We start from the raw sequence: 911,590 nt of genomic DNA, 5'->3' as shown, positions 1-911,590 counted from the left end.
TTGCGCATGTGCTCCAGGCCGGACAGCAGGCGCTGGGTCACGGCCGGCTGCACCAGCGAACCGCCGTCGGCCACGGTGCGGATGGCACCGACCAGCTGCGCCAGGGTCACGTCCTTGAGCAGGTAGCCCTTGGCTCCGGCCTTGAGCCCGGCCAGCACCAGCTGGTCGTCATCGAAGGTGGTGAGGATGATGGTCGGTGGCAGCTGCTCCTGGCGCGACAGCACCTGCAGCGCCTCCAGCCCGGACATCACCGGCATGCGCATGTCCATCAGCACCACGTCGGGGCGCACCTGCGGTATCAGTTCGACCGCCTGCCGGCCATCGCCGGCCTCGGCCACCACCTCGATACCGTCGTCGAGCGCCAGCAGGGAGCGGATTCCCTGCCGCACCAGGGTTTGGTCGTCGACCAGGCAGACGCGAATCATCAACGCACTCCTTCAGGAACCTTGGTAAGGGCGGCCACCAGCACCGTTGCCGGCACCGTCGCCCGCAGCCGGAAGCCTTCGCCGGGACGGGTCTCGACCTGCAGCTGGCCACCACATTGTTGCAGGCGCTCGCGCATGCCGCGCAAGCCATTGCCCACATTGACCATTTCCGCGCCGACGCCGTCGTCGCGGGCCTCCACCACCACCCGGTCGGGGGCTTCACGGTACACCTTGATCCACAGGTGGCGGGCACCGGCGTGGCGCACTGCATTGGTGATGATCTCCTGGGTGCAGCGCAGCAGCACGTGGGCCCGCTGCGGGTCCTCCACATTCAGGGGATCCTCGATCTCCAGCTGGATGTCCAGCGAGGGCACGTTCTCGGTCAGCGGGCGCAGCGCCGCAGCCAGGTCGATGGCACCGGTCTCGCGCAGCTGGCTGACCACCTCGCGCACGTTGCCCAGCAGCAGCTTGGCCAATGCGTGGGAACGCTTCACATGCTCCAGCGCCTTGCCGTCGGCCAGGTGGCCGGCCACTTCCAGGTTCAGGGTCAGCGCAGTCAGCTGGTGGCCCAGCAGGTCATGCAGCTCGCGCGAGATGCGGGTGCGCTCATTGACCCGGGCGCTTTCGGCCAGCAGGGCGCGGGTGGCACGCAGTTCCGAATTGAGCCGGCGCTGTTCGTCGCGGGCCTCGGCCTGGCGGCGGGCCACCAGCGCGATCACGAACACGAAGCTGGAGAAGCCCATGTAGCCCACCGCCTGCAGCACGGCGATGAACGGTGGGAAGCCCAGCGGCTGGATATAGACCGGCAACACTGCCAGGTTGCTGGCCACCAGCCAGACCACGCCGATGCGCGGCCCCAGCAGCCATGGCAGCAGGCCGGCCACCACCATCAACAGGATGCTGCCCAGCGCGGTACCGGAAAAATAGCTTACGCCGATCGCGCAGGCGGTCAGCAGGATCAGCGCCGCGTGGTCGAAGAAGCCCGGACGGCCCTCGCCCAGCGAGCGGGTCAGCGCCCAGTACACGATGCCGAAAGCCAGGTAGGCCGAGGCCCAGGGAATGATGCGGAAGCCGGCTTCGCCGTCCAGCGTCTCCAGCGTCAGCGAGACAGGATCGATCAGGTAGATCGCGAGCCAAAGGCCGACGGTGCCCCAGGTGAACAACCCGGAGTAGCGCAGCATCGCATTGTGGTTCAGTCGGGCCAGCATCCCTCATCGTAGCCCGTGCACGGCCGCTCCCAAGCGCCGAAAGTCATGCTCGGGCATATCCCCTGTTCATGCCGCAGCCCACCCCGGGCATGCAATAATCGTGCGCAGGGTCCCTTGATGGACCAACCGCGTTACCCCACGGAGTCACAATGTCGATTGTCATCCGCGACGTGCGCGAGCACGAGCTCGATTCCGTCCTGGCTTTGAACAACAACGCTGGCCTGGCCATCCTTCCCCTGGATGCGGCCCGCTTGCGCCTGTTCTACGAAACCGCTGAGTATTTCCGCGTCGCCGAGCGCGACGGCAACCTGGCCGGCTTCCTGATCGGCTTCGGCAGCGACAGCCAGCACGACAGCAGCAACTTCGCCTGGTTCAAGCAGCAGCTGGACACCCCGTTCTTCTATATCGACCGCATCGTGGTCGCCAGCCGCCGTCGTGGCGGTGGCGTCGGCCGTGCGTTCTATGCCGACGCGCAGAGCTTTGCCGAGCTGCGCTACCCGCAGATGACCTGCGAAGTCTTCCTCGACCATGGCGCCGATGCCGCCCTGCTCTTCCACGGCAGCTTCGGCTTCCGCGAGCTGGGCCAGAACACCATGCCGCAGGTCGACGTGCGCGCCAGCATGCTGGCCAAGGAACTGTGCAGCTACCCGTGGGTCCAGGAGACCTACGGCGGCAAGCTGCCGGATGTGGCATGGACACGTGCCCGGCATCTGCCGGCGCAGGCACAGCGGCCGACGGGGACCTGAGCGTGGCGGTGAATTTCGATTACGAACAGGCCGGTGAACTGAAGATCGGCCAGGTGGGCATCGCCAACCTGCGCATCCGTACCCTTGATGTCGAACGCCTCGTGCAGGAAATGCGCGAACGCGTCACCCGTGCGCCGAAACTGTTCGGCCGCGCCGCGGTGATCCTCGACTTCGGCGGCCTGAGCCAGGTGCCGGACGTGGCTACCGCGCAGGCGCTGGTCGATGGCCTGCGCAGTGCCGGCGTGCTGCCGGTGGCGCTGGCCTATGGCACCAGCGCGGTCGACCTGCTCTCGCAGCAGCTCGGGCTGCCACTGCTGGCCAAGTTCCGCGCTCAGTACGAGCGTGCCGAGGCCGAGCCGGCCCCGCCGCCGCCGCCCGCGCCGGAACCGCGTCGCGCAGCCCGTGCCGAACCGAAGCCGGCGCCGGCCACGCCGGTGGCCAAGGTTGCCGACGCCGCCGCACCGCAGCCGGGCCGCATGCAGCTGGGCAACGTGCGTTCGGGCCAGCAGCTGTACGCGGAAAACTGCGACCTGACCGTGATGGCCACCGTCGGCGCCGGCGCCGAGGTCATCGCCGATGGCAGCATCCACATCTACGGCACCCTGCGCGGCCGTGCGCTGGCAGGGGCACAGGGCAACACCGCGGCACGCATCTTCTGCCGTGATTTCCATGCGGAACTGGTCGCCATTGCAGGCCACTACAAGGTACTGGACGATGTCCCGGACTCCCTGCGCGGCAAGGCCGTGCAGGTGTGGCTGGAACAGGACCAGATCAAGATCGCTGCGCTGGACTGACGCAGCACCCAAACAGAATCATCAGGAGAAGTCCTTTGGCTGAAATCATCGTAGTCACCTCCGGCAAGGGCGGCGTCGGCAAGACCACTTCCAGCGCGAGCCTGGCCTGCGGCCTGGCACGGCGCGGCAAGAAGGTGGCGGTGATCGACTTCGACGTCGGCCTGCGCAACCTCGACCTGATCATGGGCTGCGAACGCCGCGTGGTGTACGACTTCGTCAACGTCGTGCACGGCGAAGCGACCCTCAAGCAGGCCCTGATCAAGGACAAGCGCTTCGAGAACCTGTACGTGCTGGCCGCCTCGCAGACCCGCGACAAGGACGCACTGACCCAGGAAGGCGTGGGCAAGGTCCTGAAGGACCTGGCCGCCGACGGCTTCGATTACATCATCTGCGACTCCCCGGCCGGCATCGAGAAGGGCGCCTTCCTGGCGATGTACTTCGCCGACCGTGCCGTGGTGGTGGTGAACCCGGAAGTGTCGTCGGTGCGCGACTCGGACCGCATCATCGGCCTGCTCGACTCGAAGACCCACAAGGCCGAGTCCGGCCAGGACGTGCCGGCCTTCCTGCTGCTGACCCGCTACACCCCGCTGCGCGTGGAAAGCGGCGAGATGCTCAGCATCGCCGACGTCGAGGAAGTGCTCGGCCTGAAGGCGATCGGCGTGATCCCCGAGTCGGGTGACGTGCTCAACGCCTCCAACAAGGGCGAGCCGGTCATCCTGGATGTCGAGTCCGCAGCCGGCCAGGCCTACGACGACGCCGTCGCGCGCATCCTCGGCGAAGAACGCCCGATGCGCTTCACCAACGTCGAGAAGAAGGGCTTCTTCAGCAAGCTGTTCGGAGGGTAAGCATGGGCCTGTTTGATTTCCTCAAAGCGAAGAAGACCACCGCCGAAACCGCCAAGAACCGCCTGCAGATCATCATCGCGCAGGAGCGCAGCAACCGCGGCGGCCCCGATTACCTGCCGCTGCTGCAGCGCGAGCTGCTGGAAGTGATCAAGAAGTACGTGAACATCGACGTCGATGCAGTGAAGGTCGACCTGGTGAAGGATGGCCAGCACGATGTGCTGGACATCTCCGTGGCGCTGCCTGAAGGCCCGGACAAACCCTGATGCTCTGCCCCGCCCGTGCCTGCACGGGCGGGGCTGCCTGACCCGCATGACCGATACGACAACCGCCGTGGACATCACCTGCGTGGGCGACATCGCCTTCGCTGATGCGCAGTGCCTGCTCGCCGCGCATGGCCTGCAGCTGCACCACGTCGCGGCCGGTGAACCGATTCCCGGCAGCTACTGGGGCGAACCCGAGGCCGGCATCATCGCCAGCAACGTGTACGTGCGCGATGACACGCCCGTGCACTCGATGCTGCACGAAGCCTGCCATCTGATCGTGCTGCCGCCGGAGCGGCGTGCGCAGGTGCATACCGACGCCACCGACTCGGTGGCCGAGGAAGATGCCACCTGCTACCTGCAGATCGTGCTGGCCGGGCAGCTGCCTGGCGTTGGCAGTGCGCGGTTGATGGCCGACATGGATGCCTGGGGGTATACGTATCGGCTGGGGTCTACGAAAGCGTGGTTTGAAGAGGACGCCGAAGACGCGAAAGCGTGGCTGGTCGAACGCGGGTTGCCGGTGGCGTAAAGCCGCGGGCGCGGTTGGCCACGGGCGCGTGGCGACGCGCCGGACCTTGCGGCGCCCCTCTTTTCACTCGGCGCGGTTCGAGCAGGACGCCGAAGACGCGAAGGCGTGGTTGATCGAACGCGGATTGCCGGTGGCGTAACGCATCGGTAGTGCCGGCCGTTGGCCGGCAACCAGGCGATGCTTTCCAGGTTCAGGAGGTTGCCGGCCAGCGGCCGGCACTACCCCATCAGCCCTGCCCTGCCAGCGCGCGCAGGGTAATGCCGACGATGTAGGCCAGGTAGGTGCCGGTGGCGTAGCCCATCGTGCCCAGCAACACGCCCACCGGCGCCAGGGCCGGATGGAACGCTGCAGCCACCACCGGCGCCGAAGCCGGGCCACCGATGTTCGACTGCGAACCGATCGCGAAGTAGAAGAACGGCACTTTCAGCAGCTTGCCCAGGCACCACAGCAGCGCGATGTGCACGGCAATCCAGATCAGGCCGAGCAGGAACAGCCACGGGCGGTCCAGCAGCGCCTGCAGATCCATCTGCATGCCGATGCAGGCAATCAGGAAGTACAGCAGCAGCGAACCCAGCCGCGAGGCGCCCGCACCTTCCAGCGTGCGTGCACGGGTGAAGCTCAGGCTCAGGCCCAGCGTGGTCGACAGCACCACCACCCACACGAACGGCACATCCAGGCTGAACTGCGGGGCCCAGCTGACATTGGCCTTGAACCATGCTGCCAGCGGCGCACCGATCGCGTGTGACAGACCCACGCCGCCGAAGGCCACTGCCACGATCAGCATCAGGTCGGTGAGGCTGGGAACGCGCTCATGCTCGGCCTGGAAGCGCGCAATGCGCTCCTTCAGCTCATCGATGGCCGACGTGTCGGCACCGCTGCGCGCGTCGATCTTCGCTGCGCGCCCGGCCAGGAAGATCAGCGCGGCCATCCACACGTAACCGACACCGACATCGACCACGGCGAACTGGCCGAACGTGGTGGCGTTGACGTCGAAGACTTCGCGCATCGCCAGCATGTTGGCCCCGCCACCGATCCAGCTGCCGGCCAATGCGGCCATGCCGGCCCAGGTGTCACCGGCCACCGTTTCCGGGTGCAGCGCGCGCATCACCAGGAAAGCCACCACCGCACCGAGCATGATGCTGGCGGACGCACCCAGGTACATCAGCACCAGCTTCGGGCCGAGCCGCAGGATGCCTTTGATGTCCACCGCCAGGGTCAGCAGGATCAACGCTGCCGGCAGCAGGATGTCGCGTGCGATCGGGTTGTAGAGCCTGGTGTTCTGGCCGTCGATCAGGCCGACGGTGTTGTAGATGCCGGGAATCAGGTAGCACAGCAGCAGTGCCGGCACGAAGGTGTAGAAGCGTTTCCACAGGCCCTGTTCGCGCGAGGCGGTCCAGAACACGGCGCCCAGGGTGGCGGCGATCAAACCGAAGACGACGATGTCGTTCTGGATCAGGGCAGTCGAGGGCATGCAGGCGCTCTGGGTAGAGCCGGCCGCTGGCCGGCTGCTGTTGGCGGCAGATCAGGAAGGTGTTCCGACCAACGGTCGGCACCCACCGGTACAGCAGATGGCGAAACAAAAGCGCCGCCCCGAAGGGCGGCGCTGCAGTCATCAGTTGCCGATGTGCTGCTTCAGCCAGGCATTGACGGTGTCATGCCACAGGATGCTGTTGTTCGGCTTCAGCACCCAGTGGTTCTCATCCGGGAAGTACAGGAACTTCGATTCGATGCCCTGGCGCTGGGCGGCGGTGAACGCGGCCAGGCCCTGCTCGACCGGAATACGGAAGTCCTGCTGGCCGTGGATGACCAGGATCGGCTTCTTCCAGTCCGCCACGTGGTTGACCGGGTTGAACTTCTCGTAGTTCGCCGCCTTCTGGTACGGCGTACCGCCCTGCTCCCACTCGGTGAACCACAGTTCTTCGGTGGCGTAGCCCATCATGCGCTGGTCGAACACGCCGTCATGGTTGACCAGGCACTTGAACGGGCCGTTCCAGTTGCCGGCGATCCAGTTGACCATGAAGCCGCCGTAGCTGGCGCCCAGCGCACAGGCCTTGTCACCGTTGAGGAAGGAATACTTCTTCAGCGCCGCTTCCCATCCCTTCTGCAGGTCTTCCAGCGGGCGGTCGCCCCAGTGCTGGCTGATCGCATCGGTGAAGGCCTGGCCATAGCCGGTGGAGCCGTGGAAGTCGATCATCACCACGGCGTAGCCCTGGCCCGCATAGGTCTGCGGATTCCAGCGGTAGCTCCAGCCATTGCCGAAGCTGCCCTGCGGGCCGCCGTGGATCAGGAACGCGACCGGGTACGACTTGCCTTCCTGGTAGTTGTGCGGCTTGACCACATAGCCGTGCACGGTGTCGTTGTTCCAGCCCTTGAACTCGAACTGTTCGTAGTCACCGAAGCTGACGTCCTTGAGCACGTCGCCAGCGGCCGGGGTCAGCGCGCGCAGCTCGCCGATGGCTTCGCCGGCGGCCGGCAGCAGGCCGACCAGCACCTGGTCGTTGCTCTTCAGGCTGTTGCGGGTGATCGCCACGCTGGTGCCGGCCACGTCCACCGAGGTCACGCTGCCGTCGCCGATCAGCTTGGTGGCCTTGCCGCTGGCCACGTCGATCTGGAACAGCGGGTGCTCGCCGAGGTCATCGGCGGTGGTGTAGATGCTGGCGCCGTCGGCGGAAAGGGTGATGCCGCCAGCCGAGCGATCCCATTGCGGCGCGATCTCACGGCTCTTGCCGCTGGCCAGGTCCATCGCCATCAGGCCGAAACGGTCGGCCTCGAAGCCCGGGCGCTTCATCGCACGGTAGAACAGGGTCTTGCCGTCGGCACTGAACACCGGGCCGGCATCCCAGGCCGGATTGGAGGCGGTCAGATTGACCGGCGCCTGCTTGCCCGCAGCGTCGAAGCGGTACAGGTCGAAGTTGGTCGACCACGGCTCCTGCTTGCCGGCCACGCGGATGCTGGCCACCACGCTGGCGCCATCCGGCGACCACGCGAAATCGTCATTGCCACCGAACGGCTTGGACGGTGCATCGCCGTCGATGGTCGCGCTCAGCGCCGAGGCGCCCTTGACCGCCCCGGCCTTGCCTGCCGGCAGCGGTGCCACGAACAGGGTGTTGCGGCGGCCGTCGTTCCAGGCATCCCAGTGGCGCACGAACAGCGAATCCCACACCTGGCCGCTGGCCTTGGCGTCCTTCTTTTCCTTCAGCTTCTTCTCGGTGCAGGCCAGATCCGAGGCACAGGCCTGGAACACGCCGGCACTGAACAGCACGCGGTCGTCCTGCGGCGATACGTGGTAGCTGTCCACGTCCACCGGGAAGTCGGTCAGCTGGCGCGGGGTGCCGCCGTTGATCGGCTGCGCGTACAGCTGCTGGCTGCCGTTCTTGGCACTGAGGAAATACACGGTCTGGCCATCGGCCGACAGCGACGCGGAATTGACGCTCCAGCCAGCCGGGGTGATCTGCTTCGGCGGAGCGGCGTCACGCGTGCGCAGGTTGCGCGCGAACAGCGCGGTGGAGGCCTTCAGGTTGGCGTCCACGCTGCGCTTGGCGAACACCACAGTGCCACCGTCCGTGGTCAGTACCGGCGCGGAGACGCGGTCCATGGCCACCATGTCGCGGACTTCCAGGCCACGGGCAGCGGCAACGCTGGGCAGGGCAGCCAGCAGGCTCAGTGGCAGCAGGGCATGACGCAGTTTCATCGGGGTCTCCGCAGGACGGCAAAAAACCGATGGTAGGCCCGTGCGGCCGGGGCTGCCAAGGCCATCGGTCATGGCTGCCCGCGGGGTTGGCCCCGCCGCCAGAAAAAGCAAACCGCGCCGTAGCGCGGTTTGCGGTAGTGCCGGCCGCTGGCCGGCAACCAGGGGTATCACGGGATTCCGGGATTGCCGGCCAGCGGCCGGCACTACCCCTCCCTTACGCCTTGGTGTACTTGCCGGTGCGGTAGATCAGCCAGCCCACCAGGAACAGCACGGCCAGGCCGATCCACTGCGCGCCCGGCAGGTGGAACGGCACGGCCAGCACGTCGGCGCGGCTGCTGACCACGATCGGAATCGCGATGGCGATGCCCATCAGTGCCTCACCGGTGATCAGGCCCGCAGCGAACAACACACCCGGCTTGTGCACGCGGTCGCGGCCTTCTTCGTCATCGGCTCGCACCTTGTGGAAGCGCTCGACCAGGTGGGCGATCAGGCCGCCGAGGAAGATCGGCACCATCAGCTCCAGCGGCAGGTAGATGCCGATGGCGGCGGCCAGCACCGGCACGCGGAAGCGTGCGTTGCGCGACTTCAGCCAGCTGTCGAAGGCAATGATGGCGGCACCGACCACGGCACCGATGCCGATGAAGGTCCACGGCAGTTCGCCACCGAACAGGCCCTTGGCCACCGAGGCCATCAGGTTGGCCTGCGGCGCAGCCAGCGCGTTCGGGTGCAGTTCGGACTTCACGCCGATGCCGTAGGCGGTTGCCAGCAGGTTCAGCACCGGGGCCATGATCAGCGCGCACGAGAAGGCACCGATGCCCAGCATCAGCTGCTGCTTCCACGGGGTGGCACCTACGATATAGCCGGCCTTGAGGTCCTGCAGGTTGTCACCGCCGACCGCTGCGGCGCAGCACACCACCGCGCCGATCATGATCGCCGCCACCGCGCCCAGCGGCGCACCGCCGGCACCGACCGGCTTGAGGCCATCGGCGCCCAGCAGCACCACCAGCACGGCCGAGGCGAACAGGATGGTGGAGATGGTGATGCCCGACACCGGGTTGTTGGACGAACCGATCAAGCCGGCCAGGTAGGCCGAGACCGACACGAACAGGAAGCCGGCAACGATCATGATGATGGTCATCGGGATCGACACGTGCCACTGGCCGACGATGGCCTGGTACAGGGCCAGCAGCGGCAGCACGAAGACCACCAGGGCCACCAGCATCCACTTCATCGGCAGGTCGCGCTCGGTGTGCGCCAGCACCGGGCCACCGCTCTTGCGGGCGGCGGCAAAGCCGCTCTTGACGCCATTGAGCAGCGACTTGCGCAGCGAGATCAGGGTCCAGATGCCACCGATCAGCATCGCGCCGACACCCAGGTAACGCATCTTCGCGCCCCAGATGGCGAACGCCGCTTCGGTGGAGGATGCCGTGGCGACCGACGCGGCCAGTGCCGGATCGGTGTTCATGAAGAACGCCTGGTAGATCGGAATGGCGATGTGCCAGGTCAGGATCGAGCCAGACACGACCACGATGCCGACGTTGAGGCCGACGATGTAGCCCACGCCCAGCAGTGCCGGCGACAGGTTGGTACCGATGAAGGCGGTGACCTTGGAGCTGCCGACGTAGGCCGAGGTGGCCCAGGCATCGGGAATCAGGCGCATGCCGCTTTCCGCGGCCAGCTTGACGAAGGCACCGATGACTGCCGACAGGCCGAGGATCTTCAGGCCCGGGCCCGGGTTCTCACCGGCCTTGAGCACTTCGGCCGCGGCCTTGCCTTCCGGGAACGGAAGCGGGTCTTCAACGATCATCGAACGGCGCAGCGGCACCGAGAACAGCACGCCCAGCAGGCCACCGAGGCCGGCGATGCCCAGCACCCACCAGTACTTGAAGTCCGGCCAGTAGCCCATGATCACCAGCGCCGGGATGGTGAAGATCACACCGGCGGCGATCGACGAACCGGCCGAGGCGCCGGTCTGCACGATGTTGTTTTCAAGGATGGAGCCACCGCCCAGCAGGCGCAGCACGCCCATGGAAATCACCGCGGCGGGAATGGCGGTGGCGATGGTCAGGCCTGCGAACAGACCGAGGTAGGCGTTTGCGGCCGACAGCACCACCGCCAGCACGATGGCCAGGGCCACTGCGCGGAAGGTGAGCTGCTTGGGCGCAGCGTCGTGGTTCATGGAAGCCCCTGCTGGCAAAAAATCCCTGCCACGCTAGCGTTCAGGGCAGATCAAGTCCAGCGTGCCAAAGGATGGGGGCGTGTGCTGCAGCGCAATGGGCCAGTACGTGGACGGGCAATCGACCGACCCGGCAAAGTCCGGCTGGGCGCAGAGCAAATGATATGTTATATCTTAATGCTACCTTGCTGTTACTGCATCGCATGCCCCCTTCCCCCTCCCCTCGCCTGGCCTCCATCGACCAGCTGCGCGGCACCGTGATGCTGTTGATGTTGCTGGACCACGTGCGCGAGACCTTCTTCCTGCAGCATCAGGTAAGCGACCCGATGGACGCATCGACGGTCTCCCCTGCGCTGTTCGCCTGCCGTCTGCTGGCGCATCTGTGTGCGCCCGTGTTCGTCCTGTTGACCGGGCTGTCGGCCTGGCTGTACGGCCAGCGCCAGGCTGACCCGCGCCGGGCCACCGCCGCGTTCCTGCTCAAGCGCGGGCTGTTCCTGGTCGTGCTGGAACTGACCCTGGTGAATTTCGCCTGGACCTTCCAGCTGCCGCCGGAAACGCTGTACCTGCAGGTGATCTGGGCCATCGGGCTGAGCATGATCGCGCTGGCCGGCCTTCTGTGGCTGCCGCGCCCGGCCCTGCTGGTGCTGGCAGTCGCGGTGGTGGCCGGGCACAACCTGTTGGACGGCGTGCGAGTGGAAGGCCACGGCCTGCTGGCGATGCTGTGGAAAGTGCTGCACCAGCGCGACTGGATCGAGACCGGCGCGCTGCGCCTGCGCACTTCCTACCCGGTGCTGCCGTGGATCGGGGTAATCGCGCTGGGCTACCTGATGGGGCCGTGGTTCGCCCGCGACCGCGACCCCGCGCAACGCCAGCGCTGGCTGCTGTGCGCAGGCGTCGGCGCGCTGGCCCTGTTCGCCCTGCTGCGGTTCGCCAACCAGTACGGGGATGCACCGTGGCAGTACCAGACCAGCACGCTGCGCACCTGGATGAGCGTGTTCAACATCACCAAGTACCCGCCGTCGCTGCAGTTCCTGCTGTTGACGCTGGGCGTGGGCCTGTTGCTGTTGCGACTGTACGAATGGCCGCCACTGGCGCGTGCGCTGCGCCCGCTGGCCGATGTCGGCGCCGCGCCGATGTTCTTCTACCTGCTGCACCTGTATGTGCTGAAGGGGCTGTACCTGGCCGCGCTGGCGATCTGGGGGCCGACACACGGTGATCTGTACGCACTGGATTCTGTGGCCGGCCTGCTGCTGGTGGCCTGTGCGCTGGCGGTGGTGCTGTACCCGCCGACGCGGGCGTTCGCGCGGTTCAAGGCGCGACGGCGCGATCTGGCGTGGTTGCGGTACCTGTGATCGCCCAGGCCAGTCCGGCAATCCACGCATGGCGTGGATCTACTGAAAGCGGATCGGGCCACAGGCCTATAATTCCGCGATGAATTCCACCGCTATCGCTTCCGACGATTTCCTGGGCCATCCCAAGGGCGTCTACGTCTGCTTCTTCACCGAAATGTGGGAGCGCTTCTCCTTCTATGGCATGAAGGCGCTGCTGCTGCTGTACCTGACCAAGTACCACCTGTTCGGCGACAAGGCCGGCCTGGACCTGCTCGGTGCCTATGGCGGCCTGGTGTACTGCATCCCGGTGTTCGGCGGCATGCTGGCCGACCGCTGGCTGGGCATGCGCCGGGCGGTGCTGTTCGGCGGCATCCTGCTGGTGCTCGGCCACCTCGGCATGGCCTTCGAGGGCCACGCCGCCTATCGGGTCAACGGCGAAGTGGTGCGCGACACCTCGGCACTGGCGGTGACCTACCTGTCGCTGGCGCTGATCATCATGGGCGTCGGCTTCCTCAAGCCGAACATCTCCACCATCGTCGGCAAGCTGTACGCCAAGGACGACCCGCGCCGCGATTCGGGCTTCTCGCTGTTCTACGCCGGCATCAACCTCGGCGCGCTGTTCTCTTCGCTGGTGTGCGGCTTCCTCGGCGAGGCCTATGGCTGGAAGTACGGTTTCGGTGCGGCCGGCATCGGCATGCTGGCCGGCCTGGCGATGTTCCTGTGGGGCCAGAAGTACCTGCAGGGCCACGCCGAGCCGCCACAGCCGGCCGCGCTGAAGCAGAAGGTGCTGGGCCTGCCGCGCGAATGGCTCATCTATCTGTGCGCGATGCTCGGTGTATTGCCGGTGGCGTGGCTGATGTGGGCGGCCGGCAACGGCGCGTTCGCGCTGGGCGGTGAAATCAGCCTGGCACTGATGCTGATGCTGGTGGTGCTGGGCGGCGTGCTGGTCTGGTTCGCCTGGTTCACCGGCAGCAAGTGCACGCCGGTGCAGCGCCAGCAGATGGTCGCGCTGATGGTGTTGATCTTCATGGCACTGGTGTTCTTCACCATGTACGAGCAGTCGTATGGCTCCTGGGTGACCTTCACCGACCGCCTGCTGACCAAGGACATCGTGCCCTCGCTGGTGATCACCGGCGGTACGCCGCTGCCGTGGTCGATCATCTCGCTGCTGCTGGCGCCGCTGGGCTTCGTGGTCAGCGCGCGGCTGTCCGAGCGCCGTCCGGGCTCATCTGCGCCGCGAACGTTCTTCGCCGCCATCGTCGTGCTGATGCTGGTGCTGCTGGTGCGCGACTGCCTGGTGATTCCGCAGACCGCCGGCTCGCTGACCTACCTCGGCGGCCTGTTCCTGGTGCTGCTGGCGCCGGCCTTCGCCGCACTGTGGACGTGGATGGACCGCCGCGGCTGGGAACCGGGCAAGCCGGTCAAATCGGCCTGGGGTCTGGTGATCGGCGCGCTGTCGTTCGTGCCGCTGGCATTGGCCGCACAGCAGGTCGGCGCCACCGGCGAGATGGCCAGCGTGTGGTGGCTGGTGCTGGCCTACTTCCTGCTGGCCAGCGGTGAGATGTGCCTGTCGCCGGTCGGCCTGTCGGCGGTGACCCAGCTGGCCGTGCCGCGGGTGATGAGCCTGATGATGGGCACCTGGTTCCTGGCCACCGCGTTCTCGGAAACGCTGGCGGCGCTGTTCGGCAAGCTGGCCGCGATCGAAGTGCCCGAAGGCGAATCGCTGGACATGGTGGCCGCGGCCGGTGCCTATGCGCACCTGTTCTGGCTGCTGATGTGGATCGGCCTGGGCTGTGCGCTGGCCGCCTTCATCGCCGCGCCGCTGCTGAAGAAGATGATGCACGGGGTCAAGTAAGCCCGATGCAGGCGAACTCCGGGGGCGGCGGATCGATCATCCGCCGCCCCCGGCTTGTTCAGGGCGCGCTGCTCTTCTCCGCAGGTGCGGCCTGCCCGGCCACCTGGCCCCCCAGGCTGCGCGAGAGGAAGGCCAGCAACCTGCTGTAGTACGCACGTTGGTTGGCAGGGGAATAGAAACCATGCCCTTCATTCTTGACGTACAGGGTTTCCACCGGCGTGCCGGCCTTCTTCAACGCAGCTTCCATGCGTTCGCTGTGCACGATCGGCGCACGTTGATCCTGGCCACCCGCGGCCAGGAATACCGGCACCCGCACCTGCGCGGCCAGATTCACCGGGGAACGCTCTGCCAGATCCTTGGGCGATCCCAGCCAGTTCCGCAGGTAGGCCAGGCCTGACTCATCGCTCTGGATGTCTCCGCGGGCGTACATCAACGGCAGGTCGTAGATGCCGACGTAGCCGGCCGCGCACTGGTACAGGCCCGGTTCGCGCACCGCCCCCATCATCGCCGCATAGGCACCGTAACTGGCCCCATAGATGCAGATGCGGTTCTTGTCGGCCACGCCCTGTTCGATCGCCCAGCGCGTGGCATCGGTGACGTCATCCTGCATCGACAGCCCCCATTGCTTTCGCGCAGCCTGCATGTGGGCGCGGCCATAGCCGGAAGAGCCGCGGAAATTCACCTGCAGTACCGCGTAACCTGCCGCCGCCAGCATCTGTGTCTCGGTGTCATAGGCGCCCTGGTCGGCAACGCCGATCGGACCTCCGTGCGGTACCACCACCATCGGCAGCGCACGGGCCTCGCGGCCATGCGGAACGGTAAGGAAGCCATGCAGCGGACGCCCATCACGCGCCGTCAGGCTGATCGGACGCACCTCCGCCGCCAGCGCGGGGTCGATCCAGTCGCTGCGGCTGATCAGGTGCCGTGCACTCTTGCCAACCGTGTCATAGAGATAGAAATCGCCCGGATTGCTGCCTGACCAGGTTTCCACCAGCACCGTCTTGCCATCGCGCGTGCTGGAGGTGATGTAGACCGCTCCGCCCAGGCCGGCTTCGAGGCTGCGGTACAGGCGAGCGTCGTCCGAGGCGTCATCGAAGAATGCCGTTCGCGGCGCACTGCCAAGGAACAGGGCCCCGACCGGCACGCGGCTGCCGGGGCGCCGGATGATGCGCGCCGGGTCGGCACTCCCATCGCGCAGCACGGTGCGTCGTTCATTGCTCTGGGGGTCCCAGCTGACAATGGCATCAGGTCCATCTGCCTGCTCGACCTGCAGGTACGCCAGGCGACCATCGGCCGAGAAGCCGAGCGGCGCCTCGATGCGCTTGCTCAGGAATTCATCATTGAGCAGGACCCAGTCGCTGTTGCTGCCCGTGCGGTAGTAGAGCTTCTGCGTGCCATCGGTAACGACAGCGCGTGCGAAACGCACCTCGCCCTGCTCATCGGTCGTGAAGTCCGCATCGGGAATGGGAGCGCGCGCCACGGCGTTGCGGCGACCGGTGATCACGTCCAGGCGCTCGACCTGCGCATGCGAACTGCCGACCAGCGGGATCACCGTCACCAGCGCGTTGCGGTCATCGTCCTTGAGCTCATCACTGAGGTAGGCGGCCACCAGGCCTGCCGGCTTGACCTTGATGTTGGTGCCCAGGCTCTGGTCGGCAACCCGGTACCCCACCAGCAGCTCGCCGCCCTTGCCGTTGGCATTGATACCGAACAGTTCGCCGGTCGGCGTCGGCCGGTCCAGCACGCCGAACTTCTGTGCCATGCCCACCAGCAGCCGCTCGTTGCTGACCCAGTCGAAGGTGTGGGCGTGATCGTTGCGGGGCGGGCGGAAGCTGCCGACCATTTTCATGTCGGCAATGCGGTAGATCGCCAATGCGGTTCCCGCCTCCAGCGGAACCGTCGCGGCGATGTACTCGCCCCCTGGTGAAATCTTGATGTCGGTAAACGACTCCTGCCGCAGATAGCGATCCAGGTCCAGCGTTGCGGCCGATGCCCCACCCACAACCGCGCCCAACAGTACAGCCAGCACAATCCTGCGCATCCTTCCCCCATGGAAAACCGGACACCCTGTCCGGATGCACGATTCTAGGCACGTGACCGTTTGCCGCGCCACATCGGCAGAAAAAACGACGGCACCGTTGCCGGTGCCGTCGTTACCACTACCTTGGAGAGAGAGTCAGGACGTGGGTTCGGGGGGCGTGCGCCGGGTCAGTGGACCCCGCGCACCGCCAACGTAAGGGCCAGGATGCTGAGGATCACGGCGATGGTGCCGTCGAGCACGCGCCAGGTACTGGGCTTGGTGAACAGCGGCGCCAGCAAGCGTGCGCCCAGGCCCTGCGCGGTCAGCCACAGGCAGCTGGCAGTCACCACACCGGCGGCGAAGGCCATGCGGGCGTTGCCGAAGTTCTCGGCGATCGAGCCGATCACCATCATGTCCAGCCAGAAGTGCGGGTTGATCAGCGAGAAGCCGACCGCAGCCATCAGCACCGCGCGGCGGCTGCCGTCGTCGCTGTCAGCCTCGCCCATGCCGCCGCCACCGGCAATCGCACGGCGTGCCGACTTCATGGCGTACCAGGCCAGGAACGCCACGCCGGTCCACAGCACGGCGGTGGTCAGCCACGGCAGCGCTGAAGTGAGCGTGCGCAGGCCAGCCACGCTGGCAAAGATGAAGATCGCATCGATGGCCGCACAGGTGGCAACCACCGGCACGATGTGCTTGCGCAGGATTCCCTGGCGCAGAATGAAGGCGCTCTGGGCCCCGACCACGGCGAACAGGCCGATGCCGGTAGCTGCACCAGAGAACCAGGCACCGAGGCCGGTGCTGGCGGAGATGACCGAGAACATGGGATTCACTGCCTTTGCTTGCTTGGGGGGACGGTGCCTCGCGAAGGCGGACAGCACCGGAACGGGCGCCATTGTCGCGCCGCAACATGAAAAAGACGAGCTAAACTTACTAAACCAACATTAGCGGAACTTAATTCGATGCGTATCGACCATGCCCAGCTGCGCGCCCTGGCCGCGGTGATCCGCGAAGGCAGCTTCGACCGCGCCGCGCAGTCGCTGAATGTCACGCCCTCGGCCATCTCGCAGCGGGTCAAGGCGCTGGAGGACCGGGTCGGCCGCCTGCTGGTCAAGCGCGGCACCCCGGCCACCGCCACCGCCGAGGGCCAGCTGCTGGTGCAGCTGGCCGAGCAGACCGCCCTGCTCGAACACGATGCACTGCACCGGATGGGCCTGGCCGACGAAGACCTGCCCCAGGCCAGCATCCCGGTGGCGGTGAACCACGACAGCCTGGAAACCTGGTTCCCGCAGGCCGCCGCACAGTTCGCGCAGAGCACCGGCACCACCCTGGACCTGCGCGTGGAGGACCAGGACCACACCGTCGAACTGCTGCGCCAGGGCACCGTACTGGGCGCGGTGACCACACTGGACGAGCCGGTGCAGGGCTGCCAGATCCATGCGCTTGGCAGCATCCGCTATGCCGCCACCTGTACCCCCGAATTCCGCGAACGCCATTTCGCCAAGGGCGTGACCGCGCAGGCGCTGGCGCAGGCACCGGTACTGGTGTTCAACCGCAAGGACGAAATGCAGTCGCGCTTTGCCCGGCGCATGGCGGGCGACGACCTGCCCAGCACCGCGCCGACCTGGTGGATTCCTTCCACCCGCGCGTTCGTGCAGGCCAACCTGGGCGGCATGGGCTGGACCATGAATCCCCTGCCGCTGGTCAAGCGGCACCTGGACGCCGGCCGCCTGGTCTACGTACGCCAGCGCGCGTGGGAAGACGTGCCGCTGTACTGGCAGCATTGGAAGGGTGACGTCCAGACCATGGCCCTGCTGACCCGCGCCGTGCTGGACGCCTCCTCAGCGCTGGTGCGGCGCAAGCGCTGAGGCAGCCCTGCAAAAAAGGGGACGGAGGGGATTAAGTCGTTTAAGGCCCATACGACATTCTGGGCAAAGACGACTTAATCCCCTCCGTCCCCTTTTTGCTCCATCCAATCTCCACGAAGTCTCCACACCGGGTCCATGCGTGATGCGGATACTGGTCGGCCGATCACTGCAAGGATGCCCTGCATGCCTGTATTCGTCCGCGATGCGCGCCCCGAAGATGCCGCCGCCTGCATCGACCTGCGAGGGCGCACCCGCGAGAACGCCTTCAGTGCCGCGCAGTTGGCGGAGCTGGGCATCACGCCGGAAAGCTGGGCGGCCGGCATCGCCCAGGGCGATTCGATCGGCCGCGTTGCCTGGGAAGGCGAACGCATGGCCGGCTACTGCTTCGCCGACCGCGACAGCGGCGAGGTGCTGGTGCTGGCCCTGCTGCCGGACTACGAAGGCCGTGGCGTCGGTCGGCAGCTGCTGCAGGAAGTGGTCAGCCTGACCCGCGATGCGGGCCATACCCGGCTGTTCCTGGCGTGCTCGGCCGACCCGCGTTCGCGCTCGCATGGCTTCTACCGGCGCCTGGGCTGGCGCCCGACCGGGGAGATCGATGAGGCCGGTGACGAGATTCTGGAGCTGGTCTGATTGAAGGCGTCGCCAGGCATGGCCTGGCGCTACTGGGGCTACGATCGCCAGGCTTGGGCCCGCCGCTCACGTGACGGGGCCGCGAAACGTCGGATGCTGCGTTGCATCAAAAACGGACCGGATCCGGTTAGAATCGCGGATGGATGGCGCAAGGCGTTGTTTCTTCACGCCCTTTCCCTGCCCCACGCGCATCCTGACCCCTTCCCCTCCGCCAACGATCCCGCCCCCATGAAGAAATTTGGCAAGGCCCTGCTCGCCCTGCTCGTGCTGCTGTTGCTGGCCGCCGCGCTGTTCCTGTACTGGCCGCTGACCCAGCGCTCGGTGCCCGCCGCCAGCAACGACAAGCCCGTCGACGTTGTGCTGGTCGGCGCCGGCATCATGAGCATCACCCTGGCCACCTACCTGCAGGAACTGCAGCCGGACTGGAACATCCAGGTCTACGAACGCCTCGACGGCGTCGCCGGTGAAAGCTCCGACGGCTGGAACAACGCCGGCACGGGCCACTCGGCCTTCGCCGAACTGAACTACACCCCGGAACTGCCCGACGGCAGCATCGAGACCAAGCGTGCGGTTGGCATCGCCGAATCGTTCGAGGTCTCGCGCCAGTTCTGGTCGCACCAGGTGAAGGAAGGCCGGCTGAGCCAGCCCAGCGACTTCATCAACCCGACCCCGCACATGAGCTTCGTCTGGGGCGATGACAACATCGCCTACCTGCACAAGCGCCAGCAGGCCCTGGTGAAAAATCCGCTGTTCTACGGCATGCAGTACTCCGAGGATCCGGCACAGATCAAGCAGTGGGCACCGCTGCTGATGGAAGGCCGTGACCCGAAGCAGAAGGTCGCCGCGACCTGGATGCCGCTGGGCACCGACGTCAACTTCGGAGTGATCACCCGCCAGCTGACCACCGGCCTGCAGCGCAGCCCGAACTTCAGCCTGCACCTGAACCACGAAGTGAGCGCGCTGCGGCAGAACGCTGACAAGAGCTGGAACGTGACCGTGAAGGACCTCAAGGCCGGAACCGAGTCCACCACCCACGCCCGCTTCGTGTTCATCGGTGCCGGTGGCGCCGCGCTGAAGCTGCTGCAGATGTCCGGCATTCCGGAATCGAAGGACTACGCCGGCTTTCCGGTCGGTGGCCAGTTCCTCGCCTTCCAGGGCCAGGACGTGACCTCGCGCCACGGTGTGAAGGCCTACGGCATGGCCGAAACCGGTTCGCCGCCGATGTCGGTGCCGCACCTGGATGCGCGCAAGCTGGACGGCAAGCCGGTGGTCCTGTTCGGGCCGTTCGCGCTGTACAGCACCAAGTTCCTCAAGCCCGGCTCGTGGTGGGACCTGTACTCCTCGGTCACCCACAACAACGTTGGCCCGATGCTGGAAGTGGGCAAGGACAACCTGGACCTGGTGCAGTACCTGATGGCCCAGGCACGCCTGAACGATGCCGATCGCCAGGCCGAACTGGTCAAGTACTTCCCCAATGCCAAGCCGGGCGACTGGAAGCTGGTCACCGCCGGCCAGCGCGTGCAGATCATCAAGCGTGATCCGCTGAAGGGCCCGGTGCTGCAGTTCGGTACCGAGATCGTGACCGACAAGGACCACACCATCGCCGCCCTGCTCGGTGCCTCGCCGGGTGCATCGACCTCGCCGCCGATCATGCTGGACCTGATGGCCAAGGCCTTCCCGGACCAGATGAAGGCCGGCTGGGAAACCCGCCTGCGCGAGATCGTGCCGTCGTACGGGCGCAAGCTCAACGACAACGCCGCGCTGGTCAACGAGATCCGCACGCTGACCAGCCAGACCCTGCGCCTGCCGTACCTGGAGGTGCCGGTGGAAGCCAATGCGGCGGCTCCGGCCCCGGCGGTAGTGCCGGCAGCCGTTCCGGCGCCGGCCAAGGAAAAGCGCAACGCCAACGAGGAACTGCAGGCGCTGTAAGCCTGGCAGATTCCCTGCAGCAGACACGGATGGCCACCTTCGGGTGGCCGTTCGCGTTTGGGCCGCTCCCTGCTGCAGAAAGCGATGCCCGGCGCCGGGAATCCTATGCACAATGACGCGAATTGTAATGTTGTTAAGAATTATTTACATTTGCGCCCTGCGCAGTGACCGCGCCCCTCCCAGATGGACCTGATGTGCCCGAAGCCGCCGCCCCGGGTGCTGGACGACTGTTGCCGCCCCCTTCCCGTCTCCGAGCTTCGAACCCACCATGTCCCTGACGTTCCGTAACCGCCTGCCCCGCCGTGCGCTGCTGCCGGCTGCCCTGCTCTCTTCGCTCGCGCTGGTCGCGTCTCCGGCGTTCGCCGAGGCCGCCGCCGATGCATCCGATGCCAAGACCCTGGACCGGGTCAGCGTCCGTGCCGAGCAGGCCGCTCCGCCATCCAGCACCACCCGCCTGCCGATCACACTGCAGGAAACCCCGCAGTCGGCCACTGCGATCAGCCTGAAGCGCCTGCAGGACGAATCGCTGTTCAGCATCAACGACGTGATGCGCAACGTCACCGGCGTCAGCGTGTCCTTCTATGACACCCAGCGCCCGCTGTACTACGCACGCGGCTTCGCCATCACCGACTTCCAGGTCGATGGCATTCCCACCTACAGCGATTCCACCAACCAGGAATACGACACCGCTTTCTACGACCGCATCGAAGTGATCCGTGGTGCCAACGGCCTGCTCAGCGGCGCCGGCGTGCCGTCGGCCACCGTCAACCTGCTGCGCAAGCGGCCGGGCAAGGAGTTCGATGCCTCGTTCGCGATCAGCGCCGGCAGCTGGGACTATCGACGCATGGAGGCGGACGTGACCGCGCCGCTGACCGATGACGGCCGTTTCCGCAGCCGCGTGGTCGCCGCCTATACCGATCGTGGCCTGTATTACGACCGCTACGACGAGAACAAGATGGCCGGCATGGCGGTGCTGGAAGGCGACGTCACCGACAGCACCACGATCACCCTCGGTTACCAGAGCCAGGACAACAATCCGACCGGCTCGACCTGGGGCACCGTGCCGTTCTTCGACAACCAGGGCAATTTCGCGCACCTGCCGCGCTCGACCAACCTGTCGCCGAAGTGGAGCTACTGGAAGCGCGAGAGCAACACCGCCTTCGCCAACCTGGAACAGCGCTTCGGCGACAACTGGCTGTTGAAGATCAACACCGCCTACACCCGCGGCAACGTTCAGAATGTGCGCCTGTACGGCACCGGCGAGCCGGACCCGGTGACCGGCTCGGGCATCTTCCTGCGCGCGGCCGCCGGTGATTCGAAGGACACCCGGCGCAACGTCGATGCTTACCTGACCGGCAGCTTCGATCTGTTCGGCCGCGACCACGACCTCACCGTGGGGGCGCAATGGTCGGACCTGGAAAGCACGACGAATACCCTGGCACTGAACTTCCCGGCCGACTGGGCAATGTGTGTCAGCGCCACGGGTGCACGCGAACGCTGCTACTACATTCCCAACGTGTACAGCTGGAACGGCGACATCTCCGAGGTCACCTACCGCCGTACCGGCGCGCGCCGCGTGGCCAAGACCACGCAGAGTGGCGTCTATCTGGCCACCCGCCTGCGCCTGGCCGATCCGCTGTCGCTGATTGCCGGCGCACGCCTGAGCCGCTGGGAAACCCTCAGCCGCTCCTACAACGCCGCAGGCGCCTACACCGGCACCAGCGGTGCATACAAGGTGAGTGATGAAGTCACCCCGTAGGTGGGCTTGGTCTACGACATCACGCCGAACGTCTCGGCGTACGCCAGCTACACCGAGATCTTCAACCCGCAGAACTTCAAGGACCGCAACGAGAACCTGCTGGCGCCAGTACAGGGCTCGAACCTGGAAGCCGGCATCAAGACGCAGTGGTTCGATGGCCGCCTGACCGCCAATGCCGCCGTGTTCGAAGCCAAGCAGGACAACTACGCGGTGCGTGACATGGGCGTGCCGGAGGGTTCGCTGAGCGATGGCACCTCCGCCTACGTCGGCGTCAACGGCACCAAGGCGCGCGGTTGGGAGATGGACGTCAATGGCGAGATCCTGCCGGGCTGGACGGTCAATGCCGGCTACACCCACGTCAAGGTCACCCGCGCCGCCACCGATCTGCTGTACGCCAACCCGCCGAAGGATCTGTTGCAGCTCAACACCCAGCTGCAGCTGCGCGGTGCGCTGGAACGCCTGAGCGTTGGCGGTGGCGTGCAGTGGCAGAGCAAGGTGCAGGGCTACAACATCGCCTACCCGCTGGGCGGCACGGTGACGGTGAACCAGCCGGCCTACATGCTGGTGCAGTTCAACGCCAACTACCGCATCAGCGACAACTGGACGGCAACGCTGAGCGTGCGCAACGCACTGGACAAGACCTACTGGGCGAATCTGGACTACAACAACTACGGCGAACCGCGCTTCGTGTCGGCCAGCCTGCGCTGGAAGTTCTGAGCCACCAGAAACGGTAGTGCCGGCCGCTGGCCGGCTCCAAGCGATGCATCGATGACGCGGAGCCGGCCAGCGGCCGGCACTACCCCGATCGATGCGGGTCATCCTCCATTTCAATCTGAATGGGCCCGCCTTCGCGCGGGCCCTTCTTTTTGCTGCAGTGCGGGTTGCACGCCCGACTGTAATTATGCCGTAATTACGTCGACACCAATCGGAAGCCGGTCGATGAACCCGAGCTGGGATACGTTGGAACGCAGCCGCCAGGCCCGCCTGCAACGGGCCGCGCCGTGGGCCCGGGGCCGCGAGGTGGCTGCCAGCGACGTCGGCGAGCTGCTGCACGCACTGCTGGAGCCGGGCGACAAGGTCTGCCTGGAAGGCAACAACCAGAAGCAGGCCGACTTCCTCGCCCAGTGCCTGGCTGACCTCGATCCCGCGCGGGTGCATGACCTGCACATGGTGCAGTCGGTGCTGTCGCTGCCCTCGCACCTGGATGTGTTCGAACGCGGCATCGCCTCGAAGCTGGACTTCTCGTTCTCCGGCCCGCAATCGGTGCGGCTGGCCAACCTGGTGGCCGAAGGGCGCATCCAGATCGGTGCCATCCACACCTACCTGGAACTGTTCGGCCGCTACTTCATCGACCTCACGCCCCGCGTAGCGCTGGTCGCCGCGCAGGCCGCCGATCGCCACGGCAATCTCTACACCGGCCCGAACACCGAAGACACGCCGGTGATCGTCGAAGCAACCGCGTTCGGTCGCGGCATCGTCATCGCCCAGGTCAACGAGATCGTCGACACCCTGCCCCGCGTCGACATTCCGGCTGACTGGGTCAACTTCGTGGTGCAGGCGCCGAAGCCGAACCATATCGAACCGCTGTTCACCCGCGACCCGGCGCAGATCTCCGAGATCCAGGTGCTGATGGCGATGATGGCGATCAAGGGCATCTACGCCGAGTACGGCGTCAACCGCCTCAACCATGGCATCGGCTTCGATACCGCCGCCATCGAACTGCTGCTCCCCACCTACGCCGAATCGCTCGGCTTGAAGGGAAAGATCTGCCAGCACTGGGCCCTCAATCCACACCCCGCACTGATTCCGGCAATCGAATCGGGCTTCGTCAAATCGGTGCATTCGTTCGGTTCCGAACTGGGCATGGAGAAGTACATCGCCGCACGCAGCGATGTGTTCTTCACCGGTGCCGACGGCTCGATGCGCTCCAACCGCGCGTTCTCGCAGACCGCGGGCCTCTATGCGTGTGACATGTTCATCGGTTCCACCCTGCAGATCGACCTGCAGGGCAACAGCTCCACTGCCACCCGCGACCGCATCGCCGGCTTCGGTGGCGCACCGAACATGGGCTCCGATGCACGTGGCCGCCGCCATGCCAGCGAGGCCTGGATCAAGGCCGGCCAGCAGGCCGCACGCCCCGGTGAGATGCCGCGTGGCCGCAAGTTGGTGGTGCAGATGGTGGAAACCTTCCGCGAACATATGGCACCGGCCTTCGTCGATCGGCTGGACGCCCGGGAGCTGGCCGAGCGCGCGGACATGCCGCTGCCACCGGTGATGATCTACGGCGACGACGTCAGCCATGTGCTCACCGAGGAAGGCATCGCCAACCTGCTGCTGTGCCGCACTCCTGAGGAACGCGAACAAGCGATCCGCGGCGTGTCCGGCTATACCGCCGTGGGCATGGGGCGCGACCGCGCGATGGTGGAGAACCTGCGCGACCGCGGCGTGATCCGCCGTCCCGATGACCTCGGCATCTCCGTGCGCGATGCCAGCCGTGACCTGCTTGCGGCGCGTTCGGTGAAGGACCTGGTGCGCTGGTCCGGCGGCCTGTACGACCCGCCCAAGCGCTTCCGCAACTGGTAAGGGGCTGAGCATGGAAACCCTCGACTATCGATTCGAAGGACACACGGCGGTGCAGTTTCCGCGCGATGCAGTGCTGGTCGGCGTACTGGCCTCGGGCAACCTGGAAATCCTGCTGGAACCGGCCGCACTGGACGGCGCGATGACGGTGCGCATCATCACCGCCGCGCAGGGCTTTGGCCGCGTCTGGGAGGCGGTGATCGGTGATTTCGCACAGCGCCATCCGCTGCGCGATGTACGCGTCTCGATCAACGATGCCGGTGCGACCCCGGCGGTGGTCAGCCTGCGCCTGGACCAGGCAGTGGAAACCCTGCTAGCTGGAGATCCACGATGAGCCGGACGCAGCGCCACAGTTACTACGAAGCCGATGCGCGCGAGCGCATCGCCGGCCTGATCGACGCCGGCTCGTTCCGTGAATTCCTCGGCCCGGCGCGGCGGATGATGAGCCCGCACCTGGCACAGCTCGACCAGCCCGCGGCGTTCGACGACGGCATCGTTGTCGGCGAAGCCACACTGCGCGGCCGACGTGTGCTGCTGGCTGCACAGCAGGGTGAATTCATGGGCGGCGGCGTGGGCGAGGTGCACGGCGCCAAGTTGACCGGGCTGCTGCACCGTGCAGCAGAAACCCGACCTGACGGTGTGCTGCTGCTGCTCGATACCGGCGGCGTGCGCCTGCACGAAGCCAACGCGGGGTTGATCGCCATTTCCGAGATCATGCGCGCCACCCTGGATGCGCGCGCTGCAGGCGTCCCCGTGGTGGCGCTGATCGGCAGCGGCAACGGCGCATTCGGTGGCATGGGCATCGTCGCCCGCTGCTGCAGCACGGTGGTCATGTCCGAGGAAGGCCGGCTGTCACTGTCCGGGCCGGAAGTAATCGAGACCGTGCGTGGTGTGGAAGAGTTCGATTCCCGCGATCGTGCGCTGGTCTGGCGCGTAACGGGAGGCAAGCACCGCTACCTGATCGACCAGGCACAGGTGCTGGTGCCCGATGCCATCGAGGCGTTCGCGCAGGCTGCCAGCAATGCGCTGCAGCCCGATACCAGCAGCACCGATCCAGATACTGCACTGGCCGCGCTGCAGGAACGCCATGCGGCATTGAAGGCGCGCGTGCAGGCCTGGGGCGATTGCCGCGATGGCCTGGAGATCTGGGCGCGGCTGGGTATCACTTCCCCCGAGCGACTGCCGCTGCTCGACACCGATGCGTTCCTCAGCGCCACCGCCGACCGGAGCCTGCCATGAGCATGCCGCTGCAGACCCTGCTCGATGCCCTGTTCCCGCATGGGCATGCCATTGCGGTGAACGATTCGGTGCTGACCGGCAGCGCCACCACCGAGGATGGCGAGGTGACCGTGATCGGTACCGCCGACAAACTCGAAGTCGGCGTGGACCACGCATTGGCACTGGCCGAAACCGTGCTTGCCAGCACCGCCGCGCTTCCACAGCGACCGATCGTGATGCTGGTCGACACCGCCGGCCAACGCCTGGCACGCCGTGACGAACTGCTTGGCATCAACGGCTACTTCGCTCACTTGGCGCAGACGCTGGATCTGGCACGCCGACGCGGTGCGCGGCTGGTGACCCTGGTCTATGGCGAGTCGGTCAGCGGCGGCTTTCTGTCGTTCGGCCTGATGGCCGACCACATCCACGCCCTGCCCGATGCACAGGTGCGGGTGATGGACCTGCGCGCGATGGCGCGGGTGACCAAGCAACCGCTGGAGAAACTGCAGGCACTCAGCCAGACCTCGCCGGTGTTCGCGCCGGGCGTGGAGAACTACGTGGCGATGGGTGCGGTGGAATCGCTATGGGAGGGCGATCTTGCCCAGCACCTGCTGCAGGCGCTGCGCACGCCCGCCGAAGGCGACCTGCGTGCCGCACGCGGCGCACAGCGCGGCGGTCGTGCCCTGGCCGCAGGCGTTTCATCTGCGGTGGCCCACGGCGATGCCTGAGCGGCCCGCCCGCCACACGCTGGCCTGGCTGTCGGCCGATGCCGACTGGCGGGCTGACGTGACTGCACAGGAACCACGCCTGGCAGCGTGGTTCGCGCAGGGCCTGCCGGCCATGGTGGCGCGCTGTGCGGCGGACGACCCCGACCCTCGGCTGCGCCTGGGGGTACCGCTACCGCCAAGCGAAGGCAAGCAACGGCTGGCGCTGCGCGTGGCCCTCCAGGACGTCCAGCAGCTGCAGCCTCCCCCTGCCTTGGATCACGTTCTCGCCGGCGGCGTTCCGGCGGATTGGCAGGCGGCGTTGCAGGCAATGCTGCGGCTTGCACCAGCCCGCGTATTCGGCGCCTTCGCATGGCAGCACCTCACCGGACTGCCCTATGTGCACCCGCGCTCGGACATCGACCTGCTGTGGCAGGTGGATGACGCGCGCCAGGCCGACCTGCTGGTCGAACGCCTGCAGCACTGGGAAAGCGCCTATGGGCATCGCGTGGATGGCGAACTGTGCCTGGTGGATGGTGGCGCGGTGAACTGGCGCGAATACGCCGGTCGCAGCCGCGAAGTACTGGTCAAACGCATTGATGGTGCCGCTCTGGAACTGCGCGAGGCCTTGTTCAACGCCACTGGAGTTGTCGCATGAACGCTGTCGTGAAGCGCGTCGCCCGGTCCACCCCGGCGGTGGACAGCGTGCGCCTGGGGCGCCTTGCCATCGCCAGCCTGCACGCCGAACTGGCCCTTGCCCCCAAACCGGGACTGGTTACACCGTTCGATCGCGGCAGCCACCACGACATGGATGCCGGCACCTTCCTGCGCAGCCTGTTCGCGTTGCGCCACTATTTCATCGCCGTGGCCGACGCCGGTGCCAGCGCGGCGCCGTTCCAGACGCTGCGCCGGCATGGCATCGCCGCCGAGATATCGATGCTGCACGCCACTGCGGGCATCAACACCCATCGCGGTGCGATCTTCAGCCTTGGCCTGCTGGTGGCCGCGTCCGCTGCCTGCTGGGGCCGCGCGGGCCGTGTCGCCGCAGCCGAGCAGGTCTGCCAGGAAGTGCGCCGTTGGGCGCCCGAGCTCGCCGACGCGCCTCTGGATGCGAACAGCCCTGGCCAGCGCGCGCGTGCGCGGCACGGCGTGCAAGGTGTGCGCGAACAAGCGGCCGCCGGCTACCCGCTGCTGCGCGAAGTGGCACTGCCTGCCCTGCGCCACGCAGTGGCCAGCGGCCTGCCACGCGGGGCCGCGATGTGCCAGACCCTGATGCAGCTGATCGCGTGCGTGGATGACCTCAACCTGCTGCACCGCGGCGGCGCCGACGGCCTGCGCTGGGCCCAGCGGCAGGCACGCACCTTCCTGGACGCCGGTGGCACCTTCGCGCCGGACTGGCAGGTACATCTGCGTCGCATCGGTGACGGCTTCGTCATGCGCCGGCTGAGCCCGGGCGGCAGCGCAGACCTGTTGGCCTGCAGCGTGTTCCTGCTGCAGCAGGAGCAGGCATGAGCCTGGCCCTGCTCTGCCCTGGCCAAGGCGCGCAGCACGCGGCGATGTTCGATCGCGTGCGCGATCTGGCTGCCGCGCGGCCGGTGCTCGATGCCACGAGCGAACTGCTCGGCCGCGATGTATTCGCCGCTGCGGCGGCCGACGACCGCTTCGACAATGTGCGGGCGCAACCACTGCTGTGCGCAGCAAGCCTGGCGCATTGGCAGGGCCTGCGCGAGGTATTGCCAACCCCGACGGTGATCGCGGGTTACAGCATCGGCGAGCTGGCCGCACATGCCATCGCCGGCGGCGTCGATGCGGCCACCTGCCTTGCCCTGGCTGCGCAGCGCGCGCTGTTGATGGACAGTGCCAGCCCCGCCGATGCAGGCCTGCAGGCAGTGCTTGGCCTGGAACGCCATGTACTGCAGCCGCTGTGCGATCTGCACGGAGCGCACGTGGCCATCGCCAACGGGCAGGACCATTTCATCGTGGGCGGCACGCACGCCTCATTGCAGCGGCTGGCCGATGCCGCGCGGCCGCAGGGTGCGGACATCCGTCCACTGCCGGTGCACGTGCCTGCACACACACCGTTGCTGGCAGCGGCGGTCGCACCGTTCGCTGCCGCACTCGACGCCTCGCCACTGCAGGCCCCACGCCTGCCGCTGCTGGCCGGCATCGATGCGCGACCGGTGCGGGATCGCGCAACGGCAGTCCACACGCTGTCGGCGCAGCTCGTGCAGACCATCGAATGGGCGCAGGTGATGCGCCAGGCCTTCGAGCGTGGCGCGCGGGTATTCCTGCAGCTGGGCCCGGGCAACGCATTGGCGCGCATGGTCGCGCCGGCCTATCCGTGCTGCGAGGTGCGCGCGGTGGAAGAGTTCCAGAGCCTTGAAGGCGCCGCGGCGTGGGTCCGCAGCGCGCTGGAGCGGCTGCAGTAACGGGTTCGAGCAGTACGTATCACGCAACACGCAGTACGTCGCCTTACCCCGGGATGGCGGGTCTCCATCCGCGCTGTACGTGAGTCACGTGTCTGGGAGGGCGCATGAGTCCACAAATCGCAACGATCATCGGTCTGGTGATCATGTTCATCGTCGCCACCGCGATGCCGATCAACATGGGTGCCGTCGCCTTCGCGCTGGCCTTCATCATCGGCGGGCTGTGGGTCGACATGGGCGGCAAGGAGGTCCTGGCCGGCTTTCCCGGCGATCTGTTCCTGACCCTGGTCGGCATTACCTATCTGTTCGCCATCGCGCAGAAGAACGGCACCATCGACCTGCTGGTGCACTGGGCAGTGAAAGCCGTTCGCGGCCATATCGTGGCCATTCCGTGGGTGATGTTCGTGATCACCGCGGTCCTCACTGCGTTCGGTGCACTGGGCCCGGCGGCGGTCGCGATCATCGGCCCGGTCGCGCTGCGCTTTGCCAAGCAGTACAACATCAATCCACTGATGATGGGCCTGCTGGTCATCCATGGTGCGCAGGCGGGCGGCTTCTCGCCGATCAGCGTGTACGGCAGCATCACCAATGGCGTGGTGCAGAAAGCCGGGCTGGAAGTGACCGAGATGGCGGTGTTCCTGACCAGTCTGGGCTTCAACTTCATGATGGCGACGATCTGCTTCTTCGCCTTTGGTGGCATCGCCCTGCTGCGCCGTGGCTCGATCACCGCAGCAGGAACACTCGGCAATGCCGAGCTGGCGATGGCCGGTGGCCCGCAGGCGTCGTCGCGCCAGTTCGCGATCGAAGGTCATGGCGCGCTGGTCGCGGCAGGCGGCGGCACGCTCAGCAATGATCCGGTGGCACTGGATGCGGTGAACCTGACCCGCGAGCGGTTGTTCACCCTGATCGGCCTGCTCGGCCTGGGCGTGGCCGCGCTGATCTACAACCTCAACGTCGGCCTGGTCTCGATCACCGTGGCGGTGGCGCTGGCGCTGTTGTCCCCGCAGAGCCAGAAGGGTGCGGTCGATGGCATCAGCTGGTCCACCGTGCTGCTGATCTGCGGCGTGGTGACCTACATCGGCGTGCTGGAACATGCCGGCGCGGTGGACTTCATCGGCAACGGTGTGTCCGACATCGGCATCCCGCTGCTCGGTGCGCTGCTGGTCTGCTACGTCGGCGGCATCGTCTCCGCATTCGCTTCGTCGGCAGCGGTACTCGGCGCGACGATCCCATTGGCGGTGCCGTTCCTGATGCAGGGCCACCTCAGCGCCGCCGGCGTGATCTGCGCGCTGGCGGTGTCATCCACCATTGTCGATGTCAGCCCGTTCTCGACCAATGGCGCACTGGTGGTGGCCTCGGCAGCGAAGGAAGAGCGCGAGACCCTGTTCCGCCGCTTCCTGGTCTACAGCGGACTGGTGGTGGCGCTAGGGCCGCTGCTGGCCTGGCTGGTGTTCGTGGTGCCAGGCTGGATGTAACCACCCAACGGTAGTGCCGGCCGCTGGCCGGCACTCTCATGAAGCCATCCAGCAATCATGGGTTGCCGGCCAGCGGCCGGCACTACCTGGCGGTACACTTCCACCATGGCCATTGCCCCTGCCCCGCGGTCACCGAAGAAGCGCGCACCTCTGTACGAAGAGGTGGCCGAACACGTGCGCGAGCGCATCTACGATTACCGGCTGCCGCCGGGAGAATGGATCGACGAGCCCGCGCTGTGCGAAGAACTGGGCATCAGCCGCACACCCCTGCGCGAGGCGCTGAAGCTGCTGGCCGCCGAAGGCCTGGTGCAGATCGATGCGGGTCGTGGCAGCCGGGTCACGCGACTGACGCTGGAAGACCTCAACCAGCTGTTCCCGGTGATGGCGATGCTGGAAGGCCGCTGCGCGCATGAGGCGGTCAGGCACATCGACGATGCCGGCGTGCAGCAGCTCGAAGACCTGCATGCGGCGATGGAAACCGCGGCAGCCGAGGGCAACATCGCCGAGTACTACCGCAACAACTACCTGATCCACGAAACCGTGCAGCACTACGCGGGCAACCCGTGGCTGATCCGCATCACCCACGACCTGCACCGCATCCTGAAAATGCACCGTGGCCGCCAGCTGTTGACGCCGGGCCGCACCGCGCAGTCGTTGGCCGAACACCGCGAGTTGATGGAGTGCTTCCGCCGCCGCGACGCGCAGGCTGCCGAACGCACCATGGAACGCCATCTGCTGAGCCAGGGCCAGGCACTGGCCGCCTATGTGGCGGCAGGCGGGCTGCTGAACGTACCGGCGCCGTTGCCGACCGAAGGCGGCGGCTGAGCTGTTGAGGTTGCCGGCAGCGGCCGGCACTACCGGCCGCAGCCAACCGCTGTTCTGTAGAGTCGAGCCATGCTCGACTGCCTTTCGATCAGGCACCGCGGCGTTGGAGCGAAGTGCAGTCGAGCATGGCTCGACTCTACAGAGACCTCAATCGCTGCAGCTGCCACCACCACCGTCACTGCTGCCGCCGTCGCTTCCACAGTCGGAGCTGCTGTAGCTGTGATGACTGTGGCTGTCCCCGGAATAGCCGCCGGAGAAATCGGCGGGCCCACCGCCACTGCCATCGCTCCGCGCGGATGAGTCATCGGCCGTGGCCATTGCCATGCACAGGATCGCGCCGACCAGCGGCAGCAGCCAGACCAGCAGCAACTGCACCGTCCGGCCGCCCGCCGACAGGCCATCACGCCTGACGATCACCACGGTAGCCACCACGTTCAGGCCCAGCACCAGCAGGACCAGCAGAAGGGCAACGATCAGCATTCGGCGACTCCGTGCCTGGACTGGGGGCATTATGGCCTGCCACCCCGGCAATGGCCCTGCCTGTCATGAAGATGGGACAATGTAGGGCGCGCCGGCCTGCCCCGTGGCCGCCGGCGCCCCCCGCACCACACGGAAGAAGAAGAACAACAACATGCTGAAAGTCATTTTCGATACCGACCCGGGCGTCGACGACGCCCTGGCCCTGCTGTACCTGCACAAGCACGCCCAGATCGACCTGATCGGCGTCACCACCACCTTCGGCAACGCCTCGGTGGAGTCGACCACCCACAATGCGCTGTACCTGAAGCAGGCCTGGGGCTTTGCCGCTCCGGTCGCGCGCGGTGCCGGCGGCCCGCTGCAGCCGGAAGCCACCCCGGAAGCCTGGCCGGTGCACATCCATGGCCACAACGGCCTGGGCAACCACCCGGTGCCGGCCAGCCTGGACGTGGCCGCCGATGCGCGCCCGGCCCACCAGCTGATCATCGACCTGGTCCGCGCCCATCCGGGCGAAGTGACCCTGGTCGCGGTCGGTCGCATGACCAACCTGGCCCTGGCCCTGCAGCAGGCCCCGGACATCGCCGGCCTGGTGCGCGGCGTGGTGATCATGGGTGGCGCTTTCCACGTCAACGGCAACATCACCCCGGCCGCCGAGGCCAATATCTGGGGCGACGCCGAAGCCGCCGACGTGGTGTTCACCGCCAGCTGGCCGGTTACTGCGATCGGTCTGGACGTGACCACCCGCGTGGAAATGGACCGTGACGGCCTGGACACGCTGGCTGCCATCGGCGGTGCCGACGCCGAGCTGGTGCGTGCGCTGTCGCAGGACTACGTGGACTTCTACCTGCAGGCCGGCCACAAGGGCATGGTCGTGCACGACTGCTGCGCGTGCATCGCGCTGACCCGCCCGGAGCTGTTCCAGTTCGAGCGCGCCAGCGTGCGCGTGGCCACCGACGGTGTCGCCCGCGGCATGACCATTCCCAAGCCGGAAGGCCTGGCGTTCGGTCCCAGCGTGTGGGATGGCCACGTGGTGCAGTCGATTGCCATCGGCGTGGATGCGGCCGCGGTACTGGCCGACATCGAGCAGACCCTGAAGGTCTGACCCGCTAGCGCTTGGCCCTGCCCGGGACCGTCTCGGGCAGGGTCCACAGCACCGGCAGCACCAGCACCGCCACCAGCGCGATCATCGCGCCCGGCGCCGCTGCCCAGCCGCTGCGCTCCACCCACCATTGCGCCAGCCATGGCGTTGCGCCGCCGAAGAAGGCGGTGGCCATGGTCACCCCCAGTGCCAGCCCGCTGACCCGGCCTTCGCCGGGGAACTGCTCGGCCGTGGCCGGGGCCGCGACCGCGCTCACGCCACCGGCCACGCAGGCCAGCAGCATCGCGGCCAGCGCGATGCCCAGCGGCGCCGCCTGTGCCATCCAGGCGAACAGGGACAGCGGCAACAGCGCTGCCAGCACCGTCAGGCCCAGCAGCATCGGCCGCCGCCCGACGCGGTCGGACAATGCGCCGCACAGCGGCGTGATCACGATCACGGCCACCGCCGCAATCGTCGACAGCCACAGTGCATCACCTTCGTCATGACCCTGCGCATGCAGGAATGCCGGCACATAGGTGATGCCGACGTAGTAAGTGATCGATCCCAGCGCCGAAATCGCAAACGTGCGCGCTACCGCCAGCGGGTGGTTACGCAATACGTGGCGAAGCGGCGTAGCCGGAATACTGCCCTCGCGACGCTGGCGTTCGAACTCCGGCGATTCGTGCATGCCCGAGCGCGCAACCAGGATCACCAGTGCCAGCGCGGCACCGAAGAAGAACGGAATGCGCCAGCCCCAGCTGTCCAGCTGCGCGGTGGGCAGCAGCGCAACCGTAAGCGCCGAGATCGCCACCGCCAGCAGCGCGCCCACCTCACTGGCCGCCGATGCCAGCGAGGTGACCAGGCCACGTCGCCGTGCTGGCGCGCTTTCCAGCAGGTACGCCACCACGCCCGTGTACTCACCGCCCACCGAAAATGCCATCACGCAGCGCAGTACCAGCAGCAGCACGCCCGCCGTGGTACCTGCCGTGGCCGCAGTCGGCAGCAGCGCAGTAGCCAGCATCGCCGCCGCCATCAAGGCCATCGACGCCAGCAGCATCCAGCGCCGGCCCAGGCGGTCGCCCAGGTGGCCAAAGCACAGTGCGCCCAGCGGGCGCATCAGGTAGGACACCGCAAAGCCGGCCAGGGTGACCAGCAGCGCCTGCTCGCCACCACCGAAGAACACCCGCGACAGCACCGTGGCGAAGTACAGGTACAAGGTGAAGTCGTACCACTCCACCACCGTGGACAGGCCGGCCACCCACATCGAGCGCTGCCGCTCGGCAGTCATTGCGTGTTCGCCTTCAACAGCCTCGATCCCGGTTGCGCAGGTTCGGGGCAGGATGTCATGGCCGGGGTGAAATACCGGTCATCGGCTGTCCGTCGCCTGCATGTACTGGGTTTCATGGCCGGTGAATCGCTCACCGTCAAAGCCGAAGCAGAAGCGTCCTTCCTCGAACACGTGGTAGACCAGCAACGCACCATCAAGGCAGAACTGCTGCTGGTCCACACCCGTTTCCAGGGTCCCGTAGCCGGCGGCGTCTCCGCCCTTCCCCGCCGGGCCGGTGAAGGCATCGATCGGCAATGGCGTGGCGCGTCCGGTGCGGGTGTCGACCAGCACCAGCGTGCGCTGGAAGTACTCGGGACGATCATCGACCTGTACCAACAGATAGTGCTGGTTGAAATTGGGCTTCTGATGCTGGAGAGCTTCTTCAATGGCGGCCCGGTGCCGCGCATCGCAGAAGTCGACCGGGCTGTAGCGGTAGCTGCAACCGTCGTGGTCGTAGGGCAGGTTCATGCCGGAATAGCTGACGCTGCCCTTGCTCCCCGCATCGTCCCCCGGTTCGGGCGTGCTGCACAGCAGCCACGAACGCTGCGCATCCTCCGGGTCGGCCAACAGCTTCGGCTCACGGCCCGCTTCGTAAGCCGCGCCACCCGGGAAGTCCTGCCCCAGGTGCTGGCGGGCGATTGAACGCGCCTTCTCCAACGGCAGGCCGATCTTCACGCCACGGAACGAGACGAACGTCATCGTCGGCAGGATCACCTCTTCCACCGGCAATCCTTTCCATTGCCCACCCGTGCAGAACGTGGCGATCTCATTCTCTTCGTCCACCTTGCAGGGCTTCGGCGCATTCGCGGCCAGCCAGGGATGGGCCGGGCGATCGGTCTGAACGTCGATGTACCAGCCGTCCAGCGCGCAGCTCGGCAGCGCATCGAGCAGCGGAGAGAGGTCTTCTGCCATGGCCGGGGCGGCAAGCGGTGTGCCCGCTGCGGGTGCTCCGGTCGGCGCATCCGTTGTGCGCTGGCATGCCGCCAGCGCGAGCAGACCAACCAGCAGCGCGACGTGGCGCGGACGCCGGATTGAATGATGCGCTCCCTGCATTGCGTGTTTCCTGGTTTCAGAACCCAGTGCAGATGATCGCCGATCCGGGGCCAGCTGGGACGCTGGGTGCTGCGCGAGCTCCACGCATGGCGTGGAGCTACCCGGTGTGCTGGTTTGCCGCCCTGTAAGCGGCGTAGGCATCGAGGATCTTCTGCATCCGGGCCTGCTGCTTCGCGCCCATCGGCACCCGCTGCACGCGCTTCAGCAGCGTCTTCCACATATATCCGGAACGGAAGAAGTAGGGCCGCACCTCAAGGAAGGTCAGCACGACATCCACCGTATTCGGATCCTGCTCAGCCAGTTGCTTCAGTGCATTGGCGTAGCCACCCGGGAACGCAAGCTGTTCATAGCGCTGGCTGTATTCCGCGCAGGCTGCCGCGTGCTGCTGCATTTCTTCCGGGCCACGCCAGCGCGCGCCAGCGGCTTCGCGGATGGCTTGGCGCAGCCGATTGATCTCGTCCGCATTGGCGCGGATCAGACGTTCCATGGGTGCGCGGGGATGGGACATGGTTCCTTCCCTGTGGTTTGTCAGGGGTCACGGGGCGCGGCGCAGGGTGATCAGGGTGATTTCCGAAGGAACGCCGATGCGTGCCGGGAAACCGGCCCACAGGCCAGCACCATTGCTCACGTACAGTGTCATGCCATCCACCTCGTAACGCCCGGACACATAACCGCCATTGGCGCGCTTCACCAGCTGGTCCATGCCAATGATCTGGCCGCCATGTGTATGCCCGGACAGCTGCAGCTTCACCCCACGCGCGGCAGCCTCGCGTGCGTTGCGCGGGCGATGGTCGAGCAGGATCACCGGTGCGCCCGGATCGGCGCCAGCCAGCGCGGCCTCCAGGTCCGGCAGCGGCAGACCGTAGCGTGCGGCCACCGGGTCGGTGACGCCGGCAATGGTCAGCGCCGCGTCACCGCGTCGTACCTGCAGATGACTGTTCTCCAGCACCTGCATGTGCAGCGCGCGGAACGCCTGCATCCAGTCCTGGTACTGCGCGTAGTACTCGTGGTTGCCGGTGATGGCAATGACGCCATCCGGCGCCTGCAGGTCGGCCAACGGACGCGCGTCGTCGCGACGGGCCTCGACACTGCCGTCGATCAGATCGCCAGTAATCACGATCAGGTCCGGCTTCAGCGCATTGCTCTCCTCCACCACCCTGCGCACCCAGTCGCCGGTCAGCAGGCGGCTGGCATGGATGTCGGTCAGCTGCAGCACGCGATAGCCGTCGAACCCGGCCGGCAACCCGGCGATGCTCACCTCGATCTGCCTGGGCTTGGGCACCGCCATTCCCTGGCTGACGCCATAGGCGCTGACCAGCAGCGCCAGCACACCCGCCGCCGGGCGCAGCTTCGGCGCGCGCAACGCCGATACAGCACGTGGCCTGCGCAGGATGCGCGACACCAGCAGGCCCGCGTCCAGCACCAGCAGGAACAGCGCCAGCAGCAGTACGGCAGTCGAACCCGTGGCCAACGAGGCGATGGCCAGCTTCGGGATTTCCGGCGAGGCCATCGTGCCCCAGAACATGGCGACGATGCGCAGCTGCACGGCAACGCTCACCAGCAGCAGCGACAGCACGACCTTCATCCAGATGGGCATGCGCAGTGGCCAGAACAGGCGCCAGGCCACATACAGGCCCATCAACAAACCGATCGTACTCAGCACTGCAACCATCCTGGAAAGAAAGCGGGCCCGCCATGGTGACGGTTGCCGGCAGTGTTGTGTAGAGCCGGGCCCGTACCCGGCTGCTCAGGAAGCAGTCGAGCATGGCTCGACTCTACAGAGGGCCAGTCGAGCATGGCTCGACTCTACGAAAGCCCGATGCGTTCCACCCGCAGGCGGGCGATGCGACGCTTCTCCATTGCCAGTACGGTGATGCGTACATCCGCAATCTCCACCGTGTCACCGATGTCCGGCAGGCGACCCAACTGCTCCAGTACCAGTCCGGAGATGGTCATGTAGTCGGCACTGCGCGGCAGCGACACGCCGGCCAGGCGCTGCAGGTCGTCCAGGGTCAGCGCACCGTCGGCCTCCCACTGGTTCTCGCCCTGCGCCTCCACGCCATAGCGCTCGTCCTGGGTGTCGACCAGGTCACCGGCAATGGCCGCCAGCAGATCGTTGGCGGTCACCAGGCCTTCCACACTGCCGTACTCGTCCACCGCTACCGCCAACGGCACCGGGTGCTGGCGGATCAGTTCCAGCGCCTGCAGTGCGCTGGCGCTGGACAGCACGTACTGCGGCTCGCGCAGGTTGCCCTCCAGCTGCAGCGGCCTGCCCTGCAGCAGGTCGGCCAGAAGGTCGCGGCTCTGCACCACGCCGCGCAGGCTGTCCAGGTCGCCATCACCCACCAGCAGGCGGGTGTGCGGCGATGCCACCAGGCGTGCCACCACATCCTCCTGCCCACGTGCCAGGTCGATCCACTGCACGTCGGCACGCACGGTCATCACGCTCGACACCGGGCGATCAGCCAGGCCCAGCACGCTGCGGATCATCTCGTGCTCGGCCGGCTGCAACCGCTCTTCGGCATCGACGTGTTCGTCAGCGTTTTCGTCGTCGTGGCCATTGGCCGGGCGCGCGCCCAGCATGCGCAGCACGGCGTCGGCGGTACGCTGGCGGAACGGCTGGCGACGCTCGTTGCGCTCGCGATTGAAGCGCACCCACTGGTTGAAGGCTTCAACCAGGATCGAGAAGGCGATCGCCGCGTACAGATAACCCTTCGGGATCTTGTAGCCCAGGCCTTCGGCCACCAGGCTGAAACCGATCATCAACAGGAAGCCCAGGCACAGCACGACCACCGTAGGATGCTTGTTGACGAAACGGGTCAGCGGCTTGCTGGCCACCAGCATCAGCACCATCGCGATGGTCACCGCGGCATACATCACGCCCAGGTTGTCGACCATACCAACTGCGGTGATCACCGAGTCCAGCGAGAACACCGCATCGAGCACCACGATCTGTGCCACCACCATCGCGAAGCTGGCGTAGACCTTCTTGCCATCCTCGTGATGCTCGCGGCCCTCCAGCCGCTCGTGCAGTTCCATCGTGCCCTTGAACAGCAGGAACAGACCACCGCCCAGCAGGATCAGGTCACGCCCGGAGAAGCTGTGGTCGAACAGCGTGAGCAGCGGTTCGGTCAACTTCATGATCCATGCCAGCGCGGCCAGCAGCACCAGCCGCATCAGCAGGGCCAGCGCCAGGCCGATCACCCGCGCGCGGTCACGCTGGTGCGGCGGCAGTTTGTCGGCCAGGATCGCGATGAACACCAGGTTGTCGATGCCGAGAACGATCTCCAGCACGACCAGGGTTGCAAGGCCCATCCATATCGAGGGGTCAGCCAACCATTCCATTTCAGGTCCGTTTCGTCAGTAGGTAAGGGAGAAGGGGAAACACTCAGTCAGCGTCCTGCGCCTGCGTCGGGTCATGCCCGAGCAGGTCACCGGGCGTGCACTGCAGCTCACGGCAGATCGCATCAAGTGTGGAAAAGCGGATGGCGCGCGCCTTGCCGGTTTTCAGGATCGACAGGTTGGCCAGGGTGATGTCGATGCGCCCGGCCAGCTCGGACAGGGTCATGCCCCGTTCCTGCAGCATGCGGTCCAGGGTGATGACAATCGCCATCAGATGACACCGTCGAGGTCATCGCGCATTGCCGCACCAACGGCAAACACGCGTGCCAGCACGAACAGCATCAGCACCGCGACCAGACCGGTGATCGACATGCCGCCGCCCACCTCCATCCAGGTGAAGTCCGGGCCCATCCAGGCGGCGTAGGCGCCGATCAGGATCGACAGCACCTCCATCGACAGCATCAGCCAGGCCATGCGCTGCAGGCGCTGTGCATTGGCGTGGGTGAACGGCCGCTCGCGCGCCGCCGACTTCAACAGCCGCAGCAGGTGGCGCAGGAACATCAGGCACAGCACCAGCAGCGCGACGATCGCGCCCAGGCCCAGGCAGAAATGCAGGAACAGGTCGCTGCCATGCACGGCAGCGGCATCAGCGTCGTGGATGCTGTCGAGCAGCCAGCTGCGGTCGTGGGCGACCAGCGGCACGGCCAGCAGTGCGGCCAGGATGCCCAGCCAGCACATCGCCCGCACCGCCTGTACGGCGGCCTGGGCCAGGGTGAACAAGCCTCGCGCGGGTCTGGCGCGGGCGGGACGAGCGGTCAAGCGGCCTCCGGCATTGGGGTGGCCTCGCCGCCCCGGATGAATTTATCGATAAACGATATACCACTTGCCGCGTGAAAGGCTGAATCGCGAGCGTGGGCCCTTCAGGGCCCAGGCGCGCCCTGCGCCAGCATCGCTTCGCCCGGGGCCGCCGAGGCCATCGCCTGCACGCCGGCTTCGGCCGCCTGCCGTGTGACCAGGCGGAATCGCACCTGCAGCTTGCTCTGCCCCGGCGTGGCCCAGCCGTACTGGATGGCCACCTGATCGGCCGACAGCGGCCCACGCCCTGGCAGCGACCGCACCTGCAACGGCTTCGGTGCGGCCTGCACCAACCGGGCGAATCCCTTCTGCACGACCGCCGCGTCGGCCTTTTCGGCGTAGACCGTACACGTGCCATCGTCAGCCCAGCTCACCGCATAGCGGCCACTGGCCAGAGGCACCATCCAGGCCACGCCCGATTGCCCCTGCAACAGCGTCGCGGCTTCGGCGGGCTGCAACGGCGACAGCCCATTGGATTCCATCAGCGACTGCAACCGCGCCGGGGCACCGATGTGCTGCATGCAGGCAGTATCGAACAGCTCGCTGAAGGGATCCTGCGCAGGGGCCTTGCCCTTTGCAGTACGCGCAGGTTGCGCCACCGCCAGGGTGGGCAGCACGGCCAAAGCCAGCCAGAACACAGGACGCATCGGGATTCCACGCTACGGAAAACAGCAGGGAGGATGGCAAAGCCCGGGCGCCACGCGCAACGGGTCATGGCTTGACAGCCGCCGCTGGCGGGAGGAGCATCAGTTAACGAATTAGTTAATTAGCTCGCCATAGACCGTATCTTCGAAGCCCTCGCCTCCACCGCCCGCCGCCAGATCCTGGCCTATCTCAGCGCCGGTGAGCTGAGCGCGGGCGAGCTGGCCGAACGCTTCGACTTCAGCAAGCCGGCGCTGTCCAGCCACCTGCGCATCCTCGAGGAAGCCGGCCTGATCGAACGCGAGAAGCGCGGCCAGTTCGTCTACTTCCGGCAGGTGCCCGACCGCTTGGCCAACACGCTGTTTTCCTGGGCAGCCGAAGTGTGTCCGGTCGGCGGCCCGCTGAAGCGCGAAGCACGCGCGCGCCGCAAGTCCCCAGCCCGCTGAACCGCCCCGCCAAGGAGCATGACCATGCCTGGTTCGACCCGCGACCGCCGTTCGTTTCCAAGGGTGCAGCTTCCGGGGCAGGAGGGCGGCAGCCCGACCGAAGTCACCTTGATCGCGCAGCTCGGCATCGGTGCCGGTGATGTGCTGGTGACCGACGCCAGCCAGCGCCAGCGCCACCACCCGGCCTTCGTCGATGCGCTGGACGAGCCTTCGGCGCGACTGGGCGGCATGCATCTGCAGCAGGGCGACGCCTCCTCGCTGTACAGCTTCACCGTCGGTGCCGGTGGCCACCCGTTTCATCGCCATGCAGGCCCGCGCATGTTCACCGCCATCGCCGGAAGCGCAGGCGCCGAGCTGCGCTTCGCCACCGCCTCCGACGCGCAGCTGGCGCGCGATCCCGCTGCCTTCGCACGCACGCTGCGGCGCATCCGCATTCCACCGGACTGCCTGTTCACCGTGCGCTTCGGCGGCGGCACCTGGCACCAGTTCGCATCGAACCATCGCGCACATCCGGCGCTGTTCGCGTTGTCCTGCCACAGCAATGAGCTGGCCGGGGCGATGGATGAGCAGGCCCGTGCACAGGTTCAACGCAACGCGGCCGATATCCCCAGCCTGACCGAGGTACTGCCCGATGCCCACTGGCCATCGGCCACCGCACTCGCGGCAGCGCCACTGCTGCAGTTGTCGCTGCAGGCCGCCCCCCCCAGCCTGAGTGCTCAGCTGTGTGCGCGTACCCGTGCCCTGCTCGGTCCGCTGCGCCGGATTCCACTGCGGCCGCTGCGCGGGTTCGTCGAACGCGCCACACCGGCCTACCCGGTCCAGTCACAGGCACCACACAGCGACGGGCTGCTGGCCACTGCGCTGCCGCACAGCCACTACCAGGACCAGACCACGCTGTGCCTGGACAGCGCGCAGGTCGCGCATCACTCCGCGTCGGTACTGCTGGCCGATGTACTGGAGGGCTTCCTGCGCAATCCGCCCACCGGCGTGGGCCACCTGATGGCACTGCGTAACCGCCTCGTGGCGCCGTTGCGGCTGCGTACGTCGCCGCTCGGCTGCCCGGTATCGTCACTGCTGTCGACCGACCGCAGCCGGTTGTTCGCCTGTCGCTATCCAGTGTTGGATTCGCACGTCGATGCAGAAGATGACTGTGCCGAAGTGCTGCTCGGCGCCGATGATCGCCATCTACGTTTCCGCAGCAGCGTACGGGTACGGCGCTGTGCCGATGGCCAGTTCGAGATCAGCCTCGGCTCACGCGTGCAGACCCTCAATGCGTTCGGCCGCATCTACATGGCACTGATCGATGCCGCACACCGGCACTACGTGGCACCAGCGCTGTTGCGGCGTGCTGTCGAACACGCGCTGGCGCCGGAACTGGCCACCGTTGATGCGTGGATGACGCGCCCGGTGCACCGATGATGCCGGCCAGCGGCCGGCACTACCGGGTGCTGTAGCGGTAGACCAGATCATCCGCATCGCTGCGCACGGCGTGCGCATCGAGCGCCCCGCCCAGGCGCCGCGCGACGGCCTGCGATGCCAGGTTGTCCGGCGCCATGTAGCTGACCAGCGTCGGCAGCCGCACCACCACGAACGCCCAATCGCGTAGTGCACCGGCCGCTTCAGTGGCAAAGCCCTGCCCTTCATGGCCGTCGTACAGCAACCAGCCCAGCTCCTTTTCAGGAAACAGCGGGCCATGATTGATCCCGACCTGGCCGATGCAGGCTCCCGTATCGGCACGCTCGATCATCAACGCGCCATGGCCGAACAGATGCCAGCTGGCGAGGTCATGGCAGAACTGCCCCCACGCCGCCACCTCACCGAACGGCCCGCCCATTCCCCGCGCACGCGGCGAGGCCAGGAACGCGGCATAGACGCCGAAGTCATCCAGCTGCTGTGGACGCAGCCGCAGGCGCACGGTGTGCAGGGTTGGAATCTCAAGCACGACGGCGCACAGGATCAATACACGGCCAGGTGGCCACAACCGCGGCGCTGCGGCTGCCCTTCCATCGTCACCTGCACGCTGGCCAGGGTGTCCACACCTTCGGCAGTGCGACACGACTCACGCTTGATCTCGACGATGGCGGGCTGCTGGCCAAGCTCGCCGTTGAGCACGATCAGCGAGCTCGGTGCATCGGCCGGCTGCCCCGGATAGCGCAGCGTGCCCTTGTGGGTACGGCCGTCAGCGCTGAGGCTGGCATCGTGGTTGCCCTGGCCGGTGGAGGCGATCTCGATGCTCCAACCCGCACCGCCGCCGGTGAAAGCCGGCACCGGGCTCAGGTCGGCGGCAACCGAGGGGTGGCGCGGCGCATCCGCAGCGGTCTGCGACGAAGTGGAGGTACAGCCGGCCAGCATCCCGGCCAGCAGCGCTGCAGCAACGACGGGGCAAACGGTCATGATGCGCTCCTGCCAGATGGTCGAAGGTCCAGTCTAGGCAGCCATGCGTGCGCCAGCGATGAACATGATGTTTCAGCGTGGAATGCGCCCACCACCGGCGACCCGCACGCGGTCGCGGCCCTGCGCCTTGGCCTGGTACATGGCCGCATCGGCGGCACGCAGCAGGGTCCGCCAGCCCAAGGCGTCGGTAGCACCGCGGGCCACGCCGAAGCTGGCGGTCACCCGCAGCACGGTACCGCCGGCCACCACGATGTCCAGCTGCTGCAGCGCAAGCCGCAGCGATTCGGCCAGCTGTCGGCCAGCGGCCAGGTCACCGTCGGCCAGCAGCACCAGGAACTCCTCGCCACCATAGCGGGAAATGCTGTCGCTGCGGCGAAGATGGCGCTGCAGCAGTTGCGCCACCTGTACCAGCACTTCATCACCCGCATCGTGGCCATGACCATCATTGATCGATTTGAAGCGATCAACGTCCAGCAGGATCACCACTGCGCTCATCCGCCCCTCGTCGTGGCGCTGCTGCACCAGTTCCTCCAGCGCGCGACGGTTCAGCAGTCCGGTCAATTCATCGGTGCCGGCCAGCTGGCGCAGCTCGCTGGTCAGCGCCGAGCGTTCGCGCGACTTCTCACGCAGCACTTCAATCGCATCGAACAGGCGCTGCATCTCGGCCAGCGGATGGGTGACATGCTGCTCGGGCCCCGGCGCTTCGGAGGCAATCTGGATCACCTGCCGTTGTGCCTGCAGCAGAGGCCGCAGGATCTGCAGATGCGCGATACGCAGCGCCACACCCAGTACCACCAGGGTTCCCAGCGCGGTGGCCAGAAGTACCGCCAGCCGCGTGGCCTCCCGGTTGCGGGTGTGCTCGAACCTGGCGATGGACACACTCAGGTAACCGTCACGCAGCGCCTCAAACGACTGCAGGGTCGGCACGTAGCGCGTGGTGAACTCGGCAGCGGTCCACGGCGGCGGCAGGCCACGCCGTCCGTCGTCGATCAGCTGTTCGATCATCGGCAGTGACTCGCCGAAGAACTGCCGGCGCGCCATATCCCAATGCCAGGACAGCGTCGGATCACTGCGGAACACCGATTCGTGGCTGCCGGCCAGCCGCCACAGTTCCAACAGGCGGCCCTCGGTCTGCAGCGCCGCGCGCACCTGTTCGTTGCGCCAGGCACCGGGGACCGCCACCGGCGCCATCACGTTGGAGGCCAGACGCCCGCCGTGTTCGCGCAGGTCGATCAGCACCTGCCCCTGCATGGCTGGAATCGCCGCTTCGCGGTCGGCCCGGACCAGTACGTTGATCTGTGCCGAGGTCAGCAGGTGCAGGCGGTCGACCACGGCAAACATGCCGCTGATCGCGCGCTCCACGTCTTCGACGCGTCGTGCGTCGCGCGGCTGCGCTGCCACCCGGTCCACGCCCGCGCGTGCCGACTGCAGGCGACGTTGCGCGTCTGCCAGCATCCCATGCTCATCCACCACGCCCGGATCAGCCGTGAACACGGCATCCAGCTGCTGCAGCGCGGTGTCCACACGCCTGCGCACCACCGCCAGCTGCAGCGTAAGCCGCGCATGCTCGCTGGCATCGGCCGGGTCGGCACCGAGCAGGCTGTTGGCCGGGCCGCGTTCGGCCGAGACCAGGTTGGCCAGGTCGAAGGTCTGGCGCAGCTGGCGCAGGCTGACCAGGTTGTCCTCGGCAGCGCTGTAGCGCAGCGTGCCCTGGACCAGCGCGATGGCCATCAACGGCAGCGTACAGACCACGAACGACCCCGCCAGGATCCAGACCCAGGTCCGCAGTCCGATGGGCGATGCCTTGCCGGCCATGCAAATTTCCCCTGAAGTGCGGATCACTGTAGCCGCCGGTCCCGGGAGCGCCAAGCCAGTGCCGCGCGAACCGTGACCATGGGTATACCGCAGCCACCGCGAACGCGCCGGCAAGGTCTCACCCCGCGCCGGGCTGAGGCGAATGCGTCACACCCTGCCGTACTAGATCCAGCGCTGGTCGACCAGTTCGCGCTTCACGTAGGCGTAGAACACCGGCGCCGCCACCAGGCCGGGCAGGCCGAACGCCGCTTCCATCACCAGCATCGCCAACAGCAGCTCCCAGGCGCGGGCCTGGATTTCGCCGCCAACGATGCGCGCATTGAGGAAGTACTCCAGCTTGTGGATCACGATCAGGTACAGCAGCGCCGCCACGGCCACGTAGAACGAGACCGACAGCGCGACGATGGTGATGATGGTGTTGGAAATGATGTTGCCCACCACCGGCAGCAGGCCGGCGATGAAGGTGATCAGTACCAGGGTCTTGGACAGTGGCAGGTGCACGCCGAACAACGGCAGCACGCCCAGCAGGAAGATGCCGGTGAACACGGTGTTGAGCAGCGAGATCTTCACCTGCGCGAACACCACCTGGCGGAACGCGGTGGCCAGGCGGCTGGTGCGGCCGATCAGCTCCTGCGCCAGCGGGCCCATCTTCGGCAGCGGCAGTTCGTCATACAGCGCGATCATCGCGCCCAGCACCATACCGATCAGTACGCGTACGCCCACCTGCACCACCGAGGTACCGGCCACGCCCAGCTGGCGCTGATGCTCGGCGGCCCAGTCGTTCAGTGCCGTGCGCAGCGCCGGCATGTCCTCGGGGATGTACGGCTGCAGCAGCGCCGGCACCTGGTGCCGCGACGAATTGAGGATCTCCATCAGCCGCGCCAGCAATGCGTCCGGTCCACCGGTCTCGTTGCGGAAAAATGACGCCACGCCGATCCCGGCCAGCACCAGCGCGCTGATGATCACCGCTGACAGCACGATCACCGCGATCGCCCGCGCCCGGCCTGGCGGCAGCTTGCCCTCCACGGTGGAGGCCAGCAGGTGGGTCAGCTGGAACACCAGCAGGCCCGACAGCAGGGTCACCACCAGGCCCAGCTTCAACGCCAGCCACATGCCCAGCAGCATCATCAGCCAGGCCGCGATCCTCGGGACGGGGGGCTTGGGCTGGGCAACGAGGGCGTCTTGCATGGGCGGCACGTCCGGGCAGGGTGGCCCATGGTAGAGGATTGGCGGCGATGATTCCGGGTGAAGGATGAACAGGCAACACACGCGGATTCCGCCGCCCCTTCTCCGTCCATCGGCACGTCCGCAATCACGCCCGGATCACACCCGGTCCAGTGCCAGATACCGCGCCGTGCGCACGATCGTCTCACGCTCGCCGAAGCTGGCCAGCTCGCCGGCAACACGCCCGCTGTCGCCAGTCGCTGCGATCTCCTGCAGAGTGCGCTGCATGGCCCGGATCGCAGCGCGCTGCAGGTCCGAGGGAATGATCACCAGCCGGTAATCGAGTTCGGCCAGCCGCGCCACGGGTACCAGCGGCGTCTTGCCGCTGTGGAACATGTTGATCAGCTTCGGCCCGGGAACCTGCTGCGAAATCACCTCGATCTGCTCCAGCGTTTCCGGTGCCTCGACGAAGATCATGTCCGCGCCCGCGTCCACATAGGCCTGCGCCCGTTCGATCGCCGCATCCAGGCCTTCGCAGGCGATGGCATCGGTACGCGCGATGATCATCAACTCCGGGTCGATCCGCGACTGGCAGGCGACACGGATCTTCGTGCACATCTCGCCCGCGTCGACCAGCGTCTTGTCATCCAGGTGTCCGCAGCGCTTGGGGAAGGCCTGGTCCTCGATATGCAGGGCGGCAACGCCTGCCCTTTCGAACGCGCGCACCGTGCGTTCAACATTCGCGGTGCCGCCGAAGCCGGTGTCAGCGTCGGCGATCACCGGCAGATCGCAGGCATCGACGATCCGTTCAACCTGCGCAAGCACTTCGCTGAGGCCGAGCAGGCCGATGTCCGGCACGCCGGCCGAACGCGCGATGGCGCCGCCGCTGGCATACACCGCATCGAAGCCGGCCAGCTCCACCAGGCGTGCCGACAATCCATCGAATGCACCTGGCGCAATCACGCTGCCCTGGCGGAGCAGATCGCGCAACTGACGTGTCTTTTTCATGTGGTCTCCCTTGTCGTTGGACATCTGCCGTGGGATACCGATGATGTTGCCGCCAGCGGCGACCGTCCAATACCGTGTTCGTACAGCACCAGAACGTTTGAGGTTCCAATGGAACTGCGGCACCTGCGCTACTTCGTCATGACTGCCCAGCTGCAGAGCTTCACCAAGGCCGCCGAGGCCCTGCATATCGCCCAGCCGCCGCTCGGGCAGCAGATCCGCGCCCTGGAGGAAGAGATCGGCACACCGCTGTTCCACCGGCAGGGACGCGGCATCGTGCTCAGCGATGCTGGCCAGGTATTCTGGAAAGCCGCGGAGGACATCCTCGCGCGCGTCGACCAGGCCAAGGAGGAGGCGCTGCGCGCCGCACGCGGCGAGGTCGGCACGTTGACATTGGGGCTGACCGAATCGGCGACCTACAACGAGGCGGTCACCGCGCTGATGCGCAGCTTCCAGCGGGCGCATCCGGCAGTGCAGGTGCGGCTGGTAGAAGATGGCAGTGAATCCCTGGTCCGGCGCCTCGATGATGGCGAGCTCGATGCAGTAATCGTGCGCCCGCCGTTTTCCAATACCGGTGAACGGATGACACAGCAACTCAGTGCCGAACCCCTGGTGGCAGTACTGCCGGCCGATCACCCTTTGGCGTGCCGGACGAGCATCGCGCTGATCGAGCTGCGCGACGAGCGCTTCATCCTGTTCTCGCGGAAATCGGGCCAGGGCCTGAGTGCAGACGTCGTCGCTGCCTGCCGCAGCCAGGGCTTTGCGCCCACCATCCAGCAGGAAGCGCCGCAGGTGGCTTCAGCGATCAACCTTGCCGCTGCCGGCCTGGGCATCGCCATCGTGCCGGCCTCGATGCAGAGCATGCACCGCAGCGGCCTGGCTTTTGTTGCGCTGGAACTGGGCATGCCGACCACTACGCTGCAGTTGGCGGTGCGCTGCAAGCCTCCGGCAACGGCCGCCCAGCTGCTGGCCTGCGCCAGAGACGTGTCAACACCTCATTCGCCATAGCTGGCGTTGTTCTTGCCCTGGCGCTTGGCGTGGTACAGCGCGCGGTCGGCCAGTGCCAGCCAGTCCTCGACGCTGCCGCCGCGCGGCGTCGCCGCGATTCCGATGCTGACGCTGAACTCGATGCCCGGGGTTGCCTGCCGTGCTGCCTCCAGAAGTTGCAGCCGAACCCGCTCTGCCACATGCATCGCATCGACGGGCGCACAGTCCTGCAGCAGCACGACGAACTCGTCGCCTCCCAGCCGCGCAGGGGTATCCCCGGGCCGGGCGAAGGCGCGCAAGGTGGAGGCGATATGGCGCAGCACTTCGTCCCCGGCGCGATGACCGTGCGAGTCATTGATGCGCTTGAAGTCATCAACATCAAGCATCAGCAGGCAGGCAAAACCACCCTGCCCCTGCGCCTTGTCCAGTGCCTGCTGCGCACGGACGATCAGGAAGCCGCGGTTGGCCAGCTCCACCAGCGGGTCCATGCGGCTCAGCCGCTTCAACTGGCGGTTCTGCGATTTCACCCGCCGCGCCAGCTGCCAGCTGAGGATGCTGAGGCCGATGCCGTAGACGAACAGGAACGGCACGCTGAGCACGATCGTGCGCTGCGATGACACCGGCTGGTAAGGAAACCCGAGGCCCCACCAGGTGAGCGCGAATCCCGCTACCAGTGCCAGTGTGGCCCGTACCGCCAGCTTCACCCCACCGGCGGCGATCTTGTCGGCGACCAGCAGCGCGGCGAACAACGCACTGGGTACCACGCTGAGCCCCATGAAGGCGATCCAGCCACCGCCGAAGAAGGAATCAACCACCATGCAACGGAACTGGACCACCGCAGGCTGCCGTGAGCGCTGGGTCAGCACCAGCGCGAGCGCCGGCCAGGCCAGCGCGTTGAGCAGCAGCAACACCCAGGCCCACGGGCCGTCCTGACGTTCAAGAATGATCGAGGCGATGGGAATCGCGCCCAGCCCATTGCCCACGAAGCGCATCCAGCCGATGCGACGTGCCGCGCCGATGCCTTCGACCGCGACTTCCGTCGAGTCCGTCAAGAACGGCATTGCCGACCCCCTTGCGCGATCGCACGCCCTTGCCGGGCGGCCTGTGGTGAGTCTGACACCTCTGCGTCAATTCGGGATCAAGGATTCACGGCGGTTATCCTGCCTCACCCACGCCTGGGTGGCGCCGTTGAACCCCGCAGCATCAGGGTGAAATCCAGCGTCTGCTGCAGCGGCACATCCATGTGCTCGATAATGGCAAGCAGCAGGTTGACCGCGCGCTCACCGATCTCCCGCATCGGTTGCCGGATGGTGGTCAACGGCGGCGTGAGGTAGCGGGAAGATGCCAGATCATCGAAGCCGACGATGGACAGATCCTCCGGCACGCGGATGCCCAGATCGCGGCAGGCCGCCAGGGTGCCCAGCGCCATCTGATCGCTGAAACAGAAGATCGCCGTTGGCGCAGACATGCCGTCCAGCAGCGCCATGGCAGCCGCATGGCCGGATTCCACCGAAAAGTCACCCGGCACGATGTTCAGCTGGCGCAGGCGTCCGCGCGCCTTGCCAGCCGCCCGCACCCCTTCCAGCCGTTGCTGGTGCAGCGGATTGTCCGGCGGTCCGCCGACCACGGCGATCCGCTCGTGTCCCAGCCCATACAGATGTTCCATCACCACGCGCGCGGCCGCGGCGTTATCGATATGGACGCTGGGAATGCCCAGTGCGGGGTCGAACTCGCAGCCGTTGATCACCGGCGCGGCGGCACCGCGCTGCTGGACGATCTCGCGCGCCGTGGGCGGCAGGCGGTGCCCCAGCACGATCATGCCGTCGGCCTCGTTGCGCCGGAGCATCTGCGCATAGCGCTCCTCGCGGTCGGGTTGATGCTGGGTATCGCCGAGCAGAACCGCATAGCCGACCGCCTGCGCGGCCTCCTCCGCCCCCTGCAGGATCTGCGCGAAGAACGGATTTGCGATGTCCGGGACGGTGACCAGGATCTTGCCGCTGCGCTGGGTCTTGAGCGTGCGGGCCACTGTGTTGGGCACATAGCCCAGTGCGGCGGCGGCCTGCTCGATGCGCGCGCGGGTAGCCGGCAACACTTTGTCCGGCCGGGAAAGCGCCCGCGACACCGTGCCTGCGGAGACGCCGACGTGCTTCGCGATGTCGTAGATGGTGGCCATGGCGTTAGTTCTCCTGTCTGCTGTGCAGTGCACAACAGGTCCTGCGTGAGCCCCTGCTAGGATAATGCAATCGATTGCATCGAGGGCGAATCACGTTGAAGACGCTCAAGGGTCCAGCGCTGTTCCTGGCGCAGTTCATCGGCGACACAGCTCCTTTTGATCGGCTGGACACGCTGGCCGGATGGGCCGCGGGTCTGGGCTATTCTGGCGTACAAGTCCCCACCGGCGCGCCCCACCTGTTCGATCTGGCCGAGGCCGCGCGCAGCCAGGCGTACTGCGACGACGTCGCCGGCATGCTGGCCGGTCATGGCGTGCAGATCACCGAGCTGTCCACCCATCTGCAGGGGCAGCTGGTCGCGGTGCATCCGGCCTACGACAGCCTGTTCGACGGATTCGCGCCGGCGGACAAGCGCGGCGATCCGGCTGCCCGCCAGGCTTGGGCAGTCGAGCAGCTTCTGCTGGCCGCCAAAGCCAGCCAGCGCCTGGGGCTGACCGCGCATGCCACGTTCTCCGGCGCATTGGCCTGGCCCTATTTCTATCCCTGGCCGCAGCGTCCACCGGGACTGGTGGAAGAAGCCTTCGCCGAACTCGGCCGCCGCTGGCGCCCGATCCTGGATGCGTTCGACGCCTGCGGCGTGGACCTGTGCTTCGAGATCCACCCGGGTGAAGACCTGCACGACGGCGCGACCTTCGAGCGCTTCCTCGACGTGGTGGACCATCACCCCCGCGCCAAGATCCTGTACGACCCCAGCCACCTGCTGCTGCAGCAGATGGACTACCTGGGTTTCATCGACCGCTACCACGCGCGTATCGGCATCTTCCACGTCAAGGACGCGGAGTATCGCGCCAGCGCGAGCAGCGGCGTGTATGGCGGCTACCAGGACTGGATCGATCGTCCGGGCCGGTTCCGTTCGCCCGGTGATGGCCAGATCGACTTCAAGGCGATCTTCTCCAAGTTCGCCCAGTACGACTTCCCCGGATGGGCGGTACTGGAATGGGAGTGCTGCCTGAAGCACCCGGAGGACGGCGCACGCGAAGGTGCCGCCTTCATCCGCGACCACATCATCCGGGTGACCGAGCGCGCCTTCGATGACTTTGCCGACAGTGGCACGGACGCCGCATCACTGCACCACATGCTGGGAATCTGAGCCATTACCGCCCCGGGAGGGCAAGCCATGTCGCACGCCATGTCGCGCCTGGGCGCGATGATGTTTCTGCAGTTCTTCATCTGGGGAGCGTGGTTCGTGACCCTCGGGACGTACCTGGTGCAGGGCCCGCTGCAGGCCAGCGCCAGCCAGGTGGCCACCGCCTTCCTCAGCCAGTCGATCGGCGCGATCGTGGCGCCGTTCCTGGTCGGCCTGATCGCCGATCGCTACTTCGCCGCGCAGCGCATCCTCGCGGTGCTGCACCTGGCCGGCGCGGTACTGATGTGGCTGGCGTCCACCGCCACCAGCTTCAGTGTGTTCTCGGCCTGCGTGATGGGCTACATGCTGCTGTTCATGCCGACGCTGGCGCTGGCCAACAGCGTGGCGATGCGGCACATGCAGTCGCCCGAGAAACAGTTCCCGCTGGTACGCGTGGCCGGCAGCATCGGCTGGATTGTCGCAGGCGTGCTGATCGGCTGGCTGGGCTGGGAGCAGGCGCATCGGCTTGAACTGACATTCCGGATGGCAGCGTTGGCATCGCTGGTGTTGGGCCTGTATGCGTTCACCCTGCCACACACGCCGCCACTGGCACAGCAGCGCGATGCCGGGCTGGGGCAGATCCTCGGGCTGGATTCATTGCGGCTGCTGAAGTCGCGCGCCTACCTGGTGTTCTTCCTGGCTTCCATCGCCATCTGCATCCCGCTGTCGTTCTACTACAACTTCACCAATCCGTATCTCAACGACCTGGGCGTGCGCGGCGCCGCAGGCCTGCAGTCGCTGGGCCAGGTTTCCGAGGTGCTGCTGATGCTGGCCATGCCGTTCCTGTTCGTTCGCCTTGGCGTCAAGACGATGCTGGCGGTCGGCATGGCGGCCTGGGTGGTGCGCTACGTCCTGTTCGCCTTCGGCGATGCGGGCAGCGGCTTCTCGCTGCTGGTGATCGGCATCGTGCTGCACGGCATCTGCTACGACTTCTTCTTCGTCACCGGCCAGATCTACACCGATGCCCATGCCGGCCCCGCCGTGCGCAGCAGCGCGCAGGGCTTCATCACCCTGGCCACGTACGGCGTGGGCATGCTGATCGGCACCTTCCTGTCCGGCGCGGTGGTGGAGCACTTCACCACCGAAGCCGGCCCCGACTGGCAGCAGATATGGCTGTTCCCGGCCGCTGTCGCGCTGGTGGTGCTGATCGCCTTCCTGCTGCTGTTCCGCGACCGGCCCGCCGTGGCCGCCGCATCTTCCACACGCTGAGGATTCGAGCCGATGCCAACGCTTGGAATCGCCATCGTCGGCGCCGGCATGATCGGCGCCGTGCACCGCCGCGCGGCCTTGCTCGCCGGTGCCGAGGTACGCGGCGTTGCCGCTTCGTCAGCGCAGCGCGCGCGTGAGATGGCGCAGCTGTGGAATGTCCCGCGCGCCTATCGGGATATCGAAGAGGTGATCGCCGATCCGCAGGTGCAGGTCGTGCATGTCTGCACGCCCAACCATCTGCACCGCGCGATGGCGCAGGCCGCACTGGAAGCCGGCAAGCACGTGATCTGCGAGAAACCGCTGGCGACCACGCTGGACGATGCGCAGGCGCTGGCGGCGTTGGCCTCCTCGACCGGCTTGGTTGCCACGGTCCCCTTCGTCTACCGCTACCACCCGGTGGTGCGCGAGGCACGCGCACGCATCGCCGAAGGCGATCTGGGGCCGCTGCACCTGATCCACGGCAGCTACCTGCAGGACTGGCTGCTGGACCCGGCCAGCAACAACTGGCGCGTGGACCCGGCGCTGGGTGGCGCATCGCGCGTGTTCGCCGACATCGGCTCGCACTGGTGCGACCTGGTGGAATGGGTCAGCGGCGAGCGCTTCGCCGAAGTGAACGCGGCATTCGCCACGGTGATCGCCGAGCGCGGCGCCGTCAGCGGGCAGAGTTTCAGCACGCCAATGGCAGCCAGCGCGATGCAGGCCGTCATGAGCGAGGACGTTGCCGCGGCGATGTTCAGGACCGGCGCCGGTACGCTGGCGTCATTGACGGTCAGCCAGGTCTCGGCCGGGCGCCACAACCGCCTCTGGTTCGAGATCGATGGCGCAAAGGCCAGCGTGGCCTTCAACCAGGAGGATGCCGAGCGGCTGTGGATCGGCCTGCCCGACCAGCGCGAGGAGGTCTTCGTGCGCGGGCCGGGCGCCGGCAGTGCCGAACAGCGCCGGCTGTCGCTGCTACCCGCCGGCCACGCGCAGGGCTACGCCCAGTGCTTCGAAGCATTCGTCGCCGACAGCTATCGCGCCATCGAGGGCGAGCGGCCGCAGGGCCTGCCCACCTTCGAGGACGGCGTGCGCTCGGCGCAGATCGTCGATCGTGTCATTGCATCGGCCAGGTCGCGTGCCTGGACCGTCATCGGTTGAAACCCGGGAGGATCTGTTGATGAAAGCCCTTGTCCATGGAACTGCAAGCCTCGTCCTGCTGCTCGCTACCCTGCCCGCTTTCGCAGTCGAAGCTGTCAGCACGCAGAAGCCGATCGCGGTACAGATGTACACCCTGCGCGATGCCGGCTCGCTCGAGCAGCAACTGAAGATCGTCCACGACGCAGGCGTCCATGCGGTGGAAACGGTCGGCACGCAGAACACCAGCGCGGCCGAACTCAAGCAGCTGCTGGACCGGTATTCGATCAGGGCGGTTTCATCGCATGTGCCGCTGGCCGAGCTGCGCAGCAACCTGGACGGTGTGGTCGCCTTCAACCGATCAATCGGCAACACGATGCTGGTGGTGCCGTACCTGGACAAGAAGGATCGCCCGGGCGATGCCGCCGGCTGGACTGCCCTGGGGCAGGAACTGGGCCGGATCGCGAAACAGGTGCGCGGCAAGGGCATGCGCCTGGCCTACCACAACCACGACTTCGAACTGGCCGACTTCGACGGCAGGACCGGACTGGAGCTGCTGTTCGCCGCCGCCGGCCCCGACCTGCAGACCGAGCTGGACCTGGCCTGGGTCGCGCGTGCAGGCCTGGACCCGGCCGTGATGCTGGCAAAGTTCCGCGGCCACGTATTCGCGGTGCACGCCAAGGACAATGCACCGAAGGGCCAGGCCCAGGACGAAGGCGGATTCGCCGCGGTGGGCCAGGGCGTGCTGGACTGGAGCGCGATCCTGCCTGCTGCGGCAGCCGCCGGCGTGCATTGGTACATCATCGAGCACGACCAGCCACGCGATCCGGCCAAGATCATCCAGACCGGTGCGGACTATCTGCGTGAACACCTGACCACCAACGTGCCCGCCCGTGCGCGGCGCTGACGCATCAAGGAGCCCCACATGAAAATGATCCTGGCAATGGCGGTGGCCCTGGGCGGCATGAGCGTTGCCACAACCGCCTGGTGCAAGGATGACCCGGCTGCGGGTGCAAAGCTCTACACCGCGAACTGCGTGGCCTGCCATGGTGCGGATCGTGCGGGCATGCCGGGCGCATTCCCGGCGCTCACCGATATCGGCAAGCGCATGGCTCCTGCGCAGATCAAGGAAAAGATCAGCAAGGGCGGCGGCTTGATGCCGCCCTTCTCCCAGCTGTCGCAACAGGAAATCGATGACATCGCCAGTTACCTGGCGAAGTAAGCGGCCGGCAACCACGCCGGCTGTGTGCCACTATAGCTCGCGCACCCAGATGTTGCGGTAGCTGACCTTGGCGTCGTGCTCCTGCAGGTAGAGCGGCGCACACCCATGCGGTGCGTACGAAGGCGCGCCGATGTACTCGGTCTTGCCCGCCAGCACAGTGTCGTCCTGCACCAGCACGCCGTTGTGCAGCACCGTGATGCGCGCGGGCGACACAAGTCCACCGCCCTGCGAGAAGCGCGGCGCCTTCCAGAGGATGTCGTAGGCCTGCCACTCACCCGGTGCGCGCGAGGCGTTCACCAACGGCATGGCCTGCTTGTAGATCGAGCCCGCCTGGCCATTGGCATAGGTCGGGTTGTTGTAGCTGTCGAGCACCTGCAGCTCATACAGCTCCTGCAGGAAGATGCCGCTGTTGCCGCGGTTCTGCCCGTCGAAGCCCTTCGTGTCGGCAGGCGTGCGCCACTCGACATGCAGCTGGACGTCGCAGAAGCGTTGCCTGGTGCGAATGCCCTTGCTGCCGGGCACGACGGTCATGGCGCCATCGGCAACCTTCCAGGGCACGCCTCCGCCCTGCTCTGACTCCCACGCGGAGACATCCTTGCCATCGAACAGCACGATTGCGTCGGACGGTGCCTTGCCTGGCGGCGTGGCAACGGTCGCAGGCACCGGCGTCCACACCTCGGTCTTCTTCGGATCGCGCGCGGCGTCGGCACCGTTCTGCGCGAACACGGGTGCGGCGGCCAGCACGGTGGCCGCAATCAGCAGCGGCTTGATCATCCTGTTGCGCTCCATCAGCTGGTCCCCCAGGCGGGCGTGCCGGGAACATAAGCAAGATCGCCGTCGTAGCGCCCCGGCACGGCAACGTACTGCAGCACCCCGGTCGCGCCGACCTTGGAGGTGAAGAAGCCGAAGATGGCCAGCTGCTTGAGCATCGTGAAGTAGTGCGGCATCGCCTCGCCCTCCTCAGGCGTACCTGTTTCAGTCACATCGGCATGTCGTGCCTTGGCTTCTGCATCGAGCGTGCGCAGCAATTCGGTTCGGGCTTCCGGCGTGAGCGACACGAAGCGACCGCCGGCGCGCTTGTCGATATCGACCAGCCCTGCGCGGAACGTCGCCTGCTGCCGGGCGGTGTAGCAGTCACTGACGAACGTCGCCATGAACAGGCCGGCGCCGGCATCCTTCGCCCCTGGTGTCCGGGTCCGCGGCAGGATGGTCTCGGCGATCTCGTCCAGCGTGGCGACGTCGGTATCGGAGAAATGAATCTTGGTGGCGCCCGCCGGTGCCTGACCCTGCACAAGGGCAGGCAACCCAACCATGGCCGCACCGGTGGCGGCGACGATCATCTTCAACAGCTCGCGGCGATCCATCAGAGATTCCCCGCTTTCAGTTCGCGCACCGCATGATCTGCGGCCCGAGCCGTCAGCGTCATGTAGGTCAGCGAAGGATTAACGCAGGCGCTGGAGGTCATGCAGGCACCGTCGGTCACATAGACATTGGGTGCATCCCAGACCTGGTTGTGCTGGTTCAGCACCGAGCTCTTCCGATCACGTCCCATGCGCGCGGTCCCCATTTCGTGGATGCCCTTGCCCGGGGCGTAATCGTTGTCGTGCATCTTCACGTCCTTGACGCCGGCCGCCTCCAGCATCTCGGCGGCATCGGCGACCATGTCCTTTCGCATCGCCAGTTCGTTGGCACGCATGGCAACGTCCATCGCCAGCACTGGCAGTCCCCACTTGTCCTTGCGGTCGCGGTCCAGGCGGATCGTGTTGTCGTGGTGCGGCAGCATTTCACCGAACCCGGTCATGCCGATGCGCCAGTCACCGGGCACGGTCAGCGCCTCCTTCAGATCGGCACCGATGTTCAGCTCGGCGATCTCGCGCGACCAGCCGGTGCGGCTGGCACCGCCCTGGTAGCCAAACCCGCGCAGGTAACCGCGCTTGTCGGCCGCGACGTTGCGGAAACGCGGAATGTAGAAGCCGCAGGGACGACGACCGAAGTAGTACTTGTCTTCGTAGCCCTCGACCCGACCCGAGGCACCTGCACCGAAATGATGATCCATCACGTTGTGCCCGAGCTCGCCCGACGATGAGCCCAGCCCGCCCTCCCACACATCGGTGGCCGAGTTCATCAGCAGCCAGGTCGAGTTGAACGACGACGCGTTGAGGAAGATGACCTTGGCCGTGTACTGGTAGGTCTGCCCAGTCTCGGCGTCGATGATCTCCACCCCGCGCGCACGCTTGCGGTCCTTGTCGTAGAGCACTTCCTTGACGATCGAGAACGGCCGCAAGGTCAGGTTGCCGGTCTTCATCGCCGCTGGCAGCGTCGCCGCCTGGGTCGAGAAATAGGCACCGAAGGGGCAGCCCAGGATGCACTTGTTGCGGTACTGGCAGTTGACGCGCCCCTGCTCGGGCATCGGCTTGGTGATGTTGGCGGTGCGCGAGTGGATCATATGGCGCGTTCCGCCAAAGGCCTTCTTGATCCGCGCAGCTACGTCCTTCTCGACGATGTTCAACGGGATCGGCGGCAGGAACTCACCATCCGGCAACACGTCCAGTCCTTCGCGCGTGCCGGCGATGCCGGCGAACTTTTCCACGTAGTCGTACCATGGCGCGATGTCGGCGTAGCGGATCGGCCAGTCAGCGGCGATACCATCCTTGAGGTTCGCCTCGAAATCCAGGTCGGAGAAGCGATAGCTCTGCCGCCCCCACAGCAGCGAGCGGCCGCCGACGTGGTAGCCACGGAACCAGTCGAAGCGTTTGGTCTCGATGTAGGGTGAGTCCTGTTCGTTGGCCCACATTCCTTCCAGATTCTCCGCCAGCCCGTAGTCGCGCATCAGCACCGGGAAGTCGGACTTCATCGCCTGCGTTGGCCGGTTGCGGTGCGGGAAGTCCCACGCTTCCTTCATCGCATTGACGTAGTCCTTGACGTGTTCGATGTTGCGTCCGCGTTCCAGCATCAGGACCTTCAGGCCCTTTTCGGTCAGCTCCTTCGCCGCCCAACCGCCACTGATTCCCGAGCCAACAACAATGGCGTCGTAGTGATTATCTGCCATGGGTTTCTCACCTGGGTGGATATCGTTTCAGACGTCGCAGAGGCGGATCGCCTCGCGCAATGAGCCAACGGGATCGGGCGCTGCAGGCGTGAACTCCTGCGCCAGATACCCCTTGAAACCGGTGTCGCGGATCGCGCGGCAGATGGCCGGATAGTGGAGCTCCTGCTGGTCTCCGATCTCGTTCCGGCCGGGCACGCCTGCGGTGTGGTAATGCTTGAAGCAGGCGTGATGCTTGCCGATGGTGGCGATGATGTCGCCCTCCATGATCTGCATGTGGTAGATGTCGTAGAGCAGGCCGAAGTTGTCCGAGCCGAGCCGCTGGCACAGCTCCACACCCCATGCGGAGTGGTCGCACAGGTAGTCACGATGATCGACCTTGGAATTCAGCAGTTCCATCACCAGCACCACCCCGCGCCTCTCGGCGTGCCCGAGGATGCGCTTGAGGCCGGCCTCGGCATTGGCCATGCCTTCGGCGGGGTCCATACCGTTGCGGTTGCCGGAGAAGCAGATGAGGTTTCGATAGCCGGCATCGGCGACCAGATCGATGTGCCGCGTGTAGCGTTCCACCAGCTGGTCGTGGAACTCACGGCCGGCAAAGCCCTTGGTAAGGCCCAGCTCCGCGCCGTTGCACATCGAGCTGTATACGCCATTGGCTTTCAACGTGGGCCAGTCTTCCGGGCCGACCAGGTCGATCGCGGCAAAGCCGATGTCCTTCACCGTCGCGCAAAGCTGGGCGACGGACAGCTGCGGGAAGGTCCAGCGGGCGACAGAATGCTTCAGGTTGCCCTTGAGCGGCGCCATGGCGGCGAATGCGGACAGCGTACCCGCAGTACCCAGAGCTACGCCTCCAGCAACCGCCATGCGCAACGCATCGCGCCGCGTGAGGCCCGTCGCCGGGGCCGGTCTGATCGAATGGATGGACATCCACCTGCCGGCCTCCCAACCGGTATCAAACGCAATGATTCACAGCAATGCAATCGATTGCACCATAGGGGAGGAAATTGTCTGTTTGCAAGTCGCGGTGCACGAAAATTCAATGCTGCGGGGCACAACTCCGCAGGAATCGCGGACAAAGAAAAGCCCCGCATGAGCGGGGCTTTCTTTTGTGCTGCAGGCGAGCGTTCGATCAGAACGGTAGTAAATTAGCATGTAGCATGCACATAAACCCATATCGCCGATAAGATGAGCCGAATTTGCACATAAAATACAGAAGCCTGAGCAATAACCCAGTGTACATAAATGGCAGTCGCCAAACCTACCGGCTCCGATCCACATGACCACGTCGCCCCCTCGACGGGCCGGCGATTGTGCATTTTACCTTGGGCGTAGTATCCCTGCCCAACTACTGTCCCTCCCCAAGGCGGAGGCATCAGTCCGCATGCGGACGCCTAGCTGGAGGCATTCTTACGAGAGGAATGCCTCGAGTCACGGCATTGATCCGCCCGGGACATCCCGACCGAAGACGGTCGTCCGCATGCGGACGCTTAGCTGAAGGCATTCATCCGAGAGGGAAGGCCTCGAGTCAGGGCATTGATCCTCAACGCGGACAGTCGGCACTCAGCTTGACACTGTCTATGCCCTGCCCTTGGCCTTGGCAATAGCTGCTCGGTCTTGGCGCGATACCCGCATAGGCAGAAACCAAACTAATGACTGCAATTGCCACAAAGGCGATGGCAATCCGGCCCCGTTATTGGTCAGCCCATCGGATCCGAATCCGCAAGGTCGGACCGGCCAATTACAGTCCGCTGAGCGTTCACTGGCTCTGGGTCGGACAGGCCACGGAACGACTCGCCAAGGTCCAGCTCCCCCAGGTTGTAGGTGCGCTTGTTTCGCAGCATGCCCAGGCCATCCTGCCACGCCAGGAGCATCCGCTTGCCGATCTCGCGGAAGCCCGGATGCTCGTTGACTGCTTCGCGCACCGCCGGCGCGACCTCGGAGATTGCCTGGCCAATCTGCTCCACGATCAGGGCTTGATCGCGCGCGGGCACCCCGAATACCGACACGATCGACTGCTGCAGGGTCCGGCCCGGATCCCAAGTCTTTCGACCACCCAAGCTGATGCCTGGCGGATTCTTGGCGTATTGGCCGTAGGCTGCCGTGGTGAGCATGTCGTAGACAGGCGTGGCCTCAACGTCGCGGCGGGATGTGTACCGAAGCGCCACGTTCTTCGCATGGCAGTCGGCATTCCTGAGCGCATAGGTCAACAGAACAACCGTGGCGAGATGTCGGTACGCCCCCATCCTGCGATCGGCTGGAACATGATCGCGAACAGCCCTGGCGATCCGTTCCCACGTGGTTTCGTACTTGTTCGCCGGCCGCATGCCGAGCAGCGCGCAGAAGTCCTCCATGCCCCATAGGGGCTGGCCGTCGTCATCCACGTCGAAGCGATCCACGACCAGCGCCTGGCCATCGCGCGAGATTTCAGTCTTGGCCGTGGGCAGCACCTTCGCCGCCACCTGCATCGACAGGTGCTCGTTGAGGGACACGAACGGCAGGTGCGGGGATGAGCCCTTGATGATGTGCCGGTGGGTGAACAGCGTTCCCTTCTTGTGGTTGCCCAGGCCGGTCAGCTTCTCCGTGTCCAGGAACTTGGGGACAACGCCAGAAACACCGCTGGTGGCATGCTCGCGCACCAGCTCTGCGAAGGCTTCGGCGGAGTTGTCGCCCTGCAGGAGCGCGGCCACGTCAACCGGTTTGGCCGGCTCATTGAGCGCGGCGCCAGGGGGCGCGATCTGGATGCGCCCGATCATGTTCCTGCCGACCACCGACAGCAGGTTCATTGGGCTGCCCCCGATGTGGGGGCCGAATTGCTCCTGCAGCACCTGCAGCAGATAGCCCTCGGGCAGGTTCATTTGGAAGATCGGGTGCAGCTGGTCGTCCCAGTCCCACGGCTCCCGCCGCACCGGCATGGTGAGCGACACGAAGTCGTCTTGCTCCACATCATCGTGGTAACTGAGCCGGCTCGTGAAACTGTTCAGATCCTCAAGCGAGGCGACCTCACGCCCGTGCACATAGACAGACAGTTTCATCGGCGCGGCGCCATGTGCTCTTTCCGGAGCTCATCAAGGTTGCCGGCGGCACCCTCTTCCTTGAACTCCATCTCCATGCCCAGGGCGGACAGGACAGCCAGCAGCTTTCGGGATCCGAACTCGGAGACCCTCCCAAGCTCGAACCGAGACAGCGTGTCCGACGACACACCCGCTTGCGCGGCCACATCGGCTTGGGTCATGCGCAGGGCGCGCCGGCGATTGGCGACGGCCGCCCCTAGTTCCGTGAGCGTTTGCATTAGACGTATGCACCTAAAGAATGGGCGAGCGGCCCGACTATTAGGGATATACGCCTAATTTGCAAGCTGCCAGCGCGGGCTTATGGATTGCGTCTTGCCGAGCACCATTTGCGCTGATAGCTTACGTGCCATATTCGCACATAAGGATAACGGCCATGCAGCCACACCCCCGCGTGAACTCGTTCCGCCCCGTCGACGCTGAGTCCTTCCAGGAGAGCTCGCCGCACTTCGGCGACTTCGTGACCTGGAATCAGGGCCGATTGTGGCAGCTGATCAACTCCGAACCGGTGTACCGCCAGATGGCAGCGTTCTCCCTGCGTGGGTTGCCGGCGGTGGCCAGCATCACCCATCTGCTCGCCCCCATACTGGCGCCGATCGACGAACTGGCCGAGACCGACCCGGAGGCGGGCAAGACGGCCGACCGCGCGCGCCGGGCCATCGGGTCGATGGTACGCGCCGTCCTGGAGGCCAATGGCTTCCGGAAGACCGGGACGCAGCGAGCAGTACCACCGGAGCCGCGACGCCTGTTCGTCCGCGCCGAAGTCTACGAGCAGGCCCCGCTGGCACCGCCGGAGGAAGGGGAATCCTTCGACTGGGACAAGTACGCCGTGCAGGCCTCTTTTGCCAATGTGCGCAGCCTGTCACCCGACCTGGGCGGCCGGCCCCTGCCGTCGATGTACAGCCCCGACCGGCGCTGGTTCCTGCTGTCCTCCCTGGACATCGATGTCCCAACCGCTTCCGAGGACCAGCTGCGCATCGCGCTCGACGCGGTGAAGCGCAGCTACCAGGCCGAACGCAGCAAGCCGACGTTGAACTACCGCCGCCTGTGGGTGCACCAGATCGATTTCTACGAGCTGTGCAACCTGCTGTTCGGCCTGGTCAGTGATCCGGATGAATTCGCCGATCCGGAAGCGCTGCTGGAAGCGTGACAGGACTGCCGGCGGTAACACATGGCCTTGGCAACAGCTGTTCGGTCTTGGCGCGATACCCTTATAGGCAGAAAACCAAGTTGATCACCGCAACTGCCGCCAAGGCGATGGCAAGCTAACCCATGAGCGCGAACGTCACGGGCTTGCCCAAACGCAAGTGAACCCTGGTCGGCACTTCAAGTTTTGATGCTCACGCTCAAGCTAGCCAGCTGCAGTCAGAACCCAGCAAAATCGACGTCCGAAAAACCAGCACCTCATGACTGAAACCGGCGAGCATCAGTTAGCGACAGGGCGCGAAGAAGCACGTGCCTGCTAGGGTTCGACTACTACCTCGGCTTCCAAGTACTGTCGCACCGTGGCAAGGCCGCCTAGCCGACCACTGCACATAAGCGCTAACGCATTAGTTCCTCTGAACGGAGCAGCCGTGTTTGGGCGGCGGACCCAACTGTCTGCTTGCTGCTGATTGGGAAAGATGGTGCGTAGCGCGCGGTATATGCCAATAAGGTAGCTTACCCGCTCAAGGGTCTCGGGCCAAAGATCATCCACAACGCCCGTCTTCAATACAGCGAAGGCGGCCTCCACAGGTTGCCCCAGAATCGCCGATTGCTCCACCCTAGTCAGGGACCAAGCAGTGGCAACTTGAGTGAATGCCAATAGGGCCGGCCCTGCGAGGCTAGGGGCGTTCCTCACAAACGATTGACTCATGATATCGGACTAAGGAAAGCGCATGGGTTTTTTGTGAAGCGTGGGTTCAAGTCAAACCTCAATGACGAAGTTTGGGTCGAAATCGGGATTCTCTGGTATGACGCCTTTCTTTCGATGCGGAATTGGATAGCCAAGCGGGTTGCAGACCACCCTTCCGCGACCGATTCGATAATCCAATGAATCGTGGACTTGCCCATGCACCCAGAGGTTAGACTGCTTCACCATGGAAACCCTCGCAAGAAGCCCACCTACTTGCACGGCTCTTCAATATTCATCAGCTGTCGTCACGTGCATCTCTGGACTGAACTCGGTTAATTGGCCGCTTCGTCAGCGCTGACATTGCTCCAAAAAAAATTTCGTGTCTACATCGTGAGCCTACTGGTACGCTTGGCCAGATATGCAGGTGTGAGCCTGCTGGTACGCGGCTAGTCTCAAGTACTGATCTTGCGGAAGGCGCCCCACTCGCGTGGTTCATCGGATTTCCATGAACGCTAGCGGTCACAGCAGCGCCTTGAAAATCGCGCCCACGCGAGGAGCGCTCCTATTAAACTTGCTTACACTCTGGACGCAGGAGCTCCATATGGTCAGGACAAGTCTGTCGGACCCGATCCGCATTGCGGAGCTAGCCGTAGGTCCGCAAGGCGGTGCGATAGGGGTCACCTTTGCGCCGGGAAAATTCCAGGAATCGGCGATGACCGGTGCCTGGGCCAGGGACATCGACATAGACCTTGTAGCAATCCGCGCCTGGGGAGCAGATCACCTCATCACGTTGATCGAGCCTTGGGAGTTCGACGAGCTTCGGATCGTGTCGCTGCCGGAACGCGCTGCCGCCCACGGACTCATCTGGCATTGCTTGCCAATAACAGATGGCGCTGCGCCAGACGCACGCTTGCTTGACCGATGGGAGACGCTGGGACCGACATTGTCGCGGGAGCTACTTGCTGGGCGAAAGGTCGTCGTCCATTGCAAAGGTGGATTAGGGCGGGCTGGAACCGTCGCCTCAATGTTGCTCTTGGACACCGGAACCGCTCGAGATGGCGACGATGCTATACGAATGATCCGACAGGTCCGCCCAGGTGCCGTAGAGACACACGCACAGGAGGCCTTCATTCGTGAGTGGACACACGTAACAATGCTAAGATGAATACGCCAACGTAACTTCATGAATGGATCAATGGCTGTTCTGGAACAGATTGCCCGGCCCAGTCAGGGAGAAGACCCAGGCACCGGAGCGGAAAAGAACAGTCTCCCGGCGTTGTTTTGGCAGGACAACAACCCTTGGCGAGAGGTGAACTTATGGATCTCGCAAAAGAAGGGCGTTGATGGCGCCACCTTAAAGTCCTTGTTGACGCACCTCCTTGCTTACGCCAAATGGCTTGAGCAGACGAATACCCACTGGTGGGACTTCCCCGTAGACAGGGCAAAGCGCTGCCTAGTTCTCTACCGAGCATTTTTACTCCGCGAGATAGGCACCCAGAGCATCAAGCCTCGGACTGCCGCGGCCAGGATGCGCGCCATAGTTCAATTTTATCGATGGGTCCGCACCCACCGCGTCATATCTCCTGAATGGCCCATGTGGGAAGACCGGCACATCGGTGTGCGTGTCTCTACCAACTTCGGCTTTGAAAGAACGATCTTGAAGTTGAGCACAGATCTGCGTATCCGAGCGGGCTCGACGGCTTCTTCGATCGCTCTAGAGGACAACCTCGTACCATTCTCAGTAGATGACCAAGCGGCTAACCGATATCACCGGGATCAAGAACTGGCAGCACAAACTTTATCCATTCATCATCGCAGTTCAACGTCGGAACCATACGTCGCCAGCTAGCTTCTCTACGTCTCTAGCTACTTTGAGCACATCGGCTTCCCAACAGTGAGAAAGCGAGTCTAGAACGGGCTGGAGCTCTGGCACTCCATTGCCAATTGCATGGCGCTTGCTGAACGGAGCGTCCGTCTCCGTAAGGGTACGACTTGGGCCTGCCGCACGTGCTATAGATTGACCACGCGCGGTGCTTAGCAAATCCGCGTTGACCGATATGATGGCTCCCAGATCGAGAGCGCGTCGAAGCTCCGTCATTGATCCCGTGAACCAGTGAAAGATCAAGGTGTTCCGCTCGTGCACTCTTGAGCTCTCGATCAGGTCGAGAACGGCGGTGGCGGCTCGCAAACTATGCAGTGAGAGGGTTCTCCCCCCCACCTCGTTGCACACGGAGAAGACCCGCTGAAGTACTTTGGTTTGCTGCGCAATGCTACCCCTGTGCGCCGGCGAACCATCGAGACCAACTTCACCAACAAACGGACTTTCGGGAATTCCACGCTCAAGGGCGACGAGTTCAGAGACACGATCGTGTACCACCTGGGGGTGAAGTCCAATCCCAACGCGAACGTACCGATACTCGCGCACCATCTCCCTCTCGACTTGCCACGCCCGTGGCGTGGTCGTCACAGCAAAAGTGAACTGCTGCCTTGACTCTAGGAGCTCCAAGGTCTCCTGCCACTTCGGTAGCAGGTCGACGTGGCAGTGGGCATCTACGAGCCTAAAGCCGCTCACTGAGGCGCCTCCAGACCTGCGATGTCCGCCACTTCTAGCAAGCCGCTGCGTACGCAGCGCAGGAGCTCCTGCGTATGTCCTTCGACATCCGTCAATGGTGCGACCGTCGCCAAAGCCCACCGGAGTTGATCGTCTGGTAGACGCAGAATATTGAGGCCGTACTGGATCGAGCGAATAACATGCCCCTTAGCTCCTGGCTCTGTGTCTAGGTAGTCCAGTCCTTCAGTGACGTACTTCGTGGGATCTGAACGCGTCGGGTATGCATGCTTGATCGCTGCCCGCCTGATCAGGCATGGCCAGCACGTTCCGCAGTGGCTTGTTCCAAACTCCGCGCGATACCGCCGCACGAACTTCGGTTTTGAGCATGAAACGGTCAGGTCAAGGCCATCCCAAAGCAGGCTCAGGTCCTCGCACTGAGCGAGCATTTCACCTTTAGTCTTACCCTGAAATGGATTCTCGAGGCGCGCGGGGAGACCGAGCTCGTCAAGGAGGTCATTGAACCTCGCGATGACGAATGGATGGGTAGTCCGGGTAGTCAGTGCACCCAGCCGCCAAGGATCGAGCGGAACGTTGAGTGAAATGAAGCCGTTCTCGGGTACAAGTACGCGAGCGCTCTTCCAGGCAGAAGCAACTACAGCGCTCGCTGCGAAGAAGAGGAATGATCTGGCTCGCATAGTCAGCTCGCCCTGCCCAGAGAATCCTGGGCCAAAGTCTGCTGCGCGCGAGGAAACAGCCCACTTAACAATCTCTACCGGGCGTCCCGTGCGCGTCGCAAGAAGCTCTGTCAACGACTCAACGGTCTGAGAGTTGCCGCCATCGACCTGGCTAACGAATACTGGGGCATGAGGCTCACGCCCGTAGGCGTCGATTGCGCCCGCGAAGCTATCCAACCCTCCTGAGAAAAGCGCAACAGGTGGTGCGGCTGCATCCAGCGAATCCTCGAGCGAGAGTCTTTCTGCATAGACCCCCATTTCGGGAGATGCGGCGTAGAAACTGATCGACCAGATGTCACCGCTTAGAGTACCGAGCAGGCGGCAGATAAGCCGCGCACAACTCTGCCAGCGCGCCACATTGCGGACGGGAACTAAAAGGTGGATGTTGCGCGTCCAGTTGTCCTCTGAGTGCTGCTGGCGTGACAGCCGCGTATCAGCAAGCCATACGCCGAGCGCGACTAGAGCAAGCTCAAACGCTTGCGCACTTGGCTGTCGACCGGTGCGCAGCACTGTCTCCAAAAATTGATGCAGTCCGAAGCGAGGATTCCCACGACGGTCGGTAAGCGTGACACGCAGAGAATCTTCAGCAGTGCCTCCTGCAACGTTACTACCGTCCCATGAAAGAACGATTTCCAATCGGCTCATTCGTGCGCTCCCCAGTCTCCAACGGCGGTGATGGCTTCTCTGAGGGTATGACTGACGATCGCGTCAAAGCGGCCTGCATCGATCTGAGCTGGAAGAAATCGGCTTTGGCTGGCGGACAGGCGTTGACGTACTTGCACCACGACGAACGCCCTCAACGTAGATAGGTGAGTGAACGCGGCTGCGGCGGACACGCCGTTCTGCTCAAGCAAACTGCCGCCGTCCTGTGAAAGGCGCTCCAAAACGCACTCACCAATGAAGCGCTCAAAAAACGCAGATAGTTGCTCGGAGTTTGCCTCCAACAGATCGTCCAAGCCGTTCTCGATCTCAAAGCGCAGGGTTTGAAAGAAGGCGACGCGAACTATGGCTTCGTCGATCGACGCGCCGTCTGAACAGACGAACTCAGCGAGTCGGTCCCATACTTGCGTGGTGGACAGACCGGCTAGTGAGTCTAGGCGCAGCACCCGTGCGAGCGCTTGCCCGCCGCCGGTAGCGAGAGCGCTGAACGCCTGCACCATACGGTCACCGGCGCGGCGAGCTGAGCCCATGCGACGGGTGCCCCTTTCGCCCCCTCCCATCGCGCTACTGGCGAAATGGCGGGCTGCTGCGCGCATGGCGCTGTCGTCAGATCCACCGGCTCGCGCGGAGCGGCGCACCGCTCTGCGCAATGGGGTAAGTCGTAGCGGGTCGGAAGCAGGCTCCGGTTGGACGCCGTCGCCACGAGAGTCGGCTTCAGCCCCCTCATCGGCAGACTCGGCTCCTGCCTCGCCTGGAACCTCTCCCGGTAGCGGCAAGTCAGCCCAAGAAGGAATCAATGGATTACTGCCCCTCGGGCCGGAATAGCTTGCAGAGGTGCCCATCGTTACGAGCCCCGGCTCTGGAGGAGTGCTTGAATGAGGGTGACCAGCGGGCGCGGAGCATCCTCATCAAGAACCCGTTGCAGCCAAGCCCTGAGATTGTTGCCCGACTTAGCCAGCTCGCTGAAATGGGACAGCCACGTGCCGGCAGCGGCTGTCGGCATGCTGACGAAGCCGCGATCAATGATGCCGGCCACCCCTTCGGCATCGAGGCGTAGTAGGTCGCCAAGGCTTTGGGCATAAGAATCTCGACGACCGTGATCGCTGGCTTGGATCAATCGCGTGATCAGTTCGGATGCAAGTAGCCCACGCCCCTCAGTTGACAGCTTGAGCACCTCAGCTTTGCGCGCAAGCAAGGACACTCCGCTTGCAGATGCAGCAAGCAGCTCGCCGACGTCATCTGGCAGCCCGGAGCTCGTCACCAGGCGCGCATCCCGAATAATGAAGAGATACGGACGCAGGTCAGTGCCCTCCAGCTTTGGCTCAAGTTTTGCCCACCGGGCGATCTTTGGATCATTTATGAAGTCCGTGGAAGGCTCCGGCTCTTCACCCTTCGTCTTTGAAGTTCGTACCTTAGGCGCCGCCTTCGGTACCGGCGCGGGGCTCTTACTTCCCTCGAGCTGGCGCAGCAACGGACTATCACCGTTGCCATCGCGGGATTCCGATGCAATAGCATCGAACAGGTCTGGGTGGAAGTACTCAGCAAGCATCAGTTTCATCAGCGGAGCTACGGTGATGTCGTCCAAGCCGCGCGCGTGCGCTGCACGTAGGCGGACGAACACCGCATTGACGAAGCGCTTGATTTGGCGCGGATTTCCGTCAGTGCCCGCAGCTAGGACCGGCGCAATGCCCAGCATCAAGGATTGAAGAGGCTGCAGGGATCTATCTCGATCCATACTTCTCTTGACTGGCTTCAGATCAAGCTCTTGTTTCAGCCACGGCTTTTTCAGCAGCTCCTTGGCCTGGGCCAGCACCTGCGCGAATCCGGGATCGGAACTTCCTAGAACTCCCTCAAGGAGGAGAAGCTGAACGTAATGGCCAACTTCGACTGGCCCCAGAATGGGTAGCACGAAAGGCACTTGGATCAGTTTGTCCAAGTAGTTCCGAGCGTACTCGTCGGCCTTCAGTCCGGGACGTGCTGGAAAGTGCTCGCGAACCGCGTACTCGATCATTTGTCGGTCACAGCCAAGCACGAAAACAGTCCGCGGTCCCGATAGGAATAGACGTATCGCCTCTAGAGTACCAATGGCTGTCTGCGGCAAGCATCGATCCAGATCGTCGACCAGGACCACAAGTTGCTTAATCGCGACCTTGTCCAACAACTCATTGAAATCACGGCGGAATCCGTGCAGATCTAAGGGATCATCCGCTGAATCGTCCTTGCCTAGAACGTCGGAGACCTTATCGAAAGTCTCTCCCGCTGCATCCTTCGATAGCAGTGTTGGCAGTAGCAGCGCCAGTCCGGCGGGACCAGCAACCATTGCACCGACGCCCGCGACCACGCCAGCCCTAGCCAGCTTCAGATAGTCGATCCGCTTGCGCAGACGACGGAACAAGTCCTTTGCCTTGGAAACGAAGGTCTTCTCTTGCTGAAGATGGCGAACGATACCTTCAAGGATTGCGATCTTGGCATCTTCGAATCCTTCATACTCCCAGCCATTGAACCATAGGGTGGTCACCCCCGACTGGTCCTTCAGTGAGCGCTCCACCAATGACAGCACTGTGGACTTGCCAGCCCCCCAGTCGCCATGCACTCCAAGCACTAGGCCATGGTCGGGATGGGCGCGAATCACTTCGGCGATCGTCCGAGCCAGCGGCTCAGCGTGCAGCAAATCTACGACTGCAACGTCGTCTGGAAAAATCAGCAGTCCTTGCATGTCCCCCCCCCCTTGGGGCTAATACGGCCGACTCCACCTATGCCATACGGCAGGCGTTCCCGTGCCTACTCGCGATTCAGATTGCTATAGATAATGCCCTATTGCAACCCTTGTAAAGGTCACGCCTGCGGAACTTCAACTGTCCAAGCACACCCTCTCCGCAAGGAACCGGAGGCTCAATAACGCCTGCTCACAGCTCAGCGTTACAAATAGCCAAGTTCATGCGAGGCCAGGCCCGCCTTGTACCACCTGCAATGGGGACCGACCACGGACGTTACCGCTTAGGCGTTCTGGCTCGATGTGCTTGTGCGACAAGGCTGGAGGTCGCATGGGACTAGCTCATCTTCCCGGAGGCCGCATTGAGCTCCTCAACGCGCTCAAGGAGGCGCCCAGAGGCCACGCTGAGCCCATCATCACTCATCGCGTAGGGAGAGGCGAACAGTGGAACTTCAACCCAGAGGTGCTCCTGTCCTAGATGGACATAGGGAGCGTAATCATCCAAAAGCAACGCATCACCGATCCTCTTTGATACGAAGCTGAGATCCTTGGTCTTTCCTGACCATTGGACGAAGTGAATATCTGCGAACCACTCCGGGGCGCTCCGCTCACGCATCAGGAGTTCCGCGATGCTCCGAAAGCGCGCTTCGGGCACCGTCGTGAACATCACCAGCGTCTCAAATTGAAGCCGCGCGCCGGCAAGGAATTCAGCCAGTCCAGGCCTTGCAATCTGACTAATAGCATTGGATATGAGCGTACCCTCAAGATCCATTGCAAGAATTCTCGGGCGCATAGAGTCATTACAGGTCACGGCAGTAGTGCAAACACCATGCTCGCAACAGCCGGCCTTGTCTACATCGTGAGCCTACTGGTGCAGCTTGTGAGCCTACTGGTATGAATCGCCCAGGGTTTTGTAGACAGTCGTCAGCCGTCTAGTGCGTACTGCTTCTCGAACTCTACCGGGGACAGCCCGTTGTTGGAACTGTGCCGCCGTTTTGGGTTGTAGAACATCTCGATGTACTGGAAGACGTCGGCCCGTGCCTCGTCGTGATTGCTGTAGATCCTCCGCTTAATACGCTCCCGCTTCAGTAGTTGGAAGAAGCTCTCCATCGCTGCGTTGTCATGGCAATTGCCTCGTCGACTCATGCTGCACACGATGTCGTGCTCGCGCAGGAAGCTCTGCCAGTCTTCGCTGGTGAACTGGGTTCCTTGGTCGGAGTGAAGCAGAAGCCCGGGGCTTGGCTTGCGCCGCCACACTGCGGCCAATAGCGCCTGCAAAGCCAGGTCCGTATGTTGAGTTGGCCGGGTTGCCCATCCAACGACCTGACGCGAGAACAGATCAAGCACTACCGCCAAGTACAGGAAGCCGTCGTACGTGCGGATGTAGGTGATGTCCGTGACCCACGCGCGATTTGGCTCACTGACTTTGAAGCCGCGAGCCAGAACGTTCTTGGCGACTGATCCAACAGGGCCGCTCAATGGGCGTGGTCGCCGACCGTAGCCGACCATTGCCCGCAGCCCCTCGCTCTTCATCAAGCGTGCCACGCGATGCCGACTACACGTCTCGCCAAGCTCGCGAAGATCTGTGGTCACTTTGCGGTGGCCATACACGGAGCCGCTTTCCAGCCAGCTGTGCTTGATCAGGCCGAGCAATCGCTGATCGTCCTTGTCGCGAGCGCTTGCCGGCTCTTTTAGCCAGGCGTAGTAGCCACTGCGATGGACGCCAAGCATCCGACACATCGCCGCGAGGCCGAACTCATCTGCGTGCTGCTTCATGAAGGCGTACTTTGCTCTTACCCCTTTGCAAAGTACGCGGCGGCTTTTTTTAGGATGTCTCGCTCTTCAGTGACCCGGCGTAGCTCAGCCTTGAGGCGGCGCACTTCCGCGTTCTGGTCCTGCTCCACACGCCGGCCAACATCGCCTTTGCCTTGTTGCCGCTTCCAGTCGTAAAGACTGTGGATCGACACGCCCAGTCGCTCGGCAACCTCCGCTACCGGACGGCCGTACTCAACAATCTGCCGTACCGCCTCGATCTTGAACTCATCGGTGTACCGCTTCGTGCTCATAACCACCTCCGCCTAAGCCATAGTTTATGGCTGCGAGGTGTCTACGGAACCCTGGGCGATTCAGTACGGCCATGACGCGACAACGAAAAGCATCGTACTGCTGGCCACTTCTGAAGACCTCGAGAATACGAAAGGCAGACCGCATTTAACCGCTCCTAGCCCGCATCTATGCATGCATCCCAATCAATGAGCAGCGCTGAGATACTATTGGACCCCAGAAAACCGTGGCAGGCGTGCACCGCAGTGCGGCAAGATTGTTGCAAAGCTGTCCTCTTAGCACCGACGAGGTTAGGAAGTCACAACGTCACAGATTCGACTTGAGCAAGCGCCATTGGTTCGATGTCCTAGTCAACAACTCGTTACCTTCGCTGTCGAACACCGACTCTAGGGATCGATCCTAATCACCCTCCATCCGTTTGACTCAAGTGCAGCAAGGTGTGCAGTACTGACGCGGTCCTTGTGAGTTGCAATTGCCAATAGGGTCGTCGGACGTGACATGCCAACGTAGAGACCCCGGTAAGCCGACTTGATGGACTTTGGCTTGCTTGGGATAGGACTCCCTAGTGCAATGCTGTCCATTGCGGCTCCAATATCGTGCCTTCTCAGATAGTGAACCATCGAATCAAGAACGAGCGTAGCAAGGTGCGTCTCACCTTTCACGGATGCAGTCGTCGCTATTTCAATCGACACAGAGCGGTCACCGTCATCAACCCGCATAACGTTGTCCGGGATGGAATGAGCCAGGCCGGCACCGGCGCCGTCCTCCAATGCCGCAATGAAAGCTGCCTCGTCCACACCATCATCAAGATATGACCGCAACGTGTTGAACAGATGCGACATCGTGCCTTGCCAGCTATCTGTTCCGGCAAGACCGGTTGAGGTGACGAGGTGATGACGCAGACGACGGATAGGCTCTAGATCCACACCTTTGCTCTCTAGTGCTCGTATGAGCCGATTCGCATCTCGCAGGTCCTTCACTAGGGGACTGTTGCCGGCCCTCAGACCGAGGAGTAGTGCACGGGACACGTCCCGGGTACGTGAGGCCAAACCCAAAGGAGCGTCGCCCCATCCTGCTGGGTCCGTCAGGAGGGTCCTGATACTCTCCTTCCCTCCACTCGTTGGGGATTTCATCGCATACACCGGGAAGTAGTCACCGACATGTCGGCCTAGGCCCGATCCAGAATCCCCCGCCTTGCGGGCGCAGATTGCCTTGACGGGCGCGCTCGCGAGCTGTGTGTCAGTCAGTTCTTCAAGAACAAGCCTCCCGAATCGCTCAATGACATTGGTGACTGTCGCATCATCGTAAAGAATGACCGTAGGTGGCTGCTCAGAAGGACGATGGGATACCACACTTGCGGGATAGTCCTGAACCGATGAAACGACAGAGGCGATGTCGGTCGGAAATCGCTTGGTCGAGCTGACAGTGAGAGCCCCATCCCTGGGGAATGTAAGCTTAGCCTCTTCCTTTCCGCCAGACAGGATGCGCTGATTCCTATCACCGAAGCGTTGAACTATCACCTCGTCGCCGAAGATGGAATCGAGCATTGCCTCTTGCTCCGCATCCGTATCCTGCATTTCATCAATTAGCACCAGCGGAAACCTAAAAGATGCGGCGACACTGACCGCAGGGAAATCCCGCAGCAGACGGGTGGCGAACGCAAACATATCTGCGTGACGGAAGATCCCGCGCTCAGACAGCTCCCTTTTGATCTCACTCGCCTGCTTCCACGTCGGAGAATCCTTGCTAGGAAGCTGCCCTTTCTCGGTGCCAATCGCCAGATCCGCACCCACATGGATGAGCGTTCTGACGATTTCTTCACCGTTAGCCTGCCTCTTCAGCCAAGCACGAAGCGCCGGCTTCTTCCACATCAGATAGAGCGCATTCTTTCCGAATATTTCATTGTCGATCGAGTCAACATCGGTGCCCTGTGATCGAAGAAACGGGAGTGCGAGATGGGTATTTACAAATGAGTGAATAGTGCCAATGAAATGTGGGTGCCCCAAGAGGGACGCACCTTGCGGACTGCCAGCCAGACGCTTGGAGATCTCCGCTGCAGCCACATTGGTATGACTGATAACACAGACCCCTCTATTGGAATGCTTCCACTTCGAAGCAAGCAGGGTCAACTTCGCTGCGAGAAGTGTTGTTTTGCCGCTGCCAGGCGCAGCCTGGACATCGCAGGACCCCATCATACGAAGAACTGCAGCCCTCTCTGGATCCGTGAAGTCCAGACCCGGCATCGCTTCCGATAACAGCGCCAAGTCTTCGTCTGAGATCGTTGGTAAGCTCATACCGCTGTCCCCTCATGCTCGGGCTCAGCGTCACCGGCCCTACCTACCCCGGAGGCATCGTCTGTCAAGGATGTCACGTGGACAAGCGCATGCCGAAGGTACGCCGGAAGTCGGTCGAGCAGGTCCCTGCCTTTTCCGTACTTCCCGCTCGCCAAGAGGCGGGCGGCAAACTGCGCCGTAACAGCCTTTGATGCATCCCCCGCGTACAGCGGCTCGTAGATCTCACACGCAAGGGCCACTGGGTTACCAACATGCTTCGCGCTCAAAATCATCCATTCTGCAGCGGCGTTTGCCACCATTTCATCGATCTTGGAATCGTCAAACCTTTCCCCTTGCGAGCGCTTGATGCATGCCAGCGCAATTGCCGTGAAGATGAGCTCCGAGCAGCCGCTGAGTGCAAGGTCATACTCAAGTGTCCAGTGATCAGAGACAAAGACCCTTACTGCATCGTCGCTGGCGATCTGAACCCTATCGACCTTCTTTTGGACAGCTGCAGCTGCTTGAGCAGAATCGTAGTCGTGCTCAAATCGCTTTACGCTCTTCTTCTTTGGCACGGCGACATAAGAGGCCATTGTTGGAACGATATCCCGGTCCGTAATGCACGCTACTGGCATTCCGATAGAGACCGCGCCCTCAGCTCGCTGAAAAATCCTAGCGTAGTGATAGAGGCCGACATCACCCACATTGACAATCGAGACTCCGTGGGCGGAGAGGGAGAGGCCAGCTGCTTCAGCAAGGGCGGGAAGAAGCAGCGCCTCGCCCGGCCCCTCAACCACCAGGACGCCGCGGGCGAAGAAGAGGTTAGCCTTGGTCGCATCCAAGAAGCGCTCAAGGTACTCGTAGTCCAGCCGGTCAAGACGCGTATCGGCTTGGCGGAGCGGATACGTCCGCGCCTTCCGTACCAGAATGAGCGACTCCAGCGGCGCAGTGGTCGCCAAGGATGGGCTGTGCGTAGACATTAGAACCTGAACTGGTGAGTCGACGTCACCACTCTTCGCTTGCATCAGCTTGAGAACGCGATCCTGCAGTTGCGGGTGTAGATGAGCCTCCGGCTCCTCAATAAGGAGAAGCGGAAGCCCTTCGTCATCCCCGCTCAGCAGCACGAGCTCGGTGGCCATGAAGAGCGCGTTGTTGTACCCCAGCCCGCGCCCGCACTTCGCATCCTGATCAACTGCCGTGGGCGGAGTCAGGGACAGCTCAAATCGCTCGAGGATCTGCGTCAGGTTGCTTGAGCCGGCGATGCGAATCCGGGATGTGAGTTCCTCCCCGTCAAAGGACATCTTTGAGAGATAGTTACTATTGATGTCGTCCTGGACAACCCCGATTGTCGCGTGACGTTGAATGTCATACTGAGCCCGGCTCATCATGCCTACTAGAGTCTCAGGAGGGTCGGTCGCAGCGGGATCGAAGTCGTTCCTATCTTGCGCAACCATTGATTTGTGCGCTCCCAGTATCTGCGAAAGACGCGACATGCGACCTGGCCGTAGCTCTGCTTCGGCATCCCGGAGAGGGCGCAGGTACGTAGCACGCACCAACTCTCTCACAGCGGCGCCGATCTCCGGCCCTGCGCCGCCAACGCCGCTGTGTGTGACCGCAAAGACCCTCGCGCGCTTTCCGGGTGTTACGGGTATGCGAGTAGCCTTAAGGTGAAGAATCAGCGATCTGGTTCCGTCACTCTCGTAGGTCAACCATTCGAGGACCGCTGCCTCCTGTGGAACAGACAGCCCCTTTAAACAGGCCTCGATGGTCAGAGTATCAACCTGGGACGTGCCTTGGGCATGGAAATCCGACTCTTGCAGCCGAACGTTCTCGTAGCTGGTCGTCCAGAGGAGTAGACGTATGGCATCTATGATCGTGGTCTTCCCAGCGTCATTCTCTCCGATCAGAAGGTTCAGGCCTTCGTTGAGAGTGAGATCCAAGCTGGGTGAGGCCGCTGTTCCCCCGAACGCTCTGAATCCTTTCGCCTTGATGCGGTGCAGGTGCATTATTCCGTTCCTTCTACGGCCTGTTGTACGAAAGAGCGTTAGCTGTTGGTGGTGCTAGACGGTGGTTTATGGCCAAGTCGCTCTGCAATCTTCCGCTGCTGGGATGTTAGGGAAGGCCAGATGAGATGCACCCTGCCGGTCTGCATGCCCCTGAGGTCTTCCTTGTGCTTGTCGGTTGCTAGCGATATCTTGAAAAAGCTAGGGTTGTGATCGATGTCGTGCGCTTTCAGACGCCAAAGCACGACGAAAGCATACTTCGGGGTCAGCCTTCCGTTCTTCCGATAGTAAGCAAGTGCATTGGACAGAATGTCCTCTTTGCCACTTTTTCCCTTTTGTTCTGCGTCGCTAACACGCTGCAACTGCTCAATGCAGCTATCTTGTCGCATCTTGTCAGTCAGCTTGCTGAGCTTGGCCCGCGCCTCCACCTCGCTCAGCCTTCGACCTTCATCGTAGACGGCAACTTGGAAGCGAAGTATGCACGTGGAACCCACGAGCAACTTGTTCCCATTATGCTCGTTGGCAATCTCGAACTGATATCGAAGCTGCTCCTGTTCACACAGCTCGCAAGTTTCGGATGGCTGCTCGTGATCGTATGTGTTCTCAGTGAATCGCCACTCCTGGAACGCAATCGGGAGACTCTTGGCGACAGACAGGGGGAGGATGTTGTCCCTAACACGTTCAATGAACTGCTGCATTCAATGCCCTCCAATATCATCGCAGGTGACGTCTGGTGCGGAGTTAGATTCAGCTATGCGATCTGAGGCACTACATATCCAGTTCAGGCTCATCCCGTGAGGGCTCTGGCGAGCAACGTCGCGTTACCCCTTTCCCCCTTGATGGCGAGCTGTACCCTCGATTAGCAAGCTTGCTAAGCACATGCTGAGGACTTCGGTCATAGTCCGTCATGGAGACGACTACCACGTAGCTAGGCAGCTCAGTTGCCCCGCCGGAGCTAAGCACGTCTAGCGCGTCTTGCTCAGTTAGGACATCTTGCCCCAGGCCCTCCCCAAGAGGCCTGCACAGTCCGAAGGCCACGAAAGATGCCAAGTCTGAGCCTTGCGTTCGAGTGTCGACCGGAATGTGTTCTCGCGCCATCCCCGCCTCGTCGAGATTGTAGGTCTCTATAAAGTGACGCACTGGGCTGACGGTGGGGAGCATGGCCGGAGAGCCACTCTTCGCGATGTGATAGAAGAGGAAGTGGTCTTTGCTTGCGTTCGTCAACTTCTGCAACTGAGTAAGTTTACGCGCGCCAGAGGGCTTGCTTCCAATGTTGGCCTTCCCACGCTCACTAATCTTGGCTTGCAGTAAAGCTACCTTGTGAACGCGCAGGTCCCCGACGTCTACTTGCACGATGACGCCAAGATCGGCTCCAGTCTGACGCTCGCCCCGCGTACCGGCGATCTGGACCAATTCCAGCTCGGCCTTTGCTCGGGGGTAGCCGAGATCCTTCAGGCGATTTTTGGCCCAACCTCGCAGCTCTTGCCTAAGCATTCCGGTGACAACCCCGGTTAGCACGTCCTCATTGGCAATGGAATCATGCAGATCCTCGGTAAACACTTGGGTCTGACTCAGAATTGCCCAGTAGAGAATCCACTGCACGGGATCGGCGAGATGTGCAGGCGAGAGAAGACATCTTGGGATCGCATGCCAGCGATCCGACCAATGTTCGAATTCTGCCATTGAGGCCTCCCAAGGTGGTCCCGGGCAGCCTTTCTGAATGATTTCTAGCGTAGTGCTTACCAATCCCTGGAATGGCGCGATTGCCGAGAAGCCAGGTCGCAAGTGCTCCATCCTGACAATGAGTTCCTCTCGCTCTTGTGCCCATGCACCCAGCGTTGACTCAGTGGGAAGTCGTTGGTATTGCGCACTTCCAAGCAGTTCAAGTGCATTGTTGAGCAGTCCCTTTTTCATCTCGCTATTGACTTGGGCTAAGAGATTCCCCAGCCCTGGCGCAATCCATGCGTTGCGTTCGATCGCATCTGCTAGCGGCTCAATCAAAGTTCTTAGTTGAACCTGAAACTGGCTCAATATTGCGAGTTTTGTGGCCGCCTCCTTAGCAGCCTTCTTACGACTTATATGGAGCGCGTGCTGATCTCGCATGCCGGCCGCAACCGCCTCTCTTTGGGCCGTGACTTCGAGCTGGGTGGCGTGCTCGTACCGCTCGTTGAATTTAGCTTTTGCCTCACTTAGTGCCCGCTTCGCCTTAAAGACCGCAATTGGGCGGCGCAGCAGGCTAGCCTCGCCACTGGAACGCACAAGTTCTTGGGCGGCAGTCAGTTCCTTCCGCGCTCCACTGAGGAACTCCTCCAGTAGCTCTTCAGCTGATTTGAGGTTAGGAACGCTTGGTGCGTTGCATAGATCCTGTCTCGCGATTTCATGCGCGCCACGGCTGCGTGCCACCGCCTGCGATGTCGCGTCCAGCATCGATTTTAGTTGCGCCCCGTAGCCGCCACGACCGTGTTGTGGTACTTGGTCCATCAAGGCAGTTCCTGTGTAGTCTCTATTCACCCGTATTGGTTACATAGCGGCAATGCGCATTAGTTCTGAAGCCTACACTCTTCTACAGGTAACAGCTTGCAGCATCCCCAGTATTCGCCCGCTGTCTGCTTTGTTCGCGCTAAGGGCTCCCACTCTGATGCAACGCTGGCAAGCTTGCGTCGAATTTCAAACTTTACGTAATCCCGTAGAGTCCGAAGCGAGGAGATCCTCATGAAAAGCGGCATCCATTCCAGAGGGAAATCACCGGCCAGACCACGGAAATGTGGCGAAGACTGTCCATCAGAAGTCTGCCCCTGCAGTGGACACAGAGGGGTTGCATAAATAACTGATTTATAAGATCATTTCCTGGCGTCTATGCAGCGGCTGTTACATGTGCCCATGTGACCGAGGCCAGCCCCCTTCAGGCTCGAGTCTGCTCAGGCACCTCCTGGGCATCGTTGACCTCGATATCAAAGTGGCTGGCTGTGCTCCGCTGAAGAGCTCCACTCCCCATAGGTTGTTGGTGCGCTAACAAATCAAGGCAACCTTCGTTCACCGCATAGGCTTGGCCTTGGCCTTGGCCGTCGAGACGGCGGTCATGGTCGTTCCGCTCATGCAACGCCCCGCGGCGCTTGTGAGCGCGATGCCAGCAGGGTCAGGAAGGCACCCAAAAGGAGGACGGCTGCACTCACCACGAAGGTGCTTTGATAGCCGCTGCCGTCGAACAGCATCCCGCCAATGGTGGAGCCCAAGGCAATCGCCAACTGGATCACCGCTACCATCAATCCACCGCCGGCTTCGGCATCCCCCGGCAAGGCCTGCGCGATCCAGCTCCACCAGCCCACTGGCGCCGCCGTAGCGAGCAGGCCCCACATTGCCAGGAGGGCGGCCGAGGTGCAGAGCCCGGTGCCGAAGGGGATCAGGGCCAGGGCGATGGCCGCCATCAGGACGGGAATGACAATCAGGGTTCGATACAGACCTTGTTTGAGGAATGTCCCGATGATTGCGGTGCCGATGACGCCGGCCACACCAATCCCCAGCAGGATGAGCGACAGCGTGGATACGTTCACGCGCACCACTGTTTCCAGGAACGGTCGCACATAGGTGAACAAGGCGAACTGCCCCAGGAAGAACGCACCACAGGCAGCCATGCCCAATGCGACCGATCGGCGCTTGAACAGACGGAACACGTTCGCCGGCTTGCTTGCCGGCTCCATGGCCATGTCTGGCAAGCTGATCCACTGCCAGACGAGCGCCATCGCCGCCACCGGCACCAGGCAGAAAAAGGCCCCGCGCCAGCCGATGACCGAACCCAGGTAGCTGCCCAAGGGCGCGGCAATGACCGTGGCCAGGGCGTTGCCGCCATTGAAGATGGCCAATGCGCGCGGCACCTGGTCCGGCGGCACCAGGCGCATCGCGGTGGCCGCCGACATCGACCAGAAGCCGCCGATCACCACGCCGATCAGCGCACGTCCGGCCATATAGACAAAATAGTTCGTCGCCAGCGCGACCACGGTGCCTGACAATGCCATCAGGCCGGTCAGTGCCAGCAGCACGGTCTTGCGGTTCATGCTGCCGGCCAGCGTGGAGATGGACAGGCTCGTGAGCACGGCGAACGCCCCGGAAATGGCAATGCCGTAACCCGCCCAACCTTCGCTGACGCGAAGGTCGGCGGCCATCGGCGTCAGTAGGCTCACGGGCATGAACTCGGACGCGATCAGCGCGAACACGCACAGGGTCATGGCGAAGACCCCGCCCCAATGTGCAGGTTGCGCCGCCCCCTCGCCTTGGCCGACGACCGCCGGCATATCCACCGGCATGCTCATTTCGCCGCCAGGTTCTGATTGAAGAAGTCCGCCATCCTGTCGAACGGAATCTTGTCCATCTGGTCGTACAGGTCGACGTGGTTGGCGCCCGGTACGATCACCAGTTCCTTCGGCTGCGCCGCAGCGGCGTACGCGGTTTCGCTGAAGTAGCGGGAGTGGGCGTTTTCACCATGGATGAACAGGATCGGGCGCGGCGAAATCTCCATGATGTAGGTCAGGATCGGCATGTTCATGAAGGACAGCGGCGTCGTGATCGTCCAGGCGTTGCCGGAATTGACCGAGCGTGCGTGATACCCGCGCTTCGTGCGGTAGTAGTCGTGGTACTCGACCAGGAACTGCGCCTCGCCACCCTTCAGTTCGTTGTAGGGTGGCTGGTAGGCGGGCTTGCCGGCCTCCGCATCCTTCCAGCGCTGCCGACTCAGTTGCTCCAGTGTCTGCGTGCGCTGCTGCGGCGTCACGCGGTCGTTGTAGCCCTTGGACATGACGCGCGTCATGTCGTACATGGTGCTGGCCACGACGGCCTTGACCCGCTTGTCAACGGCGGTGGCATTCAAGGCCATTCCGCCCCAGCCGCAGATGCCGATGATGCCGATGCGCTCGCGATCGACGTTGGGTTGCAGGCCGAGGAAATCGACGGCGGCGCTGAAATCCTCGGTATTGATGTCTGGCGAGGCGACATTGCGCGGCTCGCCACCGCTTTCGCCTGTATAGGACGGGTCGAACGCCAGAGTGACGAAACCGCGCTCGGCCATCGTTTGCGCATACAGGCCGGACGACTGTTCCTTCACCGCGCCGAACGGGCCGCCGACGGCGATCGCCGCCAGTGTGCCGCTGGCATTTTTCGGCCGATACAGGTCGGCCGCCAAGGTGATGCCATAGCGGTTCTTGAACGTCACCTTGCGGTGCTCGACCTTGTCGCTTTTCGGGAACACCTTGTCCCAGGTCTGCGTCAGTGTCATGGCATATCCTCCTGATGTCGGGGCGTCCTGGGCGCTGCCAGCGACAGGCACCAAGGCCAATAGCAGCGCGGCGGACAGAGCAAGGGCTTTCATATGGCTCTCCTGGGGGTCGGGCGACCACCATTGCCGGTGCAGTCTGGTCCCCGGACGCTTCTGCGACTAGGTACTGGCTAGTGAATGCGTCTATTAGTGCTTCTAATGAATGTGCATGGCACACTGGGCCCCATGGCCAGGAGCAACCTCAACGATCTGCTTGCATTCATCGCGGTAGCGCGCGAGGGCAGCTTCACGCGCGCAGCCGCCCAATTGGGAGTCACCCAATCGGCGGTCAGCCAGGCGGTCAGCGGCTTGGAGGCGCGGATGCAGATCCGCCTGCTCACCCGAACCACGCGCAGCGTGGCGCCGACACCTGCCGGCGAGCGCCTGATGCGGGCCATCGGGCATCGCTTCGACGAGATCGAAGCCGAACTCGACGCCATCACCGAACTGCGGGATAAGCCTGCCGGAACGGTGCGCATCACCAGCGGCGACCACGTGCTGCGCACGACGCTGTTGCCCAAGCTCACGCCGTTGATGCACCAGTACCCTGACATCCATATCGAGTTCGACGTCTCCTATGGCCTGCGGGACATCGTGGCGGATCGTTTCGACGCTGGCGTGCGGATGGGCGAAGAGATCGACAGGGACATGATCGCCGTGCCCATCGGGCCGCAGTTGCGCATGGCGGCAGTGGCTTCACCCGCCTACTGGGACAAACATCCGCCGCCGAAGGCACCGCGTGATCTGGTCGGCCATCGCTGCATCAACATCCGGTTCCCGACCCATGGCGGCCTTTACGTTTGGGAATTCGAGCGAGCCGGGCGAGAGCAGAACGTGCGCGTCGAAGGGCAAGTCATCTTCAATGCCAGTCACCATATCGTTGCTGCGGCGCTGGAGGGCCTGGGTGTCGCCTTCCTGCCCGAAGATGAGTTCGCGCCCCACATCGAAACGGGCGAACTGGTGCGGGTGCTGGCACGCTGGTGTCCGCCATTTCCCGGATACCATCTGTACTACCCCAGTCGGCGGCAGTCATCGCCAGCATTCCGGTTGGTCGTCGATGCGCTGCGCGTCTAGGCCTACCTAGGCTCGATAGCGAACTCCAGCACTCTTGGCCGCGTTGCCTGCCGCCGGCACGTCTGACTTCGGCCAGAAGCGGGCATCCTCCCTGTCCACAACCGCCCCGTGATCGCTCACTTGCCAGTCATTTTCAAGGCAGCCTCCGGCAATCGTGCGCCACTGACGCTGATCTTCGCCACTTCCTCACTGATGCGTGCTAGTTCGGCTCCATCCAACGCCAGATCCACCGCACCTAGATTCTCATCCAGCCGATGAAGCTTCGTTGTGCCCGGAATCGGCGAGATCCACGGTCGCTGCGCCAGCAGCCAAGCCAACGCGACCTGGGCCGCCGTGGCGCCCTTTCCTGCAGCCATCGCCTTGACCACGCCTACCAGAGCCATGTTGGCTCGGCGTGACTCAGCGGAGAAGCGCGGGACCGCATTGCGGAAATCCGCTGCATCGAACTGCGTGTGCTCGTCAATCTTTCCGGTCAGGAAGCCAGCGCCCAGTGGACTGAAGGGTACGAAGCCAATGCCCAGTTCCTCAAGCAGGGGAAGAAGCTCTTCCTCCGGCTCACGCCAGAACAGCGAGTACTCGCTCTGCACAGCCGTTAACGGTTGAACTGCATGCGCCCTGCGGATGGTTTGCACAGCCGCTTCGGACAGACCGAAGTGTGCAACCTTGCCCTCTGCAATGAGGGTCTTCACCGTATCGGCAACCTCTTCGATGGGCACCGCCGGGTCAACACGGTGCTGGTACAGCAGGTCGATGCGCTCGGTGCGTAGCCGCTTCAGGCTGGCTTCGACAGCTGCCCGGATGTGCGCGGGTTGGCTGTTGGTGCCTGCTCCGCGGGCACCGGTGACCGGGTCGATGTCGAAGCCGAACTTGGTGGCGATCACCACGTGGTCGCGGACGGGTGCCAGTGCTTCGCCCACGAGCTCTTCGTTGGCAAAGGGCCCGTAGGCTTCAGCAGTGTCGAAATGGGTGATGCCGCGCTCTATCGCTGCGCGGATCAGCGCGATCATCTCCTGCTTGTCGGCGGCCGGGCCATACGCCGAACTCATGCCCATGCAGCCCAGCCCGAGAGCGGAAACTTCAAGGCCTTGTCCAAGGGTGCGGGTCTTCATGCTCTAATCCTCATCGGGAAGTGTGCGGAGCGGCCAACCATGCATTGACGCTCTCCATGGTTTTGCGCTCTTGGTCGGCCTGCATCACGAATGCCTCCAAAATGCGTGCGTTAGGTGCGTGGCGAGCAAGCACGCGCAGGCTGCTGCCCACGCCGTAGCCGCCATGGGTTATGAACGGCACGATGGTCTTACCACTCATGTCGTGCTGCGACAGTAGTGATCGAATGATCGACGGCGTGGTTTCACCCCAGATCGGGAAGCCTAGGTACACGGTGTCATAGCGATCAATGCCGGCAATGCGCGTGCGCAGCGCAGGTTCCACATTGTCGTCGCGCTCCTGCCGTGCCTTGGCCACCGTTTCCAGCTAGTCCGCCGGGTAGTCCACGGCAGGCTGTATCTCGAACAGGTCGCTGGGCATGCTGCGATGAATGAGCCCGGCGACGACCCGGGTGTTGCCCGAGCGTGAGAAGCAGGCAACCAACGTCCGTGCGTTTGATCGGCCTGCGGTCGTGCCCTCCTCCGGCGCTGTGGCGGAACATCCCAGCGGGAGCGAGGCCAGCGCGGCGATGACGGCCCGGCGACCAGGATTAGGGATTGGGATGATCATGGCGCCAATCTACGCCCCCACAACACATTCTTGCAGAGGCATAATCGGATATCGCTTATATCCGGTGCGCATCAATGAGCGTCGAGAATTACGATCAGTTGGCCATGTTCGCCCTAGTTGCCCGGGAGCGCAGCTTTACCCGAGCCGCTGCCCAGCTGGGCATGTCCCAGCCCGCCCTAAGTCGATCGATGCGTCAGCTGGAAGAACGCCTCGGTGTGCGCCTGCTTGCCCGCACCACCCGCAGCGTTTCGCCGACCGAGGCCGGAGAACAGCTGCTGCGGGTGATTGCACCGCGGTTCGAGGAAATCGACAGTGAGATTGCTCAGCTAAACGCGTACCGCGACAAACCGGCCGGCCGCCTTCGCATCACCGCAGGTGAACACGCTGCGCTGACCGTGATGCAGCCGGTGCTGGGCAAGCTGCTGCCGGCCAACCCCGATCTGAACATCGAGGTGATCGTCGACTACGGATTGACCGATATCGTGGCCGAGGGCTTCGATGCCGGCATCCGCATGGGCGAGCAGGTGGCCAAGGACATGATCGCCGTGCGCGTTGGGCCGGACCTGCGCATGGCCGTGGTCGGATCGCCGACCTACTTCCAGCGTCATCCAAAGCCGAGATCACCGCACGACCTCACCCGGCATAACTGCATCACCATCCGCCTGCCAACCCATGGTGGGATTTTCGCGTGGGAGTTCGAGAAGAAGGGCCAAGAGCTGAAAGTGCGGGTGGAAGGCCAGCTGGTGTTCAACAACATCGCCCTGCGGCTGGGGGCTGCGCTTGAGGGGCTGGGACTGGCCTACATGCCTGAGGATCTGGTGCGCCCTCATGTGCGGGCAGGCACCTTGGTTCACGTGCTGCAGGACTGGTGCCCCTCCTTCCCCGGCTACCACCTCTATTACCCCAGCCGCCGGCAGTCATCACCTGCGTTCACCGTGCTGCGTGATGCGTTGCGCTATCGCGATTGAGCCCTAGCGCAAAGGCGCCTCAACGTCGCTGTAAACCTGCACTGCCGGCGGAAGGCGCTCGCCATGCAATGCTATCGCAGCAACCGCGGCGTTGAGCTCCTTCAACTCATCTGCTCCGAATACAACCTCTCCTGCGCCTAGATTTTCCAGCAGATGTGCCATCTGCGTGGTGCCTGGGATCGGCACGATCCACGGCCGTTGCGCCATCAGCCAGGCAAGAGCGATCCGCGCAGGCGTTGCCTGCTTTCGTGTTGCCCAGGCCCTGAGCAGCTCCACCAGTTCCAGGTTGCGTTCGATGTTCTCAGGAGTGAAGCGCGTTTCGATGGCCCGGATATCGCCCTCGGCAAACCGCGTCCCGGCATCGATCGCACCGCTCAGGAAGCCCACGCCCAGAGGGCTCCACGGTACGAATCCAATGCCCAGCTCGGCGCACACGGCAAGTACCTCCTGTTCCGGCCCGCGCCAGAGCATCGAGTACTCGCTCTGCACAGCCGTCACCGGCAGCGCAGCGTGCGCGCGTCGAAGCGTCTTCAGGCCCATCTCGCACAGGCCCCAGTGCAGGACCTTGCCCTCGGTCATCAGCTTCTGGATTGCGCCCGCAACGTCTTCGATCGGCACCTGCGGGTCCACGCGGTGCTGGTACAGCAGGTCGATGCGGTCGGTACGCAGACGCTTGAGCATGCCTTCCACCGCGAGCTTGATATGCTCTGGCCTGCTGATCAGCCCCGGACCACGCGCACCTGTTTCCAGGTCAATGTTCCATCCAAACTTGGTGGCGATCACCACCTGGTTGCGGAACGAGGCTACACCTTCGCCCAGGATGCGCTCTACCTCATGAGGGCCATAGGCCTCGGCTGCATCGTAGAAGTTCATTCCGCAATCGAAAGAGGCACGGATGATGCGGTGCATCTCGGTACGAGACGGGATGGTGGTCTGGTACGTGCGGCTCATGTTCTGCACGCCCAGCCCGATGCTGGAAACCTGTAGCTTTCCGAGCATGCGGCGGCCATCCAGTTTCGGCGTTGCTGCGGCTGCTGAGGATGGCGTTGCCAAGGAAGTGGCCAGCACGCCAGTCAATGGCAGCGCCGTCAATGTGGCCGCCCCCTTCAGAATCGACCGGCGTTGGGGGTTGGCGGGGAAGTTGCTCATTGCGATCTCCGGGAAGAGGGCAAGATCAGGGTGAAGGCGCCGGGGCTTGCTCAAGTGCCTGAGCAGCCCGGGCCGATGCGGCGGTGTAACCACCATGGGCCAGCAGCTGGATCAGGTGCTGCAGCTGCGCACGGCTGAGGCCCACGCGTTGGCTTGCCGCCATATGTGAGCGCAATTGCGCCTCGACCCCGTGCATGGCTGCAAGTGCCCCCACTGTGGCCAGTTCGCGGCTTTGCCAGTCCAGGTTGTCGCGCTCGAAGATGTCGCCGAACAGGTGCGTCTGCAGGTACTGATTGATGATGGGGGCGAAGTCCATGACCGGCCCCGTCACTGGGGCGCCGGAAATCCGGGTCTGGTTGGCGATGCCCACGGCCCGCAATGCATCGCCCACTGGGATGTTGCCGCTCGGCGGCTGCCCAGCTGCGGTAGCGATACCCTTCGCCTCACGTTCGCGCACCACGCTCATCAGCTCGCCCAAGGCATTGAGGCTCTTGGGGAACCCCGCGTAGGCATATAGCTGCACGAGTACTTCCTTCGCCTCGCTCACGGTCAGGCCGGCATCCAGGCCCCGGCCCAATGCGGCGTTGAGCTGAGGCATGTCACTGCTGGCCGCTGCGGCCGCAATCAGGGGGATCGCCTGCTGCCTGGGCGATAGTGGTCCCGCAACGGGGGTGTCAATGCTTGCTGACGCTTCGCGATACTGGTCATCGCTGACCTGTTCCAGCCACGCCACCGACTTTCCCTCTGCCACACCGGTTACCGCGAGATGGGTCATCGCGCTGTGCGGCGCAGCACCGTGCCAGTGCTTCACGCCGGCAGGGCAGACCACTACATCCCCTGCATTAATCTGCTGCACCGGTTTGCCCCATTCCTGGGTCAGCCCAACACCAGAGGTCACCACCAATCGCTGCCCAGCTGGGTGGGTATGCCACGCCGAACGCGCACCCGGTTCGAAGCTGACGTAAGCGGAAGAGACCTGCACGTCCTTGTCCGCCGGGAACAATGGGTCCACGCGTACCTTGCCGGCAAAGGTCTCGGCCGGGCCGGTAACCGATGGCTGCGTCCCCGCTCGGGCGATCTGCTGCACAGAGGGTTCGTCGGCACAAGCAAACGGAGCCGCCACACTCAACGTAACGCCCAACAGCGCAGTCTGCGCGGGCGATCTACGAGGCGCGGTCATGGCGCAAGCGTCCGGCCGTAGAACGTGGTCAGCGAGGCGACGGCAGCATCCACGTATTTCGGCACCCAGTAGGTCTCAATGTGCGTGGCACCGTCCAGAAGCACCAGCTGCTTGTCGGTGGTGCCGGTCGCCTTGGCGAAGGCATCCTGGGTCATGTACAGGCTGTCAGCCTTACTACCGGCGATCATCAGCAGCGGCTGGTGGATCAATTCGATCTGGTCGGTGGCATCCCACCGCATCAGGTCCATCAGGCTGCTGGTGGTATAGCGGAAGGTGGAATTGGGATGGGCGTGTGTCTTCCAGTAGTACTCATAGCCCTGCCGATACAGATCGAAGGGGAGCTTGGCGATCTGCTCGTCGCTGAGGTTGGCATCGCCGGAGTACAACACTTCGCCGCCGGCGGCTTGCTGCGCACGGGCCTGTGAAGCCTGCTGCAGCCGCTGCTGGACGGTGTCCAGCTGCGAGTCGGCATAGCCGTTGCGGCGTACGCGACCGGAGTTGAACATGCTGATCGTGGCGACGGCCTTGAAGCGCTTGTCTGTCTGCGCGGCCGCCAGCGAATAGCCGCCACCGCCACAGATGCCCAGCAGGCCCAGGCGCGTAGTGTCCACCCACGGGAACCGGCTGATGAAGTCTGCCATGCCGTGGATGTCTTCAATGCGGTGCGACGGCATGTCCACGCTGCGGGGCTGACCGCCGCTGCCGCCCTGGTAGGCAGCATCGGCGGTGATGGCGATGTAGCCCTGCTCGGCCAGGCGCTGCGCGTAGAGGCCGGCGACCTGTTCCTTGACCCCACCGTTAGGGTGGGCAACCACGATGGTCGGGTACTTGCGCGAGGCGTCAAAGTTGGCCGGCGTGTAGAAGTTGGCCGCGATCTCGATTCCATTCAGCGGATAGGACACCGAATGGATGTTGACCTCTCTGGGCACATTACGCGTGATCGCGCCTTCGTAGGCCAGTTTGAAAGGATTGAGCCTGTAGTCGGCAGCGAAGGCGCTGCCTGCCGCCAGACCAAGAGACATCGCCAACAGCGTGGCGTGCACGATGTGCTTCATTCAACTGCTCCCAGTTTGGACGCTCCCCCTGCCGGTGTGTGTGGCACGCACACGTTGGTGGGGATCAGGAGTAAAACTAACCCCCGTGCACTCATGGATACAGAGCATCAGCCGGATATCACTCATGCATGCATGATATGAATGGCGCGTTGGCGCGCGACGCTGCGGCCAAAGTTGCGCACACGCCATTGCCCGATCCAGGCACGAGACACTCAGCTCAACGATCGAGATGCTTCTTTTCCAGGAACTCACTCACCAGATCGGCGATCTGGACGTTGTTGAGGTCCGAGAACAGGAAGTGACTATTGCCGCGAATGCCCATGTCCGGCAGATGGACCAGAGTGACATCGCCCCCCTGCCGATTGACCGCATCACGCCAGGCACGGGCCATTTCCAGCCGTGCCCGCCAACTGTCCTGCGCGGGCAGGTCAACGGGCTTGTCAGGGATGTTGTCGCCATACAGCACCAGAATGGGAATCCGGGTCAGCGCCTTGAACTCCTCGGGCGAAACCACGGCAGGTGCCACCGTATCGAAAGCGCTGGAAATCGGTGCCGGCGCATCGCCCCTCGCAAACACGAAGCTGCTGCCGGGCTCGAAGGCAACAATGGCCCGAACGTTCCGGCTCTTTATGGCCGTCATCCAGCCAGGGCCTCCCGCCTGCGAATGGGTAAACAGAATCGCAGGCCCGGTCTTTTGCAATACAGCGGCGACCCCGTCCGAGACTACGGCCAGGTCGAATGGGCCAGTATTGGGCGTGACTGAGCGGAAGAACTGGTCAAGCGTGGCCTCACCCTTCGGGAATTGGCTGCCGCTGAAGTACTTCGGCCAGAGGCCAATTCGGAACTGGTTGAACCACATCTGATCGTCTGCCACGGGTTTCAGCGTTGCCTCGACCATGCTTCGGCCAGCTTTGCCTCGCCGTGGCTGATCGATCAGGTAAGTGGTGAAGCGACGCCGCAGGAACAGGTTCTGGAAGCCCTCGCGGCCATCGGAGGTCGTTTCCCAGCTCTTGGAAGACTGCCCCGCTCCGTGCCACATCACGATCGGCAGAGGGCGCGCATGCACCGGCTTCTGGTAGAAGGCATAGACGTGGTCACCGTGGTAGCTCTGGCCATCCGGACTGGAGGGCTTCAACGGATCGAACGTGCCAGGTTCTGTCTTCTCGATGCCACCCGCGAGGAAACTCCCTTGCACATCGATCTGGAGTGGCTCGTTGGCCAAGGCGGCCGCGGAAGAGAGGGAAACCACCATCCAGATCAGCGTGGAGAGGGAGCCAGGCACCAGAGTGCGGAGGCGGGTCCGAGTCTGCATGGTTCACTCCGTTACGGATCATCAAGGGAATCTACCCTCGTGGGCATGCTGGAAGAAGAGTGCACATGCATGTCACTAATGCATGGGGGGTATATATGGCATCTCTACGGCGTGATAGTGGCCAGCAGGTGGGGGCCTTCGAGCCATATCTTCAAGAAGGCTCCTCTCAAACGGCGGCAGCGAGCCAAGCGCGACGTGCATTCGCTATTGATCACAGCGGCCGAGCTGGCGCATGCCCGCTTCCGGCCAGGAGCGGACGTTCAATGCCTGAGTTAAGCCGAGCCACGAAGCGGCTTCGGCTTGAATGAATTGTTATGTCCCACCCGTGATCTTCGGGAACTTTTTCAAGTACTCTCGCAGCCCATGATTTCCTGCAAGAAAATCGGATTGCTGCAGGAGTGACTTTGCATCAATTGAGTCTACCGGGTCGGATTTGGATTTTGACCAAGAAGCGAAAGAGTAGATGATGATCGCTGAACGTGGCTCAATTGGCGGGCGAAGATCTGGGGGCGGCCCCTGTTCGTAGTAGCTAGAAGTGAATCGCCCAGGGTTCCGTAGACACCTCGCAGCCATAAACTATGGCTTAGGCGGAGGTGGTTATGAGCACGAAGCGGTACACCGATGAGTTCAAGATCGAGGCGGTACGGCAGATTGTTGAGTACGGCCGTCCGGTAGCGGAGGTTGCCGAGCGACTGGGCGTGTCGATCCACAGTCTTTACGACTGGAAGCGGCAACAAGGCAAAGGCGATGTTGGCCGGCGTGTGGAGCAGGACCAGAACGCGGAAGTGCGCCGCCTCAAGGCTGAGCTACGCCGGGTCACTGAAGAGCGAGACATCCTAAAAAAAGCCGCCGCGTACTTTGCAAAGGGGTAAGAGCAAAGTACGCCTTCATGAAGCAGCACGCAGATGAGTTCGGCCTCGCGGCGATGTGTCGGATGCTTGGCGTCCATCGCAGTGGCTACTACGCCTGGCTAAAAGAGCCGGCAAGCGCTCGCGACAAGGACGATCAGCGATTGCTCGGCCTGATCAAGCACAGCTGGCTGGAAAGCGGCTCCGTGTATGGCCACCGCAAAGTGACCACAGATCTTCGCGAGCTTGGCGAGACGTGTAGTCGGCATCGCGTGGCACGCTTGATGAAGAGCGAGGGGCTGCGGGCAATGGTCGGCTACGGTCGGCGACCACGCCCATTGAGCGGCCCTGTTGGATCAGTCGCCAAGAACGTTCTGGCTCGCGGCTTCAAAGTCAGTGAGCCAAATCGCGCGTGGGTCACGGACATCACCTACATCCGCACGTACGACGGCTTCCTGTACTTGGCGGTAGTGCTTGATCTGTTCTCGCGTCAGGTCGTTGGATGGGCAACCCGGCCAACTCAACATACGGACCTGGCTTTGCAGGCGCTATTGGCCGCAGTGTGGCGGCGCAAGCCAAGCCCCGGGCTTCTGCTTCACTCCGACCAAGGAACCCAGTTCACCAGCGAAGACTGGCAGAGCTTCCTGCGCGAGCACGACATCGTGTGCAGCATGAGTCGACGAGGCAATTGCCATGACAACGCAGCGATGGAGAGCTTCTTCCAACTACTGAAGCGGGAGCGTATTAAGCGGAGGATCTACAGCAATCACGACGAGGCACGGGCCGACGTCTTCCAGTACATCGAGATGTTCTACAACCCAAAACGGCGGCACAGTTCCAACAACGGGCTGTCCCCGGTAGAGTTCGAGAAGCAGTACGCACTAGACGGCTGACGACTGTCTACAAAACCCTGGGCGATTCAGAGCAGCGAAATCTTGCCCGGGAAACCTCACCTCGAATGCGGCTCTACCTCGTTCGAGGTACGCGTGCTCCGCTGGAGACAATGGCCTCGCAAACGGCCTAACAATCTTCACGATCCACGCTCCTCAGCAATCTGCCGTTCCAAGTCGCGAATGGCTTGGATGGTCAACACCAACTCTCCCCCGATCCTGTCATCAGCGCGATTGCCGAACCTGCTGCGCGCCATTGCCTCAAGCGCATCACCAACCGCCTTGTGATCCACCTCCCGAAACGCCGCAAACTTTGGGCATCGGTAGCAGGTGATTGGGGGAGCCAACTTACAGATCCCGGACCGTTGTACATCATGGCCGCAGGCGCCAAGCCCCATCTGCAGAATGGGCGCTTCAGGAAGCTGAGGGAACACACCTGGGACTACTCTTCGCTGTAGCCCCTCATATGGCGAGACATCTGCGGTGCCAGCAAGCTTTCCTTGAAATCGATTCAGGTGATTTCCGAATGCCTTTTCCAGGCGTTCCTCGATCTGGTCCATGACGGTTCCAGCTGCATCGAAGTACACCTCTACGTTCTGCAGATCTGTGTGAAACAGCAGATGCGCAATATCGAAGCGCGAGGCACCATCTCTTGCAGCCTCAGTTGCGAGTGTGTAGCGGAATCTGGAAGGATTTGCCTTTAAGAGATCACCGGTTCGAGGCGAGACGATACCCACCTCATCGACCCAGCCTTGCAGCAGGCAGCCCAGGTCCTTACTCGACGTATCCGGGTCCAACCACCAACAAAGCGGTGTTGTTTCGTCGTACATCGACGGCTTGAGCTTGTCTAGCCTTTCGCCAAGCAAGGTACTGATGGGTCGATCTTCCTCAACCCGGTGTTCCCCACGTTCCTTAGCGCGAGGGATTGACAGCACATAGCGCACCAATGTTCTTGTTTCACCCGACTCAACGACGTTGGCTTCAAACCGACGCAAACCTGACCACCACGTTCGCAGCACTTGGGTCGGGCGCAGGCCCAGTTCCTGAAACAGCTGGGCAATGATCACAGCCCTCGGATCGCCTGCCCCCCGCTTCAGTGCTTGGTCGAGAAGCTCCACTTCTTCGGGCGTGAAGGCACCCTCTTTAGGATCGGAGCCAAGCACCTTACGACCCTTCAGATTCCCAGGCGCCTTCATGCCCTTCAACTGCAGTGAGAGTGCCGGATCGAAGTCAGTTAGCCTGGCAACATGCGCTCCCCACGCGTAGATCGCACGAAGATGGGCGAAGTCATTCCCACCAACTCCCTGTGGTGATTTCAGGCCAGACGAAAGAACTGCTTGGAAGTCCGAAATTCTCAGTTCGGACCAGTTAACACTGCCCGTTCACGATCCAGTGCGCCAGCATCTAACAGATCTTGCTACCGCTTGGACAATATTTCTGAGGCTCCATGCAACTGAAGTAGCTGCCTTCTTAGCAACAAACAGCTTGACGATCAAAATGAATCGGTCACTACACAGCTTCCGCAGCGGCCGATAGTCAACCTCAACCAATCCTCCACCATCTCTATTGGCACGCAACGACCAGATATCACCTTGCGTACTCAGCTCCTGCCGATCCTTGGTCAACACTATTTCTGGCAGGTCGGACAAGTCGCTCAGCTGCTCTGCAAGAAGGCCGTCAGTAGTCGGAGTCATTCCCCAACTCCATATCGAACCGTGCATTGCGCTTTCGGAGGTAGGCATTGCCGCGCTTCTTGAGCGCATTTTTGATGTAAGTGATGGGCGTGTTCGATGTGGGCGCCCAGCCCCCCATCTCGCGCAGCATTCCGAGCACCAGTTCCGATGAATCCGGACTGCCCAGATACTGCTCCAGCAGATCGTCCGCAACCTCCTCGGCCCAGGTGTGTCGCAGCACGTGCCAGCTCATTCGACGCGAAGTACGTCCATTGACGGCCTTCCAGATGGCATCCAAGCTCGAACCGGAAATCGGTGTACCTTCCTCAGTCACGAGTAGATAGGGCGTTCGCGCTCCACGGCGGCCACCATCACGGAGCAGCGTGTGGCTGTACTGCCGAATGGCCAGCGCCAGTACATTGGACATGGGAAGCTCACGCTCGACAGTTTTCACTTTCGGACGGTTAGCGCTGGTGCGTGTATCCAACACATCCTGCGGTCGCCGAAGCACTGCGATGCATGGCCCGTCTACATTGCGTACATCGTCCGTACGGAGTTTCCCGACTTCGCCCCGCCGAAGCCCTGAGTAGCGTCCAAGAAGAGCCCCAATCCAGTTTCTCAACCGGGTTTTCGGATGCCAAGGGTTATGATCGGGAAAGCGCAGCGGCGTCTCGTAGCGCCCATCCTTGCGCCTGATGGGACCAATCAGCTCCCACAGGGCAACATCATCGCCGGCGGCAAGAGGCTGGATTCGCTTTCCACGAGACCTGAAGGCACGCAAGTCCGAGAATGTCAGCCGCAGCTGCTCGTCATAGAGTGTCAGTTCCGACGGGGGCACATAGCCTTTCCCCCCTCGATCCATTGGCTTTGCAAGCCAACGCAAGAAACGTTCAATGTTGGGCACGCATTGGCCGATCGTGGCCAGTGCCCGGACGCCGGGGGTATCCCCTTGCCCTACTCGCAAGTACTCGATCAGCCGCTCAAGATCATTTGCCGTCAATCGATGGCCGTCAGCGAACAGGTCGTCCAACGATGCATTCAACCGGTCCTCGCAGAACGTGTAGAGCAAGGCCACTGCACGCAGGCCATTTGCTAACGTCTTTTCACTGACCGCATTTCGTCGCGAGCGCATCACCCATCGCAAGGCCAAGCGTGGAGGTAATCCAGTGCGCTCATCCACCAGCGTCGGCACAAGCTCCTGCTCTTGCGGGCCCGCTGCCGGCAAGGTCACATTGACCACTCGGAAACGTGGTGCTGTCGCGCCAGTCAACCGCACAGCCGGTCCTTTTATGAACAGCGTGGTTGGATAGAAATCTACCAGCAAACTCTGGCAAAAAAAATGGCAGGAAACCGAAGTTCCCTGCCACCTTAGTAAATGTACAACTGAGACTACATAGTGTTCTAGAACGGAATATCGTCGTCAGCGAAGTCGTCCATCGGCGGCGCCTGCTGCGGCTGCGGGCGCTGGTTGCCACCCTGGTTGCCGTAACCGCCGCCCTGATTGCCGCCCTGGTTGCCATAGCCACCGCCCTGGCCACCACGCTGACCGCCGCCACCGCCGTACTCCTGGCGCGGAGCCTGCTGGCGCTGCGGACGATCGCCGCCGTAGTTGCCACCACCGCCGCCGCCTTCACCGCGGCCGCCCAGCATCTGCATTTCATCGGCGATGATGTCGGTGGAGTACTTCTCCACGCCGTCCTGGCCGGTGTACTTGTCGTAGCGCAGGCTGCCTTCGACGTAGACCGAGCTGCCCTTGCGCAGGTACTCGCCGGCGATCTCGCCGAGCTTGCCGAAGAACACCACGCGGTGCCATTCGGTGCGCTCCTGCTGGTTGCCATCCTTGTCCTTGCGGACGCTGGTGGTGGCCAGGCTGATGCGGGTGATCGCCATGCCGCCCTGGGTGTACTTCACGTCCGGGTCGTTGCCGAGATTGCCGACCAGGATGACTTTGTTGATGCCGCGCGCCATAGATGGATTCTTCCGTTGTCCGGGGCTGGACCAGTGATAGCACACCCGACGGGGTGCCGATACGCTGGACCTCCCACGGTTGCGAATGGGGGATATCGGAACGAGGCATCTTACCATTCCCTTCGCCCCCGGCCCGTCGGGAATCCGGCCGATCCGGGTCGGAACCGGCCTCAACGCAGCAGGGGACGATCCAGCAGCAGGCCGGTGACCCGCGTAACCTCCCCCACCGCCACCACCTTGGGCCCTTCATGGCAGTGGAAGCGCACGCCCGGCTGGATACGCTCCCGGTGCAACCCCGCCCTCAGCACCTCATTTACCACGGTCAGGCCCGCCAGAAGGGGCTCGCCCACCGGCAGCGGCAGCTCGGTCGCCCAGCTGTCGCCCTCAGCGTGCCGGAAGTCGGGCCAGATCATGAACAGCTCGGGTGTCCCGGCGTCATCGGCGTAGGCGAAGTCCCAGCGGATACCGTTCCGGGCCGGGCTGCGTCGCCCGCCCTCCTCCGGCGCGAGGATACGGATCCGCGCCTCGAAATCATCCGGAACATCCGGGTACAGGCGAAAGGACACCGCTTGGCTCCATCAGGCTGTGGCACTGACCGTCGCACACCCGCGACCTTGACCACAAGCGGCGCCGGCCAGGACGGCCGGCAGCCACCGCATGGCATCATGCCCGGGCACCTTTCCCCTGCCCCCTCTGCGTGCCCATGACGATCAAAGGCAAAGCCACCTCCCTGGACATCGCCCACCTGGCCGGGGTCTCCCAGCCGACCGTGTCGCGGGCGCTCCGTGGCAGCCCGATGGTCAATGCCGAGACCCGCGAGCGCATCCTGCGCATCGCCCGCGAACTGAACTACAAGGTCGACAAGAACGCCTCCAGCCTGCGCCTGCGCAACGCCGGCACCCTGGCCCTGCTGTTCTTCGAAGACCCGACCAACGACGACTCGCTGATCAACCCGTTCTTCCACTCGATGCTGGGCTCGATCACCCGCGCCTGCGCCCTGCACGGGCAGGACCTGCTGGTCTCGTTCCAGCAGTTGTCCACCGACTGGCAGGCCGATTACGAGGACAGCAACAAGGCCGACGGCATCATCCTGCTCGGCTACGGCGACTACCACGAATCGCGCGACCGCCTGCAGCGGCTGGTTGAACAGGGCACGCACTTCGTGCGCTGGGGCGCCGCCCTGCCCGGCCAGCCCGGCGTGTCGATCGGCAGCGACAACTTCCAGGGTGGGCATGACATCACCACCCACCTGTTGCACCAGGGCTGCCGCCGCATCGCCTTCCTCGGCCATGCCTCCAGCCATTACCCCGAATTCCAGGAACGCTACCGCGGCCACGTCGCGGCCCTGCAGGACCACGGCCTGGCCGCCGAACCGGCGCTGCAGCACGATGCGATCACCACCGAGGCTTCCGGCCAGGAGGCCTGCCAGGTGCTGCTGGCGCGCGGTGAACCGATCGATGCGATCTGCGCCGCCAGCGACCTGATCGCCATCGGTGCGATGCGCGCGCTCCGCGAGGCTGGCCTGCGGGTGCCACAGGACGTGGCGGTGACCGGCTTCGACGACATCCCACTGGCGGCCTCGGTATCCCCGGCGCTGACCACCGTGCAGCAGGACACCAAGCAGGCCGGACAGCTGCTGGTGGAGCGCCTGCTGGCACTGATCGGCCGGCAACCGGTGGAGAGCCAGAGCATCCCGGTGAAGCTGGTGGTGCGGGAATCTTCGCTGCGCGGGTAAGCGCTGCCAGGCCACCGCCCCACGCCCCAACGTGCGACGGCGGAATTCTCCCCCATGACCAACGGCGGATGCGCACGGAGGCTGATGCGCGGATAACGCGCAGACATCGCCCATGGAAAGGTGTACGTCGCATGCTGAAGATCGATTCGCTGTCCAAGACGTACGCCAACGGCGTGCATGCCCTCAACAACGTCACCCTGGACATCCCGCGCGGCATGTTCGGCCTGCTCGGCCCGAACGGCGCCGGCAAGTCGTCGCTGATGCGCACGCTGTCCACCCTGCAGGAAGCCGACAGCGGCACGGCCACGCTCAGCATTCCGGGCGAAGCGTCGATCGACGTGCTGCGCGACAAGGACGCGGTGCGCCGCCGGCTGGGCTACCTGCCGCAGGATTTCGGCGTGTACCCGAAAGTCAGCGCGCTGGACCTGCTGGAACATTTCGCGGTGCTCAAGGGCCTGACCCAGCGCGCCCAGCGCCGCGAGGTGGTCGATGGGCTGCTGCAGCAGGTGAATCTGTGGGACGCGCGCAAGCGCAAGCTGGGCACGTACTCCGGCGGAATGCGCCAGCGCTTCGGCATCGCCCAGGCGCTGCTGGGAGACCCGCGGCTGGTGATCGTCGATGAACCCACCGCCGGCCTCGACCCGGAAGAACGCAACCGCTTCCTCAACCTACTGGCCGCCATCGGCCAGAACGTGGCGGTGATCCTGTCCACCCACATCGTCGAGGACGTGACCGATCTGTGCCCGACGATGGCGATCATGAACAAGGGCCAGGTGCTGCTGACCGGCCGTCCGGCCGAAGCCATCGACGCCCTGCAGCACCAGGTCTGGCGCAAGCAGGTCGATCCGTCGGAACTGGCCGACCACGAAGCGCGCTATGTGGTGCTGTCGACCCGTCTGGTCGGTGGCCGCCCGGTGATCCACGTGCACAGCGCCAACGACCCCGGCGACGGCTTTGCGGCCGTAGCTCCCGACCTCGAGGACGTGTACTTCCAGCGCCTGCGCCTGCAGGCCCGTGCCCGCGCGGCAGCCTGAGCGGAGCACGCCATGATCCTCAACTTCTTCCGCTTCGAGCTGCGCGAGCAGCTGCGTTCCCCGCTGCTGTGGCTGCTGGCCGGGCTGTTCGCCCTGCTCGCCTTCGCCGCCGCCTCCAGCGACGCCGTGCAGATCGGTGGCGGCACTGGCAACGTGCACAGCAACGCGCCCACCGTGATCGCGCAGATGCTGGGCATCTTCACCCTGCTTGGCATGCTGGTCACCGCACTGTTCGTCAGCAATGCGCTGTTGCGTGACTTCGAACTCGGCACCGCCGAACTGATCTTCGCCAGTCCGGTGAAGCGCCGCGATTACCTGGCCGGGCGCATCGCTGCCGCCCTGGCGGCCGGGCTGCTGGTCTACGTCCTGATCGCGTTCGGCCTGTGGCTGGCGCCGTTCATGCCGTGGGTCGATCCCGAGCGCATGGGCCCGATCAGCTGGCAGGGCTATGCGTGGACGTTCGCGGTCATCGTCATTCCGAACCTGCTGTTCACCACCGCGCTGCTGTCGCTGCTGGCGGCGCTGACGCGCTCGATCCTGTGGGTCTACATCGGCCTGGTGGCCTACCTGGTGCTGTACGGCGCCAGCGCGGCCCTGCTGCGCGACATCGACAACACGTGGATCGCAGTGCTGAGCGAACCGCTGGGCATGCGCGCACTGGGCCGCACGATCCGCTACTGGTCCACCGCCGAACGCAACAACGGGATTCCCGAGCTGGCCGGTTACCTGCTGGCCAATCGCGCCCTGTGGTTGGGCGTGGCTGCCGCGCTGTTCGCCGCCACCTTCGCGCTGTTCCGCACCGAACGCAGCGGCAGTGGCCGTCGGCGCTGGGGCCGCAGGCAGGCGCAACCGGTTGCCGATGCCGGCGCCGTCCACCCCACCCGCGCAACGCTGCCGCGCGTGGTACCGGCGTTCACTACCACCACGGCGTGGCAGCAGTTCCTGCGCCAGGTCCGCTTCGATACACGTGGTGTCCTGCGCAGCGTGCCGTTCATCGTGCTGCTGGTGCTGGGCCTGGCCAACTTCCTGCCCAGCGCGCTGTTCCGGCAGACCCTGTACGGCACCTCGATCTGGCCGGTCACCTCGCAGATGATCATGGGCTTGCAGGGCGCCTTCAGCTGGCTGCTGGTGATCATCGTGCTGTTCTTCGCCGGTGAGCTGGTCTGGAAGGAACGCAGCGCGCGCATCAATGAAGTGACCGATGCCATGCCGGTGCCGAACTGGGTACCGCTGCTGGCCAAGTTCACCTCACTGCTGGCGGTGATCGTCTGCTTCCAGGCCGCCGGCGCGCTGGCGGCGATGGGTGTGCAGCTGGCCAAGGGCTACACGCATCTTGAGCCGCTGCTGTACCTGCGCAGCCTGGCCCTGGATTCGGTGGTCTACATCCTGATGGGCGGCCTGGCGCTGGTGCTGCAGGTGCTCACCAACAACAAGTTCGTCGGCTACGCACTGCTGATCGTGGTGATGATCGGCCAGGGTGTGCTCGGCCTGCTCGACTACACGCAGAACCTGTACAACTTCGGCAGCTGGCCCAACGCGCCCTATTCGGACATGAACGGCTACGGCCACTTCCTGACCGGGCAGCTGGCGTTCCAGGGCTACTGGGCGTTGTTCCTGCTGACGTTGATGTGCCTGGCGTCGGCCTTCTGGGTACGAGGTGTCAGCCAGGGCCTGCGCCAGCGACTGGCCCTGGCCGGCCGCCGCCTGCGCGGTCCGACCGGCGTCTTCGCTGGAGTAGCGGCCTTGGCCTTCATCGGCGTGGGCGGCTGGCTCTACTGGAGCACCAACATCCGCAACGAGTTCATCTCGCCCGACCAGCAGCTGGATCTGCAGGCCCGCTACGAGCGCGAGCTGTCGAAGTACCGCACTTTGCCGCAGCCTCGCATCGTGGCGGTGGACAACCGCGTGGACCTGTTCCCCGAATCGCAGTCGATGGTGATCGATGCGAACTGGACGGTGCGCAACACGCATGCCGTACCGATCCAGGACGTGCATGTCTCGATGGGCGACGACAAGCAGCTGGTCGCGGCTGACCTGGGTGGGCAGACCTTGTCGATGCATGACGCCGATCTCGGCTACCGCATCTACCGCCTGGCCGCGCCACTGCAACCGGGTGAAAGCCGCAACGTCCACTTCCGGGTGGTGCAGAAACCCAACGGCATCACCGCCGGCCAGGCGCCGAGCAACATCGTCGACAACGGCACGTTCTTCAACAGCCGCGTACTGCCGTCGTTCGGCTACAACGAAGGCGCCGAGATCAGCGACCGCAACGAGCGGCGCAAGCGCGGCCTGGGTGAGCCGCGGCGCATGCCCAAGCTGGAAGACGAAGCCGCGCGCGCCAACACCTACATTTCCAACGACGCCGACTGGCTCGATTTCCGCACCACGGTCTGCACCGCGCCGGACCAGGTGGCGCTGGCCCCGGGCTACCTGCAGAAGGAGACCACGGTGAATGGCCGCCGCTGCTTCAGCTACGCCATGGATCGGCCGATGCTGAACTTCTACGCCTATCTGTCGGCACGCTGGGAGGTTCGCAAGGCGAAGTACAAGGACATCCCGATCGAGGTCTACTTCGACCCGGCGCACGGCTACAACGTGGACCGGATGATCGAAGCGGTGCAGAAGTCGCTGGCCTACTACGAAGCGAACTTCACGCCCTACCAGCACCGCCAGGTACGCATCATCGAGTTCCCGGGCTATGCGCGTTTCGCGCAGTCGTTCGCCAACACCATCCCCTACTCCGAGGCCATCGGCTTCATCGCCGACCTGCGCGATCCGGACAAGGTGGACTACGTGTTCTACGTGACCGCGCACGAGATCGCGCACCAGTGGTGGGCGCACCAGGTGATCGGTGCCAACGTGCAGGGCGCGACGGTGCTGTCCGAATCGCTTTCGCAGTATTCTGCACTGATGGTGATGGAGCAGGAGTACGGCCGCCAGCACATGCGCCAGTTCCTCAAGCGCGAACTGGACGGCTACCTTTCCGGGCGCGGCGGCGAAGCCATCGAAGAGCAGCCGCTGGAGCGCGTGGAAAACCAGCAGTACATCCACTACCAGAAGGGTTCGCTGGTGTTCTACCGGCTGCGCGAGGAAATCGGCGAGCAGGCGCTGAACCGTGCGTTGAAGCACTTCCTGCAGGACAAGGGCTATCAGCAACCGCCGTACACCACCTCACGCGAACTGCTGGACTACATCCGGGCCGAAACCCCGGCCGACCGCCAGCAGCTGGTCACCGACCTGTTCGAGAAGATCAGCTTCTACGACAACCGGGTGATGGCCGCCAGCGCCCGCAAGCGTGCTGACGGTCGCTACGACGTAACCCTGGACCTGCACGCCGCCAAGCAGTACGCCGATGGCAAGGGCAAGGAGAGCGACGGCACGATGGATGACTGGGTCGAGATCGGCGTGTTCGCCAACGGGCCCTCCGGCAAGGAACGCGACCAGAAGGTGCTGTATCTGCAGCGCCACCACATCACCAGTGCCGAGCCGAAGATCACGGTGACGGTGGATGAAAAGCCGGATGAAGCAGGCTTCGATCCCTACAACAAGCTGATCGACCGGGTGAGCGATGACAACCGGCGCAAGGTGACGATGTGAGGCAACGGGGCGCCGGCCTGTCCGCCGGCGCTCCACGCAACACCTGCGGGCTTGGCTCGGCCTTACTGTAGTGCCGAGCCATGCTCGGCACATTGTCCACGACAGCCGCGAAGATTCAGTGCACCGGGGCTTTCGGCCCCAGCAACGCCAGCAGCACATAGACCACGATCGAGGCGACGGTACCGAGCGCCGCCGGCAACCCGAATGCCCACGCCGAACGGCCCTGCTGGCGCGCCCACTGGGCCAGATGCCAGGCCGCGCCCAGATTGATCAGCCAGGCAATGACGAACACCGGCCACAGCACCATGCCCAGGGCGCGCAGCAGGGGCATGGAGACCAACGCGGCAACGATCGCCGCGATCAGGAAGATCAGGGCGGAGCGGGAATGGCGGGGTACAGCCATGGTCACGTTATCAGCCATCAGAAGATGAAGTCCGCTTCCAGAATAACGCTGACTGACATTGGGTGCAGCAGGGGTCAGATTGGATGCCTGACATCAAGATCCTCGGATCTCTGACGAACCGCACGGCGGATACCGATACGCGGCAGTCGCCACGAAGCGCAAGGTGAATGCGTGGGAACACCGTGGATCAGGAAGGTGTACCCGCAGGTACACCCACTCGTCCAAGGAGCCACTTTGTGAAAATGATCTCTGCAGCCACCTTGATTCTCGCAGGCTCCGTGCTTTCCCCGTTCGAGGCACACGCGGTCCAGGTAGTCACCTGTGGCAACTGCACTCAATCCTGGCAATACGAATCCGCTGGCGAGATGGCTCATGGGTTCCGTCGTGGCTGGGAGGCCTACCTCGTGGTCAACCCCAACACCGCCCAAGCGCTTTACGTCACCGTCAACTACATTCCTCCTGGCGAGGTTCCCAGACGCCTCCACCAGGCCCCTTCCCAGGGCGATCTGGGAGTCGCTGCCGACATCAACGTTCCAAGCTGGCGCCTACCGAGCCAACCGGTGCTGACCCGGTATGGGCAAGGTGACTTCGATAGCAGTTCACAGGGCCTGGCAGACGGCGAACGACTTCAGCTTGAAGCGATCGTCCGCATGTCGAAAGAATGGGTGTTCATAAAACCCGTAAACGACAGCGGCTACTTCTCAAGCCTGCATGTCGCAAACCAGTTCATCCCCGCAGTGGACGATGCTATCCGAATCGCGCACACCGCAAACAATCCAGCCTGGCAACACGGGCAGATCAATGGAAACCTCATTGGCTCACTCTTCCGGTCGCTCGAGTACTTCTTCGGGAGAGGCGTTGGCGGCTGCCTGCTGATGGACAACGGCGACACCGCTTGCTGGCAGATCAATCCAATGGCAAGAGAGGCGGCTCGACTGATCAAAGACACCGCCAGGGATGTTTTTGGCCAGGCATTGCCTGAATCAGACACCATCAGGAATGGGGGACAGATTGATATTAATATCGACAAGGGGGATTGGCCACGTGAGATCCGCTACAACTTTAGTGGCGGCTATTACCGATGCGGATCGATAAACGGAAAGCTGGACCGCTGCGAATGGGTCCGTCCCCGCTAGGAGTTCCGTCATGAAGATATGGTTGCAGTTGGGATCGCATTCCCTGGTCGCCATTGCGTTCTCGCTTCTGGGAGCCTTTCACATCACCCATGGACTACCCAGTCTGAAGCAGCAGTACAGCGATGATCTTGCGATGTCCATCCACATGCTTTTCGACGAGGATGGTGAAGCAAGATCCCAGGCTGAACTGCAGTCCAGAATCTCATCCCACATCGTTAACATGCTGTTGCTCTCAGCCAGCTCATCGGCAAAATCGGATGCGGACAATGAGCGTTTGGCAACAATCAGCAAACGCGTTCTCGCACAGGACCTCCTGCGATACATCGAGCGTGACGATGTACGACACAACGCTGTCCTCGTCGCGGGCAACCTGGCTGCCGATTGAGCATGCGATGTCCGAAGTCTCCAAGCCCTGAGGTCGCCCCTTTTCCGACAGCAGTGAGCCGGAGCTCCCAAGCTCATTCAACCGGCACATCCAGCTCACCGCCTGGACGAAGCACCAGGGCACTTCTCCTACAGCGAACGCACCATCACCAGCACACGGTGGCTGCGGTTGTCGGCTTCCTGCAGCAGCTTCCAGCCCAACCGCGCATACAGGCCGCCATCCAGGGATTCGGTCTGCAGGTACAGTTCGGAAACCCCCATCCGCACCGCCTGCGCCGCGGCCTGTTCGACCAGCGCGCCAGCCAGCCCACGCCCGCGATGACTATCGGCCACGAACACGCTGCCCAGCCAATGCTCGTACTGCGGGAAGGCCTGCATTTCCCGGCGCTTGAGCTGCACGGCACCGACCACCTGGTCTCCATCGAAGGCGGCGATCAGGTGCGGGAAACCCTCGGCGTCCTGAGGTGTGTTCAGCCGCTGCAGTTCCTGTTCCAGCGACAGGCCGGCGTCGCGGCCCCATTCGGCGTGGTACCACCGGGCCAACTGCTGCCGTCCCGGTGCGCCGGCGGGTAATACCCTGAATTCCATGGCAATGCCTCGATGGGGAAGCGTTCTGTAGAGTCGAGCCATGCTTGACTGATCTGGCACTGTGCGAAAGGCAGTCGAGCATGGCTCGACTCTACAAATATAGCGCGGTGGCGGTTCAGCCCTGGGCGAAGTCCTTCAGGATCTCGCCCACGCCGCTTGGCGAAATCTCAAAGCCCAGCGAAGTGCCCGGATTGATCACCACGCCATAGCCACCCGGCACGCGGCGCAGCACGTCCAGCATCAGCCAGCGGATCTGGTGTTCGGCCTGCTGGCTGTAGATGCCCACCCGCGACGGGTCGGTGAACACGGCCACGTGCAGGGTGCCCTGCTTGTCGAACAGCAGCGGGTCGAAGCCGCTGCCGTCGGGAGTGACCAGGCTGCCGGTCAGCAGCACCACTTCGGAGGCGACGAAGGCTTCCATGAAGGCGCGGATCGGCACCGCCCCGTCCATCGCCGCCTTCAGCAGGGTTTCGATCGGGGTCTGCGGGGCGAGGTCGGTCATGGCGGTACGGTGGGGCGTGAGGGGTGCCTATTGTAGAGTCGAGCTTGCTCGACTGCTCGAAAAGCGTGCCAACCAAGGTTGGCACCCACCAGAGCGGTAGGCAGGAGCCAGGAATCCGGGGTTGCCGGCCAGCGGCCGGCACTACCGCCCCAGCCGCTGATCCCGCGCCTTCTGGTCGGCCATCGCCTTGTCCAGCTCGGCCTGCAATGCCGGCTGCTGCACGGCGGCGTCCAGCACGTACACCTTCACGCCGTGCGCGGGCACGTCGGCCTTCAGGGATGCATCCACCTGCAACGAACCGCCGTCCAGTGCATCGCGCCAGCGGCCCGCCTGCACGTAACGCGACACGGTGAGGGTCCTGGTCCGGTCGCCCTTGTTCAGCAGCACCAGCGCGGTCTGCGCCACGTCGCCATACTGCAGCACGCGGAAGAACACCGCTTCATCACCCTGCAGGCGCTCGTTCACCTGCAGGCCACGCTGCAGCGCGGGCGTGGCTTCGCGCAATCGCGCGATACGCTGCAGCGGCGCGAAGATCGGACTCTCCGGTGCGGCGTCCACACGCGGCTGGCCGAAGTAGGCACGATTGCCGGCATGCTCGGCGCGGCCGCGCATGAAGCCGGTTTCCGAGCCGTAATAGACCACCGGAATGCCGCGTGCGGTGAACAACCAGTTGTGCGCATCGATGAAGCCGCTGTCGCTGGCCTGCAGGCGCGGCATGTCGTGGTTGTCGTAGAAGCTCATCAGCTCGTACGGATTGGCGTACGGGCCGCCGGTCAGGTGCAGTGGCTCGGCCAGGGTTTCAAAGCCCTTGCCGGCGATGCCGAAGGTCTGTTCCAACGCGCCGCGCAACGGGAAATCCAGCACGCTCACGTTGGCATTGGACGGCCAGGTGTGCTCGGCGATGCTCGCCGCGTTGTAATCGAACGCTTCGCCGAACATGAACATGCCCGGGTGCTCGGCGCGGATGCGCTTCACGAAGGCATGCCACCACGGGTGCGGCAGCCAGCCGATGGTGTCGATGCGCAAGGCATCCACGCCCTGCGCGGTCCACTGCAGGTAAGCACCCACCAGATAATCCATCACCGCCGGATTGTCCTGGTTGAAGTCGGACAGCTCGGCAAGGTTGCCGTCGAAGATCGATCCGTTCTTGCCGTCGACCGGACCGATGTTGTTGTAGAACGCGTGCAGCGGGTTGTGCTTCGGATCCAGCTTCTGCGGTGGCAGGTTCTGGTGGTCGGCGATCAGCGCTCCGTCCTTGTCGAAGATCTGGCCGAACTGCGGCTGCCGTGTCGGCATGGTCCAGGCCGGCGAGCCGTGGTTGCCGACGATGTCCAGCACCACCTTCAGGCCTGCGCCATGCAGGCCCTTGGTCAACCCCGCGAAGTCCAGGTCCTTGCTGGGCAGGTGCTCATCGAGCTTGTAGAAGTTGATGCCCCAGTAGCCGTGGTAGCCGGTCTTGCCGCGATCGGTCAGCGTGCTGGTACAGCTGATCGCCTTGCTGCCGGTGAACGCCTCGTCCGGGTTGTCGATGATTGGCGTGATCCATACCGCGCCGAAGCCGAGGTTGCGGATGTACTGCGCATTTTCGAGCACGCCGCGGAAGTCGCCACCGAGGTAGCCGATATTGCCGTCCACCTTGTCCGGGCACGGCACCGGGATATCGAAGGTGCGGTTCTTGCCGCCCTGGTCGCGATGATCGTTGGACGGGTCGCCGTTGACGAAGCGGTCGGTGACCACGAAGTACACCGCATCGCTGGCGAACGGCTCGGTGGTGCCCACATAGTCCGGGCGTGGCGCGGCCGTCGCATGGCCGGCCAGCAGTACCAGAGAAACAGCAACAGACAGCGCACCACGCATCACACCACCTCCGGACGGGACGGAACCCGCAGCACGCACAGGCCGGCGACGAACAGGCTGCAGCCGCCCAGCACCAGCACATGCATCGGCTGGCCACCCAGCCAGGCGCGCAGGGCAAAGCCGAGCGCGCTGGCCGCAACCAGCTGCGGGATCACGATGAAGAAATTGAAGATGCCCATGTACACGCCCATCTTCGATGCCGGCACGCTGTCGGACAGCAGTGCGTATGGCAGCGAAAGAATGGACGCCCAGGCGAAGCCGACGCCGACCATCGACAGCAGCAGCCAGTGCGGGTCGCGGATGAACATCAGCGAGACCAGACCTGCACCGCCCAGCCAGAGGTTGACCAGGTGGCTCCAGCGCAGGCCAATCGCACGCACCATCGGCGGAATCAGTACCGCGGCCAGCGCAGCGAAGCCGTTGTAGGCACCAAACAGCACGCCCACCCAGTTGGCGCCCTCGTTGTAGGCCGCTGACTGCGGATCGGTCGAGCCGAAGTGGATACCCGCCACCGCGGCGGTGGTGTAAATCCACATCGCAAACAGCGCGAACCACGAGAAGAACTGCACCCACGCCAAACGACGCATGGTCACCGGCATCGCGCGCAGGTCACCGACGATGGCGGCCAGCATATGCGTGGCCGGCAAGGCACGCGCGGCCGCCAGCAGCAGGCCGTAGCCGGCGCACAGTCCTGCCAGCACATACAGCATCCTGTCGCCCTGCCGCCAGGCGATCAACAGCGCCAGCACCACGCCGAGCCCCAGCCACAGCGCCACCTGCGTCCACGGTGCGGGGCCACTGATCGCAGCCCCTGCGTGGTGCGCCGGCGGCTCGGCGTCATCGAAACCGGCCAGCTCTGCCGGCGAGTACTCGCGGGTGCTGACCACCGTCCAGGTGATCGCCGCCAGCAGCACCACCGCGCCGAAGTAGAACGCATAGCGCACGGTATCGGGCACTTCTCCGGCAGCTGCGGTATTGGCAACACCGAAGTGGGCCAGGATGAACGGCAGGAAGCTGGCGACGATGGCGCCCACGCCGATGAAGAAGCTCTGCATCGCGTAGCCGACCGGCCGCTGGCGTGGTGCCAGCTGATCACCGACGAAGGCGCGGAACGGTTCCATCGACACGTTGATGGAGGCGTCCAGCACCCACAAGGTACCGGCGGCGATCCACAGCGTCGGCGAATTCGGCATCACCAGCAGCGCCAGCGTAGTCAGTACCGCACCGATCATGAAGAACGGGCGGCGACGGCCCCAGCGCGTCCAGGTGCGATCGGACAGGTAACCGATCACCGGCTGCACCAGCAGGCCAGTCAGTGGCGCCGCGATCCACAGCCCGGGTACCGCGTCCATGTCTGCGCCCAGTGTCTCGAAGATGCGGCTGGCGTTGGCGTTCTGCAGGGCGAACCCGAACTGGATGCCGAGGAAGCCGAAACACATGTTCCAGATCTGCCAGAACGACAGCTGCGGTTTGGCGGGACGACTCATCGTGCGCCCTCTTCCATCGCCACCGGCGCCACCGTCAGTGCCTGCACCTGGGCCTGGTTGAGCACACCATCACGCCCGCCCTTGCCGCCGGTGTAGTGCGCGAAGTGCTGCAGCGCGCTCATGTTGAAGCCATCTTCAAGCGTGACCGTGCACCGCCCCTTGGGCACTGCGAACGTTGCCGAGGTCGAATCTTGCACCGCCACGCTGTGTGGCAGAGTGACCGTATGCCGCTGCAATGGCTGGCCCGGGCACTGCAGCACCAGCTGCTTGACCGCAGCGGTGACGCCGGTGTTGATCGGCCCGTTCGGGTTGCGGTACTGCAGCCGCAGGCGCACCTGCCCGGCCTTGACCGAGTTGAACTGCCAGCGTTCCTCGCCCTTCAGCACCTGCTGCGGACCGACGCAGAGCGTCGGGCTGTGCAGTGATTCCAATGCACCCTCGCGCCGGGTCAGGCTGAGGCAGTGCTGCAGGCCATCGTCGCTGATGTACACCTGGCCATTGCTGGCGACGAGGGCCCTGCCGTCCTTCCACAGAACCTGCTCGGCTTGCACCGGAACGTTCCAACCCGTGCCCATGCGCAGGGCCTGCGGTGCCGCCGGTGTTGCGGGCGCACGCGCGTTGGCATCCGCAGTCGTGGCAGCGAAACCGGTTGCTGCCGGGGCAGCGACCAGCTGCACCGTGGTAGTCGTGCCACGTGTGATGGTGCTGCCGGCTACCAGCAGGCCATCGCCCACGTTCTGCGGGCGCTCCAGCACATAGCGCCTGCCGTTGGCTTCCAGCGTGATGCGGGGATGCGTGCCGAACAGCTCCGGCACCAGCACGGCCGGCAGCTTGGGCTGCACGCCGCCATCGTCCTGCACGCCGAACACGCCTTCAAGCACCATCGACAGGTAGCCGGCCACCGACCACAACTGGCGTTCGGAGTTGACCACCGGGCCGCTCAGCGCACCTTCCTCGACATGCACGGCCTGGCTGACCAGTTCGTAGTTTTCCATGTTGGAACCGGCCAGCGCAGCGCCCTGCATCAGCGAACGGATCTCGGCGGCGATGCGCGGCGCATCGTCCAGCTGCCGCGCGGCACGCAGCGAGTAGGCACTGACGAACGGCCAGATCGCACGGTTGTGGTAGATCGGCTGCTGCGATTCCTGCGGCCACACCACCGGGCTGCCAGCCGGCCCCATCGGGTAGGCAGCCAGTGCACGGCGCGCGCGCTCGGGTGGCAGCACCTCGGCGAGGATGCCCAGCGACAGGCCGAGCAGATCGACCTTGACGTACGGCACAGGGTGCGCGGCTTCGCCGATGTAGCTCATGTACTGGCCCATGCCCTCGCGCCAGAAGCGCGCATCGATCTGCTGCGCCAGCGCATCGGCCCAGTCCTTGTAGTCGGCTGCGCGGGCGTCGCCGTGCTGGCCGGCCAGGCGTTCAGCCAGGCGCAGTGCCTGGTAGTGCAGCACGTTGGTGGACAGTGCGTAGGAATCACCGATGAAGCGCACGTCCTCGCGGGTCCAGTCCGGATAGGTCTGCTCGCGCCAGTCCAGGAACGAGGTCTCACCACGGTACAGGCCCACCTGCGCGTCGAACACCATCGCGCGGTCCTGCGCCAGCGTGCCCTGCAGCGCCTGCCAGACCTGGTCGGCAAACGCGCGATCGTCCAGCAGGTGGCGTGCCGCCAGGAACCACACCACGCGGTCGCTGCTCATCGGCCAGCTGCCGCCGGAACCGGTGTCCTGCGCGACGAACAGGCCAGGCGTATGGCCATCGCGCGCTGCCGAGAGCTTGAACTGCAGCGACTGCCGGGTGCGCTGCGGGTCCAGCCGCGCCAGCGCCAGATCGGCGGCGAAGCTGACATCGCGGGTCCACACATAGGGCCAGCGCGCGCCGGTCTGGAAGCACTCGCATGGCACCGGCCGGCCTTCGTCGAACGCGGGATCGCGGATCGCATCCACGCGGTCCTGGTCCATCTCCTGCTGGGCCAGCGCGAACAGTGCATCGAACATCACGCTGCCGGTCTGGCTGCGCATCGGCATGGGCGCGATACGCACCTCAGCCTTCGGCGCATGTAGCACGTAGCTGCCCTTGGCAGCGGCTTCGGCGCGCGCATGGCGGCCGTCGAATTGCAGGTCGGCCGCCTGCGCGGTCGATCCCAGCGCTGCCCCCAGGGCAGCGGTCAGGCAAATGATCTTCAGCATCGAAGCGGCGGACCGGCTTTCGCCCGTCGGCCTCCCTCCCTCTCTGCACGCGTTGTAGGTCCGCACCGTCGTTGCCGGCGGGCGGGCGCGGCCCCTCCCTCAAGGTGCCTTGGCCCCATGGTAGACGCGGCGCTGTCGGCTGCGTCCAGCTGCATACGTATTCATGGCGTTGCGCGGTAGCGGGCCTGCCGTGCTGGCTTATGGTCCGGGTCTGCCAACGGCGCCTTGGGAGGGGAAATGCCGATGTCACCCACTGCTGTACGCGCGGTGTTCGCGCACCTGCTCGGTCTGGCTCTGCTGGGCCTGGCCACGCTGGCGCAGGCCGCGCCGCAGGTGGCCAGCGTCGAATCACCGGGAAAGGTGCTCAAGGTCAGCCTGGTGCTGGACGGTGGCGCCGCGCGCTATCGCGTCGAGCGTTTCGGCGAGACCGTGGTGGAAGATTCGAAGCTGGGCTTTGCCTTGCGCGATGGGCGCCTGGACCGGGATTTCACCCTGCTCGGCCAACAGCAACGCAGCGTCGATGACAACTGGGAACAGCCCTGGGGCGAACGCCGGCTCACCCGCAACCACTTCAACGAACTGACCGTGCAGCTGGCCGAGACCACCGGCAGCAAGCGCCGGCTGGATGTGGTGTTCCGCGTGTACGACGATGGCCTCGGCTTCCGCTACGTATTCCCCGAGCAGCCGAACCTGCACGAAGCGATCATCGATGACGAGCTGACCGAGTTCGCCATCGCGCAGGATTCCACCGCGTGGTGGATCCCTGCCGGCGAACCGATCCACTACGAGTACCTGTACCAGCGCACGCCGCTGCGCGAGGTTCCGCTGGTGCATACGCCGATGACCCTGCGCAGCCGCGATGGCCTGCACGTGGCGATTCACGAGGCTGCGCTGGTGGACTATGCCGGCATGTGGCTGCGGCGAAGCGAGGGCCAGCGCCTGCGCGCACAGCTGTCACCCTCGGCCGAAGGCTGGAAGGTGCGCCGCGCCCTGCCCTTCGCCACGCCGTGGCGCACGCTGCAGATTGCCGACCGTGCCGGTGGCCTGGTCGAATCGGACCTGATCCTCAACCTCAACGAACCCAATGCGCTGGGTGATGTGAGCTGGGTGAAGCCGGCCAAGTACCTGGGGGTGTGGTGGTCGATGCACCTGGACAACGAGAGCTGGGCGACCGGGCCGAAGCATGCGGCCACCACCGCGAAGACGAAGAAGGTGATCGACTTCGCCGCCGCGCACGGCTTCCGTGGCGTGCTGGTGGAAGGCTGGAATCCGGGCTGGGACGGCATGTGGGTGGGCAATGGCTACGACTTTGATTTCACCCGTGCCACGTCCGATTTCGACATTGAAGCGCTGTCGGCGTATGGCCAGAACAAGGGCGTGCACCTGATCGGCCACCACGAAACCGGCTGCGCCATCGAGCACTACGAGGAGCAGCTGGGCGCTGCGCTGGACCTGTACGCACGGCTGGGTGTGGACCAGTTCAAGACCGGCTACGTCTGCGATGACGGCCAGGTCGACCGCCGCAATCCCTCGGGCGGCCCGCTGTGGCGCGAGTGGCACGACGGTCAGTTCATGGCGCGCCACCATCTGAAGGTAGTGCAGGAAGCCGCGCGCCGGCACCTGTCAGTCAACCCGCATGAGCCGATCAAGGACACCGGCCTGCGCCGCACCTACCCGAACTGGATCTCGCGCGAAGGCGCGCGCGGCATGGAGTACAACGCCTGGGGCCAGCCACCGAATCCACCAGAACACGAGGTCAACCTGGTGTTCACCCGCATGCTGGCCGGGCCGATGGATTACACGCCCGGCATCCTCAGCCTGAAGGGCCGCCACGGCCAGGCCATTCCCAGCACGCTGGCACGCCAGCTGGCGCTGTACGTGGTGCTGTACAGCCCGATCCAGATGGCCGCCGACCTGCCCGAGCACTACCTGCAGCATCGCCAGGCATTCCGTTTCATCGAAGACGTCGCGGTGGACTGGGAGCAGAGCCGCGTGCTTGATGGCGAAGTGGGCGACTACGTGACGATCGTGCGCCGCGACCGCAACAGCCGCGACTGGTTCCTCGGCAGCATCACCGACGAGCACGGCCGCGTGCTGCCGGTGTCGCTGGGCTTCCTGGAGCCGGGCGTGCGCTATCGCGCCGAGATCTACCGCGATGGCGCGGGTGCTGATTTCCGCAGCAATCCCTTCGCGTTCGCGCGCGAAACCCGTGAGGTGACCAGCGCCGACGCACTGACGCTGGTGCTGGCGCCGGGTGGCGGGCAGGCCATTCGTTTCACGCCGCTTTGAATGCCCCGGCAGTGCCGGCCGCTGGCCGGCAACCCGGTGAACGCGATTGCCGGCCAGTGGCCGGCACTACCGCAAACAGAACCTGAAAGCGATTACATCCCTGCAAACGCCATTGAATACGTATGCAGGGTGATTCCCGCGAAGAACGCGCTGCCTACCATAGCGGCGACGACAGCGGCCACCGCGTCGCACGTCCACGGTCACTCCGGGACGTTCACGAATCGATCTGCAACATTGCCTGGGAGGGGAAAATGTTGAACCACAAGCGCAGCGCGCTGAGCATCGCGCTGGCCGTTGTCCTGGCGCCGACGCTGGCGTCGGCACAGTCCACGCAGAGCACCACCACGCCGGCCGCCACCGCCGCCACCAACCTGGATACGGTGCAGGTCACCGGCATCCGCCGCGGCATCGAGAACGCAATCGCGATCAAGCAGGACGCCACCTCGGTGGTCGAAGCGATCTCCGCCGAAGACATCGGCAAACTGCCTGACGTCAGCATCGCCGAATCCATCTCGCGCCTGCCCGGCCTGGCTGCCCAGCGCGTGGCCGGCCGTGCGCAGGTGATCAGTGTGCGTGGCCTGTCGCCCGACTTCGCCACCACCCTGCTCAATGGCCGTGAAGTGGTCAGCACCGGCGACAACCGCGGCGTCGAATTCGACCAGTACCCGTCCGAGCTGGTCAACGGCGTGACCGTGTACAAGACCCCGGACGCGGCGCTGGTCGGCCAGGGCCTGTCGGGCACCATCGACATGCAGACCGCACGCCCGCTCAGCTTCGGCGAGCGCGTGATCGCGGTCAGCGGCCGCTACCAGAAGAGCTCCCTGGGCCGCGCTGCCAACATCGACCCGTATGGCAACCGTTTCAGCGCCAGCTACATCGACCAGTTCTTCGACAACACCCTGGGCATCGCCATTGGTTATGCGCACAGCGACATGCCGATCCAGGAGAACCAGGTCGGCCTGTACGAGCCCTGGACCACCGAACACACCGACAAGGGCGAGCGTCGCGGAATCGCACCTGGCACCTACTTCACCGATGGCATCAAGGCGCTGCGCCGTACCGGCAACAACAAGCGCGACGGCGTGATGGCAACGATCCAGTTCCGCCCCAGCAACAGCTGGACCAGCACCTTCGATGCGTTCCATACCGAAGCCGAGCAGATCGACACCGCCAACCAGTTCGAGCTGAGCCTCAGCGGCAACGGCGAGGACAGCAACAATCCCAACGCGATCCTGCCGGTGTTCAGCAATGTCGGTCGCAATGCCGATGGCAGCTTCACCGGTGGCACGATCAACAATGCGTACCCGCTGGTGCGCGGCATGTACAACAAGCGGAAGGACAAGATCGATGCGTTCGGCTGGAACAACGAGTTCAACGTCGGTGGCGTGAAGCTGGTCGCCGACCTGAACTACTCCAAGGCGACCCGCCGCGAGATCAACCTGGAAAACAACCTGCAGCTGGTGCCGCGCCCGCAGTTCGACACGATCGGGCTGGTGGTGAACAACAACAGCTTCTCGCAGATCACGCCGGGGCGCGACTATTCCAATCCGGACAGCCTGTTCCTGACCAACACGATCTATGGTTCCGGCTATGGCAAGGTGCCGGAGGTGGAAGATCGCTTGAAGGGTGCCAAGCTGGCGGCGACGCTGCCGGTTCCCGAGGCCATGTCCAGCTGGTTCTCGGATGTGGACGTGGGCGTGAACTATGCCGACCGTCGCAAGCAGAAGGCTCAGGCCGAAGGCAACATCCTGCTCGGCGCCCAAGGCGAATCCACCATCGCACCGGACCTGCAGTACCGCCCGGTCAACCTCGGTTTCGCCGGCATCGGCTACATCCCGTCGTGGAATGTGCCGGCAGCCGTCGGTCGTTACATGACCTTCAACCCGGTCGACAACCTGGACTACCTGATTCCGAAATCCTGGACGGTCGAGGAGAAGATCACCACGGCGTGGGCACGCCTGAACATCAACACCGACATCGGCGTGGTCGGCGTGCGCGGCAACATCGGCGTGCAGATGCAGCACACCGACCAGAGCTCGGATTCGCGCTACTGGGACAGCTCGCAGCCGGCGGGCAGCAACATCCAGCCCTTCTCTGCCGGCAAGACCTACAAGGATTGGCTGCCAAGCTTGAACCTGGTGTTCATGTTCCCGCATCAGCAGACGCTGCGCTTCGCCGCCGCCAAGCAGGTCGCGCGCCCGCGCGTGGACCAGATGCGTGCCGGCCTGGAATTCGGCGTGGATACCAACAACGGCCGCCCCGGTGGCAGCGGTGGCAATCCGCTGCTGGATCCGTGGCGCGCCACCGCGCTGGATCTGTCCTATGAGAAGTACTTCGGCGAGAAGGCCTACGTGGCTGCGGCGATCTTCTACAAGGACCTGAAGAGCTACGTCTACACGCAGTCGGTGGACAACTACGACTTCAGCGGCCTGCTCGGCAACTACGTGCCACCGCCGGGCATGACCGCACCGGTGCTGTCCACCGGCACCTTCTCCACGCCGCAGAACGGCAAGGGCGGCACGTTGAAGGGGCTGGAGCTGACCGGGTCGTTCCCGCTGGAGATGCTGACCGACAGCCTGCGCGGCTTCGGCGTGCAGGCCAGCGCGACCTTCAACAAGAGCGACATCACCATCCTGGATCCGGAGAGCGCCTCCAGTGTGGGCACCGACCCGATCAGCCTGCCGGGACTGTCCAAGCGCGTGTACAACTTCACCGCCTACTACGAACGCAGCGGCTTTGAAGCACGTGTGAGCCAGCGCCGCCGTTCGGACTTCATCGGTGAGATCGGCAACTTCAACGGCAATCGCACCCTGCGTTACGTGGTGGGCGAGAACGTGACCGATGCACAGGTCAGCTACACCTTCAGCGACAGCAGCAGCCTGCGCGGGCTGACCCTGCTGCTGCAGGGCAGCAACCTGACCAACGAGCCGTACCGCACCTACGCCGGCAGCAAGGACCGCCCGCTGGAATACATCGAGTGGGGCCGCACCTACATGCTGGGCGTGAACTACAAGTTCTGAGGTAGCGCCGGGCCGCGCCCGGCAACCCGGACCCGGTAGTGCCGGCCGCTGGCCGGCAACACAAAGGGAGCAGGACCGGAAACCCGCTGCGCAGGCAGCGGGTTTTCTTTTGCGCGGATGCCGGCCATTGGTCGGCAAGGCCCATCCACGCATGGCGTGGATCTACTGGTTGGGGTGTCTCTGGGTAGATCCACGCCATGCGTGGATGCCTTTCGCCGGAAGCCCACCCACAAAAAAGGGACGGGGCGCTTCGGCCCCGTCCCCGCAAGTACCGCCACCGGAGAAAACGGTCAGCTGCGTCGGGCGCAATACACCGCGCGCGGCGGCAGCTGGAGTTCATTGCCCTGCACCGTACCCGCATCCGGGCCCGGCACCGCCACCTGCTGCCAGTTGCCCGGCGGCAGCGGATGGCTCACCGCCTCGGCCGACAGGTTGAAGGCCAGCAGGAGGGTTTCATCTGCAAGCATACGCTCGAACAGCAGCACTGGCTCAGCGCTTTCGATGAATCGGATGCTGCCATGCAGGAGTGCCGGCTGGCTATGCCGCCAGGCCAGGAACCCGCGGAACGCAGCCAGGACCGAGTCCGGGTCGCGCTCCTGCACCGCCACGGCCGCGGCGCGGTGCTCGGGCGGAATCGGCAGCCACGGCTGGCCGGCGGTGAAACCGGCCAGCGGCGCGTCGGTCCACGGCAGTGGGGTCCGGCAGCCATCGCGGCCCTTGAAGTTGGGCCAGAAGGTGATGCCATAGGGGTCCTGCAGGGCCTCGAACGGCACCTCGGCCTCGGCCAGGCCCAGTTCCTCGCCCTGGTACAGGCAGACCGAGCCGCGCAGCGAGCACAGCATCGCCACCAGCATCCTCGCCAGGCGCGGGTCAGCCGGGTGGCCGCCCCAGCGGCTGACCGCCCGCTCCACATCGTGATTCGAAACCGCCCAGCACGGCCAGCCTTCGGTCATTGCCGCTTCCAGCCGCGAGACCGTGTCGCGGATGTAGGCCGCGCTGTAATCGTCCACCAGCAGCTCGAAGCTGTAGCCCATGTGCAGGCGGCCATCGCGGGTGTACTCGGCAGTGGTGGCCAGCGAGTCCTCCGAGGAGATCTCACCCAGGCTGACCGCCCCCGGATACTCGTCCAGCAGCGCGCGCAGCCGCTCCAGGAACGGCAGGTTCTCCGGCTGGGTGTTGTTGTAATAGTGGTACTGGTAGGCGTACGGGTTGTCCGGGCTGAAGCCGCGACCGAAGCGCTTCTCCGCCGGCTTGGCCGGGTTGTCGCGCAGCTGCGCGTCATGGAAGCAGAAGTTGATCGCATCCAGGCGGAAGCCATCCACGCCGCGGTCCAGCCAGAATCGCACGTTGTCCAGGGTGGCCTGCTGCACGTCCGGGTGATGGAAGTTCAGGTCCGGCTGGTCGACCAGGAAGTTGTGCAGGTAGTACTGCTCTCGGCGCGGCTCCCACTGCCAGGCGCCGCCGCCGAACAGCGACAGCCAGTTATTGGGCGGCGTGCCGTCCTCGCGCGGGTCCGCCCACACGTACCAGTCGGCCTTGGGGTTGGTCCGGTCCTGTCGGCTCTCGCGGAACCAGGCGTGCTCGATCGAGGTATGGCTCAGCACCTGGTCGATCATCACCTTCAGGCCCAGACCGTGCGCCTTGGCCAGCAGGCGGTCGAAGTCGTCCAGGCTGCCGAACAGCGGGTCGACGTCGCGGTAGTCGGCGATGTCGTAGCCGAAGTCGGCCATCGGCGATTTGAAGAACGGCGAGATCCAGATCGCGTCCACGCCCAGCGTTGCGATGTGGTCCAGGCGCTGGATGATGCCCGGCAGGTCGCCTACCCCGTCGCCGTTGGCGTCAAGGAAACTGCGCGGGTAGATCTGGTAGATGACGGCTCCGCGCCACCATGGATAGTGCGACATCGACAGCCCCCCTCCGGGCGTGCGGGACCCGCCGGGAGCGGGCCGAAATCCTGATGCCGCAAGCTTAGCGGTGGCCTCACGGGCATGGCGCAACCTGCATACGTATTCACGCAGGCGGCATCCGTGGCCGGGCCGCGGACGCCGGCCTGCCCGGTTTGCGCCCGAATTCACAGGCAACGCCTATAATCAGCGATGAGCCTGAAAGCCTGATCGCATGACCATCACCGAAGACACCCGTCCCGCCCTGGGCCTGCCCCAGATCCAGTCGCTTGCCGCGGCCGACATGGCCGCCGTCGACGCCCTGATCCGGCGCCGCCTGTCCTCGGACGTCGTGCTGATCAACCAGATCGCCGACCACATCATTTCCGCCGGCGGCAAGCGCCTGCGCCCGATGCTGGTGATGCTGGCCGGCCATGCGGTCGGCCAGGCCGGCCCGGACCACCACCAGCTGGCGGCGATCATCGAGTTCATCCACACCTCCACCCTGCTGCACGACGACGTGGTGGACGAATCCAGCCTGCGCCGTGGCCGCAGCACCGCCAACGCCCTGTGGGGCAACGCGCCCAGCGTGCTGGTCGGCGACTTCCTGTACTCGCGCAGCTTCCAGCTGATGGTCGAGCTGGAGCGCATGTCGGTGATGCAGATCCTGGCCGATGCCACCAACCGCATCGCCGAGGGTGAAGTGCTGCAGCTGCTGCACGTGCACAACCCGGATACCGACGAAGCCGCCTACCTGCGCGTGATCGAGCGCAAGACCGCGGTGCTGTTCGCCGCCGGCACCCGCCTGGGCGCGCTGGCCAGCGGCGTGGATGAAGCCACCCAGCAGGCCCTGTTCGACTACGGCATGCACCTGGGCTACGCGTTCCAGATTGCCGACGACGTGCTGGACTATTCGGCCAATGCCGAGGAGCTGGGCAAGAACCTGGGTGACGACCTCGCCGAGGGCAAGGCCACGCTGCCCCTGATCCATGCCATGGCCCATTCGGACGCCGCCACCCGCGAACGCCTGCGCACCATCGTGCAGGACGGCGACGCCTCGGCGATGCCGGAAGTGCTGGCCGCGATCCGCGCCACCGGCGGCCTCGAGTACAGCCGCCGTCGCGCCGAGGAATATGCCGAAGCCGCCGAACGTGCGCTCGATTGCCTGGCCGACAATGATGCCGTGGCTGCCCTGCGCGGCCTGGCCCGCTACGCGGTGCAGCGCTCGCATTGATGGGTTGAGGCGTGCCGACCAACGGTCGGCACCCACCAAACTGGCATTCCGGTGGGTGCCGACCGTTGGTCGGCACGCGTTTGTTTACCGGAAGCGCTCCTCGAAGAACTCATCCAGCGCCTTCCACGCACGCTTCGCCGCGCGCTCGTTGTACTGGCAGCCCGGCGGGCTGTTGGCATCGCGCTCGGCAAAGCAGTGCACCGCGCCGCTGTAGTTGGTGAATTCCCAATCGACCTTGGCCGCGTCCATTTCTTTCTGGAAGCTGCCGATGTCCTCGGCGGTCACGCTGGTGTCGTCGGCGCCATTGAGCACCAGCACCGACGGGTGGCTGCCACCAGCCTGCGCCGGCAGCGGCGAACCCAGCCCGCCGTGCAGGCTGACCACCCCTGCCAGCGGCGCACCGGCACGGGCCAGCTCCAGCACCGTGGTGCCACCGAAACAGAAGCCCACCGCACCGATCCGGCTGGCATCGAGCGGCGCCTTGCCGGCCTGCGCCTTGAGCACGTTCACCGCCTCCAGTGCACGCGCACGCAGCAGCGGCCGATCGTTGCGCAGCTTGCTGGCCACCGGCCCGGCCTCGGCATCGGTCTTCGGCCGCACGCTCTTGCCGTAGACATCGGCCACCAGCACCACGTAGTCATCGCCGGCCAGCTGCTTGGCCTTCGCGACCGCCGATTCGTTCACGCCTTTCCAGTTCGGCACCATCACCAGCCCGGGGCGCTTATCGTTGTCGCCGTCGTCATAGACCAGCACGCCGCTGAAAGTCGTGCCCTGGTGCTTCCACTCCACCGGCTGCGTCTTCATCGCCGCCCACGCCGGCATCGCTGCCAGCCCCAGCATCACCGCCACACCGCATCGCCAACGATTCATGCGCCTGCTCCGCAAGAAAAAGGGGACGGAGGGGATTAAGCCGTATTCGCCCCTCCCGCGTCGCATTCTGCATTGGCGACGTGACGCAGGTGTGGTTGGATACGACTTAATCCCCTCCGTCCCCTTTTTTCGCATGAATCTTGTTGATCGCTTCCTGTCTGGCCTTGTTCCGCGTCTGCCTGCCGAGGATGCCGCCCAGTGGGCTTGGGTCCAGGGCGCCAGCGCCGAAGACCTGCAGCGCCTGCGTGCGCAGTGGCCGCAGGTGCCGGACAGCCTGGCGGAACTGTTGTCCCGCGTGGATGGCACCCATTTCCGCGAGTACCCCGGCGGCGAGGTCTGCGTGCTGATGCTGGGTTCAGATGTGGGCGATTACCCCTACTACCTGCGCTCGGTCGCGCAGATCTTCGAGGACCAGCAGCAGTGGGACGACAGCATCCGTTCCATCTACGAAGAGTGGCTGGATGACGAGCCGGAGATCCTGGGTGAGGGCATCGACGCCGATCTGCCGATGAACCGCCGCCTGTGCTTCTCGCACTGCATGAACAACGGCGGCACCTCGATGCTGTACCTGGATTTTGATCCCGCGCCGGGCGGTACGGTCGGCCAGGTGGTGCGCTACCTTCACGATCCGGACAGCTATGCGGTGATCGCGCCCAGCTTCGATGCGTACCTGCAGCAGTTGATCGAGGGCGGCTACGCGTTCATCGATGAGGAGCAGTAGATCCACGCCATGCGTGGATGAATTTCTCCGGAGGTTGCCGGCCAGCGGCCGGCACTACCTTCAAGCGATACCCAGCCCGGGAATCGCGCTGATGCTCTCCGGGTCAAACCCAGCCAGCTCAGCGAAATGACGGCCACGCGCCACGTAATCCCGGTAGGCACCAAAGCTCGGCGCGCCCGGCGACAGCAATACCACCCCGCCTTCAGAACCCAACGCGGCACGTGCCAGCGCCATTGCCTCGGGCAGATCCGCCGCCGCGTGCAGACCGAAGCGACCGGCATCGGCCAGCGGCTGCAGCATCGCGTGGATGCGCGGGCCGTTGCTGCCCATCGTCACGATCTCCACCGGCGGCACGTCGTGCGCCATGTGCTGCATGAAATCGGTCCAGTCCAGGCCACGGTCATGCCCGCCCACCAGCAACGCGATGCGCTGCCCGGCGAAGCACTCCAGCGCGGCCAGGCTGGCATGCGGCGTGGTGCTGATCGAATCGTTGACGTAGGTCAGGCCATCGGCCGCGCCGATGCGCTGCAGGCGATTCGGCAGCGGACGGAAATCCTGCACCGCCGGTGCCAGCGCCACGGCGTCCAGCCCCAGCGCTTCCAGCGCCGCCAGTACCGCACAAAGGTTGCCGCGGTTGTGGTGACCCGGCAGCGGCGTGTTGCGGGTATCGAACACGGCCTGCTCGCCGCGATGCACGATGTCACCGCGCATATGCCAGCCCTGCGGCTGGTTGAACCAGACCACTTCGCTATCGGGCAGCGACAGCGCAGCCAGATGCAGATCGGCGGCATTGAGCACGGCGATCCGCGGTGCGGCTTCAGTCACCAGCCGCAGCTTGTCCTCGATGTAACGCTGCTCGCTGCCGTGCCAATCCAGGTGCTCCGGGAACAGGTTCAGCACCACCGCTACCTGCGGATGGGCGCCACTGCGCGCCACTTCGCCGGTCTGGTAACTGGACAGTTCCACCGCCCAGTACGCGGGTGCGGGCTGCGGGTCCAGCACTTCCAGCAGCGGCAGGCCGATGTTGCCGACCAGGCCGGTGCGGTGGCCGGCGGCACGCAGCAGGTGCGCGACCAGCGCGGTGGTGGTGCTCTTGCCCTTGGTACCGGTCACGCACACGGTGTCGTGCACGATGCCATCGGCACCTGCATGTTCGGCAAACCACAGCGCGGTGCCACCGATGAAGGTGGTGCCCTGCCCCGCCGCGGCCAGCGCTACCGGCTGGTAGGGGCTGATGCCGGGCGACTTGATCACCACGTCGAACGCGGCCAGCGCTTCAGCAGAAGGCTCGCCACGCACATCCAGCGCGCCCCGCGTTTCTGCGCGTGCGGCCTCGACTTCTGCCGCCGGGCAGAACAGGCTCAGCGGCAGCGTGGGCAGGCGCTCGCGCAGCACCGCAAACGCGGCGCGGCCCTCACGGCCCCAGCCCCACAGCGCAACGCGCTTTCCTTCAAGCTTCGAAATCTTCACGCACCCGTTCCCACAGCGCAGCCGGAACGCGGTGCTCGCCCTGCAGCTGCAGCAGCGGTGCCAGTTCCAGTTCGGCGGCATCCAGCTGCGGCTGGATCTCATTGCAGAAGCGCTTCACCAGCACGTCTTCCTTCCACTCCGGGCGCTGTGCCAGGGTCGCCATCGCCGCACGCGATTCGCGGCCTTCGCCCACGCACTCGAACGGCTTGTGGTCCTGGAATTCCAGCAGCGCATCGAAGCCACCGGCCTGCTCGGCATCATCCAGCAGGTTGCGGCCGAAGATGCGCACCAGGCGCGTCTTGGGCATGAACGGGGCCAGCGCCAGGAACACGAAGTGGCACTTCGGGCAGACGCCGCACCAGCGGTTCACCGGGCGCTCGCCGAGGATGTGGAAGTTGCGGTTGCAGCTGGAGAAATGCGCGTCGTAGAAGTCGGTCTTGGCGAACTGGCGGGCCACCGCCAGCTCCGACATCGGGCGTAGCAGCGAGTAGTACTGCAGGTCCGCCGCTACGTGCGTCTGCACATGGCTGCCGAACGCCTGCTCGAATGCCCAGCCCTTGGACCACTGATGGTTCACTTCGCCGGTGCCCGGAATCTGGCTGCCGTAGCTGGCCGAACGCTCATTGGAGAACACCACCTGGTCCACGCCCTGCAGCAGCGCGGCCAGCACCATGATCGCCGAGTTCACCGCAGTGACCGGGATATGCCCGTTCCACGCACCCTGGCGGTTCAGCTCGAACAGTTCCGGCGCCAGCGCGCGGCCCAGGTTCAGCGTCGGCAGGCCGGTGCGTTCAGCGCAGGCACGGATCAGCTGCGAGCCACCGATCCAGGTCACCGTCTCGTCCACGCCGGCACGGCGCAACGCTTCGATGCTGACCAGCGAATCCTTGCCACCACCGATCGCCACCAGCGCGTGCGGCTGCAGGCCCAGCACCGGCGCCTGCACTGCCTCGCCCTGCACCGGCAGGCGGAAGCGCCCGCGCAGGTTCAGGCCATTGCGGTACGCGAATTCACCCAGGCCGTTGAGGTAGACCGTCTCCACCAGCGCAGCGGTATCGGCATCGATGGCGTAGCTGTCGATGCTGACCGTCTCCGGCACGCCCGCCTTGTAGTAGCTGACACCGGCGATCAGGTGCAGCAGCTGCAGCGCGCGCTGCACAGCGGCGGTACGCGCTTCGTCCAGCACGAACGGGGCGCCCGGCACGGTGATGGTTTCCACCATCTCCGGGCCGTCATCAAAGGCGTAGACCAGCTTGGCCACGCCGGTGTCCGCAGCGAATTCGCAGCGGACGAAGCGGAAGCGGGAAACCTGGTGTTTATCGAAAGCAGTCATGGTGTATCCGGTCAGGCACGGGCCCGCGCAGCTGCGCGGGGCGTGTCGGTGGGCGGGTGCAGGGCGCGCGCGGTGGTCATTCGATCACGTCTTCGCGCGGCAGCATCCGCTGGTTGTAGGTGTTGGCCATCGAATAGCCGTACGCGCCGGCATCGGCGATCAGCATCACGTCGTCCGGCGCGGTCGACACCGGCAGCTTGCGGCGCTTGCCGAACACATCGCTGGATTCGCAGATCGGGCCGACCACATCGAACGCCGCTTCGGCATAGCCGCCCTGGCGGCTGAGGTTCTCGATGTCGTGCCAGGCGTCGTACAGGGCCGGACGCATCAGTGCGTTCATGCCGGCATCCAGGCCAACACGGCGCACGCCGTCCTTCTCCACCACCTGGGTGACATGGGTCAGCAGCACGCCGGATTCGGCCACCAGGTAGCGGCCCGGCTCGATCGCCAGGCGGAATGCAGGATGCAGCGCCTTGACCTCGGCCAGGCCCTCGGCCCAGGCGTCCAGGTCGAACGGCTCGTCTTCGTCGCTGTACGGAATCGGCAGGCCACCGCCGATGTCGATGGTGTGCACGCTGCCGATGCGGCGGGCGAAACCGGCCAGCTCATCGCACATCAGGCGCCAGTGCTGCGCGGTTTCCACGCCACTGCCGAGGTGCGCGTGCAGGCCGACCACGCGGCTGCCCAGATCGGTGGCCGCGCGCACGAACTCATCGACGCGGGCGATCGGCAGGCCGAACTTGGAGTCCTTGCCGCCGGTACGGACCTTGGCATGGTGGCCTTCGCCACGGCCCAGATCCACGCGCAGCCACAGCTCGCGGTTGCGGAACAGGTCCGGCCAGCGCTGCAGCGCTTCGACGTTGTCGACGGTGACGGTCACGCCCAGCGCGAACGCGGCTTCGTACTCGCTGCGCGGGCAGAAGCTGGGGGTGAACAGCACACGCTTGGGCGACAGTTCCGGCAGGTGCTGGAACACGTGCTTCAGTTCGCCGTGCGATACACACTCAAGGCCGAAGCCCTCGGCTTCCAGCAGCTGCAGGATGGCCGGGTGGCTGTTGGCCTTGATCGCGTAGTAGCGCTGGTCGATCGGCTTGATCGCGGCCAGCGCGCGGGCACGGGCGCGCACGGTCGGCAGGTGGTAGACATAGCGCGGCGTACCGGCGTCGGCCAGCTGCAGCAGGTGCGCCCGCTGGCCCCGCCACCACGGCGTGCCACGCGGGCGCACGGTGCCGGCGATCTCGCGCCAGCGTGGGCCGAACACTTCGGTCTCTTCCACCGGCATCGCACCGCTGTCGATCAGCTCGGCGTGCAGGATCGGCAGCAGGCCATCGGCATCGGCTTCGTCGATGACGAAGGTCAGGTTCAGGTCGTTGGACGACTGCGAGATCATGTGCACGCGCTCGCGGCCGAACGTGGCCCACACGTCCGACAGCTTGTGCAGCAGCGAACGCATGCCGCGGCCAACCAGGGTGATCGCTGCGCACGGCACGATCACCTTCACCTTGCAGATCTGCGACAGGTCGGCCGACAGCGCGGCCAGCACATCGGTGTTGACCAGGTTCTCGGACGGATCCAGCGATACGGTGACGTTGGTTTCGGCCGAACCGATCAGGTCCACCGACAGGCCATGCTTCTTGAACAGGTTGAACACATCGGCCAGGAAGCCGACCTGCTGCCACATGCCGATGCCTTCCATCGACACCAGCACGATGCCGTTGCGGCGGCTGATCGCCTTCACGCCCGGGACCGGCGCAGCACTGCCATCGATGCTGGTACCCGGCAGTTCCGGGCGCTCGGTATCGAGGATGGCCATCGGCACGCCGGCATCGCGGCACGGCTTGATCGAGCGCGGGTGCAACACCTTGGCGCCAGTGGTGGCGATTTCCTGCGCCTCGTAATAGTCCAGGCGGGTCAGCAGGCGCGCGTCCGGCACGTCCTTCGGGTTGGCACTGAACATGCCCGGCACATCGGTCCAGATCTCCACGCGGCTGGCACCGAGCAGCGCACCGAAGTACGCCGCCGAGGTATCCGAGCCACCACGGCCGAGGATGGCGGTACCACCATCGGCATGCCGCGAAATGAAGCCCTGGGTGATCAGCAGGCGGGTCGGCTGCGCGCGGAAGCGCTGCATCCACTCCGCATCGGCACGCCACTGGCAGTTCACCGACAGCCGCTGCGACCAGTCGCTCTGGTTCGGCTGCGGCGGCATCGCGTCCAGCCACTGGCGGGCATCCATCCAGCCCATGTCCAGGCCCGAAGCGTGCAGATAAGCCGCGCCCAGGGTGGAGGACAGCAGTTCGCCCTGGCCCAGCACTTCGGCCTGCCACTGCAGCGGCCGGGTGGCCGCGCGCGCGTCGTCGAGCAGCCCCTGCAGCGCCGCCAGGCGCTCGGCCAGCACCTCGCGGCCCAGGCCGAGTTCAACCAGGAAGGCCTCGTGGCGTTCGACCAGCGCCGCCACGCGATCACGGCTGTCCGGCGCGCCATCGGCGATTGCGGTCAGTTCGTTGGTGACCCCGGACAGCGCCGACACCACCACCAGCACGCGCGAGCCGGTCTCTTCCGCACGTTTTTTCGCCAGCTTCCCGATCGTGTCCCAGCGATGACGACGCGACACCGAGGTGCCGCCGAACTTCAGTACGATCCAACGATCGACAAGGGGGGAAGCTGACATGGATTGGCTATGTAGAATGTGGGGAAGCCGCCCTCGGGGGCGGAACCTTTGATTCTAAGCGCAATATCCCCGTAGATGGCCGTCCTCCGTTACCTGCAGCTCGATGTCTTCGCCCCCCGCCCCGGCACCGGCAACCCACTGGGCGCCATCCTGGACGCCGACGGGCTCTCCAGCAGCCAGATGCAGGCCCTGGCCGCCTGGCTGAACCTGTCCGAGACGGTGTTCTTCCTGCGCCCCAGCGCGCCCGGCGCCGATTACCACATCCGCATCTTCACCCCGACCCGCGAGCTGGCCTTTGCCGGCCACCCCAGCGTCGGCGCCGCCTGGGCGGCGGTGACCTGCGGCCTGGCGCAACCACGCGACGGTGCCCTGCTGCAGCAATGCGCTGCGGGGTTGCTGCCGGTACGGGTGAGCGGCCCGGCCGAGGCACTGCAGATCCAGCTGGCCAGCCCACCGGCGCGACATCTGGACACAGCGGCGGACGGAGCACCCGAAGCGCTGCTGGCCCTCGCCGCCAACGGGCACGTGCCCGAACTCTGGGACAACGGCGCACGCTGGTGGCTGCTGCCGCTGCGCGACGCATCCGCCGTACGCAACCTGGTGCCGGACATGGCCGCACTGGCCGACTGGAGCCTCGCCACTGATGCCACCGGCCTGGCCGTGTTCGCCGACGAAGCTGGCACCGACCACACCCGGGTGGTGCGCGCCTTCTGCCCCGCTGATGCGGCCGCCGTACCGGAGGACCCGGTGACCGGCAGCGCCAATGCCCTGATCGGTGCCTGGCTGCGGCAGCGCGATGCCCTGCCCGGCCGCGAGGGCCACTACGTGGCCAGCCAGGGCCGCGAAGTCGGCCGCGATGGCCGCGTGCAGGTGCAGGTCGATGCGCAGGGCACGGTCTGGATCGGCGGCCAGGTGCAGCCGGTCATCGACGGCCACATCCGCTGGTAGCCCACGGAAAAAAGGGGACGGAGGGAATTAAGTCGCTTATGGCACATGGGGCAAAAGCGACTTAATTCCCTCCGTCCCCTTTTTGGTGCCCCGCGCTACGCTATGCGGCCTGTTTACTGGAGTGCCGCCTGATGTCCACCCGCCGTTTCCTGCAGCTGGATGTGTTTTCCCCGCGCGCCGGCGCCGGCAATCCGCTGGCCGTGGTGCTCGATGCCGAGGGCCTGGACGACGCCAGCATGCAGGCCATCGCGCGCTGGACGCGCCTGCCCGAAACCACCTTCGTGTTCCCGCCGCAGGTCGCCGGTGCCAGTTACCGGCTGCGCATGTTCAGCCCGCAGAAGGAAGTTCCGTTTGCCGGCCACCCCAGCGTCGGCACCGCGCATGCGGTGCTGCAGGCCGGCCTGGCCGCAGCGGTCGATGGTGTGCTGGTACAGGACGGCATTGCCGGTGCCCTGCCGCTGCGCGTCAGCGGTGAAGGTGCGCAGCAGCGCATCGCCATCCGCACGCCGCGCGCGCAGCTGGCCGAGACTGCCGAGGCGACCGATCCACGCCTGCAGGCCGCACTGAAGGACTGGCCGCTGGGCACGCTGCCGCCGGCGCGGATGCAGGGCGGACGCAGCTGGTGGGTGGTGCAGGTGGCCGATGAGGCCGCATTGCGCGCATTGCAGCCGGACTGGGATGCGGTGGCCGCACTGGCCGAGTCCACCGACAGCATGGGCGTGTTCGCCTATGCCTTCAGCGATGGTGGTGAGGGCTTCGATCTGGCGGTACGTGCCTTCGTCGGCAATGGACGCCGCTTCGAGGACGCCGCCTCCGGTGCCGCCAACGCCGTGCTGGCCGCATGGCTGGACCTGCGCGATGCCCTGCCCCGTGGTCGTGCACCGTTCGAAGTCAGCCAGGGCCGCGAAGTCGGCCACGATGCACGCCTGACGCTGCTGGTCGACGAGGACGGCGAGGTCTGGTCGGGCGGCCAGGTGCAGACGGTGATCAGCGGCACCATCGATTGGTGATCCGCAAGCGGTAGAGCCGAGCGTGGGCTCGGCTCTACAGGTAACGGCCGCTCAGCCCAGCTCGGCTTCCAGGCTGATCGGCACTGCGCTCAGCGCCTTGGATACCGGGCAGTTCTGCTTGGCGTCATCGGCAATCGCACGGAACTGCGTCGCGTCGATGCCCGGCACCACCGCCTTCACCTTCAGCCGGATCTGCGACAGCTGCGGGCCGCCCTCCAATGACAGATCGACCTTGGCTTCGGTATCCAGCGAGGTCGGGGTAAAGCCGGCCTCGCCGAGCTTGGCCGACAGCGCCATGGTGAAACAGCCGGCGTGCGCGGCAGCGATCAGTTCTTCCGGATTGGTGCCCTTCTCGTCACCGAAGCGGCTGTTGAAGCCGTAGCGGGTCTTGTCCAGCAGCCCACTCTGCGGCGTGCTCAACTGTCCCTTGCCCGACTTCAGATCGCCTTCCCAGTGCGCGGTGGCGTGTCGCGAGATTCCCATATGCTGCTCCTGCGTGGCGGTGATGAACGGTCACCCTCGCACGGCACGCGTTAGCCCTGCGTCGCTCCGCCGCATGCCGAACGTCCGCCGGGAACCGGGCAGATGGACACTTCTTCACCAGCCATCTGCGCATTTCCCCCTTGTTTTCAGTGGTTTCGCGCATTCCACCGATGGAGGGGCACCAGCCATCGCGCATGCTGCCACACCCCCTTCCCCCACTGCCGGCCATGTACTGAATCGGCCTGGATATGAAAAAACATGCACTTTCCGCGCTTCGGGCTATTGGCGGCGCCCGAGAGTTGCCCTACATTGCGCTTGCCGACGGGGTTCGGCGCCGACCAAACAACCAACCGTTCACGGAACAGGAAACCATGGCAAAGACCGCTAAGAAGGCTGCCCCGAAGAAGGCAGTGAAGAAAGTCGCGACGAAGGCAGCCGCCAAGCCGGCCGCTCCGAAGCCGATCAAGGAAGTGCTGACCAAGTCCGGCCTGGTTGCACACATCGCTGAAGCCTCCGGCGTCATCGCCAAGGACGTCCGCGCTGTGCTGGCCTCGCTTGAAAGCGCCGTCGCCTCCTCGGTGCACAAGAAGGGCGCTGGCTCCTTCACCCTGCCGGGCCTGCTGAAGATCACCACCGTCAATGTGCCGGCCAAGCCGAAGCGCAAGGGCATCAACCCGTTCACCAAGGAAGAGCAGTGGTTCGCCGCCAAGCCGGCCACCACCAAGCTGAAGGTGCGTCCGCTGAAGAAGCTGAAGGACGCCGCGCTGTAAGCGCGCGCCCCAACGCGGATTCCGACGGGACGGCTCTGGCCGTCCCGTTTTTTTTGTCCCAACCACAGCCCGCAACACAGCGTTGCCGCATCCCCGGGAATGCGCGTACAGGCCCGTCGCCATTGGCTGGGCGTGGTCCGTTGCGGCCCCGGAACGTACCGGGTGGAACACTGCGTGCAGCCCCGGCCATCGCCGCCGGGCACGGCCTTGCCTAAGGTGGGCACATCCTCCACAGCTACGGCGAGCACACCCTCATGGCCAGCCCCTCCACCCGCTACCGGATCTCGGTGACCCCCATCGAAAAGGACGGGTTGCAGTGCACCGGGCGCTGCACCATCGAACTGGAACATCGCGCAAGCCGCGACCTGATGCGCCTGCTGGAAGCGGCGCCGCGCACCGCTGGTATCAGCGGCGACGAGCGCGCGACCCTGGTGATCGCCACCCAGCTGCTGCGCGACATCGTGCAGCGCCACGCCGACACCGAAGGGCATGCCCTGGCCGCCATCGCCACGCAGGTGCTGCCGGCGCTGGATGCACTGGAACAGCTGCCCTCCTCCCGCTGATCGCGGAACAGCCGATACACTGCCTCCTTCCGTTCGCCTCGGGGAGGAGGCAGACATGCGCAGGTTCCTGATACTGCTCGCACCGCTGGTGCTGCTGGCCTGTTCCCGGCCGACATCGCAATCCGATCCAGCGGATGCCACACCGTCGGCCACGGCCGAGGCGGCTGCCCGCACGAAGTCACAGACCGCCGCAGAAGGCGATGCACCGGCCGTGCAGGCCATCGATGTCGATCCCCTGTTTGCCGCCGTCGCGGCCGAGGCCGAGCTGCCGGCGGGAATGCTCAATGCCTATGTCATGGCCCTGCTCAATCGCGATCGCAAGGCCGTCGACGCCGCGTGGACATTCCCGCCCAGCGATGCACGACGCGCCGACGATGCCGCATTGCGCCAGCTCACGGACGTGCGCAGCCTGCGCCTGACCAGCGAACTACCGATCGCGCGCGACGGTCACCAGCCACCGCAGCTGCTGGAGGTTCCGGTGCAGATCCGCGCAGTGACCCCTGAGGGCACCTTCCGCTTCGGTGGCTGGTACCGGGTGCAACCCCGTGCCGATGGCCGCGCCTGGCAGATCCAGTCGGCGCAACTGCGGCCAACGCTGGACTGAACCGTTGCAGCGGCATGCACGCGCGATTCAGCCGGCACGGCTACTCTTTGATTCGTCCATTCATATCCACCGGTCACCGCCATGCGCCTGCGTTCCCTGATGACCCGCCTCGCGGCCTCCACCGTGCTGATCGCCGCTGCGATCGGCGCCCAGGCCGCCCCTTCCATCTCCGGCCGCGAACTGTCGGTCGGCGCCAGTGACGTGCAGCAGTACCTCGATGGCAGCTTCCCACGCACCCAGGACGCCCTCGGCGGCCTGATCGCGCTGACCATGAGCCATCCACAGCTGAGCCTTCCGGCCGGCGAACGGTTGAACCTGGGCATGGATGTGGCACTGGCCACCGCCGGTGGCAACCCGGCCAAGCTGGGCACGGTGAAGCTCAGCAGTGGACTGCGCTACGACGCGCAGACCCAGGGCTTCCACCTGCAGCAGCCGAGCGTGGATGACTTCACCCCGGCCAACCAGGGCGGTCGTCTCGATTCGCGCACCCGCGGCCTGCTCAATGCCTGGCTGAGCGACTACGCCCAGCGCGAACCGATCTACAAGCTGGACCCGGCCGTGGCCGGCCTGCTCGGCGCGCTGCAGGTGCAGTCGGCGCAGGTGAAGAACGGCAAGCTGGTGGTCACCTTCAACCAGAACCTGGGCAACCTGGTGCCGGCAGGCGTGCTGGGTAAGTAAGGTAGTGCCGGCCGCTGGCCGGCACGCTTTTCACATGTGTGCCGGCCAGCGGCCGGCACTACCCGCTGCGGGTCAGCGCTTGGGCTGCAGCATGGTGCCGGTGCACTTGGGCGAGCCGCAGCGGCATTCCCAGATCTTCTTCAGCTTGGCGGTGTGACGCTCGGCCAGGGTGATGCCGTAGTTGTAGGTCAACTCTTCGCCGGCCTTGATATCGCGCAGCGCCTCGATGAACACCTTGTCGCCGCGGCTGTCGCCGTCCTCGTCTTCCTCGATCACCGCCTCGCAGTTCGGGTCGCAGCTGTGGTTGATCCAGCGCGCGTCATTGCCCTTGTAGTTGGCATCGATCACCCAGTCGTCGTTGAGGGTGAACAGGAAGGTATGGCCACTTTCGACGTCGCCGCTGTCATCGGCATCAACGTCGCCGTGGCTGCGCAGCAGGCCCTTGTACTGGATCACGCGCTCGCCCTGCTTGATCGGGGCCACGGCGAACACGCCGTTGCCATGGATGGCGGACTTGCGGGCTTGGATCTTCTTCGGCATCGGCACGGGCTGTTTGCAGCGAATGGAACAGGGATTCTCGCCCATTCCGGGTGATTGCGAAAATCACCCCGTTGGCGCAGCATTGCGCCCTGGCAACGGCCCCGGTGTGTCCTCCCGGCCCGGCCCCAGCGCCGGCTGAATGCCCGGGTTGGATGGCGGCGAATAAAAGCGTACAATTTCAGTCCGCTTTAAGAACCACTCGCATCCCCATGTTGCGCGTCACCAAACTCACCGATTACGCCACCGTCGTGCTGACCGTGCTCGCCGCCCGTCCGGGCGAGGTGCTCAGTGCCACCGAGCTGGCCGAATTCACCGGTCTGGAGCCGCCCACCGTCAGCAAGGTGCTCAAGCCGCTGGCCCAGGCCGGCCTGGTTGAAGGCCTGCGCGGCGTGCGTGGCGGCTACCGCCTGACCCGCCCGGCCATCGAGATCTCGCTGTTCGAAGTGGTCGAAGCGATGGAAGGGCCACTGGCCCTGACCGAATGCAGCCACGACCACCACCAGTGCGGCATGGCGCCCAAGTGCGGCGCGCGCAGCAGCTGGCGGTTGATCAACGACGTGGTCTCCGAGGCCCTGCGCGATGTCACCCTTGCGCAGATCCTGCCCCCTCTCCCCCTTGCCGATGACGAACAGCGCCGCACCATCGCTGTCGACGTCGTCTCCTGATCCGTAGGCAGCCCCCCATGGCCACCGAAACCATCGAAAACGTCGCCCACGACGACACCCCCAACCGCGAGATCCACGAGCAGCTCGGCCGCAAGTATTCGGCCGGCTTCATCACCGAGATCGAATCGGACTCCCTGCCGCCGGGCCTGGACGAGGACACCATCCGTGCCCTGTCGGCCAAGAAGGAAGAGCCGGAGTGGATGACGCAGTGGCGCCTGGACGCCTACCGCCACTTCCTGACCATGCCGATGCCCGACTGGGCCAAGCTGGAGATCGCGCCGATCGACCTGCAGGCGCTCAGCTACTACTCCGCGCCGAAGGGCCCGAAGTACGCCTCGCTGGATGACGTGCCGAAGGAACTTCTGGACACCTACGACAAGCTGGGCGTGCCGCTGCACGAGCGTGCCAAGCTGGCCGGCGTGGCGGTGGACGCGGTGTTCGACTCGGTGTCCGTCGGCACCACGTTCCGCAAGGAACTGGCCGAGAAGGGCATCATCTTCTGCTCGATGTCCGAGGCCATCAAGGAACACCCGGAACTGGTCCGCCAGTACCTGGGCACCGTGGTGCCGGTGGGCGACAACTACTTCGCCGCGCTCAATTCGGCGGTGTTCTCCGATGGCAGCTTCGTGTTCATTCCCAAGGGCGTTCGCTGCCCGATGGAACTGAGCACCTACTTCCGCATCAATGCCGGCCACACCGGCCAGTTCGAGCGCACCCTCATCGTGTGCGAGGACAAGGCCTACGTGTCCTACCTGGAAGGCTGCACCGCGCCGATGCGCGACGAGAACCAGCTGCACGCTGCGGTGGTCGAGCTGGTCGCGCTGGAAGACGCGGAGATCAAGTACTCCACCGTGCAGAACTGGTACCCGGGCGACGAGAACGGCGTCGGCGGTATCTACAACTTCGTCACCAAGCGTGCCGAGTGCCGTGGTGCGCGCAGCAAGGTCACCTGGACCCAGGTCGAAACCGGCTCGGCGATCACCTGGAAGTACCCGTCCTGCGTGCTGCTGGGCGACGACTCGGTCGGTGAGTTCCACTCCGTGGCGCTGACCCATCACCGCCAGCAGGCCGACACCGGCACCAAGATGATCCACGTCGGCAAGCGCACCAAGAGCAAGATCGTCAGCAAGGGCATCAGCGCCGGCCGCGGCCAGAACACCTACCGCGGCCTGGTGCGTGTGGACCGCAATGCCGATGGCGCGCGCAACTACACCCAGTGTGATTCCCTGCTGATCGGCAAGCAGTGCGGCGCGCACACCTTCCCCTACATCGAGGTGAAGAACCCGGGCGCCACCGTCGAGCACGAGGCCACCACCTCCAAGATTTCCGACGACCAGCTGTTCTACTGCCGCGCCCGTGGCATCAGCCAGGAAGACGCGGTGTCGATGATCGTCGACGGCTTCTGCAAGCAGGTGTTCCGCGAACTGCCGATGGAGTTCGCGGTGGAAGCCAAGAAGCTGCTGGAAGTCTCGCTGGAAGGTTCGGTGGGCTGACCGCCCGCCCCTGCCCCTCGCAAACGCATTCTCTTTACCGGCGGGCCGCGGCCCGCCCCACGGAAACCCCCACCATGCTGAAGATCGAAAACCTCCACGCCCGCATCGGCGACAAGGAAATCCTCAAGGGCCTGTCGCTGGACGTCCAGCCGGGCCAGGTGCACGCCATCATGGGCCCCAACGGCGCCGGCAAGTCCACCCTGGGCAATGTCCTGGCCGGCCGCGACGGCTACGAAGTGACCGAAGGCAGCGTGCAGTTCGACGGCGTCGACCTGCTGGAGCAGGACCCGGAAGCGCGCGCCGCTGCCGGCCTGTTCCTGGCGTTCCAGTACCCGGTGGAAATCCCGGGCGTGAACAACACCTACTTCCTGCGCGCGGCACTGAACGCCCAGCGCAAGGCGCGCGGTGAGGAAGAACTCGATTCCATGCAGTTCCTCAAGCTGGTGCGCCAGAAGCTGGCCGTGCTGCACCTGAAGGACGAACTGCTGCACCGTGGCGTCAACGAAGGCTTCTCCGGTGGCGAGAAGAAGCGCAACGAGATCTTCCAGCTGGCCGTGCTGGAACCGAAGCTGGCGATCCTGGACGAGACCGACTCGGGCCTGGACATCGATGCGCTGAAGAGCGTGGCCGATGGTGTCAACGCACTGCGCGCCGCCGATCGCTCGTTCCTGGTCATCACCCACTACCAGCGCCTGCTGGACTACATCAAGCCGGACGTGGTGCACGTGCTGGCCGATGGCCGCATCGTCAAGAGTGGCGGCCCGGAGCTGGCACTGGAACTGGAAGCGCACGGCTATGATTTCCTGAAGGACCGGGTCGTGCCCGAGGCGGCGGTCTGATGAGCGCCCTGCTTGATTCGATGGCCCAGGCCTTCTGCGGCAGCGATGCGCGCCGCGAAGTGCTGGATGCGGCCCTGCGCGACGGCCTGCCGGCCGCCCGCAACGAAGCCTGGAAGTACACCTCGCTGCGCCAGCTGGAACGCCGTGCGTTCGCTGCGGCGCCGCTGCAGGGCCCGGCGCTGGACGCCACGCTGCTGGACGACATCCCGGCGCCGCGCCTGGTGTTCGTCAACGGTCGCCTGGATGCCGCGCTGAGCGACGTGCAGGCGCTGCCGGCCGGCGTGCAGCTGCAGCCGTTGTCGGCCGCACTGGCCGCCGGCGAAGACGCCGTGCGTTTCCTCGGCCGCCGCTACGAGCGCAGTGAAGAGGTCTTCGCCCGCCTCAACGCCGCACTGGCCGACGAAGGCGTGGTGCTGCGCGTGGACGAAGGCGTGCAGGTCGAAACGCCGCTGCAGCTGGTATTCGCCAGCGTCGCCGGCGACACCGATTTGGCCTGGCACCACCGTCACCTGATCGAACTGCGTGCCGGCGCCAGCCTGGGCGTGGTCGAGCATCGCTTCAGCGTGGGTGACTCCGCCCACCTGGACAACACCGTGCTGCATGCCCATGTCGCCCGCGATGCCGTGCTCAAGCACGCCCGCGTGCAGGCCGGCAGCGCGCGCCAGACCAGCTTCCTGCGCACCGACGCGGTGCTGGCCCGCGACGCGCAGTACCACCGCGTCGACCTGGAACTGGGCGCCGCGCTCAGCCGCCATGAACTGAACGTGCGCCTGGAAGGCGACAATGCCCAGCTGACCGCCAACGGCGTGCTGCTTGGCAATGGCCGCCGCCACGTCGAAACCCGCCTGGGCATCGACCACATCGCACGCGATACCGCCTGCGAGCTACTGTGGCGCGGCGTCGCCGCCAACCGCAGCCGCGTGGTGTTCCATGGTGGCATCCAGATCCGCGAAGGCGCCGATGGCACCGACGCGAACCTGTCCAACAAGAACCTGCTGCTGTCGGCCGATGCCGAGATCGACACCCAGCCGACACTGGTGATCGACGCTGATGAAGTGAAGGCCGCGCACGGCGCGACCGTCGGCCAGCTCGATGCCAATGCGCTGTTCTACCTGCGCTCGCGCGGCCTGCCGCAGGCACAGGCGCAGGCACTGCTGAGCGCCGCGTTCTGCCACGAGCCGCTGAAGATCCTGCCCGACGCACTGCGTGCGCAGCTGGCACGTCGCCTGGACAAGGCCCTCGCCGAGGCGGGTGTGGCATGAACCTGTCCACGCCGCGACCGATCGAAGAACGCACCGGCGCCCCCGACTGGGACCGCGTCCGCCTCGACTTCCCGCTGTTGATGCGTGAAGTGCACGGCAAGCCGCTGGTCTATTTCGACAACGCCAACACCGGCCAGAAGCCGGTGCAGGTGATCGGCGCGGTGGACGAGTTCTACCGTCGCTACAACGCCAACGTCAGCCGCGCGGTGCATGCACTGGGCAGCGAAGCCACCGATGCCTACGAAGGCGCACGCAACAAGCTGGCACGCTTCCTCAACGTGCGGCCCAGCGACCTGGTGCTGTGCAGTGGCACCACCTTCGCCATCAACCTGGTGGCCTACTCGTGGGCGCTGCCGCGATTGAAGGCCGGTGACGTGATCCTGATCACGCGCATGGAGCACCACGCCAACATCGTGCCGTGGCAGCTGGTCGCGCAGCGTACCGGCGCCACCATCCGCGTGGCCGAGATCACGCCTGACGGCGCACTCGATCTGGATGCGCTGCGCGCGGCAATGACCCCGGAGGTCAAGCTGCTGGCGGTCACCCATGTCTCGAACGTGCTGGGCACGGTCAACCCGGTGCGCGAGATCTGCCGCGAAGCGCGCAAGCGCGGCATCATCACCGTGGTCGATGGCTCGCAGGCCGTGCCGCACCGCAAGGTCGACGTCGCCGCGATCGGCTGCGATTTCTACGCCATCACCGGCCACAAGATGTGCGGCCCGACCGGCACCGGCGCACTGTGGGCGCGCCGCGAGCACCTGGACGCGATGCCGCCGTTCCTCGGCGGCGGCGAGATGATCAAGGAAGTCAGCTTCGACGGCACCGTGTTCAACGATGCCCCGCACAAGTTCGAAGCCGGCACCCCGAACATCGCCGGTTTCATCGGCCTGGGCGTGGCTGCCGACTACTTGCAGCAGCTTGGCCAGGAGAACGTGGAAGCACGCGAAGCCGAACTGCTGGCGCACTTCACCGAAGAGCTGCGCCGCGTTGACGGCCTGCGTATCATCGGCGAAGCGCCGGAGAAGGCTGCGGTGGTCTCTTTCCTGATCGATGGCGCGCATGCGCACGACCTGGCGACCCTGCTCGACCTGGAAGGCGTGGCCGTGCGCTCGGGCCAGCACTGCGCACACCCGCTGCTGCAGTACTTCGGTGTCGCCGCGACCTGCCGTGCCTCGCTGGCGTTCTACAACACGCACGCCGAGATCGAGCGTTTCATGACCGCGCTGACCAAGGTGCGCAAGCTGCTGGGCTGAGGATTCGCCAGAATCGGGGAAGTATGAGAACGCCGCAGGAAACTGCGGCGTTTTTTTATTGCGCGCTGGACGCAAGCAAGCAGAGGCGTGACCGGGAAACACCGAGTGATGCCAGGAACGGGCAATCTCACCGTAACGCCGATCCATCCACCATCAACGGCCTTGAGGCGCCGTCTTTTACATGCCAACAAGCATGGATACCCCGGAGACAATCAAGAAGACGTACATCATCACGACGCCCCTCAACACCCACCGTTCCCCCTGATGGAGCGTCTGCCCTTTGGAAGTAAGGGCAAGCACTGCAATACCGCGCAAGCACCTAAGCCACCAATCAACCTTGATGATTCCGACTGCAGCCAGTACTTCCGGCCGTTCACGCTCGATTTTAAGCAACATCCTGTGAGCCGCAAATGCGTTTATCCACATGGCACCTAGAATGAAGGCAGAGCAGACAGGATAGCTCTCAATAATGACTGTCACTTAGCCCCCACCTGAAGGAAAATGTGAGCTTCATTCAACTTCAATTACCACCCCATACCGACGGGAACGAACAATTCTCTCGAGAACACCCTTGATCACTGATAACCCAGTTCAGCGACGACAGCCTTGCAGCTCGAATCCAAATCAACGTGAAATGATTTAAGCTCTTCTGATGGCAACCTGCCCTTGTCGTCACGATGCATTACTGCATACCCCCGAAGCGGCCCCTCCTTACCCTCCGGAACAATGTCGTAGAGATCTCTGCCCCACCCCCGCGAGGCCTTCACGTAGTCAGCTATTACCGACATACATGCATCAACATGCCCGCCCTCATTTACCTCTCGCGCCGAACAACCCGCAGTTGCGACAAGGCACAGCATTGAACCAAGCGTCAGCCTATAAATTATCATCAGCGACCTCCCGGAATGGGGATGAACTCATAACCCTCATGCCCCCGAATCATACCGGGGACTCCCTGCTGTAACTGATAGTCGTAATCATACCCGTTTGTACCAGGGAAATAACCCTCTGCTCTGGTATTTGGATGCGTATGAAAATATCCCTTTACTATACATCCGCATTCGAATTCAGAAGGCTTTCTAGTGGACTCCATTGACATTCTGTCCCTGGTTCCCGCGGGCGACCTTACCAACTCATGGCCTTCCTCTCCCACAAACTGGACGACCCATCCGCCGTTCTCTCGCTTCAGAGACCCAGACTCCCCCCTGCGAACGGCCGGGGCGAACGGGTTCGAATCATTCCAAGCGCTCTCCATCTGTCCCTTTACTTTAGGATCTCGGGTCCATTCAGGATCGGATGCCCGCGGCTCTCGTCCATAGCTTCCATTCGAACCTGATGCAGCATTCGCAGCTCCCAGAGTTCCCATACGGCTCCCTGGAGCGACCATCCCATTCTTTATTTTGCTTCCCACCACTGCGGATCTCCTCTGGCTCTTCTCTTCAGGCGCACGCCCGTCCGGGTCCACAAATCTGTAGGGGCTATTGTTACCGTAGTAGTAGCGTCCAAACATTGAGCTCGATGCGGAAATTGGGTCCACACTAAGAAACACACCCAGCCCCGAGTCGTAGTACCGCTGCTGCATGTAACTCAGCCCGGTACCCGAGTCCGTCACATGCCCCGTATATCCCGGTCCATCTTTCAACGGCCGATTCACCACCGCCCCATACGGCTCATACACCGTACGCTCGATGACGTTTCCGCTGGCATCGGTGATCGCCACCGGTGAACCCAGTGCATCAGTGTGGATGTACTCGACGACTTCCTGTGCGACCGCCGGAGCCACACAGGCCGCCAGCACCACCACCGCGAGTACCGCCCGAATCAACAGCGAACAGAGTCCGTTCATGGCTTAGTCCCAGTTCAATACGCCACGGGTGACGGGGAAGTCTGCGGACCATGCCGAACAACCACCGGCGTTGCAGGCCCTGACAATGTAGAGACTGGCGCAGTAGGTCCCGCCGCTCGACTGCACATAGGTCTTGGGGCCGGTGTACAGGCGCCGTCCAGCTCCGGAAGGCTCCAGCTGATACTCCGTTGCCCCCGGAACCGCGCGCCAGCCGACGCTGCACTGCACCTGATAGGGCGCCTTGCGCGTGCTGAGCCACTCCGCCACGTAGATCTGAGTGGCCGCGGGAGGAAGCACGACGGAGACACTGGCGATGCCCGAATAGGGACTGCACCCCGCGAAATTGCACGCCCTCACGCGATAGGCATAGCTGCCATTACCCCTGCTGGCACCAAAGCTGTTCCCGCCGCCGTTATGCACCACCGTCCAGCCACCACCGTTGGCACTCTCCTCCAGCACGAAGCTCTCGCTGTTGGCCGGCACCGACCAGCTCAGGCTGTACTGCGGCACGTTCACCAGGCCCGGTGCGCTGATCACCGGCTCGATCGTCGGCGGCCCGATCACCGCTACCGTCGACGTGGCCGACCACGGTCCGCAGCCTGCGCCATTGCAGGCGGCAACCCGATAGCCATAGTTGCCCACGCCGCGCGCAGCGGTGGCATAGGAACCCGCGTTGCCGTCGAACAGCGTGACCCATCCGCCACCATTACTGCTCTCCTGCAGGGTGTAACGCGTGGCACCAGCCACCCCGTTCCAGCCAATGCCGATACTGCCCGGCGCAGAGCGTGCCGGCGCAGAGAGACCTGGCGCAGTGGCAGGCGGATACACCACCGTCACCGCAGCCGTGGCGCTGTATCCCGTGCACCCTACCGGGTTACATGCGCGAACCCGGTAGTTGTAGCTTCCCGCTGCCTTGCCACTGAAGGCCTTGGACTGACCGATGGCGTTATGCACCTGGACCCAGGCGCCACCATTGGCGCTTTCCTCCAGCTCATAGCGCTCGGCACCGGAAGCCGCAGACCAAGCCACGTTGTAGCTGCCGTTGAAGGCCGTGGCAGGCACGTTCAAGGTCGGCACGGTAGATGGCGCCAATGCCACGGCCACTGACGCGACATTGCTCCATCCGCCGCACACCGCCCGGCAGCCGCGCACCCGGAATTGATAGGTCCCCGTGACCAGGCCGGTGCTGGTGAACGATTGCGCCGCGCCATCGAAGACCGTGCTCCAGGTGCCCGCAAGGGCACGCTGCAACTCATAGCGGTTGGCACCACCGGCCGGGCTCCAGGTCAGGTTCACGCTGCCCTGGGTGATGTAGCCCGGCGCACTCAGCGCGGGAACGCTGGGTGCGGCTTCACCATGCACCTGGGAAACCAGGCTGCCTGACAGGTAGAGATAGTCGGTCTGCTTGCCGGTACGTTCGTTGCGCTGGAATCGCAGCACGCCGCCGTTGTCGTAGAACGAGTAGATTGCCCCCTTGCCACTGGCACCAGCCTTCACCCGGCGACCGTGGGCGTCGTACTCGTAGCTCTCTGCTGTTCCCGCCGCGCGCAGCCGGTTGCCGTAGTCAAACGCGAAAGCTTGACCATTGCGCACCGAAAGATTGCCCTGCACGTCATAGCCAAGACCGGTCACGGTTGCCCCGGTCCCGGTTTCGATCACGTTGACCAGCCGATTGGTCGGATCGAAATAGTGCGTACGATCGCGGCTGCCAACCTTGGCACGGCGCAGGTTGTCCAGCGCGTCATACTCATACAATGCGTTGCCGAAGCCCGGTGCAGTGACCGTCCGCAACCGGTCCAGGCCGTCATAGGTCATGTCCCGGTTACCGGGCGCCCCGGGCAGACCATCGGAAATGGCCATCACGTTGCCACCAGCATCGTAGTCATAGCTGTCATCCAGCACTGCGGCCGCTGCAGTGGCATCGCGGCTGCGGTCGGGCAGCCCGCGGGCATTCTGGGTCAACGTGTGCACGATTCCGTTGCCATATACGAAGCGGGCCAACGCGCCGTTGGCAAAGTAACTGGCCTCCTTCGCATAGCCGCCGACCGTCGTCGCCCGACCCAGTGCGTCCGGCGTATAGCTGACGACACGCCCACCCGGATAAGTATTGCTGGCCAGTGTGCCGTTGGCATCGTAGCCATAGGCCAGGCTCAGGCTTCCCAGATCCGGATGCTGCAGGGTTTCGCCGCTGAGCAGGCGGCGGCGGTTGTACTGGTAGCGGTTGACGACCATCGGCCGGGTCGGATCGTTCTGCGTACTGATCTCGGCCGGCAGACCATCAGGCGCGTAGGACCAGTTCTGATTTCCGCGCCCATCCGGGAAGATCAGGGTCGACAAGCGGTTGGCGGCGTCGTAACTACGCTTCACCGCGCGGCCGCTGGCCAGGGCTTCACTGCGGTTGCAGTCGGTCGTGCTGGTCAAACCCGTGCCGGCCGCCGACCACAGCACGTTGCCTGCCGCGTCGTAGTCCTGCACGGTCGCACCGGTTTCCGGCTCGATGGTCTTGCACAGCTGCTGGTAGCCGTCATAGACGTAGCGGCGGGTCAGCGACTGGCTGCCGTCCGCATTGCGGCGGGTGATCGCCAGCGGCTTGCCCAGCGTGTCGCGCTGGATCTCGGTCACCACGCCTTCCGGGTGCTGCAGCGTCAGCGGCATCTCGTAGCTGGGCTGGTCGTAGGCAAGATGACGGGTCGTCGTGGCCTGGCCGCGGGGATTGGTCACCTTCACTGACAGGTTGCCCACGTACTCGGTGCGGGTAACCAGTGCCCCCAACTCGGACGATTGACTGACCACGGTGGGGCGGCCCAACGCGTCGTACTGCGTCGTGGTGCCAGTCAGGGTGGCATTGATATCGGAGAGCTGCCGCGTGGGATACGAGGCAAACACGGTCTTGCCGCTGGTGTCGTAGCGGGTCACCACGGCACTGTCCAGCACATTGTTGGCGTTTTCGGTCACCAGCACCGGGCGGAACATCGCATCCAGGTAGGTATCCGTGCGCCGTCCGCCCTGCGTGCGGGAGTGCTTCCACGCACCGGCGGGCACCCCCAGCTGCGCGCCACCCAGCCGCTGCAGGTCCATGGTTACGCCATTCCAGTTAACGCTGTCGCCGCCAGGGAACTGCTGGCTGCGCAGCCTGCCCATGCTGTCGTAGCTGAAGCTGGTGGTTGCGCCGGTTTCGTCGGTCAGCGAGGTGATCCAACCGTTGTCGTCGACGGCAACCGTGCGCACCGCACCATTGGGCGCTTCGGGCGTGGCCGGCATGCGGAGCTGCTGCGGAACACCACGCTTCCATCCCGATAGATGGCTGGTATTTCCACGGCCATCGGCCACCGAGGCAACCGTGCCGTCGGCTGCATAGGTCACCTGCTGCGCCAGGCGGCCAAATGCGTAGGCGCGCAGCGGCAGTGCTTTGGCCGTATCGAATTCGGTGCGGGACTGTTCGATGCCATTGAGCACACTGCGCGCTGTCTGGCCGTTCACCCATAGCGCGGGATTGTCGTAGTAGCTGGTGCTGGTGGTGCGACTCTGGCCTGCGGAATTCGCTTCAACGACGGTGACTTCGCGCGCAAATGCATCAAAGGCCTGCACGGTGCGGGTGAACTGCACGCCATCCTGTTCCACCACAGTGGATTGGACGGGGCGATTGTAATGGGCCTTGAGATCGCTCGCACCGTACTTGAAGTCCTTGCCGGCCTCTTTCGGGAAGGGCGCCGCATCCAGCTGGGCATCTGGATAGTAGTTATTGCGGTCAACGCGCACGACCGAGCCGCCCGATCGCGTTGTCGTGGACAGCAACAGGCCGTCGTTGTAGGCAACTTCCTTGCCGAACTCGTAGACGCGAACGACACCATCGGGCAACGTCTCGGTGGTGATCTTCGGCTCGGCCTGGCCTACGGGGATTACGGGACCGCCCAGGTCCTGGGCGAAAGCACCATTGAGATTGGTGTATTGATAGGTCCACTGTGCAGTGGGCATCCCCGGACCGCTGATGGTCTTGGTCACCAGTGACATTGCGTCACGGTAGACCGGCGTGTAGTTCCAGCCATCGGCAAACAGGTGATTGTCGCCAGAGGTCTGGCAATCCAGCTTCACATTCTTGCGCCCATGGCGGAACGGCCGGAACAGGAACGTCCCCAGCGCACCCGACGGATGCTGGATGCTCAGGGTGATCTCGCTGGGCACGATCTTGTTGACGCGCGAACATGTGGCCGGGTAGTCCATGTACTCCCAGATGCTCTGCCCGATGTAGTCGGCATACTTGTGGGTGACTGACAGCGGCGGCAGGTTGTAGACCCATTGGGTTCCGTCCGGCAGCGTCACTGTCCGCAGGATATCGGCCTCCGTGTACCCGTAAGTCCAGGTACGCCCAGCAGCGGTTGCGGATGCGATCAGTCCTTTCGCGTTGTAGCCCAGGCTGATCTCGCGGCCATCGTTGGCAACCATGCGCAACAGCCGGTCGCCACTCCACTCGTAGCGCACCCAGTTGCCGAAGCGATCCACAACCTGCGATGGGTACAGGAACACACGCTTTCGATTCAGCAGTGCATTGCTTTCTGGCCCGTAGGGTTGCAGCGTTGCACCGTTGTGGTGCTTGGCGACCATCCAGTCGAAGTAGTACTTGGTACCGTCCGGCGCATGACCAAGGAAGCCTTGTCCCGGCTGTCCGCTCTTCAGGGCGGTCAGGCAACTGAACGTCCAGCCGCCCTTGGTATTCCAAGGCGCCGGTTCGCCAAACTGTGGCTGCGGCTGGCGCGCATCTCCGCTGCCTCCCAGCACCGGCTCACTGCCACCACCCGGTAGAGAGAGTCGCACGCCATCCCAGAATGTAGTGGGACTGAAATTGACGGTCTGGGTTTTGCGACGGTTCCAGACCTCTAGTGACGGAGGCGCCGCCACCGTACTGCAGCGCGCGGCAGGCGCCCAATAGCCGACAGACGCGGTCTCCGGCAGATCACCATAGACGCCGGACATGGACGGGATATCCAGGCCCCAATTCGAGAATGAGTTCTCTCCGCCACCATCGTCATCGCTGTAGCTGCGGCCCAAGGTCATCGTCAGACTGCCATTGCCTGGAATCGAAATATCCGTGGCCTTGAAGCTGATCGAGCCGTCATAGAGATTGACCTGCTCGCCGAAGATCTCGCCCTTCAGCGGTTCGACAAGGTCCCCGTACTTCAGCCGCTTGTCGTACTCCTGGCGCCAGGTGGGAACGATCTGGGCTGAAACGCCGACCGGTGCCAGCACACACAGGGCAATGAAACCGAGAAACAGACCCTTGGCAGCCGTTGCGGCGCGCGGATGAGAAATGAGGCCAGACTGCATGAAGATCCTCCCTGGATCGACGTCCCTGTGTGCCCCACCTGCGCCGAACGGCAGTTGGCCTTCGACCAGGCGGCACCCACTCCGGCAGACAGCCACGCGTTGCTTCACGGTGGGCGGGTGCTGATCACAGATATGAACGAATAATGAAGATGGCGTCAACCCCGCGTATTGGCCATATTCGGCAAAGTTGGCCCAATCGACAGCCTCCCGCGCCCTTACCCGCTCCACCTAGAATGTCCCCATGAGCACCCTGACCTTCCGCGCCGCCACGTCGGCCGACATCCCCGCCCTCATTGCCCTCGTCACCTCGGCCTACCGCGGCGACGCCAGCCGCGTCGGCTGGACCACCGAAGCCGACCTGCTGGACGGCGCCCGCATCGATGCCGAGGGCATCCAGGCCGACCTGGACCGCCCGCGCTCCACCATCCTGCTGGCCGAACGCGACGGCCAGCTGGTGGCCTGCGCCCACGTCGCCGATGTCGACGGCAAGGGCTACTTCGGCATGTTCTCGGTCGACCCGGCCCAGCAGGGTGGCGGCGTCGGCAAGCAGCTGATGGACGCCGCCGAAGCGCTCGCCGCACGCGAATGGAAGGTGCCGGTGATGCAGATGACGGTGATCGACGTGCGCGACGAGCTGATCGCCTTCTACGAGCGCCGCGGCTATCTGCGCACCGGCATCAAGAAGCCGTTCCCATACGGCGACGAGCGTTTCGGCATTCCCAAGCGCGACGACCTGCGCTTCGAGATCCTGGAAAAGCCGCTGGCCGGAGCCGCCGCGTGAGCGATACCTGGACCTTCGTCTGTGCCGGCACCGAGCTGCTGCCGGGTGAAATGAAGAGCGTGTTCGACGAAGTGACCGGCACGCCGATCGTGGTGTTCAACCTCGACGGTGAGTTGTACGCGCTGGAAGACCAGTGCACGCATGAAGAGTTCGAGCTGTCCTCGGGCGAGTTCAACACCACCGAGGGCAGCGTGGAGTGCGTGCTGCACGGCGCGCGCTTCGACGTGCGTGACGGCCGCGCCCTGTGTGCCCCGGCCTACAGCCCTGTGCCCAAGTTTCCGGTGAAGCGCGAGCACGACGCTGTCTGGACCCGCGACGACCGGGATTGAGGCGGCGCTCGGCCCAGAGAGCCCCCCCAGAGGGCGCCCCGCGGGAGAGCATCCACCCATGGGGTGGAACTACCGGAAGGCCATGAGGGCGCCCCCAGGCCGCTCCGGGGCGGCCCCAGCGGGCCGTTACGCCCCGCAGATGCGAATCATTATCGTTGATGTTATTCTACGTAACATCTTCGTAACGACTCCGCCCCCGCGCCATGGCTTCGCCCGCGCCCACCGCCACGCTGTGCCAGCTTGCCCGTCAAGGGTGGCCGCTGCTCGTGGCCGTGCTGCTGACGCTGGTGTTGGGCTGGTCTGCGTTGCATGAAGGCAGGCACACGGCGACCGCCGATGCGCCGACTCTGTATGCTCATGATGTGTCGCCCGCGTCCCCGCCACACGTGCTGCCGCACGAACAGGCGATGCACCCCGCTGAATCCGAACCCGATGGCAGTCGCGGTGACAAACCTCGTGCCCTGCGGCGACTCTGCCTGCAGCACCCTGACAATGCACCTGCAGACGCTCCGGCGCCGGTGACACCGCCCCCTCCGGTGCTCGCACCGGGCCGGCGCCAGCCCCCATCCCACGCACCGCCCGCGCTGCTGGCCTGACGCTCTGCTGCGCCATGCGCAGCCGCATCCGCACGCCCCCCCTCGTTCTACGTACTGCTGCCGCGCGGCCCGCGCCGGCCGCCTCTCCCTGTTCCCCTTCTGCAGACGCCCATGAACCCGATCAAGAGCCGCAAGCACGCTTCGCCGCTTCGTACCCTGCCGCTGGCCACCGCCAGTCTTGCCGCCGGCCTCGGCCTGGCCACCCTGCCCGCGCTGGCCCACGCTGAAGCCACCGACAACGCCCGCACGCTGGACAAGATCGACGTGCACGCCACCCGGGGCTACAAAGCCGACAAGGTGGCCTCGCCGAAGTTCACCCAGCGCCTGCAGGACACGCCGCAAACCATCCAAGTGATTACCAGCGACCTGTTCAACCAGCAGGGTGCCACGACCCTCACCGAGGCGCTGCGCAACAGCCCCGGCGTGGGCACCTTCTATGCCGGCGAGAACGGCAACACGACCACCGGCGATGCGCTGTTCATGCGCGGCTTCGACACCTCCAACAGCTTGTATGTGGACGGTGTGCGCGACCTGGGCTCGATCTCGCGCGATGTGTTCAACATCGAACAGGTGGAAGTAACCAAGGGGCCGGCCGGCACCGACAATGGCCGTTCGGCGCCGACCGGCGCGATCAACCTTGTCAGCAAGCAGGCCAACCTGCAGGACGCGACGTCGGCCAGCATTTCGCTGGGCAGCGACCAGCAGCGCCGCGCCACCGCCGACTGGAACCAGTCGCTGGGCACCACCAGCGCGCTGCGCATCAACGGCATGTGGCAGGACAGCGACCAGCCCGGCCGCGACCACGTGCAGAACAAGCGCTGGGGCATCGCACCGTCGCTGGCCTTCGGTCTGGGTACCGCCACCCGCTACTACCTCAACCTGCTGTATGTGAAGCAGGACAACGTGCCAGATGGTGGCGTGCCCACCCTGGGCCTGCCGGGCTGGACGCCGCAGCCGACGCTGGAAGCGCTGGCCGGGCACCCGGTCGATCCGGAGAACTTCTACGGCACCCGCGCCGACCACGATGACGTGACCGCGAAGATGGCCACGTTCCGTTTCGAGCACGACTTCAACGACAGCGTGCGCCTGACCAACACCGCCCGCTGGGGTCGCACCGAACAGGATTACCTGCTCACCGCCTTCATGGGCACCGGCGTGCGCGGCGCAGGCGGCCGCCCGACCGGCAACATCACCTATGCCAACCCGGCCGACCTTTCCAGCTACGCCATCGCGCGCAGCCTGCCGACCTTCAAGGACCAGCGCAACACGATCCTCACCGATCAGCTGAACCTGCGCGCCGACTTCGCCACCGGCGCGGTCGGGCACGCATTGAGCGCTGGCCTGGAATTCACCCGTGAAGAACTGGACAGCTACGGCCAGGCCGCCGCTGCCGGCACCAGCTGGCCCGCTGCGAACCTGTACAACCCGGACTGGAACGTCAGCGGCCTGAACTGGGCGCACAACGGCGCCGATGCACATGGCAAGACCACCACCTCCTCGGTGTACCTGTTCGATACCCTGTCCTTCGGCGAAAGCTTCCTGTTGACCGCTGGCGTGCGTGCGGACCACTACAAGACCGAGTATGCCAGCGCGTCGGTGTGTGGTGGCCGCGGCGGCCCGGCGTGTGGCAGCAATCCTGCCGGCACGGTGCTGCGCAACCCGACGCTGGACGCGTCCGATACGCTGCTGAACTGGAAGCTCGGCGCCCTCTACAAGGTCGGCGATGCCGTCAGCGTCTACGCCAACTACGCCATCTCGCAACAACCCCCGGGTGGTGCCAACTTCCAGCTGAGCAGCTCGGCCAGCAGTGCCGACAACCCCAAGCTGGACCCGCAGAAGGCCAAGACCTTCGAAGTGGGCAGCAAGTGGGCGTTCCTGGATGACGCCCTGGCAGTGAACCTTGCGTTGTTCCAGACGGACGTGGACAACGAGATCAACACCACCGTGCTCGACGATGCCGGCAACCCGACCCAGACCGGCAGCAAGCGGGTCAAGGGCGTGGAGCTCTCCGCAGTCGGCCGCCTGACCGACAACTGGTCGGTCAGCGCCGGATACAGCCACCTGGACACCGACGTAAGGGAAGGCGCGAAGGTGGCCGCCGATGGCACCACCAACCTGACCTATACCCCGGACGACACATTCACCGGCTGGACCAGCTACACCCTGCCCTACGGCATCACCGTGGGCGGCGGCGTACGCTATGCCGCCGGCATGCACCGCGGCACCGACGGCGCGGTGGGCACCCCGTCGTTCACCAAGTCCTACGTGGTGTATGACGCGGTCGTGTCCTGGGCAATCAATGAGACGATCTCGCTGCGCTTGAACGGCTACAACCTGTTCGACAAGCAGTACGTGGCCAGCATCAACAAGAGCGGCTACCGTTACACCCCGGGTGCCCCGCGCACCTTCCTGCTCAGCGCGGACATCCGCTTCTGATGCAGCACGCGGGGGAGCCCACTCCCCCGCGCCCCCAAAGGAACCGCCATGCTGCTGCACATTCCCGACGTGCTTTCACCCCAGGACGTGGCGCAGGCACGCAGGCGACTCGACGCTGCAGACTGGACCGACGGTCGCGAGACCGTCGGTGCACAGGGCGCGATGGTCAAGCACAATCTGCAGCTACCCGATGCATCTCCCCTGAAAGCGGAGCTGGGCAGGGACCTACTGGCCGCGCTGAGCCGCAGCCCCTTGTTCTTTGCTGCCGCGCTGCCCCTGAAGATCCTGCCGCCGCGCTTCAACCGCTACAGCGGTGGCGGCACCTATGGCTTCCATGTCGATGGCGCGGTGATGAACCTGGCCAACGGCGAACAGCTGCGCTCGGACATCTCCTGCACCCTGTTCCTGTCCGATCCGGACGAATACGAAGGCGGCGAGCTGATCATCAGCGATACCTACGGCGAGCACGAGGTAAAGCTGCCGGCCGGCGACCTGATCGTGTATCCGTCCAGCAGCCTGCACCAGGTGCGGCCGGTCACCCGCGGTGCGCGCGTGGCCTCGTTCTTCTGGGTACAGAGCATGATCCGCGACGATGTGCAGCGCCGCCTGCTGTGGGAAATGGATGGCTCGATCGAGCGCCTGCGGCAGACCGGCGGTGACGCCGAGGCGATCCTGCAGCTGACCGGCGTGTACCACAACCTGCTGCGACGCTGGAGCGAGGTCTGAGCCGGATCCGGCCGGCCTGCAACATTTTGGCAATCATTCTCATTTGCAACAGCTAACAGCTCTCATTACAATCACGCCCCGTTGATGCCGGCCGCTGCCGGCAGACCCTTGGGGACCCCTGCTTGCTGCGCCCGCTTCGCCCTCGCCCACTCATCCATCGAAAGATGGGCACCGCCATGCGCGGCCAGCGTCCTGCGCTGGCCAGTCTGCTGGCGTGGGTGGCGATGCTGGCTTTGCTGCTGGGCACCTTGCCGCTGCTGCCACACGGCCAGGCCGGAATGGCCGTGCAGATGCCGCTGGAAGAGCGCGGTGGCGAAGCGTCCCCGCAGGAAGAAGCACCGGCCAAACTGCGCCGCTGTGCTGCCGCCCCGGTGAAATCGGCCGAGAAGGCACGCCCGCCGTTGCTGCTGGCCAGCCAATGGCTGCGCACCGAGCTTGAACTCGTACCCACCACGCCGGCCATGCCCGGCGTGCGCCCGGACTGGCCGCTGGCCGCTCCGGACACGCCCTGGGCCGACGCGCCCGGGCGCCGCCAGCAACGCGGCCAGGCGCCGCCGCTCGCCTGAATCACGGTCCCGCGTGACCGCCTGCGCGGTCGTGCCCGCACGCCGCTGCCTGCTTCATCCCTGCCGCCCCTGACCGGGCCTCCCCGTGCATGCCGCGCCGTTCGCGCTTGGCATTGCACCACCCTGCATCCTTCGAGGTTACTGCCATGGCCCAGCGCCATCGTGTCCGTTCGTCCCTGTCCCGTACCCTGCTGACCAGCGCCGTGCTGGCAGCCATGACCGCCCCTGCCTTCGCCCACGGTGACGCTTCCGGCGCGCCACAGACGCTGGACAAGGTGGTGGTCACCGCCTCCGGCTTTGAGCAGAAGGTGGTCGATGCACCCGCCAGCATCAGCGTGGTCAGCCGCGAAGAACTCAGCAAGCGCCCGTACACCAATCTGGTCGACGCGCTGCGCGACGTTGAAGGCATCGACGTCGGTCTGGAAGCCAGCGACAAGAACGGCCGTGCCACCATCTCGATGCGCGGCCTGCCCTCCGAGTACACCCTGGTGCTGATCGACGGCCGCCGCCAGAGCAATGTCGGCCAGCTGTATCCGAACAACTTCGGCGGTGGCCAGTTCGCCTACCTGCCGCCGCTGGATGCCATCGAGCGCATTGAAGTGGTGCGCGGCCCGATGTCCACGTTGTACTGCTCGGATGCAATGGGCGGCGTGATCAACATCATCACCCGTCGCAACCAAGACAGCTGGCACGGCGCACTCACCCAGGGCTTCACCGTGCAGCAGGACGATCAGTTCGGCGATGCGCGTACCACCGACGTCTACCTCAGCGGCCCGCTGGTCAAGGACCGTATCGGCCTGGCAGTACGCGGCAGCTACTACGACGCCAAGGCCTCCAATCCGGAGTGGGATGCACTGACCCTGCCCGACGGCAGTCTGTGGGAACGCAGCATCGGCTTCGGTGGCGGCGGCAAGTCGGTGGCCAACACCAACTGGAACACCGGTGTGCGGCTGAACTTCCACGTCAACGATGACCACGAACTGTGGCTGGACTACGACGTGTCGCGGCAGAAGTACGACAACAGCGAGGGCCAGACCGGCACCCTCGACAGCCTGGCCAGCCTGTGGCGCGTCGGCAATGCCGTCATCCCCAACCCGAACGGCAGCGGTACCGTCACCCGCCGCGTGGTGCAGCCGCGCGTGGGCTACACCGCCTACCAGCGCTACGAGCGCGACCAGTTGTCGCTGACCCACCAGGGCCGCTACAGCTTCGGCACCTGGCAGACCTCGCTGACCCACAGCAAGAACAGCAACCTGGGCCGCTCGCTGCCGCTGACCCTGGACGAACGCGCCAACCTGCAGACCCTGTGGAACGACGTCTGCCGCCGCACCGGCGGCGCCAACAACTGCGCGGCCGGCCGCGGCAATGCACTGGCCGCCCTCAACCCAAGTGAAATGGCACGCCTGCAGGCATTCCTGCCGCGTCCGCTGCGCACCATGGAGCTGGAAGGCTACGTGCTCGACACCATGCTCGACCTCGACTTCGGCGCGCACAAGCTGACCGTCGGCGGCCAGTACAACGACACCGACATGATCGACGGCGTGTTCGGCATGGATGGCGCCGGCTACCGCAGCAACACCAAGCAGAAGCACCGCATGTGGGCGCTGTTCGCCGAGGACAACTGGTCGCTGACCGACACCCTCACCGCCACCTTCGGCCTGCGCTACGACGACCACAACGTGTTCGGCAGCCATGTCAGCCCGCGCGGCTACCTGGTGTGGAACGCCACTGACGCCTGGACCTTCAAGGGTGGCGTCAGCACCGGCTACAAGACCCCGCGACCGGATCAGCTGTTCCCGGGCATCACCGGCTTCGGTGGCCAGGGCGTGCTGCCGCTGGTGGGTTCGCCGAACCTGAAGCCTGAAACCAGCACCAACTACGAGCTGGCCGCGTACTACGAAGGCCAGCGCTGGGGCTTCAATGTCACCGGCTTCTTCAACAAGTTCGAAGACAAGATCGCCAGCGGCGGCACGTTCCCGAACTGCGAAGTGGCCCGCGCCGGCAGCGGTTACTGCGTGGACATCGGCCCAGGCTGGGCAGCACTGGGCTACAGCACCTTCACCCAGAGCGTGAACATCGACAAGGCCGAGACCCGCGGTGCGGAACTGGCCGGCCACGTCGACCTGCTCGACACCCTGCAGCTGCGCGGCAACTACACCTGGACCAAGAGCGAACAGACCAGCGGCCCCGACAAGGGGCGCCCGATCTCTGGCACCACGCCGGCAAAGCACATGGCCAACGCCAGCCTCAACTGGCAGATCAACGAAGCGATCAGCCTGTCGCTGATCGGCGAAGGCCGCTACGACCGCTATCGCGACACCCTCATCGACAGTGCCGGCGCCCGCCACGTGCGCTATTACGAGGACTACACGATCTTCCATCTCGGTGGCAGCTGGAAGGCCACGCCGTGGCTGACGGTCAACGCGCGGGTCAACAACCTGTTCGACAAGGACTTCGTTTCGCAGTCGTGCCTGCTGCTCAATCCCAGCGAGTTCAGCTGCGTGGACGACTACGCGACCAAGGACCAGCGCCGCAGCTACTGGATTTCGTTGAACGCGAAGTTCTGATCTCTGCGCCCTGCCCTGGCGGGTGCCGACCTTGGTCGGCACCGCTCCATCCACGCATGGCGTGGATCTACTGATCCGTGGGATTGCCGGCCAGTCCGTAGTGCCGGCCGCTGGCCGGCAATTCCCCAGGGATACAGAACGACACGCAATTGCGAGCTATTCTCATCAATGATGTAATGGGCAGTCCCCGTCCGCCTCGAACCGTGCCGTGAGCCGTCCTGCCTCTTCCACCGTGCAGCAGCAACAGAACCGTGGCTTCTGGCTGCGGACGCTGCACCAGTGGCACTGGATCAGCTCGGCGGTCTGCCTGATCGGCATGCTGCTGTTTGCGGTGACCGGCCTGACCCTCAACCATGCCGCGAAGATCGAGGCCAAGCCCGAGGTGCAGAACCAGCATCTGGAACTGCCGGCCGCGCTGCTGGGCCAGCTGGGCACGCGCGAGGACGGCAACGCGCCGATCCCGCGCCCGGCCCGGCAATGGCTGGACACGCAGCTGGGCATCGCCATCGGCGGGCGCCCGGCCGAGTGGTCGGCCGAGGAGATCTACCTGTCACTGCCACGCCCCGGCGGCGATGCCTGGTTGAGCATCGACCGCGAAACCGGCGCTGTGGAATACGAATCCACCTCGCGCGGCGCTGTGTCCTATCTCAACGACCTGCACAAGGGCCGCAACGCGGGCCCGGCGTGGGGCTGGTTCCTGGATCTGTTCGCCGTGGCCTGCCTGGTGTTCTGCATCACCGGCCTGTTCCTGCTTCACCTGCATGCACGGCAGCGGCGCATGACCTGGCCGCTGGTCGGCCTCGGCCTGATGATCCCGCTGCTGATCGCCCTGCTGCTGATCCACTGACTTTCCTTCGTTTCCGGAGCCGCCCCATGCGCGTCACCCTGACCATCGCCCTCAGCGGCCTGCTGGCCACCTCGCCGGCCTATGCCACCACCCTCGACATCAACGTCGAAGTGCCCAAGCTCAACGTGGCCGAGTACCACCGCCCGTACGTGGCGGTGTGGCTGGAAGGCGCCGACCAGAAGGTCGCCGCCAACCTTTCGGTCTGGTACCAGCAGACCAGCAACAGCGAAGGCCATGGCACCAAGTGGCTGCCGGACCTGCGCCAGTGGTGGCGCAAGAGCGGCCGCACCCTGCAGGTGCCGGTGGACGGCGTGACCGGCCCGACCCGCCCGGCCGGCAAGCACGCGCTGTCGTTCAACGACAAGCAGCCGGCGCTGAAGCAGCTGGCTCCGGGCAACTACACCCTGGTGGTGGAAGCGGTGCGCGAAGTCGGCGGCCGCGAGCTGCTGAAGATCCCCTTCACCTGGCCGGCCACCGCCGCACAGACCGGCAAGGCACAGGGGGCCACCGAACTGGGCCAGGTCACCCTCGCCGTCAAACCCTGAAAAGGGGACGGAGGGGATTAAGTCGTAATTCCCCTCCTCTCACCGCACCACCCTGCATCCACCTGGAGTCTTCCGCATGAAGCGCACGCTCGTCCTCGCCGCCGCTCTGGCCGCTGCCCTTCCCTTCTCCGCCCTGGCCCACAAGGCCTGGCTGCTGCCCTCGCAGACCGTGATCGCCGGCAATGCGCCGTGGATCACCGTCGACGGTGCGGTCTCCAACGACCTGTTCTATTTCAACCACGTGCCGCTGCGCCTGGAGTCGGTGGTGATCACCGCGCCGGACGGCAGCACCGTGCAGGCGCAGAACGCCGCCACCGGCAAGTACCGCAGCGTGTTCGACGTTGAGCTGAAGCAGCCGGGCACCTACCGCATCGCGTCGGTCAATGACGGCCTGTTCGCCACCTACGAGCAGAACGGCGAGCGCAAGCGCTGGCGCGGCAGCGTGGCTACCTTCGGTGAACTGCCGAAGGACGCGAAGAAGCTGGAAGTGAGCCAGTCGGTCGGCCGCGTGGAAACTTTTGTCACCAACGGCGCACCGAACGACACCGCGCTGAAGCCGACCAACCGTGGTATCGAGCTGGTCGCCGTCGGCCACCCGAACGATCTGTTCGCCGGCGAGGAAGCGACCTTCCGCGTACTGGTCGATGGCAAGCCGACCGCCGGCCTCGAATTCGAGATCGTGCGTGGCGCCACCCGCTACCGCAACGCGCAGGACGAACTGAAGCTGACCAGCGACGCCAAGGGCGAGATCAAGGTGACCTGGCCGGAAGCCGGCATGTACTGGCTGGAGACCGGCACCGAGGACAACAAGACGTCGGTGAAGCAGGCCGCCAAGCGCCGCCTGAGCTACGTCGCCACGCTGGAAGTGCTGCCGCAGTAATGACGTGGACCGCGATGCCGGGCACGCCCCGGCATCGCGCCTGCAGCACACCACCATGACCGATCCCCTGCTCGACATCGCCCGCCTCGGTGGCACCACCATGGGCACCACCTGGAGCGTGTCGCTGGTCGCATCGCGCCAGCGCGACCTGCACCCGCTGCACGCTGGCATCCAGGCGCGGCTGGACGAGGTGGTCGCGCAGATGAGCACCTGGGAGCGTGGTTCGGATCTGAGCCGCTACAACCGCGCCGACGCCGGCCAATGGTGCGTGCTGCCGGCCGAAACCCGTCACGTTCTGGTCTGCGCACAGGCCATCGCTTCCGCCAGTGGCGGCGCCTTCGATCCCACCATCGGTCCGCTGGTTGCACTGTGGGGCTTCGGTGCACATGCCGGTGAACGCCGCCAGCCCGACGACGCTACCCTGCAGGCCACGCGTGATCGCTGCGGTTGGCAGCGCCTGCAGTGGCAGGACGATGCGCTGCTGCAACCGGGTGGACTGGAACTGGATCTCTCTGCGATCGCCAAGGGCTTCGGCGTCGATCACGTGGCCGCCTGGTTGCGTGGACAAGGCATCACTGCCGCGCTGATCGAAGTCGGCGGCGAACTGGCCGGCTACGGCCGCAAACCGGACGGCCAGCCGTGGCGCGTGCTGGTGGAATCCGCACCCGAAGAAGACGTGCACACCGATACCCCGCCACGGGTGCTGGCGCTGGACGGCAAGGCGGTGGCCACCTCCGGTGATCGCTGGCACCAGTACCAGGCCGATGGCGAGGCTTACAGTCACAGCCTGGACCCGCGCTCGGGCAGACCGGTGCGGCAGGTTGCAGCGGCGGTCACGGTGGTAACCGACGACGCCATGCACGCCGATGCATGGGCCACCGCACTGACCGTACTCGGTCGCGAACAGGGCATGGCATTGGCCGAGCGCGAAGGACTGGCTGCGCGCTACCTGCAGCGTGCGGCAGACGGCCCCCGCGAATTCCTCAGCAGCGCCTTCCAGCGCCTGCTCGACGAGCAGGACGCATGAGCGCACGTCCATCGCGCGCCTGGCTCGGCAACGCACTGGTTCTGCTCCTGCTGGCAGCGATCGGCTGGGCACTGCTTCGCCTGCATCTCGGCGAAGCGTGGTGGTGGGGCGCACCACCGGCGCGGCACTCGCAGATCGCGGTGCTCGCCACGGTGCTGTATGCGCTGGCCTGCGCGGCACTGTGGTGGCGTGGGCGCCCGCGCGACGACGCCGCAACCGGAGACACCGCGCCCATCCTGCTGGTCTGGTCCAGCCAGACCGGCTTCGCCCGCGAACTGGCCGAACGCAGCGCCGAGGCCCTGCGCGGTGCCGGCGTGCCAGTGCGCGTGCGCGGACTGCATGAGGTGGATGCAGCACTGCTGGCTTCCAGCCAGCGCGCGCTGTTCATTGCCAGCACCACCGGCGAAGGCGATCCACCCGACCACGCCCTGCCGTTCCTGCGCGGGGTGATGGCCACCCCGCCCCCGCTGCAGCACCTGCACTACGGCGTGCTCGCGCTGGGCGACCGCAGCTATGGCCACTTCTGCGGATTCGGCCACCAGCTGGACACTTGGCTGCGCCAGCACGGTGCACATCCGCTGTTCGATGCGATCGAGGTCGACAATGCCGATCCGGCGGCGCTGCGACATTGGCAGCAGTTGCTGGGACAACTTGGCGGCGGCGCCACTGAACTGCCCGACTGGAGCCCGGCCGAGTATCAGCCGTGGACGCTGCTGCAACGCGAGCATTTGAACCCGGGCAGCCCCGGTGGTCCGGTGTACTGGTTGCGCCTGCAGCCCCCGGCCGATGCAAATGCGCAGTGGCAGGCCGGTGACATCGCCGAGATCGGCCCGCAGCACGCATCGCACACCGTGCGTGCCTGGCTGGATGCACAACGCTTCGACGCGGACACCGTGCTGGATGATGGGCAGACGTTGCTGGCACGTGTCGCGCGCTCGCACCTGCCCTCATTGGTTCCCCCGGGTGATCTGCCTGCCTTGCTGGCGACCCTGCAACCGCTGCCGCATCGCGAGTACTCGATCGCCTCGGTCATGGCCGACGGTGCGGTTGAGCTGCTGCTGCGCCGCCAGCTGCGCGCTGACGGTACACCCGGCATCGGCAGCGGCTGGCTGTGCGACCACGCTGCCATCGGCGAACCGGTACAGCTGCGTCTGCGCCGCAACGACAATTTCCACGGCTTGGCCGCCGACGTGCCGCTGCTGCTGATCGGCAACGGCACCGGCATCGCCGGCCTGCGCGCGCATCTGCACGAACGCGTACGCAGTGGCGCACGGCGCACCTGGCTGCTGTTCGGTGAGCGCACCGCCGCGCATGACTTCCACTTCGGTGAAGAACTGCAGGCGATGCTGGCCGACGGCACGCTGGCGCGGTTGGATGCAGTGTTCAGCCGCGATGGCGGTGCGCACCGCTATGTGCAGGACCGGCTGCTGGCCGAAGCGGCAACGCTGCGCCAATGGGTGGATGAAGGCGCCACGATCCTGGTCTGCGGCAGCCTGCAGGGCATGGCCCCGGCGGTGGATGCAGTGATCGAGCAGGTGCTGGGTACCGCGGGCAAGGAAGCGCTGTTGCTGGCCGGTCGTTACCGGCGCGATGTGTATTGAGGCCACCGCATCCTGGTGGGCGCGAACCGCATTCTGGTGGGTGCGAACCTCGGTTCGCACCATGACGCGGTGTCGGTGGCCGCATCCACGCATGGCGTGGATCTACAACGGCGTGTCCAGGCATGGTTGCAACCGCACCCCGGTAGATCCACGCCATGCGTGGATGGTGCCCACCGGCGCCAACACATCATGCCCCCGCCGCGCTGACCCGTATCGCCAACAACTCGCCACCACCGCTGAGCGCATGACGCTGCCGTGCACCCGCCGCCAACCACGCAGTGTCTCCCGCCTGCAACGCCGGCAAGCCGCTGTCGGCACCGAACTCCGCCTGACCGGCCAGCAGATGCAGCGCCCAGGCCACGCCCGGTTCGCAGAAGAAGAACATCGCCCCCACCAGTGGCCGGTGCAGCAGTTCGGCCTGCAGCAGCTCGCGCTTCCACATCAGGTTGAAGTCGTGGGTGGTGCCATCGACCAGTTCGCCGTGCAGCGCTTCCTCACCGGCAAACCGCACCCGTCCGTGCGGCGGCAGCACCTCGGCCACACGGCCATCCTCGAAACGCAGGCGCACGCCATTGCCCTGCAGCAGCACCAGTTCGCGCTCCACGCCGGGGAAAGCAGAGAACGCGGCGTCCTGTTCGATCTCGGCCACCGACAGGCGCAGCGCCCAGTCGTCACCCTGCGCCGGCAGGCGCAGGATCTCGCGGGTCCAGCCCAGGCCGTTGCGCCAGCGTTCGCGGCGATAGTCCAGGCGGGAGATCACCTGGCTCGGAGTGTGCAACAGGGAGTCGATGTTCATCGGCGCATTGCATCATGCCGCGCGCCGTCATGCATCACCGCGTGGCGAGCGTGCCCTGGCCACCACACTCACCGCCCAGCAGCTGCGAGTGCTTCAGCCAGTCCTGGTCGGGGTAGTAGGCGAACACCATCGTGCCGCCACGCAATGCGTCGATCAGCGGCTTGGCCACCGACAGGCGTACCGCAGGGCAGCCCAGGCTGCGGCCGAGCCGCCCCTGCAGCTGCGCAGTCGCCGGGTTCACGTACGGCGCGCCGTGGATGACGATGGCGCGTTCGCGCGCGCGGTCGTTGAAGCCCGGTTCCAGCCCGGCCAGGCGCAGCGAATAGCCGTTGCCGCCCATGTAGGTCTCCTGCGCGGTGAACGCGCCGAGGCTGGACATGAAGCTGCCATCGCGGTTGGAGAAGTGTTCGGTGCGGTTCTCACCGCTGTTGCGGCCATGCGCCACCCATTCCTCGAACAGCAGGCGCTGGTGGGCCAGATCGAACACCCACAGGCGCGGCTCGGTGGACGGCCGCGAATAATCGATCACGCTCAGGCGATCACCATTGATGCCCAGCTCCGGCCGCTGCAGCGCGCAGCGCATGGCGTGCGCCGCCAGCTGCAATACGTGGCGGTCGGCCTTGGGTGCACTGCGCGACAGCAAGGCGGCCAGATCATCGGCACTGGTGGCAAGGGCGGGCGTCTGTGCCAGCGCCGGAGCGCTGGCCGAGGTCGCCAGCAGGCCGAACGCGGCCAGCCGGCACAGGCGGGATGCAGTCATGGGCACAACAGGGGGACTCAGTTGCCCTTGAGGGTGGACCCTGGCGGCTCGGATTCCAAGACCGGCTGCATTCCGGATTCAGCCGGGCTTGGGCGGACCGCCGGCAGCGAGGTCACCAGCAGGGTCGTGCCCGGTACCAGCACCTGGTACAGCTGGCGGGCGAAATCGGCCGGCAACGCCATCGGCAGCGAGGGCGTGGCCAGCAGGTCCGGCGTGGCCTGGGCACGGTCCTGGCCCAGCAGCGGATAGGCCGTCCACTGGTGCAGGCGCTGGTTCGCGTCCAACGGGCTGGGCGTATCGCTGTAGCCCTGCCCCATCACGAACAGGGTGGTGCCCTGGAACGCCGGCAGGGCGTCGGCCTTCAGCGGCGACTCGCCGATCATCACGCCATCGCGCAGCACGTACAGGCGCTGGTCGTGCAAGCTGACCAGGATGCCGACCTGCCCGGTCGGCGCCGCGGCGTCATCCCACCAGGCCTGCGCCGGGGCCCCACCCTCGGTTTCCGGAAGGGCCTGGCCGCGCGCGTTGACCGGCGCCAACACCGACGGATAGGCCAGCGTCATCGGCGAGCTCTTGGCATCGGCCACGACCACGGTGTCGCCACGCTGGGTTTCACTGAACAGCTTCTGCGCGAAGGCCTGCGGCAGCCGCACGCAGCCATGCGAGGCCGGATGACCGGGCAGGCTGCCGCCATGCAGGGCGATGCCGTCCCAGGTCAGCCGCTGCATGTAGGGCATCGGCGCGCTGTTGTAGAGGTTGGACTTGTGGTCCTTGTCCTTCTGCAGGATGGTGAACACGCCGGTCGGCGTCTCATGCCCAGCCTTGCCCGAGCTGATCGTGGTCAGGCCGATGGCAATGCCGTTGCGGTACACGTACGCGCGCTGCTCATCGAGGCTGACCACCAGCACGATCGGGCCGGTCGGCGAAATTTCCGGATGCCACAGGTATTCGCCCGGCTTGAGGTCGGTCGGTCCGCGCACTTCGGCGGTGCTGGCTGCGGCAGCGGCAGGCTTGGCAACCGGCGTCGGCGCAGCGGCATGGCCCAGCAGCGGTAGAGCCAGTGCAAGGGCGAGCATCAGGGTGGTGGGGCGGTGCAGAAGCATCCAGCGGGGGTCCTTTCCATGCGGTGCGGCCACCGTACACCATCGACCCGTGGTGGCCGCGGCAAAACCAGGCGCCGGAAATGAAACTGCCCGGCGACACAGCCATGTGTCGTACCGGGCAATCGTTACGTCCTTGTCGGCCTGCTGCCGCCCCCTCGCATCCTGCGCTGTGGGGGTAGCGTTGCATCCTGCACGCGGCCGCGTCTGTCCTGTTTGTATCTCAGCCCCTTCCACAGGTCTGTGATGCCACCATCCTGGTGATTGGTGCCGCGTCCTGCGGCGGTCGGTGGTCACGGCCTTCCTGTCCGTGTCCGGTGAACCAGCCTCCTGCCGGTTCCGACGATTCCTGCTGTCAGCGCCTGGGTACGGTTCGCACCGGTACCGATCCGGGTACCGGATCCGCCGGCAACAACCTGTTGCCTACGGTGATCCGCTGTCGATTCCGTTCGACGATTGCTTTCCCTATCCCCTTCACCTGCGTCAGGTCCTCGACGCGATGAAACGGGCCGTGTCTGCGCCGGTGCTCGACGATCGCCTTGGCCTTGGCGGCTCCGACCATCGTCAATCCCTGCTGCAGCGCCTGGGCATCGGCGCGGTTGATGTCGATCGGTTCGGCGGCATGCGCCCCAGCGACCCACACGACCAGCACCAGTGCCCTCAACACGACACTCCAAGGCACGACGTGTATCTCCTTGTGATTCTGGCCGTCCCGACCGGCAATCCCGTCGGTAGGAACAGTGTCCGTCACCACATGCACACAGCCTATCGGTTTCCTGGATTTCTAAAAGCCAGCCAAATACCCGACGTGATGTAGGAAAAACCCTACCCGCGGCACAGGCGTAGAATGGCCGGATCAGCCCATGCAACCGGAGTTTCAGATGGACAGCGCCAAGCTCGGCCAATTCGTCAATGACAAGTGGGACAGCGAAATCGTCCCGCAGTTGGTCGACTACATCCGCATTCCCAACAAGTCGCCGATGTTCGACGCCAATTGGGTGCAGAACGGCTACATGGAACAGGCGGTCACCCTGATGGAGAACTGGGCCAAGGCCCAGCAGCTGCCCGGCCTGAAGGTTGAAGTGGTGCGTCTGGAAGGCCGTACCCCGCTGATCTTCCTGGAAATTCCGGCTACCGGCGCCGAAACCGGCGACGACACCATCCTGCTCTACGGCCACCTCGACAAGCAGCCGGAAATGACCGGCTGGGACGACGACCTCGGCCCGTGGACCCCGGTCCTGCGCGGCGACAAGCTGTATGGCCGTGGCGGTGCGGACGACGGCTACGCCATCTTCGGCTCGCTGGCCGCGGTGCTGGCACTACAGGCCCAGGGCCTGCCGCACGCCCGCTGCGTGGTGCTGATCGAAGCCTGTGAAGAGTCGGGCAGCTATGACCTGCCGGCCTACGTCGACCACCTCGCCGACCGCATCGGCAAGCCGTCGCTGGTGGTCTGCCTGGATTCGGGCTGCGCCAACTACGACCAGCTGTGGTGCACCACCTCGCTGCGCGGCCTGACCGGCGGCAACTTCACCGTGAAGGTGCTCAACGAAGGCGTGCACTCCGGCGATGCCTCCGGCGTGGTGCCGTCCAGCTTCCGCCTGCTGCGCCAGCTGCTGTCGCGCATCGAGGACCAGGACACCGGCCGCATCCTGATCGACGGCATGAACGTTGAGATCCCGGCCGAGCGCCAGGAACAGGCCAAGCGCGCCGCCGAAGTGGTCGATACCGAGATCTTCGAGAAGTTCCCGATGGTCGACGGTCTGCGTCCGATGAACGAGGACCTGACCGAGCTGGTGCTCAACCGCACCTGGCGCCCGGCACTGTCGGTCACCGGCGTCGGTGGCATGCCGGCGCTGGAATCGGCCGGCAACGTGCTGCGCCCGCAGACCTCGGTGAAGCTGTCGCTGCGCCTGCCGCCGACCGCCGATGGCAAGACCTGCGGTGAGCTGCTGAAGGAAGCGCTGCTGCGCGATCCGCCGAACGGCGCGCAGGTCACTCTGGATCTGGAAAAGGCCTCCACCGGCTGGAACGCCCCGGCCATGGCGCCGTGGCTGACCCAGGCCATCGACGACGCCAGCCAAGCCTTCTTCGGCAAGCCGGCGATGTACATGGGCGAAGGCGGCTCGATCCCGTTCATGGGCATGCTGGGTGAGAAGTTCCCGGGCGCCCAGTTCATGATCACCGGCGTGCTCGGTCCGCACTCCAATGCACACGGCCCGAACGAGTTCCTGCACATTCCGATGGGCAAGAAGGTCACCGCCTGCGTGTCCAAGGTGATCAGCGAGCACTACGCCGCCAGCCTGCGCGGCGAGACCAGCGGTTCGCCGGTGGCTGCCGACAGTGGCACCCGCCACGGCGACCACGGCTGCTGCTGAATCCGGCACACCGTGACGGACGCAGCCTGGCCTTGCTAGGCTGCGTCCACCCTTGGTGGAAATCGCGCGCATGAATGGTCTGTTCGGCAGCAGCAGCTGGCTCTACATCATCCTGGTCGGCTTCTTCGTCGGCCTGCTCGGGCGATTCTTCATGCCCGGCAACAACCGCATGGGCTGCCTGCTGACCATCGTGCTGGGCATCATCGGCGCACTCCTGGCCGGGTGGTTCGGCCAGTACATGGGCTGGTACGCCCCCGGTGAGCCGGCCGGCTTCCTCGGTGCTGTGCTGGGCGCGGTGGCCGTGCTTGCCGTCCTGCGTCTGTTCAGCGGTCGCCGCTGATCCCGCACCCTCTTCCCTTCCTGTTCCCGACGTAGGCGCGCCCGGCGCGCCCGGATATGCCTGCATGACCGAACCCGCCTCCGATCCCCAGCGCAGCGCGCAGCGCCTGCAGTGGGCCCGTACCCAGCTCGATGATTCCAGTGCGGTGGTCGAACGCGCATCGGTCGATGCCGGCATGCGCAGCTACTGGCGCACCACCAGCACGCGCGGCAGCCACATCGTGATGGACGCCCCGCCGGGGCTGGAAGATCCGCGCCCGTGGCTGCGCATGCGCGGCCTGCTGGATGACAACGGCCTGCGTGTGCCCGCGCTGCTGGCACAGGATCTGGATGCCGGCTTCCTGCTGCTGGAAGATCTCGGCGGCCCGACCCTGGCGAAGATCCTCGACGAGCGCAACGCGGACGAATGGTTCGGCCGCTCTATCGAACAGCTGCTGCGCCTGCAGGCGATCCCGGTGCCGGCCGACTTCGGCCAGTTCGGCGAAGCACTGCTGCAGCGCGATGCCGGCCTGTTCGACGAATGGTTCCTGCAGCGCCACCTGAACCTGGAACTGGACTGCGGCGAGATTGAAGGGCTGCAGCTGGTGCACCGCCGCTTGATGGACAACGCGCTGGGCCAGGCCCAGCTGATGACCCATCGCGACTACATGCCACGCAATCTGATGCCGGTCGAGAATGGTCCGGCAGTGCTGGATTTCCAGGACCTGGTGCGCGGCCCGATCGCCTACGATGCGATGAGCCTGTTCAAGGACGCGTTCCTGAGCTGGCCGCTGCAGCGTGTGGACGAGTGGCTGGCGCAGTATCACGAGCGCGCCCGCAACGCCGGCCTGCCGGTGCCCGACCGTGCCACCTTCCTGCGCGATGCCGACTGGATGGGCATCCAGCGCCACGTGAAGATCCTCGGCCTGTTCTGCCGCCTGCGCTATCGCGACAACAAGGGCCATTACCTCGACGACGCGCCGCGCTTCATCAACTATCTGGATGAAGTGCTGCCGCGCTACCGCGAGCTGGCACCGCTGCAGCAGCTGCTGGAAGACCGCATCAAGCCAGCGCTGGCCGACCTGGCCGCACCGATGCGCGTGGCCCGATGAAGGCGCTGGTCTTTGCTGCCGGCCTCGGCGAGCGCATGCGCCCGCTGACCCTGCACACGCCCAAGCCGCTGCTGGACGTGGCCGGCAAGCCGTTGATCGTCTGGCACCTGGAACGCCTGGCCGCACTCGGTGTGCGCGAGGTGGTGGTCAACACCGCATGGCTGGCCGAGCAGTTCCCAGCGACGCTGGGCGACGGTAACCAATGGGGCCTGCAACTGCATTTCCTGTACGAAGGGCCGACCCCGCTGGAAACCGGCGGCGGCATCCTCAACGCACTGCCGGTGCTGGGCGACGCCCCGTTCCTGGTAGTGAACGGCGACATCTGGACCGATTTCGATTTCGCCACGCTGCCGCGCGAGCCGCAGGGCCAGGCGCATCTGGTGCTGGTCGACAATCCGGTTCAGCACCCGAACGGTGACTACCGCCTCGATGCGCAGGGGTTGCTGCACCACGACCGCGAAGGACCGTGCCTGACCTATGCCGGCATCGGCGTGTATCGCCCTTCCATCGTGGCCGACTGGCACACGGTGATCGGTGATGCACCGGGCAGCGAGCGGCTGCCGCCGAAGTTCTCGGTGGTGCCGCTGCAGAAGCACTTCATGGCGCAGGGATTGATGACGGGGCAGCACCATCGCGGGCGCTGGACCGATGTCGGCACCGTTGATCGCCTGCGTGCGCTGGATGCGGAGTTGGCGGCGAACGGCTGAGCCCCTCGTGGCTGGGCTTATTGAAAGCAGAAGCCTTGCTTGGCCGGGCGGGGTGGGCTGCGCAGGGGACGCTGCAAGTACGTCCATGTAAGCTCGGTCGCCGCATCCATGCGGCTCACGCCCCTGCGCAGCCCATCCCGCCCGGCCTCTGACAGTTTCCGTGGGCGACCAGCCACGGAAAAGAAAAAAGAAAAGCAAAAGCGGGTCGCGTCGCTACGCTTGCTCCGATGACGACCAACGGTCGTCACCCACCACAAGCAAGAGTCGCCCACCACAAGCAAGACACGTGTCGACCAAGGTCGACACCCACCAACAGCAGTGCAGTACGCAGTCCCGGCAGATCGCGGGAACCTGTCGAAGGCGGGGTGGCTCAGGTTGCGGGGGCGTGAGCGCCATGGATGGCGCGACCGAGGCTACATGGACGTACTTGCGCCGTCCCCCGCAACCTGAGCCACCCCGCCTCCCCTCAGGAAGCCAGCTTCTGCTGTTGCTTCGGCTCTTGCTGTTGCCGGCCAGCAGCCGGCACTACGGCGGGTGCAGGGCGCAGCCCTGCAAAGCAAACCCCACCCTCAGTAACGCGGCCGGCCTTCTTCCAGCACCTGGCGCAGGAACGGCACGGTGATCCGCCGCTTCGCCGCCAGCGACTCGCGGTCCAGCCAGTCCAGCAGCGTGATCAACCCACCCAGCTCGCGCCCGGTATGCGACAGCAGCCACTCGATCGAGGCCTCGTCGATCGCCAGCCCACGCCGCAGCGCGCGCTCACGCAGCACCGCTGCCCGCCCTTCCTCATCCAGCGGCTGCAGCAGCACACGCACGCACTGGCCCAGCCGCGAACGCAGATCGGGCAGTACCAGGCCCAGTTCTTCCGGCGCCTTCTGCGCCGTGTACAGCACGGTCACGCCCGCAGCGCGCGCGCGGTTGTGGAAATCGAACAGCGCGATCTCGTCCTCGCGGTTGCCGGCCACCTCGTCCAGGCCGTCCAGCGCCACCAGCTCGCGCGCCTCCAGCCCATCCAACGCCGCGCGTACGCGGCCGGCGGCGCTGGCCAGCGGTACGTAGGTCGGCAGTCGCCCGGCCTGCTCGGCGCTGGAGCACATCGCCAGTGCCTGGTGGGTCTTGCCCGTGCCCGCCGCACCTTCCAGATAAACCCAATCGTGGCTGGCACCCACCGCGATCGCGCGCAGCTGCGCCAGCGCGCCGTCCGGCGCGCCGATGAAGGTCTCCAGGCGCTGGTCCCGCGGGTAATGCAGGGCCAGCGGCAGTTGCGGCACACCCATCACTTCAGGTCGGGGCCCTTGTCGTTCGGAATGATGATATGGGGGGCATCGACCACGCCATCAAGCACGATCGCCGGCTTCTCACCCACGTACAGCTCGCTCTGGCGATAACGCTGGTGCGCGTAGCGCAGCAGCACGTTGGTCACCGCTGCCACCGGCAGCGCCAGCAGCATGCCGAGGAAGCCGAACAGCTGGCCGCCGGCCATCACCGCGAAGATCACTGCCACCGGGTGCAGGCCGATCTTGTCGCCGACAATCCGCGGGGTCAGCACGTAGCTTTCCAGCAGCTGGCCCACGGTGAACACCACGCCGACCAGGATCAGCAGCTTCAGGTCGAAGCCCTGTGCCTGCACCAGTGCGGCGACCACCGCCATCAGGATGCCGGTGGTCGCGCCCAGATAAGGAATGAAGCTGATCAGGCCGGCAATCAGGCCGATCAGCAGACCCAGCTTGAGGCCGACCAGCGACAGGCCGCCGGCATAGATCACACCCAGCGCCAGCATCACCAGGAACTGACCGCGGATGAAGGCGCCCAGCACCTCGTTGGACTCACGCGCCAATGCGCTGATGGTGCCGATCTGGTTGCGCGGAATCACCGACGCCACGCGCTCGACCAGCTTGTCCCAGTCACGCAGGAAGTAGAACGCCAGGATCGGCAGCAGCAGGATGTTGACCACCCAGGTCACCATCGCAAAGCCCGAACGCGAGACGTAGCCCATGAACGTGGTGGCAAAGCCGCCGGCCTGCTGCCAGTGGCTGCGCACCCATTCGATCAGGCGGTCCGGGTCCAGCCACTGCATCACTTCCAGGCCGGTCTTCTGCTCGAACCAGGGAATGCCCTTTTCCATCAGCCACGCCTGTGCCTGCGGCGCGACCGCAATCAGGGTGGTGATCTGGCGCTCGATCATCGGCACCAGCACCAGCAGCAGCGCCACGATCACCAGCACCATCGCCGCGAACACCAGCACCACGCCGGTCATGCGCGAACGGCCGGTGGCCTCGATGCGGTCCACCAGCGGATCGCCCAGCCAGGCCAGCGCCAGCGCCAGCACGAACGGGGTCAGGATCGGCGCCAGCAACCACACCACCCAGCCGATCAGGCCGGCGAACAGGATGTACTTCAGGCGGCGCAGGAACTGCGCGATTTCCGCTTCCGGGGTCAGGTTCATCGCAGGCGGTACTCGTTGCTGACCGGCGCAGCGACCGGGGCACCGGTGGTGTCGTCGATCGGCGTCGGCAGGGCCGGCAGCGGTGCGCTCGGCACCAGCACGCCGTTGTCGCCCAGCATGCGGTTGAAGCCGGCCAGGCCGGTGGTCATCTCCAGGCTCAGCTCCAGCTGGCCAGCCGAAGCGTGCAGCGGGGTGACGTTGCGCACCACCGGCACCTCACGCAGGCCGGCAGCCAGGCGCAGGTAGTCGTCGGCACTGTTGATGCCGGTGACCACCACCCGATAGGTGCCGGCCTGGCCGACGGCCGCGCCGGCCTTGGCATAGCGCTTGACCAGCGCATCGGCGGCACCATCGGCACCGGCGGCCATCGCGCGCATGGCGTTGGCGTCCTTGCTGGTCCACTTGTTCAGCTCACGGCCGTTGTCGACGAACACCCAGTCCGCCTGCCAGCCGCCGTTGGCGCGGTACAGCTTGCCGATCAGCTGCATCGGCGGCGCGTAGCGCGAAGAGGCACGGGCCACGGCGGCACTGTCCTGGCGCCAGATGGCACCGGCCAGCGCCTGTTCGGCGGCACCACCGCTGGGCAGGCCCAGCTTGTAGCCGCGTTCAATGGCGCGGTTCAGCAACGGTCGGGCGGCGTTGGCCTGCTGCACGCTGACCAGGCGCGGACCGCTGCCGTCATCGACGGCCAGCCACAGCACCGGCTTCGGTCGCGGCTGCGGCCACAGCGGCAGGCCCAGCGCCGACACCAGCGAATCGACATCGTCCTCGCGGAAGCGGGCCACCAGCAGGGTGCGGAAGCTGGGGGCGCCACTGGCGCTCACGCTCTGGTCCTGCTTGTAGTCGTAGCTGGCCACGTAATCCTTGGCATTGCGCAGCGCCTGGGCCACGCCAGGGCGCGACATCACGCTGCGATCGCCGGACAACTTGCCCAGTACAACGCTCAAGGCGCGGGCCAGGGCGCCGTTGCGGTCGGCTTCGGCCTGGCTGTTGACGGGCACTTCGGCCTCGTACGCGCCAGTGGCGGTGGCAACATCACCCTCGGTGCGCAGGCCGCTCTGGGCCATCGTGGCCACCGGCAGGCTCAGCGCAAGGAGCAGGGTCAGAATCAGGCTGCGGCGCATCAGGACATCCATTGGCTCGACGTATCCGGGGGAATTGTTGCCCGAATACGGCCTTTGCGCCAATGCGGCCTGTTAAAATCGCCCGTTCAACCCCTGCCAGCGCCGACGCCCGTGACCAACACCCCGTCTTCCGCCCCCTCCCCCCTCACCTACCGTGACGCGGGTGTCGACATCGACGCCGGCAACGAACTGGTCGAGCGGATCAAGCCCCTGGTCAAGCGCAGCTTCCGCCCGGAAGTGATGGGCGGCCTGGGCGGCTTCGGCGCCCTGTTCGACCTGTCCAACAAGTACCGCGAGCCGGTGCTGGTGTCGGGTACCGACGGCGTGGGCACCAAGCTGAAGCTGGCCCACCAGCTGGACCGCCACGATACGATCGGCATCGACCTGGTCGCCATGTGCGTGAACGACGTGCTGGTGCAGGGCGCCGAGCCGCTGTTCTTCCTGGACTACTTCGCCACCGGCAAGCTGGACATCGACACCGCCGCAGCGGTCGTGGGCGGCATCGCCAACGGCTGCACCGAGGCCGGCTGCGCGCTGATCGGCGGCGAAACCGCTGAAATGCCCGACATGTATGCCCCGGGCGAGTACGACCTGGCCGGCTTCACGGTCGCTGCGGTCGAGAAGAGCGAGCTGAAGGACGGCGCCAGCGTGGCTGCCGGCGACGTGCTGATCGGCATCGCCTCGTCCGGCCCGCATTCCAATGGCTACTCGCTGGTCCGCCGCATCTATGACCGCGCCGGCCGCCCGGCCGAGCTGGAGCTGGAAGGCGGCGTGAAGCTGGTCGACGCGCTGATGGCGCCGACCCGCCTGTACGTCAAGCCGATCCTGTCGCTGCTGAAGTCACACGGCGCGGCCATCCACGGCATGGCCCACATCACCGGTGGCGGCCTGACCGAGAACATCATCCGCGTGGTACCTGAAGGCCTCGGTCTGGACATCCAGGCCTCGTCATGGACCCTGCCGCCGGTGTTCCAGTGGCTGCAGAAGGAAGGCGCGGTAGCCGACAGCGAGATGTGGCGCACCTTCAACTGCGGTATCGGCTTCGTGCTGATCGTGGCGCCGGACCAGGTGGCCGCGGTATCCGATGCGGTCAAGGCGCAGGGCCTGGAGCACTGGACCATCGGCCAGGTGGTCACCGCCGAAGGCGCCGAGCGCGTCCACATCGCCTGATCCCGACAACCCAGGAGCCCGCATGGACGCAACGCCCCCCTTGTCGCCCGCCCCCGTGCCGCCGCCGCTGGCGACGGTACCGGTGTTCAACGCGCAGGATGCCGACCACCTGCGCATGCTGGCCATCGCGCACTACGTGGTCGGCGGCCTGATCGTGCTGTTCTCGCTGATTTTCATCATCCACATCGTGCTGGGCATCACCGCGCTCACCGGCAACCTGCCGATGAATTCCGGCGGCCAGCCGTCGTCGCCGGCCGAACAGCGCCTGTTCGGCTGGATGTTCACCCTCATCGGTTGCGTCGCCGTGTTCGGTGGCGTCACCCTGGGCGCGTTCGTCGCCTATGCCGGCCGCTGCCTGGCCCAGAGACGCCGCTACCTGCTGTGCCTGATCGCGGCCGGCCTGGCCTGCCTGTTCACCCCCGTCGGCACGGTGCTGGGGGTGTTCAGCCTGATCACCCTGCTGCGCCCGCAGGTGAAGGCCGCCTTCGACCTTCCCGCCACGCCCGCATGACCGCCTCCGGCAATCCGCCGCCGCTGCCGCATCAGACCCTGGCGCAGCTGCAGCTGACCAGCCATCTGCAGACGCTGAAAGTGCTGTTCTACGCGTTGGCCGGCTTCCATTGGTTCGCCACAGTGGCGTTCCTTGGCCTCAGCGGATGGGTGGCCCACTCGCGCGGACTGGACGATGCCTGGATGCTGGCCACGGTCTATGCGTCCATCGCCGTGCTGGCGGCCGTGCTGGGGTTCGTGCAGTTGTATACCGCGCGCCAGCTGTCACATCGCACCGGGCTGGCCTGGTGCCGGCGCGCGGCGTGGCTGGGCGTACTGGCCGGCCCGCTGGGCATGGCCTTGGCCGCCTATGCCTGGGTGTTCCTGTCCAAACCTGACATGGCCGCGCTGTTCGACCGCGGCGACCACCTCAGTGTCTGAACCTGCCGGCAGACGCCCCGTCCTTTCCTGATCGATTTCCCATGTCCGCGCCTGCCCTCCCCACGTCCGCTTCGCCCACCACCCACCGTTTCTCGGGCCCCAAGAAGCTGGCCTTTGCCGCCGTGCTGGCGGTGTTCGCAATCAGCTGGGTCCACCCGCTGTGGCCTACCGAACAGGCCCTGCACAGCACCCTGACCGTGATCGGGCTGGCCGCGCTGCTGTGGGTCGACCGTCGCGGTGGCTGGCTGGGCAATGGTGCCTTCATCGCGATCTGCGGCTTCATCGCCCTGCACTGCGTGGCCGCGCGCTGGCTGTATTCCAACGTGCCCTACGACGCCTGGGCGCAGACGCTGAGCGGCTGGTCGCCGAATGCGGCCTTCGGCTGGCAGCGCAACCATTTCGATCGCCTCATCCACTTCCTGTTCGGCGTCTGCTTCACTCCTGCGCTGCTGCAGCTTGCCCGTCATGCGTGGCCGGCGCTGCGCCTGGGCCAGGCCTTCACCCTGGCGGTGATGACGGTGATGTGTGCCAGCCTGGTGTACGAATGGTTCGAGTGGGCCATCGCGCTGGCGCTGTCGCCGGATGCTGCCGAGGCCTACAACGGGCAGCAGGGCGACATGTGGGACGCGCATGCCGACATGCTGATGGCCACCCTCGGCAGCCTGCTGATCTGGCCGCTGATCCGCCGGAGCGCCCAGCAGTGACCGCGACCACCCGCATTGCCGTGCTCGCCTCCGGTCGCGGCAGCAACCTGCAGGCCATACTCGATGCCATTGCCGACGGCCGACTGCCCGCCGAGGTGGTCGGCGTGTTTTCCGACCGCCCCGCCGCAGAGGCCCTGCAGCGCGTCGCACCGAACCTGCGCTGGGCGCATGCACCGAAGTCCTTCAGCGACCGCGCCAGCTACGAGCAGGCGCTCGGCGATGCGCTGGCCGCAGTACAACCGGACTGGATCGTCTGCGCCGGCTACATGCGCATCCTCGGCGCGGCCTTCGTACAGCGCTTCAATGGCCGGCTGGTCAACATCCATCCATCGCTGCTGCCGCTGCACAAGGGCCTGGACACCCACGCACGGGCGCTGCAGGCGGGCGACGCCGAGCACGGTGCCAGCGTGCATCTGGTCGTGCCCGAGCTGGATGCGGGCGCCGTGCTGGCGCAGGTGCGGGTGCCGGTGCTGCCCGGCGATGACGCCGACAGCCTGGCCGCGCGCGTGCTGGCGGTGGAGCATCCGCTGCTGATCGCCACCCTGCAGCTGTTGTGCGCCGGCCGCCTGGCTGAACGGGAGGGCCAGCCGCAACTGGACGGTCACCCCCTGTTTAGCCCGTTGGCCCTAGATTCCGCCGGGAACCTGAACCGGTAGTCCCCATGCACACGCCCCGCTGACTGCGGGGCTGGCATCCTGCCCCCTCCTGCGGTCCCTGTCCTCCATGAAGACCACGACCCTGCTGTCCACTCCATTGCTGTTGTCGCTTGCCGTGTTCCCCGGCGTGGGCTGGGGCCAGGCACAGGCGCCCGCCGCCCCGCCGGCACCGGTGCCCGCAGCGCAGTCGCCAGCCGATGCGCCGGCCGTACCGATGCCACCGGCACTGGCCTGGGAGCCACCGCCGCTGCAACCGTTCAGCGCCACCTACCAGGCCTTCTACAAGGGCAAGGAAGCGGGCGATGCCAGCATGCAGGTCACCCACACCGGCGGCAGCCAGTGGCGGGTGGACATGCAGGTGGTCGGCCGCCGCGGCTTTGCCAGCGTGCTGGGCCTGAACATCGAACAGAGCACGGTGTTCGAGGAGCGCAGCGGCGTGTATGCGCCGCTCAGCCAGAGCACGGTGCGCAAGGGCCTGTTCCTGGGCAAGAAGGCGGTCGGCACCTACAACTGGCAGGCCGGCACCGCGCAATGGACCGGTGACGTCAAGAAGGAACGCGCGCAACCGATCCCGCTGCAGGCAGGCGACCAGAGCGCGCTGCTGATCAACCTGGCGATCATGCGCGATGCGCGTCCAGGCGCCTCCATGCATTACCGCTACGTGGACATGGGCAAGGTCCGCGAACACGACTACCAGGCCGCGCCGCAGACCGAGAACGTCGAGGTCGGCGACCTGTCCTACAACGCACTGCGGGTCTACCGGACCAACGGTGGCAGAAACGAAACCATTCTCTGGATCGCCAACGGTGTCCCCACCCCGGTGCGCATCCTGCAACGCGAAGACGGCGAAGACCGCGTCGATCTGCGCCTGATCGAATACCAAGGAGTCTGAGCATGAACACCCTGACCCGCCCCCTCACCTGGATCGCAGCCGCTGCCCTGACCGTGGCCAGCCTGCCGGCCATGGCGCTGGAACCGTTCAAGGCCGATTACCTGGCCAGCTACATGGGCATGCAGGCCAACGGCACCATGACCCTGGCCAGCGAAGGCAGCAACAAGTGGCGCTACAGCCTGCAGGTGAAGAACCAGCTGGCCGACCTCAGCCAGAGCACGGTGTTCGAGGAAGTGCGTGGCCAGCTGCGCCCGCTCAGCAGCCAGGACCGTTCGGCGCTGCTGGTGAAGAGGCGCAACGTGCAGGCCAACTACAACTGGACCAGCAACCAGGCCACCTGGACCGGTGACATCAAGCCGGATCGCGCTGGCCCGATTGCGCTGAAAGCCGGTGACATGGATGCGCTGCTGATCAACCTGGCGATCGCCCGTGACCTGGCGGCGGGCAAGCCGCTGACCTATCGCATGGTCGACGAAGGCCGCATCAAGAACATGACGTACCGTGTGATCGGCAAGGAATCGATCACCGTGGGCGGCAAGAGCTACGAGGCCACCAAGGTCTCGCGCGCCGACGGCAACAAGGAGCTGATCGCCTGGATCGTGCCGGAATTCCCGGTGCCGGCGCGCATGCTGCAGCGTGAGAGCGGCCGCGATGCGCTGGACCTGACCATCAAGGCGATGAACTGACCGGAGATCCACGTCATCCACGCATGGCGTGGATCTACTTCACGTTCCAGTAGATCCACGCCATGCGTGGATGGGTGTATCCCAAAGAAACGCCCGCTTTCGCGGGCGTTTTCTTATTTCTTCGCTTCAGCCGGTTTCTGTTCCTCGGCCGGCTTGAACTCGGTCCGGCAGTCCACGCGGATCTGCTCACCGGTGCTGCGCCAGACGAAGGTGCGGCAATGACGGTTGCCGTCCTGGCTGTCGTTCACTGCGACCGCATAGAACGACTCGATGATTTCATCACGCGAGACCGTGCCGTCGCCGTTCCAGTCCATGTCCTTCTGCTCGATGCCCTGGGTGATGGCGATGTTGGCGTACCAGGCATAGCCCAGCCACGCCAGCACGATCAGCACCAGGGCCAGCAGCGCCTTGCGACGCGGGCTGAACTTGCCGCGCAGGATCATGGCACGCGCCGGATGGTGGCACCGAGCGAAGACAGCTTCTCTTCGATGTTCTCGTAGCCACGATCAAGGTGGTAGATGCGGTCGATGGTGGTATCGCCGCTGGCCATCAGGCCGGCCAGGATCAGCGATGCCGAGGCGCGCAGGTCGGTGGCCATCACCGGCGCGCCGCTCAGGTGCTCGTTGCCACGCACGATGGCGGTATGCCCTTCGACCTGGATGTCCGCGCCCAGGCGCAGCAGTTCGTTGACGTGCATGAAACGGTTCTCGAAGATCGTTTCGTTGATCACGCCCACGCCGTCGGCCACGCAGTTGAGCGCCATGAACTGCGCCTGCATGTCGGTCGGGAACGCCGGGTACGGCGCGGTGGTCAGGTTGACCGCCTTCGGCCGCTTGCCCTGCATGTCCAGGGTGATGCTGTCGTCGGTGGTCTCGATCTTCGCACCGGCTTCGACCAGCTTGGACAGTACCGCGTCCATGGTGTTCGGGCGCGCACGGTTGACCGTGACCTTGCCACCGGTCATCGCTGCGGCCACCAGGAAGGTGCCGGTCTCGATACGGTCGGGCAGCACTTCGTGGCGGCCACCGGACAGGCGCTCGACGCCTTCGATCACCAGGCGGGCAGTGCCCAGGCCTTCGATTTTCGCGCCCAGCGCGATCAGGCAGTGCGCCAGATCGGTCACTTCCGGTTCCATCGCGCAGTTGTCGAGGATGGTGGTGCCTTCGGCCAGCACCGCGCCCATCAGCACGTTCTCGGTGCCGGTGACGCTGACCATGTCGAAGGTGAAGTGCCCCCCCTTCAGCCGCTTGGCGGTGGCCTTGATGAAGCCGTTCTCGACCACGATCTCGGCACCCAGCGCCTGCAGGCCCTTGATGTGCTGGTCGACCGGACGCGAACCGATCGCGCAGCCGCCCGGCAGCGATACTTCGGCCGCGCCGAAGCGGGCCAGCAGCGGGCCCAGCACCAGGATCGAGGCGCGCATGGTCTTGACCAGCTCGTACGGTGCCACGTGCTGGTTGACCGAACGCGGGTCGACCACGATCGCACTGCCGCGCGACAGCGTGCCCTGGTCGATGGTGACCTTGGCGCCCAGCTCGCCCAGCAGCTTCACCGTGGTGACCACGTCGTGCAGGTGCGGCACGTTGGTGATCTCCACCGGCGCATCGGCCAGCAGGGTCGCGCAGAGAATGGGGAGGACGGCGTTCTTGGCGCCGGAGATGCTCACTTCACCGTGCAGCGCAGCGCCGCCGGTCACAACGATCTTGGCCATGTATTCGGGATCTTCTGCGGTTCAGCCGGCTTCGGCCGGGGTCACGGTTTTCAGCGCCAGCGCGTGGATCGCGCCGCCCATCAGGTCGCCCAGCGTGGCATACACCATGCGGTGGCGGGCCAGCGGCATCTTGCCGGCGAAGGCCTCGCAGACCACGGTCGCTTCGAAATGCACGCCATCGTCGCCCCGCACGTCGGCGCGGGCGCCGGGCAGGCCGGTTTCGATCAGATTGCGGATGGTGTCGGCGTCCAACGGGCTTTCCTAATAAAATGTGCCTCCATTCTACTTCCGCTGCGTGGCGTCCGCATGGCCGAATCCCTGTTGCCCCCCCGTTCCGTCGACCCTGCCGGCCTGGTCGCCAGCGGCCGCCGCGTCTTCGAGATCGAGCGGCAGGCGCTGGACGCCGTGGCCGACCGCCTTGGCGAGGCGTTCCAGCAGGCCTGCCAGGCGATCCTGGCCAGCCGCGGCCGGGTGGTCGCCACCGGCATGGGCAAGTCCGGGCACATCGCTCGCAAGATCGCCGCCACCCTGGCGTCCACCGGTACGCCGGCGTTCTACGTGCACCCGGGTGAAGCCGGCCACGGCGACCTGGGCATGATCACCGAGGACGACGTGGTGCTGGCGCTGTCCTATTCGGGCGAGTCGGACGAAGTGCTGATGCTGCTGCCGGTGCTCAAGCGCCAGGGCAACGTGCTGATTTCCATGACCGGGCGCCCACAGTCCAGCCTGGCCACCGCCGCCGACATCCACCTGGACGTGAGCGTGCCGGCCGAGGCCTGTCCGCTGGCGCTGGCGCCGACCTCCAGCACCACCGCCTCGCTGGCGATGGGCGACGCGCTGGCCGTGGCCCTGCTCGACGCACGCGGCTTCACCGCCGACGATTTCGCCCGTTCACACCCGGCCGGCAGCCTCGGCCGCCGCCTGCTGCTGCACATCACCGACGTGATGCACACCGGCGACGACCTGCCCAGCGTGGGCGCCGACGCCAGTCTCAGTGAAGCGCTGATGGAGATGAGCCGCAAACGGCTGGGCATGACCGCCGTGGTCGATGCCGGCGGCGTGCTGATCGGCCTGTTCACCGACGGCGACCTGCGTCGCGCGCTGGACAGCGCGCTGGACGTGCGCACCGCCAAGATCGCAGATGTGATGACGCGCAACCCGCGCACCATCGGCGCCGACCAGCTGGCGGTGGAGGCGGCCCGGCTGATGGAGACCCACAAGATCACCGGCCTGATCGTGGTCGATGACCAGGGCCGTGCAGTCGGCGCCCTGAACATTCATGACCTGTTGCGGGCCCGGGTGGTTTAACCGACAGTCCGTAGACCCCATTCAGTCTGTACTGCCCCACCCGAACCCACCGAGCCTGCCGCCCTGATGCCCTGGTCCCCCCTGCCCGCCTTCCCTGCCCACCTGCATGCCGCCGCGGCCCGTATCCGCCTGGCCTGCTTCGACGTGGACGGCACCCTCACCGACGGTCGGCTGTACTACGACAAGGACGGCAACGAGAGCAAGGCGTACTTCGTGCAGGATGGCCTGGGCCTGAAACTGCTGCAGCAGCACGGCATCCACCCCGTGCTGATCACCGCGCGCAACAGCCAGTCCGCGCTCAAGCGCGGCGCCGACCTCGGCATCGACACCCAGATCGCCGTGGGCGACAAGCTGGCCAGCGTGCAGGCGCTGTGCGCGCAGCATGGCATCGGCCTGGAACAGGTGGCCTTCATGGGCGATGACCTGCCGGACCTGGCGCCGCTGGGCGCGGTCGGCTTGGCCGTGGCGCCGGCCAACGCCCATCCGTGGATCGCCGAGCGCGTGCACTGGCAGACCCGTGCCGATGGCGGGCGTGGCGCCGCGCGCGAGCTGTGCGACATCCTGCTGGCCGCGCAGGGGCATGTGGATGCGGTGCTGGCGAGGTTCGGCGCATGAACCTGCCGACCGTGAACTGGCGCACCCTGCTCGGCATCGGCCTGCTGCTGGCGGCCCTGTTGAGCAGCTGGGCGGCGCTGCGCAACCGCGACAAGGGGCCAGCCAGTGGCGGCCAGGAAGTGGGCGTGGATTACATCCTGCACGACTTCCAGATCGTCGCCCTGGATGAGCACGGCAAGGAATCGACCACGCTGCGTGCGCCGCTGCTGGAACGCCAGCGCGGTGACCAGACCATCAACATCGCCACGCCGTTGTTCGAGATGCCGGACAAGGATGGCAGGCACTGGACCCTGCGTGCCGAAACCGGCTGGCTCAGCGCCAAGGGCGACGAGATGAAGCTGCGCGGCAATGTCGCCGGCGACAGCCCGGTCGGCCCGGGCACGGTGCCGACCACCTTCCGCACCTACCATCTGGACGTGTTCCCGAAGGAAAACCGCGCCCGCACCGACGCCCTGGTGACCATGACCCGCCCGGGCATGGAACAGTCCGGTGTCGGCTTCGAAGTGGATTCGAAGAACAACACGTATCATTTCCTCAGCCAGTCCAAGGGCCGCTACACGCCCAAACGCTGATTCCGCCGCCAGCCTGCGACGTCTCCGGACAGGCGCAAGGCCGGCAGCCCCACCCGCCCGCCCCCGGTCCACCCGGGAGGCCCCCACCGGTAGAACGGACCCCGATGAAGATTCCCTTTGCCGCCGTACTCGCGCTTGGTCTTCTTGTCCCCAGCGCCGCCTTCGCCAAGTCCACCGACCGCAACGAAGACATGCACATCGATTCCGGCGCCCAGTCGGGCACGCTCACCGGCGACGGCAAGACCGTGCTGTCGCAGGGCGTGATCATCACCCAGGGCACGCTGGACCTGCGCTCGTCCGAGGCCGAGATCTACCTCAAGGACGGCGAAGCGGTGCGTGTGGTGTTCACCGGCAAGCAGGCCAAGATGAAGCAGCAGCTCGATGATGGCACCTGGATGGACGCGCTGGCCGATCGCATCGACTACGACATCAAGACCGAGATCATCACCCTGACCGGCAACTACAAGGTCACCAGCGCGCGCGGCACCAATGCCGGCCAGCGCATGGTCTACAACACCCGCACCGGCGAAATGAACTCCGGTGGTGACGGCAGCCGCGTGCGCACCGTCATCCCGCCGAAGAACAAGACCCCGGCCGCACCTGCGGCACAGCCCAAGGCCACCACGCCGGCACAGCCGGCCGGGAGCAGGAAGTAATGCTCGTCGCCAAGGGCCTGCGCAAGAAGTACAAGCAACGCGAAGTCGTCAAGGACTTCGGGCTGACCCTCGACGCCGGTGAAGTGGTCGGCCTGCTGGGCCCCAACGGCGCCGGCAAGACCACCTGCTTCTACATGATCGTCGGCCTGGTTGCCGCCGATGCTGGCAGCATCGTGCTCGACGGCAAGGACATCACCGGCGACCCGATGTATACCCGGGCCAAGCAGGGCGTGGGTTACCTGCCGCAGGAGCCGTCGGTGTTCCGCAAGCTGACCGTGGCCGACAACATCCGCCTGGTGCTGGAGCTGCGCGAGGGCCTGGATTCGGCTGGCCGCGAGCGTGAATTGAACAGCCTGCTCGACGAACTACAGCTGGGCCATGTCGCCGACCAGCTCGGCGCCAGCCTGTCCGGTGGCGAACGTCGCCGCTGCGAGATCGCCCGTGCCCTGGCCGCGCAGCCGCGCCTGATCCTGCTCGACGAACCGTTCGCCGGCGTCGACCCGATTTCCGTCGGCGAGATCCAGCGCATCGTCACCCATCTCAAGCAGCGTGGCATCGGCGTGCTGATCACCGACCACAACGTGCGCGAGACCTTGGGTATCTGCGACCGCGCGTATATTCTCGCTGAGGGCAGCGTGCTGGCCCAGGGCTCGCCGGAAGCGATCCTGGACAATGCCGACGTGCGTCGCGTCTACCTTGGGGATTCCTTCAAGCTGTGACGGCAAGCGCCGGGTCCCTCTCCTTCCTTTCGGCACAGGCATGAAGACTCGGCTGCAGACATCGTTGGGACAGCAGCTGGTGCTCACGCCCCAGTTGCAGCAGGCGATCAAGCTGCTGCAGATGTCCACCACCGAGCTGGAGCTGGAGATCGCCCAGGCGGTGGAAAGCAATCCGCTGCTGGACTGGGCCGACAGCAGTGACAGCAGCAGCGCCAGCAACGAAGGCAGCGATGGCAACGACGGTGACGCGCCCGCAGAACGTACCGATGCCGGCGACGACTGGGCACCGGCCGAACTGGACTGGAGCGCGGCCGGCAGCGGCGGCAGCTTCGACGATGACGACGACACCGGCAGCGCCGCCGAGCGCATAGCCGAAACCGAAACACTGGCCGACCATCTGCTGTGGCAGCTGCATCTGTCGCATCTGTCCTCGCGTGATCGCAGTATCGGTGCCGCACTGATCGACGCACTGGACGACGACGGTTACCTGCGCGAGCCGCTGGCCACCATCGCCGAAACCCTGTTGCCGGCGATCCACGCCGACGAGGACGAGATCCTCGCCGTGCTGCATCGCATCCAGCGTTTCGATCCGGTCGGTGTGGCTGCACGCACGCTGGGCGAATGCCTGCTGCTGCAGCTGGATGTGCTGGCCGGTGACACGCCCGGCCTGGTGCTGGCGCGACAGATTGCCGCAGGCCCGCTGGAACGGCTGCCGCGCAGCGGCGTCGCCGGGCTGGCCCATGAACTGAAACAGCCCCTGGACGAGGTCGAGACGGCAGTCACCCTGCTGCGCTCGCTGGACCCACGCCCGGGCACGCAGATCGCACCGCTGTCGCAGGACACCTATGTGGTGCCGGATGTGGTGGTGTGGCGGCAGAACGGCGTATGGCGCGCAGCGCTGGCCGCGCATGCCGGGCCGAAGGTGGTGATCCACCGCGGCTACGAACAGCTGATCCGACGTTGCGGCGACGCCGATGCCGGCTACCTGCGTGCCCAGCTGCAGGAAGCGCGCTGGCTGCTGAAAGGGCTGCAGCAGCGTGGCGAAACCCTGCTGCGGGTGGTACGCAGCCTGATCCTGCAGCAGGCCGGCTTCCTCGAATTCGGCGAGCAGGCGCTGCGTCCACTGACCCTGCGCGAGATCGCCACCGAGCTCGGCCTGCACGAATCCACGGTCTCGCGTGCGATCGCCCGCAAGCACGTGCGTACCCCGCGCGGCACCCTGCCGCTGCGCGCCTTCTTCGCCTCGGGCATCGATACCGACGGCGGTGGCGAGGCGTCCAGCACGGCCATCCAGGCGATGATCCGGCGCCTGATCGACGACGAGAACCCGCGCAAGCCGCTTTCTGACGCCAAGCTGGCTGACCTGCTCAAATCGTCGGGAATTCCAGTAGCGCGACGCACCGTGGCGAAGTATCGTGAAGCCATGAACATTTCCGCCTCGCACGAAAGGGTCAGAATCGCTTGACGCGCCGCCGCGCCCGGCGGAGAGGTTCATTGGCACATCCGAACACAGGAGAAACCCGATGCGCATCGAAACGTTTGGCAAAGATGTCGAAGTCACCCCGGCCCTGCAGTCCTATGTAGAGGAGAAGCTGGCCCGGATCGGCAAACACTTCGACCAGCACTGCGAAGCGCGGGTGACCCTCAAGCTGCAGAAGACCGAACACCACGTCGACGCCAGCCTCAACATTCCCGGCCAGACCCTGCACGCCGAGGCCAATGCCCAGACCATGTATGCCGCGATCGACCTGCTTGCGGACAAGCTTGACCGTCTGGTGATCAAGCACAAGGAGAAAAAACAGCAGCACGCACCGCTGCCGGTGGGCGACAATGGTGGCTGATCGCCACCGTTCCCCGCAGACATGCCCCTGACTGACCTCCTGGCGGCCGTGCAGACCCAGCTCTGCACGGCCACCGACCGCGACAGCGTCCTGCAGGCCGCCGCCGGGTTGCTGGCCTGCCGCCAGGCCAACGCCGAACAGATCTATCTGAACCTGTGCCAGCGCGAAGCGCTGGGCAGCACCGCGATCGGTCACGGCATCGCCATTCCCCACGGCCGCGCGCCAACCCTGGACCGCCCCCGCGGCGCCCTGCTGCGGTTGGCCACCCCGGTCGACTTCGGTGGCGACGAGCCGGTGGACCTGGTGTTCGCCATGGCCGTCCCCGCCCACTACACCCACCAGCACCTGATGCTGCTGTCCGAGCTGGCCGAGCTGTTTTCGGCGCCCGACATCCGCCAGGCCCTGCGCGAAGCGGGCGATGCCCGGGCGCTGCGCGAGGCGCTGGACATGACCCCACCTGCGAGTGCCGCATGAATACCAGCATCACCGCCCGTGAACTGTTCGAACAGCAGCGCGAGCGGCTGGGGCTGCGCTGGGCTGCCGGCAAGTCCGGCGAGAAGCGCGAGCTGGAGGCCGGCAACACGGTCTCGCGGCGTCCGTCGCTGGCCGGCTACCTCAATGCGATCTACCCCAACAAGGTGCAGATCCTGGGTACCGAGGAACTGTCCTGGCTGGATGCGCTGGAACCGCGCCAGCGTTGGGAGACCATCGAAAAGATCATGCAGTCGCACCCGCTGGCGCTGGTGCTGACCCGCAACCAGGCTTGCCCGGAAGACCTGCGTGCCGCCGCTGATGAATCCGGCACGCCGCTGTGGCTGTCGCCCAAGCGCGGCCACGAACTGCTCAACCACCTGTCCTACCACTTGGCCCGCACGCTGGCGCCGCGGGTGATCCTGCATGGCGTGTTCATGGAGATCTACTCCATCGGCGTGCTGATCACCGGAGAGGCCGGATCGGGCAAGAGCGAGCTGGCGCTGGAGTTGCTCAGCCGCGGCCACCGCCTGGTCGCCGATGATGCGCCCGAATTCACCCAGATCGCGCCCGACGTGCTCGATGGCACCTGCCCCGAACTGCTGCAGGACCTGCTGGAAGTGCGCGGCCTGGGCGTGCTGAACGTGCGCGAGATGTTCGGCGACACGGCTGTAAAGAAGAACAAGTACCTTCGGCTGATCGTCCACCTGACCAAGCCGATGACTGAACCCACCCCGCATGGCTACGAGCGCCTGACCGGCGACTCGGGCACCCGCCATGTGCTGGACCTGGATGTACCGCTGATCACCCTGCCGGTGATGCCCGGCCGCAACCTGGCCGTGCTGACCGAGGCCGCGACCCGCCTGCACATCCTGCGCACCAAGGGCATCGACCCGGCGGCCATGTTCATCGCCCGCCACAGCAACCTGCTGGAACGGCGAACACCCTGATTCCCCTGTCCTTCGAAGAGCCTGTCCATGAGCACCGTCACCCCCTCCGCCCCGACCCTGATCATCGTCAGCGGCCTGTCCGGCTCGGGTAAATCCGTCGCCCTGAAGACCTTCGAGGACCAGGACTACTACTGCTCGGACAACCTGCCGATCAATCTGCTGCCCGACTTCGTGCGCAGCCTGCTGGCCAACCACGACGGCAGCGCACCACGCCGCCTGGCCGTAGGCATCGACGTGCGCGGCCAGGCCGACCTGAGCCAGCTGGGCGACTGGCGGCAGCTGGCCACCGATGCCGGCGTGGAAGTGAAGGTGCTGTTCTTCGAGGCCAGCGACGAGGCTGTGCTCAAACGCTACGCCGACACCCGCCGCCGCCATCCACTGAGCCAGCTGGGCCTGTCGCTGCCCGAAGCGATCGCGCGTGAGCGTGAATTGACCGCACCGCTGCGCCGCGAGGCCGATGCGGTGATCGATACCAGCAATCTCAACGTGCATCAGCTGCGGCGGCGGATCATCACCGAGTTCACGATGGACCATGCCACCGGCCTGTCGCTGCTGTTCGAATCGTTCGCCTACAAGCGCGGCGTGCCAGCCGAGGCAGACTTCGTGTTCGATGCGCGGGTGCTGCCCAATCCACACTGGGACCCGGATCTGCGTGCGCTGAGTGGCCGCGAACCAGGCGTGCGCGACTACCTGGAAGCGCAGCCGGACGTGCAGCGCTACCTGACCCAGCTGATGGATTTCCTCGATACCTGGCTGCCGAAGCTGGGGGATGGCACCCGCAGCTATGTGACCGTGGCCTTCGGCTGCACCGGCGGCAAGCACCGTTCGGTGTTCCTGGCCGAGCGCCTGGCCCGGCATGCCCGCGAGATGGGCTGGGAAGACGTGGCGACCTACCACCGCGAACAGGATTGAGGGGGTCGGCCGGGCTGCGCCCGGCACCCGCAGAGGCCACGTCAACGGCAAGAGCGGGATTACGTGGGATGGCGGGGCGGTGTGGGTCTGCAGGACACGCCGTAAACCCGTCCATGGGGGCTCGATGGCGCCATCCATGGCGCCAACGGTCCTGCAGACCCACACCGCCCCACATCTGACAGATTCCGTGTGCTGTTGGTAGGTGTCGACCTTGGTCGACACGGTAGATCCACGCCATGCGTGGATGAGTCCCGGTCAGGCATCGAAAAACGGATGGGGTCGGATCCTTTTCCAACGGAAATGGGCTCCGACCCGAGCAACGCTGAATACGGGACACAGTGCCCCTCATCTGCTGCTATCGCCAATTCACCTTGACCTGTTAACGTGCAGTAATGACCTGTGGCATTCTCCTCGTAACACATCCCGGGGTCGGGACCGCCCTGCTAGACGTGGCGACCCGGCTCCTGCGGCAATTGCCGCTGAAAACCGAAGCTTTCGAAGTACCGTTCGACGCAGACCTGGACGCCCTGCTCCCGCTCGCCTCGGCCGCTCTGCGGCGGGTCGACAATGGTGAAGGCGTGCTGATCCTGACCGACCTGTACGGCGCCAGCCCCGCCAACCTTGCCGGGCAGCTGGCCCGGCTGGGGACCCCGGTTCGCCGGGTGTCGGCGCTGAGCCTGCCGATGTTGCTGCGGGTGATGAATTATCCGGAACAGGGACTGGATCAACTGCCCGCCACAGCCGCGGCGGGTACCCGTAATGGAGCGATAGTCGACGATGCTTGAACGAGAACTCACCGTGAGCAACCGCCTGGGCCTGCACGCCCGGGCCACCGCCAAGCTGGTGCAGACCCTGGCGCCGTTCCGCTGCAACGTGACCATGGCCGCCAAGGGCCGTGAGATCAACGCCAAGAGCATCATGGGCGTGATGCTGCTGGCCGCCGGCCAGGGCACCCCGGTCACGGTGCGCATCAACGGCGAGGACGAAGCCGCCGCGATGGAAGCGGTGGTCGGCCTGTTCGAACGCCGCTTCGACGAGGACAGCTGAGCGTGCCACGCGCGCGCGCCGGCCAGGTCCCTTCCGGCCAGCGGCCGGTACAGCTGCTGGCCGGGCACGGTGCTGCCCGTGGCGCGGCGATGGGCCGGGCGCGGGTGCGCCTGCCACATGCGCTGGAAGTGGCCGAGCAGCGCGTCGCCGCCCATCAGGTCGAGGCCGAGCTGGCCCGCCTGCACCGCGCGGTGGATGCCGCGCGCACCGAAATGCACGAACTGCGGCAGCGCCTGCATGGCGCCCTGAACCAGGAAGTGGGCGAGTTCCTCGACCTGCATGCCCTGCTGCTGGACGACCCCGAGCTGTTGTTCGGGCTGGACGAACTGATCCGCAGCGGCCCGTACAGCGCCGGCTATGCGTTGCGCCTGCAGCGTGACCGCCTGGCCAAGGTCTTCGATGGCATGGACGATGCCTATCTGAAGAGCCGCATGGACGACCTCGACCATGTGATCGGCCGCATCCACGCCTTCCTGCAGCCCGAACGCCCGCAGGTGATGAAAGGCCTGGCCGGTGAAATCCTGGTCTGCGACAACATCGCGCCCTCCGAGCTTGCCCAGTTGCAGGCGCAGGGCGTGGTCGGCATCGTCACCGCCGCCGGCAGCGCGCTGTCGCACAGTGCGATCCTGGCGCGCAGCCTGCACCTGCCCTTGATCGTCAACGTGCCGCAGCTGCTCAGCCGCATCGCCGATGGCGACGTGCTGATCATCGATGGCGCCGACGGCAGCATCACCGCCAACCCGCAGGCCGACAACCTGCGCGACTACCGCGCGCGCCTGAAAGAACATGCGCGCGAGCAGCGCGAGCTCGGCCGCCTGCGCAGCAAACCCAGCCGTACCCGCGACCAGGTCGACATCGCCCTGCTGGCCAATGCCGAATCGCTGGAGGACGTCACCCAGGCGCATGCGCTGGGCGCGCAGGGGCTGGGCCTGTACCGCACCGAATTCCTGTTCCTGCAGCGCAACGAGCTGCCGGACGAAGAAGAACAGTTCCAGACCTACCGCGATGCCGCGTTGGGCATGAGCGGGCGACCGGTCACCATCCGCACGCTCGATCTGGGCGCGGACAAGGCCGACCGCACCGGCCTGACCCTGAGCAACGAAGAAAACCCGGCCCTGGGACTGCGCGGCGTACGCCTGTCGCTGGCACGGCCCAAGGTGGCCGACACCCAGCTGCGCGCGATCCTGCGCGCCTCGGCCTACGGCAAGCTGCGCGTGCTGGTGCCGATGGTCAGCACCCGCGAGGAACTGCTGGCGGTGCGCCGGCGCATGCTCAAGCTGACCGAACAGCTGCGCAGCGAAGGCCACATGGTGTCCGACCATGTGCCGCTGGGCGCGATGATCGAGGTGCCCGCTGCGGCGTTGGCGCTGGAGAGCTTCATCGACCTGGTCGACTTCCTGTCGATCGGCACCAACGACCTGGTGCAGTACCTGCTGGCCGCCGATCGCAACAACGAGGCACTGGGCGAGCTGTATTCGCCGCTGCATCCGGCCGTGCTGCGGTTGCTGCAGATGGTGATCGAGACCGGCGCGCGGCATCGCATTCCGGTGGCGGTCTGCGGTGAGATGGCCGGTGATGCACGGATGACTCCGCTGCTGCTGGCGCTGGGCCTGAGCGAATTCAGCCTGCACCCCGGCACACTGCTGGAGGTGCGCCGCGCGATCCGCGAGGCCGACCTGGCCGCGCTGCGCGCGCGCGCACCGAAGCTGCTGGCCGCACGCGACCGCCGCGCGATCGAGCGCTGGCTGGCGCTGGTGGCGGATACGCCCTGAGCGCCAAGGGTAGTGCCGGCCGCTGGCCGGCAACCTCATGGCCTTCGATGGGGCCGCTTGCCGGCCAGCGGCCGGCACTACCACCGCCCGGCGGCTATGCGTTGAAACATCCCCTTGCGATAATGACGCGCTGAACACCCCTGTTGCCGCATCCTTGCCGGGATCGCGGCTTTTCTTATCCCGCGGGAGCTGCGATGGCTGAAGCTGTACGCCACGACAAGACTGCGCGCCAACTGCGGATGCTGTCCGACGCACTGGACAGCGGTCGGCTGGGCCCGGTGCGCCGCCTGGTCAACACCCTGGCCCCGGCCGAGATCGGCAACCTGCTCGAATCGCTGCCGCCGGGCAAGCGCGAGGTGGTCTGGGGCCTGGTCGATCCGGAAGATGACGGTGAGGTGCTGGTCCACGTCGGCGACGACGTGCGCGAGAGCCTGCTCGCCGACATGGACCCGGACGAGATCATCGCCGCGGTCGAAGACCTGGACATCGACGATCTGGCCGACCTGGTCGAAGATCTGCCGGACACGGTCATCGACGAAGTCCTCAAGTCGATGGACCGCGAGAACCGCGAGCGCCTGGAGCAGGTGCTGTCCTACCCCGAGGACAGCGCCGGCCGCCTGATGAACCCGGACGTGGTGACCGTGCGCGCCGACGTCAACGTTGACGTGGTGCTGCGCTACCTGCGCCTGCGTGGCGAACTACCCGACCACACCGACCACCTGTTCGTGGTCAGCCGGCGCCATCAGTACCTCGGCCGGGTGTCGCTGGCGGCACTGGTGACCCACGAGGACACCACCCCGATCAACCGCCTGATCGACGACGAGCAACCAGCGATCGATGTCGGCGAAAGCGACCAGGAGGTCGCCCGCCAGTTCTCCGACCATGACTGGATCTCCGCGCCGGTGGTGGACGACAACAACATCCTGGTCGGCCGCATCACCATCGATGACGTGGTCGACATCATCCGTGGACAGGCCGAGCACCAGGCGCTGGGCGCCGCCGGCCTGGACGAGGACGAGGATCTTTTCAGCCCGGTCTGGCGCGCCATGCGCCGCCGCCTGATGTGGCTGTCGGTCAATCTGTGCACGGCATTCCTGGCGTCCAGCGTGGTCGGCCACTTCGAGGGCACCATCGACAAGCTGGTGGCGCTGGCGGTGCTGATGCCGATCGTCGCCGGCCTCGGCGGCAATGCCGGCACCCAGGTGCTGGCGCTGATGGTGCGCGGCCTGGCGCTGGGCCAGGTGGGCGCCTCCAACGCGCGCACGCTGCTATGGAAGGAAGTGCGGGTCGCCTTGTTGAACGGCGTGATGCTGGGCTCGGTACTGGGCCTGATCGTATTGGCCTGGTTCCATTCACCCGGACTGTCGGCGGTGATCGCCATCGCGCTGACCTGCAACCTGCTGTTCGCCGCGTTGGCCGGCGTGCTGGTGCCACTGACCCTGAAACGCTTCGGCTTCGACCCGGCGCTGGCCAGCGGCATCTTCCTGACCGCCGTGACCGACTCGATGGGCTTCTTCACCTTCCTCGGCCTGGCCACCCTGGTGCTGCTGCACTGACCGCATCAAGGATCGGGGCCCGCCAAGCGGGGCTCGGACCCCACTCAACGGGAACACCCATGGCAACAACGATAGAAAACTACTTCCAGCCCGGCTGGCGCGACCAGCAGCACACCTGCCCGGCCTGCGAATGGAAGGGCAGCTCTCGTGCCATGGAGATGGAGCTGGACGAGGACGCCACCGAGTACGACTGCCCGGTCTGCGAGAACCCGCTGCTGGTGGTGCTGCACCCGGATATGGCGCAGGTGCAGGCTGCAGCCGCCGAAGGCAATGCCGAGGCACAGGAGCAGCTGGACATCATCGCCAGCTTCCCGCGCCCGCAGTGACGCGGCGCATGATGCCGGGCCGACGTTGGCGGACTACGATGCAGGCGTTCTCGCCGCTTCGGAAAACCCCATGGTCCGTTTGCTGTCGCGCTGGCTGCCATTGCTGGCCCTTCTGATGATGAGCGGTTGCACTTCGCTGCCGGACAGCGGGCGTGGCCGCTTCGAAGCACGTGCGGTGAAGGTGGACGGGCACACGGCTTACTACCAGGTGTTCATTCCCGCGGGCCTGCAGGCCCGCAGCCCTGGTGGGCAGACGCCCGCAACCTCCAACGTCCCGGTCATCCTGTTCCTGCACGGTTCGGGCGAGCGCGGCGCCGATGGCATCAAGCAGACCCACGCCGGGCTGGGGCCTTATCTGCGCGAGCATCCCGACTTCCCTGCCCTGGTGGTGTTCCCACAGGTACCGGGCCATGAGGAATGGAGCGGCCGCAACAACCGTGCGGCCGTTGCCGCGCTGGACGCGACGATCGCCGAATTCGGCGCCGACCCGGCACGGCAGTACCTGACCGGCATGTCGATGGGCGGCTACGGCAGCTGGAACATCGCCCTGGATGACCCGCGCCGCTTCGCCGCGATCGTCCCCGTGTGCGGTGCCGTGCTGGCACCACGCGCAAAGCGCCCGACGCTGTTCGTAGAGCAGGTCGCCCAGGAAACCGATCCGTATGCCGTGATCGCGCAGCGCCTGCAGCACACGCCGGTCTGGATCTTCCACGGCGCGCTGGACGACGTGGTGCCTCCGGATGACGACCGCAGGCTGCACAGCGCATTCCAGAGCGCCGCTGCACGCGACGTGCGCTACACCGAGTACCCGGAAGGCAACCACAATGCCTGGGACGCTACCTACGCCGACCCGGCAATGTGGGCGTGGCTGTTCGCGCAGAAGCGCTGAACCGCAGTTTCTCGTAGCTGCCAACCTTGGTTGGCACTGACTGCTCCGGTAGTTGCCAACCTTGGTTGGCATTGACTGCTCTGGTAGTTGCCAACCTTGGTTGGCACTGGCCTACCTGAAACCAAGCCATTCCCCGATGTTCACTGGAAGCAGGCCCATCCATGCTTGCTCCATGCAGAACACACGTCTCCTGCTCGGTCGTCGCTCCAGCGTCGGCCTCAGCTATATCCTCACCACAGTCGTCCATGACCGCGCACCGCTCTTCACCAACGCCGCAGTGGCCGCCTTGGCAGTGCGCGAATTCCAGCGACTTGATCAGGAAGGCTTCACCCGCTCGATTGCCTACGTGGTCATGCCCGACCACATTCACTGGCTGGTCGAACTGCGCGCCGGGTCACTGGAAACCGTCATGAAGCGTTTCAAGTCGCGCACAGCCCAGCAGGCAAACCGGCTGCTGGGGCGAGTCGGGCGCTTCTGGCAGGCCTGCTATCACGATCATGCGATCCGCTCGGACGAATCGTTGCATCGACATGCGATGTACCTGATGGGAAATCCGATCAGGGCCGGGCTGACGTCGCGGTTGGGGCAATATCCCCATGCATGGTGCGAATGGGAGCTAGGGGCATCATGTGATCTACCCGATGACATGAGCTCCGGTGGATAGTGCCAACCAAGGTTGGCATCTACCAAAGCGGTGCGCGGACAAGCGGAGCGGTGAGTGTGCCAACCAAGGTTGGCACCCACCACAACAGCAGTACCAACCAAGGTTGGCACCCACCAAAGTGGTCAGCCCAGCAGCGTTTCCAGCACGGCCATGCGCACGGCGACGCCGTTGGCGACCTGGCGCAGCACCCACGACTGCGGGCCGTCGGCCACCTCGTCGGTCACTTCCACGCCGCGGTTTATCGGGCCTGGATGCAGCACCGCGGCATCCTTGCCGGCGCGGGCCAGGCGTTCGTTGGTCAGGCCGTACTGCGCGTGGTACTGCTCCAGCGACGGCACCAGGCCTTCTTCCATGCGCTCGCGCTGCAGGCGCAGCATCATCAGCGCGTCGACGCCTTCCAGCATCGCGTCGAAATCATCACCGACCACGCAGCCCTTCAGGGTCTCGTCGTCCGGCAGCAGCGACTGCGGGCCGCACACGCGGATCTCGCCCACGCCGAGCGTACGCAGCGCATGCAGGTCGGTGCGGGCCACGCGCGAGTGCTTCACGTCGCCGACGATCACCACTTTCATCTTCGAGAAATCCGGGCCCTTGGCCTGGCGCAGGGTCAGCATGTCCAGCAGGCCCTGGGTCGGGTGCGCGCTGCGCCCGTCACCGGCGTTGATCAGTGCAGTGCCCTCACCCGCTGCCTCGGCCAGTGCGGCCACGGCGCCATCATCGGGGTGGCGCACCACGAAGCCGCGCACGCCCATCGCCTCCAGGTTGCGCAGCGTGTCGCAGGCGGTTTCGCCCTTGCGCGTGGACGAAGTCGAGGCATCGAAGTTCAGTACGTCGGCGCCCAGGCGCTGCGCGGCCAGCTGGAACGAGCTGCGGGTGCGCGTGGACGGTTCGAAGAACAGCGTGCACACCGCCGAACCGGCCAGCACGTGGCGCTTGTTGCCGACACGACCGACCGCGGCGTCGCGGATCTGCCCTGCCCGGTCAAGCAGCTGCAGCAGGGTGTCGCGCGGAAGGCCTTCGAGGGTCAGCAGGTGGCGCAGGCGGCCGGAGGCATCGAGTTGCTGGGCGGTCATGGCGGTGTCGGGCAGTCAGGGAATGGGGGTGGCGTCGTCCGGCGACGACAGCCAACGGTCGATGATCACCGCCGCGGCAACGGCATCGAGGGCGGCCGCATCACGGCGGCGCTTGCGCCCTTCGGCGCGCTCGACAGCGAAGCGGCGGGAGGCCTCGACCGAGCTGGAACGCTCGTCGATCATCACCACCGGCAGCTTGAAACGTTCCCGCAGCTGGCGGGCAAAGCCCTGCGCGCGCTTGCGGTTGGGCTGGTCCTGGCCGTCCAGGGTCAGCGGGTCGCCGACCACCAGGCCGTCGGGCTTCCATTCCTTGAGCAGGCGTTCGATCGCGGTCCAGTCCGGGCCGTTGCCATGCACATCGACCACCGCCACCGCGCGCGCATGCGCAGCGAAGGCACTGCCGATGGCCACGCCGATGCGGCGCGAGCCGACATCGAACCCCAGAACGGTGCCATCACGGCGGATTGCCGGGGCAGCAGAATCCGGCGCGGGCGTAATGGGCTCAGACATGGCCGCTGTAGTCGGTCAGCCGGAACAGGTCCACGCCGATGCGCGAAGCCGCGCCCTGCCAGCGCTGCTCCAGCGGCAGCTGGAACACCAGCTCGGCATCGGCCGGCACGGTCAGCCAGCTGTTCTCGGACAGCTCGCTTTCCAGCTGCCCTGCACCCCAACCGGCACAGCCGAGGGTGACCACGGCATTGGCCGGGCCTTCGCCGCGCGCCATCGCTTCGAGGATGTCGCGCGAGGTGGTCAGGTACAGGCCGTCGCCCACGGTCAGGCTGGAATCCCACGCCCGCGCGTCGTCATGGATGACGAAGCCGCGCTCGGGATGCACCGGGCCGCCATTGAGCACCATGCGCGCCTGCAGGTCGCCATCACCGGTGGTGATGTCCATCTGTGCAAGCACTTCACCCAGCGTGTACTCGGAAGGCTGGTTGACCAGCACGCCCATTGCGCCGTTCTCGTCGTGCTGGCAGATCAGCGCGACGCTGCGGGCAAAGGTCACGTCGAGCAGCGACGGCAGCGCGACGAGCAGGTGATCGGCAAGGGAGGTCGGCGTTACAGGCATGGGCCCATTCTACCTGCTGGGGGCGGGATGGTCGCGCGATGGCGCCGAACCGCGATGGGCTAGGATGGTGCTTTGCCATGGAAGGTCATCGATGCAGTCTTCATCGCCCCTGACCCTGCCGGCACGCAGCGCCATCGTCCTGATCGCGCTGCTGCAGGGCCTGATGCTGTATGCCGCGCAGGAACTGTCCGATGCGTGGCCGTTCCGCGATATCGGCTGGCTCTACTGCTGGTATGCCTGGGTGCTGGCCATTCCCAGCGCGGTGGCGCTGAGCCTGGTCGAGCTGGGCCAGCGCCGCCTGTGGCTGCAGGCCGCGCTCGGCTCGGCGGTGGTGCTGGCGCTGGCCGCCTGGATCGGCTGGAACCTCAACGGCGAGACCGCACTGGAATCGGGCGCGCTGCAGTTCCCGCTGACCGTGGGCATGGCCGTAGCAGTGTTCGTGGCCCTGCCCTGGTGGCAGTTCCAGCTGCAGCACGGGCATTGGCGCGCCAGCTATCCGGAGCTGTTCGAGCGCGCCTGGCAGAATGGTTTGACCCTGGCCCTCGCCGCGCTGTTCACCGGGCTGACCTGGCTGCTGCTGTGGCTGTGGGCGGCGCTGTTCCAGCTGCTCGACGTGACCATCTTCCGCGACCTGTTCCGGCAGGACGCGTTCATCGCGCTGGCCACCGGCAGCCTGGCCGGGTTCGGCGTGCTGATCGGGCGCACCCAGCACCGCGCGATCCAGATCACCCGCCAGGTGCTGTTCGCGATCTGTCGCGGGCTGCTGCCGCTGCTCTCGTTCATTGCCGTGCTGTTCGTGCTGAGCCTGCCGCTGACCGGGCTGGAACCGCTGTGGAAGACCCGCTCGGCCGCCAGTCTGCTGCTGGTGCTGTCGCTGCTGCTGGTGTCATTCACCAATGCGGTCTACCAGCAAGGCGACGACACCGCGCCCTACCCCGTCGTGCTGCGCCGGCTGGTCGAGGCCAGCCTGCTGGCGCTGCCGGTCTATGCGGTGCTGGCGCTGTATGCACTGGGCCTGCGCGTGGTGCAGTACGGCTGGACCCTGGACCGCTTCTGGGCGGTGCTGATCGCGTTGACCGTGGCCGGCTATGCACTGGGCTACGCGCTGGCGGTAGTGCGCCGGCAGGGCCGCTGGCTGCAGACGCTGGAGCCGGTCAACCGCTGGATGTGTTGGGCGGTGCTGGCACTGGCATTGCTGGGCAACTCGCCGCTGCTGGACCCGGTGCGGCTGACCCTGTCCAGCCAGTTGGCGCGCCTGCGTGCGGACCCGCCAGCGATCACCAGCAGTGACGTCAACGTGCTGCGCTTCGATCTTGGGCGCCGTGGCGTGCAGGCGCTGCGCGAGCTGCAGCGTGATCCGGCCATCACCGCCGATGCCAACGCGCCACAGGTGATCGCTGCCGCGCTGGCACGTACCTCGCGCTGGGACGATGGACAGCGCCTGGACAAGGGTCTGCAGGACGTCGCCGCCCTGCAGCGCGCGCTGAAGCTGGCCAAGGAATCCAGCTCGCCACCGGACGATTGGTGGCAGGCACTGGCCACCCGCGCGATCAATGGCGAATCCTGCGCCCAGAGCGAGCGCGACTGCCTGATCGTGCATCGCGACCTGGATGGCGATGGCAGCAACGAGGTGCTGCTGTGCGAGCTGTACACCCACCGTGGGCCGGACTGCGTGCTGTACGCACGTGGCGGGGATGGCCAGTGGCGCCGGGCCGGCTCGCTGTTCGGCACCGTCAGCGGCCAGGCCGAGGCGATCAACCAGGCCCTGCGTGACGGCAAACTCACGCTTGTGCCACCGCGCTGGCCGATGCTGTCCATCGGCGGGCGCCCCGCGGTGGCCATCGATCCCGAACCCGAATCCAACGAGTCTTCTCCATGAGCGGTTACTGCCTCATCGCCCCGGGCCATCCGGTGCACGACTACTACCACGCCAACGAATACGGCTTCCCGCAGCGTGACGAGCGCGAGCTGTTCGAGCGGCTGGTGCTGGAGATCAACCAGGCCGGGCTGAGCTGGGAGACCATCCTGAAGAAGCGCGAGGGCTTCCGCGCGGCCTATGACGGCTTCGATGTGGATCGGGTTGCAGCCTACGCCGAGCAGGACATCGAACGCCTGCTGTCGGACGCGGGCATCATCCGCAACCGGCTGAAGGTGCTGGCGGCGATCCACAACGCGCAGGTGATCCAGCAGCTGCGGGCCAACCACGGCAGCTTCGCGGCGTGGCTGGACGCGCACCACCCGCGCAGCAAGGCCGACTGGGTGAAGCTGTTCAAGAAGACCTTCCGCTTCACCGGCGGCGAGATCACCGGCGAGTTCCTGATGAGCCTGGGCTACCTGCCCGGTGCGCATGCCGAGGACTGCCCGGTGCATGCGCGGCTGCTGACGCTGTCACCACCGTGGTTGCAGGCCTCCCGGTAGCGCCGGCCGCTGGCTGGCAGCCTCGGAACGCCTCAGGTGTTGCCGGCCAGCGGCCGGCACTACCGTCGAATCGTCACACGCCCATGTAGCGGCCCGGGCGGTGGTTGAACATCAGCACCAGGCTGAGCACCACCGCGCCGATCGCCGAGTACAGCACCTTCGACGGCGACAACACGAAGAAGGCGGCCACCATCAGGCAGGCGTCGTAGGACATCTGCACCTTGCCCGCGCTCCAGCCGCGGGTGCGCTGCAGGTACACCGCCAGGATACCGATACCACCGAGGCTGGCACGGTGGCGGATGAAGAACAGGATGCCCAGGCCGGACAACGCACCGCCCACGATCGCCGAATACAGCGGGTTGATGTGCGAGAAGTCGATCCAGCGCGGCAGCAGGTCGGTCAGCACGCCACAGGCGGTGACCGCAGCGAAGGTCTTCAAGGTGAATTCCCAGCCCATGCGACGCAGCGCCACCCAGTAGAACGGCAGGTTGACCAGCACGAACACCAGGCCGAAGTTCCAGCCCATCGCGTAGTGCAGCAGGAACGCCATGCCGGCCATGCCGCCGATCATCAGCCCACCCTTGGCGAAGATGGCCAGGCCCAGCGAGGCCACCATCGTGGCCAGCACCATGCCCTGCACGTCCTCGGCAATCGAGTGGCGCAGCGCTTTTTCGTCAGCGGTGGTGCCGGCGCTGTCGGGCGGTGGGGTCAGCGGACCAGCGGTGACCAGGTGGCCGTCAGCGTCGTCGCACGGCGCGGAGCCATGGGCGGGAAGAGACATACGGGTGGGGGAACAGCAGGTGGGGAGCGATATTAGACACGATCTGCATGACAGTTGCAGATGAAATCGTTCAGCTGCGCTCGCCCATTCAGATTATTTCGGAGGCGTCACCGGCAGCACGGCCAGCATGTCCTCGCCATCGTCGTCCATGCCGGTCTCGACGAACCCGAAGCTGCCGTAGAAGGCGCCGGCCACCGGATTGCGCGGGTTGTAGCAGATCTCGATCTCGGCCAGGCCGGGCGTGTCCCGGATCTGCGCCAGCGCCAGTTCCAGCGCCCGCCGCCCGATGCCACGCCCCTGCCAGCGCTGATCGACCATGAAGCGCCAGATCGAGATGCGCTGCGGCGTCTCCGGCACCCACATGAAGAACCCGACCAGCTCGCCATCGGCCTGGATGGCGCGGGTCTGGTAGCCGGGATGGAATGCGGCCTGCACCAGCGACCAGGTATTGCCGGCAACGAAATCCTGCTGCGCCTCACTGACGTCGAGGTCGCACACGGCTTCGTAGTTGTCGACGGTGATCGCGTCCAGCGTGACCTGCATGAGGGCGTCCTGCCTCGGGATGAACGCCCAGTCTGCCTGACTCTGGATGCCGTGTGGCCAAGCCCCACACGGCCATTCAGCGCAGCGTTGCCTGCCTCATCCCTTTCCGGCCAGATGATGCGCCACCAGCGCGTTGGCGTGGCCATGGCCCAGCCCATGCTCGCTTTTCAGGAAGCTGACCAGTTCCATGTGTTTCAGGCCCTTCTTGCCCGCCAGCAGCCCGAACCAGTGCGTCACCGGTTGCCCATAGGTCTTCTCGATGGAGGGGAAGTACGAGGCCGGGCCTTTCGGCTTGGTGTCAGTGCTCATGTGGAAGCTCCTTGCATTGGATGTACGGGTACGACGAACCGGGGAGCCGGAAATCGACAGATCCGTTCAATCCGGGAGCCGTATCATCCCTTCATGCCCCGTGAAAACCTCAACGACCTGCAGGCCTTCGTCCACGTTGCCCGCGAAGGTAGCTTCACCAGGGCCGCCGCCCAGCTGGGTGTCTCCCAGTCCGCGCTCAGCCATGCCATGCGCGGCCTGGAAGAGCGCCTTGGCGTGCGCCTGCTGACCCGCACCACCCGCAGCGTGTCCACCACCGAAGCCGGTGCGCGCCTGCTCGAGACCCTCGCCCCGCGCCTGGCCGAGATCGAGGACGAACTGGCCGCACTGGCCGAGTACCGCGAACGCCCGGCCGGCACCATCCGCATCAATGCCACCGGCCATGCCGCCGAATACATCGCCTGGCCGCGGCTGGCGCCATTGCTGCAGCAGTATCCGGACCTGAAGGTGGAACTGGCTGCAGACTACGGCTTGGCCGACATCGTCGCCGAGCGCTACGACATCGGCATCCGCCTCGGCGAACGGCTGGCGCGCGACATGATCGCCGTGCCGGTCAGCCCGCCGCTGCGCATGCGCGTGGTCGGTGCGCCCAGCTACTTCCGCCAGCATGTGGTGCCACGGCATCCGCACGACCTGGCCAACCACAACTGCATCACCCTGCGCCTGCCTACGCATGGCGGACTGATGCCGTGGGATTTCGGCCAGGACGGCAACGAACTGAGCGTGCGCGTGACCGGTCAGTGGACCTTCAACACCATGGGCATGACTCGCGCGGCTGCACTGGCCGGCAGCGGGCTGGCCTGGCTGCCGGAAGACCAGGTGCAGCCGATGCTGGACGATGGCCGGCTGCAGTCGGTGCTGGACGATTGGTGCCCGCACTTCGATGGCTACTACGCGTATTACCCGTCACGCCGCCACGTCACCGTGGCGATGCGCACGGTGCTCGATGCGTTGCGCGGGCCGATGGGGAGTTGAGGAGTGCGGACCAACGGTCCGCACCCACCACCAACGGTCCGCACCCACCTGGTGATCAGCCCTTGGCCTGCGCGGCGCGCTGCGCGTTGTAGCGCTCACCGACAATCGACACTTCATCCAGCTCCTGCGCGATGCGTTGCAGTTCCTCCGGCGCCAACTGCAGGTCGGCCGCGCCCAGGTTTTCTTCCAGGCGATGGATCTTGGTGGTGCCCGGAATCGGCACGATCCACGGTGCCTGCGCCAGCAGCCAGGCCAGCGCTACCTGCGCCGGCGTCGCGCCACGTGCGGCAGCGATCGTGCTGATGCGGTCAACCAGCGCCTGGTTGGCACGACGCGCCTCCACTTCAAAACGCGGTACGGTGTTGCGGAAGTCGTTGGCGTCGAAGGTGGTATCGGCGTTGATCGCGCCGGTCAGGAAGCCACGGCCGAGCGGGCTGAACGGCACGAAACCAATGCCCAGTTCCTGCAACGTCGGCAACAGTTCGCGCTCCGGCTCACGCCACCACAGCGAGTACTCGCTCTGCACGGCGGCCACCGGCTGCACTGCATGGGCGCGACGCACGGTGGCGGCACTGGCCTCGGACAGGCCGAAGTGGCCGACCTTGCCTTCGGCGATCAGGTCGCGCACGGTACCGGCCACATCCTCGATCGGCACGTTGGGGTCGACGCGGTGCTGGTAGAACAGGTCGATATGGTCGGTGCGCAGGCGCTTGAGGCTGGCCTCCGCCACCGCGCGGATGTTCTCGGGACGGCTGTCCAGCCCGGTATCGACGCGCGCATCCTTGAAGCCGAACTTGGTGGCGATCACCAGCCTGTCGCGGTACGGCGCCAGCGCCTCGCCGAGCAGGTCTTCGTTGGTGTAGGGGCCATACACTTCGGCGGTGTCGAAGAAGGTCACGCCACGCTCGACGGCGGCCTGCAGCAGGGCGATGCCCTGACTGCGCTCCACCGGTTGGCCGTAGCCATGGCTCAGGCCCATGCAGCCCAGGCCGAGGGCGGAAACCTTCAGGCCACCGCGGCCGAGTTCACGTGTCTGCATCGTCGTGCTCCAAAGGGGGAGCGCTGACGATACGCCTGCAGAGCCCACGGATTGAATGGGCAGCATTGCAGTTGGTCATGACTGGAATTCATCAATACGCGCAGCCGCCCGCCCGTAGCGTCGAGCTTGCTCGACTCGACAAGAACAGTCGAGCAGGCTCGACGCTACGGAACACCCAGGTCACCGGATCTCGGAAATCTCCACGCCATCCAGCCCCTGCGACAGGGTGCGCGCGTCGCCGCCCTGGCTGAGCTTGATGCGCAGGCGCACTTCGTTCTGCGAATCGGCGTAGCGCAGCGCGTCCTCGTAGCTGATCTCGCCCGCCTGGTACAGCTCGAACAGGCTCTGGTCGAAGGTCTTCATGCCCAGCTGGACCGAGTCCTTCATCACTTCCTTCAGCTTGTGGATCTCGCCGTCGCGGATGTAGTCCTGCACCAGCGGCGTGCCCAGCAGGATCTCCATCGCCACCTTGCGCGAGCGGCCATCGGGCGACGGCACCAGCTGCTGCGCGACCACGCCCTTGAGGTTCAGCGACAGGTCCATCAGCAGCTGGTTGCGGCGGTCTTCCGGGAAGAAGTTGACGATGCGGTCCATCGCCTGGTTGGCGTTGTTGGCATGCAGGGTGCACAGCACCAGGTGGCCGGTTTCGGCAAACGCAATGGCGTGGTCCATGCCTTCGCGGGTACGCACCTCGCCGATCATGATCACGTCCGGCGCCTGGCGCAGGGTGTTCTTCAACGCGGCTTCCCAGCTGTCGGTATCGATGCCGACTTCGCGCTGGGTGATGATGCAGCCCTCGTGCTTGTGCACGAATTCGATCGGGTCTTCGATGGTGATGATGTGGCCAGTCGAGTTCTGGTTGCGGTAACCGATCATCGCCGCCAGCGAGGTCGATTTACCGGTACCGGTGGCACCGACGAACAGGATGATGCCGCGCTTGGTCATCGCCAGCGTCTTGATGATCGGCGGCAGGCTCAGCTCTTCCACGGTCGGAATGCGCGTCTCGATGCGACGCAGCACCATGCCGACCTGGTTGCGCTGGTAGAAGCAGCTGACGCGGAAGCGGCCGACGCCGGACAGGCCGATGGCGAAGTTGCACTCGTGGGTCTTCTCGAATTCCTCGCGCTGCGCCGGGGTCATCACGTTCAGGACCAGGTCGCGGCTCTGCTGCGGCGTGAGCGGGGTCTGCGTGATCGGCGAGATCTTGCCGTTGACCTTCATCGCCGGCGGCATGCCGGCGGTGATGAACAGGTCCGAGGCGCGCTGGTGCGCCATCAGCTTGAGGAACGAAGTGAAATCGATGGTGGTCGCGGTGGTGTTCACGGCGGGCTCCCAATGGGGCATGTACCAGGAAACGGTCGGAGGCGGAAACGGCGCGGGAACGGCGGCGCACTGGCGCCCGCCGCCCCGTTGCTGCCCGCCTTACTCGAACAGGCGCTTGTCCTTGGCGTAGTCGCGGGCCTGGTTGCGGGTGATCAGGCTGCGCTTGACCAGCTCCTGCAGGTGCTGGTCCAGGGTCATCATGCCGTACTGCTGGCCGGTCTGGATGGCCGAATACATCTGCGCCACCTTGTCCTCGCGGATCAGGTTGCGGATGGCCGGGGTGCCGACCATGATTTCCCACGCAGCGGTACGGCCGCCGCCGACCTTCTTCAGCAGTGCCTGCGAGATCACCGCACGCAGCGACTCGGACAGCATCGAACGCACCATCGGCTTTTCGCCGGCCGGGAACACGTCGATGATACGGTCGATGGTCTTGGCCGCCGAGCTGGTGTGCAGAGTGCCGAACACCAGGTGGCCGGTTTCCGCGGCGGTCAGTGCCAGGCGGATGGTTTCCAGGTCACGAAGTTCGCCGACCAGGATGATGTCCGGGTCCTCACGCAGTGCCGAGCGCAGCGCTTCGTTGAAGCCATGCGTGTCGCGGTGCACTTCGCGCTGGTTGATCAGGCACTTCTGCGAGGTGTGCACGAATTCGATCGGATCCTCGACGGTGAGGATGTGGCCGTATTCGTTTTTGTTGATGTAGTCGATCATCGCCGCCAGCGTGGTCGACTTGCCCGAGCCGGTCGGGCCGGTCACCAGGATCAGGCCCTGCGGCTGCTGGATCACTTCGCGGAACAGCGGCGGGCAGGCTAGGTCCTCGAGGGTGAGCACCTCGGACGGAATGGTACGGAACACCGCACCGGCGCCGCGGTTCTGGTTGAACGCGTTGACACGGAAGCGCGCCAGCGACGGGATCTCGAAGGAGAAGTCCACTTCGAGGAATTCCTCGTAATCGCGGCGCTGCTTGTCGGACATGATGTCGTACACCAGCGCGTGGACCTGCTTGTGGTCCAGGGCTGGGATGTTGATCCGGCGTACGTCGCCGTCCACGCGGATCATCGGCGGCAGGCCTGCGGACAGGTGCAGGTCGGACGCTTTGTTCTTTACGGAAAACGCCAACAGCTCGGCGATATCCATGAGCGGCTACTCCCCAATAACGGCTTCGACTGGAAGGATCTTTCCCCGGGCGGCAGTATAGCCTCCTGATTCAACGGAACGCGTTACGTGGCCACTCCCCTGCCCCAGATCCTGAGCAACCTGCACGCCGCCGCCGAGGCCGCTGGCAGGCCCGACCCACGCCTGCTGGCGGTGTCCAAGACCCAGCCGGCCGAGGCCGTGGCCGCGCTGGCCGCACAGGGCCAGCACGCGTTCGGCGAGAACTACGTGCAGGAAGCACTGGCCAAGATGCAGGCGCTGCAGCACCTGGCCCTGGAATGGCACCTGATCGGCCACCTGCAGTCGAACAAGGCCGATGCCGTGGCCAGCCATTTCGACTGGGTGCAGAGCGTGGACCGTTCCAAGCTGGTGACCGCGCTGGCACGCCATCGCCCGGCCGCGCGTGGCCCGCTGAACGTACTGATCCAGGTCAACATCGACGATGAATCCAGCAAGCATGGCTGTGCACCGGAAGAAGTGGATGCACTGGCCGCCGCGATTGCCGCCGAACCCAGCCTGCGCCTGCGTGGCCTGATGGCGATTCCCGCACCGTGGCCGGAAGCGGAGCGCCGTCGGGATGCATTCGTGCGCATGCGCACACTTTTCCAGTCGCTGGCTGCCCAGCACGCGCGGATCGACACGCTGTCGATGGGCATGAGCAGCGACTACGCCGAAGCCATCGCCGAGGGTGCCACCCTGGTGCGCATCGGCACCGCCCTGTTCGGCGCCCGCCCGGGCCCGGCCTGATTTTCCAAGGAGACTTCCATGGCAGCTGATTCCATCACCTTCATCGGCGGCGGCAACATGGCCCGCAGCCTGATCGCCGGCCTGATCCGCCAGGGCGTGCCTGCCGCGCACATCCACGTGGCCGAACCGGTGGCCGCACTGCGCGAGTCACTGGCTGCCGACTTCGGCGTGCAGGTGCACGACAACGCCGCCGATGCCGCCGCGCACGGCCGCACCTGGCTGCTGGCGGTGAAGCCGCAGGTGCTGCGCGATGTGTGCCAGTCGCTGCAGGCGCTGGCACAGGCGAACCGGCCACTGGTGGTGTCGATCGCCGCCGGCATCACCAGCGCGCAGCTGGAACGCTGGCTGGGTGGCAATCTGCCGGTGGTGCGCGCGATGCCGAACACCCCGGCCCTGCTCGGCGCCGGCGTGACCGGCCTGTACGCCACCGCGTCGGTGGATGCGCAGCAGCACGCACGCGCCGAACAGGTGCTGGCCAGTGCCGGGCGCACGGTGTGGATCGACAGCGAGTCGCTGATGGATTCGGTGACTGCCGTATCCGGCAGCGGGCCGGCCTATGTGTTCCTGCTGGCCGAAGCGATGGAAGCGGCAGGTATCGCCCAGGGCCTGCCGGCCGACGCTGCGCGTGCGCTGGTGGTGCAGACCCTGCTGGGAGCCTCGCGCATGCTTGATGAGGCCGGTGAAAGCCCGGCCGAGCTGCGCCGTCGCGTGACCTCGCCGAACGGCACCACCCAGGCCGCGATCGAGAGCTTCCAGGCCGGTGGTTTCGAGGCGCTGGTGGACACCGCGCTGCGCGCCGCGCAGGTACGTGGGCAGGAACTGTCTGCGGCGAATGATTGATCCCGATGTGTGCCGACCAACGGTCGGCACCTACCATCATCCACGCATGGCGTGGATGTTCACTGCCCCAATGTGGCCATGACGAAATCGACGAAGCACTGCAACCGCGGGCGCGGCCGTCGATCCGGCAGGTAGATCAGGTGCATCGGCCGCGGTTCGGGCAGGTAGTCGCGCAGCAGCGGCTTCAACCGCCCGGCCGCGATTTCGCCGGCCAGCAGCGCGGTCGGCTGCAGCACCAGCCCTGCGCCGCCCACGGCGGCCTCGCGCAGTGCAACACCGTCGTTGCAGGTCAGCCGCGCCTCCCAGTCCACCTGTTCGCCGTTGGCCAACTGCCAGCCATGGCCGCCGCGCCAGGCCAGGTGGCTCAGGCAATCATGCCCCTGCAGATCCGCGGGCGTGCGCGGCGTGCCGCGCCGGCGCAGGTAGGACGGTGCCGCACACAGGCTCATTGCATACGGCGGCAGCGGCCGCGCCACCACCTCCTGCGATGGCAGCGGCCCGACCCGGATCGCCACGTCGAAGCCATCCTCGATCAGGTCCACGCGGCGGTTGCTCAGGTCCAGTTCGATGTTCAGCAACGGCTGCTCACGCAATAGTCCGGACAGTACCGGCGCCAGCACGCAGCTGCCCCAGGTAGTCGGCGCGCTGACCCGCAGCAGGCCACGCGGCTGCACTTGCAGGCCGGCGACATCGGCCTCGGCCTGCTGCACCTGCTCCAGCACCTGCCGGCACCCGGCCAGGTAGGCGCTGCCGGCTTCGGTCAGGCGCTGGCGGCGGGTGTTCCGTTGCAGCAGCGCGGTACCCAGGTGCGCCTCCAGCTGCTGGATGTACTTGCCGACCATCACCGCCGACACCTGCAGCTGTTCGGCAGCTCCTGCAAAGCTCCCGGACTCGGCCACGGCGACGAAGGCCTGCATGCAGCGAAGGGTATCCATTGCTAATCCATAGTTAGGAATCTGCGAAGCATACGCCGCTTACCTAACCCCACTGTGAGGGCGCAGACTGCGCTCATTCCCCCTCTCGCAAGGAACCGCCATGAAGATTCTCCTTGTGGGTGCCAGCGGCACCCTCGGCCAGGCAGTCGCGCGCCAGCTTGGCCAGCAGCACCAGATCCTGGCCGCCGGCCGCAACAGCGGCGAACTGCGCGTCGACCTGACAGACGACGCCAGCGTCGCCGAACTTTTCGCGCGCACCGGTCCGGTCGATGCAGTGATCTCCACCGCCGGCAAGCTGCACTTCGGTCCGCTGAAGGACATGACACCCGAGCAGTTCAACCTCGGCCTGCAGGACAAGCTGCTGGGCCAGGTGCGGCTGGCACTGGTCGCCCAGCACCACCTCAACGCCGGCGGCTCGATCACCCTGACCAGCGGCATCGTCAGCGCACAGCCGATCCGCGATGGCGCCAACGCCACCTCGGTGAATGCCGCACTGGAAGGCTTCGTGCGTGCCGCCGCGTTGGAGCTGCTGCCGCGTGGCCTGCGCATCAACGTGGTCAGCCCGAACGTGCTGATCGAATCGATGGCGGCTTACGGCCCCTATTTCCCAGGCTTCGAAGCGGTGAGCGCGCAGCGCGCGGCGCTGGCCTTCCAGCGCGCGGTGGAAGGCATCCAGAGCGGCGAGACGATCACGGTCTGGTAAGAAAAAAGGGGACGAAAAGGGGACGGAGGGGATTAAGTCGTTAATGCACAAACGACATAATCCCCTCCGTCCCCTTTTCGCGGGTCACTCCCAGCGCATCGGGCCGTCGCCGCGTTCGCCGAGGACGTCTTCGGGGTTGGCCAGGCGGCAGCGCTGCAGCGACAGGCAGCCGCAGCCGATGCAGCCGGTCAGTTCATCGCGCAGCAGTTCCAGCATGTGGATGCGCTCCTCCAGCTCGGTGCGCCAGCGCGCGGACAGCTTGGCCCAGTCGGCCTTGGTCGGCGCGCGGCCCTCGGGCAGGCTTTCGAAGGCACGGCCGACAGCTTCCAGTGGCATGCCCACCCGTTGCGCGACGCGGATCACGGCCAACCGTCGCAGCACGTCACGGCTGTAGCGCCGCTGGTTGCCCGAGGTGCGCAGGCTGCTGATCAGCCCCTTGCGCTCGTAGAAATGCAGCGCGGAAACCGCCACGCCACTGCGCTGGGAGACTTCGCCAACGCTGAGTTCCTGGGAAACCATTGCTTGACCTAAACTGCAGTTGAGGTGGCATGCTGCTATCTTCGCCGCCAGTTGACAAGCGCGGCCCGCATCTGACTCGTATGTCCCCCACTCTTTCGCCCGCCGACGCCCGTGCGCCGGCTGATACGTCGATCCTGTCTCCCCGCTATCGCGCCACCACCATCGGCATGGTGGCACTGGTGGCGCTGCATGCCTTCGAGGCCCTGGCGGTGGCGGCCGCCATGCCGACCGTGGCCGAGGCGCTGGATGGCCTGCGCCTGTATGCGCTGGCCTTTGGCGGCACCCTGGCCACCAGTGTCATCGGCATGACCCTGGCCGGACGCTGGGCCGACCGCCAGGGACCAGCTCGGCCGCTGTGGTATGGCCTGGGCTGCTTCGTGCTGGGCCTGCTGCTGGCCGGCTTCGCCATGCGCATGGGCATGCTGGTGGCCGGGCGCCTGCTACAGGGCCTGGGCGCAGGCGCGATCTCGGTCTCGCTGTACGTGATGGTTGGCCGCAGCTATCCCGAACACCTGCGCCCGAAGGTATTCGCCGCGTTCTCCGCCGGCTGGGTGGTGCCGTCGATGATCGGTCCCGCGCTGAGCGGGCTGATCGTGCAGCATCTCGGCTGGCGCTGGGTGTTCCTGGCCGTGCCACTGCTGGCGGTCCCGGCCGCGCTGCTGCTGCGCCCGGCGCTGGCGCGCAGGCAACCGAGCGATGCAGGAAACAGCGACGATGGTCGCGGCAACGTGGTGCGCTGGGCCAGCGGCGCCTCGCTGGCGGCGCTGCTGCTCTACTTCGGCGGCCAGCAGCAGGGCCTGCCTGCGCTGCTCTGCATCGGCGTGGCCATGCTGGCGCTGCTGTTCTGCGTGCACCGCCTGTTGCCGGCCGGCACGTTGCTGCTGCGCCGCGGACTGCCCAGCGTGATCGCCCTGCGCGGCATCGCGGCGGCCGCATTCTTCGCCTGTGAGGCCTACCTGCCACTGCTGTTGCAGCGCGAACGCGGGCTCTCGCCCAGCTGGGCCGGCGCGGTGCTCAGCCTCGGCGCATTGGGCTGGTTCGCCGGTTCATGGCTGCAGGGCCACCAGCAGCGCGGCTGGTCACGCCAGCAGCTGCTGCGCGTTGGCACACCGCTGATGACGATCGGTATCGCCGCCACACTGGCCGTGCTGTTCAACGCCGTGCCGCTGCCGGTGGCACTGGTCGGCTGGGCCATGACCGGCTTCGGCATGGGCATGATCTACGCCAGCCTGTCGGTGCTGACGCTTTCGCTGTCGGCGCCGCATGAGCAGGGCGCCAACACCTCGGCGCTGCAGCTGAGCGAAGCGTTGTCGGTGACCACCGCACTGGCGGTTTCCGGTGCTCTGTTCGCGTTGTTCGTGGAAACCGCACCACACACCGGCTACGTGCTGTGCCTGGCAATCACCTTCGGCCTGGCACTGCTGGCCACGGTAATCGCGCGGCGGGTGTAGCACCGCCGCATTGCGGGATTGCCGGCCAGAGGCCGGCACTACCGGCTGCCGGTCCCCATGTCATCGATATCCCGGTGCAGGATGCGCCTCACCTCCAGCACCGCCTGCGGGGTTTCCTGCACGCTGTGGCCGGAGATGATCACCTTCTCCGACAGCGCGCCCGGCAGATGTGCGCTCCAGTACGGCACCAGCCCATCATCGGATTTTTCCACCGGCAGCTCCGGCTTGCGCTGGGCGATGATCGAGTGGTACTTCAGGCCCGCCTCAATCGGCAGCTGTGCGGCGGCCTTCACGAACGGATCGCTGGCCTTGAGGTTGTCGATGCTGTTCGGGATCTTCGGCTTGGCGGTGCCATCGACCTGCTGCTCGGCCTGCGCCAGCGCCATGAACACGTCCTCGAACTTGCCGAGGATTGTCAGCGGCAGGCGTACCAAGCGACCAATCAGGCGACCGACCTTGTTGCCGGCAATGTCGGTGCCCTGGTGCGGCGCGGCGATGAAGATCGCACGCTCCACGTTCGGCTGTGCCTTGAAATGCAGCAGCGGACCCAGCTTGTTCTGCACCCGCTTCAGCCGTTCCCCCTTCAGGTCGTAGTTGGCCAGCAGGTCGTTCCACAGTACATCGCCGGAATCGCTCACCAGCAGGCGCGCCAGCACGCCGCCCATGCTGTGACCGATGTAGACCATGTCCTTCGACGCACGCGTGCTGCCGTTGGGATCGAAATGCTTCAGCGTGTCGTTGAATGCATTGGCGATCTCGTAGCGGTTCAGCGCGATCGGCGCATTGGTCGGGTAATAGACCTGCCACACCTGGAACTGCTGGCGCAGCTCGGGGTCACCCATGATCTCGTTGGCCAGGTTCACCCACGCTTCCGGGCTGCTGGCCAGGCCGTGCAGCATGAAGATGATGCGGCGGTTCGGGTCCCACGGCTGCATCAGGTAGATGTGCGGCTCGCCGATGCCCTCGCTCATGCCGAACAGGGTACGCAGCGACTGCCGGGCGAAGCCACTCTGCGCCAGCCACAGGCCGTAGGCGGCAGTGAAGTTGCCGGCCAGCGGTACCTGCTCACCGTGCAGAGTGATGCGCTCGGTCGCTTCCGGCGAATAGGCATCCAGCTCGACCCGGCGCGTGCGCATCACGTCTTCCAGGCTGCTGCCTTCGAACCGCAGCAGTGCGGTGACGTTGATCGAGGACATCTCACTGAACTCGGGCACCGAATCGTCATGGCGGTGGCGGCGGCCACGACGCTCGTCGTCCTCGTCGTCCTGCGCGGTTTCAGCCTTCGGGCCGTCGGGCGCGATCACTGGCGCGACCAGTTTCGGCGGGTCCATCACCATCACCAGCTCGGCACCGAAGCCATCGCGGCGATAGGTGCTGCGCAGGCCAACGAAGCTGACCGTTCCCGCTGGCACCAGCTGCGCCGGAATGCTCTTCAGACCCAGCTGCTGGTAGTTGGAGGCCAGCGACCAGCTACCGACCGTGAGCGGCTTCGTATAGTCCTCGCCGGCCAGCGCAGCGGCGCGTGCGCGCACGAACAACACCACCGCCGCCTTCTCGGCCGCGTAGTTGTAGTAGTCGCGCACCTGCGTCTGGCGGTCCTCGAAGGCCCGGTCGGACGGTGAGCGGCCACTGTAGAACAGGTAGGCATAGGCATAGCGTGCGGCTTCCAGCCAGGCATCCAATGCCGCATCACTCATCGGCGGGTCGCCTGCGGCGGTCTTCTTCGGCGTCATCGCCAATGCAGCCTTCACCCACAGCTCGGACAGCGCCGACAGCCGCTGCTCGACATTGAGGTCGTCGGTCATCAGCAACGTGCTGCGGCAGACCAGGAAGTCCTTCTCGCACTGCGATTCGTCCAGGCCCGCTGCGCTGAGCGTTTCACGCGCGGCAGGGCTGAGCTTGCCAGTGTTGAGCACATCCGCGCGCTTGTTGACCAGTGAATCACTGGATTTGACCTGCTTGACGGTGACCATCGCGCAGCCGCTGCTGCCCAGCAGCAGGAAGGCGGCGAACAACACCGGCAGCAGGCGCTGCCAGCGGGTCAGAAAGAGTTGGGTCATTACTGCGGGTCCTGCTCGGTGCCGGGCACGCCCTGGCGGATCACGGTGGAGAAATGCTCGCCATCACCCAGGTCCAATGCGCGCTGGGTGATGCGGCCCTTGTCGTGCAGCTCGGTGTACGGCACGCCCGGCGTGAGCGCGCCGACCTCCTGCGCGTACTCGGCCAGGTAACCGGACAGCAGCAGGCGGTAGTCCAACGGCAGGCGCGGTGCGATGTGGCGGGCCAGGTCGAAGACGATGGTCGTGCAGTTGCTGGTCAGCGTGTTGTAGAAACCCGGCTTCGCATCCAGTTCACGCGCCTGCTCGATGTACGCAGCGAACAGTTCCTTCAGCTGCGCGCGGTCCATGCCATGCAGGCGGTACAGGTAGACATCTTCGCCACGCGCATTGGTGCGGGTGCGGATGATGTCGGTCTCCTCCGAAGCCACCAGGGTCATCTCGAACTTGCGGAAGAAGCCGCCCAGCGCGGAGAACGACTCACCGCGCTCCTTGCGGATCTCCAGCGAGAACACCACGTGGCGACCATCCTCGAAACCGAACGAGATCAGCGTGTGGGCGATCGCCGGGCCCATCCAGTACGACAGCACCAGGTCGGCCGAGCGCAGCTGGTCCAGGTCGTATTCGCGGCGCACCCAGTGCGCGTCGTAGTCGGTTTCGCTGCGCCAGCTGAAGTCGCGCACGTTGTCCAGCACCACATGGCGCCCGTCGAAGGACACTACGTGCAGGCGCTGGGCCACGTCGTCGGCCCATACGCGGTCCTGGCGCGGGGTCAGCAGCAGCCACCACAGGCCGGCCAACGCCAGTGCCACACCGAAGGCCGTGCCGAGGCGGCGGGAGGCACGTCCCCGCGCGACCCGCCACGACGCCCACAGCGCCACCAGCAGCCACAGCACGGCCACGCCGGTGGCCAACCAACCCGGCCCCGGCAGCTGGTAGGCCAGCAGCCCGCTCACCCACAGCGCCGCCAGCGCCATGGCACTCCCTGTCATCCAACGTCCTGCGGCGTTCACTGGCATCCTGTCGCGGTCTTGAAGCCGCATAGTTAGCCACAAGCGGGTTCACCGTGGCATCTACGGACCGTTCAGGCTGGGCAGCGCACCGTCGGCGGCGGCCTCTGCGGCCAGGTTCACTTCACAGGAGCAACGATGGGCATCACTTCCGTGGCCGGCGTTCCGGTCCAACCCCGGCACCGAGCCACCTGCCACTGCGGCACGGTCGAACTGCTGCTGGACCTGCCGGACGGTATTGTCGAACCCCGCCGCTGCGACTGCTCGATGTGCCGGCGCCGGGGGGCCATTGCCGCCAGCGTCAGCCGCGCGGGCCTGCAGGTGGTGCGCGGGCAGAACCACCTGCAGCGGTACCAGTTCAACACCCATGTGGCCGAGCACTATTTCTGTGGCGTGTGCGGCATCTACACCCATCACCGGCGCCGCTCCAACCCGGAACAGTACGGCTACAACGTGGCCTGCCTGGAAGGCATCGACCCGTTCGCGCTGGGTGTGATCCCGGTCAACGATGGGGTCAACCATCCCGCCGACCGCACCGGTTAGTGGCGCGTGCGCCGTGGCGGTGCGGCAACCTTCTGCCAGGGGGCCATGCCGCTGCGGCCTGCCCGCACCGGGCGCTTCAGCCAGGGCCGGCGGGGCGTCGCCTGCGGTTCGGTGGCGACCGGGGGAGGAACAGGTCTGCGGCCGGGCCAGAGATGATCGAGCAGCCACATGGCAGGTCTCCGTGGGGGACGGGGACGACCTACGCTAGCGACACCTGGGCAAAGAACGGGTGAGGGTGCTGCGGCAACCAGATGACAGCCGCGTCCCCCTCAGTCCTGCGGCCGTGACCGGCCCAGGCGGCGTACCAGCACGAAGAACAACGGCACCAGCACCACCGCCAGCACCGTGCCGGAGACCATGCCGCCGATCACGCTCATGCCGATTTCACGACGACTGACCGCACCCGCACCGGTGGCCAACGCCAACGGAATCACACCGGCCACAAATGCCAACGACGTCATCACGATCGGACGCAGGCGCAGGCGTGCGCCCTGCAGCGCCGCCTCCACCGCCGAACTGCCGGCGCGATAGCGAGCTTCGGCAAACTCCACGATCAGGATCGCGTTCTTGGCCGACAGGCCGATGGTGGTCAGCAAGCCGACCTGGAAGTAGATGTCATTGACGAACCCGGCCGCGGTGGTCGCCAGCACGGTACCAATCACGCCCAATGGGATCACCAGCACCACTGCCACCGGCACCGTCCAGCTCTCATAGAGCGCTGCCAGACACAGGAAGATGAAGGCAATGGAGGCGATGTACAGCCACAACGTCTGGTTGCTGGCCAGTTGTTCCTGGTAGGACAGGCCACTCCACTGCAGGTCGAACCCGGGTTGATCGGCAACCAGCGCCTGCATGCGCTGCATCGCCTCGCCCGAGCTGCGGCCTTCGGCGGCGCTGCCCTGGATCTGCATCGCCGGCAGGCCATTGAAGCGCTGCTGCAGCTGCGGCCCGCGTGCCCAGTGGCTGCTGGCGAAACTGGCGAACGACGCCATCTGGCCGTTGCCACCGCGCACATACCACTGGCCGATGTCGTCGGGCACGCTGCGGTAGGGCTGGTCGCCCTGCATGTAGACCCGCTTGACCCGGCCACGGTCGAGGAAATCGTTGATGTAGCTGCCGCCCCAGGCCGCCGACAGCGTGGAATTGATGTCGGCCTGGGCCAGGCCCAGTGCGCTGGCCTGGGCATGGTCGATGTCCAGCCGCAGCTCGGCCTTGTCGCCCAGACCGTTCAGGCGCACCGAGGTGAGCCCGTCGTCTTCGCCGGCCGCGCGCACCACCTGTTCCTGCGCTGCCTGCAGGGCCACGCGCCCGGCCGCGCTGGTGTCCTGCAGCCACAGTTCGAAGCCGCTGGACTGGCCCAGTCCACGCACTGCCGGCGGTGCCAGTACATTGACCTTGGCATCCGGCAAGCTGCGGAAGTAGGCATTGGCGCGTTTGATGATCGCTGCAGCGGTGTTGTCGCCCGTGCGCTCATCCCAGGGTTTCAGTGCGAGAAAGCCCTGCCCCGCGTTCTGGCCGGTGCCGGCATTGTTGCGGCCGACCACCACGAACACCACATCCAGGCTCTGCTTCTCGTGCTCCATGAAGTAGCGGCTGATCTGCTCGCCCAATGCTTCGGTACGCCCCATCGGCGTGCCTTCCGGCGTGGAGAACTGGAAGGTCACCTGGCCCTGGTCTTCCACCGGCAGGAAGCCGGTCGGCATCCGCGCGTACAGCGCGACCATGGCGACCACCAGCAGCAGGTAGAACGCCATCCAGCGCCGCGGCCGGGTAACGACGCCACCGAGCTTTCCCTGGTAGGCCAACTGGCTGCGCTCGACGCCCCGGTTGAACGCCCGGAAGAAACGACCCTGTGGCTTCTGCGCCGAAGACGGCTTGAGCAGGGTCGCGCACAGCGCCGGGGTCAGCGTCAGCGCCACCAGCGCCGACAATGCCATGGCAGATGCAATCGTGATCGAGAACTGCCGGTAGATGATGCCGGTGGAACCACCGAACAGCGCCATCGGCAGGAACACCGCGCCCAGCACCACGGTGATGCCGATCAACGCGCCGGTGATCTCACCCATCGATTTTTCGGTCGCTTCCCGCGGTGGCAGATGCTCGTCGTGGATGATGCGCTCCACGTTCTCCACCACCACGATCGCATCGTCGACCAGCAGCCCGATCGCCAGCACCATCGCGAACAGGGTCAGTGTGTTGATGGTGAATCCGGCAACGGCCAGCACGCCGAACGTGCCCAGCAGCACCACAGGCACCGTGATCGCCGGAATCAGCGTGGCGCGCAGGTTCTGCAGGAACAGGAACATCACCACCACCACCAGAACGATGGCTTCGATCAGGGTATGGATGACCCCCTCGATCGAGACCCGCACGAACGGTGTGCTGTCACGCGGGTAGGCCACCTGCAGGCCGGGCGGGAAAGTCGGCCGCAGCCGCTCGATCTCCGCGCGCACCGCATCGGCCGTGGCCAACGCATTGGCGCCGGAGGCCAGAGTGACCGAGAAGCCAGCCGCCGGATAGCCATTGAGATAGCTGCTGGTCTGGTAGTTCTCCGCGCCGATCTCGACCCGTGCGACGTCGCCCAGCAACACCGCCGCGCCACTGGGCAGCGTGCGCAGGATGATCGCGCGGAACTGCTCGGGGGTCTGCAGGCGCGACTGCGCGGTGACCGTGGCGTTGAGGCTCTGCGTCGGGCTGGAGGGCATCGCGCCCAGCTCACCCGCCGTCACCTGGGTGTTCTGCGCCTGGATCGCAGCGCGAACGTCCGAGGGCATCAGGTCATAGGCGCGCAGCTTGTGCGGGTCCAGCCACACGCGCATTGCGTAAGCCGAGCCGAACACGTTGATCTCGCCGACACCGGGAATACGGCTGATCGGGTCCTGCACGTTGCTGACCAGGAAATCGGAAACATCCACCCGCTCCATGCGCCGGCTGGTGTCGTACAGCGAGACCACCATCAGTGAATCGCCCTGGGATTTGGCGACCGTCACGCCCTGCTGCTGCACTTCCTGCGGCAGCCGGTTGATGGCCTGGTTGACGCTGTTCTGCACCTGCACCTGGGCGATATCCGGATTGGCGCTCTGGTCGAAAGTGACTGTGATGCGCGCCTGCCCCGATGACGAGCTGGTGGATGAGAAATACAGCAGATGGTCGATGCCCTTGATCTGCTGCTCGATCACCTGGGTGACGCTGTCCTCCACCGTCTGCGCCGAGGCACCGGTGTAGTTCGCGGTGATGTTGACCTGCGGCGGCGCGATGTCCGGGTACTGCTCCACCGGCAGCTGGGTCACTGCAATGGTGCCGAATGCCATGATGCAGATCGCCAGGACCCAGGCGAATACCGGGCGATGGATGAAAAAGCGCGGCAGCATCTGCTCAGTCCTTCCCGGCCGGCGCCGGCGCCGGCTTCACCCGCACCGCCATGCCATCGGCCAGGCCCTGCGCGCCGGCCACCACCACCCGCTCACCGGCGGAAAGGCCATCGAGCACCAGCCACTGGTCGCCCACCGCACGCGCGGTGCGGAACAGGCGCAGCCGCGCCTTGCCGTCCTTGTCCACCAACCACGCCTGTGCCTCGCCCTTGGGGCTGCGATCGACCGCAGCCTGTGGCACCAGCAGCGCCTGCTGGCGGGTTCCCTGTCCCACCAGCGCGCGCACGTACATGCCTGGCAGCAGCTGCCCATCCGGGTTGGGGAAACGCGCCCGAAGGGTGATGCTGCCGGTTTCCTGCTGCACGTCCACGTCGGCAAATTCCAGCGTGCCGGGCAGCGGGTAGTCGGTGCCATCGGACAGGCGCAGCCGCACCGGTGCTGTGTCGGCCTGCACGCCACCGTCGGCGATGGCGCGGCGCAGTGCCAGGTACTCATTGCTGGACTGGGTGATGTCCACGTTCATCGGGTCCATCTGCTGCACCCGTGCCAGTGGATCGGCCTGGCCCGAGGTGACCAGCGCACCCGGCGTGAACAGCGCGCGGCCGATGCGCCCGGCAATCGGCGAGGTCACCGTGGCAAACCCCAGCCGTGTGCTGGCCGTGTCACGCGCGGCCTGTGCGGCCTGCGCCACGGCGGCAGCCTGCTGGTCGCTGGCGATCGCATCGTCCACGTCCTGGCGCGCGGCCAGCTGGTCCTTGCCCAACGCCTGCATGCGCTGCGCCCGCAGGCGCGCGGTCACCGCAGCGGCCTCGGCGGTCTTCAGGTTGGCCTGCGCCTCGTTCAGCGCCGCCTGGTACAGCGCGGGCTCGATCTGGAACAGTGGCTGCCCGGCCTTCACCCACTGGCCCTGCTCGAACAACCGCTTCACCAGCACGCCATCCACCTGCGGACGCACGTCCGATTCCTGCGAGGCAACGCTGCGCCCAGGCAGATCCTGCTGCAGTGCCAGCGGCTGGCTGCGCAGGGTCAGCACCGTCACCTCAGGCGTCGTCGCGCCGGGCTTGGGCGCGTCCTTGCCGCAGGCGCTGAGCAGGCCGGCCAGGGCGAGCGCCAGCAGCGGCAGGCCCGCGGTTCGCGGCAGCCGCCAGGCACGGTACGGACGGGAGGGGTTCGGAAGGATCATCGGCTGCAGGTTCCACGCGTGGGGGAGCGTTCGGCGCCGAATATAGAAGACGTGGCGGCACGATCCTGCTAAATGGCGCATGAAACATTTTTCATTTGCAGTCGCTGCCCACGATTGCGAGGATGCCCCTGTCCCACTCTGCACACTGGCCCATGCCGCGCGTACTCACCATCGAGGACGATCTTGTCACTGCCGAGGAGATCGCCACCGAACTGCGCAGCCACGGCTTCGACGTGGACCTGGCCAGCGACGGCAGCAACGGCCTGGCGCTGGCACGTGCAGGCGACTACGCGGTGATCACCCTGGACCGCATGCTGCCCGGCATCGACGGGCTGGCCCTGGTCACCGCCTTGCGCCATGAAGGCATCACCACGCCGGTGCTGATGATCAGCGCACTGTCGGACGTGGATGAGCGCGTGCGCGGCCTGCGCGCCGGCGGCGACGACTACCTGACCAAGCCCTTCGCTTCGGACGAGATGGCTGCACGCGTGGAAGTGCTGGTCCGGCGCCAGGGCCAGGCCGCTGTCATCGACAACGTACTGCGCGCCGGCGACCTGGAACTGGACCTGATGACCCGCTCGGCGCGACGCGGTGGCCATGAGATTGCACTGCTGCCGACCGAGTTCAAGCTGCTCGAGTTCCTGGTCCGCAACGCCGGCCAGGTGGTCACCCGCAGCATGCTGTTCCAGGAAGTCTGGGGCTACCACTTCGATCCGGGCACCAACCTGATCGACGTGCATATCGGCCGCGTGCGCAAGCGCATCGAACAACCTGGCCGGCCGCAGCCGATCATGACCGTACGTGGAACCGGCTATGTCTTCGACGCGCAATCCTGACCACTGGCGCTCTTCCAGCAGCAGACTGCTGGGCCTGTACTGCATCCTGTTCGTGGCGTGGTCGAGCCTGCTGCTGGGCGTGATGTACTGGCGCATCTCGGATTACCTGAGTGACCTGACCGATTCAGGCCTGCAGCAGCGCGCCCACCTGTTCATGAGCTTCGACGGGCCGGCACTGGATGAAGCATTGCGCGACAGCCAGCGCTTCGATCTGCACCAGGTCTATACCTATGGGTTGTTCGACAAGGCCGGCATGCCGATGGCGGGCCCGCTGACAGCGATCCCCGAGGGACTGCCGCTGGATGGCAACTCGCATGCGGTGGACGGTTGGACGCTGGCCGATGGCCGCCACGACAACGGCGGCAGTGCGCTCGGCGTGGTGACCCGCGATGGCCGCACGCTGGTATTCGTGCGCCAGAATGGCAAGCTCATGGCGGTCAACAGCATCATCCTCGATGCGCTGCTGTGGGGCGTGTCGCTGACCGTCATTCCCGGCCTGGTGGGCTGGCATCTGCTGCGCCGGCGCCCGTTGAAACGTATCCAGCAGATCGAAGCGGCCACCAACCGCATCGTTGCCGGCGACCTCGGCCAGCGCCTGCCGGTGTCCAGCCGTCGCGACGAGATCGATCGGCTGTCGAGCATCGTCAATGCCATGCTGGAACGCATCGAACAGCTGATGACCGAGGTCAAAGGCGTGTGCGACAGCATCGCCCACGATCTGCGCACCCCGCTGACCCGCCTGCGCGCGCATCTGTACCGCATGCGCGTGGGCCTGGACGAACGGGACCCGCATGCCGATCCACTGGACAAGGCGCTGGCCGAGACTGACATGCTGATGGCGCGCTTCGCCGCGCTGCTGCGGGTGTCGGAACTGGAGAGCCACCAGCGACGTTCGGCCTTCGACGCGGTCGACGTCTCCGAGCTGCTGCAGGAACTGCACCAGTTCTACCTGCCGCTGGCCGAAGAGAAGCAGCAGTTGCTGGAGCTGCAGGTGGACCCGAAGGTGGGCCCGCTGCGTGGCGACCGCGAGCTGCTGTTCGAAGCGCTGGCCAACCTGCTGTCCAATGCCCTGCAGTTCACCCCTGCACACGGCCGCATCCTGCTACGTGCGGTCGATGATCACGGCGCCCCGAGGATCGATGTGATCGACAACGGGCCGGGCATTCCGCCACAGGACCGCACGCTGATCTACCAGCGCTTCTTCCGTGGCAGCAGCAGCGCCGGCCAAGGGCCTGGATTCGGCCTGGGCCTGTCGATCGTGGCCGCCATTGCCGGCCTGCACGGCTTCCGTGTCCGCGCCGGCAGCGCCCCCGGTGGCGGCGCCTGGATGAGCATCCGCGGCGCGACGGACGGCCTGCCCTGAGCAATGGCCTTCGAGCCAATGCGCGGCCCCACGCAAGAAAGGAAAATCAGCTGGCAACCGCCGCCCCCCCGGCTACCCGCGCGTGGTGACCGGCACCATCAGCTATCGGTTCTGATCACGGCCAACGCTGGCCGCCGCAGCAGCAGGTGCAACAGCACCGCGCATGCGGCGGTCAGCAGCGCCAGGACACGCAGCAGTATCGCCAGCGCCTCGGCACTGGCCTGCTGCAGCTGTGCGCCACTCATCGCCGGAAGCAGTGCCTGTGCCTGTGCATGCGCACCCGTTGCCAGATAGGCACCGGCGCGCGCCAGCGATGCGGGCGATGCTCCCTGCAGCTGGTGGCCGATCAGCAGCGCAAGCAAGGCCGTGACTGCGGCCAATGCGATGCCTTCACCGGCCACCCGCACGGTTCCGAAGATGCCGGCGGCCATGCCCGCACGCTGCACCGGCACCGCACTGACCGACAGCCCATCCATCAGGCCCCACGGCAAGGCCGTTCCAGCGCCGATCAGCATCAGCAACGGCACCCACTGCGACGGCGACGGATGCGATGCGTGGCGCGACAAAAGGTACAACCCAGAGGCACAGACCAGCAGGCCCAGCGTACACAGCCGCGTACTTCCAACGCGTTCCGCCCAGCGCGCGGCCAGCATCGGCAGCACCAGCATCGGCGCGGACAGGGCCAGCATCTGCAGCCCGACCAATGTCGCGCTCTGTGCATGCACGCCCAACAGCTGCAGAGGCAACACCACCAGCAGCACCACGTAGCCGAAGCAGGTTGCGACCGGCAGCAGCTGGACACCGAGGAACGCCGGTTGCGAGAACAGCGAGAGGTCCAGCAACGGTGAGCGGTGCAGTCGTTCGATGCAGACGAATACCCCGCCCAGCACCAGCGTCGCCAACAGCGCCAGTTGCACGCGCATGGCATGCAGGCCGAATTCCCCCAGCCACAGCAGGGCCAGGGTCAACGCCGCCAGCATCAGGCTGAAACCCAGCATGCCGCCGACATCCAGCCGCCCGCGTTCGCCATGGCTTTCGGACAACGCGCGCGCGCCCACGGCGAACGCCGCCAGCGTCAGTACACCGCCCGCGGCGAACACACTGCGCCATCCCAATGCCTGCAACAGCAGACCCGCGAGCAGCGGCCCCAGCGCCAGCCCCGCACCGAATGTGGTGCCCAGCAGGGCGAACACACGGGCACGCACCGGCCCCTGCCAGGCATGCGCCAGCGCAGCGGTGCCGGACGCCAGCGCCGCTGCAGCGGCAACGCCCTGCAGCCCGCGCGCCAGATCCAGCCACAGCAGCGTGGGCGCAAGGCAGACGACGGCAGTGGCGATGCTGAAGCCCGCCGTACCCAGCAGGAACAACCGCCACCGACCATAACGATCGGCCAGGCCACCGGCAGCGAGCAACAGGCTGCCGAAGGTGAGCATGAAGGCGTTGGTCACCCAAGCCAGCGCAGTCGGCGACGACGCCGCGGAACGGGCCAGCGCCGGCACCGCGACGGCACCGGCCGAGAAGGACAAGGGCAGCGCCAGTGCAGCCAGGCAGACGGCAAGCAGGGCCCAGCGCTGCTGCGTGTGGGAAGGTACGGGAAGCATCGAAACCGGGGCCATGCGGGCCTCCATCCATCAGGGGCATTGATGATGGACAGGACGCTATTCCTGAAAAACAGGCTCGATGGACGTTGATTACGGCCAGATGTTCCGCAATCATGCCCCCCATGGACTCCATCTCTGCCCTGCTCGCCTTTGTCCGCACCGCGGAGGCGGGCAGCATCGTCGGTGCCGCCCGCGTGCTCGGCCTCTCCGCGTCGGCGGTAGGCAAGCGCATCGCCCGCCTTGAACAGGAACTCGGCACGCGCCTGTTCCAGCGCACCACCCGCCGCGTGCACCTCACCGACGAAGGCGAACTGCTGCTGCAGCGCTGCCGGCGGGCACTGGATGAACTTTCCGAAGCGCAGGCGGATCTGGCGCAGCGACAGCACGCCCCCAGCGGGCTGCTGCGCATCGGCCTGCCCACCATCGGCTACCGCTTCCTGTTGCCGGTACTGCCGGGGTTCCAGCAGCGCTACCCGCAGGTGCAGCTGGAGCTGGACTTCAACGACCGCATCGTCGACGTGGTCAGCGAAGGCCTCGACGCGGTGATACGCAGCGGTGAACTGGCCGATTCCAGCCTGACCGCACGGCGGCTGGGCGGCTTCCGTTTCATCCTCTGTGCGGCGCCGGGCTATCTGCAGGCGCATGGCACGCCCGGTGATGTGAGCGAGCTGCGCCTGCATACCGCGCTGCGCTTCCGTTACCCCACCACCGGAAAGCTGCACCCGTGGCAGCTGCCGGGCATCGAAGGCGATGCCGGCGCGCGCCTTCCCACGGCGATGACCTGCAACAACATGGAGGCCGTACTGGCCGCTGCGATCGGTTGCATGGGCCTGGCCTGGATGCCTGACTTCCTCGCAGCCGATGCGCTGGCCGATGGCCGCCTGCAACAGGTACTGCCAGCACTGCCCACGCACCAGGGGCAGTTCTCGTTGCTCTGGCCCGGTGGGCGCCATCCCAGTGCACGCCTGCGGGTGTTCATCGACTATGCCGTTGCGCATCTGTTCCAAGGCGACAAGGCGTAGCAGGTCCACAGAATCAGTTGGTGCCCGCCGTCTGCAGGAAATTGCGCAGCACCGGCGATGGCTGTTCCGGCCGCTTGCAGAACGGCAGGTCGAAACGCGCTGCTTCGTCCTCCAGCACGCGATAGACGATCTCCTGCGAACGGAAGCTGGCCATGCTGGCCGGAACGATCGCCACGCCCGCCTCCACCGCCACCAGCGACAGCACCGCGTGCATGCCCTGCGCTTCCTGCACCACGCGCGGGGTGAAGCCCGCAGCGGTACACAGGCCCAGCACCTGCGCGTGGAAGCCGATGCCCTCGGCTGCAGGCCATGAAACGAACGGTTCTTCAGCCAGCATCGCCACACTGACCTCCGGCGCGTCGGCCAGCGCATGAGCGCGCGGCAGCGCAATCGCCAGGCGGTCATGGTCGAAGTCGTGCAGCACCAGCTCGGCGGCGGGAATCGGTGGAATCAACACGCCAACGTCGATGCGCTGCTCACGCAGCCACAACTGCTGCTGGCGCGACGTGGCTTCCTGCAGGTGCAACTGCACCTGCGGGTACTGCTGGCGGAAGCGGCGGATCAAACCTGGCAGGCGGCCATACAGCGCACTGCCGACATAGCCTACGCGCAGGCTGCCGGACTGCCCCGCTGCAGCTTCGCGCGTGCGCTGCAACCCCTGCTCAGCCTGCTGCAGCGTTGCCCGCGCCTCCACCAGCAAGGTCTGCCCGGCCACGGTCAGGCCCAGCGTGCGGTTGCCGCGCACGATCAGTTCACTTCCGAGCTCGTCTTCCAGCCGTCGTATCGCCGCGGTCAGCGGCGGCTGCGACATGTGCAGGCGGGCGGCGGCGCGGTGGAAATGCAGTTCTTCGGCCACGGCCACATACTGGCGAAGCAGGCGCAGGTCGATCATCTCGAAGCAGGCAGTGGTAACCCGCCTAGGGTACGCCCTCAGCCGCGCACGTCGACGCTGGCGCGGGCGATGGCCGGCCACTGCAGCGCCACCGACTCGATGCTGTCGGCACTGACCGCGCGCAGATCCCTTGGGTATGCCACATGCTCGGCCTCCTGCATGCGCAGTGCGTGGAACTGGCCGTTGCTTGCACGCAGCACCCAGCCGCCGCCCTGGCAGCGCGTGGACGCCAGATAGGCCACACCGTGCGCAACAGCTTCCGGATGCAGCTCATCGGGCTCACCCTCGATGCCCCACATGCGCGTCTTTGCCACCGGCGAAACCGCATTGACCACGATGCCATGCTCGGCGCCTTCCAGCGCCAGCACATTGACCAGACCGAGCGCGGCCAGTTTGGCCATCGCGTACGCAGACAGCCCGCGCTGTGCGTACTGCGGATACAGCGCGCGATCGGACGTGGTGATGACGATGCGCCCACCGCCCGCCGCGCGCATTGCCGGCCACGCCGCCTGCGCCAGCCACAACGGCGTCTTCGCGGCCAGGCACAGCATCTGCTCCAGCGCATCGTCCTCGATCGCTTCCAGCGTCTGGTACTCGACCCAGCCGGCGTTGTGGATCAGGAAATCGATGCGGCCGTGCTGCTGCAGCAGATCCTGCACCAGCCCGTGGCAGCCCGTGCGATGGTCGATGGGATCACTGACGGCCTGCACCGATAGCCCCCGCGCCTGCAACGCTTCGGCACTGTGCTGGATGCGAAGCGGATCGGTACCACGGCCATCGGTGCCGGCACCGACGTCATGCATCACCACATGCGCGCCACGCTCGGCCAGCAGGCGGCTGTAGGCCAGGCCCAGTCCACCGGCGGCGCCGGTCACCAGACCCACCTGGCCTTCGAAGGAAATACGCGAGATCGGCTTCATGCGCCCAGCTTCAACCAAGCACGCAGGCCGCAGCCAATACTGTTCACCGCCCTCCACGATACGCGCACGCTATCGTCGGAAAGGGGACGGAGGGGATTAAGTCGTTTCAGGCACAGTAGGGCCGATTACGACTTAATCCCCTCCGTCCCCTTTTTCGCTCAGCGGCTGAAGCGGCGCGCGCCGGCGACGCAGATCACGGCGACCACGGTCACCAGCACCATGCTGAGGCTGACCGATTCGTGCAGCAGCAGCGCAGCCAGAGCCAGGCCAAAGAACGGTTGCAGCAGCTGCAGTTGGCCGACGGCCGCGATGCCGCCCTGGGCCAGCCCGCGGTACCAGAACAGGAAGCCGATCAGCATGCTGAACACCGCCACGTAGCCCAGCGCCCACCACGCCGACGCACCGACCGCGGTGAACGAGGCCGGGCGCATCAGCACTGTCAGCGGCAGCATCACCGGCAACGCCAGCAGCAGCGCCCAGCTGATCACCTGCCAACCGCCAAGGTGGCGGGCAAGTCGACCACCTTCGGCATAGCCCAGCCCACACACCACGATCGCCGCCAGCATCAGCAGGTCAGCCTGCAGCGAGGCCTCGATGCCGTTGCGCACCGCATAGCCGACCACGCAGGCACTGCCCAGCAGCGAGAACAACCAGAACGCCGGGCGCGGTCGATCGCCGCCGCGCAGCACGCCGAACACCGCAGTGCTCAGTGGCAGCAGGCCGAGGAACACGATGGTGTGTGCCGATGACGCATGCCGCAGCGCGAGCGCGGTCAACAGCGGAAAGCCGACCACCACCCCCAGACTGACCACCACCAGGCCTGGCAGGTCATTGCGCCGCGGCCACGGCTGGCGCAGCAGAAGGAGCAGGCCAAGGCCGAGCACAGCGGCAATGGTCGCGCGTGCAGCAGTGACGAATCCGGCGTCCAGCTGCAGCACCGCCAAGCGGGTGGCCGGCAGGGAGCCCGCGAAGATCACTACACCGATGAAGCCATTGATCCAACCACTCGCCGACCGTTCCACGCCTGTACTCCTGAAGATGCCGGACGATGCCCGGCTGGACCTGTATGGAAGCATCCAGCGCGGAACGACCCCAGCTACAATCCAGTACAGTCGCAAGTAACTGTACTGCCCACACTTCCACTACGGTTCAGCCATGCCACGTTCGCTCACCCGCATTGAATCGGTCATCCAGACTGTCCGCGCCCGCATCGGTGCGCGGGTGGATGGCCCCGGCTCGCGCCTGCCTTCGGTACGTGCGCAGGCGGCGGCGATGGAGGTGTCGGTCTCAACCGTGGTCGAGGCCTACGAGCGCCTGGCCGCCGAAGGTCTGATCAGTGCGCGCGCAGGATCCGGCTTCTACGTCAGTGGGCCGACCGCACCGCTGGCGCTGGCTGAAATGGAACCCCGGCTGGATCGCGCCGTGGACCCGCTGTGGGTGTCGCGGCAATCGCTGGAAACGCCCGCGGGCCACCTCAAGCCGGGTTGTGGCTGGATGCCCAGCGATTGGCTGTACCACGATGGCGTGCGCCGCCGGCCTGCGTCGGCTGGCGCGTGCCGATGCCCTACAGCTGGTCGACTACGCCGGCCCGCTCGGGCTGCCCGCACTGCGCCAGCTGCTGCAACGACGCAGCGCCGCGCTGGGCATTGATGCACCGATGGAGCAGATCCTGCTGACCGAATCCGGTACGCACGCGGTCGATCTGCTCTGCCGTTTCCTGCTCAAACCCGGCGACTGCGTGCTGGTGGATGACCCGAGCTACTTCAACTACCACGCGTTGCTGAAGGCGCACCAGGTGCAGGCCATCGGCGTGCCGTACACGCACAGCGGCCCGGACCTGGAGGCGTTCGCGCAGGCAGTTCAGGCGCATACGCCGCGGCTGTACATCACCAACTCGGGCCTGCACAACCCGACCGGCGCCGTATTGTCGGCCACCACCGCCCACCGCCTGCTGGGCCTGGCCGAACGCAATGAACTGATCATCGTCGAGGACGACATCTTCGCCGACTTCGAACTGCAGCCTGCACCGCGGCTGGCCGCGCTCGATGGGCTGTCGCGGGTGATCCACGTCGGCAGTTTCTCCAAGACGCTGTCGGCGGCTTCGCGCTGTGGCTACATCGCTGCGCGCCATGACTGGATCGAAGCGTTGACCGACCTGAAGCTGGCCACCAGCTTCGGCGGCGGCCATCTAGCGATGCAGTTGATGCACATCGCGCTGACCGACAGCGGCTACCGCCGCCACATGCAGTCGGTACGTTCGCGCCTGGCCGATGCGCGCCGGCACACGCTGCGGAAGCTGCAGGCGCTGGGCATCACGCCGTGGCTGCAGCCGGAAGCCGGGCTGTTCCTGTGGTGCCAGCTGCCCGATGGCCGCGATGCCGCCGCACTGGCCCGGCAATGCCTGCGCGAGGGCATCGTGCTGGCGCCGGGCAACGCGTTCAGCCAGTCGCAGCGCGCGGCTGACTATGTACGTTTCAACGTTTCGCAGTGCCAGGACCCGAGGATCTGGCAGGTACTGGCGCGCGCGCTGCGTTGAGCTGGTAATGCGCGACCAGCGCATCCACCACCACGCGCACGCCCGGCAACTGGCCGCGACGATGCGGCAGCAGCACGCTGGTGGTCACTTCGCCGGCATGCCACGCCGGCAGCACCTGCTGCAGGCGGCCAGCGGCAAGGGCCTCGGTACACAGGCTCTGTGGCAACACGGTAATGCCAAGACCGGCTTCGGCCGCCGCGATCAGCAGCTGCGATTCATTGCCGACCAGCGCCACCTTCGGCTCCACCTGCACGGTGCGGGCGTCGGGGCCGTGCAGCGTCCAGCGCGTTGCATGACGCGCGGTCAGCAGGCCGGCATGCGCACGCAGCTGCTCGGGCGTATCCACTGCCGGCGCGGCTGCCAGATAGCCAGGGGACGCCACCAGCACGATGCGCTCGCTGCCGAGCATTCGCTGCACCAACCCGGAATCCGGCAGCGGACCGAAGTGACTGCGCAGAGCGATGTCGATGCCCTCCTGAGCCAGATCGATGAAACGATCACTCACTTCAACTTCGATGCGCAGCCGTGGATAGCGGCGGGCCAGTGCAGGCAGGCACGCGGCGAGCTCGCCCTGCACCACCGGAATCGAAGCGCTGATGCGTACGGTGCCGCTGGGTTCGGCCTGGCGGTCGCGGACGATGGCCTCGGCCGCCTCGACCTCAGACAACGCTGCGCGTGCGCGCTCGAAGAACTCCTGACCGACCTCGGTCAATGCGAAGCGGCGCGAACTGCGTTGCAGCAGCCGCACCTGGAGCTGTTCTTCCAGCAGCGCCACGCGCTTGCTCAGGGTCGAGCGCGGCAGGCCCAGATGGCGCCCGCCTGCGGCGAAACCGCCCTGCTCCACCGCAGTGACGAACAGGGCCAGATCGTTGAGGTTGAGCATGCGCAACGTCCACATATGTAGACTTCAGGATGCCATTCGGACGGCTTCCGGAGCAATGTCCACGCGGGCACGCTTTCCTCACCCGCCGCATCGCGGCTCGAACCGGAAACCTGCCATGACCCCGATCCTCTTCTACGGCGTGCCCTCGGGCTGCTCGTTCGGCTCCATCATCGCGCTGGAGTGGCTGCGCCAGCCGTATCACCTGTGCCGCATCGAGATGCCCGGCCAGGTGCAGGGCGAAGACTACCGCCGCCTCAATCCACTGGGCGAAACCCCGACCCTGCGAACCACACAGGGCGAGCTGCTCAGCGAGAGCCTGGCCATCCTCAACCACCTGGCCGCGAAGGGCATCGCACAGGGCCTGGGCTTCGCACAGGGCACCTCCGGCTTCGATCGCCTCAACCATCGGCTGGCCTATCTCAACACCAGTTTCTTCGGTGCCTACGCGCCGCTCTGGCACGCACTGGAGCATGCGGAAGGCGATGAAGGCGAGGCGCTGCGTGCCTATGGCACGACCAAGGTGCGCCACGCCCACCAGGCGCTGGAGCAGATGATCGGCGCCGGCCCGTGGCTGCTGGGCGAACAGCGCAGCTTTGCCGACGCCTACTTCGCCGGCATCGCGCGCTGGAACGACTATCACCAGGTGGTCGATCGACGCGAGTTCCCAAGGGTGCAGCAGCTGTTCGAGCGCCTGCAGGACGACGCCGGCGTGCAGTTCGCCCACGCCATCGAAGCGCAGCAGCCGGCAACCAGCGGCGGTGGATTCCTCGGCGAGGTGAGGCTGGAAGACGTGCTTGAGGCCGCAGCGGCCTGAGCCCTGTCCTGCCCGTGCGGCAGCGGCGCGCAATGCCTCTTGCGCGCCGCGCTACAGTGGTATGTCCCCCGCTGCAGGAATCCGCGCATGTCCACGTTCTCCGATCCGCAGGCGGTGGCCCGCTATGCCGAAGCACCGCTGCGCCAGGTGCCCGGCTTCCTCGCCCTGCAGCAGATGAGCCGGCTGCTGCTGGCCGAACGTGTCCCTGCGCAGGGCCGCGTGCTGGTGCTGGGTGCCGGTGGCGGGTTGGAACTGAAGGCCTTCGCCGAGGCGCAGCCGGGCTGGCAGCTGCTGGGGGTCGACCCGGCCGCGCCGATGCTGGCCCTGGCCGAGCAGACACTGGGTCCGCTGATGTCGCGCGTGCAGCTGCTGGAAGGCTATATCGACGATGCACCCGATGCGCGCTTCGACGGTGCCAGCTGCCTGCTGACCCTGCACTTCCTCGATGCCGGGCAGCGCCTGCACACGCTGCGCGAACTGCACCGGCGCCTGCAACCCGGCGCGCCACTGGTGGTGGCGCACCACAGCGTGCCACAGGACCCGGCCGGCAAGCTGCGCTGGTTGCAGCGCTACGCGGCGTTCGCCGAAGCCTCGGGGGTTGCCCACGCCGATGCGCAGCGCGCGATCGACGCCATTGCCGAACGGTTGCCGTTGCTGTCGCCGGAGCAGGAGGTTGTGCTACTGCAGGAGGCCGGCTTCGACAACGTGGAGCTGTTCTACGCCGGCTTCAGCTTCAAGGGCTGGGTGGCGTACGCCGGATGATGCCTACGGCACCACGGTAATGCCGATGCGCTGCATCAACAGCGCCACCTGCTGCACATCCAGTGTGGCGCCGCGCAGGTTGGTGCTGCGCAGGTCCAGCTCGCCCAGCTCGGAGTTGGTCAGGTTGCAGTCGGTGAAGTTGGCACTGTTCCAGTCGATCCCCTCGAACTGGCCACCGGACAGGTCCGAACCGGCGAAACTGGCACCGCTCACGTTCGCGCCATCCCAGCGGTTCTCCCACAGTTCGCACTTTTCCAGCGTCACTCGCGAGAAATTGGCATAGCGCAGGTTCGACTTCTTGATGAACGCGCTGCAGAACCAGCTGCGCGTGGTGATCTGGTTCATGAAGCTGGCGTTGCTGAAATCCGCGCCCTGCGCACGGCACTCGCTGATCTCCAGGCCCAGCGCCTTGATGAAACTGAAGTGGCACATGCTGATGTCGCAACTACGGAAGCTGGCTTCCTTCAATGTGGCGCCGTTGAAGCGGCAACCGGCGCGGTTTTCAGCGTCGTAGAAGCTGCAGTTGATGAACTCCGTGGCGGTGAGGTCAGCGCCGGAGAAATCGCATTCGTGGAACTGCTGGTCGACCACTTTCTGGCCGGTGTACTGGTCCGCGCCGATGCGCAGCTTGCGGTGAACGGTGGGGGACATCGTGGATTCCATGCCAGGTGCCCCGCCATGATGCCGGGCCGCGAGGGCGATCCATAGACGCTGGCGCGGTCGGGTTCACCGGCAGTTCAGCCGATCTATGGCCACGCCCGCCCAATGCACGTTGTTGCATGTTAATGCACGAACGTGCAGACTTGCGTCATGAGCTCCGATCCCAGCCCCCTCCCCGCCCAGCGCACCCTGCAGATCCTCGAGGAACTGCGCCAGCAGGGCCGCGTGGTCGCCGCCGAACTGGCGCGCCGCTATGCCGTCTCCGAAGATTCGATCCGCCGCGATCTGCGCGAGTTGGCCGCCCAAGGGCTATGCCAGCGCGTCTACGGAGGCGCCGTGCTGCCGCCGCCGCAGGAACGCCCACTGCGCGAACGACTGACCCGCGACCGCGGCGACAAGGCCGAACTGGCCGCCCGTGTCTGCGCACTGCTGCAACCCGGCCAGGTGGTACTGCTCGACGCCGGGTCGACCAACCTGGCGATCGCCCAGCAGCTGCCGGCCGCTCTCGGCCTGACGGTGATCACCAACGCGCCACAGATCGCCACCGCCGCCAGCGTGCTTGAAGGCACCTCGGTGCAGTTGATCGGCGGACGCCTGGCCAGCGGTGGTGGCGCGGTCGGCGCTGAAGCACTGGCCCAGGTGCAGCGCCTGCGCGCCGACGTGTACCTGCCCGGTCCCTGCGCGGTGGACGGCGACACCGGCGTGTGGGCAATGGATTCGGAAGAAGCCACGCTGAAACGCGCGATGGTGGCCTGCAGCAGCCGCGTCATCGTCGCCGCCACCACTGAAAAGCTCGGTGCCCGCGGTAATTGGCAGATCGCCAGCCTCGATGAAATCGACGATCTGGTGCTGACCACCACCGCGCCCCCCGCATTGGCTGCGCGCTTCCGCGCCGCAGGCATCGCGGTACACCCCACTCCGCCCTGACCGTACCGCTCATGTCCCTTGCCAACCGCGCGCGTGCCGAACAGCACGCGACCCGCGCTGCGTTCTTCATTCCCGGCTTCGCCACTGCGCTGTGGGCCACCCTGGTGCCATTCGCCAAAGCGCGCACCGACATCAACGACGCCACGCTGGGCCTGGTGCTGCTCTGCCTCGGTGCCGGTTCGCTGCTGGCCATGCCGCTGTCCGGTGTACTGGCCGCACGCCTGGGCTGCCGGCGGGTGATGGTGGCCAGCAGCCTGCTGATCTGCCTGACTGTGCCCGGCCTGGCGCTGGCCGGTTCGGCCTGGTCACTGGGGCTGGTGCTGTTCGTGTTCGGCGCCGCCGTGGGCGCAATGGACTGCACGATGAACGTGCAGGCCGTCATCGTCGAGCGCGAAGCACGGCGGGTGATGATGTCCGGATTCCATGCCTTCTTCAGCATCGGCGGCTTCCTCGGCGCGGCCACCATGACCGTGCTGTTGTCCGCACAGCTGCCGCCACTGGCATCGGTGCTGATCGGCGTTGGCGCCATGCTGCTGGTGATGCTGCTGTCGGCGGCGTACTGGCACAGCGAACGCATGCCGCACGACACACCGATGTTGGCCCTGCCGCACGGCATCGTGCTGTTCATCGGCGTGCTGGCGTTCGTCGCCTTCCTCGGTGAAGGCGCGATGCTGGACTGGAGCGCGGTCTTCCTCAGCGATGTGCGTCGCGTCGATGCCAGCCTCGCCGGTATCGGCTATGTAACCTTCACCCTGACCATGACCGTGGCGCGCTTGTTCGGCGACGCACTGGTGGAGCGCGTAGGCCGTGAGCGCGCGATCGTGTTCGGCGCGCTGCTCGCCGCCGCGGGAGTGCTGGTGCTGACCCTGGTCACCCCGTGGCAGGCGTCGCTGGTGGGCTATGTGCTGGTCGGCCTCGGCTGCGCCAACATCGCACCGGCACTGTTCTCGCTGGCCGGCCACCAGACCCGCATGCCCGGCGCATTGGCAATCACCGCCGTTTCCACGCTGGGCTTTGCCGGCATCCTTGCTGGCCCAGCACTGATCGGTTTTGCTGCCAACCACTTCGGCCTGATCGCTGCGTTCATCGGCGTGGCCACGGCCTTGTTGCTGGTGGCCGTGTCCACACGTTGGCTGCGGATGTAGCCCAGGGCCTCAGCGCCGCCTGTGCCGCCTGTGCCGCAGCTTCATCCGCAATCGCCGATAGCCGATCACCGTCGCCGTGGCACACAGCGCGGTGCCAGCAGCGCTCAGCAGCAGCAACACCGCCAGCCGGGCACCGTCCTGGCGCAGCATCGCCGGCAGGTCCCAGCTGTGCAGGAAGTAGAACAGCCAGCGCCCCAGGCGCTCACGGTGCCCCATTGTCAGCAACGGATCGCCGGTGGCCAGGTCGAGGTAGACGCGCGTGGCCTCGGCATCGCCGAAGTCCACCACTGCTACCGGGAAGCGGCGTACCGCTGCACCATTCATGGCCTCGGGCGCACGCGGATAGAAGTAGGCATCCGCGGCCTGCTGCACCACGAAGACCTGCATCGGCGCATCGGACAGCGCCCGCACCTTCTGCTGCAGCCACGCGGCCGGCAGCAACCGCGCAACCTGCAGATGCCCATCGTTGCCGGACACGATGCGGGTATCGCCTTTCCCATCCAGCAGCACCGCGAACAGCTCACCACCGATCCGTCGCCACTGGATTTCCACCGGCAGGAAGCGCTCGGCATCGGCGGCGGCCAGAAGTGTCGCCGGCTCGCCCAGTGCGCCATCCACCGCCACCGTACCGCCACGATAGCGTCCGCTGTCAATCGCTTCACGCGTGCTGCTGAAAACCCCCAACGGATTCATCGACATCAGCCCGCTGAAGATCCAGGTGAACACGAAGGCCGCAGCCATCAGCCCAATCAGATGGTGCCAGCGCATCCACGGTTCCACGTACGGTGTCTTCGCACCGGATCGGTAGCGCCCACGGAAACGCCAGCGCCACACACCGACCACGATGCCGCTGACCGCCGCCACCGTGCACAGCGCGGACAACACGATCACGACCCACGTCCACACCGGGTCCACCGACTGCAGGCGCAGGAAGTACAGCCAATGCAGCCAGGCCCCCACATAGTTCCAGCGCTGCTGCACATGCGGCGCGTCCAGCACCACTTCGCCAGTGTGCGAAGACACATACAGGTCACCGGGCTTCGCGCCCCCCACCTCCACCCGGTACAGCGGCCGATGCGCGTCCAGCGCGCGCGAATGCGTCCAGCGATCCTCGTCCACGCGCGTCGCGCCGACGAAGGCTGGGCCGCCAGCAAACTGTGCCGCTGACGCTTCGGCGCGCTGTGCCGACACTGGCAGCAGGGCCTGGCCGGTGACGGCTGACCACGCCCCCACGTTGCTTCCCGTGCGCACCACATACACAGGCTCGCCGCGCAGCGTGGTCAGTGCCACGGCCTCCGGCTCGGCCTGCACGGTGGCAGGCAGCACCGACAGCCCGTGCAAATCGCGGGCCTCCGGCAGCACCGGCAACGCCGCCAGCCGCTCACCCGGCGTCAGCTTCGGGTAGCCGATGAACAGCATCACCATGCCGCTGACGAACCACAGCAGCATCAGCAGGCATCCCCCGATGCCCAGCCAGCGATGCACCAGATAGGTCCAACGCTTGGCAGTGGATCGCAGCGACATGGTGCGCGTCCTCAGAAGCGATGGTCGACGGTGAACTCGACGCGACGATCCGCGCCCAGCAGCCACTGCGTGCTGGTGTAGTACGCGGTGGCGTAGTACGCCTTGTCGAATACGTTGAACAGGCGCGCTGACAATCGCGTGCGCGGTGCTGCCTGCCAGGTCAGCGCCAGATCAGTGGTGCTGTAGCTGGGCAACTCCAGCGTGTTGGCATTGTCGGCGTAGCGCTTGCCGACATAGCGAACGCCACCCGCCGCGCTCCAGTCCGGCGCGAACTGCCAGCTCAGCCACACATTGGCCAGGCGTTCGGCCACGTTCGGCGGCACGTTGCCATCGCGCGACACCAGCATCGGCGGCGAACCTGTGGTCTCCAGGAAGTCCTCGAACTCGGCCTTCAGCACCGTGGCGTTGGCATCCAGCGTCCAGTGCGGCGCGACGTTCCAGTTCAACGACGCCTCGATACCACGCGAGGTCTGCGCGCCCACCTGCACGCGGCGGTCCGGCACCAGCGGATCGCGGCTGAGCAGCCCGGTCTTGCGGATGCGATACGCCGCCAGCGTCCACTCGCCGCCATCGAACGCCTGCTTCAGGCCCACCTCGATCTGCCGGCCCTTGGCCAGGTCGAAGGCGCCGTTGGCCGGGCTGATCATCAGCAGGCCACTGACCGGGTCTGCTGCCTGCGAGTACTGCGCATACAGGCTCAGCGTCGGCTGCAGCGCGAACACCGTGCCTGCACGCCAGCCGGTGCTGCGGTAGGTCTTCGAGAACGCGTTCTGGCCGCTGATCAGATCGGTACGGTCGATGCGCGCCCGGTCGTGGCGCAGCCCACCCAGCACCGACCAGCGCTCGCTCAGCGCCAAGCGGTCTTCCACGAACAGCGCGTACTGCTCGGCACGATTGCGGTAGCGCGGCAGGTTCGGCGCGTCGCTGACGAACTGGCCCGGCACCGGATCGAACGGGTCGACCGGGCCCGAGCTGCCGGCATAGGTGTTGTTGGTGTGCTTGAAGTGCGCGCGGTTGGCGTCCAGGCCCACCGCGAAGCTGTTCTGCAGGCCACCTGCGGTCCCCTGCACGCGCAGCGTCGAGGTCAGTCCGGTCTGGTCCTGGTTGTGGGTGATCTCGGTGTTTCCCGAGCGATCGATCAAGCCGGTAGCGCGACTGTAGACATAGGCTTCGGCATTGCGCCAATCGCGTTGGCTGTCGATCTGGTAGAGGCGCGTGCGCCATTCCACGTTCGCGTTCGGCGTCCACAGCGCATCGAGCTGGGTCCAGCGGTCGCGATAGCGGATCTGGCTGTCTTCCACGTTGTAGTTGCGGTGGCGCAGCGCCTCCAGCTGGCGGCCCTCGACCAGCGGCGTGCCGAAGTAGCGCATCGGTTGCTGGTAGCCCTGCGCATGGGTGAGGGTCAGCTGCAGGTCCGCGCGCGGCTGCCACAGCAACGCACCGGAGAATGTCGCGTCACTGTTGCGCCCACGATCGACCCAACCACCGATGTAGTTGCCACTCACGTCCAGCCGATAGGCCAGCTCGGGCGTCAGCGCGCCACCGTTGCCGAAGCCCAGGCGCGCGGTGTCCTCGCTGCCCACGGTTACGCTGATCTCGTTCTCGATCGCACCACGCGTGGGCTTCTTCGGCACGATGTTGATCACGCCGCCGATCGCACCGTCGCCATGGATGACCGAGGCCGGGCCGCGCAGCACTTCGATGCGCTCGATCGACCAGGTATCGAACGGGAAGGTGATACCCACGCCACCGTACTGGCGCAGCCCGTCGTACAGGCGCATCACCGAAGCGCCATCGGTGAAGCCGCGGCTGGACAGCGCACTCAGGCCGTTGCCCGGGTGCGGCATCGCACTGATCGCACCTGCCCGGCTGATCGCATCGTTGAGGTTGCTGTCGCCACGCTGCTCCAGTTGTTCGCGCGAAATCACCGTCAGGCTGGCCGGTGTCTGCAGCACGCTCAGGCCCAGCGCGGAACCGGCGTTGGCGGTGGACGACAGCTCGCCGCTGCGGGTATCGACCACCCGCACGGTATCCAGCGTGGTCGGTGGTGCCGCATCGGCGGCAAGCAGGGGCGCGGCGTGCAGGAGCAATGCGCACAGGACAGGCAGCGTCGCCCGGCGCGGGTGCGCGGAGTTGGGGTTCGTTTTCATTTGTTCACGGCATGCAAGGCCACCCCGCAATGGCAGGGCAGCAATCAGAAAGGGACAAGCACGCGCGTGCGGTCACCGGCCGTGGCCGGCAACCTCATGGAAAAATGTTCAATGCAACGCGCGTGCGGCTCAGGCAGCCATCAGTGCCGGCGGCCCACGCGCTCCCAATGTGCCGCTGATCCGTTGCGGCAACGCCCGCACCGCACCGCGCAGCGCGCGGCACACCGGTGCCATCGGCGCCAACAGCAGCACTGCCGCCACCAGCAGCGTGATCAGCCGTGCAGCGATCAGGCAGTAGTCGCAGTCCACGCCCATTTCATGATCGGCATGTGGGTCGGCGGGCGGCTTCTTTGCGGCGTCGCCATGCGGCATCGCCATCGCGTGATGGTCGTGGTGCCCTTCCATCGCGTGCTGCGCATGCTCTGCGTGCATCGCGTGATCCATCGCCGCCGCCGGCACTGCAGCAGCCACGTGACCGTGCGCCAGCCAGCGGCTCACCAGCGGGGCGAGCAGCACCAGCAGCATGGCAAGCCATGCCAGGGCCTGGAACCGGCGGTGGAGGACAGAACGACGCACGCCGCCATTCTACGGGGCCCTGACCAACCTTGGACCCGGTTCAGGGTTTGCCCCCTGCGACACGGTGACGCAGGGCTGTGCTGCCGGCCACAGCGATGGGCACGCCCTCCCTGCGCACGCCCACCACGCTGTGGATCCACGCCATGCGTGGATGCGCTTCGCGCATCAACTCACGTACTGCGCCTGCCCGTTCCCGAACGACCAGTTTTCCCGCTTCACTTCCACCAGGTTGATGAACACATCCTCGCGGCGGATACCCACCGCCGCGTGCAGGCCCTCGGCGATGCCGGCATACAGCGCCTTCTTCTGCTCCAACGTGCGCCCTTCGTTCCAGGTGATCTGGATGCAGATGAAATCGTCGGTGCGGTCCACGCCCAGGTAGCCGGGGTCATAGATCAACGTGCCCGGCTCGTGTTGCTGGAAGATCTGGAAGCGATCGTTCTCCGGCACGCCCACCGCGCGCATGGCCTGGTAGATGGTTTCGCCGACGCGTTGCAGGTAGTCGGCGGATTTACCTTTGCGCAGATCGATACGGGCGAGCGGCATGGTGGCACTCCAGAGTGGATGGGCACGGCGACGGGCTGAGACTACGCCTGCCCGGGGCGGCGGGACAGCGCAGGGATGGAACCCTCTGCTTCCATTCGTGGCACGGGCCCGCCCACGTGCGTAACGAAGGCGACCCGGACGAACAGTTGGGCGCCTTCCACACCGACGGGCTGATCGTGGCCGCGCGACAGCTGGTACGCGAGGCACATCATTGCCTCTCCGGCGACGACGCCTGACCGGCCCGGATATGCGCCCGCTACAATCGAGCAGGGAGCGCAGGAGGCCGCAATGGACGCCGAACACCTGGAGTACTTCAAGGCCGCACTGGAAGGCCGCGCAAGCGTGGGCTGGAACGTCTGGTTCACCGCCAACCAGCAGGCGCTGGCACAACACCTGAGCCGTCCTGCACTGCTGCGCTTGAAGTTCAGCAAACTGGATGAAGCCGAACGCCTGCTGGCCGAGGCCGGCATCGTGCCCTGCAGCACAGCGGGCAAGCGCTACGAAATGTACTGCGCGCAGTTCTCGGCGGACGTGGTGGACGCGAACGGTCGCCCGCTACCGGCCATCTGGCGCGCGGCGCACGGCGGTGCCATCGGCCTGCTTGCCGATGGTGAGCAGGAGGCCGGCCAGGCGAAGCTGCTCGCGGAGTTCCGCCGCGTCCGCAAGCGCGGGCTGCAGCAGGCCCAAGAATGGTTGGCCGATCTGTGCTTTGAAGGCGAGATGGAACTGAGCGGCGGCAATGCCAATGTGGGCCGTAGCCTGCTGGCGGTGGTGGTGCGGGCCGGCAGCGGTCACGACCTGCTGGATGCAACCGCGATGATCGCGCGCGAGCTGCTGGAGGACCTCGGCTGAAACGGTGATCGCTTCGGCGGGCACTACGGAATCACAGGCAACAAAAAAGCCCCCATTGCTGGAGGCTTCTTTCGTTCTGCAACATGGTGGGCGGTACAGGGATCGAACCTGTGACCCTTGCCGTGTGAAGGCAATGCTCTACCGCTGAGCTAACCGCCCGGTGTGTTGCTGAGCCGCTCATTATAGGGGCTTTTCAGAGGCCGTCAACAGTTTTTCACATTCGTGTTCACGGGTGTTTTCGAGGGCGGCAGTCGAGCATGGCTCGACTCTACAGAACGGCCCGGCGCAGCCTTACATCGTGTGCGTCGGCTTGTCCGAGCCGGTCAGGCCGGCCAGCAGGGTCTCGATCTTGTGGCGCACGCCCTCGCCTTCGGCACCGTCGGCCAGCTGCACGCCGATGCCGGCGGTGCGGTTACCCTGCGCGCCGGCCGGGGTCACCCAGATCACCTTGCCGGCCACCGGCAGGCGCTCGCTGGAATCGGGCAGGGTCAGCAACAGGAACACTTCGTCACCCAGGAAGTAGCGCTTGGGCGTGGGCACGAAGATGCCGCCGTTCTTCACGAATGGCATGTACGCGCTGTACAGCGCGGCTTTGTCCTTCACGGCCAGGGACAGGATGCCCTGGCGGGCGTTGCTGGCACTCATCGATTTCCCCTTGCGGCAGGCCGCTCGTTCACCTTGTTCCAGGCCAGCAGCAACTCGACCACGGCAAGGTCTGCACGCACCGTGGTGCGCAGCAGGTCGCGGGTGCGGTTGGCCGCATCGAACCAGGCTGCAAGCTTGTGCAATCGCTCCGGCGTGGTCAAGGCATCGGTGCTGGCCTGGGCCAGCGCCAGGTCGGCAGCGAAGCGCAGGCGCAGCGCCGCGTTGTCATCACCGCACCACTTCTGCGCCAGCTCCACCGCGCCGGTCTTGCCGGCGGCCAGCTGTTCCAGCTCGCGGCCCACTTCGCGGCGCAGGCTCAGGCCATCTTCGCGCAGCCAGTTGTCGGCCTGGCCGGGGTGGCCGCGCGCCGCGTCCAGCGCTTCGCGCGCCGATGCTTCGCTGTGGCCCTGCTGCTGCAGCCAGGCCAGCGCTTCGTGCTGCGGCGGCAACTTGAATTCCAGACGCTGGCAACGGCTGCGGATGGTCTGCGGCAGGCGCGCCGGGTCGCTGCTGATCAGCCACAGGTAGCGGCCGGGCTGCGGCTCTTCCAGCGTCTTCAGCAGCGCGTTGGCCGCCGAGCGGTTGATCGCATCGGCGGGGTCGACGATCACCACCTGCGCCACGCCGTACTGCGGGGTCAGCGCCAGCTTGTCGGTGATCTCGCGCACCTGCTCGATGACGATCTCGGTGCGCAGCTTGTCGCCGCTCTTGTTCGGAATGAAGCTGACCAGCTGCAGGTCAGGATGGGTGCCGGCGGCGATCAGCTGGCGCGTGCGCATGGCATGCGCGGCATCGCCGCGCGCCAGCACGTGGTCGGCCAGCGCCAGTGCCACCTCGCGTTTGCCCAGCCCGGCCGGGCCGCAGATCAGCAGGCCATGACCAAGGCGGTCGGCATCGAGCGCTGCCACGGTCTGATCAAAGGCGCGCTGCTGCCAGGGCGAGAACGTGCTCATGCGCCCTCCCCGTCCTGCAGCCAGCGCTCGACACGCGCCACCACATCCGCGGCCACGCGCGCCTGCACCTGCCCAGCGTCGATCAGCGCGAAGCGCTGCGGGTCCTGCTGCGCGCGGCTGCGGAACACTTCGCGCACGCGCTGGAAGAAATCATCCTGTTCGCTCTCGATGCGGTCCGGCCACAGGTCGCGGCCATTGGCGCGCGCGCGGCCCACTGCCACTTCCACGTCCAGCAGCAGGGTCAGGCCCGGCAGCAGGCCCACCGCGCGACGTTCCAGATCGGCAATCCACTGCGGGTCGAGGCCACGGCCACCGCCCTGGTAGGCATAGCTGGAATCGGTGAAGCGATCACTCAGCACATAGGCGCCGCGCTGCAGTGCCGGCTGTATCACCTGGCGCACATGCTGCGCACGTGCAGCGAACACCAGCAGCAGCTCGGCTTCGGCGCTGAGCGGTTCGGCGGCGATCTCGGCATCGGGTTTCAGCACCAGGCCACGGATGCGCTCGGCCAGCGGCGTACCGCCCGGCTCGCGGGTCAGCACCACCTCATGACCGTGGCTGCGCAGGCAGTCACGGATGGCATTGATGGCGGTGGTCTTGCCTGCGCCCTCGCCGCCTTCCAGGCTGACGAAACGCGGGTGGCGAAGCAGCGCGGGACTCATTGCGCCGGGGTCTCCTTGGTACGTTGCTGGCGCAGCTGCTGCAGGTAGCGGGCCACTGCGGCGTTGTGCTGGTCCAGGCTGGGCGAGAACACGTGCGCGCCACTGCCATCGCCCACGGCGACGAAGTACAGCGCGTCGCCCGCTGCGGGTTGCGCGGCTGCCATCAGCGCATCGCGGCTGGGCATGGCGATCGGGGTCGGGGTCAGGCCGGCGCGGGTATAGGTGTTGTAGGGCGTATCGGTGGTCAGGTCGCGGCGGCGGATGTTGCCGTCATACGCAGCACCGATGCCGTAGATCACGGTCGGGTCGGTCTGCAGGCGCATGCCGATCTTCAGGCGGCGCATGAACACGCCGGCGATCTGCGGGCGCTCGCTGGCCAGCGCGGTTTCCTTCTCGATGATCGAGGCCATCGTCAGCAGTTCGTAGGGCGTGTTGATCGGCAGGTCCGGCGCGCGGCTTTCCCAGGCTTCATCCAGTGCGTCCTGCATTGCAGCGTGAGCACGCTTGAGCACATCCAGATCGCTGTCGCCACGCTGGTAGACGTAGGTCTCCGGCAGGAAGCGGCCTTCCGGATGCTGGCCACCGAAGCCGAGGCGCTGCATCAACGCGGCGTCATCGAGGTTGTCGGTGGTGTGCAGCAGCGGCTCGGCGCGCTTGAGCGCGGCACGCAACTGGCGGATGTTCCAGCCTTCGATGATCGTGACGCGGTGCTGCAGCACCTTGCCGGCGCGCATGCGCAGCAGCAGATCACGCGGGGTCAGGTCGCTGCTGAGCGCGTACTCACCCACCTTCAGCTTGCCGGCCGCATCGAGCTGGCGCGCCAGCAGCTGCCACTGCGCGTCCTGGCCCTCGTCCACGCCGGCGTCGCGCAGCTTGCGCAGCACGCTGTTCATGCCATCGCCGCTGGCGATGACCACGCTCTCGGCGGACGGGGTGATCGGGGCGTCGGCGAACCGGGTCTGCTGGTAGAAGAACCATGCGCCCGCGCCGGCCACGACGGCGGCCAGCACCACCACCAGCGTTACCACGAACAGACACCCGCGCTTGGCTCCCGCCATGGACTACCTCTGAACTCGATTCCGTCGTGCAGGATACCGTGCCGGTGGATTGGGGTCATGACCGGGGGCATGCGCCTGTGCCGACCGACGGTCGACACCCACCCGAACAATGGCACCCACCGGTACCGGTAGTGCCGGCCGCTGGCCGGCAATCGCGCGGATCATGGGTGCATGAGGTTGCCGGCCAGCGGCCGGCACTACCGGAATGCGCCTACCCCTGCTGGCCGAGCGCGCGCAGCAGGCCGCGGGCCTTGGCGCGGGTCTCGTCCAGTTCCTTGTCCGGGTCCGAGTCGACCACGATGCCGGCGCCGGTGCGGAAGCTCACCTCGTGGCCATCCACTTCGGCGGTGCGGATCAGGATGTTCAGGTCCAGGTCGCCATCGCGGTTCAGCCAGCCGAACGCGCCGGTGTAGGCACCACGCGGCACCTGCTCCAGCTCGCTGATGATCTGCATGCAGCGCACCTTCGGGCAGCCGGTGATGGTGCCGCCGGGGAAGGTGGCGGCGATCACCTCGCCGGGGGTGACCTCCGGGCGCAGATGGCCGCTGACGTTGCTGACGATGTGATGCACGTGCGCGTAGCTCTCCACGGTCATCAGCTCATCGACCACCACGGTACCAGGCAGGCAGATGCGGCCCAGGTCGTTGCGTTCCAGGTCGATCAGCATCACGTGCTCGGCACGCTCCTTGGGGTGGCCGACCAGCTCCTGGATGCGCGCGGCATCATCGTCCCCCTCGAAGCGCGGACGCGTGCCGGCAATCGGCCGGGTCTGCGCGTGGCCGGCATGCACCGACACCAGCCGTTCCGGCGAGGAACTGACCACATGGCGGCCGTGCGCGCTGAACAGGCCGGCGAACGGTGCCGGGTTGGCACGGCGCAGCTGCGCGTACAGCGCCTGCGGACTGACCGGCGCGGCGAACTGCGCGCTCCAGCGCCGCGACAGGTTCACCTGGAACACATCGCCGGCACGCAGGTACTCGATCACCCGGCGCACGCCGTCGGTGAAGCGCTGCGGCGCGTCCTCGCCGACCGACTGCGGTGGCTGCCAGCCCTGCCCGGCTTCGGGCAGCGTGGCCGAGGCCAGTGCCACCAGCGCATCCAGCAACGCCTGCTCGCCGGCTTCGGCGATGACGAAGCTGGCCTCGTTGTAGTGGTCGTGCAGCACCGCGGCCGGGCAGCGCAGCGCCAGCGCGGTCGGGCGGCCGTCCTCGCGTGCGCGCGCCGGCAGCACCGGTTCTATCTGGCTGGCCACTTCGTAGTCCAGCATCAACGCCCAACCGCCGCGGAACGGCAGGCTGTGGCTGCCGTCATGCGGCAGGCGTTCGTGCTGCCAGGCGCGGTCCAGCACCTGCAGGAAGCTGCCGGCCTGCACCGCATCATGCTGGTCGCGCACCTGGCCATCGGCATCCAGTCGCAGGCTATCGCCCTGCGCGGCCAGCAGCAGGCTCCAGCGGCCCTGGGCGGTGCCCGAGGCGGTGGATTCCATCAGCAGCGGGAAGCGCGACGGGTCGTGCTGCTGCAGGGCCAGCAGATCGATCGGGTGCGGCAGCGGGTGGATCAGCGGTGCGTGGGTCATGGCAGCCAGTTCGGGGATTCAGATGCACGGAAGCCGCCTTGCGGCGGCCTCCTCGTGCGTAGAGTCGAGCTTGCTCGACTGTGTTGCACGTTCAGTCGAGCAAGCTCGACTCTACAACGTCGGTCAGACGCGCTTGAAGATCAGCGTGCCGTTGGTGCCGCCGAAGCCGAAGCCATTGGACATCACCACGTCGACCTTGGCCTGGCGTGCTTCGTTGGGCACGTAGTCCAGGTCACAGCCTTCGCCGGGCTGCTGCAGATTGATGGTCGGCGGAATGATGTTGTCCTGCAGCGCCATCACCGAGAAGATTGCTTCCACGCCGCCGGCAGCGCCCAGCAGGTGGCCGGTCATCGACTTGGTGGAGCTGACCATCATCTTGTAGGCGTGGTCGCCGAAGGCGGTCTTCATCGCCATGGTCTCGCCCAGGTCGCCCAGCGGCGTGGAGGTGCCGTGCGCGTTGAGGTAGCCCACCTGTTCCGGGGTCACGCCGGCGTCCTTCATGGCCATGACCATGCAGCGGGCGGCGCCTTCGCCGTTCTCGCTCGGTGCGGTCATGTGGTACGCGTCGGAGCTGGCGCCGAAGCCGGCCAGTTCGCAGTAGATCTTCGCGCCACGTGCCTTGGCGTGCTCGTACTCTTCCAGGATCAGGATGCCGGCGCCGTCGCCCAGCACGAAGCCGTCACGGTCCTTGTCCCACGGGCGCGAGGCCTGTTCCGGGGCGTCGTTGCGGGTGCTCATGGCCTTCATCGCGCAGAAGCCGCCCAGTGCGGTCGGCGACGAGCCACGCTCGGCACCACCGACCACCATCACGTCGGCATCGCCGTACTGGATCATGCGCATGGCGGTGCCGATCGAATGGTTCGAGGTTGCGCACGCAGACACCGCCGAGAACGACGGGCCCTTCAGGCCGGTGATGATGCTCAGCTGGCCCGGCAGCATGTTGATGATGGTCTTGGGCACGTAGAAGGGCGAGATCTTCTTGCCCTCATGGAACTCGATGGTCTGCTCTTCGATGCCGAGCAGGCCGCCGATGCCGGCGCCGACGATGGCGCCGATGCGCTCGGCATTGGCGTCGGTGATCTCAAGGCCCGAGTCGTGCAGGGCCATGAACGAGGCACCGAGGCCGTAATGGATGAACGGGTCCATCTTCTTGGCATCCTTGCCGCTGACCCGGAACTTGCCGAACAGTTCATTGTCGGCGGTGATGTCGAATCCCTTGACCTCACCTGCAATCTTGGTGGTGAACCGATCCAGATAGGCATCAGAAACGTTGGTCAGCGGACCGATGCCCGAACGACCCTGGGTGATGCCTTCCCAGCTGCTGGCCAGATCATTGCCCAACGGCGAGACGATACCCAGGCCGGTTACGACGACGCGACGCTTCATTGCTGATTCTCCTGGCCCGGATGATTTCAACGGGCAACTCGGTTTGCTTCGGTGTGATGCTCAAACACACGGGGCCGCAACAGCGGCCCCATGGGGTGCGGTGCGCGGCGAGCGTGAGCCCGCGCGCGCACTGCCGTCTGACATCAGGCCTTGACGTGGGCCTTGATGTAGTCGATGGCGGCCTGCACGGTGCTGATCTTCTCGGCTTCTTCGTCCGGGATCTCGCACTCGAATTCTTCTTCCAGGGCCATCACCAGCTCGACGGTGTCCAGCGAGTCAGCGCCCAGGTCATCGACGAACGATGCGCTGTTGGTGACTTCTTCTTCCTTGACGCCAAGCTGTTCGACGACGATTTTCTTGACGCGTTCTTCGATGGTGCTCATGGGATCTCGCTCCAGATGGAGTTGTGGTTCAAAAGTGGTCGCCATCAAAGGCGATGGCCGTGGGATAGTGTAGTGGAAACCGGCGCGGCCTTGCATCGCAGCAAAAACCTCCGCAGATCAACCACTTGCGGCGCAATCCCTGCGCCCCTTGCTTACGGCATGTACATGCCACCGTTCACATGGAGGGTTTCGCCGGTGATGTAACCGGCAGCCGGGCCGGCCAGGAAGGCCACCGCATGGGCGATGTCTTCCGGCGAACCCAGGCGTTCGAGGGCGATGTCGTTGATCAGCGCGGTACGCGCTTCTTCCGGCAACGCCTTGGTCATGTCGGTGTCGATGAAGCCGGGTGCGACAACATTGACGGTGACACCGCGCGAACCGATTTCCTTGGCCAGCGACTTGCTGAAGCCGATGATGCCGGCCTTGGCGGCAGCGTAGTTGGCCTGGCCGGCATTGCCGGTCACGCCCACAACCGATGCGATGTTGATGATGCGGCCCTTGCGCGCCTTCATCATGCCGCGCATCACCGCCTTGCTGGTGCGGAACACGCTGGTCAGGTTGGTGTCGATGATCGACGCCCAGTCCTCGTCCTTCATGCGCATCAGCAGGTTGTCGCGGGTGATGCCGGCATTGTTGACCAGGATCGAGATCGGGCCGAATTCCTTGGCAATGCCATCGAGCACGCTGTCCAGCGCGGCGGCGTCGGTGACGTTCAGCGCGCGGCCGTGGCCACCGTGGGCGGCCAGGCGCTCACCGATCGCGGCGGCGCCGGATTCAGTGGTGGCGGTGCCGATGACGGTGGCGCCCTGGGCGGCCAGCAGATCGGCGATGGCGGCACCAATGCCACGGCTGGCGCCGGTGACCAGTGCGATTTCACCCTGCAGGGGCTTGCTCATGATGTTTTCCTCAGGCTGGGACGGCCGCCGTACCCGTACCGCTTGCAGCGGCCACCGGTACGGTCGGCAGGAACAAGGGGGATCAGGCCGACCATGCCTCGCGGGCGGCTTCGAAGTCGCCTGGCGTGGCCAGCGAACGGCCGTCGATGGCCTTGTCGATACGCTTGACCAGACCGGTCAGCACCTTGCCCGGGCCGCACTCGGCGATCCGGGTGACGCCACGGCCAGCCAGCGCCTGCACGCACCCGGTCCACTGCACCGGCTGGTACAGCTGCTGGACCAGCGCGGTACGGATCGCGTCAATGCCGTCATGCACCTTGGCGTCGACGTTCTGCACCACCGGCAGCTGCGGCGCCTGCCAGGCCAGGCCGGCCATCACTTCGGCCAGGCGGTTGGCGGCTTCGCGCATCAACGGGGTGTGCGAGGGCACGCTCACGGCCAGCTTGACCGCCTTGCGCACGCCCTTCTCGGCCAGCAGCGCCAGCGCACGGTCGACCGCGTCGGCGTCGCCACCGATCACGATCTGGCCCGGCGAATTGAAGTTGGCCGGCACCACCACCTGGCTGCCTGCGGCTTCGGCGCAGACGTCCAGCACCAGCTGGTCTTCGGCGCCGAGCACGGCGGCCATGGCACCGACGCCGGCCGGTGCGGCTTCCTGCATCAGCTGGCCGCGCAGGCGCACCAGGTGCGCACCGTCATGCAGGCTCAGCGCGCCAGCGGCAACCAGGGCGGTGTACTCGCCCAGGCTGTGACCGGCCAGCACCGACGGGCGCGGACCGCCCACGGCGTTCCAGGCGCGCCACACGCCGATGCTTGCGGCCAGCAGGGCCGGCTGGGTGTATTCGGTGCGGTTGAGCATTTCCTCCGGGCCACCCTGGGACAGCGCCCACAGGTCGACGCCGGCACCATCGGATGCCTCGGTGAAGGCTTCACGCACCTGCGGGTGCAGTTCAGCCAGCTCGGCCACCATGCCCACAGACTGCGAGCCCTGGCCGGGGAAGACAAAAGCGAGGGTGGATACGGTCACGCGGTCATCCGCTTGTTGCAATCGAAGCGGGCCATGATAAGGGGGAACATGCCGTGTCGTCTGTACGTGCGCGTATGCACGCGTATGGTGGGCCAGCCGCAGAACGCCGCCGGGCATGGCCCGGCGGACGCACAGTCAGCAGAACAGCTGCAGGACGTCCAGATCGCCGTCGGCGAGGAAATCCACGCACAGGCCCACCAGCATCAGCACGCCGGCGGTGCTGGCGCCGTGGGCAATGAAGATCGAATGGGCCAGCGCGCGCGCCGAGCGGCCCAGCTTCATGCAGACCCGGGCCAGGCTGCGCAGGCGGCCAGTGACCGCGTGCACGTGCTCGCGCACCGGCGCCTGCGCATCGCCCATCGCCTCGGCCATCATCGCCTGCAGGTGCTCGGGGCGGTCGGCGTAGTACTTGGCCACGCCATAGCCGAACATCAGCCAGTCGCGGGCCTGCGCTTCGGACAGATCCATCACTTCCAGCGGATCTTCCTCGAAGTCGATGAAACCGACCTTCTCGCCATCCCAGGTGAGATTGCGCGGCAACGGCTGACCGAAATAGGCGCCGCGCGCATGCGCTGCGGCAATGGCCAGCATGGCCGCCATCACCAGGCGGTCGCGACCGGCCTCGTCGGCTTCGCGCAGGCAGGTATTGAACGAACTGCCGTTGTCGCCGATCACCAGCGCAGCATGGCCGGTGCCCAGCACATCGGGCACGTTCACGCCCTGCGCCTGCAGTTCTGCAAGGCGACGGGCTTCGGTTTCGCGCGCGGCGTCACCGCCACGGTGCGGCGGCGGGCGCAGGGCATCCAGATGAAAACGACGGGCAACAAAATTGAGCAGGCCAAGGGCCAGCGCGCGGCTTCCCTTGCCGTACTGCTTCAGCCAGGCACGTTGCCCTTCTATGACGATGGGCTCAACCATGACAGGTCCTCCTTAAACGCGTTACGGCCCCAGAGGGGCCGCAACGACAAAGCTTCACGTTGTCGTAACTTGCACTATCAATAGCGCAGCAGAGCCGAACCCCACGTGAAGCCGCCGCCGAAGGCTTCCAGCAGCAGCAGCTGGCCACGTTCGACCTTGCCCGAGCGCACGGCGGCGTCCAGCGCCAGCGGCACCGAGCCGGACGAGGTGTTGCCGTGCTTGTCGACGGTGACCACGACCTGGTCCATCGACATGTCCAGGCGCTTGGCGGTGGCTTCGATGATGCGCAGGTTGGCCTGGTGCGGAATCAGCCAATCCAGGTCGGACTTGTCCAGGCCGTTGGCAGCCAGAGTCTCGTCCACGACCGAGTCCAGCGCCTTGACGGCGTACTTGAACACGTCGTTGCCCTTCATGTTGATGGTGCCGCCGCCATTGGCGCCGTCCTTGAAGCCGGTCGAAACGCCAACCGGGTTCCACAGCAGCTCCTTCTTGCTGCCATCGGCATGCAGGTGGGTGCTGAGGATGCCGGTGTCTTCGTCGGCCTTGAGCACGACGGCGCCGGCGCCATCGCCGAACAGCACGCAGGTGGTGCGATCGTTCCAGTCGACCATGCGGGTCAGCGTTTCGGTGCCGATCACCAGCACGTGCCTGCAGTCGCCGGAGCGGATGAACTTGTCGGCCACGCCCAACGCGAACACGAAGCCCGAGCAGGCGGCGTTGACGTCGAAGGCGGGGCACCCGGCCACACCGAGCTTTGCCTGGATCAGGCACGCGGTGGACGGGAAAATGAGATCAGGGGTGGTCGTGCCGACCACGATCATGTCGAGCTGCGAGGCGTCGATGCCTGCGGCTTCAAGCGCGCGCAGGGCGGCGTTGTAGCCAAGGTCGCTGGTGGTTTCGCCTTCGGCCGCGATGTGCCGCTCACGAATGCCGGTGCGCGACTGGATCCACTCATCCGAGGTTTCGACCATTTTTTCCAGGTCGGCGTTGGTCAGGACTTTTTCCGGCAAATAGCTACCGGTGCCCGCGATCCTCGAGTAGATCCGCTTGCTCATCATGTTTCCTGTTGCGCGGGCCGCCGATCACCGGCACACCCGGGAAAGAAGGCAAAGGCCGCTGCCCGGAGGCAGCGGCCTTCCCGGCACATCAATCTTCTTCGACGGCCGAGGTCTTGGTCTGGATGACCTTCTTGCCGCGGTAGAAACCATCGGCAGTGATGTGGTGACGCAGGTGCACTTCGCCGGTGGTCGGGTCGGTCGACAGCTGCTTGGCGCTCAGGGCGTCATGCGCACGACGCATGCCGCGGCGGGACGGGGTGACACGGGATTTCTGCACAGCCATGGGATTGCTCCAAACTCGGTTCGTTTTGCTTCGTCGTATCGTCGCGCAGGACGCCAGCGCCCAGCACACTTTCGCTTTCGCCGCAGCCGCCGACGACAATCCGGCTGCTATTGTTTCTTCAGTGCCGCCAACGCCGCGAACGGGTTGGCCTGCTTTGTTTCTTCTTCGCTCGGCGCCCAGTCCTTGTCGACTGCTTCACCGTCGGGCGACAGCGGCACCACAGGCACCGCCAGCACCAGCTCGTCCTCGACCAGGTCCAGCGGACGCAGCTGGCCGTCTTCCGGCACCAGCAACGCCTCGTACTCCTCCGGCAGGGACGATTCCTCGTCCTCGTCGCGGATCAGGCCAAGCCTCTGGGTCATCTTCACCGGCAACAGGAATCGCTGCATGCTGCGCTGACAGGTCAGCGGCAACGCGGTGTCGATGGTCAATTCCACATAGGATACCCGCAAGACGTCGTCGCGACCGAATTCAAGCGAGTAATTGCACTCACCGTCGGTATCTGCGACCAACCCCTGCAGGCGGGTCAATTCAGCCAGGGACACCTGACCGTCGAAGCGCCTTCGCGCTACAACCATCCGCCAGGCATCCAGCGTTTCGGGCACGTTCGCGGACATAAGCCGCTGAATACTAAGGATCGGGGCGGCGGCTGTCAAATGCCCGCCATACAGGACTTGCCGCTGGCGCTGCGGACACGCCAGACTGCCGCGCCCTGCCCCGGTATTCTCGCATGTCACTGGTCCTGGCCTCCACCTCCCGCTACCGCCGCGAACTGCTGCAGCGATTGGGCCTTGCCTTCGACTGCGCGCGCCCGGAGGTGGATGAAACCCCGTTGAATGGCGAAGCGCCGCGGGCTCTGGCCACGCGCCTGGCTGCGGCCAAGGCCGCCGAGGTGGCTGCCCGCCATCCGGGCGCCTGGGTAATCGGCTCGGATCAGGTCGCGGACCTGAACGGCCAGCCGCTGGGCAAACCCGGTACGGTCGAGGCCGCCTGTGCGCAGCTGGCAGCGATGTCCGGGCAGACCGTGCGCTTCCACACCGCCGTCTGTCTCAGCCGTGATGGAGAATCATTCACGGCCGTCGATCTGACCGAAGTCTGCTTCCGCGCACTGGAACCGGACGAGATCGCCCGCTACGTGACCACCGAGCAGCCACTGGACTGCGCCGGCAGCTTCAAATGCGAGGGCCTGGGCATCAGCCTGTTCGACGCCATCGACAACCGCGACCCGACCGCGCTGGTCGGCCTGCCGCTGATTGCGGTATGCGGATTGCTGCGCAGGGCCGGTTTCGCGGTGCCCTGAACTGTAGCGTCGAGCCCTGCCCGACTGCTTCTGCTGTAGATGGCAGGCGGCCCGGAAAAAGCAGTCGAGCATGGCTCGACCCTACAAAAGCAGAGGCCTCAACGGACCTCGAACGGCTGCTCCTGCCATTGCTCCACGCTGCCATCGCGGCCATACAGGCGCAGGCCCAGCCAATGCCTGCCCGGCGCCAGCGTGGTGGTATCCAGCGATGCGTCGAAGCCCACCGCCGGGTGCTGCGGATCGGTGCTGTCCGGCCACACGGGGCGCACGTCGAACACACGCCCATAGCGGGCGTCACCGATGGAACGGCCATCGACCAGCACTTCGACGCGTGCCAGGCCGACGCCATCCTTGAACGCCCAGCCCTTGATCGCGAACGTGCCGGACACCTTCTCGCCATTGGACGGCGCATCCAGCCACGCCATCGCCGGCGTCACGCACGGCCCTTCCGCGCGCTGCACCGGCAGGCGGAACAACAGGAAGCGCTGGAACCCGTGATCACTGCTGACCACGCGTGGCGCCGGCATCGGCCCCACCTGATCGCAGATGGCGTGATAGCGCTCCAGCAGTTCGCGATAGCGCTGGTCGCTGGGTGACAGCACCAGCAGCATCGGCGCCGTGCGCTCGCCCTCATGCAGCAGGCCCCACTGTGCCAGCTGCGCGGTGCGGCCATGCTTGTCATTGAGCGGATGCGGCAGCACCTCGATGTTGCCATTGCCCAGCTGGAAGCCCAGTTCGGCGCCGACCTTGAAGTTGCCGGCCAGCACGCGCGTCCCTTCCGGCATCTGCCGAAGCTCTTCATGGACCGCTACGGCCAGTGGTTGCCAGCCAGCGAAATTGCGCGGGTAGTACTTGCTGCCGGCCATCTGCTCGCGCAGTGCCGGCGTGGATGCCATCAGGTAGTAGCCGAACGCCAGCACCATGCCCGCGCCTGCCAGCCACCAGCCGGTGCGGCGCAGCCAGCGCGGCCAGCCGTTGAGCACTACCGGCACCGCCACCAGCAGTGCGAGGTAGCCCGGCAGCGGCCAATGGAAACTGATCCGCTCGACGTCAGTGAAGAAGCCAAGCACGAAAATGCCCAGTGTGGATACGCCGCCCACCAGGCCGAAATAGCGCCACTGCACGCGCGCACCGCCACCGCTCCGGGTTCCTGCCAGCGCCACCTTCCACATCGCCATGCACAGGATCGGCGTCACCAGCATCGGCTGGATCACCAGGAACCACAGCCCGCCCCATTCAAAGGCCCAGGGATGACGCTCGACCACCTGGAATTTCAGACCGGCATCGTGGTTGTCCGCATTCCACGCCAGCAGTGGCAGCCATGCCAGCACGCCCACCGCCAGTGCGACCCATACGCGCGGATCGGCCAGCATGCGCCGCCCCTGCGGCAATGCCAGCAGCGCGATGAAACCGACGCCGATGACACCGATGAAACGGTAGTGGCTGAGTGCACCGATCAGCAGGCCCAGCGCCAGCTTCATCGCCGAGGAGGCATCCACGTTGTGCAGCAGGCGCGCACCGGCGTGCAGGCAGATCACCGCCGCCAGCGCCATCGGCACGTCGGGTACCGCCAGCAGGCCCAGCGTCGCCGACAACGGCATCAACAGCGTGAGGCTGCCCGCCTGCCAACCCGCCACATTGCCGAACCAGCGCGTGGCCGTGCGCACCACCAGCAGCGGCAACAGTGCACCGATGGCCAGGAACGGCAGGCGCAGCGCAAGCACGTGATGACCGCCGAGCTCCACGCCCAGGCGGGCCAGCCAGGCGGTCAACCCGGGCAGATCCGAATAGGCCGCGGCCAGATGCTGGCCTTCCTGCCAATAGAACGCTTCGTCGACGAACAGCGGCAAGCGCGCGGCAACGATCAGCTTGGCCGCTGTGACCAGCGTCCATAACCAGAGAAATATCGTCCGTGCGCGCTGTTCGCCTTGCATTGCTCTATGGATAATCGAGTGGATTCCAGATCTGAGACGATCATGCCAGCTTCGTCCCCCAACCCCAGCATGCTAACCGATCAATTGCGTCAGGCCCTGCGGGAGGCACAGGATCAGGTGAACGCACTGGTACTGGGCAAGGTGCCGGAAGTCAGGCTGGCGTTCGTCGCATTGCTGTCCGGCGGTCACCTGCTGATCGAAGATCTGCCCGGCCTGGGCAAGACCACGCTGGCGCATGCGCTGGCCAGCAGCCTCGGCCTCAGCTTCCAGCGCGTGCAGTTCACCTCCGATCTGTTGCCCGCCGATGTGCTGGGCGTGTCGGTGTATGAAGCCGGCAGCCGTCAGTTCCAGTTCCACCCCGGCCCGGTGTTCACCCACGTACTGCTGGCCGACGAGATCAACCGCGCACCACCGCGCACGCAGAGCGCGTTGCTGGAAGCGATGGCCGAGCAACAGGTCACCCTGGATGGACAGACCCATGCCCTGCCCGATCCTTTCTTCGTGATCGCCACGCAGAACCCGGTGGATCTGTCCGGCACGTTCCCGCTGCCGGATTCGCAGCTGGACCGCTTCCTGCTGCGACTGGCGATGGGTTACCCCAGCGCGCAGGCCGAGCGCGAGCTGCTGCGCGGCAGCGATCGCCGCGACCTGATCGCGCGTGCCGTACCGAAACTGGATGACACCCAGGTGCGCGCGCTGCGCGACGCAGTGAACCAGGTGCATGCCAGCGACGCGCTGATCGACTATGTGCAGGCGCTGCTGACCCGCAGCCGCCAGCATGCCGGTGTGCGCGTGGGCCTGTCGCCACGTGCGGGCCTGGCGCTGCTGCGTGCGGCCAAGGCACATGCACTGCTGCTGGGGCGCGGCCATGTGGTGCCCGAAGACGTGCAGACCCTGTTCGTGGCGGTGGCCGGTCACCGACTGGTGGCGGAAGCCGAATCCAGTTCGGGTCCGGCATTGGCGCGCGCGATCCTGCAGACCGTCGCGGTGGACTGAGCGTGGCCACACGCTGGGCACGCATGCAGCTGCTGGCTCGGCCACGCAGGCCCGAAGCCTTGCCGAGGCGGCTGGACCGCCATCGCATCTATGTGCTGCCCACCCGCTTCGGCCTGTTCGTTGCCACCCTGCTGGCGGCCATGCTGCTGGGCGCACTGAACTACAACAACAACCCGGCGCTGCTGCTGGCCCTGCTGCTCGCGGCAGCAGCAATCGCCAGTGCCATTGCCGCGCATCTCCAGTTGTCCGGCGTGCAGATCGATGCGATCTCCGCCGAGCCGGTAGCGGCCGGGCAACCATTGCGTCTGCGCGTGGACCTCTCACTGCGTGACCCGCGTGCGCGGCACGGCCTTCATCTGCAGCTGGGTGACAGCAACGCCTGGACCTCGCTGCCTGCGCACGGCCGTGGCGAAGTGGAACTGGACGTTCCCAGCGAACGCCGTGGCTGGCTGGAACTGCCGCGCATCCGACTGTCCACCACCCAGCCGCTGGGCCTGGTGCGGGCGTGGTCGTGGGTGTGGCCGGAACAGCCACTGCTGGTCTACCCGCTGGCCGAAGCCGTGGCGCCTGCACTGCCGGAGAGCGGCAGCGATCCGCTGCACACCCGCGCCCATGCCAGCGGCGAGGAACTGCATCAGCTACGCCCCTACCGGGCCGGCGATGCGCCGCGCAGCATTTCCTGGAAGCACTCGGCACGCCGCGACAGCCTGCTGGTGCGCGAGTACGAAAAGCCGGTCGGCATCGAAGTGATCCTCGACTGGCGCTCGTTGGCGCCGTTGGGCCATGAAGCACGCATCGCTCGATTGGCGCGCTGGGTGGATGTGGCCGAGCGCGAGGGCCGCCGCTACACCCTGCTGCTGCCTGCACACCCGCCGTTCGGGCCCGGTCAGGGCGCCAGCCACCATCACCTGTGCCTGCGCGCGCTGGCGCTGATGCCGCATGACTGAGACCCCGGCCCTGCTCGACCGCAATGCCCGCAACTGGACCCTGGCCAGCGCGGCGCTGGCCTTGTTGCCGTTGCTGCTGCAGCTGCCGCCACTGCTGGCTGGTGTGATCGCGCTGGCGGCGATCATCACCGCCGCCCTGTCGTGGCGGACAGTGTTGCCGATGCCGGTACGCCTGCTGCTGGTGCTGGGCATGCTCGGCGCCATCGTCTGGCAGATGGGCATGGTGCGCCCCGGGCGCGATACCGGTTGCGCACTGCTGGCCGCGATGCTGGCGATCAAGTCCAGCGAGCTGCGCAGCCTGCGTGATGCCCGCAGCCTGCTCGGCTTCGCGCTGTTCTCGCCCTTTGCAGCATTCCTGCTCGACCAGGGGCCGCTGACAACCGCGCTGGCCGCGCTGGCCGGGGGCAGCGCACTGATCGCGCTGCAACGCCTGGCCCAGGATGAAGGTCATGCCGGCCGCCTGCCACTGCGCGGGCAGCTGCATGGTGTCGGCCGCCTGTTGGCGATCGGCCTGCCGCTGGCATTGGCCTGTTTCTGGCTGTTCCCGCGCCTGGCCACACCACTGTGGGGTGTTCCCGAGCGCGCCGTGGGTACACCGGGGTTGTCCGACAGCATGGAGCCCGGCCAGTGGTTGGACCTGATGGCCGACGACAGCCCGGCGCTGCGCGTGCAGTTCTTCGGCACTCCACCCGAGCCGCCGCAGCGTTACTGGCGCGGCCCTGTACTTACTGCCTTCGATGGACGGCGCTGGACACGCGACCGCGCCAGCGCGCGGCGGCCTGCTGCGGTGGTTGAAGCAAGTACACAGGGCTGGGATTACCAGATCGACTACGAGCCGACCGACCGCCGCCAGCTGGTGGCGCTGGACCTGCCCAGCCGCGCGCCTGCAGGCAGCATGCTGGATGCGGACATGAGCCTGAGCAGCGAACGCCCGCTGGCCTCGCTCAGCCGCTGGCGGTTGCATTCGGCCCCTCCCCTGCGTTTCGACAACACGCTGTCGCCCTATCTGCGCCGCGCGACGCTGCAGCTGCCGACCGGCTTCAACCCGCGCACCGCCACGTTGGCGCAGCAATGGCGACAGGAGGCTGGCAGCGATGACGAGGCCATCGTGCGCCGCGCGCTGCAGTGGATCACCACCGACTTCTCGTACACGCTGGACACCCCTGCGGCGGGACGCGACCCGATCGACGAGTTCCTGTTCGGCTACAAGGCCGGCTTCTGTGAACACTTCAGCTCGGCCTTCGTGGTGCTGATGCGCAACGCCGGCGTCCCGGCGCGGGTGGTGACCGGTTTCGCCGGCGGCACCCGCAACCGTATCGGCGACTACTGGGTAGTGCGGCGAATGGATGCCCACGCCTGGGCCGAGGTGTGGCTGCCGCAGCGCGGCTGGGTCCGGGTCGACCCGACCGCAGCCGTGGCACCGGAACGCATCCTGGACACACTGGATGACCGCCTGCAGGCCGGCACGGACACGCCACTGCAGCAGCGTTGGCTGCAGCTGGGCCAGCTGGGCGACTGGCTGCGCCGCGGCTGGAACGACCTGGTGCTGTCGTTCGATGCGCGCCGCCAGCAACAGCTGCTCAAGCCGTTCGGGCTGGACGATCTGGGCCCCGGGCAGCTGGTCGCTGGCTTCGTGGTGGCCGCACTGCTGGCGCTGGCGTGGATGGCCTGGCTGCTGGCCCGTGGCGAGCGCGAACGCGACCCGCTGCTGCGCGCCTGGCACCGGCTCGGACGGCGCTACGCCCGCCTCGGCCTGGCCCGTGAACCGCACGAAACCGCCCAGGACTGGGCACAGCGCGTACACCGGCAGCGTCCTGACCCGGCCCTGCTCGCGCTCAGCCAGCGTTTCGCTGATGCGCGTTACGCTGGAACTTGCACCGACCTCGCTTCATTATTGCGGGACCTGCGCAGGCATCGCCCGACTTCCGGAGCCTCCCCATGAACACCAAGTTCCTTCTCACCGCTGTGGCCACGCTGGCCCTGTCGGCCTGCGCCACGGCCCCCAAGCCGCTGCAGGGACAGTTCAGCCTGGTCTCCCCTCGCGATTCAGTCGCTACCCAGCAGGTCGGCACGCCGGTCCGTTGGGGCGGTCGCATCATCGAAACCAAGCCCGGCCAGGGCGAGACCTGCTTCCAGATCATCTCGCGCCCGCTCAATGGCAGTGGCCGCCCGAACACCACTTCGTCCGATGCCAGCGACGGTCGTTTCATCGCCTGCCGTGCCGGCTTCTACGACCCGGCGGTGTTCGAAGCCGGTCGTGACGTGACCTTCATCGGCAAGATCGACGGCTACCAGAACACCCGCATCGGCGAATACGACTACCGCCTGCCGAAGCTGTCGGCCGATGTGATCTACCTGTGGCCGGAACAGCGTCAGGTCGACGTGGTGCCCTATCCCTATGGCCCGTGGGGCCCGAGCCCGTATGGCCCGTACTGGGGCGGCTATGGTCGCTGGGGCTGGTGGTGATCATCACCGCACAGGCATGACGGAAAAGGCCGCCCTCGGGCGGCCTTTTCCATCCACGCCGGGATACGGTAGATCCACGCCATGCGTGGATAGGGGCTTCAACGCCCCGGGGTACCGAAGTGCCCCAGCGGCGCACCGGCCAGCAGGTGCATGTGGATATGGAACACGGTCTGCCCGGCATCCTCGCGGCAGTTCATCACGATGCGGTAGCCGTCCTGAGCAAAGCCCTCGCGGCGCGCATACTCGGCGGCAGCAAGCGCCAGCTTGCCGATCAGGTGCGCCTGCGACGGCTGCAGGTCATCCAGGGTCGGAATGATCTCGTTCTTCGGAATGAACAGCACGTGCACCGGCGCCTGCGGTGCGATGTCCTTGAAGCCCAGCACCTCGTCATCCTCGTAGACGATGGTGGCCGGGATCTCGCGACGGATGATCTTGCTGAAGAGGGTTTCGTTGCTCATGGTCGGCCTCGGCGGGGATGTCTCCCGCATTGTAGGCCGCTCACGCCCGGCCATGCCGGCCGTTGCTCAATCGCGGAATTCGCTGCGCGTCCCGAACGCGTGCGACAGCGTGCCACGATCGACGTATTCCAGTTCACCGCCCAGCGGCAGGCCCTGCGCCAGGCGGCTGGGCTGCACCTTGCGTGCGCGCGCCAGCTGCGCCAGGTAGTGCGCGGTGGCTTCGCCCTCGACAGTGGCACTGGTGGCGATGATCAGCTCCTGCACCTCGCCTTCGGCCAGCCGCCGCTCCAGCTGCTCCAGGCCCAGCTCGCGCGGGCCGATGCCATCGAGCGGCGACAGCCGCCCCTGCAGCACGAAGTAGACACCGCGGAAACCGGTGGCGTTTTCGATGGCCAGGCGGTCGGCCGGCGATTCGACCACGCACAGCTGGCTGCGTTCGCGGCTGCTGTTGGCGCAGGTCGGGCACAGCTCGGTTTCGCTGAAATCGCGGCACTGCACGCAGTGGCCGATTCGCTCCACCGCCAATGCCAGTGTCTCGGCCAGACGCTGGCCACCTTCGCGCTCGCGCTCGAGCAGGTGATAGGCCATGCGCTGCGCAGTCTTCTGGCCGACGCCAGGCAGCACCCGCAATGCGTCGATCAATTGTTCAAGCAGGGGTGCGGACACGGCGGCATGCTTTCATGGCGTCGAGCACGCTCGACAGCTGTTTGTAGAGTCGAGCCATGCTCGACTGAAGGTTGGAACAGTCGAGCAAGCTCGACTCTACGGGATCCGTGGCACCCGGTTACACGGGTGCCACGCTGAAGATCAGAACGGCAGCTTCATGCCCGGCGGCAGCTGCATGCCGGCGGTGGCCGACCCCATCTTCGACTTCGACTCGGCATCGATCTTGTTCGACGCATCATTGAAGGCGGCGGCGATCAGGTCTTCCAGCATCTCCGGGTCGCTGGTCAGCGACGGGTCGATGCGCACCTTGCGGCATTCCTTGGCACCGGTCAGGGTCACGCTGACCATGCCGCCGCCGGCGCTGCCGGTCACTTCGATCTTGGCGATTTCTTCCTGGGCCTTCTGCAGGTTTTCCTGCATCTTCTGGGCCTGCTGCATCAGTTGGGCGATGTTTCCGCGCATGGTGTCTTACTCGTCAAAAGAACGGATGGAATCGGAAACAACCCGGGCACCGTGCTGTTGGATCAGCACCTGCACTTCCGGGTCGTCCATGAAAACGGCCTCTGCCACCTGCTGCCGCTCACTACGCTGGCGGTCGGCACGCTGGTGCAGGGTCTCGGCCGGAACGTGTTCGGTTTCCACGGTCTCGACCACGATCTTCGGCGCCTGGCCGAGGGCCTTCTCCAGCATCTCGCCCAGGGCGGCCAGCGCGCGCTCCGAGCGCAGGTATTCAAATCCGGGCGAAAGGCCCAGTTTCAAGGTCCCGTGCTGGCAACTGATGAAGGCAGCGTTGGCGGCCAGCTGCCGCGACGGGCCGCTCAGGCCACTGTTGGCGACCAGATCCAGCCAACCCTCGGCGCTGGCCAGATCGCTGACACCTTCCTGCGGCACGGCATCACGTGCCGGGGCCGGCTCGGCCGGCGCGATGGCAATGCCTTCAGTGCGGAACGGGCGCTCGAGCGGCGCAGGCTCGCTGGGAGCCGCGACGGGAGCTGGCGGTTCATGCCAGGGCGCCACCATGGCAGCGTCCGGCCCAGCCATCTCGGCCGCCAGCGCCTCGTCACGCGCCTCGACTTCGTCGGTGGCCCACGGCGGCAGGTCGTCGCCCGCTTCGGCTTCAACGGATGCCGGTGCCGCTGCTTCGGCCTTCACCGGCGGCGGTGACACGGGCTCTTCCACCGGAACCGGCTCGGGCTCCGGGGTCGGGTCCGGTTCGGGTCGTGGGGCCGGCTCAGGTTCGGGTTCAGGTTCGCGCGGCGCGGCCTGCGCCGGAGCGGCCACCTGCGCTACTACGGCCGGGCTTGCCGAAGTGGCGGCAGCAACCGGTGTCGCTTCGTGGGTACCCGTACCGCTGCCACCACCGGCAGCATTGCCACCCGGCGCATTGCCTGCACCGTCCACCGACTTCGGCACCGGCGGGACCGCCGCGGCCGGGCGGAACGCCAGCATGCGCAGCACAGCCATTTCAAAGCCCGCGCGCGGGCTAGGCGCCAGCGGCAGGTCACGACGGCCGTTCAAGGCCATCTGATACCAGAGCTGCACCACTTCCGGACGCAGGCGTTCGGCGAACACCGTCGCATCCAGGCCTTCGGCAGCCGCTGCGGCACCCGGTACCAGCTGCTGCACCTGGATGCGATGCAGGCCTTCGGCCAGCGCTTCCAGTACGCCGCTCCAGTCCGGCGAGAACTCCGCCAGCGCAGCCACCACCTGCAACAGGCGCGGACCATCGCCTTCGGCCAGCGCATCGAGCATCGCTGCCACCTGGGTGCGGTCGACCGTGCCCAGCATGGTGCGCACCACGTCCTCGCGCAGCGCGCCGCCGGCGTAGGCGATCGCCTGGTCCAGCAGCGACAGGCCGTCACGCAGGCTGCCGTCGGCGGCCTTGGCCAGCTGCACGATGGCGCTGCCGTCGGCCTCGATTTCCTCAGCCGCCAGGATGCGGGTCATCTGGCCCTGGATCTGATCCTCGTCCAGGCGCTTGAGGTTGAACTGCAGGCAGCGGCTGAGCACGGTGACCGGCAGCTTCTGCGGGTCGGTGGTGGCCAGCAGGAACTTCACGTGCTCCGGCGGCTCTTCCAGCGTCTTCAGCAGCGCGTTGAACGCCGCCTTGGACAGCATGTGCACTTCGTCGATCAGGTAGACCTTGTACTTGCCACGCGAGGGCATGTACTGCGCGTTCTCGATCACCTCGCGCACGTCATCCACACCGGTGTTGGACGCGGCGTCGATTTCCAGCAGGTCGATGTAGCGGCCGGCGTCGATGTCCAGGCAGGCCGCGCACTGGCCGCACGGGTCGGCGCTGGTGCCCTGCTCGCAGTTCAGCGACTTGGCGAAGATGCGCGCGATGGTGGTCTTGCCCACGCCGCGGGTACCGGTGAACAGGAACGCATGGTGGACCCGGCCGCTGTCCAGCGCGTTGCTGAGCGCACGGACCACGTGTTCCTGGCCCACCAGCTCGGCAAAACGCTTCGGACGCCACTTGCGGGCAAGGACGAGATAGGACATCAGGCCACCGTTTTCCATCGGATGTTCCATTGTGCCATGCCTGTCCAGCCCCCTCGCCTCCGGCACGTCCTTCGCAGGTTCCTGACCGGGGTGCTTGTGAAGTGTCGCGCAGCCCGCTAGAATCTGCGCCCCTGCTGAGGCGTTTGCCGATGGCAGGGATCCGGAGAGGTGTCCGAGTGGTTGAAGGAGCACGCCTGGAAAGTGTGTAAGCGTCTAAACCGCGCTTCGGGGGTTCGAATCCCCCTCTCTCCGCCAGACAAATGCAAAAGGGCCGCCCACAGGGTGGCCTTTTTGCGTTTGTCTGGCGGATGGGATGGGTGGTGAGAAGCCACGCCGGGGTTCGACGGTTCTGCAGGAGCAGAACCGGACCGCCGCAGGCGGGTCCCGAGGCGCAACGCGCATCGGGATCGGGTGCATGGATGCACACGACAATCCCCCTCTCTCCGCCAGATAACTGAAAAAGGCTGCCCCCAGGGGCGGCCTTTTTCAGTTATCTGGCGCGGGACGCGAAGTGCGCTGCGCGCACTTCGCCCCAAACGTTGCTGCGCAACCTTTGGGCCCCTCCCTTTGCCGGCCTCTCCCCGCCCCTGTCGTGGCAGCCCCTCAACAGAGGGGCTTGTTCCTCCAGATGCGGGACATGCACGGACAGATCACCGCAGGCGGGTCCCGAGGCGCAACGCGCATCGGGATCGGGTGCATGGATGCACACGACAATCCCCCTCTCTCCGCAAGATTACGCAAGCCTCTGTTTACGCAGGGATTTTTGCTTTTCTGGGGTAACCTTCGGCGGGACACGAATCGGGACACATCTGACGATGCACATCCCACACCATCTTGTTCGCGCGCCCTCTGGGCTCTGATCGTTCCGGCAACGGGTCCCGCCGATCTCCAGGCCATCGCGTCTTCAAACGCCGACTGCGCAAGACCGAGCTGGCCGTGGCCCAGCTGCGCCCTGCAACTGACGGCGCGCTATGCTCGGGCTTTCGAGGCGCTGAGAGAGCAACGCATGGGAATCAAGGAAGAGGACATCGGCGCGCTTCCAAGCACCTGACCGATGGCGACCCGCTACAGCAGTTGATCTTGAACCGGACCAAGGCGGCAGACGGGACGGTGACCGAGCACTAGCAAATCGACTGGCCTCGCTGCCGCTCGGCCCCCTCTCGGCAAAACGGTAATGGCGGCGCTCCTGCGCCGCCGGGCTTGCGCAACGGCGAAAACTCGTTATGCACTAGGGGTGGGCAAACGTCCTAGCAGCGGCACGCGCCGCCGACAAACTCCTGAAAGCCGCTGGTTACGACACGAGCGGCGAAGCTTGCGCCGAACCATGAAGAAAAAGCGAAAAGCAGCCAATGCCGCCAAGCAAGGGAAGAAGAAGGGAACAATGCGGAGAGCTCTGGCGCGCTGGTCGATGGCTTACATCGACCAGCACTGCATTATTGCCCATGCCTGCGAAGTCAGGGTGCCCTTAAGAGGGCACCCTGCTGCACCATATACGACTACCCTTGTGGGCGCGGATCAGGCACCTGGTCTCCTGCGAATCCCTTGTAGAGCAAAGACGCTCTCCTGTCGGCAGCCGCCAGCTCCGCAGAGCTGAGACCCATCTTCGCAATCTCGGTCGCTGCTTTGTGGTCGCCCATGATGTAAGCCAGACGGAGATATGCTGCACCATCTACCGCGTTTGGCACTTTCGATTCGCGATACGACTCTGAGATCGCGTAAAGCGCATAGAAGTTGCCCGATAGCACCTGATTTCGGAGCATGACTTGGCCGTCCATGAAGTTCTTCTCCAAGGCAATCCGTTTTCCCAGCACCGCGGCTGCGGTGGAGTCGCCCACTGACGCCTTTTGCTGCAATACATCCAGCGACTCTGATCGAAGCCGCTCGAGTTCAGCCTGCGAAGGATATTGATGCCGAATTAGCCATTCAGCCTCTTCTTGCGATCTTGCTTGCAGAGGGCCGGCGTCACGGCAGTCTCCAGTGCACAAGCGCTGCGCAACCACGGCCGCGTCAAAGCTATGGGATTCACCACCCGTCGAGTGCTGGGACGTGGTAGCGCGTGGTGTCTGTCCCGGAACAGAGTGGGACGACTCGGCGCCTTCTGCCGCCGGTGCCACTGCGCCCTTGTCTGGGGCGGGTTGTTCTGAACAAGCCGTGGCGATGACTGCCAAAATGGCCGTAAACAGAATCGATCTCGCGTGCATTACTTTACCCCGCACATGTTTTTCTGGACCTGTGTCCACCATTTTGAGCAGGATGCGTCTTCCGTCACTGCACGCCATTTCTCGCCGATAGAGTTTCGCGTGTCAACGAGCTCGACGATCCCATACGGAACGTAGTTTTCGAGGGGTACGCCAACCTTTCGTTGATGTTCAATGAACCAAATCATGAAATTCTGATTGTCGTTGGCCTCAGCATCGAATGCTTTCAGCATCTCGATACAATACTGTTCCGGCTTGGTCAGCGTTCCCCCGACGCGATACTGACTCGACGCATCGAGCTGAATGTCACATGTCAAACCAAGCTGAATCCGCATGCGAGCATTGGTCTCCACAAGGCTGGCGCCTGAGGCGAAACTGTTGACCTGTTCCTGCAAAGCTACTTGAAGGAACCAGATGGCTAGGGAATCCATCTGGATCGGCGTTCCTTCCCAATAGGCCTTGCCATTGACGAACGAATGAGCCATCCGCATGGAAGAGCGTTGTCCCGCGGGTATTCGATCATCCCCAAACAGCGGATCCGTTGGCATGGGAATAGGATTAGGGCATGCGGCGGGACGAGTGGCAAGCAGGAATTCACAAGATTGTTGCTGGTCACTACCAGCCCCGCCACCGCCCCCACCACTTGAATCGCCGGGATCATATCCTAGGTCAGGCGGGCGAGCCGGCGGTTCCATCGGAGGAGTGTATGGAGGAACGTAGGGAGGAGGGGTTGCGTCCACCGGAGGAAGATTGGTAGTGCCCCTGTCCGTCGAGGTGTCTGCGAAGCCGGGCTGAACGGCAAAGAAGCATCCTGCAACTACCAAGGTCAATCTGATGCTATGCCGTATTGCGGCACTCAGATCCGAGCCCCGAGTTGTCGAGTTTTTTGAGCGGTGCACGTGTCGCATTTTTCTCAATTCATCCTTGTGCATTTATCGATTGAGGAGGGCAATTTTCTCCCGAAGCACTGTCCTTGCAGATCTTCCGGAGAAGGGTGCGAAGCGTTTCGCTATAGAACTTGATGTGGCGACAGTCCTCGTGTTTGGAAACTATTTTTGCGGAAAGCCCATGATTTACCGTGCTGTTGAGTGCACAGATGCCGGCTGAGGAAATCTGTCCGAAGGCTGCTAGACAATCCAGAACGCGGGTATCGCACCCTGCCGCTTCTGCATCGAGATAGGCTTTCCCGATGTTAGAGCTGGTATGACGCCATTGGATGTAGTGGTTCACATCGAATAAGGTTCCACCGTCCATGGATCGCTCCCGCCATGATCTAGTTAGGCCAATTTTGTCGAACATGAGCCGCCACGCAATGTAAAGCGGATACAAGCTACGTTTCCTGGAGGCCATTTTGATCAAGAGGGTTCGGGCCACTCTGCCGTTGCCGTCATGCAACGGATGGATCGTCAAGAACTGAAATGCCGCGGCTTCGTCAATCTCCTCATTGGGGTTGTCGAGATGATCTGCGAGGAATGACACTAGATCCGCCATCTGTTGCGGCACTCTTGCCATTGCGGGGCAAACAAGACTTGCCTCTAAGGGCGATGCTGCCCCGACCCAGGAGCGATCTGAGCGAAGTTGGAACGGTGCAATTCCGGAGCACTGAGCCATCTGCTCCAGAAAACTCCTCCAATCCTGAACATCGCTAGTTGCCAGCGGTCGGATGCTTTGAATGATTCCGTCCTTGGCACTGGGTGAAAGTGAATAGCTCTCAGCCACGTGGACTCTGTGGACACGATTGAATCGGGCTGTAATCAGCAGCAGTGCCCGAGCCGCTTTCATGTCCATCCGCCAGGCAGTGTGCGTCACTGAGGAAAATGAGTGCCCTGACAGTGGCTGGGGACTGGAGACAACGACTCCATGGTCTTCCCATATGCGGGGATCGGCCGCTTCCTTGATCAACGGCAGCGGTGTGAATAGGCAGCCCGGATGGATTTCAACAGCCGACGGCATTCTTCATGTCCCCGATAGCGAATTGAGAGCTTGGGCGGCGCTTATGAGTCGTCCCGATACGTACTAACGTAGAAGTGGCATGATCACCCCCGGTGATTGGGAGAAGATCCTCTCCCCTCGCCGGGTGCCCGTTGTTCGCAGTGAAGTGGTTAGCCACTAGGAGGCCCTGAGATGGCTCATTGAGCAGTCGGGTCCAGCGGGTAGGACCAATTGGAGTAGCTATCCCGCGACCAGCCCTCGGCGATCCAGGCGGCATTCTCTAAAGGCACACGGAGGAGCCCCGGAGCTATCCGTGCATGCTTGGATAGTCCTACAATGCGCCGGGCACAAAACAGGGCACTCCCGGTTTGTGAATGCCAAGCGGTTCAAGGGGTTGGATCCGACTCAACTGGATCCCCCCTCTCCGCCAGATAACTGAAAAAAGCTGCCTCAAGGGGTGGCCTTTTTCAGTTATCTGGCGCGGGACGCGAAGTGCGCTGCGCGCGCTTCGCCCCAAACGTTGCTGTGCAACCATTGGGCCCCTCCCTTCGCCTGCCTCTCCCCGCCCTGTCGGGGCAGCCCCTCAACAGAGGGACTTGTTCCTCCAGATCCATCAGTAGATCCACGCCACGCGTGGATGCTTTTGATCGCCTTACGCACGCTCGTTGGCACTCCAAAACAAAGCTGAACGGATCCTGAAAATTCGCTATCGTAGGCGCCTTCAACCGACGCCAAGCCCATTGCCCATGAGCTCGATCGACAGCGCTCACGCCGACTGCGAGAACTGCAACACCGCCCTGCAGGGCCACTACTGCCATCGCTGCGGGCAATCGGCGCACAACCCGCTCAAGCACGTGGGCCATGCCATCGAAGAAGTGTTCGAATCCTTCTGGCACCTGGACGGGCGCATCTTCCGCACGCTGCGCGATCTTTGGGTTCCCGGCCGCATCACGCAGAACTACCTCAAGGGCCGCCGGGTCGGATACGTGCAGCCTTTGCGGCTGTTCGTCATCCTCACCCTGTTTACGTTCTTCATCGGCAAACTGTTCGTGCACGTCGACGACATCCGCATGGGCGGAGGCGATTCGCTGTATGCCAAGTCCATCACCGTTGAACAGGTCGAGGCCGCACGCGCGAAACAGCTGACGATGATCGATCAACAGCAGGCCAGCTCACCTGCCACCAGCAACGCCGGCTTCGCCATGGCCAGAGCGGCGGTGAATGCGGCAGCCGCACAGCGCAAAGCCGAGCTCACCGGCACCAGCAAGGAGGTCGCCACGACCGAGCCCGGCACCTTCTTCAACCACACCGTCAACGGCAAACCGTGGGACGCTGACACCAACCCCATCGTGGTGGCCGGCTGGCCCCGGTTCGCCAACAACTGGCTCAACAAGCGCCTGCACAACGGCAACGCCAACATCCAGCGCATGGGGGGCAAGACCGATCTGTACATGCAGGCGATCCTGACCGCATTGCCCGGTGCCCTGTTCTTCCTGATGCCGGTGTTCGCGCTGGTACTGCGCATCGCCTACGTGCCACGGCAGATGGGGTATCTGGAACATCTGGTGGTGGCGCTGTACAGCCACTGCTGGCTGATGATGGTGCTGCTGGCAACCTTCCTCATCGCCGGCATCAGCAGCGCGCTCGCATCCCCCGCCTTCGCCGCCGCCAGCCAATGGCTGTATGCCCTGCTGTGGCTGGCGGTCCCGGTCTATCTGCTGTGGATGCAGCAACGCGTGTATGGCGGCAACAAGGCGCTGACCGTGTTGCGCTACCTTGCCATCGGCGGCGTCTACCTGTTCCTGGTGAGCTTCGTGGTGATGTATGCGGTGCTGGCGGGAATCTCGGCCTGAGGGATACACGCACGGCATCCGGCCCATGAATCCACGTGTAGCGTGGATCTACTGACGATCGTCTATCGTGGGCCCATGAACCTCCGCCTCTACCGCCCCGCAGATGCCAGCGCCTGCCTGTCGATTTTCGACAGCAACGTGCCCACCTACTTCGCGCCCGAAGAGCGCAGCGACTTTGAACGCTTCCTGCGAGAACTCGCCATGGACTGTGCATTCCAGGTCATCGAGCGCGATGGCAGCATCGTGGCCTGTGGCGGCCTGTCGCGACGCGGTGATGGCAGTGCCGGTTTCTGCTGGGGCATGGTGCAGCACGCGCTGCACCGGCATGGACTGGGACGCGAACTGGCGCTGGCGCGCCTGCGCCAGGCCGAAGCGGATCCCTCGATCAATCGCGTCACGCTCAGCACCAGCCAGCACACCCAGGGCTTCTACGCCGGCCTGGGCTTCCAGGTGACACGTGTGGTGCCCGATGGCCACGGCGCCGGGATCGACGCTGTGGAAATGGAGCGGGAGCTCTAGCGCTCCCGCCCCGGTCCCATCCACGCCCGCCGTGGTTCTACCGCTGGCCCGCTCCCCTCAGAAACCCACGCGCAGGTTGATCTGCCCGCCGACATCGCGGCGACCGTCGCCGTGCTGGCCCTGCACGAACATCGACAGCTGGCTGTTGCGGCCGAGCCCAACCGCCACGCCGACCTGACTGACCAACGCATTGCGTGCCATCACCGCGCTGTACACATCGAACACATTGCCACCGACCGCGAAGCGGTTGCGGCTGGCCACGTCGGTGTCACCCGAAGCATGCTGCCAGCCGAGGCCGACCGTCAGCTGTGCAGGGAAGCGCTCGCCGCTGCCCACGTCCCAGCGGCCCCGCACACCCACGGTGCTGACATTGAGCGTGTCCTTGCCGCCTTCCAGCTCCAGCGCAGCAGTGCCGCCCTGCTCCACCGCGCGATCACTGTCTACCCAGTGCTTGGTGAACTGCACGTACGGCTGCAGCTGGGTCCTGCCGTGGGTCCAGGTCCAGCTGCCCTCCACCTGGGCGATGGTCACATCCGAGTCCTGGCGGCTGTACAGGGTCTGGCCCAGCAGCGGCACCTCACGCGTGGTGCGCGTGCGGTAGTCACCGCGCGACACGCTGCCACCGACCGCAAAGCCGTTGTTCCATTGGCCCTGCGCATACAGGCCGAAGGTGTTGCCACGCAGGCGGGCGCGCGAGCTGCGATCGTACAGGCGCGTATCCAGCCGTTCGTTGCCGGCCGCTGCACCCAGCACCACGTGCTCGCCCAGCTGCCAGTCCACGCCGGCCATCAGCGCATTGCGGTTGGAGCGGATGTCGTCGCCGTTGCCATCACCATCCTGCCTGAACACCTTGCCGCTGCCGGCCAGCCAGGCCGAGGCACGCTCACCGCGCACGGTCGGCAGCTCACTGCCCAGGCGCTGGCGGATACCCTCTTCCAGGTAATTGTCATACAGCAGCACAGCGCGGCTGGCGGCATGCACTTCACCGGACAGCTGGTCGAATGCGCTGCGCGCGGTGGCGGCGTCATAGATCAACACCGTGTTGTACAGGCCCAGCGCCGGACCACTCTGCGGCAGGCTGTCCAGCGCTGCGGCGGTGTTGTACTGGTTGCGCGTCTTCGCCGCCGTGGTGAAGGCTGCGGTCTGCGCCACATCGATCTGCAGATTGGCCGTGTTCGCAGTGTAGACCGGGGTGATGGTCAGGAAGGCCGACGGCGTCTTCGCCGAAGCGAACTGCCCGCTCACGCCACCGCCCGCATTGACCACGGTGTACTGCTGGCCCTGCTGGTAGCTGGTGCTCGGCGAGATGGTATTCACCTGCACGCTGCTGCCACCCACGTTGGCACTGCCACCCACCTGCACCGTGTCGCTGCCGGTGGCGCCCAGATCGATGCCCAGCGTGCTGCCCGGCGACAGGGTCAGGTTACCCCCCACCGTGATCGTGCCGGTGCCATTGCCCGCGCCGCTGCCATTACCTGGGCCATTACCCGGCGACAGCACGCCGCCGCTGGATACGGTCACGCCACCGCCGGTGCCACCGATGGTGCCGGTGCCGGACAGCGTGGTGCCGCTGCCGATGGTCCACTGGCCGCCGATGTTGCCGGTGACATTCAGGCCACCGCCGGTGACCTGGCCGGCGCCGCTGAAACCACCACTGTTGCCGCCGAGATTCAGCCCGCCCGGGCCGGCCTGCACGATGCTGCCACCTCCGCTGATGGTGCCACCCAGCGTGGTGCTGCCACCGGTGTTGATGATCAGCCCACCGTTGTTGGTGATGTTGCCGGTGATCGAGCCACTGGCGCCGCCATTGCCAACCTGCACCGTGCCACCGGCGTTGATGGTGGTGCCGCCGGTGTAGGTGTTGTTGCCGGTCAGGGTGATGGTGCCAGCGCCGGCCTGGGTCAGGCCACCGCTGCCGCTGATGGTGCCGCCAACGGTGGTATTGCCACCGACGTTGAACACCAGGCTGCCGTTGTTGCTGACGTTGCCGGCAATCGATCCGCTCGCGCCGCCGTTGCCGACCTGCAGCGTGCCGCCGGTGTTGATGGTGGTGCCGCCGGTATAGGTGTTGTTGCCGCCCAGGATCAGCGTGCCGCTGCCGGCCTGGGTCAGGCCACCGCTGCCGCTGATGGCTCCGCCGACGGTGGTGTTGCCACCCACGTTGAAGATCAGGCTGCCGTTGTTGGTGACGCTGCCGCCAATCGCACCGGTCGCGCCGCCATTGCCCACCTGCAGGGTGCCACCGGCAGTGATGGTGGTCGGGCCGGTGTAGGTGTTGTTGCCGGTCACGGTCAGCGTGCCACTGCCGGCCTGGGTCAGGCCACCGCTGCCGCTGATGGTGCCGCCCAGCGTGGTGTTGCCGGCCACGTTGGACACCAGCGTGCCGTTGTTGGTGATGTCGCCGACGATCGAGCCGGTCGCACCACCGTTACCCAGCTGCAGCGTGCCACCGGTGTTGATGGTGGTGCCGCCGGTGTAGGTATTGGTGCCGGTCAGCACCAGCGAGCCACTGCCCGCCTGGGTCAAGCCACCCGCACCACTGATGGTGCCGCCCAGCAGGGTGTTGCCCGCGACGTTGGAGATCAGCGAACCATTGTTGGTGATGTCGCCAGCGATCGAACCGGTCGCTCCACCATTGCCCACCTGCAGCGTGCCACCGGTATTGATGATAGTACCGCCGGTATAGGTGTTGTTGCCGACCAGCGTCAGCACGCCGGCACCGGCCTGGGTCAGGCCACCGCTGCCACTGATCGCGCCGCCGACCGTGGTATTGCCCGCCACGTCGAAGACCAGGCTACCGTTGTTGGCGACGTTGCCGGTGATCGCACCGGTCGCACCGCCATTGCCGACCTGCAGCGTGCCACCGGCATTGATGGTGGTACCGCCCGTGTAGGTGTTGTTGCCGGTCAGCACCAGTGTGCCAGCGCCGGCCTGGGTCAGGCCACCACTGCCGCTGATGGTGCCGCCCAGCGTGGTGTTGCCCGCCACGTTGGACACCAGCGCGCCGTTGTTGGTGATGTCGCCGACGATCGCGCCGGTCGCACCGCCATTGCCGACCTGCAGCGTGCCGCCTGCATTGATGGTGGTACCGCCGGTGTAGGTGTTGTTGCCGGTCAGCACCAGCGTGCCGCTGCCGGCCTGGGTCAGGCCACCGCTACCGCTGACCACACCGCCCACGGTTGCGGTGCTGCCCAGGTTGTAGACCAGGCTGCCGTTGTTGGTGATGTCGCCCAGCACCGAACCGGAGCTGCCGCCGTTGCCGAGCTGCAGCGTGCTGCCACCGTTGATGGTGGTGCCACCGGTATAGACGTTGTCGCCGCTCAGGGTCAGCGTGCCGGTGCCGCTCTGCACCAGGCCACCGGTGCCACTGAGCACACCGCCGAAGGTGGTGCTGCCGTTGTTGCCGCCGGTGGTCAGGGTCGCACCACCCAGCACTACGCTGGATCCGGCTACGCCGGCCAGGCCACCAATGCTCTGGTTGCCACCGGCACTGATGTCCAGCGTACCGGCACCGGTCAGATTGACCGTGCTCGCACCCGACAGGGTGCCACCGGCCGCCACCGCCAGCGTGCCGCTGTTGATGGTGGTGTTACCGGTGTAGGTGCTGGCACCGCCCAGGGTGACCGTTGCTGCGCCATCCTTGAGCAGGCCGCCAGCGCCGCTGATAGGGCCGTTCAAGGTCAGCGCGTTGCTGCCGGCAAGGGTCAGCGTGCCGCTGGCCAGCTGCACGGTATTGGCCAGCGTCAGCGCGCTGGTGCCGTCCAGGCTGGCATTGCCGCCCACGGTCAGCGTGCCGGTTCCCAGTGCATTGTTGTTACCCAAGGCAAGGCCACCGGCGTTGAGTGCCACGCCACCGCTGAAGGTATTGCTGCCGGTCAGGCCCTGGATGCCTGCACCATTCTTCACCAGGCCACCGGTACCGGTAATGTCACCAGCGAAGGTCGTGTTTCCTACGCCATTGAGGGTCAGCGTGCTGCCGCCGAGCGCGACCGTACTGCCGGTAACACCGGCCAGTGATCCGATGCTCTGCGCACCACCGGCAGAAATATCGAACGCTGTTCCGGCGTTGGCCAGTGTCACCGCGCCATTCGCTGCCAGGCTTCCTCCGGCGCCAATCGCCAGCGTGCCCGCATTGATGGTGGTGCCACCAGTGAAGGTATTGGCACCGGTCAGGGTCTGGGTGCCGGTGCCTTCCTTGATCAGCCCACCGGTGCCCCCCACCGAACCACTGAACGTGCCATTGACGGGACCACCAATGGTCAAGGTGTTGCCGCCCAGGTTCACCGTGCCGTTGCCGATCAGGGTACCGAACTGCTGCGTGCCGCTGCCCGCCGACAGATCGAAGGTGGCACCACTGGCCAGGTTGACGATGCCACTGGCATTCAAGCTCGCGCCGGCACCCAATGCCAACGTACCGGCATTGATGAAGGTGCCACCGGTATAGGTATTGGCACCGTTCAAGGTCAGCGTTGCCGCGCCCTCCTTGGTCAGCGAGCCGGTGCCACTCAGGCTGCCGTTGAGGGTGAGGTTGTTGCTGCCGAGTACGGTCAGCCCGGCGTTGAGGACGAAGTTGTTGGCCAACGTCACCGCAGTGTTCGAATCGAGCGTGCCGTTGCCACCCACCGTTACCGCCCCGGTGCCGAGAGCGGCATCGTTGCCGACCACCAGGCCGCCTGCATTGAGCGTTACACCGCCACTGAAGGTGCTGGCGCCGTTGAGGGTCTGCACGCCTGCGCCGTTCTTGACGACGCCACCATTGCCGGTGATCGCACCGTTGAACGTGCTGTCTACCGTGCCGCCCAGGGTCAGCGCACTGCCCCCCAGCGCCACGGTGCTGCCGGCCACACCGGCAAGCGAACCGATGCTCTGGTTGCCCGCAGAGATATCGAGGGTACCGGTACCGGCCAGGTTCACCGCGCCGGTCGACGCCAGGCTGCCGCCGGCGCCGATCGCCAGCGTGCCGCTGTTGATGGTGGTGCCTCCGGTGTAGGTATTCGCACCGGTCAGGGTCACGGTGGCCGCACCGTTCTTGATCAGCCCACCGGTACCGGAAACGATGCCGCCCAGGGTCAGTGCATTGCTGCCCAGCAGGTTGAGGTTGGCACCTGATGCCAGCGTGATGTTGTTGGCCAGGTTGGCCGCGGTCGAAGCATCCAGCGTAGCGCTGGCCCCCACCGTCAGCGCACCGCTGCCGAGCGCAGCGTTGTTGCCGACCACCAGGCCACCGCCGTTGAGCGCCAGGCCGCCGCTGAACAGGTTGGCGCCGCCCAGCGTGAGGATGCCGGTGCCGTTCTTGACCAGGCCACCGGTGCCGGAAATCGCGCCGTCGAACACGCTGTTGCCGTTGCCGCCGAGGATCAGCGACTGCGCGCCCAGAGTGACCGTGGAGCCAGTCACCCCGGCCAACGAACCAATGGTCTGGCTGGCACCGGACGTCGAGATGTCGAAGCCGGTTCCCGCTGCGGTAAGTGTCACTGCACCGGTGGCCGCCAGGCTGCCGCCCGGACCGATCGCCAGTGTGCCGGCATTGATGAAGGTTCCGCCGGTATAGGTGTTGGCACCGGTCAACGTCTCGATGCCCGCACCGACCTTGGTCAGGCCACCCGTACCTGCGATAGAGCCACTGAAGGTGCCATTGGTCGCACCGCCGACTTCGATCGAGTTGGCGCCCAGGTTGACCGTACCGTTGCCGACCAGGGTGCCGAACACCTGCGTGCCACTACCGGCCGACAGATCCAGCGTAGCGCCGGTGGCGAGGTTCACGGTACCGCTCGCCGCCAGGCTGGCACCGGCCCCCAGCGCCAGCGTGCCGGCGTTGATGTTGGTGCCACCGGTGTAGGAGTTGATACCGTTCAAGGTCAGCGTTGCGCCACCATTCTTGGTCAGGCTGCCGGTACCGGAAATCACCCCGTTGAGCGTCAGCGCATTGGTGCCCAGTACGGTCAGGCCTGCGTTGAGCGCGATGTTGTTGGTCAGTGCCGCCAGGCCGGTGGTGTCCAGCGTGGCGGCCCCGCCGACGGTGAGCGCGCCAGAGCCCAGCGCCGCGTCATCGCCGAGCACCAGCCCGCCTGCATTGAGCGTCACGCCGCCGCCAAACGTGTTGGCGCCGGACAGCGTCTGTACGCCGGCGCCCACTTTCACCAGACCGCCGCCACCACTGATCACGCCATCGAACGCAGCGTTGCTGGCGGTTCCGAACGTCAATGAGTTTCCGCCCAGCGCCAGCGTGCTTCCGCCCGCACCGTTGAGCGCGCCGATGGTCTGGCTGCTGCCGGCACCGGAGATATCGAAGCCAGCGCCTGCGCCCAGCGTGACATCACCCGCCGCGGCAAGGCTGCCACCTGTTCCCAGTGCCAGCGTACCGGCGTTGATGGTGGTACCGCCGGTATAGGTGTTGGCACCAGACAGCGTCAGCGTGGTGGCACCGTTCTTGATCAGGCTGCCGTTGCCATCGATCACACCCGACAGCGTCAGCGCATTGCTACCCGGCAATGTCAGTGCGACACCCGAGCCCAGCGTGACCGCATTGCCGAGCGTCGCAGCAGCACCCGCATCCAGCGTGGTGCTGGCATTCACCGCCAGCGTGCCGGAACCGAGTGCGCCGTTCGCGCCGACCACCAGGCCACCACCGTTCAAGGTCAGGCCGCCACCGAAGGTATTGGTGTTGTTGAGCGTCAGCAGGCCTGCACCGTTCTTGATCAGGCTGCCGCTGCCGGCCACCACGCCTGCAAGGGTGAGATCGCTGCTGCCGCCCAGCGTCAGCTGCGTACCCCCACCGAAGTTCACGGCGTTGGCCAGGTTCAGTGCCGTCGTTCCGTCCAGGCTGACGTTGCCGCCGATGCCCAGTGTGCCCGTGCCCAGCGCCCCCGAATTCCCGAGGATCAGGCCACCGGCATCAAGCGCGACACCGCCACTGAAGGTATTGGCACCGGACAGCGTCTGCACGCCAGCACCGACCTTGATCAGCTCACCGCTGCCATCGATGACACCGGCAAAGCTGCCATTGCTGGCGCCACCGAAAGTAAGGGTCTGCGCGCCCAATGCCACATGGCTGCCTGCCGCGCCGTTCAACGCGCCAATGGTCTGCCCGGCACCCGCTGCGGAGATGTCCAGCGTCGCGCCGGCACCGGCGAGGTCCACCGCACCGATGGCGGCAAGACTGCCACCCGCGCCGAGTGCCAGCGTACCTGCGTTGACCGTAGCGCCACCGAGGAAGGTATTGGCACCGGACAAGGTCAGCGTCGAGGCGCCGTCCTTGATCAGGCCACCGGCACCACTCACCACACCGCTCAGAGTGAGATTGCTGCTGCCCAGCAGGGTCAGCGTATTGGCGCCCAGGTTCACTGCATTGACCAGCGAAACCGGGGCGCTCGCATCCAGAGAAACATTGCCGCCGATGTTCAGTGCACCGGTACCCAACGCACCGTTGGCGCCGACCGACAGACCGCCCGCATTCAGCGTCAGACCACCACTGAAGGTGTTGCTGTTGTTCAACGACAGCACGCCAGTGCCGGTCTTGATCAGGCCACCGGTGCCGGTGATCAGTCCGCCCAGAGCAACATTCTCATTGCTGGTCAGGCTCAGCTGCGCACCGGCATCGAGATCGATGGCATTGCCCAGGTTCAATGCCACCGTACTGCCCAGGGTCGCGTTCGCGCCCACGGCAAGCAGCCCGGTTCCCAGTGCGCCAGCGTTGCCCAGCATCAGGCCACCGCCGTTGAGCGTCAGCCCACCGGCGAAGTTGTTGGCGCCGTTGAGCGTGAGCGTGCTGGCGCCGTTCTTGACCAGGCCACCGGCTCCGGAAACCACCCCGCCAAGCGTGATCGCCTGCGAACCCGGCAGCGACAGCGCAGCCCCACTACCCAGAGTGACATTGTTGACCAGGTTCAACGCCGTGCTGCCATCGAGCGATGCATTGCCACCCACGCTCAATGCGCCCGTCCCGAGTGCACCGCTGTTGCCCAGCAGCAGGCTGCCGGCATTGAGGTTCAGGCCGCCGCTGAAGGCATTGGTGCCGTTCAAGGTCAGCAGCGAGGCACCGTTCTTGGTCAGGCTGCCGGTGCCGGTGATGTTGCCGCCCAGGGTGAGGTTCTGGCTGCCCGGCAGGGTCAGCACCGCGCCAAGGTTGATGGCATTGCCCAGATTCAGTGCTGCGGTTACGTCGAGCAAGCCATTGCCGCTGACCGTCAATGCGCCGGTACCGAGTGCACTGCCGTTGCCCAGCAACAGGCCACCGGCCGCCAGGTTCAGGCCACCACTGAAGGTATTGGCGCCGCTGAGCGTCTGCGTGCCCGTTCCCTGCTTGACCAGGCCACCGGTACCGCCGATCACGCCGCCGAATGTCTGGTTGGTGGCATCACCGAAGGTGAGCGTGCTGCCGCCCAGCGAGAGGATGCTGCCTGCCGCACCGGACAGCGCACCGATGGTCTGGTTGCCGCCGAGCGAGATGTCCAGTTCGGCGCCGGCCCCCGCCATGCTCACCGCCCCGGTGGCCGCCAGACTGCCGCCACTGGCCAGTGCCACCTTTCCTGCGTTCACGTTCAGACCGCCGGTGAATGCGTTGGCCCCACCCAGCGTGAGCGTGAAGGCGCCGTTCTTGACCAGGCTGCCGGTACCACCGATCACGCCGCCCAGCGTCAGCGCGTTGGAGCCCAGCACGTTGAGCGAACCACCCACCCCCAGGTTGATGCCGTTGCCCACGGTCAGTGCCGAGCTGGCATCAAGCGTCACCGCGCCACCGACATTCAATGCGCCGGTTCCCAGCGCACCGCCGTTGCCGAGCACCAGTCCTCCAGCCGTGAGCGACAGCCCTCCACCAAACGTGTTGGCGTTGTTGAGGGTCAAGGTGGCCGCGCCGTTCTTGACCAGGCTGCCGGAGCCACCGATCACGCCGTTGAAGGTCAATGCCTGGTTCCCGGACAGATTGAGGATGCTGCCCGCGCCCAGATTGACCGCGTTGGCGAGAGCGAGCGCCCCGGTGCCATCGAGAGACACGTTGCCGCCAACACTAAGTGTTCCAGTACCCAGCGCGCCTGCATTGCCCAGCAGCAGGCCACCGCCGTTGAGCGTGACGCCACCTGTGAAGGTATTGGCGCCCGACAGGGTCTGGGTACCCGTACCGACCTTGACCAGCGCGCCGCCGACACCGCCGATGACGCCGGAGAAGCTGGTGCTGGTGTTCAAGCCACCCAACGTGAGGCTGCGCGCGCCAAGGTTGAGCGCACCGGATCCGGCAAGTGAGCCGATGGTCTGGCTGGCCGCAACCGAGAGATCGAGGTTGGTACCTGCGCTCAGCGAGATCGCACTTGTCGGCGACAGGCTGCCACCGGCGCCCAATGCCAGCGCACCACCGGTGACCGCGAAGGAGCCCGTAAGCAGGTTGGCACCATTCAAGGTGAGGGTACCCGGACCCGCCTTGACCAGGTCGCCAGCGCCGGAGATCGAACCGTTCAATGACAACGCATTGCTGCCCAGCAGGTTCAGCGAGCCCCCGCCGTTGATCACCAGATTGTTGCCCAGGGTGAAGCCCGCCGTCGTATCCAGCGACGCGCTGCCACCGACGGTCAGACTGCCGCTGCCCAGTGCCCCGGCATTGCCCAGTACCAGGCCGCCGGCATTGAGGTTGACGCCGCCGGAGAACAGGTTTGCGCCGCCGAGAGTAACGATGCCGGTGTTGCTGACCGTCAGCCCGCCAGTACCGGACAGCACGCCACCCAGACCGAATGCATTGGTTCCGGACAGAGACAGATTGCCACCGAGGCTGAAAGCGTTGGCCAGGTTCAGACCGGCCGTGGAGGAGGCGATGGCACCGCCGCTGGCGGTGAACAGCCCTGTGCCGAAGGAACCGGCATTGTTGAAATTGATCAGACCATCATTGAGCGTGGTCGTACCTGCGCCAGCCCACGCACCCTGCAGGTTCCAGGTACCGCTGTTGACGGTGAGCCTCTGGAAGTTGATGTACTGGTTCCAGCCCAGCGTGGTCACCGCCCCACCGGTACCGCTGCCCGGGCCGGTTGGGCTGTTCTGCAGCACCAGGCTGTTGTTGGACGCCGAACCACCGTCGACGATGCCGGCCGCGGCCAGATTCACCGCAAGCACGCCGACCTGTCCAGCGACGCCGATACCGGCGGTATTGACGCTGGAACCAGACACGGCGGTGAAGGTGTTGCCGGTGACCGAACTACCCAGGTTCACGCTGCCGTTGATGGTTCCCGCATTGAGGAAGGTATTGCCGGCCCCCGCCGTGGCCGAGCCTTGGAACCCTATGCGGCCGGTAATGGTGCCGGTGTTGTTGAGATTGGTCTGCGCACCACCGTAGCTGACGATCGATGCCGCATCGGCCGTGGTCAACAGGCCTGCGCCAAGGATCGACATGTCCACATTGCCGGCGTTGATGATGTTGCTGACACCGCCGGAAGCGTTCTGCATCACCAGCGCCTGTCCACCGAAACCGAGAATGGAGCCGATATTGACCAGGCCTTTGATCGCCCCGCCCGCCTGGTTGTTGACGTTGATGGTGTTTCCACCGACGGTGTTGTTACCCAGCACCATGCCCGACGCCGCCAGGCTCAGGCCACCGTTGAGGGTGGGATCGATCGTGCCCTGGTTGTTCACGGTGATGCCGTTACCGCTCAAATTCACGGCACTTCCGCCAACGATCGGCGGCACGCTGAGCACAGCGCCGGTCTGGATATCCAGCGTCACGCCATTGATGCTGTTGGCCAGCGAATTGGTATTAGAGCCAGTCGCGCAGGTCACCGTGGTGCCTGCGGTAGTGCACGCCGCGAACGCCGAACCACTGGCCAGCGTGGCCGCCAATGCCACCGCCAACTGGTGCGCCCGCAATCGCGGCACCCACCCTGCGCAGACCGCGCTTCCGCCGGGATTCTGGGTGACCTCCGAAGCAACCTGCATTACGCCGAGGGCGCGATTGAAAACCAGACGGTAAATGCGGTTCATCGGTAAATCTCCATGAAAAGACCGGATGGCACTGCAGGCAGGTTTTTTGAAGACAATGCGGCCTACCCCGGCTCCCGACACGGGAACAAGGCCTGGCGTCATTAACTTCTGAAAATCTTCACATCTTCACGCGACCGCACCTGGAAAAGGCAGGTCAACGTGTCCGTCAAGGCGAAAACTCCCCGATTTCGCATGACGAATGGCGGCACTGTGCGGCCGATCGCGCCAGCGGCATGTGAATCACGCGCGTTATTTTCATGACGCACGTCAAATAAAACGTGCGGACAAAATGGTTTTGCCGAAAATGCATATACCTGCAGCAGGCGGAGATTCCTTTCTCCGCCCAACTAAATGCATTCAGCTGCTCGAGAGTTTCATCAGCACCAGGCCGGAAACGATCAGCACCGCCGCACCGATCCGCATCGGGCTGACCTGCTCACCGAGGAAGACGATGCCGACCACGAACGCACCGACCGCGCCGATGCCGGTCCAGATCGTGTAGGCGGTGCCCAGCGGCAGGCTGCGCATGGCCACCGCCAGCAGCCAGAAGCTGGCGATCATGCCGATGATGGTGACCACGGTAGGGGTGAGCCTGGTGAAGCCTTCGGACTGCTTCATGGACACGGCCCAGACGATTTCCAACAGGCCGGCGAACAACAGATAGATCCAGGCCATGACAGCCCTCCTCTTGGTAGGGCCAGGCCGTCCTGGTCATTGATTCCCGATGTGGGGGAGGTCGTTCCTCCTGGCCGGCATTCTAGCAACGCCGGTCGGCGCGGGGCGTTGCCGGCAGACGCGGGTTACAGCCGATTCAGTGCACGAAGCTGGCGTCGATGTACCTGCCTGCGCTATAGTTGCCGTCTGCCATCGGCCAGCCGATGTGCAGTCCGGCTGTGGTCTCCGGCGCATCGCGCGCTGCTTCCCCTGATCCGTGAACCGGCCGCCCACTGGGCGGCCAACGTCTCTATGGTGGCCCCGTCGGCCCCTCGCGACGCTAGGTCGAAAATCCCGCCAGGGCCGGAAGGCAGCAACGGTATCGATCGACGCGGGCGCCGAGGTCAGCCGGCGGGGCCATCGCCTTTTCGGGCGTGGCCCCACTTCTGGTAGCTGCCAGCCTTGGCTGGCGCCCTTCACCGGGCATCGCCCACCACTACCCCGCCGCGGGCGTGCCCTGGTGAAACACCACCCTCCATTCCTGCGCATGCCGTCGCCACAGCGAACTGCGCAACACCCAGCCCTGGGCCTGGCCATCAACGTGATAGCGGCTGCGGTAGCGCACCTGGGCCAGATCCTCGGCCAACAGCCACACCGCGTACTGTTCCGATTCGATCAGCACCTGAGCGCGCTCCAGCGGGATCTCCTGCAACGCCGCATCACGGCCGTAGCATCGCCCGGAACTGCCGATCTCGCTGAAATCCTCGTCCAGAAGTGCCGCCAGTTGCTCGCGATCGGCCCGCACCTGCGGCGCATGCAGCGCGCGTTCCAGCGCCTCCAGCTCGGCAGCCAGCGCCGCGTCGGCGGGCTGGCCAGCACCGCTCACGGCGGATCCTGCACCAGCACGTGCGCTGCAGTGGGGTTGGCCAGCGGCACGCACTGCCCCGGCTGCGCCACACGGTGCCCCCGCGCGGCCAGCGCCTGGCCGTCGGCCGCGCTCGCATAGTGGTAGAGCATCATCCGCGCCTGCAGTTCGGCGCTGTACTCGCGCTCCAGGTCGTCCACGCCAGTATGCGACGGGTTGCCGTGCAGGCCGCAGTCGTGCGCGATCAGTTCATTGTCGTTGGCGAAGCGGGCCAGCATCTCCGGAATCGGCCGGGTATCGCCGCTCCAGGTCAGCGCGCCCTGCAGGCGCAGGCCATAGGCCGTCTCCGGCCAGTGGTGGCGCACCGGGAACACTTCCAGGCGCACGCCCTCGTGCCAGAACGCCTCGCCCACCACGACCAGCTGGAACGCATCCCAGAAGTTGGCACCGCCCTCGGCCAGCACATTCGGATAATCACCGATGCGCTTGTGCAGCAGCGGCACCACCGTGGCGGGCACGTACAGGCGCACCTTGCCGCGCCGGTGCGCATTGAAGAAGGTGTCCACGAACAGGCGCTCGAAGCCGGCCACGTGGTCCAGGTGCACATGGGTGACGAACAGCGCCTGCGGCATGTGCCCGTAGTGCGCCTTGAACGCGGTCAGGCCTTCGCCGCCACAGTCGATGGTCAGCCACGGCCGACCGTCCCGTTCGATCACCGACATCGGCGACCCCAGCTCGACCGCCGACGCATTGCCGACGCCGAGGAAACGCAACGACCAGTCCATCAGGTGCCCCGGTTCCAGGCCATGTCATAGGCGCGGCGCAGCCGCGCGTAATCCTTCTGCACGTCTTCCATGCTGCGCTCGCCGCGCAGCTTGATCAGCGAGCGCAGCAGGCGCTTGAGATTGCGTTCGCGCCAGGCGGTCGCCGGGATGCGGATCACCCCGCGGTCGAAGTCGATCAACCAGCCGTGGCCGTTGCCGTCGAACAGGATGTTGTGCGCATTGAGGTCGGCATGGTCCAGGCCGGCACGATGGAAGCGGGCGATCAGCCGCCCGGTCTCCTCCCACGGTGCGCCCCGGCCCGCGACCAGCGCACGGTCGGCCAGCGAACGGACACCCTCGATCCGCTCCATCAGGATCGCAGCCCGGTAGCGCAGGCCCTCGCGCATGTAGAACGCCGCCAGTGGCCGGGGCACCGGCAGCTTTTTCTCGCGCAGCGCGCGCATCAGCCGGAATTCGGCGAAGCTGCGCGTCCGGTCCGCGCCGCGCCAGAGGTACTGGTCATGGCTGATCTTCGCCGCCAGGCCACCGCGCAGGTAGTGGCGCAGCACGCTGGCGCCGAACGGCGCATCGACGAACCAGGCGCTGCCACGACCGCCCTCGCCCACCGGCCGAGCCCTGCTGCCCCAGTGCTGGGGCGAGAACAGGCCGATCTCGGCTTGCCGCAGCCGCTCGCGGTCGAACAGAATGGCCCCGATGCCGCGACCCTCGCGGCATGGCGTCAGCGCTTCATTGGCGTCGAATGCGACCATTTCATTGAGTCTAACAACACATGGCATCAGCGTCCTCCTCCTTGTGCCTCCTGCGCCTGTCCGCACTTGGCGATGTCACCCACGTGGTGCCCCTGGTGCGCACCCTGCAGGCTGCGCGCCCGGATACGCCGATCCACTGGATCATCGACAAGGCCGGCCACAAGCTGCTCGACGGCCTGCCCGGTGTCACCTTCCATGCCTACGACAAGAAGAGCGGCATGGCCGGGGTCAAGGAACTGCGCAGGCAGCTGCCGCCGGGGCGCTTCGAAGCGCTGTTGCAGATGCAGGTGGCGTTCCGCGCCAACCTGCTGTCGGCCTTCATTCCCGCAGAGCGTCGCATCGGCTATGACCGCAGCCGCTCGAAGGACCTGCATGGTCTCTTCATCAACGAACGCATCCCCGACCGCCCCGGCATCCATGTGCTGGATGCCATCGGCAGTTTCTGTGAACCCCTTGGCCTGCGCCAGACCGAGGTCAGCTGGGACCTGGCGGTGCCGCAGTCCGCATATGAGTGGGCCGCCGCGCAATGGCAGGACGATGGCCGCCCGGTGTTGATGATCTCGCCCTGTTCCAGCCACGTGCGCCGCAACTGGTATGCAGACCGCTACGCCGCCGTGGCCAACCACGCCGCACAGCGCGGTTGGCAGGTGGTGCTGTGCGGAGGCCGCAGCGAACTGGAGCGCAGCATGGCCGATGCCATCCAGGCGCAGCTGCACACACCGGCGCTTGACCTGGTCGGCAAGGACACCTTGAAGCAGCTGCCGGCGCTGCTGGCCCGCGCCAATCTGGTGATGACCCCGGACTCGGGCCCGATGCACATCGCCAACGCGATGGGCGCCAAGGTACTGGGCCTGCATGCGGCCAGCAACCCGAACCGCAGCGGTCCCTATTCCGACCGCCGCTACTGCGTGGACCGCTACGACGATGCCGCGCGCAAGTACCTGGCCAAGCAGGCCGCCGATCTGAAGTGGGGCACCAAGATCGAGTTCGACGATGTGATGGAACTGATCACCGTGGAAGACGGTATCGCTGCGTTCGAACGCTACGTCGCCGACCACCTGGGGTGAGCGGCAGGCAGCCCCGGATTACGCGCGCTGCGCGTAATCCTGGTAGGACTTCTCTTCCACGTACGCCGAACCCAGCGCCAGGTTGATCGCCTTCTTGATGCGCGCGCGTTCGTCATTGCGCAGGTAGACGCTGCGCGCCAGATCGATGAAACCCTGGTCGAACGCCTGCGCCTTCTCTTTCAGGCGGATGTCGTCCTCGATGTCCCACAGCTGCTCGTTGACCGCCTTCAGTTCGGCACGCAGCTTGGCGATGTCCTTCACCGCCGCCGGGTGTGCCATCCAGGTCTGCTCCAGCGCCGACAGTTCTTTGCGCACATTGGCCAGCTTGCCCTCGTCACTGATGCGCTCGGACTTGATCTGCAGGATCGAGATCTTGTCCAGCAGCTCGCCGAAAGAAACGGGAACGAGGATTTCAGCGGTCATGGGGAAAGCTCCAACAGGTGATGCAGGCAGTTTAACCCGCAGCTCGCGATGGAATGGGTAGATCCACGCCATGCGTGGATGAGCCTGCCAGCAGGAACAGCATCCACGCATGGCGTGGATCTACTGATGCACCTGCCCCGACAGGGGCGGGGAGAGGCAGGCAAAGGGAGGGGCCCACAGGTTGCGCAGCAACGTGTGGGGCGACGCGCTGAGCGCGGCGCGTCCCACGCCAGATTAAAGAAAAAGGGCTGCCTTTCGGCAGCCCTTTTTCTTTAATCTGGCGGAGAGGGGGACTGCCATAGATCCGTCCAAGGAAATCCAGTGGCATCGCAAATAACATATATTTGCCATTTAGTTTCAATGGCTTACAAGTGACATCATCCAGCACCGTCCAGCAACACCCATCACCACCCAACGCGAAATGGCATACCAGATGGCATACTGGATGGCATACCAGATGGCATACCAGACACCCATGGCACTGCTTACCGACATCAAAGCCAGAAGCACCACTCCCGGGAGCACAGCACTGCCACACGGCGGAGTCCCCGGCCTAAGCCTGCATCCTTCACGCACAAAGAAGGGGCAAGGTAAGTGGGTCCTACGCTACGTGAGCCCTACCACTGGCAAACGCCGCAATGCAGGCCTCGGCAGCTACCCGCATGTGAGCATCGCCCTTGCCGGCAAGCTGGCTCGCGAAATGCGCGAAGAGATTGCACTTGGGCAAGATCCCCTGGCGACCAAGGCGCCCGCAGTTGCTGCACCCGTGATGCCAACCTTCCAAGAGGCGGCAGAACAGGTACATGCCGAACTCAAGCCAGGGTGGAAGAATGCCAAGCACGCCCAGCAGTGGATCAACACGCTTACCGAGTACGCCTTCCCCAAGATCGGCTCCTTGCCGATGGACCAACTTCAGCCCCGCCATATGGCCGATGTCTTGCGCCCGATCTGGCTGGAAAAAGCGGAGACCGCTTCCCGGGTAAAGCAGCGTTTGCATGCCGTGATGGCCTGGGGCTGGGCGCACGGGTTCAACCAAGCCAACCCTGTGGATGTAGTCACCCATCTGCTACCGGTACAACCCAGCAAGACGGTCCGACAAGAGCACCAACCTGCCATGCCCTGGACTGACATCCCGGCGTTTGTCAAAACCAGACTGGTGGATACATACGAGCTAGATGTCACCAAACGTGCGCTGCTGTTTTTGATCTTGACCGCTGCGCGCTCTGGCGAAGTCAGGGGAATGACTTGGGATGAGGTCAATTTGCGCAACAAAGTCTGGATCATTCCTGCCGATCGCATGAAAGCCAGCCAGACCCATCGAGTCCCACTCTCTGAGCAAGCCATCACTTTGCTGCAGGTACAGGTAGGCAAGCACGATCATCTGGTCTTCCCATCGATCCATTCCCGAACAGTCCTCTCGGACATGACCCTAACTGCGCTATTGCGCCGCCTGAAGGCCCACAGCGATAGCGACAAGCGGATAGCCACCGCGCACGGCTTCCGGTCAAGCTTTCGCGACTGGTGCAGCGAGGAAGGCTATGCTCGGGATCTTGCTGAACGCGCGCTGGCCCACACTGTCCAAAACAAGGTCGAAGCTGCCTATCACCGCACCGATCTGCTGGAGCAACGACGCCCCATGATGCAGGCATGGGCTGATTTCATCCTCCCCAGACCTGCTCCGGACTGAACCGCCCCGACTTTCTTGGAGGCCATTTGGTTTGAGTCAGGCCGCTTTGGCCTGACCGGCTTGCTGCCGATAGTAAGCCGCTTCGGCTTCCGCTGGCGGGATGTTCCCGATCGGCCCCAGCAGTCATTGGTGGTTGTACCAGTACACCCAGTCCAGCGTGGCCAGTTCTACCTGCTGGCGGCTGCGCCACGTCTGCCGATGGATCACCTCGGCCTTGTACAGCCCGTTGATCGTCTCGGCCAGCGCGTTGTCATAGCTGTCGCCCACGCTTCCCACCGACGGTTCAACCCCAGCTTCGGCCAATCGCTCGCTGTAGCGGATCGACACGTATTGCGACCCGCGGTCGGAGTGATGGATCAATTCGCCCTCCCTTTGCCGGGCCTGCAGTGCTTGCTCCAGTGCGTCCAGAACGAAGTCGGTCGTCATCGAACTGGACACCTTCCAGCCCACGATCCGACGTGCGTACACGTCGATCACGAACGCCACGTACACCATGCCCTGCCACGTCAAGACGTAGGTGAAGTCGCTCACCCATAGCGCGTTGGGTCGATCGGCATGGAACTGCCGGTTCACCCGGTCCAGCGGGCACGGCTGCGCCTTGTCGCTGACCGTGGTCTTCACCACCTTGCCGCGGATCACACCACGCAGGCCCAGCCGACGCATCAGCCGTTCCACCGTGCACCGGGCCACCTGCCAGCCTTCCCGCAGCAACTGCCGCCACACCTTGCGCACCCCGTAGACCTGACTGTTCTCGTCCCAGACCCGGCGGACCTCCACCGCCAGTCCCTGGTCCTGCCACCAGCGGTTCGGATTGCGCTCCGGATCGGCCTGACGGACCGCATGGTTGTAGTACGTCGACGGAGCGATCTGAAGTACACGGCAGATCGGCTCGACTCCGTAGGCGTGGCGGTGTTCGGTCACGAACCTCGTCATGGCTTGAAGTGGCGGTCGAGCTCCGCCTGGGCAAAATATGCTGACGCCTTGCGCAGGATCTCGTTGGCCTGTCGCAGCTGGCGGTTCTCCCGCTCCAGCGCCTTCATCCGCGCCCGCTCATCCGTCGTCAGGCCCGGCCGCTTGCCCTGATCACGCTCGGCCCGCCGCACCCATAACCGCAGCGTCTCGGCAGTGCACCCGATCTTCCCGGCAATCGATGCGATCGCCGCCCACTGCGAACCGTGATCGTCCTGGTGCTCCAGCACCATCCGCACCGCCCGGTCCCGTACTTCCGCGGAATATTTCACTGGCTTGTTCATGACTCCATCCTCTCAAGAGTTGGAGCCTCCAGGAATCCCGGGGCGGTTCACTACGCAACGTCCCGGCTTTTTTACCCACCCAGACCAGCATCGCCGCCCGCAGCTGACGTGCCAGCCAGGCCATCACCCAGGCCAAGGCGGCGGCCAGTGCGGTGGCGACAAGGCTGTGCAGCACACCGCGAAGCACCCGTCCCGGCGCACGCTCGCGCTCGGCGGCGGCGACCGCCTCGCCAAGCCGGCTGCGCACCTCCTCGCGTACCTGGGCCAGACTCTGGCCCTGCGCGGTATCCACATCGGCAGGCGTGATGAGGGTGACGACTTCCCCGCCGAGCAGCAGGATCACACCGGCGGCGGTATCGTTGAAGGTGACGCCGGGCGTTCCCGGCTCGTCGACGATGCGCTTGATGTTGAATTCGGCAACCTGCGCCCGCTGCAAGGGCGAGCGCCCCATGAACGCACTGCGGAAGGTCAGGATGTCACGGTTGTAATAGCGCACCGTCGCTGGGGCATGCGCCTGGGCGGTGCTTTCTTCGGTCGCAGCCAGCAGCGGCGCAGGTGCAAGCAGCAGCGAGGCGCACAGCACAAGCAGCAGCGATGCCATCAAGGTGAACCCGCGTGCCAGTGGTGCTGTTTCGAGGCTGCTCCGGAACATCTTTCTGCTTCCCCGCAAGAAGAGATGACTTGCCGCTGGCGTGTTGCGTCGACCCGCCGCCAATCAGCCCCCACAGGCCGCAGGGTACGCCAGCTACGCCCGTGCTCCATCATCGCACCGCGGCAGGCGGATTGCCTGCCATCACGATCTGGCCACTATCGTCCAGGGTGCACCACACTCGCCCGCAGCAACGTAGCCCGGGTAAGCGCAGCGCACCCGGGAAGAGCGGTCCGGGCATCCGTATCCGCGCCAACCGCCCCGGGTGCGCTGCGCTTACCCGGGCTACGGCTTTGGTTAAATCTCGCGATGTGTGCTGTGGCTCGCTCCTGCGTGAGCGCCACGCCGACGGATCTGGGCGTCCCTCCCACTCCGCACCAACTGCCCCGGGTGCGCTGCGCTTACCCGGGCTACGGGCTTTCGTTCAATCTCGCGATGTGTGCTGTGGCTCACTCCTGTGCGAACGCCACGCCGACGGATCTGGGCGTCCCTCCCACTCCGCACCAACCGCCCCGGGTGCGCTGCGCTTACCCGGGCTACGGCCAGCCATTGATCTGGCGATGCTTGCCGCGGCTTTCTGCTGATGGCGCCGGCCTTGATATTGGTCAGTCCCGGCGGCGACGAAGGGGCGGATACTCGCTGCGTGGAAACTTTCACGACCCGCGTGCAGCTATTCAATGCGCCACACCGGCTGCTGTTCTTCATCGGTGTCTGCAATCTCGGCTTGGCGATGGCTTGGTGGGCGCTCTGGCTGGCCGGCTTGCAGCTGGGCAGCCCCCTGCCCGTGCCCGCCGTGCCGCCGGCCTGGCTGCATGGGCTGTGGATGCAGTACCTGGTGCTGCCCAGTTTCATCTTCGGCTTCCTGTTGACCGTATTCCCACGCTGGATGGGATTGCCGGCACTGCCGCGGTGGCAATACGCAGGCGTTGGTAGCGGACTGTTCGGCGCGCAGATCGCGCTGCTGACCGCCAGCAGCGGTTGGCAACCCGGGATGTGGTTGGCCCTGTTGCTGGCGGCGCTGGGATGGGCATTCGGGCTGGTCGTACTCGGCCGCCTGCTGTTGCAGGAGAAAGGCCGCACCTGGCATGCGTGGTCATGCTGGTCCGGCTTGCTGATGGGCTGGATCGGCCTGCTCGGTTTCGCCGCCGCTGCCACAGGTGCTGATATCCGCTGGCAGGCACTGAGCGTGTCGCTTGGCACCTTCGGGCTGTTGCTGCCGATCTACGCAAGCGTCGCCCACCGCATGTTTCCGTTCTTCGCCGGCAACGTGGTGCCGGGCTACCAGGCATGGCGGCCACCACAATGGTTGGCGATCCTGTGGGGACTGTGCCTGCTGCATCTGGCCGGGGAACAGCTGCAGCAGCCACTGGCGACGCTGCTGGCCGATGCGGGCCTGCTGCTGTTGTCGCTGTACTCGCTGTGGCGTTGGTGGCCGCGCGGACCCAAGCCGCCGCTGTTGAGCGTGCTTTTTTACGGACTGGCGTGGTGGCCGCTGGCGATGCTGCTGTATCTGCTGCAGGACATCGCTGCGCTTACCGGCCATACCGGCTGGCTGGAACGCGCGCCACTACATGCCTTGGCGATCGGCCTGTTCGGCAGCCTGTTGGTGGCCATGGTCACGCGTGTGACCCAAGGCCATTCCGGGCGTGCACTGGTGATGCCGGTGGTCGCATGGGTCGCCCTGCTCGGCCTGCAACTGGTTGCAGTGCTGCGCATCCTGGCGCCGCTACTGGATGATCCCTGGCATTGGCATGCCGTCGCCGCCGCCGGCTGGCTGCTGGTGCTTGCACCGTGGTTGCTGCGGTTGGGGTGGATCTACTGGCGCCCACGTGCGGACGGCAAGCCGGACTAATCGTTACGCGGAGAATCAGGCCTGCACGCGGCCATCAGCCAGATGCACCACCTGCTGGCCGAACATGTCCACGTCCTCCGGATCATGGCTGATCAGCAGCAGCGGGATGCCGGTCTGGTCCAGCACCGTTTCAAGCTCCTGGCGCAGATGCGCACGCAGGGCGTGGTCGAGTGCGGCGAACGGCTCATCCAGCAGCAGTGCCTGCGGCTTGGTCACCAGCGCCCGCGCCAAGGCGGTGCGCTGACGTTGGCCGCCGGAGATCTGCGACGGCAGCAGGTCACCGAGGTGATCGATGCGGAACGTCTGCAACCATTGCTCGACCGCATCGATACGACGGCTCCGCGGCGGATTCAACAGGCCTCGCTGCAGGCCAAAACCCACGTTCTGCCGCACCGTCAGGTGCGGGAACAAGGCGTAGTCCTGGAACACATAGCCGATGCGGCGCCGTTGTGGTGACAGATTGATGCCGGCAGCCGCATCGAACAGCGCTTGCCCGTGCATACGGATCACACCGGCGTCCGGCCGCAGCAATCCAGCCACCGCCTTCAAGGTCAAACTTTTTCCCGCACCAGACGGGCCGAACAACACCACATTGCGCTGTGTGCAACGCAAGGCCGCCTGCAGCTGGAAGTGCTGGCCTGCAGCCTGCAGCTTGCGTTGGATATCCAGCTCAAGCCACATTGCGCGCCCCCTCCTGCCGCCGCCCGACCAATCGCGCGGCAAGCAGCAGCACGCTGATGCAGACCAGCGAGGACAGCAGCACCAAGGCGTTGGCGCGACCGTCATTGCCGGCCTGCACCGCCTCGTAGATGGCGATGGACAAGGTCTGGGTGCGGCCGGGAATGCTGCCGGCGACCATGATGGTGGCGCCGAACTCGCCCATCGCGCGGGCGAACGCCAGCAGCAAGCCGGCAAGAATGCCGCGCCATGCCAGCGGCAAGGTCACCCGGAAGAACAGCGCCAGCTCGGATACACCCAAGGTGCGCGCGGCCTGTTCCAGCTGCCCATCCACATCCTCGAAGGCCGCACGCGCCGGCTTGAACACCAGCGGAAACGAGGCCACCGCAGCCGCGATCACCGCTGCCTGCCAGGTAAACACAAGATTGATGCCGAAACTGTCTTCCAGCCATGCACCAAGCGGGCCCTTGCTGCCGATCAGCACCAGCAGGTAATAGCCCAGCACCGTCGGCGGCAACACCATCGGCAGGGTGAATATCGTGTCCAGCAACTCACGGCCGGGGAAGCGCCGCCGCGCCAACAAGGCACCAAATCCGACACCGAGCACGAGGTTGATCGCGGTCGCCCAGCCGGCCACCTTCAACGACAACCACAGCGCGCTCCAGTCCAGATCCACCATCAAGGACTACCGAAGCCGTGCCTGTGCAGAATGGCCTGGCCCTGCGCCGAGCGCACGAAGGCGATGAAGCGCTTTGCTTCGGCGGCATTGCGGCTGGTCTTCACCATCGCCAACGGATACGCGATACCACCGGCAACCGGCACCTGAAAGGCGCGCTGCACGCGCTCGCTCATCGCCTGCGCGTCGGTGGCGTAAACGAAGCCTGCATCCACTTCACCCCTTGCCACATAGTCCAGTGACTGGCGCACGTTCTGGGTGCTGATCATCTTGGCCTGCACCACCGGCCACACACCGGCCTGCTGCAGCGCACCGCGTGCATAGCGCCCAACCGGTACGCTGTCGGGATTGCCGATGGCAACGCGCTTCACATCGGCCTTGGTCAGCGCCGCCAACGTGGTCGGCTTGTTGCTGGCCTGCGGCGGCACCACCACCCACAGGCTGTTCTGCGCGAATACGTGCTGGGTTGCCGGATCGATCAGGCCTTCGGTATTGGCCTGTGCCATCGTGGTCTGGTCGGCCGAGGCCAGCACGTCGACCGGCGCGCCGCGTGCGATCTGCTGCAGCAAGGTGCCGGAGGCGGCGAAGTTCAGGTCCACCTTCGTGCCCGGGTTGGCCGTCTCGTATGCGCTGGATATCTCGCGGAAACTCTCGGTCAGGCTGGAAGCCGCGGAGACCGTCAGATCAGCTGCGCTTGCCGGCAGCGTGACGGCCAGCAACAACAACGCCCACAGCTTGTTCATGCATGCATCCTTGGTTGGGCATCATTCGCTTGCGTCATCGGTGGCCGCCATCAACGCCAGACGTTCCGGTTGCAGCAGGATGATCTCGCGCTGCTTCACCGCGATGACTTCTTCGTCGCTCAAACGCCGCAACACCCGGCTGGCCGTTTCCGGCGCCATGCGCAGGTAGTTGGCGATCTCGGTGCGGGTCATGGTCAGGTTGAAGCGGTGTGCCGAGAAGCCACGCCGCGCGTAGCGGCTGGAGATATCCAGCAGGAACGCCGCCATGCGCTCCTCGGTACGGTAATTGGCCGCCAACAGCAACGCCTTGCCGATCTCGGCACTGAGCAGGCTGAACAGCTTGGCCTGCAGGCCGGGCATGCGGCTGGCCAGCATGCTGATGCGCGGAAACGAGATACGGCACAGATGCACGGTATCCAACGCCACCGCATTGCAGGGATAACGCGATCCGTGGATGGCGTTCAGGCCGATAACTTCGCCAGGCAAGGCAAAGCCCAGCACCTGCTCGTTGCCAAGGCTGTCGTCGACGAAGGTCTTGACCATGCCGGCGCGCACCTCAGCGATTGCATCGAAGGGTTCACCCGCGCGGAAGATGTAGTCGCCCGCATGGTACGGCCCAACGTGGTCGACCATCACGTGCAGCTCGTTCAGCGCCGTCTTGTCATAGCCCTGCGAACTGCAGGCATCGGAGAACGCACAGGTCGTGCAGAAATGCAGCGCGTCACCGTCGCCGGCAGCGGCTGGATTCGGCGCCGCGGTTCCCAAGGGGCCGCGCGGTGGGGGTGTAGGTGACGTCATTCCGTTTTCAAGCAACAGCGGCCAAGGGGCGGAAGCACGCTGCGATCATACGCCACAGCAGCTCACCTTCGTTCTGGATCAACAGCATGTCGCCGTCACGGCGCAGCCAGCCGCGCTCGATGAACATGGCGACGCGGCTCCACGCGTGCTCGAAACAGGCGTCGAATGGCTGCGCGTTGCGCCATTCGAAGGCGCGCATGTCCAATGCGTGGTCGCAGGCCAGGCTCTGCACCACCTCATCGGTCATACGTTCATGCTCGGAAAGAATAAGCCCGGAGGATATTCCTGGCTGCCCAACCACCAGGCAGGCGCGCCAATGGCTCGGCTCAGGCTCGATGCGGCAGATGACATCGCCGATCTGGCTGAAGGCGCCCACACCAATGCCGAGCAGGTCATGGCGCTCGCGCCGCGGCACCCCGAGCAGGTCGCAATGACGCTGGCCATCGCCGTTGCGCAGCGGCATCGGCAGGTCCGGCCGCTGATAGTGATCGCCGCCAAGCGGCAGGTAGCCGCCTGCACGCAGCAGCCGCCATGCCTGCAGCCAGTCCGTTGGCAACGGGTACTCGGGCAGCAAGGCAGGCGATGGCAGGATGATGCGTTCGGGCGCCAGCTCCAGCACCCGCTGCAGCCGCTGCAGGAACGACACATCGGCGTAGCACGGCACGCGCAGCTGGTAGTAACACGCGGTAAAGCCGGTCTGCTGGGCTTGGGCCAGCATCGCCGGGCCATTGACGCCGGCATGGTCGATCACCGTCATCCGCGTGCAGCCGACCTCGCGCAATGCAGCCGGTGCGACATCGCTGGCCGCATCCAGGCGCACCTCAACCTGCGGCCGGGCGATGGTGCACAGCTGCTCCGGCACCGCGTCCAACAGGCGGCCCAGCAGGGCGGGCGGCAGATGCTCGACGATACCCGGCTGCAGCACCATGGCCGCCACTTCGCGATCGCTGGCCAGCATGTTCGCATGCAGGCGCACGCACACCAGCAACGCGTCCAGCACGTTCTCGGCGCGCTCCAGCTCATGTGGGGGTGCGCAGAAACCCAGCGTCAACGCACGTGGAATCAGATGCTCGTTGCTGGCCTGCATGGCCGCACGCCAGCCCGCCTCGGCGAAGCCGGGGCTCAGCTCCGCCGGCGCCGGGAACAACACGTGCGCGGGTTGCTGCAGCAATGCAACATGCAATGTGGCGTCATCCATCCCGGCGGTCTCTACTGGCATGCAAGCATCCTCGCGCAGCGACCGCCGGGTTTCACTGATCTGGATCAAGCCCGGCGCTGTTTCTCCGCGGCGGCGGCGTCGATGGCTTCAGGCAGGTCGGTCTCACGATCCAGCTGCGGGAAGTTGCGACGCTCCATCCGCCGGATGGCGAAGTGCATCCAAGCCAGGGAAATGCTGACCAGCACGAACAGCAGCATGAAGCAGCTGCTCCAGATGCCGAGCGCATCGTTCAACGCGCCGAACACGATCGGCAGGATGAAGCCGCCGAGGCCACCGATCATGCCGACCACACCGCCGACCGAGCCCACATGCTGCGGGTAATAGACCGGGATGTGCTTGTACACCGCGGCCTTGCCCAGCGACATGAAGAAGCCGAGCACGAACACCAGCATGGTGAACAAGGTCACGCTGATTGCCAGATGGAAGCTGATCTCGCCATGGATGCCCTGCACGATGTAGCGGGTATCCGGATAGGCCAGGATGAAGGTGCAAATCGACGACACACCCAGCGTCCAGTACATCACCCTGCGCGCACCGATGCGGTCGGACATCCAACCGCCCACCACCCGGAACAGGCTGGCCGGGATCGAATAGCACGCGGCCAACACGCCCGCTGTAGCGACGTCCATGCCGTAGGCGCCGACCAGATAGTGCGGCAGCCACAGTGCCAGGGCGACGAAGCCGCCGAATACGAAGAAGTAGTACAGCGAGAAGCGCCACACCTGCAGGTTCTTCAGCGGCGCCATCTGCTGGGCGAAGGACATCGGCTTGACGCCGCTGCGACGGCGCTCTTCCAGCGACGGGTCTTCCTTGCTGAACAGATAGAACAGCACCGCGGTAACCGCCAGCCCAACCGCCCACAGCTTGGCCACCATCATCCAACCGGACGCCACCATCACCAGCGGTGCCAGCAGCTTGGTCACTGCCGAGCCGATATTGCCGGCCCCGAAGATGCCCAATGCGGTGCCCTGCTTCTCCGGCGGGAACCACTTGGAGACATAAGTGACGCCGACCGAGAAGTTGCCGCCGGCAATGCCGACAAACAACGCCGCCAGCAGGAACTGCGGATAGGTTTCAGCGTAGGTCAGCAGCCACGTTGCCACCGCGCCGCACAACATCACCAAGGTCATCACCTTGCGGCCGCCGAACTGGTCGGACCAGATGCCGAGGAAGACGCGGATCACAGAGCCGGTCAGCACCGGGGTTGCAATCAGCAGGCCGAACTGGGTGTCGTTCAGACCCAGCTGCTTGCTGATCTGGATGCCGATGATGGCGAAAATCATCCACACCGCGAAGCACATGGTGAAGGCGAACGTGCTCAACCACAGCGCACGTTGTTGTTCGCCGCTGCTGATGTTCTGTAGATTCTGGCTCATTGCCACTCCTGGGGGTTACGTTCTACTCAGCCTGTGCTTCGATGTCTTCAAGCCCGCGCACCGGGTAGCGCTCGCGCAGCTCAAGCAGGAACTGCTGCAGGTCGCGTTGGCGCACCTGTAGTTCCAGGTAGTCACTGATCTGCGCCCGCACCTGCTCGAAGGTAAGCGCCGTGCCGGCTTCCAGCGCATCGATGCTGACCACGTGGTAGCCCCAGCGCGATTCCACCGGGAACCCGGCCAAGCCTTGTCGCAGGCGGAATACCTGGCGATCGAACTCCGGCGTAGTCTGGCCGCGTTGCAGCCAGCCCAGATCGCCGCCTTCGCTGCTGGACGGGCATTGCGAGTGACGCGCGGCCAGATCGGCAAACAGATGCGGCTGTTCCAGCAGTTCGGCGATCAGCTTCTCGGCCAGGGTGCGGGCTTTCAGCCGGCCGGCGATATCGTCGGCCGGTGCCGCCAGCAGGATGTGGCGTACGCGGATGCGGTCCGGTGAGCGGAAACGCTCGGGGTTTTGCGCAAAGTAACGCTGGCAGTCGTCTTCGCTGGGCACGCGGTCTACCAGCGCCTGTTCGATCAGCTGCTGGATGCGTGCTTCCTCGCTGGTCTCCTGGCCGACGCCGGGGACATCGGCCAGGCCAAGCCGTTCGGCTTCCAGCCGCAGCAGTTCGCGCACCACCAGCGCACGCGCCGCATCGGCACGCGACTGCTCCGGGCGCATCGCCCGGTGGTACTGCATCTCGCGGGCGATATCGGCCTCGCTGATCGGCGTGTCCTGCACGTACAGGCTGCACGGTGCCGGTTGGCCGAGGCCACGGGTTCCCGCATCCTGTTCGTGATGGTGGCCGGCTTCGGCCGGCACCGACTTGTCCGAGTCGATCACCGTGATCGGAAGTATGCGTGGCAGGCTGCCCATGGCTTACTCCCGCGGACCGTAGCGCAGCGTGGCCTGACGACGACGCACCACCTGGTACGGCCGCCACAGGTAACTGATCGGCACGCTCCACACATGCACCAGACGGGTGAACGGTGCGATCAGCACCAGCGTCAGGCCGAGGAAGATGTGCGCTTTGTAGACCCAATGCACGCCTTCGACATAATCGGCCGCGCCGGCACGAAAGGTGACGATGTGCTGCGCCCACTCGGCCAGCATCACCATCACCCCGCCGTCCAGATGGCCGGCCGAGACCTTGATGCTGTACAGGCCAAGACAGAGCTGAGCGAACAGCAGCACCAGCACCAGCGTGTCGCCAAAGCTGCCGATGGCGCGGACCCGCGCATTGGTCAGCCGCCGCACCAGCAAAATGGTGATGCCGACGAAGCACAGCGCGCCGAAGAAGCCACCGACCACCATCGCCAGCAACTGTTTCTGCGAGGAGGTGATGAAGGGCTCATACAACGCATGCGGGGTCAGCAGGCCGACAAAGTGGCCACCAAGGATGGCGATGATGCCGATGTGGAAGCAGTTGCTGCCAATACGCATGCCACGGTCGGACAGCAACTGGGTGGAGCCGGTACGCCAGCTGTACATGGCCTTGTCATAACGCGCCCAGCTGCCGATCAACAGCACCGCCACCGCGATGTAGGGATAGAACTGGAAGGCGAACTGATTGACGTAATTCATGGCTGGATCTCCCGCGGCTGCGCGCGTGCCGGTGAACGATGGGGTGGGTCGCAATCCTGCGAAGGCGCATCGGTGCCGAAGCGCACCGCCTCTTCCTCCCACAGGCTGTCCATGGCTTCGACGGTGTCGTCGCGCACTTCCTCGCTTGCCCGTTGCCGCAGCACCGCCAAGTTGACCTTGCCTTCGCCGGCCTCGACCAGGATTTCCAGCAACACCGCATGCGGCAGCTGCCGCTCGGCCGCACGCGCGGCGAGCATGCCGGCGATGTGGCCGATGTGGTGCAGCCAGTCCTTGGCCTCGGCCTGCGGCCGGTGCGAGAGGTATTCCAGCAACAGCGGCAGATAATCCGGCAGTTCGCGCGCATCCAGCTCGAAACCGTTCTTGCGATAGGCGTCGATCAGGTCGACCATGGCCTGACCACGGTCGCGCGACTCGCCATGGATGTGTTCGAACACCAGCAGGCTCATCGAGCGGCCACGGTCGAAGGTGGACAACCAGCGGTCCTGCGCATCCAGCGGATCACTGGCCAGCAGCTCGCGTACGAAGGCCTGCAACTGCCCGCGACGGGCCGGCGACAGCGCCGGATCGTCGCAGGCCTCAAGCAGCTCCTCGCCATGCTGCCAAAGCTCGTCACGCGGGTAATCCAGCAATACACCAATCAGCTTGAGCACACTCATTTCGTCACCTCGTGCCGGTGCTGGCGGTTGGGATGCACCGCAAAGGTGGTGTTCTTGCGTTGGCTGAACAGATCGGCCGGGCTGTCACCGTTGCAGCCATTGCCGAAGGTGAAGCCGCAACCGCCACGTTCGCCGAAGGCGTCGTTGGCGTACTCGCGGTGCGCGCTGGGTATCACGAAGCGGTCCTCGTAGTTGGCGATGGCCAGGTAGCGGTACATCTCTTCGACCTGCGCCGGGGTCAAACCAACCTGCTCAAGCACGCGCATGTCTTCCACGCCATCGACGTTCTTGCCGCGCCGCCAGGCACGCATTGCCATCAAGCGTTCCAGCGCCCGCACAACCGGCGCTTCGTCACCCGCCGTCAGCAGGTTGGCTAGGTAACGCACCGGAATACGCAGCGAAGCGATATCCGGCAGCTCGCCGCTCATGCCGACGTGGCCACGCTCGGCCGCCGACTGGATCGGCGACAACGGCGGCACATACCAGACCATCGGCAAGGTGCGGTATTCCGGGTGCAACGGCAGTGCCAGCTTCCAGTCGATGGCCATCTTGTAGACCGGCGACTGCTTGGCCGATTCCAGCCAGCTGTCGGGGATGCCTTCGGCACGCGCGGCTTCGATCACCGCCGGGTCGAACGGATCCAGGAAGATGTCCAGGTGGGCCTGGTACAGGTCCTTCTCCGCCGCCACCGATGCGGCCTCGGCAATGCGGTCGGCGTCGTACAGCATCACCCCGAGGTAGCGGATGCGGCCCACGCAGGTTTCCGAACACACGGTGGGCTCGCCCATCTCGATGCGCGGGTAGCAGAAGATGCACTTCTCGGATTTGCCGCTTTTCCAGTTGTAATAGATCTTCTTGTACGGGCAGGCCGACACGCACATGCGCCAGCCACGGCACTTGTCCTGGTCGATCAGCACGATGCCGTCTTCCTCGCGCTTGTAGATCGCACCGGATGGGCAGGCTGACACGCAGGCCGGATTGAGGCAGTGCTCGCACAGGCGTGGCAGGTACATCATGAAGGTCTTCTCGAAGGCGCCGTAGATTTCCTTCTGCACCTTGTCGAAGTTGTAGTCACGCGAGCGCTTGGAGAACTCGGTACCGAGGATTTCCTCCCAGTTCGGGCCCCACTCGATCTTTTCCATGCGCTGCCCGGTCAGCAGCGAGCGCGGCCGTGCGGTCGGCTGATGCTTCAGCTCGGGCGCGTCGTGCAGGTGCTGGTAATCGAAATCGAACGGCTCATAGTAGTCGTCGATCTGCGGCAGGTCGGGGTTGGAGAAGATCTTGGCCAGCATGCGCCAGCGGCCGCCGGCGCGCGGCACCAGCTTGCCGGCGCTGGTGCGCACCCAGCCGCCGTTCCACTTGTCCTGGTTTTCCCATTCCTTGGGGTAGCCGATACCGGGCTTGGTTTCAACGTTGTTGAACCAGGCGTATTCCACGCCTTCGCGCGAGGTCCACACGTTCTTGCAGGTGATCGAGCAGGTGTGGCAGCCGATGCACTTGTCCAGGTTCAATACCATCGCAATCTGGGCACGTACTTTCATCACACCACCTCCCGTGCGGCGACAACGGACTCTTCACCATCCAGCCAATCGATCTTGTCCATCTTGCGCACGATCACGAACTCATCGCGGTTGGTACCGCAGGTACCGTAGTAGTTGAAGCCCCATGCCAGCTGCGCGTAGCCGCCGATCATGTGGGTGGGCTTGAGCACGATGCGGGTCACCGAGTTGTGGATGCCGCCACGGGTGCCGGAAATCTCCGAACCCGGCACGTTGATGATGCGTTCCTGGGCGTGGTACATCATCGCCATGCCCGACATCACCCGCTGACTGACTACCGCACGCGCGGCAATCGCACCGTTGACGTTGAACAGCTCGATCCAGTCGTTGTCCTCGATGCCGGCACTGCGCGCGTCGTCCTCGCTCAGCCAGACGATCGGACCACCACGCGACAGTGTCTGCATGATCAGGTTGTCGCTATAGGTGCTGTGGATGCCCCACTTCTGGTGCGGGGTGATCCAGTTCAGCACGATCTCCTTGTTGCCGTTGGAGCGCTTGTTGAGCAGCGGCTCCACCGTGCGGGTGTTGACCGGCGGCCGGTAGCTCATGAAGGCCTCACCGAAGTCGATCATCCACTCGTGGTCCTGGTAGAACTGCTGGCGACCGGTGATCGTGCGCCACGGAATCAGCTCGTGCACATTGGTATAGCCGGCGTTGTAGCTGACGTTGTCGTCTTCCAGCCCGGACCAGATGGGCGAGGAAATGATCTTGCGCGGCTGTGCCTGGATGTCACGGAAGCGGATTGCCTCATGTTCCTTGCCCAGCGCCAGATGGGCGTGCTCGCGGCCGGTGAAGGTGCTCAGCGATTCCCAGGCCTTGACCGCGACATGCCCGTTGGTTTCCGGGGCCAGATGCAGCACCACTTCGCAGGCATCAATCGCTGTGTCGATGGATGGCCGGCCCTTGCTGATGCCTTCTTCCAGCACGGTGTGGTTGAGCTTGCCGAGGAATTCAACCTCGTGCTTGGTATCCCAGCTCATGCCCTTGCCGCCATTGCCCAGCTTGTCAAGCAATGGACCGAGCGAGGTGAACTTGCGGTAGAGATTGGGGTAGTCGCGCTCGACCACGGTCATGCTCGGCATGGTCTTGCCGGGGATGGCCTCGCACTCGCCCTTCTTCCAGTCGGCCACGCCGAACGGCATGCCCAGCTCGTTGGGCGTGTCGTGCAGGGTCGGCACCAGCACCAGATCCTTTTCGACACCGAGCACGCCCGGTGCCATGTCGCTCAGCGTGCGTGCAACGCCCTTGAAGATGTCCCAATCGCTGCGCGATTCCCAGGCCGGGTCCACCGCCTTGGACAGCGGATGGATGAAGGGATGCATGTCGGAGGTGTTGAGGTCGTCCTTCTCGTACCAGGTGGCAGTCGGCAGCACGATGTCCGAATACAGCGCGGTGGTGCACATGCGGAAATCCAGCGTCACCAGCAGATCGAGCTTGCCTTCCGGCGCCTCGTCATGCCACTTCACGTCCTCGGGCTTGACCGCGCCCATCTCGCCCAGATCCTTGCCCTGCAGGCCGTGACGGGTGCCGAGCAGATGCCGCAGCATGTACTCGTGGCCCTTGCCGGAGGAACCGAGCAGATTGGAGCGCCAGATGAACATCATGCGCGGGTGGTTCTGCGCCGCATCGGGATCGGCGAAGGCGAAGTCCAGCGAGCCGTCCTTGAACTTGGACAGCGCGTAGTCGGCCGGTGCGATGCCGGCCTGTTCGGCCTCGCGCACCAGCTGCAGCGGGTTGCGGTCCAGCTGCGGTGCACTCGGCAACCAGCCCATGCGCACCGCGCGCAGGTTGAGGTCGGCCAGGCTGCCGCTGTACTTGGAGGCATCGGCCAGCGGCGACAGCAGTTCGTCCACCTGCAGCTTTTCGTAACGCCACTGCCCGGTGTTGAAGTAGAAGAACGAGGTGCCGTTCATCTGGCGCGGCGGACGGCTCCAATCCAGGCCAAACGCCAGCGGCTGCCAGCCGGTCTGCGGACGCAGTTTTTCCTGCCCCACGTAATGCGCCCAGCCACCGCCGGTCTGGCCCACGCAGCCGCACATGACCAGCATGTTGATCAGGCCACGGTAGTTCATGTCGTTGTGGAACCAGTGGTTCATGCCGGCGCCGACGATGATCATGCTGCGACCATGGGTTTTGTCGGCAGTGCGGGCGAACTCGCGGGCGATTTCTATCACCTCGGCGCGTGACACGCCGGTGATGCGTTCCTGCCAGGCCGGCGTACCCGGCACATTCTCGTCGAAGCTTTTGGCGACATTGGCGCCGCCAAAGCCGCGATCCACGCCGTACTGCGCGAGCAGCAGGTCGTACACCGTCGCCACCAGTGCTTCGCCACCATCGGCCAGCGGCAGGCGGCGCAGCGGGATGTTGCGATCAAGCACTTCTTCGGCCGGCGCAGCGGTCCAGCCGTCGCTCTCAATGCCACCGAAATACGGGAAGCTCACTGCTTCGATACCGTCGTGGATATCGGCAAGGCTCAGCCGCAGGCGGGTTTCATGGCCATCACTGGCTTTTTCCTCGATGTTCCACTTGCCCTTTTCACCCCAGCGGAAGCCGACCGAGCCGTTCGGCACGGTGACATCGCCGCTGTTCTCGTCGAACGCCAGCGTCTTCCATTCGGGGTTGTTGCTCTCGCCCAGCCCGCCCAGCTCACTTGCGCGCAGGAAGTGGCCCGGCACCAGGCGGCCGTCGGCGCGTCGCTCCACACGCACCAGCATCGGCATGTCCGAGTACTTGCGGCAGTAGTCCTGGAAGTACTGCGAGGGCGTATCGACGTGGAACTCGCGCAGGATCACGTGGCCGAAGGCGAACGCCAGCGCGGCGTCGGTGCCCTGCTTGGGGTGTAGCCAATGGTCGGTGAGCTTGGCCAGCTCGGAATAGTCGGGGCAGATCGACACCGTCTTGGTGCCGTTGTAGCGCGCCTCGGTGAAGAAGTGCGCGTCGGGCGTGCGCGTCTGCGGCACGTTCGAGCCCCAGGCGATGATGTAGCGGCTGTTGTACCAATCAGCCGATTCGGGCACGTCGGTCTGCTCGCCCCACACCTGCGGCGAGGCCGGCGGCAGATCGCAGTACCAATCGTAGAAGGAAAGACAGGCACCACCGAGCAGCGACAGGTAGCGCGCACCGGCCGCGTAGGACACCATCGACATCGCCGGAATCGGCGAGAAACCGACGATGCGGTCCGGGCCGAACTCCTTGGTGGTGTAAAGGTTGGAGGCAGCGATGATTTCGTTAGCCTCGTCCCAGTTCAATCGAACGAATCCGCCCATGCCACGCCGACGCTTGTACTCGCGCGACTTGGCCGGGTCCTGCACGATGCTGCCCCAGGCTTCGACCGGTGACATGGTCTTGCGGGCCTGCCGCCACATGCGCAGCAAGGTGCCGCGGATCAGCGGATATTTCAGCCGGTTGGCGCTGTACAGGTACCAGGAATAGCTGGCACCACGCGGGCAGCCGCGCGGTTCGTGATTGGGCAGGTCCGGGCGGGTGCGCGGGTAGTCGGTCTGCTGGGTTTCCCAGGTGACCAGGCCATTCTTGACGTAGATCTTCCAGCTGCACGAGCCGGTGCAGTTCACGCCGTGGGTGGAGCGCACGATCTTGTCGTACTGCCAACGGGCGCGATAACTGTTTTCCCAGTCCCGCCCTTCGCTCTTGCTGAACCCATGGCCATCGGCGAAGGGTTGTGGATCACGCTTGAAGAACTGCAAGCGATCAAGGAAATAGCTCATGGTGAATCTCCGTTCGCAAACTGCTGCATCGTGGCTGTGTGTGTCATCTGGCTGCGGTGCATTGCTTTCTCAGCAGGGGGTTTCGGCCCCGCGCCGGTAGTACCACCACCAGGTGACGACCAGGCAGGTGATGTAGAACGCAATGAAGCCGTACAGCGCCATATCCGGGCTGCCGGTCAAGGTGATCGATGAGCCGTAGCTCTTGGGAATGAAAAAGCCGCCGTAGGCACCGATGGCGCCGGAGAAGCCGACCACGGCGGCCGATTCAATGCTGGCCTGGTGGGCAGCGGCCTTCTTGCCTTCGGCGCCTTCATTGGCCGACAGGCGCTCATGCAGGGTGCGGAAGATCACCGGGATCATCCGGAACGTGGTGCCGTTGCCGATGCCGCTGAGCACGAACAAGGCCATGAACGAGAGCAGGAAACCGTAGAAGTTGCCGCCCTGGCCATTGCTTGGCAGGAAGTGCAGCACGCCGAACACCGCCGCGATCATCAGTGCGAACACCCAGAACGTCAGCCGCGCACCGCCCCAGCGGTCGGCCAGGCTGCCGCCCACCGAGCGCATCAACGCGCCCAGCAGCGGACCGATGAAGGCATAGGCCAGCGGGTTCACATCCGGGAACTGGCTCTTGACCAGCATCGGGAAACCGGCAGAAAAGCCGATGTAGGAACCAAAGGTGCCGATGTACAACCAGCACATCAGCCAGTTGTGCTTGCGGCGGAAGATCACCGCCTGCTCGGAGAACGAAGAGCGGGCGCTGGTCAGGTCGTTCATGCCGAACCAGGCCGCAATCGCGAACAAGGCGATGAAGGGCACCCAGATGAAGCCGGCGTTCTGCACGAACAATGGCGCGCCGCCATCAACCACCGCTTGCGGTGCACCGCCCAGCGCGCCAAATACGCCCACCGTGATCACCAGCGGCACTACCGCCTGCGACACCGATACGCCGACATTGCCCAGACCCGCGTTCAAGCCCAGCGCCATGCCCTGACGTTGCTTGGGATAGAAGAACGAGATGTTGGACATCGAGGAGGAGAAGTTGGCGCCACCAAAGCCGCACAGGATCGCGATCAACACGAACACCCAGTACGGCGTGGCCGGGTTCTGCACCGCGAAGCCCAGCCACAAGGTGGGCAGCAACAGCGAGGCGGTGGACAAGGCCGTCCAACGGCGGCCACCGAAGATCGGGATCACGAAGGAGTAGAAGATGCGCAGCGTCGCGCCGGAAAGACTGGGCAAGGCCACCAGCCAGAACAACTGATCGGTACTGAAGGCAAACCCGATTTTCGGCAGGCTGATGGTCACCGCCGAAAACAGCACCCACACCGAGAACGCCAGCAGCAGCGCGGGGATGGATATGACCAGGTTGCGGGTGGCAACGCGTTTACCGGTCTGCTCCCAGTAAACCGGATCTTCCGGCCGCCAATCGGTGATGACACCGCCGGGACCGGGCCTGCTGTTTTTTACGGCATCGCGACTGACACTCATGCAACGCTCCAAGGCTGTTTGATACGGCGCTGGTTCTGCTGTGCTGTTGCCTGCCCAGTCGCCACGGCGTCATTAAGCCCGGCGGCCCTGGGGCCGGTATTGATCTTGATCAACCAAAGGCGCCATAACGGCGCCTACCTGACAAATATCAATCTGCGGCGACGCTGACGTCGCTTGCACGGCGCTGCACGCCACGCTGGCGCACGCTGTCACGTACATCGACATCAAACTGAAGATGCAGCGGTTGCGGTTGCAGGGGGAGTTCGTAAGAGAGTCCATCACGGCACGGCAGGCGCTGCTGCAACGCTAGCACATCCTCCTGAGGCAGCGCGAACCGCAGCGCCGTGACGCTGCCATCCAGCCGCGCCTGTTCGCCTGCATGCAGCTGCAGCGCGCAGGAAAAGCCGCCCAGTGCCCCCAGGTCGGTCCGGCTGGTCACCCACTGCCCCGCCAACAACTCGGCCAGCTCGTTTTCGTCAATGCGCAGTCGTACGGACTGCGACTGGATCTGCACTTTCATGAGGCAGAGCCTCCCATTGGATGGGGGTATTGCAGTTCAGCAGACGGGCATCGCCATCGTCGGGCAGGCGCAGCTCGATGCTGCCCAGCTGTCGCTGCAGGCGGTACAACGAGCGCGGCCCGTTCACGTCCATCACCATCGACTGCAACAGGGTGCGACAGCTGCGGTCAATGTTCAACCGCATTGGCAGCGGTTGCCCGCGGAAATGCACGCAGCGAGCGTCACCTGCGTCACGCAACCGCCAAAGAAGTTGCCGGTCGAGCAGCGGCATGTCCACCGCCACCACCCAGACAGGGCCATCCGGCAGCGTCTTCACCACGCTGTAGAGCCCCCCCAACGGACCGCAGCGCGGCACCAGGTCGGGGACCGACTCGACCCCCGGCAGCACCGGGTAGCTGCCGCTGACCCGTAGCGTCTGCGCACCCGCGGCCTGCAGCAGCGCGCACATGTGCGCCAGCAGGGACCTGCCCTGCCAACGCAGCAAGGCCTTGTCCTGGCCCATGCGGCTGGACAGGCCACCGGCCAGCACGATGCCGGCCATGGCCGGCAGGTCAGTGGGCGTGATCGTGGACATGTCCGTCGTCGGCGTGCTCGGCGCTGGGTTGGCACAGGCTGCAGCCTTCGCTCCACTCGCTGTCGCCATCCTGGTAATGCTCCTGCTTCCAGATCGGCGAGCGGTGTTTGACCGCCTCGATCAGCTGCCGGCAGGCACGGAAAGCCTCGTCACGGTGGGGACTGCCGGCGGCAACAACCACCGCCACCTCACCCACCGCCAGGCGGCCCCTGGCGTGGGCCACGTACAGCTTGATGCGCGGGCCGAACTCGGACTCCACCTCGGCCACCAGGCGCTGGAACTCGTTGAGTACCAGCGGCTCGAACATGTCATAGGTGATGCCCTGCACCGCGCGCCCTTGGTTCAGGTCGCGCACCTTGCCGATGAATACATCGATGCCGCCAAAGCCGGGGTCGGACACAAAAGCGATGCCCTCGCCCGGATCAATCGCGGCGGCGCTGCGCTCGACCACTTTCCATAGATTTTCCGCGCTCATTTCAACCTCCGCTCACCGGTGGCAGGATGGCCACACGACCGTCCGCAGGCAGCGGCTCGCTGTCGCGCAGCACGCGCTTTTCATCGGCAAACACCGAATAGTCCACCAGCCCGGCACGGAACCGGGGGAACCGTTCCAGCAGCAACTCGCGCAATGCCCGGCGCAGGTCCACGATGTGTTCACCGTTCACCCGCACGCTTAGCTCGCGACGATGATCCAGCTCGGAAAACACACCAAACAACTGCACAACGACCTCTCTCATGCTTCCTCCTGCCGGGCCAGTTGCAGCGGCTCGCGATGCCCCCAACCCTGCACGCGAGCCAATGTGCCGGCCGGGGCCAACGCATCCTCACCTTCCAGAATCGCCCAGGCGTTGGCCTGCAGCATGGTCTTGAGCCGGAACGATTCCTGCCCGGACAACACCCGCACGCTCAGCCGCCCCCCCGCATCCAGTTCCACCCGTGCCCGTGCGTGCATGCGCAGCCCCGGTGGCTTGCGCACATCGCCCTGCAACGGCAACTGCAACTGCGCCTCTTCTTCCAAACCCAGCATGCGGCGCAACACCGGCTCCACGAAGAAGCGCAACCCCACTGCCGCGGATATCGGATTGCCCGGCAGGCCGAAGTACAGGCAACCATCGGCCAGGCGGGCGAACAGCAGCGGCTTGCCCGGGCGGATGGCGACCTTGTGGAACAGCACGGTGGCACCACGGGCACGCAGGGCATCAGGGATGAAGTCATAGCGGCCCTGCGACACCGCCCCCGTACTCAGCACCACGCGCGCGCCGGCGGCCAAGGCCGCGTCCAGCGCAGCATCAAAAGCAGCCACGTCATCGCCAACGACACCGTTCCAGACCACATCAGCACCCGCGGCGTGCAGGCGGCTGACCAGGAAGGGGCGGTTGCTGTCGCGTATCTGCCCGGACTGCAACGGCTGGGCCGCATCACTGATCAGCTCCTTGCCGGTGCTGATGACCGCCACCTGCGGCCGCTGCTGCACCTGCACCCGGGCTGTCCCGAGGGCATGCAGCAAGGTCATGGCGTTCACATCCAGCGACGTGCCAGCGGCAAGCACGGTTTCGCCCAACTCCACGTCCTGGCCGCGCAGCCGCACGTGTTGCCCGGGCGTGACCATCGCCTGCAGACGCACGCGCGCAGGACGACCCTCCACGGCATCCAGCACCTCCACCTGCTCGACCGGCACCACGCTGTCCAGGCCGGCCGGCATGCGCGCACCCGTCATGATTTCCCAGGCCTGTGCTGCCTCCCCCTGTGCTGCGGCATCGCCTGCGGCCTGCCAGCCGGCAACCTGCAATACGGCACCGGCAGGCAAGGGCTGGCCGTCCGCGCACAGGGCGAAGCCGTCCATCGCAGCATTGTCGAACGGTGGCAGGTGCTGGGCACTTACCACTGGCGCAGCCAGCACCCGGTCTGCTGCCTCGGCAACCACCACCTGCTCGGTCTTTGGCGCCGGCGCCTCGGCCAACAGGATCTGCAGGGCCTGCGCGTAAGTGATCATGCGTGGCTGGCCCCGTCGATCATCGCCAATGCATGGCCCAGCACCGGCGTGAGAATGCTCATGCACTGTGCCGCGGCACGCGGGCTACCCGGCAGGGCGATGACCAGCATGCCCCCCAGTTGCACCACCTCGGCACGGCTCAGCCATGCCAACGGCGTGTGCTGCGCGCTAAGGCCACGGAGCATCTGCGCCAGCCCGGGCACGCTGCGCCCACCCAGCGACTGCAACGCCTCTGGAGTGAGATCGCGCGGTCCCAGGCCCGTGCCGCCAGTGCACAGGCAGATGCGGATGCCGCTGGCGGCGAACGCGTGCAGACGCCCGGCCAGCGGCTCGATGCCATCGGCCAGTACTTCCGTGCTGACCACTTCGCCGCCCAGTGCACGCAGCCCCTCGGCCAGCACTGGCCCGGATTCATCCACATAGTCGCCCCGGCTGGCACGATCGCTGAGCGTGATCACCACACAGCTCGCACCTTGCAGCTGTCTTGGCGGACGCGGGCGGAAGCGCTCACGCTCCTCCGCATCCATACCCTGTGGGTGCAACCACACGCCGCTCTTGCCGCCTTCCTTGAACAGCAGCCGGACACCGCCGATCTCCAATGCGGGCTCGACCGGCTTGCTGAGGTCATACAAGGTCAGCAGGGCCGCGTTGACCCCTGCCAGCGCTTCCATCTCCACCCCGGTACGCGCTTCACTGGCGCATTCGCACCACACCCGGATGGCAAGCCGCTCCGGCGCCGGCGCGCAGTAAACCCTCACCAGTTCCAGTGGCAGCGGATGGCACAGCGGCATCAACGCCGAGGCCATTTTGGCCCCCTGCAGGCCAGCAATCTCGGCCATCACCAGTGCGTCCCCCTTGGGCAGACGTCGCTCGACGATCAGGGGATAGGCAACAGGCCCGGCGACAAGCTCACCCACCGCCACCGCGCGGCGACGGGTAATGCGCTTGTCACGTACATCGGCCATATGGAATGCCGCACTCATCTGCCCACTCATTGCTTGTCTCATCCTCCAATCGAGGCCAGATGCGGGGTCAACCCGGTCTGGCCGAAATGCAGTCCATGCCCGGCTGCCTTCAGCCCAAGCTGGGTGGTGATGCGCGCCAGCAGCGCGCCCTGGTCCTCATCTGACTGCAGCAGCGGCCGCAGTGCGATGCCGAAGTCACCGAACAGGCACAACCGCAGATCGCCGCGCGCGGTAACCCGCAGGCGGTTGCAACCTTTGCAGAAATCCTTTGAGTAAGGAGCGATGATGCCGATGCTGCCGCGATGGTCGGGATGACTGAACTCACGTGCGGGGCCCGCATCGGCAGCGCGTCTGCGCTCGCTCCAGCCAGCAGCCAGCAACTGCCCGACGATCACATCGGCGCACAGATGGTGACGTTCAAAGTAATCGCGGTTGTCACCGGTGCGCATCAGTTCGATGAAACGCACGCTCACTGGCCGGTCGCGCAGGAAGGCCATCCATTGCGGCAGTTCGTCGTCATTGAGGCCGCGCAGCAGCACGGCATTGAGCTTGACCGATTGCAGGCCCAACGCCTGGGCCAGGGCGATGCCTTCCATCACCTCGGGCAGGCGGTCATGTCCGGTGATGGCATGGAAACGCTCGCGACGCAGGCTGTCCATACTCACGTTGAGCGCAGTCAGGCCCGCACGATGCCAGCCTGGCAGGCGCCTGGGCAGCAGGCAGCCGTTGGTGGTGATGGCAACCTTGCGCACGCCCGGCACCTGCGCCACGGTGGCGATGATCTGGTCCAGGTCCTTGCGCAGGCTCGGCTCGCCACCGGTCAGGCGGATCTTGTGCATGCCCAGCGTGGCAAACGCCCGTACCAGCCTTGCGATTTCATCCACCGCAAGAAAGCGCGGCCGGCCGTCGGCCTGGTAGCCGTCGGGCAGGCAATAGCTGCAACGGAAGTTGCAGGCTTCGGTCAGCGACAGACGCAGGTATGGAAAGCTGCGCCCGAAGCCATCGGTGAGTTGGCTCATGGCTGTTTCACCTCCTGAGTGCACGTATCCACGCTCGCCCGGCATGCCGGGGTTCCCTCGCCTGTAGTGACTGACCGTCAGCCTACGTGGGGCTTTGAAGCGATGGCATGACTTAAATCAATCAAGGGCACCGCCATGCCTTGCGAAGCTATGGCAGCATACCCTTTACCAACGCCCTGTCCTGTGACCCCGATCATGATGCTGAACGATTTCAATGGCCTGCTGCAGGCAGCAGGACAGCAAACCGAGCCCCAACGCCTGTTGTTTGTGTTCGTCAAAGCCGACCTGCCCGAATCACCCACCGCCGATCAGCATGCCCGCCACAGCAACGGCGAAGGTGGCACGTTGAGCCCGGTGCTGTGTGTGGACAAGGCCCCGCAGGAAATCGCGTCCTTCCAGACCCTGGCCGCCGAATCCGCCCAGACCGGGCTGGTCTGGGACCTGGTGTTTGTTGCCTCACTGGATGGCCGTGGCGGCATTGCCCCGTCCAGCGATGAAGCAACGCAACCACTGCGCCTGATGGTCAACGCGGTCAACGACGGCCAGATCAGCCGTTTTGCCGCCTTCGATCGCGATGGCACACCGGTGCAGTTCTACTGAGCCAGCAGCTGCAGCATCAGGAAGAACACCACCAGCACCGTATTCAAGCCCCAGGCCACGGTCAGGCCGCGCGCGGCAACACCGTAATTGGGATTTTGCGCGCTCGGCGCCGCCCGCCATACCGCCGGGATGATCCAGCCCGTATACAGCAGCAGCGCCGCGAACAACGCCAGCAACAACGGGGTGCGCCCCTGCGCCAACGCCCAGAGGGCGGCGGCCCATAACAGGTTGCTGGGGATCACCCCCTGCAGCCAGAACACGCGCCAAAGTCGGGAGGGCGGCAGCTTGTCACCTTGGGCGTGGAGGGAACTGACAGCGGTCATGGCTGCAACTCCTAGTCAGCGAGGCATGGGTACACTTTGCGCCGCCGAGGCGGGCGGGTCAAATCCCTGCCCGGTGTCGGCGCGCGCGGACAGAGCCCAACGCCCAGGCGAGCCGCCCGAACGGCCCGCACCATACTCACCCCAGCATGTCCGGCCGGAACAACGAACGGCGGCTGATCATCCTGCCTGCCGTCATGAACACTCCATCGCCGGTGTAATGCAGCGTACGCGGATGCCTGGGCGACACTGCCACATGCGCCTTCACCACCTCGAAGACGAAGAAGTTGTAGCGCTCCACCAGCGCATCTTCGTGCAGACGGCATTCGAGGTTGGCATGACACCGCCCCAGCAGCGGCGCACGCACCCGGGATGCCCGCACCGGCGCAAGATCGAACAGCGCGTACTTGTCCACCGACACGCCACTGCAGTTGCCGATGCGCACCACCGTATCCGCCAACGCGACCGTCGGCAGGTTGATCACACACTCCCCACTACGGCGGATCAGATCGAAACTGTGGGTGGCGCGGGAGATCATCAGACCGACCAGCGACGGTGAGAACTCCAGCACGGTGTGCCAGCCCAGCGTCATGATGTTCCGCTGCTGCTGCCATTGCGACGTCACCAGCACGATGGGGCCGGGCTAAAGGTACTGACGCACTTTTTCCACGGGGAAATCCTGCTTGCGTAATGGCGAACGCATCCTGGGCTCCTTGTTTCATGTGTGATTAGCGCTGAATAGCACCACGCTCCGCACAACAGCACACCACCTGCAGGGGAAGCATTACGTGAGAGTCCCGCCTGCAGCGCATTGTCCCGGCCTCCGCCGGCATTAACACATGCAGCCATGAATCTGTGTCCGGATTGAGCAGACCTACATGGTCGCCGGCTTCTCCTAACCTGCCGGCTTGTATCCCCGTACGCAACCACTGTGCCCAGGACAGACACATGCGACCTCGGAGGGGGTTCTACCCCGAAATCACGGACTGTTTGGAAAGGGTTGAAAACTTCTGGTCCTGCTTGACCCGGCGCCGTCGCATCCTGGGGTTGTGGCGGCGCTCGATGTATTCGAACACATCGGACCGGGCGGCATCGAGTGTTGGATACGTTGTGCGATAGATCCGCTCGCGTTTGAGCAGACCAAAGAACCCCTCGCAGGCGGCATTGTCGCCACAATGCCCCACCGCACTCATCGAGCAGAGCAGGCCATTGGCGGCCAGGTAATCCTGGTAATCCCCGCTACGAAATTGACTGCCGCGGTCGGAGTGCAGGATCAGCGGATGCCGCTCCTGCCGTTGCCAAACCGTCATCTGCACCGCTCTGATCACCATCTGCCGGTCCTGCCGATGATGCATTGACCAGCCCACAATGCGCTGATCAAACAGATCCAGCACGACACACAGATACAGTTTGGCCTGCTGGGTCTTGATCTCGGTAATGTCAGTCACCCACTTGGTTTCCGGCTCCAGGGCGCTGAAATCACGCTCCAGCAGGTTGCGCACGCACGGCGGCGTCAGTGCCGGTTGAGCGCGCTTACCTCGCCGTTTCGGGCGCGGCCAGCCTTGAAGGCCTGCCAACGCCATCAGCCGGGCAACCCGGTTCCGACTGGCCGTCAGCCCTTCCTCGACCAGATCTTCCTGCATGCGGCCGGCCCCCAGCGTGCCCCGGCTGTCCTGATGCAGCGCGTGGATACGGCCCAGCAAGCGCTCATTGTCGCGCTGTCGGGCACTGGGCAGGCGCTTGCTCCAGTCGTAGTAGCCACTGGTCGATACCCGCAGGCAGCGGCACATCAGGCGAATCGGAAACTCATCGCGGCAACGTTCGATCACCTGATACCTCAGGATGATCCCTTGGCAAAGAACGTCGCCGCTTCGCGCAAAAAATCCCGCTCCTTGGTGATCCTGGCCAACTCGCGCTTGAGCCGGGCAACCTCCTCGTCACGCGGGCTCCCGGTACCCGCAAAGGCGGCTTTCCCCACCGTCTCCGCCTCCCGCTTCCAGCGGGTCAGCAGACTGTCGCGGATGCCCAGCTCACGGGCCACCGGGGCGCAGCTGACACCGGGCCGACTGGCTTGTTCCACTGCACCACGCTTGAACTCGGCACTGAACTTGCGACGCTTTGACATGAACACTCCTCATGGCCTCAATCGGCCTTCTTGTAAGTGTCCGTGAAATCGGGGGACCCATCCGAATCAAATTACCGGGGTAAGTCATTGAATGTCAATGAACTCTTCACATAAACGAGGCAGAAACACCCCTTTTTGTACCCCCAAAAGCAAGGGATGCCCATGTACATACACGGACAGTTTCATACACAACTCAGGGTAAGTCGATGATACGTAATGATTAGAGCCCATGGGTTCCTCTCGCCGCCCGGCTGAAAAAGGAGCATCAGTGCGGAGTTGGGAGCCGCCCTACCAGCCAGGTCGAGGCCACTTTGCTCCTCAATTGCTTGCCTCAAATGACTTGTTAGTAATATAACTAACAAGCCTACATCTAGCTCCAACTCACGACTATGGAGCGCCATACCAATGATGACTCTGCCTGCGATAGCTCTACCTGTCCGGGACGGCTTGCCATCCCTACACCTACCTGTTCTAGCCTCGACTGCAGCCTGCGGCTTTCCTAGCCCTGCCGAAGACTTCTTCCGGGAAGAGGACCGCTTGGATCTCAATGCCAAGCTGGTGCCTAACCCACCAGCTACGTTCCTTGTGCAGGCCGACTGCGGCGGCTCGATGGCCGATTTCGGTATCCACGACGGCGATCTCTTGGTTGTCGATCGCTCGATCAGTCCACGACCTGGGCACACAGTCGTGGCTCTGTGGGAAGGTGGCTTCGTCTGCAAGAAGCTCTACATGCGTAACAACTGCATGGTCCTGGCCAGCGGTAGCGGATATCCCTCCATCATCGTGCCAGAGGATGTCGAGCTGGAAATCTGGGGGGTGGTGCGCAGTTCCATCACCCAGCACCTCTGATCTCAGCTCCTGATACATGAGCCCCGTACCGTGCCCGCATGCGCTACGGACTTATCGACGGCAACACCTTCTATGTCTCATGCGAGCGGGTCTTCGACCCCAAGCTGCGAGGCAAACCCACTGTTGTGCTTGGCAATGGCGATGGATGCTGTATAGCCCTGTCGCCAGAGGCGAAGGCCTTGGGATTGAAGATGGGTATGCCCATCTTCCAGGTCCCCAAGGACATCAGAAAGCAGGTCTTCGTCAGGTCAGCCAACTTCGCGCTGTACGGGGATCTGTCAGCCAGGATTGTGACGATTCTTCAGGATCTCTTCCCCAGGGTGGAGATCTATTCGATCGATGAAAATTTCGTCGACCTGGAAGGCCTCAAAGACCCTCTTGCGGCCTGCCTGGAAGCACGCCAACGCATCCTGCAATGGGTGGGCATTCCCTGCTGCGCTGGCCTGGGTGCCACACGCACCCTGGCCAAGGCAGGCAACAAGCTCGCCAAGGACCAGTCCAAGCGTGCCGTCCATGCGGGCTCCTTAGCCGTCTTCCATGCCACCGCACAGAACGTCAACGCTCTGGCCGTCGAGGATGTGTGGGGAGTGGGCAGGCGCTACGCCGAACGCCTGGCAGGCGAAGGGGTAAGAACTGCTGCAGATTTGGCCGCACTCCCCACCGACCATGTTCGTGCGCACTATGGGGTAGTTCTGGCCCGCACCCAAATGGAGCTGCGGGGAATTCCCTGCAGCGATCTGGAACTAGAAGAACCCGAACGCAAGCAACTGGTGGTCAGCCGTACATTTGGTCGTGAAGTGACCGACCCGATGGAGGCCCTGGCCACGTTCTGCAGCGTGGCCTGCGAGAAGTTACGCAAGCGAGGCCAAGCGGCAGGTGCACTGTGGGTCTGGCTGGACGGCAACCCCTTCAAGGGCGATTCGTTCCATGCCAGCAGAGCCTCACCCTTCCCCTTTCCTACGCAGGACACAGGGGAAGTCCTACGGACAGTGCGACGCCTGGCCAAGTCGATCATGGATCAGGCAGACCGTGGCCAAGGCATCCAGGCCTATAAACGTGGAGGTGTGGGTCTGACCAACTTGGTCCAGGCTGAAGCCCGTCAGGCGGACCTCTTCGTTGGCCCTAACGAGAAAGCCGAACGCACCATGGCCGTGCTGGACCAGATCAACGCGAAGTTCGGCAGAGGCACTGTGGGAGTAGGCAACGTGGGCTGGCGGGTTGGTGGAGCCAGACTTGGAGAGCAGTCCAACGTGACTATCAACGCTCAATGGCGACCCATATTGCATTCGTTGTCGCCCAGCTATACAACGAAGTGGGGCGACCTTCTGCAGGTGCGCTGACAAGGATCGGTGAAATAGCGACCATCAAACACTAGACACAACCAAAAGGATGGCGGTTGAAAATGGAAAACAGAAACATCGAATCAGGGAAGTACAAGCCGCGCTTTGACTTCGAAAAAGATCAAAAAACAGATCCGCCTGAGACTGGAAGTATCAGCGAGCTTTTGGAAGAGCTCAACTACGAGATAGCGCATGCGTCAGATGGCAGCAAAGCGAAACACTCTAATGCTTCAGGGAAAACAATAACCCGCAAGGAACTTAAAGGGGTCATTGACTTCATAAACTCCACATTGGGACAAGAGATTCCTTCCGGGAACTGCACACTTCCAATCTCGACCCTAAAAACAATCAAGCTCCTTTACATCAAGAACGACTCCAGCGACACCCAGCTGCTTCAAAGAATATCGAAACCAGGAACCATTAAGGCCACCTTCGAGCACTGGACAGAACGTAACTCTCCAAGAAACGAAAAGACCATAAAAGCAGCGTCCTATCTCATGTCCACACTTAAGCTTGAGATCGACGAGGAAAGACTTAACCAAATCCACATCAATAGACTCACACCATCGAAACTCCTTGAATACTACGCCAGACACATCAAGGAGCTTATAGAACCCATCTACATGGCTTTCGATGGCAATGATGAAGCCATTGCAAGCGCCTTTATGTTTGGCGCACATCAAATAGAAAGCTATCAACCCTCAACTATCCTGCCCAGCAAAGAATCCGCCCCCCTCCACGAAAGGCTGTACATCTATTTGCTAACGCTCCCATTCCTGCACTTCGTTGGAGAGTATCAGCAGGTTGTCGAATCAGAATACGGCGAGTTGAGCAAATACAAGATAGAGCCACTCTTCGCTCACGCCATCTCCTCACCGACGGAGTGCGATGCCCTATTGCGACCTGTCACATCACTCGCAGCCATTCACTTCTTCCTGCAAACCCATGCGAATGAGCTGGCACGCTTGGTTCACCAAGCCACTGGTTACGAGTTGAGATCCAGCGAGATCACAAACATAGCCGACGAAACGCAGAAGGTTCTGCATGCCTATGTCTTCCACGAATGGCACAGAACAGATCTTGACGTCATCAACATTTCAATGGCGGACTGTGTTGCAGCCTTATCAGCCATCACGATCCAAAAGAAGATCAAAACGAAGTACACGCCCTACTGGAAGGGACAGAGCTCAAGCGATAAAACGGCATCTCGCCTACTGAGTCACCTGGACACCTCAAGAGACATCGAAGAGCTATATGAAGAGGACTACATCCCGCAAGGCGCGATGCTCACCCTCTATCATCGATATTGCATCGCCTACGCATTACTTTTCGGTCGCAGCAACCGCATGGAAGCGTTTATGCGATTCCAGATCGCATATCTGAAGCACATGTCCATAGCTCACTCTCATTTCGATCTTGAAGCAGGCAACGAATACGAGAGAAAGATCAACATGTTTTGCGAAGACCTTATTCAATATATCGAAAATCAAGCCACTTCGCACACAATGTAATTTTTAACTCACATCACCCTTATACATATGTAGAAACTCACTTACATCCTTCGAAGCAACAACACGAAGAATGAAAGGAATCGAAGGGAATAGAAATAAAATAGAACTGGCAATAGATTACAGGCAGGGTGTGGTACGCGCACTTACCCTTTCTATCTAATCGCAACACCCTTTGATCGTGAGCATCTACCTACAGCCGACAAGAATCACTCTTGTCGGCTTTTTTATTCTCCCAAGAGAAAGGGTGATACAGCAATGGCAAGTTTCCACTACAGCATCAAAAGCGGAAAGAAAGGCAGTGCACGCAGGCACGCCAACTACATCGAACGGCAAGGTTCACATAGCGACAAAAAAGACCTTGTCCAAACAGGACATGGGAACATGCCCGAATGGGCAGGAGATGATCCGAAACGGTTCTGGAGCGTTGCTGACAAGCATGAGCGTGCCAACGGAGCAGTGTACCGAGAACATGAAATCACTCTTCCGAGTGAGCTCAGCACTGAACAGCAGGTCGAACTTGCCGACCGGCTTGCAAAGAATCTCGCAGGGATCAAACCCTACCAATACGCGCTTCATGCGCCTGAAGGAAAACTCGGAGGGGATCCGAACCCACACATCCACCTGATGTGCTCGGACAGACTGCCTGATGGCATCCCCCGTACACCTGAACAGACCTTCGCCCGCTACAACGCCAAGAATCCTTCCGCAGGCGGATGCCGCAAGGATAGTGGCGGAAAGAGCCCAATGGAGTTGAAGCAGCAGGTGACTGCACAACGAAAGCTTGTAGCGGACACCCAGAATCAGTTCCTTGCTGAGAACGGATACTCCGCCCATGTAGACCACCGCAGCTTGCGCGACCAGGGCATTGCCAGGCCCCCGGAGCGCCACCTCGGCCAACGCTTCGTAAAGGAGATGGCAGATGCAGAGAAGTCACAGTATGCTCAATGCCGTAAAGAAGCGCAGGTAGCTTCAGACACTTAAAATCAGACAGCGGCCAGTACCTCACCCAGCGATTCTGCTACAAAGTCGCAGAATCGCAATGACACCTGCTGACCACGTTAGAAAAGCCCCGGCCTATCGCCGGGGCTCCCTTGGTACAAAGACTGCTTACAGCGCCCTCCGGTCAAAGTAGTGATTCATCAAGCGAAGATACGTCCTCTTGTCCCGGTACCCACTGCAGATCTGAATTGCTCCCTGGCCTTCAAGAACCGAGATGGCTGCATTCAGCCTTGCTCGGTTACGTACAGGTCCACAGCGCAAAACCTGGTTCTTGGGAACGCACGTATCCGAATAAATCCCTCTCCACCACTTGGCATGCAGATACCGATCCAGAGCTTGAGCATCGGCCTGATCCTGCGATACCACGAACGCAGGTGAGAACAGATGCTTGTACTCATCAACATGCCACCGAACGATCTCGAAGGCACGATTGATCGTATCGAGGGTGATGTCACCTCCCTCTCCACTGAAGTACTGCATCGATGCAGCGAGTCGTGCCACGATCTCCATGATCTTTGCCGCGAAGTCATTGATATCGCTCAAGTACTCCCCGTCGCGCAGCAAAGACTCAGTTTCTGATGCCAACTCTACCCAGCGTGCCCTGGCATCGATGGAGAAGGACACCACTTCACGAGCAACGGCGCCCGAGGCTGAAAGCTCCTTGTACTTCAACAACAGCTCCGCGACCCGCTCATGGAATGCCGGCAAATGCTCCCACACCGGTTCCACGTCCTCGATTCGCCGATAGCCCATCATGGAGCGAGGCCACGCGACCAAGTAACGTGCCCAATGCCCACTCCCCTTTGCGACAGAGCCTCGCCTATTGAGGAACTGCTTGAGCGGTTCATACTGGGTCATGATGCTCACAGACACACGCGGATTCATCGCAATCAGATGCTCGTTCTCCGCACGATCCAACGGCATCATTCCTGGTGAATCCCAGAGACGATTGAGTAAGCCCACATTCGCCATTGCCTCGCTCTTGAACAGCATGTGACCTTCATCAGTCGTGATGGCTATGGACTCACCATCACCCTGAACGGCCTCCATAATGGCCTTGGCCGTGATGTCCTGCCGCAGGAAGCAACGCAAGCGAGGCTGCAGTGGTTTCTTTTCTGCATACTCCTTCAGCTGAGACTCGAGTGCTTCCACAGACTTACCTGCTGCAACTGCTTTACTGATCGCGCTCTTCAGCCCCTTCATCTTGGCCGTCCAGAGTCCGTACTCGATCTCATAAGCCTCAGTCTGCTGCTTGAACGCAGCCAGCGCCTTCGTATCAGCATCACGGAAAGGCGCCTGCAGCAGCTCGAACACCGTTGACTTGCGTTCACCAGACTCAGCCACAAGCATCAAGTTCTGCGTTACAGGCCGGGGCTGCCCGGTTGGCAACTTGACATCAATCAGCCCCTGACAAGCCATCGAGATGGCATTGATGAGACCCATGCCAACCATGGCATCAGGAACCTGCACGTTGCGGAAGATCTCAAGACCAGCCTCACGCGCAATGTGGTGGAAGCTTTCCAGGGGATATTTGGGGGCATAACGCTGCCAATGGGTAGTCATCATGCATCCTCCTCTGCCGCGCCAAACGCGGTCTGCTCTTCAGCCTCGACCAACAGATGGCCACAGCTCTGGCACCGAGCAGCATCGCCCTCCGCATGGCGACGAGCACGCTCCTCATTGAGCAGCTTGCGGAATTGAATCAGGTTCAGATCATGCTTGTAAGCAGCATTGAACTGCTCCACCAAGATCTTCTTGCGCATCTTCTTTGCGATATGCTGCTCCAACACCGGGTACGCCTCCCTGAAGTCCTGCTCGAGCTTGGTCTTGCCCTTGGACAGCTGTTCATGCAGGGCCTTCTCGAGCGAGGCGAGCGGCGTGTTGGTGATTCCGAGATTAGCCATCATCACTTCGCTCCCTTCGCACGACGGAACTTCGCTGCACGACCTTCAGCCCATGCCATGGCTTCATGCGTCCAGTAGAACTTCGGAGACAGTTCACTGTCATAGAGCGGAATGCCCTTCGGGAAGTCCGGATCGGTCTTCATCAGCTCGTATGCCTTGCTCCTACTGACGCGAAGCAATACGATCAGCTCCTTCAACCGCAGCGTGGGGCTATCGGGCCAGCCGATCTGGTTCCGCTTCAGATCCAAACTGGGCAAAGTCGTTCTCTTGTCCAGGCTCTCACGCAGACTGTTCTTGATGTGCGTCATTTACTGATTCCTTCTCGTTGTTGATCGTTAGAGGAAGGAATCCGGCCGGTTTCCTATCGAAGGGGATTGGCCTCCGACGTGATCAGTGTCGATATGCTGCTGTTGGGGGTACAGGGAAAAAAAATCCAGGTTTTTTCCAGGGACGCGCACAACCGACCAGATCAAAGAAAAATCAAACACTTACATGCCAGAGAGCTTTCGCTCCCTGGCATGTCTCGTCCTCTGCGCCCACAAACCGGTCCGTTCCATCCGATGTCCGCTCAGGACCTGAACTGCCTCTTGTCCGTACCTGATACAGATCCGTACCGGTACTGCTCCCCTACGACACCAACCGAGACGCTTGCGCTTCCAGTCTGTCCTTGAGACTTCCGTTTGCAGTTGCCTGAGCAACCTCGCCGTGACCTGACGGATAGAACTCCTCAACCACAGCCGGTACGTCCTCATCCAAGTCCTCGAAGGCCCCGTTAGCGAAGCCCTGTCTCGCCGCCTCATCCAGTGCAGCTTGGTCGATCCCCGCTGCAGCTCTTGTTGCGTGTCGCTCAACCGCCTCTGCGACAGCCTGTTCGAGCGTCAGCCCGCTCCGAACCACCAGATCGACGTAGTAGATCGCTGATCGGTAGCTCATCGTCGTGGACTTGCCCCGCAGCTTCAGCTCGAGCGGCAGACAAGACAGCCTTCCGCCCGACACTGCACTGAGGTAGTGCAGCCGTGCTGCCAGTGTGCGGATGGTGTTGTAGGAGGTGGTGCGCAGAACAAAGCTACCCATCGCATCCCCCGCCCCGTCCCCAATGACCACATTCAAGCGGGCATAGGCTTTGCAGCCCCCACTGGCAAACTGGCACCCATCCGGACCAGGACAAGGCAACGTCTCCATGCCTTCAGGCCCAGCACGCCGGCAGGTGTCTCCGTTGCCTACACACAGCGGTCTTCCGTTCTCGCGATTGAACAGCGAATAGTCAGCCCGGAGGTTCAGGGTTGGATCGTCGAAGAGCAGGCGCACCGGGATGGATCGCAGCTTGTTACCCTCCGATGCCTTCCGCAGCTCTTCATCCAGCGGGTGCAGCACCCAGCCCTCACGGTTCTGTACCTGGCTGGTGAGGGTGAACTGGTCGTCCTTTTCGGGCAGCCGCTTGCCATTGCGCTCTACTACCCGGCCGATGGAAATACGCCCAATCACGGGCGGCGTTATGGCCAGTCCCTTCAGCATGATGTGACCTCTTTGATCGTGGTGTTGATCCGGAATCGGCGCGACCCCGGACGGACTACCGTGTAGGCCGCAGCGATCTCCGGGTGCTCGGCTGCGAGCCGCTTGGTATCCAGTGACGTGCCATCCTTACTACGGCGGTAGATGACTTCTCCCAGTGAGCCGAACCGGGCAATGGAAGCGTCCCCCATGGCTTGCTGCAGTGTCTGCTTGAGCAGTTCTATCTGCTGTTCCTGCTCTGCAACTGCCTCAGTGAACGAGACCAGGTTGGTGAAGGTCTCGACCAATTCCGGGTCCTGACTGAAATCGACAACGGTGTCCTTGCCTGGGTACAAGCTCCGCAACGCACTGGCCGCTGACTCCGAGCCATCGGCTGGAGGCTCGATGTCATTGATGACGTGCTCCCAGAACCGGGCCTCCAATACCACCAAGCGGCTGATGATCTCTTCGTCTCGCTCAATACGGTGGATCCTTAGCGCCTGGCCACACAGCAGCACTGCCACATCTGCTGCCTGCTTCCCCGTCACTGCCAACTGATGCTGTACCTGCAGCTGCACGTACTCGGGAACCCCGTCTTTCCACAGCCGAGAGCCGAACTCCCCTGCTGTCTTGCACTCAAGGATTTGGACCGCCGGGGAACCAATTACCTCTCGATCGAGGTTGGCCAGCATGTGCGGGAAGGTCGGATGCTGCAGAACGGCGTTGACTCGGCGTACCCGGTTCCCCGTGCGCTCCTGGTAGGCTGTGGCCACCATGGGTTCGAGCAGGGTTCCCCAATAGCGGGGATCCTCTTGTCCAGGGGGGATCTCTTCCATTGGCTTGCGGCCCGTCTTCTCCTGCCACAGCTCCAGCTGGCTCTTGTAGGGGTTCAACCCCACGGCGGTGGCAGCATCCGAACTACCGATGCCGCCATTGCGGACCTCCAGCCACTGCTGGCGATCCAGTGAACGCGTATCAACCAAACGCAACGCGGTGTGCTTGCTCATTGGCAATCTCCGGAATAGAAAAGGCCGCCTTGATGGGCGGCCTTGGTCAGGTCTTTCATTTCAAGCTATCGATGTGGTCAAGATGAATGGGCGAAGCGACAGCACTGATCGCTGCAGCTCTGTCAGACCATGCCTTGAGAGGCCATCGAGACCACCTCATGACTGGTGACAACGAAATGGTCCAACAGCCTCACGTCCACGGTGTCCAAGGCAGCCTTCAGCCGCGCCGTGACTGCGCGATCTGATGCAGATGGCTGCAAGCTACCGCTTGGATGGTTGTGAGCCATGAGTACCGCCGATGCATTGTGGGCAAGTGCCCTCTGAACCACGATCCGAGGATGAACCTCGGCTGCATCAATCGTTCCTGAGAAAAGCCGCTCAACTGCGATGAGCTGGAACTGCGTGTCGAGAAAGGCAACCTCGAAATGCTCGCGGTTTTCGCCTCCCAGACGTAGCCGGAAGAGCAATGCACCCTGGGTTGCTCCTCCCAGCACCTCCCCTGGCAACGATGCCCGTTTCTGCAGGATCTGCAGCGCCCTCGCAATCGTCCTGTCCTCACGTACCCGGATCCTGCTCTCCTCCTCATCGGATCCGGCCCTTGATGTGGTCATGTGATAGGCCTGCGCTTCCATCAGGCCACCAACTTCATCACTTCATCCCACGCGCGCTGCTTGAGCTGAGCTCCAGCACCGAACCATGCCGCATCACGGCGGTGATCATCGCTACGGGCTCGTCGGTGGTGGTCAACGTACTCCGTGACGCTGTTGAGTACGCCCCAGGCCGTTGCACGGCTGGAAGGCAACAACGCGCCACGACCGCCGCCCTCATACAGGGCACGGACACTGGCCAGCGCCTGCTCGTTGACGACCTCAGCGGTGGTGCCCTGGCCTTGGTAGGTAAGCACCCGTCGCAACAGACCATCGACCGTATCGGGATCAACTGGACGGTCGCAGAGGGCTTTCATGCGAGCCACGAAGCTGTCCCATGTCGAGACGGTGATCCCCAACTGGCGCTTCACGGCATCCGGGTCGAACTGACTACGATGCGGGACCTTGATGGCTCCGCTGCTGTCTCCCAGAGCGATTTGCAGGGTGTTGTTGCACACCACGCGCACCGAGGTGAACTGCGCCGTAGTGGCCAACGTGCCGTCACAAGCGGTGGCCAACAAAAGATAGCCATCCACCCTGTCACGCCCCTTCAGCGAAGTGCTCTGGCCCGTCCGAGCCATGGCCCAGAACTTCTTGCCGCCCTTGAGCACACCCGCCGTCTCCAGTTCAAAGCCACTGTGCTGCGTCAGATCACGGTAGAACTCCAGGATCTCTCCCGGCTGGACAACCTTGAACCGCTTGGATACGACAGCCAGCGGCTCCCTGGTATCGGAGCGATAAAGAACCTTCTGCTCCGGGAAGGAGTGGATGGCACCGATGGCGTTGCTACCCGTGATGAAGCGGACCTCGGAGTCCTCGATTTGCCAATCCATACCAGCCTGACGCTTCCAGACCTCAATGGGCTGGTGCTGTTCAAGCTTATTGCCCAGACCATGCCACGGCTTAGCACCCGCATAAGCCATTGTTTCAACCAGATGCATCGTATTTTCCTCGCTTCTTATGGCACAAACGCACAAGGCCCGGACGATGCCGGGCCTTGTGCGTATGCCAATGCAGTATCAATTAAAGGGTTCGATGTCTTCACTGCCCGAAGACAGAGCACACCGAGCAACCGCAGCGATGATGGATGCTGCGACAACTAAAACACAGTAGAGGCAATCGGATCTTTCTTTCATAAAGCCATATCCAAAGCAGATGCATCATCGCGGAGCATCTACACGCGAAGCCAGTAACCACCGGCATCAACTGGGTGATATGTGTCTGAATTTATTTATATTACGCATCCGTAACTGGCCCCAACGAGGTTGAATGCGGTGCACTATCTATCGCCTGAGTGGTGCTCCCTCGCCCCCTTTAGTAATACTGCCGGATGTAGCTGTAGGCCTTCTCGAACAGCTCTTCATCCGCATGCAGCTTGTATTTGAAGAGGGCTTTGCGCAGGGCCTTCTTGACTTCACGCTCGCCGGCCTGGGTGCCTTGCCAGCCCGGGAAGCGGACCAAACGCACAATCTCGTCGATGTCCGCCACAACGCGTTCGACCATGATGGGCGTCTCGGCCGTCTTGACCTCGTTGAACAGCTCGGTGAGCGCCGCCTTGCCGCGATCCTCGTCCTCTTCGGGCGGGACATCCTTCTAGGCTTGCAGCGTTTCCTTGGCGATCTCCAACAACTGCTTCAGAAACTCCACGCTGTTGATCTGACCGGACTCGAAACGGTCTTTCAGCGCGTCCAACCGCTCGGAGAGCTGTTTGAACTTTGGGTTGCCTGCGTGCTTACGCATACGCCGACTCAGCTTGATCTCAATCTCCTTAGCCTTTTTAGGATCGGGATTCGAGAGCACTGCCTCCAATAGATCGGCATCCAACACCAATGTGTCGAGATCGTCCCGAAAGTTCCGTAACTTTTTGGCAAGAACGATTGTCACCGACTGAGTTCGGCCAGTGCCACCCAACGTGGCTGCTTTGATTTGTTCTAGTGCCAGGCGCACAGACGGTCCCTCACATCGATCAAGTGAAGGCTGCTTCCACCCCGGCAGCCATGTTGGCGGCGAACACTCTGAGGGCGCCTGTCTTGGAAATCAGACGGCTCTCGATCTGGATACCCACGATCTGAACCGCATCGATCACAACCTTTTCAAAGACCGTGCAGGTGCCCACAGGCTGCGGGGCGTCTTCCGGTTGCGCAGGATAGGCCAGCGCCACCAGCTTGCATCCGGTGGCCTTTGAGAAGGCCAAGGCCTCGTAGATGTCAGCCTCACTGATGCGAAGTTGCCCCTTCTCCACGTGGCCCTTGTACTTTGCATCCAGCAGCATCCTTGGGCGTGTGCCTTCGGGCTCAATCACGCAGTCGGGATACACCGAAAGTTTGCTCACTGCCCCCGTAGTGATCTTGGTTTTGGTGCCTAAGGTGTAGCCTCGTTGAGGCACCACGGCATTGCGGCCAAAGCCCAATCGAGCAGCCACCGTCAACAGGTCTTCCCACACGCGCCACGTATCGACCAAGTAGCCCGGTGCATGTGCTTGTCCCTGCTTGTAGTTGAGGCCCAAGCCTCCAAGCACATCAAGGGACAACTCATGCAAGGGCTTCCAAGCTCGGTGCCGTGCAGGAATGGGTTTGCGACGATTGGCAGGGGCGTTTTGGGGTGAGAGGTCTTCGATCAACCGCACCAAGGAACTTGCAGCCGATGGAGCGCTCACCTCAGGCAACAGCTCTTTAGCCGCCGCCACGATGTCCCCGTTCCAACCGTTCTTGCGATCAAAACGGGTGAGTTCTTGCTCAAATCCATCGGGAGACGGAAAGATGAGGTCCACCGGATCGGGGTCCCCATCAATGAAAAAGCCTGCCTCACGCACCTTGCGGTAGGTGCGCAATGGGCGCTGCTTTCGGGCCTCGTACATGCTGGTGATGGAACGCGCCACCAACGTGGAGAGGTCCCGTGGTGTGCCGCCTGAGGCCGAGAGTCGTTCAGAGGCCAAGAGGCGCCCATGCCTTGAAAGCGTGGACAGAAAAAAGAAGTCCTCGCGCCACGCGGCATCGGTGTCATCGAGTCCCAAAAACTTGGGCGCGACTTCCAATTCCAGTGAAGGCGCCAGGCGGATGAGGCCCGCAAAATCGATTGCCCGTGCGCCTTTGGCATCCACACTTATGGGGTTGTAGTTGAGCCGAAGGCTCGATGCAGCACGGTTTCCAGCCTCCATCAACAGGCTATTGGCCTTCGTGCGATCTACCCCAATGGCGTCAACAATCTGACGGCTCAGGTCTACGGGTGCACCGTACTCAACAAGGGACAGCCGTGTTCGGGTGTGCGCCACACGCTACCCCCGAGGATTGGCAAATGCCCGCAGTGCTGCGTAGATGTTGTCCTCAGCAAAATTCGTGGGGCCTTCAAGACGAAACCGCAGGTCATCGGCAAAGGTCGTCTCGGTGAGCTTGAACGGATTGTAAGCTGGGCCATCAAGCGCATTGAGGGCAGCAGCAATGCCACGGGTGTCCCCGAAGAACACCTCTTCCACGTGCGCTCGCACCTTGGCCCAACCCACGCACAGGGTGCCCAGAGCCTCAGGAAGTGCCAGCGTTTGGGGGTTCACATCGGACATGAGCACGCCATGCCCGATCTGAAACTCGGGGCCACGCCCCAGCGCAATCTGTGCATTGATGGCCGCCCATGCACGAACCGATGCCTCCAAGGCATCACCCACGTTGGCAGGAGCACCAGGCAACGCATTGGCACCCTTGGCACCAAGCCCATAGAAGGTCCGCAGCGCTGCTTCATCGGACTCCAAACGCAGAGGCTCCCAACGCCGCAGGAAGGCCACATCCAAAGGCTCCACCGAAGCATCGGCTTGGTTCATCGCAGCCAAGATGTAGAGGTCATGAGGCAACGCGTACTCGATCACATCGCCAGTGGCCGGATCGAGCATTTCAAAGAACTGCGTTTCGGCGCGCTTGGACCCATCAGAGGCCAGACGTTTGTCGGACTCAATGGCCACGATGGCACCACCAAAGACCTGCACAGCTGGCCCTCGGTTGATCTCATCGATGATCAAGAGTGCAGCGCCATTGGCGCCCTTCGCATGCTCACTGGCACGGTATAGCGTTCCCTTCACGATGGTGAAGTCTGGGGCACCTGCTACCTTGTTTACGGCTGGCGTGATGCCTGATACGAAATCGCGGTACTTGGAGTTTTGGTGGAAGACTGTGCGAAAGACCTTACGGTCCATCTTCGTAGGCGCAGGAATATCTTTGACAACACCAGCGGCAGGTGGGATCGGGATGCCACCCACGGGATTGAGCTTTGGTGCTCCACCTGCGGGAGCAAGTCCAAAGGCCGTTTCAAAGGCCAGAGCAACCTCGGCCAGAAGCTTCGACTTACCCGTGCCGGGCGCACCAGACACCAGCACGTTGCGCGAACGCGCGAGCAGTTTTAGCGCGTGTTTGCACTCTTCACTTGCCATTGCAGTATCTACCCGCGTTGGTGAAGTCTCGGTAGCCAATGACTGCTTGATTTACAGGCCGTGCAGCATCCAAGCAATCCAAAAGCTCTTTGGCCACCACTGGATGCCAAGCATTGGGAGTACGCAACGATTTCTCTTCTGCATAGTGTGGCCAAAGCGAACCATCGTCGAGTTGGATGAGCAAAAGCAGAACGCGATTGCCAACGCCAATCTTCACGTGGCTCGCATCAAAACACGGGTAATCGTGCACACGTGCAATACGCCCTTCCGAAGGGCGCACATCAGTGGGCGGCTCAAAGTACGCGTCTTTGCTGTGTTTGTTACCTAGAGCATCGCGCCAAGAGAACGCCCCTTTAAAGACGTCGATCAACACGACTTCACCACCACGCTTACGGGCTTCTTTGACCGTCTCCGGGAACATCGGGCGAATCACAGGCAAGAGGGTGTTGTAGGAGCCGAATCGGAAGTCCCGAGCTCCACCGCCTGTGTCGGCATCATTGGACTTCGCTTGAAGCTTTCGCAAATCCCCCTCTACAAGCTCTTTGTAGAGGATGCGGGCCACTTGCCCTACCTGGTTAGCCATGATTTCGGGTTCCCTCTTCTTCGATTTCTTCGCCTCCAAGGGCGAGCTCTGAGGGCACATAAGCCATGGCCCCCAGCGCACGTGCCTCCACCACACGGCGCAACCAAACTATAGTCTGACTTCCTGTGCGTTTTGCCATAGCGGCCAAAACACTGTCTCGGGTAATCGTGGACTTGGCTTCACCAGGCAATCCTATTTGCCCCCGGTCCAAAATCGGGAAGTCTTGAAGCACCAGCTCCATGTCCTTTAAATCGAGCCCGTAGGCCACAGCCACTTCGGCATCAATTTCCCCACGAAGCTGCGCCATACGCTCGTAAGTTTCACGGGTAGCCCCAGCGCCATCGAGTGAGCGCAGCTCGCGCGCAGCGCTCACCAGCTTCTTCCACGGCAAGCCCTCTTTGGCCAGCTTTGGCATGGGCACGCTTTGCAGCAGGAAGTAGTTCACCGTGGTGGTGAGCACGCGCCGAAGCATCCAATCAAAAGCAAAGCTGTTGGCGATGGACACCCACACCAGCAACCGCTCTTCCGATGGATCATCGGGAAACAGGATCGTAGGCACTTTGTTGCCACAGACCACCCCAGCCGGAATCAACGAGGCCATGAGCGAGCGCTCATTGGTTTGACCTGCAATATCGCAAAAGCCCGCGCGTAGCACATCCGCGCGGTGCTGGTTGGCACGAGGCATGTCGCTAGGGTGGATCCAAAACTGAGGCGAGAGGCGCGAGCCTCCGATGGGGAAGGCTTCCCACAAGGCACTGCGGCCGGTGCCAGACACGTGGCCTTTCACACCAAAGCGATGTGCCTGCACCATGCGCCCTTCCACCAACGGTAGAGCACCTAGGGTGGCACGACTGAGGAACTTGGCGCGCTCCTTGGTCATATCGACTTCACGGCAGAACTTCGGAGTCCAGCCACAGCCGGGCTCATCCCACGACACACCGGCTTCTGCGATCTTCGAGAAGAGCTTCCACTCGGCAACGCTACGAACCTCAGGAAGGCTCAAATCGTCCCGAACTGCAGCCAGTGCTGCACGTCCAATGGTGGCAGTGCCCGTCGTCTCCAACCCCGTGGGAGTGCCCCGTTGGTGCAAGAGCGTGATGGGCTTACGCTTGCTCTTTTCAGAACCCGCTTTGGTGAGGGCCACAGCCAGAAATTTAAACCGCGTGTCGATGGCAAAGAACCGTGCACGGTTGTCGATGATCGAGAGCGACACGCTTTGGCTGGCGTCAAAAATCTTTTGCCGCATGGTCTGAGTACCTTGCGAACGGATGAGGCCCCCTGGGATCAGCGCAGCCACAACCCCCTGCTCTTTGCACAGTTCAAAGAAGAGGTCCGTGAAGGCGATGTAGAGGTCTGGCTCACCATTGCTCAAATCTGGGTAGCGCGCCAAGAGGCGCCGAGAGTAGTTGGCAACCTCATCGCGCTGCTGGGCAAAGCGCTCCTCATCGAGCCCATGAATCTGTGCTCCGTAGTGGCGCCTGGTGCCTGAGGACTTCAAAAACTCATGCCGCGAGAGCTTGACCTTCTCCCACGGGGGGTTGCCAATCACTGCATCAAAGCCCTCAGGGGCCATCGCAGCCCAGACCTTGCGATCTGCCATTAAGCTATCGCCACAGTACCAACGCGCACGCATGGCTTTGAGAGCCGATACATCGTCAGTAAAGGAGGCCAGAGCCAGCAGTGCTGCGCGCAGCGAATTGGCCGAGAGGTCCGCTGCACACACGCCATGAGCCAGCCAATGAGCTGTCTTGGCTCGGTCCATACCACATACCGCATGGGTCAGTGCAGCAAGCAAAATTCCCGCACCACTGGCCGGATCTATCACCCGGCTCTTGTGGGTAAGCTTGGAGGCTGCGAGCTGCGCCAGCCGCGTGGCCAATCGAAAGTCCGTGTGATACGCGCCCGTGCTCTTTCTGTCCTGTTCATGCAGGGCTTCGCGTGCCAAGGCACTCAACGCCAATGCAGGATGAATCGGTGAGCGCTCGATGGCAGTTGCCACGGGAGCAGCAAGCGCCAAGAGCTCTGCTGTAGAACGCTTGCTTTTAGTTCCAAACGCCTCATGAAATGCTGCCAGGTCGAACCCACCAAAACGCGCCGATGCTGCCTCCAACACTTGAAGGCGCAACTCAAAACTCGCTGGCCCACGCTCTTCACCCACAGCCCGTGTGAGGGCTGCTTCTGCTGGGGACAGGTACTCCGCTTCAACAGGGCGCGGTGCACTCATGCATAGCTCTCAACGAGGATGGGTTTGGTCGCCTGGACAGGTTTGGGTTGGGCCTTGGAAAGCTGCACAATGGGGCGCTCCACAACCACCAAGAACTCTTTCACATCAGACGCAGTGCTGCTGGCGACCTTGTTGGGGCGATAGCGGCCAATGGCCCCTAGCGGTTGCATCGTGGACTTGCCGATCTTCGAGAGCTCGGCCTTCACGTCAGGCATGCTGATGTGCCCTTCACTGCTGTACGAGAGCAGCACCTTTTGAGCCTTCAAGCCACTGACCAAACGCGAGAGCGTTTTGAGCGCCCGGGTCTTGTAGCAAAAGTCAGAGGCAAGGCCCTTCCAAGGGCGCAGGCCCGCAACGCCCTCCACTTCGGGCTCGTCCCCCAAAGCCACGGTTTCGAGGATGTGGTAATAGCTTGCGTATTGGCGCTTGGTGTAAGGGGGATCCAAATAAACCAAGTCGTCCACGGCATTGGGCACATCAAACACATCGCCGACGGTGGCTTCCACGCTCACACCACTGGCTTTGAGTTCGCGGCAACGCATGGCAATCTTGCCTTGCGATTGGCTGGTCCACTTGGAGAGGAAGCAGCCAAACGTGCCCGCGATGTTGGCCACACGATTAAGCGCCCCGAAGAGGTCTGCAATGAGCAGGCGCTCTTCCATTTCATCAATGGTTCCGTCCTCTACCCACTCACCAATCAATGAGCGCATCGCGTCGATGCGCGCTGCGTTCTCTTGGGTGAAGTAGCGCCGTTCAAGGCCACACGTGTCAAACGACGCGGGGCTGTACTCGCGCCACATGAAGCCGTGCTTGGGCTTGGCAGCATTGAGCTTGGCGATCGCCTTGGCATAGCCGCCGAGCTTCTTGAAAGACGCTTGCTCTGTACTGATGAGACGTGCCCCTGCGGAAATCACCGCAGAGTGCAAGCTGTCGTTGATGCGCACGTTCCAGCCGAGGTTAGCAGCAGCCTCAGCCACCACCCCCGTGCCACAGAAAGCATCCACAAAGAAAGCACCCTTTTGTGGGCGCCCCATGTAGACCGTGATCTGATCGATGAGCCGAGACTTCGAGCCGATGTAGCGGAAGGTCATACAGCTGTTCCCACTTGCGCCCTACGGCCGGCACGCTCCCGCTTCTGGGCAGGAGGGGTAGCCCTTTGGTCAAGGGGAACGATGCCCTTGCGGTCGCAGTAGTCGACCAGCAGCACTTCCAGCATGTTCACCATACTGCGTTGCTCGTGGTCTGCGACCCCTTTCAAAACCTGCTTGAAGATTGGGGAGACTCGGAGATTCAAGGTGTCGGTCTTTGTGTCGGTGAATCGCATTGGCGCCCCGCAAGTGTCTGTGCAACTGCGTTATCGTACAAGCATCCCCCGATCTTGGCGACTCGTTTGCGCAGGCTGGGTAAGTGCGGGGATGCCGGGGGTTCTACCCCGAAATCACGGACTGTTTGGAAAGGGCTGAAAACTTCTGATCCTGCTTGACCCGTCGCCGTCGCATCCTGGGGTTGTGGCGGCGCTCGATGTATTCGAACACATCGGACCGGGCGGCATCGAGTGTGGGATACGTTGTGCGATAGATCCGCTCGCGCTTGAGCAATCCGAAAAAGCCCTCGCAGGCTGCATTGTCGCCACAATGCCCCACCGCACTCATCGAGCAGCACAGGCCATTGGCGGTCAGGTAATCCTGGTAATCGCCGCTACGAAATTGACTGCCGCGGTCGGAGTGCAGGATCAGCGGATGCCGCTCCTGCCGTTGCCAAACCGCCATCTGCGCCGCTCTGATCACCATCTGCCGGTCCTGCCGATGATGCATGGACCAGCCCACAATTCGCTGATCAAACAGATCCAGCACGACGCATAGATACAGCTTGGCCTGCTGGGTCTTGATCTCGGTGATGTCGGTGATGTCGGTCACCCACTTGGTTTCCGGCTCCAGCGCGCTGAAATCACGCTCCAGCACGTTGCGCACGCCCGGCGGTGTCAGTGCCGGTTGAGCGCGCTGGCCACGCCGTTTCGGGCGTGGCAAGCCTTGCAGGCCCGCTGCCGCCATCAATCGGGCAACCCGATTTCGACTGGCCGTCAGCCCTTCCTCGACCAGATCTTCCTGCATGCGGCCGGCCCCCAGCGTGCCCCGGCTGTCCTGATGCAGCGCGTGGATACGGCCCAGCAGGCGCTCATTGTCGCGCTGTCGGGCACTGGGCAGGCGCTTGCTCCAGTCGTAGTAGCCACTGGTCGATACCCGCAGGCAGCGGCACATCAGGCGAATCGGAAACTCATCGCGGCAACGTTCGATCACCTGATATCTCAGGATGATGCCTTGGCAAAGAACGTCGCCGCTTCTCGCAAAAAATCCCGCTCCTTGGTGATCCGGGCCAACTCGCGCTTGAGCCGGGCAACCTCCTCGTCACGCGGGCTACCGGTGCCAACAAAGGCGGCTTTTCCCACCGCCTGTGCCTCCCGCTTCCAGCGAGTCAGCAGGCTGTCACGGATGCCCAGCTCACGGGCTACCTGGGCGCAGTTGACCCCTGGCCGACTGGCTTGCTCCACTGCACCACGCTTGAACTCGGCACTGAACTTGCGACGCTTTGACTTGAACACTCCTCATTGCCTCAATCGGCCTTCTTGGTAGTGTCCGTGAAAACGGGGGTGAACCCCAGCTCGCCAGGACGAGTAAAGACCAGCGGAGCCAGTCGCAAGGCGCACAGTGTCGTGAGCTGCCCAGTATTGCGATCTATGGCATGCAAACGTCCCTTTCAGCAAGGCAAACCATCTGCGCCAATTGCAGGCGTGGACACGTCCAGAATGATCCAGCAGCAGCCAGCTCCTTATGGCATACCAGATGGCATACCGGCCTAGCCGGAAATGAAAAAAGCCCTTGAAGTTCAAGGGCTTAGTTCAAGTATCTGGCGGAGAGGGGGGGATTCGAACCCCCGAGGCGCTATAAACGCCTGCCTGATTTCGAGTCAGGTACATTCAACCACTCTGCCACCTCTCCGGGTGGTCCCCGGCGGACCGGGGACGCGCATCATACGAGGAAGTGAGGCCGACGACAAGTCATTCCGGCCAACGAAGTGAAAATTTCCTGAGCACACGCCTTGCCGGATGCGCGCAGCCACCCGATGATGCCTGTCTCCCCAGCAACACCCCGCCCCAGCGCCCATGATCGAATTCGGACACCTCACCCACCCCGGCATGCGCCGCGAGCTCAACGAGGACACCTACTACGGTGACAGTGAGCTGGCCCTGTGGCTGGTGGCCGACGGCATGGGCGGGCACGCCTGCGGTGAAGTGGCCAGCGCGCTGGCGCGCGAGACCATCGTGCGCGAGATCCGCCGCGGCGCACCGCTGGCGCAGGCCATCCGCACCGCCGACGAAGAGATCATCCGCGCCTCGCGCCGGCGCAACGACACGTTGCCGATGGGCACTACCGTGGTCGCCGCACGGGTACAGGGCAACCGCTATGAAGTGGCGTGGGTCGGCGACAGCCGTGCCTACCTGTGGCGCGACGGACAGCTGGCCCAGCTCAGCCAGGACCACAGCGTGGTGCAGGAGCTGGTCGCGCAGGGCAACCTGACCGCCGAACAGGCGCGTGCGCATCCGCACCGCAACGTGGTCACCCAGGCGCTGGGCGTGACCGATCCGGCGCATCTGAACGTGGCCACCACCAGCGGCGAACTGCGCCCGGGCATGCAGCTGTTGCTGTGCAGTGACGGCCTGACCGAGGAAGTGGACGACCGCAGCATCGCGCGCACCCTCGCCTTCGAGGATGCCAGCGCACAGGAATGCGTGGACACGCTGGTCGCCGCCGCGCTCGATGGCGGCGGCCGCGACAACATCAGCGTGATCCTGGTGCGCTGCCACTAACCGGTAGATCCACGCCATGCGTGGATGCGGCGCTGCCGGCCAGCGGCCGGCATTACCCCACCAGGCATTAAGCGCTGGCGGGCTCTTCCACCTTCGGGCCATCCCACAGCGCGTGGCCAGCCTTCTTGCGCAGCCGCTCCAGTCGCGCCGCATGCGCTTCCAGCTCCGACGGCGTGGCCACCACGCGCGGGCGCGGCAGCAGCTTGCTGGTGTCGAAGGCCTGCAGCGCCGCACCGGCAGCACCGCCATCGTCATCGCCCAGACCAAAGCCGATTTCTTCCTGGCCCGAGGTCAGCGCGATATAGACGTCGCCCAGGATCTGCGCATCGAGCAGGCCGCCGTGCAGCGCACGGTGCGAGTTGTCCACGCCCAGTCGCTTGCACAGCGCATCCAGCGAGTTGCGCTGGCCCGGGAAGCGCTCACGCGCCATCACCAGGGTATCGATCACGGCGCAGCGGTCGGTGATCTTCCCGTACTGCGGCCCCAGCAGCGACAACTCGTTGTCGAGGAAGCCGAGGTCGAACGCCGCGTTGTGGATGATCAGCTCGGCGCCATCGATGAAGGCCAGGAACTCGTCGGCGATCTGCGCGAAGTCCGGCTTGTCATCGAGGAACTCCAGGGTCAGGCCGGTGACTTCCTGCGCGCCCTGTTCGAACTCGCAGTCCGGCTTGATGTACTGGTGATAGTTGTTGCCGGTCGGGCGGCGCTTGAACAGCTCCACGCAGCCGATTTCGACGATGCGGTTGCCCTTCTTCCACTCCAGGCCGGTGGTTTCGGTATCGAGGATGATCTGACGCATGGGCTCAGTTTACCGGGCTGGCGTCGCGGATCTGGATCGCCGCGTTGCGGGCCAGCGTATCCACCCGCTCATTGTCCGGGTCGCCGGAGTGACCCTTCACCCAGCGCCAGTCGATCTGATGCCGCAGCGTGGCCGCCTGCAGGCGCTCCCACAGCTCGCGGTTCTTTACCGGATCGCCGCCAGCCGTCTTCCAGTTCTTGCGGATCCAGCCCGGCATCCACTGGGTCAGACCCTGCCGCACATACTGCGAATCGGTATAGAGCACGATGTTGCACGGCTCGGTCAGCGACTCCAGCCCGGAAATGGCCGCCATCAGCTCCATCCGGTTGTTGGTGGTGTGCGCCTCGCCACCGCTCAGTTCGCGCTCGTGGCCCTTGTAGCGCAGCAGCGCAGCCCAGCCGCCGGGGCCGGGATTGCCAAGGCAGGAACCGTCGGTGTGGATTTCGATGGTTTTCAATACAACTCCAGAATCAGGTAGCTACGGTGCCGTGCCAGCGCACCGGCAGCGGTTTCGGCCCAGGCAGGGCCAGCGTACGTTTTTCCGCATGGAACAGGCAGGCCGCGCGCAGCGGTGCCCAACCTCCGGGACGACGGCTGCCCGCACCGCGCCAGAGCGGGCCCAGGTAACGCATATCGTCGCATTCCAGCCCATGACGGCCGAGCAGCAGGCGGATCCGCTGCGGCGTGCGCACCACCAGCCCATGCTGGCGCCAGCGCGTGCGATACGGACTGAACGGATTGAGGCTGCTCAGCCACAGATGGCCGCCCGGCATCAGTACGCGCTCGCACTCGTCGAGCAGCCGGTCGGCGTCGGCCGCAGTGACATGCTGCAGCACGATCGCATTGACACTCTCATTGGCCAGCGGCAGCGGCAGCGCACAGCGGGTGTCGCCGGCATAGCCCTGTCCCTGCCGATACAGGCGCAGACCGCGTCCACCCAGCTGTGCATCGTCCAGCCAGGCTGCACTTGGTGCGATCCACAGCCAGGGCTGCGCCGGCAGCACCGACAGCTGCGGCAGCAGCAATTGCCGCTCCAGCACACGCAAGGCCTCCGCCGGTTCGCTGTCGAACCACGGGGTCTGGCTCGCTTGACGGGTGCTCTGCAGCGCGGGCATGGTCCAATTCTATGCGACTGACTGCCCTGCCCGCATTTGCGGATAACTACATCTGGACGCTGATCGACAACGAGGGCGCTGCCGTGGTCGTCGACCCCGGCGATGCCGCGCCAGTGCTCGCACTGGCCGATCAGGGCCTGCGCGTGGACACGATCCTGCTCACCCATCACCACGACGACCACATCGGTGGCGTGCCGGCATTGCAGGCGCGTTTCCCCGGCGTGCGAGTCATCGCGCCGGTCGAGGAACGCATTCCCACGGCCACCGAGCGGGTCGGCGAAGGTGAACGCGTTCAGGCACTGGGCCGGACGTTCCACGTACTATCCGTGCCCGGGCATACCCGCAGCCACATCGCGTTTCACACTGCTGAACATCTTTTCAGCGGAGATTCGTTGTTCAGCCTGGGCTGTGGACGCCTGTTCGAAGGTACGCCGTCCCAGCTGCTGGCGTCGATGCGCAAGCTGGGTGCCCTGCCCGCGCAACTGCTGCTTTGTTGCGCTCATGAGTACACCGTGTCAAATGCCGTCTTCGCGCGGCATGTCGACCCCGCCAACGCTGCCTTGTGGCAGCGCCAAGAGGAGGCTTTGGCCATGCGCCGCGATGACCGTCCCACCCTGCCGGTAACCCTGGCCAACGAATTCGACTGCAATCCCTTCCTGCGTGTGCACGCTGCACCGATCCGTGCGTCGGTGTCGGCACACCTGGGCCGTGACGTCGTGGACGACGTCGACGTGATGGCCGGTCTCCGGCACTGGAAAGACGGCTTCCGCGCATGATGCGCCGAAGTCTGCCGCTGGCCCTGGGCCTTGCCCTGGGGCTGGCCGGAACCGCGGGCGCACAGTCGCTGGGCGCCGGCATCAGCCAGAACCTGACCGCAGCTGCGGCGCTGCCGCTGGATCCGTCCGCGCTGCCTGCGCCCTCGGTGCGCAATGGCCAGGAGATCTTCACCAGCTTCCGCGACGGTCTGGCCGAGCCCAGCTGCGATGCCGAGGCTACCAGCCCGCGCTGGCAGAAGCAGTTCGCCCACGCCCCCTCGCGCCTGGCCAACCAGGATGACGATGCGCTGGTGCTGTTCGGCTATGTGGTCGAAGAGCTGCGCAAGGCGAACCTGCCCACCGAATTCGCGCTGATCCCGTTCGTGGAAAGCGGCTATCGGCCCAATGCCCGCAACGGCAGCGGCCCGACCGGCCTGTGGCAGTTCATCGCCACCACGGCGCGCAACCACCGCGTACCCATGGCCAACGGCTACGACGGCCGCCTGTCGGCGGTTGATTCCACCCAGGCCGCGGTGCGCTACCTGAAGACCCTGCACGGCATGTTCGGCGGCGACTGGCGCCTGGCCACCATGGCCTACAACGCCGGCGAGTACCGGGTACTGCAGTCCATGCGCAAGGCCGGCATGAACGCGCAGAATGCCAAGCCGGCAGCCCTGCCGGGGCTGTCGCCGGTTACCCATGCCTATGTCGAGAAGCTGCATGCCCTGGCCTGCGTGCTGGAAGACGTGGAGGACCAGCCTCGCGTGATGGCCTCGCTGGACCGCACCGTGCCGGTGTTGAAGGACCACACCCTGCCGGCCGGCACCAGCGTCCAGCAGTGGGCCGCACAGCGCGCCCTGGACCCCGCCAGGATCGCCCGCCTCAACCCGGCCCTGGCCGCCGGCAACCGCGCCTCCGGAACCACCCGGGTCCTGGCCCCGGTCTCGGCCGCCAATGCGACGGTGACGGAAGCCGCGACCACGCTGGTGGCCAGCACCGCACCGGTTGCCACGACCACGCCGACGCCGCAGGTGGCCAAGGCCGTGGCCGCGATCGCCGACCGCCCGCGCAGCCGCCGCCACACCGTGCGTGATGGTGAGTCGGCCTGGACCATCGCCCGCCGCTACGGCATGCCGGTAAAGGCCCTGCTGTCGCTGAACGGCCTGAGTGGCAGCAGCGTGCTGAAGCCTGGCGCAGTGCTGCGCGTGGAAGACTGACGCGCCAGCCAGGCCTTCCCTGCGGTAGAGCCGAGCCCATGCTCGGCTTTTTCTTGCGCGGTGCGGCTGCTTCGACATGCTTCTCGTAGAGTCGAGCTTGCTCGACTGCCTCCACATGTGCAGTCGAGCAAGCTCGACTCTACGCGCCCACACCCACAAAAAAGGCCCGGCAATGCCGGGCCCTCTTCTATCCTGCTCGCCGCGAGGCTTACAGGTTCTCTTCGGTGGTCTGGATCACGAACTTCCTGCGCATCGCCTCGACGTAGGCTTTGGCTGCGGCCATGCCGTCGATCTGGCTCAGCTGATCCTTGAGCTGCTTCTGCTGCTCGGCGGTCACTTCCTTGATGTCGCCCGGGTTGACCTTGTTCACTGCGAACAGCAGCGCGTGGCCGTTGACGTCGACCTTGCCGTAGCTCGGCTTGCCTTCCGCCGGCACCGGCGCACTGAAGATCGCGCGGTTGATTTCCGGGGTCGGCACCGGCTGGCTGCGCGGCAGGCCCGGCATCGGGCTCAGCTGCAGCTTCTCGCTGGCAGCCAGCGACTGCAGGGTGGCGCCCGCCTTCAGCTTGGCCAGCACGGCGTCAGCGGCCTTGTCGCTGGCCTGGCGCTGGCGGTCGGCGCGGATCGCGGCGATCACCTGCTCGCGGGCCTTGTCCAGCGGCATCGCCTGCTCCGGGGTATGCGCGGCAACGCGGATGACCACGCTGTGGTTGGTGGCACCGCCCAGGGCGATCGGATCGCTGGCGGTACCGTCCTGCACCAGCACTTCGGAGAAGGCGGCGCGCAGCACGGCCGGATCAGCGGCGATGCCACTGGCGGTCGCGCGGGTGATCGGGCCCAGGGTCTGCAGCGGCAGGTTCACTTCCTTGGCGGCAGCGGCCAGGTCGCTCGGGCTCTTGTTGATGGCATCGACCAGGCGGCCGGCCAGCTCGTTGAAGCCGCGCTCGCCATCGGCCTTCAGCTGCTCGGCGGCCAGCGTGTCACGCACTTCCTCGAACGACTTGCCCTGGCCACCACGCACCGCGGCGACCTTGATGATGTGGTAGCCGAAGTCGGTCTTCACCGGGCCGATCACGTCACCCGCCTTGGCGGCGAACAGGGCGTCTTCGAACGGCTTGACCATCGCGCCACGCTCGACCCAGCCCAGATCACCGCCCTGGTCCTTCGAACCCGGGTCTTCCGAGTTGGCCTTGGCCAGCGCCGCGAAGTCGGCACCCGCCGCCTTGGCTTCGGCAGCGAGCTTGTTCGCCTTGGCTTCGGCACCGTCACCGGTGATCAGGATGTGCGCAGCCTGGCGCTGTTCCGGCGAGGTGAACTTCGCCTTCTCGTCTTCATAGCGCTTGCGCAGGGTCGCTTCGTCAGCCGCGGTCGGTGCCGGCAGGTTGGCGCCATTGATCTCGACGTATTCCAGCGACACGCTTTCGGCCTGGCGGAAATCCTTGCCGTGGCTGTCGTACCACTGCTTGATCTGCTCATCGGTGACCGGCGCGGTATCGGCCGGAACCTCCGGCAGCGCGGCCAGTTCGACGTCGCGGGTCTCACCCAGCAGCTTCAGCAGGCGCTCGGTCTCGGCCTGGGTGACGAAGCCCGAATTCTGCAGGCCCGACGGGATCACCGACTGCTGCAGGCTCTCGCGCACCAGCTCCTGGAACTGCGTGGGGGTACGCGGCGGATTGCCACCGGCCAGAGCCAGGCGGTAGTTGTTCTCGTTGAACTTGCCGTTCGAATCGAGGAAGGCCGGGATGGTGGCGATGTACTCGCGCACCGCGCCATCGCCGATCACAACACCGGCCTGCTCGCCCACCAGGCGCACGACCTGCTCGTCGATCAGCTGATCGAGCACGGCCATCTTGTTTTCAGTGCTTTCGAACGCGCGCGGGTCGAAGTTCTCGCCCTGCTGCTGGCGCTCACGCATGCGCTCCTGCTCGAAGCGGGTGCGGAAATCCTGCGCGCTGATCTCGTGGTGCTGCCACAGCATGCGCACCGGCCACCACGACGGTGCCGAACGCCACCAGGTCGGAGGCGCGGAAACCTTGGCCACGTTCTGTGCGCCAACGCCACCCAGGTAGCTGTTGTCGATCACGAACAGGAACGGAATCATCAGCAGCCCCAGGATCACGGTGACGATCCAGCCTGAGGTCTTGTCGCGGAGTTTCTGCAGCATGGTGAGGAATCACAAGGCCTGATTGGCGAGCCCGGCAGTGTAACCCGCTTCGTCGCAGGGACCAAAAGCAGCGCCGGCGCGGCCTGCGCCGATCTCCGCGGACCTGTGCCGTCAGCACCTCGGCAGGCCTGCCGCAGGGCACAAAGAAAAAGCCCCCGGCTTGCGCCGAGGGCTTTTAAAGTTGGCGGAGCGGACGGGACTCGAACCCGCGACCTCCGGCGTGACAGGCCAGCATTCTAACCAGCTGAACTACCGCTCCGCGCTGAAACTTTGCAGGCGCCCAGTATATCCGAAGACTCCCTGGAAACCCAGCCCGATGAACACTTTTTTCAAAGTTTTTTCACAGGAACTTAAGAATTCTGCAATGGCGGAGCGGACGGGACTCGAACCCGCGACCTCCGGCGTGACAGGCCAGCATTCTAACCAGCTGAACTACCGCTCCGTTCTTGCAAAAACCTTTTCGCCTTCCTTCCGAACCTGTCGGTGAGAAGACAAGGCCCCCAGCTTTAGGCCGGGGGCCTCGATGTAGTGGCGGAGCGGACGGGACTCGAACCCGCGACCTCCGGCGTGACAGGCCAGCATTCTAACCAGCTGAACTACCGCTCCGCATTGTTGCTATTTCCTGTTTTCCCACCGGCCTGGACCGGGGAGAAAACAAAGCCTCCAGCTTTTGGCCGGAGGCCTCGTTGAATGGCGGAGCGGACGGGACTCGAACCCGCGACCTCCGGCGTGACAGGCCAGCATTCTAACCAGCTGAACTACCGCTCCACACTCAAACTTTTACCGCGGTGCTGTGGTGGGTGCTGAGGGTTTCGAACCCCCGACCCTCTCCGTGTAAAGGAGACGCTCTACCGCTGAGCTAAGCACCCCAGCGAGCCGCTTAGTTTACAGCATCCTTCAGGGCCTTACCAGCCTTGAACGACGGATTCTTCGAAGCAGCGATCTTGATGGTGTCGCCGGTCTTCGGGTTGCGGCCGGTGCGGGCAGCACGGTCGCGGACCTGGAAGGTACCGAAGCCAACCAGGGTGACCGCATCGCCGTCCTTCAGCGCCTTGGTGACGGCAGCAACGACGGCATCGACAGCGCGGCTGGACTCGGCCTTGGTCAGGTCGGCAGCTTCAGCAACGGCATCGATCAATTCGGTCTTGTTCATTCTCTACAACTCCTTTGGCGGTGGGTTCCGCTTATTCGACAGGGAAGCAACCGCACGCCTTCTGCATGCGGCCGCCATGTGGAAACGGTTCGCCGATTCAGTCATCGCTGACAGCGATCACTCATTCGCGAGTGCTGCTTTTATACCAGTGGCCCTACCCCCACGCAAGCTGGAAAGCCAGCAACGACGCGGGTTTCGGGCCATCGGACAGCGCGCGTCAATGCTTGACGCGCGCGCTTCCACTCGGTTTGGCCTTGCTGCGCACCGTGACACGCTGCGCACTCTTGCGCGCCTTCTTCGGTGCCAGCGGGCGCTCCAGCGCCAGGTCCAGGACTTCTTCGATGTACTTCACCGGCACGATCTCCAGATCGCGGGTGACGTTGGCCGGAATGTCTGCAAGGTCCTTGCGGTTCTCTTCCGGAATGATGACCGTGCGGATACCACCGCGCAGTGCGGCCAGCAGTTTCTCCTTCAAGCCACCGATGGCGGTGACACGACCACGCAGGGTGATCTCACCGGTCATCGCCACGTCGGCACGCACCGGCACCTTGGTCAGCATCGACACCAGCGAGGTGACCATTGCCGCACCGGCACTCGGTCCGTCCTTCGGCGTGGCACCATCGGGCACGTGCAGGTGCACGTCGTGCTTCTGCAGGAAGTCGCTGTCGATGCCAAAGCCCACGGCGCGCGAACGCACCACCGACAACGCCGCCGACGCCGATTCCTTCATCACGTTGCCGAGCTGGCCGGTCAGGATCAGCTGGCCCTTGCCCGGCACCAGCGTCGATTCGATCTGCAGCAGATCGCCACCGACTTCGGTCCACGCCAGGCCGGTGACCAGGCCGATCTCGTTCTCTTCCTCGGCGCGGCCGAAATCGAAGCGACGCACACCCAGGTACTTGTCCAGGTTCTTGCTGGACACGCTCACCAGCGCCTTGGACTTCTTCGCGCCCTTCTTCGCCTTCACCGGCTGCGGACCGGCCAGCGCGATCTCCTTCACCACCTTGCGGCAGATCTTGGCGATCTCGCGTTCCAGGTTGCGCACGCCCGATTCGCGCGTGTAGTAGCGCACGATGTCCTGGATCGCATCGCTGCCGATCTCCAGTTCTTCCGGCTGCAGGCCGTTGGCCTTGATCTGCTTCGGCACCAGGTAGCGGGTGGCGATGTTGAGCTTCTCGTCCTCGGTGTAGCCGGGGATGCGGATCACTTCCATGCGGTCCAGCAGCGGGCCGGGAATATTGAGCGAGTTCGAGGTGGCCACGAACATCACTTCGGACAGGTCCAGGTCCACTTCCAGGTAGTGGTCGTTGAACGCGTTGTTCTGCTCCGGGTCGAGCACTTCCAGCAGCGCCGACGACGGATCGCCACGAAAGTCCATCGACATCTTGTCGATCTCGTCGAGCACGAACAGCGGGTTCTTGCTGCCGACCTTGTTGAGGTTCTGCACGATGCGGCCCGGCATCGAACCAACGTAGGTACGACGGTGGCCACGGATCTCGGCTTCATCGCGAACGCCGCCCAGCGACATGCGCACGAACTTGCGGTTGGTAGCCTTGGCGATGGACTGGCCGAGCGAGGTCTTGCCCACGCCCGGCGGCCCGACCAGGCACAGGATCGGGCCCTTCATCTGCTTCACGCGCGACTGCACCGCCAGGTATTCAAGGATGCGCTCCTTGACCTTCTCCAGGCCGTAGTGGTCTGCGTCGAGGGTGTCCTGCGCGGCCTTCAGGTCCTTGCGCACCTTGCTGCGCTTCTTCCACGACACGCCCAGCAGCCACTCCAGGTAGTTGCGCACGACCGCGGCTTCGGCCGACATCGGCGACATCTGCTTGAGCTTGTTCAGCTCGTTGCGTGCCTTGGCTTCAACCGCCTTCGGCATACCGGCTTCGGCGATCTTGCGGGCCAGCTCTTCCAGCTCGCCCGGTGCATCGTCCAGGTCACCCAGTTCCTTCTGGATGGCCTTCATCTGTTCGTTGAGGTAGTACTCGCGCTGGCTCTTCTCCATCTGCGACTTCACGCGGCCGCGGATGCGCTTTTCCATCTGCTGCACGTCGATCTCGCCATCGACCAGGCCGACCAGCATCTCCAGGCGGTCACCGACGGCCAGCGTTTCCAGCAGGCGCTGCTTGTCGGCCAGGCGCACGCTGATGTGCGCGGCGATGGTGTCGGCCAGGCGGGCCGGCTCATCGATGCCCGACAGCGTCTGCAGCAGCTCTGGCGGCAGCTTGCGGTTGGTCTTCACGTACTGCTCGAACAGCGACATCAGCGAGCGGGCGATCGCCTCCACCTCGCGTGCTTCGCGCTCGTCGGTGGCGTCGATCTCCACGGCCTGGCCGTGCAGCGAGCCGTTGCGCTCGTCGACGTGGGTGACCTGCACGCGCGACAGGCCTTCGACCAGCACCTTGATGGTGCCGTCGGGCAGCTTCAGCAGCTGCAGCACCTGCGCCAGCGTACCGACCTGGTAGAGGTCGGCCGCATGCGGGTCGTCGGTCTCGGCCGACTTCTGCGCCAGCAGCAGGATGCGCTTGTCCGCTTCCATTGCCTGTTCGAGCGCGTGCATGGACTTGTCACGGCCGACGAACAGCGGGATGACCATGTGCGGGAACACCACTACGTCGCGCAGCGGCAGGACCGGCAGGTCGAGGGTTTCACTTGGGGAACGGGCCATGGGGGCTCCAGGGAAGGGGAAAACCGCCTCCGGGAGGGCATCTTCCGGAGACAAAAAAAGCCGATGGCCCCGTTATGGGGCCATCGGCTTTCAGATGCAAGGCATTCCTTGAAAATCCTTTCCAATCAACAACCTGGAAGGATCACTCGGCGCCTGCGGCCTTCTGTTCAGGGGCCGCCGGGGTCTGGTAGATCAGGTACGGCTCGGACTTGTGCTCGATCACCGACTCGTCCACCACCACCTTGCTGACGTTTTCCTGCGACGGCAGGTCGTACATGGTGTCCAGCAGGACCGATTCGACGATGGTGCGCAGGCCACGGGCGCCGGTCTTGCGCTTGAGCGCCTTCCTGGCGATGGCCGACAACGCGTCCGGACGGAACTCCAGCTCGACGTTCTCCATCTCGAACAGCTTCTTGAACTGCTTGGTGATGGCGTTCTTCGGCTCGGTCAGGATCCTGATCAGGGCCGGCTCGTCCAGCTCCTCCAGGGTCGCCACCACCGGCAGGCGGCCGACGAACTCGGGGATCAGGCCGAACTTGATCAGGTCTTCCGGCTCGACTTCGGCCAGCACCTTGCCCACTTCCTGCTTGCGCTCGCTGCTCTTCACCTTGGCGCCGAAGCCGATGCTGCCGACGTCGGTGGAACGGGCCTGGATCACCTTGTCCAGCCCGGCGAACGCGCCGCCGCAGATGAACAGGATGTTCTTGGTGTCCACCTGCAGGAATTCCTGCTGCGGGTGCTTGCGGCCACCCTGCGGCGGAACGCTGGCCACGGTGCCTTCGATCAGCTTCAGCAGGGCCTGCTGCACGCCTTCGCCGGACACATCGCGGGTGATCGACGGGTTCTCGCTCTTGCGCGAGATCTTGTCGATTTCATCGATGTAGACGATGCCCTGCTGTGCCTTCTCGACGTCGTAGTCGCACTTCTGCAGCAGCTTCTGGATGATGTTCTCCACGTCCTCGCCCACGTAACCGGCTTCGGTCAGCGTGGTGGCGTCGGCCATGGTGAACGGCACGTTGAGCAGGCGGGCCAGGGTCTCGGCCAGCAGCGTCTTGCCCGAACCGGTCGGACCGACCAGCAGGATGTTCGACTTCGCCAGTTCGACGTCGTCGTTCTTCTGCCGGCTCTCGATGCGCTTGTAGTGGTTGTACACGGCCACGGCCAGCGTGCGCTTGGCGCGGTTCTGGCCGATCACGTACTGGTCGAGGACCTCGAGGATCTCGCGCGGCTTGGGCAGCGAACTGCGCGCCGACTGCGCCTTTTCCTCAAGTTCCTCACGGATGATGTCGTTGCACAGCTCCACGCACTCATCGCAGATGAATACGCTCGGACCCGCAATCAGCTTGCGCACTTCATGCTGGCTCTTGCCGCAGAAAGAGCAGTAGAGGATCTTGCCGGTGTCCGTGGAACGACCTTGGCGGTCTTCGCTCATGCTTCGCTTACCCAGTTACCCCACCCGCTGAACGGGGGTTCGATTCGAGAATAGCACAGGGCCGAGGGGACACCAGTCCCGCCCGACCCTGCAGGAACGGGGCCTCCCTGGCCCCGTGATGGCCGGTCAGCCGGCCTGGATCGACTCGTCCGGACGACGCTCCAGGACCTGGTCGACCAGACCATAGGCCTGCGCCTCGAAGGCGCTCTTGAAGTTGTCGCGCTCGGTGTCGCGGGCGATCGTCTCCAGCGACTGGCCGGTGTGCTTGGCCAGCACCTCGTTCAGGCGCGAACGCAGGGTCAGGATCTCACGCGCGTGGATGTCGATGTCGGTGGCCTGGCCCTGGTAGCCACCCAGCGGCTGGTGGATCATCACGCGCGAGTTCGGCAGCGCATAGCGCTTGCCAGCTTCGCCCGCGGCCAGCAGCAGGGCGCCCATCGAGGCGGCCTGGCCGATGCAGGTGGTGCTCACATTCGGCTTGATGTACTGCATGGTGTCGTAGATCGCCATGCCGGCGGTGACCACGCCACCCGGCGAGTTGATGTAGATGTTGATGTCCTTTTCCGGGTTCTCCGACTCCAGGAACAGCAACTGCGCCACCACCACGTTGGCCATGTGATCGTCGATCGGGCCCACGAGGAAGATCAGGCGCTCTTTCAACAGGCGCGAATAGATGTCGTAGGCACGCTCGCCGCGGCTGGTCTGCTCGACCACCATCGGAACCAGGTTCAGGGCTTTGGTTCGGTTGTCCATTACGTGAGGTACCTATCTTGGGGGGCAACAACCCCGCGCCGGCAAAGGCGCGGGGCATCCGGTGATCCGCCCGGGCTTACTGGCGGATCGCGTCCTGGAACGACAGCTTCTCTTCGGTGTGCTGGGCACGCTCGGCGATCCAGTCGATCACCTGCTCTTCTATCACACGGTTCTGCAGGCCAGACATCAGCTGGGGGTCGTTGCGGTACATCTCAATGACCTGTTCCGGCTCTTCGTAGGTCGAAGCGATCAGACGCATCGTTTCGTTCAGGCGCTTGGCTTCCAGGCGCAGGTCGTTGATGCGGGCCACTTCACCGACCAGCAGGCCGACCAGCACGCGCTTGGCGGCCGCTTCCTTGAAGCCTTCGTGGGCATCGGCCGGGATCTCGCCGACGTTCTGGCCGTTGCGGCGGATCTGCTCGACCTGCTGGGCCAGCATGGCGCGGGCTTCGTTCTCGACCAGGCGCGGCGGCATTTCCACCGACGAGTAGGCGGCGATCAGCTGCTCGCCCACTTCGCGGCGCAGGCGGTTCATCAGAGCGCCCTTCAGCTCGCGCTCCAGGTTGGCGCGGATGTCGCTGCGGAACTGCTCGACGTCGCCGCCCTTCACGCCGAAGCTCTTGATGAAGGCTTCGTCGACCGCCGGCACGACCGGCTCGGACACTTCGGCGACCTTGACGGTCACCTGCACGGTCTTGCCGGCCAGCACCGGCACGCGCCAGTCAGCCGGGAACTCGACGTCCAGGGTCTTTTCTTCGCCCTTGGCCAGGCCGACCAGGCCCTTTTCGATGGTGTCGAACATCATGCCCTGGCCGAGCACGATCGAACCCTTCTCGGTGCCCTCGGCCGGCAGGCGCTCTTCGCCGGCCTGCGACCAGGTTTCCACCGCGACCAGGTCACCGTCCTGCGCGCCACGGCTGACCGGAGCCCAGGTACGACGCTGGTTCTGCAGGTTCTCGATCATCTGGTCGATGTCGGCGTCGGTGATCTCGGCGCTGTGGCGCACGACGGTCAGCTTGCTGACGTCGATGTCGCCGAAGTCCGGCACCACTTCCACGGTGGCCACGAAGGAGAATTCACCCTCGTCGCCCTTGTCGATGCGCGGGCTGCCGACGATGCGCAGGTCGTGCTCACGCACGGCGGCATCGAAGGTTTCGCGCAGCAGGCCGTCCAGCGCCTCGCCACGGACCTGCGCGCCGAAGCGCTGCTCGATCACCTTGGCCGGCACCTTGCCCGGACGGAAACCCTTGATGCGGGTGGTACGGGCGATTTCGCCCAGGCGGCCGACGATGTGGCTCTGCAGACGCTCTTCCGGCAGCGAGAAGCTCAGGCGGCGTTCCAGGTTGCCGGTGGATTCGATCGAAGCTTGCATGTTGACTCCTGCCACCGGTGGCCCACGCCCCCGGCTCGATGATTGGGATGAAACGGTTGTAAGGACACGACGTCTGGGACGCGCCTGCTTGCCGCAGCCCTTTAGTTTCGCCCAATTCGGCCTGCACTGCCAGCGCGTGCCGGTCAAGGGGGCGCAGATGGCCCGATCAGGGCGGGGACAGGCCGGCACTGGTGCGAAAGGGGGGACTCGAACCCCCACGCCTTGCGGCACTGGAACCTAAATCCCGAAGCCCCTGCCGATTAGTGCTGACCACTCAACTACTTACAGCGTTCCAGTCTATCAGGTGACGCTTCGGGTGACATATAGGTGACGCCGGGTGCCGCGACAGGTGACACCAGGTGACGCCGAATAAAGTGGTCATCTTCGGCGGACCTCCTCCTAGGACAACCATTCAGAACTACTCATTGCTGTTCACCACCGAGGACTACTACAGTTCCACATAGGTCCACCCAGGACCAACAACCGAACCACTCAGGACCGTACCGGGCAGCCCCCGGTGCGGTCCTCCCGTTTTGACTTTTGCATCCCCCGAGGGCAAACGATGACGACTTGGCAAGAGAACGACCTGCACGCCGCCCAGCTCGAACTGGAGAAGGAAAGCACCAGCCTGGGCATTGCCCGCTACGAGAAGATCAGGGAGCAGCGCCAGGAGGCCGAGACCGGCCCCGGCCGCAAGCTGGTCATGGAGAGCATCGACGCCACCGCCGCCGCGATCATGGCGTTCGTGGCCGAAGCCGACACCGGCAAGCCGGGCAAGCGCCACGCCGCCCTCAAATTCATCCGCCACCTGAACCCCCACGCCCTCGCCTATCTGACCAGCTTCACCTGCGTCAACGCGCTGGTCGCCGATCACCGCAAGGCGGTGTCCGTGGCGATCACCCTGGGCCACGAGGTCGCCAACGAGATCAACTTCTCCCTGCTCCGCGAGAAGCACCCCGGCCTGTACCGGGTCGTCCAGGAGCAGCTCAAGAAGTCCACCTCGGCCCGGCACTCCACCGCCGTCATGCGGCACGTCATCGCCGACGCCGAGTTCGCCCCCGAGGACGACAAGCGCCTCTACCTGTCCGACAAGGACGCGCTGCTGGTGGGCATGAAGCTCATCGAGCTGTTCGTCGAGGCGACCGGGCTGGTCGAGCTGGTCACCGTCGCCGAGCGCGGCAAGCGCCACCTGCTCATCGCCGGGAATCAGAAGGTGCTCGACTGGCTGACCAAGGCCCACGACAGCGCCGCCCTGTACCAGCCGGTGCTGATGCCGATGGTCGTCCCGCCCCGTCCGTGGACCACGCCCCGCGACGGCGGCTACCTGACCGACATCGGCGGCCGGGCTGACCTCGTGCGTACCCGCAACCGCGCCTACAAGCGCGAGCTGGCGCTGGTCGATATGCCCAACGTCTACCAGGCCCTCAACGCCATCCAGGCAACCGCCTGGAAGGTGAACGTGCCCGTCCTAGAGGTCATGCGCGAGCTGTGGAACGCAGGCGGCGGTGTCGCCGGGCTGCCGGAGCGTGAACTGATGGACCTGCCGAGCCGCCCTGCCCTGCTGGAGACCGACCCGGACTACTTCAAGGAGCACCACGCCGACGAGTTCAAGGAATGGAAGCGCGACCGCGCCAAGGTCTACGAGGCCAACGCGCGCAGCGTGTCCACCCGCCTCGCCGCCGCGCAGAAGATCGCCTTGGCGGAGAAGTTCGCCGAGTACCCCGCGATCTACTTCCCTCACAACCTCGACTTCCGCGGCCGGTGCTACCCCCTGCCCCCGACGCTGACCCCGCAGGGTGATGATGCGGCCAAGGGCCTGCTGACGTTCGCCCAAGGCGTGCCGCTCGGCGAGGACGGTGCCTACTGGCTCGCCATCCACGTCGCCAACTGCTTCGGCGTGGACAAGGTGTCGTTCGAGGAGCGCGTGGCCTGGGTGCGCGAGCACGAGGAGCAGATTCTCGACAGCGCCCTCGATCCGCTGGACGGCCAACGCTTCTGGATGGACGCCGACAGCCCGTTCTGCGCGCTGGCAGCGTGCTTCGAGTGGCTCGGCTACAGCCTCAACGGCCGCGATCACGTCTCCCATCTGCCCATCGCGCTCGACGGCTCCTGTAACGGCCTCCAGAACTTCTCGGCCATGCTCCGCGACTCCGTGGGCGGTGCAGCCACCAACCTGATCCCGCAGCCGAAGCCCGCCGACATCTATTCGCGCGTGAAAGACGTGGCCCAGGAGAAGCTGCGCGCCCGTGCCGAGAGCGGCGACCCGCTGGCGATCAAGCTGGACGGCCAGCTCACCCGCGACATCGTGAAGCAGCCGGTGATGACGCTGCCCTACGGCGTCACGAAGTCGGGCATGCGCGCCCAGGTGCTCTCCAAGTTCAAGAAGCTGGGCATGGAGGACGATTGGGAGACCGCCGAGTACCTGGCGACCCTGCTGTGGGAGTGCATCGGCGAGGTCGTGATCGCAGCCCGCGCGGCGATGGACTGGCTGCGTGACGCCTCCAAGGTCGCCTCGTCGGCCGACCTGCCGGTGAGCTGGACGACCCCCGCTGGCTTCCCGGTCCTCCAGGAGTACCGCGAGGAGGAAGGCGTCCGCATCCGGCCGCACGTCGGAGGCCGCGAGGTGAATTTAGTGGTCAACATCGGCGGTACTAAGCTCGACCGTCGCAGGCAGACCCTCGGGATCAGTCCGAACTTCGTCCACTCCTGCGACGCCAGCCACATGATGCTGACCACCTGCCTCGCGGCAGAGAACGGCATCGAGTCGTTCGCCATGATCCACGACTCCTACGGTACGCACGCGGGCCAGGCAGCAATCCTCGCCGCCGCACTCCGGCAGGCGTTCGTCGATCAATACAGCGGCGACGTACTGGCCGACTTCCGACAGCAACTCGTCGAGCAGCTCCCGCCAGAAGCGGCAGAGAAACTCCCACCCCTCCCGCCGCATGGCGACCTGGACCTCAGCCTGGTGCTGGAGTCGCGCTATTTCTTTGCCTAGTCCATCCCCCTTTGGCAATTGATACCCCAAGCGAGAACATCAACATGAGCATCAACTACCAGCACGCACTGAACACCTACGTTGCCCAGGACCACTTCGGTGTGGTCCTCGGCATCTACAACCCGGCCGAACACGGCACGGTCGAGGAGTTCAAGCACCGCATGACGGAGCTGCACGCAGGTGCGTGATCGCGTCATCGACGGACTGCACTCACGTTCTGCCGAGAGCGCCGCACGCGGCGCTTTCGTAGTGATCGACAGCGTGCAGTCCCTCGGCCACCCGGCCGATCAGGTGATCGGCTTGGCGTGCGCCTTCAAGAACTTCTGCGAAGTGCTCGGCCTCGATCCGATGGAAGTGCTGCGGGTCGTCTCGCGCATGGAGCAGGACTGCCGCTACCGGCAGGTCAACACCCTCAACGCCGTGCGCCGCTACGCGGAGCGCGAGCTGAAACCGCACTACCCGTGATGCGTGACCCGATCACCGACGCCTTCATCGACGAGGCGCTCATCGGCTTCGACATCGACGAAGCCTTCGGCATTTCCGCCGACACCCCGTTGACCGCCGCCGCTGACCTGTGGCGCGCGGGCATCTATCTCCCGACCAACTACGAGACCGACAACTGATGGCAACCAAGAAGCGCGAACGATTCGTCTCCCCCAAGGGCACCGCCGTGTGGCCGCGCCTGAACGAACCGGACACCAAGTTCAAGCCGGAAGGCGAATACACCGTGAGCCTGGCGTTCGACCCGAACGACAAGGACTTCAAGGCGCTGGCGAAGAAGCTGGAAACCCGGCGCGACGAGCTGTTCCAGGAGTTCCTGAGCGAGAACCCGAAGAAGAAGAAGGGTGCCGAAGTGGCCCCGGTGTTCACCGAAGAAACCGACGAGAACGGCGATGACACCGGCCGCGTGCTGGTGAAGTTCAAGATGAAGGCCAGCGGCGTCAGCAAGCGCACCGGCAAGAAGTTCACCATGCGCCCGGACATCTTCGACGCCCGCGGCAAGAAGATCGACAACCCGCCGCAGATCGGCGGCGGCAGCGAACTCAAGGTCTCCTACGAGATCGGCGGCTCGTTCGTCGAATCGGCCAAGAAGTTCTACCTGACCTGCTACATGGTCGCCGTCCAGGTGATCGAGCTGGTCGAGTTCGGCCAGCGCAACGCCAAGGACTACGGCTTCGGCGAGGAGGACGGCTACGAGGCCGCCGACAGCGCGCCGTTCAGCGACAGCGATGACGACTCGGACGACGACAGCGACTCCGACGACGAGGGCGATGACGGCGACTACTGATCCGCTGTCGGTCATCGTGAACACCGCGAGGGGGGCCAAGCATTTGGCCTCCCTCACGTTCCCGTTTGACCCGGTGCCCGCCTCGCGCCCGAAGGTTTCGCGCTGGGGCGTCTACTACGGCAAGACCTACAAGACCTGGAAGGAAGCCGCAGAGAAGCATCTGCCAGCCGGTGATCTGGACCTGTCGCCGACCGATCCGGTTTTAGTGGTCATCATCGCGGTATGCAAACGCGCCAAGACCTCGAAGGCCGCGTTTCCCAAGGGCGACGTGGACAACCTCGCCAAGGGGCCGATGGACGTTGTGACCAAAGCCACCGGCTATTGGGCCGACGACAAGCAAGTCATGTGGCTGCTCTCCGGTAAGCGCTGGGCGCAGCCGGACGAAGAACCACGCACCGAAGTCCACCTCTACAAACTCTAAGTGCGCCTCAAACCTCTGGAATCGGTAGAGGCGCTGTTCGTCCTCGCCAGCATGACCCGCCCCGAGCAGGTCACGACCGGCGAAGAACTCGCACGCCTGCACCGCTCGCAGGGCTACTCGAAGATCGCCGTCCACTTCGTCATCGAACGTGACGGCTCGATCTACGACGGTCGCCCGCTGAATCAGCCCGGCGCTCTCGCCGGTAAGCACAACCAATCCGCATACCAAGTCTGCCTCCTGGGCGGCGTCAACGACGCCATGCAGCCCGAGGACAACTTCACCGAAGCCCAACACGCCGCGCTGCGACGCCTGCTCGCCGCCTACGGCAAGCCCGTCGTGTGGGCACCTGACTTCCCTCGATAGGAGAACCCAACGTGAAACCGCTGCCCCCGCAAACCCAGGTCGTCCTGGATCACCTGCGTCGCCACTCGCACCTGACCTCGTGGCAGGCCGAAGGCGTCTACCGCATCCGCCGCCTCGCCTCGCGCGTCGATGAGCTGCGCGCTGCTGGCTTCGAGATCGAAACGCAGACCTGCGAGGACGCCTCGGGGCAGCGGTACACGCGCTATCGCCTGTCGCGCCGTCAGCGCCGCAGCAAGGCTCCGCTCCTGGAAGCGCGCCGCGCTCCGAAGCAGTACCGCGTCGATGCGCTGCTCCAGCTGTATCGCAACTACTGCACCGACGAGCTGGGCCTCGACGCCAACGATGCGACCGAAGAAGTCGCCGCATTCACCAAGTTCCTGCTGGAGAAGAACGCATGACCAACACCGCTACCACCGTCATTCCGTCCGCGATGCGCCTGGCTTTCGAGCGCGCATGGGCGCGCGCCGACAAGCCGTTCCGCGGCCTGGGCCGCACCGTCAAGGGTGCGCTGAATCGTCGCCTCGGCATTTCCTACCGCAAGCGCATGTGGTCCGTGGAGCGTGCAAAGCGCTGACTCCGAATACCTCCACAAAGAGCCGTGCCCGAACTGCGGCAGCAAGGACAACCTTGCGCGCTACAGCGACGGGCACGGCTACTGCTTCGGCTGCGGTCACTACGAGCCAGCCGAAGGCGAGGAGGTCTCTCAACCCACCAGCAGGAAAACCATGAGCGACTTTGCGAAGGGTGAACCGCAAGCCCTGGCGAAGCGCGGTATCACTGAGGAAGCATGCCGTAAGTACGGCTACTGGATCGGCAAGGACAAGCACGGCAAGACCGTGCAGATCGCCAACTACAAGCGCGATGGCGGCATCGTCGCGCAGAAGCTCCGCTACCCCGACAAGAAGTTCTCATTCATCGGCGACTCGAAGGCGTGCGGGCTGTTCGGCCAGCACCTCTACGAACCGGGGCGACGCCTCGTCATCACCGAAGGCGAGATCGACGCGCTCTCCGTGGCGCAGGCACTCGGCCTCCGCTGGCCGGTGGTGTCCGTTCCGAACGGAGCGCAAGGCGCGGCCAAGTCCATCAAGCGCGAGCTGGAGTGGGTCAACGGCTTCGACGAGGTTGTGCTCATGTTCGACATGGACGAACCGGGCCAAGCCGCCGCGCAGGAAGTGGCGCTGCTGCTGACTCCCGGCAAGGCCAAGATCGCACAGCTCCCGGCGAAAGACCCGAACGAGCTGCTCCAGCGTGGCGATGCCGAGGCGATCACCCGCGCCATCTACGAAGCGCAGACCAAGCGCCCCGATGGAGTGGTGACGTTCGGCTCCCTCAAGGAGAAGGCACTCAAGCCGGTCTCGATGGGCATGCCTTGGCACGACCCGCGCCTCACCGCGCTGACCTACGGCAAGCGGTACGGCGAGGTCTACACCTTCGGCGCGGGCACCGGCATCGGCAAGACCGACTGGCTGATGGAGGAAGCAGCCTTCATCGCGCAGGAAACCGGCGACCGCGTTGGCCTGTTCTTCCTGGAGCAGCAGCCGGTCGAGACGGCGAAGCGCATGGCAGGCAAGGTTGCTGGCCGCCGCTTCCACGTCCCCGATGGGAGCTGGACGCAGGAGGAGCTGGAAGCCGCGTTCGAGATTCTCGACAAGGGCCAGGTGTTCATCTACGACCACTTCGGCTCGTCCGAGTGGGACGTGATCGAAGCCAAGATGGCCCACATGGTCGTCGCCGAGGGCGTCAAGCACATCGTCCTCGACAACCTCACGTCGTTTGCGGCCGGTGCCGAGGACGAGCGGAAGATGCTGGAGGACACGATGGCGAAGATCGCGCAGTTCGCGCAGCGCCACCTCATCTGCATCTACCTGGTCTCGCACCTCGCCACGCCGGAAGGCAAGCCACACGAGGAAGGCGGGCGCGTGATGCTCCGCCACTTCAAGGGCAGCCGCGCGATTGGCTTCTGGACGCACTTCGCGTTCGGCCTGGAGCGCAACACGCAGGCCGAGAACGAGGCCGAGCGCAACTGCACGACCTTCCGCGTCCTAAAGGATCGCTTCACCGGCCAGTCGAACGGCCAGGTTCTCTACTACAGCTACGACCACGCATCCGGCCGCCTGCTCAATGCAGATGCTCCGGGCGAATACGGCGACTTCGCCGACGAGTCATCCGATGTATCCACCTCCGACTACTGACGGCCGCTCGGTCGTCGGCTTCATCCCAGCTGATGCGCCGCTCTCCTTCGCTGAGAGCCTCGTTCTCCCCTACCAACTCCCGCGCTCCGACCAAGCCTGCCGTGTCATGTACGGCAAGCCTGGGCGGCGCGTGGTCATCCACATCAAAGCCGAGGAACTACCCCAATGAAAGAGATCGTCGCCATCGCAATCGACCTGCTGACCGCTCCGTTCCGCAAGGACACCGTGACCGACGTGGTGAAGGTGCTGGAGGGCCAGGTGGACAAGCTGTTCAAGATCAGCGCCGACCGCATCGCCACCGCATCGACGCTGCGCGACAAGGCCGATGTCCTGCACTCGCAGGCCGACGAGCACGAGGAAGAAGCCGAGCGCGCCCTGCGCGTCGCCGAGCGCTTCACCAACCTGATCCGCTAAGGGACCAACCATGACTGCCGAGCAACACGCTCGGTCCCTGTTCGACGTGTTGCCGGCCGAAGTCCGCCACCTGGTGATCCTGGGTGGCGGAAGCCTGCGCGCGTTCTACGACGGGACCGAAATCAAGGACATCGACTGCTTCTTCGTGTCACTGGCGAGCTACACCTACGTGGCCGCGTACCTGAGCGGCCGTAACGACTGGACCAGCGAGGCCGCTCCGAACGGCATCCGCAACTTCCGCTCGCCCGAGGGTCACCTCGTGAGCCTGATCGGCTTCGAGTTCGGTACGCCGCACGAGCACTGCGCCCGGTTCGATCTGCGGTGCTGCGCCCACGTCGCCATCTACGAACCCAGCACCGACGAGGTGGTGGTCGTATCCCTCGAAGGCGCGGTTGCCGACGCATCGGAGAAGCTGCTGTTCGTGCTGAACAACAACGGCACCGAGCGCACCATCCGCCGCATCACGCACTACGTCGAGGATTACGGCTACACGCTGCATCCCGACCAGCCCGAGCAGGACGAACTGTTCGAGGACGACGACTTCCCCGGCCACGCGCCGCAGGGCGTCCACACGCCGCCGAAGGCCCCCGAGCCGGAGTACATCCTCCGCGCCCGCCGCCGCGTCCGCGCAATCCCCGTAACCAACCACGGCTACCCGTAAGGAGGACCGCCGTTGATCCTCGTATTCGACTGCGAGACCAATGGCCTCCTCGACGAACTTGACACGATCCACTGCATTTCCCTCCAAGAGGTAGATGAGACCGGCGCACCGCGCGGTCCCATCCTGTCCGCCAACGATCACGGCACGGGCGAAATGACAGTCCGTCAGGCCGTCGAGAGGCTCAAGAAGGCCAAGCGCGTTGTCGGCCACAACATCGCCGGATTCGACATTCCGGCTATCGCCAAGGTGTTCCCGGACTTCAAGGTCCAGGCGTACTTCGACACGTTGCTGATGTCCACGCTGGTCTACCCGGACCTCAAGGACCGCGACTTCAAGGCCCGCAAGAAGCAGGGAGCGAACCCGGTGTTGCCGGGCAAGCTGATCGGCCGCCACGCCCTCGAAGCGTGGGGCTACCGCCTCGGTCGCTGGAAAGGCGACTACGCGGCGCAGATGGCCGCACGCGGCCTCGATCCCTGGGCACAGTGGTCTCAGGAAATGGACGACTACTGCGACCAGGACGTTGCGGTCACGCAAGCGCTGTTCGCGTTGCTGATGAGCAAGGGCCTCCCTACCGAGGCCATCGAGCTGGAGCAGGCCGTCGCGCCGATCCTCTCGCGTCAGCAGCGCTACGGCTACCTGTTCGATCAGGAGAAGGCGCGTGAGCTGGAGTGCATCCTCGTGTCCCGGCGCACTGCGCTGGAGGCCGAGCTGCGCAAGGTCATTCCGCCGTGGAAGGTGGTGAAGCGCAAGTTCGTACCGAAGCGCGACGACAAGCGCCGCGGTTACGTCAAGGGCGTGGAGGTCACGACCTACAAGGACGTGGTGTTCAACCCGGCAAGCCGCCAGCACATTGCTGACCGCTTGACTGCAATGTACGGCTGGCAGCCCCAGGAGTTCACCGAGAAGGGCCAGCCGAAGATCGACGAAGAAGTCCTGGGCGCGCTCAAGTTCCCGATCATCCCGCTCCTGCTGGAGCACTTCATCGTCAACAAGCGCCTCGGCCAGCTCGCCGAAGGCGACGAGGCGTGGCTCAAGGCCATCAAGAAGGACGGCCGCATCCACGGCAGCGTGAATCAGAACGCAGCGGTGACCGGCCGCATGACGCACTCGAAGCCGAACATCGCTCAGGTGCCGAAGGTCCAGCACTCGAAGGAGAAGGGAATCCTCAAGGGCCAGGAAGGCGGCTACGGATTCGAGTGCCGCTCGTTGTTCTGCGTCCCAACAGGGAAAGCTCCAGGTCGGCGCGGACGCCTCGGGATTGGAGCTGCGCTGCCTGGCGCACTTCATGGCAAAGCACGACGGCGGCGAGTACGCCAAGGTCATCCTCGAAGGCGACATCCACTCCGTCAACCAATCGGCGGCAGGACTGCCAACCCGCGACAACGCCAAGACCTTCATCTACGCCTTCCTCTATGGGGCAGGCGACGCGAAGCTCGGCTCCATCGTTGGCAAGGGTCGCCAGGCCGGGGCGAAGCTCCGCTCGAAGTTCCTGGCCGGGCTGCCTGCGCTGGAGAAGCTGGTACGCGGGGTCAAGAAGCGCGCGGCCGAGAAGGGATACCTGATCGGTCTCGACGGCCGGAAGCTGCACATCCGCAGCGACCACGCCGCGCTCAATACCCTGCTCCAGTCGGCCGGTGCGCTGGTGATGAAGAAAGCCCTGGTGATCCTCGACGCCGACCTGCAAGCCGCAGGGTTGGTGCCGGGCGTCCACTACGAGTTCCTCGCCAACGTCCATGACGAGTGGCAAATCGAAGTGGACGAGGACAAGGCCGAGTTCGTGGGCAAGACCGCCCAGGCTGCCATCCGCAAGGCTGGCGATTACTTCGGCTTCCGCTGTCCGCTCGATGGCGAGTTCAAGATCGGAAGGAATTGGGCCGAGACGCACTGACCCGCGGCAAGCGGGACATTGCACTCGCCCTGGTGCGCCAAGCGAAACGCCGGGCAGCTAGGAAGGGACTGCCGTTCGACCTCACGTCGGACGACATCGTGGTCCCCGACTTCTGCCCGGCACTGGGCATCCCGCTGTACCGCGCTGTCGGGCGCAAGGCCCAAGGCCCCAACTCACCCACGCTCGACCGCATCGAACCTGACCTCGGCTACGTCCGGGGCAACGTGCGCGTGATCTCCGCACGCGCGAATCAGATCAAGTCCGACGCGACTCCCTCGGAGCTTCTGCGAGTCGCCTGTTACGTCCAAGAGAACCGATGAACCCAACCAACATCCTGCGCGCCCTCGCGGCGCTGCTGGTCGTTGCCGCGCTCGCGGCAGGCGGCTTCGCAGCCTGGAAGTACACCGCAATGGCCCAGCGCGTGACGGAGCTGGAGGAGTCGGCAAAGGAACTGGCCGACCTCAAGCAGACCGTCGAGACCCTCAACCGCGAAGCCGTGCGCCGCTCTGCCTTCGATGCAGCGCTGCGGAACGCCCGCGCCACCACCAACCGCTCTGTGGAGATTGCAGCAAATGCTGACCCGGAAACTGGCGATTACCTGTCTCGCCGCATTCCTGACGAGCTGCGCCGCGCACACCTCGAAAGTCGTGCCGGAGCAGTTCCTCCAGCCGACCGTCATTGAGGGCACGCACTCCTCACTCGACGCCGTGATGGCTGACCCGACCACCACCACCTACGACCTCTACCGCTTCGGCGGCAACGCCGAGGACGGCCTCCAGCGTTGCAACGCCGACAAGGCGAGCGCCCTGGAAGTCCTCAAGGAATCGAACCGATGAACGAGAACCGGCTTCGCGTGCATTTCATTGGCGGCCCCGCTGACGGCGATGTCCGCGTGATCGATCCGTGTACCACCTACCGCGTGGCTGTGCTCGAACACCAGCCCGAGGTTCATGCCTACAACGCCAAGTGCCCGTGCTGCACCGAGCGCATGCTGCGCCCCGTGGAGTGGAGCACCGCGACCTACTTCATCCGCCGCGTTAGCGAGAAGTGCTGGGTCGCCGTACACGAGAGCATGGTATGAAGCGCGCTCTCCTGATCCTGGCGCTGTGTGCTGGCCTCGCTGCGTGCGATATGAAGCCCTGGCCGCCGAGTGCGGACTATGGCTCGTGCCTGAAAGGGCACAGCGAGAACTCCTACATCATCATGTGGCAGTCGATGTGTACGGGGAACTCCTGCACGCAGATTCCGTACACCATCCCGACCACCGACTTCGTGTGCGACGAGCACGAGTACCCGCTCGGCGACGGCCCGGAGTACCAGGCCGGAATGAAGCGCTACGCCGCCGAGCTACAGGCGTGGTATGAGCGCCACCCGGAGAAGCGGCCATGACTTCCTACGTCACCTATCGGCCACCGCAGGCGGCCGGTTCCTGGGTCATTGGCGGCAACTTCTTCGTGCAGGTCCGGGAGCGTCCGAACTGGCTGCACCGCTGGTTCGCGCTGGCGTTCCTGGGATGGCAGTGGGTGGACGCATGAACAAGCGCGGCCCCCTGCTACTGATCGACGCCGATGTGCTGCGCTACCAGCTCGCGTTCTCGAACACCGCGAACATCGACTGGAACGGCGACGGCAACAAGGTCGAAGCGATCCAGCCCGAGCGCGCGAAGGCGAAGCTGGAGGACTACATCGACGAGATCGTCGAGAAGTTCGGCGCGCGTGATTACCTGCTGGCCCTGTCCTGCAAGAAGCACAACTTCCGCAAGGACATCGACCCAACCTACAAGCTCAACCGTGCCAGCAAGGACAAGCCTGCCCTGTGGTACGTGCTCGACGAGTTCGTCTACGACGAGTTCGGCGACAAGATCGTGGAGATCGAGAACCTGGAAGGTGACGACGTGCTGGGGCTGCTGGCCTCGCACCCGAATCCGAAGCGCGCGCCAGGCAGCCGCATCGTCGTGTCCATCGACAAGGACATGCAGACGATCCCCGGCATCCGTCTCTACAACCCCAACCGTCCCGACGTGGGCGTCCGGCCGATCTCGGCTCACGACGCTGACCTGTTCTGGATGAAGCAGGTGCTCACGGGCGACCAGGTGGATAACTACCCCGGCTTCCCCGGCATCGGCCACAAGGGCGCGGACGAGCTGCTCATGCCCATCCACGAGGCGTACCGCGATGCGTCCGTCGAGGAGCACCTCGGCGCGCTGTGGAACACCGTCGTCACCACCTACACCACCCGCATCCCCCGCGGCGGCACCGAGCCGCTGTCGAAGCACGATGCGATCCGCCAAGCACGCCTCGCGCGAATCCTGCGCTACGGCGACTACAACCCCAAGACCAAGGAAGTGAAGCTGTGGAAACCCTGATCCTGTTCATCACCATCGTCGCCGTGCTGGCCGTGCTGTTCGCCTTCGTCGCCTACGGCGCTGCCTGGCTGTGGTGGCGCAGCCTCAACACCCTCGAACGCACCCTGTACCGCTCGGCTGGCAGCGTCAAGCTGTGGCCGGCCGCTGTCGGCGTTGCTGGCGCGGCTTGGCTGATCGCCCGGTGTTTCGCCTGACGACAACCAAGCCACCTGATCCTGCTTACCGCAACTCGTCCACGTAGAACTGCTTCCAGTGTGCAATCTCTGACGGATTCCGACTTACGGGTTCTCGGCTATTGAAAACCCAAAGCTGGATCGCCTTCGGCGTAGTCAACGTTTCATACGTGCAGCTGAACTCAGTGAGCTTATCTGTGATGAGCTGCTTGGCCGCATCGTAGCGCTCTCGCTGAATTCCTTGTGCTTGCCCTGATGCCACGAGCGCATCCATCGCCTCCTGTAGGCCATAGAGCTTCTGTGCAAGCTCAGAGATTTCCGCTCCGTTTGTGTTACTCGGCGTAGAACTCGCCATACCTGTCTCCTTCCATAACGAACACGAATTGTACCCGGCTAAGGCCGGGTTTCTCTTTTGGAGTCCCCATGAAGATCATCGGAATCACCGGCCGCGCCCGCAGCGGCAAAGACACCCTGGCCGAGTTCCTGGTCAGCGACCACGGCTTCGTGAAGCTGTCCTTCGCGGCCCCGATCCGCGCCTTCGTGGCGGACATCACCGGCCTGCCGGTGTCCGCGATGGAGGACGGCCCGCTCAAGGAGGAGCCGCTCGACTGGCTCAACGGGCAGACCCCGCGCCGCCTGATGCAGACCGTGGGCACCGAGTGGGGCCGTGAAATGATCGACCGCGACCTGTGGGTCAAGGTGGTCGCGCAGAAGATCCGTCAGGCCCGCCGCGACGGCGCTGCTGGCGTCGTGGTGTCGGACGTTCGCTTCGACAACGAGGCGCAGTTCATCCGTGAGTGGGGCGGCCAGGTGGTCCAGGTGCTCCGCGACAGCGCGGCCCCGGTCTCGGCGCATGCCTCCGAGGCAGGCGTCCACGGCGACCTGATCGACACCGTGATCGACAACAACGGCCCGATCCACCGCCTGCGGATGGTCGCGGAATCGCTGGCCCGACTCTAAGGGTTTAGTGGTCATCATCGGGGGAAACGACAGTTTCCCCACCTATTCATAACCCAGGAGTTCTATGCAAATCCCTCTGCACTCCTACGACCTGATCGACCTCCTGGACGAACTGCACCCCGAAGTGATCTACGACCCCGCCAAGCCGAAGGAGGAGTTCCTGCTCCGGCAGGGCGAGCGCCGCCTGATCCTCCGGCTAAAGGCGCTGCGGAAGGTCGAGCAGATGGAGCACCGCGCCCGCTAATCATGTGCAGCAAGCCCAACATGCCGGACCAGCAGGAGAAAGACCCGATCCTGCTGACCCGCCAGGACACCCAGCCGACCGGCCACGCGGCCGATCAGCGGCGTAAGTCCAAGGTCCGACTGGACCTGAACAACGCAACGCAGTACCAAGGACTGACCATTCCGAATGGCTGACGCCAAGCAGACCTCGGCCGAGAAGCAGACGGCCGCGAAGCGCTACGGCGATCTCAAGTCCAACCGCAAAGAAGCCGAGACGCGCGCCAAGCGCTGCGCCAAGGTTACCCTGCCCCGCCTGTGGGTGGACGAGGGCGCGAAATCGCGTACCCCCGGTTCCGCCTACATCGACACCGGCCCGAAGTGCGTCAACGCCCTGGCCTCGAAGATCGTGCTGGCCTGGCTCCCGCCGAACGCCTCGGTGTTCAAGCTCGCGCCTGACCAGGCAGTCGCCGAGAACATCGCCGAGCAGGCTGGCGTGGAGACCTCCGAACTGGAGGCCGCGCTGGTGGACGTGGAGCGGGTCATCGTCAACGACCTGGAGACCAGCGGCGTCCGCCCGGTCCTCAGCGAGGCGGCCAAGCACGCCATCGTCCTCGGCAATTTCCTGCTCTACGACCCCGACGAGGGCAAGCCTAAGCTGTATCCGCTGACCTCCTACGTGACCGACCGCGACGGCCTGGGCAACGTGCTGGAGATCATCACGCTCGACAAGATCGCCCCGGCCATGCTGCCGGACTCGATCCGCGCGGCGGTGATGCAGAAGCTCGCCCAGGAACGCGACGAAAAGACCAAGAACGACGACGTGAACCTCTACACCTGGGTGCGTCGCTCGGAAGATGGCAAGGAGTGGGAAGTGGTCCAGGAGGTCGAGGGCGTCGAAGTCCCCGAGACCGTGGGCACCTACCCCATCGACGCCTGCCCGTGGATTCCCCTGTGCGCGCCGCCGTCCCTCGTGGACGACTACGGCGAGGGCTTGGTCTACGACTACGTGGGCGCGTTCGAGTCGCTGGAGGCGCTGCGCAAGGCGATCCGTAAGGGTGCCGCCGCGCTGGCGAAGATCATCATGTTCCTCAAGCCGACCTCGACGATCCGCGAGCGCCAGCTCACCGAGGCCGAGTCCGGCGCGGTGCTGCGTGGCGAGGCCAGCGACGTGACCACGCTCCAGCTCCAGAAAGCCTACGACCTGAACTTCGTGCGTCAGGAGGCCGAAGGGCTGGCGAACTCGCTGGAGCTGATCTTCGGCGTGAAGTCCGCCGTGCAGCGCCCCGGCGAGCGCGTGACCGCCTACGAAATCCGGGTGCTCACCCAGGAACTCGACGACGCCCTCAGCGGCTTCATGGCGATGTCGGGCGAGCAGCTCTTGCTGCCGCTGATCCGCCGCCGCCTGCACAAGCTCCAGAAGCAGGGTCGCCTGCCCGAGCTGCCGCAGGAACTCATCAAGCCGCGCATCACCGTTGGCATCGCCGCCCTCGGCCGCGGCCACGACCTGAACAAGCTGATCGAGTTCGGTCAGGCAGTGGATGCGCTTGTCGGCGCAGAGGAGAAGGCGCGCCGCCTCAACAGTGGCGAGGCGATCTCCCGACTGGCCGCCGCTTCCGACATTTCCACCAAGGGCCTGATCCGCTCCGACGACGAGCTTGCTGCCGAGCAGCAGGACGCCTCGGCGCAGGAGGCGATGGTCCGTGCCGCTCCGAATATCGCCTCAGCGATGACCCAAACCCCGTAACCCCGAGAAGGACGCAATGTCGAACGAAACCACCGAGAAGCCCGCCAAGCCGACCAAGGAAGCCCCGAAGGCTCCGAGCGTCGAGCGTAAGGGCAAGGCCGAGATCACCCGCAAGACGAACGGCCTGGTCATCGTCAACTACAAGCCCGAGGACAAGTAATGTCGCAGCCGGGCAAGTCCGAAGTGACCGTCAGCCTTGACGGCATCAACGGCCAGCCGACCCCAGGTCAGCAGCCGCCGCAGAACTCCCAGGACACCCAGCAGCCCGCACCGGGCGCGCAGGGTGGCACCGATGGCGAGCGCCTGTTCGGCGGCAAGTACAAGACCGTGGAGGAGCTGGAAGCCGCCTACGCACAACTGAGCACGCCAGCCGACGACAAGGGTGGCAAGGGCGGCCCCGCGACCATCGACGACGCCACCGCGGATGACGCGCGTGACGCCTTGGCGCGGGCTGGCCTGAACCTGGACGACTTCGCCACCGAGTTCAACTCGAACGGCTCGCTGTCCGAGGAGAGCTACAAGAAGCTCCAGGACGCGGGCTATCCGAAGGAGCTGGTGGACGTGTACGTCGATGGCCTGCGCGCTCGCGTGCAGACCTACGAGAACGCCGTCTACTCGCCCGCAGGTGGCAAGGCCGGTTACGACGGCCTGGTCCAGTGGGCTAAGACCAACCTGAGCGCCGAGCAGAAGCGGGCGTTCAACGAAGCGGTGCAGTCCGGCGACGCCGGCCGCGCAGCGCTGGCAGTCCAGGGCCTCGTCGCCCTCCGTGGCGGCAACGGCCGCCTTCTGAATGGCAAGACCGCATCGAACGCCGATGCAGGCCCCAAGCCGTTCCAGTCGCAGGCGCAGGTCGTCGAAGCGATGCGCGATGTGCGCTACCACCGTGATCCGGCTTACCGCGCGGAAGTCTCCGCCCGCCTGGCCGTGTCGCCGCTGTTCAAGTAATCCACTCAACCTCAAGCAAGGACTAAATGTCGGACGCAATCCCCTCCCGCCTGGGTCAAGCCCAGGCCAACGGCGACGCCTGGGCGCTGTTCAAGCAGAACTACACTGCTGAAACCATCACCAGCTTCGTCGAGAACTACAAGCTGGACGGCCGCGTGTCGGTGCGCAACATCGAGAGCGGCAAGTCCGCCTCGTTCCCGAACGTCGGCACCATCGGCTCCGAGTACCATGTGCCGGGCACCGAGATCAAGGGCCTGGTGGTCGAGCACAACGAGACCATCATCACCCTCGATCCGATGCTGATCTCGCACGCCTTCATCGCCAACATCGACGAGGCGATGAACCACTACGACGTGCGTTCCGAGTACACCCGTCAGCAGGGTGCGGAGCTGGCGCTCAAGCGCATGCAGAACGAGCTGCGCTGCGCGATCCTGGCCGCTCGTACCACCGAAGGCAAGGTCGAAGGCCAGCCGGGTGGTGCCATCATCAAGGCCGCCACGATGGCCTCCGATCCGACCGTGCTGGCCGATGCGTTCCGCAACGCCCGCATGCTGTTCGACGAGAAGCTGCTGCCGGACAACCCGCAGGAGTTCACTGGCGCACTGGCCCCGGCTCAGTGGTATCTGCTGACCGAGAACAAGGACTTGATCGACCGCGACATCAACGCGGAATCGAACGGCTCCTACGGCCAGGCGATCATTTCCTCGGTCGCCCGCATCCCGCTGGTGAAGATCAACGCGATGCCGCGTGTCGATGAGTCGGCCCTGGCCTCGATCCCGGCCAAGTACCGCGGCAACTTCGCGGACACCGTGGGCGTGATCTTCCACCGCTCGGCGGTCGGCACCCTCAAGCTGCTGGACCTGTCCCTGGAGGACGTGTACCAGGGCGAGAAGCAGGGCACCCTGATGCTGGCGAAGTACGCGCTGGGTCACGGCATCCTGGCTCCGCGCGGTGCCATCGAGCTGTCGAAGGCCCCGTAAGCAATACCGCGCCGTTGGGCAAATCCCGCGGCGCTTCAATCTCTCTCCATCTACGGGGGACATCCACATGGGTGTCCCCCGTTTTTTTGCCCCGAATCCATGAACCTCGAACTCACTCCGACCACGGAACTCGAAGCCGTCAATGTGCTGCTCGGTGCTATCGGCGAAGCGCCGATCAGCGACCTCGAAGCGCTCGGCAACCTGTACGCCTCGCAGGCGCGCGACACCCTCCGCGCGGTGAGCCGCGAGGTCCAAACCGCTGGCTGGTGGTTCAACACCAGCGAGTCGTTCACCTTCACGCTCAACGCGGAAGGCAAGGTGCTGCCGCCGCAGTCGATCCTCAAGCTCGTCCCCGCACGCGGAAGCGAGCCGCTGGTGATCCGAGGCACGCGCCTCATCAACCCGCTCACCCTCGCCGACACGTTCTCGTCGGCCCCCACCGCCGACTTCGTGACCTGGTTCCTCGCCTACGAGGAGCTGCCCGAGTCGGCCCGCCGCTACATCGCCGTGCGCGCTGCGCGTCTGTTCCAGACGAGCGTGCTGGGTAGCGACCAGCTCTACGTGTTCACCGAGAAGCACGAGGAGGAGGCATACCTCATCTTCGCGCAGGAGCACGCCGACTTCACCTACGCCCGCGGCCACAACTTCCTCAGTGGCTCGACGGACGTGTCTGATATTTGGGACCGCTGATGCCGCTAATCACGGGGGACTATCCCTCGTTCCTGGGAGGCGAGTCGCAGCAGGACGATACCGTCCGCTCGCCGAACCAGCTCACCAAGGCGATCAACGCCTGGCTGCATGCCGCAATGGGCGCTGGCAAGCGCCCGCCCGCCGAGTTCGTTGCTGGCCTTGGCGTCACCCTCGATCACGACTGTGCCTTCCACTCCATCGTCCGCGATGAGAACGAGCGCTACATCGTCGCCGTGGGTCACCGCAGCATCCGCGTGTTCGACCACGAGACCGGCAAGGAATACACCGTCAACGCCACGGGCGACGCGCTCAACTACCTGGACACCCAGGGACAGCGTGCGTGGTCGTGCTTCGCGCTGGCGACGTTCTCCGACACCACCTTCATCGTCAACCGGCTGGTAGACGTGAAGCAGAGCGATGAGCTGTCGCCCGGTTCGCTGTACGGATCGGCGCAAACGATGTCCGACCTGCCGAAGCCCGGCGACAAAGGCTCGGCCGTTGTGCCGACCGGCGCGATCTACAACATCATCGGCTCGTCCGAATCGCAATTCGACGACTACTACGTCCAGAAGCAGTCCTCCTCGGTCTACCTGGAGGTCGCCCGGCCGGGCATCAAGCACCGCTTCGATGCCAAGACGATGCCGCACATCCTCAAGCGCATCCCCGATCCAGTGCATGCGGACGGCTTTTGGTTCTCCTTCGGTGGACCGGAGTGGACCGCGCGCCTCGCGGGTGACGAGCAAAGCAACCCGTTCCCGTCCATCGACGGCCAGCGCATCCGCGAGGTGTTCAAGCACCGGGACCGCCTAGGCTTCCTGGCCGGGGAGAACGTGCTGATGTCCGAGGTCTCCGATCCGTTCAACCTCTGGCGCACTTCGGTGACCCAGGTGCTCGACGCCGACCCCATCGACGTGAGCGTCAGCGGGTCTAACGGCGTCACCACGCTCTACCACGCAGTCCCGTTCCAGTCGGCCCTGTTCCTTGCCGCTGCGGGCGGCCAGTTCCTCCTGACCGCCGAGCCGTACCTGGCCGCCAAGAACGTCAAGAGCGATCCGGTCAACAGCTACAGCAGCTCGCCGTACATCCGGCCGAAGCTGATGGGCGAGTCGCTGTACTTCACCGAGGACAGCGGCGCATACGCCAGCGTGCGCGAATACTTCATCGACGACCTGTCGGTGACCGGCGACGCCGCCGACGTGACGGCGCATGTGCCCAAGCTGATGCCGGGCCGCATGCGAGCGATGGCGAGCGCAAGTGGTGCCGACTGCGTGTTCTTCGCTCCTGACGAGCCGACCGACGCGCAGCTCTACGTCTACTTCGTCCGCTGGATCGGCGACGAGAAGCAGCAGTCCGCATGGACGCGCTGGTCAATCTCCGGCGTCGGTCGCATCGTCCACATGCACGCCATCAACGACGTGCTGTACGCCGTCGCGGAAGCCCCAGGCGGCGGCTGCGAGCTGCTCAAGTTCCGCATGGTGCTCAACCAGCACGACACGGATGCCACGGGCGACTACAACTTCCTGCTCGACCGCATGCTGGTGGTGCAGCCCACCTATCAGCAGTTCGGCAACGAGACCTGGATCGACCTGCCCTACATCGTGCCCGATGGCATGACGGTCACCGTCCTCAAGACGGACGACTGGCAAGACCCCGGCGCGTACCTGGACATCACCAAGGCGCGCTGGGACAACGCCCGCACCCGCCTTGCGCTCCCCGGTAACCACACCGAGGGCCGCGTGGTCGTCGGCATGGACTACGAGCACCGCCTCACCCTGACCAAGCCCATCGTTCGCGGTGGGCAGAACCAGGCCGTGCTGGTGGGCCGCACGCAGGTGCGTGACATCGAGGTCGCCTACAAGGATGGCGCGTACTTCGAGCTGGAGGTCGAGCAGCACGGCAATGGCCGCGTCGAGACCTACGTGGCGTCGCACTCCGGTGCGTACACCGCGCGCGTCCTCAACGACTCGGTGTTCCGCACCAGCGCCCCGACGTTCCACTCCGGCTCTCGCCGGTTCCCCGTGCTGGGCGACGCCAACAGCGTCCGCATGCACCTCGTCAACCGCCTGCCGTTCCAGTGCTGGTTCCAGTCAGCACAGTGGCGCGGCATGTTCGTCTCCCGCAGCCGAGTATGACCCTGACCTATCGAAGCCCCACCGCCAGCGACATCCTCCACGTCGCCGAGAACATGCGGCAGGAGGACATCCTGGAGGTGGCGGCTTCGCATGGTCACACCCCGCTCCAGGCGCTCGCATTTGCAGTGACCGCGAGCGACCGCAGTTTCGCCGCGATGCACGACGGTTCCCCCGTGTGCATCTTCGGCTTCAGCCAGCACGCCGAGGGTATCGCCTCGGTTTGGCTGCTGGGCACCGACGCCCTGGTGGCTCCCACGTTCTGCCGCACGTTCCTCCGAGAAGCTCGGCGGATCAGCGACGAGTGGTCGGCCACCTTCGGCACCATCTTCAACTTCGTCGATGTCCACGCCGTCACCACGCGGCGATGGCTCGGCTGGCTTGGCTTCCGCGAGAGCGGCGTCGAGTCCGCCTACGGCTTCGCCAAGACACCCTTCGTCCGAGTAACCAAGACCCCATGTGCAACCCCGTAGCAGTCCAGGTCGGTATCGCCGCAGTCAGCGCGATGGCGACCATGTACGGCCAGGATCAGAACAACAAGGCCATCGAGGAAGCCGCGGAGCGTCAGCAGGAGCAGATCAACGACCAGGCCGCCGAGCGCACCCAACAGCGCATGGAGGAGGCCCGCGCACTGCGATCCGCGATGCGCGCCTCCGCAGCAGAAGCGGCAGTGTCCGGCAACTCGGTCGAGCTGCTGGCGAACGACATCATGGCCCAGGCTGGCCGTGACGTGGCCCTCATCGAGAAGAACCGCAGGAACGGAGTCGTCGAAAGCGGCTCCGAAGCACGCGCTCGTATCCGCACCGGCAATGCCGAGGCGCTGGGCGGCGTGATGCAGTCAGGCGCGAATGCCTACAGCAACATCCAAACCTACAAGCGCTATTCCATTCCCGGAGACGAGTAACCCGTGGCTCGCACGAAACCCCAAGAGATCATCCGCCGCGCGCAGGTGCCGCAGCGTCTCGCCGAGCGCCCCGTTCTGGCGGTGCAGGCTGACCAAGCGTCCTCCGCTGGTGCCGGTGTCCTCTCTCGCACCGCCGCTGCGGTGCTGACGCGCGTCTCGGATTCCGTCAACTCGCAGATGATCTCAAACAGCCGCGAGCAGTACAGCGCCGCGGCGACCCAACGTATGCAGGAGGACGCCGAGGGTACGCCCCGGCAGGCCGAGGACTTCGTTGCCCAGCAGTCGGAGTCATGGCGTCGCGGCTACCTCAAGGCAGACGGCATCATCCGCGTCCGCGACTGGCAGATCGAAGCGGCCAAAGAGATCGCCAAGGCCGAACCCGGCACCGACATCGAGCCGCTCATCAAGGAGCGGATGGCTGCGCTGACGCAGAACCCCGAGTTCCAAGACCCGCAGGTCCGCAAGGCCCTGATGCCGGTCGCCATGCGCGCCGCGCAGCAGGTCCGCCAGCAGTGGCAGGCCGACTCGATGCGGGAAATGCTGGTCCGGCAGAAGGAGTCGCTGACCGCGATCATCCGCGACGGCATCAAGGGCGGCACGTTCCTCACTTCCGAGGGCATGAACGGCCTGTACGCGATGCTGGACCAGGAGGAGTACGCCTATCTCAACAAGCGCGACGTGGACGAACTCTACGTCGAGGCCGCCAAGGAGGAGCTGGCCGCAGGCAACCGCGATCCTCAGTCGATCCTGGCGTTCCTGGAGCAGGACCGCGGCGACGGCCAGCCCGGCTTGATGAACACCGAGCACGGCGACGAGCTGCGCGCGGCGGCTGCCGCTGGTGCCCGCGTGATCGCACACCGCGAGGACGAGGCACGCAAGCAGGCGATGGCCGAGGCAGAGTGGACGCTCCAGGGCCTCGCGGATCGCGGCCAGCTCACCCACAAGACCATCGACACCTGGGCCAGTAAATTCGGCCTGAGCGGTGGCGACCTCCAGTCCTTCAAGCGATACTGGAACAACCAGCAGGAGCAGACGCTTCGCCGCTGGGAGCAGGAAGCGAAGGAGCGCGCCCGAGAGGAGCGCATCCGCAAGCTGGTAGCCGGGGGCAATCCCTACGAGATCAGCGACGCCGACCTCAAGAAGCAGGCCGGTAAGGAGTGGGAGGAAACCCCGCAGGCCGCACGCGGCCAGGTGCTCCAGAAGTGGGCACGGCAGGGCATCGTCATCCCCCAGCTCGAACGCATCCTCAAGCGCGCTGACCCGGCGTTCCAGGAGAACTTCCAGAACGCCGCGACGCTGTACGAACAGCTCCGCAAGGTCTCGCCCAAGTACGCCGATACGGTCGCTGGCGGCGAGGCTGCCGCAATGCTGGACCAGTACCTCTACGACACCCGGCGCAGCGGTCAGTCTCACCAGGAGGCCGCTCGCGTCCTGACGCAACCGAAGCGGGAAGTCGAGGAGGCCCGCTCGGTCATCAACGACACCTGGAAGTCCGGCATCAAGGACTACCTGGAGATCGACGGCAAGCCGCGTGACCCGCGTGAGCTGCACCGCATCCGCCAGGAAGCCGAGCGCATCGCCTCGCGTGGCGGAGTGTCCGGCGAAGCTGCCATCCGTGCAGCGGTCGGTCAGATCGACGCCCAGCGCACGACCGTCAACGGCCGCCGCGTGCCAAACATCGGCATGCCGCAGGGTGCCGAGCCAGCGGTAGACGAGCTGATCCAGACGGTCGCGCGCAAGCTCGGCCGCGACCCGGATGAGCTGTCGGCCCTGCCCAATCCCCGCAATCCGGGGCAGTGGCAGATCGTCGGCCCCGACAACTGGCTGATCCCTGACCCGGACACCGGCCGCGCCATCGGTTTCGACCCGCGTGCCATCGCGGCACAGCACCAGCGCTGGAAGGGAGACCTTGCGGAATCCCAGGCGCGTCGTCGGGTCGAGCAGCGCACCACCTGGGCGGACCAGTCCCGGAACATCCGCGACCTGCGCTCGCAGTCGGCGACCACGGAAGTCCCTGCGGCCATCGCCAAGCGCGACGCCAGCGCCGCCGAGGCTCCCGCCTTCGAGCTGCCCAAGTTCGACCTCACCAAGCCGCTGGTTCCCAACGCGGGCACCAAGCAAACCACCACCACCCCGGCAGTCCCCGAGGACTTCCTGGAGTACCTGACGAGGAAGTAAGACCGCATGTTTGAATCCCTACCCGGCGCAGACGAGAACATCGTCAAGCCGGCAACCCAGCAGCCCATCGTGCAAGCCGTGCGCGAGCGCAAGGAGCAGCGAGAGGCCGCGGAGCGCCGGAAGGATCAGACGACCGTATGGGACGGATGGGGCGCTGCCCAGGCAAAGGGCGGCATCGGCTTCATCGACCGCTTCATCACCGAGCTGGGCTACGAGCCGCAGCAGGGCTATCGCATTCCCGCAGACGCGCGCAAGCGCTGGGAGTCGATGGGCCTGCGCCCGGAGCAGTGGGAGCTGTTCGGCCGGGCCACGTCCGACGAGCACCTCTCCTATCTGGAATCCGTGGCCTTTATGAATCAGATGGCGGACGACGACCTGGCGCAGTTCGGCCTGGGCGGACAGATCGCCCTCGGCTTCACCGACCCGGTGGCAACCGGCCTCGATCTCGCCACGGGCGGCCTGGGGTACGCAGCCAAGGCCGGACGCCTCGCCAACGCGGTGCGTTCCGGTCTACAGGCTGCGGGCACCTCCGCGCTGATGTCGGCCGCAACCTCCACCTACGACCCCGAGCAGACGCTCGCGGATGGCGTGCAGAGCGCCGCCCTGTCGTTCGCGTTCGGTGGTGCCCTCGGCGCTCGCCGGGGTGCCCTGTTCGACGGCGAGGTGAAGCCTGACGTGGTGAAGCGGCTGGCCGGTGACGACTCGCTGTCCGCCGCCCGCGTGGCAGGCACCGCCGCCAACGACCTCACGCCAGGCGTCCTCCCGCTGCGCAACGAGAGCGCATTCGAGCAGGAGTTCACCGACAAGGCGCTGGTCAACGCGCACATCACGCCCCACTTCGCCACCGTCCGCCGCGACCTTGCTGCCCGCATGGGTAGCGCCAAGTCGCCGCTGGTGCGCGAGGCGGGCCGCCTGCTGTTCCGCGATGGCGTCGGCTACACCGATCGCTCCGTCGCGGTCCAGGAGTCCACCAGCGAGTTCGCCAAGCGCCACCTGGCCGTCATGGAGACGGAATGGCGGAGCGGAGTGAACGCCGCATGGGACGCCTACAAGCAACGGACAGGCACCCATTGGTGGAACTTCTCCGAGCGCGCAAAGTTCAACGAGGAGGTCGGCCGTGCCGTGCGCGGTGCGCCTGACGTATCACCGGAAGCCGCCAAGGCGGCCGGCAGCGTCGCCAAGGCGATGCGCGATGCGCTCAAGCTGGCGCAGGACAGCAACCTCGACGGCTTCGCCAACGTGGCGCAGAACGGCAGCTACCTGCCGCGCTACTGGAGTGGCAAGGGCTTCAAGCGCCTGTTCGGCGAGATGCAGCTTCACCAGGACGACGTGATCGAGCAGCTCATCAAGCCCGCCATGCGTCGCGCCTGGGAGGCCACCACCGACGAAGGCGACGAGATCGACGACGAGCTGCTCGGGGCGGTTGCACGCTCCTACCTCAAGCGCGCCCAAGCGAACTTCGAGGGCGACGGGATGGACCTGCTGGTCCGCCCGCTGGACAGCGATTCGGTCGAGGAGATCGGCAACATGCTGACCGAGGCGGGCGTCTCGCCCGTGCGGTCGCAAGAGCTACTGTCCAAGCTGGAGCGCAAGACCTACGAGTCGGGCAAGCTCGACCGCGCGAAGAAGCGCATCGACCTCGACGAGACCTACTCCACCACCATCCGCAACGAGGCTGGCGAGGACGTGCAGGTCTCGATGGCCGACCTGTTCGACAACGACGTGGACTCGGTGATGACCCGCTACATGCGCGAGATCACCGGCTGGTCGGCGCTGTCGTCGAAGGCTGGCATCAAGAACCGCGCACAGCTCGACCGCTTCGTGTCGAAGCTCAAGAGCGACGCCCGCAAGTCCGGCGACGACGTGAAGGACATCGAGCGCCTGATCGACATCGGCCTCAAGTCCACCTTCGGCCGCAGCACCGAACTCGATCCCGCCAGCCGAGGCGCACGCTACGCGCGGTTCCTGCGCAACTGGAACTTCGCCCGCGTGATGAACCAGGTCGGCTTCTCGCTGTTCGCCGAGCTTGGCCCGACCATCGCGCATGCCGGTCTCCGCAACTTCTGGAACTCCGTGGGTGCCGCCCGCGACTTCCTGGTGCGCGGCGCTGACGGCAAGCTGTCCTCGCAGGAGGCGCGCGTCATGGAGCGGCTGTTCGCACCCGGCACCGACTGGCTGCGCAACCCGCCGTTCCTGCGCCTGGACGAGGATGCGCTAGTGCCGCAGACGTTCAACGTCAAGCACGGCGAGAAGATCGACAACGCGATGAACATGGCGACGCACGTCACCTCGGTCGCATCCGGCATGGCCCCGATCAACACGATGCTCCAACGCATCGCCGGTCGCGCCACGCTGCTGCGGCTGCTGGACATGGCGAACGCCAAGAAGCTGTCGGACGCCGAAGTGGCCCGCCTGCGCACCTGGGGCCTCGACGAGAAGGCCCAGGCCGACGTGTTCGGCTACCTCAAAGGCAAGCGGCAGATCGAGCAGATCGACCCGGACAAGCTGCCGTTCCAGACGCGCGAGCGCATGGCGGCCTTCCTGTTCCGCGTGACGCGACACCAGGTTCTCGAAGGTGACGCCTCGGACAGCATCGAGCTGATGCACTCCACCACCGGCCGCATCGTCACGCAGTTCCGCAGCTTCATGGTCAACAGCTACACCCGCCACTTCCTGAACTCCGTCCACCACTACGACGACTGGCGCACCTACGCGATGGTCGTGCTGTCCACTTCGGCAGCAGGCATGGGCTGGGCGGCTCGCACGTACATCAACACTGCGGGCAACCCCGAACAGCGGAAGAAGCAGCTGACGCAGGAGAACTTCTACAAGAACGCTGTCGCGCAATCGAGCTGGTCGAACGTGATCCCCGCGGTCACCGACGCCGTGTGGGCGGACGCCTTGGGTAACGACCCGGTGTTCGCCAACAACCGCTCGACCGGCCTGGAGAACGGCGTGATGGGCATCCCGTCCATCGACCTGTTCAACAAGGTCTACGGCAGCACGCGGATGATCGGTTCGGCCATCCGCGACGATGAGGAGATCACCGAGAAGCAGATGCGCGACTTCTGGAAGATTTGGTGGTTCAACAACATGACGGGCGTCCGCAACATCGCGGATCAAGCCCTACAGCAGTTCCCTGACCGCAAGGACGGGACTGATCGACCGTAACCAGGAGGCCCTTCGGGGCCTCCACCTTTTTGAGGACGCATGATCGAACTATCGCGCGGCCTTTCCTTCGTGCTCTACACCTACGAGGGAGGCCCTACGCGGTTCACCGTGCCGTTCCCGTACATCGCCCGCGAACACATCCGGGCGTTCGTCGGTGAACCGGACGCGGCCCGCGCTGTCTCCGTGTCGTGGGTGGACGCCAGCACCATCGAGATTCCGTCGCAGGATGGCGTGCTCGACGCACCCTACACTGTGACCATCCGGCGATTCACGCCGATTGACGCCCTCCTGGTCAACTACAAGGAAGGCGCAAACCTCCCGGCGCGCGACTTGTCCAAGTCGTTCCGCCAACTGCTGTACGCACACCAGGAACTCGCCGAGTTCGGTGGTGGCAGCGGCCTCCCCGGTGGCGGCCCCGGTAACCCCGGTGGCGACCCGGACCTCAACGCAATCATCGAGCAGCTCCTCCGCTCGCCAGCACTGCAAGACCTGCTGACCCGCATCGACCTTATCGACGTGAACGCCGAGGCGATCCTGGAGGAAATCATGCGCTCGCACGAGTTCTTCGACGTGCAGCGCGACTATGGCGACAAGATCAGCACGGCCACCCACGAGATCGGACTGCTGACCGAAGGCAACAAGGTCATCGCGCAGCAGATCATCGACCTGTTCGCGCGGGTGGACTACGGCGAGCAAAGTAGCCAGGCACGATTCCTGGAGGTCAATCGCGCCATCGCTGACGAGCGCTCCGCGCGCGTCGAGGCGATCACCGAGCTGCAAGGCCAGGTGGTCGAGAACGGCAAGACGATCTCCGCAGCGCTCAACCAGCGCATCGACGAGGTGGAGAGCACCACCGAAGCGGCGCGTGCGGCCACCGAGCAGCGCCTCGGCGCAGAGATCGAGGACAGCGCGGCGCAGGTCCGCACCGCGGTCATGGCCGAGGTTGACGCAACCAAGGCCCGCGTGTCCGACGTTGAGACGGCAGTAGTCCGCCACGGCGAGAACATCGCTGGCCTGGCCGAGACCACCGAAGCCCTGACGGACGCCGAGGGTGCCAACACGGCATTCCGACAGCAGATGGCGGCCAGCTACGGCGCGAACGTGCCGCAGGGGATTGCCAATGAGATCGACGGCCAGGTGTCGGCGGTTTCGGCCGCCTTCGAGCAGCGCATCGACACCGAAGCGTCCGCGCGCGAAGCCCTGGCTTCCCAGGTATCCACGCTGGAGACCAGCACCGCGCCGACGATCTTCTCGGACGCGCAGCCCTCCCCGCCCGCTGGCGGCTTCAAGGTTCCGACCTTTTGGGTCAAGACCGTGCAGACCGGCGCGTACCTGACGCAGATTTGGGATGGCACCGGCTGGCGCAAGGCCGACCTGGATGTCACCTCTCCGACCGGCGCGCTGGTGCAGCAGCTCAACACCACCAAGATCACCGCCGAGCAGGCACAGGCCATCGCGGCCACGCAGGTCCAGGCGTTCAAGGACGGCGACTTCGCCACCATCCGGCAGGAGTTCAACGTGGTCGCCGGGCAGCACTCCGGCATGTACGGTCAGTGGCAGGCCAACTACTCGGTCAAGATCAACGCGGGCACCATCAACGGCGTCCCCGTGGTCGCCGGTATCGCCCTCTCCGCCAACCCGCAGACCGGCAGCGACTTCATCGTCACCGCGGATCGCTTCGCCTTCGTCCACCCGCAGTACACCTCGGGCGGCACCTTGGCGAGCATCAAGTATCCGTTCGTGATCGGCACTGTCGGCGGCCAGTCCACCGTGGGCATCCAGGGTGCGCTGGTGGTGGACGGGACGATCACTGCGGACAAGATCAGGGTGAACTCCCTGGCCGCGCTCACGGCAAACGCAGGCACGATCAACGGCGGCACGTTCAAGACCCACACCCTCGACGGCAACGGCAACATCGTCAACGCTGCCGAGTTCCGCGTGGAAATCTCCAACCTCGGCGACTGGCCCCTGTGGGTCGGCTCCGGCGCGAAGAACGCCAACAACGCGGTGTTCTACGTGGACCGCAACGGCGGCGCGTTCTTCCGAGGCCGCGTCAATGCTCCCAACATCGTTGGGCAGTTCCAGTCGGCGACCGGCGTGTGGTGGACCGGGGCAACGAGCCTCTGCTACCAGGCGGGCAACAACTTCATCCCGCTCGGCGATTGGGTGGCGATCCACGAGTTCTGGCTCGGCGCTCCGGTGCTGGCTGGCGAGGGTCATACGCCCTCCGTGTCGGTGACCGTCACCGCGAACACGCGCGTCTACGGGCTGCACGTCATCTTGGAGGAGCTGCGCGACTCTGTGTGGGTCGTCATCGCCTCGCACGAGCCGCCGATGTACCGCGCGTTGATTCAGCAGATGGGCGGCGACGGCAACACCTTCACCGCGTCCAACTTCTACACCTACGAGCAGTCGGTGACGCTCTCGGCGTCCGGCGCATGGACAGGCGGTGCCCGCGCATTCCGCGTGCGGTGCCGCGCATCCAGCCCGCCTCCGCAGGTCCACGGCTACGACGCCCCGGCCTACCCGAACTACCTCATCACGTCGATTGGCGGCTTCGCCTTCGGCATCCGATAACCCTCAGAGAGAACCCAAGCACCGCATGAGCACTACCCCCGGCTACGTCTCCAACGCCGAGCTGGCCTCGCGCCTCTCGACGCTGGTAGACCGCTGGAACCGGCGCGAGAATCAGATGATCGCGCTGCTGACTCAGGAGGAAGGCACCGTCGTCGTGACGGACGGCCTGGGCAACAACCACACCCTCCTCTCGTTCCCGCAGCTCCAGAAGGACGTGGCCGGGCTGACCGACGAGCTGACCGGCTCGGTCGTGCAGGTGCGCGACCTGGTGTCCGTGGCAACCGGCATGGCGAACGCCGCGCAGGCGTCCGCAGATGACGCCTCTGGCTTCGCCGACGCTGCCGAAGCATCCGCCGTGCGCGCTGCGGAATCCGCCGCGAGCATCGACGACGACGTGCAGGCCACCGCCGACGCGGCGACCTTCGCTGCTGCCAAGGCGGCCGAGGCTTCCGACAGCGCGACCGAGGCGGCAAGCTCCGCAGTGGACGCCGCCGCTTCGGCGACGGCCTCGGCCACCTCGGCGCTGGCTTCGGCTGGCTCCGCAAGCCAGGCGGGCACGTCGGCCACCGCAGCGGGTCAGGCGCGTTCCGACGCGCAAGCAGCGGCGACTGCTGCCGCCACGTCACGGGATCAGGCGCAGACCATCCTGGGCTATGCGACCGACGCGGCCGACCGCGCGGAAGCTGACGCCACCGCTGCCGCAGCATCGGCTGCCGCAGCCGCCGACAGCGCGACCGCCGCAGCGACCTCGGTCACTCAGGCGACCACCCAGGCCAACCGGGCGGAAGCCCAGGCGTCCGCCGCGGCGACCAAGGCTGGCGAGGCTGCTGGCTCGGCGACCACCGCAGCCGGTCATGCCTCCGCTGCGTCCGGCTCGGCGTCTGCCGCCTCGATCTCGGCGCAGACCGCATCGTCGGCCAAGGCCGCTGCCGAGGCTGCCCGCGACAAGGCTGGCCTGTACGCGAACGCGCCGCAGGGCACCGAGGTCTCGCCGGGCGAGTTCTCGGCGAAGCATTGGGCCGCCCAGGCGCAGGCTGCCGTCACTGGCTCGCTGGTCTACATGGGATCGTGGGATGCCGGCACTGGTGCGTTCCCGGCCAACCCGGTGAAGGGTCACTTCTACAAGGTGGTCGGCGAAGGCACTGTGGGCGACATCCACTGGCGAGTCGGCGACCAGGCGCTCTACGGCGCTACCTGGGAGAAGATCGACAACACCGATCAGGTCACCAGCGTCGCCGGTAAGCAGGGCGACGTGACCCTCGTGGCTGGCGACATCGGCGGCCTGGGCGCGCTGGCGACCCGCGACGACGTGGACTTCAACACCCACGTCACCGGGAAGCCGACGACCTACCCGCCGAGCACCCACACGCACACCAAGGCGCAGGTCGGCCTCGACAAGGTGGACAATACCGCCGACCTCGACAAGCCGATCAGCACCGCGACGCAGACGGCGCTCGACGGCAAGGCGGCGGCGACGCACACGCACACCATCGCCAACGTGACCGGCCTCCAGTCCGCGCTCGACGGCAAAGCGGCGGCGTCCCACTCGCACACCATCGCAAACGTAACCGGGCTGCAAGCGGCGCTCGACGGGAAGTCGGCAATCGGCCACACGCATACCGCCGCCGAGATCGCCAACGTCGTCAACGTGACCGACGATCAGTCCATCGGTGGCGTCAAGACGTTCGCCTCCGGGCAGATTCGTGTGCAGGGATTTGGCGGCGAGGCCACGTCCGGCGTCATGTACCTGGGGTCGCTGGATCGCTATGTGTACGTGCCGCCAGCTGCGAACTCGCTGGAGTTCCGATTCGGCGATGGCACGGGTGGCGTCGCGTCCCTCAACGCTGGCGGCACCGTCTGGACCTCGGCGAACTTCAACCCGGCAGGAAAGGCCGACGCCGGTCACACGCACACCATCGCAAACGTCAGCGGCCTCCAGTCCGCACTGGACGGCAAGGCGAGCCTGGGTGGCGCAACCTTCACCGGGCAGGTCACTCTGGCCTATGGCGCGCCGCTGCGGTTGACCGGCATGGGTGCAGCGGGAACCGCGTACATCCACGGAACGAACGGCGCTGGCGATGACGTTTGCTCGATCACCCGCGTGAACACGAACAGCTGGTACAACCTGTACTGGAACGGTGCTGCGAACATTGCGGGCCGCCTGACGGTCGGCGATCAGATTTACCTCAACGCTGGCTGGTTCCGCTCCCAGCAGTCCGGCACCGGCTGGTACTCGGAAGCGCACGGCGGCGGCATCTGGATGCAGGACAGCACCTGGGTTCGCACCTACGGCGGCAAGGGATTCCTTATCGCTGGCCCAGGCGGTAGCGGTGGCGACCTCCGTTTGGAGAGCTACTCGCCAACCATCACCTGTTACGACTCCGACAACGGGACCACGCACTGGCTCCATTGCAACGACAACAACCACGGCTTCCTCGCCAGCAACGCCTTCTCGTGGTGCGCCTACCGCGACGGCAGCAACAATTGGGTCGCCACGGGCAACATCGTCGCCTATGCGTCCGATGCGCGTCTAAAGAAGAACATCGTGGACGCCTCGGCCTCCAAGGTGGCCGACTTCTTCGACCGCTTCCGTGTACGCGAGTTCGATTGGGATGCCAAGGCAATCGCCGAGCTGAATCCCACGTTCCACCCGAGCGCGGATCACGAGGTCGGCGGCATCGCGCAGGAGGCCGAGGAGGTCTACTCGTTGATGGTCGCCACGCACGCAAACGGCATCAAGACGATCCAGTGGGAGAAGGCTATTCCCTTCCTTATCGCTGAGGTGCAGGCGCTGCGTAAGCGCGTCGCGGACCTTGGGGGAGGTGCCTGATGGCCCTCCCCGGCTCCGGCCCTATCTCCTGGGAAATGATCCGCGCCGAGTTTGGCGGCGGCTACCCGATCTACGCGGACCAGTATTACCGAGGACGTGGATTGGTGCCCGACGTTCCGGCCAACTACGGCGTCCCCACGAGCGGCCCGATCTACGCCTCGCAGTTCTACAACGCGGTCAAGGCGACGCCGTTCCAAGCATCGCTGTCGCCGAGCTACCTGATGGGTAACTGGCCTCAGTCCACCAACGGCACGGTCAGCGAGTCGTTCAGCGTTTATTGCTCGGGCGGCACCGGCAACTACTCCGTGGTCTCCCGCTCCGTCACAGGCGGCGCGTCGATCTCCGGCAGCGGCCTCGGTGGCACTGTGACCGCCTCTGGGCGGAACACCTCCCGCATGGGGCAGTTCACAGTCGTCGTCACCGATGGCGTCACGCAGATCACCCTGACCGGCAACTACGAGTACAGCTTCGGTCGTCCGCTCTAACGCATCCACCACCTACAAGAGACCTAATGCACGATGAAGTGAAGCTGGTCGGCGCTCTCGCGGGCGTCGGCCTCATCGTGGGCATCGCAAAGATGCTCACGTCGAACGATCCGATCACCTGGAAGCAGGCGCTCGGCCGCGCAATCCTCTCTGGCGCTACCGGCCTTGCCGCTGGTGCCATCGTCATTTTCATCCCCGGCGTCTCCTTCGTCGCCCAGGTCGCGCTCGCGTGCATCCTGGCGTCGCTCGGCACGTCCGCGCTGGAGACCGTACTGAACCGCGTCGTCAACAAGTGACCGCCCCCAAGGATGCCTTGGAGCGACTGCACGCCGCAGTCGCTGACAAGCTCGCCGACACCATCGACTCGATGGAGTCGGACGCGAAGGGCCTGGCCTCGATCCTCAACGTGGCCCGGCAGTTTCTCAAGGACAACGGCATCGACGTTGCGGCCACGCCGCCCGGCTCACCGCTGGGCAAGCTGGCCGACAAGGTGTCCGAGTTCCCGTTCGATCCCGCTGAGGATGGGCGGCTGAACTGATGGAGGGCATGACGAGCCTCCACGTTCGTCACCCTTTCGAGGACTTCCGCAACTTCGCCTGGTACGTCTGGAAGGAGCTGGGGCTACCAAGCCCCACTCCGATCCAGTACGACATCTGCGAGTTCCTGAAAACCGGCCCGCGCCGTCGCGTCATCATGGCGTACCGCGGCGTCGGCAAGTCCTGGGTGACGGCCGCCTACGTCTGCTGGCTCCTCTGGAAAGACCCCCAGCACAAGATCATGGTGGTCTCGGCATCGAAGGAACGCGCCGATGCGTTCTCGGTGTTCGTCAAGCGCCTGATCGAAACCCTGCCTGAGCTGCAACACCTGCGCCCGCGTCCCGACCAGCGCAACTCGAACCTGGCGTTCGATGTCGGTCCCGCGCAGCCCGATCAGTCGCCCTCGGTGAAGTCGGTCGGCATCAACGGCCAGCTCACCGGCTCCCGCGCCGACACCATCATCGCGGACGACATCGAAGTCCCAAAGAACTCCATGACCGTCGTGCAGCGCGAGAAGCTCGCCGAGCTGGTCAAGGAGTTCGACGCGGTGCTCAAGCCTGGCGGCGAGATCATCTACCTCGGCACTCCGCAGACCGAGGAGTCGCTCTACAACAAGCTGCCCGAGCGCGGCTACGTCATCCGCATCTGGCCTGCGCGCTACCCGAAGGACACCAAGCACCGTCAGGTGTACGGCGACCGCCTCGCGCCGATGATCGCCGATGCGTTCGACGCGAACCCCAAGCTCGCCTGGAAGAACTGCGAGAGCGTCCGCTTCTCCGATGAGGACTTGATGGAGCGCGAGGCGTCCTACGGACGCTCCGGCTTCATGCTCCAGTTCATGCTCGATGCGTCGCTGTCCGACGCCGAGAAGTACCCGCTCAAGCTGTCCGACCTGATCGTGATGGACGTGGACCGCGAGGTCGCTCCGATCCGCGTGGTCTACAGCAGCGGCCCGGAGTACATCGTCAGCGACATCCCGTCCGTGGGCTTCACTGGCGACCGCCTGTACCGGCCCATGTACCTCGCCTCGGAAATGGAGGAGTTCACCGGCAAGGTACTCGCCATCGACCCCTCGGGCCGAGGTGGCGACGAAACCGGCTACGCGGTCGTCGGCATGCTTCGCGGCATGCTCTACGCGCGCCGCGCTGGTGCGACCAAGGGCGGCTACGACGACGACACGCTGGAGACCCTGGCGCACATCGCGCGCGCCGAGAAGGTCTCCGCAGTCCTCATTGAGGCGAACTTCGGTGACGGCATGTTCGCCAAGATGCTCTCCGGCGTCCTGGCGCGCGTGTACCCGTGCTCCATCGAGGAGGTGAAGCACTACGGCACCTCGAAGGAGAACCGAATCATCGACGTGCTGGAGCCGGTGCTGAACCAGCACCGCCTGGTGGTCGATGCCTCGATCATCCGCGCCGATCAGAAGTCCGAACAGAAGTACCAGCTGTGCTACCAGCTGACGCGCATCACGCGCGACCGCGGCGCACTGCGCCACGACGACCGCCTCGAAGCGCTGGCGATGGCCGTGAAGTATTGGGCCGACCAGCTCTCCCGAGACGTGTCCAAGGAGGAGCAGCGCTACCTGGAGGAGCTGCTCGACCGCGAGTACGCCTCCTTCATCCAGTCCGTGACCGGCCGCATGCCGTCACCCGACAACTACCTCGACATCCTGTAGGAGACCCAATGTCCAACACGCTCGCTGCGTGGCTGATGGCGCTCGCCGCCGCTGGCCTGCTGTACCTGTTCCTGCGCCGCAAGAACGACGACGACAACGACGGCCCGAGCGCACCCGCGCCGGTAACGCCGTGCGACTGCAACCACGCTCCCTGCTGCCACACCCAGGGCGGCCAGTCGAACCCCTACGCGCCGGTATGACCGACGCAAAGCTGCCGAGCCTCGTGGAGGTCAGGGACAACCTGATCCCCGCGGCGGCCCGGCTGCTCCCCGGCGTGGCCTTCACTCCCGAAGCGAAGGTCATGCTGCTCGCCATTGGTCTCCAGGAATCTCGCTTCGAGCACCGCAGGCAGATCAAAGGCCCCGCACGCGGCTTCTGGCAGTTCGAGGCGGGCGGCGGCACCGCAGGTGTACTCCGTCACCCGGCGACCTCCGCACGCGCCTCACAGCTCGTCTCCGCGCGTCTGGAGCGTCCCTCGACCGCTGCGGTCAACGAGGCGCTCGCCTCCGACGACGTGCTCGCCTGTGCGTTCGCTCGCCTGCTGCTGTTCACCGATCCGCGTCCGCTGCCCGCCCTGGGTAACCCCCAGGCCGCATGGGACTACTACGTCCGCAACTGGCGGCCGGGCAAGCCGCACCGTGACACCTGGGACGCGCTCTACGCGAAGGCCCTGGCAACCATCCGCAACACCTAACCGGAACCCATGAACTTCAAGACCATCTACAACCGCGCCAGCGAGCGCCTGGTGCGCGCCTACGAGCGCGCTAAGGGGTACGTAGCGCTACGCATTGCCCTCGCCTCGCAGTGGCTCCTGGAGCGCCTGCGCGAGACCTCCCGTCGCACCTACACCGGCTGGCTGTTCGTCGTCGTGTTCCTGGCGCTGCCCTACGTCGTCCTCGGCGGCCTGTGGGAGCACCTGCGGAATGCCGCGGAGCGCCTGTGGGATGACGTGAACGACATCGAGTGGGCTGCGTTCACCCCGAGCTACTGGCGGGAGCACATCAAGCAGTGACCACGCTGGCCTTTGACGGCCGGCTCGTTGCTATCGACTCGCAGGTCACCGCTGGTGATCTGCGGTACGAGGAGGAGAAGTTCTACCGCACCACCGACACCACCGGGCGCGACCTGGTGGTGTTCGGCGCGGGCACCACTTCCCACATCCAGCGAGCCGTGCGCGAGCTGTCGGAGGGATTCGACGAACTGACCAAGGGCGAGTACACGATCCTCGTGGTCGGCCTGCGGGACAACCCGGTGGCCTTCTACCACGACGGTCTCCCTCTCGACCTCCGGCGCGACTTCCTCGTCGCCGGTAGTGGTGGTGCGATTGCCCTGGCCGCCATGAAGGCAGGCCACAACGCGACCGAAGCAGTCCTCATGGCCTGCTCGACGGACCTCTACAGCGGTCCTCCGGTGCAGACCTACGACACGGTTACAAAGCGTTTCCTAAAACGCCGGACCTGAACTACTGGCGCATGGACGCGCCTAAACAGGAATGCCGATTTGGCGAGTCCTATCAAGGGCGCTCATGAGTTCTTTGATGCGGTACGGCTTCGGGAGAAAGGTCGCCCACTGGTGAGCGTCAGGGAGCTGCGGGTTCGGCACCCCGGACGCGAACATGTAGGGAATTCGGTGCGACAGCAGGTAATCGGCGACGGACATTGATGCTCCGTCCTGCGTCTGGATGTCTAAGATCGCCGCGTGAAATGCTTTCGCCTCTATGCGGTCGAATGCATCGGCAGCGGAGGCGACCACATCGACCTCGTAACCCTGCATCGCCAGGATTTCCTTCAACATCCCTGAGAGGTCAGGATCATCTTCCATGACCAACAACGAGCCGAGCCGACCCTGGCTGTATGCATCCGTAGCCATCGCGCGTTCTCCCACGCCTACGTTCCCCAAACGGTTCGTACCGTACACGACGGCCAGTTAAAAGACAGGAAACGACTCTACCTGAAAGTGAACAGTTCAGCTATCACGCCAATTCTTCATCCTTGAACCACCACATTACAGCCAAGACGACAAACCAAACGATCAGCGGGACGCCAATCGTGAATTCCACGAGTAGGCCTCTCATGTGCTCGTGCTGCGCGGCCTCAGTCAGTGCAGAATCCAGAATTGGCACCGCATCGGCCACCACGCTGTACGAGGTCGTGTCATCGTTTATGACCTCGCGGGTACGTTCGACCAGCTCCCGTGCTGCTCGAAGCTTCGCGTGCTGATATGCGGCGGGCACTCCAGCACAGACCAGCGAGAGGACAGTGACCAGCGCCGCCAAGCGAATGAGGAGGGTATTGAGCGATGCCATAGATGCTCGTTGTAATGTCTATGCCAACCGCTAAGTTTATTCGACCACGGAGCACTGGGAGGGCTTGACAAGGGTGCTATCATAGTAAGACCTAAGTATTACTCTAGCAGGACTATAGAGTTCTATTCATTGGTATTCACCATCAAGTAGAGCTACAGTTCTCCTATGCACTCCTGGGGTGTTCCTCTGTCCTCCTTGGGTGCCACTGCGGCGGACTAGACCTCCGTCCCATCCTTGATGACCCATAGCACCACGCCCGCACCAATCCAAGCGAGCGCCGGGATGCCCAAAGCGAGCTGGAGAAACAGGTTGCGGGAATTGCGGTTGCTGATGAGGTCATTCGTCGCGGCGTCAAACGTCCGCACCGCCTCATCAACCAACACCTGCGGCGAGGCGTCGTTCTCGATGATCTGCTCGTTCCAGGAACGCAACTCCTCAGCGCTCCTTACGCCGGTCTGAAAGTACGCGGCAGGGAGTCCTGCGAGCACTAAGGCCAGGACGGTGATCGCGGTAGCGGTTCTTATCGTGTATCGGCGGGCGTACATAACGTCTCCTCGAAGTGACAGAGGTGGTCGAAAGGTTTGCGGCAAATTTCCGAAGGAGTATCCAACTACTTGGAACGGCGCGATCACCCCCCGTAGGGGGTCGCCCCCTGTAGCGTAAGGCACGATGCGCCCCCTTCGCGTCACCTGCGGCGTCACCACCTCGGCTAACCTACTGATTCCAAAGGTGAACCACCGGATTAGGTATCCAGTGCCTAGGCAATCCCATGCGATACCTGGGCAACCTGCGGACATCCGCGCTCAAACGTTCGCGCCCCTGTCTGTCCCTATCTGTCTTTTTGCCCTGACCGCCACGCGCCCACCTCGGCACCACCTCGGCACACCTGCCGACCACCTCGGCACACCCTGCCCGGCCTATGCCCACCTGCCGCCCACCACGGCCAGCCAATGCGCCACCACGGCCCACGCAAGGCCCGCCACGGGCACCCCTACCGCCCCGCCTATAGAAGCTCCCCACGCGCGCGCTAGGCGCTCCCTGCGACCATCCAAAATCGTTGCCATCGGGGTATTGACAGCCATGCGGGGATTGATCTAATCTATACCCGTCGCCAGCAACACGGCGGCAGCGGAAAAGGCGGCGACAGACGTGCGACCGATGGATCGACAGCACCTAGAGCTTATCCCGCCAGCACTGAGGACTAGCCCCAAAGGCCCCTAAGCGCACCGCAGGTAACGTCCGGCTCAACCATCCCCCTACCGGGAGTGATTGACAAACCGGGAGCAAAAGGGCATAATGCCCACCATCGAACAACGGCCGCAGGGTGCGGTCGGGACAGTAGGAAAGGGGCAGGCAGGAGCGCCGCCCACGGCAGAACGCGGGGAGCTGGGAACACTAGCCGCGCCGGGAAGTGTAAGGGCCGATGAAGGCCGCCACGGATACCGGGTCACCGCCAGAAAGAGCGGGGCCATCTGTACGGGATTCCTAGGCGAGCTGGAGGCGCTCCCGGAAGCTGGCGACGGTCAGATTCCATGCCTTACGAGCATGAGTCTGACCGCCAAAGCGCCCCTACCGTTGTGATGGGGCGTTTTGGTGGTCCGATTCACTGGAGAGCAACCCATGACGATGATCCCGTTTGATATGACCGCCCGCGACTACTACGTGGCCGGTTGCATCCGCCGCGGCATCCGCGAGCACCGCGCCCGACTCAACGAGCGGGAGCGCCAGGCACACAAGAACCGCACCCAAGTTGCGCCTTGTCCATCCCCCGTTGTCATCTGATCCCCTTTCGTCAACCCGGTTTTCCACACCCCGCCGACGTGTGACGGCGGGTCTTTTTTGGAGCTACCATGAGCACCAATGGACCACTGGAGGACTTGCAAGTGCGCAAGCTCACCGCTGAGATTCGCAAGATCAACCGCGAGAGCGACAAGCTGATGATGGAGACCCGGTGGTATCCGCTGGTGGTCGCCACGGCCTTTGTGGCTGGCATCGTCACGCTGACCAAGCTGTTCCTCTAACAGCGCCCTACCCCAATCCCCCGAAGCCGCCGCAAGGCGGCTTTTTTGTTGCCCGGAGAAAGCTATGAACAAAATTCCTTCCGCCCTGATCGCCGCCGCTCTGCATGTGGCCCCCAAGAATGACGTTCGCTTCTACTTGAATGGCGTGCTGATTGAGTCGCACGCCGATGGTGCGATCATCGTTGCTACAGACGGCCACCGCATGCTTGTGGTGCGTACCAGCCTGCCGTGGGACATTGGCAAGATCATCGTGCCGCGCAATGCGTGCGAGCTGGTCGCCAAGATGAAGGGCGATGTCTATTTCAGCGCCGTGGGCGATGCCAGCCGGTTCAAGGCGGAGCGCGGAGGCCAGGCCATTGAGTTTGCTGCCGTTGATGGAACCTACCCGGACTGGCGTGCTGCGGTGTCCAAGCCGAACGAACTCAAGCTGTCCGGATTCGCGCCTGCCGTCCTCGAAGGCGTAGTGAAGGCGGCCGGTGTAATTTGCAAGGCATTCGGCGGCAAGGCCACTTCACTGATTCCGGTGACTGGCGGCGACGTGGCGGCCATGTTCGGTATTGGCGGCATCACCGATCCGAGCATCAGGTGCGCGTCTTTGATCGTCATGCCAATGCGCGACTCGTCATACCCGGAAGCCCTGTGCAGCGACGCGCTCCGCGCTTAACCCGAACCCATCAGCCGCCGCAAGGCGGCTTTTTTGTTGCCCGGAGAAAGCCATGAACCTCGACAACTACGCCCCCGAGAGCGCGAAGCGCATAGCCGTGGCGCTGGTGGATGCCGCCCTCGCCGCTGGTTACTCGCTCGGCGTCTACGACGGCGAAGAAACCACGGTGCGGCACAGCCGCGACCGGCAAGAAGTGTTGGAGGCCCTCGCCTCTACCGACCACGATCACCTGCGGTTCTACCGCCCGGACGCAACAAAGGCGGGGTTTGTGCTCCTGATTTGGGAGAACGGGGACGACGCCGCGAGCGACTGGAGCGACAACGACGAGACCAACGCGCTGGTGATGCCGGTGCTGCGCGGGCTGGGGGTGCTGTGATGGAACTGCGCACCTACGGAACCCGCAACGTGTTCCTGGCACAGCCGGGGCGCTATCACGAACAACTGGCGGCGACCGCGATGACGCCGCAGCAAGCCGAGGAGTTCGCCACCGTGGTCAACCGCGCAATCAGGGATACCGACTTCGACCCCATCGACCTCGCGCAGCTGGCGAGCGGGTGGACGTGGCCCGAGCCGATGAGCACCGCGCCGCTGGGCATTGAGGACTCCGAATTTCTTGTCGAGGTGGCGCGCATGCTGCACCGCCTCTGGCAGGAGGTCGGCGAGCAGTGGAGCGGCGTTTGGGCCTACGACATCGCCGACCCGCTGGGCGGGTGGCTGTCGAGGAACGGCATCAACCACGAGACCGCCGATGGCGTGGCCCGCGCCGAGCAGCAGGCCCGCGCATGGATCGCCGAGGGCATGGGAGCCGCGCGATGAGCTACCGCGAGGAGGACATCTTGTTCGAGACCGAAAAGGCATGGGTGCTGCGCAAGGGGCCGAACCATTTTGAGGTCTACAAAATCGGCCTCACCCACTCGACACGCCACGGCATTTTTCACAACATCCCCGGCGCACTGGATCGCGCCATCGAACACGCAAAGGGCCTGTCGCAATGAGCAATGACAACGAGCTGGCTGTACCTGCCGGTGACAAGCTGGTCACCCTGGGCGACCGATCGGTCTCCTACGGTCCCCGCCAAGAGTTCGACGGGAGCGTCGAGCCTTGCGCACCGATGGCCGCGCAGTTTTGGGGCGTCTACCGCTGGGCCGGTAAGGACCGCTGGTGGTGGATTGCCGACGTGGCCGACGAGGACACCGCCCGCGCAGTGGCCGCCGCCTACCTGCTGAACGTCAAGCCCGATTGGGCGCACTGACCGATAACCACCCCTGATCCCGAGGCCCGCCTAGTGCGGGCCTTCGCATTTCTGGAGCACACCATGCAAATCTACGTTGCCTGCCTTGCCTCATATAACGCTGGCGTCCTGCACGGCGAGTGGATCGACTTGGAGGGACGCGACGCCGACGACGTGCGCGATGAGATTGCCCGCATCCTGCGCGAGTCGCCGCACCCGAACGTGACCGTTGATTGCCCGGATTGCGGCGGTACTGGAACCACATACGTCCCCCGAGTATTCGGCGGGGCGGAATGCACGGCGTGTGGCGGAAGCGGCAAGGTCGCCAGCGCCGAGGAGTGGGCCGTCCACGACTACGACGACGTGTTCGGGGATACCTGGGGCGAGCACCCCGACCTGGACAAGCTGTGCGCATTGCAAGAGCGGCTGGACGAGTTGCACAACTACACCGAACGCGCTGCCTACACGGCCTTCTGCGACCACGAGGGCCTCGACGATGTGACCGTGGAGCAGTTCCACGAAGCCTACGTGGGCCAGTTCGATAGCTGGGCCGACTTTGCCGAGAACTATGTGGACGAATCGGGGCTTCTCCACGGCGTGCCCGACGCCCTCTCCCGCTACTTCGACTACGAGAGCTATGGCCGCGACATTCGGCTCAACGGTGACGCGTTTGAGGTGAGCGGCTTCTACTTCTGGAGCCGCTAACGCCGCTTCCGCAAGACCCTGCGCCAATACAGGTATGTGCGATGCGCCGGCACCGAGCTAGTCCACACCCATACGACTAGGTGAAGGGCCGTAATGGCGACTTCTACGCGGGGGTCAATCATCGAACGGTCCTTGGGGTCGGGAGTGGCGATCACGCCCTTCAGCCCTAATCATAAGGCCAATCTCGATATTTGGCACTCATTGTTCCATTTGTAGCACTTGCATAACAGGAGACTTACATATGCGTAACGCAGATTTCACCGCAAACTCGACCCTGGTGATCGTCAACGTGGCCCTCCGCGTCCACCAGTTCGGCCCGTTCTTGGTATTCGAGCGGGAGGTTTTGGTCCTGCATGAACGGACCTACGAGGTGCCCGAATGATTCGGACCATCAATTTCGACCATAACGAGAAGCGCGGCGCTCTCCGCGCGATGCTCGGCCTACTCAACGAGCGCGTCCAGTTCTCGGTCGTCCCCGAGGACTGTGGCTGGCGGGTGTCGTATCCGGTCCCACCCGCGGCCCCAACGGAGACCCCGCGGCCATGACTTCACTGCACCAGTCGGGATCAATCTCTCCCGTGGTACTTGATTCCTACGGACGCGCCATCATTGTGGCCTGTAGTCTGCCCGACGGCAGCGTCATGCTGTCGGGCTGCGCATCCGCAGACGACCAGGGGGGCGTTCTCAGTCTATGAGTACGGTGAGACGGACAATAGCCAGCGCGGTAGTCCGCGTAGGGCAAGGACTGTTTTTTGCATCCGTGGTCGGGGCCATTGTGACCCTGGCGGCGATGCTGGCACTACCGTTCTTAAAACACTGAAACGTAAGACCTTTTTGTGGAGCGCAGCCGGGGGTGGCGGCGCATTACAACGCCGTGAGCAGGGGACAGGACGGCCCCTTCGCAGGGCAGAAGTACCTGGACCTGTTCGTGAAAGCCTTTGGATATGAGATCGGAATCGACCCCTCCCCCACGCCTTGGCAGCGTGGTTTCTGGATGGACAAAATTGGCAAGAATGCCATCAACATTGGCTTGGGCCTTGTAATCCTTACATTGCGGCTCCAAGATAGACCCTGATGGTTTCCCAAGGGGGAACCATCCCCTTACGGAAAATGAGCGCACCATGAATCTCTCGCAGAAAGAACTGACGGCCATTCTCACAACCGCACTGTCAGCCTTCCGGGAAGAGATCGACGAGGACATCACCGCCACCCGCATCCTCACCCTACTCGCCGTTGTGGACGAGCCGGGCATTCAGCAGGTGGACCTTGAGCGCGTCCTCGGCGGACTCTCTCCCTCCGCAGTGAGCCGCAATGTGCTCGACCTGTCGTCTATCAAGCGTAACCGCGAGCCGGGGCCTGACTTCCTAGAGCAGCGCCCTGATCCCGCCTACCGCAAGCGCAACCTGATCTTCCCGACGACCAAGGCGCTGCACTGGCTGGCTTCGCTCGCAGAACGTGTCAACCGCAAGGTGACGGCGCGCGTCGCAGCCGCCTAACCCCCAACACCCCGTTGTGCCCCGAGGCCCGCCTAGTGCGGGCCTTTTTCATTTCTGGAGATACACATGGCCCTTCGCCTCAAAGGGACCGCGCCCAAGCCGGGTGCGCCCGATAAGCGCTACTACATGCTCGACGTGCAGGAGGGATACCGGCGCGTGCGCTTGTCCACCGGCACCCGCGACCGCGTGGCAGCCGAGCGCAAGGAGCAGGCGGTCCTCGACGCCCTGCGCGACGACCCCGAGATTGCAGAGGACGCGCTGCGGGAGCTGATTCGGGGCAAGTCCCGGTCGGTGCAGATGGCCGTGGCGAAGGCCAAGGTCCGCCAGCGCACCCTCAAGGACGCGATGGACGACGCGCTGGACGACCGCAACTTTTGGGGCAAGCTCCGGTCCATCGACACCGTGCGTACCAACTGCAAGGTGGTCCAGAGCTACCTGGGCGAGGAAACGCCCATCAACGACATCACGCAGGCCGCGGTCAACGACATGGCGCAGCGCATGCTCGCCGACAAGGCGGCTCCCGCCACCGTGAACCGCAAGATGCAGTGCCTCCTTGCCCTACTGAAACGCGAGAGGAAGGCCGGCCGGTTCTTGGGAGAGCTGCCCGAGTACAGCTTGGCCGACGAGAGGGACAACGCACGCACGTTCGTCCTGAACGTTGAGGACGAGGAATTGATCCTGGCGCGGCTGCTGGAGTGGGACACGCTCCCGAACGGCCCTGCCGGAGGGCACCCACGGGTGCGCGACGGGGCGGACTACCGCGACCTGTTCGTGTGCCTCGCCGACCTGGGCTGCCGCATGAGCCAGGCCATCGGCATCCGGTGGTCCGAAGTAGTCGATCAGGGCGGAAGGCTCCACGTCCGCTTCTGGCGGCACGCTACGCTCAAGAAGGGGCGTCCCCGCACCCTACCCTGCACCGCCCGTGTCGCCGAGGTTCTACAGCGGCGCAAGGACGCCCTGGCGGCCACATCGGACGGCCCCTTCACGATGCTCAATCGCACGCGCGCCGACCGGCTGTGGCAATGGGCCATCAAGGGGACACATCTCGCTTCCGAGAAGGAGTGCGTACCGCATGCGCTCCGCCATACGTGCGCCACTCGGCTGCTGCTGGCGACCGGCAACATCAAGCTCGTGCAGGAGTGGCTCGGACACCGCGACATCCAGACCACCTCAGCGGTCTACGCGAAGGTACTGGCCGAGCAATCGCTCCAAGGCATGTCTGCACTGGAGCAGTTCCGCCTCCCAGCCGCCTCGAACGGAACAGGTGACGTTCCGAGACAGGGATCAATTGCCAAAGCGGGAATCCAATAGGACAACTGACCGTCGCCAGCTTATTTTTCAATCACTTAGGCAATCTGTGCTCGGCCAGATGGTGCGAAAGGCGGGACTCGAACCCGCACGAGGTCACCCTCACTGGAACCTAAATCCAGGGCGTCTACCAATTCCGCCACTTTCGCGTGGCCGGCTCAGGCGTTCATTGTCGCAGGCGGGCGCTGGAAGCGGAAGACCTGCACAAAACTGAATCTGCCGCGATGCGCGCGGCCCCTGCATCGCTGCCGCCCCGGCGGGCGCACCACCCGCCAGGACGACTGCGGCTTACTGCTGCGGTACAGCGCGGGCCGGTGCCATGCCTGCATGTTCGGCGGGCGCCTCCCCCTTGCGGATCTCCACGCCCCCGTCATCGGTGCGCCGCAGAGCCACCGACTCCGGCATGGCCTTGCGCACATCCACCGAACCGTCCGCATTGCGCTGCACATCCACCGCGTCAGGCAGGACCTCCGCTTCCGCAGGCTGAGCCGGCTGCATCTGCATGGCGTCACCCACCGGGCGCGCCGGAGTGCTCTCCGTGCCCGCATCGCGTTCAACGGTCTTCGCGGGATCATTGGCCGGCGCGCAGGCAGCCAGCGCCATCAACGCGAAGGGAACCCACAGCGTGCGGTGCAATCGATTGATATCAGCCATCAACATCTTCCTTCGTGCATGCGCCTTCGGCGCGGAAGATCCATTGGGTGCGATGCAGGAAGGATGCGGTGAGAAGCAGCGCACAGCATTGAAAACACTGATGACGCGTATGCCCCTGATTTCAGCATCGCTTCAGTAGATCCACGCCATGCGCCGTTTCAGCAGATCCACACCATGCGTGGATGAAGCGCAACCCGGCGCGCAGACAAGAAAAAAGCCACTTGGCGAACCAAGTGGGAAGCTGCCGGGCATTCGCGCCGCAGCCCCACGCTTTGCGCGGCAAACCGCGGGCCCCACTTCATCAGCCCCCACATCCCCGCGGCTTTGCCGCGCCCCCTTGACTCAAGGGGGCTCCACACCAGCCAGCGCACAGACATCCGCACGCCCAACCCGGCGTGCAGGCAAAAAAAGCCACTTGGCGAACCAAGTGGCTTTCGTCTGGTGGGCTGTCAAGGATTCGAACCTTGGACCTATTGATTAAGAGTCAACTGCTCTACCAACTGAGCTAACAGCCCGAAATCGGGGCGCGAATTATGACCCGATCCGCTCGGTGGGTGCAAGCACTTTTTTCAACATCGTTGAAACCAGCACTGCGGTCCCGCTGCATTGCAGATCCACGGCCAAGCGGGGCTCTGCAACCCGTGATCCATCGAAACGATGGGAGTCACACTTATAAGAAAAAAGCCACCTGGGATACCAGGTGGCTTCTGTCTTGGTGGGCCGTCAAGGATTCGAACCTTGGACCTATTGATTAAGAGTCAACTGCTCTACCAACTGAGCTAACGGCCCGTGAAACTCAGACGCACATTGTAGCGTGCTTTCTGTTTATTGCAATACCGTTTCGGCTGCGCCGATGCGGTTGAATCAGTGGGGTGGCTGAGGGGATTCGAACCCCCGACCACCGGAATCACAATCCGGTACTCTAACCAACTGAGCTACAGCCACCACTGAAACTTTCGCTCCACCGCCGATGAGGCTGACGCTGGACCTTGATGCTTTGCTAGCGGGTGGAACCAGAAGTCCGTCCCCCGAAGCGAGTCCGGCATTTTCCGGGAGTCGCGAAGGAATTGCAAGCACTTCTTCACATTGATGTGCAGGGGCCGGAACAGGAGATCAATGCTGCTCCGCCGAGGTCACGCGCGCGATGTCCGCATGCCCATCCAGGAATGACAGCGTGGCCTCCCCTTTCGGCGTGACCTGCAGCTGCAGGCGTGGCTGGCCCGCTCCGTCGAGCAACTGAAACATCACGTTGCGCGACTGCGTCCTGCCAAGAAGCACTCGACGGGTAATCGCTTGCACACCCTGCGCGTGCAAGCGCTCATCGTCGGCCCAGAACATCGGTCGCAACTGTCCATCGGCGACATCGTTTCGATCACATCGAACGACGTGTTGCGTTCGGCCGTCACCCCCATCAGCAGGCCAGCAAACGCCCGCAAGGCGACAGCACCGCGGCAGAAGGTAAGCCGCCGTTGGCGCCTGCGCCGCCGATGTACTTCGACCAGCACCTGCTTCACCTCACCCACGCCGTTCGAATCTGCATCCATCCCGAGCTAGAGAAGGCGCGTGCCGCACGCACCGGATGTCAGGCGCTGGCGAACAGCCCGCCCGTCGTCGGGCACGCCCCGAGAGCATGAACGCTTAGTGAACAAATCGTGAATGAATCTCAAATAGGGATGGGGGAGGTCCATTCATACAACGTTAGCTGCAGGACATGGAACGCAGGGCGCGCGTTTGCAACCATGCCGATTCCTGCAATGAAGGTGAGATCAATAGATGAGCAAGCGGCTAATCGGATTCGTCGCGCTGGCAGCCGTGCTGGCAGTGGCAGCCGTTGCAATGTCCGGCTACCGGCAGCAGGCAACTGCGGATGCCACGGCAGAGGAATCCGGGAAGAGTGGCAGCCTCGATGAACGGCCTGACCAGGGAAGGCAGCTTCCGGCGTCAGGTGCGGCGGCCGCGCAAAGGCTTGAGCGGGACAACAAGATCCCGCCGGGCTCGTACAAGGCCGTGGGCCCCAAGGCCTACGAAATCGTAAGAGGCAATGAGTTCCGGCCTCCCGGTGACGCGCTTGCCCACGTCAAGCAACTGATGCTGCGCTCCGAATCCGGAGATGCCACGGCAACCTACGAAATCTATCGAACCATCGAGCAATGCCAGACCTTCATCTCGGATCGCGCTGACAAGCTGGCGGATTCGGCCACCACGGTCGGGGCCGGCAACTGGTTCCTGGAGCGGTCGGAACGAATCCTCAAAGAGTGCGAGTCGCTGGCTCTGGATCAGGACATCTATCACGCCGATTGGCTTTCGAAGGCCGCCGCCATGGGCTCGCAGGAAGCGATGCGCGCCTACTCGCGATCGCCGGAGAAAGTCATCGGTTCGCTTGATGACGCAATCCGTGATCCCGCGGCGCTCGAGGCGTGGAAGGACACCGCCACCGGATATCTGCGCGATCTGGAATCACAAGGGAACGTCAATGTCATCAGCGACATGGCGATGGCCTACACCTATGGCGGCATCGTTCCTGCGGATCCCGTTGCGGCCCTGGCGTACACCCGCGTCCTCAACCGGCTGGACCCACGTTTTGCCACCACCGATGACATTGCCAACCATGAGAAAAACCTGAGCAGCCAAGAGAAAGAGAAAGCCCGCATTTCATCGAACGAAATCTTCAAGAACTGTTGCATCCCACGATAAGGACCTATTGTGAAAGCTAGACTGATTGGGATTATCCCTTCGCTTGGTAGAAACTCCATTCCCGCCATTGCAGGCGTGCTGCTGTTCATGGCGGCCGGGAGCCTTCAAGCGAAAAAGCTTCCTGGCGTCATCAACTGCACCGCCGGATGCACGCTGACAACCCCGTATCCCGATCCGGTGACCAACCAGCAGCTTTCCCAAGAGGTCAAGAATCTCAATGCCGGCCGGACCACGGTCTGGACAGCCCAGACGCGCGTCCAGACCGGCGATGTCCTGACCGTCTGCAACGGTATTTCCTGCGTCAACTACACGTGGCGAGGTGCAGGTTTCGACTCCGGCGAAGTGATTTCGACCGTCCTCCCGCCCAACTCCCGCGGTGGTGGCGGCGGCGGTGGTGGCGGCGGCAGCGGCCCGATCAGCGGCGGCTGCCACGGCAACTGCGGCGGTGGCGGCAAGGTGCGGGTGGGCGAACTGGAACAGATGTGATCCATCCGGGGTGCACTCGACCAGAGTGCGTCCATCGCGACCACCGCGACATGAGAAAGGCCAGCGCATAGCGCTGGCCTTTTTTCGTTGCCGGGCGCATTGCCCCACCCCAGGCGGCGCTGCTCAAGCACCTGCGGAGTGAGCCGATCGACGTCAGACGCCGGTCAACCGCAACCGGAATGACATCACGTCGTGTGACTGCACCCCATGTAAAGGGCATCTTTCATCAAAAACAGGAAGGTGGAATGCTCGCCACCCAGGGTCGTGCAGCCATCGAATGGGAACCGGTGTTCACGGACGTGAGCGCATAAATCGTTGATTCCAATGGCGCGCCCGACAGGAATCGAACCTGTAACCGCCGGCTTAGAAGGCCGGTGCTCTATCCAGTTGAGCTACGGGCGCCCGAACCGGAACGGTGTCCAATCCGACGTGATGTGGGATTGGTCGGGGTAGAGGGATTCGAACCCCCGACATCCTGCTCCCAAAGCAGGCGCGCTACCAGACTGCGCTATACCCCGGTCTTGCAATCCCCTCGGGCCAGGCCCGGGGAGCTGGTCATTGTCGCCAAGCGCATTGGGAACTGTCAACGCAGGATGCGCAGATCCGGCGCCTGCCACAACGCCGAAAGCAGTCATCGGCTATGCTCACGCCCATCGGCCGGATGGCCGTCCTGACCCTCATTCGCACGGAGAACGCGTATGCGCAGCGGCAACCCGGCTCTTTCCGAGTCCACCTTCCTCGACCTCGCCAGTGGCTCGGTGGTGACCAGCCCCGACCAGGCAATGACCCTCAACGGTACCGTCAACAAGACCGGCTTCCTGCTGCTGTTGACCGTGCTGACCGCCGCCTTCGCCTGGAACCAGACCATCGATGACTACGGCCAGGTCATGGCCGGAGCCAAGCTGTATGCCATGGGCGGCGCCATCGGCGGCCTGGTGCTGGCGCTCATCACCGTGTTCAAGAAGGAGTGGTCGCCGGTCACCGCACCGATGTACGCGCTGGTGGAAGGCCTGTTCCTGGGCGCCATCTCGGCCGTGTTCAACGCCAAGTTCCCGGGCATCGTGTTCCAGGCGGTGCTGCTGACCTTCGGCACCCTGTTCGCGCTGCTGTTCGCGTACCGCAGCGGCCTCATCAAGGCCACCGAGAACTTCAAGATGGGCGTGGTCGCCGCCACTGGCGGCATCGCCCTCCTCTACCTCGCGTCGTTCGTGCTGGGCTTCTTCAACATCGACGTGCCGGTGATCCACGACTCCAGCTGGCTGGGCATTGCTTTCAGCCTGTTCGTGGTGGTCGTGGCCGCGCTGAATCTGGTGCTGGATTTCGACTTCATCGAAACCGGTGTCGCCCAGCGTGCACCGAAGTACATGGAGTGGTATGGCGCATTCGGCCTGATGGTGACCCTGGTCTGGCTGTACGTTGAATTCCTGCGCCTGCTGTCGAAGATCCAGCAGCGCTGAGCCGAAACATGCCGTAGACGACAAAGGGCGCCCTTCGTGGCGCCCTTTGTCGTTCTTCCCTCAGCGCGCCAGCAGCACCGGCAGCGACGACGCCAGCAACGCGATGCCTGACGCGGTCAGCAGGCCCAGCACGACCTGCCGGAAGCGTGCCTCGCTGATGCCGATGTAGACCCGCGCGCCCAGCAGGGTCGGTACCAGCATGGCCGGTGCCACGATGGCGAAGTACGGCAACATCTGCCGGCTCACCAGGCCGCTGCCGACATAGGTGGCCATGGTCACCGCCAGCATCGCCAGGTTGAAGTTCTGGATGACCGCGCGCTGCTCGTCCTTGCCGAAGCCTCGCAGGGTGCTCCACAACGTCGGCACCGGCCCGGCAAAGCCGCCGATGCCACTGAGCACGCCACCGGCCATGCCAGCAATCGCATCACCGATACGGCCGCCGACGCGGACCGGAGGCAACGAGCGCGCCATCAGCATCACCGGGCACCACAGCGCCAGGAAGCCACCCAGCAGCGCCTTGAACCAGTCCATGTCCAGCCGTGGCAGCACCGTCACACCCAGCGGAATGCCGGCCAGCCCACCCAGCACGAACGGCAGCAGCAGGCGCAGGTTGAAACCGCGGCGCACGGTGAACACTGCGACCAGCTGCCCAACCAGCGCACCAAACACCGAAAGCGTCGCCGCCAGCCGCGGCTCCAGTCCCCACGCCCAGAACGACATCGCCACCATGCCGAAGGCGAAGCCGGACAGGCCCTGCACGAATCCGGCGACGATCGCGCCCAGCGCGACCAGCAGATACACCGACTCCATCACCACCTCGGTTGCTGCCGCGCGACTACCCCGCCGCGCCCACCTGTGCAGCGTAGTGCGCCGCAAGGTGCTCGACCAGCGCACGCACCTTCGGCGCCAGCGCCCGCGCGTGCGGATACAGCGCGAAGTAGCGCCGCTGTCCGGCGTGCCAGGCGGGCAGCACACGGATCAGGCGGCCGGCACGCAGGTCCTCCTGCACGGTCAGCGCAGTGAACAGGCTGATGCCCATGCCAGCCAACGCAGCGGCATACAACGCTGGCGTCGCATCCACCCGCAGGCGCTGCCCCGCCTCGATGCTCGCGGCGGCACCGCGTGGTCCCTGCAGCTGCCAGGGCGACATCGCCGCTGTGGGACTGAAACCCAGCAGCGTGTGCTGTGCGAGGTCCGAAGCCTGCCGGGGCAGACCGTGCCGCGCCAGATAGGCCGGTGCGGCGACCAGGATGCGTAGGCAGCTGGCCAGCTCGCGCGCGACCAGCTGGCTGTCCGGCAAGGAAGGCGCGATGCGCAGCGCCAGGTCGAAGCCGCCCCCGACCACATCAACCAGCTGGTCGTCGGCGGAAAGATCCAGCGTGACCTGTGGGTAGCGCTGCAGGAACGACGGCAACCAATGCGGCAGCTCCTGGCTGGCGACCACCTGCGGCACGCTGATCCGCACGGTGCCGCTGGGCTGTGCCTGCCCTGCGCGTGCGCGCTCATCCGCCTCCTGCAGGCGATCCAGCAGCGCTGCCGCCTCGCGGTAGTAGTCGCGACCGGCTTCCGTCAGTGACAGCCGGCGGCTGTTGCGATCGAGCAGTCGAACCTGCAGATGTTCTTCCAGCTGCCGCAGTTGCCGTGACATCGCCGAATGGGTGGTACCCAGTCGTTCGGCGGCGGCGGTGAAACTGCCTGCATCGACGATGGCGCGCAGCGCACGCAGGGCGGCGAAATGGTCCATCGGCGGGCGGCTCCAGGTGGCGGGGCCCGCGGCGTGCGGGCCCCGTCAGCTTATCAAGCGCCGTCGCCGGCCTTGCGCACCGGCAGTGCCAGGATCGCGTCAGTCGCCATGACATCGCCGAAGGTGTCCTCAATCTGCGCCAGCGAGGCGTCATGCAGCGCGCGATGACCGATGCGCTGGCCTCCGGCAAGATCCAGATCACGGCTGGCAGTTGCATCGGACGACACGATGACGCGGTAGCCACGCGGTGCCGCTGCGGCATCGCGGGCGGCACCGGCCACGCAGGCATGGGTCTGCAGGCCGGTGACGATCAGGGTGTCGATGCCGGCATCCTTCAGCACCTGGTCGAGCACTGCGGCCGAGTCACCGGCGAACACGCTGACGTTGTCCTTCTGCACCACGGTCTCGCCCTTGCGCGGCTGCAGGTCGCGATGGAAGGCGGCATTGACGCTGCCCTGCGCGAACAGCGGCGCACCAGCCGGCAACACGTGCTGTACATGGATCACGCGGATGCCGTGAGCATCGGCGAACTCGACCACCCGCTTCGCCTGCCGCAGTGCGGCCACGCCATCGGGGATGACCATGCGGCCACCGGCGAAGCCCGGCGCAGCGCTGCCGTCGAAGTATTCGTTCTGGAAGTCGATCACCAGCACGGCGGTCTTCGCCGCATCCAGCGAAGCCACAACGGGTGCGCCAGCCATGTGGCGGATGGTGGGATGGGCCGGTTCGGCAGCGGTGACGGGGGTAACGGTGGCCATGCCGATCAGGCTGGCCAGACCAAAGGCGGTGAGGTTCATGTTCAAGCTCCTGTGCGGTGGAAAGTGGGCACATGATGCGGAGCGGACGGCGCACGAACCAGCCATGTAAAAGCACATGATCTGTGCGAATTTCGCACAGACAATCCCCTGTAGAGCCGCCCCATGGGTGGCTGCGGACCAAAGCCCCGCCATCCACGCATGGCGTGGATCTACCGAGCCGACCCACAACGCAACGAGGCGCCCGAAGGCGCCCCGCTGCGGTTCCGTCAAGGAACGCCGGCCGCTTACAGGCGGCTGGCGATGGCCTGGGCAAAGCTCATGGTGGTGCCGGTGCCGCCCAGATCGCCGGTCAGCGAATCCTTGGCTTCCATGGTGGCGACGATGGCCTTGCGCAGGCGCTCGGCGTTTTCCGGCTGGCCGACATGGTCCAGCATCTGCGCGGCTGCCAGCAGCAGCGCGCACGGATTGGCCTTGCCCTGGCCGGCGATGTCCGGCGCGGTGCCGTGCACGGCTTCGAAAATCGCTGCGTCCTTGCCGATGTTGGCGCCCGGGGCCAGGCCCAGGCCGCCGACCAGACCGGCGCACAGGTCGGAGATGATGTCGCCGAACAGGTTGGTGGTGACGATCACGTCGAACTGTTCCGGACGCATCACCAGCTGCATGCAGCAGTTGTCGACGATCATTTCCTGGAACTCGATCTCCGGGTACTGCGCGGCCACTTCACGGGCGACGTTCAGGAACAGGCCCGAGGTCGACTTGATGATGTTGGCCTTGTGCACGGCGGTGACCTTCTTGCGGCCGGTGCTCCTGGCCAGCTCGAAGGCGTAGCGCACGATGCGCTCGGAGCCCTTGCGGGTGATGCGGGTGCCGGAGAAGGCGGTTTCGCCGTCCGCCGACACTTCCTGGCCTTCGGCCAGGTAGGCACCTTCGGTGTTCTCGCGAACGGTGATCAGGTCGACGTTGTCGAAACGCGACTTGGTGTTCGGGAAGGTGTGGGCCGGACGCACGTTGGCGTACAGGTCGAAGTGACGGCGCAGGCTGACGTTGATCGAGGTGAAGCCACCACCGACCGGGGTGGTCAGCGGGCTCTTCAGCGCGACCTTGTTGCGCGCGATCGATTCCAGGGTCACCGCCGGCATCAGGTCGCCGTGCTTTTCCAGGGCCACCAGGCCGGCGTCGGCGTCTTCGTACTCCAGGCCAGTCTTGAGCTGGTCGAGCACGAACAGGGTGGCGTCCATGATTTCCGGGCCAATGCCGTCGCCGCGGATGACCGTAATTTTCTGCGTCATTGATCGATGTTCCGAACAGGGGGAAAAACGCCGTCCGGACGTGCCCGGAAACGCCGGCGCAAAGGAAGTTTCACCGGCAATTATGCCTGAGCCGGGGCCGAGGTCCCAAATAGACCATGGTCCCAGTGCCCGGCTCAGGCAGAATTGCCCGCGCATCCCACCTTATCCCCGCGCCTGTCGGCGCGCCCCCTTGAGCAAACCGCTCTGCGGTTTGCCCGCGCATTCCACCTTATCCCCCCGCCTACCGGCGCGCCCCCTTGAACAACAAGGGGGCTCCTGGGCTGTTGGATCGCGGGAACGGCCCCTGCGTACCAGGTAGCGCCGGGCCACGCCCGGCGGCCGTTCGTTCAGGTGTCCGCCGGGCATGGCCCGGCGCTACCTCAGTGCGCGTGCGCTTCCGGGGCGGCGGCGCCGCCTTCGAGCTGGTCGAGGAAGTCGACCGCGCGGCGCAGGTGCGGGATCACGATCGAGCCGCCCACCACCAGGCCGACCGAGAAGGTCTCGAAGAACTCTTCTCGGGTCACCCCGGCGTCCTTGCACTGGGCCACGTGGTAGCTGATGCAGTCGTCGCAGCGCAGCACCATCGAGGCCACCAGGCCCAGCAGTTCCTTGGTCTTCACGTCCAGCGCGCCGGCCTGGTAGGTCTGCGTGTCCAGCGCGAAGAAGCGGCGCACCACCTGGTTCGGCTCGCCCAGGATCCGCTCGTTCATGCGCTTGCGGAAGTCGGTGAACTCGGCGATGCGATCCTTGCTGCCGTCGTCGGCCGCGCTCATGCCTGGCCCTGCCCGGCCAGCAGCGGCTCGAGCTTGCCTTCACGGTGCAGGGCCATCATGTCGTCGTAGCCGCCCACGTGGACGTCGCCGACGAAGATCTGCGGCACGCTGGTACGGCGGGTCCTGGCCATCATCTTTTCGCGCTCGACCGGGTCCAGGTCGATGCGGACCTCGGTCCACTGCTGTCCCTTGCTCTTCAGGAAGTTCTTGGCGGCCACGCAGTACGGGCAGACGGCGGTGGAATAGATGGTGATGGCGGGGGCACCGCCGGCGGTCTGGGCTGTCACGGGAAACTCCACGATGGATCGACGGTCTACATATGGTACCGGTGCGCTGGAATTTCCACGCCACGGCCGCAACACTGTGGATTAACGAATGGTTGCCCCCCACCCTGCCACGCTTGGCGCGCCCTGCCCGAGGACCCACTGCTTGCGAGCCCTGCTGCTGACTACCGCCGTCACCCTGGCCCTGGCCATGCCGCTCGCCCAGGCCCAGGAGAAGCTGCCCGACATCGGCTCCTCGGCCGGCGAGCTGCTGACCCCGGCCCGCCAGGCCGAGTACGGCGCGATGATGCTGCGCGAGCTGCGCAACTACGGCTACCTGCTGGATGACCCGCTGGTCAACGACTGGCTGCAGACCATGGGTACCCGGCTCGGCTCCAACAGCGACCAGCCTCGCCAGCCGTACACCTTCTTCGTGATGAAGGACCGCCAGATCAACGCCTTCGCCACGCTGGGCGGCTACATCGGGGTCAATGCCGGCCTGGTGCTGACCGCCGAGCGCGAAGACGAGGTGGCTGCTGTGCTGTCGCACGAAATCGCGCACGTCACCCAGCAGCACGTGCTGCGCGGGGTCGAGCGTGCCCAGCGCGACCAGATCCCGATCCTGCTCGGCATGCTGGCGGCGGTGGTGGCCGCACAGGCCAGCAACAGCACGTCGTCCGGCAACGCGACCATGGCCGCGATCAGCTCGGGCATGGGCCTGATGCAGCAGCGCCAGATCAACTACACCCGCTCCAACGAATCCGAGGCCGATCGCCTCGGCATCCGCACCCTGTCGCGCAGCGGTTACGACGTGGACGCCATGGCCGGCTTCTTCGAGCGGATGGCATCGGCGATGCGCGGCAACGAGGGTGGCTACAGCGTGCCCGAGTTCCTGCGCACCCATCCGGTCAACATCACCCGCATCAGCGAGGCGAAGGCCCGCGCCGACCAGATGAAGAAGGACACGGTGCTGCTGACCACCAGCACCCCCAGCGGCGAGCGCAGGGAGCGCGTGGACCCGGCCGATCCCAGCCTGGCCGAACCCCTGTTGCGCGGAACCAACCCGCTGCTGCCCAGCAGCGTGCTGCGCATCCCGATGGGCCAGCTCAGCCGCGGCGCCAGTGGCGACTTCGACTGGGCCCGCGAGCGCCTGCGGGTGCTCAGCGCGGATTCCACCCCCGAGCTGGAACGCGAGTATGCCGATCTGGCCAAGCGTCAGAAGGACGGCCTCAACGATGCGCAGCGCTATGGCCAGGCGCTGGCGGTGATGCGCAGCGGTCGCGCCGGCGCCACCCAGGCCCGGCAGACCCTGGCAGGCCTGCTGCAGACCCGCCCGGACAACCTGTGGCTGGCTCTGGGGCTGGGCGAGGCCGAATCGCGTGCAGGCCAGACCGCCCAGGCCAACAGCCGCTTCGAGCAGTTGCTGCGTCAGCACCCCAACAGCCGTCCGGTGGCGCTGACCTATGCCGAGATCCTGAACGAACAGGGCAGCCGCGAGGCGGGCCAGCGCGCGCAGGCCATGCTGCGGCCCCTGCTGTCGCAAAGCGGTAACGATCCGGTCTTCCAGCAGCGGTACGCCCGCGCCAGCGAGTTGGCCGGCGACAGCGTGCGTGCCAGCGAGGCCTACGCCGAGGCGGCCTTCCTCAGCGGCCGGCCGGAACAGTCGCTGATGCAGCTGCAGGCGCTCAAGCGCAATCCGGCGCTGGACTACGTAGGCCGGGCGCGGGTGGATGCGCGCATCGAGGCGATCACCCCCACCGTGCTGGAGCTGCGCCGGCAGGGCGTGCAGGACCCGGACCTGGACCGCCGCTGAGCGCTGCATGACCGGCCGATGGCAATCCCGAACGGTTCCGGCTAGGTAGTCACAAACATGTCATCAAACCGTAGTCTACTGGCACCACTCCAGTAACCGAGCCCTACGGTGTCCTCGTGCAGAAACGCATCCTGATCGTCGATGACGAGCCCGCGATCCGTGAAATGGTCGCCTTCGCCCTGCGCAAGGGCGATTACGAACCGGTCCACGCCGGCGACGCCCGTGAGGCCCAGACCGCCATCGCCGACCGCGTCCCCGACCTGATCCTGCTGGACTGGATGCTGCCCGGCACCAGCGGCCTGGACCTGGCCCGGCGCTGGCGCAAGGAAACCCTGACCCGCGAAGTGCCGATCATCATGCTGACCGCCCGCGGCGAAGAGAACGACCGCGTGGGTGGCCTTGAAGCCGGCGTCGACGACTATGTGGTCAAGCCGTTCTCGGCGCGCGAACTGCTGGCCCGCATCCGTGCGGTGATGCGCCGCGCCCGCGAGGACGACGAGGACGGCAGCGTGGCGGTCGGCCCGATCCGCATCGACGGCGCCGCCCATCGCGTGTTCGCCAACGACCAGCCGGTGCCGATCGGCCCGACCGAATACCGCCTGCTGCACTTCTTCATGACCCACCCGGAGCGCGTCTATACCCGCGCCCAGCTGCTGGACCATGTGTGGGGCGGCAGCGTGTACGTGGAGGAGCGCACCATCGACGTGCACATCCGCCGCCTGCGCAAGACGCTGGAACCGTTCAACGCCGAAAACATGGTGCAGACCGTGCGCGGCGCCGGCTACCGCTTCTCCACTGCTACCTGAGCCTCGTCGTGCCGGCACCGCGCACCTGCGGGTGCCGGCGCCGGCAACTCTGCTATAACCCTCGGTTCACCCCAGTGAACCGCCGCACCTCAACGACGAGATCGCAATGCCCCGCCACATCCGCTCTGCCTGGTTGAAGACCCTGGCCACCGTTGCCGCGGTACTGCTGTTCGCCGGACTGGTGGGGTGGTTCACGGGCCATCTGTGGTTGTGCATCGCGTTGGGCGCGCTGGCCACGCTGGCATGGCATTACTGGCGCCTGCGCAGCGTGCTGCGGCGCCTGACCGCGCGCCAGCGCTGGGATACCGCCGAAGAAGGCACCGGCGTATGGAACGAGCTGGACCGCCTGCTGTACCGCAACCAGGTGGAAATGCGCGTGCGCAAGCGCCGCCTGCTGGACATGCTGCGCAGCTATCGCGCTGCGGCCGCCGCATTGCCCGATGCGGTGGTGGTGCTGGATCGCAACAGCCAGCGCGTGCAGTGGTTCAACGAAGCGGCCACCGCCCTGCTCGGCCTGCATCACCCCGGCGACCTCGGCGAAGCCCTGGTCGAACGCCTGCAGCCGATGCCGCTGGCGCACTGGCTGGCCGGCGGCCGCAATGCCGAGCCGATCCTCGACGTGCCTTCGCCGGTCGATCCGGCGATCCGCCTGAACCTGCGCCTGATTCCCTATTCGTCGGACTACTGGCTGCTGATCGCCCGCGACGTCAGCAAGCTGCTGCGCCTGGAACAGGTGCGCCGCGATTTCGTGGCCAACGTTTCACATGAGCTGCGAACGCCGCTCACCGTGGTCCACGGCTATCTGGACATGATGGACCCGGAAGATTTCCCGGGAACCGGACCGATGCTGGAAGAAATGCGCAAGCAGAGCCAGCGCATGGCCCAGCTGGTGGAAGACCTGCTGACCCTGTCGCGCCTCGAATCGCAGGAACACAGCGAGGAAGAGACCGTGGCCATGCAACCGATGCTGGCGACCCTGCGCCGCGAAGCCGAAGCGCACAGCCAGGGCCGCCACCAGATCAGCATCGACGACCTGGCCGGCGTTGACCTGCAGGGCTCGACCAAGGAACTGCACAGCGCCTTCTCCAACCTGGTCACCAATGCGGTGCGCTATACGCCGGCCGGTGGCCGCATCGCCGTGGAGTTCCGCCGCGAAGGCGACGGTGCCGTGCTGGCGGTGCGCGATTCCGGCTATGGCATCCCGGCCTCCCACCTGCCGCGCCTGACCGAACGTTTCTACCGTGTCTCCAGCAGCCGCTCCCGCGAAAGCGGCGGTACCGGCCTGGGCCTGTCCATCGTCAAACACATCCTCGGCCTGCACCACGCACGGCTGGAGATTGAAAGCGAGGTCGGCAAGGGCTCGGTGTTCTCCTGCCATTTCGATGCCGACCACGTGCGCCCGCGCGAGTCCGCCCCCCTGACCTCCATCGAAGAATGACGCCATGAGCAGCCTCGGATCCCTCCCCCTCCCCGTGAGCCCGGACAACGATCCGTTGCGCGACCCGGCGCTGTACATCAACCGCGAGCTGTCGCAGCTGGATTTCAACTTCCGCGTGCTGGCGCAGGCGATGGACCCGCAGGTGCCGCTGCTGGAGCGCCTGCGCTTCATGTGCATCTCCTGCACCAACCTCGACGAGTTCTTCGAGATCCGCGCCGCTGCCGTACGCCACGCGCAGGAATTCGGCCTGCCGCCGGCGCCGGACGGGATGAGCCCGCAGGCCATCCTCAACGCCATCCATGACCGCGCCGCGGAACTGGTGGACCAGCAGTACCGCTGCTGGAACGAGACGCTGCGCCCGGCGCTGATGGAGGCCGGCATCGGCGTGCTCGGCCGCCATTCCTGGACCGATCGCCAGAAGCGCTGGCTGCGTGCGTACTTCCGCAACGAGATCATGCCGGTACTGTCGCCGCTGGGCTTGGACCCGGTGCACCCGTTCCCGAAGATCCTCAACAAGTCGCTGAACATCGTGGTGGTGCTGAAGGGCACCGACGCGTTCGGCCGCGCCGGCCACCTGGCCATCGTGCGTGCGCCGCGCTCGCTGCCGCGCATCATCCAGCTGCCGGAGAAACTCGGCGGTCCGCAGAACTTCGTGTTCCTGTCCTCGGTGCTGTCCACGTTCGTCGATGAACTGTTCCCGGGCATGGAAGTCCAGGGTGCCTACCAGTTCCGCGTTACCCGCAACTCCGAGCTGGTGGTGGACGAGGAGGAAGTGGAGAACCTGGCGCTGGCACTCCGCGACGAACTGGTCGACCGCGGCTACCGGCCGGCAGTGCGCCTGGAAATCGCGCAGGACATGCCGCGCGACATCGTGCGCACCCTGCTGCAGAACTTCGGCCTGACCGAGAACGCGGTGTACCGCATCGACGGCCCGGTCAACCTCAACCGCATCATCCAGCTGTACGACCTGATCGCACAGCCGGACCTGAAGTACCCGCCGATGACTCCGCGCACGCTGCGCGACAGCGACGGCATCTTCGAGACAGTGGCGCGCCACGACCTGCTGCTGCATCACCCGTTCGATGCCTTCACCGCCGTGCTGGACCTGATCCGGCAGGCGGCGGTCGATCCCAACGTGCTGGCGATCAAGCAGACCCTGTACCGCACCGGCAAGGATTCGCTGATTGTCGATGCACTGATCCAGGCCGCACGCAACGGCAAGGACGTGACCGTGGTGGTCGAACTGCGCGCCCGCTTCGACGAGGAAGCCAACCTCGGCCTGGCTGATCGCCTGCAGGAGGCCGGCGTGCAGGTGGTGTATGGCGTGGTCGGCTACAAGACCCACGCCAAGATGCTGCTGATCGTGCGCCGCGAGGGCCGCAAGCTGCGCCGCTATGTGCACCTCGGTACCGGCAACTACCACAGCGGTACCGCCCGTGCGTACACCGACATCAGCCTGATCACCGCCGATGCGGACATCGGCAACGATGTGCACCTGCTGTTCCAGCAGCTGTCCGGGCTGGCCTCGAAGATGAAGCTCAAGCGCCTGCTGCAGTCGCCCTTCACCCTGCACACCGGCATCCTCGGCCGCATCGAGCGCGAAACGCGCATCGCCGCCGCCGGCCGCCCGGCGCGGATCATCGCCAAGATGAACGCCCTGAACGAACCGCAGGTGGTGCGCGCGCTGTACGCCGCCTCGCAGGCCGGCGTGCAGATCGACCTGATCATCCGCGGCGCCTGCACCCTGCGCCCGGGTGTGCCGGGCATCTCGGACAACATCCGCGTGCGCTCGATCGTCGGCCGCTTCCTGGAGCACAGCCGCGTCTACTGGTTCGGCAACGACGGCGCACCGGAGATGTACTGCGCCAGCGCCGACTGGCTGGAGCGCAACCTGCTGCGCCGGGTCGAGACCTGCTTCCCGATCCTCGATCCGGAGCTGGCCAAGCGGGTCTACCGCGAGGTCCTGCAGAACTACCTGGACGACAACCTCAATGCCTGGGAACTGGATGCCGACGGCATCTACCACAAGCGTGCGCCCGCCCACGACGAGGCACCGCATTCTGCGCAGATGGCACTGATGCAGGGTCTGTAACCCGGTGTGTCGACCAAGGTCGACACCTACCAGGAGCGGTAGGCACCGATTTGGGGCTGGATAGGATCAGTGCCGACCAACGGTCGGCACCCACCATCAGATCGCAGAAATCTGTCGAAGGCGGGGTGGGTCCGGTTGAGGGGGCGTGAGCGGCATGGGCCCGAGGCATGCCTCGGGCGGGTTGGGCAGGATGCCCAGCCCCGGTCTTGCCGTGTGCGCAGGACAGCGCACACGAGCAGGCGCGACCGAAGCTACATGGGTGAGGGCGCTTTGTTTGCGAAGCACCGCTTCGCAAGCGCCCGAACGCCCAGCCGCCAGCGGCTGGGCCGGGCCCCGGAGGGGGACTTGCAGCGTCCCCCTCGACCGGACCTACCCCGCCATCCCACGGATAGCCAGCTCTTGACGTTGACGTTGCCTCTGCAGGTGCAGGGCGCAGCCCAGCCGCACTCCCCTCTTCCAAAATGTGAAGGCCGCGCGGTGACGAGCACACCGCCCCTTCGGCTAACATTCGTCCATGCCGCACACCACCACGACTCCGCCCGCATTGCAGGATGGCGACCTGCTGGCCGCCATCGACCTTGGCTCCAATAGTTTCCACATGGTCATCGCGCGCTACACGCTCGGCCAGCTGCGGGTAATCGACCGCCTGCGCGAGACGGTGCGCATGGCCGACGGCCTGGATGGCAAAGGGGGACTCTCCTCCGCTGCCCGGCAGCGCGCGCTGGAATGCCTGGCCCGCTTCGGCCAGCGCATCCGCAATGTACCGCCGCACCGGGTGCGCGCACTGGCCACCAACACCGTGCGCCAGCTGCGTTCACCGCAGTCGTTCCTGGTTCCCGCCGAAACCGCGCTCGGGCACGCCATCGAAGTGGTCAGCGGCCGCGAAGAAGCGCGCCTGATCTACCTGGGCGTGGCCCATGCACAACCGCCCAAGCCCGGCCAGCGACGGCTGGTCATCGACATCGGCGGCGGCTCCACCGAATTCATCATCGGCATGGGCATGCAGACCCTGGAGCGCGAAAGCCTGCAGGCCGGCTGCATTGCCAGCACCCGGCGTTTCTTCCCCGGCGGCAAGCTGAGCAAGAAGCGCTGGAAGGACGCGCTGGCCGAGATCGGTCGCGAGTTCCAGCCCTTCGCCAGCAAGTACCGCGCGCTGGGCTGGCAGGAAGCGCTGGGTTCTTCAGGCACGCACAAGGCGATCAGCGAGATCTGCGCGACGATGAAGCTGAGCAAGGGCGCGATTACCGCCGAGGCCCTGCCGCAACTGCGCGACGAACTGCTGAAGGCCAAGAAGATCGACGACATCCAGTTGCCGGGACTGTCCAGCGACCGCCGCCCGATCATTGCCGGCGGCATCCTGGTGCTGGAGGCCGCCTTCCAGGCGCTGGGCCTGCAGAAGCTGCTGGTCAGCAAGGCCGCGATGCGCGAAGGCATCCTCTACGACATCGTCGGCCGCGCTGGCGAGAACGATCTGCGCGATGAATCGGTGTCCGCGCTCAGCCAGCGCTACGGCATCGATACCGTGCAGGCCGACCGTGTGCAGGACACCGCGCTGTCACTGCTGGAACAGGTGCAGGAACGCTGGCGGCTCGATGCCGACGACGCGCGCATGCTCGGCTGGGCCGCGCGCCTGCACGAGCTGGGCCTGATGATCGCGCACAGCGGCTACCACGTGCATGGCAGTTACGTGCTGGAACACTCGGATATCGCCGGCTTCTCGCGGCAGGAACAGCAGATGCTGGCCGCGCTGGTGCGCAGCCATCGCCGCAGCGTGACCAAGACCGCCTTCGACGCCCTGCCCGAGCGCCTGCTGCTGACCGCTCGCCGGCTGGCCGCCCTGCTGCGCCTGGCGGTGCTGCTCAATCGTGCCCATGAGGACGATCCACTGCCGGCGTTGGAACTGACCGCCGACGACAACCGCCTGTCGTTGATCGTGCCGCAGGCCTTCATTGATGCCCGGCCACTGCTGCGCGCCGATCTGATCGGCGAGACCGACGGCATCGCCGGGCTGGGCATCCAGTTCCGGCCCTTCGTAGCCTGAGGCTCACGCTTTCCCGCGAGGGAAAGAAGGTCACACACCGTTACGGTTCGCGCATGCGCCCCTGGTTGACCTGCTGCGACGCAGCAGATCAAGTCGGGGGGGCGCATTCAGCGTTACAGCTAAGCGACTGCTTTTGTTGAGCTTTCGTGAAATCTGACGATGAAGCCTGGTACAAATCGACACGACCTCTTTACAGAGCATTAACCAACGAGACTACTATCGGGTCATCGGTCCGCTTGTGGGCGGCCGATTTCTTCGACGCCCCTTTTGGCGTCCCTGCACGACCTGAGAGAGAGAGAGCTCGTCATGACTTCACGTACCACCCCCCTGGGGCAGGCCATCCGCTACGCCCTGGCAACCACTGCGACGCTGGCCGCCCTGCCTGCGTTCGCCCAGAGTGGCAGCACCGCCGCGCCGACCACCCTGGATCGCATCGAGATCACTGGCTCGCGCATCCGCCAGGTGGACGTGGAGACCGCTCAGCCGGTCCTGGCACTGAGCCGGTTGGACATCGAGCGCCAGGGCTTCAGCTCGGTGGCCGACATCCTGCAGAACGTGACCGCCATGGGCAGCCCGGCGATCAGCCGTGCAAACGCACTGAGCTCGGGCGAAAACACCGGCGGCACCTACATCGACATGCGCAACCTGGGCGCGCAGCGCACCCTGGTGCTGGTCAACGGCAAGCGCCTGGGCATCAGCACCTCGGGCCTGCAGGATGTGTCCTCGCTGCCGGTGTCGGCGGTGGAGCGCATCGAAGTGCTGAAGGATGGCGCGTCGGCCATCTACGGTTCCGATGCGATGGCCGGCGTGGTCAACATCATCACCCGTTCCAACGTCAACGGCGTGACCGCCAACGTGTACCACGGTCAGTACAGCGAAGGTGACGGCGCGCGCGATCGCTTCGATGTGGTCGGCGGCTGGAGCAATGACCGGGTGTCGCTGACCCTGGCATTGGAGCACTCGGAAGAGAAGAGCGTCTGGGCCAAGGACCGCTGGTTCAGCAAGTACGGCGTGAGCGACCGCCACCCGAACGATGCCTCCAACTGGACCACGCTGAGCCAGTGGGGCCAGGTCACCGGCCTGAAGGGCGGCCCGGGCTGCACCAACACCAAGGACGGCTGCGGCTATTCGCTCAACCGTGGTGCTGACCCGACCAACCCGGCCAACTACCACCTGACCGATGCGACCCCGTTCACCGGCGACGTCAGCAACGCCAACGAACAGATGCACGTCATGTATCCGCTCAAGCGTGATTCGGTGTACTTCGACGGTCGCTTCAAGATCACCGACCAGGTCAACCTGCGCACCGAATTCGGCTACAACAAGCGTTCGGCCGAGCGCCAGATTGCAGGCTACCCCCTGCAGTCCAGCTCGGTGTCCATCTCGGGCGACCCGACCGCCACCGGCCTGATGTCCAAGGACAGCTACTTCAATCCGTTCGGCAACCAGCACGGCTATGCCAAGCCAACCGACGTGGCCTGGAACCGCCGCACCTGGGAAATCCCGCGTGTGAGCACCAGCGAACTGAAGACCTACCGTGCGGTAGTGTCGCTGGATGGCAGCTTCGAGATCGGCCAGCGCTACTTCGACTGGGACGTGGGCTACCAGTACAACCGCAACGAGCTGACCGCTACCGCCACCGGCAACCTGCACAAGAAGCGCGTGCGTGACGCCGTGGGTCCGTCGTTCCTGGATCCGGCCACCGGCAAGGTGATGTGTGGCCGTCCGGGCGCGGTGATCAGCGGCTGCACGCCGTGGAACCCGCTGGTGCCCTACGGCAAGAACGATCCGAACGGACTGACCGGCAATGAAGAACTGATGGCCTGGCTGTTCCCGGCGGAGCACACCACCGGCCGCACCACCACCAAGAACGCGTTCGCCAACCTGTCCGGCAGCATCATGACCCTGCCGGCCGGCGACCTCGGCTTCGCTTTCGGCGTGGAAAGCCGCAAGGAAGATGGCCGCTACACCCCCGATGCCCTGGCCCAGACCGGCGCTACCACCAACCTGGCCGCAGGCCCGACCGGTGGCAGCTACAACGTGAAGGAAGCCTACCTGGAGCTCAGCGTGCCGGTGCTGGCCGACCTGCCCGGTGCGCGTGAGCTGAGCTTCAGTGCCGCCACCCGCTACTCCAAGTACAACACCTTCGGCAACACGCTCAACAGCAAGTTCGGCTTCAAGTGGAAGCCGATCGACCAGCTGCTGGTCCGTGGTACCTGGGCCGAAGGATTCCGCGCACCGACCATCAACGATCTGTACGGTGGCGGTTCGGAAACCTTCGCGCAGTTCAGCGACCCGTGCGACACCGTGTTCGGCTCGGCCAAGGGCAGTGCTGAAGTCCGCGCGCGCTGCGCACGTGACATCGCCGATGCTGCCAACTTCCGCCAGCTGAAGCAGGGCAACGCCCCGGTGACCACGGCACAGGATGCAACCCCGACGCCGTTCGTGTCCGGTTCGAACCCGCTGCTGGTTCCGGAAACCTCGACCAGCAAGACGCTGGGCCTGGTGTGGAGCCCGACCTTCCTCAGCAACCTCAACGTGGCGCTGGACTGGTGGAAGATCCGCATCGACAACACCATCGTCGGTGACAGCCCGAACCAGATCCTGAAGGACTGCTACGAGCAGGGCATCGAATCGCGCTGCAGCCGCTTCACCCGCGACCCGTCCAACGGCATCGTCACCGGCCTGAAGTTCGGCAACCGCAATGCCGGTTTCGCGGAGACCGAAGGTTATGACCTGGATGTCAGCTATCGCGTCGACACCAGCTACGGCAAGCTGAGCGCAGGCTGGACCAGCACCTATGTGAGCAAGAACGTCTACCGCTCCACCAACGATGTCCGTGATGCGATCACGCCGATCAACGGCGTTGCCAACACCATCGGCACCGCCACCAGCCTTGCGTTCCGCGTGCGCTCGAACCTGGTGCTGGGCTGGGATGTGGGTGACTTCGGCGTCAGCTGGACGGCACGCTACTACTCCGGTGTGAAGGAGCGCTGCCTCAACGCCTCGCGTTATGCGGACGAATGCTCCGATCCGACCTTCCTGGCTCCGTGGCTGAAGTCGCCGACCGCGTACAACGAGCGCGGTGCGGTGACCTTCCACGACGTGCAGTTCCGCTACAACCTGCCGTGGGATGCCACCGTTTCGGTGGGCGCGAACAATGTGTTCGGCAAGGAAGCGCCGGTGATGTACAGCAAGCCGAACTCGTCGTTCTCCTACTACGGTGGCTACGACATCGGTCGTTTCATGTACATGAAGTACCAGCAGCGCTTCTGATCCATCCGCGCTGTTGAAGCTCGACGACCACGGCCCTTCGGGGCCGTGGTTTTTTTTTGCCTCCGCGCAGACTGTCGCTTTCCACATTGACCGTGATGCGTTCAATCAGGGACACGGTCCTCTGCGCTGCGTCCGCCGCGATGCCACAGGTTGGAGCAATCGATTGATTTGCTTCCGCTTTGTGCAGAAGCGTCACGGCCGTCTGCAGCGCTTTCGTCGCTTGCCCATACGTCTCCCCATCCATCTTCACTAGGTTCGAACATCCACCGCCGCGGTGGAGTTGACGCAGCCCCGCTTGGCTGTGTTCCGAAGACTTCGAAGACTGAGAGAGAGACCCATGACCATCCGTATTCCCGAGCTCGGGTTGGCGATCCGTCGTGCACTGGCGATGACGGCCACCACCGCACTGGCCGCCCCCGCATTCGCCCAGCACGCACCGGAAGCCACCACGCTGGACCGTATCGAGATCACCGGTTCGCGCATCCGCCAGGTCGACCTGGAAACCGCGCAGCCGGTGCTGACCATCAGCCGCGCCGACATCGAGCGGCAGGGCTTCAATTCCGTTGCCGACATCCTGCAGAACCTGACCGCAACCGGCAGCCCGGCCTTGAGCCGTGCCAGCCCGCTCAGTGCGGGCGAGGCCGCAGGCGGCAGCTACGTGGACATGCGCGGCCTCGGTGCACAGCGCACCCTGGTGCTGGTCAACGGCAAGCGCCTGGGCATGACCACTTCGGGTTACCAGGATATATCCAGCATTCCCGCCGCTGCCGTGGAACGCATGGAAGTGCTGAAGGACGGCGCCTCGGCCATCTACGGTTCCGACGCGATGGCCGGCGTGGTCAACATCATCACCCGGCGCAACGTCCAAGGCGTGACCGCCAACGTCTACCACGGGCAGTTCAGCGAAGGCGATGGTGCCCGCACCCAGTACGACGTGGTTGCCGGCTGGTCGAATGACCGCGCTTCGATCAGTGTCGCCGCCGAGCATGTCGAAGAAAAGGGCGTTTGGGCGAAGGACCGCGGCTTCAGCGCCTACACCTATACCGATCGTCATCCGGACGATGGCTGGACCACGGTCGGGCAGTGGGGGCGCATCGTCGGCTTCAAGGGCCCGGGCTGCAGCAGCGCCCGTGGCTGCAGCTATTCGCTCGATCGCGGCAGCCAGCCGGGCGGGCCGGACAGCTTCCACCTCAGTGACAACACACCGTTCACCGGTGATGTCAGCAACAGCAATGAACAGATGCACGTGCAGACGCCGATCAAGCGCGATTCGCTCTTCGTCGATGCACGCATGGACCTGAACGACCAGATCCGCTTCAACACCCAGCTGGCCTACAACCGACGCACGACCACGCGCCAGATTGCCGGCTATCCGTTCCAGTCCGGTGCGGCCGGCATCACGCCGATGTCCGCCGACAGCTGGTTCAATCCGTTCGGCCGCCACCACGGCTATGAACGCCCAAGCGACGTGCACTGGAACCGCCGCACCTGGGAGATTCCACGCGTCAGCACCAGTGAACTGACCACCTGGCAGGGTGTTGCAGCGTTTGAAGGCAGCTTCCAGTTCGCCGGTCGCGACTTCGATTGGGAAGCCGGCTACCAGTACAACCGCAGCGAGCTGGAGCAGCGTGCTACCGGCAACCTGCACAAGCAGCGCGTTGCCGATTCCACCGGTCCTTCGTTCTACAACCCGGCCACCGGCAAGGTGGAATGCGGTACACCGGATGCACCGATTGCCGGCTGCAAGCCCTGGAATCCACTGGTGCCGTATGGCCAGGATGACCCGTACGGCCTGACCGGCAATGGCGAACTGCAGGACTGGCTGTTCCCCGAGGAACTCACCCGTGGCCGAAACACCACCCGCAACCTGTTCGCCAGCCTCAGTGGCGGCCTTGCCACGCTGCCCGCCGGGGAACTGGGCTTCGCCCTGGGTGTGGAGAGCCGCCGCGAGGAGGGTCGCTTCATTCCCGACGCGCTGGCCCAGACCGGCGCCACCACCAACCTGGCGGCGGGCCCCACCGGCGGTGGCTACCGTGTCGACGAGGCCTATCTGGAGCTGAGCGTGCCGGTGCTGAGCGACCTCCCCGGTGCACGCCAGCTGACCCTGGACATGGCAACGCGCTACTCGGACTACACCACCTTCGGCGGAACCCTCAACAGCAAGTTCGGCATCTCGTGGAAGCCGATCGACCAGTTGCTGGTCCGTGGCACCTGGGCCCAGGGTTTCCGTGCGCCGACCATCTCGAATCTGTACGGCGGCGGCTCGCAGACCTTCACCACCGGCTTCCGTGATCCCTGCGATACGGTCTATGGCGCCGCCGCCAGCAGCCCGGAGGTACGTGCACGCTGCGCCGCCGACATCGCCAACGCGGACAGCTACCGCCAGCTCGGCCAGGGCAACGAGCCGATCACCGGCAGCAGTGGGCAGACGCCCCTGCCCTTCACCAACGGTTCCAATCCCGACCTGAAGCCGGAAACCTCGATCAGCCGCACGCTGGGCCTGGTCTGGAGCCCGACGTTTGCCGAAGGACTGAACATTGCATTGGACTGGTGGAAGATCCGCATCGACAACACCATCGTCGCCGACCATCCCAACGACATCCTCCGCGACTGCTACGAACTGGGCATCGCCGAGCGCTGCGGCAGTTTCACCCGCGACCCGGAACTGGGCATCGTCAACACGCTCAACTATGGCAGCCGCAACAGCGGGTTCCGCCAGGCCGAAGGCTATGACCTGGAGATCGGCCACAAGATCGAAACGTCCTGGGGCACGCTGAGCGCCGACTGGAAGACCACCTATGTGGTCGCCGCGGAAGAACGGACCACCAACGAGGCGGATGCCCCGCCCATTCCCAGCAATGGCATCGCCAGCAACGGCGGCATCGGCTTCCGTGTGCGCTCCAACGCATCGTTGGGCTGGGAGCGTGGCAACCTCGGCCTAAGCTGGGGCCTGCGCTATTTCTCCGCGGTCAAGGAGCGTTGCCTGGATGCAGCCACGTATCCGGGTGAGTGCTCGCACCCGGGCCAGCGCGCGCCGTGGTTCAGTGGCAGCCGTGACTACAACCGTCGCGGATCGGTCACCTTCCACGACGTGCAGGCGCGCTACAACCTGCCATGGGATGCGACCGTCTCGATCGGTGCCAACAATGTGTTCGGCCGCCAGGGACCGGCCATGTACAGCCAGCCGAGCGCCAACTTCTCCTACTACGGTGGCTTCGACATCGGTCGTTTCATCTACATGAAATACCAGCAGCGCTTCTGATCCACCCCGCCATCTGCACGACCGCCACGGCCCTTCGGGGCCGTGGTTTCGTACAGGGACCTGACCACCGTCATCCCGTGGTCGCAAAGCGGTCATATCGGCTACATCGCCAGGCCCGAGCATGCCGGAAACCCGGAGGCCCGCCATGCGCTATGCCATCGTCACCGAGACCTACCCGCCGGAAGTGAACGGCGTTGCCCTCACCGTGCAGGGCCTGGAGCAGGGACTGCGCAATTCCGGCCATGACATCGACCTGATCCGGCCACGCCAGACCAGCGAAGCACTGGACTCGGCACCGGGCACGCTGCTGGTGCCGGGCGCCGCACTGCCGCGCTACCCCGGCCTGCGCTTCGGCCTGCCTGCACCGATCCGGCTCAACCGCCACTGGCAGCAGCAGCGTCCCGATGCGGTCTACATCGCCACCGAAGGCCCGCTGGGCTGGTCGGCGCTGCGCACCGCGCGCCGCCTTGGCATTCCGGTCGCCAGTGGTTTCCATACCCGCTTCGACGAGTACCTGCCCGACTACGGCGTGGCCTGGCTGCAGGCTGCCGCGATGCGCTGGATGCGCCGGTTCCACAACCAGGCCGATGCAACCCTGGTGCCCACCCGCGAGCTGCAGCAGTTCCTCGGTGAACAGGGCTTCGAACGCGTGCGCCTGCTGGCACGCGCGGTCGACAGCCAGCAGTTCGATCCGGGCCGGCGCGACCCGGCGCTGCGCGAGGAATGGGGCGTGGACGGCAACGGCCTGGTCGCGATCCATGTCGGCCGCATCGCTGCGGAAAAAAACCTTGGCCTGGCGGTGAAAGCCTTCCGCCGCCTGCAGCAGATCCGGCCCAAAGCCCGCTTCGTCTGGGTGGGTGATGGTCCGGCCCGCGAAAAACTGGCACATGAAAACCCCGATTTCATTTTCTGCGGCATCCAGCGCGGCGAAGCCCTGGCACGGCATTTCGCCAGCGGTGACCTGTTCCTGTTCCCCAGCCGCAGCGAGACCTTTGGCAACGTGACCCTGGAAAGCATGGCCAGCGGCCTGGCCACCGTCGCTTTCGACTACGGTGCGGCCCGCGAATACCTGCGTGATGGCGAGAACGGTGCGGCCGTGGAAAACGATGAGCAGTTCATCGAGGCAGCGGTGCAGCTGGCCGCCGATGATGCACGGCGCCGCGAATTCGGCAGCAGCGCCGCGCGTGCGATGAAGCGCCTGCATCCACAGCAGGTGGTTGCCGAATTCGATGCCCTGCTGGCCGAGCTGGCCCAGTCGCGGAGGAGCGGCCATGCGCACCACGCCGCTTGAGCTGCTGGCTGGCCGCGAGGCGCGGCTCTGCCGCCGGGCCAACCACTACTGCCGGCGTCGCCGCGTGCGTCGCCTGTTCTCGGTCATCAGCCGGCTCGGCGATGGCGTGTTCTGGTACGTGCTGATGGGCGCGCTGGTGGCGCTGGACGGCTTCGACGGACTGCGTGCATCGGTGCACATGGCCGCCACCGGCCTGGCCGCACTGCTGCTCTACAAAAGCCTCAAGCGCTGGACCCGGCGTCCCCGCCCGTATGCGGCCGATCTGCGCATCCGCGCCTGGGTGGCGCCGCTGGACGAGTTCAGCTTCCCCTCCGGGCACACCCTGCACGCGGTGTCGTTCACCATCGTCGCGCTGGCCTACTACCCGTGGCTGGCGCCGCTACTGGTGCCGTTCACCTTCGGCGTCGCGCTGTCGCGGGTGGTGCTTGGCCTGCACTACCCGTCCGATGTACTGGCCGCCACCGGCATTGCCATCCTGCTGGCATCGGCCAGCCTGGCCTGGTTGCCGCTGCCGGTGTAGCCCCCGGGGTCAGATCCCTTCGGTAGCGCCGGGCCATGCCCGGCGGTGGATGCCCTAGAATACCTGCATGACCACGTTGTTCATTTCCGACCTGCACCTGGACCCCAGCCGTCCGGAGATCACCGACCTGTTCCTGCGCTTCCTGCGCGAGCAGGCGCCCGGCGCCGATGCGCTGTACATCCTCGGCGACCTGTTCGAAGCCTGGATCGGCGACGACACGCCCTCGCCCGCTGCCGATGCGGTGGCCGATGCGCTGAAGGTACTGTCCGACAGCGGTGTGCCGGTGTATTTCATCCGCGGCAACCGTGATTTCCTGCTCGGTGAGGACTACGCGCGCCGTGCCGGCCTGCGCATCCTGCCCGACCCCTGCGTGATCGAGCTGTACGGCCGTCCGGTACTGCTGCAGCACGGTGACCTGCTGTGTACCGACGACATTCCCTACCAGCAGTTCCGCGCACAGACGCGCGATCCGGTGTTCCAGGCCCAGTTCCTGTCGCAGCCGCTGGCCGCACGCATCGCCTTCGCGCAGAAAGCGCGCGACGCCAGCCAGGCCCGCCAGTCGGAAATGAAGCAGGATGATCGTGCGCAGTTCGAGTCCGTCACCGATGTGGCGCCGGCCGAAGTCGATGCCACCTTCGTGCGCCATGGCGTGGATACCATGATCCATGGCCACACCCACCGCCCGGCGGTGCACAGCCTGCAGGCCGGTGGCCGTGCCTGCACCCGCATCGTGCTGGGTGACTGGTACGAACAGGGTTCGGTGCTGCGCGTGGATGCCAGCGGCTGGACGCTGGATACCCTGCCGCGCGAATGATGGATCGCGGGGTGCCAACCAAGGTTGGCATCTACCAGGGCAGGTGAACGCACCCGGGTAGACGCCGACCTCGGTCGGCGTTTGGCCTCAGCGGAAGGCCGCGATGGTGGCCTTGGTATTGACCAGCACGCGCTGGTTGTCGGCGGTGCTGGCATTGCCCATCGGGATGCCGTTGTAGTTGATGTTCGGGTTGGACCAGTAGTTCAGGCGCGGGCAGCCGGCCGAGCAGTCATAAGCCATGATCGTGCGCCAGCGCGAACCGGAGGACGGCTCGTAGCGATAACCGTGCCCATAGGCGTAGGGCGACGTACTGGGATCACTGGCGATATCGTGCCGTGCACTCTGCAGGTGGCCGATCTCGTGCGCGAACGAGTAGTAGCCGGTCGCGCAATCCCAGTACACCGCCGCGAACGCCGTCGATGCCGTCGAACCGATGCCCGAGGCCAACCCGCAGTAGCTCGTGTTGTTGATCAGCAGCACGCCGACATCGGCCGCAGTGTTGTTGCGGCTGGTGTGGATGCTGTCCATGTAGCCGTCGCTGGTGTTGCGGAAGCGGGTCAGGTCGGTAGTGAAGTTGCCGGATTCGGTGTAGCTGGTGGTTTCATAGCCGGCCAGCTGCAGGGTGATGCCCACGTTGCTGTTGACGTAGCCCTGGTTGGATTCGGCCACCGCCAGCTGCACCAGCGACTGCATGTTGCCGCCATAGGCGGCGACGGCGGCATTGGTCGCCACCACCAGCACGCGGATGGTGGCCGGCGTGCCGGACGAGGCCTGCGCGATGCCGATGCGATCGTTGTCGCCCATCGGGATCTTCGGCAGCTGGTTGTAGTCGGCCGGATGGTCGGCCGGCATCCGCGATTCATCCACTTCCACCAGCACATGGCGGTTGCCCAGCGGGCGCAGGCGATACAGCTTGCCGTCCTTGCGGATCGAACCGGTGATGGTGTTGCCCGAACGCACCAGGATCAGCGAATTGCCCGGATCGTCCTGGCCATTGGAGGTAGCGGCGGTGAGCTTGTCCGAAGGTGAGCGGAACTGGCCGTACCAGATGCTGCCGCCATCGGGCAGGGCTTCAACCTTGCTGCGTACCGCCTGCACGCGCTGGCCAAGCAGTTCGAACTCCAGCTGCGGCTGCGCAGTGGCAGCAGCGTCGACACGCACTTCCTGTACCGTCGCGGTGGACGGGGTGGCCAGCAGCTTGCCCAGCGCGGGCTCACTGTTTGCCGATGCGCGGCTGATGACCGTCACCGGCTCGAACAACGGTGCCGCATGCGCGGCCGCTGCCACCGACAAACCCAACACCAGGCCACCTGCCGCTTTGCCAATCGATCTGGACAACATTGCGTCGCTCCTTGAATGATGTGAACAGCGTTGATGCAGCACGCCCGGGTCTACCGGGTCTGGCCATCTGGCCTGCGCGGGTCGTGTGAATTCAATAGAAGATGGGAATGAAAATCAGGAACTGTGATCGACCGCATCTGCGTTAAGTAAGGTCAAAAGCGTCACTACACTTCGCCAATACACCGCTTTCGCGCTACCGTGACGCAGCCACGACGGGGAATGCACATGGCACCATCGCAGGACACGGACGAAGATGTCGGCTTGCTGCGGATCGGCCTGTTCTTCGATGGCACCCGCAACAACGCACACAACCTGGCACGCGGTCGCCCACAGGTTCCGCAGCCACGCCCGGCGCAGCTGCGCGCGGATGATGATTCGACCTACCAGAGCCGGCTGACCAGCAGCTACGACAACGGCCTGACCAACATCGCGCGCCTGCAGCAGCTGTATCCGGACAGCCGCCGCGATGCGATGGCCGCGCCTTCGCTGTCGATCTATGTCGAGGGCGTGGGGACCCGCGATGATGCCGATGATGATCTGATCGGACTGGCCTTCGGCATCGGTGCCAGTGGCGTTCGCGCGAAAGTGCAGCGCGCGCTGCAGGTGCTGCTGCCGGCGGCACTGGCCGAGCTGTCCGCGCGCTGGCAGCGACCGCTGCATGGCGTGCAGCTGGATCTGTTCGGCTATTCGCGCGGTGCTGCCGCGGTACGTGATATCTCAAACCAGCTGCAGGCCTGGGACAGCGCGCGCTGGCGCCAGCTGCTGCAGGGCGCCGGCCTGCCCTGCACTGCGGACTTCGCCGCCGTCACGCCGGTGCTGCGCTTCATCGGACTGTTCGACACCGTGGTTGCAGTCAATGGTGGCCGCGCCGATGAACACCCGCAGCTCGCCCTGCGCAGTGGCATCGCGGCACACGTCGTGCAACTGGCCGCGCGTGACGAGCATCGCCAACACTATCCATTGACCAGCGTCGCGCCAACGTTCACCGAGATCGCCCTGCCCGGCGTGCACGCCAACATCGGCGGTGGCTACAACCAGCTGGAAGAAGGGCCCAAGCTGCTCAGCCGTCCACGCCGGCAGCAGCTGCGTCGCCCACCGGTTTCCGACTACCAGGTCCCTCCACTGGCGTTGCTGCAGGCCACCACGGCCTACGCCGAAACGCAGGCCGACGCCGAACGCTGGCGGCAGCAGCTGGGCGTGGGTGAAAAGGAGATCTGGGTGGATGTCTGGCACCAGTGGCAGCAGCAGCGTCGCGCCGGCAGCCGCAGCGTGCTGTTGTCGCCGGTGCTGTATGTGACCGCCGCGGTGGTGCTGCGTCGGCGCATCGACTGGCGTTACCAGCTGATCGCACTGCAGGTGATGCAGCAGCAGGCCATCGATGCTGGCGTGCAATGGACCGCCAATGCCGCTGGAGTTCCCGGCTGGGAGCTGCCGTCCGCCCTGCAGCCGATCGCACGCCGACTGGTTGCCGGACAGCCGCTGACGCAGACACAGGAGGCGCTGCTGCGACGGCGTTACCTGATGCAGTCGGCGCACTGGAACTTCGATGCACTGGGCGACACCGCACTGACCTACGCCGCCGATGCCGGCGTCAGCGAACTGCCGTACCGGCCGGGTCCCGGCCTGTTCTACATCAACCGGCCAACGGTGGATGGCAAGCGCGTGGTGTTGCCGAACGCATGAAAAAAGGGACGGAGGGGATTAAGTCGTTTGTGCCACAAACGACTTAATCCCCTCCGTCCCCTTTTCTTCAACCGGCCTGTTCAACCAGGTTGGCCAACTCATCCGCATCGAACCCGGCCAGCAGGCGCGCTTCGATGTTGAATGGCCCATGCAGGTAGCCGCCGGCGTACTCCACCAGCAGTTCCTTGAAGCGCGCACGCGGCTCGACAGCGGCGCGGTCGCAGTACCAGCGGTACCAGCGCGAACCGGCAGCGACGTGCGCCACTTCCTCGCGCAGGATCACTTCCAGCACATCGGCGGTTTCGCCATCGCCGACATTGCGCAGCTTCCCGATCATGCCAGGCGTTACGTCCAGGCCGCGCGCTTCCAGCACGCGCGGCACCAGTGCCATGCGTGCCAGGCCGTCATGGGCGGTCTTTTCGCACATTTCCCACAGGCCGTTGTGCGCTGGGAAATCGGCATAGTCGTGGCCATGCACCTGCAGGCGTTCGCGCAGCAGCATGAAGTGCCGCGATTCGTCGTCGGCACAGCTGACCCAGTCGGCATGGAACGCCGGCGGCAGGCCACGGAAGCGGTATACCGCATCCCAGGCCAGGTCGATCGCGTTGAGTTCGATATGGGCGATGGCGTGGATGAAGGCGGCACGCCCTTCCACACCGCCCAGTCCACGCCGCGGCACTTCACGCGGATGCACCAGCACCAGCTGCGGCGGCCGGCCGGGCATGCGGATCGGCTCCGGCGGCGGTGCATCGGCCGCCACCTTCAGGCGGCCAGCACGGAACGCGGCGGCATAGGCCTGGGTCAGCGCCACCTTGCGCAGCGGGTCGGCTTCGGCCAGGCACTGCTGCGCAGCGCGCAGCAGGTCGCCACCAACGTCGGGTACATCGACCACGCCTGGACCTCAGGCGCGGCGCTTGTGCTTGGCGTCGTCCGAACGCAGCTGCTGGATGCGCTCGAAGTAGCCCGGCTCGATACCCGTCGGGTAGTGGCCGTTGAAGCAGGACGAATCGAAGTTGCGCAGCGCCGGGTTGCCCTCGCTCACCGCCGCTTCCATGTCTTCCAGGTCCTGGTAGATCAGCCAGTCGCAGCCCAGGTGGGCTTCGATCTCTTCCACGGTGCGGTTGTGCGCGACCAGCTCTTCGGCCGCCGGCATGTCGATGCCGTAGATGTTCGGGTAGCGCACCGGCGGTGCCGCGCTGGCCAGGTAGACCTTGCGCGCGCCCGCATCACGGGCCATCTGCACGATCTGCTGGCTGGTGGTGCCGCGCACGATCGAGTCGTCCACCAGCAGCACCACGCGGTTGCGGAACTCCAAGTGGATCGGGTTGAGCTTGCGGCGCACCGACTTCACGCGTTCGCCCTGGCCCGGCATGATGAAGGTGCGGCCGATGTAGCGGTTCTTGATGAAGCCTTCGCGGTACTTCACCCCGAGCACGTTGGAGATCTCCAGCGCGGCATCGCGCGAGGTATCCGGGATCGGGATGATGGTGTCGATGTCGTGGTCCGGGCGCAGGCGCAGGATCTTCTCGCCCAGCTTGATGCCCATGCGCATGCGCGCCTTGTGCACCGAGACGTTGTCGATCATCGAATCCGGGCGCGCGAAGTACACGTATTCGAAGATGCACGGGGTGTGCTCGGCCGGCTCGGCGCAGATTTCCGAGAACAGCTCGCCACGCGCGGTGATCACCAGCGCTTCGCCCGGCTGCACGTCGCGCACGCGCTGGAAGCCCAGCACGTCCAGCGCGGCCGACTCGGAGGCGACGATGTACTCGTCACCTTCGGCGTGGCTGCGCTTGCCCAGTACCAGCGGCCGGATCCCATGCGGGTCGCGGAAGGCGACCAGGCCCAGGCCCAGCACCACGCTGACCACCGCATAGCCGCCCTTGCAGCGGCGGTGCACGCCGGCCACCGCGCGGATCGCGGCTTCCGGGCTGAGCTGGCGCTGCTGCTCCAGTTCATAGGCAAATACGTTCAGCAGCACTTCGCTGTCCGAATCGGTGTTGACGTTGCGGCGGTCCTGCTCGAACACCTGCTGGCGCAGCGCTTCGGTGTTGATCAGGTTGCCGTTGTGGGCCAGCGCGATGCCGTACGGCGAATTGACGTAGAACGGCTGTGCCTCGTCCATGCCTTCCGAACCGGCGGTCGGGTAGCGCACATGGGCGATGCCGACGCTGCCTTCCAGGGTGGACATGGTGCGGGCATCGAACACATCGCGGACCAGGCCGGTGGCCTTCTGCACGCGCAGGCGGCTGCCGCTGGCGGTGGCGATGCCCGCCGCATCCTGGCCACGGTGCTGGAGAACGGTCAAGCCGTCATACAACTGCCCGGCGACGTTCTGGTTGCCGACGATTCCGACGATGCCACACATGGTGCGAGGTCTCCGCTGGGCTGTGCCCAGTTACAAGGAAGGTGGCCGTACCTGGCCGCGGTGGTCGCCGCGCGCGCGGTCGACGTTGGCCGGATCGCCCGGCTCGATACTGTCCGGCAGTGCAGGAGCGTCCGGGCGCACTTCGGCCGGATCGTAGGAATCGCCCTGTTCCGCTTTCGCAGGCCGCAGCCATCCGCTGCCTGCCACTACCTGGTTGAGGATGCCATTATCGCCTGCCGCGCCCGGCTTTCCCAACCCGGCGCCTGCGTTCTTGCCCAACTCCATCAATGCAGATGGGGACAGCGCGTCGGTCGGCAAGGCCTTGGGCAGCAGATCGGCCCCGGGAACCTCCCAGTGCGGCAGTTTGCTGTTCATCCAGGCCACGGTCGGGTTCAGCAACGGACGCACCGCCGAGCGCTGCCAGGAGGGTTCGGCGGTCAGCGGGGTGAAGCTGCCCAGCAGCAGCAGGACCGCTGCGATCAGGCCGCCTCGCACCGCGCCCAGCACCCCGCCCAGCAGGCGGTCCAGGCTGGTCAGCATGCTGCGGTGGACCAGGGCCTTGATGACCATGCCGATCACCGCGACCACGATCATCACGCCGATGCCGACCCCCAGGTAGCCACCGACGAAGTGTTCGCCACCGGGGGCCGCCGGCGCGGCCCACCAGTGGGCCGCGTCATTACCGAAGGCGAAGGCCGCCCACGCGGCCAGCAGCCACGACAGGGTGCCGATGACGATTCCCACGAAGCCGCGCAGCATCCCCAGCAGGGTCGAGGCGGCGATCACGATCAGCAGCACCACGTCGATCATGGCGCCCCGCTCCTTCGGCGGCGCTGGCAACGGGGCTGCGCGTGGGTCATGGGTGCGGTCGGACCATGCCGGCCACGCCGACCTTGGCGGCGACCTGCGCCTTCAGCTGCTCGGCGTCAGCGCGGTTGGCCACCGGCCCGACGCGGACGCGATGCAGGGTGCCCTTGTCCGTGCGCACCTGCTCGACGAAAGCGCTGAAACCAGCGGCACGAACCTTGTCGCGCAGGGCATTGGCATCGTTGGCCTGACCGAACGCGCCCAGCTGCACGGCAAAGCCGACGCCGCTGGCAGCCGGTGCTGCCGGTGTGGTCGGCGCCGTCGCCGGCTTGCTGGCGGTGGCCTCCGGCTTCGGTTCGGGCTTCGGCGCCGGCTTCGGCGGTTCCGGCTTGGCGGCCGGCGGCGCGGTCGCCGTTGGCGTGCTCGGCGGCAGGCTTTCGCTGCGGACCGGGTTGCCGCTGGCCGAGGGCGCAACAGCTGCGGACGGGGTGCTGGCGCTCGGCGCAGCCGGTGCCGGGGTGGCCGCAACCGGGGCACTGCTGCCGGCCGCCGCGTCCAGGGTGATCACTTCGGCCTTCACATCCGCACGGATCTTCACCGCCTGCAGGCGGGCCGCTTCGGCCTGGGCACGGTCGGCGTAAGGTCCAACGCGCACGCGCCATGCCTGGCGGCCGTTGATGGTGGCCGTTTCGGCGAAGCCCGGCAGCTGCGAGCGCTTCAGGTAGGCGATCACCGCATCGGCGTCGGCCTTGCTGCCGTAGGCACCGAAGGTGACCGCATAGTTGCCGGCGGCGACTGACGGCGAGGTGTCCACGGTCGGCGGCGTAGCCGGCGTGGCAGCCTCCTGCAGCGGCTTGGCCTGCCCGGTCTGCAGGCCGGTGGCACCACCGGCCGGGGCGACCAGCGGCAGCTCACGGGTTTCGAACTGACCATCGGCCGGCGCATCCGGCGCGGCGATCGGCACATTGGCGACACCGCTGTCGGGTGCGGGTCCCTTGACCAGCATCGGCAGGAAAATCACGGCCAGTGCCACCAGCACGATGGCACCAATCAGACGCTGTTTCAGAGGCGTATCCACGTGAGGCAGGCAACTGTCCGGAGATTGCCGTCGATTATACGGGTGCCGGACCGGCCGGCGTCGGCGTTGGCTGAACGCGGATCAGGCGTCGCCCTGCAGCCACTGCAGGGCCGCAGCGGCGGTATGGAAGGAGCCGAACACCAACACCCGGTCACCCCGCTCAACCTGGGCCAGCACCTGCGCCAGCGCCTGTTCGACGCTATCGGCCAGCGGTGCCTTGGCCGCCACCGTACCGCTCAGGCGTGCCTGCAGCTGCTGGGCGCTCTGCCCACGCGGACCGTCCAGCCCGGCCAGGGTCCACTCGCCCACCACGTCCTGCAGGGCCTGCACCACACCCGCCGCGTCCTTGTCCTGCAACGCGGCGTACACCGCCAGGGTGCGGCCGGCTGACACTTCGGCCTTCAGCGCACGCGCCAGCTGGCCCGCCGCCTGTGGGTTGTGGCCCACGTCCACGCGGATCTGCACGCCGTCGCGCTCGAATGCCTGCATGCGGCCGGAGATTCGCGCTGCTGCGATACCCGCGGCCCACGCCGCACGCGGCACCGGCTTGTCCAGCGCGCGCAGGGCGGCGATGGCAGCACCGGCATTGGCCAGCTGGATCGGGCCGGACAGCGCCGGGGTCGGCAGCTCCATGCGCAGGCCGACGTCGCGCCAGCGCCAGCGCTGGGCGTCGATCGGCTCGTAGAAGTAATCGCTGCCGCCGCGGATCGCGTTGGCACCGACCAGATAGGCACGCGCCAGCACGCTGGACGGCGGATCGGTCTCGCCCAGGATCACCGGCTTCCAGCCGCGGATGATGCCGGCCTTCTCGGCGCCGATCGCTTCGCGGTCCTCGCCCAGCCACTCGGCATGGTCGATGTCCACGGTGGTGATCACCGCCACGTCGGCGTCGACGATGTTGACCGCATCCAGGCGGCCGCCCAGGCCCACTTCCAGCACCGCCAGGTCCAGCCCGGCGTCGGCGAACAGCTGCAAAGCAGCGAGCGTGCCGTACTCGAAATAGGTCAGCGTGGTGTCGCCGCGTGCCGCTTCGACGGCATTGAACGCAGCAACCAGTGCCGCATCGTCGACATCCTGGCCATCGATGCGCACACGTTCGTTGTAGCGCAGCAGATGCGGCGAGGTGTAGGCACCCACCTTCCAACCGGCAGCACGGCCGATGGCCTCGATGAACGCCACGGTGGAGCCTTTGCCGTTGGTGCCACCGACCACGATGGTGCGCCCGGCCGGCGCGCCAAGACCCATCGCCGTGGCCACAGCGCGCACGCGTTCCAGGCCCATGTCGATGGTCGCCGGGTGCTGGCGTTCAATGTAATCCAGCCAATCGGCCAGGGTGGTCGGGGTGTTCGTCACGGCAGTGCTTCCAGCAGGTACAGGTGGTTCGGTGTGGCGGGTCAGAGTGCGCGGTGCTTGGCTTCGCCGAAGAACGGCGTGTGGTGGGCGCAGTCGTTCAGGCGCACCACTTCCAGGCTGTCCAGGTCGGCGCCTTCGAGCAGGTTGAGCGTGGTCGGCGCCTGGCGGAAGGTCCACAGGCGGGAAATCGGCAGGCCCAGCACCTTGCACAGGATCACGCGGTTGACCGCATCGTGCGCAACCACCAGCAGGGTGTCGTGCTCGCCGAGGCCTTCGGTGGCACGGGCCAGACCACGCCAGCTGCGTTCCAGCACCAGCCGCAGCGATTCGCCACCGGGCATCAGCACGGTATCGGGCTCCTCGCGCCAGGCCTGCAGGCGCGACGGATCCTTTTCGTTGATCTCGCTGGCGAGCAGGCCTTCCCACTCACCGTGGGCGATTTCCTGCAGCTCCGGCTCGGTCAGCAGCATGTCGGCACGCGCGGCGCCAAGCGCCAGCTGCGCGGTGCGCTGCGCGCGCGACAGCGGCGAGGCGACGGCACGGGTGATGTCCACCGAGGCCAGGCGGGCACCCAGTGCCTGGGCCTGGGCTTCACCGATCGGCGAAAGCGGAATATCGATCTGGCCCTGGTAGCGGCCTTCGGCGTTCCACGGCGTTTCGCCGTGGCGGGCAAGCAGGATGCGCATGCGTGCAAGGGGTCCTGGGGGGAGGAGGTTTCCGCGTTTCGTTCACATCCTGTGAAGTACGCGGAACAGGGATGATACCTGTTCGGCGCACCCAGCCGGGCCGGGCATGAAAAAACCCCGCGACGTGGGTCGCGGGGTTTCGGAAACTCCGGCTATCTGGTCGAGGTTGCCGGCCAGCGGCCGGCACTACCCTCGGTACAGGCAGTAGATCCACGCCATGCGTGGATGGACCGCCCCGAACCGCGAACCTTACTTGACCAGGTTCAGTTCCTTCAGCAGCTGCGGCGCCGGCGCCACTTCCTGCATGATCCACTGCATGTAGCGGCTGTCGACGGCGATCATGCGGGTCATCACCGGGTCGAACACCCAGTTGGAGCTGACCGATTCCCAGTTGCCATCGAAGGCCAGGCCGACCAGCTTGCCGTTGGCATCCAGCACCGGCGAACCGGAGTTGCCGCCGGTGATGTCCAAGTTGGACAGGAAGTTCACCGGCACTGAACCAATGCGCTTGTCTTCCAGGCCGCCGTAACGCTTGGCCTTGACCGCATCGAGCAGCGCCTTCGGCGAATCGAACGGATCTTCACCGGTTTCCTTCGCCGCCACGCCTTCCAGGGTGGTGAACGGGGTGTATTTCACGCCGTCCTTGCCATAGCCCATGACGTTGCCGAAGGTGATGCGCAGCGACAGGTTGGCATCCGGATAGACGAACTCGCCCTGGCTCTTCTTGTAGTCGGCCACGGCCTGCAGGTACAGCGGGCGGGCGGTCAGTGATTCGCCTTCGCGGATCTTCTTCTGCTCTTCCTGCTTCAGCAGTGCCGGCATGACGGCCACGGCGTACTGGATGGCCGGATCGCTGCTGGCTTCAAACGCGGCACGGTCGGCCTTGAACCACTTCAGGCGATTGTCCAGGCTGCCCAGCTCGGTGCCGCCCAGCTTGTTCACCAGCGACTTGACCGCAGCGGCATCGCTGCCGGCCAGCCACTTGTTCAGCACTTCGTTGTCGCGCTGCGCGGCCGGCAGGGCCACGTACTGGTCCAGCCAGTAGGTCTGCAGCTGCTGGTCCATCTTTGCTACGTAGCGACGGTCCATCTGCTTCAGGCCACCTTCGATGGTGGTCAGGTCGCGTTCCTGGTAACCGGCTTCCCGCTCGGCATCCGGCTTGCTGCGCTCGATCGACAGGCGGTACAGGGTGATCGCTGCGCCAACGGCCGAGGTGTTGTTGAACTGGCCGACGAACAGGTCGCGTTCGCGGGTCGACTTGCTGGTATCCAGATGCTTGAGCAGCTGCGCGTGGGCGGCCAGGGCCGGCTTGCCGGCAGCACCCTGCTTCTTCAGCCAGGCCAGCACGGCGGCTTCTTCTGCCTGCTTCTGGCCGGCGGCGTCGATGCGCTTGAAGCCTTCCAGCTGGCCCAGGTAGTTCTTGGCCACGTTGTTCATGCTGGCGGCGGTGGCGGCGTACTTCACTTTGACGTCGGCGTCGGCCTTGCCGGCATCGGCGATCATCTTCAGCACCGCGTTGTAGTGCTTGGCGATGGTCGGGTAGGTGAAGCTGGCGGTTTCGTTGAACTCACCGGCCAGTGCATAGCGGTTGGTGCGGCCCGGGTAGCCGGCCACCATCACGAAGTCGTCGGCGCCCAGCGGCTGGTCGGCGAACTTCAGGAAGTGCTTGGGCTGGTACGGCACGTTGTCGGCGGCGAAGGCGGCCGGCTTGCCGTCCTTGCCCACATAGGCGCGGTAGAACGAGAAGTCGCCGGTGTGGCGCGGCCACATCCAGTTGTCGACGTCGCCGCCGAACTTGCCGACGCTGCCCGGAGGCGCGTAGACCAGGCGCACGTCCTTGATTTCCATGTTGCGGAACAGGCGGTAGGTGTTGCCGCCGGAGAAGCTGTACAGGCGGCAGCGGAAGCCGGCGTCGGCTTCACAGGCGGCGACCTGGGCCTTGTCGAAGGCGTCCAGCGCGCGGCTGCGGGCCAGCGGATCGTTGCCGGCGCCAGCAATGGCGGCCTTGGCCTGGGCGGTGACGTCGGTGATCTGGTCGAGCACGAACACGCGGGCGTTCGGGCCGGCACTCAGTTCGTCCTTCAGGGTCGGCGCGTTGAAGCCGTCCTTGATCAGGTTCTTCTGCGCGGTCGAATTCAGCTGGATGGCGCCGTAGGCACAGTGGTGGTTGGTGACCACCAGGCCCTGCGGCGAGACGAAGCTGGCGGTGCAGCCGCCGAGGGCAACGACGGCGCCCATCGGGTCGCCGGTCAGGTTGGCCAGCTGTTCCGGGGACAGCTTCAGGCCGGCCTTCTGCAGCGGGCCGGCGATTTCCGGCAGCTGCTGCGGCACCCACATGCCTTCAGCGGCATGGGCGACCTGGGCCAGCCCGAGGCTGGCGACGATGGAGAATGCAAGCAGGTTCGAGCGCATGGAGCGGCCCCTGGTAGTGGAACCTTCGATTGTAGCCCGCCGCCCTGCCCCGGCCCGAACCCCGGAAGTCATGGGCCTGCTTCTTGCTCTGCCACGCGCACGTCGGCCGCGCACACGGAAATCGTCCAGAGGGGGCGTGGTCACCCTGGACGGGACCGTTGGCGCCATGGATGGCGCCATCGAGCACCATGGAGGGGCTTTTGCGTGTCCTGGCCAGGGTGACCACGCCCCCTTTCCCGGATCAGGGAGGCGCCGCTGTTCGCAGCACGTTCGAAACGCCCGCCAACACACGCCTTTCGTTCCGCCACTGCACCCGCAGCGCAACATGGGAAATCCGCGCGGCACCCTATAATCCGCGCTTTCCCCCTGATGAGTTCCACCCCGATGGCGCAGCAAACGATGAAGGCCCTGGTCAAGCGCGAAGCGGCCAAGGGCATCTGGCTGGAAGAAGTTCCGGTTCCGACCCCGGGCCCGAACGAGGTCCTGATCAAGCTCGAGAAGACCGCGATCTGCGGCACCGACCTGCACATCTACCTGTGGGACGAGTGGAGCCAGCGCACCATCAAGCCGGGCCTGACCATCGGCCACGAATTCGTCGGTCGCGTCGCCGCACTCGGCTCGGCCGTGACCGGCTATGAAATCGGCCAGCGCGTCTCGGCCGAAGGCCACATCGTCTGCGGCCACTGCCGCAACTGCCGTGGCGGCCGCCCGCACCTGTGTCCGAACACCGTCGGCATCGGCGTCAACGTCAACGGCGCCTTCGCCGAGTACATGGTGATGCCGGCCAGCAACCTGTGGCCGATCCCGGACCAGATTCCGTCCGAGCTGGCCGCGTTCTTCGATCCGTACGGCAACGCCGCGCATTGCGCGCTGGAGTTCAACGTGATCGGTGAAGACGTGCTGATCACCGGTGCCGGCCCGATCGGCATCATCGCCGCCGGCATCTGCAAGCACATCGGTGCACGCAACGTGGTGGTGACCGACGTCAACGACTTCCGCCTGAAGCTGGCCGCCGACATGGGTGCCACCCGCGTGGTCAACGTGGCCAACCAGTCGCTGAAGGACGTGATGAAGGAACTGCACATGGAGGGCTTCGACGTGGGCCTGGAAATGAGCGGCAACCCGCGCGCGTTCAACGACATGCTCGATTGCATGTACCACGGCGGCAAGATCGCCATGCTCGGCATCATGCCCAAGGGCGCCGGCTGCGACTGGGACAAGATCATCTTCAAGGGCCTGACCGTGCAGGGCATCTACGGCCGCAAGATGTACGAGACCTGGTACAAGATGACCCAGCTGGTGCTGTCCGGCTTCCCGCTCGGCAAGGTGATGACCCACCAGCTGCCGATCGACGACTTCCAGAAGGGCTTCGACCTGATGGAAGAAGGCAAGGCCGGCAAGGTGGTGTTGAGCTGGAATTGACCCTTCGGGTCAATTCCCCCGCAGGTTTCCTTATCCCCGCGCCGTCGGCGCGCCCCCTTGAACAACAAGGGGGCTCTCCCCCAGCCGGGGTAAGGCATGCGGCTGAAATTGAAAAGGCGCCCATTGGGCGCCTTTTTCGTGGACATCAGCGAAGGCGCATCAGTTACCGATCGCGACGCTCAGCATCACCCGGCTGTGGGCCAGCTTGCCGGAGTTGTCGCGGCCGTTGCCGTCGGTACCGTAGTAGCCCAGGCCGACCTTGGCCATCCCGAACTGGCGCTCAACGCCGACATTCCAGTCGGTGTAATCCTTGGCGATGCCGTCTTCAAACGTGCTGCGGCCGACATTGGCATTCAGGGTGAAGTCCTTCGGCAGGCCCCAGCTGCCACCCAGGCCGAAGTACCAGCCATCGGTGCTGCTGTTCCACACATCGTTGGTGTAGGCCACCGTCAGCTTGTAGGTGTCATCCAGCGTGGTGGTGGTGATCAGCTCGTTGTAGTTCTGGTGGCTGGACTTCAGGTAGGTGTAGCGGTTCAGCAGCACGTCGACGTTGACGCGCTCGGTGACGTCCACGCCGTAGCCGATCAGGTAGTCGACCTCGGTCTTCGGATCACCTGCACCGAAGTCCACGCCCGAACCCCACACGCCGGCATACAGGCCAACCGGGCTGGTGTAGGTGAAACCGGCCTGCAGGGTCGGATCCTCGTCGGTCTGCGACACACCACGGAACAGGTAATCGGAAACAGCGGTGACGTTCCAGCTGTACGGCGATTCGTTTTCCTGGGCGCTGGCGGCGAACGGGGCGGCCAGGGTCAGGGCAGCGGCAATGGCGAGGCAGGCACGGGCGTGCTTCATGAGCGTCTCCGGTGGGGGCGGTGGCGTGGAAGGCGGGGAGCGGGCGTAGCGGCCGGAGCGGGACAGCTCCGGTTCACGAATTTTTAACCAGTTTGCTATTGCGATGCAACATGTGCCGGCCGTGGCGATGCCCCATCCGGGCCGGTCGGCAAGCGGCGATGCCCGGTAGAATCAACGGTTTCCCCGTTCAGAGCCGTGCCCACGCCATGACCGACGCCTCCTCCGCCCTGACCCGCCACTACGCCGAGGAACTGGACGCCATCCGCGCCCAGGGCCTGTTCAAGTCCGAGCGGATCATCACCAGCCCGCAGTCGGCCGAGATCACCCTCGAGGACGGCCGCAAGGTGCTGAACTTCTGTGCCAACAACTACCTGGGCCTGGCCGACCATCCGGACCTGATCCAGGCCGCCAAGGATGCGCTGGATACCCACGGCTTCGGCATGGCCTCGGTGCGCTTCATCTGCGGCACCCAGGACCTGCACAAGCAGCTGGAGAAGCAGATCGCCGACTTCTTCGGCAAGCAGGACACCATCCTGTACGCGGCCTGCTTCGATGCCAACGGCGGCCTGTTCGAGCCGCTGCTCGGCGAGAACGACGCGATCATTTCCGATGCGCTGAACCACGCCTCGATCATTGACGGCGTACGCCTGTGCAAGGCGAAGCGCTTCCGCTATGCCAACTGCGACATGGCCGACCTGGAAGCCCAGCTGCAGGCCGCCGACGCCGCCGGCTGCAAGACCAAGCTGATCACCACCGACGGCGTGTTCTCGATGGACGGCTTCATTGCGCCGCTGGACGAGATCACCGCGCTGGCGAAGAAGTACAACGCGCTGGTGCACATCGACGAATGCCACGCTACCGGCTTCCTCGGTGCCACCGGCCGCGGCTCGGCCGAAGTGAAGGGCGTGCTGGAAAAGATCGACATCATCACCGGCACCCTGGGCAAGGCCATGGGTGGTGCACTGGGCGGCTTCACCTGCGCCAGCGCCGAGGTGATCGAGCTGTTGCGCCAGCGTTCGCGCCCGTACCTGTTCTCCAACTCGCTGCCGCCGCATGTGGTGGCCGCCGGCATCAAAGCGTTCGAGATGCTGGCCGCCGCTGACGATCTGCGCGACACCCTGGTGGAAAACACCCGCTACTTCCGCGAAAAGATGGTCGCCGCCGGTTTCGACGTGAAGCCGGGCGTACACCCGATCAGCCCGGTGATGCTGTACGACGCACCGCTGGCGCAGAAGTTCGCCCAGCGCCTGCTGGAAGAAGGCATCTACGCGATCGGCTTCTTCTTCCCGGTGGTGCCCAAGGGCCAGGCACGCATCCGTACCCAGATCAGCGCCGCACACACGCGCGAACACCTGGACCGCGCCATCGATGCGTTCACCCGCATCGGTGTCGAGCTGGGCGTGATCAAGGGTTGATCCCCACCGGCCAAAGCGTGCCGACCAAGGTCGGCACCTACCAGGCGTGAGGGCGTGCCGACCGAGGTCGGCACCTTCCCGGCATCACTTCTTTTTCTTCTTGCCCTTCGGCTCGTCCTTGCTGGCCACCACCACCGGCTTGGCGGCAGCATCCTGGCCGTTGCCCTTGGCAACGCGGATGCCGTTGGCCTTCATCCAGGCGTCGAACTCGTCGGCGGTCATCTTCTTGTCGCCGTTGCTCATGAGGAAGCGGTAGCTGCCGCGACCATCCAGTTCCGGGGTCTTCACTTCCACCACCGGGGTCTCGGCCGGCGTTTCCGCCTTGGCCACCTTCTTGTGGCCACCACAGGCGGTCAGCAGCACCATCGGCAGCAGCAGGCCTGCGCAGCGCAGGGTTTGGTTGAGGGTCGGGTGGTACATGGGCAGGCTCCGTTCGGGAAATTCAGCAGCCAGACGCCCCCTACGCCTGGAACGGTGGCCGGCAACCGCCGGCCGCGGGCGATGATCAGCCCGGTGCAGCGGCCCCCAGCCGCTGCTGGTCACTGACCTCCAGCACCCGCCACTGGCCCTTGCCGAGATCGCCGAGCTGCAGCCCGCCGATCGCAACCCGGACCAGGCGCAGCACCTGCAGGTCGAAGGCCGCCAACAGGCGGCGGATGTGGCGGTTGCGGCCCTCGTCGAGGACCACCTCCAGCCACGCGGTCTTGTCGCCGCTGCGCAGCACGCGCACGGCCTGGGCCACGAGGAACTCGCCCTCGTCATCCACGCCAGCCTGCAGGGCCGCCAGCGTGGCGTCATCGGGCAGGCGGTCGACCTGCACGTGGTACGTCTTCTGCGGACCCGTTTCCGGATCGGTCAGATGCGCCGCCCACTGCGGATCGTTGCTGAACAGCAACAACCCTTCACTGGCCTTGTCGAGGCGCCCGACCGGCGCGATCCACGGCAGGCCGGCACCATCGAAGCACCGGTACACGGTATCGCGGCCACGCTCATCCTGCGCGGTGGTCACCACCCCACGCGGTTTGTTGAGCATCAGGTACAGGCGCTGCGGCGCGCCCATCGGCTGGCCATCGACCTCGATCGGCGGCGCCGGCTGCCCAATCGGGAATTCGGGATCCCGCACGATGCGGCCGGAGACGCGCACGCGGCCATCGGCGATCCAGCGCGCGGCCTCGCTGCGCGAACACACGCCGGCCTTGGACAGCACGCGCGCCAGGCCATGACGGACACCGGCGGCTGTGGCAGCGGGAGTCGCACGCCCACGCGGTGCGTGGGAGCGGGCGGCGGGGGCGGCAGGTGGGCGGCGCGTGCGCAAGCCTCTGCTCCCCGCGGTGCTTACTTCTTGTCGACCGGCTTGGTCTCAGCCGGTGTTTCGGCCGGGGCCGGAGTGGCGGCCGGAGCCGGACGCGCCTTGACCACACGCACGCCACGCGCCTTCATCCAGGCGTCGAACTCTTCGGCGGTCATGCGCTTGCCGTTCTGGCTCATGTCGAAGCGCCAGGGCGTGTTGTCGAATTCGGTCTGCGGCTTGTAGGCCGCCGGATCGTTCGGCTTCACTGCCGGGGCGCTCGGAATGGCCTTGGCGATGTTCTGGCAACCATCGATGCGCAGGCGCTGCAGCACCTGGTCCAGCGACTGCGACGGATCGTAGTTGCTGCTCAGCACGCCGGCCGGCATGCCCAGCTGGTTGCCACGGATGTAGAGCTCGTCGGCCACCGGCGCGATGGTCGTGGCCGGCAACGGCAGCGGCGAGGCGCTGGTGTTGACCGAGCAATCGACCGCAGCGTGGGCGGCGGGAACCAGGGCCAGCGCCAGGAAGGCGGCCGATGCAGAGCGCAGCATGAAGGGCATCCAGGAAAGGAAGTGACGCGGCGAGTTTAGCAATGCCGCGACAGCTTTCAAGCGCCACTTTCAATGAATACGGCAACTCATTGGTTTTACGGATAAAAACCCGACGAACGGTTGTTCCCGGACCGACGGACACGCGGATTCCGGGCCGCAGAAACAACAAGACCCGGCCGAAGCCGGGTCCTGCTGTGTCCTACTGGCAGAGCGTCAGAACTTAGTTCTGGACGTTCAGCTCGGTACGACGGTTCTTGGCGCGACCTTCCGGGTTGTCCGAACCATCCGGGTTGGTGTTCGGAGCAATCGGACGGCTCTCGCCGTAGCCGATCGGGCCGACCAGGCGACCGGCGTCAACGCCGTTCTTGGTCAGGTAGTTGTACACGGCGGTAGCGCGACGCTCCGACAGCTTCTGGTTGTAAGCGTCGGTACCCTTCGAGTCGGTGTGACCGGCAACTTCAACGCGCAGATCCGGGTAACGCTTCAGGATCTCGGTGGCTTCGCTCAGGATCGCCACGGCGTCCGGACGCAGGTTCGACTTGTCGAAGTCGAAGTTGACGCCCTTCAGGTCGATGGAGACCGGCACCGGGCAACCGTCCGGACCGATGGTCTGACCCGGCTGCGAGTTCGGGCACTTGTCGTCGCAGTTGTTGACGCCGTCACCGTCGTCATCCAGGTCGGCGCAGCTCGGGGCAACCGGAGCCGGAGCCGGAGCAGCCGCGACCGGAGCCGGGCCCAGCGGGATCACGACGCCGACCGAAGCCAGCACGTCACCGAACCAGTCTTCCTTCGGAGCGGCAACGCTCTGGTCGTCGAAGTCAGCGCGGTAGGCCACTTCGGCGCGGACAGCAACGCGCTTTTCGAAGGTGGTCTGCAGGCCGACGCCCAGCTTGGCGGCAACGTTGCCGTCCTTACGCTGGCGCGGACCGTTGGCATTCAGCGCCGGGTACTCTTCTTCCGACTTCTGGTAGCCCAGGCCACCGACGATGTACGGGTTCCAGCCGCGGCCTTCCTTGATGAAGTGGCGACGCAGGTCCAGCGAGACGCCGTACTGCGACCAGTTCAGGTCCTTGTTCGAATCGAAGTTCGGGTTCTGATAGTTCAGCTCACCGTCCAGCGACCAGTTCGGGCTGATGAACTTGCCCAGGCCCAGGGTCACGAACGGAGCGTCATTGGTCAGACGGTCGCTGTCCTGGAAGTTGAAGCCGGCCGAACCGGTCAGGTACCAGCGGTCATCGAACTCCTGCGCCGAAGCTGCCTGGGCAAAAGCCAGGCCGCCCAGCAGCGCGGCAGTAAGGATCTTCTTGTTCATTGAGTACAGCTCCTATTTCGGGGGTATGAAACCGGTAGAGGCATGGGCCAGCACAAGTGCGTCGATGTACGACAGCCGATTCAGCACGCCACCGCCGCGAACATTATGCTCAGGCGGGTGAAGGCCATGTTAACAGTCCCGTAACATGTGAAGTGTTGCGCCCGACCGTCCGCCGGTCCGACGTTGAAACCCTATACAGGATGATGAAAATCCGCAAGACCCTCACGCTGCAAGGGTTTGACGGGGTTTAGGCGGGGAAAACGACATATTGCGCAGCGCGCTGCATCAAACGGTTCAGCGCGTCTGCGGAAACGTGAGGAACCTTATGATGGAGCCACGAACCCAGCCGGAGCCGTGATGAAAGCCGTCGCCCTGAGTCGTGAATCCGCCCCTGCCCTGTGCGATATCCACCTGCCTCCGCCGCTGCCTCCCCGGGGCCGTGACCTGCTGGTCCGGGTCGAGGCGGTTTCAGTCAACCCCGTCGATGGCAAGCAGCGCGCCAGCACGGATCCGGCCACGCTCCAGGCACCCCGCGTGCTGGGTTGGGACGCTGCCGGCGTGGTCGAGGCAATCGGCGACGAGGCGAGCCTGTTTGCCTCCGGTGACGAGGTTTATTACGCAGGCGATGTCACCCGCCCCGGCTGCAATGCGCAGTACCACTGGGTGGATGAACGCCTGGTCGCGCGCAAGCCAACCACGCTGGATTTCGCTGAAGCCGCAGCGCTGCCGCTGACCACGCTCACCGCCTGGGAGCTGCTGTTCGAGCGCATGCCGCTGCGGCTGGACGATCGCCGCCACGCCGGCCAGCACCTGCTGGTGATCGGCGGTGCGGGTGGGGTCGGCTCGATGGCAATCCAGCTGGCCCGCCATGCGGGTTTCGAGGTGATCGCCACGGCGTCGCGCGAGGCCTCGGCCGACTGGTGCCGGCAGATGGGTGCCCGGCACGTGATCGACCACCGGCAACCACTTCAGGCCCAGCTGCAGGCGCTGGGCATCGACACGGTGCAGGTCGCACTCAACCTGGCCGACACCGATCACTACTGGGACGAACTGGGCCTGCTGCTGGCGCCGCAGGGACATGTGGGCCTGATCGTCGAGCCACGTGGGCCGCTGCGCATCGGCGATCCCTACAAAGCCAAGTGCATCGGAATCCACTGGGAGTTCATGTTCGCGCGCTCGCGCTTTGCCACTGCCGACTGCATCGAGCAGCACCGCATCCTCAGCCGCACGGCCAGCATGATCGATGCCGGCCAGCTGCGCGGCACCCTCAGTGAAAGCCTGGGCCCGATCAATGCGGCAAATCTGGACATCGCGCATCAGCGCCTGGCCAGCGGACGCACGGTGGGCAAACTGGCGCTGGCAGGCTGGGGCGACTGAGCCAGGCTGGAACGCCGATGTAAAGCCGAGCCCATGCCCGGCCGTGCGGTCTGATCGTAGCGTCGAGCGTGCTCGACTGATTCATCAGGAGCAGTCGAGCAAGCTCGACGCCACTGTAGCGGCGGATTGATCGGCATCTGTATCTATGGAAGTGAATAAATCGGGATTACGGTGGGAACAGATTCCCCTCCCCCGAGACCGTCATGCCCACCGCCCTGCCCTTGCGCCTGCTGCAACTGATCACCGGCCTGTTCCTGTACGGCTTCGGCGCCTCGCTGATGATCCGTGCGGCCATCGGCGTGGCGCCCTGGGACGTGCTGTCGCAGGGCATCGCCGCGCAGACGCCGCTGTCGTTCGGGCTGGCCACCAACGTGATCGGTGCGCTGGTGTTGCTGCTGTGGTGGCCGCTGCGGCAGAAACCGGGTGTCGGCACCGTGCTCAACGTGATGCTGATCGGCCCTTCCGCGCAGTTCGGGCTATGGTTGCTGCCGCCGGCCGTCGGCCTTGGCTGGCAGCTGGCGATGTTCTGCGCGGGCATGCTGCTGGTCGCGCTGGCCACCGGCCTGTACATCGGCGCCAGGCTTGGCCCTGGCCCGCGCGACGGCCTGATGACCGGCCTGCATGCCCGCACCGGCTGGCCGATCTGGAAAGTGCGCAGCCTGATCGAGGGCAGCGTGCTGCTGCTGGGCTGGTGGCTGGGCGGCAATGTTGGGCTCGGCACCCTCGCCTTCGCTCTGCTGATCGGTCCGCTGTGTGGTGTCACGCTGGGCTGGTTCGGGATCGGTCGCACCCCGGTAGTGCCGGCCGCCGGCCGGCAGCCGCAGTCCCCCTGAGCTGATCGGGATGCCGGCCAGCGGCCGGCACTACCGCCCCCGGAGTTCGGGGGCAGCGCCGCAGGCGCGGGGGCGTGGAGGCCGGTAAGTGGGGCCCGCGGTTCGCGCAGCGAATTGCGGGAGCGACAGCACGCATGTGCCGAGCGTACCCGGCCAGCGGCCGGCACTACCCCCCGGAGTTCGGGGGCAGCGCCGCAGGCGCGGGGGCGTGGAAGCCGGTAAGTGGGGCCCGCGGTTCGCGCAGCGAATTGCGGGAGCGACAGCACGCATGTGCCGAGCGTACCCGGCCAGCGGCCGGCACTACCCAAAGGCCGGCCCTTGCCCCGGCCGCCGTTTCGCGGCACGCTTCGCGCTTCCGTACGCAAGCGTATCGACAATGTCGCCAGCCAACGAAAGCGCCTACCCCCATCTGTTCGCCCCGCTGGACCTGGGCTTCACCCAGCTGCGCAACCGCGTATTGATGGGCTCGATGCACACCGGCCTGGAGGATCGCGCCCGCGACTTCCCGCGGCTGGCGGCCTACTTCGCCGAACGCGCCGAGGGCGGTGTCGGCCTGATCGTCACCGGTGGCTTCGCGCCGAACGTGGTCGGCTGGCTGAAGCCGTTCGGCGGCAAGCTGTCCTGGCCCTGGGAAGTACGCCCGCACCGTCAGCTCACCGCCGCCGCGCACCAGCACGGCGCGAAGATCTGCCTGCAGCTGCTGCATGCCGGCCGCTATGCCTACCACCCTTTGTCAGTGGCGCCGTCGAAGCTGAAGGCACCGATCAACCCGTTCACCCCGCGTGCGTTGTCGGCCAGCGGCGTCGAGCGGCATATCGCCGACTACGCACGCAGCGCGAAGCTGGCCCGCGAGGCTGGCTACGACGGTGTGGAAGTGATGGGCTCGGAGGGCTACCTCATCAACGAGTTCATCGCCCCGCGCACCAACAAGCGCACCGACCGCTGGGGCGGCGATGCCAACCAGCGCATGCGCTTCGCGGTCGAGATCGTGCGCCGCATCCGCGAGGCCTGTGGCCCGGACTTCATCATCATCTACCGCCTGTCGCTGGTGGACCTGGTGGAGGACGGCAGCAACTGGGAGGAGATCGTGCAGCAGGCGCAGGCCATCGAGGCCGCCGGCGCGACGATCATCAATTCCGGCATCGGCTGGCACGAAGCCCGTATTCCGACCATTGCCACCTCGGTGCCGCGCGCTGCCTTCGCCGGGGTCACCGCCAAGCTCAAGCCGCATGTGAAGGTGCCGCTGGTGGCGACCAACCGCATCAACATGCCCGACGTGGCCGAGCGCATCCTGGCCGGCGGCGGCGCCGACATGGTGTCGCTGGCGCGGCCGCTGCTGGCCGACCCGCAATGGCCGAACAAGGCCCGTGCCGGCCGCGCCGAGGCAATCAACACCTGCATCGCCTGCAACCAGGCCTGCCTGGACCACGTGTTCGAGAACAAGCTGGCCAGCTGCCTGGTCAATCCGCGCGCCGCCCACGAGACCGAGCTGGTCTATCGCCCCACCGCCACGCCGAAGAAAGTTGCCGTGGTCGGTGCTGGCCCGGCAGGCCTGGCGTGTGCCACCGTCGCTGCCCAGCGCGGCCACCAGGTCACCCTGTTCGATGCCAACGAGGAGATCGGCGGCCAGTTCAACGTGGCCAAGCGCATCCCCGGCAAGGAAGAGTTCCACGAGACCCTGCGCTACTTCCGCCACACGCTGGCCGAAACCGGCGTGCAGCTGCGCCTCAGTACCCGTGCCGATGCCGCCACCCTGGCCGGCTTCGACGAGGTGGTGCTGGCCACCGGCATCACCCCGCGCAAGGTCGACTTCCCTGGCGCCGACCACGCCAAGGTGGTCAGCTACCTGGACGTGCTGCTGGGCCGGGTTGAAGTGGGCACCAATGCGGCGATCATCGGCGCCGGCGGCATCGGCTTCGATGTCGGCGAGTTCCTCAGCCACGCCGGTGAGTCCCCCTCCCTCGACCCGCAACGCTGGATGGCCGAATGGGGCGTGGACAGCGCGTTCGAGGCCCGCGGCTCGCTGGGCCGGCCCGAGGTCGAGGCGTCACCGCGTCGGCTCTGGCTGCTGCAGCGCAGCCCGGGCAAGCCCGGCGCGCGACTGGGCAAGACCACTGGCTGGATTCACCGCGCCACACTGAAGGCCAAGGGCGTGCGCATGCTCGGTGGCGTCGAGTACCTGGGCGTGGACGACGAAGGCCTGCGCATCCGCGTGGAAGGCAGCGAACAGCTGCTGCCGGTCGACCATGTGGTGATCTGCGCCGGGCAGGAACCGAACCGTGCATTGCAGGCCGAACTGCAGGCCGCCGGCATCAACGCGCAGCTGATCGGGGGTGCCGATGTGGCCGCCGAACTGGATGCGAAGCGGGCCATCGACCAGGGCAGCCGGGTCGCCGCCGCGCTCTGATGAGCGCCTGAATGGGGGGCGGAATGTGATTTCCGTCACCCCTGCCGAACCTGAATGTCAAGCCGGGCGGTTCACGATGCGTTCGGCTATCCCCCCCTACCTTGCGCCATCTTTCCGCTCACCAGCCAGTTTCCGGTGAGCCGGCGCAGCCCCTCGATCGGTACTGATCGTTTCTTTTGGGGCTGCCCACGGGGCGGCCCCGATGGCCGCCTCCCCATGACGCCAAGTCGTACCCCGCCTCCTGTCGCCCCCGCGGCCGGAACCGGAGCGTGCGGCCCATACGGAGCAAGGAGTTATATGAAACTGGCCTGGATTCTCTGGCTGTCGCAGTTGTTGCCTCAGCCGGCCGCTGATTCATTGTGTTTGAGCACCACCGTTTACCTGGAAGCCCGCGACCAGACCCTGCGTGGCCAGCAGGCCGTCGCCGAGGTCGCCCTGCGCCGCCTCGACAGTGGCCTGTGGGGCGACTCCATGTGCCAGGTGGTCACCGCGCGCAAGCAGTTCGCACCGACCATCGTCTCGCCCGGCACCCAGCTGGGCAATGATGCGGCCTGGAGCGAGGCGATGAACGTGGCCTTCGACGCCGAGCGCAACTGGGCGCTGCCGGCCGGCGAGCGCCGCGAGATCGTGCCCGGTGCCAGCCACTTCGCCGCGCTGTCCATTGCCAGCCCGAACTGGCGCAATGCCTACCAGGTGGCCACCATCGGCGATCACACCTTCTATAAGGTGCAGAACCTCAAGCCGCGGCAGTCGTAACGATCCGTGCTGGCGGCAGCGTTGCCGCCCGCTGGCAAGCTCTGGGATAGTGGGCGTTTCCCGCCCGCATCACCTGGAGTTCCCATGAAGCTGTACAGCAAGCCCGGTGCCTGTTCCACCGCCGACCACATCGCCCTGCAGTGGACCGGCCAGCCGTTCGAGGTTGAACTGCTGAACAAGGACACCCTGAAGGGCCCGGAATTCCTCAAGATCAATCCGGCCGGTGCCGTCCCCGCACTGGTCGACGGCGACTTCGTGCTGCTGCAGAACGCCGCGATCATGGGCTATATCGCCGACAGCTTCCCGCAGGCCGGCCTCGGCGGCGACGGCAGCCCGCGCCAGCGCGCCGAAGCCACCCGCTGGCTGGCCTTCGTCAATTCCGATGTGCATCCTGCCTTCTCGCCGCTGTTCGCGCCGGGCAAGTTCATTGCCGACGAGAGCCAGTTCGATGCGATCCGCGCCGCCGCGCACAAGCGCCTGCGCGCCCTGTTCGAGACCGCCGACAAGCAGCTGGCCGACAAGCCGTGGCTGGCCGGCTTCCGCAGCTTCGCCGACCCGTACTTCTACATCACGCTGCGCTGGGCTGCTGGCACCAAGGTCGACCTGTCCGGCCTGGACAACCTGGCCGCCTACAAGGCGCGCATGGATGCCGATGCCGGCGTGCAGGCCGCGCTGAAGGCCGAAGGCCTGGCCTGATCCAGACCATGGGTCGGAGCCGTCTGCGCAGCAGACGGCTCTGCCCCCATCGGTGCAATCGCCACACTCAACCGATCTGGCGGATCACTTCGCCCTTGGCATCGCGCAGGTAGGTCGGCACCACTTCGATGCGCAGCGCCGCCTCCACCGGGTAGATGCCGCGCTCGGCACGCACGCCCGCCAAGGCTTCCAGACCCGTCTCGTCCAGTGCCCAGCGCGCGCTGTCGGCCGATACCTCGCCGGTTTCACCGCGCGCGGCCGGAATGAATTCCCACTGCCGCTCGCGGCTGACCAGTTCCAGTGATTTGCCGTGGCGCAGGCGCAATGGCAGCAGCTCGCACACGCTGGCCACCTGGCCCGCACCGAGCACCAGGGTGGTGACGCCCGCCTCCTGGCGCCAGTCCAGCGTCTCGATGAACAGCATGCCGGTGCTGGAGCCCTCGCGCTCGCTGCCGGTCTGCACCTGTGCAGCCAATGCCGGATCCTCCAGCAGGTTGCCGCGATGCAGGTCGCTGATCCACAGCGGCATCGCCGGTTGCAGCGCCTGCAGCACGCCGCGCGTCGACCAGCGCTTGACCGCTTCCATCTCCTCATCGGTCAACCCGACCAGCTGCAGGAACTGCAGGTGGCCATTGGCGGTGTCGCGTGCGGGCAACTGCGGATCTGCGACGAAGGCCAGATGGCACAAGCGCGTGTTGGTCTCCAACGCGATCGGGCCGTTGGCGTTGAGGTGGTGGCCATCCTCGAACACGTTGCCACTGCCGAACACATAGCGCGCCAGGTTCTGCAGCAGGTTCATCGGCCACACCGGCGGCGTGCTGCCGGCGTTCTCACCGGCGTCGGCAGCGAGGCGGAAGGTCAGCTCGAAACCATAGCCACTGGCGGTGGCATCACTGCTCTCCTTGGCGTACAGCTCGGAGAAGCCGTAGGTGATGTAATGCCAATGCGGTACCGGCGCATCCGCCCAGTACACGCTGATGCCATCGAGCGGATCCTGGCCACCGAGCGTGTACGGAAGCGCGGTGCCGAAGTGACGCGGTTCCTGCCCGGCATACAGCGGCGCCAGCGCCGCATTGATCGCGTCCCAGCCGGGGGTATCGGTGTCGTCGTGGTCGTCCTGCACGCGGGACTCCTTGTGGGGAAGTGAACCGATCACTTTACGCGGTGGCTCAGGCCTGCACGACCTCGCCGCCGCCATTGACCACGGCCGCCTGGGTCTCCTGCCACCAGCGCTGCGCCAATGCCGGGCTGCGCGCCTTGCCCACCGCCGCCAGCAGTTCCGGGCACAGGCGCTCCAGTGCCAGCGCATCGGTGCAGCGTTCGATCTTCAACTGCATGAAATAGCCCTTCAGGCCCAGATGCCGACGCACGGCCTCACTCATCGCGTCGTACAGCTGCTGGTACAGCGCCGGGTCCTGTTCACGGCCGGTGCTGATGCTGCGCGTCGGTGCGGCTTCGACACTTCCGCCGATCACTTCAATCAGGCCCTGCGCTGACAATTGCTCCAGTGCGTCCGGTGGTGCGCGCAGGCCTTCGAACAGGCCGCGCAGTTCAGTGTCATCGCGATGGCCGTCGACCATCAGCAGGATCGAACGCAGTGCCGCCGGCAGGCGCCGACCACGGTCCTCGATTTCCTGGCGGCCAGCGGCCGTCTTGGCGTGCAGCAAAGCCATTGCCTCCCCCCAATCTCTCGATGCGCAATGCCAGCGCGCCCTGGCGGGCGCGCTCCCCTGTGTGCCATCCCCGGACGGCACGCGCCTTCCCCGGCGCGCACCGCGTATTGCAGGTCGATGACAGGCCGAGCTTAGCGCAAGTGCTGCGGGTAGTGCCGGCCGCTGGCCGGCAACCTCGGGATTGATGGGGGGTGCCGGCCAGCGGCCGGCACTACCAGGTCAACGGCCCAGCGCGCGGCGGATCTCCTCCAGCGCGCTGGGGTCGTCCAGCGTCGACAGGTCACCCGGGTCGCGCTGTTCGGCCAGCGCCTGCAGCGAGCGCCGCAGCAGCTTGCCGGATCGGGTCTTGGGCAGCGCATTGACCACGTGCACGTGCGCCGGGCGCGCGACCGCGCCGAGCGAGGTGGTCACCGTGGCCATCATCTCGGCCACCACCAGCGCCGGATCCTCGCCATCCAGCCCCTGCTTGAGGGTGACGAACACCAGCGGCACCTGCCCCTTCAGCTCATCCTTGACCCCGATCACCGCCGCCTCGGCCACACGTGGATGGCTGGAGATGGCTTCTTCAATCTCGCGCGTACCCAACCGGTGACCGGCCACATTGATCACATCATCGGTGCGACCGAGGATGAAGGTGTAGCCATCGTCGTCACGGATCGCCCAGTCCAGCGAGCTGTACAGCAGCTCCTTGAAGTGGCTGAAGTAGCTCTGCAGGAAACGGCTGTCGTCGTTCCACACCGTGCTCATGCAGCCCGGCGGCAGCGGCGGCGACACCACCAGCACGCCCTTCTGCCCCGGTGCCACTTCCTCGCCGGTGTTCTCGTCGATCACCTTCATCCGGTAGCCGAGATTGGGGAACCCGGGCGAGCCGAAACGCACCGGCTTCATCTCCAGGCCCGGCAGCAGGGTCAGTGCCGGCCAGCCGGTTTCGGTCTGCCAGTAATTGTCGATGATCGGCTTGCCGAGCGCTTCGCTGATCCAGTGCGCGGTCGGTTCGTCCAGCGGCTCGCCGGCCAGGAACAGGTACTTCAGCGCGCCCAGGTCGTGGCGATGGATGAAGTCCGCGTCGTGCTTCTTCAGCACGCGGATGGCGGTGGGCGACGAGAACATCGTGCGCACGTTGTACTGCTCGCACAGCGCCCACCAGATGCCCGGATCCGGGTTGGTCGGCAGCCCTTCGTAGAGCAGCGAGGTGCAGCCGCCGATCAGCGGGCCGTACACGTTGTAGGAATGGCCGACCGCCCAGCCGACGTCGGAGGTGGAGAACATCACCTGGCCCGGCCTGCAGTCGAACACCGTTTCCATCGACTGTGCCATCGCCACCGCATAGCCCCCCACATCGCGCTGCACGCCCTTCGGCTTGCCGGTGGTGCCGGAGGTATACAGCAGATAGCTCGGCTCGCTCGCTTCCAGCCACTGCACCGGCACGTCGACTTCACCGATCTGCGCACGCAGCTCGGCGTAGTCCACATCGCGGCCCGGCACGCGTGGTTCGGCGGCATCCAGCCCACGCGACACGATCAGCACGTGCGGCGGTGGCGACGTGGCTTCGGCGCAGGCGGCGTCGACCATCGGCTTGTACGGAATCAACTTGCCACCGCGCATGCCGGCATCGGCCGCGATCAGCAGCTTGGGCTTGGCGTCGTCGATGCGCAGCGCCAGGTTGTGCGCGGCAAAGCCACCGAACACCACCGAGTGCACCGCACCGATGCGCGCGCAGGCCAGCATCGCGAACACGGCTTCGGCCATGTTCGGCATGTAGATCACCACGCGGTCACCGTGACCGACGCCGAGGTGCTTGAGCACGGCGGCGAAGTCATTCACCTCGCGATACAGCTGGCGGTAGGTGATCTCGCGGGTGCTGTTGGTCTCGGTGGAGATGGCAACCAGTGCGAGCTGGTCGGCGCGCTCGGCCAGGTGGCGGTCGACGGCGTTGTAGCAGAGATTGGTTTCACCACCGACGAACCAGCGCCGGAACGGCGGGTTGCTGTAGTCGAGCACCTGCTGCGGCGGTTTGTGCCAATGGATGCGCTTGGCTTCCTCGCCCCAGAAGGCCTCCGGCTCGTCGATCGAGCGACGGTAGGTTTCCTCGTAGTTCATGACGCAGCCCTCCCAGACAAAGTCATGGGTTCGAGGATAGTCCGGCGCTGGCGCGCGGGCCGCCCTACCTTGGTAGGGGGTGGGGTTCTGTTCTGCAGGGCTTGCAGCGCTGCACCTGCAGAATCAACGTCAACGTCAACGTCAACGTCAAAAGCGGGGCCATTGAGGGATGGCGGGGTGGGTCCGGTTGCGGGGGGCGCCGTAAATCCGTCCATGGAGGCTCGGTCGCCGCGTCCATGCGGCTCACGCCCCCACAACCGGACCCACCCCGCCTTCGACAGTTTCCTGCGATCTGTCGGAAAGGCGTGTTGCTCTGGTGGGTGTCGACCTTGGTCGACTGCTCTGGTGGGTGTCGACCTTGGTCGACTGCTCTGGTGGGTGTCGACCTTGGTCGACACGGTAGATCCACGCCATGCGTGGATGATTCATTCGATATCTGACAGAAGAATCGTGTCGACCAAGGTCGACACCTACCAACAGCCGCGCGGAACAACGGCCGCAGTTGCCAACAGCCGAGTGAACCTGTCAAAGGTGGGGCGGTGTCGGAGTGCGGGGTGTCAGCCGCATGGGCCCGAGGCATGCCTCGGGCGGGTTGGGTAGGACGCGCAACCCCGGTCTTGCCGTGTGCGCAGGACAGCGCACACGAGCAAGCGGCTGCCAAGCCTACAGGGACGTACTTGCGGCGTCCCCGCACTCCGACACCGTCCCGCCAACCCACGGATAGCCCGCTTCTGACGTTGACGTTGATTCTGCAGGTGCAGGGCTGCAAGCCCTGCCGAACCCCTAGAACGGAGTCGCGGACTCGAACGCGAGCGCCTCGCCCGTCACCGGATGGGTGAACCGCAGGCTGCGCGCATGCAGATGCACACGCTGCGCCGACGCGGCGTCATACAGGACATCGCCAACGATGGGATGGCCGAGACTGGCCATGTGCAGGCGCAGCTGATGGCTGCGGCCAGTGATCGGTTCCAACGCCACGCGGGTGCGCTGCGCTTCAACATCACGTGCCATTACGTGCCAACGTGTCAGCGCCGGTTTGCCGCGTTCGTGATCGACCATCTGCTTCGGCCGGTTCGGCCAGTCCACGATCAACGGCAGGTCCACTTCGCCGGCATCGCCTTCAAGCAGCCCCTCCACGATCGCTTCGTAACGCTTGCCAACCTGGCGCTGCTCGAACTGCATCGACAACGCCACCTGCATGTCCTTGCCGCGCGCATGCAGCAGCAGGCCGGAGGTCACCTGGTCCAGGCGATGCACGGTCAACGCATCCGGGTACAGCGCCTGCAGGCGCGCGACCACGCAGTCCTGGTTCTCGGCGCTGCGGCCAGGCACGGACAGCAGGCCGGCCGGCTTCTCGACCACCAGCAGCGCGTCGTCGATGTAATGCAGGTGGATCATCAGTTCCTGTATTCCTCAAACAGAAACGGGGAAGCCTGAGCTTCCCCGTTGCTGCGTACCGACCAACGGTCGGTACCTACCTTCTGGATCGCGTACCGACCAACGGTCGGTACCTACCTTCTGGATCACGTACCGGCCAACGGCCGGCACCTACCTTGATGGAAGACGTACCGGCCGGAGCCGGTACCGCCTGCATCAGCCCAGCAGGTGGGCGACGCCGGCGCGCTCTTCTTCCAGCTCGGCCAGGGTCTTGTCGATGTACTTCTGGCTGAAGTCGTCGATCGGCAGATCCTTGACCAGGGTGTACTTGCCGTTCTCGGTGGTCACCGCGAAGCCGAAGATCACGCCTTCCGGAATGCCGTAGGAACCGTCGGACGGCACGCCCATGGTGACCCACTTGCCGTTGCTGCCCAGCACCCAGTCACGCACGTGGTCGATCGCTGCGTTGGCGGCCGAAGCAGCCGAGGACGAGCCACGGGCTTCGATGATCGCCGCGCCGCGCTTGCCGACGGTCGGGATGAAGGTGTTGGCGTTCCACTCCTGGTCGTTGATCGCATCGGCGATCGACGCACCATCGGCGGTGGCGAAACGGTAGTCCGGGTACATGGTCGGGCTGTGGTTGCCCCACACCACCAGCTTCTCCATGCCACCGACCGGCTTGCCGAGCTTGGTCGACAGCTGGCTCAGCGCGCGGTTGTGGTCCAGGCGCAGCATGGCGGTGAAGTTCTCCGGCTTCAGGTCCGGGGCCGACTTCATCGCGATGTAGGCGTTGGTGTTGGCCGGGTTACCGACCACCAGCACCTTCACGTCACGGCTGGCGACCTTGTTCAGCGCCGCGCCCTGGGCAGTGAAGATCTTGGCGTTTTCCAGCAGCAGGTCCTTGCGCTCCATGCCCGGGCCACGCGGACGCGCGCCGACCAGCAGGGCGATGTCGGCGTCCTTGAACGCGACTTCGGCATCATCGGTGCCGACCATGCCGGCCAGCAGCGGGAAGGCGCAGTCTTCCAGCTCCATCATCACGCCCTTCAGGGCGGCCTGGGCCTTGTCCACCGGCAGTTCCAGCAGCTGCAGGATGACCGGCTGGTCCTTGCCCAGCATTTCGCCGGAGGCGATGCGGAACAGCAGGGCATAACCGATCTGGCCGGCGGCGCCGGTCACGGCAACACGAACGGGTGCTTTCATGGGGGTTTCCTCTTGCTTGCAAGCGTTTGATGGGACGCCGCGGGCGTGGCCACGCAGGCCTGGCGGGCGGCGGGGAACAGGGAAACGGCCACCCGAGGGTGGCCGTTTCGAAGGGGGATCAGGCGGCGAGGTGCTTGTTCCACTCCGCGACGCGTTCGGCCTGAGCGGCCAGCACGGCGTCGACGTCGCCTTCCAGGGTGATCGAATGGATCACGTCGCCCTGCTTGACCGAATCGACGATGGCCTGGCCTTCCAGGACCTTGCCGAAGACGGTGTGGCGGCCGTCCAGCCAGTCGGTCTTGATGTGGGTGATGAAGAACTGGCTGCCGTTGGTGTTCGGGCCGGCGTTGGCCATCGACAGCGAGCCAACCTCGTGCTTCACGCCATTCTTCTCGTCTTCGAACTTGTAGCCCGGGCCGCCGGTGCCACGACCCTGCGGGCAGCCGCCCTGGATCATGAAGTCGGCGATCACGCGGTGGAAGATCAGGCCGTCATAGAAACCGTGCTTGACCAGGTTCACGAAGTTGGCCACGGTCAGCGGCGCCTTGTCGGCGAACAGCTCGACCTTGATCGGGCCCTGGGTGGTGTCGAAAGTGGCGATGAGGGACATGAAGATCCTTGATGCAGAGGGGAACGCGTCTAGCCACCTAGTTTACACCTGCCTCGTGGCGGCGGCGGCTTCGACCATGGGCGCAGATCCGGGCTTCAGCCACGGGACGGGGTGCCCCGCGGTGCAGGCCAGGCGGCCTCGACCGGCGCCGCGGCCCCCAGCTGAATGGGCCCCATGACGGGTGTGAAATCCACCTTTTCGCGAATCGTCAAGTTCGACGTATAATGTTGGACTTCTTTTTCCAAATCCGGCGCCGACTGGCCCCCTTTCGTATGTCCATCGAAAATCTTCGCAACATCGCCATCGTCGCCCACGTCGACCATGGCAAGACCACCCTGGTCGACCAGCTGCTGAAGCAGTCCGGCACCCTGTCCGAGCGTACCGTCCTCGCCGAGCGCGTGATGGACAGCAACGACCAGGAAAAGGAACGCGGCATCACCATCCTGGCCAAGAACACCGCCATCACCTGGGAAGACAAGAAGACCGGCATCAAGAACCGGATCAACATCGTCGACACCCCCGGCCACGCCGACTTCGGTGGTGAGGTCGAGCGCGTGCTGTCGATGGTCGACACCGTACTGATCCTGGTCGATGCGATGGACGGCCCGATGCCGCAGACCCGCTTCGTGACCCAGAAGGCCTTCGCGATGGGCTTCAAGCCGATCGTCGTGGTCAACAAGGTCGACCGTCCGGGCGCCCGTCCGGAATGGGTGATCGACCAGGTCTTCGACCTGTTCGACAAGCTCGGCGCCACCAACGAGCAGCTGGACTTCCCGATCGTCTACGCCTCCGGCCTGAACGGCTATGCCGGCCTGGAAGACACCGTGCGCGACGGCGATATGACCCCGCTGTACGAAGCGATCATGCAGCACGCGCCGCGTCCGGAAGTGGACCCGGAAGGCCCGTTCCAGATGCGCATCAGCCAGCTGGACTACAACAACTTCGTGGGCGTGATCGGCATCGGCCGCATCCAGCGCGGCACCCTGAAGAAGAACATGCAGGTCGCGGTCATCGACCGTGAAGGCAAGAAGCGCAACGGCAAGGTGCTGCAGGTGCTGGGCTTCATGGGCCTGGAGCGCATCGAGCAGGATTCGGCCGAGGCCGGCGACATCGTGGCCATCTCCGGCATCCAGGAGCTGACCATCTCCGATACCATCTGCGCACCGGACTTCCCGGAAGCGCTGCCTGCGCTGACCGTCGACGAGCCGACCATCTCGATGACCTTCCAGGTCAACAACTCGCCGTTCGCCGGCAACAAGGACCTGTCCGGTGGCAAGTTCCTGACCAGCCGCCAGATCAAGGACCGCCTGGACCGTGAAAAGGTCCACAACGTGGCCCTGAAGGTCGAACAGCTGGAAGACGCTGACAAGTTCCTGGTTTCCGGCCGTGGCGAACTGCACCTGTCGGTGCTGATCGAGAACATGCGTCGCGAAGGCTACGAGCTGGCCGTGTCGCGTCCGGAAGTGATCATCAAGGAAATCGACGGCCAGATGATGGAGCCGATCGAGCAGCTGGTGGTGGACATCGAAGAAATCCACCAGGGCGGCGTGATGGAAAAGCTGGGCACCCGCAAGGGCCAGCTGAAGAACATGGAATCGGACGGCAAGGGCCGCGTGCGCCTGGAATACTCGATCCCGGCCCGTGGCCTGATCGGTTTCCAGAACGAGTTCAAGACCCTGACCCAGGGTTCGGGCCTGCTGTTCCACGTGTTCGACCACTACGGTCCGAAGGAACAGGGCGCGATCGCCAAGCGCATCAACGGCGTGATGATCGCCAATGCGCCGGGCACCACGCCGGCCTACTCGCTGGGCCCGCTGCAGGAGCGCGGCAAGCTGTTCGCTGCTGAAGGCGACAACGTGTATGAAGGTCAGCTGGTCGGCATCCACTCCAAGGACAACGACCTGACCGTCAACGCGATCAAGACCAAGCCGCTGACCAACATGCGCGCTTCGGGCAAGGACGATGCGATCCAGCTGACCCCGGCGATCAAGTACTCGCTGGAACAGGCCCTGGACTTCATCGAAGACGACGAGCTGGTCGAGATCACCCCGAAGGAGATCCGTCTGCGCAAGAAGTTCCTGACCGAAAGCGACCGCAAGAAGGCTTCGCGCGGCGGCTGAGCCAGCACCCCGTGAACCAGAGCGGCTACAACCCGGATCCACACCGGCATCCGGGTCTCCATGTCATCGCCCTGCTCGAAGCGAGCAAGGCGATGCTGGCGCTGTTGGCCGCCACCGGGCTGGAAGTGCTCGGACCGCAGCCGCTACGGCACGGCATCATGGCCCTGATCCGGCGTTTCAGCCTGGACCCGGACCATGGCACCCTGCCCTCGCTGCTGCACATGATCAGCCCCGACGCGGTCCACCTGGCCGCGGCGGGGATGATCGGCTACGGCCTGCTGCACCTGGTCGAAGCCTGGGGCCTGTGGCGGGCCAAGGCCTGGGCCTCCTGGCTGGGCTGCCTGACCGCCGCCCTATACCTGCCTTTCGACATCTTCGCGATCATCCGCCACCCCGGCTGGCCGTCGTGGACGATCCTGGCGATCAACCTGATCGTGGTCTACGTGCTCGCCCGCGACCTGCGCAAGCGCCACCGCTGAGCACCGGCTACACTGGGGATTGGAGCCGACCAAGCCGCCCCATGCGCCCGTCCTTGCCGCCTCTGCTGACCTGCCTGCTCGCCGCGCTGCCGGCGCTGCTTTCGGCTGGCTGCAGCCCGGCCACGCCCAGCGCGCATGCGGCCGAACCTGCGAGCCGCAACGTGCCGTTCCCGTACGCCGAAACCGATGTCGCCGACCTGCAGGCGCGGATGACCGCCGGGGAACTGGACAGCACCACCCTGACCCAGGCCTACCTGCAGCGCATCGCCGCGCTGGACCGTACCGGGCCGCGCCTGCGCGCGGTGATCGAGCTCAACCCCGATGCCTTGAAGGAAGCCGCCGCGCGCGACCGCGAACGCCGTGACGGCCGCCTGCGCGGCCCGCTGCATGGCATCCCGCTGCTGTTGAAGGACAACATCAACGCCGCGCCGATGGCCACCAGTGCGGGTTCGCTGGCCCTGCAGGGCTTCCGTCCGGACGATGCCTACCTGGTGCGCCGGCTGCGCGATGGCGGTGCGGTGGTGCTGGGCAAGACCAACCTCAGCGAATGGGCCAACTTCCGCGGCAATGATTCCATCTCCGGCTGGAGCGCGCGTGGCGGCCAGACCCGCAACCCCTATCGCATCAGCCATTCGCCGTGTGGTTCCAGCAGCGGCAGCGCGGTGGCCGTGGCCGCCAACCTGGCCAGCGTGGCGATCGGCACCGAAACCGACGGCAGCATCGTCTGCCCGGCGGCGATCAACGGCGTGGTCGGCCTGAAGCCGACGGTCGGCCTGGTCAGCCGCGAGGGCATCATCCCGATTTCCTTCAGCCAGGACACTGCCGGGCCGATGGCACGCAGCGTCGCCGACGCTGCCGCCGTGCTGACCGCGATCGCCGGCCGCGACGATGCCGATCCGGCCACCGCGACCATGCCCGGCCGCGCGGTCTACGACTACACCGCGCGACTGGACCCGCAGGGCCTGCGCGGCAAGCGCATCGGCCTGCTGCAGACACCGCTGCTGAAGTACCGTGGCATGCCGCCACTGATCGAACAGGCGGCGACCGAGCTGCGCCGCGCCGGCGCCGTGGTGGTGCCGGTGGAGCTGCCCAACCAGGGCGCCTGGACCGAGGCCGAGCGCACGCTGCTGCTGTACGAATTCAAGGCCGGGCTGGAGCGCTATTTCAGCACCCACCGCGCACCATTGCGCAGCCTGGCCGAACTGATCGCCTTCAACCAGGCGCACAGCAAGCAGGAACTGGGCCTGTTCGGCCAGGAGCTGCTGGTGGAGGCCGATGCCACCGCCGGCCTGGCCGACCCCGCCTATATCCGCGCCCGCAGCGATGCGCGCCGGCTGGCCGGGCCGGAGGGCATCGATGCCGCCCTTGCCGCCCACCAGCTTGATGCGCTGGTCGCGCCCACCACCGGCGTGGCATGGCCGATCCGCAGCGAAGGCGACGACTTCCCCGGTGAAAGCTACAGCGCCGCCGCCGTGGCCGGCTATCCCAGCCTCACCGTGCCGATGGGGCAGATCGATGGCCTGCCGGTCGGTCTTCTGTTCATGGGCACCGCCTGGAGCGAGCCGAAGCTGATCGAGATGGCCTACGCCTACGAACAGCGCACGCGCGCACGGCGCCCGCCACACTTCGATACCGACGCACTGATCGACGCTGGCGAGCCGTGATCCGGTAGTGCCGGCCGCTGGCCGGCAGATCCGGAGTTGCCGGCCAGCGGCCGGCGCTACCGTCCGGGTTCCGGCTCCACCGGCACGATCGCCGCCTCACCATCTTCAGCACCCGGCGAACGCACATCCGCGGTGCGTGCACGTGGACCACGCGGCATATCCAGCTCATCCTCGTGTTGCAGCCGCGCACGCACCTGCGGCAGCGACTGCGGATGCTCGCGCGCGAGGAAATCGAGCATGCGCTCGCGCACCAGGCAACGCAGATCGAAGGCATCGCCCGAGCTGCGCGCGCTGACCAGCAGGCGCACCTGGATCGCACGCTCGCTGGTCTCGGTCACCTGGGTCACGCAGACCCGGCCATCCCACAGCGCTTCGCCACGGCAGATGCGTTCCAGCTCAGCGCGGATCGCGGCAATCGGCGCACGGTAGTCCAACCACAGGAACGCGGTGCCGAGCAGATCGGCGCTGCGCCGCGTCCAGTTCTGGAACGGGTTTTCGATGAACCAGGTCAGCGGCACCACCATCCGTCGCTCATCCCAGATGCGCACCACCACATAGCTGCTGCCGATCTCCTCGATGCGGCCCCACTCGCCCTCGACGATCACCACGTCATCCAGCCGGATCGGCTGCGTCACCGCAATCTGCAGGCCAGCGATCAGGTTGCCGAACACCGGCTTGGCCGCGATACCCGCCACCAGGCCGATCAGGCCTGCCGATGCCAGCAGCGCGGTGCCGATCTTCTGCACCATCGGGAAGGTCAACAGCACCAGCGATGCGCCCAGCACGATGATGCCGCCCATCAGCACGCGGCTGAGCACCCGCGTCTGGGTCTGGATGCGGCGTGCCTCCAGGTTGTCGGAGACATCGATGGGATGGCTGCGCAGGATTGCCCGCTCACCCGCCGCCACCGCGCGTACCAGCAGCCAGACGAAGCAGGCCATCAATGCAATGTGCAGTCCGTGCTGCAGATGGCCCAGCAACGGATCCTGCAGCGGCGTCGCCTGCAATGCGGGGATCAACAACAGCAGCGGCCATGCGGTGGCCAGCGGCAACCCGAGCACACGCCCGATGCGTGCGCGCCGGCGATCACGCCCTTTCAGTCGATGGTAGATCCACAGGATCAACCACGCGCCGATGCCGCCCACTACAACGGCCAATCCCAACGGCCATGCGTAGGCCTGTGCGGTTTGCCAGTGCACCGTTGCCACCTCCACTCGAACAGCAGGCGGACAGCCTCGCGCATGGCGCATGAGCGTCACGTCAGTCGTTCGTAAGGAGGGTGTTGGTCGGCAGGGCTTGCAGCCCTGCACCTGCTGCGAGCCGAAGCAACAGCAACAGCAACAGCCGAAGCAGAAGCGGGTTTCCTGTGGGGTGGCGGGGCGGGTCCGGTTGCGGGGGACGCTGCAAGTCCCCCTCCGGGGCCCGGCCCAGCCGCCGGCGGCTGTGCGTTCGGGCGCTTGCGAAGCAGTGCTTCGCAAGCAAAGCGCCCTCACCCATGTAAGCTCGGTCGCCGCTTGCTCGTGTGCGCAGTCCTGCGCACACGGCAAGACCGGGGTTGGGCGTCCTGCCCAACCCGCCCGAGGCATGCCTCGGGCCCATGCGGCTCACGCCCCCGCAACCGGACCCACCCCGCCTTCGACAGTTTTCTGCGATCTGTCGGCATTTTTTGTAGAGCCGAGCCATGCTCGGCTCAAATCTCACAGATATCGAAATATTCGATTCCATTGGAAATTCATCCACGCATAGCGTGGATCTACCGTGTCGACCAAGGTCGACACCTACCAACAGCCGCCGGAATCTGTCAGAGGCGGGGCGGTGTCGGAGTGCGGGGTGTCAGCCGCATGGATGCGGCTGCCAAGCCTACATGGACGTACTTGCGGCGTCCCCGCACTCCGACACCGCCCCGCCAACCCACGGAATGCCCGCTGTTGACGTTGACGTTGACTACAGCAGGTGCAGGGCTGCAAGCCCTGCCGAAAACCCCTTACCGCACTTGCTCCTGCTTGCGCACGATCGCCATCGCGATCTCCAGCGACTGCTCGTAGTTCAACCGCGGGTCCACCGTCGAACGGTAGGCGCGCTCCAGGTCACGTTCGGTCAGTTCGCGCGCACCACCGGTGCACTCGGTCACGTCTTCGCCGGTCAGCTCCAGGTGCACACCGCCCAGTCGCGTACCTGCGGCCGCGTGCAGATCGAACGACATCTCCACTTCGCCACGCACGTTGTCGAAGCGGCGTGTCTTGAAACCATTGGCAGTGCTTTCGGTGTTGCCATGCATCGCATCGCACACCCACAGCACGCGGCGGCCATCGCGCTTGACCGCATCCAGCAGCGGCGGCAGCTTCTCGGCGATCTGCGCTGCACCCATGCGGTGGATGAAGCTCAGTCGACCCGGCTCGTCATGCGGGTTGAGCACATCAATCAGGCGCAGCAGCTGGTCCGGCGTCACCGATGGGCCAACCTTGATCGCGATAGGGTTGCGCACGCCACGCAGGTATTCCACGTGCGCGCCATCGAGAGCGGCCGTGCGCATGCCGATCCACGGGTAGTGCGTGCTCAGGTTCAACCAGCCCTGCTGGCGCGGCACCTGCCGGGTCAACGCCTGCTCGTAGGGCAACAGCAGCGCTTCATGCGAGGTGTAGAAATCGATGCGGTTGAGGTTGTGCACGCGGGCCCCGGCCAGGGTCTCCATGAAATGCACTGCATCGCCGATCGAGGCCACCATCTTCTGGTAGTCGGCGGCCAACGGCGAATGGCTCACCCATTCCAGGTTCCAGTACTCGGGGTGGTGCAGGTCGGCGAAACCGCCGTCGATCAGCGCACGCACGAAGTTCATGGTCATCGCCGAGTGCGCGTGGGCCTGCAGCATCCGCTTCGGATCCGGCAGCCGTGCCGCTTCGGTGAAGGCCGGCGCGTTGATGACATCACCGCGGTAGCTGGGCAGGGTCACGCCGTCGCGGGTCTCGGTATCGGCCGAACGTGGCTTGGCGTACTGGCCGGCGAAACGGCCGACGCGGATAACCGGCTGGCGCAGGCCATGCACCAGCACCAGGCTCATCTGCAGCAGCACCTTCAGCCGGTTGGAAATGGTGCCCGATTCGCAGTCGCTGAAGTTCTCCGCGCAGTCGCCGCCCTGCAGCAGGAAGCGCTTGCCTTCCTGCGCCTCGGCCAGCTGCTGCTTCAGCGCCAGGATCTCCCAGGAGGTGACCAGCGGCGGCAGCCGCTTCAGTTCGTGCAGAGCGGCGTCCAGCGCCACCGGGTCCGGGTAGGTCGGCATCTGCAGCGCGGTCTTGCCACGCCAGCTCTCCGGCGACCAGGCGGCGCCAGTGGCGGCTGCGGCGGGATCGGGCACGGGCGGAACGGCGGACAGGCTCATTGCAGACTTCCGGGATGGGGGGCGGTCATGGTCGCAGAGCCAGCCGCTGGCGCAAAGGGCCGACCTGCTCGGCCAGGCCGCCTGAACGGCAGGGAAAGGCCGATGCGAGCAGCCAGATCCCGCATGGTCAGCCGCTCAAGGCAGGCGCATGATCTGTTACGGAGTAACACTTCCACGTCATGGACCGGCCCCTTCCACGCCCTGCCATCACTCTTCCCATCATGAAGCCCTCGCCCCTCGCTACCGGCATCACCTTCGCCCTGGCCCTGGCCAGCCTGCCCGCCTTCGCGGCCGCCGCCGATGGCGCCGGGCCTGCGGTCAAGGACCTGGACACGGTCACCGTCAGCGCCCAGCTCGACCAGGCCCGCAACGCGTTGTCGCCGGACATCGGCAGCAGCCAGTACCAGATCACCGCCGAGGACATCCAGAAGCAGCCGCTGGGCGCCTCCGCGCCGCTCAGCCAGGTGCTGCTGCAGGCACCCGGCGTGGTCCAGGATTCCTATGGCGGCGTGCACGTGCGCGGCGACCACGCCAACCTGCAGTACCGGATCAACGGCGTGTTGCTGCCCGAGTCGATTTCCGGCTTCGGCCAGACCCTGGATGCGCGCACCATCAAGAGCATCCGCCTGATGGACGGCGCGTTGCCAGCGCAGTTCGGCGAGCGCACCGCGGCGGTGGTCGACATCACCACCCGCAATGGCGCCGAGCTGGGCAACGGTGGCAGCGCCGGACTGACCACCGGCTCGTTCGGCAAGGTGAACCCGAATGCCTCCTGGTGGGGCAACCAGGGACGCTGGAGCTGGTTCCTGACCGGCAACTACGACCAGAACGAAGTCGGCCTGGAGAATCCGACCAACTCGCGCAAGCCGCTGCACGACGATACCCACCAGGGCAAGGCCTTCGCCGACCTGACCTACCTGGTCAACGAGAACACCCGCCTGAGTGTGTTCGCCGGTTTCGCCAACAACCGTTTCCAGATTCCGGTCAATCCGGGGCAGACGCCGCAGTTCGGTTACCTGGACACCACCACCTTCGATTCCAGCCAGCTGGATGAGACCCAGCGCGAGACCACCCGCTTCGGCATGCTGGTACTGCAGGGCACGCTGGGCAGCACCGCCTACCAACTGTCCGCCGGGCAGCGCTACAGCGATGCAGCGTTCAACCCGGACGTCGTCGGCGATCTGGTGTTCAGTGGCGTCGCCTCGCAGGTGCAGCGCAGCAACCGTGCCAACACCCTGCAGGCCGACTTCTCCACACCACTGGGCAACGACCACACGCTGCGCTACGGCTTGTACGGCAACTACGAGAACGCACGGGCCAGCAGCAACAGCTGGGTGTTCCCGGTTGATGACGGCGGCCAGCAGTCCAGCACCACGCCGCTGCTGATTCCTGACCACAGCGCCTTCCATGCCAGCACGCTGGCGTTGTACGTACAGGATGAGTGGAAAATCGGCGACGACTGGACCGTCAACTACGGTCTGCGCGGTGACCGCTACAAGGCCTTCGGCCGCACCGAGGGCCAGCTCAGTCCGCGCGTGGGCGTGGTCTGGAATGCCAGCGACAGCACCACCGTGCATGCCGGCTATTCGCGCTATTTCACGCCACCGGCCAGTGAACTGATCGCCAGCAGCGACATCGCCCTGTACGACGGCACCACCAACCAGCAGCCCAGCGGCGGCAACAACACGCCGCTGGCCGAGCGCAGCGACTACTACGACATCGGCGTCTCGCAGCAACTGGGCGAACACCTGACCCTTGGACTGGATGCGTACGACCGCCGCGTCGCCCGCCTGCAGGACGAAGGCCAGTTCGGCGCCGCCTACATCTACTCGACCTTCAACTACCGCCGCGGACACATCCGTGGCCTGGAGTTCAGTGCCGACTACAGCAACGGTCCGTTCAGTGCCTACTTCAATGCCGCGCTGAACAAAGCCATCGGTACGGATGTCATCACCAGCCAGTACAACCTCGATCCCGAGGCGCTGGCCTATGTGGCCAACCACTGGATCCACCTGGACCACGACCAGAAGCTGACCTCGTCGGGTGGCCTCAGCTACGCCTTCGCCGGGCACAACCGGATCGGGGCCAACTACGTGTTCGGCAGTGGCCTGCGTTCGGACACCGAGGGCGTACCCAACGGTGGCGAGCTGCCGTCCTACCTGCAGGTGAACCTCAGCGCCGGGCACGACTTCAACGTCGACAGCGGCCATCCACTGCATGTGCAGCTGGCGGTGATCAACGCGTTGGACCGCAGCTACCAGCTGCGCGATGGCGGTGGCGTCGGCGTGTTCGCCCCGCAATGGGGACCGCGCCGCGGCGCCTACCTGAGCCTGCAGCAGGATTTCTGAGATAGTGCCGGCCGCTGGCCGGCATTCCCGCGGTGTGCCGGCCAGCGGCCGGCACTACCCTGCTTCAGCGCTTGACCTTGCGCAGCGACACCACCAGCGCCCACAGCGCCAGCAGCACGAACCACACGCCCGACCACATCGGCATGGTCAGGCCCAGGAAGGTCCAGTCGATGTTGCCGCAGTTGCCAGTGCCGGTCAGCACCGTGCGGAACACTTCCAGCGGCCCCATGGTTTCGCTCAGGAAGGCCAGCGGCGGGCCACAGGTGGACCCCATTTCCGGCGGCAGCATCTGCACGTAGACGTGGCGCGCGGCGATGCCCACGCCCACTGCGGCGGCAATGAACGCCAGCACGCCATAGGTCGCGCGTCCGGGGCGGTTGGACGGACCATGCAGTGCACCGATCAGGAACAGCAGGCCAAGCGCAGCGAAGGCCAGGCGCTGGAAGATGCACAGCGGACACGGCTCCAGGCCCATCTTCAGCTGCAGGAAGATCGCGTAGCCAAGCAGGCCCGCGCAGATCAGGAAGCCCAGGAAGAACTGGGCGCGGAAGGGCCAGCGCAGTGGATTCATCGTCAACGCTCGAATGGATCAGGCGCCAAGCGTAACCGAGAGTGCGCGCCATTCGAACCGCCACAGGTGACGCCTGTCGGAACGGTGTGGGTCAGAGCCCTTTCCTGCGGAAAGGGATCCGCCCCCGGGAAACGCAAAAGCCCGGCAGAGGCCGGGCTTTCGCTGTGTCGCATTGGAGCGGTCCGATTACTCGGCCACTTCCTCGGCCACGACCGGACGGTCAACCAGCTCGACGTAGGCCATCGGCGCGTTGTCGCCAGCGCGGAAGCCGCACTTCAGCAGACGCAGGTAGCCGCCCGGACGGTTCGCGTAGCGCGGGCCCAGGATGGTGAACAGGTTGCCCACGGCTTCGTTGTCGCGCAGGCGGGCGAAGGCCAGACGGCGGTTGGCGACGGAGTCGACCTTGGCCAGGGTGATCAGCGGCTCGGCAACGCGGCGCAGTTCCTTGGCCTTCGGCAGGGTGGTCTTGATCAGCTCGTGCTTGAACAGCGAGGCGGCCATGTTCTTGAACATTGCTTCGCGGTGGGCGCTGGTGCGGCTGAACTTACGGCCAGACTTCTGGTGACGCATGGTGATATTCCTTGGTTAATGATGAGGCTGTGTGGATCGTTGTCGCCATCCTGGCGTTGCTGCGCGGACTGCGGTTGGTCCTGGCCGCCCGTCCTGGACGACCTGCCACGCGAACCTGGGGTTCGTCATGGCATGTTGTGTTGCGTTGAAGGCCCCACCGCGAACGGTGGAGCCTTCAGGCATTACCGATATCAGCCCAGCATGCCGTGGCTGGCGACACCGGCCGGCGGCCAGTTCTCCAGCTTCATGCCGAGCGACAGGCCGCGCTGAGCCAGCACTTCCTTGATCTCGGTGAGCGACTTCTTGCCCAGGTTCGGGGTCTTCAGCAGCTCCACTTCGGTCTTCTGGATCAGATCGCCGATGTAGTAGATGCTTTCAGCCTTCAGGCAGTTGGCCGAACGCACGGTCAGCTCCAGATCGTCGATCGGGCGCAGCAGCACCGGATCCACGCCGTTGTTGGCCGGCTTGGCTGCACCGCGGTCGCGGTGGGTGAAGTCACCGAACACCGACAGCTGGTCGCTGAGGATGTCGGCGGCGGTGCGCACGGCTTCCTCGGCGTCGATGGTGCCGTTGGTCTCGATATCGATGACCAGCTTGTCCAGGTCGGTACGCTGTTCGACGCGGGCCGCTTCCACGGCATAGGCGACGCGGCGGACCGGCGAGAACGAGGCATCCAGGACCAGACGGCCGATGGCACGGGTTTCTTCGTCCGGACGACGACGCGCGGCAGCCGGCTGGTAGCCGAAACCACGTTCGATCTTCAGACGCATGTTGATCGCCGTATCCTTGGTCAGGTGGCAGATCACGTGTTCGCCGTTCAGGATCTCCACATTGTGGTCGACCTTGATGTCGGCAGCGGTGACAACGCCCGGGCCCTGCTTGGACAGGGACAGGGTGGCGCTGTCGCCGGAGTGCATACGGATGGCCACGTCCTTGAGGTTCAGCAGGACTTCGAGCACGTCCTCCTGCAGACCTTCGACCGTGGTGTACTCATGCAACACGCCGTCGATTTCGACTTCCGTGATGGCGAAGCCCGGGATGGACGACAGCAGCACGCGACGCAGGGCATTACCCAGCGTATGCCCGTAACCCCGCTCCAAAGGTTCGATAACGACCTTTGCACGGGTGTCGGTAAGGCGTTCGATCTGCGGACCGCGAGGACGCAGAACCTGGTTGGCGGTAACCGTCATGTTGCGGGTTCTCCTAGTGAACCCCCGGCCGTCGCCGGGGGCTCTCCAATGTGAATTACTTCGAATACAGCTCGACGATCAGCGCTTCGTTGATGTCCGCAGGCAGATCCGAACGATCCGGAACAGCCTTGAAGATGCCGGTGAACTTGCCGGAATCCACTTCAACCCACGACGGGCTCAGGTCATGCTGGGCGGCGACGGTCAGGGCTTCCTGGACGCGCAGCTGCTTGGCAGCCTTTTCAGACAGAGCGATGGCGTCGCCAGCCTTGACCTGGTACGAAGCCAGGTTGACCGACTTGCCATTCACGGTGACGCCGCGGTGCGACACCAGCTGACGGGCAGCCGGACGGGTCACGGCGAAGCCCATGCGGTAGACGACGTTGTCCAGGCGGGTTTCCAGCAGCTGCAGCAGGTTCTCGCCGGTGTTGCCCTTCTTGGTCGAGGCCTTCTTGTAGTAGTTGCGGAACTGACGCTCCAGCAGGCCGTAGATACGCTTGACCTTCTGCTTTTCACGCAGCTGGGTGGCGTAGTCGGACAGCTTGCCCTTGCGGGCAGTGGCGCCGTGCTGGCCGGGCTTCTGCTCCAGCTTGCACTTCGAGTCCAGCGCACGCGCCGGGCTCTTCAGGGACAGGTCGGCGCCTTCGCGACGGGCGAGCTTACAGGTAGGACCGATATAACGAGCCATTTCTTATCGCTCCCTTTAGACGCGACGCTTCTTCGGCGGACGGCACCCGTTGTGCGGGATAGGCGTCACGTCGATGATGTTGGTGATCTTGTAGCCGACGTTGTTCAACGAACGCACGGCCGACTCACGGCCCGGACCCGGGCCCTTGATGCGGACTTCCAGCGACTTCACGCCGTAGTCCAGCGCAGCACGACCGGCCTTTTCAGCAGCCACCTGGGCAGCGAACGGGGTCGACTTGCGCGAACCGCGGAAGCCAGCGCCACCGGAGGTCGCCCACGACAGAGCGTTGCCCTGGCGGTCGGTGATGGTGACGATGGTGTTGTTGAACGAAGCGTGGACGTGGGCAACGCCGTCGGTGACGACGCGCTTGATCTTCTTCTTGGTCTTAGCAGCGGGCTTAGCCATTTCTCAGTCCCTTACTTCTTGATCGCCTTGCGCGGACCCTTGCGGGTGCGGGCGTTGGTACGGGTGCGCTGGCCACGCAGCGGGAGGCCACGACGGTGACGCAGGCCGCGGTAGCAGCCCAGGTCCATCAGGCGCTTGATCGCGATGCCGATCTCACGGCGCAGATCGCCTTCCACGATGTACTTGCCGACTTCGGCGCGCAGGCGCTCGATTTCCGGCTCCGACAGATCGCGGATCTTGGTGGTCGAAGCAACGCCTGCGACTTCGCAGACCTTCTTCGAACGGGTACGGCCGATGCCGTAAATGCTTTGCAACCCGACCCAGACGTGCTTCTGGGCTGGCAGGTTGACGCCTGCAATACGCGCCATGACGCGGTTCTCCAGCTGAGTGATGGCCGACAGCGCACCTCGGGCACGCCAATCCGGCAGGATGGATCAAAAAAGTGAACTAGCGATACTAACAAGGTTCCGGTTTACATGGAAGCCCGTGAAACCATTGGTTTCATGAACCCGGCCTGGGGAGTGTGCCCAGGCTCCGGCGCCGGATGGGGTTGGACCTGGGGTTTCCCCCGGGGCCGCCCGCGCTACTCCAGCGCGGGACCACCTCATCACACCCCCACCCGGAACCGCTGCGGGGGCCGCCCTTCGTTTGTGTGGCCGGAGTCCGCGAAGCGGAGGGACCATCACGTCAGGAAGACGAAAGTATAACAGGCCAATCAGCCGCGGGCAAAACCGCCGCGGTTGCCGCCCTTCAGGTTGGCCTTCTTCAGCAGGCTCTCGTACTGGTGGGACATCAGGTGCGCCTGCACCTGGGCGATGAAGTCCATCACCACCACCACCACGATCAGCAGCGAAGTACCACCGAAGTAGAACGAGGCGTTCAGCTGCGTGCGCATCAGTTCCGGCAGCAGGCAGACGATCACCAGGTAGGCCGAGCCGGCTGCGGTCAGGCGGGTCAGCACGCCGTCGATGTAATCGGCGGTGGCCTTGCCCGGACGGATGCCCGGAATCAGCGCGCCCGACTTCTTCAGGTTGTCGGCGGTTTCCTGCGAGTTGAACACCAGCGCGGTATAGAAGAACGCGAAACCGGTGATCAGCGCAGCGAACACGATCATGTGCAGCGGCTCGCCCGGGCCGAGGGCATTGGCGACCTTCTGCAGGACCTGGCCGAAGCTGCTCTGGTTGGCAGCCTGGCCGGACCACATGGCCAGGGTGGCCGGGAAGGCCAGCAGGCTCGAGGCGAAGATCGCCGGGATGACGCCGGCCATGTTGAGCTTCAGCGGCAGGAACGAGGTCTGGTTCATGTACGCGTTGCGACCGCCCTGGCGGCGCGCGTAGTTGACCGTGATCCGGCGCTGGCCACGCTCGACGAACACCACGAAGAAGGTGAAGGCGAGCACGACGATGGCGATCAGCAGCAGCTGGATGAACTGGATGTTGCCGTCGCGGTAGGCGTCGAAGGTGTGGATGATCGCACCCGGCAGGCCAGCGACGATACCGGCGAAGATGATCAGCGACACGCCGTTGCCGATGCCGCGCTCGGTGACCTGCTCACCGACCCACATCAGGAACATGGTGCCGGCGGTCAGCGCGACCACGGCGGTGAGCACGAAGCCCATGCCCGGCGCGTACACGACCGGAGCGCCCGACGGCGAGACCTGGCCCTGCAGGGCCAGCGCGATCGAGCCGCCCTGCACCACTGCCAGCAGCACGGCGCCGATGCGCGAATACTGGGTGATCTTGCGGCGGCCGGACTCACCTTCCTTCTGCATCGCCTTCAGGGCGGGGAAGATGTGCACGGCCAGCTGCATCACGATCGATGCCGAGATGTACGGCATCACGTTCAGCGCGAAGATGCTGAAACGGTGCAGGGCGCCGCCCGAGAACATGTTGAACATGTCCACGATGCCGCCGCCCTGCTGTTGCATCATGGCAAGCATGGCATCGGGATTGACGCCCGGCACCGGCACGTAGCAGCCGATGCGATAGACGATCAAAGCCCCGACGACGAACAGCAAACGTTGGCGAAGTTCAGTGAACTTGCCCATTCCGCCCGCGAGGTTACCGATGCCAGCTTGCGCCATGATTTTCTTACTCCGTTACGCTGCCGCCGGCAGCTTCGATCGCGGCCTTGGCACCCGCCGTGGCAGCAATACCCTTCAGGGTGAACGCCTTGGTCACTTCGCCCTTGACGACGACCTTGGCCTTCTTGGCAGTGCTCGGGACCAGCTTGGCAGCACGCAGGGCGGCGAAGTCGATCTCACCGGCCGGCAGCTTGTCCAGCGCGTACAGCAGCACTTCAGCGGTGTCCTTGGCGATCGGCGAACGGAAGCCGATCTTCGGCAGACGACGCTGCATGGGGGTCTGGCCGCCTTCGAAGCCAGCCTTGATCTTGCCGCCACCCTTGCGGGCGAACGAACCCTTGTGGCCGCGGCCGGCAGTCTTGCCCAGGCCCGAGCCGATACCGCGACCGACGCGGGTACGCTCGGTGCGGGCGCCCGGTGCCGGGCTCAGTTCATTGAGACGCAGAGTCATGGTCGATTACTCCTCAACCTGGACGAGGTACTGAACCTTGTTGATCAGGCCGCGCACCTGCGGGCTGTCCTTCAGTTCACGCACATCGTTGAGCTTGTTCAGGCCCAGGGCACGCACCGACAGGCGGTGACGCGACTGGGTGCCACGCAGGCCACGCACCAGGCGGACCTTGACAGTCTTGTTGGACTCATTAGCCATGGTTGAGTTCCTCCACCTTCTTGCCGCGCTTGGCCGCGATGCGGGCCGGCGACTGCGCAGCAGACAGGCCCTTCACGGTGGCACGCACCAGGTTGATCGGGTTGCGCGAACCGGTGGCCTTGGCCAGCACGTTCTTCACGCCAACCGCTTCCAGCACGGCGCGCATGGCACCGCCGGCGATGACGCCGGTACCTTCCGAAGCCGGCTGCATGAACACGCGGGCTGCGCCGTGACCATCCTTGATGGTGTGCCACAGGGTGCCATTGTTCAGGTCAACACTGACCAGGTTCTTGCGGGCCTGTTCCATCGACTTCTGGATGGCGACCGGCACTTCGCGGGCCTTGCCATAACCGAAACCGACCTTGCCTTCGCCGTCGCCGACAACGGTCAGGGCGGTGAAGGTGAACTGGCGGCCACCCTTGACGGTCTTGCTGACGCGGTTGACCGCGACCAGCTTTTCGATCATGCCGTCGTCGATCTTCTCTTCGCGGTTACGGTCGCGATCGCGACCCCGCTGCTGACGCTCTTCTGCCATGTTGATTCCTTGGTTGTTTGGGTATGTACGGCTCGAAGCCGCTTATGGTTGTGGCGTGACGCGGCGTTCCGGTGGGCCGCTGCAGAAGAGCGGCGCCGTCCAGCCTCACTCAGGCTGGCGAGCAGGCAGGCAGGAGGCCAATGGCCCCCTGCCCTTGTCCCTTAGAACTGCAGGCCGGCTTCGCGGGCGGCTTCTGCCAGGGCCTTGATGCGGCCGTGGTAGCGGTAGCCCGAACGATCGAAGGCAACCTTCTCGACGCCGGCGGCCTTGGCGCGCTCAGCGACGATACGGCCGACCTTGGCGGCGGCGTCGGCGTTCTTGCCGTTCTTCAGGCCTTCCATGACGTCGGTCTGGGTGGTGTTGGCAGCAGCCAGCACCTTGGAACCGTCGGCGGTGAAGACCTGGGCGTACAGGTGCTGGCCGGTGCGCAGCACCGACAGGCGGGCGACGCCGAGCTCACGGATGTGGGCGCGGGTCGACTTGGCGCGACGCAGGCGGGCGATGTTCTTGTTCATTTTGATTATTCCTTGAAAGCTGAAGGTTGGGCTTTTCCCTGAGGAGTCCGCACAAGGATGTGCGGGCTCTTGCGAGGGACTCGCACTTACGCCTTCTTGGCTTCCTTACGGATGATGACTTCGTCGGAGTACTTCACGCCCTTGCCCTTGTACGGCTCCGGCTTGCGGAACGCACGGATCTTGGCGGCAACTTCACCGACGACCTGCTTGTCAGCGCCCTGGACCACGATCTCGGTCTGGGTCGGGGTCGACAGGGTGATGCCTTCCGGCGCCACGAACACGACCGGATGCGAGAAGCCCAGCGACAGGCTCAGGTCCTTGCCCTGCATGGCAGCGCGGTAACCCACGCCGACCAGCTCCAGCTTGCGCTCGAAGCCTTCGGACACGCCCTTGACCATGTTGGACAGGATCGCACGCACGGTACCGGTCAGTGCGACCAGGTCGGCGTTCTCGGTGCTCAGGGTGGCAACGCCGTTGTCGACGTTGATGGCAATACCGGCCGGCTTGGCCAGCGACAGGGTGCCCTTCGGGCCCTTGGCGGTGACGCTGTCCGACTGGACGTTCAGTTCAACCTTACCCAGGTCGATCGGCTTCTTGGCTACGCGGGACATAGTTCTACTCCTTTCGCCTTAGGCCACGAAGCACAGGACTTCGCCGCCGACGCCCAGCTGGCGCGCCTGCGCATCAGTCATGATGCCCTTGGAGGTGGAAATGATGGAGATACCCAGGCCGTTCATGACCTTCGGCAGCTCGCTCTTGCCGCGGTACTGGCGCAGGCCCGAACGCGAGAAGCGCTTCAGGGTCGCGATGACCGGCTTGCCTTCGAAATACTTCAGCACGATTTCCAGCTCGGACTTGTTGTTTTCCAGCTGGGTCACGCGCAGGTCGGTGATGTAACCCTCGTCCTTCAGGACCTGGGCGATCGCAACCTTGATCTTGGACGACGGGGCTTTCACCGTCTGCTTGCCAACCGCGGCCGCATTCTTGATGCGGACCAGCAGGTCGGCGATGGGATCAGTCATGCTCATATGAGTACCTTTGAGTGCACCGATATCCGCTTTCGCGAAAATCTGTTGTCTCCTGGAAACGGGCCAGGTCCCTTGATGCAGCGGGCCAGGGGCCCACTCCTACAACCCCGTTTGCACAGGGCAAGACGCGGGAGTATACGCCAAAAGAGCCCGGCTTGCGCCGGGCTCTTCGGTTTTTTTACGTCGGGAAAGCTGAATGCCCCCCCCTGCCCGGTTCAGGAACCCCCGAAGGGGCTCCTGATCGCAGGGCCGGCTGGGATTACCAGCTGGCCTTGCGCAGACCCGGGACGTCGCCACGCATGGTGGCTTCACGCAGCTTGTTACGGCCCAGGCCGAACTTGCTGTAGACGCCACGCGGACGACCCGACAGCTCGCAACGGTTGCGTTGGCGGCTCGGCGACGAATCGCGCGGCAGCTTGGCCAGCTTGGTTGCGGCGTCGATCTTCTCTTCGTAGGTCGCGTCCACGGAGGACACGATCTTCTTCAGAGCTGCACGCTTTTCAGCGTACTTCTTTGCCAGCTTTTCCCGCTTGATGTCGCGGTTGACCATGGAGGTCTTTGCCATTTCGGTTTCCTCGACAGATCAGTTACGGAACGGGAACTTGAACGCTGCCAGCAGCGCCTTCGCTTCCGCGTCGGTCTTCGCAGTGGTGGTGATGGCGATATCCATACCGCGGATCGCGTCGACGGCGTCGAAGTCGATTTCCGGGAAGATGATCTGCTCCTTCACACCCATGTTGAAGTTGCCGCGGCCGTCGAAGGAACGACCGGAAACACCACGGAAGTCGCGCACGCGCGGCAGCGAGATGTTGATCAGGCGATCCAGGAACTCGTACATCTTGTGGCGACGCAGCGTGGTCTTGCAGCCGATCGGCCAACCATCGCGGATCTTGAACGACGCAACCGACACACGCGACTTGGTGACAACCGGCTTCTGGCCGGAAATCTTGGTCATGTCGCCGACGGCGTTTTCCAGGATCTTCTTGTTGGTGGCCGCTTCGCCGACACCCATGTTCAGGGTGACCTTGACCAGCTTCGGCACTTCCATCGGATTGGTGTAGCCGAACTGCTTCATCAGCGCCGGCACCACTTCGTCCTTGTAGAACTTTTCGAGACGGGAACTCATCTTCTCATTCCTCAGGCGTCGAGCGCCTCACCGCTGGAGCGGAACACACGCAGTTTGCGTCCATCCTCCAGCACCTTGAAGCCAACGCGTTCGCCCTTGCCCGAAGCCGGGTTCAGAACATTCACGTTGGAGATATGGATCGAAGCTTCGCGCTCGACCACGCCGCCGGCAACACCTGCCTGCGGGTTCGGCTTGGTGTGGCGCTTGACGATGTTCACGTTGGCGACGACCACACGGTCGCCGTCGACGCGGACGACTTCGCCCTGCTTGCCCTTGTCCTTGCCAGCGTTGACGACAACCTGGTCGCCCTTCTTGATACGGTTAGCCATGATTATCTCCTGTCGCTCACAGCACTTCGGGAGCGAGCGAGACGATCTTCATGAACTTCTCCGAACGAAGTTCACGGGTCACCGGCCCGAAGATACGGGTACCGATCGGCTCCTGCTTGCTGTTCAGCAGAACGGCAGCGTTGCCGTCGAAGCGGATCAGCGAGCCGTCGGCGCGACGCACACCCTTGCGGGTACGCACCACGACGGCGTCATACACTTCACCCTTCTTGACCTTGCCGCGCGGAATCGCATCCTTCACGGTGACCTTGATGATGTCGCCGATGCCGGCGTAACGGCGCTTGGAACCACCCAGCACCTTGAAGCACATCACCTGCTTGGCACCCGAATTGTCCGCGACGTCAAGGTAGCTCTGCATCTGGATCATGATTCAGCTCCTTATTCAGCCGCGCGCGTGATGACTTCCACCACGCGCCAGTTCTTGGTCTTGGACATCGGAGCAATCTCGGTCACGCGGACGACATCGCCTTCCTTGCAGGCGTTGTCGGCATCGTGGGCGTGCAGCTTCGTCGAGCGCTTGATGTACTTGCCGTACAGCGCGTGCTTGACCTGACGCTCAACCAGGACGGTAACCGTCTTGTCCATCTTGTTGCTGACGACACGGCCTTCGACCGTGCGCAGCGTCTTCTTTTCAGTATTGTCGCTCATAGCGGCCATCCTTACTTCGTGCTGCCGAGCAGGGTCTTGACGCGAGCAATCTCGCGACGGACCCGGCGAATGTCGTGGGTCTTCGGCAGCTGGCCGGTGACCTGCTGCATACGGACAGAGAACTGTTCCTTACGCAGGTCGATCAGGTGGGCCTTGAGTTCGTCAGCCGACTTTTCACGGAGAGTTTTGATATCCATCAGCGCACCGTACGGGTCACGAAAGTGGTGGTGACCGAGAGCTTGGCGGCGGCCAGGCGGAACGCCTCGCGAGCCACTTCCTCGGAAACACCCTCGATTTCATAGATCATGCGGCCGGGCTGGATCTGGGCCACCCAGTATTCCACGTTGCCCTTACCAGAACCCATTCGGACTTCGATGGGCTTCTTGGTGATGGGCTTGTCGGGGAACACTCGGATCCACATCTTGCCGCCGCGCTTGACGTAGCGGCTGATCGAGCGGCGGGCCGCTTCGATCTGACGCGCGGTCAGCTGACCGTGTGCGGTTGCCTTCAGGCCGTATTCGCCGAAGCTGACAGCGTTGGCGCTCCAGCTCAGGCCATCGTTACGGCCCTTGTGTACCTTGCGGTACTTGGTTCGCTTGGGTTGCAACATTGTCGTTACCTCGCTTCACGGGCCGGGCGCTGACGGTCACCACGGTCGCCGCGATCGTGACGATCGTTGCGCGACGGGGTGTCGTCCTGCTTTTCCTGGCCAACCTGGGAGAAATCGAAGACCTCGCCCTTGTAGATCCAGACCTTGATGCCGATGATGCCGTAGGTCGTCTTGGCTTCAGCGAAGCCATAGTCGATGTCGGCACGCAGGGTGTGCAGCGGCACGCGGCCTTCGCGGTACCACTCCGAACGGGCGATTTCTGCACCGTTGAGGCGGCCACCGACGTTGACCTTGATGCCCAGGGCACCCAGACGCATCGCGTTGCCGACCGAGCGCTTCATTGCACGGCGGAACATGATGCGACGCTCCAGCTGCTGGGCGATCGACTCGGCAACGAGCTGCGCGTCCAGTTCCGGCTTGCGCACTTCGGTGACGTTGATGTGCGCCGGGACGCCCATCATCTCGCTCACTTCCTTGCGCAGCTTCTCGATGTCCTCACCGCGCTTGCCGATCACCACGCCCGGACGGGCGGTGTGGATCGTCACGCGAGCGGTCTTGGCCGGACGCTCGATCAGGATCTTGCTGATGCCGGCCTGAGCCAGCTTCTTGCGCAGCATTTCGCGCACTTTCAGGTCGGCTGCCAGGTAACCAGCGAACTCGGCCTTGTTGGCGTACCACTTGGAGTTCCAGTCCTTGGAAATGCCGAGGCGGATACCAATCGGATGAACTTTATGACCCATGGTCTTTTCCTTATCCGCTTACTTGGCGGCGCCCACAACCACAGTGATGTGGCTGGTGCGCTTGAGGATGCGGGTACCGCGGCCTTTCGCCCGCGCCATGAAACGCTTCAGGGTCGGACCTTCATCAACCATGATGGTCTGAACCTTCAGCTCGTCGACGTCGGCGCCCTGGTTGTTCTCGGCGTTGGCAATTGCCGACTCCACCACCTTCTTGATCAGGTGGGCAGCCTTCTTGTCCGAGAACTTCAGCAGGTTGACCGCACGCTCGGCCGGCAGACCGCGCACCTGGTCAGCGACCAGACGAGCCTTCTGCGGGGAGATGCGCGCAGTGCGCAGGATGGCTTTCGCTTCCATTGTCATCTCTCCTTACTTGCCCGACTTCTTGTCACCACCGTGACCCTTGAAGGTCCGGGTGATGGCAAATTCGCCGAGCTTGTGGCCGACCATGTTCTCGTTGACGAGAACCGGGATGTGGTTCTTGCCGTTATGCACGGCAATGGTGACGCCTACCATGTCAGGCAGGATCATCGAACGGCGCGACCAGGTCTTGATCGGCTTCTTGCTGCCCGCAGCGGCCTCCACCTTCTTGACGAGGTGGTGATCGACGAACGGGCCCTTCTTGAGTGAACGTGCCATGGTCGATTAGCCCCTACGATCGCGGACGATGAACTGCTGAGTGCGCTTGTTATGGCGCGTCTTGTAACCCTTGGTCGGGACACCCCACGGGGTGACCGGATGCGGATTACCCTGGCCGGCCTTCGCCTCACCACCACCGTGCGGGTGGTCAACCGGGTTCATGGCAGCACCACGAACGGTCGGGCGGACGCCGCGCCAACGCTTGGCACCGGCCTTGCCCAGCTTTTCCAGGCTGTGCTCGTCGTTGCCGACTTCGCCGATGGTGGCGCAGCACTCGACCGGAACCTTACGCATTTCACCCGAGCGCAGGCGCAGGGTGGCGTAGATGCCTTCGCGAGCCACCAGCTGCACGGCCGCACCAGCGGCGCGAGCGATCTGAGCGCCCTTGCCCGGCTTCAGTTCGATGCAGTGGATGGTGGTGCCGACCGGGATGTTGCGCAGCGGCAGGGTGTTGCCAGCCTTGATCGGGGCATCCGAACCAGCGATCACCTGATCACCAGCCTTCAGGCCCTTCGGGGCGATGATGTAGCGACGCTCACCGTCGACGTAGCACAGCAGAGCGATGTGCGCGGTGCGGTTCGGATCGTATTCGATGCGTTCCACGCGCGCCGGGATGCCCAGCTTGTTGCGCTTGAAGTCGATGATGCGGTAGTGCTGCTTGGCACCACCACCGACGTGACGCACGGTGATGCGGCCATGGTGGTTACGACCACCCGAGCGGCTCTGCGACTCGACCAGCGCAGCGTGCGGAGCACCCTTGTGCAGGTCGGGAGTGACCACGCGCACGGCCGAACGGCGGCCGGGGGAAGTGGGCTTGAATTTCATCAATGGCATGGGATGTACCTCAGGCCTTGGCCGTTACATCGATCGACTGGCCATCGGCCAGGCGAACGTACGCCTTGCGCCAATCGCCGCGGCGGCCAGCACGGTTACGGAAGGACTTGTTCTTGCCCTTGACGTTGACCACGTTGACGGCTTCGACCTTGACGTCGAACAGCTGCTCAACCGCGGCCTTTACATCGGCCTTGGTGGCTTCGTTCGAAACTTCGAAGACATACTGGTTGGAGAGTTCCTGCAGGCGCGCGGTCTTTTCGGAGACACGCGGGGCACGCAGCACGCTGAAGATTTTTTCGTTGCTGTTCATGCCAGCCACTCCTCGACCTTCTTGACCGCGTCAGCGGTGATGACGACCGTGTCGGCACCCACCAGCGAGACCGGATCCAGACCCTGGACGTCACGCACCTGCACGTACGGCAGATTGCGGGCGGACAGGTACAGGTGCTCGGACGCTTCTTCGGTGACGATCAGCGGGCGCTTGCCCACTTCCAGGCCGGCCAGCTTGGCGATCAGACCCTTCGTGTTGGTCACTTCGACGTCGAAGGACTCCACGATGGTCAGACGGCCCTGACGGTTCAGCTCGGACAGGATCGCGCACATGGCGGCACGGTACTGCTTACGATTGACCTTCTGCTCGAAGCTGCGCGGCTTGGCCGCGAAGGTGACACCGCCGCCGACGAAGATCGGAGCCGTCAGTGCGCCATGACGCGCGCCGCCGCCCTTCTGCTTCTTCGACTTCTTGGTGGTACCAGCCACTTCGGAGCGAGTCTTCTGTGCCTTGGTGCCGGCGCGACCGGCGTTGCGGTAGGCAACGACGACCTGGTGGACCAGATCTTCGCTGAAATCGCGACCGAACACGGCGTCGGAGACCGAGACCTTGTTGTTGCTACCCGTGATAACGAGTTCCATCGTCATCTCTCCTTATGCCTTGCTCGCCGGACGGACGATCACGTCGCCACCCGCCGCGCCCGGAACGGCGCCGCGAACGGCGATCAGACCGCGCTCGACGTCGACCTTGACCACTTCCAGGTTCTGGGTGCTCTGCTGCACCGCGCCCATGTGGCCCGACATCTTCTTGCCCGGGAAAACGCGACCCGGGGTCTGGCGCTGACCCAGCGAACCCGGCGCGCGATGCGACAGCGAGTTACCGTGGGTTGCATCGCCCATACGGAAGTTGTGGCGCTTGATGGTGCCCTGGAAGCCCTTACCCTTGGTGACACCCTGGACGTCGACGATCTGGCCGACTTCGAAGATGTCCGCCTTGACTTCGCCGCCAACGGCGAACTCGCCGAGCTGCGCGTCTTCAACGCGGAATTCCCACAGGCCACGACCCGCTTCCACCTTCGCCTTGGCGAAGTGGCCGGCTTCCGGCTTGTTGACCAGGGCAGCGCGACGCGCGCCGACGGTCACCTGCACGGCGCTGTAGCCGTCGGTTTCGACGGTCTTGATCTGCGCGATGCGGTTCGGGGTTGCTTCGATCAGGGTCACCGGGATGGAGCGGCCATCTTCAGTGAACACGCGGCTCATGCCAGCCTTGCGGCCCACGAAGCCCAACGAATACTTCTTCGTCATGGTCGTAGTCCTCAGGTCAGCTTGATCTGAACGTCGACGCCGGCAGCCAGTTCGAGCTTCATCAGCGCGTCCACGGTCTTGTCATTCGGGTCAACGATATCGAGCACGCGCTTGTGCGTGCGGGTCTCGTACTGGTCACGCGCGTCCTTGTCGACGTGCGGGGAAACGAGAACGGTGTAACGCTCGATCTTGGTCGGCAGCGGGATCGGGCCACGCACTTGCGCGCCGGTCCGCTTTGCCGTTTCAACGATCTCGCTGGCCGAACGGTCGATCAGACGATGATCGAACGCTTTCAGCCGGATCCGGATCTTTTGGTCCGCCATGGCGGTAGGTTCCTTCGTTAAAAGAGCGACAGACAAAGCCTCTGGGTTGCTTTGCCCCATGAAATTCCTGAATACGGACGGCCCGCACTCCTGCAGGCCGCCAAGGTCAATCCATAGACCTCAAAAACGTAGGCAGACCAGTTTCCCGGCCTGCCCAGACGTAGAAGCATAATGGCACGCAAGGCAGCTGTCAACAGTCGCCTGTTGACGCCGCCTGAATGGCATTGACCCTTCCTGGTCCGGGGAACACAAGGCACATCCTGTGCCTGCTTTCCCATTTGATACGCCCCGATGCCCTACCCAGGCAACATCGGGGCGCAGATACTACCAGATTACTCGATGATCTTCGAGACCACGCCGGCGCCGACGGTACGGCCACCTTCGCGGATGGCGAAGCGCAGGCCTTCGTCCATGGCCACCGGGTTGATCAGGGTGACGACCATCTTGACGTTGTCACCCGGCATCACCATTTCGACGCCTTCCGGCAGAGCAGCTGCGCCGGTGATGTCGGTGGTGCGGAAGTAGAACTGCGGACGGTAGCCATTGAAGAACGGGGTGTGACGGCCGCCCTCGTCCTTCGACAGGACGTAGACTTCGCCTTCGAACTTGGTGTGCGGCTTGATCGTGCCCGGCTTGGCCAGGACCTGGCCACGCTCGACGTCGTCACGCTTGGTGCCGCGCAGCAGCAGGCCAGCGTTGTCGCCTGCCTGACCCTGGTCCAGCAGCTTGCGGAACATTTCAACGCCGGTCACGGTGGTCTTCTGCACCGGACGGATGCCGACGATTTCGATTTCGTCGCCGACCTTGATCACGCCACGCTCGATACGGCCAGTCACCACGGTGCCGCGGCCCGAGATCGAGAACACGTCTTCCACCGGCATCAGGAACGGCTTGTCGATCGCGCGCTCCGGCTCCGGAATCCAGCTGTCCAGGGCATCGACCAGCTTCAGGATGGCCGGCACGCCGATGTCGCTCTGGTCGCCTTCCAGCGCCAGGCGGGCCGAACCGGCGATGATCGGGGTGTCGTCGCCCGGGAACTCGTACTTGCTCAGCAGTTCACGCACTTCCATCTCGACCAGCTCGAGCAGCTCTGCGTCGTCAACCATGTCGGCCTTGTTCAGGAACACGACGATGTACGGCACGCCGACCTGACGCGACAGCAGGATGTGCTCGCGGGTCTGCGGCATCGGGCCGTCAGCGGCCGAGCACACCAGGATCGCGCCATCCATCTGGGCGGCACCGGTGATCATGTTCTTGACGTAGTCAGCGTGGCCCGGGCAGTCAACGTGGGCGTAGTGACGGATCGGGGATTCGTATTCGACGTGCGCGGTCGAGATCGTGATACCACGCGCCTTTTCTTCCGGCGCGGCGTCGATCGAGGAGTAATCCTTGAACTCGCCACCGAAGCGCTCGGCACCGATCTTGGTCAGTGCAGCGGTCAGCGTGGTCTTGCCGTGATCGACGTGACCGATGGTGCCGACGTTGACGTGCGGCTTGGTGCGCTCGAACTTACCCTTTGCCATTGTTCTATACCTTGATTGTTCGTAAGTGGTTTCAAGAGAGGCTGAGCGAGGCTCAGCCCTTCTTCATGACGGCTTCGGCGATGTTGGTCGGAGCCGGCTCGTAGTGATCGAATTCCATGGTGAAGGTGGCGCGGCCCTGGGTCTGCGAACGCAGCGCAGTGGCGTAGCCGAACATTTCACCCAGCGGGATCATCGCGTTGATGATCGAAGCGGAGCCGTCACCAGTGGTGTCGGAACCCTGCAGCACGCCGCGACGACGGCTGACGTCGCCCATCACGTCACCCTGGTAATCCTCCGGGGTCACGATCTCGACCTTCATGATCGGCTCCAGCAGCACCGGCTTGGCCTTGGCGAAGCCCTGCTTGAAGGCCATCGACGAAGCCAGCTTGAACGCCATTTCCGAGGAGTCGACGTCGTGGTACGAACCGAACACCAGCTTCACCTTGACGTCCACGACCGGGAAGCCAGCCAGCGGACCGCTGGTGATGGTTTCGCGCAGGCCCTTTTCAACCGACGGAATGAATTCCTTCGGGATCACGCCGCCGGTGATGTCGTTGATGAACAGGAAGTCGTCCTTGATGGCCGGAGCCAGCTTCGGATCGGCACGGTCGGCAGCGGTGATCGGCGACAGTTCGATCACGACGTGACCGTACTGACCCTTACCACCGGACTGCTTGGCGTGCTTGTAGTCCGACTTGACGTCGGCCAGGGTGATGGTTTCGCGGTAGGCCACCTGCGGCGCGCCGACGTTGGCTTCAACGTTGAACTCGCGCTTCAGGCGGTCGACGATGATGTCCAGGTGCAGCTCGCCCATGCCCGAGATGATGGTCTGGCCGGATTCTTCGTCGGTCTTGACGCGGAACGACGGATCTTCCTGCGCCAGACGGCCCAGGGCCAGACCCATCTTTTCCTGGTCCGACTTGGTCTTCGGCTCGACGGCCATCGAGATCACCGGCTCCGGGAACGTCATGCGCTCCAGGATGATCGGGGCGTCCACGGCGCACAGGGTGTCACCGGTGGTGGTGTCCTTCAGGCCCACGGCAGCGGCGATGTCACCGGCCAGAACTTCCTTGATTTCCTCGCGGTTGTTCGAGTGCATCTGCAGGATGCGGCCGATGCGCTCCTTCTTGCCCTTCACCGAGTTCAGCACGGTGTCGCCACCGTTCAGGGTGCCCGAGTAGACACGGAAGAAGGTCAGCGCGCCGACGAACGGGTCGGTGATGATCTTGAAGGCCAGCGACGAGAACGGAGCCTTGTCGTCCGACTTGCGGGTCATTTCGACGGTGTCGTCGTCAACGTCCACGCCCTTCACGTCCGGCACGTCGACCGGCGACGGCAGCAGCTGGATCACGCCGTCCAGCATGGCCTGCACGCCCTTGTTCTTGAAGGCCGAGCCGCAGTACATCGGCACGATCTCGGTGGCCAGGGTGCGGGTACGCAGCGCGTTGATGATTTCAGCCTCGGCCAGCTCTTCGCCGCCCAGGTACTTTTCCATCAGCTCTTCGCTGGCTTCGGCAGCGGTCTCGACCATGAACTGGCGAGCCTCTTCAGCCGGGCCCTGCAGCTCGGCCGGGATTTCACCGTATTCGAACTTCATGCCCTGCGAAGCCTCATCCCAATGGATGGCCTTCATCTTCAGCAGGTCGACGACGCCCTTGAAGTTGTCTTCAGCGCCGATCGGCAGCTGCATCGGCACGGCAACCGCGCCCAGCTTGGCCTTCAGCTGGCCGACGACCTTCTGGAAGTTGGCACCGGTGCGGTCCATCTTGTTGACGAACGCGATGCGCGGCACGTGGTACTTGTTGGCCTGGCGCCACACGGTTTCCGACTGCGGCTGCACGCCACCGACGGCGCACAGGACGAAGACGGCACCGTCGAGCACGCGCAGCGAGCGCTCCACTTCGATGGTGAAGTCGACGTGCCCGGGGGTGTCGATGATGTTGAAGCGGTGCTCCGGCAGGGACTTGTCCATGCCCTTCCAGAACGCGGTGGTGGCAGCGGACTGGATCGTGATGCCACGCTCCTGCTCCTGCTCCATCCAGTCCATGGTGGCGGCGCCGTCGTGCACTTCACCGATCTTGTGGCTCTTGCCGGTGTAGAACAGGATGCGCTCGGACGTGGTGGTCTTGCCGGCATCGATGTGAGCCATGATGCCGAAGTTACGGTAACGCTCGATGGGAGTGGAACGGGCCACGGGAGCCTCTCAGATTTCTTGGATTTCGGATGGCCGAACGCCGCCTTTCGGCGGCCTTCGGATTGGCGCAGTCCTTCTGGGACCGCGAGGCAGCACGCACCGAAGTGGTGCTGCCCTGCCTGTTTTACAAGGCCGTCAAACTCACCAGCGGTAGTGGGCGAATGCCTTGTTGGCTTCGGCCATGCGGTGGGTTTCTTCGCGCTTCTTGATGGCGCCGCCACGATTTTCCGAGGCGTCGATCAGTTCAGCAGCCAGCTTCTTCGGCATGGTGTTCTCACCACGCTTGCGCGCGGAGTCGATCAGCCAGCGCATGGCCAGGGCCATCTTGCGCGACGAACGCACTTCGACCGGCACCTGGTAGGTGGCACCACCGACGCGGCGCGACTTGACTTCGACCGCCGGAGCGACGTTGTCCAGAGCCTTCTGCACCAGTTCAATGGCGTTGGCGCTGCTGTTCTTCTCGGTGATCACGTCCATGGCGCCATACACGATCTTTTCGGCGACGGACTTCTTGCCGCTCTGCATGACCATGTTGATGAAGCGGGCGATGGTTTCGCTTCCGTGCTTCGGATCGGGCAGGACGGAACGCTGCGGAGTATTACCCTTACGCGACATAGTGCTCTCTCCTTATGCCTTCGGACGCTTGGCGCCGTACTTGGAACGGGCCTGGCGACGCTTGGCAACGCCGGCGGCGTCGAGCGAGCCACGAACGGTGTGGTAACGCACACCCGGCAGGTCCTTGACGCGACCGCCGCGGATCAGGACCACGGAGTGCTCCTGCAGGTTGTGGCCTTCACCACCGATGTAGGAAATCACTTCTTCCTGGTTGGTCAGGCGGACCTTGGCAACCTTGCGCAGAGCCGAGTTCGGCTTCTTCGGAGTGGTGGTGTAGACACGGGTGCAGACGCCACGGCGCTGCGGGCACTTGTCGAGCGCCGGCGAGGCACTCTTGTAGGTGGTCGCTTGCCGCGGCTTGCGGACCAGCTGGTTGATCGTCGCCATCAGTAGGTTCTTCTGATTGGTGGCCGGAAAATCCGACCAGAGATGCGGAAATGTTAAAGCAGGCCAAAATTCTGGCCTGCTGAGACAGACGATTGTAGCAACCTGCCAGGAAAGCAGTCAAACGCCTCCTGTCAAGCCCGTTCCTGATCCCGGAACGTTACTGGGGGGCCTCCATGTACCCCGTTCAGGTTGGCCGGGTCGATCGCGGACGATCTCCCCTGCCCTTTCCCAATCCCATCGATGGACCGATGGGGTGGTCCGGCCTAGCGGCCGGACCGGATACCTCATTCTTCGCCCGAGGCCTGTTCAGCTTCGGCTTCAACCACCGGTGCCTCGACCGCAGCCGGGGTGCCGGCCAGGGTCTGCATTTCCGACTCGGTGAGACCGGAAGCGCCGCGACGGCGGTTGCTGTGGTACGCCAGGCCGGTACCGGCCGGAATCAGGCGGCCCACGATGACGTTTTCCTTCAGGCCACGCAGGTTGTCCGAGGTGCCGCGGACGGCCGCTTCGGTCAGCACGCGGGTGGTTTCCTGGAACGACGCGGCCGAGATGAACGATTCGGTCGCCAGCGAGGCCTTGGTGATACCCAGCAGGACCGGATCGAAGTGCGCCGGCAGCTCGTTGCGGGTCGACAGGCGCGCATTCTCCTCGATAACACGCTGACGCTCCACCTGTTCGCCGTTCAGGAACTTGCTGCTGCCCTGGTCGGTGATCTCGACCTTGCGCAGCATCTGGCGGGTGATCACCTCGATGTGCTTGTCGTTGATCTTTACGCCCTGCAGGCGGTACACGTCCTGGATTTCCTTCACCAGGTAGGCCGCCAGCGGTTCGACACCCAGCAGACGCAGGATGTCCTGCGGGCTCGGCTCGCCGTCCACGATGGTTTCACCCTTGGTGACATGCTCGCCTTCGAACACGATGACCTGGCGGTACTTCGGGATCAGCTCTTCGTGCTCCGAACCATCGGTGTCCTTGATGATCAGGCGCTGCTTGCCCTTGGTGTCCTTGCCGAAGCTGATGATGCCCGAACGCTCGGCCAGCACCGCCGGATCCTTCGGCTTGCGCGCTTCGAACAGGTCGGCCACGCGCGGCAGACCACCAGTGATGTCGCGGGTCTTCGACGCTTCCTGCGGGATCTTGGCAACCACGTCACCCACGCCCACCGGGGCGCCATCCTGCAGGTTGACGATCGAACGCGGCGGCAGCAGGTACTGCGCCGGCAGGTCGGTGCCCGGGATCGACAGGTCGTTGCCCTTGGCATCAACGATGCGCACGATCGGGCGCAGGTCCTTGGCCTGGGTACCACGACGCTTCGGATCGGTGATTTCGCGCGAAGCGAGGCCCGTCAGCTCGTCGGTCTTCTCGATGACGGTGATGCCGTCGACGAAGTCGATGAAGCGGATGAAGCCGGCCACTTCCGACACGATCGGGTGGTTATGCGGATCCCAGTTGGCCACGGTCTGGCCAGCCTTGATCGCATCACCGTCCTTGGACGTGATGGTCGCACCGTACGGCAGCTTGTAACGCTCACGCTCACGGCCGTGGGCATCGAGCACCGAGATTTCGCCCGAGCGCGACACTGCCACCAGCGAGCCATTGGCGTGCTCGACCGACTTGAGGTTGCTGAACTTGACCGAGCCGGTGGTCTTGACGGTGATGTTGTCGACCGCAGCAGCTCGCGACGCCGCACCACCGATGTGGAACGTACGCATGGTCAGCTGGGTACCCGGCTCACCGATGGACTGCGCGGCGATGACGCCGACCGCTTCACCGATGTTGACCAGGTGGCCACGGGCCAGGTCGCGGCCGTAGCAGCGCGAGCAGACGCCGAAGGCCGATTCGCAGGAGATGGTCGAGCGGACCTTGATGGTCTGCACGCCGGCATCTTCCAGCTTGGCAACCCAGGCTTCGTCCAGCAGGGTGTTGCGGGTGACGATCGGATCTTCGTCGTTGCCCGGCAGGAACACGTCCTCGGCAACCACGCGACCCAGCACGCGGTCCTTCAGCGGCTCGACCACGTCGCCGCCTTCCACGATCGGGGTCATGATCAGGCCTTCGGTGGTACCGCAATCCACCTCGGTGATCACCACGTCCTGCGCGACGTCGACCAGACGACGGGTCAGGTAACCCGAGTTCGCGGTCTTCAGCGCGGTATCGGCCAGACCCTTACGGGCACCGTGGGTGGAGTTGAAGTACTCCTGCACGTTCAGGCCTTCACGGAAGTTCGCCTTGATGGGCGTCTCGATGATCGAGCCGTCCGGACGCGCCATCAGGCCACGCATACCGGCCAGCTGACGGATCTGCGCCTGCGAACCACGCGCACCGGAGTCGGCCATGATGTACAGCGAGTTCATCGACTTCTGGTCGATGGTCTCACCCTTGGCATTGACGACCTTTTCGGTACCGATGGTGTCCATCATCGCCTTGGCGATGCGCTCGTTGGTGCGCGACCAGATGTCGACCACCTTGTTGTAGCGCTCGCCGGCGGTGACCAGGCCCGACTGGTACTGCTCCTGGATTTCCAGCACTTCGGCTTCGGCCTCGGTGAGGATGCCCTTCTTCTCGTCCGGGATCAGCATGTCATCGATGCCGATGGAGACGCCGGCGCGGGTCGCGTAGGCGAAGCCGGTGTACATCAGCTTGTCGGCGAACACGACCGTGTCCTTCAGGCCCAGCTGGCGGTAGCTGGAGTTGATCAGGCGGCTGATGTTCTTCTTGGTCAGCTCGGTGTTGGCCAGCGCGAACGGCAGGCCTTCCGGCAGGATTTCAGCCAGCAGGGCGCGACCGATCGTGGTGTCCACGATCGAGGTCTTGTTCTGCTTCACACCGTCTTCGTCGGTCACCACCTCGGTGATGCGGACCTTGACGCGCGCGTGCAGTTCCACCACGCGGTTGTCGTAGGCACGCTTCACTTCGGCGATGTTGGCGAAGGCCATGCCCTCGCCCTTCTTGTTTTCCAGCGAGCGGGTCATGTAGTACAGACCCAGCACGACGTCCTGCGACGGCACGATGATCGGCTCGCCGTTGGCCGGCGACAGGATGTTGTTGGTCGACATCATCAGCGCACGCGCTTCCAGCTGGGCTTCCAGCGAGAGCGGCACGTGGACGGCCATCTGGTCACCGTCGAAGTCGGCGTTGAACGCGGTGCAGACCAGCGGGTGCAGCTGGATGGCCTTGCCTTCGATCAGCACCGGCTCGAACGCCTGGATGCCCAGACGGTGCAGGGTCGGCGCACGGTTCAGCATCACCGGATGCTCGCGGATGACCTCTTCCAGGATGTCCCAGACTTCGGCTTCTTCGCGCTCGACCAGCTTCTTGGCGGCCTTGATGGTGGTGGCCAGGCCACGACGCTGCAGCTTGGCGAAGACGAACGGCTTGAACAGCTCCAGCGCCATCTTCTTCGGCAGGCCGCACTGGTGCAGGCGCAGGTACGGACCGACCACGATGACCGAACGGCCCGAGTAGTCGACGCGCTTGCCGAGCAGGTTCTGGCGGAAGCGGCCCTGCTTGCCCTTGATCATGTCGGCCAGCGACTTCAGCGGGCGCTTGTTGGTGCCGGTGATGGCACGGCCACGACGGCCGTTGTCCAGCAGCGCATCGACCGACTCCTGCAGCATGCGCTTTTCATTGCGCACGATGATGTCCGGCGCGCTCAGTTCGAGCAGGCGGCGCAGGCGGTTGTTGCGGTTGATGACGCGGCGGTACAGGTCGTTCAGGTCGGAGGTCGCGAAGCGGCCGCCATCCAGCGGGACCAGCGGACGCAGGTCCGGCGGCAGCACCGGCAGCACGGTCATGACCATCCATTCCGGACGGTTGCCCGATTCCAGGAAGGCTTCGATCAGCTTGATGCGCTTGGTGAGGCGCTTGAGCTTGGTTTCCGAACCGGTAGCGGCGATTTCCTCGCGCAGGCGGGTCATTTCCGACTGCAGGTCGATCGTGCGCAGCAGTTCGTACACGGCCTCGGCGCCCATGGCGGCGTCGAAGTCGTCACCGTGCTCCTGGCGGGCCTGCAGGTACTGTTCCTCGGTCAGCAGCTGGCGGCGCTCCAGGGCGGTCAGGCCCGGCTCGGTCACCACGTAGGCTTCGAAGTACAGCACGCGCTCGATGTCGCGCAGGGTCATGTCCAGCATCAGGCCGATGCGCGACGGCAGCGACTTCAGGAACCAGATGTGCGCGACCGGCGAGGCCAGGTCGATGTGGCCCATGCGCTCGCGGCGCACCTTGGCCAGGGTCACTTCGGTACCGCACTTTTCGCAGACCACGCCGCGGTGCTTCATGCGCTTGTACTTGCCGCACAGGCACTCGTAGTCCTTCACCGGGCCGAAGATGGCGGCACAGAACAGGCCGTCGCGTTCCGGCTTGAAGGTACGGTAGTTGATGGTTTCCGGCTTCTTCACTTCGCCGAAGGACCACGAACGGATCAGGTCCGGCGAAGCCAGCGCGATCTTGATCGCGTCGAAGTCCAGCGTCTGGCGCTGCTGGTTGAAGAGGTTGAGCAGGTCTTTCATGGTGTTCTCCAGAAGGAGGAATGCTGTGTCGATGGGCTTTCAGTTCACTGCCAGCGGCGCGGCGGCGTTGACCGCCGCGCCGGCATGGATCAGTTGTCTTCCAGTTCCATGTTGATGGCCAGCGAGCGGATTTCCTTCACGAGCACGTTGAAGGATTCCGGCATGCCCGCGACCATCTCGTGCTCACCGTCGACGATGTTCTTGTACATCTGGTTGCGGCCCTGCACGTCATCGGACTTCACCGTCAGCATTTCCTGCAGGGTGTAGGCCGCGCCGTAGGCTTCCAGCGCCCAGACTTCCATTTCACCGAAGCGCTGGCCGCCGAACTGCGCCTTGCCGCCCAGCGGCTGCTGGGTGACGAGCGAGTACGGACCGGTCGAACGGGCGTGCATCTTGTCGTCGACCAGGTGGTTCAGCTTCAGGTAGTGCATGTAACCCACGGTGGTGTGGCGATCGAACGCTTCACCGGTGCGGCCGTCGTACAGCTGGGTCTGGCCACTGCTCGGCAGGTCGGCCAGTTCCAGCATGCGCTTGATTTCCGCTTCGGTGGCGCCGTCGAACACCGGGGTGGCCATCGGCACGCCGTCGGTCAGGTTACGGGCCAGACGCAGCAGTTCCTCGTCGCTGAACTGCGACAGGTCGACACGGTTGGCCACGTTGGTGTCGTCGTGGTTGTAGATGTCGTCCAGGAACTTGCGCAGGTCGGCAACCGCCGCCTGGGCTTCCATCATCGCCTGGATCTTGCGGCCCAGGCCCTTGGCAGCCCAGCCCAGATGCACTTCCAGGATCTGGCCGATGTTCATACGCGACGGCACGCCCAGCGGGTTCAGCACGATGTCCACGGTTTCGCCCGAGGCCATGTACGGCATGTCCTCGACCGGCACCACGTTGGAGACCACACCCTTGTTGCCGTGGCGGCCTGCCATCTTGTCGCCCGGCTGGATGCGGCGCTTCACGGCCAGGAACACCTTGACCATCTTCAGCACGCCCGGGGCGAGGTCGTCACCGGCGGTGATCTTGCCGCGCTTGTCGGCGAAGCGACGCTCGAATTCCTTCTCGTGCGCCTGGATCTGCTTCTGGGCGCGCTCGATGGCTTCCGAGGCGTCCTCGTCCTTCATGCGCAGGGCGAACCAGTCAGCCTTCTTCAGGCCGTCCAGGAAGGCGTCGCTGATGACGTCGCCCTTCTTCAGGCCAGCGCCACCGTTGACCACCTTGCCCACGATCTGCGAACGCAGACGCATGTAGATGGCGGCTTCCAGGATGCGGAACTGGTCGTCGAAGTCCTTCTTGACGCGCTTGATTTCAGACTCTTCGATCTGACGGGCGCGCTTGTCCTTCTCGATGCCGTCGCGGGTGAAGACCTGCACGTCGATGACGGTGCCGTCCATGCCCGGCGGCACGCGCAGCGAGCTGTCCTTCACGTCCGACGCCTTCTCGCCGAAGATCGCGCGCAGCAGCTTCTCTTCCGGGGTCAGCTGGCTTTCGCCCTTCGGGGTGACCTTGCCGACCATGATGTCGCCGGCGCGGACTTCGGCACCGATGTACACCACGCCGCTTTCGTCCAGGCGGTTCAGCGCCTGCTCGGAAACGTTCGGGATATCGGCCGAGATTTCCTCCGGCCCCAGCTTGGTGTCACGCGCGACGCAGGTCAGCTCTTCGATGTGGATCGTGGTGTAACGATCCTCTTCCACCACGCGCTCGGAGAGCAGGATGGAGTCTTCGAAGTTGTAGCCGTTCCACGGCATGAACGCGATCAGCATGTTCTGGCCCAGGGCCAGTTCGCCGATGTCGGTGGACGGACCGTCGGCCAGCACGTCGCCGCGGGCGATGACGTCACCCACCTGGACCAGCGGACGCTGGTTGATGCAGGTGTTCTGGTTCGAACGGGTGTACTTGACCAGGTTGTAGATGTCCACGCCTGCGTCGGTGGCGCCAACGATCTCTTCCTCGTTGACCTTGACCACGATGCGGGCCGCGTCGATCTGCACGATCTCGCCACCACGACGGGCGTTCACGGTCACACCGGAGTCACGCGCCACGGCGCGCTCGATGCCGGTACCGACCAGCGGCTTCTGCGCACGCAGGGTCGGCACGGCCTGACGCTGCATGTTGGCGCCCATCAGTGCGCGGTTGGCGTCATCGTGCTCCAGGAACGGAACCAGCGCGGCCGCGATCGACACGGTCTGCATCGGCGAGACGTCCATGAAGTGGACTTCCGCCGGCGGCTTCAGCAGCGACTCGCCCTGGAAGCGGCACGGAACGAACTGCTCGGTCAGCACGCTGTCGGCATTGGTCAGGGCGTTGGCCTGCGCAATGACGTACTCGTTTTCTTCGATGGCCGACAGGAACTCGACTTCGTCATAGACCTTGCCGTCCACGACCTTGCGGTACGGGGTCTCGAGGAAACCGTACTGGTTGGTGCGGGCGTACACGGCCAGCGAGTTGATCAGGCCGATGTTCGGGCCTTCCGGGGTTTCGATGGTGCAGACGCGGCCGTAATGGGTCGGGTGCACGTCGCGCACTTCGAAGCCGGCGCGCTCACGGGTCAGGCCGCCCGGGCCCAGGGCCGAGACGCGACGCTTGTGGGTCACTTCCGACAGCGGGTTGTTCTGGTCCATGAACTGCGACAGCTGCGAGGAGCCGAAGAACTCCTTGATGGCAGCGGCGACCGGCTTGGCGTTGATCAGCTCCTGCGGGGTCAGGCCTTCCGACTCGGCCATCGACAGGCGCTCCTTGACCGCGCGCTCGACGCGGACCAGGCCCACGCGGAACACGTTCTCGGCCATTTCGCCGACCGAACGCACGCGACGGTTGCCCAGGTGATCGATGTCATCGACCACGCCGCGACCGTTGCGGATCTCGGTCAGGACCTTGATCACGTCCAGGATGTCGGAGCTGTCGCCATGGGCGGCAACCAGGCGCTTGGACTCTTCGTCGTTGCGCTCACCGTAGTACTTGCGGTCGTACAGCACGGCTTCGCCGGTGGTTTCCTTGCGGCCCACGCGACGGTTGAACTTCATGCGGCCGACCGCGGACAGGTCGTAGCGCTCGAAGGTGAAGAACAGGTTGTGGAACAGGTTCTGCGCGGCATCCTTGGTCGGCGGCTCGCCCGGACGCATCATGCGGTAGATCTCGACCAGGGCTTCCAGCTGGGTCTTGGTCGGGTCGATGCGCAGGGTGTTGGACAGGTACGGGCCACGATCCAGATCGTTCACCCACAGGGTGCCCACGGCATCCACACCGGCCTTGCGGAAGGCCTGCAGCTGCTCGTCGGTGATCTCGTCATTGGCCTGGGCCAGCAGTTCGCCGGTCGAAGCATCGACCACGTCGTGCGACAGGATGCGGCCGACGATGTAGTCGTCCGGCACGGCCAGGGCGGCGATGCCCGAGGCTTCCAGCTGCTTGATGTGGCGCGCGGTGATGCGCTTGCCGGCTTCCACGATGACCTTGTCGCCGTCGGCGAGGTCGAAGCCCAGGGTTTCGCCACGCAGGCGCTCCGGCACCAGCTCCAGCTGGACGCCTTCATCCGGGTTGATGTGGAAGGTGTTGATCTCGAAGAACTCGGCCAGCATCTCTTCGTTGCTGTAGCCGAGCGCGCGCAGCAGGATCGACACCGGCAGCTTGCGGCGGCGGTCGATACGGGTGAACAGCGCGTCCTTCGGGTCGAACTCGAAGTCCAGCCAGGAACCGCGGTAAGGAATGATGCGGGCGCTGTACAGCAGCTTGCCCGAGCTGTGGGTCTTGCCACGGTCGTGGTCGAAGAATACGCCCGGCGAACGGTGCAGCTGCGAGACGATGACGCGCTCGGTGCCGTTGACGATGAAGGTGCCGTTCTCGGTCATCAGCGGGATTTCGCCCAGATAGACCTCCTGCTCCTTCACGTACTTGATGGCCTTGGTCGACGACTCACGGTCGTAGATCACCAGGCGCACGGTCACGCGCAGCGGGGCGCCGTAGCTCATGCCACGCTGGCGGCACTCACGCTCGTCGAAGACCGGTTCGCCCAGCTTGTAGCCGACGTATTCCAGGGCAGCATTGCCGCTGTAGCTGGCGATCGGGAAGACCGACTTCAGCGCAGCGTGCAGGCCGTGGTCCGTGCGCTTGGCCGGATCGACGTTTTCCTGCAGGAATTCACGATAGGAATCCACCTGGATGGCGAGCAGGAACGGCACTTCGAGAATCGAGCGCTGCTTGCCGAAATCCTTGCGGATACGCTTTTTTTCGGTGAACGAATAGGACGTCATGAGGTCTTCCACCTTGTTGTGCGGATCGTGCGCCCACGATCCGAAGGGAACTTGAAATTGTCAGTTGGAAGTCGCTGGTATTGCCGGCACCAGCACGCCTTCTCCCGCTACTTCCAACTGCCAACTCGTCTGCATCCACTCCCCCGCTGCCGCGCTCTGCGCTGGCCTGCCGGGGTCTGACCGCAGCCCGTGTTGGGCTTTTTCTGCTTTTGAAACAGTCGACCAACAGTCGACCCTACCGGTACTGCAACAACGACCAAAGGCCGGGGGCTTACGCCCCCAGCCTTGGCTGCATCGCCGTGAATCGGTGACGATGCAAGGTAACTGCTTACTTGACTTCGACAGTCGCGCCAGCAGCTTCCAGGTCCTTCTTCATCTTCTCGGCGTCGTCCTTCGAAGCGCCTTCCTTCAGGACGCCACCGGCTTCGGCCAGGTCCTTCGCTTCCTTCAGGCCCAGGCCGGTGATGGCGCGGACGGCCTTGATGACTTCGACCTTCTTGTCGCCGGCCGACTTCAGGGTGACGGTGAACTCGGTCTGCTCTTCAACAGCAGCGGCCGGGCCAGCAGCAGCAGCCACGGCAACCGGAGCAGCGGCGGAGACGCCGAACTTCTCTTCGATGGCCTTGACCAGCTCCATCACTTCCATCAGGGACTTCTCGGCGATGGCGTCGACGATCTGTTCGTTGGTAAGGGACATGATTAATACCTTTGGATGATTTTCTGGGTTGAGGTTCCGTCAGGAACCACGGTAAGTCGAAACTCAGGCGGTCTCGGCGGCCGGCTCGGCAGCGTCGGCGGCGACGTCGCCACCACCCTGCTTCTCGCCAACGGCCTTGATGGCGCGGGCAAACATCGTGACCGGCTCGGTCAGGACGCGGGCCAGCATGGCCAGGGCCTGGTCGCGGGTCGGCAGCGAGGCCAGCACTTCGACGTGGCTTGCCGGGAACACTTCGCCACCGATGGCGACGACCTTAGCCTTCAGCTTGTCGTTGCCCTTGGCGGCTTCCTTGATCAGGCGACCGGCAGCGCCGGGCTCCTCGAGCGAGAACGCGTACAGCAGCGGACCAACCATCTGGTCCTGGGCGACTGCGAACTCGGTGCCTTCAACGGCGCGCGAAGCCAGGGTGTTCTTGACAACCTTCAAGAAAACACCGGTTTCACGAGCCTGCTTGCGCATCGCGGTCATCTGGGCGACCGTGGTGCCAGCGTATTCGGCTGCGATCAAGGAGTGGGCCTTGGCGGCGACGTCTGCCAGCTCGGCGACTACTTCTTGCTTCTGGGACAGATTGAGAGCCATTGCACTCCTCCTATTGAACTCCGCTTACGGCTCCTGCCGTGTGCGGTCCTGTGCGGCATCCGTCCTGGACGCCGGGAACATCGGGATGATGTTCCGGGGGTGGGCCGTTCTAGACCTGGAGTGGGCCAACCTGGGAAACCCAGACGTGCGTGAACCAGAAAAACTCCAGAAGGGCACCATCTACGCAGGGTGATTCCGGGGAATCGATTAAGCGCTCATGACTGCTCCGGCGGCGACTCCTTGCCAGATCGAGCTTCCGTGCCCGTCGCCGGTATTGCCACGACCGCGCCTGCGGTCTTTGACGGCTACCGCGGGCGATGTACGGCCAGCGATGCCTTCAAATGTCACGGTCACGGCACCGAAGGTACCGTGACCGCTTGAAACAATTACTTCAGGGTCAGCGACGACTGGTCGACGGTGACGCCCGGGCCCATCGTCGAGCTGACCGAAACCTTCTGCAGGTAGGTGCCCTTCGAGGTGGCCGGCTTGGCCTTGATCAGGTCCAGCAGCAGCGCGGTCAGGTTCGACTTCAGCGCGTCTTCGGCGAAGTCGGCCTTGCCGATGGTGCAGTGGATGATGCCAGCCTTGTCGGTGCGGTAACGGACCTGACCCGACTTGGCGTTCTTCACGGCTTCACCCGGGTTCGGGGAAACGGTGCCGACCTTCGGGTTCGGCATCAGGCCGCGCGGGCCCAGCACGGTGCCCAGCTTACCGACGACGCGCATGGCGTCCGGGGTCGCGATGACGACGTCGTAGTTCAGATCGCCGGCCTGCATCTTCTCGGCCAGATCATCCATACCGACGGCTTCGGCGCCAGCGGCCAGGGCTTCGTCAGCCTTGGCACCGGCCGGAGCGAACACGGCGACGCGGACCGACTTGCCGGTACCGGCCGGCAGCACGGTGGAGCCACGGACCTGCTGGTCGGACTTCTTCGCATCGACGCCCAGGCGCACAGCGACGTCGATCGACTCGACGAACTTGGCCTTGGTGGCGCTCTTCAGGATGTTGATCGCGTCCTCGAAGGCGGATGCCTTGCCCGGAACGACGGCGGCCTTGATGGCCTTCTCACGCTTGGTCTGTGCCATCTTATTAACCCTCCACCACGAGGCCCATGGAACGGGCAGAGCCAGCGATGGTACGCACGGCGGCGTCCAGATCGGCGGCAGTCAGATCCGGTTCCTTCGCCTTGGCGATCTCTTCCAGCTGCTTACGGGTGACCTTGCCGACCTTCTCGGTGTTCGGGCGCTTGGAGCCCGACGAGATGCCAGCGGCCTTCTTCAGCAGAGTGGTGGCCGGGGTGCTCTTGGTGATGAAGGTGAACGTACGGTCCGAGTAGGCCGTGATGATCACCGGAACCGGCAGACCCGGCTCGAGCTTCTGCGTGGCAGCGTTGAACGCCTTGCAGAATTCCATGATGTTCAGACCGCGCTGACCCAGCGCAGGACCGACCGGCGGCGAGGGGTTGGCCTGACCGGCCTTCACCTGCAGCTTGATGTAACCGACAACTTTCTTTGCCATGTGAGTACTCTCCGGGTGCTAGCGCCTTTCGACAACAGGCTCCCCATCGGACCGGGAATCACGCGTCCCGGCATCGCGTTTTGAAATCATGCTGAAGGCCACCTTGCGGCGGCCTCGTCCTGCTGGCTTCCCAGCGGGGAGCCGCGCACTATATCAGGTTTTTTCTTCACATGCCTGAAGCGGCACATAAACGGACGAAACCGGGCAGAGCCCGGTTCCCCTTGTAGAGTCGAGCCATGCTCGACTGCACCGCCATCCGGAGCCTGGAGTCGAGCAAGCTTGTATGTTCCTCCCGGCTCCTACGCGGTATGTAGGAGCCAGGGTGGAGGGACCGTCAAGCATGCATCTGCGGATACTAGCCGACAGACGAGTCGAGCGATCCCCATCCCGCACACGAACGTCGATAAAGGATCGTACGGCCCCCAAAGGGGATCGTCGATGTAGGCAAGCTAACGTCGGTGCGGTACCACCCCAGCCCCTTAAAGATAGCTGGGAGCCGTACAAATGTCTGATTCTCTCGATATTGGCGTGGACGTGGACTCCAAGGAGTTCGTACCGGCAGTGGCCGACCGCAAGGCCGGCGACAGGATCGCCAACACCCGGGCCGGCATAGCCCAGTGGCTCAACACCTTGCCCCAGCGATGCCGGATTGGCATGGAGGCGACGGGGCGGTACTACGAGTTGTTGGCTCGGATGGCTGGCCAGGCAGGCCACGTTGTCTATGTGATCAATCCACGTCTGATCAAGCACTACGGCCGGGCGACGGGCTCGCGTGGCAAGACGGACGCCATGGACGCCGAAGCGATCGCCCGATACGTGAAGAAGGAGAACGATCGCCTGCGTGAATACGTACCGCGTACCGATGAGCAGCAGCAGATGCACGATTTGCTGCGCAAGCGGCAGACGCTGGTAAAGACACGCGCGCGGCTGGAGCAATCCTTCGGGGTAAGCAAAAGTGCCCCCGGGGAGCTGTCAGATCTGTTCTGCGCTCTGGCTGGGACGCTGTCCGAGCTGGAAAGCGAACTGCAGCGCTTGGGTCGCGATGGAGAGCATGGCACGCTCTACAAGCGCCTGTTGACCATCCCTGGTATCGGCCCCGCTGTCGCCGCTCACCTGATCTACTACATGACGCGCTGGCCGTTGGCCAACGCCAACGCGTGGATCGCCTGCACGGGCCTGGATCCCCGGCCCAACGAGTCTGGCGGCAGAACGGGACGGCGTCGGCTGTCCAAACAGGGCGCGCCAGTGCTGCGCCAGATGCTCTACATGGCCGCCATGGGGCTCAAGCGGTGTCGTCGGGGGCAACCGCTCTACGACGAGCTGTCAAAACGCGGTCACCCCAGCACCGCCGTCTTCAACATCCTGGCCAGAAAGCTGGCCAGGATCGCCTGGGGTGTCTTCAAAAGCGGCCGGGACTTCGATCCGGCCATGCTGAAGGTGGGTCAAGCCTGCTTCCAGCAGGCTTGACCACGAACATAGGATCTCGACTCTACCGACAGGTCAGACGGCCTTTTCGACCTGGCCGAACTCGAGTTCGACCGGAGTGGCACGACCGAAGATCAGCACCGAGACGCGCAGACGGCTCTTCTCGTAGTTGACTTCTTCGACGACGCCATTGAAATCGTTGAACGGGCCGTCGGTAACGCGGACCATCTGGCCCGGCTCGAACAGCACCTTCGGACGCGGCTTCTCGACACCTTCCTGAACGCGATTCAGGATGGCTTCGGCCTCGGAATCGGCGATCGGCAGCGGACGGTCGGCGGTGCCGCCGATGAAGCCCATCACGCGCGGGGTTTCCTTGACCAGGTGCCAGCTTTCGTTGTCGATGCGCGGAATACCGGCTTCTTCGTGGGTCTCGATCTGGACCAGCACGTAACCCGGGAAGAACTTGCGCTCGGAGCGGCGCTTCTGGCCAGCGCGCATCTCGACCACTTCTTCGGTCGGGACCAGGACATCGCCGAAGCGCTCTTCCATGCCGTCACGGACGATGCGATCGCGCAGAGCCTGCGCCACCGACTTCTCGAAGCCCGAATAGGCGTGAACGACGTACCAACGCTTCATGCAATTCTCCTTAGCGGCTCAGGAACAACTGAACCAGCCACTGAATGACGTAATCGAACCCACCCAGCAACAGACTGAGAATGGTCACCACCACCATCACGACCCAGGTCATGCGGATGGCTTCCTGGCGCGTCGGCCAGACCACCTTGCGCAGTTCGAAGCGCGACTCGGAGAGGAATTCGCGGGTGTCGCGCCCCTTGCCGGTCAGCATGAACACGCCGATACCGCCAACCAGACCGACCACAACCGCCAACGCACGCAGCTGACCCGCCCACGCACCCAGCTGGGTGGCGCGACCGGAGTCGGCGGAGAACCAGAACCAGACGAACAGACCGGCCAGCACCAGCAGCGATGCGGCGACGTACTTGACGATATCCCCGCCGTTGGCGGAGTTGTCCTTGGAGTGTTCGATCTTGCTATTCATCCGGCTGTGTCTGCTTTAGCGGCCCAGGCCGCTGGATAAGGTGGGCAGATGGCACGCCAGGAGGGACTCGAACCCCCAACCTGCGGTTTTGGAGACCGCTGCTCTGCCAATTGAGCTACTGGCGTACGTGTTGAAACTTGCCTTCCCTTAGACGGCGAAGGCGGACCGAGGTTCCCGGCCCGCCATTCGCGTAACCGGCGGCGCTATGCAACCACCGGTACTGCAGGCTTACTCGATGATCTTCGAGACCACGCCGGCGCCGACGGTACGGCCGCCTTCGCGGATGGCGAAGCGCAGGCCTTCGTCCATTGCCACCGGGTTGATCAGGGTGACGACCATCTTGACGTTGTCACCCGGCATCACCATTTCGACGCCTTCCGGCAGAGCAGCTGCGCCGGTGATGTCGGTGGTGCGGAAGTAGAACTGCGGACGGTAGCCGTTGAAGAACGGGGTGTGACGGCCGCCCTCGTCCTTCGACAGGACGTAGACTTCGCCTTCGAACTTGGTGTGCGGCTTGATCGAGCCCGGCTTGGCCAGAACCTGGCCACGCTCGACGTCGTCACGCTTGGTGCCGCGCAGCAGCAGGCCAGCGTTGTCGCCTGCCTGACCCTGGTCCAGCAGCTTGCGGAACATTTCAACGCCGGTCACGGTGGTCTTCTGCACCGGACGGATGCCGACGATTTCGATTTCGTCGCCAACCTTGATCACGCCGCGCTCGATACGACCGGTCACCACGGTGCCGCGGCCCGAGATCGAGAACACGTCTTCCACCGGCATCAGGAACGGCTTGTCGATCGCGCGCTCCGGCTCCGGAATCCAGCTGTCCAGGGCATCGACCAGCTTCAGGATGGCCGGCACGCCGATGTCGCTCTGGTCGCCTTCCAGCGCCAGACGGGCCGAACCGGCGATGATCGGGGTGTCGTCGCCCGGGAAGTCGTACTTGCTCAGCAGCTCGCGCACTTCCATCTCGACCAGCTCGAGCAGCTCGGCGTCGTCAACCATGTCGGCCTTGTTCAGGAACACGACGATGTACGGCACGCCGACCTGACGCGACAGCAGGATGTGCTCGCGGGTCTGCGGCATCGGGCCGTCAGCGGCCGAGCACACCAGGATCGCGCCGTCCATCTGGGCGGCACCGGTGATCATGTTCTTGACGTAGTCAGCATGGCCCGGGCAATCGACGTGGGCGTAGTGACGGACCGGGGATTCGTATTCGACGTGCGCGGTCGAGATCGTGATACCACGCGCCTTTTCTTCCGGCGCGGCGTCGATCGAGGAGTAGTCCTTGAACTCGCCACCGAAGCGCTCGGCACCGATCTTGGTCAGTGCGGCGGTCAGCGTGGTCTTGCCGTGGTCGACGTGACCGATGGTGCCGACATTGACGTGCGGCTTGGTGCGCTCGAACTTACCCTTGGCCATGGCTGCTTATCTCGAATTCGTCTGAGAGGTGATGCTTAAGATGGTGCTCACGAAAGGAATCGAACCTTCGACCTCTTCCTTACCAAGGAAGTGCTCTACCGACTGAGCTACGTGAGCCGAGTTTTGCATTATGACATGAACTCGATAATATTCAAAGTTCATTCAATGGAGCGGGAGACGGGAATCGAACCCGCACCATCAGCTTGGAAGGCTGAGGTTCTACCATTGAACTACTCCCGCGCCGGGAATGTCACAACGTGAAACTGGTGGAGGGAGGTGGATTCGAACCACCGAAGGCGTAAGCCAGCAGATTTACAGTCTGCCCCCGTTGGCCGCTTGGGTATCCCTCCTTACCACCCCATTCCGTTGCCGCCGAAGCGTTGCGGTGTGTGGTGGTGAGCCGCTTATTCTGCTGATGGGACGGGGGGCTGTCAACGCTTTTTTCCACTTTTTTCACACGCTGTCGCAAACCCATTGATACGCAAGGTTATTGCCCCGGGACCGCAAGGGTCTCGTTGGCGAAAATTGCGACATGAGGGACGCCGTCGCCGCCGATCCAGCCCCGATACATGCCCTGGGTGTTGAATGGCGTGGCCATTTTTCCGTCTGCAGCGAGCACGATCGCACCGCCGTCACCCCCCATCTGCGGAATCGTCTCGTTGATCACGCCCTTGCCGGCCTGTTCCGGCGTCTGCCCCTGGTAGCGCATGCGTGCGCAGATCTCGTGCGCGGCCGCGGTGCGGATGTAGTACTCGCCCCAGCCGGTGCCGGACACCGCACAGCGCGCATCGGCCCAGGTGCCTGCACCGATGATCGGCGAGTCACCCACCCGGCCATAGCGCTTGTTGGTCATGCCACCAGTGGAGGTACCGGCGGCCAGGTGCCCCTGCGCATCCAATGCGACCGCACCGACGGTCCCGAAGTGCTTTGCAGTCTCCAGGTCGGCATGCGCCTGGCCACTGGCCTCTTCCTTCAGTGCACGCTGCAGCTGCTGCCAACGCTTCTCCGTACGGAAGTAGGAGGGATCGGCCAGAGACATCCCCTGCTCGACCGCGAAGGCTTCGGCGCCCTGCCCCACCATCATCACGTGCCTGGATTTCTGCATCACGGTCTGCGCCAGCAGGATCGGGTTGCGCACCCGCTGCACGCCGGCCACCGCGCCCGCCGCCTGGGTGGCCCCGTCCATCACTGCGGCATCCAGCTCGTTGTGGCCGTCATGGGTGAACACCGCGCCCTTGCCGGCGTTGAAGGTGGGATCGTCCTCCAGGACGGTGATCGCAGCGGTGACTGCAGCCAACGCGGGGCGACCCGCCGCCAGCTCCGCATGCCCCTTCAACAGGGCCGCCCGCAGCGCGTCACGTGCGGCCTTTTCCTCGGCCGGCGACAGGTCCTTGCGCTCGACGCCGGCGCCGCCGTGGATGACCAGCAGCGGTGAAGCCGCCGGTGCGGCCTGGGCAAGCATGGGCAGGGACAACAGTGCGGACAGCGCCAGGCGCAGTTTCATCGGGTACGTCTCCAGCAGAACGAGGGAATGGATTGCGGGGTAGTGCCGGCCGCTGGCCGGCAAGGGGCGCATCAGGGAAGGCGAGTTGCCGGCCAGCGGCCGGCACTACCGAAGCGTGAACTCAATCTCGCCGTCGCTGACGTCGGCCATCGCCTGGTAATCGGCCTCGGCCTGGAAATCGTCCAGGCGCATGCGGCTGCCGCTGGCGACCACCGTTACCGGCACCGCGTGGAAGCGCAGCGGCTCGCCCTCGACCAGACGGTCGGCATCGCGGCCGGGGCTGACCACCCAGACCTTGCCTTCGCCGTCGGCGCTGTAGACCTGTGCCTGGCCATCGGGCTCCACGCACAGGGCGGTGTCCTCGTCGACGCCGATGCCGACGATGTCGGGGTCGCCACTGTCCTGCGCGGCGCGCGCCACGAACACGATCAGGCGGCCAAGCCGATCGCGCTTGTCGAAGTGGGTGTCGGTGACCACGCGCTGCAGGTAGGGCATCTGCAGGAAGCCACTGTCCATGGTCACCGCACTGCCCATCGGGTCGGCCAGCGCACCGGCGGAGGTGATGCTGCCGCCGTCCATCGCGCCGTAGGCATAGCCACCGAGGATGGCCAGCCCGGCGCTGGTACCGGCAATCGGCTTGCCGGCGCGCACATGGGCATTGAGCGCGCGGTTGAGCGCGGTGCCCTTCCAGAAGCGGATGTAGCGCGACTGGTCACCACCGGCAATGAAGATGGCATCGGCCGCAGCCACCACGCGCAGCACGGCCGGATCGTCGGCGCCGCGGCGGCTGTCGAAGACCAGCGTCTGCACCGCGGTGGTCCCGCCAATCTCGCGATACAGGCGGTCCTGCAGCTCGTCACTGCCAGATGCGCGCAGGATCAGCACGCGGCCGTTGCCGGCCTGCTTCAGCCACCAGTGAAAGGCCTCCGGCACCCATTCGCCACCGCCCATCAGCATCATGGCCGGCGCGCGCGGGCCGGGCCGGGGTGCGTCGAGATCCCCGGCTTCGTAGTAGGCGAAGCCCGGGCCCTGCAGGTCCTGCGCAAGGGCGGCCAACGGCACGGCCAACAGCAGCAGCGTCAGCCAGGCGAAGGGGGCGCGCAGGGTGCAATGGAGGCGTCGCATCTTGATCTCCCTGAACAAAATCGACTTGCAAGCGTTTTCACTCTTTGCCAGATAGGGACCCAGTAGTCAAGGGCATGAAAAAGGCGTTAAATGCGCGCGCCCATTCCGGAAATCTGAATGGGGGACAGGGCCCCTCCTCTGCGGGCCGGCTTCATTTCCGAGAATTCCTCATGCGTAGAAAGGCGATGGCGTGGTCGATCCAGCTGGCGTTGATGGGCGTGGCTGCTTCCGCGGCGGCCCAGGCACCGGCTTCCTCTTCGGTTCAACAACTGGATGCGGTGCAGGTCACCGGTTCGCGCATTCCGCGCGCCCAGGTGGAAGGCCCCGCCCCGATCACGGTGATCAGCGCCGAGCAGATCCGCTCCAGCGGCTTCACCAGCGTGCCCGACGTGCTGCGCTCGATGACCCAGAACGGCGGTGAGACGCAGAGCCAGCAGTCGTCCAGCGGCGCCGACTTCTCGCCGGGCGCCCAGCAGGTGGACCTGCGCGGGCTGGGCCCGAATCACACGCTGGTGCTGGTCAATGGCCGCCGCATCGCCGACTTCCCGATGCCGTTCAAGGGCCGCAGCAACTTCACCGATGTCTCCAACATCCCGCTGGGCATGATCGAGCGCATCGAAGTGCTGACCGGCAGTGCCTCGGCCATCTACGGTTCGGACGCGATCGCCGGCGTGGTCAACTTCATCCTGAAGAAGAAGGCCGACGGCACCACCGTCGACATGCGCATGGGCACCACCAGCGAAGGCGGTGGCGAGTCGTTCGACATGAGCCTGGCCAGTGGCTTCAGCCGTGGCAACTTCAACGCCGTATACAGCGTTGAACTGCAGTCGCAGACCCCGCTGTGGGCGTACGAGCGCGACATCCAGGATTCGACCCAGGACGGCCCCACCGAGGGCTCACGCATCGCACGCCGCGCTTACCTGCGCACGGACTACAACGACGACTACCTGGATCCGGGCGCGGTCACCTGCGAAGCGCTGGCCGGGCAGAACCAGGGCAGCACCTACCGCGCCTACCGCCCGCGCTACGGTTACTACTGCGGCAGCGACAGCTCGATCGGCTACGGCACCATCCTCAGCAAGCGCCGCGGCGCCAATGGCTACGCCTCGCTGAGCTACGACTTCGACAACGGCCAGCAGTGGTTCGCCGATGTGCAGCTGGGCTACCACACGATGTCGCTGATGCGCGACGTCACCAAGTGGGGCCGCATGGACGCCAACGGCGATGAGTCGGGCTATTTCAACAACCAGGCCACCGGCGAGATCGAGTTCTGGCAGCGCCAGTTCTCGCCCGAGGAGATGGGTGGCCTGCGCAATGCAATGGTGCGCAGCACGCAGAAGACCTTCAGCGTGACCACCGGCTTCAAGGGCAACCTGGCCGGCAACTGGGACTACGAAGCGGCCCTGAGCCATTCGCAGTACCAGTCGCGGATCAGCTGGGCACAGATCATCGCCGCCAAAGCCAATGACCTGTTCCTGGGCCCGCAGCTGGGCGTGGACGACGACGGCTTCCCGATCTACAACGCCGACCCGTCGCGCCTGTACCGGCCGCTGACCCGCGCCGAGTACGATTCGATCGCGGCGCGCACCACCTACACCCCGAAGTCGCGCACCGAGACGGCTGCGTTCACGCTGACCAATTCCGCGCTGCTCGGCCTGCCGGGCGGTGATGCCGGCTTCGCCGCGACCGTGGAAGTGGGCCAGCAGGCGTACTCGCTGAACCCCGATCCGCTGGCGACCCAGTACTACTACTACAGCTGGAAGGATTCGGACGGCAAGGGCTCGCGCAACCGCTGGGCGACCGCTGCGGAGCTGCGCATGCCGCTGCACGAGACGGTCAACCTGAGCGTGGCCGGCCGCTACGACCAGTACCGCTATTCCGGCCACACCATCGGCAAGGCGACCTGGAGCGGTGGCCTGGAATGGCGCCCGATCGACACGCTGCTGGTACGCGGTTCGTATGGCACTGCGTTCCGCGCACCGGACCTGCACTACGTGTTCGCCGGCCCGGGCAACGACGAGACTGACGTAGTGGATCTGTACGACTGTCGCGCCAATGGCACCGAATGCGACGAAGACGTCAGTATCATCCGCAGCCGCACCGGCAATCGCCAGCTCGACCCGGAAACCAGCACCTCGTGGAGTGCCGGCTTCGTCTGGTCGCCGGCGATCGGCCTGGACCTGTCGGTGGACTGGTTCGACATCGACATGCGCAAGCAGGTGCAGGACATGGACGTGCGCACGATCCTGGCCAGCGAAGCGAACTGCCGCCTCGGCAGTGCCGACATCAACTCGCCGACCTGCGTGGACGCGCTCGACCGCATCACCCGCACCAGTGATGGCCGCCTGTACGGCGTGCGTGTCGCCCCGATCAACGTCGCCCGCGAATCCACCTCCGGCATCGACATTGGCCTGCGCTACCGCCTGCAGACCGGCATCGGCGACTTCATCCTCAACGGCACCCACACCTGGGTGAAGAAGCACGATTTCCAGCGCTACCCCGGTGATCCGATCCAGGACCAGTTCGCGGTCAACAGCAACTTCGACATCCCGCGTACCAAGACCAGCCTGAGCGTGACCTGGGAGAAGGACGCGTGGTCGGCCACGGTCTATGGTTCGCGCCTGGGCAAGCTGCCGACCTCGGACAGCTACGACCAGGTATTCAAGTGGGACAGCGGTGACAGCCCGTACATCAAGGCAACCTACCGCTACAACGCGTCGCTGCAGTACCGCTTCGACGACCACTCGCGCCTGTCGCTGTCGGTGGTCAACGTGTTCAACAAGATGCCGCCGAAGGACGCCACGTACACCGCGTATCCGTACTACGACGTGTCCTGGTTCGACAGCGTCGGCCGCACCATCAACCTGCAGTACACCCACAAGTTCGGTGGCAGCGCGCTGTAAGGCACGCCGCATTGCAGAACGTGGACGACAGGGCCCGCCATTGGCGGGCCTTGTTGTTTGGGAACCTGGCTCTGGTAGATGCCCACCTTGGTGGGCACTGATCTGCCACGCGCCCACCAAGGTGGGCGACTACCAGAGCGGGCCACGCGGGTTTTCCACACCGCGCGTGGAAAGCGATGGGAACTTGGTGTGGACAAGTGGCCGCGAGGCTTGCAGTGCGGGCGTTTCCGGACGTGGTGATTTTTTGTCCATGTCCTTCGATTGTTTTCCACACCGGACGTGGAGAGCGATGGGAACTTGGTGTGGACAAGTGGGCGCGAGCATTGCAGCGCAGGCGTTTCGAAGCGTGGTGAAATTCTGTCCACGGTCCGACTGCACTGATCGGGGTCGGAGCCCTTTCCCGTGGAAAGGGATCCGCCCCCACGGTTTTCCACATCCGGCGTGGAAAGCGATGGGAGTTTGCTGTGGACAAGTGCCGGCAAACGTCGCACCGCAAGCGTTTCGCAGCCTGGTGCTTTTTTGTCCATCACCAGAAACGCGAACGCCCCGCACAAGGCGGGGCGTCCTGGGTCGATCCGATGCCGCTGGATCAGACGTTGAAGCGGAAGTGCAGCACGTCGCCTTCCTGCACGCGGTATTCCTTGCCTTCCAGGCGCAGGCGACCGGCTTCCTTGGCGCCGGCTTCGCCCTTGTACTTGATGAAGTCGTCATACGCGATGGTTTCAGCGCGGATGAAGCCCTTCTCGAAGTCGGTGTGGATGACCGCGGCGGCCTGCGGGGCGGTGGCGCCCTTGCGCACGGTCCACGCACGGACTTCCTTCACGCCAGCGGTGAAGTAGGTCTGCAGGCCGAGCAGGCTGTAGGCCGCGTTGATCACGCGGTTCAGGCCCGGCTCGCTCAGGCCCAGATCGGCCAGGAAGGTATCGCGGTCTTCGTCATCGAGCTGGGACAGCTCTTCTTCGATCGCGGCCGACACCGGCACCACCTGCGCGCCTTCGGCGGCAGCATGCGCACGCACGGCTTCCAGGTGCGGGTTGTTGTCGAAACCGTCTTCCAGCACGTTGGCGATGTACATCACCGGCTTCAGGGTCAGCAGGAACAGATCGCGTACCAGCGCCTTCTCTTCCTCATCCAGGCCCACCGAACGGCCGGACTTGCCGTCGGACAGCGCCGCCTGCAGCTTGGCCAGCACCGGCTTGCGCGCCGCGGCGTCCTTGTCACCCCCCTTGGCCGCACGCTCGGCGCGGTTCAGCGCCTTCTCGACGCTGTCCAGGTCGGCCAGCGCCAGCTCGGTATCGATGGTTTCGATGTCCGAGATCGGGTCGACCTTGTTGTTGACGTGGATGACGTCGGCGTTCTCGAAGCAGCGCACCACGTGGGTGATCGCATCGACTTCACGGATGTGCGCCAGGAACTTGTTGCCCAGGCCTTCACCGCTGGCGGCACCGGCAACCAGGCCGGCAATGTCGACGAATTCGACCGCGGTCGGGATGACCTTCTGCGGGTTGATGATCGCTGCCAGCTCGTTCAGGCGCGGATCCGGCACCGGCACGATGCCGACGTTCGGTTCGATGGTGCAGAACGGGAAGTTCGCCGCGGCGATACCCGCCTTGGTCAGCGCATTGAACAGGGTCGACTTGCCGACGTTGGGCAGGCCGACGATGCCGCATTTGATACCCATGGGTTGAATCCGGGTTTGAGTGTAAGTGGATGATTCGGGATTCAAGGCTCGCCTGCGGGCATGCCTTCAATCCCCAATCGTCCTTCCAGTAGCCCGCGCTAGAACGCGGCGTACAACCTGTGACGTTCTGCGTACGCTTTCAGCAGTTCTTCAAGCTGGCCCTCGTCGACCAGTGCATAGAATCGCCCATCCAGCGCATCAAGTGCTGTTTCGACTTCATCGTCGAGCCACCCGTCAGCACGATAGATCTGCAGGCGTCTTTGCGCATGATGATCTTCCATGGCCTCATTGCCAAACAGTAGCTGCTGGGCAGCGAGCACGATGTCTCGCACGCCAAGCTGCTGCATCTCCCCAAGCCCTGCAAGCGCTTCAGCAATGTAGGCGCCAGCAGAATTGAGGAAATAGGCATCAAGCCCTCCACGATAGACATCATTGATGAGCGCGTTGATCGCAAAGTAACGCTGATCCTGCACTGACAATCCGGCAAATCCACAACCGTTCCCGTGGACCTGTTCGATCAACCAATGCCAATGCCGCCCCTCTGCGGATTCTCCGAAGCGCTTCCGCTCTTCGCGAATCTCCCGATCCCGCGTTCTCGCCATTTCCATGCTTTGCCGCGTTCCATTCCGGCACGGCATGCAGAGCCCATTGTTCCGGGCCGCCGTCGCCAGCAGGATCATGGCGCCACACACGGTGCAGGGAGTACGCGGGTCGGTCATGGTCAGCGCGGAGTGTGCAGCCGCTTCATCGCTTCGCTGAAATCGCCCTGCACCGCCAGCGGCAGCACGTCGATCGCATCATCGATGGCGCGCGCGATCAGCACGTCGTCGTCCTTCGACGGGCGACCAAGCACCCAACCCACCACGCGATCCTTGTGGCCGGGGTGGCCGATGCCCACGCGCAGGCGATGGAACTTTCCGTGGCCGAGCAGGCGGATGGTGTCGCGCAGGCCGTTCTGGCCACCGTGGCCACCGTCGAACTTCAGCCGCGCCACGCCGGGCGCCAGGTCCAGTTCGTCGTGGGCCAGCAGGGTTTCTTCTGGCTCGATCTTCCAGAACCGCTGTGCGGCGGTGACCGACTTGCCGCTGAGGTTCATGAAGGTGGCGGGCTTGAGCAGCCACACCGTCTGCCCGGCGATCTCGACCTTGGCGGTCTCACCGAACAGCTTGCTGTCCACATTCCATCGGGCACCGGCTTTTTCCGCCAGGGCCTCAACGAAATGAAACCCGGCATTGTGCCGGGTCCGGGCGTGTTCCGATCCGGGGTTGCCCAGACCGACGATCAGTCGCAGTCCTGCCATGGTTCCTTCCAATACGGTGCCTGCCCGGAGGCAGGCACCGTAGCGGTATTACTCGGCGGCAGCCGCTTCTTCGTCAGCCGCGTCGGCCTTGCCGGCCTTGGCGGTGACGATGGCGTCGTCGTGGTCCTTGCCCAGCGCCAGGGCCGGGATTTCCACGCCTTTCGGCAGCTTGATGTTGGACAGGTACACCACGTCACCGGCCTTCAGCTCGCCCAGGTCGACTTCGATCGACTCCGGCAGGTCCTTCGGCAGGCAGGTGATGGTCACTTCCTTCAGTTCGTGGGTGACCACGACGTCGGCAGCCTTGCCGGCCGGCGAGGTGTCTTCGTTGATGAAGTGCAGCGGGACCGAAGCGGTCAGGGCTTCGTTCTCATTCACGCGCTGGAAGTCCAGGTGCATGATCAGCTGCTTGTACGGGTGGCGCTGCATGTCACGCAGCAGGACCTTCTGCACCTGGCCGTCCAGGTTCAGGTCCAGGATCGAGGCATAGAACCACTCGTTCTGCTGGGCCAGCCAGATTTCGTTGTGGTCCAGGCTGATGGCGACCGGCTCGGCGTTGCCGCCGTACACGATGGCCGGGATCACACCAGCGTGACGCAGGCGGCGGCTCGCACCCTTACGCTGCAGTTCACGCTTGGTGACCTTGATTTCATGGGTCTTCGACATTTTCGACTACTCAGGTTGTTGCCGCGCCTTGCGGCGTGGCGGTTGAAGATGCTTCCGCGACCAGAAGCACCCGGGGTATGTCCCCGCCGTTGCCGGCAGGGACGAAAAACTCAGTCGACGTACAGCGAGCTGACCGACTCGCCGAAGGCGATGCGGCGCATCGTTTCGGCCAGCATTTCCGCCACGCTCAGCTGGCGGATCTTGCTGCACACCCGCGCTGCGTCCTTCAGCGGGATGGTGTCGGTCACCACCAGCTCGTCGAGCTGGGAATTGGTGATGTTGTCCACCGCCGGGCCCGACAGCACCGCGTGGGTGCAGTAGGCGGCGACCTTGAGCGCACCGCGCGCCTTCAGGGCAGCGGCAGCGGCGCACAGGGTGCCGGCGGTATCGACGATGTCATCGACCATCACGCAGGTCTTGCCTTCGACGTCACCGATGATGTTCATCACGGTGGAGACGTTGGCGCGCGGGCGGCGCTTGTCGATGATCGCCAGATCGGCGTCATCCAGGCGCTTGGCGACCGCACGGGCGCGGACCACGCCGCCCACGTCCGGCGACACAACGATCAGGTTCTCGGTGCCGTAGGCGCGCCAGATGTCGGCCAGCAGCAGCGGGGACGCATACACGTTGTCCACCGGAATATCGAAGAAGCCCTGGATCTGGTCGGCGTGCAGGTCGACGGTCAGCACGCGATCAGCGCCAGCGGTGCTGAACATCTTCGCCGCCAGCTTGGCGGTGATCGGCACGCGCGAGGAACGCATGCGGCGATCCTGGCGCGAGTAGCCGAAGTACGGCACCACGGCGGTCACGCTGGCCACCGATGCGCGCTTGAGCGCGTCGATCAGCACCAGCAGTTCCATCAGGTTTTCCGCGCTCGGCGCGCAGGTCGGCTGGATCACGAACACGTCCTGCTTGCGGACGTTCTCTTCGATTTCCACCTGCACTTCACCATCGGAGAAGTGCGAGACCAGCGCCTTGCCCGGGCGAACCCCCAGTTCCTTGCAGATGTTCTGCGCCAGACGTTTGTTGGCGTTGCCGGAAAAGACCAGCAGGTTCGGGGACTCTTGCATCATGATTGTCTCGGGCGGGGACGAGTGGCGGGGATCCGGAGTCGGCAAGGACCCGATGGACCCTTGCTGCTGACAACACCGCGGTTGTTTCCACGTCCCGCGCAGGTGATGCGCTGGAAGGCGCGGACACAGCCGCTATTGGCAGGGGCGGTAGGATTCGAACCTACGAATGCCAGGATCAAAACCTGGTGCCTTGGGCCTCTTGGCGACGCCCCTGCATTGATAAATCAGTGTTGCTCGAGTGCATCCAGCAGTGGCGAACGCGCAACGCCCGCTGCCACCCTTGCCCGCAACTCCTTCGGCAACTTCGATCGTCCCTGCTCTGCGGCAGACTGCGATGCGAACTCGACGAAACAACCACTTCCCGAACCGGTCAGCCGCGCCGTGCCGATGTCGCTCAACGCTGCGAACGCTGCCTCGACGGCAGGCTCACGGCGGCGCAGCACCGGTTCGAACGCGTTCCCGACCAGGGTTCCGGAAGCGAAGTCCTCTATTTTCGCCACTGGGCTGTCGCGCGTCAAATCCGGGTCTGCGAACAGGGCCGGGGTGGGAACATGAACGCCCGGTTCAACCACCACATACCAGGCCGGTTCCAGCACGATCGGCTGCAGGCGCTCGCCCACCCCTTCGGCCCAGGCATTGCGCCCGCGCACGAACACCGGCACGTCCGCACCCAGGCGGAGGCCCAGCGCGGCAAGCGCGTCCTCGTCCAGACCGGCCCGCCACAGGCGGTTCAGCACCACCAGCACGGTGGCGGCATCGGACGAACCGCCGCCGAAGCCGCCACCGGCAGATACATGCTTTTCAACGATGATGTCCGCACCTTGCGCGACATTTGCCTCATCCTGGAGCAGGCGCGCGGCCCGCACCGCCAGGTCATCCGCCTCGGCCACGCCAGCCAAGCCCTCGCCCTGCCGACGCACCTGGCCGTCTTCACGCAGGCGCAGGCCGATGCGGTCGCCCCAGTCCAGCAGGCGGAACACGGTCTGCAGCTCGTGGTAACCGTCGGCGCGGCGGCCGGTGATATGCAGGAACAGGTTCAGCTTGGCCGGGGCCGGCCACCAGGACCAGCCCGCGTCGTCGCGCCCGGCACTCATGGCGTACCCTGCCCCCACTGGTCCACCAGCAGGCGCACCTTGGCGTCGCCATTGCTGGCTTCGATCCGGCGCGGCAACGCCGGGCGCCCGGCCTCGGCCGGGTACCAGTCCAGGTACTGCACCTGCCAGCCCATCTGCTGCATGCGACGCGGCCGGCCTTCACCGTCGCGCTCGACCTTCTCCGGGCCAGCGGCGTCGCCGGCCACCAGGCCGCGGATCCACTCCGGCAGCTGGTTGACCGGAATGTCCCAGCCAGTCGCCTCCAGCAGCAGCTGCTGGGCATCCTCGCCGTCACGCGGACCGCCGGCCAGCCCTTCCAGACGGCCAGCTTCGGAATGGGTATCGCCGGTCAGCTTCCAGCTCTGCCGGGTCACCGGCGCGCTCAGCTCGACCACATAACGGCGCCCTTCCTGCTTCCAGTCGATGCGACCGCTGCCACCGTCCTTGCCCTTGCTGACCGCGACCCGGCCCTGGAAGGCCCAGTCCGGCCGTGCCTGCAGCGCGGCCACGCGTGCGGCCTCGGCCTGCGCGGCTTCGGCGGACACGATCTCGACCACCGCCGGCGCCGGGGTCTTCTGCGTGCCCACGCTGGTGCAGGCGCTGACCGCCAGGGTCGCGGCCGCCAACAGCAGCGGCCGGATCAGGGAAACACTCATGGATTGAATTTCTCGCGGGCGCGCAGCAGCGCGCGGTTTTCAGGATCGAGCTTGGCCGCTTCCTCGAAGAAATGACGGGCCTCATCGTGCTTGCCCAGCACCCACAGCACTTCGCCAACGTGCGAAGCGATCTCCGGGTCCTTGGCCAGGGTCCAGGCCCGGCGCAGCTGCACCAGTGCCTCTTCCTTGCGGCCCAGGCGATACAGCACCCAGCCGTAGCTGTCGACGATGGCGGCGTTGTCCGGTTCGGCCACGCGGGCGCGGTCGATCAGCTCCAGTGCTTCCTGCAGGCGGCCGGTGCGATCGGCCAGGGTGTAACCCAGCGCGTTCAAAGCCGGCACGTTCTCCGGTTCGGTCACCAGGATCTTGCGCAGATCCGCCTCGGCGCGCGGGATGTCGTCGCGGCGTTCCCAGGTGAGCGCACGGGCGTACAGCAGGCCGTTGTCATCCGGGTAAGCGGCCAGGCCGCGGGCCAGCGCATCCAGTTCACCGGCGCTGTCGTCGGCGCGCTGGCGCAGTTCGGCTTCCAGCAGGTAGGCGTCGCGGCGCACGTCGTCGTCGACCACCGCATCGGACTGGATCGCATGCACTTCTTCCAGCGCCAGCGGCAGGCGCCCGGCCAGGGCCTGGGCATTGGCCGCGCGCAGGCGCGCCTCGCTCAGCTCATCGCCACCGGGCACGCTGTGGTACCACTGCACTGCCTCGGGATAACGCTTCAGGTACTCGGCGATCTTGCCCAGCAGCAGGCGCTGCGCCGGGTCCGGCTTGGCCGCCTGCCGCGACAGTTCGTTGTAGAGATTGGACAGCGCGGCCTTGTCGCCCTGCTTGGCCAGCAGCGAGGCGCGCATGCCCCAGGTCTGCACGTCCTGCGGACCGAACGCCAGCACGCGCTCGGCGGCGGACGGCTGGCCGAGACTGTCATAGGCAATGGCCACCGCATTGCGCAGTTCCGGGTCCTGGCGGGTCTTCGGCTCCACATCGTGCAGCAGCGACAACGCCTTGCCGGTCTCGCCCGCCTGCTGCAGCTGGCTGGCACGCAGCAGCGCCACACGTGGCTCTTCCGGGAAGCGCTTGACCACTTCATCGATCATGCGCCGGGCCAGCTCGGGCTTTTCCATGCGCAGGGCAAGGCGGCCAAACTCCTGCCAGGCTTCGATCTTCGGCGGAATGGCATTGGCGTCGACCAGCTCACCCAGCACCTGCGCGGGCACCGCCGGATCACGGCCGCCACCGATCAGTGCGGCCAGGGCGAACTTCCAGCCGCGCTCGTCGGGGTCGGCCAGCAGGCCCTGCAGTTCGGTGCGGGCCGCCTTCACATCGCCCTGGCGCATGGCCAGCGCACCGGCCGCACTGCGCATGGTCAACGAACGCGGGGCGCGCTGCTGCCACAGGGCCAGGCCCTTGGCGGCGCTGGCATCATCGTTGGCGAGCATGGAAATGCGGGTCGCGCGCTCGGCCAGGCCGGCGTCGCCGTCGGTCTGCTGGGCCGCCTGCAGGTACCAGCGCGCGGCCTCGGCCAGCTTGCCGGCCTGCAGGGCGAACTCACCGGCCATCACCGGTTCCAGCGCCAGTTCCTCAGTGGCCGGGGCCCGTACGGGGGCCTTGGCCGGCACCGCCGCCAGGGCCTGGCTGCAGGCCAGGGACAGCAGCAGAACACTGGGGATGCGAATCAATGCGGGCATCGTCGGCATCGGGGCCTTAAAATGTCGTCCAATGGCCAGCAGCTTATCGCAAGCAACTGAACAATGACCCTGTGGGTGCTCGGACTGAATCACCAGACCGCACCGGTGGAGCTGCGCGAGCGCGCGGCCTTCGCCGGTGAGGCGTTGCGGCGCGCGCTCGGTTCGCTGCGCGATACTCCGCAGATCGCCGAGGCGGTGCTGCTGTCCACCTGCAACCGCACCGAGCTGTACGCCGTGGCCGATTCGGCACAGGCGCTGGACCAGTGGCTGCACACCCAGGCCGGCGACCTGCAGGGCTACCTGTACCAGCACGCCGACGCCGAGGCCGTACGTCACCTGTTCCGGGTCGCCACCGGGCTGGACTCGATGGTGCTGGGTGAACCGCAGATCCTCGGCCAGGTGAAGGATGCCTGGTCGACCGCGCGCGACCATGGCCTGCTCGGCCAACGCCTGGACCGCCTGTTCCAGCAGACCTTCTCGGTGGCCAAGCGTGCGCGCACCGATACCCAGGTCGGCGCCAACCCGGTATCGGTGGCGTCGGCTGCGGTGCGCCTGGCGCAGAACGCGTTCGCGCGGCTGGACGGTTCCACCGTACTGCTGGTCGGTGCCGGCGAGACCATCGAACTGGCTGCACGGCACCTGAGCGAAGGCAAGGTACGCCGGCTGCTGATCGCCAACCGCACCCTCGCCCACGCGCAGGAACTGGCCAGCCGACATGGTGGCGTGGCGCTGCCGCTGACCGAACTGGACCGCCACCTGGGTGAGGCCGACGTGGTGTTCTCGGCCACCGCTGCGCGCGAACCGGTGATCCATCGCGAAATGGTGGCCAAGGCCCTGCGCGCGCGCCGGCACAAGCCGATGCTGCTGTTCGACCTGGCCGTACCGCGCGACATCGAGGCCGAGGTCGGCACGCTCAACGACGCCTTCCTCTACACCGTGGACGATCTCGAACGCGCGGTGGAAGACAACCGCCGTGGTCGCCGCGAAGCGGCCGCCGAGGCCGAAGCGATCATCGACCTTCAGGTGTCGCGCTTCGTCGAGACCCAGCAGGCCAGTGCCCACCAGGCGCCGCTGCGACAGCTGCGCGCGTTCGGCGAAGCCACCCGCACCGAACTGCTGGAGCGCGCGCGACAGCAGCTGGCCAACGGCAAGCCGGCCGACGAAGTGCTGGAACTGCTGGCCCACGGCCTGACCAATCGACTCCTGCACCCGCCCACTGCTGCGCTGCGCGCGGCCGCGCTGAGCGGCGATGCTGACCTGACCCGCGCCGCCGAGCGCCTGTTCCCGGCCACGCCGGGTTACCGCCACCCACCCGTGAGACCCGATGACGCCGACCCTGCGCCGTAAGCTGGAAGCGCTGGCCGAGCGCCGCGAAGAACTGGAACGCCTGCTCGCCGAACCCGATGTGGTCGCCGACAACACTCGTTTCCGCGACCTTTCGCGCGAATTCGCCCAACTTGAACCGATCGCCATCGCCCTGGCCGATGAAGCCCGTGCCAAGGCCGATCTGGCCGCCGCCGAAGGCATGCGCGCCGACCCGGACCTGCGCGAGCTGGCCGATGAGGAAATCGCTGCTGCACAGGCGCGCCTGCAGGAACTGGAGCAGGAGCTGGCGCTGCTGCTGGTGCCGCGCGACCCGCGTGACGAAGGCAACCTGTTCCTGGAAGTGCGCGCCGGTACCGGCGGCGACGAGGCCGCGATCTTTGCCGGCGACCTGTTCCGCATGTACGCCCGCTACGCCGAGCGCCAGGGCTGGAAGGTCGAGATCGAATCGGACAGCCCGGGCGAGCATGGCGGCTACAAGGAAGTGGTGGCGCGCGTGGTCGGGCGTGGCGCGTTCTCGCGCCTGAAGTTCGAATCGGGCACGCACCGCGTGCAGCGCGTGCCGGCCACCGAATCGCAGGGCCGCATCCATACCTCGGCGGCCACCGTGGCGATCATTCCCGAGGCCGATGAGGTCGATGACATCGTCATCAACCCGGCCGACCTGAAGGTGGATACGTTCCGTTCGTCCGGTGCCGGCGGCCAGCACGTCAACAAGACCGAATCGGCCATCCGCATCACCCACGTGCCGACCGGCGTGGTGGTGGAATGCCAGACCGAGCGCAGCCAGCACGCCAACCGCGACAAGGCGATGAAGCGCCTGAAGGCACAGCTGCTCGATGCCGAGCGCCAGCGCCAGGACGCGGCGCAGGCCGAGTCGCGGCGCCTGCAGGTGGGCAGCGGTGACCGCAGCCAGCGCATCCGCACCTACAACTTCCCGCAGGGCCGGATCACCGACCACCGCGTGGAAGGCCTGACCCTGTACGACCTGCCCAACGTGCTGGCCGGCGACCTCGACCCGCTGCTGCAGCGGCTCAGCCACGAGCACCAGGTCGACGCCCTGGCCCAGTTGTCGGCGGGCTGAGTCGCATGTCGGCCTGGCAGCAGCGGCAGCACCTGCAACAGGCGATTGCACGCCAGCCGGGCGACTTCGTCGCCTGGGTGATGCTGGCGGACCTGGAACTGGAAGCCGGCGACATCGCCGCCGGCGAGCAGGCCGCGCGCCGTGCACTGCAGCTGCGCCCGAACCACCCTGAAGCGCTGGCGCGGCTGGGCCGCGTGGCCTGGATGGCCGGCGCGCATGCCGATGCGGCGAAACTGCTCGGCCAGGCCTCGGCGTTGGCCCCGCAGCACCCGGGCATTGCCCTGTGGCTGGGCCATGCGCTGGAAGATGCCGATGATGCCGAAGGCGCGGCGGCAGCCTATCGCCGTGCGCATGCACTGATGCCGGGCGAACCCTATATCGCCGCCCAGCGCCTGGCCTGGCAGCGTCGCCTGTGCGACTGGCAGGACGTGGACGCGCTGGCGGCACAGGTACGTGGTGCACTTGCCTCTGGGCAGGGCGTGGTCGAACCGTTCGCGTTCCTCAGCGAAGATGCCAGCGCAGCCGAGCAGTTGGCCTGCGCGCGTGCCCGTGCATCCGCCGTTGCCGCTTCAGTGCGGCCGTTGCCGCCAGTGAAGGTGCGTTCCCAGGGCCCGCTGCGGGTCGGCTTCCTTTCCAATGGTTTCGGCGCCCATCCCACCGGATTGTTGACCGTGGCCCTGTTCGAGCAGTTGCGTCATGACCCGGCGTTGCAGCTGCACCTGTTCGCGTTGAACCACGATGACGGCAGCCGCATCCGCCAGCGCCTGCAGGTGGCCACGCAGCTGCATGATGTGGCCGCGCTGCGCCATGCAGACACTGCTGCACGCATCCGCGCACAGGGCATCGACCTGCTGTTCGACCTGCGCGGCTGGGGCGGCGGCGGTACGCCGGAAGTGCTGGCGATGCGCCCTGCCCCGCTGCAGTTGAACTGGCTGGCCTATCCCGGCACGTCCGGTGCGCCGTGGATGGATGCGGTGATCGGCGACAGCTTCGTTCTGCCGCCGTCACTGGAACCCCACTACAGCGAGCGCGTACTGCGCCTGCCGCGTGCGTTCCAGCCCTCGGACAACACCCGCTTGCTCGAACCGGCACCGTCCCGGGCCGAGTGCGGCCTGCCCGAACAGGGCGTGGTGTTCTGCTGCTTCAACAACAGCTACAAGCTCAATCCACGCAGCATGGGCCGCGCCTTCGCGGTGCTGCAGGCGGTACCCGGCAGCGTACTGTGGCTGCTGTCCGGTCCCGGCCAGGCCGACGCGCGCCTGCGCAGCGCCGCACAGGCCGCTGGCCTGGATCCGGCACGCCTGGTGTTCATGGCCAAGCTGCCACATCCGCAGTACCTGGCTCGCTATCCGCTGGCCGACCTGTTCCTCGACACGCATCCGTACAACGCGCACACCACCGCCTCCGATGCGCTGTGGGCCGGCTGCCCGGTACTGACCTGCCCCGGCGACACCTTCGCCGCGCGCGTGGCCGGCAGCCTCAATCACCATCTGGGGCTGGCACGGATGAATGTCGCCGACGATGCGGCATTCATCGCCACCGCCAGTACGCTGGGCAATGACCCGTCGGCGCTGGCCACGCTGCGCGCCGAAGTGGCCCAGGCACGCGACCACAGTGGACTGTTCGACATGGCCGGCTTCGCCCGCAACCTGTCGGCGCTGCTGCAGCGGCTGGCCGGCGAGCATGGCTGGCAGGGCCTCGACATCGCCTGAGCGATCCCTGCGCTACGCTCGGGCTTCCTCCCCGCGTGGTGTGATGATGGCCAAGCTCAAGCGCAAGGACTACGACGAATTGCTGCTGCCGCTGCAGCTGGAACTGACCGCGATGGCGCGCTGGGTGCAGCACAGCGGGCAACGCCTGCTGGTGCTGTTCGAAGGCCGAGATACCGCAGGCAAAGGCGGCGCGATCCAGGCCATCAGCCAGCACCTCAACCCGCGTCAATGCCGGGTGGTGGCACTGCCCAAGCCCACCGACCGCGAAGCCACCCAGTGGTATTTCCAGCGCTATGCCTCGCACCTTCCGGCCGCCGGCGAGATCGTGCTGATGGACCGCAGCTGGTACAACCGTGCCGGCGTGGAGCGGGTGATGGGCTACTGCAGCGAAACCGAGTACCAGCAGTTCCTGCATCAGGCGCCGGTATTCGAGCAACTGCTGGTGGACGACGGCATCCTGCTGTTCAAATACTGGCTGTGCGTGGATCAGGAACAGCAGGAAAAACGCTTCGCCGAGCGCCACCTCGATCCGCTGAAGGGCTGGAAGCTCTCCCCGGTGGACCTGAAATCCCGCAGCAAGTACAGCGCCTACACCGAGGCCCGCGAGGCGATGCTGCGCGCGACGCATCGCGAGGCGGCACCGTGGACGCTGGTGGATTTCAACGACCAGCGGTTGGGTCGGCTGACGCTGGTGCGCAACCTGCTGGACCGGTTGCCGGACACGCGGGTGGATGCACCGTTGCCGGAGCTGCCGAAGCTGAAGGGCAAGCTGCATCGCGAGCACTACGATGTACTGAAGCCGATCGAGGACTTCCCGGTCGAAGATTAGGGTGGGTCGGCAGGGCCTGCGGCCCTGCACCTGCTCAACGCAACGGCAACAGCAACAGCGGCTATCCGCGGGATGGCGGGGCGGTGTGGGTGGGCAGGACACGCCGTAGACCCGTCCATGGGGGCTCGATGGCGCCATCCATGGCGCCAACGGTCCTGCCCACCCACACCGCCCCACCTCTGACAGATCCCTGCGGCTGTTGGTAGGTGTCGACCTTGGTCGACACAGTAGATCCACGCCATGCGTGGATGCTTTTCGATTCCCATTCGAAATATTCGATTCCGATGGAGATTCATCCACGCATGGCGTGGATCTACTGCAGATCGCGGAGATCTGTCGAAGGCGGGGTGGGTCCGGTTGCGGGGGCGTGAGCCGCATGGCCCGAGGCATGCCTCGGGCGGGTTGGGCAGGATGCCCAACCCCGGTCTTGCCGTGTGCGCAGGACTGCGCACACGAGCAAGCGGCGACCGAGCTTACATGGACGTACTTGCAGCGGCCCCCGCAACCGGCCCCACCCCGCCATCCCTCAGGAGACCCGCCTTTGCTTCGGCTGTTGCTGTTGCTGTTGCTCTGGCCTCCACGGGTGCAGGGCCGCAGGCCCTGCCGACCAACCCACTACTTTGCGCTGGCGATCTGCTTTTCGATGTCGGCGGCCGTCACTGGGCCGAGGAAGGTGTGCGCCAGCTTGCCCTGCGGATTCAGCAGATGCGTCAACGGCAGGCCTCGCGGCGTGGCGAAGTCCGCCGGCGGATCGAACGGGTCCACGATCACGATCGGATAGGTCACCGGGTGCTTGGTCAGGAACGACTGCATCTCCGGTACCTCGATATCCTCATAGGCCAGGCCAACCACCTCGATGTTGCTGCGCATCGCATGCAGCGCCGACAGCTCCGGCATCTCCTTGCGGCACGGGGCACACCAGGTCGCCCAGAAATTCACGATCACCCACTTGCCGCGGTGCGCCGCCAGGTCGTAGTCGCTGCCATCCACCGCCTTCATCTTCAGCGTGGGGAACTCGGCAGTGGTGCGCTCGGCCGGGGTCTCTTCGACCGGTGCCGGTGTGGTCGGCGTCGGTGCCTGTGCTGGCGGCTGGCTGCTGGCGGGGGTCGGCTCCTGGGCCGGTTTGCAGGCCGACAGCGCCAGCAACAGGGCCAGCGGGAGCAGCAACGGGGTCTTGCGGGTCATGGCATGTCTCCGGAATCGGTGTAGATATCGCTGACCTTGCGCTTGAGGCGTTCGCGCAGGGGCAGCCGCAGATCGTCCAGTGCCGCCAGCGCAGCACGGCCCAGTGTGTCGTCGCGGTATGGCAGATGCTGCTCGGCTACCGGAATGCGCAGCTGGGTACATTCGTACAGATCGGCCAGGCTGACCTGGTCCAGGTCGCGCGAGAGCAGCCATTCGCCACGTTCATCGCGGCGCAGCAGGCCGATCTCCTGCAGGTTGCAGGCCAGGTCCTGCAGCAGCGAATCGGTCAGCATCGGCTCCAGCCGCAGGATTTCATCATCGGCCAGGCCCTTGCCCTTGGCTCGGGCATGGTGGAAGCGGCCGAGCAGGCGCAGCAGGCCATAGAACTCGTAGCCCTGCGGCAGGCGCAGTTCCACCGGCTGGTAGCGGAAGGCGGCCATCGACGAGGACAGCGACGCGCCCAGCAGCACCGCCACCCAGCACAGGTAGATCCACAGCAGCAGGATCGGCACGAAGGCGACCGTGCCGTAGAGCTTCTGGTAGGACTGGAAGCTGCCCAGGTAGGCGCCGATGCCCCACTTCACCAGTTCCAGGATGACCGCCGCGAGAATCGCGCCGGGCACCGCGTGCCGCCATTTCACGGTGTGGTGCGGCACCACCCGGAACATCAGCGTTATACAGACGAACTCGATCAGGATCGGCGCCAGCCGCAGCGCGAACTCGGCCAGCCAGCGGCCCTCCTGGGTGCCGAACAGTGGCATCGCGAACACCCGCGCCGACACCGCCAGCGAAGCGGCAGCGAGCATTGCGCCCAGGGTCAGCACGGTCCAGTAGACCAGGAAGCGGGTCAGCTTGGGCCGGGTCGAGCCCACGCGCCAGATCTGGTTGAAGGTCTCTTCAACGCTGTTGAGGGTGATCAGCAACGAGACCACCAGTGCGATGAAGCCGGCGGCGGTGAGCTGGCCGGCACTGGCCGAGAACTGCCGCAGGTAGCCCTCCGCCGCACGCGCGGCGTTGGGCACGAAGTTGGAGAAGACGTAATCGCTGAGCTGGTCACTCCAGCGGTCGAAGACAGGGAAGGCCGAGAGCACGCCGAACACCACGATGGCCAGCGGCACCAGCGCGAACACCGTGGTGTAGGCCAGCGCCGCCGCTGCCTGGAACAGGCGGTCGTCGAGGAAGCGATGCCACAGGAAGCGGCCGAAACTGATGGCCCGTGCGCGATCCCGCGCGCGCTCCATCCACAGGTTGAGCGTATCCAAAGGTTCCATCGGCGAAAGGGTACCCGATGCGGAATGCTCGCAGGATAGCCATACTGGTGGCCACACGACGAGGAGAAGCGGGCACGATGGGCGAGATTCTGGTGCTGTACTACAGCCGGGGCGGTTCAGTGGCACGGCTGGCGCGCCAGATCGCGCGGGGCATCGGCGAAGTGCCGGGCATGACCGCGCGCCTGCGCACAGTGCCGCCGGTGGCCGCCGTGACCCAGACCGCACAACCTCCGGTCCCCGACGATGGTGCCCCCTACGTGAGCGTGCAGGACCTGGTCGAATGCCAGGGCCTGCTGCTCGGCAGCCCGACCCGCTTCGGCAACATGGCGGCGCCGGTCAAGCACTTCCTGGACGGGCTGGGCGCCGAATGGGTCAACGGCACCCTCTCCGGCAAGCCGGCCGGCGTGTTCACCTCCACCGCCTCGATGCATGGCGGCCAGGAATCGACCCTGCTGTCGATGCAGGTGCCGCTGCTGCACCATGGCTGCGTGATCGTCGGCATCCCGTTCACCGAGCCGGCGCTGAGCCACACCACCAGTGGCGGCACGCCGTATGGCGCCAGCCATGTGGCCGGTGCAGCCGACGACCCGCAGCCGACCGACGATGAAGCCGTGCTGGCGCGCGCGCTGGGCCGCCGGGTGGCCGACATCGCACAGCGGTTGGCCCGATGAGCGCCGCGCCGCGCACGGCCCTGCTGCTGGCCCTGATGGGGCTGGCCGCGCTGTTCGCCGGCTGGTTCATCAATGACAAGCACTGGCTGGCCACCCAGCTGGTGTTCACCGCGCCGCCGCTGGCGTTGGCCGTTGCCCTGCGACTGGGCTGGCGCAAGGCCGGTTTCTGGGCCTCGGTGCTGGCCCTGGGCTGGTTCAGCCACGGGGTGATGAGTGCCTGGAGCCACCCGGAAACACGCTGGCTGGCGCTGATCGAGATCGCGCTGGCGCTGCTGGTGATCTTCAGCGCCAGCCTGCCGGGGCTGCGCGCCCGCTTCAGCAAGCGACGCTGACGCTGCGGCCGCCGGGCCGTATCATCTGTGTTCCTGGCCCCGCGCCGCTGTACCTGTCCTGGTTTCGCGCATGCACATGATGGAAGAGCTCCTGGTCGTCACCACCGGTGGCACGATCGACAAGATCTACTTCGACGACAAGTCGGACTACCAGATCGGCGACCCCCAGATCGGCATGATCCTGCGCGAGCTGGGCGTGACGTTCCGCTTCAACGTGATTCCGATCCTGCGCAAGGATTCGCTGCACATCAACGATGAGGACCGCGAACTGATCCGCGCCACCATCGCCGCGCAGCCGACCCGCCACGTGCTGGTGACCCACGGCACCGATTCGATGGTGCAGACCGGCCAGGTGCTGGCGACGATCCCGGACAAGACCATCGTGATGACCGGCGCGCTGAGCCCGGCGCGTTTCCGCGGCTCGGATGCGGAGTTCAACATCGGCTGCGCGATCGGTGCGGTACAGTCGCTGCCGAGCGGCGTGTACATCGCGATGAACGGGCGGATTTTCGACCCGCAGCACGTGCGCAAGAACGTGGCCGCGAACCGCTTCGAATCGGTCTGAGGAACAGCGTGCCGACCAAGGTCGGCACCTACTACGACGCGGCGGCTCGTATCACCGCGCGTCCCCATGCAAAAACGCCCCGGCCGGAGCCGGGGCGTGCCCATGGAGAGGGGCTTGGGCTCAGTACTGGGCGTTGAGAGTCAGGCCCGAGAAGGTGCTGTAGGCCTTCACCCGCACATACCACGTGCCGGCAGCCGGACTGTTGATGGTGCAGGTCTCGCTGTTGCCGCTCAGGTACGGGCGGCAGGTGTAGGCGGTATCGGTCGGGGCACTGCCCTGGCGCACGTACAGGTCGGCATCACCGCTGCCGCCACTGATCGCCACGCGCAGCTGGGTGCTGCCGGCCGGAACGTTCACGGTGTAACTCAGCGAAGCGCCGCTGGCAGCGCCGAGGCCGGTAACCGGAACGTTGTTCTGCAGGACGTTGCCACCCGGGTTCGGGCCGCCACCGTTGATCGCCGCAGCCACGGCCGCGTCGGCGTCGATGATGCCGGCGCCGCAGCCGCCCGAGCAGGCGCCCGGCAGCGGACGTGCAGTGCTCTTGATGATGCTCTCCACCTGCGCCGGGCTCAGCGGGCTCGGGGCTACGGACTGCATCAGCGCGACCACGCCGGCCACGTGCGGTGCTGCCATCGAGGTGCCGTTGTACGAAGCGTAGCTGGCACTGCCCGGGGTGGTGGTGCCGCTGTTGAGGGTGGACAGGATGCCCTGGCCCGGTGCCGAGATGTCGATGCCGTTGCCATAGTTGGAGAAGCTGGCACGCGCACCGGCCGAGGTGGTGGCCGCCACTGCGATCACGTTCGGGCAGTTGGCCGGCACCGACGAGGACACGTTGGTGTTGCTGTTGCCGGCAGCGACCACCACGGTGGTGCCACGCCCGACAGCGCCATTGATCGCGTTCTGGTAGGTGGTCGAGCAGCTGCCGCCGCCGCCCAGCGAGAGGTTGATGACCTCGGCCGGATTGGCATTGGCCGGCACGCCGCTGACGCTGCCACCGGACGCCCACACGATCGCGTCGGCAATGTCGGAGGTGTAACCGCCGCACTTGCCGAGCACGCGCACCGGCACGACCTTGGCGTTGAACGCAGTACCTGCCACGCCGGTGCTGTTGTTGGTCACCGCCGCTACCGTGCCGGCCACGTGGGTGCCGTGCCAGCTGGAGTTCGAACCCGGGTAGCCCGCCTGGCACTCGTTGTCGCCGTACCAGTCGCCCTCATCGTTCGGGTTGTTGTCGCGGCCGTTGCCGTCGCGCGCCATCGCCGCATCACTGATGAAGTCGTAGCCCGGCAGGATGTTGGCATTGAGGTCGGCGTGATTGGTGATGCCGGTATCGATCACCGCCACGACCACACCGGTGCCGGTGGCCTTGTCCCAGGCCGGCCGGATGTTGATGCCGGCATTGGAGGTGCCGAAGCCCCATTGCTCGCTGAAGCGGGTGTCGTTCGGGGTCAGCGTGGCACGCATGATCTGGTCGACTTCAACGTACTCCACGTTCGGGTCGGCGGCCAGCTTGCGCATCAGCTGCTCGGATTCGGCCTGGTCGAGCGGACGATCGGTCTTGACCAGGGTCGGGCCGACGGCCAGCTTGCGGACCTGCTGCAGGCCCAGCGCGCGGCCCTGGCTGCTGGCCAGGCCGGCGGCGGCGCTCTTCAGCGAAGAGGCCAGTGCGGTGGTGTTGGCCACCGGCGCGCTGCCGTCGCGGTACTTCACGATGAAACGCTGGTGGGTCTGTGCGGACTGCAGGCCGCTGAGCTGGACATCACCGGCCAGCGCAGGCGTGGCCAGCAGCAGCGATGACAGAACGGACGCACCAAGGACCACCCACACTCGACGCACACGCTGTTGCGTTACCTGGGACATCGTATTTCCCTTTCTTGTGGTGTGAATGCCGGAATCGGCAGAAGCACCGGCCCGAACCCTGGGCTGGCTTGCATTGGCGAGGTTCGAAGTCCGGCGAGTCAGCGGATCCCCCTAACGATCCGCCGTGCAGATGACGCTAATGACCAAAACCGGACACCACAAGATTTTCAGCGTCTTTTCAGCAAGATGAAATGTTCGTTCTGAGACTTTTCGGGTCGAGGGTTTGTGAAGGTGAAGGAACTTTCTCCTGCCCTGCACGCACCTGACTGGGTCATCACGTGTCCTGCGATGACTTTGCCGACATCGGCGTCCACTGCTGACACCAACGACGGCGCAGCGTGCCCGCGGCGTGCCTGCCCATCGCGTCGGACGCGCTGACTACTTTGCCTGCGGGAGGCGCGCCGGCCGGATCCGCTGACCTTTGACCGGCTCGCCGCGCGCAACCGGCTGGTCATCGGCCACATAACCGGAGAACTGTGCTGGCAGCGCTTCGCCGACACCGAACACGGGCCCGGCCTGCAGCTGGTAGTGCAGGTGCGGCTCGGAGGAGTTGCCGCTGTTGCCACAGTCACCGAGGTGCGCGCCGCTGCGGACAGCCTGTCCCTGCGCCACACGCACACTGCCCTGGCGCAGGTGCGCCAGCACCGAGTATTCCTCGTTGCCGTGGTCGAGGATGACGCGGTTGCCGGTGAGCTGGGCGGCATTCATCTGGCCCGGCACGTTGTCGGCGACACCCTCGATCACCTCCACCACCGTGCCGTCGGCGGGCGCGAGGATCGGGCGACCGAAGCAGTAGTAATCATCGTTGCGCAGGCCATCGCCACGGTGCGACCGGCCATCGCGGACCACCAGCAGATCCAGCGCGAAGCGCTGGCCGGCATGGGCCGCATGGTAGTTCTGTTCGACGGTACGCCCGCCCCAGAACACGTAGTACTCATCGTTGAACGGCAGTTGCAGCCGTGTGCGGGTCTGGTAGTCGAGGAACCCGCTCGCTGCGGCCTGCGGCGGCGTGGTCTGTAGCGGGCGGATGTAGAAGCCGCCAATCCGCCCGTCGGCATCGATGGCCCACAGCACCTGGATGACGTCTGGGCTCCTGGCGAAGCGCGCCTGCCGCAGATAGGTGTCGAATCCATCAACCTTCTCGACCTTCTCACTGACCAGCTCGGTTTCTGCGCCCCAGCCCGCCAGCACCTGCTCGCGCAGCGCCACCAGGTTCTGCGGGGACTGCAGCCCCGCCTGCATCTGCGGCGTCATCCGTTCCCACAGGGCGTCGATGTGCCCTTCGTAGAACTGCGTGGTCAGCGCAGCTCCCTGTTGGCGCGGATCTGCAGCCGCAGCCGCGCCGATGAGGGCAGAGAAGGAAACAACCAGAACTGCAAACAGGCGCGGGAGCAATGTCATGTCAGGCGTCCTTTCGATCCGGATCGGGAATGCCGGCAACGATCGCCGCCAGCTGCGTGCGGTACTCGGCCAGGGCAGTGCGGCCCATCGGCGTCAACTGCAGGGTGGTCAATGGGCGCTTGCCGCGGAACGACTTGTCGATTGCGACCAGCCCTGCCGCTTCAAGCTTGCTCAGATGGCTGGAGAGGTTGCCCTTGCTCAACCCGCTGAGATGTTCGACAAAGCCGAACTCGGCCGATTCGGCACCTGCCAGGATCGACAGGATCAGCAGGCGTGCCGGCTCGTGGATCAAGCGGTCGAGCTGGAGCAATGCTCTGGAATCAGGCAGCTGGGTCATCCGACGTTCGTCCGCGCCACCATGAACGCGCGCATCTCCACCTGCAGCCGCTGGAAGCGCTGGTGGTCACGCCAGCCGACCACGATCAGTGCGATGGATGCCAGCGGGAACACCGCCGTGCTCGGGCCGAAGCCATACGCCTGCCCGGTGAAGGCCAGCGCGGCCTGGCACAGCAGGAACACGCCCACGATGAACTCCAGCGGCGTACGCAGCCAGCGCCACACCACCCAGGGCAGCAGCGCCACCACGGCCAGGTAACCGATGGCGCGCAGGTCCCAGGGCAGCTCGCCCATCGGCGCCAGCCGGGTCAGCACGCTGCCGATCACCAGCACGCTTACCAGCGCGGTGAAGGCGATGAAGAAGCGCTGGAAGTTGCGTTCTGCCGGCGTGACCTGCTCCTCAACCTGGCCCAGGCGCTGGTAGTAGCGGCGCGCCAGCCACTGCTTGCCGACGATCCACAGCACCGGCACGGCAATCAGCACGATGCGCAGCGCCAGGGTGGTCGGCAGCAGCGCGCCGGCAAGGAACGAGGCCAGGCAGGCAATGCCGCCTGCCATCGCCGACAGGCCCCCGGCACTTCGCGAGTACCGCGAATATTCACGGGTCAGCGCCTGCAGGCGCGAGGAAGGATCAATGACGGACGGCTGCTGCATGACACGCTCCATCGGGGTCGCTTGAATTTAGTTTGCATTGCAAACCTATTTGCGTCAAGCGCCCGTCTGCTGCGGTCGACGGGCGGGCCCACAACGCAGAAAGCCCGTCACTGGGACGGGCTTTCAAGAAGCGCCGCCGGGCATGGCCCGGCGCTACCGGTTCAACGCGGGCGATCAGCCCAGCTTGACCAGCCAGTTGTGGCGGTCCGGCAGGCGGCCGTACTGGATGTCGGTCAGTTCCTTGCGCAGCGACATGGTCACTTCGCCGGCCGGGGCGTTGATGTCGCCCACCGAGAAGCCCTCGCCCTTCAGCTGGCCGATCGGGGTAACTACCGCCGCGGTGCCGCAGGCGAACACTTCGGTGATCTCGCCGGAGGCAACGCCGTCCTTCCACTCGTCGATGCTGACCTTGCGCTCTTCGACCTTCATGCCGCGGTCGCGGGCCAGCTGCAGGATGCTCTCGCGGGTGATGCCTTCGAGGATGCTGCCGGACAGCTGCGGGGTAACCAGCGTGCCGTCCTTGTAGACCAGGAACACGTTCATGCCACCCAGTTCTTCCAGGTACTTGCCCTCGACCGGGTCGAGGAACAGCACCTGCGAGCAGCCCTGTGCCTGCGCCTTCTGCTGCGGCAGCAGCGAAGCCGCGTAGTTGCCACCGCACTTGGCGGCACCGGTGCCGCCCTTGGCTGCACGTGCGTATTCGGTGGACAGCCAGATCGACACCGGGGCGACGCCCTTGGCGAAGTACGGGCCGGCCGGGCTGGCGATGACGTAGTAGCCGGCCTTGTGCGCGCCGCGCACGCCGAGGAAGGCTTCGTCGCCGATCATGAACGGACGGAAGTACAGGCTCGACTCATCGGCCGACGGCACCCAGGCGCTGTCGACGGCGATCAGCTGCTTCAGCGATTCAACGAAGATCTCCACCGGCAGTTCCGGCAGCGCCAGGCGCTGCGCCGAACGCTGCAGGCGACGGCCGTTGGCATCCGGGCGGAAGGTCCAGATCGAACCGTCGGCATGGCGGTAGGCCTTGATGCCCTCGAAGATTTCCTGGCCGTAGTGCAGCACGGCCGCGGCCGGGTCCAGCTGCAGCGGACCGTAGGCGCGCACGTTGGCGTTGTGCCAGCCGGTGTCCTTGTCCCAGCGCACTTCCACCATGTGGTCGGTGAAGTGCAGGCCGAAACCCGGCTTCTCCAGGATCTGGGCGCGCTCTTCAGCGCTGCGCGGGTGGTCCGAACGGGTGACGGCGAAGCTGGGAATGGACTGGGACACCGGAGATTTCCTGTTCTGGTTGCGGGTAATGCCCGGCCCGCGTCACTGCGGGCCGTGGGTCAAAGCATGCCGGTCTCGAGCCGGGCCGCCTCGGACATCATGTGCTGGTTCCACGGCGGGTCGAACACCAGGTCGACGTCGGCCTCGGCCACCGTCGGAATCATTTCGAGCTTGCTGCGCACGTCGTCGACCAGGATCTCGCCCATGCCGCAGCCCGGTGCGGTCAGGGTCATCTTCACGTCGATCTCGCGCTTGCCTTCGTCCAGGTGCTTGATCTCGACCTCGTAGACCAGGCCCAGTTCGACGATGTTCACCGGAATTTCCGGATCGAAGCAGGTGCGCAGCTGCTGCCACACCAGCTGTTCCACCTGTTCATCGGTGGCGTCGGCCGGCAGCTCGAGCGGTGCCGGTGCCTCCTTGCCGATGGCGTCGCCGTCCTTGCCGGCGATGCGGAACAGGTTGCCCTCGACGAACACCGAATAACTGCCGCCCAGCGCCTGGGTGATGTACCCATAGCTGCCGGCGGGCAGGGTCACGGTGTCGCCCTGCGGGACCATCACGGCCTCGCAATCGCGTTCGAAGTGGACAGGTTCGCTGCTACGGGAATACATGGGGACCGATATGGGGCCGTGGCCAAGGCCACGCAAGACGGCATTCTAGCCCAGCCGCCCTGCCGCCGCCGGTGCACTGCGGCAAACCACAGTATCCTGTGGGTGATCTTCAGGGAGCTTCGATGTCCTCCAATGCCGCGCGTGCCAGGACCGTGACCTGGCTCTGGCCCCTCATGCTGTTGCTGGGTCTGCTTGTTGCTCCCCTCGCCTGGATGGTCCTGGCGCTGATGACCGGCCGACAGGTCGGCTGGATGGCGGTAGTGTCCGCCCTGGAACTGGTGTTCATGCTGCGCCTGGGCACACTGGGCCCGGGCCGGCTGCGCATCGCCCTGGTCGTGCTGGGCACCCTGCTGGTGGCCGCCGTGGCCAACTGGGCCATTGCCAGCGCCTGGATGGGCGGCTCGATCGGCCTGGACCTGTGGGCCGCCACCACGCGGATGGGCCCGCACCTGGCCTGGACCCTGGTCACCCTGGCCAATGGTGCGATGGAATGGCTGTGGCTGGCCGTGGCCGTGGTCGTGGGCGCCTGGCTGGCGCGCTGACCCACCGGCAGGTAGTGCCGGCCGCGGGCCGGTAGAAGCGTGCGGACCAAGGTCCGCACCTACCCGATGCAACCACCACGCATGGATTCGGTAGTGCCGGCCGCTGGCCGGCAGAAGCATGCGGACCAAGGTCCGCACCTACCCGATGCAGCCGCCGCTCAATGCCCGCCGTCGAGCGCCTTCAGTTCGCTCACCAGCGAGGCCGCCGCTTCCGCACCATCGCCGTACAGCATGCGGGTGTTGTCGGCGTAGAACAGCGCATTCTCGATGCCGGCAAAACCGGTGCCCTTGCCGCGCTTGATCACCACCACGTTGCGCGCGTTGACCACATCCAGCACCGGCATGCCGTAGATCGGGCTGGCCGGGTCGGTACGTGCCACCGGATTGACCACGTCGTTGGCACCGATCACCAGCACCACATCGGTGTTGGCAAATTCCGGGTTGATGTCGTCCATGTCGGCGATCAGGTCGTAGGGCACACCCGCTTCGGCCAGCAGCACGTTCATGTGCCCAGGCATGCGCCCAGCCACCGGGTGGATCGCGAACTTCACCTTCACCCCGCGCTGGCCCAACCGCTGCGCCAGCTCCCAGATCTTGTGCTGGGCCTGCGCCACCGCCATGCCATAACCGGGCACGATCACCACGCGTTCGGCGTAGGCCATCATCGCCGCGACGTCCGACGCTTCAATCGGCTTCTGCGCGCCAGTGATCGCCTGCGCTTCGCCGCCGACGCCGCCGCCGCCGAAGTTGGAGAACAGCACGTTGCGGATCGGCCGGTTCATCGCCTTGGCCATCAGCCGGGTCAGCAGGATGCCCGCCGCGCCGACCATCATGCCGGCGATGATCAGCGCCTCGTTGCCCAGCACATAGCCTTCGAACGACACCGCCAGGCCGGTGAACGCGTTGTACAGCGAGATCACCACCGGCATGTCGGCGCCACCGATCGGCAGCGTCATCAGCACGCCCAGTGCCAGCGCCAGCACGAAGAAGGCGACGATCGCCCAGGTGTTGAGCGTGCTGGCCGCGATGATCGCCAGCACCACCACCGCCAGTGCCACCACCAGGTTCATCACCTGCTGGCCCGGCCAGGTCACGCGCTTGTCCAGGCGGCCATCGAGCTTGGCCCAGGCAATCACCGAGCCGGACAGCGACACCGCGCCGATGGCCGCGCCGACCACCGCCAGCAGCAGCACCATGCCCGACGGCTGGCGCGCGGCCAGGTCGGCCAACGCCTGCGCACTCCAGTGGCTGGTATCACGGTTGGCGAGGAAGGCGTAGCGCAGCAGTTCCACTGCACCGATGGCCGCGGCCGAGCCGCCGCCCATGCCGTTGTACAGCGCCACCATCTGCGGCATGTCGGTGATGGCAACCTTGCCGGCCGACCACCAGGCCAGGCCCGCGCCCAGCAGCAGCGCCACCAGGATCAGCGGCACGTTGTGCAGTTCGGGCAGGAAGAAAGTCGCCACCGTGGCCAGCAGCATGCCCAGCCCGGCCCAGCGGATGCCGCTGCGCGCGGTCAGCGGCGAGGCCATGCGCTGCAGGCCCAGCAGGAACAGCGTGGCGGCGACGAGGTAGCTGGCCTTGACCAGCCAATCGAGCAGTTCGACGGTGCTGATGTTCAAGCCTGCGGCTCCTTCGGCTCGTCCTTGCCGCCCTTGGGCGCGCTCGGCTTGAACATTTCCAGCATGCGCGCGGTGACCACGTAGCCACCGGCGGCGTTGCCGGCACCAAGCACCACGGCGAGGAAGCCCAGAGCTTTCTCCAGCGGTGTCTGCGCGTGCCCCAGCACCACCATCGCACCGATCAGCACGATGCCGTGGATGAAGTTGGAGCCCGACATCAGCGGGGTATGCAGGATCACCGGCACCCGCGAAATGATCACGTGGCCGGCGATGGCTGCCAGCATGAAGATGTACAGCGCTACGAACCCGTCACTCACCGGCAACGCTCCTGCTCTGTCTTCGTCGTCCCATCATAACCATGGGCTGAACCCGGTGCGCGCCCGGCGTCAACCGAAGCCGCGCTCACGCGTTGTCGATGGTGACCCCGAGCGAGGAACCGTACCCTGTGCTGGTGAGCAGCCCCGTCCCCCCGAGCGCCGAGACCGATGCCCTGCCGGCGTCGCTGGAGGCGTTCCTGGCCAGTGTTGGCCCGCGCGCGTTCCGCTTCGCCGAGGCCGGCCTGCGCCAGCGCGAAGACGCCATGGACGCGGTGCAGGACGCGCTGCTGCGCATGCTGGACTACGCCGACAAGCCGGCTGCCGAATGGGCCCCGCTGTTCTGGAGCATCCTGCGCCGACGCGTGATCGACGTGCAGCGCCGGCGCCGCTTCCGACTGCCGTTCTGGCGCGACAACCAGGACGCCGACGGCGGCGAGATCGACTGGGCTGACCCCGGCCCGGACCCGGCACAGGCGCACGAACAGCGCCAGCAGTACCAACAGCTGGTGGACGCGTTGCGCCGCCTGCCCGCCCGCCAGCGCGAGGCCTTCACCCTGCGCGTGCTGCAGGACCTGGACGGGGCCACCACCGCCCGCGCCATGGACTGCAGCGAAGGCGCGGTAAAAACCCATCTGGCACGCGCCCGCCAGGCGCTGCAGGATTATCTGGAGACCCACCCGTGAACCGCTCCCTGCCTTCCGATGACACCCTGCGCAGCCTGCACGCGCAGTCGCTGCAGGCGCTGTCGCCGGCCACGCTGGCACGGCTGCGCCAGGCACGCCACGGCGCCACGGCCGCCCATCGCGGACGCTGGCGCTGGTGGCTGGCCAGCGCCTGTTCACTGGTCGTGGCACTGGGCATCGGCCTGCAGTTCACCGGCCATGGCACGCTTGCCGGTCCGGCGCCGGCCCCCGTGCTTGCTTCAGTGGAAGACAACGGCGCGCTCTACGACGAGAATCCCGATCTGTACCTGTGGCTGGGCGATACCGACCTGGCGATGGAGTAAATCATGTCCCGACTGCCTACCCTGCCACTGCTGATGACCCTGTTGCTGCTGCCGGCCTTCCCGGCACTGGCGCAGAGCGCCGCGCCCGCCCCTGCCGCACGCCCTGCGCCGGCCGCACCGCTGCCGGCGTGGGAACACCTGAGCGAAGCGCAGCGCGAATCCCTGCTGGCGCCGCTGCGCGACCGCTGGAACAGCGCCGATGCCGGCCAGCGCCAGCGCATGCTTTCGCACGGCCAGCGCTGGCAATCGATGAGCCCGGAGGAGCGCGACAAGGCCCGCCGTGGCCTGCGCCGCTTCGAGCACATGAACCCGGAACAGCGTGAGCAGGCCCGGGCCCTGTTCGGTCAGATGCGGAACATGCCGCCGGAACAGCGCGACGCCCTGCGCGAGCGCTGGTCGCAGATGACGCCGGAACAACGCAAGGACTGGGTGCGCGACAACCCGCCGCCGGCGAAGCCGCGGTAACGCCGGCATCCGCAGGGTGGGTGCGGCCCCTGGTCCGCACACTGGGCCGTTCCTCCACGCATGGCGTGGATCTACCGGGAAGGCAACCGGCGCTACCGGCTCACGCCTGCCAGCGTGTCTTCGCCAGCAACTCGTCGTCCCAGTCGAAACTGAGCTCCCCTTCGCGCACGAACAAGGCGACGAAGTTGAGCAGGTTGCGCGCGTACATCTCGCTGGCCTGGGTCGCGCCGCGGCTGGCCAGGCCCAGCGGGCCATCGATGGTCACGCCCTGATGTTCGATGCACTGCCCCGGCTGGGTCAGTGCGCAGTTGCCGCCGCTCTCTGCCGCCAGATCGACAATGACGCTGCCGGTGGCCATGCCTTCCACCATCGCGGCAGTCACGATCGTCGGCGCCGGTCGCCCCGGTACCGCTGCCGTGCAGATCACCACATCCACGCTGCGCAGGTGGTCGGCCAGCCGGCGCTGCTGCTCGGCGCGTTCCTCATCGGTCAACGCACGCGCATAGCCGCCTTCACCGGCTGCACTCACACCAAGATCAAGGAAGCGCGCGCCCAGCGACTGGATCTGCTCGCGGGTTTCCGGGCGCACGTCGAAACCTTCCACCTGTGCACCGAGACGACGTGCGGTGGCGATGGCCTGCAGCCCGGCCACACCGGCACCGATCACCAGCACCTTGGCTGGCCGCACGGTGCCGGCGGCGGTGGTCAGCATCGGGAAGAAGCGCGGCGCGCGTTCGGCGGCGATCAGCGCGGCCTTGTAGCCGGCCATGCCGGCCTGCGAACTGAGTACATCCATCGCCTGCGCACGGGTGGTGCGCGGCAGCTGCTGCAGCGGGAACAGCTGCAGGCGATCATCGGCCGCCAGCGAGGCCAGCGCCGGATCACTGGCCGGAGTCAGCAGGCCGACCACGCTGGCAGCGGGCTTGAGCTGCTCCAGGACCGCCACCGTCGGTGCCTGCACGCACAGCAGGATATCGATCTCGGCCCAGCGACCTTCATCGAACACACGTGCACCGGCGTCGTCATAGGCAGCATCGGTAAATCCCGCCGCCAGACCGGCGCCGGCCTCATACCAGACAGTGATGCCCAAGGCACCGAGCTTGCGCGCGGTTTCCGGCGTCAACGCCACGCGCCGTTCGCCCGGCGCGGTCTCCTTGATCCCCAGCAACGCCACGGCCATGCAGGTCCCCGCTGATCGGTGAGTTTTCCCGATCCTAGCAGGCGGCCAGCGCTCAGTGCAGGGTGGCGCTGCCCGGGTCGAGGCGGTCGATCACACCCTGCATCGCGCTGTCGAAGGCGCCATCGTCCACATGGGCGCGCAGGCGGCCCAGCCGCACCATCACCGCCAGCTCTTCCGGCGAGGCCACGCAGAAGCGCACGCCGCGGCGGTTGACGAACAGCAGGCGCGAGGAAATCGGGCTGACCCAGGACAGCTTGCCGGCCTGCACCTTGCCGTCCTTGTCGACGAAGTCCAGCCAGTTGCCGATTTCCATGCGTCGGAAGCGGTCGGCATCGGCGTTGTCGAAATCGTCGGCGTCGATCTGCCCGCCGAGCTCCACCGCTGGCGACTCAGCCACCGGCGGCGCCGGCAAGGCAACCTGCGGCAGCTCCGGCAGCGCGCGCTGCAGTTCCGGCCGCGATTCCGCAATGCCCTGCAGGGTGTCGTGCAGGGCGTCGATGGCACCGGTGGCGGCATCGCCGTGCACGCCGACACTGGCAAATACCTTGGCCAGCACCGGCTGCCAGGCCTGCAGCCACGGCTTGCCGACGATCTGGCGGCGGGCCTCGGCCACTTCCTCCAGCAGGCCGTCAGCCAGGCTCAGTGCCTCGGCCACCGACGCGCCCTCCTCGCCCTCGCGCAGCAGCGCCAGGGTCAGGTGGTGCTGCCATGGCTGGCGCAGGAACTCGGCGATGGCCGGCGGCAGGGTGGCATCGCCGATGCGGCGATCCAGTTCGGCACCGGCCCGGCTGCGGGCCATTTCCAGCTTCTCCTGGCCGCGCTGCGTTTCGGCGGCGCGGCGCTCGGCGATTTCCACGCGGCGGCGGTGCTGCACCAGGAACTCGCGGAATTCTTCTTCCAGGGTCAGGAAGATCGCCAGGTTCTCGTTGAACTCAGCCACCAGGCGCTCGATGATTTCCTCGACCTTGGCCATCAGCATGCGCTCGGCCTGGCTTTCGCCGGTATTGCCCTCGCAGGCTTCGGCCAGCGAGTTGAGCAGCTTGCGGGCCGGGTGGGTCTTCTGCACGAACATGCGGCGGTCGAGCATCGCAACCTTGACGAAGGGCACGACCAGGCGGCCGATCAGCTCGCGCGAGCGACCTTCCAGTTCGCGTTCGTCCAGCATCACGTCGAACAGCATGCCGACCAGATCGATCGCATCTTCGTCCTGCGGGTCCAGCCGGGTCTGGCCCGGATCGACGCCGAGGCGGGTGGCGCTGGACAGCACTTCGCTCTTCAGCCGCTGCGCCAGTGATTCGCCGTCCTCGCCGATCGCCGCACGCAGGGTCGCGCTGGGCGTGGCCTGCAGCAGCGACAGCACCGACATCATCTCGCGCTGGCTCAACGGGCGGTGCTGGCCAACCGCGACCTGCGCGGCCGAGGTGGCGTCTTCGCGGACATGACGGGTCTGCTGCAGCAGCTCATGCAGGGCCTCCAGCAGCATTCCCTGCTGGCCGGCATACGCCTCGCCGTTGCCGGCATCCTCGCTCCCGAGGTGCTGCTGCATGTGGCCACGGCGCTCGGACCAGCGCGCAGCGAAGCGCTGTGCCCAGGCCGGCGCGGCCTGTTCATCATCGCTGAATTCGGATTCGAAGCCCGCCGCGTGGCGCGGCTCGACCAGATCGTCCGACCCGGGCGCCATGCGCGGGTCGGGCGCGGCAGACAGTGGACGCCGCGGCGCCCCCATCTGCGACATCACGCCAGCGGCGGCCAGCTGCTCGTCCAGCTTCTCGTAGATGCGGCCCACCGGCGCGCGCAGGTCGCGCTCGCACAGCTTGATCAGCACCAGGTGCACTTCCGGCGCCAGTTCGCAGCCGGCAAAGGCCTCATGGATGGCCACGCCCAGGTGTTCGGGGCTGACCGGGTTGTGGTCGGCGTCCAGCTCGGCGCCGCCGATCAGGCGGCCGAGGCGGCGGTCCAGCCGCGCCAGCACCGGCTTGAAGTCACGCAGCAGCACGGTGGCGAAATTGCGCACCGCCAGCCGCGATTCCAGTACATGTTCAGCCAGCAGGCTCAGGCCATCCTCGGCCGGCCCGGACAGGGTGGCTTCGGCCGACAACGGCTCGCCACTGGCCAGTGCATCCCAGGCCCGCTGCAGGTGGCCGGCGAAGGCGGCGGCGATGTCCTCACGGCGACGGCGCAGCTCGCGCATCGCATCCAGGAACAGCAGCTGCGACGAGCCAGCATTGCCGGCGCGGTCGAACAGTGCATCGTCGAAACGCGCCAGTGCGGCCCCGAACGCCTGGCACAGCGCCGGCAGGACCATGTCCCGGGCACGCTGAAGCTGGACCGGGTCACGGCCCGGCGATCCCATCGGTGTGGGCGCGCTCATCATTCGGGAAGGCTCCCCACCTTCTCTGGTACGACAGACAGCATGGACATCGCGACGGCCGGCACACCCCATGTACCGGTACGTCGATGGTAGGCCGGCCAGCCCGTCACGGACAGTGAAACAGTCCTCACTTCAAACCTCATGACCGGCGGCCCGGCAAGATAGATATCGTAAGCCGTGCGAGGCCCACGAGGCGAGAGGAAGCGGTCGTCCCTTTCCCGCCAGTGGCATGATGTTCATCACAGTTTGATATTCAGGGGCGGGACGCGACACAGACGGCGTCATTGACCACCCCGACTATAATCAAACACCCGTGATGACCGGTTCAGACTCCATGCCCGACCCCGCTGCCCTGCTTGCCCTGGATGCCCGCCGCTCGGTGCCCTCGCGGCAACTGGGCGAGCCCGGACCGGATCCAGCCACCCTGCAGCGCATGCTGGCCTCGGCCGTGCGCGTGCCCGACCACGGCAAGCGCATACCGTTCCGCTTCCTGAAGATTGCCGGCGATGCACGTCACACTCTGGGCGACTTCCTGGCCGAGCGCAGCCGCCAGCGCGACCCGCATGCCGGCGAGGCGGTATTCGAGAAGGACCGCCAGCGTTTCAGCCATGCGCCGCTGGTGATCGTGGTGGTCGCCAGCCCGCGCCCGGACCCGAAGGTGCCCGAACAGGAACAGCTGATGACCGCCGGCTGCGTCTGCTTCGCCCTGCTGCAGGCCGCGCAGGCGCTGGGCTTCGGTGCGCAGTGGCTGACTGCATGGATGGCCTTCGACTCGGTCGTGCAGGTACATCTGGGCCTGGCCGAAGGCGAACGCATCGCCGGCTTCATCCACATCGGTACACCCAAGGCCGATGTACCTGAGCGCGAGCGCCCCGATCCGGCGGCCCTGCTGCGCGACTGGACGCCACCGGCATGACCCTGCCGGCTCCGCCGCCGTCGCTGTACCTGGTTGATGCCAGCATCTACGTGTTCCGCGCCTGGCATTCGCTGCCAGACCAGTTCCAGGACGCGCAGGGCTGGCCGACCAACGCCGTGCACGGCTTCGCCCGCTTCCTGCTGGACCTGCTGGAGCGCGAGCGCCCCCAGCACATCGCCATCGCCTTCGACGAAGCGCTCGACAGCGGCTTCCGCCATCGCCTGTACCCTGCCTACAAGGCCAATCGGGACCCGGCGCCGGAAGCGCTCAAGCGCCAGTTCGTACACTGCAAGGCGCTGTGCGCGGCGTTGGGCCTTGCGGTGCTTGCCCACCACGAATACGAAGCCGATGACCTGATCGGCAGCGCCCTGCACGTGCACCGTGGCAGCCACCGCGGGGTGATCATCTCCGCCGACAAGGACCTGTCGCAGCTGCTGCTGGATCACGACGAGCAGTGGGACTACGCACGCAACCAGCGTTGGGACGTAGCCGGAGTGAAGGCGCGGCACGGCGTGCACGCGCACCAGATCGCCGATTACCTGGCACTGTGCGGCGATGCGGTGGACAACATTCCCGGTGTCAGTGGTGTCGGCAGCAAGTCCGCCGCCGTGCTGCTGGCCCACTTCGGCAGCATGGATGCGCTGTACGAACGCCTGGACGAAGTGCCGTTCCTGCGCCTGCGCGGCGCGGCACAGATGGCGGTGCGCCTGCGCGAGCAGCGCGAGCACGCCCAGCTCTGGCGCCAGCTGACCACCATCGCGCTGGACGCGCCGCTGGACGGCAGCCAGCCCGGGCTGCTGCGCCAGGCAGCCGATCCGGAGCTACTTGGTGGCCTGTGCCAGACCCTGCGCTTCGGCCCGATGACCCGCCGCCGGCTGTTCGATGCCGCCGGTGTGGCCGACCCCGTTCCCACTCCATCCTTTTCCAATTCCGGCGAGCCCGCATGAGCCAGCGCAACACCGAAGCCCCGCGTGTCGTCTATGAAGGCAAGTACCAGCGCATGCTGGTGCGCGGCACCTGGGAATACAGCGAACGTACCCACGCCGGTGGCCTGGCCGCAATCATCATCGCCGTCACCCCTGAGGACAAGGTGCTGTTCGTCGAGCAGTTCCGCGTGCCGCTGCAGGCACCCACCATCGAGATGCCCGCCGGCCTGGTCGGCGACATCCACGCCGGCGAATCGATTGAAGTCTCGGCCGTGCGCGAACTGGAAGAAGAAACCGGCTGGACCGCCGATCACGCCGAAGTGCTGATGATCGGCCCGACGTCCTCCGGCGCCAGCAGCGAGAAGATCGCCTTCGTCCGTGCCACCGGCCTGCGCCGGATCGGCGAAGGTGGCGGCGATGACAGCGAGGACATCACCGTGCACGAGATTCCACGCAGTGAGGCCGCGGCCTGGCTGGTGCAGAAGATGGGCGAAGGCTACGAGCTGGACGCCAAGCTCTGGGCTGGCCTGTGGATGATCGAGCACCACCTGGACGGGCGCCCGCGTGGCTGACGCCGACCTGCATGCGCTGTCGGCGCTGCTCGGCGCCGATGATCCGGCAATCTACGCGATTCACCGGCCTCAGGGCGCTTCGCCGTACCTGCTGCTGGCCGACCATGCCGGCCAACAGGTGCCGGGTACCCTCGCCGGCCTGGGCTTGCCACAGGCCGAACTGGGTCGCCACATCGGCTGGGACATCGGCATTGCCGGCACCACCCGCGCACTGGCCGAACGGCTGGATGCCTGGGCGATCGAACAGACCTATTCGCGGCTGCTGATCGACTGCAACCGCCCACTGGCCTCGCCGACGCTGATTCCGGAGGTGAGCGACCACACCGTGGTCCCGGGCAATGCCGGTCTGTCGGCGGCGCAGCGGCAACAGCGCATTGATGCGATCCATGCGCCGTACCACGCACGCATCGACGCCGAACTGGACGCACGCCGCGATGCCGGTCGCCCCACCCTGCTGGTGATGATGCACAGCTTCACCCCGGCGATGAACGGCATGCAGCGGCCGTGGCATGCCGGCGTGCTGTACCACCAGGACACGCGCTTTGCGCATGCACTGCTGCAGGCACTGCGCGACGAAGGCGACCTGGTGGTGGGTGACAACGAACCCTATTCGGTCAGCAGCACCAGCGACTACGCGGTGCCGGTGCATGGCGAGGGCCGCGGTCTGGTGCACGTGGAACTGGAGATCCGCCAGGACCTGATCGCCGATGCCGCCGGGCAGCAGGCATGGGCGGAGCGGCTGGCGCGGATCTTCAGCGCGCTGCAACCGCAGTTGCTGGCCGCCGGGTGATTTACCCAGGCTTGGTAGTGCCGGCCGCTGGCCGGCAACTGCAATGATCCAACGAACCTGAGGTTGCCGGCCAGCGGCCGGCACTACCGCAATTCGGGCGCATCCATCCACGGGAACGGCTTGAACCCGTGCACCTGCACGGTGGCACCGGTGGCGTCGAAGTCATCCTTGGGAGCGGCTGGCGCGGATCTTCAGCGCGCTGCAACCGCAGTTGCTGGCCGCCGGGTGATTTACCCAGGCTTGGTAGTGCCGGCCGCTGGCCGGCAACTGCAATGATCCAACGAACCTGAGGTTGCCGGCCAGCGGCCGGCACTACCGCAATACGGGTGCATCCATCCACGGGAACGGCTTGAACCCGTGCACCTGCACGGTCGCACCGATCGCTTCGAAATCATCCTTGATCGCCTGCGCGCGGCGACGATCCAGCGCTTCACCAAGCACCAGCGGCAACGCACGGCAGCGCGCCAACGCCTCGCCCACCGGAATCTCCAGCAGGCGCGCCACGCGCTGCGCAGCAGCCTTCAGCTGGTCAGCCGGGCACGCCACCAGGCACAGATCGAACGAAGCGAAGATGCCTGCGCCCACCCCTGCCTCGCGCGCCTCCACTTGTTCCTCAGCACCCGCTTCGCCCAGAGCCTCGTCGATACCCTCGACCTGCTGGAACGCGTCGTACTCGGCGTAGTACGCCAGTGCCTGCGCGTAGTCCTGCAGCGACGACAGCGGGCGTTGGCGCTTCTGCACATCCAGCACGTCGGCAAACGTGGCCGGCTCCAGATACGGGAACAGCCCCATCGCTGCCGAAGCGGCCGATCGCTCGCCGTCGTCATCCAGCGCTTCATCACTGGATGACGGCAACCACAACCGCGCAGCCTGCAGGTCCTCGTTGCTGGCCATCACCCAGCCGAAGGCGTTCCACACCTCATCGTCATCGTTGCAGGCAGCGAAGGCATGCAGGGTCTGTTGCAGGTCCAGCAGTTCGATCATGCGTCGGTGCTCAGGCAGGCAGTCGCTGCCGAGTCTACCGGCGCCGGGCGCAGGCCCAGCGCGATCACCACGCCGAGCGCGGCGAACAGCGCGGCGCCGTACTGTGCATTGACCATGCCCTGCAACGCATCAGGGCTGGTTGCCGCCTGCGTGCCGCGCGCGGCGTTGGCGACCATCACCAGTACCGCCAACCCCAAGGCGCCGCCGATCTGCTGGGCGGTGGCCGCCATGCCGGACGCGACGCCTTGCTGCGGACCCGGCACGCCGTGCCCGGCCACGATCCACATCGCCGTCCAGCTCATGCCCTGGCCGACGCTGAGCACCACGATGCCCGGCAGCAGCGGCCAGTAGCTGGCGCCATGCGGCATCGCCAGCGCCACCGCGCTGATGCCGATGGCACCGGCCGCGAAGCCCCAGGCCAGCACCTGCCGTGGTGAACGGCGCCGCAGCATGCGTTCGGCAATACGGATGCCGAAGGTGCATACCAATGTCGGAAGCAGGAAGGCCATGCCGGCCTGCAGCGGGCTCCAGCCATAGCCATCCTGGAAGTAGAGCGCCAAGAAGTAGTACTGCACGCCATAGCTGCTCATGAAGGCGAAGGTCAGGCCGAGTGCCGCGCGCAGGCCGGGCAGGCGCAGCAGTGCGAACTGCATCAGCGGGTCACGGCTGCGCTTTTCGATCTGTACGAACACCGTCAGCAGTACGGCTGAAAGCAGCAGGCAGATGAGCGTGGCCGGCGCCGTCCAGCCCCACTCCGGCCCTTGCACCAGGGTGGTGACCAGCAGGCTGCCGCCAGCGGTGACAGTGAGACAACCGGCCAGATCGAAGGAACGGCCCTGCACGCGAGGACCATCGGCCGGCAGCCATGTACCGGCCGCGACCGCGCACGCCGTGGCCAGCGGCACGATCACCGCCAGCACCGCCGGCCAGCCGAACGCCTGGGTCAGCACGCCACCGAGCAGCGTGCCCAGCGCCAGGCCGACCGCGCTGGCCATGCTCCAGATCGCCAGCGCACGATTGCGTACCGGGCCTTCGGCGTACAGCGTGTTGATCAGCGCCAGCGTGGCCGGGAACAGCAGCGCCGCCCCGACGCCTTGTGCGGCGCGCGCGATGATCAACAGCGTGGCGTTCGGCGCCAGCGCGCCGAGCAGCGAGGCCAGCGCGAACAGCAGCATGCCCAGCCGGTAGAAGCGGCGGCGGCCGATCAGGTCGGCGGCGCGCCCGCCGAGCAGCAGGCTGCCGCCGAAGGCCACGGTGTAGGCACTGACCACCCATTGCAGTTGCTGCGCGTTGATCTGCAGCGCGCGACCCATGTCATGCAGGGCAACGAAGATGATGGTGGCATCCAGGGCAATGATCAGCTGGGCGGTGGCCAGCAGGGTCAGCGCCCAGCGCGGGTATTTGAGGGGAGGCATCGGCGGTCTGGCGCGGTGGGGGAGCGCAGTCTCATTGATGCGAGCCAATCAATAAACCCCTCCCCGACCATATCTGTCATGATTTTCGGCATGAATGGAGCCTCCATGGACCTCAATGCGGTGCGCATGCTGGTGCAGGTGGCCGAAGCGCGCAGTTTCACCGTGGCCGCCGGCCAGCTGGGCCTGAGCCAGTCCGGCCTGTCGCGCGCGATCGGGCGGCTGGAAGCCACGCTGGGGGTGAAGCTGCTGCAGCGGAACACCCGCAACGTGGCGCTGACCCCGGATGGCCGCCAGTTCGTGGAACAGGTGGCACCACTGCTGACCGGCCTGGACGATGCCGAACGGCAACTGGCCGACCGCCCGTGCACGCCCTCGGGCACATTGAAGATCAGTGCGCCGTCGATGTTCGGGCGCAAGGTGCTGGTGCCGATGCTGGCGCCGTTGCTGCAGCAGCATCCGCAGCTGCACGTGGAAGCGGTGCTCAGCGACCGTCTGGTCGATCTGGTCGAGGAAGGCTTCGATGCCGCGCTGCGCACCGGCGTCATCGCCGACCAGCGCATCGTCGCGCGGCCCTTGCCGCCGCTGCGCTGGGTGACGGTGGCCAGCCCCGCCTATCTGGCCCGCTGTGGCGCACCGGACGATGTGGCCGCGCTGCAGGACCATGCCTGCCTGGCGGTGCGCAACCTGCGCAGTGGCCGGCTGGTGGACTGGCAGTTCCTGCAGGACGGGCAACTGCGCGAGTTCACGCCGCCGACGCGGATGGTGTTCGACAGCGGCGATCCGCTGGTGGAAGCGGCCATCGCCGGTATCGGCATCGTGCAGGTGATGGATTTCGCGGTGGCCGACGCCTTGGCCGATGGCCGCCTGCAGCGCGTGCTGCAGCCGTTCGAAGGCCGCAGCCGTGCACTGTCACTGATCTATCCGCCCTCGCGGCAATGCTCGCCGAAGCTGCAGGTACTGGCCGACGCGTTGCTGGCCGGGGAGTGGTAGCGCCGGCCGCTGGCCGGCGTCTGCGCGCATCCAACCGTTTCCGGGTTGCCGGCCAGCGGCCGGCACTACCAGGCTGCGGTAGATCCACGCCATGCGTGGATGAGGGCCGGTAGCGCCGGGCATGGCCCGGCGTTACCGATCAGGCAAAACTATCGGTGGCGCGCACCAGTGCGTCCACGTTCTCGGCTTCGAACGCCGAGTGGCCCGAGGCCGGCGTGATTTCCAGCTTGGCCTTCGGCCACACCTTGGTCAGGTCCCAGGCGTTGGCCAGCGGGCAGACCACGTCGTAGCGGCCGTGCACGATCACGCCGGGAATGTCAGCGATGCGGTGCGCGTCGCGCAGCAGCTGGTCTTCCACCTCGAAGAAGCCGCCGTTGACGAAGTAATGGTTCTCGATGCGGGCAAAGGCCAGCGCGAAGTGCGGGTCTTCGTGGCTGTTGATGAAATCATCATCGACGTGCAGGAAGCTGGTCGCGCCTTCCCACACCGCCCACGCCTTGGCCGCTTCCAGGCGGGTGGTTTCGTCTTCGCTGGTCAGGCGACGGTGGAAGGCCGAGATCAGGTCATGACGCTCCACCGACGGAATCGGCTTAAGGTAGTGCTCCCACGCATCCGGGAACAGGCGGTTGGCGCCTTCCTGGTAGAACCATTCCAGCTCCCAGCGACGCAGCATGAAGATGCCGCGCAGGACCAGTTCGGTCACGCGCTGCGGGTGGGTTTCGGCATAGGCCAGCGCCAGGGTCGAACCCCAGCTGCCGCCAAACACCTGCCAGCGATCAACCTTGAGGTGCTCGCGCAGCTTCTCGATATCGGCGACGAGGTCCCAGGTGGTGTTGTCCACCAGGTCCGCGTGCGGGGTGGAACGGCCGGCACCGCGCTGGTCGAACAGGATGATGCGGTACTTGGACGGGTCGTGGAACTGGCGCATCTTGTCGCTGCAGCCGCCGCCCGGGCCACCGTGCAGCATCACCACCGGCTTGCCGTCCGGGTTGCCGCACTGTTCGAAGTACAGCGTGTGGCGGTCGTCGACCTTCAGGGTGCCGACGTCGTAGGGGGTGATGGCGGGGTACAGCGTACGCATGCTTGCAGCTCCAGGGTGATGCCCTGCCGGGGCAGGAGAACCTCCATTCTAGGCCGGACGCCGGCCCAGGGTGATGCGGTCGCGCTGTTCCAGGTCCTGCACGGTCTGCACCTCTGCAAAACCCGCCGCGTCGAACAGCGCGCGGATCGCCGCGCCCTGATCCCAACCGTGCTCGATCAGCAGCCAACCGCCGGGCAGCAGGTGGGCCTGGCCACCGTCTACGATGCGACGGATGTCATCCAGGCCATCCACGCCGGAGGCCAGCGCGGAAGCCGGTTCAAAACGCAGGTCGCCCTGTGCCAGGTGCGGATCATCGCTGGCGATGTATGGCGGGTTGCTGGCAATCAGGTCGAAGCGTGCACCCTGCAGTGGCGCATACCAGTCGTGCCCGCCCTCGGCGAAGCGGACGTTGCGCAGTTCATGGCGCGCAGCATTGCGCGCGGCCACGGCCAGCGCGCCCCGGCTGGCATCGGTAGCCAGCACCTGCGCTTGGGGCCGTTCGCTGGCCAGTGCAAGTGCAATCGCACCGCTGCCGGTGCCCAGGTCAGCCAGCTGCAGCGCCTGGTCCTGCGGCAGGCGCCCCAGCGCCAGCTCGACCAGCAGTTCGGTTTCCGGGCGCGGGATCAGCGTGGTTGGATCGACTTCCAGGTCCAGCGTCCAGAAACCGCGGCGGCCGGTCAGGTAGGCCACCGGCTCGCCGGCCACGCGGCGGGCCAGCAACGCTTCGAAGGTGGCCTGGTCGGCGGCGGCCAGCGGATCGGTGGCATGTGCGAACAGCCAGCTGCGCGGGCGGTCCAGCACGTGCAGCAGCAGCAGTTCGGCCTCGTGGCGGGCCTCGACGCCGCCGAGGCGGGCACTGGCCTCGGCCACGACCTGGCGCAGGGAAGGTTCGGGTTGGAAAGGCATTCCGTAATTGTAGAGCCGAGCCCATGCTCGGCTGCTTCTGGCGCAGTCGAGCTACACATCCACAGGTCCGCAGTCGAGCATGACTCGACTCTACAAAAGGCTGCAATCCGTTCAGGTTCTGCCCGAGCGGATAAGGAGGGACTATTGGCCCTATTCAGCCGTTCCGGAAGATTTTCCTTGTCACACAGGCAGTTGCAGGATGAAAGCGTCCGGGTTCAGTGCCTGCTCAGTGCATTTTGATAGACTATATCTATCAAATAGATGCAATCAATGGATTGTTCTTATCGATAGCGAGTCGGTACTCTAGGTCCTGTCGATTCACCCACTCCCCTTCACCCAGAGGAAAAACGATGTCCCTGATCAACACCCAGATCCAGCCGTTCGAAGCCAATGCTTACCTGAATGGCGAGTTCATCAAGGTTTCCGACAGCACCCTGAAGGGCCAGTGGTCGGTCCTGATCTTCATGCCGGCCGCCTTCACCTTCAACTGCCCGACCGAGATCGAAGACGCCGCTGACCATTACGCCGAGTTCAAGAAGGCCGGCGCCGAGGTCTACATCGTCACCACCGACACCCACTTCTCGCACAAGGTGTGGCACGAAACCTCGCCGGCCGTCGGCAAGGCCCAGTTCCCGCTGGTCGGCGACCCGACCCACCAGCTGACCAACGCCTTCGGCGTGCACATTCCGGAAGAAGGCCTGGCCCTGCGCGGCACCTTCATCATCAACCCGGAAGGCGTGATCAAGACCCTGGAGATCCACTCCAACGAGATCGCCCGTGACGTCTCCGAAACCCTGCGCAAGCTGAAGGCTGCCCAGTTCACCGCCGCCAACCCGAACCAGGTGTGCCCGGCCAAGTGGAAGGAAGGCGAGAAGACCCTGACCCCGTCGCTGGACCTGGTCGGCAAGATCTAAAGCAGTACCGGCCTGCCGTGGCCCCACGCCACGGCGCGTCTTTCATCCCCGTGCCGGTCCCCCCGCCGGCGTGGGGGTGAACCCAAGACAGCCAACGCTCGCCCGCCTTGGCCAGCCAGCCCCTTCCACGGTCGCTGTCTTGGGTTCACCCCTACCCCCTGCTGGTCCGCTACCTTCTACAGCGGTGCCACGCCCCCTGTTTGCCTGAAGCCAGGAGATGACCCGATGTTGGACGCCAACCTGCAGTCGCAGCTGAAGACCTATCTGGAGCGCGTGACCCGCCCGATCCAGATCACCGCGCACGCCGACGACGGCGCCAAGTCGCAGGAAATGCTGGAACTGCTGCAGACCCTGGACAGCCTGTCGGACAAGATCTCGCTGCAGGTGCTGCGCGATGGCCAGGGCCGTGTGCCGTCCTTCGACCTGGGCACCCCGGGTCAGGATATCCACCTGACCTTCGCCGGCCTGCCGATGGGCCACGAGTTCACCTCGCTGGTGCTGGCGCTGCTGCAGGTCGGCGGCCACCCGTCCAAGGCCACCGCCGAGCTGATCGAGCAGGTGCAGAACCTGGAAGGTGAATACAAGTTCGAAACCTACTTCTCGCTGTCCTGCCAGAACTGCCCGGACGTGGTGCAGGCGCTGAACCTGGCCGCGGTACTCAACCCACGCATCCAGCACGTGGCCATCGACGGTGCCCTGTTCCAGGACGAAGTCGAGAAGCGCGAGATCATGTCGGTGCCGACCGTGTACCTCAACGGTGAAGTCTTCGACCAGGGTCGCATGACCCTCGAGCAGATCGTCGCCAAGCTGGACACCAACGCCAGCAAGCGCGATGCCGAGAAGATCGCCGCCAAGGATGCCTTCGACGTGCTGGTGGTGGGCGGTGGCCCGGCCGGTGCGGCAGCAGCGATCTATGCTGCACGCAAGGGCATCCGCACTGGCATCGCCGCCGAACGTTTCGGTGGCCAGGTGCTGGACACCATGGCGATCGAGAACTTCATCTCGGTGAAGGAGACCGAGGGCCCGAAGCTGGCCACGGCACTGGAACAGCACGTGCGCGAGTACGAGGTGGACATCATGAACCTGCAGCGCGCCAGTGCGCTGGTGCCGGCCGGTGAAGACGGCCTGGTGCAGGTGCAGCTGGAGAACGGCGCGGTGCTGAAGTCGCGTTCGGTGATCCTGTCCACCGGCGCACGCTGGCGCCAGATGAACGTGCCGGGCGAAGACCAGTACCGCAACAAGGGCGTGGCCTACTGCCCGCACTGCGATGGTCCGCTGTTCAAGGGCAAGCGCGTGGCGGTGATCGGCGGCGGCAACTCCGGCGTGGAAGCGGCCATCGATCTGGCCGGCATCGTGTCGCATGTAACCCTGCTGGAGTTCGATTCCAGCCTGCGCGCCGACGAAGTGCTGCAGAAGAAACTGCGCAGCCTGGCCAACGTCACCGTGCTGACCAGCGCACAGACCACCGAAGTGCTGGGCGACGGCAGCCGTGTCACCGGCCTGGTCTACAAGGACCGTGTCGGCGGCGACGCCCACCGCGTCGAGCTGGAAGGCATCTTCGTGCAGATCGGCCTGCTGCCCAACACCGAGTGGCTGAAGGACACCGTGGCGCTGTCGCCGCGTGGCGAGGTCGTCATCGATGACCGCGGCCAGACCAACCTGCCGGGCGTGTTCGCTGCTGGCGATTGCACGACGGTACCCTACAAGCAGATCATCATTGCCATGGGCGCCGGTTCGACCGCCGCACTGAGCGCGTTCGACCACCTGATCCGCTCGTCGGTGAGCAGCAGCAGCGGTGCCGTTGCTGAAGCTGCCTGATCCATCGTTCCCAGATCACCGGGAACATTGTCTGCCTGTCGGGTAACCATGCCGTCAGCCGGTCCGTTACCCCTGGGGTGTAAGGATGAACCTACGTGATCTGAAGTACCTGGTAGCCCTGGCCGACCACAAGCATTTCGGCCGGGCTGCCGCCTCCTGCTTCGTCAGCCAGCCGACGCTGTCCACGCAGATCCGCAAGCTGGAAGAAGAGCTGGGCCTGCCGCTGGTGGAACGTGCACCGCGCAAGGTGATGCTGACCCCGGCCGGCCAGGAAGCAGCAGCACGGGCACGGGTGATCGTGTCCGAAGTGGAACAGCTGAAGGAAGCGGCACGTCGCAGTCGCGATCCGGAAGCCGGTACGGTGCGCCTGGGGATCTTCCCTACCCTGGGCCCGTACCTGCTGCCGCATGTGATTCCGCGCATCCGCGATCGCTTCCCGGAGCTGGAACTGCTGCTGGTCGAGGAAAAGAGCGATGTGCTGCTGGACCGCCTGCGCGAAGGCAAGCTCGACGCTGCACTGCTGGCCCTGCCGGTGATCGACGACCAGCTGCATGCCGAGTTCCTGTTCGAGGAACCGTTCCTGCTGGCCGTGTCCGGGCGCCACCCGTTGGCCCGTCGCGAACACCTGGACGTGCAGGAACTGGCCACGCAGAAGCTGCTGCTGCTGGAAGATGGCCATTGCCTGCGCGACCAGGCGCTTGAAGTCTGCCGCCTGTTCGGTGCCAACGAGAAGTCCGAGTTCCGCGCCACCAGCCTGGAAACGCTGCGGCAGATGGTCGCCGCCGACGTCGGCATCACCCTGCTGCCAAGCCTGTCGGTGCAGCCGCCGGTGCCGCGCTCGAACAACATCCGCCTGCTCGACTTCACCGGCGAAGGCCGCCCCAGCCGCCGCATCGCCATGATCTGGCGCCGCAGCTCGGCCATGAACGACTTCCTGATGGAGCTGGCCGATCAGTTCAAGCGCCTGCCGCAGGCGCTGTTCACCCTGGAAGCGGTCAACGCCGCCGGCGACACGACCGCCCTGCCCGGCCCCGCGCTGAACGGCTGAACCCCCGCAGCACCGGCCTGGAATCGGCAGGAGTCGATTCCGGTCGCATTTGTCCCCACAATACAGACAGGCGGCGCCAGCAGGTGCCGCCTTTTGCATGGCTTTCAACCAAGGAGCTTCACCATGAGTACCGCCAGCGGCCTGCCGCCGTCGATCACCGTTTCCACCTTCGACATGGACCGCCTGGACGCCATGCTCGAATCCCCTGCGCTGAGCCAGACGCCTGCCGCGCTCGCGCTTGCTGAAGAACTCAACCGTGCCACCGTGCTGGCACCGGACCAGATTCCCGAAGGCATCGTCATGATGCATTCGCGCGTGGAGTGCGAAGATGAAGTGTCGGGCGAGAAGCACGTCCTGACCCTGGTCTTCCCCCGCGAAGCCAACGTCGATGAAGGCAAGGTTTCCGTGCTGGCCCCGGTCGGCAGTGCCCTGCTCGGCCTTTCGATCGGCCAGAGCATCGACTGGAACGCGCCCGGCGGCCGCAAGCTGCGCCTGCGCGTGACCGCGGTTCACAACGACCGCCCCTGATTACCGCTGCGCACCGCGCGCGATTCGATCCCCCTGCACCAGGAGCCGTAATGAGTACCCCGTCCAAACTGTCCCAGCTGCGCGAACTGTCCGTGGTCGTTGCCGATACCGGTGACTACGAGGCGATCAAGCGCCTGCAGCCGGTGGACTGCACCACCAACCCGACCCTGGTGAAGAAGGCGCTGGACCTGCCGGTCTACGCCGAGCTGATCGAACGCGAACTGGCCTGGGGCCGCCAGCAGAGTGGCGACCGCGAAGCCGTGGTGCACGCCGTGGCCGACCGCCTGACCATCGGCGTCGGCGCGCTGCTGAGCACGCTGGTGCCGGGCCGCGTGTCCACCGAAGTGGATGCCGACCAGGCCCACGACACCGCTGCCACCGTAGCCAAGGCCCGCCAGTTCATCCAGATGTACGCCGATGCCGGCGTGCCGCGCGAGAAGATCCTGATCAAGATCGCCGCGACCTGGGAAGGCGTGGAAGCCGCGCGCATCCTGCAGGCCGAGGGCATCGACTGCAACCTGACCCTGATCTTCAACCCGACCCAGGCGCTGGCCTGCAGCGAAGCCGGCGCGTTCCTGATCTCGCCGTTCGTCGGCCGCATCCTGGACTGGTACGTGGCCAACGGCCAGACCCCGGCCAACATCGATGAAGACCCGGGCGTGAAGTTCGTGCGCGGCGTGTATGCCGAATTCAAGCGCCGCGGTTCGCCGACGGTGGTGATGGGCGCCTCGTTCCGTTCGACCGCGCAGATCGAAGCGCTGGCCGGCTGCGACCGCCTGACGATTTCGCCGGACCTGCTGGAGAAGCTGGACGCTGACCACGGCGAGCTGCCGCGCAAGCTGGTGGCCGGTGCGGCGGATGGCGCGTCGGTGCCCCCGATCGATGCGGCGAAGTTCGCAGCGGATCTGGCGGCCGATCCGATGGCGACCGAGAAGCTGGCGACCGGCATCGATGCGTTTGCCAAGGATCTACAGGCGCTGCGCGAGCGCATTCGTTCGGAACTGTGATTCCGGCCAACGGCTGAGCCCCTCGTGACGGATCGTTTTGTAGAGTCGAGCTTGCTCGACTGACTGCTAAAGCAAAAGCCGCGCTGGGTCGGGCGGGTTGGGTTCGCGGGAGACGCCGTGAATCCGTCCCTGGAGGCTTGGCCGCCGCATCCATGCGGCGGACACTCCCGCGAACCCAACCCGCCCGCCCTCTGACAGTTTCCGGTGGCCGCCCGCCACGGATGAAAGAAAGAAAAGCAAAAGCGGGTCGCGCGCTTCGCTTGCTCGCAGTCGAGCAAGCTCGACTCTACGGAGCAATGCAGGATCAAACAAAAATGCAGGATCAAACAAAAAGGACGCGGCGAACGCCGCGTCCTTTTTGTTTTCCTTCAGTTCGTCAGTAACCCATGCTCTTGCCCACCGTCACCGGGAAACTCTCGGAGGTGGGGCGGTGTGGGTTGGCAGGACCGTTGGCGCCATGGATGGCGCCATCGAGCCCCCAAGGACGGGTTTACGGCGCGTCCTGACAACCCACACCGCCCCGCCCAACCCGCAGAAACGCAGAGCCGCTTTGGCTTTGGCTTCTGCCGTAGATTCTGCCCGCCGCAGGCGGACCACCGCGCGTCAGCGCGGCGCCTCCACATCCAACCCGATCGGGCAGCTCACCCCGGTGCCGCCGATGCCGCAGTAACCGTTCGGGTTCTTCGCCAGGTACTGCTGGTGATAGTCCTCGGCGTAGTAGTACGCCGGTGCCGGGTACTCGATCTCGGTGGTGATCACCCCGTAGCCGGCTGCGGCCAACTGCGCCTGGTAGGCCTCGCGGCTGGCCAGCGCGGCGGCGTACTGCGCCTCGTCGGTGGCGTGGATCGCCGAACGGTACTGGGTGCCGGTGTCGTTGCCCTGGCGCATGCCCTGGGTCGGGTCGTGGCTTTCCCAGAACAGCTGCAGAAGCCGCTCCAGGCTCACCACCGCCGGGTCGAACACCACCTGCACCACTTCGGTGTGGCCGGTCAGGCCCGAGCACACCTCTTCATAGGTCGGGTTCGGGGTGATGCCGCCGGCATAGCCGACCGAGGTGCTGTACACGCCCGGTTCGGTCCAGAACTTGCACTCGGCGCCCCAGAAACAGCCCAGCGCGAAGCGGATCTGCTGCAGGCCGGCGAAACGGTCCTTCAGCGGATGGCTGTTCACGAAGTGCTGGTTGCTGTGCAGCGGCAGCGGTTGGTCACGCCCCGGCAGTGCTTCTTCCGGGCGCGGCAGACGCTGCTTGAAGGCGCCGATGCCGAGGATGCCCTGGCCAATTCCCAACATGATGCGCTCCTAGGCCGGAAGGCCGGCTATGTCGTCTGCATCTGAAATGGGGGCGTCCGGCGCGTGGCCCAAGTCCAGCGCCGCCACGATGTCCTCGGCCTGCGGCCGTGCCGCATCAGGGATGCCTACCCGCAGCACGCCGAACAGCGGCAGCTCGCCCATGCCACCCAGCAACGACTCGCCGAACACGAAGGCCGGGATGCCGGCATCCTCCAGCGCGTGCTTGACCAGGTGGGCGTCGAACAGGTTGTCGGCCTTGTACACGATGTGCATGCGGCAGCTCCGTGGGACAGGGTCCCAGCATACGCCCGGGGGCTGAATGGTGGTGGTGACGGCGCATGACCGTTCTGCCGGCCAGCGGCCGGCACTACCCAATTGCACGGCGATCCACATTCCGCCGGCCAGCGGCCGGCGCTTCCCGGAAGAGGGCCTGGTAGTGCCGGCCGCTGGCCGGCATCCCCACGCCCCACCGGGCAGCCCTGCCCGGTACGCGCTAGACTGTTGGTCTTTCTGCCTTTCTTTTCGCCGACTCATGTCCGAGCACACCCCCGCCAGCCCCGAGACCCCCGCCGACAGCCACGAAAAGCGCGATTTCATCCGCCAGATCGTGCGCGAGGACCTGGCCAGCGGAAAGCACCAGGCGATCAAGACCCGTTTCCCGCCGGAACCGAACGGCTACCTGCACATCGGCCATGCCAAGTCGATCTGCCTGAACTTCGGCATCGCCGGCGAGTTCAGCGGCGTCTGCAACCTGCGCTTCGACGACACCAACCCGGCCAAGGAAGACCCGGAATACGTGGCCGCGATCCAGGATGACGTGCGCTGGCTGGGCTTCGAGTGGAACGAGCTGCGCCACGCCTCGGACTATTTCCAGACCTACTACCTGGCCGCCGAGAAGCTGATCGAACAGGGCAAGGCCTATGTCTGCGACCTGTCGGCCGAGGAAGTGCGCGCCTACCGCGGCACCCTGACCGAGCCGGGCCGCCCGTCGCCGTGGCGCGACCGCAGCGTCGAGGAAAACCTCGACCTGTTCCGCCGCATGCGCGCCGGTGAATTCCCGGATGGCGCGCGCACCCTGCGCGCGAAGATCGACATGGCCAGCGGCAACATCAACCTGCGCGATCCGGCGCTGTACCGCATCAAGCACGTCGAGCACCAGAACACCGGCAACGCGTGGCCGATCTACCCGATGTACGACTTCGCGCACGCGCTGGGCGACTCGATCGAGGGCATCACCCACTCGCTGTGCACGCTGGAATTCGAAGACCACCGCCCGCTGTACGACTGGTGCGTGGACAACGTCGATTTCGCCCATGACGACACGCTGACCCAGCCGCTGGTCGACGCCGGCCTGCCGCGCGAAGCCGCCAAGCCGCGCCAGATCGAGTTCTCGCGCCTGAACATCAACTACACGGTGATGAGCAAGCGCAAGCTGATGGCGCTGGTCACCGAACAGCTGGTGGACGGCTGGGAAGACCCGCGCATGCCGACCCTGCAGGGCCTGCGTCGCCGTGGCTACACCCCGGCCGCGATGCGCCTGTTCGCCGAGCGCGTGGGCATCAGCAAGCAGAATTCGCTGATCGATTTCAGCGTGCTGGAAGGCGCGCTGCGCGAAGACCTGGACAGCGCCGCGCCGCGCCGCATGGCCGTGGTCGACCCGGTCAAGCTGGTGCTGACCAACCTCCCGGAAGGCCACGAAGAACAGCTGACCTTCAGCAACCACCCGAAGGACGAGAGCTTCGGCAGCCGCGAAGTGCCGTTCGCACGTGAAGTGTGGATCGACCGCGAGGACTTCGCCGAAGTGCCGCCGAAGGGCTGGAAGCGCCTGGTCCCCGGCGGCGAAGTGCGCCTGCGTGGTGCCGGCATCATCCGCTGCGATGAAGTGATCAGGGATGCCGACGGCACCATCACCGAGCTGCGTGGCTGGCTGGATCCGGAATCGCGTCCGGGCATGGAAGGCGCCAACCGCAAGGTCAAGGGCACCATCCACTGGGTCAGCGCCGTACATGGCGTGCCGGCCGAGATCCGCATATACGACCGCCTGTTCTCGGTGCCGAACCCCGACGACGAATCGGAAGGCAAGACCTACCGTGATTACCTCAACCCGGAATCGCGCCGCACCGTCACCGGCTATGTCGAGCCGGCCGCGGCCAGCGCCGCGCCGGAGCAGTCGTTCCAGTTCGAGCGTACCGGCTACTTCGTCGCCGACCGCCGCGACCACACCGAGGCCAAGCCGGTGTTCAACCGCAGCGTGACTCTGCGCGACACCTGGTCGGCCTGAGGACCTGCGCGGGCGCCAGCACGGCGCCCGCATGACCCCGACGATGATCACCGCCCTCTCCGTCCTGTTCTGGTTCATCTCGCAGCATCCGCTGCTGACGTTCTTTTCGGCGATGGTGCTGGCCGGGCTGGTCTCGTGGTGGCGGCGTTTTCCGGGCTACGCCATCGTGGTGTTCCCGCTGGCGATGCTCAACATCTTCCTCGGCCACTTCCTCAACGCCGCCTTCCTCAACGTGGTGGGCGAGCGTGGTGAAGCGGTGATCGTGAAGTCCGAGCGCACCAGTTCGACGATGAACGAGCAGTACATCTGGCGCTACGAAGGGGTGCTGCGTACCGCCGAGAGCCGCGACGTGGAAGTGGTGTTCCACACCAACACCGCCTCGCTGTGGCCGCTGGAGAACGCGATCCGCATCCCGGCGCCCGACCAGCCGTTCGTGGTCAAGTACACGCCGGGTTTCCCGCGCAACTTCGTCATCCTCACCAATGAATCGCCGCACGGCATCGCCCAGGCCCGGGCCAGCGCGCGCGAGCGGGTGGAAGTGGCGGCGCGCAAGCTGCACTTCAGCCCGGGCAATGCCGATTTCCGCGCGGACTATCGCCGCGAGCTGGAAACCTGGCTGCGCGACCACGGCAACGATCCGCAGCAGCAGTCCGACGCGCAGCGATATCGCGCCGAACTTGACGCGCTCGACCGCTAGATCCCCAGGCCTTGCCTGGATGTTCCACCCCATCCATCCACAGGCCTGACATGACCACGACCTCCACCGACCTCCTCCCGCTGCTGCAGCAGGTCCTGCAGGAGGCCGGCATCGCCAGCCACGTCGACGGCGACGCCCTGCTGCTGGACAGCGGCCTGCGCCTGACCCCGCATGCGATGGCCGCGCACGCGCGCGACAACGGCGGCTGGCAGACCTCTACCGTCATCGAGAGCCAGCATCCACTGCTGTTCGCAGATGGCCTGTTCGAGTACCAGCACGCCAACGGTGCCGATGAGCAGGCATCGCTGCTGTCCGGCTTCCAGACCTGGGTGCGGGTGGACCTGGCGACGCTGCAGACCGCGATCGGCGCCGAAGACGCGCAGGGCCTGCCGATGATGGGCCTGACCTATCCGGCCGGTGACGATGGCGAGGAACACGAGCGCACCGTGGTACTGGGGCCGCTGGCGCACTACCGCGCACAGGAGGTGGATGCCTCCACCTGCAGCGAGGACGACCACGGTTCCTGCCCCTGCTGCCTGTTCACCCGCAGCATGGAGGCCTTCGATGAGCTGCTGAAGGCCCGCCAATTCCTCGCCATCCGCCTGTTCGCCTCGCGCGATGCCGACGGCCTGTGCGAAGCCGACTGCCGGGTCAACGGCCACGACTTCGCCGCCGCCCTGCCCCTACTGCGCGCCTATGCCGCCAGCTGGCCGCAGGCCGGGCTGGAGTTCCGCAAACAGTACGTGGTGATCCGCACCGGCGCGCCGGGCTGACCCGCCGCCACACCCGATACAGGCCGGTGCAGCTACACTGCGCGCCGGTTTCCCAAGCAACCGCACCTTCTTCCATTCCCTACGAGGCACCCCCGCGATGCTGTACGCGCAAGTCCACCTGACCCTTCCCGCCTGGATTCACGACCAGATCGACCTGGATCGTCGATATCCGGGCGATGAGGCCAAGGTCGCGCTGGCGATCGAGCTGTCGCGGCTGAACGTCGAGCACGCCAGTGGCGGCCCGTTCGGTGCAGTGGTGTTCGGCCCGGATGACAAGGTCATCGCCGCCGGCGTGAACCGGGTGATGCCGCACGCGACCTCGCTGGCGCACGCCGAGAACATGGCCTACATGCTGGCCCAGCAGCGCCTGCAGACCCCGCGCCTGAACGCAGTGCTGGCGCCGGTCACCCTGGCCACCAGTTCGCAGCCGTGCTGCCAGTGCTACGGCGCCACCGTGTGGGCCGGCATCGACCGCCTGCTGATCGGTGCCAACTCGGCCGACGTCGAAGAGCTGACCCCGTTCGACGAAGGCCCGCTGCCGGCCGACTGGGTGGGTGAACTCAACAAGCGCGGCATCGAAGTGGTGCAGGGCCTGAACCGCGACGCCGCACGCAGCGTGCTGCGTGCCTATGGGGAAAGCGATGGCGCCCGTTACTGAGGCCGGCATCGGCCTGCTGTGCCTGTGCCGGCAGGGCTTCGAGCCCGAGCTGGCCGGCGAACTGCAGTTCCGCGCCGGTGAAGCCGGTTTCGCCGGTTATGCGCGCACCCAGCGCAATGATGGCTACGTGCTGTTCATGTGCGACGAAGCTGCGGCACTGGCGCCGCGCCTGCGCTGGCGCGAACTGATCTTCGCGCGGCAGAAGCTGGTGGTGCTGGCCGAGCTGCCGCAGCTGGACCCGGCCGACCGCATCACCCCGATGCTGGAGGTGCTGGCCGATGCGCCGCGCTTCGGCGACCTGTGGGTGGAGCATCCCGACTCGGACGCCGGCAAGCCGCTGTCCGGGCTGGCCCGTGCCTTCGGCAATGCGCTGCGCCCGGCGCTGCGCAAGGCCGGCAAGCTCACTGACAAGCCGAACGACCGTCTGCCGCGCCTGCACGTGGTGTTCGTCGACGGCACCCACGCCTTCGTCTGCGTAGCCGACCCGGCCGACAGCGCACCGTGGGCATTGGGCATCCCGCGATTGAAGCTGCTGCCCGAAGCGCCGTCGCGTTCGGCACTGAAGCTGGACGAAGCCCTGCTGACCCTGCTGGCGCCGGAAGAACGCGAAGCGCTGGCCAGGCCCGGCATGCGCGCGGCTGACCTGGGTGCCGCACCCGGCGGCTGGACCTGGGTGCTGACCCGCCAGCACATGCACGTGCTGAGCATCGACAACGGCCCACTGCGCCAGCACGTGCTGGACACCGGCCTGGTCGAGCACCTGCGCGCCGATGGCTTCCACTGGCACCCGGAGCAGCCGCTGGACTGGATGGTCTGCGACATGGTCGAGCAGCCGCGGCGCGTGGCCGAACGCATGGCCACCTGGTTCCGCGAAGGCTGGTGCAGGCACGCGATCTTCAATCTGAAGCTGCCGATGAAGAAGCGCTGGGACGAAACCCGCTTGTGCCTGGACCTGTTCCAGGAGCAGGCCGGCAAGCCGCTGGTGGTCCGCGCCAAGCAGCTCTATCACGACCGTGAGGAGATCACGGTACTGGCCTCGCCGCTGCGCTGAGGAACATGCCCGCCGGGCATGGCCCGGCGCTACCGAGGAAGGGAACCATGCGATACCACCCGCTCGCCATGCTGATCACCGTGCTGGCAGCCGCACCGGCCATTGCCCAGCAGCTGCCGCACACCCCTGCACAGAGCCAGCCACTGGGCCCGACCGGCGGCGCGATCCGCCAGCAACCGCTGGATGCCGGCCGGGTCAGCGGCAGCGTCGAGATTGCACGGCCGGCCGGCGAGGCACAGGTGACCGTGCGTTCGCTGGAACCGAGCAGCGTGGTCGGCCAGTACCGCATCCACTTCGCTGCGCTGGATGTGAACGGTGATGGCTTCATCAGCCGCGAGGAAGCGCAGGAGAATCCGGCGTTGGCCGATGAGTTCAATGCGTTGGACGTGAAGCGTCGCGGCAAGCTGGATCGTGCCGACCTGGCTGGTTGGCTGGTTGATTGATCCACCGGCGCGATCTTCATCCACGCATGGCGTGGATCTACTGGATCAACGGCGGTAGCGGAGCCCGCTTCTGGTAGGTGCCAACCTTGGTTGGCACATCCATCAGGCATCCTGGGCCCAGATGAGGCGAGGGTATTTCCAGCCTTGTGCCAACCAAGGTTGGCACCTACCGGAGCGGCGTTGGCACCTGCCAGAGCGACCTGTATTCCGGTCAGACCCCGGCGGCGCGCTTCCAGAACGCCTGCACCAGCGGCGGCCATTTGCCGACACAGCCCAGCGCGCGGCCGCGGGCCAGGGTCAGGTGCATTTCGTCGTTGGAGAACAGCCGATTGATCGCATCGAAACTGTGGGCGGCGATGTGGTTGTCGCTGCGCCGTTCTCGTGCCCAGCGCTGCAGGCGCTGCGGCGACAGCCGCGGCTGGCCGCGGCGTTCGGCCGACGGCGCCAGCCACTGCTGCAGGGCGGCGACATCGCGCAGGCCCAGGTTCACGCCCTGCCCGGCCAGCGGATGCACCACATGCGCAGCATCACCCAGCGCCAGCACGCGGCCAGCCACGTAGTGACGGGCCAGCTGGCGACGCAGCGGGAAGGCCGCACGCGGTGACGCCAATCGCAGTTCGCCCAGGCGCGCAGCGAAGGCGCGGGTCAGTTCGCGGTTGAAGGCGTCCTCGTCCAGGGCCAGTACGCGAGCCGCTTCATCCTCGGGCAGGGTCCAGACGATCGAACTGCGACGCTCGGCCACCGGCAGCAGCGCCAGCGGCCCGGTCGGCAGGAAGCGCTGCCATGCGGTGGCCTGGTTGGGAAGATCGCTGTCCACATAGGCCACCACGCCACGCTGGTGGTAGTCATGCTTTTCAACCTCGATCCCGGCCAGCTGGCGCAGGGTTGACTCGGCACCGTCGGCGGCCACCGCCAGCGCCGCTTCCAGGCGGCGCCCGTCATCCAGCCGCAGGCGCACGCCGTCTTCATCCTGTTCCAGCGCTTCCACCCGTGCCGGGCAGTGCAGCTGCACGCCCGCCGCCGGCAGCGCCGCCCACAGGCGATCCTGCAGCAGGCCGTTCTCGACGATGTAGCCCAGCTCACGACGGCCGAAGCGATCGGCGTCGAACAACAGATCCTCGCCACCCGCGGCATCCCACACCTGCATGCGCCGGTAAGGCCAGGCGCGGGCCTGCGCGATCGCCGGCCACACACCCAGGCGGTTCAACAGCTGCACGTTGTCAGCGGCGAAGGCGAACACGCGCAGGTCCGGCTGTGCGGCCTGCCACGGTGCCGGTTCGCGGCCTTCCACCAGCGCAACCGACAGGCCGGCATCGGCCAGCGCCAGCGCACACGCGGCACCGACCACGCCACCACCAACGATGGCCACATCAAGACGCGTGCGCCGGCTCATGCGGCTTCTCCGCGGCACAGGCGCGGCACGTCACCACGGAAGCCCATCGCACCACCGACCAGCATCGACTGCACCGACGCGCGCTGTGCGGCCACCAGGCCGAGGCTGCGCAGCGGCCGCATCAGCGGTGCCGGGTTGCTGGTCAATCGTGCCAGCCCACCGGAGAACGCCACCGTCTGCCGGCGATCTTCCTCGCGCCGCGCGACGTAGGCCTTCAGCAGCGCATCGCTGCCGGCATCCTCATGCGCATCCTCCAGCAGTTCGGCCAGGGTCAGCGCATCGCGAAGGCCCAGGTTGAAGCCCTGTGCGCCCAGCGGGTGGATGGTCTGCGCGGCATTGCCGAGCAGCACCGTGCGCTCACCGGCCAGCGCGCGCGCCAGCACCTGGATGAGCGGGTAGGCACTGCGCGGGCCGGATTCAAGCAGGCGGCCGGCACGCCAGCCGATCGCGCTCTGCAGGCGTTGCAGCCAGGCCGCATCGTCCAACGCCATCACCGCATCGGCCTGGTCGCGTGCAACACCGTGCACGGTTCCGAAGTGGCGGTCACCGCGCGGCAGCAGGGCGGTTGGGCCGGTATCGGTGAACCGCTCCCAGGCGGTGCCATCCGGCGCACGCTGGCTGCGCACGCGGGCCACGAACAGGGTCTGCTGGAAATCATGACGGTCGACCTCGATGCCCAGCGCGCCACGCACGCCGCTGGTGGTGCCATCGGCCCCGACCACCAGCCGTGCCAGCAGCACGCGCTCGCCAGCCTGGTCAGCCACCCGTACCTGGCGGTAACCATCGACCACCTCACCCAGCCCCAGGAACCGCATCGGCCGGTAACGACGCAGGCGCGGCAGTTCCTGCAGGCGCGATTCCAGCGCCTGGCCGAAATCACGCGCGACCACCACCTGGCCGAACCACGGCCGGTCGTAATCGGCCGCTTCGAGCTGCACACGGCCGAAATCGCCGGCACGACTGACATGGATGCGCCGGATCGGGCCCGGTGCCATCGCCAGCTTCTGCATCACCCCCAGCGCGGTCAGCGCATTGACGGTGGCAGCGGCGAAACTGAGATTGCGCTGGTCGAACACCGCAGGCAGCTCGCCGGCCGGGCTGGCCTCAAGCAGGCCCACGTCGCGGCCCAGGCGGTCCAGGGCGATGGCCAGGCTGGCACCCACCAGGCCACCACCGACAATCAGCACGTCATGTCGTTCACTCATGTGTTCATGATACGCGCTCGCCCCGACTGTACGCCGAACGGGCGGCACCTGCGCCAACCTGCGCGGCGGGCTAGAATGAAACCTGAATCCGCTCCGGGCCCCCACCATGTCCGATACCGCCAACCGCGCCTTCGTCCTGTCCGTACTCGTACTGCTGCTGGCGGCGACCCGGGTCAATCACTTCGCGGCCATTCCGGATGCCTCCTGGGCCGTGTTCTTCATCGGTGGCTTCTACCTGGCCCGCTGGACACGCTGGGCGTTCCCGCTGCTGATGGTGTTCGCGGTGCTGGTGGACTGGATCGTGATCCGCAGCAGCGGTCTGGATTTCTGGCAGCACTACTGCGTGTCGCCGGGCTACTGGCTGCTGCTGCCGGCCTACTTCTCTTTGTGGGCCGGCGGCATGCTGCTGGGCCGCAACTACCAGAGCGCGCGCTGGCCGGTACTGGCCAAGGGCGCACTGCTGCTGGTCGCCTCGGTGGCGGTCTGCCACCTGCTGGCACAGGGCGGTTTCTACTGGAGCAGCCGCAACGTGGTCGAGCCGACCCTGGCCGGCTGGGCACAGAACTACGCGCAGTGGTTCGGGCCCTACCTGCGCACCACGGCGATCTATGTGGCGCTGGCCGCCGCCCTGCAGCTGGCCGTGGAGCAGGTGCTGAAGCTCCAGCAGGCCCGCCGCGACATCCGCCACTGAGCCGCGCCATGGGTCATCGCCTCTCGCGCATCTACACCCGCACCGGCGACGACGGCAGTACCGGCCTTGGCGACGGCCAGCGCGTAGCCAAGGATGACGCCCGCGTGGCGTCCTACGGCACCGTCGACGAGGCCAATGCCGCGCTCGGCCTGCTGTTGGCCGCGCCCCTGCCCGAGGATGTACGCGCGCTGGTGGTGCATCTGCAGCACCAGTTGTTCGACCTGGGCGCCGAGCTGTGCATTCCCGGCCATGCCGCGATCCACGCCGCCGACGTCTCGGCCCTGGAACAGCAGCTGGACCATTACAACGCCGACCTGCCGATGCTGAAGGAATTCATCCTGCCGGCCGGCGGCGAAGCCGCCGCGCGCTGCCATCTGGCCCGCACCATCGTCCGCCGCGCCGAGCGCGAGACGGTCACCCTGGCCCGCCACGAGGCCGTGCGCAGCGAGGCGCTGCAGTACCTCAACCGACTGTCGGACCTGCTGTTCGTGCTGGCCCGGGTGCTGGCCCGTGCCGATGGCCACGGCGAAGCGCTGTGGCAGCCACAGCAGCGCCAGCGCTGAGTCGGCACGATGCTGGTCTATACCCACCCGTCCTGCCTGCTGCATGACCCCGGCCCCGGCCATCCGGAGTGCCCGCAGCGCCTGCAGCATGTCCTGGATGCCCTGCACGCCGCATTCCCCGGCCAGCTGGACTGGCGCGAGGCGCCGCCGGCCAAGTTCGGTGAACTGACCCGGGTCCACGACAGCGCCCTGCTCGACTTCGTGCTGCAGCCGCAGACCGTGCCGCTGCGCCAGCTGGACATGGACACCTGGACCTCACCCGGCTCGGCCAGTGCCGCCGTGCACGCCGCCGGCGCCGGCGTGGCCGCTGTAGATGCAGTAATGCTGGGCGAAGACCCGCTGGCGTTCTGCGCGGTGCGGCCACCGGGCCACCACGCCACCAGCAGCACCGCGATGGGCTTCTGCCTGCTCAACAACATCGCCATCGCCGCCGCCTATGCCCGCGACCGCCACGGACTGGAGCGTATCGCGGTGGTCGACTTCGACGTCCACCACGGCAATGGCACCCAGGACATCTTCCAGCACGATGCCCGGGTCTCCTACTACAGCACCCACCAGGCCGGGCTGTTCCCCAATTCCGGCCTGCGCCGCGACCGCGGTGCCGGCAACCTGATGAACATCCTGTTGCCACCGGGCAGCGGCGGCTTCCGCTTCCGCAACGTCTGGGCCGACGAGATGCTGCCAGCCATCGACGACTTCCGTCCGCAGCTGCTGCTGATCTCCGCCGGCTTCGACGCCCACCTGCGCGACCCGCAGGCCGATCTGATGCTGGAGACCGACGATTTCGCCTGGATCACCCGTGAACTGCATGCGCTGGCACGCCGTCACGCCGCCGGCCGGGTGGTCTCGATGCTGGAGGGCGGCTACGACCTGCAGGCCCTGGCCGAGTGCAGCGTGGCCCATGTCCAGGCCCTGATCACCCCCTCTGCGGGTGCCTCCGCCGGATGAACCCGAACCGGCAGGCTCCGGCGCCCTTCATTGCCCCTATGCAAGGGATGGGGCAAGCTACCGTCCGTTTTCGCCCGAATCCGAACCGCGTGCGCCGAGCCCTCCGCCTGCTTCCCCTGCCTCTGAGCATCGCCATCAGCCTGCCGGCGATGGCCGATGATAAGCCGCTCAACTGGGGCCTGTGCCCGGCCACCGACGTCATTCCCGCGTTCACCGACGCCCCCACCCCGGTCCCGGCCCAGGACAAGGCTGCTGCCGCAGCCGCCCGCGAGAACCAGCCGACCGACATCGAAGGCGACCAGCTGCTGGGCACCACCACGGTGCCGCAGTACGAGGGCAACGTGGCGCTGCGCCGGGGTGACCAGTTCGTCGGTACCGACAAGCTCAGCTTCGACACCGAGACCGGCAACTACATCGCCGACGGCAATGTCCGCTACCAGGACGGGTCGATCCGGATGGTCGCCAAGCGCGCCGAAGGCAACCAGGAAAGCGACACCCACAAGATCTCCGACATCAAGTACCAGCTGGTGTCGCGCCGGGGCAACGGTGATGCCGAGTCGGTCGACCTGCAGGGCGCGGTCGGCCAGATGCACCGCTCCACCTACACCACCTGCGACCCGTCGCAGCCGGTGTGGAAACTGTCGGCGCCGCAGATCGAAGTGGACAACGACGAAGGCTTCGGCACGGCCCGCAACGCCGTGCTGCGGATCGGCAAGGTGCCGGTGCTGTGGGCGCCCTACTTCAAGTTCCCGATCGATGACCGCCGCAAGACCGGCCTGCTGTTCCCGCAGCTGGGCATGTCCGGGCGCAATGGCTTCGATTATGCGCAGCCGATCTATTTCAACCTGGCGCCGAACTACGACGATACCCTGACCCCGCGCTACATGAGCCGGCGCGGCCTGCTGCTCGACAACGAGTTCCGCTACCTCTACAACGGCGGCCGTGGCGAGGTGCTGACCAGCTACATGCCCAACGACAAGCTGCGCGACCGCGACCGCGGCCGGGTGATGTTCGACGGCTACCACAACGTGAACAGCCACTGGCAGGCCCGCGCCAACCTGGCCTGGGTGAGCGACGAACGCTATGTCGAGGACTTCGCCAACCGCCTGGTGGGGGTGACCGCCTCCAACCTGCAGAGCACCATCGGCCTGTACGGCACCGGCCAGAACTGGACGGCCGGCATCATGGCCGACCGCTGGCAGCTGACCGACTACACCCTCGACGAGCGCGCCCTGCCCTACAACCGCGAGCCACGCCTGTTCTTCAACTGGAACAAGCCGGTGCTGCCGTGGCTGGAAACCGGCATCTACACCGAAGCGGTGCGCTTCACCCACGACGACGTCAACTTCAAGTACGACGCCAGTGCCGGCACCGACCTGCAGTACACCCGCAACGGGCAGGTGCAGCGCATGTTCGGTGGTTCGCGCCTGGACGTGAAGCCCTACGTGTCGTTCCCGATCAGTGGCGCAGCCTGGTACGTAACCCCGACCCTGGCCTACCGCTACACCGCCTATGACCTGGATCGCGGCCTGGCCGACAGTGTCCGCCGTACCGTGCTCACCTCCCAGGGCATCGATCCGAACACCGCCACGCCCGAGCAGCTGCGCGGCAATACCTCGCCCAGCCGCAGCCTGCCGATCGGCAGCCTCGATGCCGGCCTGTTCTTCGACCGCGAGACCACCATCCGCGGCAAGTCGTTCCTGCACACCCTGGAGCCGCGCCTGTTCTACCTGCGCACGCCCTACCGCAACCAGGACGAGCTGCCGATCTTCGACACCCGTGACTTCACCTTCAGCTGGGGCCAGCTGTTCCGCGACTCGCGCTATACCGGCGCCGACCGCCAGAACGATGCCAACCAGCTGACCCTGGCACTGGGCACCCGCTTCATCGACCAGACCACCGGCAAGGAACGCTTCTCGGCCGCGATCGGCCAGATCCAGTACTTCGACGAATCGCGGGTGAGCACCTCGCCGGGCGGCGCGCCGGTGGAGAAGGGCAAGTCGGCATGGATCGCCGACGGCAACTACATGATCAACGACCGCTGGACCCTGGGCGCCACCTACCAGTGGGACCCGAAGTACAAGCGCGAAGATCTGGCCAGCGTCCGCGCCCGTTATCTGATGCCCAACGATGGCGTGATCAACCTCAGCTACCGCTATCGCATCAATGCCGGCGCCCCGGCAACCGCCAACAAGCATGACCGGACCCTGCTGGAGCAGGCCGACCTGTCGTTCCTGTACCCGCTGAATGCGCGCTGGAGCCTGGTGGGCCGGTATTACTACTCGCTGCAGGACAAGGAACCGCTGGAGATCATCGCCGGCGTGCAGTGGGACAGCTGCTGCCTGGCCGTGCGTGCAGTGGCCCGCCGCTACGTGCGCAACCGCGAAGGCGACATGAACAATTCCATCCAGCTGGAGTTCGTCCTCAAGGGCCTCAGCTCCATCGGCCAGGACACGGACCGTACGCTGCGCCGTGCTATCCTCGGCTACAACCGCGACGACCTCTATCTCGTGCCGCCCAGCAACACCGGGGCGACCCGGGATGACTACGATCCGAATCAGATCCCATGACCAAGCGCTTCCCCGTTCTTCTCGCCTCCCTGCTGGCGGTGTCCAGCGTGTCCGCCCCCGTGCAGGTGCTCGCGCAGGAGGCGCAGCCGTTGGACCGCATCGCCGCCGTCGTCGACGAGGACGTGATCCTGCAGAGCGAGCTCCAGCGTGCGATCGCCAACATCAAGGCGCAGTACGCCGGCCGTGAAAACCAGCTGCCGCCGGAAGACGTACTCAGCCGCCAGGTGCTCGAGCGCCTGGTGCTGGTCAAGCTGCAGGTGGCCCGCGCCCAGGGCAGCGGCATCCGCGTCAGCGACCAGGAGCTGAACCAGGCGATGAATGCCATCGCCCAGCAGAACGGCTCGAACCTGGATGCACTGCGCCAGCGCCTGGCCCACGACGGCATCGACTTCAACGATTTCCGCGCTTCGGTGCGCGATGAAATCACCGTGCAGCGCCTGCGCCAGAGCTTCGCGCAGAGCCGCATCAGCGTCAGCGAGGGCGAAGTCGACGCCGCCCTGAAGCAGCAGGCCACGGTTGGCAACCAGTACCACCTGGCGCACATCCTGATCGCCCTGCCCGACGGCTCCAACGCCGACCAGATCGCCACCGGCCAGAAGAAAGCCGAAGGCGTGAAGGCCCTGCTGGACAAGGGTGAGCTGGACTTCAACGCCGCCGCCGTGCGTTATTCGGACAGCCCCAACGCGCTGGAAGGCGGCGACCTGGGCTGGCGCAGCCTGGACGAAATCCCGCAGGCCTTCGCGCAGATGATGGAAAAGATGAAGCCCGGCGAAGTGGTCGGCCCGATCCGCGGCCCCAGCGGCTTCCAGCTGCTGAAGCTGGTGGAAGTGCGTGATGCCAGCGCCGCCAGCGGTGGCGAGCACACGGTCACCGAGTACCACGGCCGCCACATCCTGGTGCGCGTGGACGATCACCAGACCGACGCTGCCGCCAAGGCCAAGATCGATACCCTGCGTGCCCGCATCGCCGGTGGCGCGGACTTCGAGACCGTGGCCAAGGAGTCCTCCGAGGACAACAACAGCAAGGGCCAGGGCGGCGATCTGGGCTGGTTCCCGGCCGACGCGTTCGGTCCGGCGTTCGGCCAGCAGGTGTCCGGCATCCAGGACGGCGGCGTCAGCCAGCCGTTCCGCACCGATGCCGGCTGGCACATCGTGCAGCGCGTGGGCACCCGCCAGACCGACGTGACCACTGACAACCAGCGTGCCCAGGTCCGCGAGACCATCGGCCGCCGCAAGCTGGAAGACGAGTACAACCGCTTCCTGCAGGAACTGCGTGGCGAAGCCTACGTCAGCTTCCGCAGCGGCGACCGCGCGGAAAACACCGCCACGCCGCCGCAGTCCTGACCGATGCGCCCCGAGCTCGCTCTGGTACCGGGCGAGCCCGCCGGGATCGGCCCGGAGCTGTGTGTCCGCCTCGTCCAGCAGCCGCGTGAAGATTGCCGGCTGCTGGCCTTCGCCGACCCGGATACCCTGCGCGCGGCCGCGGCCGCGCTGAACCTGCCCCTGCAGCTGTTGCCCGAGGACGCCGAAGCACGCGTCCCCGGCGATCTGCGTGTGCGCGTGGTGGCCAATACCGTGCCCAGCCACTTCGGCCAGGCCAATCCGGCCAATGCCGGCGCCGTCATCGGCGCCCTGCTCGGTGCCGGCCAGGCCTGCCTGTCCGGTGAACTGCACGGCGTAGTCACCGGCCCGGTGCACAAGGCGGTCATCAACGAAGGCGGCATCGCCTACAGCGGCACCACCGAACTGCTGGCCGACCAGGCCGGGGTGAAGGTGGTGATGATGCTGGCCAACCACATCGTGCGCGTGGCCCTGGCCACCACCCACCTGCCACTGCGCGAGGTGGCCGACGCGATCACCGCGCCCGGCCTGGAACACACCCTGCGCACCGTGCACGCTGCGCTGCGCCGCGAATTCGGCCTGCCCGCGCCACGCATCGCCGTGCTCGGCCTGAACCCGCATGCCGGTGAAGACGGTCATCTGGGCCGCGAGGAACTGGACCTGGTCATCCCGCTGCTGCAGCGCCTGCGCGCGGAGGGCATGGACCTGATCGGGCCGCTGCCGGCCGATACCGCCTTCCTGCCGGCCAAGCTGGCCGGCTTCGACACCGTGCTGGCGATGTACCACGACCAGGGCCTGCCGGTGCTGAAGTATTCGGGCTTCGAGCAGGCGGTGAACCTGACCCTGGGCCTGCCCTACCCGCGCGTGGCGGTGGACCATGGCACCGCGCTGGACCTTGCCGGCCGCGGCATTGCCGATCCTTCCAGCCTGCAGGCGGCAACGACGCTGTGTGCGCAGCTTGCGCGGCAACGTACACTGAGCGCATGAATTCCCCGCATTCCCCCTCCGGCCCGGTGTTCACCGCCCCGGCCAAGAAGCAGCTTGGCCAGCATTTCCTGGCCGACCGCCACTACATCGACAAGATCGTGATGGCGGTCAACCCGAAAGACGGTGACCGCCTGGTCGAGATCGGCCCCGGCCAGGGCGCGATCACCCTGCCGCTGCTGCGCGTGCATCCGAAACTGACGGTGATCGAGTTCGACCGCGACCTGATCGCGCCGCTGACCGCCGCCGCCGAGCCGCTGGGCGAGCTGACCATCGTCCACCGCGACGTGCTGCGCGTGGACTTCACCGAGCTGGCTGTCGGCCAGCCGATCCGCCTGGTCGGCAACCTGCCCTACAACATCTCCTCGCCGATCCTGTTCCATGCACTGGAGCATGCAGCGGTGATCCGCGACATGCACTTCATGCTGCAGAAGGAAGTGGTCGACCGCATGGCCGCCGGCCCCGGCAGCAAGGTGTACGGCCGGCTCAGCGTGATGCTGCAGGCCTACTGCCAGGTGACCTCGCTGTTCGTGGTGCCGCCGGGCGCGTTCCGGCCGCCGCCGAAGGTCGATTCGGCCGTGGTGCGGCTGGTGCCGCGTGACCCAGCCACGATCAACATCCACGACCATAAGCGTTTCGCCGAGGTGGTCAAGGCCGCCTTCGGGCAGCGCCGCAAGACCCTGCGCAACGCCCTGAACAACGTGGTGTCCGCCGAACAGTTCGTTGCCGCCGGCGTGCGTCCCGATGCCCGCGCCGAACAGCTGGACGTGGCCGAATTCATCGCTTTGGCCAATGCCTCCTGATTACACTGCCGGTATGGAAGACGCTGACGTTTATGCCATCTCCGTCGAAGTCGCACCGCGCTTCCTCGACGATCAATCCGCGCCGGAAGACGGGCGCTATGCGTTCGCCTACACGATCCGCATCCACAACCAGGGGCGTGTTGCCGCGCGCCTGGTCGCACGCCACTGGCGCATCACCGATGCCAACGGCCGCGTCGAGCACGTCGATGGTGACGGGGTGATCGGCGAGCAGCCGCGCCTGCGTCCCGGTGAAGACTTCCATTACACGTCCGGTGTCATGCTGGGGACCGATCACGGGACCATGCAGGGCCACTACGACATGGTCGCCGACGACGGCACCGAATTTGCCGCGCCGGTCGCACCTTTCGTGCTGGCCATCCCGCGTACCCTGCACTGACACGGAGGCCGAACGATGAGTGTGTGGGCGATCGGCGACCTGCAGGGCTGCTATGACGTCACCCAGCGACTGCTGGAGAAGATCCGTTTCGACCCGGCGCAGGACACCCTGTGGTTCTGCGGCGACCTGGTCAACCGCGGTGGCCAGTCACTGGAAACGCTGCGGCTGGTGCATTCGCTGCGCGAGCACAGCGTGGTGGTGCTGGGCAACCATGACCTTTCGCTGCTGGCCGTCGGTGCGCGCACCGAAGAGGAACAGCGCAAGGTCAACCCGGACCTGCTGCGCATCGTGCAGGCCGAGGACCGCGACGAACTGCTCGACTGGCTGCGCCTGCAGAAGCTGGTGCACGTGGACCGCGAGCTGGGCTGGATGATGGTGCACGCCGGCCTGGCGCCGAAGTGGACCACGCAGATGGCCGAGAAGCATGCAGCCGAAGTCGAGGTGCAGCTGCACGGCGCCGGCTACCGCAAGCTGTTCCGCAACATGTACGGCGACAAGCCGAGCTGGGCACCGAACCTGTCCGGCTACGACCGCTCGCGCGCGATCATCAACGTGCTCACCCGCATGCGCTACTGCACCCCGCGCGGGCGTATCGGCATCGAGGACAAGGGCACGCCGGGCACCCAGGAACAGGGGCTGTATCCCTGGTTCGAAGTGCCGGGCCGGGTCGAGCGTGACCTCAAGGTCGTCTGCGGCCACTGGTCGGCGCTGGGCCTGACCATCACCCAGGGCGTGCACGCCATCGACACCGGCGCGGTCTGGGGCGGCAAGCTGACCGCGATCCAGCTCGATACCGATGAACTGCGCGTGGTGCAGGTACCAGGCCGCGATGTACCGGCACCCGTGCCCAACGCCCGCCCGCCAGCGCGCCCGGCGCACGAGCGCCCGGCTGCACCGGCGCAGGGCAAGGAACAGGGCGGCGGCAATGCTCCGGCCGCCAACCCGGGCAACCGCGGCCCGCGCCGTCGTCGTCGCCGTGGGGGCGGTGGTGGTGGTGGCTCCGGCGGTCCCAACAACAACAGCACCCCGCCGCAGGCATGACGCGGCACGGCTGGGCACCATGGACGGTGCTGCTGCTGACGCTGGCCCTGGCCAGCGGCTGCCAGCCCGGCTCGCCGACTGCTCCCACGGCTGCGGACAGCGCTGAACGCACACCGACGCCACCACAGGCGCCTTCGCCGCCACTGGTGGCTGCGGCGCGCGCGCAGATCGGCGTCACCACCCGCTACGACCCTGCCTATCAAGTGCTGGCCTATCCCGGCGGCGACGTGCCACTGGATCGCGGCGTGTGCACCGACGTGGTGGTGCGCGCCCTGCGCAGCCAGGGCCTGGACCTGCAGGCACGCGTGCATGAAGACATGCGCGGCAACTTCAGTGCCTATCCGGCGATCTGGGGCCTGTCACGGCCGGACCGCAACATCGATCATCGTCGTGTACCGAACCTGATGCGCTGGTTCGAACGGCAGGGCTGGCAGCAACCGATCACCGCCCTCGCCACCGACTATGCGGCCGGTGACATCGTTGCCTGGAAGCTCAACGGCAACGGCCTGCTGCATGTGGGCATCGTCTCCGACCGGCAGCTGGCCGATGGCACGCCGCTGGTGCTGCACAACATCGCGCGCGGCACCCGCGAAGAGAACCTGCTGTTCCGGCACGCCATCATCGGGCATTACCGGATGCCGTAGGCAATCCTGTAGAGCCGAGCCATGCTCGGCTACGGGATGTGTCCGGCAACAGCAGCCGAGCATGGCTCGGCTCTACAGATGCGCAGCGATCAGCGGCGCACGTAGTGCACGAAGCGGAACGCGTACGCGTGGCGTTCGTCGGCCGGGTGCGGCTCGCTGCTCACTTCCTGCCAGTCCTGCGCATCCACTTCGGGGAAATGCGTGTCGGCGGGCACTTCAGCATTCACCCAGGTCAGGTACAGGTCACTGGCCTGGTCGAGCAGCTGGCGGAAGATCTCGCCGCCGCCGATGATGCACAGCTCGCTGGCGCCCTCGCCTTCGGCAATCAACTTCGCTTCGTCCAGCGACGCCACCGCACGCATGCCCTCGAACGGCACCTGGCCGCTGCGGGTCAGCACCAGGTTGGTCCGCCCCGGCAGCACGCGGCCGATCGACTCGGCGGTCTTGCGCCCCATCAGGATCGGCTTGCCCAGGGTGAGCGCCTTGAAATGCTTGAAATCATCCGGCAGGTGCCAGGGCATGGCATTGCCCTGGCCGATGCCACGGTTGCGGTCCAGCGCCACGATCATCGACAGCTTCATTGCTACCACCTCCTCAGCTGGCGTCGATCTGCAGGCGTTCGCAGGCAGCGTTCGCGGCACTGGCGGCCTGCAACGCCGCAGCCAGCGCAGGGCTGGACGTGGTCTGCTCATCCAGGCCAGCGAGGATCTTCTGCTTCTGCGCCTCTTCGATCTCCTTCAGGCCCGGTCCCGACAGGATCTCTGCCGACAGCGCAGCGATATCGTCGCTGGCGCCGCGCACCAGGAACGCTTTCAGCTGGTCGTTGGAATAGACGGTGGCCAGACCCTGTTCAAGCTCACGCTGATACGCCGGGTTCTCGACGCCCGCCTTCAGGTGCTCGGTCATCGCCGTGTACATGCCGGTTACCGCCTCACGCATCTGCGCCCGGCAGCCTTCCGGAACATCCTGGGGCAGCATCGTGCTGCCGTTGAATGCTCCGGCGAACGCCTGCACTTCCTCGCGCATGTGCTTGTGCACGATCTGCTCATTGACCTGCCTGGCCAGCGACAGCGCATCGGCCGGTCCGGCCTGCACCATGGCCAGCGGCAGCAGGCCGCACAGCGCCAGCAGGCCCCTGGAAATCAGGCGGGTACTCATACCGCCACCGGCGCCTTGATGGCCGGATGCGGATCGTAGCCGTCGATGCGGATGTCGTCGAACTGGAAGCCGAACAGATCGGTCACCTCCGGGTTCAACCACAACTTCGGCAGCGCGCGCGGTTCACGCGACAGCTGCTCGCGCGCCTGCTCGAAGTGGTTCGAATACAGGTGCGCATCGCCCAGCGTGTGCACGAAGTCGCCCACGCCCAGGCCGGTGGCCTGCGCCACCATGTGAGTCAGCAGCGCGTAGCTGGCAATGTTGAACGGCACGCCGAGGAAGATGTCGCCGCTGCGCTGGTAGAGCTGGCAGCTGAGCTTGCCATCCACCACGTAGAACTGGAACAGGTTGTGGCACGGCATCAGCGCCATCTGCGAAAGCTCGCCCACGTTCCAGGCGCTGACCACCAGCCGGCGCGAATCGGGGTTGCGCTTGATCTCGTCCACCAGCCACTGCATCTGGTCGATCTCGCCGCCATCGGCGGTGGCCCAGCTACGCCACTGCTTGCCGTAGACCGGGCCGAGGTCGCCGTTCTCGTCGGCCCACTCGTCCCAGATCCGCACCTGGTTGTCCTTCAGGTAGCCGATGTTGGTGTCGCCCCTCAGGAACCACAGCAGCTCGTGGATGATCGAGCGCAGGTGCAGCTTCTTGGTGGTGACCAGCGGGAAGCCTTCGTTGAGGTCGAAGCGCATCTGCCAGCCGAACACGCTGCGGGTGCCGGTACCGGTGCGATCGCTCTTCTCCGCACCGTGTTCCAGCACGTGCGAGAGCAGGTCCAGGTAAGCCTTCATGCCTTGCCCTCGGCAGCTACCAGCGGCTGCGGCTGCAGTACCGGCGCGCGGCGCGACATCACCAGCAGCACCAGGCCGAAGGCGATCAGCGGCAGGCTGAGGATCTGGCCACGGGTCAGCCAGTCGAAGGCCACGTAGACGCCGTTGTCGGGCATGCGCACAAACTCCACCGCGAAGCGGAACAGACCGTACATCAGCGCGAACAGGCCACCGACCAGGTAGCGATGACGCGGCTTGGCCGACACCGTCCACAGCACCACGAACATCACCAGCCCTTCCAGCAACGCTTCATACAGCTGGGAGGGGTGGCGTGCGAACTGATTCAGCGCGCCGGTGGCGAACTGCGCCTGCAGCGTCGCATGGTCCAGCTGGTTCAGCGGGGCAGGCAGGCCGGACGGGAACACCACGCCCCAGCTACCGTCGGTGTACTTGCCCCACAGCTCGGCACCGATGAAATTGCCGATACGGCCGAAGCCCAGGCCCAGCGGCACCAGCGGCGCCATGAAGTCCATGGTGTCGAAGAAGTGCAGCTTGTGCTTGCGCGACCACCACCAGCAGGCGGCAATCACGCCCAGCAGGCCGCCGTGGAAACTCATGCCGCCATCCCACACCTTGAACAGCAGCAGCGGGTTGTGCAGGAAATCGCCCAGCGCGTAGAACAGCATGTAGCCGATGCGCCCGCCCAGCACCACGCCGAGCATGGCGTAGAACAGCAGGTCGGAGAAGCCGTTGGCATCGACACCCGGCAGGCGCCCGTCAGCGATGCGCTTGCGGCCCAGCAGCCAGGCCGCAGTGAAGCCGAGCAGGTACATGATGCCGTACCAGTGCACCTTGATCGGCCCCAGCGAGAGGGCGATGGGGTCGATGTCGTGGAAATAGATCATGGAAGGTGCCTTGCGGTTGAACGCCTATTCTCGGGCCAGTGCCGCCCCGGCTCAACCAAGGAGCTGGGGCGAGTTCGGCAACGCGTCATCGTTCGACCGCGTCGAGGCCGGAAAGTGCCCTTCGATCAGGCTGGAGACCTCGTCGATGGCATCCTGCAGCGCTTCCACCGGATGGGAACCACGCAGGCCCTCGCGCAGGTGGGTGCAGACCCGCTGCCACTGCGCCGGACTGACCCGGCCCTGCAGGCCCCGGTCGGCGACGATCTCGATGGCGTGGTCAGCCAGCAGCAGGTAGATCAGTACACCGTTGTTGTGGGTGGTATCCCAGGTGCGCAGGCGGGCAAAGGCATGCTCGGCAGCCTGGCGCGGGGTGACCTTGTGCCACAGCGCGGCCAGCGGCAGGTCCGCTTCCACCGCGAACATCACCTGCCCGCCGTGGCGCTGCTCACCGGCCGCAATGGCCTCGGTGATCGCCTGCAATGTGGCGGGCGGGAACGCGCGCCGTACCGACGGCGAAAACACGTGCCGACATAGACGTTGGATCATCACCAGCCCCCCGAAGCACCGCCACCACCGGAGCGGCCGCCACCGCCACCCCAGCCGCCGCCACCACCAAATCCACCGCCCCCACCGAAGCCGCCTCCGCCGCCCCAGCTGCCACCGCCCCAGCCGCCGCCACCGGCAAAGCGGCCCGGATGGCCGGAGAGCATGGCCACGATCAGCCCTACGATGCCCGCCAGGCCACTGGCCAGCAGCGTGGACGTGAACAGGAACGCCGCCAGCGCTGCACCGGCGCCGCCGAGCAGGCCTCGCAGCGGTCGCGGCACGCGCGAGAACACACCGCGCAGGATGCTGCCGGCGAACACACCGATGAACAGCGCCAGGAACCAGGTATCGCCACCACCGCTGGGCTCACGCCCGCGATGGCCGCTGACCGGTGCCGGCAGCGTTTCGCCGTCGATCAGCTTGACCAGCACCGCCGTGGCGTCGGTGATGCCACCGGCGTAGTCGCCGCTGCGGAAGCGCGGCACCAGGTATTCCTGGATGACCCGGTTGGCGATGGCATCGGGAATGGCGCCTTCCAGACCGTAGCCCGGCTCGATGCGCACGCGCCGGTCGTCCTTGGCCACCACCAGCAGCACCCCGTCATCCACGCCCTTGCGGCCGATCTGCCACTGGTCGAAGACCCGCGTGGTGTACTGCGCGATGTCCTCCGGCTGGGTGGTCGGCACCACCAGCACCTGCAGCTGGCTGCCCTTGCGCTGCTGCAGTTCGATCGCCTGCTGCACCAGCGCCTGCTTCTGCGCGGCATCCAGCGTGCCGGTGGTATCGACCACCGGCGAATCCAGCGCAGGAACCGGCGCCAGCTGCTGCGCATGCGAGGCCAGCGGCAGCCACAGCAGCAGGGCCAGCAGCGCAGAGGCCAGGCGCATCGATCAGGTCCCCGGCTGCGGTGCCGGCTGCTGCTGCGGCGCGTTGCCGAAATCGACCGCCGGCGCGTTGGAGATCTGCGCTTCGTTGTCCACGGTGAAGTTCGGCTTGGTCTTGTAGCCGAAGATCTTGGCGGTGATCACCTGCGGGAACGAGCGGATGTAGGTGTTGTAGTCCTGCACCTGCTGGATGTAACGGCCACGGGCGACGGTGACCCGGTTCTCGGTACCTTCCAGCTGCGCCTGCAGGTCGCGGAAGTTCTGGTTCGACTTCAGTTCCGGGTAGTTCTCGGTGACCACCAGCAGACGCGACAGCGCGCTGCCAAGTTCGCCCTGGGCCTGCTGGAACTGCTTGAGCGAGGCTTCGTCGTCGGCATTGACGTTGATCTGGCCGACACGCGAACGGGCGTTGGTCACTTCAGTCAGCACGCGCTCTTCCTGGCTGGCGAAGCCCTTCACGGTCTGCACCAGGTTGGGCACCAGGTCGGCGCGACGCTTGTACTGGTTGATGACCTCCGACCAGCTGGCCTTGACCGCTTCATCCTTCTGCTGGATGGCGTTGTAGCCGCAGCCGGAGAGCAGGGAGGCCAACAGCATCAGGGGCAGGACACGGGTGAACAGGCGCATGGTGGAGGTTCCGGGTGGGCTTGGCGCCGAGCATGCCATGGTTCGGGTGAAAGACCGGCCATCGGGCGCCGCCCCCTCCGCGGTGGTTGGCGGGTTCTCTGTGGTTGGCCGGGAGGGTGGGTTGGCTGGGGGGCGCTGCAAGTACGTCCATGTAAGCTCGATCGCCGCATCCATGCGGCTCACGCCCCCAGCCAACCCACCCTCCCGGCCACGGACAATTTCCTGCGCACCGCGGGAAGATCACAAAGAAAAAAACAAAAGCAAAAGCCGGTTCTTCAGGCATTCGTGTCGACCAAGGTCGACACCTACCAAAGCAGAACGACGTTCCGACAGACCGCGGGAATCTGTCGAAGGCGGGGTGGGTCCGGTTGAGGGGGCGTGAGCCGCATGGATGCGGCGACCGAGGCTACATGGACGTATTTACGCCGTCCCCCTCAACCGGACCCACCCCGCCAACCCTTGGAATGCAGGCTCTTGCTGTTGCTCTGGATTCTGCGGGTGCAGGGCTGCAAGCCCTGCCGGAACCCCACATCACTCAGCAAGCCTCAGCCACCGTAGTGCGCGGACGCCCCAGCCACGCCAGCAGCAACCCTGAGGCCGCCAGCAGGCCACCGGCCACCGGAATCGCGGCATAGCCCAGGCCCGAACTGATCACCGCACCGCCCAGCGCCGCACCCACCGCATTGCCCAGGTTGAACGCACCGACGTTGATCGAAGACGCCAGGCCCGGCGCCTCGCTGGCCGCCTGCATCACCCGGATCTGCAACGGCGGCACGATGGCGAAAGTCGCCGCACCGAACAGCAGCACGCCCAGCGCCGCCGTGGCGTGATTCATGAAGGCCAGCGGCAGCACGAACATCAACACGGCCAGGACCGCCAGCAGGATGCGGGTGGCACCATCCAGCGACCAGTCGGCCATGCGCCCACCGATGCCGTTGCCGAAGGTGAAGCCGATACCGATCAGCGCCAGCGACATCGCGATGAAGGCGTTGGAGGCACCGGTCAGTTCGGTCAGCACCGGTGCCACGTAGGTATAGAGGGTGAACATCGCTCCGGCGCCAAGCACGGTGGTAGCCATCGCCAGCAGCACCTGCGGCTGCAGGATCGCTCTCAGTTCGCGGCGCACGTCCGGGCGCGGCCCCGGCGCGGATGCCGGCAGCGCGAGGCCGAGCGCGGTGATCGCGACCAGGCCCAGCACCGCAGTACCGGCGAAGGACAGACGCCAGCCCAGCTGCTGGCCCACCCAGGTGGCCAGCGGCACACCGCCGATGTTGGCGATGGTCAGGCCCATGAACATGGTGGCCACGGCGGCAGCCTGCTTGTCCTTCGGCACCAGGCTGGCGGCAACCACCGCACCGATGCCGAAGAAGGCACCGTGATTGAGGCTGGTGACCAGACGCGACAGCAACAGCAGGCCGTAGTTCGGGGCCAGTGCCGAGAGCAGGTTGCCGACCACGAAGATCGACATCAGCAGCATCAGCGCGGTGCGCTTGCCAAACCGTCCCATCAGCAGGGTCATCACCGGCGCGCCCAGCATCACGCCCACGGCATAGGCGGTGATCAGCATGCCGGCGGTGGGAATGTTCACGCCGACGCCGTCGGCAATGACGGGCAGCAGGCCCATCGGCGCGAATTCAGTGGTGCCGATGGCGAAGGCGCCGACGGCAAGGGCCAACAAGGCGGCTCTGGAGTTCATGGGGTCATCCTGCGTGGGGCAGGTCCTGGAAAAGAGCGCGTAGCCTGCGCGCTTTGCTGCCGCGGATTAAGCCTCGCCCCGGGAAAACACTGTTGACCCCAATTCACAGCTGGCGGGAACCTCCCCGCCGGGCATGGCCCGGCGAGCCCAATCGGTCCCATAACGCAGAACCCCCGGCGCTGGCCGGGGGTTCTGGAAGACACATTTGCCTGTGATCTGCTTACCAGTCGCCAGCACCCGGCACGTGGTGATCGCGTGCGCGGCGGCGCATCAGCAGGTTCAGCCATTCCACCAGCACCGAGAAGCCCATGGCGGCATAGATGTAGGGCTTGGGCACGTGCACGTCCAGGCCATCCAGGATCAGCACCGCACCGATCAGCAGGATGAAGGCCAGTGCCAGCATCTTCACGGTCGGGTTTGCGTCGATGAAGCGGCCCAGCGGGTTGGCGGCCAGCAACATCACCAGCACCGACAGCAGGATGGCGGCGACCATCACCGGGATGTGATCGGCGATGCCGACGGCGGTGATCACCGAGTCCAGCGAGAACACGATGTCGATGATGGCGATCTGCAGGATGACCATGCCGAATACACCCGAGGCCTTGCTGGTGGCTGGGTTCTCGTCTTCGCCACCGGTGATCAGTTCCTTGATCTCCATGTAGCCCTTGATGATCAGGAACAGGCCACCGACGATCAGCACCAGATCGCGGATGGAGATGCCCATACCAGCCACAGTGAACAGGTTGGCGGACATGTGCGCCAGATAGGCCAGCGACACCAGCAGGGCGATGCGGGTAATGCAGGCCACGGCGATGCCGAGCTTGCGCGCGAACGGGCGACGCTCTTCCGGCAGCTTGCTGACCGCGATGGAAATGAACACCAGGTTGTCGATGCCGAGCACGATTTCCAGTGCGCTCAGGGTGAACAGGGTCACCCAGGCATTGGGGTCGGCGAGGAACTCAAAGGACATGGAAACTCTTCAGGGCAGTGGGGGAATGGGGATCAGCCGTAATTGCCGGCCATTGCATGCGGGACCACGACCAGCGCCCAGCACAGAAGCACGTTCATCATCAGCACGAAGACCGCCGCCGAACCCATGTCCTTGGCGCGGCCGGCCAGCTCGTGGATCTCGCTGCCGTAACGTTCGATCACCGCCTCGATGGCCGAGTTGGCCAGTTCCATCGCCAGCACCAGCAGCATCGAGCCGATCAGCAGCGCACGCTCGACCGGGGTCTGGCCCAGCCAGACCGCGACCGGGGTCAGCAGGATCAGCAGGTAGACCTCCAGCCGGAACGAGGACTCATGCAGCCAGGCGGCGCGCAGGCCCTGCCAGGACCAGCGGGCGGCCTGGAAGATGCGGCGCGGGCCGCGGGGCAGATGGCCGAACTGATCAGCCACGGGTGGAACATCCAGCAACAGGGGCGCGGCGCAGCGACCGCTCAGACGCACGGCAGGGAATCATGGGTGCACAGGGATAGGCAGATGGCCGCCATTTTGCCACAAGGCCGCCAGCCGCATCCCGGCACCGGCCCGGTGAATGGACTGCCAGGGGCAAGCCCCGGCCCGCCCCAGCTTCTATGATGGCTTTCCCCTTCCCTGCTGGAGCGCCTGATGTCCCGTCGCCGTACCTGCCTGCTGATGCTGGGCCTGCTGACCGCCGCCCCCCTGGCCCAGGCGCTGAGCCCGGCCAAGCCGCCGCGCGTGCCCGAGCAGGTCTCCAACGTGGCCTGGGCCGGCGACATGGCCCACTTTGCCAGCGCCGACCAGGCCAGCCCGCCGCCACGGGGCGGCATCGAGTTCATCGGCAGCTCCTCGATCCGCATGTGGGAAGGCCTGGCAGCCGACTTCCCCGGCCAGCCGGTGTTCAACCGTGGTTTCGGCGGTTCGGAAGTGCGCGACAGCACCTGGTATGCCGACCGCATCGTGGTGCCGTATGCACCGTGCAAGGTGTTCTTCTACGCCGGTGACAACGACCTCAACAGCGGCCGCAGCGCCGTGCAGGTGCGCGACGATGTGGTTGCCTTCGTGCAGCGCGTGCATCGCGACCTGCCGAAGACGAAGGTGGAGTACCTGTCGATCAAGCCAAGCCCGTCGCGCGCGCACCTGCTGCCGGCGATCAACGAGGCCAACACGCTGATCAAGGCAGCCCTGGCCAAGCTGCCCAACACCGGTTTCACCGACGTCTACACGCCGATGCTCGGCGCCGACGGCCAGCCGGATGCGTCGCTGTTCCGCGAGGACATGCTGCACATGACCCCGGCCGGCTATGCGATCTGGACCAAGGCGCTGGCGCCGAAGGCAAAGTGCGATTGAAGAAGGCTGCGGACTCGCTCCGGTAGATGCCAACCTTGGTTGGCATGGGGCACCGGCGTGAATCCTGTTGAAAGCGCCGACCAAGGTCGGCATCTACCGAGGCAGCAGGTGCCGCGTCAGCGGAACACCACCGTGGCCTCGGTGCCCTGACCCGGCTCGCTGGCCAGGCTGACCTTCCAGCCGAAGCGATCGCACAGCCGGCGCACGATCGACAGGCCCAGGCCGGTGCCCTGCGGGCGGCTCGGCTCGGCGCGGTAGAACGGCTCGAAGGCCCGCGACAGTGCGTCGGCCGACATGCCGATACCGGTATCGCGCACCACCACCCGATCGTTGTGCACATGCACGTCGATGCGCCCCTCATCGGTGTAGCTGCACGCGTTGCGCACCAGATTGCTGACCACCACCTGCAGCACCCGCGGCGGCGCATGCAGCTGCACCGGGCCATCGCTGTGCAGATGCACCGACACCGGGCGCGTACCCAGCAGTTCGTTGGCGTTGTCCACTTCGTAGCGGACAATGTCATTGACGTCGAACAACTCGACCTGGGGCTCGACGTCGGCCTCGCGGGCCAGGATCAGGAAGGCATCGATCACCGCCTCCATGTCACGGCCGGCACGCTGGATGCGCTGCAGGCTGCGGCGCAGGCGCGGCTCCAGGCTGTCATCGCCCAGCGCCATGTCGCTGGCCACGCGGATGACGGTCAGCGGTGTGCGCAGTTCATGGCTGGCATCGCGGGTGAAATTGCGCTCGCGCGCCACGTGCGCGCTGACCCGGTTGGCCAGCGAATGCAGTGCGGCCGCCAGCTGGCGGGTTTCGCCCTGCATGTCCGCCGGCAGCTTGTTCGGCTCCAGGTCGGCCGCCTCCGGGTGGCCCGGGTCCCAGCGCGAGACGCGTCGCGCCAGCCAGTTCACCGGCGATACCAGGCGCTTGGAAGCACGATAGGTGACCCAACTGGCGCCATACACCGCCAGCAGGGTCAGCAGCACCGGCACGATGCCGAACCAGAACGCCAGCATTTCCGCGCGCGATCGCAGGAACACCAGGTACAGGCGGCCGGCCGGGCGCACATCGACCAGCACCAGCTGGTCGTCCTTGGGCAGTTCGTGGAAGCCGGGCTCCAGGCTGCGCAGATTGGCCGGCAACGACAGGGCCGACTGCCCGCTTTCCAGCAGGTAGCCACGGATGTTCTGGGTGTTGGGTGGCGGCTGCACCGGCGAGGCCTCGTGCAGCGTCCAGAAGTACGCCGCCTCCTCGCGCAGGGCGGCGCCGACCAGGCTGTGCTTGATCACCAGCGAAACCAGCCACGCACCGAGCAGGATGCCCAGGCTGGCCAGCACTGCCTGCAGGATGAAAGCGATACGGATCTTGCGCGGCAGGCCGTGCGGCATTGCGGGGTCCCGGTCAGAGCGCTGCGATTATAGGCAGCGCACCGCGCCGTTGGGATGCACGGGCGATGACCGGCGGCACTGCCGGACGGTCATCCCCTGCCCTTGTGCCTGGCCGCAGCCCGGCCCGGCCTGCGACTGCACCGGCGCGGGCCTGCTCAGGCCATCGGCTGGGCGATGTCGGCAATGCGGTAGCCGGCACTCTGCACGGTATGCAGCAGCGGACGGTCGAACGGCTTGTCGATGATCTTGCGCAGGTTGTACAGGTGGCTGCGCAGGGTGTCCGAATCCGGCAGGCCGTTGCCCCAGATCTCGCGTTCGATCTCCTGGCGGGTGACCACGCGCGGCGATTCGCGCATCAGGATGGTCAGCAGGCGCAGGCCGATCGGCGACAGCTGCAGCTCGGTACCGGCACGGGTGGCACGCATGCTGACCGGATCGAGCACCAGGTCGGCGACCTTCAGCACTTCCGAACCCACCTGGCGACGCTCGCGGCGGATCAGCGCGCGCAGGCGGGCTTCCAGCTCCTGGATCGCGAACGGCTTGGTCAGGTAGTCATCGGCGCCGAAACCGAGGCCGGTGAGCTTGTCGTCCAGCGTGTCGCGTGCCGTGAGCATCAGCACCGGGGTGGACTTGCGCGCATCGTTGCGCAGGCGACGGCACACTTCGATGCCATCCAGGCGCGGCAACATCAAGTCGAGCACCACGACGTCATAGCTGTTCTCCGCCGCAAGGCGGTAGCCATCCAGGCCGTCCTGTGCATAGTCGACTTCGAAGCCGCGACCTTCCAGGTATTCCCCGATCATCTCGGAGATGTTGCGGTTGTCTTCGACCACCAGCACCAAGCCGGAGGTCTCCTTCGTCTGACGCATGTGATTCCCTCTAACTTCAGCTTTGTGAAACATGCCGGATCGACGGTGGACGCGATGTGAAGTTCCGTCAAGAGGTAAACAAACGGTTCAGAGCAGCGGTCTGAGCAGCGGCCAGACGTTGTCCAGCACCTTCGGCTGCGCCTGTGCGGTCGGGTGCAGCCCGTCGGCCTGCATCATGCCCGGCTGCAGGGCCACGCCCTCCAGCAGGAAGGGCAGCAGCGGCACCTTGTACTGCGTGGCCAGCGCCTTGTAGGCCGCCGCCAGGCGCTGGCGATAGGCTGGCCCGTAATTGGGCGGCACGTCGATGCCCAGCAGCAGCACCTTGGCACCGGCCTTCTGGCTGGCCTGCACCATCTTTTCCAGGTTGCCCTGCACCTGCGCCGGGGTCAGCCCGCGCAGTGCGTCATTGCCGCCGAGGGCAATCACCACCACGGTCGGCTTTTCCTTCGCCAGCAGGCCCGGCAGGCGGGTCAGTGCGCCGGCGGTGGTCTCCCCGCTCATGCTGGCGTTGACGATGCGCGCCGGTGTTTTCGACTGCTGCCTGACCCGCTGCTGCAGCAGGCTCACCCACCCGGCGTCGGCAGGGATATTGTGGGCAGCACTGAGGCTGTCGCCGAGCACCAGCACGGTGCCAGCCGGACCTTTGGCACACGCCAGCCCAGGCAGCAGCAGGAACCCTAGCAGCAGCACCATCATCACGCCGGCTCGCCGGCTCCATCCCGTCTTGCGCATTGGAGTCTCCTCATCGACAGCCTGTCCCCCCGCAGCGCGTCCGTTGCCATCGCCGTCGACCAGGTCGGCAAATCCGTGCAGGGCCCGGAGGGTGAAGTCCACATACTGGACAACATCACCCTGACCGTCCATGAAGGGACCAGCGCGGCCATCGTCGGTGCCTCCGGTTCCGGCAAGACCACCCTGCTCGGCCTGCTGGCCGGGCTGGACCTGCCCAGCCGCGGCCGCATCGCGCTGGCCGGCCAGGACCTGGCGGCGCTGGACGAGGAGGCCCGCGCCCAGCTGCGCGCGCGTGAGGTCGGCTTCGTGTTCCAGAGCTTCCATCTGCTGCCGGCACTGACCGCCGCCGAGAATGTCGCGCTGCCGCTGGAACTGGCCGGGCGCGAAGACCGGGCGCGGGTCGATGAAGTGCTGGCCCAGGTCGGCCTGGCCCATCGCGCCCGCCACTATCCACGCCAGTTGTCGGGCGGCGAGCAGCAGCGCGTGGCACTGGCACGTGCCTTCGTCACCCGCCCGCGCATCCTGTTCGCCGACGAACCGACCGGCTCGCTGGACCACGCCACCGGCCAGCACATCAGCGACCTGCTGTTCGAACTCAACGCCGGCAGCGGCACCACCCTGGTGCTGGTCACTCACGACCTGCGCCTGGCCCAGCGTTGCCAGTACATCCACCGCATCGACGACGGCCGCCTGCTGCCGGTCGAGCGTGGGGCGCAGGCATGAACCTGCTGCGGCACGCGTGGCGCGCGCTGCGCCGCGAGGCGCTGGCCGGCGACCTGCTGACCGTGTTCGCCGCGCTGGTGCTGGGCGTGGCGGTGATGACCGCGGTCGGCACGCTGGTGAACCGGGTCAACCTGGCACTGACCGGCAGCGCAGCGGAAATGCTTGGCGGCGACCTCGGCATCGCCGGGCGCGATGACCCGCCGCAGGCGTTCGCCGACGAGGCGCAGCGGCGCGGACTGGCCTATACCCGTATCGCCAGCTTCGGCAGCGTGCTGTTCAACGCTGATGCCAGCCAGATGGCCAGCATCAAGGCGGTGCAGGCGGGCTATCCGCTGCGTGGCACGCTGCGGGTGCGGGCCACGCCCGGGGGCGCCCTGATCGACAACGCCGGCATGCCGGCCAAAGGCCAGGCCTATGCCGACCCACGCCTTCTCCAGGGGCTGGGACTGAAGGCCGGTGACGACCTTGAATTCGGCGCTGGCACGCTGCGCATCGCTGGCATCATCGAGGCCGAGCCGGACAGCGGCGGCGACCTGCTGACGCTCTCGCCGACCCTGCTGGTCAACCGCGCCGATGTGGAAGGCACCGGCCTGCTCGGCCCCGGCAGCCGCATCAACTACCGGCTGATGTTCGCCGGGCCGGCCGACCAGATTGCCGCGCTGCGCCAGTGGTTGCTGCCGCAGGTGAAGGGACTGCGCCTGCTGAGTGTGGACGACACCCAGCGTGGCGTGCGCCAGGCGTTCGACCTGGCCGGGCGCTTCCTCGGCCTCAGCGCGCTGCTGGCGGTATTGCTGGCCGGTGTTGCCACGGCGCTGGCGGCGAACCGCTTCGCCCTGCGCCGCATCGACCAGGTGGCGATCCTGCGCTGCCTGGGCGCGCGCCAGCGCGACATCCTGTCCGGTCTGGCACTGCAGCTGCTGATGCTGGCGGTGCCGGCCTGCGCACTCGGCATCGGCCTGGGCATGGCGGCGCAGGAGGGCCTGGTGCAGGTGCTGGGCAGTCTGGTGCCGCAGCGCCTGCCGCTGCCCGAGGCAATGCCTGCGCTGACCGGTGCCGGCATCGGGCTGTTGCTGCTGTTCGGCTTCGGCCTGCCGCCGCTGCTGCGCCTGCGCGGGGTGCCGCCGATGCGGGTGCTCAACCGTTCCTTTGCCGCCCTGCCGCCGGCCTCGCTGCTGGCCTACGTGGCTGCCCTGGCGGCCAGCCTGCTGCTGGCGGTGCAGGTCACCGGTGATCTCAAGCTGGCGCTGTGGGTGCTGGGCGGGTTGGCCGCGCTGGCGGTGGCGGCCGGCGTGGTCGGCTTCGTGCTGCTGCAGCTGCTGCGCGGCCTGCAGCACCGCCTGCATGGCCACTGGCGGCTGGGTCTGGCCGCGCTGACCCGGCGCCGGATGCTGGCGGTGATGCAGCTGGTGGGGCTGTCGCTGTCGCTGTGCGCGCTGTTGCTGCTGGCGGTGACCGGCCCCGGCCTGCTGCAGCAGTGGCGCGAGCGACTGCCCGCGGATACGCCGAACTACTTCCTGATCAACATCCAGCCCGAACAGCGCGACAGCGTGCTGGCCGCACTGCGTGGACTGGGTGCCAACGACGCCAGCATCGAACCGATGGCCACTGGCCGCCTGATCGCGATCAACGGCAAGCCGCCGCTGCGCGTGGACCGCTCGCCGGAACAGAACGGGCAGCCGGCACAGGGCGAAGGCCAGCGCGATGACGACGACGAGAACCGGCCGTTGAACTTCAGCTGGCGCAGCAGCTTCCCGCCGGCCAACACACTGGTCAACGGCACCTTCTGGAAGGCAGACAGCACCGCCGCCGAAGCCTCGGTGGAAATCGGCTGGGCCAAGCGCTACGGCGTGCATCCCGGCGACCGCATCACCATTGCGGTGGGCGAGCAGGAACGCGAGTTCACTGTCACCAGCGTGCGCAAGGCCGACTGGAACACTTTCCGTCCGAACTTCTTCGTGCTGCTGAACCCGAATGCGGTGGGCGATACGCCACACAACCTGCTGTCGGCATTCCATCTACCGGCCGGCAAGGCCGCCGGACTGGGCGAGCTGGTACGCGCGCAGCCGAACCTGTCGTTGCTGGACGTGGACGCGGTGATCTCGCAGGTGCGCGATGTGATGGAACGGGTGGCACAGGCGGTGCAGCTGGTGATGGTGTTCAGTCTGCTGGCCGGCGTGCTGGTGCTGCTGGCCGCGCTGCAGGCCACGGCGGGCGAACGACGCTACGACAGCGCGGTGCTGCGCACGCTGGGCGCGACCCGGCGCCAGCTGCGTGGCGCGGTACTGGTGGAATTCGGTGCGCTGGGCACGCTGGCGGCGTTGCTGGCGGTGGGCGCGGCCGCTGCGATCGGTGTGGCGGTCTCGCAGAAGGTGTTCGAGCTGCCGTTGCTGCCGCCGTGGCCGGGCCTGCTGATCGGCGGCCTGGTCGGCATCGGCTTGAGCCTGCTGGCAGGCTGGTGGGGCACGCGCGCGATCCTGCATACGCCACCGGCACTGGCCCTGCGCGAAGCCTGACGCGATCGTCACACGCTCGGGTGGGGCGCTATGCTGCGCGCCCCACGCGATCAGATCGTCCGGGAGCGCGGAAGGTTGCTCCCGCGCTCCCGATGTTCAAGGAATGAAGATGAAATACAGCCTCTGCCTGCGCATCCTTCTGGCCAGTTCCCCGCTGCTCACCGCGGTGCTGCCCGCAGGCGCCCGCGCGGCGGAGGGCTATGTTCCTGACGCGGTGCAGGCCTTCGTGCTGGAAACGGTGCTGGCCGATGAAGCGCAAGCCTTCCTCGAGGGCCACCCGACCTATCTGGTTCCGGCCAGCGTGTCACGCACGCGCAGCGATGCCGGCGTGGTGGCCGACCTGCGTGCTGAGTTCGACCGGTTCTACCGGGGCCAACCTAAGCCGAGAAAGGAAGTGGCGCACATGGCGATCCTCGTCGCACAGACCGCGCTGCTGCTGCCGGACCGTAGCGCCTGCAGCACGGATCGAGTGCGTTGCCACCAAGCTGTCATGGGCGTTCGCACCCGCGATGACGAGGCCAGCCTGCAGGCCACCTTGCGTGCGTTCCAGGACGCCGGGCTGGACCTGACCACCTTGAGTGGGCCGGCGTCCTGAGTGCATCGCATCCACGCATGGCGTGGATGCAGCGTGCGATCACCGATGGAGAGCGTGCCGAGCAAGCTCGGCACCTACCAGAAGCGGATATCCGGCACGGTAGATCCACGCCATGCGTGGATGCGGTGTGCGATCACCGATGGAGAGCGTGCCGAGCAAGCTCGGCACCTACAAGAAGTGGATATGCGGCACGGTAAATCCACGCCATGCGTGGATGCGGTGTGCGATCACCGACGAAGAGCGTGCCGAGCAAGCTCGGCACCTACCAGGAGCGGATATGCGGCACGGTAGATCCACGCCATGCGTGGATGCGGTGCGCAATCGCCAACGAAGAGCGTGCCGAGCAAGCTCGGCACCTACCAGGCGCGGATATCCGGCACGGCACATCCACACCACGCGTGGATGCGGTGTGCGATCACCGGCGAAGAGCGTGCCGAGCAAGCTCGGCACCTACCAGAAGCGGATACGCGGCGCGGCACCTGACCAGAGGATCCGCGCCATGAGTCGAGCAGGGCTCGACTTACTGGGCCTTTTCCACGTACTTGGCGAACACGTCGTCGATCTGCTTGTCCTTCACCTTCTTGCCGGCCTGGATCTCTTCGGCCTGGGTGAACATCGGGATGATCATCGCCATGCCGTCGATCTTGGTCTTCAGGTGCACGCCCGGGGCCTGGCCGAGGAAGCCGTCCCAGCGCTGGCGCACCTTGGCCCAGTAACCGGCAGTGGCCTTCCAGTAGTTTCGCGCCGGGGTGAAGTCGACCTCGGTGGTCTTCACGTAGTCGTTGAAGCCGAACTCGCGGGCGATCTCCACCTGGCTGCCATCGGCGTTGCGCTGCACCTTGGTGTTGAACTGCTCGTGGGTCCAGCCGTTCGGGGTCAGCGTGTGGCGGTTGATCACGGCCAGCGCGTTGTAGTCACTGCGCTTGGTGTACTCGCGGCGCGGCAGCGGACGCCAGCTCAGGTCGCTGGTCCAGCTCGGCACGTTGTTGGTGTAGGTCCACGTGCCGGTGCCGCAATAGCGCGGTGCGTCGCTCACTTCGTATACGCACTGGGTCCAGGCGCCCTGGTTCACCGCCGCCGAAATGCTGCGCACCTTCCAGGTCTGGTCGGCACTGAACTCGAAACGGTTCGGTGCTTCGTACACCCAGTCCTGACGCCAGTGCTTGGTGATGTGGCCGCTCTTCTCGTCCAGCAGCAGGTGCTGCAGCACGATGCGCTTCGGCGTGTCCTCGACCACGATGACCACTTCGCTGCCGCCGCTGCGCATCGCCGGTGCGCGCTCGTAACCCGGCTTCAGCAGCACGGTCTCGTCGAAGGCGAAGTCCACGGTGTACTCACCCTGCATGGCAAGGATGCTGTCGTGGTCACGGGCGATATCGGAGGGCTGCGCGCTAGCCACGCCGCTGGCGGCGAGCACAAGCAGGGCGCTGGCTGTCTGGAGCTTCATCGGGGTCTTCCTTCGGGGTTGCAGATGCGTTGAGAGGCCGTCCGTGGCCGACAGGCGTTCCATCAGGAGTGGGTCACAGGCGGATCAGCGGCAGGTCGCCGGGAATCCGCGGCGCCGGACGCCGCGCGGCATCGGCACAGCAGCAATCGTCGATTGCCAGCTCGCCTTCGGCACCTTCCAGCCGTGCAATGCGGCGCGCGGTGGCTGCGCCCAGCGAGGACAGGGTCGACAGACTGGCGGCCAGCGTGCGGCCATCGTCGGCGGCATGCAGGCGCAGCGCGCACAGGCGCCAGCGCTGGCCACCCAGATGACCGGCCAGGCGCCGCCACAGGCGTTCGCCGACGCTGCCATCGCTGTCGTGCTCGGGCCCCGGCGGCAGCGCAGCCACCAGCCGGTCCCAGGCCAGGAAGTCGCTGTCCGGCAGCAGGTACAGGCGCCACACGCAGCGGCCGCGGCCATCGAGGAAGCACAGGCTTTCGCGCAGGCCTTCGCTGTCCACGCCCTGGCAGGCATGCACGCGTACGGCCTGGCGCCAGCCGCCCAGCTCGTTGCCGTCGGCGTGGTACAGGCACAGCACGGTGCCGAGCGTGGCCAGCTGTGCCGGGGTCGGCCAGGCCGCGCTGTGCGGCGCGGCGATGGAGTCATTCCTGCGTGCGGACAGTGCTCGGCTCATGAGGTCACCAGGAAACGGCAAGGCTGGCGGAGAAGGTGCGGCCCGGGCTGCTGAAACGATCGCTCAGTGCGCGGTTGGTGATCAGGCTCGGGGTGATGGACGACCATTCGATGTAGCGCTTGTCGGCCAGGTTGAACACGCCGACATTGAAGGTGGCACCCGGTGCGAAGTTCCAGTGCGCCATCAGGTCCAGCACGCCATAGCCGGCCGGCTGGTAGACGAACGGCGCCGGTGCGTTCGGATTGGTCTGCGCCGCCGGCGGCGGCAGGCGCTTCTTGCGCTGCACGAAGGTACCGGCCAGTTCGACGCCCCAGGTATCGGTGTCGTACATCAGGCCCAGCGTGCCACGCAACGGATCGACCGAGGCCAGCGGTTCGTCATCGGTCCGGTTGTCACCACGCGACCAGGCCAGCGCACTGCGCAGCGCCCAGCCCTTCAGCGCCGGGCTGAGTTCACCGAACTCGATGCCGGCCTTCATTTCCGCGCCATAGATGCGCGCGTCGGCGATGTTCTGCGACTGGAACACGGTCAAACCCTGTGCGTTGCGGCCGGTATCGACGTTGGACTGGATGAAATCCTTGTAGTCGTTGTAGTAGCCGCTGACGCTGACGTACGCCGCCGGCGCGATGAAGCGCAGGCCCAGTTCGTAGCCGTCGCTGGTTTCGGGCTTCAGGTCCGGGTTGGCGATGGCGGTGTAGCCGAAGGCCACGTTGGTCAGGCCGATGTTGACGTCGTTGTACGGCGGCGAACGGAAGCCACGCGCATAGCCGGCGAACAGCGACCACTGGTCGGTGAAGCGCCAGACCATGCCCAGCTTCGGCGACACGCTGGTCTTCTTCAGCCGCGCCACGGCCGTGGTCGGGTTGTCTTCGGCGAAGATGCTGTCCACTTCCGGCTTCAGCTCGTAACGGTCCACGCGCACGCCCGGCACCAGCGACAGCTTGCCGTCGGCCAGGCGCATTTCATCCTGCGCGTACAGGCCCAACTCGGTGGTCTTGCTGATCGGAAAGTCACGCACCGGGAAGGTGTCGGGGGTAACGATGTTGCTGACCACACCGGCACGGTTGACCTGGTAGCCGTCGCGCTTCTGGCGGATCTCGGTGCGCGTGCCCTCGAAGCCGTAGGTCAACGCATGTTCGACCGCACCGGTGCTGAAGGCCTTGTTGAACTGCGCCTGCAGGCCAAAGGCATGCTGGTCGAAGGAGAACACGCGGTGACGGCGGCTGCCGTCGGTGCGGGTCTCGTCGGTCTGCTGCCGCGTTTCGCTGTTCTGCGCATACACCTGCCAATGCAGGCTGTCGGCGAACGGCTGGTCCAGCGCATCCATTTCGTGGGCAAAGGACACGCGGGTTCGCTTCTGCGTGTCGTGGGACTTCATGCCAGTAGCCGCAGCCATCGTGCCGGGGCGCGGTGCAACGCTGGCAATCGCCGACAACACATTGGTATCGGTGGTGTCTTCGTTGCCTTCCACGGTCAGGCGGAAGCGCTGGTCTTCGCTCGGTGCGTAGACCAGCTTGCTGAGCAGGCTGCGGCCATCACGATCCTGCGGATTGGACGCGGTGCGGGTGTCGTTGTCGCTGCGCACCGTGCCCTTGTTGTCCGTTTCCTGGCCCTGGTGGTGGTTGACGTTGACCAGGCCGCTCCAGTGGTCGCCACCAAAGGCGGCGGTGGCACCGCCGAGCAGGCCCTTCCACTCACCGTCGTAGCCGAACTTCAGGCCGAAGTAGCTGTTCTTGCCGTCCTTGAGGTAGTCGGCCGGGTCCTTGGTGACGAACGCCACCACGCCGCCCAGTGCATCGGAGCCGTACAGCGAGCTGGCCGGGCCGCGCACGATCTCCACGCGCTTGAGCGTATCGAGGTCGGTGAAGTTGCGGTTGGAACTGGCGAACGAACCGATGTCGAACCGGGTCGGCATGACGATGCCATCGGTCTGGATGCGCACACGGTTGCCGTCCAGGCCACGGATGCGGAAACCATCCAGGCCGAAGCGGGTCGCGCTGCGGGTGACCGACAGGCCCGGCTCGTAGCGCACCAGATCCTTGATGTCCTGCACCAGGTGCCGGTCCATCTGCTCGCGGTCGATGACGTCCACGGTGGCCGCCACGTCGCTCACCGCCCGCTCGGTGCGGGTCGCGGTGACCTGCACCCGGTCAAATTCGCGCGCGTCGGGCGCAGCGGCGGCAGCAGCGTGGGCGGACAGCGGCAACGCCATCCAGACAGCAAGACACAGGGCGGTATGGCGGGTCATCGGGTTCATTCGGTCAGGCAGGGGAACCCCCGGTTACCGGCACACCCGGAAGGTGCACGCGGTAGACCGAGGGGGAGAGAGCGGGAGCGGACGGGTCGCCCACCCTGTCGGCGCTGCCGGCAGGAGGGAGGGAGGCGGGCGACCAGGCCGCGATTACTTGGTCAGGATCAGCTTGTCGTTGCTGGTGTGCCGCAGGCGATAGAAGCGGTCGCCGTGCTGGATCAGGATTTCACGACGGCCCTTGAGCAGGGCTTCACTGTCGATGACCTCTTCCGGCGGAACGACGCGGACCGGTCGATCGCGGAGGGTCAGCGTTTCGGGGCGCAGCAGTACAGGTTGAGCATTCATGAGCATCTGGACTCGTGCGAGGGACGAGTTAAATGATAATGATTCTCAGTTGACAATCAACAACCATTCTCAATTTCATTGATGAGATTAATGATCGAATTCTGAAATTCGATAGATTTCATATATTGAAAGGTGGGGGCACACGGCTTTTGTAGAGTCGAGCGTGGCTCGACTCTCCAAAGGGTTGTCAGGCGAAGACGGCTTCGACCTGGGCCCAGCCGGCCGCGTCGACCTGCTCCAGCACGTCCAGTGCCTGCAGGTTCTGCAGCAGCTGGCTGACCCGGCTGGCGCCGAGGATCACGCTGGAAACGTTCGGGTTGCGCAGGCACCAGGCAATCGCCAGCGTGGCCGGGGCATGGCCGAGCGCGCGTGCCACCTCGCTGAAGCGCCGCACCTGGCCCAGGCGGGCACCGGCGTCGGCCCCCAGCACCAGATCCTGCAACCACTCCATGCCTTCCCGCCCCAGCCGCGCATCGGCCGGGATGCCCTGGTCGTACTTGCCAGTGAGCAGGCCCGAGGCGAGCGGCGAGAAGATGGTGGTGCCCAGGCCGGCACCCGCACACAGCGGCGCGTACTCGACCTCGACCCGCTCGCGGTGCAGCAGGTTGTACTGCGGCTGCTCCATCGACGGGCCCTGCAGGTTGCGCGCCTCGGCGATGTCCAGCGCCTGCTGGATCTGCGCCGCCGACCACTCCGAAGTGCCCCAGTAGAGGATCTTGCCCTGCCGTACCAGGGTATCCATGGCGTGCACGGTCTCGGCGATCGGCGCGTCCGGATCCGGGCGGTGGCAGTAATAAAGGTCCAGGTAGTCCACCCGCAGGCGCTTGAGCGCGGCATGGCAGGCGTCGGTCACGTGCTTGCGCGACAAGCCGCGCTGGGTCGGCCGCGGGTCCTTGGCACTGCCGAAGAACACCTTGCTGGACACGCAGAAACCGTCGCGCGGCAGGCGCAGGTCGGTGATCACGTCGCCCATGACCTGTTCGGCACGGCCGTTGGCATAACCCTCGGCGTTGTCGAAGAAGTTGACGCCATGATCCCAGGCGGCGGCCACCAGGTTGCGGGCCTCATCGCGCGGGACCTGGTCGCCGAAGGTCACCCAGGCGCCGAAGGACAAGGCGGAAATCGGCAGGCCGGTGGAGCCCAGGCGACGGTATTGCATGCGAATCTCCTGCTGCGGGCCCGCATCCGGGCCGGGATCGAACCCCATTCTACCCGCCGCCGCCAGCCGCAAGCCCTTGCCGTTGCTGGCCTGATCGGTACCGTTGGCCGCGCACACGCTGCTTTTTCTTGCCCCGGCCCCTGCCCTGCACTAGGCTTCCCGTTTTTCGCGACGCCCCAGGGGAGTCACTCACATGGTCGAAGGTTTGGGCAGGATCGGCTTCGGCCTGTTCGGGTTGGCGGTGCTGATCGGCATCACCTGGTTGTTTTCCAATAACAAGCGCGCGGTTGACTGGAAGCTGGTTGCCACCGGTATCACCCTGCAGATCGCCTTTGCGGCGCTGGTGATCCTGGTGCCGGGCGGGCGCGACGTGTTCGACGCGCTGGGCAAGGGCTTCGTCAAGATCCTCAGCTACGTCAACGAGGGCTCGGGCTTCATCTTCGGCTCGTTGATGGACACCAAGAACTACGGCTTCATCTTCGCCTTCCAGGTGTTGCCGACCATCATCTTCTTCTCTGCGCTGATGGGGGTGATGTACCACCTCAACATCATGCAGGGCATCGTGCGCGTGATGGCCTGGTCGATCACCAAGGTGATGCGCGTGTCCGGCGCTGAAACCACCAGCGTCTGCGCCAGCGTCTTCATCGGCCAGACCGAGGCGCCGCTGACCGTGCGCCCGTACATCGCCAGGATGACCCAGTCCGAGCTGCTGACCATGATGATCGGCGGCATGGCGCACATCGCCGGCGGCGTGCTGGCGGCCTACGTGGGCATGCTCGGCGGTGGCGATCCGGCGCAGCAGGCCTTCTACGCCAAGCACTTGCTGGCGGCCAGCATCATGGCCGCGCCGGCCACGCTGGTCGTGGCCAAGCTGCTGATTCCGGAAACCGGCACCCCGCTGACCCGCGGCACGGTGAAGATGGAAGTCGAGAAGACCTCCAGCAACATCATCGACGCGGCCGCCGCCGGCGCCGGTGACGGCCTGAAGCTGGCGCTGAACATCGGTGCGATGCTGCTAGCCTTCATCGCCCTGATCGCGCTGCTGAACGCCCCGCTGACCTGGATCGGCGATGTGACCGGCCTGGCCGCTGCCATCGGCAAGCCGACCAACCTGTCGACCATCTTCGGTTACGTGCTGGCCCCGATCGCCTGGGTGATCGGCACCCCGTGGGCCGATGCCACCACCGTCGGTTCGCTGATCGGCCAGAAGGTCGTGATCAACGAGTTCGTGGCCTACACCGAGCTGTCGCAGATCGTGAACGGCCAGATCGCGGGCGTGAGCCTGTCCGAGGAAGGTCGCCTGATCGCCACCTACGCGCTGTGCGGCTTCGCCAACTTCAGCTCGATCGCGATCCAGATCGGCGGCATCGGCGGCCTGGCCCCGGAACGTCGCCACGACCTGGCCAAGTTCGGCCTGCGCGCGGTGTTGGGCGGTACCATTGCCACCTTCATGACGGCGACCATCGCCGGCGTGCTGACGCACTTCAGTTGAACCCTTGGTTGAGAAAAGATTCCCTATGAGCAGCAGTGTCGTTGTCGTCGGTTCCTTCAATGTCGATCACGTGTGGCGGTGCGAGTCGCTGCCGGCACCGGGTGCGACCATTGCCGGCCGTTACAGCACCGGCCCCGGTGGCAAGGGCTTCAACCAGGCCGTGGCGGCCTGCCGCGCCGGTGCCGACACGCACTTCGTGTGCGCGCTGGGCGACGACGCTGGTGGCGCCACCGCCCGTGAGCTGGCCGCGCAGGACGGCTTCGGTCTGATCGCCGAAGCCAGCAGCGAACCGACCGGCACCGCCGGCATCTACGTCGATGCCCGTGGCCGCAACACCATCGTGATCGGACCGGGTGCCAACGCCGCGCTGAGCACCGACTTCCTGCAACAGCAGCAGGCCCTGCTGACCGGCGCCAAGGTGGTGCTGGTGCAGCTGGAATCGCCGGTGCAGACCATCGAAGCGGCACTGGCCACGGCCCGCGAGGCCGGCGTCACCACCGTGCTCAACACCGCACCGGCCGACGCCCCTTCGACCATCGGCCTGCTCAAGCTGGCCGATGTGATCACCCCGAACGAGACCGAGTTCGCCGCCCTGCTCGGCCGCCATGTCGGTGAGCGCGTGGATGCCAACGACGTCGCCGCGCTGGATGGTGCCAGCCTGCATGCGCTGTGCCGCAAGCTGGTCGGCAACGGCACCGTGGTGGTGACCCTGGGTTCGGTGGGTGTGTTCGTGTCGCATGCCGACGAGAACCTGCGCGGCGATACCCAGCCGTACTACCGCGTGGGTGCCGAACAGGTGCAGGCGATCGACACCACCGGTGCCGGTGACGCCTTCAACGGTGCGCTGGCCGCGTCGCTGGCGCAGGTGGCCGACGCCCCGTTCGCCCGCCACGTGCGCTTCGCCAACCAGTTCGCCGGTCGTTCGACCGAGAAGGAAGGCGCTGCTGCGGCAATGCCGCGCTTCACCCCGGCCGACGTGGAAGTGAAGTAGATCCACGCCATGCGTGGATGGGAAGGCCCGGGTGCGCTGGCATCCGGGCCTTTCTTTTGCCCATTGTCCAGCTCTGCGACCGCCTGCCGCATTGCCCTCACCCCGCCCCTCGCCGAACATCCGCGCAGCTTCTCTGCACGGGCAGGACATGGACGGATTCCCCTGGTTGCTGGTTGCCGCCGCCGGCAGTGCCATCGCAGCCTTGCTGCATATCGGCTGCATTGCCTTTGGGGCACCCTGGTACCGGTGGTTCGGCGCTGGCCAGCGCATGGTCCGGCTGGCACAGGCGGGGCATTGGTGGCCACCACTGATGACCGCCGGCATTACTGCCGTGCTGGTCGCCTGGACGCTGTATGCGCTGGCAGCCGCGGGCTGGCATTCGCCGCTGCCGGCCAGCCGTCCGGTGCTGTCGGGCATCGCCCTGCTGTTGCTGGTGCGCGCGGCGATGGGCTTCGGGCTGGCGCTGCTCCGGCCCGGCTACAACGGCCGGCACTTCTGGGTACTCAGTTCACTGGCCTGCCTCAGCCTGGGGCTGGCCTTCGCGTTGGGTACCCGCCAGGCCTGGCAGAGCCTGGGGTAGCCGCCCACCATCGCCCGCCCTTGGGGGCGGCGGAAGCAACCGTCAAGCATCTGTTGATGCCGGTACGGCATGAGCTGGGTGCGGATCGGCCTGAACCGGAACGCCCCCGACACGGCCGTACCGCCGCCCGCGCCCTACAATGGGCGCATGCAGATCGGCCCGTACACCATTGCCCCCAACGTCGTGCTGGCGCCCATGGCCGGCGTCACCGACAAGCCTTTCCGCCTGCTGTGCAAACGGCTGGGCGCGGGACTGGCCGCCTCGGAAATGACCATCAGCGACCCGCGCTTCTGGACCACGCGCAAGTCGATCCATCGCATGGACCATGAGGGCGAGCCGGCACCGATCAGCGTGCAGATCGCCGGCACCGAGCCGCAGCAGCTGGCCGAGGCCGCGCGCTACAACGTGGACCACGGCGCGCAGATCATCGACATCAACATGGGCTGCCCGGCCAAGAAGGTGTGCAACGCCTGGGCCGGTTCGGCACTGATGCGCGACGAACAGCTGGTGGCGCGCATCCTCGAAGCGGTGGTCAACGCGGTGGACGTGCCGGTCACCCTGAAGATCCGTACCGGTTGGGACTGCGACCACCGCAACGGCCCGGTGATCGCCCGCATCGCAGAGAACAGCGGCATCGCCGCACTGGCGGTGCACGGCCGCACCCGCGACCAGCACTACACCGGCCAGGCCGAGTACGCCACGATCGGCGAGATCAAGGCCGCACTCCGCATTCCGGTGATCGCCAACGGCGATATCGATTCGCCGCAGAAGGCCGCCTACGTCCTGAAGGAAACCGGCGTGGATGCAGTGATGATCGGCCGCTCGGCACAGGGCCGGCCATGGATCTTCCGCGAGGTGGCGCATTACCTGGCCACCGGCGAGGAACTGCCGCCGCCGTCACTGGCGGAAGTGCGCGACATCCTGCTTGGTCACCTGCATGCGCTGCATGCGTTCTATGGCGAGCCGCAGGGCGTGCGCATCGCGCGCAAGCACCTGGGCTGGTACGCCAAGGACCGGCCGGAGAATGCCGCCTTCCGCGCAGTGGTCAACCGCGCCGAAGACCCGCAGAGCCAGATCGCGCTGACCACCGAATACTTCGACCGCCTGATCGCCGGGGAACCGGCGTTGTCATCTGCTGCCTGAGCGCGCCAGCCCCTCGTAACCCGCCCGACTGCCTTGATCCGTAGAGTCGAGCTTGCTCGACTGGCTTTCTGAACAGTCGAGCACGCTCGACTCTACGCACCCCTTCCATTGATCACGCTCGACGCTACAAGAGCCCGCCCCCATGACCCCGCCGATTTCCTCCCCGACCTACCTGCACGGATTCTCCGGCACCGAGCAGCAGCGCCTGATGACCCAGGCACGGCTGCTGGAATCGAGCATCTTCGGCCAGATCGACTACAGCGGCGCGCGTCGCCTGCTGGAAGTCGGCAGCGGCGTCGGCGCGCAGACCGAAATCCTGCTGCGCCGCTTCCCCGATCTGCACGTGACCGGCGTGGACCTGAGCGAAACACAGCTGGCCACCGCGCGCGAGAACCTGGCGCGCACACCGTGGTGCAGCGACCGCTACACCCTGCAGCAGGCCGACGCCGGGGAGCTGCCGTTCGAAGCACGCAGCTTCGACGCGGCGTTCCTGTGCTGGGTGCTGGAGCACGTGCCGTCACCAGCACGCGTATTGAGCGAAGTGCGCCGCGTGCTGGCCCCGGGTTCGCCGGTCTACATCACCGAGGTGATGAATGCCTCGTTCCTGCTCGACCCGTATTCGCCGCATATCTGGCGCTACTGGATGGCCTTCAACGATTTCCAGTACGACCACGGGGGCGACCCGTTCGTCGGCGCCAAGCTGGGCAACCTGCTGCTGGCCGGCGGCTTCCGCGACGTGCACACCGAGATCAAGACCATCCACCTGGACAACCGCGAGCCGGCACGTCGCAAGACGATGATCGCATTCTGGGAACAGCTGCTGCTGTCGGCCGCCGACCAACTGTTGCAGGCCGGATCGGTGGACGAGGAAACCGTGGAAGGCATGCGTCGCGAGTTCCGCCTGGTGCAGAACGATCCGAACGCGGTGTTCTTCTATTCGTTCGTGCAGGGCCGCGCCACGGTGTATTGATTCGGCGGAGCCACGCCATGCGTGGCTGCCTTCCGATGCCCGCACCATCCACGCATGGCGTGGATCTACGGATGCGACACTGCACTGCCGATTGAGGCAGCAGAGCCACGTCATGCGTGGCTGCCTTCGCCGATGCCCGCGCCATCCACGCATGGCGTGTATCTACGGATGCGACACTGCATTGCCGATGGAGGCAGTAGAGCCACGCCATGCGTGGCTGCCTTCGCCGATGCACCCCGCCATCCACGCATGTCGTGGACCTACGGATGCGACACTGCATGCCGATGGAGGCAGCAGAGCCACGTCATGCGTGGCTGCCTTCGCCGATGCCCCCCGCCATCCGCGCATGGCGTGGATCTGCGGATGCGACACTGCACTGCCGATTGAGGCAGTAGAGCCACGCCATGCGTGGCTGCCTTCCGATGCCCGCACCATCCACGCATGGCGTGGATCTACGGATGCGACACTGCACTGCCGATTGAGGCAGCAGAGCCACGTCATGCGTGGCTGCCTTCCGATGCCCCCGCCATCCACGCATGGCGTGGATCTACGGATCAATGCACGGCGCTGTGGTCGGCCGCCCCCGGCTGTGCTGCCGGCTCCTGCCAGATCCGCTGCCACATCGCGGCCAACCGGCGTCCGACGTCGGCGCGTGCAGCCGGGCTGCTGTAATCCACCCGCACCTGCTCGGGCGTGATCGCCCGCCACTGCCCATCGGCCTGCTCGGCCACCGCGAAGTTGAACGTGTAATCCGGTTCCAGGCCCATGCGCAGGTCGCTCAGCACCAGCCGGCCGTCAACCACCTGTGCACGCATGAAGCCACGGTTGAACCACGTCAGCTGCTGCACCGCCGGAATGGCCTGCGCTTCGCGCAAGGCCTGCACGTTGGATGCGTGGCCTTCGAACCGCATCGGCCCGTGGTCGGCCACCAGCGAGCGGTCGCCCACCACGTAGCCGTTCGGCGTCATTGCCACCACGCGCCACAGCAGGGTGTTGAACGGCATCGGCACCGAGAAGCGCGGCGCATCGCCCAGGCCCATCGCCGCCAGGCTCTGCTGGGCAGCACGGTCGACCTGCGCCTTGGCGATCAGGCCCCAACCCAGGTAGGCACTGCTGACCAGCAACGCCACACCCAGCACCTTGCCAGCCCAGCGGCGGGCGCGACCAAACCAGGCCAGCACGCAGCCCAGCAGCAGCCATACCGTGTAGCCGAGATCGATGATGAAGACACTGGAACCCATGGTCGGGTGTGGGCGCAGCGGCCACCACAGCTGGGTGCCGTAGACGGTGAACGCATCCAGCATGGGATGGGTGACCAGCGCCAGCTGGATCGCCCAGAACCAGCGCACAGGTGACTGGGCGACACGGCCATTGCCGAAGCGCTTGAACAACCACCAGATCAGTGCCGCCACCCAAGGCAGCACCAGCAGCGAGTGGCTGAAGCTGCGGTGCTCGATCATGTTCGCCACCGGGTCGGCGGCAGTGAAGCCGAGCCACAGGGCGTCGAGGTCCGGCAGGGTGCCGAGCGCGGCACCGGCCAGCAGGGCCGCACGGCGATGTCCGGGCGGGGCGATGGCAGCAGCGACGGCGCCGCCGAGCACGATCTGGGTCAGGGAATCCATGGGCCGATGCTAGCGGCTTGCGGGCGTGCCGTCTTGATGGCACAGCCGCTCGCGCTCTTTTGTAGAGTCGAGCCATGCTCGACTGCTGTACGCGGGGCAGTCTGAGAAGAGCAGTCGAGCATGGCTCGACTCTACAAGAGTGGGTCAAGCCGCTTGCTTGATGCGCGCGCCCGGCAGTTCCACCAGGGTCTGGCCATTGTGGTCGAGCAGGCGCAGCGCGCCATCATGGTCTTCGGCCAGCGCGGTCAGGCTCTCCACCCAGTCGCCGTCGTTGGCATAGACCAGGCCATCGCGCTCGATCAGCGCGGCGCGGTGGATGTGGCCACAGACGATGCCATCCAGTCCGCGCCGCCGCACGTCGTCCAGCCCGGCCTGCACGAAGCGTTCGATATAGCGTTCGGCCGCACCGCTGCGCTTCTTCAGGAACTCCGACAGCGACCAGTAGCGCATCCCCAGCAGCCGCCGCACCGCATTCAACGCCTGGTTGCCGGTCAGGATGCGGTAGTACAGCCAGTCACCGAACTTTTCCTGCAGGCCACCGAAGTGGGTCACGCCGTCGTACTCGTCCCCATGCGCAACGAGCAGGCGACGGCCATCGGCGGTCACATGGATGGCGCGACGGCGCACCTGCATCGCTGGGAGCATCAGCCCGCACACGTGGCGCAGTGATGCGTCATGGTTGCCGGGAATGTAGACGATCTCGGTCCCGGCACGGCGCAGCGCGTGCAGGGCCTGGATGACTTCGCTGTGCGACTGGCGCCAGTTGGCGCGGCGATGCGCCATCCACCACAGGTCGATGATGTCGCCCACCAGGTACAACCGTTCGCAGCGCAGCTGCGAGAGGAACCGCGCCAGCTCGGTGGCATGGCAATGACGTGACCCCAGGTGCACGTCGGAGACGAACACTGCGCGCCGGTGCGGCGACAGGTTCGCCAGCGCGCTCATGCCGGCGTCCCCGCGTCGCGCAGGTAGCGTTTGCGCTTGTTCGGCCTGATCGCGCATAGGTCCACTTCAATCAGGCCGTCGATCGAATCACTGAAGTCCGGGTCGACACCGAAGGCAAGGAAACGGGCGCCACCGGGTTCGCACAGATCGGTGTACTGGCGATACAGCGTCGGCACGCCGGTGCCGAGTGCGGCCAGGTTGGCCTTGAGCACATCGAACGCGGCACCTGCATCCAGCTCGCCGAAACTTGGCGGCGCGGCGAAGTACTGGAACGGGCGGTTCGATTCGGCCAGGCCGGCGGTACCGCTGTAGTAGCGCTGGTAGTACGCCACCAGCTGCTCGCGTGCATCGCGTGGCAGCGCTGCGCTGATCGACACGGCGCCGAACAGGTAGCGGATGCCGGGCCGGCACTGCAGGTAGGCACCGATGCCCTGCCACAGGTAGTCCAGGCTGCGGCTGCCCCAGTAATCAGGCACCACGAAGCTGCGGCCGAGTTCCAGGCCTTCGGCGATGTGGGTGATGGCGTCGTCGGAATAGCGGAACAGCGACGCGCTGTAGAGCCCGGACAGGCCGTGCCGGGCCAGCGCGTGAGCACCACGCATGATCCGGTAGGCGCCGGCGATGCGCTGCGCGGCCGCGTCCCAGATCACGATGTGTTCGTACCGCGGATCGTAATCGTCCAGATCGCGGCTGCGCCCGGTGCCCTCGCCTACCTGGCGGAAGGTCAGCTCGCGCAGGCGCCCCAGCTCCAGCAGCAGCGGCGAATCGGCGGTACAGGTCGCCAGCAGGATCTGCTTGCCGTCGACGGTCTGGCCCAGCTGGGTCGCCGCGGCGATGCCTGCGGCCACCTGTGAAGGCGGCACCGGGGACGCCAGCGGCTCGGGGCCTGCTACAGCAGCTGCATCGCCCGCCGCCCCATTACGGCCCAGCGCATACAGCGCGCGGCGCACCGCCAGCAGCTGTGCGCCCGGGTCGCCGCCCTTGCCCAGCTGCATCGGCTCACCGATGCGCAGCCGCAGCGGACGGCCACGACGGGTGAACATCTCACGCGCCAGCAACGCGGTGCCCGCCGGCTTGAACAGGGTCGAGGCGCCGTAGAACAGCGCCGAGTTGCGCGCCTCCACACGCACCGGCAGCACCGGCGCGCCAGCGGCACGGGCAAAGCGGACGAATCCGCGCTGCCAGCGGCCATCACGGATGCCGCGCAGCGACAGCCGCGAGACCTCGCCGGCCGGGAACACGATCACGCACTGCTCGGCGGCCAGCGCCTCTTCGACGGCATGCAGGCTGCCACGCTGGGCCTTGCCACCGAGGATGCGTACCGGCAGCAGCAGGTCCTGCAGTGGCGCAATTGCCCCCAACAGGTCGTTGGCCACGATCCGCACGTCACGGCGGATGCGGCCGACCGCGTCCAGCAGGGCGAGGGCATCCAGTGCCCCGGAGGGATGGTTGGCGACGATCAGCAGGCGGCCGGTGGCCGGGATCCTGGCCAGCGCGGCCGGGTCCACCTGGTACTGGCCGTCGATGAACTCCAGGCCGGCGGCGACGAAGCCGAAGCCACGCAGGCCTGAGCTGCGCTGCAGGAAGGCTTCGATCTGGTCCAGCCGCGACCAGCGACCGACGCTGCGCAGCAGTGGTCGCGCCAGTTGGCCCCGGCGGCCATGGAACCAATCGGGGAAGCGTTGCTGGAGACGCTGTTCAAGTTCCTGCATGGCGGATCCACTCATGCCCGGCGGCCGGATTGGCCGACAGCCTGCGCCCGGCAGGCGGCAGCCAGATGGCGGTTTTTGGGCAGAACGATGACGGCCGCACAGCCGCTGCCGGGCGTTGTGGCCCGCGCAGTCGGGGCCGGTAGCCGCCCGGTGCGTTGTCACGCTGGTGGAACACTGGACCTCGAGGCTGAGCCCCAATCCCGGCCGGACGGCCCCTGCCGGGGCTACGCGGGCTTAACCACCGGCAACCGGTACAGGTTCACAATGCACAGGCGGCGCACCCCGTGTATCATTCGCGCCCATCTTTCCATCCGAATCAAGGGATATTACGCCTGATGTCCAGCTATCTCTTCACCTCCGAGTCGGTCTCCGAAGGCCATCCGGACAAGGTTGCCGACCAGATCTCCGATGCGGTGCTGGACGCGATCCTGACCCAGGACCAGCGCGCCCGCGTGGCCTGCGAGACCATGGTCAAGACCGGTGTTGCCATTGTGGCCGGTGAGATCACCACCAGCGCCTGGATCGACCTGGAAGCGCTGACCCGCAAGGTCATCACGGACATCGGCTATGACAGCTCCGACGTCGGCTTCGACGGCGCCACCTGCGGCGTGCTGAACCTGATCGGCAAGCAGTCGCCGCACATCGCCCAGGGCGTGGACCGCAAGAAGCCGGAAGAAATGGGCGCTGGCGACCAGGGCCTGATGTTCGGCTATGCCACCAACGAGACCGACAGCTACATGCCGGCCGCGATCCACCTGTCGCACCGCCTGGTCGAGCAGCAGGCCAAGATCCGCAAGAAGAAGAACTCGCCGCTGTCGTGGCTGCGCCCGGACGCCAAGAGCCAGGTCACCCTGCGCTATGAAAACGGCGTGGTCTCGGCCATCGACGCCGTGGTCCTGTCGACCCAGCACGCCCCGGGCATCAAGCAGAAGGACCTCATCGAGGCTGTCCGCGAAGAGATCATCAAGCCGGTGCTGCCGGCCAAGTGGCTGCACAAGGGCACCAAGTTCCACATCAACCCGACCGGCAAGTTCGAGATCGGCGGCCCGGTGGGCGACTGCGGCCTGACCGGCCGCAAGATCATCGTCGACACCTACGGCGGCTGGGCCCGTCACGGTGGTGGCGCGTTCTCCGGCAAGGACCCGTCCAAGGTCGATCGTTCGGCGGCCTACGCGGCCCGCTACGTGGCCAAGAACGTGGTTGCCGCCGGCCTGGCCGACCGTTGCGAAGTGCAGGTCTCCTACGCCATCGGCGTGGCTGAGCCGACCTCGATCTCGGTCACCACCTTCGGCACCGGCAAGATCAGCGACGACAAGATCGAGAAGCTGATCCGCAAGCACTTCGACCTGCGCCCGTACGGCATCATCAAGATGCTGGACCTGGTGCACCCGATGTACCAGCAGACTGCGGCCTATGGCCACTTCGGCCGCAAGCCGAAGGAGTTCAGCTACCTCAACGGCGAAGGCGAGACCGTCAACGCCACGGCCTTCTCCTGGGAGAAGACCGACCGCGCCGCCGCCCTGCGCGCCGATGCGAAGCTGAAGTAAGAAACACGAAGGGCCGCTCACGCGGCCCTTCTGCTTCTGGTAGAGCCGGCCGCTGGCCGGCTTTTTCATGGCCTCCGGAAACAATCGCGTGGTTGCCCGCCAGCGGCCGGCACAACCGGTTGCCGATACAATCGCCCCATGTCGACCGAACTGAAAACCCACCAGCTGTCCATGACCGTGCTGATGTCGCCGGAGATGGCCAATTTCTCCGGCAAGGTCCACGGTGGCGCCATCCTGCGCCTGCTCGACCAGGTCGCCTACGCCTGCGCCAGCCGTTACGCCGGCAGCTACGTGGTCACCCTGTCGGTGGACCAGGTGATGTTCCGCCAGCCCATCGCGGTGGGCGAGCTGGTCACCTTCCTGGCCTCGGTGAATTACACCGGCACCTCGTCGATGGAGATCGGCATCAAGGTGGTGGCCGAGGACATCCTCAAGCGCAGCGTGCGCCATGCCAACAGCTGCTTCTTCACCATGGTGGCCGTGGATGAGGAAGGCCGGCCAACGCCGGTGCCGTCATTGCAGCCGGTCACGTCGGACGAGAAGCGCCGCCAGGCGGCCGCACTGATCCGCCGCCAGCTGCGCCAGGAAATGGAGCAGCGCCATCTGGAACTGCTGGCGTCGAACCCGCCGTCGCCGGAAGAATGAGCGTGAACCCGGTAGTGCCGGCCGCTGGCCGGCAACCTCGCGCGTGCTGCCAGACATCATGAGGTTGCCGGCCAGCGGCCGGCACTACCATTTCGAATTCGCCGGGCCACGCCCGGCGGATGCATTTCACCCGGTGTTCTGCACACCCTGCGAAACACCGTTCACGCAGGCCACCAGCGCGCGCAGCAGGTCTTCATCCTCGCGCCCGCTCTCGCGCCAGCGCTGCAGCAGATCCACCTGCAGCACGCTGATCGGATCGACGTACGGATTGCGCAGGCGGATCGAAAGCGACAGCCGCGCATCGTGGTCGAGCAACGTCTGCTGGCCCATCAGCGCCAGCAACCAGTGCCGGGTCAGTTCCAGTTCGCGCTGTACCTGCGGGAAGAAGCGCCCGTGCAGGTCGCCCGACAACAGCGAGAACTGCTCGGCAATGGTGATATCCCCCTTGGACAGCACCATCGCGATGTCGTCCAGGAAGGTACGGAAGAACGGCCAGTCACGTGCCATCTCGCGCAGGGTCTGCTCGTGACCAGCATCGACCGCCGCCTGCAGGCCGCTGCCCACGCCGTACCAGCCGGGAATGACGGCACGCGCCTGGCTCCAGGCGAACACCCACGGAATCGCGCGCAGGTTGCCCAACGCCGCGTCCTGGCCGAGCCGGCGCGACGGACGCGAACCCAGCGTCATCCGCTCGATCACGTCGATCGGCGTGGCCGTGCGGAAGTAGTCCATGAAGCCAGACTGGCCGACGAAGGCGCGGTACACCTCGCTGCTGGAGCCAGCGACCACATCCATCACCGGTCGCCACTCATCCTCGCGGGGTTCGGCAGCCCGCGGGCGGAGGCTGGCGCGCAACACCGCACCCGTAGCCTGTTCCAGCGAGCGCAGCGCCAGCGCACGGATGCCGTATTTGCGATGGATCACCTCGCCCTGCTCGGTCACCCGCAGGCGGCCATCGATGCTGCCGCGCGGCGACGCATCCACCGCGTGCGTGGTCTTGCCACCACCACGGCTGATCGAACCACCACGGCCATGGAAGAAGGTCAGGCGGATGCCGGCCTCGGCCGCCACCTCCAGCAGTTCCACCTGCGCGCGTTGCAGGCCCCAGCGCGAAGCAGCGATGCCGCCGTCCTTGCTGCTGTCCGAATAGCCCAGCATCACCATCTGCACGTCATCGCGTGCATGCAGGTGTGCGCGGTACACCGGATCGGCCAGCAGGTCGCGCAGGGTCGCGGTGCCACGCTTGAGGTCGTCCACCGTCTCGAACAGCGGCGCAATATCCAGCGGCACCGAACCGCCCTCTTCCACCAGGCCGCCACGGCGTGCCAGCGCCAGCACGGCCAGCACGTCACTGCGGTCGTGTGCCATCGAGATGATGTAGCTGCCCAGCGCATCGCCACCATGGCGCGCACGCGCATCGGCCATCGCCGCAAATACCGCATCCAGACGCTGGTTGCCTTCGTCGTCGCCCTTCGACAACGGCGCGTCACCACTGGCATGCGGCGCCAGCAGACGCGCGCGGCCCAATGCGTCCAGACCGTCCCACGCCGCGTCGCCGCCCAGCACGGTGGCCAGCGCGCGCGCGTGCACGCTCGATTCCTGGCGCACGTCCAACCGCGCCAGATGGAAACCGAACGTCTTCACCCGCCACAGCAGGCGCTGCACGGCGAAGCCACCGGCATGTTCGCCGCGGTTGGCGCGCAGGCTGTCGAGGATCAACTGCAGGTCGTCGATCAGTTCATCGGGGCCGGCGTAGGCGCCTTCGCCGTCATCCAGCGTGGCCTGCAGGCGTGCACGCATGCGGTCATTGAGCAGGCGGTAGGGCATGTCGGCATGGCGCGGGCGCGACTGCACCTGCGGCAGCAACTGGTGGTACTGCGCCACGCGCGCCTGCAGTGCATCGCTTACGCCCACCCGCTCGGTGGACTGGCTGAGCAGGCTGGCCAGCTGCAGCAGTTCCTTCTGGTAACGGCCCAGTACCGCCTGCCGCTGCGCATCCAGCGTATTGCGGATGGTATGGGCATCCACGTTCGGGTTGCCGTCCATGTCGCCGCCCACCCAGGTGCCGAAACGCAGCAGGCGCGGCAGCGGCAGTTCTTCGTCATAGGTATCGCGCAACGCCTGCTGCAGCGATTCGTACAGCACCGGAATCACCCGGTACAGCACCTGCACCAGATAGAAGCCGACGTGCTCGCGTTCGTCATCGACGGTGGGCCGCACCGGCGAGGAATCGGTGGTCTGCCACGAAGCGGTCAATGCCATGCGGAAGCGAGCGGCATCGGCGGCGGCCTCGCCCGGCGTGCGCTGGCCGTCGAGGTTGTCGACCAGGCTGGCCACCATCAACTGCTCTTTTTCCAGCAGCGCGCGGCGTACCGCTTCGGTCGGGTGTGCGGTGAACACCGGTTCGATGTCGATGCGTGGCAGCCACTGCGCCAGCTCGTCCAGGCCCACCCCCTGTGCCTTCAGGTGCTGCAGTGCATCCTGCAGGCCATCGGGCTGCGCCCCTGCGGTACCGGCGCGCTGGTAGTCACGGCGACGGCGGATGCGATGCACGCGCTCGGCGATGTTGACCACCTGGAAGTAGGTGCTGAAGGCCCGCACCATGGTTTCGGCCTGCTGCGGCGTGCGCCCGGCCAGGCCATCGGCCAGCTCCGACAACGGCGCCTGATTCTCGCGGCGGGCGATGGCGCGGGTGCGCACGTCTTCCACATCGTCGAGGAAGGCGGCGGAGACCTGTTCAACCAGCAGGTCGCCAACCAGCGCGCCGAGCCGGCGCACGTCATCGCGAAGCGGAAGATCGGGGGAAGCAAACTCGATGCTGCTGCGGTACTCGTTCATCGGCGACGCACAGGCCTCGGTCAACGGATCCAGACCCCAAGCCTAAACCAGAACGGGCATCGTGCTGCGATGCAAAAATGGTTTCATCTGGTAGTGCCGGCCGCTGGCCGGCAACCTCAGGTCGCGTGAGTCCATGAGGTTGCCGGCCAGCGGCCGGCACTACCGGGTCACGTCAGCGCTTCTTCTTCGCCTTGCCCTGCTCGGCCGGGCCGATGGTCTGTTCCAGCCAGCGCTCGCTTTCGGCCAGCATGGTCATGATCGATTCGCGTGCGCGGTAGGCATGCGATTCGTTCGGCAGCATCACCAGACGCGCGGTGCCACCCAGGCCCTTCACCGCGGCGAACATGCGCTCGCTCTGCATCGGGAACGTGCCGGAGTTGTTGTCGTCCACACCGTGGATGAAGAGGATCGGATCCTTGATCCTGTCGGCGTAGTTGAACGGCGCCATCTTCTGGTAGACGTCCTGCGCCTGCCAGTAGTTGCGCTCCTCGGCCTGGAAGCCGAACGGCGTAAGCGTGCGGTTGTAGGCGCCGCTGCGCGCGATGCCCGCCTTGAACAGGCGCGTATGCGCCAGCAGGTTGGCGGTCATGAACGCACCGTAGGAATGGCCACCAATGGCGATGTGATCGCGATCGGTCACGCCACGGCGCACCACTTCATCCACGGCTGCCTGCGCGTTGGCCACCAACTGTTCGATGTAGGTGTCGTTCGGCTCCTTGTCGCCCTCGCCGATGATCGGCATCGACGGGCTGGCCAGCACCACATACCCCTTGGCCAGGAACGCCTGCGGGCCCCAGTAGCTGACCGCATTGAAGCGGTACGGCGAATCGGTCACCTGGCTGGCCGCAGCCGCACTCTTGAACTCGCCCGGGTAGGCCCACATCAGCAGCGGCCGCGGGCCGTCGCGCTTCGGGTCGTAGCCCGGCGGCAGCAGCAGGGTCGCGGTCAGGTCGACGCCATCCTTGCGCTTGTAGCGGATCTGCTCCTTCTGCACGCCCTTCAACTGCGGCAGCGGATGCGCGAAGTGGGTCAGCGCACGCGGCGCAGCACCAGCGTCGGCCAGCGACTGCACGTAGAAGTTGGCCGGCTCATCCGGGCTCTCGCGGCTCAGCAGCAGCGAGCTGGCCTGGTTGTCCAGCAGCGCCACCGGCAGCGCATAGCTCGGCGCCTGCGAGTGGAACAGGCGGGTGGCCTTGCCCGTGGCGACGTCGAAGCGGTCCACGAACGGACGATCGCCTTCCGGCGATGCACCGGCACCGGCCAGATACAGGCTGCTGCCATCGGCGCTGGTCTGCAGCAGCGAGCGGCCGCGGTCGTCGCTGGACAACAGCGGCCGGCCCGGATCGGAATAGCGGTCCTGCCCGTCGCGATCCCACAGCAGGCGCGGCTCGGCGCCGGCATTGTCCGGGGCGATCAGCCAGGTCCTGGTCTTGCGCGTCTTCCACCACGACTCGGTCAGCAGGGCCAGGTCGCCACGGCCCCAGTTGATGCCCACCAGACGGCTGCCGAGCTGGGCCAACGTGACCGGCGGCTTGTCGAACGGCGCAGCCTGCATCAGCACCGCATCGCGCACCTTGGCCTCCCTGTTCGGGTCGCCGCCGTCCTGGGCTTCGGCCCAGACCAGCGTGGCATCGGCATCACCACGCCAGCTGATATCGCGCACGCCGGTCACTTCAGCGTCGTTGCCGGTCGGCAAACCTTCCACCAGCGGACGCACGGCCACGGTGTGCACCAGCTTGCCGCTGGCACGGTCGATCACTTCAATGCGACGCGGGAAACTGCTCACCGGCACCACGTAGGAATACGGCCGCTGCACCGGCTGGCGCAGCACGAAGCGGCCATCCGGCGACACCGCGAAGCCCATGAAGATGCCAGCTGCGCCGATCGCGCGGGTGTTGCCATCCAGGCTGACTTCCATCGGCTGGGTGGTGGCGTAGTAATCGAACTGGCGCGCGTCGGCCTCGTTCTTCAGCAGGTCCTGGTAGGTACGGATCGACACCACGCCGCCGCCCTGGCTGGTCTGCTGCACGGCCGGGCCGGTCGGAATGCCGTCGGCGGCCGGGGCCGCACCAAGGTTGGCCGGACGGGTGAACACCACCAGGCCGAGGCTGTCCGGCAGCCACTGGTAGCCACTGCCGATCACCGTGTTCAGGCCGGCGACCAGACGACGGGCGCTGCCGCCGGCCACATCCACCAGCCACAGTTCATTGGCGCCGCTGGCGGCGTCGACCTGGTTGAAGGCCAGCCACTTCTGGTCCGGCGACCACATCACGCTGGCGATCGACAGCGTGGCCGGCAGGCCGCTGATCTGCCGTTCCTTGCCGTCGGCCACGTTCATCAGCCACAGCTTCTCGCCGAAGCTGAAGCGGCTGTCGGAGAAGGTGCGCGGGTTGATGCGCAGGCCGGCCAGCTTCAGTTCCGGCTGCGCCACCACCTGGATCGACGGCAGCGACGGCATCTGCATCATCGCGGCGACATCGCGGCGTGGCGACAGGTACAGCGAAGGCGCGCGCGGCGCGTCGACCACCGCCTGCAGCGCGGCCGACGGCAGTTCGTAGCTGGTGGCGCCCTGGGCCTGTACCTGGGCGGGCTGCGGGGACGCGGCCCAGGCCAGCGGAGCCACCGCCAGCAGTCCCATCGACAGGACCAGACCGGTCCAGCGCCGTGTGCGGCGCGCGTGCATGCTCATCGTTCCACCTGTGTGATGCGTGAAAACACCGACCTTAACAGGCCGTGCACGCGATCCCACCTGCCGATGGTTGGGTCATCCGGATGTCACGCCGGGGCCGCGATATAATGGGGGTTCTCCCCTGCCGAGGGGCGCTGCGACCGGATCCCATGAGGCCCGGCCAGGCTCGGTAAGGTGGCTTTGTAACAACGGCGCCCGGCTAGATGCGAGCACCCGCTCGCCCACAACCGGAGCACACGAATGAACGCTGTTGCCAAGACCTTCTCCACCGAAGGTGATTACAAGATCCGCGACATCACGCTGGCCGACTGGGGCCGCAAGGAACTGGACATCGCCGAGCACGAGATGCCGGGCCTGATGTCGATCCGCCGCAAGTACCAGGCCGAGCTGCCGCTGAAGGGCGTGCGCGTGACCGGCTCGCTGCACATGACCATCCAGACCGCGGTGCTGATCGAGACCCTGAAGGACATCGGTGCCGACGTGCGCTGGGCCTCGTGCAACATCTTCTCGACCCAGGACCACGCCGCTGCCGCCATCGCCGCCACCGGCACCCCGGTGTTCGCCTGGAAGGGCGAGACCCTGGAAGAGTACTGGGACTGCACCCTGGACGCGCTGACCTTCACCCTGGCCGACGGCACCCTGACCGGCCCGGAACTGGTGGTCGACGACGGCGGTGACGTGACCCTGCTGATCCACAAGGGCTACGAGCTGGAAAACGGCAGCGACTGGGTCAACACCGCCTCTGCCTCGCACGAAGAACAGGTCATCAAGAACCTGCTCAAGCGCGTCGCCAAGGAGCGCCCGGGTTACTGGGGCCGCGTGGTCAAGGACTGGAAGGGCGTCTCCGAAGAGACCACCACCGGCGTGCACCGCCTGTACCAGCTCGCCCAGGCCGGCACCCTGCTGATCCCGGCGATCAACGTCAACGACTCGGTCACCAAGAGCAAGTTCGACAACCTGTACGGCTGCCGCGAGTCGCTGGCCGATGGCCTGAAGCGCGCGATGGACGTGATGCTGGCCGGCAAGGTGGCCGTGGTCTGCGGCTACGGCGACGTCGGCAAGGGCTGTGCGGCCTCGCTGCGTGCCTACGGCGCGCGCGTGATCGTCACCGAGATCGACCCGATCTGCGCCCTGCAGGCGGCGATGGAAGGCTATGAAGTCAACACCATCGAATCGACCCTGGGCCGCGCCGACCTGTACGTCACCACCACCGGCAACAAGGACATCATCCGCATCGAGCACCTGAGCGCGATGAAGGACCAGGCCATCGTCTGCAACATCGGCCACTTCGACAACGAGATCCAGGTCGATGCACTGGTGTCGTTCGCCGGCATCAAGCACGTCAACATCAAGCCGCAGGTGGACAAGTACATCTTCCCGAACGGCAACGCGATCTTCCTGCTGGCCGAAGGCCGCCTGGTGAACCTGGGCTGCGCCACCGGCCACCCGAGCTTCGTGATGTCCAACAGCTTCGCCAACCAGACCCTGGCACAGATCGACCTGTGGGCGAACAAGGACAGCTACGAGAAGAAGGTCTACCTGCTGCCGAAGAAGCTGGACGAAGAAGTGGCCCGCCTGCACCTGGAAAAGATCGGCGTGAAGCTGACCACCCTGAGCCAGGAACAGGCCGACTACATCGGCGTGCCGGTGGAAGGCCCGTTCAAGCCGGACCACTACCGCTACTGATGCCTGCGCGGTGCCGGCCAGCGGCCGGCACTACCGGTGCATGCAACACACGGAACGGGCGCCTTCGGGCGCCCGTTCTGCATTCGCGTGTGGCCGTACACCACGTATCCACGCATGGCGTGGATCTACTGATCGTCCGGCCCCAGTAGATCCGCGCCATGCGTGGATATCCCCCAGCCAACCCACAGTAGATCCACGCCATGCGTGGATGTTCCCCACCGGAGCGGGAACAATAGCCTCGGTCAAGGCAACACCCCTGCCCCGCGCTAGGATGCCCCCATGACTCCGGCCATCAACCTGCTCAAGCGCGAGAAGATCGCCCACACCGTGCGCAGCTACGTGCACGATGCTCACGCCGAATCCTATGGCGGCGAAGCCGTCGACAAGCTCGGCCTCGACCCGGCCCAGGTGTTCAAGACCCTGCTGGCCAGCACCGAGACCCACGAACTGCTGGTAGCGATCGTGCCGGTGGCCGGCCAGCTGGACCTGAAGGCCCTTGCCGAAGCGGCCGGCTGCAAGAAGTGCGAAATGGCCGCGGCCGATGCCGCACAGCGCGCGACCGGTTACCTGGTCGGTGGCATCAGCCCACTCGGGCAGAAGAAGCGCCTGCGCACCTTCCTGGACGCCAGCGCGCAGGCATTGCCCGCGCTGCATGTCAGCGCCGGTCGCCGCGGCCTGGAAGTGGAACTGGCACCAGCCGACCTGCTGCGGCTGACTGCCGGCCACTACGCTGCCATCGGCAAGTCACGCTGATGCGCTGGCCCTGGTCTGCAGCACCGATACCCCGGCTCGACGATGCACAGGCCGATGTGCTGCTGCAGGACCTGTTGTCGCGCGATGCAACGCGCATTACCGATGCCGCGCGTACGGTCGCTCGGCTGTTCAGCGCCTCATCGTTGGACGCGCTGGTCGCGCATGTGGATACGATCGAACGCAGCTGCCAAGGCATCGCCCTTGGCGGCATGCTGATCAGCAACCAGGCGCACCTCAAGGCGGCCCTGCAACGGCTGCGCTACTGGCAGGCACGCGAAGGCTGCCTGTGCGCGCTCTACCCATCCTATGTGTTCTTCAGCCCCGAGCCGCTGCTGGAACAAGGTCACGTGCAGCTGCGTGCACGGGGCGAAGCGGAGGACGGCTGGGGCGAATGCTACCGGCTGACGTGCACCTGCTGCGCGCAGCAATGGAGCGCGACCGAGCGCGAATACCACTACACCTGGTGGGAGTGGAAGCCCGAGCCCGCCCTGCAGACGCCTTAGTTGAGCTTGAACGTGACCGTGCCGCGTATCAGGCTCATGCTTGGTGCCTTGCCTGCCGCTTCACGCTCGTAGCGCCAGTCACGCGCGTGCTTGAGCGCCGCCGCATCGAGCAGCGGGTAGCCGCTGGATCGGGACAGGATGATCGCCTGGGTCTTGCCCTGCGCATCCAGCAGCAGCATCAGCTCGACACCTCCCTGCTGGGCCTCGCGCATGGCGGCCGCAGGATACGTCGGGACCGACGAAAGTCGCCGCTGGTGCCAGCCTCCTTCCCGGGCAATCAACGGCGTGCTGGAAGAGAGTGGGCAACGTGCAGGCATCTGCAGGTCGAAGCCTGCAGCCCCTTGCGAAGGCCGGGTGGTGGCTGGCGCACCACAGGCGATCGCCGACACGCTCTGCAGCAACGACTGCTGACGCGAAAGCGCTGCAGCGTCATCCGCTTCCACATGGAACGTGCAGCGCCCCGACGTTGCCTGCGCCTGCAGTGAACCCACGCCGGCATCGCGGATCGGCGTCACGTCGGACAAAGCACCACAGGCAGCGCCTGCATCGTATTTTGCTGCAGAGCCCTCACACGCGGCCAGCAGGCCTGCGGCGACCCATGCGAACGGCATCCAACTGCGAACATCCATCCCTGTGCTCCCTGCGTTGATCCACCGCCATGGTAGCGCCCCGCTGCAATCTTCCCTGTTCACAGGCCGACTGGCCGGCCGCAGCGTGGGCTCACGGCCGCCAGTTGGCGTTGTTCTCCCAGAACTGCACGGCGCGCTGGTAGGCCTCGCGGTCCAGCGGCACGCCGGAACCGCCCTCCTCCACGCCCAGCGCATTGCGCATCATGGTGATCGGCGCCATCGGTACCTCTTCGGGTTCGGCGGTGTAGATACAGCCGACGATGCCCCAGTCGGCCTCGATCGGCGAACCCTCCTTCGCCAGCTGCCCGGCGCTGTACAGGATCACCACCAGATAGTTCGCGCGCGGCGACTCCACGCCCTCGAACCAGCGCACCAGTACCGGCAGTTCCTCGCGGTTGCGCGCTTCGTATCCGCTGCGCAGCTGGTGGCGGTTGGCGTCGGTGACCGGCACCGTCAGGCAACGCGTGCTGGTCCAGTTCTCGTAGACGAACAGCTTGCAGAACGGGGCGTAGCCGTCGAGCACCTTCAGCGGCGCGTGCGCATTGAGGTGTGCCTCGAACTGCTCGGCAGTACAGTCCTGGATGGTGTTGCCACGCGGCACGCGCGGGAACAGGCGGGGACGGGCGAAATCGGTGAGGACGATGGACATGGCGTGGCGTGGTCAGGAGTTCCACCGCACAGGGTAACCGCCCCGGAGGCAGGCAGGGTCGGATGCCGATGGTCACTGGCGCCCGCGTCCGGCTTGCAGCACCCTGCGGGCGACCCAATGCAAGGATCGCCGGCTCATGGATGTAGCACGCGCGTTGCCCCGTTCCGCCCACCGTCGGCGATGGCAGATCGTCCTGACCATCCTGCTGCTGGCGCCGCCATTGCTGTTCGCCGCCGCTCTGCTCTGGCCGCTGTCGGCACCGCCGTTGCCCGAGCCGGGCAACAGCCGCATGATCGTCAACGCGCGGGTGGTGGACGTCGCGCGCGGCCAGGTCAGTGAACCCACCACGGTCACCATCCGCAACGGCACGATCACCGCCGTCGGCGAAGGCATTGCCGTTGCAGCGTTGCCGGTCTTCGACGCCGGCGGCCGCTGGCTGCTGCCCGGCTTCTGGGACATGCACACCCACGCCCTGCAGCTGTCGCCGCAGCTGCAGTTCCCGCTGATGCTGGCCAATGGCATCACCGGCACCCGCGACATGATGGACTGCCCGCAGGCTACCGATCCGCTGATCGCCTGCGTGGCCGACAAGCGCCGCTGGACCGCACAGGCCGTTGCCGGCCAGCAGGTCGCACCGCGCTTCGTGCAGATCGCCAGCTTCTATTTCGAAGATCCAGCGTCGGCGCCGGACACCGCGGCACAGCGTGCGCGCACGTACAGCGCGCGCGGTGTCGACGCGTTGAAGGTCTACAACCGGTTGCGTGCGGATACCTACCAGCGGCTGGCCAGCGAAGCGCGGCACCTGCATCGCCCGCTGGTCGGCCACCTGCCCAGGGCGGTTCCGCTGGAGGACGCGCTTCAGGCAGGCCAGCGCAGTTTCGAGCATGCGCACCTGTTCGTGCGTCATTGCTTCGACAACGCCGCCGCTTGGCGCGGCGGTACGCTGGATGGCGAAGATCCGACCGCACTGGCCGAACGCATGGTCGGTGGCTACCAGCCTTCCGTGTGCAATGAGGCGTTCGGCTTGATGCAGGCCAGCGGCGCCGCGTTCGTACCCACCCATGTCACCCGCGAAGAGGATGCGCGTGCGCGCGACCCCGCCTTCATCAACGATCCACGTCTGGCCTATCTCGATCCACTTTCGCGCTGGGCATGGCGCGATGATCTGACGGCCACCACCGAACGCTATCCTGGCCTGCGCGGCGAAGACGCGTTGAAGGCGTACTTCGAGCATGGACTGGCCCTCACCGGTGCCGCGCACCGTGCCGGCGTCAGCGTGCTGGTCGGCACCGATACCGGGCTGGGTGGCTTCCGCTATCACGAGGAACTGCAGTGGCTGCGGCAGGCAGGCCTGAGCCAGGCCGACGTGCTGCGCGCGGCAACGCTGCACGCGGCGCGTCATCTGGAGCTGCAGGCATCGCATGGCAGTGTCGAGGTCGGCAAAGCCGCCGACCTGGTATTGCTCGACGGCAACCCGCTGCAGGACACCGCCAACACCCGTCGTGTGCACGCGGTGCTGCTGGCCGGGCACCTCTACGACCGCTCGCGGCTGGATGCACTGCTCGCCTACACCCGCGCGCAGGCACGTTCACCGGCGGTGATGGCGCGCCTGCTGTGGGGCTTCATCACCAGCCCGGTCAGTGCCGAGCTGTAGCGGCAGCTACAACGCCATCCGTTCACGCAGTTCACGCGCCTGCCGGCGCGACACCTCCACCTCGCTGCCGTCGTCCAGTGCCAGGTCATAACCATCAGCGATGCTGGGCGTCACGCCTCGGATACGGCGCAGGTTGACCAGCGTGTTGCGGTTGGCACGGAAGAACAGATCCGGCGGCAGGCGTGCTTCCAGCGCACTCAGGCTGCGGGTCAGCAACGCGTTCTGGTCGCGGAACCACAGCCGCGTGTAGTTGCCATCCACCACCAGCCGGCGGATCTCCGAGACCGCGACGAACCAGCAGCGTTCGCCCTCGCGCACGAACACCTGGTCCTGCGCGCCCAGCGTGCTGCGCGGCTCCGGCGTTTCGCCCGCCACCACCTCGCGCTGGCGCGCCCGCTGCAACGCTTCCAGCAAGCGCGGTGCCTCGACCGGCTTCACCAGATAGTCCAGCGCATTGGCCTGGAACGCGCGCACCGCGTAGGTGTCATAGGCGGTAACGAACACCACCGCCGGCACCGCCTCCAGCCCGTCCAGCACATCGAAGCCACTGCCGGACGGCATCTGCACATCCAGCAGCACCAGGTCCGGCGCCAGTGTGGCGATCGCCTCGCGCGCGGCCGGCACATCGTCGGCCTCGCCCACGCACTGCACCCACGGCAGCGCCGACAACAGCGTGCGCAGCTCCTGCCGCGCCAGCCGCGCATCATCAACGATCAATACGCGCAGCACGCCACTCATTGCGGAATCTCCAGCAGGGCCTGCATGCGGTCGCCGACCGGCTGCAGGGTGAAACGACCTTGCGTACCGAGCTGCGCACGCAGGTAGGCCAGGCCGACGCCATGCCCAGGGGTGGGCTCGTTGGCGCTGCCCAGCGGATTATCCACCTGCAGGCGCAGCACGTCATTGTCCAGCGTGGCACGGATCTGCACCTCGCCGCCGCCGGGGCGGCTGGCGATGCCGTGCTTGATCGCGTTTTCCACCAGCAGCTGCAACGCCATCGCAGGCAGCTGCGCCTGCATGGCATCGGCATCGATCTGCTGCCGCACCTGCAGGCGCTGTTCAAAATGGACCGCCTCGATGGCCAGGTAGTCGTCGACCACCGCCAGTTCCTCGGCCAGCGTGACCTGCTCGCTGCGGTTGTGCGCCAGCGCCTGGCGCAGCGTGCGCGACAGGCGGGTGACCATGTCGCGGGCCCGTTCCGGGTCTTCCAGGATCAGCGCACGCAGGTTGTTCAGCGCATTGAACATGAAGTGCGGGTTGAGCCGCGCACGCAGCGCATCGCGCTCCAGGGCGCTGCGTTCGGCCTCGGCGCGCAGGCGGGCCAGTTCCGCCCCGCGTATCCGGCGCAGGCTGTGCAGGCTTGCCCAAAGCGCTGCCCACAGGGCCAGCATCACCGCAGTGGTGTACCAGTAGAGCAGCAGCGCCTTGGGGCTGAAGTCGGCCGTCTGCCGCCCCAGGCTCACCCAGTTCCAGGCCAGCGCCGAGTGCAGCGCGATGTTCACCAGCAGCTGCGCCACTGCCGCGCCCAATGCCACCGACAGCGCCAGCCGCAGCAACAGCCCGGCCGTTCCGCGCGCCCACCAGTCTGCACGCCGCGCCAGCGCGCGGATGGCACCGCTGCATCCAAACAGGGCCAACGCCAGGCCCAGCGTGATCAACACGCCTGCGCTTCCGGCATCGCTGAAATAGGCTTGGCGCAGGCCGATTCCGGCAACGCCATAGAGCGCCCATACCAGCGCATTGAGCAGCCAGAAGCGTACCGTCGAGGAGGAATCCGGCATGTCCATTCCGAGGCGTGTTGAAACTCAGTGGTGGCGGTCGAGGAAGGCCTGCACCTGTTCCTGCAACCAGCGCGGATCATCCCACATCAGGAAGTGGAAACCCTGCGCGCTCATCGCGATCTGTACGCCCTGCAGTTTCGCGTACTGCGACTGGAACACCGCCCGGGTGCCGTCCTCGGTGCCACCCATCGGCTGATAGCCGGCCCAGCTGCCCAGCACCAGCGTCGGTGCGGTGATCGAGGCAATGCTGTCACGCAGGTCAGTGGTCATCACCGCATGCATGGCATCGGCCGTGGTCTGGCGATCGCTGTCTTCGCCCCAGCGGCCCAGTTCGGCCTGGCGCTGAGTATCGCGGGTCATCCCCGGCAGGCCCGCCTTCAACTGCGCCTGCCATTGCGCGGCGTCGGCGGCCAGCATGCCCTTGCGCAGCTGGTCGGCCACCGGCCGCACGCTGTCAGCGGTGGCCTTCGGGTCACGCGCGGCCGGCAGGAATGGCAGGGCGTCAACCACCACCAGCGCGCTGACCGCCTTCGGCTCGGCCTGCGCCATCTGCAGGCCCAGCAGGCCACCGAGGCTGTGGCCAACCACCACCACCGGCCCCAGATGCTGGTCATGCAGGTAGGCCAGCAGCTGCCCGCGCATCGCCGGCAGGAACTCGACCGGGCGCGGATCGGCCGCGAGCGCACCGGCAAAGCCGGGCAACTGCACCAGGTGGCACTGCACGTCCTTCAACGCGCGGCAGGTCTCGCGCCACACCTCGGCGCTGCTGTTGAGGCCGGGAATCATCAGCAGCGGGCGGCCCTTGCCGACCACCTCGACCTGCACCTTGCCCGCCGCCGGGGCGCTGGCGGCGTGCGCCGAGCCGGAGCCGAGCACGGCCATCGCCATGCCGATCATCGCCAGCCGGGCCAGGGCCTTCATTGCATACCAGAGTGCCAGGAAGATCTTCATCGTCTGCTCCTTCGTCAGGTGGGTGGTGCCGGGATGGGCTCAGCGTGCCGCCGGCCATGGCACCCGGGGGGCGATTTCGGAGCAGCGGCCGATCGCCGGGGCGAACGGTCGCAGGCGGCTGACGATATACGCCCGCAGAAATTGACAACATTCATCTTGATGAAGCGATATACTAATCCGCACCCGCCGCTGCCGCCCGTGCCATGACCGCCATCAGCTTCGAGTTCTATCCGCCCAAGACCGACGAACAGCGCAGCCAGCTGGACCGCGCCGCGGCCAGGCTGAAGGACTACGGTCCCGAGTACGTGTCGTGTACCTTCGGCGCCGGTGGCTCGACGCTGAGCTATACCTCCGAGACCGTGCGCCACCTCAACCAGCACCATGGCTTCGATGCCGCACCGCATCTGTCCTGCGTCGGCGGCACCCGTCAGGAAATCCGCGAGCTGCTCAAGCTGTATCGCGCCATCGGCTGCCGCCGCCTGGTCGCGCTGCGCGGCGATCTGCCGTCGGGCATGGGTTTCCCCGGAGACATGCGCTATGCCGCCGAACTGATCGACTTCATCCGCGCCGAGCACGGCGATGCGTTCCATATCGAAGTGGGCGCGTACCCCGAAACGCACCCGCAGGCTTCCGACGCACTGGCCGACCTGAAGCATTTCAAGGCCAAGATCGACGCCGGTGCCGATGCGGCGATCACCCAGTACTTCTTCAACCCTGATGCCTACTTCCATTTCGTCGACGAAGTGCGGCGGCTGGGCGTGCAGGTACCCATCACGCCCGGCATCATGCCGATCGCCAACTTCAGCCAGCTGCGCCGCTTCTCCGAACAGTGCGGTGCGGAGATCCCGCGCTGGATCAGCCGCAAGATGCAGGCCTATGGCGATGATGCAGAGTCGGTGCGTGCATTCGGCACTGAAGTGGTGGCCAAGCTGTGCCAGCGCCTGATCGAAGGCGGCGCACCCGGCCTGCACTTCTACACCTTGAACCTGGCCAAGCCGACCACCTCGGTACTGAAGCTGCTGCAGGGCTGAAAGCACGGCGCGCAAGCGTGATCGGCGCTACCCTGCGAGGATGATCCGGCTTTCCTTCCTGCTGTTGCTGCTGCCGCTGTGCGTTCTGTCGAGCGCCGCCCACGCACAGTCCACGCGCCTGAACCGCTGCACCGATGCCCAGGGCCAAAGCGTCTACACCGACCGGCCCTGCGACAGCCTGGGCGCGCGGTCGCGGTTGCCACCGCCTGCGCCCGCCGGCAACACCCTGCAGCGCGACACCCTGGGGGCACGCTGCCCGCGGCGGCTGAGTGAACTGGTGGACGCGCTGCGCGTCGGCATCGTCAGCAACGATGTGAATCGGCTGTCCTCACTGTATCTGTGGGGCGCGGTTTCCGATGCGGGCGCGCAGCGCATCCTCGGCCAGCTGGAATCGTTGGCGCGGCGGCCCCTGGTGGACGTGGTGCCGGTGTATCCGTCACAGGCGCTGCCGCAATCGCAGGATGAGGATCAGAGCCCTGCCGCGTTGGGATCCGACCCTGTGGCCTCTGTGGCGCGGCATCCCATCGGCCTGCGCCTGGAGCAGACGTTGCCCGGCAGCGCGTCGCGCGCGTCGACGGTGCTGGGGTTGCGGCGCCAGTACGGGTGTTTCTGGATCACGTTGTGATCGCGAGCATCCATCCACGCATGGCGTGGATCTAATGCCTCCATCCCACACGGTAGCGCCGAGCCATGCCCGGCGAGCGAAGCAGCCTTACTCCGGCCACAGCGCGCGGATGGCGGCGATGCCCTGCCCGCCATGGCGGCGCGCCTCGGAGACATGGCCACTGCCCATGCCACCCAGCGCGTAGATCGGCAGTGACACCTGCGCGCGCAGCTCGGCGAACGCGTTCCAGCCCAGCGGCACGGCGTCCGGATGGCTGGCCGTGGCCTGAACCGGGCCCAGCACGGCGAAGTCGCAGCCCAACCGCTGTGCGGCCTGCAGCTGCTGCAGGTCATGGCAGGACGCGGCCACCAGCTGGCCTTCGGGCAGTGGACGCTGCAACAGCTCAAGCAGCTGCTCGCTGCCCAGGTGCACCCCCACGCCCAATGCGCGTGCCAGCTCGATATCGCGGTTGAGCAACCACTGCACCCCGCTGCGACGATGCGCGCGCACGGCCTGTTCGACCATCGCCTGGCGCTGCGGATGCGCCGTCGGCAACCGCAGCTGGATGCGCTGCTGGCCCGCCGCCACCGCGCGCTGCAGCTGCTCATGCCAGTGCTGCACGCCGTCGGCGTCATCGGCCGGCGCCGGGGTGATCAGGTAGCTGTCGGGTTGGCGCAGCGCGGCCACCACCGGCAGATCGGCCGGTGGCATCGAATAGCGACCCAGTTTGTCCGGCGCCACCCAGGTAATGGCCTGGCCCTCGCGGCCACGTGGCGTCCCCTTCCAGCTGCGCACGTGGCGCACTTCCAGGGTCAGGTGCTTGTCCGGGTAGCGCTGCGGCACATCCATCAGCCATTCGCCGACATCGGCTTCGATGCCCAGTTCCTCGCGCAGCTCGCGAACCAACGCCTGTTCGGAGGTCTCGCCGGATTCGCGCTTGCCGCCGGGGAACTCCCACAGGCCGGCCATGTCGCGGTTCTCGGTACGACGGTTGAGCAGCACGCGGCCACGGGCGTCGGTGATGACGGCGGCCACGACGTGGATCGATCGGGTGGGGGGAGCCATGGGGGAAGCATGCCCAGAACAGGGCGGCCCGCGCAATCTCGGATCGGGCCGGATCAGCCCCACGAAACAGCCGCCATGAAAAAAGAGCCCCGCTTTCGCGGGGCTCTTCGGGGTCAGCTCAGCTGGCCGTGGCAGTGCTTGTACTTCTTGCCACTGCCGCACGGGCATGGATCGTTGCGGCCGATCTTCGGCTCATCGCGCTGCGCCTGTGCAATGCCCTGCTGGGCAGCCTGCACCTGCGCGGCTTCCTCGTCGGCGCTGTAGCCGCCCACGTCCTGGTGCTGGAACTGCGACTGGCTCAGGCGCGCTTCGGCCTGCTGGCGTTCGGCTGCTTCCAGCGCCTGCACTTCCTCGTCGCTGCGGATGCGCACGCGCGACAGCAGGGTCACCACTTCGCGCTTGACGTTCTCCAGCATGTCCGAGAACAGCTCGAAGGCTTCCTTCTTGTACTCCTGCTTCGGCTGCTTCTGCGCGTAACCACGCAGGTAGATGCCCTGGCGCAGGTAGTCCATGCGCGCCAGGTGCTCCTTCCAGCTCTGGTCCAGCACGGTCAGCATCACGTGCTTCTCCAGCGCGCGCATGGTTTCCTCACCGACACCGGCTTCCTTCTCGGCAAAGTGCTGGTTGACGCGCTCCTGCACCTTGGCGGCGATGGCTTCGGCGTCCAGCTCTTCGTGCGACTTGACCAGGTCGGTCAGCGACATCTGCAGGCCGAAGTCCGACTCCAGGGTCGCTTCCAGGCCACGCAGGTCCCACTGCTCGTCGATCGAGTTCGGCGGCACGAAGCGGGCCACCACGTCGAAGATCACGTCGTCGCGGATGCCGTCGACGTTGTCCTTCACCGACTCGGCGTCCAGCAGTTCATCGCGCTGTGCGTAGATCACCTTGCGCTGGTCGTTGTTGACGTCGTCGAAGTCCAGCAGGTTCTTGCGGATGTCGAAGTTGTGGGCCTCGACCTTGCGCTGCGCCTTCTCGATCTGGCGGCTGACCAGGCGGTCCTCGATGACGTCGTCTTCCTTCATGCCCATCATGCGCATGGCCTTCTGCACCCAGTCGGAGGCGAAGATGCGCATCAGGTTGTCTTCCAGCGACAGGTAGAAGCGGGACGAACCCGGGTCACCCTGGCGGCCCGAACGGCCGCGCAGCTGGTTGTCGATACGGCGCGATTCATGGCGCTCGGTACCGACGATGTGCAGGCCGCCGGCAGCCTTGACGGCCTCGTGGCGCTTCTGCCAATCGGCCTTGACCGCGGCCTTCTGTTCGTCGGTCGCGCCTTCGCCCAGCTCGTGGATTTCCGCTTCCAGCGAACCGCCCAGCACGATGTCGGTACCACGACCGGCCATGTTGGTGGCGATGGTGACCGCGGCCGGACGACCGGCATTGGCGACGATGGTCGCTTCGCGGTCATGCTGCTTGGCGTTGAGCACTTCGTGCTTCACGCCGGCCTTGCGCAGGTGCTCGGACAGCATTTCCGAGGTTTCGATCGAGGTGGTACCCACCAGCACCGGCTGGCCGCGCTTGGCGCACTCTTCGATGTCGGCCAGCACCGCATTGAACTTGCCCTTGCGGTTCAGGAACACCTGGTCCGGGCTGTCCTTGCGGATGGTCGGGCGGTTGGTCGGGATCACCACCACTTCCAGGCCGTAGATGCTCTGGAACTCGAAGGCTTCGGTATCGGCCGTACCGGTCATGCCGGACAGCTTCTTGTACATGCGGAACAGGTTCTGGAAGGTGATGCTCGCCAGCGTCTGGTTCTCGCGCTGGACCGGCACGCCTTCCTTCGCTTCCACCGCCTGGTGCAGGCCATCGGACCAGCGGCGACCGGACAGGGTGCGGCCAGTGAACTCATCGACGATGACCACTTCGCCATCGCGCACGATGTAATCCACGTCACGCTGGTAGATCGCGTGCGCGCGCAGCGCGGCGTTGAGGTGGTGGACCACGGTCAGGTTCTGCGGCGCGTACAGGCCTTCGGTCTCGCCGTCGAGGATGCCGGCCTCGACCAGCAGCTGCTCGGCGTGCTCCATGCCCGCTTCGGACAGGTGCACCTGCTTGCCCTTCTCATCGACCCAGAAGTCGCCTTCGCCGTCTTCCGCTTCCTGCTTGACCAGGTTCGGCACGACGCGGTTGACGCGGATGTACAGCTCCGGGGAATCGTCGGCCGGGCCGGAGATGATCAGCGGGGTACGCGCTTCGTCGATCAGGATGGAGTCGACTTCGTCGACGATGGCGTAGTGCAGGCCGCGCTGGTAGCGGTCGGCCTTGGACAGCGCCATGTTGTCGCGCAGGTAGTCGAAGCCGAATTCGTTGTTGGTGCCGTAGGTGATGTCCGAGGCATAGGCTTCGCGCTTGTCGCTGTGCGGCATACCCGGGTACACCACGCCCACGCTCAGGCCCAGCCAGTTGTACAGCTTGCCCATCTGCGCGGCGTCGCGGCGCGCCAGGTAGTCGTTCACGGTGACCACGTGCACGCCCTTGCCTTCCAGCGCGTTGAGGTACACCGGCAGGGTCGCCACCAGGGTCTTGCCTTCACCGGTGCGCATTTCTGCGATCTTGCCCAGGTGAAGCACCATGCCGCCGATCAGCTGCACGTCGTAGTGGCGCATGCCCAGCACGCGGCGACCGGCTTCGCGGCAGACCGCGAACGCTTCCGGCAGCACCTTGTCCAGGGCTTCACCGTCGGCGATGCGCTGCTTGAACTCCGGCGTCTTGGCCTGAAGCTGCTCGTCGGAAAGCTTCTCGATCTCCGGCTCCAGCGCATTGATCTTGGCGACGATGCGGTTGAGCTGGCGCAGCTGTCGTTCGTTACGACTGCCAAATACGCGGGTAAGCAGGCTGTTGATCATTGAAGGAACCGGGTTGGATGGACACGACGCCCGGCCTCCCCCTTGGGATCCGTCCGCCGCAAACGAAACAGGGCGCCTGGCGCCCTGTCGATGGCAACACCCATTGTAGCTTGGGACGGCCGGCTGAGGTTTCAACCCCGAGGGGTAGTGCCGGCCGCTGGCCGGGTACGCGTCAGCGCATGCGCGCTGGCGCTCCCACGCTTCGCTGCGCGAACCGTGGGCCCCACTTACCTCGCCTCCACACCCCCGCGCCTACGGCGCTGCCCCCGTACTCCGGGGGCGGTAGTGCCGACGGCAGCCGGCACCCCAATGGGGCTTCAGCCGCGGCTGACGCGGCCGACCGGCGTGTTGCCGCCGTCGCCGAGGAACTTGCGCGGGTTGACCACGTTGCCGTTCTCCCACACCTCGAAGTGCACATGGGCGCCGGTCGAACGACCGGTGGAACCGGCCTTGGCCACTTCCTGCCCGGCACGGACCAGGTCGCCGACCTTCACCACCAGGCGCGAATTGTGCGCGTAGCGGGTGACGTAGCCGTTACCGTGGTCGACGTCGACCACGTTGCCGTAGCCGCCCTTCACGCCGGAGAAGCTGACCACGCCTTCGGCCACGGCCATCACCGGGTCACCGACCCTGGCGTGGAAGTCCATGCCCTTGTGGGTGGCGGCACCGCGGCCGAACGGGTCGGCGCGGGTGCCGAAACCGGAGGTCACGTAGCTGTTGCGGATCGGCATGCGCGACGGCACGGCGTTCTGCTGCAGCTGGTGGTCGAACATCAGCGATTCCATCACCGACAACTGGCGGCCTGAAGCAGCGAAGCGCTGCTCCAGCACCTGTAAGTCGGCGTTGACGTCCTTGACCGGGATGTCGCTGGTCGGGCCGCCGGCGTCGCCGTCACCGAGACCGGGGGTCTCGTTGAAGTCGAACTCGCCGTCTTCCAGCTTGCCCATCTGGGTCAGCCGTTCGCCGAGGGCGTTGAGGCGGGTGGCCTGGGCCTGCAGCTCGCCGAGGCGGGCCGCCAGCGCGTTGACCTGGGTCTGCGCATCGCGCTTGACCTTGGCCAGCTCTGCATCCTGGCGCTCGACCTTGGCCTGCAGGCGGGAATCATTCAGCGCGCTGGCGCCAATGCCGCCGGCAAGGCCGATAATGCAGCCTACCCCGAGCACGCTGCCCAGCAGGGCGCGGGGGCGGTCCTCGAAATAGAACCGCAAACGCGCGATCGGCGACGCTTTGGCCTGTCCTTCACGCGTTTTGATTACGATCTTTTTGAATGCCATCAGTGAGTTTTCATGTCTGAGCCGAAATCCAGCGTTCGCCCCGCGTCAGTGCCGAAGCCGGCGCTGGATGCGGTGATGGCGGACAAAAGCGGGAACCCGCTGCGGCGTGCCTTGTGGCTCGACGCGCTGGACCGTCAGTTGCGCCCCCAGTTGCCGCCACCTCTGCGCAGCCGTTGCCGGCTGGCCAATGTGGACGGGGAACACCTCGTTTTTCTCGTCGAGTCCCCGGTCTGGCATGCCAAGTTGCGGCTTGCCGAAGCCCAGTTGCTCGACGCGGCCCGTTCCATCGGGCTGAAGGCCACCAGGGTGACCATCAAGACTGCGTCTCCCACTCCCACGCGCTCCCCAGCGCTCGACAACCGGAATGGACCCCACGCAGTTTCAGCCGCCACGCACAAAGGGCTACGCGACGCCTTGGCTTGCCTGCAGGACGTTCCGTCGAAGCCGAAGAAGCGGTCCTGACGACAACGGAGCATCCGGCTCCGCTCCCCGTCGCGCGTGTCACCACGGCGTGAAACATTTCGGGGACCGGGTCGCATCCTAGCTGCCATCCGGGGGCCTGTCGTTAGATTGTTGTTAAAACTACGTTAAATTCAGGCTTCCGATCCAACAGGTTCACAAAACCGTGACCTTGAACCGGCCTTGACGCGCGTCAAGCATGCTGAATGCGCCGGACACGCCTGAAACGACAACGCCGCCCTGGAAGGCGGCGCTTTTGTCTTTCAATCCAACGATCTACAGGAATCAGGCGTAGGCCGGAGTGGCATATTCCACCGGGTCCGGGGTGGCCGGCGAGTCGAAGCTGACCCATTCCCAGGCGGTGGCGTCGGCCATCAGCGCCCGCACCAGCTTGTTGTTGAGGGCGTGACCGGACTTGAAGCCTTCGTAGGCACCCAGCACCTGGCCACCGGCCAGATAGAGGTCGCCGATCGCGTCGAGGATCTTGTGGCGCACGAACTCGTCGGCGTAGCGCAGGCCGTCTTCGTTGAGCACGCGGAACTCGTCCAGCACGATGGCGTTGTCCATCGAACCGCCCAGGCCCAGGTTGCGCTCGCGCATGTATTCCAGGTCGCGCATGAAACCGAAGGTGCGCGCGCGGGAGATTTCCTTGGTGTAGGCCAGCGTCGAGAACTCGATTTCCTGGCGCGACTGCTTGGCCGGGATCATCGGGTGATCGAACTGGATGGTGAAGCCCAACTTGTAGCCCTCGTACGGGCTGAAGCGGGCCACCTTGTCGCCCTCGGTCACTTCCACGGTCTTCAGCACGCGGATGAAGCGCTTGGGCGCGTCCTGTTCCACGATGCCTGCCGACTGCAGCAGGAACACGAACGGGCCGGCCGAACCGTCCATGATCGGCAGCTCGGCCGAGGACAGTTCGACGATGATGTTGTCCACACCCAGGCCGGCCAGCGCCGACATCAGGTGTTCGACGGTCTGGATCTTGGCGTCGTTGCAGGTCAGGCCGGTGCACAGGGTCACTTCGGTGACCAGTTCGGCCTTGGCCGGCACTTCCACCACCGGGTCCAGATCCACGCGACGGAACACGATCCCATGGTTGACCGGTGCCGGGCGCAGGGTCATGTAGACCTTGTCACCGCTGTGCAGGCCAACGCCGGTGGCGCGGATCGTGTTCTTGAGGGTGCGTTGCTGGATCATGGGGGATGGGCCGGAAGTGACACATTAGATTAACACGCGCCCTCCCCTACCCTGGCTGAAACGCCAGTGAAGGCTGCCGGCAGGACGCACCGGCACGCCGCGGGGACGCGCGTGAAGCAGGGCAGCCGGACCCATCCTGGCCCGGCGCCCGCGTTTTCAGGACATGGTGGCGCAACCCGGGGAGGACAAGCCCCGGGCGCCCCGCTTAGTCCGCCTGGCGGCGCAGGAACGCCGGGATGTCCAGGTAATCGTTCGGCAGTTCCGCCGCCGCCGGGGCCGAAGCGGCCGGGGCCGAGGGAGCGGAGGCTGCCGCGGTATCGCTGCTGGCGCGACGCAGGCCCAGACCCATGCCGCCCACGGCCTTGGACACGGCGTCGCCGCCGTTGTCGAAGTCACCGAATTCCGGCTGGCCGGTGGTGGCATTGCGGACCAGCTTGATCGGCGCACGCTCGCCCGGACGCTGGGTCTTGCTGGCCGACACGCGGTTCAGGCCGGTAGCGACCACGGTCACGCGCACTTCGTCCTGCATGTCCGGATCCAGCACGGTACCGACCACCACGGTGGCGTCCTCGGAAGCGAAGCCATCGATGGTGCGGCCGATTTCGTCGAACTCGGCCATGGTGAAGTCGGCGCCGGCGGTGATGTTGACCAGGATGCCGTTGGCACCGGCCAGGTTCACATCGTCCAGCAGCGGGTTCTGGATCGCGGCTTCGGCGGCGGCCTGGGCGCGGTCATCGCCACGGGCGGTGCCGGTACCCATCATCGCCAGGCCCATTTCGGACATGACGGTGCGCACGTCGGCGAAGTCGACGTTGATCAGGCCCGGACGCACGATCAGGTCGGCGATGCCCTGCACGGCGCCCTGCAGCACGTCGTTGGCGGCACGGAAGGCCTGGATCATGGTCGCGTTGCGACCCAGCACGGTGATCAGCTTCTCGTTCGGGATGGTGATCAGCGAGTCGCAGTGCTGGCTCAGTTCCTCGATGCCCTTCAGCGCCACCTGCATGCGGCGACGGCCTTCGAACGGGAACGGCTTGGTGACCACGGCCACGGTCAGGATGCCCATTTCCTTGGCCAGCTGTGCCACCACCGGCGCAGCGCCGGTGCCGGTACCACCGCCCATGCCGGCGGTGATGAACACCATGTCCGCACCCTGCAGGGCGTCCATGATGCGCTCACGGTCTTCCAGCGCGGCCTGGCGGCCGACTTCCGGGTTCGCGCCTGCGCCCAGGCCCTTGGTCACGTTGGTACCCAGCTGCAGCTGCAGCTTGGCACCGCAATTCTTGATGGCCTGCGAGTCGGTGTTGGCGGTGATGAATTCCACGCCGTCCACCGCCGAGTTGACCATGTGCGCCACGGCATTGCCGCCGCCGCCGCCCACGCCAACCACCTTGATCACCGCATTGGGTGCCATCTTTTCGATCAGTTCAAAATGCGCCATGTCCGTGTCCTCGTTGTATCCGCTTTGGCTGGCATGGGCATTCGGGCGTCCTGCCGTCCTGCTGCATGCCGACGTTGCGGCTGTGTGGGTTGTGTGTTGCCGGTGTTGCGTTGTGCTACGGGTACTGCGGGTGCTGCGCCCGGGCGATGCCCGGTGTTACGGGTTCCGCGTCAGAACTCGCCGCGGAACCAGGTCTTGAGTTTCTTGAACATGCTTCCAGCGCGCCCGGTCGGCAGCGACGGCCGGCGCGGGTGCTCGATCTGGCTGCCCATCAGCAGCAGGCCCACGCCGGTGGCATGCACCGGGTTGCCCACCACTTCGCCCAGGCCGGTGACGTGCTGCGGGATGCCCACGCGAACCGGCATCTGCAGCATTTCCTCGGCCAGTTCGACCACGCCTTCCATCTTCGAAGCGCCACCGGTCAGCACCATGCCGGCGCGTACCAGTTCCTCGAAGCCGGAGCGGCGCAGTTCGGCCTGCACCATCTCGAAGATTTCCTCGTAGCGGCCCTGCACGGCCTGCGCCAGCGAATGGCGCGGCATGCGGCGCGGCGGGCGGTCGCCCACCGACGGCACCTGGATGCTTTCCTCGGCGGTGGCCAGCTGGGCCAGGGCGCAGGCATAGCGCACCTTGATCTGCTCGGCTTCCGGGGTCGGCGTGCGCAGCATGTGCGCGATGTCATTGGTGACGTGGTCGCCGGCGATCGGCAGCGAAGCCGTGTGGCAGATCGCGCCCTGCACGAATACCGCGATATCGGTGGTGCCGGCGCCCATGTCGACCAGCACCACGCCCAGCTCGCGCTCGTCGGCGGTCAGCACCGCCACGCTGGAGGCCAGCGAGGACAGCACCAGGTCGTCCACCTGCAGGCCGCAGCGCTGGACGCACTTGCTGATGTTGGCCGCAGCCGACTGCGCGCACACCACCAGGTGGGCATGCACTTCCAGGCGCACGCCGGTCATGCCGACCGGGTTGCGGATGCCTTCCTGCGAATCGTCCAGGACGTACTCGCGCGGGATCGCGTGCAGGATCTTCTGGTCGGCCGGAATCGCCACGGCCTTGGCCGCATCGAGCACGCGATCCAGGTCGCCCCAGGTCACTTCGCCGTCGCGGATCGGCACGATGCCGGGCGAATTCTTGCACTGCACGTGGTTGCCGGAGATCGAGGCATACACCGAGCGGATCTCGCAGCCGGCCATCAGCTCGGCTTCTTCCACCGCGCGCTGGATCGACTGCACGGTCGATTCGATGTCCACCACCACGCCACGCTTGAGCCCGCGCGACTCGTGCGAGCCTATGCCGATCACTTCGATCGGATTGCCCGGCGAGTACTCGCCCACCAGCGCCACCACCTTGGAGGTGCCGATGTCCAGGCCAACGATCAGCGATTTGTCACCCTTGCGATTCATGTCCTTTCCTGCGTCCTGCTGGCTGGGGTCGCCGGCGTTTTCGCCGGCGTGGCCGGGGTACCCCAGCTCAGCGTGAAACCATTGGTGTAACGGAGATCGGCGCGCTCGATCGGCGCGTCCTGACGGTTGAGCTGCGGCAGCACCTTGACGAAGCGCTGCATGCGCGAGCGCGCGTCGTCGCGGCCGACCACCACTTCGGTACCGTTGCTCAGCACCAGCGACCAGCTGCCGCGCGCATCCATCGTCACCCGGCGCACGTCGACGCCGGCCGGTGCGAACAATGCACGCGAGTCGCTGTACAGCTTCATCACTTCTTCGGTCTGGCTGTCGGGGCCATCCAGTTCGGGCAGCGCCAGATCGGCCAGCTTCTTCGGCATGGGGAACAGCTTGCCCTGCTCGGAAACCAGGCGGTCGTTGCCCCAGCGCGCGAACGGCTTGTGCTCGACCAGGGTCACTTCCAGCACGTCCGGCCACTGCTTGCGCACCTGCGCGCTTTCCACCCAGGGCAGCTGTTCCAGTGCATCCTGCGCGTCCTGCAGCTTGACCGCGAAGAAGCCCGCATGCGCGTACGGCAGCAGCACCTGCTGCAGCTGCTCGGCCGGCACCCGCTTGAACTCACCATGCACGCGCAGCTTCGCCAGCGGCCAGCGCTCGGCGCCGACCCAGCCATTGACTACGGCCACCACCGGCAGTGCAACCACCGACAGCGCCAACAGCCAGACGAAGATGCGCAGCACCGCGTTCATGCGTGCGAGGCCTCCAGGGTCTGTTCCAGCACACGCCACACCAGCTCCTCGAAACCGATGCCGGCCTGGCCTGCGGCCTTGGGCACCAGCGAATGGCTGGTCATGCCCGGCGCGGTGTTCACTTCCAGCAGGAAGAAGCAGCCGCTGCTGCGATCGCGCATCACGTCCACGCGGCCCCAGCCACGGCAGCCAGCGGCACGGAACGCGGCCAGCGCGATGCGGCGGATTTCCTCTTCGTCGTCACCGTCCAGGCCTGGGCACAGGTACTGGGTGTCCTCGGCGATGTACTTGGCGTTGTAGTCGTACCACTGGCCCTTGGGCACGATGCGGATCGACGGCAGTGCGACATCGCCGAGGATGGCCACGGTCAGTTCGTCGCCCACCACCATCTGTTCCATCAGCAGCTGGCCGTCGTAGCGCGCGGCCAGCGCCACGGCTTCATCGAGGCCGGCGTCGTCGGTGACCCGGCTGATACCCACGCTGGAGCCTTCATTGGCCGGCTTCACCACTACCGGCAGGCCCAGTTCGGCTGCCAGTGCATGCACCGTGGTCGCGTCCACCTTCCGGTACTGCGGGGTGGGCAGGCCCAGCGACAGCCACACCTGCTTGGTGCGGATCTTGTCCATGCTCAGCGCCGAGCCCAGCACGTTCGAGCCGGTGTACGGCACGCCGAAGGCGTCCATCAGGCCCTGCACGATGCCGTCCTCACCGCCACCGTTGTGGCCATGCAGGATGTTGAACACGCGATCGATGCCACCGGCGGCGAGCGCCTTGGCCAGCGCCGGAATGCCATCCACCGCGAACGCATCGACGCCGCGCGACTGCAGCGCTTCCAGTACGTTGCGGCCGGAGTCCAGCGACACCTCGCGTTCGCTGGAGCTGCCGCCGAGCAGCACGGCGACGCGGCCGAACACGGCCGGGTCGGTCACGCGCAGCGGCGGGAAGGTCAGCGCGCTCACGCCTCGCCCTCCCCCTTGAAGCCTTCCACCGCGATATGGGTGGCCACGGCACCGATGTCGCCGGCACCCATCATCAGCAGCAGGTCACCGTCCTGCAGCACGTCCGGCAGCACGCTGGCCAGCTCGGCGGCCTTGCCCACCACCACCGGCTCGCTGCGGCCACGCGCTCGGATGGCGCGGGCCAACGCATGCGAATCGGCACCGGCAATCGGTTCCTCGCCGGCCGGGTAGACCTCGCTCAGCACCAGTGCATCGACGCTGGACAGCACTGCGGCGAACTTGTCGAACTGGTCGCGGGTACGGCTGTAGCGGTGCGGCTGGAAGGCCACCACCAGGCGCTTGTCGGCCCAGCCACCACGGGCGGCGGCGAACACCGCTTCCAACTCGCTCGGGTGATGACCGTAGTCGTCGATGATGCGGACCTTGGCGCCGCTGGCGGTGGTCACTTCGCCCAGATCGTTGAAGCGACGGCCGACACCGGCGAAGCCTTCCAGTGCGCGCGCGATCGCGTCCGGTGCCACGCCCAGCTGCCAGCCCACCGCAGCGGCGGCCAGCGCGTTGAGTACGTTGTGCTTGCCCGGCAGCGCCAGCACCACTTCCTGGCTGGTGCCCTGCGGCAGGCGCAGGGTGAAGCGCATGCGCGAGCCTTCCTGCACCACGTTCTCGGCGCGCACGTCGGCCTGCGGGCTCATGCCGTAGCTCATCACGTGGCGCGGGGTCTTGGCAGCCAGAGCCGCGACTTCTGGATCGTCGATGCACAGCACCGCCAGGCCGTAGAACGGCAGGCGCTGCAGGAACTCGGCGAACGCCGCCTGCACGCGGGCGAAGTCGTTGCCGTAGTTCTCCAGGTGGTCGGCATCAATGTTGGTGATGATCGACATCAGCGGATTCAGGCGCAGGAAGCTGCCATCGCTTTCGTCAGCCTCGGCCACCAGCCACTGGCCACCGCCCAGTTTGGCGTTGGCGCCGGCAGCCAGCAGCTGGCCACCGATCACGAACGTCGGGTCGAGCCCGCCTTCGCTCAGCACTGCAGCGGTGAGGCTAGTGGTGGTGGTCTTGCCGTGGGTACCGGCCACCGCGATGCCGCGACGGAAGCGCATCAGCTCGGCCAGCATCGCCGCACGCGGCATGATCGGAATGCGCTGGCTGCGCGCTTCCATCAGTTCCGGGTTGTCTTCGCGGATGGCACTGGAGACCACCACGCAGTCGGTGCCCAGCACGTTGGCTGCGGAGTGGCCGCGCATGATGCGCGCACCCAGGCTGGCCAGGCGACGGGTCGCCACGTTGTCGGCGTTGTCCGAGCCGGACACCTCATAGCCCAGCGTCAGCATCACTTCGGCGATACCGCTCATACCGGTGCCGCCGATGCCGACGAAATGCACGCGCGGGAACGCGCGCACCAGGTCGTTGGTGTCGTGCAGGCGACGGATCATGCGCGGCCTCGCGCAGGGCAGGCGCGGTGGCATGCCTTCTTCATACAGCTTCCTCAAGAATGATATCGGCGATGCGCTCGGCGGCATCGACCTTGGCCAGGGCACGCGCGGCTTGCGCCATCTGCATGCGGCGGGCGGGATTTTCGGACAGATCGCGCAGCAGTGCGGCAATGCCGTCGGCCAGCGTTCCGTCCTGCTTCAGCAAGACCGCCGCGCCGCGCTCGACCAGGTACTCCGCATTGCGGGTCTGGTGATCGTCGACGGCAGCGGGGAAAGGCACCAGCACGCTGCCGACACCCACCGCACACAGCTCGGCCAGCGTCGAAGCGCCCGCACGGCACACCACCAGATCGGCCCAGGCAAAGGCCTCGGCCATGTCGGCGATGAACGGCGTGATTTCAGCCTGCACGCCGGCCTTGGCATACGCCTCGACCGCTTCGGCATGCAGCTTCTCGCCGCTCTGGTGGCGAACCTGCACCGGCACACTCGTGCCCAGCGCAGCAATCGCCTGCGGCACGCCGGTGTTGAGCGCACGCGCGCCCTGGCTGCCACCGACCACCAGCACGCGCAGCGGACCCTGGCGGTCAGCGAAACGCTGTTCCGGCGGTGCGATGGCGGCGATTTCCGCACGTACCGGGTTGCCGACGAACTCCTCGCCCTTGGCGAAGGTGCCCGGGAAGCCGGTCAGCAGCCGGCGCGCATAGCGCGACAGGATGCGGTTGGTCATGCCGGGAGCGCGATTCTGTTCGTGCACCAGCAGCGGCAGGCCGTGCAGGCGTGTGGCCATGCCCCCCGGGCCGGACGCGAAACCACCGAAGGCGACCACCGCACGCGGCTGGCGCTTGCGGATGATCATGCCGGCCGCGCGCAGCGCGCGCATCAGCCGCCACGGCGCGCCCAGCAGGGCCAGCTTGCCTTTGCCGCGCAGGCCGGTGATGGCCAGGGTGTCGATCGGAATGTCGTGCTGCGGCACCAGGCGGGTTTCCATCGCACCATCGGCGCCCATCCAGGTGACCGGTACGCCGCGGGCGCGCAGCACGCGGGCCACGGCCAGGCCGGGGAAGATGTGACCGCCGGTGCCACCGGCCAGGATCATCACCGGGCGCACGTTATCGGTGGCTGCGCTCATGACAGCCTCCCGAAGGTCGGTTCGATGCGCGACTGCAGGCGGCTGGTACCACGTGCGGCGTTCGCTGCAGCGGCAGCCGTCGGCTCGGCGCTCATCGGCACGCTGGCCGCAGCCGGTGCGGCCGGCGCGTCCACGGGTGCATCGGCCACGGCCTCGTCGCCACCGCCGATGCGCACGGCCTGGCGACGCTCGGCGCGCTTGAGTTCATAGGACACGCGCAGCAGCAGGCCCATCGCCACACAGGTCATCAGCACCGACGAACCGCCGGAGGAGATCAGCGGCAGGGTCAGGCCCTTGGTCGGCAGGATGCCCAGGTTCACGCCGATCGAAACGAAGGTCTGCATGCTGATCCACAGGCCGATGCCGAAGGCGATGTAGCCGGAGAAGTGGCGCTTCATTTCCACGCAGCGCATGCCCAGCCAGAAGGTGCGGCCAACCAGCAGCGCGTACAGCGCCACGATCACGCAGGTGCCGAGGAAACCGAATTCCTCGGCAGTAACCGAGAAGATGAAGTCGGTATGTGCTTCCGGCAGGTAGTACAGCTTCTGCACCGAGTTGCCCAGGCCAACGCCGGTCCACTCGCCGCGGCCCACGGCCATCAGCGCGTTGGACAGCTGGTAGCCGTCGCCCTGCTGGTCGGCCCACGGGTCCAGGAAGGAGGTGATGCGGCGCATGCGGTACGGCTCGATGATCGCCAGCGCGCTCATGCCGACCAGGCCGATGATCACCGGCATCGACATGCGCGGCATGTTCACACCGCCCAGCACCAGCATGCCGGCGGTGATCGCCAGCAGCAGGGTCGAGGAACCGAAGTCCGGCTGCAGCAGCAGCAACAGCACCAGCGCACCGGCCACGCCCAGTGGCTTGAGCATCGCCGGCCAGGTCGCGTTGACCTCGTCGCGGAAGCGCACCAGGTAGCTGGACAGCCAGACGATATAGAGCACCTTCACCGCTTCCACCGTCTGGAACTTGGAGATGCCCAGATTGATCCAGCGGCGTGCGCCGTTGACCGTGCTGCCCAGGCCCGGTGCGAACACCGCCAGCAGCAGCACGAAGCAGCCCAGCAGCAGCATCTGGTTGTACTGCTCGATGGACTTCAGTTCAGTGCGGGCGGCTACGACCGCCAGCACGATACCCACCGCCAGGAAGATCAGGTGGCGGTTGAGGTAGTAGAACGGGCTGCTCATCAGAGCGATCGAGCTGGACGCCACCATCACCACGCCGATGCCCGTGAGCGCGATGATCGCGCCCAGCAGCCACTTGTCGTAGCTGCCTTCGATGGCCTCAAGGCGTGTTGCCTGGCGGGACAGGTCGTTCATCTCAGCGCACCTTCAACGTGGCCAGGCCGATCAGCACGAGCACGACCGAGATGATCCAGAAGCGCACGATCACGCGCGGCTCCGGCCAACCCTTCAGTTCGAAGTGGTGGTGGATCGGTGCCATGCGGAACACGCGCTTGCCGGTCAGCTTGAACGAGGCGACCTGGATCATCACCGACAGCGTTTCGATGACGAACACGCCGCCCATGATCACCAGCACCAGCTCCTGGCGGGTGATCACTGCGATCGTACCCAGCACCGCACCCAGCGCCAGCGCGCCGATGTCGCCCATGAACACCATGGCCGGATAGGTGTTGAACCACAGGAACCCCAGGCCCGCACCGGCGATGGCCGCGCAGATGATGACCAGCTCGCCGGCGCCCGGGATCTGCGGGATCTGCAGGTAGTTGGCGAACACCACGTTGCCCGAGGCGTAGGCGAACACGCCCAGTGCGCAGGCCACCAGCACGGTCGGCATGATCGCCAGGCCGTCCAGGCCGTCGGTCAGGTTCACCGCGTTGGAGAAGCCGACGATCCAGAAGTAGGCGATGGCCACGAATCCGATGCCGGCCAGCGGCAGCGCGATCGACTTGAACATCGGGATGTAGAAGGTCAGTGCTGCCGGCACGTCGGCCGTGTAGAACAGGAACAGGCCCGCGGCCAGGCCGAAGATCGACTGCAGCAGGTACTTCCAGCGCGACTTCAGGCCGTTCGGGTCGCGGCGGACGATCTTGATCCAGTCGTCATACCAGCCGATGGCGCCGAAGCACAGCATCACCGCCAGCACCAGCCACACGTAGCGGTTGCGCAGGTCGGCCCACATCAGCACCGACAGGGTGATGGTGAGCAGGATCAGCGAACCGCCCATGGTCGGCGTACCGGCCTTCGAGAAATGGGTCTGCGGACCGTCCTTGCGGATCGGCTGGCCGCCCTTGAACTGGGCAAGCTTGCGGATCATCGCCGGGCCGAGCCACAGCGACAGGAACAGGGCCGTCAACGCGGCAAGGATGGCGCGGAACGTCTGGTAGTTGAACAGCCCGAACAGGCTCTCCAACTGCTGCAACCATCGAGCCAGTTCATACAACATGCGGGGATTCCTCTCCTTGCGCCAGCAGCGCTTTGACAATCGTGTCCATGGCGCTGCCACGGGAACCCTTGACCAGGCAGCGCACGCCGGCGTGCAGCTCGTCCTTCAGCGCCTGCGACAGCGCGTCATGGGTGGCGAAATGACGGCCGCCTTCACCGAAGGCGGTGGCGGCAGCGGCGCTGAGCGGGCCCAGCGCATACAGGCGCTTCAGGCCAGCAGCGCGCGCGCGGAGCCCTGCCTGCGCGTGCAGCGCTTCGGCGTCCGGACCCAGCTCGCGCATGTCGCCCAGCACCAGCCAACCCTCTTCCGGTGCGGCGGCAAGGGCGTCGATGGCCGCGGCCAGCGAACCGGGGTTGGCGTTGTAGCTGTCGTCCACCAGCACCGCGCCGTTGCGCAGCTGATGGGCGATCTGGCGGCCCGGTACCGGCTGTGCTTCGGCCAGGCCGGCCGCGATCAGCGCCAGATCGACACCGGCGGCCAGCGCCAGGCTGGCAGCGGCCAGCGCATTGCTGACGTTGTGGCGACCCGGCAGGCCCAGCACCACGCGGGCTTCGCCGCCCGGTGCGACCAGGGTGAACTGGCTGCCCTGGGCGCCGGCGCGGATGTCGCGCGCGGTGATGTCCGCGGTGTGCTCCAGGCCATAGCGCAACACACGGCTGCGCGGCGGGGTGCCGACGAAGTGCTGTTCGAACCAGCGGCCGTAGGCATCGTCGACGTTGATCACCGCCACGCCATCGGCCGGCAGCGCGGCATAGATCGCGCCTTTGGTCACTGCCACGCCGAGCAGGCTGCCCATGCGTTCCAGGTGCGCCGGGGCGATGTTGTTGACCAGCGCATAGCGCGGGCGGGCGATGTCGGTCAGGTAGGCGATGTCACCCGGCTTGCCCGCGCCCATCTCGTAGACAGCGTAGTCGGCATCTTCGGGAGCATCGATCACTGCCAGCGGCAGGCCGATCTCGTTGTTGCGGTTGCCCGGGTTGGCGTAGACCACCTTGTGCGCATGACGGGCCACCTGCTGCAGGATCGACAGCAGCAGGCTCTTCACACTGGTCTTGCCGTTGCTGCCGGTGATCGCGAACACCTCAGTATCACGGTCACGCTGCATGCCGGTGGCGATCTTCGCCAGCGCCAGTTCGCTGTCGGCCACCAGCACCTGCGGCAGTTCGATCGGCAGCAGGCGCTCGACCAGCAGCGCGCTGGCACCGCGCGCCTGCGCGTCGGCGGCAAAGTCATGGCCATCGAAACGCTCGCCGCGCAGCGCCACATACAGGCTGCCCGGGCCGAGGCTGCGGGTGTCATTGCTGACCGCATCGATGGCCACGTCGTCGCCGTGAATCTCGCCGCCGGCCCAGTGTGCGATCAGCGAAAGCAGGGTGCGCTTCATGCGATGCCCTCCCCGGCCTGCGCGCTGAGCACACCGGCCTTGGCGGCCAACGCAGCGGCGGCCACTTCGGTGTCGTCGAAGTCATGGCGCACGCCATTCACTTCCTGGTACGGCTCGTGGCCCTTGCCAGCGATCAGGATGATGTCGCCGGCACCGGCACGCTTCACCGCCAGGCCGATCGCACGCGCGCGGCTGCGCTGCACGGTCACGGCGGAGGCATCGGTGAAGCCGGCCAGGATGTCGGCCACGATCACGTCGCCATCTTCGCCACGCGGATTGTCGTCGGTGACGATGACCTGGTTGGCCAAGCGCTCGGCGATCGCGGCCATCTGCGGGCGCTTGCCGGTATCACGCTCGCCACCGCAGCCGAACACGCAGAACAGCGTGCCCTGCAGGTGGCCGTGCAGGCTGTCCAGCGCCTGTTCCAGTGCGTCCGGGGTATGCGCGTAATCGACCACCACGGTCGGCAGACCGTCTTCGCCGCCCAGGCGGTTCATGCGGCCACGGATCGGCTGCAGCGCCGACAACACCTCGGCAATGCGCGGCAGCGGCTGACCCTGCGCGTGCAGGGTGCCGGCCACGGCCAGCAGGTTGTCCACGTTGAAGCGGCCCAGCAGCGGCGACTGCACCGCCGCGCGCTGGCCGTCGATGACCAGTTCGAAGGCAATGCCACGGCCGTCCAGCTGCAGCGCCTCGGCGCGCACGCTGGCATCGGTGGCACCGCGCGAGCTCAGGCCGATCGGTTGCACGCCCGCCGGGAGGCCGGCGAACAGCTGGCGGCCGAACGCGTCGTCAAGATTGATCACCGCGGCCTTCAGGCCCGGACGATGGAACAGCCGCGCCTTGGCCGCGCCGTAGCTGGCCATGTCGCCGTGGTAGTCCAGATGGTCGCGGGTGAGATTGGTAAACACCGCCACGTCATAGTGCACCGCATCCACGCGGCCCTGGTCCAGCGCGTGCGAGCTGACTTCCATCGCTACCGCGCGCGCACCGGCATCACGCAGCTGCGCCAGCAGCGCATGCATCTGCAGCACCAGCGGCGTAGTGAAACCGGTCGGCTCAACCGAACCATAAAGTCCGGCGCCCAACGTGCCGATACTGCCACTGGGCGTTCCGAGCAGGTGCCAGGCCTGGGCCAGCAGCTGCACGGTGGAGGTCTTGCCGTTGGTGCCGGTCACGCCCACCATCGCCATCGCCCGCGACGGTGCGCCATGGAACTGGTCGGCCATCGCACCCATGCGCGCGCGCAGGCCCGGCACAGCGATCGCATCGTCCGGTGCCGGCAGTTCGACCGGTGCCGGCGGTTCGAACAGGATGGCGCCAGCGCCGGCCGCACGGGCCTGCTCGACAAAGCCCAGGCCATGCGCGCCGAAACCGGCGATGGCGACGAAGGCATTGCCGGGGCGCACGGCGCGGCTGTCCAGCACCAGGCCGGTCAGAACGGGATCGTGGCCCGCCAGGGCCACATCCGGAAGCAACTGCGAAAGCAACATCGAAGGACTCATTGCGTGCCTCCCGTAGCGGGCGGCGTCTGGGCTTGCGCGCTGGGCAGCGCAGCGTCGAATTCAGCGGCGGCATCCACCGGCAGCGCGGCCTCGGCCGGCGGCGCGGGCAGGATCGAGGCCGAATGGCCGACCTTGCCGGACTGCTGTGCGGCCAGCCACGACTGCAGGTCGTCCAGCGGCACGTCCATCAGGCGCAGGGTGCCTTCCATCACGTTGTGGTAGACCGGCGCCGACACCAGGCCACCGTAGAACTTGCCGGCCTGCGGGTCGTTGATGACGATGACGGTGGCGAAGCGCGGATTGGTGGCCGGCACCACGCCGGCGAACAGCGCGTTGTAATGGCCGCGCTCGTAACCACCCGGGCCGGTCTTGCGCGCGGTACCGGTCTTGCCGGCCACGCGGTAACCCAGCACCGCCGCCTGCTTGGCGCCGCCTTGGGTAACAACCGTTTCCATCATCGCCACCACCTGCCTGGCGACGCTCTCATCGATGATCTGATGCGCTTCGTTGCGCTGGCCTTTGACAAAGGTCGGCGCGATCAATTTGCCGCCATTGGCCAGCGCCGAATAGGCGGTGGCGATCTGCAGCGGGGTCACATTCAGGCCGTAGCCGTAGGACATGGTGGTCTTGGTGGCACCGTCCCAGTTGGCCGGGCGCCGCACCACACCGCCGGATTCACCCGGGAAGCCGCTGTGCGGCACCGAGCCATAGCCGAAGCGGCGCACGCCGTCATAGAACACCTGGTCCGGCATCTTCGCCGCGACCTTGGCCGCGCCGATGTTGGAACTGCGGGTGATCACACCAGTCACGTTCAACACGCCGTTGTTGCGCGGCACGTCGCGGATGGTGAAGCGCGCCACCTGCATGTAGCCCGGGTTGGTATCGATGATGGTGTCCTTGGTCACCGCACCGGCCTGCAGCGCGGTGGCGATGGTCAACGGCTTCATCGTCGAACCCGGCTCGACCAGGTCGGTCACTGCACGGTTACGGCGCGCATCGGGCAGCGCGCCGGTCAGCGAATTCGGGTTGTAGGTCGGCAGGTTGACCATGGCCAGGATCTCGCCGGTGGTCACGTCCATGATCACCATCGAACCGCCGGCCGCCTTGTTGGCCACCAGCGCGTTGCGCAGTTCCTTGAACGCCAGGTACTGGATGCGGCGGTCGATGCTGAGGGTCAGGTCCTTGCCCGGTTCGGCGGCGCGCAGCAGATCGCTTTCGACGGTCTCGCCCTTGCGGTTGCGGATCACCCGCTTGGCACCGGCCTTGCCACGCAACCATTCGTCGAACGCCAGCTCCAGGCCTTCCTGGCCGCGGTCGTCGATGTTGGTGAAGCCCAGCACGTGCGCCATCGCCTCACCCTGCGGGTAGAAACGGCGGAACTCGCGCTGCGCGGCCACGCCTGGAATCTTCAGCGCGACCACCTTCTCTGCCTCGTCCGGATTGATCCGGCGGCGCAGGTACATGAATTCCTTGTCCGACTTCTGCGACAGGCGGCTGCTCAGCTCATCCACCGACATGCCGACCGCCTGAGCCAGCTCAGGAATCCGCTCGGGCGAACGCAGCAGGTCCTGCGGGTTGACCCAGATCGAAGCGACCGGGGTCGACACCGCCAGCGGCTCGCCGTTGCGGTCGGTGATCATGCCGCGCGAGGTCTTGATCGGCAGCTCGCGCAGGTAGCGGGCTTCGCCCTGGCGCTGGTAGAAATCGCTGTTGATGATCTGCACGTAGGCCGCGCGGCCGACCAGCGACACCGAGCACAGGCCGAGCGCCAGGGCAACCCAACGCAGGCGCTGGCGCAGGTTGAAGGCGTTGCGCGGGCGGTTGCGGCCGGTCTTGCTCATGGGCGCACCACCACAATGTCGGCGGCCTCGGGGAACTTCATGCCGAGCTTCTCGCGGGCGATGCGATCCACACGGTTGGCTTCGGCCAGGGTGGCCTGTTCCAGCTGCAGGCGGCCGAATTCCAGATTGATGTCATCGCGCTTGCGCTCAGCGCGCGACAGCTCGATGAACGTCTGCCGGTGACGGTGACGCACGAACACGACGCCGATCGCCGAGGCCACGGTCGAGGCCAACAGGATGATCAGCAGCAGCCGGCTCATGCATCGGCCTCCCGCTTCTGGGCCACGCGCAGCACGGCGCTGCGGGCACGCGGGTTGGCCGCCAGTTCTTCGTCGGTGGCCTTGATGGCGCCACCGATCAGATCCAGGGTCGGCACGAACACCTCCGCCTCGGGCAGGCGGCGGTTGGCCGGCGGCGCCTTGGCCAGGCGGTTCATGTACTGCTTGACGATGCGGTCTTCCAGCGAGTGGAAGCTGATGATCGCCAGGCGGCCGCCGGGCTTCAGCCGTTCCACGGCCGCATCAAGCCCGGCTTCCAGGTCGGCCAGCTCGCGGTTGATGTGGATGCGGATGGCCTGGAAGCTGCGCGTGGCCGGGTGGATCTTGTCTTTTCCGCGCGGCATCACCGAGGCGATCAACTCGGCCAGTTCGGCGGTACGGGAGAACGGCTGCTTCTCGCGGCGGGCCACGATGGCGCGCGCGATACGGCGGCTCTGGCGCTCTTCGCCGTAGGTCCACAGCACATCGGCAATCTCGCGCTCTTCAACGCGGTTGATCCATTGTGCGGCGCTTTCACCGTTGTCCGGATCCATGCGCATGTCCAGCGGGCCGTCCTTGCCGAAGCTGAAGCCACGTTCGGCCACGTCCAGCTGCGGCGACGACACGCCCAGGTCGAACAGGACGCCGTCCAGGCCTTCAGCCGTCGCATCCCACTGCAGCAGCTGGGCGAAGCTGCCACGGAAGATGGACACGCGCGGGTCCGGCGCGAAATCGCGCTCGGCTACGGCGATGGCTTCCGGATCCTTGTCCATGACCAGCAGGCGCCCCTCGGGACCGAGCTGGGTGAGCACGCCACGTGCATGACCGCCACGACCGAACGTGCCATCCAGATAACGTCCGTTTTCGATCACCCTCAGGCCTTCAAGGACCTGGGTGTACAGGACCGGCAGGTGCACCGCCGGCGACTGCGACACCGGAAGGTGACCGGCCTGCGCTTCTGGGCGCATCCGGGCACCCCGGCTCACAACTTCAGGTCGAGCAACCCATCACCCAGATCCTCGTCAGACAATGTCTGCTGGATCAGGGCCCGATGCGCCTGCTCGCTCCACAATTCGAACTTGTCGCCCATACCGAGCAATACCGCCTTCTTCTCAATGCCCACCGCACCGCGGTGGCTGGCGGGGATGCTGATGCGACCGTTGCCGTCCAGCTCAAGATGGGCGGCCGAGCCGACCAGCTTCTGCTGCAACAGGCGCACGACGCGCTGGGTGTTGGGCTTGGACATCACGTCGTCGCGGACCCGCTCCCATTCCGACTCTGCATACAGCCACAGGCAGCCGGCTTCGAACGGGTTGTAGGTCAGCACGAGACGGTTGTTGCTGGCGCGCGCGACGAGGTCGCGGTAAGCGGTGGGAACCGCCATGCGCCCTTTATCGTCAACTGTGATGGCCGTCTCGCCCTGGAACACGACGCGTGCACCTATCCTTCGCCCGGTGAAACATTGAACCACGAAAACCCACAAAACACCCGGATTTCCCTCTGATGCCCACCTTAGCAGCGGCCGAAGGGTTGTCAACAACTTTTCAGCGGGGAAATCGCCAGCCACATCAATGGCTTGCAACAACCTTTAGAGAATTGTTCAAGGCTTATCCACAAGTTGCTGATCCGTCTCAATTTTTGAGATTGAACGGAAGTTCAGGGCTGTGGACAGCGCGTGAAACATCGGCCGCGCATTCATCCAAAACGGGCTGGAAGCGGCGCCAGACTGCGCAAACCGTGCACAATGAGGCCATGTGCCTGCTCGCTCTTGGCTGGATGCACCACCCGCGCTGGCGGCTGGTGATGACCGGCAACCGTGATGAGTTCCACGCCCGCCCGACGGCGGCGCTGGCCCCCTGGCAAGATGAGACCTCCGTCATCGGGGGGCGCGACCTGCGCTCCGGCGGCGGCTGGGCGGGCGTCGGTGCCGCAGGCCGGATGGCGGTGGTCACCAATGTGCGTGATCCGCTGACCTCCCAGACCGGTCCTTCACGGGGCGCGCTGGTGGCCGACTTCCTGCGCGGCCGCGACCCGGCCGCCGTGCATATCGACCGGTTGGCAACGGTGGCCGGCGCCTACGCGCCGTTCAACCTGTTGCTGGCCGACGGCCACAGCCTGGAGTTTCTGGGCAACCACCCCGCCGAGCGGCAGAGCCTGGGCCCGGGCGTGCATGGCATGTCCAACGGTGCGCTGGACGCGCCCTGGCCGAAGACCCGGCGGCTGATGGCGGCCCTTGAAGCCTGGCTGCAGGAAGACCGGGTCAGATCCCTTTCGCAAAGCGAAAAGGATCTGACCCCGGACCTGACCCCGCTCTGGGCCGCCCTGGCCGACGAACATCGCCCCGCCGACAGCGACCTGCCCGACACCGGCATCGGCCTGGAACGCGAGCGCTGGCTGAGCCCCGCCTTCATCCGCGGCGACGACTACGGCACCCGCGCCAGCACCGTGCTGCTGATCGACGCCGACGGCCACGGCCAGATCCACGAGCGCCGCTTTGGCCCACAGGGCGCAGCCAACGGACAGAGTCACGTCATTTTCTGACCGGGTCGTGCCGGCCGCTGGCGGGAATTCCTTTCCAGCAGGGTAGTGCCGGCCGCTGGCCGGCAACCTCTGGATCTTTGGATGCGCCATGAAGCTGGCGGCCGGCGGCCGGCACTACCGGGCATCGCGTTGTCGCGATCCACGCGACGGCAGTCGTCATCGCAACGGGCTCGAAACGTCATTCAGCTTCCAACCGCGACCGCGATCCGCCCACGCCACAGGGGCTCCGGCGTCGCAGTCCGCCCACTGTGCCCTTTTCGCAATCGGCACTGTGTCTATAAATGTCGCCCCTGACCTCCCAGGGTGGTGGCGCCCGGCACCCCGCCGCGCGATCGACCGCAACCCCCATGGAGGCCCCATGCGCCGCATCCTCATCCTGATCGTCACCCACCTGCTCACCCTCGGCCTTGGCTTCGGCTTGGGCGTGTACTTCCTGCCGATCCTGATTGCCCCCGATGACCCGCCGGTCGCACAGGTGCAGGCCGCCATGACTGATGCCCCCTACCGCACCACCTTTCGCCGCGACCTCAAGGGCAGCGATGCAGTGCATTGGGCGGAAGGCAAAATCAGCGTCAGCCCGCGCCAGGTCGCCTTCGACGGCAAGATGGGGCCGGGCCCGGATTACAAGGTGTACCTGGTCCGCGACTTCGTCGACAACAAGGCCGACTTCCTGAAGATCAAGGCACAGGCGAAACGCATCGGTGAAGTGAAGACCTTCAACCGCTTCCTGGTCGATGTACCCGATGACGTCAACGTGGACGACTACACCACGGTCGTGGTGTGGTGCGAGCGCTTCTCGCAGTTCATCTCCGCCGGGCAGTACCGCACGCCGGGTTGAGGAACACGCGGCGTCGAGGTAGTGCCGGCCGCTGGCCGGCACTCTGTCCGCCCTGCAGGCATCGTGACGCTGCCGGCCAGCGGCCGGCACTACCGATGCGCGGTTCACGCATATGGAAGAAGGAGGCGGAGCCGGCCGATAAGCCGGGTTCTGTCGTGGACAGTCATTCCTCTAGGCGTTACGTCACCGCAACGCTCAAGCAACCTACCCGGATCCAACGCGGGCCGCGCCAAAGGATCCCTATTTGGTCTTGCTCCAGGTGGGGTTTGCCGTGCCGGTCTGTTGCCAGACTCGCGGTGCGCTCTTACCGCACCATTTCACCCTTACCGGCCTTCCGAAGAAGACGTAGGCGGTATCTTTCTGTTGCACTTTCCGTCGGCTTGCGCCGCCCAGGCGTTACCTGGCACCTTGCCCTATGGAGCCCGGACTTTCCTCGGCACCCCCGAAAGGATGACGCGACTGTCTGGCCGGCTCCGCCAGTGCACATTCTAGCCTACGCACGCCCTTCCTGCCGTGCTGATCGCAGCGTCCGGTTCATCCATCCACGCATGGCGTGGATCTACCGACTCCGCTGCTCTGGAGGGTGCGGATTCCGCGTTGGTGGGTGCGGACCTTGGTCCGCACGATCCATCAACTGCCGTACAACGCCTTGCGCGGTGCGCCGGTCAGCTCGGCAGCCAGCTTGGCGGCGGTCGACGGCGGCAGATGCTCGCTCAATTTGGCGTAGACACGGCGGCCATGCGCCAGCTGCGCTTCCTCATCGTCGCCGGCACCCTGCACCATCACCACGAACTCGCCCTTGCGCTGGTTCTCGTCGGCTTCCACCTTCGCCAACAGGCCGGCCAGGTCACCATCGAGCACGGTCTCGAACAGCTTGGTCAGCTCGCGGGCCAACACCGCCGGGCGCTCACCGCCGAAGATCGCCGCCATGTCGGCCAGCGATTCGGCGATGCGGTGCGAGGATTCGTAGAACACCATGGTGCGTACTTCACCGGCCAGCGCCTGCAGGCGGTCGCGGCGGCCGCTGGCCTTGGCCGGCAGGAAACCCTCGAAACTGAAACGGTCGCTGGGCAGGCCGGCCACGCTCAGCGCGGCGATGGCAGCACAGGCGCCGGGAATCGGGCTGACCTTGATGCCCGCCGCGCGCGCAGCACGCACCAGGCGGAAACCGGGATCACTGACCAGCGGGGTGCCGGCATCACTGACCAGCGCCAGCGATTCGCCGGCCTGCAGGCGCGAGACCAGGCGCTGGGCCAGGGCCTCTTCATTGTGTTCGTGCAGGGCCACCAACGGCTGCTGGATGCCGAAATGGGACAGCAGCTGGCCACTGCGGCGGGTGTCTTCAGCACAGATGGCCGCCACCGACCGCAGCACCTCCTGCGCGCGCGGGCTCAGATCGGCCAGGTTGCCGATCGGGGTGGCGACGACGTACAGGGTTGGCACACTCATTTCAGCGGTACTCACGGGGCAAGGGTAGAATCGTAGCGTGTACCCGGCCAAGGCCGCTGCCCTCATCGCATGGACCCGATCATGAACAAGCCCGCCGCACGGATCTCCGCCCTGTCGTTGTCGCTGATGCTGCTGGCCGGTTGTGCCACCACCAGCCTGACCAGCACGCCCGATTCGCCGGCCCAGAGCCAGGCGCTGGCGCTGATCGAACAGGGCAAGCCACGCGACGCCGCGCTGCAGCTGGAAGCCCTGGCCGCCACCCTGCGCGGCGGCGCTCGCAGCAACGCGCTGGCCGACGCGGCCTGGGCCTGGCACCTGGCCGGTGACAGTGCGCGCGCGCGCAGCCTGCTGGGCCAGCTCACCGCCCGCCAGCTGTCCGGCGCCAGCCTGCAGCGCTACCAGCTGACCGGTGCCGAGCTGGCGCTGGCCGACAAGCAACCGGCGCAGGCGCTGGCCCTGCTGAAGGATCATGCCGACAGTGTTGCGGTCGGCCTGCGCACCCGCTGGCTGCTGGCCCGCGCCCAGGCCCTGCAGGGCACCGGCGATGCCTTCGGCGCCGCCACCGAACGTGCACGCGCCCATGCCAGCCTGACCGGCAGTGCGCGCAGCGAGAACCAGGCCGCCATCGCCGGCCTGCTCGGTACCCTCGACGACGCCACTTTGCGCAGCCGTGCCGCTGCCCTGCCGGCCAACGATCCTCTGTACAACTTCGCCGGCCGTGCGCTGATCGCGCGCGGCCTGCCGCTGCCGCGCCCGTTCGACCGCGATGGCGCGGCCCAGTTTGATACCAGCAAGCGTCCGCCGGCGATGAGCGACGGCTACCGGCCGCCGGCCAAGCTGGCCGTGCTGCTGCCGCTCAGCGGCCGCCTGGCCACCGCCGCGCAGCCGGTGCGCGATGGCCTGTTGAGCGCCTACTACGGTGAAAGCCGTCGCCGCCCGGACATCAATTTCTTCGACACCGCTGGCACCCCGGCTGGTGCCCTCGCCGCCTACGACAAGGCCGTCGCCTCCGGTGCCGACTTCGTGGTCGGCCCGCTGGGCCGCGACGAAGTGGACGCCGTGTACGGCCGCCAGCAGCTGCAGGTACCGGTGCTGGCCCTGAACCGCGGCAAGGATGCACCGCCGGCCGGCAGCGCTGGTTTCTCGCTGGCACCGGAAGACGACGGCATCGTCGCCGCCGAGTACCTGCGTGGCCGCGAGCGCAACCGCGCGCTGGTGATCAGCAGCAACGACGACACCGGCCGCCGTTCCGCCGCCGCCTTTGCCCAGCGCTTCGCTCAGCGCGGCGGCCAGGTGGTGGCCACGGTCAATGTCAGCGAAGCCGTCGGCGATGTCGGCGCGCAGGTGCGCAATGCCGGTCAGGTCGATGCCGTGTTCCTCGCCGTGCGCGCCCCGCAGGCCCGGTTGCTGGCGCCGCAGCTGGCGTTGGCCGGTGCCGGTGGCGCGACCCGCGTCGGCACCTCGCAGCTGACCGTCGGCAGCGGCAAGGTGGAAGAAGACGTGGCGCTGGACGGCATCGTCTACCCGAACGAAGCCTGGAATGTGCGCAGCGTGTCCGGCCTGCCGTCGGCCAGCCAGGTGGCCAGCGCGCTGCCCAGCGCTCGCGGCGCCGCTGGCCGCCTGTTCGCTTTCGGTGCCGATGCCTGGAAGATCACCGCCTATCTGGACAAGCTGTCCAACGAGGGCGGCCTGGACGGTGCCACCGGCACCCTGTTCCTGGACAGCAACGGCAACATCCTGCGCCAGCCGGCATGGTCCACCTTCAATGGCGGCCGGCCGATGCCGATCGTCGGTGGTCGCTGAGCGCAGCCAACGTGGCTCGGCGGTGGAAGCCGCCGCCGAGCTGCATCTGCAACAGGCCGGACTGCAGCGGCGTGCGCGCAACGTGCGCTATCGCGGCGGTGAACTGGACCTGGTGATGGATGACGCCGGTACCGTGGTGTTCGTGGAAGTGCGCTATCGCGCGCGCTCCGATTTCGGTGGCGGCGCCGCTTCGGTGGATGCGCGCAAATGCCGGCGCCTGGCGCATGCCGCGCAGCTGTACCTGCAGGACAACCCGGCACTGGCCAATGCACCCTGCCGTTTCGATGTGGTTGAAGCCAGTGGTGAACCGCCGCAGCTGCGGTGGCTGCGTGATGCATTCCGGCTGGATGACTGCTGATGGTTACCGTCCGCTCTGGTAGAGGCCGACCTTGGTCGGCGCTTCTGTGCCAACCATGGTTGGCACCTACCAGAGCGCAGCCTGGCCGGCACAACCACGGTGCGTGACTGATGCCTTCGATCATCACCCATGCCGCTGTGCCGTTGGCGCTCTGGTGCGCCGCTGACCGTGGCCGCATCCCACCGCGCCTGCTGGCGGCCGGTGTGATCGCTGCGATGCTGCCCGATGCCGACGTGCTGGCCTTTGCACTGCATATTCCCTACGCCGATGCGTTCGGACATCGCGGTGCCAGCCATTCGTTGCTGTTTGCCGGCGTGCTGGCGGCATTGGCCGCGGTGTTGGCGTTCTTTGGTAGCCGCCGATCCTGGTCGGCACCACACAGCTCCGGTAGTCGCCGACCTTGGTCGGCGCTTCTGTGCCAACCAAGGTTGGCACCCACCAAGGCAGGGCCAACGGTGGCATCGACCCTACAAGCGGCGGTGTTCGTCTTCGTCTGCGCCGCCAGCCATCCGTTGCTGGATGCGATGACCTCCGGCGGCCTCGGCGTCGCTCTGGCCTGGCCATGGAGCGAACAGCGCTTCTTCGCGCCGTGGCGACCCATCCGCGTTTCACCCTTCGCCCCGCAGTTCTTCAGCGCGCGGGGCGTGGCCACCCTGCTCTCCGAACTGCGCTGGGTGTGGCTGCCACTGGCTACCGCCGTTGTTGCCTGGAAACTGATCCAACCCGCTCCTGCTGCCCCACGAGATCCGTCATGAGTCCTGCCCTGCCTGCTGCACTGGTTGCCGAACTGTCCGCCCTGCTGGGCGCGGAGGGCTGGCGCATGGATGACGGCGCGCTGGAGGCAAACGCGCAGGACAACTCATGGCGCCACCAGCGCCCGGCGGCGGTGGCGCTGCCAGCCGACATCGAACAGGTGCAGGCTTTGGTGCGGGCCTGCCGTGCGCATGGCGTGGCCCTGGTCGCACGTGGCGCTGGTACCGGCACCACCGGCGCGGCGGTGCCGCTGCCCGGTAGCATCGTGCTGTCGTTCACCCGCATGGACCGCATCGTCGAGATCCGCACCGGTGACCGTTGCGCGGTGGTGCAACCGGGCGTGCTCAACGGCGCCCTGCAGCAGGCGCTGGCCCCGCATGGCCTGTTCTGGGCACCGGACCCCTCCAGCGCCGAGATCTGCAGCATCGGCGGCAACCTGGCCTGCAATGCCGGCGGCCCGCGCGCGGTGAAGTACGGCACCAGCCGCGACAACGTGCTGGGCCTGGTTGCCGTTACCGGCACCGGCGACGTGATCCGCTGCGGCGGTGCCTACACCAAGGACGCCACCGGCTATGACCTCACGCATCTGCTGGTGGGCAGCGAAGGCACGCTGGCATTGATCGTGGAAGCCACGCTGAAACTGACCCCGCTGCCGGTCAGCCAGGCCGGCCTGCGCGTGCTGTACCGCGATGCCGATGCCGCCGCGGCCGCCGTATCGCGATTGATGTCGCAACCGGTGGTGCCCACGCGCCTGGAATTCATGGACGCACGCAGCCTGGAGCTGCTGCGGCTGAATGGTGCCGACGTGCCGGAGGCCGGTGCGATGCTGCTGGTCGAAGCCGATGGTGACCACGACACCCTGCCCTACCTGCTGCAGGCGCTGGCCAGCGCCGCAGAGGGCGACGGCATGATCGAACTGGATGTGGCGATGGAAGGTCGTGCACGCGATCAGCTGTGGGCCGCACGCAAAGCGTTGTCGCCCGCACTGCGCAGCGTCGCGCCGGGCAAGATCAACGAAGACGTGGTGGTACCGGTGTCGCGCATTCCGGAACTGGTGGCCGGCGTGCAGGCACTGGCACGTGACTACGCACTCACCATCGTCACCTTCGGCCATGCCGGCAACGGCAACCTGCACGTCAACATCCTCTACCACCCGGATGATGCCGACGAGAACGCGCGCGCGCATGCCGCGCTGCCAAAGATCTTCGAGCTGACGCTGGCGTTGGGCGGCACGCTGTCGGGAGAACACGGCATTGGCCTGGCCAAGCGAGATTTCATGGCGAAGGCCTTCACCGCAGAAACGCTGGCGACGATGCGAGCGATCAAGGCCGCGCTGGACCCGGACGGCATCCTCAACCCCGGCAAGGTGCTGCCGCCGGTGTAGGGCCACTGCCAATGTGTTGACGACGACCCGCAGGAGCCCTCCCCAGCTGGAGGCGTCGCACTGTGCCCGCTACGGACCTTCACGCTGCCAGCCGTCAACTGAAGCTCCTTCCGGTGTCCAGTGTGCTTTGCAACTTGTTGCATGGGAAAACTGCGCCTTTGCCAGGAACATATCGCCAACAGCACCACACAGCTCTGACCCACGCCCGCCGTGAGCGCCAGCTGCCTGGTCCAGCGAGCCTGCAGTGACAGCACCATCGGCATCTCTGTGAGCCGTTGGCAACCGCCGAACGGGTTGGGTCGAAGCAACAGCGCCCACGCCCTGCGAACAAGGATGCCGAGATGTACAAGCCTCTCTATCCCCATGTCATCACCACTCTTGGCGAAGCCGCTGCGCGCCTGCCACATGACCTCGCGCCGATCCTGGAGCAGGCCCTGGCCGCGGTCAACGATGCGCGGTCGCTGGCAACGGTCACGTGTGAGTCCTGCCTGCAGCAGCATCGCGGCAGGCAGCCGCAGGCTGACTGAGTACTGGATGCGCAGTTGCAGGCAGCTTAGCGACATTTGCAGAGCCGAGCCCATGCTCGGCTGCCATGGGGCACATCGCGATGAAAGCCGCGCTTCGCGCGTGAGCCGAGCGTAGGCTCGGCTCTGCAGCGTCGATGTCATCCAGCAACCGCGCACCGATACGGCAGCACCCGGTCATGCCCGGCGGTTTCAGTCGCGTGGCAGCGCCGGGCCATGTCCGGCGTTCCGGATCAGGCGAAGTGCTGGTAACCGCCGTCGGCGGCTTCGCCATCCACGTGTACGCCCTGCCCTTCGGCGATGCGGCCGATTCGGGTGAGCGGCACGTCCAGCGATTCGGCCAGATAGTGCAGCGCATCGCGCTGGTCGGCGGCGGCGGTGAAGCACAGCTCGTAGTCGTCACCACCGCGCAGTGCGCAGTCGCGCGCGCCATCGCGGCCGAGCAGTTCACGCAGCGCGTGCGAGATCGGAAGCGAATCGGCATCCACATGCGCGGCCACGTTGCTGCGCGTGGCGATGTGACCCAGATCGGCCAGCAGGCCATCGGACACGTCCACTGCGGCATGCGCGAACGCACGCAGGCGCAGGCCCAGGGTCACACGCGGCGTCGGCCGCAGCAGGCGCAGGCGCAGGCTTTCGTAGTCGGCCAGCAGCGTGGCGGTGGCGATGCTCAGCGCAGCTTGTTGCCACAGGCGCAGCGCACCGGCGGCATCGCCGAGCGTGCCGCTCACCCAGATGTCATCGCCAAGCTGCGCGCGGTCGCGACGCAGGGCCTGGCCACGACCGACCTGGCCCATCGCGGTCACCGACAGCGACAACGGACCGCGCGTGGTGTCACCGCCGATCAACGCAATGTCGTGCTGGTCGGCCAGGGCGAAGAAGCCATCGGCGAACGCATCGATCCAGTCTTCAGAGGCTTCCGGCAGCGACAACGCCAGCGTGCACCACGCCGGGCGCGCGCCCATCGCAGCCAGGTCCGACAGGTTGACCGCCAGGGTCTTCCAGCCGATGTCGAAGGCCGGAGTTTCCACCGGGAAGTGCACGCCGCTGTTGAGCGTGTCGGCAGTGACCACCAGTTGCTCATTGGCACGCGGCTGCAGCAGCGCAGCGTCGTCGCCGATGCCGAGCAGGATGTCGTCGCGCTCGAGGGTACGGGCGCGGATGCGGTCAATGAGGGCGAATTCGGCCAGGGACAAGGGGCGTTCCCGCTGTTGTACGTGCCGCGCGGTGCGCGGTGGGCGGTAGTGCCGGCCGCTGGCCGGCAACCTCAGGATCCCTGCAGCTGCCGGCCAGCGGCCGGCACTACCACAGGTGGGTCAGTGACCCGATTCGACCTTGCGCCATTCCACGGCGGCACGATCCAGCACGCCGTTGACGTAGGTATGGCCATGCTCGGAACCGAAGCGCTTGGCCGATTCGATGGCTTCGTTGATCACCACGCGGTACGGCACGTCCAGGCGGTAGCGCAGCTCGTAGGCGGCCAGGCGCAGCACCGCGCGTTCGATCGCGTCCACTTCTTCGATGCCACGGTCCAGGTACGGGCCGAGCGCTTCGTCGATGTCGCGGCGGTTGTCGAGCACGCCGTGCAGCAGTGCTTCGAAGTACGCCAGGTCGGCGATTTCGCGGGCCTGCTCGTGGGCGAACTGGGCGATCAGCGACTGGGCGTTGCCGCCGGAGATCTGCCAGGCGTAGATGGCCTGCACAGCACGACGGCGCGCGCGCGAGCGCAGCACCGGATCGACGCCATCACGGCGGACGGGTTTACCGGAGGGCTTGCCCTGGGTGTTCTTGTTCATGGCAGCTGCTCCAGAAGATTGACCATTTCCAATGCGGCGAGTGCGACTTCCTCGCCCTTGTTGCCGTGGCTGCCGCCTGCGCGGGCCTCGGCGTCTTCAACGCGTTCCACCGCCAGCACGCCGTTCAGCACCGGCACGCCGAAGTCCAGCTGCACGCGCATCAGGCCTTCGGCGCAGCGATCGGCCACGTGCTCGTAGTGGCGGGTATCGCCACGGATCACGCACCCCAGGGTAAGGATAGCGGCGTGTTCGTGGGCGGCGGCCAGGCGCGCGGCCACCAGCGGCAGTTCCCAGGCACCCGGCACGCGGATCACGTCGATGTTGGCTTCGGTGATGCCGTTGCCAGCCAGGCTCTGGCGGGCGCCAGCGACCAGCGTGTCGGTGATGCGGGCGTTCCAGCGGCTGGCCAGGATGGCGAAGCGCGCCGATTCGGGAGTGCGAAGATCGCCTTCGAAGTGGCTCATATGCGGCTTGGGGGACTCGATAAGGGGGTAATTCTAGCGTGGATGGGCCCCGGCCGTGGCCGATGGGGGCCCGGGGCGTGCCGACCAACGGCCGGCACTACCCATTACAGGGTCACCGTCTCCACCACTTCCAGGCCGTAGCCGGCCAGGCCGATCTGGCGGCGCGGGGTGCCCAGTACGCGCAGCTTGCCCAGGCCCAGGTCGGACAGGATCTGTGCGCCAGCACCATTGCGGCGCCACTGGCTCACGTCCTTGTCCTTGCCCGGTACCACCGGCGCCGGCTGCTGGCGCAGGCGGGCCAGCAGGGCCTCGCCGTCGCGCGGGGCCGACAGCACCACCATCACGCCGGCGCCTTCGGCATCGATCGCGCGCAGGGCATCGGTGGCAGCCACGCCGAAGTCATCGCGGCGCCAGTGCAGCAGGTCGGCCAGCGGGTTTTCCACCTGCACGCGCACCAGGGTCGGCGTTTCGGCATCCGGAGTGCCGCGCACCAGGGCGAAATGCACGTCGTGGGCGATGCGGTCGCGATAGGTGACCAGCTTGAACGGGCCGAATTCGGTATCGATGTCGCGTTCATCGACGCGCTCGACGGTCTTCTCGGTGGCCAGACGGTAGGCGATCAGGTCGGCGATGGAGCCCATCTTCAGGCCGTGCTCGCGGGCAAACACTTCCAGCTCCGGGCGGCGCGCCATGCTGCCATCCGGGTTCAGGATCTCCACCAGCACGCCGGCCGGTTCCAGCCCGGCCAGCATGGCCATGTCCACGGCCGCCTCGGTGTGGCCGGCGCGGGTCAGCACGCCGCCCGGCTGGGCGATCAGCGGGAAGATGTGGCCCGGCTGGTGCAGGTCCGACGGCTTGGCGTTGGGCTTCACCGCGGTGCGGATGGTATGCGCGCGGTCATGCGCCGAGATGCCGGTGGTGACGCCCTCGGCGGCCTCGATGCTGACCGTGAAATTGGTCTGGAACTGCGCGGTATTGGCCTGCACCATCGGCGCCAGGCCGAGATCGGCGGCGCGGGTGCGGTTCAGCGGCAGGCACACCAGGCCACGGCCATGGGTGACCATGAAGTTGATGTCGCTGGCCTTGACCAGCTCGGCGGCCATGATCAGGTCGCCTTCGTTCTCGCGGTCTTCGTCATCGACGATGACGACCATGCGGCCCAGGCGGATGTCTTCCAGGATTTCTGGAATCGGGGCGAAGTTCATGCTGCATCTCCATGCGGGTGCTGGCCGTTGGCAGGTGGGTGCTGACCGTTGGTCGGCACACCCATCAATCGCTCGACGTAACGGAAAAAACCCCCCCCCCCCCCCCCCCCCGGGGGGGGGGGGGGGGCCCCCCGCGGGGGGGGGGAGGGGGCCCACAAAACCCCCCCCCCCCCCCCCCCCCACCGGGGCCCCCCCCCCCCCCCGAGCGCGCCCCCCCTCGCGATGTAGCGGCGCCGCGAGGCCGGCGCTGCGAAAAGCCCACCCCGGGCCCGCGCGTCTTCGTGGATGGACAGCCCCTGGCCAAGGCCGTCGACGTGGCCGCTGACCAGATGGCCGCCGAGGCGGTCGGTCGGGCGCATGGCGCGTTCCAGGTTGATGACCGCACCCTCGCCCAGCTGGCCCAGCGTGGTCAGGCCCAGGGTCTCGGTGGAGGCATCGGCCTGGAAGCTGCTGGCGTCGAATGCGATGACGGTGAGGCAGACGCCGTTGATGGCAATGCTCTCGCCCATCTGCACGTTGTCGAACGGCAGATTCCCGACATTGAAGGTGAAGCGGACATCGCCGCCAATGGATTCGCGTGCGGCCAGACGGCCGACGCCTTCGATGATTCCAGTAAACAAGTAACGTTCTCCGCGAAAAGTGAGCGAAAAACGCCGCAAGGCAAACAGGCGCACGCAGGGCATGAGCCCTGTGGCACCGTCTTCTTTCATCCGGACTATGACCGTCGGCTCCGGCATTGGACCGGATCTGCTGACCCCCGGCCGTGGGCCGGGGCGCTCGCGGGCTCGTGCTTGCGCACCTACCGCCGGTGGGGAATTGCACCCCGCCCTGAAGACGTTTGTGTACCGGCGAACCGGCGTGGCTAGTGTACCAGCCCGTGCTGAACGGGGTCGGATGCCACAGCTGTGACGGCCGTCGCTCGCAATTTGTAAAACTTTCATTAAAATTCTACCCCGGACGACATGAGGTCGCCACGGGCAGCCCGCTGGGCAGGCCCGCCAAAGGACTGAAATTCACAGGAATTCCCATGCGCAAGATGCTGATCGTGGCCGCCCTGCTGGCCGCCGCCCCGCTCTCGGCTTCGGCCGACGCCCTGAGCTACACCTACGTTGAAGGCGGTTGGACGCAGGTCAAGGTTGACGACAACGCACTGGACGACCCGAAGGTCGACGGCGGCTACCTGCGTGGCTCCGTGGCCATCGCCGAACAGGTCTACGTGTTTGGTGGCTGGTCGCGCACCAGCAAGACCTATCACTACAGCGACGGTTCGCTGAAGGTTGAACTGAATCAGCCGGAGCTGGGCATCGGCTACCACATGCCGTGGACCGACCGCGTCGACTTCACCGCCGACATCGCCTGGGTGCGCCAGAACGCTGAGCTGACCGATCGTTATGACGGCTACAGCGACCGCTACAAGGACCACACCAACCTGGCCCGCGCCACCATGGGCATCCGCGGCAAGCCGTCGCGCATGACCGAAGCCTGGGCCAAGGCCGGTTACATGGACGGCGGCAACAACTACAAGGGCACCTGGGTCGGCACCATCGGTGGCCAGATCAACTTCACCAGGACCTGGGGTCTGGTGGGCGAGATCTCCGGCTACCGCGACGTCACCCAGTACTCGGCCGGCGTCCGCGCCAGCTTCTGATCCAGCGATCGCTCCTCGTCGTGCGATCGAACGGGCCCCGCAAGGGGCCCGTTTTTTTGGCCGACATACACGACCTCGTGACCCCATCGCGCCATCGAAAGTCCACGCAGATGCGCTAGGCTTGCGCGCCTCTGGAACAGGAAAACACCGTCATGAAGACCCCCACCCGTACTCTGCTGGCCAGCATGCTGCTGTGCGCCCCGCTGATCGCCACGGCCGCCCCGGCCACGCTATCGCCCGAACAGGCGTTCGACCTGTATGCACGCACCCTGCTGGAAGACGACGCGACCGCCACGCGCGCGCTCAACGACGCACTGAAACCGGCATTCGAAGGCCAGGACGCTGTGACCCCGAACCCGGGTGCGCTGGCCAAGGCATTGGCCGAACCCTGGCAGACCGTACTGGCCAGCACCGGCGCCAAGGTCGACGCTGCAGCCACCGAAGCGCTGTATGCCAAGGCGCTGCGTGATTCGAAGTGCCGCGCCACCAAGAGCGTGATCGAAGACAACGAATACGTTGAAGACCAGAAGCTGGCGCGGATCACCTACAGCTGCCAGCTGCCCGACCTGGGCAAGGTGCGCCCGCTGTTCGCCGCCAGCCTCGCATCCGACGCCAGCCCGGCCTCGCGCAAGCAGTTCACCGATGCCTACACCCAGGCGCTGCAGAGTGGTTCGCGCGTGCCGGTCAGCGGCACCTTCACCCTGTATCCGGCCAAGGACAACGGCTACTGGTACAGCGGCAACTTCGATGACCTGGTGGGCACCGTGGCCGGTGCGCTGGCACCGTTCGAGGACTGGATGCAGGACGCGCAGGCGGCCAACGCGCCGAAGGTGACCGGTGTACCGGGCTGCGACCTGCTGCTGCAGCAGCATCGTGCCTGCGTGGCGAAGATCGCACCGGACCAGATCAGCGGCGTGGACGCCATGGCCGAGGAGCTGAAGGCCAAGGCACAGGTGCAGTCGGCCGATGAGATGACGCAGGAGTGCAAGGCACTGCGCCCGATCGCTGAGATGATGTGGACCGACGAGTGCGCGTGAGCCGCGTGTAGAGCCGAGCCCACGCTCGGCTCATTGTCGCCGACGACGAGGGCGGCCGCACTTTCAGAACCGTTGCATGGCCCTGCGTGGCCTGCATGGTCAATGCTGTTGCCCTCTTCCATCGGGGCAACCGCATGAAACACCGCACGACGTCGACCATGGTCATGTTGCTGACGCTGCTGGCACTGGTGGCGTGCGGGCAAGCCAAAGTTCCCAAGTCCAGGATTACGACCTTCTCGGTCATCCCAGCGGTTGCGTTCGAGTCAACCCTGCTGAGCGACCGGCAGCTGGATGCGTGGATGAGCGAAGACGACGACTGCCACGCGTTCCTGATGTACCACGATCAGTGTGCCGTGCTGGTGTTGCCGCATGAGTACGACGACGGTTTTACCCGTCACCAGCTGCGATTGAAGGCGAAGAACCTGCCGGGCAAGGCACTGGGCGCGTACTGCCGCAACCTGCATGCACTGTGGAAGCAGCAATGGAAGGGCCAGTGCCCCGTCGGCGAAGAAGACGACGAGGATGCCTGACGACAAGGGCATCGCCCCTGCTTCGCGTCATTCCCTCACGGGCGCAGCAGCAGCCTGATGTCCTCGCCGACCTGGCGCTGGTCGACCACGCGCAGGCGACGCTGCTGGTCCATGGCATCGATACCGAGACCGGCCAGCAGCGGACGACCGTTATCGCCCAGCAGCGTGGGCGCCTGATACATCAGCAGTTCGTCCACCCAGCCGCCGCGCAGCAGCGCGCCAGCCAGCGTCGCGCCGGCTTCGGTGTGCACCTCGTTGATGCCGCGTTCGGCCAGCAGTGCCAGCACCGCGCCAAGATCGAGACGGCCGTCAACACTGGGTACGCTGGCAAATTCTGCGTCGGCCGCGTCCGGTGCGCTCACCGCCGCGTCGTGCAGGTACAGCGTCGGTGCCCCGCCCTCGCGCACGCGCCTGCATTCGAGCGAGCGCAGGCGCGCATCGAGTACCACGCGCAACGGCGGCATCACTTCGGTGTCCGCCAGGCGCACGGTCAGCATCGGGTCGTCGGCCAGCACCGTGTCGGCGCCGGTCAGGATCGCACCCGCACGCGCGCGCCAGTGCTGCACGTCTTCGCGCGCAGCCGGCCCGGTGATCCACTTGGAGCTGCCATCGGCCATTGCGGTACGACCGTCGAGGCTGGCCGCCAGCTTCACCCGCAGCCACGGCCGGTTGCGCTCCACACGCGACAGGAAGCCCTTGTTGAGCTCGCGTGCCTGCGCCGCCATCAGCCCTTCGGCGACCTCGATGCCGGCGTTGCGCAGCAGATCAAAGCCACCCCCATCGACCTTCGGAAATGGATCGCGCATGGCGGCAACCACACGCGACACGCCCGCTTCAATCAGGGCCAGCGCACACGGCGGCGTACGACCGTAGTGTGCGCAGGGTTCCAGGGTGACGTAGGCGGTGGCACCGCGTGCTTCGCCGCCGGCCTCGCGCAGGGCGAACACCTCAGCGTGCGGTCCACCGGCGCGCTGGTGCCAGCCCTGCCCGACCACACGTTCGCCGTGGGCGATGACGCAGCCGACCATCGGGTTGGGGCGGGTGGTGTAGGCGGCACGCTCGGCCAGACGCAGTGCGTTGGCCATGTGCAGGTGGTCGAGAACGGAGAACGGGGTGGTCATGCGGCCATGGTAGCGCCGTTGGTGTGGATCCATGCCATCAGTGCCAACCAACGGTTGGCACCCACCAGTGGATGTGCCATCGGTGCCAACCAAGGTTGGCATCTACCGGGGCGGTCAGCCCTTCTTCTTCTTGGTCAGGGCGATCACGTCGCCCAGCAGCTGCAGCTGTTCGGTACTGGAGGGCAGGTCACGCTCCAGCTTCTCGATCTCCTCGCGGAAATCGGCCACGTCCTCGAAGCTGCGGTAGACCGACGCGAAGCGTACGTAGCCGACATGGTCGAGCTTGCGCAGTTCGTTCATGACGAACTCGCCGACCTTGATCGAGGGCACTTCGCGCTCGCCGCTGATGCGCAGCTGGTGGACCACGGCGCGTACCGCCGCTTCGATCTTGTCTTCGGCCACCGCACGCTTCTGCAGCGCGCGGTCGAAGCCAGCGCGGACCTTGCGCTGGTCGAATGCTTCACGAGTGCCATCGCTCTTGACGATGGCGGGCAGTTTCAACTCCACCGTTTCCATGGTGCTGAAGCGCTCGCCACAGGCTTCGCATTCACGCCGACGACGGATCGTCGCGCCGTCTTCGGAGACGCGCGAGTCGATGACCCGGGTATCGGCATGTTGGCAGAAGGGGCAGTGCATGGAACGCCTGGCTCAGGAAAGTACCTATTGCCACGGTCATGGCAGCGTCGCAAAGGTACCTGAGAAAGGGCCCCGCAGCAAATGCTGTCTGCGCGGAAGTGCCTGCATTTCGGCCGAACAGAGCCTCCAGCGCGGTCAGCGCTGCGCGTTCAACCGGGTGCCGGCGGCGCCGAGGCCGCGCGCGCCCAACGCAGCCACGCCAGATGCCCTGCCATCACCAGCAGCGGCGGGCCGAACCCGAAGAAGGCCAGGGTCGAGATCTCCCCGCGCTTGAAGGTGAAGTACAGCGTGGCGGCGACCACGCCCAGCGCGGCCAGGCTTCCCAGCGCCAGGCCTATCCAGGCGACAACCGGCGATTGGCGCAGGCCGGTAACACCGCGCCAAAGGAACAGGCCGCTCAGCCACAACCACGACAGCAGGCCGATGATCCCGGCCGACGACCACAGCAGCAGGATCCTGTACTCGTCACCGGTCAGGTACTTGCCATCCCATACGACCATCAGACCCAGCACGGCACCCGTGCCTCCGGCGGCCACCGTTGGCAGGCCCACCAACAGGCCGGCAATGGCCATCCAGCGTTTGTGCAGACGCTCATCCATGCGTTCGGTTTCCTTCCCTGGGCCGCATCATCCGCGGCGTTTGATCCACACCAGCATCGCAGCCGGCACCAGCATCGACGGGCCCAGCAGCAACAAGCCGAGGCCTTCGCCGTGCACGGCGATGCCCCACCACAGCGCCAGCCCCAGCGGCGGCAAGGCGGCGAGACCGCCCGCCAGCAGCATCCACCACCAGAGGCGGTGCACGTGCAGCCCGGCACGCCCCTGCATCAGAAAACCCGCGCTAAGCCACAACCAGGCCAGGCAGCCGGCAATGCCGGCCAGGCCCCACAGCGGCATCACCGTTACCGAGGCCAGCGTGCCATGACCAAACTGGCCCAGCCCCATCAGCAGCAGCATCGTCGCCGCCGCGCCGCCCATCGCCAGGCTGGGCAGGCCGAACAGCACCGCCAGGACGGTGTAGAGGTACTTGAGGTGGCGCTCATCCATGCGCAGTTGCTCCGATACCGGGGTCAGAGCCCTTCCCTGCGGGAAGGGATCCGACCCCTGCTTCGATCCGACCCCTGCTGCGATCAGCCGTAGACCGGGTACTTGCGGCACTGCGCGCTGACGGCGTCGCGCACGCGGGCGATGACGGCGTCATCGTTCGGTGCGTCGAGCACGTCGGCGATCCAGTTGGCCAGATCCACGCAATCCTGTTCGACGTAACCACGGGTGGTCACCGCCGGGGTGCCCAGGCGCAGGCCCGAGGTCACGAACGGCGAACGCGGATCGTTCGGCACCGAGTTCTTGTTGACGGTGATGTGGGCCTTGCCCAGCGCGGCTTCCGCGTCCTTGCCGGACACGTCCTTGCCGATCATGTCGACCAGCATCAGGTGGTTCTGGGTGCCACCGGAGACGATCTTGTAGCCGCGCGCAATGAGCGTGTTGGCCATCGCCTGGGCGTTCTTCACCACCTGCTGCTGGTAGGCCTTGAAGCCCGGTTCCAGCGCTTCCTTGAAGGCCACGGCCTTGCCGGCGATGACGTGCATCAGCGGACCGCCCTGGATGCCCGGGAACACGATCGACTGCAGCTTCTTGACCAGGTCTTCGTCGGCGCCCTTGGCGACGATGATGCCGCCACGCGGGCCGCGCAGGGTCTTGTGGGTGGTCGAGGTGACCACGTGCGCGTGCTCCAGCGGGCTCGGGTAGACGCCAGCGGCGACCAGGCCGGCGATGTGGGCCATGTCGACGAACAGGTAGGCGCCGACCTTGTCGGCGATGGCGCGGAAGCGCGCCCAGTCGATCACCTGCGAGTAGGCCGAGAAGCCGGCCACGACCATCTTCGGCTTGTGCTCCAGGGCCAGGCGCTCGACTTCGTCGTAATCGATCAGGCCCTGGTCGTTCACACCGTACTGCACGGCGTTGAACAGCTTGCCCGAGGCATTGACCTTGGCACCGTGGGTGAGGTGGCCGCCGTGGGCCAGGCTCATGCCGAGGATGGTGTCACCCGGCTGCAGCAGGGCGAAGTACACGGCCTGGTTGGCCTGCGAGCCGCTGTGCGGCTGCACGTTGGCGTAGTCGGCGCCGAACAGCTGCTTCAGGCGGTCGATCGCCAGCTGCTCGGCGATGTCCACGTATTCGCAGCCACCGTAGTAGCGCTTGCCCGGGTAGCCTTCGGCGTACTTGTTGGTCAGCTGGCTGCCCTGCGCTTCCATCACCGCCGGGCTGGTGTAGTTCTCGCTGGCGATCAGCTCGACGTGGTCTTCCTGGCGCTGGGTTTCAGCGGCGATGGCCTTGGCCAGTTCGGGATCGTAGGATTCGATGCGGACGTCACGCGGGAACATCGGGTACTCCAGCAGGCAGGGAAAAGGGGTACGGCTCAGCCCCCGATTGTAGCTCCGCACCGGGCCTGCCGGGGCCGAAACGGACGGGGCCGGCATCCCCGAAGGAATCCGGCCCCGTATGGTTTCGAGTGCGCTGTACCGGCGTACCGGTAGATCCACGCCATGCGTGGAGGTGGCTGCGGACTCAGCGGCTGCTGAGCACGTACTGGGCGATCACACCGGTGGCGATGGCCACCAGCAGCATGTTGCCGCGGTCATCGCGGATCCAGTGGTGGCCATACGGCGGGCGACGCAGGTGATAGCGCGGGTAGTCGTTCACCACATAGATCGGGCCACGGTAGTAGTCGCGGTAGCGATGGCCGACCTTCCAGCCGTAGCCCGGGCCATAGGCCGGGCGGTACACCACACGCGGCGGTGCCGGGCGGTAGTAGCGGTCATGGTCGCGGTGCCACTCGCGGCGATCCTGGCGGTAGTCGCGCCGGGCCTCGCGGCGGTCGCGCTCCCAGTCACGGCGATCCTGGCGCCACTCGCGGCGGTCCTCGCGCCACTCGCGGCGATCATGGTCGCGGCGGTGGTCGTTGTCGGCGAAGGCCGGGGCCACGGCGCCGAGCGCCAGCACAGAGGCCACGGCGCCGGCCATTACTCGATTGATGCGCATGTCAGACCTCTGCTCGGGTGGGTGGTGAGCCCATATTGCGCACCCGATCTGAACCGTTTCCGGCTGGAAACGCTTCCCGCTACAGGACTGTGACCGGGTATTCAGGCCGCGGCCAGCCCGGCGCCCCTGCCCGGGCGCGGCCCGGAACCGGTTCCGGCTATAATTGGCGGTATTCCATTTCAGTCTGTGCCCGCTGCCGCAACGGGATGTTCCCGTGACGGGTCGGGCGCAGGGCCGCGCCTACGGAGACCGCATGTCCTCGCAATACATCTACACCATGAACCGCGTGTCCAAGGTGGTCCCGCCCAAGCGGCAGATCATCAAGGACATCTCGCTGTCCTTCTTCCCGGGCGCGAAGATCGGCCTGCTGGGCCTGAACGGCGCCGGCAAGTCCACCGTGCTGAAGATCATGGCCGGCGTGGACACCGATTTCGAGGGCGAAGCCCGCCCGCAGCCGGGCATCAAGGTCGGCTACCTGGCGCAGGAACCGGAACTGGACCCGACCAAGACCGTGCGTGAAGCGGTCGAGGAAGGCGTGGGCGAAGTGCTGCAGGCCCAGGCCGCGCTGGACGCGGTGTACCTGGCCTACGCCGAGGAAGGCGCCGACTTCGACGCGCTGGCCAAGGAACAGGAGCGCCTGGAGGCGATCCTGGCCGCTGGCGACGCGCACACCCTGGAGAACCAGCTGGACGTGGCCGCCGATGCGCTGCGCCTGCCGCCGTGGGATGCCGTGGTCGGCAAGCTGTCCGGTGGTGAAAAGCGCCGCGTGGCGCTGTGCCGCCTGCTGCTGCAGAAGCCGGACATGCTGCTGCTCGACGAACCGACCAACCACCTGGACGCCGAGTCGGTGGAATGGCTGGAACAGTTCCTGGCGCGCTACACCGGCACCGTGGTGGCCGTTACCCACGATCGCTACTTCCTGGACAACGCCGCCGAGTGGATCCTGGAACTGGACCGCGGCCGCGGCATTCCGTGGAAGGGCAACTACACCGACTGGCTGACCCAGAAGGATGAGCGCCTGAAGCAGGAAGACAACCAGGAAAAGGCCCGCCAGAAGGCGATCCAGAAGGAACTGGAGTGGTCGCGCCAGAACGCCAAGGGCGGCCGCACCAAGGGCAAGGCCCGTCTGGCCCGCCTGGAAGAGCTGCAGTCGGTCGATTACCAGAAGCGCAACGAGACCAATGAAATCTTCATCCCGCCGGGCGAGCGCCTGGGCAATGCGGTGATGGAGTTCAAGAACGTCTCCAAGAAGTTCGGCGACCGCCTGCTGTTCGACAACCTGAGCTTCCTGGTGCCGGCCGGCGCCATCGTCGGCATCATCGGCCCGAACGGTGCCGGTAAGTCGACCCTGTTCAAGATGATCACCGGCCAGGAAAAGCCGGATACCGGCGAGATCGTGGTCGGCCCGACCGTGAAGCTGTCCTACGTGGACCAGAGCCGCGACGCGCTGGAAGGCAACCACAACGTCTTCCAGGAAATCGCTGGCGGCCTGGACATCCTCAACATCAACGGCATCGAGATCCAGTCGCGCGCCTACATCGGCCGCTTCAACTTCAAGGGCCAGGACCAGCAGAAGATGGTTGGTTCGCTGTCCGGTGGTGAGCGTGGCCGCCTGCACATGGCCAAGACCCTGCTGCAGGGTGGCAACGTGCTGCTGCTCGACGAACCGTCCAACGACCTGGACATCGAAACCCTGCGTGCGCTGGAAGATGCGCTGCTGGAGTTCCCGGGCAACACCTTCGTCATTTCGCATGACCGCTGGTTCCTGGATCGCATCGCGACCCACATCCTGGCGTTCGAAGGCGACTCGCACGTGGAGTTCTTCCAGGGCAACTACCGCGAGTACGAAGAAGACAAGCGCCGCCGCATGGGCGACGACGCCGCGCCGAAGCGCCTGCGCTTCAAGGCACTGAAGTAAGGCAACCGGAAAGGCCGCGCTCGCGCGGCCTTTCTCCTTTTGGTAGGTCACCGCCGTTGGTGGTGACGCTGTGAAGCGTACCGACCAACGGTCGGTACCCACCACCAACGGTCGGCACCCACGTTCTGCATTCGGGTAGGTCACGACCGTTGGTCGTGACGCATTATTGTCGCGAGATTCCCCCATGTCCCTGTTCGAGCGCCTGTTCCAGCTGCAACAGCACGGCACCACCGTGCGCACCGAGCTGCTGGCCGGTGTCACCACCTTCCTGACGATGTCCTACATCGTCTTCGTCAATCCCGAGATTCTCGGCACCACCGGCATGGATGCGGGCGCGGTGTTCGTGGCCACCTGCCTGGCGGCTGCACTGGGTTCGGCGGTGATGGCGCTGGCCGCCAACTTCCCGGTCGGCATGGCGCCCGGCATGGGCCTGAACGCGTTCTTCGCCTTCACCGTGGTCGGCGCTGCCGGCCTGCCGTGGCAGCAGGCACTGGGCGCGGTGTTCATCTCCGGCCTGGTGTTCCTGGTGCTGTCGCTGACTGGCGTGCGTGCATGGCTGGTGTCGGGCATTCCTTCGTCGCTGCGCTCGGCCATCGTGGCCGGCATCGGCCTGTTCCTGGCGATCATCGCGCTGCAGAAGTCCGGCGTGATCGTCGGCAATGAAGACACGCTGGTGGCGCTGGGCCCGTTGAACACGGCGCCGCCGCTGCTGGCGCTGGCCGGTTTCCTGCTGATCGCGGTGCTGGAAGCGCGTCGCATCCGTGGCGCGATCCTGATCGGCATCCTGGCGGTGACCGGCGCCGGTTGGGCGCTGGGCGACGTGCAGTACCAGGGTCTGGTCTCGCTGCCGCCGAGCCTGGCACCCACCTTCCTGCAGCTGGACCTGCCGGGCCTGCTGCACCATGACGGCGGTGCGCCGATCGCGGTGCTGCTGCAGGTGGTGCTGGTGTTCGTGCTGGTGGAAGTGTTCGATGCCACCGGCACCCTGTATGGCGTGGTCGGCCGCGCCGGCCTGCTGAAGCTGCCGGGCGCGCAGAAGCGCTTCGGCCGTGCGCTGCTGGCCGACAGCACCGCGATCGTGGCCGGTTCGATGCTCGGCACCAGCAGCACCACGGCCTTTGCCGAAAGCGCCTCGGGCGTGCAGGTCGGCGGCCGCACCGGCCTGACCGCACTGGTGGTATCGGCGCTGTTCCTGGCCGCGCTGCTGTTCTCGCCGCTGGCGGCGATGGTGCCCAGCTACGCCACCGCGCCAGCACTGCTGTTCGTGGCCGGGCTGATGCTGCGTGAGCTGGTGGAAGTGGACTGGAGCGACCTGACCGAATCGGTGCCGGCCGCGCTGTGTGCACTGGCGATGCCGTTCACCTACTCGATTGCCAATGGCCTGGCGTTCGGCTTCATCGCCTACGCCGCGCTGAAGGCCGGTACCGGCCGCTGGCGCGAAGTGCATCCGGCGGTGTGGCTGGTGGCGGTGCTGTTTACCCTGCGCTACGCGCTGGAATAAGCGGTAGGCGATGCCGGCCAGCGGCCGGCACTACCGGACGCGGGGTTCACCTGCTGCGCACGGTGCTCTGGGATGATGCGGGCATGGTTCGGCCTGACCTTCCCGCGGATCCGTCTTCGCCGTTGCGCCGTCGATTGCTGCGCGCGGCGGTTCTGGCGCCGTTGGCCGGGACGCTCGCCACCCTGCCCGGCTGCTCGCTGCCGGTGCAGGTGGATGGCACCTTCCTGCAGCCCTGGCGCAGCCACCTGCAGTGGGACCTGGCCGACTGGCAGCGATCCTTGAAGCTTGCACGTACGCTGGGCTGCCGGCAGCTGGTGCTGCAGTGGACCGGCATCGTCGGTGGCAGCGACGGCGACTGGTCGCTGCCGGACAGCAGCCTGCAGCAGCTGTTCACCGCCGCCAGCGAGAACGACATCCGCATCCGCGTCGGCCTGCCCTTCCAGCAACGCTGGTGGCAGGCTATCGGCGCCGACGATGCCACGCTGCAGGCGTTCCTGGCCGACAGCCTGGCGCACGCACGCCGCTGGTTGGCACAGGCGCCCTGGGCGCAGCAGCCGGCCTTCGGGGGCTGGTACCTGCCCTACGAACTGGAGCAGTACCACTGGGCCGATCCGGCCCGCCAGCTGTGGCTGGCGCAGTGGTTGCACGGCCTGGTGCAGGCTGCTGGCGCACGCGGCGGTGACTGTGCGATCTCCTGTTACTTCAGCCGCCTGCAGACCAATGGCAACCTGGTCACGCTGTGGCAGGCGGTACTCGCGCACGCGGCCGTGCGGCCCATGGTACAGGACGGCGTGGGGGTGGCCGGCGCCGGCAACGTGCAGCAGCTGCAACCGCTGCTCGATCATCTCCATGCCAACGGCATCGGTTTCGATGCGATCGTTGAACTGTTCCGCGAACTGCCCGGCGGCCCCGCCGACGGCAGCGGATTCAAGGGCGAAACGGCCGATGCCGCACGCATCCAGCGGCAGTTGGCATGGGCACGCGACAGCGGCGCACAGCACGTGCTGGTCTATGCATTGGAGCCATGGCTGACCCAGGACACACCGCAGGCCGCAGCGCTGCGGCGACGCTGGGGCCTGCCTCAGTAGTAGAGGATGGCGGTGGCGAACAGGCCCTTGGCACGCTGCGTATCACCACCGCCGATGGCGATGCGGTACTGCACGGTCAGGTCCAGGTAGGAACGCGGCGTGTTGTGGTGGTCCTCGCGGAACCAGTAACGCATGCCCACGCCTGGCCCTGCGCCAAGTGACCAGCTGCGCTGCGTATCGTTGAGCGCGAACGACTGCGCCGGGAACAGCGGGTAACGGATGTCGCGCACGCGCGAGCGCTGGTCCAGCCAATCGGCGCCAACCACGACATAGGGTGTGACCACCCAGTGCGTCTGCCCGGCACCGAAACGGAAGCTGCGCCCGGCGCGCAGTTCACCGGCAGCGAACCACTGTTCGCGATGCAGGCGCCCGTTGGCGTCGCCGATCCGCCGCACCGGCGTGCCGTTGGCATCGAGCGCGTCGAGGGTGAAGGTGGCACCGTTGTCGTCCCAGGTATATCCCCCCTGCGCATAGCCACTGACCATCCACCACTGGTTCACATCGGTGCGCAGATCGGTGCCGTGGTAATAGCCGTAGGTCAGGTAGGACATCCATCCACCGGAACCGCTGGCCAAGCGGTAGCGCGCCAGCGTGCTGGCTTCCAGTGGCCGGTTCAGGGCCAGCTGCAGGCGGCACTGCACCGCTGCCGATGCGGGGTAGACCTCGCCCTGGCGGGTGGCACTGCCCAGGAACTGGCGGCGCTCGATGCCTGCGCTCAGACCGGTCTGGCCAAAGGCGTAGCGCAGGCCGAACGAGGCGATGGTGGACGGCCAGCCGGTGGTCGAGCGCGAATGACTGAGGCGCTCGGCGCGTGCACGCGCATCCGGCGTTGATTCGCCGGTGCACGGATCCACCGCACGGATCGACTCGTAGGTGCCGCCCTCGTCGTACAGCGTGTTGAGCAGGCGTGCGTAGAGCTCCAGCGTGCCATGCTGGTCGTTGAAGGCCGGGGGCCGCCAGAACGCCTCCAGCGTACTGAACACCGAATCGCCGGGCGTACTGATCGCCGCACCGCCGACATTGGTTGCGGCCTGGCGCGCACCCCGGAAACCCGCCGAGGCGACCACGCCCCACTCGCGTGAATAGTTGGCGATGGCATTGCGCACGTTGTAGCGCTGGTGCCCATCCAGCGGCAGCTCACCGACGTCGGCGCGGTCGATGGCGCTACGCAGCAGGGTCACCGCCTGTGGATGATCGCCGTTGGCTGCGCTGGCGTAGGCCTGGTCGAGCACCACGCTTTTCGGTGCCTTGCCGGTGGCCTCGGCGGCACGGAAGTCGGCCAGTGCCTGCGCAGGTTCGTGCGCCTTCTGGTTGAGGTAGCCGCGCTGCATCAGCGCCTCCGCATCGTCAGGACGCTGTGCCAGTGCCGCATCCAGGCGCTGCCGTGCTTCGTCCTGCTGTGCGCGGTTGCCCGCTGCCAGCGTGGTGGTCAGCAGGGCTTGCAGGTTCGCGTCGTCCGGTGCGAGTTGCACGGCCTGCCGTGCCTCACCGATGGCATCGGTGTAATCCTGGCGCGCGTAGGCAGCATAGGCACGCTGTGCGGCACCGCCGTCGCCCTGCAGGTCGGCCGGCATCAACTCGCAGACATTGCCTGTGTCGCCCGACTGGCAGTGCTGGAACGGCGCCGGATAGGTCTGCGCGCTCATACGCGGAAGCTCGCGACTGGAGCGGATCGCCCGGCTGCGTTGCTCGATGCCCTGCTGCAGCAGCTGCCGTGTCCGTGCATCGCCTTCCGCTGGCGGTACCGCCGCCTGCAACGGTGCCAGCAGTGCAGCAGCGCGTACCCGATCACCTGCGGCCAGTGCCGCATCTACCGCCAGCAGTCGCACGTTGCGCTGCTGCGCGGTTGATCCCGGCGTGGCAAGCGCGGCGTCGAAATCTTCATTGGCCCGCAACGTGCTGCCCTGGCGCTGGCGCAGGTAACCGCGCATGACCCGCGCATTGAGGTCGTTGGCATCCACCTGCAATGCCTGATCAGCACTGTGCTCAGCGTCGGCCAGCTGATCGCCCTGCAGCTGCGCGGTGATCAATAGCAGCCGGTATGAAGCCACGTCGGGGGCCAGTTCCACGGCAGCGTGTGCATGCTCAATGGCGGCGGCATCCTCGCCTGCGGACAGCGATTGATAGGCCTGCTGGGCCTGCAGCAGGGCGCGTTGGCGACCCAATGCCACGCGCCGCGTGCGCAGCGCCTCGGCATTCGGTGCACCCAGCTGCAGCGCGGTGCCGATGGCGGCGTCGGCCTGTTCGGGCTGTTGCTGTGCCTCCAGTGCCGCCACCCACAGCAGGGCCCATGCGCCCTGTTTCGGCTGCTGTCGGAACGCCTGCTCGGCCTTGCTGGCCGCCTCTCCCATCCGCCCGGCGTCATAGGCCGCGTACGCCTCGGTGGCCAGCGCGTAGGCCTGCTGCCTGCTGCGGTCTGCGGCGCTGCCGACCGGACGCGATGGGGATGTCGTGCGCGCACCTTCGCCTCCGGTTGCCGCGCTACGTGCAGCGGTGGCAGCCGCCAGCGCCGGCAAGGCCGGATCTTTCATCCCCGCGTCCAGCGCACGCCGCGCCTGCTGCTGCGCTTCTGCGCCACGACCGAGCTTCTGCAGCGCATAGATCTGCAGCAGGCGCAGCCGCACCACATCCGGCGCAGCCGGATCGCTTCAGTGGACTGCTGGTACGCCGCTCGGTAGTCACCACGCTCATAGGCGGCAAACGCCTGTTCGGCGATACGGTAGGCAGCTCCAGACAATGGCAGCTGCGCATCGGCCTGGGCCTGTACCGATACGCTGGCCGTGGCCAACGCGACAGCAATGACGGTGGACAGCAGCGTGGTCTTCATGCCGGCAAGGCTCCGGGAGGCGGTGACTGCAGCGTGGCCGCACGCCGGCGCTGTTCCTGCATGGCCTGGGCCACGGCCTCCTCGGTGGTGATGCCCTGCTTCACCAGGTAATCGCCGATACGGCCGTCGCGCTGCGGCATGTAGTGGTCCAGTGCGATCTCGAACCGCGCGTGGTCGATCAGGCGCATCTCCACCAGCAGGTCACCCAGCAAGGGCACGTTGTCCAGGTGCCACTGCCGGTCGCCGCCGATCAGGCGCAGGCCCGCGTTGATTTCGCTTTCGCGGGCGATGCTCTGTTCAACGTGCTCGCTGCGGGTTTCCTGCTTCAGCAGTGCCAACGCCTCTTCGGGCAATGGGCTGGCCACGGCCAGCCGCAGGGTGCCTTGCTGGCGCGGTGGCAGTGGCAGCATGCGCCATTGCACGCAGGCATCGGCACTGACCGGGAACTGGCAGGCGCGCAGGTAGTCCACGTCGATGACCGCGCGTGGCAGGTCGCCCTGGAAGGCGATCGCCTCGGCCAGCGTTTCATCATCCAGCCAGCCCTGGGTGAGCAGGATGCGGCCCAACGGCTGCTGGCGGCCTGCCTGCTGCTGATCCAGCGCCTGCTGCAGGCGTTCGGGTTCCACCGCCTGCCAGGTGCTCAACAGCTCACCGAGCTGCTTGCGGGTCTGCACCAGCTGCGCCGCATCCGGGAAGTCGTGCATGGTCTTGTCCCAGACCATGCGCTTGCCGAACAGCAGGTAGGCCAGGAACACCTTCCACGCGCGTGCGGTGGCCATGAAATTGATCATGTTGCCGACCACCATGCGCGGGATCGACATCAGCGCGTGTTCCCAGCCATACAGCCGGTTGACGAAGTAGAAGCGCTGCACGACGCGGGTGGCCAGCGCCGCCGTGGTCAGCAGCGCCACGTTCATCTGCCAGGTACCGGCCTGGAACACGCTGGGAAACTGCATCGTCCACAGCCCGGTCATCTTCAACAGCCAGAACAGCAGCAGCTGCAGGAAGATGACGTAGGCGATGATGCTGACGAACGAGGTGATGATGCCCTTGCGGTCGCGCGCCAGCAGGTACTTGGTGGCCAGCGAGCCGCGCCAGCCCAGCGACTCCCAGCTCTGCAGGCCGATGCCCAGCACCCACCGCGCCTTCTGCCGGTACGATGCGCGGAAGTTGTCGGGGAAGTACTCGCGCACGCACAGCGCCATCTGCTGGGTGCGCTCGCGTACCGGGCCCCAGCCGAACCAGGACGGGCGACGCACGCGGAACTGCACCGGGAAGCGCGCGAAGATCGACTGCATCCCCATCGCCGCCAGCCGCGCACCGACGTCGTAGTCCTCGGTGAGGCTGTCGGTGTTGAAGGGCTGGTTGTCGGTCTGCGCGCTCAGTGCCAGCAGCGCGCGCCGCGAGAAGCAGGTGCCGACGCCCGCCGACGGCACCATGCCGGAAACACTTTCACGCACCACCAGATCCTTGGCATGCCATTCGGCGAACTCGTCCATGTAGACGCCGGCCACCAGTTCGTACCACTCGCGGTCCAGCGAGGTGACCGGCAACTGGATCATGTCCTTGCGCGGCAGCAGGTAGTTGTAGAAGCGCAGTTCCATCGGGTGCAGCACGTCCTCGCTGTCGTGCAGGATCACCCCGGCGAACTCGATGTCGTGGCGTTTCTCGTAATCGAAGATGGCCAGGATCAGCCAGTTCAGGCAGTCGGCCTTGCTGGTCGGCCCGTCATGCGGCACTTCCACGCGGCGCAGGCGCTTGTAGCGGCGGCGCATGCGCTCCACTTCGTCGATGGTCTGCTGGTCGTTGGGATAGGTGCCGACGAACACCACGTACTCGCGGTAGTCGAGCACGTTGATCATGTTCTCCACCATCTGCGCGATGACGTCGTACTCCATCCACGCCGGCACCATGATTGCCAGCGGCTGTTGCGGCCGCTGCATCAGGTCTTCCTGGGTCAACGGCTTGTAGGCATCGCGACGCTTGATGGTAAGTGCGCGCCAGCTCTCGCGCACCCAGTACCAGACATCGATGAACAGGTCATCGAGGCTGGAGATCAGGATCAGCACGGCCACCGCCGCCGCCGTGGTTTCCAGGGCAGCGTAGTAGTTGGCCAGCTGGATATTCCAGAACAGACCGTCCACGGTGGATCAGTGCCCTGTGTTGGCGGACTTGCGGCGGCGCACCTGGGTAACGCGGGCGGCCAGCAGCGCGAACACGATCACGCCGACCAGCAGCAGCAACCAGACCATGTGCCGTTCCCACTTCGATTGCGGATTGCCGTCCTGCGCGATACGCGTGCCATAGGGATCCTGGCGGTCGAATTCGCGCACGGCATCACTGCCGTCGAGCACGGCGAGATCACCGCGCAGCAGCCGGAACGGTGCGCCGAATGACGGTGCCTGTGCGCCCAGGTCGCTGTACAGCACGCCGAGCTGTCCGCCGGAGGTGCCGACCTGCACCACCGCGGCCCGGTCCAACCCGCTGACATCCAGCAGCGGCTGCGGCTTCCCGCCGATCAGCAGGTGCCCATCCTTCAGGCCGGCCACATCGACACCCGATGGCGCCACACCGAACGCCAGCCACGGCGCACCCGGGCTGACCGCCGCACCGGCATCGACCACCTTCAGTTCCGACGCCTCCGGCGAGGCACCCACTGCACTGGCCACCGCAATCACCTTGCGCAGCGATGCCGGTGCATCCTGCAGCCACGTGGCAGGCACGAACACCTGGTTGCCGCGCGACAGCTGACTGCTGGCGCCGACGAAATCACTGCCCAGCGACCGCTTGGCCAGGGTCAGGTGGCTGCTGGGCAGGATCGAGACAGGATAGGCGGTGGCGGGATCGTGGCAATAAGGTCGTGCCGGCTGGCGCAGGAAGCTGACGCGGATCTCGTTGCGCGCCGACAGCGCGTAGGCCGGCACCTTGGCCACCAGCCGTTGCGGCTGGCCATTGGCCGACAGCACCTTGCCGCCCAGCAGGTAATCGTTGAAATGGATCGTGGCCACCGCGCCCTGCCCGGCGGCGTTGGGCGCCGCCGAGACATCGATCACCACTTCCTCGGGCAGGCGCCCATCGGCCGACAGCGCGCCGAGGTCGAAGGTGGCACTGCGGTCCGCGCGGGTGACCACATCCATCGTACCGGCGATGTTGCCGAGCCGGCTCAGCAGCACCTGGTCTCCGTCCAGCTTCGGTGTTCCCACCGCGCTGACCTGCAGGCTGCGGCCCAGCGCATAGCTGCGCCACTGTTCGGCGAACAACCCGGCGACCTTGCCCGCCGCCGCCGGGTCGACCACCAGCGTCGGACGGCCAGCAACGGCGACCACGCTGACCGATGCGTTGGCCGTGGGCTTTTCCATGCCGCCCATATCGGTACCGCGCCACGCGGCGAAGGCAGCGCCCGCATCGGCCCCCGTAGCCGCAACCTGTACGGCCAGCGCGTCCAGTGCCGCGCGTACGCCGGCGCGCAGTGCGTCACTGCCGATCATCACATCGGCCGCCAGCGGCCCACTGTCACGCAGCGACAGCAGCGCGCCGACTTCGGCCAGGTCCTTGATCGCGTGCGCGCGCTCGCCCGTGGCCAGCGCGGCGTAGGCCGGCACGCCCTGCAGGCTGGCCGGGATGCTGATGCCGGCCAGGTCGACACTGTCACCGACCTTGGGCAGCGCCACCACCTGCACCTGCTTGCCACCGCCCTGCAACGCGGTACCGACGCGCCAGGCGGCATCGTAGGCCAGCGCCTGCAGCGCCTTGCCGTCCACCAGCAGGCGCACCTGCGGTGGCAGCGCGCCCCAGGCCTTGGCCACGGTGTCCACGGCCCGGCCATCGAAGCGGTAGCTGAAACGCGAGTCCGGCGACAGCCGCAACACGTTGGCCGGCGCGCTCTGGTCGGCACATTGGTAGTCGGAGACGATCGACCACCAGCCGACGCCGACCCGCACGAAGCCGTTCTGGCGAGGTTCGCCATCAATGGCCAGCAGCTGGCTGGCGTCGCCCTGCGCGTCGGTGATCGAGCGCGCGGCGATCGGATCGCCATCGACCGACCACAGGCCGGAAGTGCGCCCGGCGTGGCCGCGCACATAGCGCCCGTCCAGCTGCAGCTGCGCATCGCGGGTGGCGACGCCGGCCGGCACCGGCAGGTAGACCTCGCGCTGGCTCTCCTGCCCGCTGAGCACCAGCGGTTGGCGGAAACCGAGTTCACGCAGGGTCATCTGCCGGTTGACCGTGCTGTCGCCGCTCCATTCGGCGAATTGGCCGGCGACGCTGTCGGCGGCATGGGCACTGGCAACCACGCCCGACAGGACGAACGCGGCGGCGGATGCAAACAGGGGAGAGCGGCCGGTCTGGGTCATGGCGTCACTTCGCGTGGATGGGAGTGGGCGGCACCGCTGTTGCGGAGGCCGGGCGAGAATTCGGGAAGGGGCGTGCCACGCAGGGCGGCGACGATGCGCGCGCTGGCACGGCCATCGCCGTAGGGGCTGGCGTCGGGATCGAAGCGGGTCGGGTGCGGTGGTTGTGCCAGTGCCGCGTTGACCGCCTCGACAATGCGCGAGGGCCTGGTGCCGACCAGCGTCACCACTCCGGCCTCGACCGCCTCCGGGCGTTCGGTGACGTCGCGCATGACCAGCACGGGCTTGGCCAGCGCAGGCGCTTCTTCCTGCACGCCACCGGAGTCGGTGAGGATGACGTCGGCGCGCTGCATCAGGCGCACGAAGCGCAGGTAGTCCTGCGGCGGCGCCAGGTGCACGTTGTCGAGATGGCCGAGGTGGGCGTTGACCGGGCCCTGCACGTTCGGGTTGAGGTGCACCGGGTACAGCACCTGCAGGTCCGGCCGCCGCGCCAGCTCGGCCAGCGCACGGCAGATGTCCTCGAAGCCCTGGCCGAAACTCTCGCGGCGATGGCCGGTGACCAGCAGCAGGCGACGATCGGGGTCAAGCATGTGGAAGGGTTCGTCAGCCCGCGCACGCAGCGCCGGGTCGGCATCCAGCCGCTCTACGGTCTGCTGCAGGGCATCGATGACGGTATTGCCGGTGACCAGGATCTGCCCGCCCAGGTGTTCACCGGCCAGGTTGGCGCGCGAGCTGGGCGTGGGCGCGTACAGCTGGTGGCCGACCACATCGATCACCCGCCGGTTCATTTCCTCCGGCCACGGCCGGTTGATGTCGCCGGTGCGCAGGCCGGCCTCGACGTGACCGATCGGAATGCGGTGGTGGAACGCAGCCAGTGCGGCGGTCATCGCCGTGGTGGTATCGCCGTGCACCAGTACCCGGTCCGGACGAACCTGCGTGTAGAGCGCGTCAAGCCGTTCGAACAGCTTGGAACACAGGCCATTGAGCGTCTGGTTGGGCACCATGACATCGAGGTCATGGTCGGCGGTGATCGCGAACAGCGACATCACCTGGTCCAGCATCGCCCGGTGCTGGCCGGTGATGCAGACCACCGATTCGATGTCCGCAGCCTCCGCCAGGGCCCTTACCAGCGGCCCCATCTTGATCGCTTCCGGTCGCGTGCCGAACACCGACAGGACCTTCATCGCAGCGCTCCGAAAGGCCGGCGCGAGGGAATGCCAGGAGCTGTAGCCACGTCTGGATCCTTTCGGCGTTCCCGTCCAACACCCGCAGGCAGGAGACGGTCACCTCATGAGGAAACTCCAAAATCGCGACGTACATCACATTCGAATGATGGTACGCGCGTCGTGGCATTGATCTTCATCGTTGGAAGATCAAGACGCAGTCAACGCCGCCCGTGGAACGGGCGACGTTGCGGTGGAACGCAGCAGTGGCGCGGCCTGCGGCCGACTTACTCGTACTGGATGGTGAAGGTGGCCTGGCCGTTTGCGACACCTGCACCCACCGTGCCGGCCTGGGTCTGCACATAGCGGGCACGCAGCGGCAGCGCCATGACACTGGTACCCGGCACGGTGGTGCCGACGTTGACGGTCTGGCCGAAACGCACTTCGCGCTCGGTGCTGCCATCGCGCTGGACCATCTGGATGCCGATACGGGTGGCGCTGTTGGTGGCCGCACTCAGCTTCAGCACGCCGGGCATGTTCGAGCTGTCCTGGTCGGCGTCGAGGCGGATGCCGATCTTGCTCTGGTAGGCAGCAACGTTGCTGCCCTGGCAGTTCAGGCGGATCTCGAAATCGCGATCGACAGCCTTGGAACCGACACCGGTGAAGGTGGTGTTGGGCACGCTGCCGAAATCGACAGCAATGTTGCGGCTGCCGGCCTGCACTTCACAGGTCGGGCTGACCACGGTGGTGCCCGAGCCCTTGAAGGTGGAGGTCAGTTCCGGACGGCCAGGGCCGTCGCCGTCGAGATAGTAGGTGGTGAAGCGACCGTTGGGCGCGATGATGCCCGACCCCGTCTGCGCGGCCGTCTTGATCAGTTCAACCCGGAAACGCCCACCATTGAGTGTCAACGTGCGATTGCCGGGCAGTGGCAGAGTATGCGGGTAGTAAGTCTGGATGGAACCGGAATCGCGATAGACACGGATACCGACCCCCGCAACGTCGGTAGCATAGACGTCGTTGAAACCTGGCACAGCATTCTGTTGTGCAGCGTTGACGAAGCGGCCATTGGCGCTGCCCCCCCAGCGATCACATGTGCCTATGTTGTTACGCTGGTTGATCGGCACGATCAGTTCCTTGATCAAACCACCGACCGGCAGGTTGGGCAGAATGACGATCTGCCCCATGTCCATCTGCACGTCCTGCGCGACAAAACCCTGCTGCGTGATGTAGCAGGTTGCCAACGCCGGGCTGGCGAGGGTAATACCTCCCAAGATGGCCACGGTGGCAAGCAGCTTACGGCCACGGGAAGAAATCATCGGCATGCTGCCTCCAGCGGGATGAAGCCGGTCTTGGACGCATCGGCGCCTGCCGGAACCTGGTAATCGACGGTGCAGCGCTGGTCGGCGCCGGCGCCCCACTCCACCAGCAGGCTGCCCTGGTTCCTGTCACTGCGCACGTACAGGCGGCCGCCCTGGCTGACCATGCCCACCGGCTGGCCCTGCTCGTCCTTGACCTGCGCACCGAACGGCATGGTGCGGCCATCGGTGTTGCGCACCTGGATCAGCAGCGCGTTGCCCTTGCGGGTATCGAAGCGCAGGTAGCTGATGGCACCGGCGAACGGCGCGATCGACTGGCTGGTGCTTTCCAGCTCGACGTCGTGGGCCATGCCCTGCGGATCGAGGGTGACGGTATTGAGGCGGTACGGCGACACGTACGGGACCACCGCATAGCCACGGCCGTCGACGCGCAGGCCCGGGGCGTTGCTGACGATCGCATCGCGCGCGCCCGGTGCTTCCACCAGCACCATGGTGTCGCCACGCTGCGGGGTGAAGGTGAAGCCGCCCGGATGCACGACCACGCTGCCGTTGGCACCGACCGACGCCTGGCGGAAATCGCGCGAGTGGCTGTAGGTCGCGTTCAACGCGCTGTAGCGGCTGCGGTATTCCGCACTGCCCACCGCGGTGGTGCCACCTTCGCGGGAGTCGGACAGCGCCACACCGTAGCTGAAGTTGTTGTCGATGCCGGTCGAACCGGTGATGCCAACGCGGCTGTTGTCGTAGCCACCGCGCTCGCGCACGCCGAGGTCGGCGCTGAACGACACCGGGTGCGAACCACGACCCAGCGGCACGCTCATCGACAGCAGGTACTGGGTATCGGAACGGCCGAGCACGCCCTCTTCGGTGCGCAGCGCCGAGAAGCCGTAGTTCACCGAACGCCAGGCGTTGTTGTAGCCCACCTGATACTGCTTGGAGGTGCCGGGGCGGTCGTAGAAGTCACGCACCGAGCCGGTCACGTACAGCGCGCCGCCGCGACGGCCCAGCGGCTGGTTCAGCGTTACCTGGAACTGGCTGCGCTGGCGGCCACGGGTGGTCGGATCGATGCCGCGCTTGTCCGAATCACGGCCATACAGCGCGTCCTGCAGGCTGTAGAAGCCTTCGGTCGAATAACGGTAGGCGGCCAGGGTCAGGTTGGTCCCGGTCTCGCCGATCATGTTGCTGTAGCTCAAGCGCACGCTGGCACCGGTGTGGTTGCCGTAGTGGTCGAACGTCGTACGTGCGTGGGTGATGTCGGCGGCGAACGCGCCAACCGGCGTGGACAGGCCGACGCCGTACAGCAGCGACAGGTAGCCATCGCTCAGTGCACTGCCGCCGTACAGCGTCAGCTGGTTGCCGATACCGCGCTGGTAGGTGCCCTGCACCAGCCACGGCTCATCGGCCAGCAGCTTGTTGCGCACCTGGCCGGCCGTCAGCGAGTAACGCGACACGCCTTCGCGCAGCATCTGCGGCACCGAACCGAACGGAACCTTGAATTCGCGGCGGCGGCCATCGGCCTCGATCACGCTCACTTCCAGGTCGCCGCCGTAGCCGGTCGGGTACAGGTCGTCGATGACGAAGCTGCCCGGCGACACGGTGGAGGAGTAGATCAGCTGCTCGTTCTGGCGCACTTCGATGCGTGCGTTGGTCTCGGCGATGCCGCGCACAACCGGCGCGTAACCGCGCAGCGAATCGGGCAGCATGCGGTCGTCGCTGGCCAGGCTGGCACCGCGGTAACCGATCGAGTCGAACAGTTCACCGGTGGTGTAGGCCTCACCGATGGTGAGCATGCCGCGCACCTGCGGGATGCCGCGCTGCGCATAGGTGGCGATGCTCTGCCAATGGCGGCCATCGCCCTCGGACCAGGTCAGGTTCGAATCGTGGCGGAACTGCCAGCCACCCAGGTTCATGCCGGCGTTGAGGCCGAGGTAGGCACTGCGGTTGCGCTGGCCACCTTCGACACGGCTGTCGCTGTCGATGGCATTGAAGCTGTAGCCGACGAAGCCGGCATTGATGCCGCGGTCCCACAGCGCCGGGTTGACGTAGCCGCGTGCCTCACGACGCAGGAACACCTGCGGGATGCTCAGGTCGTAGCGCAGGTTGCCGCTGTCATAGACACCATAGGCATTGGCCATGCGCTGCTGGACCGGCACGCAGCTGGTCTTGTCGGTCGGCACGGACGGATCCTGCTGCAGCAGCACGGCTTCGCTGTCCACGCCCATTTCTTCCAGCATCGGCAGCGGCAGGCAGGCGTCGACACGGCCCTGCGCATCGGCCTTGAACTGCAGATCGCGACGGCCCTGCCAGGCACCGTTGACGTAGACGTCGACACGGTAGTTGCCGGCCACCATCGGGTTGCCGTTGCTGAAGGCCGCCAGATCGACCTGCTTGGCCTGGCCAGACAGGAAGCTGGAGTTGAACTGGGCCGATTCCGGTGCACGCGCATTGGCCGCACCACTCTGCGCCATCAGCGCCTGTTCGCCGAGATTGGCCGGGGCAGCCAGCGCCCATCCTGGGCAGGCCACGCCAGCAACCAACAGGCAAAGCGCCTGATGGATCGACAATGTCAATCTGTTTCCGATCACACTGACATTCCTTCAATTCGCCGCACAGCGGCGGTGGCGGGATGCGCAGGCCCAAGGCCGGCGCGGCGCGTTCAGCCCCCGGTGCTGCCGAGGCGGATGGTGTGTTCCACCCGGCCGCCGTAGTCGTTGATGGTGATGAAGCGGACCTGGTCGGTGCCCGCCGGTGCGGCGAACTCCAGGCTCTGCTTCGGCGCGACCATCGCGCCCTTGTCCTCGACGGCCTTTTCACTGCTGCCGGTCACGGCATGTACTTCGGCCAGAGTGACGTGGAAGGGGCTCGGGTTTTCCACCCGCAGACGGTCGCCCGTGCGGGTCCAGCGCAGCGCTGCGGGCGCGTCGTTGGCGACGCCCTTCAGGCCCTGCGGCCGGTAGAAAAGCTTCAGGCGCGAACGGAACGCGACCTGCAGGTAATTCTGTTCGCCGCTGTCGGCGTTGTCCGGGGACGGCGGAACATCCAGCACGTTGAGCCAGAACACCGACTCGCGGTCGGTCGGCAGCTGCGCGCCGGAGAAGATCAGTCGCAGCGCCTGGCTGCGGCCCGGCTCGACGCGCGCGATCGGCGGCGTCAGCACGAACGGGGCATCGCTGGTGTCGGCGGTCTGGTTGGCGTCGCCGCTGTCGATCCAGGCCTGCACCAGCGCCGGCGAATCGCCCACGTTGTCGACCTGCACGGTGACTTCGCGCGCCTGCGCCGGATAGATCACTCGCGTGCCATTGACCACCACGCCGGCCAGAGCGTTCTGGCAGAAGGGCAGCGTGAACGCTGCCAGCAGCAGCGCCCGGGGAAAGAATGCTTTCATCGGAAGTACTACGCTCGAGGTATGTGGCCAGGGGCCGCGATGCACTGGCCGGCGCGTACGCCGGCCAGTGCGGGTACGACTCGATCAGTTGTAGATGATCGTGTACTTGACGCTGCTGGTGACGTCGCCCGGGGTGGCGGCGGCAGTGGCGTAGTACTCAGCGTAGTAGTTCAGGTTGGCGGTGCCGTCGCCGGCCACGGTCACCCACTGCGAGTTGTCCTGGGCCAGACCGGTGCCAGCCGCCTTGATCGGCAGGAACGTGTTGTTCGAGCCCAGCAGCTGCAGCTGCACGTTGGTGGCAGCGTTGGCCGAAGCCTGGTTGACCAGGCGGCCGCTGTTGAAGTCAACAGTGGAACCCGGCTCGAAGTAGGTGGCGACGTTGCCGGCGCTGCACTTGGTCAGGTTGATGGCAAACGGGGTACGGCCCGCAACGGCGCCGGCGGTGGCCAGGGTGTTCTTGGACACGGTCGGCAGGTTGACGGCGAAGTCCTTGCCGCCCGGGGTCGAGATGGTGCAGGTCTTGTCGGTCACCTTGCCGTTGAAGGTGATGGTGCCGTCGGCGGCGTTGGCGGCCAGCGGAGCGGCGGCCAGCATCAGAGCGGCGATGATATTGATCTTGTGCATTCGCTTTTACCTAACCCTACTGAAGAGATGAGAAGTAGAGGAGGAAGCAAGGAGCACTGCCGGGCTATCAAGACCCATCCTTGCGTCTCACCTGTGGCCGGACTCGGACATACCTTCCCCTGAATCCGTGACGCAAGTATAGGCACAACTGTGATGAAAGTCTCATTATTTTTCTGAACGCCAATTCATTGACGCCTCAAATGTGACGTGGTAGGCGGAATGAGAGCCCGGCGGGCGTGGGGGATTTGACGGCAAGGCGATCAGGTCACAAACGACCCTGCATGACGCTTCCCGTGGCGCGTTCGGCATGCGCGAAAACAGGCTTTTTTCAGGTGGAAATCGCCTTATTTGATGCGCATCACTCTTTCTTGGTGATGGCCCTAGCAGATTCGGATTTGTCCTATTAAAGACGGATCGGACCTGTCGCTAACTAGGACACACCGAACCAGAGAACGTGTCATGAGGAACTCCATTCTGCTGTGTGTGGCCCTGATGTCCGTCAGTGCGCTGGCCCAGGCCAGCAGCGGCAGCATCCGTTTCAGCGGCCGTATCGCCGAGCCGGGCTGCACGACGAACCTGTCCCAGGGTGAGCTGAGCCTGGCCGCCTGCCCGCCCTCGGCCAAGGGCTCGACGGTGGCCGTGACGGCGCTGGCCGATGGCCAGGCCGCGACGCTGCGCGACGGCAAGCGCCAGGGCCAGAAGCTGTCGGTGTCGGCCAGCGCGATGCGCGCCGGCGATATCGCCTTCTCCGAGCGTTACAGCGTGCAGGCTTCGAAGCAGCAGCCGCTGCAGGGCGCCTACCTGGTGGTGGTCGACTACCTGTAAGCCGACGTGTTTACGCCGGCGGCAGCTCGAACACCTGGCGCAGATAGGCCAGGTAGCCCGGGTCGTCGCACATGCTCTTGCCCGGCGAATCGCTGAGCTTGGCCACCGGCTGGCCGTTGCAGCGGACCATCTTGATGACGATGTTGAGCGGCGTTGGCCCCAGATCATTGGTCAGGTGGGTGCCGACGCCGAAGGCGACCTGGCAGCGACCACGGAAGTAGTCGTACAGGCGCATCACCTTGGCGATGTCGAGCCCGTCGCTGAACACCAGCACCTTGCTGCGTGCATCCACCCGGCGCTGCTGGAAGTGGGCCAGCATGCGGTCGCCCCAGTCGAACGGATCGCCGGAGTCATGGCGGACGCCGTCGAACAGCTTGCAGAAGTACATGTCGAAGTCGCGCAGGAACGCATCCAGGCCGACCACGTCGGACAGCGCGATGCCGAGGTCGCCGCGATACTCGCGTGCCCACGACTCCAGTGCCGCCACCTGCGAATCGCGCAGGCGTGGGCCCAGCGCCTGGAATGCCTGCAGGTACTCATGGGCCATGGTGCCGTGCGGGGTCATGCCGTACAGGCGGGCGAAGTGCACGTTGCTGGTGCCGACCAGCTGCGGGCCGAGCGCATCGCGCAGCAGCGGCAGCAGACGGGCATGCCAGTCACGCGAGTAGCGGCGGCGGCTGCCGTAGTCGGCGATGCGGCACTGCTCGAAGCCGGGGGTATCACGCAGCAGCGCGGCCTTGGCCTGCAGGCGGCGCTCGCCCTCGGCGAAGTCGGCGGTGGTGGTGTTGCGGAACCAGACTTCGTTGATGATCGCCAGCAGCGGCACTTCGAACAGGATGGTGTGCAGCCAGGGCCCGGTGATGTCCAGTTCGATCTCGCCGGGCACGGTCTTCGACGCGCGCAGCTGGATGTACTTGCGGTCGAGGTGGAACAGGCCGAGGAAATCGGCGAAGTCCGGCTTCACGAAGCGCAGGCCACGCATGTAGTCCAGCTCCGCGTCGCTGAAACGCAGGCTGCACAGGTGGTCGATCTCTTCGTCGATCTGGTCGATGTAATGGGCCAGGTCGATGCCGGGCGTGCGGCACTTGAACCGGTACTGCACCTGGGCGCCGGGGTGCTGGTGGAGCACCGCCTGCATCATGGTGAACTTGTACAGGTCGGTGTCGAGCAGGGACTGGATGATAGGCATGGGGCGGATTATGCGCCCGGCAGGGTGAACCGGGGTGCCTGCGGCCACACTCAGCTCACGGGAAACAACATTGGTAGATCCACGCCATGCGTGGATGCTCTTGCGGCGCTACAGCGCCTTGCGCAGCAGCTTCGGCACCAGCATCAGCGCGTGCGCCCAGATCGCGCCCCACACCGCTACCCGCACCGGCAGCGAACGCTGCCTGGCCTCGAACTTCTGGAAATAGCGCCACAGGCCCTTGTGCTTGTGCCATTCCACGAAGAACGGCCGCGAGCGGCTGGAGACGCCACGAACGTGGGTGACCTGCAGGTCATTGGCGATCGCCACCACTGCTCCGGCTTCGCGTGCACGCCGGCACAGGTCCAGGTCTTCGGCATGCAGGCGATAGCCGGCGTCCCAACCTCCGATGCAGTCGAACAATGCACGCGGCATCATCAGCAGCGCACCGGACAGCGCCGGCACCCGCTGCAGCGCCTGCTGCGGGTCACGCGGCACCGCCAGCTTCGAGCCCTTGCCCGGCGAGCGCAGCATCATCAGGAAATCCGGGTCGCGGCGGCGCACGGCTTCGTCGGCATGGCCCTGCTCGTCCACCTGCTCGACACCGAGCAGGCAGTCGCCCAGTCCTTCCGCGCGGCTGCGCAGTGCGGCCAACGTCTCCGGTTCGACCATCAGGTCCGGGTTGATGAAGGCCAGCCATGGGCTGTGCGAATCGGCCACGCCCTGGTTGTTGGCGGCGGCAAAGCCGGGATTGTCCGGATTGCCGACGAAACGCACGCGCGGGTCGTGGCTGGCATGGCGCTGCACGATATCCAGCGTGCCATCCATCGAGCCATTGTCGATCACCCGGATCTCGGCCACGTCCTGCGCCTGGCGCAGGCGCGAGAGGCAGGCGTCGATGGTGCTGCCGCTCTGGTAGGTGACGACGATGGCGGCAATGGCAACATTCAAGCAGGAGGCTCCGGCGCGGAAGACGAGACGAACAGGTCACCCTGTTCCTTCGGCATTATCGCCTGCCGCATGCGCTGCTGCAGATCGACACGCAGGCCATGCAGCGGATCGTGCATGAGGAAGTCAGCCAACCGTGGCACCCACCCCGGCCAGCGCGCGGCCAGGGCCTCGAGATCGCCATCACGGCTGACCGCCTCCCCTGCCCGGCTGACGAAGGCGGTCTCGCACAGCACGTTGCGCCATCCCAGGCCAGCCATGCGCAGGCTCAGGTCCACCAGTGCCGCGTTCCAGCCGGCGTAGCTGTCCACGTCCAGGCCGCCGGCACGCCGGCGTGCGTTGCCGCGCACCAGTACCGCGTGGGTGACCGCCGAGGGCAGCTCCGGATGCAGCACCGGCAGCGTGGCACAGGTGTGTGCCAGCAGCGCCGGGTCCTCCGGTTCGGGATTGATTTCGCCCAGCCGCGGCCATGCAGCGGTTTCGCCGGCATTGCACCACGGGGTTGCGGTGGCGATGGCGGCGTCGCGGGCGAAGGCATCCTGCAGCTGCTGCAGCCAGCCCGGCGCGGGCACGCTGTCCGGCGCCAGCACCGCCACGTCCATGCCCTCGCAGGCGCGCAGCATCTCATTGAGATGGGCGACCTCGCCCAACGGCCGCGCGCGGCGGGTGTATTCGGCCTGCAGTGGCGTATGCGCCAACCAATGCTCCACCACCGCCTGCGCACGCGGGCCGGTCTGCGCGTCATCGGCCAGCCAGACCGCGGTTCCCGGCGCGGTGCCGGCATCCAGCGCGGCCAGGCAGCGGTCGAGCGCGGCATCGTCCACGCACAGCGGCAACAACACGATCGCCCCCATCCCGCCTCCGTGGTTGTCGGTAGCCACAGCCTAGCACTGGGAGGGTATCGGCCGGGTTGCACCCGGCACCTGCAGAGGCCAGAGCAGAAGCAACAGCAGAAGTCGGCTATCCGTGGCATGGCGGGGTGGGTCCGGTTGCGGGGGACGCCGTTAACCCCCCTCCGGGGTCCGGCCCAGCCGCTGGCGGCTGTGCGTTCGGGCGCTTGCGAAGCAGTGCTTCGCAAGCAAAGCGCCCTCACCCATGGGGGCTTGGCCGCGGCATCCATGCCGCGGACACCCCCGCAACCGGACCCACCCCGCCTTCGACAGATCTCTGCGATCTGCAGTAGATCCACGCCATGCGTGGATGAATCTCCATCGGAATCGAATATTTCGAATTGGAATCGAAAAGCATCCACGCATGGCGTGGATCCAGCGTGTCGACCAAGGTCGACACCTACCAACAGCAGCAGGAAACTGTCGAAGGCGGGGCACTGTGGGTTTGCGGCTCACGCCCCCACAACCGGACCCACCCCGCCTTCGACAGATCTCTGCGATCTGCAGTAGATCCACGCCATGCGTGGATGAATCTCCATCGGAATCGAATATTTCGAATTGGAATCGAAAAGCATCCACGCATGGCGTGGATCCAGCGTGTCGACCAAGGTCGACACCTACCAACAGCCGCGGGAATCTGTCAGAGGCGGGGCGGTGTGGGTTGGCAGGACCGTTGGCGCCATGGATGGCGCCATCGAGCCCCCATGGAAGGGTTTACGGCGTGTCCTGACAACCCACACCGCCCAGCCATCCCCCAGAAACCCGCTGTTGCTGTTGCTGTTGCTGTTGCTGTTGCTCCAGCTCTGGCCTCTGCGGGTGCCGGGCGCAGCCCGGCCGTCAACCCCTTACTTCTTTGCGCGCGGCTGGTTCAGCGGTTCCATCGCGCGGAAGCGCTGGCTGTACTCGTCGGTCAGGGTGCGTGCCTCCTGCCCGTTGCGCACGATGCTCGGCGTCAGCAGCACGATCACCTCCGAACGGCGGCTGGTGCGGCTCTTCTGCCCGAACAGTGCGCCCACCACCGGAATCCGGCTCAGGCCGGGGATGCCGCTGCTGCCATCGGTGGCCGTGTCGGTGATCAGGCCGGCCAGCATGATGGTGTCGCCGCTCTGCACCGCCGCTTCGGTCGACAGCTTCTTGGTGGAAATCCGCGGGTTGCAGTTGCGCTCGGTCGGGTTGCAGTTCTCCGGCACGTTCGAGGCGCTGCTCACTTCCTGCACGATGTCGAGGAATACCGTGCCGTCGCGGGTCACGCGCGGGCGCACCTTCAGGATCACGCCGGTGTCGATGTACTGCACCGAGCTGTAGCTGCTGGTGCCGATACCGGTGTTCACCGTGGTGGTATTGATCGGCACCTTGTCACCCACGTTGAGAGTGGCCTCGGCGTTGTTGCGCACGAACACCGAGGGGGTCTGCAGCAGGCGCACATCGGTGACCTTGTCCAGCGCGCTCACCACCGCCGCGCCATTGTGGCCGGTGAACGCCCAGCCCAGTCCTTCACCAGCGGTTGCAGCACCGGCGAAGCTGCTCCAGGAGCCGCCGGCGGCGGGCGGCAGGGTCACGCCGGCCAATGCGCCGGTCAGCGCGCGCCCGGCCACCGCGTTGTCGAAGAACCAGTTCACGCCGTACTTCAGGTCCCCCTCCAGTGCGACCTCGGCCACCTGCGCTTCGATATGCACCTGCAGCGGCATCACGTCCAGCTTCTCGATCACTTCGCGGATCGAACGCCAGGCCTGTGGGGTCGAGCGCACCAGCAGGGTGTTGGTTTCCTCCACCGCCGACACGCCCACGCGATCGCCTTCCACTTCCAGGCTGACGCTGACATTGCCGGACTGGCGCTGCGGCAGGTTCATGCTGCCGTTGCCGGTGCCACTGGAGCCACTGCCCGGCGTCGAACCGAAATTGCTGCTGTTGTTGCTGTCCATGCCACGCTCACCGTCGCTGCCCAGCTGCGACGGCATTGCACCCGGTGCCAGCGAGGCCGGGCTGGAGCCGCCGCGATTGCCGCTGCTGGCGAAGGCTTCACTGAGGCGTTCGGCCAGATCGCGCGCCTTGATGTAGCGCAGCTCATAGGAGAACAGGCGGGCGCTGCCACCGGCGGTATCGATGCGGTCCAGCCACTGCTGGATCTGGTCCAGGTAACGCACCTGCGGGGTGATCACCAGCACCGCGTTGGCGTTTTCCAGCGGCAGGAAGCGGAACATGCCGGCGCTGGGCGTCTTGCTCTCCTCGCCGAACACCTTCTCCAGGTCGGCGGCCACCTGCTCGGCCTTGCCGGACTGGATCGGGAACACGCCCACCGACATGCCCGACAGCCAGTCAACGTCGAAGATCTCGACGGTGCGCATGTAGTTTTCCAGCTCGGCGCGGGTACCGCCCAGGGTGATCACGTTGCGGCCGCTGTCGACGTTGACGATGGCGTTGGGGCGCGCGTACGGCTCCAGCACCTTCTTCATTTCAGTTGCGGAGATGAACTGCAGCGGGATCACCCGTACCTCGAAGCCACGCGCACTGGCTGCCGGCGCCGTGCTCGGCGCGACAGTGCCGGCCAATGCCTGATCGGCGGCGACGATGTTGTAGCGGCCGCCGCTGTAGACCATGCGGGCATTGTTCCAGCCCAGCACCATCTCCAGCAGGTTCAACGCCTGTGCCGGCGACACCGGCTTGGGCGTAGCCAGGGTGACTGTGCCCTGCACCCCCGGTGCGATCACGTAGTTCTGGCCCAGCATGTCACCGAGGATGGCCTTGACCACCGCATGCACCGATTCGCCTTCGAAATTGAAGGTTGCTTCACCGGTGCTGGCGCCATGCAGTGCCGGAGCCGGTGCGCGTGCTGCTTCGCGGTTGATCATGGTGCCGGTGCCACGGCGGATCACCGCCTGCGGAGCGCCCTGGGCGTCACGGGCAGCATCAGCGGCGACTTCGGCCGCCTGGCCGGCCTCGGCAGTGGGCGACAGATTGCCCTTGCGCTGCACATGCGGTGCGGACACGGTGCTGCAGCCGACCAGCAGCGCGAGGGCAAAGGACCAGGGAAGGAAACGCAGGCTCATGCATTCACTCTATCGGTTGGTGCCATCGCCCGGGGGCGGCGACGGTTGTTGCTGCTGTTGTTGTTGCTGCAGCTGGCGGCGACGGGCCTGGATGCGTTCGCGGATGGCCTGCATCTGCGCTTCGCTGGGGCCGTTGTTGTTGGCAGGCGGCGTGGCGGCCGCCGCAGCCGAGGATGCCGGCGCACTGCCAGCAGGCGACGGCGATGCGGTTGCCGCAGCCGGCGGCGGTGCCGGCGGAGCGCCTGCCGGGGGCGGCACAACGATCGCACCGGCCGGTGGCGCACCGTTGGCGCCGCGCAGCACGGTCGGCGGTTCACCCCCCTGCCCGTTGAATACCGCCAGTTCCAGCACCTGGTTGCCACCGGGGCCGATCACGGTGGCTTGGCGCGGCTGCAGTGCGACCAGCTGCCAGCCGTCGACGGCTTCACCGTTGAGGCGCAGGCGCAGCGAGCGGTTCTGTTCGGTGGTGAAGGTGGCCATGCCGAAGTCGCCGGTCAGCAGCACGCCGGTCAGGCGCAGCGCGGCGCTGGCGGCGGGCTCGCTGCCGCCGAGCAGGTAGGGCTTCGGCCTGCGGTCCTCGGCGAACAGCGGTCGCTCGCCGATCGCGCTATAGCTGTCGGCGCTGGCCATGCGTTCTGCGGCCAACGGCGGCAGCACCGGCAACGAAGGCACCGCATCGGCATCACCGTCCGCACCTGGCAGCTGGCTGCCCAGACCGAAGCCGGTGGCCAGCCAGACCGCTGCCGCCCAGCCGGCCAGTGCCAGCAGGAAGCCGGTGCGCAGGCTGATCTGCTCAAGCTTCATCGGCCACCTCCTGCCCTTCTTCCGGCGCAGCCGGTGCGGCGGCCGGTGAAGGTGTGGCCGAAGGCGGTTGCGGCGCCGCGCCCGGTTCGGCTGCAGGTGCCGGCGCAGCGCCATCGGCCGCAGCACCGGGCAGCAGGTAACCGGCCAGTTCGAACGACACGTCCAGGCCGAGCCCGGACTCGTTGGGCGACTGCTGGAAGCGCTGCGCGATCAGGTTGAGGTTGTCGACGAACAGGCGCGGGCTGCCGGTTTCCAGGCTGTGCAGCACCGTGGCCAGTTCGGCCACACCGCAACGCAGGCGCACCTGCATGGCCACGCGCACGAATTCGGCGTCACGGCGGTTGTCGGTAAGTGGCGTGCGGTTGCTGATGGTGCAGCTGCGGTTGCCCGGGCTGGCCATCGCCACCGCATCCTGCAGCTTCGCGCCCAGCGCAGCGGCCGCAGCTTCGGCGGTGGCTTCGCGCAGGAAGCCCGGCCGCTGCTGCAGTGCCTCGCCGGTGGCGCGCAGGCGCTGTTCGATCTGCGGCTGCTGCTGCAGCTGCGCCTGCACGCGCTGCTCGCGCTCGCGCAGGGCAGCCACGTCGGCGTCGATTTCGCGCAGTGGCTGGGTGAACCAGGGGTGCACCAGCAGCAGGTAGGCCAGGCCCAGCACTGCCAGCAGCAGCGCCAGTGCCAGCCAGCGGTCACGGCGTGCGCTTGGCATCGGCATCGGCCGCCTCCCGGGTCGGGGCCGCAGCCGGCAACGGCTGCAGTTCGGCGGTCATGGTGAAGCGGTCACGGCCACTGGCGGCGCCATCGGCCTGCAGTACGCCGGTCAGATTGACCTTGCGCCACTGCGGTGCGTCCTGCAGCAGCTGCACCAGCTGCGAGGCCTCGCGGCTCAGGCCGATCAGCTGCAGGTTGTTGTTCTCGATGGCCAGCTTTTCCAGGTAGGTGCCCTCCGGCAGGCGCCGGGTCAGTTCATTCCAGATTTCCACCGTTCCGGCGCGCTGGCTGCGCTGCTTTTCCAGGAATGCGGCACCATCGATCAGCGCCTGCAGCTGCGCGCGTTCGCTGGCGACACCACGCGCACTGCGTGCACTGCGCTCGACCTGCGCACGCAGTTCGTCGGCGGCGGCGCGGCGGTTGTCGAGCAGCTGCAGGGCCGCCAGCACCAGCATCACCAGCGCGGCCACGGCCAGCAGCACATTCCAGCGCCGCGTCGGGTCTGCCCGCAGCTGGCGCTGCCCCGGTGGCAGCAGATTCACCTGCAGGGGTTCACCCTCGGTGTCGATGGCATCGACACCGGCCAGTGCATCGGCCCATTCGCCTACGCTGGCCCGCCACGCCTCAAGCTGGCGCAGTGGCCAGGCGATCAGTTCGACCTGCAGCTGGCCCTCGGCGGCGCCCCCGAGTTCACGCACGTCATAGCTGACCTGGCTGGATTCGAACGGCGTCTGGCGGTCGATCTCGAAACCGACCACGGCGCGCAGCCGGTCGGCCGCAGCCGCAGGCAGGCGCAGATGACGACGCAGTACCTCGCTGGCCGGCAGCAGCCACACCCGCGGCAGGCTGCGCAGTCGCGGTTCCAGCACGCGGTCCAGTTCGGCCGGCGACAGCGGCCATGGCACGCTGGCAACTGCTTCGCGGCGTTCTCCGGCCTCTCGCCAGACCTGCAGCTGCTCACCCTGGCGCTGCAGCAGCAGGCGCGCCTGTGCCCAGCCCAGTGCCCACTGCCAACGTGCCGGCACCCAGGCCAGCAGCGATTGCCGCCACCAGCGCAGGAAACGGCCGGCGCCAGGGCCGATCCGGCCCTGCACCTGCCGCACACTGTCCTGCCATGCCGTCATCTTGCTGTCATTCCCTGCTCCCAGCGAAGCACTGTGTAGGACCGCCCGGGAACCCCGCCCGAGCCATTGCGTACCACTGCCTGCAACACCGACCGGCGTCCACTGCCGTCGGTTGCACGAGACTCGATACTATAGGTGCCGCTGCTGCTGGCAAGCGTTGTCGCACCGCCAGCGGTATCTGCGTCACGCTCCTGCTGTGCGCGCTGCGCCAGCACGGTATCCGCATCCAGGCCCAGTGCGGTCAGCACCGGCGCGCTGGCGAACTGGGGATCCGGGCGTGCCTGGCGGCTGTACAGGGTCAGGTGCGGCAGCATGGCCTTGTACAGCGGGCCGCGCATGCCCAGTACCCGCTGCAGTTCACCGAGCGTCTCGAAACGCTTGTTGCGTGGGCCATACGGCAACCCCGCCGCCGCATAGTCCGGGGCTTCGGCACCGCCGCTCGGCTGCAGCAGGCTGTCTTCATCACGCCAGTCGACAATGGCACCGGCCAGCTGCCGGGCTGCCCCTTCGTCTTCGCCGAGCGCCTTGAGGAACGCGGTCAGCAAGGTCACGTCGACCAGGTTCAGGTTGATCTTGCCGTTCTCGTCCAGCACCTTGATCTCGATGCTGGCGTCATCGAACTGCCAGCGGTAGGTTCGGCCATCAGCGCGCCAGGGCGCCCGCAGCGGATCGGCGGACAGGCGCAGCAGCGCGTACTCCAGGCCGGCGCGCGCCCGTTCCTGGCCGCGTGCATCGTCATCCAGCACCCGCTGCTGCAGATGCTCGACCCGTGCGCTCAGCGCGAACGCACCGACCAGCGCGGTCATCAATGCGATCAACCACAGCACCAGTACCAGTGCCGCACCGTGTTGCCGGTTCATCGCGCGCCTCCGCTGCCACCGTTACGCGGCGCCACCACCAGCGTCGGCCAGGGCGCGCCCCTGGCCGGGACGATCCTGATCTCCACCAGCATCGGCAGGCGGCGGGTATCGTCCCAGCGCGGCATCCAGTCGCTCACCTGGCCGGTACTGGCATCGATGCCGCGATAGCGAAGTTGTACCGACTTCAGGTTTTCCACCAGCACTTCCGGCCGGCGCGGCGGGTTCTCGGCGATGCGCTCGCCTTCCTGCAGCAGCACCAGGTCCAGCAGCAGGCGCTGCTGGCCATCGCGGCCGTCCACCTGCAGCGCGTGCAGGTAGGGTCCGCCGCGGCCGAGGTAGCCCGGCAGATCGGCGGCGAACAACATGCGCTGCTCTTCGCCCTGGAAGAAGATCGGTTCGCGGGTGGGATCGGGTACTTCCAGCGGCGTGCGCAGCGCACCGGCCAGCTGCCGCCGCAACAGCGCCTGCACCGCGCGCATGCGCTCACTCTCGGCCGCGATCTGCTCGCCACGCTGACTGACCGCCATTGCCGAGCGGACGCTGGCGAACGCCAGCGCCAGGCCACCGGCCAGCAGCACCGTGGCCAGCATCACTTCAACCAGCGTGAAACCCGCGGCGCGGCGCTTCATCGCGCGCTCTCCAGGTCCGGCGGCAGCAGGCGCAGGCTGCGCCAGCGCAGCTGCTCGCGTTCGCTGTCGCCCCAACGCACCTGCAGCTGCAGTTCGGCCAGCCAGGGGGCACCGGCCGACTGTGACTGCACGACGTTGCCGGCACGTGGCTCCACCCACGGCTGCACCTGCAGCTCCCAGTGGTAGCGTCCCTGTTCCCAGTCGCCCTGCTGGCTACCCACCTGCAGTGGCGTGGCGACACCGGTTTCGGCCAGCAGCGACTGCGCATGCAGTATCGCGCGCGTGCGCAGCTCGGCCTCGCGCACCTGCCTGGCACCACCGGACAGACTGCCCAGCAGCAGGGTCAGCGCCAGCCCGAGCAGGGCAAAGGCGATGATCACTTCCAGCAGGGTGAAGCCGCGAACGTGCCGCTTCATTGTGCCCGCCAGGGGCCGGAGCGGACCTCACCGGTCAGCCAGCCCACGTCGATGCGCCATTCGGCATCGTCACGCTGCAGCCGGATGCGGCCACCGCTGGAGCCACCATCGGGATGGAACTCGATCACGCCCTGCCCTGGCGCGGTGGCCAGCTGCGCGGCGCCTTCGAACTGCACCTGCAGCTGTGCCGGCACGTCACCATGGCGCTGGTTGGCGCCTTCCCAGCGCCGCTTTGCCGGTTCGATGACAAAGCGCTGCGGCTCGCCGCGGGCGATCGCCTGCGCGCGTACTACCCGCAGCTGGTTGGCGATGTCCTTGCCGGCGCTGCGCAGCTGCATGCCGGCGAAGCCGCGCGACAGGCCGGCGGCGGTAATCAGGCCGATCGCTGCGATCAGCGCGATCACCAGCAGCATTTCCAGCAGCGACAGCCCCGCTGCGCGCCTGCCGTGCAGGCGCGGGCGAGGCAGCCGGCGCGGCAGGAAATACGTCATGCAGGATTACGGCTGGTAGCGGATGTCGGCATCGACGCTGCTGCCGCCGGCCTTGCCATCCTTGCCGAGGCTGATCAGCTCGTACGGCTGGCCTTCGCCCGGCGCACGGTATTCCAGCGCGTGGCCCCATGGGTCGTTCAGGTCAGCCGGCTTGGCATACGGCCCCAGCCAGCCACCGACACCCGCCGGTGCGGTCACCAGATCGTTGAGCGAGCCGGGCAGCTTGCCGGTATCGATCTGGTAATTGTCGACCTTGGACGCAACGGTCTGCACCTGCGCCTTGGCGATGTTGGCCTTGCCGCGATCGGCGCCGCCCAGCACGCGGCTGGCGACCAGGGTCAGCACCGCACCGATCAGCACGATGACGATGATGATTTCCAGCAGGCTCATGCCCGACTGGTTGCGCGCGGCGGTGAAGGAAAGGCGGATCGGTCGACGGGAAGCAATCATGGTCGGTCCTTTCAGTTGCGGAGTGTCGGGGTTGCGTAGGGATCCATCGTCAACCGATGGCATTGGTCAGGTCGTACAGCGGTACCAGCACGGCAACGATCACCGCACCGACCACCGAGGCCAGCACCAGGGTGATCGCCGGCACCATCGCCGCCAGCAGGCGGTCGATGCGCCGGGCGCTGTCCTGTTCGAAGGTATCGGCCGCTTTCAGCAGCATGGTATCGAGTGCACCGGATTCCTCGCCGACCTGGATCATCTGCAGCGCCAGGCGCGGGAAACGCTTGCCGCGCGACAGCGCCAGCGACAGGCCGGTACCATTTTTCACTTCATCCGCGGCGGCTTCCACATCGGCGGCCAGCGCGCGGTTGCCCAGCACGTTGCGGGCGATGCCCAAGGCACCCAGCAGCGGCACGCCATTGCGCAGCAGCGTGCCCAGCGTGCGGGCCAGCCGCGCGGTTTCCAGTTCGCCGAGCAGGCGGCCGATGCCGCGACGCTGCAGCAGCCAGCCATCCAGCGCCAGCCGGAAGGCTGGTTGCCGCGCCTTGCGTTCGAAGAACAGCGCAAGTATCCCTGGCACCACCAGCAGCAACACCCACCAGTCGCGCACGAACAGGCCCAGCTGCAGCACCGCGTTGGTGAACCACGGCAGCGCCACATCCAGGCTTTCGTACATCTGCGCGAACTGCGGCACCACGTAGCCGAGCAGGAACAGCAGCGCGCCGCCCACCACCACCAGCAGGATGGCCGGGTACACCAGCGCGTTGATCACCTTGCCCTGCAGCGCGCGGCTGCGTTCGAGGTAGTCGGCCAGGCGCTGCAGGGTTTCGTGCAGGCTGCCGCCGGCTTCACCGGCCCGCACCATGTTCACGTACAGGCGCGAGAACAACCCATGCTGGCGCTCCAGTGCGGTCGACAACGGCGCACCACCGCGCACCACATCGCGGATGTCGGTGATCGCGCGGCGCGAGCGTTCGTCTTCGGGCAACCCGAGCAGGATCGACAGCGCGCGATCCAGCGGCTGGCCTGCACCGAGCAGTGTCGCCAGCTGCTGGGTGAACTGCAGCAATGCCGCACCCTGCAGCGGCCGTTGGCGGAACAGGTTGCGCCAGGTACTGCCACCGATCGCACCGCCATCGGCCAGCTGGGTCTCCATCGGCAGATGGCCCTGGTCCTGCAGGCGCGCGACCAGCTCGGCCTCGCTTGCCGCTTCCATCTGCCCGTCGAAGATCTCGCCGTGCGGATTCAGTGCCTTGTAACGGTAGGTCGGCATGTCAGCCCCGGCGTCCTGCGCGCATCAGCTTTCCTCGGTGACACGCAGCACTTCCTCGATGGTCGTCTGACCACTGAGGGCCTTGGACAGACCATCTTCGTACATCGTGCGCATACCGGCTTCGCGGGCAATGCGTTCGATCTCGCCCATGCCGTCGCGGCGCATCACCGCGCGCCGCAGCGCGTCGTTCATCACCAGGAATTCCATGATGGTGGTCCGGCCGAGGTAACCGGTCGGCGCCAGCGCGGAGGGCTTCGGGCGGTACAGGTGGATCGGTCCTTCCGGCTGCAGGCGGCGCAGCTCGAAGCGTTCGATCTCCTCCGGCGAGGCTTCATAGCGCTCGGCATGGGTCGGCTCCAGCCGACGCACCAGGCGCTGGGCAAGGATGCCGTTGATGGTGGAGGTAAGCAGGTAGTCTTCCACGCCCATGTCGAGCAGGCGGGTGATGCCGCCGGCTGCGTTGTTGGTATGCAGGGTGGACAGCACCAGGTGGCCGGTCAGCGCCGACTGGATCGCGATGCGCGCGGTTTCCAGGTCGCGCATTTCGCCGATCATGATGATGTCCGGGTCCTGGCGCACGATGCTGCGCAGGGCGTTGGCGAAGTCCAGGCCGATCTGCGGCTTGGCCTGGATCTGGTTGATGCCTTCGATCTGGTATTCCACCGGGTCTTCGACCGTGATGATCTTGACGTCGGCAGTGTTCAGCTGGCTCAGCGCGGTGTACAGCGTGGTGGTCTTGCCTGAACCGGTCGGGCCGGTCACCAGCAGGATGCCGTGCGGCTGTTCCAGCACCTTGCGGAACTGCGGCAGGAAGGCGTCAGTGAAACCGAGACGATGGAAATCGAACACCACCGTTTCACGGTCCAGCAATCGCATCACCACGCTTTCGCCGTGCGCGGTCGGCACCGTGCTCACGCGCAGGTCCAGCTCCTTGCCCTGCACGCGCAGCATGATGCGGCCGTCCTGCGGCAGGCGGCGCTCGGCGATGTTGAGCCGGGCCATGATCTTGATGCGGCTGATCACCGCAGCAGTGAGGTTGGCCGGCGGGCTTTCGCCTTCCACCAGCACGCCATCGACGCGGTAACGCACCTTCAACCGGCTTTCGAACGGTTCGACATGGATGTCCGAAGCGCGCAGCTCCACTGCACGCTGGATCACCAGGTTGACCAGGCGGATCACCGGCGCTTCCGAGGCGAGGTCACGCAGATGCTCGATATCATCGACCGCACCGCCCTCGCCATCGGCGGTTTCGACGATCGCGCCCATCGCGCTGCGGCCCTGGCCGAACCAGCGTTCGACCAGGTCATCAATTTCTGCGCGCATGCCCAGCACCGGTGTCACCGGCACACCCAGTGCCAGCTGCACGGCCTGCTGCGGATAAGGATCATGGGCATCGGCCAGCCACAGCCGGACCCCCTGTTCATCCAGCGCGAGCGGGCAGACATGGAACTGCTTGAGGAAGCGCAGCGACAACGGCAAGCCTTCCGCCAGCCCTTGTGGCGGTGCTTCCGACAGCTGTTTGCCTTCCAGCAGCGGCAGCCCCAGCACTTCGGCGCTGGCCTGGGCCTGGTCACGCTCGGAGACCAGCCCCAGCCGCACCAGCAGGCCCAGCAGGCTGCCGCCGGCCTCTGCGTGCAGCGGCCGCGCACGTGCCAGATCGCCTTCCTTCAGCCGGCCGCGCGCCAGCAGCGCATCCAGGATGCGGCCTTCAGCGTCGTCGGCAGCGGCGGTAGCAGCAAGCGCGTTCACATGACTCTCCTGTCAATCGGCTCGACTTTAACAGTTAAGCCATGATTTCCGCCGCCCCTGCGCCACCTTTCGTAAAAAGACGAAGCCCGTCACATGGGATGACGGGCTTCGGCCATTCAACTACGACAGTTCAAGCTTACTGCGTGGCGAGAATGCTCACCCCGTTGTAGGCCGCTTCACCCACCACCTTGATGTAGTAGGTGGCCGCCACCGGCTTGGTCACCCGCACCGTCTCGGAGGTGCCCGGACGGGTCGACTTGGCGTCGTTGTCGCTGGCACTGGGCTCACGGCCTTCAGCCACGTAGACCGAAACGTTGCCGGTGCCACCGTAGGTGATCACGCTGAACTGCTTGCCGGCAGCCGCTTCGAAGCTGTAGAGCTTGCTGCTGCCGGCCGCACCGGACAGGCCACCGACGGCGGCCTTGTTGGTCAGCGGCGTGGCCACCGGCCCGCAGTTCTCGGTGCACGGTTCTTCCAGTGCCTTGGCCAGCGCAGCCTTGGCATCGAGGATGCCGGTACCGATCGGGGTGGCCGCCGGGATGGCGACCGGGAACGGACGCGCGGTTTCCTTCAGCAGGGTGCGCATGGCCGCCGGAGTCAGCGGATCCTTGCCCTTGGCGATCAGTGCGCTCTGCACCAGTGCAGCAACGGCGGCCACATGCGGCGAGGCCATCGAGGTACCGCCCATGCCCATGTAGCCCGGCGTGCCCGATTCAGGCGTGGTGGCCGCATTGGAGCCGGTCTGCCAGATGTAGCCACCCGGGTTGCCGTCGACACTGCCGCCGCCACCCGGACCGGACAGGTCCACGCGGGTGCCATAGTTGGAGTAGTAGGTGATGCCACCGGTGATGCGCGTGGCACCCACGGTCACCACGCCTTCGCAGCTGGCCGGACGGTACTTGGACGCGTTGTCGGTCTCATTGCCGGCCGCCACCACCACCGTGGTACCGCGCGAGATGGCGCCGTTGATGGCGTCCTGGTAGGTGCTGCCGCAGGCGCCGCTGCCGCCCAGGCTCATGTTGATGATCTCGGCCGGGTTGGTGTTGGCCGGGATGCCGGTCACCGTGCCACCCGATGCCCAGACCACCGCGTCGGCGATGTCGGACAGGTAGCCGCCGCACTTGCCCAGCACGCGCACCGGCAGCACCTTGGCCTTGTAGGCGACACCGGCCATGCCGACGCCGTTGTTGGTCTGCTCGGCGACGGTGCCGGCGACGTGGGTGCCGTGCCAGGAACTGTCCTCGGCCAGCGAGCCGTCATAGCACTCGTTGTCGTTCTCGACCCAGTCACCGTAGTCCTGCGCACCCGGCACACGATCGTTGGTCGGGCGCCGCGAGGTCTCCGCATCGCTGATGAAGTCGTAACCCTCCAGCAGGTTGCCGACCAGGTCCGGATGCTGCGGCAGGATGCCGGTATCGATCACCGCCACCACGATGCCCTCACCCTGCGAGACATCCCATGCCGCCGGTGCGTTGATGCCGCCGACGGCGTTGTGCAGGTGCCACTGGTTCTGCTGGTAGAAGGGATCGTTCGGCACCAGCGCCGGCTGTACGTCGCCGGCACGCAGCTCGGTGCGGCGCAGCTTGACGTCGGCTTCGGCGTACTGCACCGACGGGTCGGCCTGCAGTTCCTTCAGCACACGCTGCAGTTCGGCCGGGGCCAGGCGGCCCTGCACGCGGATCAGGTCCGCACCGGTAGCGAGCTTGCGTACCACCTGCGGGCCGAGGGTACTGGCACGTGAGGTACCGCCGGAGAGGCTGGCCCGGGTCAGCGCCGACTGCACGGTGGACAGCTTCGCCGAGCGGTCGGTGGCGGCGGCAGCGCCGGCCCGGTACTTGACGATGATGCGCTCGGCGCCCGGCTGGGCGGTGCTGGCCTGGCGCACCGGTTCGCGGGTCGGCAGGCCGGCGGCGTGGACGGCACCGACGGCCGTCATCGACAGCACGGCGGCGGCAAGCACATTGATGCGAAGGTTCTGCTTCTTGATCACGTCGAATTCCTCTTCTGGGTCATGGATCGAACCAACACTGCGGCCATCATTCCTTGACGACTCCCGGCCGGCCCAGCCGGGATTGCCGTGACCTCCCCCCAGGCCCTCACTGCAGGTGCTGCGCCGGCGTGGGTGGCCGCCGGCGCGATGGAGTGGCTTACCAGCCGAAGCCGGCACCGACGCCAACCGAGCTGTCGTCGCTGCTGAAAGCACCGCCGAAGGTCACCGTGGCGCGATCGCTGATCGCACGCTGGTAGCCCAGCGACAACGCCGACTCGCCGCCCTGGAAACCAATGCCGACGCCGACCCGGTTCTGGGTGCGGATACCGGCGGCACTGGTGGCCATGTTGAGCATCGCCGCGCTCATCGCACCCTGGCGGTCGATGCGGCGATCCATGTGGCGCAGGCGTCCGTCGATCTCGCCCTTGAACACATCGAAGCTGTCGGCGACGGCCTGGACGCGGCTGTCGGTGTAGCTGTTGGCCGTGGCCATGCCACGGTCGAGCTGGCCCTTGTTGACCGCATCGGTGGCCGTGGTACCCGCCGCCACATTGGTGACCTGGCGCTCGTTGCCTTCACTGCCCACCGAGACCGTGTTGGCACGATCGGCAACCGAGCCCTGGCCCAGCGCCACGGCATTTGCCGCAGTGGCATTGGCGCCCTGGCCGATGGCCGTGGACGAAGCGCCACTGGCGACGGCGCCCTCGCCCATGGCGACGGCATTGAAGCCCGTCGCGGGAGTGCCAACCGGAATCCCGGCACCGGCGGCAGCAGCGGTCGGCGTGCCCTGCACACGCGCGGTGCTGGCCGGTGCCGCGTCGGCCGTTGCAGGTGCATCAGCGGTGCTTGCCAGCGGGCTCTCATCCAGCGAGGCACTCATCGCGCGCAGGTTGGCAGTCCCGGCACGCGAGCCACCGGCGGTTCTGCGGTCGATCTCGCTGACCTTGCGGTCCAGCGCGCCGAGCGCATCGCCGACGTTGCTGTAGGTGGCGCCCTGGATCACGTAGTTCGGGGCCACGAACACACCCTGCATGCCGACGCTGGCACCACCGCCGAGGAAGCTGGCGGCATCGCTGAGCGACTGGAACAGCTGGCCGCCGTTGATCGCCTGGCGACTGCCCGCGGCAATGCTGCCGGCACCGACGTTGTCGATGGTGGTGCCCTGGAAACCGGACAGGGTCAGGCGGTCACGGCTGGCGTCGTCGTAGCTGACCGCGCTGGCCGCGGTGGTTTCCACGGTGGCGATGCGCGAATCAAAATCGCCCACGCGGGTTTCCACCGCGCCCACCCGCTGGTTGGTGACGTTGAGCTGGGAGCCGGTGATGGCGTCGCTGCTGCCGGCGGCGATGCGGCCATCGGCCACATTGACGATGCGGCGCGTGGCCGGACCCTCGGTGCCGTTGCCACCGCCGACCGACACCACGTTGGCATCGAGCGCACGCGAGCCCGCACCCAGCGCCACCGAGTTGGCACCGGACGCTCCGGCACTGTTGCCCAGTGCAAGTGCACCGTTGCCGATCGCCATCGCGTTGGCGCCCAGCGCATTGCTGCGCGCGCCGCTGGCACTGGCCGCCGAACCGATCGCGGCGGCATCACTGCCGCTGGCGCTGGCAATACCTGCGCCGGTGGCCTTGACGTAACGTGCCGTGCCATCGGCAGTCGCTGCGACCGCATCAAGCTGGCCACGATTGACCGCATCGGTGCGCTCGGTACCGGCAGCGACGCGGGTGATCTGACGATCACTGGTACTGCTGCCCACCGACACGGTGTTGGCACGGTCGGCCACCGAGCCTGCGCCCAGTGCGATGCTGCCGGCCGCCGACGCGTTGGCACTGACACCCACCGCAGTGGCATTGGCGCCGGTGGCCTTGCTGCCGTAACCCACTGCAGTGCCAAGGCGACCACTGGCTTCGGCATAGCTGCCCAGCGCCGAAGCGCCGTCGGCCGAAGCATTGGCGCGGAAACCACTGGCCTGCGACTGGGTGCCGCTGGCCGTGGCCTGCGCGCCGCTGGCAGTGCTGTAAGCGCCCTTGGCCTGGGCGCCGGCGCCGGTAGCACTGGCGCCGAGTTCGCTGGCGCTGGCGCCACTGCCCACGGCTACGCTGTCGACACCAGCAGCCTGCGCCGCGTTGCCGAGCGCCGCCGCATTGTTGCCGGTGGCCAGTGCATCGAAGCCCACGGCGGTGGCATTGCCGGCCATGGCATTGGCGCCACTGCCCAGCGCGGTGGCGCCGTTACCGATGGCGTTGGCCGCGTTGCCAGCAGCCAGTGCATTGTCGCCGTCAACGAGTGCACCGGCCTCGCCATCGGCATTGCCGCTGGCCTGGAACTGGCGGCTGGTCTTGTCGGCGACGCCGGCGACCGCATCCAGCTGGCCCTTGTTCACCGCATCGGTGGCTTCGGTACCGGCTGCGACATGGGTGACCTGGCGCTCACCGCCCGCCTTGCCGACGGCCACCGTGTTGTCACGGTCGGCCTTGGAGCCGGCGCCGAGCGCGACGCTGTTGCTGCCGTTGGCGGTGGCATTGGCACCCAGCGCGGTGGCGCTGCTGCCCGCCGCCCACGAATTCCAGCCGATCGCCGTGGCGTAGTCTTCGGTGGCCCACGCGCCCGCACCGAATGCCGCGGCACCGGTGCCACTGGCACGCGAGGGGATCAGGCCGAAGAAGGTGCTGCCACCGATCGCCACGCTTTCTTCGCCACTGGCTTCGCTGGACTGACCGACCGCTACTGCACCGGTACCGGCGGCGGCGGCACCGAAGCCGACCGCCGTGGTGTTGGCACCACTGGCTGCCGAGCCGTAGCCCAAGGCAGTGCCGAGGCGACCGCTGGCTTCGGCGTAGCCGCCGACAGCGGTAGTGCCATCGGCAAACGCGGCGCTGCGGAAGCCACTGGCCAGTGCCTGGGTGCCGCTGGCATTGGCTTCAGTGCCCGTGGCCGTGCTGTAGGCACCGCTGGCCTGCGCGCGCGCACCGACCGCGCTTGCGCCCAGTTCACTGGCGCTGGCGCCGGTGCCGAGCGCGAGGCTGTCTTCGCCGGTGGCCTGTGCCGTGCTGCCCAGGGCCGCCGCGTTGCTGCCGGTGGCCAGCGCATCGATGCCCACGGCGGTGGCGTTGGCCGCCAGCGCATTGGCACCGCTGCCCAGCGCGGTGGCACCGTTGCCGATCGCATTGGCCGCGTCACCGGCCGCCAGCGCGTTGTCACCCTCGACCAGCGCCCCGGTTTCGCCATCGGCATTGCCACTGGCCTGGAACTGCCGGCTGGTCTTTTCCGCTGCCGCGGCTACGGCATCGAGCTGATTCTTGTTGACCGCGTCGTTGCCCTGGGTGCCGTCGGCCACATTGGTGATCTGGCGGGTATTGCCACCGCCGCCCACCGATACGGTGTTGTCGCGATCCGCGATCGAATCGGCACCCAGCGCCACGCTGTTGGCACCGCGCGATTCGGCGGCGTTGCCCAGTGCGGTGCTGTTGATGCCCCCCGACCAGGCGCCACCACCCACCGCAGTGGAGTAGTTGCCCGATGCCTCGGTGGCCAGCAGACCGAACAGCGAGCCGCCAACGGCGACACTGTTGGTGCCGGTGGCCAGGCTGCCCTGGCCGGTGGCGGTGCTGTAGGCGCCGGACGCTTCCGAGTCGCCACCCACTGCCACGCTGTTGGAGCCGGAGGCGTTGGCGAAGTTGCCGAACGCGGTGGTATTGAACGCCGAGGCCTGCGCGTAGCCACCGATGGCGGTGCTGTAACCGCCGCTGGCTTCGGCACCGATACCGAAGGCCGCCGACGCCGTACCACTGGCTACGCTCTCGCTACCGACAGCGGTGGCCGCGTCACCACTGGCATTGCTGAAGTAGCCCACGGCCACAGCCTCTTCGCCGGACGCTTCGGACAGCACGCCATTGGCAGTGCTACCGGCGCCGCTGGCGATGCTGGCCGCACCGAACGCCGCGCTCTGCTCGCCGCTGGCTTCGCTTTCCGCGCCATGCGCGGTGGCGTACTCGCCCGTGGCCTGTGCGTTGGCACCAACAGCGCTGGCGTTGGCTGCGGTCGCCAACGCATTGAAGCCCAGCGCCTGTGCGTTGCTGGCCAGCGCGTTGGCGCCGCTACCCAGTGCGGTGGCGCCATTGCCGATGGCGTTGGCGGCATCACCGGCCGCCAGTGCGTTGTCACCTTCCACCAATGCACCGGCTACGTCGTCGCCGTTGCCGCTGGCCTGGAAGAAGCGGCTGGTGGTGGTGGCCGTGGTCGCCACCGCATCCAGCTGCGCCTTGTTCACCGCATCGGTGGCCTGGGTGCCGGCGGCGACGTTGGTGACCTGGCGTTCGTTGCCGGCGCTGCCCACCGACACCGTGCGCGCGCGGTTGGCGACCGAACCGGCCCCCAGCGCGACCGTGTTGCTGGCGCTGGCATTGCTGCCGGCACCGAGCGCGATCGCACTCTCACCACCGGCCACCGTGTTAGTGCCAATGGCGATGCTGTTGATGCTGTTGCCCAACGCCTGGAAGCCCAGCGCCACACTGTTGTCGCCATAGCCGAAGGCACCGCGGCCGACCGCTGTGGAGCTGGCGCCGTTGGCCCAGCTGTTGTAACCGATGGACGTTGCGCCGCTACCACTGGCCCAGGCCGCGTTGCCGAATGCCGAGGCGTTGGTGGCAGTGGCCCATGCACCCGAACCGAATGCTGCTGCGCCACTGGCAGTCGCCCAGCTGTAACCGCCTACTGCAGTGCTGTCATCGCTGCTGGCGAATGCGCTGTCGCCGACCGCAACCGCATAGCTGCCGGTGGCGCGCGACTTGCCGCCTGCGGCGAAGCTGTTGTCACCACTGGCCTTGGCCGCGTTGCCGAAGGCGCTGCTGGCAGCCCCGGTGGCCTGCGCGCCGCTGCCGACTGCGGTGGCATCGGCAACAGCGGTGGTGCCCACCTGCTGCGCCGTGCCATCGGCACCGATGATCGGCTGGTTGAACTCGTCGTAGGCCTGGCCGAGGCCACCGATGGCGACACCGCCATTACCGGTGGCCGCGCTGTTGCGGCCCACGGCCACGCTGTCATCGCCGATGGCCGACGCGGCAGCACCATGTGCAATGGCACCTGCGCCGATCGCATTGCTCGACGAACCCACAGCGATGGAGCCTTCGCCATCAGCCAGTGCGCCAGCATCACTGCCCGCCTCCGGCTGTGCCTGGAAGAAACGCGCGGTGGTGTCGGCAGTGCCGGCCACGGCGTCGAGCTGGGCTTTGTTCACCGCATCGGTGGCTTCGCTGCCCGCAGCGACGCTGGTGATCTGCCGCTCGTTGCCGGCGCTGCCGACGGCCACGCTGTTGGCGCGCACCGCTTCGGAATTCGCGCCGAGTGCCACACTGTTCGCGCCGCGTGCGGTGGCGTAGTAACCCACGGCCGTGCTCTGCGCACCGCTCGCCCAGGTCTGCGCGCCGAGGGCACTGGCGTTCTCGCCCGGTGCATAGGCGAAGTAGCCGACCGCGGTCGCTTCGGCGCCGGAGGCTTCGCTGAGGCTGCCGTTGGCCACGGCACGGTCGCCACTGGCGATGGCACCGGCGCCGACGGCGGTGGCGGCTTCGCCACTGGCCTGGGTCTGCACGAAGAAGCCCAGGCCGGGGATCAGGTCAGCCGGACCACCGATGGCGACGCTGCTGGTGCCCGTCGCGTTGCTCTGCGTACCCAGCGCGGTGGAATAATCGCCGATGGCATTGGCCACGGCGCCGAAGGCCGATGCCTGCGCACCGGCCGCATAGGCGCCGACGCCGTAGGACGACGCCGCAAAACCACTGGCTTCGGCACTGGCGCCGACCGCAGTGCCGCCGACGCCTGCGCTGGTTGCGCCGGTCTCCACCGGCACGCCGCCGCTGGTGATCAGCGGGTTGCCGTCGGCATCCACCGCAGCGCCACCCACGGCAACGCTGCCCGGACCGTTGGCCTGCGCGTTGTTGCCGAACGCGGCACTGTTCTGGCCCGAGGCCAGCGCGTTGTTGCCAACGGCGGTGGCGTTCTGCGCGACGGCGGTGGCGCCGGCACCGACTGCAGTGGTGCCGTTGCCGATGGCATTGGCGGCCTCGCCGGCCGCCAGCGCGTCGTCGCCCTCGGCCAGTGCACCGGCATCGCTGTTGCTGCTGCCATTGGCCTGGAAGCGCTTGGCGGTGGCATCGGCCACGGCGGCAACGTCCTTCAGCTGACCGACATTGACTGCATCGTTGTCTTCGGTGCCTGCGGCCACGCTGGTGATCTGCCGGGTCAGGCCGTATTCGGCGGCACCAACGGACACGGTATCGACGCGGTCGGCCAGCGAGCCCGCGCCGAGCGCCACGCTGCCGGTGGCCACCGCCGCGGAGTTCGAACCCAGCGCGGTACTGTATTCACCGACGGCGGTGCTGAACGCACCCACCGCGATCGACGCTTCGTTGGCGGCGGTAGCGCCGCGGCCCAATGCGGTGCTGCCCGGGCCCATCGCCACGGCACCGCCGCCGACAGCCGTAGCGCCATCGGCGGTGGCTTCGGACAGCGCACCCAGCGCGGTGGCCGCGCCGTTTTCGCTGGCGGCGGTCGCGCTTGCGCCAACCGCGGTGTCGCCGAGACCGAAGGCCGCAGCGCTCTGCCCGACCACCACGCTGGCATCGCCGATTGCCAAGGCGCCCTGGCCGAACGCGCTTGCGCCCAGGCCCGCGGCAATGGCCTGGGTTCCGATGGCAGTGGTGGCATTGGCCAGCGACTGTGCGCCGGCACCGGCCGCGACTGCGCCCTGCCCGTCGATCTTCACCGCGTCGCTGTCATCGCCTGCGCCATCGGCCTTGAAATAACGGTTGCCGTCTGCGGCGACATCGGCCAGCGCAGCCTGGGTGGCGCGCGCCTGCGCGTCCAGCTGCGCCTTGTTCACCGCATCGGTGGCCTGGCTGCCTGCGGCAACATTTGTGATCTGCCGTTCCTTGCCGGTATCACCCACGGACACCGTGTTGGCACGCGTGGCCTTGGAGCCGGCGCCCAGCGCTACGCTATTGGCCGCACTGGCGCTGCTGTTGCTGCCGATCGCCACCGCGTTGCTGCCCTTGGCCGTGGCCGAGCCTTCGATCAGGCACTTTTCGAGCAGCTTGCCGCTGAATGCCACGCAGGTGGCGCTGCCGCCGATCTGCACCGACTGTGCTGCGGCGATACCGCTCATGCCCAATCCCAATACCAGGCCCAGTGCCATCGCCAACCTTGCGGGCGCAGCCTGCGTTGCATCGCGGCGCTGGTCGACGACCCCGCCGCCGCTGTCGGAGGAGGCCAGTTCCGAGGCCACCACCAACTGACCCAATGCTTTGTTCCAGACCTTGCGATAAATCCGATTCATCGGTACGGCTCCTGATTGGACTGGTTTTGGGCAAAGCAACGCCACCGCTGGGCTTTCCGGCCCAACGTCCCCTGGGGGCGTTTATTCGCGTGATTTACTGCGGGGTATTGCCGAACGGCGCGCAGCGACAGAAAACCGAGCGCGTGCGCCAAGCGGTTACTGCGAAATGAATGATTCTGAAACGGGGTTCAAGTGTTAACGGCAACTTTGCAGATCGTCAAGACTTTGACACAGCAAATCCTATTGCCGTGAAGCACATCACTATTTCACGTGTTTATGAAAGGATTTTGTTATGCATGCGTGACGATTCCTCGACGCATGAAAATGCATGTAACTAGCGGTCGCGACTGGAGTTTCAAGCTCGCAAAGAAAAACCCGCCGATCAACGGCGGGTTTTTCCATACGCGATGGCATTGAGGCCTGCGCGATGCAGTGCGATCAGCCGCACCACACCCGCGCGTTGCGGAACATGCGCATCCACGGCGAGTCACCCTGCCACTCGGCCGGAGCCCAGCTCAGGTTGAGCGCGCGCGGGGTGCGTTCCGGGTGCGGCATCATGATGGTGACGCGGCCGTCACTGCTGGTCAGGCCGGTGATGCCGTCCGGCGAACCGTTCGGATTCAGCGGGTACTGGCTGGCAACGTTGCCGTGGCCATCGATGTAGCGCAGCGAGACACGTGCGGCGGCCTGGTCGACGGCATTGTCGAACACCGCCTGGCCTTCGCCATGCGCCACCGCCACCTGCAGGCGCGAACCGGCCATGCCGCGCAGCAGGATCGACGGCGATTCCACCACCTCCAGCTGCGCGGTACGGGCTTCGAACTGCTCACTGGCGTTGCGGCGGAACTGCGGCCAGTGCTCGGCACCGGGGATGATGCCCTTCAGCTGGCTCATCATCTGGCAGCCGTTGCACACGCCCAGCGCGAAGCTGTCCTCGCGGGCGAAGAACGCAGCGAAGGCATCACGCAGCGCGCTGCGCTCCAGGATCGAGGTGGCCCAGCCACGGCCGGCACCGAGCACGTCGCCGTAGCTGAAGCCACCACAGGCGACCAGGCCGGTGAAGTCCTGCAGGGCCACGCGGCCTTCGATCAGGTCGCTCATATGCACGTCGAAGGCGCGGAAGCCGGCACGTTCGAAGGCGTTGGCCATTTCAATCTGGCCGTTCACGCCCTGCTCGCGCAGCACGGCCACGCGCGGGCGCGCACCGGTGCTGATGAACGGCGCCGCCACGTCTTCGTTGAGGTCGAAGCTGAGCTTGGGCTTCAGGCCCGGCGCCGTGAAGGAACGCGCAATCTCGCGCTCGGCGTCGGCGTTGGCCGGGTTGTCGCGGCGCTTCTGCATGGCGTGGGTGACCGACCACCAGGCGTCGAACAGCGCGTCCCAGCGCCACTCGGCCAGATTCTCGCCGCCCAGCGATACGCGCACCACCGGCGCGGTGGTCGGCTTGGCGATGCGCTGTGCGCATTCGGTCAGTGCGTGGCGTTCGACCAGGTCGGCGAACGCAGCACGGTCTTCGCGCGCGATCTGCACCACCGCACCCAGTTCTTCATTGAACAGGCTCCGGAACGGATCATCGCCCCAGGCATCGAGGGTGATATCCAGGCCCAGGCGCGAGGTGAAGGCCATTTCGCACAGCGCAGCGAAGGCACCGCCGTCGCTGCGGTCGTGGTAGGCCAGCAGCAGGCCGGACTGGCGCGCATCGCGGATCAGTTCAAAGAAGCCACGCAGGCGCTGCGGGTCGTCCAGGTCCGGCGCGGCACCGGCGAAGGCCGGCAGATCGCCGTGGTCGGCATGCACCTGGGCCAGGATCGAACCGCCCAGGCGCTGCTTGCCGGCACCCAGGCCGATCAGCCACAGCTCGCTTTCCACGTCGCGGTCGAGCAGCGGGGTCAGCTGCTGGCGCACGTCGGCCACCGGCGCGAACGCCGAGATCACCAGTGACACCGGCGACACGCTCTTGTGTGCTTCGCCCTGGTCGTGCCACTGCGCCTGCATCGACAGCGAGTCCTTGCCCACCGGGATGCTGATGTCCAGCTGCGGGCACAGTTCCATGCCCACCGCCTTCACCGCGTCGTACAGCAGCGCGTCTTCACCCGGGTGGCCGGCTGCGGCCATCCAGTTCGCCGACAGCTTGATCTCATCCAGCGCATCGACCGGGGCCGCGCACAGGTTGGTCAACGCTTCGCCCACCGCCATGCGTGCCGAAGCAGCGGCGTCGAGCAGGGCCAGCGGGGTGCGCTCGCCGATCGACATCGCTTCACCGGACACGCCGTCGAAGTCGGCCAGGGTGATCGCCACGTCGGCCACCGGCAGCTGCCACGGGCCGACCATCTGTTCGCGTGCGGTCAGGCCACCGACGCTGCGGTCACCGATGGTGACCAGGAAGTTCTTCGAAGCGACCGTCGGGTGCGCCAGCACGCGCAGGCCAGCCTCCTGCAGGTCCAGCCCGCCGGTCTTCAGCGCCGGCCAGCGCGGGGCCGGCGGATGCGCGGTGTCGCGGTGCATCTTCGGCGGCTTGCCGAACAGCACATCCATCGGCAGGTCGATCGGCGCATCGGCCGGGGTATGGCCCGGCACGGCACCGTAGGCCACCACCAGGTGCTCCTCGGCAGTCGCCACGCCAACCGCGGCGAACGGGCAGCGCTCGCGGGCGCACAGTGCGGCGAACTCGGCCAGGCGCTCCTGGGCCACGCCCAGCACGTAGCGTTCCTGCGACTCGTTGCACCACAGCTGCATCGGCGACAGCGACGGATCATCGGTGGGCACCTTGCCCAGATCGATGACACCGCCGACCTTGGAGTCGTGCAGCAGTTCCGGGATGGCATTGGACAGGCCACCGGCACCGACGTCGTGGAAGAACTTGATCGGGTTGTTGGCGCCCATCGCCACGCAGCGGTCGATGACCTCCTGGCAGCGACGTTCCATTTCCGGGTTGTCGCGCTGCACGCTGGCGAAGTCCAGATCCTCGGCACTTTCGCCGGAGGCCACCGAGCTGGCGGCACCGCCGCCCAGGCCGATCAGCATCGCCGGACCGCCGAGCACAATGACCGCATCACCGGCCTGCAGCTGGATCTTGTCGACCTGCACGCGGTCGATCGCGCCGAGGCCACCGGCCAGCATGATCGGCTTGTCGTACGCGCGCACCAGATCGGCGCCTTCCGGCAGTTCGAAGCTGCGGAAGTAGCCGAGCAGGTTCGGGCGGCCGAACTCGTTGTTGAACGCGGCGCCGCCAAGCGGGCCGTCGGTCATGATTTCCAGCGCCGGTGCCATGCGCGGGTTCAGCGCGCGCGGCGCTTCCCACGGCTGCGGCAGTTCCGGAATGCGCAGGTGCGAGACCGAGAACCCGGACAGGCCCGCCTTCGGCTTGCCGCCGCGGCCGGTCGCGCCTTCGTCGCGGATCTCGCCACCGTTGCCGGTCGATGCACCCGGGAACGGCGCGATCGCGGTCGGATGGTTATGCGTTTCCACCTTGATCTGGAACGCGCTGGGCACCTGCGGCTCGCGGCGGTATTCGCCGCTGGCCGGATCCGGGCGGTAACGCGACGCCGGATGGCCTTCGATCACCGCGGCGTTGTCGCTGTACGCGCTGAGCGTGTGCTGCGGGGTCTGCTGGTGGGTGTTCTTGATCATCCGGAACAGCGAACGGTCCTGTTCCTGGCCGTCGATGGTCCAGCTGGCGTTGAAGATCTTGTGCCGGCAGTGCTCGGAATTGGCCTGCGCGAACATCATCAGCTCGACGTCGGACGGGGCGCGGCCGAGCGCGGTGAAGCGTTCGCGCAGGTAGTCGATCTCGTCCTGGGCCATGGCCAGGCCGAGGCGCTGGTTGGCAGCCTCCAGCTGGTCCACCGGCACGCGTTCCAGTTCACCGCGGGCCGGCGCCGAGAACAGCGCCAGGCCCTGTTCCACGGTCTCCAGCACCGACTGCGTCATCGGGTCGTGCAGCGCCTTGACCAGCGCCTGCTGGGCGGCGGCATCGGCCGGCCACCCCTGCACGTCGATGCGCAGGCCACGCTCGACCCGGCTGACCGGCTGCCCGGCACCACGGACCAGTTCGGTGGCCTTGCTCGACCACGGCGACAGCGTGCCCAGGCGCGGCACCACGATGCGGCTGACCGCGCCGTCGGCCACGACCTCGGCCTGCGGCGCAGCTTCGAGGATGCGGCACAGGGTGGTCAGGTCGGGGGCGGCGCTGCCTTCGGGCTGCACGAAGTAGACGTGCCAAGCACCGCTGATGCGCAGGGAGGGAGCGATGGACTGCAGGCGGGATTCAAGACGTTCGCGGCGGAACGGCGACAGGGCGGGCGCGCCCTCAAGGACCATCATGTCCGGGGAACCGTAGTTGGGAAACGGGCCCGACATTGTACCGGAAGCGGGGGAAGGGCTTTGGCCGGGCGGCGCCCGGCACCCGCCGAAGCCAAGGCAACGGCAACAGCAACAGCAACGGCCAAGGCAACAGCAGGCATTCCGTGGGCTGGCGGGGTGGTGGGGGCCAGCAGGACACGCCGTAAACCCGTCCATGGGGGCTCGATGGCGCCATCCATGGCGCCAACGGTCCTGCTGGCCCCCACCACCCCGCCTTCGACAGATTTCCGCGATCTGCGGTAGATCCACGCCATGCGTGGATGCTCCCCGGTAGTGCCGGCCGCTGGCCGGCAACCAGGGAAATCTCAGAAGTCAGGCATTGAAGAGCGAAGCGACCGGCTTTTGCTTTTGATTTTTTGTTCTGTCTTCCGTGGCTGGCCGCGCAGGAACCTGTCCGTGGCCGGGCGGGTGGGCTGCGCAGGGGCGTGAGCCGCATGGGCCCGAGGCATGCCTTGGGCGGGTTGGGCAGGACGCCCAACCCCGGTCTTGCCGTGTGCGCAGGACTGCGCACACGAGCAAGCGGCGATCGAGCTTACATGGACGTACTTGCAGCGTCCCCTGCGCAGCCCACCCACCCGGCCAACCCTCAGAAACCCGCTTTCAGCGACCCACCCCAGCCACGAGGGGGCTCCGCCGATGGCCGCCGACCGCGCGCAGCGCCGCCCTCCGCCCGAATCCCCGAACCATGCGCTTGCTCACGGATTGACCACACGATTGATGACAACGTTGTCCCTACCTGGTGCCGGACTCTCTCCCCGGCCTCCCAGGTACCTCCGTCCGCCCCCTCCGTCGCCTTCCCGGGCGACGCCCGGACCTGCGTCACGCGCGGCGCCATCGGGGCCCGCGCGCCCTTTGATCGGAGACTTACCCATGTACGACCCGATTGTGCGCAGTGCCGAACGTTCGACCCGAAGCTGTCGTCCCCGCCGCCTGGCCTGGCTGCTTGCCCTGGCCGCCGGTACCGCCGCCCTGCCCGGCCTGGCGCAGGCCGCCAGCTGTGCCGGCGTGGCCCAGTGGGACCAGGCCAAGATCTACCGGGCTGGCGATACCCTGCAGAAAGGAGGCGTCCTCTATCGGGCGAACCAGGACATATGGAACGCGCCGCCGGACCATCCGGCCGGTGCGCCCTACTACACCAACCTCGGTGCCTGCGATGGCAGCGGCAGCAACCAGCCGCCGGTGGTCAGCCTGACCTCGCCGGCCAACGGCGCCACCTTCAGCGCCGGCAGCACGGTCAACGTGACCGCCAACGCCAGTGATCCGGACGGCAGCGTCGCCAAGGTCGAGTTCTTCCGCGATGGCAGCACGCTGGGCGTGGCCACCAGTGCGCCGTACGCGGCCAGCTGGGCCAATGCCAGCGCCGGCAGCCACACCCTGCGTGCAGTCGCGACCGACAACAACAACGCCACCACCAGCACCGCGACCATCACCATCACCGTCAACGCCGCCGGTGGCGATACCACCGCACCGAGCGTGCCGGGCGGGCTGGCGGTCGGCACCCGCACCGCCAACAGCATCGCGCTCAGCTGGAGCCCGTCCACCGACAACACCGGTGGCAGCGGCGTGGCCGGCTACGACGTGTACCGCAACGGCAGCCTGGTCGGTTCACCGTCCAGCGCCAGCTACATCGATGGCGGGCTGACTGCCTCCACCACCTACCGCTACCGGGTTCGTGCCCGCGACAACGCCGGCAACGCCTCGGCCCAGGGCACCGAGATCAGCGCCACTACGCTGGCCGGCGACGGCGGCACCACCGGCAAGCGGGTGATCGGTTACTTCACCCAGTGGGGCATCTACGGCCGCAACTACCGGGTCAAGAACATCGACAGCAGTGGCTCGGCCGCACGCCTGACCCACATCAACTACGCGTTCGGCAACGTGCGCAACAACCGTTGCGAAGTGGGCATCACCCAGCCGTCGGATCCGAACAGCGGTGCCGGTGGCGATGCCTTCGCCGACTACACCAAGGCCTTCAGTGCCGCCGAGAGCGTCAGCGGCAGCGCCGATACCTGGGACCAGCCGTTGCGCGGTAACTGGAACCAGCTCAAGCAGCTCAAGGCCAAGTACCCGGGCATGAAGGTGCTGATCTCGCTGGGTGGCTGGACCTGGTCGCGTGGTTTCTCCAGCGCGGCGCGCCCGGAAAACCGCCAGGCCTTCGTCGCCTCGTGCATCGACGCCTACATCAAGGGCAACCTGCCGGTGACCGACGGTGCCGGTGGCGCCGGTGCCGCACTGGGCGTGTTCGACGGCATCGACGTCGACTGGGAGTACCCGGTGGCCTGTGGCATCGAATGCGGCAAGCCGGAGGACAACGCCAACTTCACCGCGCTGATGGCCGAGTTCCGCCGCCAGCTCGATGCGGTGCGTCCGGGCCTGTTGCTGACGGTGGCGGTGGGTGCCGGCATCGACAAGATCCGCGTCACTGATCCGGCCGCGTACCACCCGTACCTGGACTACATCAACGTGATGACCTACGACTTCCACGGCGCGTGGGATGCGAAGACCAATCACCAGTCGGCGCTGTTCGATTCGCCGAATGATCCGTCCACCGGCGACCAGAAGCTCTACAACAGCAACGACGCCATCGAGGCCTTCATCAGCCGTGGCGTGCCCGCCGGCAAGCTCAACCTGGGCATCGGCTATTACGGGCGTGGCTGGACCGGTGTGGCCAATGCCAACAACGGCCTGTACCAGACCGCCAGCGGTGCCGCCCCGGGCACCTACGAGGCCGGCATCGAAGACTGGAAGGTGCTGAAGAACCTGGCGTGGCCGGGCTACACCGACAACACCGCCGGTGCCACCTGGATCTACAACGGCAGCACGCTGTGGAGCTTCGATACCCCGGCCAACATCACCCGCAAGATGGGCTACGTGAAGACCCAGGGCCTGGGCGGCGCGTTCGTCTGGGAGTTCAGCGGTGACGATGCGCAGGGCACGCTGACCAAGGCGGTCAGTGATGGCCTGAAATAAGCAAAAAGCCGGGGGCGCATTGTGCGCCCCCGGCCTCTGATCTGTAGCGCCGAGCCCGTGCTCGGCTGATGGTCCCGCAGTCGAGCATGCCTCGACGCTACGATTCCGCGTCAGCGCTTCTCGGACAGCTTGTCCAGCGCCGCACGCAGCTGCGCCGGCGGCAGGTAACCGCCCAGCTGGGTGCCATCCGGCGCGAAGATCGCCGGCGTGCCGTTCACGCCCAACTGCTGGCCCAGCGCGTACTGCATCGCCACCGGGTTGGTGCAGTTCTTGGCCGGCACACTGCCACCGCGCTTGGCGTTGGTCAGGGCCTGGCGGCGATCCGCTGCACACCAGACCGAAATCATGTCGGTGTAGTCCTTGCTGCCCAGGCCCATGCGCGGGAATGCCAGGTACTCGACCGAGATGCCGTTGCGGTTGAGCTCTGCGATGTCCTGATGCAGCTTGCGGCAGTAGCCGCACTCGATGTCGGTGAACACGCTGATGGTGTACTTGGCATTGGGCGCAGCGAATACGATGCGGTCGCCGTGGTTGGCCTTGGCCAGCAGATCGCGGCGGTAGCCGAGCAGGCCTTCGCTGTTGGCCGGGCCCTTGGCACGCGTGTCGTAGGGCTGCGACTGGAACAGGTAGCGGCCATCGTCGGACACGTACAGCAACTGGCCGGAGACCACGACCTCGCGGAAGCCGGGGAACGGCGCAGCGCCGATGTAGTCCACCTGGAAGCCGGGATTCAGGGCGGTCAGCGCGGCGCGTACGGCCTGGTCGGCCGAAGCGTTGGCGGCCGGGGCGGCCTTGGCCGCAGCCGCGGCGGGTGCCTTGGCGGCCGGCGGAGCCGGCTGGGCGCAGGCGGTCAGGCTGAGCGCACCGAACACGGCGGCGATGGCAAATCGGAGCATGGAGCGGTCCGCGACAGAAGAAGACCCCGGATTCTGACACAGCCGCCGCTACCGGGCCGCGACACTGCCCACCGTCCGAGGCCGGGGTTCAGGCCGCTGCTCAGCCGCGCGGATGGTGGCGCGCGTGCAGCTTCTGCAGGTGTTCGCGGGCCACCAGGGTGTAGATCTGGGTGGTCGACAGCGAGCTGTGGCCGAGCAGCATCTGCAGCGCGCGCAGGTCGGCGCCGCGGTTGAGCAGATGCGTGGCGAAGCTGTGGCGCAGGCCATGCGGGCTGATCCGCACCGGATCGATACCGGCCACCTGCGCGTGGCGCTTGACCAGATGCCAGAACGCCTGGCGGGTCAGCGCATGCAGCGTCGGCTCGACAAACAATGGGGTCTGCCCATCGGCCAGCGCCTGCACCTTGCCCTTGCCGACCAGCTGCGGGCGCGACGCCTGCAGATAGCGCTCCAACCAGTGCTGCGATTCCTCGCCCAGCGGCACCAGCCGCTCCTTGCTGCCCTTGCCCGTGACCCTCAGCACGCCCTGGCGCAGGTTGACTGCCGTGGCCGGTAGCAGCACCAGCTCGCTCACGCGCAGGCCGGCCGCATACATCAGCTCCAGCATGGCACGGTCGCGCAGGCCCAGCGGACTGTCGATGTCCGGCGCCGCCAGCAGTGCGTCGATCTGGCTTTCGGCCAGCGCCTTCGGCAACAGCCGCGGCAGCTTCGGCGGGTCCAGCAGTGCACTGGGGTCCTCGCTGCGTTCACCACGGCGCACGCCATCGGCGAAGAACGCGCGCAGCGCCGACAGCAGGCGCGCATTGCTGCGCGGCGACCAGCCATGCCGGGTGCGCCAGGCCAGGTAATCGAACAACCCCGGGCGCTCGATGCCGGCCAGGCCACCGTCGCGTCCATCCATCCAGCGCGCCAGCCCTTCCAGGTCGCGCCGGTAACTGTCGAGGGTGGCGCGGGCCAGGCCGTTCTCGGCCCAGATCGCATCGAGGAAGCGCTGGATGCGCGCGCTGTCGTCGGCGCGCAGCTCGGGCAGTTGCTGCACCAGCTGGCGGCGTTCGGCGGGGGTGGAAACAAGGGCCATGGGTGCAGGATACGAGGGCCACTGCGGGCGCGGCCAGCTTTGCGTATGCTCGGCGCATGTCCCGCCCCGCCACCGACACGGCCCCTGCGGCCGCTACCGAAATGCCCCGCCCACGTGCCTTGTTGGCCTGGCGCGTGCTGGCGATGGTCTACGACGCACTGCCGGTGCTGGCGCTGTGGATGCTGGCCGGCACGCTGTTCACCCTCGCCTACACCTTCAGCGGCCACGCGCAGCGCGAGAACATCGCACCGTTCAGTGCCTGGCAGTGGCTGCTGTGGGCGGTGTGCTGGGGAATCACGGGGTGGTACGCCACGGCCAGCTGGCGCCGTGGCGGACAGACGCTGGGCATGCGACCGTGGCGGCTGAAACTGCAATCGAGCGATGGCACGCCGCTGCGGCGCGGCCAACTGTGGCTGCGCTTCGCGGTGGGCTCACTGTCGCTGCTGCTGGGTGGACTGGGGTTCTGGTGGGCATGGGTCGACCGCGACCGCCTGACCTGGCACGACCGCGCCAGCGGCACCCGCCTGATGCGCATGCCGAAGCGGTGATGCACCACGTGTAGAGCCGAGCATGGACTCGGCTCTACACGATCAACGCAGCGATCAGCCGGCTGGCGCCGGGTCCGGCAGGATCACCGCCGGCTGCGTCCAGAGGTCGAAGAAGGCGGACGCAAACGCATTGGCCTGCACATCATCGGCCACCGGCGACTGTCCGCTCAATTGCGCACGGGTCTTCACGAACTCCTGCCACAGTTTCAGGCTGGCCTTCTTCAGGCGCTTCTGCTCGCCTGCATCGGTTGCGGCAAGGTACTGCGCGTACAGCTCGCGCATCGGTTTGCCCTGGGCCTCATAGGCCGCCGGAAGCGGCGGCAGCTGGGCGGCAGTGAAAGCCACCGATGCTGCCGGCGGCCGGTAGCCATCCGGCCCGAAAGCCTCCTTCAGCTCGTCCCCGGCATCCAGGTATTCGAAGAAGCCAGGCACGTTGTAGAGCTTGGTCCGGTAGTCGGACGAGGTATCCGGGCTGCTGGAGACCACCGTGTCAGGCAGTTCGTCCTTCAGTCCTGCGTCCCAACGGCGCGGAATGAAGAAGCCGGTCGCCTTCACGTAGGGACCCTCGATCTCCACATCGTTCAGTTCGATCTTCGATGCCAGGTTGCCGGTATTGGTTTTGCTGGTGACGTACTGCTCGGTGACGATCACGTACTCGGCCATGGCCGGGTTGATCAGCCCACCGATCCCGTCGGCGTAGACAACCATGCGTACGCTGCCGATCTTCTCGCTCTGCAGCCGGTACTGGCCCGGCTCCAGGACCAGGGGCATGGAGGTGTGCGGCGGCAGGGTATGCACCTGCTGGTCGACCGACAAGGTCAGCGGTGCATCCGTCGGGTTGTCGATCTCGAAGTCGACGGTGGACCGGCTGCAGCCGGCAGAAAGCAGCACGGCCGCGATGTACGGCAGAAAGCGTTGGAAGCTCATGTTCGTCCTTGAAGTGAAACGGAAACAGCCGGGCCTTGCCCGGCTCCTTGGGAATCAACCCGATTTGCGCCGGAACAGCAGTCCGGACACCGCCAGCATCACGATCGGTGGCAGCGCATAGGCAATGCGGTAATCGAACTTCAGCGCGCCGGCCATGCGGCCGAAGAACAGCTGCAGCAGCCAGAAGCCCAGCGCGAACAGGATGCCCAGGAACAGGCGCTTGCCCATGCCGCCGCTGCGCAGCGAACCGAACGCGAACGGCACCGCCGCCAGGCACAGCGCCAGCACGTTCAACGGGTAGAACCAGCGGCTCCAGTACACGTCCTCGAAGTCACGCGCGTCCAGCCCGTTGCGCTGCCGGTAGGTGATGCTGGTGCTCAGTTCGGCCAGGCTGAGGTTGCGCGGCTTGGCGATGCCGGTGGCCAATGCGGCCGCATCCAGCTTCGAATTCCACGGTTCGCGCGCGATTTCCTGGCGGGTCGCCGAGCGCTCGCCGAAGGTATCGCGACGTACCCCGGTCAGCACCCAGCCATCCTTGTCATGCTCGGCGGTGTCGGCATGGGTCAATGAGGCGATGCCCCCGTTCTCGGCGATGCGGTACAGGCGCACGTCGCGCAGGATCAGGCGCGTGCCCTTGTCGCCGACCAGCTGCTCCTCGCCGCTCTGCGCGTTGAGGAAGGTATCGCCCTCGCGTGCCCACAGGCCCGAGTAGCGGCTGGTGGCGATATCCCGCCCCCACTTGGCGCTGGACTTCAACGCATCGGCGCGGTCCTGGCCCCAGGGGCCCAGGGTCTCCGCGCTGAACACCATCACCGCGGTCAGCAGCGACAGCGCAATCGCCACTGAAACGCTCAGGCGCTTGCGCGACAGGCCCAGCGCACGCAGCGCGGTCAGCTCCGAGGTCGCTGCCAGCTGGCCCAGGCCCATCAGTGCACCGATCACCGCGGCGGTGGGGAACATGGTGTAGGCGCGGCGTGGCACCGTATACAGCACCCAGGCGGCGGCATGGCCCAGCGTGTAGCCGTTCTTGCCGATGTCCTTGAACTCGCCGGAGAACGCCATCACCACGTCCAGGCCGACCAGCACGGCCCAGGTCAGCAGCACCGTGGTGAACACCGACCGGCCCAGGTACAGGTCGAAACGCATCGGGCGCAGCCTCATGCGCGGGCTCCCTTCGGGCGGCCCAGGCGGCCATCACGTGCATACATCCAGATTGCCAGCGCCAGCAACGGCAGGGTCAACCACCACAGGCCAAGCGCAGGGGGGATCTTGCCGTTGGCGATCCAGCCGCTGCCGATGAACATCAGATTGGTGCCGACCATGTAGGCCATCAGCGCCAGCATCATGCGGCCGTAGCGCTGCTGGCGCGGCGAGCTGCGGCCCAGCGGCACGGTCAGCAGGGCGAACGCCAGCGCGATCAGCGGCGGCGCCAGGCGGCGGTGCAGCTGCGCCTGCGCCTGCGGACGCTCATCGCCGATCAGCTGCAGGGTCGGCATCAGTTCCGGGTCATCCTCGGTGCGGGTCTGCGCGCCATCGGGCAGGGCCACGTCATTGCGGGCAAAGGTCGCCAGGCGGTAGTCCAGGCCACCAGCCACCGGCCCTTCCACCTGGTGGCCGTCATCCAACTCCAGGAAGCGCTGACGGGTGCCCTCGAAGAACATGCGGCCGCCATTGGCCGACACCACCTCCAGGCGGTCATCCTTCTGGCGCTGCAGGAACACCTTGCCCAGCTGGGTGCCATCGGGCGAGATCGAGGACAGGTAGACCACGCCGCCATTGGGCAGCGGGGTGAAGCGGCCCGGCTCCAGACCGGCCATCAGCACGCTGCGGTTGGCCTCGATGATCATCTGCTCGGCCACCCGGCCGGCCCACGGGCCCAGCCACAGCGAGCAGGCGCCCACCAGGGCCACCACCGGCACCACCAGCATCAGCAGTGGCCGCAGCAGTCGCTTGGGGCCGACACCAATGGCGGTGATCACTGCCATTTCCGAGTCGCGGTACAGGCGCGCGATGGCCAGCAGCAGGCCCAGCATCAGCGCCAGCGGCAGGATCAGCGGCAGGTAGGCGATGAACTGCAGGCCCAGCTGCGAGAACAGCAGCTTGGCCGGCAGGCGCCCGTCGGCGATGTTGCCGAGGATGTCCACCAGCACGCCGCCCACGCTGACCACCAGCAGGACGATCAGGGTAGCCAGGAAACTCTGGACGAAATCGCCCAGCAGGTATCGGTCGAGCTTCAGCATGGGGCGGTGGTTTAAACTCTGGGGTTCGTTCGCGGTGCCGCCCAGTCTACTGTCTGGGCGTAAACGGCCTGCGATTGTACGGACTCGCCAATGGAATCTGCTCAATGGCCCTCGAATTCACCCTGAACCACGTTGCTCCGGCCGCCGCCACCGTCGATTGCCTGGTGGTTGGCGCGTATGCCGACCATACCCTGACCCCGGCCGCACAGGCCCTGGACGCCGCCAGCGGTGGCCGCCTGGCCGCCCTGGCCCAGCGCGGCGACCTGTCCGGCAAGACCGGCGCCACCACCCTGCTGCATGACCTGCCGGGCGTGACCGCCCCGCGCGTGCTGGTGGTCGGCCTCGGCGAAGTCGCCCGTTTCGGCGTGCCGCAGTACCTGAAGGCCGTCGGCGACGCCGTGCGCGCGCTGAAGGCCGGTGCTGCCCGCAGCGCACTGTTCACCCTGTCCGAAGTGGCGGTGAAGGACCGCGACGCGGCCTGGGCGATCCGCCAGGCGGTGATCGCCGCCGATCACGCCGCGTACCGCTACACCGCCACCCTGGGCAAGAAGAAGGCCGACGACGCCGGCCTGGCCCAGCTGGCCATCGCCGGTGACGACGCGCAGGCCCTGGCCCAGGGCCAGGCCATCGCCGCCGGTGTCGAGTTCGCCCGCGAGCTGGGCAACCTGCCGCCGAACTACTGCACCCCGGCCCATCTGGCCGAAGTGGGTGTGAAGTTCGCCGGCGAGCACGACGGTGCCGAAGCCGAGATCCTCGACGAGCACCAGATGGAAGCGCTGGGCATGGGCTCGCTGCTGGCCGTGGCCCGTGGTTCGGCCAACCGCCCGCGCCTGGTCGTACTGAAGTGGAACAATGGCGGCGACGCCAAGCCGTACGTGCTGGTCGGCAAGGGCATCACCTTCGATACCGGTGGCGTCAACCTGAAGACCCAGGGCGGCATCGAAGAGATGAAGTACGACATGTGCGGTGGCGCCAACGTCATCGGCACCTTCGTCGCTGCGGTCAAGGCCAAGCTGCCGCTGAACCTGGTGGTGGTGGTGCCGGCGGTGGAAAACGCCATCGATGGCAACGCCTACCGCCCGTCCGACGTGATCACCTCGATGTCGGGCAAGACCATCGAAGTCGGCAACACCGACGCCGAAGGCCGCCTGATCCTGTGCGACGCGCTGACCTACGCGCAGCGCTTCGAGCCGGCCGCGCTGGTCGACGTCGCCACCCTGACCGGCGCCTGCATGGTCGCCCTGGGCCACCAGACCGCCGGCCTGATGAGCAAGCACGACGACCTGGCCAACGAGCTGCTGGCCGCCGGCGAGCAGGTGTTCGACCGCGCCTGGCGCCTGCCGCTGTGGGACGAGTACCAGCCGATGCTGGATTCGACCTTCGCCGACGTCTACAACATCGGCGGCCGCTGGGCCGGCGCGATCACCGCTGGCTGCTTCCTGTCGCGCTTCGCCGAAGGCCAGCGCTGGGCCCACCTGGACATCGCCGGCGTGGCCAGCGATGAAGGCAAGCGTGGCATGGCCACCGGCCGCCCGGTCGGCCTGCTGAGCCAGTGGCTGCTGGACCAGGCCGCCCGCGCCTGATGCCGTACCCGACCCTGGCCGGCCCCGCCGGCCAGGGCCTCGCCCGGCACTGCCGGGCCCCTGCCTGACCCGGACCCTGCCATGCCCCGCGCCGACTTCTACCTGATCGCCAAGCCCCGCTTCCTGACCGAGCCGTTGCGCCTGGTCTGCGAGCTGGCGCGCAAGGCCAACGACGCCGGGTTGTTCACCCTGGTGCTGGCCCGCGACCAGGCCCAGGCCGAGGAGCTGGACGAACTGCTGTGGGCGTTCGACAACGATGCCTACATCCCGCACCAGATCGCCGGCGAGGACATGGACGAGGAAGAAGCCCTGGTGCTGATCGCCGTGCCGGGCACCGAGGCACCGGCGCGCCCGCTGGTGATCAACCTGCGTGATGAACCCTGGCTGGGCGAGTGCGAGCGCGTGCTGGAAGTGGTTCCGGCCGACCCGGAAGCGCGCGAACCGCTGCGCGAACGCTGGCGCCAGTACAAGACCGCCGGTTACGACCTGAACAAGCACGACATGTAAGTCCAGCGAGGACCCCTTGATGCGCCTGTTGATCGCCCTGATTCTTCCCTGGCTGTCCTTCTTCACCATCGGCCGGCCGTTTGCCGGCATTGTCTGCCTGATCCTGCAGATCACCCTGATCGGCTGGCTGCCCGCCGCCATCTGGGCCGCCTACGCGGTCAGCCAGTACCACACCGACCAGAAGATCCGGCGCGCCCTCGGGCCGCGCTGATCTCCCTTCCGCCTTGATTACCGGTTCCCCCGCATGACCCAACTCGCCTCCAGTTACGACCCGAAGTCCTTCGAGACCGACCTCTACGAGGCCTGGGAGAAGGCCGGCCACTTCAAGCCGTCCGGCACGGGCGAGCCTTACACCATCCTGCTGCCGCCGCCGAACGTGACCGGCACCCTGCACATGGGCCACGCCTTCCAGCAGACCCTGATGGACGCGCTGGTGCGCTACCACCGCATGCGTGGCTACGACACGCTGTGGCAGGTCGGTACCGATCATGCCGGCATCGCCACCGAAATGGTGGTCAGCCGCAACCTGGCGCTGGAAGGCAAGGGCGAGACCCGCGATTCGCTGGGCCGCGAAGGCTTCATCGGCAAGGTCTGGGAGTGGAAGCAGCAGTCCGGCGACACCATCGAACGCCAGATGCGCCGCCTCGGCACCTCCGCCGACTGGTCGCGCAGCACCTTCACCATGGACCCGCAGCCGTCGGCGGCGGTCAACGAGGCCTTCGTGCGCTGGTACGAGCAGGGCCTGATCTACCGCGGCCAGCGCCTGGTCAACTGGGACCCGGTGCTTAAGACCGCCATTTCCGACCTGGAAGTGGAAAGCGCCGAGGAAGACGGCTTCCTGTGGTCGATCGCCTACACGCTGGATGAGGGCCTGAGCTACGAACACGTCGAGCGCGATGCCGACGGCGTGGAAACCCTGCGCGAAACCCGCGACTACCTGGTCGTCGCCACCACCCGCCCGGAAACCCTGCTGGGCGATACCGCGGTGATGGTGCACCCGGAAGACGAGCGCTATGCACATCTGATCGGCAAGAGCGTGGTGCTGCCGCTGACCGGCCGCCGCGTCCCGGTGATCGCCGACGACTACGTGGACCGTGCCTTCGGCACCGGCGTGGTCAAGGTCACCCCGGCGCACGATTTCAACGACTACGAAGTGGGCGTGCGCCACAGCCTGCCGATGATCAACCTGTTCACCCCGGTGGCGGCGCTGAACGAAAACGCGCCGGAGCGTTTCCAGGGCCTGGACCGCTACGCCGCGCGCAAGGCCGTGCTGGCCGAGCTGGAAGACCTGGGCATCCTGGTCGAGACCAAGGCGCACAAGCTGCAGGTGCCGCGCGGCGACCGTACCGGCCAGGTGATCGAGCCGTACCTGACCGACCAGTGGTTCGTGAAGATGGACAACCTGGCCAAGCGTGGCCTGGAGCTGGTCGAAGACGGCAGCATTTCCTTCGTGCCGCCGAACTGGATCAACACTTACCGCCACTGGATGAACAACATCCAGGACTGGTGCATCAGCCGCCAGCTGTGGTGGGGCCACCGCATTCCGGCGTGGTTCGACGAAGCCACCGGCAGCTGCTACGTCGGTCGCAGCGAAGAGGAAGTGCGGGCGAAGCACAACCTGGGCAGCGACGTGGTGCTGAACCAGGAAAGCGACGTGCTGGAGACCTGGTTCTCCTCGCAGCTGTGGCCGTTCTCCACCCTGGGCTGGCCGAACGAACAGGCCATGGCCGAGCGCGGCTTCGACCGCTACCTGCCGTCGTCGGTGCTGATCACCGGCTTCGACATCATCTTCTTCTGGGTGGCGCGCATGATCATGGCCACCGACAACCTGGTCGGGAAGATCCCGTTCAAGGACGTCTACTTCACCGGCCTGATCCGCGACGGCCAGGGCCAGAAGATGTCCAAGAGCAAGGGCAACGTGCTCGATCCGCTGGACATCATCGACGGCATCACCATCGACGATCTGGTCGCCAAGCGCACCGGCGGCCTGATGCAGCCGAAGATGGTGGAGAAGATCGAGAAGGCCACCCGCAAGGAATTCCCGGACGGCATTGCTGCCCACGGTGCCGATGCGCTGCGCTTCACCATCGCCGCGCTGGCCACCCACGGCCGCGACATCAAGTTCGACATGAACCGCGCCGAGGGCTACAAGAACTTCTGCAACAAGCTGTGGAACGCCAGCCGCTTCACCCTGATGAACACCGAGGGTGCAACGTTCACCGGCGTGCCGACGCCGCGCACCGATGCCGAGCGCTGGATCCTTGCGCGCCTGGCGGCGGTGTCCACCGAGGCGCAGGGCCACTACGCCAACTACCGCTTCGACCTGCTGGCGCAGTGCCTGTACGAGTTCGCCTGGAACGAGTTCTGCGACTGGTTCCTGGAGCTGAGCAAGCCGGCACTGAATGGTGCCGATGCCGCCGACGCCGAAAGCACCCGCCACACTCTGCTGTACGTGCTGGAAGCGCTGCTGCGCCTGCTGCACCCGCTCACACCGTTCATCACCGAACAGCTGTGGCAGCAGCTGGCCCCGCGCCTGGGCCTGGCCGAAACCACGCTGTCGCTGCGCCCCTACCCGACCGCCGCCGAATTCGCCGGTGATTTCACCCAGGCCGAGGCCGACGTGGAATGGCTGAAGGCGGTGATCAGTGCGGTGCGCCGCGTGCGCAGTGAGCTGAACGTCGCGCCGTCCAAGCTGGTGCCGCTGCGCCTGCAGGCCGGTCTGGAGCAGGACCGCGTGCGCATCGAACGTTTCAGCGCCTCGCTGTCGTTCCTGCTCAAGCTGGACAGCATCCAGTGGCTGGCTGAAGGCGAAAGTGCACCGCCGGCTGCCGCCGCGATCGTCGGTGAACTGAAGCTGCTGGTGCCGCTGGAAGGCCTGGTCGATCTCGACGCCGAGCGTGCCCGCCTGGACAAGGAGATCAAGCGCGTGGAAGGCGAGCAGGAGAAGAGCGAAACCAAGCTCGCCAAGTTCACCGACAAGGTGCCGCCGGCGGTGGTCGAGCAGGAACGCGTGCGCCTGGTCGACTGGAACACCCAGCTGGCCGGCCTGCGCGAGCAGCGCGCGAAGCTGTAAGCGCAGGGAAACGCCGGGTATTGCCCGGCGTTTCCTTTTGTAGAGTCGAGCCGTGCTCGACTCATGACAGCAGTCGAGCATGGCTCGACTCTACATTTCCCGCGCATGGCATCATCGGCGGATGCCGCTTTCCATCTTCCTGCTGGTTCTCGCCGCTGCAGCCCTGCACGCCAGCTGGAACGCGATCGTCAAGCGCGGGCCGGACAAGTTCCTCGGCACCGTACTGGTGACCGGCAGTGCCGCGCTGCTGTCGGCTGCCGGCCTGCCCTTCCTGCCATTTCCCGCCGCGCACAGCTGGCCGTGGCTGGGCGCGTCGGTGCTGCTGCAGGTGACCTACTACGGCCTGGTCGCACGCTGTTACCAGCAGGTCGACATGAGCCTGGCCTATCCACTGATGCGTGGCAGCGCGCCGATCCTGGTCGCGCTGGCGGGCACCCTGCTCGGTGAGCAGCTGCCGCCTGCGGCGTGGCTGGGCGTGGTGCTGGTCAGCACCGGCATCCTGTGCATGGCGCTGGGCGCGCGCGGCGGCCAGCTGCGCCTGCCGCTGCTGACCGCGGCGATGATCGCCACCTACACGCTGGTCGATGCGCAGGGCGCGCGTCAGTCCGGCAGCGCACTCAGCTATACGTTGTGGCTGTTCCTGCTGTCGGGCATTCCACTGCCACTGTGGGCGCTGTACACGCGCCGCGGCGCGGTGCTGGACTATGCGCGGCAGCACTGGCCGCTGGGGCTGGCCGGTGGCGTCGGCACCACCACCTCGTATGCGATGGCGTTGTGGGCAATGACCCAGGCGCCGGTGGCGATGGTCTCGGCGTTGCGCGAATCGTCGATCCTGTTCGCGTTGCTGATCTCGGTGTTCCTGCTGCGCGAACGGATTCCGCGCGCGCGCTGGCTGGCGGCGGCGTTGATCGTCGGGGGTGTGTTGGCACTGCGGCTGGCGTGAGGAAAGCGTGCCAACCAAGGTTGGCACCTACCACGGCAGGTGACGTGTCGATGACAGCGGAGATCCATCGGTAGTGCCGGCCGCTGGCCGGCAACCCTGCTCCGTTACAGCGGCGGCATCGCCTGCAGGTCGCCGTCGACCAGTTCGATCGCCATCACCACCGCGTCTTCGCGGCCCTGTGCGGCCGGGTAGTAACGCGGGCGGCGACCGATCTCGTTGAAGCCTTCGCTGTGGTACAAGGCCAGCGCGGGTGTGTTGGACGGACGCACTTCCAGGAACACACGCTGCGCACCCCGGTCGCCGGCCAGCTGTACCAGCGCGCGCAGCAACTGACGTCCGAGCCCACGCGACTGCGTCAGTGGATCGATGCAGACGTTCAGCACATGGGCCTCGTCGGCCGCGATGCTGAGCACGCCATAGCCGATCAGCTGGCCATCACGCTCCATGGCCAGGCCCGGATAGCCCGCACGCAGGCAGTCGACGAAGATGCCGCGGGTCCAGGGAAACGGATAGCCGCGTACTTCAATCGCCATCACCGCGTTGAGGTCGCTCTCGCGCAGCGCGCGCAGGCTGACCGGACCGGGCTGGCTGACCGCACTCATGGCGCACCCCGCTTGCGCAGGGCGCGCAGCTGCGGCCACAGCGCGCGCTTGGCGGCCGGGTCCTGACGCAGCTGGTCCAGCGGCCAGCTGTCCATCAGCGCCTGCGTGGCCGGATCATTGGGATTGCAGCCGGACGCGCGCAGCAAGGCGATCTGCAGGCGATCCGGCAGGCGCACCACCGGCTGCCGGGCATTGCCGCCAGGCAGCGGCCGGGCAGCCGCGGGCGCGGTGTCCGGTGCGCTGACCGGGGTCTCGCGACGCGCTGGCGCCGGGCGTTCCTGGCGGGAAACCGGTGCGGCCGCAGCCAGAGGTTCGCGCGCGGGTGCGGTTGGCGCCCGCGCCTGCTCCGCCGCTGGTGTGGCAGCCGCCTCGGCGTCGGCCACGCTCAGCTGCAGCGCGGCATCCAGCTCGGCGGCCAGCTGGCCGTCGTGATAGACGGTATAGCCCATGGCCTGCAGCCAGGCCTGCTGGGCCGGTGACCACAGCACGGGCAGGTCCTCGCTCACGCGGCCTCGGGCTTCTTGCGCAGGCGCTGCACGGCCCACATCACCGGGCCCGACAAGACGTACAGGATGCCCACCGCGAACAGCACGCGCGGCAGGTCGATGACCGCAATGGCGATCGCCACTGGCACCAGGGCCAGCACCAGGAACGGCACGCGGTCGGAGCGGGTGCCCTTGGCGCCGCCGCCCTTGAAGCTCCAGAAGCGGATGCGGCTGACCATCAGCAGCGCCGCGATGATCGTCACCGCCAGCGCCACGTAGCGCAGCTGGTTGCCGTCCCAGCCCAGGTTGCCATCGGCGAACGCCCAGACGAAGGACATCATCAGGCCGGCCGCGGCCGGGCTGGCAAGGCCGACGAACCAGCGCTTGTCGACCACCGCTACCTGGGTATTGAAGCGGGCCAGGCGCAGCGCCGCGCAGGCGGCATACAGGAAGGCCACGGCCCAGCCGACGCGACCCAGCAGCGGGTCGTCGAACTTCAGCCACGACAGCGACCAGTGGTACATCACCAGCGCCGGGGCCATGCCGAAGCTGACCAGGTCGGCCAGCGAGTCGTACTGCACGCCGAATTCGCTGCTGGTGCCGGTCAGGCGCGCCACGCGCCCATCCAGGCCATCCATCACCGCCGCCACGAACACGGCGATGCTGGCGTTGACGAAGTCCCCGTTGGCCGCGGCGATGATCGCGTAGAAGCCAGCAAACAGGCCGGCGGTGGTGAACAGGTTGGGCAGCAGGTAAATCGTGCGCGAACGCGGCGGCGGTGTGATCGGGTCCATGGAATCCAGTTTAATCGACTTGCCAGTGCTCGGCGCCAATGCTGCAATCGGCGTTCTACGCCCATTCCGTGGAGTTTGCCATGCGTGCCCTGTCCTGCCTTGGATGCCTGCTGCTGTTGGCCAGTGCCAACGCCGTGGCCGGCCCGGTCTACAAATGGAAGGACGCCAATGGCGTGACCCAGTATTCGGAGACCCCGCCGGCGGGCAGGAAGTTCGAGACCCGGGCGCAGGCGCGCAGTCCCCAGGCGGCGGCCAGCGCCGAGACCCCGGCCGCGCCGGTGCCCGAGCAGTGCAGCACCGCCCGCGCCAACCTGGCCCTGCTGGACGGCGGCGGCCAGGTAATGCAGGACACCGATGGTGATGGCAAGGCCGATACCGCGTTGGCTCCGGAGCAGCGCAGCGCGCAGAAGGGATTGGCTGAAGCCGCCATCAAGGCCTACTGCCCGGCAGAGTAAGGGTATCGGCAGGGCATGCAGCCCTGCACCCGCAGAGGCAATGGCAAGGGCAACGTCAAAAGCGGGCATTCCGTGGAATGGCGGGGCGGTGTCGGAGTGCGGGGACGCCGCAAGTACGTCCCTGTAGGCTTGGCAGCCGCATCCATGCGGCTGACACCCCGCAATCCGACACCGCCCCACCCCCGACAGATTCCCGGTGGTCAGTAGATCCACGCCATGCGTGGATGAATCTCCATGGAAATTGAATATTTCGAGAATTGATCGAACAGCAGCCGAGCATGGCTCGGCCCTACAAAAGGGCGACAGATCGCGGAAAACTGTCGAAGGCGGGGTGGGTCCGGTTGCGGGGGCGTGAGCGCCATCGATGGCGCGACCGAGCCACAGGGACGTATTTACGGCGCCCCCCGCAACCGGACCCATCCCGCCCTACCACGGGAGACCCGCTGTTGCTGTTGCTGTTGCTGTTGCAGTTGACGTTGCTTGAGGCGGGTGCAGGGCGCAGCCCTGCCGATACCCCTCCCCCCGGCCGGGCTGGCAGAATAGGCGTCTCTGCCGTTATCCGAAGCCGACGATGCGCCTCTCCCAGTTCCACCTGCACACCACCAAGGAAACCCCCAGCGACGCCGAGCTGACCAGCCACCGGCTGATGCTGCGCGCGGGCATGATCCGCAAGCTGGCATCGGGCCTGTACACCTGGTCGCCGCTGGGCCTGCGCGTGCTGCGCAAGGTCGAGCGCATCGTGCGCGAGGAAATGGACCGCGCCGGTGCCGTGGAATTCCAGATCCCGACCATCCAGCCGAAGGAACTGTGGGAGCAGACCGGGCGCTGGCAGAAGTTCGGCCCACAGCTGCTGAAGATCAAGGACCGCAAGGACCAGGTGTTCTGCTACAGCCCGACCGCCGAAGAAGCCGCCTGCGACTTCGCGCGCAGCGAGCTGTCCAGCTACAAGCAGCTGCCGGTGAACTTCTACCAGGTGCAGACCAAGTTCCGCGACGAGATCCGTCCGCGCTTCGGCGTGATGCGTTCGCGCGAGTTCCTGATGAAGGACGCCTATTCGTTCCACCTGCACGATGAGTGCCTGGTGCGCGAGTACGAGAACATGAAGTCGGCCTACAGCCGCATCTTCACCCGACTCGGCCTGGATTTCCGCATGGTACAGGCCGACTCCGGCGCGATCGGCGGTGATGCCTCGCAGGAGTTCCACGTCATCGCCGATTCCGGCGAAGACGCGCTGGTGTTCTCCACCGGTTCGGACTACGCGGCCAACATGGAAGCGGCGATCGCTGCCGATCCGGCACCGCGTGCGGCCGCCAGCGAAGCCATGCGCAAGGTCGATACCCCCACCCAGAAGACCTGCGAGGATGTCGCGGCGCTGCTCGGCATCGACCTGCAGCGCACGGTGAAATCGGTGGCGCTGATCGCCGGCGAAGGCAAGGCACAGCAGTTCGTGCTGCTTCTGGTACGCGGCGACCATGAGGTCAACGAGATCAAGCTGGCCAAGGTTGCCGGCCTGGACGAACAGCGCTTCGCCAGTGAGGCGGAAATCGCCGAGCACCTGGGCAGCGTGCCGGGCTTCCTCGGCCCGGTCGCCCCGGCCAAGGCCATCCGCGTGGTGGCCGATCGCGAAGTGGCGGCGATGTCCGACTTCGTCGTCGGCGCCAACGAAGCCGGTTTCCACCTGGCTGGCGTCAACTGGGGCCGCGACCTGCCGGAACCGGAAGTGGCCGACATCCGCAACGTGCGTGCCGGTGACCGTGCGCTGGACGGTGGTGAACTGAAGATCGCCCGTGGCATCGAAGTCGGCCACGTGTTCCAGCTCGGCCGCAAGTACGCCGAAGCGCTGGATGCCACCGTTCTGGACGAGAACGGCAAGGCCGCGGTGATGGCGATGGGCTGCTATGGCATCGGTATCTCGCGCGTGGTGGCTGCCGCGATCGAACAGAACCATGACGATGCCGGCATCATCTGGCCGGACGCGATGGCGCCGTGGCAGGTGGTGGTATGCGTGATCAATCCGAAGGGCGACGCCGCCGTGGCCGACGCCGCGGCCAACCTGCTGCAGGAGCTGCGCGATGCGGGCCTGGACGCGGCACTCGACGACCGTGGCCTGCGCCCGGGCGCGATGTTCGCCGACATGGAACTGATCGGCATCCCGCACCGCGTGGTGGTCAGCGAACGTGGCCTGGCCGCCGGCACCTACGAGTACCGTTCGCGCCGCGCCAGCGAAGCGGAAAGCCTGGACAAGGCCACCCTGCTGCAGCGCCTGCAGGGTTGATCATGAAAAGACCGGGGCATGCCCCGGTCTTTTTTTTTGCCTGACGCCCATTTGAGCAATATTGCAGCGGACATAATCCGGTCAAAATCGACGCAATGCAGCCGGGATGCTGCCAGGCCATGACCGGTCTGCATTTGTGCTGGGATTAATTCATCTTTATTCTGTCCCGCGACGCCAGGGACTGGCTCGTCCCGTCCACTTATTAGTTTCCGGAGTAACCGTAAATGAGCATTGACCTGACCGGCCTGTCGGCACGCGAGCTGGGCGCCCTGATCCGCACCGCCAAGAAACAGCAGACCATCGTCGCCAAGCGCCGGCCGATCACCAAGGTCCGGGCACAGCTGACCAAGCTGGCCAAGACCGAGGGTTACACCATCGAGGAACTGTTCGGCGACGCCCCGGCCCCGCGCGCGCGCAAGGTGGCCAAGGTCGCCAAGGCACCGTCGAAGACCGCTGGCCGCAAGCTGGGCAAGGTTGCGCCGAAGTACCGCAACCCGGCCAATCCGAAGGAAACCTGGACCGGCCGTGGCAAGCAGCCGCGCTGGATGGCCGAGCTGACCGCCAAGGGCAACAAGAAGCCGGAAGATTTCCTGATCAAGAAGGCCTGAGGCCGGATCGGGATGCAATGAAAAACGCCGGCGAAAGCCGGCGTTTTTCATTCCCCGGAAAGGAAAGGTGTGTGGACCAACGGTCCACACCCACAGGAAGCAGCCCAGAGGGCGATTACAGGGTTTTGCGGGCCGGCATCAGCAGGTTGCCGAACAGCAGGCCAGCGACCAGCGCCATCACCACGTTGAGCACGGTGAGGAACACGCTCTGGCCGGCGCCCACGTCCTGCTGCTGGACCAGGGTCAGCACGCCGCGCAGGCTGGTGCTGCCGGGCACCATCATGATGATGCCGGGCAGGCGGATGATTGCGCCCGGGCGGCCGACGAGGCGGCCGAACAGATTGCCACCGGCGGTCAGCAGCATCGCCGACAGGAAGATGCCAGCCGGCGCGCCCCAGGCGTGGCCACCGAACTTGGAGATCGCATAACCAGCGACCGAGGCCGCGATCACCCACGGATAATCGCGGCGGTTGGCCTTGAACAGCATCGCGAAGGCAAACGCCGCGGTCAGCAGTGAGCCCCACTCCACCCACGGCCCCTGCGGCCGCGTGGCGCGGATCACCGGATCGAGCCCGAGCACGTCGGCCAGGGTCACCGCGATCATCGCGCCGACGCTGAGCTTCATGATGGTGGTCAGCGCGCCGGCAAAGCGCGCGGTACCCGACACCCAGTGCTGGCTGGCCAGTTCATTGACCGCATTGGTCAGCGACATGCCGGGCAGCAGCACCACCAGCGAGGCGATGATCACCGTGTTGAGGTTGAGCGCGCCGATGAAGGACGCCACCAGGGTGGCGACCAGGCCGGCCAGCAGCGCAGCCAGTGCCTCGGCGGCTTCGCGGGTGGCCGGGCGACGGTCGGTGACCATGCCGAGCAGGCCGATCATCAGGCCGATGACACCGGCGGTGGCAATGTCCAGCCACGGCAGCTTCCACATGCCGGCCACGCCGGCCGCGCCGAGGGTGAACGAAAGGATGGTGCGCAGCTTGCCGCGCCGACCCGGATCCTTGTCCAGCTGGCGCAGCGCGGTGTGGCCCTGGGCGATGCTCATCCGCCCGTTGGCCACTTCCTCGGCGATATGGTCGGCCACGCTGAGCTTGTGCAGGTCGTTCTCACCGGGGGCCAGGCGGATCACGCGGGTGATGTCACTGGAGCCGATCGCCTGCGCAGGGTCGCTGAAGCTGAGGATGATACCGGTGGGATTCGACCACGGTTCACAATCCAGATCGAGCTGGCGGGCCAGTGCCACCACTGCCGTTTCCAGGCGCTGGGCCGTTGTGCCATAGCTGTGCAGGCGTCCGGCGATCTCGGAAACGAAGGCCACGCGCTGCGCGTAGGTGGCCTGGGGCGTGGGGATCGTGTGAGCGTCTGCGGACATGCGCCGTAGTATTACCTAGGCTGGGCCTTACCGGAGAAATTCATCCGAGTTCGACGCGATGCCCAATACAGAACGGTTATGCTGCGACCCGAATGGCCCAAGTGACCCCGAACCACGCCCCCCAGCTCGAACAGGATGCCCATGACCCGGGCGTGATCCGCCTGTCCGGCACCTGGACCTTGAAGACCGCGCTGGCCGCGGCCGAAGTGCTGCGCGGCGTTCCCGACACGCTGACCGGCATCGATGCCACCGCCATCGAGAAGATGGATTCGGCCGGCGTGCTGCAGGTGCTGCGCGTAGCCCACCGTGCCGACCTCGGCGAAGACGCACTGAAGTTCCGCCCGGACCATCAGGCGCTGGTGTGCACCATCGAGGAAGTGGCCGACGACCGGCCCAAGCCCAAGCGCGATTTCGGCGTGCTGGCCGCCCTGGAACGGCTGGGTGTCAGCGTCCATGCCACCGGCCACAACATCAAGGCGCTGTGCAGTTTCCTCGGCGAGAACCTGGTCAAGGCCGCGCGCCTGGTCAAGGAACCCCGCCGTTTCCGCCTGACCGCCACCGTGCACCAGATGGAGCAGGTCGGGCTGGATGCGGTACCGCTGGTGGCACTGCTGTCCTACCTGGTTGGCGCGGTGATCGCCTTCCTCGGCTCGACCATCCTGCGCGACTTCGGCGCCGAGATCTATGTGGTCGAACTGGTCAACATCGCCTTCCTGCGCGAATTCGCGGTACTGCTGACCGCGATCGTGCTGGCCGGCCGCACCGCCAGCGCCTTCACCGCGCAGATCGGTGCGATGAAAGCGCGCGAGGAAATCGATGCGATGCGCACTCTGGGCCTGGATCCAATCGACCTGCTGGTGCTGCCACGGCTGCTGGCGCTGCTGGTCACCCTGCCCCTGCTGACCTTCATCGCCATGGTCGCCGGTCTGGCCGGCGGCATCACGGTGGGTGCGTTCGACCTGGATATTCCGCCGCAGATGTACATCGCGCGCATGCACGAGACGATGGAAGTGCGGCACATGCTGGTCGGCCTGTCGAAGGCGCCGGTGTTCGCACTGGTGATCGGCCTGATCGGCTGTCTGGAAGGCCTGAAGGTGGAGGGCACGGCGCAGTCGGTCGGTGAACGCACCACCTCCAGCGTGGTGCAGACCATCTCGCTGGTGATCATCATCGACGCCTTCGCGGCGTTGTGGTTCATGCACATGGACTGGTGACATGAGCACGCATGCGACGCCCGAAGAAATTCCCATGCAGGACGACAACGGCCACGAGCTGGCCATCCGCGTGCGCGGGCTGGTCAACCGCTTCGGCAGCCAGACCGTGCATGAGGACCTGGACCTGGACGTGCGCCGCGGCGAGATCCTGGGCGTGGTGGGTGGTTCGGGTACCGGCAAATCGGTGCTGATGCGTTCGATCCTCGGCCTGCGCGTGCCCGATGCCGGGCAGATCGAAGTGCTCGGCCGCGACGCGCGTGCCGACGATACCGAGAGCCGCCTGCACATCGAGCGCAACACCGGCGTGCTGTTCCAGGACGGTGCCCTGTTCTCCTCGCTGACCGTGGGCGAGAACGTGCAGGTGCCACTGAAGGAGCACCATCGCGAACTGCCCGAGCGCTGGCACTACGAGCTGGCGCTGCTGAAGGTGAAGCTGGCCGGCCTGCCCGCCGATGCGATCAACAAGCTGCCCTCGCAGTTGTCTGGTGGCATGCGCAAGCGCGCCGGCCTGGCCCGAGCGCTGGCGCTGGATCCGCCGCTGCTGTTCCTGGACGAACCGACCGCAGGCCTCGACCCGATCGGTGCGGCTGCATTTGACCGCCTGATCAAGACCCTGCAGGAAGCGCTGGGACTGACCGTGTTCCTGATCACCCACGACCTGGACACGCTGTACGCGATCTGCGACCGGGTCGCGGTGATCGCCGACCGCAGGGTGGTGGCCAACGCGCCCTTGCCTGACATCGAGAAACTGGATCATCCGTGGATCCAGGAATACTTCCACGGACCCCGCGCGCGTGCCGCGCGTGGCGAACAGATCGAGAGTGCCTGAGCCATGGAAACCAAAGCCAACTACGTGCTGATCGGCGCGTTCACCCTGATCACCGGCCTGGCCCTGCTGGCCTTCGGCCTGTGGGCCGCCAAGTACTCTTCCGACCGCACCTGGCAGGAATACCGCGTGGTGTTCCGCGAAGCGGTGACCGGGCTGTCGGTGGGCAGCCCGGTGCAGTACAACGGCATCGCGGTGGGCTCGATCACCGAACTGAACCTGGTACCGGACGACCCGCGCCAGGTGGTCGCGCGCATCCGCCTGAACTCCAACACGCCGGTCAAGACCGATACCCGCGCCAAGCTGGCGATCACCAGCCTGACCGGCCCGTCGATCATCCAGCTCAGCGGTGGCACGCCACAGTCGCCGGCGCTGACCACGGTCAACAAGGACCCGGCGCCGATCATCCCGACCACGCCGTCGGCGCTGCAGAACATCACCGACGTCGCCAACCGCATCGTCGAGCGCATGGACCAGATTCTCAGCGACCGCAACGTGGCTTCGATCAACGCGACACTGGCCAACCTGGAAACAATCAGTGGTGGTCTGGCCGACCGTGACCAGGGCACGCAGGCGCTGTTGCTCAGCGCGCGCGACGCCGCCCGCAGCCTGGACACCACGCTGAAGACCACCAACGGCACCATCGAGCGCCTGGACAAGAACCTGGTGCAGCAGCTGCCGGGCATCATCGACAAGCTCGACGGCACTCTGGCCAAGCTTGATTCGGCCGCAGGCAACGCCGATTCGATCCTTGGCGAGAACCGCGCTGCCATCAACAGCTTCGCCAACGATGGCCTCGGCCAGCTGGGCCCGACGCTGACCGAACTGCGCGGCCTGATCCGCGACCTGCGCCGGGTCAGCGACCGCCTCGAGAACAACCCCGCGCGCTACCTGCTGGGCCGCGACGCACCGAAGGAGTTCGAACCCAAATGAGCCCGACCACCCTTCCGCGCCTGCTGCTGGCCGCTTCGATGGTCACCCTGCTGGGCGGCTGCTCCATCCTTGGCAGCAGCGAGAAAACCGCAGTGACGCTGTACTCGCCGTCCGTGCAGGTCAAGGCGGACCCGGCGTGGCCACAGGCCAGCTGGCAGCTGGTACTGGCCAAACCCAGCGCCGCGCGCATGGTCGACAGTCCGCGCATCAACGTGCGGCCGACGCCGTCGCAGCTGGAGATCTACAAGGGCGCCAGCTGGGCCCAGCCGGCCACCGACATGATCGAGGACACCCTGCTGCGCGGCTTCGAGGATTCCGGCCGCATCCGCGGCGTGGCGCGCAGCACCGCCGGCATCCGCGCCGACTACAAGCTGTCCACCGACGTGCGCCGCTTCGAATCGGATTACCAGGGACAGGCCACGCCGACGGTGGTGATCGAGGTCAACGCCAAGCTGATCCACGTCGCCGACCAGCGCGTGGTGGCTGACCGCACCTTCCGCCAGGCGCAGCCGGTCGGCAGCACCGACGTACCGGCGGTGACCGCGGCCTTCGAGCGCGGCCTGCAGCAGCTGGCACAGGAGATGGTGGGCTGGACGCTGACCAGCGGGCAGGCCGACCAGCCGACCATCGCACACTGATCGATCAGCGCGGCGTAATCCAGCGAAACGTCAGGTTGATCCGCTCGCCCTGCACCCGCGCCATCTTCGGCAGCGCGTGCTGATAGAACTGTTGGGTCTGACCGGCCATCACCAGCAGATCGCCGTGGCCGAGCAGATACTCGGCCTTCCGCGCCGGGTCATCGCGCCGGCGTAGCAGGAAGCGCCGCGCCGCGCCCAGGCTCAGCGAAGCAATCACCGGGGCCGGCCCCAGCTCCGGCTCGTCATCGCTGTGCCAGCCCATGTAATCACCGCCGCCGCGATAGCGGTTCAGCAACACGCTGTTGAAGCGGCCGAGGCCCTCCACCTGCAGGCGATCACGCATGGCCTGCAACGCGGGTGGCCAGAAGTGCGGCACGAATTCAGCCCCCGAATAGCGGTAGCGCGCCTGCGGATCGCCGATCCAGCAGCTCAGCCGCGGCGAATCCACCCAGTTGCCGAACATGCGGATGCGGTGGACTTCCCAGGGGACTTCGGCCTGCAGAGTCAGCAGCAATGCAGCGGCCTTGCCAGCGGGCAGCCAGCCCGATAGATGACGGACATCAGCGTCAGGCAGATCAGGAGGAAACAGCATTGGGCCGGGTACTGGACAGGAGCAACAGCGAGCATGCCTGATTTGCTCGATTCAGGCGCAAACCGGAGAATGACGGGACATTTCAGCGCCACTGCCCAATGCACCTGATGCCGTGCCCCTCCCCCCTGCCGCCTCTTCCACAGCCCCGCAGAGGCCAGTCATGAGCCTGGGGCGCTATCTCGCCACCGCGCGACGGTCGGTGCAGCGCCACGGCGGTGGCATGGCTGGACTGGGATCGGTGCTGCTCCGCGCACTGAAGGTAGTTCATGCAATGGGCGTGCGCGGTTTCATTGCGCGCCTGCGCTCGGCCAGCGTCGTCCGCACCCGCGCCAGCGAACCCTTCGATACGCCTGCGCTGCCTGTGCCGATCCCCCTGGAACAGCTGCGGTTGAGTGTGGGCGTGATGGCGCACGTGTTCTATCCAGACCTGATCAACGAGTTCGCCACCACGCTCTCGCGTATGCCACTGCGCTTTACCTTGCTGGTCTCGGTGATGGACGCTGCAGCCGAAGCGCAGGCACGTGAAGCATTCGGGCGCCTTCCGAACGTCCAGACCCTCCTTGTCCGCCAGGTCCAGAATCGTGGTCGCGACATCGCTCCACTATTAGTAACGTTCCGCGAAGAGATCAAGGCACTGGATCTGGTGTGCCACATTCACACCAAGAAATCGCTCTATACCGGTAGCGAACAGCAGACGTGGCGCCACTACCTGTTAGACAGCCTTTTGGGCTCACGTGAGCGCATCGCTTGGATCTTGGGCACCTTCCAGGCCGACCCACAGCTGGGCCTGGTCTATCCTGAAAGTTACGACGGTGTTCCACTCTGGGCACACACTTGGCTGAGCAATGGCCCCGCGTGCGACGCACTCGCGCAGAAACTTGGAATCGCCCTGGATGCGCAGCGTTACATAGACTTCCCCGCCGGCTCGATGTTCTGGGCGCGAGTCGATGCGCTGCGACCGCTGTACGATCTGAACCTTCCACTGGATGCCTTCCCCGTGGAACAGGGCCAGGTGGATGGAACGCTGCAGCACGCCGTCGAGCGCCTGTTTGGCGTCATCGCCCGCCACCAGGGGTTCCGCTTGGGCATCCTGCCACCCGATGGTCGCCTGGCACTTGCTGCCGAAGGTGAACGTAATGTCGGCGAGGCACTTCAAACCGGCCTGTCTGACCGTTTGACGCTAGCCGCGCTGGACGCACGCATGGTCACGGTCGATATTTTCGATACGCTGGTCACCCGCGTGTTCCTGACACCCGCCGCGGCCCGCGAGCATCTCGCTTGGCGACTGGAGCGGCAATGGGGCATATGCGATTTCTCCCGGCATCGCGCCGATGCGGAAAGCTGCCTGCGTGAAATCTTGCAGCGGGACCCCTCCCTCTCCGAGATCCACATCGAGCTTGCCGGGCGCCTCGCGTTGCCTGGCGTGGATGCGAGCATGCTTGCCAATGCCGAGCGAATGCATGAGTGCGCGATACTCCGGCCGCGGCAAGGTCTGCTGACAGCGCTTGTAGATGCAAAGCTGACTTCGCTGACGGCGTTCTCCGACATGTATCTATCCAGCGAGGACATGCGGCAGGTCCTGCCCGATCGAGTGCAGCAGCTCATCTCGCGGTGGTGGATTTCCTGCGAGACCGGCCTGCGCAAGGACTCTGCCGACAGTTGGAAGCAGCTGGCGCGTCAGGAAGGGCGCGAAGATGGCCGCTGGCTACATGTGGGTGACAACGAACACGCCGACATCCAGATGCCGCAGCTGGGCGGCCTGCTTACGCCCGTGCACGTGCTGCGGCCGGCCACCCTGCTGGACGTCGTACCGGGCCTTCGCCCGCTCCGCCATCCCCAGGGCACCCAGGCACCATGGTCTGAGCAGCTTTGGCGCGGCCTGCTGGCAAACAGCTTCGCTGCGATCGCCGACACCTCTCCGCAGCGGCTGCTCGGTCGTCCCCAGCTCGATGCACATACGCTGGGCTATACGGTACTCGGCCCGTTGGTCCTGGACTTCCTGCTGCATATCATCGACGTAGCTCGCCGCCGCGAGGTGGACCACCTGCTGTTCCTGAGCCGCGAAGGCTATCTGCTGGAGCAGGCATTCACCCGGCTGCAGGCCGCACACCCGTTCGCCGCCAGGATCAAGAGCACCTATTTTCTGGCGTCGCGTCGGGCGACGCTGCTGCCCGCACAGCTCGATGCCTCAGATCTTGCACTGCTCATGCAGGGTACGTTCAACGGGTCGCTGCGCGGCCTGCTGCAGGCACGACTCGGCGAAGATGCCGTGGCACGGGTGGCGGCATTGCAGCCGGCGCTGATGGAACGCGACGTCTTTCTGCCGGAAATGGCCGACGAGGTACAGCGTTGGCTGCACCCGGTCAGGGATGCACTTCTGTCGCTGGCTGCCCGCCATCGCAAGGTCTATCAGGCGTACTGGGCCCGTACCGTCGGCTCATCGACGCCAATGGTGATCGACGTGGGCTACGCCGGCAGCATCCAGCGCAACCTCGCGCGCCTGCTCGGCACACCACTGGGCGGCTGCTATATGGCCCTGCGCGCAGGCGCCAGCGCACTGGCATCGCAGGGCTGGGCCGAGGCACGGTACTTCGACGGCCGCAATGGCGGCAACGAAACAGACTCCCCCATCCTTGCCAACGACCTGCTGCTGGAGTCACTGCTGGCAGCTCCGCACGGCCAGTTCAACGGCTTCACTGAAAGCAGCGAGGGCCTGAATACGCCCCGCTTCGGTTCCGTTGAACTTCCAACGGCTGCCCTGGAGATCCTCGCCGAGGTCCATACCGGGACGCTGACCTTCATCGAAGAAACCTGCCATACGCTCCATGAGGACATCGCCGAGCTGAACCTGGACGCCGAGGGCGTCCAGGTTCCACTCCAATGTCTGGGCAGTGGTCGATGGAATGCCGACCTTGTACTTGCCCAACTCGCCACCGAAGACGCGTTCACCGGACGCGGTACAGTCAGCGCGAGCCCTCAGGACTAGCGCTGAAAGGCTACGCCCGTCTTTTCCTTCAACTCGTCATCGCTGACGCCCGGCGCCGCTTCCACCAGCAACAGGCCCTTGTCAGTCACGTCGAACACCGCCAGGTCAGTGATGATGCGGTCGACCACGCCCACGCCGGTCAGCGGCAGCGTGCATTCGGCCAGGATCTTGTGCTCGCCGTTCTTGGCGGTGTGCTCCATCAGCACCACCACGCGCTGCACGCCGGCCACCAGATCCATCGCGCCGCCCATGCCCTTGACCATCTTGCCGGGCACCATCCAATTGGCCAGGTCGCCCTTGTGGGTGACCTGCATGGCGCCGAGGATGGCCAGGTTGACGTGGCCGCCGCGGATCATCGCGAAGCTGTCGTGGCTGCCGAAGTAGCTGGCACCGGCGCGTGCGGTCACGGTCTGCTTGCCGGCGTTGATCAGGTCGGCATCGACTTCGGCATCGGTCGGGAACGGGCCGATACCGAGCAGGCCATTCTCCGACTGCAGCCATACGTCCACGCCTTCGGGGATGTGGTTGGCAACCAGGGTCGGCAGGCCGATGCCCAGGTTCACGTAGGCGCCATCAGTCAGTTCGCGGGCGGCGCGTGCCGCCATCTCATCGCGGGTCCACGCCATGTCAGTTGCCCTCCGCGCGGATGGTGCGCTGTTCGATACGCTTTTCTGGATGCGGGTTGTGCACGATGCGATGCACGTAGATACCGGGCAGGTGCACCTGGTCCGGATCGATGGCGCCGACCGGCACCACCTCCTCCACTTCCACGATGCAGACCTTGCCGGCCATCGCGCAGGCCGGGTTGAAGTTGCGCGCGGTCTTGCGGAACACCAGGTTGCCTGCTTCGTCGGCCTTCCACGCCTTGACCAGCGCGACATCGGCACGCAGCGCGGTCTCCATCACGTAGTGCTTGCCGTCGAACTCGCGGGTTTCCTTGCCCTCGGCCACCACGGTGCCGTAGCCGGTGGCAGTGAAGAACGCCGGGATGCCCGCGCCGCCGGCACGCAGGCGCTCGGCCAGGGTGCCCTGCGGATTGAATTCCAGCTCCAGCTCGCCGGCCAGGAACTGGCGCTCGAACTCCTTGTTCTCGCCCACGTAGGACGAGATCATCTTGCTGATCTGGCGGGTTTCCAGCAGCTGGCCCAGGCCGAAACCATCGACGCCGGCATTGTTGGAGATCACGGTCAGGCCCTTGGCGCCGCTGTCGCGCAGCGCGGCGATCAGTGCCTCGGGAATGCCACACAGGCCGAAGCCGCCCACGGCCAGCGTCTGGCCATCGGCGACCACCCCTTGCAGGGCCTCCGCCGCACTGGCGAAGCGCTTGCCGCGCTTGCCGGTGGAAGTCGATTGCTGCATTGCTGTACTACCCTGCACGTTGAGGATGACCGCATTCTAGCTGGAGGGCGGCGAAGGGCCTGGATGCGCCGCAGCATTGACGGAGCACCAGGCGAGCATTGGGTAGAATGGGCGATTCCACGCAGAAGGGTGCTTCAGCGCCTACGCCCCTCGATCTACGATGACGCCGACCTTCACAGACGAAGACCTGTTCCGCTGGATCGACGAATGGACACTGCAGAAAAGCGAGCAGTGCCTGGGTGGCGTGCGCAACCGGCAACTTCGCGATGGCCTGCTGACGGCCGAGGTACAGGGTTCGGCCAGGCATCCCTACTACGTGGAGATCGATCTGACGGCCAGTACGCGTACCGCGCGCAGCCGCCTGCAGAGTGCCTGTTCCTGCCCCGTCGGCCGCACCTGCAAGCATGTGGCGGCGGTGCTGGTCTCGTACATGCTGGATTCGCTTGCCATGGACGACGAGAGCCCCCTGACCGAACAGGACCTGACGCAACCGCCGCGTCCTGAACTGCTGGCAGAGCTTTCGCGTTGGCAGAGCGCACGGATCCGGCCGGCCCAGCCACGCCGGAACGGTGTCATCTTCGAACTGTCCACCTACAACCACCACCCCGCCGTGCTGGTCCGGCGCGTCAAGTACGGGACCGATGGTGCGATCAGCACAGGCAAGTGGATGGATATCACCGCGGACCTGCTGCTGGATCCTCCGGCCTATCTCACGCCGACTGATCTGGCGGTGATGATCCAGCTACGCACCCAACGGCAGCCCGCGACGAAGGACGAATGGATCGACTTCGCGGCCACCCTGCAGTTGATCGTCTCCAGCGGCCATGGCTGGGTCTCCTGCGGTACGCACGGCGACGTGCCGGCCCGGTCAGGAGCTCCACGCCGCGGCGAACTGGGCTGGACCGTTGGCATGACGCAGGGCGCGACGCTGCTGGAACCCACGTTGAGCGTGGAAGGCGGCGCCAGAGGCGTGGTCCTGGGCCGGAGTGCGTGCTATCTGGACCCGGTCACCGGCGAGGTCGGTCCGCTGCTGCTGGATGTCAGGGCCGAGGACGCCGACGCCTTCCTGAGCCTGCCCAATCTGTTACCCAACGAAGAAGCGGTGGTCGCACAGATGCTGCAACAGATCGACCCTGCCCTGCCGCGCCCCGGTGCAAGCGACACACTGCCCACCCTGCAGATCAGCGCGATGATCCCCGTGCTGCGCCTGCATACGATTGAGTTCCGGCCGGCGTGGCTCGGCCGCCGCGACCCATCGCAATGGGCCGATATCGCGACCGTGGCCTTCGAGTACGACGAGCACGTGCGGTTCCTGGATGATCCGAGCCTGTTCGCACTCGATCCGGAGGGCCAGCTCGCCCTGCTGCCCCGTGACCTGGCTGAGGAATCACGGCGCGAGGCCGAGCTGCGCACGGTGGGACTGTATCGCGACACGGACCCGCGGGCGCCATTGGACGGCGCTGGCCCGCAGTTCCAGCTGCGCACCCATGACTGGACACGGTTCCTGCTGGATGACGTGCCGCGCCTGGAAGCCTTGGGCTGGAAGGTGGAGACGGACGACGATTTCCGCCATCGCATCACCCGGGTGGATGAGATCGACCTGGACATCCAGGCGGACCCGACGGATGCGGGCTGGTTCAACCTGGGTCTGGACATCCAGGTGGAAGGCCGCAACGTATCGATGGTTCCGCTGCTGCAGCAGGTGCTGCAGTCCGATCCCCGCTGGATGCGTGGCCAGCTGGACGCCATCGGCGACGACGAGAACGTCCTGTTGATGGCAGGCGACAACACCCGCCTGGCACTGCGGGCCGCACGACTGAAGCCGATCATGGCCCTGTTGGCGGACCTGTTCGCCCAGCGTGGCGCGCCGCTGCGCTTGTCAGCGCTTGACCGTGGCCGCCTGCAGGCACTGCAGGACACGGCGCGCCTGCAGTTCCGGGGCCGCAAGGATACCCAGGCGCTGGTGCAGCGGCTGATGCAGGCACCCGCACTGGGCGAAGTGCCGCCACCGGCGGGGCTGGTGGCAACGCTGCGTCCCTACCAGCTGGAGGGCCTGTCGTGGCTGCAGTACCTGCGCCAGCAGGGGCTGGGCGGGGTGCTGGCCGATGACATGGGGCTGGGCAAGACCCTGCAGACACTGGCGCATCTGCTGGTCGAAAAGGAAAGTGGCCGCCTGGACCGGCCGGCGCTGCTGGTGGTGCCGACCTCGCTGCTGCACAACTGGCAGAGCGAAGCGGCACGCTTCACCCCGGGCCTGCGCGTACTGACCCTGCACGGACCGGCACGTGAAGTGCTGTTCGAGGCGATCCCCGAGCACGATCTTGTACTGACCACGTATCCCCTGCTGTGGCGCGACGAGCAGGCGCTGCAGGCACATGCCTACCATCTGCTGATCCTCGACGAGGCCCAGCAGGTGAAGAATCCGAAATCGCGTGCGGCGGTCACCCTGCGCACGCTGCAGGCCCGCCATCGCCTGTGCCTGACCGGTACGCCGCTGGAAAACCATCTGGGCGAACTGTGGACGCAGTTCGATTTCCTGCTGCCCGGCCTGCTCGGCAGCGAGAAACAGTTCAACCAGCATTGGCGCCATCCGATCGAACGCGGCAGCGACCACCGTCGCGCCACGTTGCTGGCGCAGCGTCTGCGCCCCTTCATCCTGCGCCGGCGCAAGGATCAGGTCGCGTCAGAGCTTCCGCCCAAGACCCTCATTACCCGCGCGGTGGAGATGGAGGGTGGCCAGCGTGATCTCTATGAAACCGTGCGTGCGGCGATGGAAAAGCAGGTGCGCGAAGCCATCAGCGGCAGCGGGCTGGCGCGCAGCCATATCGTGGTGCTGGATGCCTTGCTGAAGCTGCGCCAGGTCTGCTGCGATCCGCGCCTGCTGCCGGGCGACGCCCCTGCACGCAATGCCGGCTCGGCCAAGCTGGAGCTGCTGCGCGACATGCTGCCGTCGATGGTCGAGGAAGGCCGGCGGATCCTGGTGTTCTCGCAGTTCACCGGCATGCTGGCGCTGATCGCGCAGGCGCTGGAGGAGCTCGGGCTGGCCTATGTGACGCTGACCGGCGATACCCAGGACCGGGCCACACCGGTGCAGCGCTTCATGCAGGGCGAGGTACCCGTGTTCCTGATCAGCCTGAAGGCCGGTGGCGTCGGGTTGAACCTGACTGCTGCAGACACCGTCATCCACTTCGATCCCTGGTGGAACCCGGCGGCCGAAAACCAGGCCAGTGACCGCGCCCACCGCATCGGCCAGCAGCAGCCGGTGTTCGTCTACCGGCTGATCGCCGCAGGCAGCATCGAAGAACGGATTGCCGAGCTGCAGGAACGCAAGGCCCTGCTGGCGGAATCGATTCTGGAAGGCGGCGGCAGCACGGGTCCACGCTTCAGTGAGGAAGACGTCCAGGCGCTGCTGGCGCCGTTGCCGGGAAAACCACCAGCGTCGCGCAGGGTACGTCGCCGGATCTGAGCTCTAACCTTTTCCGCCCTGGTAGAGCACTGCAATCTTCAGGCGGGCGCCACTTCCGCCATCACCTGCTTCAGACCATCCTGCCATGTCGGCAGCACGATGCCGAAATCCTGCTGCAGCTTGCGGTTGTCCAGCACCGACCAGGCCGGGCGCTTGGCCGGGGTCGGGTACTCGGAACTGGGAATCGCCTCGACGGTCGGCACCTTCGCCAACACGCCGGTCGCCAGCGCTTCGGCGAAGATCGCCTCGGCGAACCCGTGCCAGCTGGTCTGACCGCTGGCCGTCAGATGCCAGATGCCGGACAGCTGCCCCGGATGCTGCAGTGCCTGCGCAGTGACATCGGCAATCAGCGCAGCCGGTGTCGGCGTGCCTATCTGATCGGCCACCACACGCAACTGGTCGCGCTCGGCGCCCACCCGCAGCATCGTGCGCAGGAAATTGGCGCCATGCGAGGCGTATACCCACGCCGTGCGGAAGATCAGATGACGACCGCCGGCCGCGCGAACCGCATCCTCGCCATCGCGCTTGCTGGTGCCGTACACGCCCAATGGCGCGGTAGGCTCGTCTTCGCGGTAGGGCGCGCTGCCCTGGCCATCGAACACGTAGTCGGTGGAGTAATGCACGAACGGCACGCCGTGCGCCGCACACCAGCGCGCGATCATGCCCGGCGCCTGCGCATTGGCGACGAAGGCGGCCTCGGCATCCTGCTCGGCACGATCAACCGCCGTGTAGGCGGCCGCGTTGACCACCACCGATGGCTGCAGGCGATCCAGCAATGCCGGCAGGCTGTCGGGCTGGCCGAAATCGGCGGTTTCGCAGGCACTTCCGTCGGGCAGTTGCCCGCTGCGGGTCGTTGCGACCACCTTGCCCAGCGGCGCCAGCGCGCGCAGCAGCTCCTGGCCGACCTGGCCATTGCCGCCGAACACCAGCACCGTCACGGGATGTAGACCGGCAGGCGGTCTTCGGCAATGTCCTTCAGGAAGGGCGCGGTGTCGTCCTTGGCCGACAGGGTCGGCGCACTGATCGGCCAATCCACTGCGATATCGCCATCGTTCCAGCGCACGCCGGCGTCGAAGTCCTTGAGGTAGACCTCGGTGCACAGGTAGCTGAACACCGCACGCTCGGACAATACGGCGAAACCGTGCGCAAAGCCTTCTGGAATCCAGAACTGCTTCTTGTTTTCCGCACTCAGCACCACCGCTTCCCACTGGCCGAAGGTCGGCGAGCCACGACGGATGTCCACGGCGACGTCATAGACCTCGCCCTCCAGCACGCTGACCAGCTTGCCCTGTGGGCGCGGCCACTGGTAATGCAGGCCACGCAGCACGCCCTTTGCGGACGTCGATACGTTGCTCTGCACGAAGCGGTCCGGCAAGCCCAGCGCAGCGAAGCGCTCTGCATTCCAGGTTTCGAAGAAATAGCCACGCGCATCGCCAAACACGGCTGGCTCGATGATCTTGCAGCCGGCAAGCTTGGTTTCAATCACTTTCACGGAACGACTCCACGCAGCGCGAGTTTATGCAGGTACTGGCCGTAGCCATTCTTGATCAGCGGTGCAGCCAGCGCTTCCAGCTGTTCGGCGTTGATCCAGCCCTTGCCGAAGGCAATTTCTTCCGGGCAGCACACCTGCAGGCCCTGGCGGGTCTGGATGGTCTCGATGAAGTTGGAGGCTTCCAGCAGCGACTGGTGGGTGCCGGTGTCGAGCCAGGCATAGCCACGGCCAAGTGCTTCCAGGTGCAGGTTGCCCTCGGCCAGGTAGCGCTTGTTGAGATCGGTGATCTCCAGTTCGCCACGCGGCGACGGCTTCAGTTCAGCCGCGTAATCGCTGGCGTTGCCGTCGTAGAAATACAGGCCGGTCACCGCATAGTTCGAGCGCGGGTTCGCCGGCTTCTCCACCAGGTCGATGACCTTGCCGCTCGTGTCGAACTCGGCCACGCCGTAACGCTCCGGGTCGTTCACCCAGTAGCCGAATACGGTCGCACCGTCCACGCGCTCATCGGCACGCTTGAGCACCTCGCGCAGGCCGTGGCCGTGGAAGATGTTGTCGCCCAGCACCAGGCAGCTCGGCTTGCCGGCGACGAAGTCGCGACCGATCAGGTAGGCCTGGGCCAGGCCATCCGGACTCGGCTGCACCGCGTACTGGATGTCCATGCCCCACTGCGAACCATCACCCAGCAGCTGCTGGAACAGCGCCTGCTCGTGCGGGGTATTGATGATGAGCACTTCACGGATGCCCGCCAGCATCAGCACGCTGAGCGGGTAGTAGATCATCGGCTTGTCGTACACCGGCAGCAGCTGTTTGCTGACGCCTTTGGTGATCGGATACAGCCGGGTGCCGGAGCCACCGGCGAGGATGATGCCCTTGCGCTGCGTCATGTTGTCTCCCGGGTTCAGGCCGTGGTGCCGATGCGCTGCAGTAGGTAGCTGCCGTCGAGCACGCCGTTGACCCATTCCTGGTTGTCCAGGTACCAGTCGACGGTGAAGCTGATGCCCTGCTCGAACGTATAGGCCGGCTCCCAGCCCAGGTCGTTCTTCAGCTTGGAAGCATCGATCGCATAACGGCGGTCATGACCGGGGCGATCGGTGACGTAGGTGATCTGGCTGCTGCGCGGCTGGCCATCTTCGCGCGGACGACGCGCATCCAGCAGCGCGCAGATGGCCTGCACCACTTCGATGTTCTGCTTTTCCGAATTGCCGCCGACGTTGTAGGTCTCGCCGACCTGGCCCTTGGCCAGCACGGTACGGATCGCTTCGCAGTGATCGGACACGAACAGCCAGTCGCGCACCTGCTTGCCATCGCCGTACACCGGCAGCGGCTCGCCAGCCAGCGCCTTGGCGATCACCAGCGGGATCAGCTTCTCGGGGAAGTGGTACGGGCCGTAATTGTTCGAACAGTTGGTGGTCAGCACCGGCAGCCCATAGGTGTGGTGGAACGCACGTACCAGATGGTCCGAAGCCGCCTTCGACGCCGAATACGGTGAATTCGGGGCGTACGGGGTGGTTTCGCTGAACTTGCCGGTTTCGCCCAGGGTGCCGTACACCTCGTCGGTGGACACGTGCAGGAAGCGGAACACCGCGCCCTGTTCGGCCGGCAGCGCCTTCCAGTAGTCACGGACCGCTTCCAGCAGGCCCAGGGTGCCCACCACATTGGTCTGGATGAAGGCGCCGGGACCATCGATGGAGCGGTCAACGTGGCTTTCAGCGGCAAAGTTCACGACCGCATCCGGCTGATGCTCGGCCAGCAGTCGGGCGACCAGTTCGCGGTCGCCGATGTCGCCCTGCACGAACAGGTGGCTGGGATTGCCGTCCAGGCTGGACAGGGTCTTCAGGTTGCCAGCGTAGGTCAGCACATCGAGGTTGATGACCTTGACGCCGCGCGCGACAGCCTCGAGAACGAAGTTACCGCCAATGAATCCGGCGCCGCCGGTGACAAGCCATGTGGGCACTACCTGTTCTCCTGATCGTGATTCGTGAGACGGGGCCTTCATGGCCACGACAATGCAACGTTGAAGGATACAACGGGCCTCCGGTAACACGCGATCACACAAGTGAACTCAGGCCGACTGCATTGCTGCATCGCAACAGCCGGAGCCCCCACCATACGCATTCGCATGGTCACCCCAAGCCAGCTAGAATCGGGGTCCCACCCCCGAACCGGTTGCTGCTCCAGGACCGGACGTTCTCCCCGTTATTGAAGGACCCCGTACCAGATGAAAATCCTCGTCGCGTACAAGCGCGTGGTGGACTACAACGTCCGCATTCAGGTCAAGCCGGACGGTTCCGGCGTGGTCACCGACGGCGTCAAGCTGTCCCCCAACCCCTTCGATGAAATCGCTCTGGAAGAAGCCCTGCGCCTGCGCGACAAGGGCATCGCCAGCGAAGTCGTGGTTGCCACCATCGCCCCGGCCGACGCCCAGGCGCACCTGCGCAACGGCCTGGCCATGGGCGCCAACCGTGCCATCCACGTCGTCACCGACCAGGCGATCCAGCCGCTGACCGCGTCGCGCACCCTGCTCAAGCTGATCGAAAAGGAGCAGCCGGATCTGGTGATCCTCGGCAAACAGGCCATCGACGACGACGCCAACCAGACTGGCCAGATGCTGGCCACGCTGTGGGGCCGCCCGCAGGCGACCTTCGCCAGCAAGCTCGAAATTGCCGATGGCAAGGCCACGGTGACCCGTGAAGTCGACGCCGGCCTGGAAACGCTGGAAGTGGATCTGCCGGCCGTGGTCACCACCGATCTGCGCCTGAACGAACCGCGCTTCATCAAGCTGCCGGACATCATGAAGGCCAAGGCCAAGCCGCTGGAGACCATGCAGCTGGCCGACCTCGGCGTTGAAGCCGCCGACACCTTCAAGACCACCCAGTACGCCGCGCCGTCCAAGCGCAGCAAGGGTGTGATGGTCAAGGACGCGGCCGAACTGGTTGCCGCACTCAAGCAGAAGGGGTTGCTGTAATGAGCAGGATTCTCGTCATCGCCGAGCACCACGACGGCAAGCTCAATGCCGCCACCGCCAAGACCGTCAGCGCCGCCGCCGCCATCAGCGGTGCCAGCATCGACGTGCTGGTGCTGGCCGCCGATCCGGCCGCTGTCGCCGCTGAAGCCGCGAAGATCGCTGGGGTCGCCAAGGTCCTGACCGTCGCCAACGCGGCCAACGCGCAGGCCATCGCCCAGGTGCTGGCGCCGCAGATCGCACAGCTGGCCAAGGGCTACACCCACGTATTCGGCCCGTCGACCACCTTCGGCAAGGACCTGATGCCGTGCGTGGCCGCCCTGCTCGGCGTCAACCAGGTCTCCGACCTGATGAGCGTTGAAGGCAGCCACACCTTCAAGCGCCCGATCTACGCTGGCAACGCGATCATCACCGTGGAAGCCCCGGCCGACCAGATCGTGGTCGCCACCGTGCGTGCCGCCTCGTGGCCGGAAGCCGCCCAGGGTGGCAATGCCACCGTTGAAGCAGCCAGCGTCGACGCTGCCCTGCCGACCCACACCCGCTTCGTCGGCCTGGCCGCCGGTGCCAGCGACCGCCCGGACCTGCAGAGCGCCAAGCGCGTGGTTTCCGGTGGCCGTGGCGTCGGTTCGGAAGAGAACTTCAAGGTCATCTTCCAGCTGGCCGACAAGCTCGGTGCCGCCGTCGGCGCCTCGCGCGCCGCGGTCGATGCCGGCTACGTTCCCAGCGACCTGCAGGTCGGCCAGACCGGCAAGATCATCGCACCGGAACTGTATGTGGCGGTCGGCATCAGTGGTGCGATCCAGCACCTGACCGGCATCAAGGACGCCGGCACGATCGTCGCGATCAACAAGGACGGTGATGCGCCGATCTTTGAGATCGCCGACATCGGCCTAGTGGGGGATCTGTTCACGATCCTGCCGGAGCTGGAAACAGCACTGAGCTGAGAAAACCTGAAAGATGCCACGCAATCAAAGGGTTACGTGGCATCTCAACCTACCTTGGGGCCTGCAGGGACGCCGGCCTGGATCCCCCGTCCTTGCAGTACCTGTCGCTATAATCCGTGGTCAACCCGCGTAAGGACTGCATTGATGACGCTTCCGTGTTTCAAGGCCTATGACATCCGTGGCCGCGTTCCGGATGAACTGGATGAACGCCTTGCCAGCCGCATCGGCTCAGGCACTGCCGCGTTGCTGGGCCCGGGACCGGTGGTGGTAGGGCACGACATCCGCCTGAGCAGCCCCGCCCTACTGCAGGCAGCCATCGAGGGACTGACGGCTAGTGGCCGCGACGTGATCGATATCGGCATGTGCGGCACGGAAGAAGTCTATTTCCAGACGTTCCACCGCCAGGCTGCCGGTGGCATCATGGTGACCGCCAGCCACAACCCGATGGACTATAACGGAATGAAGCTGGTCCGCGACGGCGCGAAGCCGATCAGTGGCGACACCGGTCTGTTCGACATCCGCGATTTCGCGGCGTCCGACGCACCGCTGGGCAACGGCCATGGCACCATCACCCGGGATGTCGACAAGGCCGCTTATATCCAGCACCTGCTGGGCTATGTCGATGTGGCCAGCCTGAAGCCGCTGAAGATCATCACCAACCCCGGCAATGGCGGCGCCGGCCTGGTGATCGACGAACTGGCGCCGCATCTGCCGTTCGAGTTCATCCGCATCCAGCACGAAGCGGACGGCAACTTCCCCAATGGCATTCCCAATCCGCTGCTGCCGGAAAACCGTGCGGCGACCCGCGATGCCGTGCGCGCGCATGGTGCAGACTTCGGCATCGCCTGGGATGGCGACTTCGACAGATGCTTCTTCTTTGATGCGGAAGGCAACTTCATCGAGGGCTATTATCTGGTCGGCCTGCTGGCCACGGCCCTGCTCGCCCGCCAATCAGGAGGAAAGATCATCCACGATCCTCGCCTGACCTGGAACACCGTGGAAATGGTCGAGCAGGCAGGTGGCGCGCCGATCATGAGCAAAACCGGCCACGCCTTCATCAAAGAGCGCATGCGCGCCGAAGACGCGATTTACGGCGGCGAAATGAGCGCGCACCATTATTTCCGCGAGTTCGCATACTGCGATTCGGGCATGATTCCCTGGCTACTGATTGCACAACTGGTTTCCAGCACCGGGAAGTCGCTGGGTGAGCTTGTGGCCGACCGCATGGAGGCTTATCCGTGCAGCGGTGAGATCAACTTCCGTGTGGATGATGCCAAGACTACAGTCGCGCGTGTGCTGGCACATTTCGAGCCCCAGCATCCTGTCCTGGACCATACCGACGGCATTAGCGCCGACTTTGCCAAGTGGCGCTTTAATCTGCGCAGCTCCAATACCGAGCCGCTGCTTCGCCTGAACATCGAGACCCGCGGCGATAAAGCACTGCTGCAGGATCGCACCCGCGAGCTGACCGCCCTGATTGGCGGCACGCCAGCCAATCATTGAAGAGGACCCCACACGTATGACTCCCATCGTCCCCGTCATCCTTTCTGGCGGCTCGGGCACCCGTCTGTGGCCGCTGTCGCGCGAAGCCTATCCGAAGCAGTTCCTGCCGCTGGTCGGCAGCGACACGATGCTACAGGCAACTTGGAAGCGTGTTGCCTCGATCGCTGGCGCCGCGCCCATCGTGGTAGCCAACCAGGAGCATCGCTTCATGGCAGCCGAGCAGCTTCGCGAATGCGATATCGCGCCGCAGGCTCTGATCCTTGAACCGGTTGGCCGAAACACCGCGCCAGCCATCGCGATCGCAGCGCTTCAGGCGCTCGCCGGCGGCGATGATGCCCTACTGCTGGTACTTCCATCGGACCATGTCGTCCGTAATGAAGCCGCGTTCCACTCTGCGGTGCTGCTCGCGGCGCAAGCAGCTGAGACGGGCAAGCTGGTGACTTTCGGTATTGTGCCCACCTCGCCGGAAACCGGCTATGGCTACATCAAAGCCGCCGCTGGCGAAGGCGTGCATGCCGTTGACCGTTTCGTCGAGAAACCGGATCTGGCGACGGCCGAGCGATATGTTGCCTCGGGTGAGTACTACTGGAACAGCGGCATGTTCCTGTTCAAGGCCTCACGCTATCTGAAGGAGCTGGAGATCCTGCAGCCGGCGATTCTGGCAGCGTGCCGCGTCGCGCTTGAAAAGGCCTCGCGCGACAATGACTTCGTCCGCCTGGACGCCGATGCGTTCGCAGCCAGCCCAAATGACTCCATTGACTACGCCGTGATGGAAAAGACCGCCGACGCTGCTGTCGTGCCATTGGATGCCGAATGGAACGATGTCGGCTCATGGTCAGCCTTGTGGGAGGTCTCCGATAAGGACGTCGATGGCAACGCCTGCCACGGCGATGTGATCGCACTGGATTGCAAGGACAGTTACGCCTACGGCAGCCGCCTGATCGCCATGGTCGGCCTGCAGGACGTCGTTGTCGTTGAGACCGACGACGCTGTATTCGTGGGGCACAAGGATCGCGTGCAGGACGTCAAGGAGATCGTTGGCCGCATCAAGCGCGAGGGGCGCAGTGAGGCAGCAGCACACCGCAAGGTGTACCGCCCATGGGGCGCGTACGATTCCATCGACAATGGCGCCCGGTTCCAGGTCAAGCGGATCACAGTCAACCCGGGGGCCACGCTCAGCCTGCAGATGCATCACCATCGTGCCGAACACTGGATCGTGGTCAGCGGAACTGCAGAGGTGACCCGCGGCGACGAAGTCATTCTTCTGACCGAGAACCAGAGCACTTACATCCCACTGGGTGTAACCCACCGGCTCAAAAACCCCGGCAAGCTGCCACTCGAACTGATCGAAGTGCAGTCGGGCAGCTATCTCGGCGAAGATGACATCGTGCGCTTTGAGGATCAGTACGGGCGCGCACCTGTATGAAAACCCGCCGCGCCTTACCGATGACGGTAAGGCGCGGTTCGTGCAGCAAATTCTTCCCAACCAGGACCACCGCGGCGTTCATACAACAATGGACCGGGATGCGGCCGCTCCGCGGTGCGCTGCGGCAAGACGGGTTGCAGCACGAAAGGATGGCGACTGAAGCACAGCTTCAACGCATAGAAGGGAAGCAGGCCAACGAAGCTCTTCCACTGCGAGCGGAACTGCAGGCAGGCCAGAATGCAGCGCAAGCGCTGGCCGATACCGACAGAAATCGGCAGCAATGGGCCATTTCGGGCCATGGGCGAAAGTACCCGAAACACAGGACCAGGAAGCCCCTCACCCTGGTAAAGCGTGTACTGAAACAGCGCCGCCCCCAACTCGGTAGCGAGAGCCAGGCCCGCAAGATGCGAAGCATCATGGTCAGGATGCCCTCCCTCCCAAGCAGGTACGATGATCTCGTCGAGGCTGGCACCCGCATAGTGGGCGCGCAGCGCTTCAATGGCGGGATCCAGCTGGTTACACAGGCCACCGTCAGCAAAGGCGTGCTGCGCCCCCAGGAAGCACATGGACGTGAGCGGAACTCCCAGTGCCGTCAGCACCTTCTCACTCTCATGCTGTCTGCGCAGGATGTCCTGCCCACCCCAGCCGCCATCGGTCATCCAGGCCAGATGGATCTGCCTCCCCCTCCGCCATGGCCTGCTCGATCCATGGGAAGACGCCGAACTCATCATCTGGATGAGCCAGAAGGAACAGGACCGGGCCCCTCCCCCGAGACTCAGAACGCATCGAAGTCGAGCACGCTGAACAGCACGCTGCCACTTGCTGGAGCCTTTACTCGCTCATCCAGTGCACGGTAGATCAGGTTCAACGGGCTACTGCGGAAGCGCGCAGGCAACTCCCGCCATGCTCCTTTGAGCGCCCCCATCGATCGGGGTACGAGACCCAAGTGAAGACGCAGACCAAGTGGCGCCGATGCCGTCTGCACGCCGTCAATCGGGGTTGGCAGCTCTGCGAACGCTGAGAGCATGAACTTGCCCGTGGACGCGGATGCAGACAGCCGCCCCGTGCTTGAACGCGCCAGACGATAGCCTCGCTTTGGATTCGCGCATCGCCATTGCAATGATCGCTGGTCCCACTCCCGTCGGAACTGGACGTCGTCCTGTTTGTTGGCCGGCGCTTCAGGCAACAACGAACCAACACCGATCTTGGCGTCCAGCGGGCCGACCAGGTCGAAGCCCAACTTGCGCAGGAAGCCCGGCGTTGAGTTTGCATTGGCAACACCGTAAATGCCTGCCATGCCCTGAGCTGCACCGTCAGCGTAGGTTCCGTCAGCCAGCTTGGTGAAAAGGCCTCGTCCCTGGTAGTCCGGATCCGTCGCCGTGTTGAGCGAAAGCATGACCCGGCAGACTTTTCCATCGACCACGGCTTGCACAGGAATGCAGGCATAGTGCGCGGCCAATCGTTCGCCGTCCCAGGCGTCCAAGCCGATTACAGGGCCTGCTGGATTATGCGCGTACAACCACTCCAGATAGACCCTGTCCAAGTGGGTTGCCTGCGGGAAGCACTTGGCGAAAATCGCCTGATAGTGCCGGAGGAGTTCGGGAGCAGTACCGGCTGGGCGGATATCCATTGGTGCCTCTGTTCTGGTTCGGTTGATACGCAAGTGGTAATCCGGACTTGCCACGGGCGAGTCCGGATGTCCCCGGTGGCCGATTATAGGGAACTATGCCTGGCGCCTTGGAACCAGGACTCCTGTCAATGGGCGACGCGGTACCGATGCAATGTCATAGCCTACGAATGCCAACAGGAACTGCAGGCCGGACACTGCGGCTACAGTGGCAATCATGACCGTGCCCAATGGAGTGGGAACGCCATTCTGTGCTGACTCCCACCAGTGCCAGCCGCCAAAGACCAGTGCCAACAACAGGAGTGCCAGCGCAGCGACCAATTCGAACGAAGCCACCGAAAGATCACGCAGGAAGTAGCTGTAGCCTATACGCTTGAACGTATTACGGGCGTGCTTGAAGGCAAACTCTCCGAGAATCTTGCCGACCTTCAACCCGCTTTCTTCATCTCCATAGAGGGCATCCATGGGGATGTCAACCACCACCGCCCGCATCGTATTTAGCCGGAACAGGATGTCGGTTTCGAAGAAGTAGCGCCTGCTGATCTGCTCCATCGGCAGGTGGCTCGCCACTGGCAGGCTGATCGCCGTATAGCCATTCGTGGGGTCGAACAGGTCCCAGTAACCGGACGAAGCCTTTGACATGAAACTCAATCCAAGGTTGCCCACGCGGCGCAGCAAGGGCATCTGCTTGATCTGGCGCAGATCCCAGAACCGGTTCCCCTTAGTGTAGTCAGCCTCACCGCGCAGGATGGGCGCAATGAACTGTGGCAGCAGTGTTGGGTCCATCTGACCATCGCCATCGATCTTGACCGCCACCGCTGCGCCGTCAGAGATGGCCTGGCGATACCCTGTCATCACCGCGCCACCAACTCCTTGGTTGACCGCGTGGCGCAGGACCCGGACACGTGGATCGCTGACATTCGCTTCGATGAAGTCGCCGCTGCCCTCCGGGCAGGCATCATCCACACAGTAGATGGTGTGGACCTCTGGGCCGACGGACGCCACCACTGACTGGATATGCCGTTTCACCTTGTAGCAGGGAATGACCACAGCAACGATAGCGGAAGATGGGACACTCATCGATAGATCCAGTGCTTGGAAATGAAGAAACTTGCCAGGGCAAGTAGAAGATCGCAGGCGGGTTTGGCGATCCATGCCCAGCCGATGCCCGCATGATGACCGACCACCCAGACAAGGCCCGAACTCAACAGGCTCATCAGCACCCAGGTCATTGCAAAACGCAGCCCCTGCGTCCGGCTCAACCTGGCAACATTCTTTCCGTCGGTGAATGTGTATTTGCCGTTGAGCCAGAAACCGAAGGCGGCCCCCCCCACGCGTCCCACGAGATTGGCAGCCACCAGAGGTGTACCGCCCCACGAGAGGACCACGAACAATGCCCAATCGATCACCAACTGTACGCCGCCAATGACACCGAACTTCAGCATCTGGCCAAGTACAGGGCCGAGCCGCTCACGTAAATAGGTGATCCGAAGCGAGCACCCCATGGACGGAATCAACTTCATTGGATGGACAGCACCGTCTCCGCCTCAAAAGCGCAACGGCCCGCGCTCGGACCGTCACCCACCACCAGTGACAGGACGTAACGGCCTGGAGCCAGCGTCACCAGCTCCAATGGAACCGTCAGTCCAGCGTTGACTGGGCGGGTTTCGGAAAATCGCGGACTGTCGCTGACGTCAGGCCGTTCCGAACGCACTGCCTTGAAATAGATTGAGGCACCTGCTTCATTGCGTAGTTCAAGGTAAGCGTCAGGCTGCTGGACTACGCTGCCGTCCACCGCCCACCCTACCGCACGCGTCGACGCCGTGCGCGGCAGGGACCAACCGTCCGCACCATGCCTCGCACCTTCAATGATGTCCAGATAACAGGCCTGTCCAGGCGCCATCTTGGCCTGTTGCATCCAGTCGGGCACTGCCACCATTGGCGCCGCGCCTGGCCCCCCCGGTCCACGCCCCCCTTTGGTTCGGCTCCATGCTAGCCGGCCCTTCGGCTCGACCACAAGCCGACAGGATCAGAGCGGCCCCCAGAGTGAACAGGATCGGCCTCATGCCTGGCGTCCTTGCAACAGGGCCCCGAAATACTCCGCATGCGCCTCGGCCTGGCGCTGCTGGGTGAAGCGCTGACTGCGCTCTCGGCCAGCGGCAACCATTGCTTCGACATAGGAATCATCGGTTGCCACCCGATTGAGAGCCTCAAGCATCTCTGCCGGATCCTCAGGGTTGGCCAGGAGATGGCTTGCACCTTCGCCAATCTCGCGCAACGAGCTGTTGTCGGCGGTGATAACCATGGTTCCGCAGGCCATCGATTCGACCACGGGCAAGCCGAAGCCTTCGTACAGCGACGGATAGACGAAGGCACGCGCCCCACTGTAGAGCGCTGGCAGGTCCTCAACCGGCACGTAACCAAGCGTCTGCACGCGATCTCCAGCGGACGCCAACAAACGGCGGAGGTCTTCATTCTTCCAGCCGGCAGCTCCGACCACCACCAGCTTCTCGTCACCCTTGAAGGACAACATGGCCTGCAGAAGGGTTTTGAGATTCTTGCGAGGCTCGATGCTCCCTACGTACAGGAAGTACTTCTGTGGAAGGCCATAGCGCTGCTCGACGCTACGACGCTGGATCTGCGAGGCCGGCTTGAAGACATCATGGTCTACCGCGCAGTGAATGGTCGTGATGCGCTCCTCCGCAATGCCGTAATGATGAATGAAGTCCCGACGACTATTCTCGGAAATCGCCACGAACTTCGCCCCTTCCTTCACTGCGCGCTCGAAGTTGCTCGAGCACAGCTTGATATTCTCTTCAGTATGGAACTGAGGATGCGACAGGAACGTCGTGTCGTATACGACCATCACCGCATCCGATCCGAGTCCCTTTGGATAGACATTGCCGGAGCAGTAGACCAGGTCCATGCCAGGTACGAAGTGGTCTTCATCGCGATAGGCAGGGAGTGGGCCGCGATAGGTCGTCATGCCGCTGCCAAGCAGCGTAGTCAGGCCTTTGCTCTTGCCAGGTACATAATCCGGATGGACGAAGTCGCCGAACCCCGGAAGCAACAGGTAATCATGCAGGCGCCCATGGGCTGCCTGGTGGGCAGACATGCCCTTGACCAGAGTAGCTACATAGCGACCAACACCGGAGACTTCTCCGACCATCGCGCGGGATGCATCAATGGCGATACGTGGCCGCATCTTGGCAGGAACCGCATCGGAGTTCCGCGTTCCATCAACAATGTCAGCAATGCGCGCATGCATGCGTTGCGCCGAATGCCTCAAGGACCAATGGTTCCGGACGTCCTGCGCGGCCTGCTGGCCCTTGGCGCGTGCCTCCCCCTGATTCTCGAAGGCCCGGCGCAGCAGGTTCACCAGATGGTCTTCATCCGGCAACGCCCATTTGAAACCATCGTAGTAGGGGCATTTTGCCTCGGCGGGCACCAGCGAAACCTGCAACGGATAGCTGTTGTCCTCATCCATGAAGGCCTGCTGCGCGCTCCAGTAACTGGCGATCACCGGCACTCCGCAGGCCATTGCCTCCAACAGCGGCATTCCCCAGCCCTCACCTCGGGTCGGGAGAACGAAGCAATCGGCCGAGCGGTACAACTGGGCGATCTGGTAGTACGGCACTGATTCGTTAACCGAGTACACGACACGCCCGCCGTCCGGATCCAACTGCAGGCTGCGGATAATCGCGTCCGGATCGACACCCGGATCATGGTTGGAATACTTGCAGATGAGCACCACCGGATCAGTACGCCGGAACGCACGGTTGAACGCCCTCAGCAATATCTCCGGCGACTTGCGCTCCCCCCACTCGAACACCGACAGGAAAGTGAAGACTCCCTCGATGCGCTCGCTCTTGATCCTGGTGTTGAAGTAATTGGTATCGATCAGCGCAAGAGGCATGACCCGCACAGGCACTTTCACGCCGCAGCGCTGGAAGGTCCACTTATTGAACTCAGTGGGAACCCATACCTCATCCACGGAATTGCAACCATGCACCCAGTCCTTGGGAATACCGGTGGTTTCCAGCATCGTGTAACCAATCCGGTATCCCTCGCCGACCTTGTCAAACGCGTCAGCCTGGCCATATACCAGCTGCGGGGCGCTGCTGCCCGGGGAAGAGCGCTGCTTGATCATCTCCAGCATGTAAACGCCAGTGTTCTGCGTCTTCACTTCACTGATCGGCAGCACGGTACCCGGTCCATACAGGTACTCGTAAGACACCGAAATACCGGTCTCGTCCAGGCCCAGCGCGATCTGCCGCGCCGTCATGGCATAGCCAACCGGTCGGAAGAACGTGGAATGAAGATTCAACTTGTACTTGTAACGTGCATCGAGCACATCCTTCCATTTGCCTAGGAATGTCTCCTTGGACTTGAGGAACATGTCGTTGAGGTTGACCTTGTTGACCGAGGTCGACCCATGCTCGCGATGACGAACCGTCAGCGTTCCACAGTTCATGACCCGGAAACCAGCAGCACGGGCCTTCAGGCAGTAATCGGTATCTTCGTAGTAGGAGAAAAAGTCCTCATCGAGGAAACCGACAGCATCCATTACTTCGCGCCGGATATAGACGCAGGCGAACACCACCCCTTCGACATCCTGATCAAAGCCGTACTGATTGATGTCCTTCTCGCCGGAGCCAAGTTGCTGGCCCCAGTAGCTGCGGTCAGGCATGTACGTGCCCGCGTGCTGGAAGTCGTCAGCATCGAGGCGACGTATGCGGCATCCGACTACGCCGGCGCCCGCATACCCATATGCCGTGGCCTGGAGCTTGGAAATCCAGTCCGGATCATCAATCTCGGTATCGTTGTTGAGCAGGATCACATCACGATCGCGATCGATCAGTTTCAACGCGGCGTTGTTACCCCGGACAAAGCCGAGATTCTCGCCATTGAAGATGGTCGAGATGCCCGGCACCTTCTTCAGGTACTCAACGGTACCGTCCGTGCTGCCATTGTCGGCGACGATGACTTCCACCGCATTGGTGTCGGTGTTGCGAAGCACGCTGTCCAGGCAGGGCCTGGTGTACTCGAGACCATTCCAGGTCAGGATCACCACCGAGACAGGACGCGGAGCCGGGGCCGATTCGGCCGGCACAATGGTGGTACGGTTTTCAATGATCATATCAGTCCACCTTGTAGATGCTGCAGGTACCGGTGCCGGGAATGCGGGATGCGTGGGTTACTTCGATACGGTCGTCGGCGAGCACATACCTGGCCTCGCTCAGCGTGCGCGCATCTATTAAGCCACCGTCGGGAAGCATGCGTACCGCAACCGGCAGATAGGGCAACCAGAATGCATTGTCGACCAGTTCCCGGCGGCCACTGGCAACCACTGCGACGCCTCCCGGATCGTGGGCGACCATCTCCTGCGCAAGGGCGCTGCAGCCCGCATCGAATGCGCCTGGGCTGCGACTCAGTTCTCGCCATGTCGCCATGTTGCCGGCCAACAGCCACGCCCCCAACAACACGAGCTGCAGGGCACGACGCAACCACCCCTCACTCACCACGGCAATGGCAATGATGAGCGCCGCGAATGCCAGGAACCACCAGCGACTGAGGCGATACATCTGCGCCTCCATGCTGTCCACGGTTGAACCGAACCACGGATTGAGGTGCAGCTTGAGCACCAAAATGAACAGGACTGCCGCGCCGAGGATCGACACGATCACGCCCCAGTACGCGTACCAGCCTGCAGCGGACTGCTCGCGCCGTGGCCGCGGCAAGAACAACAGCATCAGCAGTAGCGGAAACGACGAGAAGTAATAGCGACTGTGCCAGCGCCCCAACCCACCGAGGTCACTCGGGGCAATGCCTACGGTGAAGACAATGGCCATGCCGATGGCGCCTGCCGTGGCCATCAGAAGGAACAGGGTCGGGTTGAACTCACCACGCCTGCTTGCCTGCTCCCGCGTGGCCAACAGCAAGCCCACACCAGCAGCCAGCGACAGGCTGAATGGAATTGCCAGGATCGTTAGATGGCCGAGCAGCAAGCCGGCGAATCCATGCAGGTCGGACATCAGCGTGTCGCGCCATCCATGGAGCCGATTTCCGTACATGCCGAGCCCGTCGGTTTCCGGGGATGACAGTCCGATCGAAACTCCCTTGAATACGGCATAGCTGACCAGCACCGCCAGCAGCCAGATCGGCCGAGCCATGAACTGGCGCAGCGTGCGCTCCTTCAATGCAACTACGCCCATGGTTGCCAGCAATGCCAGCAGAACGGTAATACCGTTCAGGCGCACATTAAGCAGCAAGCCGATCGTCACGCCAAATACAACAGCCGCGGCGACCGAGCCTTGCCGCTCCAGGAAGCGCAGGCCAGCCCAGCACGCCCACAGGTACAACGGGAAGTAAAGAACTTCGGTCGCCGCATAGGCCGAGATGAACACTCCCGGTATGGCAATGGCGGCCAGAGCGACGAGCACACCCAAGCGAGCATCCAGGAACCGGCGGGCGATCAGATAGGCGGGGAAAACTGCCGAAGCTACAATCAGCGCATTGATCAGCCGCACCCCGATATAGAACGACTCGCCCGCCATGAAACTGGGCGCGATCAGGTAGGGGTACAGCATGTTCGGCAGATTTGTCGCGTGCAGAATCTGGTCTGGCGAGGGAATGCCCGATCGCCCGCCACCTGCCCAGATTCCGCTGGCGATCATCTTGTAGGCGTATTCGTCACCGGACCAGTACGGCAACATCTGTGCGGCGAGGAAGCGGACCAGGGTGCCTCCAAGCCACAAGGCGCTCAGCAGCGCCCACGGTACTGGTGCTTTCCTGCCACTCAAACCGTGAGTAGTCCACCGCGCGAACACAAGAACGAACGCGGCCAAGGCGACGAGCACGAAGGCACGCAACAGATGGCCAATCCAGATTTTCCATTTGGGAACATGCACAACCCGGATGTCACTGATATGCAGGCCCGCTGGACCGTCATAGAAGATGCGAAGTGACACCACTTCCGGAACGTCCGGGCCAACGTCCATCATGTCGGACCAGCGAACCGACGTCTGCCCGGGTTGTGTATGGAAACTACGCTCCTGAGCCGGACTGTCGTATCCAGGAGCAAACAGATCTACCACAACATCCGCCGGCGCGCCGGGTGCGGTGTCCACCGAGAAAGAGAACGCGTAACGCTGCTGCGACCGCAACCGGAACTGCCCTGACACCATGTGCGAAGGCAGCTTTCCCGATGCCCGGAAACCATTGCCATCTGCTTCGAATCCGTCCATCTGGACGGACTCGGCCTGCAGCTGCGGAGAACGACGCGGATCGGCCTGGTAGGCACCCCAGCTGACGAACAACAGCATTGAAATAGCCAGAACAACCGCTGCCAACGCGATCGGGCCAGGCCGCTTCTGCCGTTGCTGCTCGATGTCTACATCCATTCGATCACCTACATCAACTCCCATGGTTTGTTCCCGGCTGAGCCTCAGGCCTTGAGGCGTCGCAGGTCGGCGTCCACCATCATGGTGATCAGCTCCTGCAGGCTGGTTTTGGGCTGCCAGCCGAGCTTCTGCTGCGCCTTGGCCGGGTTGCCAAGCAGCACATCCACTTCTGCGGGGCGCATGAACTTCTCATCGATGACCACGTGGTCGCGGTAATCCATGCCCACGTGGGCAAAGGCGATTTCGCACATTTCGCGCACCGTGGTGGTGATACCCGTGGCGATGACGTAGTCATCAGCCCTATCCTGCTGCAGCATCAGCCACATCGCCTCGACGTAGTCTCCAGCAAAGCCCCAATCTCGCTTGGCATCGATGTTGCCCAGACGCAGTTCGCTCTGCATGCCCAGCTTGATGCGGGCAACGGCGTCGGTCACCTTGCGGGTTACGAATTCAATGCCACGCAGCGGGGATTCATGGTTGAAGAGAATGCCGCTGGAGGCATGCATCGCGTGGCTTTCACGGTAATTGACCGTAGCCCAGTGGCCCATCAACTTGGCCACGCCATAGGGGCTGCGCGGGTAGAAGGGCGTTCTCTCGTCCTGCTTCTCCGCCTGGATCAAACCGAACATTTCGCTGGTGGATGCCTGGTAGAAGCGTGCCTGCGGATTGGTGATGCGCACGGCCTCCAGAATGTTGAGTACACCAACACCGTCCACCTGGGCAGTCAGGATAGGCTGCTGCCAGGAGCTGCCGACGAAACTCTGTGCACCGAGGTTGTAGACCTCTTCGGCGCGCGAAATCTGCATTGCACGGATCAACGAGGACAGGTCCGAGATATCGCCATCGATCAGCTTCACCTGCGTCTCGATTCCCAGTTCTCGCAAACGCCACAGCGTGTCGGTACTCCGACGAGCGAGAATGCCGTGAACGTCGTAGCCCTTTTCGAGCAGCAGTTTGGAGAGGTAGGCACCGTCCTGGCCGGTGATGCCGGTGATCAACGCGGATTTCTTGCTCATGAGGTTCTCACTGATGTCAGGATGTCGTTCAGGGTTTGATCAAAGCTGATCGTCGGCCGCCAGCCGGTCTGCTGAGTGGTCTGTGACGCATCGGCCACCATCCGTCGCTGATCGGAGGGTCGCAGGCGCGCGGGGTCGACGCGCACTTCCGCGGTGGTCCCCGCCAGCGTCAGCATCTGCTGGAGCACCTTCGCCACGGTGCGCTCAACGCCGGAAGCTACCAGATAGCGAGTCTGTGCAGTGCCCTTGGCGAGAATGGCGGCATAGGCGGCGACCACATCTCGCACGTCGGTGAAATCGCGGGTCGCCTCGATATCCCCGACGTCGATCACTGGCGGCTGCCGCCCCTCCTTGATGGCCACCACCTGGTGGGCCAGGGAGGATACAACGAAGTCGCGGCTTTGCCCCGGACCGATATGATTGAACGGCCGAGCGATCAGGACGTCCCGATGCGTGCGGCGCCCCCACTGCAGACATAGTTCCTCGGCGGCCAGCTTGCTGGAGGCATAGGGGTTGCCCGGGCGGGGCACGGTCGCTAGGTTGACCGGCAGGTCATCCAGGTCGACGCGTCCATAGATGTCGCCGGAACTGATGTACAGGAAGCGCCCACGGAATTCGGCGATCGTCAGCGCTTCGAGCAGATTCAACGTGCCGATGACGTTGATTTCGTAGGTTTCCCGTGGTTGCGCGATCGCCCGGGGAACGAAACTCTGCGCTGCAAGATGAATTACGTCGGTTGCTCCCACTTCAGCAACGAATTCCGCTACCGCTGAGGCATCGCGCAGATCACGGCCACCAGGCCAAGCGACAGCCTGCACGTTTTCACCGAACATGCCCGCATCGACAGCCGCCAACAGGTGCCTTCCAACGAAGCCACTGGCGCCAGTAACCAAGAGGCGCGAGCTCATGGTCGTGACACCGACTTTCGTGCAATCACTGCGTAGTCAAGTGATTGATGATGGGGCTGGACCAAGGCGTTGATCGTTTCCGCCCCAGGTACATCGGCAGCCACGAATGCGATGTCCGAAGCAGGACGTGCCTCGAACAGGGCCTGGATGTCGGACTGCACAAAACCGCGTGCGCTCACGACCCAGCGCAGCATCTGCGGGGGAAGCGGATTGCGATGAGTGGGATCCATATAGAAGGTCCACTGGGCCACCCGGGCGTTCTCCGGGTTCGGGGTTTCGGCAATAAGGCCACCTCCAGGCACCAACACGCGCTGGGCTTCGTCGATCAGCTCGATCAACGAGGCGAAATCCAGGTGCTCGGCGAGGTGGAACAGGGAAACCACGCCCACCGATGCGTCAGGCAGGGACCTGAGCTTGGACAGTGCATCACCGAACTCAACGTCAAGCTCCTTGCGCAAGCATTCCCGAATGAAGAGCATATTCAGGTCGACACCCGATGCCTTCAGCCCGGCTTCCCGCAGAAGCTCCAGCCACTCCCCTCTACCGCAGCCCAGGTCCAGGACCGGTGCATTGGACGTACCGGCTCCGACATCGCTGATGAACTTCAGGTAGGGCTGCAGGCGCAGGCGAATCTGCTCCTGAGGCCCACGGAAATGGTCCTCGAAATCGGCATAGAGTTGGTCAAGGTGCGACTCCACCGCGGACGTACGCATCTCGACATCACGGACCGGCACCTGCAGCGCTGTGGCGGCAACCGGCACCCTGGGAACAGGGCCAGCCTGCAACTCAGCGAGCTTCTCGCCCAGCGTCTCGATCTGGAGAGCCAGAGCATCGACATCCTCACGGGTTGGCAGAACTGCGATACTGCGGGCCTGAGAGCCGAGCTGGACAGCTTGCTCGGCAGCAGTGCGCGTCAGCAATCTCTGCGCATGCTGGAGGTTGCCACTTACCGCCGCGATATGCGTATCCAATACGCGCTCGTTGCGGTGCAGGCGCACCAGTGCATGCCCCCAGTGCAGGAAGCGACCGATCACGGGGAGCCGACGCCATTCGTGCAGTTTGTAGGGCAGGAGCAGACCATCGATATGAATGCCTTTGCTTTCCCCCTCGTCCGACCAACGAATCGCACCAAGTATCTCGACCTTGGTGCGAAGGCCCGCTCGCAATGAACGCAGATGTCCTTGCGCGCCCTCGTCAGGCTCACGAAGAAGAATGGCGCGATAGACATTGACGATGAAAGCAACATCGTCGTAACCAAGGAAATCGGCAACGACATATTCGCTCTTGATCGGAAACTCCCCGGTCGGAGGCGAAGCAACGAAGCTCGGCGATGAAACTCCCAGATCTGTCATGGAGGGAGTAGCTGCAAGAGGCATGCTCAAGTCACCTACACCAAGGCGCGTACGCACCCGTCGCATTACTTCGTTGGCCGACAGCAAGGATTCCTGATTGGCTGCCATGTTCAATTCTCTCGTCTAGTCTGTATAAAGATGGAATGGCCTGAGGCTCGAAACAGTACCGATCAACTCTGGGTGATCGAAATCTGCGATGGCAACCAACTGGTGCCAACGAAGTACTGCTTGTCAAGGTTTGCCACGGAGAACACCAGCGCCATGTCGCGCCACTGGTAGTTCTTGCCCAGATGGTCGCGCGTATCGCTGAGCGAGATCGATACCGAGTACGTTCCCGGACCGAGTTCGGCCTGGAAATCGATGTCGAAGGTCAATATCCGACCGGCCGCAACGTTTTCCAGCATCTGGTCCGTATGGAAAGTGTTCGTACCAAAGATGGCCTGGCCAAGCCGGTCACGGATCATGTAACCCAGAACCAGCCGTTCCAGATCCTGGCGAGTCCTGACCGTAATACGCAAACGCACCGGTTCGCCCACCGCAACATACTCGGTGGCCTTGCGATGCACGTCCATCAGCGACACCGATTCGATGGTGGCTTCACCAGTCCCCGACTCGACCGCGGTTCCACCATCTTCCCGCGCAGTCAGATTGATTGTGCCCTGCTCCTTCTGGGCGATGAGTGCATTGTAATAGTCCATTACCTGTTTCGGCTCACCATCCATCACCATGGTGCCGCCATCAAGCAGGATCGCGCGATCGCAGAGCACCTGCACGGCAGTCGGGTCGTGCGAAACGAACAGCAGGCTCGTTCCTTCGGCCTGGAATGCCTTGATCCGGTCAAAACACTTGTGCACGAAGTAGGCGTCGCCGACGGAAAGCGCCTCGTCGACAATCAATAGATCGGGGCGAAATGCTGTTGCGACACTGAAGGCCACGCGCATCTGCATGCCGCTGGAGTATGTCCGGACCGGCGCATCAAAGTACTCGCCAATCTCGGCGAATGCCTCAATCGCGTCTATCGCATCGGCGATAGCAGCCTGTGCATGCCCCATCAGGCCCGCAGCATGGAACACGTTCTGCCGGCCAGTCAGGTCCGGGTTGAAGCCCATGCCGAGTTCCAGGATGGCGGCAACCTTGCCTGACTGCACCACCCGGCCGCGGGTCGGTTGCGAAGTCCCAGTGATCATCTTCAGCAGCGTGCTTTTACCGGCGCCGTTCTGTCCTACGATGCCCACGCTCTCACCCCGCCCCACGGCGAAGGAGATATCGCGCAGCACCCAATGCTGCTCGATAGGCTTGAAGGGTAGGCCGAACCAAGAAAAAACGCGCATCCACTCGCTGCGCCAGGTCGAATAGGACTTGCCGACGTCCTGCACGGTCAACAAGGAGCTCATAGGGCATCCACCATATCGGCACCGGATTTGCGGAACATCACCAACGCCATCACTGCCAGTACAGCGGTAACGATCACCAGCATGCTCAACTGGTCCCAGGCTGGCGGCTTGTTGTAGACCAACACGTTCTGGTAGCTGCTGACCAGTGCGTACAATGGGTTGTAGGCAAACCACGCCTGCAGCTTCGGAGGCAGCGTATTGAGGTTGTAGACAACAGGTGTAAGCCAGAACAGCGCATTCAGCACCACCGGCACAATCTGGCCAAGGTCACGCATGAATACGTTGATGACCCCAAGCAGCGTCCCCAAGCTGACAGACAATGCAAGCGTCATCAGGATCAGCAGCGGGAGCCAGAGCGCGTTGCTGTCCGGATAATGACCAAGCACCGCAAACACACCGAAAATGGCGCAGGTCAGCAACAGATTGGTAACCAGCATCGTTCCTGCCGCGATGATGGGCAGGCACAGCCGCGGAAACGCCATTTTCTTCATCAGATTGCCATTGTCGATGAACAGGTTCACGCATCGACTCAGCGTTTCGGAGAAGAGGGTCCAGAACAGCATGCCTGCCATCAGATAGAGGGCATAGGCATATTTGTTGTTGACGCCCGGCAGTTTCGCCGACAGCACTTCAGACAGGATCAGTGCGAAGATCAGCACCTGCGCTAACGGGTGGATGATCATCCAAAGTCCGCCCAGCTTGCTGCGGGCGAACCGGGCCCGCAGATCGTTCCTGATCGAGGACAGGATGAAATAGCGATAGCCCCAAAGGGAGCGCAGTACATTGATCACGTGGATGCAGCCTCGTTGTCCGCCGCATCGTCGCGGTCGGCGTGGTCCAGACCGGAGGACCGATCAAGATGAGTCGCGAACAGCCGGCCGGTACGCTCCAGCGACATGTCCTGCAGGATGGTCGCACGCCCGGCTTGGGCGACGCGCAAGGCATGCTCCGGGTTCGCCACGACACGTTGCATCTGCTTCGCCGCATGGTCGATGTCCGGCTCCGCCCATACCTGGCCTTCCGCATGAGGATACTGGCCCGGCCTCACCGGCACCAAGCTGTAGTCGACAAGGAAACTGTTGCCCTCATCCATGAAGTCGCGATTGCCCGACCATGCCGTTGCAATCACCGGTTTTCCAAGGCGCATGCACTCGGCCATGCCCAACCCCAGGCCTTCGGCACGATGCAGGGATACGTAGCAGTCGCTCAGGGCCTGTAGTGCATTGACGTGACTGACGTCGATCACCCCATCACGCAACATGATGCGTGGGTCGCCTTGGGTTGCCATTGCAAGCCGGCGCAGCAAATCCGGGTTCCGCATGCCGTTGCTCGATTTCATCAGCAGCCGGACGTCATTCCGATCTGCGGGGAATGCGCGAAGGAAGGCGTTGATCACCCCTTCCGGGTTCTTGCGGTCCAATGACGAATTGCAGTCAAAAGTGCATAGGAACACGTATGCATCATCCGGCAACCCGAGATGGCCCCTGGTCAAAGCACTGGTGGCGGCCGGCAGGAGCGGAAAGGGAATACGGGTGACCGGCTTGTCGGTAACAGCCCGGAATGCTTCAGCGACGAACGCGGTCGCCACTACGATCTCATCAACCTGCTCGATAGCTCCCCTCCAAGCGTCCGGAGCCTGCGGCAACTCCCAGAACCAGCAGCCGATCACACGCCTGCCCAAGCGCTGCCGACCCACCGAATCAATTGCCGCATCGAACTGATCAGGATTGACGAACACCACCGTGGTATCAAAGCGTGTGCTGGATGCAGCAACGTGCCCGGCCAAGCTTCTGTCAGCACGTGAGTGCGGAATATCGATGTCCGAATCAATCAGGGTTACCGGATACCCAACCTGCAGCAGCGCGCTGGAGTAAGCACGCGCACTGACGCCCAATCCGAACTGACCACTGATGTACCCCAGCAGATTGGCACCGCTGCTGAAGGAGTCCGTCGCCGGCAGTACATCCGGCACCGGTGGTGTAGCGGGCGCAGGCCAGTCGCCAAGATTGCCAAAGCTCACCGAGGCGAACAGCTTGCGGTCGCGCCGCTGGCGGATGCGTTCACGCAGATGCTGCGGCAACAGTGCGCGATAGGCGGCGACCGCCCCCCGCCTGATCCACGCGGAAAGCGAGACCGACGCCACCGACGGGCCAGCCAACGCATGGCGGGTCATGAGCAACTACCGGTTTGGGTTGCCCTCACCGGAGCAGAGATCACTCTCATCTCAACCCAGCGCCCTTTCCAGATCCACCTGCAGATCCCCCAGATCCTCCACACCCACGCTCAGCCTTACCAGCGCGTCGCTGATACCCAGCTGCTCGCGCCGCGCGACCGGAATCGAGGCATGCGTCATCACCGCCGGATGGTTGACCAGGCTTTCCACGCCGCCCAGCGACTCGGCCAGAGTGAACAGTTCGGTCTTCTCGCAGAAGCGCTTGGCCGCCTCGAACCCGCCCTTGAGCACGATCGAGACGATGCCGCCGTAGCCGGCCATCTGCTTGCCGGCCAGCTCATGCTGCGGGTGAGACGGCAGGCCCGGGTAGATCACCTTCTCTACCGCCGGGTGCTTTTCCAGCCACTGTGCCAGGGCCAGCGCATTGGCGCAGTGCGCCTTCATGCGCAGCGGCAGGGTCTTCAGGCCACGCAGGGCCAGGAAGCTGTCGAACGGGCCCTGCACACCACCCACCGAGTTCTGCAGGAAGGCCATCTGCTCGGCCAGTTCGGCGTTGCCGCCGACCACGACCATGCCGCCGACCATGTCCGAGTGGCCATTGAGATACTTGGTGGCCGAATGCAGGACCAGGTCCGCACCCAGTTCCAGCGGACGCTGCAGCATCGGCGAGGCGAAGGTGTTGTCGACGACGACGATCAGGCCATGGCGCTTGGCGATGGCAGCGACCGCAGCGATGTCGACGATCTTCAGCATCGGGTTGGTCGGGGTCTCGATCCACACCATCTTCGTCTTCGGCGTGATGGAGGCTTCAAACGCCGCCAGATCGGTCAGGTCGACGAAGCTGAAATCCAGCCCGGCGGTGCGGCGACGCACGCGCTCGAACAGACGGAAGCTGCCGCCGTAGATATCGTCCATTGCCACCACATGGCTGCCGGCGTCCAGCAGCTCGATCACGGTCGAGCTGGCCGCCATGCCCGAAGCGAAGGCAAAGCCGCGGGTGCCGCCTTCCAGCGACGCCACGCAACGCTCATAGGCGAAGCGGGTCGGGTTGTGGGTGCGCGAGTACTCGAAGCCCTGATGCTCGCCCGGGCTGGACTGGGCGTAGGTCGAGGTGGCGTAGATCGGCGGCATCACCGCGCCGGTGCTGGGGTCGGGCGACTGGCCACCGTGGATGGCCAAGGTAGCCAGGGCCAGGGCGCGATCCTGGGAAGTTGCGTTGGACATGTTCTTTCCTGAGGGGCGCCGACGCACGGCGCCATCGAAGGTGCGGAAGTCTACCAGCGCGGCCTTAACGACCTTTGACGCGGATAAACCAGGATTCAGCAGTGAACGTCGGCGATCAGCGGCTTACTGCACGCGACGGCGCAGATAGTTCAGCAGATCGATACGGGTGATCAGGCCCAGGAAAGTGTCGCCGTCCATCACGATCGCCACCTGGCCGCGGTCGAACACCGGCAGCAGCGCCTCGATCGGGGACTTCACGTCCAGCCGGTCCAGCTTGCTGACCATCGCGGTGGCGACGGTGTCGCGGAAGCGTGCCTCATCGCCATACACGTGCAGCAGCACGTCGCTTTCGTCGACGATGCCGACCAGCTGCTCGCCGTCCATCACCGGCAGCTGCGACACGTCGTACAGCTTCATGCGCTGGTAGGCAGTGGTCAGCAGGTCGTTCGGACCGATCACCACGGTGTCGCGCTGGCCGTAAGGGCGCAGGATCAGGTCGCGCAGGTCGCCGTGCTGCGGGCGCTGCAGGAAACCGTTGTCCAGCATCCAGTAGTCGTTGTACATCTTCGACAGGTACTTGTTGCCGGTATCCGGCACCAGCACCAGCACCTTCTTCGGCGTGGTCTGCTCCTTGCAGTACTTCAGGCCGGCGGCCAGCAGGGTGCCGGTGGACGAGCCACCCAGGATGCCTTCCTTGCCCAGCAGTTCGCGTGCGGTGTGGAAGCTCTCGGCATCGCTGATGGCATAAGCCTTCTTGACGCGGCTGAAATCGGAGATCGACGGCAGGAAGTCCTCGCCGATGCCTTCCACCAGCCAGCTGCCCGACTTGTCGTTCAGATTGCCGTCGTTGATGTACTCGGCCAGGATCGAGCCGACCGGGTCGGCCAGCACCAGCTCGGTCTTCGGCGACAGCTTGGCGAAGGCGCGCGACAGGCCGGTCATGGTGCCGGAGCTGCCGCAGCCGAACACGATGGCATCGAGGTCGCCGCCCATCTGTTCGAGGATTTCCGGGCCGGTACCGAATTCATGCGCGGCCGGATTGTCCGGGTTGCCGAACTGGTTGATGAAGTAGGCGCCCGGGGTCTGCTCGGCGATGGTCTTGGCCAGGTCCTGGTAGTACTCCGGATGGCCCTTGGCCACGTCCGAGCGCGTCAGGCGCACTTCGGCGCCCATCGCCTTCAGATTGAAGATCTTTTCCCGGCTCATCTTGTCGGGAACGACCAGAATGAGCTTATAGCCCTTCTGCTGGGCCACCAGCGCCAGGCCCAGGCCGGTGTTGCCAGCCGTGCCCTCGACCAGGGTGGCACCGGGCTTCAGGTCGCCGCGCTTTTCCGCCGCCTCGATCATCGACAGGCCGATGCGATCCTTGATCGATCCGCCCGGGTTGGCGCTCTCCAACTTCAGGTAGAGCTCGCAGACGCCGGTGTCCAGGCGCTGGGCCTTGACGATCGGGGTCTGGCCGATGAGTTCGAGGACGGAAGAATGGATGGGCATTCGGAGGACTTTCGGTTCGCGCCGCACAGGGCCGGACCGATGATTATCCGACGGATGGCGATGAAAGTCAGGTCGGCAGGGCCGCAGCCCGTCCACCGTAAAAAAGAGATGCGGACGGCCCCGGATCGACGAGGAGACCGGTACCGCCCGCATCGGTGAGTTGTGCCTGCAGGCCAAGGCACCACGGCCTGTGGTGCCTTGGCGCGGCCGCCTCATCGGCGGTGCCGCGATGCCGGGGCAGGAGCGCCCGGCGGGGCCATCGATGGCCGGGTCACGCCGTTCCGGGCGTGACGGGGTGCGTCAAAGCGTGGGGGACGTCATTGGGAGCGGTGTTTCGTACATTCGCAGAAGTCGTTGCTTGGCCAGCAGCTTCTCGCGCTTCATGCGACCCAGGGTGACATCATCGATCGGGAGTACACCCAACTCCGCGTCCATGCACTTCTTGTTCAACTTGCGGTGCTGGTCATGGAGTGCCCTGAACTCCGGATCACGCGCGCGACGGGCGTCGATCTCGCTCTGGGGCTGATCTTCAAACATGATGGACCTCCTTCGACAGATACACGAACGCCCCGGCCGCAAGGCACGGGGCGTTGTTCATGGAGGAGCGCCGGTCGATGGCCACCTGGACGCCTGCAACGACCTGCGGCACTGGCCTGCGCACGTCGATCTGCTGCGGTTCGCGCCCTGTTTGCATCGGCCCGGCCCTCCCATCGTCCGGTCCGCGGCATTGCGTCCCGGACGATTGACCCTACGCCTGCTCAAGGCGGGGTACAAGACCCCTGCGGCAAAAAGACCGAACCCCGCCGGGGCGGGGTTCAGGCTGAATGCTCATCGCAACGAAAAACAAACAATATCAAGCAATTACGGGGCGATGATGACCTCGGCCGAGCGTGCCCGGGTGGACGCCGCCTTCTTGCCGCTGAGCTGGATCCGGTTGCTCGCGACACCTGCCGCGACCAGGGCATCGCGCAGGGCCTCGGCACGCTTCTGACCGACCCCGTTGGCGCTGTCATAGGCCTCGATGCGCAGGCGGCCCTTCTTGCCGATGTTCAGGTACTCGGCCAGCGCCTTGGCCTGGTTGCGGGCCCCACCGGACAGGCTGGAGGCGCCAGCGGCGAATGCGTCACCATTGAAGGTGAAGACCTCACCACGGCCATCGAACTTCGAGCCCGGCAGCTTCTGCCCGGATACCAGCTCGGCTTCCTCGCGGGCCAGCTTGGCGGCGTTCTGCTGGGCGGCGCTGAGGCGCTGCTGCTGCTTGCCGGCCACGCTGGTCAGAGCATTCTCGGCATCCTGGCGGGCCAAGGTCTCGGCCTCGGCGGCCTGACGCAGGCGCTCAGCCTCCTCGGCCTGCATCTGCGCCTGCATGCGCAGCTGCTCGGCTTCCTGGCGGGCACGGGCGGCATCACGGCGGCTGGCCTCGATCAGCAGGTCGCTGCGGGTACGCTCGAGACGGTCGACCTCACGCGCGGCCAATGCGGCACGCACGGCAGTCTCGGCAATCTCCACCCGGCGCTCGGCCAGGTAGGTGGCCAGCTCCTGGTCGCGGCGCTTGGCCTTGTCCAGGGTGGCGATGGCCTGCTGGGCCTGCATGCGCTCGAAGGCGCCCAGCTCAGCCGTGTCGGGATTGGCCTGGATGGCCATCAGACGCTGGCTCAGCTGCGCCACCATCGGGTTGTCGGCGGCCAGGGCCAGGGTCGGCAGCGTCAGCAGGGCAGCCAGGGTTGCGGCAGTCATCGGCTTCACCGGCGGTCCTCCCCGGTCGACAGCTGGCGCTGCAGCTGGTTGACCTCGTTGCGGCGCAGCTGCAGCTGCGCGGTGACGGTGGCTTCCTCGCTGCGGGCGCGGGCCAGGTCGGCATCGGCAGCGGCGCGCAGGGCGATCGCCGGGGCGTTCTTGCGCTCGCGGCGGTCGCCGGCAGCACGCTGGGCCTGTTCCAGCCCCTGCCGGGCCAGCCCGATCAGGTCCGGGGCGTACTGGTCGGCGTCGGCCTGGGTGGCCTTGTCGACCGCCTGCCGGGCCTGGGCCAGTTCCAGTGCGCCGTCCTGCGCCCAGGCGGGGGCAGACAGTGCGAATGCAAACGCCATCACATACAGGCCATGGCGCATTCGTGCGAAGCTAAGTCGTTTCATTGGGGAGGCCGTACCGGTTGTCGGTTCACGGCCATTGTCGTCAAGCCGACACCGTGCTGGCAACGGGCGTCGGCCGTTTCGTTGGGGAAAATTCGCAATGGATATCGGCTACTTCCTGAAGCTGATGACCGAAAAGAACGCTTCGGACATGTTCCTGACCACCGGAGCACCGGTCTACATCAAGATCGAGGGGAAGCTTTATCCGCTGGGCAACACCGGCCTGCCGCCGGGCATGGTCAAGAAGATCGCCTACTCGCTGATGGACGAAGGCCAGGTGCCGCAGTTCGAGCGCGAGCTGGAGCTCAACATGGCCATCGCCCTGCCCGATGCCGGGCGCTTCCGCGTCAACGTGTTCAAGCAGCGCGGCGAAGTGGGCATGGTCATCCGCGCCATCCGCAGCCGCATCCCGAGCATCGAGGAGCTGAACCTGCCGCAGGTGCTGAAGGACGTCATCATGACCCCGCGCGGGCTGGTGCTGGTGGTGGGGTCCACCGGTTCCGGCAAGTCCACCTCGCTGGCGTCGATGATCGACCACCGCAACAGCACCACCACCGGTCACATCCTCACCATCGAGGACCCGATCGAGTACCTGCACAAGCACAAGATGTCGATCGTCAACCAGCGCGAGGTCGGGCTGGACACCCATGCCTTCCACAACGCGCTGAAGAACGCGATGCGTGAAGCGCCGGACGTGATCCTGATCGGCGAAATCCTGGATGCGGAAACGATGGAGGCGGCGATCGCCTTCGCCGAAACCGGCCACCTGTGCCTGGCCACCCTGCACTCCAACAACGCCGACCAGACCATCGAGCGCATCCTCAACTTCTTCCCGGAAAGCGCGCACAAGAACGTGCTGATGAACCTGGCGCTGAACCTGCGTGCGGTGATCAGCCAGCGCCTGGTAAAGAACAAGGAGGGCCGTCGCCTGCCGGCCACCGAGGTGCTGATCAACACGCCGATGATCCGTGACCTGCTGCGTCGCGGCCAGGTGCACGAGATCAAGGCGGCGATGGAAGGCTCGCTGGAGGAAGGCATGGAGAGTTTCGACCAGTGCCTGTTCCGTCTGGCCAAGGCCGGCATCATCGAGCAGGAGGAAGCGCTGCGCGCGGCCGACTCGCGCGATGGCCTGGCCCTGAAGTTCCGCCTGTCCGAAGGCAGCAGCGGCGAGCACGACCCGTATGCGGATTTCTCGGCCGGGCAGCCAAGCATCACCCACGGCTTCTGACCGCACGAAAAAGGGGACGGAGGGGATTAAGTCGTAAGTGCATTTACGACTTAATCCCCTCCGTCCCCTTTTTCTGAAGAATTCAGGGGCGGTCTCATCCAATGAGACCCCTCATCCGTAGGTTTCCTCAATGGAAACCATCCGCAAGCTGGCCATTCTGGCCGATGCCGCCAAGTACGATGCCTCCTGCGCCTCCAGCGGCTCGGGCAAGCGCGATTCGCGCGTCAGTGGCGGTATCGGCAGCACCGAGGGCATGGGCATCTGTCACAGCTACACGCCCGATGGCCGCTGCGTTTCGTTGCTGAAGATCCTGCTGACCAACTTCTGCATCTACGAGTGCGCCTATTGCGTGAACCGCGTCTCCAGCAACGTGCCCCGCGCACGTTTCAGCGTGGACGAGGTGGTCACACTCACCCTGGACTTCTACAAGCGCAACTACATCGAGGGCCTGTTCCTGTCCAGCGGCATCATCCGCAATGCGGACTACACCATGGAACAGATGGTGGAAGTGGCCCGGCAGCTGCGCGAAGAACACCGCTACGCCGGCTACATCCACCTCAAGACCATTCCCGAGGCCTCGCCGGAGCTGCTGGCCAGTGCCGGGCGCTATGCCGACCGCCTGTCCATCAACGTGGAACTGCCGACCGAAGCCGGCCTGAGCGCCTTGGCGCCGGAGAAGACGGTGCATTCGATACGCGGCGCGATGGGCGAACTACGCTGGCGCATCGAGGAAGCCAAGGAGGCGCGCAAAGCCCCCACAGCGATGGCACCGAGGGCCAGCCGCAGTCCACGCCCTCCCCGTTTCGCACCCGCCGGGCAGAGCACGCAGATGATCGTCGGCGCGGACGGGGCCAACGACCAACAGATCCTGGCCAGCGCCGATGCGCTGTACGGCAACTACCGCATGCGCCGGGTGTACTACTCCGCGTTCAGCCCGATTCCGGACGCCAGCCGGCAGCTGCCACTGCAACCGCCTCCGCTGCAGCGCGAACATCGCCTCTACCAGGCCGACTGGTTGCTGCGCTTCTACGGTTACGGCGTGGATGAGATTACCGATACCACCCAGGACGGCATGCTCGACCTGGATATCGACCCGAAAATGGCTTGGGCGATCCGTCACCCCGAGCGCTTTCCTGTGGATCTCAACCGTGCGCCGAAGGAAATGCTGCTTCGCGTACCCGGGCTGGGCGTGCGCAACGTGAAACGGGTGCTGATGGCACGCCGCCACGGTCGCCTGCGGGTTGCCGATGTAGCACGCCTGAAGGCACCGATGAGCAAACTGCTTCCGTTTGTGCAGCTGGCTGACCACCATCCACGCAAATCGCTGGACGATCCGGCGGCGCTGCGCGCGCAGTTGGCCCCACCGCCTCGTCAGGGATCGCTGTTTGATGCACCGCCCGCCGCCTGACGCGCAGCGCTGGTCGCTGCGGGTGGACCCGCAGTGGTCGCTGCAGGCCTGGCGCGATGCTGCGCGCGAAGCGTTGCTGCGAGGCGTGGCCCCGCCTCAGCTGGACTGGCTGGAAGGGAGCGAAACGTCGTTGCTGGATGCGCCGGCCGTGCAGCGGGCGCCGATGCTGGCTGATGCCAGTGCACCCAACGTGCCCCGCGATTTCCTGGAACTGGCGGCCACCTGCCTGTGCCATCGCGACCCCCAGCGACTGGCCGTGCTGTATCGCCTGCTGTGGCGCATCGTCCATGGCGAGCGTTCGGTGCTGAGCAACCCCGCCGACGCCGATGTCCTGCGCGCAACGGCGCTCGCCCAGGCCGTCCGCCGTGACACGCACAAGATGAAGGCATTCGTGCGCTTCCGCGAGGTGCCTGGCCAGCCTGATGCGTTCATCGCCTGGTTTGAGCCACAGCACCACATTGTCGACCGGGTCGCGCCCTTCTTCGCGCGCCGCTTCACCGGCATGCGCTGGGCGATCCTCACGCCTTCGCGCAGCGTCGCATGGGATGGGCAGGCGCTTGCTTTCGGCCCCGGCGCACGGCGCGAGGATGCCCCGGCCGAGGATGCGCGCGAATCACTGTGGCAGACCTACTACGCCAACATCTTCAATCCGGCGCGACTCAATACACGCATGATGATGCAGGAGATGCCGGCAAAGTACTGGCGCCACCTGCCGGAGGCCCAGCTGCTGCCACGCCTGGTGCGCGATGCGGCCGACCGCGTGCAGGAAATGCATGACCGTCCCGCGCAGGCACCGCAGCGCAGGATCCCCCTGCGTGCAGGTGTTGCGATGCCAGCAGCGGATGCCAGCAGTCTGGAGAATCTACGCGGACAGGCCAGCACCTGCCGCCAGTGCCCGCTGTGGGAGCAGTCCACGCAGACCGTGTTCGGACAGGGGCCTGCAGACGCCCGCATGATGCTGATCGGGGAACAACCTGGCGACACCGAGGATCTGCGCGGACGGCCGTTCATGGGTCCTGCCGGTCAGCTACTGGACCGTGCGCTGACCGAATTGGGAATCGATCGCGCGGCGCTGTACCTCACCAACGCCGTGAAGCACTTCCATCATGAACGGCGTGGCAAGGTGCGACTGCACAAGCGACCGGAAAGCCGGCACATCCAGGCCTGCCGCCCCTGGCTGATGGGTGAGATCGCGCGCGTGCGGCCGCAGGTGATCGTGTGCCTCGGCGCGACAGCGGCAGCCTCGGTGTTTGGTCGTGGGTTCGACCTCTCACGCGACCGCGGACGCTGGCACACCCTCGAGGACGGCACCCGCGGCTATGCCACGGTGCACCCGGCATGGGTATTGCGGCAGACCGACGATGCGCGCCGCGAGGATGCCTATCGGCTGTTCCGCGATGACCTGGCCCGATTGCAACAAAAAGGGGACGGAGGGGATTAAGTCGTAAGTGCACAAACGACTTAATCCCCTCCGTCCCCTCTACTTTCAGGCGGCGTCGCGCTGGTTTTCCGGGCGTGCGCGGTCGAAGGCGTCCAGTGCCTGGCAGGCAGCTTCGATACGGCGCAGGGTCGGGTACGGCGCCAGGTCCAGGCCGAAGCGATGCGCGTTGTACAGCTGCGGCAGCAGGCAGATATCGGCCAGCCCGGGGCGGTCGCCGTGGCAGAACGTGCCCGTCGCGCTGCTGTTGGCCAACATTGCCTCCATGGCAGCGAAGCCTTCGGCGATCCAGTGCAGGGTCCACTGCGTGCGGACATCGGCCGGCACCTGCAGGCTGCGCTCCAGATACTGCATCACCCGCAGGTTGTTGATCGGGTGGATGTCGCAGGCCACCAGCTGGGCCAGCGCGCGCACCCGCGCACGGCCGGCGGCATCGGCCGGTAGCAGCGGTACCTGCGGGAAGCGTTCTTCCAGGTATTCAAGGATCGCCAGCGACTGGGTCAGTGCATGCCCGTCATGCAGCAGAGTTGGCACCAGCTGCTGCGGATTGAGCGCGCGATAGGCGTCAAGGTGCTGCTCGCCACCGTCGCGCACCAGGTGCACCGGCCGGGCTTCCCAGGCCAGGCCCTTCAGCTCCAGGCCGATGCGCACGCGGTAGGCGGCGCTGGATCGCCAGTAGGTGTACAGCACGATGCCGTCGTCGACCGGGATCTCCATCGCCGCCTCCCTGCTCAGGGCCTGGTCGCCTGTTCGATGCGCTGCTCGATCGCACCGAAGATGCTGTTGCCGGCTGCATCGAGCATCTCGATGCGGACCACGTCGCCGAAGGACATGAACGGCGTGCTCGGCTTGCCGTCGCGCAGGGTTTCGACCACGCGCTGTTCGGCGAAGCACGAAGCCCCCTTGCTGGTGTCTTCGTTGGCGATGGTGCCCGAGCCAACAATGGTGCCGGCGCTGAGCGGACGGGTCTTGGCCGCATGCGCGACCAGCTGGGCGAAGTTGAACTGCATGTCCACGCCGGCTTCCGGCGCACCGAACCACTGGCCGTTGATGTGGGTCAGCAGCGGCAGGTGCACCTTGCTGTCCTGCCACGCGGCGCCCAGCTCGTCAGGGGTAACGAACACCGGCGACAGCGCCGAGCGCGGCTTGGACTGCAGGAAGCCGAAGCCCTTGGCCAGCTCGCCCGGAATCAGGTTGCGCAGCGAGACATCGTTGACCAGGCCGACCAGCTGGATATGGCCTGCGGCCTGTTCCGGGGTGGCGGCCATCGGCACGTCGTCGGTGATCACCACGATCTCTGCTTCCAGGTCGATGCCATAGTCCTCGCTGACCACCTTCACCGCGTCGCGCGGACCGTAGAAACCGGCGCTGGTCGCCTGGTACATCAGCGGGTCGGTGTAGAAGCTCTCCGGCACCTCGGCGCCACGGGCGCGGCGCACGCGCTCGACATGCGGCAGGTAGGCGCTGCCATCGACGAACTCATAGGCACGCGGCATCGGCGCGGCCAGCGCCTGCGGGTCCAGGTCGAACACGCCATCGGCGTCGCCCGCGTTGAGCGATTCGTACAGGGCGTTCAGGCGCGGCGCGATGTGGCTCCAGTCCTCCAGGGCCTGCTGCAGGGTGGCGGCAATGCCGGTGGCGCGCACGCCGTGGCGCAGGTCACGCGAGACGACGATCAGGGTGCCGTCGCGGCCGCCTTCCTTCAAAGAACCAAGCTTCATTGGTGGGTGTCCGGAGTCGTGGGCAAACAAGTTTCAAGTGTAATCAAATCTGCGTCGACGCCAAGCTGCAGCGCGGCATCGGCCCACCCTACCGTAGTGGGGGGTTCGGCAGGGTTGCACCCTGCACCTGCTTCAAGCCAGGGCAACGTCAACAGCAACAGCCGGCTCTGGGTTGTCTGTGAGCTGGGCGGGACGGTGTGGGTGGGCAGGACACGCCGTAAACCCCGCTCCGCGGTCCGGCCCAGCCGCTGGCGGCTGTGCGTTCGGGCGCTTGCGAAGCAGTGCTTCGCAAGCAAAGCGCCCTCACCCATGGGGGCTCGATGGCGCCATCCATGGCGCCAACGGTCCTGCCCACCCACACCGTCCCACCCCTGACAATTTCCCGATGACGGATCGAACATCCACATCATTCATCGTCGAAATCCGTCAGATATCGAAATTGATCGAATGAGATTCGACAGATCGCGGAAAACTCTCGAAGGCGGGGTGGGTCCGGTTGCGGGGGCGTGAGCCGCATGGGCCCGAGGCATGCCTCGGGCGGGTTGGGCAGGAGGCCCAACCCGGGTCTTGCCGTGTACGCAGGACAGCGCACACGAGCAAGCGGCGACCGAGCTTACATGGGTGAGGGCGCTTTGCTTGCGAAGCACCGCTTCGCAAGCGCCCGAACGCACAGCCGCCAGCGGCTGGGCCGGGCCCCGGAGGGGTACTTGCAGCGCCCCCCGCAACCGGACCCACCCCGCATCCCTCAGGAAACCGGCTTTTGACGTTGACGCTGACGTTGCTTCGGCCTCTGCGGGTGCAGGGCGCAGCCCTGCAGAGAGCCCCCTACCTGAACAGGCCTTTTTGCGTGAAGTCTCAAACATCGTTTAGACTTGCAGGGTCTGCAGCGGCCGTCCGTTTCCCTCCGGGACCGCCGGCGACCAGGGTCCGCCCTCTTCGCCCGCCCCCACTCCGACGCCGTTCGTCACGCATTCCAGCCTGCGCTCCGTGCCGGCTGCACCCAATTCTCGCAGCGCGGTTCACGGGAACGCTCCGAGTCAGCCGATCAGTTTGATCTGCCCCCGTCTGTCCGTTCGGACAGGCGTTTCTTGTACTTGGAGCAATCTCAATGTCTTTTGAATCGCTGGGCCTGGCGCCCTTCCTGCTGCGTGCGCTCGCCGAGCAGGGCTACGAAAACCCGACCCCGATCCAGCAGCAGGCGATCCCGCTGGCGCTGGCCGGTCGCGACCTGCTGGCCGGTGCACAGACCGGTACCGGCAAGACCGCTGCCTTTGGCCTGCCGCTGCTGCAGCACCTGGGCACCGCCTCGCAGGAAGTGCGCAGCGGCCCGCGCAAGCCGCGCGCGCTGATCCTGGCCCCGACCCGCGAGCTGGCCACTCAGGTGCATGACAGCCTGCGCGGCTACAGCAAGTACCTGCGCATCCCCAGCGCCTGCATCTACGGTGGCGTCGGCATGGGCAACCAGCTGGACATCCTGCGCCGTGGCGTGGACCTACTGGTGGCCTGCCCGGGCCGCCTGATCGACCACCTGGAGCGTCGCAGCATCGACCTGTCCGGCATTGAACTGCTGGTGCTGGACGAAGCCGACCGCATGCTCGACATGGGCTTCCTGCCGTCGATCAAGCGCATCCTGGCCAAGCTGCCGAAGCAGAACCGCCAGACCCTGCTGTTCTCGGCCACCTTCGAGGACAACATCCGCCAGCTGGCGCTGGAGTTCATGCGCAACCCGGAACAGATCCAGGTGACGCCGAAGAACACCGTGGCCGAAACCATCACCCACCGTGTGCACCCGGTCGATGCCGGTCGCAAGCGTGACCTGCTGCTGCACCTGCTGGCGCAGGACAGCCGCGAGCAGACCCTGGTGTTCGCCCGCACCAAGCACGGCAGCGACAAGCTGGCCACGTTCCTGGAAAAGTCGGGCATCAAGACCGCGGCGATCCACGGCAACAAGAGCCAGGGCCAGCGCCTGCGTGCGCTGGGCGACTTCAAGGCCGGCCGCGTGACCGTGCTGGTGGCCACCGACATCGCCGCGCGCGGCATCGACATCAACGAGCTGCCGAAGGTGATCAACTTCGACCTGCCGATGGTGGCCGAAGATTACGTGCACCGCATCGGCCGCACCGGCCGTAACGGCGCAACCGGCCAGGCGATCTCGCTGGTGGCGCAGGATGAAGTGAAGCTGCTGCGCGCGATCGTGCGCCTGCTGGGCCGCGACATGGACATCCGCGATGTGCCGGGCTTCGAGCTGCAGACGCCGATCCGCTGGGGCAACAGTGCGCCGGGCAAGGCCGAGCACGATACCGGCGAGCGCGCACCGCGCAAGAGCCACGCGCGCCGTCCGCACGGCGATGCGCCGCGCCATGCACATGCGGGCCCGAAGAAGGCCGGTGGTGGCCGTCGCGAGGGCGGTGGCAATGGCCAGCAGCGTGCAGGCGCCGGTCAGGGCCAGCGTCGTGGCGGTGGCGGCAATGGTGGCGGCCGTGGCCGCGGCCAGAGTGGCAACGGCGGCGGTCGCGCCGGCTGATCACAGCTGACAGCTGTTGTGCTTCCCGCTGCGCGGGAGGCTATCGGGGGACGGCGCTGACGCGCCGTCCTTTTTTGTTGCTGGCTACCGTGAGTAGAAGCCGGCGGTGCGTTGCGCTGAGGGCGGATGGGCGTGGGGCCAGCGCAAAACACGCCGTAAACCCATCCATGGGGGCTCGGTCGGCGCATCCATGCGCCTCACGGTTTTGCGCTGCCCCCACGCCCATCCGCTTCAAGCATTGCCCGCGCCTTCTTCTCCGGCCGGGTAGCCGGGCGAAGAAAGATCAAGATCAAGTTCAAGAGCAAGTGCTGATGCTTTTGCTTTTGCTTTTGCCCTTGCTCCCGCCTTGGGTTTGATGCGTCCGCGCCCGCAGGAAACTGTCATGGGAGGCAGGGGGCCTCAGCCAGGACCGTTGGCGCCATGGGCCCGAGGCATGCCTCGGGCGGGTTGGGCAGGACGCCCAACCCCGGCCTTGCCGTGTGCGCAGGACAGCGCACACGAGCAAGGCGCCATCGAGCCCCCAGGGACGGGTTTACGGCGTGTCCTGGCTGAGGCCCCCGGCCTCCCAAACCCAGCAACAACTCGGCGCCAAACGCCTCAACCCCGCGCTTTACTCGGATTCACCAGATTCCCGAAGAAGACCGCGTTGATCAGCAGTCGATCCGTCCCGTGCCAGTACTTGCGATGCGCCGGATCATCGGCAAACAGCACCACGTTGCCCTGCCCCTGCGCCGACACCAGCAGCCACGCGCTGCCCGCCACCCGCGTGCGGTTGCGCTCGGACAAGTAACCGTTCACACGCGGCGGCGCGTCGATGCGTACCACCGTCGAGAACGGGTTCGCACTCGGCTGCAGCGTCACCGTGTTTTCCTTGTTGATCGCCAGTTGCCGGCGTGGCACGCCAAACGCCAGCGGATGGCTGGTATCCACGTCGGCACTGAGGATGTTGCCGCTGACCCGCTCGATCGCGGCAATGTCACGCTGGTCGCCGAATGCACGGCGGCTCTCGTCAGCGGTTTCTTCTTCCTTGCCAAGCTTCTCGCCGTCGGCCAGCTTCTGTTCGATCGCCCATTTCGAGGCACTGCCGTAGGTCACCAACGAACCACCGGCCTGTACCCAGCGCTTCAGTGCAGCCACCGCCGTGGCATCGACGCCGGCATAGGTTCCGCCGGACAACACGATGGTGGTGTAACGGTCCAGCGGCACTTTGCCCAGCTGCTGCGGATCCAGTTTGCTGGCCGGCAACCGCAGCTGCTGGTCCAACAGGAACCACGCCGATCCGATTTCGGTGGCGGCCACGCCCTCGCCCATCACCAGTGCCACCGAGGGCTTGCGCAGCGCTTTGACGCCGTCACTGCCGAGGTCGATGCCTTCGCGGCTGCGGCCACTGGACAGCGCGTGCACCTGCACACCTGCCTCGCGTGCGGCGGATGTCACTGCCTCAAGCAACGCCGTGCCCTGCAGTGGTTGCCCGGCTACCGGAATCACCAGGCTGCCGGCGGCGAAGCTGGCCTCGCCCTGCGCCGTCGCGGTGGTGAACGGCTGGAATGCCGCGCGTGCATTCACGCCCTTGCCCTGCAGCGCGGCCAGCGCGCGCCCGGCATTGTAGTCGCGCCAGTCGATCGCGTAGGCGAATCCTGCCTGGCCGCCCAGCACGGTGCCCTGCTCCGCCGGCAGCGCCGCCACGCGTGCGCCGCCGTCGATGCGGCTGCGGCTACCGGCGAAGGCCACGCCGTAGGCCGGTGCAATCGCGTAGCTGGTGCTGCCGTAGAACACATCGCCCTTGATCGGCGGCGTCTCGGCAAAGATCGAATGCACCAGGCGGAACTGCGCCTGCTGCACCGGCACCACGTAGGCGCTGCTGGCATCGAAGCGCTGGCCGTCGACACTGACGTCACGTTCCAGCGCGCGCACCTCGATGCGATGCAGCAGCAACAGTTCCAGCAAACGACGGGTCAATGCGGGGTCATGCGCATCGCCGAATACGAAGCTCTTCACCGGCTGCTGTGCGGCCTGCTTCAACGCGCTCTGGAAGAACTGCTTCTGCAGGTCGAACAGGCCGCTGCGCTCGGCTACCGCGCCGCGCACCGTGCCCAGCCCGGTAGCCACCTGGTTGCGGATGGTGAACGGGAACGTCAGCAGACCATTCATCGACTCCTGCACGCGGCCGCGCGAGCTGGCCTGCTCGACGGTAACGCCGACAGCACCATGGAAGTCCGGGTAGGTGGAGCCGTAGACCGGCGAGAAGTTGTCGAAATTCTCGCCGGTGTAGTACAGCGACCCCAATGCATCCAATGCCTGCGCGTGGTACTTGGCCAGGGTCTTGTTGAACTCGTACGACGCCGCCGGAATCAGCGGGCTGTGCATGCTCTTCGGCGAGGGCTCGAAGTAATAGGTGCTGTCCTTGCCCATCTCGTGGAAGTCGATCTGCACGTTCGGGTACCACTGGTGGAACACCTCCACCTTCGGCCGCGAATCCTGCTGGGTCAGGGCAAGCCAGTCGCGGTTGAGATCGGTGAAATAGTGGTTGGTGCGGCCCTGCGGGAACGGCTCGACGTGTTCCTTGTCGGCCGGGTCGGCCGAAGCCGGATCGGAGGCCCACGCGTTGTGCCAGTTGGCAGCACGATCACGGCCGTCCGGGTTCTGCGCCGGGTCGAACAGCACCACCGCCTGCTGCAGCCATTGCTGGGTTTCGGCACTGCGGTTGGCCACCAGGTAGTACGCCGTCAGCATCGCCGCTTCGGCACTGGAGGTCTCGTTGCCATGCACGCTGTAGCCCAGCCACACCACCACCGGGCTGTCACCGGCGGCGCTGCGCGGCTGCGCCGGATCGGCCAGGGTCGCGTGCTGCTGGCGGATCTGTTCCAGCCGCGCGTGGTTGCCTGCAGCGGTGACGGTGGCGATCAGCAGCGGGCGACCTTCATAGCTGCGGCCGATCTCGCGCACGCTGATCTTGTCCGAGCGTTTCGCAAGTTCCTGGAAGTACGCCACCAGCTGGTCGTGCCGGGTGTAACGGCTGCCGATCGGGTAGCCGAGGAACTGCTCCGGCGTGGGCACCGCTGCATCGAACGCCGCTGCGTCGGTCACCTGCGGGAAGAAGTACGCGCTCTGTGCCTGCGCCGGCTGCGGCGAGGACAGTGCGGTGGCGGCGGCAAGCAGCAACGGAAGAACGGCACGACGATGCAAGGACACGATGACTCCCCTGGAACACAACGGCAGACAGTCGCGCGGCCGGTCCCTTCAGGTGACCGGCCGCGGCGGATGGATCAGAAGCGGTAATCGAAGCCCAGCGTGAAGTAGCGGCCACGCAGGTCGTACTGGCTGAAGTCGTACGGCGCGCGGATGCCCGGGAACGAGGCGTCGTACGGCGGCGTCTTGTCGGCCAGGTTCTGCACCTTGGCGTACACGGTCAGCTTGTCGATGCCGGTGTAGGCCAGGTACAGGTCGTACTGGCTGTAGCTGCCGACACGCTGCTGCACGGCCTTGGCGGCGGTACTGGCTTCCTGGCGGTAGCTGCTGGTGTAGTACCAGGTCACGGCTGCGTTGAAGTCGCCGTACTTCCAGTCCAGCGCGGTGGTGGCCTTGTCCTTGGGCAGGGTTGCGCCCAGGTTGCTGCCGGCGTAGTCCACCAGCGGGCCGCCGACCACGGTCGGGCGACGGTAGTCGCGCACATGGGTGTAGGCCGAGGACACGGTGAAGTCGCCCAGCGCAGCGGTCGGGATGCGCTGGCGCAGCTCGACGTCGATGCCCGAGGTCTTCAGCTCGCTCAGGTTCTGGTAGCGGTTGTAGACCGCCTGCAGCTTGCCGCGCTCATCGCGCTGCACCGCACCGGCCACGTTGTCGTTGACCAGTGTCTGGGTGTTGTTGGTGCCGACCAGGTTGTCCAGCTGGATGCGGTAGTAGTCCACGCTCAGGTTGGTGTTGGCCCACGGCGACAGCACCACGCCGAAGTTCACGCTCTTGGTGCGCTCGGGCTTCAGTTCGTTGTTGCCGACGGTGAAGAAGGTCGGGTTCTGGCGCGAGCCCGGCACGTCCGGGTCACGCGGATCGACCACGCTGCCGTAGGCGATGCTGGTGCTGTTGGAGTTTTCCGACAGCGACGGCGCACGGAAGCCCTTCGAGGCGGAGGCACGCACCAGCAGGAAGTCGAGCGGCTGCCAGCGCAGGCCGATCTTCGGCGAGAACGCATCGCCGAAATCATCGTAGTGATCGGCGCGCGCGGCAGCGGACAGCTCCAGCGTCGATGCCAGCGGCACGTTCACTTCGGCGTAGGCCGCACTGACCTGGCGCTGGCCGTGCACTTCGGCGATGGCCGGGCGCACCTGCAGGCCGGCGTCGATCTGCCACGGGTTGTTGGAATCGAGCTTCTCGCGGCGCCACTCGGCACCGGCAGCGAAGCCGATCTCGCCGGCCCAGGTGTGGCCCAGGCTGCCGGAGATCTTGGCATCGATGCCCTGCAGCTTGGATTCGGCCGGACGCAGCGTGGCGATGTTGATCGAGTCGCGCACCGACTGCGGCGTGGCCGCCGGGTTCAGCAGGTTGTAGCTGCCCGTTGCCAGCGCATCGGCCAGCGCCCAGCGGTTGGCGAAGCCACCGGAGACGCTCTCGCGCTCGCTGCTGCGCGCGCCGAACGCTGCGACCTCCCAGTCCCACTTCGCGGTGGTGCCACGCAGGCCGAACACGCCGCGGTAAGCGGTGGAGCGGTTGGTCTTGAGGGTGCCGCCAAGGTCGAAGAAGGTGTATTCGATCGGGATCGCACGTCCGTACGGGTTGTACGGGTTGCTGGCCGGCAGCAGCGACGACACCGGTTCGGCCAGGCCACTGTCCGCGTTCAGTGCGAAGCGGCCGCTCTCCAGAGTGAAGAACGGGCTGCTGCCAAACCACGCGGTGCTCTTGATCTGGCTGTACAGCACTTCGCCGAAGGCTTCGACGTTGTCGTTCAGGCGGAAGGTGCCGTTGGCATAGGCCTGGTAGCGCTTGGTCGAAGGGATCAGCGTGGTGAACGGCGCCTGGTTGAAGCCGCAGGTATCACCGGCCAGGCCGTCGATCGGCGCGCTGGCAACACGGGTGGTACCGGTCGGGCAGTTGCCGTTGGCATCGAGCATCGGCACCGACACGCCGTTGACCAGGTAGCGCGCGCCCTTGGCCGACCAGCCGTTCCAGCGGCCGCCGGGCTTGTCGGTGTAGATGCCGCTCTTTGTCAGGTTGCGTTCGTCCTGGTCCAGGCGTTCGCGGTTGTAGCCCTGCAGGCTGAAGAGGATGTTGTAGCCATCGGTGTCCAGATCACCCAGGCCGCCGACGAACTTCAGGTTCTGCTCGTGCAGGCCGCCCTGGTCGGCGCCGCCGAAGCTGCCGCCGATCTCGGCGCCTTCGAAGTTCTGCCGGGTGATGATGTTGACCACACCGGCCACGGCGTCGGAGCCGTAGACCGCCGAGGCGCCATCCTTGAGCACTTCGATGCGTTCGACCGCGACCAGCGGAAGCGCGTTGAGATCGACAAAGGTGTCGGACAGGCCACCGGCCGGGAAGCCGTAGTTGGCCAGGCGACGGCCATTGAGCAGCACCAGCGTGTTCTTCTGCGACAGGCCACGCAGGCCGATGCCGGCCGAGCCGGAGGCCCAGCCGTTGTTGGTGGTTTCGTTGCTGGCGTTGCCGGTGTTCGCCGAGATCGAGCGCAGCACATCGGCCACGGTGGCCTTGCCGGTCTGTTCCAGCTGCTGGCGGCCGATCACCTGCACCGGGTTGGAGGCCTCGGTATCGGTGCGCTTGATGTTGGAACCGGTGACGCGCACGGCGGCCAGGGTGCTGGCTTCGCCACTGGCGTCGGCGGAGGTTTCGGCGGCGGCGGACAAAGGCGCGGCCAGAGCGACGGCCAGGGCCGCCACGAGCAGGGTGTGCTTGGGCATGACGATGTGGGGGAGGTGGAAAGGGCGACGTAGTTCCGCAGTAGTCCATGCCTGGCCGGGGTCCGGCCAATAACATCTCTTCATACGGATATAAGAGAAATTATCATCTCTTCATCCGGATGAAAAGACTTACTTCACAAAAGCCCAACATCCGCTCAGGCTGGCCGGCCACCTGCGGCGTACAATCGCGCCATGGAAATCTTCAAAGTCTTCATGCTCGAGGCGGCGCACCGCCTCCCCAACGTGCCGCCGGGGCACAAGTGCGCGCGCCTGCACGGCCACTCGTTCCGGGTGGAACTGAAGGTCGAGGGCGAGCCGGGTGCGCAGACCGGCTGGATCATGGATTTCGGCGACGTGAAGGCGGCCTTCCAGCCGATCTACGACCGCCTGGACCATCACTACCTCAATGACATCCCCGGCCTGGAGAACCCGACCAGCGAGAACCTGGCGGTGTGGATCTGGAACGAGCTGAAGCCGGGCCTGCCGGCGCTGAGCGAGATCACCGTGCACGAAACCTGCACGTCGGGGTGCCGTTACCGCGGCCCGACGGCCTGATCAACCCATTGATCTGAAAGGTGTTTCAAAGGCGCCGTGGGCGCCTTTGTTATTTTTGTTGCATTGCCGCATCAACGGCGTATGCTGCACTGCATCAAGCCACTCCCTGATGCCCCCATGGCCACCGCCTTCAGCGATCGCTTCAGTGATGCCACCCGCCAGCTCGCCGCCGCGGCAACGCGTGCGAACCGGTTGGCGTTGGAGAACGCGGAAAGCATGTTCGGGGTGCAGCTGAAGGCGATGGAGCGCAACCTGACCGCGACCGGCGGCTGGCTCGGCGAGCTGGCCCGCAGTGACGACGCGGCCGGGGTGCTCAACAAGGGCGCACAGCTGTGGCAGGACAACCTGCAGCGGCTCGGCCAGGCCCAGCAGGACGTGGTCGGGCTCGGCCTGCAGGCCGGCAAGGCCTGGTCCGAACTGGTGCAGGGCTACAACGAATCAACGGCGGACGCGAACAACCACTGACGCGACGCAACGCTCATTGCGTGGGTCCCTCCCCCCACGCAATCCGGACCCGGCAGATCCCTCCCTCTGCCGGGTCTTTTTTTGCCTGGCGTCTGGATTGAAGAGCGCTTCCTCGTCTGGATTCCTTGCGAGCTGATGGGCCCCGCCGAGGTGGGCAGGGGCCTGGGCAAATGTCCCCCGGCGCCGGCCGTTGGCCGTCACGTCCTCCTTTACTTTGCTCAGACCCCTGCCCACCCCGACGAGGCTCGGCTTACGGCAGGTAAAGCGCAGCGCTCGTGGCGCCTTTCAACTAGGCGCCGATGAACTCCGAACGCGGGGCGGATGCCCTTGCGTACGAAGTAAAGGAGGAGGTGACGGCCAACGGCCGGCGCCGGGGGACATTCGTACGCAAGGGCCTCCGCCCCGCGCCACGCTGACTCAATCCGCTGCACGCAATGCAGGAACGGCTCAGCGCCCGCGACCACCGTGCCAGTGCTGATGCCACGCCTGGAACATCAGCACGTTCCACAGGTGCGTGTGCCACTTGCGCTCGCCACGCAGGAACGCCTCCCAGATACCGCGCACGCGTGCCACATCGAAGCAGCCCTGGTTGCGCAGCAGCTGCGGGTCCAGCAGCGCCTCCGCCCAATCGCGCAGCGGGCCCGCCAGCCAACGCGCCATCGGCGGACCAAAACCGCGCTTGGGGCGGTACACCAGCGGTTCCGGCAGGTAGCGCGCCAGCAGGTGCTTGAGGATCCGCTTGTGCTCACCATCGTGGTACTTCAGGTGCTGCGGCAGGCGCCAGGCCAGGCGCACCACTTCCATGTCCAGCAGCGGCGCACGCGTCTCCACGCCGGCTGCCATGCCGGCACGATCGACCTTGGCGAGGATGCCCTCGGCCAGGTCCATGCGGAAATCCAGCAGCTGGATGCGCGCCTCGGCCGGCAGCGCGGTGTCCTGCTGCTGGAAGATCGTCATCGGCTCACGTGCGCCCAGCACCACCTGCGCCGGCTGCCGCCAGCGGGTGACACGTTGCAGGTAATGCCCTTCCACATCGTTGGCGGCAACCTCGGCCACCAGCGCACGCCAACCGCCCAGGCGGCCACGTTCGACGTTCATGCGGTTGCCACTGCGTCGCGCCAGATCACGCACCCAGTCCGGCAAGCCACCACAGAGGCGTGCATTGCGCAGCGCCCGGCCATAGCTGGGATGACCGAAGAACAGTTCATCTCCACCGTCGCCGGTCAGCGCCACCGGCTTGCGCGCGCCCAGCAGTTCGCTGGCCAACAGGGTCGGCAGCTGCGAGGCGTCGGCGAACGGTTCGCACCAGACCTGCGGCAGGCGCTGCAGCAGGTCCAGGCCCTGGCGCGCATCCATCCGGTGCAGATGGTGCTGCACGCCCAGGTGGCGAGCGACCTGCGAGGCCCAATCGCTTTCGTCGTGGCCGGGATCGTCGAAGCCGACCGTCCAGGCCTCGATCGGCAGCGTCGACTGCGCCTGCATCATCGCGGTCACCAGCGACGAGTCGGTGCCGCCGGACAGGAACGCACCGCAGGCCAGCGGCGAATGCATGCGTGCCGCGATCGCCTTCTGCAACACCACTTCCAGCTGGTCGGTGGCCTGTTCCAGGCTCGGCGCCGGCTGCAGGGGTTCCTGCAGCGCACTCTGCATCGCATCGCGTGCGCACCAGTAGCGCGCGCCCCCTTCCGCCGCCTGGCTGGAACCGCCGGCAGCGTGGTCATCCAGATCGACGCGCAGCACTGCGCCGGCCACCAGCTTGTGGATGCCCCGGTAGATGGTGTGCGGCGCCGGCACATAGTCGTGGCGCAGCAGCAGGCTCAGCGCATCCTGGTCGATGCTCGGCGCGAAGCCGGCGAAGGCCTGCAGCGCCTTCATTTCCGAGGCGAACAGGAACTGGCCCTGGAACCAGCCGTAATACAGCGGCCGCTCGCCAACCGGATCACGCGCCAGCCACAACGCTCGCGACTCACGGTCCCAGACGCTGAAACCGAAGGCGCCCTCGATGCGCGACAGCGCCCGCTCTACGCCCCATTCAACGATCGCCTGCAGCAGCAGCCGGGCGTCGCTGCAGCTGCGTGGCAGCTCGCGCAGCTGCGCCTGCAGGTCGGCGCGGTTGTACAGGCGGCCGTCCAGGCACAACACGTAACGGCCGCAGTCCGAGCTCAGCGGCTGCAGCGGGGTATCGGTCGGCGCCCGGCAATGGCCCAGCGCGAGGCCGGCCTCAGCGTCGGTCCAGTAACCGATGCGGCCCCGGCCACGTTGCTGCAGGGCGCGCAGCATCGGTGCCAGCTGCTGCAGCAGATGTTCGTCCTCGGCGGGCGGCAACCAGGCCCCGACCACGCCGCTCATCGGGCACCTCCGCAGCGGCAGCGGCGGGACGGGTTCAGCAGGCAGGGGGCGGCGAGCGACATGGGAACGGCACGCGGAGCGGAGGAGACTCCATGCTCGGCGCCCCACCTGCCCCGCGTCAGTCGCTTTGCTGTCAGCGATGGTCACCAGACGTATCACGAAGGTAACGTTTTGTAACGGCCACAAGCTATGCTGGACGCCAAGTTGTTGCCAGGCCTGAGGCCCGGCCCGAGCGCCAGCAACCCCGGCTGAATGGCGCCCGCCCCCGGGACCCGGGCGGCCCGCAGGCTGGGATAGCATCGCCGCGCTCGTGCCGTGGCGGTACGTTTGCGCCCACGGAGGCCTTGAAAATGCTGGATATCGTACTGGTTGAAGACGATGCCCGCCTGGGTACGATGGTCAGCGACTATCTGCAGCGGCATGGCTATCAGGTGGCCCATGAGCGCAGTGGCGAGCGCGCGGTGGCCCGGATCCTGGCCGAGAAGCCGGCCCTGGTCCTGCTTGATGTCGGCCTGCCCGACCAGGATGGTTTCGAAGTGTGTCGGCAGATCCGGCCCCACTATGACGGCATCATCTGTGTGCTGACCGCCCGCACCGACAACATCGACCAGGTGCTGGGACTGGAGCTGGGGGCCGACGATTACATCGGTAAACCCATCGAACCGCGGGTGCTGCTCGCCCGCCTGCGTGCCCACCTGCGCCGCCATCGCCGGGTCGAACCTCGCGACGGCAGCCTGCGCTTCGGCGAGCTGAACATCGACCCGTCCACCCGCAACGTGCACCTGCAGGGCGGCCTGCTGGAGCTGACCACGGCCGAGTTCGACCTGCTGTTCCTGCTGGCCAGCAACGCCGGCCAGATCCTGGACCGCGATGCGCTGCTGCGCGGCCTGCGTGGCATCGCCTTTGACGGCCTGGACCGTTCGATCGATGCGCGCATCTCGCGCCTGCGCCGCAAGCTGGGCGACAACCCTGAACAACCGGAGCGGATCAAGACCGTCCGTGGACGCGGCTACCTGTTCAGCCGCTCGGCATGGGGATGAAGCGCACGCACTCGGCGATGCGCGGCCACGCCTTCCACTTCCTGCGCTACGGCATCGGCTTCCTGGTCGCCCACCTGCTGCTGATCGTGCTGGGCCTGTGGGCCTGGGATGCGCTGCTGGAAGACCGCACCGAAGCCAGCCTGCTGGCCGAGATGCGTGGCACCCATGCGCTGCTGCAGCAACGCTTCGCGGAAACACCACGTGACCAGTGGCCGGCGCTGGCACGAGGGCTCGACGCCGACTTCGCCTATGCCCTGCGAATGGTGCCGCTGGCCGAGGCGGAGAAGGCGCTGTCGGCCAGCCAGCGACCGCCGTTCAACAACGGCCGTGTGCAGATCGACCTGGAACACATGCGCAGCCTGCAGCGGATCGGCGACAGCGACTATGCCGTGATGCTGGGGCCACTGGATGAAGCGTTGCCTGAGGAAGGCTGGCAGGACAGCGAAGTGTCCGGCGTGGCGATCCTGCTGCTGATCCTGATGGTGGCCGTGGCGCTGCCGATGTATGTAATGGTCTACCGCCTGTGGCGCGATGTGTCGCAGCTGGCACAGGCGGCGCGGCAGATGCGCGACGGCCAGCTGGATACGCGTGCGCCGCGTGCCGGCACCGCGCTGGTGCGGCCGCTGGCCAATGCCTTCAACCACATGGCCGAGCAGCTGCAGCAGCTGCTGGAGAGCCAGCGCGTGCTGGCGCAGGCGGTCGCGCATGAAGTGCGCACGCCGTTGGCGCGGATGCGCTTCGGCCTGGCCGACCTGGAGGACACCGCGCTGGACGAGATACAACGCGATGCGCTGGGCGGGCTGCGCACCGACGTCGATCGCCTGCAGCACCTCACCGATGCCGGCGTCGAATACGCCGCACTCGGTCGTTGCCATCAGCTGACCCGCCAGCGCCTGCAGCTGGCGGCACTGGTCCGTGGCGTGGTGGCCCAGTTCGCACCGCTGCCGCTGCCGGTACAGCAGGCGCTGTCGCCAGCAGGCCTGGTCAATGTCAACCGGCATATGCTGGAACTGGCGCTGCGCAACCTGCTCGGCAATGCCCTGCGTTACGCACGGCGGCAGATCCGTATCGCCAGCACGGTCAACGACGGCTGGCTGTGCCTGCAGGTGGAGGACGACGGCCCCGGCATCGCACCCGAACTGCGCGGCCAGGTACTGCAACCCTATGTGCGGCTGGACCCGGGCAGCCCCGGTTTCGGCCTCGGCCTGGCGCTGGTGCAGGTGGTGGCCGACAAGCATGGCGGCCACGTTGAAGTGACCGATTCGGAGCTGGGCGGTGCCTGCATCCGCCTGCACCTGCCGCAGGAAAGCGGCGGTGCCGTGGAGAGCGAGACGACCTGCTAGACCGCCGGTTCCGCGCGCGGCAGGGCAAACACGAACAGCGCGCCCTGCTCACTGTCGCGCAGTTCGATGCGGCGGCCATGCAGCTGCACGATACGCTGCACGATCAGCAGGCCAAGCCCACCGTTCTCGCCACGCCGTGCGCCCAGCGCGGCCGGCGCCTGGAACAACTGCGCACGCAACGCGGGAGCTACTCCGGGGCCATCGTCGGCCACGCTCACCTCAACGCTGTCCTGCGTCGCGCGCAGGCGCACCTCGATCTGGCCACCTTCCGGTGCGTGCCGCAATGCATTGTCGAGCAGGTTGGTCAGCACGCGCTCGACCAGGCCCAGGTCAGCACGTACCAGCGGCAGGCCGGGCGGGAACTCGGCGTGCAGGCGCTGGTTGCGCGCCTGCGCGGCCAGCTCGAACTTCTGCAGTACGTCCTGCAGCAGTTCCGGCAGCGCGAACACTTCCCACTCCAGGCGCACTTCGCCATGCTCCAGCCGCGCCAGCTCGAACAGCGCGCGCGCCAGCCGACCAACCTTGGCGCTCTGCGCCAGCGCGATACCGAGGTAACGGCGGCGCTCGTCCGGGGACAGCGTGGCGTCCTTCAGCGCCAGCGTTTCCAGGTAGCCGTGCAGCGACGACAACGGCGTGCGCAGATCATGCGAGATGTTGGCCACCAGTTCGCGCCGCTGCAGGTCCTGCTGGCGCAACTGCTGCCATTGCTCCCCCAGGCGCTGCGCCATCTGCGCATGCGCGTGTTCCAGGATCACCAGTTCATCGCGCTCACCGGGCCGCAGTGGCTCCGGCGGCGGCAGTGGGGTCGGCGCGTCGATGTCGAACGCCTGGATGCGTCGGGTCAGGCGCCGCAGCGGCCGCGTCACCCAGTAGAACGCCACCAGCCCGGCCAGCAGGCCGAGGCCCCCCACCAGCACGACTGACCACAGCGTGGTGTTCCATTGGCTGCCCGCGGCAAGATCGTCGGCGAGCATCTGCCGGTGCTCGCCGACCAGCACCACGTATACATAGCCGGCCGGCCGGCCCTGCACGATCAACGGTGCAGCACTGAACACCTTGCGGCCCTCGGCGCTGCGCGGGTCATCGCCGAGGATCGGCAGTGGCGCACCCGACAGCAGGCGGCGTAGCGGTGCCACGTCCACCTTGTTGCGCACCAGATGGCCACTGGGCGCATCGTGACCGAGGATGCGGCCCTGGTCGTCCAGCAGGTAGACCTCGACGCTGGGATTGACCGCCATCAACTGACCGAACAGCGCGCGCACCGCCGCATCGCGCATGCCGCTGGTGTCCATCAGTTCGCTGCGCTGGGCGATGTGTTCGGCCAGGCCCAGCGACAGCCGCTGCACCACTTCCTGCTCATGGCGGGTGTTGGCGCGCATCTGCAGTGCCAGCAACGCCATGCAGCACATCAGCATCAGCGCGGCGATCACCGCCGCCAGCTTCTGCCATAGATTGGGCTTGATCATGCCGCCGCCCCGCCCGGGTCGACCAGCTTGTAGCCGCGGCCCCACACCGTCAGCAGCCGCCGCGGGTTGGCCGGGTCCGGCTCGATCTTGCTGCGCAGGCGGTTGATATGGGTGTTGACCGTGTGCTCGTAACCATCGTGCTGGTAGCCCCAGACCTGGTTGAGCAGTTCCATGCGCGCGAACACCTGGTCCGGATGACGGGCGAAGAACAGCAGCAGATCAAATTCGCGCGGCGTCAGCTCCAGCGCATTGCCATCCACCGACGCGGTGCGCGCGACCGGATCGAGCTGCAGCCCGCCCAGCTCGATCGCGCCGGCATCGATGCGCGCGCTCTGCGCCATCGCCTCGGCGCGGCGCAGCAGCGCGCGTACCCGTGCCACCAGTTCCGGCATCGAGAAGGGTTTTGCCAGGTAGTCGTCCGCGCCCAGCTCCAGGCCGACAATGCGCTGGGTCTCGCTGCCGCGCGCGCTTATGATGATGATCGGCACATAGCGCGCCATCGCGCGTGCACGCTGGCAGACCTGCAGGCCGTCGACACCGGGCAGCATCACGTCCAGCACCAGCGCATCCCATGGGCCGTCCTGCTCGAGCAGGCGCAGGCCGGCGTCGCCACTGGCGGCATGGGCGACGTCGTAGCCCTCATCGCCCAGATGCATGCGCAGCAGGTCGGCGATATGGGTATCGTCTTCAACGATCAGCACGCGTTTGGTGGACATCGGCAGCTCGGGGCCAGTGGGGAGGCTGGCTGCATTGTGACGCGGGACGGCCGCCGATACCTCACGAAAAATTGAATCCTGCGTGAGGATTCGTTGACCCGGGCGGGCGCAGCATGGCCCCGTCGCCCCTTCCCGGAGTCCGCCATGTCCCTCTCCCGCCGCCATCTACTCGGCCTGGGCGGTGTTGCCACCGCCGCCGGCCTGCTCGGCCTGGGGGCCTGCAGCCGCGCCGCCCCGGCCGCCGCCGAAGCGCGTCCGTCGCGACAGTTCGAGGTCATGCGCAGCGATGCGCAGTGGCGCCAGCAGCTGACCCCGGCGCAGTACGCGGTGCTGCGCCAGCAGGCCACCGAGCGCCCGTACAGCAGCCCGCTCAACAAGGAACATCGGCAGGGCACCTTCGCCTGCGCCGGCTGTGCACTGCCGCTGTTCTCCTCGTCCACCAAGTTCGAGAGCGGCACCGGCTGGCCCAGCTTCTGGGCACCGCTGCACAACGCCATCGGCGAAGACCGCGACGTCACCTTCGGGATGCTGCGGGTGGAGGTGCATTGCCGCCGCTGCGGCGGCCATCTCGGCCATGTGTTCAACGATGGGCCACGTCCGACCGGGCTGCGCTACTGCATGAACGGTGCGGCGATGGTGTTCGTTCCCGGTGCCACTGATGGCACTGCCGACGGCTGGCGGGTGCCTGTCGGTTCTTCCCCTGCTTCCGGAGCCTGACGATGCTGCTGTTGCTGCTTGCCTACCTCGGGGGCGCGCTGACCCTGCTCAGCCCCTGCATCCTGCCGGTGCTGCCGTTCGTGTTCGCGCGTGCCGATCGCCCGTTCCTGCGCAGCACGCTGCCGTTGCTGCTGGGCATGGCGCTCACCTTCACCGTGGTCGCCAGCCTGGCCGCGGTGGGCAGCCAATGGGTGGCGCAGGCCAACCAGGTTGGACGCTGGATCGCCCTGCTGCTGATGGCGTTGTTCGCGGTCGCCCTGCTCTGGCCGCGGCTGGCCGACCATCTGCTGGCGCCGTTCCAGCGTGTGGGTGCACGCCTGAGCGCGCGTGCCGATGCCGCTGATGCTGCTGGGCATGGCGGCGCATGGACCTCGCTGTTGATCGGCATCGCCACCGGCCTGCTGTGGGCGCCGTGCGCCGGGCCGATCCTCGGCCTGGTGCTGACCGGTGCTGCCCTGCATGGCGCCAGCGTCGGTACCAGCACCCTGCTGCTTGCCTATGCATCGGGTGCGATCACCGCGCTGGCGCTGGCGGTGTGGGTCGGCGGCCGGGTGTTCCGTGCGCTGCAGGCGCGGCTCGGCCTCGGCGATGTCCTGCGCAAGGTGCTGGGTGTAGCCGCGCTGCTGGCCGTCGTGGCGATCGGCCTCGGCTGGGATACCGGCCTGCTGACCCGTCTTTCAACGGTCAGCACCGCGCGTATCGAGCAAAGCCTGCTGGACGCCGTGCCCGGCGCGCAGCCGGCGGCACCACCGATGATGATGATGGCCGGCGCCAATGCAGGTGCCGATGCACCGCTGCCGGTGGAAGGCACCCTGCCCGCGCTGGATGGCGCCACCGGCTGGCTCAACAGCCCGCCGCTGAGTGCACAGCAGCTGCGCGGCAAGGTGGTGCTGGTCGATTTCTGGACGTACTCCTGCATCAACTGCCTGCGCGCGATGCCGTTCGTGCACGAATGGGAGCGCCGCTACCGCGACCACGGTCTGGTGGTGGTCGGCGTGCACACGCCGGAGTTCGCGTTCGAGCGTGACCCACGCAACGTGATGAAGGCGGTGCAGCAGCTGAAGGTCGAGTACCCGGTGGCGCTCGACAACCAGTACACGATCTGGCGCGCCTTCAACAACCGCTACTGGCCGGCACAGTACTTCGTCGACGCGCAGGGCAACATCCGCGGCCATCAGTTCGGCGAGGGCAACTATGCGCGCTCGGAACAGATGATCCGTCGCCTGCTGACCGAAGCCGGGCAGACCAACCTGCCACCACCGGCCGATCCCGCTGCCGCCGACCTGAAGGGCGTGGCCGTGCAGGCCGACATGGGCAACCTGCGTTCGCCGGAAACCTACCTGGGCCACGCCCGCGCCGAGCAGTTCGCCTCGCCCGGCGGGCAGCGCAGCGACACCGCGTTCGACTACAACCTGCCGGCCACCCTGGCGTTGAACCGGTGGGGACTGTCGGGGCGCTGGACCGTTACCGACGAAGCTGCGCAGCTGCAGCAGGCCGGTGGCCGCATTGCATTCCAGTTCCATGCGCGCGACCTGCACCTGGTGCTGGCACCGAGCGAGGACGGCAAGCCAGTGCGCTTCCGCGTCTGGCTGGATGGCAAGCCGCTGCCCATCGCCGATGCCGGCAGCGATGTCGGCGCCGATGGCAGCGGCGTGGTCAACGAACACCGCCTGTACCAGCTGGTGCGCCAGCACGGCGCGGTCGGCCCGCATCGCTTCGAGATCGAATTTCTCGATGCGGGCGTGCAGGCCTATGCCTTCACCTTCGGTTGAAACGGGAGCACACGATGAAACTCTCTTTTGAACAAGGTATCGCCGCCGGTGTCGCCGGCTTGGTAGCTGCTGCATTGATCGCTGGCGTGCTGCTGGTCGACCACGGCGCAGTCGCGGCACCGCTGGAAGCCAGCGCGCAGGCCAAGGCACTACCGGCGCCCAGCGGCGACGCCGCGTTCCGCGATGACGCCACCCATGCCAGCGTGGTGTTCGCCGGCGGTTGCTTCTGGGGCGTGCAGGGCGTGTTCCAGCACGTCAAAGGCGTGAGCAATGCGGTGTCCGGCTACATCGGTGGCAGCGCGGCCAATGCGCGCTATGAGCGCGTCAGCGGTGGCCAGACCGGTCATGCCGAGGCGGTGAAGATCGACTACGACCCGCGCCAGGTCAGCTATGGCCAGCTGATGCAGGTGTTCTTCTCGGTGGTGCACGACCCGACCCAGCTCAATCGGCAGGGGCCGGACCAGGGCAGCCAGTACCGCTCGGCGATCTTCAGTGATGACGCACGCCAGCAGGCGGCCAGCCGCGCCTACATCGCCCAGCTCGGCCAGGCCGGCAGCTACCGCGCACCGATCGTCACCCAGCTGGTCAGCGGCCAGCACTTCTACCCGGCCGAGAGCTACCACCAGAACTACATGACCAACTACCCGCAGGCGGCCTACATCCGCTACTACGACGCACCGAAGCTGGCGGCACTGGGCAAGCAGTTCCCGGCGCTGTACCGGCGCGACGCGGCGCTGGTGCCGATGCGGTAACGACCCGGGTAGTGCCGGCCGCTGGCCGGCTCCTGCGGATCTGGGGATCGCCGGCCAGCGGCCGGTACCACCTCCAAAAAGACGCACGGCCATCCAGCCGTGCGCTTGGGAAGTATCGGCCGCGCCCCGATCAGGCCCGTCCGACAACGACATGCTAGGCTCGCCATCATCATGGGTACAGCACCAGATGGCGGGAAGTTCGATGGATACAGATAACCAGAGCGCGATGATCCCACCCCGCTACCAACGGCTGTCCGATGAACTGGCCGAAGCCATCCACGGCGGACGCCTTCCGGTCGGCAGCCGCCTGCCTTCACTGCGGCAGATGGCCCTGCAGCGAAGGCTCAGCCTGAACACGGTGATCGCGGCCTATCGCCAGCTGGAGGACGCCGGCCTGGTCATTCCGCGGCCCAAAGCCGGCTTCGAGGTCGCGCCGCGATTGTCGGTGCCGGAACGTTCGCTGCGCGACACGCCGTCTGCGCCCACCGCGCCGCTGCAGCAGGTGTTGATGGCTCGCGTGCTGGAGGCACAACGTCGCTCCGGAGTGATCGACCTGGCGTTCGCCGGTCCGCGCGGTCGCCAGTTCTATCCGGGCGCACAGCTGGCCCGTCACACCGCGCAGGTGCTGCGTCACGGCCAGCAGACGGTGGAGACCTACGCGCGCCCCAACGGTTCACCCCGGCTGCTGGCGCAGATCGTGCGCCGTGGTCCACGCATGGGCCTGCACACCCATAGCGAGCGGCTGCTGCTGACCCACGGCGCGATGGAGGCCCTGCAGCTGGCACTGCGCGCGGTCACCCAGCCCGGTGATGCGGTGGGCATCGAGGCGCCGTCCTACTTCAACCTGTACCCGTTGCTGGCCAACCTCGGCCTGCAGGCCATCGAGCTGCCCACCCACCCGCAGCACGGCCTGGATGTCGATGCACTGGAAGCGATGCTGGAGCACACGTCGCTGGCCGCACTGGTGGTGATGCCGACCGTGCACAACCCGCTGGGCTGCACCATGCCGACACCCGCCAAACAGCGCTTGGCCGAACTGGTCAACGCACGGCAACTGCCGCTGATCGAAGATGCGGTGTATGCCGAGCTGCAGTTCTGCGAACCGCCGGCGCCCTTGCTGAAGGCCTTCGATCGCGATGGCTGGGTGATGGTGGTCGGTGGGTTCTCCAAGACACTGGCGCCGGATTACCGTATCGGCTGGCTGGATGGCGGCCGCTTCGCCGAGCGCATCGCGCTGCTGAAATTCCAGTCCACCGGTGGCGAGCCTCAACTGCTCGGCGATGCGGTGGCAGCGTATCTGGAAGCTGGCAGCTACGAGCATCACCTGCACCGCATGCGCCGGCTGTACCGCGAACAGTTGGGACGGCTGCGCCAGCTGGTGGCCGAACACTTCCCGGCCGGCACCCGTGCCACCGAGCCGCAGGGCGGCTTCCTGCTGTGGCTGGAACTGCCGGGCGTGGATACGCGTGAGCTGTTCGAACGTGCGCTGGTAGAGGACATCGTGTTCATGCCCGGCCAGGTGTATTCGCGTGGTGCGCGTTATCGCCACTGCCTGCGGCTGTCGTGCTGCCAGACGCTGGATGCGCGCTTCATCGGTGCGGTTGAGCGGCTCGGTGCGATCGCGAAGGAGCTGGCGGCTGCGGCACGGTAACGCGGGCCGCTGGCCGGCAACCTCGGGATCGCCGGGTGGATGCAGTTGCCGGCCAGCGGCCGGCACTACCCAGGGTCACTCGAGCAGGTACGCGCTCAGTGCTTCGCCATCCGCTCCCGGCAGATACGGCAGCCGCCCCCAGCACGGCATCGGCGGGCGCTGCTGCAACGTCGCAATGGAACGACTGGGTGCGATTGCGCGGGAGCTGACAGCTGCAACACGGTAGTGCCGGCCGCTGGCCGGCAACCTCGGGATCGCCGGGTGGATGCAGTTGCCGGCCAGCGGCCGGCACTACCCAGGGTCACTCGAGCAGGTACGCGCTCAGCGCTTCGCCATCCGCTCCCGGCAGATACGGCAGCCGCCCCCAGCACGGCATCGGCGGGCGCTGCTGCAACGTCGCAATGGAACGACTGGGTGCGATTGCGCGGGAGCTGACAGCTGCGGCACGGTAGTGCCGGCCGCTGGCCGGCAACCTCGGGATCGCCGGGTGGATGCAGTTGCCGGCCAGCGGCCGGCACTACCCAGGGTCACTCGAGCAGGTACGCGCTCAGTGCTTCGCCATCCGCTCCCGGCAGATACGGCAGCCGCCCCCAGCACGGCATCGGCAGGCGCTGCTGCAACGTCGCGATGTTCTCATCCTGGCGCTGCATCACCGGGTCGATGTGGTTGCCGATCCAGCCCAGGCACTCCACGCCGCTGGCCTGCAGCGACTGCGCGGTCAGCCGCGCATGGTTGACACAGCCCAGCCGCATGCCCACCACCAACAGCACGGGCAGCTGCAGTGCGCGCACCAGATCAAGCTGGTCCAGCGTGGCCGAGACCGGCGCCAGCCAACCGCCAACACCCTCCACCACCACGACATCGGCCTGCGCACGCAGACGTTCGAACGCGGCCACGATCGGTGCCAGTTCCACCTGCACGCCATCCTCGGCAGCGGCCAGCTCCGGCGCCAGCGGTTGCCGCAGCGCGTACGGATTCAGGTCGGCATAGTCCGGCACCGGCCAACTGGCCGCCTGCAGCGCCAGCGCGTCCTCGTTGCGCAGGCCCTGCCCCAGATCTTCACTGCCACTGGCCACCGGCTTCATGCCGACTGCGCGCAGGCCGCGCCGGCGCAGTGCATGCAGCAGCGCGGTGCTGGCCGCGGTCTTACCGATCTCGGTATCGGTGCCGGTGACGAACAGGGCAGGCGGCAGCGTGGCGGGCAACGGCATCGATAAGCTCCAGCGGGGCAACAGAGCGTGCATTATCGCCGGCCCGGCGTGCTTGCTAGACTGCGGGCATGTTCACCAATGCCTCGCTCACCGGCAGCAAGCCGGAACAATACGCCCAGCTGCTGGAACAGGCCCGCGGCCTGGTCTACGCCGAGTCCGACCGCATCGCCAACGCGGCCAACCTCTCCGCACTGGTCTACCACGCACTGCCCGACCTGAACTGGGTGGGCTTCTACCTGTACGACGGCAAAGAGCTGGTGGTCGGACCGTTCCAGGGCCTGCCGGCCTGCGTGCGCATCCCGCTGGACAAGGGCGTGTGCGGTGCCGCCGCCAGCCAGCGCGTGACCCAGCGCGTGGAGGACGTCGATGCCTTCCCCGGCCATATCGCCTGCGATTCGGCCTCGCGCTCGGAGCTGGTGGTGCCGTTGCTGCGCGGCGATGAACTGATCGGCGTGTTCGACATCGACAGCCCGAAAGTCGGCCGCTTCGATACCGACGACCAAGCCGGCCTGGAAGCCATCGCCCGCGTGTTCGTCGAGGCGCTGGGATGAGCGCACCGAAGCTGCGCAACATCGGCCCGAAGAGTGCGGCGTGGCTGCGTCAGGTCGGCCTGCGCAGCCGCGAGGATCTGGTTGCGATCGGCGCGGTCGGTGCCTTCGTCAAGGTCAAGCGCGCCGGCTTCAAGCCCAGCCTGAACCTGCTCTATTCACTGGAAGGCGCGTTGCTGGACTGCCATTGGCAGGAACTGAGCGAGCCGCAGCGTGAGGCGCTGGTGCAGGATTACGAAGCGCGCATCGCTGCGCATCCGCTGAAGGCGGCCGGCCCCGCTTCGGGCCCGGTGCATGAGCAGCGCTTCGATGCTGACGACGACGCTGAGGACAGCGTGGCCGAGCGCGCGGACGAGGATTGAGGCCTCCGCGTTCCTGGGGATGCCGGCCAGCGGCCGGCACTACCACTGTGATGCGGGATCGGTAGCGCCGGGTCATGCCCGGCGAGTGCGGTCAGGGCTGCTGCAGCTCCAGCAGTTCGCCCACCAGCCCGACCTCGCCGCGCTCCAGCCACACCCGCAGGCGTGTGCCGTGGTCAATACGCAGGGCCCAGCACAGCGACATCGGCAGGCCGCAGACCTGTGACAGCACCATGCGCAGCGGGCCGCCGTGGCTGACCACCAGCGTCGGCACGGGATCGTCATCATCAAGCAGGCGATCCAGCGCGCGCGCGATGCGCCGCTCGAAGTGGCCCCAGCTTTCGCCGTTCGGCGGCGGGAATGCATGCGGGTCGGCATGGAAGGCCGCCAATGCGTCCTCCGGCAGGTCGAACAGCGACTTCCCGTCCCAATCGCCGAAATCCAGCTCTTCCCATTCCTCGTCCGCTTCCACGTCCAGCCCACGCGGCGTGGCCAGGGCCATCGCCGTGTGCAGCGAGCGCAGCCGCGGCGAACTGATCACCCGCTCCCAGGGCTGCGCAGCGTAGGCGTCGACCAGTTCCTGCGGCAGGCGGGCCAGCTGCGGTGGATCACTGCGGCCATCGAGGAACTCATCGCGACCGTTGCCGGCATGGCGGACCAGGTCGAGGATCATGCGTGCGTCCTGTACAGGCAACGCGGGAACAGCGGAAAACGGGCGGACATCGGCAACGGCACCACGGGATCGAGGGACCATTCTAAGGGCACAGCAAAGGCAGTCGAGCAGGCTCGACGCTACGGGCCGCCTGCGATGCCGTAGACTGCGCGCACTTCCAGGTGACCTGCGGCCACGGCCGGCAGGTTGAAACGGGAAGCCGGTGACGCGTGATTCCACGCCAGGCCGGCGCTGCCCCCGCAACGGTAAGCACGTCAGTTCCAGGCAACACCGCCACTGTGCCGCAGGCATGGGAAGGCGCCTGGACGGTGGCCTCACGCCACCCGGCGGCGAGCCCGGAGACCGGCCAGGAAGCCTCAGGTCGCGATGCGGTGGGCATGGCGCTGGATGACCGCAGCATGCGCTGCGGCGTCGGCGCATGCCTGCCTTCGCGGCTCCTCCCCTTCGCCACGCGGGCGTGCGTGGCACCTGGAGTCCCCCATGAAGCTGCAGTCCCGAATGCTGTCCCTGGCCGTGCTGGCCGCCCTGCCCGCGCTGGCCCAGGCCGCCGATGACACCACCGCGCTCGACCAGATCCTGGTCACCGCCACCCGCACCCCGATCGCCCTGCAGGACAGCATCGCGCCGGCCCAGGTGATCGACCGCGCGCAGATCGAATCCAGCCAGGCCACCTCGCTGCAGGAGCTGCTGCGCGGCCGTGCCGGCATCAACCTGACCAATGCCGGCGGCCTCGGCAAGCAGAGCTCGCTGTTCCTGCGTGGCACCAACTCGGGCCACACCGTGGTGCTGGTCGATGGCGTGCGCATCAACAGTGCCGACCTCGGCCTGGCCATGTACCAGGACCTGCCGCTGGCGCAGATCGAACGCGTGGAAATCGTGCGCGGCCCGCAGTCCAGCCTGTACGGCGCCGACGCCATCGGTGGCGTGATCCAGATCTTCACCCGACGCAACCAGGGCGATTTTGCTCCGCACTTCCAGCTCGGTGGCGGCAGCAACGGCCTGCGCGAAGCCAGCGGCGGCATCGGTGGTGGCACCGAACGCGGCTGGTTCGGCGCCGACATCGCCTACCAGCATTCCGATGGCATCGATGCCTGCCGCGGCTCGGCGACGCTGTTCACCGGCTGCTTCGCCGACGAACCCGACCGCGACGGCTACCGCAACCTGTCCAAGAGCCTGCGTGGCGGCTACACCTTCAACGACCAGTGGAACGTGGAAGGCAGCGCGCTGCGCGCCGACGGCAAGAACCACTACGACGGCTATTACAACTATTCGGAAACCCGCCAGCAGGTGCTGGCCGGCAAGGTGCGCTACACCCCGTCCGAGCGCCTGGCGTTCACCGCCAACGTCGGCCGCAGTGACAACGAGTCGGACAACTTCGGCGCACCGGGGGTGTTCGGCAGCGCCCAGACCCATCGTGACAACGCCTCGCTGCAGGGCGACTTCGGCGTGGCCGAGGGCCAGCTGCTGAGTGCAGGCGTGGATTGGAGCGAAGACAACCTGGACGGCAGCAGCGCCGGATATCTCGTCGACAGCCGCCGCAACACCGGCGTGTTCGTGCAGTACCAGGGTCGCTTCGGCCGCCATCAGCTGCAGGCCAGCGCGCGCAATGACGACAACCAGCAGTTCGGCAACCATGCCACCGGCAGCGTGGGCTGGGCGATGGAACTGGAGCACGGCCTGCGCGTCAATGCCAGCTACGGCACTGCGTTCAAGGCGCCGACCTTCAGCGACCTGTACGACCCGTGGAGCGGGGTGCCGACGTTGAACCCGGAGAAGTCCAAGAGCGCCAATCTCGGTGTTTCGCAGCAGGGCCAGGGCTGGCATTGGGGCCTGGATGTGTACGAGACCCGCATCGATGACCTGATCACCTACGATGCGTCCACGATGAAGATGCAGCAGGTGGAGAAGGCGCGCATCCGCGGTGCCGAGCTGACCGGTGGCGTGCTGTTGGCCGGCTTCGACATCAACGCGCAGCTGAGCTACACCGACCCGCGCAACCGCACCCACGGCAGCACCCAGTTCGACAACTGGCTGCCGCGCCGTGCGCAGCAGACCGCGCGCCTGGACGTCGACCGCCGCTTCGGTGACGTCCGCGCCGGCCTGACCGTGCAGGGTGCGGGCAAGCGCTATGACAACGCCAGCAACTCGGTGAAGGTTGGCGGCTACGGCACGCTGGACCTGCGCGCCGAGTACGCGCTGACACCGTCGTGGTCACTGCTGGCGCGCGCCGCCAACGTGTTCGACCGCAAGTATGAAACCGTGGCGTGGTTCAACCAGCCGGGCCGCGAGTACCAGCTGAGCGTGCGTTACCAGCCGAAGTGACCGCGACGGTCATGGTAGTGCCGGCCGCTGGCCGGCAACATCATGACCTTCGGCAACGCATCCCGGGTTGCCGGCCAGCGGCCGGCACTACCCATTGCGTCAGCCCGGGTTACCGGCCGGCGACCAGGGATGTCCGTTGCATCAGCCCTGCAACCCCGGCAACTCGCGCAGGTCGTCGATCAACGCCACCGCATGCGCGGTGGCCAGGTCCAGGCCGCGCGGATAGCCGTAACGCACCAGTGCGATCGGCATGCCCGCATCTTCGGCGGCGCGGTAGTCGGTCAACGAATCACCCACCATCAGGCACGCCTCTACAGGCAGCTCGAAGTGCGCGGCGATATGCAGCAGCGGTTCACCACTGGGCTTGCGCTGCGGCAGGGAGTCGCCGCCCAACACCAGCGCGAACGCATCACCAATACCCAGATGCTGCAGCAGCGGTGGCACCAGCGCTTCGGGCTTGTTGGTGCAGATCGCCAGCGGCACGTTGCGCGCACGCAGCTGCGTCAGCGCTTCGGCCACGCCATCGAACAGGCGCGGGCTGCGCAGCAGGCACTCACGGTAGTGCACCATGAACACCGGCATCACTTCGGCCAGGTCGACCTCGCGACCGGCGGCATGCACGGCCTGCTCGACCAGGCGGCGCACACCATCGCCGATCCAACCGAGCACCGTGGTTTCCGGCACGCGTGGCACACCGATGTCCTCCAGCGTGCGGTTCAGTGCTTCGGCGATATCAGCTGCGCTGTCGACCAGCGTGCCATCAAGGTCGAACACGACCAGCGGATAGGGATACGACAAGGGACGGCACCTGCATGACGTGGGGCCGTCCATTGTACGCCGCTGGTTTTTGCGCCGATCCGCCTCAGCCGATCCGGCGCGCGCGGGTCGCCAGGAAGGTGGGCAGATAGCGATCGATCAGGAAGCGCGGCTGCGGCTGCCAGTCTTCCATGAAGCGATCGATGATGAAGCCGGCATCGAGCTGACCCCCGATCAGTTCGGTCAGGCTGTGGCCGAAGGTCAGCGCGTCACCCCGTGCCAGCTTCGCCTCGCGCTCGGCCGGCGCCAGGTCTTCCAGGTCCGAATAGGGAATGGCGTACTGTGGCCGGATCAGGCCTTGTGCATCCAGCTGCGGATCGCGCGCGCCAACGAACAGCACCGGGTTGTAGAAGCTGGCCATCAGCATGCCATCGCGTGCCAGCACGCGGCGGCACTCGGTCCACACCGGGCGCACATCAGGCACGTACAGGTTCGAGATCGGGTGGAACACCACATCGAAACTGTCGTTGGCAAACACGTGCAGATCGCGCATGTCGCCCTGCACCGTGCGCAGCTGCAGGCCGTCGCGCGCAGCGACCCTGCGATCCTGTTCCAGCTGTCCGTCGGACAGATCGAACACGGTGACGTCTGCGCCGGCCGCCGCCAGCACCGGTGCCTGCTGGCCACCGCCAGAGGCCAGGCACAGGATGCGGCGGCCGCGTACATCGCCCATCCAGTCCAGTGGCAATGCGCGGGGCGTCAAGTGCACCTGCCAGCGGCCTTCGCGCGCGGCGGCAATCGTTGAACTTTCCACCGGGCGCGACCATTCGCGCACTTCGCTGGCCTGGCGGTCCCAGGCAGCACGGTTGTGGTCGATCAAGGCCTGTCCATGGTTCATGAGTTCTCCTTGCCCGGTGGGCGCCAATCCAGATCCTGGAAGGCCGGGCTGGCGAAACACTCGCCCAGGAAATCCAGGAATCGCCGCATGATAGCGGGCTGCTGGCGCCGTGACGCGTACACGGCATGAATGCCGAGTTCGTCCAGGCTGAATTCGGGCAGCAGTTCGATCAGCTCACCGCTGCGCAGCAACGGCGCCACCTGGTAGGTCGGCAGCATGGCGATGCCGGCACCGGCGCGCACCGCCTCCAGCAGCAGCGAGGCCTCGTTGGCACTGATGTTGCCACCCACCGCCACCGACAGCGAACGCCCATCGCGGTGCAGCTGCCACAGGCTCTTGCCGACGTAGTGGTGAGTCAGGCAGTTGTGCGCAGCCAGGTGCTCGGGTGCGGTAGGCGTACCGCGTGCCTGCAGGTAGGACGGCGTCGCGCACAGCACCGAACGGCAGGTGGCCAGCCGCCGTGCGATCAGGCTGGGATCGATCTGGCGCGCGATGCGCACGGCGAGGTCCACCCGCTCCTCCACCAGGTTCACGGTGCGGTCGACCAGCAGCAGCTCGATGCGTGCCGCCGGATGGCGCGCGACGAAGCCGGCCACCGCCCGCGCCAGGTGGCTCTGCCCGAATGAGACGCTGGCGGTCACCCGCAGCGTACCGTGCGGCTCGGGATCATCACTGGCCAGCTCGCCCTGCAGTTCTTCGCCGATCGCCAGCATCTGCCGGAAGCGCGCCAGCGCCGCCTCACCGGGGCCGGTCAGGCTGACCCGGCGCGTGGTCCGGTGCAGCAGGCGTGCGCCCAGCCAGCCCTCGACCTCGGCCAGGTAGCGGCTGACCATCGCCCGCGACATGTCCAGCACCTCGGCGGCGGCGGTGAGGCTGCCGCGCTCGGCGACCTCGACGAACACGGTCATGGCGGTCATTCGGTCCACATGCTCGATCCATGCAACAAACAAGCGCGTTATACGCTGTTTTTCGAGCGACTGCAGCGGCCTAGAGTGACCCCATTCCCACCCCACACCGCCCCACGGAGTCCTGCCATGAAAATCGCCCTCGTTGGTTCCACCGGCAACATCGGCCGCCAGATCGCCCGCCACGCGCTGGCCCGCGGCCACGAACTCACCGTCATCGTGCGCAGCGCGCAGGACCTTCCGACTGAACTGGCCGGCGCCCACCCGGTGATCGCCTCGCTGGATGACCAGGACGCGCTGGTCGCCGCCATCGCCGGCCACGACGTGCTGGCCAGTGCCTACGGCCCGCGCCCGGGCGATGACATCGGCCGCGTCGGCGAGGTCGCCGCGCAGCTGGCCGCCGCCGCACGCAAGGCCGGTGTACCGCGCCTGGTGGTGGTCGGTGGCGCCGGCAGCCTCGAAGTCGCACCCGGCGTGCAGCTGGTCGATACCCCCACCTTCCCGGACGCCTACAAGCCGTATGCACTGGCCCACCGTGAGGCGTTCAACCGCCTGCAGGCGGTGAATGACCTGGACTGGACCTTCTTCTCGCCGGCCGCCGAGATCGGCCCGGGTGAAGAGCGCGGCCAGTACCGCGTGCAGGCCAAGGCCTTCCTCGCTGATGCCAGCGGCCACAGCCGCATCAGCTACGCCGACTACGGCGCGGCGTTCGTCGCCGAGCTGGAAGCGCACCAGTACCCGAAGCAGATCATCACTGCGGCGTACTGATGCCAGGCCGCCGGGCATGGCCCGGCGCTACCCACCTGTGAGCCAGGCCCACGCCCGGCTCGCCGTCCGCCACAAGGAATGCCCCATGCGTACCGCTGCCCTGCTGCTCCCCCTTGCCCTGGCCGCCAGCTTCACCAGTGCGCCACTGCTCGCCGCGCCGGCCGCCGCGGCGCCGGCCACGGCCACGAAATCCCAGCTGCACCTGCAGACCTTCCATCCCGGCCCGCAGGCGATGTTCTCGGTGTCCTCGGTGCTGATCGAAGGCCGCCACGACGCGATCCTGGTCAATGCGCAGTTTGGTGCAAGCGACGCGCGCAAGCTGGTCGAGCTGATCCGCGCCAGCGGCAAGCAGCTGACCACCATCTACATCAGCCACGGCGATCCGGACTACTACTTCGGCCTGGCCACGCTGCAGGACGCGTTCCCGCAGGCGCGCATCGTCGCCACTGCGCAGACCGTCGCCCACATCCAGCAGACCCAGGCCGGCAAGCTGGCCTACTGGGGACCGAAGATGGGCGCCGACGTGCCGGCGCGCATCGTGGTGCCGCAGGTGCTGGACGGCGATGCCCTGCAACTGGAAGGCCAGCGCCTGCAGCTGATCGGCCTCGATGGCCCGACCCCGGACCGCACGGTGCTATGGGTGCCGTCGCTGCGCGCGATCGTCGGTGGTATTCCGGTGGTAGCCGGTGAGCACGTGTGGATGGCCGATACGCAGACGCCGAAATCACATGCCGACTGGCTGCAGACCCTGCAGCGGCTGCAGGCGCTGAAACCGAAGGTGGTAGTGCCGGGGCACTACGCGCCGGGCGCGGCGCTGGATGCCAGTGCGCTGCGCTTCACCGCGGACTACATCCGCGCGTTCGACGCCGAGACGGCAAAGGCCAAGGACAGTGCGGCACTGGTGAAGGCGATGCAGGCGCGCCACCCGAAGCTGGCGGGCGTGGAGTCGCTGGAGTTGAGTGCGAAGGTGGCCAAGGGCGAGATGCAGTGGCCATGAAGTAGGGGGGTTCTTTTGCAGGGCTGCGCCCTGCACCCGCTCAATGCAACGGCAACAGCCGAAGCAACAGCAACAGCTGGCTATCCGTGGGATGGCGAGGTGGGTCCGGTTGCGGGGGACGCCGTGAATCCGTCCATGGAGGCTCGGTCGCGCCATCCATGGCGCTCACGCCCCCGCAACCGGACCCACCCCGCCTTCGACAGTTTCCCGCCATCTGTCGGAACCTGCTGCTGATGGAACCTGCCGCTGTTGGTGGGTGCCGACCGTTGGTCGGCACGGCAATGATCAGTGCTCGAACAATTCGCCCTGCACCACCGGTTCCTTTTCGCGGAAGCCGCCCAGCCCGACGCCGACCAGGCGGTAGCGCGTCTCCGCCGGCAGGTCGACGCGGGCGCGCAAGGCCAGGGCGATGTCGCGCAGTTCTTCCATCGATTCCGGCGGGCGCTCGGGGGTGAAGCTGCGGGTGAGGATGCGGAACTGCGCGGTCTTCAGTTTCAGCACCACGGTGTGGCCGACGCGTTCGGTCTTGCGCGTGGCATTCCAGGTCTTCTCTGCCAACTGCACGATTGCCTCCCCCAGGTCTTCCAACGGCAGGTCTTCGGCGAAGGTGTCTTCGGAGGAAATCGACTGCACCTGCTGGTCCGGTTCCACCGGGCGCTCGTCGATGCCGCGTGCGCGGTTGTACAGACTGCGGCCGAAACTGCCGAACGCCTCTTCCAGATCGATCAGTGCCCACTGCCGCAGGTCGCCGCAGGTGACGATGCCGCGCGCAGCCAGCTTGCCTTCCATTACCTTGCCGACGCCGGGCACGCGGTTCACCGGCAGCGGCAGCAGGAACGCGTCCACCCGCTGCGGTGGAATCACGAACTGGCCATCGGGCTTGCGCCAGTCCGAAGCGATCTTGGCCAGGAACTTGTTCGGCGCGATCCCGGCTGAAGCGGTCAGGTTCGTCTCCTCGCGGATCTGCGCACGGATGGTGCGGGCGATGTCGGTGGCCAGTTCGATGCCGCTCTTCGGCTCAGTCACGTCCAGATAGGCCTCGTCCAGCGACAGCGGCTCGACCAGGTCGGTATGGCGCAGGAAGATCGCGCGTACCTGTTGTGACACCGCCTTGTAACGCGCGAAGTCCGGCGGCACGAAGATCGCGTCCGGGCACAGGCGCTCGGCACGCACGGCAGGCATCGCCGAACGCACGCCAAACACGCGTGCCTCGTACGAGGCCGCGCACACCACCGAGCGTGCACCACGCCATGCCACAACCACCGGTTTGCCGCGCAGTGACGGATCGTCGCGCTGCTCCACCGACGCGTAGAACGCGTCCATGTCGACGTGGATGATCTTGCGCAGTCGGGTCATGTCAGGCGGAAAGGGCGGGGGCGTGCCGAACGGGCCACACGCCGAAGTATGGTCGTTGCACATCAACAGGATGCGCGTATTCCATTGAAAACACTACGGTTGCGTACGGTTGAAATGTTTGATCGGCGCAGTTTCCACGGGCATCCTCGAGCGCTTGTTTCCCTGTTTCCCCGCTTCCAGGATTGTGCTTCATGACCCGTCTCCACGCGTTCAACCGCGAACAGCTGCTGGCCAGCGCACGCGGTGAACTGTTCGGCACCGCCGCCGGCCGTTTGCCCAACGATCCGATGCTGATGTTCGACCGCATCACCGACATCCACGAGGACGGCGGACCGCATGGCAAGGGCATGGTACGCGCCGAACTGGATATCCGCCCGGACCTGTGGTTCTTCGGCTGCCACTTCATCGGCGACCCGGTGATGCCCGGCTGCCTCGGCCTGGATGCCATGTGGCAGCTGACCGGCTTCTTCCTGACCTGGCTGGGCGCCCCCGGCAAGGGCCGCGCACTGGGCTGCGGCGAGGTGAAGTTCACCGGCCAGGTACTGCCGGAGGCCAAGCTGGTGCGTTACGAGATCGACATCAGCCGTGTCATCAACCGCAAGCTGGTGATGGCCCAGTCGGACGCCCGCATGTACGTGGATGACCGCGAAATCTACAGCGCGCGCGACCTGCGCGTCGGCCTGTTCACTGAAACCGGGAGCTTCTGATGCGTCGCGTCGTCATCACCGGCATGGGCATCACGTCCTGCCTCGGCAATGATCTGGATACCGTTTCGGCTGCGCTGCGCGAAGGGCGCTCGGGCATCACCGCCCTGGCCGACCACGCCGAAGCGGGCCTGCGCAGCCAGGTCGGCGGTCGTGTCGACCTCAATCTGGAGGCGCTGATCGACCGCAAGCAGAAGCGCTTCATGAGCGATGCGGCGGCCTTCGCCTATCTGGCCATGCGCGATGCCATCGCCGATGCCGGGCTCAGCGCCGAGCAGGTCAGCAGCCTGCGCACCGGCCTGATCGCCGGTTCCGGTGGCGGCTCCAGCGAATGGCAGATCGGCGCGGTCGACCTGCTGCGCGAACGTGGGGTGCGCAAGGTCGGCCCGTACATGGTGCCGCGCACGATGTGCTCGACGGTCTCGGCCTGCCTGGCCACGGCCTACCAGATCAAGGGCGTCAGCTATTCGCTGTCGGCCGCCTGCGCCACCTCGGCGCACTGCATCGGCGCCGCCGCGGACATGATCCGCCATGGCGCGCAGGACATCATGTTCGCTGGTGGCGGTGAAGACCTGCACTGGTCGATGAGCGTGATGTTCGATGCGATGGGTGCGCTGTCGACCAGCTTCAACGAGACCCCGGCCAGCGCCTCGCGTCCGTACGACAAGGACCGCGACGGCTTCGTCATCGCCGGTGGCGGCGGCATGCTGGTGCTGGAGGACTACGACCACGCCGTTGCGCGCGGTGCGCGCATCCATGCCGAGCTGATCGGCTATGGCGTGACCTCCGATGGCGCCGACATGGTCGCGCCGTCCGGTGAAGGCGCGGTGCGCTGCATGAAGATGGCGCTGCAGGGCGTCGATCGTCCGCTTGACTACCTCAACACCCACGGCACTTCCACGCCGCTGGGCGACGTCACCGAGCTCAACGCGATCCGCGAAGTGTTCGGCGATGCGGTGCCACCGCTGTCCTCGACCAAGGCGTTGTCCGGCCACTCGCTGGGTGCGGCCAGCGTGCATGAGGCGATCTACTGCCTGCTGATGATGCGCGATGGCTTCGTTGCCGGTTCGGCCAACATCGGCGAACTGGACCCGAAGGTGGAAAGCTTCCCGATCCTGCGCGAGAGCCGCGAGCAGAAGCTGGATACGGTGATGTCCAACAGCTTTGGCTTCGGTGGCACCAACGCTGCGCTGGTGTTCGGCCGGGTGTGATGGGAAGGCGTGCCGACCAACGGTCGGCACCCGTAGAGTCGAGCTTGCTCGACTGCATTGAAAAGCGTGCCAACCAAGGTTGGCACCTACCGGGGCGTTTGGGCGTGCCAACCAAGGTCGGCACCTACCAGGGCGTTTGGGCGTGCCAACCAAGGTTGGCACCTACCGGGGCGTCTGGGCGTGCCAACCAAGGTTGGCCCTACCGAGGCATTGCGTGTGCCGACCCACGGTCGGCACCCACCAAAGCAGCAAAGAGTGCCGACCAACGGTCGGCACCCACCTTATTTCAGCAGCAGCGGCAGCAGCAGCGCGTGCGCGTCCACCAGCGAGCCGACGATGCGGTGGCCCAGTGCGCGCAGCTCTTCATCCGGATGCACCAGGTCCGGCACCTGGATCACGGTCATGCCGGCAGCCAGCGCTGCACGCGTGCCGGCCGGTGAATCTTCCAGCGCCAGGCAGCGCTCGGGCACCTGGCCCAGCCGCTGCGCGGCCAGCAGGTAGATATCCGGCGCCGGCTTCGGCCGCGCCACATCACCACTGGTGATCACGGCATCGAAATACGGCAGCAGGCCGGCAGCGGCCAGCTTGCGGTTGGCCCGCGGCTGCCGCGTGGTGGTTGCCACCGCGCGCGGTACCGCGTGCGCTTTCAGCAGCTCCAGCAGCTCCAGAATGCCCGGACGCAGCGGCAGGCCGGTCTGTGTGCGTGCTTCGTACAGCTCATGGCAGCGTGCGGCCACCGCTTCGATCACGCTGTCCTCGATACCCTGCGCACGCAGCAGCGCGTGCGTGTCACGGTCACCGAGGCCGACCATGCGCAGGAACACGGTCTCGTCCAGGCCCAGCCCGAATTCGTCGGCCGCCTCGCTCCAGCAGGCCAGCGAGACCCGCTCGCTGTCGATCATCAGGCCGTCCATGTCAAAGATGACGGCGTCGGGCAGGAACGGCAGCGCAGCGATGGTGGTCATGGAGCGAAAAGCGTATCCAGGTCGGTAGGAGTGAGCTGCCGCCATTGCCCTTCGTCCAGTCCCTGCAGGTCCAGCCCGCCGACGCGGCTGCGGTGCAGGGCCTGCACATGGTTGCCGGTGGCGGCGAACATGCGGCGTGCCTGATGGTAGCGGCCTTCATGCAGCACCAGGCGTGCGCGGCGCGCATCCAGCACTTCAAGTTCAGCCGGCAGCAAGGGCGTCTTCTCGGACTCCAGCATCAGCGTACCGCTGGCGAACAACGCCACTTCGTCGCCGCGCAGGTCGTCGCTCAGTTCCACTTCGTAGACCTTGGGCAGCTTCGACTTCGGCGAGATGATCCGGTGCAGCAGGCCGCCATCGTCGGTCAGCAGCAGCAGGCCGCTGGTCTCGCGGTCAAGGCGGCCCACGGTGGACAGCACCGGATCGCGGTCACGGAAGCGCGGCGGCAGCAGGTCGTAGATCAGGCGGCCGGTGTCCTTGGTCGAACAGGTGTAGCCGGCCGGCTTGTGCAGCGCGATCGACAGCCCCACCGGCGGGTCCAGCGGCTCGCCGTCGACCCGGATCGCCTCGTGCGGCACCTGGTCGTCGGCATACAGCACCTCGCCGTCGGCGTCGGTGACGCGGCCTTCGCGGAACATCCACTGCACCTGCTTGCGGCTGCCATAGCCCAGGTTGGCGATAAGCTTGACCAGCTTCACTTGCCCTTCCCCTTCACCGCTTCCACCAGCTTGAAGCCATCACGCTCGGCGATCACGCGCACCGCGCCAAAGCTCTCGTTGAGCGTGTACTCGTACGGCAGGTGGCGGTTGGCCACCACGTACAGGCGTCCGCCCGGGCGCAGCGCCTGCGCGGCCACGGCGATGAAGCGCTGGCCGATGTCCGGGCGATCGGCGCGCGAGGGCGTGTGGAACGGCGGGTTGCTGATGATGACGTCGTAGCCCGGCTCGATGCCGGCGGTGACGTCCTGCCACAGGAAGCGCAGCGGCAGCGCGCGCGGCGGCGGCGCCAGGTTCAGTTCGGCCAGGGCCAGCGCACGCTGCTCGGCCTCGTACAGGTCCAGCGCGGTGATCTTCGGGCAGCGTTCCAGCAGCTCGCGCGACAGGTAGCCATAGCCCGCGCCGAGGTCGGCGGCACGCCCGGCCAGGTCGGCCGGCAGGTGCTCGGCCAACAGCGCCGACGCCGGGTCGATGCGATCCCAGGCGAACACGCCCGGGCGGCTGAGGAAACGGCCGCCGACGATCGGCCGCACCGCATCCAGTGCCGACCAGCGCTTGGCCAGGTCGGCGTCGTGCTGGCCCTGCATCGGGGCGGTCCAGTACACGCGACAGTGGTTCTTGGTCAGGCTGCCGCCGAGGCCGGTCAGTTGCTTGAGGTCACCCTCGCCCGAACGTGCACCTTCGTTGTTGGACTGGCAGGCGACGATGCGGCCGCCGTCGGCGACCAGCGCCAGCGCGCGCGCGAACAGGGCACGGGCCTCCTCGCGCTGGCGCGGCGGCAGCACCAGCACCAGCGGGTAGCGGCCCTTGCCGGCCACATCATCCAGCTGGCCGCTGACGGTCCAGCCGGCGGCCTGCTGCAGCGGCTGCGCGAACGGGGCAAAGCTCTGCTCGCAATGCACTTCGCGGTTGCCGGCCACTTCGCGCAGCGGCCAGCCGTCGCGGGCACGCAGGAAGGCCACCGGGCCCTCCGGCCAGCGCAGGGCGCCTTGGGAGAACGGCAGGAACAGGGTCTGCAGGGGGGCGTCGTCGCTGGAGGCCATCGGCGCGGGTACTTCAAGCGTGAGGGCCGTCCATTGTACCGGCTTGGCCGGGCCGGCCCCGGCGGCCGCTTTGCGAAACCCGAACGGGGCCTTGATCTGCCAGCAACATTGAAACGTTCAGGGTAGAGGCTCCCCCGGAAACCCAGGAGAACCTGCATGCGAGCCTTGTTCGTCGGTGGCGTGGTCGACAACAGTGAAATGGACCTGGAAGGCAGCCATCCGCCCGTGCATTACCCCGAGGACACCGGCGGTGGCCACTCGCGCTACCGGCTGCACCAGGTCGGCCATGGTGCCGACGGAAGCGTGGCCTATGCGGTGTACGGCGCACCGGACCTGGCCGACGACGAGGTGGCCCGGGTCGCTGAAGAACGCGCCTACGCGCGCCGTTTCGAGGCGACGCCTACGTTGTTCGAGCACTGAGCGCAGCAGGCACGCATGGCGTGGCTCTACTGCAACCTCTAGTAGATCCACGCCATGCGTGGATGGGCGCGGCAGGTTGCCGTCAGACCCTGGGCGGCAACCTGCGGATGCTGGCGATCTCGTCCAGCCACACGTGGTGCTGCTGCACCGGCGTATCGTAGTCATCCAGGCGCAGCTGGCCGTTGCTGCCTTCGTCGCCGGCCTCGTTGCGGTATTGCTGCACCGTCGGTTTCACGGCGACGGTGCCGAGCAGTCGGCGACCATCCTGCAGGGTCAGTTCCACCTGCGTTTCGCCTTCCAGCTGCGGCAGCAGGGCTTCCAGGCGCGCGATCTGCGCCGGATCGGTATGGATGCGGGGAGCTGTACGGGACATCGGCGACCTCCTGCGTGCAGGGTCGCCGATCGGCCGTGAATGCTCAGTGCAGCGCGCTGTCCGCGCGTGGCACCTGCACTTTGCGTACCGCAGCCACCAGCTGTGCCACCGAGTACGGCTTGGCCACGTGTTCCTGGAAGCCCGACGCCAGCGCTCGGCGCCGGTCATCGGCACGTGCCAGCGCGGTCACGGCAACCGCCGGCAGGGTCATGGCATCCACGCCCATGTCCTCGCGCAGCGTGCGCACCAGGCCATAGCCATCCATGCCCGGCATGCCGATGTCGGTCAGCATCACGTGGTACTGCAGGTGCCCGGTATCGGCCAGCAGCGCCAGCGCTTCACCGGCAGAGCTGGCTGCCGACACGCTTGCGCCCTGCTCTTCCAGCATGCGCCGCAGGTACTCCAGCACTTCCGGCTGGTCTTCCACCGCCAGCACGTGCATGCCGCGCAGCGGATACGGTTCGACGATCACCGGCTCCAGGATCGGTCCGCTGATCACTTCGCGCAGCGGCCGCCGTTCGGCATCGGGAATGTGCTGCGGCAGGCGCACGGTGAAGGTGGCGCCGTGGCCATGGCCCTCGCTGGCGGCGGCGACGGTACCGCCATGCAGTTCGACCAGCTGCTGCACGATGGCCAGGCCCAGGCCGAGGCCGCCATGGCGTCGGGTGGTGGTGCCATCGGCCTGGCGGAAGCGGCTGAACAGATGATTGAGGAATTCGGGCGCGATGCCGTCGCCGGTGTCGCGCACGGTGATCACCCAGTGGTTGCCGTCGGCCTGCAGCTGCAGATCGATGCGGCCTTCGGCCGGGGTGAACTTGATCGCATTCGACAGCAGGTTCCACAACACCTGCTGCAGGCGGGTGGCATCGCCCAGCACCAGGCTGGGCTGCTCCGGCAGCTGCAGGCTCACGTCCAGCGCCTTGCCTTCGGCGACCAGCTCCTGCGCGCCGATGGCTTCGCCCAGCAGGTCGCGCAGGTCCAGTATCTCCACCTCCAGCTGCACCTTGCCCAGCAGCATGCTGCTGAGGTCGAGCATGTCCGAGATCAGCCGCTTCTGCGCACCGGCGCTGTTGGCGATCACGTTCAGGCCCTTGTACAGCGGGCTGGTGTTGTCCACGCGCTGCAGCAGCAGCTCGCTCCAACCGAGGATGGTGGTCAGCGGCGTGCGCAGCTCATGCGACAGCGTGGCCAGGAACTCGTCCTTCAGCCGCGCCATGTTCTCGGCGGCGCTGCGCGCGGCGCGCTCGGACTGCAGCAGTTCCTCGCGTGCCAGTTCGATCTCGCGGCGCTCGGTCACGTCCGGGCTGCTGCCAGCCAGGCCGATGAAGCGGCCCATGCGCGAGAAGCGCGGGCGCGCGTTCATCTCCAGCCAGCGCCACTGGCCGTCGGCGCGCCGCGCACGTACCAGCGCATGCATCGAACGCTGCGCCTTCAGTGCTTCCTGCAGCTCGTACTCGAATACGGACGCATCGTCTGGATGTACCAGGCCGCGCCAGACATCTTCCGGAACGCGCGTTTCGTCGCCACCGAAAAACTCGCTGAAGGCGCTGTTGACGAAGCGGGCGTGGCCGCGCTCGTCGAGCACCCATACCGGCATCGGCAGGCCATCGGCCAGTGCGCTGAAGCGGGCTTCGCTTTCGCCCAGCTCCACTTCCATCTGCTTGCGCGCGGTGATGTCGAAGAACAGGATGCCGACCTTGTCTTCGCCCGGACGACCAACGCGCACCGCATCCACCGCGAACGAGCGGCCCAGGGCGCGCGCTTCCATCTCGAACTGGGCGGGGCGACCACTGCGGGCCACTTCACCGTAGATGCGGAACCAGTCTTCCTCGTGGTTCGGTTCCAACGCACTCATGCGCTGACCGCGTGCGTCCTTCAGGCCGGTATGGCGCTCGAAGGCGTCGTTGACCTCGATGAAACGATAGTCCACCGCGCGGTCGCCTTCGAACAGCACCTGGATCACGCAGAAACCGGCGTTGATGCGCTCAAGCACGCCACGATGCAGGTCGGGTTCGGGCGCCGGCACCATCATCGGTGGGCGCTCCACGAGGGGCGGCAGTGTGGACAAGGGCGTCAGTGCAGGCCGGATTGGAGGCACAGCATCTTCCAAAGGGCGTATTCACAGCGTCAAGCGCCGTCAGTCAGGGTTGACGACGATGAATTGGCGGCAACCACTCTTGCGCATGACGCAATCTGCCATTGCGGCGCCCCGGCCGCAGGATCACACTCGATCTGTGATCAACATCGTCCCCATCGCGGGGACGCAGGAGACCGTCATGAAACGCTCACTCGCGATTGCCCTGCTGGCAGGCGCCCTGGTGGCGGGCGGCGCCGCCGCTGCACCGCGCACCGTGACCGATGCGGACGCGCCACGTGCGTTGCAGGCCGATGGCCCGGTCAGCGTGAAATGGGAGGACCCGGCCAAATTCACCGAGATCCGCCAGAGCACCAACCGCTTCGAGGCCGAACGCGGTGACTGGGTACAGCAGCTGGCCCGCTACCTGCAGACCACCGCTGCCAAGCCGCTGCAGCCTGGGCAGACCCTCGATGTCACCCTGGTGGACATCAAGCGTGCCGGTGACTACGAGCCGTGGCACGGCCCGCGTGCGCGCGACATCCGCGTGATGCGTGATATCTACCCGCCCCGCATCACCCTGCAGTACACGTTGAAGGACGCCAGCGGCCGTATTGTGAGCGAAGGCGACGCCCGCCTGAGCGACTCCGGCTACCTGCAGGGTAGTGGGTTGCTGACCAACAGCGATCCGCTGCGCTACGAGAAGCGCCTGATTGATGACTGGGTGAAGCGCCAGCTGGCCAGCCAGGCCACCGCTGCGCGCTAGGCCCCTCGGCAGGTGTCGACCCTGGTCGACACGCATTCACCGCGCCGGCCAAGGTCGGCCGCTACCAGAGCCGCGCATGACGACCGCTGCGCGCCAGGCTCCCGGTAGGTGTCGACCCTGGTCGACACGCATTCACCGCGCCGGCCAAGGTCGGCCGCTACCAGAACTGCGCATGGCGACCGCTGCGCGCCAGGCCCCCGGTAGGTGTCGACCTTGGTCGACACGCATTCATGGCGCCGACCAAGGTCGGCCGCCACCGAAGCCGAGCGTGGGCTCGGCGTTACACGTACACCTTCGCCACGCGCTTGACCGCGCACGGCAGCTGGTACGCGCTCACGCCGCATCGCGGCGCCAGTTCCGCCAACGTCGGCGCACTGCCCCACAGTTCCACCACGCTGCCCACCGCGGCCTGCGGATGCGCCGTCAGGTCCACCGTCAGCATGTCCATCGACACGCGCCCGATCAGGGCACCGGGCTGACCATCGATCAGCACCGGGGTGCCATTCGGAGCGAACTGCGGATAACCGTCGGCATAGCCGAGCGCGACCACACCCACGCGGGTGCGCGCCTTGGCCACGAAGCGTGCGCCATAACCCACCGGCTCACCGGCCTCGATCCAGCGTTCGGCGATCACCTTCGACTGCATCGTCATCACCGGGCGCAGGCGCTCGGTCAGTACGGTGTTGTCAGGCAGCGGATTGGCGCCGTACAGCATCAGGCCCGGGCGCACCCAGTCGCTGCGTACATCCGGCCAGCCCAGCAGCGCCGGCGAGTTGCACACACTGGTCTCGCCATCGAGGCCGTCGATGGCCCGCGCGAACGTCGCCGCCTGCTCGTGGGTGCGTTCGCTGTCCAGCTCGTCGGCGCGTGCCAGGTGGGTCATCAGCACGATGCGTTCGACCTGCTGCAGCGCCGACAGGCGTGCATGCGCCGCGCGGAAGCTGTCCACGTCCAGGCCGAGGCGATGCATGCCGCTGTCCAGCTTCAGCCACACCGTCAACGGACGCGGGCTGTCGAAGGCAGCGACGGCTTCCAGCTGCCACGGCGAGCCGACGGCGAACCAGAAATCATGCTCGGCCACCAGCGCCATGTCGCTGGGCTCGAAGATGCCTTCCAGCAGCAGGATCGGCGCACGGATGCCGGCCTGGCGCAGTTCCAGCGCCTCTTCGATGGTGGCCACGCCGAAACCATCGGCCTCGCTTTCCAGTGCCTGCGCACAGCGCACTGCGCCGTGGCCATAGGCATCGGCCTTGATGATCGCCAGGGCCTTGCTACCGCCCAGTTCACGGGCGAGCCGGTAGTTGCTGCGCAGGGCGCCCAGATCGATCAGCGCGCGGGCAGGACGCATGTGCGGTTCTCTTGTTGCGGCGCGTGACCGTACTGGCCGTAGCGGAAAATATCCAGGCCTTCGGTGCTGATCTGCGGCTGGCGCGCGCTCATCAGGTCGGCCAGGTAGCGGCCCGAGCCGCAGGCCATGGTCCAGCCCAGCGTGCCGTGGCCGGTGTTGAGGTACAGGTTGCGGAATGGCGTGGCGCCGATCACCGGCGTACCGTCCGGCGTGGCCGGGCGCAGGCCGGTCCAGAACTGCGCGCGCGACAGGTCGCCGCCCTTCGGGTAGAGATCGCTGACCACCAGCTCCAGGGTCTCGCGACGGCGCTGCGACAGCGACAGGTCGAAGCCGGCCACTTCGGCCATGCCACCGACGCGGATGCGGTCGTCGAAACGGGTGACCGCCACCTTGTAGCTCTCATCGAGGATGGTCGAGGTCGGCGCCATCGCCGGGTCGGTGATCGGCAAGGTCAGCGAGTAACCCTTCAGCGGATACACCGGCAGGCGCATGCCCAACGATGCGACCAGCGCCGGCGAGTAGCTGCCGAGCGCGACCACGAAGCGGTCGGCAGTTTCCAGCTTGCCGTCGATGCGTACGCCGGTGATGCGGTCGCCATCGAATTCCAGGCCGGTGATGTCCTGGTCGAAACGGAACTCGACCCCGGCATCCACGCACATCTGCGCCAGGCGGCGGGTGAACAGCTGGCAGTCGCCGGTCTGGTCGCGCGGCAGGCGCAGCGCGCCGACCAGGCCATCGACATGGGCCAGGGCCGGTTCGGCCTGGATGATGCCGGCGCGGTCCAGTACCTCGTACGGCACGCCGTACTGGGCCAGGATCTCGATGTCCTGCGCCGAGGCATCCAGCTGCTGCTGGGTGCGGAACAGCTGGGTGGTGCCCAGGTCGCGGCCTTCGAACTCGATGCCGATCTGCGCGCGCAGCTCGTTCAGGCAGTCGCGGCTGTACTCGGACATGCGCACCATGCGCGCCTTGTTGATCGCGTAGCGCTCGTGGGTGCAGTTGCGCAGCATCTGCCACAGCCAGCGGTACTGGGCCAGGTCCATGCCCGGCTTGATCGCCAGCGGCGCATGCTTCTCGAACAGCCAGCCGATGGCCTTCTTCGGCACGCCCGGGGCGGCCCACGGCGAGGTGTAGCCGAACGACAGCTGGCCGGCATTGGCGAAGCTGGTTTCCAGCGCCGGGCCGGGTTGGCGGTCGATGACCGTGACTTCAAACCCGGCCTGTCGCAGGTACCAGGCACTGGTGGTGCCGATCACGCCGCTGCCGAGAACTAGGACTCGCATGGGACTTCTCCAACCCGATCATTCCCTGCACTGGAGCGTGCCGGGACCATAATTGGGGAAGTATAGACAGCCATTCCCAGTTGATTTGCCTGATTTGCAATCAACCGGCAGGATGTTCCCCTGCAATTCATTCCCCAAGGTTGACGGCCATGGCCACCCGTACCCGCGAACTGGACAAGATCGACCGCAAGATCCTGCGCATCCTGCAGGCCGAGGGCCGTATCTCCTTCACCGAACTGGGCGAGCGGGTCGGCCTGTCGACCACCCCGTGCACCGAGCGCGTGCGCCGCCTCGAGCGCGAAGGGGTGATCACCGGCTACCACGCCCACCTCGATCCGGCGGCGGTGAAAGCCAGCCTGCTGGTGTTCGTGGAGATCAGCCTGGCCTACAAGTCTGGCGACATCTTCGAGGAGTTCCGGCGCGCGGCCCTGAAGCTGCCCAACGTGCTGGAGTGCCATCTGGTCTCGGGCGACTTCGATTACCTGCTGAAGGCGCGGATCAGCGAAATGGCCTCCTACCGCAAGCTGCTCGGCAGCACCTTGCTGACACTGCCGCATGTACGAGAGTCGAAGAGCTACATCGTGATGGAAGAAGTGAAGGAAACGCTGAGCCTGCCGATTCCGGATTGAGTCCGGAACGGTAGTGGGGCCAGATCCCGTGCAGCGGGCTCTGACCCCCGGGTCCGTCAGCGCTGCTGCGGATGCTTCTGCGAGCGCTGTTCCTGCTGCTTGCCACCCTTGTGCGGCTGCTGCGGGTCCATCTGTTGCTGTTGCTGCTGTTGCTGTTGCTGCGGGTTGCGGCCCTGCGGTTCCTTGCCGGGATGACGGTTCTGCTGGTTTTTCATGATCGCGATCCAGTGGACGAAGGACATGCGGCGGCGCAATGCCGGCGCACGGTCACGTTGGTCCCGGAACGGTTAATCGCAGGCGAAAAAGCAGTGATCTGCAGCGGGTTGTTTTCGTGCGTTCAGGCCGGACAGCGTGCGGTAGCCGCCAACCTCGTTTGGCACCCGAGATCAGCGCTTGATCTGCTGGCCATCGCCGGCCGGCACGCTGTCGTAATAGCGGCCGGTACGCGAATCGAACACGCGGTTCGGACCGGCCGGGCGCACGCCAGGCACGATGCGGCCATTGCGGTCGTACACCTTGTCGGCCGGCTTCGGCGCCGGGGTGGGCGCGATCTGGGCGGGACCGGTGGACCTGATCGGCTGCGCCGGCTGCGGCGACGGCAGGACCTGCGGCTGCGGGCGAGCGGCCTGCGGCGGCGGCATCACCGGCTGCGGTGCCACGGTGGTGGCACTGCGGGTGGCGGTCGGGCTCGACGACGTCGGTACCTGGGCCTGCGCGACCAGGGGCAACAGGGCCATCAACAGCAGGGAAAGGTTCAGTTTCATATCACGCTCCGGCGTGGATCACATTTACCTTGCACCTGCACCTGTGTGCCGGCCATGAACGGCCATCACACTTGCAAGCGCGCGCCGGCACCCCCACGTTTTCCGCCATCCCCAGGCCATCAACCCCACGGAGCGCCGCCATGACTGCCTTCGACCTGACGCCCCCCACCGCCACCCAGACCGAGGCGCTGATCGCCGGCCTCAGCAGTGAAGAGCGCCGCGTGCTGCTGCAGCACGGTACCGAGGCGCCGTTCTGCGGCGTGTTCCTCGACAACAAGCGCGAGGGCGTCTACTGCTGCCGGCTGTGCGCACTGCCGCTGTTCCGCTCCAGCACCAAGTTCGATTCCGGCACCGGTTGGCCGAGCTTCTTCGCCCCGTTCGACCCGGCACACGTGCGCGAAATCCGCGATACCAGCCACGGCATGGTCCGCACCGAGATCACCTGCGCGCGCTGCGGCAGCCACCTGGGTCACGTTTTCCCGGACGGCCCGCCGCCCACCTACGAGCGCCACTGCCTGAACTCCGTCTCACTTTCGTTCACCGGCAATGGCGAGCCTTGGCCCGACCCGTTGCAGCGTGGCGGCGCCGAAAGCGGCGTGGCGGGCTGAAACACCCCGCTGACCGATTTCACAGAATTCCCTCTTCAGAAAACCGGGCGACGGGCCGACAAGGAGATATCCCCTCTCCTTGCGTCGCCCCATGCTCATCATCGTTGGATTCCTGGTCGTCATCGTCAGCGTGATCGGGGGCTATCTCGGTGCCCACGGCCGCCTGGGTGCCCTCTGGCAGCCCTACGAGCTGGTCATCATCGGTGGCGCCGCGCTCGGCGCCTTCCTGGTCGGCACCCCGGCCAAGACGGTCAAGCAGACCCTGCAGGCCATGGTCGGCGTGTTCAAGGGCCCGCGCTACAAGCAGCAGGACTACATCGATGTGCTCAGCCTGCTCTATGAACTGCTCAACAAGGCCCGCCGCGAAGGCTTCATGGCGCTGGAAGACCACGTCGAGCGCCCGGCCGAAAGCGCGCTGTTCGGCAACTACCCCAAGGTGCAGGCCGACCACCACCTGATCGACTTCATCACCGACTGCCTGCGCCTGATGATCGGCAGCAACATCGAGCCACACGAGCTGGAGCCGCTGCTGGAACTGGAGCTGGAAAAGCACCACGCCGAGGCCATGGCGCCGTCGCAGGTGCTGACCAAGGTCGCCGACGGACTGCCCGGTTTCGGCATCGTCGCGGCGGTGCTCGGCATCGTCATCACCATGGGTTCGATCGGCGGGGATATCGTCGAGGTCGGCGGCCATGTGGCCGGCGCGCTGGTCGGTACCTTCCTGGGCATCCTGCTGGGCTATGGCTTCGTCGGCCCGATGGCAGCCGCCATGGAAGCGCGCGCCGAGCAGGACAGCCGCATCTACGAATCGGTGAAGACCGCGCTGCTGGCCTGCCTGCGTGGCTACAACCCGAAGATCGCGCTGGAATTCGCCCGCAAGACGCTGCCGTCGAACGTGCGCCCGGCCTTCTCCGATTTCGAGCAGCACCTGAAGACGGTCAAGTAAGCCATGGCCGAGACCAAGCCCACCGTCATCGTCCGCCGGGTCAAGAAGGCCGGCCACGCCGCCCATCATGGCGGTTCGTGGAAGGTGGCCTATGCCGACTTCGTGACCGCGATGATGGCGTTCTTCCTGGTGTTGTGGCTGATGGCCACCACCAACAAGAACGACCGTGCGGCCATTTCCGAGTACTTCCGCAACCCCAGCCCGCTGAGCGGGCAGAACGCCACGCCGGCGCCCGGCATGGCCGGCCCGGGTGGCGCCAGCACCTCGATGATCAAGCTGGGTGGTGCCACCGACATCTCGCGGGGCAGCAGCAACGATCCCTTCCAGAACCAGAAGGAAGCCGTGCCGCAGCCGGTGGACCAGCAGCAGCGCGACAAGCAGCAGCTGGAAGCGCTGATGAAGGAACTGCAGGAAGCGATCAGCAAGAGCCAGGCACTGGAGCCGTTCAAGGACCAGCTGCTGCTGGATCTGACCCCGGAAGGCCTGCGCATCCAGATCGTGGACAAGCAGAACCGGCCGATGTTCGACCTCGGCAGCGCCACGCTGAAGCCGTACACGCAGCAGATCCTGCACGAGCTGGCCAATTACCTGAACCACGTGCCGAACCGGATCAGCCTGACCGGCCACACCGACATCACCGCCTATTCGGCCGCGCGCGGCTACGGCAACTGGGAACTAAGCGCCGATCGTGCCAACGCCGCACGGCGCGCACTGGTGGACGGCGGCCTGGAGGACAGCAAGATCACCCGCGTGGTCGGCCTGTCTTCGTCGGTGCTGTTCGACAAGGCCGACCCGCAGAATCCGATCAACCGCCGCATCAGCATCGTGGTGATGACCCAGGCCGCCGAAGCGGCCGCCCTGGCCGGTGCCGGCCCGCAGGTGGGGCTGTCGGCCCCCGCCGCCGACCCGGACGTGCAGGCCGCGCAGGGGCCGGCAAAGTAAATGGTAGGTGCGGACCTTGGTCCGCACATCCGGGAAAAGCGTTCGGACCAAGGTCCGCACCCACCAGGGGCATGACCCGGCGCACCCGCTACAATGGCGGTCTTTCCGTTTCCAGGTGACTCCACCCCATGTCCCAGAACTCCAAGGCCAAGCGCGACAAGCGCAAGAAGCAGCAGGCCAAGCGCCCGTTCCTCCGCCTGAACGCGCAGCAGCAGGTGCAGAACCATGCCGTGCTGACCAACGAAGACGGCCAGGTGGTCGCGGCCATCGGCCTGCAGGGCCGTGAGTGGCTGCTGGCCATCGGCGGCCAGACCATGGGCAATGCCGAGAACCCGGTACCGATGCTGGCCATGCTCAAGCACCTGGCCAACGTGCAGGAGAAGGAAGGCCGCAAGGTCAACCTGGAGTACTCCGAACTGCTGCAGAAGCTGCTGGACACCCTGGCCGCCGAATCCGAGCAGACCGCCGACGAGTACCTGGACAAGCTGGTCGCCGAGTTCGAAGGCGTCGACGCTGCTGAGGGCGAGGAAGGCGAAGCCGCCGAGGGCGACGTGGCCGAAGTAGCCGCTGCCGAGGCCGCTCCGGCCGCTGACAGCGACAGCAAGCCGCAGGCCTGAACCGGCCGCGGCGGTGACGGTCTACGTCGATGACGCGGTGCATCCCTGGCGCGGACAGCGCTGGGCGCACCTGATGGCCGACACCCTGGCCGAGCTGCACGCGATGGCGGCGCAGCTCGGCATTCCCCCGCGGGCCTTCCAGAACAAGGCCAGCGGCGCCCACTACGATGTCACTGCCGAGCTGCGCGCGCAGGCGATCGCGCTCGGTGCGCGGGCGATTTCACGGCACGCCGACCGCGAGCTGGTCAAAGCAGTGATCGCCAACGCCAGGGCGCAGTACCGGCCGTAGATGGGAGCGCCGGGCATGGCCCGGCGCTACCGATCAATCTCAGAACGGGTCGCTGCCCAGCCGGATTTCCACGTTCAGCAGCGAGCACAGCGCCAGCATCGCGTCATCGTCGCGGGTCAGCGCCATCACGCCGGTGAAGCCGTCGCTGCCGGCATCCACGCTCCACAGCGTGTAATTGTGCTCGCGCAGGCGGTCGAAGGCGGTGGACATCAGCTGCACGCCGTCCAGGTCTTCGGCGAAGTCCTCGTCATCCAGGTCGCCGCCCCAGTCCAGCTGCAGGTTGAAGCGCGCCGACAGCTCGTTCACCGCCGACTGCAGCGATTCCAGGTCATCTCGTTCCACCTCGAAACCGGACTGCCAGGCGATGGCCGTGAACAGCGCCGGCAGCCAGTCGCTATCCGCTTCCAGCGGCTGCCCGTCCTCGGCCAGGTGCTCGCGCCAGCGGTTGAACTGCTGCAGGGCCAGTTCCTCGTCACCCGGGTTGATCAGCACCAGCAGGTTCCAGACCCGCGCCTCGAAGCCGTCTTCGTCGAAGTCGTGGATGTCTTCCTCGAAGTCGAAATAGTCGCTGTTGTCGGGCATGGCGGAACTTCCTCTGGGGCAGGCCGGCATTCTACGGTTTATCCTGTGCCGCTGAAGCCGGCCTTGGTGGCCGTCACTGTGAATGAAGCGATGAGCGATACCCCTCCCGACCACCTGGCGATCAACCCGGCCAGCCCCTTCCATGATGCGCAGGCGCTGGAGCGCGGCGTTGGCGTGCGTTTCAACGACGTCGAGCGCGACAACGTTGAGGAATACTCGGTCAGCGAAGGCTGGATCCGCGTGCAGGCCGGCAAGGCCCGCGACCGCCGCGGCAACCCGATGACCATCAAGGTCAAGGGCAAGGTCGAGGCGTATTTCCTGGACCAGAAGCCGGAATAACCCGCGCCGTGGGATCGGTAGAGTCGAGCTTGCTCGACTGCTTTGCGAAAGAGCAGTCGAGCAAGCTCGACTCTACGTTTCGGGGCAGGGTCATTCGCGCTTGCGCGATTCCAGCAGGTCCAGGTTGCGGATCAGGCGCCGCGAGATCTCATCGGAGATCACCCCGCGCCGGGTCAGCCGGAACAGCTCCTCGCGCTCGGCATTGAGGCCGGCGCTGCGCAGCTGGCGGTAACCCAGTTCCATGCGCCGCACCTTCTCCGGGTCCACGTCGGGCCCGTCGCTGTCCTTCTCCAGGTGGCGCTGGTACAGCAGGCTGACCCGCGAGGCGGCATCGTTGTACAGCTGCACGTTCTCGGTGTTCTGGTTCATCACCATCTGCTGGCGCATGCGCTCGACCCCGGCCAGCGCCGCCTTCGACGACAGCCGGCGCGCCAGATCCTCTTCCTTGCGCTCACCCGAATCGGACGGCAGCTGCAGGCCTTTCAACAGCCGCGGCAGCGCGATGCTGGCGCCCAGCAGCGAGAACAGGATCACCGATGCGGCCAGGAAGATCACCAGGTCACGCGCCGGGAACGCACTGCCGTCGGGCAGGAACAGCGGCAGGGTCAACACACCGGCCAGGGTGATCGCACCGCGCACGCCGGCCACCGAGGTCGCCACCACGATGCGCCAGTTCGGTGCCTCGCCCCGCTCCAGGCCGCGACGGCGCGCGCGCAGCAGGTTCCAGCGCAGCGACAACCACACCCACAACAGGCGCAGCACGACCAGTGCCAGATTGATCACCACCACATACACCAGCAGCCACCACGCACTCTGGTGGCCGGTCTCGTTCATGGTGGTGGTGGCGCGTTCGACGATGCCCGGCAGCTGCTCGCCCAGCAGCACGAACATGATGCCGTTGAAGCTGAACTGCAGCATGTTCCAGACCCCGGCGCGCTGCACGCGCATGCTGCCGGAGACGCGTCCGGTCAGCTCGACATAGCTCATCGCGATACCGGCGGCGACCGCGGCGAGGATGCCCGAGGCATGGATCTCTTCGGCCAGCAGATAGGCTGCGAACGGAATCAGCAGGTTGACCAGCATCGCCGCGCCCGGCTCTTCGCCGAAGCGGCGCCACAGCCAGCGCTGGAAGGTCGACACGCCCAGCGTCACCGCCACGCCCACGGCGAGGCCGGCCACCGCCACCCACACGAAGGTCAGCGAGGCGGTGGCCAGCGAGAAGGTGCCGGTCATCACCGCCGCCACCGCGAAGCGGAAGCAGACCAGGCCCGAGGCATCGTTCAGCAGCGACTCGCCCTCAAGGATGTGCATCAGGCGCTTGGGAATCGGCGCCTTGGAAGCGATGGCCCCGACCGCCACCGGGTCGGTCGGCGACACGATGGCCGCCAGCGCGAAGCACACCGCCAGCGGCATCACTGGAATCAGCCAGTGGATGAGGAAGCCGGCGCCGATGACGGTGAACACCACCAGGCCGAACGCCAGCTCGAGGATCGCGCCCTTGTCGCGGAACAGGCCCTGTTTGGGAATACGCCAGCCATCCAGGAACAGCAGCGGCGGCAGGAACAGCAGGAAGAACACCTCCGGCTCCAGCGCGTGGCCGCGGTTGAACACGCCGGCGATGACCGCACCCAGGCCGATCTGCACCAGCGGCAGCGGCAGCGAGAACGGCAGGACGCGAACCAGGTAGCCGCTGGCGACAACGGCCACCAGCATCGCCAGGACGACTTCAATGGTATGCATGCTTCTTCCAGGAAGCGGCGCGCGGGGAGGCTCGCAAGCCAGCGCCGGAAACCCGGGAAAAACTACCACACGCGGCCACGACCGCGACGGCCGGGGCCGCCGCGCGTCAGCCCCGGCTCATGCCCCGTCGAAGCGGTACAGGTCCATGGCAAGGAAGCCGGCATCGATACCGGCGTCGATGCGGCGTGCGCCGAAACCGCCCTCGCCGGCCGCGCCCATCGCGAAGAACAGCGGCAGCAGGTGCTCGTCGGTCGGGTGCGCACGTTCGGCGAACGGCGCCTGCCGGCGGTAATCGAGCAGGGCCTGGCGGTCGTCGGCGGCCAGGCGCTGCTCCACCCACTCGATGAAGGGCCGCACGTACGGCGCTTCCTTGCCGTCCTGGTAGTCGCCCCAGTCGTGCAGGTTGTGGGTGATGCTGCCCGAGCCGACCAGCAACACGCCCTGCTCGCGCAGCGGCGCCAGCGCGCGGCCGAGCGCGAACTGGTGCTCGGGGCCGAGCAGCGGCTGGATCGACACCGGCACCACCGGGATGTCGGCCTGCGGGCGCAGCAGCCGCAGCGGCACCCAGGCACCGTGGTCGAGGCCACGCTGCGGATCGAGTGCCACCGGCAGGCCAGCGGCGGCGATGCGGCCGGCCACCTCGTCGGCCAGCGCCGGATCGCCCGGCGCCGGGTACTGCAGTTCAAACAGCGCGCGCGGGAAGCCGCCGAAGTCATGGATGGTCGGTGGCTGCGGATGCGCGCCGACCAGCGGCTGCCGGCCCAGCCAGTGCGCCGAGGCCATCACGATGGCGCGCGGCGTCGGCAGGTCGCGCGCCAGCTCGGCCAGGCGCACGCCAACCTGGCCCGGATGCAGGGCGGTCATCGGCGAACCATGCGAGATGTACAGCGAAGGCAGGCGGGACATGGAATTCTCCAGTTGCAGGATCAGGCGGCGATCAGCGCGAACGCAGGGTCCACTTGCCATCGCCGACCAGGAACAGCACTACCAGCGCCAGTGCCCAGAACGCCGGGTATTCCCAGCCGCCGCCGGCATTGGCGAAACCGAAGCCGTTGGCGCCGTGCACGGTGACGATGGTGCCCAGCAGCAGCGGCACACCTACCAGGCCCACCCAGCGTGCGTAGATGCCCAGCAGGAGCGCGACGGTGATCACCAGCTCGACGCCGATGGTGAGGTAGCCGAGAACGCCGGGCAGGCCCAGCGACTCGAAGAACGCCGCCGTGCCGGCCGGGGTGAACACCAGCAGCTTGGTCAGCGCATGGACCAGGAACAGCACGCCCAGGGCCAGGCGCAGCAGGGTGGCGCCGTACGGGGCCAGCGGCGAAACAGGAGCGGTCGTGGTGTGCATGGGGAAACACCTTGAAGGGAGTGGGCACAGGTTATTGCGCCTTCGTGGACCAATAAATACGATGGATTGACCGTATTTATTTCAAAAGGCGCAACAATGGACACCCTAGAGGCGATGCGCGTGTTCGTGGCGGTGGTCGAGCGCAACGGCTTCAGTGCCGCCGCCCAGGCCCTGGACATGTCCACTGCCGGCGTCACCCGCCAGGTCGCCGCGCTGGAAAAGCGCCTGTCCACCCGCCTGCTCCACCGCACCACGCGCCGGGTCAGCCCGACCAGTGCCGGTGCCGCCTACTACGCCCAGTGCGTGCGCCTGCTGGCCGAGTTCGACGCGCTGGAGGCCAGCATCGGCGCGCAGGCGCTGGAGCCCTCCGGCACGCTGCGCATCAACGCACCGGTCAGCTGGGGCATCGCCCGCCTCGGCCCGCTGCTGGCCAGCTACCGCGAACGCTTCCCGCAGGTGGAACTGGACCTGGCCCTGTCCGACCGGCTGGTGGACATGGTCGAGGAAGGTTACGACGTCGCCATCCGCATCACCCGCGAGCCGGGGCCGACGTTGATCGCGCGACGTCTGGGCGAATCGCGGGTGAGCCTGTGCGCCGCGCCGGCCTACCTGGCCGCACGCGGTACGCCACAGACGCCGCAGGAGCTGCAGGCCCACGCCTGCCTGAGCTACAGCTACTGGGCCGCCGGCGACCATTGGCCGCTGCAGGGGCCGGACGGCGAAGTGAAGGTGGCGGTGAGCAGCCTGCTGCACGCCAACAACGGCGACGTGCTGCGCGAAGCGGCGATCGCCGGCATGGGCGTGATCCTGCAGCCCGATTTCCTGCTGGAAGACGCGCTGGCCGATGGCCGCCTGGTGCGCATCCTGCCCGAATGGGAGGCCTCGCCGATCGGCATCTTCGCGGTCTATACCAGCCGCAGCCATCTGGCACCGAAGGTGCGCAGTTTCATCGACCACCTGGTGGAGGCCGGGGTGTAGCCGAGTCTGGCGCTGGCCGGCAATCAGACACATCCCGGTCCTGGGCGAATGCCGGCCAGCGGCCGGCACTACCACTTAGGCGGCAACCTCATCCAGCGCCTCGATGATCCGTTCCAGCGGCGCCGGCCGCCCCAGCAGGTAACCCTGCACCTGGTCGCAGCCGTGCGCAGCCAGCCAGTCCAGCTGCCCTGGCGTTTCCACGCCCTCGGCGATGATGGTCAGGCCCATGCTGTGGCCCAGCGACAGCAGCGCGCGGCAGATCGAGGCATTGCGCGGATTGGTTTCCACGTCGGCGACGAAGCTGCGGTCGATCTTCAGGATGTCCAGTGGCAGGTGCTGCAGGTAGGACATGCTGGAATAGCCGGTACCGAAGTCATCCAGCGACACGCTGATGCCCTGCTCGTGCAGGCGCTGCATGGTCTGCATCGCCTGCGCCGGCTTGCGCATCAGGCTGCTCTCGGTCAGCTCCACGTGCAGCGCGCCGCGGGCCAGGCCGAACTCCTGCTGCGCGCGGGTGAACTCGGCCACCAGGTCGCTGTTGAAGAACTGCACCGCCGATACATTGACCGCGATCGGCAGCTCGCCCCAACCGGCCTCGACCAGCCGGCGCTGCGCCTTCGCCGCCGCACGGATCACCCAGCGGCCCAGCGCCAGGATCAGCCCGGTGTCCTCACACAGCTGGATGAACTCGTTGGGCGGGATGAAGCTGCCATCGGCCTGCGGCCAGCGCAGCAGAGCCTCCAGCGCGGCCGGGCTGCCATCGCTGGCGTGCCGGATCGGCTGGAAATACAGCTGGAACTCGTTGTCGATGGCGGCGTGGATGCGTCCGGCCAGGCGCAGGCGGTCGGCCAACCGCGTGGTCACCGCCGCGTCGAACCAGACCACCACATTGCCTTCGGCGCGCGCGGCATGCGCGGCCTGTGCGGCCATGCCGATCACCTGCTCGGCGCTGTGGCCGTCGCCGGCAATGTGCACGGCCACGCCGATGCGCGGCTCGAACTGGTGCAGCGAATCCTTGCCGCGCATCGGTGCCGACACGATCTGCAGCAGGTCGTCCAGCACGCGCTGGGCATCGTGCTCGGCACCGATGGCGAACACGAAGTCCTCTGCCGGCTGGAATGCCAGCGTGCCGCAGCGCGCGCCCAGGCCACCGAGCCGGGTCGCCATCGACTGCAGCACCGCATCGCCGATCTCGCGGCCCAGCGTGTCGGCCACCAGCTGCAGTCCGCGCAACTGCACGAAGGCGATGGTGTAGCCCTCCTGCTGCTCGTCCAGCTGTTCGGTCAACGCACGCACGTTGAGCAGGCCGGTGGCCGGGTTGTGCCGCGCCTGGTAGGCCAGGTCGCGCTCGTAAGCCAGCCGTTCGCTCACATCCTCGGCCAGCACCAGGCAGGCGGGCTGGCCATCGAAATCGAGCTTGGACAGGTGTGCCCGCACTTCGAACACACTGCCGTCCTTGCGCCGGTGCAGGCGCACGGTGGCATCCTGCAGCTCGCCGACACGGGCCTTGGCGATCGCACCCTTCACCTCGTCCCAGCCTTCGCGCGGGCGGATGTCGAGGATGCTCATCGCCAGGAATTCCTCGCGGCTGTAGCCGTACTGGCGCACGGCGGCATCGTTGACCTCGATGAAGCGCAGCGTATCCGGATCGAACACCCAGAACGGTGCTGGATTGCGGTCGAACAACAGGCGGAAGCGGCGTTCCACTTCGCTCATCTGCTCGCGGGCCTGGTAGCGTTCGCTCAGGTCGGTCAGCGCACCGATCATGCGGCGCTCGCTGTCGGCCACCTCCACCCGCTGCCCGCGTGCACCCACCCAGCGCACTGCGCCTCCGGGCAGCACCAGGCGGAACACCTGGTCGAGCACCGCGCCACCGGCGAAGGCCTGGTCGAAGGCCTGCTGCAGGCGCGCCGCATCATCACGATGCACGCGCGCGAAGAAATCGGCCACCGGCAGCGCATCGGTCTGCACGCCGAAGATCTCACGCGCCAGCGGTGACCAGCGCAACAGTGCGGCATCCTCGTCCACGTACCAGGTGCAGACGCGCCCGACCTGGTGGGCCAGGCGCAGTTCGGCATGCCCGGTCTTCAGTTCCTCCGCCATCGACTGCTGGCGGCGGGTGCTGCGGCGCACCGCGTACAGCAGGACCAGCAGCACCCCGACGTAGGCCAGCACGATTGCTACTGACGCCTGCAGGTAGGGCCACCATGGCGCCAGCACGTCCTCATCGGCCAACCCGACCTGCACCGCCAGCGGGCTGCGCTCCAGCGTGCTGATGGTGATGATGCGCTGCACACCATCGACCGCGCCCGGCAGGCTGCCCAGCTCGACCACGGCCTGCTTGCCGAGCAGGTCGCGATGCGGGAGATCGTAGCGTCGGCCGACCGTGCCGTGCGGGTCCGGTACGCGGGCCAGCATGTAGCCTTCCGCATCGCTGATCGACACCAGCCCGTTCGGGCCAACATCGAGGCCACCGATGATGCGCTGCAGTTCGCCGCAGCGCAGCCGCGCCAGCAACCAGCGGTCACCGGCCATCGGCAGCGCCAGCGGCACCACCCAGCCACCGTCGCTGGCGCGCAGCGGCGGGCCGATGTACAGCGAACTGCCCAGGCCGCGGCGCTGCGGATCGGTCCACAGCGGCAGGTTCAGGTCACCTTTGCCGGCCGTCAGGGCGCGGCCATAGCTGTCCAGCACCACGATGCTGTGCAGCTCGGCATGCCGGCGCAGCACGCCGCCGATGGAGGCATCAAGCAGCGCCGGCGCCTGCGCGGGCACGCTGCGGAACACTTCAACGGCATCGGCGGCGATGCCGGACATCGCCCGCTCCAGGTTGCGCAGCTCCAGCGCCAGCAGGCGCTCGCTGCCCACCGCCAGTGCACGGCTCTGGCGCTGTGCGGCCTCCAGCCGGCGGTGATGGTCGTTGGCCAGCATGGTGGTCAACCCGGCCACCAGCAGAATGCCCAGCAACACCCCGCCCCAGGTAATGGCGCGCAGCGGCCGGGCCAACGCCCGTTTCAGCGCGGGCATCGGTTGGTCTTCCTTGTGCAGTCGGCTGGCTTCATGCGCGAACGAATCCTCCACATCCCCGACCTCAACGGCCGGCGGACGCCATTCTTGACGCCTGACCCGCCCCCGCATGGCCACCTCCCCGTGTCCGCGCAGGGCTCCTGAGGCCAGCATGCACCACACCGGTGACGGCGTGAAGATCGCTTCCGCGCGTTCAGCCAGATCCTGCACAGGGCGGGCGGCACTACGGGAGGGCCAGCCGGGGCGGAGCGGATTAGACTTGGGGTTTTCCGCTGCAAGAGAAGTCCATGTCCAAGCTGCGCCGTCCCACCCTGGCACTGGCCATCGTTGCCAGCCTGTCCCTGGCCGCCTGCGACCGCCCGGCCGATCCGGCTGCCGGCACCGCCGCGCCTGCCGATGCCGCACCTGCGGCCGCCAAGCCGATGCTGGGCAGCTTCGGCTTCGATGCCAGCGGCATGGACCGCAGCATCAACGCCGGCGATGATTTCTTCGGCTTCGCCAACGGCACCTGGGTGAAGAACACCGAGATCCCGGCCGACCGCTCGCGCTTCGGCAGCTTCAACGTCATCGCCGAGAAGACCCTGGCCGACACCCGCGCCATTCTCGAAGGCGCCGCCGGCAACACCCAGGCCAGCGGTGATGACAAGCTGATCGGCGACTACTACGCCGCCTACATGGACGAAGCCGGCATCGAGCAGCACGGCATCGCGCCGGTGCAGCCGCAGCTGAAGGCCATCGATGCGATCGCCGACAAGGCCGGGCTGGCCCGTGCCCTCGGCGGCGACGTGCGTGCCGATGTCGATCTGCTCAATGCGACCAACTTCTACACCGACCGCCTGTTCGGCCTGTGGGTGTCGGTGGACCTGCTGCAGCCGGACCGCAACGCGCCCTACCTGGTGCAGGGCGGCCTGGGCATGCCCGACCGTGACTTCTACCTGGGCGGCGGCCGCATGGCCGAGCTGCGCAAGCAGTACCAGGCCTACATCGCACAGATGCTGCAGCTGGCCGGTGTCGCCGATCCGGCGGGCAAGGCGCAGCGCATCCTCGCGCTGGAGACGAAGATCGCGCAGGCGCACGCCACCCAGGAAGAAACCAATGATGTGACCAAGGGCGCCAATCCCTGGACACAGGCCGACTTCAATGCCAAGGCGCCGGGCATGGACTGGAACGCCTTCCTCGACGCGGCCGCGCTGGGCAAGCAGCAGGACTTCATCGTCTGGCAGCCCAAGGCCGTGGCCGGCCTGTCCAAGCTGGTCGCCACCGAGCCGCTGGATGTCTGGAAGGATTACCTGGCCTTCCACGCGCTGGACCGCGCCGCTGCCTACCTGCCGAAGAAATTCGCCGATGCCCGCTTCGCCTTCCACGGCACCACGCTGAGCGGCACGCCGCAGCAGAGCGACCGCTGGAAGCGTGCAGTGGACGACGCCAACCATGCCATCGGCGAAGCGATCGGCAAGCGTTACGTCGAGAAGCACTTCGACGCCAAGACCAAGGAACGCGCGGACGAGATGGCGAAGAACATCATCGCCGCCTTCGCCAAGCGCATCGACGCGCTCGCGTGGATGTCGCCGCAGACCAAGGCCAGCGCCAAGGCCAAGGTGGCCGGGCTGACCGTGGGCATGGGTTACCCGGAAAAGTGGCGTGATTACACCGGCCTGGAGATCCGCCGTGATGACGCGCTGGGCAATGCGCAGCGCGCCGAACTGTTCGAGTACCAGCGCAACATCGCCAAGCTGGGCAAGGCGGTCGACCACAGCGAGTGGGCGATGCTGCCGCAGACCATCAACGCGATGAACGTGCCGCTGGAGAACCGCCTGGTGTTCCCGGCCGCGATCCTGCAGCCGCCGTTCTTCGACGGTGCTGCCGACGACGCGGTGAACTACGGCGCCATCGGCGCAGTGATCGGCCACGAGATCAGCCACGGCTTCGACAACGCCGGTGCGCTGTTCGACGAGACCGGCAAGCTGCACAACTGGTGGACCGCTGAAGACCTGAAGCAGTTCAACGCCGCTGGTGATGCGCTGGCCGCACAGTTCAGCAGCTACGAGCCGTTCCCGGGCGTGCATGTGAACGGCAAGCTGACCCTGGGCGAGAACATCGCCGACGTGGCTGGCCTGGGTACCGCCTACGATGCCTACCAGCTGTCGCTGCAGGGCAAGCCGGGCCAGACCCTGGAAGGCTTCACCCCCGACCAGCGCTTCTTCCTCGGCTTCGCCCAGGCGTGGCGCAGCAAGAGCCGCGAGCAGGCGCTGCGCAACTCGCTGCTGACCGATGTGCATGCACCGGGCCAGTTCCGCGCACTCACCGTGCGCAACATCGACGCCTGGTACCCGGCGTTCGAAGTGAAGGAAGGCCAGAAGCTGTACCTGGCCCCGGACAAGCGGGTCAAGGTGTGGTGATGTAACCGGAACGGGCGCCGCAAGGCGCCCGTTTCATTTCCCGGTAGCTGCCAACCTGGGTTGGCACATGCCCCGCTCTGGTGGGTGCCAACCTTGGTTGGCACGGGGCAGGAATCCACGCATGGCGTGGATCTACCTGCGGGTGGTGGCAACCATCAGCAGAGCGCTCGCAGCCAACACCGCAGCAGCCCAAAGCGTGGCGTATGACCCGACACCATCCAGCAGCCGTCCCCCGCCCCACGCCCCGAGCGCGATACCGATGTTGAACACGCCCACATACAGGGCGGTGGCGATCTCCACGGCCTGCGGCACCGCTTTCATCATCCAGCTCATCAGGCCCACCGATACGCCGCCATAGGCCAGGCCCCATAGCAGCAGCACCGCAATGCCACCGCTCGGCGTGCCCCCCAGCCACAGCAACAGCAGCGGCGTCAGCAGCAGGCCCGATGCGATCGCCAGCAACGTACCGCGCGGATGGCGCGCTGCCAGCGGCCCGGCAATGAAGTTGCCGGCGATGCCGGCCAGGCCGTAGGCAAACAGCAGTGCACCGATCCACGACGCCTCCACGCCCGAGACGGACGTCAGCAGCGGCCGCACGTAGGTGAAGGCGATGAAGTGCCCGGACACCAGCAGCACGGTCAGCCACAGCCCACGCCGCAGGTCGCGCTGGCCAAGCTGCTGTACGAACTGCCGCGGCTGCGCCGATGTACTTACAGGTAACGCGGGAACCACCCGCAGATGCAGCAGCATCACCGCCGCACTGAACAACGCCATCGCCGCAAAGGCGCTGCGCCAACCCAATGCATCCCCGATCAGCGCGCCCAACGGCACGCCCAGCACCGACGCTGCGGCCACGCCGCCGAAGATGATCGAGGTAGCCAGGCCGATGCGGTCAGCCGGCACCAGACGCGCAGCCAGACCGCCGGCGATGGCCCAGATGCCGCCCATGCAGAACCCCACCAGCACCCGTGCGGCCAACAGCCAGCCGATGCCCGGTGCCAGCGCCGACGCGAGGTTGGCGACCAGCAGGAGCGCAAGCAGCGCGCACAGGATGCGACGGCGATCGATGCCACCGGCTGCGATCACCACCAGCGGTGCGAACACTGCCGCCAGCAGGGCCGGCAGCGAGATCATGAGGCCGGCTGTGCCGGTGGACGCGCCGAGATCTTCGGCGATCGGGGTCAGCAGGCCGACCGGCAACATTTCGGTGGTGACCACCGAGAACGTGGCGAGGCCGACGGCGGAAACCGCCCACCACGGATGACGAGGCACAGGCGCGGCGTGCGCAGGCGATGAAGCGCTCACGGGACGATTCCTTCAGGGGATGTGGTCGAGGCAGACGGGCGCAGTGCACGTTGCGCGAGCACGGCGAACAGCAGCACGCCACCGCCTGCCACCAGCGCAACAACAAAGCCGCTGCGCACGCCCCCCGCATCGACACTCCGCCCAGACAGCGCCGCGCCCAGCGCCACGCCGATGTTCAATCCGGCCAGCAACCAGGTCATGCCTTCGGTCAGGCGCGATTCGGGCACGTACTGTTCGACCAGCGACATCGCCACGATCATCGTCGGCGCGAAGAACACCCCGGCCAGCAGCACGGCAACGGCCAGGGCAGGCACGCTGCCGACCCACAGCAGCGGTAGCGTGGCCAATGCAGTGGCCGCTGCTCCGGTCAGCAACAGGCGCGGCAACGGGATCTGCAGCTTCAGTGCACCAAACAGCAGGCCCGCCGCGCAGCTGCCCAGCGCATAGGCCGACAGCACCCAACTGGCAGCCAGTGGCTGCCCGCGCTGTTCGGCGAAGGCCACGCTGGTGATGTCGATGGTACCGACAATCACACCCATCGCCAGCATCAGCAACGCCAGCAGGCGGATCTCCGCTTGCCGCAGCAGCGAGCGCGAGGGTGTTGCGCCTTCGCAGCGCTGCAGCGGTGGTTCGGTACCACGCTGCAGGACCAGTGCGGTCACTCCGATCACCAGCAGAAGGGCTGCAGCCAGCACGCCGGCCTGCGGCCATACCGCCACCGACAACCCGACGGACAACGGTGGCCCGGCGATGAAGGTGACCTCGTCGAACACCGTCTCCAGCGAGTAGGCGGTCTGCAGTTGCGGGCGCCCGCGATGGATCGCGGTCCAGCGCGCGCGCACCATCGCCGACACGCTGGGCATCCAGCCGGCCAGCATCGCCGCAATGAACAGCGTCCAGTCCGGCGCGGCCAGCAGCGTGCACGCAAGCAGCAACAGCAACCCGGCCGCACTGGCCGCGGTAGCCCACGGCAGCACCCTGCCCTGCCCGCGCCGGTCGACCCAGCGCGATACCTGCGGCGACAGCAACGCGTAGGTCAGCACGAAGGTGGCCGACACCGCACCGGCCAGTGCATAGCTGCCGCGCAGCTGGGACAGCAGGGTGATGATGCCGATACCGGTCATCGGTAGAGGAAGGCGTGCCAGCAGCCCGGCCAGGGCGAGGCCGGCGGTGCCGGGGGCCGCGAACAGGTCGCGATAGGGGGTGGCCATCAGGTTCTCCAGGGCAGTGACTTGCCTGGCGCACCGGGCGCCACGACAATACATACAGAGCGTATGAATAAGAGGCTACATTCATACGTACCGTATGTAAATAATCATGCACTGTGTATGTAAGGAGCTCCGGATGGTTCGTCGCACCCGCGCCGAGATGGAAGAAACCCGCGCCACCCTGCTGGCCACCGCCCGTCGGGTGTTCAGCGCGCATGGCTATGCCGCCACCTCGATGGACGACCTGACCGCCCAGGCCGGGCTGACCCGCGGCGCGCTGTACCACCACTTCGGCGACAAGAAGGGTCTGCTGGCGGCTGTCGTCGCCCAGCTCGATGCCGAGACCGACCTGCGTCTGCAGGCGATCAGCGATGGCGCGGATGATGCCTGGGACGGCTTCGTGCAGCGTTGCCGCGCCTATCTGGAGATGGCACTGGAGCCGGAGATCCAGCGCATCGTGCTGCGCGATGCGCGCGCGGTACTGGGTGGCGCCTCGCCGGAATCGCAGCGCCACTGCGTGCACTCGATGCAGCACCTGATCGAACATCTGGTGGCGCAGGGCGTGGTGGCAGCGGTGGATGCGCAGGCACTGGCGTCGCTGATCTACGGCAGCCTGGCCGAAGCCGCGTTCTGGATCGCCGAGGGCGAGGATGGCGACGCGCGCCTGCGGCAGGCGACGGCGGCGCTGGAGATGCTGTTGCGTGGGTTGAAGTCGGCCGGGTAACGCCCATCCACGCATGGCGTGGATCTACTGCGGAATCCGCTCTGGTAGAGGCCAACCTTGGTTGGCGCTTCTGCGGCACCGCGCGAAATGCGTGCCAACCAAGGTTGGCAGCTACCGGAGCAGTTCGGGCCACTCGCGCAACACCGCCACCGGCACGCCCATGCGCGTGCAGGCGCGGCTGGCCAGGCCATCGGGCAGCGCGCGGCGGAACAGCGGCGCCATGCCCTGCATCAGCTTCGCCGACGCTGCAGCTTGTGCGCGCTGGCGCGCATTGCGTTCCAGCATGCCCTCGGCCCAATCCGGCAGCAGCGCCGCACCGGCGCCGAGGAACACTTCGCGCGACAGACCCGGCACCGGTACCGGCAGGCGCACGCCGGACAACACCTCCAGCACTTCGCGCGAGCGTTCGTCGACGCGCAGTTCCGGCTGCCGCGCGCAGAAGTACGCGGCCACTTCCGCTTCACTGCGCGGCACATCCACCGCACCCAGTGCCTCGGCCACGCAGCGGTACTCGTCGTAGTAGCGATCGGCGATGTGCGCCGGCACCTCGCGCCCGTAGCGGCGGAAGCCTTGCAGGAAGCCAAACGCCTCGGTCACGTGCACCCACGTCAGCAGCTGCGGATCGTCCGCCGCATAGGGCTCCCCCTGCGCGGTCTGGCCGCGGATCTGCGCATGGATGCGGCGTATCTTGGCCACCAGCGCCTCCACCTCGCCGCGGGGCGCATAGCTGGTGCCGGCAACGAAGGCGGTGGTGCGGCGCAGGCGGCCCACCAGGTCCTGCCGGAAGTTGGAATGGTCGTAGACCCCGGCCAGTGCGCGCGGGTGCAGGGTCTGCAGCATCAGCGCACACAGGCCTCCGGCCAGCATCGAGGGGAACTCGGCGTGCAGCCGCCAGGTGACGCTGTCCGGGCCGAACCAGCCCGGGTCTCCCAGCGGGTGGTCGTAATCGATGCCGCTCTGGCCACGCGGGAAGGCCTCCAGTACCCAGCGCCGGATCGGCGCGGTGACGGGGCGGGAGAGTCGCTGCAGCAGAGCCGGCATCACAGGTCCAGGAAAGGCGGAAGAGCGGCCGCAGGTTGCGCGGTCGGCCCCGATTCTGGGCGATCACGACGCCGACGGCGAGCCTCCGCGCTCAGCCACGGTTTCATGTGCAGCCGCAGCACGTTTCACCCTGCGACATCCTGTCGCAGGCTGCGACCTTGATGTTGCGATGCAACAACATTCACCCATTCAGACAAAACCCTTACGCCGCTAGGCATTGCGCCCATTGCACGGCTCGCTGGAAGTGCTAGAACTGAACCCGCCACACCGTCCAACGCTGATCGACGCACGTTCCACAAGGAGCCAGCCATGATTGCTTTGTTCAAGGGTTTGGGACTACTGCTTCGCGACAACGAGCTCTACAGCAGCCCGTTCGAAAAACAGGTCGCGCACTGGCGCAGCCTCAGCGAGCAGCAGATCCGCGATGAAGTGGCTGTGCTGGCCCAGGCCAAGTGCCAATGGCTGATCGCCTCGATCGTCGGCTGGCAGGCGGCCTCGCTGCTGATCCTCGGGCTGATCACCAACTACCTGTGGCGCGACGATTACCACATCACCTTCACCCGCGTGGTCGTGGTGTTCGGCTCTTGGATCTCGATCCTGTTCGTGATCTGGTTCATGGCCAACATGTTCGACCGCACCGCCGGTTTCGAGCGTTGGATGAAGGCCTTCAACAGCCGCGCCCGCATCAGCTCCAAGGCCGACAGCGTCGAGAACGTGGCCGAGGCACTGGACCTGGCCGAGCACTACCCGGAAGTGCTGGACTACAAGCAGGCCGTCACCGCCAAGCGCGAGCTGCGCCATGAGGACATCCGCATCATGACCGAGATCGGGCGCATGAAGCAGCACTCAGAACTGGTCGGCCGCCTGAACCATGTGGGTGAGAACGAGCACCACCACGACCTGACACTGCAACCTGCCTACTGACCCTTCAGGGAAGCGGGGGGACCCACAATGCCACCGTGATCACTCACGGTGGCATTGTTCTATCGGGTCCTGGCTGACGCATTGGTGGAAGCCCCTGGGCAGGTCACGCATCGCCTCGGTCTTTCCCACCGCCACCGCGAACCGACGCAACGGCGGCGTGGCACACGCGGCCCCGCTGCTGCATGCAGGGTCCAGCACCACGTAGTGGCAGTGGCCACTGCTGCTGGCGATGCACTGGAACCGCGCCTCGCCATCGACCACGGTGCGTTTGCTGTACAGCGTGTCCACGCCGTTGGCATTGGTACGGGTGATCGAGGTTTCGCTGGACTTCTCGCAGCCGGCCAACGACAGCGCAGCAACGCAGGCAAACAGGAACAGGCGCATGGTGCCTCCAGGGTGCGGCTACATGCCGCGGAACAGGCTCATGAAGGGTTGGCTGACCACCAGCGTCTCCGTACGCCCACGCAGGCGCAGCACCCCGCGCCCGGTATCGTCGCGGCTGACCGCTGCCACCGCCTTCATGTTGACGATGGTCGAGCGATGGATCTGGCGGAAGTGCTGCGGATCGAGCACTTCCAGCAGCTCGCGCAACGGTGTGCGCAGCAGGCTCTCACCGGCCGCGGTCATCACGGTGGTGTACTTGTTGTCAGCACGGAAGTAGGCCACGTCTTCCAGCATGATCAGCTGCGTCTCGCGGCCGTTGCTGGCGGTGATCCAGGCCAAGGGCGGGCGCTCTGCCGCCCTCTGCGACGGCCCCAGGCGCTGAAGCAGGCGTTCGAGTACGGCATCGTCCTGGCGCGTTGATGGCAGCCGCGACAGGATGCGTTCGCGCGTGGCCAGCAGGCGCTCATCGCTGACCGGCTTCAGCAGGTAGTCCATCGCACCCTGCTCGAACGCGTCGATGGCGTACTGGTCGTAGGCGGTAACGAACACCACCTGGGTGCGCGGGCTCAGTTCGGACAGCGAACGCGCCACTTCAATGCCACTGATGCCGGGCATGCGGATATCGAGGAAGGCGATGTCCGGCTGTTTCTCGGCCAGCTGTTCCAGCGCACTGGCGCCATCCTCGCACTCGGCCACCAGCTTCAGGTCCGGCCACAACCGGCCGAGCTGCTCGACCAGCGACTGCCGCAGCAGTTCCTCATCTTCGGCAATCAGCGCTTCAAGCGGCATGGCTGCGCTCCTTGTTCGACTGCGGCAGGGTCATGGTCGCGGCCACGCCGCTGGGGAAGTTGGCGACGATCGCCACACCGGCCTGCTCGCCGCAGGTCAGGCGCAGGCGCTCGCGAAGATTCTTCAGGCCGATGCCGGTGCCGCTGGTGCCCTGGCCGAAGCCGAGGCCATCGTCGGCCACCGTCACCGTTACATGGTCATCGAAGCCACGCGCCAGGATCCAGATCGTGCCACCGCCGGGCTTCGGTTCCAGGCCATGCTTGATCGCATTCTCCACCAGCGTCTGCAGCGCCATCGCCGGCAGCTGCACGCCGTGCAGTTCGTTCGGTACCTGCACCTCCACCCCCAGCCGTGCGCCCATGCGGATACGCAGGATCTCCAGGTAGGCACGGGTGCGCTCCAGCTCCACGCCCAGCGTGGACAGCGATTCGTCCACCTGTGGCAACGAGCTGCGCAGGTACTGGATCAGGTGGCCCAGCATCTGGTCGGCACGTGCCGGGTCGGTGCGGGTCAGCACCTGCGCGTTGGCCAGCGTGTTGTAGAGGAAGTGCGGTTCCACCTGCGCATGCAGCAGGTTCAACCGGGCCACCGACAGCTCCTTTTCCACCTGGGTCTGCTCAGCCGCAGCCTGCTCGTCGCGACGCTGGTCGGCAACACGGCGGCTGATCGCGCGGGTGACCGCTTCGGCGTTCTCGAAGTTGCTGCCCTCATCCAGTGCCAGCAGGTCGGCCCACCAGCCGGCATCCGGCTCAAACAACAGGGTGACGGTACTGGTGCCCTGCCCCGGCGTGACCGTCGCCAGCACGCTGTTGCGCTTGATCGCCAGCCGTGCCGGCAGGTTCCAGCGCGATGGCTGGCGGCCGTTCCAGGCATCCACGCGGCGCACGTAGGCCCGCACCTGCAGGCTGCCGGCCGAACTTTCCACGTCTTCAACGCGCGGCAGTTCAGCGATGGCCGCTTCCACCACCGAGAATGCCTGGCCGGCATCCATCGGCAGTTCCACCTGGCGGCGCTGGCGGCCGGAGAGCGTGGTCGAATCCAGCCGGCCGGCGACCAGCCAGACGCGGCGTACATGGGTAATCGCGCTGCCCAGCGCGGAAATCATCAGGAACATCACCAGCAGCCCGAACACCCAGCCAGGGCCGTCGTTCATGCCGCTGAAAATGCCGCTCCAGACCATGCCGGCGACGAACAGCGCCGCAGCCCAGGCCAGCAGGTGACGAAGCAGGAGAGAGAGGCTGGCGAACACGGCGGCGCCTTGGAGGAAGGGGGTGAGCCGAGCATAGGGCGGCCCGCCGGGCAAACAAGCGGGTTGCGACGAAGGGCCGGAAAGCGGGGATGGAAGCCATTCTGGTAGAGCCGGCCGCTGGCCGGCTCCCCATGACCTCCACAAGCATCACAAGGTTGCCAACCAGCGGCCGGCACTACCCGGGAGGCGCCGGGCGAACCCGGTGCATTCCCTTACTTGCGCTGGTCGGCGCTGGCGTCACGCACGGCGCGGAACGATTCGTCCTTGCTCCAGTTCGGCCAGCTGCGCGAGTTGGCCAGCTGGTTGCCCAGCGTGTACAGCACTTCCAGGTCGCGGGCGGCACCGGCGAACACCCAGTCCGGCTGCCACTCGTCGCCCTGCTGGTGGTAGCGCTTGGCGGTGTAGTCCTCGGAGGCCTTCTTGCCTGCGGCCACGCCACCGTCCACCCAGTCCTGGCCGGCCGACCAGGACAGCGCCGGCACGCCACGCTTGGCGAACGGGAAGTGATCGGAGCGGAAGAACAGGCCCGCTTCCGGCTTCGGGTCCGGCGTGTAGCGGATATCCCAGCCCTTGGCCACGTCCTTCAGCTGGTCCAGCAGCTCGAAGCGCGCGGCACCGTAGATGCCGAAATCACGCGACGGCCCGAACGGCGCCATGCCATCCATGTTGATCACCGCCACGGTCTTTTCCAGCGGATACAGCGGATGGGTGGCGTAGTACTCCGAACCCAGCAGGCCCTTTTCCTCGGCGGTGACCGCCAGGAACAGCAGCGAACGCTGCGGGCGCTTGGCCTTGGCGAAGCCACGGGCCAGTTCGATCAGCGATGCGGTGCCACTGGCGTTGTCCAGAGCGCCATTGAAGATCCGGTCGCCACGTGCGTCGGGCTCGCCCACGCCGATGTGGTCCCAGTGCGCGCTGTAGATGATCGTCTCGTCCGGGTGGCTGCTGCCTTCCAGGCGTGCGGCCACGTTGTGCGAGGTGATCACTTCGGTCTTCACCGCGTACTTCGCGTCCAGGCTGGCGCCGGTCAGCGGCACCGGGGTGAAGTCGCGCTGCTGCGCCTTCTTCTTCAGCGCCTCGAAGTCCTGCCCGGCCGAGCGGAACAGCTCCACGGCCAGGTCGCGCTGGATCCAGCCTTCCAGCAGCGGGTGGCTGTCGGCCGGGTTGTCGCGCACCACATCGAACATGGTGTTGGTGTTGGAACCGGCCACGGTGGCCCAGCCGTACGACGCCGGTGCGGTCTCGTGCACGATCAGCACGCCCAGCGCGCCCTGGCGGGCGCCTTCTTCGTACTTGTAGGTCCAACGGCCGTAGTAGGTCATGCCCTTGCCGTCGAAATCACCCTGGCCGGTCTCGAAGTCCGGGTCATTGATCAGCACGACGGCGATCTTGCCCTTCAGGTCCACGCCCTTGAAGTCATCCCAGTTGCGCTCCGGGGCCTTCACGCCGTAGCCGAGGAACACCAGCGGGGCCTTGCTGATGTCGACGTTGCTGGCGCCGTTCATGGCGGCGCGCACGGCGATCTGCTTGCCCTGTTCCAGCGCAACGGTCTTGCCGCCCTGGTGCAGCGCCAGCTGCGGTGCGCCGACGATGTCGCCCTTGCGCAGCGGCACGGCCTGGGTCCACAGGCGCTTGCCATCCTTGAGGTCACCGCCCGGCTGCAGGCCGGCGTCGGCGAACTGCTTGCTGAGGAAGGCGATGGTCTTCTCTTCGCCGGCGGTGGCCGGGGAGCGGCCTTCGTAGGCGTCGGAGGCCAGTTCCTTGACGTCGGCGGAGATCCGCGCGCCATCGAATTTCGGGGTGGCCGCCATCAGTGCGCTCGACACTGACAGGGCCAGCACGCCCAGTACTACTCGTTTCATTGCTCTCTCCAGCAGGGAAATCCTTCTGGAGTGTAAGGGGTTCGGCAGGGCTGCGCCCTGCACCCGCAGAAACAACGGCAACGGCCGAAGCAACAGCAAAAGCTGGGTTCCTGAGTGTAGGCGGGGTAGGTCCGGTTGCGGGGGACGCCGTGAATCCGTCCCTGGAGGCTTGGGCGCGCCATCCATGGCGCTTACACCCCCGCAACCGGACCCACCCCGCCTTCGACAGGTTCCCGCTGCTGTTGGTAGGTGTCGACCTTGGTCGACACGGACGGAAACAAGAAAGGGTCAGAGCTCTTTCCCGGTGGGAAAGGTCTCTGACCCCATCGGTGTGTTGCTTGAGCCTGTTACCAGTTCGGGTCTTCGGCCGGGGCGGCAGCGGGCTTGGGCTTCGGCTTGGCCGCCGGGCGCGCGGCGGCGGCCGGTGCAGCCGAGGCCGTTGCGCCAGCAGCGGCGGCAGCCGGCTTGCTGCCCAGCTTCTGGCGCAGTTCAATCTGGCCCGGACGGAAGCCGCCGCGCATGGCGTCGACACCGTCTTCGATGGTGCCGTACGAGGTCTGTGCGGCCACGCGGTCGATGCGGATGGTGCAGCACGGGTGTTCGCTGCGGCCCAGCGAGCGACCGGTCTGCGGGTCCTTCAGTTCTTCGCCCAGGCGCACGGCCTGCCAGCGCTGGCCGGCCTGCACGGTGTCACCGCCCTGGCTCAGCACCACCTGGTCTCCGTCCACCGACACCACCGACACCGGGAACAGCGTGGTGACGATGGTGGTACCGATCTGGCCGGACAGCGATTCCATCATCGCCGCGGCCATGTTGCGGCCGTTGACCACGCGCGGCAGGGTGCTGGGGCCGGTCGAGGCCAGCTGGTGGTCGAAGCTGTCGGACATCACCACCTGGCCGGTGGTGGCGTTGATCAGGCGCAGGGTAATGCGGCCGCCACCGGAGTACGAGGTCACCTGGCGGTCGGACATGCGCAGGTTGCGCACGCTGCGCGGGTACTCGAAGCGTTCGATGGTCGGGATCAGGATCAGGTCGGTCGCCAGCTGCTGGCCGACCCGTGCGGTGTCCTGCAGGCGCACGTTGCCGCTGTTGATGTGGTCGATCTCGGCCTGTAGTTCGTCACCGAACTCTCGGTCCAGCACGATGAAGCGCTGGGTCTGGGTCAACGTGTCGGACAGGCGTGCGCGGATCGCGTCGGCCACTTCGTCCGCGTCCACGCGGCCGTCGCCCACGGCATAGCTGCCGGCCTTGGTGCGCGGCAGTGCAACCACGATCTTCGGCTTGCCCTGCTCGTCCGGCGCGCGGTACTGGGCGATCTGTGCGCGCACGCGCACCTTCCAGTAGCTGCGCATGCTGCGATGGGTCACGTCGGAATCGAACGAACTGGCGCCACGCTTGGCATCGACGTTGACCTTCTCGTCGTAGCTTTCCCTGACGCTGGCCGAGGCCGAACCGCTCTTGGCCGATGCTTCGCCGGAGGCACTGGCCGACGCCGAGCCCTTGAAGCTCCAGCCTTCGTCGCTGGCGCGCACGCGGGCGATGGTTTCCTCGTCCAGCTGCCGCACTTCATCCTGCGACAGGATTTCATAGCCCAGCACCGCGCCCTGCGAGCCGGCGATCATCTGCTGGGTGAACGCGTCGGCGCGGATATCGCCGACGTGTTCGTCATCCACATCCACATGCAGGCCTGCACGCAGGCTCTGCATCTGGCTGGCCACGCGTACGCCGTTGATCTGCGCCACCGCCGACTGCAATGCCGCCAGCACCGCCAGTTCCGGGGTGCTGCCGATGCCGTCGGCTTCGCGCGCGACCTGGGTGGTGCCGCCGAAATCCGGCGTGCCACGCAGGGGCGCTGCTTCCACTGGCGCATTGCTGGCCAGTGCACTGGTTGCCTTGTCCTTGGCGGGCGCGGCGGCCGGGGTGTCCTGCTTGCCACAGGCTGCAAGCAGCGTGGCAGCCAGGCCCAGGCCGATCAAACGGTAGGTCATACGCATGGAGATTCGCCTCGGATCAGAGCGTGTCGAGCATCGAATCGGCGTTGGACGGCACCTTCACCTTGCTCTTCTTGGCGAAGGTCACGGCCGACTTGGTCGAACCGTACAGGCCCTGGATGAAGCCCGGCGATTCCTTGGCCACCCATGCACCGGCGGCCAGCTTGCGGCCGACGGTGGCCAGCTGGGTCGCGCCCAGGTTCTTCATGCCGGCGGTGAAGTTGCTGGCTTCGCCGCCCAGCTTCTGTGCTTCGGCCGCCGAGGACAGCAGCGAGACCAGGCCTTCGGCGTAGTGCTGCTTGGATTCAGCGTTCAGTTCCGGCTGTGCGGCCTGGCGCTCGTTGATCGCCGCCTGCGCAGCTTCACTGACCGACACCGACTTCTTCATCGCATCGACGCTGACCGAACCCGACGACAGCGCCTGGCGCTCGGCTTCCAGCAGCTGCACCTGCTCGGCCAGGCCGAAGGCGCGGGCAAACGAGGTCTGGGCCTGCAGCGAGTGCGACTGCGAGCTGACGAAACGACGCACCAGCGCTTCCTGCGCGGCTTCGTCCGGAGCGGCGGCGCTGGAGGCGCTGCTGCTGGAGGTGCCGGTAGCGGCGCCAGCCAGGTCCTTCAGCTTGCCCAGGCCAGCGTGGGCCGGCATCGACAGGGTGGCGGCAGCGATGGCCACGACAAGAGCGGTATTGCGGATCATGTGAGTGTCCTTTTGGGAGAGACGGCCGCGAAGCGGCACGTGGGAAATCGGTAACCCGAGGGCGATGCCGAGCGAGCTCGGCACCCACCGGGGTGGCGGATCAACGAACTGCCTTGACGTTCAGTTCGTTGATCATCTGCTGGGCAGCCTTTTCAGCCGCCAGCTGCAGCGCGTTGGTACGGGCGACGGTTTCGTTCGGGCCGGTACCGGAGAACTGCACCGGGCCCACCGACGACACGGTGCGCGGGAAGCGACCAGTCACGTCCAGCACCTTGCCGGTGACGGTGACGAACACGCGGGTGTTGCCGCTGGCCGGGTCGCGGTCGCGCATGCCGACGTCGAGGGTGCCGACGGCGATGTACGGGATGTTGGCCGCACGGATGCCGTTGGCGGTATCACGCAGGGTGGCCGGGGCCAGGTCGTTGCCGGTGCTGAAGTCCTTGCGGATACGCTCGATGCTGAGCAGGCCGCGCGATTCGCCTTCCACGTATTCGGCTTCAACCACTTCGTAGCCGGCGGCGCTGAAGGCACCGGTCATCGCGGTGTTCACTTCGGCGGCGTTGGCCACCTTCCAGCTGATGTTGTCGCTGCGCTGGGTGGTGCTGCCGCCGCTGGTGACCGACATCGAACCGTTCTGGTTGATGCTGCCGTTGGTGCTGACCGAGTTGCCGCGGAAGCTGTCGCCTTCACGGGTGTTCTCGCTGTAGCTGCTGCTGGCGTCGACGCGGCGGTATTCCTTGTCCTGGAACGACTGCACGGTGTCCTGCGAGCGCGCCATGAACAGGAAGGTCAGCAGCGAGCGCTGCGCAGCAGTGGCGCCAGCAACGGCCGAGCCAGCATCCAGCTTGGTCTGCAGCAGGGTGGTGTTGATCTCGGCGCGGACGGTGACGCTGTAGGTCTTGGCCTTCTTGTCTTCGGTGTCCGACAGCTGCACGGCGCTGAGCACGTAGCGGTCGATCTCGCCGATGAACTCGGCGCGACGTGCTTCGAACAGGCGCAGCTTGGCCGCACCGGTTTCGGCGATGTACGCCTCCAGTGCATTGACCTTGGCCTTGTTCAGGGCCTGGGCGCGGGTGTCGGCACTCAGGCGCAGGCCGTAGCTGGCCGAACCGGTACCGCGCGAACTGGCGGTCTGTGCAGCGACCGGGGAGGCCACCACCAGGGCGATGAGGATGAGCAGGATGGTACGCATCAACGACATGACTTGATCAACTCCTGGAGGGCTTGGGTCTGCTGCTGCAACGGGCGGCCGCCCGGCTTCTGTTCGTCCAGCCAGCCGCGCGAATCGGCGCGCTTGGCGGCGGCGCCGGCGAAGGCGTCGAAGCCGGCCAGCAGGGTTTCGTAGCTGGCCGACCACTGGTCGACCTGCCACTGCGTGACCGGCACCACCTTGGTGGCACCCTTGCGCAGCGGCTGTTCGAAATAGACCTTGCCGGAGAACGGCTCGGTCACCTTGGCGGTGAAGAACGCGCCGAACAGCATCGTCTTCATCGCCGGCGTTTCTTCGATCACGCCGTTCTTCAGCGCATCCACCTGCAGGTTGATGACGTAGTCCGGCTCGGGAATCTTCAGCTGGTAGACCTTGCCGTCGGCAAAGCGCGCCGCCATCGCACCACCGATCGCCTGGCCCGAGGCCGGCGGCAGCAGGCCGACGCCGGTATTGGACGACAGCGTCTTGGACAGCTCATGGGCCAGCGTGGCGCGCAGCGGGGCTTCCCACTTCGGGTCGGGCAGCTTGGCGCGGACCACGTCGGACAGGGTTACGCCACCGACCTGCAGGCGACGCACGGCGGCATCGGGCAGCCTGGCCTGGGCGAGGCTGGCAGCCAGCACCTGCGACAGGCTGGTATCGGCGCTGCCATACAGGAGATCGGCGACGATCGCGTCGATATCGTCGTTGTCCGGCCGGTAATCCTGCACGTCGATGCGCTGCAGGGTAAGCGGATAGGACGCGATCACCTGGCGCTCGCGGAAATCGAAGAACAGCGCCTGCAGCGCCACTTCCACCAGCACCTTGTACTGGTCACCGATCGGCTCGACCGAGACCAGTTCGCGGTCCAGTGCCGCGGCCAGCACTGTCGCACTGGTGGTGCCGTCGAGCATCGCCACCGGCTGGTCGATCAGCTGCAGGTGGGCCGGGGCGCGGCGCTTGAGCCCCTGCCCCAGGGTCTGGTTGAGCGGGATCAAGCCACGCTTTTCCAGCACGGCGTGCGCATGCGGCGTGGTCGCCTGCACGGCAGCGGCATCAGCGGTATAGGCAAAACCGGCCCAATAGGCCTGCTGTGATTTGTCTGCCGCCTGTACGGCCATCGGCCATACGGCCAGGCACAGGGCACAGGCAAGCAGGCGCGCAAAAGCGCGCGATGCGCTCTTCGTCCTTGAATACATCCAACCGCTCCTCGGTCAATACGCATGGAAAGTGGACGCTGACGCGTCCGCTGGGCGCGAAACATAACGGCTCGCGGGCCCGCCGACAAGTGCTGCCTTCGTCGAGGTCACTCCGTGGGAGGCAGGCCGGCCCGTTGCCGCAGCAGGCCCCGCTCTGCCTGGTTCTGGCTGAGTCTGGCGGCTTCCGCAAAAGCGTGACGTGCGTCCAGGTCGCGCCCCAGCGCCTGTAGTAACTCCCCGCGCACCACCTGCAGCGGCGCGTACTCACGCAGTCGCGCGTCCACCAGCAACGGCTGCAGCTGCGCCCACGCCGCGAAGGCACCGTCACTGCGCAGCACCGCCACGACCCGGTTCAATGCAACAACCGGCGAGGGCTGCACCTGCAGCAGCTGCGTATAGAGCGCTGCGATGCGCGGCCAGTCGGTATCCTCGGGGCGGCGCGCCGCTGCATGGCACGCTGCGATACGCGCCTGCAGTACATAGGGATCATCAGCGCCACCGGCGGCCAGCGCGCGCGCCAGCACCTGCTGCCCGCGTTCAATCTGCAGCCAGTCCCAGCGCGCGCGGTTCTGCTGGTCCAGCAGTACCGGCACGCCCTGCGCATCGGTCCGTGCCGCGGCACGCGAGGCCTGCAGCTCCATCAGCGCCAGCAGGCCCAGCACCGGCGGCACCGGCAGCCGGTGCGCCAGGATGCGCGCGAGCCGCAGCGCCTCCTCGCACAGTGCCGGGCGCATCCAGTCGTCACCGGCACTGGCCGCATAGCCTTCGTTGAACACCAGGTAGATCGCTTCCAGCACCGAACCAAGCCGCTCGGGCATCGCGTCAGCACGCGGGACCTCGTAGGGCACCTGCTTCTGCGCCAAGGTGCGCTTGGCGCGCACGATGCGCTGGGCGATGGTCGGCTCGGGCTGCAGGAAGGCGCGCGCGATCTCGACAGTGGTCAGGCCACCCAGCAGGCGCAGGGTCAATGCCACCCGTGCATCGGCCGGCAACACCGGATGGCAGGCCACGAACATCAGCCGCAGCAGGTCGTCACCCAGATCATCTTCCAGCGCTTGACTGTCATCGGGCGCCGGCAGCGGCGCCGGATGCAGTTCCTCGCCCCACTGCGCATGCTGCTGCGCCACCCGCTGGTGCTGGCGCAGCACATCAATGGCACGGTTGCGCGCAGTGGTCATCAGCCAGGCTCCGGGGTTGTCCGGGATGCCCTGCTCCGGCCAGCGCTCCAGCGCGGCCAGCCAGGTGTCCTGGGCCAGCTCCTCGGCGCGGCCGACATCGCCCCCGAGCAGCCGCGCCAGGCGCGCGATCAACACCGGCGACTCCATCCGCCAGAGGGTTTCCAGACGCTGCGTCAGTGCGGGCTCGAGCATGCGTCGATCACAGCACGCACGCCCGGCCCGCACAAGCGCCGTGGCTCATGCTTCAACAATCGGCTTGAAGCCGCCCCAGAACATGCGTTTGGTGTCGAACGGCATGTCCTTCGGGCCCAGCGACGCCAGCCGTGGGTCCGCCATCACTTTCGCGTTGATACGGTCGCGCGCCGCGCGCGAACGGAACACCACGAAGGCGACGATCACCGTTTCGCCCGGTTTTGCCTTGACCGCACGCGGGAAGGACGTGCTCTTTCCCGGTTCCACATCGTCAGCCACGCATTCCATGTACTGCAGCGCGCCATGGTCCTTCCACACCGCGCCGGCCTTGCGGGCAAGGCGGCGGTAGGCGGCCACCTTATCCTGTGGGCACGGCAGCACGTAAGCATCCACGTAAGCCATGAGGGTTCTCCCTTGCGGCGGCCGTCAGCCCGGCTCGCCGTCCATGTGTGCGATTTCCCAGAGATGGCCATCCAGATCCTGGAAGCCGCGCTGGTACATGAAGCCCAGGTCGCGCGCCGGCTGCGGTTCGCTGCCGCCGGCGGCCAGTGCCTTGTCCACCAACTCGTCAACTGCCTTGCGACTGGGTGCCGAGAGTGCGTTGATCACTTCCGTGTGGGTGTGCGCATCGGCAATCGGCTTGTTGGTGAACTGCTGGAAAAAAGGTTGGGTCAGCAGCATCACGTAGATGCGCTCGCTGATGACCATGCCTGCCGCGTCATCGTTGGTGTAAGTTGGATTGAAGCTGTAGCCCAGCGCGGTGAAGAAGGCCTTGGATTTCTCCAGGTCCTTCACCGGAAGATTGACGAAGATCATCTGCGGTTGCGGTGCACTCATCGGTGAAGCTCCTTGTGGATGAAAAGAAGAGGGATCAGGGCTGCTTCATGCAGTTGACCATCCACGGCTTGCCGTAGCGGTCGATCAACATGCCCCAGCGGTGCGCCCAGAACGTTTCGGCGATCGGCATCTGTACCTGGCCACCTTCGGCCAGCGCCGCGAACACGCGTTCGGCTTCTTCGATGCTGTCGACGTCGACATTGATGGTGGTCGAACCACCCTCGCCACCACCGGGACCGTCGGCCGCCATCACGATGGCACTGCCGATTTCCAGCTGGCTGTGCGCGACGTGGTCCAGGGTTTCCGGCGGCATCTCGTTGCAGCCTGGCGAACCATCGGAGGGCGGCATGTCGCGGTATTTCATTTCCGAAGTGACCTGGCCACCGAGTGCCTTGGCATAGAACGCCATCGCCTCATGGGCCTGGCCACTGAAGCCGAGGAAGGGAATCAATTTCATGGCAATGCTCCGTCGTGGATTTCAGGGGGGTAGCGCCGGGCCATGCCCGGCGGCGGAATTGAATCGGGTCAACCTTCCAGCTGTGCACGCAGACGCTGTTCCTGCTGCTGTAATTCGGGGGTGAAGGCTTCGCCGAAGTCTTCAGCGGAGATCAAGGGACGCAGTTCGAGGGTGCCGCCACTGCCGAACGGCGCACGGCTGGCCCACTCGACGGCCTCGTCCAGCGAGCGCACGTCCCACAGCCAGAAGCCGGCGATCTGGTCGCCGGCGGGGCCAAACGGACCGGCCTCGACCTTGGGCGCGCCACTGCCGAAATGAATGCGACGTCCGCGCTGGGTGGCATGCAGGCCTTCACCGGCCAGCATGATGCCGGCGGCCACGAGTTGTTCGTTGAAGGCGCCCATTTCGGACAATTCCTGTTCGCTGGGCATGCGGCCGGCTTCGGAGTCGGCGTTGGCCTTCACGATCACCATCACTTTCATTGCGGTCTCCCGTGGGGACGCGTGGTGCGTGCCCTTCACTGGGTACAACGAACCAGGGGGCTGGGAATCGACACGTCTTTTGAAAATTATTTCTTCCGTGGAAAGCGCGCCTTCGGCGGGGGTCGGCGAACGGCGGAGCCCCTCCGTGGTGGGGTGGGTTGGTCGCTGAAAGCTCGGTTCATGGATTTGGCCGGGTGGGGAGGCAGGGCAGGGGGCGCTGCAAGTACGTCCATGTAAGCTCGGTCGCCGCATCCATGCGGCTCACGCCCCTGCCCCGCCTCCCCACCCGGCCTTGGACAGTTACCTGCCTCCGGCACGCACCACGGGAAGATCAAGAAAAAAGGCAGAAGCAACAGCAACAGCAACAGCGGGTGGCTGGCGACCTCGGCTTTGCGAGCGGAGCGACCCGCTTTTGCTCTTGTTGTTGATTTCCCGTGGTGGGTCGGCGACCGGAATCTGTCAGGGGTCGGGCGGGTGGGATTGGCGGGGTATCCGCGCCATGGATGGCGCGGCTAAGCCTCCAGGGACGGATTCACGGCGTCCCCGCCAATCCCACCCGCCCGACCCACGCTCTGAAACCCAGCTTTCAGCGACCAACCCACCCACCACGGAGGGGCTCCGCCGTTCGCCGATCGCCCGCCGCAGGCGGCCTTTCGCGCTGCAGCATGCCGGCAGGCAAACCTGCGCCATCATGGACACCCCGCCCCCGCCAGGACCGTGCCATGCAGCAGTACCTGCTTCTGATCTACATCGAGCCTGCCCTGCTGCAGGCCCTGCCCACCGAAGAATTCAACGCGCTGATGCGCGACTGCCTCGCCCACGCCGACAAACTGCAGGCGGAAGGCACGCTGCTGGCCGCGCAGAAGCTGCAGCCGGTCGACACCGCGCAGACCCTGCGCGTGCGCGATGGCCACAGCCGTGTATTGGATGGCCCGTTCGCCGAAACCCGCGAACTGCTGGCCGGCTTCAACCTGATCGTCGCCCGCGACCGCGACGAAGCCATGCGCATCGCCCGCGACTTCCCCTGGGCGCGCTTCGGCAGCATCGAGGTGCGGCCGCTGGAAGACATGGACGCCGAGCGCGAACGCTGCGGCGCCCCGGCTGCGGCTATGGCAGCAGCCGTACCCTGATCTCGCGCGGGCCCACGCCTTCGTTGCCACTGTAGTCGCGCACGCTGGCGCGTACGATGTACTCGCCCGGCGGCAGCGCCGCCGGCTGCCAGCGCCCGGTTTCCATCAGGCCATCACGCACGGTGTTGGTGGCGAGGTAGCGGAAGCGGGTCACCGCACTGCCATGCACGGTGATGCCGCTGTCCGGTGCGTAGGCCACGCGCACCGCTTCGGTCTGCGGCGGCATGCGGTTGAACACGATGTTCCAGCGCGGCTGCTCATAGCCCTGCAGCGGCTGCCCGGCAGCATCGAGGATCTGGTAGCCCACCTGGTACATGCCCAGCCGGCGCCGCGGCAGGTTGTTGTCGACCTGGTCCCAGGCCTCGACCACGATCTGCACGCCACGTCCCTGCCGCGCCAGCATCACCACGCCGTCGCTGCCCGCCGCCAGTGGCTGGTCGTTGTCGTCCAGCAGCGCCACATCGGTGATGCGCGGTGCGAAGTGGTCGGCGTAGTTATGGAAACCCAGCGCCACGGCGTTGGTTTCGAAGCCGCCGGTGCCCACCGCCAGGTGCACGTGCGCCTGGTTGTTGATGCTGCCCAGGCGATCGCCGACGTGGATGCGCGTGCCGCGACGCACGCGCATCCGCTCCAGCTTGCCCTGTTCGTCGTACAGCGCCTGCCAGCGCGCATCGAACGGCTGGTCGCGCGGTGTGCGGCCGACCCGCATGTGGATGTACTTGAGGCGGTCCACCGCCAGGCCCTCGGCCTGCCCACCCAGGCTCCACGCCGCTACCGGGCTGCTGATCTTGCCATCGGCGATTGCCAGCACGGTCTGGCCGACATCGCCGCGCACATCGAAACCGCCGTGCAGGTGGTGGCGGCTCTCGCCCTTGAAGTTGCCGCGCACCTCGCCCAGCGTGCCGACCACTTCATGCCAGCCATCCTGGGGTGCCAATGGCCAGCGCCCACCGGTGTCCGGCAACGCTGCATCGGCAGCGGGCCCGACCAGCGCCGGTGCCGGCAGGTCACCCACCGGCAGCGGGCGCAGGCGGTGCAGGCGATAGCTGGCGGAATCGGCGACCAGCACGCTGCCATCGGCATCCATCGCCAGACCACTGGGGCGGGCCAGGCGTGGCAGGCGGCCGTTGCCCACCAGCGCGATCTGGTGGCCCTGCGGTGTTACCTGCACGATGCGGCCATCAAGGTCACCCACGTACAGCACGCCGTCGTGCGTGGTGGCCAGCGACAGCGGCCCATTGATCACGCCGCCATCGCCCAGCAGCGTGCTGACCGTGCCGTCGGCACCGACCCGACGCACCGCGTTGTTGAACAGGTCGGCCACCAGCAGCGCGCCGTGCGCATCGAAGGCCAGTGCCACCGGTGTATCGAAGCGTGCATCGCCCGCCAGGCCATCGGCCAGCCCCGGGCGCTCGCCGCCGGCCAGGGTACGCACGTTGCCGTCGGTACCGATCACCCGGATGCGGTCGTTGAAGGTGTCGGCCACATAGACCTGGCCCTGCGCGTCCACCGCGATGCCCATCGGTGCATCGAAGCGCGCCTGCGCGGCAGGGCCATCGGCGTAGCCCTGTTCGCCACCGGCCAGCGTGGTCACCTGGCCATCGGTGCCGATACGGCGGATCGCGTGGTTGCCGGTGTCGGCCACATACAGGTTGCCCTGCGCGTCGGCGGCGATGCCCGAGGGCGTATTGAAACTGGCCTGCAGTGCCGGGCCATCAATGCGCCCCTCGCCCTGCCCGGCCACCGTTTCAACGCGGCCATCGGGAAGTCGACGACGGATCCGGTTGTTGTCACCGGCATCGGTGAAATAGACGCTGCCATCGGCACTGCGCAGCAACGCGTACGGATCGGCGAAACGCGCCTGCGCGGACGCGCCATCGCGGTCACCCGGGTGGCCATCGCCGGCCAGCGGCTCGATCTGCGCGGTCCACGCCAGCGGCGTTGGAACCGGACCTGCCGGTTCAGCCGGCGTATGCAGCGGCGTCTCCCACCAGGTCGCGGCCAGTGCCACTACGGTCGCCAACGCTACGCCTGCCGCCATCCATTGCCACCGTGCCATCGTGCTGTGCTGCCTGCCTGCTGTCTGAAGAGGCACCGACAATAGACGCTGAACGCAGGATCCGCCAAGGCCAAACGTACTGCCGGATACCAGAGTTCCATGCGTCGCGCTTGTTCTCCCTGGCTACAGCGGGTTCAATGCTCTTCCCACGGATGGAGATCCTCCATGCCCCGCATCTTCCCCCTCGCCGCCCTGCTGGTGGCCGCACTGGCCAGCACGCCGGCCTCCGCCTCGATCTCGGTGGCACCACAGAAGCCGTCAGTCACCGCCGATGCGATGCACCAGGCCTATGCCACGCGATGGGATGAGGCGATCCAGCAGTCACGCAGTGGCAACACGCTGGGCGCACTGATCGCGATGGAACGGCTGATGGAAGATCCGATGCTGGATGACTTCGATGCTGAACATCGCGGCCGCGCCGCGCAGGTGGCCGGCTGGACCGCGATGGTGCAGAAGAAGCCGGACCAGGCTCGCCGCTATCTGCAGCGCGCGCAGGAGGCACTGCCGGACGATGCGCAGATCCTGCTGACCCTGGTCTCGGTGGAACTGTCCGAGAACCAACCGGCGCCTGCCACCAAGCACCTGGTGCAGGCGCTGAAGCATGCCGACGCGCCGTTGCCGGTGGACCACCACGCGATCAACTACCTGCAGTTCCGCCTGCGGGACCAGCCGCAGCAGCGTATGGAACTGCTGCAGGCACTGTTCGACAACGGCTGGAAGAGCGGCGGTCTGGAACCCACCGGACTGTGGCTGGCACTGGCCACGCTGCAGGCCGACAACGGCCGTGGCGAGGCCATCCCCGCGACCCTGGCCCGCATCTCCGCGCCCGCCGAAATCATCCGGCTGCGCAGTGACAAGCGCTTCGATCCCTATGTCGACCGCGCCAACCCGCGCTTTGATCCCGTGCAGGCTGCACAGAAGCACCTCGACGAACTGCGGGTTTCCGGCCTGCTCGACCGGGCGCTGGACGCGCGCATGGCCGAGTTCAGCAGCACGCTGCTGATGCTGGACCGCAACGAGGAAGTGCTGGCGCTGACCGATGGCATGGCCGCTGCGGCCGCCGAAGGCGAGGCGCCTTCGGCGGCAGAGGCCGAATGGGTGGCATGGCTGCTCAACAGCCGGCTCACGGCGCTGCGCCGGCTGGGTCGCAACGAGGATGCGCTGGCGGCAGCCAAGCTGGCCGCACGCATCGGTGCACTGGGCCCCGATGGTGCCGAGCACCAGTTCAACGTCGGCTTCGTGTTCAGTTCGCTGGGCCGCATGCAGGATGCCGCCACGGCAGTGAATGACATGCCGGGCCTGGCCGGTTACGGCAAGGCGGCCCAGGCACTGCTGCAGTTCGTTGCCGCCCGTGAACGTGGCGATGCCAAGGCCGAACAGGCCGCGCGTGCAGCGATCCTGGCCCAGGGCGATGGCGCGCGCCTGTTCCAGCGCGAGATGCTGCTGGACGAGGGCAATCTCGACGGCGCAGCTGCCGTGCTGATCGAACAGTTGCGCTCACCCGTTGAACGCGGTGAAACGCTGGCCAGCCTGCAGGACATGCGCACCTATCCGTCGCTGCCCGGCGACGTGAAGATCGATGCGGCCTGGCGTGCGCTGAAGCAGCGCGCCGACGTGCAGGCCGAGGTTGCCCGCCTGGGCCGCATCGAACGCTACGAACTGGTCAGCACCTCCACCTCGCGCTGAGCAAGCTCCCATGTAGAACCACGTGCGTGCAGCACCACCCGCCTAGCGCGCCGGCACCTCGGTACGGATGCCCATCGCCTCGCGGTAGCGTGCGTACAGGGCCATCACCTTGTCCACGTAGGCCAGGGTTTCGGCATAGGGCGGCACACCCTTGTAGCGGGTGACCGCGCCGATGCCGGCGTTGTAGGCGGCCGCTGCCAGCGGCCGATCACCGTTGTAGCGACGCAGCAACGCACGCATGTAGCGGGCGCCGCCATCGATCGACTGCTGCGGCGAGAACGGATCATTCACCCCGTACTCCTGCGCGGTGTCCGGCATCAACTGCATCACGCCCTGTGCGCCCTTGCTGGACACCGCCAGTGCATCGAAGTTGCTTTCGGCATGGGCGATCGCGCGCAGCCACGCATCATCCACGCCGGTGGCCTTGGCGGCGGCCTTGAACTGTTTGGCATGCTGCGCCAGCTGCGGCTTGCCCACCTTGCCCAGGCCTTCGTGGGCAGGTTCACCCGGCGGCGTGGCCATGGTGAACTTCAGGAACACCCGCGAGCCGGGCAGGTTGCGGGTGGAGTAGACCAGCGCGCCATCCTGCTCGCGCTCGTACAGCACGCCGCTGAACACGCCCATGTTGCCCCACAGATTCGGGGTCTGGATGGCGTTGTCGTCGATTTCCTTCGGGGTGCAGCGTGAACCGGGTTCCGGCGCGGTGGCCAGGCTGACGGTGTTGCCCTGCACGCAGCGGTAGACGGTGCGCGCGGCGGCCAGCCCGGGCCACAGGCTGGGCAGCAGCAACAGCGCAAGCAGGAGAGGGCGACGGAACATGGCGGCCGGATCATCCGGCCGCGCCCGCTAATGCTGGGTGAATGGGGGTCGGCAGGGCTGCGCCCTGCACCTGCGCCGGCGCCGGCGCCGGCGGCGGTAGAGTCGACTATCGCGCGCAGCGCGGGGTTTTCCGGTAGCCCAGGGGAGAGCAGTCGACTAACAGTCGACTCTACCGACGTTCCCGATTTCGGCCTTGCCGCCCCCCGCATTCCCGGTCATTTTGCCGCCCTCCGCCGCACCCAGTACCCCACGCCCAACAGCACGAACCACACCGGGCTGGCGACCAGCGCCTGGCGGGTGTCGGCCTGCAGGCTCAGCAGCACCAGCACGGCGGCGAAGAACACCAGGCAGGCCCAGCACATGGCGACGCCGCCGGGCATCTTGAAGATCGAGGCGGCGTGGCGTTCCGGGTAGCGGCGGCGGTAGGCCATGTAGGCCACCAGGATCAGCGACCAGACGAAGATGAAGAGCACGGTGGCCAGCGTCGTCACCAGGGTGAAGGCGGTCACCAGGTTCGGGATCAGGTAGATCAGCAACGTGCCGCCCAGGAGGCACAGGCACGAGAACAGCAGGCCACGGGCGGGCACTGCGGCGCGCGACAACTTCGACAACCCGCGCGGTGCGTGGCCCTCTTCGGCCAGACCGTACAGCATGCGGCTGGTGGAGAAGATGCCGCTGTTGGCCGAGGACGTGGCCGAGGTCAGCACCACGAAGTTGATCAGGCTTGCCGCGGCAGGAATGCCGGCCAGCACGAACAGCTGCACGAACGGGCTCTTGTCCGGCACCACCTGGCGCCACGGGGTGACGGCCATGATCGCGATCAGCGCCAGCACGTAGAAGATGATGATGCGCACCGGGATCGAGTTGATCGCCTTGGGCAGGTTGCGCTCGGGGTCTGCGGTTTCAGCGGCGGTGGTACCCACCAGCTCGATGCCGACGAAAGCGAACACCGCGATCTGGAAACCGGCGAAGAAACCGACCAGTCCCATCGGGAACATGCCGCCGTCATTCCACAGGTTCGACAACGACGCGGTGTGGCCACTGGGCGAGGTGAAGCCCCACGCCACCAGCCCGGCGCCGGTGATGATCAGTGCACAGATCGCCACGATCTTGATCAGCGCGAACCAGAATTCCATCTCGCCGAACAGCTTCACCGTCACCAGGTTCAGTGCCAGCAACAGCAGCACGCAGGCCAGTGCTGGTATCCAGGCATCCAGCCCAGGGAACCAGAACTGCGCGTAGGCGGCAATCGCGATCACGTCGGCGATGGCGGTGACGATCCAGCAGAACCAGTACGTCCATCCACAGAAGAAGCCGGACCAGGGACCGAGCAGATCGGTGGAGAAATCGATGAAGGATTTGTACTGCAGGTTGGACAGCAGCAGCTCGCCCATCGCGCGCATCACGAAGAACAGCATCGCGCCGATGATCAGGTAGACGAAGACGATGGACGGGCCGGCCAGGCTGATGGTCTTGCCCGAGCCCATGAACAGGCCGGTGCCGATGGCACCACCGATGGCGATCAGCTGCAGGTGGCGGTTGGACAGGCTGCGGCGCAGGTGCTCGGGGGGCGTTGCGGGCTCGGTCATGGGCGTGCACTGGGGCGGGCGAAGCGTTCGACGTTAGTCCTCCCCGGCCCGGAGCGCCAGCACTGGACGGCCCGATTGCGTCAATCATGGTCGCTTTCATCACATTGTGACCGAATACCGGATTCGTCCCATTCCGCCCGGCCCGGCGTCATGCTCAGATAGCCGCACCTGCCCAAGGATCGGCCCGACCATGTGCCCTGCCCTGCCCGCCCCGCTGGAGCTCCGGCCTTGAGTCGGCTGCGCGTGATCATTGGTGGCACCACGCTGGCGCTGCTGGCCGCGGCCGTGCCGATCGCGGTGATGGCCTATGCCACCTGGGACCGTGCAGTCAGCGTCGAGCAGCAGCGGCTGCGCGACATCGCCGGTCGCGCGCTGCGCCGCGCCGACCAGTCCTACCAGGAAGCGCTGGCGGCACTGCAGTCGGCCGAGGCCAGCGCCCACGACGCCTGCGGGCCCGAGCATATCCGGCGCATGCAGACGCTGGTGATGACCTCGCCGTCGGTCGACCAGATGGGCTACTTCGAGGGTGGCAAGCTGCGCTGTACGTCGTGGGGGCCTTTCCTGTCCGACGTCAACCAGCCCAAGGCCGACCACGTCACCAGTGATGGCGCCGGCATCGCCGTGGATGTGCGCCCCGAGGCCAGCGGACGGCGCCAGGTCCTGTCGTTCCTGTACGGTAACTACGACGTGCTGGTCGATCCGCGCCGCTTCGTCGATGTCATCGCCGACCCGAACGTGCGCCTTGCCCTGGCCAGCCCCGATGGGCGTCTCCTGGCCAGGCAGGACGGCATGGATCCGGCATTGCTGGAGACCCTGCTGCGCGCCCCCGATGAAGGCCTGGACCACCACACCCTGTATGCCACCGCCCGCAACGAAGAGTGGTTGGCGATCGCGACCATGCCGCGTACCGCGCTTGCCGCGACCTTCCGCCAGCAGGCGTGGCTGTTCGTGCCGATCGGCGTTCTGCTGGCCGCTGCCGGTGCCGGCCTGGTGATCTGGCTGTCGCGTCGCCGCCTGTCCCTGCGCGGCGAGCTGGCCACAGCGATCCGCCGCCGCGAGCTGTACCTGCACTACCAGCCGATCATCGAGCTGGATACCGGCATCTGCGTCGGCGCCGAAGCGCTGGTGCGCTGGCAGCGCCCGGATGGCACCCAGGTGCGGCCGGACCTGTTCATTCCGCTGGCCGAAGAGGCCGGCATGATCGGCGCGGTCACCGATCTGGTGATCGAGAACGTGGTGCGCGACATGCGTGAACTGCTGGTGGCCGACCGCAGCGCGCACATCGCGATCAACCTGGCCGCCGAAGATATCAGCAGCGGCCGTGCGCTGAAGATGATCTCCAAGCACATGGCCGGCAGCGGCATCCTGCCGCAGCAGATCTGGATGGAGGCCACCGAGCGCGGCTTCCTGGATCTGGACCGCGCCCGCACGATGCTGGCGCAGGCGCGTCGGGCCGGGCACAGCGTGGCCATTGACGATTTCGGCGTCGGCTTCTCCAGCCTGCAGTACCTGGAACAGCTGCCGCTGGACGCGTTGAAGATCGACAAATCATTCATCGATGCGATCGACACCGAGAGCGCCACCAGCCCGGTAACCCCGCACATCATCGACATGGCCAAGGAGCTGGGCCTGTGGGTGGTGGCCGAGGGCGTGGAGACCGAGGCACAGCTGGCGTATCTGCATACCCGGAAGGTCGAGTTCGCGCAGGGTTGGCTGTTCTCGCGGCCGCTGCCGCGGGATGAGTTCGTGGTGTTCCATCACAAGCGGCAGCAGCGCTATGGCGCGGCGCGGGAGCACATGCAGAATCCGCGCAGCGTGCCGATCGAGCGTGAGGGGATCGAGTAGGACGGCCAACGGCGGAGCCCCTCGTGATGGGTCGCGCCCAGTGGATCCATCAGTTGGGGCCGGGTGGATGGGTCGCGCAGGGGGCGCTGCAAGTACGTCCATGTAAGCTCGGTCGCCGCATCCATGCGGCTCACGCCCCTGCGCAACCCACCCACCCGGCCACGGACACATTGCGGCGGCGTCCCACCACGGAATCAACAGAAGAAAGCAAAAGCAAAAGCAAACGCGGGTCGCTGCGCTCGGTGGATGCACGCCATGCGTGGATGGCGTGGACCACGGTAGTGCCGGCCGCTGGCCGGCACCTCGGTAACGTCTGGTCTGCGCCTACGCCCAGGCCTTCGGCCGTGCCAGCAGCCACACCACGGTCACCGCCAGCAGCAGCAACGGCAACCATCCCAGCTGGCTCGGGCCACTGGCCTGCAGCAGCACACCGCCTGCTACGCCACCGGCGGCAATCGCCAGGTTCCAGCCGGTCACCAGCATCGACTGCGCCAGGTCGGCGGCAGCACCGGCACGGCGTGCGAGCGCGGTCTGGAACAGGGTCGCAACCGACCCGAACGCCACGCCCCACAGGATCGTTGCCAGCAGCAGCGGTGTGGCCTGTCCTGGCCACAACAGCAGGGCCGACACCGGAAGAATGAAGCCGATCACGGCCGCCCACACCAGCGTGCGCAGATGACGGTCCACGCCCCAACCGGCAATGCCGATACCAACGATGGCAGCCACGCCGAAGGCCAGCAGCAGGCGGTCCAGCCACGGGCCGGCGCCGGCCTCCACCGCCAGCGGTTCGATGTAGGTGTACAGTACGTTGTGCGCCAGCACGTACAGCACCATCACCGCCAATGCGCTGCGCACGCCGGGCATGCGCCACACCGTACCCAACGACGTGCGCTGACCGGCCGCGGCCGCCGGCAACGCCGGCAATGCCCAGCGCGCGTACGCCAGCAGGCCGACCCCCAGCACGCTCATCAACGCGAACGCCCAGCGCCAGCCGATCTGCTGGCCCAGCAACGTGCCCGCCGGTACACCCAGCGACAGCGCCAACGGCGATCCAACCATCGCCACCGCGATTGCCCGGCCCTGCAGCGACGGCACCACCATGCGCGCCGCATAGCCGGCCACCAGCGACCACAGCAGGCCACCACTCACACCGGCCAGGAAACGCGCGGCAAGGATCAGCGGATAGCTGCTGCTCACGGCGGTCAGCGTGTTGACCACCACGAAGCCGGCAATGGCGGCCAGCAACAAGGGGCGTCGCGGCAGGCGCTGGGTCAACGCGGTCATCGGCAGTGCGGCCATCACCGATCCCAGCGCGTACACGCTGACCAGCTGGCCCACCGCCGCATCACTCACGCCCAGGCTCTCGCCCATCGGCCGCAGTACACCGGCCGGCAGGGTTTCGGTCAGCAGGGTGATGAAGCCGCCGCCGGCCAGCGCCAGCAGCCCCGCCCACGGCAGGCGCGTGGCTTCACCGGCCGGGCTGGCCGCATCAATGGCATGGCCGCTCATCGCGCAGCCTCCAGATCGGCGTAGACCGCGTCACGCAGTTCATCGACGAAGGCGCCATCCATGCCTTCGTACAGGGTGTTGGTCAGCGCCACCACGCTGAGCCCACGCGCAGGATCGACAAACCAGCTATGGCCGTAGGCACCGCCCCAGCGCCAGGTGCCTTCGCTCTGCGGTGTGCCACTGGCGGCGGCATCGCGCAGCACCGCAAAGCCCAACCCGAAGCCCCAGCCGGCCGGTTCCGGCGGCCCCTGCTCGCCCACCTGCGGGCTGGCCATCTCCGCCACCAGCGCGGGCGGCAACAGATTCGAAGCTTGCACATCGCGCAAGGCCTCCAACACCGCCATCACCTCGTCGGCGCTGCCAATCAATCCAGCACCGGCCGAAGGGAAACGGCTGGCATCGGTAGCACGGGCGAGGCTGTACTCGATGCCGACCGTACCCTCGAATGGAGCGACCACCTCGCCTTCCTGCAGGCGATGCGGCTGCGGCGTGTCACTCACATACGGCGTGGCCAGCCGCGCGGCATCGGTGGTCGCGAATGCGGTGTCGGCCAGCCCCAGTGGCGCGGCCAACAAGCGCTCGAACAGTGCCTGCAGCGTTTCACCGGTCGCGGCTTCAGCCACGGCGCCCGCGACGTCCACGCCCAACGAGTACAACCATTGGCTACCCGGCGCGAACAACAGCGGCGCCTGCGCGATGCGATGCACGTTGTCGGTCAGCGTCAGCGGATTCGCATCCATGCCATCGCTGACGCCGGCCTGTGCGTACGGGCCATCCGCATCGGCTTCGAGGAAGCGGTAACCCAGCCCGCTGCTGTGGCTGAGCAGTTGGCGCAGGCTGATCGGCGGCGTGCTGCCATCGGCCAGCGCCGGGCGGAAGTCCGGCAGCCAGCGCTGTACCGGCGCATCCAGGTCCAGCACGCCTTCGGCTACCAGGCGCAGGATCACCGTGGTCAACAGCGGCTTGCTGACCGATGCCAGCCGGAACAACTGATCGCGCTGCATCGGCTTGGCCGACTCGCGATCGGCCAGCCCGGTCGCGCTGGCGTGGCGCAGCACACCGTGCTCGCGCACCAGCACTACCGTACCGACCAGGCGCTGTGGGTGGACCTGCTGCAGCAGCCGCTGCACCGACGGCAGCGTCGGCGCAGGTGCAAGGGAAGGAACAGCGTTCATCGCGGTGATCCGTGGGGAGAGGCCCGCCACGTTAGGCACCACGCCCTCGTGCAAAAAGCCGGTTGCGGCTCCGGGCATCATGGACCGTGCAGTCCGCAATCGGCATGATGGCCGGAACTGCAAGGCCGCAACGGGCTCCACACCACTTCGCACCACAGTGTTGCGATGGCGGAGCCGTCCGCTACTGCCGCGCCGACCTACCCTGCCGCTTTCATTGCCCGCACGCCCATGTCAGTCCTGGACAACCTCGCCAATCTGCAGACCTTCGTGCACGCGGCCGACACCCGCAGCTTCGTCGAGACCGGGCGCCTGCAGGGCATCTCGGCCTCGGCCGCCGGCAAATGCGTTGCCCGGCTGGAACAGGCACTGGGCGTGCGCCTGTTCCACCGCAGCACGCGCAGCATCACCCTCACCGCCGAGGGCCAGCTGTTCCTGGCACGCTGCCGGCGCATCCTCGACGAGCGCGATGCCGCGCGCACCGAGCTGGCGCAACCGCATGCCGCACCAAGTGGCACGCTGCGCATCGGTCTGCCGCTGGTGGGTGATCTCACCCTGCCACTGATGGCCGAGTTCATGTCCGCGTATCCGGACATCCGCCTCGATCTGGATTTCAGCGACCGCCTGGTCGATGTCATCGAGGAGGGTTTCGATGCCGTGCTGCGCGTCGGCGAGCCCAGCGACTCACGCATGAACGCACGACGCCTGGGCGTGTTCCCACGCCGCATCGTCGCCTCGCCGGCGTACCTGCAGCGGCGCGGCACGCCGCGCACGCCGGCCGATCTGATGCAGCACACGCTGCTGCACTATCGCTTCCCCAGCACCGGCAAGCTGGAACTGTGGCCGATCCACTGGCCCGACCATGAAACACCGCAGGAACTGCCGGTACACATGGTGGCCAATACCATCGAAGCGCGGGTGGCGCTTGCATTGCGCGATATTGGCCTGGCCTTCGTGCCGGTGCACTCGGTGCGCGATGCACTGGCCGATGGACGCCTGCTGACCGTGCTCGACGAGCATGTGCACTCCTGCGGCATCTTCCACCTGCTGTGGCCGTCGGGCCGCCACGTACTCCCGAAGCTGCGGGTATTCATCGACTTCGTCAGCGCGCGCCTGGAAACCGTGCCGTAGACCGGTAGATCCGCGCTCGATGGCCGTGCCACGTAGAGTCGAGCTTGCTCGACTGCTCCTCAAAAGCAGTCGAGCAAGCTCGACTCTACAATTCGCATGCCCTGCGGGCGGTATAATCTCCCCTCATCCCTCCCAGAGGCTCGCGACCAATGCGCCATTGATGCCGCCGTCTTCCCACTAGACGGCCTGACTCTTCCCGCCCCTGCGCGCAGGGGAGAACCCGGCATCCATGGAGGTCGCATGACCCCGTATTCCCTCACGCTCGATCGCGTGTCGTATCGATTGGCCGACGGCCGTGTGCTGTTTTCCAATCTGACGTTTTCCTTCGAACCGGTTGCTACCGGCCTGGTCGGTGCCAATGGCGCTGGCAAAAGCGTGCTCGCACGCCTGCTGGCCGGCCGGCTGTCGCCCGACAGTGGCCAGGTGCGTGGCAATGGCCGCGTGTTCCTGTTGCTCACACCGGGCTATCCACCCGGCGGCACCGTGGGTGAGTTGGCCGGTGTGGGTGAAGCGCTGTCCGCGCTCGCACGCATCGAAGCCGGCAGCGTCGATGAGGCCGACTTCACCTGCCTAGGCGAGCGCTGGGACCTGCGCGAACGCCTGCAGCAACAGTGGCAGGCGCTGGGCTTGCCCGATGATCTCGATCACGCCCAGCCTGCTGCGCGCCTCAGCGGCGGCCAGGCGATGCAGGTGGCACTGTCCGGCGCGTGGGCCAGCGGTGCCGACTGGCTGATCCTGGACGAACCCAGCAACCACCTTGATGCGCGTCATCGCCAACAGCTGTACGAACAGTTGCAGCAGTGGCGCGGTGGCCTGCTGGTGATCAGTCATGATCGCGAGTTGCTGGGCCGCATGCAGCAGATTGTCGAACTCGATGGGCGCGGGCTGCATCGCTATGGCGGCGCGTGGCAGCACTATGCCGAAGTGCGCGCCGCCGAACGTGAAGCCGCCGCCGCCCAGCTTGACCATGCACGTGCGCAGCATCGGCAGCAGCAACGCAGTGCACGCGAACAGCGCGAGCGCCAGCAGCAACGCCAGGCACGCGGCAACCGCGATGCGAAGCAGGCCAACCAGGCACCGATCCTGCTCGGCCGCCAGAAGCAGCGCGCCGAAGCCAGTCATGGGCGCGCGCAACAGGTGCAGGCCGAACGCCTGCAGGCCAGTGCAGAGCAGCTGCGCGCAGCGGCGTCGGCGGTGCAGCTCGCGCCAGAGCTGGCGTTGTTTTCCGGTGATGGGGAACGTGGCAGCGCACGCCTGCTGCAGGCGCAGGATCTGGTCCTGCCACATGGCTGCAGTGCCCCGTTGCAGCTTGAGATCCGCCGCGGCCAGCGCATTGCCGTGGTCGGTGACAACGGCAGCGGCAAATCGACCCTGCTGCGTGTGTTGGCCGGCCAGCGGCCTGCACGCAGCGGCATCGTGCAACGGCATGCGCCACTGGCCCTGCTCGACCAGCAGCTACTGGGGCTGTCCGGCGAATGCAGCATCCTCGACAGCGTGCAGGCCGCCAACCCGAGTGCCGACCCCGGGGAGCTGCGCACGCGCCTGGCCCTGTTGGGTCTGGACGCACAGCGCATCCAGCGCGCCGCCAGCAGCCTCAGCGATGGCGAGCAGGTGAAGGGCGCACTGGCCAGCGTGTTGTACGCCGATCCCGCGCCCCAACTGTTGCTGCTGGACGAGCCCGGCAATGCACTGGACCTCAGTGCATTACAGGCGCTGGAAGAACTGCTTGCGGCATGGCCGGGCGCACTGGTGATGGTCAGCCACGACCGGCACCTGCTGCAGGCGTTGCGGCCGCCCCAGGTGCTGCAGGTCACCGGCGACGCCTGGCAATGGCGCGACGCCTTGTAGATCCACGCATGGCGTATCGACCCGGGGTAGTGCCGGCCGCTGGCCGGCAGCCCAGGAAACCTCAATGCACCATCAGCGCTTCCACACCGGGAACGCCTGTGGCATCTGCTGCCACAGCAGTGGCCCCGCCCGCAGCTCCTGGTCATTGAGCAGGCACGCATCCAGTTCCGCGCGCACCGCGCGCTCGTCCATGTGCACACCAATCACCACCAGCTCCTGGCGCCGATCACCCCACAACGGGTGCCACAGCCGCTGCATCGCCGTGTGCGCGGCTGCATCCGGAAACTCTTCCAGCCCCGGCAGCGGCGCGCTCCAGCAGTCGGCCTGCTGCCGTGCCCAGCCAAGGTCGCTGTAGGGCAGCGGTGTCGGCGGCAACAACGGTGCGGTGTCTTCCAGGCCGGCACGCACGCGGTCGCGCGCGGCATACCAGAAGCCCGCCGCCTGCGTCCGCGTCGCCGCGCCCACGGTGTTCAACTCGCCTACCCAATCCATGCGGTTGGCCAGCCAGAACCAGCCCTTGCTGCGGATCACGCCGGGCATGCCGGACTGCAGCGCGCGGGCGAATCGCGCGGGGTGGAACGGACGCCGCGAACGGTAGACGAAGCTGCCAATGCCGTATTCCTCGGTCTCCGGCGTGTGCTCGCCACGCAGCTCCTTCACCCAACCCGGCGCACGTTGCGCACGCTCCATGTCGAAGCGGCCGGTATCCAGCAGCTCGGCCAACGGCACATCACCGAAGCTGGACAGCAGCAGCTTCGCATCCCGGTTCAAGCCACGCAGTACCGCCAGCGTGTCCTGCAACACTTCGTCATCCACTTGGTCGATCTTGCTGACCACGATCACGTCGGCGAACTCCACCTGCTCGCACAGCAGGTCGACCACACCGCGATCATCGTCCGGCCCGGCCTGCTGGCCGCGCTCGGCCAGGCGCAGGGTCGAACCGAAGTCGGCAAGGAACGCGCTGCCGTCGACCACCGTCACCATCGTGTCCAGCCGCGCGATGTCACTCAGGCTGAAACCGTGCTCGTCGCGCACCGCGAACGTGGCCGCCACCGGCATCGGCTCACCGATGCCCGTCGACTCGATCAGCAGGTAGTCATAACGACCCGCGTCGGCCAGGCGCCGCACTTCCTGCAGCAGGTCATCGCGCAGCGTGCAGCAGATGCAGCCGTTGCTGAACTCCACCAGCGTCTCTTCGGTGCGGCGCAGCTCGGCGCCACCTTCGCGCACCAGCTGCGCATCGATGTTGACCTCACTCATGTCGTTGACGATGACTGCCACGCGCAGGCCCTCGCGGTTGCGCAGGATCTGGTTGAGCAGGGTGGTCTTGCCGGCCCCAAGGAAGCCGGACAGCACGGTGACCGGAAGGCGACGGTCGGCGCGGGAAACAGTGTTCATGTCGGAGCGGGTTGGCTGCGGAACGGAAATGTTACTGTATAACAATTGCCGCGCAAGGAACCTCCCCTGATGAAGTCGCCTTCTGCCGCCCTGCTCGATGCCGGCGCGGTCGCCCTGTCCAGCCTGTGCCTGCTGCACTGCCTGGCGTTGCCCCTGCTTGCCGCCGCGCTGCCGCTGTTCGGCACCTGGGCCGAAGCGGAATGGGTCCACCTGCTGTTCGTGGCCATCGCCCTGCCACTGACCGGCTACGCGCTGTGGCGGGCCGAGCGCCGCCACCCACTGCCCGTGCTGGCCTGGGCCACCGCCGGCGCCGGGCTCGGCCTGCTGCTGGCCGGCGCGCTGGCGCTGCCCTCGCACGACTGGGAGACACCGATGACGGTCACCGGCAGCCTGCTGCTGGCCGCCACGCACATCTGGAACGCGCGGCACCGGCACGGGTAATGCCGGCCGCCGGCCGGCAACCGCATGAGCTTCGGACGCCGCGGGTAGTGCCGGCCGCTGGCCGGCAACCGCATGAGCTTCGGACGCCACGGGTAGTGCCGGCCGCTGGCCGGCAACCGCATGAGCTTCGGACGCCACGGGTAGTGCCGGCCGCTGGCCGGCAACCGCATGAGCTTCGGACGCAACCTGCAGTTGCCGACCAGCGGCCGGCACTACCCCTGCTATTTGCCGTAGCGGCGAAGAAGCTCCACCAGCACCGCAGCCTCGTCCGCCCGCTGCTGCGGGTCATCGGCACCCACTACGTGTTCCTGCAGATGCTCGTGCAGCAACTCCATCAGCAGGCTGTGGGCGGCACCGCGCACCGCGGCGACCTGCACCAGCACGCCCGCGCAGTCCCCCGCTTCCCCCTCGGGCTTGTCCAGCGCCTGCTCCAACGCCGCCACCTGACCCGCGATACGGCGTACCCGGGTCAGCAGCTGCTTTCGATTCTTGTGTACATGGGCCATGGCGGGATCATATACCCTATGGGGGTATCCACTCCAGCTCCCGCCGCCATGCACTTGGACGCCCTCGCCGCCGCCCGTCGCCACGAACACCGCTTCGACGACGGCAACCCGCTGGCTGAACGCAACACCCGCCGCGCCCTGTGGCTCACCGTCAGCATGATGTTGGTGGAGATCGTCGGCGGCTGGTGGTTCAACTCCATGGCCGTGCTCGCCGACGGCTGGCACATGAGTTCGCACGCGCTGGCGCTGGGCCTCTCGGTGTTCGCCTACCGCTGCGCGCGCCGCTACGCGCACGATCCGCGCTTTGCCTTCGGTACGTGGAAGATCGAGATCCTGGCCGGCTACACCAGCGCCATCGCACTGCTTGGCGTCGCCGCGCTGATGGCCGTGCAATCGCTGGAACGGCTTTGGGTGCCGGCACCGATCCATTACGACGAAGCCATCGCCATTGCAGCGGTGGGCCTGGGCGTGAATCTGCTCTGCGCCTGGTGGCTGCACGACAGCCCGGGCCACGCGCACCACCACCACGGGCATGACCATGACCATCATCACGGGCACGGGCACGGGCACGGGCACGGGCACGACCACGATCACGGCCATGCGCACGGTCACGACCTCAACCTGCGCTCGGCCTACGTGCACGTGCTGGCCGACGCCGCCACCTCGGTGCTGGCCATCGTCGCCCTGCTTGGCGGCAAGCTGCTGGGCCTGACTTGGCTGGACCCGGTGATGGGCCTCGTCGGCGCCGTGCTGGTGACGGTCTGGGCGATCGGCCTGCTGCGCGACAGTGGCCGCATCCTGCTCGACGCGCAGATGGATGCGCCGGTGGTGGCCGAAGTGCGCGAGGTAATCGAACAGGGCCCGTGGCCGGCACGCCTGGCCGACCTGCACGTCTGGCAGGTGGGTCGCGGCAAGTACGCGGTCAGCGCCAGCGTGGTCACCAGCGACGTCAGTCTGGATGCCGATACCGTGCGCAACGCGCTGGCGATTCATGAGGAGCTGGTGCACGTGACGGTGGAGATTCACCGCAGCGCATGATCCACGCCGGGTAGTGCCGGCCGCTGGCCGGCAACCCCATGAACGCCGCACACAACCTGCAGGTGCCGGCCAGCGGCCGGCACTACCGCTAGAGCTTCAACATCATCCGCAACAGGTACATCAGCAGCGGCAGCGCGCTCAGCACTGCACCACCGATGCCGATCCACGGCCAGCGCTCGCCGCGCACGCGCGAGGCCACCGCCAGACCGCAGCCCACCAGCGCCGCGCCCAGCACCCCCACGCCCAATCCCGCAGCCATGCCATTGCCGCCTGCGGCCACCGCCGCCTGCGCAGCGAGGCTGCCCGCGCCCCAGCCCACCACGATCCCCAGCCAACTCGCCACGCCGCACCACGGTGCCTTGCCCTTCGCCATCCGAAAACCCCTGTGTCCTTGCCGAATTTCTGTACGGACCACGCCCGTGTGCTGCCTACACTAGCCGCACCTGCCCCGTCGGGACATCCCATGCGCACGCTCCGCCTGCTGCTGCCCGGTGCCCTCCTGCTGCTCACCGCCTGCAGTGGTGATGCCGGGCTTCCTTTCTCCGCCGACCCACTGCAGGGCTGCTTTGCCACCAGTGCGCGCAAACCGGCCGACTTCCGCATCGACAAGGAAGGCGGCCAGTACTTCGTCTCCTTCAGCCGTGGCGAGCAGTGGCAGCGCGAGCCGAATGCCCTGCACAAGGCCACCCGCAGCGAGATCAGCCGCTACTTCCGCGACGACGCCGATCAGATCGACAGCGCCCTGATCCGCATGGCCGGTGGCTTCGGCATCTTCCACTTCAACAAGGGCGCGACGCTGAAGGGCAAGGCCAGCGACAGTGACTACATGGCGTTGATGCTGATCGGAGCCGGGCCGGTGTATGCGGTCAAGTGCCCGTAAGACGCAATGATTCTGATGGCGGCTCAGGGCAATATGGGCACATCCTGTCCTCTTTGAGGAGCGATGCCAATGCTGCTGTTTCTGCTGCTTGCGGTAAGCGCGCCGAAGACCCAGGGTGCCTATGACGAAGTCTGGCAGCTGCCCGATGGCCAGACCCTGATCATGCGCACCCTGGACTGGGATCTCGGTGATGGTCGCCATGAGCGCGTTACCGTGCATTGGCTGATGCAGGAAGACGGCAGCCTGCGCTACGACTTTGATCGGCAGCCACCGGAAACCCAGGAGGTCCACCGTCGGTCGTGCGCCCGTGTAGGCATGCAGCCGTCGCGTGGCGTCGGCATGCTCTCGGGGGAAGGGACCACACACGGCTACAGCTGCACCAGCCAGCGGTAGCGCCGAGCCCTCGCTCGGCTCCACCCGACTACATCCACGCATGGCGTGGATCTACTGCAGCAGCCACACGTGGCCCCGGCAACAGCTGCGGTACCATGCCCTCCCCCGAACCGCCCCGGTACCCGCCGTGCCCCATTACACCGGCCCCCTGCTGACCCGCGACAGCGCTGACACCCTGCGCCGTGCCCATGACAAGGGTGCTGCTGAATGGCAGGGCTCGCTCGACCTTGGCCGCGGTCAGGACAGCGTGGTGCTGGATGCCGACGGCTTCCACTTCCGTGGCCAACGCTACCCGTGGCCGGGCAAGCTGAAGGACCGCACGCTGTACTACTGGGACGGCGAGGACTTCGCACCGATCTCGCGCTACAGCGGTTCGCTGATCAAGCTGGTGCCGACCGGATGGGGCGCACCGACCTTCGAGATCGACGGCATCAAGATGCTGCCGACCTCCAAGCTGTCACCGTTCGAGGATGCGCGCCGCAAGGTCGAGCTGGTCGCCCCGTCCGGCAAAGTCATCCTCGATACCTGCGGCGGCCTGGGCTACTTCGCCGCCTGCGCGCTGGAGGCCGGTGTCGGCCAGATCCGCTCGTTCGAAAAGAACGCCGACGTGATGTGGCTGCGCACGCTCAACCCGTGGTCGCCGGATCCGGACTCGGCCGCCGCCGGGGGCCGCCTGCAGTTCAGCCACGGTGACGTCTCGCAGCAGATCGAACAGGTGGCCAGCAACAGTGTCGACGCGATCCTGCACGACCCGCCGCGCTTCGGCATCGCCGGCGAGCTGTACTCGCAGGTGTTCTACGACCACCTCGCCCGCGTCATCCGCAAGGGCGGGCGCCTGTTCCACTACACCGGCGCGCCGAACAAGCTGACCAGCGGCCGCGACGTGCCACGCGAAGTGGCCAAGCGCCTGGAAAAGGCCGGTTTCAAGGCCGAGCTGGCGCTTGACGGCGTGCTGGCCGTCAAGCGCTGAGCTTCATTCCGAGTCAACCTTCGCCAGCTTCATCACCCACTTCGGCACTTCCGGTTCACCGGCGTAGAAGTCTTTCGGCTTCTTCTCGGCCATCGCCCAGCGGTGCAGCCAGCTCGGGCCATAGCGACCGCTGTAGCCCTCGGCGCCGCGCGCGTAAGCAGGATCGCGCATCGCCTCATCCAGTGAAATGAAGCGATAGCCGCGCCGCTTCGTCGCCGCCACCAGTTCGGCGAAGGTGGCTGCATTGAGTTCGTTGGCATGCATCAGCCAGACCTGCGGCAGCGCGTAGCCCAGCAGTGCCTGCGACTGCTTCTCGTGGTAGTCCAGCTTGTTCAGCATGTACGGCACATAGCCCTTGCGCAGCTGCGCCAGCGTCGCCTCGCGCGCCGGGGAATCGGGCTGCTCGTTCATCACGTTGGCATAGGCAAACGCCCATACCCACTCCCCGTTGTCGACCGTCACCGGTGCCACGCGGTAGCCGTGCTGCTTGAAGAACACGTCCATCTCCGCGCGTTCTTCCGGTGTGCGTCCGGCACGCAGATAGGGATGGCGCATCCACTGCGGTTTCAGTCCGCGCTCGGCCAGCAGCGGCCGCAGCACCGTTTCACCACGCAGAAAATCCTGCTGGAACGCAGGCACCCCCCTGGCGTTCAGATCCATGTGCGAATACGTGTGGTTGCCTAGCACATACCCGGCGTCCAGCCAGTCGCGCAGCATCTGCACCCGCGCGGGCTGCACGTGCCCGTTGATCTCAAGCTTGTTCTCGTTGACGAAGCCGACCACCGGCACACCCGCCTGGCGAAGCTGGGCCATCAGCGCTTCGTGCCGCGACTGCAGGTCCGGCGGAACGATCTCGTCCACCCGCGCCCACGGCAGGTCGTCGATGGTCATCGCGATCCGGCGATCCACCTCGGCGGCGTGCACCGCCAACGAACACAGCAGCAATGGCACAGCACGCAGCAACCAACGCATCAGCACATCCTTGCAGGGGTGAAGTGCTGACTCTAGCGCGATTGCGGGCGCGCGGCCGGCCCCACACCCGCTATGGGCCGGGCGACTGCACCTGACGTTCGCGCACGATCGCCCGCCACAACATGAATCCCGCAGCCATCGCCATCAGCATCAACGCGACCAGCACCAGGGCAAGATCATCGGGGTTGCGCAGCAGCGGTGCATGCTCATGGGTGAGAATCTCGAACACCACCTGCTGCGCCTGTGCCAGCGGCAACCGGCCCTGCTCGCCCAGCTCCACCAGGCACGCCGCTGGGGACAACTTGGCCACGCCGGTCCATGCCAGGTCGTACAGATGCAATGCCCTGAGGGCAAGCGCCAGGATCGCGGCGTGCAGCGCCATCAGCCCCCAGTTGGCACGTCGCAGGCGTTCCGACAGGCGGCCCAGCCGGTAGACGCTGATCGACATCGCGCCCAGCAGCGCCAGTACCACGCCCGCCATCGGAATCCACTGCAAGGGTTGCCACGGTGCAAGCGCAGTGGACCGCGCCAGCAGTTGTTCGGCCACCTGCATGCGCGCCACAGGGTCGGGCCCACCGCATGCATCATCCACCGGCTCCAGCAGCAGTCCCACACGGTAGTGGAAGAAGCCGACTGCAAGGGCGACTGCCAGCAGCGCCACCACCTGCAGTGCCAGCAGGATCGGGCCAGGACCACAGATACGACAGAAGCGGGTAGCAGCAGAGACCATCGGTTCATCCATGACAACAAAGGACCATCCTAACCAAGCGCCCTGTGCTTGTCGGCTGGCGGATACGACAACCGGCGCGCGGTCCCGGTAGGATGTGGATGAGCATGGATGGTCGTATGTAGAGGTGTTGTGGATGGTGACGCTGTATCTGTGGGTGCGAACGTTGCTTCCGCTGTTGGCGTTCGTGATCGCGTGGATGCTGCTGTCGCGCCTGATCAAGGCCCGCGTGGCGCGCCTTCCACGGGTTCCCTTGAACCTGCCCGAGCACAGCAGCAGCCCGCGCAGGAAGGAGCGGCGCATCTACGCGCGCAAGCTGCGGCGCAAGCCAGGTCTGCGTACCGCAACGCGCCCGGCCTCCGCGCCGCGTAGCTGGAACCTCGCAGCGGTGTTCGTTTCGCTCTTCACGTTGATCGCCACCGTGCTGGTCGTGCCGGATGGCGCGCGCTTCCAGGTCATGGTCGAGAGCATCACCGGCTACCCGGCTACGATTGCTGAAGTACATGTTCCCGCTGCCGGGCAGCCCCTCGTACTGCAGGCCTGGCAGCCAGCACTGGCGCAACTGTCGCGGCCGGTAACGATGCGCTACCCGATCGGACGCACCGGCGGCGAGCATGATGCGCACGCCACGCTACCGGTACAGGTGAGGCATCAGGGGGATCGCCTGCAGGTGGCTACGGCCGTGCCGGTGGACGCCGCACGGCTGCGTGCGGAGCTTGCGCGCTTGGCGGGGCTGCCGGCGGAGTCAATCACCGTCCGCCAGCGCGAGATCTCACCCTGGTTGGAACCCGGCTGGAAGCCGCTGGCCGACCTGTAGAGCCGAGCCCATGCTCGGCCGCTGTTGCAGTAGATCCACGCCATGCGTGGATGGGCACCATGCAGCGTCGAGCATGGCTCGATTCTACAGATCACGTTCCGCGCGGCAGCTTCGCGGCCCACATGTTGTCCACCAGATTGGGATAACGCCGCCCGTTCTCTTCCGCACGCTGCCGGGCTGCCTCCTTCTGCGCAGGCGACAACGGCTGCGACGTCTGGCCCTTGGGATTGGGCTTCTTCCACGGGGGCGTCTTCGGTTCACGCATGGCCGCAGCTTACTGCTTCAGGAAGTTCAACAGCGCCAGATTGAAGTGATCAGCATGACTGGTGTTGCAGCCATGCGGCGCGCCTTCAAGGATCACCACTTCGCTGCCCGGAATGGCTCGGTGCGTGCGCTGGCCAGAACCTTCAAACGGCACGATGGCATCGCTGTCACCGTGCAGGATCAAGGTCGGCACCGTGATCTTCTTCAGGTCTTCGCGGAAGTCGGTGATAGCAAACGCCTTCATGCACCCCAGCGCTGCGTTCTGGTCGGATTGATGGCACAGCGCGATTGCCGCCTGACGCGTCTCTTCGGTCACCATCAACTGGCCATGGGCGCTGAAGAAATCGCGGGTGAAGCCATCGAAGAACGCCTCGCGATCCTTCTCCAGACCACTGCGCATTTCATCGGCCTTTTCCTGGGTGAGTGGGCCATCCGGGTTGTCATCACTGCGCAGCAGATACGGCGGCACGGCAGCAGCAAACACCACGCTGTGCAGGCGCTCCTGACCATGGTTGGCCACGTAGCGCGCCACCTCACCGCCGCCCATCGAGAAGCCGACCAGGGTGACATCACGCAGGTCACGCTCCTCGATCAACCCGGCCAGGTCCGCCGCCAGCATGTCGTAGTCGTAGCCCTCGGCCGGCTTGTCGGAGCGGCCGAAGCCGCGCCGGTCGTAGCTGATCACCCGGTGCTGCGCATCGCGCAGGATCGACACCTGTTGTTTCCAGGCATCGGCAGACAGCGGCCAGCCGTGGATCAGAATGACCGGGCGGCCGTCGCCACCGGTGTCTTCAACGTGCAGGCGGATGCGGGAAGCAGGCATGGGAGCTCCTGTGGAAGGGGAGGCTTTCAGGCTATTGGCGGGCCCCTATCGCGACCGTGATGGAATCGCCGGTCGCCATGACATCGCCTGCACAGGCGACGACGCCTCGGCCGGGCCGCCAATGCGGGCATTGACTCCGTAGAAGGGCCGTTTCATCGGACGCCGGCTGCAGCGGCCCAAACGCCATGCGAGCCTGCGTGAACCATCCCCGGGAGTTTCGCCATGCTGCTGCTCACCCTGCCCCTGCTCGCCGCCGGTCTCGCTGCCGCACCGTCGCCCGCCGATGACCTGCGCCAACAGATCCGCCAGGCCGACACCCAGCTCTTTGCTGTGGCCTTCGAGGCCTGCGACGCCGACAAGGCCGCCGCGATGACCACCGAAGACATGGAGTTCTTCCATGACAAGGACGGCAAGTCTGCCAGCAGCCGCGAGGACTTCCGCCGCAGCGTGGCCAACATGTGCAGCAATGCGCGCAAGGGCGGCTGGAGCCTGCGCCGTGAGCTGGTGGAACCTTCGCTGCAGGTGTTCCCCTTGCACGCCGAGCGGGCGCTGGAGATCGGCGACCACCGCTTCCATGAACGCGGCAAGGACGGCGTGGAGCGCTGGGTGGGACAGGCCCGCTTCATCCAGATCTGGCACCGCGTGGACGGGCGCTGGTTGGCCGAGCGGGTGATCAGCTATGACCATCGGCCGGCAAAGAAATGAACCCGTCGGCGACTGTTCACTCGCCCTGACCAAGACCATTCAGCCCACGGTCTCCTCCAGATCGCGGGCGTAGTAGCTTGCTGCCTGAGCCAACTCCGCGCCGATGGCGTCGCACAGGTGAGATGGGGACTCGACCCGTACGTTGCCCCCGAAGCCCATCAGCCACCAACGCAAGGTCTGGTCGTCCTCCACCGTAGCGCGCAGCCGGATCCAGCCGTCACCCAGATCACTGATCGTCTGATCATTCGACAGGGGCGTTTCCCTGAGATGCTCCGCAGCCTGCGCCCGGAAGCGCGCCTCCAGCACGATGCGTCCTTGCCCCTGGAACGCGGTGGCGGTGGTCGTCGCATAGCGCTGGAAGTCGAAGTCCGGCAGGCTCCTTGCCTCCATCTCCAGCACCCGGGTTCCACTCAGGCGATGCAACGCCAGGTGGCGGATGTCCGTATAGTCCCGCAGCATGCAGACAAGGTACTGCGCAGAACCGCGCATCAGCAGCCCCAGAGGATGCATGATCATCTCCTTCGGCTCGTCCTTGCCTTTGCTGCGGTACCAGCCTGACAGGCAGCGTCGGGATGCCAATGCCCTGTGGACATCCACCTGTACGGCCGTTTCCACCTCGGGGGCGAGCAGGTTCGGGCCCATGGGCAGGATCGCGGTCCTGCTGGCCCACTCCCCCCAGCCCGACGTCGAGACTTCCGCCCGCGCCATGTCGAACACGGGCATCAGCTCATTCATGGCCGTTGCCGGGAGCAGCTGACGCAGATGTGCATGCGAAAGCAGCAGTGCAACGCTCTGCGAAATCGACAGCCTGGGCGTGAAGGCGAAGTTCGCTTCCCTGGACCAACTCCAGCCAAAGGGCCTTTCACTGTCGTCGGCAATGAGCTGGAACCGCGTGGACAGGTTCTGGAGGTCCCGTTCAATGGTGCGACTGCTGGTCCTAAAGCCCAGCGGCTCCAGATTCTCCAGTATCTGCCTGACGGATATCCTGCGCGGAGCGCGCGGGATCATGCGCAGCATCTCCCACTGCCGCATCAACGTGTCGTTCGAACGGATCTTCATATCAATCTTCCCTTCCAGAGCCGACAGGCAACAAGAGCCCCACCAGAACGGCGTGGGGCTCTGCCCATCGTCAAGCCGCCTTGGCGGGCTCCTCGCCCTTCATCACCACCATCGCCGCATCCACATCGGCCACGGTCTTCTCGGTCGAAAGCACCAGCGCTCCTGCGTCATCCAGGATCGGGGTATCGATCATCACCTTGATCAGCTGGGCAATCTTCACGGCACGGAAAACCCGCTCCCGCGCCTGCTGGGGGAAACTACTGAAATCGCAGCCGTGCTCCCGGATGACATCACGGATATCGGCTACACCACGACGCAGCGACATGCACAGCTTGGAGAACGTCCTGTTGGCGAGCGTTGTAACGGCCTCGACCGCTGCCAACTGTTCGGCGGCCAACACGGCCTCGTCGTAATGGGTTCGAGCAACCTCTTTGTTACGGCGTGCATCGGCCAGCGCGGCTTCAGCCTTGCTGCCCACCACGTAGCCAAAGATCGCCAGCGCAGGACCGGCAACTAGGCCACCCAGCACCAGGGTGCCGCCAGCCATTCCGAATCCGCCCGCAGCCAACGAACCGCCGCCCAGCCACGCCAGCGTTGCGTTGGTTGCTGCAACACCGCTGAGGGTCGAAATGGCAGTGCCGGTGCTGGCACTGGCCAGCAGCATCGTCCCGTTGTACGCACCAAATGCCAACGCGGCGCCACTTCCCAGCCCGGCGCCCAGGCCCAGGCCCGAGTCCATCAGCAACTGGTAGTCCCGCTTCAGGCCTTCCAGCGACGCCGTGGTGAAATCGCCCTGCACCAGCTTGTCCAGTTCGGGTGAGCCGATCCCCTCAACGTTCTTGAGCTGGCCAAATGCATCGATGAAGTCTGCGATCCCCCCATTGAAAGCACGCAGTTTGCGTGCACCATAGTCCTCAAGCACCGTGTTGGTACGCTTGCGCTGCGTCTCCAGCAACGACGAGCCCTTCTCGATCAGCCCTTTTGCATCGGCGTTGGCGATGCCGGCATCCTTGTGATCGACCACGGCCTTGCCGCCCTTGTAGATGCCATACAGCGCGCTGGCCGCCATCGCGGCCCCGACTACGATTGGAATCATGGGTAACTCCTTTTACTCAAGAATGATGGCAACGGTACGACTGGCCTCGCGATTGATACTTTCCGCGCGCTCAAGCAGGTCGTTGTAGATGTAGTCGTCAATACCGAAGATATCGGCCAGGCGACGCAGCTGTGCTTCCTCGACACTCGACACTTCACCGTCGGCCAGTGCAAGCAGCATCAACTCATACAGCATCACCTTCGGTACGGCCGGCTGCGCGGCTTCGACCATGGCCTTGTCGATCAGCGAGTCGAGCACCTCGCACGCCACCCGCGCCCGCTCCACCGGGTCGCTCTGGCGCACCAGCGGCATCGTCTGCAGGCGCGTCAACAGTTCCTTCGTCACCCCGTCGGACCGATATACCTTGCCGCACTCACGGGAAAAGCTGTCGAAGATCGCACGTTCGTGTTCGGATTCATCCAGCGAAACCTTGCTCAGGTTGGTATCGCCAGTCACTTCTTCGTGGGTCTTTCCGTCCCACAGCATCGGGTTGTCACTCACGCTCAGCAGGCGCGCAACCTTCAGGAAGGTTGCCTGCTCGGTGTCTGGAAGCAGATAAAGGAACATCGTATCTCCAAGGTCCTGGGATCACACACGGAAGCCGGCGTGGCCAACCTGCCCGGAAGGCCACGACCAGAAATGGTTCGACTGGTCAAAGCCGAAGCGGCTCGTCACCATTCATGAACAGCTCAAATTCCTGCAGCGAAGCAAACTGCAGGCGGCTGCCCAGCAGAAGCGCAAAGCGGTTGATTGCAGCCGCGAATCCATCGGCGTCAATCTCTGGCTGGGTGGTATCGAGTGCACACAGCAACTGGGCCGTCTCGTCATTCAGCACTGGAAGCTCGGCCGCAATGAACTGCGCCAGCGCCAAACGCTGCGCCAGAATTTCTTCACGGGCAGCTTCATTGAGCTCGATTGCCAAGGCCAGCCTCTCGGCAGCCAGATCTGCACTCCGGGCCGCCTCCAACGTTTCCCGATAGAAGATCGATGAAAGCGTGCAGCCAATCATCCCGCCGATGGCGGCGCCAACCACCGGGACCGGAATCGCGATCTGGCCCAATGCCGCCATCATGGCCGAAGCCATCATGCCGGAACCCTTCTCACCGATCTCATCCAGGAACTGGACGCCGTCGATCTCACCCCTGGCGTAGCGGCGTATGCAGCCGGTCATGGTCACGCAGACGTCGACCACCATGGCCGGAGCGGCTGTACGGGAAAGGACCTGCAGGCTCTGTCGGCCTGACTGCTGCATCACTGCGGTCAATGCGGCCCCGGACGCAGCCGTTGCGTAGCCCATGCCGGCAGAGACGGCACCATCCACCAGGACTGCGCGGCCCGCATCAATCATCCCCCTGCGCTCGGTTGCCACCGCATAGGCATTGGTCGCCATGCTGATCGCCGCGCCAACCATGAACGCCCCGCGCGCGCCTTTAAGACCTGCCCTGTGGCTGGTATGCGCGATATCGCGCACCGTAGCCATCAGCGGGTGGGTGCGATAGAACTTCGCATCGTCACTGGTCAGCCCCGTATCCAGAAGATTGCCGGCCAGCTGCTCGTAGTTGTCTGCCTTCGCACGAAGATGCAGTGCTACCTCAGGCTTGCCCCTCGCGTCGACCACGTCCGCTTGGCGGCGCAGATCTGCTGCCTGCGCCCGGCAATATGCCTCGGCATCGACGTACTGCTCCGAGGGCAGCTCCAACTTCAGCCCACGATAGCGCGAGAACTCTCCATCGGGCGCAGCGATCTTCTCAAGGAGCCGGTCACGGTTGCCCACGAACTTCATCTGTGACTGGCTGCCTTCAATGATCTGGCCATCCAGCACCCTTACCCGGTCAACGCGATCATCGTTCCGCCGGTACTGGGGATGGTCATCACTGCGCACCGTGCGAACGGGTGACCCACTGATGATGGCCTCGGCATTGTCACGACTGGTCGCTGCGACCTCAGCCGCATAGCCGGCCTGCTGGGCAATGCTGTTTTCCGGACGTACCGGATCAAGCTTGTACCCGGAGATCTTCTTCAGGCCATGGGTAAATGTCTGACCGGTCAGTTCGTCTCTTCCGGTATACCCTTTGATGTATTCGGCATTAGCATTGCCATAGCGTTGGACAGTCTCCAGCGTTGACATCGTCGTCGCTGCGTCCAGGATCTGCCTGCCCGACGTTTCGCGGGCACTGTCATCTGCATTTGCATTGGGTTCCATTGCGTTTTCCTCCGTGACGCAAAGCATCCAGCTGTGGGCCAATACCCAGGCATGCTTCGCCGGCGGGTTTGGCTGGGAGATCCATCTTCGGCGTACATAGCGACAAACCATGTCGTAACGCCTGATCCCCCGGATCATCGACAGCACTTCCGAAAACTTTAGGCCTATTGCGAACTTTTCGTGGCCGATTGCGACGACACATCGCACTGCGACACAGATTGTCGGAGGAATCCGCATATTCCTCTCCGGGGAGGCCACGCAGGTGCTGGGCCTCCTTTCCTTCCATCACCTGACGAGGAACGCCATGTTCAGAATCATCGGTGCCACCGTGGTGTACGGGCTCGCGCTGTATGGCCTGGGATGCTGGGTACGTGACAACCACGAAGTACGTGACACGAGGTAGACCTTTACTCCTGTCGAAACCCGGACGACCTCAGCGGTCGACAGCAGGCAATCCCCTCACCGGACAGCGAGGGAACACAGATCAGGATGATGGAACCCCCAAAAGAGAGATTGATGAACAAGCGTCATTCCGAGCTCGTGATCTTCATTGACAATGTCGTCGCAGAACTTCGCCCGGTGCTGGCCTGGATCGAGCGCCATCCGGTTCTTATTGCGTCGATTGCCGTACTTCTGCCCAGCGCAGGCATCCTCTACTACGCCGTCAGGGAAGAGCTGCCTCTCAGCCTGCTTTCGTCCGATGCCGTTTCCGCACTCCCCATGATGCTTGCGGTGACCGGGCTGCGCGTCCTTGCCCTGGCCGTCATGTTGCTTTCCCCCATCGTACTGTCACCCAATCGGTTCTCGTATATCCCAGGCCAGGGAATCAAACTGCTGCCGGACGATCCGGCGAGCCGGAACAGGACGCTCTGGCGCTGGAGCCTTGCGCTGATCACTCCGGGCGTACTGCATTTCAGCGGAATCTATGTCGCATCCTTCTACACCGAGATTTCAGATGCAGCACTGTGGTTCAGTACGATTGGCTGCCTGCTGATCTTCGTTCTATTTTCCCGCTGGGCGAAGCCCGATGACAGGAAGCAGAAATGGCTTTCCTTGGATAGCTACTTCCTGCTGGGCATGGGGCTCATGCAACTGCTGTCCATCAACACGATCATGCGGCTCATGCTCGGCCTGGTCTCCAGGGAAAGTGATCTGGTGATTGGCATGTGCCTGCTCACGGCCGCAGTAGCATTGGGCATATTCCAGTCCATCGTCATCAGAGTGGTCGATGAACTGAGTGGACGATACGGCGTTGGTGTACTTGCACTCTCGTTCGCCTCGATCATGGTCACCGTGGCCATGCTCTTCCCTTCGACCGGTGCATACCTGGCCTCGCAGGTTGTCAATCCGCCAAGCGGAAAATCCCGCGGCTGCATGACGCTGGATCTGCGATCGCGTGACAGCGCATCCCGCAAGCTCCTGATCGGTGATGGTGCCGCTACCAATCCGGTCAACGTTGTCTACTCGACCAGTTCCGTGCTGCTTGTACGCTTGAAGGATGACGACAGCAGGACCATCCATCGCATCCCCATGGACCAGGTTACCGAGTTCAACCCGTGCCCGCGGGAAACAGACACCGAGAAGTCACCCGGGGCATAAGGAAGCTGATGCCCTGATCCGAGCAGGGCCGCCCGTGCCAGACGCACGGGCGGCCGCGTAGCCGGTTACAACTGAATCCGCGCCACACTCTCGTCAGCGCCCTTGTCATCCTTCTCGCCGTTCTTGATGCTCACGAACAGCACGTTGTTCTTCGCATCCAGCGCCAGGCTGTTCGGGTGGGTCGGCACCGTGTAGGTGGCCACCTTCTGGTAGCTGTCACTGTTGTAGGCGGTCACCGTACCGGCTTCGCGGTTGGTCACGTACAGGCGCTTGCGCGGCGCATCCAGCAGGATGCCCAGCGGGCCGGCGTCGGTCGGGATGCTGGCCAGTTCCTTGCCGGTGCTGCGGTCGAGCACCAGCACGCGCTGACCCGGGTGCTTGCTGACCAGGCCGCTGCTCTTGGCCTGGTAACCACGCAGGAATTCCGAGCCCTGATCGGTCACGAACAGGCGCTTGCCGGCCGGGTCCAGCGCAATGTTCATCGGCTGCTCGGCGGCAATCTTGTGCTGCGCCACCACCTTGTTCGAATCGGTGCCCACCACCACCAGATCGGCCAGCAGGTTGCTGGTGTAGACGCGCTTGTTGGCCGCATCCAGCGCCAGGCCCGGTGCCTTGGCATTGCCCAGGCCGTCGATGGTGTTGATCACCTTCAGCGTGGTGGTATCGATCACGAACAGCACGCTGCTCACGTCCGGCTGGCTGCTGTGGCCGGTCACGTACAGGCGGTTGGCCGCGCTGTCGACCACCAGTTCGCGCAGGTCGTGGGTGTAGGCAGCCTTGCCATCCTTGCCGGTCTTCTTCTCCATCAGCTGGATGGTGCCGACGGCCTTGTTCTGCGCGGTGTCGACCACCGTCACCGACAGGTCCACGGTGTTGCCCACGTACAGGCGGTTGTGGGCGTCATCCAGCACCACACCGAACGCCTTGCGCTCCAGCGGGATGCGGGTTTCCACGGCCAGCGTGGCCGGGTTCAGGCGCAGCACCTGGGCCGGGCCGGCGTCATCGCCGAAGCCACCGGACGAGGCCACGAACACGGCGTTCTGCTTCGGGCTGTAGGCCAGCTCGTACAGGCCCTTGGCCACGGCCTGGCGCTGCACCGCGGTGGTGGCGCTGGCGGCAGGTGCGTTGTCGGCGAATGCGGAGGGCGCGCCGAGGCTGAGCGAAACGGCAACGGCCAGGGCGGCCGAGCGGAAGAGAGGATTACGGAACATGCGAGCGTCCTTGAATGGGCACGGGAAGGTGTCCTGGCTCGCTGGGCCGTACTGCGACGGCCCGCCCCGCATCTGTCTGCGCGGGGTGGGCTGGCTGGGGTTGCGGGGGAATGGTAGCAGGTGGGGGGGCGTGGCGTGCGTCTGCCCGCGTATGGCAGACGCGCGACCTTGGTGCTGCCCGCCGGCTATGTCATCCGTGGGCCGTGGCTCTGCTGAAGCTGCCGCTCCTCCTGCAGGCGCTGCATATCGCGATGCGACGGGTCCTGCTGCAACTGCGCGACCCGCTCGAACGAGGCCTCCACCGGGGCCTGCGCCGCAAGCTCCGCCGGCATGCTGGCGCGCTGGTGTGCCGGGTCACTGCGGTCCCCCTCCACGATGAACAGCTTCGGCGCGGTATCGCCGCGCTGCTCACCCAGCACCACTTCGTCCACACGCGAGAACTGCTGCTCCTTCGCCAGCGCAAGCAGGCTGGCACTGACATTGCCGTTGCGTGCACCGAAAGCGCCGAGGTCGGCCACCTGCTGGTGGATCTGGTTGAGGCGGGCATGATCGTCGTGCGCCGGGTCTGCGGGCGACCCGCTTGCCGCGAGGGTGCTGTTGCCGCGCCACTGCTCGCCGTTCTCGGTGAACATCCACTCGCGGAACGTCTGCTTCGGCATCGGGTTCCACTGCACCCTGTCCAGCTCGCTGCCCTTCACCTGCTGCGGAATGGCATTGACGGCGCGGATGTTGTCCAGGACCTTGGTAGCGCCCTCGTAGTTGCTGATCTCCCCGGCCAGCCCGACTGGGCGCAGGCCTGCCTGGTTCAGGGCACCCCATGCGAAATCGGTGCAGGCGTTGGAAAAGAAGTCGTAGTTCATGTCGAAACCGTGCTTCTTCGGGTCCGCCGAGAATTCCAGGATGCGGTCGTACTGCTCCTTGCTGATCTCGATCGTGCGCTCGAAGCGGGGCTTGTCGTAGACCGACACGTCCATGTCATCGACTTTGCCCCTGTTCGGATCGTCCTTGGTGCCTGCGTGGGTGAAACCAATGCTCTCCGGCAAGTGTTCACTCGAACGGCGCAGCGACAGGAACATGTGCCCCGCGAACGAAGGCTCCAGCAGAAACCTGTTTCCCTCAGCATCACGGCCGTAGCGCGGCGTACCGGGGGCCGCCAGATGGATGGTTACGCTGTAGCGCTCGGCATCGTCCTTGTGCATGTCTACTTCCCTAGTGATTGATAACCAACGATCAGTTCTGCTTTCAGGCCTTCCAGCTGGGGCCGATCCTCCACAAGTTCCACCAGCAGAAGGTAGCGCCCGGGTGTAATGCCTCCGACCTGCGCCAACTGCAACGTGCGATAGAGCACGTCTTCGGAGTACAACCCGGCCTCGGCCAAGCTGTTGATGTCCACACTCCCCGTCGTCAGGTCTGTGACCACGCCATCATCCGCGATCTTCTGCGAGTCGCGTCCATCGCGAGTACGCTGCCAGAGCTGCACAGGACCAGATGCACCGCTATCAATACGCTCCAGGCGCAGCCGCGCTGGCAAACGCCCGAGAGTGATCTTCTCCGAAGCATCCAGCAGCCGTCGCGCGTCGGCATCCTGCAGCCGCAACCCGATGTTCAGAATCGGAATGGCCGGCTTCTGGGGTGCCGGCAAATCAAACGTGACCTCGGCAATCCGACCGGCCTTCTGCAACTGCACGGCCCGCGTGAACGGCACAACCGTGCGGGACTCGGCCTGTGCGCGCGTCAGCAGGGGCGGCGCAACCTCAGGCGCTGGTGACGCACGGCATGCCGCCAGCGTGCCCAGCACCGCCAGTACCACCGCCCCCCGCCGCAGTGGCCGCGTCATTGCTCCTTCAACCGCAGCGAATCGGCCACATCCGTCTTGGCCGCCACTTCAGTGGCGATGCTGGCGCGGCGGTGCCCCGGGTCGTTGCGGTCGCCCTGCACGATGAAGATGCTCTCTGCCGCATGGCTGCTCTTGGTCGGCTGGCTGAGCAGCACGTGGTCCACGCGCGAGAGATTGTTCTGCTTGGCCAGCACCAGCAGGCTGGCGCTGATGCGCTGGCTGGCGGCATCGAACGGGCGGCCATGCGCGGCGTCCAGCTCGGCCACTTTCTGGATCAGCTGCGCGAACAGGCGATGGTCCGGATGCGAGGGGTCCAGCAGCGTGCCGGCCACTTCAATCGGCGTCGGCGGCGGCTCATCGCTGGCGCGGTCGCCCTGGCGATGATGTTCGGCCTCGCGCTCGGGCATCGCGTGGTGGGTTTCGGCATTCAGATCGCTGCCCGGGAACGGCGCAGCAATGCACTGGATTTCCGGCAGGTTGAACAGCACCGCGAACTCGCCCAGGTTGCTGCCGCCGTCCAGCGGCGCTGGCAGCGGATGCAGGCCCGCGTAATGCAGCGCCGCCCAGACGAAATCGCTGCAGCGGTTGATGGTGGCCGGGCGATCCACGTCGAATTCGAACTCGGCCGGTTCCTCGGCGAAATCACGCAGGCAGCCGTAGTGCTCCTCGGAGATTTCCAGGGTGCGGCTGTAGTACGGGTCCAGATGTTCGTCGGCATCATCGTGGCGCACCTGCGCGCACTGCACGCCGGAGCGGGCTTCGCCCGGCGCGTGGCGTGGTGGTGCGAAGCCATAGCTGTGGGCCTCGTCGCCCGCAGCGACCTGCAGGTACATGTGGCCGCGCGGCGAGATGCCCCCACTCTTCAGCGGGGTGCCGGGGGCGGCCAGGTACAGCGTTGCGGTGTAGCGTGTTGCCTGCTCCATGCCTGTTCAGCCTTGATGGGTGCTGCGGTCCTGGCTGGATGATGGCATAGGTAGGATGGGGGGCAGGTGGAGGACAAAGTTGGGGCCACGACTGGCATGCTGAATGTGTGAACCAGCCAGCAATCCAAGAAGCTGACTGCTTCGCTACTTGGGCCTGCGCAGGTAGGCAATCAGCAGTTCGGGGTGATACGAATCAAGCTGCGTCAGAGGCGAATGCAGTTGCACTTCAACTCGGTATCGGCCCGGCGATGGATTGCGTGCCCATGCGAAGGCCAGCTGTGCATAGTTATCATCGGGTCGTTCCAGCCCAGCATTCTGCAGCGCCAGCACGTCAACATCGTCCAGCCACGCATTTGTCACTCGACCATCGGCGGGGATGGGAATTGTTCTGGCAGGTTCCCCAATGACCCATTCCAGCCGGTGCAAGGGCACGTCCTTCCATCCACTCGATTCCAGGCGCTGCATGGAAACCTTCGCCTGGAACCCGGACGCCCGAACATCGGCCAGTGCCCCAAACGCCGCGGTGTTATCCGTGCGGTCAACGCGAATGCCGATCATGAGCGTTGGAGAGGAATTTTTGCTGGGAGCAGCCACATCGAACTCGACCGTCAATGGCGCACCCATTGACGAGGTGGGCATGGCTCGCACAAGCGGCACCAGATCCGGACGATGGGCCTCTGCTATCGAGCCTTCGTCGCGAGCCGCATCGGGCCGGCAGGCGGTAGCCAGAAGAACGAGTAGTCCCGCGAGCATGCATATCCGGCGCTTTCCTTGTGGCTTCATCTTCGGTCCTTATCGCAGGTCGCCCAGTGCAGCTCACACGTTGATCATCCCCCGCTGGCCGCACGAATCTGGATGTCGTGCTGCACCCGCTGATCTTCCAGCTGCTGATCCATCTGATTGGCAAGCGCACGCTGATGCGCTTCGCGGCTGACAGAGTCGAACTGCTGCAGTGATTCCTCCACCGATGTCTGCGCCGCCAGCTCGGTCGGCATCGCAGCGCGCTGATGCGCCGGATTGCTCGGTTCGCCCTGCACCACGAACAGCGTGTGCCCAGCCGGATGTTCACTCGTAGCGTTGCTCACCAGCACATGGTCCACCCGTTCCAGGTCGTTGTCCTTGGCCAGTACCAGAAGGCTGGCTGTCATGCGTTCGCTGACTTCATCGAAGCTGCGGCCGTGCTTGGCGTCCAGCGCTTCCACGCCCTCACGGATCTGCTGATACAGCGCGTGATCGGGGTGGCCGGGCTGCGTGGGGTCCTGCAGCGCCCGGTTCGGGCCCGATGCCTCATCCGGTGCGGGCGCGGCCGGTTCAGGGCCTGGCGCTGTCGTGGGCTCGGCAGGAACAGTGACAGCCGCAGTGACGGGCTGGAGGTCATCCGATGGAGTCGGTTCGGGCTCCGGCACGTGTTGTGCCGCTTCCTCCTCCGTAGGCCACGGATCGCGCGCAGGTTCAGCAGGCAACGGCTCCTTGAAGGGCACCGACTCGACCTCCTGTACTGCCACGTCCAACTTTGGACTGGGAGCAACCTCGGGCGCAGCCATCCGCTCCGGCTCCGATGCCTGCTCTGTGTGCTGCGTGGGCACCGCCTGCGTTGCCGCTGCCAGAGGTGCGGCAGCGTGTGGCGTCGCGCGCTCAGGCACGGCCGGGTGCGCCTGCATAGGCCCGGTGGGCTCCGGCGTCTGTGAGGCGGTAAGGCTTTCGGTGGGCGCCTCGTTGTTTGGATGGGGCTGAGGTTGAGGCTCCACCTCACGCCGCGGCGGATCGCGCTGCTCGGCGTGCCGCTGAGGCGCGGGCTTGTCCTGTGGCGCGGGAGTAGGTGGTGGCGTGACCCCTATCGCGGGCGGCGCTGCCGCAACCGCCGCAGGCGCGATGGGTTGCGCAGTCGCCGGCTCTTCAGGCCGCACTTCCACGTTCCCATCCTGCTCGGATGGCTTGTCGCCATGTGCCACCTGCGCGGCTGCTCGTGCAGCCTGTCCTGCATCTACCTGCGCAGCACCCAACCGATTTGCCTCCTGCAGTGCCTGCCGGTACGCCTCCTGCTCACCCGCCGACAGCGCTGCAATACGTAGCTCGGGCGAGTCCGGCACCGGCGCCTGCTCATTGGCACGCGCGCGCACCTCATTCCATGCGGCCTGCAGCTCCTGCGTACTGGTGGTCGCGACGGCGCGTGCCACGCCATCCTGGCCTACCTGGTAATGGGTGATGGGCCGGGAGGCGCCGGCGTTGCCCTCGGCTACAGGCCCCAGCTCCTGCAATGTGGGCCCCGTAATGCCGTGCTGCTCGCGCGTGCGCGCCGTGGCCAGCGCAACCGCCTGCTCCCACGCCGGGGTCAGCGCAACGCCCGCAGCGTAGTAGCTGTGGCGCAGCTCGTTCTGGTTCACTTCCGCCGCAGACGGCAATGGCCGCGCGTCCAACGCGGCAATGGTCTGGTTGAACTGATCGAGTGATGGCTGCTGGATGGTGCGGGTCAGCTCCAACTCCAGCGCCATGTTGCCCTGCGCGATCTGGCCAGCATGGCTCCACTGCCCTGATTCGTCGCGCTGGTAAAGATGGCTGTCGGAGCCCTGGACGGCGTCGGGCCTGGCACGGGCCTGCTCCACCGCCTCCGGCACCAGCGGCACGAAGTCGCTGGCACGAGTAGCGGCGTAGGTCTCCAGATAGCTGGCGGCAATGGCGGCCTTGCCGTTGGCGATGTTGTTCTCGATGCGCTGCACCGCCTCGCGATTCAACTCGTCGGCGCGCTCGGGGGTGGCGGTCTGCGTCTCGTACACCCCCCTGTCATTAACGCCGGACACGCCAATCTTGACCTGCCGCGTCCACTGCTCGGTCTGCGCATCGCGGTGCCAGTTGGGATTGTTCAGACGGCCCTCGCCGTCCTTCGCCGGGATGCTGAAAGGATCCTGCGGCGGCGGCGCCTTGCCCAGCGCCAGCTCTACCGCTTTTACGTGGGCGTATGCGCCCAGCTCGCGGGCCTTCTCGTAACTGGCGCCCACACTGCGCTCAGCCGGATTGCCCAGGCCGTCGCCCGCGCTGTCCATGACCGCCTGGCGCTGCCAGTTCAGGCCATTGAACTGCCACGTGACATCGGCCTTGTCGGTCTGCCAGTAGACGGCGCGGTTGTCGAGCAGATCGGCGCCCTTGTCGAACGCCTTGCTCATCAGCAGCGCACCGCCCGCGACGATGGCCGCAGGGACGAAGCTGGACGTGCCGATCACCGATGCCGTGGCCATGCCACCGATCCAGCCACCGCCGTTGCGTGCCAGAGCGTGGGTGAGCTCGGATTGGGCGGCGGTGCCGTTGCCCGCTTCCAGCAGCTGTAAGGTGCGGCGGGCGGTGATGACGGCGTCGGCGCCGGAGGCGAGCAGGCCGCCGGAGCGGATCAGTTGGCTGGTGGAGGCTTCGCCGAGGAGCGCCTCCATAGAGACAAAGCCGCGCTGCGAGACGGGCTTGTAGTTCCCGAGCGGTCCCGATGTCAGATCGTAGAAGCCCCGAGCCGCGCCATCGATCTCGGGCAGATCATCCAGCAGCGCCCTACGTACCTGAGCAGCCGTTGACTCAGACATTGTCAAGCGACCAGCCCTCACCGCGTCAGATATGGCCAGGCGCATTTCCATTCTGCCCGCGACTTCACGAGCTGACATATCCACCTTGCTTGATCCGCGCACCAAGTTACCCGGCGCCCCGTAGATTTCATCAATAACTCGCGAAACCCTCGAATCAGAACGGGTGACCGCCGCCCACTCGGACTCGACACCGCCCATAAGTCTCAACGCATTGATCTGACCTGCATGATCTACATCGTATTGAGCGAAGTGGGAGTACAGCTTCCTATTGACAGCGTTTGCTTCCGCATCGGTCATTCCGTTCGGCGTTGTTGCAAACGCGTCGCCGTTTATCAGCGCCACTTTCAGCGTGTCTCGAAAGCGCTCAACCCTCGCCGATACTCTTTGAAGTGCCTCAACGTCGTTCACCAGGGCAGCGCGGCCGTCTCGAGTCTCGCTCAGGCTTTCGAGGTAGTCCATCACTCCATCCGTGTAGGAGCTACGCGTACGGCCCCTGTGGGGTGAAGTATCCAAATCATCGGCGAGATCACCTATCACCGGCAGATACAGCCGATTGGCCGATGTATCCTTGCCCAGCAGGTTGAATTGATCCAGTTTTTTCAGCAATGGACTGCTGGTGAACAGCGCCTGCTCCAGGATGTGATGGCTCTGGAGAATTGTCTTGGCAGTTGACATCCCTTTCTACCTCACTCCTGGAGATGCTGGGTCTTCAAATGTCAGAAGCGTCGGTCAGACGAACTCCGCGCGCATTAGGATGCCGGCCGAACCCACTCTCTATCAGGAAGTCCCTCATGGCCCGATCACAGAAAGCATTCGATGTATAGGGCGTTCTGAAAACATGCGCCGTGCCAATCACACTCTTGCGGAATGCAAACTTGGCCCCGCCGCCAATGCTGTAGTACTTCCCATTCGGATAGTCGTCCGTAAGGATCTTCACCGATGATGCATCCTCGTCAATCGCATCCAGCACTCTGACCACTTCGCACAAGTAGTGCGGCGCCGCCTCTGAGCTGTCTTCGAGCCGGAACTCACATTTCATGAAAGAGAAGCCGTCTGCATCCATGGTCTGCATGGCAGATTTCAGCGCTTCCGACACCAGCCAGTAGCCCTTGAAGCCCGCCTGCAAATCCTCCGGCATTTCGCCAATCCGGCTGTCATACCGCAATCGAGGGATTTCATTCATGGAGCCAATTCCGCCCGCCGATGGTGGTTCGCTTAGATGCTCCGGTAGTGGCAACTCGTTTTCGTTCTCCAGCACCACTCCGTGGCCGCGCCCGCCCCCGCGCACGTCCGGCCGGAGGAGATAGAACTCACCTTCCACTGGCGTATTTTCAGTTCCCATGAGAAGCCCTCGATTTCAGCAATGAATGGATTCGCAGATTCAAACGTTCGGAGCAGATTTCTTATCCAGCCATCGAACAAGGTTCCCCAACTTCCGTGAGAAAAACGTTACAGGTGGCAGGCGCAACGCCAACTCCAGACTCAATCAGCGCATTCCGCACAACCCGATTACAGCACACGTCAGCAGTGAAACGGCGCGAACTCGGTGCACCCATGTCAGAGCTGAGCACACAGAAGCGAGCTGTAGAAGGGTCGACTCTATTCATCACTTCCTCGTTCATTTTCGTTCGCCACGCCCCAGCAAGCTACTTGACGAGAGGATGATCCCTGAACACCACCTGCTCAAAGACATGATGACTTTGTAGAATTACGCTTTCTGCGGGCATAGGATTCCATTCCCAAGAGGGCGAAAAGTGCTGTTGAACTAGTAGCCTGCAGCGTCTTCAATCCACACGCCGCGCGGATTGATCACCGTTCCAAATCCATGCTCAATTAGCGCGTCGCGAAGCACTCTGTCACAGTAGACACGGCTGCCCGAATGGATATCCATGAACACATGCGCATCAGCCACTTCCGATTCTTTGAAGGACAACTTGCCGCCACCGGAGAGGCTGTAGTACTTGCCGTTCTGGTAGCCATCTAGAACTTTCACGCTCGACGCATTCTCGTCAATCGCGTCCAGAATTCTTATCACCTCACACAAGTAGTGGGGCTCACCTTCTGAACCGTCCTCGAGCTGAAAGGCACACTTCGCAAAGGCAAAACCTTCGGCATCGATTTTCTCCATTACATGCTTTAGGGGTTGAGAAACCAGCCAATAGCCGTTGAATCCGCCTTGCAGATCCAAAGGCATATCACCCACTTGGCTATCGAAGCGAAGCTTGGGAACAACCCTCAGTGATGCAAGCCCGCCCATCTCAGAAGGCTCGCTCATATAGGTCGGCCAAGGGACTTCCTCTTCATTGTCCAATTCGACCCCATGACCACGGCCAGGTGCGCCCATATCGGGGCTAAGCACGTAGAAGCGACCTTTAGGGGGGGCAACTTTATTCATGCCGTCCTCACTCATTCTTGTTATCCACTGGTGTCAGCGAGCTCAGGCGAACATTGTTCGGAGCGCACAGATCGAACAGCCCGACGTTGTCTTCACTAGCAGCCATGGCTTTCTCCCGCTGTTGGCGTGATGCATCCGTTGGCCTCCGTTCTACCCGGAACATCAACAGCAAGCAATCAGAAGCCTATGAATCCATCCGTCGTCCCAATCGCAGCATCTGCTGGCCTCGCTTGGATTGATAGGTGTGCCGCACATCAGGCGTTCCTGTATACCTAGCCTGAAAGCAGGCTACGGTCTCTGTCACCACAGAACACGCCCAATCGCATTGTCATTAAAGATTGGGCTCGAAACCGCAGCACTACTCAATCTTCGGAGGGCCGTCTGGCTCAACAGTTCACAACGTCTTCGAACCAAAGCCCGTTGCATGTTCTGGCGGTCACAATGCCGGCGCCTTCTACTGCGCTCTTGAATATGTTGTCGCAGAAGACTCCCTCGTAGTAGGGGAGGCGGAACACGTTTGCGTCACCGATGGCCTCCCGCTTGAATGCCAGACGCACGTCCCCCGTCAGATCGTAGTATTTCCCATCTTCATAGTCGTCACTCACGATGATCTTCAGCTGGGATGCTGCCTCATCCAAGGCATCAATGGTTCTGATGACATCGCAAAGGAAATAGGGGCCACCCATTGCTCCATCAGCGAGTCGATAGTCAGTCTCCCTGAACGCAAAAGCTCCTGGGTCCACGGCCGCCATCACCTCGCGGAGACGCCCGGAAACGAGCCAATAGCCGCTCATCCCAGCTTCAAGATCCTCCGGTAGCCACCCTTCGCTTGGGTAATACACCAAGCGCGGGGTCTCGCGCAGAGGCGGGAAGCCCCCCTGATCGGGACGCAAGAGGAAATTTGGAGGCGTCTTCAGGGAAGACTCGTTCTCAAGAACGACGCCATGCCCTTTGCCGCGCCGTCGGGCGTCTGGGCGCAACTCGAAGAACTCGCCCTTCTTTGTCAGATTCGAAGTCATTGCTCGCTTCGCCTGAAGATCAACAAGAAATTGGGATCCATCTCGCGCGGAATACCCGAGCCATCCCATAGCACGGGCCCCAGTCACACCCGGTCAATGGCACGCAGAACGATTCCATTGTTATGCATCTACTCAGCAAGCCAGCATACGCCGCCCCACACGCAGCGAACTACAGACTGGCCGCATCCATGAGCCAGACGCCACGAGTGGCCGGCGGGACTCCAAACCCGGACTCGATCAGGGCATCACGCAGAACCCGGTCGCAGTAGACATCTGCGGTGAAGGGCGTCCTGAAGACGTGTGCCCCAGCAATTACATCCTTTCGAAATGCAAGATCAGCGCCGCCCGTTATGTCGTAGAACTTTCCATTCGGGTAGCCATCCGACAGTACTTCCACGGTGGATGCCTCCTCGCCAATCGCGTCCAGCGTGCGCACAACTTCGCAAAGATAGCGCGCCTCGCCTGCTGATCCATCCTCAAGAGTGACGACGCTGCGTCTGAATTCAAAACCCGCTCCGTCAATCGCATCAAGGAGGCATCGAAGCGGCTCGGACACCAGCCAATAGCCTCTAAAGCCTCCTTCAAGATCCCTTGGCATTTCACCCAAGCTGCTGTCAAGCCGCAGTCGAGGGGTTTCCTTCAATGCGGAAAGTCCCCCATTTCCTGGTGGCAAGCTGAGATAACTTGCCAAGGTGATTTCCCGCTTGTTCTCCAACACCACGCCTCGGCCACGCCCGCCACCCCTCGTATCTGGCGTAAGTAGGTAGAACTCACCGGCACTCGGGACGTTTCCCTCTTTCATTGTGACCTCTTGGCTCCGGACTCCGTACGGCGTCCACACCTTATCGCGCCAGCCTCTCCTAGATATCGCTTGCATCGATGAACCGAACGCCGCGCGTTTCACACTCGCTTCCGATTCCCGCAGCTCGTATGGCATCCTGGAACATGCGATCGCAGTAGACAAGATCGCCGGAGTAGGGGCTCCTGAAGACATGACTGCCCCCGATTACGTCCCTCTTGAATGCCAAGCTTGCTCCGCCACGAAGGTCGTAGAACCTTCCGCCCGGATAGCCCTCATCAACGATGACCCGTAACTTCGACGCTTCCTCGTCGACGGCATTCAGTTCGCGAGCAACCTCGCACAGGTAGTACGTTGGGCCCTCTGTGCCGTCCGGAAGCACGTAGTCACACTCCACGAACTCAAAGGCAACGGGATCTATTTCGGTAAAGGCCTTCTTGAGGCGCTCTGATACCAACCAGTAGCCACTCATTCCTCCTTCGAGGTCCTGCGGTGGATCCCCCAGCTTTGGATCGAGAACCAGGCGCGGTCTCTGCGCCAGATGAGGGAAACCGCCTTCTTCGGGGCGGATGATCAGCCTGGGAGGCGTCAGCAGTGCGTCCTCATTCTCGATCTCAACGCCATGCCCTCTTCCCCTTCGGGTCGTGTCAGGCATGAGCAGATAGAACTCGCCGGGCACAGGCTGATTACGTTCTAACGTGGGCATGCGCTTGTTCCTCTCCAAATTTGAGGCATGTATCGCACTTTGCATACTTGCAGCATAGGTCGCGAGGTTGGCGCCGGTGGGACCGACTCAGCAGTTCACCACATCTTCAAACCAGAGTCCGTTGGATCTCTTGGCCGTGACGATGCCGGCAGCTTCCACCGCATCTTTGAACGTTCGGTCGCAGAATACCCCGACATGGAACGGCAATCTGAACACGTGAGCCGAACCCAGCACTTCGCGATTGAACGCCAACCGGATATCACCGGTCAGGCGATAATATTTCCCTGCCTTGTACTCATCGCTGATCACGATGTTGAGCTGGGAGGCTTCCTCATCCAAGGCATCCAGCGTGTGGACCACGTCGCAAAGGAAGTAGGTTGGTCCCTTTGAACCGTCCTCCAAGCGATAGTCGGTATCAGCGAACGCGAACGCGCCAGGGTCAATCTCTTCCATGACCTGGCGCAAACGCTCGGAGACCAGCCAGTAGCCGCTCAACCCGCCTTCCAGGTCCTGTGGAGGGACACCCTGCCGCTCCCGATAGACCAAGCGCGGGGTTTCACGCAGTGGAGGGAAGCCACCGGCCTCGGGTAAGAGGATCAGCCTGGGAGTCGCAAGCAACGCATCCTCGTTATCAAAGACCACCCCGTGACCCTTTCCTCCACGGGTAGCATCCGGTCGTAGCTTGAAGAACTCGCCCTTGCGCGGCTGGTGGGTGGAAGTTGATCCCATGCTTATCATCTCACGCTGTAAATGTGAATCGAGATTCCTCGTAAGCAGTTGAAGCGAATCCAGAAGGCATCCAAGGGTACGATCCTCAGAGCTCTGACTCAGATGCTGGCCGCGTCTGTGACCCAGAGGCCCCGGGATACGCGCGGCCTACCGATTCCAGCGTTCCACACAGCGTCGCGGAGCTCTCTGTCGCAGAAGACGAGGCTTCCCGAGTAAGGCGTCCGGAATATTCTGGCTTGACCGATGACCTGCTTGCGGAACGCCAGACTGGCTCCGCCCCTAAGGTCGTAGAACTTCCCACCTCGATAGCCTGCGTCAGTGATGATCCGAAGTTTCGAGGCTTCTTCGTCCACCGCATCGAGCTCACGGGTTACATCACACAGGAAGTACCGCGGGCCCTTGGATCCATCGGCAAGGCGATAGTCACACTCTACAAACTCGAAGCCAGCCGGATCTACAGACACAAGAGCACCGCGTAATCGTTCGGAGACCATCCAGTAGCCACTCATGCCCCCCTCCAGATCCTCCGGGAGGCTCCCCTTCTTTGCTGAGTAGACCAGCAGCGGCTTCTCCGCCATGGGCGGGAATCCCCCTTCTTCGGGTCGCAGGATCAGGCGCGGTGGGGTGCGGAGCCGCTTTGCGTTCTCGAACACAACGCCGTGCCCCTTTCCCCCACGCGTGGTATCAGGCATCAAGAGGAAGTACTCGCCAGGAACAGGCTGGTTCGACTTCAATGCTTCCATGCTTTTTCGCCTTCTTTAGCTATGATGCGCCGTAGCGAGTCTGCCCCGTTCTACCCCGACCTTGCGCCTCGTGCAATCAGATCACTGCGAGATTCGGAAGCCAATCAAGCACGCGTCCCACGTCTTGAGACGCACTCCAGGCATCCTCCCTTCCCTCTCTGGAGGATAACCATGACCAAGATCGACCCCACATGGCTGGAGGCCTTCGACAAGGAACTCCTCCACCTGTTCGCCATCGGCCACAGCGATGCCGGCATGGATGAGTACCTGCTGGGCTGCTACGCAGACCTTCCTCCACGCGAAGCAGCCCTGGCCTTCGGCAGCGACTACGACCTGGAGCGCGACGATGCGCTGTGGCCACGACCGGGCGTGGCGCTGCAAAGTTAAGTTGCGTCGCAATCAGCACGCTTCGGATCTCAGACCTGCGGGCGGACTGTCGCTTTTGAGACCCTGACCCTCTGCAAACCGTGCTTTTCAATGCGCATTCGGGCGGCAACTTAACACCGGCCGAAACCACTGCACCGCAAGGGTTCTGCCACGCGCGCGCCATGCAACAATGCCGTAAGCGTCAGCATTTGCGGCCCCTGGGGCCTACGGTTTCTTGGCATCTCGCAATCATGCGAGTACACCTTGGCATGCCACCGGAAAAGGGTGGCGCGGGACTCGAAAACCCGTCTCTGTACCAGATGTATGCGCTTGCCGGCCGGCGTCACCTTTTGTGTGGCGCCGGCTGGCAATCCGTTCGCGTTCCATGGCGGGCGGTGCGTGGGGATCTTCGGATCCGCCGGTCTGGTACATACCGGTTTTCGAGCCCGCACCGTCCGCCACCTTTATCGGTGGCGCTGCTATCTGTCCTGTACGGAGCATTGCCATGAACACATCGGACTTCCGTTCCCTGCACGCGCAGTACGATCCGGACAACGCCGAAGCCGAGCGCGAACCGTCCGTCGATCCCAACGCCTTTGTCGCTACGCTACGCCGCATCGGCACCGGTGCTGCTGCGGACGGCCAGCCTTGGCCGGAGCGGCATCAACTGCCTGGGCGGTGTCTTCAGCTGGCGGATGCGGATTGCGCGCTGGCGGGGCTACGTGTAGTGGCGGAGCTGATGCTGGCTGCGGAGCGGACTCGGCAGAACGGCGCGCCCGAGGAGTACCTGGGGGATCGGGTGATGGAGGGGTTGAAGATGGCGTGTGTGGCGTTGACTGCGCAGGCTATTGAGCGGTTGCAGGTGCGGGAGTAGCGCCCAAGGCTTGATCTTCAAGTACTAACTTGCGGGCTGCCGTCGCGGCCCATTCTCTGTTCGCTCTCGATCTACAGGACTTCCAATGAAGTCTCTGATGTACGCTGTTGTCTACATGGCAGTGATTTTGGGTACTGCGCTGACCCACCTCTATCTGCCCAAAGGTGAGCTGGAGCTGAGGACCTACCCCAAGGTCTCTGCCACTGAGTTCGCAGTGATGCGCGAGGACGCTTTGCGTCTAGCCGCAGGAAATGCGGACTTGGATTGGGGACTTTCTGGGAACAGCTACTTCGAGCTCAATTGTCGTAGCGAGCCCACTCTACTGGTGGATAATTCCTCGTCGCAGTTGCTCATCATTGGTCTCACAAGCCGGGCCCACAAGACACTTTGCGCTCAGCCCCTTCTCCTCCGCTGGAGCAGCCGCCTCGTGCCAGACCAGTGCGTCGGTGCAAGCGGAGAAAAGCTCTGCTCGGCGAGCGCCAACCGCTACCTCGGCCGGAATCAACCAATCAGGTCTGGTCCTGGTTTCTGATGAGGACTACGACTTGAATCGGATGGGCCCATTCCGGTCCCTGTGGCACCAGAAATAGAAACTTGGCGCGGTTCAACTCATAGGCTTACATGCCGATCCAAGTTCGGATCTCTTCAGCGAGCGCGCTTTCGCTCAGCAAAGGATCTGTCCCATCTGACGCCACCCACGCAAACTTCCTCACCCGAATCTTGCCGATTGCGGCCGGCGAGGGTACCAAGCCATCCTCCCTGTGCCTGAAGCCCACGATGAATCCTCTCTCTGCTTCAAAGCCAGATGCGAATGCTACGATCTGATTGAAGCTCGCACGGTCCCAGTCACCCCCGAAGTATTTGTACTTGACGTCTCCCACGATGCGACCTCCATCCACGACGAGGTCGGGATTGAGCGTGATTCCACCCTCCGTTAGGCGGAGCCCTCGCTTCCTCACATCAATCGGCGAAAGCGCATTTGCGAGGATATTGCGTAAACCGCTCTCCACTATGCCCGGCGTTGGGACCAAAAAGCAGGTCCCCACGACATTGCCCGCTTCCATGGAGGCTCCTCGCGACGCCAGAACTAGCTTGGCAAGCGGCAGTACCCTTGAATAGCGCGCATGTAAACGTGTGGTTTGGAATCGCCAATCGGATTCACGCAGCACACCCACAGGTCCCATCGTCAAAACGAGACGGCGCGCGCGCCGCCTCTGGTTCGCGTCGATAGTCGAGTCCGAAGCAAGAGCAGCACAGCTCGCCTTCATTAGCCGATTGATCGCTGCATCTTCGTCCAGCTCTGAATAGCTACAATGAACCGCGACTCGACCAGAGAGGTTCGCCAGAACCGTGGGGACTGGCTGTACGGAGCCTCTCACCTCAGATAGCTCCTCCTCGTACTCGCTGTAGTCCCTATGCAGCCCAAGCCGCACCACTCGCTCAGCTTCCGCGAGCAGCCATCCACAGACCAGTTCACGCAAATCTTGCGAGCTGCCGACGCGAGCTGGCGAATCATCCACTCTCGGAGCCACCTCAGACTTCCCCATGAGGTGGCAGAAGTGGCTCAGCGGGATCTTGGGCACAACCTGGAGCTGTAAGTCACCCAGGCGAACCACACCCACTACGTTCCTAAATTTCAATAGGTGCGTGCCATTCGGCCGATACCCGACGCTAACCACTGACGCTTGTTCATCCGGGTTACCGCTACCGCCGGTATTCGCTTTAGACTTTGAGCCCCACCAGTTTAGGCGCCCAGCCATCCGACGACCGATTTCCTCTAACGCCTGAACTTGATGATCTGATAAGCGAACGGGCTTTTCTCGATTCTCTTCGAGAACCACTTCAGTCAGCATAATCAGGCCACAGCTGGTTAACGCTTAGGGCGCCCATGCCGTCCGGCTGATCGTAGTAGTACTCCTCAATGAGGGGCAATAACTTTCGCATCCAAACTTCCCGTAGAACTTTTGGGGACATGTCTTTGCGCATGAAGAAGGAATGGCCGATGGTGTGGTGTCGATCCAAGTCCCTAGTGAGATGTTCATTGAGCCTGGACAGCCCTTCAATTACGACTTCTGACGGAAGAGCTATTGAGTTGAAGTAGCGCTCCAACACATCGGCATCGGGGGCAAGCTCGAAAATTTCGAAGCGGCGCCGCATCGCCGCGTCTATGGAACGAATGCTGCGATCGGCAGTGTTCATCGTGGCGATGAACACCAGGTTGGAAGGCAGCTTGAACTCTTTGGAGAGCTGCAGACTGATTGCCTGGTCCCGATACTCAAGAAGATACAAAAGCTCCCCCATAACCCTTGGGAGATTTGCCCGATTTGCCTCATCCATGATGATGACGTAGGGGTGGTCCGGATCGTTGAGATGTCCTGCCTTGCGCATATCACGCACTACCTGCAGCACTACGCCGGCCGTCACGTCAAACGAAACGCCTGAAGGACCTGCCACTGGACGCAAACCCTCGATGAAGGCCTCATACGTGTAGCTAGGATGGAACTGGACCAGTCGCACCGCCCCCTTACGACCGCTGGTTAGGTAGGTTGCTAGCTTCTGGGCCACCCAGGTTTTACTGGTGCCGGGTGGACCGGCCAGAATCAGCTGCGGCTGGCTCCCGCGCAGACAATCGATCATGCTGCCAAGCGCTTCTTCGGCGAGGAGTGTCTCAGCCACCAACCAAGACATGTCTAGATCGACCTCGAGCTCGGTTGAACTGCTTGACCCGTCCACGCCAGCAGCTTCCTGGCTTTCATCGACTCTGAGCCATGAATCTTTGAGGCGCTCGTACACGTAACCAAATGCGTTTTGGTTCACCACGCTGTTAGAGGTGGAGAACCCATCGACCAATTCCAACTCTTCTACTGGGAATGGCTCAATGAACTCGATGGCCTCGAGCTTGAACCATGTTTTATACGCGCCATTGGCGCTATCGTTGAAGCGGTTTCCTTCATCGTAGGTCCCTGGTAGGGAGGGCCATGGATTGGCCATCCCGTCCGCAGACGGCGCGCAGCGGAGCGCCCCGACGCGGGCCTTCGCGACGATCTGCCGCCTGCCACCATTTATGTAGAGCGTGAAGCCGCTTGAAAGCTCGTCACGGACACCTTCTCGGAGCCTGAATGTCCAGCCGCTAGCCCATCCTCCATTGCTGCCTACGCCTTCTCGCACAGAGCCGTAGTCCCGAGAAATTGTCTGCCAGGTCCCCACGAGGGCAATGCGGCGATCAAGTCGTGGCGCCATCCGATCTTTGTGAGCATCGACGACTGTGCCGTAAGCCTGCAGAGCAGCGTCAAGATCCGCGATCAGCGATTCATCCGAGGGGAGTTCGTCCACACCGTAGTACTTGGACACGATCGTGGACGCTTCATACATGCGCGCCTTGCTGCCTTTGGAGCGGAGATCTATGCCTGCGGAGAAGTCGAAGCCCGCTTCGGCGAGACTGGGAATGAGGGCCCTTACCCCTTCTGCACGGTCATTGAGCTTTCGGACGGCCTCCTTCCGATGAAATGACTCTAGCTCAGTGACTCCTTGGGCGAGAGTAAGGTAGACCCCGTCCCCTGCCTCGCTGAAGAGATAGACCACGTAGACCCCACGCTGCGTGGTGGTGGTTTCTCGTCGATCAAGGATTGACAGCCAGGGGATCGTTGCCCAGTTGCCCTTGCCGTAGCTCGCGACCACTTTTAGATGCTCGTTGCCGGCAACAGTCGGAAGGCTCTCGATTGCCTCTTTTAGCTCCCGAAAGACTTCGGCGACTTCATTCTCTCCGCCAAAGCTGACTTCAGACCGGGCCTGCTTGTACGTGCGGAGGATCGTGCCAAGCTTGGCCCTTAGGCCTTGGGATTCTTGGCCTGGCAACTGATCTTTCATATGAGGCTCCGAGCGGCTGTTTGATGGCCATTTGGAGAATGGGCCAATTGCGACAACAGTATCGGAACGCCATAGTGTTCATCAATGGCCTCTTGGGTCCTGGTGCCCCACCGAGATTGGGTAGCGAAACGGTTTTGAGTCCAATCCTCAATGACAAGGAGATTGGACGCGAAGTAGGGCTTTCCCGAGAATCAGATCACCGGCTTTCTGCGCGAAGCCATGGCTGGCAAGCCGCTCAAGGACCTCTGCTACCAACATCGCTTCAGCGAGGCCTCGTACTATCTGCGGCGCAGCAAATTGGATGGCATGAGCGTGCCCTACGCCACGCGGATTAAGGACTTGGAGGCGTAGAACACTCGTTTTAATAAGCTATTGGAAGAGCAGGTCTTCGAAAAAGACGTCATCAAGGATACTCTGCGAAAAGGCGGTGACCGCAGACGCGCAGGCTTGTAATGACCCACCGGCTTTCTGCTCAGGTCATGCGGTGAACGCAGCGACAAAGGCGGCATCTTGGGCATTCACTTTCAGCGCCTGATGAAGGCGCTGTTGGTTGTAGAGGGTGATCCAATCAGCAATCACCCGTGTAGTGTGCAACTGGCTCTCGAAACGATGCCGGTGCACGCATTGCCTCTCCAGCGTCCGGATCACTCGCTCCACCATGCCGTTCTACTGCTGGCAATGTGGCGTGATGAACTCCCATCTCAGGCCATAGCTGCGCACCAGTCGCGTGTGATCCCGAGTGGTAAACACCAGGCCACCGCCAGATCACAGTAGGAAGGACGCGGGTAGCCGCACCACTGCGCCGTCGCGGGTGATGAGGACCAGCTCCAATGCGGCAGAGGCGGTGCCGACCGTGCCCGTTCGCGAAAAAAGCCAAGAAAGCAGTTGTCGCGTGCCACAGTCGATCGCCAACGCCGGGCTCAGCAGCCACCCTTGCCGCCTCTGATTCATCGAAAATTATAATCCACTTCGCACAAACCTAATGCAGGGCCTGCTTATTTTAGATCCGTCCACCGTACCGACCACATGAGAATCCTCTTCCTCCTCCGTAAATGCACCCCAAACTTGCTCGATAGCCTCGCAAAGAATTTCCATATACTTAATCTTTGGAACCCCAAGTACCCAAGGAAACGCGGAAGCTCCCACCCGCCCTCGCCGGGGATATCCGCGCTCGCTATCATCTTCCCAATCAATGTAATAATTATCGGGAGCGAGCAGAACAGAATCATATAGTTTGAAATCGTGATCGAACCGCCATGACGCCATGTCATCATCATCGTCATGCTCGATCTCCCCAAAATGAACGACCAGCTCATTCATTTTTTTGATATTCGACTTAACCCGCTCCAAACTTATATTTTCCCCACGCATGATCCAAACCTTCATGTCGACATGTGGAAGCAATGGATGCAGGGCAATACTTTCTTGGCAGTCGAGATCTGCAGAATCGGACAGGATCAGCATTGCCCAACGCCGCCAATCCTCGACATTACTGTAGGGTATCGCTTGACTACGCTTGGCATCGGAATTGTTTCCGCTTACAAATACCAAGCCCTTTAGGCCGTCATGCGTTGCAGCAGCAACCCCTCTGACCACACCGACCGCGCCACTGTCAAGAAGACCGGCAGGTCTCACGCGGCCAACTAATTTGCCATCACGATCCGATACGGGCCAAAGCTTCATCGGCCTTTCATCGGCTCGAGATAACAACTCGGCATCCCCTACCTCCTTCCAGTCATCTCCATTAATAACTCTTTGCCTCTGACCACCCACCACCAAATCAACATCGTAAGGGCATGCGGGAACAAATCCTTTTATCAAACGCGCCATCTTTGGCGGAACACTATCCTTATCCTGGCTCCATACATATGGATTTATTATATTTTGAAAAATGCCTTGCCTCAATACAACGGACACTTCAGTCCCACATGAGGCAAGCTTATTTTCCTTGCCTGGAATCTGTAGTGATGGACGGGACCTTAGGCCTTCCGAGAAGCAGAGCATCCATTGTTCACTAGCGTCGGATTCAACCCTTTCGAATCGCCTGGTTGTTACGCGAACCTCATGCCCAAGCATAAACACCGAATAGAATCCGATTCCAAATTTTCCGCCCGAGTTGGAAACCTGAGCTAACTAGCCCCGGCAGCTCAGTCATCACGTCGCTACTTGACCACAAAGACTTCCCAAAATCCATTAGAACCTGAGTAAGAACATGCTTACTCATTCCAATGCCATTATCTCTAATGGAAATCTTCACGTCAGAGTCGAACCTTTCCTCGACTATCACCTCAATTAATCTGGCACCTCTTGCCACAATGCATTCGTATGCGTGGCACGCGTCAATGGAGTTCTGGAGAAGTTCTCGGAGTGCAATGGCGGGATCATCTCCGTAGAGAGCTGCACCTCCCAACCTTTCAATTAATGATGGGACATCTCCAATCTTGGGGCGAACATCGATTGGAACCCACCCATCGACCGGAAGGCTTTGCGAGAACCTCGCTGTTGACTGGACACCACTAACACCCGTCAAGGGCAGCGCTAGCCTAGAATAATCAGCCAAGACTCTTTGACTTTCCCTAATTTCCGCATCGATCATCGTCGCAGTGTCATATGCAAGCCACCATGCAGCTTGCTCAGTCGCATTAAACGGAGAGCCCGCAACAACAAGCTCATTCGCACTATTTTTTACAATGCGCCCAATCTTTCCCTGAAATTTCCAATGATTCTTTGATATTCCGGACGGATTCTTGAGTGCAAAGAGAAACCATGGCGCACGCTGCGCATCGATATGGGCAGCATCAATAATCCTTAGAATCATCGCCAACTTCAGAAGATCAACCTCCCATTTGGTCGATTTTAGAAATCCTGCTGGAGTCAATGAAAGAGGCTTGAGTCTTTCGGGCACAATTCCAGCATCCCAATGGTGGCTAGCTGCGACCAAACCAATTGCGCCACCAAAGTATGCCCTCAGCTCTGCATCTTCCAAAAGGTACGCTTGATTGCCAGAGGAGTCCTGCCACGAGACCCACGGGAGCTTCTCGGCCTGCTTGGCATGGAGGTCACGCAATACATTGAATATCGCGTACTTTTCTTCTTCGGTCCCGCACGCCGGCTCAACTCCCATGAGCCGAAGCGAGACAAAATCGCTCCATTCAGGGCCAGCTTTTATCTCAGATAGCCGGCCTGGATAAGCTGCGACAGCATGTGCGGAATCATGAAGGAGTATCGCTCCGCCCAGCACAAAGGCTTCTGCCGCATTTATTGGGTAGTCCTGCCCAAGAACCTCATCCGCGACGTGCCATAAGCCATCAAGGTGTGTTACATCATGAACAGTAAGTCCGGGAAGTTCGCTACTAATACTGGAAACAAGATCATCAACCCTGGAGCGGAACTTTAGCAGCGCCTGGCGAAGTCGCTCGCGATCTGGCGAGGATTTTCCATCGACCTCACCTAATGCCCTGCCCCAAAGCTGACTATTTTCCATTTTTCACTCTCCATTTAGTTGAAATTGATATTGCACGTAGAGGCGAACGGGATGCAACAAAAAAGGGCGACCGATGGCCGCCCTTTTCACGTCAATTAATTGACTACATCAAACCCCAACAGGATTAGCCTTCTCCGGATCAATCTTGTACTGCTTGATCGCCCGGGCCACATCCTTCGCGGTCATCTTCCCTTCCTTCGCCAGCGCCGCAATCGCGGCATGGGCGATGTAGTACCGGTCAACCTCAAAGAACCGGCGCAGGTTAGCCCGCGTATCCGAACGGCCAAACCCATCCGTACCCAGCACGGTGTAGCTCATCGGCACGAACGCACGGATCTGGTCCGCATACGCACGCACGTAGTCGGTGGCGGCAATCGCCGGGCCCTGGCGGCCTTCCAGCAGCTCGGTCACGTAGGCCTTGCGCTGCTCACCTTCCGGATGCAGACGGTTGGCACGTTCCACGTCGAAACCATCGCGACGCAGTTCGTTGAAGCTCGGGCAGCTCCAGATGTCGGCGGTCACGCCGAAGTCCTTGTCCAGCAGCTCGGCCGCGGCAATGGCTTCGCGCAGGATGGTGCCCGAACCCAGCAGCTGCACGCGCAGCTCGCCCTTCTTCGGCTTGCCGGCGTCGGTCAGCAGGTACATGCCCTTGATGATGCCCTCGGCGGCACCTTCCGGCATTTCCGGGTGGGTGTAGTTCTCGTTCATCAGGGTGACGTAGTAGTACTCGTCCACCTGGTCTTCCATCATGCGCTTGGTGCCGTGCTGCAGCACCACGGTCACTTCGAAGCCGAAGGTCGGGTCGTAGCTGCGCACGTTCGGGATGCCACCGGCCACCAGATGGCTGAAGCCATCTTCGTGCTGCAGGCCTTCACCGTTCAGCGTGGTGCGGCCGGCGGTGCCACCCAGCAGGAAGCCGCGGGTACGCATGTCCGCTGCCTGCCAGGCCAGGTCGCCCACGCGCTGGAAGCCGAACATCGAGTAGTAGATGTAGAACGGCAGCATCGGCACGTTGCTGACCGAGTAGCTGGTGCCGGCGGCCATCCACGAGGCGATGGCGCCCGGCTCGCTGATGCCCTGCTGCAGCACCTGGCCGCTCTGGTCTTCGCGGTAGAACATCAGCTGGTCGGCATCGACCGGCTTGTACTTCTGGCCGAACGGCGCGTAGATGCCGATCTGGCGGAACAGGCCTTCCATACCGAAGGTACGGGCTTCGTCGGCCACGATCGGCACGATGTGCGGGCCCAGTTCCTTGTCACGCAGGGTGATGTTCAGGCTCTGCACGAACGCCATGGTGGTGGAGTAGCTGCGCTCGCCGCTGCTCTTCAGCAGGCGGTCGTAGGCTTCCAGCTTCGGCGCCACGAAGGTCTTGTCGGCCTTGCGGCGGCGCTGCGGCAGGTAACCGCCCAGCGCGGCACGGCGTTCCTGCAGGTACTGCACTTCCGGCGAATCCGGGCCCGGGTGGTAGAACGGCACCTGGCCGTCGGCCAGCTGCGCGTCGGTCACCGGAATGTTGAAGCGGTCGCGGAAGTGGCGCACCGCTTCGTCGTCCAGCTTCTTGGTCTGGTGGGTCGGGTTCAGTGCCTCACCGGCGCTGCCCATGCCGTAACCCTTCACGGTCTTGGCCAGGATGACGGTCGGCATGCCCTTGGTGTTCACGGCCTGGTGGTAGGCGGCGTACACCTTGTGCGGGTCGTGGCCACCACGGTTCAGGCGCCAGATGTCGTCGTCGGAAAGGCCGGCGACCATCGCAGCGGTTTCCGGGTACTTGCCGAAGAAATGCTCGCGGGTATACGCGCCGCCGAAGGCCTTGCAGTTCTGGTATTCGCCGTCGACGGTTTCCATCATCAGCTTCTTCAGGACGCCGTCGCTGTCCTTGGCCAGCAGGGCATCCCAGTAACCGCCCCACAGCAGCTTGATCACGTTCCAACCGCCGCCGCGGAACACGCCTTCCAGTTCCTGGATGATCTTGCCGTTGCCGCGCACCGGGCCGTCCAGGCGCTGCAGGTTGCAGTTCACCACGAAGATCAGGTTGTCCAGGCCTTCACGGCCGGCCAGGGCGATGGCACCCAGGGTTTCCGGCTCGTCGCTCTCGCCGTCGCCGATGAAGCACCACACCTTGCGGTCGGACTTCTCGATCAGGCCACGGTTTTCCAGGTAGCGCATGAACTGCGCCTGGTAGATGGCGGCCAGCGGGCCCAGGCCCATCGACACGGTCGGGGTCTGCCAGTATTCCGGCATCAGCCACGGGTGCGGGTACGAGGACAGGCCACCGCCGTCCACTTCCATGCGGAACTTGTCCAGCTGCTCTTCGCTGATGCGGCCTTCCAGGAAGGAACGCGCGTAGATGCCCGGGGCGCTGTGGCCCTGGATGAACAGCAGGTCGCCCGGGTGGTTTTCGCTCGGGGCGCGCCAGAAGTGGTTGAAGCCCACGTCGTACAGGGTGGCGCCGGAGGCGAACGAAGCGATGTGGCCGCCCAGGTCACCCGGCTTGCGGTTGGCGCGCACCACGGTGGCCATCGCGTTCCAGCGGATGATCGAACGGATGCGCCATTCCAGCTCGGCATTGCCCGGGCTCTTGGCCTCGAGCTGCGGCTCGATGGTATTGACGTACTCGGTGGTGGGAGAGAACGGCAGGTAGGCGCCCGAACGACGGGTAAGCTCCACCATGCCTTCCAGCAGCTGATGCGCGCGCTCGGAGCCCTCGACATCAATAACGGCCTTCAACGACTCGATCCACTCCTGGGTTTCCACAGGATTCGGGTCGTTGTTCAGCACCTCGTTCAACCAGTTCATTAGCGCTCCCATAACCGCACGCACGCGCGCGACTGTTGTATAGATTTCTAGACCGCAAAGTGTAGCGCACCAAGGGCTTTCGTCACTTGGCTACGCAGGCGTATGGATGCAACCGGCCAGTGTCCGCAAGGGGCTTGCCGGGCCCGCTGAAGGCCCTGCGGCGGGCCTTGTTGGCTGCGCGGGCTGTCGCTTGCGGGCCGCTGCGCCCATGTGCAGGACGCAGTGTTACCGCTGCCGATGACGGTTGTAGGGCAGCGCCATGCCCACCTGTATCGGCTCCGCGTGCTGGCGCTGAACGGGCGACAACGTGTCGCACCTGCCTCTGGATCGCCCCCCGCCCTGCCCTCAGGGTAGGCCTCGAGTGTTGGCCTCGCCCGCTTCGGTCCGCCGTCTGGCCCTGCCTCACTCCCTTCCACAGTGTTGCCCGGGGCGCCTCGCAAGGGGCGCCCCTTTTGCTGTGGGCGGGGCCGGCCGTGGCCCAAAACTGACCTGCTTGTGGCCGGATCGATGATTGTCGGCTTCGATATATCGATATATCGTTTGCACACTCGTTTACCGATATATCGAAATGAGCCGTACCGCTTCTCCCAGAGCCCGTTCCACCAATCCGGAAGTGCCGCGCCGCAACGGCCAGCCGCGGGTGCTCAGCCGCGGCGACCTGCGCCTGCTGGTGCTGGCCCTGATCGGCGAGCAGCCGCGCCATGGCTACGAGCTGATGCAGCTGATCAGCAACCAGTTCATGCAGGCCTACACGCCCAGCGCCGGCACCATGTATCCGCTGCTGGCCAGCTTCGAGCAGGCCGGCTGGATCGAGGCCGAGGAAGTGGACGGCAAGCGGATCTTCCGCATCACCACCGCCGGCGAGTTCGAGCTGAAGGTGCAGCGCACCCAGGTGCGCCTGGCGCAGCGACGCGCCTTCGACCGTGCCCGCGAGATCACCAAGGCCTCGCTGCCGCCGCCGCTGGCCGGTGCCCTGCGCGAGTTCAAGCGGGCGCTGGTGCATCACCACGGCCGCTGGGCCGAGGGCGAGGCGGAAGAAGTAGCGGCGCTGCTGACGCGGGCATCCGCGCTGCTCAACGGTACGGCCGGTAGCGAGAGCCAATCCTTTTCAATGACCCAGCCAGACTGACTCCAGCCAGGTCGCCCCTACGCCGCGCGCCCCCGCGCGACACCTTTACAGGTAACCCCATGACCGAACACAACAACACGCGCCTGCGCCTGGATGTGCGCTTCCGTGAACTGACCGTGCTGCGCACCGAAGAGGTCACCCCGCACATGCGCCGCATCGTGCTGGGCGGCGCCGAGCTGGCCGGTTTCGATTCGCCCGGCGCCGACGACCACATCAAGCTGTTCTTCCCCAATGCCAGCGGCGAGATGGTGCTGCCGGTGGTCACTGCCGAAGGCCGCAGCTATCCGGCCGGCAAGGAGCCCTCACCGGCCCGCGACTACACGCCGCGCTGGTGGGACCACGAAACCGGCGAGCTGGCCATCGACTTCGTGCTGCACGACCAGGGCATTGCCGGGCCGTGGGCCGAGCAGGCCCAGGCTGGCGATACGCTGGTGATCGGCGGCCCGCGCGGCTCGTTCGTGGTGGCCGACAGCTTTGATGCCTATGTGCTGATTGGCGATGAAACCGCGCTGCCGGCCATCGCCCGCTGGCTGGACGTGCTGCCGGAGGATGCCGAGGTGCAGGCCTTCATCGAAGTGAGCGATGAAGCCGAACGCCAGGACCTGCCGCAGTACGAGAACGTGCGTATCCACTGGCTGGAGCGCAATGGCTTTCCGGCGGCCAGCAGCACGCTGCTGGAAGACATGCTGACCGACTTCGAAGCGCCGGAAGGCGATGTCTTCTACTGGATCGCCACCGAATCGCGCCGCGCCCGGATGATGCGCAAGTTCATCGAAGGCCACCTGGGCGTGCCGCGCGACTGGATCCGTTCCACCGGCTACTGGAAGGCCCACCCGGACGAAACCGACGGCGATTGATCGGGCAGCCGGTGGGTGCGGACCCTGCTTGGTGGGTGCGGACCGTTGGTCCGCACGCCCTGCAACAGGTAGTGCCGGCCGCTGGCCGGCAACCTCATGAACCCTCGGCAGGAACCTGCAATTGCCGGCCAGCGGCCGGCACTACCGCGCCGGATACCACCTGCCGCGTCCACCCGAACCGCTGCGCGGCCCAGATCTCCAGCGCCACCAGCAGCGCGATGATCAGCAACGGCAACAGCAGCCCGAAGTACACGCCGGGCATCATGCCGTTGATCTGCGCCTTCACCAGTCGCAGCACGCCACGGGTGTGCAGCAGCTCATCCACATGCATGGTCAGCGCCTCGCGCACCACCTTGGGCTCCAGGCCGAGCGTGCCGGCCTTGTCCACCAGCGTGTCTTCCACCATGCCGCGCAGCAGGCCTTCGCGCACTTTGCCGATCACCCAACCGGTGCCGCGCGCCGACGGGCCGTTGCCAAGACGATCAAGACCGGGCAACGGATGTTCGCTGAGGTAGGCCGAGGCGATGGTGTCGGCCACATCGCCCACCGTGCCCTGGCTGCGCAATGCCTCGCGCATGCGCGGGTCGTCCAGCGAATCGGTGAAGCCTTCGCTCCAGCCTTCCACCAGGGTCTGCAGGTGCGGCTGGAAATGATCCAGCTGCTTGAACAGCGCGCGGTGCGCACCGGCAGTGAAGCCCAGCTGCAGGCCGAAGAAGGCGGTGGCCAGCGGCAGCAGCACCACGTAGCTGGCCAGCAGCCAGTGATGCCAGCGCTTGCGCCGCTGCAGCCAACCGCGGCGGTGCACCCAGCGCCAGGCGAAGATGCCCAGCACCAGGCCAAGCAGCGTACCGAGCACGCTGCCGCCCAGCAGATCGAGCACGCTCAGGCCCGTCCAGAATTCGTTCAACCAGTACTGCGCGTCCTGCATGGATCTTCCTTCCGTGGGTGGTACAGCGGGCCATTGTAGATCCGAGCCCATGCTCGGCTGCTCCGCCCTCGGTGGGTGCGGACCGCCATCGACTGGTGGGTGCGGACCGTTGGTCCGCACATTCCCATGCAATTGCCGGCCAGCGGCCGGCACGACCCGGCAAGCAATGCGACAATCGCGCACCTTTCCTGCAGCAACGAGGGCCACATGGCCAAACTGACCCTGGCCAGCGTGGATGCGCTGCGTACCCGCTTTGCCGATGACGCCGCCTGCGACGCGGCACTGGCCGCCTTCGCCGACACCGCTGCCCTGCGCGTACCGCTGCGTGAGCTGGTGGAAGCACAACACCGCTACCTGCAGGCCGAATTCGAAGTGACGCAGGTGGCCGATGTGCTGCGCCGCGACCAGAAGTACGCGCCGGTGGGCCGGCCTTCGATCAACATCGTGCAGCTGCGCAAGCAGCAGGCCGCGACCAAGCAGGCCGCGCTGATCGCACGTCAGGTGGTGGCGCAGGCCGCGCAGACCTTCGTGCGCGTGAGCGGGCTGGCGGTGAGGGCCAAGCAGAGCCCGAGCGAAGCGTGCGTGGCATGGTTGGGCGCGCTGCGCTGAGGGATCGTGCGGACCAACGGTCCGCACCCACCAGATGCAGGTCCGCACCTACCAGATGCAGGTTGGCACCTACCGGGTAGTGCCGGCCGCTGGCCGGCAACCCCATCAGCATCGGGCACCTAGCATGCAGCCGGCCAGCGGCCGGCTCTACCAGAACCCAAAAAGAAGGCCCGCTTTTCAGCGGGCCTTCTGCCTTCTCACGACGAGTGAGTGGGGTGCATCAAGCCGCCGGCTTTTCGCCGGTGGCTTCGGTGGTGATGCGGATCTTCACTTCATCGCTGACGTTCGGGGCATACGCGCCGACGCCGAAATCGCTGCGCTTCAGGGTGGTGGTGGCATCGAAGCCGGCGGCCGGAACCTTGGCCATCGGGTGCTCGCCGCCGCCGTTGACGGTCACGTCCAGGGTGACCGGCTTGGTGATGCCCTTGATGGTCAGGTCGCCGGTGACGGTCAGCTTGTTGGTGCCGGCCGCTTCCACCTTGGTGCTCTTGAAGGTGGCATCGGCGAACTTGGCGGCGTCGAAGAAGTCGGCGCTCTTCAGGTGCTCGTCGAACTTGGCGGTGAAGCTGTTCAGGCCGCTCAGCGGCAGCTTCACTTCCACGGTGGACTTGGTCACGTCTTCGGCGTTGTACACCAGGGTGCCTTCAACGTTGCCGAAGTGCGCGCTCGGGTTGGAGAAGCCGAAGTGGCTCCACTGCGCCAGCACGTCGGTGTGGCTCGGGTCCAGCTTGTAGGTGCCCGAGGCGATCTTGATCGCTTCGGCGGCCGGCGCAGCGGCAGCGGCATCGGCAGCCGGGGTGGCAGCCTGCTCGGTGGTGGCCGGGGCGGCAGCGTCAGCAGCCGGGGCAGCGGTGTCGACCGGCTTGGAGCAGGCGGCGATGGCCAGGGTCAGGGCCAGCGGCAGCAGCAGTTTACGGGTGGCGCTCATCTGAGGAACTCTCCGGATCGTAGGGTGGGTACACGGTGCAGCAAGAGCCTGCCACGGGACGGCAGGCCCGAAACCGATACAGCGACTTACGCGATGCGCGCCGCTTCGTCGAACGACAGGCGCGGCAGACGCGGGAACAGGCCCGCCGAGTCACCGTAACCCAGGTTGACCAGGAAATTCGACTTGATGGAGGTGCCGGCGAAGAAGGCTTCATCCACCTTGGCTGCATCGAAGCCGGACATCGGGCCGGCATCCAGGCCCAGCGCGCGTGCGGCCAGGATCAGGTAGGCGCCCTGCAGGCTGCCGTTGCGGATGGCGGCTTCGTGGCGGCCTTCCTGCGGGCCGTCGAACCAGGCCTTGGCATCGGTGTGCGGGAACAGGTACGGCAGCTTCTCGTGGAAGTCCAGGTCGAAGCCGATGATGACGGTGACCGGGGCGGCCATGGTCTTGTCGTGGTTGCCTTCGGACAGGGCCGGGGCCAGCTTGGCCTTGGCTTCCTTCGAGGTGACGAAGACGAAGCGGGCCGGCGTGGTGTTGGCGGCGGTCGGGCCCCACTTCACCAGGTCATACAGTTCCTGCAGCAGGCTGGCCGGGACCGGCTTGTCGAGGAAAGCGTTCTGGGTGCGGGCAGTACGGAACAGCTGGTCGAGGGCAGCAGCGTCGAGCGCGTGGGACATCGGTGGATCTCCAGGGCGGCTAAGGGAAGTCAGTGCCCGCGGGCGGCGCGGGGCGAAACGACGAGCCGCAGTGTAGAGTGTCGCGACTGTTGCAACACCCAGCAGGGCTGAAACGAATTAATGCCACAGGTGAAACGATCGAGTGCGCCCTGGACGGTCACGGACGGCCGTGCGGGCAATGTCCGCCAGGCGGTCGCGCTGGCCTCTGCGCTGCGCCAGGGCACCCATCGGCCGCTGGTCCTGCAGCCCCGCGCACCCTGGCGCTGGCTGTCGCCGCGGAGGCTGCCCGGTGATGTGAACGGCTACGGCGAGGCATTCGCGACGCTGGCCGCAGACTCACCGCCGCTGGCGATCGGCTGTGGCCGCCAGGCCGCCGGCGCACTGCGCGTGCTGCGCGCACGTGGCAGCCAGGTGGTGCAGATCCTCGACCCGCGCATCAATGCCCGCCACTGGGACATGGTGGTGGTGCCCGAACACGATGCCCTGCGTGGCAGCAACGTGCTGACCCTGCTCGGCAGCCTCAACCCGGTGGACGATGACTGGCTGGCCTGGGGTCGCGCCGCGTTCGCTGGCTTCAGTACCCTGCCCGGCCCGCGCACCGCGCTGCTGGTCGGTGGGCCGACGCCGCTGGCGCCCTGGGACGAGACCGCAATGGTGGGCGTGTTCCAGGCGCTGGCCAAGCAGATCCGCAGCGAGGGCGGCAGCCTGCTGGCCACGACTTCGCGGCGCACGCCACCGGCCTTGGCCGAGATCCTGCGCGCGACGTTCGCCGACCTGCCGCACGTGATCTGGGGCGACGGCGGCGACGGCACGAATCCTTATGGCGGCCTGCTCGGCTGGGCCAACCGCGTGGTGGTCTCGCCCGATTCGGTGAACCTGCTGTCTGAAGCCTGCGCCACGCGCATGCCGGTGATGGTGGCGCTGGCCGATACCGTGCAGGGCCGGCTGGCACGCTTCCAGCAGCAGCTGCGCGAGCGCGGGCGATTGCAGGAACGCTGGCTGGACTGGCAGTACGACCGCATCGAGCCACTGCGCGAGACCGCGCGGGTGGCGGCAGAGGTGAAGCAGCGCCTGGCATTGGGGTAGTGCCGGCCGCTGGCCGGCAATGCTCTACGCGCTGCCGAAGATCCTGACATTGCCGGCCAGCGGCCGGCACTACCGGGGTATCCAGCGATTTCTGAACATTTCGATCCAGCTGCGCGGTTAGAGTCCAGCTTCCCCCATCACTCTGAACGTCTTCATGCGTACCCTGCTCCTGCTGCCCCTGGCCCTGCTCGCGGCCTGCTCCACCACGCCCACCGAGCTGGATCCGATTTCGTATCAATGCCAGCAGCAGCTGGACGCGTACCGCGAACAACCGGCGCTGCGCGATCCGAAGGGCCAGCGCCCACCGCTGCCGGTGGCCCCGATCAGCGATGCCTGCGACAAGGAGCTCAAGCGCAAGGGCGTGGATCGTCCCCTGCGCTGAGCAGCGTATGATCGGCGCGCGGGCCTGCCCGCCGTTGAAGGTATCGACATGGATCGTTTCTCCCGCCTGCCGCGCGCCGCGCTGCTGATCGCCAGCCTGCTGGCGACCGCACCGGCCTGGGCCAACAGCACCGAATGCCGCGAGCGCTACCCGAGCGTGGCCGCGCAGGCGGCGATGCTGGACGTGGCCTGGACCACCGCTGAGCGCCTGGACGCGCTGCCCGATGTGGACGTGGTGGTGGCCGCGCGCGGTGGCCAGGATCTGAGCCGCTACGGCCTGCGCCACAGCCACCTGGCCTTCCTGGTGCGTGAGGACAATGGCCGCTGGCGCGCGATGCACCTGCTCAACCGCTGCAAGACCGACAGCTCGCAGCTGTACCACGAAGGGCTGGGCAACTTCGTCGGTGAGAGCGGCGGCCATACCGACCTGCGCATCGGCGTGCCCTCGGCGCAACTGCGTGCCGCGTTGAAAGCGATGCTGGTGTCGCCGTCGATCCAGCCGAAGGCACTGCACGAAACCAAATACAACGTGGTTGCCTACCCGTTCGCCACCGACTACCAGAACTCCAACCAGTGGGTGCTGGAAGTGCTGGCCGCGGCGATGGCGCAGACCGAAGGCGCGCCGGCCATCGTCAAGCGCGAACAGGCGCAGCAGTGGCTGCGCCAGCAGAAGTACCAGCCCAGCGTGCTGCATATCGGCCTCGGCAAGCGCGTGGGTGCGCGCCTGTTCGTGGCCAACGCCACCACCACTGACCATCCGGCCGGCGAACGCATCTCCGGCAACTATTCGGTGGTGACGGTGGAATCGGTGTTCGATTTCCTGCACCAGCGCAGCCAGCTGCAGCAGGAACTGGTGATCCCTCACGTGCCGGTTGCTGGTGCTGCCGCCGCCACGCCCTGAATCCAGCAAGGAGAACGACATGCGTACCCTGCCCGCCGTCCTGATGCCGATGCTGATCGTCGCAAGCCTGGCCTGGTCCACGGCCGCTCATGCAGAGCGCCGCATCGTGATCATCCATGACCCGGGTCCGCAGGGACCGAGCCTGGAGATGTCCACACAGATGGTGACGTCGGCCCGCGCGGCGGCGGCGAAGGAAGCCCAGGATGCCGCCGATGCTGGCCAGCCGCTGGCCCGCCCGCAGCAGATCAAGCTGCCGCAGATGCAGGTGAGTGCGATCGCCACCACCGTGGATGGCCGCCGCGAAGTGCTGCTGCGCGATGCCAACGACCCGCAGAACACCGCATCGATGCAGTACCCGCGCGGCATCGGCGATCCCGCCGTGCAGTTCACCGTGGGCCAGACCGTGAACTTCGAACCGACCGGCGCCGACCAGGGATGGCAGTTGAAGGACAACCAGGGCCGCCCGCTGGAATACCTGCCCGAGGCCACCGGCCCGCGCGACATTTTCGATACCCGGCGCTGAGCCGCCGTTCCCACGCTGACCAGGAGGTCTCCATGTTCCGTTGCCTGCGCGTTCCCGCCACTGCCCTGCTGCTTTCGGCGCTGGTGGTGCCCACCGTCCATGCCGGCGCCGCGCCGCAGTTGAACAGCGGCCAGACCAGCGTGCTGGTCACGTCGCTGATCGTGCTGTCGATTCCGTTGGCCACGTCGATGGGACTGGCCGAACTGTCCAAGGCCCCGTTCAAGGCCAGCGAGCGCAACGGCAAGGTCGCCGCACGCACGCCGGCGGTGCCGCTGCCACCGATGGAAGTGAAGCAGGTCGCCACCACGCCAGCCGGTGATCGCCAGGTGCACCTGCAGGTGCCCGGCAAGGCCGACCAGACCGCAACGCTGCAATGGCCGGCGGCTGCAGGCGATGACCCGATTGCCGGTTTCGTCGTCGGCCAGCAGGTGCGCTTCGACCCGACCGACGCGGGTGCCGGCTGGACCGTGAAGAGCGCGCAGGGCCAGGCGCTGGCCTATGTGCCGACCGCCTATGCCGCCGGCGATGTGATGAGCGAAACGCTGTAAAGCTGAACGGCCGGTTTTGGCATTGCCGCGGGCCGGGCGGATAATGGGCGATCCCCTTTGTCCCCCTGGCTCGCCATGTCCGTGCGTCCTGCCCCTGTGTTTGCCCCGTTGACCGCCCGCGCCCTGGTGCTGGCGGTGCTGGCCATGGGCGCGGTGGTGCTGCTGTCCAACGTACTGGTGCAGTACCCGATCAACGACTGGCTGACCTGGGGTGCTTTCAGTTACCCGGTCGCGTTCCTGGTCAGCAACCTGATCAACCGCCGCTTCGGCCCGGGCCCTGCCCGCCGCGTGGCGTGGATCGGTTTCGCGGTGGCGGTGCTGCTGTCGATCTGGGTGGCCACCCCGCGCATCGCCATTGCCTCGTGCTCGGCCTTCATCGTGGCGCAGCTGCTGGACATCACCGTGTTCGACCGCCTGCGCCGTGGCAGCTGGTGGCGCGCACCGATGGTGGCCACCACCTGCAGCGCGACGGTGGATACCACCATTTTCTGGTCGATCGCGTTTGCCGGTTCGACCCTGCCGTGGGTGAGCTGGGCTGCCGGCGACCTGGCGGTGAAGCTGGCGATTGGCGTCTGCCTGCTGGCCCCGTTCCGCGCGCTGTTGTGGAAGATGGCGCCGCTGCGCACCACCAGCTGACCGTCGTTGCTCTGGTAGGTGCCAACCTTGGTTGGCACACACCTTGAACCCGGTGGGTGCCGACCGTTGGTCGGCACGCCCAGCAGAACTCATCGCTGCCGACAGATTGTGCCGACCAACGGTCGGCACCTACCAACGGCGACCATCGCCGAGCCATTGATCTGGTAGCTGCCAACAGCAGGTCATCGCCGGCCATTGATCCGGTGGGTGCCGACCGTTGGTCGGCACGCCCTGCAGAACCCATCGCTGCCGACAGATGGTGCCGACCAACGGTCGGCACCTACCAACGGCGACCATCGCCGAGCCATTGATCTGGTAGCTGCCAACAGCGGGTCATCGCCGGCCAATGATCCGGTGGGTGCCGACCGTTGGTCGGCACGCCCAGCAGAACTCATCGCTGCCGACAGATTGTGCCGACCAACGGTCGGCACCCACCCAAAGCAGGCCATTGCGCTGGCGGGTGCCCCCACTCAGGCGAACGGCAGCTCCGCGGCGATGCACGCTGCCGTAATCGCGGCACATGCCTCCTCAATCGCGGGCGTGGTCGGTGCCAGTCGCGGGCGCCGGTCCAGGGTGCAGGCCAGGCCCACGTCCAGCAGCGTGGCATGTGCTCCATGCAATGCCTGCGCCGTGTCTTCCGGCAGGAAACCAGCAACGGCCAACGCATCGATCAACGATGGCGTATCGCGCGGCTGCAGCAACGCCACGTGCTGCGCACTGCGCGCGAGCACACCGGTCTGCAGCAGGAACTCCAGATCCACCACGCCACCGGCGCCCTGCTTCAGGTCCAGTCGCGCGGCATCGCTGCGGTCAAGTTCGGTGCGCATGCGGCCGCGCATCTTCAGCACGTCCGCGTACAGCACACCCGTGTCGCGCTCACGCCCAAGCGTCTGCGCACGCACCTGCTCGAAGTCGGCCAGCAGGCTGGCATCGCCGGCCACACCACGCGCGCGCACCAGCGCCTGGTGTTCCCAGGTCCACGCGCGTTCGCGCTGGTATTCGGTGTAACTGGCCAACGAAGACACCAGCGAACCCTTGCCACCATCCGGGCGCAGGCGCACATCGATGTCGTACAGGCGGCCGGCAGCGGTGACCGCACCAAGCAGCGCCATCACCTTCTGCGCCAGGCGCGCATACCAGCGCCCCGGCTCCAGCGGACGCGCGCCATTGCTGGCATCCACGCCGGCCGGGTTGTCGTGCAGGAACACCAGGTCCAGGTCGGAACCGAAGCCCAGTTCAAGCCCACCAAGGCTGCCGTAGCCGATGATCGCGAAGCGCCCGCCGGGAATCTCGCCGTGTGCGGCATGCATGTCCGCTTCGGCCATCGCCAACACGGTGACCACCACGGCCTGCGCCAGCTCGGCCAGTTGCCGCGTGCTGTCCACCGCACCCTGGCGGCCATCCAGCGTGGCCATCGCCATGCGGAAGCTGAGTGCCAGCCGGGTTTCATTGAGCCAGCGCAGTGCGGATTCGGGATCCTCCACTGCCAGTACCTGTTGGCACTCCGCCAGCATGCCGGCGGCATCGGGCATCGGCCCGGACACGCGCACGTCCAGCAGTTCGTCCAGCAGCAGCGGATACGCCGCCAACCGTTCGGCCAGCAGCGCGCTGCGCGCCAGCACGTCCACCAACCGCGCCAGTGCGCTGGGCTGTTCGTCCAGCAAGGCGAGATAGCTGGTCCGGCGCAGCACCGCCTGCAACAGGCCGAGCACGCGCTTGAGCGCTGCATCCGGCTGCGGCGAACGCGTGGCCGCATGCAGCAGCGCGGGCAGTACGCGATCCAGCCGCGCACGCGCGGCATCGGACAACGACTTCACGCCGGTGCCCTGGGCGAAGTCGCGCAGCGACTGGTCAGCGCCGTTGGCATCGAGGAAACCGGCTTCGGCCAGCAGCGGTGCGTTGCTGCCTTCGGGCAGGCTGCGCCAGTAGTTGGCCAGCGCATCGGGCGCGGCCTGGCCCTTGCGCGGTGCCAGCAACGCGGCGAATTCGGTACTGACCCGCTGCTGCTGTTCGGCCAGCGCCGCGCGCAGCACCTCCCAGTCTGGATAGCCGAGCCCGACGGCGATGCGTTCGCGGTCGAGCGCATCACTGGGCAACACATGGGTCTGCGCGTCACGCAGCATCTGCAGGCGGTTCTCCAGGCGCCGCAGGAACAGGTACGCCTCGCGCAGCGCGCTGCCATCCTCGGGCGCGATCTGCCCGGCGGCCACCAGTGCGTCCAGCGCCACCAGCAGCCGACGCTCGCGCAATGCCGGTTCGCGACCACCGCGGATCAGCTGCAGCGCCTGGCACAGGAATTCGATCTCGCGGATGCCACCGGCACCGCGCTTGATGTCGTCGTGCAGTTCGCGGCGTGCGACTTCAGCGGTGATGGCCGCCTTCATTTCGCGCAGGCCGTCTAGCGCGGTGAAATCCAGGTAGCGGCGGTACACGAACGGGCGCAGGGTCTGCAGCCACGCCTCACCGGCCTCGATATCGCCGGCCACCGCGCGCGCCTTCAGCCAGGCATAGCGCTCCCAATCGCGGCCCTCGCGCTGGAAGTACTGGTCCATCGCCGCGAACGACAGCGCGACCCGACCGGCGCTGCCGAACGGGCGCAGGCGCAGGTCGACGCGGTGGCTGAAACCATCAACGGTGGTTTCATCCAGCAGCTTGGCCAGGCGCTGGCCGAGACGGGCGAAATATTCTTCCGCCGCCAACGGACGCGGTCCATCGGATTCACCTCCCTGCGGATAGGCGTAGACCAGGTCCACATCGGAACTGAAGTTGAGCTCGCCACCGCCCAGCTTGCCAAGGCCGAACACCACCAGCTGCTGCGGGATGCCGTGTTCATCGGCGATGACGCCGTGACGCTGGGCGAATTCCTGCTGCAGGGCGTCCAGCGCCAGCCGCAGGCAGTCTTCGGCCAAAGCGGTGGCACCGGCCAGAGTCTGCGCCACGTCGTCCAGACCGGTCAGGTCACGCCAGATCAGCCGTGTGGACATCGCGGTACGCCAGCGCCGGATCTGCGCCGGCCAGTCGCTGGGCTGCAGCGGATCGAGCACCGGCGCTGGGATCGGCGGGCAGCCGGGCGCGGCCAGCTGTGCCAGCAAGGCCGGTTGACGCACCAGGGTGTCCAGCGCGAAGTCGCTGCTCACCGCCAGCCGAGTTAGCAACGGCAGCAGGTTGGCCGGAATGGGCTCGGGCAGGACCTGGGCCAGGCGCGCCAAGGCGCGGTCGACAAGAGGCTGCAGGGTGGCGGGCAGGTCAGCGGGGGCGAGGGTCATGGGCTGATTGTATCGACCCGGCCGGGACGCAACGGACCCGGTAGTGCCGGCCGCTGGCCGGCAGATCCGATGATCCTGCCGAAGGTTACTGGGGTTGCCGGCCAGCGGCCGGCACTACCGATAATGGAGGCCGCGCATTCATACTGGGCGACAGGCAATAAAAAAGCCCGCTTGCAGCGAACTGCCAGCGGGCTCTGCTCCCTCCCCCACGTCGGGATGCAGGGCCATCGTGCGGGCTGCGAAAGCACTTTGCACGCTGCACTGCAAAACAAAACCGGTGGGTATGGGTGACCCCTGCGGGAAAAGCCATTCCACGAAGGTAGAACCCCCCGTACGGATGAGGATGGCCGATAATCGGCTTTCCCCCCAGAAACACTGTCGTCATGTCTGTTGATCGCATCGCCAACGCGCGTCTTCGTGACCGCGTGGTCTCCGCCGAGGCCGCAGCCGCGCTGATCCAGCCCGGTGAAACCGTGGCCATGAGCGGCTTTACCGGCTCTGGTTACCCCAAGGCCGTTCCCGTCGAACTGGCCCGCCGCATCGAAGCGGTGCATGCCCAGGGCCTGCCCTTCCAGATCAGCCTGATGACCGGCGCCTCCACTGCGCCGGAACTCGATGGCGCGCTGGCCAAGGCCGATGGCATCGCCATGCGCATGCCGTTCCAGAGCGACCCGGATGCGCGCAACCGCATCAACGAGGGCAAGCTGGATTACATCGACATCCACCTCAGCCACGTGGCCCAGCACGTGTGGTTCGGTTTCTATGGCGAGATCGATACCGCCGTGATCGAAGTCTCGGCCATCCGCGAAGACGGTTCGCTGGTGCCCTCCACCTCGGTCGGCAACAACAAGACCTGGCTGGACCTGGCCAAGAAGGTGATCGTCGAGGTCAACGAGTGGCAGCCGGCCGGCGTCGACGGCATGCATGACATCTACTACGGCACCGCGCTGCCGCCGCACCGCAAGCCGATTCCGCTGGTGAACGCCAACGACCGCATCGGCGACACCGCGCTGCGCTGCGACCCGGACAAGATCGTGGCCGTGGTGCGCACCAACGGCCCGGACCGCAACAGCCCGTTCAGCCCGATCGATGCGACCAGCGAGCAGATCGCTTCGCACCTGATCGAGTTCCTCAAGCATGAAGTGAAGAAGGGCCGCCTGCCGCCGAACCTGCTGCCGCTGCAGTCGGGCGTGGGCAATATTCCGAACGCGGTGCTGGCCGGCCTGGCCAAGAGCGGCTTCCGCGACCTGGCCGCGTTCACCGAAGTGATCCAGGACGGCATGCTCGACCTGCTGCGTGACGGCGTGCTGAGCTATGCCTCGTGCACCGGCTTCGCGCTGAGCCCGCAGGCCAACGAGACGTTCAAGGAGAACATCGATTTCTACCGCGAGCGCATCATCATGCGCACGCAGGAAATCTCCAACCATCCGGAACTGGTGCGCCGCCTCGGCTGCATCGGCATGAACGGCATGATCGAGGTGGACATCTACGGCAACGTCAATTCGACGCACGTGATGGGTACGCGGATCATGAACGGCATCGGCGGTTCCGGTGATTTCGCCCGCAACGGTTTCCTGTCGGCGTTCCTGAGCCCGTCCACCGCGAAGAACGGCACCATCTCGGCGATCGTGCCGATGGCCAGCCATGTCGACCACACCGAGCACGACGTGTCAGTGATCGTGACCGAGCAGGGCCTGGCCGACCTGCGTGGCCTGACCCCGCGCAAGCGTGCGCAGGTGCTGATCGACAACTGCGCGCACCCGGATTTCCGCCCGCAGCTGCAGGATTACTTCGACCGTGCCAGCCGCGAGAGCTACGGCAAGCACACCCCGCACCTGCTGCCGGAAGCGTTGTCGTGGCACCAGCGTTGGCTGGATACCGGCACGATGAAGGGCTGAGATCCGGAGACTCTGGTAGAGCCGGCCGCTGGCCGGCTCCCCAGAACAGCCGGCCAGCGGCCGGCTCTACCTTCACGCGGTGCGCAGCGCCGCCAGCGATTCGGCCTGCAGCCGCTCGTAGATTTCGAACTCGTCATTCACCGCCACGCCCAGCGCCTGCTCGAAGGCCTCGCGGTTGGCGTGTGCGGCATACGCACGCTGTTCTTCACCGCCCAGGTTCGACTGGAAGATGCCGGCGGCACTGACCGGCAGGAAATCCTCGTAGACGATCGGGTCGGCCGTGGCCAGGCCGGCGGCCACCAGCACTTCAGCCGGCAGATCAGCCACGCGCTCCGGCGCGGCGCGGCCGGCATCGGTCAGCTGGTAGCGGTAATAGCCCAAGCCTTCCTGGCGCAGCGTGTCATGGTCATCCGGGAAGCTGGCGAACACCGCCTGCAGGCGCTGGCCGTAGTCGCCGCCGGTACTGCCTTCGCCACCGGCATCGCGTGCCTGCGACAGCAGCTGGTCGTAGAGCGCGCGGCCCTTCGGGGTCAGGGCAAGGCCACGCTGTTCGATCTCGCCGAAGCGCGCGGTGTGGGTGCCGGCATCGCCACCCTCGCTGTCCGGGAAATGCACGGCTTCTTCCAATGCCTTGAAGCTGGTCTGCCGCAGCAGGATCGGGCAGGCACGGCGCGGCGGGCCTTCGATCACCGCCTTGGCGGCCATGCCATGCTCGATCATCGCGGCCTGCGCAGCGTCGATATCCAGCGTGCGCGGCGTCAGGTGGTTGATGTGCGGGCCACGGAAACTGACCACGTCGGGCACCAGGCGA

The 911,590-nt window shown here is 65.7% G+C and carries 837 protein-coding genes, 19 tRNA genes, 2 other RNA genes, 10 pseudogenes, 3 riboswitches and 1 other annotated feature (2 of these 872 only partly in view); of the genes and pseudogenes, 362 read left to right on the top strand and 506 right to left on the bottom strand.

All coding sequences use genetic code 11. The features are described 5' to 3' along the window. Together ACZK33_RS06280 and ACZK33_RS06275 are read right to left on the bottom strand one after the other, a co-directional pair. Positions 1-425: the 5' portion of a response regulator gene (locus ACZK33_RS06280; protein WP_006424175.1), read on the bottom strand. Its footprint begins 217 nt before the window's first position; the window shows 425 of its 642 coding nt (coding positions 1-425); its start codon is at positions 423-425; its stop codon lies beyond the left edge, outside the window. After that, complete coding sequence (locus ACZK33_RS06275) at positions 425-1,633, bottom strand: sensor histidine kinase (RefSeq protein ID WP_189720710.1); 1,209 nt, start codon at positions 1,631-1,633, stop codon at positions 425-427. The genes ACZK33_RS06280 and ACZK33_RS06275 overlap by 1 nt, the downstream gene beginning before the upstream one ends. Positions 1,634-1,782: 149 nt before the next feature. Here ACZK33_RS06275 and ACZK33_RS06270 point away from each other — a divergent pair, with 149 nt between their 5' ends. Genes ACZK33_RS06270 through ACZK33_RS06250 form a run of 5 tightly spaced genes read left to right on the top strand, consistent with a single transcriptional unit; the run spans position 1,783 to position 4,807 of the window. Further along, positions 1,783-2,379: a GNAT family N-acetyltransferase gene (locus ACZK33_RS06270; RefSeq protein ID WP_032127604.1), complete on the top strand. Its 597-nt coding sequence runs from the start codon at positions 1,783-1,785 to the stop codon at positions 2,377-2,379. Further along, positions 2,325-3,173, top strand: a complete 849-nt coding sequence (gene minC / locus ACZK33_RS06265; RefSeq protein ID WP_050509775.1) for a septum site-determining protein MinC — start codon at positions 2,325-2,327, stop codon at positions 3,171-3,173. The genes ACZK33_RS06270 and minC overlap by 55 nt, the downstream gene beginning before the upstream one ends. 35 nt (positions 3,174-3,208) lie before the next feature. Then, positions 3,209-4,018: a septum site-determining protein MinD gene (gene minD / locus ACZK33_RS06260; protein WP_010483375.1), complete on the top strand. Its 810-nt coding sequence runs from the start codon at positions 3,209-3,211 to the stop codon at positions 4,016-4,018. A 2-nt stretch (positions 4,019-4,020) separates the two neighbouring features. Further along, positions 4,021-4,281: a cell division topological specificity factor MinE gene (gene minE / locus ACZK33_RS06255; RefSeq protein WP_004148073.1), complete on the top strand. Its 261-nt coding sequence runs from the start codon at positions 4,021-4,023 to the stop codon at positions 4,279-4,281. Between the two features lie 46 nt (positions 4,282-4,327). After that, positions 4,328-4,807, top strand: a complete 480-nt coding sequence (locus tag ACZK33_RS06250) for a hypothetical protein (RefSeq protein ID WP_049398895.1) — start codon at positions 4,328-4,330, stop codon at positions 4,805-4,807. Positions 4,808-5,033: 226 nt separating this feature from the next. Here the strand turns inward: ACZK33_RS06250 and ACZK33_RS06245 are convergent, their stop codons facing one another. The 3 genes from ACZK33_RS06245 to ACZK33_RS06235 all read right to left on the bottom strand — a co-directional run bounded on the left by ACZK33_RS06245 (position 5,034) and on the right by ACZK33_RS06235 (position 10,677). Then, entirely contained in the window at positions 5,034-6,278 is a 1,245-nt protein-coding gene (locus ACZK33_RS06245) for a DUF819 family protein (RefSeq protein ID WP_423175614.1), read from the bottom strand. 141 nt (positions 6,279-6,419) lie between these two features. Further along, positions 6,420-8,498, bottom strand: a complete 2,079-nt coding sequence (locus tag ACZK33_RS06240) for an alpha/beta hydrolase family protein (protein ID WP_423175613.1) — start codon at positions 8,496-8,498, stop codon at positions 6,420-6,422. 214 nt (positions 8,499-8,712) lie between these two features. Then, positions 8,713-10,677, bottom strand: coding sequence for an OPT family oligopeptide transporter (locus ACZK33_RS06235; RefSeq protein ID WP_032127608.1), 1,965 nt, complete (start codon positions 10,675-10,677; stop codon positions 8,713-8,715). Between the two features lie 200 nt (positions 10,678-10,877). Here ACZK33_RS06235 and ACZK33_RS06230 point away from each other — a divergent pair, with 200 nt between their 5' ends. Both ACZK33_RS06230 and ACZK33_RS06225 read left to right on the top strand, forming a co-directional pair. Then, positions 10,878-12,026, top strand: coding sequence for an acetyltransferase domain-containing protein (locus ACZK33_RS06230; RefSeq protein WP_423175765.1), 1,149 nt, complete (start codon positions 10,878-10,880; stop codon positions 12,024-12,026). Between the two features lie 79 nt (positions 12,027-12,105). After that, complete coding sequence (locus ACZK33_RS06225) at positions 12,106-13,860, top strand: peptide MFS transporter (RefSeq protein WP_032127610.1); 1,755 nt, start codon at positions 12,106-12,108, stop codon at positions 13,858-13,860. Positions 13,861-13,918: 58 nt separating this feature from the next. Here the strand turns inward: ACZK33_RS06225 and ACZK33_RS06220 are convergent, their stop codons facing one another. Beyond that, complete coding sequence (locus tag ACZK33_RS06220; RefSeq protein WP_423175763.1) at positions 13,919-15,901, bottom strand: alpha/beta hydrolase family protein; 1,983 nt, start codon at positions 15,899-15,901, stop codon at positions 13,919-13,921. Positions 15,902-16,068: 167 nt separating this feature from the next. After that, positions 16,069-16,704: a LysE/ArgO family amino acid transporter gene (locus ACZK33_RS06215; protein WP_005408523.1), complete on the bottom strand. Its 636-nt coding sequence runs from the start codon at positions 16,702-16,704 to the stop codon at positions 16,069-16,071. Positions 16,705-16,842: 138 nt separating this feature from the next. Between ACZK33_RS06215 and ACZK33_RS06210 the strand changes: the two genes are divergently transcribed. The 13 genes and pseudogenes from ACZK33_RS06210 to ACZK33_RS06150 all read left to right on the top strand — a co-directional run bounded on the left by ACZK33_RS06210 (position 16,843) and on the right by ACZK33_RS06150 (position 31,294). Next, the gene (locus ACZK33_RS06210; RefSeq protein WP_423175761.1) at positions 16,843-17,748 is read left to right on the top strand and encodes a LysR family transcriptional regulator ArgP; all 906 of its coding nucleotides are present in this window, start codon (positions 16,843-16,845) and stop codon (positions 17,746-17,748) included. A gap of 183 nt (positions 17,749-17,931) precedes the next feature. Beyond that, the gene (locus tag ACZK33_RS06205) at positions 17,932-18,378 is read left to right on the top strand and encodes a GNAT family N-acetyltransferase (protein ID WP_121503931.1); all 447 of its coding nucleotides are present in this window, start codon (positions 17,932-17,934) and stop codon (positions 18,376-18,378) included. A 228-nt stretch (positions 18,379-18,606) separates the two neighbouring features. Further along, complete coding sequence (mqo, locus tag ACZK33_RS06200; protein ID WP_478454264.1) at positions 18,607-20,307, top strand: malate dehydrogenase (quinone); 1,701 nt, start codon at positions 18,607-18,609, stop codon at positions 20,305-20,307. Positions 20,308-20,575: 268 nt separating this feature from the next. Then, positions 20,576-22,783 (top strand): annotated as a pseudogene (locus ACZK33_RS06195) (TonB-dependent siderophore receptor). A gap of 222 nt (positions 22,784-23,005) precedes the next feature. Further along, complete coding sequence (gene mdcA / locus ACZK33_RS06190; protein WP_423175244.1) at positions 23,006-24,649, top strand: malonate decarboxylase subunit alpha; 1,644 nt, start codon at positions 23,006-23,008, stop codon at positions 24,647-24,649. Between the two features lie 10 nt (positions 24,650-24,659). Continuing rightward, positions 24,660-24,980, top strand: a complete 321-nt coding sequence (mdcC, locus tag ACZK33_RS06185; RefSeq protein ID WP_049398883.1) for a malonate decarboxylase acyl carrier protein — start codon at positions 24,660-24,662, stop codon at positions 24,978-24,980. Continuing rightward, positions 24,977-25,885 (top strand): biotin-independent malonate decarboxylase subunit beta, encoded by a 909-nt coding sequence (locus tag ACZK33_RS06180; protein ID WP_423175243.1) that lies wholly within the window; start codon positions 24,977-24,979, stop codon positions 25,883-25,885. Before mdcC ends, ACZK33_RS06180 begins: the two co-directional genes overlap by 4 nt. Before the next feature lie 2 nt (positions 25,886-25,887). Then, entirely contained in the window at positions 25,888-26,592 is a 705-nt protein-coding gene (mdcE, locus tag ACZK33_RS06175; RefSeq protein WP_414576706.1) for a biotin-independent malonate decarboxylase subunit gamma, read from the top strand. Beyond that, complete coding sequence (gene mdcG, locus ACZK33_RS06170) at positions 26,585-27,226, top strand: malonate decarboxylase holo-[acyl-carrier-protein] synthase (RefSeq protein ID WP_032127618.1); 642 nt, start codon at positions 26,585-26,587, stop codon at positions 27,224-27,226. The genes mdcE and mdcG overlap by 8 nt, the downstream gene beginning before the upstream one ends. Next, positions 27,223-28,080 carry a triphosphoribosyl-dephospho-CoA synthase MdcB gene (gene mdcB, locus ACZK33_RS06165; protein WP_423175242.1) on the top strand — a complete coding sequence of 286 codons (858 nt, stop codon included), beginning with the start codon at positions 27,223-27,225 and terminating at the stop codon, positions 28,078-28,080. The genes mdcG and mdcB overlap by 4 nt, the downstream gene beginning before the upstream one ends. After that, a complete protein-coding gene (gene mdcH, locus ACZK33_RS06160) occupies positions 28,077-28,997 on the top strand; it encodes a malonate decarboxylase subunit epsilon (RefSeq protein ID WP_423175241.1) in 921 nt (306 codons plus the stop codon). The genes mdcB and mdcH overlap by 4 nt, the downstream gene beginning before the upstream one ends. A 104-nt stretch (positions 28,998-29,101) precedes the next feature. Beyond that, positions 29,102-30,469: an SLC13 family permease gene (locus ACZK33_RS06155; RefSeq protein ID WP_032127621.1), complete on the top strand. Its 1,368-nt coding sequence runs from the start codon at positions 29,102-29,104 to the stop codon at positions 30,467-30,469. A gap of 105 nt (positions 30,470-30,574) precedes the next feature. Further along, complete coding sequence (locus tag ACZK33_RS06150; RefSeq protein ID WP_005408509.1) at positions 30,575-31,294, top strand: GntR family transcriptional regulator; 720 nt, start codon at positions 30,575-30,577, stop codon at positions 31,292-31,294. Positions 31,295-31,441: 147 nt separating this feature from the next. On the opposite strand, the gene ACZK33_RS06145 is transcribed toward ACZK33_RS06150, so the two are convergent. Then, entirely contained in the window at positions 31,442-31,774 is a 333-nt protein-coding gene (locus tag ACZK33_RS06145) for a hypothetical protein (RefSeq protein ID WP_423175240.1), read from the bottom strand. Positions 31,775-31,925: 151 nt separating this feature from the next. Here ACZK33_RS06145 and ACZK33_RS06140 point away from each other — a divergent pair, with 151 nt between their 5' ends. Beyond that, positions 31,926-32,873 carry a nucleoside hydrolase gene (locus tag ACZK33_RS06140; protein WP_032127622.1) on the top strand — a complete coding sequence of 316 codons (948 nt, stop codon included), beginning with the start codon at positions 31,926-31,928 and terminating at the stop codon, positions 32,871-32,873. A gap of 4 nt (positions 32,874-32,877) precedes the next feature. Here ACZK33_RS06140 and ACZK33_RS06135 read toward each other — a convergent pair whose 3' ends face one another. The 8 genes from ACZK33_RS06135 to ACZK33_RS06100 all read right to left on the bottom strand — a co-directional run bounded on the left by ACZK33_RS06135 (position 32,878) and on the right by ACZK33_RS06100 (position 40,073). Further along, positions 32,878-34,137, bottom strand: a complete 1,260-nt coding sequence (locus ACZK33_RS06135) for an MFS transporter (RefSeq protein WP_285302466.1) — start codon at positions 34,135-34,137, stop codon at positions 32,878-32,880. A 78-nt stretch (positions 34,138-34,215) separates the two neighbouring features. Continuing rightward, positions 34,216-35,229, bottom strand: a complete 1,014-nt coding sequence (locus tag ACZK33_RS06130; protein WP_423175239.1) for a hypothetical protein — start codon at positions 35,227-35,229, stop codon at positions 34,216-34,218. A gap of 97 nt (positions 35,230-35,326) precedes the next feature. Next, positions 35,327-35,737, bottom strand: a complete 411-nt coding sequence (locus ACZK33_RS06125; RefSeq protein WP_423175238.1) for a hypothetical protein — start codon at positions 35,735-35,737, stop codon at positions 35,327-35,329. A 27-nt stretch (positions 35,738-35,764) separates the two neighbouring features. Continuing rightward, the gene (locus ACZK33_RS06120; protein WP_164079582.1) at positions 35,765-36,901 is read right to left on the bottom strand and encodes a metallophosphoesterase; all 1,137 of its coding nucleotides are present in this window, start codon (positions 36,899-36,901) and stop codon (positions 35,765-35,767) included. 134 nt (positions 36,902-37,035) lie between these two features. After that, positions 37,036-38,574 carry a TerC family protein gene (locus tag ACZK33_RS06115; RefSeq protein ID WP_049398871.1) on the bottom strand — a complete coding sequence of 513 codons (1,539 nt, stop codon included), beginning with the start codon at positions 38,572-38,574 and terminating at the stop codon, positions 37,036-37,038. 43 nt (positions 38,575-38,617) lie between these two features. Beyond that, a complete protein-coding gene (locus tag ACZK33_RS06110) occupies positions 38,618-38,842 on the bottom strand; it encodes a helix-turn-helix domain-containing protein (RefSeq protein ID WP_010483459.1) in 225 nt (74 codons plus the stop codon). After that, a complete protein-coding gene (locus ACZK33_RS06105) occupies positions 38,842-39,309 on the bottom strand; it encodes a DUF2975 domain-containing protein (protein WP_032127655.1) in 468 nt (155 codons plus the stop codon). The genes ACZK33_RS06110 and ACZK33_RS06105 overlap by 1 nt, the downstream gene beginning before the upstream one ends. Positions 39,310-39,491: 182 nt before the next feature. Beyond that, positions 39,492-40,073, bottom strand: a complete 582-nt coding sequence (locus ACZK33_RS06100; protein ID WP_423175237.1) for an NMCC_0638 family (lipo)protein — start codon at positions 40,071-40,073, stop codon at positions 39,492-39,494. Positions 40,074-40,202: 129 nt separating this feature from the next. Between ACZK33_RS06100 and ACZK33_RS06095 the strand changes: the two genes are divergently transcribed. Together ACZK33_RS06095 and ACZK33_RS06090 are read left to right on the top strand one after the other, a co-directional pair. Beyond that, positions 40,203-40,514, top strand: a complete 312-nt coding sequence (locus ACZK33_RS06095) for a metalloregulator ArsR/SmtB family transcription factor (protein WP_004147836.1) — start codon at positions 40,203-40,205, stop codon at positions 40,512-40,514. Between the two features lie 24 nt (positions 40,515-40,538). Further along, positions 40,539-41,933, top strand: coding sequence for a DUF2867 domain-containing protein (locus ACZK33_RS06090; protein WP_423175236.1), 1,395 nt, complete (start codon positions 40,539-40,541; stop codon positions 41,931-41,933). A 19-nt stretch (positions 41,934-41,952) separates the two neighbouring features. Here ACZK33_RS06090 and ACZK33_RS06085 read toward each other — a convergent pair whose 3' ends face one another. From ACZK33_RS06085 to ACZK33_RS06065, 5 genes are all read right to left on the bottom strand, one after another. Beyond that, on the bottom strand, positions 41,953-42,456 hold the full coding sequence (locus tag ACZK33_RS06085) for a GNAT family N-acetyltransferase (protein ID WP_423175235.1): 504 nt from the start codon (positions 42,454-42,456) through the stop codon (positions 41,953-41,955). 14 nt (positions 42,457-42,470) lie between these two features. Further along, on the bottom strand, positions 42,471-42,908 hold the full coding sequence (locus ACZK33_RS06080) for a hypothetical protein (RefSeq protein WP_423175234.1): 438 nt from the start codon (positions 42,906-42,908) through the stop codon (positions 42,471-42,473). 72 nt (positions 42,909-42,980) lie between these two features. Continuing rightward, on the bottom strand, positions 42,981-44,723 hold the full coding sequence (locus ACZK33_RS06075) for a GGDEF domain-containing protein (protein WP_423175233.1): 1,743 nt from the start codon (positions 44,721-44,723) through the stop codon (positions 42,981-42,983). 162 nt (positions 44,724-44,885) lie between these two features. Then, the gene (locus ACZK33_RS06070; protein ID WP_423175232.1) at positions 44,886-45,911 is read right to left on the bottom strand and encodes an AI-2E family transporter; all 1,026 of its coding nucleotides are present in this window, start codon (positions 45,909-45,911) and stop codon (positions 44,886-44,888) included. A gap of 135 nt (positions 45,912-46,046) precedes the next feature. Next, positions 46,047-46,895 carry an isocitrate lyase/PEP mutase family protein gene (locus tag ACZK33_RS06065; protein ID WP_049398866.1) on the bottom strand — a complete coding sequence of 283 codons (849 nt, stop codon included), beginning with the start codon at positions 46,893-46,895 and terminating at the stop codon, positions 46,047-46,049. A 108-nt stretch (positions 46,896-47,003) separates the two neighbouring features. Between ACZK33_RS06065 and ACZK33_RS06060 the strand changes: the two genes are divergently transcribed. Beyond that, on the top strand, positions 47,004-47,900 hold the full coding sequence (locus tag ACZK33_RS06060) for a LysR family transcriptional regulator (protein WP_107433637.1): 897 nt from the start codon (positions 47,004-47,006) through the stop codon (positions 47,898-47,900). Here ACZK33_RS06060 and ACZK33_RS06055 read toward each other — a convergent pair. Then, positions 47,888-48,940: a sensor domain-containing diguanylate cyclase gene (locus tag ACZK33_RS06055; RefSeq protein WP_032127639.1), complete on the bottom strand. Its 1,053-nt coding sequence runs from the start codon at positions 48,938-48,940 to the stop codon at positions 47,888-47,890. The two genes, ACZK33_RS06060 and ACZK33_RS06055, sit on opposite strands and share 13 nt — an antisense overlap. Positions 48,941-49,044: 104 nt before the next feature. Continuing rightward, the gene (locus ACZK33_RS06050; RefSeq protein ID WP_423175231.1) at positions 49,045-50,052 is read right to left on the bottom strand and encodes a LacI family DNA-binding transcriptional regulator; all 1,008 of its coding nucleotides are present in this window, start codon (positions 50,050-50,052) and stop codon (positions 49,045-49,047) included. 95 nt (positions 50,053-50,147) lie between these two features. Between ACZK33_RS06050 and ACZK33_RS06045 the strand changes: the two genes are divergently transcribed. Genes ACZK33_RS06045 through ACZK33_RS06025 form a run of 5 tightly spaced genes read left to right on the top strand, consistent with a single transcriptional unit; the run spans position 50,148 to position 54,780 of the window. Then, entirely contained in the window at positions 50,148-51,200 is a 1,053-nt protein-coding gene (locus tag ACZK33_RS06045) for a sugar phosphate isomerase/epimerase family protein (RefSeq protein ID WP_049422750.1), read from the top strand. A 27-nt stretch (positions 51,201-51,227) separates the two neighbouring features. Beyond that, positions 51,228-52,445: a nucleoside permease gene (locus tag ACZK33_RS06040; protein WP_423175230.1), complete on the top strand. Its 1,218-nt coding sequence runs from the start codon at positions 51,228-51,230 to the stop codon at positions 52,443-52,445. A gap of 12 nt (positions 52,446-52,457) precedes the next feature. Beyond that, on the top strand, positions 52,458-53,582 hold the full coding sequence (locus ACZK33_RS06035) for a Gfo/Idh/MocA family protein (protein WP_423175229.1): 1,125 nt from the start codon (positions 52,458-52,460) through the stop codon (positions 53,580-53,582). A gap of 19 nt (positions 53,583-53,601) precedes the next feature. Further along, complete coding sequence (locus ACZK33_RS06030; protein ID WP_423175228.1) at positions 53,602-54,465, top strand: sugar phosphate isomerase/epimerase family protein; 864 nt, start codon at positions 53,602-53,604, stop codon at positions 54,463-54,465. An 18-nt stretch (positions 54,466-54,483) separates the two neighbouring features. Next, complete coding sequence (locus ACZK33_RS06025; protein ID WP_106467339.1) at positions 54,484-54,780, top strand: c-type cytochrome; 297 nt, start codon at positions 54,484-54,486, stop codon at positions 54,778-54,780. Between the two features lie 30 nt (positions 54,781-54,810). On the opposite strand, the gene ACZK33_RS06020 is transcribed toward ACZK33_RS06025, so the two are convergent. From ACZK33_RS06020 to ACZK33_RS05995, 6 genes are all read right to left on the bottom strand, one after another. Next, positions 54,811-55,554 carry a 3-keto-disaccharide hydrolase gene (locus tag ACZK33_RS06020; protein ID WP_423175227.1) on the bottom strand — a complete coding sequence of 248 codons (744 nt, stop codon included), beginning with the start codon at positions 55,552-55,554 and terminating at the stop codon, positions 54,811-54,813. Positions 55,555-55,568: 14 nt separating this feature from the next. After that, the gene (locus ACZK33_RS06015) at positions 55,569-56,144 is read right to left on the bottom strand and encodes a gluconate 2-dehydrogenase subunit 3 family protein (protein ID WP_153675083.1); all 576 of its coding nucleotides are present in this window, start codon (positions 56,142-56,144) and stop codon (positions 55,569-55,571) included. Beyond that, on the bottom strand, positions 56,144-57,829 hold the full coding sequence (locus ACZK33_RS06010) for a GMC oxidoreductase (protein WP_423175226.1): 1,686 nt from the start codon (positions 57,827-57,829) through the stop codon (positions 56,144-56,146). The genes ACZK33_RS06015 and ACZK33_RS06010 overlap by 1 nt, the downstream gene beginning before the upstream one ends. Before the next feature lie 27 nt (positions 57,830-57,856). Then, positions 57,857-58,753, bottom strand: a complete 897-nt coding sequence (locus tag ACZK33_RS06005) for a hydroxypyruvate isomerase family protein (protein WP_423175225.1) — start codon at positions 58,751-58,753, stop codon at positions 57,857-57,859. Positions 58,754-59,523: 770 nt separating this feature from the next. Further along, the gene (locus tag ACZK33_RS06000; RefSeq protein WP_423175224.1) at positions 59,524-60,858 is read right to left on the bottom strand and encodes a type II toxin-antitoxin system HipA family toxin; all 1,335 of its coding nucleotides are present in this window, start codon (positions 60,856-60,858) and stop codon (positions 59,524-59,526) included. Next, entirely contained in the window at positions 60,855-61,058 is a 204-nt protein-coding gene (locus ACZK33_RS05995; RefSeq protein WP_478454254.1) for a helix-turn-helix domain-containing protein, read from the bottom strand. Before ACZK33_RS05995 ends, ACZK33_RS06000 begins: the two co-directional genes overlap by 4 nt. Before the next feature lie 212 nt (positions 61,059-61,270). On the opposite strand from ACZK33_RS05995, the gene ACZK33_RS05990 reads away from it, so the two are divergent. Next, positions 61,271-62,044, top strand: a complete 774-nt coding sequence (locus ACZK33_RS05990) for a hypothetical protein (protein WP_423175222.1) — start codon at positions 61,271-61,273, stop codon at positions 62,042-62,044. 312 nt (positions 62,045-62,356) lie between these two features. Here the strand turns inward: ACZK33_RS05990 and ACZK33_RS05985 are convergent, their stop codons facing one another. Further along, positions 62,357-62,749: an MbcA/ParS/Xre antitoxin family protein gene (locus ACZK33_RS05985; RefSeq protein WP_423175221.1), complete on the bottom strand. Its 393-nt coding sequence runs from the start codon at positions 62,747-62,749 to the stop codon at positions 62,357-62,359. 484 nt (positions 62,750-63,233) lie between these two features. On the opposite strand from ACZK33_RS05985, the gene ACZK33_RS05980 reads away from it, so the two are divergent. Together ACZK33_RS05980 and ACZK33_RS05975 are read left to right on the top strand one after the other, a co-directional pair. Further along, on the top strand, positions 63,234-63,893 hold the full coding sequence (locus ACZK33_RS05980; protein WP_423175220.1) for a cyclin-dependent kinase inhibitor 3 family protein: 660 nt from the start codon (positions 63,234-63,236) through the stop codon (positions 63,891-63,893). A gap of 30 nt (positions 63,894-63,923) precedes the next feature. After that, positions 63,924-64,577 carry a hypothetical protein gene (locus ACZK33_RS05975; RefSeq protein WP_423175219.1) on the top strand — a complete coding sequence of 218 codons (654 nt, stop codon included), beginning with the start codon at positions 63,924-63,926 and terminating at the stop codon, positions 64,575-64,577. Here ACZK33_RS05975 and qatD read toward each other — a convergent pair. The 12 genes from qatD to ACZK33_RS05915 form a co-directional block, all read right to left on the bottom strand. Next, positions 64,548-65,300: a Qat anti-phage system TatD family nuclease QatD gene (qatD, locus tag ACZK33_RS05970; RefSeq protein ID WP_423175218.1), complete on the bottom strand. Its 753-nt coding sequence runs from the start codon at positions 65,298-65,300 to the stop codon at positions 64,548-64,550. The two genes, ACZK33_RS05975 and qatD, sit on opposite strands and share 30 nt — an antisense overlap. Next, positions 65,297-66,658 carry a Qat anti-phage system QueC-like protein QatC gene (gene qatC / locus ACZK33_RS05965; protein ID WP_423175217.1) on the bottom strand — a complete coding sequence of 454 codons (1,362 nt, stop codon included), beginning with the start codon at positions 66,656-66,658 and terminating at the stop codon, positions 65,297-65,299. Before qatC ends, qatD begins: the two co-directional genes overlap by 4 nt. Next, complete coding sequence (locus ACZK33_RS05960) at positions 66,655-67,173, bottom strand: hypothetical protein (RefSeq protein ID WP_478454250.1); 519 nt, start codon at positions 67,171-67,173, stop codon at positions 66,655-66,657. Before ACZK33_RS05960 ends, qatC begins: the two co-directional genes overlap by 4 nt. Before the next feature lie 344 nt (positions 67,174-67,517). Beyond that, the gene (locus ACZK33_RS05955) at positions 67,518-69,389 is read right to left on the bottom strand and encodes a KAP family P-loop NTPase fold protein (RefSeq protein ID WP_423175216.1); all 1,872 of its coding nucleotides are present in this window, start codon (positions 69,387-69,389) and stop codon (positions 67,518-67,520) included. 334 nt (positions 69,390-69,723) lie between these two features. Continuing rightward, positions 69,724-70,158, bottom strand: coding sequence for an NIF family HAD-type phosphatase (locus ACZK33_RS05950; protein ID WP_423175215.1), 435 nt, complete (start codon positions 70,156-70,158; stop codon positions 69,724-69,726). Positions 70,159-70,310: 152 nt separating this feature from the next. Beyond that, positions 70,311-71,452 (bottom strand): IS3-like element ISStma9 family transposase gene (locus tag ACZK33_RS05945; RefSeq protein WP_423175840.1). Its coding sequence is split into 2 segments (ribosomal slippage): positions 70,311-71,215 and positions 71,215-71,452, totalling 1,143 coding nucleotides; the frame shifts between segments, so codons are not numbered across the junction. Positions 71,453-71,836: 384 nt separating this feature from the next. Next, entirely contained in the window at positions 71,837-73,744 is a 1,908-nt protein-coding gene (locus ACZK33_RS05940) for a UvrD-helicase domain-containing protein (protein ID WP_478454248.1), read from the bottom strand. Further along, on the bottom strand, positions 73,741-75,729 hold the full coding sequence (locus ACZK33_RS05935) for an ATP-dependent nuclease (RefSeq protein ID WP_478454246.1): 1,989 nt from the start codon (positions 75,727-75,729) through the stop codon (positions 73,741-73,743). The genes ACZK33_RS05940 and ACZK33_RS05935 overlap by 4 nt, the downstream gene beginning before the upstream one ends. Before the next feature lie 38 nt (positions 75,730-75,767). Further along, positions 75,768-76,424, bottom strand: coding sequence for a hypothetical protein (locus tag ACZK33_RS05930; protein ID WP_478454244.1), 657 nt, complete (start codon positions 76,422-76,424; stop codon positions 75,768-75,770). A gap of 70 nt (positions 76,425-76,494) precedes the next feature. After that, the gene (locus ACZK33_RS05925) at positions 76,495-78,207 is read right to left on the bottom strand and encodes a hypothetical protein (RefSeq protein ID WP_478454242.1); all 1,713 of its coding nucleotides are present in this window, start codon (positions 78,205-78,207) and stop codon (positions 76,495-76,497) included. Positions 78,208-78,818: 611 nt separating this feature from the next. After that, positions 78,819-80,027 carry an MFS transporter gene (locus tag ACZK33_RS05920; RefSeq protein WP_478455071.1) on the bottom strand — a complete coding sequence of 403 codons (1,209 nt, stop codon included), beginning with the start codon at positions 80,025-80,027 and terminating at the stop codon, positions 78,819-78,821. Between the two features lie 2 nt (positions 80,028-80,029). Then, positions 80,030-80,992, bottom strand: coding sequence for an alpha/beta hydrolase (locus ACZK33_RS05915; protein ID WP_478454240.1), 963 nt, complete (start codon positions 80,990-80,992; stop codon positions 80,030-80,032). Positions 80,993-81,217: 225 nt separating this feature from the next. On the opposite strand from ACZK33_RS05915, the gene ACZK33_RS05910 reads away from it, so the two are divergent. Beyond that, entirely contained in the window at positions 81,218-82,105 is an 888-nt protein-coding gene (locus tag ACZK33_RS05910; protein ID WP_478454238.1) for a LysR family transcriptional regulator, read from the top strand. 116 nt (positions 82,106-82,221) lie between these two features. Here the strand turns inward: ACZK33_RS05910 and ACZK33_RS05905 are convergent, their stop codons facing one another. Both ACZK33_RS05905 and ACZK33_RS05900 read right to left on the bottom strand, forming a co-directional pair. Beyond that, on the bottom strand, positions 82,222-83,214 hold the full coding sequence (locus tag ACZK33_RS05905) for an aldo/keto reductase (RefSeq protein WP_478454236.1): 993 nt from the start codon (positions 83,212-83,214) through the stop codon (positions 82,222-82,224). A 10-nt stretch (positions 83,215-83,224) separates the two neighbouring features. Next, a complete protein-coding gene (locus tag ACZK33_RS05900; RefSeq protein ID WP_478454234.1) occupies positions 83,225-83,569 on the bottom strand; it encodes a flavodoxin in 345 nt (114 codons plus the stop codon). A 326-nt stretch (positions 83,570-83,895) separates the two neighbouring features. Between ACZK33_RS05900 and ACZK33_RS05895 the strand changes: the two genes are divergently transcribed. Further along, positions 83,896-84,789, top strand: a complete 894-nt coding sequence (locus ACZK33_RS05895) for a LysR family transcriptional regulator (RefSeq protein WP_478454232.1) — start codon at positions 83,896-83,898, stop codon at positions 84,787-84,789. A gap of 3 nt (positions 84,790-84,792) precedes the next feature. On the opposite strand, the gene ACZK33_RS05890 is transcribed toward ACZK33_RS05895, so the two are convergent. From ACZK33_RS05890 to ACZK33_RS05870, 5 genes and pseudogenes are all read right to left on the bottom strand, one after another. Beyond that, positions 84,793-85,788 carry an aldo/keto reductase gene (locus ACZK33_RS05890; RefSeq protein ID WP_478455069.1) on the bottom strand — a complete coding sequence of 332 codons (996 nt, stop codon included), beginning with the start codon at positions 85,786-85,788 and terminating at the stop codon, positions 84,793-84,795. A gap of 175 nt (positions 85,789-85,963) precedes the next feature. Next, positions 85,964-86,563, bottom strand: coding sequence for a carboxymuconolactone decarboxylase family protein (locus ACZK33_RS05885; RefSeq protein WP_478455067.1), 600 nt, complete (start codon positions 86,561-86,563; stop codon positions 85,964-85,966). A 66-nt stretch (positions 86,564-86,629) separates the two neighbouring features. Next, a pseudogene (locus ACZK33_RS05880) lies at positions 86,630-87,118 on the bottom strand ((R)-mandelonitrile lyase); the annotation flags it as partial. Further along, positions 87,115-88,173, bottom strand: coding sequence for an alpha/beta hydrolase (locus ACZK33_RS05875; protein WP_478454230.1), 1,059 nt, complete (start codon positions 88,171-88,173; stop codon positions 87,115-87,117). The pseudogene ACZK33_RS05880 and the gene ACZK33_RS05875, both read right to left, overlap by 4 nt. A 217-nt stretch (positions 88,174-88,390) precedes the next feature. Then, a complete protein-coding gene (locus tag ACZK33_RS05870; protein WP_478454228.1) occupies positions 88,391-89,485 on the bottom strand; it encodes an alpha/beta hydrolase in 1,095 nt (364 codons plus the stop codon). Positions 89,486-90,084: 599 nt separating this feature from the next. Between ACZK33_RS05870 and ACZK33_RS05865 the strand changes: the two genes are divergently transcribed. After that, positions 90,085-91,226 (top strand): IS3-like element ISStma9 family transposase gene (locus ACZK33_RS05865; RefSeq protein WP_423175840.1). Its coding sequence is split into 2 segments (ribosomal slippage): positions 90,085-90,322 and positions 90,322-91,226, totalling 1,143 coding nucleotides; the frame shifts between segments, so codons are not numbered across the junction. Positions 91,227-91,363: 137 nt separating this feature from the next. Here the strand turns inward: ACZK33_RS05865 and ACZK33_RS05860 are convergent. The 5 genes from ACZK33_RS05860 to ACZK33_RS05840 all read right to left on the bottom strand — a co-directional run bounded on the left by ACZK33_RS05860 (position 91,364) and on the right by ACZK33_RS05840 (position 95,430). Beyond that, complete coding sequence (locus tag ACZK33_RS05860; RefSeq protein ID WP_423175675.1) at positions 91,364-92,419, bottom strand: site-specific integrase; 1,056 nt, start codon at positions 92,417-92,419, stop codon at positions 91,364-91,366. A gap of 186 nt (positions 92,420-92,605) precedes the next feature. After that, entirely contained in the window at positions 92,606-92,917 is a 312-nt protein-coding gene (locus ACZK33_RS05855) for a hypothetical protein (RefSeq protein WP_423175676.1), read from the bottom strand. After that, positions 92,901-94,136, bottom strand: coding sequence for a tyrosine-type recombinase/integrase (locus tag ACZK33_RS05850; protein WP_423175678.1), 1,236 nt, complete (start codon positions 94,134-94,136; stop codon positions 92,901-92,903). Before ACZK33_RS05850 ends, ACZK33_RS05855 begins: the two co-directional genes overlap by 17 nt. A gap of 161 nt (positions 94,137-94,297) precedes the next feature. Continuing rightward, entirely contained in the window at positions 94,298-94,864 is a 567-nt protein-coding gene (locus ACZK33_RS05845; protein WP_423175679.1) for a single-stranded DNA-binding protein, read from the bottom strand. A gap of 170 nt (positions 94,865-95,034) precedes the next feature. Next, a complete protein-coding gene (locus ACZK33_RS05840; RefSeq protein WP_071227796.1) occupies positions 95,035-95,430 on the bottom strand; it encodes a hypothetical protein in 396 nt (131 codons plus the stop codon). A gap of 137 nt (positions 95,431-95,567) precedes the next feature. Here ACZK33_RS05840 and ACZK33_RS05835 point away from each other — a divergent pair, with 137 nt between their 5' ends. From ACZK33_RS05835 to ACZK33_RS05825, 3 genes are all read left to right on the top strand, one after another. Next, entirely contained in the window at positions 95,568-96,599 is a 1,032-nt protein-coding gene (locus tag ACZK33_RS05835) for a LacI family DNA-binding transcriptional regulator (protein ID WP_423175680.1), read from the top strand. Between the two features lie 131 nt (positions 96,600-96,730). Continuing rightward, a complete protein-coding gene (locus ACZK33_RS05830) occupies positions 96,731-97,633 on the top strand; it encodes an ABC transporter ATP-binding protein (RefSeq protein ID WP_189720685.1) in 903 nt (300 codons plus the stop codon). A gap of 12 nt (positions 97,634-97,645) precedes the next feature. Further along, positions 97,646-101,230 (top strand): ABC transporter permease/M1 family aminopeptidase, encoded by a 3,585-nt coding sequence (locus ACZK33_RS05825; protein WP_423175682.1) that lies wholly within the window; start codon positions 97,646-97,648, stop codon positions 101,228-101,230. A 115-nt stretch (positions 101,231-101,345) separates the two neighbouring features. On the opposite strand, the gene ACZK33_RS05820 is transcribed toward ACZK33_RS05825, so the two are convergent. Beyond that, positions 101,346-101,633, bottom strand: a complete 288-nt coding sequence (locus ACZK33_RS05820; RefSeq protein WP_239669963.1) for a hypothetical protein — start codon at positions 101,631-101,633, stop codon at positions 101,346-101,348. Positions 101,634-101,869: 236 nt separating this feature from the next. On the opposite strand from ACZK33_RS05820, the gene ACZK33_RS05815 reads away from it, so the two are divergent. Further along, a complete protein-coding gene (locus ACZK33_RS05815) occupies positions 101,870-102,769 on the top strand; it encodes a hypothetical protein (RefSeq protein ID WP_423175684.1) in 900 nt (299 codons plus the stop codon). Positions 102,770-102,779: 10 nt separating this feature from the next. Continuing rightward, complete coding sequence (locus tag ACZK33_RS05810; RefSeq protein ID WP_049422733.1) at positions 102,780-103,154, top strand: hypothetical protein; 375 nt, start codon at positions 102,780-102,782, stop codon at positions 103,152-103,154. Positions 103,155-103,282: 128 nt separating this feature from the next. Here ACZK33_RS05810 and ACZK33_RS05805 read toward each other — a convergent pair whose 3' ends face one another. From ACZK33_RS05805 to ACZK33_RS05785, 5 genes are all read right to left on the bottom strand, one after another. Further along, positions 103,283-103,741, bottom strand: coding sequence for a GNAT family N-acetyltransferase (locus ACZK33_RS05805; protein WP_423175685.1), 459 nt, complete (start codon positions 103,739-103,741; stop codon positions 103,283-103,285). A gap of 115 nt (positions 103,742-103,856) precedes the next feature. Beyond that, positions 103,857-104,243 carry an SseB family protein gene (locus ACZK33_RS05800; RefSeq protein WP_049462191.1) on the bottom strand — a complete coding sequence of 129 codons (387 nt, stop codon included), beginning with the start codon at positions 104,241-104,243 and terminating at the stop codon, positions 103,857-103,859. A 141-nt stretch (positions 104,244-104,384) separates the two neighbouring features. Then, complete coding sequence (locus ACZK33_RS05795; protein WP_423175687.1) at positions 104,385-106,100, bottom strand: alpha-amylase family glycosyl hydrolase; 1,716 nt, start codon at positions 106,098-106,100, stop codon at positions 104,385-104,387. Then, positions 106,100-107,587, bottom strand: coding sequence for an MFS transporter (locus tag ACZK33_RS05790; protein WP_423175688.1), 1,488 nt, complete (start codon positions 107,585-107,587; stop codon positions 106,100-106,102). Before ACZK33_RS05790 ends, ACZK33_RS05795 begins: the two co-directional genes overlap by 1 nt. After that, positions 107,584-109,776, bottom strand: coding sequence for a glucosidase family protein (locus ACZK33_RS05785; protein WP_423175690.1), 2,193 nt, complete (start codon positions 109,774-109,776; stop codon positions 107,584-107,586). Before ACZK33_RS05785 ends, ACZK33_RS05790 begins: the two co-directional genes overlap by 4 nt. 237 nt (positions 109,777-110,013) lie before the next feature. On the opposite strand from ACZK33_RS05785, the gene ACZK33_RS05780 reads away from it, so the two are divergent. Both ACZK33_RS05780 and ACZK33_RS05775 read left to right on the top strand, forming a co-directional pair. Beyond that, the gene (locus ACZK33_RS05780) at positions 110,014-112,065 is read left to right on the top strand and encodes a glycoside hydrolase family 97 protein (protein WP_423175691.1); all 2,052 of its coding nucleotides are present in this window, start codon (positions 110,014-110,016) and stop codon (positions 112,063-112,065) included. 251 nt (positions 112,066-112,316) lie between these two features. Next, positions 112,317-115,085 (top strand): TonB-dependent receptor, encoded by a 2,769-nt coding sequence (locus tag ACZK33_RS05775; protein ID WP_423174927.1) that lies wholly within the window; start codon positions 112,317-112,319, stop codon positions 115,083-115,085. A gap of 290 nt (positions 115,086-115,375) precedes the next feature. On the opposite strand, the gene ACZK33_RS05770 is transcribed toward ACZK33_RS05775, so the two are convergent. Beyond that, positions 115,376-116,989, bottom strand: a complete 1,614-nt coding sequence (locus ACZK33_RS05770) for an alpha-glucosidase (RefSeq protein WP_100437487.1) — start codon at positions 116,987-116,989, stop codon at positions 115,376-115,378. 214 nt (positions 116,990-117,203) lie between these two features. On the opposite strand from ACZK33_RS05770, the gene ACZK33_RS05765 reads away from it, so the two are divergent. Then, the gene (locus ACZK33_RS05765) at positions 117,204-118,202 is read left to right on the top strand and encodes a polyprenyl synthetase family protein (RefSeq protein ID WP_423174928.1); all 999 of its coding nucleotides are present in this window, start codon (positions 117,204-117,206) and stop codon (positions 118,200-118,202) included. Positions 118,203-118,286: 84 nt separating this feature from the next. Here ACZK33_RS05765 and ACZK33_RS05760 read toward each other — a convergent pair whose 3' ends face one another. Beyond that, entirely contained in the window at positions 118,287-119,072 is a 786-nt protein-coding gene (locus tag ACZK33_RS05760) for a dienelactone hydrolase family protein (protein ID WP_423174929.1), read from the bottom strand. Positions 119,073-119,205: 133 nt separating this feature from the next. On the opposite strand from ACZK33_RS05760, the gene ACZK33_RS05755 reads away from it, so the two are divergent. After that, positions 119,206-119,793, top strand: coding sequence for an SMI1/KNR4 family protein (locus ACZK33_RS05755; RefSeq protein WP_423174930.1), 588 nt, complete (start codon positions 119,206-119,208; stop codon positions 119,791-119,793). A 60-nt stretch (positions 119,794-119,853) separates the two neighbouring features. Here the strand turns inward: ACZK33_RS05755 and murD are convergent, their stop codons facing one another. The 3 genes from murD to ACZK33_RS05740 form a co-directional block, all read right to left on the bottom strand. Beyond that, positions 119,854-121,263: a UDP-N-acetylmuramoyl-L-alanine--D-glutamate ligase gene (murD, locus tag ACZK33_RS05750; protein ID WP_423174931.1), complete on the bottom strand. Its 1,410-nt coding sequence runs from the start codon at positions 121,261-121,263 to the stop codon at positions 119,854-119,856. Next, on the bottom strand, positions 121,244-122,596 hold the full coding sequence (gene murL, locus ACZK33_RS05745) for a UDP-N-acetyl-alpha-D-muramoyl-L-alanyl-L-glutamate epimerase (RefSeq protein WP_049398826.1): 1,353 nt from the start codon (positions 122,594-122,596) through the stop codon (positions 121,244-121,246). The genes murD and murL overlap by 20 nt, the downstream gene beginning before the upstream one ends. A 76-nt stretch (positions 122,597-122,672) precedes the next feature. Then, entirely contained in the window at positions 122,673-125,267 is a 2,595-nt protein-coding gene (locus tag ACZK33_RS05740; protein WP_100437481.1) for a bifunctional aspartate kinase/diaminopimelate decarboxylase, read from the bottom strand. Positions 125,268-125,342: 75 nt separating this feature from the next. On the opposite strand from ACZK33_RS05740, the gene ACZK33_RS05735 reads away from it, so the two are divergent. Both ACZK33_RS05735 and ACZK33_RS05730 read left to right on the top strand, forming a co-directional pair. After that, entirely contained in the window at positions 125,343-126,215 is an 873-nt protein-coding gene (locus ACZK33_RS05735; RefSeq protein ID WP_423174932.1) for a PhzF family phenazine biosynthesis protein, read from the top strand. A 131-nt stretch (positions 126,216-126,346) separates the two neighbouring features. Further along, positions 126,347-127,225 carry a PhzF family phenazine biosynthesis protein gene (locus ACZK33_RS05730; protein WP_423174933.1) on the top strand — a complete coding sequence of 293 codons (879 nt, stop codon included), beginning with the start codon at positions 126,347-126,349 and terminating at the stop codon, positions 127,223-127,225. A 51-nt stretch (positions 127,226-127,276) separates the two neighbouring features. Here the strand turns inward: ACZK33_RS05730 and ACZK33_RS05725 are convergent, their stop codons facing one another. Then, positions 127,277-127,708 (bottom strand): OsmC family protein, encoded by a 432-nt coding sequence (locus tag ACZK33_RS05725; protein ID WP_005408443.1) that lies wholly within the window; start codon positions 127,706-127,708, stop codon positions 127,277-127,279. A gap of 371 nt (positions 127,709-128,079) precedes the next feature. Here ACZK33_RS05725 and ACZK33_RS05720 point away from each other — a divergent pair, with 371 nt between their 5' ends. From ACZK33_RS05720 to ACZK33_RS05705, 4 genes are all read left to right on the top strand, one after another. Beyond that, positions 128,080-128,478, top strand: a complete 399-nt coding sequence (locus ACZK33_RS05720; protein ID WP_010483539.1) for an HU family DNA-binding protein — start codon at positions 128,080-128,082, stop codon at positions 128,476-128,478. A 254-nt stretch (positions 128,479-128,732) separates the two neighbouring features. Further along, on the top strand, positions 128,733-129,041 hold the full coding sequence (locus ACZK33_RS05715; protein ID WP_032129232.1) for a DUF3861 family protein: 309 nt from the start codon (positions 128,733-128,735) through the stop codon (positions 129,039-129,041). 55 nt (positions 129,042-129,096) lie between these two features. Then, positions 129,097-129,645 (top strand): hypothetical protein, encoded by a 549-nt coding sequence (locus tag ACZK33_RS05710; protein ID WP_317217213.1) that lies wholly within the window; start codon positions 129,097-129,099, stop codon positions 129,643-129,645. Positions 129,646-129,726: 81 nt separating this feature from the next. Continuing rightward, positions 129,727-130,323, top strand: a complete 597-nt coding sequence (locus tag ACZK33_RS05705) for a YceB family lipoprotein (protein WP_012510326.1) — start codon at positions 129,727-129,729, stop codon at positions 130,321-130,323. A 72-nt stretch (positions 130,324-130,395) separates the two neighbouring features. Here ACZK33_RS05705 and ACZK33_RS05700 read toward each other — a convergent pair whose 3' ends face one another. After that, on the bottom strand, positions 130,396-130,863 hold the full coding sequence (locus tag ACZK33_RS05700) for an SET domain-containing protein (protein WP_012479369.1): 468 nt from the start codon (positions 130,861-130,863) through the stop codon (positions 130,396-130,398). Positions 130,864-131,072: 209 nt separating this feature from the next. Here ACZK33_RS05700 and ACZK33_RS05695 point away from each other — a divergent pair, with 209 nt between their 5' ends. The 5 genes from ACZK33_RS05695 (at position 131,073) to ACZK33_RS05675 (ending at position 136,375) form a co-directional block, all read left to right on the top strand. After that, positions 131,073-131,528, top strand: coding sequence for an SUF system Fe-S cluster assembly regulator (locus ACZK33_RS05695; RefSeq protein ID WP_005408436.1), 456 nt, complete (start codon positions 131,073-131,075; stop codon positions 131,526-131,528). Between the two features lie 17 nt (positions 131,529-131,545). Beyond that, positions 131,546-133,021 (top strand): Fe-S cluster assembly protein SufB, encoded by a 1,476-nt coding sequence (sufB, locus tag ACZK33_RS05690; RefSeq protein ID WP_043396952.1) that lies wholly within the window; start codon positions 131,546-131,548, stop codon positions 133,019-133,021. Positions 133,022-133,095: 74 nt separating this feature from the next. After that, complete coding sequence (sufC, locus tag ACZK33_RS05685; RefSeq protein WP_019337095.1) at positions 133,096-133,860, top strand: Fe-S cluster assembly ATPase SufC; 765 nt, start codon at positions 133,096-133,098, stop codon at positions 133,858-133,860. Continuing rightward, on the top strand, positions 133,860-135,122 hold the full coding sequence (sufD, locus tag ACZK33_RS05680; RefSeq protein ID WP_423174934.1) for a Fe-S cluster assembly protein SufD: 1,263 nt from the start codon (positions 133,860-133,862) through the stop codon (positions 135,120-135,122). Before sufC ends, sufD begins: the two co-directional genes overlap by 1 nt. Next, entirely contained in the window at positions 135,119-136,375 is a 1,257-nt protein-coding gene (locus ACZK33_RS05675) for a cysteine desulfurase (protein ID WP_005408431.1), read from the top strand. The genes sufD and ACZK33_RS05675 overlap by 4 nt, the downstream gene beginning before the upstream one ends. 177 nt (positions 136,376-136,552) lie before the next feature. Here the strand turns inward: ACZK33_RS05675 and ACZK33_RS05670 are convergent, their stop codons facing one another. From ACZK33_RS05670 to ACZK33_RS05655, 4 genes are all read right to left on the bottom strand, one after another. Further along, positions 136,553-136,855 (bottom strand): hypothetical protein, encoded by a 303-nt coding sequence (locus tag ACZK33_RS05670; RefSeq protein WP_423174935.1) that lies wholly within the window; start codon positions 136,853-136,855, stop codon positions 136,553-136,555. A 95-nt stretch (positions 136,856-136,950) separates the two neighbouring features. Further along, entirely contained in the window at positions 136,951-137,265 is a 315-nt protein-coding gene (locus ACZK33_RS05665; protein ID WP_423174936.1) for a hypothetical protein, read from the bottom strand. Continuing rightward, positions 137,265-138,221 carry an RHS repeat domain-containing protein gene (locus ACZK33_RS05660; protein ID WP_423174937.1) on the bottom strand — a complete coding sequence of 319 codons (957 nt, stop codon included), beginning with the start codon at positions 138,219-138,221 and terminating at the stop codon, positions 137,265-137,267. Before ACZK33_RS05660 ends, ACZK33_RS05665 begins: the two co-directional genes overlap by 1 nt. Before the next feature lie 3 nt (positions 138,222-138,224). Further along, on the bottom strand, positions 138,225-143,543 hold the full coding sequence (locus tag ACZK33_RS05655; protein ID WP_423174938.1) for an RHS repeat domain-containing protein: 5,319 nt from the start codon (positions 143,541-143,543) through the stop codon (positions 138,225-138,227). A 241-nt stretch (positions 143,544-143,784) separates the two neighbouring features. Between ACZK33_RS05655 and ACZK33_RS05650 the strand changes: the two genes are divergently transcribed. The 11 genes from ACZK33_RS05650 (at position 143,785) to ACZK33_RS05600 (ending at position 156,444) form a co-directional block, all read left to right on the top strand. Beyond that, entirely contained in the window at positions 143,785-144,324 is a 540-nt protein-coding gene (locus ACZK33_RS05650; RefSeq protein WP_423174939.1) for a GNAT family N-acetyltransferase, read from the top strand. Beyond that, positions 144,321-144,653 carry a non-heme iron oxygenase ferredoxin subunit gene (locus ACZK33_RS05645; protein ID WP_100437470.1) on the top strand — a complete coding sequence of 111 codons (333 nt, stop codon included), beginning with the start codon at positions 144,321-144,323 and terminating at the stop codon, positions 144,651-144,653. The genes ACZK33_RS05650 and ACZK33_RS05645 overlap by 4 nt, the downstream gene beginning before the upstream one ends. A 707-nt stretch (positions 144,654-145,360) precedes the next feature. Continuing rightward, positions 145,361-147,685: a catecholate siderophore receptor Fiu gene (locus ACZK33_RS05640; protein WP_279912749.1), complete on the top strand. Its 2,325-nt coding sequence runs from the start codon at positions 145,361-145,363 to the stop codon at positions 147,683-147,685. Between the two features lie 48 nt (positions 147,686-147,733). Then, positions 147,734-148,411, top strand: coding sequence for a Fe2+-dependent dioxygenase (locus tag ACZK33_RS05635; RefSeq protein WP_049398802.1), 678 nt, complete (start codon positions 147,734-147,736; stop codon positions 148,409-148,411). Between the two features lie 164 nt (positions 148,412-148,575). Further along, entirely contained in the window at positions 148,576-148,977 is a 402-nt protein-coding gene (locus ACZK33_RS05630) for a hypothetical protein (RefSeq protein WP_049398800.1), read from the top strand. A 146-nt stretch (positions 148,978-149,123) separates the two neighbouring features. After that, positions 149,124-151,544, top strand: coding sequence for a TonB-dependent receptor domain-containing protein (locus ACZK33_RS05625; RefSeq protein WP_478454214.1), 2,421 nt, complete (start codon positions 149,124-149,126; stop codon positions 151,542-151,544). A 208-nt stretch (positions 151,545-151,752) separates the two neighbouring features. Beyond that, positions 151,753-152,391: a PepSY-associated TM helix domain-containing protein gene (locus ACZK33_RS05620; RefSeq protein WP_032129249.1), complete on the top strand. Its 639-nt coding sequence runs from the start codon at positions 151,753-151,755 to the stop codon at positions 152,389-152,391. 26 nt (positions 152,392-152,417) lie between these two features. After that, positions 152,418-152,936, top strand: a complete 519-nt coding sequence (locus ACZK33_RS05615; protein WP_049398798.1) for a DUF2271 domain-containing protein — start codon at positions 152,418-152,420, stop codon at positions 152,934-152,936. 76 nt (positions 152,937-153,012) lie between these two features. Further along, entirely contained in the window at positions 153,013-153,816 is an 804-nt protein-coding gene (locus ACZK33_RS05610) for a DUF4198 domain-containing protein (protein WP_423174941.1), read from the top strand. Positions 153,817-153,871: 55 nt separating this feature from the next. Next, a complete protein-coding gene (locus ACZK33_RS05605; protein WP_423174942.1) occupies positions 153,872-154,843 on the top strand; it encodes an FAD:protein FMN transferase in 972 nt (323 codons plus the stop codon). Next, a complete protein-coding gene (locus ACZK33_RS05600; RefSeq protein WP_423174943.1) occupies positions 154,840-156,444 on the top strand; it encodes a sulfite reductase subunit alpha in 1,605 nt (534 codons plus the stop codon). The genes ACZK33_RS05605 and ACZK33_RS05600 overlap by 4 nt, the downstream gene beginning before the upstream one ends. 187 nt (positions 156,445-156,631) lie before the next feature. Here the strand turns inward: ACZK33_RS05600 and ACZK33_RS05595 are convergent, their stop codons facing one another. The 4 genes from ACZK33_RS05595 to ACZK33_RS05580 form a co-directional block, all read right to left on the bottom strand. Next, positions 156,632-157,240, bottom strand: a complete 609-nt coding sequence (locus ACZK33_RS05595) for a HutD/Ves family protein (protein WP_423174944.1) — start codon at positions 157,238-157,240, stop codon at positions 156,632-156,634. A gap of 34 nt (positions 157,241-157,274) precedes the next feature. After that, a complete protein-coding gene (locus ACZK33_RS05590; RefSeq protein ID WP_004147404.1) occupies positions 157,275-158,000 on the bottom strand; it encodes a murein L,D-transpeptidase catalytic domain family protein in 726 nt (241 codons plus the stop codon). Between the two features lie 17 nt (positions 158,001-158,017). Then, a complete protein-coding gene (locus ACZK33_RS05585) occupies positions 158,018-159,103 on the bottom strand; it encodes a L,D-transpeptidase (protein ID WP_423174945.1) in 1,086 nt (361 codons plus the stop codon). Between the two features lie 352 nt (positions 159,104-159,455). Beyond that, the gene (locus tag ACZK33_RS05580) at positions 159,456-159,767 is read right to left on the bottom strand and encodes a ComEA family DNA-binding protein (RefSeq protein ID WP_423174954.1); all 312 of its coding nucleotides are present in this window, start codon (positions 159,765-159,767) and stop codon (positions 159,456-159,458) included. Between the two features lie 214 nt (positions 159,768-159,981). On the opposite strand from ACZK33_RS05580, the gene ACZK33_RS05575 reads away from it, so the two are divergent. The 4 genes from ACZK33_RS05575 to murU all read left to right on the top strand — a co-directional run bounded on the left by ACZK33_RS05575 (position 159,982) and on the right by murU (position 163,612). Then, on the top strand, positions 159,982-161,475 hold the full coding sequence (locus ACZK33_RS05575; protein WP_010483606.1) for a M20 family metallopeptidase: 1,494 nt from the start codon (positions 159,982-159,984) through the stop codon (positions 161,473-161,475). A gap of 70 nt (positions 161,476-161,545) precedes the next feature. Further along, positions 161,546-161,815: a GlsB/YeaQ/YmgE family stress response membrane protein gene (locus ACZK33_RS05570; RefSeq protein ID WP_049398791.1), complete on the top strand. Its 270-nt coding sequence runs from the start codon at positions 161,546-161,548 to the stop codon at positions 161,813-161,815. 64 nt (positions 161,816-161,879) lie between these two features. Next, positions 161,880-162,905, top strand: coding sequence for an aminoglycoside phosphotransferase family protein (locus ACZK33_RS05565; RefSeq protein ID WP_423174946.1), 1,026 nt, complete (start codon positions 161,880-161,882; stop codon positions 162,903-162,905). Next, a complete protein-coding gene (murU, locus tag ACZK33_RS05560; RefSeq protein WP_423174947.1) occupies positions 162,902-163,612 on the top strand; it encodes an N-acetylmuramate alpha-1-phosphate uridylyltransferase MurU in 711 nt (236 codons plus the stop codon). The genes ACZK33_RS05565 and murU overlap by 4 nt, the downstream gene beginning before the upstream one ends. Before the next feature lie 569 nt (positions 163,613-164,181). Here the strand turns inward: murU and hda are convergent. Genes hda through ACZK33_RS05545 form a run of 3 tightly spaced genes read right to left on the bottom strand, consistent with a single transcriptional unit; the run spans position 164,182 to position 167,194 of the window. Then, the gene (hda, locus tag ACZK33_RS05555) at positions 164,182-164,889 is read right to left on the bottom strand and encodes a DnaA regulatory inactivator Hda (protein WP_032130359.1); all 708 of its coding nucleotides are present in this window, start codon (positions 164,887-164,889) and stop codon (positions 164,182-164,184) included. Beyond that, positions 164,889-166,058, bottom strand: a complete 1,170-nt coding sequence (locus ACZK33_RS05550) for an AI-2E family transporter (protein ID WP_032130360.1) — start codon at positions 166,056-166,058, stop codon at positions 164,889-164,891. Before ACZK33_RS05550 ends, hda begins: the two co-directional genes overlap by 1 nt. Next, positions 166,055-167,194, bottom strand: a complete 1,140-nt coding sequence (locus ACZK33_RS05545; protein WP_153856460.1) for a DUF2066 domain-containing protein — start codon at positions 167,192-167,194, stop codon at positions 166,055-166,057. Before ACZK33_RS05545 ends, ACZK33_RS05550 begins: the two co-directional genes overlap by 4 nt. Before the next feature lie 99 nt (positions 167,195-167,293). On the opposite strand from ACZK33_RS05545, the gene purM reads away from it, so the two are divergent. The 7 genes from purM (at position 167,294) to ACZK33_RS05510 (ending at position 172,220) form a co-directional block, all read left to right on the top strand. After that, a complete protein-coding gene (gene purM, locus ACZK33_RS05540; protein WP_423174948.1) occupies positions 167,294-168,352 on the top strand; it encodes a phosphoribosylformylglycinamidine cyclo-ligase in 1,059 nt (352 codons plus the stop codon). Positions 168,353-168,374: 22 nt separating this feature from the next. Beyond that, positions 168,375-168,863, top strand: a complete 489-nt coding sequence (locus tag ACZK33_RS05535) for a hypothetical protein (RefSeq protein ID WP_180838130.1) — start codon at positions 168,375-168,377, stop codon at positions 168,861-168,863. Next, positions 168,860-169,282, top strand: a complete 423-nt coding sequence (locus ACZK33_RS05530) for a hypothetical protein (RefSeq protein ID WP_423174949.1) — start codon at positions 168,860-168,862, stop codon at positions 169,280-169,282. Before ACZK33_RS05535 ends, ACZK33_RS05530 begins: the two co-directional genes overlap by 4 nt. A gap of 41 nt (positions 169,283-169,323) precedes the next feature. Continuing rightward, positions 169,324-169,986, top strand: coding sequence for a DUF2238 domain-containing protein (locus ACZK33_RS05525; protein ID WP_049398166.1), 663 nt, complete (start codon positions 169,324-169,326; stop codon positions 169,984-169,986). Beyond that, positions 169,983-170,642, top strand: coding sequence for a phosphoribosylglycinamide formyltransferase (gene purN, locus ACZK33_RS05520; protein ID WP_049398165.1), 660 nt, complete (start codon positions 169,983-169,985; stop codon positions 170,640-170,642). The genes ACZK33_RS05525 and purN overlap by 4 nt, the downstream gene beginning before the upstream one ends. 67 nt (positions 170,643-170,709) lie before the next feature. Next, positions 170,710-171,534: a DUF3108 domain-containing protein gene (locus tag ACZK33_RS05515; protein ID WP_423174950.1), complete on the top strand. Its 825-nt coding sequence runs from the start codon at positions 170,710-170,712 to the stop codon at positions 171,532-171,534. A 2-nt stretch (positions 171,535-171,536) separates the two neighbouring features. After that, the gene (locus tag ACZK33_RS05510; RefSeq protein WP_423174951.1) at positions 171,537-172,220 is read left to right on the top strand and encodes a DUF3108 domain-containing protein; all 684 of its coding nucleotides are present in this window, start codon (positions 171,537-171,539) and stop codon (positions 172,218-172,220) included. A 113-nt stretch (positions 172,221-172,333) separates the two neighbouring features. Here the strand turns inward: ACZK33_RS05510 and ACZK33_RS05505 are convergent, their stop codons facing one another. The 3 genes from ACZK33_RS05505 to ACZK33_RS05495 are packed head-to-tail and all read right to left on the bottom strand — an operon-like array spanning position 172,334 to position 174,183. After that, positions 172,334-172,663 (bottom strand): hypothetical protein, encoded by a 330-nt coding sequence (locus ACZK33_RS05505; RefSeq protein ID WP_032130368.1) that lies wholly within the window; start codon positions 172,661-172,663, stop codon positions 172,334-172,336. After that, entirely contained in the window at positions 172,660-173,931 is a 1,272-nt protein-coding gene (gene murA / locus ACZK33_RS05500) for a UDP-N-acetylglucosamine 1-carboxyvinyltransferase (protein ID WP_049462885.1), read from the bottom strand. Before murA ends, ACZK33_RS05505 begins: the two co-directional genes overlap by 4 nt. Positions 173,932-173,952: 21 nt before the next feature. Continuing rightward, positions 173,953-174,183 (bottom strand): BolA family protein, encoded by a 231-nt coding sequence (locus ACZK33_RS05495; RefSeq protein ID WP_021202589.1) that lies wholly within the window; start codon positions 174,181-174,183, stop codon positions 173,953-173,955. Positions 174,184-174,237: 54 nt separating this feature from the next. On the opposite strand from ACZK33_RS05495, the gene ACZK33_RS05490 reads away from it, so the two are divergent. The 17 genes from ACZK33_RS05490 (at position 174,238) to ACZK33_RS05410 (ending at position 188,229) form a co-directional block, all read left to right on the top strand. Continuing rightward, positions 174,238-175,239: a KpsF/GutQ family sugar-phosphate isomerase gene (locus ACZK33_RS05490; RefSeq protein ID WP_032130370.1), complete on the top strand. Its 1,002-nt coding sequence runs from the start codon at positions 174,238-174,240 to the stop codon at positions 175,237-175,239. A 66-nt stretch (positions 175,240-175,305) separates the two neighbouring features. Continuing rightward, the gene (locus ACZK33_RS05485) at positions 175,306-175,854 is read left to right on the top strand and encodes a KdsC family phosphatase (RefSeq protein WP_049398160.1); all 549 of its coding nucleotides are present in this window, start codon (positions 175,306-175,308) and stop codon (positions 175,852-175,854) included. Further along, positions 175,851-176,426 (top strand): LPS export ABC transporter periplasmic protein LptC, encoded by a 576-nt coding sequence (gene lptC, locus ACZK33_RS05480; RefSeq protein ID WP_423174952.1) that lies wholly within the window; start codon positions 175,851-175,853, stop codon positions 176,424-176,426. The genes ACZK33_RS05485 and lptC overlap by 4 nt, the downstream gene beginning before the upstream one ends. A 104-nt stretch (positions 176,427-176,530) precedes the next feature. After that, the gene (gene lptA, locus ACZK33_RS05475) at positions 176,531-177,082 is read left to right on the top strand and encodes a lipopolysaccharide transport periplasmic protein LptA (RefSeq protein ID WP_121504002.1); all 552 of its coding nucleotides are present in this window, start codon (positions 176,531-176,533) and stop codon (positions 177,080-177,082) included. After that, the gene (gene lptB / locus ACZK33_RS05470; RefSeq protein ID WP_049400688.1) at positions 177,082-177,801 is read left to right on the top strand and encodes an LPS export ABC transporter ATP-binding protein; all 720 of its coding nucleotides are present in this window, start codon (positions 177,082-177,084) and stop codon (positions 177,799-177,801) included. The genes lptA and lptB overlap by 1 nt, the downstream gene beginning before the upstream one ends. 40 nt (positions 177,802-177,841) lie before the next feature. Next, positions 177,842-179,266 (top strand): RNA polymerase factor sigma-54, encoded by a 1,425-nt coding sequence (locus ACZK33_RS05465; RefSeq protein ID WP_423174953.1) that lies wholly within the window; start codon positions 177,842-177,844, stop codon positions 179,264-179,266. Between the two features lie 58 nt (positions 179,267-179,324). Then, entirely contained in the window at positions 179,325-179,642 is a 318-nt protein-coding gene (hpf, locus tag ACZK33_RS05460; RefSeq protein WP_004147311.1) for a ribosome hibernation-promoting factor, HPF/YfiA family, read from the top strand. A gap of 21 nt (positions 179,643-179,663) precedes the next feature. Further along, positions 179,664-180,116, top strand: coding sequence for a PTS sugar transporter subunit IIA (locus ACZK33_RS05455; RefSeq protein WP_032130191.1), 453 nt, complete (start codon positions 179,664-179,666; stop codon positions 180,114-180,116). After that, entirely contained in the window at positions 180,113-181,063 is a 951-nt protein-coding gene (hprK, locus tag ACZK33_RS05450; RefSeq protein ID WP_005408388.1) for an HPr(Ser) kinase/phosphatase, read from the top strand. The genes ACZK33_RS05455 and hprK overlap by 4 nt, the downstream gene beginning before the upstream one ends. 27 nt (positions 181,064-181,090) lie before the next feature. Further along, a complete protein-coding gene (rapZ, locus tag ACZK33_RS05445; RefSeq protein WP_032130190.1) occupies positions 181,091-181,975 on the top strand; it encodes an RNase adapter RapZ in 885 nt (294 codons plus the stop codon). A gap of 392 nt (positions 181,976-182,367) precedes the next feature. Then, on the top strand, positions 182,368-182,760 hold the full coding sequence (locus ACZK33_RS05440; RefSeq protein WP_049462131.1) for a PTS sugar transporter subunit IIA: 393 nt from the start codon (positions 182,368-182,370) through the stop codon (positions 182,758-182,760). After that, a complete protein-coding gene (locus ACZK33_RS05435) occupies positions 182,753-183,022 on the top strand; it encodes an HPr family phosphocarrier protein (protein ID WP_005408385.1) in 270 nt (89 codons plus the stop codon). Before ACZK33_RS05440 ends, ACZK33_RS05435 begins: the two co-directional genes overlap by 8 nt. Before the next feature lie 2 nt (positions 183,023-183,024). Then, a complete protein-coding gene (gene ptsP / locus ACZK33_RS05430; RefSeq protein WP_423175838.1) occupies positions 183,025-184,794 on the top strand; it encodes a phosphoenolpyruvate--protein phosphotransferase in 1,770 nt (589 codons plus the stop codon). A 194-nt stretch (positions 184,795-184,988) separates the two neighbouring features. Next, positions 184,989-186,350, top strand: a complete 1,362-nt coding sequence (mgtE, locus tag ACZK33_RS05425; protein WP_010483662.1) for a magnesium transporter — start codon at positions 184,989-184,991, stop codon at positions 186,348-186,350. Between the two features lie 59 nt (positions 186,351-186,409). After that, positions 186,410-186,676 (top strand): hypothetical protein, encoded by a 267-nt coding sequence (locus ACZK33_RS05420; RefSeq protein WP_010483664.1) that lies wholly within the window; start codon positions 186,410-186,412, stop codon positions 186,674-186,676. Positions 186,677-186,746: 70 nt separating this feature from the next. Next, positions 186,747-187,565 carry a carboxylesterase family protein gene (locus tag ACZK33_RS05415; RefSeq protein ID WP_423174342.1) on the top strand — a complete coding sequence of 273 codons (819 nt, stop codon included), beginning with the start codon at positions 186,747-186,749 and terminating at the stop codon, positions 187,563-187,565. A 172-nt stretch (positions 187,566-187,737) separates the two neighbouring features. Further along, positions 187,738-188,229, top strand: a complete 492-nt coding sequence (locus ACZK33_RS05410) for an REP-associated tyrosine transposase (RefSeq protein ID WP_032130187.1) — start codon at positions 187,738-187,740, stop codon at positions 188,227-188,229. Between the two features lie 122 nt (positions 188,230-188,351). Here the strand turns inward: ACZK33_RS05410 and ACZK33_RS05405 are convergent, their stop codons facing one another. The 3 genes from ACZK33_RS05405 to ACZK33_RS05395 are packed head-to-tail and all read right to left on the bottom strand — an operon-like array spanning position 188,352 to position 190,371. Next, a complete protein-coding gene (locus tag ACZK33_RS05405) occupies positions 188,352-189,302 on the bottom strand; it encodes an aspartate carbamoyltransferase catalytic subunit (RefSeq protein ID WP_032130186.1) in 951 nt (316 codons plus the stop codon). 15 nt (positions 189,303-189,317) lie between these two features. Next, positions 189,318-189,812, bottom strand: coding sequence for a Holliday junction resolvase RuvX (ruvX, locus tag ACZK33_RS05400; protein WP_423174343.1), 495 nt, complete (start codon positions 189,810-189,812; stop codon positions 189,318-189,320). Further along, entirely contained in the window at positions 189,805-190,371 is a 567-nt protein-coding gene (locus ACZK33_RS05395; protein WP_281055404.1) for a YqgE/AlgH family protein, read from the bottom strand. The genes ruvX and ACZK33_RS05395 overlap by 8 nt, the downstream gene beginning before the upstream one ends. 91 nt (positions 190,372-190,462) lie before the next feature. Between ACZK33_RS05395 and ACZK33_RS05390 the strand changes: the two genes are divergently transcribed. Then, positions 190,463-192,250, top strand: coding sequence for a DUF4153 domain-containing protein (locus tag ACZK33_RS05390; protein WP_423174344.1), 1,788 nt, complete (start codon positions 190,463-190,465; stop codon positions 192,248-192,250). Next, positions 192,247-192,789 (top strand): DNA-3-methyladenine glycosylase I, encoded by a 543-nt coding sequence (locus tag ACZK33_RS05385; protein WP_110711396.1) that lies wholly within the window; start codon positions 192,247-192,249, stop codon positions 192,787-192,789. The genes ACZK33_RS05390 and ACZK33_RS05385 overlap by 4 nt, the downstream gene beginning before the upstream one ends. 73 nt (positions 192,790-192,862) lie before the next feature. On the opposite strand, the gene ACZK33_RS05380 is transcribed toward ACZK33_RS05385, so the two are convergent. The 3 genes from ACZK33_RS05380 to ACZK33_RS05370 all read right to left on the bottom strand — a co-directional run bounded on the left by ACZK33_RS05380 (position 192,863) and on the right by ACZK33_RS05370 (position 194,422). After that, positions 192,863-193,570 carry a YitT family protein gene (locus tag ACZK33_RS05380; protein ID WP_094002035.1) on the bottom strand — a complete coding sequence of 236 codons (708 nt, stop codon included), beginning with the start codon at positions 193,568-193,570 and terminating at the stop codon, positions 192,863-192,865. Between the two features lie 93 nt (positions 193,571-193,663). Beyond that, positions 193,664-194,113 carry a GNAT family N-acetyltransferase gene (locus tag ACZK33_RS05375; RefSeq protein ID WP_423174345.1) on the bottom strand — a complete coding sequence of 150 codons (450 nt, stop codon included), beginning with the start codon at positions 194,111-194,113 and terminating at the stop codon, positions 193,664-193,666. Positions 194,114-194,209: 96 nt separating this feature from the next. Further along, positions 194,210-194,422 (bottom strand): DUF4287 domain-containing protein, encoded by a 213-nt coding sequence (locus ACZK33_RS05370; RefSeq protein WP_005408372.1) that lies wholly within the window; start codon positions 194,420-194,422, stop codon positions 194,210-194,212. Positions 194,423-194,515: 93 nt separating this feature from the next. On the opposite strand from ACZK33_RS05370, the gene ACZK33_RS05365 reads away from it, so the two are divergent. Next, positions 194,516-195,415 (top strand): LysR family transcriptional regulator, encoded by a 900-nt coding sequence (locus ACZK33_RS05365; RefSeq protein ID WP_049463612.1) that lies wholly within the window; start codon positions 194,516-194,518, stop codon positions 195,413-195,415. A 55-nt stretch (positions 195,416-195,470) separates the two neighbouring features. Here the strand turns inward: ACZK33_RS05365 and ACZK33_RS05360 are convergent, their stop codons facing one another. The 3 genes from ACZK33_RS05360 to ACZK33_RS05350 all read right to left on the bottom strand — a co-directional run bounded on the left by ACZK33_RS05360 (position 195,471) and on the right by ACZK33_RS05350 (position 198,914). Next, entirely contained in the window at positions 195,471-196,454 is a 984-nt protein-coding gene (locus ACZK33_RS05360; protein WP_478454203.1) for an aldo/keto reductase, read from the bottom strand. Positions 196,455-196,634: 180 nt separating this feature from the next. Further along, entirely contained in the window at positions 196,635-197,798 is a 1,164-nt protein-coding gene (locus ACZK33_RS05355; protein ID WP_049400675.1) for a PilT/PilU family type 4a pilus ATPase, read from the bottom strand. A gap of 78 nt (positions 197,799-197,876) precedes the next feature. Beyond that, positions 197,877-198,914, bottom strand: coding sequence for a type IV pilus twitching motility protein PilT (locus ACZK33_RS05350; protein WP_423174346.1), 1,038 nt, complete (start codon positions 198,912-198,914; stop codon positions 197,877-197,879). Between the two features lie 87 nt (positions 198,915-199,001). Between ACZK33_RS05350 and ACZK33_RS05345 the strand changes: the two genes are divergently transcribed. Together ACZK33_RS05345 and proC are read left to right on the top strand one after the other, a co-directional pair. Continuing rightward, entirely contained in the window at positions 199,002-199,679 is a 678-nt protein-coding gene (locus ACZK33_RS05345) for a YggS family pyridoxal phosphate-dependent enzyme (RefSeq protein WP_107431432.1), read from the top strand. A gap of 18 nt (positions 199,680-199,697) precedes the next feature. Beyond that, on the top strand, positions 199,698-200,519 hold the full coding sequence (gene proC / locus ACZK33_RS05340) for a pyrroline-5-carboxylate reductase (RefSeq protein WP_279913663.1): 822 nt from the start codon (positions 199,698-199,700) through the stop codon (positions 200,517-200,519). Positions 200,520-200,578: 59 nt separating this feature from the next. Here proC and ACZK33_RS05335 read toward each other — a convergent pair whose 3' ends face one another. Continuing rightward, the gene (locus tag ACZK33_RS05335) at positions 200,579-201,454 is read right to left on the bottom strand and encodes a LysR family transcriptional regulator (RefSeq protein WP_423174347.1); all 876 of its coding nucleotides are present in this window, start codon (positions 201,452-201,454) and stop codon (positions 200,579-200,581) included. A gap of 100 nt (positions 201,455-201,554) precedes the next feature. Between ACZK33_RS05335 and ACZK33_RS05330 the strand changes: the two genes are divergently transcribed. Next, on the top strand, positions 201,555-202,157 hold the full coding sequence (locus tag ACZK33_RS05330; protein ID WP_423174348.1) for a short chain dehydrogenase: 603 nt from the start codon (positions 201,555-201,557) through the stop codon (positions 202,155-202,157). An 84-nt stretch (positions 202,158-202,241) separates the two neighbouring features. Here ACZK33_RS05330 and soxR read toward each other — a convergent pair whose 3' ends face one another. Further along, positions 202,242-202,676 carry a redox-sensitive transcriptional activator SoxR gene (gene soxR, locus ACZK33_RS05325; RefSeq protein ID WP_032127734.1) on the bottom strand — a complete coding sequence of 145 codons (435 nt, stop codon included), beginning with the start codon at positions 202,674-202,676 and terminating at the stop codon, positions 202,242-202,244. A 29-nt stretch (positions 202,677-202,705) separates the two neighbouring features. Here soxR and ACZK33_RS05320 point away from each other — a divergent pair, with 29 nt between their 5' ends. After that, on the top strand, positions 202,706-204,127 hold the full coding sequence (locus tag ACZK33_RS05320; protein WP_423174349.1) for an MFS transporter: 1,422 nt from the start codon (positions 202,706-202,708) through the stop codon (positions 204,125-204,127). 38 nt (positions 204,128-204,165) lie between these two features. Here the strand turns inward: ACZK33_RS05320 and ACZK33_RS05315 are convergent, their stop codons facing one another. Both ACZK33_RS05315 and ACZK33_RS05310 read right to left on the bottom strand, forming a co-directional pair. Continuing rightward, a complete protein-coding gene (locus ACZK33_RS05315) occupies positions 204,166-206,187 on the bottom strand; it encodes an esterase/lipase family protein (protein ID WP_032127736.1) in 2,022 nt (673 codons plus the stop codon). Next, positions 206,187-207,161, bottom strand: coding sequence for an Lnb N-terminal periplasmic domain-containing protein (locus tag ACZK33_RS05310; protein ID WP_423174384.1), 975 nt, complete (start codon positions 207,159-207,161; stop codon positions 206,187-206,189). The genes ACZK33_RS05315 and ACZK33_RS05310 overlap by 1 nt, the downstream gene beginning before the upstream one ends. Before the next feature lie 171 nt (positions 207,162-207,332). Between ACZK33_RS05310 and ACZK33_RS05305 the strand changes: the two genes are divergently transcribed. Beyond that, positions 207,333-207,737, top strand: coding sequence for a GFA family protein (locus tag ACZK33_RS05305; protein ID WP_049421554.1), 405 nt, complete (start codon positions 207,333-207,335; stop codon positions 207,735-207,737). A 269-nt stretch (positions 207,738-208,006) separates the two neighbouring features. On the opposite strand, the gene ACZK33_RS05300 is transcribed toward ACZK33_RS05305, so the two are convergent. Continuing rightward, positions 208,007-211,108: an efflux RND transporter permease subunit gene (locus ACZK33_RS05300; RefSeq protein WP_423174350.1), complete on the bottom strand. Its 3,102-nt coding sequence runs from the start codon at positions 211,106-211,108 to the stop codon at positions 208,007-208,009. Positions 211,109-211,112: 4 nt separating this feature from the next. Then, complete coding sequence (locus ACZK33_RS05295) at positions 211,113-212,291, bottom strand: efflux RND transporter periplasmic adaptor subunit (protein ID WP_423174351.1); 1,179 nt, start codon at positions 212,289-212,291, stop codon at positions 211,113-211,115. A gap of 152 nt (positions 212,292-212,443) precedes the next feature. On the opposite strand from ACZK33_RS05295, the gene ACZK33_RS05290 reads away from it, so the two are divergent. Then, positions 212,444-213,127: a response regulator transcription factor gene (locus ACZK33_RS05290; RefSeq protein ID WP_423174352.1), complete on the top strand. Its 684-nt coding sequence runs from the start codon at positions 212,444-212,446 to the stop codon at positions 213,125-213,127. Next, positions 213,105-214,490, top strand: coding sequence for a sensor histidine kinase (locus ACZK33_RS05285; RefSeq protein ID WP_423174353.1), 1,386 nt, complete (start codon positions 213,105-213,107; stop codon positions 214,488-214,490). The genes ACZK33_RS05290 and ACZK33_RS05285 overlap by 23 nt, the downstream gene beginning before the upstream one ends. A gap of 98 nt (positions 214,491-214,588) precedes the next feature. On the opposite strand, the gene ACZK33_RS05280 is transcribed toward ACZK33_RS05285, so the two are convergent. Continuing rightward, positions 214,589-216,106: an MFS transporter gene (locus tag ACZK33_RS05280; protein WP_423174354.1), complete on the bottom strand. Its 1,518-nt coding sequence runs from the start codon at positions 216,104-216,106 to the stop codon at positions 214,589-214,591. 107 nt (positions 216,107-216,213) lie between these two features. Between ACZK33_RS05280 and ACZK33_RS05275 the strand changes: the two genes are divergently transcribed. After that, positions 216,214-217,113: a LysR family transcriptional regulator gene (locus ACZK33_RS05275; RefSeq protein WP_423174355.1), complete on the top strand. Its 900-nt coding sequence runs from the start codon at positions 216,214-216,216 to the stop codon at positions 217,111-217,113. 13 nt (positions 217,114-217,126) lie between these two features. Here the strand turns inward: ACZK33_RS05275 and ACZK33_RS05270 are convergent, their stop codons facing one another. From ACZK33_RS05270 to ACZK33_RS05260, 3 genes are all read right to left on the bottom strand, one after another. Then, positions 217,127-218,005: a LysR family transcriptional regulator gene (locus ACZK33_RS05270; protein WP_201118302.1), complete on the bottom strand. Its 879-nt coding sequence runs from the start codon at positions 218,003-218,005 to the stop codon at positions 217,127-217,129. A 38-nt stretch (positions 218,006-218,043) separates the two neighbouring features. Continuing rightward, positions 218,044-218,925 (bottom strand): SDR family NAD(P)-dependent oxidoreductase, encoded by an 882-nt coding sequence (locus tag ACZK33_RS05265; RefSeq protein WP_423174356.1) that lies wholly within the window; start codon positions 218,923-218,925, stop codon positions 218,044-218,046. Between the two features lie 158 nt (positions 218,926-219,083). Next, positions 219,084-219,947 carry a DMT family transporter gene (locus tag ACZK33_RS05260; RefSeq protein WP_049463495.1) on the bottom strand — a complete coding sequence of 288 codons (864 nt, stop codon included), beginning with the start codon at positions 219,945-219,947 and terminating at the stop codon, positions 219,084-219,086. A gap of 133 nt (positions 219,948-220,080) precedes the next feature. Between ACZK33_RS05260 and ACZK33_RS05255 the strand changes: the two are divergent. Then, positions 220,081-221,461, top strand: a pseudogene (locus ACZK33_RS05255) (aminotransferase-like domain-containing protein). Here ACZK33_RS05255 and ACZK33_RS05250 read toward each other — a convergent pair. After that, the gene (locus tag ACZK33_RS05250) at positions 221,400-222,359 is read right to left on the bottom strand and encodes a LysR substrate-binding domain-containing protein (RefSeq protein WP_423174358.1); all 960 of its coding nucleotides are present in this window, start codon (positions 222,357-222,359) and stop codon (positions 221,400-221,402) included. The pseudogene ACZK33_RS05255 and the gene ACZK33_RS05250 overlap by 62 nt on opposite strands. Positions 222,360-222,459: 100 nt before the next feature. On the opposite strand from ACZK33_RS05250, the gene ACZK33_RS05245 reads away from it, so the two are divergent. Next, positions 222,460-223,158, top strand: coding sequence for a glutathione S-transferase family protein (locus ACZK33_RS05245; protein WP_182267345.1), 699 nt, complete (start codon positions 222,460-222,462; stop codon positions 223,156-223,158). 87 nt (positions 223,159-223,245) lie between these two features. After that, on the top strand, positions 223,246-223,920 hold the full coding sequence (locus tag ACZK33_RS05240) for a class I SAM-dependent methyltransferase (RefSeq protein ID WP_107431417.1): 675 nt from the start codon (positions 223,246-223,248) through the stop codon (positions 223,918-223,920). Between the two features lie 3 nt (positions 223,921-223,923). Here ACZK33_RS05240 and smqnr read toward each other — a convergent pair whose 3' ends face one another. Next, positions 223,924-224,571 (bottom strand): SmQnr family pentapeptide repeat protein, encoded by a 648-nt coding sequence (gene smqnr / locus ACZK33_RS05235; RefSeq protein ID WP_121504026.1) that lies wholly within the window; start codon positions 224,569-224,571, stop codon positions 223,924-223,926. A gap of 159 nt (positions 224,572-224,730) precedes the next feature. On the opposite strand from smqnr, the gene ACZK33_RS05230 reads away from it, so the two are divergent. Continuing rightward, positions 224,731-225,507, top strand: coding sequence for a DeoR/GlpR family DNA-binding transcription regulator (locus ACZK33_RS05230; RefSeq protein WP_423174359.1), 777 nt, complete (start codon positions 224,731-224,733; stop codon positions 225,505-225,507). Between the two features lie 11 nt (positions 225,508-225,518). Beyond that, a complete protein-coding gene (locus ACZK33_RS05225; RefSeq protein WP_423174360.1) occupies positions 225,519-226,652 on the top strand; it encodes an MFS transporter in 1,134 nt (377 codons plus the stop codon). A gap of 9 nt (positions 226,653-226,661) precedes the next feature. Here ACZK33_RS05225 and ACZK33_RS05220 read toward each other — a convergent pair whose 3' ends face one another. The 4 genes from ACZK33_RS05220 to ACZK33_RS05205 form a co-directional block, all read right to left on the bottom strand. Further along, a complete protein-coding gene (locus ACZK33_RS05220; RefSeq protein WP_423174361.1) occupies positions 226,662-228,176 on the bottom strand; it encodes a PepSY-associated TM helix domain-containing protein in 1,515 nt (504 codons plus the stop codon). Between the two features lie 11 nt (positions 228,177-228,187). Further along, positions 228,188-230,326, bottom strand: coding sequence for a TonB-dependent receptor (locus tag ACZK33_RS05215; protein WP_423174362.1), 2,139 nt, complete (start codon positions 230,324-230,326; stop codon positions 228,188-228,190). A gap of 129 nt (positions 230,327-230,455) precedes the next feature. After that, positions 230,456-230,851: a DUF2946 family protein gene (locus tag ACZK33_RS05210; RefSeq protein WP_336685093.1), complete on the bottom strand. Its 396-nt coding sequence runs from the start codon at positions 230,849-230,851 to the stop codon at positions 230,456-230,458. Positions 230,852-231,067: 216 nt separating this feature from the next. Then, the gene (locus ACZK33_RS05205; protein ID WP_049400651.1) at positions 231,068-231,448 is read right to left on the bottom strand and encodes a tautomerase family protein; all 381 of its coding nucleotides are present in this window, start codon (positions 231,446-231,448) and stop codon (positions 231,068-231,070) included. Between the two features lie 288 nt (positions 231,449-231,736). On the opposite strand from ACZK33_RS05205, the gene ACZK33_RS05200 reads away from it, so the two are divergent. Next, positions 231,737-232,300: a hypothetical protein gene (locus tag ACZK33_RS05200; RefSeq protein ID WP_423174363.1), complete on the top strand. Its 564-nt coding sequence runs from the start codon at positions 231,737-231,739 to the stop codon at positions 232,298-232,300. Positions 232,301-232,384: 84 nt separating this feature from the next. On the opposite strand, the gene ACZK33_RS05195 is transcribed toward ACZK33_RS05200, so the two are convergent. From ACZK33_RS05195 to ACZK33_RS05130, 14 genes are all read right to left on the bottom strand, one after another. Further along, positions 232,385-232,459, bottom strand: a tRNA-Val gene (locus tag ACZK33_RS05195). Positions 232,460-232,591: 132 nt separating this feature from the next. Next, positions 232,592-232,945, bottom strand: a complete 354-nt coding sequence (locus tag ACZK33_RS05190) for a PilZ domain-containing protein (protein ID WP_005412452.1) — start codon at positions 232,943-232,945, stop codon at positions 232,592-232,594. Further along, a complete protein-coding gene (locus tag ACZK33_RS05185) occupies positions 232,942-233,898 on the bottom strand; it encodes a DNA polymerase III subunit delta' (protein WP_164079917.1) in 957 nt (318 codons plus the stop codon). Before ACZK33_RS05185 ends, ACZK33_RS05190 begins: the two co-directional genes overlap by 4 nt. Continuing rightward, positions 233,895-234,560 (bottom strand): dTMP kinase, encoded by a 666-nt coding sequence (gene tmk / locus ACZK33_RS05180; protein ID WP_423174364.1) that lies wholly within the window; start codon positions 234,558-234,560, stop codon positions 233,895-233,897. Before tmk ends, ACZK33_RS05185 begins: the two co-directional genes overlap by 4 nt. Then, positions 234,557-235,618, bottom strand: coding sequence for an endolytic transglycosylase MltG (mltG, locus tag ACZK33_RS05175; protein WP_049400647.1), 1,062 nt, complete (start codon positions 235,616-235,618; stop codon positions 234,557-234,559). Before mltG ends, tmk begins: the two co-directional genes overlap by 4 nt. Positions 235,619-235,829: 211 nt before the next feature. Then, positions 235,830-237,194: an aminodeoxychorismate synthase component I gene (locus tag ACZK33_RS05170; protein ID WP_149908906.1), complete on the bottom strand. Its 1,365-nt coding sequence runs from the start codon at positions 237,192-237,194 to the stop codon at positions 235,830-235,832. A gap of 123 nt (positions 237,195-237,317) precedes the next feature. After that, entirely contained in the window at positions 237,318-238,580 is a 1,263-nt protein-coding gene (gene fabF, locus ACZK33_RS05165) for a beta-ketoacyl-ACP synthase II (RefSeq protein ID WP_049400645.1), read from the bottom strand. Positions 238,581-238,723: 143 nt separating this feature from the next. After that, entirely contained in the window at positions 238,724-238,963 is a 240-nt protein-coding gene (gene acpP / locus ACZK33_RS05160) for an acyl carrier protein (protein WP_005415509.1), read from the bottom strand. 152 nt (positions 238,964-239,115) lie between these two features. After that, a complete protein-coding gene (gene fabG / locus ACZK33_RS05155; protein ID WP_004146899.1) occupies positions 239,116-239,859 on the bottom strand; it encodes a 3-oxoacyl-ACP reductase FabG in 744 nt (247 codons plus the stop codon). 82 nt (positions 239,860-239,941) lie between these two features. Continuing rightward, on the bottom strand, positions 239,942-240,886 hold the full coding sequence (gene fabD, locus ACZK33_RS05150; protein WP_032127764.1) for an ACP S-malonyltransferase: 945 nt from the start codon (positions 240,884-240,886) through the stop codon (positions 239,942-239,944). A 135-nt stretch (positions 240,887-241,021) separates the two neighbouring features. Beyond that, entirely contained in the window at positions 241,022-241,804 is a 783-nt protein-coding gene (locus ACZK33_RS05145) for a BUD32 family EKC/KEOPS complex subunit (protein ID WP_032127765.1), read from the bottom strand. A 77-nt stretch (positions 241,805-241,881) separates the two neighbouring features. Then, positions 241,882-242,859: a beta-ketoacyl-ACP synthase III gene (locus ACZK33_RS05140; protein WP_032127766.1), complete on the bottom strand. Its 978-nt coding sequence runs from the start codon at positions 242,857-242,859 to the stop codon at positions 241,882-241,884. 91 nt (positions 242,860-242,950) lie between these two features. After that, the gene (rpmF, locus tag ACZK33_RS05135) at positions 242,951-243,145 is read right to left on the bottom strand and encodes a 50S ribosomal protein L32 (protein WP_004154640.1); all 195 of its coding nucleotides are present in this window, start codon (positions 243,143-243,145) and stop codon (positions 242,951-242,953) included. Between the two features lie 107 nt (positions 243,146-243,252). Further along, complete coding sequence (locus ACZK33_RS05130) at positions 243,253-243,762, bottom strand: YceD family protein (protein ID WP_032127767.1); 510 nt, start codon at positions 243,760-243,762, stop codon at positions 243,253-243,255. Between the two features lie 113 nt (positions 243,763-243,875). Here ACZK33_RS05130 and ACZK33_RS05125 point away from each other — a divergent pair, with 113 nt between their 5' ends. Continuing rightward, positions 243,876-244,445, top strand: a complete 570-nt coding sequence (locus ACZK33_RS05125) for a Maf family protein (RefSeq protein ID WP_049400644.1) — start codon at positions 243,876-243,878, stop codon at positions 244,443-244,445. 98 nt (positions 244,446-244,543) lie between these two features. On the opposite strand, the gene ACZK33_RS05120 is transcribed toward ACZK33_RS05125, so the two are convergent. Then, positions 244,544-246,379: a glycosyltransferase family 39 protein gene (locus ACZK33_RS05120; RefSeq protein ID WP_032127769.1), complete on the bottom strand. Its 1,836-nt coding sequence runs from the start codon at positions 246,377-246,379 to the stop codon at positions 244,544-244,546. A gap of 42 nt (positions 246,380-246,421) precedes the next feature. Here ACZK33_RS05120 and ACZK33_RS05115 point away from each other — a divergent pair, with 42 nt between their 5' ends. Genes ACZK33_RS05115 through ACZK33_RS05100 form a run of 4 tightly spaced genes read left to right on the top strand, consistent with a single transcriptional unit; the run spans position 246,422 to position 250,788 of the window. Continuing rightward, positions 246,422-247,375: an AAA family ATPase gene (locus tag ACZK33_RS05115; RefSeq protein WP_032127770.1), complete on the top strand. Its 954-nt coding sequence runs from the start codon at positions 246,422-246,424 to the stop codon at positions 247,373-247,375. A gap of 23 nt (positions 247,376-247,398) precedes the next feature. Continuing rightward, a complete protein-coding gene (locus ACZK33_RS05110; protein WP_032127771.1) occupies positions 247,399-248,322 on the top strand; it encodes a DUF58 domain-containing protein in 924 nt (307 codons plus the stop codon). Next, on the top strand, positions 248,315-250,264 hold the full coding sequence (locus ACZK33_RS05105; RefSeq protein WP_423174365.1) for a transglutaminase TgpA family protein: 1,950 nt from the start codon (positions 248,315-248,317) through the stop codon (positions 250,262-250,264). The genes ACZK33_RS05110 and ACZK33_RS05105 overlap by 8 nt, the downstream gene beginning before the upstream one ends. Further along, positions 250,261-250,788 carry a Slp family lipoprotein gene (locus tag ACZK33_RS05100; protein WP_032127773.1) on the top strand — a complete coding sequence of 176 codons (528 nt, stop codon included), beginning with the start codon at positions 250,261-250,263 and terminating at the stop codon, positions 250,786-250,788. Before ACZK33_RS05105 ends, ACZK33_RS05100 begins: the two co-directional genes overlap by 4 nt. 98 nt (positions 250,789-250,886) lie before the next feature. Here the strand turns inward: ACZK33_RS05100 and ACZK33_RS05095 are convergent, their stop codons facing one another. The 4 genes from ACZK33_RS05095 to dnaX all read right to left on the bottom strand — a co-directional run bounded on the left by ACZK33_RS05095 (position 250,887) and on the right by dnaX (position 254,435). Beyond that, entirely contained in the window at positions 250,887-251,246 is a 360-nt protein-coding gene (locus ACZK33_RS05095) for a histidine triad nucleotide-binding protein (RefSeq protein WP_014646179.1), read from the bottom strand. Positions 251,247-251,312: 66 nt separating this feature from the next. Next, complete coding sequence (gene recR / locus ACZK33_RS05090) at positions 251,313-251,912, bottom strand: recombination mediator RecR (RefSeq protein WP_010483844.1); 600 nt, start codon at positions 251,910-251,912, stop codon at positions 251,313-251,315. Positions 251,913-252,053: 141 nt separating this feature from the next. Then, positions 252,054-252,374 (bottom strand): YbaB/EbfC family nucleoid-associated protein, encoded by a 321-nt coding sequence (locus ACZK33_RS05085; protein WP_005408298.1) that lies wholly within the window; start codon positions 252,372-252,374, stop codon positions 252,054-252,056. Between the two features lie 6 nt (positions 252,375-252,380). Beyond that, on the bottom strand, positions 252,381-254,435 hold the full coding sequence (gene dnaX, locus ACZK33_RS05080; RefSeq protein ID WP_423174366.1) for a DNA polymerase III subunit gamma/tau: 2,055 nt from the start codon (positions 254,433-254,435) through the stop codon (positions 252,381-252,383). 144 nt (positions 254,436-254,579) lie between these two features. Between dnaX and ACZK33_RS05075 the strand changes: the two genes are divergently transcribed. Continuing rightward, positions 254,580-254,672: transfer RNA gene (locus tag ACZK33_RS05075), tRNA-Ser, on the top strand. A gap of 1,241 nt (positions 254,673-255,913) precedes the next feature. Here ACZK33_RS05075 and ACZK33_RS05070 read toward each other — a convergent pair. From ACZK33_RS05070 to ACZK33_RS05060, 3 genes are all read right to left on the bottom strand, one after another. Further along, positions 255,914-256,252, bottom strand: coding sequence for a hypothetical protein (locus ACZK33_RS05070; RefSeq protein WP_152593484.1), 339 nt, complete (start codon positions 256,250-256,252; stop codon positions 255,914-255,916). Positions 256,253-256,617: 365 nt separating this feature from the next. Further along, positions 256,618-257,310, bottom strand: a complete 693-nt coding sequence (locus tag ACZK33_RS05065; protein WP_152593485.1) for a hypothetical protein — start codon at positions 257,308-257,310, stop codon at positions 256,618-256,620. A gap of 223 nt (positions 257,311-257,533) precedes the next feature. Continuing rightward, on the bottom strand, positions 257,534-258,334 hold the full coding sequence (locus tag ACZK33_RS05060) for a Fic family protein (protein ID WP_423174367.1): 801 nt from the start codon (positions 258,332-258,334) through the stop codon (positions 257,534-257,536). Positions 258,335-259,293: 959 nt separating this feature from the next. Between ACZK33_RS05060 and ACZK33_RS05055 the strand changes: the two genes are divergently transcribed. Both ACZK33_RS05055 and ACZK33_RS05050 read left to right on the top strand, forming a co-directional pair. Next, entirely contained in the window at positions 259,294-260,400 is a 1,107-nt protein-coding gene (locus tag ACZK33_RS05055) for a DUF3667 domain-containing protein (protein ID WP_423174368.1), read from the top strand. A 75-nt stretch (positions 260,401-260,475) separates the two neighbouring features. Beyond that, positions 260,476-260,919 (top strand): GNAT family N-acetyltransferase, encoded by a 444-nt coding sequence (locus tag ACZK33_RS05050; protein ID WP_121504039.1) that lies wholly within the window; start codon positions 260,476-260,478, stop codon positions 260,917-260,919. A gap of 57 nt (positions 260,920-260,976) precedes the next feature. Here the strand turns inward: ACZK33_RS05050 and ACZK33_RS05045 are convergent, their stop codons facing one another. Together ACZK33_RS05045 and ACZK33_RS05040 are read right to left on the bottom strand one after the other, a co-directional pair. Further along, positions 260,977-271,878 carry an autotransporter-associated beta strand repeat-containing protein gene (locus tag ACZK33_RS05045; RefSeq protein ID WP_423174369.1) on the bottom strand — a complete coding sequence of 3,634 codons (10,902 nt, stop codon included), beginning with the start codon at positions 271,876-271,878 and terminating at the stop codon, positions 260,977-260,979. A 357-nt stretch (positions 271,879-272,235) separates the two neighbouring features. Continuing rightward, on the bottom strand, positions 272,236-272,553 hold the full coding sequence (locus ACZK33_RS05040) for a DMT family transporter (RefSeq protein WP_005415486.1): 318 nt from the start codon (positions 272,551-272,553) through the stop codon (positions 272,236-272,238). Positions 272,554-272,853: 300 nt separating this feature from the next. Here ACZK33_RS05040 and ffs point away from each other — a divergent pair. Further along, an RNA gene (gene ffs / locus ACZK33_RS05035) (signal recognition particle sRNA small type) lies at positions 272,854-272,950 on the top strand. Positions 272,951-273,028: 78 nt separating this feature from the next. Here ffs and ACZK33_RS05030 read toward each other — a convergent pair. From ACZK33_RS05030 to ACZK33_RS05020, 3 genes are read right to left on the bottom strand one after another with little or no spacing between them, the layout of a single operon-like run. After that, on the bottom strand, positions 273,029-273,418 hold the full coding sequence (locus tag ACZK33_RS05030; RefSeq protein ID WP_125894644.1) for a nuclear transport factor 2 family protein: 390 nt from the start codon (positions 273,416-273,418) through the stop codon (positions 273,029-273,031). Further along, positions 273,415-274,182 (bottom strand): MBL fold metallo-hydrolase, encoded by a 768-nt coding sequence (locus tag ACZK33_RS05025; protein ID WP_121504042.1) that lies wholly within the window; start codon positions 274,180-274,182, stop codon positions 273,415-273,417. Before ACZK33_RS05025 ends, ACZK33_RS05030 begins: the two co-directional genes overlap by 4 nt. Continuing rightward, complete coding sequence (locus tag ACZK33_RS05020) at positions 274,182-274,931, bottom strand: 3-deoxy-D-manno-octulosonic acid kinase (RefSeq protein WP_049400634.1); 750 nt, start codon at positions 274,929-274,931, stop codon at positions 274,182-274,184. Before ACZK33_RS05020 ends, ACZK33_RS05025 begins: the two co-directional genes overlap by 1 nt. 20 nt (positions 274,932-274,951) lie before the next feature. On the opposite strand from ACZK33_RS05020, the gene ACZK33_RS05015 reads away from it, so the two are divergent. Next, positions 274,952-275,998 carry a glycosyltransferase family 9 protein gene (locus ACZK33_RS05015; RefSeq protein ID WP_049434295.1) on the top strand — a complete coding sequence of 349 codons (1,047 nt, stop codon included), beginning with the start codon at positions 274,952-274,954 and terminating at the stop codon, positions 275,996-275,998. An 18-nt stretch (positions 275,999-276,016) separates the two neighbouring features. Here the strand turns inward: ACZK33_RS05015 and ACZK33_RS05010 are convergent, their stop codons facing one another. Continuing rightward, positions 276,017-276,421: a DUF6165 family protein gene (locus tag ACZK33_RS05010; RefSeq protein WP_046982834.1), complete on the bottom strand. Its 405-nt coding sequence runs from the start codon at positions 276,419-276,421 to the stop codon at positions 276,017-276,019. Between the two features lie 421 nt (positions 276,422-276,842). Here ACZK33_RS05010 and ACZK33_RS05005 point away from each other — a divergent pair, with 421 nt between their 5' ends. After that, positions 276,843-278,108, top strand: a complete 1,266-nt coding sequence (locus ACZK33_RS05005; protein WP_337778018.1) for a tyrosine-type recombinase/integrase — start codon at positions 276,843-276,845, stop codon at positions 278,106-278,108. Between the two features lie 36 nt (positions 278,109-278,144). On the opposite strand, the pseudogene ACZK33_RS05000 reads toward ACZK33_RS05005, so the two are convergent. After that, positions 278,145-279,310: pseudogene (locus tag ACZK33_RS05000) on the bottom strand (IS3 family transposase). After that, positions 278,967-279,083, bottom strand: a sequence feature (AL1L pseudoknot). It overlaps the preceding pseudogene by 117 nt. Then, complete coding sequence (locus ACZK33_RS04995) at positions 279,192-279,962, bottom strand: hypothetical protein (protein WP_236509019.1); 771 nt, start codon at positions 279,960-279,962, stop codon at positions 279,192-279,194. Before ACZK33_RS04995 ends, ACZK33_RS05000 begins: the two are co-directional and overlap by 119 nt. 631 nt (positions 279,963-280,593) lie before the next feature. Between ACZK33_RS04995 and ACZK33_RS04990 the strand changes: the two genes are divergently transcribed. Further along, complete coding sequence (locus tag ACZK33_RS04990; RefSeq protein WP_478454188.1) at positions 280,594-281,862, top strand: NnrS family protein; 1,269 nt, start codon at positions 280,594-280,596, stop codon at positions 281,860-281,862. Between the two features lie 15 nt (positions 281,863-281,877). On the opposite strand, the gene ACZK33_RS04985 is transcribed toward ACZK33_RS04990, so the two are convergent. The 19 genes from ACZK33_RS04985 to moaA form a co-directional block, all read right to left on the bottom strand. Continuing rightward, on the bottom strand, positions 281,878-282,543 hold the full coding sequence (locus tag ACZK33_RS04985; protein ID WP_099589922.1) for a sulfate/molybdate ABC transporter ATP-binding protein: 666 nt from the start codon (positions 282,541-282,543) through the stop codon (positions 281,878-281,880). Further along, on the bottom strand, positions 282,533-283,216 hold the full coding sequence (gene modB, locus ACZK33_RS04980) for a molybdate ABC transporter permease subunit (protein ID WP_099475691.1): 684 nt from the start codon (positions 283,214-283,216) through the stop codon (positions 282,533-282,535). The genes ACZK33_RS04985 and modB overlap by 11 nt, the downstream gene beginning before the upstream one ends. 2 nt (positions 283,217-283,218) lie before the next feature. Beyond that, the gene (modA, locus tag ACZK33_RS04975) at positions 283,219-283,959 is read right to left on the bottom strand and encodes a molybdate ABC transporter substrate-binding protein (RefSeq protein ID WP_099475669.1); all 741 of its coding nucleotides are present in this window, start codon (positions 283,957-283,959) and stop codon (positions 283,219-283,221) included. Positions 283,960-283,980: 21 nt separating this feature from the next. Next, the gene (locus tag ACZK33_RS04970; protein WP_478454186.1) at positions 283,981-284,757 is read right to left on the bottom strand and encodes a helix-turn-helix domain-containing protein; all 777 of its coding nucleotides are present in this window, start codon (positions 284,755-284,757) and stop codon (positions 283,981-283,983) included. A 7-nt stretch (positions 284,758-284,764) separates the two neighbouring features. After that, the gene (locus ACZK33_RS04965; RefSeq protein ID WP_099589920.1) at positions 284,765-285,976 is read right to left on the bottom strand and encodes an oxygen-independent coproporphyrinogen III oxidase; all 1,212 of its coding nucleotides are present in this window, start codon (positions 285,974-285,976) and stop codon (positions 284,765-284,767) included. A gap of 44 nt (positions 285,977-286,020) precedes the next feature. Next, on the bottom strand, positions 286,021-287,352 hold the full coding sequence (locus ACZK33_RS04960; protein ID WP_099589919.1) for an MFS transporter: 1,332 nt from the start codon (positions 287,350-287,352) through the stop codon (positions 286,021-286,023). 22 nt (positions 287,353-287,374) lie between these two features. Further along, positions 287,375-288,265, bottom strand: coding sequence for a peptidylprolyl isomerase (locus ACZK33_RS04955; protein ID WP_236509025.1), 891 nt, complete (start codon positions 288,263-288,265; stop codon positions 287,375-287,377). A 3-nt stretch (positions 288,266-288,268) separates the two neighbouring features. After that, the gene (narI, locus tag ACZK33_RS04950; protein ID WP_099589917.1) at positions 288,269-288,973 is read right to left on the bottom strand and encodes a respiratory nitrate reductase subunit gamma; all 705 of its coding nucleotides are present in this window, start codon (positions 288,971-288,973) and stop codon (positions 288,269-288,271) included. Further along, entirely contained in the window at positions 288,970-289,650 is a 681-nt protein-coding gene (gene narJ / locus ACZK33_RS04945; RefSeq protein WP_057627037.1) for a nitrate reductase molybdenum cofactor assembly chaperone, read from the bottom strand. Before narJ ends, narI begins: the two co-directional genes overlap by 4 nt. Then, the gene (narH, locus tag ACZK33_RS04940; RefSeq protein WP_099589916.1) at positions 289,647-291,191 is read right to left on the bottom strand and encodes a nitrate reductase subunit beta; all 1,545 of its coding nucleotides are present in this window, start codon (positions 291,189-291,191) and stop codon (positions 289,647-289,649) included. The genes narJ and narH overlap by 4 nt, the downstream gene beginning before the upstream one ends. Then, positions 291,191-294,934, bottom strand: a complete 3,744-nt coding sequence (locus tag ACZK33_RS04935) for a nitrate reductase subunit alpha (RefSeq protein WP_100449530.1) — start codon at positions 294,932-294,934, stop codon at positions 291,191-291,193. The genes narH and ACZK33_RS04935 overlap by 1 nt, the downstream gene beginning before the upstream one ends. A gap of 69 nt (positions 294,935-295,003) precedes the next feature. Beyond that, on the bottom strand, positions 295,004-296,422 hold the full coding sequence (locus ACZK33_RS04930; RefSeq protein ID WP_099589914.1) for a NarK family nitrate/nitrite MFS transporter: 1,419 nt from the start codon (positions 296,420-296,422) through the stop codon (positions 295,004-295,006). 148 nt (positions 296,423-296,570) lie between these two features. Continuing rightward, positions 296,571-296,942 carry a DUF7009 family protein gene (locus ACZK33_RS04925; protein WP_099475678.1) on the bottom strand — a complete coding sequence of 124 codons (372 nt, stop codon included), beginning with the start codon at positions 296,940-296,942 and terminating at the stop codon, positions 296,571-296,573. Then, entirely contained in the window at positions 296,899-297,516 is a 618-nt protein-coding gene (locus ACZK33_RS04920) for a molybdenum cofactor guanylyltransferase (protein WP_049450912.1), read from the bottom strand. The genes ACZK33_RS04925 and ACZK33_RS04920 overlap by 44 nt, the downstream gene beginning before the upstream one ends. Further along, the gene (locus ACZK33_RS04915; RefSeq protein ID WP_100449529.1) at positions 297,494-297,991 is read right to left on the bottom strand and encodes a molybdenum cofactor biosynthesis protein MoaE; all 498 of its coding nucleotides are present in this window, start codon (positions 297,989-297,991) and stop codon (positions 297,494-297,496) included. The genes ACZK33_RS04920 and ACZK33_RS04915 overlap by 23 nt, the downstream gene beginning before the upstream one ends. Before the next feature lies 1 nt (position 297,992). Then, a complete protein-coding gene (locus ACZK33_RS04910) occupies positions 297,993-298,253 on the bottom strand; it encodes a molybdopterin converting factor subunit 1 (RefSeq protein WP_004146493.1) in 261 nt (86 codons plus the stop codon). Next, positions 298,250-299,509 (bottom strand): molybdopterin molybdotransferase MoeA, encoded by a 1,260-nt coding sequence (locus tag ACZK33_RS04905; protein WP_099589912.1) that lies wholly within the window; start codon positions 299,507-299,509, stop codon positions 298,250-298,252. Before ACZK33_RS04905 ends, ACZK33_RS04910 begins: the two co-directional genes overlap by 4 nt. Then, complete coding sequence (moaCB, locus tag ACZK33_RS04900) at positions 299,506-300,504, bottom strand: bifunctional molybdenum cofactor biosynthesis protein MoaC/MoaB (protein ID WP_099589911.1); 999 nt, start codon at positions 300,502-300,504, stop codon at positions 299,506-299,508. Before moaCB ends, ACZK33_RS04905 begins: the two co-directional genes overlap by 4 nt. Before the next feature lie 8 nt (positions 300,505-300,512). Further along, complete coding sequence (gene moaA / locus ACZK33_RS04895; RefSeq protein ID WP_032968965.1) at positions 300,513-301,493, bottom strand: GTP 3',8-cyclase MoaA; 981 nt, start codon at positions 301,491-301,493, stop codon at positions 300,513-300,515. 195 nt (positions 301,494-301,688) lie between these two features. Between moaA and ACZK33_RS04890 the strand changes: the two genes are divergently transcribed. After that, positions 301,689-302,093, top strand: coding sequence for a hypothetical protein (locus tag ACZK33_RS04890; RefSeq protein WP_004146485.1), 405 nt, complete (start codon positions 301,689-301,691; stop codon positions 302,091-302,093). Here ACZK33_RS04890 and ACZK33_RS04885 read toward each other — a convergent pair. From ACZK33_RS04885 to ACZK33_RS04875, 3 genes and pseudogenes are all read right to left on the bottom strand, one after another. Beyond that, the gene (locus tag ACZK33_RS04885; RefSeq protein ID WP_004146483.1) at positions 302,087-302,416 is read right to left on the bottom strand and encodes a hypothetical protein; all 330 of its coding nucleotides are present in this window, start codon (positions 302,414-302,416) and stop codon (positions 302,087-302,089) included. The two genes, ACZK33_RS04890 and ACZK33_RS04885, sit on opposite strands and share 7 nt — an antisense overlap. Before the next feature lie 136 nt (positions 302,417-302,552). After that, positions 302,553-303,116 (bottom strand): annotated as a pseudogene (locus ACZK33_RS04880) (flavin reductase family protein). A 265-nt stretch (positions 303,117-303,381) separates the two neighbouring features. Then, positions 303,382-304,538, bottom strand: a protein-coding gene (locus tag ACZK33_RS04875; protein WP_236509026.1) for an IS3 family transposase whose coding sequence is annotated in 2 segments (ribosomal slippage) — positions 303,382-304,298 and positions 304,298-304,538 — 1,158 coding nt in all. Because the reading frame shifts where the segments join, the coding sequence is not laid out codon by codon here. A gap of 447 nt (positions 304,539-304,985) precedes the next feature. Between ACZK33_RS04875 and ACZK33_RS04870 the strand changes: the two genes are divergently transcribed. The 4 genes from ACZK33_RS04870 (at position 304,986) to ACZK33_RS04855 (ending at position 309,219) form a co-directional block, all read left to right on the top strand. After that, complete coding sequence (locus ACZK33_RS04870) at positions 304,986-305,387, top strand: LexA family protein (protein WP_236509061.1); 402 nt, start codon at positions 304,986-304,988, stop codon at positions 305,385-305,387. A gap of 38 nt (positions 305,388-305,425) precedes the next feature. After that, entirely contained in the window at positions 305,426-306,727 is a 1,302-nt protein-coding gene (locus ACZK33_RS04865; protein ID WP_478454178.1) for a Y-family DNA polymerase, read from the top strand. 62 nt (positions 306,728-306,789) lie between these two features. Then, on the top strand, positions 306,790-308,238 hold the full coding sequence (locus ACZK33_RS04860; protein WP_478454176.1) for a hypothetical protein: 1,449 nt from the start codon (positions 306,790-306,792) through the stop codon (positions 308,236-308,238). A gap of 255 nt (positions 308,239-308,493) precedes the next feature. Continuing rightward, complete coding sequence (locus ACZK33_RS04855; RefSeq protein WP_478454174.1) at positions 308,494-309,219, top strand: MobA/MobL family protein; 726 nt, start codon at positions 308,494-308,496, stop codon at positions 309,217-309,219. A gap of 126 nt (positions 309,220-309,345) precedes the next feature. Here the strand turns inward: ACZK33_RS04855 and ACZK33_RS04850 are convergent, their stop codons facing one another. From ACZK33_RS04850 to ACZK33_RS04775, 16 genes are all read right to left on the bottom strand, one after another. Continuing rightward, entirely contained in the window at positions 309,346-310,803 is a 1,458-nt protein-coding gene (locus ACZK33_RS04850) for a YfjI family protein (RefSeq protein WP_236509030.1), read from the bottom strand. Further along, the gene (locus tag ACZK33_RS04845) at positions 310,800-311,144 is read right to left on the bottom strand and encodes a hypothetical protein (RefSeq protein WP_099475968.1); all 345 of its coding nucleotides are present in this window, start codon (positions 311,142-311,144) and stop codon (positions 310,800-310,802) included. The genes ACZK33_RS04850 and ACZK33_RS04845 overlap by 4 nt, the downstream gene beginning before the upstream one ends. Further along, positions 311,144-311,449, bottom strand: a complete 306-nt coding sequence (locus ACZK33_RS04840) for an AlpA family phage regulatory protein (protein WP_099475969.1) — start codon at positions 311,447-311,449, stop codon at positions 311,144-311,146. The genes ACZK33_RS04845 and ACZK33_RS04840 overlap by 1 nt, the downstream gene beginning before the upstream one ends. Positions 311,450-311,768: 319 nt before the next feature. Further along, entirely contained in the window at positions 311,769-312,656 is an 888-nt protein-coding gene (locus ACZK33_RS04835) for a recombination directionality factor (RefSeq protein ID WP_236509031.1), read from the bottom strand. Beyond that, the gene (locus tag ACZK33_RS04830) at positions 312,650-313,639 is read right to left on the bottom strand and encodes a YqaJ viral recombinase family nuclease (RefSeq protein ID WP_236509032.1); all 990 of its coding nucleotides are present in this window, start codon (positions 313,637-313,639) and stop codon (positions 312,650-312,652) included. Before ACZK33_RS04830 ends, ACZK33_RS04835 begins: the two co-directional genes overlap by 7 nt. Before the next feature lie 122 nt (positions 313,640-313,761). Next, positions 313,762-314,271, bottom strand: a complete 510-nt coding sequence (locus ACZK33_RS04825; RefSeq protein ID WP_236509033.1) for a JAB domain-containing protein — start codon at positions 314,269-314,271, stop codon at positions 313,762-313,764. Continuing rightward, complete coding sequence (locus tag ACZK33_RS04820; protein WP_478454170.1) at positions 314,271-315,227, bottom strand: DUF932 domain-containing protein; 957 nt, start codon at positions 315,225-315,227, stop codon at positions 314,271-314,273. Before ACZK33_RS04820 ends, ACZK33_RS04825 begins: the two co-directional genes overlap by 1 nt. A 373-nt stretch (positions 315,228-315,600) precedes the next feature. Further along, positions 315,601-315,789: a hypothetical protein gene (locus ACZK33_RS04815; protein ID WP_478454168.1), complete on the bottom strand. Its 189-nt coding sequence runs from the start codon at positions 315,787-315,789 to the stop codon at positions 315,601-315,603. A gap of 90 nt (positions 315,790-315,879) precedes the next feature. After that, a complete protein-coding gene (locus ACZK33_RS04810; RefSeq protein ID WP_478454166.1) occupies positions 315,880-316,233 on the bottom strand; it encodes a hypothetical protein in 354 nt (117 codons plus the stop codon). A gap of 19 nt (positions 316,234-316,252) precedes the next feature. Next, complete coding sequence (locus tag ACZK33_RS04805; RefSeq protein ID WP_478454164.1) at positions 316,253-317,557, bottom strand: 5-methylcytosine restriction system specificity protein McrC; 1,305 nt, start codon at positions 317,555-317,557, stop codon at positions 316,253-316,255. 3 nt (positions 317,558-317,560) lie between these two features. Next, positions 317,561-318,700, bottom strand: a complete 1,140-nt coding sequence (locus ACZK33_RS04800) for an AAA family ATPase (protein WP_478454162.1) — start codon at positions 318,698-318,700, stop codon at positions 317,561-317,563. Then, positions 318,690-319,262 carry a hypothetical protein gene (locus tag ACZK33_RS04795; RefSeq protein ID WP_478454160.1) on the bottom strand — a complete coding sequence of 191 codons (573 nt, stop codon included), beginning with the start codon at positions 319,260-319,262 and terminating at the stop codon, positions 318,690-318,692. The genes ACZK33_RS04800 and ACZK33_RS04795 overlap by 11 nt, the downstream gene beginning before the upstream one ends. A gap of 13 nt (positions 319,263-319,275) precedes the next feature. Continuing rightward, positions 319,276-321,507, bottom strand: a complete 2,232-nt coding sequence (locus ACZK33_RS04790; RefSeq protein WP_478454158.1) for an Eco57I restriction-modification methylase domain-containing protein — start codon at positions 321,505-321,507, stop codon at positions 319,276-319,278. Then, positions 321,504-322,598: a DNA adenine methylase gene (locus ACZK33_RS04785; RefSeq protein ID WP_478454156.1), complete on the bottom strand. Its 1,095-nt coding sequence runs from the start codon at positions 322,596-322,598 to the stop codon at positions 321,504-321,506. The genes ACZK33_RS04790 and ACZK33_RS04785 overlap by 4 nt, the downstream gene beginning before the upstream one ends. 336 nt (positions 322,599-322,934) lie before the next feature. Next, positions 322,935-324,106, bottom strand: a protein-coding gene (locus tag ACZK33_RS04780; RefSeq protein ID WP_478454154.1) for an IS3 family transposase whose coding sequence is annotated in 2 segments (ribosomal slippage) — positions 322,935-323,860 and positions 323,860-324,106 — 1,173 coding nt in all. Because the reading frame shifts where the segments join, the coding sequence is not laid out codon by codon here. 306 nt (positions 324,107-324,412) lie between these two features. Continuing rightward, positions 324,413-324,503, bottom strand: a tRNA-Ser gene (locus tag ACZK33_RS04775). Positions 324,504-324,667: 164 nt separating this feature from the next. Here ACZK33_RS04775 and ACZK33_RS04770 point away from each other — a divergent pair. Beyond that, positions 324,668-325,372 (top strand): PP2C family protein-serine/threonine phosphatase, encoded by a 705-nt coding sequence (locus ACZK33_RS04770; RefSeq protein ID WP_032129328.1) that lies wholly within the window; start codon positions 324,668-324,670, stop codon positions 325,370-325,372. Positions 325,373-325,439: 67 nt separating this feature from the next. Here the strand turns inward: ACZK33_RS04770 and dnaQ are convergent, their stop codons facing one another. The 3 genes from dnaQ to ACZK33_RS04755 are packed head-to-tail and all read right to left on the bottom strand — an operon-like array spanning position 325,440 to position 327,286. Next, positions 325,440-326,171 carry a DNA polymerase III subunit epsilon gene (gene dnaQ, locus ACZK33_RS04765; RefSeq protein ID WP_049420978.1) on the bottom strand — a complete coding sequence of 244 codons (732 nt, stop codon included), beginning with the start codon at positions 326,169-326,171 and terminating at the stop codon, positions 325,440-325,442. Between the two features lie 4 nt (positions 326,172-326,175). Further along, positions 326,176-326,628 (bottom strand): ribonuclease HI, encoded by a 453-nt coding sequence (rnhA, locus tag ACZK33_RS04760; RefSeq protein WP_032129326.1) that lies wholly within the window; start codon positions 326,626-326,628, stop codon positions 326,176-326,178. A gap of 13 nt (positions 326,629-326,641) precedes the next feature. Next, positions 326,642-327,286, bottom strand: coding sequence for a methyltransferase domain-containing protein (locus ACZK33_RS04755; protein WP_121504044.1), 645 nt, complete (start codon positions 327,284-327,286; stop codon positions 326,642-326,644). Positions 327,287-327,297: 11 nt separating this feature from the next. Between ACZK33_RS04755 and gloB the strand changes: the two genes are divergently transcribed. Together gloB and ACZK33_RS04745 are read left to right on the top strand one after the other, a co-directional pair. Beyond that, entirely contained in the window at positions 327,298-328,062 is a 765-nt protein-coding gene (gene gloB, locus ACZK33_RS04750; RefSeq protein WP_329811534.1) for a hydroxyacylglutathione hydrolase, read from the top strand. Further along, positions 328,059-329,258 (top strand): lytic transglycosylase domain-containing protein, encoded by a 1,200-nt coding sequence (locus ACZK33_RS04745; protein ID WP_071228862.1) that lies wholly within the window; start codon positions 328,059-328,061, stop codon positions 329,256-329,258. Before gloB ends, ACZK33_RS04745 begins: the two co-directional genes overlap by 4 nt. Before the next feature lie 208 nt (positions 329,259-329,466). Here ACZK33_RS04745 and ACZK33_RS04740 read toward each other — a convergent pair whose 3' ends face one another. The 11 genes from ACZK33_RS04740 to tig all read right to left on the bottom strand — a co-directional run bounded on the left by ACZK33_RS04740 (position 329,467) and on the right by tig (position 338,800). Continuing rightward, positions 329,467-331,422 (bottom strand): peptidyl-prolyl cis-trans isomerase, encoded by a 1,956-nt coding sequence (locus ACZK33_RS04740; RefSeq protein ID WP_423174370.1) that lies wholly within the window; start codon positions 331,420-331,422, stop codon positions 329,467-329,469. 182 nt (positions 331,423-331,604) lie between these two features. Beyond that, positions 331,605-331,681 (bottom strand) — tRNA-Asp (locus ACZK33_RS04735). Between the two features lie 106 nt (positions 331,682-331,787). Continuing rightward, positions 331,788-331,864 (bottom strand) — tRNA-Asp (locus tag ACZK33_RS04730). 87 nt (positions 331,865-331,951) lie between these two features. Next, positions 331,952-332,028, bottom strand: a tRNA-Asp gene (locus tag ACZK33_RS04725). An 85-nt stretch (positions 332,029-332,113) separates the two neighbouring features. Beyond that, positions 332,114-332,190 (bottom strand) — tRNA-Asp (locus ACZK33_RS04720). A 26-nt stretch (positions 332,191-332,216) separates the two neighbouring features. Beyond that, a tRNA-Val gene (locus ACZK33_RS04715) sits at positions 332,217-332,291 on the bottom strand. An 11-nt stretch (positions 332,292-332,302) separates the two neighbouring features. After that, the gene (locus tag ACZK33_RS04710) at positions 332,303-332,575 is read right to left on the bottom strand and encodes an HU family DNA-binding protein (RefSeq protein ID WP_004146343.1); all 273 of its coding nucleotides are present in this window, start codon (positions 332,573-332,575) and stop codon (positions 332,303-332,305) included. Positions 332,576-332,792: 217 nt separating this feature from the next. Then, positions 332,793-335,243: an endopeptidase La gene (lon, locus tag ACZK33_RS04705; RefSeq protein WP_478454150.1), complete on the bottom strand. Its 2,451-nt coding sequence runs from the start codon at positions 335,241-335,243 to the stop codon at positions 332,793-332,795. Positions 335,244-335,385: 142 nt separating this feature from the next. Beyond that, positions 335,386-336,675 carry an ATP-dependent Clp protease ATP-binding subunit ClpX gene (gene clpX, locus ACZK33_RS04700; protein ID WP_032129320.1) on the bottom strand — a complete coding sequence of 430 codons (1,290 nt, stop codon included), beginning with the start codon at positions 336,673-336,675 and terminating at the stop codon, positions 335,386-335,388. Between the two features lie 126 nt (positions 336,676-336,801). Beyond that, positions 336,802-337,428 carry an ATP-dependent Clp endopeptidase proteolytic subunit ClpP gene (gene clpP / locus ACZK33_RS04695; protein ID WP_004146318.1) on the bottom strand — a complete coding sequence of 209 codons (627 nt, stop codon included), beginning with the start codon at positions 337,426-337,428 and terminating at the stop codon, positions 336,802-336,804. A gap of 76 nt (positions 337,429-337,504) precedes the next feature. Continuing rightward, entirely contained in the window at positions 337,505-338,800 is a 1,296-nt protein-coding gene (gene tig, locus ACZK33_RS04690; protein WP_478454148.1) for a trigger factor, read from the bottom strand. Positions 338,801-339,362: 562 nt separating this feature from the next. On the opposite strand from tig, the gene ACZK33_RS04685 reads away from it, so the two are divergent. The 22 genes and pseudogenes from ACZK33_RS04685 (at position 339,363) to ACZK33_RS04580 (ending at position 351,584) form a co-directional block, all read left to right on the top strand. Next, complete coding sequence (locus ACZK33_RS04685) at positions 339,363-341,798, top strand: DNA-directed RNA polymerase (protein ID WP_005412423.1); 2,436 nt, start codon at positions 339,363-339,365, stop codon at positions 341,796-341,798. 44 nt (positions 341,799-341,842) lie between these two features. Further along, positions 341,843-341,986: a hypothetical protein gene (locus ACZK33_RS04680; RefSeq protein WP_005412422.1), complete on the top strand. Its 144-nt coding sequence runs from the start codon at positions 341,843-341,845 to the stop codon at positions 341,984-341,986. Beyond that, complete coding sequence (locus tag ACZK33_RS04675; protein ID WP_005412421.1) at positions 341,979-342,263, top strand: hypothetical protein; 285 nt, start codon at positions 341,979-341,981, stop codon at positions 342,261-342,263. Before ACZK33_RS04680 ends, ACZK33_RS04675 begins: the two co-directional genes overlap by 8 nt. Further along, a complete protein-coding gene (locus ACZK33_RS04670) occupies positions 342,263-342,421 on the top strand; it encodes a hypothetical protein (protein WP_154267700.1) in 159 nt (52 codons plus the stop codon). Before ACZK33_RS04675 ends, ACZK33_RS04670 begins: the two co-directional genes overlap by 1 nt. Further along, positions 342,421-343,086, top strand: coding sequence for a hypothetical protein (locus tag ACZK33_RS04665; RefSeq protein ID WP_004154595.1), 666 nt, complete (start codon positions 342,421-342,423; stop codon positions 343,084-343,086). The genes ACZK33_RS04670 and ACZK33_RS04665 overlap by 1 nt, the downstream gene beginning before the upstream one ends. Continuing rightward, positions 343,070-343,507: a RusA family crossover junction endodeoxyribonuclease gene (locus ACZK33_RS04660; protein ID WP_157178715.1), complete on the top strand. Its 438-nt coding sequence runs from the start codon at positions 343,070-343,072 to the stop codon at positions 343,505-343,507. The genes ACZK33_RS04665 and ACZK33_RS04660 overlap by 17 nt, the downstream gene beginning before the upstream one ends. Continuing rightward, the gene (locus ACZK33_RS04655) at positions 343,508-343,870 is read left to right on the top strand and encodes an N-acetylmuramoyl-L-alanine amidase (protein WP_004154593.1); all 363 of its coding nucleotides are present in this window, start codon (positions 343,508-343,510) and stop codon (positions 343,868-343,870) included. An 11-nt stretch (positions 343,871-343,881) separates the two neighbouring features. Further along, on the top strand, positions 343,882-344,268 hold the full coding sequence (locus ACZK33_RS04650; RefSeq protein WP_004154592.1) for a helix-turn-helix domain-containing protein: 387 nt from the start codon (positions 343,882-343,884) through the stop codon (positions 344,266-344,268). Next, positions 344,265-344,444, top strand: a complete 180-nt coding sequence (locus ACZK33_RS04645) for a hypothetical protein (protein ID WP_004154591.1) — start codon at positions 344,265-344,267, stop codon at positions 344,442-344,444. Before ACZK33_RS04650 ends, ACZK33_RS04645 begins: the two co-directional genes overlap by 4 nt. Positions 344,445-344,595: 151 nt before the next feature. Further along, the gene (locus ACZK33_RS04640; RefSeq protein WP_005412418.1) at positions 344,596-346,062 is read left to right on the top strand and encodes a toprim domain-containing protein; all 1,467 of its coding nucleotides are present in this window, start codon (positions 344,596-344,598) and stop codon (positions 346,060-346,062) included. Between the two features lie 165 nt (positions 346,063-346,227). Continuing rightward, entirely contained in the window at positions 346,228-346,476 is a 249-nt protein-coding gene (locus ACZK33_RS04635; RefSeq protein ID WP_005412417.1) for a hypothetical protein, read from the top strand. A gap of 10 nt (positions 346,477-346,486) precedes the next feature. After that, positions 346,487-347,137 carry a Gabija anti-defense Gad2 family protein gene (locus ACZK33_RS04630; RefSeq protein ID WP_005412416.1) on the top strand — a complete coding sequence of 217 codons (651 nt, stop codon included), beginning with the start codon at positions 346,487-346,489 and terminating at the stop codon, positions 347,135-347,137. 12 nt (positions 347,138-347,149) lie between these two features. After that, positions 347,150-348,235: pseudogene (locus tag ACZK33_RS04625) on the top strand (ribonuclease H-like domain-containing protein); the annotation flags it as partial. Positions 348,236-348,395: 160 nt separating this feature from the next. Then, positions 348,396-349,025, top strand: a complete 630-nt coding sequence (locus tag ACZK33_RS04620) for a DNA polymerase (RefSeq protein WP_478455063.1) — start codon at positions 348,396-348,398, stop codon at positions 349,023-349,025. Next, entirely contained in the window at positions 349,007-349,345 is a 339-nt protein-coding gene (locus ACZK33_RS04615; protein ID WP_050483582.1) for a hypothetical protein, read from the top strand. Before ACZK33_RS04620 ends, ACZK33_RS04615 begins: the two co-directional genes overlap by 19 nt. Next, complete coding sequence (locus tag ACZK33_RS04610; RefSeq protein ID WP_005412414.1) at positions 349,342-349,707, top strand: hypothetical protein; 366 nt, start codon at positions 349,342-349,344, stop codon at positions 349,705-349,707. The genes ACZK33_RS04615 and ACZK33_RS04610 overlap by 4 nt, the downstream gene beginning before the upstream one ends. A 28-nt stretch (positions 349,708-349,735) precedes the next feature. Beyond that, positions 349,736-349,861 (top strand): hypothetical protein, encoded by a 126-nt coding sequence (locus tag ACZK33_RS04605; RefSeq protein ID WP_005412413.1) that lies wholly within the window; start codon positions 349,736-349,738, stop codon positions 349,859-349,861. Further along, complete coding sequence (locus ACZK33_RS04600) at positions 349,858-350,106, top strand: hypothetical protein (RefSeq protein ID WP_005412412.1); 249 nt, start codon at positions 349,858-349,860, stop codon at positions 350,104-350,106. Before ACZK33_RS04605 ends, ACZK33_RS04600 begins: the two co-directional genes overlap by 4 nt. Beyond that, positions 350,103-350,414 (top strand): hypothetical protein, encoded by a 312-nt coding sequence (locus tag ACZK33_RS04595; RefSeq protein WP_043033722.1) that lies wholly within the window; start codon positions 350,103-350,105, stop codon positions 350,412-350,414. The genes ACZK33_RS04600 and ACZK33_RS04595 overlap by 4 nt, the downstream gene beginning before the upstream one ends. Next, positions 350,411-350,560, top strand: coding sequence for a hypothetical protein (locus ACZK33_RS04590; RefSeq protein WP_005412410.1), 150 nt, complete (start codon positions 350,411-350,413; stop codon positions 350,558-350,560). The genes ACZK33_RS04595 and ACZK33_RS04590 overlap by 4 nt, the downstream gene beginning before the upstream one ends. Next, positions 350,557-351,390 (top strand): hypothetical protein, encoded by an 834-nt coding sequence (locus tag ACZK33_RS04585; RefSeq protein ID WP_004154583.1) that lies wholly within the window; start codon positions 350,557-350,559, stop codon positions 351,388-351,390. The genes ACZK33_RS04590 and ACZK33_RS04585 overlap by 4 nt, the downstream gene beginning before the upstream one ends. Beyond that, the gene (locus ACZK33_RS04580) at positions 351,378-351,584 is read left to right on the top strand and encodes a hypothetical protein (RefSeq protein ID WP_005412408.1); all 207 of its coding nucleotides are present in this window, start codon (positions 351,378-351,380) and stop codon (positions 351,582-351,584) included. The genes ACZK33_RS04585 and ACZK33_RS04580 overlap by 13 nt, the downstream gene beginning before the upstream one ends. Before the next feature lie 25 nt (positions 351,585-351,609). On the opposite strand, the gene ACZK33_RS04575 is transcribed toward ACZK33_RS04580, so the two are convergent. Beyond that, on the bottom strand, positions 351,610-351,918 hold the full coding sequence (locus tag ACZK33_RS04575) for a hypothetical protein (protein ID WP_032961816.1): 309 nt from the start codon (positions 351,916-351,918) through the stop codon (positions 351,610-351,612). A gap of 68 nt (positions 351,919-351,986) precedes the next feature. On the opposite strand from ACZK33_RS04575, the gene ACZK33_RS04570 reads away from it, so the two are divergent. The 23 genes from ACZK33_RS04570 (at position 351,987) to ACZK33_RS04460 (ending at position 375,050) form a co-directional block, all read left to right on the top strand. Beyond that, the gene (locus ACZK33_RS04570) at positions 351,987-352,523 is read left to right on the top strand and encodes a deoxynucleotide monophosphate kinase family protein (protein WP_004154581.1); all 537 of its coding nucleotides are present in this window, start codon (positions 351,987-351,989) and stop codon (positions 352,521-352,523) included. 64 nt (positions 352,524-352,587) lie between these two features. Continuing rightward, positions 352,588-352,767 (top strand): hypothetical protein, encoded by a 180-nt coding sequence (locus tag ACZK33_RS04565; RefSeq protein ID WP_005412407.1) that lies wholly within the window; start codon positions 352,588-352,590, stop codon positions 352,765-352,767. A gap of 20 nt (positions 352,768-352,787) precedes the next feature. Beyond that, a complete protein-coding gene (locus ACZK33_RS04560) occupies positions 352,788-352,940 on the top strand; it encodes a hypothetical protein (protein WP_005412406.1) in 153 nt (50 codons plus the stop codon). After that, complete coding sequence (locus ACZK33_RS04555) at positions 352,933-354,489, top strand: portal protein (protein ID WP_005412405.1); 1,557 nt, start codon at positions 352,933-352,935, stop codon at positions 354,487-354,489. Before ACZK33_RS04560 ends, ACZK33_RS04555 begins: the two co-directional genes overlap by 8 nt. A 16-nt stretch (positions 354,490-354,505) precedes the next feature. Continuing rightward, positions 354,506-354,649 carry a hypothetical protein gene (locus ACZK33_RS04550; RefSeq protein WP_004154577.1) on the top strand — a complete coding sequence of 48 codons (144 nt, stop codon included), beginning with the start codon at positions 354,506-354,508 and terminating at the stop codon, positions 354,647-354,649. Beyond that, positions 354,649-355,434 carry a capsid assembly protein gene (locus tag ACZK33_RS04545; RefSeq protein ID WP_005412404.1) on the top strand — a complete coding sequence of 262 codons (786 nt, stop codon included), beginning with the start codon at positions 354,649-354,651 and terminating at the stop codon, positions 355,432-355,434. Before ACZK33_RS04550 ends, ACZK33_RS04545 begins: the two co-directional genes overlap by 1 nt. Before the next feature lie 26 nt (positions 355,435-355,460). Continuing rightward, positions 355,461-356,414, top strand: coding sequence for a major capsid protein (locus ACZK33_RS04540; RefSeq protein WP_005412403.1), 954 nt, complete (start codon positions 355,461-355,463; stop codon positions 356,412-356,414). Between the two features lie 99 nt (positions 356,415-356,513). After that, positions 356,514-357,104 carry a hypothetical protein gene (locus tag ACZK33_RS04535; RefSeq protein ID WP_005412402.1) on the top strand — a complete coding sequence of 197 codons (591 nt, stop codon included), beginning with the start codon at positions 356,514-356,516 and terminating at the stop codon, positions 357,102-357,104. Continuing rightward, a complete protein-coding gene (locus tag ACZK33_RS04530; protein WP_005412401.1) occupies positions 357,104-359,236 on the top strand; it encodes a phage nozzle protein in 2,133 nt (710 codons plus the stop codon). Before ACZK33_RS04535 ends, ACZK33_RS04530 begins: the two co-directional genes overlap by 1 nt. Then, positions 359,233-359,706 carry a hypothetical protein gene (locus tag ACZK33_RS04525; protein WP_005412400.1) on the top strand — a complete coding sequence of 158 codons (474 nt, stop codon included), beginning with the start codon at positions 359,233-359,235 and terminating at the stop codon, positions 359,704-359,706. The genes ACZK33_RS04530 and ACZK33_RS04525 overlap by 4 nt, the downstream gene beginning before the upstream one ends. Before the next feature lie 32 nt (positions 359,707-359,738). Next, the gene (locus tag ACZK33_RS04520) at positions 359,739-360,137 is read left to right on the top strand and encodes a virion core protein, T7 gp14 family (protein ID WP_032961812.1); all 399 of its coding nucleotides are present in this window, start codon (positions 359,739-359,741) and stop codon (positions 360,135-360,137) included. A 3-nt stretch (positions 360,138-360,140) separates the two neighbouring features. Then, entirely contained in the window at positions 360,141-362,315 is a 2,175-nt protein-coding gene (locus ACZK33_RS04515) for a hypothetical protein (RefSeq protein WP_032961810.1), read from the top strand. Positions 362,316-362,384: 69 nt separating this feature from the next. Then, on the top strand, positions 362,385-365,486 hold the full coding sequence (locus ACZK33_RS04510) for a hypothetical protein (RefSeq protein ID WP_234500153.1): 3,102 nt from the start codon (positions 362,385-362,387) through the stop codon (positions 365,484-365,486). Between the two features lie 39 nt (positions 365,487-365,525). Further along, complete coding sequence (locus ACZK33_RS04505) at positions 365,526-368,063, top strand: phage tail fiber domain-containing protein (protein ID WP_005412396.1); 2,538 nt, start codon at positions 365,526-365,528, stop codon at positions 368,061-368,063. A 25-nt stretch (positions 368,064-368,088) separates the two neighbouring features. Beyond that, complete coding sequence (locus ACZK33_RS04500; protein ID WP_049427184.1) at positions 368,089-370,893, top strand: tail fiber domain-containing protein; 2,805 nt, start codon at positions 368,089-368,091, stop codon at positions 370,891-370,893. Further along, positions 370,893-371,378: a hypothetical protein gene (locus tag ACZK33_RS04495; protein WP_126411773.1), complete on the top strand. Its 486-nt coding sequence runs from the start codon at positions 370,893-370,895 to the stop codon at positions 371,376-371,378. The genes ACZK33_RS04500 and ACZK33_RS04495 overlap by 1 nt, the downstream gene beginning before the upstream one ends. Before the next feature lie 26 nt (positions 371,379-371,404). Further along, positions 371,405-371,674 (top strand): phage holin family protein, encoded by a 270-nt coding sequence (locus ACZK33_RS04490; protein ID WP_005412393.1) that lies wholly within the window; start codon positions 371,405-371,407, stop codon positions 371,672-371,674. A 17-nt stretch (positions 371,675-371,691) separates the two neighbouring features. Then, a complete protein-coding gene (locus ACZK33_RS04485) occupies positions 371,692-371,916 on the top strand; it encodes a hypothetical protein (protein WP_005412392.1) in 225 nt (74 codons plus the stop codon). An 8-nt stretch (positions 371,917-371,924) separates the two neighbouring features. After that, complete coding sequence (gene terL, locus ACZK33_RS04480) at positions 371,925-373,589, top strand: phage terminase large subunit (protein WP_032961836.1); 1,665 nt, start codon at positions 371,925-371,927, stop codon at positions 373,587-373,589. Positions 373,590-373,597: 8 nt separating this feature from the next. Then, entirely contained in the window at positions 373,598-373,789 is a 192-nt protein-coding gene (locus tag ACZK33_RS04475) for an LPXTG cell wall anchor domain-containing protein (RefSeq protein WP_005412390.1), read from the top strand. After that, entirely contained in the window at positions 373,786-374,283 is a 498-nt protein-coding gene (locus ACZK33_RS04470) for a hypothetical protein (RefSeq protein ID WP_065426719.1), read from the top strand. Before ACZK33_RS04475 ends, ACZK33_RS04470 begins: the two co-directional genes overlap by 4 nt. 9 nt (positions 374,284-374,292) lie before the next feature. Beyond that, positions 374,293-374,601: a hypothetical protein gene (locus ACZK33_RS04465; RefSeq protein ID WP_005412388.1), complete on the top strand. Its 309-nt coding sequence runs from the start codon at positions 374,293-374,295 to the stop codon at positions 374,599-374,601. Further along, the gene (locus ACZK33_RS04460; protein WP_005412387.1) at positions 374,598-375,050 is read left to right on the top strand and encodes a hypothetical protein; all 453 of its coding nucleotides are present in this window, start codon (positions 374,598-374,600) and stop codon (positions 375,048-375,050) included. The genes ACZK33_RS04465 and ACZK33_RS04460 overlap by 4 nt, the downstream gene beginning before the upstream one ends. A 21-nt stretch (positions 375,051-375,071) precedes the next feature. On the opposite strand, the gene ACZK33_RS04455 is transcribed toward ACZK33_RS04460, so the two are convergent. The 3 genes from ACZK33_RS04455 to ACZK33_RS04445 all read right to left on the bottom strand — a co-directional run bounded on the left by ACZK33_RS04455 (position 375,072) and on the right by ACZK33_RS04445 (position 376,439). Then, entirely contained in the window at positions 375,072-375,410 is a 339-nt protein-coding gene (locus ACZK33_RS04455; protein ID WP_157173538.1) for a DNA-binding transcriptional response regulator, read from the bottom strand. Positions 375,411-375,561: 151 nt separating this feature from the next. Beyond that, on the bottom strand, positions 375,562-375,894 hold the full coding sequence (locus ACZK33_RS04450; RefSeq protein ID WP_043033726.1) for a hypothetical protein: 333 nt from the start codon (positions 375,892-375,894) through the stop codon (positions 375,562-375,564). A gap of 215 nt (positions 375,895-376,109) precedes the next feature. Beyond that, positions 376,110-376,439: a hypothetical protein gene (locus ACZK33_RS04445; RefSeq protein WP_032961796.1), complete on the bottom strand. Its 330-nt coding sequence runs from the start codon at positions 376,437-376,439 to the stop codon at positions 376,110-376,112. A gap of 1,075 nt (positions 376,440-377,514) precedes the next feature. On the opposite strand from ACZK33_RS04445, the gene ACZK33_RS04440 reads away from it, so the two are divergent. The 11 genes from ACZK33_RS04440 (at position 377,515) to ACZK33_RS04390 (ending at position 383,322) form a co-directional block, all read left to right on the top strand. After that, positions 377,515-377,676, top strand: coding sequence for a hypothetical protein (locus ACZK33_RS04440; RefSeq protein ID WP_154267699.1), 162 nt, complete (start codon positions 377,515-377,517; stop codon positions 377,674-377,676). Positions 377,677-377,744: 68 nt separating this feature from the next. Next, on the top strand, positions 377,745-377,915 hold the full coding sequence (locus tag ACZK33_RS04435) for a hypothetical protein (protein WP_004154558.1): 171 nt from the start codon (positions 377,745-377,747) through the stop codon (positions 377,913-377,915). Positions 377,916-377,979: 64 nt separating this feature from the next. Next, the gene (locus tag ACZK33_RS04430; RefSeq protein ID WP_005412385.1) at positions 377,980-378,579 is read left to right on the top strand and encodes a DNA polymerase III subunit beta family protein; all 600 of its coding nucleotides are present in this window, start codon (positions 377,980-377,982) and stop codon (positions 378,577-378,579) included. A 52-nt stretch (positions 378,580-378,631) separates the two neighbouring features. After that, the gene (locus ACZK33_RS04425) at positions 378,632-378,955 is read left to right on the top strand and encodes a hypothetical protein (protein ID WP_005412384.1); all 324 of its coding nucleotides are present in this window, start codon (positions 378,632-378,634) and stop codon (positions 378,953-378,955) included. Next, positions 378,955-379,395 (top strand): hypothetical protein, encoded by a 441-nt coding sequence (locus ACZK33_RS04420; RefSeq protein WP_005412383.1) that lies wholly within the window; start codon positions 378,955-378,957, stop codon positions 379,393-379,395. Before ACZK33_RS04425 ends, ACZK33_RS04420 begins: the two co-directional genes overlap by 1 nt. After that, positions 379,392-379,574 (top strand): hypothetical protein, encoded by a 183-nt coding sequence (locus tag ACZK33_RS04415; RefSeq protein ID WP_032961794.1) that lies wholly within the window; start codon positions 379,392-379,394, stop codon positions 379,572-379,574. Before ACZK33_RS04420 ends, ACZK33_RS04415 begins: the two co-directional genes overlap by 4 nt. Further along, entirely contained in the window at positions 379,571-379,831 is a 261-nt protein-coding gene (locus tag ACZK33_RS04410) for a hypothetical protein (RefSeq protein WP_032961791.1), read from the top strand. The genes ACZK33_RS04415 and ACZK33_RS04410 overlap by 4 nt, the downstream gene beginning before the upstream one ends. A 63-nt stretch (positions 379,832-379,894) precedes the next feature. Continuing rightward, the gene (locus ACZK33_RS04405; protein ID WP_478454145.1) at positions 379,895-380,515 is read left to right on the top strand and encodes an antirestriction protein ArdA; all 621 of its coding nucleotides are present in this window, start codon (positions 379,895-379,897) and stop codon (positions 380,513-380,515) included. A gap of 241 nt (positions 380,516-380,756) precedes the next feature. Further along, complete coding sequence (locus ACZK33_RS04400) at positions 380,757-380,897, top strand: hypothetical protein (protein WP_005412379.1); 141 nt, start codon at positions 380,757-380,759, stop codon at positions 380,895-380,897. Positions 380,898-381,636: 739 nt separating this feature from the next. Further along, entirely contained in the window at positions 381,637-382,011 is a 375-nt protein-coding gene (locus tag ACZK33_RS04395) for a helix-turn-helix domain-containing protein (RefSeq protein WP_005412378.1), read from the top strand. Positions 382,012-382,077: 66 nt separating this feature from the next. Beyond that, entirely contained in the window at positions 382,078-383,322 is a 1,245-nt protein-coding gene (locus ACZK33_RS04390; RefSeq protein ID WP_049417433.1) for a tyrosine-type recombinase/integrase, read from the top strand. Between the two features lie 59 nt (positions 383,323-383,381). Here ACZK33_RS04390 and ACZK33_RS04385 read toward each other — a convergent pair. The 6 genes from ACZK33_RS04385 to ACZK33_RS04360 form a co-directional block, all read right to left on the bottom strand. Continuing rightward, positions 383,382-383,468: transfer RNA gene (locus ACZK33_RS04385), tRNA-Leu, on the bottom strand. A 139-nt stretch (positions 383,469-383,607) separates the two neighbouring features. Then, a complete protein-coding gene (locus tag ACZK33_RS04380) occupies positions 383,608-383,973 on the bottom strand; it encodes a hypothetical protein (RefSeq protein WP_071228865.1) in 366 nt (121 codons plus the stop codon). Between the two features lie 439 nt (positions 383,974-384,412). Further along, positions 384,413-384,488, bottom strand: a tRNA-Lys gene (locus tag ACZK33_RS04375). A gap of 198 nt (positions 384,489-384,686) precedes the next feature. After that, positions 384,687-384,762: transfer RNA gene (locus tag ACZK33_RS04370), tRNA-Lys, on the bottom strand. Between the two features lie 79 nt (positions 384,763-384,841). Next, positions 384,842-384,918, bottom strand: a tRNA-His gene (locus ACZK33_RS04365). Positions 384,919-385,086: 168 nt separating this feature from the next. Next, positions 385,087-385,311: a hypothetical protein gene (locus ACZK33_RS04360; protein WP_049422622.1), complete on the bottom strand. Its 225-nt coding sequence runs from the start codon at positions 385,309-385,311 to the stop codon at positions 385,087-385,089. Between the two features lie 435 nt (positions 385,312-385,746). Between ACZK33_RS04360 and ACZK33_RS04355 the strand changes: the two genes are divergently transcribed. Both ACZK33_RS04355 and ACZK33_RS04350 read left to right on the top strand, forming a co-directional pair. Continuing rightward, positions 385,747-386,667, top strand: a complete 921-nt coding sequence (locus ACZK33_RS04355; RefSeq protein WP_423174371.1) for a hypothetical protein — start codon at positions 385,747-385,749, stop codon at positions 386,665-386,667. A gap of 75 nt (positions 386,668-386,742) precedes the next feature. Beyond that, positions 386,743-387,153, top strand: a complete 411-nt coding sequence (locus tag ACZK33_RS04350) for a hypothetical protein (RefSeq protein ID WP_423174372.1) — start codon at positions 386,743-386,745, stop codon at positions 387,151-387,153. Positions 387,154-387,478: 325 nt separating this feature from the next. Here ACZK33_RS04350 and ACZK33_RS04345 read toward each other — a convergent pair. Both ACZK33_RS04345 and ACZK33_RS04340 read right to left on the bottom strand, forming a co-directional pair. Further along, positions 387,479-387,555 (bottom strand) — tRNA-Arg (locus ACZK33_RS04345). 39 nt (positions 387,556-387,594) lie between these two features. Then, positions 387,595-387,671: transfer RNA gene (locus ACZK33_RS04340), tRNA-Pro, on the bottom strand. A gap of 180 nt (positions 387,672-387,851) precedes the next feature. Here ACZK33_RS04340 and ACZK33_RS04335 point away from each other — a divergent pair. After that, positions 387,852-388,610, top strand: coding sequence for a Bax inhibitor-1/YccA family protein (locus tag ACZK33_RS04335; RefSeq protein WP_049400915.1), 759 nt, complete (start codon positions 387,852-387,854; stop codon positions 388,608-388,610). Between the two features lie 60 nt (positions 388,611-388,670). Here ACZK33_RS04335 and ACZK33_RS04330 read toward each other — a convergent pair whose 3' ends face one another. The 6 genes from ACZK33_RS04330 to grxC form a co-directional block, all read right to left on the bottom strand. Then, entirely contained in the window at positions 388,671-389,420 is a 750-nt protein-coding gene (locus ACZK33_RS04330; RefSeq protein WP_032129085.1) for a sulfite exporter TauE/SafE family protein, read from the bottom strand. Positions 389,421-389,445: 25 nt separating this feature from the next. Further along, a complete protein-coding gene (locus ACZK33_RS04325; RefSeq protein ID WP_423173631.1) occupies positions 389,446-390,354 on the bottom strand; it encodes a LysR family transcriptional regulator in 909 nt (302 codons plus the stop codon). A gap of 53 nt (positions 390,355-390,407) precedes the next feature. Further along, on the bottom strand, positions 390,408-391,151 hold the full coding sequence (locus tag ACZK33_RS04320) for a cysteine hydrolase family protein (RefSeq protein WP_049400917.1): 744 nt from the start codon (positions 391,149-391,151) through the stop codon (positions 390,408-390,410). A gap of 245 nt (positions 391,152-391,396) precedes the next feature. Continuing rightward, on the bottom strand, positions 391,397-392,401 hold the full coding sequence (locus ACZK33_RS04315; protein WP_008265786.1) for an isocitrate dehydrogenase: 1,005 nt from the start codon (positions 392,399-392,401) through the stop codon (positions 391,397-391,399). 380 nt (positions 392,402-392,781) lie between these two features. Next, positions 392,782-393,174, bottom strand: a complete 393-nt coding sequence (locus ACZK33_RS04310) for a carboxymuconolactone decarboxylase family protein (RefSeq protein ID WP_004146041.1) — start codon at positions 393,172-393,174, stop codon at positions 392,782-392,784. Further along, positions 393,171-393,461 carry a glutaredoxin 3 gene (grxC, locus tag ACZK33_RS04305; protein WP_004146039.1) on the bottom strand — a complete coding sequence of 97 codons (291 nt, stop codon included), beginning with the start codon at positions 393,459-393,461 and terminating at the stop codon, positions 393,171-393,173. The genes ACZK33_RS04310 and grxC overlap by 4 nt, the downstream gene beginning before the upstream one ends. A gap of 142 nt (positions 393,462-393,603) precedes the next feature. Between grxC and ACZK33_RS04300 the strand changes: the two genes are divergently transcribed. The 10 genes from ACZK33_RS04300 (at position 393,604) to lpxH (ending at position 410,790) form a co-directional block, all read left to right on the top strand. Continuing rightward, complete coding sequence (locus tag ACZK33_RS04300) at positions 393,604-395,250, top strand: M48 family metalloprotease (protein ID WP_032129079.1); 1,647 nt, start codon at positions 393,604-393,606, stop codon at positions 395,248-395,250. Between the two features lie 116 nt (positions 395,251-395,366). After that, positions 395,367-396,056, top strand: a complete 690-nt coding sequence (phoB, locus tag ACZK33_RS04295) for a phosphate regulon transcriptional regulator PhoB (protein ID WP_005408258.1) — start codon at positions 395,367-395,369, stop codon at positions 396,054-396,056. A gap of 106 nt (positions 396,057-396,162) precedes the next feature. Beyond that, positions 396,163-397,494 (top strand): phosphate regulon sensor histidine kinase PhoR, encoded by a 1,332-nt coding sequence (gene phoR / locus ACZK33_RS04290; RefSeq protein WP_032129078.1) that lies wholly within the window; start codon positions 396,163-396,165, stop codon positions 397,492-397,494. Positions 397,495-397,498: 4 nt separating this feature from the next. Next, entirely contained in the window at positions 397,499-399,586 is a 2,088-nt protein-coding gene (gene ppk1, locus ACZK33_RS04285; protein ID WP_049400920.1) for a polyphosphate kinase 1, read from the top strand. A gap of 514 nt (positions 399,587-400,100) precedes the next feature. After that, positions 400,101-401,627, top strand: a complete 1,527-nt coding sequence (ppx, locus tag ACZK33_RS04280) for an exopolyphosphatase (protein ID WP_010483920.1) — start codon at positions 400,101-400,103, stop codon at positions 401,625-401,627. A 306-nt stretch (positions 401,628-401,933) separates the two neighbouring features. Next, positions 401,934-404,903 carry a TonB-dependent receptor domain-containing protein gene (locus ACZK33_RS04275; RefSeq protein WP_049400921.1) on the top strand — a complete coding sequence of 990 codons (2,970 nt, stop codon included), beginning with the start codon at positions 401,934-401,936 and terminating at the stop codon, positions 404,901-404,903. Positions 404,904-405,240: 337 nt separating this feature from the next. Further along, complete coding sequence (locus ACZK33_RS04270) at positions 405,241-408,165, top strand: TonB-dependent receptor domain-containing protein (protein ID WP_423174373.1); 2,925 nt, start codon at positions 405,241-405,243, stop codon at positions 408,163-408,165. Positions 408,166-408,310: 145 nt separating this feature from the next. Continuing rightward, entirely contained in the window at positions 408,311-409,456 is a 1,146-nt protein-coding gene (locus tag ACZK33_RS04265; protein ID WP_032129074.1) for a glycosyltransferase family 4 protein, read from the top strand. After that, positions 409,437-409,976, top strand: coding sequence for a phosphatase PAP2 family protein (locus ACZK33_RS04260; protein WP_049422612.1), 540 nt, complete (start codon positions 409,437-409,439; stop codon positions 409,974-409,976). The genes ACZK33_RS04265 and ACZK33_RS04260 overlap by 20 nt, the downstream gene beginning before the upstream one ends. A gap of 67 nt (positions 409,977-410,043) precedes the next feature. Next, positions 410,044-410,790, top strand: a complete 747-nt coding sequence (gene lpxH / locus ACZK33_RS04255) for a UDP-2,3-diacylglucosamine diphosphatase (RefSeq protein WP_110711202.1) — start codon at positions 410,044-410,046, stop codon at positions 410,788-410,790. An 87-nt stretch (positions 410,791-410,877) separates the two neighbouring features. Here the strand turns inward: lpxH and ACZK33_RS04250 are convergent, their stop codons facing one another. Then, positions 410,878-412,131: a zinc-dependent metalloprotease gene (locus tag ACZK33_RS04250; RefSeq protein ID WP_423174374.1), complete on the bottom strand. Its 1,254-nt coding sequence runs from the start codon at positions 412,129-412,131 to the stop codon at positions 410,878-410,880. 225 nt (positions 412,132-412,356) lie between these two features. On the opposite strand from ACZK33_RS04250, the gene ACZK33_RS04245 reads away from it, so the two are divergent. Beyond that, complete coding sequence (locus tag ACZK33_RS04245; protein WP_423174375.1) at positions 412,357-413,814, top strand: DUF2235 domain-containing protein; 1,458 nt, start codon at positions 412,357-412,359, stop codon at positions 413,812-413,814. Between the two features lie 67 nt (positions 413,815-413,881). On the opposite strand, the gene ACZK33_RS04240 is transcribed toward ACZK33_RS04245, so the two are convergent. The 7 genes from ACZK33_RS04240 to ACZK33_RS04210 all read right to left on the bottom strand — a co-directional run bounded on the left by ACZK33_RS04240 (position 413,882) and on the right by ACZK33_RS04210 (position 422,518). Continuing rightward, positions 413,882-414,706 (bottom strand): ferritin-like domain-containing protein, encoded by an 825-nt coding sequence (locus ACZK33_RS04240; protein WP_032129069.1) that lies wholly within the window; start codon positions 414,704-414,706, stop codon positions 413,882-413,884. A 9-nt stretch (positions 414,707-414,715) separates the two neighbouring features. Continuing rightward, positions 414,716-416,182, bottom strand: a complete 1,467-nt coding sequence (gene purF, locus ACZK33_RS04235) for an amidophosphoribosyltransferase (protein WP_032129068.1) — start codon at positions 416,180-416,182, stop codon at positions 414,716-414,718. A gap of 30 nt (positions 416,183-416,212) precedes the next feature. Continuing rightward, positions 416,213-416,992, bottom strand: a complete 780-nt coding sequence (locus ACZK33_RS04230) for a CvpA family protein (protein WP_049400926.1) — start codon at positions 416,990-416,992, stop codon at positions 416,213-416,215. 46 nt (positions 416,993-417,038) lie between these two features. Then, positions 417,039-418,067, bottom strand: a complete 1,029-nt coding sequence (locus ACZK33_RS04225) for an SPOR domain-containing protein (protein WP_423174376.1) — start codon at positions 418,065-418,067, stop codon at positions 417,039-417,041. Between the two features lie 81 nt (positions 418,068-418,148). Next, positions 418,149-419,420, bottom strand: coding sequence for a bifunctional tetrahydrofolate synthase/dihydrofolate synthase (gene folC / locus ACZK33_RS04220; RefSeq protein ID WP_423174377.1), 1,272 nt, complete (start codon positions 419,418-419,420; stop codon positions 418,149-418,151). Between the two features lie 41 nt (positions 419,421-419,461). After that, a complete protein-coding gene (locus tag ACZK33_RS04215; RefSeq protein WP_010483945.1) occupies positions 419,462-420,106 on the bottom strand; it encodes a histidine phosphatase family protein in 645 nt (214 codons plus the stop codon). A gap of 249 nt (positions 420,107-420,355) precedes the next feature. Further along, positions 420,356-422,518 (bottom strand): S46 family peptidase, encoded by a 2,163-nt coding sequence (locus ACZK33_RS04210; RefSeq protein WP_049400929.1) that lies wholly within the window; start codon positions 422,516-422,518, stop codon positions 420,356-420,358. A gap of 399 nt (positions 422,519-422,917) precedes the next feature. Here ACZK33_RS04210 and tdh point away from each other — a divergent pair, with 399 nt between their 5' ends. Beyond that, entirely contained in the window at positions 422,918-423,940 is a 1,023-nt protein-coding gene (tdh, locus tag ACZK33_RS04205) for an L-threonine 3-dehydrogenase (protein ID WP_010483949.1), read from the top strand. A gap of 159 nt (positions 423,941-424,099) precedes the next feature. On the opposite strand, the gene ACZK33_RS04200 is transcribed toward tdh, so the two are convergent. Then, a complete protein-coding gene (locus ACZK33_RS04200) occupies positions 424,100-424,795 on the bottom strand; it encodes a TorF family putative porin (RefSeq protein WP_032129063.1) in 696 nt (231 codons plus the stop codon). A gap of 206 nt (positions 424,796-425,001) precedes the next feature. On the opposite strand from ACZK33_RS04200, the gene kbl reads away from it, so the two are divergent. After that, positions 425,002-426,210, top strand: a complete 1,209-nt coding sequence (kbl, locus tag ACZK33_RS04195) for a glycine C-acetyltransferase (RefSeq protein WP_423174379.1) — start codon at positions 425,002-425,004, stop codon at positions 426,208-426,210. An 84-nt stretch (positions 426,211-426,294) separates the two neighbouring features. Here the strand turns inward: kbl and ACZK33_RS04190 are convergent, their stop codons facing one another. The 4 genes from ACZK33_RS04190 to ACZK33_RS04175 all read right to left on the bottom strand — a co-directional run bounded on the left by ACZK33_RS04190 (position 426,295) and on the right by ACZK33_RS04175 (position 429,364). Continuing rightward, positions 426,295-426,630 (bottom strand): hypothetical protein, encoded by a 336-nt coding sequence (locus tag ACZK33_RS04190; RefSeq protein ID WP_005412356.1) that lies wholly within the window; start codon positions 426,628-426,630, stop codon positions 426,295-426,297. 85 nt (positions 426,631-426,715) lie between these two features. Continuing rightward, positions 426,716-427,525 carry a pseudouridine synthase gene (locus ACZK33_RS04185; protein WP_423174380.1) on the bottom strand — a complete coding sequence of 270 codons (810 nt, stop codon included), beginning with the start codon at positions 427,523-427,525 and terminating at the stop codon, positions 426,716-426,718. A 20-nt stretch (positions 427,526-427,545) separates the two neighbouring features. Next, positions 427,546-428,052, bottom strand: a complete 507-nt coding sequence (locus ACZK33_RS04180) for a hypothetical protein (RefSeq protein ID WP_423174381.1) — start codon at positions 428,050-428,052, stop codon at positions 427,546-427,548. 220 nt (positions 428,053-428,272) lie between these two features. Further along, the gene (locus ACZK33_RS04175) at positions 428,273-429,364 is read right to left on the bottom strand and encodes an OmpA family protein (RefSeq protein ID WP_010483958.1); all 1,092 of its coding nucleotides are present in this window, start codon (positions 429,362-429,364) and stop codon (positions 428,273-428,275) included. A gap of 357 nt (positions 429,365-429,721) precedes the next feature. Here ACZK33_RS04175 and ACZK33_RS04170 point away from each other — a divergent pair, with 357 nt between their 5' ends. The 5 genes from ACZK33_RS04170 to ACZK33_RS04150 all read left to right on the top strand — a co-directional run bounded on the left by ACZK33_RS04170 (position 429,722) and on the right by ACZK33_RS04150 (position 435,433). Next, the gene (locus tag ACZK33_RS04170; RefSeq protein ID WP_071229155.1) at positions 429,722-430,741 is read left to right on the top strand and encodes a zinc-binding alcohol dehydrogenase family protein; all 1,020 of its coding nucleotides are present in this window, start codon (positions 429,722-429,724) and stop codon (positions 430,739-430,741) included. Between the two features lie 203 nt (positions 430,742-430,944). Beyond that, positions 430,945-431,574: a membrane protein YczE gene (gene yczE / locus ACZK33_RS04165; RefSeq protein ID WP_049463677.1), complete on the top strand. Its 630-nt coding sequence runs from the start codon at positions 430,945-430,947 to the stop codon at positions 431,572-431,574. 376 nt (positions 431,575-431,950) lie between these two features. Further along, positions 431,951-433,981, top strand: a complete 2,031-nt coding sequence (locus tag ACZK33_RS04160; RefSeq protein ID WP_423174382.1) for an NADPH-dependent 2,4-dienoyl-CoA reductase — start codon at positions 431,951-431,953, stop codon at positions 433,979-433,981. Between the two features lie 297 nt (positions 433,982-434,278). Continuing rightward, positions 434,279-434,737, top strand: coding sequence for a cell wall hydrolase (locus ACZK33_RS04155; RefSeq protein ID WP_004154513.1), 459 nt, complete (start codon positions 434,279-434,281; stop codon positions 434,735-434,737). An 84-nt stretch (positions 434,738-434,821) separates the two neighbouring features. Next, entirely contained in the window at positions 434,822-435,433 is a 612-nt protein-coding gene (locus ACZK33_RS04150) for a glutathione S-transferase N-terminal domain-containing protein (RefSeq protein ID WP_032130478.1), read from the top strand. A gap of 67 nt (positions 435,434-435,500) precedes the next feature. Here the strand turns inward: ACZK33_RS04150 and ACZK33_RS04145 are convergent, their stop codons facing one another. The 6 genes from ACZK33_RS04145 to ACZK33_RS04120 form a co-directional block, all read right to left on the bottom strand. Continuing rightward, positions 435,501-436,556 carry a suppressor of fused domain protein gene (locus tag ACZK33_RS04145; RefSeq protein WP_369353711.1) on the bottom strand — a complete coding sequence of 352 codons (1,056 nt, stop codon included), beginning with the start codon at positions 436,554-436,556 and terminating at the stop codon, positions 435,501-435,503. A gap of 46 nt (positions 436,557-436,602) precedes the next feature. Continuing rightward, on the bottom strand, positions 436,603-437,106 hold the full coding sequence (locus ACZK33_RS04140; protein WP_279943227.1) for a hypothetical protein: 504 nt from the start codon (positions 437,104-437,106) through the stop codon (positions 436,603-436,605). 219 nt (positions 437,107-437,325) lie between these two features. After that, the gene (gene prpE / locus ACZK33_RS04135) at positions 437,326-439,206 is read right to left on the bottom strand and encodes a propionate--CoA ligase (protein ID WP_032130475.1); all 1,881 of its coding nucleotides are present in this window, start codon (positions 439,204-439,206) and stop codon (positions 437,326-437,328) included. 783 nt (positions 439,207-439,989) lie between these two features. Continuing rightward, on the bottom strand, positions 439,990-440,604 hold the full coding sequence (locus ACZK33_RS04130) for an RluA family pseudouridine synthase (protein WP_423175802.1): 615 nt from the start codon (positions 440,602-440,604) through the stop codon (positions 439,990-439,992). Positions 440,605-440,799: 195 nt separating this feature from the next. Beyond that, complete coding sequence (locus ACZK33_RS04125; RefSeq protein WP_004153634.1) at positions 440,800-441,786, bottom strand: malate dehydrogenase; 987 nt, start codon at positions 441,784-441,786, stop codon at positions 440,800-440,802. Positions 441,787-441,904: 118 nt separating this feature from the next. Next, positions 441,905-442,396, bottom strand: a complete 492-nt coding sequence (locus ACZK33_RS04120; RefSeq protein ID WP_004153629.1) for a peptidylprolyl isomerase — start codon at positions 442,394-442,396, stop codon at positions 441,905-441,907. Between the two features lie 272 nt (positions 442,397-442,668). Here ACZK33_RS04120 and typA point away from each other — a divergent pair, with 272 nt between their 5' ends. Genes typA through ACZK33_RS04105 form a run of 3 tightly spaced genes read left to right on the top strand, consistent with a single transcriptional unit; the run spans position 442,669 to position 446,659 of the window. After that, on the top strand, positions 442,669-444,516 hold the full coding sequence (gene typA / locus ACZK33_RS04115) for a translational GTPase TypA (protein WP_010483969.1): 1,848 nt from the start codon (positions 442,669-442,671) through the stop codon (positions 444,514-444,516). Positions 444,517-444,527: 11 nt separating this feature from the next. Then, on the top strand, positions 444,528-444,995 hold the full coding sequence (locus ACZK33_RS04110) for a DUF2127 domain-containing protein (protein ID WP_005408223.1): 468 nt from the start codon (positions 444,528-444,530) through the stop codon (positions 444,993-444,995). A gap of 41 nt (positions 444,996-445,036) precedes the next feature. After that, complete coding sequence (locus ACZK33_RS04105; RefSeq protein ID WP_423175805.1) at positions 445,037-446,659, top strand: amidase; 1,623 nt, start codon at positions 445,037-445,039, stop codon at positions 446,657-446,659. 56 nt (positions 446,660-446,715) lie between these two features. On the opposite strand, the gene ACZK33_RS04100 is transcribed toward ACZK33_RS04105, so the two are convergent. Both ACZK33_RS04100 and ACZK33_RS04095 read right to left on the bottom strand, forming a co-directional pair. Continuing rightward, positions 446,716-447,858, bottom strand: coding sequence for a mechanosensitive ion channel family protein (locus ACZK33_RS04100; protein WP_423175806.1), 1,143 nt, complete (start codon positions 447,856-447,858; stop codon positions 446,716-446,718). A gap of 785 nt (positions 447,859-448,643) precedes the next feature. Continuing rightward, positions 448,644-450,035, bottom strand: coding sequence for a class II 3-deoxy-7-phosphoheptulonate synthase (locus ACZK33_RS04095; RefSeq protein ID WP_032129763.1), 1,392 nt, complete (start codon positions 450,033-450,035; stop codon positions 448,644-448,646). A 221-nt stretch (positions 450,036-450,256) separates the two neighbouring features. Between ACZK33_RS04095 and ACZK33_RS04090 the strand changes: the two genes are divergently transcribed. After that, entirely contained in the window at positions 450,257-452,383 is a 2,127-nt protein-coding gene (locus ACZK33_RS04090) for a TonB-dependent receptor (RefSeq protein ID WP_423175835.1), read from the top strand. A 64-nt stretch (positions 452,384-452,447) separates the two neighbouring features. Here the strand turns inward: ACZK33_RS04090 and ACZK33_RS04085 are convergent, their stop codons facing one another. The 38 genes from ACZK33_RS04085 to rplK form a co-directional block, all read right to left on the bottom strand. Beyond that, on the bottom strand, positions 452,448-452,954 hold the full coding sequence (locus tag ACZK33_RS04085; protein ID WP_010483974.1) for a disulfide bond formation protein B: 507 nt from the start codon (positions 452,952-452,954) through the stop codon (positions 452,448-452,450). Positions 452,955-453,140: 186 nt separating this feature from the next. Beyond that, positions 453,141-453,524, bottom strand: a complete 384-nt coding sequence (gene rplQ / locus ACZK33_RS04080) for a 50S ribosomal protein L17 (protein ID WP_005408217.1) — start codon at positions 453,522-453,524, stop codon at positions 453,141-453,143. 191 nt (positions 453,525-453,715) lie between these two features. Continuing rightward, positions 453,716-454,714, bottom strand: coding sequence for a DNA-directed RNA polymerase subunit alpha (locus tag ACZK33_RS04075; protein WP_010483975.1), 999 nt, complete (start codon positions 454,712-454,714; stop codon positions 453,716-453,718). A gap of 55 nt (positions 454,715-454,769) precedes the next feature. Next, positions 454,770-455,399 (bottom strand): 30S ribosomal protein S4, encoded by a 630-nt coding sequence (gene rpsD / locus ACZK33_RS04070; RefSeq protein WP_004145446.1) that lies wholly within the window; start codon positions 455,397-455,399, stop codon positions 454,770-454,772. 15 nt (positions 455,400-455,414) lie between these two features. Continuing rightward, positions 455,415-455,804: a 30S ribosomal protein S11 gene (gene rpsK / locus ACZK33_RS04065; RefSeq protein WP_004145443.1), complete on the bottom strand. Its 390-nt coding sequence runs from the start codon at positions 455,802-455,804 to the stop codon at positions 455,415-455,417. Positions 455,805-455,815: 11 nt separating this feature from the next. After that, entirely contained in the window at positions 455,816-456,172 is a 357-nt protein-coding gene (rpsM, locus tag ACZK33_RS04060; protein WP_004154500.1) for a 30S ribosomal protein S13, read from the bottom strand. A 347-nt stretch (positions 456,173-456,519) separates the two neighbouring features. After that, positions 456,520-457,887 carry a preprotein translocase subunit SecY gene (secY, locus tag ACZK33_RS04055; RefSeq protein WP_005408215.1) on the bottom strand — a complete coding sequence of 456 codons (1,368 nt, stop codon included), beginning with the start codon at positions 457,885-457,887 and terminating at the stop codon, positions 456,520-456,522. A 7-nt stretch (positions 457,888-457,894) separates the two neighbouring features. Then, positions 457,895-458,338, bottom strand: a complete 444-nt coding sequence (gene rplO, locus ACZK33_RS04050) for a 50S ribosomal protein L15 (protein ID WP_004154498.1) — start codon at positions 458,336-458,338, stop codon at positions 457,895-457,897. Between the two features lie 6 nt (positions 458,339-458,344). Then, complete coding sequence (gene rpmD / locus ACZK33_RS04045; RefSeq protein WP_005408214.1) at positions 458,345-458,536, bottom strand: 50S ribosomal protein L30; 192 nt, start codon at positions 458,534-458,536, stop codon at positions 458,345-458,347. Then, positions 458,529-459,071, bottom strand: a complete 543-nt coding sequence (rpsE, locus tag ACZK33_RS04040; protein ID WP_005408213.1) for a 30S ribosomal protein S5 — start codon at positions 459,069-459,071, stop codon at positions 458,529-458,531. Before rpsE ends, rpmD begins: the two co-directional genes overlap by 8 nt. A gap of 161 nt (positions 459,072-459,232) precedes the next feature. Further along, a complete protein-coding gene (gene rplR, locus ACZK33_RS04035) occupies positions 459,233-459,592 on the bottom strand; it encodes a 50S ribosomal protein L18 (RefSeq protein ID WP_024957318.1) in 360 nt (119 codons plus the stop codon). A gap of 80 nt (positions 459,593-459,672) precedes the next feature. Next, entirely contained in the window at positions 459,673-460,197 is a 525-nt protein-coding gene (gene rplF, locus ACZK33_RS04030) for a 50S ribosomal protein L6 (protein ID WP_423175446.1), read from the bottom strand. 18 nt (positions 460,198-460,215) lie between these two features. After that, positions 460,216-460,614, bottom strand: a complete 399-nt coding sequence (rpsH, locus tag ACZK33_RS04025; protein ID WP_005408210.1) for a 30S ribosomal protein S8 — start codon at positions 460,612-460,614, stop codon at positions 460,216-460,218. A 259-nt stretch (positions 460,615-460,873) separates the two neighbouring features. After that, complete coding sequence (rpsN, locus tag ACZK33_RS04020) at positions 460,874-461,179, bottom strand: 30S ribosomal protein S14 (protein WP_005408209.1); 306 nt, start codon at positions 461,177-461,179, stop codon at positions 460,874-460,876. An 18-nt stretch (positions 461,180-461,197) separates the two neighbouring features. Beyond that, positions 461,198-461,740 carry a 50S ribosomal protein L5 gene (gene rplE, locus ACZK33_RS04015; protein ID WP_004154491.1) on the bottom strand — a complete coding sequence of 181 codons (543 nt, stop codon included), beginning with the start codon at positions 461,738-461,740 and terminating at the stop codon, positions 461,198-461,200. Between the two features lie 11 nt (positions 461,741-461,751). After that, positions 461,752-462,069, bottom strand: a complete 318-nt coding sequence (rplX, locus tag ACZK33_RS04010; RefSeq protein WP_004154490.1) for a 50S ribosomal protein L24 — start codon at positions 462,067-462,069, stop codon at positions 461,752-461,754. A gap of 16 nt (positions 462,070-462,085) precedes the next feature. Next, positions 462,086-462,454 carry a 50S ribosomal protein L14 gene (gene rplN, locus ACZK33_RS04005; protein ID WP_004145357.1) on the bottom strand — a complete coding sequence of 123 codons (369 nt, stop codon included), beginning with the start codon at positions 462,452-462,454 and terminating at the stop codon, positions 462,086-462,088. Between the two features lie 11 nt (positions 462,455-462,465). Continuing rightward, positions 462,466-462,735, bottom strand: a complete 270-nt coding sequence (gene rpsQ, locus ACZK33_RS04000; protein ID WP_004154489.1) for a 30S ribosomal protein S17 — start codon at positions 462,733-462,735, stop codon at positions 462,466-462,468. A gap of 11 nt (positions 462,736-462,746) precedes the next feature. Then, positions 462,747-462,932 carry a 50S ribosomal protein L29 gene (gene rpmC, locus ACZK33_RS03995; RefSeq protein WP_004154487.1) on the bottom strand — a complete coding sequence of 62 codons (186 nt, stop codon included), beginning with the start codon at positions 462,930-462,932 and terminating at the stop codon, positions 462,747-462,749. Next, positions 462,932-463,345: a 50S ribosomal protein L16 gene (gene rplP / locus ACZK33_RS03990; RefSeq protein WP_004154486.1), complete on the bottom strand. Its 414-nt coding sequence runs from the start codon at positions 463,343-463,345 to the stop codon at positions 462,932-462,934. Before rplP ends, rpmC begins: the two co-directional genes overlap by 1 nt. A 5-nt stretch (positions 463,346-463,350) precedes the next feature. Continuing rightward, positions 463,351-464,085 (bottom strand): 30S ribosomal protein S3, encoded by a 735-nt coding sequence (rpsC, locus tag ACZK33_RS03985; RefSeq protein ID WP_004145350.1) that lies wholly within the window; start codon positions 464,083-464,085, stop codon positions 463,351-463,353. 18 nt (positions 464,086-464,103) lie between these two features. Beyond that, positions 464,104-464,439 carry a 50S ribosomal protein L22 gene (rplV, locus tag ACZK33_RS03980; protein WP_004145348.1) on the bottom strand — a complete coding sequence of 112 codons (336 nt, stop codon included), beginning with the start codon at positions 464,437-464,439 and terminating at the stop codon, positions 464,104-464,106. Positions 464,440-464,451: 12 nt separating this feature from the next. Continuing rightward, positions 464,452-464,721, bottom strand: coding sequence for a 30S ribosomal protein S19 (gene rpsS / locus ACZK33_RS03975; protein ID WP_004154485.1), 270 nt, complete (start codon positions 464,719-464,721; stop codon positions 464,452-464,454). Positions 464,722-464,727: 6 nt separating this feature from the next. Beyond that, positions 464,728-465,555, bottom strand: a complete 828-nt coding sequence (gene rplB / locus ACZK33_RS03970) for a 50S ribosomal protein L2 (RefSeq protein ID WP_004145339.1) — start codon at positions 465,553-465,555, stop codon at positions 464,728-464,730. 10 nt (positions 465,556-465,565) lie between these two features. Next, positions 465,566-465,865 (bottom strand): 50S ribosomal protein L23, encoded by a 300-nt coding sequence (gene rplW / locus ACZK33_RS03965; protein ID WP_004145338.1) that lies wholly within the window; start codon positions 465,863-465,865, stop codon positions 465,566-465,568. Next, entirely contained in the window at positions 465,862-466,467 is a 606-nt protein-coding gene (rplD, locus tag ACZK33_RS03960; RefSeq protein ID WP_004145337.1) for a 50S ribosomal protein L4, read from the bottom strand. Before rplD ends, rplW begins: the two co-directional genes overlap by 4 nt. 12 nt (positions 466,468-466,479) lie before the next feature. Next, positions 466,480-467,130: a 50S ribosomal protein L3 gene (gene rplC / locus ACZK33_RS03955; protein WP_279913265.1), complete on the bottom strand. Its 651-nt coding sequence runs from the start codon at positions 467,128-467,130 to the stop codon at positions 466,480-466,482. Positions 467,131-467,141: 11 nt separating this feature from the next. Further along, a complete protein-coding gene (rpsJ, locus tag ACZK33_RS03950) occupies positions 467,142-467,453 on the bottom strand; it encodes a 30S ribosomal protein S10 (RefSeq protein WP_005408208.1) in 312 nt (103 codons plus the stop codon). 332 nt (positions 467,454-467,785) lie between these two features. After that, positions 467,786-468,976 (bottom strand): elongation factor Tu, encoded by a 1,191-nt coding sequence (gene tuf / locus ACZK33_RS03945; protein ID WP_014036096.1) that lies wholly within the window; start codon positions 468,974-468,976, stop codon positions 467,786-467,788. 52 nt (positions 468,977-469,028) lie between these two features. Continuing rightward, complete coding sequence (fusA, locus tag ACZK33_RS03940; protein ID WP_005408207.1) at positions 469,029-471,170, bottom strand: elongation factor G; 2,142 nt, start codon at positions 471,168-471,170, stop codon at positions 469,029-469,031. A 141-nt stretch (positions 471,171-471,311) separates the two neighbouring features. Next, positions 471,312-471,785: a 30S ribosomal protein S7 gene (gene rpsG / locus ACZK33_RS03935; protein WP_004145321.1), complete on the bottom strand. Its 474-nt coding sequence runs from the start codon at positions 471,783-471,785 to the stop codon at positions 471,312-471,314. A gap of 12 nt (positions 471,786-471,797) precedes the next feature. After that, complete coding sequence (gene rpsL / locus ACZK33_RS03930; RefSeq protein WP_004145320.1) at positions 471,798-472,172, bottom strand: 30S ribosomal protein S12; 375 nt, start codon at positions 472,170-472,172, stop codon at positions 471,798-471,800. Positions 472,173-472,456: 284 nt separating this feature from the next. Continuing rightward, positions 472,457-476,680: a DNA-directed RNA polymerase subunit beta' gene (gene rpoC / locus ACZK33_RS03925; protein WP_049446767.1), complete on the bottom strand. Its 4,224-nt coding sequence runs from the start codon at positions 476,678-476,680 to the stop codon at positions 472,457-472,459. A gap of 89 nt (positions 476,681-476,769) precedes the next feature. Beyond that, positions 476,770-480,924 carry a DNA-directed RNA polymerase subunit beta gene (gene rpoB / locus ACZK33_RS03920; RefSeq protein ID WP_049401089.1) on the bottom strand — a complete coding sequence of 1,385 codons (4,155 nt, stop codon included), beginning with the start codon at positions 480,922-480,924 and terminating at the stop codon, positions 476,770-476,772. A 328-nt stretch (positions 480,925-481,252) separates the two neighbouring features. Continuing rightward, positions 481,253-481,621, bottom strand: coding sequence for a 50S ribosomal protein L7/L12 (gene rplL, locus ACZK33_RS03915; protein ID WP_010480374.1), 369 nt, complete (start codon positions 481,619-481,621; stop codon positions 481,253-481,255). Between the two features lie 63 nt (positions 481,622-481,684). Further along, positions 481,685-482,221, bottom strand: coding sequence for a 50S ribosomal protein L10 (gene rplJ / locus ACZK33_RS03910; RefSeq protein WP_010480377.1), 537 nt, complete (start codon positions 482,219-482,221; stop codon positions 481,685-481,687). A gap of 386 nt (positions 482,222-482,607) precedes the next feature. Then, complete coding sequence (gene rplA / locus ACZK33_RS03905) at positions 482,608-483,306, bottom strand: 50S ribosomal protein L1 (protein WP_478454132.1); 699 nt, start codon at positions 483,304-483,306, stop codon at positions 482,608-482,610. A gap of 4 nt (positions 483,307-483,310) precedes the next feature. Beyond that, positions 483,311-483,739: a 50S ribosomal protein L11 gene (rplK, locus tag ACZK33_RS03900; RefSeq protein WP_004145248.1), complete on the bottom strand. Its 429-nt coding sequence runs from the start codon at positions 483,737-483,739 to the stop codon at positions 483,311-483,313. 561 nt (positions 483,740-484,300) lie between these two features. Here rplK and ACZK33_RS03895 point away from each other — a divergent pair. Beyond that, positions 484,301-485,206 (top strand): IS110 family transposase, encoded by a 906-nt coding sequence (locus tag ACZK33_RS03895; RefSeq protein WP_478453963.1) that lies wholly within the window; start codon positions 484,301-484,303, stop codon positions 485,204-485,206. A 33-nt stretch (positions 485,207-485,239) separates the two neighbouring features. Here ACZK33_RS03895 and nusG read toward each other — a convergent pair whose 3' ends face one another. The 9 genes from nusG to ACZK33_RS03850 form a co-directional block, all read right to left on the bottom strand. Further along, on the bottom strand, positions 485,240-485,800 hold the full coding sequence (gene nusG / locus ACZK33_RS03890; protein WP_004154362.1) for a transcription termination/antitermination protein NusG: 561 nt from the start codon (positions 485,798-485,800) through the stop codon (positions 485,240-485,242). Between the two features lie 10 nt (positions 485,801-485,810). After that, positions 485,811-486,224 carry a preprotein translocase subunit SecE gene (gene secE / locus ACZK33_RS03885; protein WP_005408202.1) on the bottom strand — a complete coding sequence of 138 codons (414 nt, stop codon included), beginning with the start codon at positions 486,222-486,224 and terminating at the stop codon, positions 485,811-485,813. A 49-nt stretch (positions 486,225-486,273) separates the two neighbouring features. Next, a tRNA-Trp gene (locus tag ACZK33_RS03880) sits at positions 486,274-486,349 on the bottom strand. Between the two features lie 103 nt (positions 486,350-486,452). Next, on the bottom strand, positions 486,453-487,643 hold the full coding sequence (gene tuf / locus ACZK33_RS03875) for an elongation factor Tu (protein WP_004154360.1): 1,191 nt from the start codon (positions 487,641-487,643) through the stop codon (positions 486,453-486,455). A 41-nt stretch (positions 487,644-487,684) separates the two neighbouring features. Next, positions 487,685-487,760 (bottom strand) — tRNA-Thr (locus ACZK33_RS03870). A 49-nt stretch (positions 487,761-487,809) separates the two neighbouring features. Beyond that, a tRNA-Gly gene (locus tag ACZK33_RS03865) sits at positions 487,810-487,883 on the bottom strand. Positions 487,884-487,907: 24 nt separating this feature from the next. Then, a tRNA-Tyr gene (locus tag ACZK33_RS03860) sits at positions 487,908-487,993 on the bottom strand. Positions 487,994-488,130: 137 nt separating this feature from the next. Further along, positions 488,131-489,147, bottom strand: coding sequence for an isoaspartyl peptidase/L-asparaginase family protein (locus ACZK33_RS03855; RefSeq protein ID WP_423175674.1), 1,017 nt, complete (start codon positions 489,145-489,147; stop codon positions 488,131-488,133). 105 nt (positions 489,148-489,252) lie between these two features. Next, entirely contained in the window at positions 489,253-490,272 is a 1,020-nt protein-coding gene (locus ACZK33_RS03850; RefSeq protein WP_423175673.1) for a cyanophycinase, read from the bottom strand. Between the two features lie 170 nt (positions 490,273-490,442). Between ACZK33_RS03850 and ACZK33_RS03845 the strand changes: the two genes are divergently transcribed. After that, complete coding sequence (locus ACZK33_RS03845) at positions 490,443-493,175, top strand: TonB-dependent receptor plug domain-containing protein (RefSeq protein ID WP_423175672.1); 2,733 nt, start codon at positions 490,443-490,445, stop codon at positions 493,173-493,175. Between the two features lie 589 nt (positions 493,176-493,764). Here the strand turns inward: ACZK33_RS03845 and ychF are convergent. From ychF to ACZK33_RS03800, 9 genes are all read right to left on the bottom strand, one after another. Continuing rightward, the gene (ychF, locus tag ACZK33_RS03840) at positions 493,765-494,856 is read right to left on the bottom strand and encodes a redox-regulated ATPase YchF (RefSeq protein WP_049422893.1); all 1,092 of its coding nucleotides are present in this window, start codon (positions 494,854-494,856) and stop codon (positions 493,765-493,767) included. Between the two features lie 98 nt (positions 494,857-494,954). Beyond that, a complete protein-coding gene (locus tag ACZK33_RS03835) occupies positions 494,955-495,536 on the bottom strand; it encodes a DMP19 family protein (RefSeq protein WP_232528226.1) in 582 nt (193 codons plus the stop codon). A 41-nt stretch (positions 495,537-495,577) separates the two neighbouring features. Further along, positions 495,578-496,156 (bottom strand): aminoacyl-tRNA hydrolase, encoded by a 579-nt coding sequence (gene pth / locus ACZK33_RS03830; protein WP_125895169.1) that lies wholly within the window; start codon positions 496,154-496,156, stop codon positions 495,578-495,580. A gap of 48 nt (positions 496,157-496,204) precedes the next feature. Beyond that, complete coding sequence (locus tag ACZK33_RS03825; RefSeq protein ID WP_014036085.1) at positions 496,205-496,822, bottom strand: 50S ribosomal protein L25/general stress protein Ctc; 618 nt, start codon at positions 496,820-496,822, stop codon at positions 496,205-496,207. Positions 496,823-496,932: 110 nt separating this feature from the next. After that, positions 496,933-497,892, bottom strand: a complete 960-nt coding sequence (locus ACZK33_RS03820) for a ribose-phosphate diphosphokinase (RefSeq protein ID WP_005415400.1) — start codon at positions 497,890-497,892, stop codon at positions 496,933-496,935. A 139-nt stretch (positions 497,893-498,031) separates the two neighbouring features. Further along, positions 498,032-498,108 (bottom strand) — tRNA-Gln (locus ACZK33_RS03815). 11 nt (positions 498,109-498,119) lie between these two features. After that, complete coding sequence (gene ispE / locus ACZK33_RS03810; protein ID WP_423175671.1) at positions 498,120-498,989, bottom strand: 4-(cytidine 5'-diphospho)-2-C-methyl-D-erythritol kinase; 870 nt, start codon at positions 498,987-498,989, stop codon at positions 498,120-498,122. Then, positions 498,986-499,645 carry a lipoprotein insertase outer membrane protein LolB gene (gene lolB / locus ACZK33_RS03805; protein WP_423175669.1) on the bottom strand — a complete coding sequence of 220 codons (660 nt, stop codon included), beginning with the start codon at positions 499,643-499,645 and terminating at the stop codon, positions 498,986-498,988. Before lolB ends, ispE begins: the two co-directional genes overlap by 4 nt. After that, positions 499,642-501,327, bottom strand: a complete 1,686-nt coding sequence (locus ACZK33_RS03800) for a tetratricopeptide repeat protein (RefSeq protein WP_195763241.1) — start codon at positions 501,325-501,327, stop codon at positions 499,642-499,644. Before ACZK33_RS03800 ends, lolB begins: the two co-directional genes overlap by 4 nt. 63 nt (positions 501,328-501,390) lie before the next feature. Between ACZK33_RS03800 and hemA the strand changes: the two genes are divergently transcribed. Genes hemA through ppk2 form a run of 4 tightly spaced genes read left to right on the top strand, consistent with a single transcriptional unit; the run spans position 501,391 to position 506,275 of the window. After that, positions 501,391-502,674 (top strand): glutamyl-tRNA reductase, encoded by a 1,284-nt coding sequence (gene hemA, locus ACZK33_RS03795; RefSeq protein ID WP_423175667.1) that lies wholly within the window; start codon positions 501,391-501,393, stop codon positions 502,672-502,674. Beyond that, entirely contained in the window at positions 502,652-503,734 is a 1,083-nt protein-coding gene (gene prfA / locus ACZK33_RS03790; RefSeq protein ID WP_010481754.1) for a peptide chain release factor 1, read from the top strand. Before hemA ends, prfA begins: the two co-directional genes overlap by 23 nt. Positions 503,735-503,739: 5 nt before the next feature. Continuing rightward, positions 503,740-505,446: an O-linked N-acetylglucosamine transferase, SPINDLY family protein gene (locus ACZK33_RS03785; protein ID WP_423175665.1), complete on the top strand. Its 1,707-nt coding sequence runs from the start codon at positions 503,740-503,742 to the stop codon at positions 505,444-505,446. Between the two features lie 46 nt (positions 505,447-505,492). Next, positions 505,493-506,275, top strand: coding sequence for a polyphosphate kinase 2 (ppk2, locus tag ACZK33_RS03780; protein WP_024957330.1), 783 nt, complete (start codon positions 505,493-505,495; stop codon positions 506,273-506,275). A 615-nt stretch (positions 506,276-506,890) separates the two neighbouring features. On the opposite strand, the gene ACZK33_RS03775 is transcribed toward ppk2, so the two are convergent. Together ACZK33_RS03775 and ACZK33_RS03770 are read right to left on the bottom strand one after the other, a co-directional pair. Further along, the gene (locus tag ACZK33_RS03775) at positions 506,891-507,460 is read right to left on the bottom strand and encodes a TlpA family protein disulfide reductase (RefSeq protein ID WP_423175498.1); all 570 of its coding nucleotides are present in this window, start codon (positions 507,458-507,460) and stop codon (positions 506,891-506,893) included. Beyond that, positions 507,457-508,731, bottom strand: coding sequence for a YihY family inner membrane protein (locus ACZK33_RS03770; protein ID WP_032130426.1), 1,275 nt, complete (start codon positions 508,729-508,731; stop codon positions 507,457-507,459). The genes ACZK33_RS03775 and ACZK33_RS03770 overlap by 4 nt, the downstream gene beginning before the upstream one ends. 77 nt (positions 508,732-508,808) lie before the next feature. On the opposite strand from ACZK33_RS03770, the gene wrbA reads away from it, so the two are divergent. From wrbA to ACZK33_RS03755, 3 genes are all read left to right on the top strand, one after another. After that, the gene (wrbA, locus tag ACZK33_RS03765) at positions 508,809-509,402 is read left to right on the top strand and encodes an NAD(P)H:quinone oxidoreductase (RefSeq protein ID WP_012510135.1); all 594 of its coding nucleotides are present in this window, start codon (positions 508,809-508,811) and stop codon (positions 509,400-509,402) included. Further along, the gene (locus ACZK33_RS03760) at positions 509,399-509,734 is read left to right on the top strand and encodes a DUF2069 domain-containing protein (protein WP_423175496.1); all 336 of its coding nucleotides are present in this window, start codon (positions 509,399-509,401) and stop codon (positions 509,732-509,734) included. The genes wrbA and ACZK33_RS03760 overlap by 4 nt, the downstream gene beginning before the upstream one ends. Positions 509,735-509,813: 79 nt before the next feature. Then, positions 509,814-510,299, top strand: a complete 486-nt coding sequence (locus ACZK33_RS03755) for an asparaginase domain-containing protein (RefSeq protein WP_032130424.1) — start codon at positions 509,814-509,816, stop codon at positions 510,297-510,299. 120 nt (positions 510,300-510,419) lie between these two features. On the opposite strand, the gene ACZK33_RS03750 is transcribed toward ACZK33_RS03755, so the two are convergent. The 6 genes from ACZK33_RS03750 to sufT form a co-directional block, all read right to left on the bottom strand. Beyond that, positions 510,420-512,159 carry a S8 family peptidase gene (locus tag ACZK33_RS03750; RefSeq protein ID WP_423175495.1) on the bottom strand — a complete coding sequence of 580 codons (1,740 nt, stop codon included), beginning with the start codon at positions 512,157-512,159 and terminating at the stop codon, positions 510,420-510,422. A 378-nt stretch (positions 512,160-512,537) separates the two neighbouring features. Continuing rightward, complete coding sequence (locus ACZK33_RS03745) at positions 512,538-513,560, bottom strand: M23 family metallopeptidase (protein ID WP_423175493.1); 1,023 nt, start codon at positions 513,558-513,560, stop codon at positions 512,538-512,540. 1 nt (position 513,561) lies between these two features. Further along, on the bottom strand, positions 513,562-513,897 hold the full coding sequence (locus ACZK33_RS03740) for a transcriptional regulator (RefSeq protein WP_012510131.1): 336 nt from the start codon (positions 513,895-513,897) through the stop codon (positions 513,562-513,564). Beyond that, on the bottom strand, positions 513,894-514,550 hold the full coding sequence (locus tag ACZK33_RS03735; RefSeq protein WP_423175492.1) for a hypothetical protein: 657 nt from the start codon (positions 514,548-514,550) through the stop codon (positions 513,894-513,896). Before ACZK33_RS03735 ends, ACZK33_RS03740 begins: the two co-directional genes overlap by 4 nt. 174 nt (positions 514,551-514,724) lie before the next feature. After that, on the bottom strand, positions 514,725-515,819 hold the full coding sequence (locus ACZK33_RS03730) for a branched-chain amino acid aminotransferase (RefSeq protein ID WP_049463521.1): 1,095 nt from the start codon (positions 515,817-515,819) through the stop codon (positions 514,725-514,727). Between the two features lie 59 nt (positions 515,820-515,878). Next, positions 515,879-516,430 (bottom strand): putative Fe-S cluster assembly protein SufT, encoded by a 552-nt coding sequence (gene sufT / locus ACZK33_RS03725; RefSeq protein WP_005415385.1) that lies wholly within the window; start codon positions 516,428-516,430, stop codon positions 515,879-515,881. Positions 516,431-516,552: 122 nt separating this feature from the next. Between sufT and ACZK33_RS03720 the strand changes: the two genes are divergently transcribed. Further along, positions 516,553-516,972: a hypothetical protein gene (locus ACZK33_RS03720; RefSeq protein ID WP_423175490.1), complete on the top strand. Its 420-nt coding sequence runs from the start codon at positions 516,553-516,555 to the stop codon at positions 516,970-516,972. 158 nt (positions 516,973-517,130) lie between these two features. Here ACZK33_RS03720 and ACZK33_RS03715 read toward each other — a convergent pair whose 3' ends face one another. Then, positions 517,131-518,594: an NAD(P)(+) transhydrogenase (Re/Si-specific) subunit beta gene (locus tag ACZK33_RS03715; RefSeq protein ID WP_423175489.1), complete on the bottom strand. Its 1,464-nt coding sequence runs from the start codon at positions 518,592-518,594 to the stop codon at positions 517,131-517,133. Next, positions 518,591-518,911, bottom strand: coding sequence for an NAD(P) transhydrogenase subunit alpha part 2 (locus ACZK33_RS03710; RefSeq protein ID WP_005408173.1), 321 nt, complete (start codon positions 518,909-518,911; stop codon positions 518,591-518,593). The genes ACZK33_RS03715 and ACZK33_RS03710 overlap by 4 nt, the downstream gene beginning before the upstream one ends. A gap of 98 nt (positions 518,912-519,009) precedes the next feature. Here ACZK33_RS03710 and ACZK33_RS03705 point away from each other — a divergent pair, with 98 nt between their 5' ends. From ACZK33_RS03705 to ACZK33_RS03695, 3 genes are read left to right on the top strand one after another with little or no spacing between them, the layout of a single operon-like run. Continuing rightward, positions 519,010-519,594: an RNA polymerase sigma factor gene (locus ACZK33_RS03705; protein ID WP_423175487.1), complete on the top strand. Its 585-nt coding sequence runs from the start codon at positions 519,010-519,012 to the stop codon at positions 519,592-519,594. Further along, positions 519,591-519,917, top strand: coding sequence for a DUF3379 domain-containing protein (locus tag ACZK33_RS03700; protein ID WP_262226213.1), 327 nt, complete (start codon positions 519,591-519,593; stop codon positions 519,915-519,917). Before ACZK33_RS03705 ends, ACZK33_RS03700 begins: the two co-directional genes overlap by 4 nt. Before the next feature lie 3 nt (positions 519,918-519,920). Beyond that, positions 519,921-520,382 carry a DUF3106 domain-containing protein gene (locus ACZK33_RS03695; RefSeq protein WP_423175485.1) on the top strand — a complete coding sequence of 154 codons (462 nt, stop codon included), beginning with the start codon at positions 519,921-519,923 and terminating at the stop codon, positions 520,380-520,382. Positions 520,383-520,482: 100 nt separating this feature from the next. Here ACZK33_RS03695 and ACZK33_RS03690 read toward each other — a convergent pair whose 3' ends face one another. Together ACZK33_RS03690 and ACZK33_RS03685 are read right to left on the bottom strand one after the other, a co-directional pair. After that, positions 520,483-521,562, bottom strand: coding sequence for an NAD(P) transhydrogenase subunit alpha (locus ACZK33_RS03690; protein WP_423175483.1), 1,080 nt, complete (start codon positions 521,560-521,562; stop codon positions 520,483-520,485). Between the two features lie 52 nt (positions 521,563-521,614). Next, positions 521,615-523,936 (bottom strand): DUF1631 domain-containing protein, encoded by a 2,322-nt coding sequence (locus ACZK33_RS03685; RefSeq protein ID WP_049422876.1) that lies wholly within the window; start codon positions 523,934-523,936, stop codon positions 521,615-521,617. Positions 523,937-524,267: 331 nt separating this feature from the next. On the opposite strand from ACZK33_RS03685, the gene ACZK33_RS03680 reads away from it, so the two are divergent. From ACZK33_RS03680 to ACZK33_RS03665, 4 genes are read left to right on the top strand one after another with little or no spacing between them, the layout of a single operon-like run. Next, positions 524,268-524,849, top strand: a complete 582-nt coding sequence (locus ACZK33_RS03680) for a nitroreductase family protein (protein WP_423175481.1) — start codon at positions 524,268-524,270, stop codon at positions 524,847-524,849. Next, positions 524,846-525,796 carry a 5'-3' exonuclease gene (locus ACZK33_RS03675; protein WP_049422875.1) on the top strand — a complete coding sequence of 317 codons (951 nt, stop codon included), beginning with the start codon at positions 524,846-524,848 and terminating at the stop codon, positions 525,794-525,796. The genes ACZK33_RS03680 and ACZK33_RS03675 overlap by 4 nt, the downstream gene beginning before the upstream one ends. Continuing rightward, on the top strand, positions 525,793-526,347 hold the full coding sequence (locus ACZK33_RS03670) for an NUDIX hydrolase (protein WP_010481791.1): 555 nt from the start codon (positions 525,793-525,795) through the stop codon (positions 526,345-526,347). The genes ACZK33_RS03675 and ACZK33_RS03670 overlap by 4 nt, the downstream gene beginning before the upstream one ends. Continuing rightward, positions 526,340-527,137, top strand: coding sequence for an N-formylglutamate amidohydrolase (locus tag ACZK33_RS03665; RefSeq protein ID WP_423175478.1), 798 nt, complete (start codon positions 526,340-526,342; stop codon positions 527,135-527,137). Before ACZK33_RS03670 ends, ACZK33_RS03665 begins: the two co-directional genes overlap by 8 nt. Before the next feature lie 312 nt (positions 527,138-527,449). On the opposite strand, the gene ACZK33_RS03660 is transcribed toward ACZK33_RS03665, so the two are convergent. Both ACZK33_RS03660 and ACZK33_RS03655 read right to left on the bottom strand, forming a co-directional pair. Continuing rightward, positions 527,450-528,121 (bottom strand): DUF7716 domain-containing protein, encoded by a 672-nt coding sequence (locus tag ACZK33_RS03660; protein WP_423175477.1) that lies wholly within the window; start codon positions 528,119-528,121, stop codon positions 527,450-527,452. Beyond that, entirely contained in the window at positions 528,118-529,536 is a 1,419-nt protein-coding gene (locus ACZK33_RS03655; protein WP_423175475.1) for an MFS transporter, read from the bottom strand. The genes ACZK33_RS03660 and ACZK33_RS03655 overlap by 4 nt, the downstream gene beginning before the upstream one ends. Before the next feature lie 105 nt (positions 529,537-529,641). Between ACZK33_RS03655 and ACZK33_RS03650 the strand changes: the two genes are divergently transcribed. Then, positions 529,642-530,526: a LysR family transcriptional regulator gene (locus ACZK33_RS03650; RefSeq protein ID WP_423175500.1), complete on the top strand. Its 885-nt coding sequence runs from the start codon at positions 529,642-529,644 to the stop codon at positions 530,524-530,526. A 139-nt stretch (positions 530,527-530,665) separates the two neighbouring features. Here ACZK33_RS03650 and pip read toward each other — a convergent pair whose 3' ends face one another. Together pip and prmC are read right to left on the bottom strand one after the other, a co-directional pair. Then, complete coding sequence (gene pip / locus ACZK33_RS03645; RefSeq protein ID WP_032130095.1) at positions 530,666-531,607, bottom strand: prolyl aminopeptidase; 942 nt, start codon at positions 531,605-531,607, stop codon at positions 530,666-530,668. A gap of 48 nt (positions 531,608-531,655) precedes the next feature. Next, positions 531,656-532,513: a peptide chain release factor N(5)-glutamine methyltransferase gene (gene prmC, locus ACZK33_RS03640; protein ID WP_423175474.1), complete on the bottom strand. Its 858-nt coding sequence runs from the start codon at positions 532,511-532,513 to the stop codon at positions 531,656-531,658. 350 nt (positions 532,514-532,863) lie between these two features. Between prmC and ahpC the strand changes: the two genes are divergently transcribed. From ahpC to ACZK33_RS03615, 5 genes are all read left to right on the top strand, one after another. Beyond that, positions 532,864-533,427, top strand: coding sequence for an alkyl hydroperoxide reductase subunit C (gene ahpC / locus ACZK33_RS03635; RefSeq protein WP_004144811.1), 564 nt, complete (start codon positions 532,864-532,866; stop codon positions 533,425-533,427). 225 nt (positions 533,428-533,652) lie between these two features. Beyond that, on the top strand, positions 533,653-535,245 hold the full coding sequence (gene ahpF / locus ACZK33_RS03630; protein WP_100437922.1) for an alkyl hydroperoxide reductase subunit F: 1,593 nt from the start codon (positions 533,653-533,655) through the stop codon (positions 535,243-535,245). A gap of 85 nt (positions 535,246-535,330) precedes the next feature. Further along, the gene (locus ACZK33_RS03625; RefSeq protein ID WP_032129919.1) at positions 535,331-536,293 is read left to right on the top strand and encodes a LysR substrate-binding domain-containing protein; all 963 of its coding nucleotides are present in this window, start codon (positions 535,331-535,333) and stop codon (positions 536,291-536,293) included. Positions 536,294-536,416: 123 nt separating this feature from the next. Next, a complete protein-coding gene (gene rnk / locus ACZK33_RS03620; RefSeq protein ID WP_005408156.1) occupies positions 536,417-536,821 on the top strand; it encodes a nucleoside diphosphate kinase regulator in 405 nt (134 codons plus the stop codon). A gap of 50 nt (positions 536,822-536,871) precedes the next feature. Then, on the top strand, positions 536,872-537,828 hold the full coding sequence (locus ACZK33_RS03615; RefSeq protein ID WP_423175472.1) for a transaldolase: 957 nt from the start codon (positions 536,872-536,874) through the stop codon (positions 537,826-537,828). A 603-nt stretch (positions 537,829-538,431) separates the two neighbouring features. Here the strand turns inward: ACZK33_RS03615 and msrA (ACZK33_RS03610) are convergent. Together msrA (ACZK33_RS03610) and ACZK33_RS03605 are read right to left on the bottom strand one after the other, a co-directional pair. Beyond that, on the bottom strand, positions 538,432-539,097 hold the full coding sequence (msrA, locus tag ACZK33_RS03610; protein WP_423175611.1) for a peptide-methionine (S)-S-oxide reductase MsrA: 666 nt from the start codon (positions 539,095-539,097) through the stop codon (positions 538,432-538,434). Positions 539,098-539,127: 30 nt separating this feature from the next. Then, a complete protein-coding gene (locus tag ACZK33_RS03605) occupies positions 539,128-539,391 on the bottom strand; it encodes a putative signal transducing protein (RefSeq protein ID WP_010481810.1) in 264 nt (87 codons plus the stop codon). 259 nt (positions 539,392-539,650) lie between these two features. Between ACZK33_RS03605 and ACZK33_RS03600 the strand changes: the two genes are divergently transcribed. The 6 genes from ACZK33_RS03600 (at position 539,651) to ACZK33_RS03575 (ending at position 545,021) form a co-directional block, all read left to right on the top strand. Continuing rightward, on the top strand, positions 539,651-541,399 hold the full coding sequence (locus ACZK33_RS03600) for a glutamine--tRNA ligase/YqeY domain fusion protein (protein WP_423175606.1): 1,749 nt from the start codon (positions 539,651-539,653) through the stop codon (positions 541,397-541,399). A 43-nt stretch (positions 541,400-541,442) separates the two neighbouring features. Further along, positions 541,443-542,096, top strand: coding sequence for a hypothetical protein (locus ACZK33_RS03595; RefSeq protein ID WP_423175609.1), 654 nt, complete (start codon positions 541,443-541,445; stop codon positions 542,094-542,096). 50 nt (positions 542,097-542,146) lie between these two features. Beyond that, positions 542,147-542,869: a DUF6348 family protein gene (locus tag ACZK33_RS03590; protein ID WP_423175605.1), complete on the top strand. Its 723-nt coding sequence runs from the start codon at positions 542,147-542,149 to the stop codon at positions 542,867-542,869. 97 nt (positions 542,870-542,966) lie between these two features. Continuing rightward, positions 542,967-543,527: a nucleoside deaminase gene (locus tag ACZK33_RS03585; RefSeq protein ID WP_049398147.1), complete on the top strand. Its 561-nt coding sequence runs from the start codon at positions 542,967-542,969 to the stop codon at positions 543,525-543,527. Beyond that, positions 543,511-544,578, top strand: coding sequence for a 23S rRNA (cytidine(2498)-2'-O)-methyltransferase RlmM (gene rlmM / locus ACZK33_RS03580; protein ID WP_107431583.1), 1,068 nt, complete (start codon positions 543,511-543,513; stop codon positions 544,576-544,578). The genes ACZK33_RS03585 and rlmM overlap by 17 nt, the downstream gene beginning before the upstream one ends. Before the next feature lie 47 nt (positions 544,579-544,625). Next, entirely contained in the window at positions 544,626-545,021 is a 396-nt protein-coding gene (locus ACZK33_RS03575; protein WP_032129912.1) for an EF-hand domain-containing protein, read from the top strand. 211 nt (positions 545,022-545,232) lie between these two features. Here ACZK33_RS03575 and ACZK33_RS03570 read toward each other — a convergent pair whose 3' ends face one another. Next, positions 545,233-546,414 (bottom strand): UbiH/UbiF family hydroxylase, encoded by a 1,182-nt coding sequence (locus ACZK33_RS03570; RefSeq protein ID WP_423175603.1) that lies wholly within the window; start codon positions 546,412-546,414, stop codon positions 545,233-545,235. Then, the gene (gene ubiH, locus ACZK33_RS03565; RefSeq protein WP_423175601.1) at positions 546,411-547,619 is read right to left on the bottom strand and encodes a 2-octaprenyl-6-methoxyphenyl hydroxylase; all 1,209 of its coding nucleotides are present in this window, start codon (positions 547,617-547,619) and stop codon (positions 546,411-546,413) included. The genes ACZK33_RS03570 and ubiH overlap by 4 nt, the downstream gene beginning before the upstream one ends. Before the next feature lie 106 nt (positions 547,620-547,725). Here ubiH and ACZK33_RS03560 point away from each other — a divergent pair, with 106 nt between their 5' ends. The 10 genes from ACZK33_RS03560 (at position 547,726) to ACZK33_RS03515 (ending at position 557,600) form a co-directional block, all read left to right on the top strand. After that, complete coding sequence (locus ACZK33_RS03560; RefSeq protein ID WP_423175600.1) at positions 547,726-548,310, top strand: hypothetical protein; 585 nt, start codon at positions 547,726-547,728, stop codon at positions 548,308-548,310. An 8-nt stretch (positions 548,311-548,318) separates the two neighbouring features. Further along, on the top strand, positions 548,319-548,873 hold the full coding sequence (locus ACZK33_RS03555; RefSeq protein WP_049460916.1) for a cob(I)yrinic acid a,c-diamide adenosyltransferase: 555 nt from the start codon (positions 548,319-548,321) through the stop codon (positions 548,871-548,873). A gap of 9 nt (positions 548,874-548,882) precedes the next feature. Further along, entirely contained in the window at positions 548,883-549,821 is a 939-nt protein-coding gene (locus ACZK33_RS03550; protein ID WP_423175599.1) for a histone deacetylase family protein, read from the top strand. Positions 549,822-549,910: 89 nt separating this feature from the next. Beyond that, the gene (gene lptD / locus ACZK33_RS03545; RefSeq protein WP_423175598.1) at positions 549,911-552,391 is read left to right on the top strand and encodes an LPS-assembly protein LptD; all 2,481 of its coding nucleotides are present in this window, start codon (positions 549,911-549,913) and stop codon (positions 552,389-552,391) included. Continuing rightward, positions 552,388-553,734 (top strand): peptidylprolyl isomerase, encoded by a 1,347-nt coding sequence (locus ACZK33_RS03540; RefSeq protein ID WP_423175597.1) that lies wholly within the window; start codon positions 552,388-552,390, stop codon positions 553,732-553,734. The genes lptD and ACZK33_RS03540 overlap by 4 nt, the downstream gene beginning before the upstream one ends. Positions 553,735-553,737: 3 nt before the next feature. Further along, positions 553,738-554,718 (top strand): 4-hydroxythreonine-4-phosphate dehydrogenase PdxA, encoded by a 981-nt coding sequence (gene pdxA / locus ACZK33_RS03535; protein WP_049398141.1) that lies wholly within the window; start codon positions 553,738-553,740, stop codon positions 554,716-554,718. Then, positions 554,715-555,518 (top strand): 16S rRNA (adenine(1518)-N(6)/adenine(1519)-N(6))-dimethyltransferase RsmA, encoded by an 804-nt coding sequence (gene rsmA, locus ACZK33_RS03530; protein ID WP_032129904.1) that lies wholly within the window; start codon positions 554,715-554,717, stop codon positions 555,516-555,518. Before pdxA ends, rsmA begins: the two co-directional genes overlap by 4 nt. A 13-nt stretch (positions 555,519-555,531) precedes the next feature. After that, complete coding sequence (gene apaG / locus ACZK33_RS03525) at positions 555,532-555,915, top strand: Co2+/Mg2+ efflux protein ApaG (protein WP_005412297.1); 384 nt, start codon at positions 555,532-555,534, stop codon at positions 555,913-555,915. Between the two features lie 15 nt (positions 555,916-555,930). Further along, positions 555,931-556,956: a symmetrical bis(5'-nucleosyl)-tetraphosphatase gene (locus ACZK33_RS03520; protein WP_121504905.1), complete on the top strand. Its 1,026-nt coding sequence runs from the start codon at positions 555,931-555,933 to the stop codon at positions 556,954-556,956. Beyond that, positions 556,953-557,600, top strand: a complete 648-nt coding sequence (locus tag ACZK33_RS03515) for a DUF1287 domain-containing protein (protein ID WP_032129902.1) — start codon at positions 556,953-556,955, stop codon at positions 557,598-557,600. Before ACZK33_RS03520 ends, ACZK33_RS03515 begins: the two co-directional genes overlap by 4 nt. 89 nt (positions 557,601-557,689) lie before the next feature. On the opposite strand, the gene ACZK33_RS03510 is transcribed toward ACZK33_RS03515, so the two are convergent. The 10 genes from ACZK33_RS03510 to ACZK33_RS03465 form a co-directional block, all read right to left on the bottom strand. Then, positions 557,690-558,181: a dihydrofolate reductase gene (locus ACZK33_RS03510; protein ID WP_423175596.1), complete on the bottom strand. Its 492-nt coding sequence runs from the start codon at positions 558,179-558,181 to the stop codon at positions 557,690-557,692. Positions 558,182-558,194: 13 nt separating this feature from the next. Further along, positions 558,195-558,758 carry a hypothetical protein gene (locus ACZK33_RS03505; protein ID WP_423175594.1) on the bottom strand — a complete coding sequence of 188 codons (564 nt, stop codon included), beginning with the start codon at positions 558,756-558,758 and terminating at the stop codon, positions 558,195-558,197. Beyond that, entirely contained in the window at positions 558,755-559,549 is a 795-nt protein-coding gene (locus tag ACZK33_RS03500) for a thymidylate synthase (protein WP_423175592.1), read from the bottom strand. The genes ACZK33_RS03505 and ACZK33_RS03500 overlap by 4 nt, the downstream gene beginning before the upstream one ends. Further along, positions 559,546-560,433 carry a prolipoprotein diacylglyceryl transferase gene (gene lgt / locus ACZK33_RS03495; protein ID WP_049422854.1) on the bottom strand — a complete coding sequence of 296 codons (888 nt, stop codon included), beginning with the start codon at positions 560,431-560,433 and terminating at the stop codon, positions 559,546-559,548. The genes ACZK33_RS03500 and lgt overlap by 4 nt, the downstream gene beginning before the upstream one ends. 51 nt (positions 560,434-560,484) lie before the next feature. Then, positions 560,485-560,979, bottom strand: a complete 495-nt coding sequence (locus ACZK33_RS03490) for a TPM domain-containing protein (protein ID WP_032966445.1) — start codon at positions 560,977-560,979, stop codon at positions 560,485-560,487. Beyond that, positions 560,979-561,866, bottom strand: coding sequence for a TPM domain-containing protein (locus ACZK33_RS03485; protein ID WP_154262366.1), 888 nt, complete (start codon positions 561,864-561,866; stop codon positions 560,979-560,981). Before ACZK33_RS03485 ends, ACZK33_RS03490 begins: the two co-directional genes overlap by 1 nt. A gap of 3 nt (positions 561,867-561,869) precedes the next feature. Then, positions 561,870-562,490, bottom strand: a complete 621-nt coding sequence (locus tag ACZK33_RS03480; protein WP_032130538.1) for a LemA family protein — start codon at positions 562,488-562,490, stop codon at positions 561,870-561,872. 535 nt (positions 562,491-563,025) lie between these two features. Next, a complete protein-coding gene (locus tag ACZK33_RS03475; protein WP_164079801.1) occupies positions 563,026-564,186 on the bottom strand; it encodes an MFS transporter in 1,161 nt (386 codons plus the stop codon). A 220-nt stretch (positions 564,187-564,406) separates the two neighbouring features. Beyond that, the gene (locus tag ACZK33_RS03470) at positions 564,407-565,156 is read right to left on the bottom strand and encodes a TerC family protein (RefSeq protein ID WP_004144462.1); all 750 of its coding nucleotides are present in this window, start codon (positions 565,154-565,156) and stop codon (positions 564,407-564,409) included. 32 nt (positions 565,157-565,188) lie between these two features. After that, the gene (locus ACZK33_RS03465; RefSeq protein ID WP_032129924.1) at positions 565,189-565,584 is read right to left on the bottom strand and encodes a diacylglycerol kinase; all 396 of its coding nucleotides are present in this window, start codon (positions 565,582-565,584) and stop codon (positions 565,189-565,191) included. Positions 565,585-565,797: 213 nt separating this feature from the next. Between ACZK33_RS03465 and ACZK33_RS03460 the strand changes: the two genes are divergently transcribed. Further along, positions 565,798-566,499 (top strand): SGNH/GDSL hydrolase family protein, encoded by a 702-nt coding sequence (locus ACZK33_RS03460; protein ID WP_423175514.1) that lies wholly within the window; start codon positions 565,798-565,800, stop codon positions 566,497-566,499. Positions 566,500-566,615: 116 nt separating this feature from the next. Here the strand turns inward: ACZK33_RS03460 and ACZK33_RS03455 are convergent, their stop codons facing one another. The 3 genes from ACZK33_RS03455 to ACZK33_RS03445 all read right to left on the bottom strand — a co-directional run bounded on the left by ACZK33_RS03455 (position 566,616) and on the right by ACZK33_RS03445 (position 569,488). After that, positions 566,616-567,887, bottom strand: a complete 1,272-nt coding sequence (locus ACZK33_RS03455) for a sensor histidine kinase (protein ID WP_423175512.1) — start codon at positions 567,885-567,887, stop codon at positions 566,616-566,618. A gap of 155 nt (positions 567,888-568,042) precedes the next feature. Then, positions 568,043-568,756, bottom strand: a complete 714-nt coding sequence (locus ACZK33_RS03450) for a response regulator transcription factor (RefSeq protein ID WP_002811889.1) — start codon at positions 568,754-568,756, stop codon at positions 568,043-568,045. An 87-nt stretch (positions 568,757-568,843) separates the two neighbouring features. After that, complete coding sequence (locus tag ACZK33_RS03445; protein WP_049422849.1) at positions 568,844-569,488, bottom strand: arylesterase; 645 nt, start codon at positions 569,486-569,488, stop codon at positions 568,844-568,846. A 75-nt stretch (positions 569,489-569,563) separates the two neighbouring features. On the opposite strand from ACZK33_RS03445, the gene ACZK33_RS03440 reads away from it, so the two are divergent. The 3 genes from ACZK33_RS03440 (at position 569,564) to ACZK33_RS03430 (ending at position 573,319) form a co-directional block, all read left to right on the top strand. Beyond that, positions 569,564-570,211 carry an ABC transporter ATP-binding protein gene (locus tag ACZK33_RS03440; RefSeq protein WP_154262358.1) on the top strand — a complete coding sequence of 216 codons (648 nt, stop codon included), beginning with the start codon at positions 569,564-569,566 and terminating at the stop codon, positions 570,209-570,211. Beyond that, positions 570,208-572,724: an ABC transporter permease gene (locus ACZK33_RS03435; RefSeq protein WP_423175509.1), complete on the top strand. Its 2,517-nt coding sequence runs from the start codon at positions 570,208-570,210 to the stop codon at positions 572,722-572,724. Before ACZK33_RS03440 ends, ACZK33_RS03435 begins: the two co-directional genes overlap by 4 nt. A 109-nt stretch (positions 572,725-572,833) precedes the next feature. Then, positions 572,834-573,319, top strand: a complete 486-nt coding sequence (locus tag ACZK33_RS03430) for a hypothetical protein (RefSeq protein ID WP_236494406.1) — start codon at positions 572,834-572,836, stop codon at positions 573,317-573,319. A gap of 520 nt (positions 573,320-573,839) precedes the next feature. On the opposite strand, the gene ACZK33_RS03425 is transcribed toward ACZK33_RS03430, so the two are convergent. The 5 genes from ACZK33_RS03425 to ACZK33_RS03405 all read right to left on the bottom strand — a co-directional run bounded on the left by ACZK33_RS03425 (position 573,840) and on the right by ACZK33_RS03405 (position 579,194). After that, positions 573,840-574,766 carry a DUF6607 family protein gene (locus tag ACZK33_RS03425; protein WP_164079795.1) on the bottom strand — a complete coding sequence of 309 codons (927 nt, stop codon included), beginning with the start codon at positions 574,764-574,766 and terminating at the stop codon, positions 573,840-573,842. A gap of 73 nt (positions 574,767-574,839) precedes the next feature. After that, positions 574,840-575,439 carry a ChuX/HutX family heme-like substrate-binding protein gene (locus ACZK33_RS03420; protein ID WP_032129934.1) on the bottom strand — a complete coding sequence of 200 codons (600 nt, stop codon included), beginning with the start codon at positions 575,437-575,439 and terminating at the stop codon, positions 574,840-574,842. 4 nt (positions 575,440-575,443) lie between these two features. Continuing rightward, positions 575,444-577,687, bottom strand: a complete 2,244-nt coding sequence (locus ACZK33_RS03415) for a TonB-dependent hemoglobin/transferrin/lactoferrin family receptor (protein ID WP_423175507.1) — start codon at positions 577,685-577,687, stop codon at positions 575,444-575,446. Between the two features lie 153 nt (positions 577,688-577,840). Beyond that, positions 577,841-578,035, bottom strand: a complete 195-nt coding sequence (gene hemP / locus ACZK33_RS03410) for a hemin uptake protein HemP (RefSeq protein ID WP_005412278.1) — start codon at positions 578,033-578,035, stop codon at positions 577,841-577,843. Positions 578,036-578,222: 187 nt separating this feature from the next. Further along, complete coding sequence (locus ACZK33_RS03405) at positions 578,223-579,194, bottom strand: aldo/keto reductase (RefSeq protein WP_423175505.1); 972 nt, start codon at positions 579,192-579,194, stop codon at positions 578,223-578,225. A gap of 193 nt (positions 579,195-579,387) precedes the next feature. Between ACZK33_RS03405 and ACZK33_RS03400 the strand changes: the two genes are divergently transcribed. From ACZK33_RS03400 to ACZK33_RS03380, 5 genes are all read left to right on the top strand, one after another. Beyond that, positions 579,388-580,686, top strand: coding sequence for a NupC/NupG family nucleoside CNT transporter (locus ACZK33_RS03400; RefSeq protein WP_010481870.1), 1,299 nt, complete (start codon positions 579,388-579,390; stop codon positions 580,684-580,686). Positions 580,687-580,711: 25 nt separating this feature from the next. Further along, entirely contained in the window at positions 580,712-581,677 is a 966-nt protein-coding gene (locus ACZK33_RS03395) for a ribokinase (protein ID WP_132809230.1), read from the top strand. A gap of 148 nt (positions 581,678-581,825) precedes the next feature. After that, positions 581,826-582,257, top strand: a complete 432-nt coding sequence (locus ACZK33_RS03390) for a hypothetical protein (RefSeq protein WP_049425064.1) — start codon at positions 581,826-581,828, stop codon at positions 582,255-582,257. A gap of 147 nt (positions 582,258-582,404) precedes the next feature. Beyond that, the gene (gene dusB, locus ACZK33_RS03385; protein ID WP_423175503.1) at positions 582,405-583,400 is read left to right on the top strand and encodes a tRNA dihydrouridine synthase DusB; all 996 of its coding nucleotides are present in this window, start codon (positions 582,405-582,407) and stop codon (positions 583,398-583,400) included. A gap of 142 nt (positions 583,401-583,542) precedes the next feature. After that, positions 583,543-584,370, top strand: a complete 828-nt coding sequence (locus ACZK33_RS03380; RefSeq protein WP_032129690.1) for a class I SAM-dependent methyltransferase — start codon at positions 583,543-583,545, stop codon at positions 584,368-584,370. A 554-nt stretch (positions 584,371-584,924) separates the two neighbouring features. Here ACZK33_RS03380 and ACZK33_RS03375 read toward each other — a convergent pair. From ACZK33_RS03375 to olsF, 3 genes are all read right to left on the bottom strand, one after another. Next, positions 584,925-585,992 (bottom strand): metal-dependent hydrolase, encoded by a 1,068-nt coding sequence (locus ACZK33_RS03375; protein ID WP_423175502.1) that lies wholly within the window; start codon positions 585,990-585,992, stop codon positions 584,925-584,927. A gap of 144 nt (positions 585,993-586,136) precedes the next feature. Further along, positions 586,137-586,937: a UDP-2,3-diacylglucosamine diphosphatase gene (locus tag ACZK33_RS03370; RefSeq protein ID WP_032129692.1), complete on the bottom strand. Its 801-nt coding sequence runs from the start codon at positions 586,935-586,937 to the stop codon at positions 586,137-586,139. Beyond that, on the bottom strand, positions 586,934-588,649 hold the full coding sequence (gene olsF, locus ACZK33_RS03365) for a bifunctional ornithine lipid synthase OlsF (RefSeq protein WP_049399790.1): 1,716 nt from the start codon (positions 588,647-588,649) through the stop codon (positions 586,934-586,936). The genes ACZK33_RS03370 and olsF overlap by 4 nt, the downstream gene beginning before the upstream one ends. A 335-nt stretch (positions 588,650-588,984) precedes the next feature. Here olsF and metK point away from each other — a divergent pair, with 335 nt between their 5' ends. Further along, positions 588,985-590,196, top strand: coding sequence for a methionine adenosyltransferase (gene metK / locus ACZK33_RS03360; RefSeq protein WP_010481882.1), 1,212 nt, complete (start codon positions 588,985-588,987; stop codon positions 590,194-590,196). A 138-nt stretch (positions 590,197-590,334) separates the two neighbouring features. Next, positions 590,335-590,841, top strand: a complete 507-nt coding sequence (locus ACZK33_RS03355; RefSeq protein ID WP_049399791.1) for an acyl-CoA thioesterase — start codon at positions 590,335-590,337, stop codon at positions 590,839-590,841. A gap of 126 nt (positions 590,842-590,967) precedes the next feature. Here the strand turns inward: ACZK33_RS03355 and ppc are convergent, their stop codons facing one another. Continuing rightward, positions 590,968-593,679 (bottom strand): phosphoenolpyruvate carboxylase, encoded by a 2,712-nt coding sequence (ppc, locus tag ACZK33_RS03350; RefSeq protein ID WP_423175516.1) that lies wholly within the window; start codon positions 593,677-593,679, stop codon positions 590,968-590,970. Between the two features lie 172 nt (positions 593,680-593,851). Next, entirely contained in the window at positions 593,852-596,368 is a 2,517-nt protein-coding gene (locus ACZK33_RS03345) for a S9 family peptidase (protein WP_478454110.1), read from the bottom strand. Positions 596,369-596,488: 120 nt separating this feature from the next. After that, positions 596,489-596,572: riboswitch (S-adenosyl-L-homocysteine riboswitch) on the top strand. A gap of 36 nt (positions 596,573-596,608) precedes the next feature. Between ACZK33_RS03345 and ahcY the strand changes: the two genes are divergently transcribed. The 3 genes from ahcY to ACZK33_RS03330 all read left to right on the top strand — a co-directional run bounded on the left by ahcY (position 596,609) and on the right by ACZK33_RS03330 (position 599,310). After that, positions 596,609-598,054, top strand: coding sequence for an adenosylhomocysteinase (ahcY, locus tag ACZK33_RS03340; RefSeq protein ID WP_014036003.1), 1,446 nt, complete (start codon positions 596,609-596,611; stop codon positions 598,052-598,054). 279 nt (positions 598,055-598,333) lie between these two features. Further along, positions 598,334-598,807 carry a Cys-tRNA(Pro) deacylase gene (ybaK, locus tag ACZK33_RS03335; RefSeq protein WP_049399794.1) on the top strand — a complete coding sequence of 158 codons (474 nt, stop codon included), beginning with the start codon at positions 598,334-598,336 and terminating at the stop codon, positions 598,805-598,807. Then, entirely contained in the window at positions 598,807-599,310 is a 504-nt protein-coding gene (locus tag ACZK33_RS03330; protein WP_049425051.1) for a hypothetical protein, read from the top strand. The genes ybaK and ACZK33_RS03330 overlap by 1 nt, the downstream gene beginning before the upstream one ends. Here ACZK33_RS03330 and ACZK33_RS03325 read toward each other — a convergent pair. Then, a complete protein-coding gene (locus tag ACZK33_RS03325) occupies positions 599,307-599,939 on the bottom strand; it encodes an energy transducer TonB (protein WP_149908791.1) in 633 nt (210 codons plus the stop codon). The genes ACZK33_RS03330 and ACZK33_RS03325 overlap by 4 nt on opposite strands. A 91-nt stretch (positions 599,940-600,030) precedes the next feature. Continuing rightward, positions 600,031-600,588 (bottom strand): DUF3228 family protein, encoded by a 558-nt coding sequence (locus ACZK33_RS03320; protein ID WP_423175272.1) that lies wholly within the window; start codon positions 600,586-600,588, stop codon positions 600,031-600,033. A gap of 136 nt (positions 600,589-600,724) precedes the next feature. Between ACZK33_RS03320 and ACZK33_RS03315 the strand changes: the two genes are divergently transcribed. Then, entirely contained in the window at positions 600,725-602,242 is a 1,518-nt protein-coding gene (locus tag ACZK33_RS03315) for an amidohydrolase family protein (RefSeq protein WP_423175273.1), read from the top strand. A gap of 6 nt (positions 602,243-602,248) precedes the next feature. Here the strand turns inward: ACZK33_RS03315 and ACZK33_RS03310 are convergent, their stop codons facing one another. From ACZK33_RS03310 to ACZK33_RS03300, 3 genes are read right to left on the bottom strand one after another with little or no spacing between them, the layout of a single operon-like run. Beyond that, positions 602,249-602,980: a LytR/AlgR family response regulator transcription factor gene (locus ACZK33_RS03310; protein ID WP_049461615.1), complete on the bottom strand. Its 732-nt coding sequence runs from the start codon at positions 602,978-602,980 to the stop codon at positions 602,249-602,251. Then, positions 602,977-604,023 carry a sensor histidine kinase gene (locus tag ACZK33_RS03305; RefSeq protein ID WP_423175274.1) on the bottom strand — a complete coding sequence of 349 codons (1,047 nt, stop codon included), beginning with the start codon at positions 604,021-604,023 and terminating at the stop codon, positions 602,977-602,979. The genes ACZK33_RS03310 and ACZK33_RS03305 overlap by 4 nt, the downstream gene beginning before the upstream one ends. Before the next feature lie 24 nt (positions 604,024-604,047). Next, positions 604,048-604,974, bottom strand: a complete 927-nt coding sequence (locus ACZK33_RS03300) for an alpha/beta fold hydrolase (protein WP_423175275.1) — start codon at positions 604,972-604,974, stop codon at positions 604,048-604,050. Between the two features lie 203 nt (positions 604,975-605,177). On the opposite strand from ACZK33_RS03300, the gene metF reads away from it, so the two are divergent. Beyond that, entirely contained in the window at positions 605,178-606,005 is an 828-nt protein-coding gene (metF, locus tag ACZK33_RS03295; RefSeq protein WP_049399801.1) for a methylenetetrahydrofolate reductase [NAD(P)H], read from the top strand. Positions 606,006-606,045: 40 nt separating this feature from the next. Beyond that, entirely contained in the window at positions 606,046-606,630 is a 585-nt protein-coding gene (locus ACZK33_RS03290; protein WP_132809205.1) for a DUF4124 domain-containing protein, read from the top strand. A gap of 87 nt (positions 606,631-606,717) precedes the next feature. Here the strand turns inward: ACZK33_RS03290 and ACZK33_RS03285 are convergent, their stop codons facing one another. The 3 genes from ACZK33_RS03285 to ACZK33_RS03275 form a co-directional block, all read right to left on the bottom strand. Continuing rightward, positions 606,718-607,674 (bottom strand): Nudix family hydrolase, encoded by a 957-nt coding sequence (locus tag ACZK33_RS03285; RefSeq protein WP_423175276.1) that lies wholly within the window; start codon positions 607,672-607,674, stop codon positions 606,718-606,720. A 113-nt stretch (positions 607,675-607,787) separates the two neighbouring features. Then, positions 607,788-610,520, bottom strand: coding sequence for a preprotein translocase subunit SecA (secA, locus tag ACZK33_RS03280; RefSeq protein WP_032129708.1), 2,733 nt, complete (start codon positions 610,518-610,520; stop codon positions 607,788-607,790). A gap of 317 nt (positions 610,521-610,837) precedes the next feature. Then, a complete protein-coding gene (locus tag ACZK33_RS03275; protein ID WP_107432410.1) occupies positions 610,838-611,794 on the bottom strand; it encodes a M23 family metallopeptidase in 957 nt (318 codons plus the stop codon). Positions 611,795-611,806: 12 nt separating this feature from the next. On the opposite strand from ACZK33_RS03275, the gene ACZK33_RS03270 reads away from it, so the two are divergent. After that, positions 611,807-612,256 (top strand): DciA family protein, encoded by a 450-nt coding sequence (locus tag ACZK33_RS03270; RefSeq protein WP_005408086.1) that lies wholly within the window; start codon positions 611,807-611,809, stop codon positions 612,254-612,256. 282 nt (positions 612,257-612,538) lie between these two features. Here ACZK33_RS03270 and lpxC read toward each other — a convergent pair whose 3' ends face one another. From lpxC to ACZK33_RS03195, 15 genes and pseudogenes are all read right to left on the bottom strand, one after another. Continuing rightward, positions 612,539-613,450 (bottom strand): UDP-3-O-acyl-N-acetylglucosamine deacetylase, encoded by a 912-nt coding sequence (gene lpxC, locus ACZK33_RS03265; RefSeq protein ID WP_005408085.1) that lies wholly within the window; start codon positions 613,448-613,450, stop codon positions 612,539-612,541. Positions 613,451-613,655: 205 nt separating this feature from the next. Next, positions 613,656-614,891 (bottom strand): cell division protein FtsZ, encoded by a 1,236-nt coding sequence (gene ftsZ, locus ACZK33_RS03260; RefSeq protein ID WP_043397963.1) that lies wholly within the window; start codon positions 614,889-614,891, stop codon positions 613,656-613,658. 170 nt (positions 614,892-615,061) lie between these two features. Continuing rightward, on the bottom strand, positions 615,062-616,297 hold the full coding sequence (gene ftsA / locus ACZK33_RS03255; RefSeq protein WP_005408083.1) for a cell division protein FtsA: 1,236 nt from the start codon (positions 616,295-616,297) through the stop codon (positions 615,062-615,064). 68 nt (positions 616,298-616,365) lie between these two features. Next, a pseudogene (locus ACZK33_RS03250) lies at positions 616,366-617,043 on the bottom strand (cell division protein FtsQ/DivIB); the annotation flags it as partial. Beyond that, the gene (locus ACZK33_RS03245; protein WP_423175277.1) at positions 617,040-618,002 is read right to left on the bottom strand and encodes a D-alanine--D-alanine ligase; all 963 of its coding nucleotides are present in this window, start codon (positions 618,000-618,002) and stop codon (positions 617,040-617,042) included. The gene ACZK33_RS03245 and the pseudogene ACZK33_RS03250, both read right to left, overlap by 4 nt. Further along, the gene (murC, locus tag ACZK33_RS03240; RefSeq protein ID WP_012510048.1) at positions 617,999-619,435 is read right to left on the bottom strand and encodes a UDP-N-acetylmuramate--L-alanine ligase; all 1,437 of its coding nucleotides are present in this window, start codon (positions 619,433-619,435) and stop codon (positions 617,999-618,001) included. Before murC ends, ACZK33_RS03245 begins: the two co-directional genes overlap by 4 nt. Before the next feature lie 40 nt (positions 619,436-619,475). Next, positions 619,476-620,564, bottom strand: a complete 1,089-nt coding sequence (murG, locus tag ACZK33_RS03235) for an undecaprenyldiphospho-muramoylpentapeptide beta-N-acetylglucosaminyltransferase (RefSeq protein WP_049461621.1) — start codon at positions 620,562-620,564, stop codon at positions 619,476-619,478. Then, positions 620,561-621,883: a putative lipid II flippase FtsW gene (ftsW, locus tag ACZK33_RS03230; protein WP_049399807.1), complete on the bottom strand. Its 1,323-nt coding sequence runs from the start codon at positions 621,881-621,883 to the stop codon at positions 620,561-620,563. The genes murG and ftsW overlap by 4 nt, the downstream gene beginning before the upstream one ends. Before the next feature lies 1 nt (position 621,884). Next, positions 621,885-622,970, bottom strand: coding sequence for a phospho-N-acetylmuramoyl-pentapeptide-transferase (gene mraY, locus ACZK33_RS03225; protein ID WP_010481929.1), 1,086 nt, complete (start codon positions 622,968-622,970; stop codon positions 621,885-621,887). After that, complete coding sequence (locus ACZK33_RS03220) at positions 622,960-624,354, bottom strand: UDP-N-acetylmuramoyl-tripeptide--D-alanyl-D-alanine ligase (protein ID WP_121504876.1); 1,395 nt, start codon at positions 624,352-624,354, stop codon at positions 622,960-622,962. Before ACZK33_RS03220 ends, mraY begins: the two co-directional genes overlap by 11 nt. Further along, positions 624,351-625,859, bottom strand: a complete 1,509-nt coding sequence (locus ACZK33_RS03215; protein ID WP_049425024.1) for a UDP-N-acetylmuramoyl-L-alanyl-D-glutamate--2,6-diaminopimelate ligase — start codon at positions 625,857-625,859, stop codon at positions 624,351-624,353. Before ACZK33_RS03215 ends, ACZK33_RS03220 begins: the two co-directional genes overlap by 4 nt. Then, positions 625,856-627,700 carry a peptidoglycan D,D-transpeptidase FtsI family protein gene (locus ACZK33_RS03210; protein ID WP_049399810.1) on the bottom strand — a complete coding sequence of 615 codons (1,845 nt, stop codon included), beginning with the start codon at positions 627,698-627,700 and terminating at the stop codon, positions 625,856-625,858. The genes ACZK33_RS03215 and ACZK33_RS03210 overlap by 4 nt, the downstream gene beginning before the upstream one ends. Beyond that, the gene (gene ftsL / locus ACZK33_RS03205) at positions 627,697-627,960 is read right to left on the bottom strand and encodes a cell division protein FtsL (protein ID WP_005412242.1); all 264 of its coding nucleotides are present in this window, start codon (positions 627,958-627,960) and stop codon (positions 627,697-627,699) included. The genes ACZK33_RS03210 and ftsL overlap by 4 nt, the downstream gene beginning before the upstream one ends. Continuing rightward, complete coding sequence (rsmH, locus tag ACZK33_RS03200; RefSeq protein WP_049425020.1) at positions 627,957-628,925, bottom strand: 16S rRNA (cytosine(1402)-N(4))-methyltransferase RsmH; 969 nt, start codon at positions 628,923-628,925, stop codon at positions 627,957-627,959. Before rsmH ends, ftsL begins: the two co-directional genes overlap by 4 nt. 14 nt (positions 628,926-628,939) lie before the next feature. Beyond that, positions 628,940-629,341 (bottom strand): division/cell wall cluster transcriptional repressor MraZ, encoded by a 402-nt coding sequence (locus ACZK33_RS03195; RefSeq protein WP_008266948.1) that lies wholly within the window; start codon positions 629,339-629,341, stop codon positions 628,940-628,942. A 368-nt stretch (positions 629,342-629,709) separates the two neighbouring features. Here ACZK33_RS03195 and ACZK33_RS03190 point away from each other — a divergent pair, with 368 nt between their 5' ends. Both ACZK33_RS03190 and ACZK33_RS03185 read left to right on the top strand, forming a co-directional pair. Continuing rightward, positions 629,710-630,498: an NRDE family protein gene (locus ACZK33_RS03190; protein ID WP_423175278.1), complete on the top strand. Its 789-nt coding sequence runs from the start codon at positions 629,710-629,712 to the stop codon at positions 630,496-630,498. A 358-nt stretch (positions 630,499-630,856) separates the two neighbouring features. Further along, positions 630,857-631,336: a DM13 domain-containing protein gene (locus tag ACZK33_RS03185; protein WP_154352005.1), complete on the top strand. Its 480-nt coding sequence runs from the start codon at positions 630,857-630,859 to the stop codon at positions 631,334-631,336. A 123-nt stretch (positions 631,337-631,459) separates the two neighbouring features. Here the strand turns inward: ACZK33_RS03185 and rnpB are convergent. Next, positions 631,460-631,811: RNase P RNA component class A (rnpB, locus tag ACZK33_RS03180), an RNA gene on the bottom strand. A gap of 155 nt (positions 631,812-631,966) precedes the next feature. After that, the gene (gene rsmI / locus ACZK33_RS03175; protein WP_005412235.1) at positions 631,967-632,785 is read right to left on the bottom strand and encodes a 16S rRNA (cytidine(1402)-2'-O)-methyltransferase; all 819 of its coding nucleotides are present in this window, start codon (positions 632,783-632,785) and stop codon (positions 631,967-631,969) included. A gap of 81 nt (positions 632,786-632,866) precedes the next feature. Between rsmI and ACZK33_RS03170 the strand changes: the two genes are divergently transcribed. The 5 genes from ACZK33_RS03170 to ACZK33_RS03150 all read left to right on the top strand — a co-directional run bounded on the left by ACZK33_RS03170 (position 632,867) and on the right by ACZK33_RS03150 (position 637,610). Further along, positions 632,867-634,588, top strand: coding sequence for a penicillin-binding protein activator (locus ACZK33_RS03170; RefSeq protein WP_125895337.1), 1,722 nt, complete (start codon positions 632,867-632,869; stop codon positions 634,586-634,588). Next, positions 634,578-634,946, top strand: a complete 369-nt coding sequence (locus tag ACZK33_RS03165) for a YraN family protein (RefSeq protein WP_032128038.1) — start codon at positions 634,578-634,580, stop codon at positions 634,944-634,946. The genes ACZK33_RS03170 and ACZK33_RS03165 overlap by 11 nt, the downstream gene beginning before the upstream one ends. Before the next feature lie 110 nt (positions 634,947-635,056). Further along, positions 635,057-635,701, top strand: coding sequence for a metal-dependent hydrolase (locus ACZK33_RS03160; protein ID WP_423175279.1), 645 nt, complete (start codon positions 635,057-635,059; stop codon positions 635,699-635,701). Continuing rightward, positions 635,698-637,083 carry an FAD-binding oxidoreductase gene (locus ACZK33_RS03155; RefSeq protein ID WP_423175280.1) on the top strand — a complete coding sequence of 462 codons (1,386 nt, stop codon included), beginning with the start codon at positions 635,698-635,700 and terminating at the stop codon, positions 637,081-637,083. Before ACZK33_RS03160 ends, ACZK33_RS03155 begins: the two co-directional genes overlap by 4 nt. Positions 637,084-637,424: 341 nt before the next feature. Next, a complete protein-coding gene (locus ACZK33_RS03150) occupies positions 637,425-637,610 on the top strand; it encodes a hypothetical protein (RefSeq protein WP_423175281.1) in 186 nt (61 codons plus the stop codon). A gap of 230 nt (positions 637,611-637,840) precedes the next feature. Here the strand turns inward: ACZK33_RS03150 and thiL are convergent, their stop codons facing one another. From thiL to ACZK33_RS03125, 5 genes and pseudogenes are all read right to left on the bottom strand, one after another. Further along, positions 637,841-638,797: a thiamine-phosphate kinase gene (thiL, locus tag ACZK33_RS03145; protein WP_423175282.1), complete on the bottom strand. Its 957-nt coding sequence runs from the start codon at positions 638,795-638,797 to the stop codon at positions 637,841-637,843. 126 nt (positions 638,798-638,923) lie between these two features. Then, positions 638,924-639,403: a transcription antitermination factor NusB gene (gene nusB, locus ACZK33_RS03140; RefSeq protein WP_005408062.1), complete on the bottom strand. Its 480-nt coding sequence runs from the start codon at positions 639,401-639,403 to the stop codon at positions 638,924-638,926. After that, a complete protein-coding gene (gene ribH, locus ACZK33_RS03135; protein WP_005408061.1) occupies positions 639,400-639,867 on the bottom strand; it encodes a 6,7-dimethyl-8-ribityllumazine synthase in 468 nt (155 codons plus the stop codon). The genes nusB and ribH overlap by 4 nt, the downstream gene beginning before the upstream one ends. Before the next feature lie 104 nt (positions 639,868-639,971). After that, on the bottom strand, positions 639,972-641,072 hold the full coding sequence (gene ribB / locus ACZK33_RS03130; protein ID WP_125894905.1) for a 3,4-dihydroxy-2-butanone-4-phosphate synthase: 1,101 nt from the start codon (positions 641,070-641,072) through the stop codon (positions 639,972-639,974). Between the two features lie 203 nt (positions 641,073-641,275). After that, positions 641,276-641,692 (bottom strand): annotated as a pseudogene (locus ACZK33_RS03125) (riboflavin synthase family protein); the annotation flags it as partial. Between the two features lie 74 nt (positions 641,693-641,766). Next, positions 641,767-641,912, bottom strand: a riboswitch (FMN riboswitch). A 187-nt stretch (positions 641,913-642,099) separates the two neighbouring features. Here ACZK33_RS03125 and ACZK33_RS03120 point away from each other — a divergent pair. The 3 genes from ACZK33_RS03120 to ACZK33_RS03110 all read left to right on the top strand — a co-directional run bounded on the left by ACZK33_RS03120 (position 642,100) and on the right by ACZK33_RS03110 (position 644,287). Continuing rightward, complete coding sequence (locus ACZK33_RS03120) at positions 642,100-642,720, top strand: hypothetical protein (RefSeq protein ID WP_032128042.1); 621 nt, start codon at positions 642,100-642,102, stop codon at positions 642,718-642,720. Positions 642,721-642,872: 152 nt separating this feature from the next. Continuing rightward, positions 642,873-643,757, top strand: coding sequence for a hypothetical protein (locus tag ACZK33_RS03115; protein WP_423175405.1), 885 nt, complete (start codon positions 642,873-642,875; stop codon positions 643,755-643,757). A 95-nt stretch (positions 643,758-643,852) separates the two neighbouring features. Beyond that, positions 643,853-644,287, top strand: coding sequence for a hypothetical protein (locus tag ACZK33_RS03110; protein WP_478454102.1), 435 nt, complete (start codon positions 643,853-643,855; stop codon positions 644,285-644,287). Positions 644,288-644,322: 35 nt separating this feature from the next. Here the strand turns inward: ACZK33_RS03110 and ribD are convergent, their stop codons facing one another. From ribD to ACZK33_RS03080, 6 genes are all read right to left on the bottom strand, one after another. Further along, complete coding sequence (gene ribD / locus ACZK33_RS03105; protein WP_423175409.1) at positions 644,323-645,408, bottom strand: bifunctional diaminohydroxyphosphoribosylaminopyrimidine deaminase/5-amino-6-(5-phosphoribosylamino)uracil reductase RibD; 1,086 nt, start codon at positions 645,406-645,408, stop codon at positions 644,323-644,325. Between the two features lie 114 nt (positions 645,409-645,522). Continuing rightward, positions 645,523-646,044: a transcriptional regulator NrdR gene (gene nrdR, locus ACZK33_RS03100; protein WP_004143350.1), complete on the bottom strand. Its 522-nt coding sequence runs from the start codon at positions 646,042-646,044 to the stop codon at positions 645,523-645,525. 149 nt (positions 646,045-646,193) lie between these two features. After that, the gene (locus ACZK33_RS03095) at positions 646,194-646,643 is read right to left on the bottom strand and encodes a hypothetical protein (RefSeq protein WP_049462848.1); all 450 of its coding nucleotides are present in this window, start codon (positions 646,641-646,643) and stop codon (positions 646,194-646,196) included. Between the two features lie 27 nt (positions 646,644-646,670). After that, a complete protein-coding gene (locus tag ACZK33_RS03090) occupies positions 646,671-647,090 on the bottom strand; it encodes a hypothetical protein (RefSeq protein ID WP_293795842.1) in 420 nt (139 codons plus the stop codon). 83 nt (positions 647,091-647,173) lie between these two features. Next, complete coding sequence (gene glyA, locus ACZK33_RS03085) at positions 647,174-648,427, bottom strand: serine hydroxymethyltransferase (RefSeq protein ID WP_423175412.1); 1,254 nt, start codon at positions 648,425-648,427, stop codon at positions 647,174-647,176. A 184-nt stretch (positions 648,428-648,611) separates the two neighbouring features. Beyond that, on the bottom strand, positions 648,612-649,085 hold the full coding sequence (locus ACZK33_RS03080) for an RcnB family protein (protein ID WP_154262284.1): 474 nt from the start codon (positions 649,083-649,085) through the stop codon (positions 648,612-648,614). A 253-nt stretch (positions 649,086-649,338) separates the two neighbouring features. On the opposite strand from ACZK33_RS03080, the gene ettA reads away from it, so the two are divergent. From ettA to ACZK33_RS03065, 3 genes are all read left to right on the top strand, one after another. Next, positions 649,339-651,003, top strand: coding sequence for an energy-dependent translational throttle protein EttA (gene ettA / locus ACZK33_RS03075; RefSeq protein ID WP_005412220.1), 1,665 nt, complete (start codon positions 649,339-649,341; stop codon positions 651,001-651,003). Positions 651,004-651,187: 184 nt separating this feature from the next. Further along, positions 651,188-652,504 (top strand): NCS2 family permease, encoded by a 1,317-nt coding sequence (locus tag ACZK33_RS03070; RefSeq protein WP_005408048.1) that lies wholly within the window; start codon positions 651,188-651,190, stop codon positions 652,502-652,504. A 122-nt stretch (positions 652,505-652,626) separates the two neighbouring features. Continuing rightward, positions 652,627-653,592: a DUF4434 domain-containing protein gene (locus ACZK33_RS03065; RefSeq protein ID WP_423175414.1), complete on the top strand. Its 966-nt coding sequence runs from the start codon at positions 652,627-652,629 to the stop codon at positions 653,590-653,592. Here ACZK33_RS03065 and ACZK33_RS03060 read toward each other — a convergent pair. The 8 genes and pseudogenes from ACZK33_RS03060 to ACZK33_RS03025 all read right to left on the bottom strand — a co-directional run bounded on the left by ACZK33_RS03060 (position 653,586) and on the right by ACZK33_RS03025 (position 667,253). Next, positions 653,586-656,419: pseudogene (locus ACZK33_RS03060) on the bottom strand (NfrA family protein). The gene ACZK33_RS03065 and the pseudogene ACZK33_RS03060 sit on opposite strands and share 7 nt — an antisense overlap. Then, positions 656,416-658,563: a glycosyl transferase family protein gene (locus ACZK33_RS03055; protein ID WP_423175417.1), complete on the bottom strand. Its 2,148-nt coding sequence runs from the start codon at positions 658,561-658,563 to the stop codon at positions 656,416-656,418. Before ACZK33_RS03055 ends, ACZK33_RS03060 begins: the two are co-directional and overlap by 4 nt. Before the next feature lie 6 nt (positions 658,564-658,569). Beyond that, the gene (locus tag ACZK33_RS03050) at positions 658,570-660,771 is read right to left on the bottom strand and encodes a hypothetical protein (protein WP_423175419.1); all 2,202 of its coding nucleotides are present in this window, start codon (positions 660,769-660,771) and stop codon (positions 658,570-658,572) included. Continuing rightward, entirely contained in the window at positions 660,768-661,952 is a 1,185-nt protein-coding gene (gene wecB / locus ACZK33_RS03045) for a non-hydrolyzing UDP-N-acetylglucosamine 2-epimerase (RefSeq protein WP_423175420.1), read from the bottom strand. The genes ACZK33_RS03050 and wecB overlap by 4 nt, the downstream gene beginning before the upstream one ends. Positions 661,953-662,218: 266 nt before the next feature. Then, positions 662,219-663,253: a fimbrial protein gene (locus tag ACZK33_RS03040; RefSeq protein ID WP_049399831.1), complete on the bottom strand. Its 1,035-nt coding sequence runs from the start codon at positions 663,251-663,253 to the stop codon at positions 662,219-662,221. Beyond that, positions 663,244-665,808 carry a fimbria/pilus outer membrane usher protein gene (locus ACZK33_RS03035; protein ID WP_423175426.1) on the bottom strand — a complete coding sequence of 855 codons (2,565 nt, stop codon included), beginning with the start codon at positions 665,806-665,808 and terminating at the stop codon, positions 663,244-663,246. The genes ACZK33_RS03040 and ACZK33_RS03035 overlap by 10 nt, the downstream gene beginning before the upstream one ends. A 92-nt stretch (positions 665,809-665,900) precedes the next feature. Next, a complete protein-coding gene (locus tag ACZK33_RS03030) occupies positions 665,901-666,629 on the bottom strand; it encodes a fimbrial biogenesis chaperone (RefSeq protein ID WP_032128056.1) in 729 nt (242 codons plus the stop codon). An 84-nt stretch (positions 666,630-666,713) separates the two neighbouring features. Beyond that, positions 666,714-667,253, bottom strand: coding sequence for a fimbrial protein (locus ACZK33_RS03025; protein WP_423175423.1), 540 nt, complete (start codon positions 667,251-667,253; stop codon positions 666,714-666,716). A 459-nt stretch (positions 667,254-667,712) separates the two neighbouring features. Between ACZK33_RS03025 and ACZK33_RS03020 the strand changes: the two genes are divergently transcribed. Then, the gene (locus tag ACZK33_RS03020) at positions 667,713-668,078 is read left to right on the top strand and encodes a hypothetical protein (protein WP_014645902.1); all 366 of its coding nucleotides are present in this window, start codon (positions 667,713-667,715) and stop codon (positions 668,076-668,078) included. A gap of 10 nt (positions 668,079-668,088) precedes the next feature. Here the strand turns inward: ACZK33_RS03020 and pncB are convergent, their stop codons facing one another. From pncB to purL, 17 genes are all read right to left on the bottom strand, one after another. Next, positions 668,089-669,267: a nicotinate phosphoribosyltransferase gene (pncB, locus tag ACZK33_RS03015; RefSeq protein WP_010482009.1), complete on the bottom strand. Its 1,179-nt coding sequence runs from the start codon at positions 669,265-669,267 to the stop codon at positions 668,089-668,091. A 108-nt stretch (positions 669,268-669,375) separates the two neighbouring features. After that, entirely contained in the window at positions 669,376-670,215 is an 840-nt protein-coding gene (locus tag ACZK33_RS03010) for a glycosyltransferase family 2 protein (RefSeq protein WP_049398157.1), read from the bottom strand. Beyond that, positions 670,212-671,066: a glycosyltransferase family 2 protein gene (locus ACZK33_RS03005; RefSeq protein WP_423175424.1), complete on the bottom strand. Its 855-nt coding sequence runs from the start codon at positions 671,064-671,066 to the stop codon at positions 670,212-670,214. Before ACZK33_RS03005 ends, ACZK33_RS03010 begins: the two co-directional genes overlap by 4 nt. An 881-nt stretch (positions 671,067-671,947) precedes the next feature. After that, positions 671,948-674,149, bottom strand: coding sequence for a type II secretion system secretin GspD (gene gspD, locus ACZK33_RS03000; protein WP_182267251.1), 2,202 nt, complete (start codon positions 674,147-674,149; stop codon positions 671,948-671,950). A 9-nt stretch (positions 674,150-674,158) separates the two neighbouring features. After that, on the bottom strand, positions 674,159-674,953 hold the full coding sequence (locus ACZK33_RS02995; protein ID WP_032130126.1) for a hypothetical protein: 795 nt from the start codon (positions 674,951-674,953) through the stop codon (positions 674,159-674,161). Beyond that, complete coding sequence (gene gspM / locus ACZK33_RS02990; protein WP_423175576.1) at positions 674,943-675,662, bottom strand: type II secretion system protein GspM; 720 nt, start codon at positions 675,660-675,662, stop codon at positions 674,943-674,945. The genes ACZK33_RS02995 and gspM overlap by 11 nt, the downstream gene beginning before the upstream one ends. Next, positions 675,637-676,782 carry a PilN domain-containing protein gene (locus ACZK33_RS02985; RefSeq protein WP_032130128.1) on the bottom strand — a complete coding sequence of 382 codons (1,146 nt, stop codon included), beginning with the start codon at positions 676,780-676,782 and terminating at the stop codon, positions 675,637-675,639. The genes gspM and ACZK33_RS02985 overlap by 26 nt, the downstream gene beginning before the upstream one ends. Next, a complete protein-coding gene (locus ACZK33_RS02980) occupies positions 676,779-677,642 on the bottom strand; it encodes a type II secretion system minor pseudopilin (RefSeq protein WP_423175574.1) in 864 nt (287 codons plus the stop codon). Before ACZK33_RS02980 ends, ACZK33_RS02985 begins: the two co-directional genes overlap by 4 nt. Beyond that, positions 677,639-678,271 (bottom strand): type II secretion system protein J, encoded by a 633-nt coding sequence (locus ACZK33_RS02975; RefSeq protein ID WP_423175572.1) that lies wholly within the window; start codon positions 678,269-678,271, stop codon positions 677,639-677,641. The genes ACZK33_RS02980 and ACZK33_RS02975 overlap by 4 nt, the downstream gene beginning before the upstream one ends. After that, on the bottom strand, positions 678,268-678,687 hold the full coding sequence (gene xpsI / locus ACZK33_RS02970) for a type II secretion system protein XpsI (protein WP_346486333.1): 420 nt from the start codon (positions 678,685-678,687) through the stop codon (positions 678,268-678,270). Before xpsI ends, ACZK33_RS02975 begins: the two co-directional genes overlap by 4 nt. Further along, a complete protein-coding gene (gene xpsH / locus ACZK33_RS02965; protein WP_032130132.1) occupies positions 678,684-679,178 on the bottom strand; it encodes a type II secretion system protein XpsH in 495 nt (164 codons plus the stop codon). The genes xpsI and xpsH overlap by 4 nt, the downstream gene beginning before the upstream one ends. Before the next feature lie 6 nt (positions 679,179-679,184). Then, positions 679,185-679,628, bottom strand: coding sequence for a type II secretion system major pseudopilin GspG (gene gspG / locus ACZK33_RS02960; protein ID WP_004142831.1), 444 nt, complete (start codon positions 679,626-679,628; stop codon positions 679,185-679,187). Positions 679,629-679,677: 49 nt separating this feature from the next. Continuing rightward, a complete protein-coding gene (gene xpsF, locus ACZK33_RS02955) occupies positions 679,678-680,898 on the bottom strand; it encodes a type II secretion system protein XpsF (RefSeq protein WP_032130133.1) in 1,221 nt (406 codons plus the stop codon). A gap of 24 nt (positions 680,899-680,922) precedes the next feature. Then, positions 680,923-682,647 (bottom strand): type II secretion system ATPase GspE, encoded by a 1,725-nt coding sequence (gene gspE / locus ACZK33_RS02950; RefSeq protein ID WP_369352997.1) that lies wholly within the window; start codon positions 682,645-682,647, stop codon positions 680,923-680,925. Between the two features lie 136 nt (positions 682,648-682,783). After that, on the bottom strand, positions 682,784-684,637 hold the full coding sequence (locus ACZK33_RS02945; RefSeq protein ID WP_049398129.1) for a S8 family peptidase: 1,854 nt from the start codon (positions 684,635-684,637) through the stop codon (positions 682,784-682,786). Positions 684,638-684,794: 157 nt separating this feature from the next. After that, positions 684,795-691,973, bottom strand: a complete 7,179-nt coding sequence (locus ACZK33_RS02940) for an ESPR-type extended signal peptide-containing protein (protein ID WP_423175569.1) — start codon at positions 691,971-691,973, stop codon at positions 684,795-684,797. Positions 691,974-692,411: 438 nt separating this feature from the next. Next, a complete protein-coding gene (gene purL, locus ACZK33_RS02935) occupies positions 692,412-696,296 on the bottom strand; it encodes a phosphoribosylformylglycinamidine synthase (RefSeq protein ID WP_423175567.1) in 3,885 nt (1,294 codons plus the stop codon). 909 nt (positions 696,297-697,205) lie between these two features. On the opposite strand from purL, the gene ACZK33_RS02930 reads away from it, so the two are divergent. Beyond that, on the top strand, positions 697,206-699,305 hold the full coding sequence (locus ACZK33_RS02930; RefSeq protein ID WP_423174493.1) for a glycosyl hydrolase family 18 protein: 2,100 nt from the start codon (positions 697,206-697,208) through the stop codon (positions 699,303-699,305). Positions 699,306-699,415: 110 nt separating this feature from the next. Here the strand turns inward: ACZK33_RS02930 and ACZK33_RS02925 are convergent, their stop codons facing one another. Both ACZK33_RS02925 and xerD read right to left on the bottom strand, forming a co-directional pair. Beyond that, positions 699,416-700,201 (bottom strand): DsbC family protein, encoded by a 786-nt coding sequence (locus ACZK33_RS02925; protein WP_049424945.1) that lies wholly within the window; start codon positions 700,199-700,201, stop codon positions 699,416-699,418. A gap of 100 nt (positions 700,202-700,301) precedes the next feature. Then, complete coding sequence (gene xerD / locus ACZK33_RS02920) at positions 700,302-701,279, bottom strand: site-specific tyrosine recombinase XerD (protein ID WP_032128012.1); 978 nt, start codon at positions 701,277-701,279, stop codon at positions 700,302-700,304. 56 nt (positions 701,280-701,335) lie between these two features. On the opposite strand from xerD, the gene ACZK33_RS02915 reads away from it, so the two are divergent. Further along, a complete protein-coding gene (locus ACZK33_RS02915) occupies positions 701,336-701,827 on the top strand; it encodes an RDD family protein (RefSeq protein WP_049461829.1) in 492 nt (163 codons plus the stop codon). A gap of 54 nt (positions 701,828-701,881) precedes the next feature. Here the strand turns inward: ACZK33_RS02915 and ACZK33_RS02910 are convergent, their stop codons facing one another. Genes ACZK33_RS02910 through lptF form a run of 3 tightly spaced genes read right to left on the bottom strand, consistent with a single transcriptional unit; the run spans position 701,882 to position 704,994 of the window. Next, entirely contained in the window at positions 701,882-702,754 is an 873-nt protein-coding gene (locus tag ACZK33_RS02910; protein ID WP_100437852.1) for a hypothetical protein, read from the bottom strand. A 54-nt stretch (positions 702,755-702,808) separates the two neighbouring features. Beyond that, a complete protein-coding gene (lptG, locus tag ACZK33_RS02905; protein WP_032128009.1) occupies positions 702,809-703,915 on the bottom strand; it encodes an LPS export ABC transporter permease LptG in 1,107 nt (368 codons plus the stop codon). Next, positions 703,912-704,994: an LPS export ABC transporter permease LptF gene (lptF, locus tag ACZK33_RS02900; protein ID WP_032128008.1), complete on the bottom strand. Its 1,083-nt coding sequence runs from the start codon at positions 704,992-704,994 to the stop codon at positions 703,912-703,914. Before lptF ends, lptG begins: the two co-directional genes overlap by 4 nt. A gap of 104 nt (positions 704,995-705,098) precedes the next feature. On the opposite strand from lptF, the gene ACZK33_RS02895 reads away from it, so the two are divergent. The 5 genes from ACZK33_RS02895 to ACZK33_RS02875 all read left to right on the top strand — a co-directional run bounded on the left by ACZK33_RS02895 (position 705,099) and on the right by ACZK33_RS02875 (position 711,100). Continuing rightward, the gene (locus ACZK33_RS02895; protein ID WP_329810708.1) at positions 705,099-706,577 is read left to right on the top strand and encodes a leucyl aminopeptidase; all 1,479 of its coding nucleotides are present in this window, start codon (positions 705,099-705,101) and stop codon (positions 706,575-706,577) included. An 81-nt stretch (positions 706,578-706,658) separates the two neighbouring features. Next, positions 706,659-707,084: a DNA polymerase III subunit chi gene (locus tag ACZK33_RS02890; RefSeq protein WP_032128006.1), complete on the top strand. Its 426-nt coding sequence runs from the start codon at positions 706,659-706,661 to the stop codon at positions 707,082-707,084. A gap of 19 nt (positions 707,085-707,103) precedes the next feature. Next, entirely contained in the window at positions 707,104-707,295 is a 192-nt protein-coding gene (locus ACZK33_RS02885) for a YqaE/Pmp3 family membrane protein (RefSeq protein WP_012510005.1), read from the top strand. 33 nt (positions 707,296-707,328) lie between these two features. Continuing rightward, positions 707,329-710,157: a valine--tRNA ligase gene (locus ACZK33_RS02880; protein ID WP_423174492.1), complete on the top strand. Its 2,829-nt coding sequence runs from the start codon at positions 707,329-707,331 to the stop codon at positions 710,155-710,157. 121 nt (positions 710,158-710,278) lie between these two features. Continuing rightward, the gene (locus ACZK33_RS02875) at positions 710,279-711,100 is read left to right on the top strand and encodes an EamA family transporter (RefSeq protein WP_049461825.1); all 822 of its coding nucleotides are present in this window, start codon (positions 710,279-710,281) and stop codon (positions 711,098-711,100) included. 104 nt (positions 711,101-711,204) lie between these two features. Here the strand turns inward: ACZK33_RS02875 and rimI are convergent, their stop codons facing one another. The 3 genes from rimI to pssA are packed head-to-tail and all read right to left on the bottom strand — an operon-like array spanning position 711,205 to position 712,981. Continuing rightward, positions 711,205-711,702, bottom strand: a complete 498-nt coding sequence (gene rimI / locus ACZK33_RS02870) for a ribosomal protein S18-alanine N-acetyltransferase (RefSeq protein ID WP_032128003.1) — start codon at positions 711,700-711,702, stop codon at positions 711,205-711,207. Next, positions 711,699-712,208 carry a hypothetical protein gene (locus ACZK33_RS02865; RefSeq protein WP_423174491.1) on the bottom strand — a complete coding sequence of 170 codons (510 nt, stop codon included), beginning with the start codon at positions 712,206-712,208 and terminating at the stop codon, positions 711,699-711,701. Before ACZK33_RS02865 ends, rimI begins: the two co-directional genes overlap by 4 nt. Continuing rightward, positions 712,205-712,981 carry a CDP-diacylglycerol--serine O-phosphatidyltransferase gene (gene pssA, locus ACZK33_RS02860; protein ID WP_423174490.1) on the bottom strand — a complete coding sequence of 259 codons (777 nt, stop codon included), beginning with the start codon at positions 712,979-712,981 and terminating at the stop codon, positions 712,205-712,207. Before pssA ends, ACZK33_RS02865 begins: the two co-directional genes overlap by 4 nt. 80 nt (positions 712,982-713,061) lie before the next feature. Between pssA and ACZK33_RS02855 the strand changes: the two genes are divergently transcribed. The 3 genes from ACZK33_RS02855 (at position 713,062) to ACZK33_RS02845 (ending at position 716,319) form a co-directional block, all read left to right on the top strand. Continuing rightward, complete coding sequence (locus ACZK33_RS02855; protein WP_049400296.1) at positions 713,062-713,436, top strand: DUF4124 domain-containing protein; 375 nt, start codon at positions 713,062-713,064, stop codon at positions 713,434-713,436. Between the two features lie 571 nt (positions 713,437-714,007). Next, the gene (locus ACZK33_RS02850; protein WP_032128001.1) at positions 714,008-715,711 is read left to right on the top strand and encodes a proline--tRNA ligase; all 1,704 of its coding nucleotides are present in this window, start codon (positions 714,008-714,010) and stop codon (positions 715,709-715,711) included. 224 nt (positions 715,712-715,935) lie between these two features. After that, positions 715,936-716,319: an H-NS histone family protein gene (locus ACZK33_RS02845; protein ID WP_005415203.1), complete on the top strand. Its 384-nt coding sequence runs from the start codon at positions 715,936-715,938 to the stop codon at positions 716,317-716,319. 115 nt (positions 716,320-716,434) lie between these two features. On the opposite strand, the gene ACZK33_RS02840 is transcribed toward ACZK33_RS02845, so the two are convergent. Further along, positions 716,435-717,694: a threonine/serine exporter family protein gene (locus tag ACZK33_RS02840; protein WP_049398420.1), complete on the bottom strand. Its 1,260-nt coding sequence runs from the start codon at positions 717,692-717,694 to the stop codon at positions 716,435-716,437. A gap of 92 nt (positions 717,695-717,786) precedes the next feature. Between ACZK33_RS02840 and ACZK33_RS02835 the strand changes: the two genes are divergently transcribed. From ACZK33_RS02835 to ACZK33_RS02820, 4 genes are read left to right on the top strand one after another with little or no spacing between them, the layout of a single operon-like run. Continuing rightward, entirely contained in the window at positions 717,787-718,908 is a 1,122-nt protein-coding gene (locus ACZK33_RS02835; RefSeq protein WP_032127999.1) for an ABC transporter permease, read from the top strand. Between the two features lies 1 nt (position 718,909). Beyond that, entirely contained in the window at positions 718,910-719,737 is an 828-nt protein-coding gene (locus ACZK33_RS02830; protein ID WP_423174488.1) for an ABC transporter ATP-binding protein, read from the top strand. Positions 719,738-719,740: 3 nt separating this feature from the next. Further along, the gene (locus ACZK33_RS02825; protein WP_014035909.1) at positions 719,741-720,667 is read left to right on the top strand and encodes an MlaD family protein; all 927 of its coding nucleotides are present in this window, start codon (positions 719,741-719,743) and stop codon (positions 720,665-720,667) included. Continuing rightward, positions 720,664-721,305 carry an ABC-type transport auxiliary lipoprotein family protein gene (locus ACZK33_RS02820; RefSeq protein WP_121504841.1) on the top strand — a complete coding sequence of 214 codons (642 nt, stop codon included), beginning with the start codon at positions 720,664-720,666 and terminating at the stop codon, positions 721,303-721,305. Before ACZK33_RS02825 ends, ACZK33_RS02820 begins: the two co-directional genes overlap by 4 nt. A gap of 4 nt (positions 721,306-721,309) precedes the next feature. Here the strand turns inward: ACZK33_RS02820 and ACZK33_RS02815 are convergent, their stop codons facing one another. Further along, complete coding sequence (locus ACZK33_RS02815; RefSeq protein WP_423174487.1) at positions 721,310-721,897, bottom strand: alpha-ketoglutarate-dependent dioxygenase AlkB family protein; 588 nt, start codon at positions 721,895-721,897, stop codon at positions 721,310-721,312. 160 nt (positions 721,898-722,057) lie between these two features. Here ACZK33_RS02815 and ACZK33_RS02810 point away from each other — a divergent pair, with 160 nt between their 5' ends. Then, complete coding sequence (locus tag ACZK33_RS02810; RefSeq protein ID WP_263469183.1) at positions 722,058-724,883, top strand: rhamnan synthesis F family protein; 2,826 nt, start codon at positions 722,058-722,060, stop codon at positions 724,881-724,883. Here ACZK33_RS02810 and ACZK33_RS02805 read toward each other — a convergent pair. Both ACZK33_RS02805 and ACZK33_RS02800 read right to left on the bottom strand, forming a co-directional pair. Then, positions 724,880-725,509 (bottom strand): CoA transferase subunit B, encoded by a 630-nt coding sequence (locus ACZK33_RS02805; RefSeq protein WP_164162097.1) that lies wholly within the window; start codon positions 725,507-725,509, stop codon positions 724,880-724,882. The two genes, ACZK33_RS02810 and ACZK33_RS02805, sit on opposite strands and share 4 nt — an antisense overlap. Position 725,510: 1 nt before the next feature. Further along, on the bottom strand, positions 725,511-726,242 hold the full coding sequence (locus ACZK33_RS02800) for a CoA transferase subunit A (RefSeq protein WP_329914227.1): 732 nt from the start codon (positions 726,240-726,242) through the stop codon (positions 725,511-725,513). A 160-nt stretch (positions 726,243-726,402) separates the two neighbouring features. On the opposite strand from ACZK33_RS02800, the gene ACZK33_RS02795 reads away from it, so the two are divergent. Beyond that, positions 726,403-729,708, top strand: a complete 3,306-nt coding sequence (locus ACZK33_RS02795) for a DEAD/DEAH box helicase (RefSeq protein ID WP_423174486.1) — start codon at positions 726,403-726,405, stop codon at positions 729,706-729,708. Positions 729,709-729,746: 38 nt separating this feature from the next. On the opposite strand, the gene rfbD is transcribed toward ACZK33_RS02795, so the two are convergent. Genes rfbD through rfbB form a run of 4 tightly spaced genes read right to left on the bottom strand, consistent with a single transcriptional unit; the run spans position 729,747 to position 733,154 of the window. Further along, positions 729,747-730,646, bottom strand: coding sequence for a dTDP-4-dehydrorhamnose reductase (gene rfbD / locus ACZK33_RS02790; RefSeq protein ID WP_423174485.1), 900 nt, complete (start codon positions 730,644-730,646; stop codon positions 729,747-729,749). Next, on the bottom strand, positions 730,643-731,200 hold the full coding sequence (gene rfbC, locus ACZK33_RS02785; protein WP_423174484.1) for a dTDP-4-dehydrorhamnose 3,5-epimerase: 558 nt from the start codon (positions 731,198-731,200) through the stop codon (positions 730,643-730,645). Before rfbC ends, rfbD begins: the two co-directional genes overlap by 4 nt. Next, positions 731,197-732,084, bottom strand: coding sequence for a glucose-1-phosphate thymidylyltransferase RfbA (gene rfbA, locus ACZK33_RS02780; RefSeq protein ID WP_153856245.1), 888 nt, complete (start codon positions 732,082-732,084; stop codon positions 731,197-731,199). The genes rfbC and rfbA overlap by 4 nt, the downstream gene beginning before the upstream one ends. A gap of 14 nt (positions 732,085-732,098) precedes the next feature. Continuing rightward, positions 732,099-733,154, bottom strand: a complete 1,056-nt coding sequence (gene rfbB, locus ACZK33_RS02775; RefSeq protein ID WP_423174483.1) for a dTDP-glucose 4,6-dehydratase — start codon at positions 733,152-733,154, stop codon at positions 732,099-732,101. A gap of 264 nt (positions 733,155-733,418) precedes the next feature. Between rfbB and ACZK33_RS02770 the strand changes: the two genes are divergently transcribed. From ACZK33_RS02770 to ACZK33_RS02755, 4 genes are all read left to right on the top strand, one after another. Beyond that, entirely contained in the window at positions 733,419-734,165 is a 747-nt protein-coding gene (locus tag ACZK33_RS02770) for an electron transfer flavoprotein subunit beta/FixA family protein (RefSeq protein ID WP_423174482.1), read from the top strand. Further along, positions 734,165-735,106 carry an electron transfer flavoprotein subunit alpha/FixB family protein gene (locus ACZK33_RS02765; RefSeq protein ID WP_423174481.1) on the top strand — a complete coding sequence of 314 codons (942 nt, stop codon included), beginning with the start codon at positions 734,165-734,167 and terminating at the stop codon, positions 735,104-735,106. Before ACZK33_RS02770 ends, ACZK33_RS02765 begins: the two co-directional genes overlap by 1 nt. Before the next feature lie 144 nt (positions 735,107-735,250). After that, a complete protein-coding gene (locus ACZK33_RS02760; RefSeq protein ID WP_423174495.1) occupies positions 735,251-736,609 on the top strand; it encodes a phosphohexomutase domain-containing protein in 1,359 nt (452 codons plus the stop codon). A gap of 16 nt (positions 736,610-736,625) precedes the next feature. Further along, positions 736,626-738,035 carry a mannose-1-phosphate guanylyltransferase/mannose-6-phosphate isomerase gene (locus ACZK33_RS02755; RefSeq protein WP_423174480.1) on the top strand — a complete coding sequence of 470 codons (1,410 nt, stop codon included), beginning with the start codon at positions 736,626-736,628 and terminating at the stop codon, positions 738,033-738,035. 14 nt (positions 738,036-738,049) lie between these two features. Here ACZK33_RS02755 and ACZK33_RS02750 read toward each other — a convergent pair whose 3' ends face one another. From ACZK33_RS02750 to ACZK33_RS02665, 18 genes are all read right to left on the bottom strand, one after another. Next, the gene (locus tag ACZK33_RS02750) at positions 738,050-738,694 is read right to left on the bottom strand and encodes a PIG-L deacetylase family protein (protein WP_478454086.1); all 645 of its coding nucleotides are present in this window, start codon (positions 738,692-738,694) and stop codon (positions 738,050-738,052) included. A 116-nt stretch (positions 738,695-738,810) separates the two neighbouring features. After that, complete coding sequence (locus ACZK33_RS02745; protein WP_423174478.1) at positions 738,811-739,665, bottom strand: GNAT family N-acetyltransferase; 855 nt, start codon at positions 739,663-739,665, stop codon at positions 738,811-738,813. A 93-nt stretch (positions 739,666-739,758) separates the two neighbouring features. Beyond that, a complete protein-coding gene (locus tag ACZK33_RS02740) occupies positions 739,759-740,742 on the bottom strand; it encodes a glycosyltransferase family 2 protein (protein WP_423174477.1) in 984 nt (327 codons plus the stop codon). After that, positions 740,739-741,185 carry a GtrA family protein gene (locus ACZK33_RS02735; RefSeq protein ID WP_423174476.1) on the bottom strand — a complete coding sequence of 149 codons (447 nt, stop codon included), beginning with the start codon at positions 741,183-741,185 and terminating at the stop codon, positions 740,739-740,741. The genes ACZK33_RS02740 and ACZK33_RS02735 overlap by 4 nt, the downstream gene beginning before the upstream one ends. After that, complete coding sequence (locus ACZK33_RS02730) at positions 741,182-741,601, bottom strand: hypothetical protein (RefSeq protein WP_423174475.1); 420 nt, start codon at positions 741,599-741,601, stop codon at positions 741,182-741,184. The genes ACZK33_RS02735 and ACZK33_RS02730 overlap by 4 nt, the downstream gene beginning before the upstream one ends. A 123-nt stretch (positions 741,602-741,724) precedes the next feature. Continuing rightward, a complete protein-coding gene (locus tag ACZK33_RS02725; RefSeq protein WP_423174474.1) occupies positions 741,725-744,802 on the bottom strand; it encodes a glycosyltransferase in 3,078 nt (1,025 codons plus the stop codon). 1 nt (position 744,803) lies between these two features. Continuing rightward, entirely contained in the window at positions 744,804-747,065 is a 2,262-nt protein-coding gene (locus ACZK33_RS02720; RefSeq protein WP_423174473.1) for an ArnT family glycosyltransferase, read from the bottom strand. Positions 747,066-747,109: 44 nt separating this feature from the next. Then, positions 747,110-748,081 (bottom strand): GDP-mannose 4,6-dehydratase, encoded by a 972-nt coding sequence (gene gmd, locus ACZK33_RS02715; protein ID WP_423174472.1) that lies wholly within the window; start codon positions 748,079-748,081, stop codon positions 747,110-747,112. Beyond that, positions 748,078-748,989 carry a GDP-mannose 4,6-dehydratase gene (locus tag ACZK33_RS02710; protein ID WP_423174471.1) on the bottom strand — a complete coding sequence of 304 codons (912 nt, stop codon included), beginning with the start codon at positions 748,987-748,989 and terminating at the stop codon, positions 748,078-748,080. The genes gmd and ACZK33_RS02710 overlap by 4 nt, the downstream gene beginning before the upstream one ends. Further along, on the bottom strand, positions 748,986-750,449 hold the full coding sequence (locus ACZK33_RS02705; RefSeq protein ID WP_423174470.1) for a class I SAM-dependent methyltransferase: 1,464 nt from the start codon (positions 750,447-750,449) through the stop codon (positions 748,986-748,988). The genes ACZK33_RS02710 and ACZK33_RS02705 overlap by 4 nt, the downstream gene beginning before the upstream one ends. 62 nt (positions 750,450-750,511) lie before the next feature. Continuing rightward, the gene (locus tag ACZK33_RS02700) at positions 750,512-751,735 is read right to left on the bottom strand and encodes an ABC transporter ATP-binding protein (RefSeq protein WP_423174469.1); all 1,224 of its coding nucleotides are present in this window, start codon (positions 751,733-751,735) and stop codon (positions 750,512-750,514) included. Further along, complete coding sequence (locus ACZK33_RS02695) at positions 751,732-752,526, bottom strand: ABC transporter permease (protein ID WP_423174468.1); 795 nt, start codon at positions 752,524-752,526, stop codon at positions 751,732-751,734. Before ACZK33_RS02695 ends, ACZK33_RS02700 begins: the two co-directional genes overlap by 4 nt. Beyond that, a complete protein-coding gene (locus ACZK33_RS02690) occupies positions 752,523-753,908 on the bottom strand; it encodes a glycosyltransferase family 4 protein (protein WP_423174467.1) in 1,386 nt (461 codons plus the stop codon). Before ACZK33_RS02690 ends, ACZK33_RS02695 begins: the two co-directional genes overlap by 4 nt. A 51-nt stretch (positions 753,909-753,959) precedes the next feature. Continuing rightward, on the bottom strand, positions 753,960-755,132 hold the full coding sequence (locus ACZK33_RS02685) for a cystathionine gamma-synthase (RefSeq protein ID WP_423174466.1): 1,173 nt from the start codon (positions 755,130-755,132) through the stop codon (positions 753,960-753,962). A gap of 123 nt (positions 755,133-755,255) precedes the next feature. Beyond that, the gene (locus ACZK33_RS02680) at positions 755,256-756,626 is read right to left on the bottom strand and encodes a pyridoxal-phosphate dependent enzyme (RefSeq protein WP_032127973.1); all 1,371 of its coding nucleotides are present in this window, start codon (positions 756,624-756,626) and stop codon (positions 755,256-755,258) included. 300 nt (positions 756,627-756,926) lie between these two features. After that, positions 756,927-757,163 (bottom strand): HP1242/YdcH family protein, encoded by a 237-nt coding sequence (locus tag ACZK33_RS02675; RefSeq protein WP_004154075.1) that lies wholly within the window; start codon positions 757,161-757,163, stop codon positions 756,927-756,929. A gap of 324 nt (positions 757,164-757,487) precedes the next feature. Beyond that, the gene (locus ACZK33_RS02670) at positions 757,488-758,372 is read right to left on the bottom strand and encodes an OmpA family protein (protein WP_107432729.1); all 885 of its coding nucleotides are present in this window, start codon (positions 758,370-758,372) and stop codon (positions 757,488-757,490) included. Next, positions 758,369-758,734, bottom strand: a complete 366-nt coding sequence (locus ACZK33_RS02665; RefSeq protein ID WP_049398394.1) for a DUF4398 domain-containing protein — start codon at positions 758,732-758,734, stop codon at positions 758,369-758,371. Before ACZK33_RS02665 ends, ACZK33_RS02670 begins: the two co-directional genes overlap by 4 nt. A 121-nt stretch (positions 758,735-758,855) precedes the next feature. On the opposite strand from ACZK33_RS02665, the gene ACZK33_RS02660 reads away from it, so the two are divergent. The 3 genes from ACZK33_RS02660 to ACZK33_RS02650 all read left to right on the top strand — a co-directional run bounded on the left by ACZK33_RS02660 (position 758,856) and on the right by ACZK33_RS02650 (position 762,832). After that, positions 758,856-759,983, top strand: a complete 1,128-nt coding sequence (locus ACZK33_RS02660) for a PilT/PilU family type 4a pilus ATPase (protein WP_032127971.1) — start codon at positions 758,856-758,858, stop codon at positions 759,981-759,983. Between the two features lie 130 nt (positions 759,984-760,113). Beyond that, positions 760,114-761,391: a putative DNA modification/repair radical SAM protein gene (locus ACZK33_RS02655; protein WP_423174465.1), complete on the top strand. Its 1,278-nt coding sequence runs from the start codon at positions 760,114-760,116 to the stop codon at positions 761,389-761,391. After that, on the top strand, positions 761,372-762,832 hold the full coding sequence (locus ACZK33_RS02650) for a UdgX family uracil-DNA binding protein (RefSeq protein ID WP_423174464.1): 1,461 nt from the start codon (positions 761,372-761,374) through the stop codon (positions 762,830-762,832). Before ACZK33_RS02655 ends, ACZK33_RS02650 begins: the two co-directional genes overlap by 20 nt. Before the next feature lie 45 nt (positions 762,833-762,877). On the opposite strand, the gene maiA is transcribed toward ACZK33_RS02650, so the two are convergent. Both maiA and ACZK33_RS02640 read right to left on the bottom strand, forming a co-directional pair. Further along, on the bottom strand, positions 762,878-763,546 hold the full coding sequence (gene maiA / locus ACZK33_RS02645) for a maleylacetoacetate isomerase (protein ID WP_423174463.1): 669 nt from the start codon (positions 763,544-763,546) through the stop codon (positions 762,878-762,880). Between the two features lie 14 nt (positions 763,547-763,560). Continuing rightward, a complete protein-coding gene (locus ACZK33_RS02640) occupies positions 763,561-764,550 on the bottom strand; it encodes a fumarylacetoacetate hydrolase family protein (protein WP_032127967.1) in 990 nt (329 codons plus the stop codon). Positions 764,551-765,658: 1,108 nt separating this feature from the next. Between ACZK33_RS02640 and ACZK33_RS02635 the strand changes: the two genes are divergently transcribed. Next, positions 765,659-767,074, top strand: coding sequence for a DEAD/DEAH box helicase (locus ACZK33_RS02635; RefSeq protein WP_049424867.1), 1,416 nt, complete (start codon positions 765,659-765,661; stop codon positions 767,072-767,074). Between the two features lie 231 nt (positions 767,075-767,305). Here the strand turns inward: ACZK33_RS02635 and ACZK33_RS02630 are convergent, their stop codons facing one another. From ACZK33_RS02630 to ACZK33_RS02620, 3 genes are all read right to left on the bottom strand, one after another. Beyond that, on the bottom strand, positions 767,306-767,458 hold the full coding sequence (locus ACZK33_RS02630; RefSeq protein ID WP_423174461.1) for a hypothetical protein: 153 nt from the start codon (positions 767,456-767,458) through the stop codon (positions 767,306-767,308). 213 nt (positions 767,459-767,671) lie between these two features. Beyond that, positions 767,672-770,266 carry a M14 family zinc carboxypeptidase gene (locus ACZK33_RS02625; protein WP_478454077.1) on the bottom strand — a complete coding sequence of 865 codons (2,595 nt, stop codon included), beginning with the start codon at positions 770,264-770,266 and terminating at the stop codon, positions 767,672-767,674. A 74-nt stretch (positions 770,267-770,340) separates the two neighbouring features. Further along, positions 770,341-772,980, bottom strand: a complete 2,640-nt coding sequence (locus ACZK33_RS02620; RefSeq protein ID WP_423174459.1) for a TonB-dependent receptor plug domain-containing protein — start codon at positions 772,978-772,980, stop codon at positions 770,341-770,343. Between the two features lie 192 nt (positions 772,981-773,172). On the opposite strand from ACZK33_RS02620, the gene queD reads away from it, so the two are divergent. Together queD and ACZK33_RS02610 are read left to right on the top strand one after the other, a co-directional pair. Then, a complete protein-coding gene (gene queD, locus ACZK33_RS02615) occupies positions 773,173-773,535 on the top strand; it encodes a 6-carboxytetrahydropterin synthase QueD (RefSeq protein WP_014645831.1) in 363 nt (120 codons plus the stop codon). 117 nt (positions 773,536-773,652) lie between these two features. Then, on the top strand, positions 773,653-774,000 hold the full coding sequence (locus tag ACZK33_RS02610; protein ID WP_100437947.1) for a phasin family protein: 348 nt from the start codon (positions 773,653-773,655) through the stop codon (positions 773,998-774,000). Between the two features lie 447 nt (positions 774,001-774,447). On the opposite strand, the gene asnB is transcribed toward ACZK33_RS02610, so the two are convergent. Beyond that, positions 774,448-776,349, bottom strand: a complete 1,902-nt coding sequence (gene asnB, locus ACZK33_RS02605) for an asparagine synthase (glutamine-hydrolyzing) (RefSeq protein ID WP_121504809.1) — start codon at positions 776,347-776,349, stop codon at positions 774,448-774,450. Positions 776,350-776,699: 350 nt separating this feature from the next. Here asnB and ACZK33_RS02600 point away from each other — a divergent pair, with 350 nt between their 5' ends. Continuing rightward, positions 776,700-777,389 (top strand): winged helix-turn-helix domain-containing protein, encoded by a 690-nt coding sequence (locus ACZK33_RS02600; RefSeq protein WP_010484092.1) that lies wholly within the window; start codon positions 776,700-776,702, stop codon positions 777,387-777,389. Next, the gene (locus tag ACZK33_RS02595) at positions 777,386-778,732 is read left to right on the top strand and encodes an ATP-binding protein (RefSeq protein WP_049398359.1); all 1,347 of its coding nucleotides are present in this window, start codon (positions 777,386-777,388) and stop codon (positions 778,730-778,732) included. Before ACZK33_RS02600 ends, ACZK33_RS02595 begins: the two co-directional genes overlap by 4 nt. On the opposite strand, the gene ACZK33_RS02590 is transcribed toward ACZK33_RS02595, so the two are convergent. Both ACZK33_RS02590 and ACZK33_RS02585 read right to left on the bottom strand, forming a co-directional pair. After that, positions 778,729-780,198: a sensor histidine kinase gene (locus ACZK33_RS02590; protein WP_423174458.1), complete on the bottom strand. Its 1,470-nt coding sequence runs from the start codon at positions 780,196-780,198 to the stop codon at positions 778,729-778,731. The two genes, ACZK33_RS02595 and ACZK33_RS02590, sit on opposite strands and share 4 nt — an antisense overlap. Then, positions 780,195-780,914: a response regulator transcription factor gene (locus tag ACZK33_RS02585; protein WP_423174457.1), complete on the bottom strand. Its 720-nt coding sequence runs from the start codon at positions 780,912-780,914 to the stop codon at positions 780,195-780,197. The genes ACZK33_RS02590 and ACZK33_RS02585 overlap by 4 nt, the downstream gene beginning before the upstream one ends. 144 nt (positions 780,915-781,058) lie before the next feature. Here ACZK33_RS02585 and msrB (ACZK33_RS02580) point away from each other — a divergent pair, with 144 nt between their 5' ends. The 4 genes from msrB (ACZK33_RS02580) (at position 781,059) to ACZK33_RS02565 (ending at position 785,806) form a co-directional block, all read left to right on the top strand. Beyond that, on the top strand, positions 781,059-781,631 hold the full coding sequence (gene msrB, locus ACZK33_RS02580) for a peptide-methionine (R)-S-oxide reductase MsrB (protein WP_049424854.1): 573 nt from the start codon (positions 781,059-781,061) through the stop codon (positions 781,629-781,631). 2 nt (positions 781,632-781,633) lie between these two features. Next, entirely contained in the window at positions 781,634-783,403 is a 1,770-nt protein-coding gene (locus ACZK33_RS02575) for a cytochrome c biogenesis protein DipZ (protein ID WP_423174456.1), read from the top strand. A gap of 14 nt (positions 783,404-783,417) precedes the next feature. Further along, complete coding sequence (msrA, locus tag ACZK33_RS02570) at positions 783,418-784,155, top strand: peptide-methionine (S)-S-oxide reductase MsrA (protein WP_164080445.1); 738 nt, start codon at positions 783,418-783,420, stop codon at positions 784,153-784,155. A 202-nt stretch (positions 784,156-784,357) separates the two neighbouring features. Continuing rightward, a complete protein-coding gene (locus tag ACZK33_RS02565; RefSeq protein ID WP_423174455.1) occupies positions 784,358-785,806 on the top strand; it encodes an aminotransferase-like domain-containing protein in 1,449 nt (482 codons plus the stop codon). Positions 785,807-786,333: 527 nt separating this feature from the next. Here ACZK33_RS02565 and bioD read toward each other — a convergent pair. Continuing rightward, positions 786,334-787,017, bottom strand: coding sequence for a dethiobiotin synthase (gene bioD / locus ACZK33_RS02560; RefSeq protein WP_423174454.1), 684 nt, complete (start codon positions 787,015-787,017; stop codon positions 786,334-786,336). A 68-nt stretch (positions 787,018-787,085) separates the two neighbouring features. Between bioD and ACZK33_RS02555 the strand changes: the two genes are divergently transcribed. Together ACZK33_RS02555 and ACZK33_RS02550 are read left to right on the top strand one after the other, a co-directional pair. Beyond that, a complete protein-coding gene (locus ACZK33_RS02555) occupies positions 787,086-787,568 on the top strand; it encodes a GAF domain-containing protein (RefSeq protein WP_423174453.1) in 483 nt (160 codons plus the stop codon). Beyond that, positions 787,565-787,927, top strand: a complete 363-nt coding sequence (locus ACZK33_RS02550) for a TfoX/Sxy family protein (protein ID WP_032128727.1) — start codon at positions 787,565-787,567, stop codon at positions 787,925-787,927. Before ACZK33_RS02555 ends, ACZK33_RS02550 begins: the two co-directional genes overlap by 4 nt. Positions 787,928-788,018: 91 nt before the next feature. Here ACZK33_RS02550 and ACZK33_RS02545 read toward each other — a convergent pair whose 3' ends face one another. Next, positions 788,019-788,597 (bottom strand): histidine phosphatase family protein, encoded by a 579-nt coding sequence (locus ACZK33_RS02545; RefSeq protein WP_423174452.1) that lies wholly within the window; start codon positions 788,595-788,597, stop codon positions 788,019-788,021. A 142-nt stretch (positions 788,598-788,739) separates the two neighbouring features. Continuing rightward, positions 788,740-788,962, top strand: a riboswitch (cobalamin riboswitch). A gap of 115 nt (positions 788,963-789,077) precedes the next feature. Here ACZK33_RS02545 and btuB point away from each other — a divergent pair. Beyond that, the gene (gene btuB / locus ACZK33_RS02540; protein ID WP_423174451.1) at positions 789,078-790,919 is read left to right on the top strand and encodes a TonB-dependent vitamin B12 receptor; all 1,842 of its coding nucleotides are present in this window, start codon (positions 789,078-789,080) and stop codon (positions 790,917-790,919) included. A 141-nt stretch (positions 790,920-791,060) separates the two neighbouring features. Here btuB and gph read toward each other — a convergent pair whose 3' ends face one another. The 3 genes from gph to ACZK33_RS02525 all read right to left on the bottom strand — a co-directional run bounded on the left by gph (position 791,061) and on the right by ACZK33_RS02525 (position 793,499). Then, on the bottom strand, positions 791,061-791,717 hold the full coding sequence (gene gph, locus ACZK33_RS02535; RefSeq protein WP_423174450.1) for a phosphoglycolate phosphatase: 657 nt from the start codon (positions 791,715-791,717) through the stop codon (positions 791,061-791,063). A 64-nt stretch (positions 791,718-791,781) separates the two neighbouring features. Beyond that, complete coding sequence (locus tag ACZK33_RS02530; RefSeq protein WP_032128731.1) at positions 791,782-792,573, bottom strand: class I SAM-dependent methyltransferase; 792 nt, start codon at positions 792,571-792,573, stop codon at positions 791,782-791,784. Next, positions 792,570-793,499 (bottom strand): LysR family transcriptional regulator, encoded by a 930-nt coding sequence (locus ACZK33_RS02525; protein WP_423174449.1) that lies wholly within the window; start codon positions 793,497-793,499, stop codon positions 792,570-792,572. Before ACZK33_RS02525 ends, ACZK33_RS02530 begins: the two co-directional genes overlap by 4 nt. A gap of 108 nt (positions 793,500-793,607) precedes the next feature. Between ACZK33_RS02525 and ACZK33_RS02520 the strand changes: the two genes are divergently transcribed. Beyond that, a complete protein-coding gene (locus ACZK33_RS02520; protein WP_423174448.1) occupies positions 793,608-794,246 on the top strand; it encodes an NAD(P)-dependent oxidoreductase in 639 nt (212 codons plus the stop codon). An 85-nt stretch (positions 794,247-794,331) separates the two neighbouring features. Continuing rightward, complete coding sequence (locus tag ACZK33_RS02515) at positions 794,332-795,243, top strand: MBL fold metallo-hydrolase (protein WP_423174447.1); 912 nt, start codon at positions 794,332-794,334, stop codon at positions 795,241-795,243. 285 nt (positions 795,244-795,528) lie between these two features. On the opposite strand, the gene dinB is transcribed toward ACZK33_RS02515, so the two are convergent. Next, positions 795,529-796,599 carry a DNA polymerase IV gene (gene dinB / locus ACZK33_RS02510; protein WP_149909003.1) on the bottom strand — a complete coding sequence of 357 codons (1,071 nt, stop codon included), beginning with the start codon at positions 796,597-796,599 and terminating at the stop codon, positions 795,529-795,531. Position 796,600: 1 nt separating this feature from the next. Next, a complete protein-coding gene (locus tag ACZK33_RS02505) occupies positions 796,601-796,792 on the bottom strand; it encodes a hypothetical protein (RefSeq protein ID WP_152906650.1) in 192 nt (63 codons plus the stop codon). Between ACZK33_RS02505 and fabA the strand changes: the two genes are divergently transcribed. After that, positions 796,791-797,306 (top strand): 3-hydroxyacyl-[acyl-carrier-protein] dehydratase FabA, encoded by a 516-nt coding sequence (fabA, locus tag ACZK33_RS02500; protein WP_135966920.1) that lies wholly within the window; start codon positions 796,791-796,793, stop codon positions 797,304-797,306. The genes ACZK33_RS02505 and fabA overlap by 2 nt on opposite strands. Then, positions 797,306-798,514, top strand: coding sequence for a beta-ketoacyl-ACP synthase I (gene fabB / locus ACZK33_RS02495; RefSeq protein ID WP_423174446.1), 1,209 nt, complete (start codon positions 797,306-797,308; stop codon positions 798,512-798,514). Before fabA ends, fabB begins: the two co-directional genes overlap by 1 nt. Positions 798,515-798,795: 281 nt before the next feature. On the opposite strand, the gene ACZK33_RS02490 is transcribed toward fabB, so the two are convergent. The 3 genes from ACZK33_RS02490 to ACZK33_RS02480 are packed head-to-tail and all read right to left on the bottom strand — an operon-like array spanning position 798,796 to position 801,238. Beyond that, on the bottom strand, positions 798,796-799,479 hold the full coding sequence (locus ACZK33_RS02490; protein ID WP_032128736.1) for an HAD family hydrolase: 684 nt from the start codon (positions 799,477-799,479) through the stop codon (positions 798,796-798,798). Further along, positions 799,476-800,177, bottom strand: coding sequence for a pseudouridine synthase (locus ACZK33_RS02485; protein WP_423174445.1), 702 nt, complete (start codon positions 800,175-800,177; stop codon positions 799,476-799,478). Before ACZK33_RS02485 ends, ACZK33_RS02490 begins: the two co-directional genes overlap by 4 nt. Next, positions 800,174-801,238, bottom strand: coding sequence for a class I SAM-dependent methyltransferase (locus ACZK33_RS02480; protein ID WP_032128737.1), 1,065 nt, complete (start codon positions 801,236-801,238; stop codon positions 800,174-800,176). The genes ACZK33_RS02485 and ACZK33_RS02480 overlap by 4 nt, the downstream gene beginning before the upstream one ends. 156 nt (positions 801,239-801,394) lie before the next feature. Here ACZK33_RS02480 and ACZK33_RS02475 point away from each other — a divergent pair, with 156 nt between their 5' ends. Further along, positions 801,395-801,658 carry a hypothetical protein gene (locus ACZK33_RS02475; RefSeq protein ID WP_005407925.1) on the top strand — a complete coding sequence of 88 codons (264 nt, stop codon included), beginning with the start codon at positions 801,395-801,397 and terminating at the stop codon, positions 801,656-801,658. 82 nt (positions 801,659-801,740) lie between these two features. Here the strand turns inward: ACZK33_RS02475 and ACZK33_RS02470 are convergent, their stop codons facing one another. Both ACZK33_RS02470 and ACZK33_RS02465 read right to left on the bottom strand, forming a co-directional pair. Next, a complete protein-coding gene (locus ACZK33_RS02470) occupies positions 801,741-802,031 on the bottom strand; it encodes a DUF3247 family protein (RefSeq protein ID WP_032128738.1) in 291 nt (96 codons plus the stop codon). Positions 802,032-802,074: 43 nt separating this feature from the next. Further along, on the bottom strand, positions 802,075-804,063 hold the full coding sequence (locus ACZK33_RS02465; protein ID WP_423174444.1) for a hybrid sensor histidine kinase/response regulator: 1,989 nt from the start codon (positions 804,061-804,063) through the stop codon (positions 802,075-802,077). A gap of 244 nt (positions 804,064-804,307) precedes the next feature. On the opposite strand from ACZK33_RS02465, the gene ACZK33_RS02460 reads away from it, so the two are divergent. Beyond that, positions 804,308-804,871: a DUF3016 domain-containing protein gene (locus ACZK33_RS02460; protein ID WP_423174443.1), complete on the top strand. Its 564-nt coding sequence runs from the start codon at positions 804,308-804,310 to the stop codon at positions 804,869-804,871. A gap of 280 nt (positions 804,872-805,151) precedes the next feature. Here ACZK33_RS02460 and alr read toward each other — a convergent pair whose 3' ends face one another. Both alr and ACZK33_RS02450 read right to left on the bottom strand, forming a co-directional pair. Beyond that, a complete protein-coding gene (gene alr / locus ACZK33_RS02455; RefSeq protein WP_423174442.1) occupies positions 805,152-806,219 on the bottom strand; it encodes an alanine racemase in 1,068 nt (355 codons plus the stop codon). Next, positions 806,198-807,502: a D-amino acid dehydrogenase gene (locus ACZK33_RS02450; RefSeq protein WP_032128742.1), complete on the bottom strand. Its 1,305-nt coding sequence runs from the start codon at positions 807,500-807,502 to the stop codon at positions 806,198-806,200. The genes alr and ACZK33_RS02450 overlap by 22 nt, the downstream gene beginning before the upstream one ends. Before the next feature lie 149 nt (positions 807,503-807,651). Here ACZK33_RS02450 and ACZK33_RS02445 point away from each other — a divergent pair, with 149 nt between their 5' ends. Beyond that, positions 807,652-808,131 carry a winged helix-turn-helix transcriptional regulator gene (locus ACZK33_RS02445; protein ID WP_005407919.1) on the top strand — a complete coding sequence of 160 codons (480 nt, stop codon included), beginning with the start codon at positions 807,652-807,654 and terminating at the stop codon, positions 808,129-808,131. A 56-nt stretch (positions 808,132-808,187) separates the two neighbouring features. On the opposite strand, the gene ACZK33_RS02440 is transcribed toward ACZK33_RS02445, so the two are convergent. Together ACZK33_RS02440 and ACZK33_RS02435 are read right to left on the bottom strand one after the other, a co-directional pair. Then, positions 808,188-808,373 carry a hypothetical protein gene (locus ACZK33_RS02440; RefSeq protein ID WP_049424811.1) on the bottom strand — a complete coding sequence of 62 codons (186 nt, stop codon included), beginning with the start codon at positions 808,371-808,373 and terminating at the stop codon, positions 808,188-808,190. Positions 808,374-808,517: 144 nt separating this feature from the next. Beyond that, positions 808,518-808,895: a classical arabinogalactan protein 4 gene (locus tag ACZK33_RS02435; RefSeq protein WP_423174441.1), complete on the bottom strand. Its 378-nt coding sequence runs from the start codon at positions 808,893-808,895 to the stop codon at positions 808,518-808,520. 140 nt (positions 808,896-809,035) lie between these two features. On the opposite strand from ACZK33_RS02435, the gene msrB (ACZK33_RS02430) reads away from it, so the two are divergent. From msrB (ACZK33_RS02430) to ACZK33_RS02410, 5 genes are all read left to right on the top strand, one after another. Beyond that, positions 809,036-809,503 (top strand): peptide-methionine (R)-S-oxide reductase MsrB, encoded by a 468-nt coding sequence (msrB, locus tag ACZK33_RS02430; RefSeq protein WP_005415117.1) that lies wholly within the window; start codon positions 809,036-809,038, stop codon positions 809,501-809,503. A gap of 91 nt (positions 809,504-809,594) precedes the next feature. Further along, positions 809,595-810,449, top strand: coding sequence for a flagellar motor stator protein MotA (gene motA, locus ACZK33_RS02425; protein WP_032128746.1), 855 nt, complete (start codon positions 809,595-809,597; stop codon positions 810,447-810,449). Between the two features lie 3 nt (positions 810,450-810,452). Next, positions 810,453-811,391, top strand: coding sequence for a flagellar motor protein MotB (gene motB / locus ACZK33_RS02420; RefSeq protein ID WP_049398339.1), 939 nt, complete (start codon positions 810,453-810,455; stop codon positions 811,389-811,391). 128 nt (positions 811,392-811,519) lie between these two features. Beyond that, positions 811,520-812,008, top strand: coding sequence for a hypothetical protein (locus tag ACZK33_RS02415; RefSeq protein WP_423174440.1), 489 nt, complete (start codon positions 811,520-811,522; stop codon positions 812,006-812,008). A gap of 13 nt (positions 812,009-812,021) precedes the next feature. Beyond that, on the top strand, positions 812,022-812,297 hold the full coding sequence (locus tag ACZK33_RS02410; RefSeq protein ID WP_004153991.1) for a DUF4031 domain-containing protein: 276 nt from the start codon (positions 812,022-812,024) through the stop codon (positions 812,295-812,297). A gap of 39 nt (positions 812,298-812,336) precedes the next feature. Here ACZK33_RS02410 and ACZK33_RS02405 read toward each other — a convergent pair whose 3' ends face one another. Then, positions 812,337-812,879 (bottom strand): DUF6630 family protein, encoded by a 543-nt coding sequence (locus tag ACZK33_RS02405; protein ID WP_005407911.1) that lies wholly within the window; start codon positions 812,877-812,879, stop codon positions 812,337-812,339. A gap of 90 nt (positions 812,880-812,969) precedes the next feature. On the opposite strand from ACZK33_RS02405, the gene ACZK33_RS02400 reads away from it, so the two are divergent. Further along, the gene (locus ACZK33_RS02400) at positions 812,970-813,218 is read left to right on the top strand and encodes a DUF3297 family protein (protein WP_032128750.1); all 249 of its coding nucleotides are present in this window, start codon (positions 812,970-812,972) and stop codon (positions 813,216-813,218) included. 90 nt (positions 813,219-813,308) lie between these two features. Here ACZK33_RS02400 and ACZK33_RS02395 read toward each other — a convergent pair whose 3' ends face one another. From ACZK33_RS02395 to ACZK33_RS02385, 3 genes are all read right to left on the bottom strand, one after another. Continuing rightward, on the bottom strand, positions 813,309-814,958 hold the full coding sequence (locus ACZK33_RS02395) for a Na+/H+ antiporter (protein ID WP_032128751.1): 1,650 nt from the start codon (positions 814,956-814,958) through the stop codon (positions 813,309-813,311). Positions 814,959-815,075: 117 nt separating this feature from the next. After that, positions 815,076-815,864 (bottom strand): dioxygenase family protein, encoded by a 789-nt coding sequence (locus ACZK33_RS02390; protein WP_423174439.1) that lies wholly within the window; start codon positions 815,862-815,864, stop codon positions 815,076-815,078. Positions 815,865-815,895: 31 nt separating this feature from the next. Next, on the bottom strand, positions 815,896-816,306 hold the full coding sequence (locus ACZK33_RS02385; protein WP_075675478.1) for a DoxX family protein: 411 nt from the start codon (positions 816,304-816,306) through the stop codon (positions 815,896-815,898). Positions 816,307-816,402: 96 nt separating this feature from the next. On the opposite strand from ACZK33_RS02385, the gene ACZK33_RS02380 reads away from it, so the two are divergent. Next, the gene (locus tag ACZK33_RS02380; protein ID WP_423174438.1) at positions 816,403-817,284 is read left to right on the top strand and encodes a LysR family transcriptional regulator; all 882 of its coding nucleotides are present in this window, start codon (positions 816,403-816,405) and stop codon (positions 817,282-817,284) included. Between the two features lie 75 nt (positions 817,285-817,359). Here the strand turns inward: ACZK33_RS02380 and ACZK33_RS02375 are convergent, their stop codons facing one another. Next, positions 817,360-820,422 (bottom strand): bifunctional diguanylate cyclase/phosphodiesterase, encoded by a 3,063-nt coding sequence (locus ACZK33_RS02375; RefSeq protein WP_100437784.1) that lies wholly within the window; start codon positions 820,420-820,422, stop codon positions 817,360-817,362. A 176-nt stretch (positions 820,423-820,598) separates the two neighbouring features. Here ACZK33_RS02375 and ACZK33_RS02370 point away from each other — a divergent pair, with 176 nt between their 5' ends. Beyond that, positions 820,599-822,710 (top strand): M13 family metallopeptidase, encoded by a 2,112-nt coding sequence (locus ACZK33_RS02370; RefSeq protein WP_032128756.1) that lies wholly within the window; start codon positions 820,599-820,601, stop codon positions 822,708-822,710. 132 nt (positions 822,711-822,842) lie between these two features. Here ACZK33_RS02370 and ACZK33_RS02365 read toward each other — a convergent pair whose 3' ends face one another. Both ACZK33_RS02365 and ACZK33_RS02360 read right to left on the bottom strand, forming a co-directional pair. Beyond that, on the bottom strand, positions 822,843-824,015 hold the full coding sequence (locus ACZK33_RS02365; RefSeq protein WP_423174437.1) for an MFS transporter: 1,173 nt from the start codon (positions 824,013-824,015) through the stop codon (positions 822,843-822,845). Then, the gene (locus ACZK33_RS02360) at positions 824,012-825,226 is read right to left on the bottom strand and encodes an MFS transporter (protein WP_423174436.1); all 1,215 of its coding nucleotides are present in this window, start codon (positions 825,224-825,226) and stop codon (positions 824,012-824,014) included. The genes ACZK33_RS02365 and ACZK33_RS02360 overlap by 4 nt, the downstream gene beginning before the upstream one ends. A gap of 133 nt (positions 825,227-825,359) precedes the next feature. Between ACZK33_RS02360 and ACZK33_RS02355 the strand changes: the two genes are divergently transcribed. After that, positions 825,360-825,947, top strand: coding sequence for a TetR/AcrR family transcriptional regulator (locus tag ACZK33_RS02355; RefSeq protein WP_134952257.1), 588 nt, complete (start codon positions 825,360-825,362; stop codon positions 825,945-825,947). A 111-nt stretch (positions 825,948-826,058) separates the two neighbouring features. Here ACZK33_RS02355 and ACZK33_RS02350 read toward each other — a convergent pair whose 3' ends face one another. Next, complete coding sequence (locus ACZK33_RS02350; RefSeq protein ID WP_423174435.1) at positions 826,059-826,988, bottom strand: oxygenase MpaB family protein; 930 nt, start codon at positions 826,986-826,988, stop codon at positions 826,059-826,061. 309 nt (positions 826,989-827,297) lie between these two features. On the opposite strand from ACZK33_RS02350, the gene ACZK33_RS02345 reads away from it, so the two are divergent. Then, positions 827,298-827,912 (top strand): hypothetical protein, encoded by a 615-nt coding sequence (locus ACZK33_RS02345; RefSeq protein ID WP_032128761.1) that lies wholly within the window; start codon positions 827,298-827,300, stop codon positions 827,910-827,912. Between the two features lie 39 nt (positions 827,913-827,951). Here the strand turns inward: ACZK33_RS02345 and ACZK33_RS02340 are convergent, their stop codons facing one another. The 13 genes from ACZK33_RS02340 to ACZK33_RS02280 all read right to left on the bottom strand — a co-directional run bounded on the left by ACZK33_RS02340 (position 827,952) and on the right by ACZK33_RS02280 (position 840,418). Further along, positions 827,952-828,296: a hypothetical protein gene (locus tag ACZK33_RS02340; RefSeq protein WP_032128762.1), complete on the bottom strand. Its 345-nt coding sequence runs from the start codon at positions 828,294-828,296 to the stop codon at positions 827,952-827,954. 18 nt (positions 828,297-828,314) lie between these two features. Then, the gene (locus ACZK33_RS02335) at positions 828,315-829,085 is read right to left on the bottom strand and encodes a LytR/AlgR family response regulator transcription factor (protein ID WP_032128763.1); all 771 of its coding nucleotides are present in this window, start codon (positions 829,083-829,085) and stop codon (positions 828,315-828,317) included. Beyond that, complete coding sequence (locus ACZK33_RS02330) at positions 829,075-830,334, bottom strand: sensor histidine kinase (protein WP_423174434.1); 1,260 nt, start codon at positions 830,332-830,334, stop codon at positions 829,075-829,077. Before ACZK33_RS02330 ends, ACZK33_RS02335 begins: the two co-directional genes overlap by 11 nt. Positions 830,335-830,546: 212 nt before the next feature. Further along, positions 830,547-832,196, bottom strand: a complete 1,650-nt coding sequence (locus ACZK33_RS02325) for a M28 family metallopeptidase (protein WP_423174433.1) — start codon at positions 832,194-832,196, stop codon at positions 830,547-830,549. Between the two features lie 347 nt (positions 832,197-832,543). Further along, on the bottom strand, positions 832,544-834,190 hold the full coding sequence (locus ACZK33_RS02320) for a CsgG/HfaB family protein (RefSeq protein WP_423174432.1): 1,647 nt from the start codon (positions 834,188-834,190) through the stop codon (positions 832,544-832,546). Positions 834,191-834,206: 16 nt separating this feature from the next. Beyond that, a complete protein-coding gene (locus tag ACZK33_RS02315; protein ID WP_049398327.1) occupies positions 834,207-834,884 on the bottom strand; it encodes a hypothetical protein in 678 nt (225 codons plus the stop codon). A 100-nt stretch (positions 834,885-834,984) separates the two neighbouring features. After that, positions 834,985-836,085, bottom strand: a complete 1,101-nt coding sequence (locus tag ACZK33_RS02310; RefSeq protein WP_100437775.1) for a hypothetical protein — start codon at positions 836,083-836,085, stop codon at positions 834,985-834,987. Further along, entirely contained in the window at positions 836,076-837,272 is a 1,197-nt protein-coding gene (locus ACZK33_RS02305; RefSeq protein WP_423174431.1) for a hypothetical protein, read from the bottom strand. Before ACZK33_RS02305 ends, ACZK33_RS02310 begins: the two co-directional genes overlap by 10 nt. Positions 837,273-837,379: 107 nt before the next feature. Continuing rightward, positions 837,380-838,642, bottom strand: coding sequence for an RNA polymerase sigma factor (locus tag ACZK33_RS02300; RefSeq protein WP_012509914.1), 1,263 nt, complete (start codon positions 838,640-838,642; stop codon positions 837,380-837,382). A 45-nt stretch (positions 838,643-838,687) separates the two neighbouring features. Beyond that, entirely contained in the window at positions 838,688-839,044 is a 357-nt protein-coding gene (locus ACZK33_RS02295; RefSeq protein ID WP_032128771.1) for a DUF1428 domain-containing protein, read from the bottom strand. A gap of 24 nt (positions 839,045-839,068) precedes the next feature. Beyond that, on the bottom strand, positions 839,069-839,479 hold the full coding sequence (locus ACZK33_RS02290; protein WP_423174430.1) for a VOC family protein: 411 nt from the start codon (positions 839,477-839,479) through the stop codon (positions 839,069-839,071). 34 nt (positions 839,480-839,513) lie between these two features. Next, on the bottom strand, positions 839,514-839,936 hold the full coding sequence (locus ACZK33_RS02285; RefSeq protein WP_005407887.1) for a VOC family protein: 423 nt from the start codon (positions 839,934-839,936) through the stop codon (positions 839,514-839,516). Between the two features lie 68 nt (positions 839,937-840,004). Beyond that, positions 840,005-840,418, bottom strand: coding sequence for a YciI family protein (locus tag ACZK33_RS02280; RefSeq protein WP_100437770.1), 414 nt, complete (start codon positions 840,416-840,418; stop codon positions 840,005-840,007). Positions 840,419-841,140: 722 nt separating this feature from the next. Between ACZK33_RS02280 and ACZK33_RS02275 the strand changes: the two genes are divergently transcribed. Next, positions 841,141-841,548: a YciI family protein gene (locus ACZK33_RS02275; RefSeq protein ID WP_004153945.1), complete on the top strand. Its 408-nt coding sequence runs from the start codon at positions 841,141-841,143 to the stop codon at positions 841,546-841,548. Here ACZK33_RS02275 and ACZK33_RS02270 read toward each other — a convergent pair. Further along, positions 841,526-843,607: a gluconolaconase gene (locus tag ACZK33_RS02270; RefSeq protein ID WP_423175781.1), complete on the bottom strand. Its 2,082-nt coding sequence runs from the start codon at positions 843,605-843,607 to the stop codon at positions 841,526-841,528. The two genes, ACZK33_RS02275 and ACZK33_RS02270, sit on opposite strands and share 23 nt — an antisense overlap. A 165-nt stretch (positions 843,608-843,772) precedes the next feature. On the opposite strand from ACZK33_RS02270, the gene ACZK33_RS02265 reads away from it, so the two are divergent. Next, complete coding sequence (locus tag ACZK33_RS02265) at positions 843,773-845,293, top strand: tetratricopeptide repeat protein (RefSeq protein ID WP_423175783.1); 1,521 nt, start codon at positions 843,773-843,775, stop codon at positions 845,291-845,293. Positions 845,294-845,335: 42 nt separating this feature from the next. Here ACZK33_RS02265 and ACZK33_RS02260 read toward each other — a convergent pair whose 3' ends face one another. Both ACZK33_RS02260 and cycA read right to left on the bottom strand, forming a co-directional pair. Further along, positions 845,336-846,112 carry a lytic transglycosylase domain-containing protein gene (locus ACZK33_RS02260; RefSeq protein ID WP_125892404.1) on the bottom strand — a complete coding sequence of 259 codons (777 nt, stop codon included), beginning with the start codon at positions 846,110-846,112 and terminating at the stop codon, positions 845,336-845,338. Positions 846,113-846,327: 215 nt separating this feature from the next. Next, positions 846,328-847,701, bottom strand: coding sequence for a D-serine/D-alanine/glycine transporter (gene cycA, locus ACZK33_RS02255; RefSeq protein ID WP_423175785.1), 1,374 nt, complete (start codon positions 847,699-847,701; stop codon positions 846,328-846,330). Between the two features lie 228 nt (positions 847,702-847,929). On the opposite strand from cycA, the gene ACZK33_RS02250 reads away from it, so the two are divergent. Further along, positions 847,930-849,546 carry an EAL domain-containing protein gene (locus ACZK33_RS02250; protein WP_423175787.1) on the top strand — a complete coding sequence of 539 codons (1,617 nt, stop codon included), beginning with the start codon at positions 847,930-847,932 and terminating at the stop codon, positions 849,544-849,546. Between the two features lie 324 nt (positions 849,547-849,870). On the opposite strand, the gene ACZK33_RS02245 is transcribed toward ACZK33_RS02250, so the two are convergent. Then, the gene (locus ACZK33_RS02245; RefSeq protein ID WP_423175789.1) at positions 849,871-851,055 is read right to left on the bottom strand and encodes an MFS transporter; all 1,185 of its coding nucleotides are present in this window, start codon (positions 851,053-851,055) and stop codon (positions 849,871-849,873) included. Continuing rightward, positions 851,052-852,230, bottom strand: coding sequence for a serine hydrolase domain-containing protein (locus ACZK33_RS02240; protein WP_423175791.1), 1,179 nt, complete (start codon positions 852,228-852,230; stop codon positions 851,052-851,054). The genes ACZK33_RS02245 and ACZK33_RS02240 overlap by 4 nt, the downstream gene beginning before the upstream one ends. A gap of 228 nt (positions 852,231-852,458) precedes the next feature. On the opposite strand from ACZK33_RS02240, the gene ACZK33_RS02235 reads away from it, so the two are divergent. Further along, the gene (locus ACZK33_RS02235) at positions 852,459-853,358 is read left to right on the top strand and encodes a LysR family transcriptional regulator (protein WP_032130406.1); all 900 of its coding nucleotides are present in this window, start codon (positions 852,459-852,461) and stop codon (positions 853,356-853,358) included. 240 nt (positions 853,359-853,598) lie between these two features. Then, a complete protein-coding gene (locus ACZK33_RS02230) occupies positions 853,599-855,206 on the top strand; it encodes an ATP-binding cassette domain-containing protein (protein ID WP_423175825.1) in 1,608 nt (535 codons plus the stop codon). Positions 855,207-855,278: 72 nt separating this feature from the next. Here ACZK33_RS02230 and ACZK33_RS02225 read toward each other — a convergent pair whose 3' ends face one another. Beyond that, positions 855,279-856,604 (bottom strand): GTP-binding protein, encoded by a 1,326-nt coding sequence (locus ACZK33_RS02225; RefSeq protein WP_182267160.1) that lies wholly within the window; start codon positions 856,602-856,604, stop codon positions 855,279-855,281. Positions 856,605-856,673: 69 nt separating this feature from the next. Here ACZK33_RS02225 and ACZK33_RS02220 point away from each other — a divergent pair, with 69 nt between their 5' ends. Continuing rightward, positions 856,674-857,045 carry a MerC domain-containing protein gene (locus tag ACZK33_RS02220; protein ID WP_014645760.1) on the top strand — a complete coding sequence of 124 codons (372 nt, stop codon included), beginning with the start codon at positions 856,674-856,676 and terminating at the stop codon, positions 857,043-857,045. Positions 857,046-857,266: 221 nt separating this feature from the next. Here ACZK33_RS02220 and ACZK33_RS02215 read toward each other — a convergent pair whose 3' ends face one another. Further along, positions 857,267-857,551, bottom strand: coding sequence for a metal-sensing transcriptional repressor (locus tag ACZK33_RS02215; protein ID WP_032130410.1), 285 nt, complete (start codon positions 857,549-857,551; stop codon positions 857,267-857,269). 48 nt (positions 857,552-857,599) lie between these two features. On the opposite strand from ACZK33_RS02215, the gene dmeF reads away from it, so the two are divergent. Further along, the gene (gene dmeF / locus ACZK33_RS02210) at positions 857,600-858,589 is read left to right on the top strand and encodes a CDF family Co(II)/Ni(II) efflux transporter DmeF (RefSeq protein WP_423175827.1); all 990 of its coding nucleotides are present in this window, start codon (positions 857,600-857,602) and stop codon (positions 858,587-858,589) included. 88 nt (positions 858,590-858,677) lie between these two features. Here dmeF and ACZK33_RS02205 read toward each other — a convergent pair whose 3' ends face one another. Continuing rightward, positions 858,678-858,962 (bottom strand): hypothetical protein, encoded by a 285-nt coding sequence (locus tag ACZK33_RS02205; protein ID WP_004139696.1) that lies wholly within the window; start codon positions 858,960-858,962, stop codon positions 858,678-858,680. 90 nt (positions 858,963-859,052) lie between these two features. Here ACZK33_RS02205 and ACZK33_RS02200 point away from each other — a divergent pair, with 90 nt between their 5' ends. From ACZK33_RS02200 to ACZK33_RS02190, 3 genes are all read left to right on the top strand, one after another. After that, positions 859,053-859,469 (top strand): hypothetical protein, encoded by a 417-nt coding sequence (locus ACZK33_RS02200; RefSeq protein WP_423174629.1) that lies wholly within the window; start codon positions 859,053-859,055, stop codon positions 859,467-859,469. A 69-nt stretch (positions 859,470-859,538) separates the two neighbouring features. Continuing rightward, on the top strand, positions 859,539-859,862 hold the full coding sequence (locus tag ACZK33_RS02195) for a hypothetical protein (RefSeq protein ID WP_423174630.1): 324 nt from the start codon (positions 859,539-859,541) through the stop codon (positions 859,860-859,862). A gap of 127 nt (positions 859,863-859,989) precedes the next feature. Continuing rightward, entirely contained in the window at positions 859,990-860,832 is an 843-nt protein-coding gene (locus ACZK33_RS02190; protein ID WP_423174631.1) for a class I SAM-dependent methyltransferase, read from the top strand. 3 nt (positions 860,833-860,835) lie between these two features. Here ACZK33_RS02190 and ACZK33_RS02185 read toward each other — a convergent pair whose 3' ends face one another. Continuing rightward, positions 860,836-861,804: a polysaccharide deacetylase family protein gene (locus ACZK33_RS02185; RefSeq protein WP_423174632.1), complete on the bottom strand. Its 969-nt coding sequence runs from the start codon at positions 861,802-861,804 to the stop codon at positions 860,836-860,838. Between the two features lie 70 nt (positions 861,805-861,874). Beyond that, positions 861,875-862,534: a hypothetical protein gene (locus tag ACZK33_RS02180; protein ID WP_182267155.1), complete on the bottom strand. Its 660-nt coding sequence runs from the start codon at positions 862,532-862,534 to the stop codon at positions 861,875-861,877. 133 nt (positions 862,535-862,667) lie between these two features. Here ACZK33_RS02180 and ACZK33_RS02175 point away from each other — a divergent pair, with 133 nt between their 5' ends. Further along, on the top strand, positions 862,668-863,348 hold the full coding sequence (locus ACZK33_RS02175; RefSeq protein WP_423174633.1) for a hypothetical protein: 681 nt from the start codon (positions 862,668-862,670) through the stop codon (positions 863,346-863,348). A gap of 91 nt (positions 863,349-863,439) precedes the next feature. Here the strand turns inward: ACZK33_RS02175 and ACZK33_RS02170 are convergent, their stop codons facing one another. Both ACZK33_RS02170 and ACZK33_RS02165 read right to left on the bottom strand, forming a co-directional pair. Beyond that, complete coding sequence (locus ACZK33_RS02170; RefSeq protein ID WP_189720502.1) at positions 863,440-863,613, bottom strand: hypothetical protein; 174 nt, start codon at positions 863,611-863,613, stop codon at positions 863,440-863,442. Between the two features lie 9 nt (positions 863,614-863,622). Further along, on the bottom strand, positions 863,623-864,435 hold the full coding sequence (locus tag ACZK33_RS02165; RefSeq protein ID WP_423174634.1) for an alpha/beta fold hydrolase: 813 nt from the start codon (positions 864,433-864,435) through the stop codon (positions 863,623-863,625). A gap of 222 nt (positions 864,436-864,657) precedes the next feature. On the opposite strand from ACZK33_RS02165, the gene ACZK33_RS02160 reads away from it, so the two are divergent. Further along, complete coding sequence (locus tag ACZK33_RS02160) at positions 864,658-865,140, top strand: nuclear transport factor 2 family protein (RefSeq protein WP_423174635.1); 483 nt, start codon at positions 864,658-864,660, stop codon at positions 865,138-865,140. Between the two features lie 39 nt (positions 865,141-865,179). On the opposite strand, the gene ACZK33_RS02155 is transcribed toward ACZK33_RS02160, so the two are convergent. The 4 genes from ACZK33_RS02155 to ACZK33_RS02140 all read right to left on the bottom strand — a co-directional run bounded on the left by ACZK33_RS02155 (position 865,180) and on the right by ACZK33_RS02140 (position 869,498). After that, the gene (locus ACZK33_RS02155; RefSeq protein WP_423174636.1) at positions 865,180-866,199 is read right to left on the bottom strand and encodes a helix-turn-helix transcriptional regulator; all 1,020 of its coding nucleotides are present in this window, start codon (positions 866,197-866,199) and stop codon (positions 865,180-865,182) included. A 70-nt stretch (positions 866,200-866,269) separates the two neighbouring features. Further along, positions 866,270-867,295, bottom strand: coding sequence for a hypothetical protein (locus ACZK33_RS02150; protein WP_049399110.1), 1,026 nt, complete (start codon positions 867,293-867,295; stop codon positions 866,270-866,272). Positions 867,296-867,307: 12 nt separating this feature from the next. Next, complete coding sequence (locus ACZK33_RS02145) at positions 867,308-867,862, bottom strand: tellurite resistance TerB family protein (RefSeq protein WP_033833675.1); 555 nt, start codon at positions 867,860-867,862, stop codon at positions 867,308-867,310. Between the two features lie 85 nt (positions 867,863-867,947). Beyond that, positions 867,948-869,498 (bottom strand): hypothetical protein, encoded by a 1,551-nt coding sequence (locus ACZK33_RS02140; protein ID WP_423174637.1) that lies wholly within the window; start codon positions 869,496-869,498, stop codon positions 867,948-867,950. Between the two features lie 516 nt (positions 869,499-870,014). Between ACZK33_RS02140 and ACZK33_RS02135 the strand changes: the two genes are divergently transcribed. Then, on the top strand, positions 870,015-871,097 hold the full coding sequence (locus tag ACZK33_RS02135) for a hypothetical protein (RefSeq protein WP_423174638.1): 1,083 nt from the start codon (positions 870,015-870,017) through the stop codon (positions 871,095-871,097). Between the two features lie 65 nt (positions 871,098-871,162). On the opposite strand, the gene ACZK33_RS02130 is transcribed toward ACZK33_RS02135, so the two are convergent. The 13 genes from ACZK33_RS02130 to ACZK33_RS02070 all read right to left on the bottom strand — a co-directional run bounded on the left by ACZK33_RS02130 (position 871,163) and on the right by ACZK33_RS02070 (position 885,025). After that, on the bottom strand, positions 871,163-872,308 hold the full coding sequence (locus tag ACZK33_RS02130; protein ID WP_099604897.1) for a YncE family protein: 1,146 nt from the start codon (positions 872,306-872,308) through the stop codon (positions 871,163-871,165). Between the two features lie 185 nt (positions 872,309-872,493). Then, positions 872,494-873,507 (bottom strand): XVIPCD domain-containing protein, encoded by a 1,014-nt coding sequence (locus ACZK33_RS02125; protein ID WP_423174639.1) that lies wholly within the window; start codon positions 873,505-873,507, stop codon positions 872,494-872,496. A gap of 2 nt (positions 873,508-873,509) precedes the next feature. Beyond that, positions 873,510-874,145 (bottom strand): hypothetical protein, encoded by a 636-nt coding sequence (locus ACZK33_RS02120; RefSeq protein ID WP_423174640.1) that lies wholly within the window; start codon positions 874,143-874,145, stop codon positions 873,510-873,512. Beyond that, on the bottom strand, positions 874,142-875,068 hold the full coding sequence (locus ACZK33_RS02115; RefSeq protein ID WP_423174641.1) for an XVIPCD domain-containing protein: 927 nt from the start codon (positions 875,066-875,068) through the stop codon (positions 874,142-874,144). The genes ACZK33_RS02120 and ACZK33_RS02115 overlap by 4 nt, the downstream gene beginning before the upstream one ends. 144 nt (positions 875,069-875,212) lie before the next feature. Further along, positions 875,213-875,851 carry a hypothetical protein gene (locus ACZK33_RS02110; RefSeq protein ID WP_423174642.1) on the bottom strand — a complete coding sequence of 213 codons (639 nt, stop codon included), beginning with the start codon at positions 875,849-875,851 and terminating at the stop codon, positions 875,213-875,215. Positions 875,852-875,895: 44 nt separating this feature from the next. Next, positions 875,896-879,309 (bottom strand): XVIPCD domain-containing protein, encoded by a 3,414-nt coding sequence (locus ACZK33_RS02105; protein WP_423174643.1) that lies wholly within the window; start codon positions 879,307-879,309, stop codon positions 875,896-875,898. 34 nt (positions 879,310-879,343) lie between these two features. Beyond that, positions 879,344-879,976 carry an imm11 family protein gene (locus tag ACZK33_RS02100; RefSeq protein ID WP_329811132.1) on the bottom strand — a complete coding sequence of 211 codons (633 nt, stop codon included), beginning with the start codon at positions 879,974-879,976 and terminating at the stop codon, positions 879,344-879,346. Between the two features lie 423 nt (positions 879,977-880,399). Then, positions 880,400-881,044, bottom strand: coding sequence for an imm11 family protein (locus ACZK33_RS02095; protein ID WP_423174644.1), 645 nt, complete (start codon positions 881,042-881,044; stop codon positions 880,400-880,402). Positions 881,045-881,415: 371 nt separating this feature from the next. Further along, the gene (locus ACZK33_RS02090; RefSeq protein ID WP_423174645.1) at positions 881,416-882,048 is read right to left on the bottom strand and encodes a DUF1629 domain-containing protein; all 633 of its coding nucleotides are present in this window, start codon (positions 882,046-882,048) and stop codon (positions 881,416-881,418) included. Between the two features lie 169 nt (positions 882,049-882,217). Next, positions 882,218-882,850, bottom strand: a complete 633-nt coding sequence (locus ACZK33_RS02085; RefSeq protein ID WP_423174646.1) for an imm11 family protein — start codon at positions 882,848-882,850, stop codon at positions 882,218-882,220. Between the two features lie 58 nt (positions 882,851-882,908). Further along, the gene (locus tag ACZK33_RS02080) at positions 882,909-883,553 is read right to left on the bottom strand and encodes a DUF1629 domain-containing protein (RefSeq protein WP_423174647.1); all 645 of its coding nucleotides are present in this window, start codon (positions 883,551-883,553) and stop codon (positions 882,909-882,911) included. Positions 883,554-883,640: 87 nt separating this feature from the next. Further along, positions 883,641-884,282 (bottom strand): DUF1629 domain-containing protein, encoded by a 642-nt coding sequence (locus ACZK33_RS02075; protein ID WP_423174648.1) that lies wholly within the window; start codon positions 884,280-884,282, stop codon positions 883,641-883,643. Positions 884,283-884,380: 98 nt separating this feature from the next. Continuing rightward, a complete protein-coding gene (locus tag ACZK33_RS02070; RefSeq protein WP_423174649.1) occupies positions 884,381-885,025 on the bottom strand; it encodes a DUF1629 domain-containing protein in 645 nt (214 codons plus the stop codon). Between the two features lie 171 nt (positions 885,026-885,196). Between ACZK33_RS02070 and ACZK33_RS02065 the strand changes: the two genes are divergently transcribed. The 3 genes from ACZK33_RS02065 to ACZK33_RS02055 all read left to right on the top strand — a co-directional run bounded on the left by ACZK33_RS02065 (position 885,197) and on the right by ACZK33_RS02055 (position 886,797). Further along, entirely contained in the window at positions 885,197-885,412 is a 216-nt protein-coding gene (locus ACZK33_RS02065; protein ID WP_423174650.1) for a hypothetical protein, read from the top strand. A 484-nt stretch (positions 885,413-885,896) separates the two neighbouring features. Beyond that, the gene (locus ACZK33_RS02060; protein WP_423174651.1) at positions 885,897-886,265 is read left to right on the top strand and encodes a hypothetical protein; all 369 of its coding nucleotides are present in this window, start codon (positions 885,897-885,899) and stop codon (positions 886,263-886,265) included. Between the two features lie 97 nt (positions 886,266-886,362). Further along, positions 886,363-886,797: a hypothetical protein gene (locus tag ACZK33_RS02055; protein ID WP_423174652.1), complete on the top strand. Its 435-nt coding sequence runs from the start codon at positions 886,363-886,365 to the stop codon at positions 886,795-886,797. Between the two features lie 85 nt (positions 886,798-886,882). On the opposite strand, the gene ACZK33_RS02050 is transcribed toward ACZK33_RS02055, so the two are convergent. Then, positions 886,883-888,025 carry a 5-methylcytosine restriction system specificity protein McrC gene (locus ACZK33_RS02050; RefSeq protein WP_478455059.1) on the bottom strand — a complete coding sequence of 381 codons (1,143 nt, stop codon included), beginning with the start codon at positions 888,023-888,025 and terminating at the stop codon, positions 886,883-886,885. Between the two features lie 82 nt (positions 888,026-888,107). Then, positions 888,108-890,132 carry an MrcB family domain-containing protein gene (locus ACZK33_RS02045; RefSeq protein WP_423174654.1) on the bottom strand — a complete coding sequence of 675 codons (2,025 nt, stop codon included), beginning with the start codon at positions 890,130-890,132 and terminating at the stop codon, positions 888,108-888,110. Between the two features lie 219 nt (positions 890,133-890,351). On the opposite strand from ACZK33_RS02045, the pseudogene ACZK33_RS02040 reads away from it, so the two are divergent. After that, positions 890,352-890,555 (top strand): annotated as a pseudogene (locus tag ACZK33_RS02040) (IS3 family transposase); the annotation flags it as partial. A gap of 54 nt (positions 890,556-890,609) precedes the next feature. Here ACZK33_RS02040 and ACZK33_RS02035 read toward each other — a convergent pair. The 4 genes from ACZK33_RS02035 to aceE all read right to left on the bottom strand — a co-directional run bounded on the left by ACZK33_RS02035 (position 890,610) and on the right by aceE (position 896,412). Further along, a complete protein-coding gene (locus ACZK33_RS02035) occupies positions 890,610-890,780 on the bottom strand; it encodes an integrase core domain-containing protein (protein ID WP_478454049.1) in 171 nt (56 codons plus the stop codon). Positions 890,781-891,089: 309 nt separating this feature from the next. Beyond that, complete coding sequence (locus ACZK33_RS02030) at positions 891,090-892,049, bottom strand: hypothetical protein (RefSeq protein ID WP_423174656.1); 960 nt, start codon at positions 892,047-892,049, stop codon at positions 891,090-891,092. A 145-nt stretch (positions 892,050-892,194) separates the two neighbouring features. Further along, positions 892,195-893,616 carry an HD domain-containing protein gene (locus tag ACZK33_RS02025; RefSeq protein ID WP_423174657.1) on the bottom strand — a complete coding sequence of 474 codons (1,422 nt, stop codon included), beginning with the start codon at positions 893,614-893,616 and terminating at the stop codon, positions 892,195-892,197. A gap of 108 nt (positions 893,617-893,724) precedes the next feature. Then, positions 893,725-896,412, bottom strand: coding sequence for a pyruvate dehydrogenase (acetyl-transferring), homodimeric type (aceE, locus tag ACZK33_RS02020; RefSeq protein ID WP_423174658.1), 2,688 nt, complete (start codon positions 896,410-896,412; stop codon positions 893,725-893,727). 568 nt (positions 896,413-896,980) lie between these two features. Between aceE and ACZK33_RS02015 the strand changes: the two genes are divergently transcribed. Continuing rightward, positions 896,981-897,541, top strand: coding sequence for a PadR family transcriptional regulator (locus ACZK33_RS02015; RefSeq protein ID WP_100467709.1), 561 nt, complete (start codon positions 896,981-896,983; stop codon positions 897,539-897,541). Between the two features lie 59 nt (positions 897,542-897,600). Further along, positions 897,601-898,398 (top strand): siderophore-interacting protein, encoded by a 798-nt coding sequence (locus ACZK33_RS02010; RefSeq protein WP_423174659.1) that lies wholly within the window; start codon positions 897,601-897,603, stop codon positions 898,396-898,398. 94 nt (positions 898,399-898,492) lie between these two features. On the opposite strand, the gene ACZK33_RS02005 is transcribed toward ACZK33_RS02010, so the two are convergent. Then, positions 898,493-899,326, bottom strand: a complete 834-nt coding sequence (locus tag ACZK33_RS02005; RefSeq protein WP_478454046.1) for a hypothetical protein — start codon at positions 899,324-899,326, stop codon at positions 898,493-898,495. A gap of 207 nt (positions 899,327-899,533) precedes the next feature. Here ACZK33_RS02005 and ACZK33_RS02000 point away from each other — a divergent pair, with 207 nt between their 5' ends. Beyond that, a complete protein-coding gene (locus ACZK33_RS02000; RefSeq protein WP_423174661.1) occupies positions 899,534-899,935 on the top strand; it encodes a hypothetical protein in 402 nt (133 codons plus the stop codon). 220 nt (positions 899,936-900,155) lie between these two features. Here the strand turns inward: ACZK33_RS02000 and ACZK33_RS01995 are convergent, their stop codons facing one another. Next, positions 900,156-900,863 carry a YceI family protein gene (locus tag ACZK33_RS01995; RefSeq protein ID WP_423174662.1) on the bottom strand — a complete coding sequence of 236 codons (708 nt, stop codon included), beginning with the start codon at positions 900,861-900,863 and terminating at the stop codon, positions 900,156-900,158. 86 nt (positions 900,864-900,949) lie between these two features. Further along, on the bottom strand, positions 900,950-901,540 hold the full coding sequence (locus ACZK33_RS01990; RefSeq protein ID WP_004139510.1) for a malonic semialdehyde reductase: 591 nt from the start codon (positions 901,538-901,540) through the stop codon (positions 900,950-900,952). A gap of 120 nt (positions 901,541-901,660) precedes the next feature. Between ACZK33_RS01990 and ACZK33_RS01985 the strand changes: the two genes are divergently transcribed. The 6 genes from ACZK33_RS01985 (at position 901,661) to ACZK33_RS01960 (ending at position 905,615) form a co-directional block, all read left to right on the top strand. Further along, positions 901,661-902,626, top strand: coding sequence for a mitochondrial fission ELM1 family protein (locus ACZK33_RS01985; protein ID WP_423174663.1), 966 nt, complete (start codon positions 901,661-901,663; stop codon positions 902,624-902,626). Positions 902,627-902,780: 154 nt separating this feature from the next. Then, complete coding sequence (locus ACZK33_RS01980; RefSeq protein ID WP_110710861.1) at positions 902,781-903,008, top strand: hypothetical protein; 228 nt, start codon at positions 902,781-902,783, stop codon at positions 903,006-903,008. A gap of 48 nt (positions 903,009-903,056) precedes the next feature. Continuing rightward, on the top strand, positions 903,057-903,908 hold the full coding sequence (locus ACZK33_RS01975) for a DUF2145 domain-containing protein (protein WP_423174664.1): 852 nt from the start codon (positions 903,057-903,059) through the stop codon (positions 903,906-903,908). A gap of 19 nt (positions 903,909-903,927) precedes the next feature. Further along, positions 903,928-904,431: a hypothetical protein gene (locus ACZK33_RS01970; protein WP_004139502.1), complete on the top strand. Its 504-nt coding sequence runs from the start codon at positions 903,928-903,930 to the stop codon at positions 904,429-904,431. A 32-nt stretch (positions 904,432-904,463) separates the two neighbouring features. Then, positions 904,464-904,979, top strand: a complete 516-nt coding sequence (locus ACZK33_RS01965; RefSeq protein WP_004139500.1) for a hypothetical protein — start codon at positions 904,464-904,466, stop codon at positions 904,977-904,979. A 75-nt stretch (positions 904,980-905,054) separates the two neighbouring features. After that, the gene (locus tag ACZK33_RS01960; protein ID WP_004139497.1) at positions 905,055-905,615 is read left to right on the top strand and encodes a queuosine precursor transporter; all 561 of its coding nucleotides are present in this window, start codon (positions 905,055-905,057) and stop codon (positions 905,613-905,615) included. Positions 905,616-906,085: 470 nt separating this feature from the next. On the opposite strand, the gene glnE is transcribed toward ACZK33_RS01960, so the two are convergent. Next, positions 906,086-908,881, bottom strand: coding sequence for a bifunctional [glutamate--ammonia ligase]-adenylyl-L-tyrosine phosphorylase/[glutamate--ammonia-ligase] adenylyltransferase (gene glnE / locus ACZK33_RS01955; RefSeq protein WP_423174665.1), 2,796 nt, complete (start codon positions 908,879-908,881; stop codon positions 906,086-906,088). 383 nt (positions 908,882-909,264) lie between these two features. Between glnE and ACZK33_RS01950 the strand changes: the two genes are divergently transcribed. Then, a complete protein-coding gene (locus ACZK33_RS01950) occupies positions 909,265-910,779 on the top strand; it encodes an acetyl-CoA hydrolase/transferase family protein (protein ID WP_057501969.1) in 1,515 nt (504 codons plus the stop codon). A 72-nt stretch (positions 910,780-910,851) separates the two neighbouring features. On the opposite strand, the gene hglS is transcribed toward ACZK33_RS01950, so the two are convergent. Beyond that, positions 910,852-911,590, bottom strand: partial view of a 2-oxoadipate dioxygenase/decarboxylase HglS gene (gene hglS / locus ACZK33_RS01945; protein ID WP_478454040.1) — the 3' portion only. Its footprint extends 626 nt past the window's final position; only the last 739 of its 1,365 coding nucleotides appear in the window; its start codon lies beyond the right edge, outside the window; it ends in the stop codon at positions 910,852-910,854.

The organism is Stenotrophomonas sp. 86156_Sma, from assembly GCF_056481625.1.
Note: the sequence above shows the minus strand (reverse complement) of the source record. Positions and strands in the feature narration are given on the sequence as shown.

Bases quoted from the DNA above. Each gene is read 5' to 3' on its own strand.
- ACZK33_RS06275 (WP_189720710.1), bottom strand. From the start codon at position 1,633: ATGCTGGCCCGACTGAACCACAATGCGATGCTGCGCTACTCCGGGTTG.
- ACZK33_RS06270 (WP_032127604.1), top strand. From the start codon at position 1,783: ATGTCGATTGTCATCCGCGACGTGCGCGAGCACGAGCTCGATTCCGTC.
- minC (WP_050509775.1), top strand. From the start codon at position 2,325: ATGGACACGTGCCCGGCATCTGCCGGCGCAGGCACAGCGGCCGACGGG.
- minE (WP_004148073.1), top strand. From the start codon at position 4,021: ATGGGCCTGTTTGATTTCCTCAAAGCGAAGAAGACCACCGCCGAAACC.
- ACZK33_RS06250 (WP_049398895.1), top strand. From the start codon at position 4,328: ATGACCGATACGACAACCGCCGTGGACATCACCTGCGTGGGCGACATC.
- ACZK33_RS06245 (WP_423175614.1), bottom strand. From the start codon at position 6,278: ATGCCCTCGACTGCCCTGATCCAGAACGACATCGTCGTCTTCGGTTTG.
- ACZK33_RS06240 (WP_423175613.1), bottom strand. From the start codon at position 8,498: ATGAAACTGCGTCATGCCCTGCTGCCACTGAGCCTGCTGGCTGCCCTG.
- ACZK33_RS06235 (WP_032127608.1), bottom strand. From the start codon at position 10,677: ATGAACCACGACGCTGCGCCCAAGCAGCTCACCTTCCGCGCAGTGGCC.
- ACZK33_RS06230 (WP_423175765.1), top strand. From the start codon at position 10,878: ATGCCCCCTTCCCCCTCCCCTCGCCTGGCCTCCATCGACCAGCTGCGC.
- ACZK33_RS06225 (WP_032127610.1), top strand. From the start codon at position 12,106: ATGAATTCCACCGCTATCGCTTCCGACGATTTCCTGGGCCATCCCAAG.
- ACZK33_RS06220 (WP_423175763.1), bottom strand. From the start codon at position 15,901: ATGCGCAGGATTGTGCTGGCTGTACTGTTGGGCGCGGTTGTGGGTGGG.
- ACZK33_RS06215 (WP_005408523.1), bottom strand. From the start codon at position 16,704: ATGTTCTCGGTCATCTCCGCCAGCACCGGCCTCGGTGCCTGGTTCTCT.
- ACZK33_RS06210 (WP_423175761.1), top strand. From the start codon at position 16,843: ATGCGTATCGACCATGCCCAGCTGCGCGCCCTGGCCGCGGTGATCCGC.
- ACZK33_RS06205 (WP_121503931.1), top strand. From the start codon at position 17,932: ATGCCTGTATTCGTCCGCGATGCGCGCCCCGAAGATGCCGCCGCCTGC.
- mqo (WP_478454264.1), top strand. From the start codon at position 18,607: ATGAAGAAATTTGGCAAGGCCCTGCTCGCCCTGCTCGTGCTGCTGTTG.
- mdcA (WP_423175244.1), top strand. From the start codon at position 23,006: ATGAACCCGAGCTGGGATACGTTGGAACGCAGCCGCCAGGCCCGCCTG.
- mdcC (WP_049398883.1), top strand. From the start codon at position 24,660: ATGGAAACCCTCGACTATCGATTCGAAGGACACACGGCGGTGCAGTTT.
- ACZK33_RS06180 (WP_423175243.1), top strand. From the start codon at position 24,977: ATGAGCCGGACGCAGCGCCACAGTTACTACGAAGCCGATGCGCGCGAG.
- mdcE (WP_414576706.1), top strand. From the start codon at position 25,888: ATGCCGCTGCAGACCCTGCTCGATGCCCTGTTCCCGCATGGGCATGCC.
- mdcG (WP_032127618.1), top strand. From the start codon at position 26,585: ATGCCTGAGCGGCCCGCCCGCCACACGCTGGCCTGGCTGTCGGCCGAT.
- mdcB (WP_423175242.1), top strand. From the start codon at position 27,223: ATGAACGCTGTCGTGAAGCGCGTCGCCCGGTCCACCCCGGCGGTGGAC.
- mdcH (WP_423175241.1), top strand. From the start codon at position 28,077: ATGAGCCTGGCCCTGCTCTGCCCTGGCCAAGGCGCGCAGCACGCGGCG.
- ACZK33_RS06155 (WP_032127621.1), top strand. From the start codon at position 29,102: ATGAGTCCACAAATCGCAACGATCATCGGTCTGGTGATCATGTTCATC.
- ACZK33_RS06150 (WP_005408509.1), top strand. From the start codon at position 30,575: ATGGCCATTGCCCCTGCCCCGCGGTCACCGAAGAAGCGCGCACCTCTG.
- ACZK33_RS06145 (WP_423175240.1), bottom strand. From the start codon at position 31,774: ATGCTGATCGTTGCCCTTCTGCTGGTCCTGCTGGTGCTGGGCCTGAAC.
- ACZK33_RS06140 (WP_032127622.1), top strand. From the start codon at position 31,926: ATGCTGAAAGTCATTTTCGATACCGACCCGGGCGTCGACGACGCCCTG.
- ACZK33_RS06135 (WP_285302466.1), bottom strand. From the start codon at position 34,137: ATGACTGCCGAGCGGCAGCGCTCGATGTGGGTGGCCGGCCTGTCCACG.
- ACZK33_RS06130 (WP_423175239.1), bottom strand. From the start codon at position 35,229: ATGCAGGGAGCGCATCATTCAATCCGGCGTCCGCGCCACGTCGCGCTG.
- ACZK33_RS06125 (WP_423175238.1), bottom strand. From the start codon at position 35,737: ATGTCCCATCCCCGCGCACCCATGGAACGTCTGATCCGCGCCAATGCG.
- ACZK33_RS06120 (WP_164079582.1), bottom strand. From the start codon at position 36,901: ATGGTTGCAGTGCTGAGTACGATCGGTTTGTTGATGGGCCTGTATGTG.
- ACZK33_RS06115 (WP_049398871.1), bottom strand. From the start codon at position 38,574: ATGGAATGGTTGGCTGACCCCTCGATATGGATGGGCCTTGCAACCCTG.
- ACZK33_RS06110 (WP_010483459.1), bottom strand. From the start codon at position 38,842: ATGGCGATTGTCATCACCCTGGACCGCATGCTGCAGGAACGGGGCATG.
- ACZK33_RS06105 (WP_032127655.1), bottom strand. From the start codon at position 39,309: ATGTGCTGGCTGGGCATCCTGGCCGCACTGCTGGCCGTGCCGCTGGTC.
- ACZK33_RS06100 (WP_423175237.1), bottom strand. From the start codon at position 40,073: ATGCGTCCTGTGTTCTGGCTGGCTTTGGCCGTGCTGCCCACCCTGGCG.
- ACZK33_RS06090 (WP_423175236.1), top strand. From the start codon at position 40,539: ATGCCTGGTTCGACCCGCGACCGCCGTTCGTTTCCAAGGGTGCAGCTT.
- ACZK33_RS06080 (WP_423175234.1), bottom strand. From the start codon at position 42,908: ATGACCGTTTGCCCCGTCGTTGCTGCAGCGCTGCTGGCCGGGATGCTG.
- ACZK33_RS06075 (WP_423175233.1), bottom strand. From the start codon at position 44,723: ATGGCCGGCAAGGCATCGCCCATCGGACTGCGGACCTGGGTCTGGATC.
- ACZK33_RS06070 (WP_423175232.1), bottom strand. From the start codon at position 45,911: ATGCAAGACGCCCTCGTTGCCCAGCCCAAGCCCCCCGTCCCGAGGATC.
- ACZK33_RS06065 (WP_049398866.1), bottom strand. From the start codon at position 46,895: ATGAAAAAGACACGTCAGTTGCGCGATCTGCTCCGCCAGGGCAGCGTG.
- ACZK33_RS06060 (WP_107433637.1), top strand. From the start codon at position 47,004: ATGGAACTGCGGCACCTGCGCTACTTCGTCATGACTGCCCAGCTGCAG.
- ACZK33_RS06055 (WP_032127639.1), bottom strand. From the start codon at position 48,940: ATGCCGTTCTTGACGGACTCGACGGAAGTCGCGGTCGAAGGCATCGGC.
- ACZK33_RS06050 (WP_423175231.1), bottom strand. From the start codon at position 50,052: ATGGCCACCATCTACGACATCGCGAAGCACGTCGGCGTCTCCGCAGGC.
- ACZK33_RS06040 (WP_423175230.1), top strand. From the start codon at position 51,228: ATGTCGCACGCCATGTCGCGCCTGGGCGCGATGATGTTTCTGCAGTTC.
- ACZK33_RS06035 (WP_423175229.1), top strand. From the start codon at position 52,458: ATGCCAACGCTTGGAATCGCCATCGTCGGCGCCGGCATGATCGGCGCC.
- ACZK33_RS06030 (WP_423175228.1), top strand. From the start codon at position 53,602: ATGAAAGCCCTTGTCCATGGAACTGCAAGCCTCGTCCTGCTGCTCGCT.
- ACZK33_RS06025 (WP_106467339.1), top strand. From the start codon at position 54,484: ATGAAAATGATCCTGGCAATGGCGGTGGCCCTGGGCGGCATGAGCGTT.
- ACZK33_RS06020 (WP_423175227.1), bottom strand. From the start codon at position 55,554: ATGATCAAGCCGCTGCTGATTGCGGCCACCGTGCTGGCCGCCGCACCC.
- ACZK33_RS06015 (WP_153675083.1), bottom strand. From the start codon at position 56,144: ATGGATCGCCGCGAGCTGTTGAAGATGATCGTCGCCGCCACCGGTGCG.
- ACZK33_RS06010 (WP_423175226.1), bottom strand. From the start codon at position 57,829: ATGGCAGATAATCACTACGACGCCATTGTTGTTGGCTCGGGAATCAGT.
- ACZK33_RS06005 (WP_423175225.1), bottom strand. From the start codon at position 58,753: ATGTCCATCCATTCGATCAGACCGGCCCCGGCGACGGGCCTCACGCGG.
- ACZK33_RS06000 (WP_423175224.1), bottom strand. From the start codon at position 60,858: ATGAAACTGTCTGTCTATGTGCACGGGCGTGAGGTCGCCTCGCTTGAG.
- ACZK33_RS05995 (WP_478454254.1), bottom strand. From the start codon at position 61,058: ATGACCCAAGCCGATGTGGCCGCGCAAGCGGGTGTGTCGTCGGACACG.
- ACZK33_RS05990 (WP_423175222.1), top strand. From the start codon at position 61,271: ATGCAGCCACACCCCCGCGTGAACTCGTTCCGCCCCGTCGACGCTGAG.
- ACZK33_RS05985 (WP_423175221.1), bottom strand. From the start codon at position 62,749: ATGAGTCAATCGTTTGTGAGGAACGCCCCTAGCCTCGCAGGGCCGGCC.
- ACZK33_RS05980 (WP_423175220.1), top strand. From the start codon at position 63,234: ATGAACGCTAGCGGTCACAGCAGCGCCTTGAAAATCGCGCCCACGCGA.
- ACZK33_RS05975 (WP_423175219.1), top strand. From the start codon at position 63,924: ATGGCTGTTCTGGAACAGATTGCCCGGCCCAGTCAGGGAGAAGACCCA.
- qatC (WP_423175217.1), bottom strand. From the start codon at position 66,658: ATGAGCCGATTGGAAATCGTTCTTTCATGGGACGGTAGTAACGTTGCA.
- ACZK33_RS05960 (WP_478454250.1), bottom strand. From the start codon at position 67,173: ATGGTGCAGGCGTTCAGCGCTCTCGCTACCGGCGGCGGGCAAGCGCTC.
- ACZK33_RS05955 (WP_423175216.1), bottom strand. From the start codon at position 69,389: ATGCAAGGACTGCTGATTTTTCCAGACGACGTTGCAGTCGTAGATTTG.
- ACZK33_RS05950 (WP_423175215.1), bottom strand. From the start codon at position 70,158: ATGGATCTTGAGGGTACGCTCATATCCAATGCTATTAGTCAGATTGCA.
- ACZK33_RS05940 (WP_478454248.1), bottom strand. From the start codon at position 73,744: ATGAGCTTACCAACGATCTCAGACGAAGACTTGGCGCTGTTATCGGAA.
- ACZK33_RS05935 (WP_478454246.1), bottom strand. From the start codon at position 75,729: ATGCACCTGCACCGCATCAAGGCGAAAGGATTCAGAGCGTTCGGGGGA.
- ACZK33_RS05930 (WP_478454244.1), bottom strand. From the start codon at position 76,424: ATGCAGCAGTTCATTGAACGTGTTAGGGACAACATCCTCCCCCTGTCT.
- ACZK33_RS05925 (WP_478454242.1), bottom strand. From the start codon at position 78,207: ATGGACCAAGTACCACAACACGGTCGTGGCGGCTACGGGGCGCAACTA.
- ACZK33_RS05920 (WP_478455071.1), bottom strand. From the start codon at position 80,027: ATGCCGGTGGATATGCCGGCGGTCGTCGGCCAAGGCGAGGGGGCGGCG.
- ACZK33_RS05915 (WP_478454240.1), bottom strand. From the start codon at position 80,992: ATGACACTGACGCAGACCTGGGACAAGGTGTTCCCGAAAAGCGACAAG.
- ACZK33_RS05910 (WP_478454238.1), top strand. From the start codon at position 81,218: ATGGCCAGGAGCAACCTCAACGATCTGCTTGCATTCATCGCGGTAGCG.
- ACZK33_RS05905 (WP_478454236.1), bottom strand. From the start codon at position 83,214: ATGAAGACCCGCACCCTTGGACAAGGCCTTGAAGTTTCCGCTCTCGGG.
- ACZK33_RS05895 (WP_478454232.1), top strand. From the start codon at position 83,896: ATGAGCGTCGAGAATTACGATCAGTTGGCCATGTTCGCCCTAGTTGCC.
- ACZK33_RS05890 (WP_478455069.1), bottom strand. From the start codon at position 85,788: ATGCTCGGAAAGCTACAGGTTTCCAGCATCGGGCTGGGCGTGCAGAAC.
- ACZK33_RS05875 (WP_478454230.1), bottom strand. From the start codon at position 88,173: ATGAAGCACATCGTGCACGCCACGCTGTTGGCGATGTCTCTTGGTCTG.
- ACZK33_RS05870 (WP_478454228.1), bottom strand. From the start codon at position 89,485: ATGCAGACTCGGACCCGCCTCCGCACTCTGGTGCCTGGCTCCCTCTCC.
- ACZK33_RS05860 (WP_423175675.1), bottom strand. From the start codon at position 92,419: ATGAAGGCGCCTGGGAATCTGAAGGGTCGTAAGGTGCTTGGCTCCGAT.
- ACZK33_RS05855 (WP_423175676.1), bottom strand. From the start codon at position 92,917: ATGACTCCGACTACTGACGGCCTTCTTGCAGAGCAGCTGAGCGACTTG.
- ACZK33_RS05845 (WP_423175679.1), bottom strand. From the start codon at position 94,864: ATGGCGCGCGGCATCAACAAAGTCATCCTGGTCGGCAATCTCGGCAAC.
- ACZK33_RS05835 (WP_423175680.1), top strand. From the start codon at position 95,568: ATGACGATCAAAGGCAAAGCCACCTCCCTGGACATCGCCCACCTGGCC.
- ACZK33_RS05830 (WP_189720685.1), top strand. From the start codon at position 96,731: ATGCTGAAGATCGATTCGCTGTCCAAGACGTACGCCAACGGCGTGCAT.
- ACZK33_RS05825 (WP_423175682.1), top strand. From the start codon at position 97,646: ATGATCCTCAACTTCTTCCGCTTCGAGCTGCGCGAGCAGCTGCGTTCC.
- ACZK33_RS05820 (WP_239669963.1), bottom strand. From the start codon at position 101,633: ATGGCTGTACCCCGCCATTCCCGCTCCGCCCTGATCTTCCTGATCGCG.
- ACZK33_RS05810 (WP_049422733.1), top strand. From the start codon at position 102,780: ATGAAGATATGGTTGCAGTTGGGATCGCATTCCCTGGTCGCCATTGCG.
- ACZK33_RS05805 (WP_423175685.1), bottom strand. From the start codon at position 103,741: ATGGAATTCAGGGTATTACCCGCCGGCGCACCGGGACGGCAGCAGTTG.
- ACZK33_RS05800 (WP_049462191.1), bottom strand. From the start codon at position 104,243: ATGACCGACCTCGCCCCGCAGACCCCGATCGAAACCCTGCTGAAGGCG.
- ACZK33_RS05795 (WP_423175687.1), bottom strand. From the start codon at position 106,100: ATGCGTGGTGCGCTGTCTGTTGCTGTTTCTCTGGTACTGCTGGCCGGC.
- ACZK33_RS05790 (WP_423175688.1), bottom strand. From the start codon at position 107,587: ATGAGTCGTCCCGCCAAACCGCAGCTGTCGTTCTGGCAGATCTGGAAC.
- ACZK33_RS05785 (WP_423175690.1), bottom strand. From the start codon at position 109,776: ATGCTGAAGATCATTTGCCTGACCGCTGCCCTGGGGGCAGCGCTGGGA.
- ACZK33_RS05780 (WP_423175691.1), top strand. From the start codon at position 110,014: ATGCCGATGTCACCCACTGCTGTACGCGCGGTGTTCGCGCACCTGCTC.
- ACZK33_RS05775 (WP_423174927.1), top strand. From the start codon at position 112,317: ATGTTGAACCACAAGCGCAGCGCGCTGAGCATCGCGCTGGCCGTTGTC.
- ACZK33_RS05770 (WP_100437487.1), bottom strand. From the start codon at position 116,989: ATGTCGCACTATCCATGGTGGCGCGGAGCCGTCATCTACCAGATCTAC.
- ACZK33_RS05765 (WP_423174928.1), top strand. From the start codon at position 117,204: ATGACCATCACCGAAGACACCCGTCCCGCCCTGGGCCTGCCCCAGATC.
- ACZK33_RS05760 (WP_423174929.1), bottom strand. From the start codon at position 119,072: ATGAATCGTTGGCGATGCGGTGTGGCGGTGATGCTGGGGCTGGCAGCG.
- ACZK33_RS05755 (WP_423174930.1), top strand. From the start codon at position 119,206: ATGAATCTTGTTGATCGCTTCCTGTCTGGCCTTGTTCCGCGTCTGCCT.
- murL (WP_049398826.1), bottom strand. From the start codon at position 122,596: ATGACTGCTTTCGATAAACACCAGGTTTCCCGCTTCCGCTTCGTCCGC.
- ACZK33_RS05740 (WP_100437481.1), bottom strand. From the start codon at position 125,267: ATGTCAGCTTCCCCCCTTGTCGATCGTTGGATCGTACTGAAGTTCGGC.
- ACZK33_RS05735 (WP_423174932.1), top strand. From the start codon at position 125,343: ATGGCCGTCCTCCGTTACCTGCAGCTCGATGTCTTCGCCCCCCGCCCC.
- ACZK33_RS05730 (WP_423174933.1), top strand. From the start codon at position 126,347: ATGTCCACCCGCCGTTTCCTGCAGCTGGATGTGTTTTCCCCGCGCGCC.
- ACZK33_RS05725 (WP_005408443.1), bottom strand. From the start codon at position 127,708: ATGGGAATCTCGCGACACGCCACCGCGCACTGGGAAGGCGATCTGAAG.
- ACZK33_RS05720 (WP_010483539.1), top strand. From the start codon at position 128,080: ATGGCAAAGACCGCTAAGAAGGCTGCCCCGAAGAAGGCAGTGAAGAAA.
- ACZK33_RS05715 (WP_032129232.1), top strand. From the start codon at position 128,733: ATGGCCAGCCCCTCCACCCGCTACCGGATCTCGGTGACCCCCATCGAA.
- ACZK33_RS05710 (WP_317217213.1), top strand. From the start codon at position 129,097: ATGCGCAGGTTCCTGATACTGCTCGCACCGCTGGTGCTGCTGGCCTGT.
- ACZK33_RS05705 (WP_012510326.1), top strand. From the start codon at position 129,727: ATGCGCCTGCGTTCCCTGATGACCCGCCTCGCGGCCTCCACCGTGCTG.
- ACZK33_RS05700 (WP_012479369.1), bottom strand. From the start codon at position 130,863: ATGCCGAAGAAGATCCAAGCCCGCAAGTCCGCCATCCATGGCAACGGC.
- ACZK33_RS05695 (WP_005408436.1), top strand. From the start codon at position 131,073: ATGTTGCGCGTCACCAAACTCACCGATTACGCCACCGTCGTGCTGACC.
- sufB (WP_043396952.1), top strand. From the start codon at position 131,546: ATGGCCACCGAAACCATCGAAAACGTCGCCCACGACGACACCCCCAAC.
- sufC (WP_019337095.1), top strand. From the start codon at position 133,096: ATGCTGAAGATCGAAAACCTCCACGCCCGCATCGGCGACAAGGAAATC.
- sufD (WP_423174934.1), top strand. From the start codon at position 133,860: ATGAGCGCCCTGCTTGATTCGATGGCCCAGGCCTTCTGCGGCAGCGAT.
- ACZK33_RS05675 (WP_005408431.1), top strand. From the start codon at position 135,119: ATGAACCTGTCCACGCCGCGACCGATCGAAGAACGCACCGGCGCCCCC.
- ACZK33_RS05665 (WP_423174936.1), bottom strand. From the start codon at position 137,265: ATGATAATTTATAGGCTGACGCTTGGTTCAATGCTGTGCCTTGTCGCA.
- ACZK33_RS05660 (WP_423174937.1), bottom strand. From the start codon at position 138,221: ATGAACGGACTCTGTTCGCTGTTGATTCGGGCGGTACTCGCGGTGGTG.
- ACZK33_RS05655 (WP_423174938.1), bottom strand. From the start codon at position 143,543: ATGCAGTCTGGCCTCATTTCTCATCCGCGCGCCGCAACGGCTGCCAAG.
- ACZK33_RS05650 (WP_423174939.1), top strand. From the start codon at position 143,785: ATGAGCACCCTGACCTTCCGCGCCGCCACGTCGGCCGACATCCCCGCC.
- ACZK33_RS05640 (WP_279912749.1), top strand. From the start codon at position 145,361: ATGAACCCGATCAAGAGCCGCAAGCACGCTTCGCCGCTTCGTACCCTG.
- ACZK33_RS05635 (WP_049398802.1), top strand. From the start codon at position 147,734: ATGCTGCTGCACATTCCCGACGTGCTTTCACCCCAGGACGTGGCGCAG.
- ACZK33_RS05630 (WP_049398800.1), top strand. From the start codon at position 148,576: ATGGGCACCGCCATGCGCGGCCAGCGTCCTGCGCTGGCCAGTCTGCTG.
- ACZK33_RS05625 (WP_478454214.1), top strand. From the start codon at position 149,124: ATGGCCCAGCGCCATCGTGTCCGTTCGTCCCTGTCCCGTACCCTGCTG.
- ACZK33_RS05615 (WP_049398798.1), top strand. From the start codon at position 152,418: ATGCGCGTCACCCTGACCATCGCCCTCAGCGGCCTGCTGGCCACCTCG.
- ACZK33_RS05610 (WP_423174941.1), top strand. From the start codon at position 153,013: ATGAAGCGCACGCTCGTCCTCGCCGCCGCTCTGGCCGCTGCCCTTCCC.
- ACZK33_RS05605 (WP_423174942.1), top strand. From the start codon at position 153,872: ATGACCGATCCCCTGCTCGACATCGCCCGCCTCGGTGGCACCACCATG.
- ACZK33_RS05600 (WP_423174943.1), top strand. From the start codon at position 154,840: ATGAGCGCACGTCCATCGCGCGCCTGGCTCGGCAACGCACTGGTTCTG.
- ACZK33_RS05595 (WP_423174944.1), bottom strand. From the start codon at position 157,240: ATGAACATCGACTCCCTGTTGCACACTCCGAGCCAGGTGATCTCCCGC.
- ACZK33_RS05590 (WP_004147404.1), bottom strand. From the start codon at position 158,000: ATGACTGCATCCCGCCTGTGCCGGCTGGCCGCGTTCGGCCTGCTGGCG.
- ACZK33_RS05585 (WP_423174945.1), bottom strand. From the start codon at position 159,103: ATGCTTCTGCACCGCCCCACCACCCTGATGCTCGCCCTTGCACTGGCT.
- ACZK33_RS05575 (WP_010483606.1), top strand. From the start codon at position 159,982: ATGGACAGCGCCAAGCTCGGCCAATTCGTCAATGACAAGTGGGACAGC.
- ACZK33_RS05570 (WP_049398791.1), top strand. From the start codon at position 161,546: ATGAATGGTCTGTTCGGCAGCAGCAGCTGGCTCTACATCATCCTGGTC.
- ACZK33_RS05565 (WP_423174946.1), top strand. From the start codon at position 161,880: ATGACCGAACCCGCCTCCGATCCCCAGCGCAGCGCGCAGCGCCTGCAG.
- murU (WP_423174947.1), top strand. From the start codon at position 162,902: ATGAAGGCGCTGGTCTTTGCTGCCGGCCTCGGCGAGCGCATGCGCCCG.
- hda (WP_032130359.1), bottom strand. From the start codon at position 164,889: ATGGGTGTGCCGCAACTGCCGCTGGCCCTGCATTACCCGCGGGACCAG.
- ACZK33_RS05550 (WP_032130360.1), bottom strand. From the start codon at position 166,058: ATGAACCTGACCCCGGAAGCGGAAATCGCGCAGTTCCTGCGCCGCCTG.
- ACZK33_RS05545 (WP_153856460.1), bottom strand. From the start codon at position 167,194: ATGGATGTCCTGATGCGCCGCAGCCTGATTCTGACCCTGCTCCTTGCG.
- ACZK33_RS05535 (WP_180838130.1), top strand. From the start codon at position 168,375: ATGGACGCAACGCCCCCCTTGTCGCCCGCCCCCGTGCCGCCGCCGCTG.
- ACZK33_RS05530 (WP_423174949.1), top strand. From the start codon at position 168,860: ATGACCGCCTCCGGCAATCCGCCGCCGCTGCCGCATCAGACCCTGGCG.
- ACZK33_RS05525 (WP_049398166.1), top strand. From the start codon at position 169,324: ATGTCCGCGCCTGCCCTCCCCACGTCCGCTTCGCCCACCACCCACCGT.
- ACZK33_RS05515 (WP_423174950.1), top strand. From the start codon at position 170,710: ATGAAGACCACGACCCTGCTGTCCACTCCATTGCTGTTGTCGCTTGCC.
- ACZK33_RS05510 (WP_423174951.1), top strand. From the start codon at position 171,537: ATGAACACCCTGACCCGCCCCCTCACCTGGATCGCAGCCGCTGCCCTG.
- ACZK33_RS05505 (WP_032130368.1), bottom strand. From the start codon at position 172,663: ATGATCCTGCGCGGCAAGTTCAGCCCGCGTCGCAAGGCGCTGCTGGCC.
- murA (WP_049462885.1), bottom strand. From the start codon at position 173,931: ATGGCCAAGATCGTTGTGACCGGCGGCGCTGCGCTGCACGGTGAAGTG.
- ACZK33_RS05490 (WP_032130370.1), top strand. From the start codon at position 174,238: ATGGCCGAATCCCTGTTGCCCCCCCGTTCCGTCGACCCTGCCGGCCTG.
- ACZK33_RS05485 (WP_049398160.1), top strand. From the start codon at position 175,306: ATGCCCTGGTCCCCCCTGCCCGCCTTCCCTGCCCACCTGCATGCCGCC.
- lptC (WP_423174952.1), top strand. From the start codon at position 175,851: ATGAACCTGCCGACCGTGAACTGGCGCACCCTGCTCGGCATCGGCCTG.
- lptA (WP_121504002.1), top strand. From the start codon at position 176,531: ATGAAGATTCCCTTTGCCGCCGTACTCGCGCTTGGTCTTCTTGTCCCC.
- lptB (WP_049400688.1), top strand. From the start codon at position 177,082: ATGCTCGTCGCCAAGGGCCTGCGCAAGAAGTACAAGCAACGCGAAGTC.
- ACZK33_RS05465 (WP_423174953.1), top strand. From the start codon at position 177,842: ATGAAGACTCGGCTGCAGACATCGTTGGGACAGCAGCTGGTGCTCACG.
- hpf (WP_004147311.1), top strand. From the start codon at position 179,325: ATGCGCATCGAAACGTTTGGCAAAGATGTCGAAGTCACCCCGGCCCTG.
- ACZK33_RS05455 (WP_032130191.1), top strand. From the start codon at position 179,664: ATGCCCCTGACTGACCTCCTGGCGGCCGTGCAGACCCAGCTCTGCACG.
- hprK (WP_005408388.1), top strand. From the start codon at position 180,113: ATGAATACCAGCATCACCGCCCGTGAACTGTTCGAACAGCAGCGCGAG.
- rapZ (WP_032130190.1), top strand. From the start codon at position 181,091: ATGAGCACCGTCACCCCCTCCGCCCCGACCCTGATCATCGTCAGCGGC.
- ACZK33_RS05440 (WP_049462131.1), top strand. From the start codon at position 182,368: ATGACCTGTGGCATTCTCCTCGTAACACATCCCGGGGTCGGGACCGCC.
- ACZK33_RS05435 (WP_005408385.1), top strand. From the start codon at position 182,753: ATGCTTGAACGAGAACTCACCGTGAGCAACCGCCTGGGCCTGCACGCC.
- mgtE (WP_010483662.1), top strand. From the start codon at position 184,989: ATGGCTGAAGCTGTACGCCACGACAAGACTGCGCGCCAACTGCGGATG.
- ACZK33_RS05420 (WP_010483664.1), top strand. From the start codon at position 186,410: ATGGCAACAACGATAGAAAACTACTTCCAGCCCGGCTGGCGCGACCAG.
- ACZK33_RS05415 (WP_423174342.1), top strand. From the start codon at position 186,747: ATGGTCCGTTTGCTGTCGCGCTGGCTGCCATTGCTGGCCCTTCTGATG.
- ACZK33_RS05410 (WP_032130187.1), top strand. From the start codon at position 187,738: ATGCAGAACACACGTCTCCTGCTCGGTCGTCGCTCCAGCGTCGGCCTC.
- ACZK33_RS05405 (WP_032130186.1), bottom strand. From the start codon at position 189,302: ATGACCGCCCAGCAACTCGATGCCTCCGGCCGCCTGCGCCACCTGCTG.
- ruvX (WP_423174343.1), bottom strand. From the start codon at position 189,812: ATGTCTGAGCCCATTACGCCCGCGCCGGATTCTGCTGCCCCGGCAATC.
- ACZK33_RS05395 (WP_281055404.1), bottom strand. From the start codon at position 190,371: ATGCCTGTAACGCCGACCTCCCTTGCCGATCACCTGCTCGTCGCGCTG.
- ACZK33_RS05390 (WP_423174344.1), top strand. From the start codon at position 190,463: ATGCAGTCTTCATCGCCCCTGACCCTGCCGGCACGCAGCGCCATCGTC.
- ACZK33_RS05385 (WP_110711396.1), top strand. From the start codon at position 192,247: ATGAGCGGTTACTGCCTCATCGCCCCGGGCCATCCGGTGCACGACTAC.
- ACZK33_RS05380 (WP_094002035.1), bottom strand. From the start codon at position 193,570: ATGTCTCTTCCCGCCCATGGCTCCGCGCCGTGCGACGACGCTGACGGC.
- ACZK33_RS05375 (WP_423174345.1), bottom strand. From the start codon at position 194,113: ATGCAGGTCACGCTGGACGCGATCACCGTCGACAACTACGAAGCCGTG.
- ACZK33_RS05370 (WP_005408372.1), bottom strand. From the start codon at position 194,422: ATGAGCACTGACACCAAGCCGAAAGGCCCGGCCTCGTACTTCCCCTCC.
- ACZK33_RS05365 (WP_049463612.1), top strand. From the start codon at position 194,516: ATGCCCCGTGAAAACCTCAACGACCTGCAGGCCTTCGTCCACGTTGCC.
- ACZK33_RS05360 (WP_478454203.1), bottom strand. From the start codon at position 196,454: ATGCAGACACGTGAACTCGGCCGCGGTGGCCTGAAGGTTTCCGCCCTC.
- ACZK33_RS05355 (WP_049400675.1), bottom strand. From the start codon at position 197,798: ATGCCCCATTGGGAGCCCGCCGTGAACACCACCGCGACCACCATCGAT.
- ACZK33_RS05350 (WP_423174346.1), bottom strand. From the start codon at position 198,914: ATGGATATCGCCGAGCTGTTGGCGTTTTCCGTAAAGAACAAAGCGTCC.
- proC (WP_279913663.1), top strand. From the start codon at position 199,698: ATGGCAGCTGATTCCATCACCTTCATCGGCGGCGGCAACATGGCCCGC.
- ACZK33_RS05335 (WP_423174347.1), bottom strand. From the start codon at position 201,454: ATGGATACCCTTCGCTGCATGCAGGCCTTCGTCGCCGTGGCCGAGTCC.
- ACZK33_RS05330 (WP_423174348.1), top strand. From the start codon at position 201,555: ATGAAGATTCTCCTTGTGGGTGCCAGCGGCACCCTCGGCCAGGCAGTC.
- soxR (WP_032127734.1), bottom strand. From the start codon at position 202,676: ATGGTTTCCCAGGAACTCAGCGTTGGCGAAGTCTCCCAGCGCAGTGGC.
- ACZK33_RS05320 (WP_423174349.1), top strand. From the start codon at position 202,706: ATGCTGCTATCTTCGCCGCCAGTTGACAAGCGCGGCCCGCATCTGACT.
- ACZK33_RS05315 (WP_032127736.1), bottom strand. From the start codon at position 206,187: ATGACCCAACTCTTTCTGACCCGCTGGCAGCGCCTGCTGCCGGTGTTG.
- ACZK33_RS05310 (WP_423174384.1), bottom strand. From the start codon at position 207,161: ATGGCGCTGGCGGCGCTGTGGGTGAGCGGGCTGCTGGCCTACCAGCTG.
- ACZK33_RS05305 (WP_049421554.1), top strand. From the start codon at position 207,333: ATGGGCATCACTTCCGTGGCCGGCGTTCCGGTCCAACCCCGGCACCGA.
- ACZK33_RS05300 (WP_423174350.1), bottom strand. From the start codon at position 211,108: ATGCTGCCGCGCTTTTTCATCCATCGCCCGGTATTCGCCTGGGTCCTG.
- ACZK33_RS05295 (WP_423174351.1), bottom strand. From the start codon at position 212,291: ATGATCCTTCCGAACCCCTCCCGTCCGTACCGTGCCTGGCGGCTGCCG.
- ACZK33_RS05290 (WP_423174352.1), top strand. From the start codon at position 212,444: ATGCCGCGCGTACTCACCATCGAGGACGATCTTGTCACTGCCGAGGAG.
- ACZK33_RS05285 (WP_423174353.1), top strand. From the start codon at position 213,105: ATGTCTTCGACGCGCAATCCTGACCACTGGCGCTCTTCCAGCAGCAGA.
- ACZK33_RS05280 (WP_423174354.1), bottom strand. From the start codon at position 216,106: ATGGCCCCGGTTTCGATGCTTCCCGTACCTTCCCACACGCAGCAGCGC.
- ACZK33_RS05275 (WP_423174355.1), top strand. From the start codon at position 216,214: ATGGACTCCATCTCTGCCCTGCTCGCCTTTGTCCGCACCGCGGAGGCG.
- ACZK33_RS05270 (WP_201118302.1), bottom strand. From the start codon at position 218,005: ATGATCGACCTGCGCCTGCTTCGCCAGTATGTGGCCGTGGCCGAAGAA.
- ACZK33_RS05265 (WP_423174356.1), bottom strand. From the start codon at position 218,925: ATGAAGCCGATCTCGCGTATTTCCTTCGAAGGCCAGGTGGGTCTGGTG.
- ACZK33_RS05250 (WP_423174358.1), bottom strand. From the start codon at position 222,359: ATGTGGACGTTGCGCATGCTCAACCTCAACGATCTGGCCCTGTTCGTC.
- ACZK33_RS05245 (WP_182267345.1), top strand. From the start codon at position 222,460: ATGACCCCGATCCTCTTCTACGGCGTGCCCTCGGGCTGCTCGTTCGGC.
- ACZK33_RS05240 (WP_107431417.1), top strand. From the start codon at position 223,246: ATGTCCACGTTCTCCGATCCGCAGGCGGTGGCCCGCTATGCCGAAGCA.
- smqnr (WP_121504026.1), bottom strand. From the start codon at position 224,571: ATGTCCCCCACCGTTCACCGCAAGCTGCGCATCGGCGCGGACCAGTAC.
- ACZK33_RS05230 (WP_423174359.1), top strand. From the start codon at position 224,731: ATGAGCTCCGATCCCAGCCCCCTCCCCGCCCAGCGCACCCTGCAGATC.
- ACZK33_RS05225 (WP_423174360.1), top strand. From the start codon at position 225,519: ATGTCCCTTGCCAACCGCGCGCGTGCCGAACAGCACGCGACCCGCGCT.
- ACZK33_RS05220 (WP_423174361.1), bottom strand. From the start codon at position 228,176: ATGTCGCTGCGATCCACTGCCAAGCGTTGGACCTATCTGGTGCATCGC.
- ACZK33_RS05215 (WP_423174362.1), bottom strand. From the start codon at position 230,326: ATGAAAACGAACCCCAACTCCGCGCACCCGCGCCGGGCGACGCTGCCT.
- ACZK33_RS05210 (WP_336685093.1), bottom strand. From the start codon at position 230,851: ATGCTGCTGGTGCTGCTCGCCCCGCTGGTGAGCCGCTGGCTGGCGCAC.
- ACZK33_RS05205 (WP_049400651.1), bottom strand. From the start codon at position 231,448: ATGCCGCTCGCCCGTATCGATCTGCGCAAAGGTAAATCCGCCGACTAC.
- ACZK33_RS05200 (WP_423174363.1), top strand. From the start codon at position 231,737: ATGGACGCCGAACACCTGGAGTACTTCAAGGCCGCACTGGAAGGCCGC.
- ACZK33_RS05190 (WP_005412452.1), bottom strand. From the start codon at position 232,945: ATGAGTGCCAGCAACGCCCGCCAGGGCATCCTGTCCCTGGCCGTGAAG.
- ACZK33_RS05185 (WP_164079917.1), bottom strand. From the start codon at position 233,898: ATGAGCACGTTCTCGCCCTGGCAGCAGCGCGCCTTTGATCAGACCGTG.
- tmk (WP_423174364.1), bottom strand. From the start codon at position 234,560: ATGAGTCCCGCGCTGCTTCGCCACCCGCGTTTCGTCAGCCTGGAAGGC.
- mltG (WP_049400647.1), bottom strand. From the start codon at position 235,618: ATGGCGGGAGCCAAGCGCGGGTGTCTGTTCGTGGTAACGCTGGTGGTG.
- ACZK33_RS05170 (WP_149908906.1), bottom strand. From the start codon at position 237,194: ATGACCCACGCACCGCTGATCCACCCGCTGCCGCACCCGATCGATCTG.
- fabF (WP_049400645.1), bottom strand. From the start codon at position 238,580: ATGAAGCGTCGCGTCGTCGTAACCGGCCTGGGTATCGTCTCGCCGTTG.
- acpP (WP_005415509.1), bottom strand. From the start codon at position 238,963: ATGAGCACCATCGAAGAACGCGTCAAGAAAATCGTCGTCGAACAGCTT.
- fabG (WP_004146899.1), bottom strand. From the start codon at position 239,859: ATGAGCAAGCCCCTGCAGGGTGAAATCGCACTGGTCACCGGCGCCAGC.
- ACZK33_RS05145 (WP_032127765.1), bottom strand. From the start codon at position 241,804: ATGGTTGAGCCCATCGTCATAGAAGGGCAACGTGCCTGGCTGAAGCAG.
- ACZK33_RS05140 (WP_032127766.1), bottom strand. From the start codon at position 242,859: ATGAGCAAGCGGATCTACTCGAGGATCGCGGGCACCGGTAGCTATTTG.
- rpmF (WP_004154640.1), bottom strand. From the start codon at position 243,145: ATGGCTGTGCAGAAATCCCGTGTCACCCCGTCCCGCCGCGGCATGCGT.
- ACZK33_RS05130 (WP_032127767.1), bottom strand. From the start codon at position 243,762: ATGTCCGCGAACGTGCCCGAAACGCTGGATGCCTGGCGGATGGTTGTA.
- ACZK33_RS05125 (WP_049400644.1), top strand. From the start codon at position 243,876: ATGTCACTGGTCCTGGCCTCCACCTCCCGCTACCGCCGCGAACTGCTG.
- ACZK33_RS05120 (WP_032127769.1), bottom strand. From the start codon at position 246,379: ATGCAAGGCGAACAGCGCGCACGGACGATATTTCTCTGGTTATGGACG.
- ACZK33_RS05115 (WP_032127770.1), top strand. From the start codon at position 246,422: ATGCCAGCTTCGTCCCCCAACCCCAGCATGCTAACCGATCAATTGCGT.
- ACZK33_RS05110 (WP_032127771.1), top strand. From the start codon at position 247,399: ATGCAGCTGCTGGCTCGGCCACGCAGGCCCGAAGCCTTGCCGAGGCGG.
- ACZK33_RS05105 (WP_423174365.1), top strand. From the start codon at position 248,315: ATGACTGAGACCCCGGCCCTGCTCGACCGCAATGCCCGCAACTGGACC.
- ACZK33_RS05100 (WP_032127773.1), top strand. From the start codon at position 250,261: ATGAACACCAAGTTCCTTCTCACCGCTGTGGCCACGCTGGCCCTGTCG.
- ACZK33_RS05095 (WP_014646179.1), bottom strand. From the start codon at position 251,246: ATGAGCAACGAAACCCTCTTCAGCAAGATCATCCGTCGCGAGATCCCG.
- ACZK33_RS05085 (WP_005408298.1), bottom strand. From the start codon at position 252,374: ATGCGCGGAAACATCGCCCAACTGATGCAGCAGGCCCAGAAGATGCAG.
- dnaX (WP_423174366.1), bottom strand. From the start codon at position 254,435: ATGGAAAACGGTGGCCTGATGTCCTATCTCGTCCTTGCCCGCAAGTGG.
- ACZK33_RS05065 (WP_152593485.1), bottom strand. From the start codon at position 257,310: ATGGAACCGCCGGCTCGCCCGCCTGACCTAGGATATGATCCCGGCGAT.
- ACZK33_RS05055 (WP_423174368.1), top strand. From the start codon at position 259,294: ATGAGCTCGATCGACAGCGCTCACGCCGACTGCGAGAACTGCAACACC.
- ACZK33_RS05050 (WP_121504039.1), top strand. From the start codon at position 260,476: ATGAACCTCCGCCTCTACCGCCCCGCAGATGCCAGCGCCTGCCTGTCG.
- ACZK33_RS05045 (WP_423174369.1), bottom strand. From the start codon at position 271,878: ATGAACCGCATTTACCGTCTGGTTTTCAATCGCGCCCTCGGCGTAATG.
- ACZK33_RS05040 (WP_005415486.1), bottom strand. From the start codon at position 272,553: ATGGCCTGGATCTATCTGTTGTTCGCCGGCCTGTTGGAAATCGTCTGG.
- ACZK33_RS05025 (WP_121504042.1), bottom strand. From the start codon at position 274,182: ATGGACTGGTCGTTGCGTTTCCTCGGCGTCGGCAATGCGTCGGCGGTC.
- ACZK33_RS05020 (WP_049400634.1), bottom strand. From the start codon at position 274,931: ATGGTCGCATTCGACGCCAATGAAGCGCTGACGCCATGCCGCGAGGGT.
- ACZK33_RS05015 (WP_049434295.1), top strand. From the start codon at position 274,952: ATGGCATCAGCGTCCTCCTCCTTGTGCCTCCTGCGCCTGTCCGCACTT.
- ACZK33_RS05010 (WP_046982834.1), bottom strand. From the start codon at position 276,421: ATGACCGCTGAAATCCTCGTTCCCGTTTCTTTCGGCGAGCTGCTGGAC.
- ACZK33_RS05005 (WP_337778018.1), top strand. From the start codon at position 276,843: ATGGCATACCAGATGGCATACTGGATGGCATACCAGATGGCATACCAG.
- ACZK33_RS04995 (WP_236509019.1), bottom strand. From the start codon at position 279,962: ATGGCATCGCTGCTGCTTGTGCTGTGCGCCTCGCTGCTGCTTGCACCT.
- ACZK33_RS04990 (WP_478454188.1), top strand. From the start codon at position 280,594: ATGGCGCCGGCCTTGATATTGGTCAGTCCCGGCGGCGACGAAGGGGCG.
- ACZK33_RS04985 (WP_099589922.1), bottom strand. From the start codon at position 282,543: ATGTGGCTTGAGCTGGATATCCAACGCAAGCTGCAGGCTGCAGGCCAG.
- modA (WP_099475669.1), bottom strand. From the start codon at position 283,959: ATGAACAAGCTGTGGGCGTTGTTGTTGCTGGCCGTCACGCTGCCGGCA.
- ACZK33_RS04970 (WP_478454186.1), bottom strand. From the start codon at position 284,757: ATGACGTCACCTACACCCCCACCGCGCGGCCCCTTGGGAACCGCGGCG.
- ACZK33_RS04965 (WP_099589920.1), bottom strand. From the start codon at position 285,976: ATGCCAGTAGAGACCGCCGGGATGGATGACGCCACATTGCATGTTGCA.
- ACZK33_RS04960 (WP_099589919.1), bottom strand. From the start codon at position 287,352: ATGAGCCAGAATCTACAGAACATCAGCAGCGGCGAACAACAACGTGCG.
- ACZK33_RS04955 (WP_236509025.1), bottom strand. From the start codon at position 288,265: ATGGGCAGCCTGCCACGCATACTTCCGATCACGGTGATCGACTCGGAC.
- narI (WP_099589917.1), bottom strand. From the start codon at position 288,973: ATGAATTACGTCAATCAGTTCGCCTTCCAGTTCTATCCCTACATCGCG.
- narJ (WP_057627037.1), bottom strand. From the start codon at position 289,650: ATGAGTGTGCTCAAGCTGATTGGTGTATTGCTGGATTACCCGCGTGAC.
- narH (WP_099589916.1), bottom strand. From the start codon at position 291,191: ATGAAAGTACGTGCCCAGATTGCGATGGTATTGAACCTGGACAAGTGC.
- ACZK33_RS04935 (WP_100449530.1), bottom strand. From the start codon at position 294,934: ATGAGCTATTTCCTTGATCGCTTGCAGTTCTTCAAGCGTGATCCACAA.
- ACZK33_RS04930 (WP_099589914.1), bottom strand. From the start codon at position 296,422: ATGAGTGTCAGTCGCGATGCCGTAAAAAACAGCAGGCCCGGTCCCGGC.
- ACZK33_RS04925 (WP_099475678.1), bottom strand. From the start codon at position 296,942: ATGAAAGTGCAGATCCAGTCGCAGTCCGTACGACTGCGCATTGACGAA.
- ACZK33_RS04920 (WP_049450912.1), bottom strand. From the start codon at position 297,516: ATGTCCACGATCACGCCCACTGACCTGCCGGCCATGGCCGGCATCGTG.
- ACZK33_RS04915 (WP_100449529.1), bottom strand. From the start codon at position 297,991: ATGAGCGCGGAAAATCTATGGAAAGTGGTCGAGCGCAGCGCCGCCGCG.
- ACZK33_RS04910 (WP_004146493.1), bottom strand. From the start codon at position 298,253: ATGAGAGAGGTCGTTGTGCAGTTGTTTGGTGTGTTTTCCGAGCTGGAT.
- ACZK33_RS04905 (WP_099589912.1), bottom strand. From the start codon at position 299,509: ATGATCACTTACGCGCAGGCCCTGCAGATCCTGTTGGCCGAGGCGCCG.
- moaCB (WP_099589911.1), bottom strand. From the start codon at position 300,504: ATGAGTGGGCAGATGAGTGCGGCATTCCATATGGCCGATGTACGTGAC.
- moaA (WP_032968965.1), bottom strand. From the start codon at position 301,493: ATGAGCCAACTCACCGATGGCTTCGGGCGCAGCTTTCCATACCTGCGT.
- ACZK33_RS04890 (WP_004146485.1), top strand. From the start codon at position 301,689: ATGATGCTGAACGATTTCAATGGCCTGCTGCAGGCAGCAGGACAGCAA.
- ACZK33_RS04885 (WP_004146483.1), bottom strand. From the start codon at position 302,416: ATGACCGCTGTCAGTTCCCTCCACGCCCAAGGTGACAAGCTGCCGCCC.
- ACZK33_RS04865 (WP_478454178.1), top strand. From the start codon at position 305,426: ATGCGCTACGGACTTATCGACGGCAACACCTTCTATGTCTCATGCGAG.
- ACZK33_RS04860 (WP_478454176.1), top strand. From the start codon at position 306,790: ATGGAAAACAGAAACATCGAATCAGGGAAGTACAAGCCGCGCTTTGAC.
- ACZK33_RS04855 (WP_478454174.1), top strand. From the start codon at position 308,494: ATGGCAAGTTTCCACTACAGCATCAAAAGCGGAAAGAAAGGCAGTGCA.
- ACZK33_RS04850 (WP_236509030.1), bottom strand. From the start codon at position 310,803: ATGATGACTACCCATTGGCAGCGTTATGCCCCCAAATATCCCCTGGAA.
- ACZK33_RS04845 (WP_099475968.1), bottom strand. From the start codon at position 311,144: ATGATGGCTAATCTCGGAATCACCAACACGCCGCTCGCCTCGCTCGAG.
- ACZK33_RS04840 (WP_099475969.1), bottom strand. From the start codon at position 311,449: ATGACGCACATCAAGAACAGTCTGCGTGAGAGCCTGGACAAGAGAACG.
- ACZK33_RS04835 (WP_236509031.1), bottom strand. From the start codon at position 312,656: ATGCTGAAGGGACTGGCCATAACGCCGCCCGTGATTGGGCGTATTTCC.
- ACZK33_RS04830 (WP_236509032.1), bottom strand. From the start codon at position 313,639: ATGAGCAAGCACACCGCGTTGCGTTTGGTTGATACGCGTTCACTGGAT.
- ACZK33_RS04825 (WP_236509033.1), bottom strand. From the start codon at position 314,271: ATGGAAGCGCAGGCCTATCACATGACCACATCAAGGGCCGGATCCGAT.
- ACZK33_RS04820 (WP_478454170.1), bottom strand. From the start codon at position 315,227: ATGCATCTGGTTGAAACAATGGCTTATGCGGGTGCTAAGCCGTGGCAT.
- ACZK33_RS04815 (WP_478454168.1), bottom strand. From the start codon at position 315,789: ATGGTCGAACGCGTTGTGGCGGACATCGACGAGATTGTGCGTTTGGTC.
- ACZK33_RS04800 (WP_478454162.1), bottom strand. From the start codon at position 318,700: ATGGCAAGTGAAGAGTGCAAACACGCGCTAAAACTGCTCGCGCGTTCG.
- ACZK33_RS04790 (WP_478454158.1), bottom strand. From the start codon at position 321,507: ATGAGTGCACCGCGCCCTGTTGAAGCGGAGTACCTGTCCCCAGCAGAA.
- ACZK33_RS04785 (WP_478454156.1), bottom strand. From the start codon at position 322,598: ATGACCTTCCGCTACATCGGCTCGAAGTCTCGGCTCATCGATCAGATC.
- ACZK33_RS04770 (WP_032129328.1), top strand. From the start codon at position 324,668: ATGATCGAATTCGGACACCTCACCCACCCCGGCATGCGCCGCGAGCTC.
- dnaQ (WP_049420978.1), bottom strand. From the start codon at position 326,171: ATGCGTCAGATCATCCTCGATACCGAAACCACCGGCCTGGAGTGGAAG.
- ACZK33_RS04755 (WP_121504044.1), bottom strand. From the start codon at position 327,286: ATGCCCGCGCTGCAGAGCACCCGTCAAGCGAGCCAGACCCCGTGGTTC.
- gloB (WP_329811534.1), top strand. From the start codon at position 327,298: ATGCGACTGACTGCCCTGCCCGCATTTGCGGATAACTACATCTGGACG.
- ACZK33_RS04745 (WP_071228862.1), top strand. From the start codon at position 328,059: ATGATGCGCCGAAGTCTGCCGCTGGCCCTGGGCCTTGCCCTGGGGCTG.
- ACZK33_RS04740 (WP_423174370.1), bottom strand. From the start codon at position 331,422: ATGCTGCAGAAACTCCGCGACAAGACCTCAGGCTGGATCGTCACCGTG.
- ACZK33_RS04710 (WP_004146343.1), bottom strand. From the start codon at position 332,575: ATGAACAAGACCGAATTGATCGATGCCGTTGCTGAAGCTGCCGACCTG.
- lon (WP_478454150.1), bottom strand. From the start codon at position 335,243: ATGGCCCGTTCCCCAAGTGAAACCCTCGACCTGCCGGTCCTGCCGCTG.
- clpX (WP_032129320.1), bottom strand. From the start codon at position 336,675: ATGAGCGAAGACCGCCAAGGTCGTTCCACGGACACCGGCAAGATCCTC.
- clpP (WP_004146318.1), bottom strand. From the start codon at position 337,428: ATGGACAACCGAACCAAAGCCCTGAACCTGGTTCCGATGGTGGTCGAG.
- tig (WP_478454148.1), bottom strand. From the start codon at position 338,800: ATGCAAGCTTCGATCGAATCCACCGGCAACCTGGAACGCCGCCTGAGC.
- ACZK33_RS04685 (WP_005412423.1), top strand. From the start codon at position 339,363: ATGACGACTTGGCAAGAGAACGACCTGCACGCCGCCCAGCTCGAACTG.
- ACZK33_RS04680 (WP_005412422.1), top strand. From the start codon at position 341,843: ATGAGCATCAACTACCAGCACGCACTGAACACCTACGTTGCCCAGGAC.
- ACZK33_RS04670 (WP_154267700.1), top strand. From the start codon at position 342,263: ATGCGTGACCCGATCACCGACGCCTTCATCGACGAGGCGCTCATCGGC.
- ACZK33_RS04665 (WP_004154595.1), top strand. From the start codon at position 342,421: ATGGCAACCAAGAAGCGCGAACGATTCGTCTCCCCCAAGGGCACCGCC.
- ACZK33_RS04660 (WP_157178715.1), top strand. From the start codon at position 343,070: ATGACGGCGACTACTGATCCGCTGTCGGTCATCGTGAACACCGCGAGG.
- ACZK33_RS04645 (WP_004154591.1), top strand. From the start codon at position 344,265: ATGACCAACACCGCTACCACCGTCATTCCGTCCGCGATGCGCCTGGCT.
- ACZK33_RS04640 (WP_005412418.1), top strand. From the start codon at position 344,596: ATGAGCGACTTTGCGAAGGGTGAACCGCAAGCCCTGGCGAAGCGCGGT.
- ACZK33_RS04635 (WP_005412417.1), top strand. From the start codon at position 346,228: ATGAAAGAGATCGTCGCCATCGCAATCGACCTGCTGACCGCTCCGTTC.
- ACZK33_RS04630 (WP_005412416.1), top strand. From the start codon at position 346,487: ATGACTGCCGAGCAACACGCTCGGTCCCTGTTCGACGTGTTGCCGGCC.
- ACZK33_RS04610 (WP_005412414.1), top strand. From the start codon at position 349,342: ATGAACCCAACCAACATCCTGCGCGCCCTCGCGGCGCTGCTGGTCGTT.
- ACZK33_RS04605 (WP_005412413.1), top strand. From the start codon at position 349,736: ATGGCTGACCCGACCACCACCACCTACGACCTCTACCGCTTCGGCGGC.
- ACZK33_RS04600 (WP_005412412.1), top strand. From the start codon at position 349,858: ATGAACGAGAACCGGCTTCGCGTGCATTTCATTGGCGGCCCCGCTGAC.
- ACZK33_RS04595 (WP_043033722.1), top strand. From the start codon at position 350,103: ATGAAGCGCGCTCTCCTGATCCTGGCGCTGTGTGCTGGCCTCGCTGCG.
- ACZK33_RS04590 (WP_005412410.1), top strand. From the start codon at position 350,411: ATGACTTCCTACGTCACCTATCGGCCACCGCAGGCGGCCGGTTCCTGG.
- ACZK33_RS04585 (WP_004154583.1), top strand. From the start codon at position 350,557: ATGAACAAGCGCGGCCCCCTGCTACTGATCGACGCCGATGTGCTGCGC.
- ACZK33_RS04575 (WP_032961816.1), bottom strand. From the start codon at position 351,918: ATGGCGAGTTCTACGCCGAGTAACACAAACGGAGCGGAAATCTCTGAG.
- ACZK33_RS04570 (WP_004154581.1), top strand. From the start codon at position 351,987: ATGAAGATCATCGGAATCACCGGCCGCGCCCGCAGCGGCAAAGACACC.
- ACZK33_RS04565 (WP_005412407.1), top strand. From the start codon at position 352,588: ATGCAAATCCCTCTGCACTCCTACGACCTGATCGACCTCCTGGACGAA.
- ACZK33_RS04560 (WP_005412406.1), top strand. From the start codon at position 352,788: ATGCCGGACCAGCAGGAGAAAGACCCGATCCTGCTGACCCGCCAGGAC.
- ACZK33_RS04555 (WP_005412405.1), top strand. From the start codon at position 352,933: ATGGCTGACGCCAAGCAGACCTCGGCCGAGAAGCAGACGGCCGCGAAG.
- ACZK33_RS04550 (WP_004154577.1), top strand. From the start codon at position 354,506: ATGTCGAACGAAACCACCGAGAAGCCCGCCAAGCCGACCAAGGAAGCC.
- ACZK33_RS04545 (WP_005412404.1), top strand. From the start codon at position 354,649: ATGTCGCAGCCGGGCAAGTCCGAAGTGACCGTCAGCCTTGACGGCATC.
- ACZK33_RS04540 (WP_005412403.1), top strand. From the start codon at position 355,461: ATGTCGGACGCAATCCCCTCCCGCCTGGGTCAAGCCCAGGCCAACGGC.
- ACZK33_RS04535 (WP_005412402.1), top strand. From the start codon at position 356,514: ATGAACCTCGAACTCACTCCGACCACGGAACTCGAAGCCGTCAATGTG.
- ACZK33_RS04530 (WP_005412401.1), top strand. From the start codon at position 357,104: ATGCCGCTAATCACGGGGGACTATCCCTCGTTCCTGGGAGGCGAGTCG.
- ACZK33_RS04525 (WP_005412400.1), top strand. From the start codon at position 359,233: ATGACCCTGACCTATCGAAGCCCCACCGCCAGCGACATCCTCCACGTC.
- ACZK33_RS04520 (WP_032961812.1), top strand. From the start codon at position 359,739: ATGGCGACCATGTACGGCCAGGATCAGAACAACAAGGCCATCGAGGAA.
- ACZK33_RS04505 (WP_005412396.1), top strand. From the start codon at position 365,526: ATGATCGAACTATCGCGCGGCCTTTCCTTCGTGCTCTACACCTACGAG.
- ACZK33_RS04500 (WP_049427184.1), top strand. From the start codon at position 368,089: ATGAGCACTACCCCCGGCTACGTCTCCAACGCCGAGCTGGCCTCGCGC.
- ACZK33_RS04495 (WP_126411773.1), top strand. From the start codon at position 370,893: ATGGCCCTCCCCGGCTCCGGCCCTATCTCCTGGGAAATGATCCGCGCC.
- ACZK33_RS04490 (WP_005412393.1), top strand. From the start codon at position 371,405: ATGCACGATGAAGTGAAGCTGGTCGGCGCTCTCGCGGGCGTCGGCCTC.
- terL (WP_032961836.1), top strand. From the start codon at position 371,925: ATGACGAGCCTCCACGTTCGTCACCCTTTCGAGGACTTCCGCAACTTC.
- ACZK33_RS04475 (WP_005412390.1), top strand. From the start codon at position 373,598: ATGTCCAACACGCTCGCTGCGTGGCTGATGGCGCTCGCCGCCGCTGGC.
- ACZK33_RS04470 (WP_065426719.1), top strand. From the start codon at position 373,786: ATGACCGACGCAAAGCTGCCGAGCCTCGTGGAGGTCAGGGACAACCTG.
- ACZK33_RS04465 (WP_005412388.1), top strand. From the start codon at position 374,293: ATGAACTTCAAGACCATCTACAACCGCGCCAGCGAGCGCCTGGTGCGC.
- ACZK33_RS04455 (WP_157173538.1), bottom strand. From the start codon at position 375,410: ATGGAAGATGATCCTGACCTCTCAGGGATGTTGAAGGAAATCCTGGCG.
- ACZK33_RS04450 (WP_043033726.1), bottom strand. From the start codon at position 375,894: ATGGCATCGCTCAATACCCTCCTCATTCGCTTGGCGGCGCTGGTCACT.
- ACZK33_RS04445 (WP_032961796.1), bottom strand. From the start codon at position 376,439: ATGTACGCCCGCCGATACACGATAAGAACCGCTACCGCGATCACCGTC.
- ACZK33_RS04440 (WP_154267699.1), top strand. From the start codon at position 377,515: ATGACGATGATCCCGTTTGATATGACCGCCCGCGACTACTACGTGGCC.
- ACZK33_RS04435 (WP_004154558.1), top strand. From the start codon at position 377,745: ATGAGCACCAATGGACCACTGGAGGACTTGCAAGTGCGCAAGCTCACC.
- ACZK33_RS04430 (WP_005412385.1), top strand. From the start codon at position 377,980: ATGAACAAAATTCCTTCCGCCCTGATCGCCGCCGCTCTGCATGTGGCC.
- ACZK33_RS04425 (WP_005412384.1), top strand. From the start codon at position 378,632: ATGAACCTCGACAACTACGCCCCCGAGAGCGCGAAGCGCATAGCCGTG.
- ACZK33_RS04420 (WP_005412383.1), top strand. From the start codon at position 378,955: ATGGAACTGCGCACCTACGGAACCCGCAACGTGTTCCTGGCACAGCCG.
- ACZK33_RS04415 (WP_032961794.1), top strand. From the start codon at position 379,392: ATGAGCTACCGCGAGGAGGACATCTTGTTCGAGACCGAAAAGGCATGG.
- ACZK33_RS04410 (WP_032961791.1), top strand. From the start codon at position 379,571: ATGAGCAATGACAACGAGCTGGCTGTACCTGCCGGTGACAAGCTGGTC.
- ACZK33_RS04405 (WP_478454145.1), top strand. From the start codon at position 379,895: ATGCAAATCTACGTTGCCTGCCTTGCCTCATATAACGCTGGCGTCCTG.
- ACZK33_RS04400 (WP_005412379.1), top strand. From the start codon at position 380,757: ATGCGTAACGCAGATTTCACCGCAAACTCGACCCTGGTGATCGTCAAC.
- ACZK33_RS04395 (WP_005412378.1), top strand. From the start codon at position 381,637: ATGAATCTCTCGCAGAAAGAACTGACGGCCATTCTCACAACCGCACTG.
- ACZK33_RS04390 (WP_049417433.1), top strand. From the start codon at position 382,078: ATGGCCCTTCGCCTCAAAGGGACCGCGCCCAAGCCGGGTGCGCCCGAT.
- ACZK33_RS04380 (WP_071228865.1), bottom strand. From the start codon at position 383,973: ATGGCTGATATCAATCGATTGCACCGCACGCTGTGGGTTCCCTTCGCG.
- ACZK33_RS04360 (WP_049422622.1), bottom strand. From the start codon at position 385,311: ATGTTCTGGGCCGACGATGAGCGCTTGCACGCGCAGGGTGTGCAAGCG.
- ACZK33_RS04355 (WP_423174371.1), top strand. From the start codon at position 385,747: ATGAGCAAGCGGCTAATCGGATTCGTCGCGCTGGCAGCCGTGCTGGCA.
- ACZK33_RS04335 (WP_049400915.1), top strand. From the start codon at position 387,852: ATGCGCAGCGGCAACCCGGCTCTTTCCGAGTCCACCTTCCTCGACCTC.
- ACZK33_RS04330 (WP_032129085.1), bottom strand. From the start codon at position 389,420: ATGGAGTCGGTGTATCTGCTGGTCGCGCTGGGCGCGATCGTCGCCGGA.
- ACZK33_RS04325 (WP_423173631.1), bottom strand. From the start codon at position 390,354: ATGGACCATTTCGCCGCCCTGCGTGCGCTGCGCGCCATCGTCGATGCA.
- ACZK33_RS04320 (WP_049400917.1), bottom strand. From the start codon at position 391,151: ATGAACCTCACCGCCTTTGGTCTGGCCAGCCTGATCGGCATGGCCACC.
- ACZK33_RS04315 (WP_008265786.1), bottom strand. From the start codon at position 392,401: ATGACGCAGAAAATTACGGTCATCCGCGGCGACGGCATTGGCCCGGAA.
- ACZK33_RS04310 (WP_004146041.1), bottom strand. From the start codon at position 393,174: ATGAGCGCGGCCGACGACGGCAGCAAGGATCGCATCGCCGAGTTCACC.
- phoR (WP_032129078.1), top strand. From the start codon at position 396,163: ATGCCCCGCCACATCCGCTCTGCCTGGTTGAAGACCCTGGCCACCGTT.
- ppk1 (WP_049400920.1), top strand. From the start codon at position 397,499: ATGAGCAGCCTCGGATCCCTCCCCCTCCCCGTGAGCCCGGACAACGAT.
- ppx (WP_010483920.1), top strand. From the start codon at position 400,101: ATGCCGCACACCACCACGACTCCGCCCGCATTGCAGGATGGCGACCTG.
- ACZK33_RS04275 (WP_049400921.1), top strand. From the start codon at position 401,934: ATGACTTCACGTACCACCCCCCTGGGGCAGGCCATCCGCTACGCCCTG.
- ACZK33_RS04270 (WP_423174373.1), top strand. From the start codon at position 405,241: ATGACCATCCGTATTCCCGAGCTCGGGTTGGCGATCCGTCGTGCACTG.
- ACZK33_RS04265 (WP_032129074.1), top strand. From the start codon at position 408,311: ATGCGCTATGCCATCGTCACCGAGACCTACCCGCCGGAAGTGAACGGC.
- ACZK33_RS04260 (WP_049422612.1), top strand. From the start codon at position 409,437: ATGCGCACCACGCCGCTTGAGCTGCTGGCTGGCCGCGAGGCGCGGCTC.
- lpxH (WP_110711202.1), top strand. From the start codon at position 410,044: ATGACCACGTTGTTCATTTCCGACCTGCACCTGGACCCCAGCCGTCCG.
- ACZK33_RS04250 (WP_423174374.1), bottom strand. From the start codon at position 412,131: ATGTTGTCCAGATCGATTGGCAAAGCGGCAGGTGGCCTGGTGTTGGGT.
- ACZK33_RS04245 (WP_423174375.1), top strand. From the start codon at position 412,357: ATGGCACCATCGCAGGACACGGACGAAGATGTCGGCTTGCTGCGGATC.
- purF (WP_032129068.1), bottom strand. From the start codon at position 416,182: ATGTGTGGCATCGTCGGAATCGTCGGCAACCAGAACGTCGCCGGGCAG.
- ACZK33_RS04230 (WP_049400926.1), bottom strand. From the start codon at position 416,992: ATGATCGACGTGGTGCTGCTGATCGTGATCGCCGCCTCGACCCTGCTG.
- ACZK33_RS04215 (WP_010483945.1), bottom strand. From the start codon at position 420,106: ATGCGCATCCTGCTTGCCCGCCACGGCGAAACGCCGTGGAACGCCGAA.
- ACZK33_RS04210 (WP_049400929.1), bottom strand. From the start codon at position 422,518: ATGCGCTCGAACCTGCTTGCATTCTCCATCGTCGCCAGCCTCGGGCTG.
- tdh (WP_010483949.1), top strand. From the start codon at position 422,918: ATGAAGGCCCTGGTCAAGCGCGAAGCGGCCAAGGGCATCTGGCTGGAA.
- ACZK33_RS04200 (WP_032129063.1), bottom strand. From the start codon at position 424,795: ATGAAGCACGCCCGTGCCTGCCTCGCCATTGCCGCTGCCCTGACCCTG.
- kbl (WP_423174379.1), top strand. From the start codon at position 425,002: ATGACCGACGCCTCCTCCGCCCTGACCCGCCACTACGCCGAGGAACTG.
- ACZK33_RS04190 (WP_005412356.1), bottom strand. From the start codon at position 426,630: ATGTACCACCCGACCCTCAACCAAACCCTGCGCTGCGCAGGCCTGCTG.
- ACZK33_RS04180 (WP_423174381.1), bottom strand. From the start codon at position 428,052: ATGCTGCGCTCTGCATCGGCCGCCTTCCTGGCGCTGGCCCTGGTTCCC.
- ACZK33_RS04175 (WP_010483958.1), bottom strand. From the start codon at position 429,364: ATGAACAAGAAGATCCTTACTGCCGCGCTGCTGGGCGGCCTGGCTTTT.
- ACZK33_RS04170 (WP_071229155.1), top strand. From the start codon at position 429,722: ATGAAAGCCGTCGCCCTGAGTCGTGAATCCGCCCCTGCCCTGTGCGAT.
- yczE (WP_049463677.1), top strand. From the start codon at position 430,945: ATGCCCACCGCCCTGCCCTTGCGCCTGCTGCAACTGATCACCGGCCTG.
- ACZK33_RS04160 (WP_423174382.1), top strand. From the start codon at position 431,951: ATGTCGCCAGCCAACGAAAGCGCCTACCCCCATCTGTTCGCCCCGCTG.
- ACZK33_RS04155 (WP_004154513.1), top strand. From the start codon at position 434,279: ATGAAACTGGCCTGGATTCTCTGGCTGTCGCAGTTGTTGCCTCAGCCG.
- ACZK33_RS04150 (WP_032130478.1), top strand. From the start codon at position 434,822: ATGAAGCTGTACAGCAAGCCCGGTGCCTGTTCCACCGCCGACCACATC.
- ACZK33_RS04140 (WP_279943227.1), bottom strand. From the start codon at position 437,106: ATGGCTTTGCTGCACGCCAAGACGGCCGCTGGCCGCCAGGAAATCGAG.
- prpE (WP_032130475.1), bottom strand. From the start codon at position 439,206: ATGAACTACGAGGAAACCTACCGTCGCTCGATCGACGAGCCGGAGGCC.
- ACZK33_RS04130 (WP_423175802.1), bottom strand. From the start codon at position 440,604: ATGATCCACCTGCATTACATCGACGACGCGCTGCTGGTGGTCGAGAAG.
- ACZK33_RS04125 (WP_004153634.1), bottom strand. From the start codon at position 441,786: ATGAAAGCACCCGTTCGTGTTGCCGTGACCGGCGCCGCCGGCCAGATC.
- ACZK33_RS04120 (WP_004153629.1), bottom strand. From the start codon at position 442,396: ATGTCCCTCATCGCCACTTTCGACACCACCCAGGGCCCGATCAAGGTC.
- typA (WP_010483969.1), top strand. From the start codon at position 442,669: ATGTCCATCGAAAATCTTCGCAACATCGCCATCGTCGCCCACGTCGAC.
- ACZK33_RS04105 (WP_423175805.1), top strand. From the start codon at position 445,037: ATGCGCCCGTCCTTGCCGCCTCTGCTGACCTGCCTGCTCGCCGCGCTG.
- ACZK33_RS04095 (WP_032129763.1), bottom strand. From the start codon at position 450,035: ATGAGCCTGTCCGCCGTTCCGCCCGTGCCCGATCCCGCCGCAGCCGCC.
- ACZK33_RS04090 (WP_423175835.1), top strand. From the start codon at position 450,257: ATGAAGCCCTCGCCCCTCGCTACCGGCATCACCTTCGCCCTGGCCCTG.
- ACZK33_RS04085 (WP_010483974.1), bottom strand. From the start codon at position 452,954: ATGAATCCACTGCGCTGGCCCTTCCGCGCCCAGTTCTTCCTGGGCTTC.
- rplQ (WP_005408217.1), bottom strand. From the start codon at position 453,524: ATGCGTCACCAGAAGTCTGGCCGTAAGTTCAGCCGCACCAGCGCCCAC.
- ACZK33_RS04075 (WP_010483975.1), bottom strand. From the start codon at position 454,714: ATGACGGTTACCGCCAACCAGGTTCTGCGTCCTCGCGGTCCGCAGATC.
- rpsD (WP_004145446.1), bottom strand. From the start codon at position 455,399: ATGGCTCGTTATATCGGTCCTACCTGTAAGCTCGCCCGTCGCGAAGGC.
- rpsK (WP_004145443.1), bottom strand. From the start codon at position 455,804: ATGGCTAAGCCCGCTGCTAAGACCAAGAAGAAGATCAAGCGCGTCGTC.
- rpsM (WP_004154500.1), bottom strand. From the start codon at position 456,172: ATGGCGCGTATTGCAGGCGTCAACCTGCCAGCCCAGAAGCACGTCTGG.
- secY (WP_005408215.1), bottom strand. From the start codon at position 457,887: ATGGCGCAAGCTGGCATCGGTAACCTCGCGGGCGGAATGGGCAAGTTC.
- rplO (WP_004154498.1), bottom strand. From the start codon at position 458,338: ATGACTCTGCGTCTCAATGAACTGAGCCCGGCACCGGGCGCCCGCACC.
- rpmD (WP_005408214.1), bottom strand. From the start codon at position 458,536: ATGGCTAATGAGTCCAACAAGACTGTCAAGGTCCGCCTGGTGCGTGGC.
- rpsE (WP_005408213.1), bottom strand. From the start codon at position 459,071: ATGGCAGAAGAGCGTCAGCAGCGGGGTCGCGATCGCGACCGTAACCGC.
- rplF (WP_423175446.1), bottom strand. From the start codon at position 460,197: ATGTCCCGCGTAGCCAAGAAGCCGATCGACCTGGGTAAGGTTGAACTG.
- rpsH (WP_005408210.1), bottom strand. From the start codon at position 460,614: ATGAGCATGACTGATCCCATCGCCGACCTGCTGGTCCGCATCAAGAAT.
- rpsN (WP_005408209.1), bottom strand. From the start codon at position 461,179: ATGGCAAAGACCTCCATGGTCAACCGCGACATCAAGCGGGAAAAGCTG.
- rplE (WP_004154491.1), bottom strand. From the start codon at position 461,740: ATGAGTTCCCGTCTCGAAAAGTTCTACAAGGACGAAGTGGTGCCGGCG.
- rplX (WP_004154490.1), bottom strand. From the start codon at position 462,069: ATGGCTAACCGTATCAAGAAGGGCGACCAGGTTGTCGTCAACGCTGGC.
- rplN (WP_004145357.1), bottom strand. From the start codon at position 462,454: ATGATCCAGATGCAGAGCTACCTTGACGTCGCGGACAATTCGGGTGCC.
- rpsQ (WP_004154489.1), bottom strand. From the start codon at position 462,735: ATGAGCGACAATACTGAAAAGAAGACGCTGCGCACGGTCGAAGGCCGT.
- rpmC (WP_004154487.1), bottom strand. From the start codon at position 462,932: ATGGATATCAAAACTCTCCGTGAAAAGTCGGCTGACGAACTCAAGGCC.
- rplP (WP_004154486.1), bottom strand. From the start codon at position 463,345: ATGTTGCAACCCAAGCGAACCAAGTACCGCAAGGTACACAAGGGCCGT.
- rpsC (WP_004145350.1), bottom strand. From the start codon at position 464,085: ATGGGTCATAAAGTTCATCCGATTGGTATCCGCCTCGGCATTTCCAAG.
- rplV (WP_004145348.1), bottom strand. From the start codon at position 464,439: ATGGAAGCGAAAGCCATCCTGCGCACTGCGCGCATCTCCCCGCAGAAG.
- rpsS (WP_004154485.1), bottom strand. From the start codon at position 464,721: ATGGCACGTTCACTCAAGAAGGGCCCGTTCGTCGATCACCACCTCGTC.
- rplB (WP_004145339.1), bottom strand. From the start codon at position 465,555: ATGCCATTGATGAAATTCAAGCCCACTTCCCCCGGCCGCCGTTCGGCC.
- rplW (WP_004145338.1), bottom strand. From the start codon at position 465,865: ATGAACAGCAACGAAAAAATCTTCAGCGTGCTGCGTGCCCCGCGTGTC.
- rplD (WP_004145337.1), bottom strand. From the start codon at position 466,467: ATGGAACTCGTTATCACGGGTAGCAACAACAAGGTCTCGGTCTCCGAC.
- rplC (WP_279913265.1), bottom strand. From the start codon at position 467,130: ATGACGAAGAAGTATTCGTTGGGCTTCGTGGGCCGCAAGGCTGGCATG.
- rpsJ (WP_005408208.1), bottom strand. From the start codon at position 467,453: ATGGCGGACCAAAAGATCCGGATCCGGCTGAAAGCGTTCGATCATCGT.
- tuf (WP_014036096.1), bottom strand. From the start codon at position 468,976: ATGGCAAAGGGTAAGTTCGAGCGCACCAAGCCGCACGTCAACGTCGGC.
- rpsG (WP_004145321.1), bottom strand. From the start codon at position 471,785: ATGTCGCGTAAGGGTAATACTCCGCAGCGTTCCGTCCTGCCCGATCCG.
- rpsL (WP_004145320.1), bottom strand. From the start codon at position 472,172: ATGGCGACGATCAACCAGCTGGTCCGCAAGCCGCGGCAAGCGACCACC.
- rpoC (WP_049446767.1), bottom strand. From the start codon at position 476,680: ATGAAAGACCTGCTCAACCTCTTCAACCAGCAGCGCCAGACGCTGGAC.
- rpoB (WP_049401089.1), bottom strand. From the start codon at position 480,924: ATGACGTCCTATTCGTTCACCGAAAAAAAGCGTATCCGCAAGGATTTC.
- rplL (WP_010480374.1), bottom strand. From the start codon at position 481,621: ATGTCCCTTACCAACGAACAGATCGTCGACGCCATCGCCGAGAAGTCC.
- rplJ (WP_010480377.1), bottom strand. From the start codon at position 482,221: ATGGCTCTCAATCTGTCCCAGAAGCAAGAAGTAGTCGCCGAGCTGGCA.
- rplA (WP_478454132.1), bottom strand. From the start codon at position 483,306: ATGGCACAGACCAAGCGTGAGAAGGCCATCAAGGCCGCCGTCGTTCCG.
- rplK (WP_004145248.1), bottom strand. From the start codon at position 483,739: ATGGCAAAGAAAGTTGTCGGTTACATCAAGCTGCAGGTGAAGGCCGGT.
- nusG (WP_004154362.1), bottom strand. From the start codon at position 485,800: ATGAAGCGTTGGTACGTCGTTCACGCCTATTCGGGCTTCGAGAAGTCG.
- secE (WP_005408202.1), bottom strand. From the start codon at position 486,224: ATGAATAGCAAGATCGAACACTCCAAGGACAACTCCGCCAACGGCGGG.
- tuf (WP_004154360.1), bottom strand. From the start codon at position 487,643: ATGGCCAAGGGTAAGTTCGAGCGCACCAAGCCGCACGTCAATGTCGGC.
- ACZK33_RS03855 (WP_423175674.1), bottom strand. From the start codon at position 489,147: ATGAAACTGCGCCTGGCGCTGTCCGCACTGTTGTCCCTGCCCATGCTT.
- ACZK33_RS03850 (WP_423175673.1), bottom strand. From the start codon at position 490,272: ATGCGACGCCTCCATTGCACCCTGCGCGCCCCCTTCGCCTGGCTGACG.
- ACZK33_RS03845 (WP_423175672.1), top strand. From the start codon at position 490,443: ATGCGTAGAAAGGCGATGGCGTGGTCGATCCAGCTGGCGTTGATGGGC.
- ychF (WP_049422893.1), bottom strand. From the start codon at position 494,856: ATGGGTATCAAATGCGGCATCGTCGGCCTGCCCAACGTCGGCAAGTCG.
- ACZK33_RS03835 (WP_232528226.1), bottom strand. From the start codon at position 495,536: ATGATCCTGCTGGCGACGGCGGCCCGGAACAATGGGCTCTGCATGCCG.
- pth (WP_125895169.1), bottom strand. From the start codon at position 496,156: ATGGCAGGACTGCGACTGATCGTCGGTCTGGGCAACCCCGGATCGGAA.
- ACZK33_RS03825 (WP_014036085.1), bottom strand. From the start codon at position 496,822: ATGTCGAAGACCCATGAAATCAAGGTCACCAAGCGTGAACTGCAGCGT.
- ACZK33_RS03820 (WP_005415400.1), bottom strand. From the start codon at position 497,892: ATGCAAGAGTCCCCGAACCTGCTGGTCTTTTCCGGCAACGCCAACAAA.
- ispE (WP_423175671.1), bottom strand. From the start codon at position 498,989: ATGAGTGCCGGGCGCGACGACGCGGGCTGGTCCTGGTGGCCGGCCCCG.
- lolB (WP_423175669.1), bottom strand. From the start codon at position 499,645: ATGAGTGTTTCCCTGATCCGGCCGCTGCTGTTGGCGGCCGCGACCCTG.
- ACZK33_RS03800 (WP_195763241.1), bottom strand. From the start codon at position 501,327: ATGCCCGCATTGATTCGCATCCCCAGTGTTCTGCTGCTGTCCCTGGCC.
- hemA (WP_423175667.1), top strand. From the start codon at position 501,391: ATGACCCTGTGGGTGCTCGGACTGAATCACCAGACCGCACCGGTGGAG.
- prfA (WP_010481754.1), top strand. From the start codon at position 502,652: ATGACGCCGACCCTGCGCCGTAAGCTGGAAGCGCTGGCCGAGCGCCGC.
- ACZK33_RS03785 (WP_423175665.1), top strand. From the start codon at position 503,740: ATGTCGGCCTGGCAGCAGCGGCAGCACCTGCAACAGGCGATTGCACGC.
- ppk2 (WP_024957330.1), top strand. From the start codon at position 505,493: ATGGCCAAGCTCAAGCGCAAGGACTACGACGAATTGCTGCTGCCGCTG.
- ACZK33_RS03775 (WP_423175498.1), bottom strand. From the start codon at position 507,460: ATGACCCGCAAGACCCCGTTGCTGCTCCCGCTGGCCCTGTTGCTGGCG.
- ACZK33_RS03770 (WP_032130426.1), bottom strand. From the start codon at position 508,731: ATGGAACCTTTGGATACGCTCAACCTGTGGATGGAGCGCGCGCGGGAT.
- wrbA (WP_012510135.1), top strand. From the start codon at position 508,809: ATGGGCGAGATTCTGGTGCTGTACTACAGCCGGGGCGGTTCAGTGGCA.
- ACZK33_RS03760 (WP_423175496.1), top strand. From the start codon at position 509,399: ATGAGCGCCGCGCCGCGCACGGCCCTGCTGCTGGCCCTGATGGGGCTG.
- ACZK33_RS03755 (WP_032130424.1), top strand. From the start codon at position 509,814: ATGGAAGAGCTCCTGGTCGTCACCACCGGTGGCACGATCGACAAGATC.
- ACZK33_RS03750 (WP_423175495.1), bottom strand. From the start codon at position 512,159: ATGTCCCAGGTAACGCAACAGCGTGTGCGTCGAGTGTGGGTGGTCCTT.
- ACZK33_RS03745 (WP_423175493.1), bottom strand. From the start codon at position 513,560: ATGACATTGCTCCCGCGCCTGTTTGCAGTTCTGGTTGTTTCCTTCTCT.
- ACZK33_RS03740 (WP_012510131.1), bottom strand. From the start codon at position 513,897: ATGACCCAGCTGCCTGATTCCAGAGCATTGCTCCAGCTCGACCGCTTG.
- ACZK33_RS03735 (WP_423175492.1), bottom strand. From the start codon at position 514,550: ATGCAGCAGCCGTCCGTCATTGATCCTTCCTCGCGCCTGCAGGCGCTG.
- sufT (WP_005415385.1), bottom strand. From the start codon at position 516,430: ATGTATTCCCGTAGCAGCGAACCTGTCCACTTCGAACGCGATTGCGAG.
- ACZK33_RS03720 (WP_423175490.1), top strand. From the start codon at position 516,553: ATGTCCTCCAATGCCGCGCGTGCCAGGACCGTGACCTGGCTCTGGCCC.
- ACZK33_RS03705 (WP_423175487.1), top strand. From the start codon at position 519,010: ATGGTGACCCCGAGCGAGGAACCGTACCCTGTGCTGGTGAGCAGCCCC.
- ACZK33_RS03695 (WP_423175485.1), top strand. From the start codon at position 519,921: ATGTCCCGACTGCCTACCCTGCCACTGCTGATGACCCTGTTGCTGCTG.
- ACZK33_RS03690 (WP_423175483.1), bottom strand. From the start codon at position 521,562: ATGGCCGTGGCGTTGCTGGGGATCAAGGAGACCGCGCCGGGCGAACGG.
- ACZK33_RS03685 (WP_049422876.1), bottom strand. From the start codon at position 523,936: ATGATGAGCGCGCCCACACCGATGGGATCGCCGGGCCGTGACCCGGTC.
- ACZK33_RS03680 (WP_423175481.1), top strand. From the start codon at position 524,268: ATGCCCGACCCCGCTGCCCTGCTTGCCCTGGATGCCCGCCGCTCGGTG.
- ACZK33_RS03675 (WP_049422875.1), top strand. From the start codon at position 524,846: ATGACCCTGCCGGCTCCGCCGCCGTCGCTGTACCTGGTTGATGCCAGC.
- ACZK33_RS03670 (WP_010481791.1), top strand. From the start codon at position 525,793: ATGAGCCAGCGCAACACCGAAGCCCCGCGTGTCGTCTATGAAGGCAAG.
- ACZK33_RS03660 (WP_423175477.1), bottom strand. From the start codon at position 528,121: ATGATCGAACTGCTGGACCTGCAACAGACCCTGCATGCCTTCGCTGCC.
- ACZK33_RS03655 (WP_423175475.1), bottom strand. From the start codon at position 529,536: ATGCCTCCCCTCAAATACCCGCGCTGGGCGCTGACCCTGCTGGCCACC.
- ACZK33_RS03650 (WP_423175500.1), top strand. From the start codon at position 529,642: ATGGACCTCAATGCGGTGCGCATGCTGGTGCAGGTGGCCGAAGCGCGC.
- pip (WP_032130095.1), bottom strand. From the start codon at position 531,607: ATGCGTACGCTGTACCCCGCCATCACCCCCTACGACGTCGGCACCCTG.
- prmC (WP_423175474.1), bottom strand. From the start codon at position 532,513: ATGCCTTTCCAACCCGAACCTTCCCTGCGCCAGGTCGTGGCCGAGGCC.
- ahpC (WP_004144811.1), top strand. From the start codon at position 532,864: ATGTCCCTGATCAACACCCAGATCCAGCCGTTCGAAGCCAATGCTTAC.
- ahpF (WP_100437922.1), top strand. From the start codon at position 533,653: ATGTTGGACGCCAACCTGCAGTCGCAGCTGAAGACCTATCTGGAGCGC.
- ACZK33_RS03625 (WP_032129919.1), top strand. From the start codon at position 535,331: ATGAACCTACGTGATCTGAAGTACCTGGTAGCCCTGGCCGACCACAAG.
- rnk (WP_005408156.1), top strand. From the start codon at position 536,417: ATGAGTACCGCCAGCGGCCTGCCGCCGTCGATCACCGTTTCCACCTTC.
- ACZK33_RS03615 (WP_423175472.1), top strand. From the start codon at position 536,872: ATGAGTACCCCGTCCAAACTGTCCCAGCTGCGCGAACTGTCCGTGGTC.
- ACZK33_RS03605 (WP_010481810.1), bottom strand. From the start codon at position 539,391: ATGCACATCGTGTACAAGGCCGACAACCTGTTCGACGCCCACCTGGTC.
- ACZK33_RS03600 (WP_423175606.1), top strand. From the start codon at position 539,651: ATGTCCGAGCACACCCCCGCCAGCCCCGAGACCCCCGCCGACAGCCAC.
- ACZK33_RS03595 (WP_423175609.1), top strand. From the start codon at position 541,443: ATGATCACCGCCCTCTCCGTCCTGTTCTGGTTCATCTCGCAGCATCCG.
- ACZK33_RS03590 (WP_423175605.1), top strand. From the start codon at position 542,147: ATGACCACGACCTCCACCGACCTCCTCCCGCTGCTGCAGCAGGTCCTG.
- ACZK33_RS03585 (WP_049398147.1), top strand. From the start codon at position 542,967: ATGCTGTACGCGCAAGTCCACCTGACCCTTCCCGCCTGGATTCACGAC.
- rlmM (WP_107431583.1), top strand. From the start codon at position 543,511: ATGGCGCCCGTTACTGAGGCCGGCATCGGCCTGCTGTGCCTGTGCCGG.
- ACZK33_RS03575 (WP_032129912.1), top strand. From the start codon at position 544,626: ATGCGATACCACCCGCTCGCCATGCTGATCACCGTGCTGGCAGCCGCA.
- ACZK33_RS03570 (WP_423175603.1), bottom strand. From the start codon at position 546,414: ATGAGCCGGCGCACGCGTCTTGATGTGGCCATCGTTGGTGGTGGCGTG.
- ubiH (WP_423175601.1), bottom strand. From the start codon at position 547,619: ATGAGTGAACGACATGACGTGCTGATTGTCGGTGGTGGCCTGGTGGGT.
- ACZK33_RS03560 (WP_423175600.1), top strand. From the start codon at position 547,726: ATGTCCGATACCGCCAACCGCGCCTTCGTCCTGTCCGTACTCGTACTG.
- ACZK33_RS03555 (WP_049460916.1), top strand. From the start codon at position 548,319: ATGGGTCATCGCCTCTCGCGCATCTACACCCGCACCGGCGACGACGGC.
- ACZK33_RS03550 (WP_423175599.1), top strand. From the start codon at position 548,883: ATGCTGGTCTATACCCACCCGTCCTGCCTGCTGCATGACCCCGGCCCC.
- ACZK33_RS03540 (WP_423175597.1), top strand. From the start codon at position 552,388: ATGACCAAGCGCTTCCCCGTTCTTCTCGCCTCCCTGCTGGCGGTGTCC.
- pdxA (WP_049398141.1), top strand. From the start codon at position 553,738: ATGCGCCCCGAGCTCGCTCTGGTACCGGGCGAGCCCGCCGGGATCGGC.
- rsmA (WP_032129904.1), top strand. From the start codon at position 554,715: ATGAATTCCCCGCATTCCCCCTCCGGCCCGGTGTTCACCGCCCCGGCC.
- apaG (WP_005412297.1), top strand. From the start codon at position 555,532: ATGGAAGACGCTGACGTTTATGCCATCTCCGTCGAAGTCGCACCGCGC.
- ACZK33_RS03520 (WP_121504905.1), top strand. From the start codon at position 555,931: ATGAGTGTGTGGGCGATCGGCGACCTGCAGGGCTGCTATGACGTCACC.
- ACZK33_RS03515 (WP_032129902.1), top strand. From the start codon at position 556,953: ATGACGCGGCACGGCTGGGCACCATGGACGGTGCTGCTGCTGACGCTG.
- ACZK33_RS03510 (WP_423175596.1), bottom strand. From the start codon at position 558,181: ATGAAGCTGTCGATGATCGTGGCGCTGGACCGCAACCGTGGCATCGGC.
- ACZK33_RS03505 (WP_423175594.1), bottom strand. From the start codon at position 558,758: ATGAGTACCCGCCTGATTTCCAGGGGCCTGCTGGCGCTGTGCGGCCTG.
- ACZK33_RS03500 (WP_423175592.1), bottom strand. From the start codon at position 559,549: ATGAAGGCTTACCTGGACCTGCTCTCGCACGTGCTGGAACACGGTGCG.
- lgt (WP_049422854.1), bottom strand. From the start codon at position 560,433: ATGATCTATTTCCACGACATCGACCCCATCGCCCTCTCGCTGGGGCCG.
- ACZK33_RS03490 (WP_032966445.1), bottom strand. From the start codon at position 560,979: ATGATCCAACGTCTATGTCGGCACGTGTTTTCGCCGTCGGTACGGCGC.
- ACZK33_RS03485 (WP_154262366.1), bottom strand. From the start codon at position 561,866: ATGCGCCTGGCCTCTGCGCTGCTGGCCCTGCTGCTGTGGCTGCCGCTG.
- ACZK33_RS03480 (WP_032130538.1), bottom strand. From the start codon at position 562,490: ATGCGCCTGTTCACCCGTGTCCTGCCCCTGATGCTGTTGGCCTCCCTG.
- ACZK33_RS03475 (WP_164079801.1), bottom strand. From the start codon at position 564,186: ATGAACTCCAGAGCCGCCTTGTTGGCCCTTGCCGTCGGCGCCTTCGCC.
- ACZK33_RS03470 (WP_004144462.1), bottom strand. From the start codon at position 565,156: ATGTCCTTTGAGTTCCTCGCCGACCCCAATGCCTGGGTGACCCTGTTC.
- ACZK33_RS03460 (WP_423175514.1), top strand. From the start codon at position 565,798: ATGTCCCGTCGCCGTACCTGCCTGCTGATGCTGGGCCTGCTGACCGCC.
- ACZK33_RS03455 (WP_423175512.1), bottom strand. From the start codon at position 567,887: ATGCCGCACGGCCTGCCGCGCAAGATCCGTATCGCTTTCATCCTGCAG.
- ACZK33_RS03450 (WP_002811889.1), bottom strand. From the start codon at position 568,756: ATGCGTCAGACGAAGGAGACCTCCGGCTTGGTGCTGGTGGTCGAAGAC.
- ACZK33_RS03445 (WP_049422849.1), bottom strand. From the start codon at position 569,488: ATGCGCAAGACGGGATGGAGCCGGCGAGCCGGCGTGATGATGGTGCTG.
- ACZK33_RS03435 (WP_423175509.1), top strand. From the start codon at position 570,208: ATGAACCTGCTGCGGCACGCGTGGCGCGCGCTGCGCCGCGAGGCGCTG.
- ACZK33_RS03430 (WP_236494406.1), top strand. From the start codon at position 572,834: ATGAAATACAGCCTCTGCCTGCGCATCCTTCTGGCCAGTTCCCCGCTG.
- ACZK33_RS03425 (WP_164079795.1), bottom strand. From the start codon at position 574,766: ATGAAGCTCCAGACAGCCAGCGCCCTGCTTGTGCTCGCCGCCAGCGGC.
- ACZK33_RS03420 (WP_032129934.1), bottom strand. From the start codon at position 575,439: ATGAGCCGAGCACTGTCCGCACGCAGGAATGACTCCATCGCCGCGCCG.
- ACZK33_RS03415 (WP_423175507.1), bottom strand. From the start codon at position 577,687: ATGACCCGCCATACCGCCCTGTGTCTTGCTGTCTGGATGGCGTTGCCG.
- hemP (WP_005412278.1), bottom strand. From the start codon at position 578,035: ATGAATGCTCAACCTGTACTGCTGCGCCCCGAAACGCTGACCCTCCGC.
- ACZK33_RS03405 (WP_423175505.1), bottom strand. From the start codon at position 579,194: ATGCAATACCGTCGCCTGGGCTCCACCGGCCTGCCGATTTCCGCCTTG.
- ACZK33_RS03400 (WP_010481870.1), top strand. From the start codon at position 579,388: ATGGTCGAAGGTTTGGGCAGGATCGGCTTCGGCCTGTTCGGGTTGGCG.
- ACZK33_RS03395 (WP_132809230.1), top strand. From the start codon at position 580,712: ATGAGCAGCAGTGTCGTTGTCGTCGGTTCCTTCAATGTCGATCACGTG.
- ACZK33_RS03390 (WP_049425064.1), top strand. From the start codon at position 581,826: ATGGACGGATTCCCCTGGTTGCTGGTTGCCGCCGCCGGCAGTGCCATC.
- dusB (WP_423175503.1), top strand. From the start codon at position 582,405: ATGCAGATCGGCCCGTACACCATTGCCCCCAACGTCGTGCTGGCGCCC.
- ACZK33_RS03380 (WP_032129690.1), top strand. From the start codon at position 583,543: ATGACCCCGCCGATTTCCTCCCCGACCTACCTGCACGGATTCTCCGGC.
- ACZK33_RS03375 (WP_423175502.1), bottom strand. From the start codon at position 585,992: ATGGATTCCCTGACCCAGATCGTGCTCGGCGGCGCCGTCGCTGCTGCC.
- ACZK33_RS03370 (WP_032129692.1), bottom strand. From the start codon at position 586,937: ATGAGCGCGCTGGCGAACCTGTCGCCGCACCGGCGCGCAGTGTTCGTC.
- olsF (WP_049399790.1), bottom strand. From the start codon at position 588,649: ATGCAGGAACTTGAACAGCGTCTCCAGCAACGCTTCCCCGATTGGTTC.
- metK (WP_010481882.1), top strand. From the start codon at position 588,985: ATGTCCAGCTATCTCTTCACCTCCGAGTCGGTCTCCGAAGGCCATCCG.
- ACZK33_RS03355 (WP_049399791.1), top strand. From the start codon at position 590,335: ATGTCGACCGAACTGAAAACCCACCAGCTGTCCATGACCGTGCTGATG.
- ppc (WP_423175516.1), bottom strand. From the start codon at position 593,679: ATGAACGAGTACCGCAGCAGCATCGAGTTTGCTTCCCCCGATCTTCCG.
- ACZK33_RS03345 (WP_478454110.1), bottom strand. From the start codon at position 596,368: ATGAGCATGCACGCGCGCCGCACACGGCGCTGGACCGGTCTGGTCCTG.
- ahcY (WP_014036003.1), top strand. From the start codon at position 596,609: ATGAACGCTGTTGCCAAGACCTTCTCCACCGAAGGTGATTACAAGATC.
- ybaK (WP_049399794.1), top strand. From the start codon at position 598,334: ATGACTCCGGCCATCAACCTGCTCAAGCGCGAGAAGATCGCCCACACC.
- ACZK33_RS03330 (WP_049425051.1), top strand. From the start codon at position 598,807: ATGCGCTGGCCCTGGTCTGCAGCACCGATACCCCGGCTCGACGATGCA.
- ACZK33_RS03325 (WP_149908791.1), bottom strand. From the start codon at position 599,939: ATGGATGTTCGCAGTTGGATGCCGTTCGCATGGGTCGCCGCAGGCCTG.
- ACZK33_RS03320 (WP_423175272.1), bottom strand. From the start codon at position 600,588: ATGTCCATCGTCCTCACCGATTTCGCCCGTCCCCGCCTGTTCCCGCGC.
- ACZK33_RS03315 (WP_423175273.1), top strand. From the start codon at position 600,725: ATGGATGTAGCACGCGCGTTGCCCCGTTCCGCCCACCGTCGGCGATGG.
- ACZK33_RS03310 (WP_049461615.1), bottom strand. From the start codon at position 602,980: ATGAGTGGCGTGCTGCGCGTATTGATCGTTGATGATGCGCGGCTGGCG.
- ACZK33_RS03305 (WP_423175274.1), bottom strand. From the start codon at position 604,023: ATGCCGGATTCCTCCTCGACGGTACGCTTCTGGCTGCTCAATGCGCTG.
- ACZK33_RS03300 (WP_423175275.1), bottom strand. From the start codon at position 604,974: ATGAAGATCTTCCTGGCACTCTGGTATGCAATGAAGGCCCTGGCCCGG.
- metF (WP_049399801.1), top strand. From the start codon at position 605,178: ATGACCGCCATCAGCTTCGAGTTCTATCCGCCCAAGACCGACGAACAG.
- ACZK33_RS03290 (WP_132809205.1), top strand. From the start codon at position 606,046: ATGATCCGGCTTTCCTTCCTGCTGTTGCTGCTGCCGCTGTGCGTTCTG.
- ACZK33_RS03285 (WP_423175276.1), bottom strand. From the start codon at position 607,674: ATGGCTCCCCCCACCCGATCGATCCACGTCGTGGCCGCCGTCATCACC.
- secA (WP_032129708.1), bottom strand. From the start codon at position 610,520: ATGATCAACAGCCTGCTTACCCGCGTATTTGGCAGTCGTAACGAACGA.
- ACZK33_RS03275 (WP_107432410.1), bottom strand. From the start codon at position 611,794: ATGGCATTCAAAAAGATCGTAATCAAAACGCGTGAAGGACAGGCCAAA.
- ACZK33_RS03270 (WP_005408086.1), top strand. From the start codon at position 611,807: ATGTCTGAGCCGAAATCCAGCGTTCGCCCCGCGTCAGTGCCGAAGCCG.
- lpxC (WP_005408085.1), bottom strand. From the start codon at position 613,450: ATGATCCAGCAACGCACCCTCAAGAACACGATCCGCGCCACCGGCGTT.
- ftsZ (WP_043397963.1), bottom strand. From the start codon at position 614,891: ATGGCGCATTTTGAACTGATCGAAAAGATGGCACCCAATGCGGTGATC.
- ftsA (WP_005408083.1), bottom strand. From the start codon at position 616,297: ATGAATCGCAAGGGTGACAAATCGCTGATCGTTGGCCTGGACATCGGC.
- murC (WP_012510048.1), bottom strand. From the start codon at position 619,435: ATGATCCGTCGCCTGCACGACACCAACGACCTGGTGCGCGCGTTCCCG.
- murG (WP_049461621.1), bottom strand. From the start codon at position 620,564: ATGAGCGCAGCCACCGATAACGTGCGCCCGGTGATGATCCTGGCCGGT.
- ftsW (WP_049399807.1), bottom strand. From the start codon at position 621,883: ATGAACGACCTGTCCCGCCAGGCAACACGCCTTGAGGCCATCGAAGGC.
- mraY (WP_010481929.1), bottom strand. From the start codon at position 622,970: ATGTTGTATGAACTGGCTCGATGGTTGCAGCAGTTGGAGAGCCTGTTC.
- ACZK33_RS03220 (WP_121504876.1), bottom strand. From the start codon at position 624,354: ATGAAGCGCACCCTGCTTTCGCTGATCGCACACTGGGCCGGCGGCGAG.
- ACZK33_RS03215 (WP_049425024.1), bottom strand. From the start codon at position 625,859: ATGAGTCCTTCGATGTTGCTTTCGCAGTTGCTTCCGGATGTGGCCCTG.
- ACZK33_RS03210 (WP_049399810.1), bottom strand. From the start codon at position 627,700: ATGAGCAAGACCGGCCGCAACCGCCCGCGCAACGCCTTCAACCTGCGC.
- ftsL (WP_005412242.1), bottom strand. From the start codon at position 627,960: ATGAGCCGGCTGCTGCTGATCATCCTGTTGGCCTCGACCGTGGCCTCG.
- rsmH (WP_049425020.1), bottom strand. From the start codon at position 628,925: ATGCGCCCAGAAGCGCAGGCCGGTCACCTTCCGGTGTCGCAGTCGCCG.
- ACZK33_RS03195 (WP_008266948.1), bottom strand. From the start codon at position 629,341: ATGGCGGTTCCCACCGCTTACCGCGACCTCGTCGCGCGCGCCAGCAAC.
- ACZK33_RS03190 (WP_423175278.1), top strand. From the start codon at position 629,710: ATGTGCCTGCTCGCTCTTGGCTGGATGCACCACCCGCGCTGGCGGCTG.
- ACZK33_RS03185 (WP_154352005.1), top strand. From the start codon at position 630,857: ATGCGCCGCATCCTCATCCTGATCGTCACCCACCTGCTCACCCTCGGC.
- rsmI (WP_005412235.1), bottom strand. From the start codon at position 632,785: ATGAGTGTGCCAACCCTGTACGTCGTCGCCACCCCGATCGGCAACCTG.
- ACZK33_RS03170 (WP_125895337.1), top strand. From the start codon at position 632,867: ATGAACAAGCCCGCCGCACGGATCTCCGCCCTGTCGTTGTCGCTGATG.
- ACZK33_RS03160 (WP_423175279.1), top strand. From the start codon at position 635,057: ATGCCTTCGATCATCACCCATGCCGCTGTGCCGTTGGCGCTCTGGTGC.
- ACZK33_RS03155 (WP_423175280.1), top strand. From the start codon at position 635,698: ATGAGTCCTGCCCTGCCTGCTGCACTGGTTGCCGAACTGTCCGCCCTG.
- ACZK33_RS03150 (WP_423175281.1), top strand. From the start codon at position 637,425: ATGTACAAGCCTCTCTATCCCCATGTCATCACCACTCTTGGCGAAGCC.
- nusB (WP_005408062.1), bottom strand. From the start codon at position 639,403: ATGAACAAGAACACCCAGGGCAAGCCCTCCGGTAAACCCGTCCGCCGT.
- ribH (WP_005408061.1), bottom strand. From the start codon at position 639,867: ATGAGCCACTTCGAAGGCGATCTTCGCACTCCCGAATCGGCGCGCTTC.
- ribB (WP_125894905.1), bottom strand. From the start codon at position 641,072: ATGAACTTCGCCCCGATTCCAGAAATCCTGGAAGACATCCGCCTGGGC.
- ACZK33_RS03120 (WP_032128042.1), top strand. From the start codon at position 642,100: ATGCGCAAGATGCTGATCGTGGCCGCCCTGCTGGCCGCCGCCCCGCTC.
- ACZK33_RS03115 (WP_423175405.1), top strand. From the start codon at position 642,873: ATGAAGACCCCCACCCGTACTCTGCTGGCCAGCATGCTGCTGTGCGCC.
- ACZK33_RS03110 (WP_478454102.1), top strand. From the start codon at position 643,853: ATGGTCAATGCTGTTGCCCTCTTCCATCGGGGCAACCGCATGAAACAC.
- ribD (WP_423175409.1), bottom strand. From the start codon at position 645,408: ATGACCACCCCGTTCTCCGTTCTCGACCACCTGCACATGGCCAACGCA.
- nrdR (WP_004143350.1), bottom strand. From the start codon at position 646,044: ATGCACTGCCCCTTCTGCCAACATGCCGATACCCGGGTCATCGACTCG.
- ACZK33_RS03095 (WP_049462848.1), bottom strand. From the start codon at position 646,643: ATGGATGAGCGTCTGCACAAACGCTGGATGGCCATTGCCGGCCTGTTG.
- ACZK33_RS03090 (WP_293795842.1), bottom strand. From the start codon at position 647,090: ATGGATGAGCGCCACCTCAAGTACCTCTACACCGTCCTGGCGGTGCTG.
- glyA (WP_423175412.1), bottom strand. From the start codon at position 648,427: ATGTTCCCGCGTGACGTCCGCATCGAATCCTACGATCCCGAACTGGCC.
- ACZK33_RS03080 (WP_154262284.1), bottom strand. From the start codon at position 649,085: ATGCGCATCAATCGAGTAATGGCCGGCGCCGTGGCCTCTGTGCTGGCG.
- ettA (WP_005412220.1), top strand. From the start codon at position 649,339: ATGTCCTCGCAATACATCTACACCATGAACCGCGTGTCCAAGGTGGTC.
- ACZK33_RS03070 (WP_005408048.1), top strand. From the start codon at position 651,188: ATGTCCCTGTTCGAGCGCCTGTTCCAGCTGCAACAGCACGGCACCACC.
- ACZK33_RS03050 (WP_423175419.1), bottom strand. From the start codon at position 660,771: ATGACCCAGACCGGCCGCTCTCCCCTGTTTGCATCCGCCGCCGCGTTC.
- wecB (WP_423175420.1), bottom strand. From the start codon at position 661,952: ATGAAGGTCCTGTCGGTGTTCGGCACGCGACCGGAAGCGATCAAGATG.
- ACZK33_RS03040 (WP_049399831.1), bottom strand. From the start codon at position 663,253: ATGCCGATGATTTCTTCCCGTGGCCGTAAGCTGCTTGCCACCGTGGCC.
- ACZK33_RS03030 (WP_032128056.1), bottom strand. From the start codon at position 666,629: ATGAAAGCATTCTTTCCCCGGGCGCTGCTGCTGGCAGCGTTCACGCTG.
- ACZK33_RS03025 (WP_423175423.1), bottom strand. From the start codon at position 667,253: ATGCACAAGATCAATATCATCGCCGCTCTGATGCTGGCCGCCGCTCCG.
- ACZK33_RS03020 (WP_014645902.1), top strand. From the start codon at position 667,713: ATGAGGAACTCCATTCTGCTGTGTGTGGCCCTGATGTCCGTCAGTGCG.
- pncB (WP_010482009.1), bottom strand. From the start codon at position 669,267: ATGCCTATCATCCAGTCCCTGCTCGACACCGACCTGTACAAGTTCACC.
- ACZK33_RS03005 (WP_423175424.1), bottom strand. From the start codon at position 671,066: ATGGGGGCGATCGTGTTGTTGCCGCTGTGCGTGGACGATGCCGCGCTC.
- gspD (WP_182267251.1), bottom strand. From the start codon at position 674,149: ATGAGCCTGCGTTTCCTTCCCTGGTCCTTTGCCCTCGCGCTGCTGGTC.
- ACZK33_RS02995 (WP_032130126.1), bottom strand. From the start codon at position 674,953: ATGAAGCTTGAGCAGATCAGCCTGCGCACCGGCTTCCTGCTGGCACTG.
- gspM (WP_423175576.1), bottom strand. From the start codon at position 675,662: ATGCCGATGCCAAGCGCACGCCGTGACCGCTGGCTGGCACTGGCGCTG.
- ACZK33_RS02985 (WP_032130128.1), bottom strand. From the start codon at position 676,782: ATGACGGCATGGCAGGACAGTGTGCGGCAGGTGCAGGGCCGGATCGGC.
- ACZK33_RS02980 (WP_423175574.1), bottom strand. From the start codon at position 677,642: ATGAACCGGCAACACGGTGCGGCACTGGTACTGGTGCTGTGGTTGATC.
- ACZK33_RS02975 (WP_423175572.1), bottom strand. From the start codon at position 678,271: ATGAAGCGCCGCGCCGCGGGTTTCACGCTGGTTGAAGTGATGCTGGCC.
- xpsI (WP_346486333.1), bottom strand. From the start codon at position 678,687: ATGAAGCGGCACGTTCGCGGCTTCACCCTGCTGGAAGTGATCATCGCC.
- xpsH (WP_032130132.1), bottom strand. From the start codon at position 679,178: ATGACGTATTTCCTGCCGCGCCGGCTGCCTCGCCCGCGCCTGCACGGC.
- gspG (WP_004142831.1), bottom strand. From the start codon at position 679,628: ATGATTGCTTCCCGTCGACCGATCCGCCTTTCCTTCACCGCCGCGCGC.
- xpsF (WP_032130133.1), bottom strand. From the start codon at position 680,898: ATGCCGACCTACCGTTACAAGGCACTGAATCCGCACGGCGAGATCTTC.
- ACZK33_RS02940 (WP_423175569.1), bottom strand. From the start codon at position 691,973: ATGAATCGGATTTATCGCAAGGTCTGGAACAAAGCATTGGGTCAGTTG.
- purL (WP_423175567.1), bottom strand. From the start codon at position 696,296: ATGATGGTCCTTGAGGGCGCGCCCGCCCTGTCGCCGTTCCGCCGCGAA.
- ACZK33_RS02930 (WP_423174493.1), top strand. From the start codon at position 697,206: ATGTACGACCCGATTGTGCGCAGTGCCGAACGTTCGACCCGAAGCTGT.
- ACZK33_RS02925 (WP_049424945.1), bottom strand. From the start codon at position 700,201: ATGCTCCGATTTGCCATCGCCGCCGTGTTCGGTGCGCTCAGCCTGACC.
- xerD (WP_032128012.1), bottom strand. From the start codon at position 701,279: ATGGCCCTTGTTTCCACCCCCGCCGAACGCCGCCAGCTGGTGCAGCAA.
- ACZK33_RS02915 (WP_049461829.1), top strand. From the start codon at position 701,336: ATGTCCCGCCCCGCCACCGACACGGCCCCTGCGGCCGCTACCGAAATG.
- ACZK33_RS02910 (WP_100437852.1), bottom strand. From the start codon at position 702,754: ATGAGCTTCCAACGCTTTCTGCCGTACATCGCGGCCGTGCTGCTTTCT.
- lptG (WP_032128009.1), bottom strand. From the start codon at position 703,915: ATGAGGCTGCGCCCGATGCGTTTCGACCTGTACCTGGGCCGGTCGGTG.
- lptF (WP_032128008.1), bottom strand. From the start codon at position 704,994: ATGCTGAAGCTCGACCGATACCTGCTGGGCGATTTCGTCCAGAGTTTC.
- ACZK33_RS02895 (WP_329810708.1), top strand. From the start codon at position 705,099: ATGGCCCTCGAATTCACCCTGAACCACGTTGCTCCGGCCGCCGCCACC.
- ACZK33_RS02890 (WP_032128006.1), top strand. From the start codon at position 706,659: ATGCCCCGCGCCGACTTCTACCTGATCGCCAAGCCCCGCTTCCTGACC.
- ACZK33_RS02885 (WP_012510005.1), top strand. From the start codon at position 707,104: ATGCGCCTGTTGATCGCCCTGATTCTTCCCTGGCTGTCCTTCTTCACC.
- ACZK33_RS02880 (WP_423174492.1), top strand. From the start codon at position 707,329: ATGACCCAACTCGCCTCCAGTTACGACCCGAAGTCCTTCGAGACCGAC.
- ACZK33_RS02875 (WP_049461825.1), top strand. From the start codon at position 710,279: ATGCCGCTTTCCATCTTCCTGCTGGTTCTCGCCGCTGCAGCCCTGCAC.
- rimI (WP_032128003.1), bottom strand. From the start codon at position 711,702: ATGAGTGCGGTCAGCCAGCCCGGTCCGGTCAGCCTGCGCGCGCTGCGC.
- pssA (WP_423174490.1), bottom strand. From the start codon at position 712,981: ATGGACCCGATCACACCGCCGCCGCGTTCGCGCACGATTTACCTGCTG.
- ACZK33_RS02855 (WP_049400296.1), top strand. From the start codon at position 713,062: ATGCGTGCCCTGTCCTGCCTTGGATGCCTGCTGCTGTTGGCCAGTGCC.
- ACZK33_RS02850 (WP_032128001.1), top strand. From the start codon at position 714,008: ATGCGCCTCTCCCAGTTCCACCTGCACACCACCAAGGAAACCCCCAGC.
- ACZK33_RS02845 (WP_005415203.1), top strand. From the start codon at position 715,936: ATGAGCATTGACCTGACCGGCCTGTCGGCACGCGAGCTGGGCGCCCTG.
- ACZK33_RS02840 (WP_049398420.1), bottom strand. From the start codon at position 717,694: ATGTCCGCAGACGCTCACACGATCCCCACGCCCCAGGCCACCTACGCG.
- ACZK33_RS02835 (WP_032127999.1), top strand. From the start codon at position 717,787: ATGGCCCAAGTGACCCCGAACCACGCCCCCCAGCTCGAACAGGATGCC.
- ACZK33_RS02830 (WP_423174488.1), top strand. From the start codon at position 718,910: ATGAGCACGCATGCGACGCCCGAAGAAATTCCCATGCAGGACGACAAC.
- ACZK33_RS02825 (WP_014035909.1), top strand. From the start codon at position 719,741: ATGGAAACCAAAGCCAACTACGTGCTGATCGGCGCGTTCACCCTGATC.
- ACZK33_RS02820 (WP_121504841.1), top strand. From the start codon at position 720,664: ATGAGCCCGACCACCCTTCCGCGCCTGCTGCTGGCCGCTTCGATGGTC.
- ACZK33_RS02815 (WP_423174487.1), bottom strand. From the start codon at position 721,897: ATGCTGTTTCCTCCTGATCTGCCTGACGCTGATGTCCGTCATCTATCG.
- ACZK33_RS02810 (WP_263469183.1), top strand. From the start codon at position 722,058: ATGAGCCTGGGGCGCTATCTCGCCACCGCGCGACGGTCGGTGCAGCGC.
- ACZK33_RS02805 (WP_164162097.1), bottom strand. From the start codon at position 725,509: ATGGCGTGGACCCGCGATGAGATGGCGGCACGCGCCGCCCGCGAACTG.
- ACZK33_RS02800 (WP_329914227.1), bottom strand. From the start codon at position 726,242: ATGCAGCAATCGACTTCCACCGGCAAGCGCGGCAAGCGCTTCGCCAGT.
- ACZK33_RS02795 (WP_423174486.1), top strand. From the start codon at position 726,403: ATGACGCCGACCTTCACAGACGAAGACCTGTTCCGCTGGATCGACGAA.
- rfbA (WP_153856245.1), bottom strand. From the start codon at position 732,084: ATGACGCAGCGCAAGGGCATCATCCTCGCCGGTGGCTCCGGCACCCGG.
- ACZK33_RS02770 (WP_423174482.1), top strand. From the start codon at position 733,419: ATGAAAATCCTCGTCGCGTACAAGCGCGTGGTGGACTACAACGTCCGC.
- ACZK33_RS02765 (WP_423174481.1), top strand. From the start codon at position 734,165: ATGAGCAGGATTCTCGTCATCGCCGAGCACCACGACGGCAAGCTCAAT.
- ACZK33_RS02760 (WP_423174495.1), top strand. From the start codon at position 735,251: ATGACGCTTCCGTGTTTCAAGGCCTATGACATCCGTGGCCGCGTTCCG.
- ACZK33_RS02755 (WP_423174480.1), top strand. From the start codon at position 736,626: ATGACTCCCATCGTCCCCGTCATCCTTTCTGGCGGCTCGGGCACCCGT.
- ACZK33_RS02750 (WP_478454086.1), bottom strand. From the start codon at position 738,694: ATGACCGATGGCGGCTGGGGTGGGCAGGACATCCTGCGCAGACAGCAT.
- ACZK33_RS02745 (WP_423174478.1), bottom strand. From the start codon at position 739,665: ATGGATATCCGCCCAGCCGGTACTGCTCCCGAACTCCTCCGGCACTAT.
- ACZK33_RS02740 (WP_423174477.1), bottom strand. From the start codon at position 740,742: ATGAGTGTCCCATCTTCCGCTATCGTTGCTGTGGTCATTCCCTGCTAC.
- ACZK33_RS02735 (WP_423174476.1), bottom strand. From the start codon at position 741,185: ATGAAGTTGATTCCGTCCATGGGGTGCTCGCTTCGGATCACCTATTTA.
- ACZK33_RS02730 (WP_423174475.1), bottom strand. From the start codon at position 741,601: ATGGTGGCAGTGCCCGACTGGATGCAACAGGCCAAGATGGCGCCTGGA.
- ACZK33_RS02725 (WP_423174474.1), bottom strand. From the start codon at position 744,802: ATGATCATTGAAAACCGTACCACCATTGTGCCGGCCGAATCGGCCCCG.
- ACZK33_RS02720 (WP_423174473.1), bottom strand. From the start codon at position 747,065: ATGGATGTAGACATCGAGCAGCAACGGCAGAAGCGGCCTGGCCCGATC.
- gmd (WP_423174472.1), bottom strand. From the start codon at position 748,081: ATGAGCAAGAAATCCGCGTTGATCACCGGCATCACCGGCCAGGACGGT.
- ACZK33_RS02710 (WP_423174471.1), bottom strand. From the start codon at position 748,989: ATGAGCTCGCGCCTCTTGGTTACTGGCGCCAGTGGCTTCGTTGGAAGG.
- ACZK33_RS02705 (WP_423174470.1), bottom strand. From the start codon at position 750,449: ATGGCAGCCAATCAGGAATCCTTGCTGTCGGCCAACGAAGTAATGCGA.
- ACZK33_RS02700 (WP_423174469.1), bottom strand. From the start codon at position 751,735: ATGAGCTCCTTGTTGACCGTGCAGGACGTCGGCAAGTCCTATTCGACC.
- ACZK33_RS02690 (WP_423174467.1), bottom strand. From the start codon at position 753,908: ATGACCCGCCATGCGTTGGCTGGCCCGTCGGTGGCGTCGGTCTCGCTT.
- ACZK33_RS02685 (WP_423174466.1), bottom strand. From the start codon at position 755,132: ATGTCCAACGCAACTTCCCAGGATCGCGCCCTGGCCCTGGCTACCTTG.
- ACZK33_RS02680 (WP_032127973.1), bottom strand. From the start codon at position 756,626: ATGCCCATCCATTCTTCCGTCCTCGAACTCATCGGCCAGACCCCGATC.
- ACZK33_RS02675 (WP_004154075.1), bottom strand. From the start codon at position 757,163: ATGTTTGAAGATCAGCCCCAGAGCGAGATCGACGCCCGTCGCGCGCGT.
- ACZK33_RS02665 (WP_049398394.1), bottom strand. From the start codon at position 758,734: ATGCGCCATGGCCTGTATGTGATGGCGTTTGCATTCGCACTGTCTGCC.
- ACZK33_RS02660 (WP_032127971.1), top strand. From the start codon at position 758,856: ATGGATATCGGCTACTTCCTGAAGCTGATGACCGAAAAGAACGCTTCG.
- ACZK33_RS02655 (WP_423174465.1), top strand. From the start codon at position 760,114: ATGGAAACCATCCGCAAGCTGGCCATTCTGGCCGATGCCGCCAAGTAC.
- ACZK33_RS02650 (WP_423174464.1), top strand. From the start codon at position 761,372: ATGCACCGCCCGCCGCCTGACGCGCAGCGCTGGTCGCTGCGGGTGGAC.
- maiA (WP_423174463.1), bottom strand. From the start codon at position 763,546: ATGGAGATCCCGGTCGACGACGGCATCGTGCTGTACACCTACTGGCGA.
- ACZK33_RS02640 (WP_032127967.1), bottom strand. From the start codon at position 764,550: ATGAAGCTTGGTTCTTTGAAGGAAGGCGGCCGCGACGGCACCCTGATC.
- ACZK33_RS02635 (WP_049424867.1), top strand. From the start codon at position 765,659: ATGTCTTTTGAATCGCTGGGCCTGGCGCCCTTCCTGCTGCGTGCGCTC.
- ACZK33_RS02630 (WP_423174461.1), bottom strand. From the start codon at position 767,458: ATGACAGTTTCCTGCGGGCGCGGACGCATCAAACCCAAGGCGGGAGCA.
- ACZK33_RS02620 (WP_423174459.1), bottom strand. From the start codon at position 772,980: ATGCCCAAGCACACCCTGCTCGTGGCGGCCCTGGCCGTCGCTCTGGCC.
- queD (WP_014645831.1), top strand. From the start codon at position 773,173: ATGGAAATCTTCAAAGTCTTCATGCTCGAGGCGGCGCACCGCCTCCCC.
- ACZK33_RS02610 (WP_100437947.1), top strand. From the start codon at position 773,653: ATGGCCACCGCCTTCAGCGATCGCTTCAGTGATGCCACCCGCCAGCTC.
- asnB (WP_121504809.1), bottom strand. From the start codon at position 776,349: ATGAGCGGCGTGGTCGGGGCCTGGTTGCCGCCCGCCGAGGACGAACAT.
- ACZK33_RS02600 (WP_010484092.1), top strand. From the start codon at position 776,700: ATGCTGGATATCGTACTGGTTGAAGACGATGCCCGCCTGGGTACGATG.
- ACZK33_RS02595 (WP_049398359.1), top strand. From the start codon at position 777,386: ATGAAGCGCACGCACTCGGCGATGCGCGGCCACGCCTTCCACTTCCTG.
- ACZK33_RS02590 (WP_423174458.1), bottom strand. From the start codon at position 780,198: ATGATCAAGCCCAATCTATGGCAGAAGCTGGCGGCGGTGATCGCCGCG.
- ACZK33_RS02585 (WP_423174457.1), bottom strand. From the start codon at position 780,914: ATGTCCACCAAACGCGTGCTGATCGTTGAAGACGATACCCATATCGCC.
- msrB (WP_049424854.1), top strand. From the start codon at position 781,059: ATGTCCCTCTCCCGCCGCCATCTACTCGGCCTGGGCGGTGTTGCCACC.
- ACZK33_RS02575 (WP_423174456.1), top strand. From the start codon at position 781,634: ATGCTGCTGTTGCTGCTTGCCTACCTCGGGGGCGCGCTGACCCTGCTC.
- msrA (WP_164080445.1), top strand. From the start codon at position 783,418: ATGAAACTCTCTTTTGAACAAGGTATCGCCGCCGGTGTCGCCGGCTTG.
- ACZK33_RS02565 (WP_423174455.1), top strand. From the start codon at position 784,358: ATGGATACAGATAACCAGAGCGCGATGATCCCACCCCGCTACCAACGG.
- bioD (WP_423174454.1), bottom strand. From the start codon at position 787,017: ATGCCGTTGCCCGCCACGCTGCCGCCTGCCCTGTTCGTCACCGGCACC.
- ACZK33_RS02555 (WP_423174453.1), top strand. From the start codon at position 787,086: ATGTTCACCAATGCCTCGCTCACCGGCAGCAAGCCGGAACAATACGCC.
- ACZK33_RS02550 (WP_032128727.1), top strand. From the start codon at position 787,565: ATGAGCGCACCGAAGCTGCGCAACATCGGCCCGAAGAGTGCGGCGTGG.
- ACZK33_RS02545 (WP_423174452.1), bottom strand. From the start codon at position 788,597: ATGATCCTCGACCTGGTCCGCCATGCCGGCAACGGTCGCGATGAGTTC.
- btuB (WP_423174451.1), top strand. From the start codon at position 789,078: ATGAAGCTGCAGTCCCGAATGCTGTCCCTGGCCGTGCTGGCCGCCCTG.
- ACZK33_RS02530 (WP_032128731.1), bottom strand. From the start codon at position 792,573: ATGAACCATGGACAGGCCTTGATCGACCACAACCGTGCTGCCTGGGAC.
- ACZK33_RS02520 (WP_423174448.1), top strand. From the start codon at position 793,608: ATGAAAATCGCCCTCGTTGGTTCCACCGGCAACATCGGCCGCCAGATC.
- ACZK33_RS02515 (WP_423174447.1), top strand. From the start codon at position 794,332: ATGCGTACCGCTGCCCTGCTGCTCCCCCTTGCCCTGGCCGCCAGCTTC.
- dinB (WP_149909003.1), bottom strand. From the start codon at position 796,599: ATGACCCGACTGCGCAAGATCATCCACGTCGACATGGACGCGTTCTAC.
- fabA (WP_135966920.1), top strand. From the start codon at position 796,791: ATGACCCGTCTCCACGCGTTCAACCGCGAACAGCTGCTGGCCAGCGCA.
- ACZK33_RS02505 (WP_152906650.1), bottom strand. From the start codon at position 796,792: ATGAAGCACAATCCTGGAAGCGGGGAAACAGGGAAACAAGCGCTCGAG.
- fabB (WP_423174446.1), top strand. From the start codon at position 797,306: ATGCGTCGCGTCGTCATCACCGGCATGGGCATCACGTCCTGCCTCGGC.
- ACZK33_RS02490 (WP_032128736.1), bottom strand. From the start codon at position 799,479: ATGACCACCATCGCTGCGCTGCCGTTCCTGCCCGACGCCGTCATCTTT.
- ACZK33_RS02480 (WP_032128737.1), bottom strand. From the start codon at position 801,238: ATGGCCTCCAGCGACGACGCCCCCCTGCAGACCCTGTTCCTGCCGTTC.
- ACZK33_RS02475 (WP_005407925.1), top strand. From the start codon at position 801,395: ATGCGAGCCTTGTTCGTCGGTGGCGTGGTCGACAACAGTGAAATGGAC.
- ACZK33_RS02470 (WP_032128738.1), bottom strand. From the start codon at position 802,031: ATGTCCCGTACAGCTCCCCGCATCCATACCGATCCGGCGCAGATCGCG.
- ACZK33_RS02465 (WP_423174444.1), bottom strand. From the start codon at position 804,063: ATGATGGTGCCGGCGCCCGAACCCGACCTGCATCGTGGCGTGCTTGAG.
- ACZK33_RS02460 (WP_423174443.1), top strand. From the start codon at position 804,308: ATGAAACGCTCACTCGCGATTGCCCTGCTGGCAGGCGCCCTGGTGGCG.
- alr (WP_423174442.1), bottom strand. From the start codon at position 806,219: ATGCGTCCTGCCCGCGCGCTGATCGATCTGGGCGCCCTGCGCAGCAAC.
- ACZK33_RS02450 (WP_032128742.1), bottom strand. From the start codon at position 807,502: ATGCGAGTCCTAGTTCTCGGCAGCGGCGTGATCGGCACCACCAGTGCC.
- ACZK33_RS02445 (WP_005407919.1), top strand. From the start codon at position 807,652: ATGGCCACCCGTACCCGCGAACTGGACAAGATCGACCGCAAGATCCTG.
- ACZK33_RS02440 (WP_049424811.1), bottom strand. From the start codon at position 808,373: ATGTCCTTCGTCCACTGGATCGCGATCATGAAAAACCAGCAGAACCGT.
- ACZK33_RS02435 (WP_423174441.1), bottom strand. From the start codon at position 808,895: ATGAAACTGAACCTTTCCCTGCTGTTGATGGCCCTGTTGCCCCTGGTC.
- msrB (WP_005415117.1), top strand. From the start codon at position 809,036: ATGACTGCCTTCGACCTGACGCCCCCCACCGCCACCCAGACCGAGGCG.
- motA (WP_032128746.1), top strand. From the start codon at position 809,595: ATGCTCATCATCGTTGGATTCCTGGTCGTCATCGTCAGCGTGATCGGG.
- motB (WP_049398339.1), top strand. From the start codon at position 810,453: ATGGCCGAGACCAAGCCCACCGTCATCGTCCGCCGGGTCAAGAAGGCC.
- ACZK33_RS02415 (WP_423174440.1), top strand. From the start codon at position 811,520: ATGTCCCAGAACTCCAAGGCCAAGCGCGACAAGCGCAAGAAGCAGCAG.
- ACZK33_RS02405 (WP_005407911.1), bottom strand. From the start codon at position 812,879: ATGCCCGACAACAGCGACTATTTCGACTTCGAGGAAGACATCCACGAC.
- ACZK33_RS02400 (WP_032128750.1), top strand. From the start codon at position 812,970: ATGAGCGATACCCCTCCCGACCACCTGGCGATCAACCCGGCCAGCCCC.
- ACZK33_RS02395 (WP_032128751.1), bottom strand. From the start codon at position 814,958: ATGCATACCATTGAAGTCGTCCTGGCGATGCTGGTGGCCGTTGTCGCC.
- ACZK33_RS02390 (WP_423174439.1), bottom strand. From the start codon at position 815,864: ATGTCCCGCCTGCCTTCGCTGTACATCTCGCATGGTTCGCCGATGACC.
- ACZK33_RS02385 (WP_075675478.1), bottom strand. From the start codon at position 816,306: ATGCACACCACGACCGCTCCTGTTTCGCCGCTGGCCCCGTACGGCGCC.
- ACZK33_RS02380 (WP_423174438.1), top strand. From the start codon at position 816,403: ATGGACACCCTAGAGGCGATGCGCGTGTTCGTGGCGGTGGTCGAGCGC.
- ACZK33_RS02375 (WP_100437784.1), bottom strand. From the start codon at position 820,422: ATGCGGGGGCGGGTCAGGCGTCAAGAATGGCGTCCGCCGGCCGTTGAG.
- ACZK33_RS02370 (WP_032128756.1), top strand. From the start codon at position 820,599: ATGTCCAAGCTGCGCCGTCCCACCCTGGCACTGGCCATCGTTGCCAGC.
- ACZK33_RS02360 (WP_423174436.1), bottom strand. From the start codon at position 825,226: ATGGCCACCCCCTATCGCGACCTGTTCGCGGCCCCCGGCACCGCCGGC.
- ACZK33_RS02355 (WP_134952257.1), top strand. From the start codon at position 825,360: ATGGTTCGTCGCACCCGCGCCGAGATGGAAGAAACCCGCGCCACCCTG.
- ACZK33_RS02350 (WP_423174435.1), bottom strand. From the start codon at position 826,988: ATGCCGGCTCTGCTGCAGCGACTCTCCCGCCCCGTCACCGCGCCGATC.
- ACZK33_RS02345 (WP_032128761.1), top strand. From the start codon at position 827,298: ATGATTGCTTTGTTCAAGGGTTTGGGACTACTGCTTCGCGACAACGAG.
- ACZK33_RS02340 (WP_032128762.1), bottom strand. From the start codon at position 828,296: ATGCGCCTGTTCCTGTTTGCCTGCGTTGCTGCGCTGTCGTTGGCCGGC.
- ACZK33_RS02335 (WP_032128763.1), bottom strand. From the start codon at position 829,085: ATGCCGCTTGAAGCGCTGATTGCCGAAGATGAGGAACTGCTGCGGCAG.
- ACZK33_RS02325 (WP_423174433.1), bottom strand. From the start codon at position 832,196: ATGAAACGAGTAGTACTGGGCGTGCTGGCCCTGTCAGTGTCGAGCGCA.
- ACZK33_RS02320 (WP_423174432.1), bottom strand. From the start codon at position 834,190: ATGCGTATGACCTACCGTTTGATCGGCCTGGGCCTGGCTGCCACGCTG.
- ACZK33_RS02315 (WP_049398327.1), bottom strand. From the start codon at position 834,884: ATGATCCGCAATACCGCTCTTGTCGTGGCCATCGCTGCCGCCACCCTG.
- ACZK33_RS02310 (WP_100437775.1), bottom strand. From the start codon at position 836,085: ATGTCGTTGATGCGTACCATCCTGCTCATCCTCATCGCCCTGGTGGTG.
- ACZK33_RS02305 (WP_423174431.1), bottom strand. From the start codon at position 837,272: ATGTATTCAAGGACGAAGAGCGCATCGCGCGCTTTTGCGCGCCTGCTT.
- ACZK33_RS02300 (WP_012509914.1), bottom strand. From the start codon at position 838,642: ATGCTCGAGCCCGCACTGACGCAGCGTCTGGAAACCCTCTGGCGGATG.
- ACZK33_RS02295 (WP_032128771.1), bottom strand. From the start codon at position 839,044: ATGGCTTACGTGGATGCTTACGTGCTGCCGTGCCCACAGGATAAGGTG.
- ACZK33_RS02290 (WP_423174430.1), bottom strand. From the start codon at position 839,479: ATGAGTGCACCGCAACCGCAGATGATCTTCGTCAATCTTCCGGTGAAG.
- ACZK33_RS02285 (WP_005407887.1), bottom strand. From the start codon at position 839,936: ATGAAATTGATTCCCTTCCTCGGCTTCAGTGGCCAGGCCCATGAGGCG.
- ACZK33_RS02280 (WP_100437770.1), bottom strand. From the start codon at position 840,418: ATGAAAGTGATGGTGATCGTGAAGGCCAACGCCGACTCCGAAGCCGGC.
- ACZK33_RS02275 (WP_004153945.1), top strand. From the start codon at position 841,141: ATGCAGCAGTACCTGCTTCTGATCTACATCGAGCCTGCCCTGCTGCAG.
- ACZK33_RS02270 (WP_423175781.1), bottom strand. From the start codon at position 843,607: ATGGCACGGTGGCAATGGATGGCGGCAGGCGTAGCGTTGGCGACCGTA.
- ACZK33_RS02265 (WP_423175783.1), top strand. From the start codon at position 843,773: ATGCCCCGCATCTTCCCCCTCGCCGCCCTGCTGGTGGCCGCACTGGCC.
- ACZK33_RS02260 (WP_125892404.1), bottom strand. From the start codon at position 846,112: ATGTTCCGTCGCCCTCTCCTGCTTGCGCTGTTGCTGCTGCCCAGCCTG.
- cycA (WP_423175785.1), bottom strand. From the start codon at position 847,701: ATGACCGAGCCCGCAACGCCCCCCGAGCACCTGCGCCGCAGCCTGTCC.
- ACZK33_RS02245 (WP_423175789.1), bottom strand. From the start codon at position 851,055: ATGAGCGGCCATGCCATTGATGCGGCCAGCCCGGCCGGTGAAGCCACG.
- ACZK33_RS02240 (WP_423175791.1), bottom strand. From the start codon at position 852,230: ATGAACGCTGTTCCTTCCCTTGCACCTGCGCCGACGCTGCCGTCGGTG.
- ACZK33_RS02235 (WP_032130406.1), top strand. From the start codon at position 852,459: ATGTCAGTCCTGGACAACCTCGCCAATCTGCAGACCTTCGTGCACGCG.
- ACZK33_RS02230 (WP_423175825.1), top strand. From the start codon at position 853,599: ATGACCCCGTATTCCCTCACGCTCGATCGCGTGTCGTATCGATTGGCC.
- ACZK33_RS02225 (WP_182267160.1), bottom strand. From the start codon at position 856,604: ATGAACACTGTTTCCCGCGCCGACCGTCGCCTTCCGGTCACCGTGCTG.
- ACZK33_RS02220 (WP_014645760.1), top strand. From the start codon at position 856,674: ATGAAGTCGCCTTCTGCCGCCCTGCTCGATGCCGGCGCGGTCGCCCTG.
- ACZK33_RS02215 (WP_032130410.1), bottom strand. From the start codon at position 857,551: ATGGCCCATGTACACAAGAATCGAAAGCAGCTGCTGACCCGGGTACGC.
- dmeF (WP_423175827.1), top strand. From the start codon at position 857,600: ATGCACTTGGACGCCCTCGCCGCCGCCCGTCGCCACGAACACCGCTTC.
- ACZK33_RS02205 (WP_004139696.1), bottom strand. From the start codon at position 858,962: ATGGCGAAGGGCAAGGCACCGTGGTGCGGCGTGGCGAGTTGGCTGGGG.
- ACZK33_RS02200 (WP_423174629.1), top strand. From the start codon at position 859,053: ATGCGCACGCTCCGCCTGCTGCTGCCCGGTGCCCTCCTGCTGCTCACC.
- ACZK33_RS02195 (WP_423174630.1), top strand. From the start codon at position 859,539: ATGCTGCTGTTTCTGCTGCTTGCGGTAAGCGCGCCGAAGACCCAGGGT.
- ACZK33_RS02185 (WP_423174632.1), bottom strand. From the start codon at position 861,804: ATGCGTTGGTTGCTGCGTGCTGTGCCATTGCTGCTGTGTTCGTTGGCG.
- ACZK33_RS02180 (WP_182267155.1), bottom strand. From the start codon at position 862,534: ATGGTCTCTGCTGCTACCCGCTTCTGTCGTATCTGTGGTCCTGGCCCG.
- ACZK33_RS02175 (WP_423174633.1), top strand. From the start codon at position 862,668: ATGGTGACGCTGTATCTGTGGGTGCGAACGTTGCTTCCGCTGTTGGCG.
- ACZK33_RS02170 (WP_189720502.1), bottom strand. From the start codon at position 863,613: ATGCGTGAACCGAAGACGCCCCCGTGGAAGAAGCCCAATCCCAAGGGC.
- ACZK33_RS02165 (WP_423174634.1), bottom strand. From the start codon at position 864,435: ATGCCTGCTTCCCGCATCCGCCTGCACGTTGAAGACACCGGTGGCGAC.
- ACZK33_RS02160 (WP_423174635.1), top strand. From the start codon at position 864,658: ATGCTGCTGCTCACCCTGCCCCTGCTCGCCGCCGGTCTCGCTGCCGCA.
- ACZK33_RS02155 (WP_423174636.1), bottom strand. From the start codon at position 866,199: ATGAAGATCCGTTCGAACGACACGTTGATGCGGCAGTGGGAGATGCTG.
- ACZK33_RS02150 (WP_049399110.1), bottom strand. From the start codon at position 867,295: ATGATTCCAATCGTAGTCGGGGCCGCGATGGCGGCCAGCGCGCTGTAT.
- ACZK33_RS02145 (WP_033833675.1), bottom strand. From the start codon at position 867,862: ATGTTCCTTTATCTGCTTCCAGACACCGAGCAGGCAACCTTCCTGAAG.
- ACZK33_RS02140 (WP_423174637.1), bottom strand. From the start codon at position 869,498: ATGGAACCCAATGCAAATGCAGATGACAGTGCCCGCGAAACGTCGGGC.
- ACZK33_RS02135 (WP_423174638.1), top strand. From the start codon at position 870,015: ATGAACAAGCGTCATTCCGAGCTCGTGATCTTCATTGACAATGTCGTC.
- ACZK33_RS02130 (WP_099604897.1), bottom strand. From the start codon at position 872,308: ATGTTCCGTAATCCTCTCTTCCGCTCGGCCGCCCTGGCCGTTGCCGTT.
- ACZK33_RS02125 (WP_423174639.1), bottom strand. From the start codon at position 873,507: ATGCACAAGGACGATGCCGAGCGCTACAGCGTAACCATCCATCTGGCG.
- ACZK33_RS02120 (WP_423174640.1), bottom strand. From the start codon at position 874,145: ATGACGCGGCCACTGCGGCGGGGGGCGGTGGTACTGGCGGTGCTGGGC.
- ACZK33_RS02115 (WP_423174641.1), bottom strand. From the start codon at position 875,068: ATGGAGCAGGCAACACGCTACACCGCAACGCTGTACCTGGCCGCCCCC.
- ACZK33_RS02110 (WP_423174642.1), bottom strand. From the start codon at position 875,851: ATGAAGCCACAAGGAAAGCGCCGGATATGCATGCTCGCGGGACTACTC.
- ACZK33_RS02105 (WP_423174643.1), bottom strand. From the start codon at position 879,309: ATGTCAACTGCCAAGACAATTCTCCAGAGCCATCACATCCTGGAGCAG.
- ACZK33_RS02100 (WP_329811132.1), bottom strand. From the start codon at position 879,976: ATGGGAACTGAAAATACGCCAGTGGAAGGTGAGTTCTATCTCCTCCGG.
- ACZK33_RS02095 (WP_423174644.1), bottom strand. From the start codon at position 881,044: ATGAGTGAGGACGGCATGAATAAAGTTGCCCCCCCTAAAGGTCGCTTC.
- ACZK33_RS02090 (WP_423174645.1), bottom strand. From the start codon at position 882,048: ATGACTTCGAATCTGACAAAGAAGGGCGAGTTCTTCGAGTTGCGCCCA.
- ACZK33_RS02085 (WP_423174646.1), bottom strand. From the start codon at position 882,850: ATGAAAGAGGGAAACGTCCCGAGTGCCGGTGAGTTCTACCTACTTACG.
- ACZK33_RS02080 (WP_423174647.1), bottom strand. From the start codon at position 883,553: ATGCCCACGTTAGAACGTAATCAGCCTGTGCCCGGCGAGTTCTATCTG.
- ACZK33_RS02075 (WP_423174648.1), bottom strand. From the start codon at position 884,282: ATGGGATCAACTTCCACCCACCAGCCGCGCAAGGGCGAGTTCTTCAAG.
- ACZK33_RS02070 (WP_423174649.1), bottom strand. From the start codon at position 885,025: ATGGAAGCATTGAAGTCGAACCAGCCTGTTCCTGGCGAGTACTTCCTC.
- ACZK33_RS02065 (WP_423174650.1), top strand. From the start codon at position 885,197: ATGACCAAGATCGACCCCACATGGCTGGAGGCCTTCGACAAGGAACTC.
- ACZK33_RS02060 (WP_423174651.1), top strand. From the start codon at position 885,897: ATGAACACATCGGACTTCCGTTCCCTGCACGCGCAGTACGATCCGGAC.
- ACZK33_RS02055 (WP_423174652.1), top strand. From the start codon at position 886,363: ATGTACGCTGTTGTCTACATGGCAGTGATTTTGGGTACTGCGCTGACC.
- ACZK33_RS02050 (WP_478455059.1), bottom strand. From the start codon at position 888,025: ATGGCTGGGCGCCTAAACTGGTGGGGCTCAAAGTCTAAAGCGAATACC.
- ACZK33_RS02045 (WP_423174654.1), bottom strand. From the start codon at position 890,132: ATGAAAGATCAGTTGCCAGGCCAAGAATCCCAAGGCCTAAGGGCCAAG.
- ACZK33_RS02025 (WP_423174657.1), bottom strand. From the start codon at position 893,616: ATGGAAAATAGTCAGCTTTGGGGCAGGGCATTAGGTGAGGTCGATGGA.
- aceE (WP_423174658.1), bottom strand. From the start codon at position 896,412: ATGAACTGGTTGAACGAGGTGCTGAACAACGACCCGAATCCTGTGGAA.
- ACZK33_RS02015 (WP_100467709.1), top strand. From the start codon at position 896,981: ATGAGCCGTACCGCTTCTCCCAGAGCCCGTTCCACCAATCCGGAAGTG.
- ACZK33_RS02010 (WP_423174659.1), top strand. From the start codon at position 897,601: ATGACCGAACACAACAACACGCGCCTGCGCCTGGATGTGCGCTTCCGT.
- ACZK33_RS02005 (WP_478454046.1), bottom strand. From the start codon at position 899,326: ATGCAGGACGCGCAGTACTGGTTGAACGAATTCTGGACGGGCCTGAGC.
- ACZK33_RS02000 (WP_423174661.1), top strand. From the start codon at position 899,534: ATGGCCAAACTGACCCTGGCCAGCGTGGATGCGCTGCGTACCCGCTTT.
- ACZK33_RS01995 (WP_423174662.1), bottom strand. From the start codon at position 900,863: ATGAGCGCCACCCGTAAACTGCTGCTGCCGCTGGCCCTGACCCTGGCC.
- ACZK33_RS01990 (WP_004139510.1), bottom strand. From the start codon at position 901,540: ATGTCCCACGCGCTCGACGCTGCTGCCCTCGACCAGCTGTTCCGTACT.
- ACZK33_RS01985 (WP_423174663.1), top strand. From the start codon at position 901,661: ATGCCACAGGTGAAACGATCGAGTGCGCCCTGGACGGTCACGGACGGC.
- ACZK33_RS01980 (WP_110710861.1), top strand. From the start codon at position 902,781: ATGCGTACCCTGCTCCTGCTGCCCCTGGCCCTGCTCGCGGCCTGCTCC.
- ACZK33_RS01975 (WP_423174664.1), top strand. From the start codon at position 903,057: ATGGATCGTTTCTCCCGCCTGCCGCGCGCCGCGCTGCTGATCGCCAGC.
- ACZK33_RS01970 (WP_004139502.1), top strand. From the start codon at position 903,928: ATGCGTACCCTGCCCGCCGTCCTGATGCCGATGCTGATCGTCGCAAGC.
- ACZK33_RS01965 (WP_004139500.1), top strand. From the start codon at position 904,464: ATGTTCCGTTGCCTGCGCGTTCCCGCCACTGCCCTGCTGCTTTCGGCG.
- ACZK33_RS01960 (WP_004139497.1), top strand. From the start codon at position 905,055: ATGTCCGTGCGTCCTGCCCCTGTGTTTGCCCCGTTGACCGCCCGCGCC.
- glnE (WP_423174665.1), bottom strand. From the start codon at position 908,881: ATGACCCTCGCCCCCGCTGACCTGCCCGCCACCCTGCAGCCTCTTGTC.
- ACZK33_RS01950 (WP_057501969.1), top strand. From the start codon at position 909,265: ATGTCTGTTGATCGCATCGCCAACGCGCGTCTTCGTGACCGCGTGGTC.